Here is a 903629-nt window from a genome sequence, read left to right on the forward strand (position 1 = left end):
CGCTGGCGCCCTTGCTCACCGAGGTGAACACGGCCTCGACCGTCGAGTTGTGGGTCTCGGCAGCGTCCTTGAACTTGGCGTAGCTGTCGCGGGCCTGCAGAACGCCCTTCTCGGCGAACGCGCGCATCTGCTCGGGAACTTCAAACGGAATGATCGAGGCGGAAAACGGATCGGACGGGTTGGTCATACGTGTAATCCTTCGCAACGGGTGAGTAGATGTGACCATTGCGGACGTCCCGGAGCCCATCAGGCCGGGAGCGCTGAAATGGATCACGCTGCCTTGATTCACGGGAGTGCCCTTCGTCGGGCGCGCCTAATCAACACCCATATCATGTCAATTTTGTGCAACGCAACGTACGATCGCGTGCGACGCCACATTTTTTATCTGGCGGAATAGAGGTTTACCGCGGCCGACCGAGGCTGAACGCGCCGGGGTCGGCCGCGGCCAATGCTCCTCGTCAGCTCTTCGGCTTGACCGCGTCCATCGCGGCGCGGCTGACGGCCTGGCCCATTTCGCTCGCCTGCTCGGCCAGCGAGCGCATCTGGCCCTGCACATATTCGCTGTGCAGCCGCATCACCTCGCTGAGGTCCTTGGCCTTGAGCAGCGCCTCGGCGTAGTCCAGCGACGACTGCACGTTCTTTTCGGCATAGGACAGCGCCTTGGCGGAAAGATCCTTGGCGCCGGCGCGCATCTCGGCGTTGCGCTCCTCGATCTTGCCGGCGGTGTCCTTGGCGTTGGTCACGAATTGCTCGAACGCCTTGCGCGCCTGATCAAAACTGGCCTCCGCCATCGACCGCATATCCTTGGGAATCTCGAACTTGGGGATCTCGAAATGGTCACGCCCGTTATCGCTCATGGTCGCTCTCCCTCGCTTGCTGATCGGCCCGCCGCTTGGCCCTGCGGGCCCAGGGCAAGATAGACGGCAGAATATATATCGTGGCACTGCAATCGCAGGTGTGACGCGGCGCCGCCTGGTTCCGCATCGCGCGGCTCGCAGCAACCTCGCTTTGCCCGACAACGCCAAACGGCTGTGGATCGTTCAGCCAAGTTAACGTTATCCCGGCTTTGGCGGGGGCAGTTTCGCTGCGGACATGGACCTGCCGTCCCCCAGTTGCGATACTAACCTTCTGTTAAGGCTGTCGTCCTGCGGCTGCCGGGCCTTCGGCTGAGCTTAAGGAAGAAAGCCAAACCCATGCGGTCAAATCTTGCGTGATGAGTGACGCGGAATTCCAGATCCAGGCGCTCGGCGATGTCAGGCTGGCGGATCATGCGATGGGCGCCCTGCCGGCATGGCTGTGGGCGGCCGACGGCGCGCGGATTCTCTGGGCCAATCCGGTCGGCGCGCAGGTATTCGGTGCCGCCAACGGCGCCGAGCTGGCGAAGCGCGGCTTCGGCCCGGCCGATCCGCACCGCCGCCAGGTCGCGCGGCTCGGCCACAGCCTGAACGCCAATGGCGCGGTCCGGCTGGAGCGCCTGCGCGGCTTCGGCGCGGCGCCCGGCATGCTCGCGACCTGCGGCTGCGCCCGGATCGACCTGCCGGACGGCAGCCACGGCATCCTGATGACCGCGCTCAACGCGACCGGCCGCGGCATGTCGCTCGCGGAACGCCTGCAGCGGCTGTTGCAGGGCTTGCCGCGTCCGGCCGCCGCCTTCACCAGCGACGGACTTTTAGTCGCAACCAATGAGGCGGCGCGTGTGCTGCCCGGCCTGCACGACCTCACCGAAGCCGGTCTCGATGCCGCGCGCGACGAAGCGCTGACGCAGGGCCGCGCGGCGGCGAGCGTTGCGATCGGCCGCGTCGTGCTGCAGCGGATCGGCCACGGCGCCGATCGCGCGCTGGTCGCGTTGATCAAGCCGGCGCCGCATCTCGCCGCGAGGCCGGCGCCGATCGTGCCCGAGCCGGTTGAGTCGGAGACGCCGGCGCCCGAAGCACAGGCTCCCGCAGCGCCAGCGCAGCAAGAGGCCATGGCCGTAGAGCCGCCGCCAGCACCTGCAGTTGTCGAACAAGCCGTTGCGCATGACGAAGCGCACGCGACGGCCGGCGCAGCACCGATCGCCTTCACACTGTTCGACGCGCTGGATCCGCAGTTGGAAGAGCGCGTCACAATCGAGCCGATCGTCAGCGCGGCCAAATCCGAACCTGAGAATGCTGCTCCATCTGCCGCGGCAGCAGAGGCGGCGCACGTAGAGGCGCCCGTCGAGACCGCAGCTCTCGACACCACGCAAGACGAAACACCTGCCGCCGAGGAACCTCTGTCGGAAGCACTGATCGAAGTGCCGGACGGCGCGCAGGTCGAAGAGCCTACGCCTCTTGCCCCGCCACTTGCGTCGGCAGAACTTACGCATTCAGAGTCGACGTCCGTCGAGACTGCGCCTCTCGACACCACGCCCGACGAAAGCCCCGCCGTCGAGGAGCCGTTGTCGGAAGCGCTGATCGAAGTACCCACGGAGACGCACGCCGAAGAGCCCGTGCCGGAGTCCGCGCCTGATCTCGCAGAGACGGCCAACACGCGGGAAACATCAGCGCCGCCGGCCGATCCCGTCCCCTCGCCTTATGCGATCGCTGACACGCCTGCGCCTGTCGCCGAACCGGAGCCCGCGACATTGGCGCCGGTGCCACCGCCATCCTGGCTCGACGAGGCGTTGCCGGTGCGGCGGCATCCGCTGCGCTTCATGTGGCAGATGGACCATGAGGCCCGCTTCTCGCTTGGCTCCGATGAATTCACCCGCCTGATCGGCCTGCACACCGCGGCGGGCTTCGGCCGGCTGTGGAGCGATATCGCCGAGAGCTTTGGCCTCGATCCCGAGGGCCGCGTCATGCAGGCGTTCGCCAGCCACGACACCTGGAGCGGCATCACGCTGCACTGGCCGGTCGACGGCGGCGGCCGGCTGCCGGTCGAACTGTCCGGCCTGCCGATGTTCGATCGTGCCAGGAATTTCGCCGGCTACCGCGGCTTTGGTGTGTGTCGCGACCTCGACGGGCTTGCGCGACTCGCCGCATTGCGCCGCTATGAGTTCTTCAGCGGCACGGTCGCGCCGCAATCGCTGTCGGCCGATGTCGCACCGGCGCCGCGCACCGTTGCGCCGCCCGGGCCCGCCGCGCCACAGGACAATCCTCCGCCGCACGCGGAGCCGCCGCCCGACACGACCGCCATATCACCACCCGAGGAATTGACCGAGCCGACAGCCGCAGAAACTTCACACCGAGCCGATCCGGATCACGCCGTGGAAACGCACGAGGAAACGCACGAAGTGCGTCACGACCCGCCACCGAATGTGGTGCCGTTCCGTCCCGGCGGCGACACCCGGCCGCCGTCGCTGACGCCGGTCGAGAACAACGCTTTCAACGAGCTCGCCCGTCAATTGTCGGCGCGGCTCGAGAACGAGGCCGGCCTCGCCGCGACCACGAACGACAGCGTGCCGGCCGAGCCGGTCGCCGAAGCGCCGCCCGCAAGCGAACCGCCGCGGCAAGCAGAGGCGCCAGCGCAAGAGGCGGTCGCGCAGCTGGAGGCGCCGGCGGAAACACCAAAGGCCAGTTGGCTGGCTGCGGCGGAGCCGGCGCCGCGCGCCGACTCCCGGCGCGACCGCGCGCTGCTCGATCTGCTGCCGGTCGGCATCCTGATCTACCGGCTCGACCGCCTGCTCTATGCCAACCACGCCTTCCTCTCGCGCATGGGCCATGACAGCCTGCACGCGCTGGAAGCCGCCGGCGGCCTCGACGCGCTCTATGTCGAGCCCGGCGTCTCGCAGGCGAGCAGCACGTCGGGCACCGGCACGCCGGTGACGATCTCCGCGAACCAGAGCACCGAGCACGGCGCGCAGTCGGTGTCCGCCGAGGCGCGGCTGCACACCATAACCTGGGACGACGATTCCGCGCTGGCGCTGATCTTCTCGCGCACGCTGGACGAGGATGCCGCGATCGCCGCCGCATTGTCCGAGCCGGAGCCGGCCGCCGAGCCACTGCTTGCGCCGGCTGAGCCGCAGGCCGGCCACGCCGACGCCGAGGAGCTCGGCGCGATCCTCGACACCGCGGCCGAAGGCATCATCATGTTCGATGCCGAGGGCAACATCCATTCCTGCAACCGCAGCGCCGAGGCGCTGTTCGGCTATGATGGCGACGAGTTCGTCACCCGCAAGCTCGCCGACCTGTTCGCGCCGGAAAGCCAGCACGGCATCTCCGACTATCTCGCCAGCCTGAAATCCGCCGGCGTCGCCAGCCTGCTCGACCACGGCCGCGAGACGCTCGGCCGCGTCCGCCAGGGCGGCATCATCCCGCTGTCGGTGACGATGGGCCGCACCCGCGCCGACGGGCCGAACTTCTTCGCGGTGTTCCGTGATCTCTCGCAGACCAGGAAGAGCGAAGGCGAATTGCGCGAGGCGCGGCGGCTCGCCGAACGCGCCGCCAACGCCAAGTCCGACATGCTGGCGCGGATCAGCCACGAGCTGCGCACGCCGCTGAACGCCATCATCGGCTTTGCCGAGGTGATGATCGGCGAGCGCTTCGGCGCGCTCGGCAACGAGCGCTATGTCGAATACATGAAGGACATCCGCGCCTCCGGCGAGCGGGTGATCGCGATCGTCAACGATTTGCTCGACCTCTCGCGGATCGAGACCGGCAAGCTCGACCTCGCCTTCGCCAGCCAGAACCTCAACGAGTTGGTGGAGAGCTGCGTCGCGGTGATGCAGCCGCAGGCCAACCGCGAGCGCATCATCATCCGCACCTCGCTGGCCCACACGCTGCCGCCTGTGGTCGCTGACGCCCGCGCGCTGCGCCAGATCACGCTGAACCTGATCGGCAACTCGATCCATCTCGCCAATGCCGGCGGCCAGGTGATCGTCTCGACCGCGCTGTCGGATTTCGGCGAGGTGATGCTGCGCGTGCGCGACACCGGGCAGAGCCTCAACGACAACGAGGTCGCCGCGGCGCTCGAGCCGTTCCGCGCCCCGACGCCTTCCGATCAGGCCGGCTCCGGCGGCGTCAGCCTGTCGCTGACCAAGGCGCTGGTCGAAGCCAATCGCGCCAAATTCCACATCAGGACCGGCGGCCGCACCGGCACGCTGATCGAGGTGACCTTCGCCCACGCCGCAGCGCGGGCGTGAGCAGCGATCTGCCGTTCGCGCTCTTGCGGGCCGATTCCAGGACACTGCGAACATCTGTCGCGTCGGATCCGCGCGGCGCGGCATAGATCTTGCTGTCATTTAGCTCGTTTGAATTCATTGCCGTGCGGCCCCGCCCATTTTCCGGGCATTCGGATTTCACCGATGCGCTGTCTTGTCGTCGCCGATCTGCATTACTCATTGCCGCAGTTCGACTGGCTGCTGGCGGCGGCACCGCAATTCGATCTCGTGATCTTCGCCGGCGATGCGCTCAACCTCGGCTCGGCGGTCGATTTCCGCGCCCAGATCGTCGTCGTCACGAAATACCTGTCGCGGCTCGCCGATCTCACGCGGGTGATTTTCTGCTCGGGCAATCACGACCTCGACGAGCGCAACCCGGAGGGCGAGAAGATCGCGCGCTGGGTCGCCGGCATCCGGGAATTCGGCGTCGCCTGCGACGGCGACAATCTGGCCATCGGCGACACGGTGTTCACGGTGTGCCCGTGGTGGGATGGCCCGCTGGTCAAGGCGCGGATCGACGAGCAGCTTCGTGCCGCAGCCGCAGTGCCGCACCGCCGCTGGGTCTGGGTCCATCACGCCCCGCCGGCGGATTCGCCGACCAGCTGGGGCGGCAAGCGCTTCTTCGGCGACGCCGAGCTGCTCGGCTGGATCGAGCGCCACCATCCGGCGATGGTGATCTCGGGCCATGTGCATCAATCGCCGTTCATCCAGAGCGGCTCGTGGTTCGACCGGATCGGAGCGACCTGGGTGTTCAACACCGGCCTGCAGCCCGGCCGTCCCCCGGTCTACATCGTGCTCGATCTCGCGCAGGACGAGGCGTTCTGGCTCGCGGCCGGCGATGCGCAGATGATCGATCTCAAGGCGCCGCTGTCGCGGCCGGCGGCTCCCGTGCGCGAGGCGCCGGACTGGCTCATATCCTTGGATCGGATTGCCGATCCGAGCCTGGCGCGATCTGCATCGGCGGCAGGTTGATCATGCTCTGCAGCACCTCGCCGACCATCGCCAGATGGGTGCCGTGATCGGCATATTGGTGCATCAGGTCGGCGAGATAGGTGGTGGCGACATGAAGCCGTTGCGCCAGCAGCTGCGCGATCAGCAGCGCCACCGCCGGCTGCTCGCGCAGGAACGACGCCGCATCGTCGAACTCGTACAGGACGCAATCATTGGCCGTGCGCACTTTGGCGCTGTGCGCCCGGTCGAGCAGCACACTCATCTCGCCGAACACCGCGCCGGGCTCGTCGATCACGGCGACCAGACTGTCGCCCTTCACGACTTCCACCTTGCCCTCGAGCAGCACGAACAGATGACCGGTCTTGCCGCCCTCCTCGATGAAATCCGTGCCAGCCGGCAAGCTGCGCCTGCGACCGCCGGTGCAGTGATCAAGGATAGCTCGCATGTTTCATCTCCGTCTCCGGTCAGACTAGGCAGAGATGCTGTCGCGTCAAACGGCATTAGCTGGGCGTTCTGCCCAAATTGTCGGCACGCCACCGCGTGACCCGCGGCGCGATCCAGCCCTTTGCGCACGCCTCAGGCGGGCGCGTTATGCTTGACCGCCAGGAAATCGCCGATCGTATCGAGGAACAGTTTTGGCGATTGCAGTTGCGGGACATGCGCACATCCCGGAATGACCCTGAGCCTGGCTCTCGGCAGGCCGCCTGCCAATTCGTATGACATCGGCGGCGGCGTCGCCTCGTCATATTCGCCGACCACGACGAGTGTCGGTACGGTCACGCTGCGCAGTTCGGCGCGAAGATCGAGGCTCGTCAGCGCGTCGCAGGCCGCGCAGAACACGTTGAGATCGGTGCGCAGGAATGCGTCGCGGCGATCCTGCATCAGCGCGGGATGCTGTGCCTGGAAATCCGGTGCGAACAGCCGGCGCATTGCAATGTCGGTGATCGCGGCGAGCCCCTTCTCGCGTGAAACCCTGGCCATGTTGCGAAACGCCTCGCGGCCCGGCTCGGAGAACGCCGCACCGCTGTCGGCGAGGATCAGCCGGCTCGCGATCGCCGGGTGGCGGATCGCCATCTGCAGCGCGACGAACCCGCCATAACCATTGCCGAGCACGATGGCCGGCGTGCCATCGGCCGCATCATGCACCGCGTCCGCCATCCGGTCGGCAATCGCGGCAAGGCCGCCCTCAACCGCGCTCGACCGACCGAATCCCGGCAGTTCCGGCACGATGGTCCGAAACGACCCGGCAAGCTCCGGCACGATCGCATCGAAGCTCGCGCGATCCGACAGCAGCGAGTGGAACAGGACCAGCGGCGGCCCCTCGCCCGACAGGGCTGCGTTGACTGTGCGGTTGGCCAAAAGCCTGTCCATCGTCGCTCTCTTTCCGATCGCGCCCGAAATTCGCGCATTTGGGCTCCAAAGCGCCCCCGCGGATGATTGATAAATCAAATCACCGAGATTTCAAGGATTTCAGCTTGACGTGATATTTCACAGACTACAATTTAATGGGCAGGAGACCCAAGAAAATGATCCTTCTCCGCGAAAATATCTACGAGAACCTTCGATCTGATATTTTATCGTGCCAGTTTGCTCCCGGTGATGAAATACGAGAGCAGGATCTGGCCGAGCGTTACGCGGTCAGCCGCCAGCCGGTTCGGGACGCGCTGCTGCGGCTCGAGCGCGAGCACCTCGTGACGGTGCAGCCCCGCCAGGGTTACCGGGTCAATCCGATCTCGCTGTCCGACGCGCGCGATCTGCTGCGCTTCCGCCTTGCGCTCGAGCCGGCCTGCGTCGCCGAAGCAATCGAGAGCGCGCCTGACAGCATCCTGAAATCACTCGATGAATTCCGCCGCTTCTCCGGCAGCCATGAAGACTTCATCACCTACAATCGCGGCTTCCACTCGGCGCTGGCGCACGCGTCAGGCAACCGCCGCATGGCGACCACGCTCTGCGACCTGATCGGCCAGGCCGATCGGCTGGTGCGCGTCAGCGTCTCCAATCTGAAGGGCCACGACCCGGCGAAGCTCGTGGCCGAGCATGTCGCATTGATCGACGCCATGCAGCAGCGCGAGGCGCGCACCGCGGCCCGCATCATCAAGGCTCACATCGCGGCGACCGAAAAGCGCGTGCTGCCGGCACTCAAGCGCAACGCCGTCATCGTCGAAGAGAGGTCATCATGAACATTCCGTCGAAGCCCGCGACGATCGACGTCGAGATCCACGGCAACTTCATCGACGGACGCGAGGTCGAGGCCGGAGACGGCGAGATGCTCGACGTCCGCAATCCCGCGACCGGCGACGTCATCGCCCGGATTCCGAATTCGACCGCCGCGGATATCGACCGCGCGATGAGGAGCGCTCGCGCTGCATTCGAAGGCAAGGCGTGGGGCGGGATGGACACGAGGGCGCGCGCCCGGCTCGTCAACAGGCTTGCCGACGCGTTCGAGGCCAATCTCGACACGCTGTACCGGCTGGAGACGTTGAACAACGGCCGTCCCGTCAACGAAACCCGCGCGCAGCTGTCGCGCCTGCCGGATTTCTTCCGCTACTTCGCCGGACTCGCGCTGTCGCGCCGTGATTCCGTCATTCCGGTCGAAGGCGCGTATCTGAACTACACGCTGCGCACGCCGATCGGAATCGTCGCCAACTGCACGCCCTTCAATCACCCGCTCATGATCTTGTGCAAGTCGCTTGCCGTCGTGCTGGCGACCGGATGCGTCACCGTGGTCAAGCCATCGGAATACACGCCGCTGACGACACTGAAGCTCGCCCAGATCTTCAGCGAGGCCGGACTGCCTCCCGGCGTCTTCAACATCGTGCTTGGCCTCGGCCAGAGCGCCGGCAAGATGCTCGCCGAGCATGGCGACATCAACAAGCTTGTGCTGACCGGCGGGACCGAAGCAGGCCGCATCGCGGGCAGCGCCGCGGCGAAGGTGTTCGCGCACCAGACCATGGAGCTCGGCGGCAAGACGCCGGTGATGATATTCGACGATTTCGACGTCGACCGCGCCGTCAACTATGCCGCGTTCGGGGCCTTCATCGGCGCCGGCCAAACCTGCGTTTGCGCGTCGCGCCATATCGTGCAGGCCTCGATCTACGACGAGTTCGTCGAAAAGCTGCAGGCCAAGACCCGCACCATCCGTATTGGCGATCCGTTCGATCCGAACACGCAGCTTGGGCCGGTGATCTCGGCACGCCAGCGCGACCGCGTCCTCAGCTATGCGCGCTACGGTCATGAAGACGGCGCGCGGCTGCTCACCGGCGGCGCGGCCGCAAAGGTCGCTGGCCACGACAACGGCTATTTCGTCGAACCGACCGTGTTCGCCGACGTCAAATCCGACATGCGGATCTTCCAGGAGGAGGTGTTCGGCCCCTTCACCTCGGTGACCCCCTTCAAGGACGAGGCCGACGCGCTCCGGCTCGCCAACGACTCGCCCTTTGGCCTCGCCGCCGCCATTCGCACCCGCGACGTCGCACGTGCGCATCGCGTGGCCGCCGCGGTCAAGGCGGGGATCGTCTGGATCAACGATCACCACCGGCTCGATCCGGCCTCGCCCTGGGGCGGCGTTGATGATTCCGGCATCGGCCGGGAATGCGGTACCGAGAGCTTCGACGACCATTTCAACACCAAGAGCGTGATGGTCGCGACCCACGAACAGCCATTCGATTGGTACCGCGACACGGCCAGCCAGCGCCGGTTGAACTAGCCGCAGTCGAGCAAAGCGGCAAACCGCCCACAGATGGCGGGCCGCATCACCGAGGAAACAGTCAAGGGGAGAGTGCATATGTCGACATCGGTCAATGCCGGGAGCCGCCTCGATCGGCTACCGATCGGACCATTCCATCGCCGGATCATGATCCTGATCGGAATCGGAATGTTCTTCGACGGTTTCGACATCTATATCGCCGGCACCGTGCTCGGCGTGACGCTGAAAACCGGATTCTCGACGCTCGCCCAAAACGCCGCGTTCATCTCCGCAACCTTCGTCGGCATGATGCTCGGATCTTTCGGCACCGGCTTCCTCGGCGACCGTTACGGACGACGCTTCACCTACCAGTTCAATCTGCTGCTGTTCGGCATCGCGTCCCTGGCGGCGGCGTTTGCGCCAAACATGGCCTTTCTGATTGCCTGCCGTTTCGTGATGGGCGTCGGTCTCGGCGCCGAAAACGTTGTCGGCTATTCCACGATGACCGAGTTCGTGCCGGCCCGGAGCCGCGGCAAGTGGCTCGGCTTCACCGCCGTCTGCGTCGTCACCGGCCTGCCCATCGCGCTGCTGGTCGCATCGGTCGTCGTCCCGCAATTCGGCTGGCGCGCGATGTTCGTGCTGGGCGGCGTCGGCGCCTTGATCGTCTGGTACCTGCGCAAGTCGCTGCCGGAGTCGCCGCGTTGGCTGGAGGCGGTGGGACGCACCGCCGAGGCCGAGGCGCTGATGCAGGCGATCGAGAAGGAAGCTTCCCAGGGGCAGCCCTTGCCGGCGCCCGCGGCTGCAACGCCGGCACCGGTGTCGCCCGATCTCGCCACGCTGTTCACTGCGCCGCTGCTGTCCCGCATGATCGTCGGCGCGGTATGCCTGATTACCATCAATACGCTGCTCTACGGCTTCGTGACCTGGCTGCCGGTGTTCTTCATCAAGCAGGGCCTGTCCGTCGCGACCTCGTTCGGCTACTCGCTGCTGATGGCGCTTGGCGCGCCGATCGGCTCGGCGATCGGCGCCCTGACCGCCGACCGCTGGGGCCGCAAGCCTACGATCATCGGCGCATCGCTGATCTCGATCATCCTCGGCGTCATCTATCCGATGATCTCGGATCCGTTCCTACTGCCGGCCGTCGGCTTCGCGCTGACCGTGCCGATCTATGTCTTGGTCGCGCTGTTGTTCGGCATCTATATTCCCGAACTGTTCCCGACCGAGGTGCGGCTGCGGGCATCCGGCATAGTCAACACACTCGGTCGAGGTGCCACCATCGTGACACCATTCCTGGTCGTGATGCTGTTCGAAGCGCGCGGCGTCGCCGGCGTGATGGCCCTGATGATCGGACTGCTCATCGTGCAGATCATCACCGTATGGGCGCTCGGCATCGAGCCGCGGCACCGCAGCCTCGAGGAGCTCAAGGGCGAGGAATCACCATCCGCAATTCCGCAGGAAGCTTCGTGAGGCGGAGCGACTTTTCTCGCTACAAGCTTTGACGGCGCGGGATACCCGCGCCGTTCGCGTCACTCCCACATCTCCGGCGTGACACGCCCGGCGAAGCCGCAGTCGATGACCCGCTCCTGCGGATTGCGATCGACGATCAACCGCAGCAGGTCGGGGCGCGAATAATGGCCGCCGATATCGCACAGCGCCTTGGCGGCGAGCACGGCCTGCCGCGAGCCGTCCGCGATCAGGATGGTCTCGCCCTGCGCCGGACCTGCGATGACCTCGCCGCGCGGGTCGATGATGACGCTGTCGCCACTGTACTCGATCGTCGAGAGCTCGCGGTAACGTTCCGGCGTGATATCGTGCGAGCGCATGCCGCCGACCGCGATGACGTAGCAGCCGGCTTGCGAGGCGAACGCGCGCGACAGCAACAACTGCCGCGGCCAGAGCGGCGTCGGCGACGGTGGCGCCACCGCAGGCTCCCGCCCCGGCCACGCCGCGACGTGGATCTGCGTTCCCTGCGCGGCCAGCGCATAGCCGGGCAGCATGGTGTTGTGCTCCCAGCAGTTGAGGCCGCTGATCCGGCCATAGGGCCGCTCATGCACGCGCAGCCCCGCCGCGTCGCCATCGGCCCACACCGAGCGCTCGTTGAAGGTGGGCTTCAGCTTGCGATGGCGGCCAAGCAGCCGTCCCTCGCGGCCGATGAACAGCAGCGTGCAGTAGACCGTGCCCTTGGTCACGGCATCACGTTCGGCGACGCCGATCACGACATCCAGTCCGGCGGCCTCGGCGGCGGCGCAGAGCCGGTCGGTCGCGGGCGAGGGAATCTCGACCGCGTTATCGAGATATTCGGCCATCGCGCGAAACGTGCTCGGCCCGGTCGGCGCGTGACAGAAGAAGGGATAGCCGGGCAGCCAGGTTTCGCCGAAGGCGGCGATCGTCGCGCCCATGGCACCCGCCTCGCCGATTAGGTGGCAGGCCTTCTCCACCGAGGCGTCGCGATCGAATGGCACCGCGGCGGCCTGGATCGCCGCGAGCCTGAAATGCGTGTCGGATGTCATGGCTGTGCTCGCGTCAGTCGACGCCCTTGCGGACAGCGTCGAGTGCGCCCGCAAGCAGCTCCAGCGCCTTGACGCGCCGCCGTCGCGCCAGACGCGCCTCGCCGACCTTGCGCTCGTGCTCGCCGGCGATGAAGGCCTGGATGTCCGGCAGCGGACGAATGACGCCACGGCTGCCCCACTGGCCGTCGGGGATCTCGGTCGGAAACACCCATACCTGCGCCGCCACATCCTCGAACGAACCGCCGGCAGCGCGCACCACGGCGTCGGTGACGTCCCTCACCAAGGCCGCGCGCGAGGCTTCGGTGTACTGCCCCTCGGGGACCGTCGGGACGATGCGAAATCGTGGCGACGGCGATGGCCGGCCCGCCACATAAACTGCGGCCGGCCGATGCAGGAAGACAACGGTGACGCCTTGCGCAACCTTGTTCGCCGGATCGAATCCCTCGTGGCCGATCAGGATATCGCCGAGCTCCTTGATGAGCCGCGCTTCCGCTTCCGGCTTCAGGGCTCCTTCGGGAATTGTCACGTCGATCATCGGCATTGAGGCGACCTCCTGTTGTTGACGGGGACGAGGTCTATCCGCGGCGTGCTCCCGGCAGCAGTGGCAGTATCGCCATTTTCAGGGCAAATTCGGACACGGCGTTCTCAGGCGGCGGAGGCCCTGCGCACGAACCGGCGCTGGTATTCGCGTGGCGAGAGCCCGGTCTCGCGCTTGAACAGCCGGCGGAAGGTCGACAGATCGTCGTAGCCGACGCGCGCACTGACCGCGTCGAGCTTCAGCCGCGTGGTTTCGATCAGGCGCTTGGCGACATCCACCCGCAGCGCTTGTAGATATTGCAGGGGCGCCTCGCCGACCGCCAGCTTGAAGCGGCGGTTCAACGTCCGCTCGCTGACCGAAAGGTCGCGGGCCAGTTTGGCAAGGCTGAAGCCCTGTTGCAGCGACTTCTCCATCATGCTCTGCGCCCGCGCCACCAGCGCGTCGGAGTGCTGCGTGTCGGACATGCGGCTGACATAGGGTGCCTGCGAGACGCGGTTGCTGTCGATCAGCATCAGCTTGCCGGTCTCCGCGGCCACGTCGGCACCGGCGAACTTATCGACCAGCCGAAGCGCGAGATTGAGCGAGGTGGTCACCGCGCCCGAGCAGACAATGCGGTTCTGCTCGGTGAGGATCTCGGCGACGCGCAGATCGACCGCCGGGTAGCGCATCGCGAATGTCCGTCCCTTCGCCCAATGGGTGGTCGCAACCCTGCCGTCGAGCAGGCCGGCCTCGGCGAGGATGAAGCTGCCGGTGCAATAGGACGCCAGCAGGGTACCGCGCTCGTGCTGCCGGCGCAGCGCCGCGAGCAGCGGCTCGACGGTATCGAGCCGCTCGAAGAAACGTTCGATATCGCCGACGAACGGCCCGGGGATCACCACCGCGTCTGCCGAAGACCGCGCACCGATCGGCCCATCGACGCCGATGACCTGGCCTGACGCCGTCTGGACCGGCCGGCCACTCAGGGACTCGACGCGCCACCGCAGCTGAGACGGCTTGCCGTTGTGACGTCGCGGCTGCCGCGCCGTCACCGAATTGGCGGCGGTGAACACGTCGACAATCCCCGCCACGCCCGAAGCGAGGATACCGTCATAGACCCAGATCCGGATAAGTGGCATGGCCGTGTCCGATTTTGCACAACATGGTGCAATTCTGCCATTGCATGGACGACCGGACAAGCGCGATCCGGTACGTCGCGGCCTCTCGGTTCAAGCATCAGCGTCTCTGGAATACTGGATCACCAGCATGCGCGGGTGATGACACCGCGTTGTGCGATATTTGAAGCGAGAACTACCCTCAGCGTCGTCCCGGCGAAGGCCGGGACCCATAACCACAGCTGGTCATTGGTAAGCGATGCTGGAACGACGAATCCCATCCACAACATCCGCTGCGGCGTATGGGTCCCGGCCTCCGCCGGGACGACGGGTGCATATGCGGCAGCATTTGGTGCGAATAACTCACATCGCCCGCGCAAATCTGCGAAAGCCCGGCGCACCGGTCATCGCTTCGAAGGCGGCGTCGCGCTTCTCTTCGGCGAAGGTGAAGCCGGCCTTGGCGTAGCAGCGCTCGGCGGCGTCGTTGCCGATCAGGAACGAGATCGATGCCTGCGTGTAACCGGCCGCCTTGCCGTCGGCGAGTGCGCGGCGGATCAGGTCCTGCACCAGGCCGCCGCTGCGATGGGACGCTTGTCGGGCGACATGCTCGATCAGCCAGTCGCCCTCGCCGCCTTGCACCCAGCAGTTACGGGCATAGCCGCCGCGCGCGACGATGGCATCGGCGTCCATGCCGGTCTCTGCTGCGACTTCCTCGATCGCCGCACGTGCCGCGACGACGGTTCCGGATGCCGGCATCGCGCACAGCGCGGCGGCCGGCACGCCATCGACTTCAGCGATCAGGAAATGGGCGACGTGATACCATGACCGCACCCGTGCCACGGCGAGCCGCGTCATGAACGCCAGGCATTCCGCCTCGCCTTGGTCGAGCGCGATGTCAAACCAGCCGCGCGGCAACGGGCCGCGCTGCGCGGCCAGAACGGTGCGGGCGATGAAGCCGGCGTCATCGGATCGTGCGGGACGGATCGAGGATCGTCCCGCACCGATCATCTCAGGTGTTCTTCAGCGCGACGCGGAATTCGGCCTCGGTCTTGGCCTTGACCTCGTCGAGCGTGACGCCGTCGGCGAGCTCGATCAGCGCCATGCCGTCCTTGCCGTGCTTGTCGATGGTGAACACCGCAAGATCGGTGACGACCATGTCGACCACGCGCTCGCCGGTCAGCGGCAGGTTGCACTGCTTGAGCAGCTTGGGGCCGTCCTTGGCGGAATGCTCCATCACGACCACGACGCGCTTGACGCCGGCGACGAGGTCCATGGCGCCGCCCATGCCCTTCACCATCTTGCCGGGGATCATCCAGTTGGCGAGGTCGCCGTTCTGCGCCACCTGCATGGCGCCGAGGATCGACAGATCGATATGGCCGCCGCGCACCATGCCGAAGGAATCGGCCGACGAGAAATAGCTGGTCGAGGGCAGCTCGCTCACCGTCTGCTTGCCGGCGTTGATCAGGTCGGCGTCGACCTCGTCCTCAAAGGGGAACGGGCCCATGCCGAGCATGCCGTTCTCGCTCTGCAGGCTGACGTCGATGCCGTCGGGAATGTAGTTCGAGACCAGCGTCGGAATGCCGATGCCGAGATTGACGTAATAGCCGTCGCGCAACTCCTTGGCAGCGCGGGCGGCCATCTGTTCACGGGTCCAGGCCATGAGGCTCTCCTGAGGAAGTGTGTTTTAAGCGGCAGGCCGCGGACGGGTGTTGCGGAACTCGATCCGCTTCTTGCCGGTCCCGACCTCGATGATGCGCTTGACGAAGATGCCGGGTGTGTGGATGTGGTCCGGGTCGATCTCGCCGGCCGGCACCAGGTGCTCGACCTCGGCGACGGTGACCTTCGCGGCGGTGGCCATCATCGGATTAAAGTTGCGCGCGGTCTTGCGGTAGACCAGGTTGCCGGCGGTGTCGCCCTTCCAGGCATGGACGATGGCGACGTCGGCGAACAGGCCGCGCTCCATGATGTACTTCTCGCCGTCGAATTCCTTCACTTCCTTGCCCTCGGCGATCAGCGTGCCGACGCCGGTCTTGGTGTAGAAGGCCGGGATTCCGGCGCCGCCGGCGCGGATGCGCTCGGCCAGCGTGCCCTGCGGGTTGAACTCGAGCTCGAGCTCGCCGGCGAGATACTGCTGGGCGAACAGCTTGTTCTCGCCGACATAGGACGAGATCATCTTCTTGATTTGGCGGGTCTCCAGCAGCCGGCTGAGGCCGATGCCGTCGACGCCGGCATTGTTGGAGACGACGGTGAGGCCCTTGACGCCGGACTCGCGGATGGCGTCGGACAGGGTCTCGGCGATGCCGCAGAGGCCGAAGCCGCCCGACATGATCATCATGCCGTCCTTGAGGAGACCATCGAGTGCCGATTTGGCGTCGGGATAAACTTTGTTCATGCAGCGAATACCTGATGGAGGGCGGAACGGCTGTGGCAAAGCGGATTATTAGGCGAAATCTTCGCAATGCGTCAATCACGGCCCGGTGCGGCGACGGGCGGCGGCCGGCGGCAGCAACATGGCCTTGAAAGCGACAAGAAAACCCTTCAAGTTGCGTGGGTTGGCAGGGGCCTCCGGCGAGAGCCCGCTGTGTTCGACGACGACCCGACAAAATTCAACCCGACCCGGATATGTCATTGACGATGGCCCAAGGAATTAAGCGCCTGGGGATGCCGATCGCGGCGCTTTTCGGCCTGGCGCTGGTCGGGCTGGTCGGAACGTCGTGGTTCCTCAACCGGGACGCGCTGCAGCGCGCGGTAGAGGCGCAGATTCGCGCCGTGACCGGGCTCGAGCTCGTCGTCAACGGCCCGATCGACGTCTCGGTTTTTCCGGGCAGCTACGTCTCCTTTCATAATGTCGGGCTGAAGGGCGCCGATACCATCGGTCCCGCCCTGCAGGTCGACGTGCTGACCGCCAATCTGCGCCTGCTGCCGCTGTTGCTGCGGCGGTTCGAGATTGCCGACGTCATGATGCTCCGTCCGCATATCCATGTGGTCCGCGACGGCGCCGGCGAGAGCAACTGGACGCCGTTCGTCGAGACCATCGCCAAGGCGATGACGCCCGGCGCCGAGAATCAGGTGTCGTTCTCCGAAATCCGGATCCAGGACGGCGAGCTGAACTACCAGGACGGCACCAACAACATCTCCGAGCAGCTCGGCGATATCGACCTGTCGCTGGCCTGGCCCTCGATCTCGCGTTCCTTTGCCGCAACCGGCCAGTTCGACTGGCGCGGCGAACGCGTCGACGGCTCGATCAGCGCCAGCGACTTCGTCGCGCTGCTGTCGGGCGACCGCTCCGGCCTGAAGGCACGGCTCGCCAGCGCGCCGCTGAAGGTTGCTTTCGACGGAACCGTCGCCAACCGCACCAGCCTGATGATGGAAGGCGTCGCCACCATGGACAGCCCGTCGCTGCGCAACGCGTTGCGCTGGATGGGACAGGCCCCGCCCGGCGGCGGTGGCGGCTTCGGCCGCTTCGCGCTGAAGGCCCGCGCCAATGTGGTCGGCGGCTCGGTCGCGCTCACCAATGTCAATGTCGAGCTCGACGGCAACGTCGCCGAGGGCGTGATGACCTACGCCAATAACGGCCGGCAGACGCTGCAGGCGACGCTTGCCGCCGGCAATCTCGATTTCACGCCTTACATCTCGACGTTCCGCCTGCTGGCCAGCGGCCAGCGCGACTGGAACAGGCAGCTGTTCGACCTGTCCTCGCTGTCGTCGACCGATCTCGACATGCGCCTGTCGGCGGCCAAGGTCACGGTCGGCCCGTCCAAGCTCGGCCGCACCGCGTTCGGCGCCAATCTGCGCGGCGGCGCGCTGGCGCTCAGCGTCGGCGAGGCGCAGATGTATGGCGGCATCGCCAAGGGCTCGTTCGCGATCGCGCGCTCGGATGCGGTCGCCGACGTCAGGGCGCAATTCCAGTTCACCGATGTCGATCTGCAGGCCTGCGCCAGCGAATTGTTCGGCATCAACAAGCTGTCGGGGCGCGGCAACCTCAACGTCTCGCTGACGGCCTCGGGCTCGAGCCCGTTCGGGCTCGCGTCGTCGCTCGACGGCACCGCGACGCTGAACGGGCATGACGGCGCGATCGCGGGCTTCAATGTCGAGCAGCTGTTGAAGCGGCTGGAGAAGCGGCCGCTGTCCGGCGGCGGCAATTTCCGCTCCGGCTCGACGCCCTACGACAATCTCAGCATCTCGGTGAAATTCGCCGACGGCGTCGCGACCGCTGACGACATTCATGTCGAAAGCCCCACCGCGAAGATCACGCTGACCGGCACGGCCTCGGTGCCGTCGCGCGAATACGATCTCAAGGGCGTCGCCAGCCTGACCTCGGCATCGGCCGGCGGCAACGGTTTCGATCTGCCCTTCGTGATCCAGGGGCCGTGGGACGATCCGCTGATCTTCCCCGATCCGGAAAGCCTGATCCGCCGTTCGCCGGCCTCCGCTCCGCTGCTCGATGCGGTGAAGGATCGCAAGACCCGCGACGCGGTGCGCTCGGTGATCGAGCGCTTCACCGGCGGCGCCGCGCGGCCCGCGGCGGCGCCCGATGCTGCGGCAGGCGCGCCCGGTAACGCACCGGCGGCGTCGGCCGAGAATGCGAAGTCGAACTGATCGAATCCATTCACTTTGCGCATCGATGCACCGGGACCGATCCACGCGCTCGCCGCAAACCCCTACACAAGTCGGCGGCGCGACATCTTTATCGGGTCACGGGCATGCGCTAGTGTTTTCTCCAACCGGTTAAAAAGCCGGCCTCATGAGGGAGAACAACGTGAGATCCAAGGTTATCGGTGCGCTATCAATTGCGGTCGCCGCGGTCGGCCTGTTCGCCGCAACTGCACCCGCTCTCGCCCAGGGCAAGACGATCACCGTCTGGTGGGGCAAGGGATTTTACAAATCCGAAGACGACGCGCTGCTCGAGACGATCAAGAAATTCGAAGCCAAGACCGGCATCAAGGTCGAACTGTCGCAATACGCGATCCAGGACATGATTCCGAAGACGGTCGCCGCGCTCGATTCCGGCACCGTGCCCGACGTCGCCTATTCGGACACCTACGATGTGCAGGCCCAGGGCAAGTGGGCCTTCGAGGGCAAGCTCGAAGACCTCTCGGACATCATGCTGCCGATGAAGGACGCCTTCGCGCCGAACACGCTGGAAGCCGCGCTGCTTTACAACGACGTCACCAAGAAGAAGTCCTATTACGGCTTCCCGCTGAAGCAGCAGAGCATGCACGTCCAGATCTGGGGCGACATGCTGGAGAAGGCCGGCTTCAAGGCCGCCGACATCCCGACCAAGTGGGAGGATTACTGGTCGTTCTGGTGCGACAAGGTGCAGCCGGCGATCCGCAAGGCGACCGGCCAGCGCATCTACGGCGTCGGCCAACCGATGGGCGTGGAATCCACCGACTCGTTCCAGTCGTTCTACACCTTCATGGACGCCTACCACGTCAAGCTGGTCGACGACGACGGCAAGCTGCTGGTCGACGATCCCAAGGTCCGCGACGGATTGATCCACGCGCTGAAGGACTACACCGACACCTACATCAAGGGCTGCACGCCGCCCTCCTCGACGACCTGGAAGGATCCGGACAACAACGTCGCCTTCCACAACAAGACGATCGTGATGACCCACAATTTCACGATCTCGATCGCGGCGAAGTGGTTCGAGGATTCCACCAACCCGGCGCTGACCGACGCGCAGCGCGCCGCCGGCAAGCAGGCCTATGAGCAGGACATCATCACGGCGTCCTTCCCGAAGGCGCCGGACGGCTCGACCATCAAGTACCGCTCCGACGTCAAGACCGGGCTGATCTTCGCCAACGCCAAGAACAAGGCGGAAGGCAAGCAGTTCATCGCGTTCCTGATGCAGGAAGACAATGTGCGGCCCTATGTCGAGGGCGCGCTCGGCCGCTGGTTCCCGGTGACCAAGGCGAGCCAGGCGAGCCCGTTCTGGCAGGCCGACCGGCATCGCAAGGCGGTGTGGAATCAGTTCACCGGCGGCACCGCGCCGTTCGACTTCACCAAGAACTGGAAGTTCACCATCCTGAACAACGAGAACGTCTGGGCCAAGGCCATGAACCGCGTCGTCAGCGAGAAGGTGCCGGTGGACAAGGCCGTCGACGAACTGATCGCCCGCATCAAGCAGGTCGCGGGGTAAGGCAACCGATGATAGTCGCCGCGAGCGTATGCTTTGTCATCCCTGCCGAGTGCGCAGTTGCGCACGGAGCAGGGACCCATACGCCGCGGCGGTCGTTTTGAATGATATTGGTCACCGGCTTTCGTGCAACAACGAAAGCTGGTGGTTATGGGTCCCGGCCTTCGCCGGGACGACGACGTAGGCGACATCGAGTAACCGAATGGCGATCACACTCTCCGCATCCGATGCCCCCTCGCCGCCACTGTCGGCGCGGCTGTCGCCGCCGCAGGTCTGGGGCATCGCGCTGCTCGCGCCCTATCTGCTCGTCTTCCTCGCCTTCGTGGTCTATCCGGTCGGCTACGGCCTGTGGCTGGCGCGCCATCCATCGAGCTATGTCGCGCTCTATCATGACCCGATCTTCGCGCGCGCGGCGGTCAACACGCTGATCTTCCTGGTCATCGGCATCAACATCAAGATGCTGATCGCGCTGTTCCTGTCCGGCTTCTTCGCCCAGCAGCGGCCCTGGATCAGATGGCTGTCCGTCATCTTCATCCTGCCCTGGGCCGTGCCGTCGATCCCGACCATCCTGTCGGTACGCTTCATGCTCAATCCCGAATGGGGCGTGGTCAACCAGCTGATCTTCAAGTTCACCGGCGATGACGGCCCGAACTGGCTGAACGATCCGGCGGTCGCGCTCGCAATGGCGATCGGCGTGCACATCTGGAAGTCGCTGCCGTTCTGGACGCTGATCCTGCTGACCGGACGGCTCGCCATCTCGCACGATCTGTACGAAGCCTCCGACGTCGACGGCGCCAATTGGTGGCAGAAATTCCGCTACATCACCTGGCCGTCGATGCAGACGCTCTACATCACCTGCACGCTGCTCTCGATGATCTGGACGCTGGGCGATTTCAACAGCGTCTATCTGCTCACCGGCGGCGGGCCCGCCGACCTCACCCATGTGCTGTCGACGCTCGGCATCCGCTATCTCAGGCTCGACCAGCTCTCGCTGGCGATGGCCTCGATCGTCTGCGCCATGCCGTTCGTGCTGCCGCTGGTCTATTTCATGATGAAACGGTTGTCGCGATGAAGCTGCCCACCCTCCGCGAAGTCGGCACCGAAGCCAAGCTGCTCCTGATCGGTATCCCGGTCTTCATCTGGACCATGATTCCGATCTACCACATGTTCGTGTTCGCGATCTCGCCGAAGGAGGACGCGTTCACCGGCAAGCTGTGGCCGACGCATCCGACGCTGCACAATTTCTCGATCGTGTTCCACCAGCAGCATTACTTCCTGCGCGACTTCTGGATCCAGTTCTGGAATTCGACCGTGATTGCGCTGGCGGTCGGCGCGCTGACGCTGTTCGTCGCCACCGCCGCCGCGTTCTCGATCTCGCGGCTGCGGGTGCCGGGCGGCCGCGCCGTCATGAACATGGCGCTGTTCACCTATTTCATCCCGGCGGCATTCCTCGCCGTGCCGATGTACCGCACCATGGGCACCTATGGCCTCTTGAACAATCACTGGTCGCTGATCCTGGCGATGGTGACGATCGCGGCGCCCTACGCGATCTGGGTGCTGAAACAGGCCTCAGACAAGCTGCCGGTCGAGCTAGATGAAGCCGCGACGATGGACGGCGCCACCACGCTGCAGCTGTTCCGCCTGGTCTATGTGCCGTTGATGATGCCGTCGCTGGTCGCGGTCGGCACCTATGCGATCCTGCTCGCGTGGAACGAATATCTCTACGCGTTCCTGCTGCTGTCGAGGGACACCGACATCACGCTGCCGGTCGCCCTCGGCAACTTCCTCGCCGCCGACGACTCGCCGTGGGAGCTTCTGATGACCACGGGCTTCATCTACGCGCTGCCGCCGGCCGCGGTCTATTACGCCTTCAAGCGCTACATGGTCGGCGGGCTGACCGCAGGCGCCGTCAAGTCGTAGCTGTTCAAAGCGTTTTCGAGCGAAGTGGACGCCGGTTCGCGTGAAGAAAACGCGTCAGAACTAGAGCGGCGCGGCGCTCTCGCCGCGCGCGCTCGACAGTTTCGAGGCGAACGAGGCGATCACGATGATCACGGCGATCAGCGCGATCACCAGCGTGCAGATCGCGTTGATCTCGGGCTTCACGCCGAGCCGCACTTCCGAGTAGATCCGGATCGGCAGCGTCGCCGAGCCCGGCCCGGTGGTGAAGCTCGCGATCACGACATCGTCGAGCGACAGCGTGAAGGCCAGCATCCACCCCGCCACGATCGCCGGCACGATGAGCGGCAGCGTCACCAGGAGGAACGCCCGCACCGGATCGCAGCCGAGGTCCATCGCGGCCTCTTCCAGGCTGCGGTCGAGCGTGGAGAGGCGCGACTGCACCACGACGGTGACGAAGCACATCGTCAGCGTGGTGTGGGCGATCGTCACCGTCCAGAACCCGCGCTCGGCATTCAGCGCCACGAACAGGAGCAGCAGCGACAGGCCGGAGATCACCTCGGGCATGACCAGCGGCGAATACAGCATGCCGGAGAACAGCGCCCGCCCCCGGAATCGCTCGCCGCGCGCCAGCCCGACTGCCGCCAGCGTGCCGAGCAGTGTCGCCAGCGTCGCCGACGCCGCGGCGACCGACAGGCTCATCCAGGCCGCATCGAGCATGGCGCGGTCGTTGAAGAACTCGCGGTACCAGCGCAGCGACCAGCCGCCCCACACCGTCACCAGCCGCGAGGCGTTGAACGAGTAGATCACGAGGATGACGATCGGCAGATAGAGGAACGCCAGCCCAAGCGCCAGCGACGTCATGTTGAAGCGGGTGAGCCTGGTGACGGTGCGCGCCATCAGCTGTTCGCCTCGAGCTGACGCCGCTGCAGGCGGTCGTAGAGTACGAGCGGCGGCACCAGCAGCAGCAACAGGGCGACCGCTGCGGCCGATGCCACCGGCCAGTCCTTGTTGGTGAAGAACTCGAGCCACAGCGTCTGCCCGATCATCAGCGAGTTGGAACCGGCGAGCAGATCGGGGATCACGAACTCGCCGACAATCGGAATGAAGCAGAGCAGCGCGCCGGCGCCGACGCCGGGCAGCGACAGCGGGAACGTCACCAGCCAGAACGCCTGCAACGGCGAGGCGCCGAGATCGCCCGCGGCCTCCAGCAGCGACGCGTCCATCCTGGAGAGCGTCGCATAGAGCGGCAGGATCATGAACGGCAGGTAGGAATACACGATGCCGAGATACATCGCGCTGTCGGTCGACAGCCAGACCATCGGCGCGGACACGATATGCAGCGCCAGCAGAACCTGGTTGAGCAGGCCGTCATGCTGCAGGATGTTGATCCAGGCATAGATGCGGATCAGGAACGAGGTCCAGAAAGGCACGATGACCAGCATCATCGCCACGCCCTGCCAACGCTGCGGCAATCGCGCCATGCCGTAGGCAATGGGATAACCGATCAGGAGCAGGATCAGCGTCGCGGTTACCGCGACGACGAGGCTGCGCAGATAGGACAGGATGTAGAGATTGTCTGATATCAGCAGGCGGAAATTGTCGAACGACAATTGCGCGAACGCCGCGGCCAGCGCCGCGCGGCCTTCGGTGAAGTCGAACACCGGCGTATAGGGCGGCTGCGCGATCGCGGTCTGCGACAGGCTGATCTTCAGCACGAAGCCGAACGGCACCAGGAAGAACAGCACCATCCACAGATAGGGCGCGATCGCGGCAAACCGCGCCGGCCGGGCGAAGATGCGGCGCGCGCTCATTGTTCGAGCACCAGGCAATCGTCGGCGGTGAACCATGCCACCACGCGCTGGCCGGCGAGATAGGCATCGACATCGAGCCGCGCGGTGTTGGCCATCGACGCGCGCACCACCGCGCCCGTCTCCAGCTTCACCCGGTAGCTCGTCACGCCGCCGAGATAGTTGACGTCGGTGACGACGCCCTCCAGCCGGTTGATCGCCTGCGACGCGCCCCCGTCCGTCGCCGGCGCGCGGCGTGACAGCTTCACCTTCTCGGGGCGGATCGCGACGGCAACGACCTGCCTGGTCACCGGTGGCCACAGCTCGCTGACCGCCAGCCTGCCCGCATCAGGCGTCGCGACCGTCAGGCGCCCATTCTCGCGGGACGTGACCTCGCCGTTGAACAGATTGATGTCGCCGACGAACTCGGCGATCCAGCGCGAGGCCGGCGCCTCGTAGAGATTGCGCGGGGTGGCGACCTGAACCAGACGGCCGGCATCCATCACCCCGATGCGGCCGGCCATCGTCATCGCCTCCTCCTGATCGTGGGTGACGATGATGAAGGTCATGCCGAGCCGGCGCTGCAGCTCCATCAGCTCTCCTTGCGTGCTCTCGCGCAGTTTCTTGTCGAGCGCGGCGAGCGGCTCGTCGAGCAGCAGCACCTGCGGGCGCCGCGCCAGCGAGCGCGCCAGCGCGACGCGCTGCCGCTGTCCGCCGGAGAGCTGGTCGGGCTTGCGCTTCTCCATCCCCTCGAGCTTGACGAGCGCCACCATCTCGGCGACGCGCCCTGCGATGTCGCGGCGCGCCATGCCGGCGCGCTTCAGCCCGAAGGCGATGTTGTCGCGCACCGACAGATGCGGGAACAGCGCGTAGTTCTGGAACATCATGTTGACGGGCCGCTCATGCGGCAGCACCTGCGCGATGTCGCTGCCGCCAAGCAGGATGCGGCCCTCGTCCGGCGTCTCGAAACCGGCGAGCATGCGCAGCAGCGTGGTCTTGCCGCAGCCGCTCGGGCCGAGCAGCGCGAAGAATTCGCCGGCGCGGATATCAAGCGAGAGCTTGTCGACCGCGCGGAAATTGCCGAACGACTTGGCGACACCCTCGATCCGCAGCAGCGGCATGTCCGGGACGGCCGGTTCAGGCAACGGCCTTGCCGCCTCCGCACTCGCTTCGCCCGATGTCACGTCCGTCAGCCCCGATTCCCCGTAAGGTCCAATTCTTGCGGCAAGCTAGCGGTGGATCGCCACCGGCTCAACCGCCTCACGGACATCTCCCGCAATATTGTCGGCGTCGACGCCTCTGCTAGACTTCGCAGCCAAATCCGGGAAGGCAACCGATGATTCACGACCGCTACGGCCTGCCGCTGACGACGAGCTCGGACCGCGCCGCCGCCTATTATGTCGACGGCGTCGATCGCATGCTGGCGGCGCTGCACGGCGCCGATGCGGCGTTCGAGGCGGCGATCGCCGAGGACCCCGATTTCGCATTGGCCCATATCGGCCGTGCCCGCGTGCACCAGCTCAACATGGAAGGCGCCAAGGCCCGCGCCAAGGCGGCCGATGCACGGCAGCTCGCCGCAGCCGCAAGCCCGCGCGAGCGCCAGCACATCGAGATCATCGCGTCCGTGATCGAGGGCCAGGGCAAGAAGGCGATGACGGAAGCCGAACGGCATCTCAACGAATATCCGCGCGATGCGCAGGTGCTGTCGCTGCTGCTCGGCGCCTTCGGCCTCTACGCCTTCTCCGGCCGGCCCGATCATGACGCCGCGCGGCTTGCCGTCTGCGAGCGTTACGCCGGCGACTATGGCGACGATTGGTGGTTCCTCACCTATCTCGGCTGGTCGAAGACCGAGGCCGGCGATGTCGTGTCCGGCCGCGCCATCACCGAGCGCGGCTATGCGCTAAAGCCGGAGAACGCCGGAGCCGCGCACGCCGTCGCGCATGCGCTGTTCGAGCAGGGCGACGCGGCGGAAGGCCGCAGCTTCCTCTCCGCCTGGCTGCCGGCGAATGATCGCACCAGCTTCCTGCAGGGCCATCTCGCCTGGCACCTCGCCTTGATCGCGATCGAGGAAGGCGACGCCGACAGCGCACTCGACATTTACGAGCAGCACATCAAGCCGGCGGGCCGGCCCTATCCGCCGCTCAATATCTACACCGACACGGCCTCGCTGCTGTGGCGGCTGACGGTCGCCGGCAAGACCGGTCTCGAGCAGCACTGGAAGGATGTCGCCGCCTATGGCGACGGCTATTTCCCGAAAGCCGGTGCGCATTTCGCCGACGTGCACCACGCGCTGGTCGCAGCCACGACCAACAGCGGCGCGCTTGAGGCGCGGCTGGTCGAGATGGCGGTGCGCGACGCCGACGGCAGGCTGGCGCCCGGCCCCGCGGCGATCGGGCTCGGCCGCGGCATCGCGGCGTTCGCCGCCGGCGATCACGACGACGCCGTGCGCATCTTTGCGCCGCTGATGCGTGAACTGGTGCGGATCGGCGGCAGCCATGCGCAACGTGAATTGTGGGAGGACACGTTCATCGTCGCATGCCTGCGCGCCGGCCAGGGCCGGCAGGCAACGAGCCTGATCTCGGAGCGGCTGCATCGCCGTCCGTCCCGGCGCGACCTCGCCTGGTCACAGGAGGCTTCCCGGCAATAGCCGCCGTTGCGGTTGGTGACTGCCTCGTCACCGTTCCCGGATGCGCTCCATCCGGACCACGTTGTCGCGCCCACCGAGGGCTCTTCTCCTTCCCCCTGAAAGGGGGAAGGTCGGGATGGGGGTCGGCCACAAGCGACACCGGTTGCATGGAGGCAGGATCCCCACCCGCTTTGCTCTGCGAGCAAAGCGACCTCCCCTTTGCAAGGGGAGGTTTGGGAGCTGCGCTTAGTCCATCTTCGCCATGAACGCCGCAAGCGCGTCGCGATCGGCTTGCGGCATGGTCAGCCCGAGCTTGGAGCGGCGCCACAGGATATCGTCGGGAAACCGCGCCCATTCCTTGCGCATGAGGTAGCGCACCTCGGCGCCGGTCAGTTCGGGTCCGAACGCCGGGCCAAGATCGCCCCTCTCTTTGGCGTCTCCCAAAATGTCCTTCACATTCAGCCCATAGGCAGCCACCAGCCGCCGCGCCTGCGCCTCGCCGAGGAAGCGCCAGCGGTCGCGGGCGATGTCGGCCTCGGTCTCGAAGCGCTGCCACGCGAACTCGCCGCCCGGCAGCGGCGCCGTTGCGGTCCAGCGCGGCGTCATCGGATAAAACCGCGTGAACTCCGACACTGCCCGCTCGGCGCGGCGCCGCGCGGTGGTGACGTCGCCGCCGAAGATCGTGAGCAGCGGCGCCTTGCCGCGCCTGACGTCGAGCAGCGCTGCGCCATCTCTCATGTGCCGGCGCGCGGGCACGACCACGGAATTGGCACCGGAGACGGTCCGCAGCACATCCACTGGGGCGATCTGTTCGCGAAAGTAGCGATTGACGGCGTCGCAGAGATAGGCCTCCTCGCGCACATCAATTGCGACGACCGCCGGATCGCCCTTGAACGGATGACTGACGCTGCCGATCAGGGTGAAGTCGCGCTCGTAGGGACTGGCGAAGATCAGCCGGCCGTCAGGGTTCTGAAACACATAGACGTTGTCGCAGTCGAACAGGCGGCGCACCACGATCTGGCTGATCTGCACGGTCGCAAGCTCTGGCGCGGGCACCCGCAGCACGATGTCGGCGACCGAGGCGGTCCATGCTCCGGTCGCGTTGACCAGCGCCCGCGCCGTGATCACCCGCCGGTAGCCGCGGTCGATCGCGACCAGCCGCCAGGTCTCGCCGCGCTCGGCGCGGGTCACGCGCGCGCCGGTGCGGATATCGGCGCCGCGCGCTGCGGCATCGACGGCGGTGAGCACGACGAGCCGGGAATCGTCGACGACGCAGTCGGAATATTCGAACGCGGTTCCGAACGGCCGCTTCAGCGCATTGCCGACCGGATGGTGGGTGACATCGAGCGTCGCCGAGCGCGGCAGACCGCTGCGCGAAGTCAGCCGTTCGTAGAGCAGCAGCAACGACCGCAACTGCCACGGCGGCCGCTCCTCGGCATGCGCCGGGATCACGAAGCGCACCGGCCGCACCAGATGCGGCGCGATGCGCAGCAACACGTCGCGTTCCCTCAGCGCCCTGCGGACGCGGAAGAACTCCCGCCGTTCCAGCCCGGCCAGATCGCCATGGACCAGCCGCGGCGAAGCCTGCGATGCGCCGGAACCGAGATCGCCCTGCTCCAGCAGGATCACGCGCAGGCCGCGGCCGGCAGCATCACGGGCAATGCTCGTGCCGTTCAGGCCACCGCCGATGATCGCGACGTCGTAGTCCGCCATGCGCAACGCCTATCGCATTTTCATACGAACAAAAGACGGGTTCGCACGAAAATGCGTCAAGGCGCGGCGCTGAACTACATGATGTCTGGGTGAATCACGGCACACGCACCTTCCCGCTTGCCGGGGGCGAGCGTACGCTTGCACGATTTCGGAATATTGGAATAATGCCCCTGAGTTGCCCGACGTGTCAAGTAGCCTGCTCGAACGCCGGCCGCCGGCTACTTTGCATGGGGTTGTTTTCGATATTTTGGCAGCGCTCCTCCTGCGACGGCCCCGCAAGCGGGAGAGGCACATCGTCTTCGCGACGGCTATCCAATCTGACTCCATCACGCTCCAAAGCGCGATGAGATTAGGTTGAATCGCCATCGCGCTTTAGCTCCTTGTTTGAGCATGATCTTTTCGGAAAACCGCTTCGCACTTTTCCGGATCATGCTTTAGTCCGCACCGGCTGCGGCAAAGAACTGTTCCGGCCCGTCGACCTCGATCAGCTTCCTGCCTTCGATCAGCCAGAACCGGTTGGCCACCGTGCGCACGAACTGGCGGTCGTGCGACACCAGGAGGCAGCTGGCCTGCTGTTCCATCAACTCGTCCTCCAGCGCCTCCTGGCCCTCGATGTCGAGGTGGTTGGTCGGCTCGTCGAGCAGATAGAAGTTCGGCTGGGTGAGCCGCAGCACCAGCATGCCGAGGCGGGCCTTCTGCCCGCCCGACAGCCGTCCGATCGGACGGCCCTGCATATCGATCGAGAGCCCGGCGCCGGCGAGCAGGCCGCGCGCACGCTGATCACCGACCGCGAAGCGCCGCGTCAGCATGCGCATCGGCGTGTCTCCATCGGCGAGATCGGCCAGCGCCTGGTCGCAATAGCCAAGCACCAATGACTCGGTGGCCCGGATCTCGGCCGGTGCCGCTCCGGCATTCTCGATCGCCAGCCGCAGCGCCGCGACGAAGCGGGTCTTGCCGGCGCCATTCGGCCCGAGCAGCGCAATCCGGTCGCCCTTGCAGATGAACTGCTGGCCGGTCCTGAACAACAGCCGGCCGTCGGGTGTGGCGATTCCGGCGTTGTCCAAGCTGATCAGGACCTTGGCATGGGTGTCGCGGTTGGCGAGCCGGATCGTTCCGGCCGAGCGTTCCACATGCGCGGGCTTCGCCGTCTCCTCGAGCTTCTCGGCGCGCTGCTTCAATTGCCTGGTCTTCGACAGCAGAAGGTCGCTGCCGGAATTGATGCCGAGATTGTTGAGCTTCGCGGCCTGCTGCCGCAGCTGCCGCACGGCCCTCATGTCGCGCTGATAGCGCCGCTCGTCCGAGGCATCGAATTCGTCGATCGCCGCGCGCGCCGCGGTATAGGACAGCGAGAACAGCTGCGACCGCTCCGGGCGCAGGAACAGCGTCCGGTTGGTCGTCGCATCGAGAAAGGCGCGATCGTGGCTTGCGATCACCACCGGCATCTCGCGCGGCAGCGCGTTCAGCCAGGCCTCAAGCCGGCCGATCTTGGCGAGATCGAGATGGTTGGTCGGCTCGTCGAGCAGCAACACATCGGGCTCGGTCACCAGCACGCGGGCGAGCACCGCAAGCCGCAGCCAGCCGCTGCTCAGCTGCTTCAGCGGCCTGCTCCATAGGTCCTCCGGCACCTCGAGTGATTGCAAGGCGACGTCGACCCGCCAGCCCTCGCTGGCGCGCTGCTCGCCGGAAAGCACCTCGAGCACGGCGGCGTGGAATGGTGTATCCAGCAGTCTTGGCGGCGCATCCTGCTCGACATGGCCGACGGTCAGTCCGCGCGCACGAGTGATATCGCCTTCGTTAGGCTCTATCGCATCTGAGATACAGCGCAGCAGCGTGGACTTGCCGCGGCCATTGGCAGCCACCAGCCCGATGCGGTCGCCGGCATTGATGACAAAATTCAGTTCGGAAAACAGCGGCGCGTTCAGCGTCACGCCGAGATTGCGGACATTGATGAGGGTCACGGTCAATTCTCTGGTCTTGCCGGCAATCACGACACTCCCGGGCTTGCTAGCCATCGGATAGGCGTGTCGAAGCGCGGCGAGGATTGATGTGCGGGCGCGAACGCTCAAGCGTTCGACGCCGCACGGCCACGAAGGGCAGACCAGGAAGGATTTAGCGCGAGTTTCCGGTCAGCCCTGCAAACGCATCTGCAGGGCGTTGACGGGGCCACGCTTGAGGTGGGGATCGGTGTATCTCGCCACGACGCGGCCCTCCTTTCTCGGCTGAAATGATGTGGTGGGCCCAGATGTAACCGGGCATGCAACGGATGGCAAGCACAGCCAGGCCAACCTAACCGGCCCTGCGCACGGTCTCGGCAAGCTGGTCGCCACCGACCAGCACGGCGAATTGACCGATCGGGGCCGGCCTGCCGATCAGATAGCCCTGCACCGCGTCGCAGCCTTCTTCGGCGAGGAAGCCGAGCTGCGCCTCGGTCTCGACGCCTTCGGCGACGATCGACATTTCAAGGCCGTGGCCGAGATCGATGACCGCGCGCACGATCGCGGCCGATTGCGGGTTGCGGCCGAGATTGATGACGAAGGCGCGGTCGATCTTGATCTTGTCGAACGGAAACGCCTGCAGGTAGCTCAGCGAGGAATAGCCGCTGCCGAAATCGTCCATCGAGATGCGCACGCCGAGCGCCTTCAGCCGCCGCAGCAGCGACAGGCCGCGGTCGAAATCCTCGATCAGCACGCCTTCGGTGATTTCGAGCTCGAGCCGGTCGGGCGTGAGCCCGGTCTCGAGCAGGATCGAATGCACGAGGCCGACGAGGTCGCCATGGGTGAATTGCGCCGGCGACAGGTTCACCGCGACCTGCAGCGGGATCGCCCAGGAGGCTGCCTCCCGGCAGGCTTCGCGCAGGATCCATTCACCCATTTCGACGATCAGGCCGCTTTCTTCCGCGAGCGGAATGAAGTCGCCGGGCGGCACGAAGCCGCGCACCGGATGGTGCCAGCGCGCCAGCGCCTCGAAGCCGATGATCTGGCTGGCCGCCACGCTGCCGCCCGCGGCGGCCTGCGGCTGGTAGTAGAGCGACAATTCGCCGTTCTTGATCGCGACCGACAGCTCCTGGTGCAGCACGCGACGATCGCGGATCTGCTGGTCCATCTCCGGTTCGAAGATCGAGATCGTGCCGCGCGACTTCGCCTTGGCGCGAAACAGCGCCGCGCCGGAATTGGCCAGCAGCGAGGCCGCGTCGGATCCGTTGTCCGGGAACACCGCGATCCCCGTGGTGAGGCCGGCCCGCACCGACTTGCCGTCGATCAGGAAATCCTGCCCGAGCGCCTCGGCGGCCTGCTCGGCCAGCGCGATGCCGGCGACCGGCTGCTTGCCGTCGATGATGAGGCCGAATTCGTCGCCGGACAGCCGCGCGACCACGCCGCCGCGCGCCACGGCCTGCAAACGCTGCGCGACCTCGATCAGCACCTTGTCGCCCATCGCATGGCCATAAACGTCGTTGATCTCCTTCAGCCCGTCGAGATCGACGCAGAGCACGGCGAATTCCTCGTCGGTGCCGTCGCAGGCCTCGATCATCTGGGTCAGCGCCTGCAGGAAGGCGGCGCGGTTCGGCAGATCGGTCAGGCCGTCATGATAGGCCATGTGCGCCATCCGCGACTCGGTCTGGCGCCGGTCGGTGACGTCCTCATGAGTCTTGATCAGATATTGCGGCTCGCCGACATCGTCGAGAACGGTCATGCGGCGGGTCAGGAACAGCCGCAGGCCGTCCTTGGTCGAGATCGGATGCTCCTCCGCGATCATGCTGCGCTTCCTGATCGCGGCCTCGTCGCGGGCGATAATCAGCTTGGCTTCACGCGCATTGAAGATGTCGGACGCGGTCAGGCCGGCGGCGTCCTCGCGGCGGCGATTGAGGATCGTCTCGGCGCTGCGGTTGGCCAGGAGGTAGCGGCCGTCGCTGACCCGCTGCACGATCAGCGAGACCGGGATGTTGTCGACCACGAGCTCGAGGAACTTCTTGTTGTTCTCGAGCTCGCGCGACAGCGAGCGGCGGTCGGTGACGTCCTCGAACAGCGCGATCAGGAATTCCGGCTCGCCGGCCTCGTTGCGGGCGATCACGCGGTTGGAGGCGAGGATCCGCTTGTCCGAACCGCGTTCAACGAAGAATTCGCTGCGATGATAGCCTTCCGCCGCGTTCAGCGCCGCGCGGTCGGCGGTATCGATGCTGGCGGCGGTCTCGGGGCGGAAGATCTCGTCGGCGCGCTTGCCCACGATGTGATCGCGCGAGAAGCGCGAGAAGCGCTCGAATGCGCGGTTGGCAAAGATGTAGCGGCCGTCCTCGATGTTCTTGGCCGCGACGCAGACCGGAACGTTGTCGAGCACCGATTCCAGGAACTGCGTGGTCGAGGCGAGCTTGCGCGACAGCTTGCGCTGGTCGGTGCAATCGAGATGGGTCGCGACCGAGCCGCCGTTCGGCAGTGGAAAATACTTCACCAGCACCGACCTGCCGCCGGGCAGCTCGGTAACCAGTCCCTCGGGCGCCGCGGCCCTGGCGAAGAAATCCTCGGCGCTGACGTCGAGCACGCCGCGGTCGCGGCGCAGTTCCAGCAGCTCGACGCCGGTCATGTTGCGCCGGATGTCGGCACGCGACAGGCCGTAGATGTCGAGATAGCGGTCATTGCAGAACACGATGCGCTCCTGCGCATCGGTCATCACCACGCCCTGGTTCAAATGGTTGAGTGCCGACGAGACGAAGGCGTTGCGCCGCAATTGCGCGCGCTTGGCCTTGCGCAGCGCCGAGAGAATCCACAGCCCGACCGCGCCGAAAAACGACGCGACCACCACGCTGCCGATCAGGAGCTCCCAGACCAGGCCGGGATCGAGGCTGCCCAGATAGCTCGACGGCGCGAACGCACCGGTGCCTGCCCGGGCTGCAGCGCACGGCGCGACGGCGGCGATCAGGCAGAGCACGGCCCTTGCCGGAATCGAATTCTTCCCGCCCGCCTGCACCTTCCTGCCAGCCATTGATCACCCGCGGATTTCCGGGGCGAGTGTCCGGCTCCGGCGGTTTGGATCGGGTAAACGCGTACTGATGCAACCAGAAAATGCTGACTTAATTTATGGCAATTGCCCTGACATGATTAATGCTCCACTAACAGGGCAGGCTTCCCAACTATTTGAGATGGCCCAAGCACTTGCCTAATAAGCACTTGCCCAAAGCGACCGGATCGGCTGAACGATGTTGGCAGCGGCGGCCAGGGCGCGGCCGGGCGGAAATTTTCGGACCTGAAGGACGAGATGGACAGGGTTGATTGCGTGATCGTCGGTGCGGGGGTGATCGGCCTCGCCGTGGCGCGGCGGCTGGCACAGGCCGGCCGCGAAGTGATTGTGCTCGAGGAGGCCGAGGGGATCGGCACGGTGACCTCGTCGCGAAACAGCGAGGTGATCCACGCCGGCATCTACTACCGCGCCGGCAGCCTGATGGCGCGGATGTGCGTCAGCGGCAAGCGGGCGCTCTACCGCTACTGCGCCGAGCATGGCATCCCGCACAAGAATTGCGGCAAGCTGATCGTGGCCACCACGCCTGCGGAGACCGAGAAGCTGCAGTCAATCCGCGCGCATGCCGAGGCCAACGGCGTCGACGACATGCAGTTGTTGTCCGGCGAGACGGCGCGCGCCCTGGAGCCGGCGCTGAATTGCGACGCAGCGCTGCTGTCGCCCTCGACCGGGATCATTGACAGCCATGCTTACATGCTGGCGCTGCGCGGTGACGCCGAGGCGGCCGGAGCGGCGTTCGCCTTCCATACGCCGCTGCTCCACGCCACGGCCACCGCCGACGGGTTCGAGATCGAAGCCGGCGGCGTGGCGCCGATGACGCTGGCCTGCGATCTCCTGGTCAATGCCGCCGGACTCGGCGCGACGGCGGTCGCGCGCAACGTCGAGGGCATGCCGATCGAATTGATTCCGACGGCCTATTTGGCCAAGGGCAATTATTTCAGCTGCAGCGCCAGGGCGCCGTTCTCGCGGCTGATCTACCCGGTGCCGGAACCCGGCGGGCTCGGCGTGCACCTGACGCTCGACATGGCCGGTCAGGCGAGGTTCGGGCCCGACGTCCAATGGATCGATCACATCGATTACGCCGTCGACCCTGATCGGGCCGAGCGGTTCTATCCGGCGATCCGGAAATACTGGCCGGCCCTGCCGGACGGCGCGCTGATGCCGAGCTATTCGGGAATCCGCCCCAAGATCGTGCCGCCGGCGGTGGCGACGCAGGACTTCCTGATCCAGGGGCCGGCCGACCACGGCGTCGCGGGCCTGATCAACCTGTTCGGCATCGAATCGCCCGGACTGACGTCATCGCTGGCGGTCGCCGACCATGTCGGCGCGCTGGCGGAACTCTGAGCAAATACGGTAAGGCCTTCCGGGGGATGCGCGCGCACTTGGGCGTTCATCCCTCGGTGAAAGGCCACGCTATTTGCTAATTTGCAGGGGGGCGGTCTAGTGGACCGTGTCGTCGGCGGATAGTCTCAACCGCTCGATTTGATCCTTGACCATCAACTTGCGGCGCTTCAGCTCGCAAATATGCAGGTCGTCTACAGAGGGGTGAACGAGCGCTTCGTGCAGTTCGTTCTCGAGTATTTTGTGTTTACGCTCCAGCTCAATGAGATGGGCCTGTATTGCCATTGCGAACACTCCTCGGTGCGTTAAACCTCAGGTTCGATCCGGACCGCCGAGTGTACACAAGTGGACGCCGCTGTCGATGGGGGACGCGAAATGCCGCACGCACTCATTTCGGTTTATCTGTAACCAATCGTGACTATGGAACCGGTCCGGCTTGCGCGGCGCGCGTTCAAGGAGGATATTCCGGCGAGCGGCGACTTCCGCCGCAACAACCTTATCGTGCTTATCAGTTAATACACAACCATGAACGATCAGGATGAGCGCGAACTAATCGCCGAGCTCGCGCGGCTGCAACAAGAGCACCGCGACCTCGATGCCGCGATCGACGCGCTGCACCAGTCGCCGGCGCCGGATCTCTTGATGCTGCAACGCTTGAAGAAGCGGAAGCTGCAACTGCGCGATCGCATCGCCTTCATCGAAGACCAGATCACGCCCGACATTATTGCCTGACGCGCGCCGCGGCGCGGGCCTTCGCGGTTCGGCGTTCCGGTTCAGGCCGGGCGGGGGTTTTCCCCGTCATCCACAGCGCCTCACAGGCTTCACGTTCGCGGCAACGGAGGCGAGGCGGTTTCTCGGCGCTTGACTCCACATGAACAAAAAGAGAACATATCGGGCCAGCCGCCAGCCATCAGAGGGAGTTTCGCCATGTCCGCACCGCCTTCCCTGCCCGACAACAGCCGCTACGAGAAGGCCTGCGATCAGGCGATCGCGATGTGCGACGGCAACCTGCGCAGCACCATCAAGGCGCTGATCATGGCCAACGAATATCTGGAAGCCGAGCTTGAGGAATTGCAGGCCGCGATCACCGCCGGCTGCGTGCCGGCGCAGACCCGGGCGGCGAGCGACGCCGCCTAGAGCCTCCACTTCGATTGAATCGAAACGGAGGCTCTGGATTCTTGTTTTGACGCGTTTTCTTCACGCGAACCGGTACCCACTTCGCTGGAAACGTTCTAACCCTTCGGGAGCACAGCGATGGCCGATGTGACCTACTACGTGGCACTGCCCTTCATGCAGGACGACGACGGCACGCCGGTCGCCGGCAATGCCGAGGAATGTCAGAGCTCGGCGGTCGCGTTGCGCCGCGCGGAGACCATGTCGCGGATGCCCGGCAGCATCGGCGCCGTCGCGTTCAGCCGCACCGGCGATCCCGCGATCGGTGAATTCGGCGATGCCAAATTGTTGCGTGCCTACGGCAACGTGCCGGAGGATCTCAGCGCGCTATAATTCTCGGGATTCGTGGCGCCGCTGCGCCTTGCGCACATACATCGCGCGGTCGGCCTCATCGAGCACGCGATCGATATCCGAATGCGCGGTGAGGATCGCGACGCCCGCGGAGGCGCCTGCGGTGACCTGGCTGTTACGAAACATGAAGGTCAACCGATCGATCGCCTCTTCCAGCGCAGCCGCCTTGGCGCGGGCATCGATCTCGCTGAGATTCCACAGCAGCACGGCGAACTCGTCACCGCCGAGACGGCCGATCACATCGGAAGCGCGCACCTGATCCGATATCGCGGCAACGATCGCCTTCAGCACCTCGTCGCCCGCCGCGTGGCCGAAGGCATCGTTGATCGGCTTGAGGCGATCGACGTCGAGCACGATCAGCGCACCGGAGGCCTGATAGCGCTTGATGAACGAGAGCGAACGGGCGAGCTCGCGCTCGAAGCCGCGCCGGTTCAGGATGTCGAGCAGGAAGTCGGTCTCGGCGGAGGCCTGCAGCTCCTCGATCCGGGCCTGCGCCCGCGCCAGCTGCGCCCGCAAGCTGCGGATGGTCGATTTGTCGCCGGATGCGACCGCGCCTCGCGTGGCAGCTCCGGTTCCAGCCCGTTTGGTTCCAGCCCGCTTGGCTGCAGTCTTGCCCGGCCTGGATTTGCGCGCGGCGGGCGCGCCTTTCCGTCGTTTCGCGGCCCCGGAGGCGGCCGCCGTCGTCTTCTTCTTCATGCGCATCCTTGTTGAGGCCTGCTTATGAAGGCTTGCCGGGATTCACCAAGACAGGATAGTCCATTCTAACTCCCTTGCCACGCCTTGGATGACGCCCGGGCCGTCCCTATAATCGGCCTATGCTTTTGGATTCCTGCACAGAATTGAAGAGATGACCGCTCCGATCGCCATCATCATGGGAAGTCAGTCCGACTGGGAAACCATGCGCCATGCCGCCGAGACGCTGGCTGCGCTCGGCGTGGCCTGCGAAACGCGCATCGTTTCGGCCCACCGCACCCCGGATCGGCTCTATGCCTTTGCCAAGGGCGCCAAGGCAGCCGGCCACAAGGTGATCATTGCCGGCGCCGGCGGCGCCGCCCATTTGCCGGGCATGACGGCCGCGCTGACCGAGCTCCCGGTGTTCGGGGTTCCCGTCGAGTCGAAGGCGCTGTCGGGCGTCGATTCGCTCTATTCGATCGTGCAGATGCCGGCCGGCGTCCCGGTCGGGACGCTGGCGATCGGCAAGGCCGGCGCGATCAATGCCGCGTTGCTCGCGGCGAGCGTGCTCGCACTCAACGATCCGGCTCTGTCGGCCCGCCTTGCGGCCTGGCGCAAGCAGCAGACCGACGCGGTCAATGAGCATCCGGAGGGCGCGGCGTGACGGCTTCGAACGCAGTGAAGCTGAAGCCGGGCGACACCATTGGAATCCTCGGCGGCGGACAATTGGGCCGGATGCTGGCGATGGCGGCAGCGCGCCTCGGGCTCCGCTGCCAGGTGTTTTCGCCGGATCCGGACTCCCCGGCGTTCGACGTGGTGCAGAACGCGACCTGCGCGGAATATGCCGACGTCGAGGCGCTCGAACTGTTCGCCAACGATGTCGACGTCGTCACCTATGAATTCGAGAATGTCCCGGCCGCAACCGCGATGGTGCTCGCCGCGCGGCGCCCGGTGCTGCCGGCCTACAAGATCCTGGAGACCACGCAGGACCGGCTGATCGAGAAGGATTTTGTCAGCAAGCTCGGCATCGGCACTGCCGACTACGCCGACGTGTCCTCGGTCGACACGCTGCGCACGGCAATCGAGCGGATCGGCCTGCCCGCGGTGATCAAGACCCGCCGCTTCGGCTATGACGGCAAGGGCCAGGCCATCATCCGCGACGGCGACGACCTCGAACAGGTCTGGGAGGACCTCGGCACCAAGTCGGCCATCCTCGAGGCCTTCGTGCCGTTCGAGCGTGAGATCTCGGTGATCGCGGCCCGCTCCGCTTCCGGCGAAGTCGAATGCTTCGACGTCACCGAGAACGAGCATCGCGACCACATCCTGAAAATTTCCCGCGCGCCGGCCGCAATCCCCGATGAGCTTGCCGCACAGGCGCGCGCGATCGCCGAAAAGATCGCCTCGGCGCTCGACTATGTCGGCGTGCTCGCGGTGGAAATGTTCGCGGTGCCCGGCAACGGCAGCAAGGCGACGGTGCTGGTCAATGAGATCGCGCCGCGCGTGCACAATTCCGGTCACTGGACGCTCGACGGCGCCTCGATCTCACAGTTCGAGCAGCACATCCGCGCGATCGCCGGCTGGCCGCTGGGCAAGCCGGTGCGCCACGGCGAGGTCGTCATGACCAACCTGATCGGCGACGACATCCTGAGCTACGAGCAGTGGCTCACCGTTCCCGGCGCCACGGTGCATCTGTACGGCAAGGGCACGCCGCGTCCCGGCCGCAAGATGGGACACGTCACCGAAGTGACGCCGGCCCGCAAGCGATAATTTCACGCGCGGCCAATAGCCGCCTTCGTCGTATCGATGGAAATTGGGATCGTGGCAACCACGATCCATTAAAGCATCGGTTCTGATTGAATCAGAACCGATGCTCTGGATTTTTGTTTACGCGTTTTCTTCACGCGAACCGGCGTCCACTTCGCTCGAAAACGCTCTCGCCGATCACGCCGTCTTCGCGCCGGCGACGATGCCGGCTGGTTCGTCGCTGAGCCAGCGATAGATCACGCCGCCGAGCGCACCGCCGATCAGGGGCGCGACCCAGAACAGCCAAAGCTGCCCCAGCGCCCAGCCGCCAACGAACAGCGCCGGTCCGGTGCTGCGCGCCGGATTCACCGAGGTGTTGGTGACGGGAATGCTGACGAGATGGATCATCACCAGCGCGAGGCCGATGGCGAGCGGCGCGAAGCCGGCGGGCGCCTTGCCATGGGTCGATCCCATGATGATGAACAGGAACATCATGGTCATCACCACCTCGGTGATGAAGCACACCACCATGTTGTACTGGCCGGGTGAGTGCGCGTCATAGCCGTTGGAGGCAAAGCCCTTGCTGACATCGAAGCCGGGCGCGCCGCTCGCGATCACATAGAGCAGCCAGGCCGCGATGATCGCGCCCACGACCTGCGCGATGATGTAGGGCAGCACCTGGCCGCCCGGGAAGCGCCCACCCGCGGCGAGCCCGACCGTCACGGCCGGGTTGAGGTGGCAACCCGAGATATGGCCGATCGCATAGGCCATGGTCACCACGCTCAGCCCGAAGGCCAGTGACACGCCGACCAGGCCGATCCCGACCTGCGGAAAGCCGGCCGCGATCACCGCGCTGCCGCAACCAGCGAATGTGAGCCAGAACGTACCGATGGCCTCGGCAGCGTATTTCTTCATCTCCATCTCGCATCTCCCCTATTTCCAATGTCCGGGTTATCCAAAACGCCGGGAGCGGCCCTCATCTGGGCGCCAAATCACCCAAATCGGGGCCGCACAATGGCATTTTCGCCCTATTTCGTGGCTTTACTAGGCCCGAAAGTCACTCGACCGGTGGACATCTGCGCGTTTGTCTGATACATGCGCCCGCCTAGGGTTAAGAGGCAGGCCTTTTGCCGCCCCTTCACCTCGCCAGAATTCCGAACCGATCAATTCAAAAGAGGATGCCGCGTGCAGGTTCTCGTCCGCGATAACAATGTCGACCAAGCCCTGAAGGCGCTGAAGAAGAAGATGCAGCGCGAGGGCATTTTCCGCGAGATGAAGCTCCGCGGTCATTACGAAAAGCCGTCCGAGAAGAAGGCCCGCGAAAAGGCCGAAGCCGTGCGCCGCGCACGCAAGCTGGCGCGCAAGAAGCTGCAGCGCGAAGGCCTGCTGCCGATGAAGCCGAAGCCGGTGTTCGGCGCTGGCCCCGGTGGCGACCGCGGTGGCCGTCCGGGCGGTGCAGGCGCCGGTCGCGGCCCTCGCTGAACCGTTTTGCCGATATGGAAGTCTAACAGCGCGGGCCACGGGCCCGCGTTGTCGTTTTGAAGCACGCCGCGTTCCGGGGTACCCATGCAAAACGACGGCAAGAGCATTTTGCATGACGGCTGATCCGGTATCCCGCCCGCCCCTTCCAGGACCCGCGCGCCGCCGTTGCGCGCCGCATCTCGTCATCATTGCAGTGCTTCTCGGCCTGCCCCTCGGGGGCTGCTCCTTCGACCTCGGTTCATGGGGCTCCTCGGACGACAAGCCGAAGCCGGCTGCCACCGCCGACAAGCCCGCCGCCGACACCATCACCCCGCAAGACGTCAACAGCGCCAAGGATCACACCACGCGTGCTCAGATGCTGGCGCGCTCCGGCAAGTTCGACGAGGCGATGGCGGAGTTCGAACAGGCGCTGGCGGCCGACCCTTACAACATCCAGGCGCTCTACGGCCGCGCCCTGATCTATCAGGGCCGCGGACAGCATCAGCAGGCGATCGACGATTTCACGGCGGCCAGCGGGCTGTCGCCGCAGAAGGCCGAGCCCCTGGTCGGCCGTGCCACCAGCTACCTCGCGCTCGACAAGGCCAAGCAGGCCGCCAGCGATCTCGACGAGGCCGTGCAGGCCGATCCCGGCAATGTTGCGGCGTGGAGCACGCGCGGCCAGGCCTATGAGCGGCTCGGCGACAAGGTCAAGGCGGCGGCGTCCTACAATCGCGCGCTCGCGCTGCGGCCAGGCGACGGCAATGCGCGCAGCGGACTGGCGCGCACCGGCGGCTAAAGCGCGATGAGATCAGGTTGAATCGTCATCGCGCCTTAGCTCTTTGTTTGAGCATGATCTTTTCGGAAGACCGTTTCGCACTTTTCCGGATCATGCTTTAGCGCTTGGCGTGAAGACAACCCGTCAGGAACGACCGAGCGGCGCTACGGCTATTTCGGCAGGACGGCGTGGAACATCGACTTCATGCCGGAGAACATGTCGTCGGTCACCGACGTGCGCTCGTTCTTCTGCGCCGGCATGATCGCCTCGGCGCGCAGGTCGAGCGGGGCCTGCACCACAGGGACCGGAATGTCGGCCGGCGGCGTCAGCCGGTTGGAATCCTGGCCGCCGGCGGCATAGGGCGGACGCGGCTGCGAAGATTGATCGACATTGTCGGTGGACGGGCTCGACACCATGATCGGCGGCGGCAACGGCCGGATCGCCGAGGCGGCTGCCGGACGCTGCGCCTCAGGCAGGCGGGCGAGATCGGTGCGAGTGGCATCCTGGGACCGCGCTGCCTCCTGCGGACGCTCCTTGCGCAGCCGCTCGATGGCGGCGCGCGCGAGGTCGTTGGCATCGCGGCTTTCCTCAGGCGTCACAGCAGTCTCGACCGGCGCGGCTGACGTCGCGGGCGCGGCCGGCTGCGGCGCGGCGGGCGCGACCTTCGCGACGGCCTTCGGCGCCGCCGGGTGATGGCGGGTGTCGGTGGGGATGCTGGCGGTATCGGCCGGTGCGTCAGGCTTTGCGTCGGCGGATTTGGGGTCGGCCGATTTCTCGGCGGGCTTCTCGGTGACGGTGGCCTTCTCGGACGCCGACCGCTCGATCAGCGTGCGCTCGGACATGCCCTTGGCCTTCACACCGGCTTCGGGGAGGCTGCTGACGACGGTGGGGGGCTTGGCGGCGGCTTTCGGATCTGCCTTCGGATCTGCCTTGGGATCGACTGCGGCGGTCACGGCTGCGGCTGCCGGCGCTTCCGGCTTGGCCACGATGTAGTGATTAACGATGTACGCCCCGATGATGGTCGCTGCCACCGAGGGTAAGATGTCCATCACAAATTTCTTCAGGTAACTCAGCATGACCTGCCACTCCCCACCCCGGTATTACATGCTGGAACTTTGAGGCACATTCAGGGATCAACTGCGTCGGATCGGTGGCAAACCCCCGTTCCGACGTCACCTTTGGTGTCGCTTTGGTTTCAGCCGGAGGCGCCCCCTGCGCAGGCCGCTTCCGCCTGCTAGATCATCGCGCAGCCGTTAACGGGTCGTGAATTTCCACAGCCGCGCCGGCTCGGTCCTGCCATTCGGCGGATGCAGGGTTCCTTGCTTGGTTCCTTGCAGGATTCTCGCGCCGCGTCAGGGCTTGAGTTCGACCTCGAGGAACACGATCTCGCTGGCCGTCTCGTTGAGCACGTCTTGCTGGACCCCGGCCTTGCGGAAATAGGACTTGCCGGCTCCGAGCTGCGCCTTCGAGCGCTCGCCGTTCGGCGCCACGATCGTCATCTCGCCCGCCGTGATCGGAACGATGACATAGTCCATCTCATGGGTGTGGTGGCCGGTGGCGCTGCCCGGCGCGAGGCGCCATTCGGTCACGCGGACTTCCGCGGTATCCACCTGCACATCCGATTTGGCACTGAGCATCGTCATTCTCTCCAAGTTTTTTGTTTGAGCGGATCATGCTCTACGGCACGAAAACCATGAACACGAACACCGCGAACACCACCATGTGAACGAGCCCGAACAGGATGTTGGTGCGGCCGGTTCCGAAGGTGAGCATGCTGACCATGAAGGTGAGCAGCAGGATCAGCATATGCTGGTTGCTGAGCCCGAGCACCAATTGCTTGTCGAGCGCATAGGCGGCTACGGCCACCGCGGGAACCGTGAGCCCGATGGTGGCGATCGACGAGCCGAGCGCGAGGTTGATGCTCTTCTGCAGGTCGTTCTTGCGCGCCGCCGACACTGCGGCAACGCTCTCCGGCAACAGGATCAGGGCCGCCACCACCAGGCCGGCAAAGGCCGGCGGCGCGCCGATCTTGACGGTGACGACATCGACCACCAGCGAGAATTTCTTCGCCAGCAGCACCACCGCCAGCAGCGAAACCAGCAGCAGCGCAACGCTGATCGCCGTCATGCGGTCCGACATCACCTCGCCATGCGCCGCCGCCTCATTGGCGCCGCTGACGAAATAATCGCGGTGGCGGATGGTCTGGGTGTAGAGGAACACCGCATACAGCAGCAGGGTCACGACGCTGATCACGGCGAGTTGGGCCGTGGAGTAGATCGGGCCCGGCGCCGTAAGCGTGAAATTCGGCATGTCGAGCGTGATCGTCGCGAGCACGAACAGCACGCTGAGGTAAAGGTTGGCGCCGGTGATCTGAAAATCCTGCTCGCGGTAGCGGATGCCGCCGATGAAGATGCAGAGCCCGACCAGGCCGTTGCAGACGATCATCACCACCGCGAACACGGTGTCGCGCGCCAGCGTCGGCGCCGGCGTGTCGCCCAGCATGATGGTCGAGATCAGCGCCACCTCGATGATCGTCACCGCGAGCGTCAGCAGCAGCGTGCCGAACGGCTCGCCGATCCGCTCGGCGATCATCTCGGCATGGTGGACCGCCGCGAACACGGTGCCGAACAGAATGACCAGCAGCACCGCCGCGAACACCCAGCCCCCGGCCGATGGCGCGAAGCTGTAGCCGGTGGCCGTGACCGCGGCAAACAACAGCACCGCCAGAACGGGATACAGCCAGGCCGACCGCGGCATCGGTCCGTGTGCGCTCATCGTGGGGTCCCCTTACTTCGCTGGCGCGATTATGCGACAGACAATCGCAGCCGTCAGCCTCTTGCGGCGTCGATAAACCGCCGCGCCGTCGCCATCGCACCGAAATCGTCGAGATTGTCGTGCCCGCCACCGGGCAGTCGCACGAATTGCTTGGGCTCATGGGCGAGGCCGAACAGCCGCTCGCCGAAGCGAATCGGGATCACCGGATCGTCGGTGCCATGCATGATCAGCAGCGGCGCCTTGACCTGCGCGATGAGCCGGTCGGAGTGGAATTGATCGCGCATCAACAGGCTGACCGGCACATACCAGAAATGCGCGCCGGCGACGTCGGCCGTCGACGTATACGGCGCCTCCAGGATCAGCTTGCCGACGGGATGTCCGGCGGCGAGCGCGACCGCAACGCCGCTGCCGAGCGAGAATCCCCAGGCCACGATCTGCTCGGCGCGGTAGCGCGCGGTGGCGAAGGCATAAGCGGCAGCCGCGTCCTGCAGCAGTCCCTGCTCGCTCGGAGACCCGCTCGACCCCGCATAACCCCGAAAGGACAGCGCCACCAGCCCGGTGCCGTCGGCCGTGATGGCCTTGAAGCGCGCCACGCGCCCGGCAAGGAAGTCGCCATTGCCATGAAAGAAAAGCACGACCGGCCGGCCCGGCTTCGCCGGCACGTGCCAGACGATGACCTTCTCGCCGTCGCCGGTGGTCAGGACATGCTCTTCCGCTTCGGGAAGACCCGCGGCTGCCGGCGCAGTCCGTCCGACCGGCGGGATCGGAAACAGCAGCTCGCGCTGCCTGACGTAGAGCACTGCGAGCCCGCCGAGATAGACGACGACCGCGGCGATCAGGAACCATTTCAGGATTGCGAGTGCCAGTGCCATCAGCGGTGGCCGCGGCTATGTCTTGCCGCGGAGCCTGAGCAGCTTCTCGACGTCCGCCTTGATGCTGTCGGGGAGCGGCCGGCACGCGCACGCCGCCGCATGTGCGACGTGCCACTTGATGCGCTGCTCGCGCGTCGCCCGGGGCGGCATGCGATGCGCTCGATGCCACTCCCGGTTCAGCGCCATTGCCGCCCGCCCTACATCGCCTTGACGATGTTCTCGGTGACCTTCTTGGCGTCGCCGAGCAACATCATGGTGTTGTCGCGGTAGAACAGCGGGTTGTCGATGCCGGCATAGCCCGAGGCGAGCGAGCGCTTGATGAACATCACGGTGCCGGCCTTCCAGACCTGCAGCACCGGCATGCCGTAGATCGGCGAGGTCTTGTCCTCTTCCGCCGCCGGGTTGGTGACGTCGTTGGCGCCGATCACGAAGGCGATGTCGGCCTGGGCGAACTCCGAGTTGATGTCCTCGAGCTCGAACACCTCATCATAGGGCACGTTGGCCTCGGCCAGCAGCACGTTCATGTGGCCGGGCATGCGGCCCGCCACCGGGTGAATGGCGTATTTCACCTCGACGCCTTCCTTCTTCAGGATGTCGGCCATCTCGCGCAGCGCGTGCTGTGCTTGCGCCACCGCCATGCCGTAGCCGGGCACGATGATGACCTTGGAGGCGTTCTTCATGATGAAGGCGGCATCGTCCGCCGAGCCGAGCTTGGCGGGCTTCTGCTCGCCCGAGCCGCCGCCGGCTGCGGCAGTCTCGCCGCCGAAGCCGCCGAGGATCACCGAGATGAACGAGCGGTTCATCGCGTGGCACATGATGTAGGACAGGATCGCGCCGGAGGAGCCGACCAGCGCGCCGGTGATGATCAGCGCCGAATTGCCCAGCGTGAAGCCGATGCCGGCCGCAGCCCAGCCGGAATAGGAGTTCAGCATCGAGATCACGACCGGCATGTCGGCGCCGCCGATCGGGATGATCATCAGCACGCCGAGCGCCAGCGCGATGATGGTGATCAGCCAGAAGTCGAGCGCGCTGCCGCTCATCACGAGGCCGACGATGAAGAACACCAGCGCCAGCGCCAGCACGATGTTGATGACGTGGCGGAACGGCAGGATGATCGGCGCGCCGCTCATCCGCGCCGACAGTTTCAGGAACGCGATCACCGAACCGGTGAAGGTCAAGGCGCCGATCGCGACGCCGAGCGACATCTCGACCAGGCTCTGCGGATGGATGTGGCCGGGCGTGCCGATGTCGAACGCCTCGGGCGCATAGAACGCACCGGCGGCGACCAGCACCGCGGCCATGCCGACCAGCGAGTGGAACGCGGCGACGAGCTCGGGCATCGAGGTCATCGGCACCCGGCGCGCGATCACGGCGCCGATGCCGCCGCCGATCGCGACCGCGAGGATCACCAGCAGCCAGGCCACGCCGTCGGCCGGCGGATGGCTCGCCAGCGTGGTGCCGACGGCGATCGCCATGCCGATCATGCCGAACATGTTGCCCTGGCGCGACGACGCCGGGCTCGACAGGCCGCGCAGCGACAGGATGAACAGCACCCCCGCCACGAGGTACAACAGTGCAGAGAGATTGGCGCTCATCTCAGGTCCCCCAAAATCCTCATCACCCCGAGGTGATTGCCGCTCACTTGGCTTTCTTCTTGTACATCGCGAGCATGCGCTGGGTGACCAGGAAGCCGCCGAAGATGTTCACGCAGGCGAAGATCAGCGCGACGAAGCCGAAGCCGCGGGCCCAGCCCGAACCGCTCGAGACCATGCCGACGCCGACCGCGAGCAGCGCGCCGACCACGATCACCGAGGAGATCGCGTTGGTCACGCTCATCAGCGGCGTATGCAGCGCCGGGGTCACCGACCACACCACGAAATAGCCGACGAACACGGCGAGAACGAAAATCGACAGCCGGAACACGAACGGATCGACGGCCTGCGCGAGATGCTCCATGGCTTCTCTCCTTACTTCGGCTGGAAGTTGGGATGGATGACGGCGCCGTCCTTGGTCAGCGCGGTGGCCTTCACCAGCTCGTCGTCCCAATTGACCGCGAGCGCCTTGTTGGGCTTGTCGACCATCGTCTCGATGAACGAGAACAGGTTGCGTGCGTAGAGCCCCGAGGCCGACGCCGCGACGCGGCCGGCGACATTGGTGTAGCCGACGATCTTGATGCCGTCGGTCTCGACCACTTCGCCGGGCTTGGCGCCCTCGACATTGCCGCCGCGCTCGACCGCGAGATCGACCAGCACCGAGCCGGGCTTCATCGATTTCACCATCTCGCCGGTGACGAGCTTCGGTGCCGGCCGGCCCGGGATCAGCGCGGTCGTGATCACGATGTCCTGCTTCTTGATGTGCTCGGCGGTCAGCGCGGCCTGCTTGGCCTGGTACTCCTTGGACATTTCCTTGGCGTAGCCGCCGGCGGTCTGCGCGTTCTTGAACTCCTCGTCCTCGACCGCGAGGAACTTCGCACCGAGCGATTCCACCTGCTCCTTGGTGGCCGGGCGCACGTCGGTCGCGGTGACGACGGCCCCGAGCCGCCGCGCGGTCGCGATCGCCTGCAGGCCGGCGACGCCGACGCCCATCACGAACACCTTGGCGGCCGGAACGGTGCCGGCGGCGGTCATCATCATCGGGAAGGCGCGGCCAAAGGCCTCGGCGCCCTCGATCACGGCGCGGTAGCCGGCCAGGTTGGCCTGCGAGGACAAGACGTCCATCACCTGCGCGCGGGTGATGCGCGGCATCAATTCCATCGCGAAGGCGGACACGCCGGCATCGGCCATCGCCTTCAGCGCGGCCTCGTTGCCGTACGGATCCATGATCGCGATGACCAGCGCGCCGCGCTTGTATTGCGACAGTTCGGAGGCTTCCGGCCGCTTCACCTTGATGATGATGTCGGCGTCCTTGAGCGCGTCCGCGCTGACGGTGGCGCCAACGGCGGTGAACTCCGAATCGGGAAGGCCCGACTTGATGCCCGCGCCCGGCTCGACCGCGACCTCGGCGCCGAGGGCCTTGAACTTCTTCACGGTATCGGGCGAGGCCGCAACCCGCGGCTCGGACGGATCAATTTCCTTGGCAACGGCAATCTTCATGGGCCCTCCGGCGGCGCGAGCGGCGCACGCGTCTTCAAACTAGCGTTATTTTCGCCAGATTTGGATACCCGGTTTTTACATCCGGGTTTCGACAGCAATTCCGGCACCGCCGCGGGACGGCGGCGCCGCTAGCCGATCTTAAGGATCAGACCAGGAAATAGGCCATCAGGATAAGAATAATGGCGACGCTGATGGTGCCCCATTTGACCAGCATGAGAAACCCTTCATAGGTCTGCTCATGCGCCACGTAATCGTTGCCGTCGGCGGTCGTGTAGGCCACTTCGCTATGGTCTGCCATCGCTGTCCCCAGTCAGAAATTCGCGTTCCTCCGCGAGCCATTACCGCAAACGGATAGGCAGGGCAACGGCGCGGTCCCGATCGGGCGATTTGAAGCGCAAATCGTCCCCGATCCACGTTCGAGCGACGCCGCCGCGGCAGCCCCTCGGCAGGATTGGCCTCCCAAACGCAGGCATCATGGAACGATCATGCCGCCAGGCGCAAAAAACGCCGAACGAAACTGGCACGGGACCGGCTGCCGCCCGGTCCGGCCGGAACGCCGATGGGGCTCAGCCCATCGCCTCCAGCTCGTCGATCATGCCGGCGATGACGGACAGGCCGCCGTCCCAGAATTTCGGGTCCTTGGCATCGAGCCCGAACGGCCGCAGCAGCTCGGAGTAGTGCTTGGTGCCGCCGGCGGCGAGCATGTCGAGATAGCGCTCGGCAAAGCCTTCGGACGCGTGCTCGTAGACCGCATAGAGCGAGTTCACGAGGCAATCGCCGAACGCATAGGCATAGACGTAGAACGGCGAGTGGATGAAGTGCGGAATGTACATCCAGAACGTCTCGTAGCCCGGCTTGATCTCGATCGCCGGCCCCAGGCTCTCGCCCTGCACGCTGAGCCAGATCTGGCCGATCCGCTCGGCGGTGAGTTCGCCGTTCTTGCGCTCGGTATGAACCGCGCGCTCGAATGAATAGAACGCGATCTGCCGCACGACGGTATTGATCATGTCCTCGACCTTGCCCGCGAGCAGCGCCTGGCGCTGCTTGGCGTTCCTGGTCTGCGACAATAGCCGCTTGAAGGTCAGCATCTCGCCGAACACGCTTGCGGTTTCCGCCAGCGTCAGCGGCGTCGGCGCCATCAGCGCGCCGTTCTTCGCCGCCAGCACCTGATGGACGCCGTGACCGAGCTCATGCGCCAGCGTCATCACGTCGCGCGGCTTGCCCTGATAGTTCATCAGCACATAGGGATGCGCCGACGGCGTGGTCGGATGCGAGAACGCACCGGGCGCCTTGCCGGGACGGACCGGCGCATCGATCCAGCGATCGTCGAAGAAGCGCTCGGCGATCTCGGCCATCTTGGGCGAGAAGCCGCTATAGGCCGACAGCACCATGTTGCGCGCCTCGGGCCAGGCGATGGTGCCGGTCGCCGCGAACGGCAGCGGGGCGTTGCGGTCCCAGTGCGGCAGCTTCTTCTTTTTGAACCAGCCGGCCTTCAGCGCATAATAGCGGTGCGACAGCTTCGGATAGGCCGCGCGCACCGAGGCGACCAGCGCATCGACCACCTCGCGCTCGACGCGGTTGTTGAGATGGCGGGAATCCGCGACATCCTGGAAGCCGCGCCAGCGGTCGGAGATTTCCTTATCCTTGGCGAGCGTATTGGTGATCAGCGCGAAGCTGCGCTCATTGTCCTTGAAGGTCTTGGCGAGCGCCTGCGCGGCAGCCTTGCGCTTGTCCCCCACCTTGTCCTGCAGCAGGTTCAGCGTCGGCTCGATCGCGAGCTCCTTGCCGCCGACCTTGAACCGCAGGCCGGAGATGGTCTGGTCGAACAGCCGGTTCCAGGCCGCGTAGCCGCTTTGCGCCTTTTCGTGGAACAGCTGCTCGACGCGATCCTCGAGCTGGTACGGCTTGTCCTTGCGCAGATCCTCGATCCATGGCCGGTAATGGCCGAGCTCGGGTTCGGCCATCGCGCGCTCGATCACATCATCGTCGACGCGATTGAGCCCGAGCGAGAAGAACAACAGATGCACCGACGCGGCGGTCAGCCGCTCGGAGACGTCGCCGTAGAATTTCGAGATCGCGGGATCGACGCTGTCGCCGGCATGGACCAGGCCGGCGTAAGAGCCGAGACGGCCAGCCAAATCGTCGATCGCCTCATAGCGCCTGATCGCCTCGGCCAGCCACTTTCCGCCGCCTTCCTTGGCGGTAGTTTCGGCAAGCTTGCCCTTGTAGTCGGTCTCAAACGCGACGCAATCTGCGTCCATTTTCTGCAAGTCGCGTGCGACCTCAGGCGCATCGATACCGGAGTAGAGATCTGCCAGATTCCATTCCGGAAGCTTGCCGGTCTTGCTGGCTGCCTTTTTCGCCGCCGGGCCGCCTGCGGACGATTTGCGTTGCGCGGCCGTCTTGCGCAACGCGGCTTCCTTGCGGAGAGCGGCCTTGCTGAGGGCAGACTTGTTGGATGCAGTTTTGGAGCGCGAGGTCATCTTGTTCGTAACCTTACTTCAGTCGGAAAGATGTCGGCGGCGGCGGAATGAATGCGGGTTTGCAACATTTAAGAGTGCGTTAATCGGCATCGGCGACATTGCCCCGATTCGAGACAAATAAACGTAGCGTGCGGGGAAAACCATGGCTGCCACCATTTTGATCGCCGATGACGACGCAGTACAGCGCCGTTTGGTTGAAAACATGGTGCAGAAGTGCGGCTATGAGCCCCTCGTCGTGGACAGTGGCGACGCGGCGATCGCGGCCCTGACCGCATCCGAGACGCAGGCGATTGACGCCGTCGTGCTCGACCTCGTGATGCCGGGCCTCGACGGACTTGGAGTCCTCGCAAAAATTCGTGAAGCTGGTTTGACCGTCCCGGTCATCGTGCAGACCGCGCATGGCGGCATCGACAATGTCGTGTCGGCGATGCGCGCCGGTGCCCAGGATTTCGTCGTCAAGCCGGTCGGCTTCGAGCGGCTGCAGGTCTCCCTGCGCAACGCCCTCAACGCCTCGGCGCTGAAGGGCGAATTGCAGCGGATCCGCCACAGCCGCGAGGGCCGGCTGACCTTCTCCGACATCATCACCCGCAGCGAGGCGATGGCCGGGGTGCTGCGCACCGCGCAAAAGGCCGCGTCCTCGACGATCCCGGTGCTGATCGAGGGCGAATCCGGCGTCGGCAAGGAACTGTTCGCGCGCGCCATTCACGGCAGCAGCGAGCGCAAGGCCAAGCCTTTCGTTGCGGTGAATTGCGGCGCGATCCCGGACAATCTCGTCGAATCGATCCTGTTCGGCCACGAGAAGGGCGCCTTCACCGGCGCCACCGAGCGCCATCAGGGCAAGTTCGTCGAAGCGCATGGCGGCACGCTGTTCCTCGACGAGGTTGGTGAATTGCCGCTGGCCACGCAGGTAAAATTGCTGCGCGCCCTGCAGGAAGGCACCGTCGAGGCGGTCGGCGGCCGCAAGCCGGTCAAGGTCGATGTTCGCATCATCTCGGCGACCAACCGCAAGCTGCTCGATCTCGTGAAAGGCGGCCAGTTCCGCGAGGACCTGTTCTATCGCCTGCACGTGCTGCCGCTGACCATTCCGGCGCTGCGACAGCGGCGCGAAGACATCCCGCATCTGCTGCGGCATTTCCTGGCGCGGTTCTGCGCCGAGGAAAACCGCAACATCACTGGCATCAGCGGCGAGGCGATGGCCCACCTCTCGCAGCTCGACTGGCCGGGCAACATCCGCCAGCTCGAGAACACGGTGTATCGCGCCGTGGTCATGAGCGACGGCGACCAGCTCGGGCTCGCCGATTTCCCGCAAGGAATGGCGCAGCCGGCGCCGGAGGGCAAATCGCTGCAGGGCGAGCCGCTGGTGGTGTCGCCTTCCACGGCTCCCGCCATGATTTCCGGTAATGAAATACCGGTTGCCGCCTCCCTGCCCACGGCCGGCGGCCTTTCCATGCTCACAGCCGCGGGCGAGGTGCGCCCCCTGGAAGATCTCGAGAACGAGATCATCCGCTTCGCGATTTCGCATTATCGCGGACAGATGTCGGAGGTCGCGCGCCGCCTCAAGATCGGCCGCTCGACGCTCTATCGCAAGCTCGACGAAGCTGCGGCCGGCGCGCGCGCAAGCGACGCCACTTAGCCCTCGAGGCCGACAGGGCCACACCAGGGAACCTTTTGAACCGTGTCGTGGCGGTGACAGACAAAGGCTGTGCCGCGTGGCAAAAACGCACAGCCCGGAGCGAAATCAGCTGCTTCGAGGTCAGTTTGTCGTGAGTTGCCCCGCATGGCGCTGGCTGCATGAGAGGGGCAAAGGTATCGTCTGCGTTCGTTGTGTGCAGGCGTGCGAGTCGATCGAGAGGCCGGCGCTTCGCGCAAGCTATGAAACCAAATTCTGATTTGAACTGTTCCAGTTTGATGAGGGGCAGTTTCACCCAGGGGGTGTGACGATGCGTGACTGTTCGAACAACCGTCGAGGATTTGACCGCGTATTGATGGCCGTCGCGGCAACCTTCCTCACGGTGTCCGCGACCGCGGCCTTCGCGCAGGACACGCCGCACTCCAGCGCCTCGGAACTCGCGATCGACGCGGCGATCCCGCGCCCCGAACCGGCCAACGTGCCGCCCCCCACCGCAAGCGATTTCAAGGCCGACACCACCGCCGCGCTGCCCGATGCAGCCAAGCCGGCCGACGTGAAGCCAGCGGATGTGCAAGCCACCGAGGCCAAACCCGCTCAGACAAAACCGGTCGACGCCAAGCCGGCAGAGCCGAGCGCGACTGCAAAGGCCGTCGAGCCGAAGCCCGCCGATGTCGTAACCGCGCCCGCGACGAAGCCGGCCGATGCCCCGAAGACCGATACCGCCGGCGCGCCGGCGGCGGCCGCCCCCGCCCCCGCCCCCGCAACGGCCACCGCGCCTGCCGCAAGCCCCGCGCCTGCAACTGCAGCAGCGCCGGCCACTGCTCCCGCGACCGCCGCGGCGCCGGCGAGCGAACCGGCGAAGGCAGCGAGCAACGTTGCCGCCGAGGATCAGCCGGTTGCCGACAAGCTGCGCGAACTGCTCGCCAGCAAGTCGCTGCGTAGCTTCGACCGCAAGAACGAGCGCGCTGCGGCCGAGAAGTTCTATTCGGCTCGCGAATACGCGCCGGTGTTCACCAAGGCCGGCAAGCTGACCGACGCCGGCAAGGGCGTCATCGCCCGCCTGAAGGACGCGGCCGCGGATGGCCTCGATGCCGCCGACTATCCGGTGCCGGATTTCGCCGCAGCGACCTCGCCGGACGCGCTGGCCGACGCGGAGCTGAAACTCGCCGCCAGCATGCTGGACTACGCCCGCCAGGCCCAGAGCGGCCGCATGCACTGGTCGCAGGTGTCGGCCGACATTCTCTATCCGGAGCACCCGATCGATCCGGCGGAAGTGTTCGCCAATGTGACCTCCGCGAAAGACGCCTCCGCCGCGCTCGACAGCTACAACCCGCCGCAGAAGCTCTACAAGGAGCTGAAGCAGAAGCTCGCCGAGCTGCGTGGCCAGGGCGACGGCCCGGTCATCACGATCGCAGACGGCCCGACGCTGAAATATTTGCCGGCACGCAAGAAGCAGGCCGCGGTCGAGATGGACGATCCGCGCGTGCCTGACCTGCGCAACAAGCTCGGCGTCACCGAGAATGCCGACAGCACCAAGTATGACGCGACGATCGCGCGGGCGGTGGAGAAATTCCAGAGCAGCGTCGACCTCAAGCCGACCGGCGTTCTCGACGAGCGCACGGTGAAGGCACTGAACAATCCGAAGCGCGACCGGCAGATCGACACCGTGATCGTCAACATGGAGCGCTGGCGCTGGCTGCCGCGCCAGCTCGGCGCCGCCAGCGTCGGCAATGCCTATGTGATCCTCAACATCCCGGACTACACGTTGAAGGTGATGCAGAACGGCGCGCAGGTCTGGACCACCCGCGTCGTTACCGGCAAGCCCGGCCAGCATGCCACGCCGCTTTTGACCGAGACGATGAAGTACATCACGGTCAATCCGACCTGGAACGTGCCGCCGTCGATCATCTACAACGAATATCTGCCGGCCCTGCAGCAGGATCCAACGGTGCTGCAGCGCATGGGCCTCAGGCTCGAGCGCAACCGCGACGGCTCGATCCACATCTCGCAGCCGCCGGGTGAAGCCAACGCGCTCGGCCGGATCCGCTTCAACTTCCCGAACAAGTTCCTGGTCTATCAGCACGACACGCCGGACAAGTACCTGTTCGCGAAGGACGAGCGTGCGTTCAGCCACGGCTGCATGCGCGTGCAGAATCCCGATCAGTACGCCGCCGTCCTGCTCAACATCACCGAGCCGAACCAGCACTACACGCCGGAGCGGATCCGCAGCATGTACGGCTCGAGCGAAGTCGACCTGAAATTCCCGACGCCGATCCCGGTGAACATCACCTATCAGACCGCGTTCGTTGACGATGCCGGCAAGCTGCAATTGCGCAGGGACGTTTACGGCCGCGACGCCGCCATGCTGTCGCTGCTCAGGAACGGCCGCGGCAAGGATCTCGAGACGGTGGTGGCGCACGCCCAGCCGAGCTACTCGCGCCCGCCAAGCAGCAGCCTGCCCGCCGGCGTCAATGTCGCCGGCGACAACGGCTTTGGCTCCTCCGGACCAAATTTCTTCGAGCGCCTGTTCGGGGGATTCGGACAGCCGGAGCCGCAGCCGATCCGTCGCGGGCAGGCCCAGCAGCAGCGCCGGGTAATCACCCGCTAATCTGCATTTCCGCCCGATTGGAATAAATTTTGAAGCAAAATCAACGATCTCGCTCAAAAAGCGAGATCGTTTACATTAACCATTTCGGGTCTCGGCCGGGGAGCAGGGCTATCTTTTGCCACACTCGCCCAGTTAGTTAAGCCTAACTTGGGGGCGGGTCGGTAAACCTCGGTTAACCCTCCCGCTTTAAGAAAGCGTTCACCGTCTTCCGCAGGGGGTCTGCGAAAGATGCCGACCGAACGCTCGTCGACTGGGTGGGCTCATAGTGCTGGCTGTCTTCGCACGCCGCTACAATCCGCTGTCGTTGCCTAAGGCCGGATACCAAGTCGGCCTGACTGCGCTATTGCTGTTGGCGGGCGCGGGATCGGTGCACGATGCCACCGCGCTGAATCAGACCCGCACCCTCTCCTTCCATCACACCCATTCCGGCGAAGACCTCACCGTCACCTTCAAGCGCGACGGCCGTTACGACGAAGGCGCGCTGAAGCAGCTCAACCACTTCCTGCGCGACTGGCGCTCCCAGGATGAAACGGTGATGGACCGTCACCTCTTCGACATCCTGTGGGAAGTCTATAACGACGTCGGCGGAAAGCAGCCGATCCAGATCATCTCCGCCTATCGCGCCCCTGCCACCAACGCCATGCTCCGCCGCCGCTCCTCGGGCGTCGCGCGCCACAGCCAGCACATGCTGGGGCACGCGATGGACTTCTTCATCCCGGGCGTGCCGCTGGAGCAGATCCGCTATGCCGGCCTTCGCCTGCAGCGCGGCGGCGTCGGCTTCTATCCGACCTCGGGCTCGCCGTTCGTCCATCTCGACACCGGCAGCATCCGCCACTGGCCGCGCATGACCCGCGATCAGCTGGTCAGGGTGTTCCCCGACGGCCGCACTGTCCATGTCCCGACCGACGGCACGCCGCTGAAGGGCTATGAGCTTGCCAAGGCCGATATCGAGCGCCGCGGCAATGGTGACGATGCCGCGACCATCGGCAAGCCGAGCCTGTTCGCGAAGCTGTTCGGTGGCGGCAAGTCGAGTGACGATGAAGACGAAGGCGCGGCCAGCGTGAACGACAAGCCGGCCGCCAACACCGTGGTGGCCGCCGCCGCGCCCGCCAAATCCGCCGATCCGATTCCGCTGCCGCGCGCCAAGCCGCAGTTCGCCGCCGCCATCCAGCTCGCGGCCGCCGACGCCCAGCTCGTTCCGATGCCGAAGGCGAAGCCCGCGGTGCAAGTGGTGCAGATGGCCGAGAACACCGCGCCGCAATCGCCTGCCGACATCATCAATGCCCGCGGCTTCTGGGGTGACGAGGGTGAGGCGCCGAAGCAAGCGTCGGCGGCGCAGATAGCCGCGCTGAAGGCCCGTGAGGCGGTCGGCGGCAGCGATCCGCAGACCACTGCCAGCACGACGACCGAAAACTTCAACAAGGCCCTGGCCTATGCGCCCGCGGCGGCCTCACCGGTCGATCGCGCCAACATCGTCGCAGCGACCGCGCCGATCCCGCGCAACGTGCGCCCGACGCGCAATGCCGCGGCTCCTAGCACCGAAATCAACACCGTCGTTGCCAAGGGCGCACCGAGCCAGGGCGTGATCACCACCTCCGCGCGGATCTCGGTTGCCAAGGGCAACGATATCTGGATGCGCGTGGTAATGCTGGCGCCGAGCGCGAGCAATGCCATGCTGACCACGGTGCTTGGCGACACCGACATGACCATGATGCGGGCTCATTTCGTCAAGCCGCAGGCCGCCGTCGTCATGACCTTCTCGGAAGATCCGATGATGGGCATGACCTGCGACCGCTTCTCGGGCTCGGCGACCGCCCTCCTGACGACCCAGTCCTTCGTGCTCCGCACCGCCTCGCTACGCTGAGCCGCTGCGCCTCTGCCGGACAAGGATAGCTTTGCGCCGGTTCAGGCCGGCAGCCCTGCCTTGAGCAGGCCGGCCTCGAAGCGTGCCCGATCGGGCTCGCGCTTGTAGTGCTGGGTTGCCAGATGCGCCGACACCGAGAAGGTCGGCTCGCGCTTCAGCACCTCGGCGGCGTGGGCCGAGGCAGCCACCGTGTTGCCCATCTGCGCGAAGGTCGCCGCGAGGAAGGCGTGATGGGTGTGGTCGGGGCGCGTAATCCGCGAGAACGCCTCGGCGGCGTCAGCGTATTTCTCGGCGCAATAGCAGGCCCGGCCGAGATGGCTCCAGAAGCGCTCCGGATGGAACGGATTGAGGCGCATCGACCGCTTGATCCAGTCGATGCCTTCCTCGGGCCGCCCGAGCCAGGTCAGGAGCTCGCCCTGCTGCACGACGACGAGGTCGTAATTCGGGTTCAGCGCGAGCGCGCGCTCCTGGTGGAAGGCCGCCTTGTCGTGGTCGTCGCGGTTGAGGTTCAGCGCGGCGAGAATCCGGTGCACGTCGCTGTCATTGTCGTCGAGCTTGAGCGCGATCTCGAGCTCTGCGGCGACCTGCGCCATGGTCGCGTCGCGGTCGGTGCACCAGTTGTAGACCCAGGTCTGGCCGAGCACGCAGGCCCGCCAGGCGTGGGCGTGGGCATAGTTCGGGTCAAGCACGATGGCCCGTTCGAGCAGGCGCTGCGCCTCCGCGTTGTCGTCGCGTGCCGAGCGATGATGCAGCACCTTGGCGGCAAGCACGCACTCGTAGGCCGCCATGTTGTCGGTCGGCTTGCGCTTGACACGGTCATGCGCGGCAGCCTCGACGCGCCCCGGCAAGGTCGCCACGATCGCACGCGTCATCTCGTCCTGGATGGCGAAGATGTCGGCCAGCTCGCGGTCGTAGCGTTCGGCCCAGACGTGCCGGTCGGCCACGGCGTCGATCAGCTGCACCGTGACGCGGATCCGGCCGCCCGCCTTCCGCACGCTGCCTTCCAGCACATAGTCGACGGCGAATTCCTTCGCGACGTCCTGCACCTTCACGGCCTTGCCCTTGTACACGAAGGTCGAGTTGCGCGAGATCACCAGCAGATCGTGGAAGCGCGACAGCTCAGTGATGATGTCCTCGGTGAGCCCGTCGGCGAAGAATTCCTGCTCGGGATCGCCGCTCATGTTGACGAGCGGCAGCACGGCGATGGAGGGCTTCTTGGCGACGACAGGGGCGGCCACCGCACTCGGGTGCTCCGGAACGGGCCTGGCACCGGATTCGAGATGGACGCGGAAAACCCGGATTGGGCGCGCGATGTTCTTGACGGTCTGGTCGCCGAGATCCTCGAAGCTCAGATCTTCCAGGCGATCGCCGACCTGATCGCGCACCGCGCCGGAAATGCAGATGCCGCCGGGCTCGGCCAGCGTCTCCAGACGGGACGCGACGTTGACGCCGTCGCCGAAGATATCGGCGCCGTCAACGATCACGTCGCCAAGATTGATGCCGATGCGAAACTGCATCCAGCGCGCCGGCGCGACGTCGGCGTTGCGCTTCGCCATCCGGCTCTGGACCTCGGCCGCGCACAGCACCGCATCGACGACGCTATGGAATTCAACCAGCAGGCCGTCGCCGGTGGTCTTGATGATGCGGCCGCGATTCTTGGCGATGGCCGGATCGATCAGCTCGATGCGATGGGTTTTGAGGCGCGCAAGGGTCCCCGTCTCGTCAGCCTCCATCAGGCGGCTATAGCCGACCATGTCGGCGGCGAGGACCGCAGCGAGCCGGCGCTCTGGTCCTGGCACGTCCATCTGAACGATCTGCCCGGTTACCTCGCCGCCAGTGTAGCAAATCCCGGGATTTCACCCAAGCCTCGACAGGAGGTCTTCCAGCAGCTTTGGGGGGCGCCCTTGGCGAACGCCCGGCAGGGGTGGCCGCTGGCCGCCTCAGAGCATCCCCAGCGCCTGCATGTAGGTCTCCAGGATGGTCTCCTGCTCCTGGCGCTCGTTCGGATCCTGCTTGCGCAGACGGATGATGGCGCGCAGCGCCTTGACGTCGAAGCCGTTGCCCTTGCTCTCGGCATAGACGTCGCGAATGTCGTCCGAGATCGTCTTCTTCTCTTCTTCCAGCCGCTCGATGCGCTCGATGATGGACTTGAGCTGGTCCTTGGCAAATCGCGTTGCGGGCTCTTCCTTGACGGCGGCAGACGTGGTGGCCATCGCGCACTCCTGAACAGGTATTGAAATGTTACGCGAATACGCGCCTTGCGCACCGCTTGCTGCGGGCGACCCTCGATTTTGGCGCGCCTTCCGTCAAGGAAACATCGCGCTCATCCACAGCGCGCCCACAGGAGATGCGGACGGCCGCGGAACTGACGTCACACAGGCTGAGGTTTAATGCCCGCTCTGGGCTTTCTTCATCGCCGCGAGCTGCTCGGGCGTCGCGCTGCCCTGATACTTCGCCTTCCATTCCTCATACGGCATGCCGTAGACCGCCTCACGGCTCTCGTCCTTGCTCACGGTAAGGCCCTTGGCGTCCGCCTCTTCCTTCATCCAGTTGGACAGGCAGTTGCGGCAGAAGCCGGCGAGGTTCATGAGGTCGATGTTTTGCACATCGGTGCGGTCGCGCAGGTGACTGACGAGACGCCGGAAGACCGCGGCCTCGAGTTCCGTTCTGGTTTTGTCGTCAATGCTCATGATCGTGATCCCGTGTGTCGCGCTCACCATATTGATATCAGGTGGGAATTGTCACAGATTTTGCCATATCGGCGCGCAAAACGGACCCGTCCGGCCACCCTGGCCACGGTCCGACAGCGTCGCAGACGGGCGCCCGCCCGTTGACAGTGCCGGCCGGGCACGCGAAATCGTCCATGATTTGATATAGCTTCGCTGCATGAGCCCAACAGATTCCCTCGCCTCAGCTCCCCGCAATATCCGCCTGACGTTGGCCGGCCTCCTGCCGGTGCTGGCGCTTGTCGCGGCCTGCCTGTGGACGAGTCCGGCGGCCGCCGATTTCCGGCTCTGCAACAACACCTCGAGCCGCGTCGGCATCGCGCTCGGCTACAAGGACGCCGAGGGCTGGACCACCGAGGGCTGGTGGAACGTGTCGTCGCGCACCTGCGAGACCTTGCTGCGCGGCAACCTTGTGGCGCGCTACTACTACATCTACGCTCTCGACTATGATCGCGGCGGCGAATGGTCCGGCCAGGCCTTCATGTGCTCGCGCGATAAGGAATTCACCATCAAGGGCACCGAAAATTGCCTGGCGCGCGGGTTCGACCGCACCGGCTTCTTCGAGGTCGATACCGGCGAGCAGCGTGCATGGACCGTCCAGCTAACCGAAGCCAACGAACAACAGCCGCAGAAAGTACCGGGAATGCCGGGCGGCGTGGGTCCAGGAAGTCCCGGGGCGATGCCGGGCCTGCCCAACCCGCCGCCGGGCGCAGCGCCTCCGGGCGCGTCTGGTCTGCCGCCAGCCGCACCACCCGGAAACAAACCATGAGACGACTGCGTCGAATCAAGATCCTCGCAACACTCGGCCCGGCCTCCTCAGACAGCGCGATGATCCGCAAGCTGTTCGAGGCGGGCGCCGACGTCTTCCGCATCAACATGAGCCATACCCCGCATGACAAGATGCGGGAGCTGGTCAAGACCATCCGCAATGTCGAATCGAGCTACGGCCGGCCGATCGGCATCCTGGTCGACCTGCAAGGGCCGAAGCTGCGGCTTGGCTCGTTCGCGGAAGGCTCGACCCAGCTCAAGAACGGCCAGAGCTTCATTCTGGATTCCGACAAGACGCCGGGCGACAACAGCCGCGTCCAGCTTCCGCATCCGGAGATCCTCGCGGCGCTCCGCCCGGGCCACGCACTGCTGCTCGACGACGGCAAGGTGCGGCTGATCGCCGAGGAAACCTCGCCCGAGCGCGCGATCACGCGCGTCGTGATCGGCGGCAAGATGTCGGACCGCAAGGGCGTCAGCCTGCCCGATACCGATCTGCCGGTGTCGGCGATGACCGCAAAGGACCGCGCCGACCTGGAAGCCGCGCTGCCGGAGGGGATCGACTGGGTCGCGCTGTCCTTCGTGCAGCGAGCCGAGGACGTGATCGAGGCCAAGAAGATGATCCGCGGCCGCGCCGCCGTGATGGCCAAGATCGAGAAGCCGCAGGCGATCGACCGCCTCGCCGACATCATCGAAGCATCGGACGCGCTGATGGTGGCGCGCGGCGATCTCGGCGTCGAACTGCCGCTGGAGCGGGTGCCGAGCCTGCAGAAGCAGATGATCCGGATGGCGCGCCGCGCCGGCCGGCCGGTGGTGGTCGCAACGCAAATGCTGGAATCGATGATCCAGGCGCCGGTGCCGACGCGCGCCGAAGTCTCCGACGTCGCCACCGCCGTCTACGAAGGCGCCGACGCCATCATGCTGTCGGCGGAATCCGCCGCCGGCAAATTCCCGGTGGAGGCTGTCTCGACCATGAACCGCATCGGCGAGGAGGTGGAGCGCGACCCGACCTATCGCAACGTGATCAACGCGCAACGCGTCGATCCCGAAGCGACGGTGGGTGACGCCATTGCCGACGCGGCGCGGCAGATCGCCGAGACGCTCGACCTGTCGGCGATCATCTGCTGGACGTCGTCAGGCTCGACCGCGATCCGCGTGGCGCGCGAGCGGCCCAAGGTGCCGGTGGTCGCGATCACGCCGAACCTCGTCACCGGCCGCAAGCTGTCGGTGGTGTGGGGGGTGCATTGCGTGGTCGCCGAGGACGCCCACGATCTCGACGACATGGTCGACCGCGCCGGCTCGATTGGGTTCCGCGACGGTTTTGCCAAGGCCGGCCAGCGCGTCATCATCGTTGCCGGCGTGCCGCTCCGCGCCCCCGGCACCACCAACATGCTGCGCATCGCCTCGGTCGGCCCGAGCGGCGACGCGCAGCTCTAGATTCCTGTTTGACGCGTTGTCTTCACGCGAACCGGTGCCCGCTTCGCTCGAAAACGCATTAACCCGCCGCGCCGCGATCAGCCCTGCAATGACGCGTCGAGCGTGATCTTGGTGTTGAGCAGCTTCGACACCGGACATCCGGCCTTCGCCTTGCCGGCCAGTTCCTGGAACGTCGCATTATCGGCGCCCGGGATCTTCGCCGACAGCGTCAGGTGCACCGCGGTGATGGCGAAGCCGTCGGCGACCTTCTCCAGGGTCACATCGGCCTTGGTCTCCATATGCTCCGCCGTGAGCTTGGCTTCGCCGAGAATCAGCGACAGCGCCATCGTGAAGCAGGCGGCATGCGCCGCGCCGATCAGCTCCTCCGGGTTCGAACCCGGTTTGCCCTCGAAGCGGCTGGCGAAGCCGTAGGGGTAATCCGAGAGCGCGCCGCTCTTGGTCGAGATCGCGCCCTTGCCGTCCTTGATGCCGCCCTGCCATTTGGCCGAGCCATGGGTCGTCGTCATGGGTTGCTCCGTGAGGTGGTTGAGCCCAGCCCCGAAACCTACAACGCCATTGCGACAGAAGTGTTCTTCGCGCGCCTCAAGCGCCGACCAGCGCCTTCGCCGGGGTCGTTGCCTGCACCACGAGGCCACGCGCGCGTGCGTCCATCACGCCGACCGCACGCAGCGCAAGCAGCGTCACGGTCTGCACCGCGTCACGCAGCTTGATCGGATCGTCGAGATTGGCCGGCGCCAGCGGGCCGACCAGCGCTTCGTGCAGCGCGCCGAGCAGGGCGGTGGCGGCCAGCGCCGTGTCCTGCGCCGGCAGGTGGCCGGCGCGCACCGCGGCATCGATGCGCATGGCAAGCTCGCCGGAAATGTCGCGGCGGCTGGCGAGGCGCGAGGCGGTGACGTCGACGTCGACCGGCTCGGCCAAAATGCCCCAGGCGAGCTTGCGCTGCGACAGCACGTGGACCGCGATCGTCGTCACCGCGGCGGCCAGCGCCGATGACGGCCCTGGTGCGGCATCGGCGGCGCGCCGGATCGCCGTGAGCTCGTCGCGCGAGACTTCCGTGATCAATTCCGAGATCAGCTCGGCCTTCGACGGGAAATAACGGTAGACCGTTCCCGCCGCGACATTGGCCCGCACCGCGACGGGTGCGATCTGGACCGCCGCCATGCCGCCCGCCGCCGCCGCGTCCCGCGCAGCCGACAGGATGGCGCTGCGCCGCGCGGCCAGCCGTTTCACGACCTGATGAGTTCGCCGGTAAACCATGGCGTTCCGTCCCCCCGCCGTGCGCCCCGGCCGGCGCCCACCGGCAGAACACACGAGTCTTCAACGTTTTGAGCGATTGATCCCGCAATCGCCTGAAGAAGTGAACAACTATTCAGACTGAATGACAAGCTGGAATTGTAAGGATTTTTTGCAACCTCTGGCACCACCTCTGATTGAGCCGGCGGCACTCCGGCCCCTCCCCGATCGGATCAGGGCCGCGATGGTAAATCGCCGGCTAAGCTGATCGCTCGAAATCGAGACATCTGATCTTGCGCATGCGCGCGATATCAGCTGCGGCATTTACCCGAATTTATCGGAAGCCGTGGTCGAGTGCGCGCCAGCATCACGCGTGGCGTTGGCTCTGGATGCCCCCGGCCGAAACAAGCAAGAAAGCGCATGTCACTCTCCATCACCAGCAGCGTGAGCAGCCGTAGCGCGGCGCGAGGACTGGTGCCGCTGTGCGCCGCCGTGGGCGCCTATCTGTTCTATCTCTCGGCCGGCGAAATCCTGCTGCGCGATTCCGACACGATGTGGCAGATCAGGGTCGGACAGTGGATCCTCGAACACGGCGCGATGCCGACATCGGACGTGTTCTCGTTCACCCGTTTCGGCGAGCCCTGGATCTCGAGCTCGTGGCTGTCGCAGGTGGCGTACGCGCTCGTCTACGGCGGCGATTGGGCCGGGCCGGTGATCCTGTCGTCGATGGCGATCGGCGCGACGGTCGCGATCTTCCTGCATCTGCTGAGCCCGTATTTCGATCCGGCGCGCGCGATCCTGATCGCGGCGCTGGCGCTGCTGTTGTCGACGATCCACTTCTTCGCGCGGCCCCACGTGCTGGCGCTGCCGGTGCTGCTGGCGTTCATCGGCGGCCTGCTCGCGGCCGCGGATCGCCGCACTTCACCGTCATGGTGGCTGCTGCCGCTGATGACGCTGTGGGCCAATCTGCATGGCGGCTTCGTTCTCGGCCTGGCGCTGATCGGACCGATCGGACTGGAGGCGGTGTGGAACGGGGAGCCCGGCCGCCGCCGTCAGCTTGTCGTGCGATGGGGCCTTTTCGGCCTCGCCGCGCTGGCCGCGAGCTGCCTGACGCCCTATGGCTGGACCAGCCTGCTGGGCGCGACCAAGATCCTCAGCCTCGGCAAATTGCTGACGCTGATCGGGGAATGGAAGCCGGCGGATTTCAGCAAGCCCAGCTTCTTCGAAGCCACGCTGCTCGGCCTGATCGGCCTGATCTGCTACCGCAGGCTGACGCTGTCGGTGCCGCGGATCCTGCTGCTGCTCGGGCTGATCTGGATGGCGCTGAGCCATGTCCGCAACATCGAGGTGTTCGCGTTCATCGCACCGCTGGTGCTCGCCAAGCCGATCGCCGAGCAATGGGGAACGGCAAGCGCCACCGCGGCCCGCTTCGGAGAAACGCGCGCATTCCCCGTCGTCACGATCCTGGCTGCGATCGCGATGGTGATCGGCGCATGGGTGACGACGGCGATGTTCGTCGCGCAGCATCAGTTCAAGTTCCTGCCGATGTTCTCGCCCGTGGCCGCGGTCGATGTGCTGCAGCAGCACAAGGCGCAGCGCGTCTTCAGCACGGCGCCGTTCGGCGGCTACATGGTGAGCCGCGACATGAAGGTGTTCATCGACGGCCGCGCCGAGCTCTATGGCGAGCAATTCGTGCTCGACTATTACGATGCGCTCGACGCCCGTGACGTCGGGCAGTTGCTGGGCCTGCTCGACAAGTACCGGATCGACGCCACGCTGCTGAGCTCGGACTCGCCCGCGGGCAACGCGCTGGATCACCTGAAGGGCTGGAAGCGGCTGTACAAAGACGACATCGCCGTCATCCATGTGCGCTCGGACGAGACCAAGGTTGGTGCGGCGCCGGCGGCCGAGCGTTCGAACTAGGGCGCCCCCCACATGCGTCGCGTCCGCTTTTGCCTCGCGGGTCCCTGACCTAGGTCGGCTCACCTATCGAAAGCGGACGTTGCAGCCTTCTGAACAAAGCTCAGCTGCGGTCCAGAAGCGGACTATTGCATTCTAGAAACTTTGACCAGGAGCTCTCTCAACCACTTGTGCTGGGCATCCCCATTTTGACGCGGATGCCAACTCGCCGTGGAGGTCTCAGCGCTTGCCGCGCTCTTTGACCGGGATCACGAGTTTCAGTCCCGACCAGACGTCATCGACGGCGCAGACCTTGACGTCGACCAGGCCGTTCGCGAGCCCGGTTTCGCGGACCTCCATCTCTGTAAGGTCGGTCGCGACGCCCGAACTCTTCTTCGGCCACGACACCCAGATCATGCCGTCGGGCGCGATCGCCCGACGGTAATGCCGCAGCCTGGCCGCAAGCCCCTTGGCCTCGGCCGCGAACAGGTGCACGGCATCGAGCGGCGTCCGTGCGGTCTTCGCGATCAGCAGATCGGCGGGCAGTTCGCCGACAATGTTGCCGTAGGGAACGGACAGCCCGTCGACAAAAATACAAAAGCCCGGCTTGAGGCCGAGCTTTTGCACAATCGGTTTGCCGGAAGCACCGGCCATGGCGGGCGAGGCTTACGCCTGCGGCTGCGGCTCCATGCCGGTGTCCGGATCGGGACGCGGGCGCGGCTTGCCGGCCGGCGGCACGGCGGATGCGCGCGGCGTCGACGGCTCCAGCACCGACTCGCGGTTGGGCTTCTTGCCCTTCAAGAGGTCGATGATCTCGTCGCCGGTCAGCGTCTCGAACTCGAGCAGGCCCTTGGCGAGCGCCTCGAGATCCTCGCGCTTCTCGGTGAGGATCTTGGTCGCCTCGTTGTAGCCTTCCTCGACCAGACGCCTGATCTCGGAGTCGATCTTCTGGACGGTCGCCTCCGACGCGTTCTGCGTGCGCGAGACCGACATGCCGAGGAACACCTCGTCCTGGTTCTCGCCGTAGGAGACGGTGCCGAGCTCTTCCGAGAGGCCCCAGCGCGTCACCATCATGCGGGCCAGGCGGGTCGCCTGCTCGATGTCGGAGGCGGCACCCGAGGTCACCTTCTCGCGGCCGAAGATCAGCTCTTCGGCGACGCGGCCACCCATCATGATGGCAAGCCGCGAAGTCATCTGCTCGAGCGACATCGACAGCTTGTCGCGCTCGGGCAGCTGCATCACCATGCCCAGCGCACGGCCGCGCGGAATGATGGTCGCCTTGTGGATCGGATCGGTCGCGACGACGTTGAGGCCGACGATGGCGTGACCGCCCTCGTGATAGGCCGTCAGCAACTTCTCTTCCTCGGTCATCACGAGCGACTTGCGCTCGGCGCCCATCATCACCTTGTCCTTGGCCTCTTCGAACTCGGCCTGCGTCACCATCCGCTTGTTGCGGCGGGCGGCGGTCAGCGCAGCCTCGTTGACGAGGTTCATCAGGTCGGCACCCGAGAAGCCCGGGGTGCCGCGCGCGATGGTCTTGAGGTTGATATCCGGAGCCAGCGGCACCTTGCGGACGTGAACCTTGAGGATCTGCTCGCGGCCGACGACGTCCGGGTTCGGCACCACGACCTGGCGGTCGAAGCGGCCGGGACGCAGCAGCGCGGGATCGAGCACGTCGGGACGGTTGGTCGCCGCGATCAGGATCACGCCCTCATTGGCCTCGAAGCCGTCCATCTCGACCAGCAACTGGTTCAGCGTCTGCTCGCGCTCATCGTTGCCGCCGCCGAGGCCGGCGCCGCGATGACGGCCGACCGCGTCGATTTCGTCGATGAAGATGATGCAGGGCGCGTTCTTCTTGGCCTGCTCGAACATGTCGCGGACGCGGCTCGCGCCGACGCCGACGAACATCTCGACGAAGTCAGAACCGGAGATGGTGAAGAACGGCACGTTGGCTTCGCCCGCGACCGCGCGCGCGATCAGCGTCTTGCCGGTGCCGGGAGGGCCGACCAGCAACACGCCGCGCGGAATCCGTCCGCCGAGCCGCTGGAATTTGCCGGGGTCGCGGAGGAATTCGACGATCTCCTGCAGATCCTGCTTGGCCTCGTCGACACCCGCGACGTCCTCGAAGGTGACGCGGCCATGCGCCTCGGTCAGCATCTTGGCGCGCGACTTGCCAAAGCCCATCGCCTTGCCGGCGCCGCCCTGCATCTGCCGCGACAGGAAGATCCACACGCCGATCAGCGCGATGAACGGCAACCAGGAGACGAGCAGCGAGACGAACCACGGCACGTTGTCGCCGGGCGCCTTCGCGGTGATCTGCACCTTGGCGTCATAGAGGCGCTTCACGAGCGTCGGATCGCTCGGCGCGTAGGTCTGGAAGCTCGTGCCGTTGTTGAAGGTGCCGTGAATCTCCGGCCCCTGGATCACGACGTCGCGGACATGGCCCTGATCGACCTCAGTGAGAAGCTGCGAGAACGAGATGTCCGAGGACGACGAGCGCTGGCCAGGATTCTGGAAAAGCGTGAACAACGCCAGCAACAGCAGGACAATGATGACCCAGAGGGCGAAATTCCGCAGATTGGCGTTCATGGTCTTCCTTCGTGGTCGCGCGGATCGCGGCCTCTCTCTATCCTTGGGCAGGCTCTGTGGGAATCCCCAGGGAATCCATCCCGTCGATGGCATACAATTTAGGTGCCGCTGGGGTAGATGCCAAGGGAACCACGCACGACTATTTACCGCATCCTAGCGCGATTCCCGGTCAAAAAATGGCGCTGAATCCGGTGTTTTTCCGGGGTGGTTAAGCCTCTTTGCCCGATTATGACAGCGATTGAAACAATCGAACCCGGCTCAGCGGGAGCGCGCCCGGCGGGGTGGCGCCGGCCCGATCCTGATACGGCCGGCGGCGACGCTGATGACCGCTCCGGCAAGGGTCTGTTTCAGCTTGGATTCGCGTTTTCCCAAAGTCCCATCCAAGGCCTCGTCCATCGCGGCGAGCAGGGTTTCGACCTTGGCGAGCTCGGCCGGCCCCTCATGTCCGATGCGGTCGATGGCGCGCTTGAGCAGACGGACGCGGATTTCCTCGGGCATCACCGCGAACAGTGCAGCATCGAAGCCCGCGCCGGAGTTATCCTCGCTCTTCGACGCAAGATAGTGCTCGGCGCCGTCGACCAGCACCTCCAGGGCGGCGTTGGCGCGCGCGATCCTTGCGGCAAGCCGCGCCAGGTTCCGCGCGTCGCCGCCCTCCGCCGCGAGCATCGGCATCAGCGCGCGCAGCCTCGGACGCGTGAAGGATCGATCGCGGTTGGTCGGATCGTCGGCAAAGCCGATGCGCGCCTTCTTCAGCGTCGCGATCAGCTGGGCCTTGGAGATGTCGAGCAGCGGCCGCGTCAGCAAGACGCCGTCGCGCTCGGTCTCGCGCGCCATTGCCGAGAGGCCCGCAACGCCGCTGCCGCGCAGCATCCGCATCAGCAGTGTCTCGGCCTGATCGTCACGGGTGTGTGCGGTCAAAATATGCGTGGCGCCATGCCTGCGTGCGGCCTGCGCGAGCAGTCGATAGCGGGCCGCGCGCGCGGCCGCCGGCACGCCGGTTCCAGGCTTTGGTCCAGTCCAACGCAACGTGTGGTGCGGCAGGTCGAGACTTCGCGCCAGCCGCTTGACGTCGCGCGCCTCGCGAGCCGCTTCAGGACGCAGGCCGTGATCTACCGTGACCGCCACCAGCCGCGGTCCCTGCGCGAGCGCGCGGCGCCAGCGCGCGGCGAGCCACATCAGCGCGACTGAATCGGGACCACCGGACACCGCAAGCAGGAGCGCCGGCGCGCCCGCAAGGCCTGCGAACAGGCGCTTGGCGTCCCGTGCCGGGATGGCGGATTGGTCGTCGGGCATCGCAAAACCAGCTGCTGGCGGAGAGGCCGGAAGCGGCCCTCCCGCATCTGGTTTAGCACTTCACGCGCTTCTGCTCGCGGTCAACCGCAGCCTTGACCCCGCCGGACGCGCGCGGGTACTTCCGCGCGATCTCGCCGAACGCGGCGCAAGCCGCTTCCTTTTCCTTTAGCGCCGCCAGCGACTGGCCGAGCCGCAGCAGGGCGTCGGGCGCCTTCGCGGACTTGTCGAACTTGGTGGTCACGCCGAGGAAGGTCTCCGCAGCATCGCGATATTGCTGGCGCTGGAAATAGCTTTCGCCGAGCCAGTATTGCGAGTCCGCCACCAGGGGATCGTTCGGATACTTCTGGCCGAAATTCTTCATCGTCTCTTCGGCGAGCGCATAGTCCTTGCGCTGCATATAGCCGATGCCGAGGTCGAACTCATCCTTCGGCGTCGCCGACGGCGGCAGCGTGGTCAGGGCTGCGCTCGCGCCGGGCGCACGCTGCGGGCTGGTGTTGCCGAGATTGAGCGGCTCGCCTGCCCCACGGCCGCCGGGCGCACCAACCGCCGCCTCACTGGGCATCGCCATCCCGCCGCCGCCAAGTGCGCGCGGTGCCCCTGGGGCATTCGGGTTCTGGTTCGGATCGAAGGCATCGCCGCGGCCGCGGCGGCCGGAAGCCGCCGGCGCCGGCTCCTGCGCGATCGGCGCGGGCGCCGCGATCTGCTGCTGCTGGTCATAGCCGCCCTGCGGCTGCCGGCCATATCCTTGCTGCGGCTGGCCGTAGCCTTGCTGGGGTTGGGCGTAGCCCGGCTGCGGTTGCGGGTAGGCCTGCGGTTGCTGCGCCGGTGGTGGCGCCGCCGCGACGGGTTGGCCCGCCGGAGCCTGTCCACCTGGGCCGGGCGGTTGCCCGCCAAGCTGCCGCAGCCGCTCCTCGAGCTGGCGGTTACGGTATTGCAGTTCCTCGTTCTGACCGGTCAGCTGCCGCAGCTGGTTCTCGAGCCGCTCGATCCGCATTTCAGCATCGGAATCGTCGGATTGGGCAAACACTGGCGAGGAAACGGCGAGCAACGCCGCGATCGCCGCGGCGGAGGAAAGAAAATGAATCCTGGATGACATTTTGCCCTGACGACGAGATCGACGTGAAAAGCGAGCGACATTGAGGGACGGAGTACGCCGGAATTGTGACTGGCACTTCAAATCCGGGACAGCGTCGCGCGACACCGGTTTAGTACGGACGCTGGAACAAGCAAGCGGCCAATTGCGCGCAGCTTCGTTCATCTTGATGACGGCCCGGCTTTCACGCGGCCAAAACAAAGCCGGCGCCCGAAGGCGCCGGCTTGAAAACACTCATTCAGGTTCGCGTCAGGAGCTGGCGTTCAGCACGGTGACGGCACGACGATTCTGCGACCAGCAGGAGATGTCGTTACAGACCGCGACCGGACGCTCCTTGCCGTAGGAAATGGTGCGCATGCGGCTCGGATCGATGCCGCGCGAGGCAAGGTAAGCGCGGACCGACTGGGCACGGCGGGCACCGAGCGCGATGTTGTATTCGCGGGTGCCGCGCTCGTCGGCATGACCTTCGATGGTGAAGGAGTAACGGTTATAGGTCTGCAGCCACTGCGCCTGCTTGTCGAGGGTCGCCGTCGCCTGCGGGCTCAGATCGGTCTGATCGCTCTCAAAGAACACGCGGTCGCCGACATTGACCACGAAATCCTGCTGGCTGCCCGGGGTCGCGGCGCCCCCAATCGCGCCATTGGCGTCCAACGGGTTCTTGTTGGCGCAGGCACCCATCGACAGCGCCACCGCCAGAACCGCAACCAGCTTCATACCCTGGAGATAATTCATTCCCGGAGCCTCCACGCTCGCGCTCTTCGTACTACCCAATCGGTCTACAGGGCGATGGTTAAGCGAACGTTCCGTCAACCTTGACGAGACCTTGCTCGACCCCATCAAATGCCAGGTAATGGCGAAAAGCGCCCCCGATGGTTAATGGGTGGCAAATGTGGCGCGATGGTGAAGGGAAGGCAAGGTTCGCGGGAACCGGCCGCTTTTGCAGGGCAATTTGGCCTGCGCGCAACAGTCGATCGACACTGAGTCGATGAGAATGCCGTTTCCCTCAGGGATTCGGCACGATCGAAGCGCGCTCGAACGGCTGCACGAAGCCGTCGGGCTGCAACTGGCCTTCGCGGTCGAACAGCATTCGCCGCTCGAAGGCGCTGGAGCGCAGGAAGGGATAGCGGGCCAGCACGCGTTCCCGCACCGTCGGCAGATGCGACGCCATCAAGCCGACCGGCTTCACCAGCCCGGGATAGAGCCGCGGCTCCGACCAGGTCTCGTGCAGGAACACACGCCGGTAGAACGCCATGTGCTCGGGCCGGACCGGCGCCAGGCCGTAGTCAGCGTTGAAGTGCACGCCCGCCGTCGAGCCGAGGCGCACCGTGACATAAGGAAGTTCCGGATTGTTCCGGGCCTTTTCGGGATCCGCGACGAAGCGCGTCGAGTCGATGAAGACCAGGCCCTGATCAAGCTTCGGCAGCAGCACGTCGCCGAACACCTCGAGCGTCGGCGAGGTTCGCCACTCCGGCGTCACCACGGTGATGCGGATCGAGCTGCAGAGTTCGCCTTGCAGATAGACACCGAACACCCAAGCATTCGGCGCATCATCGAACTGATCGACGACCCGCTCGTCCGCCGAGGGCCGGATCGCGCCTTCACGCAGATAGGCGCGATAGCGAAGCCGGTAGATCTCGTCTTTCTGTTCCGGGGTCTGAGCGAGGCGGTAATCGACTTGATCCAGAGGGTCCGCAAGCCTTCCTGTCGCGGGCTTGATGGCTTCGGCCGCGGACCTCATTTGGTACTCCCTGAACAACTCAACAACTTCAACGCGCGAGCCAAAAGATTAACAGCTTCTTAATTTCCGTCAAAGCAATCGAGGCAATACAGTTAACTTCCGACCGGAAGGGCACACTACGAATAGTGCAGTCGAAGGCTCTCACAACTATCGATTGAGTATATTGCGCCGGATCAAGCGATCGAGCGCGAGGGAACCACGTGCAGTTGCTCGTCGGTCCGCCGGCCGTGCGAGGCATTGAGCAGCTGGCGGATGCGGACGGAGGGAACCGGCCGGCTGAACAGGTATCCCTGTGCTTCGGTCACCGCGCCATCGGCGCTGATCAGTTCGAGCTGCTCATTGGTCTCGATGCCCTCGACCACGACCGACATGCCGAGATCCGCCGACAGCCGCGCCACCCCGCGCAGCAAGGTCAGCGGACGGTCGCTGTCGATACCCTCGAGGAAGGAGCGGTCGATCTTGACCTTCTGCAGCGGGAAATTGTGCAGGTAGCTGAGCGACGAGTAGCCGGTGCCGAAATCGTCCAGCGAGATCCGCACACCGAGCGAGCGCAGCTGGGACAGCACGTCGTGGGTCAGCTCGGTGTTGTGCAGCAGCGAGGATTCGGTGATCTCGATCTCGAGCCGGTGCGCCGGCAGGCCGGAGACCTCGAGCGCGTAGCGAACCTCGCTCAGCACGTCGCGCTGGTGGAACTGCTGCGGCGAGAAGTTGACCGCGACGCTGACCGCCTCGGGCCACTTCATGCATTCCATGCAGGCCTTGCGCAGGATCCAGCGGCCGAGATCGACGATCAAGCCCATGTCCTCGGCAACGGGAATGATGTCGACCGGAGAGACCGTGCCGCGCACCGGATGGTTCCAGCGCAGCAGCGCCTCGCAGGTGCTCACCTTGCCGGACTTCAGGTTGATCAGCGGCTGGTAGAACAGCTCGAATTCTTCGTTGGCGAGCGCCTTGCGCAGGTCGAGCTCGAGGATGCGGCGGGCCTCGACGGTTTGCGCCATCTCGTCGCGGAAGAAGCAGAAGGTGCCGCGGCCGTCGGCCTTGGCGCGGTAGAGCGCCATGTCGGCATTCTTCAGCAGCGTGTCGGCTCCGACGCCGGGCGCGGTCATCGCGATGCCGACGCTGGCGCCGATCTCGACCAGGTGGTTGTCGATCTTGTAGCGTTCGCTGAGGCGGTCGACGATGCGCCGCGCCAGCGCCGCAGCGTCCTCGTGCGAGTGGATGTTCTGCTGGAACACCACGAACTCGTCGCCGCCGAACCGCGCCACGAAATCCTCCGGCCGCAGCATCTCGCGCAGCCGCTCGGCGACCGCGCAGAGCAGCTGGTCGCCGCAGGGATGACCGAGCGTATCGTTGACCTGCTTGAACTGGTCGAGGTCGACGAACAGCAATGCGGAGCGATGGTCGCCGTGCTGCATGGCGAGCAGCCGGCCGATTTCGTCGCGGAAATTGACGCGGTTGGGCAGCGCGGTCAGCTCGTCGTAGCGCGCGAGGTGGCTGATCCGGGCCTCGGCGTCCTTGCGCTCGGTGATGTCCTCGACCAGCACCACCGTGCCGCCGCCGGCCATCGGCTGGAAGGTCCAGTCGAGCGAGCGGTTCTTGGTGGGGTCGGGGTCGCTGGTGACGATATCGCCGCGCTGCGAGCTCTCGATCTCGTAGAGAATCTGCTGCGCGGCCGCGGCCGAGATCGAGCCGGACAGGACGCAGGCGTTGCAGATATCGGTCGCGCTGGCGCCGCGCTGCACGAAATCGTCCGACAGCTGCATCATCTCGATGAAGCGGTGGTTCATCACCGCAACGCGGCCGTTAGCGCTGAACATGCACAGGCCGTGCGGCATGTTGTTCAGCGCGGTATCGAACTGGCCCGCCAGCGCGGCCTCGCGCTCCTTGGCGATCCAGGCGTTGACGTAGATGCGCTGCAGGCTGGAGGTCAGGTGCCGGATGGCGCTGAAGAACACCAGGCTGAGCAGCGCAAGGGCGATGTGATAGGGACCGCCGACATACATCAGCGCCAGGATCAAGGGACCGATCGACATCAACAGATGGAGGTGGAAGATCTGCGGCCGGCCGAAGGTCCGCCCTACCCCCGCCGAGGTGTAGGCGACCACCGTGGTCACGCAGAGCATGTGCGCGGCAGCGTCCCTGGTCGTCAGCAGCACGGTGACGCCCCAGATGCCGAGCGAAATGCCGTAGGCGATGGTGCCGATCCTGTAACGCTTCTCCCAGGTCACGGACTCTTCGACGGTGAGCCGGGAATTGCGCTGCTGGTAGCGGTACATCTGCAGCGCGCGCGCCAGCCCCACCACGATGAACAGCGGCACGCACAGCCAGCACAACAGATTGCTCGTGACAGCCGCAATCACGGCGCCCGCAATGGCGGGGCCGAAGGCGCCGAAAATCATGGGCGCTGGGTTCATGAACAGGGAATCGACCAGCGCCGCGGAAATCGTCGGCGACATCGACCGGTCCGGTTCACCCGTCTGACTTGCGAACTGCATTGTGAGAGCGCGCGTCCTTTTCAGCTCGCACTCTTACTGATCGCAGGTGAAGTCTTTCTGAGCGAACATCGTTAGCAAGTTCTTGCCGCGCCCAGGCGACGACCGGAATTCACCATAAAATTCAGTGCGCTAGGTGAGAAGTGCCGACCGCCGCCGAGGTTCCCCAGAGCAGTCTGCACACAGCTCATGACAACAGCGGTGACCAGGCCGGGTCGGAGGCAAAGCCCGGGGTCGGTACCCGCAGCTCGTTGCGGCCGGAGACGTCGATGGTGAACAGCGACGGGCCGCTGTTGCCGCCAGGATCGCGGAAGAACATCACGACGCGCCCGTTCGGCGCAAACGTCGGGCCTTCGTTGTGGAAGCCCGAGGTCAGGATGCGCTCGCCCGAGCCGTCGGGTTTCATGATGCCGATCGCGAACTGCCCGCCGCCCTGCTTGGTGAAGGCGATGTAGTCGCCGCGCGGCGACCATACCGGCGTCGAGTAGGTGCCGTCGCCGAACGAGATGCGCTGTGCGCCGCCGCCGGTTGCCGGCATCACATAGATTTGCGGCTTCCCGCCGCGATCGGATTCGAAGCAGAGCCGCGTGCCGTCGGGCGCATAGGATGGCGAGGTATCGATCGCCGGCGTGTCGGTCAGCCGCGTCATCGACTTCGAACGGAGATCCATCACGAACAGGTTGGAGTTGCCGCCCTGCTGCAGGCTCATGATGACGCGCTGGCCGTCGGGCGAGAAGCGCGGCGAGAACGACATGCCCGGGAAGTTGCCGACGATCTCGCGCTGGCCGGTCTCGATGTTGAGCAGATAGACGCGCGGGTCGCCCTGCCCGAATTCCATGTAGGTGATTTCCTGGGTCGACGGAGAGAAGCGCGGTGTCAGCACGAGGTCCGAGCCGCGGGTCAGGTAGCGCACATTGGCGCCGTCCTGGTCCATCAGCGCGAGCCGCTTGACGCGGCGATCCGCCGAGCCGCTTTCGTCGACGAACACGACGCGGGTATCGAAATAGCCCTTCTCGCCGGTCAGCCGCTCGTAGATCTGGTCGGAGATGATGTGGGCGATGCGCCGCCAGTATTCGGCCGAGGTGTCGTACTGCTGGCCGGCGAGCTGCTGGCCGGTGTTGACGTCCCAGAGCCGGAACTCCGCCTTGACGCGCCCGTTGCCCTGCCGCGTCATGCGGCCGGTGACCAGCGCCTGCGCGTTGATGCTCTTCCAGTTGTTGAAGTTCGGCGCCGCGTCGATGTTGATCTGCTTCTCGAGATAGGCCGCCTGATCGATCGGCGCAAACAGGCCGCTGCGCTTCAGATTGTTGGTGATCACCTGCGTCACGCCGACACCGACCTCGGTGTCCCCGGGCGTGCCGGCGGCGAAGTTCGGGATCGCGATCGGCAGCGGCGCGAAGTCGCCTTCCGGAATGACGACGCGCTTCTGTGCAACGGCGCTGCGGCTTGCGGCCAGCACGCCAAGGGCAGCCATTCCGGAGATCATCTGTCGGCGGTCGAGGCGAAACGTCATTGCACGCAAATCATTCTGGTCGGTCATTGTCCGTAGACTTTGTTTGCTATTGGCCAAGCGACGCCGTCGCCCTCAGGTCTTTCGCTCTGTGAACACCGGCGCAAAATACTTCCATTCGTCGAAGAAGGCCGCCGGCAGATTGTACGGCTGGCACTCGATGATCGCCCGCAGCGCGCTCTCCTGATAGACGCGCAGATAGGGCGTCGCCGGCGTGCCTTCCGGCACCGGCATGCCGTCGAGCGTGCCGTCGCGCTTCAGCTTGATCGAGAACACCGCCTCGGTCTGCTGCGCCTCGATGCCGCCATAGGGCTTCTTCCAGCAGCGCTCGACCTTCTGCTTGAACATCGCGCCCCAGGTCGCGGAGTTGTCGGCAGCCTTGCCCTTGGCCGTGCCGAGCGCGGCGTTGGCGTTGAGCGTATCGCCGGTCGCTGCGGCGCGCGTCGGGTCACGCTTGTCGAGCAGGGCTGCGATCTTGCTCTGGTCGAACACGCGATCCTTCGGCTTCTGCTCCGGCGGCGGCTTGGCGGCCTGCTGCACCGGCTTCGGCGGCGGCTTCTTCTCTTCCTTCTTGATCGCTTCCGCGATCGGGTCGGGCTTCACCGGATCGGGTTTCTTCTCGACCGGCTTCGGCTCTTCCTTTGGCTTGTTCTCGACCTTCTTCGGCGGATCCGGCTTCTTGTCTTCCGGTTTCTCCACCTTCGGCGCCGGCTGCGGCGCGGTGTCGGTCACGACAGGGGGCTTTTTCTCCTCGACCTTGCCGACGGTGTCGTCGACCGGCTTGGCTTCGGCGACCTTGTCGACCAGCGGCTTGGGATTTTCCTTCTTGCCGTCCTTCTGACCGGCCATGACATGCGAGAGTTGGTCGGGCGAGATCACGTCGACGGCAACCGATTCCTCTTCCGGCATCACATACGCCTTGGTCGACCACGACACGAGGCCCCACCCGATCACGAGGACGTGCAGGACAATCGATGCCGCCAGAGTCTTGTCGACCTTGACCTTCAAATCAGGCTTCCCCGTGCCTTGGCATGGTGGTTATCCGCCTTCCGGGATGATGACGATATTCGCCTTGAATCCCGCGGCCCGGACCTCCCCGAGCAGTTTCATCATATCCGTGTAACAGACGTCCTTGTCGCCACGCAGATAGACCACTTTTTCGGCATCCGACCGGGCGTCACCGATCGCCTTGATCTTGGCCGGAAAATCGGCGGCCGTGACCGGCGCGTCACCCAGATAGAGCTCGACATTCGAGTTGCAGCCGCCGCCGGTGCGCTTGACCGACAGTGTCAGCGGCGGCTGGTTCGACGAGATCGACTTACCGCCGCTCGCCACCGGCAGGTCGATGTCGATGTTCGACGTCATCAGCGGCGCCGCCACCATGAAGATGATCAGCAGCACCAGCATCACGTCGACCATCGGCGTGACGTTGATCTCGGCCATGACCGGCTTGCGCCCGCCGCGGCGGCGTCTGCCACCGCCGGACCCTGCCATGCTCATCGCCATGATCGCACACCCGCAAAAGTGACCATCATCTAACTCAACCCCGCTCGTCGATCTGACGGGACAGGATAGCGGAGAACTCGTCGGCGAAGCCCTCCAGGCGCGCGGCCTGCCGGTTCACCTCCGAAGTGAACTTATTGTAGAAAATAGTCGCCGGAATTGCGGCAATCAGGCCGATTGCGGTAGCAAACAGCGCTTCCGCGATACCGGGCGCCACCACCGCCAGAGAGGTGTTTTTGGAGGCCGCGATCGACTGGAAACTCGACATGATGCCCCAAACGGTGCCGAACAGGCCGACAAAGGGACCGGCCGAGCCCACGGTGGCGAGCACCAGCAGCCGGCGTTCCAGCCGCTCCACTTCCCGGGCGATCGAGACGTTCATGACCTTCTCGATCCGCGCCTGCAGGCCGGCAAAGGACCGCGACTGGCTCTCGAAGGAGCGCTTCCACTCCCGCATCGCCGCGACGAAACAGGCCGCCATCGACTGGGTCGGCTTGGCAGAGAGGGCCCGGTAGAGTTCCTCGATCGACTGACCGGACCAGAACGCCTGCTCGAACTTGTCCATCGCCCGCTTGGTGCGGGCGTAGAGCAGGATCTTGTCGATTGCGATCGCCCAGACCCACACAGAGCAGGACAGAAGTCCCAACATCACGCATTTGACGACCCAATGGGCCTGCCAGAACAGCGCGATCAGCGACACGTCGCTCGATGCCAGTGGCAGAGTTGACTGAGCCACGTCGGCGGGATTCATCGGCAATATCCTCTCAACGCAAGTGTCCCAATTCGGCGGGCCGCCAATCGGCACCCCTTCCACGGCCGCGCGCCCGGCGCGGCAAAACTGCGCGAGAGCCTCTTACATCTGTCGCATGGGGGGCCCGTCCAAAGCCGGGCCCTGCTTCCCCTGCCAACATGTCAAAACGAGGGCTTTTCACGCGTCATTCCGACCCTAACCAAACGCTAATCATGGTTAAGGCGAGGTTACCAAAGGGAAATTTGGAGGCGGGAAATGCCGCCGGCCGGGGAGGTTGGCGGGTTCCACAGATGAATGGCTCTCGTTCGGAGGGCGGGTCCATCCCGGCGTCGTCCTGGCGAAAGCCAGGACCCATAACCCCCGGATTCAGTGATGAACCGGATCGTGGCCCCAGCGTCGCGCGACAGTTGAGATTTGGGGTAATGGGTCCCCTGAGTTCACAAACGAAGTGCAACACTTCCTTGAGGAGGTGTTGCCATGGGGCGGAGTTACAAGCAGCTCTCTCTGGACGACCGATGCGAGATTGCCTGCCTATCGGCCAATGGCAGCTCGGTCCGGCAAATCGCGGCAGCTCTGGATCGCTCGCCATCAACGGTCTCTCGGGAACTGAGGCGCAATCGGGGGAGCCAGGTCGGCTACAAGCCAAACTATGCCCAGCACCAGATGCGAGCGCGGCGCTGGACGGGCGGACGCCTCGAACGGGAGCCCGGCCTGCGCCGCGCGGTGTTGGAACGCCTTCGCCGGGGCTGGTCGCCCGAGCAGGTCGCCGGCCGGCTGGCCCGCGAGTCCGGGCGCAAGGTGATCTCGCACGAGACCATCTACCGCTTCATCTATGCCCAACTCAGGCGCACCACGAACTTCAACTGGCGGCGCTATCTGCCGCGCGCCAAGAGCAAGCGCGGCCGCCGCGGCAAGAGGGGCGGCAGCCCCGCAAGCTTCATCGAAGGCCGTGTTTCCTTGGCAAATCGGCCGATCGAAGTGGCCGACCGCAGCGTGCCCGGACACTGGGAGGCCGACCTGATGATGTTCTCGAAATACGGTCAGGCCGTGCTGACCGTGCACGAGCGCACCTCGCGTCTGCTGCTCGGCATCCGCCTTGCCAGCAAGGTCGCGCGCGGTGTCGCCCGCCATCTCGTGGGCTTCTTCGCGACCCTGCCACAAGAGCTGCGCCAGACCGTGACCTTCGACAACGGCACCGAGTTCGCCGGTCACCTGGCGCTGCACCGCCTCTCGATCGAGACCTTCTTCTGCGATCCCCACGCCCCCTGGCAGAAGGGCGGCATCGAGAACGCCATCGGCAGGATGCGCCGCTTTATTCCCCGCAAGACCGATCTCGTAACCCTCTCGACCGCCAGATTCCGCCAGTTCATCGCCGCCTACAACAACACCCCGCGCAAATGCCTTGACTACCGCACGCCTGCCGAGGCTTTTGCTCAAGTGTTGCACTTCGAATGTGAATCCACCTCCTGGCTTTCGCCAGGACGACATTGCGTGTGTGGCGCGGTCTGTGAGTCACACATCCACATTCTCGCGACATGGTTTGTCCGAGCTTTGCTCTTCATCTCGCCCCCTCTCTTGAAGAGGACGCAGGGAAAGCCGGGTGCCGATCGCCCCCATGGGCCCCGTGCAAAAGGTGGCACGCGCGCGCGAGAGCGTCCACGAGGCATGACGCCGAACGCATCTCACGTCAAATGCCGCACGATCGCGAGGCCGGCGAACAGGCCGGCGATCGAGAGGGCCACCGAGCCCGCGACATACAGCACCGCAAGGCCGAGCTCGCCGCGCTCATAGAGCAGCGCGGTGTCGAGCGAGAAGGCGGAGAAGGTGGTGTAGCCGCCGAGGATGCCGGTCATCAAAAATAGCCGCCAGGGCTGCGAGGCGTCGCCCTTGAAGGCGAGATAGCCGGCGATCAGGCCCATCACGGTCGAGCCCGTGATGTTGATGATGAAGGTGCCGTAGGGAAACGCGGTGCCGATGCAGCGCGCACAGGTGACGTTGATCAGCTGGCGCAACGTCGCGCCGAGACCGCCGCCGAAGAAGACGAGGAGATAGCTTGCCGCGTTACCCACCAATGCCCCCGCTGGTGTGGTGAAGTGAGGGGAATCCAACCCCTCGTGGTTTCACCCTCCCCTGAAAGGGGAGGGTCGACGCGAATGAAATGAGCGGCGGGGCGGGGTCAAGTCTCTCCATTGAGAGACTGCTGGTGTTGAAAGATGATCCCTCCCCGTTTCGCACTTCGCTTCGCTGCATGCGAAACGACCCTCCCCTTTCAGGGGAGGGTGCGGGGTCGTGAGATGACCTGAGATCAGCCGGCCTTGCCGAACAGCTCGTCGACATAGTCCCAGTTGACGAGGTTTTCGACGAACGCCTTCAGATAGTCCGGACGACGGTTGCGGTAGTCGATGTAGTAGGAGTGCTCCCAGACGTCGACGCCGAGGATCGGCACCGCGCCGTGAACCAGCGGGTTCTCGCCGTTCGGGGTCTTGGCGACCTCGAGCTTGCCGCCCTTGACCTGCAGCCAGGCCCAGCCGGAGCCGAACTGGCCGGCGCCGGCAGCGGCGAAGTCGGCCTTGAACTTGTCGAAGCCGCCGAGGTCTTCATTGATCTTCTTTTCCAGCCGGCCGGGCAGCTTGCTGCCGCCGCCATTCGGCTTCATCCACTTCCAGAAATGGATGTGGTTGTAGTGCTGACCGGCATTGTTGAAGACGGCCGCGTTCTTGCCGAACGAACCCTTCACGATCTCCTCGAGGGACTTGCCTTCGAATTCGGTCCCCTTGATCGCGTTGTTGCCGTTGGTGACGTAGGCCTGGTGATGCTTGTCGTGGTGAAACTCCAGCGTTTCCTTGGACATGTAGGGAGCAAGGGCGTCATGGGCGTAGGGCAGATCAGGTAGCGTGAAGGTCATGGGGTAATGTCCAACAGAGGGTGGGAGACTACACTTAACGGGCCCCCCTTATAGAAGGTTCCATGGCGGAGAAACACCGCATTTTCGGATCGCCTATGACAGATCGGCACAGCCCGAACCAAGACCAAGGATCCAGACGATGAGCATCGAAATCGACATTCTCAACGGAGATGCGTCGTGGAAGCGCGCCGAGCCGCTGCTCCGGGCGGTCTGGAGCCCGGATGCCGCCGAGAAACAACCCTGGGCCGATATCAAATGGGCCCACGCGGATTTGCGCGTGCTGCTCGATGCGCCCGACGACAGCGGGCTGGCCTGCCATGTCGGTATCTATTTCCGGACCATCACCTGGAATGGCCACAAGGTGCATGTCGGCGGCATCGGCGGAGTCTCGACCCGTGCGGACTGCCGGCGGCGCGGCTATGCGTCACTCGCGTTAGATGCCGCCGTGCACACCATTCGTGCCAACGACGCGGTGAAATTTGCAATCTTATTCTGCGAGCCGCACAATTTCGCGTTCTACCAGGCGCGCGGCTGGCATCCCTTCAGCGGCGAAGTTTATTGCGAGCAGCCTTCCGGGCAGATCCGTTTCGAGGCGATGGCGCCGTTCGTCAACGACATCGTCCGCGCGCCGCGCCAGGGCAAGATCGACCTATGCGGCCTGCCGTGGTGACCCCTGCATCGGCGGCGGTGGCGATGAACGGTGCAACCTCGTAACATGTCGATCATCATTTATTGATTGCGAGCCCGGTTCACTGGCGTTGGATTGCAGTGCGCCCCTCTCCCGCTTGCGAAGTGAGCCGTGACGCATGACCATTGATGCCTCGATCGACGACGTGCAGCCGGCCGCGCCCGCCACGCCGGTCAACGACCTTTTGACCGCGCCGATCCTGCCGACGCTGCTGCGCCTCGCGATCCCGAACACCATCGCCATGTTCGGCTCGACGCTGGTCGCGGTGGCCGAGACCTCTTACATCGGCCGGCTCGGCACCGAGCCGCTGGCCGGCATTGCGCTGGTGTTTCCGTTCGCGATGCTGACGCAGATGATGTCGGCCGGCGCGATGGGCGGCGGCGTCTCGTCGGCGATCAGCCGCGCGCTCGGCGCCGGCGACCGCGACCGCGCCGCCGATCTGGCGCTGCATGCGGCGATTATCGGCGGATGCGCCGGACTGTTCTTCACTGTGATGATGCTGGGCTTCGGCCGCAACTTCTATGCGCTGCTCGGCGGACGTGGGGGCGTGCTCGAGCAGTCGATGCATTACTCGCAGGTGCTGTTCTCCGGCGCGATCTCGATCTGGCTGGTCAACACGCTCGCCTCCGTGGTGCGCGGCACCGGCGACATGCGAATTCCCTCGATGACGCTGATCACGGTCTCGATGATCCAGATCGCGGTCGGCGGCGTGCTGGGTCTCGGGTTGCTCGGCATGCCCGGTCTCGGCATGCGCGGCGTCGCCGCCGGACAGCTCACGGCCTTCACGTGTGGCGCGATCTTCCTCGCCTGGTATCTCGCCTCTGGCCGCAGCCGGTTGAAACTCGACTTCGCCGCCTTCAGCTTCCAACGCGCGATGTTCCTCGACATCCTCAAGGTCGGCGCGATCTCCTGCCTGTCGCCGCTGCAGAGCGTGCTGACCATCCTGATCTTCACCAAGATCTTGGCCAGCTTCGGCACCGAGACGCTGGCCGGTTACGGCATGGGCTCGCGGCTGGAATTCTTGCTGATCCCGATCGCGTTCGCGGTCGGCGTCGCCTCGGTGCCGATGGTCGGCATGGCGATCGGCGCGGGACTCGTGACCCGCGCCCGCAAGGTGGCGTGGACCGCCGGCACCGTCGCCGGACTTGTCGTTGGCCTCGTCGGACTTGTGGTCGCACTCAAGCCGACGCTGTGGATCGCGCTGTTCACCACCGATCCCGGCGTGACCGCCGCGGCTTCGTCCTATTTCGCGCTGGCCGGCCCGGGCTTCGGCTTCTTCGGCGTCGGTGTCTGTCTCTATTTCTCCTCGCAGGGCGCCGCCAAGGTCGGCGGACCGGTGCTGGCCGGCACCATCCGCCTGCTGCTGGTCGGCATCGGCGGCTGGTGGCTCGCTACCGTGAGCGCCCCGGCATGGACGCTGTTTGCGCTGGTCGGCGGCGCGATGGTGGCGTTCGGCCTCGCCACCATCATTTCGATCCGGCTGACCCGCTGGGGATAATACGACGCAGCGCCCTCGCACCGGAGCGTTGCCTGAGCATGACTGCTCCGGAAACAGGCACCAAATTTTTTTTGGGAGCGCGCTCACCTGATCGCGCGAATATGACATTGCAGAAATTCTTCGACTTGTTATGCAGGCCGACCTCTAGGCGGTGTGGACTCTAGGGATTCCCTTTTGAGGCCAAATCAGATTCAAGGCTTCTTTTGGGAGGCGGCCTTGGGTGTGATGGATCGTTTGGTGTTGAGCGACGCGGCTTGGGAGCGCATGGCGCCGCTCATCATTGGCCGGCCCGACCAGAAAGGTTCGACCGGACGCGACAACCGGATGTTCGTGGAAGGGGTGCTCTGGATCGTTCGCACGGGCTCTCCCTGGCGTGATCTTCCGGAGGCGTTTGGGGATTGGAACAGCGTGTTCCGGCGCTTCAGTCGATGGAGCACCAAGGGTGTCTGGTTGCGGATCTTCGAGGCGATGTCCGATGATCCGGACTTCGAATATTTGATCGTCGATTCCACCATCGTCCGGGCGCATCAGCACGCCGCCGGGGCAAAAAAAGGGGGTCTGAAGATCAAGCGATCGGGCGCTCGCGCGGCGGCTTGAGCACCAAGATACATATGGCCGTTCGAGGTTTGGGATGTCCCGTGCGGTTCACCCTCACCGCAGGCCAGAAGGGCGATGCCCCGCAAGCCGCCACGTTGATCGAGGGATTGCCCGCCGAGGTCGTCATGGCCGATGCAGCCTATGACGCCGATCATTTGCGCCAGGCCATCGCAGCCAAAGGCGCGATCGCCGTCATCCCCAACAACCCCTCGCGAGCCCTCAAACATCCGCTCGACAAGCATCTCTATGCCCAGCGCCACCTCGTGGAATGCTGCTTCAGCAAGCTCAAGCAGTTCCGTCGCGTCGCAACCCGCTTCGAAAAGACCGCCCGAAATTACCGAGCCATCGTCACGCTCGCTGCAATCGTCCTATGGATGCGATAAGTGTCAACACCACCTAAAGCGCGATGAGATTGGGTCGAATCGTCGTCGCGCTTTAGCTCTTTGTTGATCATGATCTTTTTGGAAAACCGCTTCGCACTTTTCCGGATCATGCTCTGGGGGAATAAGCCATGGCCTGCCGATTCGGATTCATGATCGCAATCATTGCGACGGCGCTCGCCGTCCCCGCCGCGCATGCGCAGGGCGCACCTGAGCCGGTCGGCGTCTGGCAGACCCAGGCCGGCGATGCCCGCGTCAAGATCAGCAAATGCGGCGGCGGTATCTGCGGCGTGGTGGTGAGCCTGCGCGACCCGATCGATCCGATGACCGGCAAGCCCCAGATCGACAACAAGAATCCGAATCCGTCGCTGTCCAGCCGACCGATCATCGGGCTGCCGCTGTTCTCCGGCATGCATCCGGTTGCCACGGGCAAATGGTCCGGCCAGATCTACAACGCCGACGACGGCGGCACCTACGCGAGCAGCATCTCGGTGACCGGCGAGAGCACGCTGCGCGTCGAAGGCTGCGTCGGCGCGCTGTGCGGCGGCGAGACCTGGACGCGGGTGGGCCGGTAATTCTGAGCCGAGCAGCAACCGCGACGGGACCGTGCTCCCTCGCCCCGCTCTTGCGGGGAGAGGGTTGGGGTGAGGGGCTCTATCCGCGTAGCATATCTGAATTGTAGTCAGCTCACCGTCGATCTCGCGAGTGGGATGAATATCTCCTTGCGGCCACGCATTGCCCTGCCCCTCACCCGGAAGCCACGCGAGGCGTGGCGTCCGACCTCTCCCCGCAAAAGAGCGGGGAGAGGTTAGAAAAATTGCTACACCGCGCGCGCCTTCAGCACCGTCGCGGCCGAGGCGTAGCCGCCGCGGGCGCCGTCGATGAAGTGGACGTGGTCGGCGCGCATCACCGACGGAGTGAAACAGGTCATCATCGCGGCATCCTGCTCGTGCAGGCCATAACGCACGATGCCCTGCGCGGCTGCGGCGGCGAGGCGCTGCTCGATGTCGGCGGCGAGCTCCGGCGTGCAATCCAGGATCATGCGCAGGCCGTCGTCGAACTTGCGGAAGTCCGAATTCTCGACCACCTGCTGCAGATAACGTTTCGGTGCAAACTTGCCGACCGGGATGTTGAACCGCATCAGCGTATAGGCCCACAGCGCGAATGTGAGCACGACGGCGCGCCGCAGCGCGAGCGGTCCGCCGCGCCGTGCGCGCGCCTCGTACTCCATTCCCTGCGGCGGCCAGTGCAGCGGCGGACCGCTTGCGGGCACCGGCCGTCCGGCATCGGGGCTCTTCTCGATGCGGACGACGATATCCTCGATCACCTTGCGGAAGGATGCGGGATCGGCGTTCTTCGCCGGCAGCACCAGCACCGAGAGGATCAGGCCGCGCGCGGACGGCATCACCTCGAAGCGGCAGGACAGGCCGGACAAATCGGGCTGTGTGCCCTGAGGCGCCGGATCGACCGCGAACGCGCCGCGCTTCATCGCGGCATCGGCGTAAGCAAGACCACCGCCGGAGAACATCGCATAAGACAGATTGGCCGACGGCCCGAAGCGCGCGACGCGGACATCGGCGCCCGCGGCGCGGATCGCCGCCATCGGCACCAGCGCCACCCGCAGCACCAGATCAAGGTCGTCGTGCACCCAGCGCGCGGTCGCGGCCAGCGCCTCGCGCGCTCTGTCGAGATCGGCGGGCGCAACCGCAAAACTCGCACCGTCGCCGCCGAACACGAAGGGGAATTCGCGGCCCTCCAGCGCATTGGTGACGGCGGCGACCACCGCAGCGCCGGCCATGTTGACCGCCTTGTAGCGCTGCGCCGCGATCGCCTTGGTCGATTCCACGATATCGGCGACGCCGACCGTCCAGTCATCGGGCAACGGCGCATACAGCGCGGGGTCCATCAGCCGCGCGAAGCCGCGAAACACCGGAATGCCGCCGTAGAAGATCTCGCTGCCGCCAGCCATCGCAACGCCGCGCTGTTTCCGCCCTGATGCGGGATTCTCTAGCAGATACGGTGCGGGTTGGGGCCGGTTTTAGAAGCGTAGCCCGGACGGAGCGCAGCGAAATCCGAGGACCTCTCAAGCAGCGGAAGACCCCCGGATTGCGCTTCGTTCCATCCGGGGTACGGTGACTGCCTCACGCCGCCTCGCCTGCCCTGCTCCACGGCGGAAACGGATCGCGCAGCCCGACCCAGGCTTGCGGGTCCATGCCCGGTCTGCCGGTGACGAGGCAGGCATCGAGCCGACGGCGGATGTCGTCCTCGTTCATGCCGGAGCCGATGAAGACCAGCTCCTGCCGGCGATCGCCGTAGAGATCGTTCCAGCTACGCTGCATCATCAGCCGCCAGTCCGGATGATCCGGCCAGCGCTCGCGCGGGATCGCGGCCCACCACGAACCGAGGCCTTCGGTGCGGACGATGGCGCCGGCCTGGCTCAGCTCGCCGCACCAATCCGGGCGCGTCGCGATCCAGAAATGGCCCTTGGCGCGGATCACGCCTTGCCAGCTCTCGCGCAGGAAGGCGTGGAAGCGCAGCGGATCGAACGGGCGCCGCGCGCGGTAGACGAAGCTCGTGATGCCGTATTCCTCGGTCTCCGGCACGTGCCCGGCAAAGCCGTAGAGCTCCTTGTGCCAGAGCGGATGCTGCTGCGCGCGCTCATAGGCGAAGCGGCCGGTGTCGAGCACGCGGTCGAACGGGACTTTTGCGAAATTCGCCTCGACGATGTCGGCCTCGGGATTGAGCGCACGCACGATGGTGCGGGCAGCCTCGCGCTCTGCCTGCTTTGCGGCATCGATCTTGTTCAGCACCACGACATCGGCGAACTCGATCTGCTCGACCAGCAGATCGACCAGCGTGCGCTTGTCGCCGTCGAGCGCTTCGCCACGTTGGCTGAGGAAATCGGTCGAGGCGTAGTCTTTCAGGAGATTGGCGGCATCGACCACCGTGACCATGGTGTCGAGCCGCGCGATGTCGGAGAGGCTTTGGCCATCTTCATCGCGAAACTCGAAGGTCGCTGCGACCGGCAGCGGCTCGGAAATGCCGGTCGATTCGATCAGGAGATAATCGAACCGGCCGCTCTCGGCGAGCGTGCGCACCTCCTTCAACAGGTCGTCGCGCAAGGTGCAGCAGATGCAGCCATTGCTCATCTCGACCAGTTTTTCGTCAGTCCGGGACAGCTTCGCACCGCCATCGCGAACGAGGTCGGCGTCGATGTTCACCTCGCTCATGTCGTTCACAATCACCGCAACCTTCAGGCCGCGGCGGTTGTTCAGGACGTGGTTCAGCAAAGTGGTCTTTCCAGCCCCGAGGAAGCCGGACAAGATGGTGACGGGGAGTTTTTGCATCGAGATCAAACAGTTGCTGGAGGGATCGGCGGCGGCGGGACATGGGGCATTCGCTTGATGTTATGTTATAACGTAACACCAATGGACAGCGGCCTGTCAAGCGCCGGGGTGAGGCGCAGTCAGCCTGCCATTCTCGGAAATGCGTCGCCCGGATGGAGCGCAGCGAAATCCGGGGACCGCCTCAGCGAACGAGAGACCCCGGATTGCGCTTCGCTTCATCCGGGCTACGCAGCCGTGGATGACGGGTTCAGAGTTCGCGCTCTACTTCCCCAATCCGCGCAGCACGAGCTGGTTCATGCGGCCAGCGAACGCGGCGGGGTCGTCGGGCATCTCGCCGTCGAGGATCTGCGCCTGTTCGAACAGCAGCAGCGACAGGTCCTTCGCCTGCGCGCTGTCGGTCGCGAGCGCCGCGACCAGCGGGTGGCGCAGATTGATCTCGAGCACCGGCTTTGTGATCGCGCCGCGGTTCTGCTGGGCGAGCAGCCGCTCCAGCGCGCGGTCGCGCGCATCGCCGCCTGCGACGAGGCACGACGCGCTCGCGGTCAGCCGCTGCGAGGCGCGGACGTCGGAGACGCGCTCGCCGAGCGCGTCCTTGATCACGGCGATCGTGGTCGCCGCGTCGGCCGCGGGTTCGTCCTTCTTGTCGTCCTTGTCATCGGCAAGCGGGATCAGGCCGAAATCGACATCGCCCTGGCTCAGCGACTTCAGCGGCTTGCCGCCGAAATCGAGCGGCGCCGAGGTCCAGAACGCATCGACCGGATCGGTCAAGAGCAGCACCTCGATGCCGCGGGCGCGCGCCGATTCCAGCTTCGGGTTCGACTTCAGCCGCTCGACGCTGTCGCCGACCAGATAATAGATCTCGGTCTGGTTCGGCTTGAAATCGTCGACAATTTGCTTCAGCGAGCGGTTCTCGCCCGACGTCGTGGTGAAGCGCGCCAGCGCCAGCAGCTTGTCGCGGCGCTCGAAATCCTCCCACAGGCCTTCCTTGATCACCGGGCCGAACGCGTCCCAGATCTTTGCGAAGGTCTCCGGCTCCTTCTCGCCCAGCGTTTCGAGTTCGCCGATCACGCGGCCGGTCACGGCCTTGCGGATCTGCGCGAGCTGCGGATTGTTCTGCAGCATCTCGCGCGAGATGTTGAGCGGCAGGTCCTCGCTGTCGATCACGCCGCGGATGAAGCGCAAGTAAGCCGGCAGCAGCTCGGCGTCGTCGGCGATGAAGACGCGGCGGACATAGAGCTTGACCTTGCCCTTGCGCTCGACCTGGAACAGATCGAACGGCTTTTGCGACGGCGCGAACAGCAGCACGGCGTAGGACTGCCGGCCTTCGGCGCGGTAATGCAGCGTCATCGCCGGCTCGTCGAACGCGCCGGCGATCTGCTTGTAGGCCTGCGCGTAATCCTCAGGCTTGAGCTCGGATTTCGAGCGCTGCCATAGCGCGCTCGCCGAGTTGATCTGGCGCGGCTCGCCCTCTTCCGGCACCAGCAGGATCGGAAACTGGATGTTGTCGGAATATTCGCGGACGATGCGCTCGATCTCGTAGGTCTCGAGATATTTCGCGGCGTCCTTCTTCAGATGCAGTACGATCTCGGTGCCGCGCGCGACGCGCTGGGCGGCCTCTTCGCTCGCCGGTGCTATCTCGAAGCCGCTGCCGCCTTCCGACGACCACACCCACACCTCGTCCGAGCCGGCACGCCGGCTGGTGACGACGATCTTCTCGGCGACCATGAAGGCGGCGTAGAAGCCGACGCCGAACTGGCCGATCAGATTGGCGCCGTCCTTGACCTCGGTGAGCTTCGACAGGAACGATTTGGTGCCGGAGCGCGCAATGGTGCCGAGATTGTCGATCAGCTCCTGACGCTCCATGCCGATGCCGGTATCGACCACGGCAAGCGTGTTGGCCGCCCTGTTCGGGACGATCCTGATCTCCGGCGGCGTGCCGTCGGTGATCAGGGACGGATTGGCGATCGCCTCGTAGCGCAGCTTGTCGCAGGCGTCCGACGCGTTCGAGATCAACTCGCGCAGGAAGATATCTGTCTCGGAATAGACCGAATGCACCATCAGGTGTAGCAATTCGGCAACCTCGGCCTGGAACGGCTGGGATTCGGCAGCGGCAGTTGTGGTCATGCGGAAACTCGGACAATCGGTAAGGGGCGGGAAAGCCCTGATATAGCGCGATCACGCCGCGTGGCAAGATTGTCAAAAGCGGCCGGAACCGTCAGTCCGAGATCGCCGCGAGATAGCGCTGCACCGAGCGGTCGAACGCCGCCCTGGCATCGGAGGCGATGTTCTTGTCCCACCAGGCGCCGTAGATCCGATCATAGGCCAGCGGCTCGACCGCGCGCGCGAGGCGGCGGACCGCTGATGTATTGAGCGGGATATAGTTCGGATAGGAATACATGAAGCTGACCGAGCGGCGGTCCATCGCCACCATCGCGATATCCCCGGTCAGAAGCGCGCCGCGCCCGTCGGCGCCCTTGCGCCAATGCAGCATGGTGGCGCCGGCGAAATGCCCGCCGCCGCGCACCAGCAGGATGTCGTCGGAGATGCGATGGCTGTCGCCCTGCCACGGCACGATCGACGGATAAGGCCGCGTCACCCATTGCGCGTCGTCGCCGTGCAGATAGACCGGGGCATTGTCGAACGCCGCGCTCCAGTCGGCGACCGCGCCATAATAATGCGGATGCGAGATCGCGATTGCCTTCAGCCCGCCGAGCGATCTGACATGCGCGATCGCCTCGGCGGTTGCCAGCGGCACGCAGTCCCACATCACGCAGCCGCCGCGATCCGGCACCAGCAGCGCGCGCTGTCCGATCGCAAAGGACGGCTCGAGCGCAAGTCCAACGAGACCGAGATCGTCGCGCCAGACCAGTCTGTGCCGCTCTGCGAGTTCCTCGCGCGTCAGCCACGCCTGCCCCTTCCAGTTCACATATTGCCGCTCGTCCTCGCAGATCGGGCAAGCCGGCGGCCGCGCCGCGGTTTCAGGAAATTGCGCGCCGCATTGTTCGCAGGTCCACAGAGGCATGGGCAGTGCCCTCGTTGGGATGAAGCTGGTGTGCTGATCTAGCGCCGCGGCAGCAGGTGTTCAATGCTTGCGACCCAGTTCCATCTGCATCTCCGCCGGTGCTACGCCGAACTTCCTGCGAAACGAGCGGTGGAAATAAGAGAGATCGTTGAAGCCGGCCGTATAGGCGATGTCGCTGACCTTGCGGCCGGCGCCCTCTTCGTGCAGCAGCAGCCGGCGCGCCAGCAGCAAACGCTGCTCGAGGACGAACTCCGAGAACGTCGTCCCTGCGGACGCGAACAGGCGCTGCGCCTGGCGGGTGCTGAGCGCGTTCGCCCTTGCTACAGCCTCGATCGTGAGCTTGCCGTTGTCGAGATTTTTGAGAACATCGGCCTTCATCAAATCAAGCCGCGCCTTCGCCACGCCGTCGCGCCGCCAGTTCCTTCCTTTCGGCACTGCTGCCGAGCACGAGACCGACCAGGTCGGCGAGATGATGCGCCGCCGCCTGCTGGCCCGGCAGGTCGAGATCGCCGGCAAGCTCGGTGCAGAGCGCGGAATAGCGCTCGATCATCGCGCCCAAGGCCGGCTCGCGCCCGAACACCCGCGCCAGCTGCGTCTCCGCCGAAGGCGCGATCTGGAGCAGCAGGCGCCGCGGAAACCGCGTCGTCGTAAAGCTGCCCGACCGGGTGAGATCGGCGGTGCCGACAATATTCATTTCGGTGAGGCACATCTGGCCGCGCTGAAGCTCGATCGCCTTGCCTGCTTGCGTGACCTGCACCGTGCCGCGCGTCGCAAAGATCAGGACAAGATCGTCGCAGCCGTCATTCAGAAGCGCGCGGGTGCGGGCGAAGCGAGCCGAGCCGCCGCGCGGCGTCGCGATGGCGACCGTATGCAGCAGCGTAAACTCGTTGTGGCAGTCGATGCGGTTGTCGTCGGTCGGTCCGACGTCGAGCCGGCAGAAGCCGCGGCAAATCCCTTCGCGCCAAGCCTCATAGGCCGGCCCTTTCGCCAGCCCGTGATGGAAGATCGAGAACCGGTTGGTCACCTGTGTCTCGGACATGATCCGTGCTCCGAACGCCCGATCGATCAAGGCTGACACGATCGCTCGCTTGCTGCCCGATATGCGCATGTCGTGTGCGCACGTCGTTCCTGTCCCTACGCTTGGCGCGACGGTCCACGACTCCGGCGCGGAGCCTGATACCACTGCGCCGATTGCCGTTAAAGCTATTCACGAGATGCAACCCTATGATGCGAAGTGCGAAAGCCGGGAATAAAACGGCGCAGCAGTTTCGCGACGCGGCGTTGCCGTGTCTCGACGATGCCTATGCGTTCGCCCAGGTGCTGATGCGGACCGAGGCGGACGCCGAACTGGCCGTGCAGGAATGCTATCTGCGCGCACTGCGCCGGTTCGACGGCTTTCGCGGCCCGGCCATCAGGCCGTGGCTGCTCACGATCCTCAAAGCCGTCTGCCAGGAGAGACTCGGCCGAAAACTCGCCGGCGAGAATGCAGCGCCGGAACGGCGCAACAGCGCAACAATCCGGCAACTGGTCGCCGACCTGCCCGCGCCGCTCCGCGAAGTCATCGCGCTGCGCGAGATGATCGATCTCTCCTACAAGGAGATCGCCGAAGTCACCGGCATTCCCGTCACCACCGTGATGTCGCGCATCGCGGAAGCGCGCGCCCTGCTGCTCGCGGCGCGGCGCGCGGCGAACAAGGCCGCGCAGGTGAAGCCGGCAGGCGCTTCAAAACCGACGATCTACCGCGCGAACGCCTGTTGAACCGCCGACGGCTCGGTGATGCCGTTCGCGATCAGGAGCTCGAGCAATACGCGCGCCTTTTGCGGGTTGAGATCGAGCGAGACCGCGAAGCCGAGCTTGTCGTCCTCGACCTCGACATTGCGGTTCACGAAGCCTGAGCCGACCCGGGTCGAACGCACCACCACGACGCCCTGCTTCGCCGCGGCGGCCAGCGCATCGATCGCGCCCTTCGATGAATTGCCGTCGCCGACGCCGGCCAGCACGATGCCCTTGGCGCCGCGCCTGACCGCATCCTCGACCTCAGCGGCGTCCATGTTGGCATGCGAATAGATGATGTCGACCCGCGGCAAGGAAGGGGCATCCGGCAATTTCAGCTTGGTACCCCTGGCTGGAGCGGCCGGCTGCAGAAAGCGAAGCGCGCCGGTGTCGACATAGCCGACCGGCCCGGCATCGGGCGAGCGGAATGTCTCAACGCTGGTGGTATTGGTCTTCTGCACCCAGCGCGCGGCATGGATGGTGTCGTTGAGCACCACGAGCACGCCGCGGCCGCGGGATTCCGGGGCAGAAGCGACCCGCATCGCCTCGTAGAGATTGGCCGGACCGTCGGCGCCGATCGCGGTCGAAGGCCGCATCGATCCGACCAGCACGATCGGGACGTCGGTGTCGAGCACGTTTTGCAGGAAGAACGCAGTCTCCTCCATCGTGTCGGTGCCATGGGTGATGACGACGCCGTCGACTTCCTTGTTGTCAACGGCCGCGCGGATACGCTTGACGAGGTCGAACCAAACCTTGTCGTTCATGTCCTGCGAGCCGATCGACGAGATCTGCTCGGCCGACATCTGGGCAAGCTTGTCGATGCCCGGGATCGCCGCGATCAGGTTGGCCGCACTGACCTTGCCTGAGTCATAGGCGTTGCCGGCGCGGGCATTGGCCTGCCCGGCGATGGTGCCGCCGGTGCCGAGCACGAGCACGCGGGCCAGCGCGGTGCCGGTGGCCTGTTGTGCTGATACCGGCGCGGCAAGCCCGATCATGAGGGCTGCAGCGAGGCCGAGGAAGGGCCGAACGGAATAATTGGATTGAAACGAACGTGGCATGATCTTCTCCCCAAAGCGACAGGTCGCCAGTCCACAACTCGTGGTTTTGTTCCGTAACAAGTGGACAAAGTTGCGGCGGAAGATGCGATGGTCGGAAGCCGGGTTGAAGCGTTTAGTGAACTCCAAACGCGTTGCGCAGCGCGATCTCCGTCCCGACGGTTCGCCAGATCGAACGATCGACGAACAGCACCCGATCCTCGGCGTGGGCGGACAGTCTTGCGATGTCCAGCGCCTGCAGGCGCGCATTGATGGTGTGCAGCACCGCGCCCATGCAGGGCACGGCGAGATAAAGCTCGAGGTGACGGTGCGAGTTCCAGGCCAGCGTGGCGACGCGCATGCCGCACTCGACTCCCTCACCAGATTGAGTGTGAGCGGACCTGCTGCATCAAGCCTGCGAGCATGCCGTGTTCTCCGGAACTTCCGCAAAATCTTGACATCTGCCGGAAGGCGGCGCAACGTTTCTCGAAGATTATTCGACTTTTGGTGCGCCATGCATTTTGGGCTTCCCGACGATCTCCGCGTTCTGCAGAGCCGGGTACGCGAATTCGTGCGCCGCGAGCTGCAGCCGCACGATGCCGCCATCGAGGCGACCGGCAAGGTGCCGGACAGCGCTATGGCCGGCCTGCGCAGGATGGGATTGTTCGGCACCAACACGCCGAAGCAATTCGGCGGCCTCGGCCTCTCGATGCTGGGCAGCTGCATCGCGATCGAAGAGCTCGCGAAGGCCCACACCGCCTTCTACTATCTGAGCGGGGTCAACGTTCACATCGGCTCGAAGGCGATCGAGTTCTACGCCCAGCCGGCGGTTCGCGACCGATGGCTGCCAGAGCTCGCCAGCGGACGGGTGATTGGCGCGTTCGCGCTGACCGAGCCGAATGCCGGATCCGATGCCGCCCGGATCCAGACCCGGGCGCGGCGGGACGGCGACCATTACGTGCTCGACGGCCGCAAGACCTACATCACCAATGCGCCCGCAGCCGGCGTCTTCACGGTGTTCGCCACGCTCGATCCGTCCGCCGGCGCCAAGGGCATCGCGGCCTTTGTCGTCGACGCAAAGACGCCGGGCCTTGCCATCGGCCGCCTGGTCGAGATGGCCGCCGGACGCGGCTCGGAGCATGCCGAGGTGATCTTCGAGGATTGCCGTGTTCCGCGCGAGAATCTGCTGGGACAGGAGGGCGAAGGATTCGCCATCGCGATGCGGTGCCTGGATGCCGGGCGCACCCATTGGGGCGCCTATTGCGTCGGCGCGGCGAGCCAGCTGCTGGACTATGCGCTCGACCATGTCTCGGAGCGCGAGGCGTTCGGACGCAAGCTGCGCGACCATCAGGGCCTCAAGTGGCAGATCGCCGACATGGCGAGTTCGCTGCATGCCGCGCGGCTTGTCGCCTATGAGGCAGCCTGGCGTTACGACCAGGGCGATGCCGCCGCCCGCACCGCCGCGGCGGCACTCTCCAAATATACCGGCGCCGACATGGTGCAGCGCGTCGCCGACACCACCATGCAGCTGTTCGGCGGCGCCGGTTATTCCAGGGACCTGCCGATCGAGCGCATCTGGCGGGAAACGCGGGTCGTCCGCATTCTGGACGGCACCTCCGAGATCATGCGCCAGATCATTGCCCGCAACGCGTTCCGCACACATGAGCGGCGGAACGCGCCGCTCTGACCCACAGGCTTTACCGCTGTATGCCGTCGCAATAGCGCTTGTGTTCCGATCCCGCTGCCTTACTGTTTTTGCGGGACGAGATTCTTGCTTTGACGCGTCTTCCTTGCGCGAACCGGTATCCACTTCGCGCGAAAACGCTCTTGGAGACCACCGTGGCTTCGGGGACGACACTCAAGCTCAAGCAACAACGCAGCCGCGACCGGCGCGAGCAGATCCTCACGGCGGCCACCAAGCTGTTCGGCGAAAAAGGCATCGACGGCACCTCGCTCACCGAGGTCGCCGCCGCGGCGAAAGTACCGCTCTCCAGCATCTATGATTATTTCGAGGACAAGCGCGCGCTGGTGCTCGATGTGCCCGAGGGCAATTTCGAGGCGCTTTATCAGAAGACCGAGCCGCTGCTGCTCAAGGGTGGCGATCCCGTCGAGCAGCTCCGCATCATCTTCCTCACCAACTTCCAGTACATCAAGGATAACCCGAGCTGGGGCCGGGTGTTCTTCCTCGAGATCTGGCCGAGCGTGCTTGCCGCCGAGCCGCGGATCAAGAAGGCGGTCGACAGATACGCGCTGCGCTATGTGCAGCTGATCAAGCAGGCGAGCCGCGCCGGCACCTATCGCCGCAATCTCGATCCCTACACCGCGATGTCGCTGATGATGGGCGGGATGTGTCACCTCACCGCGGTCTGGCTGCTTTACGGCCGCAAATACGACCTGGTGAAGAAGGGCAAGGCGCTGTTCACCACGCTGCATAACGGGTTCGTGCAGCGTTAGCCGCGCCGGTGCGCGGCCGGTTCTCGCAGGCTCTCGTAGGATGGGTAGAGCGCAACCGAAACCCATCGTTCGTCAGGCTGGCACGGAGCGATGGGTTTCGCTTCGCTCTACCCATCCTACGCACCGCGTGGTTCGCGGCGCGAACGATTTGATCCAAATTCATCGCTGTTTGGCCGGCTGTGGCGGCGATCAGCTTCCGGAAAACCAATACACAACCGTCGAAATCCTGTTCTAGTATGACGTCGTGGGCGACCCGCGACCGGACGCGCGGGGACTCGGGATGGGAGCGTACCGATGGACGTCAAGGCTGTTTTGCCGCCGCGTGGCCGCGACTATCGCCTCGATCTGCTGCGCGGCTTCGCCAACTGGGCGATCTATCTCGATCACATCCCGAACAACGCGGTGAACTGGATCACGCAGAAGAATTTCGGCTTCAGCGACGCGGCCGATCTGTTCGTGTTCATCTCCGGCTACACCGCATCCTTCGTCTATGCGCGCATGATGCTCGAGCGCGGCACCGTGATCGGCGCCACCCGCCTGATCAAGCGGGCCTGGCAGATCTATGTCGCGCACGTCCTGCTGTTCGTGATCTATATCGCCGAGATCGGCTATCTCTCCCAGCGCTACCACGACCCGAACCTGCAGAATGAATTCAACGTCGCGGGCTTCATGCACAATCCGGCCGAGACGCTCTATCAGGGCCTGATCCTGGCGTTCAAGCCGGTCAACATGGATGTGCTGCCGCTCTATATCGCGCTGATGCTGTGCTATCCGCTGGTGCTGTGGGCGATGCTGCGCAAGCTCAATCTGACGCTGCTGGCCTCGTTCCTGCTCTATCTCGCGGCACGCCATTTCGGCTGGAACCTGCCGGCCTATCCGTCCGGCTCATGGTATTTCAATCCGTTCTGCTGGCAGTTCCTGTTCGTGTTCGGCGGATGGTTTGCGCTCGGCGGCGCCAGTGAATCGATCACATTCATCCGCTCGCGCGCCTTCCTTTGGCTCGGCGGCGCCTATCTGCTGTTCGCGCTGGTCATGACCTTGGCGGGCCGCTTCCCGGAGCTCGGACAGGCAATGCCGGCCTGGCTTTATGACGCCTTCAATCCGAACGACAAGACCAACCTCGCGCCCTATCGCGTGCTGCACTTCGTCGTGCTCGCCTTCTTCGTCACGCGCTTCCTGCCGCGCGAGTGGCCCGGATATGAATGGCCGATCTTCCAGCCGATCATCAAGTGCGGCCAGCAGTCGCTCGAAGTGTTCTGCACCGGCGTCTTCCTCGCGGTCATCGCGCATGTGGTGCTGGTCGAGGTCTCCGGCAGCATCTGGATGCAGATCGCGGTCAGCATCGTCGGCATCGTGCTGATGACCGCGCTCGCCTACTACCGCTCCTGGTCGAAGAAGGTCGACAAGGCGCCGGCGAAGGCACCCGTAGCTGCGCAGACGCCCGTGGCCGCGCAGACGCCAGCCACCGCGAAGCCGGCGGAGTAAGGCCCCGCTTGATGCGTGACGGCGCGCGGCCGAAGCCGCGCGCAACGCGCAAAGGAGCCTGCTATCTCGCCAGCGGCTTGCCGGCCGTCTCCGGCGCCAGGGCAATCAGCGGCAAGCCGACCACATAGATCAGCGACAGCATCGAAATCGCCAGCGGGAAGCTGCCGGTGCGGGCGGCGAGCGCGCCGATCAGGGTCGGGCCGGCGGCGCCGAGCACGCGGCCCATGCTGAAGGCGAAGCCGGAGCCCGAGCCGCGCAGCGCCGATGGAAACATCTCCGGCAGCCAGATCGTGAACAGGCCGAACGCACCATTGGTGAAGAAGCCGAGCACCGGCAGCAGCACCATGAACAGCGTCAGGCTGTCGAGCCATTCGATCGCGACCTCATAGGAGACCACGACGGAGATCAGCCCGCCGATGAAGAACAGCACCGCGGTGCGGCGCCGGCTGCCGAGCCAGGTGGTTAGCCATGGTACAAGGAGGCAGCCGATCAGCGTGCCGACATTGGTGATCAGGCCGGCCACCGCGCCCATCTCCTGCGCATGCGCCGGCGTCGCGCCCGCGGCGACCAGCTTGGTCGAGATCACGGTCGGGGCCCAGAAGTTCGACGACCACAGGCCGAAGATGATGCAGGCCATCATCAGCGCCGCGGCCCAGGTGGTGCGCGCCTGGTCGCCGGCAAACAAGGCCGCAACCGAAGGCTGCTCGCGTGCAGCGCTGCGCTCGGGTTCGGGAATGTTGCTGCGCAGATACGCAATCAGCAGCGCGGGCAGAATGCCGAGCAGGAACATGCCGCGCCAGCCGAGCGTGCTGCCGATCGCAAGCGTCACGGCGGCGGCGAGGAACAGCCCGGTCGGCGTCGCCGTGTGCAGCCATCCGGCGAGCCGCACCCGCGTATTCTCCGGCACGGATTCCTGCAGCAGCGGCGTGCCCGCGGCCCATTCGCCGCCGATGCCGAAGCCGGCAACAAAGCGAAACAATGCGAACATCACGATACCGGTCGCAAGCCCGCACAGCGCCGTGAACAGCGAGTAGACCAACACCGTCCAGCACATGATCCGGACCCGTCCGTAACGGTCTGCGGCCCAGCCCCAGACCATCGAGCAGGCCCAGCCCAGCATGAAGATCGAGAACAACAGCCCGCCATAGATGCCGATATTGGCCTTGCTCGGCTCGATGCCGCTGGCGGGCAGCAATTCGCTCAACGCGCCGACAAGGATGTAGGCGTACATCGACGAATCGAAGCCATCGAGCATCCAGCCGAACCAGGTCGCCCAAAACACTTTTCGCGGCGACACTGCGCCAGGCGCCGCGACCGACGGCGCAAGCGTATCGACGGTGCTCTCAGTCATGTTTCCTCGCACGTTTCTTTTGTGCGGCGGACTATGCCGAGGTTTGCGCGCCGAGACACCACCGGCAAACGGGACGGAGGTATCCGGCACAAGAATAGCAACGCCGATCACTTCGGCGTCACCGCGAACGCTCGCTCCTTCCACGAAGGACGCGCGGAACGCCGGAATATGTAGAAGGCGATGATGACAAGCGGCACGACAAGTGCGAGCCAGGAGGCCCGGTCCCAGGTGCCGTCGCCGAGCAGCGCCGAGACCAGCCCGAATGCGATAACGGCGAAGATCAATACCGGCGCCAGGAAGATTTGCGCGGTCGAACCTCTCGCTGCCGACATCGGGATCGCTCCGCCGCATGCGCGCGTGAGCGGGGATAATATCCGTGAAACCTTCGATTTTTGGCGGATGCCTTTGATAACGCGGGCCTTGCAAGCAGGGATCCCTCCCGTTTGGATCGGGAAGAATGTAGGAAATGAATGCGTCGTAGTTGAACTCAGACATCGAGTTCGGCGGGCTGAGAGTTCGGCGGGCTGATTGAATAAGAGCGGGTCCGAACCGGCCGGATCGCGGAGCTGAACTGGAACTGGTTCGAAAAAATATACGCCAGACACGCAAGCTGAACACGTTGTAGTGGCCTGATCACCTTCATCTCGTCTGGCGAGCATCACCATGGCTCCCGGCCGTGCCTGGGGATGATGGTGCGGTTCGCTCGACGCGGCGCGATCAGCTTGTTAAGCCGCCTCTCCGCAAGGGCAATTTGAGTCGGGACATGACCGTAGCGATCGAGATGGGACAAACGACGGCCGGCGCTTCGGCGGCCATCGACCTCGAGGAGCTATTGGCGACACGCCTGCTGGTGCAGGGCAATTCGGGTTCCGGCAAATCCCATCTGCTGCGCCGGCTATTGGAACAGAGCGCCCCCTGGGTGCAGCAGACCATTATCGATCCCGAAGGTGATTTCGTCACCCTGGCCGAACGATTCGGCCACCTCGTCATCGATGCCGAGGACCACACCGAACGCAGCCTGCAGGTCGCGGGCGAGCGCGTGCGCATCCATCGCGTCTCCACGGTGCTCAATCTCGAGGGGCTCGACGCCGAGAACCAGATGCGGCGCGCCGCGGCCTTCCTCGGCGGGCTGTTCGACGTCGCCCGCGACCACTGGTATCCGATGCTGGTGGTAGTGGATGAGGCGCAGCTGTTCGCGCCGGCGATCGCGGGCGAGGTGTCCGACGAGGCGCGCAAGCTTTCGCTCGGCGCGATGACCAATTTGATGTGCCGCGGCCGCAAACGCGGGCTTGCCGGGATCATCGCAACCCAGCGGCTGGCGAAGCTCGCCAAGAATGTCGCGGCCGAGGCGTCGAACTTCCTGATGGGCCGCACCTTCCTCGATATCGACATGGCGCGCGCCGCCGACCTGCTCGGCATGGAACGGCGGCAGGCGGAAGCCTTCCGCGACCTCGAGCGCGGGCAATTCATGGCGCTGGGACCTGCGCTCTCCCGGCGTCCGCTGGGCTTGCGCATCGGTCCGACCGACACCCAGCCGCGCAATGCGGCGCCGCGGTTGATGCCGCTGCCTGAAGCGGCACTGGAGGACGCACGCGCGATCATCCTGGCCGCTCCGCCGCCGGAAGCGGTGCGGCCGCAGCGCCGGACGCCGTCGCCGGACCTGCTCAGCCAGTTGATGGCCGCCAAGCAGCCGGCAGCGGAGCCAGATCCCGAAGCAGCGGAGCCACCGCCGAGCGCCGAGCAATTGGCCGAGCGGCGTGAACGGCTGGACCGTATCCTGCGCGCCATCCTCGCCGAGCCCGACGCCGGCTTCCGCGCCATCGGCGTGCTCTATCAGGAGTTCGTGGTCCGCTGCCGGATCGAGGGTCTCGGTGCCGTGGTGCCGGAGCTGACCGATTTCCGCCGGATGCTGACGCGCGCCCGCGCCGGGCTCGGCGCCGATGTCGCGGAGGACGACGCCTGGCAGGACGTCTCGCTGCGCGCCGCGTTGCTGCCCGAGGACATGCAGGGCGTCTTCATGATGATCGCGCGCGCCGCGAAAGAGGGCTGGCCGTGCCCGAGCGATGCCGCGATCGCTCGCGCCTACGGCACGCATTCGCTGCGCCGTGCCCGGCATCTTCTGACCTACATCGAGGAACAAGGCCTGATCGTCTGCCAGCTCGACGGTGCCGGCCGGCGGATCGTGACCCTCGTCGAGCTCGCCTGGGCCACGGCCGCGGCCGACCCGAATGTGGACGACCAGGCGGCGGAAGCAGCCTGTAACGGCTCGTCACTGTAATCAGGTACTGAGCGACCAAGCGTTAGGTGTTGCGCGGCGTCGCGGAAGCGCTGCAAGACAACAAAAGGCCCGCCGGGAGGCGGGCCCTTTCATCTTTGCCGGTTGAGCGATTTTGGTTGCGGAGGGCCCGCAACAGGCCCTCCACGGCCGCCTATCTCAAGCCATTACGCATGCTGCGGCTGCGCAAGCTGACTGACCTGCATCGCCGGCGGATCGACGACCGAGGTACCGCCATGGCCGTCGCTCGAGGCCGTGAATGTGGAAGCCATGTAGTTGCCCAGCAGCGCAATGCTGGCGGTAACAGTGCCGTCCGTCACCGTGAGCGTTCCGTGCGTGCTGTCACCGCTGAAGGTCGGCGTTTGAACGTTCGCGAAATTGATATTCGCGAAATCGATCGTGTCCGAACCGGACATCCCGGCGACAGTTCCGGTGAAGCTCGCGGAATTGTCGAGCTTCAGCGTCCCCGTGCTGCCCAGGAACGTAACGGCCGCGTTCGAAGCGCCCGTCAATTCCAAGGTGGCGCCCGCTGCGATGATGGCGCTGCTGGGGCTCTCTCCCGTGACGTTGAAAGGCTGCCAGACACCCCACGCACTGCCATCATAGGCCCGGATCCAGAGCTGGTCAGTGCCGGAGCCGGCCTGATAGGTCGTCTGGGCAAGTTGCGCCGAAGTGACGTCGATCTCCGTATTCGCAGACTGATTCACTCCGTTGACGTTCCAACGCCCGTTCGTGTTGGAATCCCACAACGCATATTTCGTTATGGTATCGCCATCCGCGTCCGTCGCGCTGACCAGGCTCGAAGCCGCGAAGACCTGCCCCGAGACCGTCGTCACATTCGAGACCGAGACCGTCGGCGCCTGGTTCGTTGCGGTGGCCGTGAAGCTCTTCCAGGAACTCCACATGCTGCCATCATTGGCCTTAACCCATAGCGTATCCGATGGCGAGCCACCGGGGCCGAAGACGTAGCTCACCTGTGACAGGTTCGCCGCGCTTACATCGATCTCGGTGTTGGCGGCCTGGGCCACACCGTTCACAACCCAATGGCCGTTTCCTCCGGTATCCCAGAAGGCGTACTGGGTGATCGTGTCGTTGCCGACACCATCACAAACTATCAGGTGTGGGATTCGACGGCGGATGCGAGCAGCGGGCACTGGGTGGTCGGGGGAGTCGCCCAAGGCACCAATGCCGCCATCGATGTCACGGCAGCTCAGCTTTCGAGCACAAGCTTTCAAAGCGGATCGGGTTCGGACGATCTCTGGGTGAGGGCCTACGACGGCTTTGCCTGGGGCGCGTGGAAGGAGTTTCACGTCACCGCGTCGGTTGACAGCGCTCCGGTCGTGACCGCGTCCGACTTCCATGCGACGGCTAATCAGAGCGTGGCAGCCTTAAGCCTGTTTTCAGTCGCGGATGCCGACGGCGACAATGTCGCGCAATATCAACTCTGGGATTCGACGCCGTCGGCAAGCAGCGGCCACTGGAGCATTGGCGGGAATGCGCAGCCCACCGGCACCGCCATCAACGTCAGCGCGGCTCAAATTGCCGGCACGACATTCCAGGGCGGTACCGTGCCTGACGACCTCTGGGTTCGCGCCAGCGATGGCATCAGCTGGAGTGCGTGGCACGAATTCCATTTCATCGTCTAGGGAGCGGCCCGCGCTGCGGAAACGCCGTGATCTGCGCCCGATCGGTCGACGACACGAGGCCCGATTGTCGTCCTCCCAAAGCAAAAATGGCCCGCGAAAATGCGGGCCATTTTATCGGAACCGGTCGGTCCGGACTTTGGTTGCGGGGACGCGCAACCATCTCAAATTGCTACTTGAGGCAGTCGCTTAGCATTGCCCTCCGAAGGCGAAGGCCACACGTTCGAATCGTGTCGGGTGCGCCATTTCTCCATAGCCGACTCGAACTTACCCCCCTTGCAGCCCATGTTTTCCGTTCTCAATGCGGCGCGAAAGGATGGGCATAGGAGCCTACTTCGGTCATTCCCCGACCTGCTGACGCGTGATGTATCTTTCCATGGGTTCAGGCAAGATCGCATCGTTTAAGGTCAGGAGAGCCCGCAGCAAATACTCCCGGATGCCAGAACGGGGTTTGTTATCGCCGGCATTCTCGATAGCGCAGGTGACAGCGTTCAGGCGCCGTCGGGCAGTCGTACTCGGGCAACAACAGCCACCCTTACCCTTGACCTCGCGATAGCGTGTTAGGTCGGGCCGCGGGGAACACTCAGGTCAAAGCAGGTTCGATTCCATTTGGCGCGATTGGTGAGACCGGAACTGGATGGGCCATGCCCCTTGCCGACATCTATTTTTTGTCGGCGATCACCGCACGTCATCTTGTTGGTATTTCTGTTGGTATTGACCATCGCGGATAACGAAATATATCGCAACTTCAATTCGTTATGCTGTTAGGCGATTGTCCGCCAGGACCACCAGTGAATTCAGATATCAGAGGCTATTTCACCGCCCCGTAGAGAGTCACCGCACCAGAAGCGCTTCGCTTTGTCGCTTACTCGGCCGCAAATGCCTAAGCGGACGGTTTCAATCATTGCAACTCTCAAGCAACGCCTTTGCCATCTTCAGATCCGGCGTATCGAAGCCTTCGGTGAACCAGGTGTAAATTGGCGCCAGGAGATCGCGGGCTTTGCGGCCTAGGCCCTGATTGCGCCACAGGCGGGCGAGGCTGGTGGCGCTTCGCAGTTCGATTGAGCGCGCGTTCTGCTGGCGCGCGACATCAAGTGCCTTCCGCAGGCACTGCTCCGCCTGTTGCCACTCTGCGGACGCGATACAAAGCTCACCTCGAAGATGATGAATCCTCGCCTCACACCATCTCTCACCGGTTACATTGCCGTGACCAAGCGCCGCTTCCAACAGCTCCATTGCCTCATCGCGACGACCAGCGACGCTACAAGTCTCGGCAAGAATAAATCTGCCTTGCTGGAGGAACGCGCCGACCCCGCCTCGCTCCCATGCGGTCAACCCACTGCGCGCGAGTTGCAGGCCCTCCTCGATCTCGCCGCTGCGCACCAGAGCCCAGCCGCGGAACAGCATTCCTGCGGCTTTCGGCTGGGCGAGCTGATGCTCCTCGCAGAGCGCCAAGGTCTCGGTGCTTGTCACCAGGGCCGCCGCCACATCCGCTCGCAAGATGTGGTACGCGCATACGAACCACAGCGCGTGGGAGAGAGTTGGCGCGTGCTCCATTCGCCGTGCGAACCGCACCGCGCTCTCGGCGTGCTGCGCGGCTCGTTCTGGATGACCTAACATCCACGCCATGATCGCACCGAGCGCGTGGGCGCATACCGCCGGGTCGTGTCCAATGTAGTGGAACGCGTGATGGCGATGCTGCCGCTCATCGTACAGCGCGAGGCCCTGCTCGACCTGCGTATACGCTGTGGCGAAGTCGCCGCACAGCAGGGGCGTCGGCCAGGCAGCATGGTGCGCCTGGAGCAGTAGATTTGGGTCGTTCAAGGAATGAGCGACCCGGAACAGTTCCTGGATCGACTCCCGCGCCTTCCCGAATTCGCCGCGGGTATTGTGGAACAGCCACAGACCAATGAGAGGCGCCACCAAATCGGCCGAGCTGTCCATCGCACGTGCGAGCCCGAGCGCCCGGTCGTAGACTCTTTCCACCTCGGGCGCGGTCCACCCCTGTACATTCATCATCGCCGGTCCGAGTTGTGCGAGAATCTTGAGTTCTGCGGCCGCTCGCCCCGGCGTCTCGGGTTCGGCTTCGAGCAATGCGAGTGCTCGGCGAAAATGTCGAACCGCCTCCGTGTTGGCGGCACGACGCACCGCGTGCTCGCCGGCGACGGTCCAGTGGGGTATGGCGCTTTTGTGAAGACCAGCCTCACCGTAGTGGTAGGCCAGCAGTTCGGGATGGCGTTGCGCGACGGCCGTATCGTCCTGCTCCAATCTCTGCGCGATGGTCCGGTGCAGCTGCCGATGCTGCTTGCGCAGCAGCGTGCTGTAGGCGGCGTCCTGCACCAGCGCGTGTTTGAAGACATAGGACGCTTGTGGCGGGATGCCGGTTTGGAAAAGTAGCCCGGCCTCGACCAGCCGGCCCAACGCATCTCGCACCTCCGTCTGGCTCCGCGGGGTGGCGACTGCCGCGATGAGTTCGTAAGAGAACTCTCGTCCGATAGCCGCGCCGACCTGCGCCATTTCCTTTGCCGCTGGGCCCAGCCGGTCAAGCCGAGCCATCAGTGAAGCGTGCAGCGTCGCGGGCACAGCGCGCGCGGAGGCAGGAGTCCCGGACAGGAGAGCCTTCGCGCCGCTTTTGGCCTCGACGACGGCCTTGGTAAGTTCCTCCACGAAGAGCGGCACGCCGTCCGTCCGCGCGACGATTTCATCTACCGCCTCGCCTGGCAAGGTCCCATTGCTGGCTGCGATGCGCTGCACCAGCGCTGCACTTTCGCGCAGGTCGAGCCGTTTGAGGGTCAGAGTGGTCACGTGAGCCTGATCGGTCCAGGGCGGCGAGTACTCGGGGCGGAAGGTGACTAGCAGCAGCACAGACGACCCCTGCACCCGTTCCACGATATGATCGAGCTGGTCCCGCGATGTCGGATCGATCCAGTGGGCGTCCTCGTAGACCATGAACACCGGCCGCTGCTGTGCGAGCACGACGAGTTGCCGCAGCAGAGCCTCGAAAGTCAGATCCTTCTTGCGCTGAGGCGTGAGGTTCGGGGCCGCGTAACGGCCCGTGGTGTTGGTCGGGATCGACAGCAGTTCGGCAAGGAGCGCGATATCCTCATCCGAGGCTTGCGTCGGAGTGAGCAGGGTCTCCAGCTTCGTGATCTTGATTTCGGGCAGGTCATCACGCGCGAAACCCAGCAGCGCGCTCCAACTGCGCGATGGTCGGATGCATTGCGCTATCTTGATGGTGTGGCGAGCAGAAATAGCGCAATCTTGCGTGCGGCTCGTCTGCAAGCCGCTGTGCGAACGCAGCGGCCACGCGCGACTTTCCGATGCCTGGCTCGCCCGATAGCAATACGACTTGACCCTCGCCGTTCTTGGCTCGCTGCCAGCATCGGAGTAATAGCTCGAGTTCGCTTTCGCGCCCCACCAGGGGCACCTTCCCCCCGGAGGGATGCAATGCTTCGAAGCGACTTTCGACCGCGCTCTCGCGAAGGACGCGCCAAGCCGGCACCGGTTCGGTAAACCCCTTTACCTCGACTGCCCCGAGGTCGTCGTATTCGAAGAGACCGCCGGCCGAGCGATGCGTCCGTTGGTCGACCAAGACCGCGCTCGGCGTGGCAAGAGCTTGCAGCCGAGCGGCAAGGTTCGGCGTTTCGCCGACCACCGCCTGCTCTTGGGCAGCGCCGGCTCCAATAAGATCACCGACAACGACCAGCCCAGTCGCGACACCGACACGAACCCGCAGCGGCTCCTCCATGGCAGGAAGAGAGCCGACCGCGTCCACAAGTACAAGACCGGCGCGGATCGCCCGCTCAGCGTCGTCCTCGTGCGCCGCAGGATAGCCGAAGTACACGAGCACCCCGTCACCCATATACTTGGCTACAAAGCCATCGAAACTGCGAATAGTCTCAGCAACGCAGTGATGATATGCGCCGATCACGTCACGCAAGTCCTCGGGATCAAGGCGTGAGGCGAGCACCGTCGAGCCAACCAGATCGCAAAACATCACGGTCAACTGCCGCCGCTCGGCGGAGACACTTGATCGCAGCGAGGCGTCTGGTTGCAGTTCCGGCCGTGCCATAGCCGACCCGGCACTCAGCGTGGCACCGCAATCGCCGCAGAACTTTGAGCCTGGCGGGTTGACGCACCCGCATCGCGGACAAGCAGAGGGCAGCGCTCCCCCGCATTCCGTGCAGAACCGCTTCTCATCGGGCACTTGCGCCCGACAACTCGGGCATTGCATGCAGCACCTGCATGACGGAAAAATTCAACCTACCACAGCCCGGCGAGTGTGGATGCAAAAAACACCATTTGGCGGCCGACCTCACCACAGCGCCACGCTGGCAAAGCCGCACGGCGGATGTTTGGATTATGGAAGTCACCCCAGTTTTGCGTCAGAAACGACCCGTCAAACCACAATGAACGCAATCGAAACCAAACAAAACCGCAGCAAAATCAGCGAAGCCGATCGATATCCGCCGCCCACAACGGTCTGGTTGCAGGTTCGAGTCCTGCCGGACCCGCCACGCTTCGCCCTTTGGGCTACGCGTGGCGCAGCCAGGAGGAGCCCAAAGGGCGAAGGCGGGCCATCAGCTCACAAGCTACGGCTCGGCAGGCCACCATTCCCAACCGCAAGGCCGACGTCGTTCCCGCTGCCAAGCGAAATATCGAAAAACAACCCCATGCAAAGTAGCCGGCGCGGTCGATGCTTTGAGCGAAGCCGACCTTCGACGCTGTCACCTTGGTGTCCCAAGCGCACATGCGACCCTAATCGCTCCTGCGCAGAAACAAGTAGTCCGCAGCATACGGGATGCTGAGGTATGCGCCGGCGCCTTCGCACGGTCCCCGCGCCATTCCGCCTTTGGTATTGATTCGCAAAACAGTTGCCGCATCGAACAGGATGCCCTTGTTGCGGCGGTCCACGACTTCGATTTCCAGCCACGGAATGTCGCTCGTTGTAGCAGCTGGCATGCTCGCGACCACCCTGCCCTTCACTCCGCTGCCGTCGATGTGGTCCCAACTTGGCCCGGAGTAGTGCCGACCAATCGATTGTCCGTCAACCATGAGCGTAGCGATCGGTTCGCGAAACTGCCATGTCAGGGCCTGAACCTGCGATGCCGGCATCGAGGTGTCTGGTTTGCACTCGTAAATCTGGGCGCCTTCAGCGTGAAGGGTAGCGATGATCCTATTCTTGTCCAAGGCCCACAGCGGTTCCGCCAATGCCTTGACAACGAGAACTATAGAAACAAGCGAGACCGTGCCAGGCAAAACTTTCGAAGAGATCTTCATCGGTCTCTGGCTTCAAGTGATTCAATCCAAGTGGTCGGAGCTCGAGCGAAGTACTTTCCGGGCCTAACGCTCACGGAGCGCGTCCTGGCGGTAGCGACGCAAGGGCGAAAGCAGGTAGCTCAGGATGTTCCGCGATCCGGTTTTGATCTCGACCGTCACGGCCATGCCGGGTGACAGTCTGACGATTCTGTCGTCGATCTGCATCCAGTCGCGATCAAGCGAAATGCGCGCGGCATAGTTCAGTTCCTGTCCCTTCGGCTCACTGGTCTCATTCGGAGAGCCGGGCGCTCGGTTACCAGTGGGCTGTTGTTGGCGCTGGCTGATCAGGGCGTCCTGTGAAACCGAGAGGACTTCGCCGTGCAGGAGGCCGTAGCGCGTGAAATTGAAGGTGTCGACCTTGATCTCGGCGTCTTGTCCAGCGTGCACAAAGCCGATGTCGCTGTTCGGCACCATCGCCTCGATCTCCAGCCGGCTGTCACTCGGCACGATCACGAGCAGAGGCTGCGCCGGCGTGACCACGCCGCCGACCGTGTGGATCGCCAGCTGCTGTACCACGCCATCAACGGGAGCGGTGAGAAGTTGAAGTTTCATCCGCTGTTCGGCCTTGATCAGGTCCTGGGTGAGGCCGTTCGCCTTTTGCTCCGCCTTGGCAAGTTCGTCGGAGATCGCGCGCCGATATTCCGCTACCGCTTGGCCACGCGTTTCGCGGATCGCGGCAATCGCGGCCTCCGTCTCTCGCAGGTGGCTATTCTGAACGCCGAACTCTTCCTGCTGCTCGACCAGTAGCTGGAACACCTCGAAATAGCTGAGCTTCGAACCCAATTCCTTGTCCACAAGCGTCTTGCGAATGTCGACGCGTGACTGGATGACCGGAAGGATCGTTTCGAGCTTGTGGATCGTCGCTGCAATCGTGGCCTGCTCGGCTTCCTTCTGCGCTTGTTGACGGACGAGCGCAGCAATCTTGGCGCGATGCTCGGTCACCTGGTTCAGCAGGAGCTGACGCTGAATTCCGATCAGTTCCTGATCTGCGCCGGCGGGGGCCTTGAATTCGGCGAGCGGATCATCGCCAGCGCCGAGCGCCGCCCGCAGCCGCGCGATATTGAGCCGCTCGGCCAAGAGGTCGCTGCGCAGGCGATCGCGCTCGGCCCCGTTGGCCGTCGGATCGAGTTCGATCAGAACGTCACCGGCCTTAACCGTCATCCCGTCTTGCACCCGGATCACACGCACAACCCCGGTCTCGAACGGCTGGATGACTTTGACCCTGCCTCCCGGCAGGATCTTACCCGTCGCCGACGCAACGATGTCGACCGTGCCCCACCAGGCCCAACCTAGCGCCGCACAGAACAACACAATAATGGCGGCGCTAATCGCACGGCCGATTGGTGAGGGCGGCGTTTCCACGATTTCGAGCGCGGCCGGCAGAAATGCCAGTTCTTCGAGGCGGCGCCGCGCATTGGAATGCGGGACGACGCGTCGCGCGACCCGGGCAGCGATCGCCTGTTCAGCCGGCTTCATGGAGTCCCCCTTGCAGCCGGTGCAACGATGCATAGCGGCCGCCGCTCTTGATGAGCACGTCGTGGCTGCCATCCTCGACAAGGCGGCCGCGATCAAGCGTCACAATGCGGTCTGCCGTGCGAACGGTTGAAAGCCGGTGCGCGATCACCAGCACCGTGCGCCCGCTAGCGATCGCCCTCATATTCTGCTGAATGATACGCTCGCTCTCATAGTCGAGGGCGCTGGTGGCCTCGTCAAAGATCAGGATGCGTGGATCGTTGACGAGCGCGCGCGCGATCGCGACACGCTGGCGCTGGCCGCCCGACAGCGTGGATCCACGCTCGCCGACCACGGTGTCATACCCCTCGACAAGCTCGAGGATGAACTCGTGAGCACCAGCGAGCCGAGCGGCGGCGACGATGCGCTCCATCGGCATCGCCGGGTCTGCGAGCGCGATATTGTCGCGCACCGAGCGGTTGAACAGCACGTTCTCCTGCAGGACCACGCCGATCTGACGGCGCAACCAGGCGGGATCGGCCATTGCGATATCCATTCCATCCACCAGCACCCGTCCGCGCTCCGGGACGTAGAGGCGCTGGACCAGCTTTGTGATCGTGCTCTTACCGGACCCGGAGGGGCCGACGATGCCAACCGTCTGGCCGGCCGGGACGTCGAAGCAGATATCGTGCAGGACCTCCTGGCCGTCGACGCGGTAGCGGAACGAGACGTGGTCGAACTCGATATCGCCGCGGATCGCCGGCAGCCGTACACGTCCGGCCGCATAGGTCGGCTCCGCGGTCGCATTGAGGATATCGCCTAGCCGCGCTATCGAGAGCCGCGCCTGGTGGAAGTCCTGCCAAAGCTGGGCGAGCCGCAGGACCGGCGCGCTCACCCTTCCCGCCAGGAGATTGAAGGCGACGAGTTCGCCGACGGTGAGGCTGCCGTCAATCACGAGCCTCGCGCCGCAATACAGGATGCCGGCCGTAGCGATCTTGTTCACCAGCTGGACCGTCTGGCTCGCGCTGTTGCCAAGGCTCAGGACCCGGAAGCTTGCGGTAACGTAGCCGGCGAGCTGCTCCTCCCAGCGGCGCTGCATCTGCGGCTCAACCGCCATGGCCTTGAGCGTCTCGATTCCGGTCACGCTCTCGACCAGGAAGGCTTGGTTCTCGGCACCGCGCCGGAACTTCTCGTCGAGGCGCCGCCGAAACAGCGGCGTCGCCCCCGCCGAGATCGCGATATAGAACGGGAAGGAAGCCAGCACGATCCAGCTGAGGAGCGGTGAGTAGAGAAACATCACCGCCACAAAGACGAAAGTGAACAGGAGATCGATGACCAGTGTAAGCGCCGAGCTGGTGAGGAAATTTCGGATGTTCTCCAGCTCGCGCACCCGCGCGACCGAATCGCCGACACGCCGCGCCTGGAAATAGGCCATTGGCAAAGCCAGCAGGTGGCGAAAGAGACGCGCCCCGAGTTCGACGTCGATGCGATTGGTCGTGTGCGCGAACAGATACGTCCGGAGGATTGCCAGGACGGTCTCGAACACCGAGACGGTGACCAATCCAAGAACGAGGACGTCGAGGGTGCTCAGGGAGCGATGCACCAGCACCTTGTCAATGACGACCTGGAAGAACAGCGGTGAGACCAGCCCCAGCAGTTGCAGGAAGAACGAGGCGAGCAGGACCTCGCTCAGAAGACGACGATATTTGTGGATTGCCGCCAGGAACCAGGTGATGTTGAACGTCCGGGTGACGTCCGCCAATCCGGCACGGCGGGTCATCAGGATCAGACCGCCGTCCCAGATCGCCAGAAGCTCGTCCCGCGTCATCAAGATGGGCCGGCGCTGCAGCGGCGAATGGACCAGGACTTTTTCCTCGTCAGCCTTGGCGAGCAGCAGGAACCCGCCATCGCGCAGGGGAGCAATGGCGGGCAGCGGTGTGCTCGCAAGCCGCAACCAGTCGGTCCGGCAGACTCGCGCCTTGAGTCCGAGATCCCTGGCGCACCGGAGCATCTCCGGTGCGCCTATCTTGTCCGTTCCCAGCCGATGCGCGATTTGTCCGGCATCGGCCGCGACGCCCTGGAGATGCAGCAGCGTCACTAGCGCTTCGAGACCAGGATCGGCCGGCTTTGCGGCGCTGGCTTCGGTGCTCATTGGTTTTCTCCAGGGCGACGGTCGGTCAGGCGTGGGGGTGCGCCAGCAACGGCTGTTGGGTGGGCGATTGATCAGCAACCGGTATTGCGCCTTCGCCGCCACCCGCCGACGCAAAGTTCGAAGCCATGAACTGGCTGAGCAAGGCAGCATTCGAAGTGGGGGACCTAAGAACAGTGTTCGCGCCCGGACCGCCGTCCAGGACGTCCTGTCCCCCGAAACCATTCAACACGTCGTCTCCCGAGCCACCAGCGAGCGTGTCATTGCCGAGGCTGCCGATCAAAACGTCGTCGCCATCGCCGCCATTGGCCACGAGCTTCATGCCGCTTAGCCCCGCACCCACGATGGTGTCGTCACCGCCGAGGCCGTTGACGACGATCGTATCGTTGGCGTCGAAATTGGCGATCCTCACCTCGTTGGCGAGGCCCGATATCGTCACCGCGCCGTTCTCGTTGTTGATCGAGATCACGTCATCGCCATTGGTCGCGTTGATGACGACCGTCTGGGCCACGTTGTCGGGGTTTCCGTTCACGCCGAGGTTAATGTTGACTTGGTCGACATTGGTTCCGCTGAGATCGTTGACGGTGATGGTGTCGGCACCACCCAAAGTGTTGATGTCGATCCTCTCGGTCCCATTGACATCCATGACGACACCGCCGATGTCGCGCGTCACCCTGGCGCGCGGACCATTGGCGGATACAGTGAATTGCTCGGCAATGTTGGCACCGTTGAACACAAGCGCATCGGTACCGTCATCGCCCTCGACAGTGTCGCTGCCGTCACCCGGATTCCAGATGAACGTGTCATCGCCGTTGCCGAGCAGCGCCGTGTCGTTGCCGCGCCCGCCCGTGATCAGATCATTTCCGTCGCCGCCGAGCAGCCTGTCGTTGCCGTCGCCGCCGGTGATCGTGTCATTGCCCGTTCCACCATCGATGGTTAGCCGGATAAGGGGGGAAAGGCCGTTTCCGGCCGTGATGACGTCGTCGCCGCCGTTGGCGTTGACAACAAGGTTCTCCGTGGTGCCGATGTCGAGGGAGAACGGACCCGGGGTGGTGCGATCGAAACGCACGCGGGATCCGTTGGCGGTGATGGTAAAAGTCTCCGAGCCGTTGCCGCCATTGACCTCGGCAGTGTCATTGCCATCGCCGCCTTCCATCAGGTCGGTACCGTCGCCCGGATTCCAGATCATGCGATCGTTGCCGGCCTCGCCGAACATCTGGTCGTCGCCGGCGCCGCCGGTCAGCGTGTCGTCGCCCGAGCCGCCGAACAACAGGTCGTTACCGCCTTTGCCGAGGAGCGTATCATTGCCCGAGCCGCCGAAGAGCTGATCGTTGCCGGAACCGCCCGTCAACACGTCGTTGCCCGCGCCACCGAACATCAGGGCGGCCGGCAGCGGGCCATTTGCCTCGTCGAGCGCGATCGTGTCGTCGCCGCCCTGGCCGAACATCTGAATCTGTGACGTGTTGGCAACCGTCGAGGTGCCGCCCAGGACGCGTACGGCCCCACCGTTAACGAGGACGTTGCCGGCCGCATCGCGGCTGGCGATGATCGTGTTGTTGAGGTTGTCGCCGAACACTGTCAGCTGGCGGGCGCGAAGGAAAGCTGTAGTAGCCATGATGATGATCCTTTCGTAAAATCGATAGTCAGCGCATTTGCGCGCGCTTGCTTGCTCTGTTCGCGTCCGCGGCAATCTGCGCACGCGCGTACAAAGTTGAGCCGCCAGAGTGGCCGCTCCCCGCTACGAAAGGATTTCAGGCGATGGTTATCGTGTTACAATTGTAACGTGCCGGACCTGCGAAGGCTACGCGCCAGCGCTGCTGCGAGTTCGCTGCTTGTCAATGGCCAGCGCAGCACCTCGGAAATTCCAGCCTCGGTCAATGCATTGACGCTGACATCGATCGTGGAAGCGGCGGCGAGCAGCACCGGCCTGAGCGGTGCGATGCGGTGTAAAGCCCGTGCGAGGTCCAGGCTGGCGTGGGTCTGCGCCCCCTGCGTGACCAGAAACACATCGAATCGATCGGGCTCGGAACGGCATGCTCCGAGTGCATCGTCTCCCTGCTCGAACCCCACCGGTTCGTATCCGAGTGCAGCGAGCCTTTCTTCGTCCTGCAGGAGGTGGTCTGACTCGCTCTCGACGATCATCACCGTCTCGCCGCGCCCGAGCGGGAGTGATGGCTGCCCGGCCATTGCAGCGCTGTCTGCCGCCAGCGCCGGCAGACATATCTCAAAGCGGCTTCCGCGTCCGGGCTCGCTTTGCACATCGATGGCTCCTTCATGATCACGCACGATCTCGCGAACGGTTGCGAGACCGAGGCCGGTGCCTCCCAATCGGGTCGTGAAAAACGGCTCGAATATTCGGCGCGCCACACGCTTGTCGAATCCACGTCCGCTGTCGCTGACGGCAATGCATGCATAGCGGCCCCGCGAGAGTTCACCGTCGCTCATTCGAAGGAACGTGGTCACTTCGCGGTGCACCGCGGTCACGCGAATGCAACCGCCGTCCGCCATCGCCTGCGCAGCATTGGTGCATAGATTGATAATGACCTGCTGCAGCTGCGCTGGCTGGCCCGATACCGCGAGGTCGGGCGAAACCTCGTCGAAGACGAGCTCGACGCCGGAGGGAAACGAGGCGCGCAGAAGTGACGCTGCCTCGTCCAGGAGCGTGCGCAGCTGCACTGGACGGGTGAGTGTATCGGTCCGTCGTCCGAATGTGAGGATGTTGTCGACGAGGTCGCGGCCGCGCTCCGCCGCCCGCCGTATCTCCTCGATATGCCGGGTCGGCTTGCTGCCGCGCGTGAGATGCGGTTCAATCATCTCCGAGTAGCCAACAATCGCGCCAATGATATTGTTGAAGTTGTGTGCAATTCCGCTTGCGAGCGACCCGACCATTTGCATTCGACGCGCCCGTTCCAGCCGCACCGTGAGTTTCGCCTTGTCGCGCTCGAGAAATTCACGTTCGACCGCATTGGCCACCGCGTCACCTGCGAGCCGCACAATCGGCGCCGGATAGTTCCAGTTTCGTATCGGTTTAGAGTAGTCAAAGCCCATGATGCTTCGGATCAGCCGACCGGGTCGGACGAGAGGCACGCTGACCCATGCGCGTGCGCCGGCCTTCGTCAACGCTTCCTTGACTGGACCAGGTGGTAGCGCGGCGATATCCGTAACGGCGACGTTGTCCGGCTCAGCCACGCCGAGCTGTTCGGACAATCCCAGTGCCCGTTGGGGCCAGCCCGGTGGAAACGCCTCTCCGGACCTCGACCAGGTATGCACGCGAACCGGATTTTCGCCGAGCACTACGTAGGCGCGATCAGCGTTAATCAAACGACCGAACTCGCCCAACACTTGCTTCAGCCGCTCGGTAGCTTCGGCCGGCGAGCAATTGATGAGGCTCGTCGAATTCTCGGCTATGACATGCTCAAGGGCTGCTCGCGTTCGCAACGCGATAGCACGGGCACGCAGCCGCAGGCCGAGAAGCGCGAGCATGATGAGCAGCAGCAGTGATACCAGGTACAGAACCAGCCGGAAACGCTGTTCGCCGGCTTCAACCACGGAGCGATCGCGGGCAAACAGCACGCGGGTCTCTTCGAGGGGTTGTGCGTCGGGTATGGCAGTGAAGGTTCGGAGGGTTTCATCGACGGCGGGCAGCAAATCATGCAGCAAGCGAGTGTGCGCTAGCATTGCGCGAGCTGTGTCCGCGTCTGGCCCGGCCGTGGGGGCCAGCGCAGCGAACAGGTCGATGCGATCCTGGAGCGCCTTGACGGCAACCGACGATCTGTCGCGCGCGAGGTAGAGGACCGCGGCCGCCAGCGCACTCATCGTCGGCGCGAGTTGAGCGTCGTGGCTACGGGAAGCCGGATCGGTGCTCACGAGAGCGACAAAGGACAGCGAGTTTTGCAGGAGAGCATTGTTGGTCTTGAACAGCTCCATCAGGTCTTCCTGCTGGGCGACCGACGCTTCGAGCCTGTCAATCGGCCGCGTATCAAGTCCCTCGGCTTGAGCGTAGGACCGAAGCTGGGCCACCGCGCCCCGCATCGCCTGCACGGCGCCGAAAAAACTGTCGTAGTCGCGAAGCAGGCCCGCGCGCGCCTGGAGAACGTCGCGATGAAGTGAGGTTTCGGCCAGCGCGTAGTCGTCGAACGCGCGAAGTGCCATGGCGTATTTGGGTGCGTTCGTATCGATTCCTCGCAACAGTAACCAAGTCAGAAGCGCGAGCAGCAGCGTGAACCCGAGGCCAACGGGGAGGAATTTCATCGGGGGGTGCCGCCGTTGCGTGGAGTGACGGCGGCCGGCCTCAAAGCCTGGCCTCGATAGCTGCCAGTCAGCGTGTTGAGGAAGGCAACGATGCCCGCGATCTGTTGATCCGTGAGCACACGGTCGAGCTGAGCGAAGCCCATGATCCTTACCGCTTCCGACAAGGTGGCAGCACTGCCGTCATGAAAATACGGTGCTGTGGTCGCAACATTTCGCAAGCTGGGCACGCGAAGCAAGACGGGTTCTGGTGAACCCAACGGATGAAAAATGCCGTGTCGCTGAAATAGATTGCCTCCAACGTTAACACCTTGGTGACAGGTAATGCAGCCAAGTGACTTGAAGTCCTGATAGCCGGCCAGCTCCTCGGGAGTAATAGCGTCGGCTTCTCCTGCAACCCACCTGTCAAACCGGCTACCTGGCGTGACCAGCGACCGTTCGTACGTCGCGATTGCATCAAGGACGCTGGTGCGGTCGGGCTCTATCCCATAAGCGGCACGAAATTCTCGCACCATCTCCGGATCGGCGCGAAGCTTGCTCACGACTTCGTCAACACTCGATGCCATGATCGCAAAATTGCCGAGGCTGCTCTCGACTCCTTCCTCGAGCGAACGGAAATTCCCCTCCCAGTTCAAGCGAAAATTCAAGCTTGCATTGAATACCGTCGGCGTATTGAGCGCCATCGGTTGCCCCTCGGGCGCGTCGCGGGTACTGGCGGAAGCGCCGTTGGTCGCTATATCGTGGCATGACGTGCAGCTATGTGTATCGCCATGGGATAGCCGCCGGTCGCGAAACAATCGCTCGCCAAGAAGAACCCGTTGTGGGTCCTGAACCGGCGCGACCGGAATTGGCGTGATCGGCTCACGATCGGTGTGAGCGTGGAGGGCTGGTGATTGAGCGGCCGCTATCGAGTCAGTGGTCAGACAAAAAAGGGCCAGCAGGATATGCGCCGTCTTGCTTGTTTTTGCAGTGGTCATTGTCGCAGCTGGCATCGTTGAAGGGACTGGATGCAATGAACGCTTCATCGTTGATTGAACACGGGCCCTGCGGAAGCGTTGATCGCCAAGTGTGCGTTCTCCTTGTGGAGGACGATCTTGCCTTGCAGCGCATGATCCTAAACTATTTTGAGGAGAACGGCATCCATACCCTGACGGCAACCAGTCGTGAGGAAATGGTCCATCAACTTGATGGCAACGAGGTCAATCTGGTGATCCTCGATCTTCGGCTGGGTCTGGAGGATGGGCTGGATCTGCTGCGCGAAGTGCGGTTGAACTCCGATGTACCTGTAATCATTATCACCGGCCACCGCCGCGACGACATCGACCGGGTGGTTGGGCTCGAACTCGGCGCCGACGACTACCTGACTAAGCCATTCAATCTGCGCGAGCTACTCGCGCGCGTACGTGCGGTCCTCCGGCGGTTCGATGCCGGACGAACGGCACCGCCGCGAAATCCAGAACGTGGCCGTTTTCGCTTTGCTGGTTGGCAACTCGACCTCAGGATTCGGCAACTTACGGATCCCACCGGCCTGCCAGTAGCCTTGACCAAGGGTGAGTACGCAATGTTGCTCGCCTTCCTGGAGGCGCCGCAGCGGCCACTCAGTCGTGAGCAACTGCTGCATGCTACTCGCGTTCACGAGGATGTTTTTGATCGTAGCATTGACGTGCAAATTCTCCGCCTTCGGCGCAAGCTTGAGCGCGATCCTAGCGCACCGCGCATGATTCAAACCGAGCGCGGCGTCGGATATGTATTCGCCGTTCCCGTCGATCGCCTCTAGTCTCGATCTAGGTCGCGGTAAGAAAGACGGTGACCAGTGACTTGGTCGACTGCTACGCAGGCAAGTCGGTGGTCTTTCGCACCCTCATCCGATACGGAAGCGTGTTGCGTACTCGCCAAGAACTGCCCCTCGGACTGCACCAGTTTCGCACCGGAAACGACCCGACTGGAACGCAACAAACGCGATCGAACGCAAACATAACCGCGGGAAAATCAACAAGGCCGGTCGATCTCCCGCCGCTCATAACGGTCTGGTTGCAGGTTCGAGTCCTGCCGGGCCCACCAAGAAGATCAGTATCTTACTGGGTCCTGGTTGCCCGCAGCCAGAAACCGCACCAGATACGTGCTGTTTTCGTTCACACGAAAGTTCGCATCGGCGTCAGGCAAGCTCACCTGCTGATGAGTGGACGCGACAGTGCCACCCCCGATCCTCGCCTTCGGCCGACGGAGAGGCACCGACAGAAGCAGTCTCTCCCTTTGGCGGTGAAGTCGGCTATCTCCGGCAAAGCGGAAGTCAGCCATGACGCCAATCTAGTCCGCTAAGGGCCAATAAGCGACATCCAAAGGGGCTCAGTTGATCACGTGCGCGCCTCGAAGATCATGTTGGACGACGCCTCGGTCGCGCGTTGGAACTGCTTAGAGCCCGCCCCTATCGCGCATGCTCGCATGTCCAGCCCTTCTTAACGGATGACTAGCAAATGCGACAGGCGACGCGAAGTGTTGCCTTAGCCGATCAGCGCCGCTTGTGGATGGAATAATCACACGCCCCGCTTCTTCGGACCGAGCCCCTCGAACTGCGTCTTCTGCTCGTCACTCAGGTTCCAACGGAAATCGTCGACCGCGTCGTTCACGCTCATGATCGCCTCTCGCATCGCTTCCAACCGCGCCTTTATGGCATTAAGGCGGGCCGGCGGAGTGAGCGCGTCCTTTGGCGGGCATGCGTTTAAGGCTTCCATGGTGCCCATCGTGGTGTCCTGCACCACTTCGAGCGCGGCGCGTTGGGTATCGGTCAGTTTCAGGCTGGCAGCGATGTCGTCGAGGGGCCATTGCTGGGCGACGAGCTGGCGGTATTGCTTTTCGGCCTGTTGCTCGTCCTGCGGTTCGCGGCTCGCCTGGCAGGCGGCGTCCTGCATCTCCTTCAGCTTCGCGGCCGCAGAGTTAGCGCGGCGGTCGCGTTCGGGCGTGTTGAGCCGCGCCTTCTGCTCATCACTTAGGAGATCGTAGAATTTTTGAAATGGCGGCTGAATGGCCGCAACTGCGCTCAGCATCGCGTTGACGCGGCTCTGCATAGCAGCGAACCGCTCCGGCGCGGTGGTCGCGGCCTGTGCTGGACAGGAGGCGCGGATGGTGTCGCCGGCCGAAATCCAGGCGCTCGCGAGCTCGTCGAAGGCTGCGCGCTGCGCCTCGTTCGCCGCGACCACCCGGCCAATCCGCTCGAGGGGAAGGCCGGTCGTCTCGGCCGTATCGCCGCCACAGAGCTCCTGCACGGAGGGCGCTTTGCGATGCCGCCTCCCGGCGGGGCGCTCGGCCGCAAACGCTGAGAGATCGCTTGCAGCATAGGGCGAGAAGATCGCGGCGTAGAGATCGCCGTAGCCATAGGCCCAGAAGCCGCTGCCATCATTGAGAAGCGCGTAGTCATAGAGATCGCTATAGGCGAACGGCCAGAAGAGCGGACCGACCCAGCCGTATGAACCGTCGGAGTGCTGCCACCAGCCTTGCGCAGCTCGGCCGCCGTGCCAGCCGGCCAGCGCCGCGACGGCAGTGAGCTGAGCGCGCTCAGTCGGGCGGATCGACTCGGCGGCGGGGCGAAGATCTTGCGGTCCTAAAGCAGCCATTCGGACGTGGCTGTGGTGCGCCGCCATCCGCGCGTGGCGGAGACCTGCGACCGACAGCATGCCGGCCATCGCGAAGCGCGCGACGCTCACGGGGCCGCCAACGCGCAGGCGGAAGCCCGCCTCGGCCGCGCTCGGCAGCGCTCCCAGAACGACCAGTGCAACGCCGGCAGCAGCCATTCCAAGGTCGGACTTTCCAAGGTCGGACTTTGACATGATCTCTCCCTTGGCTTCCCTCCTTGGCCGCCAGCACCGCGTCATGACTATGACTCGCTGCGAAACCGAAAGTTCCTCCGCCGTCTTCATTCGGGTGAACCTGCGGTCAGGTCACGACGTCAAACCAGCGAAATTACAGCGTGGAATTCGGCCGACGTTCATGCTGCTGCCCTTGGTTTAGCTAAATTCAATATGGGGCGCGCTGTCGAGACCGAAGACCATATACTCGAGGCCTTCCATCTCTCCCCTCGCGACGTTGACGCCTACCGGTGGATGCGTTCTGCGGGCGTGGCCAAGCTACAGCTCGGTTCGGACGCCGAGGCCGTCAGTTGGCTACGAAGAAGCACTGACGCGAACCGCAATCATCCTCTCGCTCATTTGGCGCTCGCCGCTGCCTTGGGCTTGACCGGCGCGCTAGATGAGCGAACCGCTGCAACAGCGGGGACTTGCACTCAACTCCGGGTTCACCATCCGTCGCTTGCTCGCTACGCAACAAGGCGACAATCCGATTTACCTTGCTGGGTCGAGCGCTTCTGTATGGGTACGTGCGCCTCCCCGCCGTGCCAGAGGGGTGATGGTCCGCTTCGGGTCAAAGGCGCCGTTTTAGCAATCAGTCGGGTACTTCCGGTCTACCCCAATGAACGGACATCTTCAGAGCCGGCCGCCATATCTCAAAGGTGCCACTTCCAGGATTCGCAGCACGCCTCAGAAGTAGACGTTCGCGTTACGCGGACCGGCCGCGACACCACCTGTTATCAGGCCCTGCCGCAGGACATCGCCACTGGTGGCAGACCGGAAAACCTTCACGATGCCTTGGCAAATCTCTGCCAATTGTTCGCAGCGACCGTTGGCGAAGATGATGTCAAGCTCTTCAAATATCACGTGCGGTACGACAAGCCAAAATCCGGGGAGCATCCGTGGAAGGGCACAATAGTCGAGATTCATGTGCCGGGGCACATCAGTTTCAAATGGAACCACAGCAACCTGGACAGCGGGAGAAAGTTGGGAAGGATCGCTGCTGAACAAGCAATCAAGGCATACTACGAACACGGAAAACGTCCGCCGCATGACGGGCCACATTTCATAAATGAGAATCCTGCGGAAAACGATGAGGCGGGATGGCGAGAGGTAAAGGAGGCATATCACGAATGTCGAAGGCGGGCTGCGTAACGGCAAGGTAAAACAGCCTTGAGACCGACCTGCTGAGCCAAGCTCCAATATCCGCAGTCCAGGCGGAATTACCGCAGTCGGTCGAGTAATGCCTTTGCCTGCTTCAAATCCTGCGTTTCAAGACCCTCGACGAACCAGCCATAGATGGGCACGAGCTGGTCGAGCGCTTCGCTGGTTCTGTCCTGATCGATCCACAAGTTGGCGAGGTCTACTGCTACTCGAAGTTCAAGGGCCTTGGCGCGTTGGCTTTTTGCAGTTGTCAATGCGTGATCGAGCAGTGATCGTGCATCGGTGCTGGCCTCCGGTGCATCGCGGACGAGCAATACGCGCGCTTTCAATCGATACAGCTCGGCCTCAAATATCCGTTCGCTATTGCGGGCGGTTGTAGCGAGACCCTGCTCAATCAGTTCGAGCGCAGCTTCGCTTTGATGGCTCGACAACAAAGCCGCACTCAGGAGCACATAGAGTGCTGTGATGCCAAGCTGATAGCCCGCGCCGCGATATTCGTTCATCGCCGTGCGGATTTCCTCGAGCGCAGCGGACGAAGGATCAAGGAAGGTGGCGCTTATCCCCCGGGTGGCGCGAGCCAATCCTCGCCACTGCCGGAATCCGAGTTCTTCCGACAAGGCGAGACAACGATCGGCATAGCGGTGTGCCTTTCGGAAGTCACCCCGAAGAGCGTGGAGAATGGATGCATAATAGAATCCATAGGCCTGCGAATGCGGATGACTGATGACGTCGGCACGCTGAAGGGCGGCATTTACACGTGCGAGTGCCGTATCAGCACGGCCCTGCAGCCAGAACGCCCATGACATCAAAGCCAGGTCGGCCACACCCGCATCCTGGCCGGCAGCACGCGCCGCCAATCTGTCATGCTCGCTGCTCGCTTCGAACGCTTCGAAGGCCCGTTCGATCACCTCTTGGGCACCTACGAGATTTCCCATGAAAAGGCGTATCATCCCTTGCCCACGCATCGCGTTGAGCAACGTTGGTCGATCGCCCCGCCCCTCCGCAAGATCGAGCAACACCGAGATCATTTCCTCGGCGACCGGCAACTCGCCACGAATGACGCTCGCGGTGGTCAACCAAAACATGATTTGTAGTCGCTCGGGAGGATCTCCGAGCCGCTGGCACAGCTCGCGCGCTCGCGCAAAGGTCGCCACCGCCTGGGGCGAGGCCGGCCCCTGGCTGGCAATGAGGCAGGGCCCGAGCGCGTACTGGAAATCAAGCTCCAGCCGGTCCTTAAGTGCACCGTCGGCCAAATGGGCCGAGACCTCAATGCCTTTGCGCAAGTGTGCGATCGCTTCGAGGTTGGCGGAGCGCATGGCCGCTTTTTTGCCTGCCTGGAGCCAATATTCTCCCGCCTTTTCGAACAATCCCGCCTCGGTAAGGTGGAGTGCGAGAGTCTCGGGTTGGGACTCCACAATTTCCGGGAATCGTTGCTCGAAAGCGTTGGCGACGGCGGCATGCAGCGCTGCGCGTCGGCTCTTCAGAAGTCCCGCTTCGGCAGCGTCCCGCACGAGCGCATGCTTGAAGGTGTAGACCGCCCGGGGTATCTCGCCTCGGCAGAATATCAACTCCGCCTGAACCAACTGGGCAAGCGCCTCCTCAAGCCGTTGCCTTGGCAGCTTGGCGACCACGCTCAGCAGTTCGTACGAGAACTCGCGCCCCACAACGGCGCCGATCTGAGCAACTTCCTTCACGGGGGCCAATCGGTCGAGCCTAGCCATCAGCGATGCGTTCAATGTCGTTGGAATCGCCATCGAGGGTAGCGGACCGCTGACCACGTAATGGTCGTCTCGCTCCTGCAGTAAGCCGGTTTCGAGCACCGCCTTGGTAAGTTCCTCGACGAACAGGGGCACGCCGTCGGTGCGAGCGAGGATTTGGTCCAAGACCTCCTCCGGGAGCGTCTTGCCTGCCGTGACGCGCTCGATCAATGCCGCCCCGTTGCGTCGGTTCAGCCGTGTAAGCGAGACGGTCGTCACATGTGCATGACCAGGCCAGGGCGGCGCGAACTCTGGTCTCGCGGTGATGAGCAGCAGCACTCGGAGTCGTGGCACCTTCTCCAGTGTAATCGTGAGCAGCTCCATCGAAGTCGGGTCCGACCAATGGGCATCCTCAAAGATGATGAATACTGGCTGCCGCGCAGCCAACGCTTCGAGCTGAGCCGAGAATGCCGCCAACGTCATCTCCTTGCGTTTCTGCGGACTGAGCTCGGGCAGCTGGTAACGATCACTGATCGGCAGCGACAGAAGGTTTGCTAGAGCCGGCACCACACGATCTGCGTCGGCGCCAGACCGCAACAGCAGAGCTTCAAGCTTGGCAAACTTCTCCGTCGGCGCTTCGCCTCTTTCGAACCGGGCAGCACGTTCGAGATTGTCGATGAACGGATACAACGCACTGTTGGTATGGTGCGCCGAGCAGAAATGGCGGACCGTAATGTGTGGTTCGGCTTGGAGCCGCTCCTGAAGCGCCAGCGCGATGTGCGACTTACCGATACCTGGCTCGCCAGTTAGAACCACTACGCAACCTTCGCCCGAAGAGGCATGCTGCCAGCGCCGCAACAGCAGCTCGATCTCCTCGTCTCGCCCGATCAAGGGCGTCAATCGGGTCCTGTGCTGAGCCTCAAAGCGGCTTTCCACTCCAGTCGTCCCGAGCACCTGCCAGGCAGGTATTGGCTCGGCCCATCCTTTCAGCGCGATGGAGCCAAGATCGCAGTATTCGAAATATCCTTCGGTGAGCTGGCGCGTACTCTCGGAGATCAGCACCGTACCGGGCTCGGCGGACTGCTGCAGACGAGCAGCCAGATTCGGTGTCTCACCGATCACCGCCTGCTCCTTGGCGGCGCCTTCGCCGATCAGATCGCCCACGACGACCATACCGGTAGCGATGCCAATGCGAACCTGCAGCTTGGTGCCGATATCTGCCTGAAGGTTGGCCACGGCATCGACCAGTGACAGCCCCGCGCGTGTCGCCTGCTCGGCATCGTCCTCGTGCGCCAGGGGGTAGCCGAAATAGGCAAGCACGCCATCCCCCATGTAGCGCGCGATAACGCCCTCACTCCGGGCGATAACCTCAGCGATGCAGGCGTGATAGTCGCCGATTATCGAGCGCAAGTCCTCCGGATCCAGCCGGGCCGAAAGTGCGGACGAGCCCACCAGATCGCAAAACATGACCGTGATTTGGCGCCGCTCGGCGCTGTCTCGCGGCGCTGGTTTGGCAGTCGCTTGGTCCGTTTCAGCGACATCATCCTCAAGTGCCGCAATCGCGCGCAGCATCTTGCGCCGGTGCCCAAGCAGGACGCCGAGGTCCTTGAGATCCTGCTCCGTGAGATCGCCGACGACCGAGAGGTCGATGGCGTTCTCTGCGAAACGATCGGCGTACTCTCCCAAACCGATCGATGCCAGCCACTCTGCAATACCTGTCATGGTATACCTATGGCCAATAGGGATAAGAGTAGCACATTGCAGAGACCTGCGAAGGCACATCTGCAAATGGAAGCACCGATCGCGAGACATCTCAGCCAGTTTAACACATTGGCTCCGGCGAAAGGTGGGCACTGCCAAGCGATGCCATGAGGCCCCGATCGCGCGCGCCTTCGACCGTGCAATAGCCAACTCAACATAAAGCCGCGTTTGGCGCGAAGCACAGCTATGAACAGAGATGCCTAGTTGCCCTCGTTCCAGATGTCGGTGGTCAGCTTCCAATCATCGTCGACCTTCTCCCAAACCACGACATACTTTCCAGTCACATCCTTCGGTGTCGGTCCCTTGGTCTTGAGGGCGAACGTCCCAATCTCGCGCGCCGCGGATGGGCCAAGGGGCTTAACGTCAAGGGTTGCGAGCTTCGGATCGCCAACTTGTTCCGCCATGCTTTTCCACATTGCCTCGATGGCTGATCGGCCGTGCACCATCGCAGAACCTGGCGGGAATGCGGTCGCATCCGTGCTGTAGAGTGACGCAACTCCAGAGAAGTCGCCCTTGTTGAACAATTCAATCCATTTCGCATTGATGGCCTCGATCTCGGCTTTTTGAGCCAAAGCCGGTGCGGTAAACGAGATCACGAATGCAATCATCAAGGCTATGCTACGCATGATCATCTCCAAATATGTTCGATGCGAATGCAGGGCGGACGTTGACTTGACAAGAAGCGGATGCGTTGAATGAGGCATCCCAGACCGGGTTCGGCGCGCCAGCAATTCCGGGGAATTACCGTCAGCAACATTGACTAACCAGCGCTGCGCGCCTCACCAGCGACCTGAGCGGTTTTGATCCCAATGAGATTGCGAACGATCCGATGCGTGCTGGGCTCGAGCTGGTCGAGGGATCTAGAAGAAAAGAAATGTGGGACCGCTACGCAGGAGGCAGCGCCACCATCCTGCAACCGCCTGCGCATAGCGCTGGCACGTTTGAGGCAGTCACAGCGCCTCACCAAGCGCTGATGTCGGCTTCGGGTCCAAAAACTGACGGTGTCCCAAGAGACGATTGCCGCCTATCGCTCGACAAGCAGACATGTAGCTTAGCACTAAGTCCCTTTTCGCTGTCGCTCAGAGGTATCAAGTGGGCGCATCTCGTGCGTTATGGTAGCAAATGCTTCGCGCACCAATTCTCGAGCCGGATGCTCGGCCAATGTGAAGCCCATAGCGACGACGTATCGCTTTAGGATTATGGTGCGCTCGGAGGGCGTTCGCATCTGCTGCAATTTCAGTCGCCTATCCCAACGATGAAGAGCCAAAGGTTCATATCAGCCTTGTAGGAGCGTTTCAGCTGCCATTGCCGCCCCAGGACCCTACGTCCGGAACGTAATCAGCGACCGAAACAATCAACAAGAGCAATGAAACTCGATCCTGATTGACCACCTTTATCGCTGTTTGTTCACGGGGTTTCGGTGCAGGATAGCGACCGCGCCGATTGGCGCCATGTGGCTCAAAGCGCTTGGTGTCGAAGATCCTCGAGCCGACCGTGGGCCGAGCTAATAGGATCGAAAGCTAGCTCCGCGCGTTGACTAGTTAGCCCAAATGGGAGGTCAACAATGGCTAAAGACCGAGACCGACGGGCGCCGACGGCCGCGGAACGCGAAGCAAACAAGGCATTCAAAACGGTCAGGCCGAAGGATGCTATGACGGATTACGCCAAAGCGCAAAAAGCGATCCACGATAATCGAGAGCGCCTAAAGGCCGAACGGCTAGCGCGGGAGGCTGAAGCGGCCAACCGCACAAGAGCGGGCTAAGCGCCCCATGTGGATGATCACGGAGGATCAAAGTTTGTGGAGGGTGAAATGGCCCTACACTTCCGCCGAGTCGATACTGAACTGGAGATATGGATCGCAAGCAGCGACGACTATTCATTCGTCATCAGCAATGAGAGCCGGAGTGGACCTGGATTGCATGGAGAGCCGGGCTTTGTTGCATCATATCGCCCCGACTTTCTGAATATGCCAGCGGCTCACGTATCCGGATCTCCCTTCAATTCGTTCGCTGAAGCCGAGCGGGCCTGCAATGCGTTTCTGGGGCGCCTCATCATTAAGGGATGACTACCGTTATCCGCCCTTCACCTTCGGCGGTGATGACGACGCGATCGGCCGGCTAGGAACGTGGACGCGTCTTCCGGAGTTGCCATTGGCATAAATAATCAAGGGAGAGAAGCGCGATGGGACAAGGCGTTTTGCTTTGGCTTTTGGGCGTGCCAATTCCTGTGATCATCCTGCTGTGGTTGTTCTTCGGGCACTGACTAGGGCGTAATTGCCGGGCGACGTGCACCACGCAGTCTACTGGCGCAGATAACTCGTCAGGCCCCTGTCAGGTTTGGCGCTCACACTCCCCCCGCTTGGGCTGGTTGCGCATCTAACCCCGCTCGGAAGCGTTGTTCGCCTCACCCATCGAACCGACACCGCCTATCCATGTGCCGACGACCTCAAAGTTCGGATTAAAGGCGACAAGATCCGCGCGGTATCCGGGCGCGATCCGTCCAAGCTCGGACCCAAGGCCCAGAAATGCCGCGGGCGTCCGGGAAGCCATGATAAGAGCATCGACAAGGGAGATTCCGATGAGCGCAACAGCGTTGCGCACCGCCTCGATCATGGTGAGGTGAGCGCCCGCGAGCGTGCCATCCCGGTCAGTCAGGCGATTGTCGTGCAACGTGATCTCCCTTCCCTGTAGCAGGAATTGCCGGTCGCTCGTGCCCGCCAATGGCATGGCATCGGTAACCAGTGTCAATCGATCGCGTCCCTTGCAGCGCAAGGCAACACGCAAGCAGGCGCGGTCAACGTGGATGCCGTCGCAGATGATCCCTGCAAACAACCGGTCATCTCCCAGCGCGGCACCCACCAAGCCGGGCTCTCGGGCGGTTAACTGCGACATGGCATTGAACAGATGGGTCACCCCCGAGACGCCGCGATCGACCGCCTGCCCGATTTCGGCTGCGGTGGCGTCGCTGTGGCCGGCCGCGATACGCAATCCGGCGCCGATCAATTCATCGATCATGGACGCGGGCACGCATTCCGGTGCCAAGGTCACCATGGAGCGACCGCGGTCCCCGAAGCTTTTAATGGCGGCGAGATCGCACCGATCGGGCACGCGTATCTCGGCTTCCGGATGAATGCCCTTGCGAGACCTGTTGAGGGCCGGACCTTCCAGATGAAAGCCGAGCACGCCGGGAATTTCGAGGCACGCCTGAGCTGCTACAGCCAATCGTTCGATGACCTCGCTTCGATCGGTGATGAGGGTTGGCAAACAGCCCGTGGTGCCGGCCTTGCGGTGCGCCTCGACGATGCGGCGAACGCCGGCCTCCGTTGGCTGGTCGTTGAGAAGAACGCCGCCGCCTCCGTTCACCTGAACATCGACGAATCCGGGTGCAAGTATCGCATCCCGAGGAAGGTGGATCGAGGCGCGCGCCTCCTCGGTAATGCCTTCGATCCGCCCCTGCGATATCCTGACCGACCCCGGCCCGCGCATGTCGGCACCATCAAAGATGTGCTGCGCTGCAATCGAGAAAACCACGGAAGACCCAGCTTGGCCCATAAGTGCTGATCCGAGAATGGCAATCACGGACTCGTGAGGCGAGTCCCGTGCTGTACAGGTCCTTATATGTACACAACGGGCTTGGGGGACCCGGAGCTAAATCCTTGCGTTAACTTCTAATGGAAACAAAAGGTACCACCTATCTCGGCATCGATGGGGGCGGAACCCGCTGCCGCGCCCGGGTCGAGGACGAAAACGGCAGGGTACTCGGTGAAGCGAGCTCGGGGCCTGCCACGACCCGTATTGGCTTCGACAGGGCCTGGCGGTCCATCATGGAGGCCACCGAAGCGGCGGCCGCACAGTCCGAACTGACGCGCGAGGATTTCGCGCGGATGCACGCCGGAATTGGCCTCGCCGGCATTGGTCGCCGGGGCGCGGAAGCGGCGCTCAAAGAGATCCCGCATCCCTTTGCGTCCGTTATCTTCGTCAGCGATGGCCTAGCTGCCTGTCTCGGCGCCCATAGCGGCGCGGACGGGGCCATCGTGGTGGCCGGCACGGGCTCGGTGGGTGTCGGCCTGATTGGCGGCAGCGAGATCCGCATCGCCGGTTACGGCTTCCCAGTCTCGGACGAAGGCAGCGGCGCCGACATTGGCCTGCAGGTCGTTCGACTGGCGCTGCGGGCCGCGGATCGCCGCGGCGAGCTGACACCATTGCTTGCAGAGGTGCTGGGCGCATTCGATCAAGATCCTTATCAGGCCGTGGCGTGGTCTGAAGAAGCCCGGGCCACCGACTACGCCGCGTTCGCGCCGACCGTGATGCGGCACGCCAATCAGGGCGATCCGGTCGGCCGCCGCATTGTCGAACGCGCGGCCGATGCCATTGGCGATCTGCTTGATCTGTTCCTGGCTAAAGGAATTGACCGGCTCGCGCTGGTGGGCGGGCTCGCGGATGCGATTACGCCCTGGCTAACGCCTGATCTGCGCGCCCGCCTGAGGCGTCCTGACGCCGACGCAGCGGCCGGCGCGCTGCTTGTGGCCCGAGGGCGGCTCGACCTGCGCAAGCTGGACCCGCCCAAGAGAGAAACTGACCATGAACAGGCTTCGAAGTTCCGCGTTTGATGGTGCTTGGATCACGGATATGGCCACCGAAGAAGTCGATCCCAGATTTGCCGACCTTGATGCATGGTCGCTGACGTCAGCGATGGAAGCGATGTGGGAGGGCCAGCTTGCGGCGGTCGCCGCGATCGGCCATGCCCTTCCCGCGATCACTGCGGCAGCCGAAGCGGCCAAGACGGTGTTGGGCGACCGCGGTCGCATTGTATATGTCGGCGCTGGCACGTCAGGCCGCGTGGCGGTCCAGGACGGGGCCGAGCTGACGCCGACCTTTGCTTGGCCCCGCGAGCGCGTCCGCTTCGTCGTTGCCGGCGGTGACAGCGCGTTCGTCACCAGCATCGAGGGCGCGGAGGACGATGTCGATGATGCAGTCACGCAGATCAGCGCCGCACGGCTCACGCCGCACGACGTGGTGATTGCGGTAGCCGCCAGCGGCACAACGCCGTTCACGGTCGCGGCGCTGCAGCAGGCAGGGTCTTTCGATGCAGTAACGATTGGTGTCGCCAACAATCCCGGCACCGCACTGCTGGCATCGGCAAAGTTTCCGATCCTGGTCGAGACCGGCCGAGAGCTGATCGCCGGCTCCACGCGGATGAAGGCGGGCACCGCGCAGAAGGTCGTGCTCAACCTGATCTCCTCAGGAATCATGCTGCGCCTTGGCCGGGTATATCGCGGCATGATGGTGAACATGCCGCCGACCAATGCCAAGCTGAAGCGGCGCGCCGAGGCCATGGTGGCGCAAATCGCGCGCTGTAATCCGTCGCACGCGGCACGCTCGCTCGAGCAGGCCGAGGGAGACATCAAGATCGCAGTCCTTCTGGCGCTCGGTGTCGACAGGGTTGATGCGGAGACCGTTCTGGAGAACTGTGACGGCAACCTTCGGCAAGTGTTTGTCGAACTCGCCAGGAATCGTGACTCGCATCGTGACCGACTCCCAAAGGGAGCGGCGGGACGCGGCCGAGGCGGAGTGGTTGAGCCATGACGATATCCGCGATGGCGAGCGAAATCGGGGAAAGCGCGGATGTTGTCGCTAACATTGTTCGCAGCCGACCCGCCGCGCGCGACATCGCACAGCGGATTGGGATTGACTCCGCCCCCTTGTGCGTCGTGTGTGGTCGGGGAAGCTCCGGGCATGCCGGAGTTTTCTTGAGGTATCTTGTCGAGACGCGGCTTCGCCTTCCCGTTTCAGCAAGTGCTCCCTCGGTGGTCACGGCATTTTGCACACCCTTGATGCTGCGCGATGCGCTGTTCATCGTGATCTCGCAATCCGGGCGCAGCCCGGATCTCGTCGCCGCGACCAAGTCGGCACGAGCCTCGGGCGCACGCACGATTGCCATCGTCAATGCGACGTCGTCGCCGGTGGCTGACGAAGCGGAATTCGTCGTTCCGATCGAAGCCGGTCAAGAACACTCCGTGGCGGCGACGAAGACCGTGATCGGCTCGATGGCCGCCAGTGCCGGACTGGTTGCCGAGTTGGCGCAAGATCGTGCGCTGCGGTCAGCCCTCGACCGGCTGCCCGAGCGCCTGCACCGCGCGCTGGCGCTCGACTGGTCGGAGATTGCCGATGATCTCGTCAAGGCATCAGCTGTGTTTGTGGCGGCTCGGGGCCTGGGCCTGGGCTCGGCGAGGGAGATCGCGCTCAAGCTTTCGGAAATCATGCGCCTGCCCTCCATCGGACTGAGTGCCGCCGAACTGCAGCATGGGCCACGTGCCGCGTTATCGTCGCGCACGCCAGTTGTCATGATGCGTGTCATGGATGAAACGGCGGCCACGGTGGACGCACTGGCAGAGGAATTGCGCGAGCAAAAGATCGCGCTGCATCTCTGCGGCGGACCGCTTGGCTCGCTGCCTTGGTTGGTCGAGGATGACCCCGCCACCGACCCGATCACCATGCTCGTTCCGGCCTACCGGATGATCGAGCAGGCGGCATGCGCGCGCGGATTTGACCCGGATCGTCCCCCTCGCCTGAGCAAGGTTACCGAGACGTTTTGACTGATCGCTGGCTGGCGACCAAAGCGGGAGCGACATCGTCAAAACGTAACAAACGCGAGCAGAAGCGACCGAATGCGCGGCAAGGGCGACGAAGCTGATCGCTATTCTGCCGCTTACAACGGTCTGGTTGCAGGTTCAAGTCCTGCCGGGCCCACCAAGGAGATCAATAGCTTACTTCGTTCTCGTTGCCTGCAGCGCCACCGGCGCACCAGAAACCGCACCAGATACGTGCACTTTTCGTTCGTGGGGGCTCGCGCTCCGCAATCAAGCGACGCGTAATATCGCGGGAAGATGGTCATTCCGACAATTGCCGGCTCAAACCAGCACTGGACCCGCAATCGGATTTTTCTCTGGCGGAATGCCCGAATAGCAAACCGAGAGCTTCTGAGTGTAACTCAATGATCCGCTACAACGATAGTCGCGCCACAGCGAGCTGCCATGTCCGCTAAGGTCGTTCGGGTCGGTTTGAGGGACATCCGTTCATCCAGGCCAGGTTGAGGCCAAACAAATTCATAAGAGCAGACTGCTTGAGTGCCGTTGAATCCCTTCCGGTTGGGGTCAATCGCGCCGTCTTAACAATCGGCCATTCACTTCCGCTTTCCCCCCATAACCGGACGTACTCGCCGTTGGCCGCAACTTCGCATTTGGGCCGAAAGCAGTCGTTGGCACTTTAGTCCTGGTCGAGCTCTCCGATATGACGCTGGGCATATAGCTCGAGTCCGATCCTCGCGACGAGTTCGATCTGGGTTTCCAGAAAATCGATATGCTCTTCCTCATCGTGCATGAGTTGCTCAAACAGATCCCGCGTCACGTAGTCCTTGACCCGATGGCAATGGGTCGCAGCTTCAGCGTAGAGGGAGTGCGCCGACAATTCGGCTTGCAAGTCGCTATCGAGCACGGCCTTCACGGTCTTCCCGATATGGAGGGATTCCAGCGTCTGCATATTGGGAGATCCATCGAGGAAGATGATGCGTTCGATGAGCTTGTCTGCATGTTGCATCTCTTCAATCGATTCCTTGCGCCACGCCTTGGCCAGCACCTTGTAGCCCCAATTGTCGAGCAGGCGGTAGTGCAGCCAGTACTGGTTCACCGCGGTGAGCTCGTGGCGCAGCGCTTTGTTGAGGTATTCGATGACGTCTTTATCGCCCTTCATGCTCCGCTCCTTTTCGCGGGTGCCACTGGGATCGATTGGTTGTGTGGGCGCCTGGACTTGATGTTTGGCCGACGCGATGGAGAGTTTAGAGCGTCAGCGCTTTCGGTTCGAGCAGCTTGGGGCATCTACCGCTCGCCGTGAGCGGCGACGCAAGGAAAGGGGCGCTCGGCGTTGACTTGCTCACCGTTCGACACACATGAGAGGTTAATCTCTGCGCCGCGACTTCAAAAGCGTAGGGAGGTAGAACAGGGAGTTCTGGCCATGATCGAGGGGATAAGCGCGCTCACGCTGGGCACCCATGACATGCCGCGAGCTGTCCGATTCTACCGAGCCCTGGGATTTGAGGTCCTGCATGGCGGCGAATGGTCGTCGTTCACTAGCTTTCGAGCAGGTCCGAGCTACCTCAACCTCATCGACCAGCCCGCCGAACGGCGCTGGTCCTGGTGGGGTCGGGTCATCTTCTACGTCACCGATGTTGACGCACTTTACGAACGCGCGCTCGCGGTGGGTTACCAGCCGGCGACTGTGCCCCGCGATGCCGAATGGGGTGAGCGCTTCTTCCACCTAGCTGACCCCGACGGCCACGAACTCAGTTTCGCTCGACCTTTGCATCGGGCTTCCGTCCAATAGCGGTTCGAAGCGGCCTGCATTCCAACCGTCGCTGCGAAAGGGTATTGTTTCGACAGACGGCCATCGCCCTGACGTCAGCTTCGGCTCGGGCTATGGCGCGTTCTCTCGAGCAAAGATCAAAGGATGGCAACGAACGGTCGCACCGTCACTGTATTCGGCGGAACCGGATTTCTCGGCCGCCGCATCGTTCAGCATCTGCGCGATCACGAGTTTCCCGTCCGGATCGCGTCAAGGCATCCAGATCGCGGGCGCAGTCAGTTTGGACCGCATGATTCCCAACTTCTGTTCGTCCAGGCCGATATTCACGACGAACGGTCCGTCGCAAATGCGCTTGCCGGCGCTTATGCCGCTGTCAACGCCGTCAGCCTTTACGTCGAGCACGGGCGCGAGACGTTTCATTCCGTTCATGTCGAGTCCGCCCAACGGGTCGCGGCCCAGGCGCACCGGGCCGGAGTCAAAAGACTCGTTCACTTGTCAGGCATCGGCGCCGATGCCGCGTCTCAATCGCGGTACATCCGAGCGCGCGGCGAAGGTGAACTGGTGGTCAGGGCTACGTTTGCCGGCGCGCAAATCGTCCGACCCGCCGTCATGTTCGGACCGGACGATGCGTTTCTTACGACCATCCTCAATCTTCTCCGGCGACTGCCGATCTATCCGATGTTCGGCCGCGGCTCGATGAAACTGCAGCCGGCCTATGTGGAAGATGTGGCGGAGGCGACTGTCCGGATCATCCAGCGAGCCGAGACGCAACCGACGATCTCCGAGTGCGGCGGCCCTCGCGTTTATTCCTACGAAGAATTGGTCCGAATCGTCGCGCATCAGGCTGGCCTCGCGCCCATCCTGGTCCCGATCCCGCTCGCCGTTTGGCACGCGCTGGCATGGGCTTCCGAAATACTCCCGGACCCGATTCTCACGCGCAATCAGGTGGAGCTGATGCAGATCGATACCGTGTCGTCGCCTGGCCTTGTCGAACTTGGGATTTCGCCGCAGCCGGTTGAGGCAATACTCCAAAAGATGCTGTCAAAGTGCGGATGACGAGGGCTCATCGGTTAAATCCGCTTCAGAAGGCGGGTTCGCGCGCTGCTGTTACAGGACGCGATGGCGTATCCGGCGTTCGACGGCGGCAATATGGCTGTGCGCCGTCGGCAGCCGCAGGTAGTTCGGGGTCAACTGACCTTGGACGCGTACCTCTAAATCAGGATTGGTGAGCGTGGCTCTGTATCCGCTTCAGTCCGAAAGCGACTGGAGTGCGGCGTCGCTGCGAAATGACGCGATGGGTCATGAGCGTCGATTGGTTCATGCCGCACGGACGTCCGGTCTACCGCCAGCAGCAGAAGGCAAAGCAAGCATCGAGGCCGGACGCTTTGGGCCATGTGTGGACGGCTCCGGGCAAGGGTTTTCTTCACGCCTGCGGCGGTGGTCGGAGCAGCCATGTGTTCGGCCTGTTAGCGCGGTTCCTTGCACTGTATTGCGGAAACAATTCAAACAGGCCGGACATCGGCAATCCAAACTCTTCGTTCCGGCTGCGAGATGGCAGTTGCTACAGGCGAGATTGTTGCGCGCAAACCGCCTTGCGGTATCCGCGACTTCCGGGCCGATATGCGCATATGTCGCGGTGATGAGGTCGCATCCCTCCGCACCTGAACACCGAAGGCATCGTTCGGCAACGCACCGGCCTGCCGCCTCCACCGCGCACGGGCGGACCACCGTCACGAACATCCGCAACAAATCATCGCCGCACTGGCGCGGCTGGCTGAAGCCGGAAAATCGGTGCCTGGTGCCGTTCAACAACTTCGCTGAATACGCCCCGGAGCCGAACCCGGAGACCAAGAAAAAGGACGCCGTCTGGTTCGCAGTGACAACGATAGGCCACTGACAGCCTTCGCCGGCATCTGGACCGAGTTCAAGGGTGACCGCTAGACGAAGTCCTAACCGATCCCCGGGCCCACCTCGTCTATGGTTTCCTGACAACAGCGCCGAATGCAGTCGTGGCACCGATCCATCCCAAGGCGATGCCGGTCCTAACAACCGACGAGGAGCGCGATGTCTGGATGCGCGCGCCATGGGACGAGGCCAAGGCGCTGCAGCGTCCGTTGGCCGACGATGCGCTAGTGATCGTCGCACGCGGTGTGAGGCGAAGGAAGATATCTTGGTGTCACCATGAGGCCGTGGTGGCGTCTCGTCGCCGACGCCCAAAGTAAAGCACAAGCTGCCGGCCGCGGCATTTGGGCGGGATCTTTCGTCGCTCCTTGGCTCTACAGGGCCTGCATCCGCGCGGGCCGGAGGCCATCCTACTGCTCCGACGAGGCAAAGTGATCGGTGAACCCAATTCGGCGAGTCCAAGCCAATCAAACTTACGAAAATACGAAATATCTCTTGCGCCATCAGGCAAATCATTCGTTCAACAGCTACGCGAAGCGCTCTCTCTCTCTCTCTCTCTCTCTCTCTCTCTCTCTCTCTCTCTCTCTCTCTCTCTCTCTCTCTCTCTCTGGGAGCTTTGAATGCCTGACGAACGATCGGAACTTATCGCGATCTCAAAGCTGAATGGCGATTTTCGGAAAACCGCTTCGCACTTTTCCGGATCATGCTCTAGGCGCGAAACCCGAGTCTCGCCGCCAATACGGCATACTCACCGCCGACAGCACACACAATTGCCGATTTGGCGCTATCTTGAATTGAGCATCCTCACCACGCCTCTCGTGGAGTCCAGGTGCGGTCGCTACGACTGCAAATCACTTCACGCGCAAAACTTCACTCATCCAATTTCTTGCTCAGTTCAGGATCGAGCTTGTTCCGCTCGACCGTCTGATAGAACGTGATGGGTCTGCATTTTCCATCGAAATCCGCGAGGACGATGGCCGTCCACGGACTCGTGGTGTCGCCCGAATTGTCGCGGAGCTCCGGCATGACCTTGCGAGCAGCGATCACATACCAAGCGCGACCAGCCGCTGCGGCCTTCGCAGCCGCAGCGAACTCATCCAATATTCCACGCAGATTCTTGCGCATTTCTTCTTCATTGTCCCCGCGGAGGTATTTTCGAGACGACTTTCCCGCCTCTCCGTACTCATGATGAATGTTCAACTGCAGTCGGGCATCGTCCACTTCGATCTTGGTCACCCGTATCGCCGCTCCGCCTTCGCGAAGATAGTCGCGCACCCGGACGTCGCAGGCCAAAAATCTGTCCGCAGGGGGCTGAGCGGCGCTAGCTGCAGGGGGCACCGCGGCAAGTGCCCGCGTGTTCTTTTTTCGAGGAGCAGCGTCCGCAGGCATCGTGGCTATGGCGGCGCCGAGGAGCGCCGCGGCAAGTACGACGGGAAGAGAGGCGTTCATGAGTGCGCTGCCAATGCGGTATTTCCAAAACGCACTGACCGCAGCGTTGGTTCCGCAGCCCGGCCAGGTCGGAGCGGTGCTGAAGGCCGGGGAAGCGGCGGAGGCGTCTCGGGAACTTTTTCCTCGAAACAGCCTTGTTTAGTATTGTTCTACAAGAAGGGACCTCACGGGACGGTTTTTTTGACCGGCAGCAGGTCATGGACTCGATTCTCATCAAGATCTTCGCCACGGCGCTGGCCTTCAGCCAGGTCAGTACCCGGCCGGATGGGGTCAAGACGGAGTTTGATGCGGTACGTGACCGCTCCGAGGTGGCGGAGCTCTTGAGTGCCGGCTGCGCCCACATGCGCAAGGCTTTCGACATCGAGGACATCAACCTAGACGATCTGATTGCCACCGCCATGGACGACAAGGAGGCATTGAGCAGCGAGATCAAGGCACTCAAAGGACTGAAGCTGGCCGACCTCCACGTGGCCTACAGGCAGTTCTGCAAGGTCGAAAAAATGGAAGAATCTCCGGTCGATCTTGGTCAGGTCATCACTTTCTACAACAGCGCGGTCAAGGATCTGCCCGACGTCGCGCAGCTTAAGCACCTCAGGCTTCCTGGCACCAGCATAGTCCTCGACAGCAGGAGCGAGCGTCTTGCTGAGATTTACGTCCCGAACAATCGCCGCATCTGGGTCAAGCTTGCGGATATCCCGGAAGCAGTGCGCAATGCATTTGTCGCCGCCGAGGACAAGCGCTTCTTCCAACACACCGGCATTGACGAGCGCGGACTGGTCCGCGCCTTCATCGGCAACTTCACGCACCCGGGACGGCCGCAGGGCGGCTCGACCGTTACGCAGCAGGTCCGCCAAGAACCTGCTGGTGGGCAACGACATCACCTACGAAAGAAAACTGCGGGAAATGATTGTAGCCTCGCGGATGGAGCGCGCCCTGACCAAGGCGGAAATCCTCGAACTCTATCTCAACTCGATTTATCTCGGTCGCGGGGCCTGGGGCATCGAGATGGCGGCGCGCAGCTATTTCGGCAAACCAGCCAAGGCGCTCTCCCCAGTCGAGGGCGCGCTGCTCGCAGGGCTCGCCAAGGGACCGAACTACTTCAATCCCGACCACCACCATGAGCGCGCGCGCGAGCGCCTTGCTTACGTGCTGGCCCGCATGCAGGACGACGCCATGATCGACGCCGCCGCGGCGCAACCAGTATTGCCGCAGCTCGTCGAGTACCGGCCGACGCGCCTGGACTTTGGCTTTCACTTCGTCGATCACATCGCGCGCGAGGCAAAGGTGGTCGCGGGCCTCGATAGTCTCACCAGTTCCTCCTACACGGTGCACTCGACCGTCAACTCGGCCTTGCAGCGCGCAGTTGAGGCAACATTGCAGGAAGGCCTCGCGCGGTACGAGCTGAACAGCGGTCGTTACAAGTTCGAGGGACCCGAGGCGAACATTTCCGATGCTGTCCGTCAGATTGCGGCAAACCTGACGGCCACGGAACCGGCCTGGCTCGTGGCGTTGAAGACGACGCGGCTACCGCTCTATGACGTTCACTGGGAAGCGGCGGTCGTCCTGGAGAATACGCGTGGCAAGCGCGGCGATGCGATCAACGTCGGTCTGACCGACGGAAGCATCCTGCCGCTGAACACCTGGAGCGCCGCGACCCGGCGCGGTCTCAAGCCGTACGACGTGGTCTATGTTCAGGTGGGCGAAGCCAAGGGCAAGCAAGTGGCGCGTGCCGATCTGCGCATTCGACCGACCGTGCAGGGAGCGGCGCTTGTACTCGGGAACGAAACGGGCCGCATTCTCGCGATGGCGGGCGGCTTTTCGTATCCGGCAAGCCAGCTCAACCGCGTCGTCCAGAGCCTGCGGCAACCCGGCTCCACCTTGAAACCGCTGACCTACCTCGCCGCCCTACGAAAGGGACTGCAGCCCAACACGCTGGTGATGGACGAACCCATTACGCTGGCACCGATCGGCGCGACGGGCTCCGCGCGCCAGCGCGGTTTCTGGTCGCCGAGGAACTACGACGGCGGCGCTTCGGGCGCCATTACGCTGCGGCGTGCGCTGGAAAACTCGCGGAATCTCGCCACCGCGCAATTGCTCGCGACCGGCCTCGACGACAGCGCCGAGCACGGCCTCGACCGGGTCTGCGAGCTCGCGATGGAAGCGCAGCTCTACAAGGAATGCATGCGCTATTACCCGTTCGTGCTCGGCGCCCAAACCGTGCGGCTAATCGACCTTGCGGCGTTTTATGCAGCGATCGCCAACGAAGGCGCACGGCCCCAGCCCCATGCGATCGAGACGATCGAACAGGACGGCCGCGCGATCTACCGGCGCGATCCGCGTGCGGTGGACTGGATCGGCTCCGCCGACCGCGCATCGTTTTACCAGTTGAAATCAATGCTTCAGGGCGTGCTCGCTCGCGGAACCGCGCACACGGTGAAGCATCTCTCGCCCTATGTCGGCGGCAAGACCGGTACCACTGATAATTGGGCCGATGCCTGGTTCGTCGGTTTCACCAATGACGTCACCGTCGCGATCTGGGTCGGCTACGACAACGGCGACGGGGGACGCCGCACCCTCGGGCGTGGCCAGACCGGAGCAAAAGTGGCGCTGCCGATGTTCGAGCCGATCGTGCAGGCAGCATGGGAGCTGCACGCGCCCAAGACGGTGTTGAACGGCCCTTCCCGCGAAGCCATGCATCAGCTCGTTACTCTGTCGATCGATCCCTATACTGGCGATCCCGCACCGGCCGGCTCCGGGCGCGCATTCACCGAGTACTTCAAGCGGGATCCGTCAGGCAGAACCAATGATACGCAATTTCGGATCGTCTCGCGTGCGGAAAGCTACGCCGGGCCATTCCGGCAGTGGTCCTACGACAACCACACTTACGGCGACAACCAGCCGCCCTTTCCGTACCCGACCTGGCGTCTTGGTCCGCGCGAATATCCCTCCTGGCGCGGATATCCCGATGCCGAGGATCGCCTCCCGCGACCGCCGCTCCGAGTCGATCCCGATTATTTCTGGTGGCGGCTGAATTGAGCATTGACGCCCATGAGACTCCACCGTGCCGCTGTCCTCATCGCCGCCTGGGTGGCCGCTTGCACGGGCGCGGCGGCGCAGAAATTCCAGCTGGAGGACGTGCCCGCAGCCGCCAGCGTTCCGATAGCACAGATCAAACCACGCACCGTCATCTTCGCCGACCAACGCAACGATAAGCTCACGGACTTCTCGACCGGACTCATTCCTTTCGAAGATTGGGCTCGCTCGCGCCCGGTTCAGCGGCGCTTTCTCTCGCTCTTCCCAAGCTTCGTTGAGCCCACGCTCAACCAGCAAACGAAGCTGAAGCTCTCGGTCTACCTGGGAGAAGCGCGGTTTCGACTTCCAAGACCGGCAGCCACATTGGATCTGTCGCGGTATGCGAATATCGCGTTCCTCGAGCAGATCGATCCGGCAGTCAAGCACCGGCCGATCGTGGCGGGGGATGCTATTCCCAACAAGGACGGGGCCGCCGCGCACAACCGTCCGCCGGATCGCCGCTGGTGCGCGGACGCGAGGGCAATCTGCGCGCAGTCCCGTTACATGTTCGAAGGGAAAATTCCGGCGGGCATTCAGCTTGCCAACAAGCTGCGCGACGAGAGCAAAAAGCCGATTCCGGATTTCATCGAGTTCCAGAGTGAGATCATGTTGATCACGCAGCCGCACCTTGCCGAGCTGCGGGGCCTGACAGCGCTCGACACCACAGTCACCAGCGCGCTCGAGCAGAACATCTTTTGGGTCAACCAGGTTATCCAGTTCGGCAAGCTGCTTGCGGTTCTGCAACAGCATCCGACCGAGCCGGAAGCCGCCATCGCGACGGTCTACATCCTGGTTGCGGTCAGGAACGACGTGCTGAACAAGCAAAGGGAATATAGCAATACACCCGTGTTGCGCAATCTCGTGCCGGCGCAGCTGCTGATGGGCAAGAGCTCCTTCAACAGCGGCGATTCGCTGAGCGCCGGCCTGCCGAAGTACGCCAGAAGCCGCATCAAGGCGATCGCCGACATGATGGGCGGGAATGAGCAGGATTAGTCGATCATGGGGCTGGCACTCCCGATCGGGACTCCGATCGCGGAATATCGTGCAGGTTGGCGCGCCACTCGGAACAAAAATGCGAACTCTTACATGATTGAAATTGTTGTATGATCCAGCGGTCGCCGACAGACGACCAAGGCACTGGCTCGAAGGCGGCTCGAGACGCTTGCGGAGCCGGAAGGAATGGAAGGAGAAAAAAGGAGGTTCGCATCATGGTTGCCAAGGACGTGATGTTCGCGACTGAAGCGCGCGAACGGATGCTGCGGGGCATTGATACTCTGGCAAGTGCCGTCAAGGTCACGCTCGGCCCCAAGGGACGCAATGTGGTGATCGAAAGATCGTTCGGTGCGCCGCGCATTTCCAAGGATGGCGTTACCGTCGCCAACGAGATCGAGCTGGAGGATAAGTTCGAGAACATGGGCGCCCAGATGGTGCGCGAGGTCGCCTCCAGGACCAGCGATATCGCGGGCGACGGCACGACGACCGCAACCGTGCTCGCACAAGCCATTGTCAAGGAAGGCGCCAAGTCGGTCGCCGCCGGCATGAACCCGATGGACCTCAAGCGCGGCATCGATCTCGCGGTGGACGCGATCGTCAACGATCTGAGGTCTCATGCCAGGAAGGTGACGGCCAACGAAGAGATCGCTCAGGTCGCCACCATCTCGGCGAATGGTGACGCCGAGATCGGCAAGTTCCTCGCCGACGCCATGAAGAAGGTCGGCAATGAGGGCGTTATTACGGTGGAAGAGGCAAAGAGCCTCAGCACCGAACTCGAAATCGTCGAAGGCATGCAATTCGACCGCGGCTACATCTCGCCCTATTTCGTCACCAATGCCGAAAAGATGCGGGTCGAGCTCGAAGACGCCTATATCCTTGTCCACGAGAAGAAGCTGTCCACACTTCAGACCGTGCTTCCCCTGCTCGAGGCGGTGGCGCAATCGGGCAAGCCGCTCCTGATCGTTGCGGAGGATGTCGAAGGCGAAGCGCTTGCAACGCTGCTGGTCAACAAGCTGCGCGGCGGCTTGAAAGTCGCCGCGGTGAAGGCGCCGGGATTCGGCGATCGCCGCAAGGCGATGCTGGAAGACATCGCGATCCTCACCGGGGGCACCGCAATCTCCGACGAGATCGGCGTCAAGCTCGAGAATGTCGCGCTCGACACGCTCGGGCGCGCCAAGAAGATCATTGTCGAGAAAGAGAACACGACCATCGTCAACGGAGCCGGTGCGAGAAAGGATATCGAAGCGCGCATGACGCAGATCAAGGGCCAGATCGAGGGCACGACATCGGACTACGATCGCGAGAAGCTGCAGGAGCGCCTGGCAAAGCTTGCCGGCGGAGTTGCGGTGATCCGCGTCGGCGGCGCAACCGAGATTGAGGTGAAAGAGCGCAAGGACCGGGTCGACGACGCCCATCATGCGACGCGCGCGGCGGTTGAGGAAGGCATTCTTCCCGGCGGCGGGGTCGCCCTGCTGCGAGCGCAGAAGGCGCTTAGGGGTATCAGGACGGCCAACTCCGATCAGAAGGCGGGCGTCGAGATCGTGCGCCGTGCGCTCCGGGCGCCGGCATGCCAGATCGCCGAGAACGCGGGCGAAGATGGCTCGCTGATCGTCAACAAGGTGCTCGAGAACGACAACTACAATTGGGGCTTTAATGCCGCGACCGGCGACTACCAGGACTTGGTGAACGCCGGCGTGATTGACCCTGCGAAGGTCGTGCGCACCGCCTTGCAGGATGCCTCCTCCATCGCCGCGCTCCTGATCACGACGGAAGCACTGGTCGCCGAAAAGCCGAAGAAGACCGAGACGCATGCGCCTATGCCGCTACCCGACTTCTAAGGAGCGATGAATTCCGAATGAAATCCTTGTCGTGCTTTGGTTCTGTGCTCGGGCACGATCGTCTCGGAAAGCCGCTTCACACTTTTTTCGGGCCGCGCTCCGACGGTAACGAGCCGCTGGCTGGCGGCTGCAGAACGCGATTGCGAGGCATATTGCGCCGCGATCTCGGGATCGCCGCGATGGGTATTCTCAAAAGCTCAACGCATCCTGCACGAACCAGACGGGTGCCTGGACCTCAGGCTTGTTCTTGCAAAATTGCGGCACCGAGCTCATTGAAACGAAACAACTGAAAGATCCGCTGGCCATTGAAATCGAGTATCCTCAAGTCGTCTGTTTCGTGCAAATCGCTCTCGACCGCATGGAAATGCCCACCATAGCGTTCCTTCGCGAGACCGAGCGGAACATCGAAGGCGACAAACTTGCCGATGCCCTTGGCCTTGAGCTCACCAAGGAGCTTGTCATCCAGTAGTTCGTGGGATGTGAGGACCAGCAACGGACCGCTGGCCGTGAGCAACAGGAGTGACCTCATCGATTAACTCCCTTGGTTTCACCAGCATCGCCGGCGGGCGAACCATATCGCAGTGACCGTCGCGCTGGTGCTCGTCGTCGGATACATAAGGCCGGGAATGACGACTGAGAATAGGAGCGCGGCAGGTTACTCGACTAATGATCCGGTGCTCTAACCCGGCTTGGGCCCGCGGCTGCCAGTCAGGCGTTCGGTTTGCCCTCACCGCCTCCGATCTCGCCCTGCTATATTGAATGCACCGTCACCGAAATTACCCGCGTTCGCAATTTCCGGGTTGGAGGCAGGGTCCAACTCAAGAAATTGACGCCCTAGCGGCCGGTGGAACGCCGGTTCATTTCCTCCAAAAGCTCGCGCATCGCATCGAACTGCGTGCCAAAGCCCTTCCAGTCGCCTGACCGCAATCGTTCAACGGCCTTATTGTAGCGATCGAGCGCGTCCCTTGCCTGACTCGTCGACGGGCCTGTGACAGGTATTTCCTCATTCGTACTCGAGACCGGCCGCGCCGCGCCAGGCTCGACGAATAGAGCCGACAAGGCCTCGCCGAGCGTCTCCTTCATCACCACATGTTCGTCATAGGCCGCGATCACGCGTTTCAGCTCCGGCAAGTGCCCGTACTCCGCGCGCAAATAGAGCGGCGATACGTAAAGGATCGAGTTCTCGATCGGAATCGCCAGCAGGTTCGCCCCACGTATCACCCGCGAGCCCATCTGATTCCACAATGTTAGCTGTTGCGATATCTCCGTGTTCTGATTGATCCGCGCCTCGATCTGGAACGGCCCGTAGACGAGCTTCTCCTTCGGGAATTCGTACACGATCAGCTTGCCGTAGTCGGGCGCGTCACAACGCGCCGCCAGCCACGCGATCATGTTGTCGCGGCGGCTCGGCACCATCGGAACCATGAGAAAAAACTCGGCCCGCGCCTCGCCGGGCAACCGCATGATGATGTAATAAGGGCTCATCACCGAGGTGCCGCCGCCGCTGCCCGGCTGGCGCGGGAATTGCCAGAGATCCTCGCGATTGTAGAACACTTCGGCGGCCTCCATGTGGTAGGCTTGGAACAGCCGCGCCTGAATCAGGAACAGGTCCTCCGGATATCGAATGTGCTTCTGCAAATCCGCGGGCATCGCCGCGAACGGCTTGAACAGCTGCGGAAAGATGCGCGCGTAGGTCGCGGCAATCGGGTCCGCAGGATCCATCAAATAGAAATCGACGGTCCCGTGATAGGCATCGATGACGACCTTCACCGAATTCCTGATGTAGTTGAGATCGAAATCATGCACAGGCGGCGTCGACGGAAAATAGGAACTCGTCGTATACGCGTCCTGCATCCAGAACATCCGCCCGCCGCTGATCACCAGATAGGGATCATGATCGAGCCTCAGGAACGGCGCGATCTCGGGTACCAGCTCCCGAATATTGCGCCGGATCATGATCCGGCTCTCCGGCGTGATGTAGTTCGAGAGCAAGAGGTTCGGGTCGTTGAAGTAGTACGCGAACAGCGTTCGCCACGCCACTGAGCCGATCGGAATGCCGCCGGCGCCCTCATACCGCGCATAGGCGTTGTCCTTGCCTTTCGGATAATCAAACTCTGGCGCACTTCCCTTGACGATGACGTAGTCGTCGCTCTCCTCGCCGTAATAGATGCGCGGCTCGACGATCCTGGGGCCTCCGTCCGCAACCGGCGGAATGTCCTGCAAATAGAACAGCGGCAGCCCCTCAGTGCTCTTGCGGGTGACTGGGCTCATCACCGCGCCATTGCCGTGGGTGAACAGCACGTGGCGGTTGACCCATGTCTGCGCATTTGGCGGCAACAGCGAGGAGCGCAGCTCGCGCGCCGAAAGCATCACACTCTGGTAGGAATCGTCGAGCCAGTAGCGGTCAACGTCGAGATCATGGAATTTGTAGTAGGTGCGGATCTCCTGCAGCTGCGCGTAGGTATCCGACAAGGGCAGCCAGTCCCACAGTCTGATATTATCGATTGTCGCCTTGTTGGCGTCGAGCGTCCTGAAGGTGAGCTTCTGTTCGGCGGCAAAGGGCCTGGTTACGATCTTGTCGAGATCGTACGCCTGCCGGGTGAGCGCGATATTGCGCTCGATGTAGGGCTTCTCCAGCTCCAGCTCGCTTGGTTTGACGACGAATTGCCGGAACAGCGCCGGGACGATGCCGGACAATGCCAGGGCGCCGGTGACGACGAGCATGACCGCCGCCGCCGGAAGCCGGTAGCTGCGCGCCCGCACATTTGCCCACGCGACGAGCGCCGCGATGATCGAGAGCCCGATCATGAGCCACAGGGCCGGCAACCCCACTTGGACATCGGTGTAGCTTGCGCCGACGACGACGCCGTTGTCGCCGTAGAGCAGCAGATAGCGGTCGAGAGCGTAGGACCAGGCCTTCACCGCGAAGAGAAGACCAAGCAATGCCGAACCGTGGGCAATCGCCATGGGCGACATCGACCGGTGATGAACGTCGTATTCGATATCGCCGCGAGCCCAATAGATTGTTGCGGCGAAGAGCGCGCTCAGGACCAGTGTAAGCAGCATCCAGTTCTTGACCAGAACATAGGCGGGCAGCGAGAACAGGTAGAAGCCGAGGTCCTTGTTGAAGAGCGGATCGTCTGCGCCATAGAGCGCCTGATAGAGATACCTCAGGAAGATGCCCCAATAGCCGACTTCGGCCGCCGCGACGAGCAGCGCGAGCAAGGCTGCCCCGCCTGCGGCGATCGCGGGCCACGGCAGTCGATCGAACAACTGCGCAAATGGATCCGGCGGCGCGCTGCCCGCGACCTGCCCGACGGAAGCCGCGGCAACCTGTGTCGACCGCTTGCCGGCCAAACGCAGCGCGAGCCACCCGTTCACCCCGAGGATGAGGGCCGTTGCCGTCCAGACCGTAGCCAAGACGGCGGCTTTGGCGCCGATTGTTGTCCAGAAGACCTGCACATAGCCGACCGACGAAAACCACAGCCAGTCGACCAGGAAATCGCTCGCGAGCGCGAGCAGGATCAAGCAGATCACAGTGACAATGATCGCAACGATCAGCCTGACCACGCCACTTTGTCGTGGTGCCTTCCGTTCGGGTCCGGTAATCCCGATCGTCATGACGGCAATCATAGCGCAAATGAGGGGCGCCCGCCCGCTTGATTGGGACCGGGACAACACGGAGTGCAAAGCGGCCGGCGCGAGATCACGCTCCCGCGGCGGCGCCGCGTCGGACAAGGTTATGAAATGGCGCGGATTTGGCACGCCATTCGGAATAAAGCTGTGAACTCTTATATCATTGAAATTACAACATAATTTTATCTCCTGCCGTGGCTTACCTACCGATTTCCCCGTGGTAGGCAAGGGCGTCCACTCCCGGCGCAATGGTTTTTGTGAGCGGAAACGTAAAAGCCTCCGGAGGACATCCCGGAGGCTTTTTCTGGAGATCATTGAAGTTCGCTTCGCTTTCCTTCCTGGTTTTGGTGATTTCTCAGGCGATTCACCGGTTGCGTTGAGCGTGGAGTAGCACAGTGAGGCTATGTTGATCCTTTAGCTCGTAGAAGCACCGGGCTTTGCGATGCTCGCCTGCAATGGCAGCGTTACGGTGCTGCCGCTCGCGTATTTCTGGTCGCGTAGTTGACGCCCGCCAAGAAGGTCAGGTTCTTAACGGGGGTCCAAGAGGTGTAAGAGCCGACGCTCAACGTCACGCGATGCGAAGTCCTCCGGCGGCAGATGACTTCGCTCGATCTCTCGACCAGCTCGGTCGTCTTTGCCAAGCTACGAAGGTGCATAGCCGCACGCGCTCCCAAATCAGAATCAATGGGACAGCGGCAGAGAGAGAGAGAGAGAGAGAGAGAGAGAGAGTCAGTCATTCCCCCTTAAAAGATAGGGCGTTTTCGGCATCGTCAGACAAAAGCCCACTGTTCGAGCTACGACCGGAAAATGAGTTTTCCGCCTCCTTGTTTCGTGAACCCGGCCTGACTATCGAGTGGAGTTGGCCACAACGCGACGACGCACATGCAATGGCGACACCTGGTGCTGCTCGACCGGTGATACTGCTCGAAGGTCGAATTTCAGACTGGGTTGATGCTTAGCGCGCCATTTCGGACCAGGGCCACGCATGTAGTGCAACTCGGGCCGGTAACTGTCTCGCATGTCCAAAATCAAGTTGCGAACAACGCTCGCAAAGTCGGAGGCTGACTCAGCCGTCCTGCAAGCAAAAGCTGACAATGCGATTGCATCCATGATTCTCATCGCTGGAACTCCTCGATTGTCGCTCGATAGATCGGGCGATTGACAGCACCAGCGTAGTCACGAGAGAACAACCAAACCATTGCACAGAGGTCGATCGCGCACAGTACATTGTCTAAGAATGAGCAAACCTAAGTTTAGGCCTGCCTACTCGTGCCTTCTCGCTTCAAACCGGTGCTTTTTCCCGGCTCGGACCTGCCAACATGCGGCGGGCCGCATGGTTCGCTGTTGACTCGCGCGACGAAGTACGGCGACGCGTCCCCGCGCCGACCTAGATGTGTTGTTATCGGGACCGTCGCAGCATCTCATGGGCTGCCCCTAAACCAAGGGATAGCGGGCTCCACCGGATGATGCAGTGCGTGCCTATCTCCGTAAGGGTTTGACCCTACCGTCGTGCAATGGCTCCAGCAGACGGAGGATGCTACGGATCAAAATCGATCCCAGGAAGATGCAATGCAGCGGAACCGGACCTGACAGCCGGCAGCTGCAAGACGAGGTCGGCGGCGTAGCGCCCGCCGGCCTTTTTCTTGATCAAACGGCGTGCTGCGCTTCTCGACATTGTGGTGATCCGCGCCTCACCGGGCTGCGCGGCGAAACTGAAGCGCGGGTCGAAACAATTCGCGAACTCCCCCGACTTGAAGTCATTCGGCCGCGAGCGCGTAGGGCCGCCGCGGCAAGCCGAGGCGCTTCCACCCATCGACCGACGCCCCAGCGAGCGCATCGACCAGTGCGTCATCGCGGTAAGACGCTGGCGTAATGCGCAGCGTTCGGCGCCGCCGTATTGCAAATATTGGTCACAGGAAAACTGAAGGGAAGTCTAAACCGCGCTCAGTCGATCTATCGGCAATGAATGCTGCCGCAGACTGCATACGGGCCTTGATTTTCGAATGGCAGAGATGTCCAACCGCAGCAATATTCCACGCCGTTATGAAAACTATTTATGCCGGCTATTGGAAAACCTCGCCCCACGCTGCGATCAATCGGTGCGGCTGTCGGAGATTCCATCGAGCGAACGCTCAGCGAACGTCAGTCCGAACTTGATCTTCCCGAATATGCTGCTTCGGGCGACTTGATCCTGCCGAGAACTTTCAATGCGTGGGTGCGTCGGCTCACCGCTCACTCCCAACGGGCTAAAGAGGCATACATGGCTTTCACGCTAGAGATCAACGGCTCCCCCCATGAGGTCGACGTCGACGGCGACATCCCGCTGCTGTGGGTGCTGCGCGATGTGCTCGGTATGACCGGCACCAAGTTCGGCTGCGGTCAGGCGCTGTGCGGCGCCTGTACCGTGCATGTCGACGGCCAGGCTGTCCGCTCCTGTCAGACCACGGTCGACAGCGTTGGCGACAGCGTGGTCACCACGATCGAGGCGATCGGCCAGGCGCCGCAGGGCGCGGCCTTGCAGAAGGCGTGGCTGGAGCTGGAGGTGGTGCAGTGCGGTTACTGCCAGTCCGGCCAGATCATGTCGGCGGCGGCGCTCCTGAAGGACACGCCGAAGCCGACGGATGAGGACATCGACGCCGCCTTGTCGGGGAATGTCTGCCGATGCGGCACCTATCAGCGCATTCGCGCCGCGATCAAGCACGCTGCGGGAGTTTGAAATGATGAATGAGCCTTTTCTGAGAGAGCGGGTTGTCGATGAAACAGCGATATCACGTCGCGGCTTCCTTCAGGGCACAGGTTTGCTACTTGGTTTTGTGCTGAGCGGTGCAAGCACGGGGTCCGTCTTCGCGGCAGCTACTTCGCAGGTGGTCGAAAACGAGATCACGGGTACGTTCGCACCGAATGGATTTATACGGATCAATCCGACCGGCGCCGTGACACTGGTCATTCCGATGATCGAGATGGGACAGGGCGTTTACACGTCGCTCTCGATGCTTCTCGCTGAAGAACTGGAAGTGACACTTGACCAGATTCAGGTTCAGCATGCGCCGCCAAATCATGCGCTCTACGTCAACTCGATCATAGGCATTCAAAATACAGGTGGCTCCGCTTCTGTCCGTGCCTTCTGGACGCCGCTACGCCAGGCAGGGGCAGTGGGTCGAAATCTTCTGATCGCGGCAGCCGCAAAACGCTGGAACGTCGATCCAGCGACTTGCCGCGCCAAGAACGGCGTCGTGTTCGATGCAACAGGCTCGATGCATCTGAGCTACGGCGAACTTGCGACCGCTGCGGCGAAATTTCCTGTCCCACCTGCGGCAAACGTCAAACTAAAGGATCCGAAGGATTTCAGCCTGATCGGCACGAGCGCCAAGCGGGTGGATTCTCCGATAAAGGTCGATGGCCGCGCGCTCTATGGCATCGATACGCGACTGCCGGGTATGAAGGTTGCAGCAGTTGCCATTTCGCCTGTGCTCGGTGGCAAAGCGAAAAAGGTGGACGAGAAGGCCGCGCTGGCAGTGAAGGGGGTCCGGCAGCTGATCAATATCGATGAAGCTGTTGCCGTGGTGGCGGATCACATGGGTGCGGCGAAGAAGGGGCTAGAGGCCGCTGCCATCGCATGGGACGACGGGCCGAACGGCAAGGTCAACAGCGCCGATATCGTCAGACAATTGGAAGAGGAATCCAGAAAGCCGGGCGCTGTTGCCCGTAACGTCGGTGATGTGGCGAAGGCACTTGCGAAGGCAGCGCAACGGGTTGACGCCGTCTATCAGGTGCCTTTCCTGGCCCATGCGGCGATGGAGCCGATGAACTGTACCGTTCATCTGCAGAAGGATCGTTGCGACATTTGGGTCGGTACACAGGCGCCTACGATCACGCAGTCTCAGGTGGCCGAACTCACCGGCCTGCCAAAGGATGCGATCAAGATTCACAATCATCTGATTGGCGGTGGTTTCGGCCGAAGGCTGGAAGCCGATGGCACTATTCTCGCCGTCAAGATCGCCAAACACGTCGACGGCCCGGTGAAAGTGATCTGGAGCCGCGAGGAAGACATCCAGCACGATATGTATCGGCCCTATTATCTCGATCGGCTGTCGGCCGGACTTGATACGGCTGGCCAGCCGGTTGCCTGGATGCATCGGATCGCCGGCTCCTCAGTCATGGCTCGCTATTATCCCCCTTACTTCAAGGACGGATTGGACCCCGATGCCGTAGAAGCGGCGGCTGAGCCGCCCTATGCACTGCCCAGTATCCATGTCGACTTTGTCCGGGTCGAGCCCCCTGGTGTCCGGACGTCCTGGTGGCGCGGCGTCGGACCGACTCACAACGTTTTTGTGGTCGAAAGCTTCATAGATGAGCTCGCTCATGCCGCGAAGCAGGATCCCGTCGCTTATCGCAAGGGACTGCTCGGCCACAATCCGCGAGCGCTCACTGTTCTGTCGCTTGCAGCGGAGAAAGCCGGATGGGGATCCCCCCTTCCCGCGCGGCATGGCCGTGGAATTTCGGTGCAATTCGCATACGGAAGTTACACGTCGCAGGTCGCCGAGGTCGAAGTGGCGGCCGATGGCTCTGTCAAGGTCAAGCGGATCGTTTGTGTGATTGACTGCGGCGTGTACGTCAATCCGGATACGATCGAAGCACAGATTCAAGGTGGAACGCTTTTCGGCCTGACCGCCGCTCTCCATGGGTCAATCACTTTCAAGGATGGACGGGTCGAACAGAGCAATTTCGACAGCTATCTGCCGATGCGTATCGACGAGGTGCCGGTGGTGGAGACGCACTTGATCAAGAATGCCGAAGCCCCGGGTGGCGTAGGTGAAGCTCCGACAGCCATTGTCAGTGCTGCGGTGACCAATGCGATCTTCGCTGCGACCGGCAAGCGTGTGCGCAGCCTGCCGATCGAGACGGATGTGCTGAAGTCGTCGTCTTAGTCCTTTCCCGTCGTCCCGCGAGCGTCGCAATGCGCAACGGATGTCGGTCAGGCACAGCATAACAACCATGGGAACGTTCGCATTCTCTGCTCGGAAGAAATCACTTCTCGGAAGGACGCCGTCACGCCTTGCAAACCGGATCCGTTTCGGAGCTGGCATTTGGGGCTCCCTAGATTGGACCGGAAACCCAACCAGGGCTGCCTGGTTCGCTTCAGCTCCTAATTTCGTCTAGTGGCAGGAGACGAAGTTGAGTGCTACGAATGAGCAAGGCGACGCCCTCGCTGATCCTTGGAGAACAGGCTTCGGAGCACTATCGGCACCGGTAGCCGGGCAGTAAAGGGCCACTACAAATGCACGCTTCGAAAGCTATTCCAAAGCAGGTCCTCGTCGGGCAGAACGCTTCATCGCCCGCGGGCGCCACTGTCAAGTTGTCTACAACAGACCTCAACAACTTGATGCAGGCGCTCTCCATCGATGTCGTCGCGCTGACCGAGCTACTGGTGCCGCGAGGCCATCGGGTGCAATTCGGGACCATTGACGTACCCGGGATCCATTACAATTTGTGTGGCGTGGGACGCATGTCTATCAACGGCGGACCAGAGATGCCGTTGCGCCCTCATCTGCTCATCATCGTTCCGCCAAACACTCCGTTCATGATCGAGGTTGACGGTGGAAAAGGCCCGCCAAAGCTCATTTCGAGGGACTGCTGGACTCATCAAGACGGCATCCTCCGCGTCGCAGTGCCAAACGAGCAACCCGAAATCGTCCAGATATGCGGCTTCTTTAACGCATTCTTTGGTCAGTCCGTGAGGCTGTTTGGAGACCTCCGCGAACCGGTGATCGAGCAGTTCGAGCCTGCCGACAAGATCGACCTGAAGCTTCGCGAGGCCATCGACGAGCTCCTGCAGCAGGAGGTCGGCGTTGGAGCCATGACAGGGTCTCTGCTCAAGCAAATCGTCGTCTCATTGGTACGACGGTCCCTCAGGTCATCCCGGCGATGGACCGAGCGATTCTCGATACTCGCCGACAAGCAGGTCACCCGTGCTTTTGCAGATATGGTGGCGCGGCCAGGAGCGGCGCATTCGGTTCAAAGCCTGGCACACAGTGCGGGATTGAGTCGGTCGGCGTTCATGGCGCGTTTCTCGGACATCTTTGGACGATCCCCGATGGTCATCTTGCGAGACCTGAGAATGCGCCAAGCTGCGATCGACTTGACGACAACGACGATGTCGATCGACGTCGTTGCTCAAAATGCGGGGTACGAGAGCCGTTCGAGTTTTGTGCGAGCTTTTCGAAAAGCGTTCGAGCGAGATCCGAGCGACTACCGGCAGATGACCAAGGATGGCAAAGCCCGGAAGGGCATCTGAGAGTGAAGTGCCGATAACGAGGTTGACAGGGCCAGGCGCGACTGCGCGGACGATAGCACGAACTTCGTCCACGCGCCCAAGCCGCGAAGAGCATCTAACCGGCGCCCCCTCCCCCTGGCCAGCGCGGACGGGAGGACCGCGGCCATCGCTGCCGCCAGCTTGTGCCAGAACTACTCCCTAGGTCCCCTTCAGATCGTCGACCAGCATCGCGGTGGCGTGGCGCGCAAGCGCCTGAGTCGGGGCGTTGGTATTGCCGCTGGTGATATTCGGCATGATCGAGGCATCGATCACCCGGAGACCGTCGACCCCGCGGACCCTAAGCCTTGCGTCGACCACCGCTCGCCCATCCTGACCCATCCGGCAGGTTCCGACCGGATGCCACATCGTCGTTACGACTCGCTTCACCCATTCCCCGATCTCAGCGTCCGACCGGATATGCGAGCCGGGATCCATCTCTTCCTCGATCACCGACGCCAATGACTCCTGGGCCATAACCTCGCGGATCGCACGCACGGATTCCACCGCGGCCCTCAAGTCCTCATCTTCGCCGATGAAGTTCGGGTTGATGAGAGGCATCGACGTTGGGTCGCCATCAGCCAGCCGCACCCAGCCACGGCTCTTGGGCTGAAGTACCACGAGTTCGAAGGTGACGCCCGCGCGGTCGCCCGCCGGGCCCAGTTGTTCATTCAAGATGATAGGAGCGTGGTAGCATTGGATCGTGGGTTCGGCGGCGAAGTCCGACGGATTCCAATGGGTAACGGTCTCGATACCGTTGCCGGACGCCGGGCCATCCTTGGTGACGAGATAACGCAGGCCGGCCTTAACGGTGCCGAGTCCCTGTGCGGCCGCCTGATAGCCAAGATCGCCCTTCACGTAGGCGCGGACCGGTACCATCGGGTGGTCGTGGAGATTTTCGCCCACTTCCGGAGAATCGACGATCGCCGCGATGCCGTGCTGCCGCAACTGATCGGCCGGTCCAATGCCCGAATGCATGAGGATCTTTGGGCTATGAACGGCCCCCGCCGACAGGACGACCTCGCCAGCCATGATCCTCTCGAGGCCGTTGTCCTTCAGTTCGACGCCCACAGCCCGCCTGTTCTCGATAAGAATCCGAACGACGGTCTTGCCGGTGAGAAGAGTGACGCGGCCTGAGACGAGGTGCGGACGCAGATGCGCATCAACTGCGCTGCACCGGCGCTGATTTCCGACCGTCGACTGCACCGGCGAGACCCCGATCTGGCTCTCGCCGTTATAATCGGGATTATAGGGAAGCCCGTATTCCTGGAAGGCCTTGAGGCAGTATTGGTTTAGCTCGTTGATGCCCTTGGGCAACTGGACCGCCAGACCACCATTGATGCCATGATATTCGTCGTGGAAGGTGTCGTTGCGTTCCTGCGCCATGAAGACGGGAAGCAGGTCTTCATACGACCATTTGCCGGTGTCGCCGACCGCGTCCTGCCAGGCGGCGAAGTCGCGAGTCTGACCACGGACGTAGCACATCGCGTTGATCGAGGAGCCGCCGCCGAGCACCTTGCCTGAGCGATAGGCTCGTTTGGTGCCGTGCTGGGGGACTGTCTCGTATTTCCAGACATGCCGGTCGTGGACCAGTATATTTGCGAAGCCCGCCGGAATGTGGATGAACGGGTCGCGATCCATGTCGCCCGCCTCGATCAGCGCGATCGACGCATCGGTGTGTTCGGCAAGATAACTGCTAACGACACAGCCCGCCGCGCCCGCGCCAACAATTACAATGTCGTACCTCTCCTGGGACATCAGTGTCTTTCTCTTTCGCACCATCTTTGTCGTCCAATCAATGCCCCAGGGCGCCTCGCTATCGCGGCGCTTAATCCAGAGATCGATTGGATCTTGCTTTTGGAGAGTGACCTTGCACCTCCGGCGAGGGAAATCACCTCTCGCCATAGAGTCGATAGACGATCGTTATTGTCGTTCGCGGTACCTCATGATGCTGTACCGGGAACGCCAACAGCCGCATCGCGCCACGAAACCGAGTTTTCGTTCTCTTCAATTGCCTGGCACGAGATGGCGATCAGCGAACCTCCACGCGCCTCGATAGGCCGAGCACCGTCGCCGCCAACCCGCTGTGCGCCCGCGCAATCCCAAATCCGTCGCGACCGCGAGCGACCTGTCCGAACGTAAGACGACACCGTTCATTTGTAAGCCGACAAGAACGAGAAGCTCTCGACGATGGACTTGGGGACGATGGACTTGGGACCGAAGCGCCGCCATTGAACTGGCGGTCGATGCGCCACTGCTTCATGCGAAGCGCATTTTTTGGCGTCTTCTGAAGTAGCCGCAGTGGACGCATCCGCTCTTCGGATGCTGGAATCATTCAACGATTTTCACGCCGTGCGAACCACGACCGACCAGTCGCGAAGCCGCGCGACCTTGACGAAAGCGTCCAGTGCCGGGGAGTAGCGGCGCCCCTGCACGGCCAGTAGCCGCACCTCCCGCGAAACCGGGAAGCCTTCGAGCGGAATGGTCTTGAGCGTCGGAAGGCGCGGCATGTGCTCGGGCGCGAGTATCACGCCGAAGCCGGCGGCGGCCATGTGCTGCAGATGCAAGTCATGGCCGCTGCAGTGGCCGAGTTGGGGCGGTTTCTCGGGGAAATACGACTGCTGGATCTTCGGGGCAACGTCGCAATCGGCACGTTCCAGCAAGACGGTCTCACGGAGGTCGTCGATGCCGATCGAGGGACGGTTTGCGAGGCGGTGTGTCGGCGCGAGAACCGCGACGTAGTGCTCCTCGAACAGCGACCAGTCGTCGATGCGGGCGGGCACGTCCTGCACGTCGCCGACCATTGCGGCGTTGATCTCGCCCTCAAGCAAGAGGTCGACGAGCTTCCCCGCCGCGCCCTCGCGCAGCTCGACGTGAAGTCCAGGGACGAACTTTGCGATCTCCGCGATCGGATCGAGGACGAGCGACGCCGAGATGGATGGGGCGAGACCGATCTTCAGTGGCGCGACCTCCTTGCGTTGGAACTCCTGGGCTCGGCGACGCACCGCGTCAGCCGAGGCCAGTGTGCGCTCCAGCATCGGAAGGACTTCCTTTCCAAGGTCGGTGAGCTGCGTCAGCTGGCGCTCGCGGTAGATCAACTGGCCGCCGAGCTCCTGCTCGAGCTTCTGCACCCCCTTGGTCAGGGCGGGCTGCGTGACATTGCACTGCTCGGCCGCGCGCGTGAAGTTGAGCGTGGATGCGACGGCGAGGAAGTAACGAACTTGATGAAGCTCCATGGCTGATCTCCGTCGAGATTCTTGTTGGCGCAGTTTGATGGCTTGGAGCGCTGCGGTCGATTGCGCGAGGGTACAGCGACGTTCGCTTGTCGCTACCTGGGCTAAGCGTTCGCTTAGAAGTGAGGACGTATACCTCGCGCTCCGAATCCGTTAGCCGGAAGGGCCCCGAGGAAAGAGAGCCAGCGGCGCAGAGAAGTGCGGTAGATTGAGTTTTGCGATTAGATCGCACCTTCGCACGAAACGATTGAGGACATGCCTTTCTGGCTCAGACATTCCACGGTTACTGTAGCCGTATGTTGAGGCGGTCCGCCATTCGGCTGAGCTCGGGAAGCGAACGCGCATTCATCTTCCGCATCAGATTCACACGGTGCACCTTCACTGTAGATTCTGAGATGCCGATATCGTTGGCGACCTGCTTGTTCAGACGACCTGCCACGACGCCGAGCATGACCTCGCGCTCGCGGGAGCTAAGCGTGTCGAAACGCTCCTTGAGCGCAGCCAATGCGCCATCACTGTCTCGACGGGCCCGATCGCGAGCGAGGCCGGCCTCGATGGCGTCAAGCAGATCCTGATCACGGAATGGCTTCGTAAGGAACTCTATCGCGCCGCCCTTCATCGCCTGCACGGTCATCGGGACGTCGGCGTGCGCTGTGATGAAGATGATCGGCACTTGCCTGTTTGCGGCAACAAGGTCGCGCTGAAGCTCAAGACCGCTTCTCCCCGGCATTCTCACGTCGAGCACCAGGCAACTAGGACCGCCCGGCGGATCGGCCTGGAGAAAATCTTGAACCGACGAGAATTGTCGGGCAGGCAAGCCGACGGTCCGCAACAGCCGCACGACCGAGTCGCGAAACTCGGGATCGTCATCGATAACCAAGACACTGGGATTTGCCTCACCCACTCTCGGCATCCTGCGTTGGAAAAGCGCATTTCCATATTATCGGTGTCAGTCTACGCCCAATCCATCGTGATGAACAATCTTTGATGCCTAAGCGGATAGCCGAAAAGCCTAAGCCATCGCTTAGGAACGTCGACATTGCGTTATCGGGAAATGTCAATGACATTAAGTTGCACGCTGCGCGAGTTGCCCCGCCGGTCGGCGGAGGCGCCTGGAACCCGCAATGTCGAACCATACATTGATAGCAATCGTTGACGATGATCAGCCCTATCGTGAGTCAATGCGAAAACTCATAATGTTGCTGGGCTACACCGTCGAAGCGTTTCCGTCAGCGGCCGATTTTTTGGCGTCGCGGGGCTTGCCTGAAACCGTCTGCCTGGTCACCGACGTTAACATGCCCGGAATGACTGGTGTCGAATTGCACAGGCACTTGGTCGACGCAGGGTACGCGATCCCGACGATCCTCATTACCGCCTACCCCGATAAGGTCGCGAGGGATCAGGCTCTAAAGGACGGGGTTGTTTGCTACCTCAGCAAGCCAGTGGACGACGACTGTCTCGCGCGGTGCCTGCGTTCGGCTCTGCAGCCGGGTACACCGATTGATGACAGTTTATGAGCCGTAATCCGCCGGCAGGGTAAACTGAAACACGGCGCCGCGAGGTTCAATCGCTTCCGCCCACAACTTGCCCCCATGTGCGTGGATAATGGAGCGGCATATCGATAGTCCCATCCCTGTTCCACCGGACTTCGTGGTGTAAAAGGCGTCGAAGACTCGATCGAGATTCTCCGGATCAATGCCCGGCCCGGAGTCGCGCACGCCTACGAGGGCGCCAGTCTGATCCTCCTCGGTGCTGATCAACAGCTCTCTTGCCCCTTCCTCAACCGAACTCATTGCTTCAGCCGCGTTCAGGATCAAGTTCAGCAAGACCTGTTGCAGCTGAACGCAATCCCCCATAACCGGAAGCAATCCATCTGCAAGCCGAGTTTGAACTAAGATGCCATTCCTGTGGATGACGCTTTGTGCCAGGATGATCACCTCGTCAGTAGCCGCATTGAGATCAAAGCGCTCCTTTCGTGGAGGCGCCTTCTTGATGTGATCGCGCATCCGTCCGACGATATCCTTGGCTCGGTCCGTATCTCTGACAACACAAGCGAGGGCTTCCATCGTCTCATCCAGATCAGGCGGATTCATTTCCAAAAAGCGCATCCCTGCACGGGCGTTGTTACGAGCAGTAGCGATCGGATGCAGGATTTCGTGAGACAGCGAGGCGGCCAATTCTCCCATCATGCTCACGCGGTTCATGTGGGCGAAATCCAACTCGAGCTGGCGCAGCTTTTCACGTTCGTCCTGTGCCCGCCTCCGTTCCGTCACATCGACAGTTGTGGTGATAACCTCGGCCAGCGAGCCCCGGGGCGAAAACACATGATAGCTGGTTCCTTCGACCCACTTGATTGTGCCATCAGGCAGGAGGAGTCTGAACTCGGCAATGAAATCCTTTCTCTGGCGCACAGCCTCCTGAACCGCTCCCCAAACTCTGTCGCGGTCGTCTGGGTGAATGCGTTTCCACATGCTTTTTTGCGTTGGAAGGCCTTGCAGCGGATCAAATCCCCAGATCCTGTAACTCTCGTCCGACCAATAGAGGTAACGCATCGTTGTCGCGTTGTAGATCCAATTGCCGGTACGGCTAAGTCTCTGTGCTTGGCTAAGCGCTTCCTCGACGCGCTTGCGCTCTGTCAAATCGAGCACGAAAGCAAGCCCCTCGTCGCCCCCTTCTTTGAACAGAGCGGCGCCAATAAGCACAGGAACCCGGCTGCCGTCTTTCCGAATATACTCCTTCTCGAAGGGCTGAACTTTCCCGGTTGAGTTCAGTTCTGCCTGAGTCAGCATGTCGCGCTCGCGCCATTCCGGCGGGGACAGCTCGGGCCAGCGCACGCGCCCCGAAACCAAGTCCTCGCGGTCATATCCCAGGATGCGTAGAAGCGCGTCATTGGCTTCAAGAATTCGACCTTCGCGGTCGGCAATGAGGATTCCGATGATGTTCGCGTCGACCAAACGCCTAATCTTCCCTTCGCGATCTGCGACGTCGCGATACAGCTGCGAGTTTTCGAGCGAGATTGCTGCCTGCGACGCAAGCACCTTCAACACTGTGACGCGGTCAGGTGTGAAAGCGTGGGCCGTCAGGTTGTTTTCGAGGTAGAGTACACCGGCCAATCTGTTCTGTTTGAGCAATGGCAGGCAGAGAATTGAACGGGCGTGATGCCGATGAATGTACCTATCAGCCGAAAACGGGTTCGCGGCTGCGGCATCGTGGAGAAGAACACTCTCTTTCGTCCGGATCACGTAGTGCAGGATGGACTCGGGCAGATCTGCAGCGGTTACACCTGCCTGCCGCTGACCGACGGTCACCGTATTATTGCTCGTCGTGACTTCTGCCTCAATCCGATAGCCATCACCTACCGCAAGGATCAACAGACCTCGCCCGGCACCCGCGTTCTCAATCGCTGTGCGCATTAGCGTGTCGATCAGCTTTTCTGGAACGATCTCCCCCGACACGGCTTGCGAGACCTTGATAACAGTAGCTAGATCCAGTTGTTCGACGGATGCCCCGATCGTGCCTGTGGGGCCGACAACCGATTTTTCCTCCCTGAGGTGCTGATACAACTCGTCGAGTTGACGTACCTTGCCGTCGGCTCCCCAACGGATGTATGCGTACCGCGCGTCCCGCAGGTAGGCATGCGCGATCTTCTTGAACCCGCGTGCAGCATAAAAGCGTGCGGCGGTTTCGTTGGCGAGCGCCTCGTTATGGACAAAGCCGTGCGCTTGTGCGGAGTGGATAGCGTGCTCGTAAAGATGTTCGGCATCGAGCGCGCGGCCTTCGATCCGGGCGATCTCCGCCCCGACGAGTGCGGCACGGTTCTCGAAGCTGTCCGGGCACGCCATCGCCCAAACCTCGAGCTGTCGGTGGTGCGCGGCCAGTGCTCTGACGTGTTCCTGCTGTTGGCCGGCTGCCGCAGAGTCGCAGGACGCTGCCCTGGAGAGCGCACTGTAGAAGTGATATTCCGCGCACTCAAAAAAAGACGCCGATGTCGGCTGCAGCTGCTGCGCCATCAATGAGGCTTCGAGGGCATCCGCATAGTCGCCGGCAAAGAAGCGTGCCTGCAGCTTGCGGATCCAATACGAGCCCGCCGCCAACGCCAGATCCGGGTTCCTGCCGAAACGGGACTCGAGCAGGAGTTCGTCAAACTGCCCATCGTCAAAGCGACCGAAAATCGGCGTCAAGCCGCGGAGCGTCCGTATCAGCCCAAGCTGGCCGGCGATGGAGTCAATCGCAAAACCGAACCGCATGTTCCGCGCGAACGCGAGACCATGCTCGACCTCGACTTGCACGTTATCGAGTGGATTCCCCGCTGCAAGAAGATACGTGTTCAAGTGGGTGTAATAGTACGCGGCAAACGTGAGGTCACCGATCTGGTTTGCTGTCTCAAATGCACGCCGCAGCAGCTCACAACCTTCCCGGACATGTCTCGTCCAGAACATGAGCAAATATCCAAAGTTCAAATAGGTTCTGGCCTGGAAACGCCTTAGTCCACGCTGTTCGACCAGTTCATAGCCGAGACGGCCGAATCGAAGCCCCGCCTGGTAGTCACCGAACTCCGGTCCAGCAAGCCTGCCAAGCACTGCGTAGGCGTAGCACGAGCCGTCACAATTGCCGCCCTCAAGACTGAGATTGACGGCTCGACAGATGACCATCGAGCGTACGTTCGCATCCGTATAGTGGGCCGGCGGCCCAAGCTTCGTCAGGACATCGAGGGTCGCAAGCGATGCCTCATTGCTCATCAAAGGCAGATCAATGAGGCTTTCTATTGTGCGGGAACCGAGTTGGGTCCAGATCCGATCATACTCCCGCCGAGCCTCGTCTTCCGTCGGGTGCGGCGACCAGTCGATGCCGAGGTGGCGGAGATAGTCGAGACCGACCGCGATCGCGCGGCTGCCCTGATCCAGGGTCGTGTAAAGATCCACCTGCAGGCACGTGACGCGTGCTCGTTCGATCGTCGTTGCGGAATGGGCCGACAGCACCGCCAGGCGCTGCTCAGCTTCCGCCAGTGCACCGGTGAGGAATTCACATTCGGCCCGGTGCAGCTCCAGCTCAAAGATCAGGTCGTGCTGGCGCTCCCAGGGGTCCCCCGGCAGCAGCGCTGCGCCGCAGGACAGGTAGTTCAGCGCTGAGGCATACGCTGTCGAGGCCTTGGCGCGCCTACCTGCAACTAAATTCAACTTTGCGACCCGCTCGAGCTCCTCAATTGACGTGATGAGATGCGAGCCTCGGTTGAGCTGATTGACGATTTCGAAGATGGTCTCCTCCAGCTTCTCTGGAGGGGTCTGCGCTGCGAGCATCATCCCTATTCGGAGATGGGCTTCGGCACGCAATTCCTCCGCGATCAAGGAGTAGGCGGCTTCTTGAACACGGTCGTGGAGAAATCTGTAGGACTCTTCCGAACGAAAGATCAGCCCTGCTCGCACCGCCTCCCAAAGCCGGCCATGCATCTCCTCCTCGGAGGACTGGGAAACGATCCGCAACATGGTGAACCCTGCGTCGTCGCCGAGACAGGCGAGCTTCTGCAATGCGTTCCGGGTTTCGGCGGACAGGCGGTTCAGCTTCCCCACCATAAGGTCCACGACATTGTCGGTGTAACCCTTAGCTTGGATGCGATTCAGGTCCCAGCGCCATCGTGCCTCGCCATAATCGAAGGTGAGCAATCCTTCGTCGGCGAGCGCAGAAATGAACTGAATAGCGAAAAGCGGATTACCGGTTGTCTTCTCGTGGATCAACTGTGCCAGCGGCGCGATTCTCTCCGGTTCGCTGTGAACAGAATCCGCGACCAGTTGTCCCAAGTCTTCACAGGTCAGGGGTGCCAAGACGATGTCTTGTAATATCGCTCCAGCTTGGCGCATCGCTTCGAGCTTGCGCATCAGCGGGTGTAAGGGATCGACTTCGTTGTCACGGTAAGCACCAATCAACAACAGGTTCTGCACGTCCGGCCGGGTCAACAGATCCTCGAGCAAATCGAGCGTTGCCGCATCGAGCCATTGAAGATCGTCAAGGAACAGGGCGAGTGGATGTTCCGGCCGCGCGAATACGCCGATAAATCGCCGGAACACCAATTGGAAGCGGCCCTGCGCATCCTGTGGCGGCAGTTCGTGGACCGGTGGCTGATCGCCGATGATGTGCTTTAATTCCGGGACGAGATCAACAATCAGCCGACCGTTCGGTTCGAGCGCCTCGAGCAGCGCCTCCCGCCATCGCCGCAGCTCCGCTTCGGTCTTGCTCAAAAGCGGACGGATCAGGCTCTGAAAGGCCTGCGCAAGGGTGGCGTAAGGGATGTCGCGCTTGTACTGGTCAAACTTGCCCGATGCAAAAAGACCGCGGGGCAGAACTAGCGGCTTATGAAGCTCGTTGACGAACGCGGATTTTCCGATGCCGGAGTATCCCGAAACCAACACCAACTCCGGCCTGCCGCCGGCGACGATACGGTCGAAGGAGGCAACCAAGGTACCGATCTCGGCCGTCCGACCATACAGCTTTTCGGGGATCAGCAGCCGGTCCGGGGTGTCGTGTTCCCCGGGCGCGAATTCGTCGATGTCGCCTCGGGTTTCCCATTCAGCAAGGCAACGCCGTAGATCGCTCTCGGCGCCTGCAGCCGTCTGATAACGCTCCTCAGCAGTCTTGGCGAGCAGCTTCATTATGATCGCAGAGACCGAGCCTGAGAGGTTTCTCAGCCGCTCGCTGGGCGGCACCGCTGGTCTTGCAATATGACAGTGCACCCATTCCATCGGATCGGCTGCCGTGAAGGGCAGAACGCCCGTGAGCATCTGGTACAGCGTAACGCCGAGGGCGTAGAGATCGCTGCGGGCGTCGACAGAGCGGTTCATCCTCCCGGTTTGTTCGGGCGCCATGTAAGCAAGCGTACCGGCGATGGTCTCGGGCGGGTCGGGCGCCTGCCGCTCGCGGGACAGGCGCGATGCAATTCCAAACCCGGTGAGCCGCACGCGTCCATCCGCGCAGTCCACCACAATATTAGCTGGCCTGATGTCTTTGTGGATGAGCCCGCGCTGATGAAGCTTGCCCAGAGCCGAGGTAACAGCGATCGCCAAGCGCAAGAAGCGTCCCACCTCCATAGGGCCATTGAGCAAACGGTCGAGCGGCTCGCCGCCAAGATCATCGAGCACGAGCACGGTCCGACCGGCGTCGCGCATGAGAGCCAACGGCCGCGCCGCCCATGCCCCGTCGAGCTCATCCTTCAGCTCGTATTCGTGCGTGAGACGATCAAGTCTTGACCGGGACGGGCGGTCGGCGGCAGGGGCAACAAGCAACACGGCGAGCCGGTTGCCATTGTCGTCCAGTTGCCAGCCACGGCTGACCACGCGCTCGCCGTCCTCCCACAACACCGGAGCGCTACCATCCGGGTACGCGACGTTCAGCGGCTGCTGCACCATCTGTCAGACTCCAGCGTCGGGCTTCGGCTTGAAGTCGGCTGATCAAGCTCTTCGTCGGCCATGCGCGCGGCCATTCCCCCAGCCTCGGGAAAAACTACTCCACCGGCCGAAAAATTCCACTCATCCCTTGGGCTGGCCGGCTGCAGCGGACGCGGAACCTGCTTCTCAGCAGCAATTTGCAGCGATTTGCCAGGCTTTGCTCGCTAAAGGCGGCAAAACGCGGGTCAACAAGCGCATGCCCGCTGATCCCAAGGGACTCGGGGGGCACAGCAACCTGGAAGGAAAGTTGGATGACGGACAAAGCTTCATCAAGTTCGCTACTTCCTCGCCCTGGCGTCGACACTCAACTTCACCCGTGCAACCGAGCAGTACCGCCCTGACCAGGGGGTGCAGAAACTGAGAGCCGCGCGGCCGGTTGATCCACCGCGAACGTCGGGCTAATGCAGCTCACAGACCTTGGGTCAGCGTGACGGAGATAGTGCTCCGGCCTCATGGCGGATTGCCATCACTGCATCTCACCGCGCCGCAGCCGCGATCATCTGAATCGGCTTGCCCTCGTTCTTTCCTTCCGCGAGGTTGCGCACCACCATGTAGAAGATCGGCGTGAAGACCAGGCCGAACAGCGTGACGCCGAGCATGCCGAAGAACACGGCAACCCCGACCGCCTGGCGCATCTCCGAGCCCGAGCCGGTCGACACCACCAGCGGCAGCACGCCGAGGATGAACGCGAATGACGTCATCAGGATCGGCCGCAGCCGCAGCCGGCAGGCCTCGATCACCGCGTCCAGCCGCGATTTGCCCTCGAGCTCGATGTCGCGCGCGAACTCGACGATCAGGATCGCATTCTTGGCCGCCAGCCCCACCAGCACCACGAATCCGATCTGGGTCAGGATGTTGACGTCCTGCCCCATGATGCGGACGCCGATGGTGGCCGCGAACAGGCACATCGGCACGATCAGGATCACCGCGAACGGCAGCGTCCAGCTGCCATATTGCGCGGCCAGCACCAGATAGACGAACAGCACGCAAATCGGGAAAACGTAGAGACCGGCATTGCCACCCGTGACCTGTTGATAGGATAGATCGGTCCATTCGAGGGAAAAGCCGCTCGGCAACGTTTCGTCAGCGAGTTTCTTGATGGTGTTAAGCGCCGTCGTCGAGCTCACACCTGGCGCCGGCTCGCCCTGCAGTTCGGACGCCGAGTAGAGATTGTAGCGCGCGACGCGGTCGGGTCCCGAGATGTCCTTGAAGTCCACGATGCTGCCGAGCATCACCATGTCGCCCGCCGCATTGCGGGTACGCAGCCGTGCCAGATCGGAGTTCTCCTTGCGGAACGGCAGATCGGCCTGCGCCGTGACGTGGTAGGTGCGGCCGAACAGGTTGAAGTCGTTGACATAGGTCGAGCCGAAATAGGTCTCGATGGTGTTGGTGACGTTGGCGATGGGAACGCCGAGCTTCTGCGCCTTGACGCGATCGACATCGACGAACAGCTGCGGCGTGTTCGCCGAGTACGGCGAGAACACCGAGGTCAAGTTTGGCGACTTCCGCGCTGCGGCGACGAGCTCGTCGGTCGCGGCTGCGAGCAGCTCGGGACCGCGCCCTTGTCGATCCTGGATACGGATAGCGAAGCCGCCGCCGGTGCCGATGCCCGGCACCGCGGGCGGCGGAATCACGATGATGAAAGCGCCCTGGATCACCGACAGCCGCCTGCGCAGATCGGCCGTGATCGCATTCGCCGTCAGCCCCTTCTTCAGGCGTGCTTCCGGCTCGTCGAACACCGGGAACAACGCCGCGGCATTGCCGGCCTGCGTGCGGGTTGCGCCGGAGAAGCCGCTGAACGCCCCGACACGGACGATACCCGGCGTATCCAGCGCGATCCGCTCGATCTCCTGCACCACCGCAGCGGTTCGCGCGAGCGACGCGGCGCCGGGCAACTGCACCGAGATGATGAGGTAACCGCGATCCTGCGCCGGGATGAAGCCCTGCGAGGTAGTCGCGAGCAGCCAGCCGGCGCTGCCAATCAATGCGACATAGAGCAACAGCATCGGCGTCGAATGCCGGATTACGAACGACGCCAAGGCCGCATAGCCATTAGACAGCCGGTCGAAGACGCGGTTGAAGACACCAGTAAAGGCCGACCAGCCGCGTGCGATCAGGTTCCAACGCGCTGCCGGCCGCCTCTCCTCATGCGGGACCAGGATCTGCGAGGCCAACGCGGGTGACAGCGTCAGCGAGCAGAAGCAGGAGATCGCGGTCGCGACCGCAATGGTGACAGCGAATTGCTGGAAGAATTGCCCGGAGATGCCCCCGAGGAAGGCGGTCGGCACGAACACCGCGCACAGCACCAGCGCGATCGAAACCAGCGCGCCGCCGACCTCCTCCATCGTCTTGAGCGCGGCTTCGCGCCGGCTCATGCCGTGCCGGAGATGTCGCTCGACATTCTCGACCACCACGATCGCGTCGTCGACCACGATGCCGACCGCGAGAACCAGACCGAACAGCGTCAAATTGTTGATCGAGAATCCGAGCGTTGCCATCACCGCGAAGGTGCCGACCAGCGACACCGGGATCGCAATGATCGGGATGATCGCAGGCCGCCAGCCCTGCAAGAACACCAACACCACGATGACGACGAGCGCCATTGCCTCATAGACCGTCCTGATCAGCTCGTGGACCGATTGGGCGATGAATTCGGTCGGGTTGTAGCCGATATTGTAGTCGAGCCCCTTCGGAAAACCCTCCTTCAGCTTGGCCATGGTGGTAGAGATTGCCTTCGCTGTGGCGAGCGCGTTCGATCCAGGCCGCTGCGTCACCACCATTGCGACCGCCGACTTGCGCAGTATGCGGCTGCTAGTAGCATAGGACAGCGCACCGAGCTCGACGCGAGCGACGTCGCGCAGCCGCACCGTGCGGCCGTCGGAGCCGGCCTTCACCAAGATGTCCTCGAACTGCCTGATGTCCTTGAGGCGGCCGGTGAAGACGAGGTTCGGCTGGAACGCGCGATCGGCGATCGGCGGCTCCGCGATCTGGCCGCCCGCGATCTGCAAGTTCTGGGCCCGGATCGCCGCCAGCACCTCGGCCGAGGTCAGGCCGAGATTGGCGATCCGGTCGGGATCGAGCCACAGCCGCATCGAATAGTCGCGCGCGCCGAACATCTGGATGTCGCCGACGCCGTCGAGCCGCAACAGCTGGTCGCGGACCTGCAGCAGCGTGTAGTTGGAGATGTAGAGCTGGTCGAAGCTGTCGTCGGGCGACAGCACGAAAACAGCCATCAAGATATCCGGTGAATTCTTGCGGGTAATGACGCCGTTGCGCTGCACCTCCTCGGGCAAGCGCGGCTGCGCGATCGCGACGCGGTTCTGCACCAGCACCTGGGCCTTGTCGAGATCGGTGCCGAGCTTGAAGGTGACGGTGATGGTGAGCTGACCGTTCGAGGTCGCCTGGCTGTAGAGGTACAGCATGTCCTCGACGCCGTTGATTTCCTGCTCGATTGGAGCAGCAACAGTGTCGGATACGGTCTGCGCCGAAGCACCCGGATATTGCGTGGTGACGGTGACGGTCGGCGGCACCGCCTGCGGATATTCCGAGACCGGCAGCGTCTGATAGGCGATCGTACCGACGATCAAGAGTACAATCGACAGCACCATCGCCAGGATGGGCTGGTTGATGGAAAGCCTTCCGAGATTCATGGCTTCGCACCTGCCGCCGGCTTGTCGCCGGCCAGCGCCTTGTCTGCCGGAACTGCCGGCGCTTTGCCCCCTGCGGGAGCTTGCGCCATTTTCGGCGTCACCTTGGCGCCGACGCGAGCGCGCTGCAGCCCGTCGACGATCACGTGGTCCTCCGCCTTGAGGCCCTCGCGGATCACGCGCAGGCTGTCATCGAGCGGACCGAGCACGACCGCCCTCGCTTCCACCGTGTTGTCGTCCTTGACCACGAACACGATCTTGCGCGACTGGTCGGTGGCGATGGCGGTGTCCGGGACCAGCAGCGCCTCATAGGGCGAGGAGCCGATGATGCGGACGCGGCCGAATTGCCCGGGCAGGACCGACAGATCCTTGTTCGGGATAATGGCGCGGCTGCGAAGCGTCGCGGTGGAAACGTCGAGCCGGTTGTCGACGAAGTCCATCTTCCCCTCATGCGAGGGCCTGGTCTCGCCGGTCAACGCCACCCGCACCGGGTTTGCGGTGTCGCGCGAGCTCGGCCGCCTGCCCTCGAACCACAGCTTGCTATTACGTTGATAGGTCGCCTCGTCGACGTCGAAATAGATGTAGATCGGATCGAGCGACACGATCGAGGTCAGCAGTGTCGCGCCGCTCTCGCTGCCCTGCACGAGGTTGCCCGGGGTCACCAGATGCCGGCTGACGCGGCCGGTGATCGGCGCCAGCACATTGGTGAATTCGACGTTGAGCTGCGCGGCCTTCAGCGTACCCTCGGCCTGCGTCTCAGCCGCATGAGCCGCCTGCAATGCCTGACGGCGCTGGTCGACGACCTGTTCGGAAACTGCGCTAGTCTGAACCAGGGTCAGCCCACGGTCGAGTTCGCGCTTGGCAAGCTCTTCCTTGGCCCGCGCGTCGGCGAGCTGACCTTCGGCCTGCAGCTTGACCGCCTCAAACGGGCGCGGATCGATGATGTAGAGCAGATCGCCGGCGTGGACGATCGCACCATCCTTGAACTCGACGCTGTTGACGAAACCGCCGACACGGGCGCGGACTTGAACCTCCTCGATCGCCTCGAAGCGCCCGGTGAACTCATCCCAGTCAGTGACCGTTCGTTTTACCGGTTGCGCGACCGTCACCGACGGCGGCGGAGGCCCGACCGCCCGCGATTGCGCCTTCTCGTCGCAGCCGGCGAGCGCCAGCGCGAACAGCAGACCGATCGGCGCCCCGGCGTATCGAAGGCGACGAAACAAACCGCGCGCTGCAGCCGAAAGCTTTGCTGCCGCCAAGGTCCCGCCAGGTCGCAGTGTCAGCGTGCCCATGGTGCGGCGATTTCGATGACATCGTTGCTTTGCATATCGACCCACTGCCTTGCCAATCTTCCATCGTGTTACGCGCGTCTCTCGCGGAACCGCACGTTTCGGCTCGACGATGCTTTGAAGCGTGGACCTTGCACCGCCTGCGAGGGAAATCACCTATCGCCATGGAGTCGATAAACGGTCGTTATTGCGGCTCACCGGGTGGCGTGAGGCCGGAGCGAGAAATGCCAAAAGCCGTATGACACTCCAAGCCGGCGTTTCCATCCTGCAGAGACTTCTAAGCCGCGTTCAGCACTAAATCGGCAATCAATGCCGGTGCGGCTTGGTGCAGCGAGATTCGCGTGGCGAGCCCGAGGGAGCTCGTACATGGCGCGCGAGAACGGCAAAAAGCGCGCGCGGGGTACTGTGCGTCATTTTTGACCCACGTGAATGTTTGCACACTGCGCGGCGTCACCGTTGGGCCGGGCGCCGTCAAATTGATGGACGCTCAGACAGGGCCGTCATACTCGCCACGCGCCGGATAGTCCTTCGCGACGGCGAAGTCGACCGCCTGAAGCAATTCCGAGAACAGCGGACGTGCGAACGGCATTGTTTGAACCGCGCCGTAGTACAAAGTACCGTCCGGTCGGACGAGGAATACGCCCGGCTCCGAAAAAAGTGGCGGCTCTTCGATGTTAATCGATGAATGTCCACGCGACGACGAAATATAGAGCCCCCATTCGCGAGCAACCGCGAGCGGTAGCGAATATCCGAATCGCAAGTTGGAACCGACCTTGCTTGCCATTGCCTGAGCACGCTCGCGAACGTCAGAGCTGATCGCTATAACTTTTGTACCGCGGCGCTCATATTCAGGGATCAGCGCTTCCAGGTCGCGCAGATACTTGAGGCAGACGGGGCAATGGAGCCCGCGATAAAAGGATATCAATGTAAATTGCTTCGGCGCGGCGACCATTGCCGCAAGATCAAAGTCGCCATGAGCAAGTGTGGGCACGCGCAATTCGGGAACCGGTCGACGGGGCAGCAGCATTCTCTTCTCCGCGGTTATCGCCTAGGCACATCAGAAATTCCGGCACCAGGTAGATGACACGCAGCATGCGCATACCGGTCGTCGATTTCGACCTCGGTTTACACCCGGTCACGACGCCCGACGTATGCAAGCGTCCACGCCCATCCGCTCCGAAGCCGAGCACCTTCCGAGTGAGACTACGTCGGTGACTTTATTGTTGGGAAATGCCAGACCGTTATGATTTCTATTCCCGCGCGTTGTCCCTCTGACTGGAGCTTCGGCTTGATGGAAGTCGATGCATGGTCCGTGAGCAGAAAGACCATCAAGCTCGGCGCGCGTGTCACGGATTTTCCGGCCACCGAGTTTCGACATGGACTTTTCAGAGCATTCCTGTCCGTTATGGACATGATAGCTTTACCCGAATGGGCGCCGGATTTAGTTGGTGAACGCACCGGCTCGAGCGGGCGCAGCGCTGAGATCGCACGAACTCTAAGGTTCGTTCGGCGCTGCTGACGTACACACTCGTTGAAGCCGGGGATCTATCATTCGGACGATCGGGACCTAATCATGACCAAGATCCGCGAAGTTGTCGTCGCAAGCGACCTCACCAATCATGGCGCGCTGGTTGGCCAGGTCGGCGAATCACGATTTCCTGTCGGCGGCCCGGATGGCGTCGGCCACATTTCTTCGGGACCCAATCCTTACGACCTTCTCAGCGCATCTCTTGCCGCATGCACCGCTATGAGCGTTCGTTTTCAGGCCCGGCGCGAAAAACTTCCGCTTGAGCGATTGGAAGTGGGTGTCAGCTTCCACCACGGCGCCCAGGGCGAAAGAGATTCATTCGAGCGCACCCTCGTGCTCGGGGGAGAACTCGACGCACAACAGCGCGCATTCCTGCTGGAAGCAGCAAACCTCTGTCCCGTTGGTAAAATTCTCGGCATTGGAGCGGATATCAGCACGCGCTTGGACGCTGCTATTTCCGGGCGCAACGCAAGTACTCAGGCCAGCTACGAGGATGATCTGGCTCTGCTCCCGATCCCAAATATCACTCCGGATTGAGCGTCTCTCGCGCCGTCGATCCTGCACCGGGCGTCGTAGCCTATCATACCCGCAGCGTCTCCGGTTCGGCGAACCCGCCACGCCTCATGGGGCATTCGCTCCGCGGCTCAGCGCAGTCGCTTTGATCTTTCGGGCCGATGGCATCGATTCCATAGCCACAGGTCATTGGACCATCGATTCTCACGATCGTAGCCTTGCTCGTCTGCAAAGACACTTGAAAGATGACGACACACCGTAGACAGGGAGCTGGATGATGAAGGCAATCGTCGTAACGGACCAGGCTGCGGGAACTGCCGGAATGAAGCTCGTGGAGCGGCCCGAGCCACAAGCGGCGATTAACGACGTCGTCGTTCAAATTCATGCGTCGGGATTCGTCCCTACCGAGTTGACATGGCCCTCGACATGGACCGACCGCCTCGAGCATGACCGAACACCATCGATTCCCGGACATGAGCTGGCCGGAGTGATCACCGCGCTCGGCTATGGCACAACGGGGCTCTCAGTGGGACAGCGAGTGTTCGGCCTTGCCGACTGGCATCGCGACGGCACCCTGGCGGAGTTTGTAGCAATGGAGGCGCGCAACCTCGCGCCGCTCCCGGGCGACGTCGACTTCACGGTGGGCGCGAGTCTGCCAATCTCGGGCCTCACCGCGTGGCAGGGGCTGTTCCAGCACGGCCGCCTTCAGACAGGGCAGAGCATCCTCGTGCATGGCGCGGCCGGCGCAGTCGGGTCGATGGTGACACAACTCGCACGATTGGGCGGCGCCTATGTCATCGGCACCGGGCGCGCCGACGACCGTCAGAAGGCGCTCGAGTTCGGCGCGCAGGAATTCATCGACCTCGAGAACGACGTCCTCGAAGACATCGGCGGAGTCGATCTGGTGTTCGATGTCATCGGCGGCGACATCGGGAAGCGTTCCGCGCGCTTGATTCGAGCTGGAGGAACGCTGGTGTCCATCGTCGGGCCGAGCGAAGCGCGACCCCGCGATGGCCTGGCGGTCGACTTCGTTGTTGAGTCCGATCGTGCCCAACTGAGCGAGATCGTCCAGCGCGTGCGGGACGGACGACTGCGGACGAACATCGGCAACATCGCGGCTCTCGACGATGCAGTCGCGGCTTTCAATCCGACCAAGCGGATTAGCGGGAAGACGATCATCCGCATTCGACCGTGAACGACACGCATTCGATGCTCGCAGCCCGCTGCGTCCTTTTAGCCGCGCCGGGGGCACTGGGAACCCACCCACGCCCCCTGACATGAGATGTCGAAAGGGCTCCATCCCCGCAGCATTTCCAGCAAAGAGAGCAAAAGCACCCGCTATCTCAACCTATCCCTTCACGCATAGGAACCACCATGACCAACCGAATGACCATGACCAACGCCGTCATCGAATGTATCCTGAGCCGCAGCGCCACCAAGTACTACGACCCCACCGCCACCCTGAGCGACGACCAGATCCGCGAGCTGGTGCGAATCGGCACCACCGCGCCGACATCCTTCCACTTGCAGAACTGGCGCTTCATCGCCGTACGCACGCCGGAAGCCAAAGCTCGGTTGAGTCCGATCGCTTGGAGCCAGCCCGCAATCACCGAAGCGGCCGTTACCTTCATCGTCTGCGGCCAGTTGGCCGATTCCAGCGTCGTCCCAGAGCGTCTGGCACCGCTGGTGGAAGCGGGCATCATGCCGGCAAAGATGGTGCCGGAATGGGAAATCCCCGCACGCGATCTGTACATGGAGTACCCGCAGCGCCAGCGGGACGAGGCAGTGCGCACCGGCACCTTCGGCGCTGCGGCGATGATCTATGCGGCCCTCTCACTAGGCTTGGGTTCGACGCCGATGATCGGTTTCGATGCCGAAGCGGTGCACCGCGAGTTCGGACTGACCAAGGACGAGGTACCGGTCATGCTGTTGTCCGTAGGGACTGTGCGTCCGGGGAACTGGCCGCAGAAGCCGCGCCGGCCGGTGGCCGATGTCTTGAATCTCGTTTGATTATTAGTGAAACCAGCAAACTACAGAGAATGTGATGCCAAGGATTGCAGCTCTAAGGCCGGAACAGGTGCCGGCCGATTCGAAACCGACCCTCGATATGTTCACCAAGAATATCGGGTTCACCCCGAATATGATGGCGACTTTCGCGGCAAGCCCGATCGCGTTCAACTCATGGGCCGCCCTGCTCGGCTCCTTGAGCAAGGCGCTCGACGTGAAGACGCGTGACAGCATCGGTCTCGCTGTCTCCGAAGTGAATGGCTGCGACTACTGCCTGACGGTTCACAGCTTTACGGCCGATCATATGGCCAAGCTGCCGGCCAATGAAATCATTCTCGCTCGGATGGGCCATGCCAGCGACCCGAAGCGGGACGCCGCGATCCAGTTTGCGCGCAAGGTCATCACGACCCGCGGCAAGGTCAGCAACGCCGATCTGAAGGCCGTCCGCGATGCCGGCTACACGGATGCGAACGTCATCGAGATTGTCGCGCTGGTGGCCATGTACTCACTGACGAACTTTTTCAATAACGTGTTCGATCCCGAGAAGGACTTTCCTGCCGTTGCGCCGGCTGGCTCTATCTGAACACTATCCGGTCGCATCGACGAAGTCTGAGGGGCTCAGAGCCTCCATGTAAGTGAGCTTGACGCCAGAGCCCGGAAGCACCCAGGTAACGTTTCTTGGGAACGCGTCCGGGCCTTTGGTAGGTGCACCGACCGATATCGCCGACGCTATCCGCTTTTTTCGACTCTGCACCGCTCATTACCAGCGAGGTCCCGCACGTCGACGGTGGACAAAGTGCTCGCCACCGAGCTGAACCTGCCGCTGATCGTGGATCAGCAAGAAAGCGATGCTTGATCATCCAATTTCATGCGCCAGCCGGCGTAATTCCTCGATCAGCTACAGCGAGCTCGCCGACGGACCACACCGGATCGACATCACGGTCAGCGGCTGACGTGGCCATGGGCGATCTCGGATCGACGTTCGGCTAAGTCGCCCTCTTCAACAAACGCGCCGGCAAATCGTGAGGACAAGCAGCCGCGCGACCGTTACACAACCGGATCAGCTCGGCTGCTCGGTCCATCGACGAAAGGCTCGCCGGCGCACCGGGCCGATCGGCGCGAAGACCGCCGCCATTCTTCGCCAAGGCGGCCACGAAGCGATCGCAAGCGTCGCGCAAAGCTGTGGCGTCAACACACAGTCACCGGAGAAGGGCTCAAGGAAGCCATGGCCGGCGCGCGGGTGGTAATCGACGTCAACAATGCGGCGTCATTCGATACCACAATGTCGAAGCTCTCGGATGAAACACTCAAGGGATCGATCTAGGCCGCCAGGTTGCCCGCGAGGACGAGGACGTCGCGCCGCTGCACAAGAAGGCGCTCGCAGCGCGCCGATCTGATCTGGGAGACCACCACGGCGCGGGCGTCTCAACGGCCCGACCGTGGAAAACGACGCTTCATACTTAAAAGCTCCGTCACGTCATGTCGATCGGCTGCGGATGAGATAGCAACTCTCAGCCATTTTCCATCAGGATATGTTTGCGCTTCATCGTAAAGCTTGACCAGCTGCGTGCGCCACTCGTAGCGCCGCGCCTCAAACTTCTCTCGCTCTGCTGTCCCCAAGACCACCTCGACCGAAAGCTTCCTGTATTCCGGCAGAAAAGTGCAGAAAGCCTTGGATCTCTTGTAACGCAGGGACCAGCCGCGCTTCTGTCCACGATAGAGCCAATCCGGCGCGAAAACGCCGGGGTAGTGTTCCTCGATCCAGTTCCGCAGTTCGGCCCAATGCTCGAACGCCTTCGGCCCGATCCAGTCGCGGACCGTGGTGTCATCGGGCGATGCTGATTTGTCGGTGATCCTGTCGCCGATTTGGGGGGACTGCTCCATGCCGCTTCCTTTACACCACTCTTTTTCGGGAAACTTGGTGGGCCGCACGATCGGCCCCTCAGTAGCGAATGAGTCCGAACAGGCCGAATAGCCTGTCCGCATCCTGCCAAGCCTCGGCAACCCTCCATCCGCCGGAGCGGGCGAGCTGCTCAAAGCTCTCCGCAGTATATTTTCGGGAGCTCTCAGTGTGGATGGTTTCCGACGTTCTGAAATTGAACGTCCGCCCACAGATTGTAACGCGCTGATCGCATAAGCTGACCAGGTGCATCTCTACGGCCTTGTCGATTTCGTTCCAGCGCGCCGCGTGCTCGAACTGCTCCAAACGAAAGTCGCCGCCCAGTTCGGTGTTGATCCGCTCAAGGAGGTTGAGGTTAAAAGCGGCCGTCACGCCCGCGCTGTCGTCGTAAGCACGGAGAAGCATATCTACGCTTTTCTGAAGGTCGACACCGATGATGGCGCGTCCGTCGTCGCCCAGGTGTCGCCCCATCTGCGTAAGCAGGGTCTTCGCCTCGATCGCGTCCAGATTCCCCATCGTCGAGCCCGGAAAAAATCCAGTCCTGCCGCCATAGCAGCTGTCAAACGGGACTTCGAATACATCCAGGAAATTGCGCTCTATCGGGCGGACCCAGAGCGATGGGAAGCGCGAAGCGATCCTCTTCGACGTTTCTGCAAGGAAGGGGGCGGCGATATCGATCGGAACGTAGCCTCGTGGGTTACGCAACCCTGCCAGCACGAGCTCAGTCTTAACGCCAGCTCCCGCACCATATTCGATGAGGATCGCGCCAGACTCTACAAAATCGGCGATGTGACGCCCCCGCTCTCGCAAGATCGACGTTTCGGCTCGAGTCAGGTAATACTCATCCTGCCTCGTTATCTCTTCGAAAAGTGCAGATCCACGCTCGTCGTATAACCAACGGCTCGGCAATGTCTTCACATCAGCGGATAACCCGCCGACGACGTCTCGGGCGAATACATTTTCAACAGGATCGATGCTGTTAGTTACGTGAAGCATATTTTCCGCTTTCGGGGGCACGGCAGATGACGGTCGCGATAAGCTCGCGGCCGATATCATCACCGTGGATTGTTGCCTGGCGCAGCGAGTAGATTATTTGACGGGCGTCGTCAGCGGGTTGTCATTGGCATCGAGGACGAAGACGGCGAGCAGCTTTGCGGGGTCTGTCTTGCTCGCGTTGCGGCTGATCGAATGGGTCGCACCCGGCGGCTCCGACCAGCCCTCGCCTGTCCGATAGATGCGCGTCTCACCGTCGTTCACCCTCGATTCGATCGCGCCCGACATCACGTAGGCGTAGATGAAGGCCGACTTCGCATGGGTGTGGGGCAGAGAGGCCGCGCCCGGCGCATAATCGACCTCCACGGCGAGCAACGCCTTACCGGGGATATTGGGAATGGCCGCCTCAAATTTCTTTGTGACGATTTGCGCTTCGCCATCATTCGCGTGGATGGGGCGGGCCATCGAGAAGGCGAAGGCGGCGCAGGTGGCCGCGGTAATGGTTCGGATCTTCATGAGCTTTTTCCTTCTGCCCATAGGCGGTCTTCGTTCTTCATTGTTTCCTCCTGGACTTGCTCGCCAGCCGAATGCGGACACCAAACGGCTCAGTCTCGCGGGATGAAGTCAACGTGGGGCCCCGGCTCAATAACGAACACCGCGAGCGTGGCGAAAACGCTGGCGACCGCGGCGACCGCCATCGCCATGTGGAATCCTGAGAATAGCTGAGGACCGCCCTGCTGCAGGACGCCGCCGAGCAGGGCGATGGCGAAGAGCGAGCCGGCGCGCGAGACCGCACTGTTGACGCCCGACGCAGTTCCGGCGCGATCGGGTTCGACGGAGGTGAGGACGAGGGTCGTCAGCGGCGCGATCGCCAGGCTCATGCCCAGCGCCAGCAACAGGATGCCGGGGAAGATGTCCGCCCAATAGGTCGCGTTCGGACCGACTCGGAGCGCCATGGTGCATCCCAAGGCGACGACGGTGCCGCCGGCGAACAATGGCAGGCGCCGGCCGAACCGGCGGCAGAGCATACCGGCGAGCGGCGAGACGACGGTAATCAGCACCTGCAGGGGAATGAAGGCCAGGCCTGCCGCCAGCGTCGAGAGGTGCGCGCCCCGGATCATCACGAAGGGGATCAAGGTTTGCATGACCGTGAACGGCCCATAGAGGAGCGCGCTGAACAGGTTCGCGCCGACGACCGACCGCGCGGCGAAGAGGGACGGAGGCAGCATGGCGTTTTCGCCCAACCGCCGTTGGCTCACGATGAGGCCGGCGAAGCTGCCCAGACCGACGATCAGGGTAACGAGCACCCAAAGGTTCGGACCGGAACCGTTCGTCAGGCTGGTCAGCCCCGCGCCCAGGCCGCCGAGCCCGACAGTTGAAAGGACCGCCCCACCGACGTCGATCCGGGCGTCGCCGGTCGGGGCGTCCTTGGATATCCACGCGGCGCCGACGGCCAGCGCGCCGGCGACGATGGGCAGGAGCATCAGAAAGGCGGTCCGCCAAGACCCGTGATCGAGGATCGCACCCGCGATCACGGGCGCGACGCCGCTGGCAACAGCCGCGGCGGCGGACCAGATCCCGACCGCACGCGCTTTCTTGTCGGCGGGAAAGGCCCGCCCGAGCACGGAAAGGCCGTTCGGCAGAATCACGGCTTCGCCCAAGCCTTGCAGGAAGCGGCCGACGATGAGCGGCGCGAAACTCGGCGCGAAACCAATCGCGGCCGCGCCCAAGCCGTAGAGAGCGATCCCCCCGAGGAAGATCCGCTTCTGTCCGAACCGGTCACCCAGAGCGCCGGCGACCAAGGTCAAGGCCGCGAGCGGCAGGAGCTCGGCGTTCATCACCCACTGCAGGTCGAGCGGCGACAGACGCATGTCTCGGCCAATCGCCGCGAGAGCGACCGTGACCACGGCGCTGCTGACGAACACGAGGCAGCCGCCCAGGCTTGACGCGGCGAGCACCTTGGCGCTGCCCTGCGCCCCGACGGCCTTCGGCTCGGACAGCGCCAGGCCGCGGTCGGCCAGAATCAGGGATGCGCTGCTCACGACCTAATCCCTCAGGTTAGGTTGCGCGATTAGCGGCGCGAACTCATTGGTCAGCAGCACGAAGCCGAGCCGCCGTGTCCGTTCGCGGATCACTCCTCGCAACATCATTGCAGCCAATCAGGGGACTGCGCTAGCCGACCCGTGAAAATCGGATGATCAAACGTCACATTCTTCCTCCTGATGAGGTGCCCGTGCTGCATGGCAGGATCTTCCGCGACGCGATGGTGACCCACGAAGAGGACAGGATCATTCGCCCTTCCCCGAGTTCGCTATGGACGAACGCGGATGATTGTCTTCCCGACGATCCGCGTGGTTGGATTGAACGCAGCGACGGAATCTCCGAGGGTCGCTATGTTGCCGATGTTCGTCCGAAGTCGTCCGTCCCGCACCCGCTGGACGATCTCACCCAATTGGGCGCGATCTGACACGAGAACAAAGTCGATCGCCAGACCGTCGGCGGGCCGCGCCTCGGTCGGCCCGGCGATGGTCACCAGTGTTCCTCCGGGCCGGATCACGCCAGCAGAGCGCTTCGTGATGCCGCCGCCGATGACATCGAACACCAGATCGACTCCGCCGACGTCTTCGAGGACGTCGTTCTCGAGGTCGATGAATTCCTGCGCGCCGAAGTCGAGCGCCTTCTGACGATCGGCGGCACGTCCGGTGCCGATGACATAGGCGCCGGCCAATCGTGCGAGTTGCGCCACCATCGACCCGACTGCGCCTGCCGCGCCGTGCACGAGGACGCTCTGCCCCTCCCGAAGGCGGCCGTGCACGAACAGTCCCTGCCACGCGGTCAGGCCCGGCATCGCTACGCTCGCACCCACCGTGAAGTCGACGTCGCCCGGCAGCGGCGCGAGGTTGCGTGACTCGACAGCCACATACTCAGCCAGCGTGCCGCCGCGATACGAGTCTGAAAGGCCGAACACTCGCTGTCCCACTGACAGCCCCGTCGTGCCATAGCCGAGAGCGGTAACCACACCGGCCAGTTCCTGCCCGGGAATCGAAGGTGTTCGGTCACGGTCGAGGCGATCGGTCCACGTCGAGGGCCACGTCAGCTCGCCCGAGGTGAATCCCGACGCATGAATCTGAACGACGACGTCGTTGATCGCCGCCTGCGGCTCCGGCCGCTCCACGAGCGTCATTCCGGCCGTTCCCGCAGTCCGGTCCGTTACGACGATCGCCTTCATACGAATTGTCTCCTCAGTTACTTGTCTCTTCGCCGAATAGTTTCCGTCGATAAGACCCGTTCGACATATCCATGCCAGCGGCCATGGGTAGCTTCCGAAAGCGAGGCGGAAGAGCGCTTTGCTGGTGGTCGACGTAGCTATTGATCACAACGCGGGACGAACTTTTCCAATAGCCGGCAGGTATAGTTTCGATAGCAGCTGGGAATAGCGCTGCGACGGCTCTCTTTGTCGTTCGTAAGCCCAGGCAAGTGTGTAGGCCGCGACGGCATCACGCCACGCAGCGAGCGGCAATAACGATCGTCGATTGATTCTATGGCGAGAGGTGATTTCCATCGCGGGGGTTCGACCGCCAAGATGTGAGACCGCTGCCAGACGCAGCTAATAATCCAAAACGAGACTGCAAATGACCCCTCCTACAAGCCAGAGACGGCGAGCTTGTCGCCACGAGGCGGAGCCGTTTGTAGAGCGCTGCAGCCGCGGTGTTATCGATGCCGAACCCTGTCCGCGAGAGCTCGGGCGGGAAGCGCCGCCTCGGCGCCGGCGCATGGTGCTCGCGGCCTGCGTACTCGCGTCCTCGATGGCGTTCATCGATGGGACAGCGCTGCCCGTTGCGTTACCGAGATTGCGCGCTGACTTCGGAGCCGACCTCGCCTCCGTTCAATGGGTTCTCAACGGGTATATGCTGGCGCTCGCCTCGCTGACATTGATCGGCGGCGCGCTCGCGGATGTTTACGGCAAGGCGCGCATGCTCAGGCTCGGTTGCGTCCTGTTCGGTCTGGCCTCCGCGGCCTGTGCGCTGGCGCCTTCGCCCGCATGGCTGATCGCTGCCCGCGTCGCACAGGGAGCGGCCGCCGCGATCGTCACGCCCGCAAGCCTCGCCCTGATTGGGGCCACCTATCCGCGCGCGGAGCGGAACCGGGCGATCGGCCTATGGGCCGCGGCATCGGCTCTCACCACCGCCGGGGGTCCTGTCCTAGGCGGCTGGCTGACCGAGACTTTTGGTTGGCCATCCGTGTTCTGGATCAACCCGCCGCTGGCGCTCGTCACCGTCGGGATTCTGCTGGTCTTCGCACCCAAGGATGAGCGCATCCACCGAAGGTTCGACGTGATTGGCGCCGCGATCCTCGCTTCCGCGATCGGAGCGCTCGCCTGGGCGCTCAGTCAGATCGGCCCCGGTGGCGCTCGGGCCGCCGCGGACGCTACAGCCCAGCCGCGTACGGTGCTCGCGATCGTCGCCGGGCTTGGCATTGTCGGGCTCGCTCTCTACGCGTTCTGGGAGCGCATAAGCAAACACCCGATGACGCCACCTCGGTTAGTGGAGAACCACGCCTTTCTTGGGCTGAACGTCGCGACCCTGATGATCTACGCGGGGGTTTCGATCATGTTCTTCCTGCTCCCGTTTGAACTCATCGACCGCCGCGCCCTGTCATCGACCGACGCCGGGCTGGCATTCCTGCCCTTCACGCTCGGCGTGGGACTTCTGTCGGGCGTGTTCGGTGGGTTGGCGGACAAGATTGGTGCGCGGACCATGCTCATCGCTGGACCGGCTGGTGCGGCGCTTGCTTATGTCTGGATGGCGCTCGGCCAGGAAGAATCCCTAATGCTCAGCGTGATTGCGCCCATGATGCTGCTTGGCCTGTCCTTCGCCGTGCTCGTGGCACCGCTGACTGCGTCCGTCCTGTCGAGCGTTGACCAGACGGACGAAGGGCTCGCCTCCGGCATCAACAATGCGGCAAGCCGGATTGCGCAGCTTGCCGGCGTGGCACTGGCCGCCGGTGTCGCGTCTTTCGAATCTGGCTACGAAGTCGGTCTCGCCGTAGCCGCCGTGACCTCGATCGGCGGCGCCTTGACAACTGCAATAACCCCGACGCCGGCCGCGGCGAAAGCGGGCGGCTCGGGAGAGGCCTAGAAAGCATGCGGCACCTCCTCCAACGATCCTCCAACTGTCGGATGCCACGGCTGATGGTCGATTCACGAGCCCCGGGTTCGGCGGCGGCTTGTCGAAAGCCGCGTCGGTCTGTGGCGGCGCGCACATAGCGCAGATATCGTCACACAGCCTCGGACGACGTGCCTGCGTCCCGCATTTGAACGCTATCTGAGTCGACGAGCGCTGCTGCTAGCCGCTCCCACCATCAAGGCGCGAATCTCCGGCGCGAACTTTGGGCGGGGCCTGTGTCCCGCGCCGCGTCCGCCTCTCATGAGTAGTCACCGCCGCTCTGCTGACTGAGGTTGCCGAGGTAGTCGCGCTTCCCGATCTTCGCGCCGAGATGCCGAAGGATCGCGTGCGCAATCGAGATGTGGAAGAAGAAGTCGGGCAGCACCAGGTGCCGGATGTAATCGTCGCCGCCGAACCACCCACGCACGATAGGCGGTGTCAGTTCGTATGTGTGGGACTGCGCGCGGACAATCTCGTCCGGCCGCACGTTTTGCAAGAAGTCGCGCGTATCGAGGAGCCGCGCCTTCAATGCAGGGTACATCATGGCGACGTTGTGGGGTGCTGGCACGTCACGCTGCATCAGCTTCGCCATGTGTGCGTAGACCTTGTTGCAGCTCACGGAAAACTGCTCTCCGAAAGTCAGCATGTCGGTCGCGAGCCGCTCGCCAAGGATCCTCCCAGGCTCAATCCCCCTGATCCGCTCGAGTGCTTGAGCGTGATCGAGATAGTCGTCCATCACGTTCAGTCCGTGCACCATGACAGGGACCGTGATGTCATAGACCGAGAAGGACACGTCGAACTCCATGCGCTCGTTTGTACTCCGAACGTCGATCGGACCCGCCAGGCCGATAGCCGAAACGAATGGTCACAACACGCTCTTCAATCTTCCGGCTTGCCGCACCAGCTTGCGGCTTTCGACATTGCCTCCGCGAAACTGCGGCAAGAGGAGAGCGCCCGCGCATACGGCCGCCTAGTGACGCAGGACGGGATATCCATTCACATAAATCCAGTCCGTGGCCTCAGCCGGCACGTGGCACCCCTGGCAATCCGAACGGTAGTCCGTCGAGGTGGTCTTGAGCGGCTTGTCCGCATCGAACCACGACCATCCCCACCCGTCGCCCCACAACGGGTTGCCGGGGTGCGTTCCCTTGCTGTCTTTCACCATGACGAACCAACCCTTGAGCTTGTCGGCGTGGCTTACCGTGCCGGTGGTCATCTCGTTCGTCGAGGTTGCGAAGACCTCTTTCACCAGAACGGCGCCATCCGGGAAGTGCCCTGTCTTCCGGTAGGCGTCGATTGCCCCCGGGGATGCGTAGACGGCGTGCATTTCCTTCGAACCCTGGCCGCTGTCGGCGGCAATTGCCCAGTTCCCGAGCGCTTGGTAGAGGGTTCGGTAGTCTGCCGGCACACGCAGGTGCCCGGCGGCGTCCGCGACGTTCGCTGTCGGGTTGGCCGGAGCCGCTCCGCTGATCTGAGCGAGCCCCGCCACGGTGCCGGCGACAAGCGAGACGGCGACGGCCAGGCTGACAGTCCTCGATAATTTCATGGGGTCTCCTTTGATGCCCGCGCACGGCACGGCGCAATGGCTTCAATCAATGTCGAGCCAGCCGCACGCTCGGCCGGTCCAGCGGACCTGAGGATCGGACACAGCCGACGAAATCGGAAATTCCCTTTGGACATGCATTCGATAGTCTTGGGGTATCGTCGCCCAAGCGTTGTGCGCGCGTGCGCGCCGTCCGTTTTTCGATCAGCCATCAAGGAGCACGGCGTACTCGGGGTGTTGAGCGGCGTACGGGGACATGAAGGGGCACTTCGCGATTACTCTTTTCCCGCCGCGTCGCAACGCTTCGAAAACGCCAAGCGCCAGCATCGATCCGTACCCTAGGCCGGAGAGCTCTTGTGGCACCTCCGTGTGGAGCAGGACGACGCGACCGTCTTCGACCTTGTAGTAGGCGACCGCGAGCGCGGTGTCGCCGAGGGGCATTTCAAACCGGCTCATTGCCGGATTGTCCCGGATGTCGCTCTCCACCTTCTGCCTCCCTCATCGGGACGTGGAAGCGGCCTGGCGCAGCGAGGCCAAGATTTGCGCCGGCTCCTCCCGTTTGGTGAAGTCGGGCTCGACGAACGCGCTGCGGATCCGGCCTTTCGCGTCGATCACGTAGGTCGCGGGAATGGGCAACATCCAGACCGGTGACCCGTGCCGAGCGCCGAAGTCGAAGCCTTGCTCTGAATAGTGCGCCTTGGTCTCGTCGGGCACCCGGAACAGTACGCCATACGACATGGCAACGCCGTAGTCGACGTCGGAGAGCACGTTTAGGTCCAAGCCCAGACTTCGCTTGAGCTGCCGCGGGAAGTCTCTTGTGTCGGGTGTCACGACTGCGAGGGTCGCGCCGACGCTCTCGAACTCATCCTTCGCGGCCTGAAGAGCGCAGAGCTCTGCGGTGCAGAACGGGCACCAGCCGCCTCGGAAGAAACTCAGGACCAGGGGTCCGTTCCGGCGCAGCTGTTCGGAGGAGTGGAGACGGCCGTCGGCATCCGGCAGGAGAAAGTCTGGCGCGTCGTCTCCGACCTTCAACGCCTGCGATGCCACGTCTGTATCCCGAAGCCAGCCCACGAGGTGGTTGTATGACTCCAAGTCCGCGCTGCTGAACGTCGTCAACAGCTCGGTGCGAATCCGGGCAAGTGTCTTGTCGGTCTGATTTGTCATCGGTTGGGGTTCGTCAGGCTGCGGATCGGTTGGCTGGAAGCGGTTGGCCACCAGAGTGCGCGCCGTGGTCATGCGGACGCCCTCGCCACCTCTGGGACCGCTGCGTGCAGTACACGCCGGTCGGGGACTTCGAACGACCAGTCGCGAAGCCGCGCGACCTTGACGAAAGCGTCCAGTGCCGGGGAGTAGCGGCGCCCCTGCACAGCCAGTAGCCGCACCTCGCGCGAAACCGGGTCGCCTTCAAGCGGAATGCTCTTGAGCGTCGGAAGGCGCGGCATGTGCTCCGGCGCGAGTATTACGCCGAAGCCGGCGGCGGCCATGTGCTGCAAGTGCAAGTCGTGGCCGCTGCAGTGGCCGAGTTGGGGCGGTTTCTCGGGGAAATACGACTGTTGGATCTTCGGCGCGACGTCGCATTCGGCGCGTTCCAGCAAGATGGTCTCACGGAGGTCGTCGATGCCGATCGAGGCACGATTTGCGAGGCGGTGTGTCGGTGCGAGAACTGCGACGTAGCGCTCCTCGAACAGCGACCAGTCGTCGATGCGGGCGGGCACGTCCTGCACGTCGCCGACCATTGCGGCGTTAATCTCGCCCTCAAGCAAGAGGTCGACGAGCTTCTCCGCCGCGCACTCGCGCAGCTCGACGTGAAGTCCAGGGACGTACTTTGCGATCTCCGCGATCGGATCGAGGACGAGCGACGCCGAGATGGAAGGGGCGAGACCGATCTTCAGTGGCGCGACCTCCTTGCGTTGGAACTCCTGAGCCCGGCGACGCACGGCCTCTGCTGAGGCCAGTGTGCGCTCCAGCATCGGAAGGACTTCCTTTCCAAGGTCGGTGAGCTGCGTCAGCTGGCGTTCGCGGTAGATCAACTGGCCGCCGAGCTCCTGCTCGAGCTTCTGCACCCCCTTGGTCAGGGCGGGCTGCGTGACATTGCACTGCTCGGCCGCACGGGTGAAGTTGAGCGTGGACGCCACGGCGAGGAAGTAGCGAACTTGATGAAGCTCCATAGGTTGTTCTCCGTCAAAGTGCGGCCGTCGATACTGACGAGCCTTTGCACTCGACGACGTGACGGGCACGTCGCAATCATGTGGCGTAGATGCAACTTGCGTGCACACGTTGGAACGGCTCGGCCTATTGATTTGGACGCACGGACACGCTTTCAGGAATCTCTGAAAGCCGGACCAGTGCGCCGCGCGGTAGGCGATAACCGGACCGGCCCCCGCGCCGCGTGTATGCGATCCCAAGGCATGATCGTCAGCGCAGAGATCAATCATTCGGCAACCAGCGGAGGAAGCGCCAACGACAATTCGTCAACCGTCAGTATGTCTGGGCGAATCATCGGGATCGGCGTCAGGCGTGGAGGGTCTCGCCGCCCTTCGCATCTGCGTAGTATTGAGGCGCCTCGCGACGATCGTACTTTCCGTAGTGGCGCACGATCCGCACTTTCCGGACCCTCGCCTTGTCATTCGGCGCGGAAGCGTCCTCGTAGGCCTGCGCCGCAACGGCGTCCTTCCAGGATATGAGCAGAATCAGGTCACCGGGCGTGAGCACTGCGTCGAAGATGTCCCAGGACGTGCAGTCGGCGGCCCAAGGGTTCAGTCCGAGCCATTCGGCGCAGTCGTACGGGTTGTCAGTCTGCTTCCACTTCGCGGGGCGCGTCGCGTTGATCAACGTGACCGTCGTTCCCTCGCCGACTTCGGTCTCGTCGAGCCGCTGCTCCGTGAGGGCGTACCCCGCAGGCACATGATTGTCGGCAGTGATCTGACCTACGCGGAGGTGGTAGTCTGCAAGGATTTCGTCGCGGCCCTTCTGCTGGACCTCGTGGTGGCGCATGCGGGTACGCCACCGGACGAGCGACTTTTCGTCACGCCAGCTCGAAAGCGAAAGGATCCAGCCCTCGCGGGTCAGGCTCTTGTAGCGGATGTTATCGACGAAGCCTTCGACCTGTTCCAGCTCAGGTCGCAACATTTTTGCGTTGTCGAGGTAGTCATCCCAGTTCTCCTTATTGGGGACGACTTCGAAAATCACTGAAAACATGGTTGTATCCCGCTTCTGGAGTGCTGCGACGATCTCGATGTCGGAGTGCCCCCGCCGTGCGCGCCGCCTTCACAGCAGAAGATCTTCGAGCCGTCGACATCGATCGTCTTGGACAGCATTCGGATGGCTCCCGTTTCGTTCACTGCTGCGTATCCTTGGTTCCAGCGCGACCGCGATCGCCACAGGCCGCGCGGAGAATCCGGCGTTTGCGAAAACTATCCTCTCGTCTCTCAAGCGCCGTAGCGTTCGGTCTTGATCGCCCCGGCTTCCAGTCCCAAAGCGAGCGCGGCGTCCGCCGCGATGTCGGCAAAGGCGTTCGACCCGCACACCAAGGCGCAGCCGGGGGACGCAGGCAGCCGCCCTGCGACGTCAGTGACCATCCTGCAGTCGATCCGCCTGCTGAAGTCGGTGCGGCGCGTCGCCGGCTCGCGTGTCAGAGCCAAGGCGAGTGCGAAATCGGGAAGCGACCTCTCGAGCTCGAGGAGTTCGTCCCTGAACGGCACGTCACCCCAGGTCCTGGAGGAGAGCAACAGCGCTACAGGCACTGGCTCTCCGCCGGCCTTCCGATACCGGATCATCGCCATGAGCGGCACGACGCCCGAGCCTGCGCCGATCAGGAGCACTGGTTTGTTGACAGGCCCCGGCCAGAGAAAGTGTCCGCCAAGTGGCCCGCGAAGCTCGATCGTGTCGCCTACTTGGGCGACGTCGTGGAAAAACGGGGACACCTCACCGTCCGGGAGGCGCTCGATCGCCAGCTCAATCACCTTGGAATCGCTCGGGGCCGAGGCGATCGAATAGCTGCGCACAGAAGTGAAGCCGTTGGGCGCAGTCAGCCGCACGTCAACGTGCTGTCCGGCCCTATAGTCGAACGGTTCGGAGAGGCTGAGAAAGAAGCTCTTGATAGCCTGCGTTCTCGTCGCGATCTCGACAATCGCACAGCTCTGCCATCGCGCGGTTGCGGCAATCGCTTCAGTCATTCGTGTATCGCTGCTCTTTCCACGGATCGCCGTACATGTGGTACCCGCGCAGCTCCCAGAAGCCGGCCTCGTCGTGCTCCGTGAACTGAAGCCCGTTCACCCACTTCGCCGACTTCCAGAAGTAGAGATGCGGCACGAGCAGGCGCGCGGGCCCCCCATGGTCGCGCGGCAGCGGCTGGCCTTCGTACTTGAGCGCGACCATCGCCTTCCCCATTGCGAGGTCGGCGAGTGGCACGTTGGTGGAGTATCCGTCGTAGCAATGTGCGAGTGCAAACGGAGTGGGTGCGCTGAGGCCAGCTTCGGCGAGGATGTCGTCGACGGCCACGCCTTCCCAGGCGGTGTTAAACTTTGACCACGAGGTCACGCAGTGGATGTCTCGCGTCATCTTGGTTCGCGGGAGCGAGTTGAACTCCGACCAACTCCACTCTTTGACCGGACGAGGTCCGACCTTGAGCGTGAAAGTCCAGTCCGCGGGCTCGATTCGCGGCGTGGGACCGGCTGTAAGCACCGGAAAATTGTCGACGAGGTGCTGTCCCGGGGGAATCCGGTGCGATGGTTCTGATCCGGATTGGCGGCCTGTGAAACCGCGAGTGACCATAGCGGATTTCCTCCGTCGGCGGTGAAAGGAGCTTAGGTTGGCGCACCCACCACGACCGCAGCGGTGCGCTAGTTGGCGTCAAGCCGGGAGGCAGTTAGGCGCGCCCGCCCGGCGCGTGGAGCCAATCATCTGGCCCGGTCGCGCGCGGCCGGCACTCAGGCCCGAGCGGGCGCACGTTCACGCACGCTGCCCGGCCCTAAGGGAACGTCAGGCCGAAAGCGGCCGGATCGGGCTGCTCGCCTTTCCGGGGGACCAAGAAGCGTTCCAGCCCACCCGGCACGAAGCTAAGCAGCAGGGTCGCCTGGTCGCCGACCACCTCGATCGTATGCGGCACCCCGCGGGGAAGAGCTGCGTAGGCACCCGGCCCCACCTCGACGCGGGTATCGCCGACCCGCGCGATGAGCTGTCCCTGCACCACGTAGAGCAGCTCGTCCTCGCGCGAGTGGGTGTGCAGCGGCGGCTCCTCGCCGGCCCGCACCGTCCACAGCACAGCGCTATACTCGCCTCCGGTCTGGCTGCTCTCCACTTTCATCTCGACGTTCGAACCTCCGCTCGAGGTCACCGTCTCGCCGCCTTGGGGCGGCGTAAGAACCGGTTGCTTCACTGACATTGGTAGCCTCCTGATCGTGGACCCTTGTTCGGTGTCGGAGCGGCGGCGAAAGGTTGCCGCTCACGCTCGTCAGAATGGGATTGCGCGCGGCGAATGGGAAATGACGTCACGCCATGAAGTCGATAGCCACGCGTTATGATGGCCGTAGGCACGTGAACATCTCTTCTCGATCGCCGAGAGTTCCGCTCGGGCGAGTGCTTGCAGGCGGAAGCACCGCACGGCCTCCGCAGCGGTGCCAAGCGTCTCTCGGCCATTCCCGATAACGACCGGCTATCGACTCCATGGCGAGAGGTAATTTTCCTTTCGACCGTCATGGACTCAATCTTCGACCTGTGTCGCCCGCTCTCGTGTCCAGGCCGAAGTCGGCGTTCCGTTGAACGATCGCAGGTGAGGAGGCCCGATATGCAGATCAAAAAGACAATCGGCGTTTCATTACCCGGCTCTGTCGAAGATCCACCGCCGGAGGATGTCGTCGTGCTCGTGGACAGCGCCGGCGTCGCGCTTGGCGTGCGGCATGCGTTCAGCGCGAGGGTGCGGGGCGCCTGCGATCGCGGCAACGGCCTCATTGCGCCCAGGTGCGTGGAGATCCCGCTTGTCGGGCCCAACGGCGAGGTCTCGGGGATTTTGTGCCGCACCGACGCGCGGTCCGACACGCGTGGCTCGGTCGCCCCGCGCAGGCGGGAGACGGTGAAAGCGTTAGCGGACATAGCGCAGCTGGTCGCCCACGACATTAACAACCTTCTCGCCGTAATCGACGGCAGCCTATGGCTGCTCGAGCGCCAGAACGATGCCGCGCGGCGAAAGGCCATCATCGGCAGAATGCAGGAGGCGATCGCGCGAGGCGCGTTACTCAACCGGCAGCTCCTCGACGCTGCGCGACCGGGCCCCAACTCGATTGACGGACCTGTCGAAGGCAATCGCCTCGCAGCAATGGCGGCCTCGCTTGACCGGGCGTTGCGTCCGGACATCACGATCAACACCGAGATCGCCTCTGACTTATGGGCCTTCAATGCCGGCCCAGAAGAGTTGTACTTCGCCTTGTTGAACCTCTGCCGAAATTCGGCCGATGCTATGCCGAACGGCGGCGCGATCACCGTCGCGGCGCGAAACGTCGAGTCTCGCGGCCGGGAGTTCGTCGAGATCATCGTCGCCGACGACGGAGAGGGCATGACCGAGGAGTTCCTCTCGCAGGCCTTCACCGCATACTTCACAACAAAGGCCGCGGGCAGTGGCACCGGCCTCGGGCTCCCCCAGGTCCAGCGCTTTGCTGAGGGACGAGGCGGCGCGGTCTTTATAGAGGGTGAGCGGGGTGCCGGCACGCTAGTGCGCCTCTTCCTCCCGCGCGTGCACGCGGCGGGGCTCTCCAGCAGTATCGTCGACACGGAGATCGCGTACACGCGGTCACACGACGGCGGCGTATTCCACATCGTAAGCCCAGCGACGGCGGCGCCGATGTTGTAGCGGCGCAAATACCTGGAGACCGGTTCATGATCCCGCCCGGCCGCCTCGACCGTCCGATCGACCACGAGACAGACCACGTGCTCGGCCGATGCCGAGGTCACGCTCGTCGAGTACGGGAGCTACGTTCCAAGCGCCACCGACTTCTCAGCCGCCAAGATCGCCGCGTTCGACGCGTCGATTCTTTCGGCCGCCGTTGGGACTGCCCTGCTCTGAACTGATCGAAGAGGCGTCGTGGAGCGCTGGCATGCGAGTGTCATAGCCCGCCGGCCTTTATGCGGATCCTGAACGGAGGGCTTTCGATGATTTTACCTACCGGTACGACAGTAGCCGTCGCTGACGGCGAGACGATGCGACTGTTCCACAATACGGGCGTGAAGCCTGGGGTTCACCTGGTCGAGATCACGGCGGCTCCGCCTGCGCCCGCCCGCTCAGGTTCGGGCGCGCGACATCGCAGCGGCTCCGCCAACCCCGATGGCAGGCGGCTCGTCGAGGACGACTTCGCGGCAGCGACGGCCGCGTTCCTGAACAAGCTCAGCCTCGACGGGACCATAGAACACTTGGTCGTTGTGTCAGATCCCAGGACCCTGGGGGAGATGCGCAAGCACTACCACCGCGACCTGATAGGCAAGATCATAGGCGAACTCGCGAAGGACTTCAGCCAGCGTCCGCTCGAGGACATCGCCTCACTGATCGCCGACGCCTGACACGCTCCGGGAAACGATTTCAAGCGAGGGCCGGATTCTACGAACTTACCTTTTTCAGGCAGTTCTGCTCTATCGGACCAAGAAATTGTCCTACCTCAAGGCCTGAGGCACGAAGCTTGCCGAGCGGAGGAAGGCAAAGATTGCCATTGCTCGGAAGAGCGGTTCGCTTGGTCCAGGTTTTGCCGAAGGCGGTGGCCGGGATCTATCGAGCCGCACCACCGTCAGCTCGCGGAGGCCGTCGGCACCGCGATCTTGTTCTGCGCGATGATGGCTTCGGCCCGCGCGAGATTTTCCAATAGGCGCTGGCTGGTCAAGACAAGGAAGTAATAGCCGAACTGCGGGTTCTGGAAATAGATCTCAAGCAGCTTTTCATAGGTGATGGTCAGAACGTGGCCATCCTCGATGCATTCGATCGTCGCGGTCCGGCGGTTGTCGGGTGTGAGGAAACCAAGTTCGCCCATCAGGCGGCCCGGCAGAACATCGACGTTGATTTCGATGACCCGGAATCTGCCGGTAACCGTCAGCAGCATTTCGTTGGCTGCGTCACCTTTCTTCATCAAGATATCGCCCTTGCGATACTTGCGCTGGGTCATGAACGGCTTGAGCCACTCCATCGACGTGTCGCCCTGTGTTGCGGCGCGCGCCTTCTTCACGAGAGCGAGCATTTGACGAAGACGGTAGGCGTTGATGGGAACCATCAGGAGATAAAGAAGAAATGTCGTGACGGCTCCGGTGAGCGCACCGAAGATGGCGAAGAATATGCAACCGATCATGTTGGCGACCCGGAGCGGCACCATGGTGTGCGTCAGCAGGGTGGCGACAAAGAAGATCGCGCCGATCAGGGCGAACATGTTTGCCAGGGTGATGTTGTGCAGAAAGATTTCCAGCAGGCGGCTGAAGATGTCGTTCCAGGTTACGCTACTGGGATCGAGACCCATCTGGACAAGAATCTTCGCGAATCTGAGGTTGTCGGTTGCTGCATCTAGAATGCGATCCAGCATGCTGGATACGTCTGCGCTAAGCATCATTTGGTTTCGCCAAAGTGTTGTGTAAGCCAATACCGGCAGCGGCTATTCCGGACGAAACTATTGCGTTCGTCAACTGAAACGAAAGACTTGGCGAGTGCGAGATAGTGGAAACAGGAATCTGGCGACCATCGACAGCACCACCAGCGGGCCCCCCTCCAGCGCCACCGGAATCATCGCGTGCGCCACCAGCGCGAGGACAGCGCCACCCACCAGCGCTTGGGCAACGGCTGCATCCAGCGCATCGTCTGCCAATGAATCCTTTGCCGATCGCCGCGACCACGATGCCGGCGAGCAACAGGGTCGGCCACAGACCGAAGATCGCGGTTGTCCGATCCAGATCTTCTTGAGCAACTGATCGTGCGTTACCAAGAGACCAACATGCATCGCCAAATGCGCAGCAGCCCTCGTTGGGCATCCTGTCTGTTGGCTGTTCGCGTCAGTTCGCGCGGCACTGGGACATGTCCGAACATGGCGTAAGACCGGAAGTCGCCCGCTAAGGCTCAAACTGGCGCTTTTGCCCCTAAGCGGCTTTACCTTTTATCAGGCCGCCTCGGATGTCAGCACCGCTCGCATCTAGCGCCGTCTGCGTTTGGAACCGAAACATTTTCTGGCCAGATGATTTACTCTTGGGGCTTCGCAAGATGCGAGGCATTCATGAACCTTGTCTCGGCGAGCGACGTGTTCCTTACAGTCGCGATCATGAGCATCACTTTCCTGGCCGAAATCGCTCTTTTCATCTTGATTGGACTGATCTGAAAGGACGCGCTGTGCTGCGCGCGGCCGAGCGAAGGTCTAATTCTCTGTGATCTTGATGGTTGAGACCGGCCATCTTCCGTCGTGACCTTTGATCGAAATCCGAAGCCCGTGCAATTCGTCCAGCCAAACGTACTCGATCGTGCCCGCCTTTCCATCGGTAAGGACGACGGCTTTGCCGATCAATTCGGCTTGCGCCTCGCCGTACTCCTTCAGAATTTTTGGCGCACGGCGGTTCACCGATGGCATTGCTCATCCAATTCGGTCGAGCCGTCTTTCGCTCAGCGGCGAACCTTGTCCCAGCGCTCAGCCGCCGGAATGATCGATGGTGACTGCTCCTCCAATTCGCGGAGCCGGTCGATTTGCTGTTTAAGTCCTTCGGGTAGTTCCGGCTCTGGCTTCAGCGACGCGCCCAATCTCTCGCCGATCTCTCGAACGATGGCGCGGCTGTGTGTGTGGTCAAGGTCAACGCGATGGTCCATGCAATTGCTCTCGTTCCGGTAAAGGCAACGCCAGCTATGTCCAACATCGTACCTAGCCCTCCGCAAACTCAATGGAGGCACGGCCAGCGACTTTTGAATGGAACCGGAGACCGCCGCTTTTGGCTATCTGCGCGAGCGCTCGTTTTCACAACAGCGGGTCTTTGGTAGCGACCTTTGGCTATCCGCGACATGCGCCGGTTTTCTACCAGCGAGCGGCAGTCTCGCATCTCTCTAAAGCCTGGCGTGCGCTTTCGTTCCTTTGATCTTTGATCCGACGCGATATTCCATTCGTAGGAGCCCGGAGTGGGAGGTCGACGCATCCCAAGGCTTACTGAGTTCGCGCTCGATGCCATCGTTGCGCGCGGGAACCATTTCTGAGAGTGCCCAGTTAGTTCATGGGGCGATGAAGGGACCATCGTCATGAGCACCAAATATATCGCTGCGATTGCGATAGTTGTTCTTGCCGCCTGTAGCGGGCTGGTCGTGAATTCCGTCGGCTCGCTTCATCCCGAAGAGCAGTCCACGCTGTCCGCCAGACAAGTGGCTGACCGATTAGCTGGATCCTTGGATCCGTATTTGACACGGTCTGGTGGGTGACAACTCAGAATGCATTTGGCGGCGCTGCCTAAAGTGATGGGCATCGGGCCCGTTCGTTGCGGCATAGACAAGAAGCAGCGGAACTATTCTCGTGTTCAACCCGGCAGACGAGTACAGGGCACTATCCATGCGGACCACGGATCAACTGACCCTGGAGGGCATTGCTGTTGATCAAGCAGTACGAAGCGCAGAAGCGCGAGTTGCCTAGTGAGCCGACAGACTAAGGCCGCCTCAGTTGGTGGCCTCTTTGGCCTCTTTCGGACCTCATGGCGCGGTCTGCGGATGTCTGCTCACCGGGGCTTAGCGACTTCGGCGGAACGCCTGCTAACTTTAGAGTGTGACCCGCTGCTGACGTTCGCTCAAAAAGTTGCATCGCGCCGTGAATCATTCATTTTCCGCTAGTCCGCAGCTTGTGCGCAGGCTGAAATGAACCGCTCGCTCACGGAGGCTACCTACCGTTGACAGAAACCGTCGTTGAATGATCCAGTTGCGCATTCGGGCACGAGGATCAGACATGCTGTTTCAAAGCCGATGTTTTTCTCTCTTACGGGTTGCCTGCATTCTTGCCGCTGCTGCCGGAATCTCTGCGTCCAGCGCGGCCCGCGCGCAGGCGCCGGCAGTCTGGACGGTGCCAGAGGTCGGTGCGTTGCCGAATGATGCCTTCGGTGTTCAGGTGCGGAGGGGACGCGACCTCATCACCGCGACATATGCGCATATCGGCCCAGAAGTCGCGGATACCGCAAGGCGGTTTGCGGGCAACAATCTCGCCTGTAGCAACTGCCATCTCGCAGCCGGAACGAAGAAGTTTGGATTGCCGATCTTCGGCCTGTTTGAATTGTTTCCGCAATACAGTGCAAGGCTCGGTGCTGAAATTACCATCGAGGACCGGGTCAACTCCTGCATGGTGCGCAGTATGAATGGCCGTGAACTGCCGAATGATAGCGCCGAGATGCAGGCGATCGTCGCCTATATCAAGTTTCTGTCGTCAGGCGTTGCAGCGGGACAGATTTTGCCTGGACTCGGTGCCGGAACGATGCCCGAACTCAAGCGAGCGGCCGATCCTGTTCGCGGCAAGGCGATCTACGCAAACTCCTGTCAGACCTGTCACAACACAGATGGTTCTGGAATCCGCCGCAGCCTGCCGACGACGGATCTCGGGTATGTGATGCCGCCGTTGTGGGGACCGGACAGCTTCAACGACGGCGCAGGAATGGCGCGATTGATTACCGCGGCGAACTTCCTGCATTTCAACATGCCGCATGGCGCGGATTACCTGAACCCGCAGCTTTCCGTCGAGCAGGCGTGGGACGTGGCGGCCTTCGTCATTTCGCAGTCGCGACCGAAAAAGGCTGGGTTGGACAAGGACTTCCCTGATCTTTTGCGAAAGCCGGTCGATACGCCCTACGGCCCTTATGCCGACGGATTCAGCGAGCGACAGCACAAGTATGGACCGTTCGCACCGATCCGGGCCGCGATTGCAAAGGCAAAGAAAGCGCGTTGAGCATTTCAGCGCGAAGCCGCGGAAGCCTTCATCCGTCATAGCTTACGTGGATACAGGCGACTTTTCATCGGGAGCCTTCCTGAGTCCATTCCGTACCCGACGCTGCAAGCCAGATTGCTCATTGATGAGATCAGAACGTTCCAGGGATTCGCTATGCCGGACAGCATTGCGGCTCTGGTCCGGTGGTCCGATGAACCACCGCGCGGACATTCGCTTAGGCATCTTCGATGTCTGCTTTTGAGGGCGATCCGGACCTCGCTATTCCCGTACGCGTGTACTGGATTTGTGCGTACACGCCCTAGGTCAGCTCCGGCTCAGAGGTCGAGATCGGCCATCGCCGCGAAGGCATTTCCGCTTGTCGGCTCGCGTCCGAGGAACCATGCAGCTCCATTCGGACTGCGATACAGATCTCTTCTCTCGGACATGTAGCTGCTCCTCATTTTGGCCGCGAGCGCTTACGGACGCGCCGCCGTTAACTCACTCGTTTTCACTCTCGCTAAGTTCTCGCTCTACCGGCAGCCAGAACTCAAGATCACGGCTACTGAGCCGGCCGGGCTGTTCCCAAAGTGCGTGGGCGCGCGCCCGGACTTCTGCTTGGACCGCCAGGTGGTTATAAGCCGTCGCCGGGCCTCGATCAGCTCGTCGACAAATGCCTTGAGCCGCCGATGGGCCGTTTAGTCGCTATGCCGGTAGCAAGCCGCTTGGTTCGTTCGGGCTGGTGCTCCAAGGCTTGGCGATCACTGCGCGGCTCCGGCCAGCAAGAAAGCGCCGCCAAGCGCGACCATCACAAGTCCGGGCCAATTCGATTTGATGCCGAGGCCGCTAGCCGGTCTTTCAGGTTCGAGCGTGTTTTGCCCAGAGCGAAGCCGCCTTCCACCGCTCAATCGGCCTCGCCAGATTGGTTGAAACGCCATCTGTAGCACGCCGCCGAAAACAAGGAGCACACCAAGCCATATGAGGGTCATGCCCGCCCCCTGCACGAGCGAATGCCGAGAGGTTGCTCCGCCGAGAACCGCGGTCCATTCAACGTCTGCCCGCTGCTCTCGGAATTGAACGACCTGAAAGCCACCAGACGCGCCAGCGCGCTGCACGTAGGCTGGAGATCACGCTCTTCGAAGCTCAGGCTGGGTATAAGCATTCTGATTAGTCTCCGTCCGGCTCGCGCACGACCGGCGGTTCGTCGGTTCGGTTCTCTTCGTCTTCTTCATCTTCGTCTTCTTCATCTTCGTCTTCTTCATCTTCGTCTTCTTCGTCGTCATCAGGATGATCTCGGGGCGGCATTGTGTTGACCATGATCGCGAAGACACGCCGGTCGATCTTGGTGGAAACTACCTCGGGGATTTGTAGGGTCATGTTGTTTGCTCCTCGGATTGTGACCTGGGGCAATTTACCCCTTGCTTTCGCAGGGGCAGGGAATTGGCGGCATGGCAGTCTATTTCGGTGCCTGCAGGCCGGGAGACGAAAGCCATTCCTGTACGCAAGCGGCAGCTTCGGCCTTACGCGCCTGGCGGATTTGCTTTTCGCGCTCAACATCAGGCGGGATACCCCGCGCTTCCTTCCGCAGTCGCTTGGCCTGTTCTTCTAAGTGCTCATCTGGTAGAGGCGCTTGATCGAAACGGCGTCTTCTCATGACGGGTCTCCTTCCAATTGCGGTGGAGCGCAATTTGCGTTCTCGTCACCGATGACGGCCCATGGCGTAGACAATAAACGCTTTAAGGCCCGGACGGTTGCGGCCGTTCGAGGCGTCGTGGCAGGAAGGCTGCCCAATTGAGGCGCTTTACCGCTCTAGCTCTTTGCGGATCTGGTTGCGGTGCAAGAGGTGAGTTTCCTGTAACTCGCGGTAGGTGCCCAAGACCTGTGTTGCCAGTTCGGTGGGATGACCGCCGCGTCCCTAGCATGTCGATGATCTCGATCTGACGGGCAATGTGCCGCCCACCGAGTGCAATATGCCGCTTGGCCTCCGCTATGTAGCGATTTGGTAGCGCAGCGCGTCCACGACTGGTGAACATGCCGGCTCCGGCTCGGGGACGTAGCGGTGGCCTTGATCATAGAGGGCTTCGTCCATCGTTGCCTCATGTTGACCGGCGACCGGGCCGCGCGCCTCATGGCAGCCGAAGGGACTCTGACCAAGGTAATTGCGTCCATGCCAGACCACGCCGGCGCCCACTGCCTCCTCGGTGTCGTGCGGATCTTTACCAAACGCGCCGCCCAAGGTATCGCCGAATGTGAGCATGCATTGGTGCTGGATCGAAATCTCGCCTCCGCTTATGTGTGGATTGGACTTGGGAAGTGCTATCTCGGCCGAGCTGAGGAAACGGAAGCCTGTGTCATGGAGGCATTTCGGCTTTCCCCCCGTGACAACAGGGCATTCAGCTGGTTGGCGACAGCTGGTGTTGCACAATCCTATCTTGCAGCCGACGAGGCCGCTGCGCGCTGATTCACGCGAGCGATCGAAACGAACCGGAATGTCGCCGCCTTCGTTCACTTCTTTCTTGCCGCCGCTTTGGCTCACCTTGGGCGGGTCGAGAACGCACGGGCCGCGATAGAGGCGGGACTCACCGTCGACCCCAAGTTCACTCTGGCTCACTCCCACGCTAGTTCGCCAACGGACAATGCGACCTGTCTCCCACAGCGTATGCGGATAGCCGAGGGCTTGCGCAAAGCGGGGCTACCCGAGGGATGAGCTGGCCAACAGTTACCGGGGATCAATCCGGAGCCAAGAAATCGAAAAATGGCGGAGAGAGTGTCAGTCAATCCCCATTGAAAGATAAGCTGTTTTTCAATCCAGCGCGTGGCAACCCACGGTCCTCGTTACCAACAATTGGCCAACCCGCACGCGAGTTGCGCCCAAGCCTCTGCACCATCTTCCGTCGATCTGCGCCGGGCGGCCGACCAGGCCATCTCCGGCGGCGACGCTCGCAATACCGTGAAGAGCTGATCGCGGCGGTATCGAAAGGCTATTCTCTCGCGGTCGCCAATACCGTGGTGGCCCATCACATAGATCGACGGCGCGACGCGCGTCTGAATACACCTCGACCCGTCGATCTTCCTCCGACTGCGGTCCGATACTCCATGTAGTTGATGTCAACTCCGGAAGCTTCGCTATGCAAATTCGGCCCGCGATGTTGCGCTGACATCACGGTCGGCGCCCATACAGCTTAGGTTAAGCGTTTGAGACGGACGCTCGCCGAATGCACTTCTATACTCGACAGAAAAGCGCCCTAGCTCGCTAAAGCCAAAAGCTATTGCAACTTTGGTAACTGTGGTCAGCTCGCGGTCGGCTGCCAGAAGCATTTTCCTGGCGTGCAGCAACCGCAACATGCGGAGGCGCCGGCAGGGCGGGACGCCATGGATCTCGTTGAACGCCTTGCGCAGGGTACGCTCACTCACGGTAAGAGCACGACAGATATCCGAAATAGACGGCGGTTGATCGGGACGGCTCAAAGCCAATTTCTCTGCTTGCCCTACCAGATCGCAACAGATCTCTCGCTGTTGCGCTGATTTCATTTCCCGAACGGTCGGAAGCCGATGACCCTTGGACATTCAACCTATTCCATGTGCAAGGCACGCCACTGCGATCGCCTCGACGAGGCGCTGGTCGGGACTGTCGCAAGCGCTCAGATCGGTATGTGCGTGCGCCGGTTGGATGATCACAAGCTCAACGACGGTCGTCCGTCGCATGGTCCTGGCTCCTCCTGTTTGCCCGAAACGGATGGAGTTCGTTTTGCGTTCGGCCGCCCGTGTTCGGCGAAGTGACTGCACGACGCTACGCTGCCCCCAGCCTGCCCCGCTCAGTAGCAAGGCGGATAAGGGTAGTATCCGCAGCGTGGCGCGTAGTAGTAGTACGGATAGGCCGCAGCTCCCGCTACGGCAGCTCCAGCCAGGGCAGCCGCTCCCGCATAGGCGGCGCCCCGGTAGAAAGCACCGCGGTAAGCCGTCCGGCGGGCGACGCCGGCAAAGGACAGCGGCGTAAGCGGTCGCCCAATGATATCGATAAAGACCGATGCCGGTCCATCAGCTCCCGCAAGGTCGCCTTCGAGCACATCGACGTCGAAGATCAGTTTGTCGCCTTCGAGCTTGGGCGATTTCAGCACGACGACAACGTCGGCCATCGATGATCCGTCTTTCCTGAATCCGGAAACGGTGGCGTTCGGAGGATCCTTCGCGAAATTGTCGCTGCCGTTGCCCCAATCCTCGACGATCCGCGTTGTCAGATCGTGACCGGCCGCCCGGACCGGACGATCGGCAAATACGATCGCATTCGGCGAAACCCCGATCAGCACCAGCTTGCCGTCCTTCAAGCTCGCGCCGCGCGAATTGATCACGAAGAGAGACGGCACGACTTCCGACTTGGCCTGGCCGATGGATTTCTCAAGCGGCACATGCGGCTTAGGTTCGGGAGCCGATTGAGCAAAAAGCTTCTGGGACCAGACCAGTGATGCGGCGGCGCAAACTGCGATCAGAACTGAACGAAGCGGCATGGTTGTTCTTTCCTTTGAAGTCGGACTCTTTTTTCTTCGGTCCGCTCAGACGGCTTTCCAAATCGCCCCGCGCAATTGCGTATCAAAGCAGATAGCTCCTTTAGGAGCGTGGTGATCTCACTAAACCTTTCGCGCCAATTCAGGTCGCGCGTCTTGCCCTTTCGTGCCAATCATCTGGAATACTTCAGCGGTCGATCGTCCTGCGCAATGACGCGCCTGCCCATGCTTACGGGCAAGTTGCTGCCGCCTGTAAACAACGGGTTGAACTTTCATCAAACGCGCGAAGATGCGGCTGAAGCTGCTTGCGTTGGCATATCCAAGGAATTTTGCGATACCCGACAGGCGCTTGCTTGAGTCCGCAAGCAACCGGCAAGCCACGTTCAGGCGAACCTCGGCGAGCATTTTGCTGTGACTTGTGCCCATGCGGCCGAGATGCCGCTGCAACGTCCGCGAGCTAACCTTCAATGCGCGGGCAGTACTATCGAGAGTTGCGTCACCTTGTCGCAGCGACACGACAATTGCCGCGCGGACCGTCCGGTATGAAGGCAGTCGGATAGCTCTCATCGGTTGATGTGAGGCGTGAAGGCGATGCGCCCCCCTCAAGAAAACAATGCTTCAAAGCTAGAAGCATTTTCGGCACGAATCTGGCCATTAGCCGCCAAAGCTGGCGTCGAAGGGAAGCAAGTCGGGGACTTCCCCGCAATGCCTTGCATTACGCGACAAAGACAAGGCAAGGAAATCAGCGGCCTGCTAGTCTGCGAACGCAGATATTTTTTTGGCAGGTAGTAATGACCATCATTCCATTGACCCGTTGTCAGTTTCTTATGCCCTTCGCCGAGCTTCATTCAGAAATAGGCGGCCCCACCGCATCGCTTCTCGCCAAGTTTCAGTTGCCGACGTCTTTGGAAGAAAAAGCGGATCATTACGTGCCGCTGCTGCCAGTCATTCGCTTCGCGACGGCCGCCCAGGAAAAGCAGGGCTTGTCGGAAATTGCCTTTCGGGTAGCCCAGCGGCTCGCATTCGACCATTTGAGCGAAGCCATGCGAGTTCGAATCCGGCACTCGCCAACCCTCCTGGTTGCTCTTCAGCAGGCTTGCAAATGGTCGCCGATCGAGGACACTAATCTCCATCTATGGCTGGAGCCGTGCGGCCAGAGCGTGAAAATTTGCAGCAGGCTCGTTGGCACGGAGGGTATTTCCCATCTTGAGATGTCCCACTGGCTACAAAACATTTTCGTCATGCACATCGTCCGTCAGTTCGCCGGAGCGACCTGGACTCCGAGAGTGATCGCGTTTGAAGCAAACTATGCGCCTAGCATTGAGGTTCAATCGCATTGGCCGAATACACGCTTCATGTCAGGTCAGAAGGCCTCGTGGATTGAAGTGCCGTTGCAGTTCTTGAGTCTTCCTAATCCCGTCGATGTCGTCCCGTCGAATTTACCCGAGACGGAGCGGCAGCCTTTCAGCAACGACATCGTCAGCATCCTCAAGCTGACTTTACCCTCGTATCTTGACGAAGGCGGCCCGACCATAATTCAGGCGGCCGAGATGGTTGCATTGAGCGTCAGGAGTCTGCAGCGGAAACTCTCGCTCGCGGGGCTGACATATTCGCACCTGTTGGAGCGGGCTCGCTTCAACAGCGCGATAAAGCTCCTGAGCAATCCCCAGAGCAAGATCATCGATGTGGCATTCGCATCGGGCTATGCGGATCCTGCTCACTTCACCCGCGCTTTCCGCCGGATATCCGGATGCACGCCACGAGAGTTTCGAGAGAGGCGGAGAAATGGTGCAAGCGAGCTCGCTTGAACTGTCCCGCTCGGTGACCGCTCCTCGGCCATTCAGCCGCCCGAAATCAGATAACCCGACATCGCGTTGCGTGGCGGACCACGAATTTTCCGGCATTATCTCTGAAAGCTCATCAAGCGGAATGTGGGGATCAAAAGATAGAACTTGGACCGACGGTCCCGCCTTGCTGGCTGCCGTTTCGGGCGCTTCTTCTAGGGAGACTGCCGTCCAGCGTGCCTAAAAATCCGGGCCGAATACGTCGTTATTGAACTGGGCCGAGGCTTCGTCGTTGTCCATGCTGTCGATCAGGTTCTGCTCGGGATTCGTAAAGCCACCTGCTGAGAGCGCATCTAGCGGCAATGCGCCATAACTGGCGCGATATTTGTTCATTGCAGACACACTGCCGACATATGCACAGGTGCATCCGGAAGGATCGGCGTAGACGTAGTAGGAACGTCCGCCCTTTTGCCGCAGCTGAAATTGATTGGGTGGAAACGACATCAGCCGATTCAACATTTCCGGCGTGGTAGCGGCGATGGGGTTAAACCCCGATGAGATCAACAACTGGCCCGTTGACTGCTGGGCGTAGCCGCGGGCGCCCGGGCACAACTGGGCGAGCAGCACAACCAAGGCGATGCCTGAAGTAGCGCCTGTAGATCGAAGACTCATTTTTCCTTCCTGGGCACATAGGCGGACTACCGATTGGCAGCCGGAAGTGAAACGGCAGGCGTCTATAAATATGCAGTGTAGGAGCCGATCCATACCAGGATCGACATGAGCAAGCCGATGACGCCGGCGTTTTCTGCGAACACAGTGGCGGTGCCGGGCATCCCGAGCCGAAGCTGGCTGCGGTCGATGGTTTTGGGGATGGAAATCGCCGCCGGATAGACCTTGGCGCCGCCGATCGAGCCGACCCGCGCCAGCGTGCCAGAGACCGCGATCTGCCCTTGCCCCACGCCTTGCGGGATAGCGGTGACTGTCGCTTCGTGGATATGGCCAGGGTCGTCATCGAACACGAGCTTGACCCGCGCGCCAGGCTTGATGGTCCTGAATCCGTTCGGTGGGAACATGCCGGCGACGACGATATCATTTGCGGCGATGAAAGACATCACCGGTCGCGCCGGCATCGCACGGTCGCCGACGGACAGCGCCATGATCGTAACGACACCGTCACCGATGGCACGGATCGTCGTTTGCTCGAGCTCCCACCTCGCATGGTCGAGCTGAGCCTGGATCTGCGCGACGGTTGTGTTGACGCCGCCGATTTCCGACTCCATCGCCAATTGCGCGCTCAGCTGCGCGGCCTTGGCCGCCTGGAGCTGAAACTCGACCGTGTCGTGCTGCACCTGGATGTCTTGCAGTTTAAACTCGGTCTGCGCGTCCTCGCTGACGAGCTTGCGGTAATCGGCAAGCCGCTGGGCGTGAAAGGCGAGCTGCTTGGTTAGCCCATCGACATTCGCCGTCGCCTGTTCGTAAGTGGCCTTCAGCTGCTTGACCTGCTGGCGTGCCCGGGCGAGCGATGCATCGAGCTGGCTGACCTTGTACTGGAACGGCGCCGGATCGATCCGGAACAGCACCGCGCCGGCCTTCACCGGCTCGTTCGGCTTGATCCGTATTTCGATCACCTCGCCGGAAACATTGGGCGCGACCTCCATGACACGGGAAATCACGACAAAGCTTCCAGACGGGGTCAGGTAATTGAACATCGCGAGGAACACCGCGAGGATGAAGGCACCGAGCAGCCCCGCGACAGTGCCGGACGCCCAGCCCCATCGCACCAGCTTGAGCCTGAAGAAGACGAGCCAGACCAGAACGAGGTAGAGCGTCAGAATGATGAGCACGACTGGGTTCCTTTATCTGCCGTGCACCGGGATTGCACTCACAAGCCCGGTAGCACGGCAGTATCGGCCAAAATGCCTGCATCGCGACACTGTCGCCGCGCATCCGGCCGATATAAATCCGATCTCTACGACACGCGCTTGAAGCCAGGCGGTTTCCACGTCCCCTCGCCAGCTGGCAGAATCGATGGCGGTGTGGTTTTCGGCCAGTACAGTCGCATCGCCACATAGATCGGACCATCCGGCGCCGGCAGCCAGTTGGCTTCCTTGTCCGCTCCCGGAGATTTGCTCTGGACGTAGATCGTCAGCGAGCCATCGGAGCCGAGCTTCATGTGCGGCAGCATCGGCGAGTTGATCAGATAGCGGTTGATCGGGTTCTTCACCAAAAGCTGCGTCTTGCCGTCATACATGGTGACCGACCAGAAGGCATTGACCGGCGGCAACTGCCCCGTCGGGAAGGTCAGCGTGTAGTTCGACTTCGAGCAGTCAAGTTCCTTGCCATCGGCATCCACTTTGCCCAGAGGGTACATCGCCTCCGCCGCGTCGTTGCCATAGATGCCGGCCTTCGCAGCTGCCGCGCGCAAGAGCCAGTCGCCATGGTAGAATGAGGCATCGCCGAACGCCGAGCCGACACGCCAGCCGTTGTTGTCCTTGCCGATGGAGGCAACGGCCTCGGTGACCCTGCGCTCGCCCTCCTTCATGCCCAGCAGGATCTCGGCCTTGTCTTCCAGCGACAGGCTGCGGAAATCAAAGCTCTTGCCCGGCCCCACGCCAATCCTGGCGAGTTGCTCGCGGATCCAGCGATCCTCCGGCAGCGCCGGTGCGAATTGAAGCGCGAAATCCAGATATTCGAAGAACTCGGTGCGGACGAGGTCCTTCGCGAATTTGGGGAAAGAAAGCGCGGGTGCGGGCGCGGGTGCGGGCTGGTTGAGGAAGCTGGAAAGCGGCTGCGTCTTGTAGCCGGCCTGAACCTTTTTGACAGCCTCGATATCGGCCGGGTCGAACAACTGCGTGCGGAAAAGTCCCAGGCAGAAATCGGTGGTCGACCGGAATACTTTCTTGATGCCGGGGGGCGTTACACCGGTCCATCGCGGGCCGACGACCATATAGCTTCCGGCATCGCTGCCGGTGGCGCGCGTGCCGACATAGCCGAAATTATACGTGTTAAGGTCGTTCAGCTGCAGCGAATAGTAGCGCTTGGGATCGACCGCCGGCACCGAAAAGACCATGGGCTCGGCCCGCAGGTCCAGCCATGCGAAAGAATACGGCGTGTCGCTGTTGGGCGAGATAACGGCGGTATCTTCGTATGTGTAGACGCGCGCTTCGTTGAACAGCGTATTGAACGGCGCCTTGTACTGCCCTGACGACTTGTCGACCGCGTACTCATTCATGATGCCATAGGCCATCACCATCGGCAGGCCGTAGATGAAGCCGGCCTCGGCAATGTCCTTGGCCTTGAAGAATCCCGGACGCTCGGACGATTGGGCCCAAGCCTGGCTTGATTCGGCGCCAGCCGCGGTGATGGTCGCCAATGCCGCAGATCGCAGGAAATCGCGCTTGGTCAGCATACGCGGGCTGGGGGGCGATCGCTTTTGCATCAAAATACTCCGTTTTCGTGGGGGACGGGCATGGCACGCTGAGCGTCTTCTCGTCCGCTTACCAATTGGCCGAAAACGCGGCGACGCGCTATGCAGATTCGGCAATCCGCAGCTTCGACCGCGAAGCAAGCAGCTTGCCGGGCGGCATGTTCGCGTCCTTCGATTTGAAAACAATCAGCGATGGAACGACTTGGGGTTTGGTGGCCCCGATGCTCCTTAGTAGCGTCGGGTCTTGCGCTAAGGTCATGATGGGAAAAAAAAGGAGGCCGGCTGAATTGGCCGGCCTCCTTCTTCATCAGTAACTACCGAACTTGTAGTTGACGCGCAGCGCGAGCAAACTCGCGTCCGTCTTGGTATTGGTGGTGATCGACGTGATCGGCCTGAGTGAAGGCGTCAGGAACGTGTTGCTTTCATTCACCCGCCACAGATAGTCGTACTCGATGCCGGCCGTCCAATTTGGAGAGAAGCCGTACTCGAAGCCGACGCCCACGACGCCGCCCCAGCGGGTCCGGCTCGCAAAGGCGAGCCCCGTGCCGGTCACGCTGTCGATGACGGCAAAGTCCTGGCTGCCAACCGCACCACCGCCCTTGACGTAGAACAAGGCCTCGTTGGCCGCGTAGCCAAGTTGAGCCGTGAAGAGGCCCAAGCCGGCGAGGGTCGACTTGTAGGTGCGGGTCGGATCCTGCGCGCTGATGCGCGTGTTGCGGATGTTGGCCCAGTCGCCCTGCGCTTCCAGGCCGTACACCAATTGTCCGGCCTGCCAGCGATAACCAAGCTGGCCACCGATAATGCCGCCGCCTTTGCTATTGCAGCCTTCCGCGAAGACGCCGCCAATTCCGTTGATGGCGGTGAGATCGATACACTGGTTGCTCCAGCCATATCCGCCGTTCGCGCCGAGATAGAAGCCGGACCAGTTGTACATTATCGGCGCCGGGATCGGCGCCGCCTTGTAGGCGGGCCGCTGAGGAAGGTCGGCGGCTTTTGCAATACCCGTGAACGAAACGGACATCACCGCTGCCGCGCTAAGTAAGCTAATTTTTTTCATTGCCTGCAAGCCTCATCAAGTTGGAAAACACCGAAGCGATTTGCCATCGACCTTGTCTCACTCGGTATGCAAAAACTGTCATCGCGGACCATTTCGCCGCGGTGTTGCACGAAAACACCATTCCAACACTCACAGCGAACTCCCAGACTTCACTGCACGAAACCGGCGATACCTCGGATGACAACTCGCGAAACAGCAAGCGGTAGTGTCCCGCAAGCCCGCCGAACTCGGTGACGCCATGGGCCGCCAGGATATCGGCCAATATCGCTGATACGTCGTTCTCGCGAACGGTCGCATGATAAACGAGGTTTAACTGCCGTAGCGGCAGATCGTGCTTCGGCGACACTTCGCTCGGCGGCGACCACGCCACCCATTCGACATGACCAAAACAAATGACCAAGTCGGACACCTGGCATGGCGCGCCATCAGGTGAAACAGAGACTCTGCGGCTTCGGCAAAGCCGCACAAGCGGATCGGTCTGTAGCAGGCGACCGACGCCGTTCTCAGACGATCTACTTCACCTGGATTGCCATCAGTTCCCGCTCCGCTTTCAACACGACAGCAATGGCATCGATGATGAGTTTTTCGGGATTGGCCTTGCAGTAAACGATGACTTCGTGCTCGATGAGCTTGCCCTTGCGCAGGTCGAGGAAATGCTTCTTGGCAAGGCCATTGTACCAACCGCTGTACCAGGCCGTCAGCGCGTCGGCGTCTTCCTGGAAGGTCCCTGCGAGTTGCGCGCAGGTCAGCTTCTGGACATCGATGAATCCGTTCGCATCGACATAGGCGGACAGCGGCACCTGAGCCTTGGCTGAAGCCATGGCGGCAACAAGCAGAGTGACGGAAAGCAGCAGTCTTGAACGCATTAGTGACCCCATTTGGAATGAATGGCATGTGGAGAGATTTAAGACGGTCCGGACTTCGGAATGCGGGCGCCCCTCGCCGGCGGCCAGCATCCGACGCGAAAGTCGATGAGCGGACATTTTTTTCGGGATGGGTGGGGCGTCATCGCCCCGCGCTTGCGCATCGTCGCCCAAAAATGGCCGCGCAGAGAACACCGCCGGACGCGAAGGTGCGCCGAACAAGACCGAAGGTGTTCATCGGTTCACTCGGTTCAGAATCGATAGTTGATGCCGCCGCGGACGATATTCAATCGATCCTCGCTGACTCCGGTGCCGACGACTTTCGTGTAGAGATACTCGGCCTTCAAGGACCAGTTCGGTGTGAAGCCATACTCGACGCCCAGTCCCGCGGTGATGCCCGGCCGCCAGGACGAACCCGAACAATCCGGAAGGACGCCAACCGTGCCGCAGGGTACTCCGGCGATGGTCGATGCGCTGGCGGTCGACTTGACGAAGGCTCCGCCGCCGGTCGCGTAGAGCAACACGTTATTCATGGCGATACCGACTCGCGCCCTCACCGTCGACAGCGCGCTGATGTTCGACGAGGTGTTCAGCGTGACGCCCTGCCCGAGGCCGAGAATGCTGGGTGTTACGACGGACGAACCGTTGATGTTGGCCCAGTCCAGATCGCCTTCGAGGCCGAGCACAACATATCCCTGCTGAATCTGTGCGCCAAACGTGCCGCCGATCATGCCGCCGCTGATGTCGTAACCGACACGATCGAACCTGTTGGCGAACAGCACCAGCGGGTCCTGATTGCCCCAGCCATACCCGCCGTTGACGCCGACGTAAAATCCCGTCCAGTTATAGACGGCGGCAACCGGAGCCGGCGCCTTGTAGGCGGGCGCCACCGGCAAGTCCGCCGCAGCTGCATAGCCGCCCATCATCCCCGCAGCTGCGACCGCAACTGCAAACTTACCAATCTTGTTCATTGCCACACCTGAATAATTGAAGAAATTCGTGCAGCACCAAATCGCATCTCATGCGCGGAGCCCACTATGCAGTTTCGGACGCCTTCCCTCAATTTTCCCGCCTGTGGCGAAGTTGCCATAGCCGAAGCATCGACGCGTCGATGTTGAGCGCAGGCCCATCGCAAGTCGCATCTGGGTGTCAGGCGAGCGGGCTGACGAACACGCAAATTCTGACAATCCGGTGATGTTGGGCAGCGACCGGACGCTCTTCGCCTGGTTCAACTTTGACGAAGATCGACCGGGCGACCGGCAGCCTAATTGCGCACGAAATAGAGCGGCGTCCTGAGCGTGAGCTGGTAGGCAGGCTTCGGCACCCACATGATTTGCGCGGTTACGCCAAACAGGCGGTTGTCGTTGTCGTCCATCCGATCAAGATCGAGCCGGACGATCGGCTGGGTGAAGGAGGAGACCGACACGAGGTTCGAGAGCTGAGCGCCGCCGAAAACCTGCATGCCTGCGCGGCCCGTAAACTTCCAATTGTTCGGCCATTGGTAGTAACCGCCGACATAGCCCATGATATCCGAATGAATCGTCGCGAGTGGACTGCCGACGATAACCCGCGTGTCCTGCATTCCCGCGATCCACCCACGAGTCTCTTCTTGGTCGAGCGCATAGTCGAATTCGAAAATATTGGTAAATGTCGTGGCCGCAAACGGCCCATTCGGAATCGCCTGGGTAGTGGTCGATTGCCAGCTCAAGGTCGGAATCGAGCCGCCGTTCTGGTTGTAGAGATTAGCCTGAAAACCAAGATTCCAACTCGTGATCGCCACAGGCGACCGGCCGATCATTGGAGTGCCGGTCGAACTTGCTGATACGCCGGCATAAAGCGAGACGTCGTCGGTCACGTCGATCGACATCGGAAGATCGACCACGACGCTCTGGGCGCCCGGAAGCGTCGCTCTGCCAGCAATCGCCGGCAAGCTGCCGGCGTTCGATATCGCGGCCGATTGCAAGGCCGAATTACCGAAACCGATTGCGAGCGCGCCGGCGGGCACTTTGGCGTAGGAAGTTCTCATGTCGAGGTAGACGTTCGGCGTGCTCGACTCCCCCTTCGAATCATCGTCGTCGGCACGGGCAATTCCGCCGGAGAAGCCAATCAATACGGCGAGGACCACGCACGGGAAACGAACGCAATTGCGCGCCTCCCGCGCCCCAACTTTCGCAGTGACCTGCGAGATGCATTCCTCGAACAAGATCAAGAAGCTTTCCTCGAACAGAAGGGCATCGCATCGCGGCAAGCGCTCCTACGGCAGATCCGGCTCCTTGTTGTTCTCGAATGAGGCCGGCTCGGCCAATGGCGGCTCGGATGATTCCGCGAACCAATGGTGAATGACAGTCGAAGGTATTGCCCGTCGCGGTGTGCAGGGATTGATGGTGCCCGCTGTCACGATGTAGCCCTGCTCGAACTTCTGGCGAGCAAACCTCTGGGCGTCGAGCTCGGTTGGAAAGCTCTCACTTGATCTCGGACGTCGTTGCGCCGATGCTTTGCGCACCTCCTTCGGCACCTCAAACGAAACAAACCATGTTTTCGGCAGGTCAGTCGGCACCGAGTCTTCCGATTCGTTTTCCCTGTGGGCTCTCGCCTATCTCTGCCAGTTCGCGCACTTCATGCAATTTCGGCACAAAGAACTGGAGCCGCGTCCCAGCCCAGAAGGCGATCAGACCGCGGAGCTTCAATAGATCGGACGCAGTTGGAGGCCGGAAAGGCCGACGGTGACATTGATGGCAATCGATCCCTCTACCGAAACGGGCTGCAACGCAAATGACCGCCCCGAGCCACCGACAAGAACGTTGACACCGGCGCCCAAGCCGAGGCCGATATCACCCGACGCCCCGACATATTCGCCGGCGAGAGCTCCGACCGGAGGGCCTGCCGTCGGGGCAAGCACCGCCCAGCCGAGTGCGCCTCCTGCCGAAACACCGATATCGATTCCGACGGTGTTGAGGGCACCTTCATAGAGTTGAACCGGGAACGGCGGGTTTTGTGTAAAGCGACATGACATCGACTGATGACCGAATATGACAAACCCAACACTGGGGTCGACCTTGCACGCCAGCATGCCGATCTGAGTCCACGATGCCTGTTGGGCGCTCGCAGAAGACATGCAGCCGGACCATGCGCAGAGGGCGCAGAGAATAGCCAGGATTCGTACACGCATTTGCTTCCAGATCATCTCGAAAAAGCCTCGTTGATCGCGGGCAGGCGCTTGGTCCTGAACCGCCTTCTGCTTCTCGCAGAGGAGCATGTGCGAAGCCGACGCGACTATGCAAAATCGGTACGCCGGACCCGCCATGAGCGAAAAATTGCGCCATCGAGGGCTGAATGACGGGTAAAGAGGCCCCTGACGGAGCAGCTTGTCATATCGTGCGGGTCTGCCTGGCGGTGGCTGGAACGACGAGGCTGGGCAAGAGCTTACGATCAGCCAGCTGTTGCTCTGACGAAATTGCATAGTCGATCTCGAAAGCGCGGGCTATTCGGTTTTCAATCCGAGCGTTACGTCCCCACTGCGCCTGCAAGTCGTCGCGCGCGTACCCGGTTCGCGGAGGAAAGCATCCAGATGCTGATCGACACACCGACCACCGCACACCTGTGCAGGTCATTTCGCAGGTGACGGCGCCAGCATTTCTCCTTGGCGCAGTTGCAGCTTTCGTTTCGGTTCTAATCGGGCGGACAAACCGCATCGTCGATAAGCTACAGGCACTGCACGCTACAATCGACGTCGACATTTCTCGAACGCACCCCGACGTGCCGCACCTTAGGCGCCGGGCCGTGCTTTTGAACAAGGCAATCGTTCTTTCGACGATCAGCGCGATCGTCACGTCGCTACTGGTGATCCTGCCGTTCGTCTGCACCTTCTTCCAGTTCCGGCATGAATACGGGGTTGCCCTGCTCTTTGTTATTGCGTTGAGCTTCTTTACGCTTTCGCTGGTGGATCTGGTCCGCGAGGTCCGCCTGTCGCTGCATGACCTCAGCCATTACAAACCAAGCCGAATCCCGTAGCAAACGAAGGCGTAGCTACAGTCGCCAAGCAGGCTGGGCCGCGTGCGTAAGTTGCGCCACTCAGCGATCAGCGCGACATCGAACATCATCACTTCCGGTATTGCTCGGCGCTGACCTTTTCCATCCGATCGACGGCCTTGCCATCGAGAGATTCCTAGATGGCGATATGGGTCATGGCTGTCGTGGAGAGGCGCCATGCCAGTGCTAGTCCCGGCGGAAGCCAAACGACGTCGCCGGGCGAATCGCTTCGGGCCGCTTTCGCATCGCTGCCATTCGAGCCCTGCGGTCACGATCTGCGTGCGCCAAGTCGTGCCTGCGCATGAGTTCCGACGCGATCAGCGCGGCCACGTACAGCGCTAGAGCAAGTACAGTGCCCAGCCGCGTTGCGCTGCGCCCCGTTCGAGTGCGGGGCCTTGGGTTGTCGAATGATAGTCTGCTCTGCCACGCGGTTGCTCCGTGCGATAATGACTGCTCACGGAAAGGCCCGTGATCGTGAACGGAACATAGAGCTCAAGGCGGTCCGCGATTACGGGATTCAGGTCATGTGGTTCGGACCTTAATTAATGCTTAGGGCTTGCGCGCATGGCGTAGTTTAACAGCACGCTACGGGGCGCGAAATCGTTCAAAATCGTAGGTTCGCGCACAAAATCGTGCAGATGGCGGAGAGAGTGGGAGTCAATCCCACAGTTTTCGATCATTCCACTCCGAACAACCGAGAGAGACTGCTCGCAAGTGCACTTCGCAGGCGTCGAGGCGGTTAGAACAATGCTGCATCAAACGCACGCGTTCGGCCCAATAGGCCGCGCGGCCGTAAATGCTCGGATCTTGTTCCGGTCGCCCTTGCGCCGCACCACCTCGTCGGGCCGACGGCGCTTTTTTCTCCGTGTCGTGGGGTACCCCCCCATTGAGCAGGCTCGACGCGGTCAAGCGGTAGCCACGCCTGCGCTGGTCGCCGCCGGCGCCAATATCACTGCCCATAATCTGAAGCGCCTTATTCAGTGTGTTGTCGGACATTGGCGCGCCATCGTCATTGGAGGTCCAGACGATCGCGGACCAGCGTCGCGCGATCAGCGCTTTCGGCGTCGGCCTCGCGCCGACAAGAGCCCCCCCCCTTAAACTCGCGGTCGTCTTTCCGGGATTTCGGGTCAGAGGCGGGTCCGATTCCAGTCGGGGAATTGTGGAGTCCAGCATGGCATACGCGTGCCCGCGGCCGGAAGCCTGCTGTTTTTTTTCGGCTAACCACGCGTCATCCTGTTGGTATTTGTGTTGGTATCGGCAGCACCACAAGAAAAAATTTGATTTCAATTCAATTGGTTATGGTGCTAGACGATTGTCGGCCAGGGGCACCACGCTTCGCCCTTGCGGGCTACGGGTGGCGCAGCCACGCGAAGGTAAGGGCGAAGTGCGTCCGGCGAAGCTTGAGCAACGCGAGAGCGAAGACGGACTCCCGCAATCCCCTCGCTTTTGTTGGCCTCCGCCAGCGTGCGTCGCCTCGCACTGCGCCTCCGTCGTTTTGGGTCTCTTGAGCGCAGCATCGTGATGCGCCTTTAGGCACGCGCACACGCGAATTGACGTGATCGCTCCAGCGCGTCGTCAAAATTCCGATTGACCCGCGGCCGCCGGACGAGACGTACTGGCCATATTTTGGCCATAGCCCGTTTCTTAAACGCCTGCGCGGGCCATGCCCCGCCTTCGTTTTGCGTCGCCTGACCGATGCGGTCGCTTCGCAAGCCAATCGCAGATCATCGCTGCGCTTCCCCCACAACATGGATGGTCTGCCAACAGCAAGAAGGACTTTGTAATGCGTAAACTTCTGGCCGCTGTGGCGGTTCTTTTGGCGTTCGCTTCAACTGCCGAAGCCCGCGGCCGTCACCATCACCATCGGCACTATGCACATTCCGGTCGCCCAGCTGCGTGGTGCGGGTGGTTCATGCGCACCCAGGTCGGCGGCGATCCCGGTCCGCAATTCAATCTGGCCCGATCCTGGGCGAGCTACGGCACCAACGCCGGCGGCCCTTCGGTCGGCACCATCGTGGTTTGGCGTCACCACGTCGGCAAGATCGTGGGTCAGGAGAACGGCCAGTGGATCGTGCAGAGCGGCAACGACGGGCATGCCGTGCGCACGCGGCCGCGCTCGCTGGCTGGCGCCATCGCATTTCGAAATGCCTACGCTTCGTTCTAAAGCGCGATGAGATTGGGTCGAATCGTCATCGCGCTTTGGCCTCTTGTTTGAGCATGATCTTTTCGGAAAACCGCTGCGCACTTTTCCGGATCATGCTTTAGGGAACCTCGACGCGTCAGCTGACACGCGAGCTTGCGACACCCGGCGGTATACGAACCGTTCATGATCGCGGCTTACGTTGGAGCAGGGTTTCGCCCTGAAGCCCTCAGACGGGCGCCGTCATCTGTGTTGACCAGATGGCGGCGCCTTTTTCAGGAGCCAATTGGCTTGCCCCAGAAATCGAAAAAAGTCGCGACGACGGCTCAGACTGCTCCCTATTGGTCGGCGGCTTACGTCAGTCTGTGCAATGGCGTAACGGTTTTCGCCGTGACCGGCGGCGTGCTCGGATTTCTGCTGGTCGCCAAGCACTATCTGTGAACTTCAGCGCTTTCCGAGACCCCTCAGATACGCGCAGAACATGTCGGCCATGGCGTCGGCATAGCTCTCGATCTCGGCGGGCGCACGCGGGCTCTCGGAAAAGTCCTTGCCCACCGTGCTCAGCGTCGTCGTGATCAGATCGCCGGCCATCGCGCGCACCGCGCCAGACGCTTTCGGCAACGCCTCGCGCATGAAGGCTTCGACGATGCGCTCGCCGGATGCCCGCGCTTGGCGCGCCTCGGGCGCATCGCGATAGAGCGGCGCGGCGTCGCTAAGCGCGACGCGCACCGCGGCCTCCTCGCATTCGGAGCGGATGAAGGCGTGGACCAGCGAACGCAGCCGATCGAATGGCGGCCGCTTGGCATCCTCGAGGATGTCACGCAGCAGGCTGGTGGTCTGCCGCCACTCGTCGCTCTGCAAGCGGAACAGGATCGAGGCCTTGTTCGGGAAGTACTGGTACAGCGAACCGACGCTGACGCCGGCCTTCTCGGCCACCCGCGCCGTGGTGAAACGCTGCGCGCCCTCCTTGGTCAAAACCTGAACAGCCGCATCGAGAATCGCCGCGACGAGCTCGGTCGAGCGGGCCTGTTGCGGCTGTTTTCGCGAGGAAATTGAGGAGCTTCGCCGCTCGGTCATGGACATCCTGGGGAATGCGATTAGCGAATGCGAATAATTATTCGTATTTGTGGCGAGGCGCAAGGAGCGCCGCTTTCACACCGGAGATCGACATGACCACCCTCATTTCACCTGCGCTCGCGGACCTGCTCGAGCGCCTGTTCGCGCAAGCCTCGGCCGCGGTGGAGGAAACCCGGCTCGCGGTGGCCGACCTTTCCGACGCGGACCAGGCGCGCCTGATGCGGAGCAAGACCGACTACCGCGCGCTGTACGGCCGGCTCAGCAATGTGCCGCTCGCGGTCTCGCGCGAGACCGGCGCGCTGCTCTACATGCTGGCGCGCGGCAGCCGTGCGCGGAATATCGTCGAGTTCGGCACGTCATTCGGCATCTCGACGCTGCACCTTGCCGCCGCGCTGCGCGACAATGGCGGCGGGCGCCTGACCACCAGCGAGTTCGAATCGTCCAAGGTGGCGCGTGCGCGGGACAATCTCGTCGCCGGCGGGCTCTATGACCTTGTCGAGATCCGTGAGGGCGATGCACTCCAGACGCTGCGCACGGGTCTGCCCGATACGATCGACCTCGTGCTGCTCGACGGCGCCAAGGCGCTCTATCCCGATATCCTCGATCTTGTGGAGAGCCGTCTGAAGCCGGGCGCCTTCGTCGTCGCCGACAACGCCGATGACAGCCCTGACTATCTGGCGCGCGTGCGCGCGCCGGCCAACGGCTACACCTCGGTGCCGTTCAACGGAGACGTCGAGCTGTCGATGCGGCTCGCCTGAAGCGAATATCGAAGCGCGGGTTCGACGCGGCCGGACCCTGCCGCTCAGATCATCGCAGCGACGCGTTCCAGACCAATCAGGCGCGCCAGCGAACGGACCTCGTTCTTCTGATCCTCGCGGAGCTGGAACAGCAGCGGCATCGCCGCCGACTTCAGCTGCTGGACCTCCTCGGAGTCCGGATCGATCGGCATGCTGCCGGATGCGGGATCGCCCTGGCGCTTGGCGTGGATCTTGCGGGCGACGGCGCGCAACGCGGTCTCGACCGCCGGCCAGTAATATTCCTGCGACGACGACAGCTTCAGCCGGTCCTTGATGCCGGCGATCTGGGCGTCGCTCAGCAGCGCGTAGCTCTTCTGCGGCGCCGGCTTGGCGGTCGCCTTAGGCTTCGGCGGCGCCGGGGCGACGACCGGCGCGGGTGCGGGCTCGGCAATCTTCGGCTGAGCCGCATCGACGGGGTCGGTGATCTTCGGCAGGCCGACATCGGTCGGCTCGACGGAGGCATAGGCCTGGCGCACCGTGTCAGTCGCGCCCGGAATCGCGGCTTGCGCCCGCAACAGGAGCGGAGACGGATTGGCGGGAGGTTCAATCGGCTGGGGCGCCTCAAACGAGGCCGCCGCAAGCGTCGTGACGGCGAGCTTGTCCTGCTTGCTGGCACGGTTGGCGACCGGTCCAATGTCGGCCTGCGCCGCCGGCAGGCTGTCACGGCCCAAAATGGCTGTTACCGCGGCGCCCGCGAGGAGGAAGCATGTCAGCGCGGCGAGGGTGATGGCTCTGGTCAAAAACTACTCCATTGCCGGCCGGTGTCACCGCAAACTGCGCGCGAAATGCGGCGGTACCGTGCCGTGACGACGCCAAATAGGTGAAATTGTCCCGAAACGGCCGGAAAATCAGGCCGCGACGTCGAGCTCATAGGCTTCCTGGATGTCGGCCACGATCTCATGCGCCGTCCAGAGCGCGCCGGGCTGGACCGAGTGCATGCTGACCGTCCAGTTGGTCCGGCGGGTGCGCGGCGTGCTGACAATGTCGAATTCGACCTGACGGCACAGCGGATGCCGCTGCAGGGCGTAAAACACCCGGGTCCGGAGCTCGTCGAGCGATGCCGGGGTCTTGGAGAGCGCCTCAAAGGCCATGTCGCATTCCCACAAACTGCCGGGCGACCAGCCGTGGCGACCCGTGACGCTATTGTTGGGACTGGCATGGTTAATGCCGCGTTAAGCGGATTGGCGGGATTTGAGTGCTGCTATTTCGCGAACCAGCGCGCTTTCGAGCAACGGTTGGCGCGAAGGGAACGCGTCAAAGCAGCGACTCTAGTGTGCTGAATGCGAAGTTCGTGCGATTTCGCGGCAGCCACTTTCACGAACTTCGCATTCATAAAGCACACTAGAATCATAAGTTTGCTAGTGTCCTTATCGAATCCGAAGTTCGCTCCGAAGGTGCGGCAAATGATGCGAACTTCGGATTCGGGACACTAGAGCCGCACCCGCGCGCTTGCCGCCTCATACTCCGCGATCGTCTGCGCCACGAGTTCGTCGACGCCGAGCACCCCGGTCACCCCTGAGGTGGAATGACCGCCGCTCCAGATATCGCGCCAGCGTTTGGGGCGGCTTTCGCGGGCGCCGATGTCGATGTCCTTGCCGATGTCGATCGCGCCGCGTGCCGGCAGGTCGTCGGGATCGAGACCGGCGGCCTCGATCGAGGGCCGCAGCATGTTGGTCTGCAGGCGCGGTGAACGCCGTCGTGAGCATGATGTCGTCGGCGGTGGAGTCGACCAGCATCTGCTTGTACCTGCCGTCCGCCATGCTCTCGCGCGTCGCGATGAACTTGGTGCCCATATAGGCGAGGTCGCAGCCGAGCGCCTCTGCGGCGCGGAGCGCGTGGCCGTCGCCGATGCCGCCGGCAAGCACGATCGGTCCATCGAAGAAGCCGCGCACCGCGCGAACGAACACGAACGGATTGAGCCAGCCGGTCTGCCCGCCCGCACCCGCAGTGAGCAGCACGAGCCCGTCGGCGCCGGCTGCGACCGCGCGCTCGGCATGGCGGATCGAGGCGACGTCGGCGAACACCAGCGCGCCGGCATCGTGCAGAGGGCCAAGCACCGGCGCGGGCGAGCCGACCGAGGTGATCACAAGCTCGGGCTTGTGCCGCAGCAGCACGGCGAGATCCTGGGCCAGCCGTGTGTTGGAGCGATGCACGATCAGGTTCGGGCAAATCGGCGCGGCTGCTTGGCCGCTTGCATCGGCATGCGCCTGCAGGCGGCGCGCGATGTCGCCGAGCCAGGCATCGAGCTGTTCCGTCTCACGGCAATTCACCGTCGGAAACGAACCGATTACGCCGTTGCGGCAGGCGGCTACCACCAGCTCGACACCGGAGACCAAGAACATTGGTGCTGCAATCAGCGGCAGCCGCAGGCGACCGCGAAAATGCGCGAGAGGATCGGCGGACAAGTTGCTTCTTCCCTACATCATTGTGTTAGCTTTGGCGCAACATTGGCACGACAAAAGCCAAAGACAAAGGCGGGAGGGACAACCAGATGAGCAATCCGCTCTATGCATTTCCGGCGGTGTGCGAACAGACCTTGCGGGCGCTGGCGCGCTATCCATCGCGCACCGCCTTCGCATGGCCGGGCGGCTCGCTCAGCTATCAGGGCGCGACCGACCTGATCGGACGCATGCAGAGCGTGTTCATGCGGCTCGGCTTTGCGCCCGGCACCCGCGTCGCGCTGCTCACCGCCAACCGCGCAGACAGCTGGTGCGCCGGCGTCGCCGCGCAATTGTCGCGGCTCGCGATCACCTGGCTGCATCCGCTGGGCTCGCTCGACGACCAGCTGTTCCAGATCGAGGATTCCGAAGCGCAGATGCTGATCGTCGACGGCATCACGTTTCGCGATCGCGGCGGCGAGCTCACGGCGAAGGCACAGGGCCTGAAGACCGTGTTCACGCTCGGCCCGGCGGATTACGGCGCCGACCTGTTGCAGGTGGCCGAGGACGCCGGCAGCGCAACGGCGAAGAATTTCGCCCGCGCCGACGACATCTCGACCTTGAACTACACCGGCGGCACGACCGGCAAATCCAAGGGCGCGCTGCGCTATCACCGCGAATATGGCGGCTTCGCCGCGGCGATCCTCGCCGACTTCGAGATCCCGGAGACGCCGCGCTATCTCACGGTGGCGCCGATCAGCCATGTCGCGGGTACAAAAGTGCTGCCGACGCTGATGCGCGGCGGCACCGTGCACATGCTGAAAGGGTTCGATCCGGAGGCCGTGTTCACGACCATCGCGCGCGAGAAGATCAACTTCACGCTGTTCGTGCCGACCATGATCTATGTGATGCTGGATCATCCCGCGCTCGACAAGACCGACCTCTCCTCGCTCGAGCTCCTGCTCTACGGCGCGTCCGCGATGTCGCCGAGCCGGCTGGTCGAAGGCATCGAGCGGATTGGCCCGGTGTTCTCCCAGCTTTACGGCCAGACCGAATGCTACCCGGTCTCGGTGCTGCGCAAGGCCGATCATGACCCGAAGACGCCGGACCTGTTCCTGTCCTGCGGCTTCCCGATCGCCGCCTGCCAGGTCAAGATCCTCGATCAAGACGACCGGGAGGTCGCGACCGGCGAGCCCGGCGAGATCGGCGTGCGCGCCACGCATGTGATGGCCGAATACTGGAAGCGGCCCGACACCACGGCGGAGACGCTGAAGAGCGGCTGGCTGCACACCGGCGACATCGCGCGCATGGACGAGCGCGGCTACATGTTCATCCTCGACCGCAAGAAGGACATGATCGTCTCCGGCGGCTTCAACATCTTCCCGCGCGAAATCGAAGATGTCTTGTCGCAACATGCCGACGTCGCGATGGTCGCGGTGGTCGGCGTGCCCGACGACAAATGGGGCGAGGCCGTCACCGCCGTCGTGGTCGCGCGCGAGGGCGCTGTGCCCGACGCCGACGAGCTGATAAGCCTTGTGAAGACGAAGAAGGGCTCGGCGCACGCGCCGAAGCAGATCCAGTTCGTCAAGGAGCTGCCGATGACCGGCGTCGGCAAGGTCGACAAGAAGGTGCTGAAGGCCCGCTTCTGGACCGGCCGCGACCGCATGGTGGGGTGAGGTTCACCGAGCCCAATCCCGTCGTGCCCGCGCAAAGGCTTTGCCTTTGTCGCTGAGGAGACCGCGCAGCGGTCGTCTCGAAGGATGCACGGCCAATAGTTCCCAGCGCTCGACTTTCCTCTCGCGGCGACAGCCGAGCCGTCGCCCTTCGAGACGCCGCGCAAGCGCGGTTCCTCAGGGTGACGGGGACAGAGTGGAAGGCGTGGCGAGACTATCGGCGCTGGCGGCAGCAGTTTGCTGACCGGCGCCCTGCCCGAGCAACCGATCGAGCCGGTCGCGCAGCTGATCCTGGTGGTAGGGCTTGGCCAGCCGCGGCAGGTCGACCTGGGTGCCGTCGGGCAGTTCGGCATAGCCGGTGGCGAGCAGCACCAGAAGCTGCGGCCGCACCTTGCGCGCAGCCGCGGCGAGTTCGATGCCGGTCATGCCGGGCATCACGTGATCGGTCATCATCAGGTCAATCTCCTGGTCGCTCCTGAGGATTTCGAGCGCCTGCGGTCCGGAATTGACGCCAATCACGCGGTGACCGAGGTCCTCCAGCATTTCCATGGTGGACATCGCGATCAACGGATCATCGTCGACCAGCAGGATCACCGCCGAGCGCTTGACCGTCTGCGCCGCAGGCGCCGGGCTCTCGACTTCCGGCACCGCCGTTGCAACCGGCAGCACCAGCGCAGCCGTGGTGCCCTTGCCGACCGCGCTCGACAGCTCCAGCTCGCCGCCGAGCTGCACGGCGAGTCCATGCACCATCGACAGGCCGAGCCCGGTGCCCTTGCCCACCGGCTTCGACGAGAAGAACGGCTCGATCGCGCGCTTCAGCACGTCCGGCGACATGCCGGTGCCGCTGTCGACCACCGAGAGCTTCAAATAATCGCCAGGCTGCAGCGTCGGATCATTCTTCGCCTGCCAGGCCGCGAGGCGGATCTCGATCACGCCGCCATCCGGCATCGCGTCGCGCGCATTGATCGCAAGGTTGAGGACCGCAAGCTCAAGCTGGTTGCTGTCGACGCAGGCCAGCGGCAGCCCCTCGGGAATGTCGAGCCGCAGCATGATGCGAGGTCCGAGCGAGCGCTCGAGCAGATTGCTCATATCGCGCACCAGCGCGCCGAGATCGACCGGCACCGCGCGCAGATCCTGCTGCCGCGCGAATGCCAGCAGCCGCTGCGTCAACGACGCGCCGCGCTCGGCGCCCTGCAATGCGCCGTCGACCAGGCGACGCAGGCGTGGGTCCTCCGGCAAGCGCTTGCGCAGCAGATCGAGATTGCCCATCACCGCCATCAGCAGATTGTTGAAGTCGTGCGCGACGCCGCCGGTGAGCTGGCCGATCGCCTCCATCTTCTGGGCATGGCGGAGCTGTTCCTGCGCCCGCTCGCGCGCGGCGACCTCCTTCATCAGGTCGGCGGTGCGCTGCTCGACCCGCTGCTCCAGCGTCGCGGTGAGCTCGGCGAGTGCGGTGCGCTCGGCGGCAAGCTGCGCCAGCAATGCCTCGCGCTCGATCTCCGCGGTCTTCCGTGCGCTGATGTCGGAGCAGACGCCGACCAGCGAGCGGATGCCGCCGTCGGGCCGACGCACCGCACGGGCGCGCACGTCAACCCAGTGCTCGGTGCCGTCGGGCCAGATGTTGCGGTATTCGATCTGATAATCCGAGCCGGTGCGCAAGGTTTGTTCGACGATCTCGCTCCGGCGGGCGCGGTCGTCGGGATGCACCGCGTCCAGGAGATCCTGATAGGTGAAGGGATCGCCCGGCCTGCGCCCGAAATAGGTCTTGCAGGTCGGCGACGCCTCGAGCTCGAAATCCGGCAGGTGAAGCTCGAGCGCGCCGAGATGACCCGCATTGAGCGCGGTCTGCAGCAGACCTTCGCTCTCGGTCAGATCCTCGAGGATCTGACGGGTCTGGTATTGGCGGCGGCGGCCGCGCACCGTCGCGGCGACCAGGCTTACCAGCGTGGTCGGATGAAACGGCCGCTCGATGAAGGTGACATTGCCGAGCGCCCGGCCGAGCCGCGCTGCTTCGGGATTGCGCTCGGGTCCCCCCTTCTCGCTGATCAGCACGATAGGAAAGTCCGACCATGACGGCTGCTCGTTCAGCCAGTGCGTCAGACCGGCGAGATCGGCGGCCCTGATCACCTCGTCGGCAATGATGGCAAGGCCCGCCCCGCTTGCGATCTGGCGTTCGAGCTCGGCGAGATCAGCGCAGATGTTGGCGTAATAGCCGGCTTCCTTGATCAGGTGGGCAGTCTTGACGGCGTCCCGCTCGCTCGCGGCGAGGATGACCGCGCGTTCCGAGGACGGACCAGGCTTCATCGCGTCTGTCCCTGCGGCGGCCGGGCGTCGACACCGTCCGGCACATCACACAACCGCCGGACGGCCATGGCCACGATGCCGGCGGCGGGATCAATACGCATCATGGGACCCCCTAACGGGAGCGAAACTCGCACGTGCGCCCAACCGTTCCCGGGAAGCGCAGTTATTTTTGCCGCAGGGGCAGCCGGTTGGCGCGGCTCCCGCACCGCGAATCGGTGAAACAACCCCATGCACAGTAGACGTGATCGGTCTTCGCCTTCCCCCTGAAACGGGGGAAAATCGGGATTGGGGTCAGCTGATCCCCACCCGCTTTGCTGTGGCGAGCAAGGCCACCTCCCCTTTTCAAGGGGAGGTGGAAGAAGCGCAGCGCGTCCTAGCGCCGCTCGATGACCAGGCTCTGGACCGCCTGGCCGAAATAGCCACGCTGATCGGCGAGCCGCGACATTGCAAGCCCGGCGCCGTCGGGCCCGATCCAGGACTGGCCGTCGAGCAGGATCCAGTCGCCGACCGGCTCGCGCGCCAGGCTCACCGAGAGATCGGCGTTGATGAAGGTCCATTGGCTGAAATCGAGCGCCGGCGAGGTGCCGTTGGAGAAGTCCGAGGCAACCACTGCCCGCATCGCCTGCGAGACGGCGGCACCCGCGATCAGCGGGCGGTCGACGCGGAACCAGATCGCGCCAGGTCCCATTACGCCGAAGCGGCCACGCGCGGCCCGCATCGAGATGCATTTCACGAACGGGCTGTTTGCAAGATTGCCCGGCTCGATCATACTTTCGTCGGGGCCCGGCAGATCGACGGCAAGCGCGGCGATGTCCCGCGGCAACTCGACCGTCTGTTGCTTGATCTTGAGCACGGTGGCCGAAACCACGAGAACGCCGTCGGCAAGCAGCCTGACGCCGCAGAGCTGGATCTTGCGGCCGTCGCGCAGGATCTCGCTCTGCACGGTCAGCGGCGCCACCGGCACCGGGCGCATCAGGTCGATGGTGACGCGCGCGATCCGCATCGGCACCGGCGTCGGAATGGCCTCGGCCGCCCACACCACCAGCGCCGCCGGCGCGGAGCCATGCTGCATGCGCGGATCCCACGGACCCGCGGCGTCAGGACTGGTGACGACGCGGTCGCCGTGGACGCGAAAGATCGGTTCCATCACAGCATGATCCGAAAAAGTGGGATGCGGTTTTCCGAAGAAAACATGCTGAAATGAAGGGCTGAAGCGCGATGATGATTCATCATGATCTCATCGTGCTTCAGCCGAGCGCCGGATCGACGGCTTCGTCGTATTCCTTCCTGAACCGGCCAATCAGTTCGGCCGCGGGCACCACCTTGGAGATGCTGCCGACGCCCTGGCCGGAGCCCCAGATCTCCTTCCAGGCCTTCGGCTTGGCGCGCTCGCCGGACGCATCGGTGCCGAAGCTCATCTTGGAAGGATCGGAGGTCGGCAGGTTTTCCGGATCCATGCCAGCCGCGACGATCGACGGCTTCAGATAATTGCCATGCACGCCGGTGAACAGGTTGGAGTAGACGATGTCCTCGGCGGACGAATTGGTGATCATGCTCTTGTAGCCCTCGACCGCGTTCGCCTCCTTGGTCGCGATGAAGGCCGAGCCGATATAGGCGAAGTCAGCGCCGATGATGCGCGCGGCGCGGATGGCCCGGCCGTTGGAGATGGTGCCCGACAGCGCGATCGGCCCGTCGAACCATTGCCGCGTCTCCGCCACGAACGGGAACGGCGACAGCGTTCCGGCATGACCGCCGGCGCCGGCCGCGACCAGGATCAGGCCGTCGGCGCCCTTCTCGATCGCCTTGTGCGCGAACTTCTGGTTGATCACGTCGTGGAAGACGATGCCGCCCCAGCCGTGGACCGCCTGGTTGAGCTCCTCGCGCGCGCCGAGCGAGGAGATGATCATCGGCACCTTGTGCTTCTCGCAAAGCGCCATGTCGTGATCGAGCCGGTTGTTCGACTTGTGCACGATCTGGTTCACCGCGAACGGCGCCGACGGCCGCTCCGGATGCGCCTTGTCATAAGCGGCGAGCTCTTCCTTGATCCGGTACAGCCACTCGTCGAGCAGTTCCGCCGGCCGCGCGTTCAACGCCGGAAACGAGCCGACCACGCCGGCCTTGCACTGCGCGATAACGAGGTCGGGCACGGAGATGATGAACAGCGGCGCCCCGATCACGGGAAGAGACAGGCGGCCCTTGAACAGAGCAGGCATGGACATTGGAAGCGGATCCTCAAGTGTTGGTCGTTGGTTGGTCTCGAATGCTGACCGTCATACCAACAAGGCAATCTTTCCAGTGTCAAGGACTGCGTTTTGGCGCTGCAAAAAGGATGACAAATCCTCATCATGACGCCTTGTTTTCCGTGAGCATCTGGCATCCCAGAGGCAAGCGTCGCCGTGGCTACTGGCGGACCGCCCGTGTCACGAAATTTTCCGTCCTGCAGTCGTTCGGGCCGCGCTTGTGGCCCGGCAGATAGACCAGCGGCGAGCATTTCTCGGAGGCGTCGGTATCGATGCCCCTGCCTTCCCGAAACCCCTTGCTCTGGCACAGCCGGTCGGCGCCGATCTTGCAGTCCGGCGCGCCGTTCGAGGCTTCCACGCAGGCCGCGCGTCCGGTCACCACCGTCGAGGGGCGCGCGATGTTCGACAGATCGTTGATGGTCTCGCCTGGGCTCTTCAGTGGTGGCAGCGTCGATCTCGACTTCTCGAACAGCTTTCCGATTTCATTGATCAGCCCGGGATTCTCGCGCTCGACCGGCGCCGGCGGCAGCTCGATCTGTTGCTGCTGCGAAGGCGGGACCGGCTGCTGCGCCGGCGACTGCACGCCAGGCGTCGGCGGCGCTGTCTGGGCCCGGCTGTGGTCGAGGGTCGCCAGCGTCATCGACAGCACAAGACCCGACAGCACAAGACCCGACAGCGCAATGCGCGCCTTTGCACGCGTGGGCCTGACGAGCGTGAGCCCGGCAGGATCGAGCAGGTCCGCGATTCCATCAGCCATCGCGCTGAGCGTAACCCGAAGCCGCGCGCAGGCAAAGCCGCAAGCAGTCGGTCGCTAGATCAGCTTGAATGCGACAACAAAGCCCAGCACCAGCACGATCGCGCCGATCGCGACCCACAGGCCGAGCCGCTTCTCGAGCTCGGCGCGGATGAAATCGCCATAGCGATTGAGCAGCACCGCGACGAAGAAGAAGCGGCCGCCACGGGCGACGATCGAGCACAGGATGAACAGCCAGATGTTGTAGCCGGCAAAGCCCGAGGTGATCGTCACGAGCTTGTAGGGGATCGGCGTCAGTCCCTTCAGCAGGATGATCACGGCGCCCCATTCGGCATAGGAGGCGCGGAACGCGTCGACCTTGTCGGAGAGGCCGTAGAGATGGATCAGCCATTGCCCGAGCGAGTCGTAGAGCAGCGCGCCGATCGCATAGCCGAGCACCCCGCCGGCGACCGACGCCACCGTGCAGACCGCCGCGAACCACCATGCCCGCTTCGGCCGCGCCAGCGACATCGGCAGCAGCATGATGTCGGGAGGGATCGGGAAGAAGGAGCTCTCAGCGAAGGCGACGGCCGCGAGAATCCACAGCGCATAGGGCTTGTCGGCCGCCTCGACACACCAGTCGTAAGTCCGTTTCAACATGGGCGCGATGAACCATCATGGAGCGGATTTGTCCATGCCGGGATTGAGCTGAATCTGGTTGATTTACGGCTACCGTTTGCGCAGCCGGTTCTCCAGCGCGACAATTCGGCGCCGAACCACCGGGACCGGCGCGGGTTTGGGCACCTTGACCGGCGACTTCGGCAGCTTCTCGGCGATCCCGAGCAGCCGTTCGCGCCGCTCCATCTCGCGCCAGACATCCTCCGGCTTCACGCCGGCCGACGCCCAGAGAACGGCGAGGTTGTAGAACAGGTCGGCGCTTTCGCGAATGACGGCATCCGACTTGCCGCTGACGGCGTCGATCACGACTTCGATCGCTTCCTCGGCGAGCTTCTTGGCCATCTTGGCCGGGCCGCGCTGGAACAGCCGTGCCGTGCGCGACGTAGCCGGATCAAGATCCTTGGCCGCGATCACCGCCTGGTAAAGCCGCTCGATCGAATCACTCATGCTTCGAGCCTAGTCGAAACGGGTCGCCAGCGTGTTAACGGCGACGACGAAAAAATCCACCGGCCCGCGGCCGGTGGATTGGATGCTTTGTGACAGTTCTGAGAACCGCCGACGGCTGTCAGTACGGCTGATACGGCAGTTGCGACCGCCGCCCGTAATAGCCGCGGTAACCATAGTACGGTCCGCCGCCGTAATAGACCGGGCCGCCGCCATAGTAGACGGGACCACCGTAGTAACCCGGGCCGCCATAGTAGCCGTAGGAGTCGTAATAGTCGCGGCGGCTCTGGGCTGCGGCGATCGCGAGACCCGTGCCGACGATCCCGGCGAACGCAGCCGCAGCCGCGGCGCCACCGCCGCCATAGTAGCGACGGCGGGCACTGATGTCGGTCGCGCCGCTCGTGCCTTGTGACGTCGTCACAGCAGTCGCCTTACCTGTATGAGCAGAGCCTGCGAACGCTATCGTCGGCTCAACGGCCGTCAACGCCACCGCGGCAACCGTTGCCAATGTGGCTGCGCGGCCAATGGACGAAAAAACACCTTTTCGCGCAAACATTGCAGTCATCCTTTGTGGAAGCCGGCCCGACGGGCCTTGGTTAGCTAACCCACTGCCTCCAGATTAGGTTCCCCAAACCGAATGCAAGCTGAACGACCTGAGGTGAAAACATGGCAAGCCGAAGCCTGGCAGTCATCGACCGTTCACCTTGCCTGGGGCAAAATGCCTGCAAATAACGCTTGAAATTGACGCTTGCTCTGGCGCATTCGATGTCATGAAGCAGGCGCGCCGGCGCGGCACTTTGTCTCGCCTCCCGGATGTCATGATGCAGGTAAGTCGGACCACCGTTCTCCGCTTGATACTGGCCGGCATGATCGGCCTCGCGGGGGGCGTGTGGCCGGCGTTGACGCCGCTGCGCGCCAGCGATCTGCCACCGCCGCTCACCATCCAGTTCACGCTCGACCGTCCGCTTGATGCCGCCGCAGCGCCATTCGTGATGGCGTCGACCGGCGGCCTGTTCAGCGCCGAGGGCCTCAGCGTCGGCACCAACGTCGCGACCAGCTCGGCGGATGCCATCGCGCGCGTCGCCGACGGCTCGAGCGATTTCGCCCTCGTCGACATCAACTCGCTGATCCGCTTTCGCGACAAGCCTGGTGCTGCGCCCGTCAAGGCGGTGTTCGTGCTGTTCAACCAGGCGCCTTATGCGATCATCGCGCGCAAGAGCCGCGGCATCAGGACGCTGACCGACATGCAGGACAAGAGCCTCGGCGTCGCCGAGGGCGACCTCTCGATCCGGCTGTGGCCCGCGGTCGCGAAGCAGAACGGCATCAAGCTGTCGAGCGTCAAGCAGAGCACGATCAGCGCCGCGGTGCGCGAGCCGATGCTCTCCGCCGGCCAGGTCGATGCCGTCACCGGCTTCTCGTATCTCTCGGCGATCAATTTGCGCGATCGCGGCGTGCCCGCCGACGATCTCGCGGTGCTGCGCTTCGCCGACTATGGCTGCGAGGCCTACGGCTTTGCCGTGATCGTCAGCCCGCGCCTTGCCGCCGCGAAGCCGGATGCGGTGAAGGGATTCGTGCGCGCGGCGATCGGCGGCACCAACCTCGCGGTCAAGGATCCGGCCCGCGCCGCCGGCGAGGTCGCGAGCCGGATGGATGGCGGCTCGCGTGATCTGGAGCTGGAGCGGCTGAACGCCATCATCCGCGACAACATCCTGACCAGCGAGGTGAAGCGCGACGGCATCGGCGGCATCGAAGCGGAGCGCTTCGAGCGCTCGGTCGACCAGCTCGCGGAGGACTTCAAATTCCAGAAGCGGCCGCACGCCACCGACATCTTCGACGAGGCTTTCCTGCCGCCGATCGACGGCCGCCTGGTGAATTGAGAGCATGCGAAGCGGCACCAAATGTTCAGCGTCGTCCTGGCGAAAGCCAGGACCCATTACCCCAGCCGTTTGTTGTTGCGCGACGCTGGGGCCACTATCCCGCTCCCAATCAAATTCGGTGGCTATGGGTCCTGGCTTTCGCCAGGACGACGGCGTAGGGAGCCGGTCGCCACAATCACCGTCACCCTGAGCATGACGCGCTGTCACCGCTGGCCCTGCATCGCGAACCCTGATTAAATTGCATTCCCGCCTGATCGGGCGCCCACCGCTGACGAGTGCCGCCGGCATGTCCATGCTTCGCCTCTATACCCGCGTCCTCGAACTGCTCGGCAAGGAGGCGCGGCTCGGCTGGATCCTGGCGATCGCCAACGTGCTGCTCGCCGGCGCGCAATTCGCCGAGCCGGTGCTGTTCGGCAAGATCGTCGACGTGCTGTCGGGCCGGCCGGTCACCGGGCTGTTCGCGACCTCCTCGGCATGGCCGCTGCTCGTCGCCTGGGCGGCGTTCGGCCTGTTCACGATCGGCTGCAGCGCGATCGTGGCGCTGCAGGCCGACCGGCTGGCGCACCGCCAGCGCCAGGCGGTGCTGACCGATTATTTCGAGCACATCCTGCAGCTGCCGCTGACCTTCCATTCCGGCACCCATTCCGGGCGGCTGATGAAGGTGATGCTGAACGGCACCGACGCGCTGTGGCGGCTCTGGCTCGGCTTCTTTCGCGAGCACTTCGCCGCGATCATGTCGCTGATCGTGCTGCTGCCGCTTTCGCTCTACATCAACTGGCGGCTGGCGGTTCTGCTGTTCGGGCTCTGCGTCGTGTTCACCGTGCTGACCACGCTGGTGGTGCGCAAGACCTACGGAATGCAGAGCGAGGTCGAGGCCTATTACAGCGATCTCTCGGCGCGCGCCTCGGACGCGCTCGGCAATGTCGCGCTGGTGCAGAGCTTCGTGCGGATCGATTCCGAGGTGCAGGGCCTGCGCTACGTCGCCGACAAGCTGCTCGCGGTGCAGATGCCGGTGCTGTCATGGTGGGCGCTGGTCACCGTGATCACACGCGCCTCGACCACGATCACGGTGCTCGCGATCTTCACCGTCGGCATCGCGCTGCATAACCAGGACCTCACCACGGTCGGCGAGATCGTGATGTTCGTCTCGTTCGCCACCATGCTGATCCAGAAGCTCGAGCAGGTGGTCAGCTTCATCAACAACGTGTTCATGGAAGCGCCGCGCCTGCAGGAGTTCTTCGACGTGCTCGATGCGGTGCCGGCGGTGCGCGACCGGCCCGGCGCGGTCGATCCCGGACGGCTGTCCGGCCTCGTCGAGTTCGACGACGTCTCGTTCTCCTATGACGGCAAGCGGCCGGCGATCGAGGATCTCAGCTTCACCGCCTTGCCGGGCCAAACCATCGCGCTGGTCGGCTCGACCGGCGCCGGCAAATCCACCGCGATCGCGCTGCTGCATCGCGCGTTCGATCCGCAATCGGGCATCATCAGGATCGACGGTATGGACATACGCGCGCTGAAGCTGACGGCGCTGCGGCGAAACATCGGCGTGGTGTTCCAGGAGGCGCTGCTGTTCAACCGCTCGCTGGCCGACAATCTGCGCGTCGGCAAGCCCGACGCGACCGACGAGGAGCTGCGCACCGCCGCCGCGCGCGCGCAGGCGCTTGAATTCATCGAGCGCAGCGAAAAGAAATTCGATACCCATGCCGGCGAGCGCGGCCGTATGCTGTCCGGCGGCGAACGCCAACGGCTGTCGATTGCCCGTGCGCTGCTGAAGGATCCGCCGATCCTGATCCTCGATGAGGCCACCAGCGCCCTCGACGCCGTCACCGAGGCCAAGGTGAATGCCGCTCTCGACGAAGTGATGAAGGGCCGTACCACCTTCGTGATCGCGCACCGCCTGTCCACCATCCGCCACGCCACCCGCATCCTGCTGTTCGACCAGGGACGGGTGATCGAAAGCGGAACTTTCGATGAACTGGTGGCGAAAGGCGGGCGTTTTGCCGAGCTGGCGCGGGCCCAGTTCATGGTCCAGGAACAGGCGCGCGCCGGCATCGAGACACCATAATTCCCGCCTTTCCAATTGAGGCGGCTGCCGAAATTCAGCCGATTTCGTCCACGATATAATTCGGCGGCCTCTGTTCTCTGCTGGCAAGCCGGTATAGGGTTTGCATCGCCGCAATGCGGCGCCGGACACGCTTGAAACCCGTACGTCACAATCGCAAGACCTCCTTATTTCAAGGCGGGTCTCAAAGGACCGGAACCGGATTCGTGCACCTTCCTCGCCCGTCATTGAAATGGATTCTGGCCGTCGCGATGCTCGCCATCGCCACGCCGCAAATGGCGCAAGCCGAGGCACTGCTGGTTGTCGAGGCCGATTCCGGAAAGGTGCTGCAGGCCGACAATGCGACGATGCCGTGGTACCCGGCATCGCTCAGCAAGATGATGACGGCCTATGTGACGCTGAAGGCGGTCAAGGACGGCCGCGTCTCGCTCGACACGCTGCTCACGGTCTCGCCGACCGCGTCGTCGCAGTCGCCCTCGAAGATGGGCTTCCGGCCCGGCACCCAGGTCACCGTCGACAACGCGCTGAAGATGATGCTGGTGAAGTCGGCCAACGACATGGCCGTGGTGCTGGCCGAGGGCATCGGCGGTTCGATCGACGGCTTTGCCGGGATGATGAACCAGACCGCGCAAAAGCTCGGCATGACGCAAACGAGCTACGTCAATCCGAACGGCCTGCCCGCCGACGGCCAGATCACCTCGGCCCGCGACATGGCGATCCTCGCCCGCGCCATCATCCGCGACCTGCCGGAATACGAGTATTTCGTCCACATCCCGTCGATCCGCTTCGGCCGCCGCATCACCCAGAACTTCAACAAGCTGATCGGCCGCTATCCCGGCGCCGACGGCTTCAAGACCGGCTTCATCTGCGCCTCCGGCTACAATCTCGTGGCGTCGGCGACGCGTGACGGCAAGCGGCTGATCGCCGTGGTGCTCGGCGCCTCCTCGGGCCGCATGCGCGCGATCCGCGCCGCGCAGCTCCTGGACCGCGGCTTTGCCAATAACGGGCTGGCGTGGCTGCGGCCCTCGCTCGGCACCGTCGACAATCTGGTGCCGATCGATTCCACGCCGCCGAACCTGCGCGAGGAGATGTGCGGCCCCAAGCACAAGCGGCCCGCCAGCGACGAGGATGCGGAAGACACCGTCGCCAGCGCCGGAAGCTCCAGCACCAATGGCGACGGCGGCGTCAGCTTCTTCGCCTCGGGCCTGCAGGCTGCGATGCCGACCAAGCCGGCCGACATGCTGGCGCAGCCGGCGGCGGCCTCCGAGCCGGTCGTGGTTTATACGGGGCCGACCAAGACCGGTGCTGCGTTGATCGCCGCCGTCGAGGCCGACACCGAGAAGATGCAGCCAGTCAAGCGCGCCAAGGGCAAGCACAGCCGCGTCGCGGGCAAGAAGCCCGATGCGGCCGATGACGCGAAGGCCGACGCCAAGGGCGCCTCCAAGTCGGACAGCAAGCCGGCGGCCAAGCCCGTCCGTCACGCCAACGCCAAGCCGGATGCCGCAGCTGCGAAGACCGCCGCGGACAAGCCCGCCGCCGCAAAGCCCGCCGGCAAGCCGGCGGCGGCAAAGCCGGCTGCCAAGCCCAAGACTGCGGCCGACAAACCCAAGGCTGCCGACAAGCCGAAAGCCGACGCCAAGCCGGCCGGCTAGCACAGCGCCCGCCCGTCATTTCCTCCAATGCGTCGATAACGCGCAGCGGCTTGCCATTGGCCGCGGCATCGCTCAATACTGCCTGAAATAACGCGGCCAAAGGTCGGAAAACCCGGAAGCAACCGGGACATCAGCCAAATTTGAGAGAGGGGATTGACCATCATGGAGCGCATCTGGCTCAAGCATTATCCGGCCGGCGTGCCCGCGGATATCGACGTCACGCAATATTCGTCGCTGGTCGAATTGCTGGAAGAGAGCTTCAAGAAATTCGCCGATCGCAAGGCGTTCATCTGCATGGACAAGGCGATCACCTATCGCGAGCTCGACGAGATGTCGACGGCGCTCGGCGCCTACCTGCAGAGCAAGGGCCTGCAGAAGGGCGCGCGGGTCGCGCTGATGATGCCGAACGTGCTGCAATATCCGGTCGCGACCGCCGCCGTGCTGCGCGCCGGCTATGCCGTGGTCAACGTCAACCCGCTCTACACCCCGCGCGAGCTCGAGCACCAGCTCAAGGATTCCGGCGCGGAGGCGATCATCGTGCTGGAGAACTTTGCCACCACCGTGCAGAAGGTACTTCCCAATACCGCGGTCAAGCACGTGATCGTCGGCAGCATGGGCGACCTGCTCGGCTTCAAGGGCGTGATCGTCAATCTGGTGGTGCGCCGGGTGAAGAAGATGGTGCCGGCCTGGTCGATCCCCGGCGCCGTCGGCTTCAACGAGGCGCTGTCGGCCGGCCGCGCCGCCAAGCTCAACAAACCGACGTTGACGCTCGATGACGTCGCCTTCCTGCAATATACCGGCGGCACAACCGGCGTCTCCAAGGGCGCGACCCTGCTCCACCGCAACATCCTGGCCAACGTGTTGCAGAACGACGCCTGGCTGCAGCCGGCGCTGGCGAAGCCGCCGATCGTCGAACAGATGGTCATCGTCTGCGCGCTGCCGCTCTATCACGTCTTCGCGCTCACCGCCTGCTATCTGCTGGGCATGCGGGCCGGCGGCACCAATCTGCTGATTCCGAATCCGCGCGACATGGCGGGCTTCGTCAAGGAGCTGTCGAAGTACCAGGTCAGCTTCTTCCCGGCGGTCAACACCCTCTACAATGGCCTGCTGAACACGCCCGGATTCGACAAGCTCGACTTCTCCAAGCTGAAGATCGCCAACGGCGGCGGCATGGCGACGCAAAGGCCGGTCGCCGAGAAATGGTTGAAGGTCACGGGCATCTCGTTGTCGGAAGGCTATGGCCTGTCGGAGACGTCGCCGACCTTGACATGCAATCCTGCCACGATCGAGGAGTTCTCCGGGACGATCGGCCTTCCCGTCCCCTCGACCTGGCTCTCGATCCGCGACGATGACGGCAATGAGTTGCCGATCGGCGAGGCCGGCGAAATCTGCGCCAAGGGCCCGCAGGTGATGGCGGGCTACTGGAACAGGCCGGACGAGACCGCGCGCGTGATGACGGCGGACGGCTATTTCCGCACCGGCGACATCGGCGTGATGGACGAGAAGGGCTACACCAAGATCGTCGATCGCAAGAAGGACATGATCCTGGTCTCCGGCTTCAACGTCTATCCGAACGAGATCGAGGAAGTGATCGCAAGCCACCCGGGCGTGCTCGAATGCGCCGTGATCGGCGTGCCCGATGCGAAGTCCGGCGAAGCGGTGAAGGCCTTCGTGGTCAAGAAGGACCCGAACGTCACCGCCGAGGACATCATCAAGTTCAGCGCCACCCAGCTCACAGCCTACAAGGTGCCGAAGCAGATCGAGTTCAGGACCGACCTGCCGAAGACCAATGTCGGCAAGATCCTGCGCCGCGAGCTGCGCGACGAGAAGAAGGCCGCGGCTTAAGGCGTGAGTGGACTGACGTTCGATGTCTGACGCGAGCCTCGCGACGCCGGCTGACGTGCTTGGCTTCTGGCGGAATGCCGGCCGCGACCGCTGGTACAAGCACGACGACGCCTTCGATGCCGAAATCCGCAGCCGCTTCCTCGCCACCTGGCAGAAGGCGGCTGCCGGCGAATTGTCGTCATGGGAGGCGAGCGATGAGGGCGCGCTGGCGCTGACCATCGTGCTCGACCAGTTTCCGCGAAACCTGTTTCGAGGCGACGCCAGGACCTTTTCAAGCGATGCGCTGGCGTGTGAAGTGGCAAGGCGCGCCATCGACCGCGGCGTCGATGCGCGGACCGACCCCGTGCTGCGCGAATTCCTCTATCTGCCGTTCGAGCATTCGGAGGACCTCGACGACCAGCAGCGCTGCGTGACGCTGTTCGGGCAATATGACTGCCATCCCGACAACCTGAAATACGCCGAGGACCACGCCGACATCATCCGCCGGTTCGGCCGCTTCCCGCACCGGAATCGCGTGCTGGGCCGGCAGACCACGGCCGAGGAGCAGGCCTTTCTCGACGCCGGCGGGTTTTCCGGCTGATGACGGAACGGTGACCAGAGTCTTTTTCCGTTCCGATTGAATCGGAACGGGGCTCTAGATTCTTGTTTTGACGCGTTTTCTTCACGCGAACCGGTATCCGCTTCGCTCGAAAATGCTCTCACCTCCGGCATTGCCGTTCTCGCAGCAGGCCGTATTGTGCCGTCCAATCGCCGGGTTTAAGACAGTTCCGCTTCACCGAGGGAGAACAACGATGACGATCAATGTTGGCGACAAGCTGCCGGAAGCCAAGTTTCGCGTGATGACCGCCGAGGGTCCACAGGTCAAAACCACCGACGATATTTTCAAGGGCAAGAAGGTCGCCCTGTTCGCGGTGCCCGGCGCCTACACCGGCACCTGCCACAAGATGCATCTGCCGAGCATCTTCCTCAACGCCTATGCCATGAAGAACAAGGGCGTCGATACCATCGCGATCGTCTCGGTCAACGACGCCTTCGTGATGAACGCGTGGAAGCGCGACACCGACCAGCGCGACGAAGCCGTCTTCCTCGCCGACGGCAATGCCGACTTCGCCAAGGCGATCGGCATGGAGCTCGACGCCTCCGGCAACGGCCTCGGCATCCGCTCCAAGCGCTACTCGATGCTGGTCGAGGACGGCGTGGTGAAGAAGCTCAACCTCGAGCCCGCCCCGGGCAAGGTCGAGGTCTCCGGCGGCGACACGCTGCTCGGGCAGCTCTGAGTTTTCGCCGCATACTTTGCTGTCGTCGCCCGGCTCGACCGGGCGACGACGGTACGCCGCGGCCTCTCGTTTCAATCACCACTGCCTCTGGAATACTGGATCGCCCGCTTTCGCGGGCGATGGCAGTTATGGGCATGGCGATGGCCGCGGATCGCGGCTTCGTAGGATGGGTAGAGCGCAGCGAAACCCATTGCCTTTCGTGCCGCGGAGCGAGTGATGGGTTTCGCTTCGCTCTACCCATCCTACCCAGCCAACAAGCGGCGCGCCTAACTCTTCAACCTCGCCATCGCCACGCCTTCGCGCGCCAGGAAATCGGCGCGTTCGTTCTCGGCATGGCCGGCGTGGCCCTTGATCCAGTGCCAGCGCACCTCATGCGGCTTCAGCGCGGCATCGAGACGCTGCCACAGCTCGACGTTCTTGACCGGCTTCTTGTCGGCGGTGCGCCAGCCGTTGCGCTTCCAGCCATGGATCCAGCCGGTGATGCCCTGGCGGACATACTGGCTGTCGGTGGTGAGATCGACCACACAGGGCTTCTTCAGCGCTTCCAGCGCCGAGATCGCCGCCATCAGCTCCATGCGGTTGTTGGTGGTGTGCGCCTCGCCGCCCTTCAATTCCTTCTCGACGTCGCCGAATCTGAGGATCGCGCCCCAGCCGCCCGGCCCCGGATTTCCGGAGCAGGCACCATCGGTGAAAACAGTCACATGCGGCTTTTCGCTCACGCCGCGCACCCGGCCGGCGTGATGCCGTAGTCGTTGATAGCAGCGACGCTCTGCTGGAAGCGCAGCTTGCGGACATATTCCAGCGGGTCCTTCGGCTGCACCAGCGCGCCTTCGGGCACGTTGAGGAAATCGACCAGGCGCGTCAGCAGGAAGCGCATCGCGGCACCGCGCGCGAGCAGCGGCAGCGCGGCCTCTTCCGCCGCCGACAGCGGGCGCTCGCGACCATAGGCGTTGAGCAATGCGCGCGCCTTGGTGACGTTGAAGGAATGATCCGGCTCGAAGCACCAGGCGTTGAGGCAGATCGCGACGTCGTAGGCCAGGATGTCGTTGCAGGCGAACGGGAAGTCGATCAGGCCCGAGAGCCTGTCGCCCAGAAAAAAGACGTTGTCGGGAAACAGGTCGGCATGGATGACGCCGACCGGCAGATCGGTCGGCCAGGCGGCTTCGAGATGATCGAGCTCGCGCGCGATGAAATCGTGCAAGCCCGGCTGCACGCTGTCGGCCCGTGCGGCGGCGAGATCGAACAGCGGCCGCCAGCCGGCGACCGACAGCGGGTTGTTGCGGACCAGCGGAAAATCGCGGCCGGCAACGTGCATTTTGGCCAGCGCCTCGCCGACGCCGGAGCAATGCGCCACGTTCGGCCGCCGCGGCCACACGCCCTCGAGGAAGTTGATGATCGCGGCGGGCCGGCCGGCGAGCCGGCTAGTGACCTCGCCCTTGCGGTTGCGCGCCGGCTGCGGGCACGACACACCGCGCTCGGCGAGATGGGCCATCAGCGACAGGAAATACGGCAGGTCGTCCTCCGCCACGCGCTTTTCATAGAGCGTGAGGATGAAGGCGCCCTGGCTGGTGTGCAGCAGGAAGTTCGAATTCTCGACGCCCTCGGCGATGCCCTTGTAGGAGAGCAGTTCGCCGATGTCGTAGCTTTTGAGGAATTCCGCGAGGTCTTCGGCGGCAACGTCGGTGTAAACCGCCATATGGTCTATTCCGCCGCGGCAGCGTCAGGCCGCAGCGAACGCGGCAGCGGGAAGAACTCGTTCTCTTCCGCGGCCGAGACCGTCTCCACGTGCAGTTCGTAGCGCTCGGCGAAGGCGCCCATGATCTCCTCGACGATCACCTCCGGCGCAGAGGCGCCCGCGGTGATGCCGAGGCTCGTGATGCCTTCGAACCTGCTCCAGTCGATGTCGCTGGCGCGCTGGGCGAGTACGGCGATCGGGCAGCCCTCGCGCTCGGCGACCTCGCGCAGGCGCTGCGAGTTCGACGAATTCGGCGCGCCGACCACGATCAGGGCGTCAACCACCGGCGCCACCTTCTTCACCGCGAGCTGGCGGTTGGTGGTCGCGTAGCAGATGTCTTCCTTGTGCGGACCGTTGACGTTCGGGAAGCGCTGCTTGAGCAGCGCCACGATCTCCGCGGTGTCGTCGATCGACAGCGTGGTCTGGGTCACGAAGGCGAGGTTGTTGGGGTCCTTCGGAACGAAGGTCTTGGCATCCTCGGCGGTCTCGATCAGGGTCACGGCGCCCGCCGGCAGCTGCCCCAGCGTGCCGACCACCTCGGGGTGGTGGGAATGCCCGATCAGCAGGATCTCGCGGCCGCGCTTGAAATGGATCGCCGCCTCGCGGTGGACCTTGGTCACCAGCGGGCATGTGGCATCAAGCGAGAAGAAATTGCGGGATTTGGCCTCGGCGGGAACCGATTTCGGAACGCCGTGGGCCGAAAACACCACCGGCGCGTTGGTATCGTCGGGGATTTCGGCCAATTCCTCGACGAAAATGGCGCCTTTGGTCTTCAGGCTGTCGACCACATACTTGTTATGGACGATTTCGTGCCGGACATAGACCGGCGCGCCATAAATGGTGAGGGCACGTTCGACCGTGTCGATGGCACGGACCACCCCGGCACAAAAGCCGCGGGGGGAACAAAGCACGATTTTAAGATCGGGTTTTTTGGCTGACATCGGGCTGTCTCGGGGCAATCTCGGGACCGAATCACCCCTCGCCAGGCAGGCGGGGAACGGCCAATTTGAGTAAGGACTTGGGACTGCTTTCGGGCGCTGTCAAGGCGATTTTGCTGGCCCATTGCGCCATTCCCCCCGGAGGGCTTATATAGACCCTATAATTCCCGTCATCGCCGATGACTACCAGCTTCGCCTCGACAGAGGTGGGCGAAGCACAAAGGAGATTTGCCATGAGCAACGCACCGCTGATGCCGAAGGCGACTGCCGTGTGGTTGGTCGACAATACCGCCCTGACCTTCGATCAGGTGGCCGATTTTACCAAAATGCACCCCCTGGAGGTCCGCGCCATCGCCGACGGCGACGCCGCCCAGGGCATCAAGGGCATGGACCCGATTTCCAACGGCCAGCTGACCCGCGAGGAGATCGAGCGCGGCGAGCGCGACCAGAACTACCGCCTCAAGCTTCAGGAGAGCAAAGTGGTGCTGCCCTCCGCCGCCAAGAAGAAGGGCCCGCGCTACACCCCGGTGTCGCGCCGCCATGAGCGTCCGAGCGCGATCCTCTGGCTGGTGCGCAACCATCCCGAGCTGAAGGACGCCCAGATCATGCGTCTGGTCGGCACCACCAAGACCACGATCGCCAGCGTGCGCGACCGCACCCACTGGAACGCCTCGACCCTGACCCCGATGGACCCGGTGACGCTCGGCCTGTGCTCGCAGATCGAGCTCGATTTCGAAGTGCAACGCGCCGCCAAGGAGAAGCCGACCACCACCGTCTACGGCGGTGCCACGCTGCTGCCGGCCTCCGAGACCACGCGCAAGGACGAGCTGGACGACCAGCCGATCGAACGCCACGACGATCTCAACGTCGATGCCGTGTTCGCCAAGCTGAAGACGATCGGCGGCAAGAAGCCCGACGACGACGAAGAGTAAGCGCGGCTGGCGCAACTCGAAGCGCAGAACACGAAACGCGGCAGGGCAACCTGCCGCGTTTTTGCTTGGAAGCGCATGCGATGGGCGTGACGGCGGCCGTCGGCGCGGCTCAATGCCGGTCGGGGTTGTTCATCATGTATTCGCCGAGATCGCGCTGCCTTCGATCGGTGCGGGCTTCGGCGTTCTGGCGCTGCACGTCGCGGTTCTTGCGGCAAGCGACATAATCAGGCGAGCCGACCGCCACCTTGCCGCCGGCCTGGCAGTACTGATCGTCGTCCCCCATGCTCTCCGCGATCGGTGATCGGCCGCGCTCGAGACAGCCCGCCAAAAGCGGCAGGGCGAGCAGCAAGGCAAGAGGCGCGCGTGCGGAAATGGATCGCATCCGAGGGTCCGTATCTCGTGGCATATGACAGGGAGGCCGGGATGACCCGGCAATCCATCAAAATCAAGGCCGTTTTGCTTCCCAATGCGGAAGACTTGTTCCACAGGTGCCGACCTCAGGCGCGGGAGGTGCGAGCACTCCCTCGCCCCGCTGTTGCGGGGTCGAGACGAGCGAAGCTCGCTCTTAGAGGGTTGGGGTGAGGGGCCGCCTCCGCAGAATGAATGCAGCGAGCGTGCGGAGCCTCCTCCTCACCCGGATCAGATTGCCATGCGATCCGGCCTCTCCCCGCAAGCAGGGCGAGGCAACAAGAGCTATGCCTTCCCCTTCAGCGCCTCGCCGATTTCGTCGAGCACCTTCGGGTCCTCGATCGTCGCCGGCATGGTCCAGGGCTCGCCGTCGGCGATCTTCTTGATGGTGCCGCGCAGGATCTTGCCGGAGCGGGTCTTCGGCAGCCGCGCCACCGTGATCGCGAGCTTGAACGCGGCGACCGGCCCGAGCTTGTCGCGCACCAGCGCCACGACGTCCTTCTCGACCTCGGCGGGCTGCTTGGTGACGCCGGCCTTCAGCACCAGGAAGCCGCACGGCACCTCGCCCTTGATCGCGTCCTTGACGCCGAGCACGGCGCATTCGGCGACATCGGGATGCGAAGCGAGGATCTCCTCCATGCCGCCGGTGGAGAGCCGGTGGCCGGCGACATTGATGATGTCGTCGGTGCGGCCCATCACCCAGACATAGCCGTCCGCATCGTTGTAGCCGGCATCCGAGGTCTTGTAGTAGCCGGGGAATTCCGAGAGATAGGCGTCCCTGAAGCGATCGTCCTGCTGCCACAGAGTCGGCAGGCAGCCCGGCGGCATCGGCAGCTTGATGACGATCGAGCCCATCGTGCCCGACGCCACCGGCTTCGCCGCCTCGTCGACGATGTCGACCTGATAGCCCGGCATCGGCACCGTGGGCGAACCGTGCTTGACCGGCAGCTGGCCGAGCCCGACCGGATTGCCGGCGATGCACCAGCCGGTCTCGGTCTGCCACCAGTGGTCGATGACCGGCACCTTCAGCTGCTGCTCGGCCCACTCCACCGTCGGCGGATCGGCGCGCTCGCCGGCGAGGAACAGGGTGCGGAAGCTCGAGAGATCGTAATTCCGGATGAACTTGCCTTCGGGATCTTCCTTCTTGATCGCGCGGAATGCGGTCGGCGCGGTGAAGAAGGCGACCGCCTTGTGCTCTGAGATCACGCGCCAGAACGCGCCGGCATCCGGCGTGCCGACCGGCTTGCCCTCATACATGATGGTGGTCGCGCCGTGGATCAGCGGGCCATAGACGATGTAGGAATGGCCGACCACCCAGCCGATGTCGGAGCCGCACCACCAGATCTCGCCGGGCTTCACGCCGTAGAGATTGTGCATCGACCATTTCAGCGCGACGAGATGACCGCCATTGTCGCGCACCACGCCTTTCGGGATTCCGGTCGTGCCCGACGTGTAGAGGATGTAGAGCGGATCGGTGGCGGCTACCGGCACGCACGGCGCGGCCTTGCCGGCGTCGAACGCGGCGCGGCGCAGCGTCGCCCAGTCATGATCGCGGCTCGCGGTGAGCTCGCAAGCCTGCTGCGGCCGCTGCAGGATGATGCAGCTCTCGGGCTTGCTGCCGGCAAGGCGGATCGCCTCGTCGAGCAGCGGCTTGTATTGCACGATGCGCCCGGGCTCGATGCCGCAGCTCGCCGAGAAGATCAGCTTCGGCTTGGCGTCATCGATGCGGGTCGCAAGCTCCTTGGCCGCGAAGCCGCCGAACACCACGCTGTGCACCGCGCCGATCCGCGCGCAGGCGAGCATCGCGACGACAGCCTCCGGCACCATCGGCATGTAGAGGATGACGCGATCGCCCTTCGCCACGCCGAAATCCTGCATCACCGCGGCCAGCGTCTGCACCTCCTCCAATAATTCGGAATAGGTGAATTTGGTGATCGTGCCCGTGAGCGGCGAATCGTGGATCAGCGCGACCTGGCGGGCGCGGCCGCCGGCGACATGGCGATCCAGCGCGTTGTAGCAGGTGTTGACCACGGCGCCGGCGAACCAGCGCCCATAGGCGCCCACAGAGGGATCGAAGATCTTCTTGGCCGGCTCGATCCAGTCGATCTCGCGCGCCGCTTCGGCCCAAAAGTTCTCGGGGTCCCGGAGCGAGCGGGCATACACCTCATGATACCGGCTCTGCTGGATATTCATCGCGTTTCTCCCTCGCGCGGTCGCGCGTCATTTGCCGACCATTGTCACGGGAAGTGGCGCCGTTTCAAGCCGAAATGACCGCGACCTTCGGCCGGGTCCGGCTAGTAGCCGTCGACGCCGTTGATCCGCTGCAGCCGCTCGCGCATCGCCTTTTCCAGGTCGTAGCCCGGCTTGCCGAAGTCGGCATTGCGGCGGGCGATGAACTGATCCTGCGCGCGCTGCAGCTCGCGCGCCTGGCGCGGATTCTGCGCCTCGCGTACGGTGCGGAACGTCGATGCGACGATCTCGCGATCGAGATCGGCAAGCGTGGGATTGGCGCAGATCGCCTTCTCAACCGGCCGGTGTGCCTTGCGGCAATCGAAGCTCGGCTTGCCGGCGACCGCCATCATGGCGCCGATCCGCTCCAGCTCCAGTGACAGCGATTTGTAGTTGGCCCTGGCGGCGGCGTGATTGGGGTCGAGCTTGACGGCAGCACCGAAATCCAGGATCGCCTTCGGCCGGTCGCCCTTGCGGCGCCACAGCTCGCCGCGCGCATTATGCGCATCTGCAAGCGACGGATCGAGCTTGAGCGCGGTGTCGTAGTCTGCGATCGCGCGGTCGATCGACTGCTTGCGGTCATAGGCGCCCGCCCGCGCCATCAGCGCCTTGACGCGATCGGGCCGCGCCGCCTTCTCATTGTCGATCAGCGCGCCGCAGACATCGATGACCTTGTCGTCATCGGCGGCCGCTGCCGCCGCGATGCAGGGGCCGGCATTGGCCTGCACATCCTCGCCCGGCTCGCTGCCGGTGGCGCGCGCAACGCCCGTCATCAGCGCGCCCGACAGGCCGACGCAGACCAGCATCGCGGCCAGATTTGCAGGTTTGCATCGCATCCCGATTGCCGACAAATCGTCCCTCTCCCGCGCCCGAACCGCCCGCCCGTGATGCCCGGCAGCGCGCCATTTGCCGCAAAACCACACGCTGGATTATACGTCAATTGCGACGATCGGCTGCATCGGGGGTTCGGCTTGCTCACATTCGAATGGATCATCGGGCTGTTGCTTGCGGCGGTGGCGTTGTCGGCGCTGGCACGGCGGATCAAGGTGCCCTACCCGACCTTCCTGGCGCTCGGCGGCGTGCTGCTGACCCTGCTGCCGTGGGCCCCGACCTGGGCGCTGGAACCGAAACTGGCGCTGGCACTGTTCGTCGCGCCGGTGCTGCTCGATGCCGCGTTCGACACCTCGCTGCGCGATCTCCGCAACAACTGGCTGCCGGTCTCGACGCTGGTGGTGGTCGCGGTCGGCGTCACCACGACGGCGGTCGCCGTGGTCGCACATTGGCTGCGCCCGGACATGCCGTGGGCGGTTGCGATCGCGCTCGGCGCCATCGTGGCGCCGCCGGATGCGGCCGCGGCCACAGCGATCTTGCGCCAGGTCAACCTGCCCTACCGGATTCAGAAGATCCTCGAAGGCGAAAGCCTGCTCAACGATGCCAGCGCGCTGTTGATCTATCGCGTCGCGGTCGGCCTCGTCGCTGCCGAGCACATGAAGATCCGCGAGTTCGTGCCATCCATCACGATTGCGCTGGTCGGCAGCCTCGCCGCCGGCTTCCTGTTCGCGCAGGTCTGGATGATGATTACGCGTCGCATCACCGAGGCGCCGAGCGCGATCATCACGCAGTTCGGCGGCACTTTCATGGTGTGGATCATTGCCGAGCATCTCGGGCTGTCCGGCATCCTCACCATCATCGCCTATGCGATCACCATCTCGCGCACCGCGCCGGCCCGCACATCGGCGCGGCTGCGCGTGTCGTCCTACGCGGTGTGGGAAACCGTCGTGTTCGTGCTCAACGTGCTCGCCTTCATGCTGATCGGCCTGCAGTTGCGCCCGATCTGGTCCGGACTCGACGACGAGGTGCGGTGGAAATATTGCAGCTTTGCCGCCGCGATCCTCGCCGTCGTGATCCTCGCCCGCATACTCTGGGTGATGCCCTACGGCGCGCTGCTGCGCGCACTGAAGGCGCGCAACCTGCTGCCCGCCCACGTGGTGGACGCCGTGCCGACCCTGAAGCGCGGCTTCATCGTATCCTGGTGCGGAATGCGCGGCATCGTCACGCTGGCGGCGGCGTTTGCGCTGCCTGAATGGTTTCCGTATCGCGATCTGATCCTGCTGACGGCGTTTGCCGTGGTGCTCGGTTCGCTCGTGATCCAGGGGCTGACGCTGCGGCCGTTGATCCTGGCGTTGAATTTCGCTGACGACGATCCGGTCGGACGCGAGGCGGCCCATGCCCGCGGCGTGGTGTTTCGCGCCGCGCTCGACGAGATCGACGCCGACCCGTCGGAGGAGGCCGAGATCCTGCGGCTCGAATATCGCGCCGTGCTGCTGCGCGCCGAGAACGATCCCGCTGGCGGCCTGACCTCACGTGAGCTGCCGTCGGATCCGCTGCGCCGCCGCGCCATCGCCGCGGCGCGTCAGGCATTGCTCAATCTGCGCCGCACCGAGGCGATCGGCGACGACGCATTCCATCTGGTCGAGGAAGAGCTCGACCGCGCCGAGCTCAGCGTGGAGGCGTAGCGCCGGGCCGCAATATCCTTTGAACCATCACAGGGTTTGTCAGACCTAACATCATGACAATCCTCATTGATCGCAATTCCCCGCGCGCCGCGGCGAAAGTCGAGGCGAAGTTCTTCTATTTCTATATGGCGCTGTCCTGCATGGCCGTCGCCTTTCTCGGCTTTGCCCCGACCTACTGGATGCCGATGGCGAGAGGCTCGCTGTCTTCGCCTCCCGTGGTGCACCTGCATGGGCTGCTGTTCTTCGCCTGGACGCTCTATTTCGTGTTCCAGAGCTGGCTTGCCGCCTCGGGACGGATTGCACGGCATCGCAGCGTCGGATTGATCGGCATCTCGCTGGCGACCGCGATGACCATGATGGGCATCGTGGCCTCGATCAGCGTCATGAAGCGTTCGGCTGCGATCGGACAGCTCAGCGAGGGCCTTGCGTTTGCCATCGTTCCGCTCAGCGGCATCCTGTTCTTCGCCGTCGTGTTCGCGCTCGCGATCATCTGCCTGCGCGACCGCGAGACGCACAAGCGGCTGATGCTGCTGGCGTCGATCTCGATCCTCGATGCGGCGGTCGCGCGCTGGTTCCTGACCTTCCTCGCACCACCCGGACCAGTTGGGCCGCCTCCGGTCCCGGTCACGATCGCACCGGCCCTCGTCGCCTATCTGCTGCTGGTCGTGGCGATCGTGTTCGACTGGCGCACCCGCGGCCGCCCGCACCCGGTCTATATCTATGGCGGGCTGGCACTGGTCGCGGTGAAGCTGTTGAACTGGCCGATCAGCACCTCGGCGGCCTGGCATTCCGTTGCCGGCGGCATCCTGGCGCTGGCGCAATAGCCTCCTTCACGTGCCTGACTTCGACGTGATGCCGCCGTCGACCACGAGCTCGATGCCGGTGACGTATTTCGATTCGTCCGAGGCAAGGAACAGCGCGGCATTGGCGACGTCCCAGGCGTCGCCCATATGCCCCATCGGAACCTGCGCGTCACGCGCGCGCCACATCGCCTCGACGTCGCCCTTGGCGTAGCTCTGCGCCAGCCCGGCCGAATGCGCGACCATCGGCGTCTTCATCAAGCCCGGCAGGATCGCGTTGACGCGGACATGCTTCGAGGCGAACTCGACCGCGGTCGAGCGCGTCATCTGGTTCATCGCGGCCTTGCTCGCGTTGTAGCTGACATAGGAAATGCCGACATGGCGGATCGAGGCGATCGAGGAGATGTTGATGATCGAGCCGCCGCCCTGCTTGATCATGACGGGAATGACGTGCTTCATCGACAGATAGGCGCTCTTGAGGTTGACCGCGAAGACGCGATCCCACTCGGCTTCGGCAACTTCCACCACACTGCCGACCTCGGCGATGCCGACATTGTTGTCGAGCACGTCGATGCGGCCATAGGCCTTCAGGCAGGCCGCGACCATCGCCTCGACCTCGCCGGCGCGCGAGACATCGGCGGTGAATGCGACAGCCTTGCCGCCTTCGCCGGTGATGATGCCGACGGTCTCCTCCGCCGCGGCGCCGTTGCGATCGACGCAGAATACGCTGGCGCCCTCGCGCGCAAAGGTGACGGCGGTCGCCTTGCCGTTGCCCCAGCCGGGCCCGATCGAGCCCGCGCCGACCACCATCGCAACCTTGCCCTTGAGCCGATCCATCACCTGTTCTCCCTTGTTGTTGTCATTGTAGCCCGGATGGAGCGAAGCGTAATCCGGGGCCACTGTTCCCGGATTGCGCTTCGCTCCATCCGGGCTACGGATCGTTGCAAGCACTCACCCTCGTAACATTAGCACCGATCGGATGCCCGAAAATCTCCGATAACGTCTGGCAGTGTCCCTCCTGGCACAGGTGCCATTCGCCCGCGGCGCCGGAATTGCCGAGCACGACCTCCGGCCTTGGCACCGGCTGCGGCGACCATTGAAACCAGCCATCGACAAGGCGCGCCTCCGGCGGCGGCTCCATGCCGGCGCCCGTGCCCTTGACGCGCGCCTGTTGCAGCGTGAGCCCGGCCGGCGTGACCAGCCAGTCCTCCTGCCAGGCGCTCTTCTCGATCGAATGCGTCCAGGCGAGCGTGAAGGCCGCGATCGACAGCGCCTTCACGACTCCCGCGGAAGCGAGGCAGAGGCTCAAGCCGCCGCCACCGCATTGCGCGGACGCTGCCGCCATTGCCACAGCACGACAGCGGCGGCGAGTGTGAAGCCCGCCGTATCCGAGAACGGGAAATCGCCGAGCAGGCAGAGCGCGGCGCCGAACGCGACCAGGATCTCGATGAAGGTCAGCCGCGTGAACAGGAAGCCGATCGCGACAATGCCGAACAGCGCGATCGCCACCAGCGCCTTGAAGGTCGCCAGCGCCACCGCGCCGTAGAAGCCGAGCTGCGCCTGCATCGGGTCCCCGGCCTGCAGCATCAGCGCCGGCGAATAGACGAAGATGAACGGAATGACGTAGCCGGCAAGCGCGATCCGCATCGCCTCCCAGCCGATCTTGTCCGGGTTCTCCTTGGCGATCGGCGCCGCCGCCAGGGCCGCGAGCGCGACCGGCGGCGAGAGGTCGGCCATGATGCCGTAGTAGAACGCAAACATGTGGCTTGCGATCAGCGGCACGCCGAGCTTGGCGAGCGCAGGAGCAGCCAGCGCCGCGGTGATGATGTAGGTCGGGATCGTCGGGATGCCGGTGCCGAGCAGGATCGACAGCAGCATGGTCATGATCAGCGCCAGGAACAGGCTCTTGGCGCCGAGCCCGATGATCCAGCTGCCGAAGATGGTGCCGACGCCGGTCTGCGTCATCATGCCGATGATGGTGCCGACGATGGCGCAGGCCATGCCGACGGTCAGCGCCGACTTGGCGCTGTCGGCGAGCGAGTCGCGGCAGGCTCTCAGCGTGGCGCGGCCGCCGCGGGTGATCGCCGCGATGACGATCAAGCCGGCGACGACGCTCGCGACGGGGACGATCTCGATACCGTGGCGCGACACCGCGGCAACCACCAGCGCGAGGCCGATCCAGAAGATGTAGCGCACGACGGTGTTGGAGAAGCCGAGCGTGATGCTGGCGCCGAGGATCAGCGCGACCGTGAGCGCAAGGCCCATGCTGCCGGCATAGAGCGGCGTGAAGCCCTCGAACAGCATGTAGACCAGCGCCGCGAGCGGCAGCACGAGATACCAGCGCGCCACCAGCGCCTTCCAGGCGCTCGGGATCTCCGAGCGCTTCATGCCGACGAGGCCGTGCTTGCCGGCTTCCAGATGCACCATCCAGAACGCCGAAGCGAAATAGAGGATCGCCGGGATCACCGCGGCCTTGACGATCTCCGAATAGGGCACGCCGAGCGTCTCTGCCATGATGAAGGCGACCGCGCCCATGACGGGCGGCATGATCTGCCCGCCCATCGATGCGGTGGCCTCGACGCCCGCGGCGAATGCGCGGCGATAGCCGAACTTGATCATCAGGGGGATCGTGAACTGGCCGACGGTGACGACGTTGGCGACGCCCGAACCCGAGATCGTGCCCATCATGCCCGAAGCGAACACCGCGACCTTGGCGGGGCCGCCGCGGGTGCGGCCGAACAGGCCGAGCGAGACGTCGGTGAACAGCTGGATCATGCCGGCGCGTTCCAGGAACGAGCCGAACAGGATGAACAGGAAGATGTAGGTCGCCGAGACGTAGATCGGCACGCCGTAGAAGCCCTCAGTGCCGAACGAGAGATGGGTGACGATCTGGTCGAAGTCATAGCCGCGGTGATTGAACGGCGACGGCAGATATTGACCGAAGAACCAGTAGAGCAGACAGGCGCCGCACATCAGCGGCAGCGCCGCCCCCATCAGCCGCCGCGTGCCCTCGAAGATCAGGACCGCGAGCAGCGTGCCGACCGCGAGGTCCATGTTGGTCGGGTCGCCGTCACGGGCGATCAGGTCGGCATAGAAGATCCACTGGTAGAGCCCGCAGAGGAAGCCGGCCGCGCCGACAATCCAGCTCACCGCGCGGCCGAAATCGGTCTTGGCGGTGAAATTGCCGATCAGGCCGAAGGTCAGGAGGATCAGGAAGCCGACATGAACGCCGCGCACCACCTGGCTCGGCAGGTAGTTGAAGGCCGCGACATAGAGCTGGAACACCGCAAAGGCGAGACCGATGGCGTAAGCCAGATGCCCCCAGGCGCCCGGGCCGAAGCCTTCCGGAAAGCCATGCTCGAAATTGTCGAATTCAACCTTGATGGGCTGCTCGCCCTCAACCAGCTGCTGCATCGAATTTAAGTCCCCCGCCGTGCCAACGGCGCTTATAGCGCCCCACCGCACGTCATGCGCGGGCTCGACCCGCGCATCCATCGAAAAATCAACGTCTTTGGAAAGATGGATGGCCGGGTCGTCCCCGATCAAGTCGGGGACGGGCGCCGGCCATGACACCCTCGAAGCGTAACTGGCCTTACTTGATCAGGCCCTTCTCCTTGTAATAGCGGATCGCGCCGGGATGCAGCGGAACCGGGCTGCCGGTCGCGGCGGCCTCGAGCTTGATCTCCTTGCCCGCGGCGTGGGCGTTGGCGAGCTCCGGCAGCGATTCGTAGACCAGCTTGGTCATCTGATAGGCGAGATCGTCCGACACCGCACTCGAGGTCACGAGGTAATTCACGACCGCAGCCGTCGGCACGTCCTTGTCCTGGCCGGTATAGGTGTTGGCCGGGATGATCACGGAGACGAAGGGCGGGCCGATCTTGTCGACGGTCTCCTTCGGCACGGCGACCACGGTGATCTCGCTTGAGGTCGAGAGGTCCTTCAGCGAGGCGACGCCGAGGCCGGCGGACTGCAGCGTGGCGTTGAGCTGGCGGTTCTTCATCAGATCCACCGATTCGGCGAACGGCAGGTACTCGACCTTGCCGAGATCCTTGTAGCTCATGCCGGCGGCCGCGAGGATCGCGCGCGAGTTGAGCTCGGTGCCCGACTTCGGCGCGCCGACCGACAGGCTCTTGCCCTTGAGATCGGCCAGCGTCTTGATGCCGCTCTCGGCGGTCGCGACGATCTGGATGTAGTTCGGATAGATCGCGCCGATGGTGCGCAGCTTGTCGAGCTTGTTCTTGAAGCCGGCCTCGGCGTCGCCTTCCCAGGCGGCTTTGAGCGAATCGCCGAGCGTGAAGGCGATCTCGCCGCGGCCCTGCTGCAGCAGCACCAGATTCTCGACCGAGGCCTTGGTCGCCTGCACCTGGGTTTTCACGCCGGGGATCTTGTCGCCGTAGATCTTCCCCATCGCGACGCCGAGCGGATAGTAGACGCCGGAGGTGCCGCCGGTGAGCACGTTAATGAACTGCTCGGCCTGCGCGACAGGCGCGGACAAAACGCTGGCTGCCACCATCGCGGCAGCCATCAACTTGGAATTCATGAGTATTATTCTCCCCTTAAGCCGGCCGGAAATTGGCCGGACACCCCCGCCGGGTCAACCCATCCAAATGACGCATGCGCGGCGAAAATCCCCACTGGCAACACTACCTTACCTGCGCGGGAACTCGCCGCCTGCGGGCGGGTTAAGATGCGCAATCTCGCCGCGAGGTATGACTTGCAGCCATCCGGGACGACCGTTGGGCGGGCGCTCGATGCGTTGAACTTCTTCCTCGCCGACGTGCGGGACGGGCTCGGCCCCTATCTGGCGATCTACCTCCTGACCGAACGGCAGTGGGACGAGGCCTCGATCGGCTCGGTGATGTCGATCGCGGCCATCGCCGGAATCATCGCCCAGACCCCGGCCGGCGCCCTGATCGACCGCAGCCGCGCCAAGCGCGGATTGATGATCGCCGCCGCCATTGCCGTGACCGCCGCGTGCCTCCTGCTGCCACAGCTCGACCGGTTTGAACTGGTTGCCGCGACCCAGGCGCTGGCGGCCGCCGCCGGTTCGGTGTTCGCGCCGGCGATCGCCGCGGTGACGCTTGGCATTGTCGGACCCCAGACCTTCGCGGCGCGGACCGGCCGCAACGAAGCCTTCAATCACGCCGGCAACGCGGTGGCCGCCGCGGTCGCCGGCGGCACCGCCTACTGGTTCGGTCCAGTGGTGGTGTTCTGGCTGCTCGCGGCAATGGCCCTCGCCAGCATCGCCGCGACGCTGTCGATCCCACCCGCCGCCATCGATCACCAGGTTGCGCGCGGCCTCGACGATATCGTCGAAGGGCACCGCACACCGCTTGACCGGCCATCCGGCTTTCGCGTGCTGCTGACCAGCAAGCCGCTGCTGATCTTCGCGGTGTCGACCGTGATCTTTCACTTTGCCAATGCGGCAATGCTGCCGCTGGTCGGGCAGAAGCTCGCACTGGTCAATCGCAACCTCGGAACATCGCTGATGTCGGTCTGCATCATCGCGGCGCAGGTGGTGATGGTGCCGGTCGCCATGCTGGTCGGACGCAAGGCAAACGTCTGGGGCCGCAAGCCGATCTTCGCGATCGCGCTCGCGGTGCTGGCGATCCGTGGCGCACTCTATCCGTTGTCGGACAATCCGTACTGGCTGGTGTCGGTGCAATTGCTCGACGGCATCGGCGCCGGAATATTCGGGGCGTTGTTCCCGCTCGTGGTTGCCGATCTCACGGACGGTACCGGGCATTTCAATGTCAGCCAGGGCGCGATCGCCACGGCAACCAGCCTCGGCGGAGCGCTGAGCACGGTTGTCGCTGGATTCATTGCTGTCCACGCCGGTTACAGTGCCGCATTCCTGCTCCTTGCAGCCGTCGCTTGCGCCGGGTTGATCGGCTACTGCACGTTGATGCCGGAGACGTTGCGAGCGGCAGCGGCAACGTCACGCACATCTGCATTGGCGTCAGAAAACGGATGATCTGATTCGCGGTCGCGCTCGATGAGTCGCCCAGCGTGATGCGATCTGATGTCCGACAATGACGCAGTTGCGCGTCGGCGTCGACGCGTCAACACAGTCATTAACGCCGTCTCTCGATGACACACGCGCACAGAGTTTCTGCCGATGCGCAAAGTCGGACGCGATCGCGCTCATGAATGTCGGATGACGCATTTGTTGCACGTGTAACAGCGGTGAGACGTCGCGATTCCACGGTCATTTGAATCGAATTGAATCCTTTAAGGTTAGCGAGGCAATCAATGTATGAACCAGAAATTTCCATGATTGCCGCCGCTCTAGGATGTACGAGTCAAGCCGGGGTAACTACGGATAAGGCGGGGCATGAATCACATCAGTCACATCGGACACGCACGAGCCGGCTGGTTCGGACATCGCAAGCTGACCCCACGCGCATGCATTGCGGACAGCAAAAAACACCTTCGGACCTTCCTCTCCGAGGCGCTGGAAGACCTCGGCTTCATCACCAGTGAATGCAGCCAGGCCTTGGAACTCGACACCGTTCTGGACGCGGAAAGGCCCGATCTCCTGGTGCTCGGCGTGTCCGTTGACGGCATCGAAGTCAGTAAAATTCTCGAGACTTTGGTGAGAAAGGACTATGGCGGCAAGGTCCTCGTCATCGGGCAGCCGGACTCGATCATCGTCAAGGCGGTCCGGCAAATCGGCGACGAGTACGGCATCGCCATGCTGCCGGCGCTGTCGACGCCGTTCAGCGCCGGGACCCTTCGCGACAGTCTTGCGTCGTTGATGCCGCTTGAACCCGCGCCGAGCCCGGCGGTGGACGTGCCCGAAGCGCTGAAGGCCGGCTGGCTCGAGCTGTGGTATCAGCAGAAAATTCATCTCCGGACGCTGGTGCCGAGCGGCGCCGAGGCGCTGATCCGGATGCGCCATCCGGCCTGGGGCGTCGTGCCGCCGGCCTACTTCATCCCGGACGAAAGCGATCCGCATTTTCACGCGCTGTCCGAATTCGTGATCGAACGCGCGATCGAGGACTGGCGCTATCTCCTCGAGCAGACCGGGCCGGTCAATCTCTCGATCAACCTGCCGATCTCCTTCCTCGCCGACGATCGTGCCGTGCGCGAGCTCTGTTACCGGATGCCGGATCATGCGGCCTTCGCCGGCCTCTTGATCGAGATCGACAGCACCGACGTGGTCGATAATCTGGATCTGGCGATCGATGTCGCCCGGCGCGTTCGACTGTACAATATCGGCATCTCGATCGACAATGTCGGCGCCAACTGGCCGTCTTTGCTGGGACTGCCGAACTTCCCGTTCGTCCAGCTCAAGGTCGACCATCAATTCGTCACCGGCTGCGCGGATCAACGCCTGAAGCAGACGGTGTGCCGGCGTGTCGTGGAGCTGGCCCACGACAACGACGCGCAGGTCGTGGCCCAGGGAGTCGAGACGCGCGCGGACTTTCTCGCCGCGCACGAGATGGATTTCGATCAGGTCCAGGGCTACCTGTTCGGCAAGCCGATGGGCGTCAAGAAGTTCGCCCGCTCACGCATGCATTTCTCGGAGAAAGAGCCGGCCTCCTGAGGTGCGGCGTCGTCAGGCTCGAACGCCGCGATCGATCGCGCGCAGCGCTTCGCCGCGCGCGATCAGGCGTTTTGCATTGGAATAGGTCGGGACCTCGAGCAACGAGCCGTCAAGTTCGACGCGCCCCAAGCCCTTTGTCCGCGCCGCTTCGAACGCCGCGACGATCTTGCCCGCCTGGCGCATCTCCTCCTCGCTCGGCGTCAGGACGCCGTTGACGATCGAGGCATGCGCGGGATCGACCAGGCTCTTTGCGGTGTAACCCAGCCGCCGCGCCCAGATCGTGTCGCGTTCGACGCCTTCAGCGTCGCTCCAGGTGTAGGGACAATCGACCGCGACGACATCAGCGGCACGACATTCGACGATGAAGCGCTGCCGCGCGTAAGCCAGCTCCAGGCCATCGCTGCCGCGCTCGGCACCAAGATCGGCGGCGAGGTCTTCGGAGGCCATCAGGCAACCGATGACGCGCCGGCTCGCCATGGCGATCGCACCGGTCTGCACCAGACCGCGCGCGAACTCGATATTCGGCAGCAGCGACGTCGATCCCTCGGCGATACCGTAGTCGCGCTCGAACCGCGTCACCGCCTCGTCGAGCCTGACGACATGGTGCGGCTCGGCGACCTTCGGCAGCGCGACGATATCCGGACGTCCGCGCATCACGGCGGCGAGATCGTCCATGCCGTCCTGGTCCAGCGGATTGACGCGGACCGCGACCGCCACGCCCTGGTCGCGCCAGGCCGCGTAGAGCTCGGCCGCCAGGGCCCGCGCCTTCGGGCGCAGCGGCGGCGGGGTAAAATCCTCGAGCTCGTGGATCAGCACGTCGGCACCACTGGCGGCCGCGTGCTGCAGCACGTCCTCGTTGGCGCCTTCGAGAAACAGCCAGGAGCGGCACAGCGGGGCCGGGCGCAGCTTGCGCATCACGCTATCAGCGCCGCCGTCACTGGAACGTCATGTCGAGGCATTTCGAGATGTCGGAGCCGAGGCCGGACGAGATGGTGATGCAGCCGCGGATCTTCTGGGTGTTGACGTCGTTCGCCCAGATCGCATAGCCGCCCGGACCGAAGAACGAGTTGGTGTTCGGTGGCTCGGTCTCGGTGGCGTCAAAGGTGTAATTGCCGTCGGTCTCGAAGATGCGCGGCTTCTTGGTGCAGCCGCCGTCGGCCTGCACGTTGATGACCTCCTTGTTGTCCCGCGTCAGCGCCAGCGAGACCTGGCAGCGGAAGTATTCCGAGGTCTTGGCGTTGAACAGATAGGCGTAGGACTTGCAGGTCGCGGTATTGAGCTTGCCGGCGGACAGGCCGCGGCTGCAGGAGATCCGCTGGTTGTTGGAGAGCCTGAACTCGTCCGCCTGCGCGACTGACGCCAGCGTCATGAACGACAGAGCGACACCGATTCCGATCTTCATGACGTGGTTCATCCTGATCATCCCAAGGTAGTGTTTCCGGCAATCAAAGCGTTTGTAAACGGTAACGCGAAAATAGTCGCCAAGCTTGATGCGGGAAATCACAAAGTCCCCGATCCGCGAGCGGTCGCGCCGATTGTCGTATTGACGCGCGAACATCGTTCGTGATTTGTTCAAAAAACGTGGGGACGACGCCGTTTTCTCGGCCGGAGGTGGATCATGACGCATTTTTTGACCAAGACTTTTATTGCGACTGCGGCGTTTGCCGCGATGACGACCTGCACATTCGCGCAGGAGGCCGCGCCCTGGGAGCTGAAGTCCGACATGGGCTACGCCTATGACAAGGACGGCAAGACCTGGTCCTACAAGATGGGCACCAACAATGCCGGCACGCTGCTGAAGGGCGCCAAGAAGGTGCCGAAGGGGACGCTGTTCTTCATCGGCCAGAACGGCCAGCTCTACATGCGCTCCGGGCCCTATCTCGAGGGCGACGGCAAGTTCAAGTTCGGCTCGAATTAGAGCGTTTTCGAGCGAAGTGGACGCCGGTTCGCGTTAAGAAAACGCGTCAAATGAAGAGTCCAGGGCTCCGGTTCTGATTCGATCAGAGCCGGAAATGCCCTGACGGTTTTCGGCAGGCATCAGAACGCCGCGGCCAATTCCTTCGCGCCCGGCTTGTTGCTGTTGAAGTCCATCCGCTCGTTGGTGACGGCAAGCAGCCTGGCCACCGTGTTGTGGCGGATGGCGACCGGGTTGCGCTCGTAGCCGGAGCGCTGGAAGAAGTTCGAAGTCGGCACCTGCTCGCGCATCGCCTGCGGCATGGTCACCATGTCGAGCCCGGTGCCGTCGCCGGTCAGGTTCATCATCTCGAGCTCGGCCGCGGTCAGCGGCCGGCTGTAGCCCTTGTTGCGGGCGAAGATCACCGAGGTCAGCAGCTTGTGGGTCTGCAGCATCGGGCCGACATCGATGTCGAGCACCATGGCGTGGCACGCCCAGCCCTGCGGCGTATCGGCGAGGCGCTGATGCGCCGACCAGTCGTCGGGCACGGTGCGCGTGAACGCGACCATCTTCTTCAGCACCGCGAGCTTGTGCTCCATCGCCTTGCGTGCGGGCCCCTGCGTCCTCGCAACCCGCTCGGTCAGATCCCGCACGAATTCATGGCCCTGCTCGGCCAATAGCTCGACGGTGTTGGTGGTGAGCAGCTGGTTGTAGCCCATCGCGGTAGAGATGGCGCGCTTGCCGCCGTGCTCGATGCCCGCCTGCACGTCGTAGTTGCCGGTGCCGCCGGTCTCGAACGAATAGACCCGCACCGCCTGCTCCGGCGTCAACCCCGCGGCGCGCGCGTAGCGGGCATAGGCGCGCTTGAACTCGACCTCGCTGGCCGGCCGCTGCGGCGTGAACTGGAAGTGTTCGCCGGCCGCCCTGACCAGATCCGAGGCCACCGGGAGCGTCTTGGGCGGACGCGGCGGCTTGCCTTCCTCCTCTTCCGGAGCCGGATTGACCGGCCGCTTCGGCCCCTCATAGACCGGCGGCTGCTGCAGCACGTAATCGTCCAGCGAGAGCTGCACGCGGTCGCGCCGCTTGGCGTTGCGGCCGCGCCTCTTCTCGGCGATCGCGTTCCAATAGGCGCTCGCATCCTGCTCAAAGGCGGCGCGCGCCTCCTGATATTCCTGCAGCTTGCGGCGATATTCCATGATCGCCTGCGGCGATGCCTGCGCCATCGCATTGGCGACGGAAGGCGGCAGCGCGCCGGCCTCGCCGGCAAATACGGACGGCGCGCCGGCGGCGAGCGCGAGCGCGAGCGCGACAAATCCAGGGCACAGGCGAATCAATTGCGGGCGCATGGCCTCGTTGTAGCAAGCACGGCCGCGAAGTCAGCCCGGAATTGTCCGGATCGCAGCGGCCGGATGCCGCGATCAATGCAGAATATTCGCCACAATGCGGTGTTCTCCGACGAAAGCCTTGGAGAAAGCCTTGGAGCTTGCGATGAGAATGGCACTCTGGCTCGCCGCCGCCTGCGCGTTGACGCTCGCCGCACCGGCGCGCGCCGAGCGTCCGGACTGCGGATCGTTTCCGGATACGCGTTCACGCTTCACCTGTTACGAGAATGTGTCGCGGGCGCCTCCGGAACCCGAGGCCGCGGCGCATTCGCCTGGTGCGCAGGGGAAATCAATGAAGATGAACGCCCGCAAGCGGCATCACAAATAGCGGCATCGTTGCGGCCTACTTCCACGCGAATACCGGCTGCTCCAGTTCGGCGACGCGGGTGCTGCGGCCGGCCAGCACCTCGCGGAATTGATAGATCAGTGCGGCCGTCGGCGCATGGATCTGCTGGCCACCGAGGCGGAAGCGGATCACGCGGCGCGAGCTCTCCGGGATCGTGACGAAGCTGAACGCATCATCGGGCTCGATCGCATCGAGGCCGATGCGATGGACGGAGGCGACCTCGTCCGGGTTCGGCGTGATCGCCGCATGCGCGCCGGCCCAGACCACGACCGGCGTGATCAGATAGCCCGATCGCGTCGGATAATCGTCAAGCATGCCGAGCACGTCGCGCTCCGACAACGCGAGCCCGAGTTCCTCATGCAATTCGCGCAGCGCGGCCTCGGCCTGCGTCTCGCCGGCATCGCAGCGCCCGCCCGGCAGCGCCCATTGCGCGCTGTGGGCGCGCAGGCGCGCGCTGCGGCGGGTCAGCAGGAACGCCGTGCCGCTGCCGTCGTCGCCTTCGGTCAGCGCGATCGCGACCGCCGCGCGCTTCAGCGTCGGCGCGGCATCCGCGGGCGCCAGGCGTGCGAATGCGGCACAGAGCTCTGCGATATTCCGCCGGGTGGCATCGTCAAATGTGCGGGCCATTGATCTTGACTACAACACAACAGCGTTTGATGAAATGACTGCTGCCACATGCCTCCTGCGATCAATCATCAGCAAGCAACGGACCCCACCTCATGACGGCCAAGGCCGCGGACAAACTCAAATCCGACGGCTGGAAGATTGCCGAAACCACGGGATTCCTGACGTTGATCGGCCCGTTGTGGGAACGGTTGAAGGACGGCGCGCTTGAACTCGCGCTGATCACCGAGGACAAGCACCACAATCGCCGCGGCCTCGTGCAGGGCGGGGTGATCATGACCTTCGCCGATCGCGCCTGCGGCATGGCCGCACGCTTCGTCTCGGGCAAGCCGACGCTTGCGACCGTGCAGCTCGACACCCATTTCGTCGAGGCCGGCAAGATCGGCGAGATCCTGACGACGCGGCCGCGTGTGGTACGCTCGACCCGCAGCCTGATCTTCATCACGGCCGAGGTGACCGTCGACAAGCGCTGTATCGCGATGGCCAACGGCGTGTTCAAGATCCTGAAGAACGACAGCTGATCCTGTCATTCCGGGGCATCGCGCAGCGATGAACCCGGAATCTCGAGATTCCGGGTTCGATGCCGGCGCATCGCCCCGGAATGACACCGGAGGGAGTGCTAGATGCAATATCGCCAGCTTGGCCGCAGCGGCCTGAAGGTCTCGCCGATTTGCCTCGGCACCATGATGTTCGGCGGACCGACCGACGAGGCGACCTCGGCGCGGATCGTGGCGAAGGCGCGCGAGGCCGGCATCAACTTCATCGACAGCGCCGACGCGTATAATGGCGGCAAGTCCGAGGAGGTCGTGGGACGCGCGATCTCCAACAGCCGGTCGAACTGGGTGCTTGCCACCAAGCTCGCCAATCCGATCGGCGACGATCCCAACCACGGCGGGCTGTCGCGGCGCTGGGTGTTGCAGGCCGCCGACGAGAGCCTGAAGCGGCTCGGCGCCGACTACATCGACGTCTACTATCTGCACAAGGAAGACCACACGACGCCGCTCGACGAGACCGTGCGCGCGATGGGCGACCTGATCCGCGCCGGCAAGGTGCGCTATTTCGGCGTCTCCAACTACCGCGCCTGGCGCGTCGCCGAGATCTGCAACATCTGCGACAGGCTCGGCATCGACCGTCCGGTCGCGAGCCAGCCCTATTACAATGCGATGAACCGGATGCCGGAGGTCGAGCATTTCCCGGCCTGCGCCTATTACGGGCTCGGCATCGTGCCCTATAGCCCGCTGGCGCGCGGCGTGCTCACCGGCAAATACGCGTCCGACGCGGCGCCACCCGCGGACACACGTGCGGGTCGCAACGACAAGCGCATGATGCAGACCGAGTGGCGGCCGGAATCGCTCGAGCTCGCGCAGGAGATCAAACGCCACGCCGAGAGCAAAGGCATCACCGCCGGGCAGTTCGCGGTGTCCTGGGTGCTGAACTCGTCGTTCGTCAGTGCCGTCATCGCGGGGCCGCGCACCGAAGCGCAATGGGACGATTACATCCGCGCGCTCGATTATCGCTTCACCGCCGAGGACGAAGCCCTGATCGACCGCCTCGTCGTCACCGGCCATCCCTCGACACCGGGCTTCAACGACCCCGCCTATCCGATCGAGGGGCGCCGGGCGCGGACCGGATAGCATCGCAGCGTCGGCGCTCGTCTCGGCAACGCCGAAGTTACGTTTCGCAGCTTCCGAATTGCGCGAAGTCCGAGTCGGATGCAGCATCACGGCATGGAAATGCTGATGCTGGTGCTGCAATGACGGCATCCAATGTACTGGACTGGATCGTGGCCCTCCTCGTCTGCTGGGCGAGCCTGACCGCAATCTTTGAACCTTCGCGCGGTGCCTCGCAATGCGACATGTCCACCGCGACAAGCAGCGCGCCGCAACTCTCACCGGCGGCCCCGACGCAGGCGGAGTTGGAGGAGATCATCCGCGACATGAAGCTGCATGATTGAACGGGATCGGCAAACCGCGAAAACCTTCCTCATCGTCCTCCAAATGAAACAGGGCGGCGCCGAAGCGCCGCCCTGCCCTGATTGCCGTTTGCACGCCGCTTACTTCACGAGGTCGAAGCGGTCGGCGTTCATCACCTTGGTCCAGGCCGCGACGAAGTCCTTCACGAACTGCTCCTTGGAGTCGGACTGGCCGTAGACCTCGGCGAACGCCCGCAGCTGCGAGTGCGAGCCGAAGATCAGATCGACGCGGGTGCCGGTCCACTTCACCGCCTTGGTCTTGCGGTCGCGGCCCTCATAGACGCCCTGGCCGGCATCGCTCCACACCGTGCCCATGTCGAGCAGGTTGAGGAAGAAGTCGTTGGTGAGCGTCCCCGGCTTGCCGGTGAAGACGCCGTGCTTGGACTTCTTGGCATTGGCGCCGAGCACGCGCAGGCCGCCGACGAGGACCGTCAATTCCGGTCCGGTCAGCCGCAGGAGCTGTGCACGGTCCACCAAGGCCTCTTCCGGCTGCAGGAACTGATGCTTGCCGCCGATATAGTTGCGGAAGCCGTCAGCCCGCGGCTCGAGCGGAGCGAACGATTCGACATCGGTCTGTTCCTGCGTCGCATCGGTGCGGCCCGGCGTGAAGGGGACCTTCACACTGGTGCCGCCGTCCTTGGCCGCCTTCTCGATCGCAGCCGCGCCGCCGAGTACGATCAGATCGGCCAGCGAGACCTTCTTGCCGAACTCCTTCTGGATGGCTTCGAGTTTGCTCAGCACGGTCTTGAGCTGCGCCGGCTCGTTGACATCCCAGTCCTTCTGCGGCGCAAGGCGGATGCGTGCACCATTGGCACCGCCGCGCTTGTCGGAGCCGCGGAACGTCGAGGCCGAGGCCCAGGCGGTCGACACCAGTTCGGACACCGACAGACCCGAGGCGAGGATCTTCGCCTTGAGCGCCTCGATATCCTTGTCGTCGATCACGGCGTGATCGAGCGCCGGTACCGGATCCTGCCAGATCAGCGTCTCCTTCGGCACCAGCGGGCCGAGGTAGCGCTGGATCGGACCCATGTCCCGGTGCGTGAGCTTGAACCAGGCGCGGGCGAAGGCGTCCGCGAACTGATCCGGATGCTCATAGAACCGGCGCGAGATCTTCTCATAGGCCGGATCGAAGCGCAGCGACAGGTCGGTGGTCAGCATCGTCGGGAGATGCTTCTTCGACGGATCGAACGCGTCCGGAATGACGGCGTCCGCGTCCTTTGCCTTCCACTGCTTCGCACCGGCCGGGCTCTTCGTCAGCTCCCATTCGTACTTGAACAGGTTCTCGAAGAAGTGGTTGCTCCACTTGGTCGGGGTCTGGGTCCAGGTGACCTCGGGACCGCCGGTGATCGCGTCAGCGCCGACGCCGGTGCCGAACTTGCTCTTCCAGCCGAGACCCTGTTCCTCGATCGCGCCACCTTCCGGCTCCGGACCGATCAACGACGGATCGCCCGCACCGTGGGTCTTGCCGAAGGTGTGGCCACCGGCGATCAGCGCGACAGTCTCCTCGTCATTCATCGCCATGCGGAAGAACGTCTCGCGGATGTCCTTCGCGGCGGCGACCGGGTCCGGATTGCCATTCGGGCCTTCCGGGTTGACGTAGATCAGGCCCATCTGCACCGCGCCGAGCGGCTCGGAGAGCTGGCGCTCGCCGCTGTAGCGCTCGTCACCGAGCCAGGTGCCTTCCGGACCCCAGTACAGCTCTTCCGGCTCCCACACGTCGGCGCGGCCACCCGCAAAACCGAACGTCTTGAAGCCCATCGATTCCAGCGCAACGTTGCCGGCGAGGACCATCAGATCGGCCCACGAGATCTTGCGGCCGTACTTCTGCTTGATCGGCCAGAGCAGCCGGCGCGCCTTGTCGAGGTTGGCGTTGTCCGGCCAGCTGTTGAGCGGGGCAAAACGCTGCTGACCGGCACCGGCGCCGCCGCGGCCGTCGGTGATCCGATAGGTGCCCGCCGAGTGCCAGGCCATGCGGATCATCAGGCCGCCGTAATGGCCGAAGTCGGCCGGCCACCATTCTTGCGACGTCGTCATCAGGGCCGTGAGGTCCTTGATCACGGCGTTGAGATCGAGGCTCTTGAATTCCTTGGCGTAGTCGAAGCCCTTGCCCATCGGATCGGACAGGCTGGAGTTCCGATGCAGCACCTGAACGTCGAGCGTCTCCGGCCACCAGTCACGATTCGTGTGCCCGCGAGGTCCGCCCGTGAATGGGCATTTGCCCGCGCCTTCGTCGGTTTTTGCGTCCATGTTTCTTCTCCGAGGTGATGGATTCTGGAATGTGCTGGAGCTCTTCCAAGAACGATTCTACGCGTCCCAATCCATCAGGTGAAATTGACTTTAATGATCGCGGCAATAAGATAATCTGATGATAAATGTCACACTCCGGCAACTCAGATATTTCGATGCGCTGGCGCGCCATGGGCATTTCGGACGTGCCGCGGAGGCCTGTTCGGTATCGCAGCCGGCGCTGTCGATGCAGATCCGCGAAATGGAACAGGCGGTCGGCGGCGTGCTGATCGAACGCAATGCGCGGCAGGTGACGCTGACGGCGTTTGGCGAAGACCTGCTGCGCCGCGTGCGCGACATCCTGCGCTCGGTCGACGAGCTCGGCGACTTCGCGCGCGCCTCGCGCGACAGGCTTGCCGGACGGCTGCGGGTCGGCATGATCCCGACCGTTGCGCCGTATCTGCTGCCGAAGGTGATCGAGAACCTGGCGCGGCTGCATCCCGAGCTCGACATCCATGTCCGCGAGACGCTGACGCCGAAGCTGATCAAGGAAGTCGCCGAGGGCCGGCTCGACACCGCGATCGTGGCGCTGCCGGTATCGGAACCTTCGCTGACCGAGGTCGCGCTGTTTTCGGAAAACTTCCTGCTGGTGCGGCCGGGCGAGGATGCGAAGACGCCGGTGCCGAGCGCCGAGATGCTGCGCGAGATGCGACTCTTGCTGCTCGAGGAAGGCCACTGCTTCCGTGACCAGGCGCTGTCGTTCTGCAACATGCAGTCCTCGCCGCCGCGCGAGGTGCTGGACGCGAGCTCGCTGTCGACGCTGGTGCAGATGGTCGGCGCCGGCATCGGCGTCACTTTGATCCCCGAGATGGCCGTGACGGTGGAGACGCGCTCGGCGCCGGTCACGGTCTCGCGCTTCAAGCATCCGCAGCCGTCGCGCACCATCGGCATGGTCTGGCGCAAGACCTCTCCGCTCGCCGCGCAGCTCCAGCAGATCTCCGAAGTCGTCAGCCTCGCCGCCCGCGCCCTGCGCGCGCCGAAGCAGGACGGCGCTAAGGAGCCGGCGAAACGCGCCGGGCGAAGGAAGGTGGCGTGATCTCGCGCGTTGAGGCGTAGTCGACGCGCGATGCTGACCACACCCACAAGTGTCGTCCCTGCGAAAGCAGGGACCCATACTCTGCGGCGTGTGTTGTGAGAGGGGCTCGTCGTTCCAATAGCGCGAGCCAATCGGCATTGGTGGTTATGGGTCCCTGCTTTCGCAGGGACGACAGCAAGTTTGTTGCACGGCCGGTGACTCACACATCCGCGTTCTCGCGAAATGAATCGTCCGATTCCGTAGCCCGGATTACCGAAGGCGTAATCCGGCGCACGCCGCGGTGACACGTGACGGCGGATTACGCAGCGCTAATCCGCCCTACGAAACTGCCGTTCCGGCGCGCGTAGCACGGCGAAAGACGCGCCCCCTACTTCTCCAGGTACTTCTTCATCTCGGCAATCAGGCCGTCGCGCAGTTCGGGGCGCTTGAGGCCGAAGGCGATGTTGGCGCGGAGGAAGCCGGGCTTGGAGCCGCAATCGTGGCGCTCGCCCTCGAACTCGACGCCGTAGAACTTCTGCGTCTTCGCAAGACCGATCATCGCATCGGTGAGCTGGATCTCGCCGCCGGCGCCGCGCTCCTGCGTGGCCAGGATGTTGAAGATCTCCGGCTGCAGGATGTAGCGGCCGGTGATCGACAGGTTGGACGGCGCGGTGCCCTGCGGCGGCTTCTCGACCATGCGGTCGACCTCGAAGATGTTGCCGGTGCGTTTGCCGACGCTGCAGATGCCGTATTGATGGGTGAGTTCGTCGGGCACCGCCTCGACCGCGATCAGGTTCGACTTGTCACCAAGCCTGCTCGCGGCGTCGATCATCTGCTTGAGGCAGCCCGGCGTGTTCAGCACCAGCTCGTCCGGCAGCACCACCGCGAACGGCTCGTTGCCGATGATATCGCGCGCGCACCACACCGCGTGGCCGAGCCCGAGCGGCGCCTGCTGCCGGGTGAAGCTCATCGCGCCGGCCTCCGGCTGGTTCTGCGCCAGGATATCCTGCTCGGTCTTCTTGCCGCGCTGCGCCAGCGTGGTGTCGAGCTCGAACATGCGGTCGAAGTGATCCTCGATGACACCCTTGTTGCGGCCGGTGACGAACACGAAATGCTCGATGCCGGCTTCCCGGGCCTCGTCGACCACGTACTGGATCAGGGGCTTGTCGACGATCGTCAGCATCTCCTTCGGCATCGCCTTGGTGGCGGGCAGCACGCGGGTACCGAGACCGGCGACGGGGAACACGGCTTTGCGGATCTTCATGGGATTATCGGAAGCCTTGAAATGGGTGGGACGGCGGCACGAAATGAATCATGCCTTTGGTACCCCGTTTTGCAGCCGCCAACAAAGGCGGATGTGTGGTGCGGCTTAATTCCGCCGTTCCCGTCAGCCAATGCGGGCCGCAACAAAATCTCGCCCTTGTTAAGTTATTGGAAACCGTGCCGGGGCCTTCTGGAACAGCACGATTTTGACAGGCACACGACAAATGCGCGCGATGGGAACATCAAGGACCAAGCTTTTCGGCGCGAGCCTGATCGCGCTGGCCCTGCTGCTGCCCGGCAGCACGCAAGCCCAGTCGGCGGGCAACGGCCTGACCAACCTGATCGACAGCATCTTTTCCGGACCGAACGCGACGCCGCCGCAGGCCGCAACCGGACAGGACGGCGCGGCACCGCCGTGGAGCGGTGAAGACGGCGCCTCCGGCCATCCGCTGATGACCGCAGCGGCGATCCGCCAGGCCGCGTCGGACTTCCCGAACTGCGTCGCAGCGATGTGGCCAGATGCCGCACGGCGCAACATCACCCAAGAGAATTTCGAGCGCTTCACCGCCGGGCTGACGCCCGATCTGCGCATCATGGACCTGATGGATTCGCAGCCGGAGTTCACCAAGGCGATCTGGGATTATCTCGACATCCTGGTCAGCGACGCCAGGCTCGCCAAGGGCCGCGAGATCCTTGCGAAATACAAGCCGCAGTTCGACGCCACCGAGAAGGCCTATGGCGTCGACCGCTACATCATCGCGGCGATCTGGGGCATCGAGTCGAACTACTCGACCCAGATGGGCGATCGCAACGTGGTGCAGTCGACCGCGACGCTCGCCTGCATCGGCCGCCGTCAGGCCTATTTCAAGGACGAGTTCCTGTCGGCGCTGGAAATCCTCAACCGCGGCGATCTCAGGCCCGAGCAGATGCGCGGCTCCTGGGCCGGCGCCTTCGGCCCGACCCAGTTCATGCCGACCGCGTTCAAGCGCTATGCCGTCGATGGCGACGGCGACGGCCGCCGCGACGTCGTCGACAATCCGAGCGACCTGATCGCCTCGACCGCCAACAATTTGAAGAAGGACGGCTGGCAGACCGGCGCGAGCTGGGGCTACGAGGTCGTGCTGCCGCAAGGCCTCAATTACATGCTGGCCGACCGCGCCAAGGCGATGCCGCTGTCGCAGTGGGAACATCTCGGCGTCAAGCGGCCGGGCGGCCAGCCGTTCCCGCGGCCGTCCGACAAGGCCTATCTGCTGGCGCCGGCGGGCGCCGAGGGGCCGGGCTTTCTGATGCTGCAGAATTTCCGGGTGATCATGAAGTACAACCCGGCGGAGGCCTATGCGCTCGCCATCGGCCATTTCGCCGACCGCCTGCGCGGCGGCCAGCCCTTCGCGCAGCCCTGGCCGCGCCAGGAGCGGGTGCTGTCGCGCGCCGAGCGGCTGGAACTGCAGCAATTGCTGGCCCAGCGCGGCTTCTACAAGGGCACGCCCGACGGCCAGTTCGGCGGCCAGACCCGCGAGGCGCTGCGCGGCTTCCAGGTGTCGATCGGGGCACCGGCCGACGGTTTTGCCACCGCCGAGGTGCTGGAGCGGCTCAGGGGGCGGTAGGGCTGAAGCCGCAGGCTGCCCCGTAGCCCGGAAATCCGGGGTTCTCGCCGTGCGGTTGGTCTGGTCCCGGATTACGCTTCGCTCCATCCGGGCTACGGCTCTCCCTCCCCCGCAAGCGGGAGAGGGGGCACGGTTCCGTCGCCGCGACGGCTAGGCCCTCCACCCCGAAAGTAACCGTGAAATCCGATATTTGCCGCCTGCCTTGACGGCGGCCGGAGGCACCCGATTTATGGTGGAAAAGCTGCCCGCTTGCGGCCCGATTCCGCTAGTATGCTCACGTACTTCCAGATCATTTGCGACCGAACGCGATGCGAGAGCCAAAGTCCTTTTTGCGCATATTCACCGAAGCCGGTCCGCTGGTCGCGCTGACGGTTACGCTTGCGCTGTTGATCGGCATCGCCCAGCCCGCCTCGGCGCAATTCTTCGGCTTCCCTGGCTTCGGCGGCGGACCGCCGCAACCACAGCGCCGCGCTCCGCCGCAGCACGGCGGTGGCGGCTGGTTCGGCGGTGATTTCTTCGCGCCGTTCCAGCAGCAGCAACCGCAATCATCGCAGCCGCAGCGGCCGCGCGAGGATTTTTCGCGCGCTCCGGCGCCGGCCAAGCGCGAGGCCGCCGCGGAGCGCAACGTGCTCGTCATCGGCGACGCCATGGCCGACTGGCTCGGCTATGGCCTGGAGGATGCCTATTCCGACCAGCCCGACATGGGCGTGATCCGCAAGCACAAGACGGTCTCCGGCCTGATCCGCTATCAGCCCAAGGGCGACCCGGCGGATTGGGCCGCGGCCGCGAAGGGCATTCTCGCCACCGAGAACCCCGACGCCATCGTCGTGATGCTCGGCCTCAACGATCGCACCGCGATCCGCGAATCTGTCGTGGAGAAGAAGGTCGACAAGAAGGACGAGAAGAAGGACGCGCGCGGCAAGCCGGAGGCCAAGCCCGGCGACAAGCCCGATGCCGCCGCCAAGAATGACGGCAAGGCTGAGGCCAAGCCCGCCGATCCCGAGTTGCCGGCCGACGACGCCGACAATGATCAGCAGGCCGCGCCGGAAAAGACTGCGCGCTCGCCCAACGGCCTCTATGAATTCCGCGACGACCGCTGGGTCGAGCTCTACGGCAAAAAGATCGAGGAGCTGATCAACGTGCTGAAGAGCAAGGGCGTGCCGGTGCTGTGGGTCGGCCTGCCCGCGATCCGCGGCCAGAAGGGCACGTCGGACATGCTGTTCCTCGACGCGCTCTATCGCGACGGCGCCGGCAAGGCCGGCATCACCTATGTCGACGTCTGGGACGGCTTTGTCGACGAGGCCGGCCGCTTCATGCAGAAGGGCCCGGACTTCGAAGGCCAGCCCCGCAAGCTGCGTACCGATGACGGCGTGTTCTTCACCAAGGCCGGCGCGCGCAAGCTCGCGCATTATGTCGAGCGCGAGGTGACGCGCCTGCTCGCGGTGCGCTCCGGGCCGATCGCGCTGCCCAGCGAACCGGCGACGCCGGATACCAGCGCCGAGCCCGGCAAGCCCGCGCCGCGGCCGCTGGCGGGCCCGGTGCTGCCGCTGGTCGCCTCCACGGTCGGCACCGATCAATTGCTCGGCGGACCGGGCTCGCGGCCCGCCGCCGTCGATGCGCTCGCCGCGCGCACGCTGGTGAAGGGCGAGGCGCTGGCGCCGCCCGCCGGCCGCGCCGATGATTTCGTCTGGCCGCGCCGCGAGATGGGCCGCGAGCAAGCCAAAGGCGATGTGCCGGTTGCCGCGACCACGCCGGCCGCGCCGGCGGGCGGGCCGGCCAATCCGCCGCCCTCGACCACGGCGATCGCGCCCGACGGCTCGATCATCACCGCGCCGAAGCCGCCAAGGCGCGCGTTCCGTCCGGCCCAGACCCAGGCCCAGCCGCAACAACAGCAGCCGCAGACACAGCCCTGGCTGCGCGATCTGTTCGGGTTCGGCGCGCCGCAGCAGCGCCCGCTGGTCGCTCCGCCGCCGCGCCCGCCGCGCGGTGTCGGACAGCGGGCCGCAGTGCCGGGGAATCCGTGGCAGTAGGCGGCGCGCACGCGCGACAAGCTAGCTGATGGCTGGAAATTTGCGGGAAACTTGCACGGCAAACTTGCACGGCGGGCCAGACGAAGCCGTAACCCGCCGTGTCTTGCGCGGCGTCTCGCACGGCGAGAGGGCGGGTTACGCTATCGCCAACCCGCCCTGCGATTTCATCGTATGGCTCAACCGTAATAGCGCCAGCGCGACGGCGGCGGGCGGCGCGGCTGGCGCGTCATCAGGAGCGCGAGCGCAAAGCCGATGCCGCCGGCGATCAGCAGCGATCCCAGCGGGTTCTCCTGCACCGCATGCGCCATCGCCTTCTGTCCACTGCGAACGGTCTCGCCACGATGCTCATAGGCGTCCTTGGCGTAGTTGACCGCGGTGTCGGCGGCGTCGCGCGCGGCATCCTTGGCCTGGCCGTAGAGATCCTGCACCGAGCCCGCGGCTTCACGCACGCGGCCCGAGGCCTGGGTCTGCGCATCGCCGGTCGCGTCGCCGACAGCGCCTTCGGCCTTGCCCGCGAACTCCTTCGCCGTTCCGAAAATCCGATCCTTGTCCATCGTCACGCTCCCTGATCTGTTCGGGAGCTAACCGGGAAGCGGCGCGCAGGTTCCTGCGGTTACAGGATCAGCCCGCCGTCGACGACGATGGTCTGGCCGACGATGTAGGACGCGAGCGGCGAGGCCAGGAACAGCGCGGCGCCGGCCATGTCGGCGGGCGTGCCGAGACGCTTCAGCGGAATGCGCTCGAGCGCGCCTTCGAGACGCTTCGGATTTGCCGTCGTCGCCTTGGTCATCTTGGTGTCGACGAGGCCGGGCGCAATGCCGTTGACGCGGATGCCGTTCTCCGCCCAGGCCTCGCCGAGCGTGCGCGTCAGCCCGACGGCGCCGGTCTTCGAGGCGTTGTAGGCCGGATTGCCCATGGTGGAATGATAGGCCGCGGTCGAGCTCACGATGATCAGCGAGCCCTTGCTCGCGCTCAGCATCGCCTGGAATTTGGTGGCGCAGGCCATCAGGCTCATCAGGTTGACCTCGAGCACCTTGCGAAAACCCTCCATCTCGAATTCCCCACGGCGGTAAATCACCGCGCCCTGCGCCAGCACCAGCACGTCGAGCCGGTCGAACGACGGCTTGAAGGCCTCGATCGCCTGCGGGTTGCTGACATCGAGCTGCGCGTAAGCGAGGCCCTCGAGATGCGAGCCTTCCTCGGTCGAATAGTCGCTCGCCTGCGCGCGGGTGCCGCAGATCGCGACGCGCGCGCCCTTGGCGCGGAACGCCTGCGCGATGCCGTTGCCGATGCCGCTGGAGCCGCCGACCACCAATATCTGCTTGCCGCCGAAATCGAGCTCGTTCATCGCGCGTTCCTCTCTCGTGCTGTTGTCTTGATTGAGCATGATCCTTCTCGGAAAGCCAACCGGGAAACTTGCGTTAACGCGCTGCGCGCATGCCGATATGGGATCAGTGGTTTGACGTATCTTGCGATCGGTGCCAGCGTTGCCGTCTCTCACAACGCAGAAAATCAACGGGGGGTCCGTCATGTCCGAATACAAGCAACTCAGCCGTTCGGTGAAGGACCTCACCGTTCTCGTCACCGGCGCCGCCAGCGGCATGGGCCGCGCCACCGCGCGGGTGTTTGCCGATGAAGGCGCCAATGTTGCGGTCACCGACCTCACCGAAGAAGGCACGCAGGCGGTGGCGAAGGAGATTTCGGCAGGCGGCGGCTCGGCGAAGGCCTGGACGCTCGACGTCAGCGATCGCGACGCCATCACCAAAGTCGTCAACGACGTCGCCGCGCATTTCGGCGGGCTCGACATCATCGTCAACAATGCCGGCATCTCGGTGCGGGTGCCGATCGACGATCCCGCTTATGAGGACGCCTGGGCCAAGGGCATCGCTGTGATGCTGACGGCGCATCCGCGCATCATCCGCGCCGCACTGCCATACCTGCGCAAGTCGCGCTCGCCGCGCATCGTCAACATCGCCTCGACCGAGGCGCTCGGCGCGACCGCGCTGCACAGCCCCTACTCCGCGGCCAAGGGCGGCGTCACCAGCCTGACCCGCTCGCTCGCGGTGGAACTGGGACGCGAGGGCATCACCGTGAACTGCATTTGCCCGGGCCCGATCCGCACCGCCATCACCGACCGCATCTCCGAGGAGCACAAGACGCTCTACGCCAAGCGCCGCACCGCGCTTGCCCGTTACGGCGATCCGGAAGAGGTAGCGCACATGACGCTGAGCCTGTGCCTGCCCGCCGCATCGTTCCTGACCGGCGCCGTGATTCCGGTCGACGGCGGGTTGATGGCGCGGAATGCCTGACCCGCGCACGGCCCGCGAGCGTTGACAGCGCGCGCGCGGCGAGTAGCCTTCTCGTCAAACGAAGCGGGAAAACCGCCCGCGACAGACGGGGAGATACGCCAATGACGGTCCTGATCCGGCAGCTTCACAAGCATTTCGTCGGCGAGGTTTCCGGCGTCGATCTGCGCAAGCCGCTGACGAAGCAGGAAGCGATCGACATCGAGGCCGGCATGGACAAATACGCCGTGCTCGTGTTCCACGGCCAGGACATCTCCGACGAGCAGCAGATGGCATTCGCGCTGAATTTCGGCGAGCGCGAAGATGCGCGCGGCGGCACGGTGACGAAGAAGCAGGACTACCGTCTCTCCTCCGGGCTGAACGACGTCAGCAATCTCGGCAAGGACGGCAAGCCGCTGCCGAAGGATCACCGCACCCATCTGTTCAATCTCGGCAACTGCCTGTGGCATTCCGACAGCTCGTTCCGGCCGATCCCGGCGAAATTCTCGCTGCTGTCGGCGCGCGTGGTGAACCCGAAGGGCGGCAACACCGAATTCGCCGACATGCGCGCCGCCTATGACGCGCTCGACGACGAGTTCAAGGCCGAGATCGAGGACATGATCTGCGAGCACTCGCTGATGTATTCGCGCGGCTCGCTCGGCTTCCTCGACTACACCGAAGACGAGAAGCAGATGTTCAAGCCGGTGCTGCAGCGCCTGGTGCGCACGCATCCGGTGCACGGCCGCAAGTCGCTGTATCTGTCGTCGCACGCCGGCGCCATCAGGGGCATGAGCATGCCGGAGGCGCGGCTGTTGCTGCGCGACCTCACCGAGCACGCGACGCAGCCCGAATTCGTCTATGTGCACAAATGGACGGTGCACGACCTCGTGATGTGGGACAACCGCCAGACCGTGCACCGCGTCCGCCGCTACGACCAGTCGCAGCCCCGCGACATGCGCCGCGCCACGGTCGCGGGCACCCAGCCGACGGTCGCGCAGGAAGCGGCGGAGTAGCGGTCGCGAAGGCTGTCGTAGCCAAACCACCGCTGTCGTAGTCGAACCCACAGCTGTCGTCCCGGGCAAGCGTAAGCGCGACCCGGGACCCATAACCACAGGGCGCTGTTGTTGCACGACGCTGTGGCCCCAGCGCGGCGCCGCAATTGCATGCGGTGGTTATGGGCCCCTGCTTTCGCAGGGACGACACCGTGAATGTGGACGGATCGTCGACGACCTCAGCGACAGCCTACGCGTGGCCGGCGTCGTTCGAGAGCATGCCGGCCTCGATGCCGATCTTGCGCAAGGCGCGCGCGTATTTCTCGTCGACGTCGGTACCGAAGATCAATTCCGGATCGGCGTCGCAATGCAGCCAGCCATTGTGCTGGATCTCGTTCTCGAGCTGGCCCGGCGCCCAGCCGGCATAGCCGAGCGCGAGGATCGCGTGCTTCGGCCCGGCGCCCTTGGCGATCGCCTTCAGGATATCGACGGTCGCGGTGAGCGAGATGCCGTCGTCGATGTTGAGTGTCGCATCCTGAATGTAGAAGTCGCTGGAATGCAGCACGAAGCCGCGGCCGGTGTCGACCGGGCCGCCCTTCATCACCTTCATCATCTCGGCATTCTCGGGCAGCTGGATCTGGTCCGACTTCTCGATGATGTCGAGCTGCACCAGCAGCCCGGGAAAATCGATGCTGCCGGCGGGACGGTTGACGATGATACCCATCGCGCCCTCGGAGGAATGCGCGCACATGTAGATCACGGAGCGTTCGAAGCGCGGGTCGTTCATGACAGGCATCGCGATCAGCATCTGGCCGTCGAGATAGCCACCTTCGGCGGCATGGGCGCCGACGGCCGGGTTTCTGCCGGCGGTGGTCTTGCGAGTCTTGCCTGTTTTGCCTTCAGGGCGCATCCGCAAAGGCCTTTCCTGCTGATTTGGCATCCTGATATCGGGTGGCGGTTCTGTCAATCAACCATCGACCGCCGTGCGGCGATGCATCACAAGCAATTCAATGGTTTGCACCGAAAGTTACAGGTAAAGACGTCTCATGATCGTCATAGTTCCCTTGCGTGCCGCATTTGGCGTTGCCACCCTGTTTTCCGTCGCATGTATGGCAACGGAGGTCCGCGCCGACGACGCCTCGCCGTGGCAACAGGACACGCATTCGGCGGTGCGGCTGCTCGCCGGATCGCGCAGCGGCGCGGTGCTGCTTGGCGGCATTGCGTTCCAGTTGCAGGACGGCTGGAAGACCTATTGGCGGACGCCCGGCGATTCCGGCGTGCCGCCGCGGTTCGATTTCTCCAGGTCGGATAACGTCGAGGCGGTCACCGTGATGTGGCCGGCGCCGCGGCAATTCGACGACGGCGCCGGCGGCACCTCGCTCGGCTACAAGCACCAGGTGGTGCTGCCGCTGCGCATCGTGGCGAAGAATCCCGACAAGCCGCTGGTGCTGCGCGCCGACATCAACTACGCGGTGTGCGAGAAGCTGTGCGTGCCGGTGGAGGCGAAGGCCGAGCTGGCGTTCGCGAGCGTCGCATCGACCGAGGACGCCGCGCTGTCGGAAGCACTCAACGCGGTGCCGAAGCCCGCCAATATCGGCGACCCGATCCCGTTTTCGATCCGCGACGTCAAGCGCGACGGCAAGAACAACGTGCTGGTCGATGTCGCCGCGCCCGAGAGCAAGGACCTCAGCCTGTTCGTCGAGGGGCCGACGCCCGACTGGGCGCTGCCGGTGCCCAAGCTCGTTGCGCAGGCGCCGCCGGGCGTGAAGCGCTTTTCTTTCGAGCTCGACGGCCTGCCGCCCGGCGCCAAGGCCGACGGCGCCGCGCTGAAGCTGACGCTGGTCGGCGGCGACAAAAGCTACGAATTCAATATCAATTTGAATTGAGCCGTAGGTCATTCCGGGGCGATGCAGCGCATCGAACCCGGAATCTCGAGCTCCCAGGTTCAGTGCTTCGCACTGCCCCGGGACGACCCCGAAGGGGTGCGTCACCCAACCCAATCTTAACGTTTCGTTGATAGATCGGAGGCCATTGCCGCCACGCGGCGCTTTAGGAATTTTCCGCCTTGGCTGTGATGGAGACACAATCCGCAACCTCTGCGCCATCGGGCCGGGCCGCACGCCTGCGTAGCCTCGCCGCGCGCGCGCTCGGCGGCACCAAGGAGGCGTCGGTCACCAAGCGCCTCGCCGGCATGATCTTCGCCATCCGCGTCATCAGCGCCGGCATCGCCTATCTCGCGCAGATCCTGCTGGCGCGCTGGATGAGCGGCTCGGATTACGGCATCTATGTCTATGTCTGGACCTGGGTGCTGCTGCTCGGCAGCACCATGGATTTCGGCATCGCGCCCTCCGCCCAGAAGATCATTCCGGAATACCGCGCGCGCGGCGACCTCGCGGCGCTGCGCGGCTTCCTCTCAGGCGGCCGCTGGGTGGTGCTTGCGACGTCCAGCGTGGTCGCGCTGCTGCTGGCCGGCGTAATCCACCTCGCCTCGCCCTGGATCGATCCCAACGCGGTGGTGCCGCTCTATATCGGCTGCCTGACCCTGCCGCCCTTCGTCGTCGCCAACACCCAGGACGGCATCTCCCGCGCGCATGACTGGATGCAGCTCGGCCTGATGCCGCAGTTCATCGTGCGGCAGGGGCTGATCATCGCGCTGACCGCCGGCGCGCTGGCGCTTGGCCTCAATCTCGGCGCCACCGCGGCGATGATCGCGAGCGCGGCCCGCGGTGTACATCGCGGCGATCGGCCAGATGGTCGTGCTCAACCGCCGCCTCACCGCCCATCTCGGGGTGGGCGAGAAGAGCTACGACGTCAAGGGCTGGTTCGCGATCTCGCTGCCGATCATGCTGGTCGAGAGCTTCTATCTGCTGCTCGGCTACACCGATGTGCTGATGCTGCAGCAGTTCCGCTCGTCCGAGGAGGTCGGCATCTATTTCGCCGTGGTGAAGACGCTGGCGCTGGTGTCGTTCGTGCACTACGCGATGGCGGCGACCACGGCGCACCGCTTCGCCGAATACAACGCGCTCGGCGACAAGGACCGGCTGTCGGCCTATGTCGCGCACACCATCAGCTGGACGTTCTGGCCCTCGCTGTTCGCAACCGTTGCCCTGCTGGCGTTCGGCAAGCCGCTGCTGTGGCTGTTCGGCCCGAAATTCGTCGACGGCTACAGCATCATGTTCGTCGCCGCGATCGGCCTCGTGGTCCGCTCGGCAATCGGGCCGGTGGAGCGGCTGTTGAACATGCTCGGCCACCAGAGCATCTGCGCGACCGCCTATGCGGTGTCGTTCCTGATGAATGTCGGGCTCTGCATCGCCCTCGTCCCGCGCTACGGCGGCATGGGCGCCGCGGCCTCGACCTCGCTGTCGCTGACCTTCGAGACGATCCTCTTGTTCTATGTCGTGCGCTCGCGCCTCGGCCTGCACGTGCTGGCATTCGGCAAGCGGCGGCCGGCGTCATAGGATTGCGCCGGACGGGGCATAGTGCGATGCATGACTGTCGCCGGACCGAGGAACCTGCCTGACCGCGTTCAGCCTTGCGCCTGTCAGGCGCGCCTGATGTCCGCCTGCTCCCAATGGTGGCCGGCAACCATGCGGCGGAAGAACCACAGAACGGCCGGGCAAGCCAGGAGCACGGCGGCGCCGAAGTCGAGTGCCGCGCTCGCGGAGCCGACCGCGGTGGAGAGCTTTCCTCCGATCGCAGGTCCAGCCAGCATGCCGGCGTAAAAGACTGTGTAGAATATTCCCATTCCGATCGGCCGCGTCTTCTGCTCGAGCACGCGCGCAGGCAGGCTCATGATCGGACCGGCAGGCAGGCCGCAGAGGATTCCAAGAGCAATGACGACGGGAAGCACCGTGCCGCTGCGCGACAGGAGCAGTGTCAGGAGCGCGAAGGCGACGCAGCCCGTGACCAGGATGACCTCGCCGCGCTTGGTCCGATCGGCGAGGAAGCCGCCCAACGGCACCGAAAGGGCGGCGAGCCAGAGCACGATACTGACGGTTGATCCGGCTGCGGCGCCGGACCAGCCCTGCTCGACCAGCACCGACGGACCGAAACTGAAGATCATCGCAAAGCCGATGTTGTAGAGACACCAGATCAGCCCGGCGGCAATCACAGCGCAGATCGTGTCGGCGGTCAGGCTGCTGCGCTCGCCTTCAACCGCGACGGCCGCGTCCGGCGCGCGATAAACCAGAGCGATGAGGCCGAGACCGATCAGGATCACCCCGGCGACGGCAAGATTGACGGCATGGAGTCCGAGCGTAGCTCCGATTGCCGGCAACAGCATGAGAGCGACTGCGATGCCGGCCGGCCACGAGTTGATGAAAATAGCCATCGCGGTGGCGATTTCCCGGCCGGCAAACCAGTCCGCGACCATCTTGGTCATCAGAACGTTCAGGAGGACGCCGCCGATGCCGGCGGTCAGTCGGCCCGCGATCTGCACGCTCCACGACGTTGACGTGGTCATCAGCAGCTCGCCTGCCAGCATCATCAGGAGACCGGCAAGGACCACTACCTTGTCGCCATAGCGGCGCCCGATCGCGCCGCCAGGCAAGGCAAGCAAGGCGCCCGGCGCAAAGTAGAGCCCGATCAGAACGCCGATATCGGCCAGGCTCGCGCCCAGACCCTGGCTGAGTTGCGGCGCGATAGCCGCGACGCTCTGAAACTGAAAGGCGATGGTGGCACGAGCGACGAACAGAGCAGCAAGAATGGTCCAGCGGCTTCGCATTTGGATTTTCTCCGATGCCCAGAGCTATGTCGTCGGCTTGATGTTCTGGTTCAGGCGGAAGAAATTCGTCGGATCGTATTTGTTCTTGAGCGCGACAAGACGAGCGTAATTTTCGCCATAGGCGTCGCGCACCCGGTCTTCGCCCTCATCCCCCAGGTTGTTGGCATAGACGCCGCCGGTCGAATAGGGCCTGACGGCACTCCACAGCTCGCGCGCCCAATGCATGTTCGCCTCGTCACCGGCCGGATCGTCCCAGATCGCAACCGGAAAGCAGTCGAACGCCGCATCGCGGTTTGCGTAAGGCGAGCTCGATACCGGAACCCGTGCAATTGCGCCGCCGACATGCTGGAGAACCAGCAAGGACGCGGTGTTGGGGGCTCTCGCATAGGCGTCGAGCAGCGCGTCGATCGCGCCGGCACCGATCTCGCGCAGGAACTGCGCCTTCCAGTAATAGCGACGTCCCCGCGGAAACAGGGCATCGCCGCCCGACTGAATCTCGAGATAGGGAACGGTTGCGAGGCGCGTCTCAACGGGCGAGCCGAACTTGACGATCGGCGAAAGGGCGCGCTCACCGTCATGATGCGAGCCGACGTAACAACCGGAGATGTTGAAGAACCGCTCGCCCGACGGCAGCGTCACAAGGGCAGCATCGACGTTGACCTCATCGGCAGCGTTGCGGGCGAATTCGTCGTAGAACTGCATGGCCTCGCGCGCCTGATCGTAGGGATAAAGCGTCGACGCCACGGGCAACGACGTGCCGATCGGATGCAACTGGTATTCGAACGCAGTCACGATGCCGAAATTGCCGCCGCCTCCTTTCAAGCCCCAGAGCAGGTCGGGGTGTTCGGTCGCGCTGGCCCTTAAAACCTGTCCCTCGGCTGTCACCACTTCGGCGGCAATCAGGTTGTCGCAGGTCAACCCGTATTTTCGCCCGAGCTTGCCGAAGCCGCCGCCAAGCGTGAGCCCGGCGATGCCGGTGTCGCTGTTGACCCCCATGGTGGTCGCCAGGCCGTGCGCCTGCGTGGCACGATCGAATTCGCCGAGATCGAGGCCGGCCTCCGCGCGCGCGGTGCGGCTGACCGGATCGACATCGATGCGTTTCATCCGCGACAGGTCGATGACCATGCCGCCGTCACAGACTGAGAGGCCGGCGACATTGTGGCCTCCGCTGCGAACGGCCACCGGGAACGTGCGGGACCTCGCGAACGTCACCGCCTCGACCACATCCTGGGTATCCGCGCAGTAGGCGATCATGGCCGGCCGCCTGTCGACGGCGCCGTTCCAGACTTTGCGCGCCTCGTCGTAACCGGCGCTCCCGGCGAGGACCACCTCGCCCTTGAGCCGTAGCTGCGAGCTGGGCCGAAGTTCGGAATGCGATTTGCCCATCACCTCGTCATATGGCTGCCGCTGCTCCATCCGATTTGCTCCTCGTCAGGAATGCCCATGCCATCATCCCACGGCGCGCCAAATTGTCCTGAATCCGATCGGAAAAAGCTGCAAAATTTCGCCAAAAGGGATGGCTCCAGGCGATGGCGACGCTTGCCGCCTCAAACGAAAGCCGGCCCTGATCCAATCAGGGCCGGCTTGTTCCTTAGGCCGCCAAATCCCGCCGGAAAATTACTCCGCGGTCCAGCCACCGTCGATCGAGTAGTTGGAGCCGGTGATCTGCGCGGCATCGTCGCTGCACAGGAACAGCGCGAGCGCCGCGACCTGCTCGGAGGTCACGAATTCCTTGGTCGGCTGCGCTGCGAGCAGCACGTCCTTGATGACCTGCTCCTTGGTCATGTTGCGCGCCTTCATGGTCTCCGGGATCTGGTGCTCGACCAGCGGGGTCCAGACATAGCCCGGGCTGATGCAGTTGCAGGTGATCTTGTGCTGCGCGAGCTCCAGCGCCACCGTCTTGGTGAGGCCGGCGATGCCGTGCTTGGCCGAGACATAGGCCGACTTGAACGGCGAAGCGACCAGCGAGTGCGCCGAGGCGGTGTTGATGATGCGGCCCCAGCCGCGCTTCTTCATGCCGGGCACCGCGGCGCGGATGCCGTAGAACGCGGACGACAGATTGATCGCGATGATCGCTTCCCACTTCTCCGGCGGGAATTCCTCGATCGGCGCAACGAACTGGATGCCGGCATTGTTGACCAGGATATCGACCGAACCGAAGGTCTTCTCGCCGAGCGCAATCATGTCGGCGATCTCGGCCGGCTTGGTCATGTCGGCCGGCGAATGCACGGCCTTGACCTTGAAGTCGGTCTCGATGCCCGAACGCTCCTTCTCGATATCGGCCGGAACGCCCATGCCGTTGAGAACGATATTGGCGCCGGCACCGGCGAAGGCGCGCGCATAAGCCAATCCGATGCCGCTGGTCGAGCCGGTCACAACGGCGGTCTTGCCTGTCAACGTACCCATTATCGGTCGCTCCTATTTGCTTGCGGGGGGCGTGGGTTCATCCCCCGTGAGGTCGTAAGTCACCATGGTCTCCCCGGACTGCGGCCGTTCTAGCCATTCTTTGTGACGCATCGACAAATGCACGTCGCGGACGCCCGCGCCCCAGTGCTCGACCATCGCAACATGGGAGAAGTCGTAGTCCTTCGAGGAGCTCTCGTAGTTCTTGCTCTTGTAGATCAGGTGAACCACCGTGACGGTGTTCTCCTTGGACGCCTTGCGCAGCAGTTCGACCGACGGATCGTTCTTCAGGTAATCGGGCAGCTTGCCGATCAGGTCGCGCACCGCCATGCGGGCGTTGTGGATCTGCCTGTTCTTGTCGGTGTTCATCCGCGTCCGGCTGGAATAGCGGATATCCTTCTCGCGCTCGGCAGCCTCCAGCAACGTCTCCGGCAACGGCCCGCGCGCGCTGAACAGATCGACCTGGAAGATCAGCAGATCGCGGTTGATCTCCTCGTCGAGCACGAAGTCGAGCGGGGTGTTGGAGGCAATGCCGCCGTCCCAGTAATGCTCGCCCTCGATGACGACGGACGGAAAGCCCGGCGGCAGCGCGCCCGAGGCCATGATGTGCTCGGGGCCTATCTTCTTGCCGACCTTCCTGAACTCGTAATTGTCGAAGTAGCGGAAATTGCCCGAGGTGACGCTGACCGCGCCGACCGACAGGCGCGTCTTCAGATCGTTGATGCGGTCGAAATCAACCAGGCGCTCCAGCGTCTTTTTCAGGGGCGCGGTGTCATAATAGCTCAGCGATTGCGAGCTGCCGGGCGGCCACAGCGGCGCCGGCGGGATCCGCGGCGTGAAGAAGCCGGGCACGCCGAAGGTCGCGATGATGGCGGCAGAGGTCTCGTTGAACAGCGAGCGGGCGCGGTCATGATTGGAGACCGGATTCCACGGCACCGGCGCCGACACCATCTCCCAGAATTCCTTCAGCCGCGGCACGCGCTCGGCCGGCTCGTTGCCGGCGATGATCGCGGCATTGATGGCGCCGATCGAGATGCCGGCGATCCATTCCGGCTCGAAGCCTGCGTGACAGAGCGCCTGAAAGGCGCCGGCCTGATAGGAGCCGAGCGCGCCGCCGCCCTGAAGAACCAGCACGCGCTGCGCTTGCGCCGGCGTCGAGGCAGGCGCGGAATCCGAAGTATCCATTCGTAACCGTTGGGTCAGGAAATGACTTGGGCCGGCACCGTGGCGGCTGTTTACCGCGGCGTCAATCAACGAGATGCAGGGCTCTATTGCTTGAGCATGATCTTCTCGGAAAACCGCCTCACACTTTTCCGGATCATGCTTTGGATCACGCGGAATTTATCGAGATCAGGTTGCCGCCAAAATGAGCGTCCAGAACACCTTGTACTTGGTGTTGGGAGCATAGACCGCGGCGATGCCCATTTTTGTGACACCGCTCTTCAGCATATTGGCCTTGTGCGGCGGTGAATCGCGCCAGCCCGAAAAGGCTTCCGCCAGGGTGTGATAGCCGGCCGAGATGTTCTCGACCGCGACGGTGGCGGGATAGCCCCCGGCCTGCAGCCGCTTGCCGAGCGGGGCCTTCACGTCGTGGTCCATCTTGTTGCGGGCGGCCATCGCCTGCGATTGCTGCTCGGCGAGCTTGGTCAGGTCCGGATCCACCACGACGGTGCCAAGGCCATTGTTCTGGCGATACTGCGAAAACATGATCGCGGCCGCCTGGCTATCCAGGACAGCGCCGGGTTGGGCCATGTTGAGATACATGGTCGGTTCTTCCGGGATTTTGGTGTCCGTGCCGCAGCCGGCAAGCAGCAGAAGCCCGAACAGGGCGACCGTCGTCCGTTTCACTGTAAGAAAACCCCCAAAGATTGGCCCGCCGTTGTTGCATACCAACCGTGGCTGAATGGTGAACAGGGGCTAACTTCTGGCCACACAAAACGCCGTCATTCCGGGGCGATGCGGTAGCATCGAACCCGGAATCCCGAGATTCCGGGTTCGATCCTGCGGACCGCCCCGGAATGACAGGTGAGATTGTTGGCCTGATAGCCCCGATGCAGCGGAGCGCAATCCGGGGCAGCCTATCCGCGGAGCGAAGTCCCGGATTTCGCTGCGCTGCATCCGGGCAACGGAGCGTTCCCTTCCGCCTGAAAGGGGGAAGGTCGGGATGGGGGTCCGGCCACAGGCTGCGCTGCAAGTGGAGAGACCAGATCCCCACCCGCTTTGCTCTGGCGAGCCAGGCGGACCTCCCCTTTTCAAGGGGAGGTTTGCGTGGCCGCTACTCCTGGGCGGCAAAGATCCGGTAGCGGCGGGGCTGCAGCGAGACGATTTCGCCGGCCTGGAGCTCGCGGTCGCGGGGGGCGTCGATCTCGATCACGGTCTTGCCCTCGCTCCCCGACAGGGCCACCTCGGCACGCTGGATCGGACCGAACGAACGGACATGCCGGATGGCGCCTTCCAGGGCGCCGGTTCCGGCCGGGCCGACCGCCATGTCGTGGCGGCGGACGAACAGTTTTGCCGCGCCCGACGCCGCGCCCAACGCCGGAATGTTCAGGGGACGGCCGTCCAGCCGTACCGCATCGCCGGCCACGTCGACCGGCAGCACGATGGATTCGCCGATAAAGCCATGCACGAAGGCGGTCGCCGGATTGTCATAGACCTCGCCGGGCGAACCGATCTGCTCGATCTTGCCCTTGTCCATCACCACGACGCGGTTGGCGACTTCGAGCGCTTCTTCCTGGTCATGAGTCACGAAGATCGAGGTGACGTGGATCTCGTTGTGCAGCGAGCGCAGCCATTGCCTGAGCTCCTTGCGCACCTTGGCATCGAGCGCGCCGAACGGCTCGTCGAGCAAGAGGATCCGCGGCTCGATCGCGAGCGCGCGCGCCAGCGCGATGCGCTGGCGCTGGCCGCCGGACAATTGGCTGGGATAGCGGTTGGCCAGCCAATCGAGCTGCACCAGGTCGAGCAGGTTCTTGACGCGGGCGCGGATCGTCGCTTCGTCCTTGCGGATCGCGCGCGGCTGCACGCGCAGGCCGAAGGCGACGTTCTCGAACACCGTCATGTGGCGGAACAGCGCGTAGTGCTGGAACACGAAGCCGACCTGGCGCTCGCTGGCGCCGCGAGAGAGCGCATTCTCGCCGTCGATCGCGACCTCGCCCGAGTCGGGCCAGTCCAGGCCCGCGATGATGCGCAGCAGCGTCGTCTTGCCGGAGCCGGACGGACCGAGCAGGGCCAGCAACTCGCCGTCGGCGACCTTGAGGTCGACATTGTCGAGCGCGGCAAAGCTGCCGAACGTCTTTACGATATTCTTGACTTCAATCGCCATCGGGCACCTCTGCCTCGTCGAGCCGCCGCTCGAGAACGGTTTTCGCCACCAGGGTGATCAGCGCCAGCATCGCGAGCAGCGATGCGATCGCGAACGAGGCGACGAACTGGTATTCGTTGTAGAGAATTTCGACCAGCAGCGGCATCGTGTTGGTCTCGCCGCGGATGTGGCCGGAGACGACCGACACCGCGCCGAACTCGCCCATCGCGCGCGCGTTGCAGAGCAGGACGCCGTACAGCAGGCCCCATTTGATGTTGGGCAGCGTGACGCGGAAGAAGGTCTGCAGGCCGGAGGCGCCGAGCGAGATCGCCGCCTCCTCTTCCTGGGTGCCCTGCTCCTGCATCAGCGGGATCAGCGCGCGCGCCACGAAGGGAAAAGTGACGAAGATCGTCGCCAGCGCGATGCCGGGCACCGCGAACAGGATGTGGACATTGTGGGCCTGCAGCCATGGCCCGAAATAGCCCTGCGCGCCGAACAGCAGCACGAAGACCAGGCCCGAGATCACCGGCGAGACCGAGAACGGCAGGTCGATCAGCGTGATCAGGAAGGTCTTGCCGGTGAATTCGAACTTCGAGATCGCCCAGGCCGCGATCACGCCGAACACGAGGTTGAGTGTGACCGAGATCGCGGCGATCAAGAGCGTCAGCTTGATGGCGGCGAGCGCCTCAGGCTCCGCCAGCGCCGCGAGATAGGCGCCGATCCCCTTCGAAAAGGCCGACGCAAACACCACGACCAGCGGCAGCACGACGAAGATGCTGAGGAAGGCGATCGCGAGCGCGATGATGATGAAGCGGATCGGGCCGGGCTCAGTGCGCAAATTGCGCTGCGCCGTCCCCGGCTCCGCGCGACCGATCTCGAGCCGCGGCGCCGGGGCCGCGACGCTGACATCGGTCGCGGGTGCGTAGGTCCGCAGTTGCGTGGTCGAGGTCACCAATCCCGTCTGCATCGACATCGCAAGACCTCAATGCACGGGGATGCGGGCTTGCGCCCAGCGTTGCAGCCGGTTGATCAGGAAGATGATCAGGAACGAGGCCACCAGCATCACGACCGCGATCGCGGTGGCGTCGGCATAGCGGAATTCGGACAGTCGGATCACGATCAACAGCGGCGCGATCTCGGAGACATTGGGCAGATTGCCGGCGATGAAGATCACCGAGCCGTATTCACCGATGGCGCGGGCGAAGGCGAGCGCGAAGCCGGTGAGCAGCGCCGGGATCAGGCTCGGCAGGATGACGCGAAACACCGTGTGCCAGCGATTGGCGCCCAGGCTCGCCGCCGCTTCCTCGATCTCGGGATCGAGATCGATCAGCACCGGCTGCACCGTACGCACCACGAAGGGAATGCCGATGAAGATCATCGCGATGAAGATGCCGATCGGCGTGAACGCGACCTTGATGCCGAGCTCGGCGAGCGGCGCGCCGAGCCAGCCCTTCTGCGCGAACAGCTGCGTCAGCGCGACGCCTGCCACCGCCGTCGGCAAGGCAAACGGAATATCGACGATGGCGTCGAACAGCCGCCGGCCCGGAAAACGGTAGCGCACCAGCGCCCAGACGATGACGGTGCCCATCACCAGATTGACGCAGGCGGCCGCAAACGAAAGCCCAAACGAAATCTTCAGGGCATTCAGGGTGCGGCGGCTGGTGATGATGCCCCAGAACTGGTCGAGGCTCAGCTCGAACGTCTTGAGGAACAGCGCGGCCAGCGGAATCAGGATGATAACGGAGAGCCATGTCAGGGTCAGTCCCATGGTGAGACCGAACCCCGGCAGGGTACTGCGCCGTGCAACCGCTGTGCTCACATATCCCCCTGATAATCCGATCAGTTCTTGTAGATCTGATCGAAGATGCCGCCCTCGGCGAAGTGCTCCTTCTGGGCCTTGGTCCAACCACCAAAAACGTCGTCGATGGTGAAAAGTTCAACCTTGGCGAAGGATTTTTCGTACTCCTTGGCGATCTCGGGATCGCGCGGCCGGTAGGAGTTGCGCGCGGCGATCTCCTGGCCTTCCTTGGTGTACCAGTACTTCAGATAGGCCTCGGCGACGGCGCGGGTGCCCTTCTTGTCGGCGACCTTGTCGACCACGGCGACCGGCGGCTCGGCCAGGATCGACTGCGCCGGGGCCACGATCTCGAACTTGTCCGCGCCGAATTCGCGAAGCGCCAGAAAGGCCTCGTTCTCCCACGCGAGCAGCACGTCGCCGACGCCGCGCTCGACGAAGGTCACGGTCGAGCCGCGCGCGCCGGTGTCGAGCACCGGCACGTTCTGATAGAGATCGGCGACGAACTTCTTCGCCTTGTCGGCCGAGCCGAACTTCTTCTGCGCGTAGCCCCAGGCGGCGAGATAATTCCAGCGCGCGCCGCCCGAGGTCTTCGGGTTCGGCGTGATGACGCTGACGCCGGATTTAATCAAATCGTCCCAATCCTTGATGCCCTTGGGATTGCCCTTGCGCACCAGGAACACGATGGTCGAGGTGTAGGGCGAGGCGTTGAGCGGCAGCCGCTTCTGCCAGTCGGCCGCGATCAGGCCCTTGCCCGCGATCGCATCGATGTCATAGGCGAGCGCCAGCGTGACGACATCGGCCTGCAATCCGTCGATCACCGAGCGCGCCTGCGAGCCCGAGCCGCCATGCGACTGCTTGATCTCGACGCTCTTGCCGGTTTCCTTCTGATAGGCCGCGGCGAACGCCTTGTTGAAATCGACATAGAGCTCGCGGGTCGGATCGTACGACACGTTCAGCAGCGAATAGTCGGCCGCAAAGGCCGAGCTCGCCCACAACAATCCCGCGACCAGCGGCAGGATACGACGGATCATTTCGCTCTCCATTCAACCTGAGAAATGTCAGGGAACACGCAAGACATAACTCACGGTGAAGTGGTCTTAAGTCAACGAAACCGGTTTTCTTTGTTTTCGGCAGCGCAGCGCGCTTGTGCTACGAAGTCGCCGCACTGCGAAGGCTTTGTCGCGTCGCCAAATCGCAATGAACCGTCATCGCGATCTGGCGCCTCGCGCAAACGCTTCGCGTTTGTCGCTAGGATCAGGTTCTACGACATCTTCATCGTATGGATGCCGCATTCCGTCTTGGCCCGGCCGCGCCAGCGGCCGTCGCGCGCATCCTCGCCGGCAGCGGACCGGCTGCTGCAAGGCATACACCCGACCGACTGATATCCCGATGCGACAAGTGGATGCGGCGGCAGCTTGCCGAGCGTGTAGATCGCCTCGATCTCCTCGCGCGAGACGTTGGCGAACGGATTGAACTTCAGCCTGACCCCGTCATCCTCGACAACCGGGATGTCGGCGCGGGCACCGCCCTGGAAACGCTTGCGGCCGTTGATCCAGCCGGCGAACGGCTTCAGCGCGCGCGCCAGCGGCTCGACCTTGCGAATGCGGCAGCAGGCGTCGGGATCGCTGAACCACAGCTCGCGGTCCGGATCCTGGCGCGACAGCGCTTCCTCATCGGGCTTGATCGAGCGCACGTCGGTGAGGCCGAGCGCGGCTATCAAAGTGTCACGATAAGCCAGCGTCTCCTCGAACAGCCAGCCGGTATCGAGGAACACCACCGGGATCGCCGGATCGACATCCGCCATCACCTTGAGCAGCGCGGCGGACTCGGTGCCGAACGACGACACCAGCGCCACTTTCTCGCGGCCGAGCGTCCTGACCGCGGCCGCGATCACCTCGGCGGGCGAGGCCGTGCGCAGCGCGCGATCGAGCGCATCGGCCGCGGGCAGTGCGGCCGGCCCCACTGCGAGCTCTGGTGCAAGCGTGCTCACTGGCCGGCGCTCTCCGAATGACGCAGCTGCATGCGGCGGTTGAGTGCGGTGACGCGGCCGTCGCCGGTCGGCTGGTAGAACACCGAATAGCGCTTCATGGTCGCGGCGAAGGCGTCGGCGTCGGCGTCCTTCTTCACCTCGAAGGCGTCGAAGCCGGCGCGCGTCATGAACACGAACTGGTCGCGCAGGATCTGGCCGGTGGCGCGCAGCTCGCCGTCATAGCCGTAACGCTCGCGCAGCAGGCGCGCCTGGCTGTAGGCGCGGCCGTCGCGGAAGGTCGGAAACACCAGCGCGACCGAGGCCAGCCGATCGAGATGCGGCACGAGATCGTCGAGGTTGCGGTTGTTCGGCCAGATCACGCCGGTCTTGCCGGGACGGCGCAGCAGCGCCTCCGGATCGGCGAGAAAGCGCTCGGCGCTCACCAGCACCGCGCCGTCGCCCGGCAGCTCGGCGCCGTCGGCGACATGCACGAACAGATCGGTGGTGATTCTTCCCTGCTTAACGAGTGGCATAGACCCGCTCCCTGATAGGCTCGACGCCCAGACGCTTCACCGTATCGACGAACAATTCTTCGGGACGGTCGCGCAGCGCGAGATAGGCTTCGACAATGTCTTCGATCACGTCGGCGACTTCCGCATAGGGAACGGCCGGGCCGATCAGCGTGCCCAACTGCGCGTTCTCGTCGGCGCGGCCGCCGATCGTGATCTGGTAGAATTCCTCGCCGTTCTTCTCGACGCCGAGAATGCCGATGTGGCCGACATGGTGATGGCCGCAGGCATTGATGCAGCCGGAGATGTTGATGTGCAGCCGCCCGATCAGGTCGGCGGTGTCGTGGTTGGCGAAGCGCCGCGTCAGCTCCTGCGCGATCGGGATCGAGCGCGCGTTGGCCAGCGAGCAGTAGTCCAGCCCCGGGCACGCGATGATGTCGGTGACGAGGTTGACGTTCGGCGTCGCGAGACCGAGGCGATCGAGCGCCTTGAACAGCTGCGGCAGGTCGCACTTGGCGACGTGCGGCAGCGCGAGGTTCTGCTCGTGGCCGACGCGGATCTCGCCAAACGAGTATTTGTCGGCAAGGTCGGCGACCGCGTCCATCTGCTCCGCGGTGGCGTCGCCCGGAGGCCCACCGACCGGCTTCAGCGACAGCGTCACGATCGAATAGCCCTGCACCTTGTGCGGCGCGACCGAGTTCTTGCGCCAGCGCTCGAACAGCGGATCATGCGCGGCCTGCTTCAGCTCGTCCGGCATGTGCGGCAGCTTCTCGTAAGGCGGATAGGAGAAGCGCGAGCGGACCTCCTCGATGGCGGCGTGATCGAGCGTCAGCCCGACATCGCCCATCGCCTTCCACTCCTCCTCGACTTCCCTGGCGAACTTCTCGATGCCGAGCTCGTGCACCAGGATCTTGATGCGCGCCTTGTAGATGTTGTCGCGGCGGCCGTACTGGTTGTAGACGCGCAGGATCGCCTCGACATAGCTCAGGATGTCGCGGCCGTGGACGAACGGCTTGATGGTCTTGGCGATGAACGGGGTGCGGCCGAGGCCGCCGCCGACCAGCACCTCGAAACCGGTCTCGCCGTCGGCATTCTTGTGCAGCCGCAACCCGATGTCGTGGATCTTGATCGCGGCGCGATCGTGCTCGGATGCCGTGATCGCGATCTTGAACTTGCGCGGCAGGAACGAGAATTCCGGATGCAGCGTGGTGTGCTGGCGCAGGATCTCCGACCAGATGCGCGGATCCTCGATCTCACCGGGCGCGACGCCGGCCCACTGGTCCGAGGTGACGTTACGCATGTTGTTGCCGGAGGTCTGCATCGCGTGGATGCCGACCTCGGCGAGGTCGGACAGCGCGTCGGGCAGCTCGGCGAGCTTGATCCAGTTGAACTGGATGTTCTGCCGCGTCGTGAAGTGGCCGTAGCCGCGATCGTAGCGGCGCGCCACATGAGCGAGCCGGCGCAGCTGCTTCGACGACAGCGTGCCGTAGGGGATCGCGACGCGGAACATGTAGGCGTGCAGCTGCAGGTACACGCCGTTCTGCAAGCGCAGGATCTTGAATTCGTCCTCGGTGAGCTCGCCGGAAAGGCGGCGCTTCACCTGGTCGCGGAATTCCGAAACACGCTCGTTGATCAGCGTGCGGTCGAGTTCGTCATATGCATACATGATGGATGAGCCTTACGCCGGCACCTGAAGATCGATCGTGACGCCCTTGGCGCGGATGTGTTCGCGAAGATTGCCCGGCTTGAGCTTGCCGCCGTCCTTGAGCTCGACCGGCGCGATGTAGGGGCCGACCGCGCCGACATCGTCGGCGGTGGCTTCGGCCAAAAGCGCGCGCGCATCGTCGGAGGTGCTGACGACAGCGGAATCGGACAGTTCCGTGGACCAGCCTTGCTTGGCGGTTCGGTACACCACGGCACCATCCCAGGTGCGGTTGGCGGTCACCACCGAGGGGCCCGTGATCCTGATTTTCTTCTGTTCAAGCGGAGAGGTCATTCGGCAGCTTTCAGCAGTTCGGAGAACATCTGGTTGGAGAAGAGTTGGGTGACGTTGGACCGGCTCCACGGCGCGGAATGCGCGACCACGTCGCCGATGATGAGAATGGCGGGACCGCCATCGACCTGTTTGACGAGCTCGGGCAGCCGCGCCAGCGTGCCGACCGCGGCCTTGGCATCCGGCCGGGTCACGCGCGCGAACACGCCGACCGGCGTCTCCGGCGAGCGGCCCGCGGCAAGCATGCCTTCGCGGATCGAGGGCGCCGCGGTCATGCCCATATAGACGACGACGGTCATCTTCTTGTCTGTCAGCACCGACCAGTCGACGACTTCGGCATCGCGCGCCTTGTGCGCAGTGAGGAAGGTGATGCGCAGCGCCTCGTGTCTGAAGGTCAGCGGCACTTCGAATTGCGCGGCCGCGCCCAGACCGGCGGAGACGCCCGGAATGATGGAGTAAGCGACGCCGGCGTCGCGCAGCGCCTCGATTTCCTCGCCGCCGCGGCCGAAGATAAAGGGATCGCCGCCCTTCAGCCGCACCGCGCGCTGGCCGGACTGCGCGGCCTCGATCATCAGTGCATTGATGGCGTCCTGGCCGATGCCGGGCTTGCCGACACGGCGGCCGACCGGGATCCGCGTGGCATCGCGCCGGATGCGGTCGAGAATTTCGGACGACACCAATTCGTCATAGAACACGACGTCGGCGTCCTGCAGCGCGCGCAACGCCTTCACCGTGAGCAGGTCCGGATCGCCGGGACCGGCGCCGACCAGCGTCACGTGACCAATGGCTTTGCCTGCCGCGCTCGCGCCGGCGAAGGTGGCGGGATCGGTGATCGCGTTCAGCGCCTGCTCGGCCTCGTCCCTGCGGCCGGCCAGCACCAGCGCGCCGATCGGGCCGTCGACGATGCGCTCCCAGAAGCGGCGGCGCAGCGGAAACTCCTCGATGCGGGCGTGGATCGATTTGCGGACGCCGCCGATGAAGCCGGCGAGATCGCCGATCCGCGCCGGCAGCACCGCCTCGATCTTCTCGCGGATGCGGCGCGCCACCACCGGCGACGTGCCGCCGGTGCCGACCGCGACCACGACATCGCCGCGATCGACGATCGCCGGCATGATGAAGGTGGAGTGCACGAGGTCGTCCATCACGTTGACCGGCAGGCCGATCGCCTTGGCGCGCACCGACATCGCAACACCGATCTCGCCTGCGCCGGCACAGAGGACGGCGATGACATCGGAAAGATCGGCGGCGAGCGGATCGCCTTCGGCGCGCTCGATCCGCGCGGCGTCCTCCGCCGCAAGACCGGCAATGTCATGATCACCGTCCGTCGCGTACCAGCGCACCGCGGCGCCGGCGGCTGCGAGCAGCCGCAACTTGGCGCGCGCGAGGTCGCCCGCTCCAACGAGCAGCACCTTGCCGCTTTGCAGATCCAGAAACACCGGCAGATATCGCATCAGACACTCGCTTCCCCAACTTGGGGGTTGACTGAAATTATTTTCTATTTATCTCTCGATCAAGGCCAGCAAAGAGAAAATTATTTCTTCTCTATTGCAGCGCAACTTTAGAATTTTCAACTCCACAGGCCAAGGCCAAGAGATGCATCTTCTCGACAACGAATCCGTCGCCGCCAGGACGCGGTCCGCAACGCTTAGCAATGCATCTTCCGTGCCGGGGATTCCCGCCAATCAGGCGCCTCCGTCGATGGATCATCTCGACGAGCTGGAGGCGCAGAGCATCTACATCCTGCGCGAGGCGTTCGCGCGGCTGAAGAAGCTCGCGCTGCTGTGGTCGCTCGGCAAGGATTCCAACGTGATGATCTGGCTGGCGCGCAAGGCGTTCTTCGGCCGCGTCCCGTTCCCGGCATTGCACGTCGACACCGGCAAGAAATTTCCGGAGATGTACGCGTTCCGCGACCGCTTCGGAAAGGAATGGGACCTCGACCTGCGCGTCGAGCCCTGCCCGCCGATCGACAGCGTCGACCCGACCCTGCCGCCGGCCGCACGTTCCGCCGCGCGCAAGACCGAGGGGCTGAAGCTTGCGCTCAACAAATATGGCTTTGACGGATTGATCGCCGGCATCCGCCGCGACGAAGAGGCGACCCGCGCCAAGGAGCGCGTGTTCTCGCCGCGCGGCCTCGAGGGCGAATGGGACGTCCGCGACCAACCACCGGAATTCTGGGACCAGTTCAACGCCTCGCCGCCGCAAGGCGCTCACTTGCGCATCCATCCGATCCTGCATTGGACCGAGGCCGACATCTGGGCCTACACCAAGCGCGAGAACATCCCGATCATCCCGCTCTATCTCGCCAAGGACGGCAAGCGCTACCGCTCGCTCGGTGATGCCGACATCACCTTCCCGGTCGCCTCCACCGCGTCCAACATCGACGAGATCCTCACCGAGCTCGACGGCACCAAGATCCCGGAGCGCGCCGGCCGCGCGCTCGACCACGAGACCGAGGATGCGTTCGAGCGGCTGCGCGTCGCCGGCTATCTCTGATCAAATCCAAGCAACACCAAGCTTCGTGCGAGCGTTCCGATGAACATGATCCTTCCCACCGCCTCGATCTCGGCAACGCCCAACGGCACGACGCGGCCGCAGGTGCGCATCGTCATCGTCGGCCATGTCGATCACGGCAAGTCGACGCTGGTCGGGCGCCTGCTGCATGAGACCGGCAGCCTGCCCGACGGCAAGCTGGAAATGCTGAAGGCGGTGAGCGCGCGGCGCGGCATGCCGTTCGAATGGTCGTTCCTGCTCGATGCGCTGCAGACCGAGCGCGACCAGGGCATCACCATCGACACCACCCAGATCCGGTTCCGCACCCGTTCGCGCGACGTCGTGCTGATCGACGCGCCCGGCCACGCAGAGTTCTTGCGCAACATGATCACCGGCGCCTCGCAGGCCGACGGCGCGGTGCTGATCATCGATGCGCTGGAAGGCGTGCGCGACCAGACCAGGCGGCACGGCTATCTCCTGCATCTGCTGGGCGTGAAGCAGGTCGCGGTCGTGGTCAACAAGATGGACCGCGTCGAATTCAGCGCCGATCGCTTCAAGGAGATCAGCGACGAGATTTCCGCGCATCTGATCGGCCTCGGCGTAACGCCCACGGCGGTGATCCCGATCTCGGCGCGCGACGGCGATGGTGTTGCCGAGCGCACGGCGCGGATCGACTGGTACAAGGGACCGACCGTGGTCGAGGCGCTCGATGCGCTCGAGCCGGCACGCCCGCTGGCCGAGCTGCCGCTGCGGCTGCCGGTGCAGGCGATCTACAAGTTCGACGACCGCCGCATCGTGGCGGGCCGCATCGAGTCCGGCAGCCTGAAGGCCGGCGACGAGATCGTGATCATGCCGACCGGCAAGATCGCCAAGATCAAGACTGTCGAGAGCTGGCCGGTAACGCCGGTGAACGCCCCGCAGGGCGCCGGCCGCTCAGTCGGCATCACGCTCGACCGCGAGCTGTTCCTCGAGCGCGGCGACATCATCGGACATTCCGGGCAAAGCCCGCGCGACACCCGCCGCATCCGCGCGCGGATCTTCTGGCTGCATGACAAGCCGCTGACCAAGGGCGAGCAGATCCTGATCCGGCTCGGCACCAAGGAAAGCCGCGCCACCGTCGTCGCGATCGAGAAGGCGGTCGATCCCGGCGCGCTGTCCAACGAAGAGAACATCGCGATCGCGCGCAACCATGTCGGCGAGATCGACATCTCGCTGGCGCAGCCGGTTGCAACCGATCCCTACACCGACAATCCGCGCACCGGCCGCCTCGTGATCGAGGTCAACGGCCGCATCGCCGGCGGCGGACTCGTGCTGTCGGTCGACGCCGGCCGGCCGGCGGTGCCGGTCGACATCGTGCCGGTGGAGTCCGCGCTGCGGCCGGACGAGCGCTCGGCGCGCTACCACCACAACGGCGCAGTGATCTGGCTGACCGGCCTGCCCGGCTCGGGCAAGTCGACCTTGGCGCGGGCGCTGGAGCGGCGCCTGTTCGGCAATGGCGGCTCGCCGATCCTGCTCGATGGCGACACGCTGCGTGCCGGGCTGAACGGCGATCTCGGCTTCTCGCCGCAGGACCGCGCTGAAAACATCCGCCGCCTCGCCGAAGTCGCGACCCATCTGGCGCGCAACGGCCATATCGCCATCGTCGCGGCGGTGTCGCCGTCGACCGCCGACCGTGCGGCAGCTCGCCGCATCGCCGATAGCGCGTTCCGCGAGATCTATGTCGCAACGCCGGCCGAGGTTTGCGAGACCCGCGATCCCAAGGGCCATTACGCCAAGGCGCGCTCCGGCGGATTGCCGTCCTTCACCGGCATCACCAATGACTACCAGCCGCCGACCGGCAATGAATTGACCATCGACACCTCGAACCGCTCGGTCAGCGATGCCACCGACGAGATCGAGCGGATGCTGGCCACGACCGGCATCCTGTTCGACGAACTGACCGACCTCGCGGCGAATATCTAGGCGGCGCAGCCCCCTCCTCTGGGGGGCCTTCTCAGAACCGGGACTTTAGGGCTAAAAGGGCCGTGAACGCGGCCCTTTGGCGCGTTTTTTGCTGATTTCTCTCGAAAACAGCCCCTAAACGCCCCATTTCTTTGAGAAAGCCCATCATGACTCGTGTCGATGCCCATGGATTGAAGATCGCCCCTGTCCTGTTCGATTTCATCGCCAAGGAGGCGACGCCGAAAACCGGGATCGCCCCGGATGCGTTCTGGGCCGGACTTGCCGCCATCATCCAGAAGCTCGGACCGAAGAACCGCGAGCTGCTCGCAGTCCGCGACACGCTGCAGGCCAAGATCGACGACTGGCATCGCGCCAACAAGGGCAAGGCGTTCGACATCAACGCCTACACCGCGTTCCTCAAGGACATCGGCTACCTGCTGCCCGAGCCCGCGACCCACAAGGTCGAGACATCAAATGTCGATGAGGAAATCGGCAAGATCTGCGGCCCGCAGCTGGTGGTGCCGCTCACCAACGCCCGCTACGCGCTGAACGCCGCCAACGCGCGCTGGGGTTCGCTGTACGACGCGTTCTACGGCACCGACGCGATCCCGCACGATCCGAGCGAGAGCGGCAAGGGCTACAACAAGGCCCGCGGCGATAAGGTGATCGCGAAGGCGAAGGCGTTCCTCGACGCCGCCGTGCCGCTTGCGACCGGAAGCCACACCGACGTGACCTCCTACGCCGTGATCGCGGGCCAGCTCTCGGTCAAGCTGAAGAGCGGCAACTCGACCGCGCTGAAGAATGCCGCCCAGTTCGCCGGCTATCAGGGCGACGCCGCCCAGCCTTCCGCGATCCTGCTCGTCAACAACGGCATGCATGTCGAGGTCAAGATCGACCGCAACAACGCGATCGGCAAGGATGACCCGGCCGGCGTCGCCGACATGATCCTGGAATCGGCGGTCTCCACCATTCTCGACATGGAGGACTCGGTCGCCGCCGTCGACGCCGAGGACAAGGTGCTGGTCTATCGCAACACCCTCGGCCTGATGAACGGCACGCTGTCGGCCGATTTCGAGAAGGGCGGCAAGACGCTGACCCGCTCGCTCAATGCCGACCGCGTCTACAAGAAGCCCGACGGCAGCGAGCTGAAGCTGCACGGCCGCAGCCTGCTGCTGATGCGCAATGTCGGCCACCATATGTTCACCGACGCCGTGCTCGACGCCAAGGGTGAGGAAATCCCGGAAGGCATCCTGGATGCCGCGGTCGCCGGCCTGCTCGCGATCCACGACCTCAAGGGCAATTCCAAGGTCAGGAACAGCCGCACCGGCTCGGCCTATATCGTCAAGCCGAAGATGCACGGCCCCGACGAGGTGACGCTCACCTGCGACCTGTTCGCCGAGGTCGAGAAGATGCTGGGCCTGCCGGAGAACACGCTGAAGGTCGGCATCATGGACGAGGAGCGCCGCACCACGGTCAACCTCAAGGCCTGCATCCAGCGCGCCTCCAAGCGCATCATGTTCATCAACACCGGCTTCCTCGACCGCACCGGCGACGAGATCCACACCTCGATGGAAGCGGGTCCGATGATCCGCAAGAACGACATGAAGGCCCAGCCGTGGATCAAGGCCTATGAGGACTGGAACGTCGACAACGGCCTGATCGATGGCCTGCCTGGCCATGCCCAGATCGGCAAGGGCATGTGGGCCGCCCCGGACAAGATGGCCGACATGCTGGTGCAGAAGATCGGCCATCCGCAGGCCGGCGCCACCACCGCGTGGGTGCCGTCGCCGACCGCAGCCACGCTGCACGCGCTGCACTATCACCAGGTCAACGTGATCGCCCGGCAGCAGGAGCTCGCCAAGGGCGGGCCGCGCGCCAAGCTCTCCGACATCCTCACCATTCCGGTGTCGCAGTCGAACTGGGCGCCCGACGACGTGAAGCAGGAGATCGACAACAACTGCCAGGGCATCCTGGGCTACGTCGTGCGCTGGATCGACCAGGGCGTCGGCTGCTCCAAGGTGCCCGACATCCACGATGTCGGCCTGATGGAGGACCGCGCCACGCTCCGCATCTCGAGCCAGCACCTCGCGAACTGGCTGCATCAGGGCGTCATCACCAAGGACCAGGTGATGGAGTCGCTGAAGCGCATGGCTGTCGTCGTCGACAAGCAGAACGCCGGCGATTCGCTCTACAAGCCGATGGCGCCTTCATTTGATGGCGTTGCCTTCAAGGCCGCCTGCGACCTGATCTTCGAGGGCCGCACGCAGCCGAACGGCTATACCGAATACATCCTCACCGCGCGCCGCCGCGAGGCCAAGGCCGCGGGCTGATCTGCAAGCGATCGCAACGACATGCAAAAGCCCCGGCGATAAGCCAGGGCTTTTTTGTCGGCGCCGCGAGTGACGCCGGGAAGAGCCGGACGCGATCGCCTGCCGTCGTAAGGGCGCACTGCCAAAAATATCGAAAACAACCCCATGCAAAGTAGCCGGCGGATACGGCAACTTGACTCGTCGGGCAAATCAGCTCCATATTTCCATTATCCAGAAATCGTGAAGGCCGCGGGGCTGATCCGCGATCGCTGCGACAAGCAAGAGCCCCGACGATGAGCCGGGGCTTTTTTGTTGGCAGTCGGCTACAGCATCGACATCATTGCGAGCGTCAGCGAAGCAATCCACCCCTCCCGTATGCGGACAGGTGGATTGCTTCGTCGCGTAGCCTGTCAACGGGCCGCGCTTCGCGCGGACCGTTGGCTCCTCGCAATGACAGATCTAAAACACCGCCAGATACTTCAGCAGCGAGACGATGCCGATGATGATGACGACGGCGCGCGCGATCTGCTTGGCGCGGCCGTCGAGCGGCAGCATGTTGATGAGATAAAGAACGAGAATAACGACGAGAAAGGTGACGAGTACGCCGACGAGCATGCGAGGCCCCCTGATGGCATCGGTGAATCTGCTGTTCGCCCTTTGCTAACGTGCAGGAGGCAGGCCGGTTCCGCGCCAGGAACCGAAAGCCGCCGATCATGAGTGGTCGACCCTACTCGCGCGCCACCACCGCCGGCCGGCCATATTTGGCGCGGATGCGATCCGGCGCCGGCGTGAAGTTGAGCTGCGCGCCGCGCCGGTCCGGACGGCTCACCGACATCAGCCCGTTCTTGCCGGCAACGATGTCGCCCTTGCGCAAGGTCGGATCGTCCTCGATTTTCACCGCGGCGAGGCCGACAGTGTCCTTGCCGTTGCAGGTGCAGCCCGAGACCATCTCGTCGCGATAGCGGAACGCGTTCGGCAGCTCGGAATACGGTTTGCCGTCTTCCGTCGCGGCGTTGTCGATGTTGCCGCCATAGACCACTTCGGTCGCGCTCGCAGGGCAGAAACTGTTGCAGCTTTCCGCCTTGCTCTGGTTGCCGGTCGCAGCGAGCGGGAAATAGCGGCCGTCGCAGGTCCGCACGCAATAGGCCTGGCCGACGTCATAGCGAGGACGGCGCTCGACCCGCGGCGCCATCGGCGCCGGGCCGTCGTCGAACGGCATCCGGATCACCGGCGGGCGGCCATGCATGAAGCCGCCGAACAGTTGCGAGAAGAAGTCCTGGGCCTGCGCTGCAGGCGCAAGGGACAGGCCGAGCAATGCCGCCGTGCCGAACGCGCAGCGCCTTACGTGCCGTTTCACCATCACCGACCTCGGTACCATGCCGATCCCTAGAGCCCCGTTCCGATTGAATCGGAACGAGGCCCTAGATTCTTGTTCTGACGCGTTTTCTTCACGCGAACCGGTATCCACTTCGCTCGAAAACGCTCTAGTACAACGAGGAAGCCGTCGGGATGTTCATCGCCTGACGCCCGGAAGGCAGCGTCGCCGCCGCAGGGCGCGGCCGCGCCGCGGCCGGCCGGACCGAGATCTGCGTCGTGGTCGGGCCGATCTCGCGCGCGGCGAGGTGCGGCGCGTTCTTCGGCAGCACCACGACCCTGGTGCCGACATCGACCCGGCTGAACAGGTCGGAAACGTCTTCATTGGTCAGGCGGATGCAGCCGGACGAGACGAACTTGCCGATCGTCGAGGGATCGTTGGTGCCGTGGATGCGGTATTCGCTCGAGCCGAGATACATCGCGCGCGCACCGAGCGGGTTGCCCGGGCCGCCGGCCATGAAGCGCGGCAGATAGGGCTGGCGCTTGATCATCTCGGCCGGCGGATGCCAGTCCGGCCATTCGGCCTTGCGGCTGATGGTCTGTGTGCCGGCCCAGGTGAACCCCTCGCGGCCGACGCCAACGCCGTAGCGGATCGCCCGGCCGCCACCGAGCACGTAATAGAGTGCGGTGTTGCCGGTATCGATGATGATGGTGCCGGGCGCTTCTGTCGTGTTGAGCGCGACGGTGGTCCGGCGCAGCCGCTCCGGCAGCGCGCCGTCCTCGGCGACGCCAGCCGAGGGGTCGTTCATCACCTCGTCGGCGGGAAATGCGCCCGGCTGCGTCGACGCATAGCCGAGCGCGGAAGAGCGGACCTGGGCGCTGGCCGACGTGGTGACAACAAACGGCGTCGCAAACAGGACGCTGGCGAAGGCAAGGGTGCGCGCGGCGCGCGACGCAAGCCGGCGGCTGGAAACAGACTGCTGTGTCATGTGCTGCCCCTGGACGGGATGCGCATCGTGGTGATGCGATGCCGGGCCAACGCGCGTGGCCGCGAGTCGGTTCCGCCGCGAATCGTCGCGAAGCCGCGATTGTCAACCCGTCACGTTTCACGAACCCGCGATGGAACTTCCTCCGTATCGGCCAGTTGTCACCGCGCCATTCGACGCGCGGGGCGACCACGCGACGGGTTTGTTCGTCCTCACGCGGGAGGAGTTCGGTGCGCGCCTTTCCGAGTGAAGACCTGCTTGGCAAAGCGCCCGAAGGCACGCCAGTCCCCGACAGCAAGATCGAGCTGCCGCCGGTTGTCAGCCGCGCCGAGGCCGTCGCTTTCGCGTTGATGGCCCTGCTGGTTATCGTCATTGTCGCGGTGCTCTATTTCGCACGCGCCTTCTTCCTCCCGATCACCATGGCCTTCATCGTCGGCACCATGCTGTCGCCGGCGGCGAGCATGCTCGAACGCTATCGGATCCCGCGCGCGCTCGGCGCGGTCGTCATCGTGATCGCGGTCGGCGCCGCCGTCAGCTTCATGGTCGGGCTCATTGCCTCGCCGGTGATGGAGTGGAGCTCGCGGCTGCCCGAACTCGGCGCGATCCTGAAGGAGAAACTGCATGTGTTCGACCGGCCGCTCGCGCTGTGGCAGGAATTGCAGACCATGGTCGGCGGCTCCGATACGCTGGCCACGCTCCAGCTGCCGAAATTCGAGTGGGTGCAGCCGACGCTGGAATTCCTGTCACCGACCTTCGCCGAATTCCTGCTGTTCATCGCGACCCTGATCCTGTTCATCGCAAGCTGGAAGGATCTGCGGCGCGCGCTGGTGATGGCCTTCAGCGAACGCACGGCGCGGCTGCGCACGCTGCGCATCCTCAACGAGGTCGAGACCCATCTCGGCAATTATCTTCTGATGGTGACCACGATCAATGTCGGCGTCGGCATCGTCACCGGCGCGATCTGCGCGGCAACGGGCATGCCAAATCCGGCCGGGCTCGGTGCGCTCGCCGCGACGCTGAACTTCGTTCCGATCATCGGGCCGATCGCGATGTTCGTCGTGCTGGTCGCGGTCGGCATCATCGCCTCGCCGACCATCGGCGCCGGGCTGATCGCACCGGCCTGCTTTACCGTCGTGACCTTCATGGAAGGACATTTCGTCACACCGACGATCGTCGGCCGCAGGCTGTCGCTGAACGCGCTCGCGGTTTTCCTGGCGCTGGCGTTCTGGACCTGGCTGTGGGGCCCGATGGGCGCCTTCCTGTCGTCGCCGCTCCTGATCGTGGCGCTGATCGTCAAGGAGCATTTGATGCCGGTCAATTCGCCGCAGCTGCCGGAAGACTAGCAAGGCGTTCTCAAGCGAAGCCGGCACCGCTTGAAGCCCGGTTTCACGGCTGGAACCATGCACCGCGCGGCGCGTTTTTGTTCCAGCACGCAAGTTCTCCGGGAGCTTTTCGATGTCGAGCACGGACAGCGCATTTGGGATCAAGAACATGACGGACAAAGCGACCTACGAACGCCTTGAAAAGGATGTCACCGCCGTGAAGAACGATATCGCCGCCCTCACCGAACAGATCACCGACGCGCTGAACTCGTTTGCCAACAACGCGGGCAAGCAGGCCCGCCGCCGCTACAAGGATGCGCGCGCCAGTGCGGAAGATACACTCGACGACATGTCGGAGCGCGGCAGCGCGATGATGGGCGCGGCGCAGGATGCCGCATCCTCGATCGAGGAATCGCTGGAGGATATGATCACACAGCGGCCGCTGGCGACGGTCGGCCTTGCGCTCGGTCTCGGCTTCCTGATCGGCGTCACCTGGCGCCGCTAGGCAATCTGCGGTCTCCGGGGGATGAGCCCCATGGTGGCGATCACGCGGAAACCGCCCCTCTGGATGCGATGGCGGCGCTGGCGCGCCGCCGCTGCGTTTGTCGATGCGCTCTTCAGGGCAAGGCTCAAGGCAAGATTCAAGGCAAGATTCAGGGCAGGGCTGGTCGATGCTTCAGCGGCTGATCAATGACGTCAAGGATTCCACCGGCAACGTGCTGCGGCTGACGTCGCTGGCCGCGGCCACCGCGATCGCGCTGTTCATCACCATCGGCTTCCTGTGCGCCGCCGCCTTCGTCTACGTACTGCAGCACTACGGGCCGGTGGAAGCATGCCTCGCCGGCGCCGCGCTGTTCCTTGTCGTCACGCTGATCGCCGCCAGCGTCTACATCGTGCGCAGGCGCGAGATGCGCCGCCGCGCCGAGAAGGCGGCAAAGGCCGCCGCGGCCAATGTGTTTGCCGATCCGGTGGTGGTCGCCACCGGCCTGCAGATCGTGCGGGCCATCGGCGTGAAGCGGCTGATCCCGATCCTGGCGATCGGCGGCCTCGCGCTTGGCCTGATGGCAAGCCGCAGCGCCGCCAGCAGCAGCGAGGCGGACGAGGAGGAATAGCCCTCTCGTTTGCAAGATTAGCGCGAAACCAGCACCGACAACCATCGTCGTCGCCCGGCTTGACCGGACGATCCAGTATTCCAGAGACAGCTGTATTAAGCGAATGGGCCGCGGCATACGGGATCGCCCGCTTTCGCGGGCGATGACAGCGTTTGCTTGTTGCGATAGCGCTTCGCCCTGCTCAGGTCACGCAGCGGCCGGGCTGCAGCAGCTTGGCCACTTCGGTCAGTACGCTGACCACGGGCTCGCAGGCCACCTTGCGGGTGTCGCCGGGCCGTGCCCGAGCGGGCACTGCCGGGCGATGGCGCGCCTCTTCCTTGGCCACGGGGACGCGGACCAGCACCGACGTATCGGGAAGCCGCTCGACCTTCAGCGCAACGGTCCGGCTCGGCAGGCCGGTGACTGGAATCGCGGCACGGTCGGTCTTGGCGGCGCGATTGACGGCGCTCTCCGGCGCCAGTGCGGTGGTGACCTGCTGGCGGCCGATGAGATCGTGGCCGGATGCCAGCTGGACGGCGCCAAGCGTCAACCCAGCCGCCAGCGTAGCGAAAATTCCCATCTGAATCTTTGACATGGTGATGTCCCTCGCCCCATGGAAATTCGCTCGACGATCCCTTGGCGATCCCGGACACAACGCGAACGAAACCCGCGGGGTTCTCGCGTCCGGCCATCACTTAACCGTGTACGAAAATATTTTCGCTTGTACGGAACGACTCAGGGGGTCTGCGAGTCTTTGGAAGAGCCGGTTATTCCCCCTGCCCCATTGACCGGCGACGTAGGGCGCGACCGTGGTGATGCCGGTCGCGCCCTGCTCTTTTTCTGGTGTGCCGCAAACGATGCGTCAGCCGGCCTGTCGCTCACCGGTCCGAAAACCTGAAACCAAAGGCCCGGTCCTCCCACTCGCGAGAGGACCGTCCGCGTCAGGCATTGTCGTTCGATGGCATGTCCTGGGATCGAACAACCGTCACTTCACGGCATGACGGGCAACGACCGACGTGAAACTTGATTCCGGTTGTCTGGTCGTCGACGAGCATCAATTCGCTCAAGGGCTCACCGCATTTGCAGGTGACCGTTCTCTGATCGGCAAAGTACATCTGACGTCCTCCATAAGCCTGGAGATTTCTCGTCTTCGGGGCGAGCTCGTTTGCGCCGTGCTCGCCCCCTCGCTTCCGCTCCTTCTCGGTCGGTCAGATCCGGACCATCCGGATTGGTTGGTGTGACTCCAAGCGCTTATTTCGAAGCGGATTTCGCCTTCCGTGACTCCGCGGCTTCGCGCGCCTGCCGCTCGGCCTTGAGGCGCTGGAAGTTGTCGTAGAACGCCTTCTCGTTGGCGCGATGCTCCTTCATCGCCTGCGATGCGTCTTGCTGACGCTGCGCATCACGGTCCTTGCGCTGCTGGGGAGTAAGATTCATGCGACCTCCGACTAAGCTCTTGAATCAACGCTGGATTCAACGCACGAGCCCGGAAATGGTTGCACCTTGGGAAGGAACCGGATCTATTTGCGCAGGCTCGCCCAGACGCCGCCCAGGATCAAAAGGCCGCCGACCAGATGGATCAGCTTCGGCGGCTCGCCGAGGATGATCCAGGACAGCAGCGCGCTCGCGATCGGTGCGACGTAGAGCACCAGCGAGCTCCGCACCGAGCCGAATCTCGCGCCGAGCCAGGCGAAGCCGGCATAGGCAATCAGGCCGGGCACGAGGCCGGCGAAGACATAGGCCTCGAACGCCCTTGTGTTGAACACCGCAGCCGGCGTCGCCCACATCTCCTGGAGCGCCGGCGGCAGCGAGCACAGCGCGCCGGCCGCCGAGAACAAGCTGACCCGCGCCAGCAGCGAGGCGCGCGGCGCGACGCGCGACTGCAGCAGCGTGTAGCCGGACCAGCCGAGCATCGCGCACACCACCAGGAGATCACCCCAGGCCGCGCTCGACTGCGTCAGCGTTTCCAGACGACCGCCCGAGACGATCAAGAGCGCACCGCCGAGCGCCAGCGCCGTGCCGAGCCATTGCAGCGGACCGATATGCTCGATGCCAAGCGCCGCCGAGATCAGCAGCACCATGATCGGCGACAGCGCGAAGATCAGCGCGATGTGGATCGCGGTGGTCGTGATGCCGGCGATGTAGACCGGGCCGCCGCACAGGAACATGCCGAGGAAGCCGGCGGCAAGGATCGGCCAGAGGTTCTGCGCCAGCGGGATCTTGTCGTCGCGGATCGCTGCGATCGCAAACGGCGCGAGGCCGATGGCGATGATGCTCCAGCGGAAGAAGGCGAGCGAAAACGGCGGCACCGAGCCGGCGAGCCCGCGCGCCAGAACTTGGTTGGAGGCCTGCCCGACCGCGACCAGGATGAAGCCGGTCAGCGCGACCGCGTCCTCCCAGCCTTTGGCGGGGCGGCTGACCTGCGCTTTCGGCGGCTCCGCATCCATGACACCGCCCCCTCAGCCGGCGTGCGATCGGCTCACTCGTCCGCTACTGCTCGGCCGCCTCGCGCTCCATGTCGCGGCCGGCGAGATCCTCGCCCTGCATGGTGGCGTATTCGCGCGCCATCTCGCGCATCAGGAATTTGGCGGGGACGTCGTGATAGCTGCCGTGGTCGTTGACATACTGCATGTAGGCGCGCCCTTCGCCGTCGAAGGGATGCAGCAGCGCGTCGGCGTGGCCGTCGAAATCGAGCGGCTTGACGCCGAGCTTGGCGCACAGCGTGTCGTTGAAGGTCGGGGTCGCCTTGCGCCAGGCGCCGTCGACGAACACTTCAGTGAAGCCGTGCCACGTGAACAGGTCCGAGCCCATGCTCTGGCGCAGCTTCTCGGTGGTGAGATGGTTGCGCACATCGGCGAAGCCGACACGCGCCGGGATGCCGTGGACCCGGCAGGCCGCGGCATAGAGCGCCGCCTTGCCGACGCAGTAGCCATTGCCGGCGGCGAGCACGCTGGAGGCCCGGTAGCTCTCGGGCGAGCGCATGCTGACATAGGGGTTGTAGCGGATGCCGTCGCGCACCGCGGTGTAGAGCCGGCGCGCCTTGTCGCGCGCGCTGGCGTCAGACGGAACGGCGGCGCGGGCGAACGCCTCGACGGCGGGATGGTCGCTGTCGACATATTCGCCAGGGTCGGTGTAGAGGCGGCTGATCGTATCGGGGAGCTGCTCGGTCATGGCACAAGCTTAGCAAGCCATCTGCACAGTTCAATGCAGCACGTGCAGCGTTTCCCGCAGCCCTGCCCGGCCGGAGCCCCGCTCCGATTGAATCGAAACGGGGGCCTGGATTTTAGCTTTGACGCGTTTTCTTCACGCGAACCGGTGCCACTTCGTTCGAAAACACGCTAGTTCTTGAAGTGTTCGTCCAACTGCGGCGGCGGGTAGCTGCGCCGCCTGGCCTTGAAATATTCACGTGCGAAATGGATGCCTATCCCGATCAGGAACGGCGGCGCAAGCGCGGCGGCGATCACCAGCGCGGTGATCGACTTCGGCGTCAGGATGTCCAGCACCATCGACGCCAGCAGCCACAGCGTGGCAGCAATCACCGCGACGTCGACGTGCTTCATTCCCCGGTCTTTCCCTTGGTTCCTGGCTACCATCCGGGTTCCATCCTACCGGCTGGTCCCGGGCGCGCCAAGGATTCCGGGCCACAGACGGGACCTCCGCCCCTTCACTTTTTTGGAACGGCGCTTGCGCGGGCCACGTTGGTGCAGAAGTCCTGGATCCAGGATCAAATATTGATCCGGATCAGCCGAGCACGGAGGCCACGATGGGCAACTCCAGTGACATCCACAGCGGCGTCGACCATCCCGCCAGCCGGAACGGCGTCAACGACCCCGTCGGCGGCGTCGATGTGAAGCGAACTTTCGACGACAACCAGACGCCGCACGAACGTGCGCAATGGGCCGCCGATGTGCGTGCCGACGCCTCACCTCGGCGGGGCGAACCGTTCCTGCCCGAAGCGCTGCGACGGCCGCCGACCGCGCCGCTCAATCCACGCACCGGCCGCCGCGCGACTGACTAAATTAGGTTGAATCGTCATCGCGCCTTAGCTCTTTGTTTGAGCATGATCTTTTCGGAAAACCGCTTCGCACTTTTCCGGATCATGCTTTAGGCTGTGAACGCCCGCACCAGCAGCAGGCCGCCGAACAGCGCGAGAATCGAGAGCGCGACGGAGGCCGCGATGTAGGTGCCGGCCGACCATAGCTCGCCGCGCTGCATCAGCACGATCGCATCGAGCGAAAAGGTCGAGAAGGTGGTGAAGCCGCCGCAAATGCCGACGGTGAGAAACACCCGCATCGCCTGGCTGGCATTCCAGCTCAGCGCGAACGCTTCCGCGAAGACGCCGATCAGGAACGAACCCACGATATTGATCGCCAGCGTGCCCCAGGGAAATTCCGTGCCGACCAGGCGCCCCGCGCCGATCGCCACCAGATAGCGCGCGACCGATCCCAGCGAACCGCCGATCGCGATCGCCGCCAACAACTGAACGTTCAATGCTCCACCTTTCCGGCTCGCCATTCGATGAAGCCCGCCACCAACCCAAGCACGAAGGTCGCAGCGACCAGCTCGCCCGGCGCGCCGACCAGCAGGGCGACAACACCGACGAGCCAGATCGACCCGACCAGCGACAATGCGATTGAGAGTGAACCAGGAAGACCCGTCATGCGCTGTCCCTTCTCATTCGCGGGACACGGCGGGTCGGCGGTGGCGCATGCTCCTACCGACGCTGTCGCGCCCGGTAGGAGTCATCAGCCTCGCGGCGGTTATCGGGGGACTCCATCCCCATCAACGTGGGAATGGTAGGCGAGCGGAGCGGCAGGAGCAAGTGGGCCCGTTCCGCCGTTTCGCTTCTCGGCTCAGCCGGTCGTCGACAGCATCGCGTTCAGCTCAACGGCTGTTCGCAGTTGCTCGATGCGCGCGACAATCTGCTCGCGTTCGGCACCGCGCGGCAATCGGGCGAGCAGGCTTTCAAGTCGCACGCGATGTTCCTCGAGGCGCTGCTCGAATGTGTGGGGTTCAGATCGCTTCCGCTTTTGAATCGTCCTCTGCATTATCGACCTTTGGCGGTTGAAGACCGGGGCTGTTGGCCCAGCGGTCCAGTTGCTCGATGACTTTCGCGTGGCTCGGGCGCCGCGGTTTCGGGGCTTCCGGCTCCTCGGACAGCTTGCGGGGAAGCTTGACGTGGTTGGCCATGGCATCTCTCCAGCGACATAACGAGGCGGGCGGCCGGATCGTTCCTTTATTTTTTATCTAAGTTATTGATTTCATTTGATAATTCTACTAAATTGACGTTTTTGTCTCAACCGATGGAACCCCATGCGAGTTTGGTGGTTTAGCAAATTACTCAACAAGCTAAGTCTTGGTGTTTTGCGATGAATGAGCTTCGCGCTGAGCGTCTTCAGGTCATGCTGTCGCCGGAGGAGTTGGCAGCCCTCGACGATTTCCGCTTCAAGCACCGCATGCCGACCCGCGCCGCGGCGGTCCGCGAGCTGCTCAAGCTCGGTCTGGCCGGCATTGGCGTCGATGGGGGAGCAGGAGTGAAATCGAGCGATTATGGTGTGTTCGATCGCGGGCCCGAGGGGCACACCCAGAGCGACGCGCCGCAAGAGGATTGACGGCGCGTTGGCGCTGACGTGGCGGTTCAGCCCGCGGCGAACAGGTCGACAATCGCCTTCAGACTGCACACCACGAGGGCCGACGTGAACATCGCCGTGCCGAGATCCGCGAGATAAAGCAGTTGCGCCCTCTGCTCCGCATCAAGCCGCGCGATCGCCTTGCGCATGGCCAAGCTCCCTTTTCGGGAGAACGCGATGCGCCGATGTCCGTTCCCTTCTTTGCGTCAGGCCCGCTGCAGCGCCAGCGTCACGCCGCCGAGCGTCAGCGCCATGGCGCCGATCTCGCGCAGGCCCAGCGGCTCACCGAGAATGATCGCGGCCGACACCACGCCGATGACCGGCACCAGCAGCATGCCCGTTGACGCCGATGTCGGCGGCAGGCGGCGCAGCGTCTCGAACCAGGTGAGATAGCAGATCCCCATCGGCATCAGCGTCATGTAGGCAAAGCAGCCGAGGCCGAGCGGCGTGATCGCGGCATAGTTCGGATGCTCGAAGAGGATGCCGAGCAGGAGCATCACGAGGCAGCCGATGCCGACCTGCCAGGCCACCACCGCGAGCGGCGGCATCGGCAGCGGCTTGCGATTCAGCACGTTGCCGAGCGCGAACAGGATGGCGCAGGCGAGCGCCAGCGCGATACCGGTGAGCTTGTCGGCGCTGAACGCAAAGCCATTGCCGCCGAGCAGGAGTGCAACGCCGGCAACGCCGAGCACCAGCGCCGCAAGATCCCGCAGCGTCGGGCGGCTGTGCAGCACCGGCCAGGCGAACAGCATCGCCCAGATCGGCATCGTGTAGGCCAGCAGCGCGCCCTCGCCGACCGTGACGAATTTCATCGCGATGGTGCCAAAGCCCATCCAGGCAAAGACATTGGTGAAGGAGGCAAACAGCAGCCGCGGAATCGCCTCGCGCGGCACGGCGAGCGACTGTCCGCGGGCCAGCGCCAGCGTGCCCAGGATCGCCGCCGCGCAGGTGCCGGCAAGCCCACGGGCGAACAGCGGCGGCCATTGCTGCAGCAACAGCTTCATCAGCGGCCAGTTCAGGGCCCAGCCGAACGCCGTCACCACCAAGCAGAGAAAGCCCACCGTTCTATCGCGCTGCGTCGTATCCATGGGCGGCGCTTAGCAGGCGAACGCAGGCGATTCCATATCGCATCGCGCATGCGCACCACCCTGTCAGGCAAAGGTGCCGATCGTGACCCGCGGCCAGCCCTCGCTTTTCCGCGCGGCGGCAAGTCTGGCCGTCCAGGCATCGATCAGGCTTGCGATGAGCAGGCGGCCGGTGCCGCGCATGTCGGGCAGTTTCATGGTCGGGGTGCCGAGCGTGAGCGCGACCACGCCGTGGGTTGCCGCCAGCAGCGCGGTCGCGAGCCGCTGCGGCAGGCCCGGCGCCGGCTCGGCGCCATGTGCCGCCAGAAATTCCCGCACCGAGATCACGAACAATTCGTAGCTGCGGCGCGCAATCTCGGTCTCGCCGAAATAGACGCCGTCGGGAAAACGGCGGTCCTCGACCGTGCCGGACATCGAGAACAGTGAGCGGAAGTGATCGGGATTGTCGGCCCAGTAATCGAGATAGGTTTCCATCACGCGCCGCAGCCGCAGATCGCTGTCGGCCGTCTCCGCGCGCACCCGCTCGAGGCGTTCGGCGACCGCCTCGAGATTCTGCTGCTTCACCGCGAGCAGCAGCAACAGCTTGGTCGGGTAATATTTGAGGACGGTGCCCTTCGAGTAGCCGATCGCGTCGGCGATCTTCTGGATCGAAACGGTCTCCAGCCTGCCGGCGGCGAACTCCTTGCGCGCGGTCTCGAGGATCAGCGCCTTCAGCGCCTCCTTGTCGGCCTCCTGGCGCGCCCTGCGCTGGAAGCGCCGTGCGCCTTTGGCTCGCTCCACGATCGACATCCCCATCTGCCTCGCGCCTCCATGCCGCGCACCCGTCCCGATGGCAACCCCGCCCTTGCAATATGCGAGTTAATTGACTATGGTCAATTAATTAATGACAAGACGGGAGGATCCGATGAGCACCCATGCGAGCCCCCTTGCGAGCTCCCTTGCCGGCGAAATGGTCCGCAGCGATTTCGATCCGTTCAGCGCGGCGACGCGGGCCGATCCTTACGGCACCTATGCGGAGCTGCGTGCCGCAGCGCCGGTCATCCGCCTGACCAGATATGACATCTGGGCGGTGCCGCGCTTTGCCGAGGTCAAGACGATCTTCGGAGACCATGTCAATTTCAGCAACGCCGGCGGCGCCGGACTTGCGAACCACTTCAAGGAAAAGCCGTGGCGGCCGCCGAGCATCGTGCTGGAAGCCGATCCGCCGCTGCACACGCGAACCCGCGCGGTGCTGGCGCGGATCCTCTCACCCGGCGCGATGCGGCGGCTTGCAGATGACTTCAAGGCGATGGCGACGCGGCTGATCGACGGGCTGGTCGAGCGCGGATCGTTTGACGCCATCAAGGACATCGCGGAGGTGTTTCCGGTCAGCGTGTTTCCCGACGCGCTCGGCATCGACCAGGAGGGCCGCGAGAACTTCCTGACCTATGGCGCGATGGTGTTCGCCGGCTTCGGGCCCGAGAACGACTATTTTCGCGATTTGATGCAGCAGGCGCCCCGCGTGCTTCCCTGGGTCGCGGCGCGCTGCCAGCGCGAGGCGCTGCGCCCGGGCAGTTTTGGCGCGCAGGTCTATGAGGCGGCCGACGCCGGAGAGATCAGCGCGGAGGAAGCTCCGCTGCTGGTGCGTTCGCTGCTCTCGGCCGGGCTTGACACCACGATCAGCGCGATCGGCATGGCGCTGTACACGCTTGCGCGCCATCCCGAGCAATGGTCGCTGCTTGCAGAAGATCCGTCATTGTCGCGCGCGGCATTCGACGAGACCCTGCGCTTCGATTCACCGGCCCCATTCGTGTTCCGCACCACGCCGCATGACACCGAGATTGCAGGCGTCAGGATCGGCAAGCACGAGAAGGTGCTGCTGCTGCTTGCCTCCGCCAACCGCGACGAGACGCGCTGGGAGCATGCCGACCGGTTCGACGTCAGACGGCGGCTCTCCGGTCACATGGGCTTCGGCGTCGGCATCCACGGCTGTGTCGGGCAGATGGTGGCACGGCTGGAAGCCGAGGCCGTGATCACAGCGCTCGCCAGCCGCGTGAAGCAGCTCGAGATTGCAGGCCCCACAGCCTTCCGCGACAGTTCGGGCCTGCGAGCGCTCAGCACGATGCCGGTCTGCGTGACGCCGAAATAGCGTCGCCATCGAAGGCTTGCTCAAAAAAAGCCGGCGTACCTTTCGGTACGCCGGTCTGGATTTTGCCGCTTGCGTAAATTCAGCTCATGCCGAGGCGGCGCGCGGCGAGCGGTTGCGCGAGTTGCGCTGGAAGAACAGCGCCTGGCTCGCCACCGCCGACACCATCGCCGGCTGGAACGGCTTCGAGATCAGGAATGCCGGCTCCGGCCGCTCGCCGGTCAGGAAGCGCTCGGGATAGGCGGTGATGAACACCACCGGCACCTCGAAGGTCCGCAGCAACTCGTTCACGGCATCGAGGCCCGACGAGCCGTCGGCGAGCTGGATGTCGGCGAGGATCAGGCCGGGCTTCTTGTTCTTGGCGAGCGCCACCGCGTCGGAATGCGTGCGGGCAACGCCGATGACGTTGTGACCGAGATTCTTCACCAGGCTCTCGAGGTCCATGGCGATGAAGGTCTCGTCCTCAATGATCAGGACGTCGGTGGCGATCTCGGCGGCCATCTCGCGGCCGGCGGCATCGGTGAGCTTGCGCGTCTCGGCGATATCGGTGCCGAGAATGTAGCCGACCTCCTCCTCCGAGAAGCCCTCGAGCGACAGCAGCAGGAAGGCCTGGCGCGGCAGCGGCGTGATGTTCGACAGCCGACGCTCCGGCGGCAGCGACAGCGTCGCCACGTCGGCATTGTCGTTGTTGTTCACCGACACCGAATTCCATATCTGGGTGAACAGCCGAAACAGGCCGGCGCGCGGCCCGTGGGTCTGATCCAGCAACGATCCATCCTGCAACAGGGCCTCGAGCATGGCCCCGACATAGGCGTCCCCCGACGCCTGATTTCCGGTCAGTGCGCGAGCGTAACGGCGCAACAGCGGAAGGTGTTCGGCAACGATCTGCGATCGGGACATTCCCACTCCATCCTTGTTCGTGAGGCCTGGCGGCCTGAAACCCGTTGTCTGGGGGCGACAGAATCCAGTTCTGGGACGACCCCGGTTCCCCTGCATCGCCGACTACGCGCGAAAGCCGAAAAAGTTCCACGAAATAGTTCCAGCATTCCGGAACTTTCTGCGCAACTTTGCATTAGCTCCTGACCGACGAGGCAACGCGGCCAGCCTCTTTTTTCGAGGAAACGACTTGGAAATCAGAGACTTAACTCCCGGGGAAGCGTGGATCACATCATGAAGGAAGTAAAGAAGCAGGGCGGTCTCAACGCCGAGATTCAATCGAGAATCGGCCACCAGCTTCGCGCCATGTACGATGACGTGGTGCGACAGGGCGTACCCGACCGCTTTGCGGAGCTGATCCGCAAACTCGACGGGCCGGAGGCTGCGGCGGCGGCCGTCGCCGGGGGCAATACCGACAAGAACAATGGAGGGGACTAATGCCTCTCACGAATGAACTTCGCGACGATATCCTTGCGTCGGTCCCGAGCCTGCGCGCGTTCGCGATCTCGCTGTCCGGTAATGGTGACCGCGCCGACGATCTGGTGCAGGAGACCCTGCTGCGCGCGATCGCCAACATCGACTCGTTCCAGCCCGGCTCGAACCTCCCCGCGTGGCTGTTCACCATCCTGCGCAACCTGTTTCGCTCCGACTACCGGAAGCGGCGGCGCGAGGTCGAGGATGCCGAGGGCAATTATGCCAAGACGCTGAAGAGCCAGCCTTCGCAGGCGGCGCATCTGGAGTTCGAGGAATTCCGCGCCGCGCTCGAAAAGCTGCCGCAGGACCAGCGCGAGGCGCTGATTTTGGTCGGCGCGTCCGGCTTCTCCTACGAGGATGCCGCGGCAATCTGCGGCTGCGCGGTCGGCACCATCAAGAGCCGCGTCAACCGCGCGCGATCGAAGCTCTCCGCGCTGCTTTATGTCGACAGCGCCGAGGATTTCGGCCCCGACAACACCGTGCGCGCCGTGATCGGCGGCAATGGCGGCTAAGCGCGACCACGGCGATAAATAGGAAAAGGCGGCCCGCGGGCCGCCTTTTTCATGTTGGCCTGCAAGGTCCGGCGACGCTCAGCGCGCCGTCAGCTGGCCATCGCCTTGACGGACGCCGGCTTGAAGCCGTTTCTCAGTTCGAGGATCTTGGCTGCGATTTCGGTCACCGGGACCGGATGACTGAACAGGAAGCCCTGCGCCTCGTTGCAGCCTTCGGCCCGCATATGATCCAGCTGCTCGACGGTCTCGATGCCCTCCGCGATCGTGGTCATGCCGAGGCTTCTGCCGAGGCTGATGACGGCGCGGACGATCGATTTCGATCCATGCGTCGCGGTCGCGTCGCGCACGAAGGATTTGTCGATCTTGAGCTTGTCGAAGGGGAAGCTGCGCAGATAGCTCAGCGAGGAATAGCCGGTGCCGAAATCATCCAGCGCGATGCGCACTCCCTGCGCCTTCAGCTTGTGCAGCGTTGCAAGCGTCTCGTTGCTGTTCGCGAGGAACACGGACTCGGTGATTTCGAGCTCCAGCCGGCGCGGCGACAATTTTGACGTCGCGAGCGCGCCGATGACGACGTCGATGAAGTCGGCATCGCGAAACTGGACCGCGGAGACGTTGACCGCGAGCTTCATCTCGCTGGGCCAGGTCGTCGCCTGTTCGCAGGCGCGATTGAGCACCCATTCTCCCAGCGGGCCGATCAGACCGATCTCTTCCGCGATCGGGATGAACTGGTCCGGCGGCACCAGCCCGCGCTTGGGGTGATGCCAGCGCAGCAACGCCTCGAAGCCGCAGATGCGGTCGAGATGGAGATCGTAGAGCGGCTGGTAGAACAACGAGAACTCGTCCTTGACCATCGCCTCGCGAAGGTCGAGCTCGATGGCCCGACGCCGCTGCAGGCTGGCGTCCATCGCAGGCTCGAAGAAGCGCCAGGTGCCGCGGCCTTCCATCTTGGCGCGGTACAAGGCGACGTCGGCGTTCTTCAGCAGCTTCTCGCCGGTGGTGCCGTCGCCCGGCGACATCGAGATGCCGACGCTGCATCCGACGATGACGCGATGCCCGTTCAGCTCGTACGGCGCGCCCACGCATTCCACGATGCGGCGCGCGAGGCGTTCGGCCTCGTCTCCGCCCTGGACGCCACACTGGATGACCGCGAACTCGTCGCCGCCCAAACGCGCGACGGTGTCGACCTCACGGACGCAGGCGTTGAGCCGGTCCGCGACTGCGCACAGCAGTTCGTCGCCGACCGGATGCCCGAGCGTGTCATTGACCTGCTTGAAATTATCGAGATCGAGACAGAACACCGCGAAGCCGAGTCCGCGGCCGACCTGCGCAACCGCCAGCTCGATCCGCTCGGCCAGCAACGTCCGGTTCGGCAGCTTGGTCAGGGCATCGTGCCGGGCCATGAACGCGATCTGCGATTCCGCCCGTTGCTGTTCGGTGACGTCCTCGCAGGTGACGAGCCAGCCGTCATCGGATGTCGGCCGTTGCGCGATCGCAATGATCCGTCCATCGCTGAGATGCTGCAGATAGTTGCCGTCGTGCTGAGCCATCGACCGCTCGCGCTCCGCCAGCAGGTCGGTGACGGTCCGCTCCCCGTGATTGCCCGCGGCGATGCTCAGGTCGAGCACCTCCTCCATGGTCATTCCGGGAACGACAAGCTCCGGCGATATATCGAAGATCTCACAGAACCGGCGGTTGGCGACCTGCAGCCGCGCCTCGCTGTTGTAGAGGCACAGCCCTTGCGACATGTGCGTGAGCGCCGCGTCGAGCCGCAGATTGGTTTCATGCAGCTCGGCCTTCTGCTGCTTCAGCGCGGAGATGTCGCTGTAGACGAGGACGACGCCGCCCTCCTGCGTCTCGCTGCGGCTGACGCGCAGCCAGCGTCCATCCGCAAGCTGCGCCTCGCTCGCAAAGCCATCGATGTCACCATCGGCGGGGGCCAAGCTCGCGGCATCGAGCCGGTCCGACTGCAGAAGCTGCGGCGAGAGACGGATGAATTCACTCGCGCGCGAGTTGGCCAGCGCGACCTGGCCATCCGCGTCGAGCAGCACGACGCCCTCACGCGACGTTTCGAGCGCATCGGAAAGCCGTGCCTGCGCGGAGCGGCGTTGCGATACTTCTTGATTGACCATTCGCCGAATGTTGTCGCGCATCGTTTCCATGGCGGTCAGAAGCGTGCCGAGCTCGTCGGTCCCGCCCTTGGGGATGGTCGCGTCGAGGTCGCCGCCGGCGATGCTTCGCGCGGCCCGCGATGCGATCGCGACCGGTCCGATAATGCGGCGCGCCAGCAGCCACGAAAACAGCGCCGACAGAAACAGCGCGACGGTCAGCCCGGCCACGTTGAGCTGCAGGTCCCGCTTGATGGTCGAGAGCGCCTTTTGCCGGAACAGGAAGCCATCGCCGGCCGTATAATTGACCAGCAGCTCGACCTGCTGGCTGACGATCTTGGAGTAGCGATCGACATCGCCGACCGTCGCACCCGGTGCGCGCGGATCGGCCGCCGTGCTGCCCTCCGTGGACGATCCGATCGCGCGCCGGTGCAGCGCCATCCAGGCGTCGGCGGCTTCCTGAACCTTGGCGGCGGCTTGCGCGGCGCGCGAGGATTGCGACCGATCGGCAGCAATCGCCAGGTCTTCCGAGAGCGTCTTTGCGAGCTTTTCAATCTGGCCATCGAGATTGGCCCGGATCTCCGGATCCGTGGTCAGCAGGCGTTGCGACGAGGCGACCCGCATCGTGGCGAAATCCGCACCGGCCGCGCGCGCATAGTTGATCGACATCAGGGATTCGTCGAAGGTCTTGGCCACCAGATCGCCGGCATGGCGGATGCCGAGGATGGAGTACCCGCCGAGGGCGACCGCAACGGCGCTCATCGCAAGGCAAAAAATCAGAATCTGGCTGCGGATCGACCCCTTGGTCAGGGCAAGACGCGAAAGGCGGCCGGTTGCGAACCGAAAGGCCGCACCGCTCTTTACCTTGAGGTTGCCAAATAGGCTGTCCATGCCCGCGTTTCGCCGTAGTGCTCGATACTCAAGCTACGCAGAAAGGCGCAGCACTGCGGAAAATAACTGTCTGCTCAAAATTGCTTTAGTAGTGACTGGAACTCATGCTGAAATCGTTAAGATCAGCTGGCGATAATCACCCTTACAGGTGGTCCGGGAGCCACATTTGCAGCCCGGGATAGCCGATATTTGGTGTTCGAGGTTCAGCGGGGGTCTCATGCAGTCAGGCTTGTTGCGCGCCTTGCGCCTGGGCCAGTTCGGCCGCGTGCCGTTTGCGGCGGCGATCGTCACTGGAGCGCTTATTGGAGCAGCTTTGGGCGCAGCCCCTTATGTCATTTCGCAGAAGGATCGTGAATTCAAACCCGCGCAGATCTCGATCAAGCGGGGTGAGGTTTTACGGTTCGTTAACGATGACGGCGAACTGCTGCATCACGCTTATTTGAGCACCGATACGTTCAGCTTCGACTCGGGCGACCAGCAGCCGGGCAGCAAGTTCGACGTCACCTTCTCGGTGCCCGGCGACTACACCGTGCTGTGCGGCATTCATCCGAAGATGAAGCTCGCCGTCCACGTCGCCAAATAGCCCCACAGGGGCGGCGATCTACAGGACCGACGTCTTGAAGATCGCGGCGTGGCCGAAATAATAGACGAACAAGGTCACCGACAGCGCGGCACAGAGTGCGACCGGGGCGAGCCACGGCGCACGACGGTCGCGCGACAACACCTTGTTGTCGGCGACAATCGCAAGCAGGACAGCGATGATCGCCGAGTGTCCGATGGTGTCGATCTTGCCGAATTCGAAGCACGCGCTGATGAACATCCCCGTCAGCACGGTGGCGGCGCAGCGCCGGATCAGCGGCGTCCAGATCAAGGCAAAGGCAAGCGTGAATTCCACCATGCCGGCGGCGCGCATGTAGAACTCGTTGTCGAAGCCCAGCGTCATCGAGGAATGCTCGATCAGCAGCGGGAAGCTCCACTCCGGATAGGCCCATTTTTCGACCGAGGCCCACATCAACGTCACCGCGGCGGCGTAGCGCATCACGTCGATCGGCCGGACTCCGAACAAATCCTTGTTCAGCCCAACCAGTGCAAAATAGGCGGCAACACCGAGAAAGATCGGGTAATCGGCGAGGTGAAAGAGACCGTAGTCGCGCACACCGATCCCGAACAGGACCAGCATCCCCGCCGCCGACAGCGGCAGCGTGCGTCGTGACAGCATCCCGGCAGCGATCGCAAGCTGCAGCGCGCCGACGTACGGCGACGTCGTCTTCAACTCGGGCGTCAGCAGGATGCCGCCCACGGCCCAGATCGAGATGAAGAAGAAGGCGCACACGGCGCGCATCATCAATTCGGTGCGCAGCCGCAGTCCCTCGGTGACGCGGTCCATTACCCGGATCGTGGCGTCACCCAGCGAGGTGGGCTCGATCAGGCAACCCGCAAACAGCCAGAAGATGGCGACGCCGAGCAGCAGCTCGAAATCCAGGCAAAGGACATTCTCGAGTCCGCGGGGCTGACCGGCGACATCGTAGGCACAAAACCACTTGACATGTGCCTCGGCACTGCGCGCGGCTACGACACAAAAAAGAACCGCTGCAAGGCACGTGGCGAAAAAGGAGCGCACCGCCGAGACGGTATCTCGCGCCCATCCACTAAACATTGAACCAACCGCCCACACACTTAGGACTTGTTTAACTTATATCAAATTTTAAGCTTTGCGCCTGCCGGGACACCCCGTGGTTGCATTGTGGTTAATCGTGGCGGGCGAGCCCCCGGCCTGTCCCTTAGTGCAATCTTTACAGCCGGTTCCCTCAAATTTTAGCTAATTTCGGCACGGGAGCTCAATTCAACTGTCGTAGTGAAATCCGGACAAATCGGATCGGGAGGCCGGTACAGTGTTCGGAGCGTTGAGCGTCGTAAGTATCGGGGTGGGGTCGGCCCTCGCCTATGTGACAAGATCGTCCGCTGCGCGCGCAGCGACCCTCGAGACCTGCGCGGGCGCCTTCGTGATCGTGGGGCTCGGCCTCCTGGGCGCGGCGCTGCCGCACCTGTCCTGAACGAACCTCGTTCTGAAAATCGCGTTGAGCCGAGGTCAGCGCGGCAGTTTGGGCACACCTGCCACCGGCGGGGCCGTTGCGGTCAGGGTTTGCAGGAAGGCGATGAGGTCGTTCTTCTCGTCTGCCGTCAGGGACAGCGGCTTGATGTCGGGTGATCGGCTCGGCCGATCGATCCCACCCTTGTTGTAAAGCTCGATGACATCTTCCAGCGTTGCCACCGATCCGTCGTGCATGTAGGGCGCGCGGCGCGCGACGTCGCGCAATGTCGGCGTCTTGAACGCATATTTCAGCTTCGCCGAGGTCGGAAAGAAACGGCCGCGCCCGATGTCATGGCCCTTGGCGGTGCCGATATCCTGGAAGGATCCGTCGGAAAACGACGGGCCGCTGTGGCAAGCCGAGCAACGCGCCTTGCCGTTGAAAAGCTCAAAGCCGTGCTGGGCTGATTTGCTGATGGCGGTGTCGTCGCCCTTGATCCAACGGTCGAACGGAGCCTCGCCTGCAACGATGGAGCGCTCGAAGGTCGCCAACGACGCCTCGATCCTCGGCCGCGTGATCGCGCCGTCTCCGAATGCGTGGGCGAAGGCATCGACGTAGCCGGGGATCGCCGAAAGTCGCGCGATCAATTCCGGCTCGGTCATGTTCAGGTTGGCCGGACTGAGGATCGGCCCGAACGCAACGGATTCCAGATCCTTGAACTTGCCGTCCCATCCCAGCGGCTCGAAGAAGGCCACATCGATCAACGTCGGCGAGCGGATCGGCAGGCCCTTGGGATCCTCGCCGATGGCACGCGGAAGGCCATCGGCCCATGAAAGGGATGGCCTGTGGCAGCTCGCGCAGGAGTGCGTCTTTGACCTCGACAACAGCGGATCGAAGAACAGCAGCTGCCCAAGCGCGGATTTCGCCTCCGAATAGGGATTGCTGCTCGGGAACGGAACGACGTCCGGCCGCCGATAGCTGGCACGGATTGTCGCAGGGTCGCCGGGTGCCGCCGCCGGAGTCAGGGCAAGCGACAGTCCTACCGGCAAAACTGCCGCGAGCAAGGTCAGGCTGACCCAAAGCCTCATCGGGGTCCTCAGACGGTATCCTGCTCGGTATATGCCCAAGCATGTTCAACGAAGTTTTAACAATCGGTTGCGGTCTATTACTGATACCGGGCATTGGTCACGATGACGACGGCGCATGCTTTCGCGCGTGATTTCGATCAATCCGCGCGGCGGTCCGATCACACAACCTGAGGCAGCCGCTACTTCTTCACCGGGCGCAGCGGCGCGGAGAACTGCTCGGTGCGGTCGCGCTCGGTCATGTCGACGACGGTGTCCATCGGCGCGGTCAGTTCATAGACATAGGAGACGTCGGTGAAGTAGCGCTTCGCGGTGCCGCCGAGCGCCTCGGGCGCGACGCGGTCGAGTAGGATCAGGCCGAAATCACTGTCGGCTCGCCGCGTCGCCTGGCTGGTGTTGAACTCTTCCCAGCGGAAATGAAAGACCGAGTCCGGATCCTCGCCGACGACCTCCCAATTGGCGACGATGTGCGGGTGCTTGCCGACCAGCGACAGCCCTTCGTCGGAATGCGAGGCGAGCTCGAAGAACAGCAGCGACAGCGATTGGGCGGCGCGGGCGCTGACCGTGATGTCGGGACCGTTCACCGCGATCCGGTCGGCATGCGGGATCGCGCGCGATTCGAACAGGCCCTTCAGCTTGACGCCCTGCCACTGGCTCTCGCTGAGCAGCGTGACGACGTTCGACATCGCGTGGATGCGCCCGATCAAGAGCTCGCGCGCGACATCGATATCGGCGCCGTGCCGCAGCGTGCGGGTCACGATCGACTGGATCACCGCGAGGATGTTCTTGACGCGATGGTTGAGCTCGTCGATCACGGCGGTCAACCGGCGCTCGAAGCCGATGCGGACCTCGATCTCGCGGCTGAGCCGCAGATTGTTGTAGGCGACATAGCCGAACAGGCCGCAGACGATGCCGGTCAACGCGAGGCCGATCGCCGCGACGATGGTCGCGGTCTGCTGCGCACGCACCGTGGCGTTGCTCTTGGCGTAATAGTCGAGCGACCAGTCACGGCCGCCGAACGTCACCGTGCGCACCATCGACGGCAGCGGGCCATCCTGGCGCACCGCGCGCGAGGTGACGATGCCCTGCTCGTTGGCGGTGAACTCGTCGTTGGAGTCGCGCGGATCCTTCAGCGCCACCGCGAACAGCGAGCTGTCGTCGTTGGTCAGCATCAGCGACGACAGCTCGTAGGAGAAGGTGATGAAGCCCGCCGGCTCGGACGCGCCCTCCTGGAACACCGGCGCGGCGAGCACGACCCCGACCGGGCCGTTCTGCCGCAACAGCGGCACCGGATCGGAGGCCACCGGCTTGGCGTTGGCCATCGCCCGCGCCAGCATCGGGCCCACCACCGAATGGCGGTCGAAGGCGCGGCCCGGAATGCTCAAGGTCTCCGGATTGCGCGGCTCGACGTCCATCAGCACGTTGATCGGCTTGTCGAGCGCCTTGAGGTCGAGCGCCTGGTCGTCGAAATCCCGGATGGTCGGATTGGTGAAGCCGTTGGCCTTCAGCTCGGCCTCCGCCGCGGCCAGCTCGTCCGGCTTGAGCCGCGCGATCCAGGCGGCGACGACGAAATCCGTCTTGAAGGCGTAGATCGCCGAGCGCAGCGGCTGCAGCATGTTGGCCTTCACCATCGACGGCGCCCGGAACAGCCCCGAGGCGACCCGCGCCAGCAGCTCGCGCTCGGTCAGGCGGTCCTGCACCAGGCTGGCATGGACGTCGATCGCCCGCGCCAGCGCGATGCCGTCGATCGCGAGCTCCTGATCGTGCACCCGATAGGCGGCAAGACCGGAGAGCAGAACTCCGATCAGCGCAATCAAGGCAACGATGAAGCCCAGTCGAACCACACGCTTACTCGGCAATCAGGGGGTGGCGAAAGGGGACGGAAGTCATCTGGCTTCTGCAAGGGCGGCGACAAATCAGGATGCGATGAAGGCCCGCCGCAAAGGAATATGGAATAGCGATCATCGGTCCGCAACAGGAGCCGGTCGGCAACATTAACGACGACGCCACCCGGCGGTCTTTGGCGGCGCCAAAGGTTGCTAATCGGCAAAGTTGGAAATTGTTCCGGCGATTGCGCAGCTTTTTTGCGGCGAGGTGCGCGCCCCCTCTCATCGACCGTCACCCTGAGGAGCGCGGTACGCGCGTCTCGAAGGATGAACGGCCCGGCCGGTGGCCGTTCATCGTTCGAGGCTCGCTCTGCTCGCGCCTCGGGAAGACAGGATCGGCGCTAGTGGCCTGCCACAATGATTAACGCCTAACCGACCTAACCTGCCTTGACCTTGCCCTGCGACCGAAGGCCGCCCTTGGTCTCGATGAAGCTGATGATGCGATCGAGGCCGTCGCTCTTCTTCAGGTTGGTCATCACGAAGGGCCGCTCGCCGCGCATCCGCCTGGCGTCGGTGTCCATCTTCTCGAGTGACGCACCGACATGGGGTGCAAGATCGATCTTGTTGATCACCAGGAGGTCGGATCGCGTGATGCCGGGGCCGCCCTTGGAGGGGATCTTGTCGCCGGCGGCAACGTCGATGACGTAGATCGTCAGATCGGCCAATTCCGGCGAGAAGGTCGCCGCCAGATTGTCGCCGCCGGATTCGATCAGCACCAGATCGAGGTCGGGGAATTTTGCCCGCATGTCGGCGACCGCGGCGAGATTCATCGAAGCGTCCTCGCGGATCGCAGTATGCGGACAGCCGCCGGTCTCGACACCGGCGATGCGGTCCGGCGTCAGCGAGCCGGAGCGCACCAGAAACTCGGCATCCCATTTGGTGTAGATGTCGTTGGTGATCGCGGCGATGTCGTAGCGCTCGCGCATCGACTTGCAGAGCAGGTCCATCAGCGCGGTCTTGCCGGAGCCGACCGGACCGCCGACGCCGACACGAAGTGGGCCGTGGGAAGTGGGCATGTGACACGCTCTCCGTTATCGTCGTCCCGGCGAAAGCCGGGACCCATTACCACCGAATTGAATTGTTGCGCGAAGCTGGGGCCGCAGTCTTGCATAGCCACAGAGACCGGTGGTTATGGGTCCCGGCTTTCGCCGGGACGACGGTGAGACCATCATGACCGGAACAGCCTCGTGTATTGCGTCTCGTGACGCAGGCTTGCGAGATCGGCGCGAAAGGTCGCGCCGCCGAGATCGTCGAGCGAGGCCGCATCGGCCCGCGCCGCGGTCGCTGCCACGACCGGCTCGAGATCGGCCAGCACGCGCTGACTGTCGGTCTGCCCGAGCGGGATCAGCCGGCTGCCCGCGGAAATCCAGTTCGAGGTCACTGCATGCAGGAAGGCGTGCAGCGCCGGCGCAAGCCGAATGCCGTGTGCAGCGCTGACGATGCCGACCGCGACGGGGTAGACAACAGGGCCGTCGCAAGCCGCAATCATCGCATCGAGGCCGGGCGAATTCCACGCGGCACGGGCAATCTCGATGAAGGCGCGCCCCTGCGCCGTGGTCTCGAGCTGCCGCTCGCGCGACGGCACGAAGGCCGCGGCAAGTTCGGCGATCTCCTTCAGCCCGGCAGGATTATGCTCGGACGCCGCGCGAAAACTCTGCGCGAGAAACACGGCGTCGCAAAATCCGCTGCCGTCGGAAAGCATCGCGGCGAGCCAATAGCGCAGCGACGCGGCATCCGTGATGTCGCCGACCTCGACCGCCCATTCGATGCCACTGGAATAGGCGAACGCCCCCACCGGAAACGACGGCGACAGCCATGTCATCAGCCGGTACAGCGCGGCCGTCTCGTCCTCCGCCATCCCGCCGCGCATCGCGGCGGGATCAGGCTCATTTGTGGTCATGAGCATGGGAGTGGTCGTGGTGATGATGAGCATGCTCGCAATGCTCATCATGATGATGGTGGTGATCGTGGTCGGACCCATGATCATGGCCATGGTGGTGACCGTGATCATGCGCATGGTTGTGGGCATGATCGTGCCCGGTGTGACCATGCGCGCGCTCGTCGGCATGCGCATGCTCGGCGTAGGCGCCGCCCTCGGGATCGAACGGTGCATCGATCTCGATGACGCGGGCCCCTAACCCCTTCACCATCGCCTCGATCACGTGATCCCTGCGGATGCGCAATCCCTTCGGCATGATCTGGGTCGGCAGATGACGGTTGCCGAGATGCCAGGCGACCCGGATCAGATGATGCGGATCGCTGCCGCGGATTTCCGCCAGCGGCTCGGGAGCTGCGACCACCTCGACGAGACGGCCGTCCTCCAGCACCAGCGCATCGCCGCCGCGCAGCGCGACGGCGTTTTCGAGATCGAGCAGGAATTCGAGCCCGCGCGTCCCTGATATCACCATCCGCCGCCGGTGCCGGTCGTCGAAATCGAGTACGACAGTGTCGGCTGGCGCTTCCGTCCAGCGATGCTGTCCCAGGACCTTGGTGGCGCGGATCATCGATGCCTCAGAGCTTCTCGACCTTGGCGTCGCTGATGATCTCGATCACCGTCGGCCCGGTCTTCATGTTAGCGGAATATTCGCGCCATACCTTCATGTGCGGCGCCCTGGCATGGGCGTTGAGGTCCTCGCGGCTCGCCCAGCGCTCGACCACCACATAGAGGTTGGGATCGTTGACGCTGACATTGCCGTCGTAGGAGATGCAGCCCTTCTCCTTGCGGGTCTCGACCGTGCAGGCCTTGTGCCCCTTGATGAAGTCGTCCTTGTTCTCCGGCTTCATCGGCGTGGTGGCGATGACATAGATCATGGATTATCTCCCTTCTTTTTCTCGTTAACGGACGTCGACCTTCTCGGGCGTGATCACCTCGATCTTCGGCGGCGCGGCCATGCATTTCACCGCGACCCGGCCGAACGTCTTCATGTGCTCGGCGGTGCGATGCGGCACCAGGGCCTCCGCGTTCTCCCACTGCTCGACGAACACCATCTTGCTGTGGTCGGTGACGCTCTCATGCAGATCGTAGGCGATGTTGCCGGGCTCCTTGCGGGTTTCCTTGATGCAGGCCGTCGCCGCGGCGATGAATTCGGCGCGGGTCTCGGGCTTGATGGTCAGCGTAGCAACGACGTAAATCACGGAAATTCCTCCCGGTTTTCTCTTTTATCTCGAGTCTTGTTTCGACGCGCTTTCTTTCCGCGAACCGGAAATCCACTTCGCTCGAAAACGCTCTGGTTACCGGTTCTAGAACATAAAATAGCGCTGTGCCATGGGCAGCACCTCGGCCGGCGCGCAGGTCAGGAGCTCGCCGTCTGCGCGTACCTCATAGGTCTCGGGATCGACCTCGATCTCAGGCGTCGCGTCGTTGTGGATCATGCTCTTCTTCGAGATCTTGCCGCGGGTGTTCTGCACCGCGTAGAGCTTCTTGCTGATGCCGAGCTTGCGGGCGAGACCGCCGGTGACCGCGGCCTTCGAGGTGAACACCACCGAGGATGCAGTCAGCGATTTGCCGAAGGCCGCGAACATCGGCTGGTAATGCACCGGCTGCGGCGTCGGGATCGAGGCATTGGGATCGCCCATCGGCGCCGCCACGATCGAGCCGCCCTTGATGATGCAATCCGGCTTGACGCCGAAAAACGCCGGCGACCACAGCACGAGGTCGGCGAGCTTGCCCTTCTCCACTGAACCGATCAGCTTCGACACGCCGTGCGCGATCGCGGGGTTGATGGTGTATTTGGCGATGTAGCGCTTGACGCGGAAATTGTCGTTGTCGTTGCCCTTGTCCTGCGGCAGCGACCCGCGTTGCTTCTTCATCTTGTCGGCGGTCTGCCAGGTGCGGATGATGACCTCACCCAACCGGCCCATCGCCTGCGAGTCCGACGACATCATCGAGAGCGCGCCGAGGTCGTGCAGGATGTCCTCGGCAGCGATGGTCTCCTTGCGGATCCGGCTCTCGGCGAAGGCGAGGTCTTCGGCGATTGACGGATCGAGATGATGGCACACCATCAGCATGTCGAGATGCTCGTCGATGGTGTTGCGGGTGAACGGCCGGGTCGGATTGGTGGAGGACGGCAGCACGTTCTTCAGCCCGGCAATCTTGATGATATCCGGTGCGTGGCCGCCGCCGGCGCCTTCGGTGTGGAAGGCATGGATGGTGCGGCCCTTGAAAGCCTTCACCGTGTCCTCGACGAAGCCGGACTCGTTCAGCGTGTCCGAATGCAGCATCACCTGGACGTCGTAATCGTCGGCCACGGAAAGGCAAGTGTCGATCGCCGACGGCGTGGTGCCCCAGTCCTCGTGCAGCTTCAGCGCGCAGGCGCCCCCCTTGATCATCTCGACCAGCGCCGCCGGACGCGACGCGTTGCCCTTGCCGGAAATTCCGAGGTTGACCGGGAAGGCGTCGAACGCCTGGATCATCCGCCCCATATGCCACGGGCCGGGCGTGCAGGTGGTGGCGAAGGTGCCGTGCGAGGGGCCGGTGCCGCCGCCGAGCATCGAGGTGACGCCAGACATCAGCGCGTGCTCGATCTGCTGCGGGCAGATGAAATGGATGTGGCTATCGAAGCCGCCGGCGGTGAGGATCTTGCCCTCGCCGGCGATCACGTCGGTACCGGGACCGATGACGATGGTGACATTGGGCTGGATGTCCGGATTGCCGGCCTTGCCGATCGCGGCGATCATGCCCTCCTTGATCGCGACGTCGGCCTTGACGATGCCCCAGTGATCGACGATCAGTGCGTTGGTGATGACAGTATCGGCGGCGCCTTGCGCGTTGGTCACCTGCGACTGCCCCATGCCGTCGCGGATCACCTTGCCGCCGCCAAACTTCACCTCCTCGCCATAGGTGGTGAGATCCTTCTCGACCTCGATGATCAGATCGGTGTCGGCGAGCCGAACCCTGTCGCCAGTGGTCGGGCCGAACATGTCGGCATAGACGGAACGCTTGATCTTCACGGACATGTCAGCCCCCAGTTTCAGCCAGCGCGGCCTTGGCGCGCGCAATCGTGTCGTCGAAAATGCGGTCGAGCCGCGGATTGATGCCCCGGCAACCAGCAACGACCTTGTCGGCCCAGGTCGCATAGTCGGCGAGATCGTCGCGCTCGTCCTTGCTTGGGTGCGGCACGATCCGCGCGCCGATATTGCTGATCTTGTCGGCGATCTTGATCAGCTTTGCACCGGGAGATTTGTGCGGTGCATCCTCGATCTGCTTTTGCCGGCGGGCAGGCTTTGGCAGGCTCATGTCATCGGTGCACTCGACCACCAGCGAGGCAACGCGCGCGGTGAACTTCTGCGCGAGCTCCTCGCGCGTGGTCTCGGTGTCCTCGAGGGTGTCGTGAAGCCAGCCTGCTACCACCAGTTCGGCATCGGCGCCATCGGTCACCTGCGCGAGCAGGTTCGCGACCTCGGCGAGATGGTTGATGTAAGGCTCACTCCCCCGCCCCTTGCGCGCCATCCCATTATGACGGTGCGCGGCAAGCTCGGCAGCTTCGGAGACCATGCGGACAGCGGGAAGCATGGCGCTACAACTTCCCCTTCACCTCGGCGCGAAAGCCGTAGATCACGCGCTTGCCGGCGAGTGCGACGAGCTGGACGTCGCGGGTCTGGCCCGGTTCGAAGCGGACGGCGGTGCCGGCGGCGATGTCGAGGCGCATGCCGCGAGCCTTCTTGCGGTCGAATTTCAGCGCGGGGTTGGTTTCGAAGAAGTGGTAGTGCGAGCCGACCTGGATCGGACGGTCGCCGGTGTTCGCGACCGAGAGCGTCACGGTCTTGCGGCCGGCATTGAGCTCGATCTCGCCGTCCTTGATGAAGAGTTCGCCGGGGATCATTCGTCTCTCCTGTCATTCCGGGGCAATGCGCAGCATCGGACCCGGAATCTCGATCAACAATCTCTGGATTCCGGGCTCGGCCGTTCCGGCCGCCCCGGAATGACGCTCATGGCTAGCGGATCGGCTCGTGCACGGTGACGAGCTTGGTGCCGTCGGGGAATGTCGCCTCGACCTGGATGTCGTGGATCATCTCCGGGATGCCATCCATCACCTGCGCGCGGGTCAGGACCTTGGCGCCGGCCTGCATCAGCTCTGCGACGGTGCGGCCGTCGCGCGCGCCCTCGACGATGAAGTCGGTGATCAACGCGACGGCTTCAGGATGGTTCAGCTTGACGCCGCGCTCGAGCCGGCGCCGCGCCACCATGGCCGCCATCGATACCAGGAGCTTGTCCTTTTCGCGGGGAGACAAATTCATGCGAGCACTCTGATCGTTCTTTGAGAGGTCTAGTTGAGCCACAGCCGCGGCAGCGGCACGGCGGAGGCGCGGCCGAGCACCGTCATCATGTCGGCGCGCAACCGGGCCGCATCTTGGGCACAGAAGCGTGCCATTGCAAAGCCATTCCAGGCGGACATGCCGACCTCACCGCCGAAGCCCTCCGACGCCTCGCGGATGCGTTCGACCAGCGCCTCGTCGCCAGGCGCGATCAGCGCCGTGCCGATCGCAGCGCCGCCGCCCGCGATCGCGGGCCGTGCGAGCTTCTCGCCGATCTCGCCATCGAGCCTGACGGTCTCGGCAAACACCAGCCTGCCGCCACGGCGCATCCGCCAGCGATCGACGAATTCGCCATGGCGCATGGTCTCGCCCATCGCGGCGCGGCCGAACACCACGATCTCGCAGAGCAGGAGCGAGGCGCCTTCCGCGAGATCAATGTCAAACGTGCGGTGGATACGGGCGCGGTCGAACAGGATGGTCTCCTGTGGCAGCCAGGAGAGATGCGCACCATGGGCAACCTTCAACGCGATGTCGAGCCGGGCCGCCGCTGCCGGCGCGCGGTAAACCTTCTCCGCAGCTGCCGTGGTCAGCGTCAGGCGAGCGCCCTCGCCGGCTGAGATCGCGATGTCAAAACGATCGCCGCCGGCAATCCCGCCGGCGGTGTTGACGAACATGGCCGACAGGCCTTCGTCCTCCGGCGATGGAAAACGAACCCGCAGCGAGCCGGACTCATGCAGGTCGCCGCGGCGGGTGGCGCCATCCTTGAGATGCACGCCGAACCGGACCGCACCCTGGGCGCGGTTTGCCGCAAACGTTGCCGCTGCCGCGCCTGCGATCCCGGTCCGCATTCCCCCGACGCTCCCTTCGCGCGCCACAACAGGCGGCGTCACATCCTGTTCACAGCGCCATCTGGCGGCTGATCTCGGCGGGATCGAGGCTTGCGCGGTCGCAGGCATATTTCACCGCACCCCGGTCCATCACGGCAAAACTGTCGCCGAGTTCGCAGGCAAAGTCGAGATACTGTTCGACCAGCACGATGGCGATGTTGCCGAGGTTTCGCAGATAGGAGATGGCGCGGCCGATATCCTTGATGATCGAGGGCTGGATGCCCTCGGTCGGCTCGTCGAGCAGCAGGAGCTTTGGCCGCATCACCAACGCGCGGCCGATCGCGAGCTGCTGCTGCTGGCCACCGGAAAGATCGCCGCCGCGGCGGCCCAGCATGGTCTCCAGCACCGGAAACAGCGAGAACACGTCGTCGGGAATGTTGCGGTCTTCGCGCTTGAGCGGACCGAAGCCGGTCTTGAGGTTCTCTTCCACCGTCAGCAACGGAAAGATCTCGCGGCCCTGCGGCACGAAGCCGATGCCGCGACGCGCCCGCTCATAGGGCTTTAGCGCGGTGATGTCCTTGCCGTCGAAATTGATAGTGCCCGACGCGATCGGATATTGGCCGACCATGGCGCGGAGCAGCGAGGTCTTGCCGACGCCGTTGCGGCCGAGCACGCAGGTGACCTTGCCGGGCTCGGCGGTCAGCGACACGCCGCGCAGCGCCTGCGCCGCACCGTAATAGAGATTGATGTTGTCGATCTTCAGCATCGCGCTAGCGCCCCAGATACACTTCGACCACCCGCTCGTTCGACGACACCTGGTCGATCGAACCTTCGGCGAGCACCGAGCCCTCATGCAGGCACGTCACCTTGACGCCGAGCTCGCGCACGAAGGTCATGTCGTGCTCGACCACCATGATGGTGTGATTCCTGTTGATCTCCTTCAGGAGCTCCGCGGTCAGATGGGTCTCGACATCGGTCATGCCGGCGACCGGCTCGTCGACCAGCAGCACCTTGGGGTCCTGCGCCAGCAACATGCCGATTTCGAGCCACTGCTTCTGGCCGTGCGACAGGCTGCCGGCGAGGCGGTTGCGCGCATCGGTCAGGCGGATGGTCTCGAGCACCTTGTCGATGCGCTCGGACTCGGCCTTGCTGCCGCGCCAGAACAGCGTGCCGCGCACGGAATGATCGACATTGAGCGCGAGCAGCAGATTGTCCTGCACGGTCTGGCTCTCGAACACCGTCGGCTTCTGGAATTTGCGGCCGATGCCGAGCTCGGCGATACGGGTCTCGTCGAGCCGGGTCAGGTCGACGGTGCCGTCGAACAGCACGGTGCCCTCGTCCGGCTTGGTCTTGCCGGTGATGATGTCCATCATCGTGGTCTTCCCGGCGCCGTTCGGGCCGATGATGGCACGCATCTCGCCGGGCTCGAGCGCCAGCGACAGATTGTTGATGGCATGGAAGCCGTCGAACGAGACGTGCACGCCGTCGAGGTAGAGCATGGCCGAGGTGGCGCGGGTATCCATGACGTTCATCTGCCTACTCCGCCGCGTTCGGTGCGCCGATGCCGTCTTCGCGCGCGGCGCTGTCGGCGTCGGGAGAGCTGTGCCGTGCCTTCTCCCACCAGCTGTTGAAGGTGCCGACGATGCCCTTGGGCAGCAGCAACGTGACCAGGATGAACAGCGCGCCCAGCATGAACAGCCAGTACGGTGCGAGCGGCCCCGAGGTGAAGAACGTCTTGGCATAGTTGACGACGACGGCGCCGAGCGCCGCGCCGACTAGCGTGCCGCGGCCGCCGACCGCGACCCAGATCACCGCCTCGATCGAGTTGGCGGGCGCGAACTCGCTCGGATTGATGATGCCGACCTGCGGCACGTACAGCGCACCGGCGACGCCTGCCATGCAGGCCGACAGCGTGAACACGAACAGCTTGTAGGATTCGACGCGATAACCGAGGAACCGGGTCCGGCTTTCGGCGTCACGCACCGCGATCAGGACCTTGCCGAGCTTCGAGGTGACGATCGCGCGGCAGATCAGGAACGCGATGATCAGCGCCAGGCAGCTCAGCAGGAACAGCGCCGCGCGGGTGCCTTCGGCCTGCACGTTGAAGCCGAGGATGTCCTTGAAATCGGTCAGCCCGTTGTTGCCGCCGAAGCCGAAATCGTTGCGGAAGAACGCCAGCAGTAGCGCATAGGTCATCGCCTGCGTGATGATCGACAGATACACGCCGGTGACGCGCGAGCGGAAGGCAAGCCAGCCGAAGCAGAAGGCGAGCAGACCCGGCACCAGCAGCACCATCAGCGCCGCGAACCAGAACTTGTCGAAGCCGTACCAGTACCAGGGCAGCTTGCTCCAATTCAGGAACACCATGAAGTCGGGCAGGATCGGGTTGCCGTAGACGCCACGGCTGCCGATCTGGCGCATCAGGTACATGCCCATCGCGTAGCCGCCGAGCGCGAAGAACGCCCCGTGGCCGAGCGAGAGGATGCCGCAATAGCCCCAGATCAGATCGATCGAGAGCGCGAGGATGGCGTAGCAGACATATTTGCCCCACAGCGCCACCAGATAGGTCGGCACCTGGAACATCGAACCCTGCGGCAGCAGCAGGTTCGACAGCGGGATCAGCACGCCGATCGCGGCGACGATCAGGACGAACGCGGTCGCCGCGCGATCGAGCGAACGGGTGAGGATGTGCGGCGTCATGCTTCTACCGCCCGCCCCTTGAGCGCGAACAGGCCGCGCGGCCGCTTCTGGATGAACAGGATGATGAGCACCAGGATCGCGATCTTACCGAGCACCGCGCCCGCGACAGGCTCGAGGAACTTGTTGGCGATGCCGAGCGTGAAGGCGCCGACCAGCGTGCCCCAGAGATTGCCGACGCCGCCGAACACCACGACCATGAAGCTGTCGATGATGTAGCTCTGGCCGAGATTCGGGCTGACATTGTCGATCTGCGACAGCGCCACGCCGGCAATGCCGGCGATGCCCGAGCCGAGGCCGAAGGTCAGCGCGTCGACGCGCGAGGTGGCGATCCCCATCGAGGCCGCCATGCGGCGGTTCTGCGTCACTGCGCGCATCTCGAGGCCGAGTGCGGTGTAGCGCAGCATCGCCAGCAGGATGGCAAACACCGCGAGCGTGAAGCAGAGGATCCACAGCCGGTTATAGGTGATGGTGATCTGGCCGAGCTCGAAGGCACCGCTCATCCAGGAGGGGTTGCCGACCTCGCGGTTGGTCGGACCGAACGCGGTGCGCACCGCCTGCTGCAACACCAGGGACAGGCCCCAGGTCGCGAGCAGCGTCTCCAGCGGACGGCCGTAGAGGAAGCGGATGATGGTGCGCTCGATCAGCACACCGATCAGGCCGGCGACCAGGAAGGCGAGCGGCACCGCGATCAGCAGCGAGTAGTCGAACAGCGCAGGATAGCGGCTGCGGATCACCTCCTGCACCACGAAGGTGGTGTAGGCCCCGAGCATCACCATCTCGCCATGCGCCATGTTGATGACGCCCATCACGCCGAAGGTGATGGCAAGCCCGATCGCGGCGAGCAGCAGCACCGAGCCGAGTGACACGCCGTACCACGCATTCTGCACCATCGACCACATCGCCAGATTGCTCTGGATCGAGGACACCGCGCTTGCGGCCGCGTTGGCGACCAGCGGCGGCTGGTCGGCGCCGAGGGCGGTAAGCAGCGCCAGCGCCTCCTGATCGCCGCGCGCCTTGACCACAGCGACGGCGTCGAGCTTGTCGCTGTCGGATGCGTCCGACTTGAACAGGATGATGGCGGCGCGCGCCTCGGCGAAGGCCTGCTTGACCGACTTGACGCTCTCCTTGGCGAGCGCGCTCTCCACCGTCGGCAGCACATTCTCCTCGTGGCTCTTGAACACCGACTGCGCGGCGGCGAGCCGCTTGGCCGGGTCCGGCGACAGCAGCGTCAGGCCGCCGAGCGCGGCCTCCACGGTGCGGCGCAGGCGGTTGTTGAGGCGGACGGCGGCGGCGTTGTCGGGCAGCTTGTCGACGGCAGTCCCCGTGGTGGCGTCGACAATCTTGCCGTCGGTCCGCGTGATGAAGACCTTCTTGCTGTCGGGATCGGCCGAGAGCCGGCCGTCCTGCAGCGCGCTGATGATGGGCGAGGCCAGCGCATTGCCCGATGCGGCGACCTCGCCGATCGCCGCCTCGGTGTCGGAGAACTCGTCATTGGCGAATTTGGCGACCGAATCCTCGAACGGACCGGCCAGCGCCGGCACTGTCAGGCAGCTCAGCAGCAGGATCGAGAGAAACAGCGCACGAAAACGATCAATACAATTGGCGAACACGTCAGTACCCCGGCAGGAGTGTGAGGAGAAGGCGGCGAGCTGTGCCGCCTTCTCCAGGTTCTTGGATGGTTGTGTTGTGTCGTTGTTCAGGTCAGGAGCTCAGGAGCCTTGTTGTCAGGAGCCCTGGCCGCCGCACTTGTTGGTCTTGGTGTTGAAGTTGCCGCACTTCTTGCCGACCCAATCGCCGATCAGGTCCTTGGAACCCTCGAGCTCCTTCGACCAGGCGTCGCCGGCCACCAGGCCCGGGGTCTTCCAGACCACGTCGAACTGGCCGTTGCCCTTGATCTCGCCGATGAACACCGGCTTGGTGATGTGGTGGTTCGGCAGCATCTGCGACACGCCGCCGGTCAGGTTCGGCGCCTCGATGCCGGGAAGCGCATCGATCACCTTGTCCGGATCGGTCGACTTCACCTTCTCGACCGCCTTCACCCACATGTTGAAGCCGATGTAGTGCGCTTCCATCGGATCGTTGGTCACGCGCTTCGGATTCTTGGTGTAGGCCTGCCACTCCTTGATGAACTTCTCGTTCGCCGGGGTCTTGATCGACTCGAAGTAGTTCCAGGCGGCGAGATGGCCGAGCAGCGGCTTGGTGTCGATGCCGGCGAGCTCTTCCTCGCCGACCGAGAACGCGACCACCGGGATATCGGTCGCCTTGATGCCCTGGTTGCCGAGCTCCTTGTAGAACGGAACGTTGGCGTCGCCGTTGATGGTGGAGACCACCGCGGTCTTCTTGCCGGCCGAGCCGAACTTCTTGATGTCGGCCACGATCGTCTGCCAGTCGGAGTGACCGAACGGCGTGTAGTTGATCATGATGTCGTCCTGGGCGACGCCCTTCGACTTCAGATAGGCTTCCAGGATCTTGTTGGTGGTGCGCGGATAGACGTAGTCGGTGCCGGCCAGCACCCAGCGCTTCACCTTTTCTTCCTTCATCAGATAGTCGACCGCCGGGATCGCCTGCTGGTTCGGCGCCGCGCCGGTGTAGAACACGTTGCGCTCGGACTCCTCGCCCTCATACTGCACCGGATAGAACAGGATGTTGTTCAGCTCCTTGAACACCGGGAGCACGGATTTGCGCGACACCGAGGTCCAGCAGCCGAACACGACCGCGACCTTGTCCTTGGTGATCAGCTCGCGGGCCTTTTCGGCGAACAGCGGCCAGTTCGAGGCGGGGTCGACCACGACGGGCTCGAGCTTCTTGCCGAGCACGCCGCCCTTCTTGTTCTGCTCGTCGATCAGGAAAAGGATCGTGTCCTTCAGCGTGGTTTCGCTGATGGCCATGGTGCCCGACAGCGAGTGAAGGATGCCAACCTTGATGGTGTCGTCGGCCGCTTGCGCGGGCGCGAGGGACGAGGACGCAGCCAGACCCAAAACCAGGCCGGCCGTCGCCGCGAGCGCGCGGCGACGGGTCATCGTCGCTATTCCGTGAGTAAGCTGAGTAAGCATGAAATGTCGTCTCCCTGACGCAGGCGTGAACGCTTGCGAAACGGCCGCTTGGCCGCCTGCGGTTAAGGGAATCGCAAGAACTGTGCCACGGTACGCAGCCCCGGTAAGCCGATGAACCGGCTGGATAATTTCATCGGTTCCGGGCAAATACGGAAGCCGACTGCCCAATCATTGAGCCGGCAACTTGACTGCCGAAAGAGCAATCAGTCTATCTTTTAGGCAAAATTGCCGTCTTGGCTAAATTTCCGGCATCGATTTGTGACAGTTTGCGCGATGGTTCAGCGAACTCCGGGCACCAAAGACGGCGATCTCATCTTGAAACCGCCCAGTTCCTGGTCCATATCCTCGCCATGCCCGCGAGAGTCGCGGTGCCTTCGCGAGCTGCGTGTTCAAGCTGCCCCAAGCGGCTTCTGGCTCGCCTTCCAGCTAACCCAGCTTGACGCCCCAGACACGCGGGTGTCCCCGAATGCCTTCAAACGCTTCCGGCCGATATGGGCCGGAACGACGATGGCTTTTATGGAAAGAACCACCTTTTGACCTCCTTTCAGGATTTCGGCCTCGCCGATCCCATCGCCCGCGCGCTCCGAGAAGAGAATTATCTCACGCCGACCCCCATCCAGGCCCAGACCATCCCGCTAGCCCTTGCCGGCCGCGACGTCGTCGGCATCGCCCAGACCGGTACCGGCAAGACCGCCTCCTTCGCGCTGCCGATCCTGCACCGGCTGCTCGAGAACCGCGTGCGCCCGCAGCCCAAGAGCTGCCGCGTGCTGGTACTCTCGCCGACCCGCGAGCTGTCCGGGCAGATCCTCGACAGTTTCAACACCTATGGCCGCCACATCCGGCTGTCCTCGGCGCTCGCCATCGGCGGCGTGCCGATGGGCCGCCAGGTCCGTGCCGTGATGCAGGGCGTCGAGGTGATGGTCGCCACCCCCGGCCGCCTGCTCGATCTCGTGCAGAGCAACGGTCTGAAGCTCAACCAGGTCGAGTTCCTGGTGCTCGATGAAGCCGACCGCATGCTCGACATGGGCTTCATCAACGACATCCGGAAAATCGTCGCCAAGCTGCCGATCCGGCGCCAGACGCTGTTCTTCTCGGCCACCATGCCCAAGGACATCGCCGAGCTCGCCGAGGCGATGCTGCGCGACCCGGCCCGCGTGGCGGTGACGCCGGTGGCCTCGACGGTGGATCGCATCGCCCAGCGCGCGATCCAGGTCGATTTCGCGGCCAAGCCGACGGTCCTCGCCCAGTTGCTGAAGCAGGAACCGGTCAACCGCGCCCTGGTCTTCACCCGCACCAAGCACGGCGCCGACAAGGTGGTGAAAAGCCTTGCCAAGGCCGGCATCGAGGCCAATGCGATCCACGGCAACAAGTCGCAGAACCACCGCGAGCGCACGCTGGCGGCGTTCCGTTCCGGTGAGATCCGCACGCTGGTGGCGACCGATATCGCTGCCCGCGGCATCGACGTCGACGGCGTCAGCCACGTGGTGAATTTCGACCTGCCCAACATCCCGGAGACCTACGTCCACCGCATCGGCCGCACGGCGCGCGCCGGCGCCGACGGCGTCGCGATCTCGCTGATCGCCGGTGCCGAGGAGATGGGCTATTTGCGCGATATCGAGCGGCTGATCCGGATTACCGTGCCGCGGGAAGACCGCCGCACACAGGGCGGCCGCGAGGCCGCCGCGCCGGCGCAGGCCACCCACCCGCACCGGGGCGGCCGCTCCGCGCCCCGTGCACATAATGTCCGTGGGAATGAGGCCGCTCCGGGCGCAAAAGGCCCTCGCCGCCGCCGCCGTCGAGGTGGTAATAATGGCGCGCCGCAGACGAGCCGGGGCGAGTCGCCGCGTCCGTCGCAGGCCGGCAACAGCGAAGGCATTCAGGGCGTCGCCTTCTTGCATCGCGAGAGCCGGCCGAATCCGCAATCCAACCGCAACAACCGACCGAAGCACTAGCCGTCGCTCGATCTGGAGAAACATATGGCTAAGGAAGAGCTGATCCAGTTCGAAGGACTGGTGACCGAAATCCTCCCCGACGCTCGTTACCGGGTGCAACTCGATGCCGGGCACGAGATCGTCGCCTACACCGCCGGCAAGATGAAGAAAAACCGCATCAAGACGCTGGCCGGCGACCGTGTTACGATCGAAATGTCGCCCTACGATCTGGAAAAGGGGCGCCTGATCTTCCGGCATAAGGACGAACGTCCGAGCGGCGCGCCCGGTGGCCCGCCGCGGGGCGGAGCCCAGCGCGGCGGCCAGTTCCGCCGCCGATAAGCGGGGTATTGCAACCGCTGCGGGCATGACGTCCTGATGTCCTGCGCACAATTGGCCGGCGGCTGCGCCGGCCAAAAAATCGCGCACGTCAGGATTGTTTTCAGGATTGTTTTGAAGCCTTCTATCGAATAATATCCTACCCATCGATTTTCGGCCGGACGACATTAGCCAATACCGGTACAGCCGGTTCAGACGCTGACGACCCTTTCCAAAAATTCGATCTCACCACCCCGCCGATCAGCGGGTCTTGAACTTGTATATCTGAGAAGGGACTACCCACGTGAGCATGGGAACCGTGAAGTGGTTTAACGCGACCAAGGGCTACGGCTTCATCCAGCCGGATGAAGGCGGGAACGACGTGTTCGTGCACATCAGTGCAGTCGAGCGCGCCGGCCTTGGCACTCTGCGTGAAGGCCAGAAGATCTCCTACGAGATCGTGGCTGACCGCCGTTCCGGCAAATCCTCGGCCGACAATCTGCGCGCCGCCGGATAAGCCGATTTCCCGGGAGCGCGAAGCTCCAGGAAATTGTCGCTAAAGCATCAAGGGCCGCACCTTCGGGTGCGGCCCTTTTTGTCTGGATTGCCAATCGGCGTTCCGCGTCGTTCGGAAGCTCTAATAGGTCGAGCAGGTCGTCGGCATCGTGGCAGACGTCGGCGCGTAGAACACGCAAACCGACTGCCGCGGCCTTGTGAAGGCGACATCGGTGAGATTGATGCCGCTCTTGGCCATCACATAGCCGACCGTCGGAACGTATTTGTAGCTGACTTCGCTGAAGATCAGATAGGTGCCCGCAACCAGCAGCGCCGCCGGAACGACGCTGGTCACGACATCACCCTGACTGCGGCTCGAGGCCGTCAATGTGGCCTGCGTGGCGCCCGTGGCCATCACGCCCGCCTTGCTCCACTGGATCCGCGCGACCTTCGAGGCATCGACGTAGATTTCCGACAAGGTGACCTTGGTCGGCGTCGGATCGTACGGAGTCATGATACCGACGCTGGCACTGAAGAAGTTCTGCAGGTCGGCATCCACCACCTGCGTCGACTGCGAGGTCAGGTCCGACGCGGCGCGCGCCATAAGCGTGACCTTGCGGTCGACCGCGACACCGGATGAAAACTCGACAGTACCGAAGAACAGCACCAGCATCAGCGGCAGGACGAAAGCGAACTCGACGGCGGCAAGACCCCGGCGGTCATTGCAGAGGGTCGCGACGGAGCGCAGCAAGGCCGCTGCCTGAGTTTTCATGACGTTGCTCATGAGCATGTCGCCCCGGCGGTCCCGGATGGCTCGTTCTTGAATGTCGCGGTCGCGGTCAGCAGCCGCTTGCCGTTGGCGAGGTTGGCGACATTGAAGCCAAGCTTGGTGACGAACAGCGGCCACTGATAGAATAGCCGGACCACCACGACGTCGCCGTCCTTGCCGGGGCACCATTTCATGGTCGGAATGAATGCGTTGTTGGAATCGATCGGAGGCGCGATGTTGACGCTGCTGAAGCCCGTCGCAGCGGGATAGCTGCGCACGTCGACCGATATGCCATTGACGCAATCGAACAGCGCGCTGACCTGGCCACAGACATAGTTCTTGAACTGCTGCTGGGTGTAGCTTGCGCCCTGCGCCTGACCGGTCATGATCATGCGCGCGGAATCCTGCGTCACCGTCTCCAGCAACTGGCTCGCGAAGAAGATCATCGCCACTTCGATGATCGCAAACAGCAGTCCGAAAAACAGCGGCGCGATCATCGCGAATTCGACCGCGGTCGCGCCACGGCGGTTTCGGCGAAAGCGATGGAGGAGGCGCGCGAAAGAATGAGCGGGCAGCGGCATCAACGACCCCGGATCAACATGGCGGCAACAACTACCCCAGGACTCATTGTCGAAGTATTTCGCCGGATCGAGACAGAGCGACCCGATCCGTCAGGCTTTTCTTAACCATGTCGGATGGACCGCCTGCGGCAGGCGGCTGCCCCGGCGCGTGAAGCGCTGGCGCGGACACGCGCTAGTTCTGCGGCTTCGCGGCCGCGCCCGAGCCGGAGGCCTGGCTGTTGAGCGAGCCGGCCTGGTCCATGGTCGACTTGAAGTAGGTCTCGCCGTCGCCGAGGGTGATGCGGCGCTGGCAGACCGGCATGCAGCTGTAGGTCTCGCGATCGACGCCGCGATAGACCGTGACCAACTGGTCGGTCGGACCTTCGACCTGGATCTGACGATCCACCAGCACCTGGCCGGTGCGGTCGAGTGCGATGAAGTTGGTCGCGCCGTAGCCCTTGCCGGTCACGACGACAACGCCGCCATTCTGCAGGGTGACGTCGGCGATCAGCGGGTTGCCGACCACGATGGTGGAGATGCCGCCGGGCAGCTTGACGAGCTTGGCCTGATCGACATTGACCGCGATCCGGTCCGGATCCGGCGCCGCCGTTGCGAATGCGGGCCACAGAACGGCTGCGGCCAGCGAGATGAATCCAATGCGCGCGACGGCGCGAATACGCTGGGACTGAAACGACATACCTTACCCCGGGACGTTAACAAGCCGGCAAAAGCGATACGCAGCGGACCGGCGCCCGACGCAGGCAAATCTGACGGCAATTCATTTAAGAAGAGCAAAAATCGACCGCTGAATTGCGCCGATGTCACAACTTCCGGAACGGATCGGCCAACGGCCCGGTGATCCCGCGGAAAACGCCCCCGGGGGGGACCGCCGCCTAGCCGGCGGCACGCACATGCACCACCACGCGATCGTCGGCGTAGAGGCGCTGCCATCCATCGATGTGATCGAGAAACTTGGAGGCGGGCGTTGCCGGATCGAGCATCACCGCATCGATTCTGTAGGTCTTGAGCAGATCGAGGAAGCCGTCGACGTCCTTGAGCTGGAGCGCACGGTAATAGGCGATCTCGAATTTCTCGCCGTAGAGCTCGGCACGGCCGTCGACGAACACCGGCACCTGGCGCCAGATCAGATAGCCGCCGAACTGCAGATCATTGAGCACGCGCTGCACGTTGTGCGCCTTCAGCGCGTCGACGGCGGCAGCGGGCGAATGGATCGTCGGCGGCGACATGTCCCGACGCACCGCAATGAACCAGGTCGAGGCGCAGAGCGCGGCGATGAGCATCGCGGCCGGCATGGCCTTCAGCCGGACCACGCTTGCGGCATGCAGGCCGAACTGGGTTGCCACCGGCGTCAGCGCGGCTAGCGGCAACAGCAGGGCGAAGAGCTCGAGATTCCTGACATGGGATAGCGCCATGTGCAGCAGGCCCAGCGCCAGGGCGATCCGCGGCAGCGGCAGCTTCACCCCGCAATAGAGCGCCCCACCGATCAGGCCGAGAATGGTCAGCTCGAACGCATCGAGGTGGCTGAAACTCGCCGGCATCCATTCCGCGATGAGATGCAGCAGTTCACCGAGGCTGAGAATCCTCAGCGAGGCGAGGATCGTTCCCCAGCCATAGGGCGTCACGCAGCACGCGGCCAGCGCGCCGAGCCCGAACGCGACCCAGCGCAGCGCCAGCGGCAATCTTTGCGCTGGCGCGGCGTTCCACAGCGCATCGAGCGCGAAGGCGCCGGCCAGCACCAGGCCGAACAGAAAGCCGCCATGCAGATTGGCCCAGAGCGCGATCAGCGGCAGCAGCCAGAACGAGGGGGCCTCGCGGCGCTCGCTGGCGACCATCAGGCCGTTCGCCCAGACCATCATGATCGGCAACGCGAGCACATGCGGACGGGCCAGCAGATGCCCGCATGTCAGCACCAGCGCAGCCAGCGCGATCAAGCTCGCATGGATCGCCGGCAGCGCGCGGCCGAGGATGGCGGTGAGCAGTGCGAAGGTGGCGGCGCCGCAAGCCGCGGCCAGCGCCGCGGGCCCGGTCCACCCGGCAAGGTCGTAGGCCTTCGCGAACAGGACCTGCGCCAGCCAGGACGACGACACCCAAGGCTCACCCGCCTTGGTGAAGGAATAGATATCGACCGACGGCAATGCGCGGTGGTCGAGGATCCAGCGGCCGACGGCAATCTGCCAGTAGGTGTCGGAATCGGCGAGCAGCCTGTCGCCGACGATCAGCAGCAGCGCATAGACGCCGCACGCCATCCAGAACCAGGCCGGGACTTCGGCGAACACCGAGGCCCGCGCCTGTGGGATGGTTGCGGTCTCAGCACTCATGCGCGCGCGGTTCAATGACGGAACGGATAGGCCAGCTGTCCGCCGATTTCGGCCGGCACGCCCTGCTCGCGCGTCGACGCCGTAATCATCCGGAAGCTTGCCTTCGGGCATGCGGAATGTCCCGAACAGAATGTCCCAGAGCGGAAACGTGCCCGCAAAATTGGTGTCGCCACCCTCCTCGAGCGCGGTGTGATGCCAGCGATGAAACACCGGCGTGGCGATCACATATTTGAACGGACCGAGCGTCCAGTTCAGGTTGGCGTGCACGAAGGCGGAGTGGAATGTGGTGAAGGGACCGACCCACAGCATGATGTTCGGCGAGATGCCGGCCATCAACAGGATCACGTCGACCGAGATCGTGCCGATCAGCAGATTGACGGGATGGAAACGCGCCGCCGAGATCCATTCGAGATCCTCGGAGGAATGATGAATGGCGTGGTACTTCCAGAAGCCGCCGCCGTGAAACATCCGGTGCAGCCAGTACAGCATGAAGTCGGAAGCGACCAGGAAGATGATCGATTGCAGCCAGAGCGGCAGCTGCGCCAGCGGGCCGTGTCCGTTTTCGTAGAACGAGATCAGCTCGTCGGCACCGTGCACGTCGAACACCGCGGCCGCGCCCACCACAAGCAGCCCGATGCGCAGCACGCGGGCGAATACCGGCACGAAGAACCAGTAGCAGATGTCCGTGACCAGCTCGCGCTTCTGCCACCACGGCTTGCCGGGATTGCAGGCCCAGAAGCGGGTCAGCACCGTGAAGAACAGCGCGAGGCCGATCGTGATCGGCACCACCCTCATCATCGTCTGGCCGAGCATCTCGATGACTTCGATCGGAAGGGTGGACATGGCAGCCTCATACTACGGAAGCCCCATGGGTATAGATGTGCGCTTAAGGAGCCGTGAATCGGCGCCGGGCGCCGGGTCGCAGCAACAATCTGCAATTTGAGCGGACCGCTTAATGCCAAATTTACTGTGCGCAACAACAGCGGGTTCCCGCAGAGTTTATGCGATCAAATTAACTGCACCGAAATCGTCCAACACTAGGGTGCCGCAATGGTCACGGTGCTGAGAACGCCGGCGAGACCAAATCTAGTTCGACCAGCCACGTGTACACAGGAGTGATTTTATGAAGAACCTCGTTTCGCGCTTCGTGAAGGACGAATCGGGCGCGACCGCCATCGAGTACGGCCTGATCGCCACCGGTATCGCCATCGCGATCATCGCTGCAGTCAACGGCGTCGGCACGAAGCTCTCGGGTACCTTCAACTCGATCTCGGGCTCGCTGAAGTAAGCCGGCTTCGACGAATTCGCATCAAAGGTCCCGGCAATCCCGGGACCTTTGCTATTTGTCGGGGGCCGATCGGCTGCCTGCGTAGAAGGTGCCGGCAATCCTTTTCCGATTGTTCACCATTGGCCGCTAGCGTCGGGTCTCGACCGCAGCTCCAGCTTGACGGCATGAATTCATGATCCTCGACATCGCACGCTTGATGCTGTTTCCGGCCCTGATGGCCTTTGCGGCGGCGAGCGATCTCCTGACCATGACGATCCCGAACCGGATTTCGCTGGCGCTGGTGGCTGGCTTCTTTGTCCTGGCGCCGCTGACCGGGATGGGCGTCCACGAGATCCTCACCCATGCCGGCGCAGGCGCGCTGGTTCTCGTGGTGGCGTTCGGCATGTTCGCGATGGGCTGGGTCGGCGGCGGAGACGCCAAGGTCGCGGCCGCGGCCAGCCTTTGGTTCGGGTTCGAGCATCTGCTGCCCTATCTGGTGTTTGCCTCGCTGTTCGGCGGTGCGCTGACCGTGCTCTTGCTGCAGCTGCGGCAATGGCCGCTGCCCTACCCGCTCGCGTCCCAGGCCTGGCTCAGCCGCCTGCACGACAAGCAGACCGGCATTCCCTACGGCATCGCACTCGCCCTCGGCGCCCTCCTGATCTATCCCGAGACGGACTGGATCAAGACGATTGATCTCGCGCACTTCGCCATGCGCTGAGAAAGCAGCGGTAACCGCCCGTTAAGGCGATTTAGATACGCCTCATTAACCATGCTTTGACGAATAGCTGGTCAACTCCCATCACGGCGGCGGCAGCGTCGCGGCGTCATGTGGAAAGTGAAGCGTAATGGATAAGGCCCGCATTCTGGTCCTGGCAATTGCAGGCTGCGCCGGCCTTGCGGCGCTTTATTTGGCGAGCGGAAGCGACGACAAGCCGGCGGCTCCTCCGCCAGTTGCGCAGCTGCCGACGGTCGACATCCTGGTCGCGCGCTCCGACATTGGCCTCGGCCAGGCGGTGAAGGCCGAAGATCTGCAGTGGCAGACCTGGCCGGCGGCGACCGCCAGCGCCAGCTTCATGCGCAAGGACAACCACGCCGACGCCATCAAGGACGTCACCGGCTCGATCGCGCGCGCCCCGTTCATCCAGGGTGAGCCGATCCGCGAGCAGAAGCTCGTCAAGGCCGACGGAAGCGGCTTCATGGCCGCGATCCTGCCGACCGGCATGCGGGCGGTGTCGACTGAAATCTCTCCCGAGACCGGGGCCGGCGGCTTCATCCTGCCCAACGACCGGGTCGACGTCCTGCTGTCGAAGCGGGACAAGAATCCCGACCGCAACGGCGCCGACATCGTCAATTCCGAGGTCATCCTGACCAATATCCGCGTCCTCGCGATCGACCAGGCGCCGAAGGAGAAGGACGGCACCAACGCACTGATCGGCAAGACGGTGACGCTGGAGCTGAAGCCTGACCAGACCGAGACGCTGGCGCGCGCGCGCCAGAGTGGCGTCCTGTCGCTGGCGCTGCGCAGCATCGCCGACAACAATGGGACCGACGTCAGGGCCGAAGACAACCACCAGAGACGCGGTGAGACGATCAACGTCATCCGCTTTGGCGTTGCCAACCAGGCAACGATGCAGAAGTGACCATGAGGACACAGGTGATGAAGGGCGGGGCAACTCAACGGACGATGCGGGCCTTCATGGTCCGCGCATTGTCGTTCTCGGCCGTCGCGGCGCTCACGCTCAACCCGGCACTGACGCCGGTGGTGGCGGGCGACTACCGCGCCGCTCCCGCCGCGGCCGATGGCCAGATGAACGCCCGCTTCCTCTCACTCGGCGTCGGCAAATCGGTGGTGATCGATCTGCCGAGGGACATCAAGGATGTGCTGGTCGCCGATCCCAAGATCGCCAATGCCGTGGTCCGCTCGGCGCAGCGCGCCTACATCATCGGCGCGACCGTCGGCCAGACCAACATCGTGTTCTTCGACGCCGCCGGCCAGCAGATCGCGGCCTATGACATCGCGGTCAAGCGCGACCTCAACGGCGTGCGCGCGGCCCTGCGCGCCGCACTGCCGAATGCCGATATCCAGATCGAGGGCGTCGGCGAGGGCGTCATGCTGACCGGAAGCGCGGCGAGCCCGATCGAAGCGCAGCAGGCCGGCGAGATCGCCACGCGGCTGGTCGGCAGCGCCGACAAGGTCGTGAACTCGATCACAGTTCGTGGCCGCGACCAGGTGATGCTGAAGGTGACGGTCGCCGAAGTCTCACGCAGCCTGATCAAGCAGCTCGGCATCGACCTCACCGCGAACCTCAACTACGGCACCACCGTGGTGAAATTCACCAACAACAACCCGTTCACGGCGAACAACGCAGCGCTGGTGCCCGGTAACAACCTCACCACATCATTCGGTGCGGCTCCATCGGTGTCGGCGACGCTGCGCGCCATGGAAAGCGCAGGCGTGGTGCGGACGCTCGCCGAGCCGAACCTGACTGCGATCTCCGGCGAATCGGCGACCTTCATCTCGGGCGGCGAATTTCCAATTCCGACCGGCGTGACCTGTCAGACGACGACGGGAGGCGCGATCGGGAATTGCGTTCAGACCGTCAGCTTCAAGAAATTCGGCATTTCGCTCAACTTCACGCCCGTGGTGCTGACCGAGGGACGGATCAGCCTGCGCGTGATGACGGAAGTGTCGGAAGTCTCGACCGAGAACTCGCTGACCGGCGGCGCGGGCGGAACGACGATCCCCTCGATCAAGACCCGGCGCGCCGAGACCACGCTGGAAATTCCCTCGGGCGGCTCGATGGCGATGGCCGGCCTGATCCAGGACCAGACCAAGCAGGCGATCAATGGCCTTCCCGGGCTGGCGTCGCTGCCGGTGCTCGGAACGCTGTTCCGCAGCCGTGACTTCGTCAACAACCAGACCGAGATGATGGTGCTGGTGACGCCCTATGTCGTTCGCGCGGTGGCGCAAAAGGACCTGTCGCGTCCGGATGACGGCTTCGCCAACGCGTCCGATCCGCAGGCCGACCTGCTCGGCAGCATCAATCGCGTCTACGGCGTGCCCGGCCGCACCGAGCCGGCGCGGAATTACCGCGGCACTTACGGCTTCATTACGGACTGAGGCGGACGATGACACAGACCACATCCAGGACATCCGCCGGTTACCAGCGCGGTATCGCTCTCGCCGGAGCGCTCGTCAGCCTCGCGATGACGCTGGGCGCCTGCCAGCACGCCGCCGACAACAGTTTCGCGATGGTGAACGCGCCGGCCGACTATCGCCAGCGTCACCCGATCGCGGTCACCGAGGCTGATCGCTCGATCGTGGTCTTCGTCGGCCGCAGCCGCGGCGGCCTGACTGCCGAGCAGCGCGCCGAGGTGATGGGGATGGCGCAGGACTGGATGCGCGAGGGGACCGGCGCCGTCACCATCGACGTTCCCGTCGACACGCCGAACGCACGGACCGCCCAGGAATCGCTGCGCGAGATCCAGGCCACGTTCACCGCCGCCGGCGTGCCGCCGCGCGGGATCCTGGTTCGCAAATACCATCCCGAGGATCCGCGCCAGATGCCCGCGATCCGCGTGAACTATCCAAAGATGAAAGCGGTCGCCGGGCCGTGCGGCCTCTGGCCGGAAGATCTCGGCCCGTCGATCCACAACGGGTCCTACATCGAGAACAAGCAGTACTACAATTTCGGCTGCGCCAATCAGCGCAACCTTGCAGCCATGGTCGAAGACCCGACCGACCTCGTGCAGCCGCGCGCGGAGACCCCTGCCTATACGTCGCGTCGCAACATCGCCTTCGACAAGTATCGCAAGGGCACCACCACCGCCACGACCTATCCCGAGTCCGACAGGGCCAAGCTAAGCGACACAGGAAAATGATCACCTACGCGCAGCAAAACTCCGAAGAGCAGACGGACGCCCCGCCGCAGGCCGTGGACGACCATATTGCTCCGGCGCCACGGGTCTCGGTCCAGGCGTTCTGCGAAACGGTCGAGACCGCTGCCGCCGTGCAGTCGGCGGGCGAGGATCGCCGGCTGGCCAAGGCTCACCTCAAGATCCAGATGGGCGGCATGGCGGCCGCCATCGAGGCCTATCGCTCGGCGCCGACGCCCAACGTCATCATTCTCGAGACCGAGGGCCGCGGCGACATCCTGGCCGGCCTCGATCAGCTCGCAACAGTGTGCGATGCCGGCACCCGCGTGGTCGTGATCGGCCGCGTCAACGACGTCACCCTGTATCGCGAGCTGGTGCGCCGCGGTGTCAGCGATTACGTGATTGCGCCGGCCCATGCGATCGACGTGGTGCGTGCGGTCTGCAACCTGTTTTCGGCGCCGGAAGCCAAGGCGGTCGGCCGCATCGTCGCCGTCGTCGGTGCCAAGGGCGGTGTCGGTGCCTCGACCATCGCCCACAATGTCGCCTGGGCGATTGCCCGCGATCTGGCGCTTGATTCCGTGGTCGCCGACCTCGACCTCGCCTTCGGCACCGCCGGCCTCAACTACAACCAGGATCCCGCGCAGGGCATCGCCGATGCCGTGTTCTCGCCGGACCGCGTCGATACCGCCTTCGTCGACCGCCTGCTGTCGAAATGCACCGACCATCTGAGCCTGCTGGCGGCGCCGGCGACGCTGGACAAGGTCTACGATTTCGGCGCCGAGGCGTTCGACGCGATCTTCGATACGCTGCGGACCACGATGCCCTGCATCGTGCTCGACGTGCCGCATCAATGGTCCGGCTGGACCAAGCGCGCGTTGATCGCGGCGGACGACATCCTGATCGTGGCGGCGCCCGACCTCGCCAATCTGCGCAATGCCAAGAATATGTTCGACCTGCTGAAGGCCTCGCGGCCCAACGACCGCGCACCGCTGTATTGCCTGAACCAGGTCGGCGTGCCGAAGCGTCCCGAGATCGCGGCCGGCGAGTTCGCCAAGGCGATCGAAAGCCAGCCGATCGCCGCCATCCCGTTCGATCCGCAGATCTTCGGTTCGGCCGCCAACAACGGCCAGATGATCGCCGAGATTTCCGCCAATCACCGCGCGGTCGAGATGTTTCTGCAGATGGCGCAGCGGCTGACAGGCCGCGGCGAGACCAAGAAGCCGAGGGGGTCCTTCCTGTCGCCCCTGCTCGAAAAGCTGCGGTCCAAATAGTGGTCCGCGTGGAGTCAAGACGTCGTGTTTGGTAAGCGTAGCGGAAACGATGGGGACGTGCGGGCACCCAAGCCCGCGTTTCAGACGCCGGAGCCAGCCGGCGCGCCGGCGATGTCGCGCGAGCCCGTCGCACCGGCGATCTCGTCGCCGCCGCTGGCACCCAGCAAGCCACCGCCTGCCCCGGCCGTCGAAGCCCGCCGCTCGGACAACTACTACCAGGTCAAGGCGACGATCTTCGGCGCCCTGATCGAGGCGATCGACCTTGCCCAGCTCGCCAAGCTGGACAGCGAATCGGCGCGCGAGGAAATCCGCGACATCGTCAACGAGATCATCGCGATCAAGAACATCGTGATGTCGATCGCCGAGCAGGAGGAGCTGCTCGACGACATCTGCAACGACGTGCTCGGCTACGGCCCGCTGGAGCCGCTGCTGTCGCGCGACGACATCGCCGACATCATGGTCAACGGCGCAGGCACCGTGTTCATCGAAGTCGCCGGCAAGATCCAGCGCACCGGCATCCGCTTTCGCGACAACCAGCAGCTGCTCAATATCTGCCAACGCATCGTCAGCCAGGTCGGCCGGCGCGTCGACGAATCCTCGCCGATCTGCGACGCCCGCCTCGCCGACGGTTCGCGCGTCAACGCCATCGTGCCGCCGCTGGCGATCGACGGGCCCGCACTCACCATCCGCAAATTCAAGAAGGACAAGCTGACGCTGGAGCAGCTCGTCAAGTTCGGCGCGATCACCCCCGAAGGGGCGACCATCCTGCAGATCATCGGCCGCGTCCGCTGCAACGTGATCATCTCCGGCGGCACCGGCTCGGGCAAGACCACGCTGCTGAACTGCCTGACCAACTACATCGAGCACGACGAACGCATCATCACCTGCGAAGACGCCGCCGAGCTTCAGCTGCAGCAGCCGCATGTGGTGCGGCTGGAAACCCGGCCGCCGAACATCGAGGGCGAGGGCCAGGTGACGATGCGCGAACTGGTCCGCAACTGCCTGCGTATGCGCCCGGAGCGCATCATCGTCGGCGAAGTCCGCGGACCCGAAGCGTTCGACCTGTTGCAGGCCATGAACACCGGCCACGACGGCTCGATGGGCACGCTGCACGCCAACAATCCGCGCGAAGCACTGTCGCGCTGCGAATCCATGATCACCATGGGCGGCTTCGCGCTTCCGTCTCGCACCATTCGCGAGATGATCTGCGCCTCGGTCGACATCATCGTGCAGGCCGCGCGCCTGCGCGACGGTTCGCGCCGCATCACGCACATCACCGAGGTGATGGGCATGGAAGGCGATACCATCATCACCCAGGATGTCTTCCTCTACGACGTGGTCGGAGAGGACGCCAACGGCAAGATCATCGGCAAGCACCGCTCGACCGGCATCGGCCGGCCGCGCTTCTGGGAACGTGCGCGCTACTACAACGAAGAGAAGCGGCTTGCGGCAGCGCTGGATGCCTCCGACGCGCCGGCGCCGGTCTAGGGGAACGCAGGATGCAGACGCAAACTCTGGCTCTCGCCTTCCTCGCCGCCACGACGGTGGGCGGCATCGCCTGGGTCTTCCTGTATCCCTACCTCTCGGGGGAGAAGAAGGCCGAGTCGCGGCGGGCGTCGGTGGCGCGCAGCGAACCCACGACGACACGAAACGCCGACCGCACGCAGCGCTCCCGCCGCGAGCAGGTCGAAGGATCGTTGAAGGAGCTCGAGGCGCGGCGCCAGAAGGACAAGAAAGTCCCGCTCGGCCTGCGCATCTCGCAGGCCGGACTGGAGTGGTCGGAGCAGAAGTTCTGGATGATCTCCGGCGCTCTCGGCCTATTCGGGTTCGGCGCGGCATTCCTGGCCGGTGGCGGCATGCTCGGCGCGGCCGGCATCGGCTTTGCCATGGGTCTCGGCGCACCGCGCTGGCTGCTCGGCTTCTTGAAGAAGCGGCGGGAAAAGGCGTTCCTGAAGGCGCTGCCTGACGCCGTCGACGTCATCGTGCGCGGCATCAAGGCCGGTCTGCCGCTGTTCGAATCGCTCAAGGCGGTCGTCAACGACGCGCCGGAGCCGCTGCGCAGCGAGTTTCTCGCCATCATCGAGACCCAGGCGATCGGCATGCCGCTCGGCGAAGCCTGCTCCCGGCTCTACGAGCGGATGCCGCTGCCGGAGGCGAACTTCTTCGGCATCGTGATCGCGATCCAGCAGAAGTCCGGCGGCAATTTGTCGGAAGCGCTCGGCAATTTGTCGAGGGTGCTGCGCGACCGCAAGAAGATGGCCGAGAAGATCCAGGCGATGTCGATGGAAGCGAAGGCCTCCGCCGCCATCATCGGCTCGCTGCCGCCGATCGTGATGATCCTCGTGTTCCTGACGACGCCGGACTACATCGCCCTGCTGTGGACGAATTCGATGGGCCAGCTCATGCTGGTCGCCTGCGCGATCTGGATGTCGATGGGCGTGCTGGTGATGAAGAAGATGATCAACTTCGATTTCTGACGGTGCAGCATGATTGATATTCTGGTCGCCAAGCTCCACGACGTCAGGTTCATGACCATGCTGCTTGCCTTCTTCGCGGCAAGCGCGACGGTCTACACGCTGGTGATGCCGCTGCTGGCCGGCGGCGATCTCAACAAGCGCATGAAGGCGGTCGCCAGCGAGCGCGAGCGCCTGCGGCAGCGCGAGCGCGAACGCCTCTCCAGGTCGGAGAAGGTGACGCTGCGGCAGACGCCGAAGCAGGCGGTCTCCAAGATGGTGGATGACCTGAACCTCACCAAATGGCTGGCTCAGGAAGCGGCAATCGAGAAGCTGGTGATGGCGGGCTATCGCGGCCACGCCCCCTATGTCTACTTCCTGGCTGCGCGGGCGGTCACGCCGATCCTGATGCTGATCGGCGCAATCATCTATACATTCTTCATTGCCGGCGCGAACTGGTCGCTCACGCTCAAGATCGGCATTTGCGTCGGCGCGGCCTATGCCGGCCTGCAGGCGCCGATGCTGTTCCTGAAGAACGCGATCGCCAAGCGCCAGCTCCAGATCAAGCGCGCCTTCCCGGATTCGCTCGACTTGCTGCTGATCTGCATCGAGTCGGGCATGTCGGTCGAGGTCGCGTTCCGGAAAGTGGCCAACGAGATCGCCGGGCAGTCGGTCGCGCTGTCGGAGGAGTTCGCGCTGACCACCGCGGAACTGTCCTATTTGCAGGATCGCAAGACCGCCTACGAGAACCTGGCGCGCCGCACCGGCCTCGAAGGCGTGAAGTCGGTGTGCATGGCCTTGCAGCAATCCGAACGCTACGGCACGCCGCTCGGCCAGAGCCTGCGCGTGATGGCGCAGGAAAACCGCGACATGCGGATGAACGAGGCCGAGAAGAAGGCCGCAGCACTGCCGCCGAAGCTGACGGTGCCGATGATCCTGTTCTTCCTGCCTTGCCTGTTCATCGTGATCCTCGGGCCGTCCTACATCAAGATCGCCACGATGCATTGAGTTGCGTCGCCTGCGCGGCTGCCTTCTCCTTCCCCCTGAAAGGGGAAGGCCGGGATGGGGGTCAGCCGCAGACACTGCCGCTCGTGGAGAGATGATCCCCACCTGCTTTGCGCTCGCGAGCAAAGCGACCTCCCCTTTTCAAGGGGAGGCGGAGCTGCCGCGTTTGGTTTAGTCGTCCTTGGCGACGACCGGCGTCGCACGCGACGCGGTCCGCGGCCCGTCCTTGCGATTGAGCATGTCGCGGAGATAGGCGACGTTGGCCGCGGCCTCATCCGACGGCAGGTCGGCCTTGACGATTGTTTCCGCCTCCGCGAAGCGGCCCTGCAGGCCGACGACCAGCGCAAGGTTCTGCCGGATCCGGGTGTCGGCGCGGGCGCTGGCATAGGCCTGGCGCAGCGTCTGTTCCGCTTTCGGCAAATCCTTGGTCAGCATGTAGGACAGGCCGAGATTGGACAGCACCGACGGCTCGTCCGGAGCCAGCCTGAGCGCACTGGCGTAATAGCGCCGCGCCTCCTCGTGCCGGTTCATCTTGTCGAGCGTGGTGCCCTGCACCGACAGGATCCGCCAGTCCGGATTGTCCGGGCTGTGCGCGCGGCTCAGCACGTCGAATGCAGCCTGCGAATTGCCGTTGTCGGCCAGCGCGCGGCCATAGGCGGCGAGCAGCGCCTTGTTGCCTGGGTTGGCGATCGTGGCCTGCTCGAGCACAGCGCAGGCCTGCGAGCGCTGGCCGGTCATACGCAGGGCCTGGCCGTAGGCGACCGCGGCGGCGACATCCTTGGGATTCTTGCGATAGCGCTCGCCATAGGCCTCGACGGCCCGGCGCGGATCATCGGGCGTGGGATCGGACCGCGACGTGATCGATCCCGCCACGTCGGACATGGTCTGGCAACCGCCAAGCCCTGCGGCCAGGACCGCCAGAAGGGCTGCGGAAGCGAGATGCCGGGTCAGATTGGACTGTCGACACATGGCACTGTGACTCACGAAATCGGGCGAACGGTTCCAGCCGAGCGTGCCAGCAATAGACTGTTAACCCTAACGTCTGGTTAACTGGCGTCGCCGGCGAGCCGACGCTCCGGTTCCGGCCCTGCACGTCGCGTGAACCGTTGGCGCGCTACCATCTGTGGCGAAAGGCGTGTAGTAGCCCACCAGCGACGCCAGAACAGCCGAGAGCCGCATGCCATCCGTGTTCGAGACCGCCCCCGCGACCGCCGCCACGCCGATCACCTTCGTCACCGAGGCGACATGGGATGCGATTCAGGGCGAGCTGCCGGCGCTGGCGCGCCAGTTCGCGGCGGCCAATGACTTTGCCGCCAAAGCGGGCAAATTGCTCGTCCTGCCGGCGGCAGACGGCGGCATCGCGCGGGTGCTGTTCGGTCTCGAGGACGCCGACCACAAGGCGCGCGATCCGTTCCGGCCCGGCGCCCTGCCCGGCCTGCTGCCGCCGGGCGTCTACCGCTTCGCCAATGCACCGCACGACATCAGACTTGCCGCGCTCGCCTTCGCGCTCGGCTGCTATCGCTTCGGCCGCTATCGCACCAACAAGGTCCCCGAGGTCCGCCTGGTGCCGCCCGACGGCGTCGACACGGCGGAGATCACCCGGATGGCGGATGCCGCGGCGCTGGCGCGCGATCTCATCAACACGCCGTCCAACGACATGGGACCGGCCGAGCTCGCCGAGGTGGCGCGCGACCTCGCGACGCGGTTCGGCGCTGCCTTCAATTGCATCGATGGCGACGAGCTCGCGCAGAACTTCCCGCTGATCCACGCCGTCGGCATGGCGTCGACGCGGCCGCCGCGGCTGATCGAGCTGAGCTGGGGCGACCCCGCCCATCCGAAGGTGACGCTGGTCGGCAAGGGCGTCTGCTTCGACACCGGCGGGCTCGATCTCAAGCCGTCGAGCGGCATGCTCATCATGAAGAAGGACATGGGCGGCGCCGCCAACGTGCTGGCGCTGGCCCAGATGGTGATGGACGCGCAGCTCAAGGTGCGGCTGCGCGTGCTGATCCCGGCGGTCGAAAACGCGGTTGCCGGCAACGCATTCCGCCCGCTCGACATCTTCAGGTCGCGCAAGGGCATCACCGTCGAGATCGGCAACACCGACGCCGAAGGGCGGCTGGTGCTCGCCGACGCGCTGGCGCTCGCCGATGAGGAGACGCCGGATCTTTTGGTCGACCTGGGCACGCTGACCGGTGCCGCGCGCGTGGCGCTGGGCCCGGATCTGCCGCCGTTCTACACCAATGACGAGGCGCTTGCCGGCGACGTCGCATCTTGTGCGACGAGCGAGAACGACCCGTTGTGGCGGATGCCGCTATGGCCGGCCTACGACGCCTGGCTCGACTCGAAGACCGCCGATATTACCAACGCACCGTCGGGCGGTTTCGCGGGCTCGATCACCTGCGCGCTGTTCCTGCAGCGCTTCGTCGAGCACGCGAGGAGCTGGCTGCACGTCGACATCTACGGCTGGACGCCGTCGGCAAGGCCCGGCCGCCCTGAAGGCGGCGAATGCCAGGCGGCGCGCGCGATCTACAAATTGCTGAGCCAGCGCTATGCATGACCCCCGTCTGACGCCGGCCCGCGCCGACCTCGCGGCGAAATATCTCGAGGGCAAGGTCAAGGCCTTGCGCTTCGTCGAAGGCGAAGTGCTCGAGGTCGGCGACGCCATCGCGCCGCTGCGCCAGGCGCCGGCGAGCGATGCCGAACAGATGACGCAGGCGCTCCGGGGCGAGCGCGTCACGGTGTACGATCGCAACGGCGAAGGCTGGGCCTGGGGCCAGCTCGCCGATGACGGCTATGTCGGCTGGATTCCCGAAGCCGCGCTGGCCAAGCCAGGCGCCGTCCCGACGCACAAGGTCACGGCGCTGCGCACGCTGGCGTTTCCGGGCGCGTCGATCAAGCTGCCGCCGGTCGAGGCGCTGGCGATGGGGACGAAGCTCGCGATCGTCCGCGAGGACGGTGCGTTCGCGGTGACCCGCGAAGGCTGGCACCTGCCACGCCGGCATCTCGCGTCGCTCGACACGATGGCAGGTGATTTCGTTGCGATCGCCGAGCAATTCGTCGGCACACCCTATCTGTGGGGCGGCAAATCGAGTCTCGGGATCGATTGCTCCGGCCTGGTGCAGATCGCGCTGACCGCCGCCGGCACCGGCTGCCCGCGCGACAGTGACATGCAGCAAGACGGGCTCGGCCGCGAATTGACGGCCGCCGAATCGAAGCATCTACAGCGCGGCGACCTGATGTTCTGGAAGGGCCATGTCGCCATCGTGCGCGACGCGACAACGATCGTGCACGCCAACGCCCATCACATGGCAACGGTGGTGGAGAACACGCAGGCTGCCATCGCCAGGATCAAGGCCGCCGACAGCGAGGTCTTGGCGATCAAGCGGCTATAATTGCTTCCGTCATTCCGGGGCGATGCGAAGCATCGAACCCGGAATCTCGAGGTTCCCCGGTGCGCAATTGCGCACCTGAGGTTCAACGCTGCGCGTTGCCCCGAAACGACAGTCAGGTCGCCACAGCCCCGTCGCCGGCCGCTTCGATGCGGAACGCGGCGGCGAACAGCGCGCGGGTGTAGTCGCTCTTCGGGTTCCTGAACAGCTCGGAGGCGGGCCCCTCCTCCTCCACCTTGCCCGATTTCATCACGATCAAATGGCTCGCCAGCGAGGCGACCACGCGCAGGTCGTGCGAGATGAACATGTAGGTGAGGTCGCGCTTGCGCTGCAGGTCGCGCAGCAGGTCGACCATCTGGGCCTGCAGCAGCATGTCGAGCGCGCTGGTCGGCTCGTCCAGCACGACGAAATTCGGCTCCAGCACGACCGCGCGCGCGATCGAGATGCGCTGGCGCTGGCCGCCGGAGAATTCGTGCGGATAGCGGAAGCGCCAGTCGGGATCGAGCCCGACATCCTTCATTGCCTTGATCACCCGCGCCTCGCGCTCCTCGCGCGACAGCTGCTTCTGGTGCACCTCAAGGCCCTCGGCAATGATGTCGGCCACCGACATGCGCGGGCTGAGCGAGCCGAACGGGTCCTGGAACACGATCTGCATGTCGCGGCGGAACGGCCGCATCTGCTTGAAGCGCAGGCCCTGAATATCGTTGCCGAGGAATACGATCGGACCATCGGACGAAATCAGCCGGAGCAGCGCGAGCCCGAGCGTGGTCTTGCCGGAGCCGGATTCGCCGACCACGCCGAGCGTCTCGCCCTTGCGCACCGCGAGGCTGACGCCATCGACCGCCTTGATGTGGCCGACGGTCGAGCGCAACAGCCCGCGCTTGATCGGAAACCAGACCTTGAGATTGTCCGCCGACATCACGACCTCTGCGCCCGGCTGCGGCGGCGCCGGATCGGGCTTCGGCTCGGCCGCGAGCAGCGCCTTTGTATAGGCGTGCTTCGGCGCGGTGAAGACCTGCTCGACCGGGCCCTGCTCGACGATCTTGCCGTTGTTCATCACGCAGACCGTGTCGGCGATGCGGCGGACGATGCCGAGATCGTGGGTGATGAACAACAAGCTCATGCCGAGACGCGCGCGGATTTCGGCCAGCAGCGCCAGGATCTGCGCCTGCACGGTGACGTCGAGCGCGGTGGTCGGCTCGTCCGCGATCAACAGATCGGGCTCGTTGGCGAGCGCCATCGCGATCATCACGCGCTGGCGCTGGCCGCCGGACAATTGGTGCGGATAGCTCTTGAGCCGGGTTTCCGGCTCGGGGATGCCGACCTGGCCCAATAGCTCCAGCGTCCGCGCCCGCGCCGCCGCGCCACTGACGCCCCTGTGCAGCGACAGGATCTCGCCGATTTGGGTCTCGATGGTCTGGAGCGGATTGAGCGAGGTCATCGGCTCCTGGAAGATGATCGAGATGTCGTTGCCGCGGACCTCGCGCATCTCCTGGTCGGACGCGGTCAGGAGGTCGCGGCCGCGGAAGCGAATCGCGCCGGTGGGATGCGATGCCGTCGGATAGGGCAGCAGCTTCAGCACCGACAGCGCGCTGACGGATTTTCCCGAACCGGATTCGCCGACCAGCGCGACGCATTCGCCGCGCTTGATCGAGAACGAGATGCCGTCGACCGCAAGCGAGCGGCCGAAGGCGACCGAGAGGTCGCGGACATCGAGCAAGGGCTGGTTGATGGCGTCCATACCTCAGCCCTTCGAGAACGTCTTGCGTGGATCGAAGGCGTCGCGCGCGGCTTCGCCGATGAAGATCAGCAGCGACAGCATGATCGCGACCGAGAAGAAGCCGGTGAGGCCGAGCCACGGCGCCTGCACGTTGGCCTTGCCCTGCGACAGCAATTCACCGAGCGAGGGCGAACCGGGCGGCAGGCCGAAGCCGAGGAAATCCAGCGCCGTCAGCGTCATCACCGAGGACGAGACGATGAAGGGCAGGAACGTCATGGTCGCGACCATCGCGTTCGGCAGCAGGTGGCGGAACATGATCACGCCGTTGGAGACGCCGAGCGCACGCGCCGCCTGGATGTATTCGAAGTTGCGACCGCGCAGGAACTCGGCGCGCACCAGCCCGACCAGCGAGACCCACGAGAATAGCAGGAGGATGCCGAGCAGGATGAAGAAGCCCGGCGGCAGCACCGCCGAGATGATCAACAGCAGATAGAGCGAGGGGATCGCGGTCCATATCTCGATCAGCCGCTGGAAGATGAGATCGGTCCAGCCGCCGAAATATCCCTGCACGCCGCCCGCGGCGATGCCGATGATCGAGGACAGGATGGTCAGCGTCAGGCCGAACAGCACCGAGATGCGGAAGCCGTAGATCAGCCGCGCCACCACGTCGCGGCCCTGATCGTCGGTGCCGAGCCAGTTGTATTCGAGGTCGCGGCAGCCGGTCAGTCCCTTGCGCTTCACCACGTCCTTGCACTGCTCTTCGGTCAACAGCCAGGTCGGCTTCGAGGGCACCGCCGTCGGCGGATCGAGGTTGCGGCTGTCGTAGGAGTAGCGGATCGGCGGCCAGATCATGCTGCCGCCCTTGGCGGCGATCTGCTTCTGCAGGTATGGATCGCGATAGTCCGCCGCGGTCTCGAAGTCGCCGCCGAAGGTGGTCTCGGCATAGGTGAAGATCACCGGCCAGTAGAGCCGGCCGTCATATTTGACGACCAGCGGCTTGTCGTTGGCGATGAAATTGGCGAACAGCGACGCCACGAACAGCACGAGGAAGATCCAGAACGACCAGTAACCGCGGCGATTGGCCTTGAAGTTCTGCCAGCGCCGCCTGTTCAGCGGCGACGGCGAAAAGCCGTGATGCGTGGCGGGCACCGCCTCGCCGAGCGGCGACTGCGTCGAGGTCTCGACCGGTTGGGGCGCGAGCATCGTCATCAGACCTCCCGCGCTTCAAAGTCGATCCGGGGATCGATCCACATATAGGCGAGATCGGAGAGCAGATTGACCACCAGTCCGACCAGCGAGAAGATGAACAACGTCCCGAACACCACCGGATAGTCGCGGTTCAACACGCTCTCGAAGCCAAGCAGGCCGAGCCCGTCGAGCGAGAAGATGGTTTCGATCAGCAGCGAACCGGAGAAGAACGCGTGGATGAACGCGCCCGGAAACCCGGCGATCACGATCAGCATGGCGTTGCGGAAGATGTGGCCGTACAGCACCTGGCGCTCGCTGCAACCCTTGGCGCGCGCGGTCATCACATATTGCTTGCGGATCTCGTCGAGGAACGAGTTCTTGGTCAGCAGGGTCATGGTGGCGAAGGCACCGAGCGCCATCGATATCAGCGGCAGCGTCAGATGCCAGAAATAATCGATGATCTTCCAGTACCAGGGGAATTGCGCCCAGCCGTCCGAGGTCAGGCCGCGCAGCGGAAAGATATTGAGGAATGAGCCGCCGGCAAGCAGCACGATCAGGAGGATCGCGAACAGGAAGCCCGGTATCGCAAAGCCGATGATGATCGCCGCCGAGGTCCAGGTATCGAACCGCGAGCCGTCCTGCACCGCCTTGCGGATGCCGAGCGGGATCGAGATCAGATAGGTCAGCAGCGTCATCCAGATGCCGAGCGACATCGAGACCGGTAGCTTCTCCTTGATCAGCTGCAGCACGCTGACACTGCGGAAATAGCTGTTGCCGAAATCGAACCGCGCGAAATTCCACACCATCAGCGCGAACCGCTCCGGCGCCGGCTTGTCGAAGCCGAACTGCACCTCGAGCTTCTTGATGAAATCGGGATCGAGGCCCTGCGCGCCGCGGTATTTCGAGTTGATGGCTGCGCCTGCGCCCGCGCCCTGGCCGCGCTGCGCGCCGAAATCGCCGCCGCCTCCCGACACCCGCGATGTGCCGCCGGTGTCGGCGCCGTTGATCTGCGCGATGACGCGCTCGACCGGACCGCCGGGGGCAAACTGCACGACCACGAAGGAGACGAACAGGATGCCAAGCAGCGTCGGCAGCATCAGGAAGATACGTCGGGCGATATAGGCGCTCATCGGCTACTTCGCCTGCTCGAGCTTCGCGGCCTTGGCCGCATCATACCACCAGTTCTCCGGGGCGCCGACGCCCTGGGCATATTTCGCCAGCTTCTCGGTATGGCCGAACTGGTCCCAATAGGCGATCGGATGCGTGTTGCGGTACCATTGCGGCACCCAGTAGCGGCCGGCGCGGAACACGCGGTCGAAGGCGCGGCAGGCGATCGTCAGCTCATGGCGGCTGTTGGCGCCGATGATCTTCTCGATCAGCACGTCGATCGCGGGATTGGCGATGCCCGCGAGATTGTAGGAGCCCTTGGTCTTCGCGGCCTGCGAGGAGAAGAACGGCCGCATGCTGTCGCCGGGCGTCGCCGAGAAGCTGAAGCGCTGCATGGTCATGTCGAAATCGAAGTCTTCCACCCGGGCGCGGTACTGCACCGCGTCGACGAGGCGGAACGTTGCTTCGATGCCAAGCGTGCCGAGGTTCTTGATGTAAGGCCCATGGTGCGGCTGCAGCGAGGGCTCGTCGTTGAGGAATTCGATGGTGATGGGCTCGCCGTTCGGCAGCACGCGCTTGCCGTCCTTGACGACACAGCCGGCCTCGTTGAGCAGCTGCACCGCCTTGCGCAGCAGCGCGCGATCCTGGCCGGAACCATCGGACATCGGCGGCACGAACGGCAGGCCGAACACCTCATCGGGCACCTGGCCGCGGAACGGCTCGAGCAGCGCCAGCTCCTCAGGCGAGGGAGGCCCGTCCGCGACCATGTCCGAGTTCTGGAACGGCGACACGGTGCGCGCATAGGCATCGTACATGATGGTCTTGTTGGTCCACTCGAAGTCGAAGGCGCAGATCAGCGCCTCGCGCACGCGTGAATCCTTGAACTTGTCACGGCGCGTGTTGATGAACCAGCCTTGCGCGCCGGACGGCGTATCGTCGGGCAGCGTCTCGCGCTTGACGCGGCCATCCTTCACGGCGGGGAAATCGTAGCGTGTCGCCCAGACGCGCGCGGTGAACTCCTCGCGGAACAGATAGCTCTTCGAGGTGAAGCCCTCGAACGCCACATCGCGATCGCGATAGAATTCGTAGCGCACGGTGTCGAAATTGTAGCTGCCGCGATTGACCGGCAGCTCGGCGCCCCACCAGTCCTTGACGCGGTCGAATTCGACATAGCGGTTGACCTCGAACCGGCCGACCTTGTACGGCCCCGAGCCGAGCGGTGCATCGAGCGTCGAGTCCTCGAACGGCCGCTTCGCGTAATAGGCCTTGGAGAAGATCGGCAGACCCGCAACATAGAGCGGCACGTCGCGGGCGCGCCCCGCCGCGAAGGTCACCACCGCGGTCGCGTCATCGGGCGCCTCGGCCTTGACGAAGTCGCGCAGCTGCACCTGGATCAGAGGGTGGCCTTTTTCCTTCAGCGTATTGAGCGAGAAGGCGACATCCTGCGCGGTCAGCTTCGAGCCGTCATGGAAGCGCGCCTCGGGGCGCATGGTGAAGCGGTAGACCAGCTTGTCCGGCGAGATCTGCACCGACTTCGCGGCATAGCCGTACATCGCGTCGGGCTCGTCATTGGCGCGCGACATCAGCGTCGCGAACGTCATGTCCATGCCCTGCGCGCCTTCGCCCTTGAGGACGTAGGCGTTCAGCGAATTGAAGGTGTAGTAGGACTGGTTGTAACCGCGCACCCACGGGATCACCGAGAACGCCCCGCCCTTCGGCGCCTTCGGATTGACGTAGTCGAATATCTTGAAATCCGCCGGATATTTCAGGTCGCCGAACACCGACATGCCGTGCATCTCGGTTCCGTTGTCGGCCACCGCCGGCGCAGCACGCAAGCCTGCAGCACTCAACGCACCGATGCCGAGACCGAGTGCGTGCCGACGGGAGAATAGCGCCATGCGCGGATCCTTGAGTTTTATGAACGCTTGAGCTTGGCCGCCTTGTCGGCGTCGTACCACCAGATCGCAGGGAATCCCGATTGGCCATATTTCGGCAACTCTGCCGGACGGCCGAAGCGATCCCAGCGCGCTGTACGCACCTTAGGATAATTCCACTGCGGGACGACGTAATGATTCCACAATAGCACGCGGTCGAGCGCTTTTGTCGCCGCGACGAGATCCTCGCGATCCGTCGCAAAAATCACCCGTTCGATCAGCTTGTCGATAACCGGGCTCTTGATGCCGGCAATATTGCGCGATCCGGCGTTGTCTGCAGCTTTCGATCCCCAGTATTCACGCTGTTCGTTTCCGGGTGACAGGGATTCACCCCAGGATGCGGTGACGACGTCGAAATCCCAACTGCGAAGCCGGTTCTCATATTGGATCGGATCAATCGTACGCACCGTGATCGAAAATCCGAGCCGCTCGAGCGCCGGCTTGTAAGCCAGCATGATCCTCTCGAAATTCGGATCCTCACTCAACAATTCGATGGAGAACGGCTCTCCGCTCTTTGCATCCACGAGCTTCCTGTCTCGCACCTCGTACCCAGCCTCCCTGAGCAGACGAGATGCTTCACGGAGATTTTCGCGCACTGCTTCTGGATTGCCGCCGACCGGATTCGCATAGACCGTCGTGAATACTTCGGCAGGCACCTGATCACGCATGGATTCAAGAATGGCGAGCTCCTTGCCTTGCGGCAGCCCAGTCGCCATCAACTCCTCGGCGCCATCAAAGTAGCTAATGATGCGCTTGTATTGGCCGAAGAAGAGCAGCTTGTTGACCTCCTCGAAGTCGAACGCGTAATTCAGGGCGCGGCGAACACGCGGATCCTTGAATTTGGCGCGCCGCTGGTTCGGGACAAAGGCCTGCATGATGCCCGAACTGCGGTTCGGAAACTCTTCCAGCACCACGCGCTTGTCGGTGACAGCAGGAAAATTATAGGCGGTTGCCCATGCCTTCGCGCTGTTCTCCAAGCGCCAATCGATCTGATCGCCCTTGAATGCCTCAATCGCAACCGTCGGATCCCTGAAATACTCGTAGCGAAGTTCGTCGAAGTTGTTGCGCCCCACGTTGATCGCGAGGTCGCGCGCCCAATGGTCCTTGACGCGCTCAAGAGTCACCGTCCGTCCTGCGACGAACTCCTTGATCCGATACGGTCCCGATCCAAGCGGCTGCTCCAGCGTCGTCGCGGAGATATCGCGCTTGTGGCCTTGGCCATTGGTGCCTTCCCACCAGTGCTTCGGCAAAATCGTCAGTTGACCCACGATCTGCGGCAATTCGCGGTTGCCAGGCATATCGAAGACAAACTTCACTTCGCGATCGCTAATCTTTTCCGCCCTTACCACATGGCTGTAATAGGCAGAAAACATAGGGTGATGAGTCTTGAAGGCGTCGAGCGAGAAGATCACATCTTCCGGAGTAACCGGTGCTCCGTCATGCCACTTTGCCTGAGGGCGCAGACGATAAACGACATAAGAGAAGTCGTCGGGGTGACTTGCTGCCTCCGCCAGCGATCCGTACTCCGTTGAGACTTCGTCGAGCGAAGGTGTCGTCAGCGATTCATAAATGAGGGCGACAGCGCCTGCGATGGAGCCCTTCACACCCGAGACGACGATGTTGAAATTATCAAAAGTGCCGATTGAGATTTGCCGGACAAACCCGCCCTTCGGCGCATCCGGATTGACATAGTCAAAGCGCTTGAAGTCGACCGGATATTTGACATTCCCGAAAAGCGACAAGGCATGCCGCCATTTCAGCCCGTTGGGGGCATCGTCGGCGAAGGCCGGCGTGATCGCCGACAGGCCGGGGGTGAGTCCTAGCGCCGGAGCCATTGCCGCCAGTGCGCTGCCTTGAAGGAGGTGTCGTCGGGTGATCGCCAAATTCGGTCTTCCTGCTTGCGGCCCCGCTTACATGGGACCCAATATAAGGCAACGGTTCGACAAATTACGTTGCTTTTTCCTCATGATATTGGCCCGGGAACAATATCGGTGCGGCGAAACGTCCCGATAACAAGCCCGCGACAGCGGATTCCCCATGCAAAAACGGCCAGGCATTGCCTGGCCGTTTCATCCGCATGCTTGCGCGAAGCAAATCGCTACTTCGAGGCGGTCGGGAGCGGAGCCGGGTGCTCCGAGTTCGAATTCAGATAGGCGATGATGTCGGCGCGCTCGCTGTCCTTCGGGACGCCGGCAAAGCCCATCGCGGTGCCGGGAATGAAACCCTTCGGGTTGGTCAGGAACTTGTTGAGGTCGTCGAAGGACCATTCGCCGCCCTTGCCCTTCATCGCGGCCGAGAAATTGAAGCCACGGCCTTCACCCTTCTTCTCGCCGACGACGCCGAACAGGTTCGGACCGACGCGGTTGGGACCGCCCTTCTCGAAGGTGTGGCAGGCCTGGCACTTCTTGGCGGCCGCGGCGCCCTTCTCGACGGACGCGGTCTGCAGCAGCTTCTCGATCGGCTCGGAGGAGGCCGCCGCGGCCTCGCCGCCACCGCCATGGGACTCTTCCTTCACAGCGATCTCAAAACCCGGCTTCTCCGGCAGCTTCGGCGCGAATTTCGCGCTGGCGGCAAAGCTCATCACCAGGACGACGATGCAGGTGCCGAGAACCGCACCGAGGATTTTGTTGAGTTCGAAGGAGTCCATTTTGGGTCAGGCTCCGGGCCTTGAATGTCGACTTCAGGCCGGGAATACGGCCGCGGGGAAAGACCTGGGAATCGGCCTTATCGCACCGCCCCAAGCAGGGTTGAGATATCGGTTTGCCCGCGCTCTGGCAACCCGTATAAACGCGCCGAATTCAACCTCCTCCCCGGCAATTTCCGCAGGCCGGACGGGCCCCGACACGAATGACCGATCCCCGTACCTTGGTGCTGATTCCGGCCCGCATGGCCGCCACTCGCCTGCCGGGAAAGCCGCTGCTCGAGATCGCCGGCGTGCCGATGATCGTCCATGTGCTGCGGCGGGCCGAGGCAGCGGGCATCGGCCGGGTTGCGGTCGCCACCGACACGGCCGAGATCGCCGATGCGGTGAAGGCTGCCGGCGGCGAGGTCGTGATGACCCGTCCCGACCATCCGTCCGGCTCGGACCGGATTTATGAAGCGATGACGACCCTCGACCCGGCCGGCCATGCCGAGATCGTGGTCAATCTGCAGGGCGATTTCCCGACCATCAGCCCCGAGACCATCCGCAGCGTGATGCCGGCGCTCGACGATCCCGCGGTCGACATTTCGACCCTGGCCTCGCGCATCCATACCGAGGAGGAGGATCAGGCCCCCAGCGTGGTCAAGGCAGTCGGCTCGCCGATCGGGCCGAACCGGTTGCGCGCGCTGTATTTCACCCGCGCCACCGCGCCTTATGGCGACGGGCCGCGCTACCATCATATCGGCCTCTACGCCTACCGCCGCGCCGCGCTGGAGCGGTTCGTGGCGCTGCCGCCCTCGCCGCTGGAGCAGCAGGAAAAGCTCGAGCAGCTGCGCGCGCTGGAGGCCGGGATGCGGATCGACGTCACCATCGTCGATACCGTCCCGCGCGGCGTCGACACCCCGGCCGATCTCGAAACCGCCCGCAGAATACTTTCCAAAGCCTGACCGGCTGGTAAAAGGCCACCCATGACCAAGAAGCTGAAAATCGCGTTCCAGGGCGAGCCTGGCGCCAATTCCCATATCGCGATCGTCGAGGCCTATCCCGACGCCGAACCGATGCCCTGCCCGACCTTCGAGGATGCGCTGGCCGCGATTTCCTCGGGCGAGGCCGATCTCGGCATGATCCCGATCGAGAATTCGGTCGCCGGCCGCGTCGCCGACATCCATCATTTGCTGCCCGCCTCGGGCCTGTTCATCGTCGGCGAATGGTTCTTGCCGATCCGCCACCAGCTGATGGCGATCAAGGGCACCAAGCTCGCCGACATCAAGAGCGTGGAGAGCCACGTCCACGCGCTCGGCCAGTGCCGCCGCGTCATCCGCAAGCTCGGCATCAAGCCGATCGTCGCCGCCGACACCGCCGGCAGCGCCCGCGACATCTCCGAGCGCGGCGACAAGAGCGTGGCGGCGATCGCCTCCCGCCTCGCCGCCGATATCTACGGCCTCGACATTCTCGCCGAGGACATCGAGGACGAGGCCCACAACACCACCCGCTTCGTGGTGCTGGCGCGCGAGGCCAAATGGGCCGCGCAGGGCTCGGGGCCGCTGGTCACGACTTTTGTGTTCCGGGTGCGCAACTTGCCCGCCGCGCTGTACAAGGCGCTGGGCGGCTTTGCCACCAACGGCGTCAACATGACCAAGCTCGAAAGCTACATGGTCGACGGCAATTTCTTCGCCACGCAATTCTATGCCGATGTCGACGGTCACCCCGATGACCGCGGCCTCGCCTTCGCGATCGAGGAATTAAAATTCTTCTCGCGCGAATTCCGCATCGTCGGCGTCTATCCCGGCCATCCGTTCCGCGCCACCTTCAGCGAGACGCAGGACTGAGCCGCACGCGCCGTCCTCCCGGCGAAGGGAGGGACCCATAACCACCGATGTTCGTAGGCAGCAAGGCGACAACCAGTTTGCGCAACAACTGGGACCGCGGCATATGGGTCCCGGCTTTCGCCGGGACGACGATCACGAAGCCGCCGCCCTCTTCGCGAGCCCGAACGCCTCGGCGAGCAGGCTGTACGACTTCTTCCGCGCCGCGTGGTCGTAGACCGCGGTGATCACCATCAGCTCGTCGGCCTGGGTCGCCGCGATCAGCGGCTCCAGCTTCGTCATCACGGTTGCGGGGCTGCCGACGAAAAGGCGGGCGCGGTTGCGCGCGATCGAGGCGCGCTCGGCGTCGGTGTAGGGATAGGCCTCTGCCTCCTCGACGCTCGGCAGCGGCAGATACTGGCCGCGGTCGCGGCGCAGCCGGTTGAGATCCATCGACAGCGCAAGCCGCTCGGCTTCCGCGTCGGTCTCCGCCGTAACAACCGCAACCGCGAGGATCGCCTGCGGCGTCGCGCGCCAGCCCGACGGCTTGAAATGCGCGCGGTAGTTGGCCATCGCCGCAATTGCATCGTGAGTGGCAAAATGATGCGCGAATGCAAAGCCCATCCCGACCTGGGCCGCGAGCTCGGCGGAATAGTCGCTCGAGCCGAGCAGCCAGATCGGCGGCAGCGGCGAATCGTCCGGCATCGCCACCACATTGTTGTAGGGATGGCCGGGTGGGAAATCGCGCGTCTCCCACAAGGTCAGCTCGTGCAGCCGCTCGAGGAAATCATCGCCTTCGCGGCGATCGAGCCGGCTGCGCAGCGCATAGGCGGTGGCGCCGTCGGTGCCGGGCGCGCGGCCGAGGCCGAGATCGATGCGGCCGGGAAACAGTGCCTCCAGCATCTTGAAGCGCTCGGCGACGACGAGCGGCGCGTGGTTGGGCAGCATCACGCCGCCGGAGCCGACACGGATATGCGACGTCACCGCCGCGATCTGCCCGATCATCAGATCGGGCGCCGGACTCGCGACGGAAGCGAGGTTGTGGTGCTCGGCGAGCCAGTAGCGGATATAGCCGAGGCCATCGACATGGCGTGCCAGGTCGATGCTGTTGCGGAGCGCAACAGCCGGCCTGGTGCCGGTGGTGACGACGGACAGGTCGAGGACGGAGAGCGGAATCATGGCCGTCAACCTAGTGTGGCGCCAGGAGGCGACAAAGGCCCCGGCCGCGCAGACCAGTCCCGCGGCGGAACGCCGGCGCCGGCAGCCGTCGGCTTTGGGACGACATGCAATGACTCATCTTTGTACCACGCTACCCACAATCGATTTCGTTCTCCAATCAATTGCAAACAATCTACTTTATTAATATTTTTCAATATGTTAATGTCGTCTTCGGCGAAGTCGACGGACTGCCCACCGAACATTCCGGATAGTCAATTTTTGCCGAATCTGCGCCACGAATGGGCAATTTCCCATATCCGATGGGCTGTTTGATCCAACGCGTTTGGCTTATCTTAGGGCCTTCATATCCAGGCCGGACGTCTGCCCTCCAGTTGCGGAGCCCTTGCGTATCATGACCGAGACCATTTCCTCCGTGCCGAACGCGCCGCGTGCGCCCAAGGCGCCGAAAATCTCCTTCGAGTTCTTCCCGCCGAAGACCGAGGAGATGGAGCGCAATCTCTGGGAGACCATCAATCGCCTGGCGCCGCTGACGCCGAACTTCGTCTCGGTCACCTACGGCGCCGGCGGCTCGACCCGCGAACGCACCCATTCGACCATCACCCGCATCCTGCGCGAGACCGATCTGCTGCCGGCCGCGCATCTGACCTGCGTCAGCGCCTCGCGCGGCGAGATCGACGACATCGTCGACCGCTACCATGAGGTCGGCGTCCGTCACATCGTCGCGCTGCGCGGCGATCCGCCCGGCGGCATCGGCACGCCCTATTTCACCCATCCGGACGGCTACCAGAGCTCGGCCGAGCTCGTCGCCGGGATCAAGAGGCGCCACGCCGACATCGAGATTTCGGTATCCGCCTATCCCGAGAAGCATCCGGAAGCGAAGGATTTCGACGCCGACATCGACACGCTGAAGGCCAAGGTCGACGCCGGCGCGACGCGCGCGATCACCCAGGTGTTCTTCGACAACGACCTGTACCACCGCTATGTCGACCGGGTGCGCGCGCGCGGCATCGAGATTCCGATCGTGCCGGGCATCATGCCGATGCACAATTTCAAGCAGGCGCGCAATTTCGTGACGCGCGCCGGCACCAGCGTGCCGGACTGGCTCGCCGAGAAGTTCGAGGGCCTCGACAACGACGCCGAGACCCGCAAGCTGGTTGCCGCCACCGTCGCCGCCGGCCAGGTGCAGAAGCTGTTCAAGCACGGCGTCGACACCTTCCACTTCTACACCATGAACCGCGCGGACCTCGTGTTCGCGATCAGCCACCTGCTCGGCATCCGGCCGAACGGTGCCCAGAAAGCTGCCTGACACATGTCCGTTCCCGTTTCCCCCAAGCGTAACGCTTTGCTCGCGGCTGCCCGCGAGCGCATCCTGGTGCTCGACGGCGCCATGGGCACGATGATCCAGGGCCTGCAGTTCGACGAAGCCGCGTTCCGCGGCGCGCGGTTCGCGGACTTCCACCGCGACATCAAGGGCAACAACGATCTGCTGATCCTGACCCAGCCCGATGCGATCACGGACATCCACGCCGCATATCTGCGCGCCGGCGCCGACATCGTCGCGACCAACACCTTCTCCTCGACCTCGATCGCGCAGGCCGACTACGACATGTCGGACCTCGCCTATGAGCTGAACCTGCAGGGCGCCCGGCTGGCGCGCACCGCCGCCGAGCGGGTGAGCGCCGAGGACGGCAAGCCGCGCTTTGTCGCCGGCGCGCTCGGCCCGACCAACCGCACCGCCTCGATCTCGCCCGACGTTTCCAATCCCGGCTATCGCGCGGTGACCTTCGACGATCTGCGCAAGGCTTACGGTGAACAGGCCAAGGGCCTGCTCGACGGCGGCGCCGACCTGCTGCTGGTCGAGACCATCTTCGACACGCTGAACGCCAAGGCGGCGCTGTACGCGATCTCCGAGATCATCGAGGAGCGCGGCATCGACGTGCCGGTGATGATTTCCGGCACCATCACCGACAAATCCGGCCGTCTGCTTTCCGGGCAATTGCCGGAGGCGTTTTGGCATTCGGTGCGGCACGCCAGGCCGATCACGATCGGCTTCAACTGCGCACTCGGCGCCGAAGATCTGCGCGCGCATATCGCCGATATCGGCCGCGTCGCCGACACGCTGGTCTGCGCATACCCGAACGCCGGCCTGCCCAACGAATTCGGCCAGTATGACGAGACGCCGGACTACATGGCGCGGCTGATCGGCGAGTTCGCCGCCGCCGGCCTCGTCAACATCGTCGGCGGCTGCTGCGGCACCACGCCCGACCATATCGCGGCGATCGCCAAGGCCGTCGCCCCGCACAAGCCGCGCGTGGTGCCCGAGATCGCGCCGCGGCTCAGGCTGTCCGGCCTCGAGCCGTTCACGCTGACCGACGCCATTCCGTTCGTGAATGTCGGCGAGCGCACCAACGTCACCGGCTCGGCGCGCTTCCGCAAGCTGATTACCGCCGGCGACTACACCGCCGCGCTGCAGGTCGCGCGCGACCAGGTCGAGAACGGCGCGCAGGTCATCGACGTCAACATGGACGAAGGCCTGCTCGATTCCGAAGCGGCGATGGTGACGTTCCTCAACCTCGTCGCCGCCGAGCCCGACATCGCGCGCGTGCCCGTGATGGTCGATTCCTCGAAGTTCCACGTCATCGAGGCCGGCCTGAAATGCATCCAGGGCAAGCCGATCGTGAACTCGATCTCGCTCAAGGAAGGCGAGGAGAAGTTCATCCACGAGGCGACCGTCGCCAAGCGCCACGGCGCCGCCGTGGTGGTGATGGCGTTCGACGAGACCGGCCAGGCCGACACGTTCAAGCGCAAGACCGAGATCAGCAAGCGCGCCTACGACATCCTGGTCGGCCGGCTCGACTTCCCGCCCGAGGACATCATCTTCGATCCGAATATTTTCGCGATCGCGACCGGCCTCGAGGAGCACAACAATTACGGCGTCGACTTCATCGAGGCGACGCGCTGGATCCGGGCGAATCTGCCCGGCGCCCACATCTCCGGCGGCGTCTCCAACCTGTCGTTCTCGTTCCGCGGCAACGAGCCGGTGCGCGAGGCGATGCACTCGGTGTTCCTGTATCACGCGATCCATGCCGGCATGGACATGGGCATCGTCAATGCCGGGCAGATGATCGTCTATGACGACATCGACCCCGAGCTGCGCCAGACCTGCGAGGACGTGATCCTCAACCGCGACCCCGGCGCCTCCGAGCGGCTCTTGGCGCTGGCCGAGAAATTCCGCGGCAAGGAGAAGCAGACCAAGGAAGCCGATCTCGCCTGGCGCGAATGGCCGGTCGAGAAGCGACTGTCCCACGCGTTGGTGCACGGCATCACCGAGTTCATCGAGCAGGACACCGAGGCCGCCCGCCAGAACGCGTCCCGTCCGCTCGACGTCATCGAGGGCCCGCTGATGGCCGGCATGAACGTGGTCGGCGACCTGTTCGGCGACGGCAAGATGTTCCTGCCGCAGGTCGTGAAGTCGGCCCGTGTGATGAAGCAGGCCGTCGCCTATCTGATGCCGTTCATGGAGGAGGAGAAGGCCCGCAACCTCGCCAACGGCATCACCGGCGGCCGCAACGCCGCGGGCAAGATCGTGCTCGCGACGGTGAAGGGCGACGTCCACGACATCGGCAAGAACATCGTCGGCATCGTGCTCCAGTGCAACAATTTCGAGGTCATCGACCTCGGCGTCATGGTGCCCGCCAACAAGATCATCGAGACCGCGAAGGCCGAGGGCGCCGACATCATCGGCCTGTCCGGCCTGATCACGCCCTCGCTAGACGAGATGAGCTTCCTCGCCGGCGAGCTGCAACGGCAGGGCATGAACCTGCCGCTTTTGATCGGCGGCGCCACCACGAGCCGCGTGCACACCGCCGTGAAGATCGACCCGAACTATCCGGGCGGCCCTGTCGTGCATGTCAATGACGCGAGCCGTGCCGTCGGCGTCGCGTCCTCGCTGCTGTCCGCCGAGAAGAAGCAGGCCTACGCCGCCGAGGTGCGCGCCGAATACGCAAAAATCTCGACGGCGCATTTCCGCGCCCAGGCCGACAAGAAGCGGCTGAAGCTTGGTGAGGCCCGCGCCAACAAGGTCGCGATCGACTTTGCGGCGGCGCCGCCGAAGAAGCCGGCCTTCTTCGGGTTGAAGAGCTTCGACGCCTACGATCTTGCCGAGCTCGCCGACTACATCGACTGGACGCCGTTCTTCCAGACCTGGGAGCTGACCGGCCGCTTCCCGGCGATCCTCGACGACCCCAAGGTCGGCGAGGTCGCCCGCTCGCTCTATGCCGACGCGCGCCAGATGCTGGACACCATCATCAAGGAGAAGTGGTTCACCGCCCGCGCCACCATCGGCTTCTGGCCGGCCAACGCAGTCGGCGACGACATCGAGGTCTATGCCGACGAGAGCCGCGCCAGGAAGATCGCGACCTTCCACACCCTGCGCCAGCAACTCGAGAAGCGCGAGGGCCGCTTCAACGCCGCGCTGTCCGATTTCATCGCGCCTGTCGAGACCGGCGTGCCAGACTATATCGGCGGCTTCGTCGTCACTGCGGGGATCGGCGAGGATGCGGTCGCCGACCGCTTCAAGAACGCCAATGACGACTACTCCTCGATCCTGTGCAAGGCGCTGGCCGATCGTCTGGCCGAAGCCTTCGCCGAGCGCATGCACCAGCGCGTGCGCAAGGAATTCTGGGCCTACGCGCCCGACGAGACCTGGTCGGCGGACGAACTGATCCTCGAGAAATATGACGGCATCCGCCCGGCACCCGGCTATCCGGCGCAGCCCGACCACACCGAGAAGCGGACGCTGTTCGCGCTGCTCGACGCCGAGAACACCGCCGGCGTGAAGCTGACCGAGAGCTTTGCGATGTGGCCGGGCTCGTCGGTCTCTGGCCTGTACTTCTCGCATCCCGAAAGCTTCTACTTCGGCGTCGGCAAGATCGAGCGCGACCAGGTCGAGGACTACGCCGCGCGCAAGGCCATGACGGTCGCCGAGATCGAGCGCTGGCTGGCGCCGGTGCTGAACTACATCCCCTCGCAGGACGGCGCCAAGGGACCGGCGATCGCGCCCGCCGCGACGCCCGCCAACGACGCGGAGCTGGCCTCGCATCCGCAGGGCTGCACCTGCGCCGTGCATCTCGCCTGGCGCAAGAAGAAGGTGGGGGCTGGGTAGGCCTTTCTTCCCTTCTCGCCTTGTGGGAGAAGGTGTCGCGGACAAAGTCCGCGGCGGATGAGGGCTCCCTATCCGCGGAGACAGACCCCTCACCCGTCCGCGATGCCTTTGCATCGCGTCCACCCTCTCCCACAAGGGGAGAGGGGAAGAAATGCGGGGTGCACTCCATGCAATTCTTCTCGTTCTGGCGATCGCTGGCGAGCTTTCGGGTGCGGATCGCGCTCAACCTCAAGGGCGTGGCCGCCGACGTCGTCTTCGTCGATCTCGATGCGGACGCGCATCGCACTGATGCCTATCGCAAGATCAACCCGCAGATGGCGCTGCCGGCGCTGGTGACCGACGACGGCACGGTGCTGTTCCAGTCGCTCGCGATCATCGACTGGCTCGACGAGACCTACCCGAGCCCGCCGCTGCTGCCGGCGGATGCGCTCGGCCGCGCCCGGGTGCGCGGGCTGGCGCTGATCGTCGCCTGCGAGGGCCATCCACTGCTGACGCCGCGGGTGCGGCGCTATCTCGACCGCGAGCTCGATCTGCGCGACAGCCAGCAGAACGCGTGGCGGCGGCACTGGACGATCGAGACGCTGGCGGCGCTCGAGGGCCACCTCGCCGGCCACAAGGCGACCGGCCGGTTCTGTCACGGCGATGCGCCCACCCTTGCCGACATCTGCCTGGTCGGCCACGTCACGGCGGCGATCAACCAGCAGATCAACCTGTCGCCCTGGCCGACCGTGAAGCGCATCCACGAGACCGCCATGGCGCTGCCGGCGTTCGCCAAGGCGCATCCGTCCGCGCAGCCGGATACGCCGGAAGCGATGCGGGCGAAGTAGCTTGCGGACGCGCTGCAAGGGACAGGCAGAGGCGCAGACGTGTGCGCGGTTCTCTCGATCGTCGTCCCTGCGAAAGCAGGGACCCATACGCCGCGGCGGATGTTGTGGATGGGACTCGTCGTTCCAGCATCGTTCAACAATCAGTATTTGTGGTTATGGGTTCCGGCCCCCGTGCGCAATTGCGCACCAGGCCGGGACGACGGTGAGGATGAGCCGCAATTCCGCGGCGGTTGTTGTAGAGGCGACTCGTCGTTGCAGCACTGCTCAACAATGACCATCGGTGGTTATGGGTCCCTGCTTTCGCGGGGACGACTCCGAATGTGTAGCGTCGTCTGTGACACACTTCCGCGTTCTCGCGACATGATCTATCCTAGCTTTGCATCTCATTCCGCCCTCCCTTGAACAGAGGGCGCAAGGAAAGCCGGGTGCCGATCGCACCCATGGGCCCCGAGCAATGGGTAGAAACAGGGAGCCTGCAGGGCGCGCTCACCTCACGCTCGCCATGTTCCGACCGATGCGATCTCTGACCGTTTGCGCGATCGCCGCCGGAGCTTCGTCGGGGATCGCGAAGCACGAGCTCGCGTTGATCTCGCAGAGCACATAGGTGTCGGCACCATCAGCATCGCGTGGACCGTAGAGGAAATCGGCATCCCAGATCACCGGCAGCGACGCTTCATCGATCGTCAGCGCCGCCATCAACTGCGGGATCCATTCGTCCTCCATCAAGCTTCGCAGTGCCTGGAATTGCGGCGCGTCAGGGCCATGCATGATGCGCGGTCCGGGTTGGGCTTCAGGTGAATCCGGACCTTGCGGGGGCGGCGGGATCAGGGCCTTGATCAATTGGTGTCCGAAACCCGCGACCTTCGCTCCGCTGACATAGCAACGGATCATGCCCTCGGGCAGGCGCGGCTGGAATGCCTGATCGATGATGCAGCCGCCCCAACCGAAATACGGCGCGCAGCGTGCCATGAAGTCGCCCAGCGGCATTTCCTCCGGCTGGCTGCCGCGCAGCGCATGCAGCACGCGAATCGTCGCGTCGGTCTTCGGCACCGTTTCCACCTTCCAGACGCCCTGCCCGCCATTGCCGCGGTTCTGCTTGAGCACGCGCGGACCAGCCGCGCGCAAGCGCGGGGGAAATTCGGCGCGGAACGCATCGACCGTGGCGTATCGATGGGTGTCGGCGCCCCAGCCCAGGTGACGCGTCCGGTACAGCACGTCCTTGACGCCCATCTTGAGGATGACGTCGGGATGCGCGCTGACCCACGGTCCCTCTGCCGCGACCTCGCGCAGCAGCGGATCGAGGGCGGCGCGCGTCTTGCCCTGATGGATCGGATCGACCCAGACGAGAACGCCGTCCATCGTCAGCAATTGGTCGCGGACGGCATCGGCGAATGTCTCGTCATAGACGACGGGAACGGCCTCGATGCCCGAAGCGGCGAGCGCTTCGAAGACGCGGACGAAACGGCTGTTTTGTCGGGTCGCCTCCCGGCGCGACGCGGCGTCGCCACGCGACAGGATGGCGATTTTGCAACGACGATTTTCGGAACGACGACGTGTGTGTGGTTCGGTGTCCATGTGAAAGCTCCACGACGGTGAATGTCGCGCAGAGCTTGGACCGAGGTCTCACGGGGAGTCTGCCTTGTCCCCTTGAGGCAAATCTAGGCCACCGCGCGCAGGTTTCAAGGTGGAAGTGGAGCGAAGCGGATCAGGCCGTGATCCCGTGCAACCCGAGCCAGCCCGTATAGAGGCCGACGAGCACGATCAGCGCGGCCGACACGTAGGGCGCGCGATGGGCAAAGCGGCTGAAACCGGCCCAATGACGTTCGACATGACGCAGGCTCAGCGCGGCCGCAACACCGGCAGAGACCATGGTGAGCGCAAGCCCGATGCCGAAGCAAAGCACCAGCACAAAGCCGAGGCTGAACTGCTTGAGCTGGAGACAGAGCAGCAGCACGGTGATCGCCGCCGGACACGGAATCAGCCCGCCGGTCAGGCCGAACAGGATGATCTGCCATGTCGTCACGGTGCGTCCGGCAAAGCGCTTGCGGATGTCGGCGGCGTGCGCGCGCGCATGCGCGTCGTCCTCATCGCCGAGATCCATATGCGCATGGTCATGCTCCTCGAACAGGACTTCCGCCACGTCCGCGCGGACCGAGACGCGCGCCTTGAAGGCATGCGGCTCCGGAATTTCGTCGATGCTTTCCAGATAGCCATCCCTGCCCGCGAAGCGAAAGCGTTGCTCGCTGCCGTCGGGACGGATCGTCACGACATCAACATCGCCGGCCGCCGGCAGCGCTCCAGCCTCGCTTCGCAACCGCCAGCGCGGCGGCGCGCCGTCCTCGAAGACCTCGAGCGACAGCGATTGTCCGGCCAAGACAAGCTGGCGCGTCTCGTCGTGATGATGGTGATGATCGTGTTCGGCCGCCTGCTCGCGCCAGGTGCGCCAGGCCATCCAGGCCGCGATCGCGATGATGATCACCGCCGACGCCAGTTGCAGCCAGGCTTCGCTGCGTTCTCCGGACCATTGCTGGCCGAAATGAAGTCCGGCGAGCGCAACCAGCCAGACGATGGCGGTGTGCGAGATCGTCGCCGCCAGGCCGAGCAGCACCGCCTGCACCACCGTGCCGCGGATCGCGATGATGAAGGCCGCCATCATCGTCTTGGAGTGGCCGGGCTCGAGCCCGTGCAGTGCGCCGAGCAGGATCGCGCTGGGCACGAACAGCCACGCATGCGCGCTGCTCTGCTGGAGCAGCTGAGACAGGTCGGTCATGGTACTCACTTCAAATAGGTACGAACGACGTCGATCAGGTCCGCGGCGCCTTGCGCCTTCTCGGGATCCTTCTCGTGAGCGGGATCCACGACGTGATGACGGATATGGTCCTCGAGCAATTCCGCGGTCAGCCCGTTGATGGCGCCGCGGACCGAGGCCACCAGCATCAGCACGTCGGCACAACCAATCTCGGACTCCAGCGCGCGCTCGACGGCCTCCAGCTGGCCCTTGATGCGGCGAACCCGGCCGACGAGCTTGGACTTGTGCTTGATGGTATGCGACATGAACGTAATATAGGGGGGTACCCTATATTGGTCAACCATGCTGTCGGCCGGCCGGGCGCGCATCGAGACATGGCGGCGGGATGTCAGCGGCGGGCGTCAGCCCATGCTGCCGGGCATGAAGCAACGCGCCTTCGGGTGACCGTCTATGTAGTAGGGCCACACGATGGGTCGGCCGGACAGGTTCGGTCCGGGCACGACGGCTTCGTTCGGAACGTCAACCCACTCGCCATCGATGCGCACCCGATAATGGCCATTCCTGGTTTCCCAGTCGACGTCGTCGATGTGCTGCGCATCCGTGCCATCGCAGCAGGGACCCTTGCTGCTATGCAAGCCCTCGTACCAACCGTTCAATTCGGGGTGCTGGTGATCGTGGGCGAGAGCGCCGCCGGTTGTTGTGATGAGCAGCATAACGACAAGAGCAACAGGCGTCGCATGCCAATAATGACTGTCCATCAATCGGCATTGCTCCAATGAATGCAGGCGGGAGCGCGACACGTTCGCGGTGTCGGCATCTACCTGAGTTGGTCCCTGCCACCGCGCAACTCGGCAGCGAATTGTATGTTCCTATTCGCAACTCGCCGGAGGTGGAGAGGTGACCCGATCGGCCTGAGTCCACGGCTGCTTGTTCCAAGCTACGCGATGAAGTTTTCGTGACTGTCGATCGGCGATAGCTGCGGGATTTGGCAAAGTCAGGTTGACAGCCTGGAGATCAGGGTTTTTGATGTGTGTACGGGGATGTGCGATCTCCCCGCGAGGCGACATGCCCAAGAATCGCGTCCTGTCACCAAGGACGCACCATGTCGTCATACACATCGATCTCATCCGAAAAATTATCCCGTCTCATCGGCACGGCGAAGGCGCCGACGCTTGTCGACGTTCGTCTCGATGAAGATTTCGCCGCCGATCCGCGCCTGATTCCGGGCGCGGTCCGCTACTCCCATCTCGGCGTCCAGGACTGGGCTTCCCGCCTCACCGGCCAGTCGGTGGTCGTGGTCTGCCAGAAGGGACAGAAGCTTTCCGAAGGCACCGCCGCCTGGCTCCGCTGCAGCAACATCGCGGCCGAGATTCTCGAGGGCGGCCACCTCGGCTGGCGGGAAGCGGAGCTACCGACCGTTCCCGCCGACAAGATTCCAAAACGCGACGGGCGGGGTCGCACCGTCTGGGTGACGCGATCGCGGCCGAAGATCGACCGCATCGCCTGTCCATGGCTGATCCGCCGCTTCGTCGATCCCGCGGCCGTGTTCCTGTTCGTCACATCGGCGGAGGTCGAGGCGGTCGCCGAACGGTTCGACGCCACGCCGTTCGACATCGAGAACGTGTTCTGGAGCCACCGCGGCGAGCTCTGCACCTTCGACGTGATGGTCAAGGAATTCGGACTCGCGACGCCGGCGCTGGAGCGGCTCGCGACGATGGTGCGGGCGGCCGATACCGCGCGGCTCGAGCTTTCGCCGGAGGCGCCCGGGCTACTCGCCGCCTCGCTCGGCCTGTCGCGCATGTTCGACGACGACCTCGAACAGTTGAGCGCCGGGCTGCTGCTCTACGACGCCTTCTACCGATGGTGCCGCGATGCGACCAAGGAGACGCACAACTGGCCGACCAGCAAGGTGAAGCCATGACCGACGTCGCAACGACAGCGAAGGCGCGCGGGCATGAGCCCGCGCACGGCATCTCCTTCAACGAGGCGCTGCTGGTCTGGATACGCGTCGCCATCCTGAGCTTTGGCGGGCCGGCTGGCCAGATCGCGGTGATGCATCGCATCCTGGTCGAGGAGAAGAACTGGATATCGGAGGGGCGTTTCCTGCACGCCCTCAATTACTGCATGCTGCTGCCGGGGCCGGAGGCGCAGCAGCTGGCGACCTATATCGGCTGGCTGCTGCACCGGACGCTCGGCGGCATCGTGGCGGGCGGATTATTCATCCTGCCCGGCATCTTCGCCATCATGGGCCTCAGCTATATCTACGCGGCATATGGCAATGTCGGGTTTGTCGAGGCGCTGTTCTTCGGCCTGAAGGCGGCGGTGCTGGCCATCGTGATCCAGGCCGTGGTGCGGGTCGGCAAGCGCGCGCTGCGCAACCGGGTGATGATCGCGCTCGCGGCGATCGCCTTTGTCGCGATCTTCTTCTTCGCCGTGCCGTTTCCGCTGATCATCGGCGCCGCCGCGGTCACAGGGCTGGTCGGCGCACGCCTCGGCCGGAGCGAATTTGCGGCGATCGAGCATGGCGGCAAGAATTCCGCCGTGATCGACAGCATGCTCGGTGAAGCGGTGCCGGACCATGTCCGTCCCAACGCATCGCGCACTCTGCGGGTCGGCGCCATCTGGCTCGCGCTCTGGCTGGTGCCGGTGTTCGCCCTGCTGATTGCCTTGGGACCCGGCGACGTGTTCACCCAGATCGCGATCTTCTTCAGCAAGATGGCGATGGTGACGTTCGGCGGCGCCTACGCCGTGCTTGCCTATGTCGCGCAACAGGCCGCCGACTATTATCACTGGGTCAGCCCGCGCGAGATGCTGGACGGGCTCGGCATGGCCGAGACCACGCCCGGACCGCTGATCATGGTGGTGCAGTTCGTGGGCTTCATGGCCGCGTTCCGCGAGGCAAGCGGGCTGTCGCCGATGTTGGCCGCCACACTCGGCGGGTTGCTGGCGACATGGGTGACGTTCACGCCGTGCTTCCTGTGGATCTTCGTCGGGGCGCCCTACATCGAGGCGCTGCGCGGCAACAAGGCGCTGGCGGGCGCGCTTTCGGCGATCACCGCCGCCGTGGTCGGCGTGATCCTCAATCTGTCGATCTGGTTCGCGCTGCACACGCTGTTTCGGCAAACATTCCCGGTGCACGGGCTAGGCCTGTCGTTCGACGCGCCGGTGCCCGCTAGCCTCGACTGGCCGGCGCTGGCGCTGTCGATCGCCGCCGCGATCGCGATCTTCCGCTTCAATGCGGGGATGCTCAGCGTCCTCGCCGCCTCCTGCATCACGGGCATACTGCTGCGCCTCGCCGGCATCATCTGAGCGGAACGGCGCGCAGCTTGAGAACCTGGGGCAGCACAACACAACCAGGAGAACAACCATGCAGAAACGAAAACTATCCCGCCTGATCCTTGCGCTCGCGATCGCGGGCGGCGCCCTGCCCGCCTACGCCCTGACGCAGGACGAGTTGGTCGCGAAACTTCAAGCTGCCGGCTACGCCCAGGTCACCGACGTCAAGTCGACGGCCGAGGGCACGACGGCGAAGGCGATGAAGAACGGCAAGCCGGTGCGGCTCGTGATCGACAGCAGCGGCCAGGTCAAGGAGCGGGACTGAGCTCCCGCGCGCGCGAAAGTCGTCAACCGATCGATGGAGTGACAATCATGATGAGAGCAATTGTGGTTCTGTGCATGGCGGTGCTGGGGCCGGGCGCAACCCTGGCAGCGCCGGCTGCCCTCGATGAGCGGCAGGACGCGGCCGTGACAATGCAGGCGGCGATGGTCTACCCGCAAGGGAGCGAGACGCTGCGCGGCGTCGTCGATCGCGTCGATGAACCCAACGACACGCTGCTGATCCGGTTATCTCCGGACCGGATCGAACGGTTCAAGGTCCAGGACGGCCTGATCTTCAATGCCGTCCGCTTCGGCGATCCCGTCGAAATCGCGGTGCAGAACATCGCCGGGTTCCGCACCATTGTCGGGCTCTCGAAGCAATAGAGCCACGATCCGAAGCATCGAAAGAGATTCAAGGGAGCAATCCAATGCGACACACGATTTCGGCGCTGATCGGCGTCAGTGCCTGTCTCTTCGCCACAGGCGGGAGCGCGCAAAAGATCGACTGGCAGGTGTTCACCGAGCCGTTCGTCTCGTCGGCACATGCGCAGGCGATCGACTGGCAGAAGGTCGACGACACGCTGGGCAGAAAGCCCGCCGTGACCGGTGACGTGCATCGCTACGGTTTTCCGCGGAGCGATCTGACGGTGACGCTCGACGGCATCACCATCAAGCCGGCGCTGGCGCTCGGCGGCTGGGTTGCCTTCAAGCCCATGCACGACGACGTCATGGCGATGGGCGACCTGGTGCTGCTCGAATCCGAAATCAACCCTGTGATGCTGAAGATGATCGGAAACGGCCTGCAGATCACGGCCGTGCACAACCATTTGCTCGGCGCGAGCCCGGCCACCTTCTACATGCACGTCGCCGGCCACGGCGACCCGGTCAAGATCGCCGCCGCGATCCGAGATGGCCTTGCGGAAAGCAAGACGCCGCTCAAGGCCGCAGCGCCGGCCGCGCCGCCGCCGACCATCGATCTCGATACCGAGCAGCTCGATCAGATCATCGGCGTCAAGGGCCAGGCCAATGGCGGCGTCTATCAGTTCAATGTGCCTCGTCGCGATCCGATCACTGAAGAGGGCATGGCGTTGAGCCCGGTTGGCCCGATGGGCGTCGCCATCGGCATCAACTTCCAGCCGACCGGCGGCGGCAAGGCGGCGATCACCGGCGATTTCGTGCTGACAGATGACGAGGTCAACCCCGTCATCATGGCGCTGCGGACGCACGGCATCGACGTCACCGCGCTGCACAGCCACATGCTGGACGAACAGCCGCGCCTGTTCTTCATGCATTTCTGGGCCAATGACGACGCCGTCAAGCTCGCCAAGGGCCTGCGTGCCGCGCTCGATAAGACGGCCACGACAAAAGGCTGACCCTGGTCTCGGAGGGATCAACTATGCGAAGCCTCACGGTCATGTCCATGGTTGTCGTCGGAGTTCTTGTGGGCATGGACGCTGCGATCGGCCAGACCAGCTGTCAGGTCTGCGCCGATCAGCAAAAGGCGTGCATGAAGAACTATGCCGGGCCAACCTGCAAGTCCGAGTATCAGATGTGCAAGAAAGCCTGCAAGAAGTGACAGGGGCGCCCTTGGGCTGAAGTGAGATGCTGACGATGCGCACGCTGCTCAGGAGTGCCCGCGTGATGCTGCGCATTGCCGCCACATTGCTTGCGATCGCGCTGACATCGGCTCGGCCGGCGCCGGCGGACGATGGCAAGATCGTCGTCTTTGTCTGCCTGCACGGCGTGGTGAACAGCCAGATGGCGGCGGCCTATTTCAACAAGGCTGCCCAGGAGCGCGGATTGCGGTTCGGGGCGGTCTCACGCGGCATCGACCTTTATCGGTCGGTGCCGGTCAGGGTCCAGGATGGCCTGGCACTCGATGGCCTGGAGGCGGCCAACACGCCGCAACAGCTGACCATCGACGACATGGCTGCGGCAGACCAGGTGGTGGCGTTCGATCAGATACCCGCCGAGCAGCGCGGACGGGCCGACGTGACCTACTGGTCCGGCATTCCCTTGGGTATCGATGATTATGAGTCGGCCCGGGATCAGATCGTCCGGCGCATCGACGCCCTCATTCCGACGCTGGCAGCGGCAACCGAACCGGCAGGAGACAAGACGCCTCTCCAGCTCGAAACGAAGATCCTGCTCGGCGATGTCCGCGGTCGGATCGATCACCTGGCGGTCGACCTGAAGCGGCAGCGACTGTTCGTGGCCGAGCTCGGCAATGACAGCGTCGGCGTCGTCGATCTGGCGGCGCGCAGTTTGCTTCGAACCATTACCGGATTGAGCGAACCCCAAGGCGTCGGCTATGAGCCGTCGACCGACACCCTCTACGTCGCCAACGCCCGCGATGGATCGGTGCGGCTGTACGGTGCCAACGAGTACAAGGCGACCGGACGAATCGAACTCGGCAGCGACGCCGACAACATCCGGATCGACGCGGCCGCCAAGCGCGTCATCGTCGGTTATGGCGATGGTGGCCTGGCAGTCGTCGACCCGTCCACCCGGACCAAGGTTCGGAGCCTACCTCTTAAGGCACATCCGGAAAGCTTCCAGCTTCAGCCCGATGGTGGGCGCATCTTTGTCAACCTGCCTGACGTGCGAGCCGTCGCGGTGGTGGACGTTGCTTCCGGAAAACAACTCACCAGCTGGCCATTGGACAAGGGCGGTAATTTCGCGATGGCCATCGATCACGAACGAAGCCGCGTTCTCCTGGTGTATCGCAGTCCGGCCGAGCTTGCCGCCTTTTCGACCGACGGCAAGGCGATTGCAGCCGCCGGCACTTGCGGCGATGCCGACGACCTCTTTGTGGATGCAAAGCGCGGACGCATTTACGTGAGCTGCGGCGGTGGATACGTCGATGTATTTGAGATTGATGGAGCGGCCTATCGAATGATCGCGCGCCTGCCGACGGCGACGGGCGCACGAACATCGCTCTTTGTGCCGGAGCTGGACCGTCTGTTTGTTGCGGTCCGCGCGGGGCCTGCGGGACCGGCGGCAATCTGGGTGTTCAAGCCAATGCCTTGAGATCGACTTTGTGGGGAGACGGCGCATGTGGAAACGCAGCCGGGGCTTTCGCAGCTGCTCGATAGGCCTTGCGCCGAGCTTCATGGCCGCTTGGGGACTGATCGCATGGTCCGGCCCCGCCTCGGCCTATCGCCCCTTCGATGGCACCGATGCCGCCGTTGCCAGGAAGGGGGAGATGGAGGTCGAGTTGCAGCCGGCAGGACGTTTGCGTGATGAGAGCGGAACAAGCCTGATCGCGCCGGCCTGGGTTCTCAACTACGGTCTGAGCGAGGATTGGGAAGCCGTCTTCGAAGGCCAGGGACAAACGTCGCTCTCTCCGCCCGGCCCAACCAGCCTGACCGCAGCCGGAGCGTTTCTCAAACACGTGGTCGTACCCGGCAGCCTGCAGGACAAGACCGGTCCGAGCATTGCGACCGAATTTGGCGTCCTTCTTCCTGACAGCACCGGCAATTCGGGGGTTGGCGTCAGTCTGGCCGGCATCGTCTCGCAGCGCTGGGATTGGGGCACCATTCACTTGAACGCCGAGACCGCCATCACCCGCGACCATCATGGCGACGTGTTCGTGGGTGCGATTGTCGAAGGGCCAACGACCTGGACGGTGCGCCCCGTCGCCGAGATATTCTACGAGAACGAGTTTGGAAAGGAGGAGACGTTCTCGGGGTTGGTCGGGCTGATCTATCGTGTGCGCGACGACCTCAGCTTCGACATCGCGGTCCGGCACGCGCTCACCGGAGGCCATCCGGTAAACGAAATACGTGCGGGCTTGACCTTCGGCTTTCCGCTTTCCTTCTTCGAACGTCACGCCACGCGCCAGGCGCAGCCAATTCCGCCTCGCTAGCTACTGGCGGTCCCGGCTCTCAGAATGGGCGCGCCAATCGCGGCCGACCGTTTGATGCTCGTCGGGGGTGGGTGCCTTGCCGGCGTGGTCCTTCTCGCCGCCTTCGGCCTTCCAGTCACGCCCGATCTTGACGTCCTCGGCACGACTGCGATCCTGCTCGCGGGTTTGCTCCGACTGATGCGGCGGTTGGGCCTGCTGGACAGGCGTAGATTGTGCCTTCACATCGCTACCGACGAATGCAAAGGTCAGCACTGCTGCGGAGATGAATGCAACCGGTGTGGAGTTTTTCATGGCGTTGTCCTTTCCTCTTGCTCCGCACTAACGCTCCGTCATCGCCTTTGTTCGGAAACAAACGGCCTTCTGGCTGCACATGGTGGTCGGAACCGAGCGCTCTGCACGCGAACAGTGACGGTCAATATTTCGGCCGGTGCGAAGTGGCCCATTCGCGCGCGTGTTCGATCGGCACCCGCTGCACGGCGGCGCGAACCTTTTGCGTTGCGGGCAGATTGTCCATGCGCTCCCGCCAGCGGCAGAATGCCGGGAATTTCGGATACATCGACTGCCCTTCGGCGGTGAGGCTGAAGGCGAACGTGCTGGGCAGCAGATAGAAATCCGCAATCGAGAGCTCGTCCCCAAGCAAAAAATCCTTGCCGTGCGCAAGCTGGCGCTCGGCCACCGCAAGCCCCGTCTCGACCTTGGGCAGCGCATGTGCCACGACTTTCTCGTCGGGGGCGATGCCGAGCTCCGGGAAAACCAGACGCTCATGCGTCACGTGGTAGATCATGTAGGGGTAGTAATAGCTGTTTACGGCGCTGATCCACTGGTTCATGCGCGCCCGCGCCTTGATGTCTTTCGGCGTCAGCGACACGCCGCCAAAGGCTTCGTCGACATAGGCGACGATTGCGCTGGTTTCATAGACGGTGAGATCACCGTGCTTAAGGATCGGGACGCGGTCGAACGGGTGGAGCGCCAGGTGATCGGGTTTTCCCATCACCGGCTCAAGGTCTTGAAATTGGTAGGCCACGTCCTTGTGCGTCAGGATCAGGCGGACGATGTTGACAAAGGTACTGCGTGGAAAGCCGTAGACGATTGGATCGGACATCTGTTTTCTCTCTTTTGATTTTTGTCTGTCAGCGCCAGAACGGTTTGGCAGCTTCGCGCAGCGCCTCCTCGCGCGTCAGGCGAAGATCGCGAAGCAGGCGCGGATCATCGGCAATCTCGCGTAGCGCCATGCGCTGAAACGGCCGGTCAAGCCAGTTCCACCATCCTGGGCGCCGGAAGCCTGGTGACGTTCCTGAGCTGGATTGGTGAACTGGAGTGGCCGGATCGGCGGCGGGCACCGGAGGGATCGACCATATATCGGTTAAAAGGACGGACACGACAGGCTCCAAATTGCTTGAAATGCTTCACTGGAGCTGTTCAATAATGGTGCGGGGCGGTTTCCCGCAAAGCATCGTTTCTCGTGCCTGCCCTAATTTTTCTCATGAAGTCGTGCGATGCGCCCACGCCTTCCGTCGCTCAATGCCCTGAAGGCCTTCGAGGCCGCCGCACGCCACGAGAGTTTTACGCGCGCGGCCGAAGAGCTTTGTGTCACGCAGGGCGCGGTCAGCCATCAGGTGAAAGCGCTGGAAGCGGAGCTCGCGATCAAGCTGTTCAACCGCGAGCGCCAGCGCCTGATCATCACCGAGGCCGGGCGCGACTATCTCGCTGTCGTGCGCGACGCGCTCGATCGCATCGCGATCGGCACCGAGCGGCTATTGCTGCGGCAGAATACCGGTGTGCTCACGGTTTCGACCTCGCCGGATTTTGCTGCGAAATGGCTGGTGCACCGGCTCGGCCACTTTGTTGAGGCGCATAGCGGCATCGACCTGCGCGTCTCCGCCACGCTGCACCACGTCGACTTCGCGCGCGAGGAAGTGGATCTCGCGGTGCGCCATGGCGACGGTAACTGGCCGGGGCTTGACGCGGTGCGGCTGAGCCCGGAGCGGCTATTTGCCGTGTGCAGCCCAAAGCTATTGTCCGGCAAGCGACGCCTGAGCAACCCCGCTGACATCCTGAAACTTCCGCTGATCCATATGGACAGTCGCGCCGACTGGAAGAACTGGCTTCAGGAAGCGGGACTTGACGATGCTGCCGCCACGCATGGCCCGGTCCTCAATCGCGCCAGCATGGTGATTGATGCCGCCATCAATGGGCAAGGCATTGCGCTGGCGCGCACCACGCTGGCGGCATGGGACCTCATCAACGGCCATCTGGTACGTCCATTTCCGCAGGCGCTGGCGTTGTCGAAGACCTACTGGATCGTCTGCCCGAGGGCGACCGCAAACCTGCCGAAGATCGTGACGTTTCGCGACTGGTTGCTCTCGGAGGCCGCAAGCGACCTGCGCCGGCTCAAAAACCTCGGCGGAACCTCTCATCGGCTGACGTGAGTGCCGGCAGGCTTCCAAATGCATGGAACAGCGTTGCCGCACTCGCGATTGTCGTGGGACGCACGACCCACCATGCATGGAGTCCGATCATTGCTGAAGCTGTACAGGTCGGCGACCTCCGATTGGCGGAGTATCGGCGCGGAATTGCCGTCCGAGATCATCTGGATCGATCTGCTCGAACCCACCGAGGACGAAAAGCAGTTCGTCGAGCGCGCGCTCGACATCCGCGTCCCGTCCGAGCGATCGTTGAGCGAGATCGAGGCATCGAGCCGACTGATCACCGATCATGACCGGCTCTATCTGAGCTCGCCGGCGGTGCGGCTCGACGACAACAACGAAGCCGAGATCACCAATATCGGCTTCGTGATCGGCCCAAAGGTGCTGGTCACGGTAAGGTTTGCGCAGCTGACCACGTTCGACGACGTCATGAAGCGGATCGGCACCGACAAGAGCCTGCAGAACGGCATGTGCGTGTTCACTGCGCTGCTCGAGGCCATGATCGATCGCGGCGCCGACGTGCTGGAGCATCTCGGCGCCAAGACCGACAGGCTGTCGCGGGGCGTCTTTAGGGGCGGCCTGGTGCGGAGCAAGCGTCCGGTGCGCTCCAGCCGCAAGCTGCGCGAGGCGCTGGAGAACATCGGCGAGCTCGCCGATCGCCTGGCGAAGGCGCGCGACGTGCTGCTCGGCGTCGGCCGAGTCGCGAGCTTCGCCGATGACGTCGGCAATGAATGGATCACGTCGGCATCGAAGCGCCGGCTCGAGGCCGTCTCCAAGGATGTGGCTTCGCTGGGTGATTACGAGACCCGGCTGTCGGACAAGATCCAGCTGCTGCTGGACGCCGTGCTCGGCTTCATCAACATCCAGCAGAACGACCTGTTCAAAATCCTGACCATCGTGTCGGTGGTCGGCGTTCCCCCGACCATCCTGGTCGGGGTCTGGGGCATGAATTTCAAGGAGATGCCGGAGCTGAGCTGGACCTTCGGCTATCCCTTGGCCTGGGCCGCGATCATCGCCAGCGGCATCCTGCCGGTGCTCTGGTTCAAGCGGCACGGCTGGTTCGACTAAACAAGCGAAGTTGAAACGCCGCCGCGTTATCCGCGTTGAGAACCTGCCTGCGAGTCTATAAATCTGAAGCTGCCCCACTCGCCCATTTGGCGTGGTCATCCCCCACCGAAGAGTTCAGCCTATGCGCCCCTACATCATCTGCCACATGGGCACGTCGATCGACGGCCGGCTTCATCCCAGCCGCTTCACCAAGGCCGCCGCCGGCATCCCGGCCGAGGTGCTGCGCGGCCACTACGAAAGGATCCATGACGGCTTCAATGCCGATGGATGGATCATCGGCCGCGTCACCATGAACGAGATGGCCAAGGGAACGGAGCGGCATATCGCCAACCCACTGAGGCTGCCGCGCGAGGCGCATCTCGGCAACCGTAACGGCCGCAAGCTTGCTGTCGGCATCGATCCGTCGGGCCGCGTGCATTTCGGCAAGGACAATGTCGGCGGCGATCACGCCGTCGCAGTGCTGGGCGAGCAGGTGTCCGATGCACATCTCGCCGAGCTGCGCGAGGACGGTGCGTCCTACATCTTTGCAGGCACGAAGGGCGTCGATCTGCCGGGCGCGATGGCGCAGCTCGCGTCGCTGTTCGGCGCCAGGACGCTGCTGCTCGAAGGCGGCGGCGGAATCAACGGCGCCTTCCTGAAGCATGGGCTGATCGACGAATTCAGCACGCTGATCTTTCCGGCGGTCGACGGCGTCGCCGGCTCACAAAGCATCGTCGACTATCACGGCCCCGACGACGACCGCCCAGGCGCCGGACAATCGCTCCGGCTCACCCATTGCGAGACGCTGGAAGGCGGCATGGTCTGGCTGCGTCACGCGGTAGAGCGCGCGCCCGATTGAGCGCGCCTATGGCTTGGGATTCTCCACCCAGCCGGTCCGGCACGCAGCGACAAAGAACGCGACGCCGCGCGCGACATGGGCATCGATCTCGGGATCGAGCGCCTTCAGATCCACCTCAAACAGCGCCCGGAGCAGCATCGGCACCGCGATGATGTCGAGGAACATCCGCGCCGTGGTCGGCAACTGCTCCGGCGCGAAGGCCGGCAGCTTGCCGAGCTCGTCGGATTGCGTCAGGTCGCGCAGCAGGTGAATGCCGAGCTCGGTGCTGAGCGCGCGCGCCCTGCGGTTGACGTTGGCGGCGAGATCCGGGAACCGGTGCGCCTCCGCGATGGCGAGCCGCATCAGGCCGATCCGGTCGGCATCGAAGCCCCAATGCAGCAGGGTCGAGGCAACGCTGGTGAGGCGCTCCTCGATGTTCGCACCGACCGGCGGATCGGCCTTGAACTCGGCGATGCGTGCCAGGATGTCCCGCGTCACCACTTCCGTGAACAGCGCCCGCTTATCGCGGAAGCGCGCATAGATCGTCCGCTTGCCGGAGCGCGCGGCTTCCGCGATCTCGTCGATGCTCGCGCCCTCGAACCCGCGCTGGAGGAAGACCTTGCGCGCGGCATCGAGAATCCGCGCATCGACCTCGCCGGCGAGCTCCTTCGGCGGCCGGCCGGCGCGCACCTCGACCGGCCTGGTTTTCGGCGCCCGCGCGCTTCTTCAGGGTGCTGGTGGTCATCGCATCGACCCGGGTTCGATGGGCCGGTCAGGCCGGCAATATCAGGCAATATAGCCTTATCACATCTTGTTGTAAATAGAACGATACAGTTCCGTTTCTATTGACGGCGCACGGCGGCGGGACTATTTGCCGTATAGAACGGAACGGTACCGTTCCCTTTTGCGAAGGCCTTGCAGACCTCGCCTGACAGCAGGAGCCGCCATCATGTTTGAAGACACTGTCTTGGAGCGCGACCAACCGGAGCATGAGGTTATCGAGGGTGCCCCCTCGGCGCCGGCCTCGCATGAGCCTGACCGGCCCGCGGTCACCGCACGGGCTCCGGCGCAGGAGCATCCCGCGGGCAAGCAGCCCGCCCCGCCGGCAACAATCCCGCCGGAGGTCATCGGCAAGGCAACACGGCGCAGCTTTCTCCGCCGCCGTCCGGTCGTCTCCGCGATCGGCGCCGTGCTGCTCGCCGCAGCGATCGGCGGCGGCTATCTCTACATGGACTACAGCGCGCATTTCGAATCCACCGACGACGCCTTCATCGCGGCGCGGCAGTCGGCGCTCGCGCCGAAGATCTCCGGCTACATCACCGCCGTCCCGGTCACCGACAACCAGCATGTCGCGGCCGGCGACGTGATCGCCCGGCTCGACGACCGCGACTATCGCGTCGCGCTGGCGCAGGCCGAGGCGCAGGTCGCGGCCGCGCGCGCCAGCATCGAGAATGTCGATGCGCAGCTCGACGTGCAGCAGGCGCAGATTGCTGCCAATCAGGCGCAGGTCGACCAGGCGCAGGCGGCGCTGGTGTTCGCCCAGCAGCAGGCGACGCGCTACCAGCATCTGGAGCAATCCGGCTACGGCACGGTGCAGAATTCCGAGCAGTTCACCTCGCAGCTGCATCAGCAGCAGGCTGCGCTGCTGAGCGCGCAGGCGACGCTCAACCTCGCGCAGCGCCAGGTCGAGTCGCTGAAGGCGCAGCGCAAGAGCGCGGTCGCCAACCTCGCCCAGGCCGAGGCGCAGCGCGACCAGGCCAAGCTCAATCTGTCCTATACGACGGTCACCGCCGCGCAGCCGGGCCGCGTCGTCAACCTGTCGGCCGCGGTCGGCCAGTTCGCCCAGGCCGGCACCAACCTCACGATGTTCGTGCCCGACCAGACCTGGGTTACCGCGAACTACAAGGAGATCCAGCTCGACAAGATGCGGCCGGGCGAGTGCGTGACGATGAAGATCGACGCCTATCCCGGACGCACCATCCAGGGCCATGTCGAGAGCGTGCAGCCGGGCTCCGGCACCGCGTTCTCGCTGCTGCCGGCGCAGAACGCCACCGGCAACTACGTCAAGATCGTGCAGCGCGTGCCGGTGAAGATCGTGATGGACAACCCGCCGGCCGACGTCGCGCTCGGCCCGGGCATGTCCGTCGTCCCGACGGTGCGGATCGATGCCGCGCCGTCCCTCTTCGAGCGCCTCGAGAAGTCGAGCCTCGGGAGGCTGTGATGAATGCCGCCGCCATCGACGCCAAAGGTTTCTCGACTCCGAATGTCACCGTCAATCCCTGGCTGATCGCCATCGTGGTCGCGCTCGCGAGCTTCATGGAGGTGCTCGACACCACCATCGCCAACGTGGCGCTGCCCTATATCGCCGGCGGCATGGGCGTGAGCGAGGACGAGGCCTCCTGGGTGGTCACCACCTATCTGGTGTCCAACGCCATCATCCTGACCGCCTCCGGCTTTCTCGCCCGCACGCTCGGGCGCAAGACCTTCTTCCTGATCTGCCTCGGCATCTTCACGGTCAGCTCGATCCTGTGCGGTTTTGCGCCCAATCTGAACGCGCTGCTGCTGTTCCGTATCCTGCAGGGTCTTGGCGGCGGCGGCATGGTGCCGGTGGCGCAATCGATTCTCGCCGATGCGTTCCCGCCGGCCAAGCGCGGGCAGGCGTTCGCGGTGTTCGGCATTGCCGTCGTGGTGGCGCCGGTGGTCGGGCCGACGCTCGGCGGCTGGCTGTCCGACAACCTGTCCTGGCACTGGTGCTTCCTGATCAACGCGCCGGTCGGCGTGTTCGCGATCGCGCTGATCGCCGCCGTGCTGCAGGAGCCCGCGATCGCGAAAGCCGAGGGAGCGCAGCCCCAAGACAACAGGTTCGACTTCATCGGCTTCGCGCTGGTCGCGACCTTCCTCGGCGCGCTCGAGGTGGTGCTCGACCGCGGCCTCGAGGACGACTGGTTCGCCTCGCCCTTCATCATCACCTTTGCGGCGATCTGCGCCGCGGCGTTCGTGCTGATGATCCCGTGGGAGATGACCCGGCGCAATCCGATGATCGACCTGCGCATGGTCGCAACCCGGCAGTTCGGCGCCTGTTTCCTGGTGATGCTGGCGACCGGCGCCATCCTGCTCGCGACCACGCAATTCTTGCCGCAGCTGGTGCAGCAGGATTTCGGCTACACCGCGACTTGGGCCGGCCTCGTGCTCTCGCCCGGCGGCGTCGTCACCATGATGATGATGTTCGCGGTCGGCCGGCTCGCCGCCAGGGTGCAGCCGAAATACCTGATCGTTGCCGGTGCGCTGGTGATCGCCGCCTCGATGTACAGCATGACCAACGTGTATGGCGATCTCGGCTTCTGGTTCATGGCGCGCTCGCGCATGCTGATCGGCGTCGGCCTGCCGCTGATCTTCGTGCCGATCATGGCGGCGTCCTATGACGGCATTCCCGCCGGGAAGACCGACCAGGCCTCCGCGCTGATCAACGCGGCGCGCAACACCGGCGGCTCGATCGGCGTCTCGATCGTGTCCAACGTGCTGACGCATCGCCAGCAATTCCACCAGAGCCGGCTGGTCGAGCAGGTGACGCCGTCAAGCCCGCAATACCAGGACACGCTGCACCAGGTCACCGACTTCTTCGTCGCCCAGGGCAATTCGCTGGCGCAGGCGCATCAACAGGCGATCCAGTGGATCGGGCAGCAGGTGCAGACCCAGGCCTCGTTCCTGTCCTACATGGATGCGTTCTGGGTTTTGATGTTGATCTCGCTCTCCGCCATCCCGCTGGCGCTGACCTTGCGCAAGGTCAAGCTCGGCGGCCCCGCTCCCATGGGTCATTGATCCCGGCGCGGGCATGGATGCGCGACGGCAGAATGCAGACGTGGCGCGGCCGCGCTATCGACCGGACAGGTCCGCGCGCCACGCGCGGGCCTTCGCGGTCGTCTCCTCGACGAAACGCGTTTTGCCGTTGCGATAGGCCGCGATGTCCTCTCTTGCGGCGGCAGCGAGGGCCTGCTTGGTATCCGCGTAGGCGCGGGCCGCCTCGGGGTGCGCGCGAAGATAGTCGCGAAACACCAGCAGCGTTTCCCAGCGCGGATTCAATGGCTCCATCAGATGCAGATGATGGGTCCACGGCCCCGGAGAGCCCTTGCGGAAGAACAACTCGCCGGGCAGCCACGCCGCGTATTCCGGTATGTAGTGGTAACCGAGCGCCTCGATCGGCCTGAAGCAGCGCTCCCGTGCCTCCGCGAGGCTGGGGACACCGACCATCAGGTCGATGATCGGCTTCGACGGCAAGCCCGGAACCGCGGTGCTTCCGACATGCTCGATGGCCAGGGCCAGCGAGCCGAGCGCGTGCTCGATCCTCGCGCACTCCGTCGCGAACATGGCCGGCCAGTTGGGGTCATAGTCGAGGACAACGATTGGCCCGGCGCCGTATTTCTCCATGGCACACCCTGATTGCTTGCCGCGAGGTCTCCTTCGCGGGTCAATCAAACCATGATGAGGCTAGGTTCGACCAGAGGCGCGCCGCCGGTGGCCGCGCCACCACAGGCCGAAGGCGATCGTGACCGCGGCAGCCAGCGAGAACCAGGTGATGGCGTACTGCATGTGGTCGTCCTTGAGCCGCACCTTGAGCGGTCCGGGCTTCGGCGTGCCGCTGTCGGGCACCGGGGCCTCGAGGTCGATATAGAACGGTGCGACCTGGCCCCAGCCGAGCGCTTGCGCCATCGCGCGATGATCGCGCACGAACCACAGCCGCTTCGCCGGATCTTCCTTCGGCGTCAGCCGGCCCGGCGGCTCGGGAAAGCGGATATAGCCCGTCAGCTCAACCGGCGCGCCGGTGACGAGGCGGCCGACGACGCGATCCTCGAAGGCGCGATCCTGCATCGTGTTCTGGACAAAGCCGGTGTTGATCACGACGGTCTCGCCGCTGGCGAGCTTCGCCGGCAGCAACGCCCAGGTGCCCGGACCCGAAATGTCGTCGCGCACCGCGGAGCCGGAGCTGAACACCATCGCGTCGGGCTGCTCCGCATAGGTCGCGGTCAGCGTGACGCGGCGGAATTCATCCTTGACGGAGGTCAGCGTCGGCCATGCCGACGGCGGCGGCAGCGCCTCGGTCGGGGCGGCCAGCCGCGCATCGAGCGCCCCGATCAGCGCGTGCTTTTCGACCCGGCGCTGCAATTGCCAGAAGCCAAGGGCGATAAACACCGCGATCAGGATCAACGTGAAAATGCCGAAGCCGGCCGCGCTCGGCCGGCGCGTCGTCGTATCATTCATTTCGGGTCGCGCTCGATCAATTGGCCTTCGGCGGCCTTGTGGTGGAATTGCAGCGCGATCAGAAGTGCCTTCATCGATCGTAGCGGCAGGATCGTTGTGACCAGGATCAACGGCAGCCACAGCGCGGCATGCACCCAGAACGGCGGCTGGTACTTCACCTCGACGATCAGCGCCGACGCGACCACGATGGCGCCGGCCAGCATGATGACGAAGATCGCCGGCCCGTCGCCGGAATCGATGAAGGCGAAGTCGAGGCCGCAGGCCTGGCAGCGCGGCGCCAGCGTCAGGAAGCCGGAATAGAGCTTGCCCTTGCCGCAGCGCGGGCAGCGGCAGGCGATGCCGCGCAGTGCGCTCTCAGTGACGGTCGGCGGGGTATCGGTCATCGGTTCTCTTCAAAAACAAAGGGGCGGCCATTCGGCCGCCCCCTCTTAGCACGTCGGCCGGCAATTAGTGTGCGCCGTGGGCCATCGTCTCGGCGCCGTGGCCCCAGACGTAGATGCAGATGAACAGGAACAGCCAGACCACGTCGACGAAGTGCCAGTACCAGGCGGCAAACTCGAAGCCGAGGTGCTGCTTCGGCGTGAAGTGGCCGGCATAGGCGCGGATCAGGCAAACCAGCAGGAAGATGGTGCCGACCAGCACGTGGAAGCCGTGGAACCCGGTCGCCATGAAGAAGGTCGCGCCATAGACGTTGCCGCCGAACGAGAACGTCGCATGCGCGTACTCATAGGCCTGCACGCAGGTGAAGAGAGCGCCGAGGATCACGGTGAGGATCAGGCCCTGCTTGAGGCCCTGGCGGTCGTTCTCGAGCAGCGCATGGTGCGCCCAGGTGACCGTGGTGCCCGAGGTCAGGAGCAGCAGCGTGTTGAGCAGCGGCAGATGCCAGGGATCGAAGGTCTCGATGCCGTGCGGCGGCCAGGTGCCCGGCACCGAGCAGGCGCCCATCGCCGTGCCGGCGCCGCAGCCGAACACCGCGTCGCGCGTGGCGTGCACCGCGTCAGCCGGGAACAGCGCCGCATTGAAGAAGGCCCAGAACCAGGCGACGAAGAACATCACCTCAGAGGCGATGAACAGGATCATGCCGTAGCGGTGGCTGATCTGCACCACGCGGGTGTGGTCGCCCTTGTACTGGGCTTCCCTGATCACGTCGCCCCACCAGCTCGCCATCGTGTAGAGCACGCCGATGGTGCCGACGCCAAACACGATCGGGGCGGCGGAGAACATGTGGTGCATCCAGCCGATCGCGCCGAACGCCATGATGAAGGCCGAGATCGAGCCGACCACCGGCCACGGGCTCGGGTCGACGAGATGATAGTCGTGATGCTTGACTTGCGCCTCAGCCATTGCCGTCTCTCCATTCGCGTGCCGCAAGGCACGTCTTAAATCTTAAATTCCAAAACTAGCCGCCCTTGCGCTGCTCCGCCTCGCCCGCCGCCACGGGCTTCGGCGCGGCGTCGCGCACGGGGAAGAAGGTGTAGGACAGGGTGATCGTCTTCAGCGTGTCGTTCTCGCTGTCCTTGGCCAGCGCCGGATCGACATAGAACACCACGGCCATCTCGCGCTTTTCGCCCGGCGCCATGGTCTGTTCGGTGAAGCAGAAGCAGTTGATCTTCTGGAAATAGGCGCCGACCGTCAGCGGCGCGACATTGTAGGACGCCTGACCGGTCGTGGTGCGCGCCGACTGGTTGGTCACGGTGTAGTAGACCGTGACCACCTGGCCGATCTTGACGTCGATCGTGTTCTGCTCCGGCTCGAACTTCCAGGGCAGGCCCGGCGCGACGTTGGAATCGAAGCTGACCGCAATGGTGCGCGCGAGCGGCGCATCCGAAGGCACCGACGTCGCGACCTGGGTGGTGCCGTTGAAGCCGGTGGTGCGGCAGAACCAGTTGTAGAACGGCACGGCCGCGTAGGACGCGCCGACCATCAGCACCACGACGAAGCCGCAGATCGAAGCAACCACGGCGTCGCGCGTCAGCGTGCGGCGCGTGACCTTGGCGCCCTCACCCTGCTGCGGTCCCTGGTTCGCCATCTCACTCACAGCGGCCGCACCAGCACGGCTGGCCCCTTGACGAGGGTGACGGCGAAGAACAGCACGACCAGGATGCCGAGCGCGAGCGCGATGGCGATCGAGCGCTGGCGGCGGCTCTTGAGCTGTGCCTCGGTGAGGACGATTCCTTCTGGTTCGCGTTTCTCGTCCATTGATATCCCATGCGCCCCCATCTTGCCCCCCGGCTCCCTATCCGATGAAGACAGGCGCAATCGCGCGGACCACGACCTCGGCGAGAAGGACGGCAAACAGCGCGAACAGATAGAGGATCGAGAATGCGAACAGCCGGCGCGTGGCGCGGTTGGCAGCCGTACCCTCGCGGCGGCGATAGACCTCGATGGCAAGCCACAGCATGCCGGCGCCGAGCACCAGCGAGGTGACGCCGTAGATCGCGTCGAAATAGCCGAGCGGCCACGGCGCCAGCGCGATCGCGACCAGCACGATGGTGTAGAGCAGGATCTGCAGCCGGGTCGCGTCGGGACCGGCGACGACCGGCAACATCGGAATGCCGGCGCGGGCATAGTCGTCGCTGCGGAACAGCGCCAGCGCCCAGAAATGCGGCGGGGTCCAGAAGAAGATGATCAGGAACAGGAGGATCGGCTCGACCGAGAGCGATCCGGTCGCGGCGGCCCACGCCACCACCGGCGGCAAGGCACCGGCGGCGCCGCCGATCACGATGTTCTGCGCGGTCCAGCGCTTCAGCCACATCGTGTAGACCACGGCATAGAAGAAGATGGTGAAGGCAAGCAGCGCGCCCGCCACCCAGTTGACCAGGATGCCGAGCGTCATCACCGAGAAGAACGCGAGCGTGATGCCGAACGCGGCCGCCTCGGTCTGCGTGATGCGGCCGCGCGGGATCGGCCGGTTGGCGGTACGCGTCATCAGCGCGTCGACGTCGCCCTCATAGGCCATGTTGAGCGCGCCGGAAGCGCCTGCACCGACCGCGATGCACAGGATCGAGGTGAACGCCAGCACCGGATGCACATGCACCGGCGCGATCATCAGCCCGACCAGCGCGGTGAAGATCACCAGCGACATCACGCGCGGCTTCAACAGCGCGATGTAGTCGCCCACTTCGGCCTCGGAGATCCGGGGCAACTCGATGGCGTTGTGATCGACAACCGACAAGATCAGGTCTCGCTTCTCTCAAAAGGCGCGGCGCACCCTTAAGTGCGCCGCGTTGTCGTGGACTTACTGCACGCGGGGCAGCACTTCGAACTGGTGGAACGGCGGCGGCGAGGTCAGCGTCCACTCCAGCGTGGTCGCACCGGCGCCCCACGGATTGTTCGCGGCCTGCTCCTTGCGGACGAAGGCATCGATCACGCCGTAGATGAAGATCAGGACGCCGATGCCGGAGATGTACGAGCCCCAGGAGGAGATCAGGTTCCAGCCGGCGAACGCATCCGGATAGTCGACATAACGGCGCGGCATGCCCGACAGGCCGAGGAAGTGCTGCGGGAAGAACACCAGGTTGACGCCGACGAAGGTGAACCAGAAGTGCGCCTTGGCGATCTTCTCCGAGTACATGTAGCCGAACATCTTCGGGAACCAATAGTACCAGCCGGCGAAGATGCCGAACACGGCGCCGAGCGACAGCACGTAGTGGAAGTGCGCCACCACGTAATAGGTGTCCTGCAGCACGCGATCGACGCCGGCATTGGCCAGCACGACGCCGGTGACGCCGCCGACGGTGAACAGGAAGATGAAGCCGATCGCCCAGATCATCGGCGCCTTGAACTCGATCGAGCCGCCCCACATCGTGGCGATCCACGAGAAGATCTTCACGCCGGTCGGCACCGCGATCACCATCGTGGCGGCGACGAAATAGGCCTGCGTCGCCGAGGACATGCCGACGGTGTACATATGGTGCGCCCACACCACGAAGCCGATGCCGCCGATCGCGACCATGGCGTAGGCCATGCCGAGATAGCCGAACACGGGCTTGCGCGAGAAGGTGGAGACGATCTGGCTGATCATGCCGAAGGCGGGCAGGATCAGGATGTACACTTCGGGGTGGCCGAAGAACCAGAACAGATGCTGGAACAGCACCGGGTCGCCGCCGCCGTCAGCCGCAAAGAAGGTGGTGCCGAAATTGCGGTCGGTCAGCAGCATGGTGATCGCACCGGCGAGCACCGGCAGCGACAGCAGCAGCAGGAACACGGTGACCAGGATCGACCACACGAACAGCGGCATCTTGTGCAGGGTCATGCCCGGCGCCCGCATGTTGAAGATCGTGGTGATGAAGTTGATGGCGCCGAGGATCGACGAGGCACCCGCGAGATGGAGCGAGAGAATCGCGAAATCGACCGCCGGTCCCGGATGGCCCGAGGTCGACAGCGGCGCGTACATGGTCCAGCCCGCGCCAACGCCGTTGGCGCCCGGCTCACCCTCGACGAAGGTGGACATTAGCAGCAGCGCGAACGAGGCCGGCAGCAGCCAGAACGAGATGTTGTTCATGCGCGGGAACGCCATGTCCGGCGCCCCGATCATCAGCGGCACCATCCAGTTGCCGAACCCGCCGATCATCGCCGGCATGACCATGAAGAAGATCATGATCAGGCCGTGCGAGGTCACGAACACGTTATAGGTGTGCGTCTCGTGGAATATCTGGACGCCCGGATACATCAACTCGGCACGGATCGCGATCGACATCGCCGCGCCGATGATGCCCGCGATCACCGCAAAGATCAGGTACATCGTACCGATGTCCTTGTGGTTCGTGGAGTAGAGATAACGCCGCCATCCGGTCGGATGGTGGGCGTGATCATCATGGGCGTGATCGTCGTGTGTCGCTGCGCCTGTCGCCATGTTCAAAATCCTGCCTTGCAGTCCCTCTCGGACCTTGCGGTCCCGTCGCCCTTATTCCATCCGCGCCGTAAGCCGTGAGGCTTACTGCGCCGCCTGACCAGCCGATGCGTAGGAATTCGCCGGGTTGGTCGCAAACTTCTTCTTCGCGCCTTCGACCCAGGTCGCGAATTCCTGGTCGCTGACGACCCTGACCGCGATCGGCATGAAGGCATGGTCCTTGCCGCACAGTTCCGAGCACTGGCCGTAGAACACGCCGGTCTTGGTGGCCTTGAACCAGCTCTCGTTGAGGCGGCCGGGGATCGAGTCGATCTTCACGCCGAAGGCCGGCACCGCGAAGGAATGGATCACGTCGGCGCCGGTGGTCTGGATCCGCACCACCTTGTTGACCGGGACCACCATCTCGTTGTCGACGCCGAGCAGGCGCGGCTGCTTGTCCTTGTCGAGCAGCGAATCGAACTCGAACTTGCCGTTATCCGGGTAGGCGTAGGACCAATACCACTGCTTGCCGGTGACCTTCACCGTGAGGTCCGGCTTCGGCACGTCGAGCTCCAGGAACAGGAGGCGGAACGACGGCACCGCGATGCCGACCAGGATCAGCACGGGGATCAGCGTCCAGGCCACCTCGATCAGCGTGTTGTGGGTGGTCCGGGAGGGAACCGGGTTGGCCCTGGCGTTGAACTTCACCACCACGATGATGAGCAGCGCGAGCACGAACAGCGTGATCAGGGTGATCAGCACCAGCAGGAAATTGTGAAACCAGATGATGTTTTCCATCACCGGGGTCACGCCTTCCTGCAGCGTGTGCTCCCACGGCGCCGGCTGCCCCATTTCGGCGAAGGCCGATCCCGCGGCGACAGACGCCACACCCGCCACCGCCAACCCCAGCAATTGCCTGCCCAACCGGCCAATCGACATCTTCATGCCGCTCGCGCTCCCTTGCATTATTCCCCAAAGCACTCCCGGCATGTGGCCGAAAATGCAGCACGATCCGCCCTGACAAACGGCCTTCCGGACATACCCGTCTCTGAGTCAAGGTGGGTACGGGAGCCAGATCGCTAGAACGCGTCGAAATCCAGCCTCTCAAACCATAATTCTCCGGCGCTCGCAATGCAGTAGTGGGGCCGAAAGCCATGCGCCTGCGATGAAGCAGCCGCTTGCGATTTTTCCCGCAAAATCAAGCGAAAGTCGCCGAAACGAAGCCGCATGCAGTTGACAGGGGGATTACCGGATGTACCCACAGACAGGGCAGCGCTCAGGAACCTGATTCGCTGCGGGCTGCCCCAATCCGGCGCGAGAATGGCTCCAAGATCGCCTTCAAGGCGCCGTCATTGCGGTATCAGTCGACGCCTGAGCATGATCCGGAAAAGTGGAGACCGGTCTTCCGAAAGATCATGCTCAAACAAGAAGATGAGATCATGATTCGCTTCCGGGAAGCGCATCGTGGCGCGCGTGCTACCGGCGGCCGGACGGCCGGACCGACCGAACATCTATAAGGATCGACCCGGATGGGCGCTTCGAACATTCGTTTGACGATGGCCGGCTGGCTCGGCGGCCACGCGATTCTGGCCTTCTGCCTCGGCCTTTCTCTTGGCCTTTCTCTTGGCCTGACCCAGCCGGCGAACGCGCAAGGCGCGGTGCGCTCGGTCCATGGCGACTGGCAGATCCGCTGCGACACTCCGCCCGGCGCCCAGGCCGAGCAATGCGCGTTGATCCAGAGCGTGGTAGCGGAGGACCGCTCCAACGCCGGCCTGACCGTGATCGTGCTGAAGACCGCCGACCAGAAGAGCCGTTTGATGCGCGTGGTCGCCCCGCTCGGCGTGCTGCTGCCCTCCGGCCTCGGCCTGAAACTCGACAATCAGGACGTCGGCCGCGCCGGTTTCGTCCGCTGCCTGCCCAATGGCTGCGTCGCCGAGGTCGTGATGGACGACAAGCTGCTCGGCCAGCTCAAGAACGCCAAAACCGCGACCTTCATCATCTTCGAGACGCCCGAGGAAGGGATCGGCTTTCCGCTCAGCCTGAATGGCCTGGCGGAGGGGTATGACAAATTGCCCTAGGGGCGCCGAGCGGCACAGGAAAGCGTAGCCCGGATGGAGCGCAGCGCAATCCGGGGCCGCTCTCATCGCGGATGAACCAGTCCCGGATTTCGCTGCGTTTCATCCGGGCTACGCCATCTCAGCGGACGCCCGCATAATAATCGAACAGCCCGCTCGCCTCCGCGGACAGCCAGTCCGCCTCCCCCGTCATGTAGCCTTCGACTTGTCCGGTGATGCCGATCAAAAACGAGATCGGCATGCCGTAGAGCGCGAACGGCGTGTCGACCTCGGCGGCGTCGACGCGCGAGACGAGGCCGCCCGGATCGAAGCCGATCGCGAGATGGCGCAGCTTGAGCTGCTTGACATAGGGCGCGACCGGCGCGCGGTTGCGATCGGTGCTGACAGCGACGACCACGAGATCGCTGCGGCCGCTGGCGGCGAGGCGATCCAGCATCGGCAGCTCGGTCCGGCACGCCGCGCACCAGGTGGCCCAGAAGTTCACCAGCACCATCCTGCCTTTGAACGCCGTGAGATCGAGCGCGCCGCCGGCGAGCGCCGGGATCGCGACCGGCGGCACCGGGCGGGCGCCTTCGACCTGCGTGAACTGATGCCGGATGGTGCCGAATTGCGGCGGTCCCGACGCTGCGCGCACAGCTCCGGTGGGCATTGCGAGCGAGGCGCCGGCGCCAATCATGCCGGCAACGACGGCGCGGCGTGAGGGTGCGTGAGCTGACGTCATGACAAGTTCTCCGCTCGGTTTGATGGCCACATCGCTCAGGACCGGATGTAGGACCAGCCGGCTTCCTGCAATTCGATGATGCGCCCGGGTCCGTTCGGCACCAGGTCGACATGATCGAGCAGGACCAGCGGATGACCCTCGGCGCGCTCCATGCCGAGCTTGGTGGCTTCGCAGACAACCAAGCGGATGTCGGGCGTGAGCCCCCGCACCACCCGCAGCAGGTCCTTCACCGGCGAGGTGTCGGCGCGCAGCATGTGGACGCCGGTATTGTAGGCGACGACCTCGATCTCGAACGGCTCGTTGCGCTCCCGATAATATTTCGGGAGGTTGAGCGCGGTCGAGATCAGCGCCCGCATCGTGGCCGGATCGTCGCTGTTGATCGGCAACACAAGGTGGTGCACGCGCGGCTCCGGCTTCTTCGGCTCGGGTTTGGAGACCGCCGCTACCGAACCGGTGAGCAGCATTGTCGCGGCGAACGGCACCGCGAAGGCCAGCACCAGCCCGGTCACGACCGTCAGCTTGTGGCGAGAGACGCGCATCGCGCTCACCTCACGGCGCGCTCGCGAGCAGGGCGAACTGGCTGCGCTTGGCGTAGGCGACGATCGCGCTCAATGTCAGCAGCACGAGGGCGGGCACCGGCGAGCCGCCGATCACGAACAGATGGCTGATGGTGGCGCCGACCATGATGCAGCTGAGCAGCACGCCGCCGAACGCTGCGACCGGGGGCAGCAGGATCAGGACCGAGCCGAGCAGCTCCAGCGATCCGGTGAAGTAGCGGAACCATTGACCGAGCCCGATATGTTCGAATTCCTCGACCAGCATCGGCACGCCGTAAAGCTTGGCGGCGCCCGCGGCGGCAAAGGCCAAGGCGAGCAGTCCCCTGACGACCCAGAGGCTGACGGATTTCCAGCGCGACGGCGCCGCGGCAACTGCAACTGACATTGATGACTCCCGAGTTGTTCGTAAGGCCGGTCCGCGGCGGCCACCCGACCGATCGGCGGCCGGCCCGCGGCTTTCGGTGCACTAAATTCGGGAGTAAGATGAAAAGAACAAGTAGGATGCTTTTTGTGAGGTAGTATGAAAAAGATGACTATTGAGCCTGTCGAGCCTCCGGCGGCGTCCGAGCCGTGCAACGGCGACCTGTCGGCGCAATTTCATCGCGCGCTGTCGGTGCTGGCCGGGAAATGGAAGGGCGACATCCTCTGGCAACTGGTCGAGCGCAAGCGCCGGTTCGGCGAGCTGCGCCAGTCGATCCCCGGCGTGACCCAGCACATGCTGACCACACAGCTGCGCGATCTCGAGGCCAACGGCCTCGTCAAGCGCACGGTCTATCCCGAGGTGCCGCCACGGGTTGAGTACGAGATGACGCCGTCGGCCAAGGCGCTCAAGCCGGTGTTCGACGAGCTGTACCGCTGGGCGCAGGAGCATGGCTTTCCGACCTCGGCGCAGGGCACCGCGCAGCCGAAGCCGCAATCGGGCGATGCAGCCGAGCGCGAAAGCCAGCCGCTGAAGGCGGATCGGCGCTCAAGGTGATGACGACAAGGTGAGGAGCCCGACGGGGCACTGTGATCGACCGCATAGTCGCAGGCACTCCCGGTTTGCCACCCCAACCACTATCTTTGATGATCGCCGTCCGGGCCTGAACCGGGACCGGTACAGGTTTCCGGGTTGTAAGATGAGTTTTCCGCTCGTCTCTGCTTCAATCCCCCGAAATCCCTGGCTTCCGGGTTCCCCACTGGCAATCAGTTGCGCTTCAGGCAAGGATGACGAGGAAACGCCAAGCAATCGCATTGCGTCGGAGTGACCATGACCAATCCCGCCACGACCTCCCTGCTCGACCGCGCCAATCTGGACCGCGATGCCGTCCGCCGCGAGGTGTCCCGCGGCCTTGAAGGCGCCGACGACGGCGAGCTGTTCCTGGAGTTCGGGCAGACCGAGGCGCTGGTGTTCGACAACGGAAGGCTGAAGCAGGCGACCTATGACACCTCGCAGGGCTTCGGCCTGCGCGCGGTCAAGGACGACGCGGTCGGCTATGCGCATTCCTCCGACGTCTCGATCCCGGCGCTGATCCGCGCCGCCGATGCGGTCGCGGCCGTGCGCGGCGGCTATGCCGGCACTTTCGCCGCGGCGCCGGCCCACACCAACATCAAGCTTTATGGCGACGAGAACCCGCTGGACGGGCCGGCATTCGAGGCCAAGGTCAAGCTGCTCGGCGAGATCGACGCCTATGTCAGGGACAAGGACCCGCGGGTGCGGCAGGTCTCCGCCAGCCTCACCGCGACCTGGCAGGTGGTCGAGATCCTGCGGCCCGACGGCGAGAGCTATCGCGACATCCGCCCGCTGGTACGCGTCAACATCTCCGTGGTCGCCGGCCAGGGCGACCGCCAAGAGAGCGGCAGCAAGGGCTATGGCGGCCGCGAAGGCTATGCGCGTTTCATCGAGACCAAGGCCTGGCGCGACGCAGCCGACGGCGCGCTGCGCGAGGCGCTGGTCAATCTCGAATCGGTGCCGGCGCCTGCCGGCGAGATGGACGTCGTGCTCGGCGCCGGCTGGCCCGGCGTGATGTTGCATGAGGCCGTCGGCCATGGGCTCGAGGGCGATTTCAACCGCAAGCAGACCTCGGCCTTTGCCGGCCTGATGGGCCAGCAGGTCGCGGCCAAGGGCGTCACCGTGGTCGACGACGGCACCATGGCCTCGCGCCGTGGCTCGCTGTCGATCGACGACGAGGGCACGCCGACCAACCGCACCGTGCTGATCGAGGACGGCATTCTGGTCGGCTACATGCAGGACCGCCAGAACGCCCGGCTGATGGGCATGAAGCCGACCGGCAACGGTCGGCGGCAGAGCTATGCCCATGTGCCGATGCCGCGCATGACCAACACCTACATGCTGTCGGGCGACCGCGACCCGGCCGAGATCATCGCCTCGGTGAAGAACGGCATGTACGCCGCCAATTTCGGCGGCGGCCAGGTCGACATCACCTCGGGCAAGTACGTGTTCCAGTGCACCGAGGCCTACAAGATCGAGAACGGCAAGCTCGGCGCGCCGCTGAAGGGCGCCATGCTGATCGGCAACGGACCGACCGATCTCCACAGGATCACCATGATCGGCAACGATCTTGCGCTGGATACGGGAATCGGCACTTGCGGCAAGAACGGCCAGGGCGTGCCGGTCGGCGTCGGCCAACCGACGCTCAGGATGGAACGGATTACGGTCGGAGGAACGGGCTAGTGAGCAGCGGAAACGAAGTCGTGACGGCCAAGCCGACCAGCTGGCGCGGGCAGGCCGTGCAACTGGCCGCGATCGTGGCCGTCGTGTTCCTCGCCAAGGGCGCGATCGCCGAGCCGTTCTACGTGCCGTCGGGATCGATGGAGCCGACGCTGCTGATCGGCGACGCACTGGTCGCCTCGAAATATCCCTATGGCTACGGCGCGGCCTCGCTGCCGATCCAGATCACGCTGCCGGAAACCGGCCGCGTGTTCGGCGAGACGCCGAAGCGCGGCGACGTCGTCGTGTTCCGCTGGCCGGGCGACCGCTCGCAGGCCTGGGTCAAGCGCGTGGTCGGGCTGCCGGGCGATCGCATCCAGATGCGGCAGGGTCAGCTCTTCATCAACGATCATCCGGCGACGCTGAAGCCCGACGGCACCGGCTTCGCCGAAGACGATCGCGGCGGCGGCGAGGAGGCGTATCGCTATATCGAGACGCTGCCGAACGGCGTCAACCACGCGATCTTCAAGATCCGCGACAACGGCCGGCTCGACAATACCCAAGAGGTGACGGTGCCGCCGGGCAAACTGTTCGTGCTCGGCGACAACCGGGACAATTCCGCCGACAGCCGCGTACCGGTGCGCGACGGCGGTGTCGGCCTGTTGCCGATCGACAATCTGATCGGCCGCGCCGACGCCGTGGTCGGCTCCTGGGACCTCGGCATCCGCAGCCAGCCGGTCTGGACCTGGCTCTCAGGCTTCCGACTCGCCCGCTTCTTCACCTCGGTGCAGTAGACGCGTAGCCCGGATGGAGCGCAGCGCAATCCGGGATCTCCCACTCGGCAAGATGTCCCGGATTTCGCTTCGCTCCATCCGGGCTACATTCCTTGTGGGATGATCGCCGTGACCTTCGACGACATCAGGCACATGGCGCTGGCGTGGCCGGACGTCGAGGACGGCTCTTCCTACGGCACGCCGGCGCTGAAGGTACGCAACAAGATGCTGGTGCGGCTCAAGGAGGACGGCGACAGCCTGGTGATGCCGGGCGTCCCGCCGGATGAGCGCGACATGCTGGTCGAGCATCAGCCCAAGGTGTTCTACTTCACCGATCATTACCGCGACTACCCGATGGTCCTGATCCGCCTGTCGAAGGCCAACCGCGCCACCGTCGAGCCGTTGCTGCGCCGGCACTGGCGCACGCTGGCGTCGAAGAAGGCGGTCCGGGGCTACGACGCGACCGCCTCGTCGTGACCCAGGACGAATTCCTCACCGCGGCGCTGCGCAACCCGGCCAATCAAGCCATCACCGACGAGTTGTACCGCCTCGGTCTGCCCGATGCGTGGTTGGTCGCCGGCTGCCTGGTGCAGACCGTGTGGAACGCGCTGACCGGCCGGCCGCCCGATCATGGCATCAGCGACCACGACATCTTCTATTTCGATCCGGATATCTCGTGGGAGGCCGAGGACGCGGTGATTCGCGAACTCAAGGCACGGCTTGGCCATCTCGGTGTCGCGATCGAGGTGCGCAACCAGGCCCGCGTCCATCTCTGGTATCCCGACAAGCACGGCCTGCCCTACCCGGCGCTGTCGCGTTCGACCGACGGCATCGATCGCTTCCTCACCGAAAACACGCAGATCGGCATCCGCCGCGCCACGCGCAGCTACGACGTCTATGCGCCGAACGGTTTCGACGATGTCGCCGGCATGATCGTGCGGCCGAACCGAACCCCCAATTTTTCGCCGGCGAACTATGCGACGAAGGCGGCGCGCTGGAAGGCGCTGTGGCCGGAGATCACGGTGCTGGCGGCGGAGTAGCCTGTCGTCGCGTAGCCCGGATGCAGCGCAGCGAAATCCGGGGCAGGCCCATCCGCGGTGAGCGCGGTCCCGGATTACGCTGCGCTCCATCCGGGCTACGGATTCACCGCACCACGCCCGACGTGAATCCCGCCTTGCGGCGTGGCGGCTTGATCTCTTTCTTCAGGAAGCAATGCGCGTCGCGGCCGGCATAGCCGGGCCGGGCGTAAGTCCAGGCGCGGCACTTGTTGTCGGCGGTGCAGGCGGCCTGGCAGGCCTCGTCGCCGTCGCTGCTCTTCAGTTCGAAATTCTTGTAGTCGCCGCCGAGCCGGTCGATCGAGGTTTCGATGGCGCCGTTGCGCGGTTCGACCACACCCGCGCCGCGCACCCCCGAGACGCAGCAGACGTTCTGCACCCGTGCCGGCACGGTGCTCTTCAGCCAGCACACCGCGCTGTTGTTGGTATCGGTCGGATAGTTGAAGCTCCAGGCGCGGCAACGTCGGTCACGCTCGCAGGTCAGCGCGCAATCGGCCGGATCGCCCGTCGCCACCGGCGCATTGAGATAGTCGCCGCCGGGACGGTCGAAATTGGTCTGCGCCAATGCCGGGCGCGCGACGACAGCGGCCGCGAGGACCGCAAACATCACCACACACGCCCTAAAGAGGCGGCCTATCTCCATGAGATTGCTTTCAAATTCGCGCAGCCCCGCGCATTTCGCGGGGCGTCATTTGAACGCCATGAACCTGTACGGCGGATGAACGGCGGGTGCGACACCACCGCCGTTCGCGCGCGCCTCACGCCCGGATTGGGGCTAGGCGGGGACTAGAAGGCGTATTCCTGATAGGCCGGTTCCACCGAGCCCTTCCAGGGGCCGTTGAACTTCTCCAGCATCTCCTCCGCCGGCGAGCGGCCGGCTTCGATGATGCGCTCGAGCGGTTCGAGGAAGCGGCTCTCGTCGCGTCCGAAATGATCGATCCGGCCGCGCCGCCGCAATCCGGCATGCGACAGGATCAGGCACTCCTTGGCGATCTCGAACAGATAGCGGTCCTTGATCCGCGACTTGAAGCCGAAACGCGGCACGTCATCGCGCAGCGCCTGCCGTTCCGGCGCGGTCCAGTGGCGGACGATGTCCCAAGCGGCATCGAGGCTGTCATTGTCGTAGAGCAGCCCGACCCAGAACGCCGGCAGCGCCGGCAGCCGGCCCCACGGCACGCCGTCGGCGCCGCGCATTTCGAGGTAACGCTTCAACCGCACCTCGGGGAAGATCGTCGAGAGGTGATTGGCCCAGTCCGACAAGGTCGGGCGCTCGCCCGGGAAGGCGGCATTCTTGCCGGCGAAGAAATCCCGGAACGAGGAGCCGGAGACGTCGATATATTCCTCGCCGCGCTTGACGAAATACATCGGAACGTCGAGCGCGTAATCGACATAGCGCTCGAAGCCCATGCCGTCCTCGAACGCGAACGGCACCATGCCGCTGCGCGCATTGTCGGTGTCGCGCCAGATCTCGGAACGGAACGACAGGAAGCCGTTGGGCTTGCCTTCGGTGAACGGCGAGTTGGCGAACAATGCGGTCGCGATCGGCTGCAGCGCCAGCGACACCCGCAGCTTCTTCACCATGTCGACTTCGGAGGAGAAGTCGAGATTGGTCTGCACCGTGCAAGTCCGGAACATCATGTCGAGGCCGTATTTGCCGACCTTCGGCATGTAGTTTCGCATGATCTTGTAACGCCCCTTGGGCATCACGGGGATCTGCGCGCGCGACCAGGACGGCGTCATGCCGAGGCCGAGGAAGCCGATCCCGAGCGGGGTTGCGATCTCCCGCACCTGCGCCAGATGCGCCATCAATTCCGACTGGGTCTGATGCACGGTTTCGACCGGCGCGCCCGACAGTTCGAACTGACCGCCCGGCTCGAGCGAAATCGCGCCGCCGCCGGTGACGTCATAAAGGCCGATGATGTTGCCGCGCTCCATGATCGGCTCCCAGCCGAGCAAGAGCTTCATGCCCTCGAGCAGCGCGCCGATGCCCTTGGCGCCTTCATAGGGCACGGGCTGATGGCCCTCGAGCGTGAACGGAGTCTTCTCGTGCTCGGTGCCGATCCGGAATTCGGACTCAGGCTTCACGCCGGCTTCAAGCCACGCCACGAGTTCGTCGCGCGACTGCAGCGGCGTCATGTCGATCTGGTCACGCGCCATAGATAATCCAACTCAAGGGCGCTTCGATCGAAGGCGCGCGGTGGCAGGGACATCCGCGAGCCACAACGGCTGCGGATGATGGAATCAGCAATATCATCGGGCAGGCACGCCGTCTCGCGCGGGCGCAGCCTTGCTATCAGCCTTGGTCTCGTTCTTGCCGTCGCCTTTGGCGTCGCCGCAGGCGCAGCCGAGCCGGTCGAGCAGACCGCACAGCCTGGTTGCGTCGGCGTCGGATAATTTGGAGCCGACATGCTTGTCGATCGCGGCGGAATAGGCGTTCCACATCCGCTTCTGCAGCTCGCGTCCAGCCTCGGTGATCTCGACGAACTGGCCGCGCTTGTCGATCTTGCATTCGCGGCGGGCGGCGAGCCCCTCGTCGACCAGCTTGTCGATCAGCCGCGAGGTCGAATATTGCGGGATCAGCATCTGGCGCTCGAGCTCGACCGGGCGCAGCTCGCCCGACGGCGCGCGGGACAGCTCGAGCAAGGCGTCATACCAGGCGAGCGGCGGAAAACCGGCCTTCTTCAGATCCTGCTCGACGCAGTCCAGCACCCGGCTCGGCACCCGCATCAGGCGGATCCAGGCGGCCGTCGCCTCGCTCGATAGCTTGCGTTTCATGGTCTAGCTCATAGGGTCCCGGCACCGACTGTACCGCACTGAATGCATCTGCATCAATCTTGACTATTTCATGCAGGCGCATGTAGGCAATCCCTCTCCGGACGCCAAGAACAAGGGAAGGAATACCCCTATGAAGCTTTATTACACCCCCGGTGCCTGCTCCCTCTCCCCCCATATCGCCCTGCTCGAGGCCGGGCTGCCCTACGACCTGGTCAAGGTCGATCTCCGCGCCAAGAAGCTCGAAAACGGCGACGATTTCCTCCAGGTGAACCCCAAGGGCCAGGTGCCCGCGCTGGCGCTGGATACCGGCGAGATGGTCACCGAGGGGCCGATCATCATCCAGATGATCGCCGACAAGGCCGCCGACAAGAAGCTGGCGCCGGCGAGGGACTCCAACGAGCGCTACAAGCTGCTCGAATGGCTGAACTACACCACGACCGAGCTGCACAAGAATCTCGGTCCGATGTTCTCGCCCGTGCTCGCCGACGACGCCAAGGCCTTCTTCAAGGACCGCGCCATGGGCAAGTTCAAATATGTCGAGAGCCAGCTCACCGGACGCGACTATTTGATGGGCAACCAGTTCACGGTCGCCGACGGCTACCTCTTCACCATGATCATGTGGGCGCAGGACCGGCTCGGCTTCGATCTCTCCGGCCTGCCGAACGTGACGGCCTACAAGGCCCGCGTCGCGGCGCGCCCGAAGGTGCAGGAGGCGCTGAAGAAGGAAGGCCTGCTCAAGGCGGCCTGAGCTCGCACCGAACATGGCCGGCCTCGTGGCACCACGCGGCCGGCCCCTTGCCGACAATTTTCGACAGGAAGAAGCTGGCCACGACCCATCTGCTGCCGGGCATGCCGGTCGAGGCGTTTGTCCCGACCACCGAGCGGATGGTGCTCTCCTGTCTGATGAAGCCGCCGGCCGACCAGGTCCACCGCGCCTTAGGGAGAAATGAACGGTGCAAACCTTCAGGACGTGCTGGAACAAAATCAATTTAATCGGCATTCTACCGATTAAGACTACTTTCGGCTGAGGGCGTGGCCGTCCTTGTTCGAGCGATCCAACTAACCGACTATGACCTGCGGCGCGCCCTCCGCTCCAACTGGTCTAAAAATGTGACGATCGCCTTTACCCTTTTATTGACCAGCACCCTGGTTGGGCTGGCAACCAGTTTGTACTTTCGGGTTTGGACATTGATGCTGGAGTCGCCGCTGGTCGCGGTGCTCGCGGCGATCGTGCTCCAATCCGACGGCTTTTCCTTTGCCACCGGCGCTCCGATCGTCGTCGCCTGTCTCGCCTTCAACCAGTTCGCTTATCTCGCCGGCGCCTTGCTCTCGCCGGAGACTGACGGCTCAATGGCGGAAGAAATTGACGGCCTGCCAGACCGTCGCGGCGAGCACAATATCCGCGGTCAGAACGAGTAGCGCGAGGCCGGCCCATGAAGGGCCCTTGCCCCGAAGACGCAGCGGCTTCCGCCACCGCGACGACCGCAGGGAAGACAAGGAATCCTTCGCCGCGATCTCCGCGGCACCTTCCTTGAACGCAGAACTCATCGCACGACACCCTCACGCTGATCGTCGCCCCGGCGATCGACGAGCAAGAGTGATGCCAGCAGCGTGGTGCCAGTGGGGAACGAGCGTGGCGGGACTTTGACGCGCATGACCGTCGCACAACAGGATCAAGTCGGATCGATGACCGGCTTGATCCTGCGCGAGTTCGCCTCAGAAGTTTACGCCGCCTGCTTCTTCGGCGGGAAGCGGCCGTAGAAGGTTTCGCCCTTGGCGGCCATCTCCTCGAGCAGCTTCGGTGGCGTGAAGCGCGAGCCGTACTTCTTCTCGAAGCTGTGGCAGAGCGCGACGAAGTTCTTGGTGCCCATGAAGTCGATGTAGGACAGCGCGCCGCCGGTGAACGGCGCGAAGCCGAAGCCGAGGATCGAGCCGACATCGGCCTCGCGCACGTCGGTGATGACGCGATCCTCGACGGTGCGCGCGGCCTCCACCGCCTGCACCACCAGGAAGCGCTGCTTCAACTCCTCGACGCTGAGCGTGTCGGGATCGAGCTGCTTCGGCTGCAGATTGGCGAGCCCCGGCCACAGGCTCTTCTGGCCCTTGCCCTTCTCGGGATAGTCGTAGAAGCCCTTGCCGTTCTTGCGCCCGAATCGGCCCTGCTTCTCGACCATCTCGACCATCAGCTTCTTCTGCGCCTGGTCGATCGCGTTGGGGCCGAGATCGGCCTCGGTCGCCTTGGTGATCTTCAGGCCGAGATCGAGCGCGACCTCGTCCTGCAGCGACAGCGGCCCGACCGGCATGCCGGCCATCTTGGCGGTGTTCTCGATCATCGCCGGCGGCACGCCCTCGAGCAGCATCTCGTTGCCCTCGGAGATGTAGCGCATCACGCAGCGGTTGGCGAAGAAGCCACGGGAGTCGTTCACCACGATGGGCGTCTTGCCGATCGCGCGCACATAGTCGAGTGCGGTCGCCAACGCGACGTCGCCGGTGTTCGTGCCCAGGATGATCTCGACCAGCATCATCTTCTCGACCGGCGAGAAGAAGTGGATGCCGATGAACTTGCCCTGGTCCTTGAACTCCTCGGCCAGTGAGTTGATCGGCAGCGTCGAGGTGTTGGAGGCGAAGATCGCGCCCGGCTTCAGCAGCGGCTGCGCCTTGGCATAGGTATCCGCCTTGACCTTGCGATCCTCGAACACCGCCTCGATGACGAGGTCGCAGTCCGAGATCACGTTGTAGTCTGATGTGGCCGAGATCCGCGCCAGGATGGCGTCGGCCGCGTCCTGCTTCATCCGTCCCTTGGCGATCAGGCCGTCGACCACGGTCTTGGCGTGGCCCTTGCCCTTGTCGGCGCTCTCCTGGTCGCGATCGACCAGCACGACGTCGATGCCGGCCTGCGCCGAGACATAACCGACGCTGGCGCCCATGAAGCCGGCGCCGATCACGGCGAGCTTCTTGACCTTGGTCGGCGGCACGCCCGCCGGGCGGCGGGCGCCCTTGTTCAGTTCCTGCATCGACAGGAACAGCGAGCGGATCATCGCCGCCGCTTCCTTCGAGCGCAGCACCTTTGTGAAGTAGCGCGACTCGACCCGCAGCGCGGCGTCAATCGGCAGCTGCAGGCCCTCATAGACGCAGCTCATGATGGCGCGCGCGGCCGGATAATTGTCGTAGGTCTCGCGGCGATAGATCGCGTTGCCGGCCGGGAACATCTGCATGCCCATCTTGGCGAAGACGGGGCCGCCGGGCAGCTTGAAGCCCTTCTCGTCCCACGGCGCGACCGCCTTGCCGCCGCCCTTGATCCAGTCCTTCGCGGCCTTGATCAAATCGGCTGCCGGCACCACTGCGTGAATCAGGTTGAGTGCCTTGGCGCGGGTCAGATTGACCGCCTCGCCCTTGAGCAGCAATTGCATCGCGTCCGCCGGCTGCATAAGACGCGGCACGCGCTGGGTGCCGCCGGCGCCGGGGAACAGGCCGACCTTGATCTCGGGCAGGCCGAGCCGGGTCTTCGGGTTCTCGGCCGCGACGCGGTAGTGGCAGGCCAGCGTGATCTCGAAGCCACCGCCGAGCGCAAGCCCGTTGATCGCGGCGACCCACGGCTTGCCCGAGGTCTCGATCGCGCGGAACGACTGCGACATCCGGCGGCTCTGCTCGAACAGCATCTGGTTCGCGGCTTCCTCGCCCTTCTCCTTGAAGAGCTGCGCGTAAGAGCGGTTCATGCCCTCGAGCATCGAGAGGTCGGCGCCGGCGCAGAACGCCTCCTTCGCCGAGGTGATCACGACGCCCTTGATCGCGGGATCGCTGGTCGTCTGCTTGATGATCTCGCCGATCTCCTGGGTCGAGATCTCGTCGAACACGTTCATCGAACGATCTGGGATGTCCCAGGTGACGAGCGCAATACCGTCGGCGTCGACGTCGAACTTGAAATTCTTGTAAGCCATGTTGCTCGCTCCCCTCGCCTCAGACGCGCTCGATGATGGTGGCGGTGCCCATGCCGCCGCCGATGCATAGCGTCACCAGCGCCGTCTCCTTGTTGGTGCGCTCGAGCTCGTCGAGCACGGTGCCGAGGATCATCGCGCCGGTCGCCCCTAACGGATGGCCGAGCGCGATCGCGCCGCCATTGACGTTGATCTTGGCGTTGTCGATGTCGAACGCCTGGATGTAGCGCAGCACCACCGAGGCGAAGGCCTCGTTGAGCTCGAACAGGTCGATGTCCGACTTCTTCATGCCGGAGCGCTCGAACAGCTTTTCGGTGACGTCGACCGGGCCGGTCAGCATCATCGCCGGCTCCGAGCCGATATTGGCGAAGGCGCGGATTTTCGCCCGCGGCTTCAGGCCATACTTGGCGCCCGCCTCCTTGCTGCCGAGCAGCACGGCGCCGGCGCCGTCGACGATGCCGGAGGAATTGCCGGCGTGATGCACGTAATTGACCTTCTCGACCTCGGGATGCGACTGGATCGCCACCGCGTCGAAGCCGGCCATCGCCGCCATCGCCGCGAAGGACGGCTGCAGCTGCGCCAGCGACTGCATCGTCGTCGTGGGGCGCATGTGCTCGTCCTTGGCAAGGATGGTCAGGCCGTTGACGTCCTTGACCGGCACCACCGATTTATTGAAGCGGCCCTCGTCCCAGGCCTTGGCCGCGCGCTGCTGGCTCTGCACCGCGTAGGCGTCGACGTCATCGCGCGAGAAACCGTATTTGGTCGCGATCAGATCGGCCGAAATCCCCTGCGGCATGAAGTAGGCCGGCACCGCCATCGAGGGATCCATCGGCCAGGCGCCGCCGGAGGCGCCGATGCCGACGCGGCTCATCGATTCCGCGCCGCCGCCGATCACGAGCTCATGCTGGCCGCTCATGATCTGGGCCGCGGCGAAGTTCACGGCATCGAGGCCGGAGGCGCAGAAGCGGCTGATCTGCACGCCCGGCACCTTCTCGCCGAGGCCGGCGTTCAGCGCCGCGAAACGGGCGATGTCGGAGCCGGCCTCGCCGACCGGATCGACCACGCCGAGCACGACGTCGTCGACGGAATCCCCGGGAAGATTGTTGCGCTCCTTGAGCGACTTCAGCGGCACCGTGGCGAGCGCCAGCGCGGTGACCTCGTGCAGCGCGCCGTCGGCCTTGCCGCGGCCGCGCGGGGTACGAACGTGATCGTAGATGTATGCCTCAGGCATGACGCCCTCCTTGATATGAGGATCATAATATATACGGAAGGACACGCCGCCGCAGCGGTGCGGCGGCAATTTTTTCAGAACGCTTCCGCGGCCAATTCCATCGTGGTGGCGCTGCCGCTCTGGATCCGGGCCAGATGCACGGCGGTCTCCGGCAGCAGCTTCTCCATGAAGAAGCGGCCGGTCACGAGCTTGGTGTTGAGGTACGGCGTGGTGCCGGCGGCGGCCTTGTCCTGCGCCACCTTGGCCATCTTCGCCCACATGTAGCCGAGCGCGACGAGGCCGAACAATTTCATGTAGTCGGTCGCGGCGGCGCCGGCATTGTCGGGCTTGGCCAGCGCGTTCTGCATCAGCCAGCCGGTGGCCTGCTGCAGATGGCCGAGCGCGGTGGAGAGCGGGGTGATGAACGGCTTCATCGCCTCGTCGGCGCCATGCTCCTTGGCGAAAGCACCGACCTCGCCGAAGAACGCCATCGCGGCACGGCCGCCGTCGCGCGGCAGCTTGCGGCCGACCAGGTCGAGCGCCTGGATGCCGTTGGCGCCCTCATAGATCATCGCGATGCGCGCATCGCGCACGAACTGCTCCATGCCGTGCTCGGCGATATAGCCGTGGCCGCCGAACATCTGCTGCGCCGAGACCGTGTTGGCGAACCCGGTGTCGGTCAGGACGCCCTTCAGCACCGGCGTCATCAGGCCCATGTGATCGTCGGCAGCCTGGCGATCCCCAGCGTCGTTGGAGCGATGCGCGACGTCGCTCTTCAGCGCGGTCCATACCACCATGGCGCGCGCCGCCTCGTTGAAGGCGCGGATGGTGAGCAGCGTGCGGCGCACGTCGGGATGCACGATGATCGGATCGGCCGGCTTCTCGGGTTCCTTCACGCCGGTCAGCGAGCGGCCCTGCAGGCGCTCGCGGGCATAGGCGACCGCGTTCTGATAGGCGACCTCGGACTGCGCGAGGCCCTGCACGGCGACGCCGAGGCGAGCCTCGTTCATCATCACGAACATGCCCTGCATGCCCTTGTTCTCTTCGCCGATCAGCCAGCCGGTGGCGTTGTCGTAGTTCATCACACAGGTGGAATTGCCGTGGATGCCCATCTTGTGCTCGATCGAGCCGCAGCTGACGCCGTTGCGCTGCCCGAGCGAGCCGTCGGCATTGACCAGCACCTTCGGCACCACGAACAGCGAGACGCCCTTGATGCCGGCCGGCGCACCTTCGATGCGCGCCAGCACGAGATGGATGATGTTCTCGGTGAGGTCGTGCTCGCCGGCGGAGATGAAGATCTTGGTGCCCGTGATCTTGAAGCTGCCGTCGGCCTGGCGCACCGCCTTGGTGCGGAGCAGGCCGAGATCGGTGCCGCAATGCGGCTCGGTCAGGTTCATGGTGCCGGTCCACTGGCCAGCGACCATCTTCGGCACATAGGTCTGCTTCTGCTCGGGGGTGCCGTGCACCAGCAGCGCCGCGGTCGCGCCCATGGTCAGCCCGCCATACATCGAGAAGGCCATGTTGGCGGAGATCTGGAATTCGTTGACCGCCTGCGAGAGCGTTACCGGCAGGCCCTGGCCGCCGAATTCCGTCGGCGCCGAGAGGCCGAGCCAGCCGCCTTCTGCAACCTGCTTGAAGGCATCCTTGAAGCCCTTCGGCGTGGTGACGCTGCCGTCGTCACTGCGGTTGCAGCCTTCAAGATCGCCTGTGCGATTGAGCGGCTGCAGCACCTCTTCGCTGAGCTTGGCGGCCTCGCCGAGGATCGCCTCGCGCACATCGGCCGACGCGTCGGTGAAGCCGGGAAGATTGCCGTAGCGGTCGATCTGGAAAACGTCGTTGAGCAGGAAGCTGACGTCTTCAACGGGGGCTTTGTAGGTTGGCATGCTGGTCTCCCGGCTGGCACGTGGCCGCATATGCGACGGACGCTGCGCAGCGTGTCCTTGGGTTTGTTGGAGCGCACCTTATCCGGTTCCGGAGGTCCGCGGCAGATGCTATCGCGACCAAAGCGCGATGAGATTGGGTTGAAACGTCATCGCGCTTTAGCTCTTTGTTTGAGCATGATCTTTTCGGAAAACCGCTACGCACTTTTCCGGATCATGCTTTACGATTGCGAGGTTGCGCCGCTTTGCTTCATCAACTCCTCGCCCATCATCCGATGCAGCAGGTTGATCGCCTTGAGCGGACGCACCATCACCTTGAAATGCGTGATCCGGCCGTCACCATCGAACGTGATGATGTCGACGCCGTTGAGCTTGATGCCGTCGATCTCGTTCTCGAATTCGAGCACCGCGCCGGTGTCATTGCGCCACTCGCCAAGATACTTGAAGGTCGGGCCGCCGAGCACCTTGGCGGCGCTGGTGAGATATTTGAAGGTGATGTCGCGGCCGCGCTGCGGCGTGTGCACGACCGGGCTTTCGAACACCGCGTCGGGATGCAGCAGGTCCCACAGAGCGGCGGTGTCGTGGGACTTCATGTAGGCGTACCACTTGTCGAGGCCCGGCTTGCTCATTCGGACGTCTCCTGCGGCGGGGTTAAGAAGCCTGAACATCGGCCGCGCGCGACAGGGCGGCACGCCGATCACTATATGCATATTGACGCATATGCAAACTAACGCATAAAGTCAAGCGAGCTTGAGAATGGTCGTCTTGGGAACTGAGATGGAGGTGGGCGTTGGCACTCGGTGACGCAATCCTCGCATGCCTCACGGAACGTCCGATGACGGGCTACGAGCTCGCCAAGACTTTCGATGCGTCGATCGGCTTCTTCTGGAAGGCCGACCATCAGCAGATCTATCGCGAGCTCTCGCGGCTGCGCGACAAGGGCCATGTCCAGGGCCGCGAGGTGGTGCAGTCCGGCAAACCCAACAAGCTGGTCTATACCCTGACCGCCGAAGGCCGCGCGGCGCTGAAGCACTGGGCAGCGCGCCCGAGCGTGCCGCCCTCGATAAAGGATGACCTTCTGGTCCGGCTTTATGCGCTCGACTGCGTCGATATCGAGCCGCTGCGCACCGACCTGATGGCGCGGCTGGAGCATCATCGCGACCGCTATGAGCGCTATGAGCGCCTGCTCAACAAGCGATTTCCCGACGGCACCGCGCCGCCGGCCGATGTCGGCAAGATGCTCAGCCTGCGCCTCGGCATGCGCCATGAGCGCATGGTGGTTGAATGGTGCGGCGAGGCGCTCGACGCGCTCTCGGCGATATCCGGCCGCGGCAATGTGCTGCCGCTCGACGACGGCAAGCGCGAAAGCAGCGGCTAGGCACCCACCCCCTTGAAACGGGGAGGTCGCTTTGCTCGCCAGAGCAAAGCGGGAGGATCCGCTCGCTCCACATACAGCGTCGCCCGCGGCAAACTCCCATCCCGACCTTCCCCCCTTTCAGGGGGAAGGAGAAGCTTGGCGGCGACACAAGTCGCTGTCCTGATCCGGCGCAACAGGTTCCCGGATTCCCTAACTTTAGCGCCCGTCGGCCGCATTCCTTAACCCGTTATTTACCGTGACGGGAAAAAGTCAGCAGCTGAGGCAGACGCCCGGCGCAGAATTCGATTGTCTCTTAACGGGAATGCGCGGGGAGGCTGCGGGCGCAGGGTGTAGCGCCGGAGTCGGGACCGGACGGAATCATGAATTCGCGCGTATCGTGGAGTGTTGACGGCATCGATCCCTCCGTCCGCGACAGGGCCGAGGCGGCTGCGCGCCGCGCCGGGATGTCGCTGAACGACTGGCTCAACTCCACCGTCGGTGAACCGAGCCCGCCGGATTGGCGCATGGAGCAACGGCAGCCGATGCCGAGCCGGGAAAGCCGCGAGGTCGCAGATATCCACCAGCGGCTCGACGCCATCACCCGGCAGATCGAACAGATTGCAAAGCCTCTGACGCGCGCCGAAGCGGTGCGCGCCGAAGTCCCGCGCGGCCAGCCCGCCGTCGCGCGGCAGCTGAACGACGCGATTTCGCGCCTCGATGCCCGGCTGTCGCAAATTTCGCGGCCGCAGCCGGCGCGCGAACCGCAGCCACAGCCGATGCGTGAATCGCAGATGCAGCGCGAGCCGCAGATGCATGACCGGCAACTGGAGGAGAGGCTGCGCCAGGCGGAGGCGGTCGAGCGTGCCGCAGCCCAGGTCTATCGCCCCTCGCCGCCACTGAGCCCGGCCTCGTTCGATTTCGCGATCGCGGAGATCGCCGCGCGCCAGAACGAGCTCGACGGATCGGCACAACGGCAGATGCCGACGCGCGGCGCGCCGCCGATGCCGCAATCGGCTCCGCCGACGGCCGCCTATGCGCCGCCGCCGGCTGCGCCGGCCGGACCCGACTTCTCCTCGCTCGAGCGTCATCTGCTCAAGATCACGAGCCAGATCGAGGCGCTGCAGCGGCCCGACCATATCGAGCAGTCGATCGCGGCCTTCCGCGGCGAGCTTGCGGAAATCCGCCAGGCGATCACCGAGGCGATGCCGCGCCGGGCGATCGAATCGATCGAGAACGAGATCCGCTCGCTGCATCACCGGATCGATGAGCTCCGCCAGGAGGGCCGCAACGGCCAGGGCCAGGCGATCGCCGGCATCGAACGCGCGCTGTCGGAAATCCGCGAGGCGCTGCGCACGCTCACGCCCGCCGAGCAGCTCACCGGCTACGACGAGGCGATCCGCAATCTCGGCGCCAAGCTCGACATGATCCTGCGCGCCAACGACGATCCGTCGACGGTGCATCAGCTCGAGAGCGCGATCGCCGCGTTGCGCGCCATCGTCTCCAACGTCGCCTCCAACGACGCGCTGCTGCAGCTCTCCGGGGACGTGCATGCCCTGGCCGCGAAGGTCGACCAGCTGTCGCAAATGTCGCGCGCCGAGAGCCATGGCGATGCCTTCGCCGGGATCGAGCAACGCATTGCCGCATTGGCCTCGACGCTGGAGACCCGCGAGCGGCCGGCCGGCAATGACAACACCGATGCCATCGAAGGCGCCCTGCGCTCGCTGTCGGAGCGGATCGACCGCCTGCAGGTCGGCAACGACAGTTCGTCGGCATTCACCCATCTCGAGCAGCGCGTCTCCTATCTGCTCGAGCGCCTGGAGTCCGCCGACCAGCGCTCCGGCAATCTCGGCCGGGTCGAGGAAGCGCTGCATGACATCATGCGGCACCTCGAGGCGCAGCACGCCCACATCGCCTCGCTTGCCGACGCCGCCCGCAACGTCAGCACGTCCTCGCCGCAGCCGATGATGGACAGCGGCATCGTCGACATGGTGAAGCGCGAGCTGTCCGACATCCGCTTCAGCCAGTCGGAGACTGACCGCCGCACCCAGGATTCGCTGGAGACCGTTCACAACACGCTCGGCCATGTCGTCGATCGTCTCGCGATGATCGAGAACGATCTGCGTACCGTGCGCACCGCGCCGCCTGCTCCCGCGCCGGCCGAGTCGCGGATGGAAGCTCCGCGGATGGAAATGCCGCGGGCGGCGATGTCGCAGCCGATCGCGCAGCCCAAAGCTGAAGCGTACAAGCCTGACTCGTACAGGCCCGAATTGCCCAATCCTGCGCTGGCGCAGGAGCACTTCATGTCCGCGCCGCGCGAATTCCATGCCGCGCAGCCGGTCGAGAGCGCGGCGCCGCCGCCGCCGCTGCCGCCGCGCGCGATCAGCGAGATCCTCGAGCCGCATGCGGCGTCCGCTCGTGCCGCGATCGCGCCGGAACTGCCGCCGGATCATCCGCTCGAACCGGGCACACGCCCCTCCGGCCGCGTCGCTTCGCCGTCGGAGCGGATCGCGGATTCCGAGCGCGCGATCAGCGATCTTCCCGCCGGCAAGAAGGAGCCGGTCTCGACATCGAGCTTCATCGCCGCCGCGCGCCGCGCCGCGCAGGCCGCTGCCGCGCAACCCGTCAACGAGAAGGCGGCGCGCGCCGCGAGCAAGGCTGCAGCCAAGGCCAAGGAGAAGGCCGACAAGGCCGCGAAGGCGGCTGCCGCCAAGGCCGGCACGGTTGCGGCCGGCGCGCCGGCGACTGGCGCGCCGGAGGCACAGCCTTCGACCATCACCTCCAAGATCCGTTCGCTGCTGGTCGGCGCGAGCGTGGTCGTGATCCTGCTCTCAACCGCCAAGATGGCGATGAACCTGCTCGACACCAGCTCCGCGCCGCAGGTGCCGGCGATCGAGCATAGCGAGCCGGCCACGCCGCCCATGCAGCCGCCTGCCGAGAATTCCTTCGCGCCCGCCCCGGCTGCGCCGTCTGGCGTGCCCGGGCCGTCGATGACCTCGCCGACCCCGCTCGGCCGCCAGTCCAACAATACTCCGGCGCCGAACACGCTCGACAGCGCGCAGGTGACGATCCCACCGGCAATCGCGCCCGCACCCGCCGTCGCGCCTGAGCCGACCGCGGCGCCAACGGCCGCCGCCAACGACGTCACCGGCACGATTCCGACCGCACCGCCGCTCGGCGGCAAGCTCGTCATGGTCCAGATCCCGGCGGGCGAGAAGCTGCCCGATGCAATCGGTGGTCCGGCGCTGCGCAGCGCCGCGATCAAGGGCGATGCGGCCGCGGCCTATGAAGTCGGCGTCCGCTTTGCCGAGGGCAAGGGCGTGACCGCCAATGTCGACGAAGCCGCCAAATGGTATGCCCGCGCGGCGCAGGCCGGCGTGGTGCCCGCGATGTTCCGGCTCGGCACCTTCTACGAGAAGGGCCTCAGCGTGAAGCGCGACTTCGATGTGGCGCGACGCTACTACGTGCAGGCCGCCGAGCGCGGCAACGCCAAGGCGATGCACAATCTCGCCGTGCTCGACGCCGATGGCGGCGGCAAGGGCGCCGACTACAAGAGCGCCGCGCAGTGGTTCCGCAAGGCGGCCGATCGCGGCGTTGCCGACAGCCAGGTCAATCTCGGCATCCTCTATGCCCGCGGCATCGGTGTCGAACAGAACCTCGCCGAGTCCTTCAAGTGGTTCAGCCTCGCGGCCGCGCAGGGCGACGCCGACGCCGGCCACAAGCGCGACGATATTGCCAAGCGGCTCGATCCGCAGTCGCTGGCCGCAGCGAAGCTGGCGATCCAGACCTTCACCGCCGAGCCGCAGCCGAGCGATGCGGTCAACGTGCCGGCGCCCGCCGGCGGCTGGGATGGCGCGGCCGCGCAGCCCGCAGCGGCGAAACCGGTCAAGCAACCCTCGAAGCGGACTGCGGCGCTCGCCGCTCCAGCTCACTAAAGCATGATCCGGAAAAGTGCGAAGCGGTTTTCCGAAAAGATCATGCTCAAACAAAGAGCTAAGGCGCGATGACGATTCAACCTAATCTCATCGCGCTTTAGGTTCGAGACGGCTGCGGCGCCTTGACGGCGCCGCTGTCCTATACCTCCGGCCTTCGGCCGTGTAGACAGGCGCGCAGTTCCGCGCCGTCGGCGTACGTCCCGGAGGGTCAGGCTTGTCTGTCGACGATCGCCAGGATGATGGAACGGGCCACCGTTCGTCGCCGACCGGTCCCCGCGTTGCGCCGCCGCGGCAGGCGCCGTCTCCATTTGCCCGGCGCCCCTCAGCCCCGCCTCCGCCGACGCCCCAAGAGAACGTGGCATCGCCGCCCCGCGCCTTCCGGTTCTCGCTCTGGTCCATCATCATCTTCGTGCTGCTGTTGTCGAGCGTCGCCATCCAGGCTTACCGGGACCTGTCGACGCCGGGCGCCTGGGACTTCTGGCGCGAGACCTACATCGCGGCCAGCATGACGTCCGCGGTGATTCCCGACGTCGACATCGATGGATCGGGCCGCGGACGGCGGGCGCTTGCGATCAGCGGCAAGATCGGCTCGGCCAGCGCGAGCTGGTTCCGCGACCGGCTCAGCGAGGCGCGTCTCGCACCAGGCGACGTCGTGCTGCTGTCGTCGCCCGGCGGCGCGCTGAACCAGGCCGCCATCATGGGCGAGGTCATCCGCACGCGCGGGCTCGTCACCGCGGTCGCCACCGCCGATGCCTCGGGCAAGCTCCGCCCCGCGTCCTGCGCCAGCGCTTGCGTCCTGGTCTATGCCGGCGGCCAGACCCGCTATGGCATCGCGGGCTCACGGCTCGGCGTGCATCGCTTCACGACGAGCGCGCCGGTCGGCGATCCCCTCGCCGAGGCGCAACGCATCCAGGGCATGGTGCTGGGCTACATGACCAAGATGGGCGTCTCCTCCGCGATCGTCGAGGCGATGTCGCAAACCTCCGATATCCGCTGGCTGAACCCCAACGAAGCGCTCGCGCTGAACCTGATCACCAGGCCTGTCGATCGGCCCTAAAGCATGATCCGGAAAAGTGCGGAGCGGTTTTCCCTCGCGACAAACGCGGAACGCGTTTGCGCGGAGATCATGCTCAAACAAGGCGACACGGGCGTCATTAATCTGAATCATCAACCACGTCCGCAGCACGGCGGCCAGATGCGGCGAAAAATGCCCCCCGGGGTGGATTCTTTAGTCCCTCCCCCTGCCGAATTCGGTTATGCAAGAACGCGGCAATCGACCCGCGTTCGCCTGCGTCTTGCGCGCCGACCGGATTCGTTCAGCCGGAGAATGCCCGACCAGAACGACATCACGCCGTAATGCGGCCCTGTGCCGAGTTCGCGGCGAACCGACAAGAAGCGACGCGCGTGCAGCTCTATCTCCCGATCGCCGACATTCCGGTCAATGTCTTCCTCATCCTGGCGATGGGCGCGGCGGTTGGATTCGTCTCCGGCATGTTCGGCATCGGCGGCGGCTTCCTGATGACGCCGCTGCTGATCTTCGTCGGCATCGCGCCCGCGGTCGCGGTCGCCTCCGTCGCCAGCCACATCGCGGCCTCCTCGTTCTCCGGTGCCATTTCCTATTGGCGCAGACGCGCGATCGACCCGCTGCTGGCGGCGGTGCTGCTGATCGGAGGCACGCTCGGCACCACGCTCGGGGTGTGGACCTTCACCTTCCTGCGCTCGCTCGGCCAGCTCGACCTGATGATCGCGCTGTCCTACGTCATCCTGCTGACGACGGTCGGCGGGCTGATGTTCTGGGAAGGCCTGCGCGCGATGCTGCGCGCCCGCGGCGGCCGCCCCGTCACGCTGCGCAAGCCCGGCAGCCATGGCTGGATCCACGGCCTGCCGCTGAAGCTGCGCTTCAAGCGCTCCAAGATCTACCTCTCGGTCATCCCGGTGGTCGTGGTCGGGCTCGCGATCGGCTTCATCGGCGCAGTGATGGGGATCGGCGGCGGCTTCATCCTGGTGCCGCTGATGATCTATGTGCTGCGGGTGCCGACCTCCACCGTGATCGGCACTTCGATGGTGCTCACCCTCGTCACCATGGTGTTCGCAACCATGCTGCACGCGGTGACCAACCATCTGGTCGACGCCGTGCTGGCGCTGATCCTGATGGTCGGCGGCGTCACCGGTGCGCAGTTCGGCGCCCGCGCCGGCCAGAAGATCCGCGGCGAGCATCTGCGCCTGCTGCTCGGCCTGCTCGTGCTCGCGGTCGGCATTCGCTTTGCGGTCGAACTGGTGATCCGGCCGCAGGACCTGTTCAGCATCCGCGAAACCGGCGGAGCCCCGCCATGAGGCTGCGCGCGTCGCTCGCGATCATCAGCCTCGTCGCAGCCAGCCTGGCGGCCGCGCCCGCTCATGCCGAACGGCTGATCGTGTCGGTCTCCAACCACCGCGTCACGGTGACGCCGAACTATTCCGGCGGCGAGCTCGTGCTGTTCGGCTCGGTCGAGAAGGACGACAAGACGCCGGCCAATCGCAGCAATTACGATCTCGTCGTCACGGTGTCCGGCCCGCGCGCCGACATGGTGACGCGGCGCAAGGAGCGCAAGTTCGGCATCTGGATCAACACCGACTCGCGCCAGTTCCTGCAGGTGCCGGGCTATCTCGCGCTGTTCTCGAATCGCCCGTTCGACCAGATCGCCTCGCCCGAGGTGCAGCGGCGGCAGCAGCTCGGGCTCAACAACGTGCTGCTGATGCAGCGGGTCGGGCCCGACTATGCCGACGTGGTGCCGAACGACCCGTTCCGCAGCGCCTTCGTGCGGCTGCGCTCCGAGCACGGGCTGTACCGTGAGGCGACCTCGGCGGTGACCTTCCTGACCCCGACCCTGTTCCGCACCGGCATTCCGCTGCCGGCGGAGGTGCCGATCGGCACCTATAATGTCGAGATCAAGCTGTTTTCCGACGGCGCGCTGGTGACCAAGGCCGAGACCGCGTTCGAGATCGTCAAGGTCGGCTTCGAGCAATTCGTCGCCACCACTGCGCGGCATAACGGCCTTGTCTACGGCCTGATCACCGCGTTCATGGCGCTGATGACCGGCTGGATGGCCTCAATCGTGTTCCGCAAGGATTGATCTAGCCAGCCCTGCTTTGCAATGCGCTTTCGAACGCGTCGCTGAGGATCGAGAGGCCAAGATCGATCTCGTCGTCGCTGATTGTCAGCGGCGGGGCGATGCGGAATACGCTGCCCATGCCGGGCAACTGAACGATGTTGGTGCTCAGTCCAAGCTGCATGCAGCGCTGAGAGACACGCGTTCCAAGCGCTTCGTCAGGCTCCTTGCTGTAACGGTCGCGCACGATCTCGATGCCCTGCATCAGCCCCCTGCCGCGCACGTCACCGATGCATTCGAACCGGTTCTGAAGCGCGAGGAGCCCATCCCTGAGCCGCGTGCCCGCGATCCTGGCGCGCTCGACCAATCGGTCGCGCAGGATGATCTCGATGACCTTCAGCCCGACCGCGGCCGGCATCGGGTCCGACACATGTGTCGTGTAGAACAGGAAGCCACGTTCATGGCACCGCTCTTCGATCTCGGCGGAGGTGATGACCGCGGCCAGAGGCAGGCCGGCGCCGAGCGTCTTCGACAAGGTCAGGATATCAGGCACGACGCCGTCGCGCTCGAAAGCGAACATGGCGCCGGTTCGACCGAGGCCGGTCTGGGCTTCATCGACGATCAGCAGCATGCCGCGTACCCGGCACAGCTCTTTCAGCTCGGCAAGGTAGCCTTCGGGTAGATCGATCAGCCCGCCGGAGCTGAGGATCGGCTCGGCGATCATGCAGGCAAGCGAGCCGGTCGATTGGCGATCGATCAGATCGAAGGCGTAGGCCAGCTCGGCCCGCCAATCAGCCGCATTGCCGAAGCGCGGGCGATAGGGGTTCGGCGTCGGGATCGCGAGCGAGCCGACCGGCGCCGGACCATAACCCTTGCGGCCGGCCGAATAGGTCGTTCCGGCCGCGCCAGACGTCATTCCGTGCCAGGACTGCGCGAACGCGACGGTCTCGAAGCCGCCGGTGGCGAGCTTGGCCATCTTGATGGCCGCCTCGTTCGACTCGCCGCCCGTGCTGAGCAGCATGACGCGATCAAGCGCCGGCGGCAGCAGGCCCGCAAGCTGTTCGGCCAGCGCGACGACTGGGCGCGTCAGCATGCCACTGAAGAGATGGTCGAGCCGTTCGGCATGCTCGGTGATGGTCTGGACGATCTCCGGGTGACCATGACCGAGCACGGCGCTCATCTGTCCGGACGTGAAATCCAGGATGGCCCGGCCGTCGGCGTCATAGACGAAGGACCCGGAGGCGCGCTCGATGATGACGGGAGCGAACGTCCCACCGTAGCGAATGAGGTGCCGCCGCGCGCGATCCCAAAAGGATTTGTCGTTATTTCCGGCCATGCCCGCTCCTTGCTGCTCGGTCGCAGCGATCAAAGAACCCTCGCATCACATCTTATGCGCGCGGGAGGGCAATGACATTGCGATTTGAGATGCATTTCAGCCCTTCTTCTGCAATCAATTGCGTAAAAGATCGAAAATGCGAAAGAAATGGGAACCACGATCGTGATCGACGAGATCGACCGGAAGATCCTCGACGTGCTGCAGGTCGAGGGGCGCATCACGAATCTCGAGCTGGCCGAACGGATCGGCCTCTCGTCCGCCCCCTGCATGCGACGCGTTCGCACCCTCGAAGAGGCCGGCGTCATCAACTCCTATGTGGCGCTGGTGGACCCGACGCGGGTTGGACTCGGGTTCGACGTGATCGTCGAGGTCCGTCTCAAGCAACAGAACAGGGAATCCTTCGCGCGCTTCGAGAAGAAGGTGATCGCCCTTCCGGAGGTCGTCGAATGCTGCATGATTGCCGGCGATTGGGATTACTCGCTACGGATCGTGTCCTCGGACCTCGCGCGCTATCAATCGTTCATCCTCGACCGCCTCATGCATCCGGACAGCGATATCGCGAGCTATCGCACGACGATCATCCTGCGAAAGGTCAAATCGACGACCAAGATCGATAGCTCGCTGTTCGGCGAGGGCTGAGGAGTTCGAACAAGCTACAGCAGGAAGCCGATCCCCATCGCGATCACGCTGAGCGCCATCGCGCCGGTCGAGAGCCAGCCGAGCCAGTACAGCCAGCCGCCGACCACAAAGCGGTCCATGACGTCCCGGCGGCGGGCCATGAACATCAACAGCACCATCACGGGCACCGCGAGCACGCCGTTGACGACCGCGCTCCAGTACAGCGCCGCGATCGGATCGATCGGCGTGAAGTTGAGCGCGATGCCGATGCCGCCCGACAGCGCCAGCACCGAATAGAACGCGATCGCCTCCTTCGGCCTGCGCGTCAGCCCAACCCGCCATCGCCGGCCCTCGCCGACCGCATAGGCCGTCGCACCTGCGAGCACCGGGATCGCCAATAGGCCGGTGCCGACGATGCCGAGCGCGAAGATCACCTCGGCAAACGGCCCGGCGATCGGGCGCAGCGCCTCCGCGGCCTGCGCCGAGGTCTGGATATCGGTCTTGCCGGTGGCATGCAGCGATGCGGCGGCGGTGACGATGATCGACAATGCGATCAGGTTCGAAAACGCCATGCCCGTGATGGTATCGGCACGGATGCGCGAGAATTCGCGCCGGGCCCCGTAATGCCGCTCGATCAGCGGATGCTTGGTGACATCGACCCGCTGCTCCTCCGCCTCCTGCGAGGCCTGCCAGAAGAACAGATAGGGCGAGATCGTGGTGCCGAGGATCGCAACGATGGTCGTGAAATAGTCGGCGCTCCAGCTGATGCGCGGCAGCAGCACGCCGGCCAGCGCCTCCATCCACGACACCTTGGCAAAGGCGAGCGCCGCGACGTAGGCGAACAGGCTGAGCGTCAGCCATTTCAGGATAGCGACGTAGCGCCGGTAGTTCATGAAGATCTGCGCGGCCACCGAGGTGACGCCGAACAGCACCACATAGAGGATGGCCGGACCGCCGATCAGGAGCTTTGTGGCATCGGCCATGGCCGAAAGGTCGGCCGCGATGTTGATGGTGTTGGCAATCGACAGCAGCGCCACCACGACCGCGAGCAGCCAGCCCGGATAATGCCGGCATACATTGCCCGCGATGCCATGCCCGGTGATACGGCCGACCCGCGCCGAGATCTCCTGGATCGCGCTCATCAGCGGAAACGTCAGCAGCATGGTCCAGCCAATGCCGTAGCCGAGTTGCGCGCCGGCCTGGCTGTAGGTGCCGATCCCCGAAGGGTCGTCGTCGGAAGCGCCGGTGATCAGCCCGGGTCCGAGCGTCTCCAGGACGCGGCTGAAACTGAACGGCTGTCGCCGGGGCTTCGCCGCCGGCGCATCGTCATGTTTGTCGTGTGGTGGGATCGTCCCTTGCCGCGTCATGTCCGGTTCCAGCCGTCTGACAACGAGCCGGATACCGGCAAGTTCCTGGGACGAAACCTACGGCTCGATGACCGTGGCGATGCCGGGCTCGAGGATGCGCAGACGGCGGCCGAAGCCGAGCGTATCGAAGCTCGCGCGCAGGTCGCTCGCGCTCTGCCGGAAATGCGCCCAGCCGTCGGTATGAACCGGCACGATCACCGCGTCCGCAAAGGCGCGCGCGGTTTCGATCGCGTCATTGGTGTCCATGGTGAGATGGAAGGGGCCGCGGGTTTGCGCTGCGCCTGCGAACGGCAGCACCACGCCGCAGTCGAAACGCCGCGCAACCTCGGCGACGCCGTCGAACCAGGTCGTGTCGCCGCTGACATAGACCGGACGGCCCGGTTTTGCCGGCTGCACGACGAAGCCGATGACGTCGCCGGACAACGGCTCGATCCCGGCCGGTCCGTGCCGCGCCGGCGTCGCGGTGATGGTGAGCGTCCGGCCGCCCTTCTGCAACTCGGTCGAGGCCCAGGGCGCAAAGCCCTCGGCGTTGCCGCCGAGCCGCCTGGCGCCGGCCTCCGTCGTCAGCACGCGCCTCGCGCCTTTAAGGAAATCCCGGCCGGCATGGTCGAGATTGTCGGAATGCTGGTCGTGGCTCAGCAGCACCGCATCGATCGCGCCGACATCGCGCGCGCCGAGCGCGGGGCCCGTCAGCTTCTCAAGTTTCACATGCGGCAGTTGATACTCGCCGGGCGCATCGAAGGTCGGATCGGTGAGCAGGCGGAACCCGTCGATCTCGATCAGGGCGGTGGGGCCTCCGATCAGCGTGATGGTGATGCTCACGTCATACTCCTGTTGGGCGCGGCTGCCGCCGGGCGGGTCACCAGGTAAATGCCGAGCGCCACCGGAATGATCCCGAGCAGGTCGCGAAATTCGACATGCTCGCCGAGCACGAGGTAGGCGAACAGCATGCCGAGCGGCGGCATCAGGAAGTGATAGGCGCTTGCGGCGGTCGCGCCACACACTTTCAGCAGATGAAACCAGAGCAGATAGGCAAGGATCGAGCCGCCGAGCACGAGGAAGGTGAAGGCGCCGGCAAGCCGCATGCTGGGCACGATGTCGCTGACGCTGGAGAGCGCGAAGGCGAACGGCATCACCGCAAGGCCGCCGGCGATGTTCTGGATGCCGTTGCCGATCCACAGGCTGCCCTTCGGTGCCAGCAGCTTGAACAGCACGGTGCCGGCGACGATCGAGGCGAGCGAGGCCAGCGTGAACAGGATGCCATGCGGGCTGTCCGATCCGACCGACATGCGATGCCAGACGATGAAGGCGACGCCGACGATGCCGAGCACGAGACCAATCACCTTGCGCAAGGTCATGCTCTCACCGAGGAACAGCGCCGCCAGCATGGCGGTGAACACCGGATTGGCCGAGACGATCAGCGCGCCGAGTCCGGCGGAGACCGTCTTCAGGCCGGTATAGCCGAGGCCGAGATAGAGCGCGTTGTTGGCGACGCCGAGCACTGCGAACACCGCCGCATCGCGCCAGGTGAGATCCCATTGGTCGCGGCGCAGCCAGGAGATGGCGAGGATCAGAACCCCGGCGAGCGAAAACCGCGCGGCCAGCAGGATCAGCGGCGGGCAATCGGTGACGCCGATCTTGCCGGCGATGAACGCGTAGCTCCAGAGCAGGCAGAACAGGGCGATCAGCAGCGGCAGGGTGTTGAAGCGGGCGCGCGGGGCGGCCATCGAGGTTGCGGCGGACATGGGCGAATTCTCCTTCGGTCATGATCTAGGCCCACGCCTTGATATTTGGAAATTAAATGATAGACTGGCATGCAGTTGATTTATAAATGGAGGCTGCGATGCTCGACCTGGAGCTGTTGCGCAGTTTCGTCTCGGTGGTCGATGCCGGCGGCTTCACCCGCGCCGGAGAGCGCGTCCACCGCACGCAGTCGACGGTGAGCCAGCAGATCAAGCGCCTGGAGGAGGATGTCGGCCAGCCGCTGCTGATCCGTAGCGGCAAGGATGTCACCCCGACGGAAGCCGGCGAGCGGCTGTTGACCTATGCGCGGCGGCTATTGTCGCTCGCCGAAGAGGCCCGTGACGTGCTCTCGCGACCCGGCAGCGAAGGCGCGATCCGGATCGGCATCACCGAGGACTTTGCCGCCTATCGGCTGACAAAGCTGCTCGCCACCTTCGCGCGCAGCCATCCGAACTTGCGGCTCGACGTGCGCTCCGGCCAGAGCTTGTTCCTTTACCGTGATCTCGAGCGCGGCGATCTCGATCTGGCGCTGATCAAGCGCGCCGCCAATGAGAAGGGCGGCATCGCGGTCTGGCCTGAACGCGTGCACTGGGTCACCAGCAAGAGCCACCCGCGCGATACGACGGCCGGCTCGGTTCCGCTGATCGGTTTCGCCTCGGGCTGTCTCTACCGCGCCCGCGCCATCCATGCGCTGGAGAGCGCCGGCCGCAACTGGCACATGGCCTACACCTCCTCCAGCCTCGCCGGCATCCAGGCCGCGGTCGCCGCGGGCCTCGGGCTCAGCATTCTGTCGGAAATGTCGATCCAGCCCGAGCATCGCGTGCTGACCGCAAAGGACGGCTTTGCGCCGATCGACCGCACCGAGGTCGCCCTCGTCGCCGCCCCCGAAGCCAGCCCGGCGACACTGCGGCTGGCGGACAGGCTGGCGGAGTATTGCGAGAGCGTGCAGGCCAAGGCGGCTTAGGGCGAGATCGCGCCGCTACTCCGCTGTCGTCCCTGCGAAAGCAGGGACCCACAACCACAGGGTCGAGTTGTTAAAGCAGGCGGTGGCCCCATCGTTGCGCAACAACGACGATCGATGGTTCTGGTCTCGGGTCGCGCTGCGCTTGCCCGGGACGACGCCGAATGTGCGGCGCGGCAGGCGAAGGCGGCGTAGGGCTGAGACCGCACCGCTACTCCGCTGTCGTCCCTGCGAAAGCAGGGACCCATAACCACAGGGTCGAGTTGTTAAAGCAGGCAGTGGCCCCATCGTCGCGCAACAACGACGATCGGTGGTTATGGGTCCCGGGTCGCGCTGCGCTTGCCCGGGACGACACCGGGTGTGTGGTACGCGATCCTCAATAACACCGCGACGCGACGAACGCGTGGACGCGGTTGTCGCCGAGCACATGGGCCATGAAGCCGGGCGATCCGAAAATCCGTGTGAACGCGGCGTCGCGGATGCTCAGGCCCCCGGTGTAGGCGCCGAACGCCGGCATCACCGCGCGCTCGCCGTCACTGGCGAAGCAGCGGCGCTCGATCGAGCGGCCGCGGGTCGGCACCCGCGCCTTGGGGTGCAGGTGCCCGGCGATCTCGCCGGCTGCGCCGGTCGGCTCATGGCGGAACACGATCGGACCGATCGCGACTTCGGTCGCGACCACGCCGCCGAGATCGGACGGCAGCGCCGGATCGTGATTGCCCGAGATCCAGATCCAGTTGCGCCGCAGCTGCAACGCCGCGAGCGCCTCGCGATCCGGATCCGACAGGCGTTCATGCGCATCGCGATCGTGAAAGCTGTCGCCGAGCGCGATCACCCGCTGCGGATCGTGACGCGCAATCACGGCAGCGAGCCGGCTCAGCGTGGCGACCGTATCGTAGGGCGGCAGCAGCACGCCGCGGCTGGCGAAGCTCGAGCCTTTTTCCAGATGCAGGTCGGACACCACGAGCAGGCGCTGCGCTTCCCAGAACAGCGCGCCGGAGAAATCCGCCACGAATCCGACATCCGCCACCGTGACCCTCGAAACGCGCATGTCGTCACCGTCTCGCAAAACCTGCGCGCTTGCCGTCACGTCCTGTTCCCCAGAGTACCAGCGTTACGTCGTCGCCTCCCGCACGAGTTCCTCGGCCGCCTCGGCCAGGAGCTCGTCGGATGCTTCGCCATAAACTGACTCGCGGCCGATTTCCAGCAGCGCGGGGACGGCAAGCGGAGAAACGTGGTCGAGGTCCTTGTGGGTGATTCGGCCGTGGATGCGCGCAAGCATGTCGCTGAGGCGGCGGAGATCGAGCAATCCCGCGGCGGCGTCGCCGCGCGCGGCGCGCAGCAGCACATGGTCGGCCTGGTGCTTGCGCAGCACGTCGTAGATCAGGTCGGTCGAGAACAGCACCTGGCGGCGCGACTTCTCCTCGTCGGTAAAGCGGCGCGCGATCAGCCCGGAGATGATGGCGCAGTTGCGGAAGGTCCGCTTCATCAGCGCGGATTCCGCAAGCCACGCCTCGAGGTCGTCGCCGAGCATGTCGGGATCGAACAGCGCGTTGAGATCGAGCTTGCCGTGGCGGATCATGAAGGAGAGATCGCCGACGCCCCAGACCGCGAGCGCATATTCGTTGGCGACGAAGCCGAGCGGACGGGCGCGGGCGCGCTCCAGCCGGCGCGTCAGCAGCATGCCGAGCGTCTGATGCGCGAGCCGGCCCTCGAAGGGGTAGCAGACCAGATAATGGCTGCCGCCGCGCGGAAAGGTCTCGACCAGTAGCTCGCGCACCGCCGGGACACGCGAGAATTTTCGCTGCAGTGACAGCCAGTCGTGCACCTGGTCCGGCAATCCGTTCCAGGCGCGGCTGTTGTCCAGCAGCTTGCGGACGCGTTCGGCGAGATAGGTCGACAGCGGGAACTTGCCGCCCATATAGGACGGCACTTTTGCATCTTTATCATTGGCACGGGAGACATAGACCTGGTCTTCAACCAAGGCCTCGTAGCGCACCACCTCGCCGCCAAAGACAAACGTGTCGCCGGGCACGAGGCCCTCGATGAAGACTTCCTCGATCTCACCCAGCATCCGGCCGCCGCGGGCGATCGCGCCGGTCGATCCGCTACTTTTTCCTTGGCCGCCGGCGCGCGAGCGCACCAGCCGCACCTTGAGCATGGTCTCTTCGACGATGGTGCCGACGTTGAGGCGATAGCTCTGCCGCACCTTCGGATTGGTGACGCGCCAGCGGCCCTGCTTATCCTGCTTGATGCGCGCGAAACGCTCATAGGTCTTCAGCGCGTAGCCGCCGGTGGCGACGAAGTCGACCACATCGTCGAAATCGGAGCGTGCGAGCGATGCATAGGGCGCGGCGGTCCTGACCTCATCATAGAGTTCATCGGACAGAAACGGCTTGCCGCAGGCGCAGCCGAGCACGTGCTGGGCCAACACGTCGAGCGCGCCCGAGCGCAGCGGCGGCGTGTCCTGCGCATTCTCGGCGATCGCGTCGATCGCGACACGGCATTCCAGCACCTCGAACCGGTTGGCCGGCACCAGCACGGCGCGCGAGGCCTCATCGAAGCGGTGGTTGGCGCGGCCGATCCGCTGCATCAGCCGCGACGAACCTTTCGGCGCGCCGATATTGATGACGAGGTCGACATCGCCCCAGTCGACGCCGAGATCGAGCGAAGAGGTACAGACCACGCCGCGCAGCTTTCCGGCGGCCATCGCGTCCTCGACCTTGCGGCGCTGCGCGACGTCGAGCGAGCCGTGATGCAGCGCGATCGCAAGGCCATCGTCATTCATGCGCCAGAGATCCTGGAACAGCATCTCGGCCTGGCTGCGGGTGTTGACGAACACCAGCGTGGTCTTGTTGCGCTTGATCAGCTCGTAGACCTCGGGCAGCGCGTGGCGCGCGCTGTGGCCGGACCATGGCAGCCGTTCCCGCGTGTCGAGCATCTCGACCACCGGCGGCGCGGCGCCGCCGGCGGTGACGACGTCAGCGGACGCGTTCTCGCCACCGGGCTGCGGCACCAGGAAGCGCGCGAGCTGCTCCGGCTCGGCGACCGTCGCCGAGAGACCAATGGCGCGGATCTGCGGCGCGATGGTCCAGAGCCGCGCAAGTCCGAGCGACAGCAGATCGCCGCGCTTGGAGGTGACGAGCGCATGCAGCTCGTCGAGCACAATGCGCTTCAGCGAGGAGAACAGGAACGGCGCGTCATCGGATGCCAGCAGCAGCGCCAGCTGCTCCGGCGTGGTGAGCAGGATGTCGGGCGGATAGCGCCGCTGCCGCTGCCGCCGCGACACCGGCGTGTCGCCGGTGCGGGTCTCGATCCTGATCGGCAGCCCCATCTCGGCGACTGGCGTCTCCAGATTGCGCGCGATATCGACCGCGAGCGCTTTCAGCGGTGAGATGTAAAGCGTGTGCAGCCCGCCGCTGCGGCGAACGCCACGGCCGGTGGAGATAAGGGCTGGGCGAACTGTCCTCGATTCAATTTCGTCGCTTGCGAGATCGTCGGGCTCCCTCCCCCTGAAACGGGGAGGGTTGGGGTGGGGGTCAGGCGCTTGCTCCGTGCCCGTGGCTGACCCCCACCCGTCGCGCTCGGCCGCGCTATCGCGCGCCGGAGCACGCCGACCTCCCCCTTTCAGGGGGAGGTGAGCAGAAGCACCGCGGTCGAATCCTTCTCCACTCAACTCCACCAGTGTCGGCAAGAACCCCGCCAGCGTCTTGCCCGCCCCAGTGGGCGCGATCAGCAGCGCGGAGCGTTGCTCGCGCGCTTTCGCCAGCAGCGCGAGCTGATGCTCGCGCGGCGACCAGCCGCGTGAGGCAAACCAGTCGCGAAACCGGCGCGGCAGGAGATCGGCCGTTTCCGACGGCGGAACGGAGAAGAGATCGAGCGTCGACACGCCCAAGAGGTAGGTGGTTCAGGCGGCTTCGTCGAGGGCGGACGGAAATGGCGGCAGGTGGCAAGGGGCCGCGACAGGACGCTTCGACTCCCTCTCCCCGTCCTTCACGGGGAGGGTTGGGGTGAGGGACTGCTTCCGCGAGCGGCGAGTGCCGTGAGACCTGTGCCCCCTCACCCGGATCGCATCTTGCGATGCGATCCGACCTCTCCCCGCAAGCGGGGCGAGGAACAGCGTGCTCCACCGCTACTCCGTCATCGGCTGGCCGGAGAGGTCCCAATCCTTGCCGTTGAAGATCGAGACATAGAGCGTCTTCATCGGCGTGTAGTCGTCGGGCGTATAGCTGTAATTGATGCCTTCAAGGAAATAGGGCGAGTGGAAACCGGCGAGCGTGGTAGCCTGCTTCAGCACGTTGGCGCGGGTCAGGTCGTCGCCGCAGCGGCGCAGGATTTCGCCCATCGTTGCCGCCTGCCCATAGCCGGCGAAGGCGATGGTGTTGTCGGGGTCGATGTTCGGCAGGTACTTCTTGCGCAGCTCCTCGAACGCGATCACGTCCGGATCCTTCTCATACCGGGGTACGCCGACTTCCTTGTTGTAGCGGATCGCGACGATGTCCTTGGCGTTCTCGAGGCCCGCGGCGCTCAGGATCGAACGGCCGGTCGAGCCCGCCGACAGCAGTTGCAGCGGCTTCCAGCCGAGCTCGGTCACCTTGCGGATCGACTGCGACGTCGCCTTGCCGGTGGTGATGTTGTAGAAGACGTCGGCGCCCGACTTCGAGAGATTGATGAGTTGCGAATCGACCGTCGGATCGGTGAGATCATAGGTCTGCTCCATGATCACCTGTGCCTTGCCGCCGGCATCGGCCAGCACCTTCTTGAACGGCCCCAGGAAGTCGCGACCGAAATCATCGTTCTGGTAGAGGATGCCGACCTTGGCGTTGGGCTTCACGCTGACGACGTGCTTGGCGAGGATGCGCGCCTCGGTCGGATAGAGCGGCAGGCCCGCCATGGTCCATTTGAAGTTCTTCGGATCGTTCCACTTCGAGGCGCCGGTGTTGAGCAACAGCTGCGGCACGCCCTTGGAATTGAGGTATTTGTGCACGGAGGTCTGCGGCGCGGTGCCGAGCGAGCCATACAGCGCCAGCACCTCCTCCTGCTCGACCAGACGGCGTGTCGCCTCGACGCATTTCGGCGCGCTGTAGGCATCGTCCATGGTGAGGAATTTCACCTTGCGGCCGTTGATGCCGCCCTTGTCGTTCAGCATCTGGAAATAGGCTTCGCCGACGCGGCCCAGCACACCATAAAGCGAGCCGGGGCCGGAATGCGGCACGGTCTGGCCGAGCTTGATCTCGGTGTCGCTGGCACCCGGATCGTACTTCTTGTCGGCGGCCCGGACGAAAGGCGCGGGCAGCACGGACGCGGCGATCACGGACAATGCGGTGGCGCCGAACTCGCGCCGTGTATGTTTTTTCATTATTTCTCTCCCTGAGGCGAAAAGCTCTCGCATTCCGCTTTGCGCCGGGCAAGCGCGAAGTCATGACTTTGCGGCGCAATGCCGCGTCACGGCAAATGCGTAGCGTGTAGACTCAAGTTCGGGTGCGAGGCGGCGCTCTCTTCCCTTCTCCGCTTGTGGGAGAGGGTGCGTTAAGGCTTGACCGCGACGGCGACGAGTCCGGGTGCCGGGATATTGTCTTCATTGCGCGCCGAGAGATCGTCGAGCTGGGCCAGCGTCAGCCCCGCGGCAGCGACAGAGTCGCGCACGTAAGCTGCACTGTGGGCGTAGCGCAGTCCCTCGCCGATGATGACGCCTTCGCCGTCATGGGTCTCGGCCGTGAAGGCGAGCACGCCGCCCGCCACCAGCACACGGCTGGCCTCGGCGAGCACCGGCGCGAGATCGGCGACATAGACCATTGCATCGGCGGCCAGGATCAATTCGGCGCTGGCCTCGCGCTTGGCCGAAACGGCCTTCAACATGTCGTCGACCTCAAGCTCGGCATAAAGGCCGGTTGCGCGCGCCTTGTCGATCATGCGCGGCGACAGGTCGATGCCGATGAAGCGATCGACATGCCGGGCGAATGCACCGGCCGCCAGCCCGGTGCCGCAGCCGAGATCGATCGCGCGCTTGAAGAAGGCCGGTTTCTTTGCGCCCGCACGCACCGACAGCACCGCCTTGAACAGCAGCGCCGGGCCGCGATAGCCGAGATCGCCGACCAGCGCGGGCCTCGAAGCGCGGCGCATATTGATCGAACAGCGTCTGTACATAGCCCGGCGGCATCGAACTGACGGCCTCGACGCCGAGCTGCATCAGGTGAAGGCCGGCGCCATGCCGGTCTTCGGGATCGGCGTCGCGCGCGCCGCGGAACGCTGCGATCGCGGCCTCGCGCTGGCCGAGCTCCAGGCGGATCTTGCCCAGCGTGTACCAGGCCGACGGGAATTTCGGCACAAGCTCGATCGCCTGTTCGAGCAGCTCGGCGGCAGCCGGCAGATCGCCCTTCAATTGCAGGTCGCGCGCGAACTCGTAGCGGCGGTCGGCGACGAGGTCGCCGGAGGACAGAAACAGGCGGAGGGCCATTCGCTTTAAGGAACCAATCTCGGCCGGGTCCGGCCATCCATCAAAGCACGGACTTTTTCCGGAGATGGATGCACGGGTCAAGCCTGCGGATCCGGCTAAACATCGCGAATCGAGCGCCTATATAGGGACGATGCGCCCGCAAGACATCCTGATGCCCGTCCCGGCCGGGCTTTGCTGCAAGCCCGGCGGCTTCCACATCGATCCTGTCAGGCCGGTCGAACGGGCACTGATCACCCATGGGCATTCCGACCATGCGCGGGCGGGTCACGGCGCTGTGCTCGCGACCCAGGAAACGCTCGACATGATGCGGCTGCGCTATGGCGAGAATTTCGCCGGATCGACGCAGGCGATCGCCTACGGCGAGGAGATCAGGCTGGGCGACGTCACGGTGACGTTTCATCCCGCCGGTCACGTATTTGGCTCCGCCCAGATTTCCGTGACCTGCAAGGACACCCGCATCGTCGCCTCCGGCGACTACAAGGATGCGCGCGACCCGACCTGCGCGCCGTTCGAGCTGGTGCCCTGCGACGTCTTCATATCAGAGGCGACGTTTGGATTGCCGGTGTTCCGCCATGGCGATGCCGCCGGCGAAGTGAACAAGCTGCTGGCGTCGGTCAAATTGTTCCCGGAGCGCGCGCATCTGGTCGGCGCCTATTCGCTCGGCAAGGCGCAGCGCGTGATCGCGCTGCTACGCGAGGCCGGCTACGACGCGCCGATCTACCTGCATGGCGCGATGGAGAAGATCACTTACTACTATCAGGAGCGCGGCATTCCGCTCGGCGAGCTCCGGCCCGCGCGCGGCATGAAGAAGGCCGAGCTGGCCGGCACCATCACGCTGGCGCCGCCGAGCGCGACATCCGATGTCTGGACGCGCCGTTTCCCCGATCCGGTCACCGCATTCGCCTCGGGCTGGATGCGCGTGCGCGCCCGGGCCCGGCAAGGCGGCGTCGAGCTGCCGCTGGTGATCTCGGATCATGCGGACTGGGACGGGCTGACGGCGACGATCGCGGCGACCGGCGCCGGCGAGATCTGGGTCACCCACGGCCAGGAAGATGCGCTGGTGCATTGGTGCAAGACCAAAGGCCTTGCCGCGCGGCCGCTCGATCTGGTCGGCTATGGCGACGAGGACGAAGGCGAGACCGCCGCACTGACCGGCGAGGCCAAGCCCGCTGGCGAAGCCGAGTCCGCCGGCGAGGCAGAAACATGAACCGCTTTGCCGAGCTGCTCGACCGCCTCGCCTACGAGCCCGGCCGCAACAACAAGATCAAGCTGCTGGTCGCCTATTTCCGCGAGACCGAAGATCCCGACCGCGGCTACGCGCTGGCGGCGCTGACCGGCGCGCTGTCGTTCAAGCACGCCAAGCCCGGCCTGATCCGCGACCTGATCACCGAACGCGCCGACCCGGTGCTGTTCGGCTACTCCTATGATTACGTCGGCGACCTCTCGGAGACGGTCGCGCTGATGTGGCCGAAATCTTCTCCTTCTCCCGCTTGCGGGGGAGGGTCGGGGTGGGGGTCTCTCCACACGGTCGACAAGCAGAGACAGCCCCCACCCGGATCGCCCGACCGCGCTGACGCGCAGCCGAACGATCCGACCTCCCCCGCAAGCGGGAGAGGTGAAGAAAGCTTGCCCCCCGATACCCGACACAACAACCCGCCTCCTCCAACCCTGACTGACGTCGTCACCACGTTGCGCACGCTCGGCAAGGCCGAGTTGCCGGCACAGCTGGCGCGCTGGCTGGACGAGCTCGACGAGACCGGGCGCTGGGCGCTCTTGAAGCTCGTCACCGGCGCGATGCGGATCGGGATCTCGGCGCGGCTGGCGAAGACCGCGGCGGCGGCGCTCGGCGACAAAGACCCGCACGAGATCGAGCTGATGTGGCCCGGCCTGTCGCCGCCCTATCTCGACCTGTTCGCCTGGCTCGAGGGCTGCGGCGACAAACCGGTCAACCGCGACCCTGCGCCGTTCCGCCCGGTGATGCTGGCGCACGCGATCGAGGATAGCGATTTCGCCAATCTCGACGCCGCCGATTTCAGCGCGGAATGGAAATGGGACGGCATCCGGGTGCAGGCGGTGTCCGGCCGCGACGCGCGAGGCCATGTCCAGGCGCGGCTCTATTCGCGCACCGGCGAGGACATCACCGGCAGCTTTCCGGATCTCGTGCCGTCGCTGCATCTGCCCGGCGCGATCGACGGCGAATTGCTGGTGCTGCGCGACGGCCGCGTGCAGACCTTCAACGTGTTGCAGCAGCGGCTGAACCGCAAAGTCGTTTCGCCGAAGCTGATCAAGGAGTTTCCGATCTACCTGCGCGCCTACGACCTGCTCGGCGACGACGAGAACGATCTGCGCGAGCTGCCCTTCACCGAACGCCGCGCGCATCTCGAAGCCTTCGTCGCCAGGCTGAATGATCCGCGCATCGATCTGTCGCCAACCATCCCGTTCGCGAGCTGGGACGAGCTGGCCGCGGCGCGCGCCGATCCCAAGAGCGCCGGCGCCGGCGACGATGCCGACGCGGTCGAAGGCGTGATGCTGAAGCGGCGCGACGCGCCCTATCTGCCCGGACGGCCGAAGGGCCCGTGGTGGAAGTGGAAACGCGATCCACACATCATCGACGCCGTGCTGATGTATGCCCAGCGCGGCCACGGCAAGCGCTCGTCCTATTACTCCGACTATACGTTCGGGGTCTGGACCCATGGCGAGGCCGGCGACGAGCTGGTGCCGGTCGGCAAGGCCTATTTCGGCTTCACCGACGAGGAGCTGTTGCAGATCGACCGCTTCGTCCGCCGCAACACCACCGAGAAGTTCGGCCCGGTGCGCCATGTCGTGCATGAGCCGGATCAGGGGCTGGTGCTGGAGGTCGCCTTCGAGGGATTGCAGCGCTCGCCGCGTCACAAATCCGGCGTCGCAATGCGCTTCCCCCGGATCAGCCGCCTGCGCTGGGACAAGCCGCCGCGCGAAGCCGACCGGCTGGAGACGCTTGAACGGATGTTAATCTCCATGACAGGAAGTTAAATCCCAAGCGTGCATGGCAGCCATTGATCGCGGTGCGCGGGTTTCCCATGTGCACCGCCGTGACCTATAATGCGGGCGATTCCGCGGGAGAGAGCAATGCCAAACGACATCCGGGACTTGCCGGCCGGCCGCAGTGACGGCCTGTACCGCTTTCTCGGCGGATCGCCGCTCTCTGTGGCGTTCCGGTTGATTCTGCTGTCGATTTTGGTTGGTGTCGTGCTCGCCGCGATCGGCCTCGATCCGTGGAACATCCTCAACAGCATCCGCAGGCTGTTCCAGAGCATCTGGGATTTCGGCTTCGACGCGATCAACTGGGCCTGGCGCTACTTCCTGCTCGGCGCCGTCATCGTGATTCCGATCTGGCTGTTGTCGCGGCTGTTCGGCGCGCCGCGCGGCCGCTGATCCCAAGGAGGGTTCGCAGCCGATGCAATTGCGATTTGTCGGCTGCGGCGATGCATTCGGTTCCGGCGGCCGCTTCAACACCTGTTTCCACGTCAGCGGTGCACGCACCAATCTCCTGATCGATTGCGGCGCCTCGTCGCTGCCGGCGATGAAGCGGCTCGAGGTCGACCGCGACGCGATCGACCTGATCCTGATTACGCATTTCCACGGCGACCATTTTGCCGGCCTGCCGTTCTTCCTGCTCGACGCGCAGTTCTCCCGCCGCACCCGGCCGCTGGTGATTGCCGGGCCTCAAGGTATCGAAACGAAACTGCCTGCGGTGATGGAGGTGATGTTCGAGCATTCCTCCAAAACCAGGCAGCGCTTCGATCTGTCCGTCGTCACGCTGGCGCCGCGCGAAAGGCGCAGCTTTGGCGAGGTGGCCGTGACGCCCTATCCTGTCGTGCATGGCGAATCCGGCGGGCCGTTCCTGGCCTATCGCGTCGAGGCCGAGGGACGCATCATCAGCTACAGCGCCGATACCGAATGGACCGACGCGCTGATTCCGGCGGCGCAGGACGCCGACCTCTTCATCGCCGAAGCCTACATGTACGACAAGATGGTCAAGAACCATCTCAGCCTGAAGACACTGGAAGCGCATTTGCCGGCCATCAACGCCAAGCGCGTGGTGCTGACCCATATGAGCGACGACATGCTCGGCCGCGTCGACGATTTGCGCTACACGGCGGCAAGCGATGGCATGGTCGTGGTGTTCTGACCATGCACGCCTTGTCGGCTGCCCCTCCGCCATCGCATTGCTCCGAGAACAATTCCAGCATGGCCGCGCGACGGTTGACGCGATAGAAGCGAATATTCCTTGCAACTGTAGCCATGCACGCACCCATCCACCCGAAGATCACGACGCGCGAGGTGTTCGCCATCGCCGGCCCCGCGATGGTCGCCAACCTGACCACGCCGCTGATCGGCATCGTCTCGACCACCGCGATCGGTCGCCTCGACGATGCTGCGCTGCTCGGCGGCGTGGCGATGGCCTCGGTGATCTTCGACTGCCTGTTCTGGCTGTTCGCCTTCCTGCGCATGAGCACGCTGGCCTTCACCGCGCAGGCGCAGGGCGCCGGCGAGATCAAGGAATATGCCGCAATCCTGGTGCGCGGCTTCATCGTCGCCGGCCTGATCGGCGCGGCGCTGATCGCGCTGCAGGTGCCGCTCGCCGCCGTCACATTCCAGCTGATGGGCGGCAGCGAGGGCGTCACGCGCGCGGCCGAGAGCTATTTCATGATCCGGATCTGGTCGGCGCCGCTGGCGCTCGCCAATTACGTCATCCTGGGCTGGCTGGTCGGCCAGGCCCGCGCCAATCTGGCGCTGGCGCTGCAGATCGTGATCAACATCATCAACATGATCGCAACCGTGCTGCTGGTGCAGGTCTACGGCGCCGGCATCGCCGGTGCCGCGATCGCCGCGGTGCTTGCGGAGACCACGGGTTTTGCGGTCGGCATCGTCGTGGCGTGGCGGATCTCGCAAAATGGCTTCGCGGTTCCCGCGGCCACGCTGTTCGATCGCGCCAAGCTGATGCGCATGCTGGCCGTCAACCGCGACATCATGGTCCGCACCGCGGCGCTGATCGTCGTGTTCCTGTTTTTCACCGCCAAGGGCGCGCGCGAAGGCGACGTGACGCTGGCGGCGAATTCGGTGCTGAACAATTTCCTGCTGGTCAGCGCCTTCTTTCTCGACGGCCTCGCCAACGCCGCCCAGCAGCTGTGCGGCCGCGCATTCGGCGCGCGCGATGCACGCGGCTTTTCCGATTCGACCCGGCTGGTGCTGCTGTGGGGCATCGGCTTTGCGCTGATGGTGTCGGTGCTGTTCGCACTGTTCGGAGCGGCGCTGATCAATCTGATGACGACCAGCGACGACGTGCGCCGCTATGCGCGCGAGTTCCTGCCGTTCGTGATCCTGGCACCCCTGCCCGGCGTCTTCGCGTTCGGCTTCGACGGCATCTATGTCGGTGCTACCTGGGCGCGCGAGATGCGCAATCTGATGCTGGCCTCGCTTGCGATCTTCCTCGCCACCTGGTGGGCGCTCAGCTCGTTCGGCAACACCGGCCTGTGGATCGCGCTGCTCGGCTTCTACGTCGCACGCGGCGGCCTGCAGGGCCTGCGCTATCCGGCGCTGCTCAGGAAGACGTTCAAGACTGTGTAAGTCCGTAGCCCGGATGAAGCGAAGCGAAATCCGGGGACCTGTGCCGCGGCGAGACTGTCCCGGATTGCGCTGCGCTTCCGGGCTACGAAGTTCTCTTCCCCTTCCCCCTGAAAAGGGGGAAGGTCGGGATGGGGGTCAGCCACAGGCGACGCAGCTCATGGAGAGAGCTGATCCCTACCCGCTTTGCTCTGGCGAGCAAAGCGACCTCCCCTTTTCAAGGGGAGGTTGGGGCGCAGCCGGATTTCGCTTCATCCGGGCGACGGGCAACTACCTCACCGGCCAGTCCTCGGCGGTGATGGTCGCCGCGTCGGCGCCGACGATTTCCGACAGCGAATCCCGGCCGGTGCGCAGCAGGGTCGAGGACAGATCGCGCTTGATGTCGTCGACAAGGCCGAGGCCCTTGTAGACCAGCGAGGAGTAGAGCTGGATCAGGCTGGCCCCGGCGCGGATCTTGGTCAGTGCGGCGCCGCCGCTATCGATGCCGCCGACGCCGATCAGCGGAAACGCGCCTTCGACACGGACATAGGTCTCGGCCACCATCCGCGTCGACAGCCGGAACAGCGGACGGCCCGACAGGCCGCCCTGCTCCCTGGCGCGATTCTCCTCACGCAAGGTCGAGGGACGCGCCAGCGTGGTGTTGGCGACGATCATGCCGTCGACGCGCCGCGAGCGGGCGATGTGCACGACGTCGTCGAGCTCGGCAAGGCTGAGGTCCGGCGCGATCTTGAGCAGCACCGGCGAGTCGCCGGCGTTCTTGCGCACGCGCTCGCGGGTGTCGATGACCCGCGCCAGCAGATCGTCGAGCGCCGCCGATTGCTGCAGATTGCGCAGGCCCGGCGTGTTCGGCGAGGAGACGTTGACGGTGAAATAGCTCGCGACCGGCGCAAAGGTCTCGATCAGCTTCACATAATCGGCGGCGCGGTCGGGCGAATCCTTGTTGGCCCCGACATTGACCCCGACGATGCCGCCGGCGCTGGCGCGCGCGGCGAGCCGCCGCAGCACGGCCTCCGCACCATCATTGTTGAAGCCCATGCGGTTGATGACGGCCTCGTCGCGCTCCAGGCGAAACAGCCGCGGCCGCGGGTTGCCGGCTTGCGGCTTCGGCGTCACCGAGCCGATCTCGACAAAGCCGAAGCCCAGCCGCAGCAGCGCGTCGGGCGCCTCCGCGCTCTTGTCGAAGCCCGCCGCCATGCCGATCGGGTTTGGAAAGTTGAGTCCGAAGGCGCGCACCGCGAGCTTGGGGTCGTCCGGCCGCTGCCGGATCGGCGGCAGCAGCTTCAGGCCCTGGATCGCCATGCGATGGGCATCCTCGGGATCGAACCAGCGCAGCAGCGGCAGCGAGAAGGCGTCGAAGGCACGGATCACGGCTTGAGCTCCGGAACGTCGTGGCCACCGTCGGAGCGCGCGCGCAGGTCGAGGATCTCGGTGACCGCGCCGAGGTCGAGCTCGCCATAGAGATGCGGGAACAGCTCGTCATTGCGGGACCGCTCCCAGCGCAGGGCATCGCCCAGCGCATCGGCATCGACCGCGACCAGGAACAGGCCGGTTTGCCCGTGGTAGTGCTTGCGCGCGGTCTCGGCCACCTGGGAGGCGGTGGAAAAATGGATGAAGCCGTCGCGTTTGTCGTCGGCACTGCCCCGGTACACGCCCTGCCGTTCGGCCTCGCGCCAGGCCGAAGCGGGGGTGATTTTGTAGATCATCGGCACGGGCCGGCCTTCCCTTTTGTCCTTGAGTCTCTTGGGGTTTTATCCGGATTTGAGGGGAAAATGCCCCAGACGCCATCTGGCGAGCGAGGGACCGTATCGGCGGCGGCGGCGCAACTCAAGCGGTGTCGGGACAGATCCGACGGCAGATTTGCGAAAATCGAAGTTTCAGGCAATAATTCCTACCATCCGGGATCTCCTCGATGGCCAAACAGCCCAAAGCCACCCGACCGCTGACCCACGCGCAGGTCTGGGCCGCGCTCGACCGGCTCGCCGAACGCGCCGGCCTGTCGCCGTCGGGCCTTGCCAAGCAGTCCGGACTCGACCCCACCACCTTCAACAAATCCAAGCGCGTGACCGGCGACGGGCGCGAGCGCTGGCCCTCGACCGAGTCGCTCTCCAAGGCGCTGGCGGCGAGCAATGCCAGCATGGAGACCTTCGTGCAGTTGCTCGGCGATGGCGCGCGCGGCGGACAGTCGGTGCCGCTGATCGGCTTCGCGCAGGCCGGGGCCGGCGGCTATTTCGACGACAGCGGCTTTCCCGCCGGCAAGGGCTGGGACGAAGTGGCGCTGCCGGCGACCACCGACGAACACGCCTATGCGCTGGAGATCGAGGGCGACTCGATGCAGCCGGCCTATCGCGAAGGTGACATCATCGTGGTGTCACCCGCGACCGCGATCCGCCGCGGCGACCGCGTGGTGGTGCGCACGACCGCCGGCGAGGTGATGGTGAAGGAATTGAGACGCCGCACCGCCAAGATGCTGGAACTCGCATCGCTCAATCCGGAGCACCCCGACCGCATGCTCGATGCCGAGGAAGTCGCGTGGATCGCGCGCGTCGTGTGGGCGAGCCAGTAGCGGTCATCGCGAGACGCCACAACAACGGTGTCGTCCCGGCCTAGTGCGCAATTGCGCACGGGAGCCGGGACCCATAACCACCGATGATTGTTACTGCTCCGCGCTGGAGCCCCAGCGCACTTCCACAACTCGAGCCTGTGGTTATGGGTCCCTGCTTTCGCAGGGACGACGGTGGAGTTTGACGCGAATTACGTCGCGTAGTCCGGCTCCTTGCGATCCAGCATCCGCTTCAGCGCATCGAAATGCCGCTGCGCCGGGGACGGGCCGTTGTAGAGATGGTCGTCGCGGAAATCGCGCTTGGTCTTCTCCACCACATGCTGCGGCAATTGCTTGAGCGGCTGCTGCGTCCACATCGCATAGATCTGCACCTGCGCGGCGCGCTCGATGTAATAGAGCCGGTCATACGCATCGGCGACCGTCTCGCCGACGGTCGAGATGCCATGATTGGCCATGAACAGGATGGTCTTGTTGCCGATCACCTTAGCGAGCCGTGCGCCTTCCTCGGGATCGAGCGCGGGGCCGGTGTAGAGATCGTCATAGGCAATCGCTTCCGACAGCCCGACCTCGGTCTGCCCGATCTCCTTGATCCGCGGATCCTCGAGCCGTGTCAGCGCGCTCGCATAGGGCATGTGGGTGTGAAACACGGCCTTGGCCTGCGGCAGCGCCTTGTGGATCGGCGCATGGATGCAATAGCAGGAGCGCTCGACCTCACCCTCGCCGCGCTTCACCTCGGCATCGTCGATGCCGACCTCCATGAAGGAGGATGCTGTCACCTCCGACCAGTGCATGCCGAACGGGATCTGGTAGTAGCGGTCGGTGCGGCCGGGCACCACCAAGGTGAGATGGTTGAAAATACCTTCCGAAAAGCCGTGGATGTAGGCGAGCCGATGCGCCGCCGCGAGATCGACCCGCGCCTGCCATTCCTCGGCGCTCGAACTGTCCTGCAGCGATGTCGGCGAAACCCTGAACTGCATGCGCATGCTCCCATCTGTGCCGGCCTCTCGGCGGAGGCCGTGCTGATTTTATGGATGCGACTGTAGCGCAATCCGGCGCCAGGCTCCGGTGAAATTGCCGATGGCCTGCTATCCGAATTTTGCGGGCTCGCCACCATTATGTGATGATGCGCTGCGAAGACGGCGGATCGGCGGCTTCGTTGGCTGCGGCGGAAAGCCACATGAGCGGCCTGACTTTCCAACCCAACGCAACACACTCCGCAAAGCCCAGAGTTACGCCATGACAGGACCATCCGACCGCAAGACCATCGCCATCGTCGGCCTCGGCAGCATCGGCGGTATCATCGCCGGCCTGCTGCGGGCGGTCGACAGGCATGACGTGATCGCCTGCGTCCGGCGCCCGCTCGATCGGCTCACGGTCGAGCGGGCGGAAGGCACGGTGGAGGTGCCGCTGCGCGCCCTCACCGATCCGGCGGAGGTGACGCCGGTCGACTGGGTGTTGTTGTCGACCAAGGCGCAGGACACGGAATCGAGCGCGCCCTGGCTGCAAAGGCTGTGCGGGCCGCGGACGCGCGTCGCGGTGCTGCAGAACGGCATCGGCCACGCCGAGCGGCTGGCGCCATTGGTCGGCGCCGCCACGGTCGTGCCGACCATCGTCTATTACAACGGCGAGCGGCTGGCGCCGGATCGCGTCCGTTTCCGCCGCGCCGGCGAGCATGAATTCGCGGTTGCCGATGACACGGACGGACGCGCGTTCGAAGCGCTGTTGGATGGGACGGCGATGCGCGTGCGGCACTCCGCCGATTTCACCACGCTGGCGTGGCGCAAGCTTCTGCTCAATGCGGTCGCCAATCCGATCACCGCGCTCACCTTGCAGCGGCAGGCGGTGTTCCGCCGCGCGGACGTCAAGGCGCTGTGCCACGCCATCCTCGAGGAGGCCGCGAATGTCGGCCGCGCCGACGGTGCCCAGCTCGCGCCCGACGAGGCCGAGCTGATGCTGGCGACGTTGTTGACCTATCCGCCAGACGCCGGCACCTCGATGTATTTCGATCGTGTCGCGGGACGCCCGTTCGAAGCCGATGCTCTCACCGGCGCGATCGTCGCGGCCGGCGAACGGCACGGCGTGCCGACGCCGCTCAACGGCCTGCTGCTGACGCTGTTGCGCGCCACCAGCGACGGCCTGCGCGACGCGGCGCAGGCCGAGCGGCGATGAGCGCCGCGATCCCTACGACGACCGCGCCAGCGCACCGTCGATCATGTTGACCGCGTTCTGCACGCCGTAGACCGCGACGAAGGAGCCGAAGCGCGGGCCCTTCTCCTGGCCGAGCAGCACCTGGTAGAGCATGTTGAACCAGTCGAGCGAGACGCCGGGACGGCCGTCCTTGCCCTTCTTGACCATGTCGAGAAACGGCTCGCGGCGGCCGATCTCATAGACCACGTTCTGGATGTCTTCCGCGCTCGCGTTCGCCGGCATGTTGGCGAGCGCATCGCGCAGATCCTGCAACGCCGCGCGCTCTCCGTCGGTCGGCTCGCGGAACTGCTTGGTCGGCGCCACGAAGTCGCGATAGTAGTTGATGGCGTAGCCGACCATCGCGTCGAGCTTCGGATGAGTCTGCGGCGTCACGCCCGGCCGGTAGCGGCCGATGAAACCCCACAGCGTCTCGGCATTCTCCGCGTTCGACGACGACACCAGCGTCAGCAGCAGCTGGAAGGTGACAGGCATGTCGGCCTGCGGCGGCTTGCTGGAATGGATGTGCCAGACCGGATTCTGCAGCTGCTGCCGCGCTTCCTGCCGCGTGAAGCCGTCGAGGAATTGCTGGTAGTCGTCGACATTGCGCGGGATGACGTCGAAATAGAGCCGCTTCGCCGCCTTGGGCTCGCGATACATGAACAGCGACAGCGACTCCGGCGAGGCGTAGCGCAGCCACTCGTCGATCGTCAGGCCGTTGCCCTTCGACTTCGAGATCTTCTGGCCCTTCTCGTCGAGGAACAGTTCGTAGTTGAAACCTTCCGGCGGCGTGCCGCCGAGCGCCGAGCAGATCTTGCCCGACAGCTTCACCGAGTCGATCAGGTCCTTGCCGGCCATTTCATAGTCGACGCCGAGGGCGTACCAGCGCATCGCCCAGTCCGGCTTCCATTGCAGCTTGCAGCGGCCGCCGGTGACAGGAACGGTGACGGTCTCCTTGCTATCGGGATCTTCATACGAGATCGTGCCGGCCTTGGCGTCGTGCGCCGTCACCGGCACGTAGAGCACGAGGCCGGTGCGCGGGCAGATCGGCAGGAACGGCGAGTAGCTCGCCGCACGCTCCTCGCGCAGCGACGGCAGCATGATCGCCATCACCTTCTCGATCCGCTCCAGCATGCGCAGCAGCGCGGCATCGAAGCGGCCGGAGGTGTAGTACTCGGTCGAGCTCGCGAACTCGTAATCGAAGCCGAACTGGTCGAGAAAGGCGCGCAGCCGCGCATTGTTGTGCTGGCCGAAGCTCGGATGGGTGCCGAACGGATCGGGCACCTTGGTCAGCGGCTTGCCGAGATGCTGCTCAAGCAGCTCCTTGTTCGGCACGTTGTCCGGCACCTTGCGCAGGCCGTCCATGTCGTCGGAGAAGGCGAGCAGTCGGGTCTTGATCTTGTCCTCGGTGAGCACGCGGAAGGCATGGCGCACCATCGTGGTGCGCGCGACTTCGCCGAACGTGCCGATATGCGGCAGGCCCGACGGGCCGTAGCCGGTCTCGAACAGCACCTCGTCCTTGGGATTTTTCTTCAGCCGCGCCACAATCGCTTTCGCCTGCTCGAACGGCCAGGCGTTGGATTGTTCGGCGAGCGCCCGCAGGTCGCTCGGGCTGGCAGAAGGATCAATCACGGACATTCCTCAGGTTCTCTCCAAAAAGGCCGCGAAAACTAACGCTTTCGCGGCAAAATGCAAAACGACGCTCCCTCGCCCCGCTCTTGCGGGGAGAGGGTTGGGGTGAGGGGCTCCATCCGCGTAACCGGCAAGAGAGGAATTCGCGGTGGGGGGTCCCCCTCACCCGGAATTCAAGCTGCGCTTGAATTCCGACCTCTCCCCGCAAGCGGGGAGAGGTGAAGAGCACAGCATCAGAACGGGCTGACCGAGAAATAGCGCAGCCACAGATCGGTGAAGCGGCCTTTTTCCCAGATCCGGAACAGCGCCCAGTTCAGCGACTGCCGGAGCAGGTCGTTGCCCTTGCGGACCGCGATGCCGACGCCCTCGCCGAAATAGCGGCTCTCGACAAAGGGGCCGCCGGCAAAGGCGCAGCATTCGGCGGAATCGGTGCCGTTGATCCAGAACGCGAGCGAGATCGCATCGCCAAAGATGAAGTCGACCTCGCCGCGGCGCAGCGCCGCGCGCAGCGCGTCGTTATCCGGATAGGAGTGGATCTCGGCGTCGGTGAACATCGCCTTGAGGTAGGCCTCGTGCGAGGTACCGGCGATGACGCCGACCTTCTTGCCCTCAAGGTATTCCGGGCGGATTTCCGGCATCGCGTTGTCACGGCGCGACACGAAGCGGGCCGGCGCGCGGTAATAGGGATCGGTGAAATCGACCTTGGCGCGCAGCTGCGGCGTCACCGCCATCGACGCGATGATGGCGTCGCCCCGGTTGGTCGCCAGGGCATCGATCAGGGTCTCGAAGCGGCGCATCTGGATGGTGCAGGTGACCTTGATCTCGTCGCAGAGCGAACGCGCGAGGTCGACGTTGAAACCGGCCGGATTGCCGTCGGGACCGGTGAAATTGAACGGCGGATAGTCGGTCTCAGTCAGGAAGCGGATCACGGTGAGGCGCGACAGGTCCGGGCGGTCCGGCCGGCGCCGCGGGTCCCAGAAACCCGGCACCGCCTGCGGCGCGGCCTCGGCGGCGGCCTTGGGCGACAGGGTCGGGGCCGGCTGGGCAGCGGGCGCCGAAGGTGTCGCGGGCGCCGCTTGTGCGGGGGCCGCCTTGGCCGCCGGCGGCTGCGCCGGAGGCGTCTGCCCGATCGCAGGACCTGCGAGGGCCAGCAAGGCAGCCGCGATCATGCCCGCGGCCAGGCGAAGCTGGCGCGAACGGACGGCAAAGGGCTGGACAGAGGGGTTTGGCATAACCGGCAATTTCAGGAAATTGAACGGCTTATAGCCGAATCAGCGCCTGAAGCGAGCGCCGATTGGGTTAATTCTGAACCGGAAATGGCGATCAGAGGTACCGTTTGAGATCGGCCGCCGCCTCTTCCGGCGTCCGTTTCAGATTGAACGGCGCGACGAAATGACCGTCGCGGTCCATCAGATAGATCAGCGCGGTGTGGTCCATCGTGTAGTCGCCATCCTTCAGCGGCACTTTCTTGGCGTAGACACGATAGCTCGACAGCACCTTGGCGATCGCGGCGGGATCGCCGGTCAGGCCCTTGAGGTGCGGATCGAAGCTCGACAGGTAATCCTTCATCGCGGTGGCGGTGTCGCGTTCCGGATCGACCGAGACGAAATAGGCGTTCACGCGATCGGCGTCCTTGCCCATCGCCTTCAGGACCTCCGAGATCTCGAACAGCGAGGTCGGGCAGATGTCCGGGCAATGGGTGAATCCGAAGAAAATCAGGGTCGGCTTGCCCTGAAGGTTCTTGTCGGTAATGGTCTGGCCGGACTGGTCGGTGAGCTGGAACGGCCCGCCGATCGCGGCCGGCGCGGCAACGGTGCGCAAGCCGCCGATCGCCCACAGCATGAGGAACAGGCCGACCGCCAGACTGCCCGCGAAGGCAGCGAAGATCACCAATGGGCGCGTGGTCCGGGGCATGATGCGAGAGCGTCCTTGTCAGAAGCAGGCGGAGATGCCGGCCGTGATCATTTCGAAAAACACCGCGGTCCCGTAGTGGAACCAGAGCGCGGCGGCGGCAAGCAGGGCCAATCCGCCGATACCGGCCGCGCCCCACAGGATCGCAAACGCCACCCGGGTCTGTGGAGCCGTTACGAGCTCGGATCGGGTGGAGATCGGCTGAATCATGAGCCTGAGATAAGCCCGGTTCCGGCAGGCAGCAAGCGCAATGGCGGCCGCAGGCCGTCAAATGATGGCGAGCTGTTCCGGCGCCTGCTCGTCCATAACCCGACGTAAGCCCAGGCCAATGGCCGACGAACGTCAAACAGAGAAGCAGCCGGAGCCTAGTGCGCGGGCTTCGGCGCCGAGGCCTGGGCGTTGAGGTAGCACGGCTTGTACAGCGCCTGCAGTTGCTTACCGCGCAGGAAGATCATGCGCCGGGTCAGGCCACCACGCTCCGAAATCCATCTGCGTACCGCCGGCGGATACATCAGGTACAGCATATGGGTGGCTTCGGGATTGGGGACGGGGCGGCCGTTGTCGCCGTAATCCCAGGCTGCATGGAAGCCGAGGCTGGCGTGCGAGGTCACACAAATCCGGTCGTGAGGAACCTTGCCGAGCACGATGGTGCAGGCCGAGGCACACAGCCCGTCGATGATGACCGTCTCGCCCGAAGTCCGCAGGTCCTGATACCTGTCGACATAGACGCCGATCTTGCCGCCGCGATCGTCGGCGATCCTGACTACAGCTTGAGACACCCCCATTCCCGCCAGCAGGAGAACCGCAGCGAGCAACCCCGTCATCAACTTCATTTTGGCCAGCCCCAGTCGAAACCGAATCTGTTTGGTCTGTGATGCAAGACAATCGTGAGCGTGTTGTGCGCGCGGATTTTTGTCCAGACGAGCGAAGCCGGTCAAAACAAATTCAAATTGGGTGTTGCGCGCACGCTGCAGTGAAAGTGGGGAAAGGTCCCAAACTGGAACAGCGCGGCGCACGTGCTTGGTGCTCCGCCGCCACAGGCAAGGTCCATTTGGCGTTGACCGCACGCAATGAGGCGGTCTTGAATCTCGGCGGGACGGGGGACCTAAACATGGCTGACGATGCAGATGTGATCGTGATTGGCGCGGGGCTTGCCGGTCTCGTGGCCGCAACCGAAGTCGCCGACGCAGGCAAGCGCGTCATCGTGCTCGACCAGGAAGGGGAACAAAGTATCGGCGGCCAGGCCTTCTGGTCGTTTGGCGGCCTGTTCCTGGTCGATTCGCCGGAGCAGCGCCGGCTCGGCATCAAGGATTCCGCGGACCTCGCGCTGCAGGACTGGATGGGCACCGCGGGTTTCGATCGCGAGGAGGATTACTGGCCGCGCAAATGGGCCGAGGCCTATGTCGCATTCGCGGCGGGCGAGAAACGCGACTGGCTGCGTGCGATGGGCCATCGCATCTTCCCGGTGGTCGGCTGGGCCGAGCGCGGCGGCTACGACGCGATGGGCCATGGCAATTCGGTGCCGCGCTTCCATGTCACCTGGGGCACCGGCCCCGGCATCGTCGAGCCGTTCGAGCGCCGCGCGCGCGAGGCGGCGAAAAGCGGACGGCTGGTGTTCAAGTTCCGCCACCGCGTCGATGCGCTCAGCGTCACCAGCGGTGTGGTCGACGGCGTCAGCGGCGTGATCCTGGAACCGACCTCGGTCGAGCGCGGCAAGAGTTCCTCGCGCAACGTCGTCGGCGATTTTTCCTTCCGTGCACCAGCCGTGATCGTCGCGTCCGGCGGCATCGGCGGCAATCATGATCTGGTGCGGCAGAACTGGCCAAAGCGGCTCGGCGAGCCGCCCAGATTCATGATCTCCGGCGTGCCCGAACATGTCGACGGCCGCATGATCGGCATCACCGAGGCGGCGGGCGGACGGCTGATCAACCGCGACCGCATGTGGCACTATGTCGAGGGCATCCGGAACTGGAACCCGATCTGGCCGCGTCACGGCATCCGGATCCTGCCGGGACCGTCGTCGCTGTGGTTCGACGCGACGGGCAAGCGGCTGCCGGCGCCGCTGTTCCCGGGCTCCGACACGCTCGGGCAACTGCACTACATCATGGGCACCGGCTACGATTATTCGTGGTTCATCCTGACCCAGAGCATCATCAAGAAGGAGTTCGCGCTGTCGGGCTCGGAGCAGAACCCCGACCTCACCGGCAAGAGCTGGCGCATGACGATCAAGCGCGCCACCAACAAGGGCGCGCCGGCGCCGGTGGAAGCGTTCAAGCAGCACGGCGCCGATTTCATCGTGCGCGACAATCTCGCCGAGCTCGTCGGCGCCATGAACAAGCTCGCAGGCAACGACCTGTTGCAGCTCGACGCCATCAAAACCCAGATCGAGGCGCGCGACCGCGAGATCACCAACCCCTACGTCAAGGATGCGCAGGTGATGAACCTGCACAACGCGCGGCGCTATATCGGCGACAAATTGATCCGTACCGCCAAGCCGCACCGCATCCTCGATCCCGAGCACGGCCCGCTGATTGCGGTGAAGCTCAACATCCTCACCCGCAAAACGCTCGGCGGCTTCGAGACCGATCTCGATTCGCGCGTATTCGGCAGGGATCACCAGATCATCCGCGGGCTCTACGCGGCCGGCGAAGCCGCCGGCTTCGGCGGCGGCGGCGTGCACGGCTACCGCTCGCTCGAAGGAACGTTCCTCGGCGGCTGCCTGTTCTCGGGGCGCAACGCAGGACGTGCGGCGGCGAAGGCGGTGAACTGACGCGTGCTACTCTGAGGTGCAGTCGAAAAGCCCGCCGGCGTGAACCAGCGGGCTTTTCTTGCTGAGCGGAAGTTCCCCAGGCCGTGTTGCGATCAGGCCGTCCTGGTGAAAAGCGTCAGAATGCCGTTGGTGAGATTGACCGCGACAACTTGTGCCGAGCTGAGGCCCTTCGCCTTCAGCGCGGATACCGCTTCTTCAGATGCGTCGATGGAACCGCGAAGGTTCCGCAGGTCGTCTTCGCTTGCCTTTGCGACGACAGCCTCGACCCTTGACCGGACCTCAGGCTTGAGATCCTTGACGTCCACGACCTGTATGCTCCGGATGGCATTGGGCTGGTCAGATTGAGCCTGCGGCAGCGCCTTCGGTTGCGTTCCCTGCACCTGCGCCCAGGCAGGTGTTCCAAGCGAGAGCGCCGCAACGATGACGGATGCCGTAGAGATGCGGATGTGCATGAGCATTCCTTTGTTGATTGCCCCCAACATCCCGCGAGAACGCGCTCTCCTTGCTTAAGGTTCCGGCCGGAAACCGGCTCTCTCGACCGGTGCAGCATGAACTTACGGGACCGTCGCCGGGGGCGTCGCCAAAATATCGAAAACAACCCCATGCAAAGTAGCCGGCAGTGGCCCGCGCTCGACCAAGCAACTTGACACGTCGGGCAACTCAGACGTATTCTTCTAATATTCCGAAATTGCGCAAATGTCCCTCGCGCAAGGGCTGTCGCATAGGCCATTTGCGGACTTCTGCAATTGACGCTTCCACGTCGCGGGCGGGAAGAGCGAACGCGCCTCAGTTCGCGGCCACAGCTTGATCTCATCCTGCTCTAGTCCGCCTCCGCGCTGAGGAAGCGGACGCCGAACGTGTCTGCGTTGGCCTCGCCCCAATCGTAGAGTGCCTGCAGCATCGGCTTCAGCATCTCGCCGCGCTTGGTCAGGCAATAGCGCGAGGAGCCGCCGCCGCGCTCCTGCCTGACGAAGCCTGAGTTGCAGAGATGGCGCAGGCGCTCGGTCATCACCTTGTCGCTGAGCTGCGGGATGTCGTGGCGCAACTCGCCATAGCGCATCGGCCTGACCGTGAGCCGGCTCAGGATCACGGTCTTCCATTTGCCGCTGAGCTGATCGATTGACTGTGCGCATGGGAACTCCTTTCGTTCTCTAGTCAATGCTTCCACAAGCACGTCATACGTTGCGGTATCCCCGTTCCTGTAACACCCAGCTGTTGCCGTCCGGATCCGAGAAGTCGGCGAAGCTGGCGTAGTCCCTGCGAGCAGGGTCGAGCCCGGGTGCGAAACCTCCATCCCAGGCATCAACGGGCACCTTGTGCCGGACTTCACCGACCTCGACCCCACGTTCGAGCAGGCGGCTCCGCGCAACCTCAACATCGGTGACGACGAGATAGACGTTGCGAAGTGATCCGGCGGGCGCGTCGGTGAGCCCGCGACCGATCTGTATCGAGCAACTGGAGCCCGGTGGAGTGAGCTGCACGACGCGAAATGCGTCTTTCGGCGAATAGTCGACGTCGAGCGTGAAGCCGACCTGGTCGACGTAGAACCGCAACGCTCGCTGGACATCGCTCACCGGCAACGTGATCACCTCGACTGAGAGCTTTATGCCGGTTGCGCTGGTTGTGTTGATCACGCCCACGCCTCCTCTTCGGTCTGATTTGCGTCGCCCGCAGGGCTCACAAATCGATGACGACGTCACGAATCGGTTGTGAGCAGCAAACGAGAAGGTTGCCGTCAGCGGGCTTCTCGAGTGGCTGGGGTCCATAGGCGACCTCGCCCGAAACCAAACCGCTCTCACAGTTGTGACAAACACCGGTCCGGCACGACCAACGGACCGGGACGTCGCACGCCTCGGCGAGCTCCAAAATGCTCTGGTAGACGGACGCCTTCCAGTGTGCGGCGATGCCACTTCGCGCGAACGATACCAGCGGACCGGTGTTGGCGTCGTCCCTGGGCAGATGTGGAGTTCGCGTCGCTGCGCCGACGACACCCGGAGTCATCGACTCGCTGCCGTTGAAGATTTCGACATGCATCCGCTCCGGCGCCACGTCCAAGGCTGCGAGCGCCTCTTTCATGTCTGCCATGAAGCGAGTCGGCCCGCAGAGGTAGACATCCGCCTCTCGCGGGATGCCGACCTTGTCGAAGACCGATCGCGACAGGTGACCGGTCGCGTCGAAATCCTCGCCCATCTTGTCGCGCGAGCCCGGCCTGCTGTAGCAAACATAGCTGCGGCCATGGGCGAGCGAGGGCATAAGGCGGCGGACTTCGGCGGCAAATGGATGGTGCGGCCGGTCGCGAGCCGCGTGCAGCCACAAGACCTGCCGTGTCGAGCGGGCCGCCGCCAGCGCGTAAAGCATTGCCAGCACAGGCGTCGCTCCGATTCCCGCGCTGAGCAACACCACGGGCCGCGCTCCCGACTGCAGAATGAAGCTTCCCCGCGGCGAGCTGACGTCGAGAACATCGCCCATGCGGACATGCTCCCGCAGGTAGGTTCCAGCCGCCCCATCCGGCTCGACTTTCACGCTGATCCGGTAGCGCTCCGTCGAGAGGGGACCCGAGAGCGAGTAGCTGCGAAAGAGTGGCGGCCCGCCGCCGATCCGTCGAAGACGTAAGACCACGTACTGACCGGGCAGAGCCTGTCGCAGCGGCTGACCGTCCGGATGCCGCATCGACAGGGAGAGGACGTCCGCGGACTCCTGATCTATCGCTGCCACCGTGAGCGACTGAAATCCTGGTGCAGCCGGATGCGCAGCCGCTGCCGGCGCAAGCCCTGCGTTGCCGCTTCCCGCGCCAGTCGTCTGATTCTGCAGTAACGCCTCAAACGACACGCGCCATCCGGGCGAAAGCGTCTCGATCCGCAAGGCGCGCTCCAATCGATCGCGTGGATGATTGGGCGAATAGAGAAGCGCGTTGATCTCTTCGACCGTCATTCGCTCATTCGCCTCTCCCACCTTCATGATTTCGTCGCCGGCGCCTACTTCGCCTTCCTGCAGGACGCGGAAGTAGAACCCCGGACGGCCGCTGGATGTCAGCAATGCCGGCATCCGCGGCTCGTTCATCCGAATGCCGACCCGATAGCAGGTCACGCGGGGCTGAGTAACCTCGAACACTGCGCCGCCGATCTGATAACGGTCGCCGATGCCAACGGCATCGTCGGGTAATCCCTCAATCGTGAAGTTCTCGCCGAACTGTCCATGGACGAAGTCGGTCCTCTTCAGCTGTTCCTGCCAGTAGCGATACGATTCGATCTGGTAAACTAGGACGGCTCGCTGCTCACCCCCGTGGCCGCTCAGGTCGCCTTGACCGTCTCCATCCAGATTCAATCGGCCGACCCGACAACGGCTACGTACAGGATTTTTCCAAATCCCGGTGTGTACGGTGCGGCCCTTCCATTCGATATCACGCGGAAGTCCGACGTTCACCGACAGCAGTCGCGCCATGCCCCACTCCACTTTGATAGGGACCGAAGGTGCTTCTTAGCCGCCGCCACCTGGCTCATGGACCACCTCGGAGACGTCGATGTTGCGATCTGGGCCATGCGCAACCACCGTCTGGCCCGGCTCGAGATGGAGTTGGGTGCCATCGAGATGGACCGAGACGATATCCGGTTCGAACGACACCAGGTTGGAGATGCCGCGAACCTCGGGATAGGGGTCAGGATACCCCCATGCCGCCAGACGTGCCTCATCGATGGAGTAGTAGCTGCAGAGCCCCTTGTATGGGCAGAAGGTCTGGAGTTTCACGGGAGTGAGGGCGGACTCATCGATGTCGGCGCGTGGAACGTACCAGCGCGGCGCGAAGCCGGACTCGTAGAGGACGAGCGGCCGCTTGGTATCGGCAATGATCCGGTCACCATGGCGGACCACGAGGTTACGGGAGGCGCGGCGGATATCGATGCGGTGGTAGGGGTCAGCGGCATGGCCCACGATTCGCTCGTCTTCCTCGTAGAAAGCGTCCATAGCCCGCCAAGCGAACGCAACGCGTGCCTGCAGTTCGCTCGCATGGGGAGGAAGGCTGGTGTGCTGCCATGCCCCTCGCGGTGCGACGTGCTGCTCGTCGGCCCGGACACTGTACCAGGACGTGAGCCCGAGATCGGCGTGTTGGGTGGTATGCTCGGTGCGTTCAAGGACGCGTGGGGAAATGTCGGTCTCCGGAAAATAGGCGACCGGATAGCGGCCCGGTTCGAAGAACAGGAGGACATTCTCGCTATCGGCGATCCAGATCCCCCGAAGCGAACGCGCATACGCCGGCGCAACCGCTCGACGTACAACAATCTCTTGGGCAGCGGTTCGGGCACGAGAAACCGGCCGATTGCTCCCGTTGAGAGTGGACCTTGTTGCCAGGACAGTCCCATGGTCTCCCCCATGGGTTTGATGACCGAGGCTCTGAAACGCGGATCCGGCGGCAAAGTTCCACGAGAGGACGGCGACTCTCGGCTTGCCTTTGGCACACGCCCGCCCCTACGGAGATGACCGAATGAAGCAGCGTACCGAGCGACCGCTAAGACAACGCCGTCAGCCCAACGTCCCCATCCAGTCGGCAATGGCCCGCCCGATCTCGTCCGGCGAATCTTCCTGGACGAAATGGATTCCCGCGACCGTCACCTCAGTCTGCGCGGGCAACTTGCGGACGAAGTCAAGATCGAGGCCGGCGGAGAGGATCCCACCGGGCTCGGCCTTTATGAGCCGAGCCCCAGTCATGGATGACCAACGTGACCCGCTCGGCAACATCCAGGGCTTCGAGCAGGGCGTCGAGGTAGCGGCGGTGCTCCACGAAACGATACGACTCGGGGCCACTGTTAGGCAGCTTGTCGGAGTCTCCCATGCCGATCAGATCGGGGGCGATGCAGCGGCCTAGTGGCTGCAGGTGCGGCAACACGTTGCGCCAGAGGCGCCGTTGCAGTTGAACCTAATCTCATCACGCTTTAGGCCGCGATTTTCATGAGGTGCGCGCTGCAAAATGCGCAGTGGCGGTGGTCGCCCTGACGCGCTAGAGGTTTGGTTCTGATCAAATCAGAACCAAACCTGTCGATCTCTTGTTTTGACGCGTTTTCTTCACGCGAACCGGTAGCCACGCCGCTTGAAAACGCTATAGACATGCCCGCCATTCAGTGGAGACCCAAATGAGCATTCAGCGTTTCGAAACCGGCCCGCGCATGAGCCAGGCCGTCGTGCACGGCAACACCGTCTATCTGGCCGGCGTCGTCGCCGGCAAGGCCGCGGGCGGCAGCGTCACCGACCAGACCAAGGACATCCTGTCGATCATCGACGGCCACCTCGCCAAGGCCGGCACCGACAAGTCGAAGCTGCTCAGCGCGACGATCTACATCACCGACATGAAGACGTTCCCGGAGATGAACGCGGTGTGGGACGGCTGGGTCTCGCAGGGCAACACCCCGGCCCGCGCCACCGTCGAGGCCAAGCTGGCGGCGCCGCAGTACAATGTCGAGATCATGGTTGTCGCGGCGAAATAGACGCGACACACGTCATCCAAAGAGACCGGATGCCCCGGATTGCAAAGCGCAATTCGGGGCATTTTCATCTTGCACTCACGCGCTGATCCGCGCGCGCTCGCCGGCAGCCTCGCCGAGATCGGACTGAAGCCAGCGGGCAATCCGGCGCCATGAACCGGCGAGAGCCTTGCAGCCCATGAACAGTCCGAGGTGACCACACGGCTCGGTATGGCATTGCAGCCACGCGGGCGGCGTGGCCAGGAGCCGCGCTGTCGCAAATGCCTGGTCGGGCGGAACAACGATGTCGTTCTCTGCGGCGAGCACGAAAACGGGCTGCTTCACGGCAGCGAGATCGATCTTGCAGCCAAGCGCGAGGAAGTCTCCAGCCGCGATCCGGTTCTGGCGAAAGATCCAGTCGGTCACTTCGAGGTAGTAGGTGCCCGGCAGATCGAGCGTCTCGCTATTCCAGCGCGTGAAGCGATCGAGCAACGCCCGCGCATCCTCCGACTTGCGGTCGAGCCGCCTCTGCAGCGCCGCTTCCGCGTCACGCATGGTGAACGGGATGCTCCAGGCCTGCAGCATATGCTTGCCGCTGATGATCCCATCCCCCTGACGGACCAGCGCCTCGAAGCCTTGCGGTGGAAGCGAGGCGACCATCCGGGAAAGCTCCGACGGTACCGAGACGTCGACCGGGCTGCCGGCAAGCACAAGCCGCCGTACCTTGCCGGGAAAGCGCGCCGCGTAGAGCAACGACAGCCAGCCGCCCTGACAGAGACCTGCAAGGTCGACCGGCGGCCCGATCGTGTCGACGGCCACGTTGAGATCGGACAGAAAGGTGTCGATCGAGAAATATCGCATCTCCGGTGCCGCCGAGCGCCAATCCGTGAGATAAAGACGCGCAACGTCAGCCTTCTGCAGCGCCTCCATCAGGCTGTGGCCGGGGGCAAGATCCGCGATCTGCGCGCGATGCAGCGCATAGGGCGCGCAGACCAGCAGCGGCCGGCCTTCGGCCGCTCTTGAGAAATCCAGCAGGCACATCGACGGCAGCTGAAGCGCGACCGAATGGGCTGTCGTCCAGGGCAGCGCCGCCATTTCGCCCGACGAATCTGTGGGCTCGGGCGCACGATTGGGGTACCACTGCGAGTAGATGTCCAGCGCCAATCGCGCGGCTTCAAACGGCCATAGCCAGGCGTCCTGCGCCCAGTTGGTGCTCGCACTTCGATCCGATCGATTCGTCTTTTCGGGCAAGCTCATTCACCGATTGATCGCTACCGGGATAGTCTGGCCGACGCGGGTCACCTTCACGCTGATCAAGAACCGACAAATTCAGGTCGGATCAGTTTACGCCAAGCCGGCTGGAACGGCAGCCACGCCGGGATGTCACGATCTCGCGACCCCGGCGCGGCTTGCTGCCAAGCAAGGCCGTCGTTTCAGCGGACTAGGCGGCGCGCGCCGTGCCTTTCTCCGCCTCGAGCTTGCGTGCGAACAGCCAGCGGAAATAGGTCAGCGGGGCATCGGCGCCGATCGCGAGCAGCTGATAGTCCGGATCGGCGTCGAACACGCGCTGCTGCGCCTCGATGATGTCCTTGTCCTCGTTGAACCCTTCCTCGAGGCTGTGCCGCAGCGACAGTGCGATGTTCGGGTTGTCGATGTCGAAATCGTGCAGGTAATTCCAGAAGAAGTGCGTAGTCGAGCGCGTCTCCGGCGTCATGAACTGCGCGTTGCGATATGACCGCGTGCCCGGAACCTGGACGCCCTTCTCGACGCCCTGCCCCGCCGGCGCGAACGTGGTGTCGAGCGTGAAGATGCCGGGCACGATCATGCGGCCGATATTGCGGCGGTCGATCTTGTCGGTTTTGTTCGCGATCACCTTCTTGTGGTAGGGCGGCGGCTCGGCGCCCATGTGCCAGCGCTCGACACGGAAACCGTCGTCCAGCTTCTCGATCGCGACCGGCTTGGTCTTGTAGGCATATTCCTCGGATCCGCCGAGCGTGTTGGTGTGCACGAAGGCAAGATGCGCAAAGTCGCTGAGATTATCGACGATCAGGAGCCAGTTGGCCTTGTAGTGCATGTAACCCGGCAGGCCGCGCCATCTGGGATCCTCGAGCGGCGGATAGTCGAGGATCAGTTTCGGATCGGCCTTCTCCGGATCGCCGGTCCAGATGAAGATCATGTTGTAGCGCTCGACCACCGGATAGCTGCGCACGCCGAGCTTGGCGGGGATGGTGTCCTGCCCGGGGATCTGGATGCATTTGCCGTCGGCCGCGAACTTCATACCGTGATACATGCACCTGATGTCGTCGCCCTCGATGCGTCCCATCGAAAGCGGCGCGGCGCGATGGCAGCAGCGGTCGTCCAGCGCGACGACTTTCCCGCTCGACCCGCGATAGAGCACGATCGGCCGTTCCAGGATGGTGCGTGCGACCATCTTGCCGTCGATCAGTTCGTGATTCCACGCCGCCACGTACCAGGTGTCGCGCAGGAAAATTCCGTCGTCAGCCATCTCACCCTCCCGATGCAAATTTGGTTGGCGACGAGGTTAGGTGATTGCGGTCACCGGGATAATCCGATTTGGCTGGACACACTGTACCGGTGGATGGACAATCGGCCATGGAGTGGCGCGACTGGGAGCTGTTTTGCGAGGTTGTCGAGCATGGCGGCTTCACCGCCGCCGCGCGCGTGCTTGGCCATCCCAAATCAAGCCTCAGTGCTGCGGTGCAGCGTCTCGAAGCCAATCTCGGGCTGCGCCTGATCGAGCGCACCACCCGGCACCTGCGGCTGACCGATTCCGGCGAGACCATCTATCGCAAGGTCCGCCCGCTGTTCACCGCGCTGCACGACACCCACAGCGAGGCGCTGGCGATGTCGAGCGCGGTGGCGGGCACGCTGCGCATCAAGGCGCCTTATGAATTCGGCGCGCATCATGCGGGGCCGGTCGCCTGCGCCGTGATGGGCCGCTATCCGGAGCTTTCGATCCGGATCGACGTCGAGCATGACATCGTCAACCCGATCGCCGAGAACTACGACATCGTGTTCGCGATGCTGGAGGCGCCGCTGCCGTCGGCCGGCATCGTGATCCGCCGCGTCTTCACGCTCGAGCGCGGTCTGTTCGCGGCACCCGCGCTGCTCGACAAGGTCGGCGAGCCACGCACGCTGGATGATCTGAGAAAGTTGCCGCTGCTGACCGGCCCCAGCGATCCGCCATGGGCGATCACCGCTCCCGGCGGCGCGGTCGAGCATCTCGCGGTCGATCGCGCGCGCCTGACCAGCTCGAATGCCCATGTCCGCCTGCAGGCCGCGCTCGCCGGTCATGGCGTGCTGCGGGTCACCGCGAGCTACACCCGCATCGCCGTCGCGGCCGGCGAGTTGCGGCGGCTGCTGCCGGACCATGCCTGCGAGCCGCTCAACGTGCACGCGCTGTTGCCGGCGCGGCAATTTGTCCCGGCGAAGGTGCGCTGCTTCCTCGACGCGATGGAGGCGCATGCACGCGGCGATCCGGAGGCCTATATCAGGCCGTAGGGTCTTTTTGGCCGATCACCATTTTCCCGGGAACCTGTACGGCCGGTCGGCATCCAATGGTATTATTCCGCCAACAGTGAGGGCGATCCCGCCATGCGCCAGGCCCCTGTAACGTCCCTGCCGCCGATCCGCTCGGACGATGCCGAGCTGGTGCAACGCGCGCGCGCCCGCGACGAGGCCGCAATCCGCGCCATCATGCAGGCGAATAATCGCCGGCTGTTCCGGCTGGCGCGCGGCATCCTGCGCAACGACCACGAGGCCGAGGACGTGGTTCAGGATGCCTATGTGCGCGCCTTTACCCATCTGGACCAGTTCCGCGGCGACTCCAGCCTCTCGACCTGGCTGTCGCGGATCGCAATGAACGAGGCACTCGGTCGCCTGCGCCGCAGGCACAGCAGCGTCGAATGGTCCGATCTGCCGAAAGGTGCTCCCGAAGCCCAGATCATCCAGTTCCCCCTGTCGTCAACGGACGATCCGGAAAAATCCATGGCCCAGCGTGAGATCCAGCATGTCGTCGAGCACGCGATCGACGAGCTGCCCGAGGCGTTCCGCCTCGTCTTCATCACCCGCGTGATCGAGGGCATGAATGTCGAGGAGACCGCTGAGATCCTCGGCCTCAAGCCGGAAACCGTGAAGACGCGCCTGCATCGCGCCCGGACCATGCTGCGCGACAATGTCGAGCGGAAGATCGGCCCCGTCGTCATGGAGGCCTTCCCCTTCGCGGGCAAGCGCTGCGAGCGATTGACCGAGGCGGTTCTGAAACGGCTGCGCGCCACGGCCTGAATTTTTTCGGGAACCTCTGCTCGCCCGCACCATCCAACTCCTGTGCAAGCAACGACGCGCCGCGCGCTACGCCCGGCTCAACAGGAGTGTCAAACCATGTTCGTTCGATTGGGTATCGCGGTCGCCGCGCTCAGCCTTCTCAACTGCGCTGCGCTGGCGCAGGGCGCAAAGCCGACCGATCCACAGATCGCACACATCGCCTATACGGCCGGCGTGATCGACATCAATGCCGCCAAGCAGGCGGAAGAGAAGGCCTCCAACAAGGAGATCAAGGCGTTCGCCAAGGACATGGCGCGCGACCACGAGGCGGTGAACAAGCAGGCGCTCGACCTCGTCAAGAAGTTGAAGGTGACGCCGGAGGACAACGACACCAGCAAGGCGCTGTCGAAGCAGGCGGCCGACAAGCTCGCCGAACTCGGCAAGCTGAAGGGCGCCGCCTATGACAAGGCCTATATCGACAACGAGATCGCCTACCACAAGGCAGTCAACACCGCGCTGGAGACGCAGCTGATCCCCTCGGCCAGCAATCCCGAGCTGAAGAGCCTGCTGCAGACCGGCCTGAAGATCTTCCAGGGCCACCAGCAGCATGCCGAACACGTCGCCGCCGGCCTGAAGTGAGGAGGCGCGCGATGTTGCCAGGACGCTGTCTCGCAACGCTGGCTTTGCTCGCGCTCGGCGCGATGGCCGTCCCGGCGCATGCGGCCACCATCCGGATCGTGATGGAGAATATGGTGATCTCGCCGGCCGAGGTGTCGGCCAAGGTCGGCGACACCATCGAATGGGTCAACAAGGACGTGCTGGCCCACACCGCCACCGCGAAGAACGGCGACTTCGACGTGACGATCGCGCCGAAGAAGACGATCAAGTCGGTCCTGACCAAGGCCGGCACGGTCGACTATTACTGCCGCTACCATCCCAACATGAAGGCGGTGCTGACCATCGCACCATAGCCCGCGCGATGACCTCGGAGGTAATCGATCGGCGCACGCGAACCTTCGATAGTCCGGACCGCCGCACAGCCCGGCACTATCGAAGGAGAGCACCATGACCGACCATGCCGCCATCGCCCGCCGCTATATCGATCTCTGGAACGAGCGGACGCCGAGCCGGCGCCGCGAGATGCTGAGCGAGAACTGGACCGCCGATGCGCGCTATATCGATCCGCTGATGAGCGGCGACGGCCATGAGGGCGTCGACGCGCTGATCGCCGGCGTGCAGCAGAAGTTTCCGGACTTCCGCTTCAAGCTGATCGGGGAGCCGAACGGCTTCGGCGACCATATCCGGTTCTCCTGGGGCCTCGGACCCGACGGCGTCGACAGCCCGATCAAGGGCACCGACTTCGCCATGCTGAAGGACGGCCGGATCAGGAGCATCACCGGCTTCCTCGACCAGGTGCCGGGCGCCTGAGGCGCCGCTTCCGCCCCGGCGATGTCGCTGCCAGAGCGTTTTCGAGCGAAGCGGATACCGGTTCGCGTCAAGAAAACGCGTCAAAACAAAGAATCGAGAGCCCCGTTCCGATTCCATCGGAACGGAAAAGGCTCTAGTCTTCCCGAAACACAGGGAGGACGCCATGAAGGCAGATTACGCCTTCAAGACTTCTGTCGTCAGCGACATCACGCCGGCGCTGCTGGCGATCGGCCGCGACAGCTTTCCGCAGGCCCTGATCGGCGCGCTGCGCCGCGTCGCCGGTGTCGGTCACTGCATGGTGTTCTCGTTCACCGGCCCGCGGACCGCCGCGTGCCTGCTCGATGTCGGCAACATCCCGACCGGGCGCGACCTCGGGATCGCCTATTCCGAACATTTCCATCAGGCCGACCCGAACCGGGATGCGGTATTCGAGGGGCAGGCGCAGGCCGCGCCGATCGTGCTGCCGAACTTTGCACGCCGGATGTACAGCGACGGCTACCGCAAGATTTTCTTCGACGACTCCGACATCGTCGACAAGTTCGCTTCCGCGATCTGGACCGGCGACACCTGCTTCTATGTCAACTTCTACCAGATCACCGCGCAAGGCCGCTTCAGCCGCGAGCAGATCGCGCGCCTGGCCGCGGTCGCGCCGGCGTTGACGGCGGCCGTGGCGCGGCATTTCCAGCGCGACCCGGCAGCGGATATTGATCCGATCGAGCGGTTGAAGACCTTGTTTGCAACGGCTGAGCCGCTCGCCAGGCTGACCGGGCGTGAGCAGGAAGTCTGCCTGCGCATTCTTTCCGGTCTCAGCTCGGAAGCGATCGCCGCCGAGCTCGGCATCGGGCTGCACTCCGCCCTCACCTATCGCAAGCGCGCCTATGACAAGCTCGGCATCTCCTCGCAGAACGAGCTGTTCGCGATCGCGCTGCGCCTGATGGCCTCGGCGCGCCAGCTGAACTGAGCGCGCTCCAGGCGATGGTCTCCCGCTGTCCCCAGCGGTGGGGACAGACGGGCCGCGCCTGCCGGCCTATGCTCGGCCCGAAAACCCGAGGCCAAACCGAGATCACGTCGTGAGCACCGCGCCCCATTTCGACATCGACGTCCCCGCCTTCTGGCAGGATCCCTACCCGGCGCTGGCGCGCATGCGCAAGGAGGCGCCGATCGCCTTCGTGCCGCAACTCGGCAGCACGCTGCTGTGCAGCCGCGACGACATCTTCATCTCGGAGAAGCAGATCGACGTGTTCTCGTCGCACCAGCCCGAGGGGCTGATGAACAAGCTGATGGGCCACAACATGATGCGCAAGGACGGCGATGCGCACATGAACGAGCGCAAGGCGATCTTTCCGGCGATCTCGCCCAAGACCGTCAGATCGCACTGGACCGCGCAGTTCGCAGTACACGCGACGCGCATCCTCGACGAACTGAAGCCGGACGGCGTGGTCGATTTCGTGCAGGCCTTCGCGCTGCCGTTCTCGGCCGAATGCCTGAAGTCGATCACCGGCCTCACCAATATGCGCTTCCAGGACATGAATGCGTGGTCGCAGGGCATGATCGACGGCATCGCCAATTATGTCGGCGATCCCGCGATCGAGGCGCGCTGCCATGCGGCGACTTCCGGGATCGATGCCGCGATCGACGACATGGTCCCTACCCTGCGCAAGACGCCCGACCTCAGCCTGCTCGGCGTGATGCTGCAGACCGACATGCCGATGGAGAGCGTGCGCGCCAACATCAAGCTTGCGATCTCGGGCGGCCAGAACGAGCCGCGCGATGCGATCGCCGGCACGGTATGGGCGCTGCTGACCCATCCCGACCAGCTCGCGCTGGCGACGACCGGCGCGATCCCGTGGCTGCAGGTGTTCGAGGAATATGCGCGCTGGATCTCGCCGATCGGGATGTCGCCGCGGCGGATCGCAAAGCCCTGGACGATCAGGGACGTCGCCTTCGAGACCAATGAGCGCGTGTTCCTGATGTTCGGCTCGGCGAACCGCGACGAGAAGCATTTCGACCGGCCCGACGCGTTCGACGTGCGCCGCGACGCCAGCAAGAGCATCGCGTTCGGTGCCGGACCGCATTTCTGCGCCGGCGCCTGGGCCTCGCGCGCCATGGTCGCCGACGTCGCGCTGCCCGCGATCTTCAACCGGCTGAAGAATCTGCGCCTGATCGAACACAAGCCGGCGCGGATCGGCGGCTGGGCGTTCCGCGGCCTCCTGGATTTGCCGGTGACGTGGGACGCGTAAGGGTCGTTACCGTCCCCAGCGCAGCACGACCGGATCGAGTGTCCGCGCGATCTCGATCAGCCCCGCGCGGGTCGCCGGATGCAGCGGTTGCAGCGGGTGGCGCACTGCGTCGGACTTGATGACGCCGCCCTCGCGCATCAGCACCTTGCAGGCCTGCAGCCCGCATTGGCGATTTTCGTAATTGATCAGCGGCAGCCACCGCGCATAGGCCTGCATGGCCTCGTCGCGCCGGCCGGCGAAGAACGGATCCATGATCTGGCGGATGCCGTCGGGATAGCCGCCGCCGGTCATCGCGCCGGTGGCGCCGGCATCGAGATCGGCCATCAGCGTGATCGCCTCCTCGCCGTCCCACGGCCCCTCGATCTCGGCGCCGCCCTTCTCGATCAGACTGCGCAGCTTGTTTGCCGCCATCGGCACCTCGATCTTGAAATACCTGATGTTGGCGAGCTCCTTTGCCATCCGCGCCAGGAAATCCACCGAGAGCGGCGTGCCCGCCACCGGCGCGTCCTGGATCATGATCGGGACGTTGATGGCATCCGACACCACCCGATAAAACTCATAGATGCCCGGCTCGCCGACGCGAAAGGTCGCGCCGTGATAGGGCGGCATCACCATGACCATGGCAGCTCCGGCAGCTTCCGCCTCGCGGCTGCGAGCCGCGCAGACCGCCGAGGAGAAATGCGTCGTGGTGACGATGACGGGAATGCGGCCGGCGACATGCTCGAGCACCGTATGCATCACGGTCTCGCGCTCGGCGTCGGTCAGCACGAACTGTTCGGAGAAATTGGCGAGGATGCAGATGCCGTGGGAGCCGGCGTCAATCATGAAGTCGACGCAGCGCCGCTGGCCATCGAGGTCGAGATTGCCGTTGGCGTCGAAGATGGTCGGCGCCACGGGGAAGACGCCGCGATAGGGGCGCTTTGCGACTGATGTCATGGTAACGACCTCCCAGGTTGTTGTCGGATTTTCTTGTCAGCTCTGGCGGAACGGCAGCGGCGGGCCATCGAGCCGGCGCAGGCCCGGCTCGCGCCGCTCCAGCCACCAACCATACTGCTTCGGCCAGGACGCGAACACCTCGCCGCCTCCACCGCCAAGCGCAAGCTCGGCATGCAGCGGCCAGTTCGGATCGAACAGCGCCTCGCGGCCGATCGCGACCAGATCGGCCTGGCCTTTGGCCAGGACGTCTTCGGCCTGCTGCGGATGCAGGATGAGGCCGACCGCGATGGTCGCAATGTCGGCGGCGCGGCGGATCTCATCGGCATAGGGAACCTGAAAGCCGTAGCCGCGCGGAATCCGCGCCGCGGTCGCCGAGCCGAGCAGGCCGCCCGACGAGCAATCGATCAAATCGGCACCGCGCGCCCTGGCTTCGCGGGCAAACGCGACCTGGTCCTCGAGCGTCAGGCCGCCGTCGATACCGTCGACCGAGGAGATCCGCACCGCCAGCGGCCGCTCCGCCGGCCAGGCCGCGCGCACGGTCTCGATGATCTCGAGCGGATAGCGCATCCGCCCGGCGCGATCGCCGCCATAGGCATCGGTGCGGCGGTTCGACAATGGCGAGAGGAATTCGTGCAGCAGATAGCCATGCGCGCAATGCACCTCGACGAATTCGAAGCCGGCCTCGACCGCGCGCAAGGTGGCGCGCCGCCATTGCTCGCGCAGCGCGGCGAGCTCGGCCGCGTCGAGCGCGTGCGGCATCAGCCAGCCGTCTTCCATCGGGATCGCACTCGGCGCCACCGTCCGCCACGGCAAATCGCCGCGAGCGCGATCGGCCTCATCGAGAGCGGCATTGCCGTACCAGGGACGCTGCATGCTGGCCTTGCGGCCGGCATGCGCGAGCTGGATCGAGGGCACGGCGCCATTGTCCTTGAGGAAAGCGGCGATCCGCTCGAGCGGCGCGATCTGCTCGTCGTTCCAGATGCCGACATCGCCATGGGTGATGCGGCCCTCGGCGACAACCGCTGCGGCCTCGACCATCACGAGCCCGGCGCCGCCCTGGGCGAACTTGCCGAGATGCACGAGATGCCAGTCATTGGCGAGCCCGTCGGTCGCCGAATACTGGCACATCGGCGAGATCAGGATGCGGTTTCGGGAGGTCACGCCGCGAAGCGTGATCGGCTGAAACAGAAGCGGCTGCGACATCGGGACCTGCGGGAAGGTGTTGGCGGGAGAAATCGTGGCGGAAAGCTAGGCGGCGCGTCCCGAGATCGCAAGTCATGCCGCGGCGCAGGCGGCAAGACCTGCACGCATGCAGCACTTGCGCCCCGGCGCGATCTGCAAAACCCGCAACATTTGCCGCAGAACAATTTCCCGGCCGGTAAACACTTTCAGTCATCCCTGGGTCACATCTACGGATCGCAATTCGTCGCGGACATCCCTACATTGCCGGCATGAAGAAAATCGGATTCCTTTCGTTCGGGCACTGGACGCCCTCGCCGCAGTCGCAGGCCCGCTCGGCCGCGGATGTGCTGCTGCAATCCATCGACCTTGCGGTCGCGGCCGAAGAGCTCGGCGCGGACGGCGCGTATTTTCGCGTCCATCACTTCGCACGCCAACTGGCCTCGCCGTTCCCGCTGCTGGCGGCTGTCGGCGCCAGGACCAGCCGGATCGAAATCGGCACCGCCGTGATCGACATGCGCTACGAAAATCCGCTCTACATGGTCGAGGACGCCGGCGCGGCCGACCTGATCGCGAGGGGGCGCCTGCAACTGGGCATCAGCCGCGGCTCGCCCGAGCAGGTGATCGATGGCTGGCGCTATTTCGGCTATCAGCCGGGCGAGGGCGAGACCGACGCCGACATGGGCCGGCGTCATGCCGAGATCTTCCTCGACATGCTGCGCGGCCAGGGATTTGCGCAGCCCAATCCACGGCCGATGTTTCCCAATCCTCCCGGCCTGCTCCTCCCGGCCTGCTTCGGCTCGAACCACTCTCGGAAGGCCTGCGCGAGCGCATCTGGTGGGGCGCCGGCTCGAACGCCACCGCGGTGTGGGCGGCAAAATTCGGAATGAACCTGCAGAGTTCGACGCTGAAGAGCGACGAGACCGGAGAGGCGTTCCACATCCAGCAGGCCGCCCAGATCCGGGCCTATCGCGCCGCATGGAAGGAAGCCGGGCACACGCGCGAGCCGCGGGTCTCGGTGAGCCGCAGCGTCTTCGCGCTGGTCGACGATCGCGACCGCGCCTATTTCGGCAACGGGCAGGAGGAAGACCAGATCGGCTTCATCGACGAGAGGACGCGCGCGATCTTCGGCCGCGGCTACGCCGCCGAGCCGGACAGGCTGATCGAGCAGCTCAAGACGGATGAGGCGATAGCGGAGGCCGATACCTTGCTCCTGACCGTCCCCAATCAGCTCGGCGTCGACTACAACGCGCATGTGATCGAGACGATCTTGACCCAGATCGCGCCCGCTTTGGGCTGGCGCTAAATCCATCGCGAATGTCAGCGATACTCGACCGGCGCGCAGGCTCGTCACATCGAGCACGACCGGGATAAGGACCCGCGCCGGCCGTCTTCTAGGGGGGCTGTTGAGAGGGAACGGCCGGGCGCGGGCTTGAACCGACCGTTCTCGCCGGAGGTCGGTCGGCTCTATTCGACCAATGCCGGAACCCGCGACATCGTTCCGGCGGAACTTCGTTCTCAAACGCGGAGAACTACGGAAACATAACTGCGCGTTGTGAGAAGAACAGGTTGAGTACGGTTCGTTAGGCGCGCACGTTGCGTGAACAGATCGCCGTAATATCCCGGGATGATCGCCCGAAGCTGGCTGCCGATTGCCACGCGGATTCCCTCGGTCAGGAATCCCTGTCGCGATTACGCCGGGTCAGATCGAGCCGCTCGACGCGCTCATCGATTCGCCGGTTCAGCTCCTCGTCTTCTCGCGTATTGCTGCCGCGACGGGCGCGAACCACCAATGCACAACATCCGAGCAGAACGATCGCGAAGAGCGCGTAGTACCACCATGCCATGCACTGATCTCAAATCAACGCTCGCGATACGGCCGGAAAGGTCATCGTTCAGGCCGATGAGGACGCGCCGATCTCGGCGCATAATAGGGGTTCACCAGACAGGTTGCCGGAAGCCCAACGGCGCCGGCCTGACACTGTTCCAGCGACGTGAAGACGCAGTCCATGCGCTCGCCGACCAGCATACCGTAAACATGCATGCAGACGGGATAGCGCGGATCATACATTTGCGCGGATGCCGGCCTTGTCATCCAAAGCGCGCCTAGCGCAAGCAGCAGCGCTCCAAGCAACCTCACGTCACGTCTCCTGCTGTCGCGAAATACATTGCCTTGCCGACAAACGGTGCCTTGCCGACAAACCGTCCTGCGACATTTGCCTGAAGGCTGGAGCGGGCGAAGGGAATCGAACCCTCGTATGCAGCTTGGGAAGCTGCCGTTCTACCATTGAACTACGCCCGCGATCTCAATGCTTGAGGTCGCACCCTACGGCTGCGACCGGCCGGACCATAGCCCGGGCGGAGGCAGCGGATCAAGCGCATTGAAGCCGATCGCCGCACCGCCCCGCTAATGGCCCATCCTCACGAGCACGTCATTGATGACAAAAGCCGCGGCGGCAGCAGCATTGCAGGTGCCGCTTCGTGCATAGATGCAGGCATCGGCGATGCCGACGCGGGCACAGCTTTGCCTTGAAAAATCCGCCGGCAGATCACCGGCGGCCGCGGGCCGCGCAAGGATACGGTTGAAGGCCGGCCTGGTCGCCTGCAACAGCGGCGGCAGCATGAGCTCGGCGAGCGGATCGGCGGGCTCGAGCGCATAGAGCGGCACCGCCCCCACCAATCGTTCGCGACCCGGCAACAGCTGGAAACGAACATTGTAAAGTGCAAGGCCGCACATCTGCGGATCGCTGCGCAGTTCGGCGGCGAGCCGCGCCGCGCCGACACCACGCGTCCAGTAGTCGCGCATCCCTTCGCTGGCGCCGGCGAGCGTGACCGAGAGCAAGACCCAGACGCCGGTGACGATCGGCAACGCCCAGCGGCGCCATCCGGGTTTTGCGCGCAGCCATTGCACCCAATCGGCCGATCCCAGCGCCGCGACGATGATGAACAGCGCCACCGACAGGAAGACGAAGCGGTATTCCTTGTGCGCGATCAGGCTGTGGAAGACGAGGTTGACCAGCGCCACGGCCAGCAACAGCGGCGCATGGCGCGCGCCGCGCCAGATCGCGGCGAGCGGCAATACGATCGCCGCCGACCACACGATCAGGAAGTTGACGAGATAGGCCGAAGGGGGCGTCACGCCGAACTCGGTCGCGCGATCGTGCAGCAGGTTTTCCCTGATGTTGCCGATCAGCCAGGCGAACGGCACGGCGCCATGCGCAAGCTCGATCGCGGCGGAGAGCATCAGCGCGGCGAGACCGCCCGCGATCAAGGGAATCAGGTTTCGCCAACGCATCCAGCAGGCGCCGAGCGCAAGCACGGCGATGGCCGGCGCATACTGGAAGCGGCAGACAAAGGCAAAAGCGAGCAACGCGCCGCCGATCGCCAGATGCCGTTGCGACGGACGGCTGGTCACCAGCAGCGCCGCCGGCACGATCAGCGCCGTCGCCAACGGCTCGCCCAATGTGTGCGGCGCGAGCAGGATCAACTCGAACCAGACTGCCGCAGCGAACGCCGCGACGATGGCATGGGTTCGCGAGATCCGTGCACCAAAGAACCAGGCGCTGACCACGATCGACAGTGACGCAGATGCGGCGACCAGGCGCGGCACCAGGAAAGCGCCCTCGCCGCCCGGCGCAATCAAGCCGCCCACCGCGACCGGCCCGGCCAGCAATGTCGGCAGGAACCAGCCGCGAATGCCTTCGCGCCAGTCCCACGTCAAAATGCCGTCATGACCGAGCATCCGCCACGCCGGCTCGAGATATTGAAAGATCTCGTCCGGATACATCACGTTGGGCCAGAGCGCGGCCGCAAGGCGCAGGACCAATGCCAGCAACAACAATGCGAACAGCGGATGAAGACGCCCGGTCGATGTCCCGGCCACGGCGGTGCTGCCGCGCGCCACATCCGCGCCGGTGCTGGTCATCGTTCCGCCGATCGTACCGTGGAGCAGCATGCTGACGACCAGATAGCGGGCAAAGCCTTTAAGATGCGTGACCGGAGGCTCGCCGGCCCGCGCGCAACCGCGCCACGGCATGCTTAACCGAACGTCAAGATTCCGGATGCGCGCGCCGGCGACGATGTTAAGATCGCGCGCATGGGGGCTGGTGGCGTCATGGCGGGGCGTGGGTACACCATTTTCGACACGGCGATCGGCCGATGCGGTATCGCGTGGGGCGAGCTCGGCGTGGCCGGCGTGCAGCTTCCCGAGCTGCGCGAGATCGAGACCCGCAAGCGGCTATTCCAGCTTTATCCTGACGCGCGCGAGATGCGGCCTCCTGAAGAGGTCGCTGTCGCGATCGAGGGCATCGCCGCGACCTTGCGCGGCGGCAATGGTGAGCTTGCCGGCGTTGCGCTCGACATGAGCGGCATTCCGTCATTCGACGCGCGCGTCTACCAGTTTGTCCGCACCATTCCCCGCGGCGAAACCCGGACCTATGACGAGGTGGCGAGCGCCTTGCGCGCGTCCGGCGCGGTCTATTCGGTGGCACAGGCGCTCGGCCGCAATCCCTTCATGCTCATGGTGCCCTGCCACCGGGTGCTCGAGGCGGGCAATTATGCCGACCGGATCTCGCCGAACGGCGGCAGCATCTCGAAGCGGCGGCTGCTCTCGATCGAGGGCGCCCAGCCGACCACCAGCAAGACCCTTTTTGATGTGCTGCTGCCCATTGCACGACTCCGGCCGCAAGCTTAAATCCCGGGTATGGTCCGAACCACGCTGCTGCAGCGCGATCGCATCACGGTGAACGAGTTTCGCTGTACGGCGGAACCCGGCGACGAGCCGTTCGCCGAGCAGTTCGCCTGCCACTCGGTGTCCTATGTGCGCAGCGGCAGCTTCGGCTGCCATTGCCGCGGCCGCTTCCATGAGCTGGTGGCAGGCTCGATCCTGGTCGGCCATCCCGGCGACGAATATACCTGCACGCACGACCACGTGGTCGGCGACGAATGCCTGTCGTTCTTCCTGGACCCGGAGCTGGTCGAGACCATCGGCGACCGCGCGGCGGTCTGGCAGGTCGGGTCGGTGCCGCCGCTGCCGGAACTGATGGTGATCGGCGAGCTCGCGCAAACGGCGGCAGCTGGCAACAGCGACGTCGGTCTCGACGAGATCGGCCACCTCCTCACCAGCCGCCTTGTCGAGCTGGTGTCCGACCGCAAGGCAAAGCCTCTCACCGCAGGCCTGCGCGATCGCCGCCGCGCCGTCGAGGCCGCGCTGTGGATCGACGCCAATTCACATCGTCAGATCGACCTCGACAATGCCGCGGAACAGGCCGGCTTGAGCACCTTCCATTTCCTGCGGCTGTTTTCCGCCGTGCTCGGCGTGACCCCGCATCAATATCTCGTGCGCTCGCGGCTGCGCCATGCGGCGCGGCGGCTCGCCGACAACGACAGCCCGATCACCGACATCGCCTATGACGTCGGCTTCGGCGACCTGTCCAATTTCGTGCGCAGCTTCCACCGCGCCGCCGGTGCCTCGCCGCTGAAGTTCCGCCAGGCCTCGCGCGGCGACCGCAAGATTTTCCAAGAACGTCTCGCGCTGCAATAGCTAGGCTGCTCCGGTCCGCGCGTCTTTCGATGCGCTTAGCGACTGGAGATTTCCCATGTACGACCATATCGGATTGCGCGTCGCCGACCTCGACGCCAGTGTCCGCTTCTACACCGCGGTGCTGGCACCACTCGGCTTCGTGCTCTGCTCGCGCGACGACAGCGGTGCCGGCTTCGGCCCGAAGGGCGAGCCCGCGCTCTGGCTGCATCTGCACAAGGGCAAGGCCCAAGGCGGCGCGCACGTTGCGTTCCGCGCGCCGAGCCATGACGCGATCAAGACATTCCATACCGAAGGCCTGAAAGCCGGCGGCAAGGACAACGGCGCGGCAGGCCACCGCAAGGACTACAGCCCGACCTATTACGCGGCATTCCTGCTCGACCCCGACGGCAACAATGTCGAGGCGGTGTCGACCTGAGCCTCAACCCGTCATTGCGAGGAGCGACGCGACGAAGCAATCCATTCTTTCATACCGCTGTGAGGTGGATTGCCTCGCTTTGCTCGCAATGACGGTCCTTCAAATGCAACAGCAAGGACTCAACCTCATGGCTTCCATTTACAAAGACATCCCGATCGACGCGCCTGCAGATCATGTCTGGGACGCGTTGCGCGATTTCGGCGCGCTGCATACGCGGCTGGTGCCGGGCTTCGTGACCGACACCAAGCTTGATGGCGACGTTCGCACCGTCAGCTTCGCCAACGGCACCGTGGCCCGCGAGACGCTGGTCGATTGCGACGACAAGCGGCAACGGCTGGTCTATGCGATCAGCAGCGAGCGGTTGAAGCAGCATTCCGCCTCGGTGCAGGTATTCGCCGAGGGCGACGCGCGCTGCCGCGTGGTGTGGATCGCCGACGTGCTGCCGCACGAGGTCGCGCCATACATGGACGCGCAGATGGACCTCGGCGCGGCGGCGATGCAGGCCGCGATGGCCAAATCGGCGAAGAACGCAGCGTAGCAGGGCTAAAGCGCGATGAGATTAGGTTGAATCGTCATCGCGCCTTAGCTCTTTGTTTGAGCATGATCTTTTCGGAAAACCGCTTCGCACTTTTCCGGATCATGCTTTAGCGGCCGGAAACTTTATCACCGTCACTCCCGCGCAAAGGTCGCCTTTGCGCGGCGATAACGGTATGAGAATTGTAGCGAGCGGCCTCCCCACGCCGTCGTTCTGGCGAAAGCCAGGACCCATAACCACCGAATTCGATTGAGCGTGCGATAGTGGCCCCAGCGTCGCATAACAACAAGCGGTTGGGGTAATGGGTCCTGGCTTTCGCCAGGACGACGCTGAATGCATGCATCCTCTCAGGATGACGGTGTGAGAGCCGAGACGGCACTTTCGGCGGTTCAAGACAGCGCCGGCTGCGGCTCGGCGACCGGCGCCGACTTACCCCAGCGCGTCAGGATCACGCTGAGGCAGGACAGCACCCCGAGCACGCCCATCGAGGCGGCGGCGAGTGCGAAGAAGTTCTGCGCGCTCGCCTCATGCGTCGAGAGCCACCAGCCGCCGGCGCCGATGAAGATCAGCCGCGCGGTCTGCGCCAGCACCGGACCGAGCACCTTCGCCGCGCCTTGCGAGGAGAAATACATCGACATCGCCAGGCCGATGAACGCGTACATCGGCGCGGCCGTCGAGAGATATTGATGGCTGGTCGCCCGCACGTGTGGATCGTTGGTGAACAGATTGACCCAGAGGTCGGGGAAGACGGCGATGAAGCTGCCGACCACGCCGACCGCAAGGAACGACACCGTGCCAGCGGTCCAGGCAATGCGCCGGGCCCGCGCGACACGCTCGGCGCCGACCGCCATGCCGATCATCGGTACCGAGGCGATGCCGACCGCGAAGGCGACCGAGGTCAGCATGAATTCGAGCCGCGCGCCGATGCCGTAGCCGGCGAGCACCGCGGTGCCGAACTGCGCCAGCATGTGGGTGAAGATCGAGATCGTCAGAACCGATTGCAGCGGCGAGAAGCAGGACACCGCGCCGACCTTGAGGATGTCGATGAACATCGCCCATTGCACGCGCAGCCCCTTGAATTTCGGCTTCACGCGGGCGCGGCCCGAAAACAGATACCAGCCCATCACGCTGATGCTGATCGAATAGGCGATCAGCGACCCCGCGGCGACGCCGCGCATGCCGAACTGCGGCACCGGCCCGAGACCGAGCCCGAGCGTGCCGCCGAGAATGATCTGCCACACCGCGGACGACAGGATCATGGTCGACGGCAGCTTCATGTTGCCGGTGCCGCGCAGGATGCCGGCCATCGTGTTCATCAGCCAGGGCAGGATCGCACCGCCGAAGAACACCTGCGAATAGGCGGTCGCCTGCGCCAGCACATTGCCGCGGCCGCCGAGCAGTTCGAGCAGGCGCGGACCGAAGATCAGCATGCCCAGCATGAACGTCAAACCAAAGGTCAGGCCGATCAGCAGCGCATGCATCGCCAGCGTCGAGGCGCGCTCGATCTCGCCGGCACCGAGCGCACGCGCGATCGCGGATGCCACGCCGCCGCCCATCGCGCCGCCGGACATCGTCATGGTCAGGATCACGCAGGGAAACACCAGCGCCATCGCCGCAAGCGACTCGACGCCGAGCCGGCCGATATACGAAGTCTCCGCGATGACGACGCAGGTGCCGGCGGAGAGCGCGATCACGTTCGGCCAGGCCAGCCACAAAAGTGTGCGCAGGATCGGCCCGTCGAGCAGCGCATTGCGCGCCGGCTTGGTCACCGGCGGCGGTAGCGGCCGCTCTTGTTCGTCGACAGGAATTTCGGCGAGGCCGAGATCGGACATTTCTACTCCCACGCGCGATCTGGGGAGCCGCGCCATGGTGTTTCCCTACCATGGGCGCGGCGGAATCCACGTGCGCGGGACGCAAGGGGGGCCTGCGCGATTGCAGGTGAACCCGGATGAACCTTGGCGCTAGCCGATCGACCAGACGAACGGTGCGCCGGCGGTGCTATTCGGCTTCAGATGCACCGGAATATGCCGCCCGCAGCCGGCCGCCAGCCCTTCGAACAGGCCGGTCAGCACGCTGGCGCAGGCCGGATGATAATCGGCGACGTCGGCCATCAGCTTCCAGCCCTGCTGGCGGATTTCGAACTGGCCCTCGGACTCGGTGATGTCAGCGACATCGTCCTGCGACTCGAAGAGAGTGCGCAGGAATGCGGCAAATTCCGTGGTACGGCCACGGCTGCCGCCGAGCGCCTGCGCGACCTCGTCGTAATACTGCATGCCGATCAGCTTGCCGGTGAGATGCAGCAGATAGCTCGCATCCTCCGGGCCGAACACCTGCACGATGACCGGCGCGGCCGTCTTCACATATTCCATCGCGTAGTTGCGATAGGCCTTTTCCAGCCGCGGCTTCGGCCAGCTGTCCACCGGCAGCGCCGGCGCGGTCCCGGGATCGAACGGCGGCGCCTCGAGATGGCGCGCGAACACCAGGCGCTGATCGAGCTCGAGCGGATGATCGTATTCGCAATAATAGCCCTCAAGCCCGTCCTGCCCGTCGACGCTCTGCTTGGTGCAGACGAAGCCGAGCCGCAAATCCCCGAGCGCGACGCCGTTGTTGGCGTGCCAGCCGCGCAGCATCGCGCGCGAGACCTCGCCGGGCACGCCGCAGATCGCCGTGCCCTTCCAGATCCAGCGCGGCGGCGGATAGCGAATCCAGGCCTTGCGGTCGGTCTCGTACATGTATTCGACATGCACGCCGCCGATCCAGTTGGAGAGGTAATGATACTGCGCGGCCGCGACCGCCGGCGGCAGGCCGTCGAGGCCGAGCTTCTTCAAGCCGGGCAGGAAGCGCTCCTGCTGCTGGCGGCGAAACACGCGGAAGACGAACTCCGCGGCGTCAGTCGTGCCGCGCCGCGTGACCACGGTGAGGATCAGCCCGGTGAAGAAGGCATGATAGAGATCGGCGACGCCGCGCCACTTCCGCCATTGCGCTTCCTGTGCGCTTTCGCCTGCGGTCATGTTCGCTCCCTGGCTGTTGTTGGCGAGGCGAGCTCGCATGCGCAATCGTAGCCCGGATGCAGCGAAGCGCAATCCGGGGCAGCTCAATGCGCGTATGCAGCGTCCCGGATTTCGCTACGCTTCATCCGGGCTACGGAATTACACGCGCGCGAAACGGAATTGCACCCGAAATCCTTGGAGAGCTTCTGGAAGTGTGTCATCGGCATAGACGCGACGCAACTAGACACATATTCGGTGTCATCGCCCGACTCGATCGGGCGATCCAGTATTCCAGAGACAGTCGTTATCGATGGAGAAGCCGCGGCGTACTGGATTCCCCGCTTTCGCGGGGAATGACAACAAAGTGGGAAGTCCGAGCTACGGAATTACGCACGCGCGCGAAACTGAAATGTGTCATTCGCCGAAGAGACGGCGCAACCAACACACACTCGGTGTCATCGCCCGACTTGATCGGCGATCCAGTATTCCAGAGACAGTCGTTGTCGATGGAGAAGCCGCGGCGTACTGGATTCCCCGCTTTCGCGGGGAATGACGGCGGAGAATGACGCGAAATCCGGCGCGCGGAATTACACGCGCGCGAAACGGAATTAGACGCGAAAATGCTTGGAGAGCTTCAGGCCCTGCGCCTGATAGTTCGAGCCGATGCGCTGGCCATAGAGCGCATCAGGACGCTCGAGCATGCGTTCATAGACGAGGCGGCCGACGATCTGGCCATGCTCGAGGATGAACGGCACCTCGCGCGAGCGCACCTCCAGCACGGCGCGCGCGCCCTTGCCGCCGGCGCCGGCATAGCCGAAGCCGGGATCGAAGAAGCCGGCATAGTGGACGCGGAATTCGCCGACCAGCGGGTCGAACGGCACCATCTCCGCGGCGTAGTCCGGCGGCACCTGCACCGCCTCTTTCGAAGCCAGGATGTAGAACTCGCCGGGATCGAGGATGAGACTGCCGTCGGGCCGCGCCTTGATCGGTTCCCAGAAATCGTCGACCGCATAGCCGCCGCGGCGATCGACATCGACCACGCCGGTATGGCGCTTGGCGCGATAGCCGACGAAGCCCCCCGAGCTCTCGCCGGAGAGATCGACGGAAAGCGCAACGCCATGGGTGAGATCGGCATCGTCGATATCGACCAGCCGCTCGGCGGCATGCAGCGCATCGAGCTCGTCGGCGGTCAACGTCGCCTCGCCGATCCGGAAGCGGACCTGGCTGAGCCGCGACCCCTCGCGCAGCAGCACGGGAAACGTCTTCGGGCTGATCTCGGCGTAGAGCGGGCCGTGATAGCCGGCGCCGATCATGTCGAAGCGGCGGGTGCCGTCGGCGATCACGCGGGTGAAGACGTCGAGCCGTCCGGTCGAGCTCTTCGGGTTGGCCGCGGCCACGATCTCCGGCGGCAGCGCCAGGCTCTCCAGCAGCGGCACGATGTAGACGCAGTTGGTCTCCAGCACCGCGCCGTCGGACAGATCGATCTCGTGCAGCTTCAGCTGGTCGATCCGCTCGGCGACGGTGGCATCGGGGCCCGGCAGGAAGCTGGCGCGGACCCGGTAGGCGATGTCGCCAAGGCGCAGATCGAGGCTGGCCGGCTGGATCTGGCTCTCGACGAAGTCATAGGCGGGCAGAATGAGGCCGGCCTCCGCCATCTCCGCGATCATGCGGTCGGGCAGGATTCCGTTGGATTCATCTTCCAGCGTGAACGACACGATGCGGTCCCTCGGCGATCCCTCGAGATGGCCCAAAAATCATACTCCAGGCGGCCATCAAGCCCCAAAATATGGGCTTTTACGGGTTATCCGATGACCGTCTTGACGGAAAGGGCGCGAGGGAATATCAGCTGCACTTATCCCGTGGTGATTTGAGCCGGCCGGCTTGCAGCCACGTTAAATAAGTCGCTAAACAGGCCGGGGACAGTGTGATCCCGGCTTGTGGAGGTTGCTCCAGGCCGGTTTTTTTGTGGCCATTCTCCAGAGGAAATGGCCACCTCGGAGGTCACATGTCTGAATCTGAAACCACGGCCCGCTTTCGTCCCGAAACCCGCCTCGTCCATGGCGGCACGCTGCGCTCGCAATTCGGGGAGACGTCGGAAGGGCTGTTTCTCACCCAGGGCTACGTCTACGACACCGCCGAGCAATGCGAGGCGCGCTTCAAGGGCCAGGACCCCGGCTTCATCTATTCGCGCTATTCCAACCCGACCATCGCGATGTTCGAGCGCCGCATGATCGAGCTCGAGGGCGCGGAAGCCGCGCGCTCGACCGCGACCGGCATGGCCGCGGTGACCACCGCGATCCCTCGCGCCGCTGAAGGCCGGCGATCATGTGGTGGCCTCGAAGGCCCTGTTCGGCTCCTGCCTCTACGTGGTGCAGGACCTGTTGCCGCGCTACGGCATCGAGACGACCCTGGTCGACGGCCTCGACCTCGACCAGTGGCAGCGCGCGTTGCGGCCGAACACCAAGACCTTCTTCCTGGAGAGCCCGACCAATCCGACGCTCGACGTGCTCGACATCGGCGCGATCGCCAAGATCGCGCATGGCGGCGGCGCCCGGCTGATCGTCGACAATGTGTTCGCGACGCCGATCTGGCAGAGCCCGCTGTCGCTCGGCGCCGACGTCGTGGTCTATTCCGCGACCAAGCATATCGACGGCCAGGGCCGCTGCCTCGGCGGCGTCATCCTGTCGTCGGAGGCCTTCATCGCCGAGCACATCCACAATTTCATGCGCCAGACCGGGCCATCGCTGTCGCCGTTCAACGCCTGGGTGCTGCTGAAGGGGCTGGAGACGCTCGGCGTCCGCGTTCGCGCCCAGACCGAGAACGCGGCGAAGATCGCCGAGGCGCTGGCCAAGCATCCGAAGGTCACGCGGCTGGTCTATCCGGGCCGCCCCGATCATCCGCAGGCAGCGACGGTGAAGAAGCAGATGGGTGCCGGCTCGACGCTGGTGGGCTTCGAGGTGAAGGACGGCAAGGCCGGCGCCTTCCGCTGCCTCAACGCGCTGAAGATCTCGCGCATCTCCAACAATCTCGGCGATGCCAAGAGCCTGGTCACGCATCCCGCGACCACGACGCATCAGCGCCTGGCACCGGAGGCCCGCGCCGAACTCGGTATCAGCGAAGGCTTCATTCGCTTCTCGGCCGGGCTGGAGCATCCCGACGACCTGATCGAGGACTTCGAGCGCGCGCTGGAGCAGGTTTGAGGCAAACGCCTCTTGCGGGCGGCGTGCGCCGTTCTTTCGGCGTCGTCGTGGCCGGGCTTGTCCCGGCCATCCACGTCTTGCTCGCAGCGACCGCCAAAGACGTGGATGCCCGGCACGAGGCCGGGCATGACGAGATCGTGGGACGATTGCGCGCTATCTCTTAAAGCGCGATGAGATTAGGTTGAATCGTCATCGCGCCTTAGCTCTTTGTTTGAGCATGATCTTTTCGGAAAACCGCTTCGCACTTTTCCGGATCATGCTTTAGAGCGATTGACCTTACGTCGCCGCCGTCGTGACGCCGCCGTCGACCACGATGGTCTGGCCGGTCATGAACGTCGAGGCGTCGGAGGCGAGATAGGCCACGGCGCCGGCGATCTCGTCGGGCTCGCCGATGCGGCGGAGCGGCGTCGATGCGGTGCGGCGCTTCAGATTGTCCGGGTCCTCCCACAGCGCGCGGGCGAAATCGGTCTTCACCAGGCCCGGCGCCACGCAGTTGACGCGCACGCCCTTCGGCCCCCATTCGCCGGCGAGGCTGCGGCACAGCGCGAAGTCGGCCGCCTTGGAGATGCCGTAGGCACCGATCACGGTCGAGCCGCGCAGGCCGCCGATCGAGGAGATGATCACGACCGAACCCTTGCCGCGCTCGGCCATCTGCGGGATCGCCAGCGCGGACAGCCAGATGTTGCTCTTGACGTTGGAGCCCATGATCTTGTCGAACGCCTCGTCCGTGATGTCGAGCAGCGGGCCGTAATACGGGTTCACCGCGGCGTTGCAGACCAGGATGTCGATCTTGCCGTAATGCTTGATCGTGCCCGAGACCAGCGCCTCGACCTCGTTGCGGCGCGCGATGTTGCAGGGGATGACGAGGGCATCGCCACCCGCCTTCTTGATGCCGTCGGCGACTTCCTGGCAGGCGTCCGCCTTGCGCGAGGAGATCACGACCTTGGCGCCGAGCTTTGCCAAAAGCTCCGCCGAGGCGCGGCCGATGCCGCGGCTCGAGCCGGTGATGACCGCAACCTGGCCGGTGAGATCGAACGGGGTGTTCTTCATTGTTGTTGTTTCCCTGTTATTGGCACGTCATTCCGGGGCGCGACGCAGTCGCGAACCTCAGATGCGCAATCGCGCATCGGGGAATCCAGAGGTTGTGGCGCGAGATTCCGGGTTCTCGCTTCGCGAGCCCCGGAATGACGGAGACAACTTACGCCAGCAGCCCGCCGCCCTCGCTGACGCGACGGAGGTGATAGTCGGTGTCGCCGAGCGTGTTCTCGATCATGGTCAGCCGCTTGAAGTAGTGGCCGATCTTGGCCTCCATGGTCATGCCGATGCCGCCATGAAGCTGGATCGACTGCTGGCCGACGAACTTCAGGGACTTGCCGACCTGCACCTTGGCGGCGGCAACCGCCGACGCACGCTCCTTGGCATCGTCGAAGTCCGACGCCATGGTGGCGAACATCGACATGCTGCGGGCCTGCTCCAGCGCCACGAACATGTCGGCGGCACGGTGCTGCAGGCTCTGGAACGAGCCGATCGCAACGCCGAACTGCTTGCGGGTCTTGATGTACTCGACCGTCTCCTTCAGCGACTCGTCCATCGCGCCGACCGCTTCCGCGCACAGCGCGGTGCGGGCTTCGTCGGCGACGCGCTCGATCAGGGGCAGGCCGTTCTCGGGATCGCCGATCGCAGCGTCAGCACCGACCTCGACATTGGTGAAGGTGATGTCGGCCGCGTGCAGGCCGTCCTGGGTGGGATAGCCCTTCCTGGTGACGCCCTTGGCATCCGCAGGAACCAGGAACACGCCGATGCCAGTCTTGTCGCGCTGGCCGCCCTTGGTCCGCGCGGTCACGATCAGCGTGTCGGCGTTCTCGCCGTTGAGCACGACGAACTTCTCGCCGTCGATCACGTAAGCGTCGCCCTTCTTCTTGGCCGTGGTCACGACGTCGAACAGATCGTAGCGCGAGTTCTTCTCGAGCTGCGCGAAGCCGAAGGTCTTGCTGCCGTCGATGATGCCGGGAATGTACTTGGCCTTCTGCTCGGCCGAGCCGCCATGGCGCAGGAAACCGCCGGCGACCACGACGGTGGCCAGATAAGGCTCGACCACCAGCGCCTTGCCGAGCGCTTCCATCACAATCATGGTCTCGACCGCGCCGGCGCCGAAGCCGCCGTCGGTCTCCGCGAAGGGCAGGCCAAGCAGGCCCTGCTCGGCGAGCTTGCCCCAGAGCGCTTTGCTCCAGCCGCCCTTCTCCTTCATGTACTTCTTGCGCGCATCGAAGTCGTAGGCATCCGCCAGCAACCCGTCGACGCTTTCCTTGAGAAGCCGCTGCTCCTCGGACAGATCAAAATCCATTTTACCATCTCTCCAAAATCAAGCGGGCACTGCTGTTGCCCAGATCCCCGATCGTCATCCCCGCGAAAGCGGGGATCCAGTACTCGGCGGCCATCATTGGGAATTCTGATCGCCGCGGCGTACTGGGTCCCCCGCCTGCGCGGGGGACGACAGCTGAATGTGCGGCTTACAGCCCCAGCACCGCCTTGCTGATGATGTTGCGCTGGATCTCGTTGGAGCCGCCGTAGATCGAAACCTTGCGGTTGTTGAAGTAGCTCGGCGCGATCTGCGCGGTCCAATCCATGCTCTCGTTCGAGCCGGCATCGCCGTGCTCGTCATAGGGCGCGGCGAACGGACCAATGATCTCCATCAACAGCTCGGTCGTGGTCTGCTGGATCTCCGAGCCCTTGATCTTGAGCACCGAGGACGCCGGATTGGGCTTGCCCTTGCCGTGCTTGCCCTCGTCGGCGACGACGCGGAGCTGGGTCAACTCGAGCGCCTTCAGCTCGATCTCGCACGCCGTGAGCTTCTCGCGGAACGCCGGATCCTCGATCACCGGACGGCCGCCGGCCTCGACCTTGGAGGCCAGCGCGCGGATGCGGCGCAGCCGCTCCTTCGACACGCCGACCCGGGCGATGCCGGTGCGCTCATTGCCGAGCAGGAATTTGGCGTAATCCCAGCCCTTGTTCTCCTCGCCGATCAGGTTCTCGTAGGGCACCTCGACATCGTCGAAGAACACCTCGTTGACCTCATGGCCGCCGTCGATGGTCTGGATCGGGCGCACGGTGACGCCCTTCGACTTCATGCTGAACACGATGAAGGAGATGCCCATCTGTTTCTTCGCGGCCGGATCGGTGCGGCAGAGGCAGAAGATCATGTCGGCGTGCTGGGCGAGCGTGGTCCAGGTCTTCTGGCCGTTGATGATCCACTTGTCGCCACGGCGCTCGGCCTTGGTCTTCAGCGACGCGAGGTCCGAACCCGAGCCCGGCTCCGAGAAGCCCTGGCACCACCAGTCGTCGACATTGGCGATGCGCGGCAGATATTCCTTCTTCTGCTTCTCGTTGCCGAAGGTGTAGATGACAGGGCCGACCATGCTGACGCCGAAGGCGAGCGGCTGCGGCGCCGGATAGGACTGCAGCTCCTCGTTGAAGATATAGTGCTGCACGGTGCTCCAGCCGGTGCCGCCATATTCCTTCGGCCAGTGGGTGATGCCCCAGCCCTTCTTGTTGAGGATGCGCCACCAGGTGACCATCTCGTCCTTCGACAGATGGCGGCCTTCCTGCAGCTTGCGCCGGGTCTCCGGCGGCACGTTGTTCTTGAAGAACTCCCGCACCTCCTCGCGAAACGCTATCTCTTCCTTGGTGAAAGCGAGATCCATCGGATCCTCCTTTTGAAATTCAACTTCCTCGTCACTCTCTACTGTCGTCCCTGCGAAAGCAGGGACCCATAACCACCGGCCATCGTAACTGGCACAGCCGGCTGCCGCTCTGCCCCTTACGAGGGCCGCGGCGTATGGGTCCCGGCTCGCGCTTCGCTTGGCCGGGACGACATCGTTACTGCAGCACCTCGAACAGGCCGGCCGCGCCCATGCCGCCACCGACGCACATGGTGACGACGGCGTACTTGGCCTTGCGGCGGCGGCCCTCGATCAGCGCGTGGCCGGTGAGCCGCGCACCCGACATGCCGTAGGGATGGCCGACCGAAATCGCGCCGCCATTGACGTTGATCTTCTCCGGATCGATGCCGAGCTTGTCGCGGCAGTAGAGCACCTGCACCGCAAAGGCCTCGTTGAGCTCCCAGAGATCGATGTCGTCGACCTTGAGGCCATGGCGCTTGAGCAGACGCGGCACCGCGAACACCGGACCGATGCCCATCTCGTCCGGCTCGCAGCCGGCGGAGACGAAGCCGCGGAAGATGCCGAGCGGCTTCAGCCCGCGCTTGGCGGCTTCCTTGTCGCTCATGATCACGGAGGCGCTGGCACCGTCCGAGAGCTGGCTGGCATTGCCGGCGGTGATGGTGAAGCCCTCGCCGCGTACCGGCTTGAGGCCGGCAAGCCCTTCGGCCGTGGTCTCCGGCCGCGGACCTTCGTCCTGCGACAGCGTCACCTCCTTCATCGTGACGGCGCCGGTCGCCTTGTCGGTGACCGCCATCATGGTGGCGATCGGCGCGAGCTCTTCCTTGAACTTGCCGCCCTGCTGCGCGGCGGCAGTGCGGCGCTGGCTTTCGAGGCCATACTCGTCCTGCCTCTCGCGCGAGATGTTGTAGCGTTTGGCGACGATCTCGGCGGTGTCGATCATGGGCATGTAGACCTCGCCCTTGATCTTGAGCAGCGCCGGATCCTGGGCGTGGAAGGAATTCATCTTGTCGTTCTGCACCAGCGAGATCGACTCGCCGCCGCCGCCGACCGCGATCTCGACGCCGTCGAAGATCACCGAGCGCGCGGCGAGCGCAATCGCCTGCAGGCCGGAGGCGCACTGCCGGTCGATCGTGGTGCCGGCGACCGTCACCGGCAGGCCGGCGCGGAGCAGCGCCTTGCGCGCGATGTTGCCGCCGGTCGCGCCCTGCTGCATCGCCGCGCCCATCACGACGTCCTCGATCTCCTTCGGATCGACCTTGGCGCGCGCCACCGCTTCGCCGATCGCATGCCCGAGCAAGGTCGCGCCCTCGGTGACGTTGAGCGCGCCGCGATAGGCCTTGCCGATCGGCGTGCGGGCGGTGGAGACGATAACGGCGTCGGTCATGAGCGGGATCCTGATGCAGTCTGTTGTTGCGTGGATTGAGGTGTCTTGGGCTGTTGCTGGCGCAATTCGTGACGCGACAGCTTGCCAACCGGGGTGCGCGGCAATTCGTCGACGAACTCGACCGCTGCCGGCAATTCATGCTTGCCGACCTTGCCGGTGAGGAACGCACGCAGCTCGTCGATCGAGAACGCCGGCTGCCCGTTGCGCAGCTTGATGAAGGCTTTCGCGGCTTCACCGCGGTAATCGTCGGGAATGCCGATCACGATCACCTCCTGCACGGCGGGATGGGTGTAGATCGCCTGCTCGATCATCTGCGGATAGACGTTGAAGCCGCCGGAGATGATCATGTCCTTCTTGCGGTCGACCAGATAGAAATAGCCGTCGGCGTCCATGTAGCCGATGTCGCCGGTGAGGAAGCGGTCGCCGACGAAAACCTCCGCGGTCTCCGCCGGCCTGTTCCAGTAGCCCTTGGTGACGTTCGGGCCGCGGATGCGGATCTCGCCGACCTCGCCGACCGGCATCACCTTGGTGGAATCCTCCAGCGACACCACGTCCATCTCGATGCCGGGCAGCATCAAGCCGATCGAGCCCGGCTTCTCCGGTCCCTCCTTGGGGTGGCCGGTGCCGGGCGAGCAGGTCTCGGTCATGCCCCAACCGCTCTTCAGCTTCATGCCGACGCGGCGTTCGAAGATCTTCGCGACCTCCACCGGCAGCGGCGCGCCGCCGGAGCCGGCGACCACCAGCGAAGAGAGGTCGCGCTTGTCGAGATCGGGCAGCGAAGCGATCGCGATCCACATTGTCGGCACGCCGGGAAACACCGTCGCGCGCTTGACCTCGATGTCGCGCATCACGGCCTCGACATCGAAGCGCTGGTGCAGCGAGATCAGATGGCCGCGCCGGATCGCCGACAGCAGCACGACGGTCAGTGCGTAGATGTGAAACAGCGGCAGCACGCAGATCACGCGCTCGATCGCATTGCGTTCGAGCCGCCCGGGCTTGCCCCAGACGTCGTAGATCGACACCGCCGCGGTGAGATTGCCATGGCTGAGCATGGCGCCCTTGGGCAGGCCCGTGGTGCCGCCGGTATATTGCAGCAGCGCGACGTCCTCGACGTCGACCGCCGGCCATTGCGAGGGCCTGGTCGCGCCGTCGATGAACTGCCGGTGGGTGATGATCGCGGGATTGTCGGGCAGCGCCGTCTGCGGCGTGCCGACCTTGCCCCAATTGTCATCCTCGCAGACGATCAGACGGTCGAGCAGACCCTTGGCGAGGAATTTCAGCGCGGTCGGCAACAGCGCCGACAAATTGCTGGTGACCAGCACGCGCGCGCCTGAATCGGACAGCTTGTGCGACAGCGCGATCTCGCCGTCGAGCGGCGACAGATGCACGACGCGGGCGCCGGCCTTCAGCGCGCCGAAGAAATTGATCGGATGGTCAGGCGAATTGCCGAGGAACAGCGCGACCGACGTACCCTTGCCGTAGCCGGCCCGCATGAAGGCCGCAGCGGCGGTCTCGACCAGGGCCTCCAGCTCGGCGTAGCTGATCGGCCGGTCGCGGAATTCGAGCACCGGGCGCGCGCCGAACTCGGCGGCGGCGCTCGAGAGCAGGTCCGGCAGCGTGCCGCGCGTGATCTCGTCGCTCCACTGCACGCCCTTGGGATAATATTGTTCGCCGGGATAGGTCATGAATGCCTTCGCAGGGACTCTAAAGGTCGTCATTCCGGGATGGCCCGAAGGGCAGACCCGGAATCCATCAATCCACTCGTTCGACGGCGCCATGGGTTCCGGGTTCATCGCATTGCGATGCCCCGGAACGACACTTGGTTGGGCCGTCGCTCGATCACGCAGCCTTCGACGGCGCGGCGAGCGAGGCGAAGGTCTTGCCCTCGTCGGCGAGCTTCTTGAGCAGCGGCGCCGGCTCGAGCGAGGGATCGTTGGTCTCCTTGGCGTAGAAGGCCAGACGATCGGCGATGTGCTTGAGGCCGACGGTGTCGGCCCAGAACATCGGACCGCCGCGATAGATCGGCCAGCCATAGCCATAGAGCCAGACCACGTCGATATCCGACGGACGCGCCGCGATGCCCTCGGCGAGGATCTTCGCGCCTTCGTTGATCATCGGGTACATCATGCGCTCGAGAATCTCGTCGTCGCTGACGACGCGCTTCTTGCGGCCGAGGCGCGCAAGCGTCTCGTCGATCAGCTTCTCGACCTCGGGATCCGGCAGCGCCGCGCGCGAGCCCGGCTCGTACTTGTAGTAGCCCTTGCCGGTCTTCTGGCCGAAGCGGCCGGCTTCGCAGAGCGCGTCGGCGATCTCCGACTTGATGCCGCGGTCCTTGCGCGAGCGCCAGCCGATGTCGAGACCGGCGAGATCGCCCATCGCGAACGGGCCCATCGGCATGCCGAACTTCGTCACCACGGCGTCGACCTGCTGCGGCAACGCGCCCTCGAACAGCAGCTTCTCGGACTGCTTGCCGCGCTGCGCCAGCATGCGGTTGCCGACGAAGCCGTCGCAGACGCCGACCACTGCCGGCACCTTGGCGATCTTGCGGGCGATCGACACGGCGGTGACCAGCGCGTCCGGCGCGGTCTTGTCGGCGCGCACGATCTCGCACAGCTTCATGACGTTGGCCGGCGAGAAGAAGTGCATGCCCAGCACGTCCTGCGGACGCTTGGTCGACTTCGCGATCTCGTCGATGTTGAGATAGGAGGTGTTGGAGGCCAGCACCGCGCCCGGCTTGGCATACTGGTCGAGCTTGCCGAACACTTCCTTCTTGACCGCCATGGTCTCGAACACCGCCTCGATCACGAGATCGGCGTCGCCGACGTTCTCGATGCCGACGACACCGTTGATCAGCGCCATGCGCTTGGCGGGCGCGTCCGCCGGAATGCCGCCGCGCGCAGCGGTCGCCTCGTAGTTCTTCTGCATGATGCCCATGCCGCGCTTGAGCTGCTCCTCGCCGGTCTCGATCAGGGTGACCGGGATGCCGGCATTGGCGAACGACATCGCGATGCCGCCGCCCATGGTGCCGGCGCCGAGGATGGCGACGCGCGCCACGTTGCGGCCCTTGGTGCCCTCGGGGACGCCGGAGATCTTGGCGGCCTCGCGCTCGGCGAAGAAGGCGTAGCGCTGCGCCTTGGACTGGTCGCCGTTCATCAGCTTGAGGAAGCCCTCGCGCTCCTTCTTCAGGCCTTCATCGAACGGCAGGTCGATCGCGGCGCCGACGGCGTCGGCAGCGGCGAACGGGGCCTCGAGGCCGCGCGACTTCTTGGTCAGCGCAGCGACCGCATTGGTGAAGATCGAACGATCGGCCTTGGCCGCGGCGAGCTTGCTGTCGTCATCGCGCAGCTTGCGCAGCGGACGCTTCTCGGCGACCACCTTGCGCGCAAACGCCTCACCGCCCGTCGCCGGACCCTCGACGATCTCCTCGATCAGGCCGGCCTTCAGCGCCGCGTCCGCGCCGATCGGATCGCCGCCGACGATCATCTTGACCGCGAGTTCGGGACCGACCGCGCGCGGCAGGCGCTGGGTGCCGCCGGCGCCCGGCAGCAGGCCGAGCTTCACCTCGGGCAGACCGAGCTTGGCGTCCTTGGTGGCGACACGATAGTGGCAGGCCAGCGCGACCTCGAGACCGCCGCCGAGCGCGGTGCCGTGGATCGCGGCAACGATCGGCTTCGGCGAGCTCTCCATCAGGCTCAGCACTTCGGCGAGCCCGGGCGGCTTCGGCGGCTTGCCGAATTCGGTGATGTCGGCGCCGGCGATGAAGGTGCGGCCGGCGCAGGTCAGCACGATGCCCTGGACCTGCGCGTCATCGATCGCGCTCTTGATGCATTCGAAGATGCCGCCGCGCACCGCGGCGCTCAGCGCATTCACAGGCGGACTGTTAACCGTGACGACGGCAATATTGTCATGACGTTCGAGCTTGACGACTTCACTCACCGGGACTCTCCCTGGATGCTTGTTCTTGGACTTGTGTTGAGTAGCTGCACGACTTGCGTTGAGCCGCTACGATTAGACCAATTTCGCACTGCGAAATTTAATTCCACATCTTGACATGGAGGGTTATTTTGAAGCACGTGCCTTGTCAACGAGCATGACAAGGGCAGGGAATGAAGCGCGCCAGCAAGAAAGCCGCGACCGATCGCAATTTCGTCGTCGCGCTTTCCCGCGGACTGGACGTGCTGCGCGCATTCCAACCCAATGACGGGCTGCTCGGCAATCAGGAGATTGCGGCCCGCACCAAGTTACCGAAGCCGACCATTTCCCGGCTGACCTACACGCTTACCAAGCTGGGATACCTTACACCTGTACCGAAGTTCGAGAAGTACCAGCTCGCGCCGTCGGCGATGGCACTCGGCTACGCCGCGCTCGCCAATCTCGGCGTTCGGCATTTGTCCGAGCCCTATCGAGAAGAAGTGATGCGCGCGACCGGCGGCGCGGTCGCCGTCGGCGGCCGCGACCGCCACAGCATGATCTATTTCGGCCAGAGCCGGAACGGCCTGGCGCTCGGCGTACAACTCGACGTCGGCTCGCGGGTGCCGATCGCAACCACGGCGATGGGACGTGCCTATATTTGGGCATTGCCGCCCGACGAGCGCGCGGCTTTACTGCGTGAGCTGCGCGATCACTACGGCAGCCGCTGGGCCAAGATGCGCGACGGCATCGAGCGCTCCGGCGAGACGGTCGCGAAGCACGGCTTCACGATGTCCGCAGGCGACTGGCAGAACGACGTCGCCGCAGTCGGCGTCGCATTGAGATTGAACGACGGAACCGGTCCTTACGCCTTCAATTGCGGCGCGCCGGCATTCCGCTTCACGGAAGACAGATTGCTCAACGACATTGGACCTCGTCTTGTCGCGATGGTAAGGAACATCGAGCAGGCGCTCGGTGGAATGGCGCCGCAATCCAAAAAAGAAGAACGCAAAAAGACCAGAGTAGGAGGGAAAGTTGCACGTTTGGCCGAGGGGATCAGATAGCCTCCATCACGCCCAGCGAAACGCATCGCAGGGCCGCTCGCACCGCTCGAAGACGGCGGGCGAGACGAGATGACGCAGGCACAGCTCGCGCAGGGGAATGATCCCTTGCTCGCGGTTCGCGACGTCAGCGTCGTGTTCGGCGGCATCATCGCACTGAACGGCGTGTCGTTCGACATGCGCCATGGACAGATCCTCGGGCTGATCGGGCCGAACGGGGCCGGCAAGACGACGCTGTTCAATTGCCTGTCGCGGCTCTATCAGCCGTCGTCCGGCGACATCCTGATGGAAGGCAAGAGCATCCTGTCGCGCCCGCCGCACCGGATCTCCGAGATCGGCATCGGCCGCACCTTCCAGAACGTCGCGCTGTTCCCCAACCTGTCCGTGATCGACAATGTGCGCGTCGGCGCGCATGCGCGCACCTCGAGCGACATCGTCAGCGACTCGCTGCGCCTCGCCTGGGTCCGCCGCGGCGAGACCGACATGAACAAGAAGGTGCACGACATCCTCGGCTATCTCGATCTCGAGGACGTCGCCCACACCGTGGTCTCGGGACTTCCGTTCGGCACCCAGAAGCGCGTCGAACTGGCGCGCGCCCTGGCCGCGGACCCGAAGATCCTGCTGCTCGACGAGCCGGCCGGCGGCCTCAATCACGAGGAAGTCTACGTGCTCGGCGACCTGATCCGCAAAATCCGCGACGACCGCAAGATCACCGTGCTGCTGGTCGAGCATCACATGGGTCTCGTGATGTCGATCGCCGACCACGTCGTCGCGCTCAATTTCGGCCGCAAGCTTGCCGAAGGCACGCCGGCCCAGGTCCAGGCCGACCCTGATGTCATCAAGGCCTATCTGGGGAGCAAGGACCAATGACCACGATGCTCAACGTCAAGGACCTGCGCGCCTATTACGGCCAGGTCCAGGCCCTGCACGGCCTCAACTTCTCGCTCAACGAGGGCTCGCTGACGACCCTGCTCGGCGCCAACGGCGCCGGCAAGACCACGACGCTGCGGGCGATCTGCAACATGGTGCGCTCGACCGGCGCGATCGAGTTCGAGGGCAAGCCGATCGGCACGCGCTCGACCGAAAACGTGGTCCGCCTCGGCATCGCCCACGTGCCGCAGGGCCGCGGCACCTTCACCAACATGACGGTGGAGGAAAACCTGCAGCTCGGCGCCATCAGCCGCGCCGACAAGAAGGCGATCGGCGGCGACATCGAGCGGATGTACGAGCATTTCCCGGTGCTGAAGCAGCGCTACACCCAGCAGGCCGGCACGCTGTCCGGCGGCGAGCAGCAGATGCTCGCGGTGGCGCGCGCGCTGATGCTGCGGCCGCGCCTGATGCTGCTCGACGAGCCGTCGTTCGGCCTCGCGCCGCTGATCGTGCGCGACCTGTTCCGGATCCTCGGCAAGATCAATCGCGAGGAAAAGGTGACCATCCTGGTGGTCGAGCAGAACGCGCAGCTTGCGCTCGAGCTCGCCGACCAGGCCTACGTGATCGAAACCGGACGGATCGTGATGTCGGGCAATGCCAAGGACATCGCGAACAACGAAGACGTCCGCAAATCCTATCTCGGCTACTGAGGGAGCTGGCACAATGGAGCTTTTTGCCAACCAGGTCCTGGCCGGCATCGCCACCGGCGCGATCTATGCCTGCATGGCGCTCGCGGTAGTCATGATCTACCAGGCCATCGACCATCTGAATTTCGCCCAGGGCGAAATGGCGATGTTCTCGACCTTCGTGTCCTGGCAGCTGATGCAATGGGGCGTGCCCTACTGGGGCGCCTTCGTGCTCACCGTCGCCTTTTCGTTTGCCGCCGGCATCGTCATCGAGCGGCTGCTGTTCAAGCCGCTGGCGAAGGCGCCGATCCTGACCAACGTCGCCGGCTTCATCGCACTCTACGCGATCATCAACTCGGTCGCCGGCCTGATCTGGGACTTCACCATCAAGCAGTATCCGACGCCGTTCGGCTCCTCGCCGTTCCTCGGCAGCCAGCTGATCTCGACCCACCAGGCCGGCATGATCGGCATCACGCTGTTGATGCTGCTCCTGCTGTTCTTCTTCTTCCGCTTCACCCGGGTGGGTCTGGCGATGCGGGCGGCAGCCTCGCTGCCGGAATCGGCGCGCCTCGTCGGCATCAACACCTCGTGGATGATCGCGCTGGGTTGGGGCATGGCGTCCGCGATCGGCTCGATCGCCGGCATGATGATCGCGCCGGTGGTATTCCTCGAACCGAACATGATGCTCGGCGTGCTGATCTATGGATTTGCCGCGGCCGTGCTCGGCGGCCTGTCGAGCCCGTTCGGCGCCGTCATGGGCGGCTTCCTGGTCGGCGTCTTCGAGAACCTCGTCGGCACCTACATCCCCGGCGTCGGCAATGAACTGAAACTTCCGATCGCGCTTGCGCTGATCATCGTCGTCCTGGTCGTGAAACCGGCAGGCCTGTTCGGCCGCGCCATCGTGAAGCGAGTTTGATCATGAGCGCCGCTGAAGAAATCGTCACAGAAGGCTCCGCTGTCGAGGCCGTTCCCAAGCGCGCCATGACGCTCGGCTATGGCACCTCGCTTGTGGTGCTCGCCGCGCTCGTCCTGATCCCGCTGTTCGTGAAGAACTTCATCATCTTCCAGATGACGATGCTTCTGATCTACGGCCTTGCGGTGCTGGCGCTCAACATCCTGACTGGCGGAAGCGGCCAGTTCTCGCTCGGCCAGAGCGCGTTCTATGCTGTCGGCGCCTACACCTCGGCGATCCTGATGGAGCATGCGGGCATGAACTATGCCCTCACGCTGCCGATCGCCGGCATCATCTGCTTCGCCTTCGGCTTCCTGTTCGGCCAGCCGGCGCTGCGGCTATCCGGCGTCTATCTGGCGCTAGCGACCTTCGCGCTCGCCACCGCGATGCCGCAACTGCTCAAGCTCGGCTATTTCGAGCACTGGACCGGCGGCGTGCAGGGCCTCGTGGTCACCAAGCCGGACGCCCCGTTCGGCCTGCCGCTGTCGCAGGACATGTGGCTGTATTACTTCACGCTGGTCGTCACCATCGCGATCTACGTGGCCTCGGTGAACCTGCTGCGCTCGCGCTCCGGCCGCGCCTTCATGGCGATCCGCGACAACGAGATCGCGGCCTCCGCGATGGGCGTCGACGTCGCGCTGTACAAGACGCTGGCGTTCGGCGTCTCGGCCGGCATCACCGGCGTTGCCGGCGGTCTCGGCGCCATCGCGGTGCAGTTCGTGGCGCCCGACGGCTACACCATCCAGCTCGCGATCTCGCTGTTCCTCGGCATGGTGGTCGGCGGCGTCGGCTGGCTGCCCGGCTCGATCGTCGGCTCCGCCTTCATCATCTTCGTGCCCAACATCGCCGAGGGTATTTCGAAGGGCCTTTCGGGCGCCGTGTTCGGCGTGCTGCTGTTCCTCGTCATCTTCCTCGTGCCGCATGGCGCCAGGCAGGTTGCGATCGTTGCCCAGCAGCTGGCCGCAAAGTTCAAGAAAAACTGAAGCATGATCCGGAAAAGTGCGAAGCGGTTTTCCGAAAGAGATCATGCTCAAACCAGTTAAGAGCCTATAGAAGCAAACCAGGAGATATTATGCTTTCTACCGTTCGGATCGCCGCGATTTCCGCGGCGATCGTCGCTGTTGCCGCGACGTCCACTGCCGCATTCGCCCAAAAGAAATACGACACCGGCGCAAGCGATACCGAGATCAAGGTCGGCAACATCATCCCCTATTCGGGACCAGCCTCCGCCTATGGCGTGATCGGCAAGACCGAAGAAGCCTATTTCAAGATGATCAACGATCGCGGCGGCATCAACGGCCGCAAGGTCAATTTCGTCAGCTATGACGACGCCTATTCGCCGCCGAAGGCGGTCGAGCAGGTGCGCAAGCTGGTCGAGAGCGACGAGGTGCTGCTCGTCTTCAACCCGCTCGGCACCCCGTCCAACACCGCGATCCAGAAATACCTGAATTCCAAGAAGATCCCGCAGCTGTTCGTCGCGACCGGCGCCACCAAGTGGAACGACCCGAAGAACTTCCCGTGGACCATGGGCTGGCAGCCGAGCTACCAGAGCGAAGCGCAGATCTACGCCAAGTGGCTGATGAAGGAGAAGCCCGACGCCAAGATCGCGATCCTCTATCAGAACGACGATTTCGGCAAAGACTACCTCAAGGGCACCAAGGACGGCTTTGGCGCCAAGGCGGCCTCCAGCATCATCATGGAGGAGAGCTATGAGATTTCGGAGCCGTCGATCGACGGCCACATCGTCAAGATCAAGGCCGCCAATCCCGACGTGCTGCTGATCTACACCACGCCGAAGTTCGGCGCGCAGACCATCAAGAAGACCGCCGAGCTCGGCTGGAAGCCGCTGCAGATCATCACCAACGTGTCGGCCTCGGTCGGCAGCGTGATGCAGCCGGCCGGCTTCGACAACGCGCAGGGCGTGTTGTCGGCCGCCTACGCCAAGGACGGCGCCGACACACAGTGGAACAACGACCCCGGCATGAAGAAGTGGGCCGAGTTTCTCGACAAGTACATGCCGGGCGCCGACAAGACCGACGGCGGCTATGTGTACGGCTATGGCGCCGCACAGACGCTCGCCAAGGTGCTCGAAATGTGCGGCGACGATCTCACCCGCGCCAACGTCATGAAGCAGGCGGCGAGCCTGAAGGACTTTACGCCCGACACCCTGCTGCCCGGCGTCAAGATCAACACCTCGGCCACCGACTTCGCCCCGATCGCCCAGCTGCAGATGCAGCGCTTCAAGGGTCAGAAATGGGAACTGTTCGGCGACATCATTTCCGGCGACGTCCCCTCCGAGTAACGTTGCACTGCAGAAACAAAACAACGCCTCCGCGACCAACGTCGCGGGGGCTTTTTGTTGACGCGCTGCGCCGATGGTATTGAATACCCAAAACCAAGAGCCTGAGGTGGGGAAACCATGACTGCCGTACGCCCGTCCCTGACGGCGCTGTTGTCCGCATTCGCTCTGATCTTGACGAGCTGCAATGTCGCGCTGGCGCAGAAGAAATACGACACCGGGGCCAGCGACACCGAGATCAAGATCGGCAACATCATGCCCTACAGCGGCCCCGCCTCGGCCTACGGCACGATCGGCAGGACCGAGGCCGCCTACTTCAGGATGATCAACGATGCCGGCGGCATCCACGGCCGCAAGATCAAGTTCATCTCCTACGATGACGGCTACTCGCCGCCCAAGACGGTGGAGCAGGCGCGCAAGCTGGTCGAGAACGACGAAGTTCTGCTGCTGTTCGGCTCGGTCGGGACCGCGACCAATGCGGCGATCCGGAAATACATGAACGAGAAGCAGGTGCCGCAGCTGTTCATCGCCTCCGGCGCCTCGAAGTGGAACGACCCGAAAGATTATCCGTGGACCATGGGCTGGCAGCCGTCCTACCAGGACGAGGCGCGGGTCTACGCAAAATACATCATGAAGCACAAGCCCGACGCCAAGGTCGCCGTGCTCTACCAGAACGACGATTTCGGCAAGGACTACCTCAAGGGCTTGAAGGACGCCTTCGGCGACAAGGCATCGATGATCGTCGCCGAGGAGGCCTACGAGACATCCGAGCCCACGATCGACAGCCACATCGTCAAGCTGAAGGCCACCGGTGCCGACACATTCGTCAGCATCACGACGCCGAAATTCGCGGCACAGGCGATCAAGAAGGCCGCCGAGATCGCGTGGACGCCGTTGCAGATCGTCGCCAATGTCTCGGCCTCGGTCGGCGGCGTGATGCAGCCGGCGGGCTTCGAGAATTCGCAGGGTATCCTGTCGGCATCCTATCTCAAGGACGGCGCCGATCCGCAGTGGGACAAGGATCCCGGCATGGAGAAATTCCTTGCCTTCCTCAAGAAGAATTATCCCGACGCCAACAAGCTCGACGGCGCCACCTCGTTCGGCTACGCCGCCGCACAGACCATGGTGCAGGTGCTGGAGATGTGTGGTGACGACCTCACCCGCGCCAATGTCATGAAGCAGGCCGCAAGCCTGAAGGATTTCGTCCCCGGCACGCTGCTGCCGGGCATCAGCATCAACACCTCGGCCACCGATTTCGCACCGATCAAGCAATTGCGCCTGATGCGGTTCAAAGGCGAAAGGTGGGAGCTGTTCGGGGACATCATTTCGAGCAATCTGAGCAACTGATCGTCACGTCGGTCTGTTCGGCCGCGCGCTCAACTCAACGGCGCCGCTTTACTCGACCGCAATCTCTGCGGTTGGCGCCGCGCACAGGCGAACGCGTTGGCGAATTTTTGAGCAGCGGCCCGCCTTGAGGGTGGTCGACTAAAGACGCAGCCCCTGCCGCAATGCCGCAGGGGCTTTTCATTGAGACACCCCAGGTAAGATGATAGTTTTTACGACCAATAATGAGCCCTCGAAACAGGGGGCCGCGACACATCATCTGCAATCAGGGAGAGAAACGGCATGTCTGCAATACGACAATTGACGGCATTTGCTGCTGCGCTTGCGCTCGTCGCCGCATCCGGCAGCGCTGCGCTTGCCCAGAAGAAATACGACACCGGCGCCAGCGACACCGAGATCAAGATCGGCAACATCATGCCCTATAGCGGCCCCGCATCCGCCTATGGCGTGATCGGCCGCACCGAGACCGCCTATTTCAAGATGATCAACGACCAGGGCGGCATCAACGGCCGCAAGATCAACTTCATCTCCTATGACGACGCCTACTCGCCGCCGAAGACGGTGGAGCAGGCCCGCAAGCTGGTCGAGAGCGACGAAGTGCTGCTGATCTTCAATTCGCTCGGCACGCCGCCGAACTCGGCGATCCAGAAATACATGAACCAGAAGAAGGTGCCGCAGTTGTTCGTCGCCACCGGCGCCACCAAGTGGAACGACCCGAAGGACTTTCCCTGGACCATGGGCTGGCAGCCCAACTACCAGAGCGAGACCCAGATCTACGCCAAATACATCCTGAAGAACAATCCCAACGCCAAGATCGCGGTGCTCTACCAGAACGACGATTACGGCAAGGACTATCTGAAGGGATTCAAGGACGGACTCGGGGCCAAGGCCGCCTCGATGATCGTCGCCGAGGACAGCTACGAGGTCTCGGAGCCGACTATCGATTCCCACATCGTGAGGCTGAAGGCCTCGGGCGCCGACGTCTTCATGAACATCACCACGCCGAAATTCGCGGCGCAGGCGATCAAGAAGAACGCCGAGCTCAGCTGGAAACCGCTGCACTTCCTCAACAACGTCTCCGGATCGATCGGCAGCGTGATCAAGCCCGCGGGCTTCGAGAACGCCCAGGACATCATCTCGTCGCAATATTTCAAGGATCCGACCGACGCGCAGTGGAAGACCGACAAGGCGATGATCGGCTGGAACGAATTCCTCGATAAGTACTATCCGGAAGCGAACCGGGCCGATGCCTCCGTGATGTACGCCTATATCGTCTCGCAGGGCCTGGTCCACGTGCTCAAGGCCTGCGGCGACAATCTGACCCGCGAGAACATCATGAAGCAGGCGGCCAGCATTCGCGATTACGAGCCCGGCGGCCTGCTGCCCGGCGTCAAGGTCAACACCTCGGCGACCGACTTCGCGCCGCTCTCGCAACTGCAACTGATCCGCTTCAAGGGCGAGACCTGGGAGCGCTTCGGCGAAGTCTTGAGCGCCGACGTCGGCGGTTAGGCCGGAAAGGTCGACCAAAGATACCGCCCCTGCGGCGTTTGCCGCAGGGGCTTCTCATTGAGGCGAACCGCCTAAAATGATAATCACTGCAGCCAAATAAAGAGCTCTCCAAGCAAGAGGCCGAGACACATGCGTCTGACAAACAGGGAGAGAAACATAGATGTCCGCTACCAAGAAACTTGCGGTCCTCGGGGCCGCGCTCGCGCTCGTCGCGACATCCGGCAGCGCTGCGCTTGCCCAGAAGAAATACGACACCGGCGCCAGCGATACCGAGATCAAGATCGGCAACATCATGCCCTACAGCGGCCCGGCATCCGCCTATGGCGTGATCGGCCGCACCGAGGCCGCCTATTTCAAGAAGATCAACGACGCCGGCGGCATCAATGGCCGCAAGATCAACTTCATCTCCTACGATGACGCCTACTCGCCGCCGAAGGCCGTGGAACAGGCCCGCAAGCTGGTCGAGAGCGACGAAGTGCTGCTGATCTTCAACTCGCTCGGCACCCCGTCGAACTCGGCGATCCAGAAATACATGAACTCCAAGAAGGTGCCGCAGCTGTTCGTCGCCACCGGCGCCACCAAGTGGAACGACCCGAAGGACTTTCCCTGGACCATGGGCTGGCAGCCCAACTACCAGAGCGAGACCCAGATCTACGCCAAGTACATCCTGAAGAACATGCCGAACGCCAAGATCGCGGTGCTCTACCAGAATGACGATTACGGCAAGGACTACTTGAAGGGCCTGAAGGACGGGCTTGGCCAGAAGGCCGCCAACATGATCGTTGCAGAAGAAAGCTTCGAGACCTCCCAGCCGACCATCGACAGCAACATCGTCAAGCTGAAGGCGAGCAACGCCGACGTCTTCATCGACATCGCAACGCCGAAATTCGCGGCGCAGGCGATCAAGAAGGTCGCCGAGATCGGCTGGAAGCCGACCCACTTCCTCAACAACGTGTCGGCCTCGGTCGGCAGCGTGATCAAGCCGGCCGGCTTCGAGAACGCGCAGGACATCATCTCCGCCGCCTACCTGAAGGACGCTTCCGACAAGCAATGGGACAATGACCCCGGCATGAAGGAGTTCTACGCCTTCATGGCCAAGGACTTCCCCGAAGGCGACAAGCTCGACGGCGGCACCGTGGTCGGCTTCGGCGTCGCGCAGACGCTGGTCCAGGTGCTGAAGCAGTGCGGCGACAACCTCACCCGCGAGAACATCATGAAGCAGGCCGCAAGCCTGAAGGACTTCCGCACCGAGGTGCTGCTGCCTGGCGTCAAGATCAACACCGCGGCGAACGATTTCGCGCCGATCAGTCAGCTGCAGCTGATGAAGTTCAAGGGCGAGAAATGGGAACTGTTCGGCGAAGTCATCAGCGCCGACGTCGGCGGCTGATTTCCCGCCGCCCCTCGACCGGGAAAGGCCCCCTGCGATACCGTCGCAGGGGCTTTTTGTTGGCGCGTTTTCGGACGAAGCCGGTACCGGTTCGCGTGAAGAAAACGCGTCGGAAACCAGAGTTTATAGCCACAGCCTGCTCGCAGGCCGGCCCGGGCAATGCCTGCTTACACTTTGCTCGGCAATACGCTAGGTAAACCGGCAAGAACCCCGACAGGAAACCGACGCCCTTGCGCGGCGGCAACAACAAGGAGATTTCGGGAAATGCCGATGCCGATCCGACACCGTGTCGCAACCGCCCTGCTCGGCCTCGCCGTCGCCGCCGCGACCGGCAATGCCGCATGGGCGCAGAAGAAATACGACACCGGTGCGAGCGACACCGAGATCAAGATCGGCAACATCGTGCCCTATAGCGGCCCGGCGTCGGCCTATGGCGTGGTCGGCAAGGCGATGGCCGCGGTGTTCAAGAAGGTCAACGACGACGGCGGCATCAACGGGCGCAAGATCACTTTCGTCTCCTACGACGACGCCTACTCGCCGCCGAAGGCCGTCGAGCAGGCCCGCAAGCTGGTCGAGAGCGACGAGGTGCTGTTCCTGTTCGGCACGCTCGGCACCGCCTCCAACACCGCGATCCAGAAATATCTCAACGCCAAGAAGGTGCCGCAGCTGTTCGTCGCCACCGGCGCGACCAAGTGGAACGATCCGAAGGCCTTCCCCTGGACCATGGGCTGGCTGCCCAGCTATCAGAGCGAGTCGCGGATCTACGCGAAATATCTGCTCAAGGAAAAGCCCGCCACCAAGGTCGCGGTGCTCTACCAGAACGACGACATGGGCAAGGACTACCTCAAGGGGCTGGAAGACGGCTTCGCCAGCGACCCCGCGCGCGTCGTCGCCAAGGAGAGCTATGAAGTCGCCGAGCCGACGATCGATTCCCATGTGGTGCGGCTGAAATCCTCCAATCCCGACGTCATCGTCTTCTTCACCACGCCGAAATTCGGTGCGCAGGCGATCAAGAAGCTCGGCGAGATGAACTGGAAGCCGGTGACCATCGTCTCCAACGTCTCGGCTTCCACCGCGACCGTGATGCGTCCGGCCGGCCTCGACAATGCGCAGGGCGTGATCTCGGCCGCCTACGCCAAGGACGCCAGCGATCCGCAATGGAAGGACGACGCCGGCATGAAGGCGTTCGACGAACTGCTCGCCAAATACATGCCCGACACCAACCGCGTCGATGCCTCGGCGATGACCGGCTACAACATGGCGACCACGATGGTCGAGGTGCTGCGCCGCTGCGGTGACGACCTCACCCGCGCCAATGTGATGAAGCAGGCGGCGAGCCTGAAGCAATTCGCGCAGGGCGGCCTGCTGCCCGGCGTGACGCTGTCGACCGGGCCTGCCGACTTCCAGCCGATCGAACAGCTCCAGCTGATGCAGTTCAAGGGCGAGCGCTGGCAATTGTTCGGCGATGTCATCAGCGGCGAAGTCGGTGGACACTGACCGCGTTACATAAGGCACAACCATGACCGACCGTCGTCCTTTCCTGCGTTCGATCTTCGATGCCGCGGTGGCGGCTGCGCATCCCGATGTCGTGCTGGCGCCGCGGCTGCGGCCGGTGCCGAAGGGACGGGTGATCTGTCTCTGCGCAGGCAAGGGCGCCGCGGCGATGGCCGCGGCGGCCGAGCGGCATTATCTCGACGCGCTCGAGCTCGATCCGTCGCGGCTGGTCGGCATCGCCACCACCCGCCACGGCCATGGCGTGCCGACCCGCCGCATCAAGGTGGTCGAAGCCGGCCACCCGGTGCCCGACGAGGCCGGGCTCAAGGCGGCGGACGACACGCTGCGGCTGGCCGCGACAGCGACCCCGGACGATCTCCTGCTGGTGCTGCTGACCGGCGGCGGTTCGGCGAACTGGATCGCGCCGGTCGACGGCGTGAGCTTTGCCCAGAAGCAGCAGGTCAACCGCGCGCTGCTGCGCTCCGGCGCGCCGATCGGCGAGATGAATACCGTGCGCAAGCATCTGTCGCGGATCAAGGGCGGACGGCTGGCGCGCGCCGGCCAGCACGCCGCCGAGATCGTCACGCTGGCGATATCAGACGTGCCGCATGACGATCCCTCCGCGATCGCCTCCGGGCCGACGGTGCCGGATCCGACCACGCTGGCCGATGCCCGCGCGCTGGTCGCCAGATACGATCTCTCCATCGACGACGCGGTCCGTCGCGCCCTCGACGATCCCGCGAACGAAAGCTGCAAGCCCGGCGATGCCGCCTTCGCGCGGGCGACATTCGAGCTGCTGGCAAAGCCGAAGGCCTCGATCGACGCCGCGGTGAAGGTCGCGCGGGACGCCGGCTACGAGACCATCGCGCTCGGCGCCGATCTCGAAGGCGAGGCCCGGGAGATCGCGGCCGAGCACGCGCGGCTCGCGCTGAAGGCGCGCAGCGAAGGCAAGCGGGTTGCGATCGTCTCCGGCGGCGAGCTGACGGTGACGGTGCGCGGCAACGGCCGCGGCGGCCCCAACCAGGAATACGCGCTGGCGCTGGCCGGCCTGCTGAAGGATACGCCCGACGTCTCGGCGCTGGCCGCCGATACTGACGGCGCCGACGGCGGCGCCGGCAGCGCGGCCGACCCGGCCGGCGCCGTGATCGACCAGACGACATTCGCGAAGATGAAATCGATCGGCCTCGATCCGAAGGCCTATCTCGATAACAACGATGCGACGGGGTTCTTCGCCCAGACCGGGGATTTGTTGCTGACCGGGCCGACGCTGACGAATGTCAACGATGTGCGGGTGATCCTGGTGGATTGATCCACCTTCGTCATTCCGGGGCGCGCGTCAGCGCGAACCCGGAATCTAAAGCATGATCCGGAAAAGTGCGAAGCGGTTTTCCGAAAAGATCATGCTCAAACAAAGAGCTAAGGCGCGATGACGATTCAACCTAATCTCATCGCGCTTTAGAGATTGTCGCGCGAGATTCCGGGTTCGTCGCTACGCGACGCCCCGGAATGACGAGAGTGTCAAAACTCCTGCGCGAGCTTCGCCAGCATCTCCAGCAGCGCGGCGTGGTTAGCCGGACCGAGCACCTCGATCAGCCGCGCCTCGTGCTTGTTGGCGACCAGCTTCTTGGCGCGCGCCAGCACGGCGCGGCCCTTGTCGGTCAGGACGAGGATGTGGGAACGGCGGTCGTTGGTGGAGCGCATCCGCGCGCAAAGGTCGCGGCTCTCCAGCGCGTCGAGCATCGCAACGAAATTCGGCCTGAGGATGCCGAGCGTGTTGGCGATCTCGGTCTGGTTGCGGCCCGGATTCTTGTCGAGCAGAAGCAGCACCGAAAACTGCGCCGGCGTCAGCTGCAGCGGCGCGACGCAGCGCAGGAAGTCCTCGAATACCCTGAGCTGCGCGCGCTTCAACGAATAGCCGAGCAATCCGGACAGTTCGCCCAGTTGCAGCATGCTGTCGTCCCCGGCAGAATCGGCCGGTTCCCTGCGCAGTGCGCGCGACGAACGGAGGGCATCGGTGGCGGTCTTGGAAACAGTCATCGCTCCAGGCTCGCAATCCCGGTACAAGAATCCCGCACGACACTCGGGGACCTTGAGATTATATCTAATAATTGTTATGGACTATATCAAATGTCGGCGCCTTTCAACAGCCGATATCGGCCGACCTGACCGGCACGACCGGTCGAGGCGGTCCGACGCTTGAGGGGGAGCGCTCGGCCTTGAACACAACGATCATGCTGTTCCTGCTGCAGGACGGCATCACCAATGGCGCGATCTACGCACTGCTCGGGCTGGCCCTGGTGCTGGTGTTCGCGGTCACGCGGGTGATCCTGATCCCGCAGGGCGAATTCGTCACCTACGGCGCGCTGAGCTACGCCATGCTGGCGACCGGCCAGGTGCCCGGCACCGCACGGCTTGCGGTCGCGATGGGCCTCGTCGCCTTCGCCCTCGACCTGTTCTTCGCCCGCAACGCGCTGCATGCGCGGCTGGTGATCCGCTCGGTCGCGCTCAACATCGCCTTTCCCGTCGCGCTGCTCGGTCTGATTTACGCGCTGGTCGGTCCCGGCACGCCGATCGCCGTCAACATCGCGCTCGCGCTCCTGATCGTGGCGGCAATCGGGCTGTTCCTCTACCGCATCGCGTTCCAGCCGATCGCGCACACCTCCGTGCTGGTGCTGCTGATCGCCTCGGTCGGCTGCCATCTGGCGCTGCAGGGCCTCGGCCTGGTGTTCTTCGGCGCCGAAGGCCTGCGCGCGCCTGCGCTGTCGAATGCCGCAGTGACCGCCGGCCCGCTGCGCTTCACCGGGCAGAGCCTTGCGGTCTACGGCCTGACGATCGGCTTCATCGTCGCCCTGTGGCTGTTCTTCGGCTACACCAAGACCGGCAAGGCGTTGCGCGCCACCGCGGTCAACCGCCTCGGCGCCCGCCTGGTCGGCATCCGCACCACGCTGTCCGGCCAGATCGCGTTCCTGCTCGCCTCCGTCATCGGCGCGATCTCCGGCATCCTGATCGTGCCGATCACGACGCTCTATTACGACACCGGTTTCCTGATCGGCCTGAAGGGCTTCATCGCCGCCATCATCGGCGGCCTGGTCAGCTATCCCCTGACCGCGGTCGCCGCCATCGTGGTCGGCATTGTCGAGGCCTTCTCGTCGTTCTACGCCAGCAATTTCAAGGAAGTCATCGTGTTCACGCTGATCCTCCCCGTGCTCGTGTTGCGCTCGCTCGCGGCGCCCGAGGTCGAAGAAGAGAAGGATTGAGCGCGATGACGCAGCGCCTTCCCCTCATCATCTTCGCGCTCGTGATGGCGGTGATTCCGCTTGTCCCAGGCATCCCGCCGTTCTGGATCGTGCTGCTCGACAATATCGGCCTCGCCGCGCTGGTCGCGATGGGCCTCGTGCTGCTCACCGGCGTCGGCGGCCTGACCTCGTTCGGCCAGGCCGCGTTCTGCGGGTTCGGCGCCTACACCACGGCGGTGCTGACCACCGCCTACGGCGTCTCGCCCTGGCTGACGCTGCCGGCTTCGCTCTTGGTCAGCGGCATCGCCGCCGTGCTGCTCGGCATCGTCACGGTACGCCTATCCGGCCATTATCTGCCGCTCGGCACCATCGCCTGGGGCATCGGGCTGTTCTATCTGTTCAGCAAGCTCGAATTCCTCGGCCGCAACGACGGCATCTCCGGCATTCCGCCGCTGTCGATCGGCTCGTTCAAGATGCTGAGCCCGGATGCGATCTACTATGCGATCTGGGTCGCGGTGCTGCTGTCCGCGCTACTCACCATGAACCTCTTGGACTCCCGCACCGGGCGCGCGATCCGCGCCTTGCGGCGCGGCCATGTTGCGGCGGAAGCGTTCGGCGTGCAGACGCCGCGCGCGAAGCTGCTGGTGTTCATCTATGCCGCGGTGCTGGCCGGCCTGTCCGGCTGGCTCTATGCGCATTTCCAGCGCGCCGCCAACCCGACGCCGTTCGGCGCGCAGGCCGGCATCGAGTATCTGTTCATCGCCGTGGTCGGCGGCGCCGGCTACGTCTGGGGCGGCGTGCTCGGCGCCGGCATCGTCGTGATCCTCAAGGAGGTGCTGCAGAGCTACCTGCCCTACATCTTCGGCGGCCAGAGCCAGCTCGAGACCATCGTGTTCGGCATCATGCTGGTGCTGCTGCTGCAGCTCGCGCCTCAGGGTGTCTGGCCCTGGCTGATGTCGCGGCTGCCGTTCAAGCCCACCCGCAAGACCCCGGACACGTCCGCGAAGCTGGAGCACCGCGAACGGGCGCCAGGAACGTCTCCGATCCTTCTGCACATCGACAAGGCGCGCAAGCAGTTCGGCGGCGTGCTCGCGGTCAACGACGTCTCGTTCGACGTCAACGCCCGCGAGATCGTCGCGCTGATCGGCCCGAACGGCGCCGGCAAGAGCACGACCTTCAATTTGATCACCGGCGTCCTGACCGCAACCAGCGGCAAGATCTCCGTGCTCGGCAACGAGGTCGCGAACGCTCCGCCGCAGGAGGTCGTCAAGCTCGGCGTTTCCAGGACTTTTCAGCACGTCAAGCTGGTGCCCGACATGACCGTGCTGGAGAATGTCGCGATCGGCGCGCATCTGCGCGGCAATTCCGGCGCGATCTCCAGCATGCTGCGGCTAGACCGCGCCGATGAGGCGAGGCTGCTGGCGGAAGCCGCGCGGCAGATCGCGCGCGTCGGCCTGTCGGACCAGATCGACCAGCTCGCGGGCTCGCTGTCGCTCGGGCAGCAACGCATCGTCGAGATCGCCCGCGCGCTGTGCGTCGATCCGATGCTGCTGCTGCTCGATGAGCCGGCCGCCGGCCTGCGCCACATGGAGAAGCAGCGGCTCGCCGCGCTGCTCCGGCAATTGCGCGACGGCGGCATGTCGGTGCTGCTGGTCGAGCACGACATGGGGTTCGTGATGGATCTCGCCGACCGCATCGTGGTGCTGGATTTCGGCACCAAGATCGCCGAGGGCACGCCGGCCGCGATCAAGCGCAATCCCGACGTGATCAAGGCCTATCTCGGAGCCGCCGCATGAGTGCTCTGCTATCGGTGACCGACGTCCACATCTCCTACGGCAAGGTCGAGGCGGTGCGCGGCGTTTCGCTCGACGTCGCCCAGAACGAGATCGTCACAATCATCGGTGCCAACGGCGCCGGCAAGACCACCTTGCTCAACGCCATCATGGGCGTGCTGCCGCTGAAGGGTCGCACCAGCTTCGCCGGCGTCGACATGGCGCCGCTCGATATCGAGGACCGCGTCGCCACCGGCCTCAGCCTCGTGCCCGAGCATCGCGAATTGTTCGGCACCATGAATGTCGAGGACAATCTCGAGCTCGGCGCCTTCCGGATTGCGAAGGCCGTCGCGGCGGCCTCGCTGGAGCGGGTCTACACGCTGTTTCCGAGGCTCAAGGAGCGACGCAAGCAGCTTGCCGGCACGCTGTCCGGCGGCGAGCAGCAGATGCTGGCGATGGGCCGCGCGCTGATGGGCGCGCCGAAGCTCTTGATGCTGGACGAGCCGAGCCTCGGCCTCGCCCCGATCATCGTCGCCGACATCTTCCGCATCGTCGGCGAGCTCCGCGCAGCCGGCGTCTCGGTGCTCCTGGTCGAGCAGAACGCCCAGGCCGCATTGCAGATCGCCGACCGCGCCTATGTCATGGAGCTCGGCGAGTTCGTGCTGTCAGGTACCGCCAAGGACATCGCCGCCAACAAGGGCGTCGCCGCGAGCTATCTCGGCTTCCAGCACGAAGGCGAGAGCGCGATTTAGATTGCCCTTGTTGTACGTCGGTTGCCAGTGGTGATTGAGGTACTGCCGACGGCGATAGACCGTCACCCCACCCCGCTTCGCATCGCTACTCGCGATGCGAAGCGACCCTCCCCCTCCAGGGGAGGGTAAGAGCCGTCCATCGACTTGCATTCGCGCGAAGATTGCGCTCCACTTCACCCTCCCCTGGAGGGGGAGGGTCGAGCGCGCGCGGCGATGCGCAGCATCGCGGGTGCGATCGGGGTGGGGTGAAGCACACAAATGGTCTCAGCATCGATCCTAAGAGCGGCTGCGAAGAAGCTGCGCGCGAATACCACGCCGCACGAGCGGATATTGTGGCGTGCACTGAAGGAGCTGCCGATGGAAGGAACGCATTTCCGAAGGCAAGCCCCGATCGGTCCCTATGTCGTCGACTTCTTTTTGCCCGGTCAAGCGACTCATCGTCGAGCTGGACGGTGGACACCACAACGACGATGAAACTGCACTGCGCGATCGCGAGCGGCAGCAATGGCTGGAGAACGAGGGATATCGCGTCATCCGCTTCTGGAATTCGGAGATCACGGCTGACCTCAGTGCCGTGCTGGAGCGGATTTATGTCGAACTCTACGGCACTCGCGAGGCGGAAGCCGTGCCATTGAGGCACCACCGGCGGCGATAGACTTTCACCCCGCCCCGCTTCACATCGCTCGCGCGATGCGAAGCGACCCTCCCCCTCCAGGGGAGGGTAAGAAAAAAGCCGGCCCGCATCGGGACCGGCTCCTTCGTTCTTACGGATCGCGACCGGCTTACATCGCCGGGACGTATTTGCCGTCCTTGACCGTCAGCAGGATACGCGAACGGTCGTCGAGGCCGTAGCGATCCTTTTCGGTCCAGTTGTAGACGCCCTGGGTCGCGACGATCTCCTTCTCGGAGATGAACGCCTTGCGGATCGCCTCGCGGAATTCCGGCGTGCCGGGCTTGGCGGTCTTCAGCGCCACCGGGATGACGCGCTTCATCACCTCGAAGGCATCGTAGGAGTGGCCGGCGAACTGGCTGCGGCTGTTGGCGCCGTACTTGGCTTCATAGGCCGTATTCAGCGCGAGGCCGGGCTTCTTGGTCAGCGCGCTGTCGGGCTGGGTTTCCGGCGACATGATCGGGCCGGCCGACATGATGACACCTTCCGCGGCCGCACCGGCGATGCGGATGAAGTCCATGCTGGCGGCGCCGTGGGTCTGGTAGATCAGACCCTTGTAGCCGCGCTCGCGCAGCGCGGTCTGCGGCAGCGCCGCGGCGGTGCCGGAAGCACCGACCAGGATGGCATCGGGATTGGCGGCGACGAGCTTCAACACCTGGCCGGCGACCGAGGTATCCGGACGCGCGAAGCGCTCCTCGTCGGTCATGGTCAGGCCCATCGGCACGGCCTGCGCCTTGAAGTCGTTGACCCAGAGATCGCCGTAGGAATCCGAATAGCCGATATAGCCGACGGTCTTGATGTTGTGCGCCTTCATGTGCTCGTAGAGCACCTTGCCCATGATCGGAATCGACTGCGGCAGGTCGACCGACCACTTCATGCGCGCCTCGTTGATCGGGAACGGCGCGAGGCCGAAATGCGGGATGCCGGCCTCGTTGGCGACCGTCGACACCGCGATCGACGGCGGCGTGGTGCAGGAGCCCATGATGATATCGGCCTTGGACTCGGTGACGAAGCGCCGCGCGTTGGTGGTCGCAGCCGTCGGATCGCCGCCGTCGTCGAGCACGATCAGCTTCAGTGGTACGCCGCCGATCTCCTTCGGCACGAAATCGAGCGCGTTGCGCTCGGGAATGCCGAGCGCCGCGGCAGGACCCGTGGTCGAGATCGAGATACCGATGGTGATTTCATTGGTCTGCGCCAGTGCGGGCGCGCCCGGCAGCGCGATGGCTGCTGCGAGCGCCGCGGCGAGAGTGGCCTTCCTCATTCATTCCTCCCTGCAGTTAAGTTTTTTGGGTTTAAACCGGTTTTGCGGGCCAATTCAGCCCCTTCTTTAGGTCATGAGGGGGTGCGAGTCAGCCCTTCATGAAGCGGTCAATGATCTCCTGCGGAAATGGCGCCGATTTCAGCTTGGCGGGATCGTCCGGGTGGCGGCCGACCAGCACCCGGGTCTCGAACGCCTCGATCGCCAACGCCTCGCCCTTGAATACGCGGTGCACCACCTCGAAGCTCGAGCGCTTGATGCTCTCGATCCGGCTTTCGATGGTAATCCAGTCGCCATGCGTCGACGGGATATGAAATTTCGCCCGCGTGTCGACCATGGGTATGCCGACCAGGCCATACTTGTGGACGAGGTCCTGCTTCGAATAGCCGGCGGCTTCGAACATGATCGAGGTCGAGTCGTCGAACATCGCGAAGTAGCGCGGGTAGTAGACGATGTTGGCGGGGTCGCAATCGCCCCACTGGATCTGCACGTCGCGCCGATTGACGAACATGGTTTATCCTCGATCGAGCATGAGCGATCCGGAAGGGCGTTCGTGCTCTTCCGGATCATGCTTCAGCGCGGCGCCATCCGGAGCGCGGCATCGAGCCGCACCACTTCGCCGTTCAGATAGGGGTTGTCGATCATGTGCAGCGCCAGCGAGGCAAACTCGTCGGCCTGGCCGAGCCGGCGCGGAAACGGGATCGCTGCGGCGAGCGAATCCTGCGCTTCCTGCGGCAGGCCGGCCAGCAAGGGCGTCATGAACAGGCCGGGCGCGATGGTCAGCACGCGGATGCCGAATTGCGCGAGCTCGCGCGCGATCGGCAGCGTCATCGCGACGATGCCGCCCTTCGATGCCGAATAGGCCGCCTGCCCGATCTGGCCGTCATAGGCCGCGACCGAGGCCGTCGAGATCACGACGCCGCGCTCGCCGGTTGCGAGCGGCTCGAGCTTGGCCATGTCAGCGGTCGCAAGCCGCAGCATGTTGAACGAGCCGATCAGATTGACGTTGATCACCTTGTCGAAGTCGGCCAGCGCCATCGGCCCCTCGCGGCCGATCACGCGTTTGGCCACCCCGATGCCGGCACAGTTCACCAGCACGCGCGCCGGGCCGTGCGCCTTGGCGGCGGCAGCGACCGCGGCTTCGGCGGCCGCAGCATCGGCGACGTCGCAGACCACGGGAATGCCGCCGATCTCGGCCGCGACGCTCTCGGCGAGCTTGGCGTTGAGATCGCAGACCGCGACCTTGGCGCCCTGCGCGGCGAGACGGCGCGCGGTCGCAGCGCCCAATCCCGATGCACCGCCGGTGACGATGGCGGCATGGTCCTTCAACTGCATGGCTTTCTCCTGTTCGAGAACTAGACGAGTGTGATCACCGATGCCGGCGGCACCGGCGCATAAAGCGCTTCGATGATGTCCGTGCGATGCTCCAGCACCGCGCGCTGGTTGATCGAGCCCTTGTCGGTGACCTCGCCGCGATCGATCGACAACGGCGTGTCGAGCAGGATCGCGCGCGCGATCCGGTTCGACGAGCCGGTGGCGCCGGCCAGCACGCGCGCGAAGCGCTCGCGGAAAGCCGCCCGCACCAGCGGATCGTTGGCCGCGGCCGCGATGTCGCCAGAGGCGAGCTGCGGATTGATCAGGCGGCAGCCGTCGAGATCGAGGATCACGATCGCGGCAAGCTCGTCGCGGTTGAGCCCCGCGATCACGACGTCGCGCACCAGCGGCGCGCAGGTGCCGACGAAGAGCGCCCGCAAGGGTCCGACGCTGACCCAGGTGCCGCTCGCCAGCTTGAAATCCTCGGCGATGCGGCCGTCGAAATCGAACCCGGCATCGAGATCACCAGCGTCGGCGGGCTTCAGCGCGTCGCCGAACTTATAAAAGCCTTCCTCGTCGAACGCCTTGGCGGTCAGCTCGGGCTGCCGCCAGTAGCCCGGCGTCACGTTCGGGCCCTTGGCACGGACCTCGAGCTTGCCGTTGTTCGGAACGAGCTTCGCATCATTGCCCGACACCGGAAGCCCGACATGGCCGGAGCGGCTGGTATCCGGGCGCACCGACATGAAGAACGGCGAGGTCTCGGTGGCGCCGAGGCCGGTCAGCATCGGCACACGATAGCCCTTCTCCTGCACGGCGAGCGCATCGAGGCTGTTCCAGACGAACGGCGACAGCGCGGCGCCCGAGAAGAACATCGCATGCAGCCGGGCGAAGAATTTTGCCCGCAGACCGGCGTCGTCGCGCAGATAGGGCAGCAGCGATTCATAGCCCTTGGGCACGTTGAAATATACCGTCGGCGAGATCTCGCGCAGGTTACGCACCGTCTCCTCAATGCCGCCGGGCATCGGCTTGCCCTCATCGAGATACATCGAGCCGCCGTTATAGAGCGTCAGCCCGACATTGTGGTTGCCGCCGAAGGTGTGATTCCACGGCAGCCAGTCGACGATAACCGGCGGCTCGTCCTTGAGGAACGCCAGCGTCTCGCGCAGCATCACCTGGTTGGCGCAGATCATGCGCTGGGTGTTGATGACGGCCTTGGGATTGCCGGTCGACCCCGACGTCAGCAGGAATTTCGCGATCGTGTCCGGACCGATCGCCGCATGGGTTGCATCGAGGCGCGGGTCCTCCGGCGTCGCGATGAGGCCGGCGAGGCGCGTCACCTCACGGCCGGGCACGGTGCCACGGCTTGCGGCGATCTCGACATCGGATCCGACATTGGCACGCAGCGCGTCGGCGAACTTGTCGGCATCGTCGACAAAGATGAGGCCGGGCGTCAGAAGCTTGATGACGAAGCTGAGCTTGCCATAGTCGCGCGACACCAGCGAATAGGCAGGCGACACCGGGCAGAACGGAACGCCGGCATAGAGCGCGCCGAGCGCCATCAGGGCATGATCGATCGAATTGCCCGACAGGATCACGATCGGCCGCTCGGCCGACAATCCGCGCGCGATCAAGGCGGAGGCGATGCGCCGCACAGCCTGGAGCAATTGCACGTAGGTGATTTGCCGCCAGCCGCCACCGGCGGCACGCTCGGCCATGAACACGCGGTTCGGCTCGGCCTTCGCCCAGTGGTGCAGCCGATCGGTGATGCGAACCGGAAAACCAGCGAGGCTGAGCTTCGGTCGGAGATAGATGGTGCCGTCGTCGCGGCGCTCGACGGTGACGTCAGGATTGCCGAACGAGATCGGACGCAGCGGATGCGCGCTCGCAGTGTTCCCAGACGGCGCGGCGCTCATGTCGGCTTCACCTTGGCGGTCTTGCGATCAAGAAACGCGCGGATGCGCTTCTTGGCTTCCTTGTCGCTCTGCGCCACCGTCGCCATCAGCGATTCCATCAACAGGCCGGTCTGCGGATTGGCCTCGGCGATCATCGGCAGCGCCTGCAACACGGCGAAGTTGGTCAGCGGCGCATTGGCGGCGACGCGCTCGGCCAGTTCCAGCGCTTTCGGCAGCGCGCCGTCGGCCTCGGTGAGATATTGCGAGAAGCCGTAGGCGGCGCCCTCGGTCGCCGAATAGACCCGCCCCGTCAGCATCATGTCCGCCATCCTGGGCACGCCGATCAGGCGCGGCAGCCGCACCGATCCGCCGCCGCCGACGAAGATGCCGCGCTGGCCCTCCGGCAGCGCGAAATAGGCCGACGGCTCGGCGACCCGGATATGCGCGGCGCAAGCCAGCTCCAGCCCGCCGCCGATCACCGCGCCCTTCAGCGCGGCAATGACCGGCACGCGGCAATACTGGATGCGGTCGAACACGCGGTGCCACATCTGGGAATGCACCAGGCCCTCGGTGGCGTCGCGCTCGGTCAGTTCGGAGAGATCGAGGCCGGACGAGAAATGATCGCCGATACCATGGATGACGACGGCGCCGACCGCATCCGGTATCGCGGAAAAGCAATCCCGCAGCGCCAGGATGATGCCGTCGTTCAGCGCATTGCGCTTAGCGGGACGGTTCAGCCCGACCGTCAGCACCGCCCCTCGCGTCTCGATCCTGAGCAGCGAGGCGTCTCCCCCGCCGGCAGCGTTTCCCATGGCGTTATTGTTTCCCGTTCAGAATAGTTATGTTTTATAACGATTAGCAGGAGAGTCAATATGGGCGCGCACGGCCGGTGGGCGTCGACCCTTGGAGACGGCCGCTGCGCGGCCTCCTCAGGGTGACGGTGATGGAGTTGATACGCGCGCGCCCTCCTCCCGTCGTCCCTGCGAAAGCAGGGACCCATAACCACAAACGGTTATTGCTGCGGGACGGCGGAACGACGAGTCCCGTTCACGACACAGGCCGCGGAGTATGGGTCCCTGCTTTCGCAGGGACGACACCGAATGTTGGGGCGGATCCCGGCAGGTGAGACTGCAAGAGTGCGAAACTAAAGCACCTGATGCACGTCGATCACGACGCGGTCGGCGTGGCGGGCGGCGGAGCCGACGAAGATGTGCTGCATCAGCCAGCGGTAGTTTTCGGCGCCGGTTTCGAATTTCGGCACGGTGCGGAAATAGATCAGCTTCGGGTCGACCGGCTCGCCGCGCTTCAGCTTCTGCAACAGCTCGACCGGCCCGAAGCGGATGCCCTTGTTCTCGACATAGACGACGGCGCCGTCGTCGGTCTCGAACGCGTATTTCGCCTCCAGCTCGATCAGCTCATTGGGCCGAATGATCTGGAAGTCGGCACCGAACGCCAGCACCTTGCCGTTGACCTTCTCGCCCTTCACCTCGCCGCCGATGATCGGAATGATGCGGCGGACGCCGGTGCCGATGTCGCCGGCGGACGTCACCTCAGCGATCCGGGCGGTGATGGTGAAGACGTATCTGGTCTCAAGCTTGGGATTCATGGGCCTAACCAATCATGCGCTGCGGCAGCCAGGTCGCGAGCAACGGGAACAAGATCAGGATCACCAGCCGGATCAAATCGGTGATGACGAATGGGAGCACGCCGACAAAGATCGTCGACATGTTGACGTCCTTGATCACGCTCTTGATCACGAACACGTTCATGCCGACCGGCGGATGAATCAGGCCGAGCTCGACCGTCATGACGATGATGATGCCGAACCAGATCGGATCGAAGCCGAGCGCGGTCACCACCGGAAACACGATCGGCACGGTGAGGATCACCATCGCCATTGCGTCCATCAGGCAGCCGAGCACCAGATACATCAGGAGGATCAGCGCCAGCACGCCATAGGGGCCGATGCCGAGCCCGGTGAGGAATTCGGTGACGTGTTGCGGCGTCTGGGTGATGGTGAGGAAATAGCCGAAGCAGAGCGCGCCGATCAGCACCGTGAACACGGCGGCGGCGGTGCGCGTCGCCTGCAGCAGCGATTGCAGGATGCCTTCCCTGGTCAGCTTGCCGCGCAGGATACCGATGATGAAGGCGCCCACCGCGCCGACCGCGCCGGCTTCGGTCGGGACAAAGAAGCCGCCATAGAGCCCGCCGATCACGAACAGGAACAGCAGCAGCGGCGACCAGACGTCACGTAGCGCGACGAAGCGCTCGTGCCACGACGCCTTCTTTCCCGCCGGCAGGAAGCCGGGCCGCGTCACGCCGATGATGCCGATCGTGATCATGTGCATCAGGATCGCGAGCAGGCCCGGCACCACGCCCGCGATGAACAGCTTGCCGATGTCCTGCTGGGTGATGATGCCGTAGACCGCGAGCACGGTGGACGGCGGCAGCATCGCTCCGAGCGTGCCGCCGACCGCGATCACGCCCGCGGCGAATGATTGCGGATAGCCGAAGCGGCGCATCTCGGGATAGGCCACGGCCGAGAAGGTCGCGGCGGTCGCGACCGACGAGCCCGAGATCGCGGCGAAGCCGCCGCAGGCTGCGATCGTCGCAATGCCGAGCCCGCCCTTCCAATGACCGACGAAAGTGTTGGCGGCGCGGAACAGCTCGCGGCTGATGCCCGAGACCGACACGAAGGCGCCCATCAGCAAGAACATCGGGATCACGCCGAAGGAATAATCCGTCACCGTGCGCATCGTGGTCTGGCCGACCAGCTTGAGCGCCGGCGCGAAGCCGGTGAGATAGCCAAAACCGGTGATGCCGACGAGGCCCATCGCCATGCCGACGGGGACACGGAGCAGCATCAGCACGAACAGGCTGACAAAGCCGATAACGGCGACGGTCTCGGGACTGAGGTCGAGACTCATGGCCGTCTACTCCGCGGTCTTGATCTTGGCATCATGGATATCTTCCGGATGGAAGATCAGGCGGTAGGTGCGGATCGCGATCAGCAGCACCGCGGAGACGTCGCCGATCCACGACACCAGGAAGAACGGCCAGACCGGCACGCCGAGATCCATGGTGACGATATGGCTGTTCCTGGTGTCGATCACCTTGTCGACCAGCGTGTAGGTCTGCACGCTCACCACGAACAGCAGCACCAGCGTCGCGAAGATGTCGATCCAGCGCTGGTAGCGCGGCGAGGCGTTGGCCCAGACCAGATCCACGGTGATGTGGGTGCCGCGATAGCTCGTCGCCGCAATGCCCCAGAAAATCAGGATGCCGAGCAGGAACTGGCCGAAATTGTAGTAGTCGGGGATCGTCACCGCGAAGAATTTTCGCATGAACACCGCGGTGAAGGTGTTGAGCGCGACGACGCCGACGAAGAAGGCCGCGACCCATTCGATCGAATCGATGAAGCGATCCATGAAATTCTTGCGCGCCGGCTCGGGTGGGCCGGTGATGACGCCGTCTTGGGAAACTTCGGAATTGGCAGCCATGCTTCGAGATCCCACCCCGCGTCATGGCCGGGCTTGTCCCGGCCATCCACGTCTTCGTTACCGTTCAGCAGTAAGGCGTGGATGCCCGGGACAAGCCCGGGCATGACGGCCTCATTTGCCTCGGCAGCGCCTTAAATCCCCGCCTCGAACTTCTTCAGCGTGGCCTGCAGATCGGCATCGACCTTTGCCGCATCGCCGCCGGCCTTTTTCACCGCCTCGGCCCAGCTGTCGCGCAGCGGCTTGACCGCCTTCTTCCATTCGGCGAGCTGATCCGAAGTCAGCGGATAGACCTCGTGGCCTTCCAGCGCCTTCATCTTGGTGCGGCCATTGGCTTCGAAATCGGTCCAGGGGTCGGTGACCTTGGAGGCCCATTCCGGCGTGCAGTGGTCGTCGATCACCTTCTTCTGGGCAGCCGACATCGAATTATATTTGGCGAGGTTCATGTTGTAGGTGAACACCGTCGAATAGAGCGGCACGTCCATGTGGTACTTCACCACCTTGTCGATGCCGAACAGGAAGATCGAGCCCCAGGGGAAGGTGATCTCGTCGGCCACGCCGCGCTCGATCGCATCGCGCGATTCCGGCGCGGAGGCCTGCACATTGGTGCCGCCGAACATCTTCACCATCTCGCCGATGGTGCTCTGCGCGGGCCGCACCTTGACGCCGGAGAGGTCGCTCGGCAGCACGATCTTCTTCTTGCCGTGCAGCGCACCCGGATCGTGGATGAAGGCGAAGCACAGCTTGGTGTCCTTCATCTCGGTCGGCGCATATTTGTGGTACCACTCGTTCAGCGCCAGCGTGCCCTTCTTGCCGTCGGAGAAGGTGAACGGAAGCTGGCCCGCGGCCGCGATCGGGAAACGGCCGGGCTGATAGCCGGGATTGACATAGGTGACGTCGGCGATGCCGTCGCGCGCCATGTCGTAATGGTCGAACGCCTTGCCGAGCTGCTCGGACGGAAACACGGTGACTTTGATGGTGCCGCCCGATGCCTTCTCGATGTCGGCGGCCCAGGCCTGGGTCGCCGGCACCAGCGGATGCGCCGGCGGCACCCATAGCGACACCTTGAGATTGACGGTCTTGTCCTGCGCGACAGCAGGTCGCGCAGCCGGCACGATGGCGGCGGCCATCAACACCGCCAACACTGTTTTCCTCATCACGTCTCCTCCTCTCCAGGGCGAGCTTGGTGCCCGGCCTCATTACTTAACATGTTATCTAATTCAGACGGATATTCAAGACGAAATCCGCCGGGCGGACGCCTCGTCGCACCCTCCGCCCCGGTCCCGCGCCGCCGCATCTTGCGCTGCGGCGAATGCGCGTCCCGCGCAAATCCACCTTGCCAAAACCGTTATATGATATAGTTGCCTTGGCAAGTTGACGGCGCTCGCCCCGGCGCGGGCACCAGCTAAAAGCCTATCCGATCGGGAGGACAAGGTATTGCGGACAAAAGTAGCAATCATTGGTGCAGGTCCGGCCGGACTGTTGCTTGGGCAACTACTTCATGCTTTCGGCGTAGACAACATCATTCTTGAGCGGCAGACCCCGGACTATGTGCTGGGACGGATTCGCGCCGGGCTGCTCGAGGAAGGCACCGTGTCGCTGCTCGAGAGCGTCGACGCCGCTGCCCGGCTGCACCAGGAGGGCCTCGTCCATCACGGTCTCGAACTGGCGTTCGGCGGCGCGCGGCACCGCATCGACCTGCATGGCTCGACCGGCAAGACCGTGACCATCTACGGCCAGACCGAGGTCACGCTCGATCTGATGAATGCCCGTAAGGCTGCCGGCCTGACCTCGATCTATTCAGCGGCCAACGTCAAGCCGCTTGATTTCGACACCGATCATCCGCGCGTCAGCTACATCAAGGACGGCGTCACCCACGAGATCGCCTGCGACTTCATCGCCGGCTGCGACGGCTTCCACGGCATCAGCCGCGCCAGCGTACCGGCGTCGGCGATCACCAGCTACGAGCGGGTGTATCCGTTCGGCTGGCTCGGCATCCTCTCGGAGACGCCGCCGGTCTCGCCGGAACTGATCTACAACAACCATGCGCGCGGCTTTGCGCTGTGCACGATGCGCTCGACCCACCGCAGCCGCTATTACGTGCAGTGCCCGCTCGACGATCACGTCGACCAATGGTCGGACGATCGGTTCTGGGACGAGTTGAAGCGGCGGCTCGACCAGAAGGCCGCCGACGAGATCGTCACCGGCCCCTCGATCGAAAAGAGCATCGCGCCGCTGCGCAGCTTCGTCGCCGAGCCGATGCGGTTCGGCCGCATGTTCCTGGCCGGCGACGCCTCGCACATCGTGCCGCCGACCGGCGCCAAGGGCCTCAACCTTGCCGCCAGCGACGTGCATTATCTGTCGCAGGCGCTGCGCGAATATTACGACGAGAAATCCTCCGCCGGCATCGATGGCTATTCGGCGAAAGCGCTGGCGCGGGTCTGGAAGGCGGTGCGCTTCTCCTGGTGGATGACCTCGATGCTGCACAAATTCCCCGACGAGGGCGAATTCGCCGCGCGCATCCAGATCGCCGAGCTCGATTACCTCGTCAGCTCGAAGGCGGCCTCGACCTCGCTGTCGGAGAATTATGTGGGACTGCCGTTCTGATCACCGACTGCCGGCTTCGTCATCCCGGCGCAAAAGCTTTGCCGTTGTCGCTGGAGGTGCTGGCGCAGCGAGCCTCGAAAGATGCACGGCACGGCCGGTGGCCGTCGATCCTTCGAGATAACGGGACGTGATGCCTGGGCTTAGGCGGCCGCCACGGCCGGCTTCGGCATCAGCCAGGCCAGCACCAGCGCGATCAGCAACAGCGCCGGGACGTCGCCCAGCAGGTGACCGCGCTCGGCCTCGTCACTGACCGCCTGCACGGCCATGATGCCGCCATGCACGACGCTCGACCACACCGTGAACCAGATCAGGCTGCGGTGCTGCAGCGGATCGCGCGCGGCGAGCAGCAGGAATACCCCGAGCGTGGCGTAGATGCCGACGATCATCATCGGGTAATGCGAATGGCCGTGCCCCCAGGACCAACCGGACGGCCAGAGCTGGAACAGCGGATAGACAGCGAAAATCGCGATCACACCGACCACGACGAGCGCGATGCGAAGATAGGTCAGGCGGGTCTCGGCCGACATGATCTCTCCTCATGCCATGGACGCGGCGCGGAGCATGTCACAAACTGCGGCCGGATGCGCGTGAACTGCGTCACGGTTGGGAAGCGGCCGCGATGCTGATATTGTATCCCGCACCCGGCGCGAGCGAGCTTCAAACAGCCGTGCAAATCCCGTTTAAAACTTTGTAGGCGGTGAAACCGTCATCGACATCGCGTTCAATGGCATCAACGCAACGTCATATGCGAGCTTCAGATGACCACCGATACGCAAGTCGTGCCCGACAATCCCCAAGATGTCCCTCAAGGCTTCGAGCCGCTGTTCCGCAAGAGCCCGCTCACCGAGCCCTGGGAGCCGCTCTACCAAAAGAAGACCGAGCGTGCCGTCATCATCGGCCTGCGGCTGGCGAGGCCGCATACCAACGGCCGCGGCCTGATCCATGGCGGTCTGATCGCAGCCCTTGCCGACAACGCGATGGGCTATAGCTGCGGCCAGGCGACCGGCTGGACCACCTCGTTCGTCACGATCTCGCTCGCGGTCGATTTCGTCGGCTCCGCCAATGTCGGGCAATGGCTCGCGATCGAGAGCGACGTGATCAAGACCGGCAGCACGATCTGCTTCGCGCAGAGCCTGATCAAGGCCGACGGCGTGACCATCGCGCGCGCCAGCGGCACCTTCCGCGTGGTGCCGAAGAAGCCGCCGGTGAGCTAGTCGAAATACCAGTCGGTGATCTCGGTCACGAGATCGATGAAGGTCCGCACCTTGGCCGACAACAGCCGCGTCGTCGGATAGACGACGTGGATCGGCACCGCCGGCTGCTCGAACTCGGCGAGCACGATCTGGAGCCGCCGCGCCTTCAGCGATTCGGCGGCCTGATAGGCCATCACCCGGGTCAGTCCGCCGTCCTGCTCGGCGTACTGGATGGCGGCGTCCGAGCTGTTGCTGGTGAAGCGCGGCGTAGGGGTGATGCGGACTTCGCGGCCATCCTCCATGAAACGCCAATCCGGCGTCGCGGTCATGGCGCCGAACTGGATAGTGTCGTGGGCGGTGAGGTCCGCCGGTCGCTTCGGCTCGCCGCGACGCTTGAGATAGCCGGCCGACGCCACCACGATGCGGCGCATCCGGCCGACATGCCGCGCCACCAGCGTCGAATCCGGCAGGTGCCCAAGCCTGACCGCGAGGTCGACGCCGTCCTCGACCAGATTGATCCTGCGATCGGACAGCCGCAGATCGACGCCGACGCCGGGATAGCGCTTCAGATAGGCGCTCACCACCGGGCTGACATGGAGCCGCCCGAAGCCGAACGGTGCCGAGATCACCAGCCGCCCCTCGGGGCGGGTGCGCTCGTTCTCGACCGCGTCCTCGGCCTCCTCGACATCGGCGAGGATCCGGCGCGCCCGCTCCAGATAGCGCGAGCCGGCGTCGGTCAGCGTCACCTGCCGCGTGGTCCGCTGCAGCAGCCGCGCGCCGAGCCGCTCCTCCAGCGCCGCGATCAGCCGCGTGATGGCGGACGGCGACAGGCCGAGCTTGCGGGCGGCGGGGGCAAACCCCTCGAGGTCCGCCACCGCGACGAAGGCCTGCATGGCGTCGATCCGGTCCATGGCACTATTGCATAATTGGCAACAGTGAAGTGTCAATGCACAAGATTGCTTACGATCTAGGAATGTCCATCTTAAGCAGTGAGGACAACCGCTTAAGGCGCCCGTCACGGGAGGCACCGATGTCAGATGGTCACAGCTATCCGAGCGACGTCGCATTCAGTCCGGCGGTGAAGGCGATCCAGACCCGCAAGGGCTCGCGCGCCACCTACGCCGAGGTCGAGGCGCATGGCGGCTGGCGCAGCGAGATCGACGAGAACCTCGTCGGCTTCCTCAGCGAGGTGAACAGCTTCTATCTCGCGACCGCATCGGCCGACGGCCAGCCCTACATCCAGCATCGCGGGGGGCCGAAGGGCTTTATCAAGGTGCTCGACAAGCACACCATCGCGTTCGCCGATTACAGCGGCAACCGCCAGTTCATCACGCAGGGCAATCTGTCGGAGAATGCGAAAGCGTATATCTTCGTGATGGATTATGCGCACCGCCGCCGCGTCAAGCTGTGGGGTGAGGCGAATGTGGTGGAGGACGATCCGGCGTTGACGCGCGCGCTGATGCCGCAGGGTTACCGGGCGCGGCCCGAGCAGGTGATCCTGTTCAAGGTCGCGGCGTGGGACACCAACTGCCCGCAGCACATTCCGCAGAAGTTCGACGCGGCCGATGTGGCGGCGGCGCTGGCCTCGCGCGACCAGCGCATCGCCGAGCTCGAGGCGGAGCTCGCCGCATTGAAGGGCCAGCCCGCTCCTGCCGCGCCGGCCCAGGCATGATTCGGAAAAGTGCGAAGCGGTTTTCCGGAAGGATCATGCCCCGAACTAAACCTAAAGCGCGATCGCGCTTTAGGCCGCCTGCTGCTGCAGCGGCGCCCAGGCGAATTCCGGATAATATTGCCGCATCATCCGGCCGACATAGGCGGTGAGATTGTCGAACTTCTCGGTGCGCTCGCGCAGCGGCGAATCGAAGAACGGGGTGAGGATTCCCGCCAGCGCGCCGAACGCGGTGGCATCGGTGCCGCACGGCGCATCACCCATCAGATACGGCTTGTCGCCGAGCTGGACCGCCAGCGCGAACAGCGAGCGGATCGCGAGATCGACGTCTTCGTCAGGTCCGTGGCGGCCAAGCCCGCTCAGCAGATAGTTCTCGGCAACGCGGAACTGGGCGTCCTCGCGCATCTTGTCGCGCATATGGTCGGGCGCGCCGTCGAAGAAATGCGCGGGCCCCTTGGCGAAATTGGTATCGTCGACCCATCGCGCGCCGACCAGCGCCCAGTAGACGTGATGTTCGATCATGCGCTCGAAGGCCCAAGCCTGGGCGCGCGCCTGCAGGCTGAGCGGCGCGTCGAAATCGAAGCCGTATTTGCCCTCGATATGGGCGCGGATGAAGGTCGAATCGGCGATCGTCTCGCCATCGTCGGCGATGAACGGCAGCTGGCCCTTGGGAGAGGCCGGCGGCATCGCCTTCTCCTTGCGATAGTCGAGCCCGGCCATCTTGAGCTGGACCTCGGTTTTGGTCACGAAGGGGCTGATTTCCGGCAAGCCGAAGCCCGTGCCAAAGCCAAAAAGCGTAATCATATGAAGCTCCCGATCGCCTGTGGTCGTGAATTGAAGCTAGCCGTCCCCTGCTGCCAGCATGGTGTCAGCAGTAGTGGCATTCACTGTCGAACGGGCCGACGGGTGCGAGGCGGCGAACCGCCTCGCGAACGCGCTTGACCAGCCGTGCCCGCCCGTAGGACCAGACCGTGCTGATCGACTGTGCGATCAGCGCGACCAGGGCCCAGCGCAGGTCGCCGGAAGTGGAGTAGACCGTGACCAGCTGTTCCAGCGCAAAGCCTTGCGCCTGCCGGAAACCGAGTTCGTCAAGATTCGTCATGGACAAATTCCCTTCACTTGAGGTGTTGTCCTGATATAGCCCCCACCTGCTGCCAACATGCTGTCAGCAGTAGCCGGCCGGGGCCCAGAAAAGCCTGCGCACCGAGAGAGACGAGACCCGTCAAGACACTCGTCAAGACGGCTGCCGAAACAGCTACCGAGACACTCGACCAGACACGTGCCAAGAGAGCGATCGAGAGAGTTGCCATGAGACGCGCCGACCGGCTGTTTCAGATCATCCAGGTGCTCCGACGCACCCGTAAGCCTTTGACTGCCGATGCAATCGCAGCCGAGCTCGAGACATCGAAGCGGACGATCTATCGCGACATCGCCAGCCTTATCGAGCAGCGGGTGCCGATCCGCGGCGAGGCCGGCATGGGCTACATCCTGGAGAAGGGATTCGACCTGCCGCCCTTGATGCTGACACCCGACGAGATCGAGGCCTGCGTGCTCGGCGCGCAATGGGTGGTCGGCCACGCCGATCCGGCGCTGGCGCGCGCGGCCGAGGACCTGATGGCCAAGATCGCCGAGACCGTGCCCGACCGGCTGCGGCCGTTCGTGCTTGAGCCGGCGAGCCGGGCCCGCTCGGCCTGGAACCGGGAGCCCGACCGCATCGACATGGTCAGGACCCGCAGCCAGATCCATGAGGGCAAGAAGATCACGCTGAACTATCGCGACGAGCATGGCCGCGATAGCGAGCGCACGATCTGGCCGATCGCGGTCGGCTATCACGAGGCGGTGCGGCTGCTCGCCGCCTGGTGCGAGCTGCGCAAGGATTTCCGCAGCTTCCGCACCGACCGCGTGGTCACGGCGGTCTATCACGACGAGAAATATCCGGAGCGGCGCGACCTGCTCAGGGCGCGCTGGCGCCGCAGCCTGGTCTGGGAAGCGCCGAGGGACACCTGATGGCTGACAACGCGACCGACGCAGCCGACGCAAACCCCTGCCAGTCCTGCGGCGCCTGCTGCAGCTATTCGGAGAACTGGCCGCGCTTCACCATCGAGGACGACGCGCAGCTCGATCTGATCCCACCGCAATTCGTCAACGCGCGACAATCAGGCATGCGCTGCGAGGGCGATCGCTGCTCGGCGCTAGCGGGCCGGGTCGGAGAAGCAACGCGCTGCGAAGTCTATGCGGTGCGGCCGGAGGTATGCCGGACCTGCCAGCCGGGCGACGCGGAATGCGCGATGGCGCGGCGCCGGCACGGGCTGCCGCTCATCGCGAGCGCGCAGCCGATCTGACCAGACGTTACGCCGTGACCCTGTCGCTGACGTCCTCGTCGTCGAGCTCGTCATCGACGATCGGCGCGAAGGTCGTCAGCGGCTTGGTCGACAGCGTGATCGGCTTGCGGCCACCATGCGAAACGGTCGCGGCGCGGGCCGGCTCGCGCGACAGCGCGTAGAGCGTCGAGCCGACACGGCCACCCGAATTCGCCAGCTCCCACTCGCTGCAGCTCGAAGCAATCGCCACCGCGAGCGCGTGCAGATGGCTGCGGCGATAGCAGAACAGCGCGAGCCTCGCCCTGACGTCGGGCGCGACATTGGCAACCAGCAACGAGAGCCCGTTCGGATTGGCGCGGTACATCTGGCCGAGCAGATCGTCGGCAACCGGGCAGGCATCGTTCTCGAAGGCGTCGCGGCTTGAAAACATTTGCAAATCCCCCTCGATCGGGAAGATGCCGCGTAATCCTCTAACGAAAGGTTAACCACGGCTTCCGGTCGCTTCCGGAGGGCCTTGCCCGTTGCGCGCGAATCACATCCGCCCGCGTCGCGGGCATCTGGATTCCTGGTCCCAGGATGTGAGGAAAGGCGCGCGAAACCCGCTCAGTTCGCGGCCATATAGATCGACAGCGCGAAGCCGGTGAGGTGGTGCAGCGCCTGGTCGACCCCGATCAGGGTCCAGAACCAGGGATGGCCGGATTCCAGCGTCACGCCGAAATGCGAGGCGCAGATGCCCTTGGCCCGATCGACGATGATGTGGATCACGAAGTCGATGAAGGCGACGTACCAGAACCGCGGCGCCACCACCAGGATCAGCGCCAGGGCAACCGCGAGATGGACCAGGCAGTGCGCCAGCAGCGGCAGCGCCCAGCCGGTCTTCTGATCCTTGCCGATCGCCATCCAGGCGTTCTGCAGCATGAAGTCGGCGATGATGTGCTTTGCGGTGAGAAGCAACATCCATCCCACCAGGGCACCAACCGACACCGACGATGACATGGAAGGAAACAACAAGCTGACGCCCTTTTACTTCGATGAATGTGATTGCAAGAAATCCGGGTCAGGCCGTCAGCACAATTGCGCAGACCGAAGCGTGTCTCATTTATGACATCTCCGACGGCGGAATGCACCTGCGCCTCCTCGAAAATCACATCTCGGTCCGACGGTCGATAGTGGCAATGGTCATGTGGCATCGCGGCGCAGGCCGGCCGAGATTAAGGTTACGGCCGGCAGCCGGTTTGCATTCCCCCCGGGGAGGTATATCGTCGGCAACATAGGAAATTTTCTTTCTTTTATAGCCATTTACGGATTCACCGGGCAGCGCCGCGCCGATCGGGTTACGGCAACGGGCCGTCCCGGACGGGTGACGAGCCAGGTAATCAGCCATGAGTGCCGAAGCCCCCTCGCCTGCGCCGATGCCGCCGCGCCCACCGGTCGCCAAACCGGTCGTCAAGACCAACCGCGCGCAGATCATCATCTTCACCCTGCTGACGCTGCTGCTGAGCGCGGTCACCGTGATCGGCGGCCGCCTCTGGCTGCGCAATTCCGAAACGCTGGTGTTCGCGGTCGGCGATGCCAAGGGCCCGGAGGCGAAATTCGCCGCCAAGCTCGCCACCGTGCTGAAGAACAATTCGTCACGGCTGCGGCTGAAGATCGCGCCGAACCCCGACAACGCCAAGGCGCTGGCGCAATTCGATCGCCGCGACGCCTCGCTTGCCATCCTGCGCACCGATGCAAGGGTGCCGCCGCGTGCCCGCGCCATTGCGATCCTCGAGCATGACGTGGTGCTGGTGCTCAGCCCCGGCGGCAAGAAGATCAAATCGCTGAGCGAGCTCAAGAAGAAGCGGATCGCGGTCGTCGGCGACGGCGAGAACAGCGTCAATTTCGTCCGCAGCGCGCTCGAGATTGCCGACAGCCCCGACGCGGCGCAGCGGGTACAGCAGGCGCCGCCGAACACACCTTTCGACAAGCTGTTCGCCTCCGGCTTTGCCGCCGTGATCGCGATCGAGCATGCCTCGAAGATCGTGAAGGACAAGACCTACGAGCAATATGCCAAGCGCGCCGGCGGCTTCACGCTGAATTCAATCGACGCGGCCAAGGCGCTGGCGCGCAAATACCCGGCGATTTCGGAGGAGACGGTCTCGACCGGCATGCTGTCGTCCTCGCCGGCGATCCCCGATGACGAGGTCGACACCATCGGGCTGGAATGGCTGCTGGTCGCGCAATCCTCGATGTCCACGACGACAGCCGCCGAGCTCGCGCGCATCATCTATGAGAACAAGTCGGAACTCGCGCTCGACGACCGCTTCGCCTCCAAGATCGAGCCGGCGGCGACCGACAAGGACGCCTTCATCGTCGCCCATCAGGGCGCCGCCGAATACATCAACGACGATACCAAGTCGTTCATGGATCGCTACAGCGACGTGATGTATCTCGGCGCCGCCGCGCTCAGCATCATCGGCTCGATCTTCGCCGCGATCTACACCAAGATCACCCGCGTCGCACCGGAGAAGGCCAGCGAGCTGGCGGGCAGGATCCTCGACATCGGCGAGCGCGTCGAGCACGCCACTTGCGCCGAGCATCTCGACGAATTGCAGGACGAGCTCGAGGCGATCCTGCGCGGCGCGGTGACCGGCCTGCGCGACGGCACCGTTTCCGGCGACGGAATGGACACGTTCAAGCTCGGCTACGAATTGGTCCGCGACGAGATCGCACTGCGCCGCGATCACCTCAAGCGCCACCCGGCGACGCCGGATGAGAACCTCGTGGTGGTGAAGGCGGCGAATGGGTGAAACCAAGCCGTTGGTCACGCCACAAATACAACTGTCGTCCCTGCGGTCGCGCCACATGCACCACTGTCGTCCTGGCTTTCGCCAGGACGACACCGCCTATATTGAACGGCCGGTGAACCATACATCCGCGCTCTCGCGACACGCAGCGGAGCGGGCTACTACCCGACCGCCGCGTCCGTCGGCGTCGCAGCGGCGCCCTCGTGATCCATATGCAGGTAGTTCGGGTTGAACAGGCCGGCCTGCATCAGCCGCTCGAGATTGGGGACGACCAGGGTCTTTCCCTTGAGCACGATCAGGCCGCCGGCGCGCAATTCCTGCAGCGTTCGGTTGACGTGAACCTTGGAGAGCCCGGTGGCATCGGCGAGATCGCCCTGGGTCAGCGGGAAATCACAGCTGTCGCCCTGGGTCAGGCCTGCGGCACGCAGCCGGAGCCAGATCTCGCACAGCAGATGGGCCATCCGCTCCAGCGCCGTTCGCTGGCCGAGGCTCATGGTCCATTCGCGCTGGATCGCCGCGTTGACCAGGGTTTCCCACCAGAACGCGGTCACGATGCGCGGATGTCCGGCTGCGACCTTGTCGAAGAATTCGCGGGAGAGGTCGGCGATCGACACAGCCGTGACGGTACCGATCGAATGGTCCATCTCGCGCAGGATGAAGACGTTCACATCGCAAATGTCGCCGGGCAGGAAGAAAGCCACGATCTGACGCCGGCCGTCCTCGAGCTGCTTGTAGCGATAGGCCCAGCCGGACAGGATCAGATGGACGTCCTTCGGCTTCTCGCCCTCGCGGACGATGTCGACCCGCGGACCAAAATGGCGGACGCGCTCGGTAGACGCGCGATTGAGAAGGACCTGGTCTACCGGCGAAAGCCGTGCAAACTGCTCCAATTTCCGGACTAGCGACGCCAACGATTGGTCTCCCGCATGTTTAATCGGGCAACTGCAGGACCGACTTCAATTACGTATGTTACCTTGCACAGCTATTGACGTATGTTCACTAGTGTACAGACGTCCCAAGGATGCGACGGTTACATCCCCGAGCATCACACACACCTCGGCTCCCGGTGGGTACCACCGGTGAAATACGGGTCCCCCGCTCAAGGGGACGTCTAAGGGACGTTCAGACGAACGGCACGCCGTAGTAGTCGTTCACCGCGCGCGTGGTGCCGATATCGGACCAATTCCACTCGCGCTCGCTGCCGTATTTCGGCGCGCCGCGCAGCTGGCTCTCGGTGACGCCGGTGACATAGCCGCCCAGCCTCGTGTCGTATTTGAGCGACTGCCAGGGCAGCGGATAATGGTCGTTGCCGAGACCGAGAATGCCGCCGAAACCAAGCACGGCGTAAGACACCCGCCCGCTCTTCTTGTCGATCATCACCCGTTCGATCGAGCCGATCTTGCGCTCGTCGGAGCCATAGACCGCGGTGCCCTCGACCTTGTCGCTGCCGATCAGGTTTCCGACCTCCTTCTCGTCCATCGCCATGTCAATTCTCCATTGATCCTTCGACGCCAACGGTCGACCCGGGTCATCGTTCCTGCCGCATTGCCGCGATTGCTGCAGAGCGGAACGACGTTCAGCCCGTTGGAGGATCGCCGCGGTCGTCCGATGTCATGCCGGATCCCGGCGTCTTGTCGGCATCGTTCAATTTCGGATCACGCGTCGCTTCGCGCGCATTCGACTTTCGCGGGTCGGTCTTATGCGCGGCCTGCGCGCGCTGCTTGTCGGCCGGCTGCTCCTGCCCCTTGTTGTCTTTCACGATGCCCTGATTGGAATGTGCCATTGCTTATGTCCTTCTTGTTTCCTTGGCTGCCTTGCTGGAAGACATGAGGGCCCCGGCGATCAAATTCGCCGAGGCCCGTCACCGGAGTGGTCCACCGCCTTTCGGGGAGCAAAGCAGCGAACGCACGGGTGTTACGCAGAGCGCCGAAGATCGTTCCTGCGATCTTCGCGATCCCAGGTCGCGATCTTGGGTCGCGATTTCGGGGCGCGCGGTTTTTCAATTCGACCGATGTCATGGGTTAACGACGGCGTCCGGGGAACAAGCCTAGTATTGCTGTTCCAGCTCGGAGACGGCATGATCAAGAAGAAGCGCAACAGGTCGCGGCCTCCCGGATCGTTCGAAAACCGCTTGCAGAAATTCGCCGAAGATTCGCGCATTGCGGCGCGCAAGCTGCCGCCGGGACGGGAACGCGAAATGCTGATGAAGAAGGCCAGACAGACCGAGACTGTGATGGAAGTCAGCGAATGGCTGACGTTCCGCAAGTAGCCGCGAGTCGCAAAGGAGAGCTGCGATGATCGAGGAACGGTTTGACTCACGCACGCTCTTCGCCATGAACGCTGCGCTCGATCGCGTTTGCGCAGACGCAGCTCACGGCGAGGAACATGACACCCGCCGCCGCGTTGCCAGATACATCATCAAATGCGCCAAGAGCGGCAGGACGACGCTCTCCGAGCTGACCGAAGCCGGACAGCAGGCGCTGGCCAAGGCCACCGCCGCGGCGGGATAACCGGCGCAACTGCCCTGTTGCCCTCGGCCCTCAGCAGAGGCAGCTACGCATGCGCATTGCGATCAGCATCGGCCTGCTGGCCTTTTTGGCCGCCGTCGGCGCCTACGCCTATGAAGGCCTGACTGTGGACGTCCCGGTGCCGACCTACGGCATCGTGGTGTTCACGATCGGCATTGCGGTTCTGGCTGCTGTTTGCATCGGCCTGATGGGCCTGTTGTTCTATTCCAGCCGCCGCGGCTACGACGAGCCGCCGCACATCAAGCGGTAGGTGTTCTCCGCTTGCGGCGCTATGGGTTGCTTCGCTTCGCGCGCAATGACGCGGGAGCTATCACCGTCACCTTGAGGAGGCCGCAAGGCGGCCGTCTCGAAGGGCGAGGGCCTGTCTGTGGCCGTGCATCCTTCGAGGCTCGCCCAGCGGCGCAATTGCGCCGCAAGGCTCGCACCTCCAGCGACAAAGGCTTCGCCTTTGCGCGGGGATGACGGGTCCAGCACTGAAAATCCCGTTCAATGCGAGCCAACCGCCGGTGCCCGGGCGCGGATCTCCGCGATCTTGCGCTTCAGCGCTGCCTGCCGCGGATCGGGCATGGTGGCGGCGCGCGCTTCCGCAATGGCGCCGGCAAGATCGGGAAGCACGAGCACGCCGTCGAAGGTCGGCTTGGCGAGCCCGTCGATGATCACGTGCCAGTCCGCGATGCCCTGGCGGTAGGGATCGCCGTAACCCTGGATCATGGTCGCGGTCTGCACGACCGCCGGGGCGGCGCCCGGCTGCTTGGTCAGGCTGCGGTCGATCATGTGCAGCCAGCGCTCGACCCAGACGCGCTCCCTGGCATAGCGTCCCGAGAACAGCCGCCAGCGCTTCAGGCCCGCCTCGATCCTGAGCCGGCGAACGCTGAAGCGGTTGTTGGCGCTGAAGCGAATCGAGACCCGGCGACGCCGCCAGCCGAATTGTTCCAGCACGCCGAGCACCGGATCGGCGACCACCGCCGGCAGGGCGTCGATCAACTCGTCAAGGCGAAACTTCTTGACGTCATCGGCCGAGCGCGCCGCAAGGCCGCCCACCGCATTGACTTCGCCGAGCTTGAGCTGCGCGATGCGGATCGCGTCCTCATACGCCATGCGCGCCGCCATCAGGCGGGCGATCTCGGCAAGCAGGGCGTCGTCGACGCCGCGGCGGCCGACGAAGCGCTTGAGCCGGTCGATATAGAGCTGGGCGTAGCTCGTGCCCTGATAGGCGATCAACAAGTCGATGGCCTTGGTGACGGGCGGCCCGAGATGGTCCGGGCAGGCGTCGGGCAGCACCGGCGGCCCCTCGTCCTCATCGCCGATGATGTCGGCAAAGAGGTAACGGAGCGAAGCCAGGAGACCGTCGTCATCCGGCACTGCGGCGCCTCCAGAACTCGTCACGGGGCTCATGCAGGTTTTGGCTCCGCAACCTGTGGGGTCGTGTGCTGTGCAAGTTGCTGCTCGAGCGTCGAGATATTCTGGAACAGACGGGCGCTGGCGAGTCGCAGAAAGTAGAAGCCGAAGGCCGGGTTCTGGACGTAAAGCTGCTCGACCTGGTCATAGGTCACCGACAGCACCATGCCGGTCTCGACGCACTCCAGCGTCTGGGTTCGCGTGTTCGACGGCGACAGCATGCCGAACTCGCCGACGAGGGCGCCGACCGGCAGCTCGATGCCCGATTCGACCAGGCGGAAGCGGCCGCTGACAATGTAGAACATGCTGTCGGCCTTCTCGTCCTTGTAGAACAGGACTTCCCCCGCGGTGCATTTGCGCTCCGTCGTGAACGGCCTGAGCCAATCCATCGACAGGTCGCTGTTGACCGATCTTTTCACGTTGCGGACAAGTTGCAGCATCTGGTGCAGCCGATAGGTGTTCACCGGCAGCAGCACGGCATGCAGAATCAGCGTCGCGTAATTGTGCGTCGGGATCGCGGTCGCGATCAGGATGATGTTGGTCAGGATGGCGAAGACGCGCAACGGGATCATGGTGCGCATTGACAGCGTGGCGACCACGAAAATCGAAGCGAAGAGACTCCCGGCGGCGCCGGCGTGCTGCGCGAGATGTGAGGTATCCATCGGAAACCAGCCAATTCTCAAGAAGTGAATAAGATCGTCTTATTAGTCGCTTCATTCCTGCCCTGGTTTGCCTGCCCGAATCGCCTGCCTAGTCACACAGGAGTCGCAGCGGCGAACCAGCATCCCTGATATACGGGGAAAAAGCGACGTTTTGTCCGATTTCTCACATTCGCGGGCGCAAAATCGGGCCAACATGGTTAGGCCTTTCGTCCAACTGATGGGTCTTTCGCCGCGAGCATCCCGCCATGGCCTGCGCGTTGACGGCCTCAACCGGGAGAGGCACGTTGTGACATCGGCTCCGCCGTTCGCAGGGCCTCAATTCCAGCAGTTCATCGACAGGCAAGCTCCGTTCCGATGTCCAAGCGGCTCGTCCTTCCGGCCTTGACGCGCTTCGTTTCCGCCACCGCCGGCCGCAACATGACCACGGCGGCCTATGTCGCCGTCGCGGCCGGTGTCGCGATGATGACGCTGCTGACGGTCGCGCCGGCCCATGAGGCGGCGCCGCGCTGGGTCGATGCGCTGCTGTGGGCCTGCCTTGCCTATTTCGTATTCGAATGGCTGGTGCGGCTGCGCCACATGGGGCAGCAGGGCAAATTCTGGTTCTACGCGCTGTCGAGCGCCGGCGTGGTCGACGCGATCGGCGCGCTGGCCGTGCCGGTCGCCTTGCTGTCCGGCGTCGAGCCGAAGACCGCCTGGCTGCTCGGCGTGCTCTGGGTGCTCAAGGTGGTGCCGGGCATTCCCGGCCTGCGCCAGCTCCGGCGCGTGCTGGTGGTGGAATCCGGGCCGCTGCTCAGCGTGCTCGTGATCTTCCTGATGGTGGTGTTCCTGGCCTCCGTCGCGGAATATTTCCTGGAGCGGGACGTCCAGCCGCAGACCTTCGGCAGCGTGCCGGCGGCGCTGTGGTGGGCGGTGGTGACGCTGACCACGACCGGCTATGGCGACGTGGTGCCGATCACCCCGCTCGGCCGCGTGGTCGCCGCCATGGTGATGATCTCGGGCCTCGGCGTGTTCGGGCTGTGGACCGGTATCCTGGCGACCGGCTTTGCCGCCGAAACCCGCCGCGACAATTTCTTGAGAACCTGGGAGACCGTCAGCAAGGTGCCGTTCTTCGCGCATCTCGGCCCGGCCGCGATCGCCGACGTCACCCAAATGCTGCGGACCATGGACCTGCCGCCGCGCACCATGATCATCCGCAAGGACACCAATGGCGACTGCATGTATTTCGTCGCCGCCGGCGAGGTCGAGGTCGACCTGCCCGGGCGCAAGGTGAAGCTTGGCGAAGGCGAGTTCTTTGGCGAGATGGCATTGCTCGGCAACGCCAAGCGCGGCGCCAGCGTCTCGACCAGCAAGGTGACCAGGTTGTTGGTGCTTGACCTGGTCGATTTCCGCCTGTTGATGGCAAGGCATCCCGATCTCGCCGAGACCATCGACGCCGAGGCCAAGCGGCGCGAACGTGAGAATCAATAATGATGGAGACCAAGATGGCTGACGCGGCCGACACCGCCAGCGGACCCGTGCTCGAAATCGCGGGCCCGCGCGCAACGATCCGCCTCAACCGGCCGAAGCACCTCAACCGCCTGCAGGCCGAGGATCTCGGCGAGCTGCTGAAATTGTTCGACCGGATCGAGGCCGATCCCGCGATCCGCGTGCTGGTGCTGACCGGAACCGGCCGCGCGTTCTCCGCCGGCTACGACCTCAACTCGGTCGCCGAGCGCGCGGTGAGCGCGAGCGAACAGCAGAGCGCGGGCTCGGCGTTCGAGGTCGTGGTCAACCGCCTCGAGGATCTCAGTGTGCCGACGATCTGCCGGCTCAATGGCGGCGTCTATGGCGGCTCGACCGACCTCGCGCTCGCCTGCGACTTCCGCATCGGCGTCGATACCGCCGAGATGTTCATGCCGGCGGCGCGGCTCGGGCTGCACTATTACAAGAGCGGCATCCAGCGCTACGTCACGCGGCTCGGCGTCGACAACGCCAAGATGCTGTTCCTCACCGCGCAGAAGATATCGGCGCCCGAGATGCTGCGGATCGGCTATCTCACCGCGATGGTATCGCTCGACCTGCTCGACGAGGAGGTCGACAAGGTCGCGACGATCCTGGCCGGCAATGCGCCAAAGGCGATGGCCGGCATGAAGCGCGCGATCAACGAATTCGCCCGCGGCGAGCTGGACGAGGCCGCCGCCGACGCCCGTCACCGCGAGAGCATGCGCGGCGACGAGATCAAGGAAGGCATCAAGGCCTTCGCCGAGAAGCGGGCGCCGCGGTTTTAGCGATTGGTCGCACGGCACACTCCCCTTCATCCTCCCTGGAGGGGGAGGGTCGGGTCACATGGAGCGCAGTGGAATGTGAGACGGGGTGGGGTGATCTCTCAGCACGAACGGTGCCCGAGTGGAGAGATCACCCCACCTCGGTTCGCATTGCATGCGAACCGATCCTCCCCCTCCAGGGGAGGATGAGAGCAGTGCCTCTTCACGCCCGCTTGCTCCGCATCGCGCGGACCTGCGCGATGTCGGGATCCGCGGCGAGTGCCTGGTAGCGCTTGCTGTCGACGGCGTAGAGCGCGATGCGCCCCTCGGCGTCGGCATGGACACCCCAGCCGAAGCGCTTGCCGAGCGGCGAGGCGCGCATGCAGGCCTGGCCGCGCGAGAAGAACGTCTCGCGGGCGAGGCAGCGCGCCTTCTTCGCGGCTTTCGCATCGAGCGCGCGGCCGGCCGCCGACGTCGCGAACACGACGTCGTCGGAGGTGTACTTGTAGGGCGCGCCCGCGATCATCCGGTATTGCAACACGGCGACCGTCGGCTGGCCGCCGCGCAACTGCGGCTCCTCGCCGCGCTGCGCCGGGCAGTCCTCCGCGACGCGGATCAAGGTGTTGAAGCAGTTGGTGCTGTGCAGGACTTTCGCCATCGGCTCGATCCGTATCACACTCCGGCGGCCGCGGCATGATGCGCCGCCATCTCGTCGTCGGCCTTCGATATCCGCTGGAAGGCCGGGCGCGCGGCGATGCGCTCGGCATAGCGGACGAACACGTTCCTTTTCGGCACGATGCCGAACATCATGGTCCAAGAGAGCGCGATGCCCCAGAGGATGTCGGCCGCCGCGATCTCTTCGCCGAGCAGATAGGGCCCCTTTGCCAGCTGCGATTCCAGCGCGCGCAGCATGGTGTCGTAATCGGCATAGGGCGACTGCGTGATCGGCGCGGGCTCGCGCTTCATGAAATGGTCGATCACGGCCGGCTCGAACGATGAACCGTAATAGGCGATCCAGCGCAGATACGGGCCGCGACGCGGATCGTTCAGCGCCGGCGTCAGGCCGGCCTGCGGAAACAGATCGGCGAGATAGATGAATATCGCGACCTGCTCGGTGACCAGCGCGTCGCCGTGGCGGATCGCCGGCACCTTGCCGAGCGGATTGATGGTGAGATAGGCGGCCTTGCGCTGCTCGCCGGCCTTCATGTTCAGGACCCGCAGGTCATAGGGCGCGCCGAGTTCCTCCAGCAGCACGCGGGTGCCGGTGGCGCGGCTCTGCGGCGAATAATACAGCGTGACGCGGTCGGTGGGGGCAGCGGTGGTCATGATCGGGTCTCCTGGCGCCGTCGGGGGCATGGCCTCCTTATGACTGCCTATACCTGACATCTTGTGTCAGGTATGATTTGGCCATGCGCGCGAGCCGGCTGTTTTCCATCCTCACCACCCTGCAGGCGCGGGGGCAGGTCACCGCACCTGAGCTGGCGGAAGCTTGCGAGGTCTCGGTGCGCACGATCTATCGCGACATCGACGCGCTGGCCGCCGCCGGCGTTCCGGTTTACGCCGACCGTGGCGCCGAGGGCGGCTATCGCCTGCTCGACGGCTATCGCGTGCGGCTCAACGGCTTGTCGCAGGGCGAGGCCGAGGCGCTGTTCATGGCCGGTCTCCCGGGGCCCGCCGCAGCGCTCGGCCTCGATGCCGCGATGGTGGCGGCGCAGACCAAGCTGATGGCGGCGCTGCCGGAGAACCTGCGGCCCAACGCGCGAGGGATGCAGCAGCGCTTCCATCTCGACGCGCCCGGCTGGTTCGGCGAGACCGAGGAGCCGGAGCATCTGCGCGCCATCGCCGGCGCCGTGCTGCGCGAGACCATGCTCGAAATCCACTACCAGAGCTGGAAGGCCGAGAAGCGGCGGCGCGTGGCGCCGCTCGGCCTCGTGCTGAAGGGCGGCAGCTGGTACCTCGCCGGCCTCGTCGACGGCAATGTGCGCACCTACCGCGTCGCCCGCGTGCTGGATTGCACCGTGCTGGACACGCCGTTCGCGCGGCCGACCGAATTCGACCTCGCCGCCTATTGGCGCGCCTCGATCGAGCGGCTGGAGGCCGAGCTGCATCCGAACGAGGCCACGGTGCGGCTGTCGCCGCTCGGGCTGAAACTGTTCGATGCGCTGGCCCACCCTTACGTGAAGGCGCGGATGCAGCTCGCTGATGGTACCGACGCCGACGGCTGGCGGCTCGCCACCATGCCGGTCGGCAAGACGGTGTGGCATGCAGCGACCGAATTGCTGCGGCTCGGCGCCGAGGCCGAAGTGGTCGCGCCGCCAGAGTTGCGCGAGAAGATGGCCGAGCTGACGGGCGCGATGGCCGCCCGCTATGCCGACGCGCCGGCCCGCCGCGCTGCCCGCCGTTAATACCGGCTATCGGAGCTGATGACGAAGCGATCGAAAAAATTGACCGGCAGGATCTCGAACTTGTCCAGCGTCAGCGTAATCCCGGTCACGAAGTCGACGCCCTTGATGGTGCCCTCAAGGTCGATCCGCCGGCCGCGGCGCAGGCCGCGGGTTTCCGGATGTTGCTCGATGTCGATATAGGCATAGATCGGATTGTCGAGCCGGGAATGGCGATGCCAGCCGCGCTGCAGGAAGCTGAATTGCAGCACCGAGCCCGCGCCCCAGTCGATCGCGTCGAAGAAGCGGGTCTTCCAGGCGACGGGCTGCCCCACATAATGCGCCGCGATGAACGCGTCGCGCTCGAGCGCAGGCAGACGGTGCAGCTGCCAGCTGATCTCCGCCGGCGTCAGGGAGGCGTTATTCGCCATTGTTGTTCTTGTCGTTTCTTCTTGTAGCTCTTCTTGTCCTCGGCGGGAGGGTGAACCGGCCTTCCCGCCTTGAGGAAACTATACATCGACGAATGTGACAGTATCTTCCACGGTCGCGCGCGACGTGCGGTAGCTGTTCACCTTGTGCGCATGATCGGCATAGCCGAACGAGATACCGCAGACAACCCGGCGATCGTCGGCCAGGTTGAAATGACGGCGGATCAGCCCGGAATGGCGCGCGATCGCCGCCTGCGGGATGCTGCCGAGGCCGAGCGCCTGCGCCGCCAGCATGAAGTTCGAGACATAGCCGCCGCAGTCGATCGCACCATAGATGCCGAGCGGCTCATTGGTGTGGACCACGGCAATGTGCGGCGCGCCGAAGAAATTGTAGTTCTCCAGCGCCTGATTCGCGTAGGCCGGCTTGTCGCCGCGCGCGATGCCGAGCGTATTGTAGAGCTGGAAACCGCTTTCGCGGCGGCGCTCCAGATAGACCCCGACATATTCGCGCGGCGGCGTGAAGTCGTAATCCTCGCCGAGGCCGCGCGACGCCTCGGCATAGATCGCCTTGCGAAACCGCTCCTTGGCCTCGCCGGAGACGATCAGCACCTGCCAAGGCTGGCTGTTGCACCAGGATGCGGTGCGCTGCGCGGTCGACAGAATGTGCTCGATGACCTCGCGCGGCACCTCGCGCGGCTGGAACGCGCGCACCGAGTAGCGCTCGTTGAGCAATTCCTCGAGCGCGCCGATGCGGTCCTCGGTCGGGTAGCGCGGCTTGGTGGTGGCATCCATGCTCAGCGCCCCTTGGTCGGGATCTTGTTGTAGGGCACGTCCTTGTCGACGCGGATGTCGCCGGGCAGGCCCAGCACGCGCTCGGCGATGATGTTGCGCAGGATCTCGTCGGTGCCGCCGGCGATGCGCATCGAGGGCGACGACAGCAGCATCTGCTGGAACTGGCCGTTGGCCTGCTCCTCATCGGTGCCGGCGAGGCTGCCCGCCGCGCCCTCGAGGTCCATCGCATAGGTCGCGATGTCCTGCAGCATCAGGCCGGAGACGAGCTTGCCGATGGAGTTTTCCGGGCCCGGTCGCTCGCCCTTCGACAGCGCCGAGATGGCGCGGTAGCTGGTGTATTTCAGCCCGCTCGCCTTCACCGCCCAGCTCGCAAGCCTGGAGCGCACCGCCGGATCGTCGATCGCAAGACCATCCTCCAGCATCAAATTGGAGCAGAACTCGAACATCTCGGGCACGCCGGTGGCGAGCCGCGCGCCGATCGACATGCGCTCGTTCATCAGCGTGGTCAGCGACACGCTCCAGCCCTCGCCGACCGCCCCCAACCGCTGGCTGTCCGGGATCACGACGTCGGTGAAATAGACCTCGTTGAACTCCTGCATGCCGTTGGCCTGCTTGATAGGCCGCACCTCGACGCCGGGGCTCTTCATGTCGAGGAAGAACATCGTCAGACCCTTGTGCTTCGGCACATTCGGATCGGTGCGCGCGATCAACAGGCCGTAGTCGGAGTAATGCGCGCCTGAGGTCCAGATCTTCTGGCCGTTGACGACCCAGTTGTCGCCCTTCTTCTCGGCGCGGGTGCGCAGTCCCGCGACGTCGGAGCCGGCTGACGGCTCGGAGAACAGCTGACACCAGATCTCCTCACCGGAGGCGAGCTTCGGCAGATAGCGGCGCTTGGCCTCCTCGCTGCCCCAGGCCATCACGGTCGGGCCGCACATGCCCTCGCCGATCTGGAACGGTTGGGTCAGCTTTCCGTAGACGCCCTCTTCCTGCTGCCAGATCACGCGCTCGATCGGGGTGGCGCCGCGGCCGCCATATTCCTTCGGCCAGTGCAGGCAGGCCCAGCCGCCCTCCGCCTTCTTCTTCTGCCAGGCCTTGCCGACCTCGACCATGTCGTGCCTGGCGAGCCGGATGCGGCCGAGCGACGACTTCGAGAGCTCCTCTTCGAACTCCTTCGGCGCGTTGGCCGCGATCCACTTGCGGGCGACGGCGCGGAATTCGGCTTCCTGCGGTGTGTCATCGAAATTCATGGCGGCTCCTTTTCTTTGTCATTCCGGGGCGCGCGCAGTGCGAACCCGGAATCTAGAAGTTATGTCGCTCGAGGTTCCGGGTTCGCCGCTTCGCGCCGCCCCGGAACGACGGTTAAGCTCTTCCCTTGGTCGGGATCTTGTTGAAGGGAACGTCCTTGTCGACGCGGATATCTCCGGGCAGGCCCAGCACGCGCTCGGCGATGATGTTGCGCATGATCTCGTCGGTGCCGCCCTCGACGCGGGTGCCCGGCGCGCGCAGCAGCATCGCCTGGAATTTGCCGGTGACCTCGGCATCCTCAATCCCGCTCAGCGCGCCGGCCGCGCCCTGCAGATCGAGCGCGTAGGTCGCGACGTCCTGGATCATCGAGCCGGCGACCAGCTTGCCGATCGAATTCTCCGGTCCCGGCCGCTCGCCCTTCGACAGCGCCGAGATCGCGCGCATGCTGGTGTATTTCAGCCCGCTCGCCTTGACCGCCCAGTTCGCGAGCTTGGAGCGCACCGCGCGGTTCTCGATCGCGGGGCCGTCCTCCAGCATCAGGCTGTTGCAGAAGTCGAACAGCTCGGGGAAGCCGGTGGCGACGCCGGCGCCGATCGACATGCGCTCGTTCATCAGCGTGGTCAGCGACACGTTCCAGCCGTCATTGACATTGCCGAGCCGCTGCGAGTCCGGAATGCGCACGTCGGTGAAATAGACCTCGTTGAAGTCGGAGGCGCCGCTCGCCTGCTTGATCGGCCTGACCTCGACGCCCGGGCTCTTCATGTCCAGGAAGAACATGGTGAGGCCCTTGTGCTTCGGCACGGTCGGGTCGGTGCGGGTGAGCAGGATGCCGTAGTCGGAGTAATGCGCGCCTGAGGTCCAGATCTTCTGGCCGTTGATCACCCACTCGTCGCCGTGCTTCTCGGCGCGGGTGCGCAGGCCGGCGACGTCGGAGCCGCCGGCCGGCTCGGAGAACAGCTGGCACCAGATCTTCTCGCCGGAGGCGAGCGGCGGCAGATATTTGCGCTTCTGCTCCTCGCCGGCAAACGCCATCATGGTCGGGCCGCACATGCCGTGGCCGATGATGAACATCGAGCTGAGGCGGCCGAACGGGCCCTCCTCCTGCTGCCAGATCACGCGCTCGATCGGCGATGAGCCGCGGCCGCCATACTCCTTCGGCCAGTGCAGGCAGGCCCAGCCGGCGTCGGCCTTTTTCTTCTGCCAGGCCTTTGCGACCTCGAGGATATTGGCGCCCTTGAGCGCAACACGGCCGAGCGAAGCCTTGCGCAGCTCGTCCTCATATTGCTTCGGCGCATTGGCCGCGATCCAGGCTTTCGCCTCGGCGCGGAATGCGGCCTCCTGCGGGGTGTCGTCGAAATTCATGGTGGCTTTCTTTCCGTCATTCCGGGGCGATGCGCAGCATCGAACCCGGAATCTCAATTCCCAACCTCTGGATTCCGGGTTCGCGCTACGCGCGCCCCGGAACGACGAATCGTAGCGTTACGCCGCGTTCTTCTTGCGCATGCGATCGATCAGCGCGTCTTCCCAATAGGACAGGCTGCCGAGGCCGAGCGCCACCGCGTTGGCGCGGCGGTAGTACATGTGGCAGTCGAACTCCCAGGTGAAGCCCATGCCGCCATGGACCTGGATATTGTTCTTGGCGCAGTGCTGGAACGCCTGCGTCGCGCTGATGCGCGCGGCGGCGGCGGCTTCCGGCAGCTCGCCGGCATTGGTCGAGAGCGCCCAGGCGCCGTAGTAGCAATTCGAGCGCGCCAGGGTCGCCGAGACATACATGTCGGCCAGCATGTGCTTGACCGCCTGGAACGAGCCGATCGGACGGCCGAACGCGATGCGGTCGAGCGCATAGTCGCGGCCCATCTCCAGCGCGCGATCGGCGCCGCCGACCTGCTCGAACGCGGTCAATACGGCCGCGCGATCCAGCACCTGGGCGATGACGCTCCAGCCCTCGCCGGCCGCGCCGAGCGGCTCTGCCTTCGCATCCTTGAAGCTGAATTCGGCCTGGCCACGGGTCAGGTCGATGTTGGTGAGCGACTTGACCTCGACGCCGCCGGCCTTGAGGTCGACGATGAACAAGGAAATATCGGACTCGCGTCCGCTCGAGCCGGTGCGCGCGGCGACCACGGCGAAATCGGCGATCGCACCATCCGGCACCGGCTTCTTGACGCCGTTGAGCACACCGCCATTGGCCGTGACCTTGATCGCCTTCGGCGACGGATTGCCCTTGCCCTCGAACAGCGCCAGCGTGCCGATGGCTTCGCCCGCGGCGATCTTCGGCAGCCACTTCTGCTTCTGCGCGTCACTGCCTGCGATCAGGATCGCTTCGGCGGCGAGATAGACGGTGGAGGAGAACGGCACCGGCGCCAGCGCGCGGCCCATTTCCTCCGCGATCACGCAGAGCTCGAGATGGCCGGCGCCCGCGCCGCCGAACTGTTCCGGGATCGCGACGCCGAGGAAGCCCATCTCGGCGAGGCCCTTCCACAGCGCCTTGTCGTAAGGCGCCTTGCCGTCGAGCACCTCGCGCACGGCCTTCGGCGGGCACTGTTCGCTGAGGAACTTCCGCGCCTCGTCGCGCATCTGCTTCTGTTCGTCGGAGAAATCGAAATTCATGGCGCTTACCTTTTTACTTGCTGTCATTCCGGGGCGATGCGCAGCATCGAACCCGGAATCTCGACGTAAGGAACCTCTGGATTCCGGGTTCGCGTGCCCCGGAATGACGTGTTTGCTTTCGTATGATCAGTTCAAGATGATCACATCGTCGCCGGGCTTGCCGGCATACAGCTTCTCCACCAGTGCGGCGCGGCGTTCGAGGCCGGCACGCTGGTTGATGTAGCCCTTGTCGGTAAGCTCGTTGCCGTCGATCGACGGCGGCTCGACCATCAGCATCGCACGCGCGATGCGCATGCTGCTGCCGGTGGTGGAGGCGTTGTGCGCCTGCAAGCCCTTTCTGAGACAGGCGACCACGTCGGGATGCCGGATCACGTCCTCATAGCTTGCGTCGGCATTGCCGACGAGCTGGCGGCAGGCATGCAGGTTCGGCCAGCACAGCAGGCCGATGAACTCACGATCCTGGCCAGCAACCAGCGCATCGTGCACGACCGGCGTCGCGGCCGCGATCGCATCGGTGCGCAGCGAGCCGACATGGACGAAGGTGCCGGTGGTCAGCTTGAAATCCTCGACCACGCGGCCGGCAAAGATGATGCCCTGCAGCGGGTCTTCGGCGTTCACGAACACGCCGGCATCGCCGATGCAGTAGAAGTCCTCCTCGTCGAACATCTTCGCCGTGAGGTCCGGCTGGCCGAAATAGCCGGGCGTGACGTTGACGCCGCGCAGCCGCAATTCGTATTTCGAGCCGCACGGCACCATCTTCAGCTCGACGCCGGGGAACGGCAGGCCGATCAGGCCGACGCGCTCGGTGTCCCAATAGGTGCCGGTCGAGGTCGGCGCGGTCTCGGTCGAGCCCCAGCCGGTGTAGAATACGATGCGCTCGCCGGTGGTCTTCACCGCCAGCGCCTGCATGCGGTCATAGAGATCGTCGGGCAGCCGGGCGCCGCCATAGGCCATGATCGAGAGGTTCTTGAAGAAGCTCGCGCACAGCGCCTCGTCCTTCTCCATCGCGGCGGCGAGCGCGGCGTAACCGGCCGGCACGTTGGCGTAATAGGTCGGCGACACTTCGCGCAGATTCCTGATGGTCTCCTCGAGCTGGCCCGGCATCGGCCGGCCGTCGTCGATATAGAGCGTGCCGCCGTCGACCAGCACCGGATTGAACGCGGCGTTGCCGCCCATGGTGTGATTCCACGGCATCCAGTCGAGCACCGTCGGGATCGGTCCCTCCGTTTCACGCGGGCGCACCTGCATCATCATCGCCGCGTTGGCGCACATCATCTCCTGGGTGTTGATGACCGCCTTGGGCATGCCGGTCGAGCCCGAGGTGAACAACAGCTTGCCGACGGTCTTGGGCGTGATCTTCGCGATGGAGGCGCCGACCGCAGCCGTCACCGGCGTTGCCGCGAGATCGGCAAAGGCTGTGCTCTTGATCCTCTCGCAGGGACGCAGGACGTGGACGACCGTGATGCCGGTGAGATCGAGCGCTTTGAGCGCTTTCCCGAAGGTCGGGCCGTCCTGCACCATCACGACGGCCGGCTTGATCAGGTTGAACAGGTATTTGAGCTTGAGATGATCCTGGCTCATCAGCGAATAGGCCGGCGACACCGGCGCGGCCGGCAGCCGCGCCTGCATCGCGGCCTGCGTCATCAGCGCGTGCTCGATCGAATTGCCAGAGAGGATCGCGACGGGCCGGCCGTCGCCAACCCCGAGATCGAGCAGGCCTTGCGTCAGCGCATCGACGGTGCGCTTGGCTTCACCATAGGAGACCTTGCGCCATTGCCGGTCGGGACCACCGCGTTGCGCGAGCCAGATCCGCTCCGGCGCCTGCGCCGCCCATTTGGCGAGATAGGCCGGAATATGCGTCTCGTAGGCCTGGAGCGGAATCCGCGACTTCAGGACGACGGTGCCGTCACCGCGCCGCTCGACCGCGATGTCACGTGCGAGCCAATCCACCTTGCGAAAGGCAGGTTTTGTCAGCATCGCCGCGTCTCCATCCATTTTGCGTCTCCCGGAATTCTTGTCCTTTTGAGGATCTGTTCTCAGCGCCTGATATAGACAGGCTTTCGTTTCTCGAGAAAGGCCCTGATGCCCTCCTGGAAATCTTCCGAGCGGCTGCACAGCACCTGATTGCGATCCTCCATCGCAATCACGGCCTCGATCGAGCCGGCATCGACGCTCATGTTGATGCATTCCTTCGAGAGGCGGAGACCGACCGGCGAGGCCGTCATCATCGCCTCGACATAAGGATTGGCCGCAGCATCAAGATCGCCGGCCTCGACCACCTCGGACACCAGACCGACCGCAAGCGCGCGGTCGGCATGGATGAAGCGCCCGGTGAGGATCAATTCGGAAGCAACCGACACGCCGACGAGGCGCGGCAGGAAATAGCTGGTGCCGATATCGCAGCCGCCGAGACCAAGCTTGATGAAGGCGCAGTTCATCCGTGCGTTCTTCGCCGCGATGCGGATGTCGGCCGCGAGCGCCAGCGCGAAGCCGCCGCCGGCGGCCGCGCCCTGCACGAGCGCGATGATCGGCTGCGGAGCGCGCCGCATCAGCATCACGATGTCGGCGATGCGGCGCTGCGAGTCCAGCGACTCCGTCACGCCGGGCGGCTCGGTCTGCCCGCCGCGGCGCGCCATCGCGTGCTTGAGGTCGAGCCCGGCACAGAAATTCGCACCGGCGCCCTTCAGCACCGCGACGCGGGTGTCGCGATTGCGCTGCAGGCCCTGGAAATAGAGGTTGAGCGCGTCGATCAGCGAGGGATCGAGCGCGTTGAGGCTCTCGGGACGATTGAGCGTGACCCAATCAACTCCGTCGTGATGTTCGATCAGCAGCGGCTGAGACACGCGCATGGTCCTCCCGACCGTCGTCCCGGCCAAGCGAAGCGCGAGCCGGGATCCATAACCACAGGCTGTTGTTGTCTTGTGTTGTCTTGCGCGGCGTCTGCCAGGTTTGCCTGTTACAGACGCCGCGGAGTATGGGTCCCTGCTCCAGCGCGCAATTGCGCGCAAGGCCGGGACGACAGTCGAGCTTGTGGCTTAGCGCGGCGCCATGCGGATGGCGCCGTCGAGGCGGATGGTTTCGCCGTTGAGCATCGGGTTCTCGACGATGTGGACCGCGAGGTTGCCGTATTCCGAGGCATCACCGAGGCGGGCCGGATGCGGCACCTGGGCGCCGAGACTCTTGCGCGCTTCCTCGTTGAGACCCATCAGCAACGGCGTCAGGAACAGGCCCGGCGCGATGGTGTTGACGCGGATCTTCAGGCTGGCGAGGTCGCGCGCGGCCGGCAGCGTGAGGCCGACGACGCCGCCCTTCGAGGCCGAATAGGCGATCTGGCCGATCTGGCCTTCATAGGCCGCGACCGACGCGGTGTTGATCGCGACGCCGCGCTCCTCGCCGATCGGGGCTTCGGTCGCCAGCCGCTCGGCGAACAGGCGCAGCACGTTGAAGGTGCCGATCAAATTGACGTTGATGATGCGGACGAACTTGGCCAGCGGATAGACGCCGTCCTTGCCGACGATGCGCTGCGAGCCGCCGATGCCGGCGCAGTTCATCAGAACGCGCGCGATGCCGTGCGCGGCCTCAGCCTTGGCAATCGCCGCCTTGATCGCGTCCTCGTCGGTGACGTCGGCATGCAGCGCAACGCCCTTCACCTCGGCGGCGACCTTCTCCGCATTTTCCTTGTTCTGGTCGATCACGCCGATCTTGGCGCCCTTGGCGGCCATGGCGCGCGCGGTTGCGGCACCAAGGCCGGAGCCACCGCCGGTGATGAGAACGGCAACGTCTTTCAACTGCATGGATACAACCTTTCCTTGGGCGTTTCTTCTCTAGACTTCGAACTTGTTATCCGGCGGCGACTGCCGCCGCTTCCTTATCGGGATTGAGCACGCCGCCGAAGATCAAGGCTTCCATATGCTTGATGTAATCGCGGCAGACCTCATCGGTGACCGGACCGACACCGACCGCGCGCGACATCGCGTGACGGCCGAAGAACAGATGATCGCAGGCGCCGATCAGGCTGGTGTAGAACAGCACCGGATCGATCTTGCGGAATTCGCCGGCCTTGATGCCTTCTGCGAGCAGCCGGCGGTGAAAATCCAACAGCGGCGCGACGAAGAATTTCGACACCTCGTTCGCGGCGGCAGGCGAGCTCTCGTGCAGGAGGTAATGAATCAGCCGGTTCATATAGGGGAACTGGTGATAGGCGCGGATGATGCCGCCGATATGCAGGCGCAGTTTCGCGGACGGCGTGATCGGCTGGCTGATGAGATATTCGAGCTGCGACATCTCGGTGGCGGCGTCGCGCGCCAGCAGCGCCAGCAACAGCCCGTCCTTGTTGCCGAAATGATATTTCACCAGCGCGGCGTTGACGCCCGACTTCTGCGCGATGTCGGACAACGAGACCTCGATCGAGGCGCGCTCGATCATCAGCTCGCTGGCCGCAACCAATAGCTTGTCGGCGGTGGCATTTTTGCCGGCCGGAAGTCTCGTCGGTACGCTGGTATTCAACTGCGCTCTGGTCCCGCTTCAGGTCAGGGTTCGACGGTAAATCGAGGCCGCACATAAGCCCATGGCGGGGCCGCACTCAAGAGTTAATTGATTGATTGACTAAATGCTGAGCCACCCCTTAAATCCGGCCCAACTTTCAGACCGCCCAATCCGGAAACATCAGGGAGATCAGACATGGCCGAGGCATATATCGTCGCCGCCGCTCGCACCGCGGGCGGCCGCAAGGGAGGGCGTCTCGCCGGCTGGCATCCGGCCGATCTGGCTGCGACCGTGCTCGATGCGCTGGTCGAACGATCAGGCGCCGACCCCGCGCAGGTCGAGGACGTGATCATGGGCTGCGTGATGCAGACCGGCGAGCAGTCCACCAACATCGCGCGCAATGCGGTGATGGCCTCGAAGCTGCCGGAGAGCGTGCCGGCCACCTCGATCGACCGCCAATGCGGCTCCTCGCAGCAGGCGCTGCACTTCGCAGCGCAGGCGGTGATGAGCGGCACGATGGACTGCGTGATCGCCGCCGGCGTGGAATCGATGACCCGCGTGCCGATGGGCCTTGCCTCCTCGCTACCCGCCAAGAACGGCTTCGGCCACTACAAGAGCCCGGGCATCGAGGCGAAGTATCCCAACATCGTGTTCAGCCAGTTCACCGGCGCGGAGATGATGGCCGAGAAGTACGGTCTGTCGAAGGATGAGCTCGACGAATACTCCTATAACAGCCATCAGCGAGCGATCGCGGCGACGCAAGCCGGCCACTTCAAGGACGAGATCGTGCCGGTCAAGATCACCCGCGCTGACGGCTCGACCGACACCCATCACATCGACGAAGGCATCCGTTTCGACGCCAGCCTCGAAGGCATCAAGGGCGTCAAGCTGATCGCCGAGAACGGCAAGCTCACCGCGGCGAGCGCCAGCCAGATTTGCGACGGCGCCTCCGGCGTCATGGTCGTCAACGAGAAGGGCCTGAAGGCGCTCGGCGTCAAGCCGATGGCGCGCATCCATCACCTCACCATGATGGGCGGCGACCCCGTGATCATGCTGGAAGCGCCGCTGCCGGCAACCCAGCGCGCGCTGCAGAAGGCCGGCATGAAGATCGACGACATCGACCTGTTCGAGGTCAACGAGGCCTTCGCCTCGGTGCCGACCGCGTGGCTGAAGACCACCGGCGCCGATCCGGCCCGGCTCAACGTCAATGGCGGCGCGATCGCGCTCGGCCATCCGCTCGGCGGCAGCGGCACCAAGCTGATGACGACGTTGCTGCATGCCCTCAAGCAGCGCAACAAGCGCTACGGCCTGCAGACCATGTGCGAAGGCGGCGGCATGGCCAACGTCACGATTGTCGAGCGGCTGTAAGAAGCGCCTGACTCCTAGGAAGCGGTGAGAGGCCGCAAGAACCTCCATACAAAAGGTGTCGTCCCGGCCTTGAGCCGGGACCCATAACCACAGGTGCTTGTGGTTATGCCGGGCTGCGGCCCCAACTCATTCCAACAACACAAAGCGGTGGTTATGGGTCCCGGGTTACGCCGGGACCACGCATCGCCTGAGGCAACACCCGAGGAAACGTCTGTGACCCATCCGTCCATCCACGCGCGCACCCATCCGAACAAGATCGCCTATCAGATGGCGGCGTCCGGCAAGGCCATCACCTATCGCGAGCTCGACGAGCTTTCGAACCAAGGCGCGCATCTGTTCCGCTCGCTCGGCCTGAAGGCCGGCGACCACATCGCCCTGCTGATGGAAAACCGGCTCGCCTTCATGGAGATCTGCTGGGCCGCGCAGCGCTCAGGTCTCTATTACACGGCGATCAGCCGCTATCTGACGGAAGAGGAGATCGCCTACATCATCAAGGACTGCGGCGCGAAGGTGTTCATCACCACGCCGCAATGCGCCGACAAGGTGAAGGGCCTGATCAAGGGCGAGCCCGGCGAACCGCTGTTCTACATGATGGACGAGCCCGCCCCCGGCTTCCGCTCCTATGACAGGGAAGCCGCCGCGCAGCCCACCACGCCGGTCGCCGACGAGGTCGCCGGCTATGACATGCTGTATTCCTCCGGCACCACCGGCCGGCCCAAGGGCATCAAGAAGGAGTTCGAAGGCAACCGGATCGACGTGCCGAACCCGTTCCTGCGGATCCTCACCGCAGACATGTGCGGCATGAACGCCGACAGCATCTATCTGTCGCCGGCGCCGCTCTATCACGCGGCTCCCTTGCGCTTCAACATGATGGCGACCGTGCTCGGGGGCACCTCCGTCATCATGGAGCATTTCGACGCCGAGGAATTTCTGAAGCAGGTCGAGAAGCACAAGGTGACGCAGTCGCAGCTGGTGCCGACCATGTTCGTGCGCATGCTGAAGCTGCCCGACGAGGTGCGGAGCCGCTATAAGGTCTCGTCGCTGAAGGGCGCGATCCACGCCGCGGCGCCCTGCCCGGTCGACGTCAAGGCGAAGATGATCGAATGGTGGGGACCGATCCTGATCGAGTACTACGCCGGCTCCGAAGGCAACGGCGTCACCGTCTCGACCTCGCAGCAATGGCTGACCCATCGCGGCACGGTCGGCCGCGCGGTGGTCGGCAAGGTCAAGATCCTCGACGAGAACGACGAGGAGGCGCCGACCGGCCAGATCGGCCAGGTCTATTTCGCCGACGCGCCGGCGTTCAGCTACCACAACGATCCGGAGAAGACGAAGAAGGCCTACAACGCCAAGGGCTGGTCGACGCTCGGCGATGTCGGCTACCTCGACGAAGAGGGCTTCCTCTATCTCACCGACCGCAAGAGCTACATGATCATCTCCGGCGGCGTGAACATCTACCCGCAGGAGACCGAGGACGTGCTGATCACGCATCCCGCGGTGTCCGACGTCGCGGTGTTCGGCGTGCCGAACGAGGAGATGGGCGAAGAGGTCAAGGCCGTGGTGCAGCCGCACGACATCGCCAGGGCCGGCAAGGAGCTCGAGGCCGAGCTGATCGCCTTCTGCCGGCAGCATCTGTCGCCGATCAAATGCCCCAAGAGCATCGACTTCGAACAAGAGCTGCCGCGCACGCCGACCGGGAAGCTGGTGAAGCGCCATCTGCGCGACCGCTATTGGCCGAAGGCAGCAGCAAAGGCGTGAATCTTCGACCTTCCACCGGAGGTGCCTCTTATCCTCCCCTGGAGGGGGAGGATCGGTTCGCATGAAATGCGAACCGAGGTGGGGTGACAGCCTGTCGGCTCGGCCTCTGCCCGTGTTGAGAGATCACCCCACCCCGCCTCACATCTCGCTGCGCTCGCCGTGAGCCGACCCTCCCCCTCCAGGGGAGGGTGAAGGACGGACGACGCTTCCCCGTCTCCAATTCTGCCGTTATGCAGCACTACAAATCCTCCGCCGGTGCGCACGCGACCGATGCCACGGCACGCAGATGCAGCTGGCCGTGCTTGCCTGATGCCGTGGTGGTCCATTGCGCATCGATCTGCTGAAGATCTTCCGACAGCTTGCCGCGATGGCTGCCGTCGGTTTCGAACGCTCCGTTGCCATCGGGCGAGCGTTCGAAGATCTCGACCTCGAGATCGGACAGCCGGATGAACATCTGCACGCCGATCTTGGTCACGTGGCGGCCGACCTCATATGAACCGCAGCCGCGCGCTTCCGCGTTCTGCTTGTTCAGGGCCTGCACTTTGTCGAAGGTAACGACGACGTTCTGCACCGCGTTGTCGCCGTCCCACAGGAATTCGCCGACATAGGCGCGCGGCAGTTTCTCGGTGAGCTGCTTGATGTCGGCGGCACGCACCGCCGACATCAGCACCAGACTTGCCGCCACGATCATCACGCCGAGACGCGACATCCAGCCGGGCAGCTCTGCAATCCTCGCGTGGCGCATGCGGTATGCATCCCCTGGGCAAAATTGCTATCGTCAATCAATGGCCGCCAGCATACAGCCAAATGCGCTGGTTCTGCGGCGATGCCCAACAGGTGATCTGCACGATGGAAACGCTCCCCGACGTCCCGCTGCCCTCCACCATCCGCTCGCGTTATGTCGACGGGATCAACGGCCTGCGCATGCATGTGCTGGAAGCGGGCTTTGAAACATCCGGCCGGCCCTGTCTGTTGCTGCTGCACGGCTTTCCGGAGCTGGCATTTTCCTGGCGCAAGGTGATGCCGAAGCTCGCCGCTGCCGGCTATCATGTGATCGCGCCAGACCAGCGGGGCTATGGCCGCACCACCGGCTGGAGTGCGGAGTATGACGGCGATCTCGCGTCATTCCGCCTGCCCAATCTGGTGCGCGATGCGCTCGGGCTGGTCGCAGCGTTCGGCTACAAGCACGTCGATGCCGTGATCGGGCACGATTTCGGCTCGTCGGTCGCGGCGTGGTGCGCGCTGATCCGGCCCGACGTGTTCCGCGCGGTCGTGATGATGAGCGCGCCGTTTTCGGGGCCGCCGTCGCTGCCGTTCAACACCGCGAGCGCGCCGGCAAAGCCCGCGAGCGAAGACCCCGTGCATCGCGACCTCGCCGCGCTGCCGCAGCCGCGCAAGCATTACCAATGGTACTATTCGACGCGCCCGGCCAATGACGACATGCATCACGCGCCGCAGGGCGTGCACGATTTCCTGCGCGCCTATTACCACCACAAAAGCGCGGACTGGAAAGACAACAAGCCTTATCCGCTGCAATCCTGGTCGGCGGGCGAATTGGCAAAACTGCCGACCTATTACGTGATGGATCTCGCCAAGGACATGGCCGCCACCGTCGCCGAGGAGATGCCGTCACGCGAGGCGATCGCCGCCAACACATGGCTGCCGGATAGCGAGCTCGCTTATTACAGCGCCGAATATCAGCGGACCGGATTCCAGGGCGGGCTGCAATGGTATCGCTGCGGCACCTCGGGGGCGTTCGTCCCGGAACTACAGACCTGGAGCGACCGCACGATCGACCAGCCGTCCGCCTTCGTTTCCGGCAAGCAGGATTGGGGTACCTATCAACGGCCCGGCGTGTTCGAGGCGATGCAGCGCAAGGCCTGCATCAACATGATCGGCTGCCATCTGGTCGACGGCGCCGGCCATTGGGTGCAGCAGGAACAGCCGGATGAGGTGAGCCGCCTGTTGCTCACATTCCTGCGAGAGGTCGGCGCGCAGCGCTAGACGCCCATTCGGCCGTCGCGTCGCATCCCGTTGATCTCACGCGTGTTCCTCGCCCAATCCGCGCGGCTTGCCGGTGCTGCAGCAGCGAATCCGGGCCGATCCGGATTTGACCGGGTGCCAGCGCAACCCTATAGTTTAGAACTATTCTAATTCTAAACTCCGTGAACAAGGCGTTGCCGTGAAGAACTTTGCCGATCTGACCGAGCGCGAGGTGCTGGCGGTCGCGATCGCCTCCGAGGAGGAGGACAGCCGCATCTACATGACGTTCGCGGAGGATCTCGCCGGGCGCTATCCCGACACCGCCAAGATTTTCGAGGAGATGGCCGAGGAGGAGCGTGGCCATCGCCACCGGCTGCTGGAAACCTACGAGCAGCGCTTCGGGGCGCATCTGCCGCCGATCCGGCGCGAGGACGTCAAAGGCTTCCTGCGCCGCCGCCCGATCTGGCTCACCAAGAACCTGCCGCTCGACACCATCCGCAAGGAAGTCGAGACCATGGAGCTGGAGGCCGAGCGCTTCTATGCCAAAGCCGCCGAGAAGGCCGAGGATGTCGGCGTGCGACGGCTGCTCGGCGATCTCGCCGAGGAGGAGAAGGGCCACGAGAAGCTCGCGGTGAAGCTGACCGGCGAGATCCTCAAGCCGGACGTGCGCGCCGAGGAAGACCGCACGCGGCGGCGGATGTTCGTGCTGCAATATGTGCAGCCGGGTCTCGCCGGATTGATGGACGGCTCGGTCTCGACCCTTGCGCCGCTGTTCGCCGCCGCCTTCGCCACGCATCACAACTGGCAGACCTTCCTGGTCGGGCTTGCCGCCTCGATCGGCGCCGGCATCAGCATGGGCTTCGCCGAGGCGCTGTCCGACGACGGCTCGCTGACCGGCCGCGGCTCGCCCTGGCTGCGCGGCCTGACCTGCGGATTGATGACGACGCTCGGCGGGCTCGGCCACACCATTCCCTATCTGGTACCCGACGCCTGGCCGAACGCATTCTGGATCGCGACCGCGATCGCCGGCATCGTGGTGTTCTTCGAATTGTGGGCGATCGCCTTCATCCGCGCGCGCTACATGGACACGCCGTTCCTGCAGGCGGCGTTCCAGATCGTGCTCGGCGGCGCGATCGTGCTCGCGGTCGGCATACTGATCGGCGCGGCGTAGCAATTCCGATCAAACACGGCGACAACGTCACGGCTACAGCGCTTGCGGGCGGCAGCCAAACTGCCCATCATCGCGCCAACAACAAACCGGGAGCACGCCGTGGCCAAATCGCAATACAGCTTCAAGACCGCCGTCGACCTGTCGAAGGCGCTGCGCAACAAGCAGGTCTCGGCGGTCGAGCTCGCACAGGACGCGATCGGCCGCATCGAGCGCCACGACGGCAAGGTCAACGCGGTCTGTGTGCGCGATTTCGAGCGCGGCCTCGCCGCCGCCCGCGCCGCGGATGCCGCGATCGCGCGCGGCGAGCACAGGCCGCTGCTCGGCATCCCCATGACGGTGAAGGAATCCTTCAACGTCGCGGGATTGCCGACGACCTGGGGCTTCCCGCCGCAAAAGGACTTCGTCCCGACCGAGGACGCGCTGTCGATTCAGCGGGTGAAGGACGCCGGCGGCGTCATCCTCGGCAAGACCAACGTGCCGGTCGGGCTCGCCGACTGGCAGAGCTACAACGAGATCTACGGCACCACCAACAACCCCTACGACCTCGGCCGCACGCCGGGCGGCTCCTCCGGCGGATCGTCGGCGGCGCTCGCCGCCGGCTATGGCGCGCTGTCGCTCGGCTCAGACATCGGCGGCTCGCTGCGCGTCCCGGCGTTTCATTGCGGCATCTATGCGCACAAGCCGACCTTCGCGCTGCTGCCGTCGCGCGGCCACACCGCGCCGCCGGCGCCGCCCATCATCTATGAGCGCGACCTTGCGGTGACCGGCCCGATGGCGCGCGGCGCGGCCGACCTGTCGCTGCTGCTCGACGTGATGGCTGCACCCGATCCGCTCGATGCCGGCAAGGCCTATCGCCTCGACCTGCCGGCGGCGCGCCACGCCGGCCTGAAGGATTTCCGCATCCTCGTCATCGACACCGATCCGGTGTTGCCGACCGACAAGGCGGTGCGCGGCAGGATCGACAAGCTCGCGAGCCATCTCGACAAGGCCGGCGCGAAGATATCGCGTTCGAGCCCGCTGCTACCGGATTTCGCGGCGTCCTCGCGGCTCTATATGCGGATGCTGCTGTCGTTCCTCGCCGCGACCTTCCCGCCGGAGGTCTATGCCGGCGCCTGCGCGGCGGCGGCCGCGCTGCCCGCCGGCGACACCAGCCTGCAGGCCGAGCGGCTGCGCGGCATCGCGCTCAGCCACCGCGACTGGGTGCAGGCGACGGTCGCCCGCTCGCGGTTGCGCGCGCAATGGCGCGAGCTGTTCAACTCGTTCGACGCGGTGATCTGCCCGATCATGCCAACGCCGGCCTATCCGCACGATCATGCGCCCGACCAGGAGCAGAGGCGGATTTTGATCGACGGTGTGCCGCACGTCTACACCGACCAGCTCGCCTGGCCAGGCATCGCGACCCTGCCCGGCCTGCCTTCGACTGCGATCCCGACCGGCTTTGCGCCCGACGGATTGCCGGTCGGCGTGCAGATCGTCGGTCCCTGGCTGGAGGACCGCACGCCGCTCAAGCTCGCCGAGCTGATCGAGCGCGAATTCGGCGGCTTCGTGCCGCCGAAGATGTTCGATGATTGATACTTGCCATCGTCATTGCGAGCGAAGCGAAGCAATCCATATATCCGTCTGCGCGGAGGCGTGGATTGCGTCGTCGCTTCGCTCCTCGCAATGACGAGGGGAAACCGGGAGAAAGCCAATGAGCAATGACCTCGAGGAGCTGACGAAGCTCAACAAGGATTACGTCGATTCAGTTCAGAACTGCGACGTCAAGCGCTTCGATGAGATCCTGGCGCAGGACTTCTACTGCACCAATCCCGACAAGAGCCTGGTCGACCGCGCGGCCTTCCTGAAGCAGACGGCGATCCCGGTGAAGATCAAGGGGCTGAAGGCCGAAGACGTCAAAATCCGCATCCTCGGCGATTTCGCCATCATCCACGCCCAGACCAGCTACACCAACGCGGACGGCGAGCCGGCGCACGGCCGCTATACCGATTGTTGGGCGCGGCAGAACGGAAAATGGCTCGCGGTGTCCGCGCATGTGGCGCGGTGAGCGATTCAGGTGTCGTCCCGGCGCAGGCCGGGACCCATAACCACCGCAGCTTGTGGTGAGTAAAGAAAGTCGTCCACCCACGTGCCCAAAGCAAGGCCGCGGCGTATGGGTCCCGGCCCACGCCGGAACGACACACGCTCAGCTGTCGAACATGATCACGCTGCGCAGCGTCTTGCCGGCTTTCATGTTGGCAAAGCCCTCGTTGATCTCGGAGAGCTTCAGCTTGGCCGAGATCCAGTCTTCCAGATGCAGCTTGCCGCGCATGTAGAAGTCGACGAGGCGCGGCATGTCGACGCGGAAGTGGTTGGAGCCCATCGACGAGCCCTGGATGCGGCGCTCGCGCAGGAAGTCGAAGCCGTGCAGCTCGATCTTCTGGCCGAACGGGATCATGCCGACGATGGTCGCGGTGCCGCCCGCCGCCAGCATGGCAAAGGCCTGCTCGGCGGTATCCTTGCGGCCGAGCACCTCGAAGGAGTGCTGCACGCCGCCGCCGGTGAGCTCGCGCACCTGCTGGACCACGTCGCCGCGGGCCGGATCGACGATATCGGTGGCGCCGAGCTTGGTCGCAAGCTGCAGCTTGGCCGGATTGGTATCGATCGCGATGATGCGGCCGGCGCCGGCGATCTGCGCGCCGTTGATCGCCGCCATGCCGACGCCGCCGCAGCCGATCACAGCCACCGTCTCGCCGGCGGTGACCTTCGCGGTGTTCACCACGGCGCCATAACCGGTGATGACGCCGCAGCCGATCAGCGCGGCGAGATCGAGCGGCATCTCTTTCTTGATCTTCACGATGGCGTTCTCGTGCACCAGCATCTGCTCGGCGAACGACGACAGATTGAGGAACTGGTTGAGCTTCTCCTTCCTGCCCCATGACAGGCGGTTGGAGGCGCCGGGCAGCATCTTCACCGTGGTGTCGGTGCACAGCACGGTGCGGCCGGTGGTGCAATTGTCGCAGGTGCCGCAGAACACCGAGAGGCAGGTGACGACGTGATCGCCGGGCTTCACGTAATTGACGTCGGAGCCGACCTTCTCAACCACGCCCGCCGATTCATGGCCGAGCACCGCCGGCAGCGGGTGCGGATAGAGGCCTTCCATGAAGTGCAGATCGGAATGGCAGAGGCCCGCGACCGCGGTGCGGATCAGGACCTCGCGCGGCCCCGGATTGGGCACGCTGACATCCTCGATCACCAGCGGCTGATTGACTTCATGCAGGACGGCGGCCTTCATCGGGGTCTCCCTTGACGTTTTTGATTGTTTGAAAAGTTCGCTCGCGCAGCAGCCTATGCTGCGTCAAGCAATTCGCCAACCTCGGCCATGCCGACCGCGCGATCGCCGAGCAGGTGCCCGGTCATCCTGCGCTGAACGGTATTTTCCGTTAGCCGGAACGGATCGCCCGGCAGCACGCGGTGATCGACCACCATTCGCGACAGCAACAGCCGGCGCGCATCGCCGCGCATCTCATTGGATGCGCCCGCCCTCCCACGCCAGCGCGACCGCGCTTGCGACATGATAGAGCAGGCTGGTGGCGCGCCGCGCGTCGCCCTCATTGTCGACGCGGCTCGCCACCTCGCGCGCAAACGCGACCGCGCGGTCGCTGAGGTCGCGCAGCCGGTTGCACCAGGCTTGCGGAACATTCGGGCTGTCATCGAGCCGCGCATGCAGATCGGCGGCGAGCGCATTGTCGGCGCCATGGCGACCGACCGCGCGCTTCAGCGCATCGATCGCGACGATGTTGCCGGTGCCCTCCCAGATCGAGCCGAGATGCGCATCGCGCAGCAGCCGCGGCGTGACGAATTCCTCGATGTAGCCGATGCCGCCGCGCATCTCCATCGCATCGCCGCAGACTTTTCGGGCGTCGCGGGTGGCGCGGAATTTCAGCGTCGGCGTCAGGATGCGAAGCAGCGCCGCGGCGTCTTGACTGCCAGCCTCGGCGCGGTCGAGCGCGTCGGCGGTCAGAAAGCTCATCGACAGCGCCTGCTCGGTCGGCAGCATGATCTTCATCAGCTGCCGCCGCGCCAGCGGCAGGTCGATGATGCGCTGGCCGAACACCACGCGGCCGCGCGCCACTGTCATTGCATCGTGCCAAGCGCGGCGCATCAACGCAGTCGACTTCACGCCGTTGGAGAGCCGCGACGAGTTCACCATCTCGGCCATCTGCACGAAGCCGCGGTCGAGCTTGCCGACGGCGTAGGCGATCGCGCCATCGAACTTGATCTCGCCCGAAGCCATCGAGCGGGTGCCGAGCTTGTCCTTCAGCCGCACGATCCGGTAATGGTTCTGCGAGCCGTCGTCGAGGAAACGCGGCATCAGGAACAGGCCGACGCCGCGGGTGCCTGGCCCCGCGCCTTCCGGCCGCGCCAGCAGCATCACCACCTTGGCATCGGCGTTCGAGCAGAACCATTTCTCGCCGTAGAGCCGCCAGTGATCGCCCTCCTGCACGGCGCGCGTGGTCAGCGTGCCGACATCAGAGCCGCCCTCCTTCTCGGTCATGAACTGGCCGCCCTGTGTCAGCTTGCTCATGTCGGTCTGGGTCAGGCCGTCGAGATATTTTGCCTTCAACGCCTCGCTGCCGAAATTCGCCAGCAGCTTGGCGCAACCGTCGGTGACGTTGATCGGGCAGCCCATGCCGAATTCGGTCTGGTTGAATAGGAAGGTGAAGGCGTGCTTGGCGACGACAGGATACTTGTCGGGCCAGCCCATGATGCCCTTGCGGAGCGACAGCGCGTGGATGCCGAACTCGCCGAACGCGGCCTTCTCGATCTCGCGATAGGCCGGATGATATTCGATGTGCTGCACGTCGCGGCCGAACTTGTCGCGCTGATGCAACACCGGCGTATGCCGGTCGGCAAGCCGCGCGCATTCGTCGAGATAGCCTCCGGCCAATCCACCGAGGCGGTCGAGATGCGGCTCGATATGGCGGAACAATGCATCGGGCAGATGCAGCTTCAGAAGGTCGGTCAGCGCCGGATCGGCCCGGTAGAAATTCATTCCCGTCGTATCGGGCGCCAGCAGGCCCGGCTGGCTGGCGGCTGACGTTTTCGGATCCTGCTTGTGCGGCTGCATTGAATTCCCGGCTTCGGTGCTCATTTGTTTGGGCACGACTATCCTCCTCCGGCCGAGCAAAGGAAAGCCCAATGGATATTCCAAAATACAAGATCGCCCTGATCGTCGGCGCCGGCGAGGGCCTCAGCGCCTCGTTGACGCGGCTATTTTCGCGGGAGGGAATTCGCGTGGCACTCGGCGCCCGCAGCATCGAGAAGCTCGGCGCGCTCTGCACCGAAACCGGCGCGCGGGCCTATGCTTGCGACGCCACCAAGGCCGAGGATGTCGAACGGCTGTTCGGCCTTGTCGAGCGCGAGATCGGAACGCCTGATCTCGTGGTCTACAACGCCTCCGGCCGCTCGCGCGGCCCCTTCGTCGAACTCGTCCCTTCAGAGGTCGAGCAGGCGATCGCGGTCTCGGCGTTCGGCGGCTTCCTGGTGGCGCAGGAGGCGGCGAAGCGCATGCTGCCCAACAAGAAGGGCGCAATTCTGTTCACCGGCGCCTCCGCCAGCGTGAAGGGCTATGCGCAATCGGCGCCGTTCGCGATGGGCAAGTTCGCCTTGCGCGGCCTCGCGCAGAGCATGGCGCGCGAACTGTCGCCGCAGGGCATCCATGTCGCGCATTTCGTGATCGACGGTGGCATCCGCAGCGCCGCCCGCACCGAGTCCGCCGACCGGCCGGACTCGATGCTCGATCCCGACGCGATCGCACTGAGCTACTGGAACGTGCTGCAACAACCGCGCAGCGCCTGGACCTGGGAGCTGGAATTGCGGCCCTGGGTTGAGAAGTTTTGAGATGACGGAGATCATGCAAGCAGCGTAGGCTGGACGCAAACCGCCGCCACATTCGTCATTGCGAGGAGCGAAGCGACGAAGCAATCCATTCCACCACTTGCGGCGGCATGGATTGCTTCGCGGAGCCTGTCATCCGGCGGCGCTCCACGCCGACCGGGTGGCTCGTAATGACGGATGAAACTGGGGAAGGAAAACATGTCGAACGAAATCAAGATCGAGACCGGCACCGACGAACTGCTCTGCGTGATCCGCGATCGCGTCGCCGTCATCACGCTCAACCGCCCGGATGCCCGCAACTCGCTGTCGGATACCTTGACGCCGGCGCTGCGCACGATGATCAAGACCTGCGGAGAGAATCCCGAGGTCGGCGTGCTGCTCGTCACCGGCGCCGGCAAGGCGTTCTGCGCCGGCGGAAACGTCAAGGGCATGGGCGCGCATCGCGACAAAAAGAAGCTCGAAATGTCCTATGAGGACAAGGTCGCGGATTTGCAGGAGCGCCAGCGCCTGCTCACCGGCGCGCTCGCCTCGGTGCGCAAGCCGACCATTGCTGCCCTTCCCGGTCCCGCGGTCGGCGCCGGCCTTGCGATCGCGATGGCCTGCGACATCCGGATCGCGGCTCAATCCGCCTTCATCTCGACCGGTTACTTACGCGTGGCGCTGAGCGGCGATTACGGCATGGCCTGGCTGTTGACGCGGCTGGTGGGCACCTCGCGCGCCCGCGAGCTGATGTTCACCTCGGAGAAGGTCGACGCCGCGAGATGCGAGCAGATCGGCCTCGTCAACCGCGTGGTGCCGGACGAGGCGCTGCAGGACGAGGCCTTTGCGCTGGCGAGGTCGATCGCCGAGGGCCCGACCCTCGCGCTGCGCTACATGAAGGACAATCTCGACGAGGCGCTGCAGTTCGACTTCGCCACCGCGCGCGACCACGAGGCCGAGCGGCTGATCCGCCTCACCACGACGGCCGATCACAAGGAAGCGGTGCAGGCCTTCATCGAGAAGCGCAAGCCGGTGTTCCGGGGGAGTTGATCCCCGTTCAGTGTCCCGTCATTGCCGGGCTTGACCCGGCAATCCATCCCAAAGGAATGCCTTTTTGTTTGATGGATGCGCGGGTCAAGCCCGCGCATGACGATCTCGTAGCCCGGATGCAGCGCAGCGAAATCCGGGATCGGTCTTACCGCGGACGCAGTCTCCCCGGATTGCGCTTCGCTTCATCCGGGCTACGCAGGTCCATCCGGGCTACGGGCTGCCGCGCGAAAAATCCACGAACGCCCGCAGCGCGGCCGGCAACTGGCGGCGGCTTGGGTAATAGAGGAAGAACCCGGGATAGGCCGGGCACCAGTCGGCGAGCACGCGCACCAGTTTTCTTTTGGCGATCAGCGCCTCGACCTGCGCCTCGAACACATAGGCGAGCCCTGCCCCGTCGAGCGCCGCGTCGACCATCAGATCCTGGTCGTTCAGCGTGAGCGGCCCCGCGACGTCGATATCGACCTCGATGCCGCCGCGCTCGAACTCCCAGCGATAGATCGCGCCGGAGGTGAAGCGGTAGCGAATGCAGGGCAGGTCTTTCAGGTCGTGCGGCGTCACCGGCGGCTTGTGCGTCTTGAAATAGGCCGGCGAGCCGACCACGGCAAAGCGATGCCGCGGCCCGATCGGCACGGCGATCATGTCGGCAGCAATGGTCTCGCCGAACCGCACGCCGGCATCGAAACCCGCGGCGACCATGTCGATCAACGCGTCGTTGATCATGATCTCGACGCTGATATCAGGAAACGCCTTCAGGAAGCGCGTGACGATCGGCAGCAGCACCAGTTGCGCCGACTGGCGCGCCGCGGTGAAGCGCAGCGTGCCCGCCGGCTTGCCGCGAAAATTGTTGAGGTCCTCCAGCGCATCGTCGATGTCGCGAAACGCCGGACTGATCCGCGCGAACAAAAGCTCCCCGGCCTCGGTCAGCGCCACGCTGCGGGTGGTGCGGTTGACCAGGCGCAGATCGAGCCGCTCCTCGATGTTGCGCAGCGCATGCGACAGCGCCGAGGCGGACACGCCAAGCTCGGTCGCCGCCGCGCGAAAACTCTTGTGGCGGGCGATCGCGAGGAAGGTGGCGAGGTCCGAAGGATCGATCCGCATTGATGAATTTTACTCAGTAGCTTGAAGAATATATAGCTGATTATCTCAATTATGGCGAGCCGCTATCCCTTTGCCCATCAGCCCGGCAGTGCGCCGGGCCTTCCAGGAAAGGGCAAGATCATGCGTGTCTGGTTCATCACAGGAGCTTCCCGGGGGTTTGGCGCCCTGATCGCGGAAGCCGCGCTCAAGGCCGGCGATGCGGTAGTGGCCGCCGCTCGCGATCCCGCGACCGTCACCGCCCGCCTCGGCCAGCATGAGCGGCTGCTGGCCACAAGGCTCGACGTCACCAGCGAGGCCGAGGCCCACGCCGCGGCCGGCGAGGCGGTCAAAAAGTTCGGCCGCATCGATATCCTGATCAACAATGCGGGCTACGGCCTTCTCGGCGCGATCGAGGAGGCCAGCGCCGCGGAGACGCAGAGGCTGTTCGGCACCAACGTGTTCGGCCTGCTCGGCGTCACCCGCGCGGTGCTACCGCATATGCGCCGGCAACGTTCGGGCCACGTCATCAACATCTCCTCGGTCGGCGGCTACACCGGCTATCCGGGCTGGGGCGTCTACGGCGCGACCAAGTTCGCGGTGGAAGGCATCAGCGAGGCGCTGGCCGCCGAAGTCGCGCCGCTCGGCATCAAGGTGACGGTGGTCGAGCCCGGCTTCTTCCGAACCGACTTCCTCGACGAGAGTTCGCTGTCGCGCACCGCGCATCAGATCGAGGATTATCATGCGAGCGTCGGCAAGACCCGCGCCGTCGCCGCCGATTTCAACCACGGCCAGCGCGGCGACCCGCGCAAGCTCGCCGGCGCGATGCTCAAGCTCGTCAACGCCGACAACCCGCCGCTGCGGCTGCCGCTCGGCAGCGACACCGTGGAGCGGATCGAGACCAAGAATGCGTTCGTCGCGAGGGAGCTCGCGGAATGGCGGACGGTGGCGACGTCGACGGATTTTACGGAGGAAGCCTGATCCGTCGTTGCCGGGCTTGACCCGGCAATCCATCGAAAGAAACGCTTTCGCTCGATGGATGCGCGGGTCGAGCCCGCGCATGACGAGCGGAAATCGCGGCAAAGGCACGGGCTAGAGAAAAGGGCCCGGTTCTGGAGGGGCCAGAACCGGGCCAGTCAGTCAAACCGCAAGCGAGGACATCGCGGCCGAGCGGGAAGTGGCGGCAAGCCGCCAGCTGGCACAGGGAATGTCTTGCGGTTCGACGTGGATCTCTTTTGCAAAGCGCACCAGCTTCCAGTCGCCGGGGCTCGGCATGAAGGCGTAGCCCGACTTCCGGGCGAGGCCGATCATCGTCGCATTGGAACGCAGTGTGTCGCCGAAGATGCGCTCGGCTCCGAAGGACGCCGCACGGCATTCGAGATTCCTGAGCAGCGCCTTGCCAATGCCGTGGCCCTGCCACCGGTCATCGATCGACAGGCCGAACTCGACGCTCGAATTATCGGCATGGAAGGCGTAGCGGGCTTCGCCGACGATGGTCTCAAAGCCATCGACCAGCATCGTCGCGACCACCGTGAACCGGTCAGCCTCGCCGACATGGATGAAACGCTCGAGCTCTGTCTTCGGCAGCTCGCTCAACGCGCCCAGGAAGCGGTTGTAACGGGACCCCGCGGAGAGCGAGCGGATGTAGCTCTGCAGCTCCTCGCGGTCGCGCGGCTCGACGAAGCGTACCTTGACCTCGCTGCCGTTCTTGGCGCGCAGCACGTCAGAGTATTGCTTGAGATCGTCGAGATGCAGCGCAACCATGACACGCTCCTCGGGTGAAGAAATTGGCTGGCGTCCCTCGATCGAGGCGACGCCAGCGGCGGCGTCCTTCTCAGGCCCGCCAGAACGGCTTCTCGGTTTCGAACACGATGTCGCTGCGGGACATGCCGATGTCGTGCAGATCGCGCTCAGTCCACTGCGACAACTCGCGGCGGCGTTCGTAGCGCTCCCACCAGACGTGAAGGGTCTCGCCGACCTGGTTCAGCAGGCCCGATGCGCGATGATTTAGGGTATGATGATTTGTCATCGATTCATGCGTGAAAATGGACATCTGCGGCTCCTATCGGTAACCTGTTGGCGGTAATATCGGAGCTATTCAGCCCGCTCACAAACGACACTTTGTACCGTTTCGCATGAATTAAAGTCATGTATTTGGAGGCACTCCAGGAATGACCAGCCGCCTGCCTTCGCTGAATGGCCTGAGGGCGTTCGAGGCCGCCGCGCGGCATATGAGCTTCACGCTGGCGGCTTCCGAACTGAACGTGACGCAGACCGCGATCAGCCATCAGATCCGGCGGCTGGAGGAGGAACTCGGCGTCCGCCTGTTCGTCCGCCAGAACCGCTCGCTGAGCCTGACGCCGGAGGCTGCCGAATACCTTCCCGGCGTCCGGGCCGCCTTCAACGACCTCAGGCTCGCCACCGATCGCCTGCTGCGCAGGGACGACGATCACGTGCTGACGGTCTCGACGCTGGCATCGCTTGCCGCCAAATGGCTACTGCCGCGGCTGTCGGCCTTCCAGGAGGCGCATTCCGGCATCGACGTTCGCATCACTACCTCGACCAGCCTGGTCGACTTCCAGCGCGACAAGGTCGATGCGGCGATCCGCTATGGCCGCGGCCAATGGGCGGGCCTGCGTGCAGATTGGTTGATGGCGGATGAGCTGTTTCCGGTGTGCAGTCCGTCGCTGCTGCAGGGAACCAGGCCGCTGAAATGCCCTGAAGACCTCAGGGATCACACGCTCCTGCACACCAGCAACGCCAACAGCGACGACTGGCGGCTGTGGCTGACTGCGGCGGGGCTGCCGACCGATATTTCCAAGCAGCCCGGCGTCACCTTCGACCTGCTGTTCGTGACGATCCAGGCCGCGATCGACGGCATCGGCATCGCGATGGGCCGCACCTCCTATGTGCAGGACGACATCGCCAAGGGTCGCCTCGTGGTTCCCTTCAAGATCGCGCTGCCGGCCGACGCCGGCTTCTACCTGGTTTCGCCGCAGGGACGCGCCGATACGCCAAAGCTCTCCGCGTTCCGAAGCTGGCTCGGCACAACGGCGCACGCCGCGCCCTGATGCGGCGCACGCGACGGCCGGGGCTTCGGTCCTACCAGAGCCGAAGCGCTAGATCGTTGTTTTGACGAGGTTTCTTCGCGCGAACCGGTATCCCCTTCGCTCGAAAGGCTCGCTGCGATTTCCATCTACGGCTTTTTTCCCATAGCCCCCCGCGCGATTCCGGGTTGGTCGAGCCGGACAGCCGTGCCAAATTGCCGCACATGGCAGTTAACTGCTTTGGCCGGCGAGACAATTTGCGCCGGCCGTTTTTGTCACGGGGAGGAAAGGGCGTTATGTCGCAGTCGAGTTCATCGCAAGTCCCGCAGATCAAATCGCGTCTTGGCGCCATCCTGCGCGCGACCAGCGGCAATTTCCTCGAGCAGTTCGACTTCTTCCTGTTCGGCTTCTATGCCCAGGCGATTGCGAAGGCCTTCTTCCCCTCCGAGAACGAGACCGCCGCCTTGCTCAACGCGTTCGGCGTGTTCTGGCTCGGCGCCCTGATGCGCCCGGTCGGCGCCGTCGTGCTCGGCGCCTATATCGACCGCATCGGCCGCCGCAAGGGCCTGATCGTGACGCTGTCGATCATGGCTATCGGCACCGTGGTGATCGCGCTCTGCCCGAGCTATGCGACGATCGGTATTGCGGCGCCGATCATCGTGCTGATCGCGCGCCTGCTCCAGGGCTTCTCCGCCGGCGTCGAACTCGGCGGCGTCTCGGTCTATCTCGCGGAGATCGCCACGCCCGGCAATCGCGGCTTCTACACCTCGTTCCAGTCGGCGAGCCAGCAGGTCGCGATCTTCGTCGCCTCGATCCTCGGCTTCGTCCTCAGCGAGAGCATGCCGGCCGCAACCGTTGCCTCCTGGGGCTGGCGCATCCCGTTCTTCGTCGGCTGCCTGATCATCCCGGTGATCTTCTTCCTGCGCCGGACGCTGGAGGAGACCCCGGCGTTCCTGGCGATGAAGAAGCATCCGACCGCGAGCGAGGTGTTCGCCTCGGCGATCGCGAACTGGCGCATCGTCGTGCTCGGCATGATGATCGCGGTGCTGACCACCACCACCTTCTACTTCGTCACCGTCTACACGCCGACCTTCGGCAAGACCGTGCTGAAGCTCTCGACCCAGGATGCGCTGCTGGTGACGCTGCTGGTTGCCGTGACCAACTTCATCTGGAATCCGGTCGGCGGCGCGGTGTCCGACCGGATCGGTCGCAAGCCGGTGCTGCTGGCGATCGCCGGCCTGTCCCTCATCACGGCCTATCCGGCGCTGCACTGGCTGGTGACCAATCCCTCGTTCGGCAAGATGCTGGCGGTCGAGATGATGTTCTCGTTCTACTTCGGCGTCTACAGCGGCACCATGCTGGGCTGCCTGGTCGAGATCGTGCCGGCGCATGTCCGCACCACCTGCTTCTCGCTGGCCTTTGCACTGGCGGCCGGGCTGTTCGGCACCTTCACGCCGTTCGCCTCGACCTGGCTGATCCAGCGGACGGGCGACAAGGCTTCGCCCGGCTACTGGCTGATGTGCGCCGCAGCTCTCGGCATCGTCGCCGCGCTGATCGTCTATCGTGGCGGCCAGACCATCGAGCAGCGCGAGACCGTTGCGGCCTGATATTCCACTTCGCGGCCGGGCGGGCTCGCTGGGCATGACTTCTCCGGAAAATCGCGACACGCTTTTCCGGATCATGCTCATGCGCCCGGCCGTGTTGCTTTCCATGCCAACAACGATAACAAGAGCGCATGGTTGATCTGACGCGCAGGTTCGACGTGCTGGTGATCGGCGGCGGCAACGCCGCGCTCTGCGCTGCGATCAGCGCACGGCGCGCCGGCGCCTCCGTCCTGGTGCTGGAAGGCGCCCCGAAATTCTATCGCGGCGGCAACACCCGCCACACCCGCAACATGCGCTGCGCCCATGACGCGGCGACCGAGATCCTCACCGGTCCTTACACCGAGGAGGAATTCTGGAAGGATTTGCTGCTGGTGACCGGCGGCCAGACCGACGAGGAACTGGCCCGCTTCATGATCCACGAGTCCAAGGACATCCTGAACTGGATCGTCGAGCAGGGCGTGCGCTGGCAGCCGTCGCTCGGCGGCACGCTGAGCCTTGGCCGCACCAACTCGTTCTTCCTCGGCGGCGGCCGCGCGATGCTGAACGCGCTCTATCGCACCGCCGAGGAACTCGGCGTCGACATCCTCTACGATGCCGAGGTCATCGATCTCACGGTCGAGGACGGCATGTTCCTTTCGGCGCAGCTGAAGCAGCCGGTCGGCGGCAAGACCGAGGTCCGCGCCTCGACCCTGGTTGCGGCCGCCGGCGGCTTCGAGGCCAACATCGAATGGCTGAAGGAGTCCTGGGGCGATGCGGCCGACAATTTCCTGATCCGCGGCACGCCCTATAATCGCGGTACGATCCTCAAGATGCTGCTCGCGAAGGGCGTGCGGGAGATCGGCGATCCGACGCAATGCCATGCGGTGGCGATCGACGCCCGCGCGCCGAAATTCGACGGCGGCATCATCACGCGCCACGATTCGGTCGTGTTCGGCATCGTCGTCAACAAGCATGCCGAACGCTTCTACGACGAGGGCGAGGATATCTGGCCCAAGCGCTATGCGATCTGGGGCCGCCTGGTCGCCGCGCAGCCGGACCAGATCGCCTACATCATCTTCGACTCGACCGTGGTGACAAGCTTCATGCCGACGCTGTTTCCGCCGATCGCGGGCGCGACGATTGCCGAGCTCGCCGGCAAGCTCGAGCTCGACGCGGCCGCGCTGGAAAAGACCATCACCGAGTTCAACGCCGCGGTGCAGCCCGGCACCTTCGACCACACCATCCTCGACGACTGCGCTACCGAAGGCATCACGCCGCCGAAGACGCATTGGGCGCGCCGGATCGACACGCCGCCCTATCTCGCCTATCCGGTGCGGCCCGGCATCACCTTCACCTATCTCGGCACCCGCGTGAACAGGGAGGCGCGGATACTGATGAAGGACGGCAAGCCGTCGGCCAACATGTTCGCCGCCGGCGAAATCATGGCCGGCAACGTGCTCGGCAAGGGCTATGCCGCCGGCATCGGCATGACCATCGGCAGCGTGTTCGGTCGCGTCGCCGGCCGAGAAGCAGCCAAGAATGCGCGGAACTGAAGGCGGGACTGACGCGATGCACGGGACGAGGATATTGCAGGAAGCCGACCGTCTGATGACGGTGTGCAATTCCTGCCGCTATTGCGAGGGCCTGTGCGCGGTGTTTCCCGCGATGGAGATGCGTCGCGCCTTCTCCGACGGCGATCTCAACTACCTCGCCAACCTCTGCCATAGCTGCGGCGCCTGCTACGCCGACTGCCAGTTCTCGCCGCCGCACGAATTCAACGTCAATGTACCGAAGACACTGGCGGTCGCGCGCGCCGAATCCTATGCCGCCTATGCCTGGCCGCGCGCCTTTGCCGGCGCATTCGCGCGCAACGGCCTCGTCATCAGCATGATCGCAGCGCTCAGCGTCGCCGCCTTCATCTTCGGCTTCGCCGCGGTCAATGATCGCGGCGTGCTCACCGGCATCCACACCGGTCCCGGCGCGTTCTACAAACTGATGCCGCACAATGCGATGGCGCTGCTGTTCGGCTTGGCCCTGCTCTACGCGATCCTGGCGCTGGTGATGGGCGTGCGGGCGTTCTGGCGCGACATCGGCAAGCCGGTCGGCATGACGACGGATGCGAAGGCGCTGTTGCAGGCGGTCCGCGACGCCGGCGAGCTGCGCTATCTCGACGGCGGCGGTGTCGGCTGCTTCAACGAGGACGACCAGCCGACCGACCGCCGCAAACTGTATCACCACTTCACCTTCTATGGCTTCGCGCTGTGCTTCGCTGCGACCTGCGTCGGCACGCTGTATCACTACCTCCTGGCGCGCGAGGCGCCCTATGCGTGGTGGGACCTGCCCGTCGTGCTCGGCACGCTCGGCGGCATCGGGCTCGTGGTCGGCCCGCTCGGCCTGCTCGGCGAGAAATGGAAGCGCGACCGCGTGCTGGTCGACGAGCAGCGTATGGGCATGGACACCGCGTTCATCCTGATGCTGTTCCTGACCAGCATCACCGGCCTCGCCTTGCTGCTGTGGCGCGAGACCGCCGCGATGGGTCCGCTGCTTGCGCTGCATCTCGGCGTGGTGTTCGCGCTGTTCATCACCATGCCCTACGGCAAATTCGTGCACGGTATCTACCGCTTCGTCGCGCTGGTGCGCTATGCGCGCGAACGGCAGATGATGGCGGAATGAATGGTGGTGGGTTAGCGGAGCGTAGCCCCGCTTACGAACTCATCCTGCATCGGGCTTTGTCGCCAGGGCACAGAACCACTCATTTGTCTCGACCAGCTGAACCCTCGTGAAGCCGGCTGCTGCCAGCCTTTCCGCGACCCCTTCCTTGGGCTGTCCGGAGTAGCGCGTAAAGCCGAGCGCGATCCTGCCGCTCGGCTTCATGACGCGCCGGACCTCCCGTAGCCCGGCGACGGCGTCCGGCCAAACTTGCATCGAGTTGATCGCCAGCGCCGCGTCGAAGCTGTCCGCATCGAATGGCATGCGTTCCACGGAGCCAAGCCGAAGCTCGACACGACCATCCTCGATCGCGGCCGCGTTCCGGGCGCGAGCTTGCCCGACCATCTCCTGCGACGGATCGATGCCCGCGACGCGTCCCGCCGGCACCAAGGTCGACAGGCGTTGAATGACGACGCCGAGACCAAACCCGACTTCGAGCACGCTGTCATCAGGTCCGACCTCGAGACGATCTGCGACCCACGCGCCGCAATCTGCATTGGTGCGCGCCATGATCATGCCGCCGAGCCTCCCCAGGAGACCCCGAGGACGGCCAAACGCACGCAGGAGGATGCTTTGCATGACGCTCACCGATTGCCATCTCCGGTGAACAGGATTTCGGGACCCTCGCGGCTACAAATCCACCACCACGTAGTCGCTCTCCACCGCGACCTTGATGGTCTCGGCGACATACGGCCCCTTCACCACATTGGTGCCCGGCTCGACGCTGACCGGATAGGCGCGCACGCGGAATCGGCGCGGATCGCAATAGGACTGGCCGGTGCGGATGTCGAACTCCCAGCCGTGCCAGGGGCAGCGCAGAATCTCACCGAGCTTGGTGTATTCGATCTCGCCGGGGTCGGACGATGAGGCGAGCCCGATCAGCGGCCCCTCGCACAGCGCCGCGCCCTGATGCGGGCAGCGGTTCAGCAGGCCGAAGAACTCGCCCTTGACGTTGAAGACGGCGATCGGCCGTCCGTCGATCTCGAGGAATTTTCGCGAACCCGGCGGCAGTTCGTCCACCGGGGCGATCACATGCCGCGCCATCTTATGTGATACCGTACAGCTGCCTGGCGTTGTCGAGATAGAACGCCTGGCGATTGGCGTCGCTGACGCCGGCCGGCAGGACGCGCGACGGCTCGTCGTAATCCCAATGCGGGTAATCGGTCGCGAACAACAGTCTGTCCCAGCCGATCCACTCGATGGTCTGGAACAGATGGTCGCGGCTCTCCGGATCCTCCATCGGCTGCGTCGTCCACCAGATGTGGTCGCGGATATATTCCGAAGGCTTGCGCTTCAGATGCGGCACTTCGGCATGCAGCCGCGAAAACACCTTGTCGAGCCGCCAAGCCAGCGACGGCGCCCAGCCGAAGCCGGCCTCGACCATCACCATCTTCAATTTCGGGAAGCGTTCGAACACGCCCTCGAGCACGAGGCTCGCCAGCGCGGTCTGCTGGCACTGCGAATGCCCGACCATCTCCTCGATATAGTAGCTCGGCCATCCCGACGCGGTGATTGGATTACCGCCGAAGCCGAAGGCGTGCACGCCGATCGGAAGGCCGGCCTCCTGCGCCGCCTCATAGATCGGCCAGTAACGGCGCTGGCCGAGCGGCTCGACATTGCGGCTCAGCAGCAGCACCTGGACGAAATTTGTGTCGCCCGCGCGCTTGCGGATTTCGGCGGCGGCCGACACGCCATCCTCATTGGCGACGACGACCGAGCCTTTCAGCCGGGAATCCTTGCTGGTCCATTTCTCGATCTGCCAATCGTTGATGGCCGTGCAGATCGCGCCGGCGAGATCCTGGTTGCGGATGCCCTGTCCGGTGTTGAGCGGGTTGAGCACGCCGAGCGCGACATTATTGGGATCGAGGTGCTGCTTCTGCATGAAGGACAGCGACGAGCCCTGCGGGCCGCCTTCCGGCGGATAGGCATCGCGGCGCGACGCATTCGGCTGCGCCTTCGGATAGGGCGGGCCTTCCATCATGCCCTGATAGGCATGGACGCCGAAGGTCTCGAGATGCGCATGCCAGCGCTTTTCGAGATAAGGATACAGTTCATCCTTGGTGGCGCGGGCCGGATGGATGTCGCAGTCGGCGATCGCGGTCTTAATGCTGGTCGGCGATGCGGTTTCGGGACGCTCGCGAAGCTGGATGTTCATGGCGTCATCTCCTTCACCTTGAGCCGGCCATAGGTCGCATGCGGATTATCGATCATGATCTTGCACACCAGATCCTGCGACAACCCCCGCGGCAGCACCTCGTCACCATCGAACTGCCAATGCGGATAGTCGGTGGAGAATAGGATCAATTCGTCCGACTGCATATGGTCGAACAGGCGGTTCAGCGTGTCTCCGTCCGGCGGCGCATCGACCGGCTGCAGCGAGAAGCGGATGTTGCTACGCACAATCTCCAGCGGCGCGCGGTCGACCCACGGGGTCTCCATGCGCACGCCGCGCCAGAACTTGTGCAGCCGCCACAGGAATGGCGGCAGCCAGGTGAAGCCTGACTCCAGCATCACCATTTTCAGGTTCGGATGGCGCGCGAACACGCCCTCCACGATCAGGCTGGTGAGCTGGGTCTGGAACGCTTGTGCCTGCGCGACATAATCCTCGATGTGATAGGAGCCCCAGCCGACCGAGGTCGGCGGATTGTGATAGGCGCTGCCGGCATGGATGCCGACCGGCAGGCCGAGCCGTTCCGCCGCGGCGTAGATCGGCCAGTAGTGCCGCTTGCCGAGCGGCATGTCGCCCATCACCAGCATCAGCACCTGCACGAAGCGCCTGTCCTGCGCACAGCGCTCGATCTCGGCGACCGCCTTCTCGGTGCTCTGCACCGGGATCACGATCGAGCCGCGCAGGCGCTCGTCCTTGTCGAGCCATTCCTTGACCAGCCAGTCGTTCAGCGCGCGGCAGAACGCATCGGCCATGTCCTCGGAGAACACCATCTGCACGCCATAGAGCGGATTGCAGATGCCGTAGGCCGCGCCGAACCTGTCGAGCGCCTGGCGTTGCATGTCCGCAAGGCTCGAGCCCGGCTTGCCTTGCGCGGGACGCCAGTTCGGCCGCGACGAGATCGGCGAATTGGTGGGATAGGATTGCGAGATCAGGTCGGTCATGCCGCGCGTCGTCACCTGGTCGCGCCAGTAGTCGTTCATGTACGGCAGCAGGCTGGTGAGGTGAGGCACGGCGGGATGCAGATCGCAATCCACGCCGCCCGCAATCGGCGACGTCATGATGTTTCCTCCGCGCACGCTCTCACCACAAGCTTGTCGGGCGGCGCTTGGTTCTTGTCTTGCATTCAATCAGGCCATGCCGCGGCCTGCAACTCGGCAAAAGCCTGCGTGGTGTGCTAGGAAGGCAGAACGCCCCACGGGATTTTCATGGCAGGCAACGAGAAAGAAGGCCGATGAACGCGCTCACATCCATCGCCGAACAGGTCGCCGCAAAACTGATCGCGAACAAGCAGACGATTGCGGTCGCGGAATCCTCAAGCGGCGGACTGATCTCCGCTTCGCTGCTCGCGGTTCCCGGCGCGTCGGCCTACTTCCTCGGCGGCGGCGTGATCTACACCCGCGACGCGCGGCGTGCGCTGATGGACATTCCCGACGACGCCATGCGCGGCATCCGCTCGGCATCGGAACCCTACGCGCAATTGCTGGCGCGGCAGATTCGCGAACGCCTCTCGACCGACTGGGGATTGTCGGAGACTGGTGCCGCCGGCCCGACCGGCAACCGCTACGGCGATGCCGCCGGCCACAGTTGCATGGCGGTCGCAGGCCCCCGCCAGCAGGTGATCACGCTGGAGACCGCGAGCGGCGACCGGCAGGCGAACATGCAGGCATTTGCGAAGGCGGCGCTCGAATTGCTGTTGAAGAATCTGGAGCGGTAATTCCAACAGCGTCGTCCCGGCGAAAGCCGGGACGACGCGGGGCGAGAATCACTGAAGGTGCATAGCCCGGATGAAGCGAAGCGCAATCCGGGATGACTTCATCCGCTGCGCGACTGTTCCAGGATTTCGCTGCGCTTCATCCGGGCTACAAGAGCAGCGCGCGGCTACTTCTCTCGGAACGAGCGCATGAACTGGTCGCTCATCGGCTTCATCAGATAGGACAGCATGGTGCGGTCGCCGGTCTGCACGAAGGCTTCCACCGGCATGCCGGGGATGATCTTCACCTCGCTGCCGAGGCGCGCGACTTCTTCCGGCGGCATCGAGACACGGATGGTGTAATAGCTCTGCCCGGTGCGCTGGTCGGTGGTGACGTCGGCGGAGACGCGGGTGACGACGCCGTTCAGCTCCGGCGTGGTGCGCTGGTTGAAGGCGGAGAGTCGCAGCACGGTCTTCTGTCCGACCTGCAGCTTGTCGATGTCCTGCGGATTGACCTTGGCCTCGACCGACAGATCGTCGGCCTTCGGCACGATCATCATGATGGCATCGCCCGCCGTGATGACGCCACCGACGGTGTGCACGGTCGACTGCAGCACGACGCCGTCCTGCGGCGCGCGGATATCGATGCGGCGAAGCTGGTCCTCGGCGGTGACCTTGCGCTCGACGAACTCGCCGATCTTGTCGTTGGTCTCGCGCAGGTCCTTCGAGACCTCCGCCAGCATGTCCTTGTCGACTTGGATGATCTGCAACTCGGTCTCGGTGATCTTGCCCTTGGCCTGCGCGCGCGAGGCGATGTACTGAGCGCGCTCGCCGGAGAGCCGCGCCGCGTCGCGCTCGAGCGTTGTCAGGCGCGTCAGCTGCACCAGATGCTGCTCATAGAGCTGGCGGACGCCGACCAGCTCCTGCTGCACCAGCGCGATCTCCTTGTCCTTGGCGCTCTCCTGCGCCTGCAGGCCGGAGATCTCCTCGTTGAGCTGGGTAACGCGCTCGCGCAGCTGCGCCTTCTGGCCGGTGCGGCCGTTGACGCGGACCTCGAACAGCTTGGTTTCGCTCGCCATGATGTCGCGAACGTCCGGATCCTTGGCCTGCTCGAGCAGCTGCGGCGGGAAGGCGATCTTGTCGCGGCCCTGCTGCTCGGCCTCGAGCCGGGCCGCGCGCGCATAAAGACCGTTCAGCGTCTTGACCACGATCGCAAGGCTGGCCTTCACGACGGTCTCGTCGAGGCGCACGACGATGTCGCCCGCCTTGACCACGTCGCCATCGCGCACCCGCACCTCGCCGACCACGCCGCCGGTCGGATGCTGCACCTTCTTGACGTTGGATTCGACCACCACCGAGCCCGGCGCGATCAGCGCGCCCGAGATCGGCACCGTTGCGGCCCAGCCGCCGACGCCCCCGCCGAGAACCAGAACCACGGCGAGACCGACGATCAGATGCTTGCGGATCGAGCGATGTGCGTTGCGCGGTTGATCGGTCATGACTTGGCGGCTCCCGCATCCGCGACGATCTTGATCGGCGTCGGCACCGGCGGCGCGGCACGCTGCAGCACCTGCGCGAGCACTGCCTCCTTCGGCCCGAAGGTCTGCATGCGTCCGTCCTTCAGCACCAGCAGATGATCGACGCCCTCGATGCCGATCGGCCGGTGCGCAACCACAATGACAATCGCGCCGCGCTCGCGCGCGCCACGCACCGCACGGGTCAGCGCCTCGTCGCCTTCGCTGTCGAGATTGGAGTTCGGCTCATCCAGCACGATCAGGAACGGATTGCCGTACAGCGCCCGCGCAAGCGCCACCCGCTGCGCCTGGCCGGCGGAGAGCGCAGTGCCCTGTTCGCCGACCTGGGTGTCGTAGCCCTCGCGCATCTTGATGATCATCTCATGCACGCCGGCCTCCTTGGCCGCCGCGATGATACCGTCGGACTTGGCGTCGGGATCGAACCGGCAGATGTTCTGCGCGACCGTACCGGCGAACAGTTCGACGTCCTGCGGCAAATAGCCGACATGACGGCCGAGCTGGTCCGACGACCACTGGTCGAGCGCGGCGCCGTCGAGCCGTACCTTGCCCCGCGCCGGCACCCAGACGCCGACCAGCGCCCGGATCAGCGACGACTTGCCGGAGCCGCTCGGGCCGATCACGCCGACGCCGCTGCCGGCTTCGACGGCGAAGGTGATGTCCTGCACGATGGCGCGCTGGTCGCCCGGCGCGACCATGGTCACGGCCTCGACCGAGAGCTTCTTCTCCGGCGTCTGCAACAGCGTCTGCTCGGGCCGCGCCGGAATTTGCTGCAGCAGGCGGTTGAGCCGATGCCAACTTTGTCGCGCGGCGACGAAGCCCTTCCAATGCGCGATCGCGAGATCGACCGGCGCCAGCGCCCGCGCGCTCAGGATCGAGCCGGCGATGATGATGCCGCCGGTGGCCTCCTGATGGATCACGAGATAGGCGCCGACCGCGAGCACGGCAGACTGCAGCATCATGCGCAGCACCTTGGCGACCGCACCGAGCCCGCCGGTGACGTCGCTCGCACGCTGGTTGCCGGACAGATATTCCTCGTTGGCCTCGTTCCAGCGCCTGTTCATCCGGCCGGCCATGCCCATCGCCACCAGCACCTCGGCGTTGCGGCGGCTGGAGGCGGCAAGATCGTTGCGCCGCGCCGCGAGCGTCATCGCTTCCTTGGCCGGCGTGCGCGACAAGTATTCCGTGATCAGTGTCAACGTCACCAGGATGATCGCGCCGACCAGCGCCGTGACGCCAAGCAGCCAATGGAAGGCAAAGCAGATCACCATGTAGAACGGCAGCCAGGGCAGATCGAAGAACGCGCCGGGACCCATGCTGCCGAGGAAAGAGCGCACATTGTCGAGGTCGCGCAGCGGCTGCAGGCCTTCGCTGCGATTGCCGGCCATCAGCGGCAGCCGCACGACGGTGTCGAACACCCGCGCATTGAGCGCTTCGTCGAGCGAGGTGCCGACGCGGCCGAGGATCCGTCCGCGCAGCAGGTCGAGCACGCCCTGGGCGATGTAGAGGACCGCGGCGATGACCACGAGGCCGACCAGGGTCGGAACGCTGCGGCTCGGCAGCACCCGGTCGTAGACTTGCAGCATGAACATCGAACCTGTCAGGTAGAGCAGGTTGATCATGCAACTGATGAGGCCGACGCCGATAAAGGCGCTGCGGCAAGCGCGCAGCGCCTCAGCCAGTTCGGAACGCCGGACAGCGGGCGCGGCTGCCATAAAAACTGATCTCTGCAAAACAAAAGAGTTACGTGATCACCACGTTGTATAGACGTTTGCGACCACCGTCCATTTCAAGTCGCGTGAACCAAAGCATGGTTCGCGGCCTCATTTTGTGATCGCACCGACAGTTGACGGAATAAATTAGGGTTAACCGGCGGCGGAACCCTGGCCTCGCGCGGGCGCGCTTCCCGGAAGCGGCACGAGAATGACCGACATCGAGACCCGGCCGATCTCGCCATCCACATCGAGCAACACCCCGCTGCCGACGCCGAGCCCGGCCTCCGGGCGCCAGCGCGCATCGGCGCGAACGCCGATCCAGGCGCCCCGCGGTGACCGGAACAGCTGCACCGCGAGGTTCGGATTGGGGTCTGCCACCACGTTCTGGACCGGCCGCGCGATGCCGTGGGTCCAGTCAGCCGGGCCGAGCACCCGCGCCAGCGGACCGGCGCCCTCTATGACGGCGTGATGCAAGCGAAACCAGGCGGTATCGCCGCCGGCACGGGCTTCCATCGCATCCATGAACCAGCTGCGGCCATGGACGGCGTGTGGGCTGCGCAACGGAAATGCCGTGGGATCCACCGGATCGGCTGAGCTCCCGTAAAACCCCGGGACCTCGACGGCACGCTCGCGCGACAGCGTCACGCGCACCGTCGCGCAGGGTTGCTCCTCACCGGCCGGCCAGAGCGTATTGTCGACGACGCTGACCCGGCCGCCTTCGGTCACCACGGTAACCTGCGTGCGCAGTTCCGTCATTGGTGTCGGCCGCAGGAACCAGGCCGCCGCCGAGATCGCGGTGCCCCAATTGCGCGCGCCGGCCATGGCCTCGACCTCGCCGGTCAGCAGGCTTGCGACCGCCCCGCCCTGAAGGCCTGTGAACGGCCCGGCCGCCAGCGCCGCCGGCTTCCAGTGATGGGGCGTGGCGAGCGGTTCGAAGATGGCCAAGGCGAATGATCCCCTGAGATGAGCAGGATTGAGCGTTCGACCAATCTGATCCAAGAATAGCGGCCATGACAAAAGGCCATTCATCACTTCAGGTGAGCAGGATTCACCCATTGGATGCCCCCGATCCGCGCGTGATCCCACCGCTGCCGGCGCTGCTCGCCTTCGAGCGCGCGGCTACGCAACTCAGCTTCCGGCGCGCCGCGCGAGACCTGTCGCTGAGCCCGTCGGCGATCAGCCACCAGATCCGCGGGCTGGAAGAGCAGTTCGGCATCAAGCTGTTCGTCCGCGGCGCGCGCCAGGTGCGATTGACCGACGACGGCGAGCGCTACCTTGCAAAAGTGTCGGCCGCGCTGGCGACGCTGCAGGAGGCCAGCCGCGACATGCTGCGGCAACGCGGCGAGGCCAGCGGCGAGCTCTGGATCAGCTCATTGCCGTTCTTCACCAGCGCCGTGCTGCTGCCGGCGCTGCCGGAGTTCAAGCGGCGCCATCCGCAACTGACGCTGCGGATCGAAGCCACGCACCAATATGCCGATTTCAACGGATCGCGCGTCGATGTCGCGATCCGCTACGGGCGGGAACATGCCACCGGGCTGAAGGTCGAGCCGCTGGTGCAGGTCAAAGGATTGCCGGTCTGCACGCCGGCGCTGGTCAAGGCCGGTCTTCGGACCCCTGCGGACCTGTCGCGCGAGGTGCTGATCCATGTCACAACGCAGCCGCGGGCGTGGCCAGCCTGGCTGAGGGAGGCCGGGCTGCCGAATCTCGCTCCGCGCGGACATCTGTGGCTCGACAGCGTGCCGGCGATGCTGGAGGCCGCCGAACACGGGCTCGGCGTCGCGATTGCGATCGCGCCCCTGATCAAGGCGCGGCCGGGCTTTGGCAAGCGGCTGGTGGCGCCGTTTGCGTTCGAGGCCGCACACAGCGAGACGATCTACCTGGTCTCCCGCACCGAGCAGGCGCGGGACCGCCGCATCGCCGCGGTGCGGCGCTGGATTGCCGACGCGGTCGCACGGGCGAGCTAGACCGTGACGGACGCCGGCTCGGCCAGGATGCACCGTGCCAGGCGGCCGGGAGCGACCTGCACACTCGGCGGCAGGCTCTCGCTGCAGCGCGGCTCAGCGAACTTGCAGCGCGGTGCAAAGGAGCAACTGGCCGGCGCGTGATCGAGCGAGGGCGGAGTGCCCGGAATGGTTTCCAGCCGCTGGCCGCGCATCGCGCCGTGAATGGTCGAGGCCAGCAGGCCCTTGGCATAGGGATGCACCGGCGAGCGCACGATGTCGCGCAAGGCGCCCTGCTCCACGATCTGGCCGGCATACATCACCGCGACGCGGTCGCAGATTTCGATTGCGACACCGATGTCGTGGGTGACGAAGATGACCGACATGCCGAACTCGCGCTGCAATTCGCGCAGCAGCAGCAGGATCTGGATTTGCACGGTGGCATCGAGCGCCGTGGTCGGCTCGTCCGCGAGCAGGATCTTCGGCTTGCAGGCCAGCGCCAGCGCGATCATCGCACGCTGGCGCATGCCGCCCGACATCTCGTGCGGATAGGAGTCCAGCCGTCGCTTCGCGGAGGGGATCCGCACCACCTCGAGCATTTCGAGCGCACGCGCGGTAGCCTCGCGCTCGCTCTTGCCCTCGTGGCGCATCACCGTCTCCGCGATCTGGCGGCCGATGGTGTAGACCGGATCGAGCGCCAGCGCCGGCTCCTGGAAGATCATCGAGACGGTCTGGCCGCGAAATGCGGACAGCGCCTCGTCGTCCATCGCCAGCACCTCTTGTCCCAGCACCTTGACGCTGCCGGAGATCTGCGTGCGTTTCTTCGGCAACAGCCGCATCAACGCGCGCAACGTCACGCTTTTGCCCGAGCCGGACTCGCCGAGCAGCCCCAACACCTCGCCCTCGCCGAGCTGCAGGCTGAGATCGTTCACGGCATGGACCGTGCGATCGCCGGTGAAGCGGATGTTGAGGTTGTTGATCTCGACGAGGTTGGTCATGCGAGCTTGGGTATCCTGGCGTGGAAATCGGTCGCGCGCTGGAACGCGGCGCCGATCCGAAGCAGAACCGCTTCCTCGAACGAGCGGCCGATCAGTTGCATGCCGACCGGCAGACCCGCCTTGGTGAAGCCGGAGGGAATCGAGAGCGACGGCAGGCCGAGATAGTTGACCGGGCGGGTGAACCGCGTCAGGCGCTGCAGCACCGCGTCGGCGCCGGGACCATTGCCGACATCGCTCTCGGCAATCGTGGGTGCCGGCACCGGCGACGACGGCGCAATCACCGCGTCGACGCCGCTGACGGCTGCGTTGTGCGCAGCGAGCGCGGGGCCGCGCCAGCGCATCGCCTCGAGATAGGTGACCGCCGGAATGGTCAGGCCGTTCTGCAGCCGCATCAAGACCTGCGCGCCGTAATCCTGCGGCCGCTCGATCATCCAGCGCTTGTGGAAGGCGGCAGCCTCGACCGCGAGCACCAGTTGCGATGCCGAAGAGAGCTGGCGCTGATCGGGCAGCTCGACCTTGACGATCTCGGCGCCCTCTTTCTTCAAGGTAGCGACGCTCTCGTCCAGGATACGCGCCACCTCGGGATCGAGGTCGTCGACATAGAACGCCGTCGGCACGCCGATCTTCAGGCCCTTCAGCGACTGTTTGGTCGCGGCCATATAGTCCGGCACCGGCTGCGTCGACGCCGTCAGATCCTCGGGGTCGGCGCCGGCCATCAGGCCGAGCAGAAGCGCGCAGTCTTCCGCGGTCTGCGCCAGCGGACCGACGGTATCGAGCGACTGCGACAGCGGCATCGCACCGGCACGGCTGACGCGGCCGACCGTCGTCTTCAGGCCGGTGACGCCGCAGAAATGCGCCGGCATGCGCACCGAACCGCCGGTGTCGGAGCCGAGCGCCGCGAAGGTGAGCCGCGCGGCAACCGCCGAACCCGAGCCCGACGAGGAGCCGCCGGTGATGTGTTCGGTGTTCCAGGGATTGCGCACCGCGCCGTAGTGCACGTTGTGGCCGGTCGGCCCATAGGCAAACTCGACCATCTGCAACGAGCCGAGGCGGACCTGTCCGGCATCCTTCAGCCGCTGCAGGGCGGTCGCGGTCGTCTTCGGTACGAAGTCGCGGCGAATCAGCGAGCCGCAGGTCACGACCTTGCCGGCGTCATAGTACATGTCCTTGTGCGCCAGCGGCACGCCGTGCAGCGCACCGCGACTATTGCCCCTGGCGAGCGCGGTATCGGCCTCCGTGGCGGCGGCCAGCGCCTGCTCGGACTCGATCGCCATATAGGCGTTGAGGCGCGGCTGCCATTCCGCAATGCGATGCAGCACGGCGCGCGTCACCTCATGCGAGGAAACTTTCTTGTCGGCAATCGCCTTGGCGACCGCGGTCAGCGTCATCAGGGCCGGATCAGAGCTCATTTCGACACCTTCTCAGTCTTCTGCGCGATCTGCGCCAGCAGGAAGCTCGCGGGTTCGAGATCGAAGGGCAGCGTGCCGGAGATCGGCGCGAAGCCGTCGAATGCCGGGCCGATCGAATTGGCGATGCGGGTGGCGACTTCGTCGTCGGCAGGCACGTCGGCGACGTGCGCGATCACCTTGACATCCTTGGGCGTAGGTCTGGTCATGCCGCGTTTTCTCCTTTTGCTTTTGCCGGCGCGCGGCTGTGCCCCGAGCCAGGAATGGCCATGTAGCACGCCGCTTGATGGCCCATTGTATCGAGATCGCTGAGTTTTGGCGTGTCGTTTGCGCAGAGCGGCTCCGCAAACGGGCAACGGGTGTGAAACCGGCAGCCCGGCGGCGGATCGATCGGATTGGGCGGATCGCCCGAGATCGGCGGCACCTCGGTGCGCTTGTCGGGATCGGATGACGGCATCGCCGCCAGCAGCGCGCGGGTATAGGGATGCGCCGGTGCATCCCAGACCGCATCAACGGGGCCGAGCTCGACGACCTCGCCGAGATACATCACCAGCACGCGGTCGGAGATGTAGCGGACGACGTTGAGATCGTGGCTGATGAAGAGATAGGTCAGGCCGAATTCACGCTTCAGGTCAGCGAGCAGGTTGAGCACCTGGGCCTCGACCGATTTGTCGAGCGCAGAGACCGCCTCATCGAGGATCACGAGCCGCGGCGACAGCGCGAGCGCACGCGCGATATTGACGCGCTGCCGCTGGCCGCCGGAGACTTCGTGCGGATAGCGGTTGGCGAAAATCTCCGGCCGCAGGCCGACCTTGCCGAGCAGCTCGCGCGCCAGCGTCCGCGCCGTGTCGTCTGCCATACCGTGGACCTTTGGCCCGAACGCGATCGATTCCTCGATGGTGAGGCGCGGGTTGAGCGAGGCGTAGCTGTCCTGGAACACCATCTGCACGCCGCGTCGCAAATCGCGCAGCGAGAGTGACGGACCGACCTGTCGGCCGTCATAGATGATGTCGCCTGCATCGCGTGCCATCAGGTGCATCAACAGCCGCGCCGTGGTCGATTTGCCGCAGCCGGATTCGCCGACGATGCCGACGGTCTCGCCCTTCATGACCGCGAAGGTGACGTCGTCGACGGCGCGCACGGTCTTGCGCGGACTGAAAAGCCCGCCGCGCACCGGAAAATGCTTGGTCAGTCCCTTGACCTGCAGCAGCGGCTGCGCGGCGCCGCCGATGTCGGCGACCGGCTCCAGCATATCGACGGAGAGATTGGCGTCGCTCATGCTCTAATTCCTGATGTCCATGGCGCTGCGCATGCCGTCGCTGAGCAGATTGAAGCAGATCGAGACCGCGAAGATCATCGCGCCCGGCAGCGCCGCGACCCACGGATTGACGTAGATCGCGGTGCGCAGCGTATTCAGCATCAAGCCCCATTCCGGCTCCGGCGGCTTGGTGCCGAGCCCGAGGAACGACAGGCCGGCGGCGAGGATCATCGACACCGAGATCAGGCCGGTGGCGTAGACGAAGATCGGGCCGAGCACATTGCCGAGCATGTGGACGCGCATGATGGTGAAGGGGCCGGCGCCGGACGCGCGCGCCGCCTCGACGAAATCCATGTTGCGTACGCCGGTGGTGACGCTTTCGGCGACGCGGGTGATCTGCGGCACGAACACGATGGTCAGCGACACGATCGAATTGGTGATGCCGGCGCCGAGCGCGCCCGAGATCGCAATCGCCAGCAGCACCGACGGGAAGGCGTAGAACACGTCGACGGTGCGCATGATCGCGGTGTTGAGCTTGCCGCCGACATAGCCGGCGACGAGGCCGAGCGAGGTGCCGATCACGAAGGCGAAGATCACCGGCAGGATGCCGATGACCAGCGACAGCCGCCCGCCATAGATCAGCCGCGCCAGCATGTCGCGGCCGAGCTCGTCGGTGCCGAGCGGATAGCCCGGCGTGCCGATATGGCGAAGACGGCGGATCATCGAACCCTGATAGGGATCGGCGAGATGCAGCCACGGCGCCAGCAGCGCCGAGGCAAAGATCAGCACCAGGATGATGGCGCAGGCCATGCTGATCTTGTCGCGCCTGATGCGGCGGGCAACCGTCGCCCAGTAGCCGCGCGCCTTGGTCGCGGGGACGGCTTGCAATGCGGTATCTGACATCGCACTCATGCGCTCGCTCCTTGTTGGAGCATGATCTCCGCGCAAACGCGATCCGCGTTTGCCGCGAGGGAAAATCGGTTCCCACTTTTCCGGATCATGCTCTAACTCCGCTTGATGCGCGGATCGATCGCGGCCTGCGCGATGTCGACCAGGAGATTGAGCAGTACGAAGAACAGCGCCAGCACCAGGATCGTGCCCTGCAGCAGCGGCAGATCGCGCTGGAAGATCGCCGAGTTCAACAGCAGGCCCGAACCCGGCCAGGAGAACACGGTCTCGATCAGGATCGAGCCGCCCAGCATGTAGCCGAGCTGCAGACCCATCACCGCGAGCGCTGTCGGCGCCGCGTTCTTGATGACGTGGCGGAACACCTCGGTCTCGCGCAGGCCTTTTGCGCGCAACGCCTCGACAAAGTCCTGGCTCAAGATGTCGCCGGTCAGCGCGCGCACCGTGCGGGTGACGATGCCCATCGGGATCACCGAGGTTGTGATCGCCGGCAGCACCAGATAACGCAGATGCTCCCAGTCCCACGCCCAGGCGCCGGAGCCGCCCGGCCCGGCGCCGACCGCGGGCAGCCAGTTGAGCTGCACCGCGAAGATGATGACCAGCACCATGCCGAGCCAATAATGCGGCAGCGACACGCCGGCTATCGCAACCGAGGTCGCGACCTTGTCGACCCAGGTGTCGCGGAAATAGCCGGCAATCAGGCCGAACAGCAGGCCGAGCGTAAAGCCGATCATCGCGGCCGCGATCGCCAGCATCACGGTGTTGCCGACGGCGCGCATCACCTCGGTCAGGACGGGCCGCCCGGTCGCGATCGAATTGCCGAGATCGCCATGGATCGCGCGCCACAGCCACAGGCCGAATTGCACCGGCAGCGGGCGATCGAAGCCGTAGGCCGTGCGCAATTGGGCGGCGAGCTCCTGCGAGGCATCGGCCGGCAGCACCGCGACCAGGGGGTCGCCGGGCGTGATGTGCACCAAGAGGAAGCACACCAGCGCCACGCTGAGCACGATCGGAATGACGTAGACGATCCGTCTGGACGTATAGGCGAACACGTTGCGTTCTTTCTTCCTTCTCCCCTTGTGGGAGAAGGTGGCGCGCCGAGCGCGCCGGATGAGGGGTTTCGATCCGCGGACAGGGTCATTTCGGATCGGAGAGGAGCGCCCGCGGAGACAACCCCTCACCCGGCTTCGCTCTCGCGAAGCCACCCTCTCCCACAAGGGGAGAGGGTGCACCTATTGCGCGACTAGCGCCTCACGGCGCGACCGTGACCGGAGAGAAGTCGACGAACCAGCTCTTCGGCTGCACAAAGCCCTTGATCTTCGGGCTCATCGCGCGCGGTGCGACATCGTGGGCGACATAGAGGAAGGCCGCGTCGTCGACCGAGGCCGCATGCAGCTCGGCGAGCGCGGCGTCGCGCGCCGCCGGCTCGAAGGTCTGGCGGGCCTTCTTGACCAGCTCGTCGAACTTCGGGTTGTTGTTGAAGCCCCAATTGTTCGACACCGGCGGCGCCATGCCCGACTGCAGGAAGCGCACCAGCGCGAAGAACGGATCCATCGCAGCATAGGTGACGTTGATGGCGTTCGAGCCGTTGGCGGTCGGATCCTTGGTGCCGCGCCGCCAATTGGTGAACAGCGTGTTCCACTCGATGACGTCGAGCTGCACATCGAAGTAGCACTCAGCCAACGCCTGTTGCAGATACTCGTTCATCGGCAGCGGCAGCATCTGGCCGGAGCCCGATGCCGAGGTCTGGATCTTGACCGTCAGCTTCTTGTTCGGACCGAAGCCCGCCTCCTGCATCAGCTTCTGCGCGGCCGGCTTGTCGTACTTGATCTGGAAGGTCGGGTTGCCGCGCCAGGGATGACCGGGCTCGAACGTGCCGGTCGCCGGCACCATCAGGCCGGCGAGCAGGCCGTCACGCAGCCCCTCGCGATCGATGCAGAGATTGGCCGCCTTGCGGACGCGGATATCATTCCACGGCGAGCCCTCGACGCGCGAGAACTGCCACGGCCAGACATGCGGCTCCTCGTTGGAATAGAGGTTGAAGCCACGCTGCTTGATTTCGGGCAGCGCGTCCGGCGCCGGCGCCTCGATCCAGTTGACCTGTCCCGACAGCAGCGCCGCGGTGCGGGCGTTGGCTTCCGGCATCGGCAGCAGCACCATCTTGTCGGCCTTCGGCACCCGTGCCTTGTCCCAGTAACTCTCGTTCTTCACCAGCTCGAGCCGCTCGCGCGGGGTGAAGCTCGACATCTTCCAGGGGCCGGTGCCCGACGCATCCTTGGCGAACGCGGCCCACGCGGCCTGCGACTTCGCCTTGGCATCGGCGCCTTCGGCCTTGTCGTAGAATTTCTGCCACTTGGCCGGGCTCGCCATGAACAAATTGGTGAGGTTGATCGGCAGGAAGCTGTCCGGCTCCTTGGTGGTCAGTTCCACCGTCATCTCGTCGATCTTGCGCGCCGAGACCAGCGTCGGCATGCGCGAGGCGGTGACGCCGACCTGGCTCGCATCGTACTGCGGCGCGTCCTGCTTCAGCACCTTGTCGACGTTCCAGACCACGGCGTCGGCGTTGAACGGCGAGCCGTCATGAAAGGTGACGCCGGGGCGCAGCTTGAAAATCCACTTGGTCTTGTCGGCATCGTCGACCTTCCACCCGGTCGCGAGGCCGGGGATCATCGCGCTTGCCTTGTCGGACGAGGACAGGTCCCACATCGTCAGCGCGTCATACATCGTCAGACCCGTGAAGCGATTGCCCTCAAAACCCTGGTCGGGCTGGCCGAGCGTGCGCGGAATATCGGCAGCGGTCATGCCAATGCGCAGCACGGTCTCGGCGCCGGCAATCGCCGGCACGCCCGTGGCTATCGCAAGCGCCAGCATGATCGCCGTCGCATTGGTTTTCCTGTTACGCATCTGAGCAGCCCCTTCGAGTCTGGTGACGTTTTGGTGATTATTTCTTGGGCAAGCGTATGCAATGCCTGTGCCAAGGGGAATAGTTCATCAGCAAATAACCGCCGGGCGCGTCATTTCTTCCCACCTCGCGCCTGAACGGAGCGAAGATGCCTATTCTGGCATCATGCTTGCAGGATTTGGCTCCAACGTCTTTCCAACGGAGCCTTCATATGCGTGCGCGCAATTCGATCCTGATGGCGGCAATGACGCTCGCCTTGACCGCGGGCTGGCCGGGTACATCCGCGCAAGCAGAGTCCATTGTGCGCTACGGCATTTCGATGGCCGACATTCCGCTGACCACCGGCCAGCCCGATCGCGGCGCGGGCGCCTACCAGTTCACCGCCTACACGATCTACGATCCGCTGGTTGCCTGGGAGATGGATGTTGCCGACCGGCCGGGCAAGCTGGTGCCCGGGCTCGCGACCGAATGGAAGGTCGACGACAACGACAAGACCAAATGGCGCTTCACGCTGCGCAAAGGCGTCAAATTCCACGACGGCAGCGACTTCAATGCCGACGCGGTGATCTGGAATCTCGACAAGGTGCTGAACGACAAGGCACCGCAATTCGACAAGCGGCAGAGCGCGCAGGTCAAGACCCGTCTACCTTCGGTTGCGAGCTACGCCAAGGTCGACGATTTCACCATCGAGATCACCACCAAGACGGTCGACTCCTTCTTTCCCTATCAGATGCTCTGGTTCCTGGTCTCGAGCCCCGCGCAATATGAAAAGCTCGGCAAGGACTGGGACAAGTTCGCCAGCCAGCCCTCCGGCACCGGTCCGTTCAAGCTGACCAAGCTGGTGCCGCGCGAGCTCGCCGAGCTGACGAAGAACCCGGACTATTGGGACAAGAAGCGGCTTGCGAAGGTCGACAAGATGATCCTGATTCCGATGCCGGAGGCGCTGACCCGCACCAACGCGCTGCTGGCCGGCCAGGTCGACCTGATCGAAACGCCCGCGCCCGACGCCGTGCCGCAGCTCAAGGCCGCCGGCATGAGGATCGTCGACAACGTGACACCGCATGTCTGGAACTATCACTTGAGCGTGCTGCCGGGCTCGCCCTGGACCGACATCCGCCTGCGCAAGGCGCTCAACCTCGCGATCGACCGCGACGCGGTGGTTGGCCTGATGAACGGCCTCGCCAAGCCGGCCAAGGGCCAGGTCGATCCGTCGAGCCCGTGGTTCGGCAAGCCGACGTTCGAACTGAAATACGACCTCGCGGCCGCGAAGAAGCTGGTGGAGGAAGCCGGCTATTCGATGGACAAGCCGCTGAAGACGACTTTCATCATCGCCCAGGGCGGCACCGGGCAGATGCTGTCGCTGCCGATGAACGAGTTCCTGCAGCAGAGCTTCAAGGAGATCGGCATCGATATCGACTTCAAGGTGGTCGAGCTCGAGACATTATATACGCACTGGCGCAAGGGCGCCGCGGACGAGATGAATGCCGGCATCACCGCCAACAACATCGCCTATGTCACGTCGGATCCGCTCTACGCCATCGTGCGGTTCTTCCACTCCGGCCAGGTGGCGCCGGTCGGCGTCAACTGGGGCGGCTACAAGAACCCGAAGGTCGATGCGCTGATCGACGAGGCCAAGCAGACCTTCGATACCACCAGGCAGGATGCGCTGCTGGCGCAGGCGCACGCGCTGATCGTCGACGATGCCGCGCTGGTGTGGGTGGTGCACGACACCAATCCGCACGCGCTGTCGCCGAAGGTGAAGACCTTCGTGCAGGCGCAGCACTGGTTCCAGGATCTGACGCAGATCGGGCTGGAGTAAATCTCCCTATCGTCGTCCCGGCGAAAGTCGGGACCCATACGCCGCCGCCGCCGCAATGGGCATGCGGCGAGACGATCTTCCGTCAACGGCCATTCGTGGTTACGGGTCCCGGCCCCCCGTGCGCAATTGCGCACTAGGCCGGGACGACATCGGGTTTGCGTCGGCTATTTCGTCGTCAACGCGAATGCGCCGTTCCAGTCGTCGGGCGGCGGCTCCTTTTGGAAGGCGTGGATGCGCGCCTCGTAGAGGCGGTAGAGATATTGCAGCGTCTGCGCCTCGTCGGTCTTGCGGCCGCGTTCGATCGCGGCGAGCGCGCCGTCCCAATCGCGGCCGCGGTAGCAGGCGAGCATCTCGATGGTCAGGTTGCGCAGCCGCTGGAAGCGGCCGGAGTTCGCGACATCCTCGCGGCCGGCGATCGCATAGATCACCTCGGGCTCCTTCTTGCCCTTGACCATGATGAAGTCGAGTTCGAGGATCGCAAGCTTCTCCTTCACCGCGAGCGCGGTCTTCGATCCCACGATGATCGGAAAGCCGTATTCCTTGGACTGCCCCTCGAGCCGCGAGGCCAGATTGACGCTGTCGCCGAACACCGAATAGTCGAAGCGCACATCGGAGCCCATATTGCCGACCACGCAGGAGCCGGTGTTGAGACCGACACCGATGTTGAGCGGCACATAGACGTGGCCGCCGTCCTTCGCCTCCTGCTCGCGCTCACGGTTGAGGTCATCGACGCGCTCCAGCATGTCGAGCGCCGCATCGCAGGCGTTGAGCTGGTGCTGCTTGTCATCGAGCGGCGCGTTCCAGAACGCCATGATGGCGTCGCCCATATATTTGTCGATGGTACCCTTGCGGGCGAGAATCGCGTTGGAAAGCGGGGTGAGGAAACGGTTCATCAGCGCCGTGAGGCCCTGCGGATTGCTCTTGTAGGTTTCCGAGATCGAGGTGAAGCCGCGCATGTCCGAGAACATGATGGTCATCTCGCGTTCCTCGCCGCCGAGGACCAGCCGCTCCGGCGACTGCGCCAGTTGCTCGACCAGCGCGGGCGACATGTACTGCACGAATTGCGACCTGATCTGCCGGCGCTGCTGCTGCTCGCGCACGAAGGCGGAGAAGATCAGCGTGAGATAGATCGCCGTGGTCGACATCAGCGGATAGGTGAAATCGATCAGCAGCCGGTGCTGGGAATAGAAATACCAGGAGGTGCCGATCAGCACCGAGGCAAACATTCCGCCGACGGCGACCAGCGTGATCGGACCGAATTTCGGCGCGAAGGCGATCACCAGGAGTCCCATGATCAGTGCGGCGAAGAATTCGATGCCGATGCCGTAATTCGGCTGCGAAACGACATCGCCGGTCAGAGCGCTCTCCAGCACCTGGGCGTGGACCTCGACACCGGGCATCGCCGGCGTCACCGGCGTCGTCTTGATGTCGTTCAGCCCGGTCGCTGAGGTGCCGATCACGATCAGCTTGCCGGCAATTCGGTCCGGTGAGACGCGCCCGTCCAGCACATCGACCGCCGAGACATAGATCGAGGGATCGCGGCGGGCGTAGTGGATCCAGAGTTGGCCGTGGAGATCGGTCGGGATCGCAAAGCCCTTGAGACCCAGACTCTTGATACCGGCCTTGTCGGCCTTGATCAGGATCGTGCCCGAGCCGCTCGCCACCCGCAGCATCTCGAAGCTCAGCGACGGCATCGTGATGCCCTGCGCCACCATGATCATCGGCACGCGCCTGACGATGCCGTCGCGCTCCGGCCTGATCGTGAACAGGCCGCGCCCGGCGGCCGCCTCCTCGAGCACCGGTACGTTGCGCAGCAACCCCGGGAACATGAACATGAAAGGCTGCGGCTCCTCGCCGAGCATCGCAAGTCCGGTGACCGGAAGCTTTTCGTTGAGGTCGGCGCGCACGTTGGGCCCGCCGGATTCGCCGAGCACCACGCGCGAGTTCTTGATGGCTTCGGCCATGATGCTGTCGTTGCTCGGCAGCTGCCGCAGCCTGGCGCGCATCTCCTCATCGAGGCTGCTGAAGGTATCGGCGGCGATATCGGGGTTGAGACGATCCGGCTCGGAGAACACCGCGTCGAACGCGATCACCACGGCGCCGAGCCGGGTGAGATTGGTGACGATGTCGGCGAGCCGGGTCCGCGGCCACGGCCACTGTCCGAGCCGGGGATCGGCGAGGCTCTTTTCGTCGATGTCGACGATGGTGACGGGCCGCGCGGTCTTCTGGCGCGGTTGCAGCGCCTGGAATGTGTCAAACGTCCTGACGCGAAGCTCCTGAACCGGAGCCGGATCCACGATCCGCAGCGCGGCAATGCCGATCAACAGCGCCACGCAGACCAGCCGCGCATAGCCGAAGCGCCGTGCGAACCACCTGCGTATCGCCTTCAGCCGTTTCATGCCATCTGGATATCACGCGCGCAGAATTGTTCCAATCGAGCAAGCACGCAGTGCACAATCAGCCGGACCAGACCCGCGGGGCACGGCCGGGCGTCCGTCACGGAAAATGAATGATGAAGTCGTTCTGGGACAGGCTCGCCTTCGCAACATTGTGCAATGTGATCGTGTCTGCGCCGTCGACCGTGATCAGCGTATCCGCCGAATTCGTCGGCGATGTCGCAACATGCTGATCGAACCAGGTACTGAAGGTGCTTGCCGAGACGACAGTGGACAGGTCGATCTGGTCCTCGCCTGGCGTGAAGTTCAGGATCGTGTCGTGGTTGAAGTTCGGCGCAAACACGAACTTGTCCTGATAACCCGACCCGAAGAACACGTTTTTGTCGCTGGTCCCCGTCAGTGTCACCGGCTGCGGCGGGTCCTGCTGGACGTTGAAGATCAGATTGACCGTATCGGTTGCGCCATGGCCATCGGTCACCGAGAGCGCAATCTTGTCGGTCGCCGGAGCTGTCTGGCCGGGGTTGTAAACGAGGCCCGGCGATCCAAGCGCGGTGTTGATGCCGGAGAGAAGCCCCTCCTGCGACGAAGGTGCAACGCTGCTGCCCGCACCGGGCGTCGTCACCGCGGCCATGGTGAAGGTCTCGTCGGCCGTCGCATCGGCGTCCGTCACGGTCAGGCCGGAGATCGTCTCGGTCCCGTTGGGATGTTCGGTGATACTGACGTTGTCGGTGTGGATCACGGGCGCGTCGTTGGCGCCGATCACGTCGATCGTCAGCTTCGCAGTCCCGATGGCGCCATGCGCGTCGATCGTTTCCACATCGAACGTGTCGGCATAGGTGCCCTTGCCGAGCGCGTTGATCGCGGCGGCATCGGGAACATAGCTGTAGGTGCCGTCCGGGTTGACGGTCAGCGAGCCGTAGAGGCCTGCGGTCTGCGTGACCGCGGCGTGATCCGAATTGAGCGCGGCATAAGTCAGCGTCGCGGTTTCGCCATGGTCGACGTCGTTGCCATGGAGCGTGCCGGTCAGCGTGCCGAATGTGTCGTTATCAGCGGTATCGGTGAGCGTGCCGGCACTGACGTCGGCGAGTGTCGGCGCGTCGTTGGCGCCGTTGATCGTGATCGTCACGGGCTCGTTGACGACGCCGCCATGGTGGTCGTCGATCTGGATCGTGTAGGTCAGCGTCAGCGTCTCGCCGAGGGCGAGATAGTCGAAATTCTGGTCCGCGGCCGAGAACGTCCAGGTCGACGATCCGGTTGAACCGCCAGTCGCGTCCGTCAACGTCCCCAGCGACAGCCAGTTCAGGATCGTGGACTCGTCAGGCAGGCCCGTGGTCGCCCCGGATTCGGCGACGCCGGTGATGGTCATGGTGTGGGTGTCGCTGAGATCCACATCGGTGAACGCTACGGTGCCGGATGCGCTGTCCAGCGTCGATGAACCGGTCGTATCGGGTTGTTCGGGGATGATGGCCGCCGGAGGCACCGACGTGACGATCGGCGCGTCATTGCTGCCGGTAATCGTGATCGTGACCGGTTGGCTGATCACGCCGCCATGATGGTCATTGACCTCGACCGTATAGGTCAGCGTCAGTGTCTCACCGTCGGCAAGATAATCGAAATTGCGGTCGGCGGCCGAGAAGGTCCAGGCCTGGGATCCGGCGATCCCGCCGGTCGAATCGGTCAGCATCCCCAGCGAGAGCCAGTTCAGGATGATGGACTCGTCCTCAGGCAGGCCTGTGGTCGTTCCGGATTCCGCGACGCCGGTGATGGACACGATATGGGTGTCGCTGAGATCGACGTCGGCAAATGTCACCGCGCCCTGGGCCACGTCGAGCTTGATCGATCCGGTCTCGCCGATCATCTCGGGGACCGTGGCGGTCGGCGGCTCCGACGTGAACGTCGGCGCGTCGTTGGTGCCCGTGATGGTGATGGTGACGGGCTGGGTGACGACGCCGCCGTGATGGTCGTCGACCTGGATCAGGTAAGTCAGCGTCAACGTCTCGCCGACAGCGAGATAGTCGAAATTCCTGTCGGCGGCCGAGAAGGTCCAGGCGCGCGATCCGGTTACGCCGCCGGTCGAATCCGTCAGCGTGCCGAGCGACATCCAGCCCAGTATCGTCGCCTGATCGGGAAGCCCCGTGGTCACGCCAGTTTCGGTGACGCCGGCCACGGTGACGCTGTGGGTGTCGCTGAGATCGACATCGACGAAGGTCACGGTACCGGATGCGGTATCCGGCACGACCGAACCGGTCGTCTCCTCGGCTTCGGTGATGGCGCCCGCCTGGGTCGGCGAGGTGATCACCGGCCTGTCGTCGGTGCCTACGATCGTGATGGTGACCGGCAGCGTGACGACGCCGCCCTGATGGTCGTCGATCTCGACCGTGTAGGTCAGCGTCAGCGTCTCGCCGGTGGCGAGATAGTCGAAGCTCCTGTCGGCGGCCGAGAACGTCCAGGAGCGCGATCCCGTCACGCCATCGGTCGAATCGGTCAGCGCGCCCAGCGACAGCCAGGTCAGCACGGTGGCATGGCCGGCAAGTCCGGTGGTGATGCCGGCCTCGGTGACGCCGGTGATGGTGACCGTATGCGTGTCGGTCAGATCCGCATCGGTAAACGTCAGCGCGCCGTGCGCCGTATCAGGCTGGGCGGAATTCGTCGTTGCTGCGAGTTCGGTGATCGAACCGGCCTGCGCCGAGGACGTCACCACCGGCGTGTCGTTGGTGCCGGTGATCGTGATCGTGAAGGTCTTGAACGTAGTCTCGTTGTTCGGCGCGAAATTGTTATCGACGCGCGCGACATAGGTCAGCGTCAGCGTTTCCCCGGCAGCCAGGAAGTCGAAGGCGCTGTCGGCAAGGTTGTAGGTCCAGGTCGCCGAACCGGCATTCTTGTTGTTCGGATCGGGCTCGAGCAGCAACGGGATCTCGACGGTCTTGATGGCCGCAAGCTGCGCTGCCGTCAGCGATGAGGTCACGTCGCTGCCGTTGGCGTCCCGGTAGCTGAACGCGGAATAGCCGACCTTCGCACTCGGTATGTCACCGACATTGAGGTCCAGCCATTTGATCTGGCCCGTCGCAGTGTCGAGCAGCCCGCTTTGGGTCAGCCCCGGCCGCTCGGTAAACGCCGCGTCCTGGGTCACGACCTGCGGCGGCCCCGGGATGTGGTCGATCCTGCTGTTGGGAACGCCGCCGGCCTGAGGGCCGGTCGTGTTGACGAAGGTCAGCAGAATGATGATCGGCGCGCCACCGTCGCTGCTGGTGAGCTTGAAGCTGCTCGAGACCGGGACGACACTGTCCGTGAAGTTGGTTGTGAGCTTGGTGTTGGGATTGTTGTTGTCGGTGAACTTCAGCGCGAAGACGTCGGAGATCAGCTTCTGCGCATCGGTCGACAGTTGCGCCGACGAGACGAAGCTGACGCTGCCCTGGCCGTTGACGATGGTCTGGGTGCCGGCCTGATCGACGGTCGCGATCGGATTGAGCGTCGTCTTGTCGAACAGGATGTAGGAGCCGGTGGTGCCATCGGGCTCGACCAGCACCTGGAATTTGGCCGGCGGCACGCCGCCGGTGCCCTGCACGTCGAAATCGATCTCGACCAGCACCGCGGTGCCGCGGATGCCCATGGTCGCGACCGGCGTATCGACCTTCATGTCGCCGTGCTTGGCGGTCGCGCCGGCAACGAAGGAGATCGTGCCCGAGACCAGACTCATCAGCGACGTATTGCTCGAGCCGTTCGGGTCGTAGATCATTTCGTTCAGCACCATCTTGGCATTCGGTCCGAGACCGAACACGGTGCCGTCGATGAAGGTGATGCCGAGCGTCGAGTCGCCTCCGGACTGCACCACGTCACCCTTGTTGACGTTATCGCCCTGGTTCAGGACGATTGCGACGCCGTTGCGGATGGCCGTCGCGTTCCCGGTCAGCTTGGTGACATGGCCGATGACCTTGGCCGGCTCCGCCGCGCCGCCGGCCTGGGCATATTGGGCATAGCCGGTGAGTGCGTTGACGAGATCGCCGGTGAGATGCGCGCCGTCAGGCGACGCCAGCGGCGCGCGCTTTTCGCCCTTGAAGTAGTCGTGAAGGACAAGTTCCCGATCGTCCTTCGCGATGACGAGATCGAGCCCGGTCCGCTTGAAGTCGCCGGTGAACAGCAATTGCCCGTCGTCGACGATGATCGCGCCGGGCGGAGCATGCGTGGAAACACTGTCGACGTGCACGTATCCACGGGCATAAGCGTCCGTGTTCGGCAACAGGCCGTCGAATTTCTCGACAAAGTTCACTGCGGATCACCGCACGAGAGTTAATATTGTTAAAATATCCGAATGATTATGCCTGCATATCATCGGATAAAGCTTGGCGAAACCACTCTGTGCTTGCGCAAGGTGGTCCTGCAGTGCGGTTTGACTGGATGTGACTTGGCTCACGCTGTGAAGAGCCGTGTAGTTCGGATTCGCTTGACGGTACCATAAGGTGGGATTTAAGCCAAGATACGTACTGAGCCACGTATTCGTGGTATTGATTGGCATTTCTGTACTTGCCTCTATTTCCCCTTAGCCCAGAGCGGGCATTTGACCCCAATTTCCCGGCCAAAGCTGTGACTTAGCTTACAAATCACAGCAGTCCCGTGCGCGGACCGGCCGGGTTAACCAGAAGGCAAGGATGAGTTGCAAAGCAGTGGAAAAAGGTTCGCCGCTTCCTTTCACGAACCGGTAAAGTTTTCGGGACCCCAAGCAGGCGCCCTTTAGCCTCTTCCCCTGATTCCCCACATCTTAAGTCGATTCGAAGGGATCGTTCGCCATGCTGCCCGGCATGAAACGATCCGGTCGCGTGCGCGGTGCAATATCCACCCGCCGATGAGCGGACAGGGGGTGTCAGATGAGATTCTCGCTTCGCCCGCTGGCGCTGCGCGCCGTCATGCTGGGCTTCGGCCTGGCGCTGGCCGCGCCGGTTGCCGAGCTCAATGCCGCTTCGCTGCTTTCGCCCGGCCCGGCGACGCTGATCAGAAAGTCGACCGAGCCGTTCGGCCTGACCACCAGCCTGCTTGCCGATGGCGGCCTGCACGACAAATGGCTCGGCGTGCAACGCCAGCTCGCCGACGAATTGGAGCAACTGGCAGCCTGCGAGAGCGACCGCGCCGGTTGCGCGTCGCCGGTGGCGCTGCGATTCCTGGCGATCGTCGATGCCGGACGAGCGCGTCAGGGTCGCGCCCGGCTCGGCGAGATCAACCGCGCGATCAACCTTGCGATCCGTCCGGGCAGCGATCTTGCGGCTTATGGCGAGCCCGACGTCTGGGCGCCGCCGCTCGCCACCTTCGCCCGCGGCAGCGGCGACTGCGAGGACTATGCGATCGCGAAACTCGTGGCGCTGCGCAAGGCCGGCGTGGCGCCGGAAGATCTGCGGATCGTCGTCCTGCATGACCTCGTCGGCGGCGAAGACCATGCGGTGGTCACGGCGCGGCTCGACGGCCGCTGGCTGACGCTCGACAACCGCCGCATGGCGATGATCGAGGACAGCGACATCAGGAGCTTTCGGCCGACCTTCGTGATCGACCAGCACGGCGTCAGCCGCTATGTCGATGCCCCGCTCGTCGCCGAGACCGCGTGGCGGCCGGCGGCGCGGACGAACTGATCGCGTCATTCCGGGACGATGCGAAGCATCGAACCCCAATTCGCAATTGCGAATTGGGGAATCTCGAGGCTTCCCGGTGCGCAACTGCGCACCTGCGGTCCGGTGCTAACGCACCATCTCGGAATGGCGATCCCGAGAAATGCCGCTCAGAACATCAGATTGTCCTTCACCAGCACCCAGCGGCCGCCCTTGACCTGCTGCACCTGGGTGATGGTGTTGGCGAGATGATCCGTCTTGGAGAACTTGGTCGGCGGCGAGCTGAAGATGTCGAGGAACTTGTCGCCTGATTCCAGCGAGTCCAGCATCTTCTGGCCGGAGAGATCCTTGCCCGCCTTCTGCGCGTAGAAGGCGAAGGTCATCACCGCGTTGTAGCCGATGATCGCCTGGGTATTGGCGTCGGTATTGAACATCTTCTTGTAGTTCACCAGCCAGTCCTTCACCTTGCCCTTGGCCGTGTCCTCGTAGGGGATCTCGAAGCCCGACGCCGCATAGAGCCCTTCGACGGCTTCCTTGCCGAGCGCCGGCACTTCGAGCACGTTGGTCGGGGTGGCGCCGAGGAAGGTCACGTCCCAGCCGAGCTTCTTCGCTTCGTTCATCGCGCCGATGGTCTCGCGGATCACGGTGCCGAGCACGACGAGATCGCAGCCGTCGGCCTTCATCTTGGCGACCTGCGCCGAGAAGTCGGAGGCGCCGCGCTTGTAGCTCGTGACCGAGGCCGGCTGCACCTTCATCGCGCCGAGCTGCTGGGTGAAGCCGTCGAGCACGTTTTTGCCGTACTCGTCATCCTGATGCATGATGCAGGGCTTCTTGAAGTTCTTCCAATCCATCATGTATTTGAGCGCGGCGCGCGTGCTCTCGACATAGGGCAGGAGGTTGTTGAACTTCAGCCGCTCCTGCGGCTTGGCGGGATCGAACTTGAAGGTGAATTCGGCGGCCGTCAGCGGGAACAGCTGCAGCACGCCGGCATCGAACAGGATGTCCTGCGCGGCGAGCACGGTCGGCGAGCCCATCGGTCCGATCATCGCGAACACCTTGTCGCGCTCGACCATCTTCTGCGAGGCCAGCACCGCCTTCTTCGGATCGTAGCCGTTATCCTCCAGGATCATCTTGATCTTGCGGCCGTTGATGCCGCCGCCGGCGTTGATCTCCTCAACCGCCATCTTCATGCCGTTGGACACCGGAACGCCCCAGACCTTGATCGGGCCGGACAAGTCCTGATGCGTTCCGATCACGATCTCCGTCGGCGAGATGCCTTCATTGGTGACCTTGGTCTGGGCTGCGGCCGGCAGACAGGTCAGCGCCAGCGCGCTCACCGCAAGGCCCAGCGCCTTCAGCGATTTCGACATTGCAGTCTCCTCCTTACATGGCCCATGTTGAGCGAAGGGTCGGGCCGGCTCGCTCCCTCGCCAATTTCCTTCTCCTCGGCTATGCCACCGCCCGCTCGCCATACATGGCGTCGATCTCGGCGGCGTAGCGCTTGTTCACGAAGCTGCGCTTCAGCTTCATGGTCGGCGTCAGCTCCTCGTCCTCGGGCGTGAGCTGGCGCTCGATCAGATAGAATTTCTTGACGGTCTCGACGCGCGCGAACTTCACGTTGACCGCCTCGACCTCGCGCTGGATCAGATCCTGGATTTCGCGGGCGCGGCACAGGCTCGCGTAATTGGTGAACGGGATGTCGTGATCCTGGGCGTACTTCTCGACATTCTCCTGGTCGATCATGATCAGGCAGGTGAGATACGGCCGCTTGTCGCCGATCACGACCGCGTCCGAGACATAGGGCGAGAATTTGAGCTGGTTCTCGATCTCGGACGGCGTGATGTTCTTGCCGCCGGAGGTGATGATGATGTCCTTCATCCGGTCGGTGATCTTGACGTAGCCTTCATTGTCGATCGTGCCGACGTCGCCGGTGTGCAGCCAGCCTTTGGCGTCGATCGTCTCGGCGGTCCTCTCCGGTTGATTGAGATAGCCCATGAACAGGAAGTCGCCCTTGATCAGGATCTCGCCCTTCGGGCAGATCATCACCTCGCCCCACGGCGCGGCCTTGCCGACCGAGCCGAGCTTGATGCGGTCCGCCGGCATCATGGTCGCGACACCGCAATTCTCGGTCTGGCCGTAGACCTCGCGCATGTCGATGCCGAGCGCGAGATACCAGCGGATCAGATCCGGCGAGATCGGCGCGGCGCCGGTCAGCGCGATCCGGCAGCGGTCGAGCCCGAGCATGCGGCGGATGTTGCGGAACACCAGCCAGTAGGCCGCGCGGTTGGCGAGCCGCAGCGACAAGGGCGGCGTTTCGCCCTGCAGCCGGCACTCGGTCATCCGGTTGCCGATCGCGAGCGCGCGGGCATACATCCAGTTCTGGAACGGGGTCGCATCCTTCAGCGCGATGGTGATGCCGGAATAGAACTTCTCCCAGATCCGGGGCACCGCGAGGAACGCGGTCGGCTGCACCTCGCGCAGATTGTCCGGCACCGTTTCCGGGCTCTCGGCGAAATTCATCACCGATCCCAGCGCGAGCGAGAGGTAATAGCCGCCGACCCGCTCGGCGACGTGGCAGAGCGGCAGGAACACCAGCCGCTCCTCGCTGTCGGTCGAGGGGTAGAGATCGTTGGCGTGGCGCATCTGGTGCGTCACGCTGCGGTTGGAGTGCATCGCGCCCTTGGGCGGGCCCGTGGTGCCGGAGGTGTAGACCAGGATCGCGAGATCGGAGGCGGTGCGGCTGCCGGTCATCTCGTCCCACAGCGCCGGATTGCCCCAGGCATGATTGCGGCCGAGCGACGTGAATTCCGCGAGCGACAGCACCATCGGATCGGAGAAGCCGGAGAGGCCCTCCATGTCGAACACGACGATCTTCTCCAGCGTCGGACAGCGCGACCGGCAGGTCAGCACCTTGTCGAGCTGCTCCTCGTCCTCGACGAAGATGACCCGCGTGCGGGAATCGTTGATGAGGTATTCGACCTGCGCCGCCGAATCGGTCGGATAGATGCCTGAGGAGACGCCGCCGGCGCACAGGATGCCCATGTCGGCATAGACCCATTCGGGCACCGCGTTGGCGATGATCGAGCCGACGTCGCCGGGACGGAAGCCTGTGGCATGCAGGCCGTAGGCGATGTCCTTGGAGATCTGCAGCCATTCGCGCCAGCTGGTCGGTTGCCAGATGCCGAACTTCTTCTCGCGGATCGCGGGCCTGTCGCCACGCGTTTGAACCGCGAGCAGAAAGCTCCTCGCGATCGTGTCGGCAACCGTCAGCACCGCTGGTCCTGCCATGCGCGCTCCCTCCTCTGCCGCCCGTCTCACCCGCCGGCCCTTCGTGCCGGCCTTGTTGGCGAAACGGGCCTGAAATCTAGCTCCAACTCTCTTTCAGTGCCAAACCTTCCTCGGCGCCATTGCCAGCGCCCAGTCATTCTCAACGCCACGTCTTCTTTTTTTTCCAGCGCCGCTCGCCGCGCGCGCCGGCTTCCTTGGCGCCGAGATAGAACTCCTGGATATCGGGTGAATTCATCAGCCGTTCGCTGGTGTCGTTCATGACGACGCGGCCGATCTCCAGCACATAGCCGTAGTGCGCCGTCTCCAGCGCGATCTTGGCATTCTGCTCGACCAGCAGGATCGACATGCCCTGCTCCTCATTGACGCGGCGGATGATGGTGAAGATCTCCTTCACCAGGATCGGCGACAGCCCGAGCGACGGCTCATCGAGCAACAGCAGCGTCGGCCGGTTCATCAGCGCCCGCCCGATCGCCAGCATCTGCTGCTCGCCGCCCGAAAGCTGCCCGGCCGGCTGGCCGAGCCGCTCTCTCAACCGTGGAAAATAGCCGTAGACGCGATCGAGGTCCTGCGCCACACCGTCGCGGTCCTTGCGCAGATAGGCGCCCATCATCAGGTTTTCGCGCACCGACAGGAACGGAAACACCTCACGCCCCTCCGGCACGTGGCTCAGGCCGAGCCGCACGATCCGGTCGGCCTCCATGCGCTGGATCGGCTTACCGAGGAATTCGATCGAACCCTTCTGCGGGTCGAGGATCCCGGAGATCGTCTTCAGGACCGTGGTCTTGCCGGCGCCGTTGGCGCCGAGCAGCGTCACGATCCGGCCGCGCGGCACCTCGAGGCTGATGCCGCGGATCGCCATGATCGGCCCGTAATAGCTTTCGATGTTGGAGAGTTTCAGGATGATGTCCGCTGTGCTCATGGCATCATCCTCATGCGCCGAGATACGCTGCGACGACGTCGGGATGGTGCTGCACCTCGGACGGCGAGCCCATCGCCAGCACGCGACCGTAGTTCAGCGCGATGACGCGGTCGGAGACGCGGTTGACCAGCGTCATGTCGTGCTCGACCATCAGCACGGTGATGCCGAGCTCGCTCTTCATGTCGCGGATCCAGAACGACATGTCGTCGGTCTCCTCGACATTGAGGCCGGAGGACGGTTCGTCGAGCAGGATCAGCTTCGGCTCCGAGCACAGCGCCCGCGCCAGCTCGATCACCTTGCGCACGCCGTAAGGCAGTCCCGAGATCAGCTTGTCGCGGTAGGGCTCGAGATCGAGGAACTCGATCACCTGCTCGACGCGGCGGCGATGCGCCTTCTCGCCGGCGCGGACGCTCGGCAGGAACAATAGCTCCTGCCACAGCCGGGTAGTGGAATGGCGATGGCGGCCGACCAGGAGATTGCTCAGCACGGTCGCGTTCTCGAACAGCTCGATGTTCTGGAAGGTGCGGGCGATGCCGAGTTTCGCGATGTCGTAGGCCGGCTCCTGGGTGATGTCCTGATCCTCGAAGAAGATCTTGCCGGAGGTTGGCGGATAGATCCGCGAGATCAGGTTGAAGATCGAGCTCTTGCCGGCGCCGTTGGGCCCGATGATCGAGAGGATCTCGCCCTTCTCGACCGCAAAGCTGACCGCATCGACTGCCTTGAGGCCACCGAAATGCAGCGACAGGTTCTCGGCGCGGAAATAGCTCATCTGTTCCGCTCCGATTTCACATAGATCTTCTGCCGCTTGAAGGTGGCGCGCTTGTAGAGCGGGAACAGCTGGAAGAAGAGCTTGATCTTGAGCCAGCGGCCGTAGAGTCCGAGCGGCTCAAACAGCACGAACAGCACGATGATGATGCCGTAGATCGCGCCCTTCAGTCCGTTGGCGGAGGCGAAGGCTGCGACCGCGTCCTGGATATGGCCCGCGCGCTCGGTGCCGGCGCCGAGGGTCGCAGCCATGCCGCCGATCACGCCCGGCATATCGTCCTTCAGATAGGTCAGGAACGGATCGATCATGACCAGGAAGATCGCACCCAGCACCGCACCGTGCAGGCTGAACGTGCCGCCGATCAGGATCACGATGATGAACTCGATCGAAAGCTGCAGCGTGAACATCTCGGGCGAGATGAAGGAGAGCTTGTGCGCGAACAGCACGCCGGCAAAACCGGTGATCGCTGCCGAGATCGCAAACGACTTCACCTTGTAGAGCGCGACATTGATGCCCATGCTGCGCGCCGCGGTCTCGCTGTCGCGGATCGCGACGAAGGCGCGCCCGGTCGGCGAGCGCAGCAGATTGAGCGTGCCGACGATGGTCAGCACCAGCACCGCAAGGCAGAGGTAATAGAAGGTCGGGCCGTCGCGCGACACCGTGGTGCCGAGCAGCTGCATGGTCTTGACCCGCATGCCCTCATTGCCGTTGGTGACGCTTTCCCAGCGCGCCAGGATCTCCTCGACGATGAACGCAAAGGAGATCGTCGCGATCACCAGATAGATGCCCTGCAGCCGCAGCGCCGGAAACCCGACCAGCGCGCCGACTGCGCCGGTCAACAGGCCCGCGGCGAGGAAGTAGATCGGGAACGGCACATTGAACTGCTGCAGATAGGCCGCGGTGTAGGCGCCGATCGCAAGAAACGCGGCATGGCCGAGCGAGGCCTGTCCGGTGAAGCCGGTCAGGATCAAAAGCCCGACGCCGACGGTCGCGTAGATGCAGACGAAGACGAGCTGGCTCATCAGATAGCTCGAGAGCACGTAGGGCGCGATCAGCAGCACCGCCAGCAACAGGCCGTAGGAATAGATGTAGCCCGAATGCGGGAACAGCTTGATGTCGTCTTCGTAATCGGTCTTGAAGAGAAACCGCATCCGTTGCTCCTCAGACTTTCTTCCGGACATGAAGGCCGAACAGGCCCTCGGGCTTGAGCAGCAGCACCGCGAGCAGCACGATGTAGGGCGCGACATCCTTCCATCCCTGCGGCAGATAGAAGCCGGCCATGCTCTCGATCACCCCGATCAGGACGCCGCCGACGACGGCGCCCGGGATCGAGCCGAAGCCGCCGAGCACCGCCGCCGGAAACGCCTTCAACCCCAGCACCAGGCCGACATTGGAATGAATGAAGGTGATCGGCGCCAGCAGCACGCCGGCGCAGGTCGCGACCGCGGCCGAGATCGCCCAGACGATCGAGACCACCCGCTTGACCGGAATGCCCATGTAATAGGCAGCCAGCATGTTCTCGGAGCTGGCGCGCATCGCGGTGCCGAGCGTGGTCCGGTTGAAGAACAGATAGAGCAGCGCGCACAGGATGATGGTCGCCGCAATCACCGACAGCTTGTCGTAGGCGAGCACCAGGCTGCCGATCCGAAGCACGCCCTGGCTGAACGGCGTCTCGATCTTGAAGTCGTCGGTGCCCCAGATCATGCCGGAGACCGAGCGCAGGAAATAGCCGAGCCCGATCGTCGCCATGATGATGGAGAACTGCGGATAGCCGAGGATCGGCCGCACCACGAGCCGCTCGGCCAGCATGCCGAACAGCGCCATGCAGATCACCGCGCCGGCGAACCCGACCCAGTAATTCAGCCCGAGCATGCCGATAAAGGTGAAGGCGAAAAAGCCGCCCAGCATCATCAAATCGCCTTGCGCGAAATTGACGACCTCGGTTGCCTTGTAGACCAGCACGAAGCCGAGCGCGATCAGGCCGTAAACGCAGCCGAGCGCGATGCCGCTGACGAGCTGCTGAACAAAGTCCAGCATCGTTCCCTCCCCGATGCCCGGCGATTCTTATCCGATCGCTCGTTGCATCCCGCCTTCACGCCCTTGTGTCTGGAGCGCCGAAAGCCGCCTATGTCAGCCCTGATTGAGCCAAAAGGCCCGATCCCTGTCAACAAACCGCTGTTGTCGCTGTATCATCACATTTGCGGAGATTTGCCGCAGCACGGACTAATACGGATATCACCTTTGATTTGCCTCGTGCGATTCACTGCACCGAAACGGTTTTTGTCCAAGCTTTGCGCAACCGACGAGCGAAATTCCGGATCGCCACCACGCCATGACACCTGAACTGTCCGCACTCACCGTGCGAGGGTTAACCAAGCGTTTTGACCGCCCGGCGGTCGATGCGCTCGATCTCACGATCCGTGTCGGCGAGTTCTATGCGCTGCTCGGGCCGAACGGCGCCGGCAAGACCACGACGCTGCGCATGGTGGCCGGGCTATTGCGGCCCGATGCCGGCTCGGTGTCGATCCTTGGCCTCGACGCGCTCGCCGATCCGGTCGCCGCCAAGCAGATCATGGCCTGGGTGTCCGACGAGCCGATGATCTACGACAAGCTGACGCCGCTGGAATATCTCGAATTCGTCGCCGGCCTGTGGGGTATCGATCCGCGCACGTCGGAGAGCTCGGCGCGCGATCTCCTGGTGTCGCTCGGGCTCGAGCCGCATCTCAACGAGCGCTGCGAAGGCTTCTCCAAGGGCATGCGCCAGAAGGTGGCGCTGGCCGGCGCGCTGGTGCACGATCCCCGCCTGATCATTCTGGACGAACCGCTGACCGGCCTCGACGCGCTGTCGGCGCGTCACGTCAAGGGACTGCTGCAGGAGCGCGTCCGCGCCGGCTGCACCGTGATCATGACGACCCACATTCTCGAAGTCGCCGAGCGGATGGCCGACCGGATCGGCGTCATTGCGGCCGGCAGGCTGATCGCCGAGGGCACGCTGGCCGAGCTGCGCGCGCAGAACGGCCGCAACGACACCACCCTCGAGGATATGTTCATCGCGCTGGTCGATACCGAAGCGGCGGCCGCGTGAGCTCGGTCGCCCACCTCACCTGGTTCGCCCGCCACGAATTCCGCCTGGCGTGGCGCGAATGGCTGGCGATGATGACCGGCGGCCGGCGCCGGCGCAAGCGCGCCGTGATCGGCCTTCTGATCTTCGCGGCGATCCTGCATCTGCCGGCTTATGCCGTGGTCAACCGCTATGCCAACTTGCGGTTTCCGCTCGACCCGTCGTCGCTGATCGTGCTGACCGCGACGATCTTCCTGGCCTGGGCGCTGATGCTCTCGCAGGCGATCGAGTCGGTGACGCGCGTGTTCTACGCCCGCGCCGATCTCGATCTGATCATGTCGTCGCCGGCAAAGCTCACCAACATCTTCTCGATCCGGATCGCCGCGATCGCGCTGACGGTGAGCAGCATGGCGCTCCTGCTGTCGACGCCGTTCATCGACGTGCTGGTCTATCTCGGCGGCCCGCGCTGGCTCGCCGGCTTCGGCGTCGTCCTTGCGATCGGGCTGTCGGCGGCCGCCGCCGCGATCGCCGTCACCGCGTTCCTGTTCCGCCTGATCGGGCCGAGCCGGACGCGGCTGGTGGCGCAGGTCGTCTCCGCCGTGATCGGCGCCGGCTTCGTCATCGCGCTGCAGGTCGTGGCCGTGCTGTCCTACGGCACGCTGTCGCGCTTTGCCTTTCTGACCTCGGAAACCGCGGCGCGAATTGCCCCCGCTGCCGACAGCCTGCTGTGGTGGCCGGCCCGGGCATCGCTCGGCGACCTCGAAATCATGATGCTGTTGCTCGCCGCGGCGCTGGTGATGCTCGGCGGCGTGATGGCGCTATTCGCACCGCGGTTTGCCGATACGGTCGCCAGCGTCGCCGCCAATCCGGCTGCGGTGACGCGGGGACGCGCCCGCGCGTTCCGGGCCGGCTCGCGGCAGCAGGCGCTGCGGCGCAAGGAATTCTTGCTGCTGCGCCGCGATCCGTGGCTGCTGTCGCAGAGCCTGATGCAGATGCTCTATCTGTTGCCGCCGGCGCTGATGCTGTGGCGCAGCTTCTCCGGTACGTCGACCGCGATCGTGCTGATTACGCCGGTCATCGTGATGGCCGCAGGCCAGCTCGCCGGCGGGCTCGCATGGCTGACCATCTCCGGCGAGGACGCGCCCGATCTGGTGGCGACCGCGCCGCTGCCGCCGTCACGCGTGACCCGCGCCAAGGTCGAGGTGGTCCTGATCGCAATCGCCGTAATCTTCGCCCCGCTGGTGGCCGCGCTGGCGTTTGCCTCGCCAGGACAGGCCGCAGTCACGGCGATCGCAATCCTCATCGCGACCGCATCCGCCGCCGCGGTCCAGCTCTGGTTCCGCGCGCAGGCCAAGCGCAGCCAGTTCCGCCGGCGCCAAACCTCCTCCCGTATCGCCACCTTCGCGGAAGCCTTCTCCTCGATCGGCTGGGCCGCAACCGCGGCGTTGGCCCTGACAATCCCGACGGCTGCGCTGGTCAGCGGCATTCTGACGCTGCTGACGCTTGCCATCGCCTGGAAGATCAGCCCGCGGCGCTAAAGCATGATCCGGAAAAGTGCGAAGCGGTTTTCCGAAAAGATCATGCTCAAACAAAGAGCTAAGGCGCGATGACGATTCAACCTAATCTCATCGCGCTTTAGCCTTCACCACCTCGATCACCGCCGCGGCGAACGCCTCCGGCGCTTCCTGCGGCAGGTTGTGCCCGGCATGCGGAATCAGGCGATGGGCCAGGCGGCGGGTGTACTTTGCCGCGGTGCGACTGCCGTCGGTCGCGAACGTCACGCCGTCGTCGGCGCCGTCCAGCGAGATGGCGGGGACCTTGATGACAGGCAATGTGTCGAGCCGCCGCTGCAAATCCGCATATTGCGGATCCCCATCGACAACGCCGTAGCGGTGCCGATAACTGTGGATCACGACGTCGACATAATCAGGATTGTCGAACGCGACCGCAGTCCGCTCGAAGCAGGCGTCGTCGAACGCCCAGCTCGGCGACCATTGCGACCACAGGATTTTGGCGATGCCACGCCGGTTGGCGGCGAGCCCCGCCCGCCCCCGCTCGAGTTGGAAGTAGTACTGATACCAAAGCGGCACCTCGCGATCCGGCGGCGCCGGCACCATCGCATGCGCGATGTCCTGGATCATGTAGCCGTTGGTGCAGACGAGTCCGATACATCTTTCCGGCCATAGCGCCGCACCGATCGATGCGGCGCGGCCGCCCCAGTCATAGCCGGCGAACACCGCGCGCTCGATGTCGAGCGCGTCCATCAGCGCGATCATGTCGGCGCCGACCGCCGCCTGCTCGCCCGAGCGTGGCGTCGCCTTGTCGCGGAACGCCGTCGGTCCGTAGCCGCGCAGATAGGGCACGATGACCCGACAGCCTTGCGCCGCCAGCACAGGCGCGACGTCCACATAGGAGTGGATGTCGTAGGGGAAGCCATGCATCAGCAGCACGGCCGGCCCATCGGAGGGGCCCGCTTCGTAATAGGCGACGTTGAGCACACCGGCGTCGACATGGCGCAATGGCTCGAGCCGTTTGGTTGAAGGCGCGCGCTGCGAAGAGACGGTATCAGTCACGCAGAACTCCCTGATCTCGATCGTTTGCGCGACATCCTAGCGTGTCCCGACGCAATAATCGCCCGGCTCGTGTTGCAGCCCGCGCCATGGAGCGATGCACGGGCCTCATCATGACGGCGCGCCAATTGCGCGCTACTCTTCCGTCCGCGGATGCCGCCGCAGACGGAACAGGTCATGCTGAGATTGCTCGCCGCGCTTGTCTTGCTGGGACCATTGACCGGTCACGCCTTCGCGCAGGACGCCCAGCGCAGCGAATGCCTGGCGATGGCCAATGCGCCGCCGCGCGCCGTTCCCGTGAGCTACCGCCGCGTCGCGGCCAAGACCGCGGACAAGACCGCGACCAAGTCCGACGAAGTCGCGATCACCTATGCCGGCCATTCGACCTACTATATCGACACGCCCGGCGGCATCCGGATCGCGACCGACTATAACGGCGTGTATCGGACCGGGCGGCTGCCCGACGTCGCGACCATGAACCGGGCCCACGCGACCCATTACACGCTGTTTCCCGACCCCAAGATTCCCCACGTGCTGCATGGCTGGGGCGAGAACGGCCAGGCCGCGCATTACGCCGAGCGCATCGGCGACGTCTATATCCGCAATGTCACCACCGACATCCGCCGCTACTGGGGCGAAGACTCCGGCGGCGAGATGATCAAGGACGGCAATTCGATCTTCATCTTCGAGGTCGCCGGCCTCTGCATCGGCCATCTCGGCCACCTCCACGTCAAGCTCGACGACAGCCATTTCGCCGCGATCGGCCGGCTCGACATCGTGATGGTGCCGATCGACGGCACCTATACGATGTCGCTCGACGGCATCTCCCAGATCACCAGGCGATTGCGCGCCGCCGTCGTGCTGCCGATGCACCGCTTCGCCACCCCGCTCGACGAGTTCATGCGCCTGATCGGCCAGCAGTTCGAGATCGATCGCCGCGGTGGCGAGCGCACCTTGCGGATTTCGCGCGACACGCTGCCGGCGACGCCGACGGTGATCATCCTGGATGGGGTGTGAGGCTCAACGCACTCATTCCTCCGCCGCCTGGCTGCGCCGGTAGTGCCGCCGCGATTTGGCAAGATTGCCGCAATCGCCCATCGAGCACCACCGCCGGTTCTGGGTACGGCTCTCGTCAACGAACAACCAACCGCAGCCCCGCTCATCCTGGCACTGCTTCACCCTCAGCGCACGGGGCCCGGTCAGAAGGCTCACCGCCGACCATGCGATCGGCTTGAGCAGCGTCTCGGGCGCAACTTTCCCGGCTGTCGGCAGCCACCGCAGGGTGTCGCCGACAGGTCCGAGCGCAACACCGCCCAACGCTGCTTCGAGGTATCGGTTGATATCGGCCAGCGCCGTCCGATCGATCCGGCCGCCTCCGATGCGGGCGATAAAGATCCTGTAGAGCGCCTCGCGCAGACCGTGCGCCGCATTCAGAAAGGCATCGGCCTCGTGCGGTGAGGCTTTCCATCGCGCCCTGAGCTGCGCGGCGATCCGGCGATCCGCCAGTTCGGCATCGACCAGCCATTTCAGGATGGAATCCGAGGTCGCGATCCGATCCTCAACCAGGTCGCGGAGACGCCATGCGACGGTATTGACGAACTTGATGCTGAGCTCTTCCCGGGACGACGCCTCAGGCGAAGGAACGCGCGGCATGGTCCAGCAACTCCTCTGGAACGCATAACCCCTTAATGGGTTGGATTTGATAACCCATTAAGGGGTTAGAATCTAGCTCGGGAGCCTCGCATGTCCAAGCGCCTTTTGATCGTCGGCGCGTTCGCCGCCATCTACCTGCTTTGGGGTTCCACCTATTTCGCGATCGCGCTCGGCCTGAAGACGATCCCGCCGTTCCTGCTGATGGGCCTTCGCTCGCTCGGCGGCGGCCTGATCCTTGTCGCGCTGAACGGGGCGGACGTCACGCGCGTTTCGCGGTGGAACTGGCTGACCGCAGCACTCTGCGGCGTGCTGTTCTTCGTCGGCTGCCATGGTGTTCTCGCTTATGCCCAGCAATCGGTCCCGTCCGGCATCGCCGCGATCATGCTGGCTACGATCCCGTTCTGGGTGTTGCTCATCGATTTCCTGTATCCGCAAACCCGGCGTCCCGCGACCATGACGCTGGCCGCATTGCTGCCCGGCCTTGCTGGTGTTGCAATCGTAGGCTGGCAATCGGCCGAACAGGGCCATTTCAGTATCCTTCCCATTCTGCTGCTGCTCGCTGCGGCGTTCTCCTGGGCGGTGGGCACGGTGCTGTCGCGTCGGACTTCGGATCATGGTTCGCCAACATTGTCGTCAGGCATGCAACTGTCGATCGGCGGCGCGGTCCTGTTTGCAATCAGTCTTGCGTCCGGTGAACTGGAAGGCTTCTCGCCGCGCGACGTTTCGGCGCCTTCGCTCGCGGCCGTGATCTATCTCGCCATCGCCGGCAGCGTCATCGGCTTCACGGCATTTCGCTGGCTGCTCGACAATGTGTCGACGTTCATGGTCTCGACCTACATCTTCGTCAACCCGATCATCGCCGTGCTGCTCGGCACGCTGATTCTGGGCGAGCCGTTTTCCGTCACGATGTTGTTTGGAGCGCTTCTTGTCATCGCCTCGGTCATCATCACCTGGCGCACCGAGCAGGCATCGCCGGCGTCGGCGAGGCAAGCTCAGTCGATGACGTGGTCGCGACCGGCAATACGGTCGGGTTGACCGGCACGCGCAGACGTACGCATGCCTCCTCAGGTAGAGGTCAGGCAGAGGCCCGGGTTTGACGCGCTCCTGCGCGGCTCGTTATCCTCCCCAAAGCCGACATCGTATCGGCGGCCGACAAGAGCAAGAACAGGGAGTATTATCCATGGCCAGCACTCTGCCCGCCTCCGCCAGCGGGCTCTATGCCAATCCGCGCGAAGACTGGCTCGCCCAATACACCGAGGAGATCATCGATCCGGCCCGGCCGATCGTCGATCCGCATCACCATCTCTGGGATCGCGGGGGCTTGCGCTATCTGATCGAAGAGATGCGCGACGACATCGCGTCCGGCCACAACATCGTGGCGACCGTCTATGTCGATTGCCGGTCGATGTACCGCGCCGACGGCCCGGAGGCGTTCCGTCCGGTTGGCGAGGTCGAGTTCGCCAACGGCGTCGCGGCGATGGCGGCGAGCGGCGGCTACGGCAAGGCGGCGATCTGCGCCGGCATCGTCAGCCACGTTAACCTTCTGATCGGCGATCAGGCCAAGGCGGTGCTGGAGGCGCAGATTGCCGCCGGCAACGGCCGGTTCCGCGGCATCCGCCACTCCTCGGCCTGGGACGAGGATCCCAACGTCGCGCATATGTACGCGAACCGGCCGAAGGGCATTCTGCTGGACTCCACCTTTCGTAGGGGGTTCGCCTGCCTGGCACCGCTCGGCCTCAGCTTCGATGCCTGGTTGTTCCACCCGCAGATCGGCGAGCTGACCGACCTCGCCCGCACCTTCCCCGATACCCGGATCGTGCTCGACCATTGCGGCGGGCCGGTCGGCACCGGACGCTTCGCCGGCAAGCGCGCGGAGACCTTTCCGGTCTGGCAGGCGTCGATCCAGGAGATCGCCAAATGCCCGAACGTCGTGGTCAAGCTTGGCGGGCTGGCGATGTGCCTGCTCGGCTACGACTTCCACCTCCGCCCCAGGCCGCCCTCGTCGGAGGAACTTGCTGCCGCCTGGCGGCCTTATGTCGAGACCTGCATCGAGGCGTTCGGTCCGGACCGTTGCATGTTCGAGAGCAACTTCCCACCTGATAAGGGGCAATGCAGCTACCAGGTCATCTTCAACACCTTTAAACGGCTTGCATCACAATATAGCGAAGCCGAAAAGACGGCGTTGTTCTTGAAGACGGCAAAGGATGTCTATCGGCTCGATATCGGGTAAACTCTCGACTCATGGATGACGGCATCACCATCCGGCCGCTTCGAGAGGCTGATGCGGAAGCGGTGGTCGAACTTTACGCAAAGGCAGCCGCGGTGGAACCGCGGCTAGGCCCTGTGACGCTGCCGCAATGGGACCAGTTCCTGAAGCTGCCGCAGAACCGCGGCGGGCGCGGCTTTCGTGTTGCCGAGCGCGATGGCGTACTCGTCGGCCTCGCCGAGTCCTCGTTGCGCGACCAGGGCGCGCATCACACCCGATTTCTCAAGATCGTCGTGGCGCCCGAGATGCGCCGCCGCCGGATTGGCCTCGCGCTGTTCGACGAGGTGCTTGCGATCGACGCCGATGCCGATCTCACCGTTCAGACGCTGGTGAGTAGCGACTGGCCGGCGGGAATGGCCTTCGTCGCGGCCTTCGGTTTTGTTCATGTCGAGTCCGAGATCGGGATGAAGTGCGTCGAGCCGCTGCAGCCGGCGCGCACGCTCGCGGCCGCGCGCGCCACCATCGAGCAGGTCAGCGACGTCACCGCCTGCGCGGGCGAAGTCGCGCGCATCCACAATGCCGCCTATGCCTCGGACGCCGCCTTCCGCCTGTATTCGCCGGAGGAGATGGCGCAGGTCCTGACCGAGAGCGAGGTCTGGATCGCGTCGGAGGATGGACAGATGTCGGGCTTCTGCCTGACCGAGCCGGAACGGAACTCGATGTGGATCGAGTCGGTCGCCGTCGATCCGGTGCGGCAGGGACGTGGGCTCGGCCAGCTGCTGGTTTATCGCGTGCTGGCCGCACACGACGTCTCGGTCGAGCACCCGTGCTGGCTCAACGTCTCGAGCCGCAACGCTCCCGCGCTGAAGATCTATCGCCGGCTCGGCTTCCGGCCGCAGTACGAGACCTGCCGCTTCAGCGCGCCGCGCGGCGACCTGCTCGCCGCGCGGGGGCGGAGGTTTCAGTAGAGCGCGAACTGCGCTCCCTCGCCTCGTTTCTTACGAGGTCGGGACAAGCGAAGCTTGCTCTTAAAGGGATGCGGTGAGGGGCCGCCTTCGCGCATTCGATGATATCTGTGTTTGCGGAGACTCCCCTCACCCGGAACGCATCTGGCGATGTGTTCCGACCTCTCCCCGCACGCGGGGCGAGGTGAAGCAGAATTCGCGGGCGGCCTTTAAGCCCACTCGCCCTTGCGGAACACCGGCACGCTACGGCCGTCGGCATGGATGCCGTCGATGTCGGTGTGGGCGGAGCCGATCATCCAGTCGATGTGGATCAGGCTCTTGTTGCCGCCCTGCTCGGCGATCTGCTGCGGCGTCAGCTTGTCGCCATTAACGAAGCATTTCGAGTAGCACTGGCCGAGCGCGATGTGCGAGGCGGCGTTCTCGTCGAACAGCGTGTTGAAGAACAGCAGCCCGCTCTTCGAAATCGGCGAGGAGTGCGGCACCAGTGCGACCTCGCCGAGGCGGCGCGCGCCCTCGTCGGTGTCGAGCACCTTTTTCAGCACTTCCTCGCCGCGCGAGGCCTTGGCCTCGACGATGCGGCCTTCCTCGAACTTGACCGAAATATTGTCGATCAGCGTGCCCTGATAGGACAGCGGCTTGGAGCTGACGACGTGGCCGCTGACGCGGCGGCAGTGCGGGGTGGTGAAGACTTCCTCGGTCGGGATGTTGGCATTGCAGGCGATGCCGTTCTTGGCGGTCGACGCACCGCCTTCCCATTCATGACCGTCGGCGAGGCCGATCGTGAGGTCCATGCTGGGTCCGGAATATTTCAGCGCGTGGAAGCGCTGGCCGTTCAACCATTCGGTGCGCTCGCGGAGCTTCGCATTGTGCTGTGCCCAGGCGGCGACGGCGCCATCCTGATCGACCCGGGAGGCGGAGAAGATCGCATCCGCAAGCTTGGCCACCGCGACGTCCTCGGCATCGTCGGGGAACACCTGCTTCGCCCAGGACGTGCTCGGATAGGCGATGATGTTCCAGTTGGTGTCGAAATTGACGATCTTCTCCAGCGCCGGCTGGTAGGCGATCGAATTGGCCTTGCTGGCGCGCGCCACCTTGACCGGGTCTTCGCCCGACAGCAGCATCGGATTGTCGCCGACGATTGCAAGCCGCGCAGTATTGGCGCCGAACGCCTTGGCCATGCCCTCATAGAGCCAGCTTGCGGCACGATCGAAACTTGCATCGCTGGCGTAGCGGTAGCGCGCCAGCGTGAGCTCTTCGTCCGAGAAAAACGGGGTCACGAGACCAGCACCGGCCTTGTAGGCATGCTCCGCCACCCGCCGCACCAGCGGCATCGCCGCGGCAGGGGCGGTCAGCAAGAGATCCTGCCCCGGCTGCAGCTGCAGGCCGACCTTGATCGCGACTTCGGCGAGCCGATCGAGCTTTACGGGATCGATCGAGGCGGAAAGGTTGCGTTGATGTGCGGTCATGAAGCGCCGTGTCGTTTGAGGAACTCTCGGGATTCGTAATCCAATTCGATCCGCATTCGCAAGGTTCCTGGCCGGCGCGCGCGATCACGCGACGGCGAGCAATTGCCTCGAATCTTACCGCTTCATTGAGGCCAGCACCCGGTCGACCATCTGCGGCGCGAGGCCGAGATAGTTTTTCGGCGCGGTGAGGCGGTCGATCGTCACCCGATCGATCCGGCTGGCGACGCGATCATCCGCCGCCAGCGCCTCGGCCAGCGTCAGGCCCTTGTCGTTGGCGAGGCGGCAGGCGTCATAAACCACGTCATGCGCCTCCTGCCGGCCGATCGCGGGCGCGAGGCCCATCATCACGGCCTCGGCCACAATGAGCCCGCGGCTGATGTCGAGATTGTCGGCCATCCGCTGCTCGTCGACGATCAGGCCGCCGAGCGCAAACCTCGCCTGGTGCAGCGCGCCCGCGGTCAGCACGAAGCTCTCCGGGATCGCCATCCATTCGGCGTGCCACGGACCGGTGGCGCGCTCGAAATCCTGCACCATCGCATCCAGCATCAGGCCGGCATGCTGGCGCACAGCCTTGGCGGCGGCGAGCATCAGCTCCGACGAGATCGGGTTGCGCTTTTGCGGCATGGTCGAGGAGGCGCCGCGCCCCTTCACGAACGGCTCGTAGACCTCGGCGAACTCGGTCGAGGCCATGATCATGATGTCGAGCGCGATCTTGCCGAGCGTGCCCGTGACCAGCGCGAGGAAATTCACCGCTTCCGCCAGCCCGTCGCGCGCGACATGCCAGGTCGAGACGGGCACGCCGAGGCCGAGTTCCTCGCACAGCGCCTGCTGGACCTCGAATCCCCTGTCGCCGAGCGAGGCCAGCGTGCCGGCAGCGCCGGCGAACTGGCCGACCAGCACGCGCGGCTTCAGCTCCGCAAGCCGCGCGACGTGGCGATCGAACGCGGCGAGCCAGATCGCGGTCTTGTAGCCGAACGTCACCGGCAGCGCCTGCTGCAGATGGGTGCGGCCGGCCATCGGCGTGTCGCGGTATTTTTTCGAGAGATCGGCGAGGATGCCGCGCAGCGCAGCGATGTCGTCCCCGATGATCTTCAGGCCGTCGCGCAGTTGCAGCACGACGGCGGTGTCCATGATGTCCTGCGTGGTCGCGCCCCAATGGACATAGCGGCCGGCCTCGCCGCACTGCTTGGCCATTTGATGCACCAGCGGCAGGATCGGGTAACCGACGACGTCGGTCTCCTGCCGCAGCAGATCGAAATCGAGCGCGGTCACATCGGTCCGTTTTGCGATCTCCACTGCGGCTTCAGCAGGAATCACGCCGCAGCGCGCCTCGGCCTTTGCCAGTGCGACCTCGACCTCGGCGTAGCGCTCGATCAGCCGCAGGTCGGAAAACACCTCGCGCATCTCGCGCGTGCCGAAGGCATCGCGAAACAATACGGAATCGAGCACGGTGGTCGAGGTCGGGAAGGCGGACATGGGCAGATCCTGTTGCCGGTCGCAGACGGCAACGTCCCTATCACGGCAGGGGCCGGTGCCCTACCCCTCCGGGGGCACCTCGCCGAACACCTCGGCCGCAATCTTGCTGGTCTCGATCGCGGCCGGAATGCCGCAATACATCGCGACCAGCAACAGCACGTCCTGCACCTGCGCGGCGGTGCAGCCATTGGCCAGCGCGCCCTTGGCATGCACGCGGAACTCGGCCGGCTTGCTGCTCGCCGCGGTGATGCCGAGCATCACGAGGCTGCGGATCTGGTCGGACAGCCCGCTGCGCTCCCAGACGTCGCCATAGACATAGGCATTGATGATGTTCTGCAGCGGCGTGCCGAAGTCGCCGGCAGCGGCCATCCGCTTGGCGACGTCGACCTCGCCGAACATCTTCTGGCGCCGGCGCAGTCCGCGCGCTTGGAGATCGCTGATGTCCACCATCTTCGTCGGGCTCCCTAGATGGGCTATTTATACGGATAAATATGACGCACCTCAACATTGCAACAGGCCGGACGCTTGCCTTTCTAAGGTATTTGTCCGTATAAATTTGCAAAAGTAGACACGGGAGGGGATCGGGATGAAGTTACGGCTGGGGCTGCTCGTCGTCCTGCTTGCGACGCTTTCGGTCCTGCCGGCTTTCGCGGCGGACGATTTCCCGCAACGCCCGCTCAAGATCATCGTGCCGTTCCCGGCCGGCGCCGGTCCCGACAACGTCGCGCGGCTGATCGGCCAGCATCTGCAGGACGCGTTCGGCCAGACCGTGCTGATCGAGAACCGCGCCGGCGCGCTCGGCAGCATCGGCGCCCAGGAAGTCGCCCGCAGCGCGCCCGACGGCTACACGTTGTTGATGGGCACCAACACCACCCATGCCAGCAACGTCGCGACGCTCAAGAGCCTGCCCTACGACCCGGTGAAGGATTTCGCGCCTGTGATCCGCACCACAACGACGGCGATGGTGCTGTTGGTCAATCCGAAGCTCACGGCCAGGGACCTGCCGCAGTTCCTCAGCTACGCCAAGGCCAATCCCAACCTGACCGCGGGCTACGGCTCCGGCGCATCGCAGATCTCGATCGCCCAGCTGCAATCGCGCGGCGGCCTGTCGCTGGCCGCGGCGTCGTATCGCGGCGTGCCGCAGGCGATGACCGACGTGATGGCGGGGGTGATCGATCTGACCTTCGGCGACTTCTCGGTCGCGATCCCGCAGATGCAGGGCGGCACCTTGCGCGGCATCGCCGTGACGTCGGCGACCCGCAACGATCTGACCCCCGGCCTGCCCGCGCTCGCGGAAGCGATGCCGGGCTTCGAGGCCACGATCTGGTACGGGCTGTTCGCGCCGGCCGGCACGCCGGAACCCATCGTCAGCAAGCTCTACGCCGAGTGCGCGAAATACCTCGCGATGCCGGAGACGAGGAAGAAGCTCGCCGATGTCGGCGTGATGGTGGCGCCGCTCGCGCCCGCCGAGTTCGGCACCTTCGTCAGCAGCGAGGTCGCGCGCTGGTCGGCGGAGGTCAAGGCGGCCGGCATCCAGCCGCAATAAAGCGAGTCGGCGTCGCATCATGGCTCACGAGACATCTGTCGGCATGATTGGCCTCGGGCTGATGGGATCGGCGCTCTCCGCGCGGCTGATCGACGCCGGCATCGGGGTGATCGGCTTCGACATCGACGCCGCGAAGACGGATGGCCTGAGAGCCAGCGGCGCCGAGTTCGCGGCCTTCGCCGCCGACGTCGCGGCGCGCTGCCGGACCATCGTCATCGCGGTGTATGACGTAGGCCAGGTCAAGGGATTGCTGCCGGAGCTCGCCAACGCGACAGTGCCGCCGCGCGTCATCTGCACCACCACCTGCGCGCCGGGCGAGATCGTGGCAATCGCCGAATTCGCCTCCCGCTCGCGCCTCGCCTTCATCGAAGCGCCGATCTCGGGGACCAGCGCCGAGGTCCGGGCGGGCACGGCCACCGCGCTGGTCGCCGGCGATGCCGACATCATCGACGCCGCCGCGGCGACGCTCGATATCCTCTGCCCGCAGCGGGTCAATGTCGGCGCGATCGGCAATGCCGGCCGCACCAAGCTCGCCATCAACCTGATCCTGCAGAACAACCGCGCCGCGCTGGCCGAGGGCATCGCCTTTGCGGAAAGCCTCGGCCTCGACGGCGCGACGTTCCTTGCGACCGCGCGGCAATCGGCGGCATATTCCAAGGTGATGGACAGCAAGGGGCCGAAGATGCTGGCGCGGGATTTCTTGCCGCAATCGCATATCGCGCAGACCTTGAAGGATGCCGAACTGATCCTGCAGGAGGCCGGTCGGCGCGGCCTGCCCTTGCCACTGACCTCGGTGCAGGCCGGGTTGCTGCGCGCGGCGATCGCGCTTGAAGGCCCGGACAGCGACAGCGCCGCGGTCATCGAGGCGATCCGGGCCGGCCGCGGCAACGGGGAGGGACAGTCATGATCAACTGCGCGATCGCGGGCCTCGGTCGATGGGGCCGCGCACTGGTCGGGGCCGCGCGCAACGAGCCGCGGCTCAGGATCGTCCGCGCGGTGGAACCCGACGCCAACGGCGCCGCCGGCTTTTGCGAGGCGCACGGCCTCTCCGTCGCGGCGAGCCTGGACAATGTCCTCCTCGACCCTCGCATCGATGCCGTGCTGCTGGCGACGCCGCATTCGCTGCACAAGGGCCAGGTGATCGCGGCGGCCGGCGCCGGTAAGCAGGTGTTTTGCGAGAAGCCGCTAGCGCTTCGGCACGCCGATGCCGCAGAGATGTTCGCGGCGTGCCGTAGCGCCGGCGTGGTGCTCGCGGTCGGGCATAACCGCCGGTTCTGGCCGTCGATGCAGGCGCTGCGCGCGATCACAGCCAGCGGCGAGCTCGGCACCATCCTGCATGTCGAGGGTCACAACAGCAACGAGAACTCGCAGAGCATCACGCAGGGCTGGCGGCTGTCGCCCGAGGAATCGCCGGGCGGCGGGCTGACCGGCGCGGGGCTGCATGTGCTCGACGGCTTCGTCAGCCTCTTTGGTCCTGCCCGACAGGTCTATGCCCGGTTGAGTGCGCGCGAGGCGGGACCGCCGCCGCTCGACACTGCAACCTTGGCGATTGAATTTGTGAATGGCGTGAGCGCAACCCTTGCGACAATTCGCGCAACACCGTTCTATTGGCGCGTGCATGTGTTCGGAACGAAGGGATCCGCCGAGGTGCTCGACGAACAGACGATGGTGCTGCGGAAATCCGGCGAGGCGCCTGCGACCATGCGCTATCCGGCGATCGACACGCTCACCGCGGAATTATCGGCCTTTGCCGACGCCGTCGAAGGCAGGCAGCCGTTCCCGGTGCCTGAAGCGGACGTGCTGGCGACGCTCGCCGCGTTCGAGGCTGCGCTGCAGTCGATGCAATCGGGACATCCGGTCGTCTGCCATACGGCATACCAGTGATCCGCCATGTCTGAACAACCGGACCGAGCGCGATCGTCCCGCTACCGCGACATCGCCACCGGGGCTGCAGAAGGACATCCGGCTCGGCACCTACGCGGTCGGCAATCTGCTGCCGACCGAGACCGAGCTGATGGCGAGCTATCAGGCCAGCCGGCAGACCGTGCGCGAGGCGCTGCGCATCCTGATCGACCAGGGCCTGATCGTGCGCCGCGCCGGCCTCGGCTCGGTGGTGATCGCATCCGAGCCGCCGGTGCTGTTCACCCACAGCGTCAAGTCGCTCGGCGAGTGGCTGCGCTATTCCAACGAGACCTACCGCGAGGTCGTGGCCAGCAGCGACATCGTGGCCGACCGCAAGCTGGCTGGCCTGCTGAAATGCGAGCCCGGCAAGAGCTGGTTCCTGATCGAGGCGGTGCGCCGCTCCGACCAGTTCGCCGCGCCGCTCGGCTGGGCCGAGATCTACGTGCTGCGCCGGTTCGCCGATGTCGTGACCCGGCCCGATCACGGCCGCACCCCGGTGCATGAGCAGATCGCCAGGATGTACGGCCAGGTCACCGAGCGCGCGCAGATGGAAATCTTCGTGCGGGGCATGCCGGCGCCAATCGCCAGGGCGCTCGGCGTCAAGACCGGCTCGCCGGCACTCACCGTGGTACGCCGCTACTACGGCCAGCGCGAGGAACTGTTCGAGGTCACCATCACCACGCACCCCGAGGGGCGCTACACCTACACGATGGACATGCAGCGCTCGCTGCGGCCGAAGCTCTAGCGCACCCGGGCCAGATGGGTGCTGGCAGAGGTATGTGCCGTCTGCGGGGTGCCGCTCACGCCCCAGATCGCGACCGCAATCAGCGCGGCCGCCCAGACATAAGGCACAGCATTCAACTTCTTCATTTCCGGGATCATCCCCAACGTCTCAGCAGGACCGACTGACCTTGCGACCCAGGTCGTGAATCTCACCACCGCGGTCCTCAGCGTCTCACCAGGCAGCCGTCCTTCACAACGCTACTAAGGTTAGACCTTGTCGGTTTCAGGACGCCTTCGTGCGAATCCGGAAATGATTTCGTCGGAACCGGGCTCTCTCATCCGAATTGATGAGACGGCGGGCCGAAGGGGTCCGGCTCCATTCGAGGCAACACTTAAGAGAATTTTCTGCCCAAATTTGAGTCAGACACACAGCAAACCTTCCAAAGATGCGCCCACTGAATTCTTTTTGATTGTCGCCCCGACTCCCGCCGTGCGATCAGGGCCTGTGACACTGTGATGACAAGGGTTTCTCCCGTGACTGCCGAACCGGCCAAACCGCAAGGCGACTCCCGTCGCCGCTCCAAGGAAACCCAGGACGAGGTCGCACGGTCGCTGGAACGGGAATTGAAGCTGCTGACGGAAGAGCGCCAGGAGCGCGCGCTCCGGTTCGGCCTCGATATTGCGGGCAAGACGCCGAAGGTGGACCAATAAGGTCGCCGCCGCGCCGAGAGCCTCGGGCGGATAGTTTCCGTAACACTGTCGATTCGCGCGGGCGTCTGCCATGGCTGGTATGCGTGTTGCCGTACGCCGGTCGTGATTTCCTTCGATCATGCCGCCAAGGTCGCTGCGCGGAGACGACGCCTTCTGCCGGGATGCGCGGATGATGATCCCGGAGAGGAATGCGGGCAGACAGCTTCCTTGGCGTCGTCCCGGCGAAGGCCGGGACCCATAACCACAGGGTCGAGTAGTTGAAGAAGGCTGTCGCCCCAGCGTAGCGCGTTCATTGGCATTTGGGGTAATGGGTCCCGGCCTTCGCCGGGACGACACCGAGAATGTTGCAGGGTCAGTGAGTCAAACTTCCGCGTTCTCGCGACATGATTTGCCCGAGCTTTTGCTCTTCATTCCGCCCTCCCTTGAACAGCGGGCGCAGGGAAAGCCGGGCGCCGATCGCACCCATGGGCCCCGTGCAAGGGTTGAAAGCACGGGGTTAGGACCACAGGTGTAACCGGACACAACCCGGCTTTCCCCGCGCGATGGCTTACGGCTTATACGTGCTCTCCCCGGCGAGACTGGGCTTTGTTGTCACCGCCCTCGCAAAGACGCTTTCGCCTCTTGCGAGAGGACACCTGCCGCTAGGGCGTCAGGCCTGCACGATTTCGCCGTCCGCCTCATGCGCAATCGGCGTCCACCGCATCTCGACCCACGTTCGTGACGACCGCGAAGCGCCCCCTCGATCGGGTGAGACGGCCAAACCATACATTGATTTGTCATTACGATAAACCGAAATATTTTTACAATGAGGCATTGACAGGTTTTGTTGAGTAGCCCGTCGGGTAGTCACACAGCCATCACTCTCGTCACTCGAAAGATTGAGATGCAGCCCGCGCTTGAGCTATTGCACGCCCGGCGCGTCAGCATCGGCCTGCACGACACCGCCGAAGCGATCCTTGCCGCTGAGCCTGGCCTTGCCACCATCGAACGACAGCAGCCATCGGCGGTCGGTATCGCCGCCGACCAGACGCAGGTCGATCGCAAATGTCTGGTTGTCCTGCCACGTTCCTTTCAGCGCCATCACGCCGAGCGCCGTTGGCTGACCGAGACGGTACGCACCGTCGAGCCCGATCGGTCCCGCCAGTGTCGTCACCGGCCTCGCCAGATCCGGCGTCGCCGTTTCCAGTTCGTAATGCGCGGGCTGATCCGTCAGATGCAGCGTTAGTGCCCGCAAATTGAAGCCATTGGCCGGGAAGCGCCAGGTCTTGCCGGAGATGGCGGCGGCCGTCTCGGGCACGGCACCAACCGTCGACAGCTTTTCGGTTGCGATATCGCGCAACGCGCTCGCGAGCTGATTGCCGCCGACGGAGTTCACCGGCAGCGCCGTGTCGGATTTGACCGCGCCTGAAATCTCGTCGGCCATTTTGCCGAACGAGCAGTAGTCGCGCGCGGTCACGACCGTGACGATGTCGAGCGCGGGAAACAGCATGACGAGCTGACAGCGGTCGCCGACCGCCATGACAACCTGCCGCTGCGGCATGACCCAGAAGAAATTGGCGTAGCGCAACGATGGGTCGAACGAGGCGTGCATCTCCGCCGCCGCGTGCCTGATGCGATCGACCCAGCCGGTCGGCAGCAAGCGCTGCCCGTCCCATTCACCGTCATGCAGATAGAGCAGGCCGATCCTGGCCGCGTCGCGCGGCGCGAGCTGGAGCCCGCCGCCGCCCTGCGTCAATCCGGGGCCGATGCTGTGCCAGTACGGCGCGGCTATCCCGAGCGGGCGAAACAGTTTCGTCACCGCATAGTCCCGCGCGCTCATGCCAGTGAGCTTGTTGATGATCGCGGCCAACAGCTGCGCATTGCCGGTGTTGTAATAGAACGCCTCGCCCGGCGCCTTCGCCATCGGGCGGTCGAGGATGAACTGGATCGCATCAGGGCTGCGGCCCCACTCGATCAACGAGTCCGGCCGACCACCCTCGACGCCTTCGGTCCAGGCCATTCCCGAGGTCATGTCCAGCATGGACCGGACCGTGATCGCCCGCTTGCGGTCGTCGAGATTGGCGATGGTGCGATCGCCGAAGAAATCCACCATGCGATGGTCGAGGCTGTCGAGCACGCCATCCCTGAGCAGCATCGCGACCAGCGTGCCGGTCACCGCCTTGGTGACGGAATTGAACAGATGCGGGATCTCCGGCGTGTAGGGTGCATAGTAGGCGTCGAGCACGATCCGGCCGTGCCGCGCGATCAGGAGGCTATCGAGACTGTGGGCCGCGCCATCATTGACGAGCCGCGCCAGCGCGGCGGAATCCATCCCCTGCTCTTCCGGCGTCGAGGTCTGCCACTGCCAGGTCTGCCACTGTGAGGTCTGCCGTACCGGCTCGGCGACACCTTGCGCCTGGACAGCGCCCGACAAAGCCGAAGCTGCAAGCACGAGCCCTGCAAGCATCGGCAGCGCCAAACGTTGAACTTGCATCGGCGTCTCATTGCGACACGGCGGAGAGCCGCACCATCCGCGATGCCTCGCATGCTTGTCAATCGTCGCCGCGACCACGCGCCAATCAGGACGTCGGCAAGGCCGTCTAGCGCTGCCGCTGCGCGAGATAGAATCCGGCCAACACGGCGGCCAATCCGGCCGCCTGCAGCGTGGTTGGTGGCTCGCCGATCAGCAGCCATCCCAACAGCAGGGTCAGCACCGGCACGGTCGCAGGAAATACGGCTGCGCGGGCAACGCCCAGGCGCTGGATCGACACCGCGAACAGATACATCGCCGCGGGCCCGGCCAGAATGCCCTGGGCGATGGCCTGCAGCGTGTTTTCATGCGGGCCGATGGCCGCATCGCGAGCGAGCCCACCCGAGGCGGCATACAGTGGAAACAGCGAGAGCGACAGCACGCTGATGACGCTGGCCACGGAGAACGCCGAGACACGCCAATAGCGCACCAGCGTGGCGAAGCCTGCGAACATCAATCCGGTCGCAACGAAGATCAAATCGCCCATCACGGCGCTCGGCCCCATATGGCCGATCGACTCGCTGCCGATCACGGCGAGGCCGACGACGATGACGATAGCGCCGGCTGCCCGCGAGAGCGAGACCGATTCCTTCAGCAAGACGACCGCGAGAAACAAGCCACCCAGCGTCGCGCAGGACGGCTGGATCACGCTGCCATGCCCCAGCGGCACGAACATGAAGCCGACATAGCTGATCAGCGACATCACCGGCCCGCCCAGCAGCATCAGCGCCATGCCGCGGCCCCAGCCGATGCCGCAGAGATCGCGGAGGCCGGCGCGCACAACGAGCGGCAGGAAGACGATGCCCGACCACAGGAAGCGATGCATCAGCAGGTCGACGGGCGTGAACCCGACCTTCAGGCCGTGTCGGGTCGCCACGAAGCCGAGCGCCCAGCACAGCGCCGCACCGAGGCCGCATGCGACCCCGAGCAGGATGGCTTTCGTATCCGGAAGAGCAGCAGCCTTGGCGATGGCCGGACGTTCGTTCATCGCGAACGACTACGTTAGCTACCGAGGCGGATCAACCCACTGGTATGCACGGCTGGTTGGCGCAAGCCCTTCAAAAGCCGCTTGGGCCAAGCTGTGACTTCATTCCGCGCCGCCGCCATGCCCGCTTTGCCTAAAAGGCGACCTTGCGGGCCGTTTCACCCTAAGCGAAGCTGACCTTCACAGACAAGAAGTGGGGACTTACTTCCGCGGCTCGACCACCGTCTTTGTCGATCCGTCCGGCGCTGCCTGCATTCCCGGCGGGCTTTGACCTTGCGGGCTTTCCGGCGGCGCACCACCTGATTTTGTTTCAAGCGGCCCGGTCCAACCTTGTGGCTGTGGTTGACCTTTTTCTTCCGGTGCCGAGCGCCCGGTTGCCGTGTTCACGTCCTTGTTGGGATCGGCCTGGGCTATCGCAAATCCACACGACAACGCCCAGCCAATCGCCGTCATCAGAATGATCCGCATTCCGACCTCCCTTGGCTAATCGTAGCAAACAGGCGGGGCCGGCTTCAGTTCCGTTTGCCATAGGAGAACGACCAAAACTGGCGGCAAACGATGCCCGCTATGGGTCAAAAGGCAACATCATGCCTTGCCGCCGCGACGTCCGCTTCGGGCCAGCAGCGGACGTTCGGATGTGGAGCATCAATCTCAAGCCGCAGGCGAGCCGCTGCGTTGAGGAAACAGCCGAGGTGCGCCCTCAGGAAGTAACCCATAAGCCTGAAGCACACCGTAGACGAGCGCTGCTAGAATGATGAAACCGACAATGCGATTGAGTTTGAACACCAAACCTCGAAGTTCTTCGTTGCCAAGCGCCATATTGCCTGAGATGCATCACTCGCAGCAAGAGCACCGAGGCCACGAAGATCAACGCGGCCCATCATGCCGCGATGATCGAATGTTTGTGCAACCGGGACACTAACGTAAACAAAGGCTCTTCGGAAGATCAGGCGGCGCTGTAGCCGCCGTCGACCACGTGCGATGCGCCCGTCATGAACGACGCCTTGTCCGAGCACATCCAGACCACGGCTTCGGCGATTTCCTCGGGCACGCCCAGGCGACGGACAGGCACCTTGGCGATGATCTCGTCGTAACGCTCGTCCATCGTCTCCTTGGTCATCGGTGTCTTGATGTATCCGGGATTGACGCAGTTCACGCGGATGCCGTCCTGGGCATATTCGATCGCGGCGGACTTGGTCAGTCCGACGACACCGTGCTTGGTCGCGACATAGTGGCCCGACGTCGCGAGGCCGACCAGGCCTGCGATCGAGGCGGTGTTGACGATGGCGCCGCCACCGCCTTGCTTGAGCATTTGCGCGACCTCGTATTTCAGGCACAGGAACACGCCCATCAGATTCACCGAGAACATCTTGGCCACCGAGGCTTGCGTGAGTTCATGAATGCGCTGGCCGGGCGGGCCGACAGAGCGCCCGGCAACGCTGGCATTGTTGAACGCACAATCGATGCGCCCGAACGCCGAAACCGTGCGGGCCACCATGTTCGCGACCTCGGCCTCGTCGGTGACGTCGCCCTGGATCGCGATCGACTGGCCGCCGGCGGCATTGATCAGCGCGACGGTCTCCTCGATGCCGTCCTTCGAGAGGTCCGACACCGCCACGCGCGCGCCTTCACGCGCCATCGCGATCGCCGTCGCCCGGCCGATGCCGGAGCCGCCGCCCGTCACCAATGCAGCCTTGCCGTCCAGAATACCTGCCATGAGAAACTCCTCGAGCGCGATGAGAGTGCGATGAAATTCGACTGAAGCATTAATGCGCATGAGCTCTTTGTTTGAGCATGTTCTTGTCGGAAAAACCGCTTCGCACTTTTCCGGATCATGCTCTAGCGCTTGCCTTCGATTGCGATCTCGACGAGGTACGGCCGCTGCGCTGCGACAGCCTTTACGACTGCACCGGCAATGTCGTCGGCCTTCTCGACCCTGACCGCCTCGACGCCCATGCCGGCCGCGAGATGCACGAAGTCGAGCGCGGGGCCGGTGATATCCATGTACTGATAGGGATGCTGGGTGCCGGCTTCGAAGTTCTGCCGCCAGACATCCACATTGTGCTTGAGGATGCGGTACTCGCGGTTCGCCAGCACCACGAACACGATCGCAAGCTTGTGGTGCGCGGCGGTCCACAGCGCCTGGATCGCGTACATCGCCGAGCCGTCGCCGGAGATGGCAACCACCGGACGATCCGGCATCGCGACCTTGACGCCGATCGCCCCGGCGAGGCCCTGGCCGATGCCGCCGCCGCGACCGCCTAAATAGTCGCCGAAGCCGCGATAGTCGAAGGCGCGCGCGAGATCGAGGCTCGCGGTGATGCTTTCATCGACGATGACGACATCATCGGGCAGGCCGCGACGAAGCTCCGCGGTGACACGCGGCATCGCGGTCGGCTGCCGGTCCCAGCTTTTCTCGACGCGCGCGCGATAGGCCTCCTTCTCCTTCGCCTGCAATTCGGCCAGCGCGGCATTGCGGTTCTGCGCGGCCTGCCTGAAGTCCGCGCGGGCCTTCGCATGCACCGCTTCCGACAATGCACTGACGCTGACGGCGATGTCGCCGACGATGCCGGCATCGAGCCGGTTGTTGAGCGCGAGGCGCTCGGCCGAAGCTTCGATCTGCAGCACGGAGGCGCCGTCGGGAATGTGGCCATCGGGCGCAAACCAGATGTCCTCAAAGAACGGACCGCCGATCAGCAGCACGAGATCGGTATCGCCGAGCGCCTTGCGCACCTGCCGGGCGTCGCCCGGAAGCGACTGACGATAGTTCGGATGGCTGGTCGGGAACGGCGCGTGATGGCGGAGCCCCTCGAACCACACGGTGGCGCCGATCACTTCCGCGAGCGCCACCAGCGCCTGCTCGCCGCCCGATCGTGCCACGTCGTCGCCGGCGATGATGGCCGGCTTCTTCGACTTCAGAAGCAGCGCGACAAGCGCTTCGATGCCGGCCGGATCGGGGCGCGTCGAGCGCCACAAATTGTCCGGCGCCAGAGCATCGACCGCGGTCTCCTGTTCCATGACGTCGATCGGCAGCGACACGAACACCGGCCCCTGCGGCGCATCGGTCGCCACCTTGAACGCGCGGCGCATGATCGGCGCGATCTCATCGGCGCGCTCGATCTGCACGCTCCACTTGGTCACCGGCGCCGCCATCGCGACGAGGTCATGGCCGAGCAGCGGATTCTTCAGCCGCATTCGAGTATCCTGCTGGCCGGCCGTCACGACCACGGGCGAACCCGCCTTCAGCGCGCCGTATAGCGAGCCGATGCCGTTGCCGAGGCCGGGAGCGACGTGCAGGTTCGCGACGGTGACACGCCCCGACGCCTGCGCGTAGAAGCTGGCGGCGCTGACCGCGACACCTTCATGCAGCGCCATGATGTATTCGAGTTGCGGAAATGCCGGCAGGCTATCGAGCAGCGGCGTTTCGGTCGTGCCGGGATTGCCGAAGATATGACGCACGCCGTGCGACACGAACGATTCCATCAGCACACGACGCCCGCGCATTCGCTCCCTCTCGATTGTTCTGATCCGTTTTGCGCATCATCGGCCGGGGAGCGCCCCGTGGCAACCGTGCGAGACGGCCAGCATCCGCGCGGCCGGCTGCGTCTTCCGCATGGCTTCAAGGCGCGGCCGCGCGCCGCATCACGGCGTCGAACCACTGGGGCAAGCGCTGTCGTGGATCGCGATAGCCGCGGGACGCGCCGACCTTGATCCTAGTTGCCGTGGAGCGCATCGCGAACGAATTGCACGATATCAGGTCGAGGAGTGTGCTCTCCCGCAAACCAGCCCCGCGACCAGCCTGCTCTTCCCAAAAGCGGCGGAATAGACGGAACCCGGAAATACGGCGCCTCCCAGAACGAGATCAGTTCGCTGCCTTGTTCTGAAACGAGCCGGAGTTCGAGCGTGCTGCTCGCGAAAACCGTTCTGTCGATTTCGCGGTGGGACGGCGCATCCCGGTCGGCAAGCAAGCGCAGATGCGGTTCCGCAATTTGCGGTGCGTTCAGCCGAAGAGTGTCGCGCCGCTCGATTTTCGCGAGCCTCATGCATGGGTTGGGTTCGTTCGGATTTCGGTTGCGGATGGCACGCTCATCCTTGCCGGCGTCGACGCATGCCGCACTGTTCACGCGCTCGACGCTGTACCAGTCGTCACCGATCACGCCATACGCCTTCTCGAACAGGCCGAGCGCAACCGTCGTTTTCGGGACATACCCGTCGATCCCCCACACGGTGAGGAAAACCCGGGGTCGGTTTTCGCGCGTGATGCTTATGCGCGGCCAGGATGCCACCTCAGCATGACGCGCCGGCGGCGCCATCACTCTCGCCTCGACATAGGCGTAAAGATAGCTCGCGAGCGGAAGCGTGGCGACCGCGGCCAGCACCAGCGCTCGCCCGCGCCGGCCGTTGCGCGCCGCGACGCTCGCGGCCCAGGCGAAGCCGATGATAAAGCCATAAAGCGGAAGCTGGCTCAGAACAACGATCGTGTAGATGAGGCCCACCGGCTTGGCACCCTGTCTGCGGATGCCCGACCCTAGCCGGAAGTGCTTGCCGATCCGGTAATCGATTGCGTCGAGTTTCCCGGCGGCCAATCGTTAATGGAGGATTGATTGCAGCTTCCGCAAGGTGCCGGAGCGACACCGGAGCCTTGCCTATCGCGCGGCCGAACCAGCCAAAGAAAAGGGCCACCGTTTAGGTGACCCTTTTGCTTATTTCTTGAGGTTGGCGGCAAACAGCTTTGCGGCTTCGGCCTTGGATTCCTGATCGGCCTTGGCGTCGTATCTGAGCGGCAGGTTGAACTTCTTGCCGAGCTCGGTGGCTTCGGGGTTCGTGAACGCGTGCACCGCGCCGGGATACTCGACGATACGGTAATCGGCCTTCGCCGCGTCGAAATCCTTCTTCAGCGCATCGTACTGCTCGCGCTTCACGAACGGATCGTCGGCGCCGTTCAGGATCAGGATCTTCGCCTTGACGGTGCCCGGCGCCGGTGCGGGGGTGTTGAGACCGAGCGATGCGTGGAAGCCCGCGACGGCGGCGAGATCGGCGCCGGTGCGCGCCATGTTCAGCACCACCGCACCGCCGAAACAGTAACCGACGGCGCCGATCCGCTGCGGATTGACCGTGGCCTGCTTGGCGAGTTGCTCGCGTGCGGCATTGAAGCGCTGCTCCATCGCCTTCGGGTTCTTCATCACCGACCCCGAGAGCGCGCCGGCATCCTTCGGGTTGTCGGCAGTCTTGGCGTCGCCGTACATATCCGCGATGAAGGCCACGTAGCCCTGCTCCGCGAACTTCCGCGCCTCGCTATGGATATGCGGGGTGATGCCCCACCATTCATGCACCATGACGATGCCGGGTCGCTTGGCCTGGGTCGCGTCGTCATAGACGACGAAGCCCTTCATCGTGGTCTCGCCGTCGGTATAGGTGACCGGCTCTTCCTTGACCGCTGCGTGTGCGCTCGCGACCATCGCGATGGCGCAGAGTGCTCCCACTATATTCGTTATGATCGTTCGCATGCTGACCTCCTGCGGGTTTGGCACGATGCGACCTTGGCATACCAGCGAATCGCGCGCTAGGCTTGGAAAGCGGAGCCGCTTTGCTTCGCAGGCTGCGCATCATCTCTCGGGCGCCCGGCCCGAGGCTACGCCGACATTTCTGTCGGTTGCTGATGTGTGAACGATGTTGCGTCAAGGTCACCGCGTCTCGGTCGCCGCTCCTGCGCTTGTCGCGCTATCGATGAACGCAACCGGCGTACCCTTCGCGACACCGGCCGCAACGCGTTGCGCGTCCCAGTTGGTGAGCCGGACGCAGCCGTGGGACTCCGCCTTGGAGACCTTGCCGGGATCGGGGGTGCCGTGAATGCCATAGCCTTCTCCCGAGAGGTTGATCCAGACCACACCGACCGGGTTGTTCGGACCGGGCCTGATCGTGAACGGCGTCTTCGATCTGACGCCCTTGAACGCGTATTTCGGATTGTAGCGATAGGTCGGGTTCTTGTTGATCGCCGTCACCTTGAGCGTTCCGCTCGGCGTCGGCTTATCCGCGCTGCCGACCGTCGCAGGATAGAAGCCGAGCAGCTTGCCTGCTGCATCGAACGTGCTGAGCGCCTGCCGCATCTTGTCGACCTCCACGCGCGCGATCGGCGGCGGTTTTCCGGCGTCGACGACGTTCGCAACCGCAATGGTCTCGCCGGCCTTGTCGAACTTCTGCCCCGGATTGAGCGCCTGAAGCAGCGCCTCGCTCATGTGGAATTTTTCCGCGAGCGCTTCACGCGGACTGGTGTAGCCCAGCGCCGGCAGGCTCTTCATGCTCTCCATCCTCGCGGGGATTCTCTTCGCGAACGGGCCCTTCACGTCGGCATCGACGATCGCGTAGCTGACGATCGCGGGCCCGTCGCTGGCGGCTGTGAGCCCGCTCCAGAGCTCCGGCGTCACCGCCTTGTCGAAGGACAATCCATTCGCGTCGGCAAACGCCCTGAGCGCCTTCTGCGCGTTGTCGCCCAGCTTGCCGTCGATCTCGCCGGGAGAAAAATGCGCGCGGTCGAGCAGGATTTCGAGCCTGGCAATGAAGGCGTTGAGCTGACGACGGTCCGGCAACTTTGCTGGCGGCGCCGCCACGTCGTTGATCGTGGCCGCATCAAGACCCGCGGCCACCGCCGGCGCGGCCGACACAAGCAAAAGTGCAATGGCAAAGCGCGCAACGGAAGACGGTCGGAACATCGTGCATCCCAACGTGGCTACCTTCCGTAAAGCTACGGAAAGCGTCGAAGTTCCAATGCGAATAGCAGCGAAGTTCCGCGGCGGAACAGCTGATTTCGCGGCTTCGCCGCAATCGACCCGCTAAAAAGTCGTGATCCGAAGTGCATTTGCGCGCAACTCACATCACAATTCAGGTCTCTGGAAGCAAATGCGATTTGTCATCGCGGCGCTTGCCGCGTTTCTTGTCTTGATGCTCGACTTTGATCGTTCGCCCGGCTCGATCAATGCCTCAACCCAAGCCCCGACATTCTCGCGCGACGCGACATCAGACGCCGTTCCGTTTGCCGCACGCTTTATCGAAAGCGCCGATGCCAGCGAGGCACCCGCTGCGACGGACGCGGACAAGACGCCCGCGCCTGCGGCGCAGCCGAGCGATGCCGCGGCCGAGCCGCAGCTGTCCGCGATCGACAAATTCTGCCACAGCCTGAAGGACGCGGCGCAGGCGAGCGAAATCCCCGTGGCGTTCTTTGCGCGCCTGATCTGGCAGGAGAGCCGCTTTCGCTCGAACGAGATCAGCCATGCCGGTGCGCAGGGCGTCGCGCAGTTCATGCCGGAGACGGCGGCCGAAGTCGGGCTCGACGATCCCTTCGATCCGCTGCAGGCGTTGCCCGCATCCGCAAGACTGCTGCGCAAGCTGCGCGACGATTTCGGCAATCTCGGCCTGGCGGCGGCCGCCTACAATGCCGGCAGCGGCCGCGTCCAGAAATGGCTCGCCAGGCAGAGCGAGCTGCCGCGCGAGACCCGCGACTATGTCCGGATCATCACCGGCACCAAGGCGGAGGACTGGATCGAGCATGCCGACACGCTCGCCATCCGCATCGACTTGCCAAGCGAAGCGCCGTGCGAAGGCATAGGCGGCCTCTCGAAGGCGAAGGATGTCGCCTTCGTTGCGGCGTCGCCGGCGTCCGCGGTGACGACGATCATCCGCAAGGCCGAGGCCGCGCGAGAGGCGGCAAGGTCGATCGCCGGCCGCGCGCGCAAGCGGCTCGCGCTGCTGCTCAGAAAGAGCTCGCCGGGCGCGGCCCGGCTCGGCAAGGCGCGCCGGACCGTCGTCGCCGCCAGGGCAAAGCCGGCGAAGGGCCGGGCCGTTCACGTCGCCTCGCGCGCGCGTTCGTCGGGCTGAGGCCGCGTCACGACGCGTGCACCGCCGCAAGTGCGGGCCGGCCACATTTCCGCTCAGGAAACTGAGCGCACTGGTGTATGTTGCCGGTCGTTTTCAGATCGGATTGCTTGCAATTCATTTCCCAGTGGGCGTTGTCATGACGTTGATCGATGGTTTGGGTTACCTGGCTTCTGCACTTGTGTTGCTGACGTTCTGCATGAGCACGATGTTGAGCCTGCGCGCTGTCGCGATATTCAGCAATTTGGCATTCATCAGCTATGGATTGGGCGACCGGATCTACCCGGTGCTCATCCTGCATATCATTCTGCTGCCTCTGAACGTGGTGTTGCTGTTCCAGATGGTTCGGCTGCTTCGGAAAGCGAAGCGTGCCGCAGCGACGGACCTTTCTCCGAATTGGCTGCAACCGTTCATGCAGCCGAAGCATCTCAAGGCGGGAGAAACGATCTTCCGGAAGGGCGACGACGCCGACCTGCTGTACATGGTCGTATCGGGCGAGGTCAGGTTTCCCGAGATCGATCGCGGGGTATCTGCGGGTGAACTGTTCGGCGAGATCGGGCTGTTTTCGCTCGAGCGCCGCCGCACGCAAACCGCTCAAGCTGCGACCGATGTGGAGCTGCTCTGGATCAGCGACGGCGCGCTGAGGAAGCTGTGCGAGCGCAACCCGGGACTGTCGCTGTATTTCCTGCGCCTGACGGCGACGAGGATGACGGAAAACGCAGCGCGCGCGATCGGGGTCGGCGCGGTGGCGCCCAATCCGGCGTAGAGCGCGCCGCCTCGTTTGCCGGCGTTACGGCGCGGACGACGCCGCAAGGCTCGGCAGCGGCGCAAACTGCATCTCTGCGACGGCCGAGCCGGCATATGCACTGGCGATCAGGATCATGACTCGAATGGCGACGAACATGGTGCCTCCTCAGTCTTGTTGTTGGTCTTTCAATGCCAGAGACTTCTTTCCCGCCGGTGAGGAAAGCTGGTTGCCGCAACCTTGAAGGCATTGGTAAGCGGGCCGTTTACGCGGCCCGCGTTCATGAGTTGGGAACCGTATCGGCCGATCGACCTCGGCGCTAAACGCGCGGTTCACCGTCACCGGGCATTGTTCGCCTCAATCAAGAAGGCGCAAGCACAATGCCGATTTTCAGGACGATCCTTGTTGTCGTATCGATTTTTCTTGCCGGTTTGTACGTCTACGACAGCTGCCACAGCGATGGGCTCGCCATGCCGGTTTCGGTAAACGAAATCCTCGCACGGCGCTGGCCGGAACCGGACGCGTTTCATCCGACGGCGGCCCCGGTATCCGCGGCCGCCGGCACCGTGACGCCGGCCGCGCGCGTTAGGGAAACGTTTGCGATGTTCATCCCCAAGGATGCGCGACGCCATCCGATGCAGCGCAGCCTTTAGCGGCCTCGAGTCAGCCCAGCGATGCGCCGGCCTTGGCGCGGCTTATTCCGAGCGTCACGATGCGCTGCAGGAGATCCGGATAGTCCAGCCCGTCATGCCCGGCGGCCGTCGCGAACTCCTGGCTCTTGGCGATTTCGGGGTTGGGATTGGCCTCGATGAAATACGGAACGCCATTGGTCGACAGGCGGAAGTCGATGCGCGCATAGCCATCGAGCCCCAGCGTCCGGTAGATGCGCTTCGCCAGCCGTTGAATATGGGCGGATAGCTCCGGCGTGAGATCCTCGGCCGGGCCGTCGACGATCCCGACGCGCTCCTGATAGCTGGTATCGTGCTTGACCTTTTCGGTGGCGATCTGGCGCGCGACGGGGCCGCCCATGCTGCCGAATTTCAGTTCCCACACCGGCAGCACCCGCAGCCGGTTGTTGCCGAGCACGCCGACATAGAGCTCGCGTCCCTCGATGAACTGCTCGGCGATCGCGGCCGTTCCGATCCGCTCATGGATGAAGGCGACGCGCTCGGCGAGCTTCTCGTCGGTATCGACGATCGACGCCTGCGAGATACCGAGCGATCCGTCGCTGCTCAGGCTCTTGACGATCAGCGGCAGCTCGAGACGCGGCGGCCGCTTGACCTTGCGGCGCATCGGAAACACCGCGAAGGCCGGCACCGGGATCCGGCGATGGTGCACCAGCGTCTTGGACAGATCCTTGCCGCGCGCCAGGATCAGGCCGCGCGGATTGCACCCGGTATAGGCGATCTTCATCAGCTCGAGATAGCTCGCGATGTGCTGGTCGTACACGACGTCGTAGTGAAACTCCTCCAGCAGCGTGAACACGACGTGCGGCTTGAAGCCCTCGATCTCGTCGCGCACCGGCTTGATTTCCTCCTGCACGCCGAGCGGACGAACCTCATGGCCGGCCGCGCGCAGGGTGCTCACGACGTCGTATTCCGTCTTCCACTCGTTGATCTCCCGCGCGCTGTATCCATCGCTGGAGTCGGGCGGCACACAGTCCGGGTGCATCAGCACCAGAATGCGAAGCTGTTTCATAGCGCGATCCATTTCCGGCGCGACGGGCCGAACAGCGCGTGCATGGTCTTGGCGGTCAGCAGAATGGTGAAGTTTGTCACGAGCTTCTGCTCGGGGCCGACGGCACGCAGATTGAGCTCGCGGCAGCGCGAGATCATGTCGTCGAGCACGGCATCGAGCGTCAACTGGTTCTCGCCCGTCCACCGCGCCACCAGCTGCCTGATCTGGGCGCGGTGCCGCCTGATGAAGGCCGCGGCCGGCGGACGCCGATAATGCCGCGGATCGGCGGAGAACAGCTTGGAAAGATCGCGGTCGTAGGTCTTCGGCGGCGTGAAAGCGTAGAATGCCTGCTTCTTCCTGTAGTGCTCGGCGAGCGTTTGCTTGAGCGTATGCAGCGGATCGACCCGTTCGCGCGTCGCGAGCTGCGGCCGCTTGCCGGCGATCTCGCCCATCAGCTCGTCGACATATTCTAGCTTCTTCAGCGCGGGCCAGCCGGCATAGCGCGTCCGCCAGTTCGAGCGCGGCCGCAGCCACACCGCGAAGGTCTCGGCGAAGTCCTCGTCCGGATGGCTCTGCGCGTACCAGAGCCGAAGGTGCTGGACATAATTGCGGCTGGCCGGATTGGGCCGGTAGTAGCGCGGGTAGTGCTGCGACGACGGACCGAACAGCTGCTGCCAGCGCCGGCGGCGCTGCAGCTGGTAGCCGTGCTGCACGGCGTGCCCCGCCTCGTGGCGGAGAATGGCCATGCACTCGGACCACGAGGCGCCCTCGACGTCGAGCATCATCTTCTTCTCGAGCTTCATCAGGCGGGGATGGGCGAGGTAGAACGGGATCGCGATGCCGGGCACATCGGCCGGGCTGAACCATTCGCTCGAGATCCATGTGTGCGGCCGCAACCGGATGCCGCGCTCCTCGAGCTCCTCATAGAGCGTATTCACACAATCGGCGAGCCAGGTACCCTCGACGGCAACCCTCAGACGGTTGAGCGGTTGCGCGAGCAACTGCTCGTCCGTCAGCTTCTCCCAAGCAAATTTGCGGCGCGGCATAGGCTTCCAAAGTCCAAAACAAATCGGACTCTGGATGGTGTCATAGGTTGCCGCCGGCAACAACCGCCGGGCCTTCGCGGCGGGTCCCCGGCCAATGCCGGCGTCGGGCCGGCCCGAGCGCCGGCCATGCACGGTGGACGGCGCGCCGAGCCCGATTCGCCGGCTCAAGGCGCCGCTCATCTTGCATCCTAAGGTTTGACCCAGCGTTGCACGGCCGCGGCGGTATCGGCCGGCCTGGTGTTGAAGCAGATGGCGGCATCGGGGGCGAGCCGGTGCACCAGATTGAGGATCGTCTCGAATAGCAGCAGCCGCTCCGGCGGCTCGCGCAGCCCGGCACCGATCACCACGCAGTCGTAGCGGCGCGCGTTGAGGGCGGCCGCCGTCACGGCTTCCGCGGTATCGCCGAGGTCGATCAGGCAGCTGTCGACGTCGTAGCCGAGCGTCCGCAGGCCGTCGATCTGCGCGCCGAGATAGCTGCGCACCAGTTCCGGCGTGAACTGCGGCATGACGGACAGATCGACGAAGGTCGGGTCGAGGCCGATCGCCAGCACGGATGGCTTCGTCATGGTGGCAGTTCCCGTTCCGCTCCATCGCGTCCGAACATGCCAGAGGTTTGAGTCGAAATCGCGGAGCCGTCAGCGGCAGCCATGATCCTGCGCGGCACGCGCGGCGATCGCGGCGCGCCGCTTGAGGAACTCACGCTCGCGCGAATTGCCGGCCAATGCGGCGGCGGCCTCGAACGCGGCATGCGCCTCCGCGAAACGGCTCAGCTTATGCAGCAGATCGCCGCGCACGCTCGGCAGCAGATGATAGGATTTCAGCGCCGGCTCATCCGCGAGACCGTCGACGATCGCGAGCGCGGCGAGCGGCCCCTCGGCCATGCCGATCGCAACCGCGCGGTTGAGCTCGATCACGGGAGAATCCAAGAGCGCGGCGAGGTCGCCGTACAGCGCGGCGATGCGGTGCCAGTCGGTCGCATCAGGCGTGCCGGCCTCGGCGTGGCAGGCGGCGATCGCGGCCTGCAGCACATAGAAGCCGCCGGCGCCGCCGAGCTCGCGGGCCCGCGCCAGCGCGAGCTGCCCGCGGCGGATCTGCAGGCGATCCCACCGCGCGCGGTTCTGGTCCATCAGCAGGATCGGCTCGCCGGACGCATCGGTACGCGCCGCCATCCGCGAGGCGTTGAACTCCATCAGCGCCAGCAGCCCGTGCGCCTCCGGCTCCGATGGCGCGATCGAGGTCAGCACGCGGCCCATGCGCAGCGCCTCGTTGCAGAGCTGCGGCCGCAGCCATTCGTCGCCGCTTGCCGCGGTATAGCCCTCGTTGAAGATGAGGTAGACGACCTCGAGCACGGAAGCGAGCCGCTCGGACAGTTCCTCGCCGCGCGGCGTCTCGTAGGCAAGGCCTGACTCCGACAATGTGCGCTTGGCGCGCACGATGCGCTGGGCGATGGTCGCCTCCGCCTGCAGGAAGGCGCGCGCGATCTCCTCGGTGGTGAGGCCGCAGATCATCCTGAGCGCCAGCGCGGCGCGCGCCTCCCGCGACAGGCGCGGATGGCAGGCGGTGAAGATCAGCCGCAGCAATTCGTCGCCGATATCGTCGTCGAGCGCGGAATCGAAGTCGGGCATGGTCTCCTGCTCCCGCGTCAGGTCGTGCGCAATCACGCCGTGCTTCTCGGCCAGCATGCGGTTGCGGCGCAGATGATCGAGCGCGCGGCGCTTGGCCGTCGCCATCAGCCAGGCACCGGGCTTTTCCGGCACGCCAGCGGCCGGCCAATGCTCGAGCGCGGCGACCAGCGCTTCCTGGGTCAGGTCTTCGGCGAGCGGCACATCACGCAGCATCCGCGACAGGCTGGTGATCAGCCGCGGCTGCTCAATGCGCCACACACCGAGGATGGTGCGCTTGACGTCGTCGACCGTCATGGCGGCCACCGGCATCCGGCTGAGGAGGCCATCAGCACTCCATGAAGGGGCGAACCTCGCATGACAATTCCCAGTCCGGTATGTGGTCGAGATGAAGCTGCATGAACTCGACGCCGCGCGCCACCGCCTCCTCCTTGTCCTTCAGCTCGAAGATGGCGTAGCCGCCGACTACCTCCTTGGCTTCCATGAAGGGACCGTCGGTGACGGTGAGCTTGCGATCCTTGATCCGCACCTCCGCGCCCGCCGTGCGCGGCAGCAGCGCGCCGGTATCGAGCATCCGGCCGGCCGCGATCTCGCGTTCGGCCAGCTTCCGGATCGCCTCCCTCAACGCGGGATTCGGCAGCATCGGCTTCTCGGCCACCAGGACATACATGAAGCGCATCGCTTGTCCTCCGCTTACGCACCGCACTGGCCGGCGAAACCTGCAAAGGCGCGAACCTCGCAGGTGCCTTCCCAGCCCGGCATGTGAACCTTGTGCAGCTGCATGAACTCGACCGCGAGCGCGATCGCTTCCTCCTTGCTGTGGACGTCCGAGATCGCGTAGCCGCCGATCACTTCCTTGGCCTCGACGAAGGGACCGTCGACCACGCTGAGCTCGCCGCCGACCAGGCGGACCTGCGCGCCGGTGGCGAGCGGCATCAGGCCGGCATTGTCGATCATGCGGCCGGCCTTGATCTCGCGGTCGGCGAGCTTGTGCATGGCCTCCAGCAGCTCCGGGGTCGGCTGCTGCGGCGGCTGGGACGAGGTAACGATCGACATAAAGCGCATGAATTGCTCCTGTTTCAGGCAAGCCGCGGGACGGTCGCGGTGAAAAATCGGCTCGCTATGGAGGACGACGATCCGGGGCGGCCCGGATCGACAGGGGCAAGGGAATTATTTTGGAGCTGTGAGGGTGCAGATCGAAAGCCGAGACGGCTCCACCCCGATCGTCGTCCCTGCGAAAGCAGGGACCCATGACCACAGGGGTGAGTTGCCGAAACGAGCTGTGGCCAAAGCGTTGCAACCAACCTGCATCGTGGCTATGGGTCCCTGCTTTCGCAGGGACGACAGCGGTTTTGTGGTCCGGCCAACGGACCCGCCACGTCGCTCCGGATATGTGTGAGCAGCGACCTACTGCTCCCGCAGCATGATCAGCGGGTCGGCGCTGTCGGGGACGCGGCGCCACTGGGCGTTGTCGTCGGCCTCGAACTGCCAGGTCTGGCCCTTGGCCGACATCAGGATCATCTGGCCGTGATCGAGCCGCCACATGGTCGGGTTGAAGGCCGCGACCGCGGGATCGCATTTGCCTTTCAGGAACACCTGGAAATTGTCGTTGCCGGCGTCGGTGTTGGTCAGCACCAGCGTGCAGATCGCCTGGCCGTTTGCCGCGGACCATCGACCAGTCGCCGATCATCTGGTCCATCGATTTGGCGAGCGAGCGCGCCGCGGCAAGGTTTTGCAGGATGTAGACGCCCTCATTGGTGCGCATCCCTTCGAAGATGCCGGTCTCGACTTCGGTGAAATCGATCACGGTCTCGCCGGCGGCATTGTGCAGCCGCACGATGTCGCCGAGGCCCTTGATGCTCCAGCCGGTGATGTCCTTGGTGAAGGGCAGCGCGGCCGCGCAGGCGGGCTCGAGCTCGAGCTTGAAGCCTTGCGGTGCCGTATCGCCCTTCAGCGTCACGACGCAGGTCTTGCTGCGCTCGGTGGTGGCGAGCTCCCACTGCCCGATCATGTCCTTCTTCAACGTCGTGACGTCCTGCGCCCCTGCCGGGCCGCACGCGGCCAGCAGCAGACACAGCACGGCATTGAAGCGGGACAACGACATCAGCGATCCTTGACGGGCGTTTCGGCAACCGGCGTCAGCGGCGGCTTGCCGGCGAACCAGTTCTTGATGTTGTCGACCACGAGCTGGTCCATCGCGTTGCGCGTGACCACCGAGGCCGAACCGATATGCGGCAGCAGAACGACGTTCTGCATCGCCTTCAATTCGTCGGGCACGTTCGGCTCGGCCGCGAACACGTCGAGACCGGCAGCCAGGATGGTGCCGGACTTCAGCGCCGCGACCAGCGCCGGCTCGTCGACCACCGAGCCGCGCGCGACATTGATCAGCACACCGCGCGGGCCGAGCGCCTTCAAGACGTCGGCATTGATCATCTTGGCCGTCGACGCGCCGCCCGGCACGATGACGATCAAGGTGTCGACCGCCTTCGCCATCTCGATCAGATCGGGATAGTGCTTGTAGGAGACGTCCTTGGACGGATTGCGCGAGTGATAGGACACCGGCACCCGCGACGCATCCAGCCGGCGCCCGATCGCCTGGCCGATCCGGCCCATGCCGACGATGCCGATCTTGCGGTCGCGCAGCGAGCCGACGCTGAGCGGATAATTCTGGGTCTGCCACAGCCCGGAGCGCACATAGCGGTCGGCCTTGACGAATTCGCGCAACGTCGCGATCAACAGGCCCATCGCGACGTCGGCGACCTCCTCGGTCAGCACGTCGGGCGTATTGGTGACCACGATATTGTGATCGCGCGCATAGGCGGAATCGACGTGGTCGTAGCCGACGCCGAAGCTGCCGACGATCTCGAGCTTCGGAAACATCGCCAGCGCGGTCTTGTCGGTCGCCATCGTGTGGTAGGTGACAGCGATGCCGCGGATCTTGGCCATCGTATCGGGCGTCAGCCGCTCGAGGTCGCCGCGGCTCTCCGCGCGGTGCAGCACGTATTGATCGGGAAAGCCGCTTTCGAGGATTGGCCGGATCGGTCCATAGATCAACAGATCGATCTTTTCGGAAGAAATCGGGGCCATCAACTGTCCTTTCCTAACGCGCTTTCATGCCAACGTCGCAGCAACAGGTGCGAAACTAGCGCCAGCAACCCATAAATGACAATCCCGGCCAGCGATAGCAGCAGAAGTGCCGCGAACATGCGGGGAATATTCAGCCGGTAGCCTGATTCAGCGATCCGGAAGGCGAGGCCCGAGCCGGCGCCGGCGCTGCCCGCCGCGATCTCCGCCACCACGGCGCCGATCAGCGACAGCCCGCCGGCGATGCGCAGACCGCCGAGGATATAGGGCAGCGCCGCGGGCAGCTTCAGGAACAGCAGCGTCTGCAGCTGTGAGGCGCCATAAAGTTGAAACAATCCGGCGAGGTTGCGATCCACCGAATTGAGGCCGAGCGTCGTGTTCGACAGCACCGGAAAGAACGCCACGATCCAGGCGCAGACGATCACCGCGGTCTGCTGCTGCAGATAGATCAGGAGCAGCGGCGCGATCGCGATGACGGGCGTGACCTGCAGCACCACCGCATAGGGAAACAGCGAATACTCCAGCCATTTCGACTGATTGAACAATAGCGCCAGCACGATGCCGCCGATGGCCGCGGCAACGAAGCCTTCGAGCGTGGTCAGCAGCGTGACGCCGAGCGATTGCGACAGCACCGGCCAGTCCGCAACCAGTGTCTTCAGCACCAACAGCGGGCTCGGCAGCACATAGGGCTGGATGCCATAGCCGCGGACGATGGCTTCCCAGAGCACGAGGCCAGCGGCAAACACCGCGACCGGAAGCAGAAAACGGACGAGGTCTTGCGGAGACTTCATGCGCCCGCCTGCCCCGCATAGGACGGCGCCAGTGCATTGGAGACCTCGCGGCAGAACGCGGCATATTCAGCCGAGGTGCGGAACTCCTCACCGCGCGGTTCCGGCGAGCTGATGCGAAACTCCGCGCCGATCCGGCCCGGGCGGGCGGTCATCACGATCACGCGCTGCGACAGATAGACCGACTCGAACACCGAGTGCGTCACGAAGATGACGGTCTTGTGCAGGGTGCGCCACAGCGACAGCAGGTCGTTGTTGAGGCGAAACCGCGTGATCTCGTCGAGCGCCGCGAACGGCTCGTCCATCAGAAGGACATCCGGATCGGTAACCAGCGCGCGCGCCAGCGACACCCGCATCTTCATGCCGCCGGACAATTCGCGCGGATAGGCGTCGGCAAACTCCGCAAGCCCGACCTGATCCAGCGCCGCATCGATGCGGGCGTCGGCGTCGGTCGCAGGCAGCCGGGCGAGCTTCAGCGGCAGGCGGACATTGTCGCGCACGGTAGCCCACGGCATCAGGGTCGGCTCCTGAAATACGAAGCCGATGCGGTGGCTTCCGCGCTGCTCCGCGCCATGATGCGAGACCTCGACCGTGCCGGCGTTTGGCGTGGCGAGACCTGCAATGAGCCGCAGCGCAGTGGACTTGCCGCAACCGGAGGGCCCGAGCAGCGAGACGAACTCGCCTCGCCGCACATCGAGGTCGAGCGGCCCGAGCGCCCTCACGCCACTGTCATAGGTCTTGCTGACGCCGCGCAGGCGCACGGCCGACGCTGCATCAGATCCAGACAACGCAGGTCCCGCCATCGCCTGTCCGCACCCGTCAGTTCTTCGGCCTGAGCTCGGCGCCGACCGCCTTGTTGACGAAGCGCAGCGTGTAGCCCTGGCGATAGTCGATGGCGCTCTTGACCACGCCGGCCCGCACCATCTTGTCGAAGAAGCTCGCCATCCGCTCGTCGGTCATGGCGCCGATGCCGTTCTTGATGGAATCGCCGGAATCGACGATGCCGTGCTCGCGCATCTTGGCGACGCAATAGGCGAGCAGTTCGTCGTTCATGTCGGGATTGAGCTTCTTGATCATCGCATTGCCGGCCGAGTTGTCGCCGTAGACGTAGTGGTACCAGCCGACGATCGAGGCATCGACGAAGCGCTGCACGAGGTCAGGCTTCTTGTCGACCAGGTCGCGGCGGGTCTCGATCAGCGTCGAGTAGGAGTTGAAGCCGTAATCGGCGAGCAGCAGCACGTTCGGCTTGAAGCCGGCGGCTTTCTCGACCGCGAACGGCTCCGAGGTGACGTAGCCCTGCATCGCGGTCTGCTTGTTCACGATGAAGGGCTGCGGGTTGAAGGTATAGGGCTTCACCTTGTTCTCGTCGAAACCGTATTCGGACTTCAGCCACTGGAAGTAGCTGGTAATGCCCTCCTTCGAGATCAAAAGCGTCAGCGGCTTCAGATCCTCGATCTTCGTGGCCTTGACCTCGGGATGGGTCAGGAAAACCTGGGGGTCCTTCTGGAACATGGCGGCGACGGCGACCAGCGGCACATTGTTGGTGACGGCGTCGAAGGTCTGCAGCGAGTTCGCGCTCATGAAGAAGTCGAGCTTGCCCGCGATCAGCAGCATGCGGTTGTTCTCGTTGGGACCGCCCGGCACGATAGTGACGTCGAGGCCGTATTTCTTGTAGGTGCCGTCGGCGAGCGCCTGGAAGAACCCGCCATGCTCGCCCTCGGCGACCCAATTGGTGCCGAACGAGACCTTGTCCAAGGTCTTGTCCGAGCTCTGTGCCCGCGCCGGGGCAAGCGCCGCGGCAACGCAAAGCGTGGCGGTCAGAAGGCTTGTGGTTAACGCTCGCAGCAAAAAGGCCGGGATCATGGTTGGACTCCGTCGATCATTATGGCCCATGATGGAAGGCGGGAAGACGTGGACCGCGCCCGGAGACGCGAACCCGTTATGATGTTAAACAAACTAGCCTGCAAATCCATCCCGTGAAACGCGTGTATTGAAACGACCGGCTTGATGACTTCTCAGCTTCCGCCCCGCGACTGGACCGCCATCCACTGGCCCGATATCGCCAAGGATACGGCCGCGCGCTGGATCGCGGTGCTGCCGCTGGCCGCGACCGAGCAGCACGGGCCGCATCTGCCGCTCGGAACCGACGTCATGATCGGCGAGGCCTATCTTTCGCGGGTGCGAGAGTTGCTGCCGGCGACCGCCCCCGCCACGTTCCTGCCGTTGCAGCCGGTCGGCATCTCAACCGAGCACATCGATTTTCCGGGTACCTTGACCTTGCCGACCAACGTGGCGCTGAAGAGCTGGATGGCGCTCGGCGAGAGCGTGGCGCGCGCAGGCGTCAGGAAGCTCGTGATCGTGACCAGCCATGGCGGCAATTCCGCCGCGATGCAGCTGGTGGCGCAGGATCTGCGCGCGCACCATCAGATGCTGGTGGTGACCACGAGCTGGTCGCGCTTCGGCGCGCCGGACGGACTGTTCGACGCCGGCGAATTGCGCCACGGCATCCATGGCGGCGCGGTCGAGACCTCGATCATGCTGGCGAAATATCCGCACGCCGTGCGCAAGGACGCGATCGCGGACTTCAAGCCGGCAAGCGTGCAGATCGAGAAGGATCACCGCTTTCTGTCGACGCAGCGGCCGGCGCCATTCGCCTGGCAGGCGCAGGACCTCAATCCGAGTGGTGCGATCGGCGATGCGACCCAGGCCTCGGCCGAGAAGGGTGACAAGCTGATCGAGCACGGCGCGCACGCGTTCTGCGAGCTGCTCGCCGACGTCGACAGGTTCGATCCCGGCGTGTTTCGCGGCCACTGACCGAGAGCGTTTTCGAGCGAAGCGGGTACCGGTTCGCGTGAAGAAAACGCGTCGGGATCAGAACTGCTTCGTCCGGGCAGACGCGACGAAACAATTCGCGAAACCATATTTCCACCCCGATCTTCGAACCGGAACCGGACAGCCTCCGTCCAACGGGCATGCGGACCACACCGGCGCCGCCCCACACAGGATGGAGTATTCCATGTCGATCAAGACCAAGTTCGCCGCCCTCGCCCTCACCGCGCTCGCCGTGACCGGCACCATCGCGTCCACGACGTCGCAGGCTGAAGCGAAGCCCTATGGCTGGGGCTGGGGCGTTGGCGCAGGTCTCGTCGGCGCCGCCGTCGTCGGCAGCGCGATCGCGGCCAGCGACGGCTATTACTACGGCGGCGGCTATCGGCGCTGCGGCTGGGTGCGCCAGTTCGACGCCTACGGCAACTACATCGGCCGCGTGCGCAGCTGCTACTACTGATCGACACAATTCCTGAGGTTGCGGATCCTGTGTTCGGCACGGGTCCTCATCCACCCCGTGTCGCAACCGACCCGTCCGGCCATCCCCCCGGGCGGGTCAATTCTTGAACACGTCCATCACAGATACTTCGCGACCAGCCTGAAATCACGCAGCACGGCGCGGCCCTTCGGCCCCGATGCCTTCAGCGTCTCCTCCAGGCTGTGACCGATGTGATCGTGGATCAGCGCCTTCTTGGCGCTCTCGATCGCGCTTTCCACCGCCTGCAATTGCTGGGCGATCTGCGCACAGGGCCGGCCCTGCTCGATCATCTCGACGATGGTGTCGAGATGGCCGTTGGCGCGCTTCAAGCGCCGGGCGATCGCAGCGTGTGGATGGTCGTCGGACATCTGGGTCTCCTATCCTCCCCGGAGGATAATCATGATCCTCCCCGGAGGATAGCGGAATCGGCTTGACAGGCCATTGTCGCGGGCGTAGTGCCCGATGACCGGAACGTTCGTTCCGCGCCGGGGGTTCTATCTCCGGAGGCAAGTCGATCCACGAGCCAGCACAGAAGGCACATGGGCAGTAGCAACTCAGGCGACAGTAGTCCGGCGATGCCGGGACTGGTGACGCCGCAACACAGCAAGACTGATCGCGCAGATCTCGCCTGCGTGGACGGGTGGTCGCGCCCAAGCTGACCACTGCTCCTCACCGGCCTGCCGCGACCAGCGGAAGTGGAGGTGAGCGATGTTCGAAAAGCTCGCAAAATTCCGGCAAGCAAGCCCGCGGCACGTTGTCGAGCCGCGGCGCATGCCACCGCCGGCTGCCATTCATTGCAATGACAACCTGCCGGGCTTTCGCCGCCTGGCGGGCCGCCGCCGGCGTCCAACCCCGGCCTGTCATTGGGTCCTGATCGACGGCCGCCTGGAATGCCGGTGGACCATCGACGACACCGGCGGCGATCTCGATCAGCAGCGACGCGCGGGCCAGCGTTTCGGCCCGCGCGCAACAGCCACACGCCACGCCGCGGCAAAGCCGCGGCTGTGCGCTTAGGCCGACCGTGAGGGCGGGCTTGATAACGACGGTGCTGCCGCTCCCTCTCCCCGTTCTTACGGGGAGGGTTGGGGTGAGGGGCCGTCTCCGCGCACACGGTGATAGCTGAGTTCGCGGCTCCCCCTCACCCGGATCGCATCTGACCATGCGATGCGACCTCTAAGAGCGAGCTTCGCTCGTCTCGACCCCGCACGCGGGGCGAGGTGAAGCGGCGCCCGCTGCTCGGTCGGAAGTAGTCGTCCTGGTTTAGGAGGCCGACATGGACGAAGGACCTAGTTGCCCCGTTGCGCAGCATTCAGGCGCGGCAACGGGATTCTCGATCTGCATCACATCTGGAAATGCCGCTGCTCACGGTAGCGGAGACGTGCGCGCCTGACGACGCCCGCGTCCCTCCCGCCGTGCCGAAAGGCGGCGAGGAGACGCGAAATGACCGAAAGCAAGACCACACAAACCGCCATTCTCGATAGCGCGCATGCCGGCGACATCCACGGCGCGCTCGGCAGCATCGCTCGCGACGACACCGCGCCGCGCGCGACCTTGCTGGCCCGGCTGAAGACACTGCTGGCGATCGTCGGCCCCGGCCTGATCGTGATGGTCGGCGACAACGACGCCGGCGCGTTCGGCACCTATACCCAGGCCGGACAGAATTACGGCACCACGCTGCTGTGGACGCTGCTGCTGCTGATCCCCGTGCTGTACGTCAACCAGGAGATGGTAGTGCGGCTCGGCGCGGTCACCGGGGTCGGCCATGCGCGGCTGATCTTCGAGCGCTTCGGCAAGTTCTGGGGCGCCTTCAGCGTCATCGACCTCTTGGTATTGAACGCGCTGACCATCGTCACAGAGTTCATCGGCATCACGTTCGCACTTCGTTATCTCGGCGTCTCGCAGTTCTGGGGCGTGTTGGCCTCGGCTGTTATCGTGATGCTGGCGGTCTCGACCGGCGACTTTCGCCGCTTCGAACGCTTCGGCATCGTGCTGGTCGCAGGCAGCCTGCTGCTGGTACCCGTGATCCTGATGGTGCATCCGCCGCTCGGGCAGATCGCGGCGGACTTCTTCGTGCCGAAGATGCCGCAGGACGCCAAGCTCAGCGAGGTGATGCTGCTGATCGTCGCCATCGTCGGCACCACGGTGGCGCCGTGGCAATTGTTCTTCCAGCAGAGCTACATCGTCGACAAGCGGATCACGCCGCGTTTCATCCGCTATGAGCGGATGGATCTGTGCATCGGCATCGTGCTGGTGGTAGTCGGCGCCGTGGCGATGATCTCGTTCTGCGCGGCAGTGTTCGCAGGAAAGCCCGAATTCGGCAACTACACCGACGCGCTGGGGACCGCCGTCGGCCTCGAGACATATGCCGGCCGGCTGCCGGCGATGCTGTTCGCCCTTGCGCTGCTCGATGCCTGCATCATCGGTGCTGCGGCAGTCTCCCTCGCGACCGCTTATGCGATCGGCGACGTGTTCGCGGTGAAGCACTCGCTGCACCGCAAGCCGTGGGACGCGAAGGGCTTCTACAGCGTCTATTGCGGCCTGATCGTGCTCGCGGCGGTGCTGGTGCTGACGCCGGGCACGCCGCTCGGACTATTGACCAACGCGGTGCAGACGCTGGCCGGCGTGCTGCTGCCGAGCGCGACCGTGTTCCTGCTGCTGCTGTGCAACGACCGCCACATCCTCGGGCCCTGGGTCAATTCGACCAAACTCAACCTGTTCACCGGCGCGGTGGTCGCGGGGCTGGTGATGCTGTCGGTGATCCTGACCGCCGCGGTGCTGTTCCCCGATCTCGGCGAGACGTGGATCATCGGCATCCTGATCGGCGGCAGCGTGCTTGCGCTCGCGATCACGGCGGCCGTCAAGCTGTACGAGCTGTCGTCGCGCCGCAACGCGTCGTTCCGCTTCAAGCGCAAGCCCTCGCTGGTCGACCCCGACAGCTGGCGGATGCCGCCGCTCGACCGGCTGCCGCCGGCGCGGCTCAGCCCGCTGAGCCGGATCTGGATGATCGTGCTGCGTGGCTATCTCGTCGTCGCCGCCGGCCTCGTGCTGCTGCGGATCGTCCAGCTCGCCACGGTGGGAGCGTGACCGCGCGCAATCGCGGCCGGCGATGGAGCGCGATCGTGCTGCTCAGGCTGGCGAGCGCCATCCTGCGCGGCGCGGCCGCGCTCCACCGGAAACGCACAATCTCAAACGCCGGGCTGCGGACGGCGCTGTCGATAGCGCGATGTGTCGAACGGGCCGGCGCGCGGGTCGTGCTCGGCAGGGCATCGCAGCCGGCATTCATCAACACCAAGGACGAGGACAATGGCGGCATCGATTGAACGGTCGGTCGCGACCGGTTTGTCACGGACACGCGGCCGATCGCCGCCGATGTGGCCTGCCGCCTCGCGCTGTTACGTGACTGTCACGGTGGCGTGCAAATCGGAACGGTATCGGGCGCGCCTCAGTTGCTATTGCGAATTATTTGCAATAAGCAACAGGGGATGCTAGGTGCTGATCTGGCTTTGGATGGGACGACACAGATCGGACCGGGGACGGCGGGCGATGATTTCAAATCTCGGGTGGCAAGCGGCCACCAAATCTGCAGTGATGCCGGGCGAAACCGCCACTCGTTCGCGGAAAGCCGCGTCATGACCTGCGTCCGCCTCTTCCGGGTCCAGATCGCCGCCGGCGCAGCGCTCGGTGCGGCAACCTTCGGCGCGCCGGCGACCGCGGCCGATCTGGCGCTCAAATCCCCCGCCGCCAGGGCGGTCTACAGCTGGACCGGGTTCTACGTCGGCGCCCATGTCGGTTATGGCGACGGCACGCTGGGTCCCGGCACCAACCCGATCCTCGAACAGGGCGTGTTCTTTCCGCCCACCATCACCGGCGGGATCGGCGGCTTCCAGGTCGGATACAACAAGGAATTCGCCAACCGCTTCGTGCTCGGCGTCGAGGCGGATGCGACCTTCACCGGCCCGACCGACCTGCCGCGGCGAGTGCTCGGTCCCTTCAATTCGTCGATCGACTATGTCGGCACGCTGCGCGGCCGCGCCGGCTACTCTTTCGGTACCTGGATGCCTTACGTGACCGGCGGCTTCGCCTGGGGCCACAGCCAGGTTCGGATCAACGACGCCGCGGGCGAGGTGATCTCGGAGCCCGGCCAGTACCAGACCGGCTGGACCGTCGGCGCCGGCGCCGAATTTGCGGTGAGCGGCAATTGGACCGCCAAGGTCGAATACGACTATGTCGACCTGTCGCGCCGCACGCTCGGCCTCAATGAGTTCGGCATGCCCGGCGTCAGCATCGACCCGCGTATTCATCTGCTGAAATTCGGCCTCAACTATCAGTTCGGCGACTCGCCATGGTCGGCGACGCCGACGCGCACCGCGCTGCCCGAATCGAGCGACTGGAGTGTGCACGGCCAAACGACGCTGCTGCCGCAGACGTATCCGTCCTTCCGTTCGCCCTATGCCGGCACCAACAGCCTTCCCGGCGCGGGGCAGTTGCAGCAGACCTGGACCACGACGGCGTTTCTCGGCGTGCGGCTCTGGGAAGGCGGCGAATTCTACTTCAACCCGGAAACCGCGCAGGGCTTTGGCCTCAACGGCACGCTCGGCCTCGCCGGCTTCTCGAACGGCGAAGCGCAGAAGGCCGGCGCCCCGTTCCCGAAAATCCGGCCGCAGCGCTACTACTTCAAGCAGACCTTCGGCTTCGGCGGCGAGCAGGAAGACGTCGCCGACGGCCCCAACCAGATCGCCGGCAAGCGTGACATCGACCGGCTCACGCTCGTGGTCGGGCGCTTTGCGGTCGGCGATTTCTTCGACGGCAATTCCTACGCCAAGGACCCGCGCGCCGATTTCATGAACTGGGCGATGTGGGCGTCCGCCGCCTACGACTTCCCGGCCGACCTGCCCGGCTATACCCGCGGCGCGGTGGTCGAGCTCAACCGCAAGGATTGGGCGGTGCGCGCCGGCGTGTTCCAGGTGCCGAACGCACCGAACAGCGACGTTCTGGTGTTCGACACCGGCGGCGCCGTGGTGGAATTCGAGGGCCGCTATTCGATCTTCGACCAGCCCGGCAAGCTGCGCGTCGGCGTGTTCGGCAATCGCGGCAACACCGGCAATTATCGCCAGGCGCTCGCCATCGAGGATGCCAATCCGGGGCTCGACATCAACGACGTGATGGCCGGCATCCGCAAGGACAATCTGAAATACGGCTTCTATCTGAACGGCGAGCAGCAGATCGCAAAGGATGTCGGCCTGTTCGGCCGCCTCAGCTGGAACGACGGTCAGAACGAAATCCTGTCGTTCACCGATGTCGATCGCAGCGTCTCGGGCGGCCTGTCGATCAAGGGCAGCAGGTGGGGACGGGCGAACGACACGATCGGCATCGGTGGCGCGATCAACGGGCTGTCATCAGCGCATCGCGACTATCTTGCCGCCGGCGGCCTCGGTCTGCTGATCGGCGACGGCGCGCTGAACTACAGCCCGGAGCGAATCTTCGAGACCTACTACGCCTATCAGGTGAACAAGAACCTGACGCTGACCGCGGACTATCAGTTCATCACCAACCCCGCCTACAACGCCGACCGCGGCCCGGTGCACATCTTCTCCGGCCGCATCCACGGCGAGTTCTGAACGCGCCATCTTCCAACGTCGTCCCGGCGAAAGCCGGGACGACAGCAAATTTGCCGCGCCGTTCTTCTCAATGATGTCTCGGAGGTGGTTCGATAGAGCAAACGCCCTCTCCCCACTCAGATATATGTAGACCCCCCGGGCTTGCCGCAAGCCCGGGGTCATCCCGTAGAACGCGCGCCCAATCGAACGGAGGAGTGCGGGATGCGGGAACATGCTGTCGTGATTGCCGGCGGAGGTCCGACCGGGCTGATGCTGGCGGGCGAGTTGGCGCTGGCGGGAATAGATGTTGCGATTGTCGAGCGGCGCGCGAGGGAGGACCTGATCGGTGCGCGCGCCGGCGGCCTGCACGCGCGCACCATCGAGGTGCTCGATCAGCGCGGCATCGGCGACCGCTTCGTCGCGCTGGGAACGCGCCATCCGGCGGTGCTGTTCCATTCTCATCTGGTTCCGCTTGAGATCACCGACTTTCCGACCCGGCGCAATTTCACGCTTGGGCTCCGGCAGAACCATATCGAGCGCCTGCTCGGCGAATGGGTTGGCGAACTGGTGGTGCAGACCTATCGCGCGCGCGGCGTGATCGGCTTCACGCAGGACGACGGCGGCGTCGACGTCGAACTGTCGGATGGCCAATTGCTCCGGGCACAATATCTCGTCGGCTGCGACGGCGGCCGGAGCCTCGTCCGCAAAGCGGCCGGCATCGAATTCGCCGGGTGGGATCCGACCACGAGCTGGCTGATCGCCGAGGCCGAGATGGCGGGCGAGCCAGAATGGGGCTTTCGCCGGCACGACGCCGGCACCTCAGCGATCGGCAAGGCGGAAGATGGCGGGCGAGTGCGGCTGGTGCTGACCGAGCGGCAACTCGACACCGACCGGGAGCCGACCTTGCGCGACGTCAGCGAGGCACTGGTCGCCGCGTACGGCACCGATTTCGGCATCCACAGTCCGGTCTGGATCTCGCGCTTCACCGACGTGACCCGGCAGGCCGTGACCTACCGCAAACAGCGCGTGCTGCTGGCCGGCGATGCCGCCCATGTGCATCCGCCGATGGGCGGCCAGGGCCTCAATATCGGCGTGCAGGACGCGGTGAACCTGGGCTGGAAGCTGGCCCAGGTGGTCAAGCAGATCGCGCCGGACAGCCTGCTCGACACCTACGAAGCCGAACGGCATCCGGTGGCGGCCCGCGTGCTGCGCAACACCATGGCGCATGTCGCGCTCAACCGCACCGATCCGCGCACCAGGGCGCTGAACGAGATCGTCTCCGGCCTGCTGCGCATGGACGAGCCGCGCAGAAGCTTTGCCGCGATGATGTCCGGCCTCGATCTTCACTACGATCTTGGCGACGGCCATCCGCTGCTCGGACGCCGCATGCCCGATCTCGATCTGGTCACCGCCAACGGCCCGATGCAGGTCTTCGCGCTGCTGCACCGGGCGCGGCCGGTGCTGCTGAATTTCGGCGCGCCCGGCGGCATCGCCATCGCGGGATGGACCGACCGGGTTCAGCTGGTCGATACCGAGTATCGCGGCGCATGGGAGCTTCCCGCGCACGGCACGGTTTCGGCCCCGACCGCGGTGCTGGTGCGGCCCGATGGCTACGTGGCGTGGGTTGGCGAGCGAACGCAGGCCGGCCTAACCGATGCGCTGACCAAATGGTTCGGCGCGTCCGCTGGTACGTCGTGAGCGTAGCCCGGATGGAGCGCAGCGTAATCCGTGATCGGTCGATCCGCACAGAGAGTGGTCCTGGATTACTTTGCGCTTCATCCGGGCTACGGATTTGCCGCCCCTACCCCGCCGGCTGGAACGAATCCGCGCGCGCCATCGCCCAGGCGTCGCGGAAGCGGCGGTCCTGGGTACCTTCGAGCAGTTCGCCGGGGCGCAGCGTCGGATAGAGCTCGGCGAAGGAAGAGACCTCGGTGGTCGAACTTCGCTGCGAGAAGTGGATCGGGCGCAGCTCCTTGGTGTGCTCGAGGCCGGCGGCGGCGAGCAGCTCGGTCAGCGCGTGCAGGGTCGAGTGGTGGTAGTTGTACACGCGGTCGATCTTGTCGGGCACATAGAGCGCGCGGTTGCGGATCGGGTCCTGCGAGGTGACGCCGGTCGGACAGCGATCGGTGTGGCAGCTCAGAGACTGGATGCAGCCGAGCGCGAACATGAAGCCGCGCGCCGAATTGCACCAGTCGGCCCCGATCGCCATCGCGCGCGCCATGTCGAAGGCGGTCGCGATCTTGCCGGAGGCACCGATCTTGATCCGATCGCGCGCGCCGATGCCGATCAGCGCGTTGTGGACGAAATTGACGCCCTCGCGCATCGGCATGCCGAGATGGTCCATGAATTCGAGCGGCGCGGCGCCGGTGCCGCCCTCATTGCCGTCGACCACGATGAAGTCGGGATAGAGCCCGCTCTCGTGCATCGCCTTGCAGATCGCCAGGAATTCCCAGGGATGGCCGATGCACATCTTGAATCCGGCAGGCTTGCCGCCGGACAGCTTGCGCATCTGGGCGACGAATTCCATCATCTGCAGCGGCGTCGAGAACGCCTTGTGATAGGCCGGCGAGATGCAGTCCTCGCCCATCGGTACGCCCCGGATCTTGGAAATCTCCTCGGAAACCTTCGCCGCCGGCAGCACGCCGCCATGGCCGGGCTTGGCACCCTGGCTGATCTTGAGCTCGACCATCTTGATCTGATCGTCACCCGCGACGCGTGCGAACTCGTCGGGATTGAAGGTGCCGTCACGGTTGCGGCAGCCGAAATAGCCGGAGCCGATCTCCCAGATGATGTCGCCTCCCATCTCGCGGTGATAAGGGCTGACGCCGCCCTCCCCGGTGTCGTGGGCGAAGCCGCCCTTCTTGGCGCCGGCATTGAGCGCCCGCACCGCGTTCGGGCTCAGCGCGCCAAAGCTCATCGCCGAGATATTGAAGACCGAGGCCGAATACGGCTTGGTGCAGTCGGGGCCGCCGACGGTGATGCGGAATTTCTGGTCGGCCTTCGGCTTCGGCGCCACCGAGTGGTGCATCCACTCATAGCCCTCGCGATAGACGTCCTCCTGGGTGCCGAACGGCCGCTTGTCGAGCACCATCTTGGCACGCTGGTAAACCACCGCGCGGGTGTCGCGCGAGAACGGCATGCCGTCCTTCTCGCTCTCGAAGAAATATTGCCGCATCTCCGGGCGGATTTCCTCGAGCAGGAAGCGGACATGCGCCGAGATCGGGTAGTTGCGCAGCACCGCGTGGTTCTTCTGGGTGAGGTCGCGGATGCCGAGCAATGTCAGCGCGCCGAAGATGATCAGCGGGATCAGGACGATCTTGAAGACCTTGTGATCGAAAATCCCAACCAGCAGCAGGAGCGCGGTGACGACGGCGCAGATCGTCAGCACGATGAAACGCGGCGAGAACGGAAGCAGCACTGTATCCATGAAATTCCTCCGGTCTGCCCAAATGACCTGTCGGCCGCGAGCCTAATCCAACTCGCGGAACAAGTGCACTACGGTTATACGGCCGAGCCCTCACAGATGTGACAACCGCCCGAATGAGCGGGTGCGGATACCGGTCGAACTAAAACGAAATCGACTTTTGCACTGCAACGAAGCGGAGAGCCCCACAAAGACTGCGCCCCCTTTCCCGCTTGCGGGCAGGGCTAGCGCATATAGCGCTTGCGGGCTTCTGCAACTGACGTGTCCACGTCATCGAGCCATGGAACGAGGCCGACAGCGGGATAGGACAGCTGCCGTCGCACGGCGCGCTGCCAAAATATCGAAAACAACCCCATGCAAAGGAGCCGGCGACGTGCCGGCGCTCGACCAGCACCTTGACACGTCGGGCAAATCAGGGGTATTATTCTATTATCCCGAAATCATGATGTGAATCTGCAGCTCCTCCGTCGTCCCTGCCTGGTGCGCAATTGCGCACGGGAGCAGGACCCATACGCCGCGGCGGACCTTGTTGAAGGGACTCATCGTTCCAGCATCGCCCAACAATTGGCATTTGTGGTTATGGGTCCCTGCTTTCGCAGGGACGACGATGGGGATGGTTCTCGATTCGAGGCGTCACACCACGCGGTGTCATCACCCGCGGATGCCGCCTAGTGGTCGTGCGGCTGCAATTCGTGCGGGATGTGCCCCGGCCTCAGGCCGTCGCCGTCGAGCCAGGCGTTGGTGGTGTCGAGTGCCCGGGTAATGTGATCGGCAGTCCGCGAGAAATCGTAGGGCGAGCCGACCAGCGGGCAGAGCGGCGGCACCACGAAGTACTCGACATCGGGCCCGATGTTCTCGAGCTCGTTGACGAGCTGCCGCGCGATCAGGAGCGTCAGCGCGTGCAGGGCATTGGCGAGCGCGCCGATCGGCGGCGCCTGGTTGGCGCAGGCATGCCCGGTCGGCAGCACGATCAGGCGCTTGGCACCGTGCCTGACAGCGACGCGGACCGGCGTGTTGCTGGAGATCGCGCCATCGGCCAGGAAACGATCGCGGTAATGCACCGGCGTGAACGCACCCGGGATCGCGGTCGATGCGACGATCGCCTCCGCGGTCGAACCTTCCGACAGCACCACGCTGTCGCCGCTGATGATGTCTGTGGTGACGATGTGGATCGGGATCCGCGCGTCCTCGAGATTGCGGAACGGGATGTAGTCGTCGATCAGCTTGCGGACGCCGTCATGCGGGATCAGGAAGTCGCGCCGCCACAGGAAGCTCACCAGCGTCCGCCACGTCACCGGAAACACGTCTTGCCGGTTGAGGCCGCGCCAGATCTCGGCCAGCCGCGCGACGCCCGAGACCGTCGGGTCGCCGGCGTAGAACGCGCCGTTCAGTGCGCCGACGCTGGAGCCGACCACCATGTCGGCGACCACGCCATGCGCGGCCAGCGCCTGCAGCATGCCGACCTGGATCGCGCCAAAGCTGCCGCCGCCGGCAAAAACAAACGCGGTTTTCGGTGCATCCGGATCGGTGATGGACAAGGTGCTGCTCCCAGATCGCCGCGTTCGCGCAACGGCCGCGCGGCGTTGGGGGCGTTATAGCAGTGGGGGATTGAAAAGCACCACATACACAGATGTCGTCCTGGCCTAATGCGCAATTGCGCACCGTAGCCAGAGCCCATAACCACAAATGCAAAAGGCTGGAGCCCGGTGGGGCCCCAGCCTTCGCAAAACAGGGAGCGGTGATAATGGGCCCTGGCTTTCGCCAGGACGACAATCCTGACGCTCGACGGCCTCAGCGCTCGACGAACGCCTTCTCGATCACGAAGTGACCGGGGGTGTTGCCGCTGCCTTCCTTGAAGCCGCGCGTCTCGAACAGCTGCTTCAGCTCTTCCAGCATCGCCGGGCTGCCGCACATCATGATGCGATCTGTCTCGATGTCGAGCGGACCCTGATGCAGATCGGTGAACAGCTGGTTGGAGGTGATCAGATCGGTGATGCGGCCGCGGTTGCGGAACGGCTCGCGCGTCACGGTCGGATAGTATGAGAGCTTCTCGGACAGCAGCGGCCCGAACAGCTCGTCGTCGCGCAGCTTGGCGACCAGCTCCTCGCCATAGGCGAGCTCGGAGACCTGGCGGCAGCCATGTACCAGCAGGATCTGATCGTAGCGATCATAGACCTCGGGGTCCTTGATCAGGCTGGCGAACGGCGCGAGGCCGGTGCCGGTCGACAGCAGCATCAGCCGCTTGCCGGGAATCAGGTTGTCGGTGATCAGCGTGCCGGTCGCCTTGCGGCCGACCAGGATGGTGTCGCCCTCGCGGATCTTCTGCAGCTTGGAGGTGAGCGGGCCGTCCTGCACCTTGATCGAGAAGAACTCGAGCTCTTCCTCGTGATTGGCGCTCGCCATCGAATAGGCGCGCAGCAGCGGCCTGCCGTCGACCTCGAGGCCGATCATGGCAAACTGCCCGTTCTGGAAGCGGAAACCGGTATCGCGGGTCGCCCGGAAGCTGAAAAGCGTATCGGTCCAGTGCTGAACGGAAAGAACTTTCTCTCGATAGAACGCGCTCATGGGTTTTCGTTTTCCCGACTGACCAGAATTAGAATAGTTTGATTTTTAGACGGCTCGCGACGGCGCGGAAGTGGCCGAAATCACTGAAGATCTCGCGTGTCCATTGCGCCAATGCAGCAGATAGTCAAGATCAACTGGCGTGCAATTGCGATCTCAGAATGGCAGTCGTTCGATTTCGCGCAGAGGTTCAACCGCGTCATCGTTAACACGTGGTACTCCAGGTAATTTACTTGCTGAGATCGGCATCGATCCGGCAATTAATTGCTACGAAAACCGCGGTGAAGGGAAAATGATCTCGTGGTCCTGATCAGCCAGCGAATCTTCCTGGAAACCATCAAAAAATATTGTTTGGCGCACGCGATTGCCGTCGAGGTGCGGTCCGGCGGCTGGCTGGTCACCATGACCAAGGGCAACGCGCGGCGGCTCGCGATCGGCTACGACGTCGGGCTGAACAGCGCGGTCGCGCATCAGGTCGCCAACGACAAATCGGCCTGCGCGGACGTGCTGGCATCGGCCGGCGTCCCCGTCATTCCGCATACGCTGTTTTTGGGCGCGAAGCTCAGCAAGCACATCCCGGGATCGGACTCGCTGGACGCGATGCAGCGTCTGCTCGAGCAGCATCCCCAGGGGCTCGTCGTCAAACCCAATGAGGGGACCTCCGGCGAGCTTGTCTTCCGTGTCAAGACGCGAACGCAACTGGAGACCGCGGTCGCGCGCGTCCTTGCCGCGCATCCAAGTCTCGCCATCTCGCCCTATGTCGAGATCGCGGACGAGGTGCGCGTCGTGCTGCTGGATGCGCGCGCGCTGATCGTCTACGGCAAGGCGCGCCCGTCGGTGACCGGCGACGGCATAAGATCGCTGCGCGCGCTGGCGCAGGCGAGCGCGACGGCCGAGCAACTCAAGACCATGACCGAGGATTTCGATGCCGCCGCGCTCGACGCCGTTCCGCCCGCCGGCGAACAGCTTCTGCTCAACTGGCGGCATAACCTCGATGCCGGCGCGGAGCCCGTGCTGCTCGCCGATGGCACGACGCGCGAGGCCTGCGTCGCGCTCGCGATCAGGGCCGCGCAGGCCGTCGGCATCCGCTACGCCTCGATCGACGTCGTGCGCACGGATGGCGCGTGGAAAATCCTCGAGGTGAACTCCGGGGTGAAGATGGAAGCGCTGGGGCGCCGGCATCCGGCGCTGGTCGAGGCGGCGTATTCGGCCGCGCTGGACGAAGTGTTCGCGTAGGCAGCGTTCCCCTGCCCGACGACGCGGGCTCGCCGGCGCGATCCTGCACTGTGAGCGCCCGATCAGTCTTGCGGGTGCTCCTTCTCATAGGCGGCGACGATCAATTCCGATTGCTCGATCTGTGCCGTGAGACGCTCGATCTCGGCTTGCGTCTCTGGAAACACGTCAGTCCCCGCCGTATTTCCGGATTGCAATTCCGCGATCAGTTCCCGGTTCTTCGCAATCTGCTCCCGGTGCCAATCGATTTCGGGATCGTCTTGCATGGGCCACCCATCGGCGAGAGCTACGACGCCAGCTCTCGCAGCAGCGTGGGTGGATAAACCGGCTTCTCGAAAAACTTGACGCCCTCAGGCAGCGCGCTGTCCGGGGGCCGGCCCGAGATGACCATAACGCGCACGCCCGGATCGCAATCGACGGCCAAACGTGCAAGCTCGACGCCATCCATTTTGCCCGTGAGCTTGATATCGGTAACCACCAGCGACGGATGACGCATCTTGATGGCCAGCGCTGCCGTCTCGGCGTCCTCGCACTGGATGACGTCGAAATGGCCTTCTTCCAACAACAGCGCAATCATGTCGCGCTGGATCGTGTCGTCTTCGACCACAATTGCTATTTGACGACTTGGTCTCGCGTAAGCCATGGCGACCTCCGAACGATCAACCACCGTTAACGAATGAGGATGCTGATGGTTCTGGTTCCCGCTTCATGAGGCTGACTGCGGCAGACCTTTGCAGGTTCCGTGCGGAACAACTTTGCAGGCTTCAGCGTCATTGATGGGCGACAAGCCGGACGAGCCGAATGGTTCGGGCCTGAGCAAGGGAATTCTTGCGAGATAGTGCCAGGAGGCAGAGCTCATGAAGGACGTTGTGCAGTCGGATCAGGATCCTCGCGAACCCTACGGGACTGACGTGACGGCCGGCGCGACAGGTTATGCGTCCTCTCGACGATGGATCGAGGATCAGGCCATCGAACGGCCCGCGCTCGCGAGGCAGCCCAGGATGCAGCACGAGACGGCCAATCGCCTCCGCGCTCGCCTGCCGCACGACGTCATTTCCGAAATGGAAGCAGAGCTGAAGCGACAAGTCGATCGAATCGTCGCCGAACGACATTAGCTGGTGAAGCAACGAGCTCGCTGACTTCAACAGCCGAATCTTGCCTGCCGATGATGCTCCAGAGATCGCGGCGCGTGGACACTCGAAGGAAGATCCCGCCGGATCGACGGAGCTTTGATGGGTGCGATTCTTGGCCGCGCGGTTTTCCAGGTCATGGTTGTTCTGGCGGCGGTCGGCATCGTTGCCCTCGCATGCATGGCAGTCCGCGGCGGCTGACGCGGGGCGGTGGTGCGGCCGGCACGGAAGCTCTGGCCGTCATTTTGATCGATTCAGCGCCTTGCTCATCCTGCGCAAGGGAGTACGCTTCCGTGCATTGATTGATCCGGAAACAGATTATGCGCAAACTTCTTTTGAGCTTCGTCGCACTCGCGGCGTTCGCCGCCGCCTTCAATCCTCCGGCCGCCAATGCGGTGTTTTGGCGCGGCGTCACGGCCCCGACGAATATCGACATCCACGGCTACCCGATCATCAAGGAGCCGCCTCCGAGCACATGCCAGCTGATCCACGTGAATGGATACTGGGTCCGGCAGTGCCTGGATTTGTCGCGGCGCTATTGGCGGTGAACGGCGCGCGCCGGACTTTGCGACCTCTCCTGCAAAGCGAGAGGCCGAAATTCGCGGCTAAAGCGCGATGAGATTAGGTTGAATCGTCATCGCGCCTTAGCTCTTTGTTTGAGCATGATCTTTTCGGAAAACCGCTTCGCACTTTTCCGGATCATGCGTTAGTTCGACCCGCCCGGCGAATCGTCGAGCGCCTTGAAGGCCTCTTCGAGCTGCGGTGACAGCGCGACATTGAGCTTCTCGCCGGTCGGCAGCCGGGCGACGAACCATTTGTTGTAGAGCGGGACGATGTCGCGATTCGAGGCGAGCCTGCGGAACGCCCGTTCGACCACGTCCTTCATCTGCGGCTCGCCCTTGCGGTACATGATGCCGTAGGGATCGTAGGACAGGTAGTCGCCGGTGACGCGGAACTTGTCCTGCGACTTGTGCCGCGCGATCAGGCCGTAGAGCAGGATGTCATCGGTCGCGAACGCATCCGCCTTGCCGTCCACCAGCATCTGGTAGGACTGCTCGTGGTCGGGTGCGGTGACGATGTTGAGGCCGAGCTTTTGTTTGGCGTCGACATTGTGCATCGCCTGCTCGTTGGTGGTGCCCTTGGTCACCACCACCGTCTTGCCCTTCAGGTCGGCGACCTGGGTGACGCCGGAGGCCTTCGGCACCATCAGCTTGGTACCGGCCACGAACATCAGCGGCGAGAATGCGACCTGCTTGCCGCGCTCGGCATTCGCCGTGGTCGATCCGCATTCGAGGTCGATCTTCTTGTCGACGACCGCCGGAATGCGGTCGTCGGAGGTGACCTTGACGTAGTCGACCTTGAGATTGGCGTCGTCGACCTCGGTCCCGATCTCCTCGACGATCGCATCGCACAGCTCGAGGCTGTAGCCGATCGGCCGTTTGGAGTGATCGAGGAACGAGAACGGCAGCGAGCTTTCGCGATAGCCGATCCGCACCGTGTGCGTGGCCTTGATGTTGGCGAGCGTGGGGCTGAGCCCCTCGCCCGCCGGCTGTGCGGACACAGGGCCAGAGAGCAGGCTTGCCGCCAGCAGGCACGCTGACAGCAGGCATGTCGACAGGAGAGGCGCTTCAGCCCGTATCGGCCTCCAGCGGGCGCGATGCATGCATGCCTCCCGTCAATGGCCGGCCATCACGGCGCCGGGCACCGCATCCTGCGGCACTGCGTCGTCGGGCCCGAGCTCGTGCTCGGCCTTCAGCTCGCCCTCCCACTTCGCGACCACGGCGGTCGCCAGCGAGTTGCCGATCACGTTGGTGGCGCTGCGGCCCATGTCGAGGAAGGTGTCGATGCCCATGATCATCAGCAGGCCCGCCTCGGGGATGTTGAACTGCGCCAGCGTCGAGGCGATCACCACCAACGACGCGCGCGGCACGCCGGCGACGCCCTTCGAGGTGATCATCAGCGTCGCCAGCATCGCGAGCTGCGTGCCGACCGACATCTCGATGTGGTAGGTCTGCGCGATGAAGATGCTCGCGAAGGTGCAGTACATCATCGTGCCGTCGAGGTTGAAGGAATAGCCGAGCGGCAGCACGAAGGCCGAGATGCGCGAGGAGGCGCCGAACCTGTTCAGCCCCTCCAGCGTCTTCGGATAGGCCGCCTCCGACGAGGCGGTCGAGAACGCGATCATCAGCGGTTCGCGGATCAGCCGCAAGAGATGGCTGTAGCGTGGCCCGATCACGATGAACCCGACGACGACCAGGATGCCCCACAGGATCAGGAGCGAGAGATAGAAGCCGCCCATGAAGACGATGAGCTTCCAGAGCACGCCGAGGCCGTTCTTCGAGACGGTCGCCATGATCGCGGCCCACACCGCGAGCGGCGCGAACAGCATCACATAGCCGGTGACCTTGAGCATGATGTGCGCGAGGTCGTCGATCAGGCTCATGATCGGCTTGGCCCGTTCAGGCATCGCACCGAGCGCAACCGCGAAGAACACCGCGAACACGACGATCTGCAGAATCTCGTTCTGCGCCATCGCGTCCGCGATCGAGGTCGGGATCAGATGGGTGAGGAATTTTTCGATCGAGAACGCCGACACCGGCAGTCCGGTCGACTGCGCCTTGTCGGGCAGCGTGCCGGGGAAGTTGGCGCCGGGCTGCAGCAGGTTGACCATCACAAGGCCGAGCAGCAGCGAGACGAAGGAGGCGGAGACGAACCAGCCCATGGTCTTGGCAAAGATGCGGCCGAGCTTGGCGCCGCTCCCCATATGGGCGATGCCGCCGACGAGGGTCGCGAAAACCAGCGGCGCAATGATCATCTTGATCAGACGCAGGAACAGCATCGCGATCAGGTTGACGTCTGCTGCGATCTCGGCACGGCTGTCAGGAAAGTAGTTGAAGACAATCGTCCCCATCGCGATGCCAAGGACCATCGCAATCAGGATATACTGCGTAAACCTGCTGGACATTCTCTTACCCCCGTATGTTCCCGGCGGAGGGCAAGTGTGGCAGATTTACGCAGCTACGCAACACGCTTCGCGTCCAGCGCGACTTTGCCGAAACGTTCCCGTTGTGGAATGCCAGTGCGCGGACTAGCGTTCATGCAGCGCACAATCTGTGCAAGGCGCTGCGCGCGTCGCAGTCAATTGCATGCGAAACGACCAACGCGAGGGGAGACACCACCAATGAACGACACCGTCAATCGCCAGATCCTGCTTGTCGAAAAGCCTACCGGCAAGCTTGGCCCCGAGCATTTTCGCCTGACCACGGGGACGATCCCCACGCCGAAGGACGGCGAGGCGCTGGTGCGGACGCGCTACATCTCGCTCGATGCCGCCAACCGTGCCTGGATGCACGGCGCCACTTACCGCGCTGCGGTGGAAGCCAACACCGTGATGGCCGGCGGCAGCATCGCCGAGGTGATCTCGTCGAAGGATCCCGGCCTGAAGCCCGGCGACATCGTGTTCGGCGACACCGGCTGGCAGGATTATGCCGCCGTGCCCGCCAGGCACCTGGCGAAGATGCCGAAGCTCGAGCCGATGACGCATCTGCTCAGCGTCTACGGCGTTGCCGGCCTGACCGCCTATTTCGGCCTGCTCCATGTCGGCAAGCCCAGGGAAGGCGAGACCGTGGTGGTGTCGGCGGCCGCCGGTTCGGTCGGCTCGATCGTCGGCCAGATCGCCAGGATCAAGGGCTGCCGCGTCGTCGGCATCGCCGGCGGCAAGGACAAGTGCCATTGGCTGACCAGCGAGCTCGGCTTCGACGCTGCGGTCGACTACAAGGACGGCGCGACCTACAAGGCGCTGCGCGCGGCGGCGCCCAAGGGCATCGACGTCTATTTCGACAATGTCGGCGGCGACATTCTGGAAGCCTGCCTGGCGCAGATGAACAATCGCGGCCGCATCGCCTGCTGCGGCGCGATCTCGCAATATGACGGCGTCCCCTCCGCGCACGGCCCGCGCGGCGTGCCCGGCCTGATCGTGGTGAAGCGGCTTATCATGCAGGGCTTCATCGTGATGGACTACATGGACCAGCGCGATGCCGCGCTCGCCGACCTGCAGTCCTGGGTCGCCTCGGGCAAGCTCAAGGTGCAGGAGGACGTCATCGCCGGCATCGAGAACACGCCGCAGGCGCTGATCGGCCTGCTCGCCGGCGAAAATCGCGGCAAGCGCATGGTGAAGGTGTAGCGGTCTTTCTTACCTCTCTCGCTTGCGGGGAGAGGTCGGATCGCATCGCAAGATGCGATCCGGGCGAGGGGGTACAGGTCTCGCAACTCGCACCGCCTGGCCGAGAGAGCCCCTCACCTCACCCCACCCGAGCTTCGCTCGTCTCGACCCCGCAAGAGCGGAGCGAGGGAGTCAATGCGCCGTGCCCGACGCCTGCGGTGCGGCTTGCGGCGTCGTCTTGCCCTTCTTCGCCTTGCGCCAGTTCTCGAAACTCTGCACCACGACGAAGAACGCCGGCACGAACAGCACGGCGAGGCAGGTCGAGGCGATCATGCCGGAAAACACGGTGATGCCGATCGACTTGCGGGCGTTGGCGCCGGCGCCGGTCGCGATCACCAGCGGCAGCACGCCGAGGATGAAGGCAAACGACGTCATCAGGATCGGCCGGAATCTCGCGCGTGCCGCGTCGATCGCCGCATCGAGCACCGACCGTCCGTCGCGCAGATGACGTTCCAGTGCGACCTCGACGATCAGGATCGCGTTCTTGGCCGACAGCGCGATCAACAGGATGGTGCCGATCTGGGTGTAGAGGTTGTTCTCGATATTCAGGCTCAGCAGCACCAGCGTCGGGCCGAGCAGCGACAGCGGCACGGCGAGGATCACCGAGATCGGCGCGTACCAGCTCTCATATTGCCCGGCGAGCACGAGATAGACCAGGAGCAGCGCCAGCGCGAACACGTAGTAGATCTGGCTGCCGACCTCCTTCTCCTGGTACGACATCGCCGTCCACTCGAAGCCCGAGCCGGGCGGCAGCGTCTTTGCCGCGATCTCTTCCATCAACGCCATCGACTGGCCGGACGAGTAACCCTGCGCCGGCAGCCCGATGATGGAGGCGGACGGATAGAGGTTGTAGAGGCTGATCAGCGACGGTCCGATCGAGGGCGTGATCTTGGCGACCGTTCCGAGCGGGATCATGTCGCCGTTGCTGTTGCGCACCATCATGTTCTCGATGTCGCGCAGGCTCAGGCGGTACTGTGCCTCGGCCTGGGTATAGACCTGGAAGGTGCGGCCGAACTTGGTGAACTGGTTGACGTAGCTGGCGCCGAGATAGGACGACAGCGCCGCGAAGATCTGGTCGGGAGTGACGTGCAGGGTCTGCGTCTTGATGCGATCGACGTCGACGTCGAACTGCGGCACCATCGAGCGGAACGACGACTGGACCCGCTGCAGCGCGCTCTGGGTCTGCGCATTGGCCACGATCGCCCCCGTGACCGCCTGCAGCTTGCCGTAGTCGGCATTGCCGTCGCGCAGCTCGACCTGCATGGCAAAGCCGGCGGCGTTGCCGATGCCCTGGATCGGCGGCGGCGGGATCACCAGGATGCGTGCCTCCGGGATCACCGCGAGCTTGTCGTTGAGCCCGTAGACCAGCGAGCGCAGGTCCTCGCCCGGCCCGCGCGAGCTCCAATCCTTCAGGATCAGATAGGCGACGCCGGCATTGGCGAGGCTCGAGGAATTGTCCAGCGCCGAGATGCCGGCGATGCTGATCACCTGGTCGACACCGGGAGTCTTGCCGGCGATCGTGGTGACCTCGTCGAGCACGTGCTGGGTGCGATCGAGGGCCGCGCCGTCGGGCAATTGCACCGCGGCGAGCAGATAGCCCTGGTCCTCGATCGGAATGAATCCGGTCGGCACCCGCGACAGGCCGTAGCCGGCAAGCCCGATGATGACAAGTGCAATGGCGACCGAGGTCTTGGCATGCCCGGCGATGCCGCTGACCAGCCGTGTGTAGCCGCGCTCCAGCCGGTCATAGACCGCGTTGAAGCCGCGATAGAAGAAGTTGCGCTGCTCGGGCGGCGCGGGGGGACGCAGCCATAGCGCGCACTGTGTCGGCTTCAGCGTCGCGGCGTTGACGGCGCTGAGCAGCGCGGTGGCGGCGATCACCAGCGCGAATTGCGCGTACATCCGCCCGGTCAGCCCGGGCAGGAACGCCGCCGGCAAAAACACCGAGATCAAGACCAGCGTGATGCCGACGATCGGCGCGAACAACTCGTCCATCGCCTTGATCGCGGCGTCGTGGCCCGACATGCCGCGCTCGATATTGTGCGCCGCGCCCTCGACCACGACGATGGCGTCGTCGACCACGATGCCGATCGCCAGCACGATCGCAAACAGCGTCGAGAGGTTGATGGTGAAGCCGAGCGCGGCCATGGCCGCGAACGCGCCGATGATCGTGACCGGCACGGTGGTTGCCGGCACCAGCATCGCCCGCCAGTCCTGCAGGAAGACCAGGATCACGACCAGCACCAGCAGGCCGGCCTCGAACAGGGTCTTGTAGACCTCCTCGATCGAGGCGTTGACGAATTTGGTGGTGTCGAACGGCGTGTCGTATTTGATGTCCTGCGGGAACTGCTTGGCGAGCTCTGCCATCTTCCTCTCGACGGCCTTCTCGACCTGCAAGGCATTGGCACCCGGCGACTGGAACACGCCGATGCCGGTCGCGGGCTTCTGGTTCAGCGAGAAGATCTGGCTGTAGGTCTGCGCGCCGAGCTCGACCCAGCCGACGTCGCGGACCCGGGTGACGTCGCCGACATTGCCTGTCTTGACGATGATGTCCTCGAACTGGCTCTTGTCGTCGAGCCGGCCGTTGACGTTCAGCGTGTACTGGAACGCCTGGCCTGCCGGCGTCGGCGGCGCGCCGACCTGGCCGGCGGTGACCTGCTGGCTCTGCTGCTGGATCGCCTGGATGACGTCCTGCGGCACCAGCGCGCGTACCTGCAGCTTGTTCGGATCGAGCCAGACCCGCATCGAATATTGCCCGGCGCCGAACACCGTGACGTTGCCGACACCCGGCAGGCGCGACAGCTCGTCCCGGATGTTGATGGTGGCGTAATTCGACAGGAACAGGCTGTCATAGGTCTTGTTCGGCGAGGTCAGCGTCACGAACAGCAGAATCGAGGTCGACTTCTTCTGGACCGTGACGCCCTGGTTCTGCACCGAGGTCGGCAGCTGCGACAGCGCGCTGGAGACACGGTTCTGCACCAGCACCTGCGCGAAATTGAGATCGGTGCCGATCTTGAAGGTCACCGTCAGCGTATAGGTGCCGTCGGCGCCGCTGTAGGACTGCATGTACAGCATGTCCTCGACGCCGTTGACCTGTTGCTCGATCGGCAGCGCCACGGTGTCGATCACCGTCTTGGCCGAGGCGCCGGGATAGCGCGTCGTCACCTGCACCGTCGGCGGCACCACGTCGGGATATTGCGCGACCGCTAGATTGTACAGCGCCACGCCGCCGATCAGGATCATCAGGATCGCGATGACGTTGGAAAGAACCGGGCGCTCGATGAAGAATTTCGAGATCATGGCGCGTGCGTCCTATTTGGCCGCCGCCGGCGCCGCGTCGGCCTTCTGCACCTGCGGATCGACCTTCTGCCCGGGGATCGCGCGCAGCAATCCGGCGGTCACGATGCGGTCATCCGGCTTCAGGCCGCTCTCGATGACGCGCAGCCCCTCATCGAGCGGACCGGTCGTCACCTTGCGCTGCTCGACCAGATTCTCGGCATTGACGACCAGCACGTAGCGGCCGGCCTGGTCGCTGCCGATCGCGACGTCGGGCACCAGCAGCGCCTTGTCCTGCCTGTCGAACGGCACGCGAACGCGGACATAGAAGCCGGGCAGCAAGGTCCGGACCGGATTTGCGAACACGCCGCGGACCGCGAGCGTGCCGGTCGACTGGTTGAGGGTCGGCGAGATGTAATCAAGCTTGCCCTTGTGCGGATAGCCGGTCTCGGTCTGCAGGCCGACCTCGACCGGCAACTGCCTGAGTTCGTTGACCGTCAGACCACGACGGCGCGCTTCATCCCGCACGCGCTGCACGTCCTGTTCGTTGACGTTGAAGTTCACATAGATCGGATCGAGCTGCACGATGGTGGCAAGCTGGGTCGGCGACGCCACGCCGACCAGCTCGCCGACCGAAACCAGGTGATTGCTGACGATGCCGTCGAACGGCGCGACGACGTTGGTGTAGCCGTAGTTGACCGCCGCGATCCTGGTGTTGACCTGCGCCTGCTGCAGGCTGGCCTGGGCGTTGTCCCGGGTGGAGGTCGAGGTATCAAGTGTCGCCTGCGAGACCGCCTGCCGCTGCACCAGATCGGTCTGCCGCTTGAAGTCGAGCTCGGCCTGCTTCAGCGTCGCCTGCGCACCGACCTCTGCGGCCTGCGCCTGTTCCAACTTCAGCTTGTAGGTCTCCGGCTCGATCGTGAACAGCGTGGTCCCCGCCTTCACGAAGGAGCCGTCCTGATAGTTGATCGCCTGCAGGAAGCCCTGCACGCGCGCGACCAGATCGACGGTCTGGATCGGCGCGGTGTTTCCGGTGGCGTCCAGATAACGTGTGATGGCGCGCTGCACCGGCGGCGCAACCTCGACCTTGGGCGGCGGCGGCGCAACAAAACTGTTTTGCTCGCAGGCACTTAAACTGACGAAGGCCGATACGACGAACGCGACGCGCGCAAGCGGTGCATTTCGCAGCCGCACAAAATTGCTCCGACCGAAATGCGCCGACGCGCGCGCATGCCTCATTTCCGAGCCTCGATTCAAATGACTAAATTTAAAGATCTCGTGACGGGCAAAAAATCCGCCTGCTTCATCCATAGCAACAATCCGCTTGCAGCGGAACTCGAAAGCGAAAATGATGCCGCTCGCCGAGGTTGTTACAACAAGACTTTTTCAGAACTCAGTTCAGTTGAGCCGGAGGCATCCGGCGCGACCAGAGGATTTATTCAGATGATCAATGCGTTGACACGAGCAACGAAGCTGTCCGCATGGCTTGCGCTTGCAGCATTCATGAGCACCGCACCGGCCTTGTCGCAGGCGCCGACCCAGGCACAGCGCGACGCCATCAAGTCGCAATGCCGCAACGACTACATCGCCCATTGCTCCAGCGTACCGCCGGGCGGCGAAGCCTCGCTGCAATGTCTGCAGAAGAACATGGCAAGCCTCGGACCGGGCTGCGCCAGCGCGGTGAAGGCCGTCGAAGCGCCGGCCGCCGCTCCGAAGGCAGACTCCGCGCCCGCGGCGGCCAAGACCGAAGCTGCTCCGGCGACGGCCAAGCCCGCCGCCGAGGCCGCCGCACCGAAGGCGGCCGGAGCGCCGTCCAGCGCGCAGGTTTCGGCGATCCGCAGCGCGTGCCGCTCCGATTATCCCAAAGTCTGCGCGGGCGTGCCGACCGGCGGCGCGTCGGCGCTGCAATGCCTGGAAAAGAACAAGGGCAAGCTTTCGCCGGCCTGCGAGAAGGCCGTGGCCGCCGCCGGTGGCGGTGCCGCCGCGCCGGCCGCGGGCGCGGCAGGGACGGCAGCACCGGCGGCCGCGCCGGCCGTAATCGCGTTGCGGCCGCTGCGGCCGCGCGAAGAACTGTTGGTGCTGCGCTCGGCCTGCGGCGCCGACGTCCGCTCGATCTGTGGCGGCGTCCAGCCGGGCGGCGGGCGGATCGTGCAGTGCCTCGCGACCAATGCCGGCTCGCTGTCGCCGGCGTGCCGCGACGTGCTGGCGCCGTTCGCGGCGCGATAATCCTGTTGTCACGCTAGAGACCGGAGAAGGGAGCGAACAATGCTGCGTATCGTCCTGACCGCCGCGCTGCTTTGCGGCGCAACCGCCGTCTACGCCCAGGAGCTGACCACCGCGCAACGCGACGCCTGCATGGGCGACTACGAGAAGTTCTGCAAGAGCGTGACGCCCGGCGGCGGCCGCATCATCGCCTGTCTCGCCAAGCAGAGCGACAAGCTGGCGCCCGCCTGCAAGAAGGTGCTGGCGGAAGCGGAAAAGAAATAGCCGCGCCGGCGGTGAGACGACATGTGCCCGGCGATTTGCCGGGCACGGAGCCGTAGCACCTTGTTGTCACCAACACGCCAACCATGCCTCACCCGGGAGAGGGAATTTCATGCGTTCAATATTGCTGATCGCCGCGGCTCTGCTGTCCTTTGCCGCGACGATGACCTTCGAGTCTTCCGACGCCAACGCGGCCGTCTGTGCGCGCGGCGTCTATCGCGCCGGCTGCGCCGGTCCCAACGGTGCGGTCGTCGCCCGCAAACCCGTCGCCGCCGGCTGCCGCTGGGTATGGGTCGGCGGGGTCAAGGTCCGCCGCTGCTACTGAAACTTTCAGCCCCACGCGGCTAGTCGCCGCGCGCATTTTCCCTCTGGCGTTCCCGCCGGAGGGCGATTAGTCTGGACCCAAATTGTAAGTACACTGTCAATCTGGGAGGCAGACGTTGCGGATCGCCGTGATCGGCGGAGGGCCCGGCGGGCTCTATTTCGCCTATCTCTGGAAGAAGCGTCATCCCGACGCCGAGATCGACCTGTTCGAGCAGAACGCGGCCGGCGCCCACCTGGGGCTTCGGCGTGGTGTTCTCCGAACAGGCGCTGGACTTCCTGCGCGCCGACGACCCCGAGACGGTCGACGCCATCGCCCCGCTTATGGAGAGCTGGAAGAATATCACCCTCAATCTGCGCGGTGAGAGCGTCGAGATCGACGGCGTCGGGTTCTCCTCGATCGGCCGGCTGGCGCTGCTGACGATCCTGCAAGAGCGCGTCCGCAGCACAGGCGTCACGCCGCGCTTCGACACCGTGATGCAATCGGTCGACCAGATCGGGGATTACGACCTTATCGTTGCCGCCGACGGGCTGAACTCGATGGTCCGCCGCGGCTTCGAGGCCGCCTTCGGCGCGTCGGTCTCGCATTCCTCAAACAAGTTCGCCTGGTACGGCACCACGAAAACCTTCGCGACGCTGTCGCAGACCTTCGTGGCAACCGACCGCGGCAGCTTCAACGCCCATCACTACCGCTATGCGAAGGACATGAGCACCTTCCTGGTCGAATGCGACGCGGCGACCTGGGCGGCCTACGGCTTCGCCGACAAGAGCATCGAAGAGTCGCAGGCGATTTGCGAAGACATATTCGCCGCGGCGCTGGACGGCCACCGGCTGATCTCGAACAAATCGGTGTGGCGCAATTTCCCGTGGATCTGGAACGAGCGCTGGTCGCACGGCAACATGGTGCTGATCGGCGATGCGCTGCATTCGGCGCATTTCTCGATCGGCTCGGGCACGCGGCTTGCGATCGAGGATGCGATCGCGCTGACCAAGGCGCTGGAGACCGAGAGCGGCATCGGCGCCGCGCTCGCGCGCTACGAAAGCGAGCGCAAGCCGATCGTGAAGAAGCTCGTCACCGCGGCGCGGACCAGCGCCGACTGGTACGAGCATTTCCCGGCGCACATGACGCTCGACCTGATGGATTTCGCCTACAGCTACATCACCCGCTCCGGCCGGATCGACGACGCGCGGCTGCGCGCGATGTCGCCCGCCTTCATGGCCCGCTACGCAGCCGCAAAGGGACAATCATGACCGGGATCGCCGACCAGGTTCCGCTGGACAATCCCGGTGCGCGCGAGATCGGCTTTACGATCCCCGAGCGCTACAATGCGAGCCGCATCCTGTTCGACAATCTCGGTAACGGGAATGCCGAACGCCTGGCGCTGACCGGCCCGGCCGGCACGCGGACCTATCGCGAGCTCTGCACTGAGGCCGCACGCTGGGGCCACGCCTTCCGGTCGCTCGGACTGCAGCGCGGCGACCGCGTGCTGCTGTTCCTCGACGACACCCCGGCCTATCCGGCGGCATTCTTCGGCGCGGTACGTGCCGGCTTCGTGCCGCTCTTGATCAACACGCTGACGACGCCCGAGCTGCTGCAATTCTACCTGTCCGACGCCGGCGCGCAGGTCGCGGTCACCGACGCCGAATTCTGTGCGCGCTTCAACGCGGAAGCCTGCAGGGACACGCCGCTGCGCACGCTGGTGGTGGTCAATGGCGCCGCCGGTGATCACGCGGCTGCCGAAACGCGCGAGGCCGGCGACTGGCTGCAAGGATTTCCGACCGAGCTCGACGCGGCCGACACGCACCGCAACGAGATGGCGTTCTGGATGTATTCGTCGGGGTCGACCGGCCGTCCCAAGGGCATCGTGCATCTGCAGCACGACATGGCCTATAGCGAGCGCGCCTTTGCCCGCAACGTGCTGAAGCTTTCGCCCGGTGACATCAGCTTCTCGGTGCCGAAGATCTTCTTCGCCTATGGTTTCGGCAATTCGATCACGTTTCCCTTCTCGGTCGGCGCCGCGACGCTGCTGCTGCCGGGCCAGCCGAAACCGGCCGCGATCTTCGCGGCGATCGGGCAATATCGGCCGACCGTGTTCTTCGGCCTGCCGACGCTCTACATCTCGCTGACCAAGGCCGAAGGCGCTGACACCGCCGATTTCTCTTCGCTGCGGATGGCGGTCTCGGCCGCGGAGGTGCTGTCGGCCGACGTCTTCAATGGCTGGAAGCGGCTCACCGGGCTCGAGATCATCGAAGGCCTTGGCTCGACCGAAGTGCTGCACGTCTATCTCAGCAACCGCGCGGAGCGAAAGAAGCTCGGCGCCGCCGGCCTGCGCGTGCCCGGCTACGAGGTCAAGCTGCGCGACAGCGATGGCCGCGAGGTCGCCGACAATGAGGAAGGCATCCTGTGGGTGCGCGGCGACTCCGCGACGCCGCTGTACTGGAACCGGCCGGACAAGACCGCCGAGACCGTGCGCGAGGACGGCTGGATCTACACCGGCGACCGTTTCATGCGCGACAGCGACGGCTTCCACTTTTTCCGCGGCCGCGCCGACGATCTGATCAAGATCTCCGGCCAGTGGGTCTATCCGCTGGAGGTCGAGCTCTGCCTCGCCGATCACCCCGACGTCCGCGAATGTGCCGTCTACGCCGCCGAATTGCCGGACCGGCGCATGACGCTGCGCGCCGTGGTTGTCATGAACAAGGCCGGCTTCGACACGGCCGAAGCGACGCGGCGGCTGCAGGACTACGTCAAGACAAAGCTGTTGCCGTACAAATATCCGCGCGAAGTCAAATTCATCGACGAGTTGCCGAAGACCGGCACCGGCAAGATCGACCGGCAGGCAGTGATGCGGATGTGAGGGCGCGTACCCTTGTGCGACAACGTCACCTCACATTCAATGTCGTCCCGGCGAGGGCCGGGACCATAACCACAAATATTTGCGGCGCGACGGCTGGAGCCCCAGCCGCCATGACAACAGCCTTCGGTGGTTATGGGTCCCGGATCGCGCTTCGCTTGTCCGGGACGACGAGTAAGTAGCTAGCCACCCAGCCCCGTCCCGCCATACAGCAAGGCGTTTCAATGTCGTCCCGGCGAAAGCCGGGACCCATAACCACAAATATTTGCGGCGCGAAGGCTGGGGCCCCAGCCTGCCATAACAACCGCGTTCGGTGGTTATGGGTCCCGGATCGCGCTTCGCTTGTCCGGGACGACGTCGGAGAATACAGCGACCGCGTCTCTTGCGTCGACCGCCGGGCAGTTACGCCTTTAGCCCTGTCCCGCCATACAGCCACGCGATATCGTCGCACCATTCGTTCTGCGACTTCGCGCTCATGATCGCGTTGCGGATGCGGGCGTGTTCGCCTGAAGGATGGTAGACGTGTTCGCCTATCGCGCGTGACATCAGCTGCACGCGCGCGGTGCGCGGGAAGCGTTGCGCGCTGTAGGCTTCGAGCGCCGCTGTCTGGTCATCGTGACTGGCCAGCATGTGCGACAGGCAGACCGCGTCCTCCATCGCCTGGCAGGCGCCCTGCGCAAAATATTGCAGCATCGGATGCGCGGCGTCGCCGAGCAGCACCACGCGGCCGTCGATCCACCGCTCGTTCGGATCGCGATCGCACAGCACCCAGAGCTTCCAGTTGGTGCCGTGGCGGATGATGTTCTGCGCCCGCTCATGGACGTGGGTAAAACCCTTCATCACCTCTTGCTCGGAGACCGGCTTGCCGGCAACCGGCTCCGGCGCATTGTTGTGATAGGTGACAACGAGGTTGAACACTTTCCAGCCCGACAGCGGATAATGCACAATGTGGCATTTCGGACCGGCCCACAGCGTCGCCGCGTTCCAGCGCAGGTCCTCCGGCATCTGCTCGGTCGGGATCACCGAGCGATAGGTGGTGTGGCCGGAGACGCGCGGCGGACCGTCCGCCGTGACCTGCTTGCGGATGTTCGACCACAAGCCATCGGCGCCGATCAGGAGGCGGCCGCCGATGCGCTCCCCACTCGCGAGCGTAGCGGTCACCGACGAACCATCCTGCTCGTAGCCCGTCACCTCGCTGGACACGCGTAGCTCGATCAGCTCGTGGTTCTGGCAGGCGCGCAGGAACACGCCGTGCAGATCGCCGCGATGCACCACGGCATAGGGATTGCCGAACCGCGCGCGAAAGGCGTCGCCGAGATCGATATGGGTGATCTCGTCGGCGGTCAGCGCATCCATCAGCCGGAGCTGATCGATATAGAGCGGCCATGTTGCGCGCGGCCTCGCCGACGCCGAAATAGTCGAAGGCGTGGAACGCGTTCGGGCCGAGCTGGATGCCGGCGCCGATCTCGCCGAGCGCGGCAGCCTTCTCCAGCAGGATGGAGCGGATGCCCTTCTGCGCGAGGCCCAGCGCCACGGCAAGGCCGCCGATGCCGCCACCCGCGATCAGGACAGGTCTCGTCTCCGCCATCAGCCCGACCTCCCGAGATGTTCGAGCGCATCCTCGGCGCGCAGCGGCACCCGCGACGCCTCGTTGTTGAGGTCGACGAGCTGGGTCAACAGCGCCAGCAACGTCTTGCGGTCGGCTGGCTTCAGCGGCTGCAGCATCCGCGCCTGTGCCTTGTCGACCGAGGGCATGATGTCGCTCAGCACCGCCGCGCCAGCCTTGGTAAGATAGAGCAGCTTGACGCGCTTGTCCTCGGGCGCCGGCTTGCGCACGATGAACTCCTTGGCCTGCAGCCGCTCGATCACGTTGCCGAGCGTGGAGCGGTCGAACGCGATCACCGCCGAGAGCCTTGTGGCGTCGATGCCGGGATGGGTCGAGATCGTGACCAGCGCGGCATATTGCACCGGCGTCAGGTCGAACGCCTTGCACTCCTCGATGAACAGCGCGACCGCGATCTGCTGCATCCGCCGGAACAGGTAGCCGGGCGCGGTGTAGACCGCGTCCATCGTGACGGGCGTTGGCTTGTTATTCGGCATCGGGCTGCTTGTCCGGGGCGGCGTCGGCAAACGCCTTGACCTGTTTGGCCGCGGTCTCGGCCTTGAGCAGGCGCGGATAGGCCGAGACGTCGACGCCGAAACGCCGCGCATTGGCGAGCTGCGGCACCAGACAGAGATCGGCAAGCGTCGGCTGGTCGCCAAAGCAGAATGGGCCGGACTCCGCCGCGATCAACGTCTCGCAGGCCGACAGTCCCTCGCGATTGGCCCAGGCTGCCCATTCCGTCACCTGCTCTTCGGGCAGGCCGAGCTGACGCAGCCGCGCGCCAGCACCTTCAGATTCTGCACCGGATGCGTGTCACAGGCGATCGCCTGCGCGAACGCCCGCACCTTTGCGCGCCGCAGCGGATCGTTCGGCAGCAGCGGCGGATTGGGATTGGTCTCGTCGAGCCATTCGATGATCGCGAGCGACTGGGTGAGGATCGCGCCGGCGTCGCTCTCCAGCGTCGGTACCAGCCCCTGCGGATTGATCGCGAGATAGGCCGGCGCACATTGCTCGCCCTTGCGCAGATGATGCGGCAGATGCTCTGAGGTGAGCCTCTTCAGATTGAGGGCGATCCGGACCCGGTAGGACGCGCTGCTCCGGAAATAGCCATGCAGCTTCATCGGAACCTCCCTTGCATTTCCCTATTGGCTTGGTTGATTGACGCTAGCCATATTGTCAGTATACTGTCAATTAAATTGCACCGACAAGAATGATGGGAGGCTTGCCATGGAAGCCGTGCAGAAGACCCCTGAGCGCGAGGCGTTCTACAGGAAGATCGACGGCCAGAACCTCTCGGCGCTGTGGAACGTGATGAACGATCTGATCACGCCGGAGCCGAAAAGCGCCTGCCGTCCGCACTTATGGAAGTTCGACCAGATCCGCGAGTACATGAACGAGGCCGGCAAGCTGATCACGGCCAAGGAAGCCGAGCGCCGCGTGCTGGTGCTGGAAAATCCCGGCCTGCGCGGCCAGTCCAAGATCACGACCTCGCTGTTCGCCGGCGTGCAGATGGTGGTGCCGGGCGACATCGCCCCCGCCCATCGCCATGCCCAATCGGCGCTGCGCTTCGTGCTCGAGGGCAAGGGCGCGTTCACCGCCGTCGACGGCGAGCGCACCGCGATGTCGCCGGGCGACTTCGTCATCACGCCGTCGATGACCTGGCACGATCATTCCAACGAAACCAATGAGCCGATGTTCTGGCTCGACGGACTCGACATCCCGATGGTGCAGTTCTTCGACTGTTCGTTTGCCGAAGGCGCAAAGGAGGACCAGCAGTCGATCTCCAAACCGGCCGGCGCGAGCTTCGCGCGCTACGGCCACAATCTGCTGCCGATCGACCAGAAGCGGACCTCGAAGACCTCGCCGATCTTCAACTATCCCTATGAATACACCCGCGAGGCGCTCGAGAAGGCCAAGGTCGGCGACGAGTGGGACGCCTGCCACGGGCTGAAGCTGAAATTCTCCAACCCCGAGACCGGCGATTTCGCGATGCCGACCATCGGCACCTTCATTCAGCTGCTGCCGAAGGGTTTCAAGACCGCGCGCTATCGCGCGACCGATGCGACCGTGTTCGCCGCGATCGAGGGCAAGGGCCGCACAAGGATCGGCGACCAGACCTTCGAATGGGGACCGCGCGATTTGTTCGTGGTGCCGAGCTGGCACTGGGTCACCCACGAGGCCGATGCCGACTCCGTGCTGTTCTCGTTCTCCGACCGCCCGGTGCAGCAGAAGCTCGACCTGTTCCGCGAGGACAGGGGCAACGCGTAACCCCGTCGTCCCGGGCAAGCGAAGCGCGACCCGTTTCGCCGGGACAGGGGGAGCGCGTAAGTTTCGTCGTCCCGGCGAAGGCCGGGACCCATAACCACCGCGCTCGGTTGGTTAAAGACGCTGCGGCCCCAGCCTGTTCTAACAATCACGCCCTGTGGTTATGGGTCCCGGCCTGCGCCGGGACGACAGTGGTGTTGCGGGCCGGCAGGTTGCCTTCACCGCCAGTGCAGCAACCGCGTCTCGAGCAAATTGATCAGCTTCCCCACCGCAAGCCCGAACAGCGACAGGATCACGACGCCGGCGAGCAGCTGATCGGTCTGCATCAGATTGCCGGCCTGCAGCACGAAGGCGCCGATGCCGTATTGCGCGCCGATCATCTCGGCGCTGACGACGAGCAGCAGTGCGACCGACGCGGTGATGCGGAAGCCGGCGAGGATCGAGGGCAGCGCGCCCGGCCAGATCACGCGGCGCACGATGGCGTGGAACGGCACGTTGAAGCTCTGCGCCATCCGGATCAGGTTGCGCGGTACCGCATCGACGCCGCTATAGACCGAGATCGCGGTCGAGAAGAACACGCCAAGCGCAATGGTCGCGATCTTCGGCTCCTCGCCGATCCCGAGCCACAGAATGAGCAACGGCAGCAGCGCGATCTTCGGAATCGGAAACAGCGCCGAGATGAATGTGATGCCGACGCCGCGCGCCATGGTCGACAGCCCGATCGCGAAGCCGACGACGACGCCGGCGGCCGTGCCGATGAGCCAGCCGGTGCCGATCCGCATGATGGACCACGACAAGTGCTGCCACAGCGCGCCCGACATCGCGAGCTTGTAGATCGCGACAGCGATCGCAGACGGCGCCGGCAGGAACAGCGGGTTCACCCACCCTGCGCTGCCGGCGAGCTGCCAGACCGCGATCACAAGCGCGAGCGCGATCCAGCCGGCATGGCGGCTGCCGCCGGGGATAAAGCCGGCGCCGCGAAACGCGACCGGGCGCGTCGCCTCCGCCGATTGGTCTTTCGCTTCCCGCGGCGCGCGGTCAAGCATGCTGGACCTCGCGCTCGGCATCGATCGCTTCTTTCCGGATCAACGACCACAGCTCGCTTTGCAGCGCAGCCATCGGCCCGCGCGCGTCCATCGTGCCGCGCTCGGCGCGCGTCATCGGGATGGTCACGATTTCCCGGATCCGGCCCGGGCGGCGCGACAGCACCACGACGCGATCGGCGAGCCGCACCGCTTCCTCGAGATTATGCGTGACATAGACCGCGCCCATCGCGCCGTCGGCGAGCAGACGCACGAAATCCTCCATCAGGAGCTCGCGGGTCTGCGAATCCAGCGCCGACAGCGGCTCGTCCATCAGCAGGATCGCGGGGCGAACCGCGAGCGCCCGCGCAATGCCGACGCGCTGGCGCATGCCGCCGGACAGCTGCTTGGGATAGGCCGCGCGAAAATCCGAGAGCCCGGTGCGGCGCAGCGCATCGTCGATCACGGCGCGGCGCTCGCCGGCACTCAAGCCCGTATGCAGCAGCGGAAACGCGACGTTCTCCTCGACCGTGTTCCACGGCAGCAGCGCAAAGTCCTGGAACACGAAGGTCAGCGGATTGAGGCTATCAGCCGGCGCTGCGCCGCGCAGCTCGGCCGCGCCTGCAGCCGGCCGCAGCAGGCCGCCAAGGATCGACAGCAGCGTGCTCTTGCCGCAGCCGGACGGACCGACGATCGCGACAATCTCGCCGGCGCGCACCGTGAAGGAGACATCGTCGAGCACGTCGAGCGCGCCGAAGCGATGGCTGATATGGTCGGCGATCAGGTCCATGGTGCGTCACTCGCAATGGAGCTCGTCATTGCGAGGAGCGAAGCGACGAAGCAATCCATCCATCCGCATATGCGGCGCGATGGATTGCTTCGCTTCGTTCGCAATGACGGTTCGTTGCGGCTCGACATCAATCCGCTTTCACATAGTCCTTGGCAATGATCGCATTGGCATCGAAACCCTTGTCGACGAAGCCCTGCCCCTGCAGCCATTTGATCTGGTTGTCGAGGTTCTTCAGGTCGAGCTTGCCGTCAGGATCGATATAGGCGCAATTGCCGACCACCTGCGCGACCGGCAGGTTGGTGTATTTGGCGATGATCTCGAGCAGCGGCCTGGTCTTGTCGTTGATCGGCGCCACACCGTCCTTGATCGCAGTCAGGATCACGTCGTGATATTCGTGGTCGGCACGGGTGAGCGCGGTGAGCAGCCTGGTCACCAGCGGTGCGTTGGTCAGCGCCTTCGGCGACGCGAAGATGGCCCCTAACTGCCACGGCGTCTCGTCGCCGACCCAGCCGAGCAATTTCGCGCCGTTGGAATCCATCAGCGTCCGCGCGGTCGAGACCGGCAGCAGCGCGGCGTCGACGGTTTCGCCCTTCAGCGCCGCGGCCGCGTTCGACAGCGACTGCAGCGGCACCACCTTCACCTCGGACAGCTTGAAGCCGTATTTGTCGGCCAGCAGGCCGAGCGAATAATGGAAGCTGGAGCCGACCTGGGTCACCGCGACGCGCTTGCCCGCCAGATCCTTCGGCGTCTTGAGGCCGGCGGCATAGGCGTTGTTGCTGGCGAAATAGCCGATCAGGGGATAGCCGGCCTTCTCGCGGCTCATGCCGCCGATCACCTTCAGCGTGCCCTTGCCGGCGAGATTATAGAGCCCCGCGGTGACGGCGGTGATGCCGAAATCGACATCGCCCGACGCGGTCGCGACCGCGATCGGCTGCGCCGCGTCGAAGAATTTGAGCTCGACGTCGAGACCGGCGTCGCGGAAATAGCCCTTGTCCTGCGCGATGAACACCGGCGCCGAGGACGACAGTCGCAGCACGCCGATCTTCGCCTTCAGAAGATCGTCGGCCCGCGCGAGACCGCTCGCGGCCCACACCAGGAGACCCGCGAGTGCGAGCCGCGCCCAACCCTTCATTGCCGTCCTCCACTTACAATGCTGCAGGCACGGCCTGATCGCGGCCGATGAACGCGCCCTGTGTGCCGAGCTGTTGTTGCAACTTTTCGACGGAAATGTCGCGCGGAATCGTATTGCCCGACAGCGCGAGCGCGGCTGCGGTTCCCGCCGCCTCGCCCATCACAAAGCAGGCGCCGGAGACGCGCGCCGCCGATTGCCCCTCATGGGTCATCGAGGCGCAGCGGCCGGCGACCAGGAGATTGTCGACGCCCTCCGGCACCAGCATGCGGTACGGCAGCTCGTTATAGCCGCGGCTCTCCGGGATCGGCGGAAACTCGAAGATCACATCGCCCGGCACATGGGATTCCTTCGGCCAGCCATTGACGCCGATCGAATCCTCGAACGAGGCGCAGCCCAGCACGTCCTCGCCTGACAGCATGTAGCCGCCGATCACACGCCGCGTCTCGCGGATGCCGAGCTGCGGCGGCAGATCGACGATGTAGGAATTCTCGAAGCCCGGCACCGTGCGCAGGAACTTGAACGCCTCGACCGCCTGGCGGCGGCCCTCGATCTCGCCGCGCGTCATGTCATCAGGATCAATACCGGAAATGGCGCCGCCATCGCTCCGCGTCACCTGGGTGAAATTCACCCGCCATTCGATCTGCGATTTCTGCGGCCGCACGATCGCCGACTTGCGCGGGAATGTGTGGGTGCCGGCGGCCTCGGCCTCAGCCATCAGCGCCGGGATGGTGCGCCACGCATCGCCGGCCTTCGCCGGATCGATGCCGTTGAGGCGGAACATCATCGAGGGGTAGAGCATGCCGCCGGCATTATCGCCGACCTCATGGGGCGCGCCGGCCCACACCGCGAGATCGCCGTCACCGGAGCAATCGATGAAGATGCTGGCGCGCACCGCTTGCCGGCCGGCCTTGGTTTCCACCATCAGCGCACGGATATGCGCGCCATCCATGACGACGCCGGCGCCGAGGGCGTGGAACAGAATGTCGACCTTGTGATGTGCGAGCAGATCGTCGGCTGCGATCTTGTAGGCCGCGGTGTCGTAGGCCTGCGCAAGGATCTTGCCGAGGATCAGATGCGGCGCGTTCAGCCCGCCGAGCCGGTCGATCCGCGCCAAGAGGTCGGAGGCGATACCCTGCACCACGCGGTGCATCTCGCCGAAGATGTTGGCGTGCAATCCGCAGAAGTTGGTCACACCGGCTGCGGTGCCCATGCCGCCGAGAAATCCGTAACGCTCGATCAGGAGCGTCCGCCGTCCGGCACGTGCCGCGCCGACCGCTGCCGCGATACCGGCCGGCCCGCCGCCAAGCACCACCACGTCATATTCGCCATAGACCGGGACCTGCCGCGCAGGCTCTTCGATCGTGCTCGCTCGCATCATTTCCGCCCTGAACAAAGTTGATTGGGCCAACTATGAATTGATGCATATTGCAGTACAATCCATCAAATTATGTAATCAGCTTTCGCGAATCGAGAAAGGCTCGAGCAAGGCAGATGGATACGCTGGTCAATCTCGAAGCCTTCCTCGCCACCGCCGATGCCGGCGGCTTCTCTGCCGCTGCGCGCAAGCTCAATGTCGCGACTTCCGTCGTCGCCAAGCGCGTCACGCAGCTCGAGGAGCGGATCGGCACCCCCCTGTTCCACCGCTCGACCCGCCAGTTGCGGCTGACCGAGGCCGGGCAGCAATATGTGCATCGCGCCCGTGGGGTGGTTGCCGATGTCGGCGATCTCTTGTCGCGGATGGGCGAGAAGCAGCGCGACCTCTCCGATCATCTGCGCGTCAAGGCGCCGACCTCGCTGACGGTGGCGCGGCTCGCCGACGCCTTCACGATTTTCCAGAAGCAGAACGGAAGCGTGAAGCTCGAGATCGTGATGATCGATCGTCCGGTCGATCCGGTGACCGAAGGTTTCGACCTCGCGATCGGCGCCTTCCCGCATTCCTTCGGCGGCGTGGTCGACGAGCCCTTGTGCCGGCTGCCGCGCCTCGTGTGCGCCTCGCCGGCCTATCTGAAGACGCACGGCATACCGAAGCATCCGCGCGACCTGGTCGACCATCGCTGCCTCAGCTTTCTGCCGACCGGACCGGAATGGCCGTTCGAGGGACCGCGCGGCCGCATCAATATCCAGGTCCGCCCCATCTTGAGCTCAAACGAAGGCCGCGTGCTGACGCAAAGCGCGATCGCCGGCAACGGCGTTGCGCTGCTCTCGCATTATCTGGTCGCGGACGCGCTGCGCGACGGCGCGTTGCAACCGGTACTAACCGACTTTCCGATTCCGGAATTGTGGGTCAAGGCCGCCGTTCCCGAGCGCCGCATCGATGCCGCCGCGGTGCAGGCGCTGCTGAAGACATTGAAAAAATCGCTGTCGCAGCCGCTGTGATGCGACGCCGGCCTTGCCGTTGGCATGCCGACCTGAGACAAGGACGCGAAAGGATCGCCCGCTTGAAACTCCCGATCTCAGTGTCGTTTGGTCTCATCATCGTTGCGACGCCCGCGGCGGCGATCGAGACCTGCCGCTTCATTGAGGCCAAGGCGGAGCGCGAGGCCTGCTACCATCGGCAAGAGCAGGAACTTGCGGCGAAGCGCAAGCCCGAGCCGCCGGTGACGCGGTCGAGCGAATCGAAGACGTTCGATCAGCTGCAGCTGATGCGCCGTGACGACGAAGAGGTCTATCGCAGCATGCGCGGCATCTGCCGCGGCTGCTGAGCCTACGCGCCGCCGCCCCACCGCCCCGCGCGCTTCTCGGCGAAGGATGCAAGCCCTTCGGCAGCTTCCGCGGTCTGCCGCTTGGCCGAATGCAGATGAACGAGGCGTTTGTAAGCGTCATCGTCCACGCCCATGCCGCCGAACGAGCTTTCCATCGCGAGCTTCTTTGTCTCGGCCATCGCATCCGGCGCATTGCCGAGCAGCTGCTCGACGACCTTGGCGCCGGCGCTGTCGAGCTCGGCTGATGGCACCACCTCATGGACGAGGCCGATGCGGCGGGCATCCTCGGCGCCGAACCGTTCGCCGGTCAGCGCGTAGCGGCGCACCTGGCGGACGCCGATCGCGTCACAGAGCTGCGGGATGATGATCGCCGCGGTCAGGCCCCAGCGCACCTCGGTGATCGAGAACAGCGCGTTGTCGGCCGCGATCACGATATCGCAGGCCGAGATCACGCCGGTGCCGCCGCCAAAGCAGCCGCCCTGCACCAGCGCGACGGTCGGGACCGGCAACGTGTTGAGACGCTGCACCGCCTCGAAGGTGGCGCGCGATGCCGCCTCGTTCTCCTCGAACGACTTCGGCCGCACGCCGTTGATCCATTTCAGGTCGGCGCCGGCCTGGAAATGCTTGCCGTTGCCCTTCAGCACGACGACGCGCACCGGTTTGGTCGAGAGATCGTCGATCGCGGCCAGCACGCCCGCGATCAGCGCGCCGTCATAGGCATTGTTGACCTCGGGGCGATTCAGCGTGACGGTCGCGACCCCGCGCGCATCGAGGCTCCACAGGACTGGGCTGGCCGACATGACGTTGCTCCCTCGTTCGGCATTGCTGTTATCTTGTACGAGCCTTGCACTATGGCGAGAGCAGGCGCCTTGATCCATCACTTTAGAGCGGGCGCGACTGCACCACGCGCATGACGGGTTGCGCGATGCCCCGCGCTTGTGGAAACTGACGGGGGCACGCTGCGGAGAATTGTTCCACTCATGCGTATTTGCATTTTCGGCGCGGGCGCCGTCGGCAGCCACTTCGCGGTCCGGCTCGCGCGCGCCGGCCACAATGTGTCCTGCGTGATGCGCGGGCCGCATCTCGACGCGGTGAGGACCAGCGGACTGACGCTGAAGGTCGGCGATAGCAGCATCACCGCCAGGGTGAACGCCTCAGCCGATCCTGCCGATCTGGGGCCGCAAGACATCGTCATCAGCACGCTGAAGGCGACCGGCATCGGCGCGCTGGCAACCGGGCTCTCGCCGCTGCTTCAGCGCGACACGTCAATCGTGTTCGCGCAGAACGGCATTCCCTGGTGGTACGATCTCGGCCTGCCGCCGCAGCATCCTCAGATTCCCGATCTCGGCTTCCTCGATCCCGGCGGGCATTTGCGCAGCGCCGTCCCGAAGGAGCGGATCATCGGCGGCGTGATCTTTTCCTCCAACGAGGTGGTCGCGCCCGGCGTCGTCGCGAACCTGTCGCCGGACCGCAACCGCCTCTTGATCGGTGAATGCGACGATCGGCAGAGCGAGCGCATCGCCACCCTGCGTGCGGCGCTCAACGACGCCGCGATCGAATCGCCCGAGGTCAGCGAGATCCGCGAGACGATCTGGTCGAAGCTCTTGACCAACATGTCGATGTCGGTGCTCTGCCTGCTGACCGGGCTGACCGCGCGCGGCGTCCGCGACGACCCCGACATGCAGGACGTGATCCCGCGCCTGCTCGACGAGGCCAATGCGGTGGCGACACGCTATATCCCCGCCGTCAAGCGCGTCACCCGCTCAGGGCCGGCGCCGGACCACAAGCCGTCGATCCTGCAGGATTACGAACTCGGGCGCGCCATGGAGATCGATGTGCTGGTGCGCGCACCGGCGGCATTCGCCCGCGCAGCCGCCATTTCGACCCCGATGCTCGACCTGATGGCCGCGCTCGCGATCCAGAAGGCGCGTGACAAGCGCCTGTATCAGGGCTGACAATCCGGCCCACCACGATAACAAGCAGGGACATCGAACCATGCAAGTCAAGGACAAGGTCTGCGTCGTCACTGGCGGCGCGAGCGGGATCGGCGAAGCAGTGGCGCGGGCCTATGCGGACGCCGGGGCTCGCGGCGTCGTGGTCGCCGATCTCAAGACCTCGCGCGATCGGCTCGCGAGCGTCGCCGGCGATATCGACGGCCTCGCGGTCACCGCCGATGTCGGGCTCGAGGAGGACATCAAGGCGCTGATCGCGGCGGCCGAGGACAAATATGGCCCGGTCGACGTGTTCTTCTCCAATGCCGGGCTCTCGCGCAAGGGACAGGAGGCCGCCTCCGATGCCGACTGGGACGTGAGCTGGCGCGTGCATGTGATGAGCCACGTGTTCGCGGCGCGCGCGCTGGTGCCCGGCATGCTCGCGCGCGGCTCCGGCTATCTCATCAACACCGCATCCGCCGCGGGGCTATTGGCCTCGCTGAACTCGATGCCTTACGGCGTGACCAAGAACGCCGCGGTCGCGCTCGCCGAGCATCTCGCCATCCAGTATGGCGATCGCGGCATCCGCGTCTCCGTGCTCTGTCCGCAATCGGTGCAGACCGGCATGACGACGCCGGGCCCGAGTGCCGCGCGCGTCGACGGCGTGCTGCAGCCGGGCGAGGTCGCGCGCATGGTGATCGAGGCGATGGCCGAGGAGCGCTTCCTGATTCTCTCGCATCCGCAGGTGCAGGAATACATGCAGCGCAAGGTCACCAATCGCGAGCGCTGGCTGTCCGGCATGCGCCGCCTGCGCGACCGGATCTATGGCGGGGCGGCGTCAGGCTGACCGCGGCGCAAATTTCTCCAGCAGGCCGGAATAGGCCTTGGCCGCGGGCGACGCGTAAGCACCGCGACGCGACGTCGTGAGCTTGAGGCCGGCAAGCGCTTCCGCCTGCTTCACCGCAGCGGCCACGCCGTCGACCACAGGCACGCCGAATTGCACCGACAGCTCATGGGCAAGATCGGCCATGCCGGCGCAGCCGAGCACGATGGCGTCCGCGCCCTTGGCCAGCGCCCGCGCGATCTCGGCCTCCAGCTTGGCCTTGGCGCCCGAGCCCGGCTTCTCGAGATCGAGCACCGCGACGTCGCAGGCGGTGACCACGGCGCGGTCGGCAAAGCCGTAACGGCGCACCAGCTCCTCGAGCGGCACGATCGAACGCGGCAGCGTGGTGACGATGCCGATGCGCTTGGCGATCTGCCCGGCGGTGACCAGCGCCGCCTCGCAGATCCCGACCACCGGATAGCGCGCCGCCGACCGCGCGACATCCAACCCGGTGTCGTCGAAACATGCGACGATGCCGGCATCGGCATCGGGCGTCTTCAGCAGCGCCTCGATCAGCCCGGGAACGGCGAAGGCCTCGTCATAGAAGCCTTCGATCGAGGCCGGTCCCATCGCAGATGTGACGGCGACGATCTCGGTGCCCGGCGCGGCCACCGCTTGCGCCGCGGCCGCGATGGTCGCGGTCATCGACGCGGTGGTGTTGGGATTGACGATCAGGATCCTGGTCATGTGCCGAGATTAGTAGCCCGGATGGAGCGGAGCGCAATCCGGGACGGTGTCACAGGGCGGCAAAGCCGGCCTGCTTACGCATGCTTCGCCACCCAGGCCGCGAAGGCGTCGAGCACCTCGGCCATCACCTCGCGGTCGTTGCGGCCGGATCGCTTGAGGACATGGAAGGAGTGGTCGGCCTCCTGCACCACATGCAGCGTCGCGCGATGACTCAACCCCTTCACCGCGGGCTCGAGCAGGTCGAGCTCGGCCAGCGCATCGCGCGTGCCCTGCAGGAACAGCATCGGGACCTCGACCTCGGCGAGATGCTTGGCCCGCTCGCTCGACGGCTTGCCGGCGGGATGCAGCGGAAAGCCGAGAAACACCAGCCCGCGCACGCCGGCGAGCGGCGCCTTGGCCTGTGCCTGCGAGGTCATGCGTCCGCCGAACGACTTGCCGCCGGCGAACAGCGGCAGTTCGCCGCAATGACGCGCGGCCTCCGCCACCGCGGCACGCACCGTTGCCTGCGCGACGGCGGGCGGATCGGGCCGCTTGCTGCCCTTCTCCATGTAGGGAAACTGATAGCGCAATGTCGCGATGCCGCGCTCCGCCAGGCCCTCCGCAATCGCGGCCATCGAGGGATGCGTCATGCCGGCGCCGGCGCCATGGGCAAACACATAGGCGCTACGAGCCTGCGCCGGCCGCAGCAGCAGCGCGGACACCGTGCCGTGGTTCGAGACCGTGATCGTGAGCGGCTGCGCGCCTGACGTGTTCAAGATGACATCTCGAAGAATTGTTGCGCCGTCGTTTCTAGCCGCTGGCCTCGATGCGCGCAAATGCCGCCGCGGAGGGAACGCCGCAAGTGAACTGGCTCACAGCCAATCAACATTTCCGTTGTTAGACCAAGCGCCGCCACTGTAGGATGGCGCACACAGCATCACACGCTTAACGCGAACTCGTTTTTCGGCGAATTTTAACATCTCATCCATATCACGCGCGAGTACCGCGAACTGGGGGAACGGGGCATGCCTCGCAAGACGATATTCGTCATCGGACTGTTGATTGTCGCCGGCGTCCTCTATTTCAAGGACGATATCGAGACGGTGGCGAGCGGCTTCCGCGTCAAGGTCGTCGACTACCAGCCGCCGGCAAAGACGGTGTGGCTGGATCAGAATGTCAGCGCGGAGCGGCTGCGCTGGTTCTATCACGCCGACCAGGGCACACGGACCTTCGGCATTCCCCATGAATGGTTCATGGCGCTGGAGCAGCCGACGGTCTGGCCGCTGTTCACCGCGGCGCCGCGACTCAGCGAGACCAATTATCTCGGCCGCTTCGGCTTTATTCCCGACACGGTGATTCCGGGCAAACCCGATGCGCTGCCGATCGGCTTTGCGCAGGGCGGCCCGATGGCCGATGCCAACGGCGCGCCGTGGCGCAATCCGCACAGCAAGGCGGACATGACCGGCGTCGGGCTGACCTGCGCCGCCTGCCACACCGGCAGCTTCAGCTATCGCGGCACCGAGATCGTGATCGACGGCGGGCCGGCCAACACCAATCTGTTCGAATTCCAGAAGAGCGTCGGCGTCTCGCTGCTGCTGACGCGGTTCTGGCCGGGGCGCTTCTCGCGTTTTGCCGACGAGATCCTCGGCAAGGACGCCAGCCTCGACGAGCGCATGGCGCTGCGCGGGCAGCTCGACCTCGTGCTGAAGCAATACGCCAACATCAATTCGCTGGAGAACAAGGTCGCCGCCAACAGCGTCGAGGAAGGCTATGCGCGGCTCGACGCGCTGAACCGGATCGGCAACCAGGTGTTCTCGATCGATCTGAACAACCCGAACAACTACGCCTCGCATTCGGCGCCGGTGCATTTCCCGCGGATCTGGAACGCACCGTGGTTCAGCTGGGTGCAATATGACGGCTCGATCATGCAGCCGATGGTGCGCAATGCCGGCGAGGCGCTCGGCGTCAGCGCCGAACTCAATTTGCTCGACGAGTCCAAGGGGCTTTACAAATCGAGCGCGCGGATCGACGTGCTGCACGAGATGGAGCGGATGGTCGCCGGCGAGCCGCCCAGCGAGGACAAGGGCTTTGGCGGACTTGCGTCGCCGAAATGGCCGGAGAACATCCTGCCGCCAATCAACATGGATCTCGCGAAGAAGGGCGGCGAGCTCTACAAGACGCATTGCCAGGGCTGCCACGGCCCGGCGATCGACAGCAAGGCGCTGCCCGCGAGCGAAGCCTTTGCGCTGTTCAAGGACAAGAAGCGCTGGACCAGGAACGAGGCCGGCCAGCCGCTGCTCGACGTCGAGATGATTCCGATCAGCCATATCGGCACCGACAGCGCGCAGGCCGAGGGCCTCGCGCACCGCACCGTCGAGACCCCGGCCAATCTCAACATCAAGGACGGCAGTTTCGGTCCGGCGCTCGGCGAGCTCGTCGAGAAGACCGTCGACTATTGGTACGACCAGAACAAGACCCCGCCGGAAGATCGCAAGCGCATCAACGGCTACCGGCCGAACGAGATCCAGGCGCCGCTCGCCTACAAGGTCCGGCCGCTCAACGGCATCTGGGCGACCCCGCCCTATCTGCACAACGGCTCGGTCCCGACCATCTACGCACTGCTGTCGCCGGTGAAGGATCGTCCCGCAACCTTCTATCTCGGCAGCCGGGAGTATGATCCCAAGGATCTCGGCTATGCCTGGAAGGACAAGATCAAGAACGCCTTCATGCTCGACACCACCAAGCGCGGCAACGGCAATTCCGGCCACGAATTCTCCAACGAGAAGCGCTCCGGCGTGATCGGGCCCGAGCTGAAGGAAGACGAACGCCGCGCCCTGATCGAGTTCATCAAGACGCTGTAGGCCCCGAAGGGACTGCGCCCCCTCTCCTCGCGCGCGGGGAGGGCAATCGCATATGGCCGTTTGAGGCAATCGAAGTTCCCACAAACTCGTCATGCCCGGGCTTGTCCCGGGCATCCACGTCTTCGTTTCCACGCAAAGAAAAGACGTAGATGGCCGGGACAAGCCCGGGCATGACGGCGCGGAAGAATCGGTTCATTCCAAATGCGATTGCCCTGCGCGCGCGGGGAGGGTTGGGGTGGGATATCTCCGCGAGTCACATTGCGGAAAGAGCCCCCACCCGCATCGCATCTTGCGATGCGATGCGACCTAAGAGCGAGCTTCGCTCGTCTCGCTCCGCAAGCGGGAGAGGTGAACTGAGTTTGCGGATAGAATACTGCACATCCTCCGTGTCGGCTGATGTCCTCGCCAACAGCGGCTGTCCTTCAACTCTTCGGCACCGGCTGCCGGCGCGCCGGGCGGGTCATGGCCTCGAGCTCGAGCAGCTGGTTGAGCTGCGCCTCGGTCAGCAGCTTTTCCTCCAGCACGATGTCGGCGACCGAGCGGTTCTCCTTGAGCGCACGGCGCGCCACGCGCGATGAGGCCTCATAGCCGAGCGACGGCGCCAGCGCCGTGATCAGGCCGATCGAGCCCTGCACCAGGCTGCGGCAACGCTCGCGATCGGCCTCGATGCCGTCGACGCAACGCTTGGTCAGCGTATCGACCGCCGCCGTCAGCATGCGCAGCGAGCTCAAGACGCAATAGCCGATGGTCGGCTCGAACGCGTTGAGCTGCAACTGGCCGCCTTCGGCGCACATCGTGACCGTGAGGTCGTGCCCGATCACCAGGAAAGCCACCTGGTTGACCACCTCGGGAATGACGGGATTGACCTTGCCGGGCATGATCGACGAGCCGGCCTGCACCGCCGGCAGGCGGATTTCGCCGATGCCGGTGCGCGGCCCCGACGACAGCAGCCGCAGGTCGTTGCAGATCTTGGACAGCTTGACCGCGACGCGCTTGAGCACGCCGGAGAACAGCACGAAGGCGCCTAGATCGGACGTCGCCTCGATCAGGTTGGAGGCAAGCACCATCGGCTGGCCGGACAGCCGCGACAATTCCTCGACCGCGAGCGCCGCATAGCGCGGATCGGCATTGATGCCGGTGCCGATCGCGGTGGCGCCGAGATTGACCTCGCGGAACAGCGCGGAAATCTCGTTCAGGCGCGCGACGTCCTCCTTCACGGTCACGTGGAAGGCGTCGAATTCCTGGCCGAGCGTCATCGGCACCGCATCCTGAAGCTGGGTCCGCCCCATCTTCAACACGTCGGCGAACTCCACCGCCTTGCCCTTGAGGGAGTAGGCGAGATCGTCCAGCGCGCGCACCAGCGGCTGGGTGGCGAAGATCACCGCGAGCCGCAGCGCGGTCGGATAGGCGTCGTTGGTCGACTGCGCCATGTTGACGTCGTCGTTCGGATGCAGCGCGTGATAGTCGCCCGGCTTGCGCCCCATCAGCCGCAGCGCGACGTTGGCGATCACCTCATTGGCGTTCATGTTGGTCGACGTGCCGGCGCCGCCCTGGATCGCGTCGACGACGAAGGATTCGGCATAGACCTTTTCGGTCGCAATCCGGGTGCAGGCCGCTTCGATCGCATCCGCCTTCTCGGGTGCGAGATAGCCGAGCCGCTTGTTGGCGCGCGCGGCGGCCTGCTTCACCAGCGCCAGCGCGCGGACGAATTCCGGGAAGTGCCCGACCGGCACGCCGGTGATCGGAAAGTTCATCACCGCGCGCTTGGTGTGAATGCCCCACAGCGCATTGGCCGGCACGTCGTCCTCGCCGAGCAGATCGTGCTCGGTGCGGGACTGCGCCTGCTCGATCGGCACGGTGCGGACGGTCGCGACCGCGAGCTGGCTGGGGCCGCCGCTCTCGCCGGAGGGGGACGCGGCAGCTGCAGCGTTGGCGGTCTCAACCTTCGATTCGGCCATGGTACCTCCGTTACTTCACTCAGATCGTGTCGTCAGCGACACCGGCCATGATGCGCCCGGCGGGCGTCGAAAGCCAATGCCTATCGGCAGAGTCTTGCACACCGGTGAGCGGAGGGACGCGGAAAAGCAGCATTGGCGCGCGCCGAACCGGGAGATTAAGAGCTTTGCCTTATCCGTCATGATAACAACAACTTATAACTCGATATCGCGGCTCGCTTCGCGACCGATGCGGCTGCTTTCTCGGCCCCGTCGTCGCGTGCTAGACGAGCATCGACTGGCGCAAGGGCGCCGCCGACACTGAACGAACCGAGGACCAAAGCCGTGTCCAACAACAACGAAGCGATCACCATCAAATTCCGCTGCCCGGCGGAGCTCGAGGGCAAGATTCCGCCGCCGATGCCTGCGTCGTTGGGGCTTCCCGGATGGCTCAAGGCGATGCCGACGCAGGCCTTCAATACGATGAGCAATCGCGAAGAGGATACCGTCAAGCGTTGCCCGCCATTCGTCGATGCGATGACATCGGGTTTCCTGTTGCCGCTGATCTGCGATCTCAAGGTCGAGAATGGCGCGATCACTTGGGACAACGACCTTCCGGCCGGCGGCGCGCTCGAATTCCCGCGCTCGCCGGTCGGCTTCCACGACGAAAGCCAGGTGGTCGGCTCGCCGCTGTTCGAGCCCGACCGCTTCGTCATCAAATTCGTCAATCTGTGGACCATCGAGGCGCCGCCGGGCTACTCGCTGTTCTTCACGCATCCGGTCAACCGGTTCGACCTGCCGTTCACCACGCTGACCGGCATGGTCGATTGCGATCTGTTTCACGACAGCTGGGTTCATTTCCCGGCACGCTGGCACGACACCAGTTTCAACGGCGTGTTGCCAAAGGGCACGCCGGTTGCGCAGTGCTTCCCGGTGAAGCGCGAAAACTGGGTCGCGCAGACCGCGGCGATGACGCCGGATGAAACTTCGCGCGCCCAGGAACTGACCAACAGGATGGCCCGCGAGTCCGGACTCTATCGGCGGCAATTCCGGACGTAGAGCGGGCGCGCGAAGCTCAGCTGCGGCCTCCTCCGTCATTGCGAACTACCCGATGGGGGGCTCCGCAACCACCGCCGTCGTTCTGGCGAAAGCCAGGACCCATAGCCACCGTCTTCGATGATGAACGGGATCGCGGACCGGTGTCGCTCAACAGTTGAGATTTGGGGTAATGGGTCCTGGCTTTCGCCAGGACGACACCGAATATGTGGCACGATCCTGAGCCAGTTCGGTGTCATCACCCGCGCATGCGCATGCGGGTGATCCAGTATTCCAGAGACGCTTGTGCTTGAGCGCAGAGGCCGCGGCTTATCCCGGCTGTCGTCCCGGCCCCCGTGCGCAATTGCTCACTAGGCCAGGACGACGGTGCACCGGCGGCCGCTCTCGATTCTTGTTTTGACGCGTTAGCGCGAACCGGTGTTCGCTTCGCTCGAAAACGCTCTAGCTCAGAAATTCCGCAAAGGCGCTGCGACGGAAGAAGAAGCGGCCGTGCGATGACATGATCAGCGCGGCGGTCGTGCGGCCGATCATTTGCGGCCGGCCGCGCAATGCGAGACGCAGATTGGCCTCGCCGGCCGCGCGGTCGCCCATTTCCAGAAGACTGGCGGAGAAGCTGAGACGCGTCAGCGGGTCGTCGGGGCGCTGCGCCACCACCTGGCGGTAGAGATCCGCCGCGGCAGCATATTCGCCATCGAGCAGCAGCACACGCGCGAGCGCGGCGAGAACATCCGGATGTCCCGGCGCCGCGTTGCGCAGCTTCTCCAGAATCTCGCGCGCCCGGCCGCGCTCATTGCGCTGGGGCAGCAGCTGCGCCAGCAGCAGCTGAAACTCGAGGCTCCCCGGCGCGAGAACCAGCGCGCTCTCGATAACGGCAACCGCCTCGTCGATGCGGCCGGCCGAGTGCAATTGTCCTGCCAGGGCCTGGAATGCGGGCAGGTACGGCGGCCGCCGCGCGGTGGTTCGCCGCAGCACATCGATCGCCTCGCTGCCGCGACCGGCGCCGCCGAGCGCTGCGCCGAGCAGGGTCTCGAGGCCGGGATCCTCGACGCGGCGCACGGCGCGCTCGAGCGGCGCAATCGCCTCCTCGTTGCGGTTCTGGATCATCAGCGCCCGTGCCAGGATCGAGGCCGCGCCGACATCGGTCCGGTTTGCCTTCAAGACCTCCGCCGCCAGCCGCTCGGCTTCGACGACCTGTCCCATCTGCAATGCGACCACGGCGCGTTGCAGAACCGGAGATGGGCTGGGCCCGCGATTGGAAGGAGGCGGCGGTTTCGGCATGCGGTCCGTCGTGAGATGGTTGTTGTCAGCCGTTATCACTGCCGCCGACGGAGCGTCCAGCGAAAGTCGCATCCGGACACCGAGATACCGTCCGGTTCCGGCCCGCACCGACCGATTCATGCATCCCTGCGGCTACCGGGCGACCGAGGTCCAACCACCCTATCCATGCAATTTTTCGACTGCTTAACCTATTCAATCTAGCTTGGGTTGCCATAACAGGGCCCGGCTAGATGCTCGCAACAACGCTCGAAACCATTCAGTCGACGGACTCGAAGCGCGCCAACTACACGCGCGGAATCCTCGTGATGCTGGTCGCCGCCCTCCTGTTCAAGGTTGTGTGGTTCTCCCAGCTGGGGCTGGGGCACGGCCGCGAACTGGTCGACTTCGCCGCCTTCTACATCACCGCAAAGCTGGTGTGGCTCGGGGACCTCGACCAGGCCTATCAATTCGCGAAGCTCGCCATCATCGAGAAGCAGGCGTCGGGCGGGCACGACGGCTTCATGCCGTGGACCTATCCTCCGCAATTCAACCTGCTGCTGGCTCCGTTCGCGCTGGTCCCGTTCGGAATGGCCTATCTGTTGTTCATGGCCTCGACGCTGGCTGTTTACCTCGCCGTGCTGCGGCGTCTTGCCGGAAACCGGTTCGTGCTCGTGCTGATCGTTTTCTTTCCGACGATCGGGGTCACGCTGGCATGCGGACAGAACAGCTTCCTTACCGCCGCACTGATCGGACTGGTGTGCCTGTACTTCGAAGAGCGGCCGATGCTCGCGGGCGCGGCGCTTGGTCTCATGATCATCAAGCCGCATTTCGCCGTTGCCTTCGCACTCTATGCCATCCTGCGGCGCTCGTGGATCGTCGTGATGACGGCGGGCGCCGTCGTGCTGATCAGCTCGGCGATCTGCACGTTGCTGTTCGGCATGCAGATCTGGCCCGTGATGCTGCAGAGCGTGCATGATTCGTCGGTATTCCTGCGCGAAGCCTATTATCCGCTGTATCGAATGGTCTCGACCTATGCCGCGCTGCGAACCACGGGGTTCTCCGCATCGGCAGCGTTTATCGGCCAGGGCATCGTCGCCGTCCTTGCGCTCGGCATCGTGCTGGTCGCGGTCTACCGCAAGATGCCGGTGCGCGAGAGTCTCGGCCTGATTGCGATCGTATCGGTCTGCATCAGCCCCTATGCGTATGATTATGACTTCCTGATCTTCAGTATCGGACTGGCGCTGCTGTTGCCGGCGCTTCAGGCCAAGGCCCGCGAGTGGGAACGTGCGATCATCTATGCCGCGCCGATACCGATCGGAGCCTTCGGCTACATGCACACGGTCCATAACAATACGCCCCGCACCGACGTCCATTGGGTCGACGTGCTTTCGATCGGAGGCTTCGGGATCGCCGCGCTGATCACGCTGATCGTCGCAATCCTGCTGCTGCGCGAGTCAAGCGCCTCCGACCCCGTTCCGGCGCAGGGGCCGCTTGCGAGGATTTGAGCACCCGGCGCGACACCCCCGCGATCACGCAACGCTCACGGCGCCACCATTTCGAGACGATCGCGCGCCGGCAGGGTCGACGCGAAGGCCTTCAGGGCGCCGGCGACGAGAAGCGGCTCCGCGGCCGGCGTGACGTAGAAGCTTACGTCACCCCGCGCGCCGGTCACCGGGATCGTGTGCAGAATCGCAACCTTCCTCCAGCTCGCCGGCACGCCCTGCGCAAACCAGCTGTCGTAGATCATGGCGACGCCGACATGATGCTCGTCGGCGAGCGCGGCGATCTCGGGCGGGCCGTAGCGGCCGGCGCGCTTCGCCTTGCGCACGCGCTCCGAGCCGAGCCCCCACAGATCGAGGACAAAGTTCGGATTCCCCCAGGCAACGAGCCCAAGATCGTTCACGGCAATCGGCCGCCGGTAGAGCTGCTGGGCGAAGCGGCCCAACTGATAATGCTGCTCGTAGACGCCGCGCGAGGCAAATGGCGTCTCCAGGGCGGCGCTGGCATAGCCCACGCTGGCAAAACCGGCCAGCCCAATGGTGGCGAGCGTCGCGGCGGTCCATTGCGGGACGCTCAAGACCGCTCGCGCACGTGCAGTCGCGTAGAGCAGCGCCAGCACTGCGAGCGCAACGATGTAAACCTCATACCGGTAGAACCAGCCATATTGGCCAAAGCCGAGATGCGCCGCGATCGCGGCGAGCACCGTCGCACAGACGATCAGGGCGCCGCGGTCGGAGCGCAGCAGCGCCATCGCGCCGGCGAGCGCAAGACCGAGCAGCATCAGCCTGAAGCCGGCGGGATCAGCGAAGCTGTCGCCGAGATTGCGGAGGATGGAGCCGAAGACGCCGGCTCCTTCATAGCCGGATTCGGCGATGCGCGATTTGAGCAATACCGAGCTCGGCAAGAGCGGGAGACCGAGCGAGGCCATGCGCGCGAAATACGCGGCGTACGCGCAGAGCGTGACGGCGGCGGCCGCGGCGGCAAACCGGCGCTGGCCGAGCAAAGCAAACCCCATCATCGCCGCGACGGCAAACGCGATCCCCTCGAAGCGAATCAGCGGCAGCAGCACCAGCGCCGCGAAATGCATGGCGGTCGGCGATCGTCCGCGCGCGGCTTCGGTCAGGCCGCCGAAGGTCGCGACCGTGGCCCAGACGTGAAGACTGTGCTCCATGCCGGTCATCGGCAGGGCGATCGCGCTTGACGAAAAAATGGCGAGCAACGCGACGAAAAACAGCAGCGGCTTCTCCCGGCCGGGGTCGAGCAGCTCAGCCGATTCAAGGATGCGCAGGAAAGCCACGACAGTCGCGGCCGCGGCCGCGGCATTGATCAGGAGCGGACCGAATGCGCCAAGATGCAGCGTCTCCGTCACGGCCAGCAGATAGGGCCAGATGATCGACGAGCTTGGCGACGAGACCTCGGAGGCATTGACGCCGTAGCCGCCGGACCGGATGTGATCGGCGACGGCGAGGTGGATGTAGGGATCGTCGAGGGTGAAGATCAGCCTGCCGTCGCAGAGCGTGACGCTGAAGATCAGCGTCACCGCGAACAGCACGAGCCACAGCGATGCCGTCACAAGCGGGACGCTCTGCCGGATCGCGCTGGATCGCGGGAACGACGCCTGGTTGGCGGCGATGCCGGGCATCAGATACGCATCCGCTTGAAGATCGTCTCCGGCAGCGCGCAGATGATCGCCATCACCAGGCGGAAGCGGCGGGCCACATAGATCACGTCACGCGGCCTGGTCACATCGGCCCGAAAGATATCCTCCGCGACCCGATCCGGCTGCACCGTCAGGGGAGCCGGCAGCTTCATATGCGCCGTCATCCTGGTCCGCACGAATCCCGGCTTGACGGTGACGACGCGGACCTTGCCCGCAAGCGCCAGGCGATTGCGCAAGCCGGACAGGAATTGCGAGAAGCCGGCCTTGGCCGCACCGTAGTAATAGTTCGAGGCCCGACCGCGATCGCCGGCGACCGAGCTCACGCCGACGATGGTTCCCGAGCCGCGCGTCGCGAAGGCTTGCGCGAACAGTTCGAGCAGCAGGCTGGGCGCCTCGAAATTGGTGCGCATGATCTTCGTCGCAAGCCCGGGATCGGTCTCGGCACGCGATTGATCGCCGAGCTCTCCGACAACGCATACGACGGTGTCGGGAAGTGGCGAAAGACCGGCGACGAAGCCGCCGAGCTGCCCGGTCTGCAGCACGTCGAGCGCGACAACCGAGGTTTCGGTACCGCTTCGCGTCTTGATGTCGTCCGCATTGCGCTGTGCCGCCCCGATATCGCGGGCGGCGAGCGTCACGCGCCATCCCTCCCTCGCATAGCGCAGCGCGGTCGCGTGCCCGATGTCCGAGCTGCCGCCAATCACCAGAATTGATTTTGTGCCGGTCATCAAATTCCAAGCCGTGCTGAAAGATGGGACACGAGGCGACTGTTCGCCCCGGTCTGCTGGCGGATGTCCCGCAAGGCCGCAAGGCCGGGATATCCGGATTCGAATGTCGCGCGGGACTGCCGCGCATCCTTGGCGAGATAGAGCCGGCCGCCGGCATCGACCACCAGCGCGTCGAGCTGGTCAAGAAAGGCGAACAGCGCGTCGGTGACGGGAAAGTCCATCGTCAACGTGTAGCCGCGGAGCGGAAACGACATCGACCCGCTGCCTTCGCCAAGCTGCTTGAGCACCGCAAGAAACGACGCATCGCCGCGCCGCGACACACGATCGAGAATTTCGGCGAGAACGCGGCGCGCGCGGTCGAGCGGGATCACGCATTGATATTGCACGAAGCCGCGCCGGCCGTAGATCCTGTTCCAGTCGGCGATCGCATCGAGCGGAAAGAAATACGGGTCCCAATGGACCAGCCGCGGCTTGCCCGGATGCGCGGCGCCGCGGCGGAAGTACAGCTCGTTGAACACCCGCATCGATGCGCGATTGAGCAGCCATCCCGGAAACAGCTCCGGGACCGCGAGCCGCGACGTGCGAAGGCTGGGGAACGTCTCGAGGTCCGGTCCCAGCGTATCCTTGTCGCGGCGCGTGGCGTGCTCGGCGAGATAGACGAGCGAGCGTCCGAGCGCCGCGCCGCGCGCGAGGCAGTCGATCCAGGCCACCGAATAGGTGGTCGATGCGCTGCTTTCCAGCTGATCGATCGCCGCATCGAGATTGTCGGCGACGCGGGTGTCCTGACGCAGCCAGGCGGTCTCGATCGGCAGCAGCCGCAGCGTCGCGTCGAGGATGATGCCCGTCAGGCCCATGCCTCCCAGTGTCGCCGCGAACAGCGCGGCGTTTTCCGATCGCGAGCAGGTGACGATCTCGCCGCCAGGCAGCGCGAGGCGGAACGAATCGACGATGGTGCCGAAGCCGCCATCGCGATGATGGTTCTTGCCGTGAACGTCGGCCGCGATCGCGCCGCCGACCGTCACGAATTTCGTGCCGGGCACGACCTTGAGGAAGAAGCCGCGCGGCTCGAAAACGGCAAGGATGTCGGCGATGGTCACGCCGGCTTCGACCGTCAATCGGGCGGTTGCGGCATCGAAGCTCCGCATCCGGTTCAGGCCGCGCGACGAAATCGTGGATTGCGTTCCGATCGCGGCATCACCATAGGCCCGTCCGGCCCCGCGCGCGACGACGCCGGACCGCGCAAGCAGGTGGTCCCGCGCGCCTGCGGGCGTCTGCGGCGCCAGCAGTTCGGACGACGCCCTGGGATAGTTGCCCCAGCCGGACAGCCCAATCCCGTCCGGATTGGAGGCCGATGGCACAGGTGCTGGTAACGCAGCCGCCGACATCGCTAGATGGCGGCGAGCATGATGGCGCCGATCGCGCCGAGCGCGACCCAGCTGACGCGATCCCTCAGCGCAAAGATGACCGGATCGTCGTCGATCAATCCGCGCTGCGCGAACAACATCACGCGGCCGATCCAGTACATCAAGATCGGACAACCGACCCAGAGCAGTTGCGGATGGCTGTAAAGCGCGCGCACCGTATCGGACGAGATGTAGAGCGTGAAGATCACGACGGCGTTGAAGCCTGACGCGGCGGCGAGGATCGCAATCATCGCTTTGTCCTCGACCTGGTAGCCGCGCGCCGCCAGCACGGCGCCGTCCGGCTGGCCGGCGAGCTCGATATAGCGCTTCACCAGCGCCAGCGACATGAAGATGAACAGCGAGAACGCGAGCAGCCATTCCGACATCGGCACGCTGATCGCAACGGCGCCGCCGATCACGCGGACGGTGTAAAGCGTGGCGAGCACGACGACGTCGACGGTCGCGATGCGCTTGAGCCAGAACGAATAGGAGGTGGTCAGCGCGAAATAGCCGAGCAGGACGCCGCCGAACTCGATCGATATCGACATTGCCATCGCTAAGGCGGCGACCAGCGCCAGGGCCATCGCGCCGACGGCGCGCGAGGCCGGGACGGTGCCGCTTGCGATCGGGCGGTTGCGCTTGGTCGGATGCGCGCGGTCGGCCTCGACGTCGAGAAGATCGTTCAGGATGTAGGCGCCCGACGCGCAGAGCGAGAATGCAATCACCGCAAACAGCGACGTCGCCGCCGATCCCAATGCGAATTTGTGTGCGGTCAGCAGCGGCACCAGCACGAGGGCGTTTTTCGCGTATTGATGCACCCTGAACAGCTTCAGCCAGGTGTGCATGCCGACCGGCGCGGACGGCTCGGATCGAGCGGGGCGCGCGAGGCGCGATGCGGAATCGGGCAACGCGACCGCTGCGCTGCCGATGTAGTCAAAGCCCTGGTGAAGCAGGGGCGGCAGCTCTTCGCGCTGTGCCGCCGCCAATTGACGTTCCGGCGCGGCGGCCCAGGCGGTAAAGACCCCAAGATGCTGGGCAACCGCGCTGACGAACGGCTCGGGATGGGTTTCCGAGCAAAGGTACACCGGGCGGCCTTCGCCCAGCACCTGCAGCAGGAACCTGACCGCGTCGTGGTCGAATTGCGCCCGGGATGGATCGAACCCCGATGGATCCGCACCATGCGCTGATCGCGCTTGCGGTCCAAGGGAAGCGGTGATCGCCGCGGCGAAAGCGCGAAGGCGGCGGATCAGATCGGATGCGATATCGGCCGGGGCGGAGCTTCCCCGCATCATGACCTCGTCGACATCGACGACGAGCGGCCGGGCCTTTGAACGCAGCGGATCGCGAAGGGCATCGCCGCCCCCCTGCTCAACCCGTTCTGGAACGCTAGCTCGCATACGCGCGGTCTTCCGGTGCCCCCTCCCCATTGTCCCGGGCTTTCCCTAATTTGGGGTGAACTTGGGAGGAGCGAACGCCGGGCAGATGGCGCCGAAATGCATGTTGAAAAGCCTCGCCGACCGCGCGCGGCGAGCGAAAAATGGCGATCCCGGGAAGACTCGAACTTCCGACCTACGGTTTAGGAAACCGTCGCTCTATCCGGCTGAGCTACGGGACCGCACCGCCCGCAGCGAAAGCATGCGGGCGCCGCCATCCCATAGCAGAGCTGCCGGGTGATCGCCAGCCCGCGCCGCATCGGGCGCGCGCGAAGTTGCATCGCGTTTGGCGCGTCGCGCGTTACGCCACCTGCCGGGCCGGATTCGAGGCGGCATCCGCGCTCGCCCGACGTGCCGGGAGAAACTCGATGGCCTCATCCTTCAGCGAGCCGAAGCGCAGCGTCATGATATCGAGTGCATAATTCTGGTAGAGCCGCCACGGCCGGCGCGAGCCCTGCTTGGGGAACCTGGCGGCGGCGCGCTGGATATAGCCCGAGGAGAAATCCACCCAGGGCAGCTCGGTCACGGTCGGATCGTTCCGCCGCGGCGTGACTTGCGCGTAGCCATGCGCCTTCATGTGGTTGAGCATGCGGCAGACATATTCGCAGGTCAGGTCGCATTTCAGCGTCCAGGACGCGTTGGTGTAGCCGAAGGCGGCGGCGAGGTTCGGCACGCCCGAGTACATCAGCCCCTTGTAGTTCATGGTCTTCGACAGATCGACTCGCGCGCCGTCGACATTGATCTCGAGTCCGCCGAGCACCTGCAGATCGAGGCCGGTCGCGGTCACCACGATGTCGGCGTCGAGCACATTGCCGCTCTTGAGCTTGATGCCGCCGGGCGTGAAGGTCTCGATCTGGTCGGTGACGACGGACGATCCGCCGTTGCGCAGCGATTGGAACAGATCGCCGTTCGGCACCAGGCAAAGCCGCTGGTCCCACGGATTGTAGCGCGGCGTGAAATGAGTGGCGACGTCGTAGTCGGGGCCGAGCGCGTGGCGCACGCCGCCGAGGATCAGCTTCTTCACGCGCTCCGGATCGCGCTTGCAGAGCCGGTAGAAATACATGCCGAACAGCACGTTCTTCCAGCGCGTGAGGCCGTAGGCGGGTTTCGCGGGCAGCCGCGCGCGCAGCCAGTTGGCGACCTTGTCCTCGTCCGGCCGCGCCACGACATAGGTCGGCGAACGCTGCAGCATCGTGACATGGGCGGCGGTCTTGGCGAGTTCCGGCACCAGCGTCACCGCGGTCGCGCCGCTGCCGATCACGACAACCTTCTTGCCGGCATAGTCGATGTCGTCGGTCCATTTCTGCGGATGGACGACGCGGCCGGCGAAATCGGCGATGCCGGGGAAGTCGGGCGTGTAGCCGTGCTCGTATTTGTAGTAGCCGCTGCACATGAACAGGAAGTTGCAGGTGAAGCGCTCGATCGTCTTCTCCGGCCCACGCTCGACCTCGACCGTCCATTGCGAGTCGGCGGATGACCAGTCGGCGCGCACGACGCGGTGGTTGAACCGGATGTTCTTGTCGATGCCGTAGACGCGCGCGGTCTCGCGCACATAGTTCAGGATCGAGGGGCCGTCGGCGATCGCCTTCGGCTCGGTCCACGGCCGGAACGAATAGCCGAGCGTGTACATGTCGGAGTCGGAGCGGATGCCGGGATAGCGAAACAGGTCCCAGGTGCCGCCGATGCAGTCGCGGCCTTCAAGAATGGCGTAGCTGCGGTCCGGGCAGTTGGCCTGCAAATGATAGCCGGCGCCGATGCCCGACAGTCCCGCGCCCACGATCAACACGTCGAAATGAGCGGACATGCCCTGACCCTTCCGTGGCAGTATTGACAATCTATATTGTCAGATAACTTGACATCTGACAATGCCTCGTGTCAATACACTTTCATGGCAAGGAGCCGGAAAGCCCGCCTCTATGGCGGTATGGACGCCGAGGAACGCCGCACCGAGCGGCGGCTCAAGCTGATCGATGCGGCGATCGAGGTCTATGGCGAGGTCGGCTATCGCGGCGCCACCGTGAAGGCGATCTGCGAGGCGGCCGAGCTGACCGAGCGCTATTTCTACGAGTCCTTTGCCAACAGCGAGGCTCTGCTGATCGCCGCCTACGGCCATGTCGTCGGCCACCTGCACGACGAAATGACCGCGGCCGCCGCAGCCGCAGGCGACGATGCCGAGATGAGGCTGCGCGCGGCGCTGACGCTCTATTTCACGCGGCTGAAGGAGCACCCGAAGCCCGCGCGGGTCTTTCTGCTGGAAATTTCAGGCATCAGTCCGGCGGTCGATGCAGTCAAGCTCGACGCCTTGCGCGTCTTCAGCGACATCCTGGTGCCGCCGGCACTAGACCCGAAACGCAGCGACAAGGGCGCGGCCGCCTCGCTGCTCTCGGTCGGCATGGTCGGCGCCGTCATCTCGATCGCGCTGCGCTGGGTGTCGAAGCAATACCCGCAAGCCGTGGAAGAGGTCGTCGCGATCGCCGCCAGCTTCTGCCGCGTGGCGCTGACCGAAGCCGACCACCGTGAGGATGGTCACTTATCGTAGGCCGGATCGCACCGGCCAGCGGGACCCGCCGATTTTCGATCATGTTTCGCCAGCACTCGCGGACCCGGCCCCTAGCCTGTCGCTGATTTAACTTGCATATCGGGCTCCTGGGTTTTCTTATGCCCGGTACCGGGCGCAACGAGGCGCGGCCTGTTTCGCCTGACAAAACAACGCTGGTTGCATCGGCGGAGCTGAATTTTGGTCGATCTGCACAGGCTTGACGATGTGACCGCGCGCCTCGGCGATGTGGTTCTCGATCCCTCGACCTGGCCGTCCTTCATGGACGAGGTCTGCGCCGCCGTCGGCGCGACCGGCGCTGCGATGCTTCAGAGCGATATCCGCACCGAGGACATTCCGCGCACGGACTCGATCACCGAGTATTTCACCAAGACCTACTTCCCACACAATCTTCACCTCACCGACATCCGCGCAGCCCGCGGCGTGCCGCTGATGCACGCCGGCGTCGATGTCATCACCGATGCGGATCTGTTCGAATCCGAAACCGAGATGCTGCGCGATCCGCTGTACGCCACGCTCGGCGAGTTCGGACTGAAATGGTTCGCGGCGATCGGCTTCCACTCCGGCCCGGCGTTGTGGGCACTGACGATCCAGCGCTCGCCCAGGGAAGGCTTGTTCGACGCCGACGAGATCAAGGCGCTGCAAAGGGTGTCGGCGCCGCTCACGGAAGCCGCGACGCTCTCCGCCGTCGTCGGCCGCTCCGCGCTCTCGGGCATCACCAGCGCGCTCGATCTGATCCAGGTCGCTGCGATTGCCGTCGGCCGCTTCGGCGCCATCATCGGCATGAACAGCCAGGCGGAACGCTGCCTCGGCTACGACCTTGCGATCCGCAACAATCGCCTCACCCTGCTCGACCGGCAGGCCAATGCCGATCTGACCAGGCTGATCGATCAGCTGGCCCACAGCTCGGACCTGCATCCATTGCCGTCGTCGCCGATCGTGGTGCGCAGGATCGACAAGCGGCCAATCGTGATCCAGATCCAGCCGGTGCCTCCGGCGGCGCGCTCGCCGTTCCTCGGGGCGCGCGCGATCCTGTTGATCCGCGATCTCGAAGGCAGCGCGGCGTTCGATCAGGCGCTCCTTGCAGCGACGTTCGAACTGACGCCGGCGCAGGCACGCCTTGCCGCGCGGCTTGCGCGCGGCGATTCGGTCGAAGCGGCCGCGCAGGCCGCCGGCGTTGCCCTTGCCACCGCGCGCAATCAGCTCAAGACGATCTTCCAGAAGACCGGCACGCACCGGCAGGCGGAACTGGTGGCATTGCTGCACAGGGTGAAGTGAACGATTAAAGGCGAATTGTTCTGATCTCCGGCCCGTTCCGATGAGATTCTTCAATTATTCCAATCGCGAAGGCTGTGTTCCATCAGCTGCGGCAACATTCCACAGGTCAGGAAAATCGTCGGGTTCCCGGGTGACAAGTGTCACTAAAATGGCGACAATCTGCTCACTCTGTGTCGTTCGGGTTTGGTCTCAATGTCCGTGATGCCGTCACGATCATCGACGTTGGCTGTTGCCGCTTTCGCCGTCGCTTGCGTGCTGGCGCCCATGAGCGCGCACGCGCAATGGTGGCGCGGCGGCCCGAAGGACTTCGAGGACTGCGCCGACCTCGCCGAGAAAGCGAAGACCAGGGAAGACAAGACCGCGCAACTCGCCGATTGCAACGCCAAGTTCGCCGGCCGTCGCAAGCCCGGCGGAGGCTACACCTATTACGACTTCATGCAGGACCGCAGCTTCGACATCGCCGGTCCCAATCCGACGCCGGACGAGCAGAAGAAGATCGACCAGGAATATACCGGCTACCTCGAGCAGCAGCGCCGCTCGCGTATCGTTGCGGCGTTCAATGCGAAGCAACTCGAGCGGCAGGAGACACAGCCGGTGCGGCCGCCGCAAATCCAGCAGGCGTCATTGCACAATGAGCCGTCGCGCAGTGAGACTGCGAAAGTCCCCGTCCCCGCCGCAAGGCCGGTCAAGCCGCGGGTCGCTGCCGTCCCCATCCCCGAACCGCGGCCGCGGGCAAGCAACTGCATGAAGGGTACGTTCTCCTGCGAATGGCCGCGGCTTTCCGAGGGATTGGACGGCCTGAAGAAGCTGTTCACGCCGACACCGCCGCCACCGACCAAGGTTGCGAAGCGAAACTGACGGCTCGCTTAGTCATTCCGGGGCTCGCGCAAGCGAGAACCCGGAATCTCTCTGCCATTTCCGTCGAGATTCCGGGTTCGTCGCTTCGCTCCGCCCCGGAATGACACCGCAGGCTCAATCGGTAATCACCATCGCCCAGAACCTGCGGTACGGCGACTTCGGATTGTCGACGAAGGCGACACCGACGCGCTTGGCGCCCGGCATCAACAGGTTCTCGCGATGGCCCGGCGAATTCTCCCACTGCTTCAGCATCTCGGCGAAGGCGATGAAGCCGGCGCCGATATTCTCGGCGGCGCGCTGCTTCTTGAGCGGCGCGATGCGCGTGAAGAAGCTGCCGCCCGCGAAGTGGCTGACCGATCCGGTCGCCGACATTGCCTGGGCCTGCTTCAGCGCCATCGCGTTCAGCTTCGCGTCGAGCTTCACCGCGGGCATGCGGTTGGCGCGCCGGTAGGCACTGATCGACCCGGCATAGTCGGCGGCACCTGAGGCCGTGGTGAAGCCAAACACCAAGGTGAGCGCGAGGAACAGCAGCTTCATCTGAGGTCGTCTCTGTGATGGATCAGTGCGCGCGGGTGCGCTTGTGGTGCCGGGGTGCGACCGATTTGTGCGCAGGCGTGACCGGTCGGCTTGCTGCTGCGGCCGCCGCGCGTTGCTCCTGCAAGCGCGCATCATAGCCAGGCGACGGTGTCACGGTCGGCGGCGCCGCACGGACCGGGCCGGCCACGAGCGCAACAAGCGTGAGCAGCATGATGCTGGACCGTTTCATGACGTCACCTCCTCTGTTGTCCGATCGATGTGGCGGACGATCATCGGCGTTCATGGTCGCTGGCATCGCGGATCTGTTCGGGCGTCAGTCCCGGCGAGCCGTTGCCGTCGGCCTCCGCCTTCCGGATCAGCGCGATGACGCGGCGCGACAATGGCGCCGCGAGCCCGCGGCGATCCGCGATCGCGGTGATCACGCCCTGCAAATAGTCGATCTCGGTGCGGCGGCCGCGCTGCAGATCCTCCCACATCGAGGAGCGCGCCTCGGGATCGATCTTCATGGTGCGGCCGAGCAGCATGTCGAACAGCGCATCCGGCAGCCGCAGCAAAGGCGGCATCCAGCTCGACGGCAGCGGCGTCGGCGACACCGGCGCAATGCCTTCGGCGCGCACCGCGGCCAGGCCCTCGGCCATCTGATCGGCAAGCAGTCGCCGCCAGCCGCGCTGCGCGAGCTGTTGCCGCAGCGGAATATTGGACAGCGCATTGAGCGCATTGTTGAGATTGACGACCAGCTTGCCCCACTGCACGCCATCGATATTGCCGGTGGGCTTGACCGCAAGGCCCGGCACCGACAGCCGCGCCGCGGTGCCCGCGTCATCCTGCGCGATCACGATGTCGCCGGAGGTCGAGCGATGGAAGCGACCGTCGCCGAGCGCGACCACGTTGAACGGCACCATGCCGCCGAGCACCTTGCGGCCCGGCAGACGCTCGCGCAGCAGCGGCACATTGCCGACGCCGTTCTGCAGGCTGATCACCGCGGCATCGCCAGGCGCGTGGCGCGCGATCACGTCGGCCATCGCAGCGGTATCGGCGCTCTTCACCGTCACCAGCACGGTCTGGACGTCGGACAAGATCGACGGATCGTCGGACACAATGAGTCGGTCCGCGGATACCGTCCGCTCGGAGCCGTCAAAGCTGCTGACCCGCAAGCCGTTGCCTGCGATCTCCTGGATCAGCCGCGGCCGCGCCAGCAGTGCGACACGGCGCCCCGCAGCCGCGAGCATGCCGCCGACGAAGCAGCCGATGCTTCCGGCGCCCGCAATGCCGATCGGCCGGTCCTGGTTCATCAGTCCAAACGTCCATTCATCATTGGCTCGATAGCAGGCTTCGATAGCAGACCTGGGGTTGCCTGCCTATTTCGACGCACCGCAGGCCGGGTGGCCCGCCTTGTAACCGTCATGGGCGGAAGCTATGTTTCCCGCTCGGGGCACGGTTGCGGCAGGAGACGATCATGGGTTTACTCGACGTACTCAACGGCATGCAGAACGGCCCGCGCGGTCCAAGCGCGCCAAGCACATCATCCGACAGCTCCAGCGGCGGCGGAATGTCGCCGATGACGATGGCGATCCTCGCGCTGCTGGCATGGAAGGCGGTCAAGCATTTCTCCGGAGGCCAGGCGGACGCGAGCGCCCCTGAGCCGAAGCCGGCGCAGGCGCCGCCGCTTCCTCCCGGCAACGTCACCGCAGGCCTGCCCGGTGGCGGCGGGCTCAGCGATCTGCTGAAGGGCGGCCTTGGTGGCCTGCTCGCCGGCGGCGCAGCCGGCACCGTGCTCAGCGGCGGCCTCAGCGACCTGCTCAAGCAGTTGCAGGACAAGGGCCAGAGCGATGCGGCCAATTCCTGGGTCAGCAACGGTCCCAACAAGCAAATCGCGCCCGGCGATCTCGCCAACGCGCTCGGCGCCGACCAGATCGACTCGCTGGCATCGCAGAGCGGCATGTCGCGCGACCAGTTGCTGCGGGGCCTGAGCCAGTACCTGCCCGACGCGATCAATCATCTGACACCGGACGGGCGGTTGCCGAGCGGCGACGAGCTGCACCGCAGGCTTTAGCGGCATTGTTGATTCCATCTGAAGAGGACGACAGACATGGGCGGCATCATCTGGGTCATCATCGTCGGCTTTATCGCGGGGATCATCGCGCGGTTCCTGTCGCCGGGGCCGAACAATCCGAGCGGCTTTATTCTCACCACCGTGCTCGGCATCGCCGGCGCGTTTCTCGCCACCTTCATCGGCCAGGCGATCGGCCATTACGGTCCCGAACAGGGCGCCGGCTTCATCACCGCCACGATCGGCGCGCTGGTGGTGCTATTCATCTGGAATCGGCTGGTCGCGGCACGTGTGATCCCGGATCCGGGAAACAGGTGACGGCACAGCGAACCGAATATTGATCCAAAATCAAAATGCCCGGGCTTGGCCCGGGCATTTTCGTTTCCGTAACTGGTCGGAAGTCGCGGATAGCCAGTTTCACTGAATGAGATGCATGCCGGCATCCATGCGGACGAATTCGCCGGTCATGTTGCTCGAGGCCGGGCTTGCCAGGAAGCAGACCAGATTGGCGATGTCTTCCGCCGTTGACGCAACCTTCAGCGGCACCCGCGCGACCACGGCATCGCGCACCTGCTTGGCGCCCGCCTCACCGCGGCCCTTGGTGAACCAGGGCGTATCGATATAGCCCGGGCACACCGTGTTGACGCGGATCAACGGCGCCAGCGCGCGCGCCAGCGACTGCGTCATGGTGTTGAGCGCGCCCTTGCTCGCGGCATAGGCGACCGACGAACCGCCGCCCGAAATGCCGGCGACCGAGGAGACGTTGACCACCGCCGACGGACGGCCAGAAGCCTTCGCGCCGGCTTCGAGCAGCGCGCGCGCGGCACGAACCATCTGGAACGGGCCGATGGTGTTGACGGCATAGATGCGCTGGAAATCTTCCGCGGTCAGGCCGTCGAGATCGTGATGCGGCACGTGCTTGGTGGTGCCCGCATTGTTGACGAGCACGTCGAGGCGGCCCCAACCCTGCGCAGCGGCGGCGATCTTCTTGCAGTCCTCATCGCGCGATACGTCGCCCTGCACCACCAGCACCTCGGCGCCCTGCTTGCGACAGGCTTCCGCGGTCGCTTCGGCTTCCGCCTTGCTGTTGGAATAGTTGATGATGAGGCGCGCGCCCTGCGTGGCGAGGATTTGCGCGGTGGCGGCGCCGAGTCCCGATGCCGATCCCGTCACGATTGCGCACAAACCATCCTTGGACATCTGCATTTTCCTTGTTGTTGTGAGCCAGATGAACTCCGGCGGCGGCACACCATATCGCGTGGAACGACATCTGCAAGCCGCGCCCAAATCCTCACGTATACGCGTTCAGCCCCTTTTGCAGGCTGGCCCACTGCGCCTCGTCATGGCCGCAGATGATCTTGACGCCGGATGCCTCGAGCCTTGCGATCTCGTCGAGCGACTTCAGGAACTGGTCGACGTCGAGGCTGTTCCTCGGCGAGGTCCGCTGGTCGAGATTGGCGCGCACACTGAGCGCGTCGGAGGCGAGCAGGTATTCGCCGCTGTTGTCGAGCTTGACCAGCGCGCCGGTCGTTCCCTTCGAGTGTCCGGGCAGCGGGACCAGCGTCAGTCTGCCGTCGCCGAACACATCCATCTGCTTGTCGAAGATCTCCATCTTCCGCGGATGATCCCAGTCCGCCTTGATGTATCCGCGATCGAACGCGTTGTCGGCATTCGCGGCCTCGACCTCGAGCGCATGGACGAAGATCGTCGCCTTCTTGAAGAAGGCGTTGCAGCCGCAATGGTCGGTGTGCAGGTGGGAGCAGATCACCACGTCGATATCGTCGGCGCCGAGGCCGACGGCCTTCAGGCTCGTCAGCACGTGATCATCCGCCGGCATGATCGGGCGCATGTATTTGGCGAGCGTGCCCAGCCGCCCTTCAGGATCGGTCGCGACATCGGGATGGCATCCGGTATCGAACAGCACATTGCCTTGCGTGTGCCGCAGCAGCACGCAGGACACCGGAAGGTCGATCGTCTCGCCGCGCGCGGCATCGGGCAGATAGGTCCGCTTCGACATCTGCAGACGGCCGCCCGACAACATATGCATCTTCATCTCGTTACCTCCACGTTGGATTCAAACTACATATGAGTTTTATGAAAACTCATAATAGATTTGACAGCATATTATTCGCCCTTATAGCTTCCGCGCAATGTCGCGATCGCATGACAAATGCGCTCAACGAAGCATCCGGCTCCTTCGGATCGGCATCGTTGACATCGATCAGCGGCCGTCAGAGGGAAGTTTCGCCACGATGTACACCGTGTTCAACACGTTCGCTGCGACATCAGATGCAGCAGCGTTCAAACCTTTCCTCTGCATTCCCGCGCGTCCCGACCGCGCATACTTTCCCGACGGCGTCGAACTGTCCTATGGCGACATTGCGCAGCAGGTCTGCGCGTTGCGCGATCTGTACCGCGCGTCCGGTTTCGGCCATGGACACCGCGCCTGTCTGCTGCTGGAGAACCGGCCCGACTTCATCGTGCACTGGCTGGCGCTCAACGGCCTCGGCGTCTCGATCGTTCCGATCAACCCAGCCTATCGCGCGGCGGAAATCGAATACCTGATCGCACATGCCGAACCCGACCTGATCGTCACGCTGGCTGACCAGAAGGAATTGCAGAAGGCGCTGACCGGCGACGTTCCGCGGCTCACCGTCTCCGGTGACGATCTCGGCGCCAGCGTCGAGAAAGTGCCGCAGGCCAGGCGGCCGCCACCACGCGCCGGCGACCCCGGAAGCGAGACCGAGGCTGCGCTGCTGTACACGTCAGGCACGACGGCGCGTCCGAAGGGATGCATCCTGACCAATGAATATGTGGTCTCGACCGGCCGCTGGTACGTCAGCCACGGCGGCGAGGCGACGTATCACGCCGGAACGGAGCGCCTGTACAGCCCGCTGCCGCTGTTTCACATGGCCGGCCTGACGCTGACCCCGATCGCGATGATGCTGACCGGCGGCTGCCTGATCCTGCCGGAACGCTTCAACGCGAAGTTTGCCTGGCGCGACATCGTCGCGTGCCGGGCGAGCGTGCTGCATTATCTCGGCGTGATCGTCGCGGCCCTGCTGGCGCAGCCGGAGACGCCGGACGAAAAAGCCAATGCGCTGCGCTTCTCGATGGGGGTCGGCGCCAATCCCGAGCAGCGCGCGCGCGCCCGCGAGCGCTTCGGCATCCCCTTCGTCGAAGGCTGGGGCATGACGGAGACCGGACGCAGTCCGTTCAACACCGTCGAGCCGCGGCATCTGGAGACCAACACCATCGGCCGCAGCGTACCGGGGCTCGAAATGACGATCCTTGATGCCGACGGCAATGCGCTGCCGGCAGGCGCAGTCGGTGAACTCTGCGTGCGCCATTCGCAAGCAACGCCGCGGCGCGGCTTCTTCTCCGGCTATCTGAAGGACCCCGAGGCCACCGAGCAGGCCTGGCGCGGCGGCTGGTTTCACACCGGCGACAGCGCCTGGCAGCACGAGGACGGCGCCTTCGTGTTCATCGACCGGCTGAAGCACCTGGTCCGGCGCGCCGGCGAGAACATCTCGGCGGCGGAGGTCGAGGCCGTGCTGACGACGTCGCCTCTGGTCAAGCAGGCGGCAGTCGTCGCTGCGCGCGATCCGATCCGCGACGAGGAAGTTGCGGCCTTCATCGTGAGCAACGACGGCACCGATGCTTCACGCGAGCTCGCACAGGACATCTTCCACTTCTGCCGCGAGCGCCTGGCGGCGTTCAAGCTGCCGGCGTGGTTCGCCTTCGTGGCCGAGCTGCCGCTGACCTCGACCAACAAGATCCAGAAACACGTGCTGCTCGGCGCGGACAGGGATCCGCAGTCGCATCCGGGCATGATCGACCTGCGGCAAGACAAGACCAACGCCATAAGGCAATCGAACTAGAGGAAACCAGGGACAATGACATCGAGATACGGATGGATCGCCGCGAGCGCTGCAATCCTCTCAGTCGCCTTCGCCGCCGCGCCATCTCACGCGCAGATTTCCGACGATACGGTGAAGATCGGCGTGCTGACCGATCAGGCCGGGCTCTACGCCGACGCCGCCGGCCCCGGAGCGGTCGAAGCGGTCCGGATGGCGATCGCGGATTTCGGTGGCAAGGTCCTGGGCAAGCCGATCGCGATGGTCGATGCCGACCATCAGAACAAGGCGGACATCGGCGCCGGCATCGCGCGGCGCTGGTATGAGCAGGAGAATGTCGATGTCATCGTGGATTTCGCCAATTCCGCTGTCGCGTTCGCCGTGCTCGAGCTCACCAAGCAGAAGAACAAGGCGATGCTGGTGTCGTCGGCCGGCTCGTCCGACCTGACCGGAAAGGGCTGCTCGGCGAATTCGGTGCAGTGGACCTACAATACCTATGCGCTCGCCAACAGCACGGTGCGGGCGCTGGCCAAATCGGGCGCGAAGAGCTGGTACTTCGTCACGGTCGACTACGCTTTCGGCCACGCGCTACGCAACGACGCGGCCAGGACCGTGGAGAAGGTCGGCGGCAGCATCGCCGGCGAAGTGCGGCATCCGCTCAACAGCATGGATTTCTCGTCCTATCTGCTGCAGGCCCAGAGCTCGAAGGCTGACGTGATCGCCTTTGCCAACACTGGCGGCGACCTCGCCAACTCGATCCGGCAGGCGCAGGAATTCGGGATGGCGCAGCAGCAGAAGCTCGCGGCCTTCCTGATGCAGACCAGCGACATCCACGCGATCGGCTTGCAGGCAGCGCAGGGGCTGCAGCTCGCGACCGCCTTCTATTGGGATCTCGACGACAAGACCCGCGACTTTGCCGCGCGCTTCATGGCCAGGACCAAGAAACGGCCGACCATGGTGCAGGCCGGTCTCTATTCCTCGGTGATGAACTATCTCAAGGCGGTGGAGAAATCCGGCACCGACGACGGCCCCAAGGTGATCGCGCAGATGAAGGACATGCCGATCGACGACTTCTTCGCCCGCAACGCATTCCTGCGCGAGGACGGCCAGCTGATCCACGACATGTATCTCGTGCAGGTGAAGTCGCCGGCCGAATCGAAGGGCGCCTGGGACTACGAGAAGCTGGTTCAGGTGATTCCGGGCAAGGAGGCGTTCGCGACGCCCGAGGAGAGCGCCTGCCCGCTGCTGAAGAAATGATCGCTCCGATGAAACTCGCAAGCCACAGGCAAGAAACCACAGGCAAGGCTGGACATCCCATGACTGAGCTGCCGCTGCTGTTTACCCCGCTGCAATTGCGCGATCTCGAACTGAAGAACCGGATCATGGTCTCGCCGATGGCGACCTATTCGGCGCAGGAGGGGCGCGCCACCGATTGGCACACCGCGCATATCGGCAAGCTCGCCGCCGGCGGCGCCGGCCTCGTGTTCGTCGAGCAGAGCTCGGTGAACACCCAGGGACGCATCACCCATGGCTGCCTCGGCATCTGGGACGATGCGCACATCGCGGACCACGCCGCCCTCGCCGCGCTGATCCACAGCTTCAACGCCAAGGCCGCGATCCAGATCGCCCATGGCGGCCGCAAGGGCTCGTCGCAGCGGCCGTGGGAAGGCGGCAACCCGCTCAGCGAATCCGACATCAAGGCGCGCGGCGAAGGCCCGTGGCAGATCGCGGCCTCGAGCGGCATTCCCTTCGACGACGGCTGGCCGGCGCCGCAGATGCTGACCTCAGAGCAGATCGATGCCCTGGTGGACGACTATCGCCAGGCGTTTCGCCGTGCCAGGGCGGCCGGCTACGACGTCATCGAGCTGCACTGCGCGCACGGCTATCTGATGCACTCGTTCCTGTCGCCGCTGGCGAACAACCGCAACGATGAATATGGCGGGTCGCGCGAGAACCGCATGCGCCTGCCGCTGCGGATCGCGGCGATCATGCGCGAGGAATGGCCCAGCCATCTGCCGGCCTTCGTCCGCATCTCGTCGGTCGACGGCATCGACATCGGCTGGTCGATCGAGGACTCGATCGCGTTTGCGGCCGAGCTGAAGGCGATCGGGATCGACATGGTGGACTGCTCGTCGGGCGGCATGAAGCTGCCGCGCGGCAATTCGCTGGTATCGCGCACCCCGGGCTTCCAGGTGCCGTTCGCCGAGCGCATCCAGAAGGAAGCCGGCATGCCGACGGTGGCGGTCGGGCTGATCCGCGAACCGGACTACGCCGAAGCCATTTTGCGGGATGGCAAGGCGACGCTTATTGCGCTCGGCCGCGAACTGCTGTGGAATCCGAACTGGCCCGCGCAGACGGCACTTGCGCTCGGATGCGATCCGGAGTGGACGAGTTGGCCCGAGCAATATGGCTGGTGGCTGAAGCGGCGGGTGGCGCAGCAGGGGCGATAGCGATGCCGGTGGCGAAGAAAGATTTGGCGAAAGCCGGCGCGGCTGCCGGCGCGCGGTCTTTCGACGGCCCCGATTTCCCCGGCGATACCTCGCGCGACCTGCCGAAAATGGACAATGCGGTCAAGTCGGCGCGGCGCGTGTTCGATGTGCTCGAATTCTTCGAGGAGCACCAGCGGGCCGCGTCCGCCATCGAGGTCGCGGCCGCGCTCAAGTTCCCGCAATCCAGCACCTCGGCGTTGATGCGGACGATGACGGCGTTCGGCTATCTCCACTATGACACCAGCCGCCGCACCTACATCCCGACGCCGCGAATCTCGATGCTGGGGCACTGGCTGAGCCCGGCGTTGTTCACGAAGGGACGTCTGGTCAATTTGATGGAAGAGCTCTCCGCGCGGACCGGAGAGACCATCATGCTCGCGGTGCGCAACGGGCTCAGCGCGCAGTATGTCCATATCATTCAGGCCAAGCTGCCGATGCGGCTGTATGTCAAGGCCGGAACGCTGCGGCCGCTGGCGCGATCCGCATCGGGGTATGCGCTGCTGTCGGCCTATCCGGACAAGGAGGTGCGCCGCCTGGTGCGCCTGATCAACGCCAACGAGACCCGACCCGATCGGCAGGTCGATATCAAGGCGCTGCTGCTGGAGCTGAAGAAGGTGCGTGCCAAGGGGCACGCGTTCTCGCTCGGCCTGGTCACGCCGGGCGCCGGCGCCGTTGCCATGAACCTGCCTCCATCAGCGGAATCGAACGAGCCGCTGGTGCTGTGCGTGGCCGGATTGAACGACGCGCTGGTCACCCAGGAGACCGAGTTCGCCGACCTGATGCGGAAGGCGATCGAGTTTCATCTGGCGGACTGAAGGATGCCGCCGGCCAATTTTGCGCGAGTGCGTGGCATACAAACAGGGACAATCGAAAGTTCACTATGCGGAATTCATGCGCCATGTCCGGCTTCATGCCATCCGCGCAAGTGGCCCTGCGGGCAGCGCTTGTCACGGCTATGGCTTTTCCCCATCATTGAGCGCAAGACAACATCGCAAGCAGGGCATGGCCGAACGGCCAGCCCGAGCCAATCAACACGAGGAACGCTGTGGCGGAGAGTGAAAACATCGTCGCCGAGACCGCGGAAAAGATTTTCGCCGATCTCGCGGATGCCCAAACCATCAATCACGACAAGCAGGGCGCATGGAAGGCGCCGCTGTGGCAGGCGCTGACCGAAGCCGGCCTGCCGCTGTCCTGGGTGCCCGACGATCTCGGCGGTTCCGGCGCCAGCCTCGCGGAAGGATTCAGCGTCCTGAACGTCGCCGGGCGGCATGCGATCGCTGTTCCGCTGGCCGAAACAATGCTGGCCGGCTGGCTGCTGACGCAGGCCAGGATCGCCTCCCCCGAAGGCGAGATGACCGTGCTGCCGGCAAGCCCGAAGGACCGCGTGACGCTCAACGCCGACGGCAGCCTCTCCGGCCGTGCCCGCGGCGTGCCGTTCGCCAAGGACGCAAAGCATTTCGCCGTGCTGGCGAACGGCAATGGCGGGGTGTCGATTGCGCTGGTCGATGCCGCGAAGTGCCGGATCGAATCCGGCATCGGGCTTGGCGGCGATCACAACGACACCGTTACGCTCGACAAGGTGCAGCCGGTCACCACCAGGCCGGCGCTGAAGGGCTTTGACCAAACCACGCTGATGCTGATGGGCGGCGTGGTGCGCAGCCTGCAAATCGCCGGCGCGCTGGAAGCGATGCTCGACATCTCCGTGCGCTATTCCAACGAGCGCGTCGCCTTCGAGAAGAAAATCTCGAAATTCCAGGCGGTGCAGCACAACCTCGCCCGGCTCGCCGGCGAAAACGCCGCGGCACTCGCCGCCGCGACCTCGGCGGCGGACACGATCGTGAACGCCAAGTCGCTGGACACTGATGCGGTGTTCCTGGAAGCCGCAGCGGCCAAGGTCCGCTGCTCGGAAGCGGCGGAGAAGGGCAGCGGTATCGCGCATCAGGTGCATGGCGCGATCGGCTTCACCATCGAGCACATCCTGCACCGCTATTCGCTGCGGGCGCTAGCCTGGCGCGACGATTTCGGCTCGGAGAGCTACTGGGCGGTCGAGCTCGGCAAGCTCGTCGCGAATCGTGGCGCCGATGAATTGTGGCCGCTGGTGGCTTCGCGCTGAGATCAGGACAGAGACATCATGACTGCAGCCCTTCGTTTCGATCCGATCCGCCTGCCGGAAAAATGCGAGCAGCTCCGCAAGGAGGTGCGCGCCTTCCTCGCCGAGGAAATCGCCGCCGGCACCTTCGATCCCCACGCGCCGAACCGCGAGGACAATGACGCACCGGAATTCTCCCGTCGCGTCGGCGCCAAGGGCTGGCTCGGCATGACCTGGCCGAAGAAATACGGCGGCCAGGAGCGCTCGTTCCTCGAGCGCTACGTCGTGACCGAGGAAATGCGGGTGGCGAACGCGCCGACCCGGCGCTTCTTCGTCGCCGACCGCCAGAGCGGGCCGGTGCTTCTGAAGTACGCGCCCGAGCACATCAAGATGGACATCCTACCGCGCATCTGCCGCGGCGAGGTCTGCTTCGCCATCGGCATGAGCGAGCCGAACTCCGGCTCCGATTTGTTCGCGGCGAAGACCCGTGCGACCAAGACCGACGGCGGCTACCTGATCAACGGCACCAAGATCTGGACCTCGTCGGCGCACATCGCCGACTACATGATCGCAATCTTCCGTACCTCGCCGCCGACCAAGGAAAACCGCCGCCACGGCCTGACCCAGTTCCTGGTCAAGATGAAGCAGCCGGGCATCCAGGTGAATCCGATCGGCCAGATCACTGGGCAATTCGAGTTCAACGAGGTCGTGTTCACCGACTACTTCGTGCCCGACGATCACGTGCTGGGCGAGGTCGACGGCGCCTGGAAGCAGGCGACGTCGGAGCTCGCCTATGAGCGAAGTGGTCCCGAGCGTTTCCTCGAGACCTATTATGTGCTCACCGAGCTCGTGCGCGCGGTCGGCAAGAATCCGGACACCCGCAGCGCCGAGGGCATCGGCCGCCTGGTGGCGCAGGTTCACACCATGCGCCGCATGTCGGTGTCGGTCGCGGGCATGCTGCAGGCCGGCAAGGAGCCGGTGGTGGAGGCGTCGATCGTCAAGGACATCGGCACGGTGTGGGAGCAGCAGCTGCCGCATCGTGTCCGCGATCTCGCCGCGTTCGTCGAGGAGACCGCGACCAACCGCGAGACGCTGGAAAAGCAGCTCGATTTCGCCATCAAGACCGCGCCGAAGCTGACGATCCAGGGCGGCACCACCGAAGTGCTGCGCGGCATCATCGCCCGCGGTTTGGGCCTGCGCTAATTCAACGAGGACAGATCATGACCAAGTACACTGATATCGGCGTCGAAACCCACGGCCATGTCGGCCTAATCGAAATCCGAAAACCCCCGCTGAACTTCTTCGACGTCGCGCTGATCAACCAGATCGCCGACGCGCTCGAGGAGTTCGACAACAATATCGAGATCCGCGCCTCGGTGCTGGCGGCGCAAGGCAAGGCGTTCTGCGCCGGCGCCAATTTCGGCGATCCCGCCCGCCAGGAGCAGGAGGAGCGCGCCAAGAGCGATCCGGCTTCCAACCTGCCGATCAACCATCTTTACGTTCAGGCGGTGCGCATCTTCCGCAACAAGAAGCCGATCGTCGCGGCGATCCATGGCGCCGCGATCGGCGGCGGCCTCGGCCTTGCCGTCTCCGCCGACTTCCGCGTCGCCTGCCCCGAGGCACGCTTCTCGGCCAACTTCACCAAGCTCGGCTTCCATCCGGGCTTCGGCCTGACCGCGACGCTGCCGGAGCTGATCGGCAAGAACAATGCCGAGCTGATGTTCTACACCAGCCGCCGCGTCACCGGCGAGGAAGCCTATCGCTGGGGCCTCGCCAATGTGCTTGTGCCGCAGGACCAGGTGCGCGCCGAGGCGATGAAGCTCGCGCAGGAGATCGCCGAATGCTCGCCGCTCGGCCTGGTCTCGACCCGCGCCACCATGCGCGCCGACCTCGCCGACCGCGTGCTCGCCGCGACCAACCATGAACTGGTCGAGCAGACCAAGCTGCGCGCGACCGAAGACTTCAAAGAAGGTGTCAAGGCCACCGCCGAGCGCCGCGTCGCCAACTTCAAGGGGCGGTAGGTCCTCGCGCCACTCTCACAACGCGTCGTCCCGGCGAAGGCCGGGACCCATACGCCGCGGCCTGCGGAAGGGGCACAAGCGGCGTCGGCTTCTCTCACAACTCACCTCGGTGGTTATGGGTCCCGGCCTTCGCCGGGACGACACCGAGTCATTTCGGCACCACCAGCGCATCGACGATCGTGACGCCCTGCCCCTCCGGGTGCACCAACACTGGATTAACCTCGATCTCGGCGATCTCGCTTCGGTGCTGCGCCGCCAGCACTGAAATCTGCGAGATCAACCGCGCCAGTGCCGTGACATCGGCCTTCGGCGCGCCGCGGAAGCCGTGCAGCAGCGGCGCGGCCCTCAGCGTCTCCAGCATCGTGCTCGCTTCAGCCACGCTCACCGGCGCGGGGCGATAGACCACGTCCTTGAACAGTTCGGTGGTGATGCCGCCGAGCCCCACCATCACCATCGGCCCGAACGTCTTGTCCGTCATGGTGCCGACGATGATCTCGACGCCTTTCCTGGCCATCGGCCCGACCAGCACGCCCTGGATTTCAGCGCCCGGCCGCTGCTTCTGCACCGTCTCCAGCATGTCGCGATAGGCCGTGAATGCCGCACCCTTGGCGGCGATGTTGACGCGGACGCCGCCGACCTCGCTCTTGTGCGCGATCGCGGGCGACTGAATCTTCATGACCAGCGGAAATCCGGCGCGCTCGATCGCGGCATCGAGCCCGTCGCGGTCGATCACCAGCACCTCATCCGGCAGCGCAACGCCGGCCGCGCGCAGCAGCGATTTGCTGTCATATTCGGAGAGCGTCTTCGACGTGAGATGCATGGAGAGATCGTGCGCCGGCGACGCTGATGCCGAAATCTCCGGCGCGGGCTTGAAGCCGGCATAGTCCGCCAGCCGCCGCATTGCGACGCCGACATGGGTCAGTCCCGAGAGCGCCACCACGCCCGACTTCGCCAGCTCCTGCCGCGCGAATTGCGACGGCAGCGTGTAGGAGTAGAACACCACCGGCTTGTGCTGCGCCGCGATCACCGGCTTCAGCTCGGCTTCCTTGAACGGCATCCGCGTCTCGCTCGACAGCGACAGCACGACCAGCGTCGCGTCCACTTCATCAGACGTGTCGAACAGCTCGATGCTCTTCTGCAGTCCGCCGGATGACACGCCCTGCGCCGTCACATCGACCGGATTGCCCGCCGCGCCGTAGGACGGCATCCATTGCTTGATCTGGCTCTGGATCGCGGCCGAAAGCTCCGGCACCCGCAGGCCCTGCATCGAGACAGTATCGGCGCCCCAGATGCCAGCGCCACCGGACACCGTCAGCACCGCGACGCGATCGCCCTTCGGCAGCGGATTGGTGGTCAGAACCGCGGCAATGGTCACGGCCTCGTCGAGGTCGTTGGAGACGATGAAGCCGTATTTCGCGAACACCGCATCATAGGCCGCCGACCAGCCCGCCATGCTCGCGGTGTGCGAGGCCGCCGCACGTTCGCCGGCGCCGGAGCGCCCGACCTTGGTGACGATCACGGGCTTTTTGAGTTCTGCCGCGCGCTTCGCCGCCGCCAAGAACTTGTCGACGTCCCTGATGCCCTCGATGAACAGCAGGATCACGTCGGTCGAGGCATCCTGCACCATGTAGTCGAGGAACTCGCCGGCGCCGAGATCGCTCTCATTGCCGGCGCTGACGACATAGCTGAGCGCGACGCCGAGCGCCTTGGCGCGATGATAGATCGCAAAGCCGATGCCGCCGCTCTGCGCGACGATGCCGATCCGCCGCTTGCTGGCGACCAGATCGGGCGCATCCGGCTTGACGTCGACGGTCGGGCTGAAGGTCGCGGCGACCTTCTGCGCCTGGCTGTAAAACCCTTCCGCGTTCGGCCCACTGATCCGCATCCCGGTCCGCTTCGCCAGCGCGACGATCGCGTCCTGCATGTCAGCGCTGTCGCCGCCCTCCTCGGCAAAACCGGACGAGATGATGACGGCATTCTTCACGCCCGCGGCCGCGCATTGCTCCAGCGCCGGCAGCACCGCACGGGCGGGAATGACGATAACGGCAAGATCGACCGGCGCGCCGATCTCGGCAATCGACTTGAAGCACCTCAAGCGGTCGATCTCGTCATAATTCGGGTTGATCGGATAGAGCGCGCCCGGGTAACCGTTCTTGCGCAACATCGCGAGCAGCCGCCCGGGAATCTTCTCGTGATCGCGCGAGGCGCCGATCAGCGCGATGCTCTTTGGGGCGAAGAAGGTATCGAGCGGATGCGGCATGGGGCGTTCCTTTTTATTCTTCTTGTAGCCCGGATGGAGCGGAGCGCAATCCGGGAGCCGGTCTATCCGCGAAGCGCGCGGCCCCGGATTTCGCTTCGCTGCATCCGGGCTACGACGTCACGCCGTCAGCTTGAACGTCACGCCGCAGAGCAGGAACCCGTCGCCCTTCACCTCACAGCCCCTGGCTTTTGCGGCGTCCAGCACCTTCGCCTTGTCGACGACCTCAAACGTCAAGCCGCTCATGATCTCGCTGTCGCCCTTGACGAAGCTGAAGGTGCTATTCGGCAGCTTCACCACGGTACCATCGGCGGGAATGCCGATGATCCTGCCCCAATGCGCCGCCAACGCCTCAGGCTCGGGGCTCTGCATCTCGACCTCGGTCAGCGCCAAAGTCGTGTCCTTGCGGATCGACTTCTGCCAGTCGGGGCCAGCCGGCGGGTACGGCCCCAGCACGTCGTCGCTGCCGTCGGTGTGGTTGAACTCGATGAAGGCGGCGCGGCAGTCGCGCGGATGCAGCTGCACGCCGTGATACGGCGCGTGCGTGATCACGTTCGCGGTGCGCACGCCCATCGCGTTGGCCTTGGCGCCACGCGCGTCGGGATCCTCACAAACGAAGATCGCCATATAGCCCCCGCGGCCACCGGTCTTCTCGATGAAGCGGCCGGCCGCCGTGCCCGGCCCCGGCTGGAACGGCGCGACGACTTCGAGCAGGATGGTATCGACCGGCAGCAGCGCATTCTCGAGGCCGTATTTCGCGACGTTGCCGTCGCGATAGCAGACGTCGAGGCCCATGATCGCGGAGATGTCCGCGATCACAGGCGCAAGCTGCGGCGCCACCAGGCAGATCTGCCGCAGCCGCATGTACTCGGCCATGGTCTACTGCCCCTGGAAGGTGGGCTTGCGCTTCTCGACGAAGGCCTTGGCCGCTTCCTTGTGGTCGGTGGTCTCGCCGGCACGCGTGTGGTGGATCGCCTCGCCGTCGAAGCAGGCCTCTAGCGTCATGGTCTCGGCATTGTTGATGTTGCGCTTGATGTAGCCGAGCGCCACCGACGGGCCCTGCGCCAGCGAGCGCGCCAGTTCCAGCGTCTCGGCCTCGACGTCGGCATCAGGCACCACCTTAGAGACCATGCCGAGGTTGTAGGCTTCCTGCGCCGACAGCACCGGCGACATCATGTAGAGCTCGCGCGCTTTGGCGCTGCCGAGCATCTTGGTCAGGAAATAGGTGCCGCCGTAGTCGCCGGAGAAGCCGACCTTGGCGAAGGCCGTGGTGATCTTGCAGGAGGCGCTGGCGACGCGGAGATCGCAGGACAGCGCGATCGAAAGCCCGGCGCCGGCCGCGGCGCCGTCGAGCTGCGCCACCACCGGCTTCGGCATCTGGTGCAGGATGCGCGAGACCTCCATGCCGCGGCGCAGATTGGCCATCTTGGCCTCGAACGGCAGCGGGGCGCGGCCTTCCGCCATCGACTTGACGTCGCCGCCGACGCAGAAGGTGCCGCCGGCGCCCCGGATCAGCACCGCGCGCACCTCGGTATCGTCCTGCGCGCGGCGCGCCGCCTCGACGAGGCCGCGCGTCATGTCGGGATTGAGCGCGTTGCGCCGGTCGGGACGGTTCATGGTGATCGTGAGCAGGCCCTTGTCGAGGGATTGGAGGACCATCTGATTATCGCTCATGGCGTTTTGCCTTTCGTTGTTGTTGGTTGTTACGGCGTCATTCCGGGATGGTCCGAAGGACCAGACCCGGAATCTCGAGATTCCGGATTCGACGCTGCGCATCGCTCCGGAATGACGCTTCGCGTCACTTCTTCACCAGCGGGCAGCGCGACTCCGACAGCGGCTGGAAGGCCTGGTCGCCCGGAACGGTTGCCACCAGCTTGTAGTCGTCCCAGCGGCCCTTCGATTCCGACGGCTTCTTGACCTCGAACAAATACATGTCGTGCACCATACGGCCGTCCTCGCGGATCTTGCCGTTCTTGGTGAACATGTCGTTGATCGGGGTCTCCTTCATCACCTTCATGACGGCGGCTGGATCGGTGGTGCCGGCGGCCTTCACCGCCTTGAGATAGTGCGTCACCGAGGAATAGACGCCGGCCTGTGCCGAAGTCGGCACCCGCTTGGTGCGTTCCATGAAGCGCTTCGTAAAGGCGCGGCTGTCGTCGTTGAGATCCCAGTAGAAGGCTTCCGCCAGCAACAGGCCCTGCGCGGTCTCGAGCCCGACGCTGTCGATGTCGGTGACGAAGGCCAACAGCGGCGACAGTTTCTGGCCGCTCTTGGTGAGGCCGAATTCCGCCGCCTGCTTGATCGCGTTGATGGTGTCGCCGCCGGCATTGGCAAGGCCAATCACCTTGGCCTTCGAGGCCTGCGCCTGCAGCAGGAAGGACGAGAAATCCGAGGTGTTGATCGGATGCCGCACGCTGCCGAGCACCTTGCCGCCCGACTTCACCACGACATTGCTGGTGTCCTTTTCCAGGTCCTGGCCGAACGCGTAGTCCGCGGTCAGGAAGAACCAGGTATCGAGACCGGATTTCACCGCGGCGAGGCCGGTCACATTGGCCTGCGCGAAGGTGTCGAACACGTAGTGCACGGTATAAGGGCCGCAGGCCTCGTTGGAGAGGCGGATCGAGCCTGGACCGTTGAACATGATGATCTTGTTGCGCGCCTTGGCGATCTCGCCGGCGGCGAGCGCGGTCGCGGAGGCCGCGACGTCGAAGATCATCTCGACGCCCTGGTTGTCGATCATGTCGCGGGCGATGTTGGCGGCAAGGTCGGCTTTGTTGAGATGGTCGCCGACCACGATCTCGACCTTGCGGCCGAGAACTTCACCGCCGAAATCCTCCACTGCCATCTTGGCGGCGGTTTCGCTGCCCGAACCGGTGATGTCGGCGTAGAGGCTCGACATATCGAGGATGCCGCCGAGCTTCAGCGGAGGCTTGTCCTGCGCCAGCGACGCATTCGCCGAGATCGCAAACGCACAGGCCAACACGCCGGCCAAAACTCGTCTCATTCCAATCCTCCCTTGCAGCGCGGACCCCGTTCCATCAGGTCCGTTTCGAGGGCCGGATCATGCCGCATGGCCTGCACTGCAGCAAGCCGCAGCGGCAGCAATCTGTTTTCCGCTAAGCGGAATGAAGCGCCGCGCCGGAGCTTCCGGCCGCGCTGCGATCAGAGATGAAAGTCGGGAACGGTCTGATGGGGCGTTCCCGCCGGCAGGCCGAGGAACAGGTACTGCATGCCATAATGTCCGGCGAATGCCGATGCCGCTGCATCCATGATGATGCGACCGCCCAGATCCAGATGCAATTCCGGGCGGGTGATGGCGCCGAGCGTGTAGGCCGGCACGATAGTCTCGTTGATGTGCAGGGCGTCGAAGACGGCGGACACCGCCGAAAGCGAAGCCGCATTGCCGGCCAGGTCGACGACATCGGCGCCATTGGCGGCGAAGCCGGTCACGGCCAGCGAGCCGGCCCGATCCGTCGATGACACGATGTGATCGAACACCAGCTTCGAGGAATCGCCGAGCAGCACCGTTGCCGCGGCGTCGTAGATTGCGGTGCCGCCATCATTCAGCGTCAGGCTTGGCGCGCCGCCATTGACGTGCACCGCCTCGTTGAAGCCGACCGTCAGTTGCACCAGTGAACCCGGCGCTGCGACGCCGCCGGAGGGCGTCGCCGTGATCCCGGTGAGATGGGGCGCCGTGGTGTCGAGGGTGAAGGTCAGGCTAGAGGATGCGCTGACATTGCCGGCGGCGTCGACCTCCTGCACCGTGACGGAGTGCATGCCGTCGGTCGTGAAGATCGGCACCGCCGTGGAGAAGGCCGAGGCACCGTCGGTCTTGTAGCGCAGCGTGTCGGCCGCATCGAACTTGGTGTAATCGATCAGCCCATTGCTGGTAATGTGGTCGGTGCTGGAGACGCCGGTGTCGCGGTGCAGCGCCAGCGTCGGCGCCGCTGGCGCCTTGGTGTCGCCGGTGAAGCTGACCACGTTGCTTGCTCCGCCGGCGTTGCCGGCGATGTCGGTGTAGCTCGCCCCTGCAACCGAAACATCGGCCGACAGATGGTCGGTGACATCGGCCGTGAAGGTCGCGGTGTAGATATCGTGGCCCGCGCCGTTGATGCCGACATGGACGAGGCTGCCCAGCAGTCCGCCATGGACGGTGACGTCGCCGAGTCCGAAACCTGCGACCGCCTCGGAGAAGGTGAACGTCATCAGCGCGGCGTCGCCGGCGTGCAGCAGAGTGTGATCGGCCGCCACCGATACCGTCGGCGGATGCGTGTCGCCGCCGATCGTCGCGGTATTGCTCGCCGCGCCGGCATTGCCTGATACGTCGGCATAGCTTGCGGCGGTGACCCGGATCGAGCCCGCCACGATGTCGTTGATATCGGGCGTGAAGATCGCGGTGTAGACGTCCTGGCCTGAACCATTGAGCCCGACATGGATCAGATTGCTGAGCAAACCACCGGCGACGTCCGTGTCGCCGAGCGCAAAGCCCGCGACCTCTTCGGAGAAGGTGAAAGTGACGGCCGAAGTCTGGCCGGAAAGCACCGTGCTCGGGCTCACCGCAACCGACACCGTCGGGGCCCTGGTATCGCCGGTGAAATTGATGGCGTTGCTTGCCGCACCGCTATTGCCGGCGACGTCGGTGTAACCAGACGCGGTGACTTGCACCGAGCCCGCTTCAGTGTTGCTTTCATCCGGCGTGAAAATTGCCGTGTAGACGTCCTCGCCCGATGCGTTGACGCCGACATGGACCAGATTGCCCAACGCCCCGCCATGCACCGTGACGTCACCGAGCGCGAAGCTCGCAATTTGTTCGGAGAACGTGAACGTCACCAGCGCGGTTTGGCCCGCCAGCAGCGCGTTGCGGTCAGCCGCGATCGACACCGTCGGCGCCAGCGTATCACCACCGATCGCCGCGGTGTTGCTCGCGGCACCGGCATTGCCGGCCACATCGGCATAGCTCAACGCGTTGACCTTCACCGAGCCGGTCTCGGTGTCGCTGACATCGGGCGTGAACGTCGCGGTGTAGACGTCCTGCCCAGCGCCATTGAGCCCGACATGCACGAGATTGCTCAGCGCGCCGCCATGGACGGAGATGTCGCCGAGGGCGAAGCCCGAGACGGCTTCCGAGAAGGTGAAGGTCGCGACCGAGAGGTCGCCGGCCAGCACCGTGTCGGGATTGAGCGTGACGGAGACCGTCGGCGCCAGCGTGTCGCCGGTGAAGTTGATGGCGTTGCTGGCGGCGCCGGCGTTGCCGGCCGTATCGCTATAGCTCGATGCGTTGACCTGCACCGAGCCAGCCTCGGCATTGGTGACGTCGGGCGTGAAGGTCGCGGTGTAGATGTCCTGCCCGGCGCCGTTGACGCCGACATGGACAAGGCTGCCCAGCGCGCCGCCGCTGACGCCGACATCGCCGAGCGCAAAGCCCGCGACGGCCTCGGAGAAGGTGAAGGTCACGACCGCGGTCTGGCCGGCGAGCAGCGTCCCATGGTCAGCCGAAACCGACACGGTCGGCGCCCTGGTGTCGCCGGTGAAGCTGATCGTGTTGCTCGACGCGCCGGAACTGCCGGCCGTATCGCTATAGCTCGATGCGTTGACCTGCACCGAACCCGCCTCGGTGTTGGTCACATCGGGCGTGAAGGTCGCGGTGTAGACGTCATGGCCGGCGCCATCGATGCCGACATGGGTGAGATTGCCCAGCGTACCGCCCTGGACGGCGACATCACCCAATCCAAAGCCGCTGACGGCCTCGGAGAAGGTGAAGGTGACGAGCGCGCTATCGCCGGCAGTCAGCGTGGTGTGATCGACGGAGACCGCCACCGTCGGCGCCTTGGTATCGCCGCTGAAGGTGATCGCATTGCTTGCCGCGCCGGCGTTTCCGGCACTGTCGGTATAGCTTGACGCGTTGACCTGCACCGAGCCTGCCTCGGAATTGGTCACATCGGGTGTGAAGGTTGCCGTGTAGACGTCCTGGTGCGCGGCGTTGACGCCGACATGCACGAGGTTGCTCAGCGCGCCGCCGCTCACCGTCGTGTCCGTCAGCGCGAAGCCGCTGACCACCTCGGAGAAGGTGAAGGTGACGGTCGAGGTCTGACCGGCCAGCAGTGCGGTCGAGCTCGCCGCAACCGACACGGTCGGCGCGATCGCGTCGATCACGAGATGCAGATCGGTCGCCGCATGGGTCACGTCGGCGTCCTGGCCGCCGGGATCCCTGATCGTGCCGCCGTTGAGCGAGAGGCTCTGCACCTGCAAATCAGACGTGCTGTCGCCGTCCTGCACCGTGTAGCTGAACACCAGCGCCTGCGAGCCGCTGCCGCTGAGATAGGTCGCGGCCTTGCCGTCGTTGAGCAGCAGCTCGGGCGCGCCGGTTACGCTCACCGTGTTGCTGAAGGTGACCGTGATCGTGACGACCTTGCCAGCGTTCAGCGTCGTGAGATGATCGGTGGTGTCAGCCGTGACCGAGGCGATGCTCGCCTGTGACCGGATCTCGAGATGCGGCGAGGCCGAGCCGTCGGACGCCAGCATCAGCGAGGCGGCCGAGGCGCCAGCGCCAAAACTCAGGGTCAGCGATGCGAGCGTCGTGCCGCTACCGCTCTTCACCAGCAACACGCCGTTCGCATAGGACAGCGTCGCCGTGGCGTCATAGGCGATGTTGCCGAAGTCGATGGTGTCGCCGCCGGCAAAGCCGGTGATCGACGTGCTGAACGAGGCGCCGGAGAATGCCGCGGCATCGAGCACGAGTTTTTCGGTGCTGCCGTCGGTGAAGGCGATCGCGCCGGTCCCTGCCGCGCCGTTCGCCGCCAGCTCCAGGATCGAGCCCTTGATGACGGTACCGCCGGAAAAGGTGTTGTGCGCGGACAGCACCAGCCGGCCGCCGCCGGTCACCTCGACATCACCAGGCGTCGCGCCGTCGGAGATCACGCCGCTCTGGGTAACGGTCTCGCCAGCGGCGACGTTGAAGATCGGATCGCCCGCGACGGCGATGTTGCGGGTCTGCGTGAAGCCGTCGGTGAAGCTGATGCCGGTGCCGTCGCCCAACTTCAGCACGTTGGTGACCGCACCGAGATTGACGTTGGACGAGATCGATATCCTTGTGCCGGCGCCGCTGACCGTAGTGTTGCCGGTATAGGTATTGTTGCCGCCGAGGACGACGGTGCCGCCGCCGCTGATGGCCAGCCCGCCGACGCCAGCATCGGCGCCGGTGCCGCCATTGCCGCTCTGGTCCGCGATGTCGTTGGCGACCGTCAGCGTCTGGCCGCTGGCCGGCGTGAAGCTGAGAGTGTTGTTGCCCTGGATGAAGATGCCGGCGCCGAAGCCCGAGCCGCTGGCCTGGCCAATGCCATTGGTGCCGCCGGCGACGGCATTGAACCCGGAATCGTTGGAGAGCGAGCCGCCCTCGATGGTCAGCGAGCCGCCTTGCTGAACAAAGACAGCGCCGCCGGCTCCGAGACCGCCACCGCCGCCCGGCGCGCCGTTGCCATTGGTGCCGCCATTGCCGGCACCGAAGCCGCCGATACCTCCGATGCCGCCTCCGCCGCCGAAGCCACCATTGCCGTTGTAACCGCCACCGCCGCCGAAGCCACCGTCGCCGCCATCGCCGCCACCGCCACCGAAGCCGCCGTTGCCGCCGTCGGCCCCGTTTCCGCCGCCGACACCGCCCCCTGGCCCGTACGGTGCGCGGACGGCGCTGCCGATCCACCCAGCGGCGCCGCCGCCGCCGCCATTGGCGCCGCCTGATCCGCCATACCAGTAAAGCTCGGTCGCACCACCGATCGAGATCAGGTAACCGTCGCTCCCTTTGCCGCCCCCGGCCGCGTTGGGGATGATGCCGGGTGAACCGCTTCTAAAGAGATCGCTGTCCGCGCCCTGAGCGCCGAGGCCGATCCCCCCGCCGCCGCTGCTTCCGCCGCGTCCGCCCATCCCGCCGCCACCGCCGTAGCCGTAGCCGTACGCGATATTGCCAGTGCCGCCGGCACCGCCGTTGCCGCCGATCGCGGCGCTGTTGTGGAAGGTGACATTGTCGATGGTGGCGCTGCCGTTCGACGAGACGAACAGCGCACCGCCGAGCCCGGCGCCGCCGCCGCCACCACCGCGAACGACCCCGCCGCCGGCAGCCACCGTGTTCTGGATGGTCAGGTTCTCGAGGTTTACGTTACCGGCATAGACGAAGAAGCCGCGCTGGGCGTTGAGGCCATCGATCGTGAAGCTGCCGCCGTGACCGTCGCTGCCGTTGATGGTGACGCTCGACCCGCTGAGCAGATTGAGCGCGTACAGCTCCGACGTCAGACTGAAACTGGCGGTGATGTTGATCGTGTAGTTGGCATTCGACGCGGCGTTCTGTCCGCCGGAATCCATCTGCAGAATGGCGGCGTTGAGCTCGGCGACGTTGGAGACGTTGAAGACGCGGGTCGAGACGACCTGCACGATCGTCCCGCCGCTCGCATCCTGCGAGAGCTGAAAACTGGTCCCGGCGCCGACGCCGGCAAGGGTCAGCGTATCGGTCGTGGTGCCGTTCGAGATCGAGAGCGTGTTGCCGGACAGGCTGACCGTGTTGAGCGACGGATTCTGGGTGTTGTACTGCAACCCGGTCAGGTCGATGAACTGGCCGGGATTGAAGTTCGCGATCGTGTTGGCGAACGCATTGCCGCTCAGCGCAGCGTTGTCGATCTTCAGCGTGCCGGCAATGCCTGAGGTAAACGAGATGTTGCCGGTTCCGGCGGCGCCGGCCGCGGTGAGCCACACCGTGCCCGAATAGATCGTCGTGCTGCCGTAGGTATTTGCGGCATGGCCAAGCATGAGCGTACCGCCGCCATCGACGCCGAGATTGCCGCTGCCGGTGACGAGGGCGGTGTCGGACACGGTCTTGCCGTTCGCGATCGACAGGATCGAATTGCCGCTGACCGAGAGCGTGTCGTCGAAAGTGCCGCTCGACGTCAGCGACAGATGCGCGCTGCTCAGACCAAACGTCCCGGTCAGCCCGGCGAGCTGACCCATCCCGAGCTGCAACGTGCCGGCGCCGGACAGTGTGAAGGTGCCGGAGCCGCTGATCGAGCCGGTGTCGGCGATCGTGCCGGACGATATATCGAAGATGCCGCCATTGGCGGTGAGCTGAATATCGTGCGTGAAAGTGTAGCCGCCGGTCGTGGTCAGCGTGCCGCCGTTGAGGATCAGTGCACCGGCCGAACCGCCGATGTTGTTGTCGGCCGTGATCGAGAGAGTGTTGCCGGAATCGATCTGCGTGCCGCCGACATAGCTGCTCGCACCCGTCAACGTCAGCGTACCGCCGCCGGAGACGACCAGCCTGCCGGTCGTACCGCTGCCGCTGATGCCCCGCTCATCGGCGATGCTGTCGCCGATCGTGAGCGTGGTGACGGTCTGCAGGCCCTGGGAGAAGGTGGGCACGGTGTGCGTCGGCGTGACGATCATCGTGCCCTGGATGAAGATGTCGCCATAGGCGGAGCCGTTGCCCGCACCATTGGCGCCGGTGCCGCCGGTCTCGGTGGCATCCATCAAGGTGCCGCCGATGACGGTCAGCGTGCCGCCTTGCTGAACGAAGATGTCGCCGCCGGCGCCAAGGCCGCCGCCACCGCCGCCGGCGAGCGAGCCGCTGCCCGCGCCGAAGCCGCCGGTGCCGGGCGTGCCGTTCGAACCGCCGCCTCCGCCACCGAAACCGCCATTGCCGCCGGTGTGCGCGTATCCGCTGCCGTTGCCGGAGCCGCCGCCACCGCCGGCGAAACCACCATCGCCGCCGCTATAGATGCCGCCGCCGCCGCCACCACCAACGCCGCCCGCGCCGCCGAAGCCAGCTCCGGGAGCGCCGGCTACCGAGTTAGCGCCGCCGATGCCGCCGCCGCCGCCACCGACACCGCCGCCACCACCGCCGCCACTCGCGCCACCGCCGGCATGCGCGCCGTAGCCGCTGCCGCCGTAATTGTCGGCGCCCTGTCCGCCGCCCGCCGCACCTTCGATCGTCGCCGGTGTGCCGCCCGCGTTCTGCGCCCCGGTCGAGGGATGCTGGCTGTCGGAGCCCGCCTCGCTGTAACCGCTGCCGCCATTGCCGTGGTAGCCGTAATAGTCCTGGCCACCGAAGCCGCCGCCACCACCGCCGCCACCATTGCCGCTGCCGCCGTCGGCACCGATGCCGCCACCACCGCCGCCGCCGCCGGCCGGATCGACCACGCCGCCATCGCCGCCCTTGGCGGTGTTGTTGCCGAAATTGACATTGTTCAGCGTGACGTTGGCGTTCTGTCCGACGAACAAGCCACCACCGAGGCCCGCGCCGCCGCCACCGCCGCCGACCCCGCCATTGCCGCCGCTTGCAACCGCATTGATGATGGTGAGGTTCTTGAACGTCACCGTGCCGGAGGTGACCACGAAGCCTTGATAACCGCGCGCGTCGATGACGTCGCTGTAGTCCTGGCCGCCGAGCTGATTGTTGTAGTCGGAGTTGCCGTCGAAGGTGAGCGTGGAGCCGCTCATCAGGTTGATGGCCGGCAGATCGTCCAGCAATTGCAGCGTGCGCGCACCGGACGAGAGCGAGAAGTGGATCACGTAATCGGTGTTGGCAGCAGCGAGCCCGCCGCCGACGCTGATCGCCGAAATCGCGTTGTAGAGCAGAAGATAATCGCTGAGCGGATCGCTGGTCGACAGCGTGAGAACGACTGGGTTCGACACAAGAACCTCGGCAATATGAGTGAGCGACCGCAATCGGTCGCCTTTCAAAAAATTGCCGAATAGTTATCTTGCGCTGCAAGTCATTGGCAACAATAACAAATTCTCATTCCGCGCACGGAGTTGAGATGATGAATGGGTAAGGTTGACGCGTGTGAGGGCCGCTCGATGCACGATCGGACGGCAATTTTCGTCACGACAAGGGGCGCTGAAGACGAGTTCGTCGCGCGACAGGCACGGATTGATGTGAAACACCAATTTCGCCTGTGCACGCGATGAGAAGCGCCGCAGAAAATTGACCACCGAATCAACGATGGCATCCCTCGATGCGATCTCGCTTCGCTTGTGGTGGCCCCGAAGCGATCTTTCCGTCAGACTGTCCTTGTTGGCGACCACGCTCCGAGCGGAGCGCGCCGAAGTGACGAGTGCCGCATGACGCCTCCACGCGATCGAGCATGGCGTCGCCGTCCGTGGGCGGTGATGATGACGGTATGCGTCCTCGCGATCGGCGCGAGCATCGGACGCGCCGAAGCGACTGGCTGCAATTTCGAGATTCAGGGCGAGGGTCGCGTCGCCGCCATCGTCGATGCGCGCAGCCTGCGGCTGGACGACGGCCGTGAGGTCAAGCTCGCCGGTATCGAGGTGGCCGACAAGGCGAAGGCTATCGCCGCACTGACGGCGCTGCTGGTCGGCCGCGAGGTGACGCTGCGCGGACAGGACGACACGCCGGACCGCTATGGCCGACAGCCGGCCTACGCATTCCTCGAAGGCAGTGAGAAGCCCGTGCAAAGCGAGCTGCTGCGCCAGGGCCTCGCGCTGGTGTCATCCGAGACCCCGGACCAGGACTGCGCCACCGCGCTGATGGCGGCCGAGGCCGAGGCAAGGGCCGCCCGATCGGGAACCTGGGCCGGCTCCACGGTCATAAAAAACGCCGAAAGTCCGGACGATATTTTGGCCGGGATCGGGCGCTTTACCGTGGTCGAGGGCAAGGTTTTGTCCGTGCGTCAGGCCGGGGCGACGACCTACCTGAATTTCGGCCGAAACTGGACACGGGACTTTGCTGTGACTATTTCAAGGCGCATAGTCCCTGCGTTCGAGGCGGCGGGGCTTGCGCCCAAGTCTCTGGAAAATCGTAAGATTCGTGTACGAGGCTGGGTGGAAGCACGACGTGGGCCGCGAATCGAACTGCTCCGGGTGGGGCAGCTTGAAGTGCTCGGCGGGAACTAGGGGCCCAAGGGACTCAAGAAACCCAGGGGCCCTGCCCCGGTCTTTTTACGGGACAATTTGTGAGTTTTTGACGTGATTGAGCGCGCAGGACGGCGTGAAGAGGGGACTGGCCGCCGCCTTTCGGCTGCGCCGGCGCTCGTTTGCGCCGCCCTGACGCTGTCGGCCTGCGGCAATGTCGGCCGGTTCGAGCAGGCCACGCCCACGGCAGCGGTGGCGCCGGTAAAGCCGAACCGCGTGGTGCAGCAGACGCCCACGAGCGAACGCGAGCATGAGCGCATCCTGTCGTCCTATGGCGGCGCCTATGACGACCCGAAGCTGGAGGCCCTGATCAGCAAGACCGTCGAGCGCCTGGTCGCTGCCTCCGAACGGCCCGACCAGGCCTACAAGGTCACGATCCTCAATTCCGGCGCGGTCAACGCCTTCGCGCTGCCGACCGGCCAGCTCTATGTCACGCGCGGCCTGATTGCGCTCGCCAGCGACACCTCCGAGCTGTCCTCGGTGCTGAGCCACGAGATGGCGCATGTGCTGGCCAAGCACGCGGCGATGCGCGAGGACCAGGCCCGCCAGGCGGCGGTGGTGACGCGCGTCGTCACCGACATGAGCACCGATCCCGATCTCACCGCGCTGGCGCTCGCCAAGACCAAGCTGACGATGGCGAGCTTCTCGCGCCAGCAGGAGTTCGAGGCCGACGGCATCGGCGTCGGGATCGCCGCTCGCGCGCATTTCGATCCCTACGGCGCGGCGCGCTTCCTGACCGCGATGGAGCGCAATGCCGCGCTCAAGATCGGCAAGACCGCGCTCGATCCGCGGGCGCAGGACTTCACCTCGTCGCATCCGGCGACGCCCGAGCGCATCAACAATGCGCAGACCACCGCACGGCAATACTCATCGCCCGAGAGCAACGAACGCGACCGCGAGACCTATCTCGCCGCGATCGACAACATCGTCTATGGCGAAGATCCCAGCGAAGGCTTCGTGCGCGGCCGCCGCTTCCTGCATCCCAAGCTCGGCTTCACCTTCACCGCGCCCGACAACTTCACGCTCGACAACACCGCGCAGGCGGTGATCGGCGTGCGCGAGGGCGGCAGCCAGGCGATGCGCTTCGACGTGGTGCGGGTGCCGGCCGAGCAGTCGCTCGGCGATTACCTGAATTCGGGCTGGATGGAAGGCGTCGAGAAGTCATCGACCGAGGACCTCAACATCAACGGCTTTCCGGCGGCGTCGGCCACCGCGCATGGCGACCAGTGGCAGTTCAAGGTCTATGCGCTGCGCTTCGGCAGCGACGTCTACCGCTTCATCTTCGCCGCCAAGCAGAAGTCCACCGAGAGCGAGCGTAACGCGCGCGAGACCGTCAACTCGTTCCGCCGCCTGACGCTCGACGAGATCCAGGCCGCGCGGCCGCTGCGCATCAAGGTCATCAACGTGCAGCCCGGCGACACCGTGGAATCGCTGTCGCACCGCATGTCCGGCGTCGACCACCCGTCCGAGCGCTTCCGCGTGCTCAACGGCCTCGACGCCCATGCCCAGGTGAAGCCGCGCGACCGCGTCAAGATCGTGGTGGATTGAGGCTGCAAGGCGTCGTGCTCGCGCCTCACCACCGCTGTCGTCCCGGCGAAAGCCGGGACCCATAACCATAGGGTTGTGTTGTTCGAGCGCGCCGTGGCCCGAGCTTCTTCCAATAATGAATGACGGTGGTTATGGGTCCCGGCCTTCGCCGGGACGACAGGCTACATTCTACTTCGCCTTCTCCTTGAGGAAGGCAATGATGTCGGCGCGATCCTTCGGATCCTGAACCTCGTAGAACATCTTGGTGCCCGGAACCATCGTGTCCGGACCAGTGAGCCATTTGTCGAGATTTTCCTCGGTCCACACGATCTTCGAATTCTTCAGCGCCGGCGAGTAGTCGTAGCCTGCGACGGAGCCGGCGAGGCGGCCGACGACACCCTTGTGCATCGGGCCGACGTCGTTCTTGTCGATCGAGTGGCAATCGCCGCAGCCCTGGTACAGCGTGGCGCCGCGCGCCGCATCTCCCGCGGCACGGGCGCTGTTCAGGGCGAGCAGAATCGCGATGGCCGCCATCGCGGCAATTTTGGCTTGCTGCGGCGCCAGCACGCCTGCGATCGAACGAATGGTCATTCCCGGAGGTCTCCTGTTTGCCACCACAACAGGAGCAGGCATGCCGCGATTCTATTCCTTGGAATGCCGCGCGCTCGCGCCGCCGACGACTGACGAAGAATTTTGAGCCAACCGGGAATTTCCCGGCGCGCCGCCGATCTCTATCGAAAGCTGCCACCTCCGCAGCGGCGCCGGGCTATTGGAGCATCCCCAGTGTTTCAGAATCGGTTCGGCGCCGTCGCTCGACTTGCCGAACTCGGGTGCGTGCTTGCTGCGCTCACACTCGCAGCAGCCACCGCCGCGCGCGCGGACGGCTGTCCCAAGCCGAGCGACGAAATCGCGACCGACCGGCCCGACGTCACCAATTCGAGTATCGTCGTGCCGGTCGGGAGCCTGCAGAACGAAAACGGCATCAACCTGACCGGCCGCAGCAGTGGCCGCAGCATCGACGGCAGCAATAGCCGCTGGCGGCTCGGAATCGCGCCCTGCCTCGAGGTGCTGATCGACCTGCCGAACTATGTCGGCACTGTGAATTCGCCCGGCACCTCGGGCTTTTCCGACGTCGCGCCGGGGATCAAATGGCAGATCAGTCCCGTGCCGGGGAAGCTCGACCTCTCGATCACGGCCGGCGTCGCGCTGCCGACGGGCGCTGCCGAAATCGCCGGTCGCGGCGCGCAGCCCTACATCCAATTGCCATGGTCATGGGAGCTGCATGACGGCTGGGGCGTCAGCGGCATGTTCACGGAATTCTTCCGCCCCGCCGAACTGACCGGCCGGCACGTGTCGGAAGCGACCTTCGTGATCGAGAAGAAGCTGACCGAGCGGATCAGCGTGTTCACCGAATATGTCGGCGACTATCCCGACGGCGCGCGGCCGACCCAGTTCATCAACTCCGGCGGCCTGTACCAGATCACCCCGACCCAGCAGGTCGACTTCCATGTCGCGTTCGGACTCAACCGCAACTCGCCGAACTACATCGTCGGCCTGGGGTATTCGTTCCGCGTCGACGGGCTGTTTCGCTGAGGATGGAGATGGGTATCGGGCACCATCCGCGAGGCCTATCCAGCTCCCCTTGAAAAGGGGAGGTCGCTTTGCTCACCAGAGCAAAGCGGGTGGGGATCTTGTCTCCACACACGCCAGCGCGTGCGGCAGACCCCCATCCCGACCTTCCCCCTTTCAGGGGGAAGGAGAAGAGTTCAGCCCTCGGCTTCGCGCAATCCGCTCAGCCACAGCGCCAGCAGCGTCCATACCGCGCCCGACAACAGGTAGGCGCCGGCCGAGATCAGGCCGAAATGCGTCGCCAGCAGCAGCGCCGCGAGCGGCGCAAAGCCGGCACCAAACAGCCAGGCGAAATCCGAGGTCAGCGCCGAGGCCGTGTAGCGATAGCTCCGCGCGAAGCTCGAGGCGATCGCGCCCGACGACTGGCCGAACGACAGGCCGAGCAGCACGAAGCCAAGCACCATGTACACCGTTTCGCCAAACGCCCCGGCATCGAGCAGCTGCGGGGCAAAGCCGCTATAGACCGCGATCGCGACCGCAGACCCGAGCAGCAGCGGCTTGCGCCCGACGCGGTCGGCGATCATGCCGGAGGCGATGATAGCGACGACGCCGACCATGGCGCCGATCATCTCGATGATCAGGAAGCGCACCGGGCTTTCTTTGGTGAACAGGAACACCCAGGACAGCGGGAACACCGTGACCATGTGGAACAGCGCAAAGCTCGCCAGCGGCGCGAAGGCGCCGAGCAGGATGTTGCGACCCTCCTGCGCGACGGTCTCGCCGACCCGCGCCGGCTCGAGATCGCGGCTTTCGAACAGCTCGGAATATTCATTCGTCGCCACCATGCGCAGCCGCGCGAACAGCGCCACCACGTTGATCGCGAAGGCGACGAAGAACGGATAGCGCCAGCCCCAGTCGAAGAAATCATCCGCCGAGAGGTTGCCGGCGAAGAAGGCGAACAGCGCGCTGGCCACGATCAGCCCGAGCGGCGCGCCGAGCTGCGGCACCATCGCGTACCAGCCGCGGCGATGCGCCGGCGAATTCATCGCCAGCAGCGAGGCAAGGCCGTCCCAGGCGCCGCCCCAGGCGATGCCCTGCAGCACGCGCGCGGCGGCCAACAGCCAGATTGCCGCGACGCCGATCGTGTCGTAGCCGGGCAGGAAGGCGAGCGCGACCGTGGCGGTGCCGAGCAGGAACAGCGCGATGACGAGCTTGGCGCCCTTGCCGTGGCGGCGGTCGACCGCCATGAAGATCACGGTGCCGAGCGGCCGCGCGGCGAACGCCAGCGCGAAGATGCCGAATGAGTAGAGCGTGCCGGTCAGCTCATTGACGAACGGGAACACCAGCTTCGGGAACACGATGACCGAGGCGATCGCATAGACGAAGAAGTCGAAGAATTCCGACGTGCGTCCGATGATGACACCGATGGCGATTTCACCGGGTTTCGCCTGCCCGTGACCTGATGCGGTCGGGGTGCCGTGAGCCATTGCTGGGGCCTGTGCCATCGCCGGAGAACTGTCCTTTGGAGCATGACCAACCGGTTTTCCGAATAGACCGTGCTCGAACAAGAAGTGAGGCCACGAGCAGATTGCCACGCGGTCCACCTCACCTTCTGATCCTCCATCCCGCGGTGCAACATTGGACAAATTGTCCAATGTGAACTTTGCTGCATCGCAGCTACCCCTTGGCGGAACTCATAAAATTCAAGTGGGGTGAGCCGTGCGCGCCTTGAAATTATTGGCCTTATTGCCGTTCGCGGCGCTCCTTGGCGGGTGCGATTTCGTCGTCCTGGCCCCTGCCGGCGACATCGCCGCCCAGCAGCGCGACCTCGTCGTCATCTCGACCGTGCTGATGCTCATCATCGTGCTTCCGGTGATGGCGCTGACCGTGTTCTTCGCCTGGCGCTACCGCCAGTCCAACACCGCGGCCCCCTATGAGCCGGAGTGGGATCATTCCACCCAGCTCGAGCTCGTGATCTGGTCGGCGCCGCTGCTGATCATCATCTGCCTCGGCGCGCTGACCTGGATGGGCACGCATCTGCTCGATCCCTACCGCTCACTCGGTCGCATCGCTGCCGACAAGCCGATCGAGAGCAAGGACGCCCCGCTCAATGTCGAGGTGGTCGCGCTCGACTGGAAATGGCTGTTCATCTACCCGGACTACGGCGTCGCCGCCGTGAACGAGCTCGCAGCTCCGGTCGACCGCCCGATCCGCTTCCGCATCACGGCGTCCTCCGTGATGAACTCGTTCTATGTCCCCGCGCTCGCCGGCCAGATCTACGCCATGCCCGGCATGGAGACCAAGCTGCACGCGGTCGCCAACAAGGAAGGCACCTATCGCGGCTTCTCCGCCAATTACAGCGGCGCCGGCTTCTCCGGCATGCATTTCGAGTTCAAGAGCCTGTCTGGCGCCGATTTCGACAAGTGGATCGGCACCGCCAAGACCAGCGCCAACATGCTCGGCCGCACCGACTATCTGCAGCTCGAGCGTCCGAGCCAGAACGATCCGGTGCGGCTCTATCGCTCGGTCGACCGCGATCTCTACAAGGCGGTCCTCAACATGTGCGTCGAGCCCGGCAAGATGTGCATGAGCGAGATGATGGCGATCGACGCCAAGGGCGGCCTCGGCCGTGAGGGCTTCAACAACACGCTGCCGCTGACCTACGACAAATACGCCCGCCGCGGCGCGCCGCTCGGCTCTGAGCCGACCTTCGTCGCCGGCATCTGCTCGATGGACGAGATCAAGGACGCGCCGTCGCACGAGGTCAATGCGCCGCTCGACCTGACGCCGCTGCGCGGCTTCGGGCTGAAGCGCCCGCCGTTCTCGCCCGCGCATCCCTCGTCGACATCCTTGCTGCTCGGTCAGCGTCCGAAATCAGAGTCCTGAGGAGGACCGCATGAATCCCGATCTCGTCAAGATGATCTTCGGCCGCCTCAATCTGGAGGCGCTGCCGATCCACGAGCCGATCCTGGTCGGTACCTTCGCGGTGGTGGCAACCGGCGGCCTCGCGCTGTTTGCGATCGTCACCTATTTCCGGCTCTGGACCTATCTGTGGCGCGAGTGGTTCACCACCGTGGACCACAAGCGCATCGGCATCATGTACATGATCCTCGGCATCGTGATGTTGCTGCGCGGCTTCGCGGACGCGCTGATGATGCGGCTGCAGCAGGCGATCGCCTTTGGCGGCTCCGACGGTTATCTGCCGGCCCATCACTACGACCAGATATTCACCGCGCACGGCGTGATCATGATCTTCTTCGTGGCGATGCCGCTGGTCACCGGCCTGATGAACTATGTGGTGCCGCTGCAGATCGGTGCCCGCGACGTCTCCTTCCCGTTCCTCAACAATTTCAGCTTCTGGATGACGGTCGGCGGCGCCGTGCTGGTGATGATGTCGCTGTTCGTCGGCGAATTTGCCCGCACCGGCTGGCTCGCCTACCCGCCGCTGTCGAACATCGGCTACAGTCCCGATGTCGGCGTCGACTATTACATATGGGGACTACAGGTCGCCGGCGTCGGCACGACGCTATCGGGCATCAACCTGATCTGCACCATCGTCAAGCTGCGCGCGCCGGGCATGACGATGATGAAGATGCCGGTGTTCACCTGGACCTCGCTCTGCACCAACGTCCTGATCGTCGCCTCCTTCCCGGTGCTGACGGCGGTGCTGGCGCTGCTGTCGCTCGACCGCTACGTCGGCACCAACTTCTTCACGAACGACTTCGGCGGCAACCCGATGATGTACGTGAACCTGATCTGGATCTGGGGCCACCCCGAGGTCTACATCCTGGTGCTGCCGGCGTTCGGCATCTTCTCCGAGGTGACCGCGACGTTCTCCGGAAAGCGGCTGTTCGGCTACACCTCGATGGTCTACGCCACGGTCGTCATCACCATCCTGTCCTACCTGGTCTGGCTGCATCACTTCTTCACGATGGGCTCCGGCGCCAGCGTGAACTCGTTCTTCGGCATCACCACCATGATCATCTCGATCCCGACGGGCGCGAAGATGTTCAACTGGCTGTTCACGATGTATCGCGGCCGCATCCGCTTCGAGCTGCCGATGATGTGGACGGTGGCGTTCATGCTGACCTTCGTGATCGGCGGCATGACCGGCGTGCTGCTGGCGGTGCCGCCGGCCGACTTCGTGCTGCATAACAGCCTGTTCCTGATCGCGCATTTCCACAACGTGATCATCGGCGGCGTGCTGTTCGGCCTGTTCGCCGGCATCAATTACTGGTTCCCGAAGGCGTTCGGCTTCAGGCTCGATCCGTTCTGGGGCAAGCTGTCGTTCTGGTTCTGGGTCTCGGGCTTCTACTTCGCCTTCATGCCGCTCTACGTGCTCGGCCTGATGGGCGTGACCCGAAGACTCCGCGTGTTCGACGATCCGTCCTTGCAGATCTGGTTCATCATCGCGGGCTTCGGCGCGTTCCTGATCCTGCTCGGCATCGTCGCGATGCTGGTGCAGTTCGCGGTCAGCATTCTGCGCCGCGAGCAGCTGAAGGACACCACCGGCGATCCCTGGAACGCACGCACGCTGGAATGGGCGACCTCCTCGCCGCCGCCGGACTACAACTTCGCCTTCACGCCCGTGGTCTACGACAACGACGCCTGGTGGGACATGAAGCGCCGCGGCTACAGGCGCCCGCTCACCGGCTTCAAGCCGATCCACATGCCGTCCAACACCGGCACCGGCATCATCCTCGCGGGCTTCGCGACGGTAATGGGGTTCGGCCTGATCTGGTACATCTGGTGGCTCGCCGCCGTCAGCTTCGTTGCGCTGCTCGCGGTCGCGATCGGCCACACCTTCAATTATCACCGCGACTTCCACATCCCGACGGATGAGGTGGTGCGGACTGAAGACGCGCGGACACGCGTGCTTGCCGCGGGAGCCCAGACATGAGCGTTGCAATCATAACCACACAGGACTCCGAGCCGGTCTTCCACGTCATCGACGAGCATGATCATCCGGAAGGCGCCAGCACCATGCTGGGCTTCTGGATCTACCTGATGAGCGATTGCCTCATCTTCGCGATGCTGTTTGCGACCTATGGCGTGCTCGGCGGAAACTATGCCGCTGGCCCATCGCCGAAGGACCTGTTCGACCTCAAGCTGGTCGCGCTTAACACCACGATGCTGCTGCTCTCCTCGATCACCTATGGCTTCGCCATGCTGACGATGGAGAAATCGAAGATCGGCGCGACCCAAGCCTGGCTCGCCATCACCGGGCTGTTCGGCCTCGCCTTCCTCGGCATCGAGCTCACCGAGTTCGCGCATATGATCCATGAGGGCGCGACGCCGCAGCGCAGCGCCTTCCTGTCGTCGTTCTTCACGCTGGTCGGCACCCACGGCCTGCACGTCACCTTCGGCCTCCTCTGGCTGGTGACGCTGATGGTGCAGACCGCGCGCTTCGGCCTCACCGAAGCCAACCGGCGCCGTCTGATGTGCCTCTCGATGTTCTGGCACTTCCTCGACGTGGTCTGGATCGGTGTCTTCACCTTCGTCTATCTCCTGGGAATGCTGCGATGACAAAAGAAGCTCACGCTATCGAATCCAACGCCGGCGGGCACGGCCACGCCGCTCACGGCGGGGCATCCCATGGCTCGCTGCAGAGTTATCTGATCGGCTTCGGTCTCTCCGTCGTCCTCACCGCGGTGCCGTTCTGGCTGGTGATGACCGGCGCGATCGCCGACAAGCAGGTCACCGCATTGATTGTGCTGGTGCTGGCTGCGGTGCAGATCGTCGTGCACATGGTGTACTTCCTGCACATGAACACCCGGTCCGAGAACGGCTGGACCATGATGGCGATGATCTTCACCGTGATCATGGTGGTGATCGGGCTGACAGGCTCGCTGTGGGTCATGCATCACCTCAACGTCAACATGATGCCGCTGCACGACATGAGCCAGATGCCGTGACGATGCGGTCTGCCAGGCCCTCGCTTGTGCTGCTCACGCTCGGCATGCTGGGCGTGGTGCTGCTGGGCGCGCTCGGTATCTGGCAGGTCGAGCGCCGGACCTGGAAGCTGGCGTTGATCGAGCGGGTCGAGCAGCGCATGCATGCGGCGCCGGTCGCGCCGCCGCCCCCATCATCATGGCCTGATGTCACGGCCGCGAGCGATGAATACCGCCGCGTCACCGTACGCGGCACGTTCCTCAACGCCGATGAAACGCTGGTGCAGGCCGTCACGGCCGAGGGCCCCGGCTTCTGGGTGCTGACCCCGCTGCAAGCCGCCGACGGAACCACCGTGCTGGTCAACCGCGGCTTTGTTCCCGCCGATAAACGCGATCCCGCGACACGGCGCGATGGCGAGCCGCAGGGCGCCGTCAGCGTCACCGGACTGCTGCGGATGTCGGAGCCGAAGGGCGGCTTCCTGCGCAGCAACGATGCTTCGGCCGGCCGCTGGTATTCCCGCGACGTCGCCGCGATCGCCGCCGCGCACGGATTATCGCATGTAGCCCCCTTTTTCATCGATGCCGACGCGACGCCAAATCCGGGCGGCGCCCCGGTCGGCGGGCTCACGATCGTGCGGTTTCCGAACAACCATCTGATTTACGCGCTGACATGGTTCGCGCTGACCCTTATGCTGGCGGGCGCGCTCCTGCGCGTCATCAGCGGCAGGGGCCGCGCCGGCGCCTCCGATCCAAGGTGGGACTCACGGCGCGCCGCCGTGCGCCGCCTGATCGGCGCAGCCCGCAATCTGTCTCGCGACACAGGCCCAGATGCTCGAGCGCACATCGGATCTGCATGACGACAAGGCCGCGACCGGCGCAGCGGTGATGCCGTCCGCCGCGGGCGCGGCTGCCGGCATGCCGTTCGATCTCGCTGCGCCCGCGGACATCGCGACCAATCGCAAGAACATGGCCCTCCTGGTCCAGCTGCGCTGGATCGCCGTGATCGGCCAGATCGCCACCATCGGCTTCGTGCAGTTCTGGATGGGCGTCGCGCTGCCGCTGCTGCCCCTGGCGGCCGTGATCTCCGGGCTGGTGGCACTCAATGTCGTCAGTCTGCTGTGGCTGCGCTACCGCGCCGACATCAACAACCGCGAGCTGCTGGTCGCGCTGGCGCTCGACGTCGCGGCGCTGACCGCCCTGCTCTATCTCAGCGGCGGCGCCACCAACCCGTTCACCTCGCTCTATCTGCTGCAGGTGACGCTTGGCGCGGTGCTGCTCGATGCGCCCTCGACCTGGTCGCTGGTGGCGCTGGTCTGCATGAACTTCGCCTGGCTGACCGGCTATTACCGGCCGCTGGAGCTGCCGCAGCAAGGGTTCGCCGATGCCTTCAACCTCTATATCGCCGGCACCTTCATCGGCCTCGTGCTCGACGCCGTGCTGCTCGTGGTGTTCATGACCCGGATCAACCGCAATCTGCGCGATCGCGACCTGCGCCTCGCGGCGCTGCGCCAGCACGCCGCCGAGCAGGACCACATCGTCCGGATCGGCCTCCTGGCCTCCGGCGCCGCGCATGAGCTCGGCACGCCGCTCGCCTCGCTCTCGGTCATCCTGGGCGACTGGCGCCGGATGCCCGCGCTCGCATCCGATCCCGAGCTGTCGCAAGACCTCGGCGAAATGGAGATTTCGGTGCAGCGCTGCAAGTCGATCGTCACAGGCATCCTGCTGTCGGCGGGCGAAGCCCGCGGCGAAGGCTCCTCGCCGACCACGGTCGCGGCGTTCCTGACGGCATTGGTGGAGGAATGGCGGACGACGCGGCCGTCGGCCACGCTGTATTTCCGCAACGCCTTCGGCGCTGATCTCGCGATCGTGTCCGACATCGCGCTCAAGCAGGCGATTTTCAACGTGCTCGACAACGCCGCCGAGGTCTCGCGCGACTGGATCGAGCTGACCGCCGAGCGCAATGCCGACACGCTGGTGCTGTCGGTGACCGATCGCGGCCCGGGCTTCTCGCGCGAGATGCTGGCGCATATCGGCAAGCCGTATCAATCGACCAAGGGTAGCCCCGGCAGCGGCCTCGGCCTGTTCCTGGTGGTCAACGTGGTGCGCAAGCTGGGCGGCGTGGTGACGGCGCGCAACCGGCCGGACATCGGCGCCGCGGTCAAGCTCGAGCTGCCGCTCTCGACGCTTGCGATCGGAGACCATCTTGACGGATGAACGCCAGCTCCTGATCGTCGAGGACGACGCCGGTTTCGCCCGCACGCTGAAGCGCTCGTTCGAGCGCCGCGGCTATGATGTGGCGGTGTCGGCCTCGCTGGACGAGGTCCGCCAGCTGCTCGAGCAGCAATCGCCCGGCTATGCGGTGGTCGACCTGAAGCTCGCCGGCGGCGCGTCGGGACTTGCCTGCGTCGAAGCGCTGCACGCGCATGACCCTGAGATGCTGATCGTCGTGCTGACCGGCTTCGCCAGCATCGCGACCGCGGTCGAGGCGATCAAGCTCGGCGCCTGCCACTACCTTGCAAAACCGTCCAACACCGACGACATCGAGGCCGCGTTCCAGAAGGCCGCCGGCAACGCCGCCATCGAGGTCGGCGCGCGGCCGACCTCGATCAAGACGCTGGAATGGGAGCGCATCCATCAGACCCTGATGGAGACAGACTTCAACATCTCGGAAGCCGCCCGCCGCCTCGGCATGCACCGCCGGACATTGGCGCGCAAGCTCGAGAAGCAGCGGGTGAAGTAGCACAGGCTAGCGTAGCCCAGATGGAGGTACGTAGCCCGGATGGAGCGAAGCGCAATCCGGGATCGAACCATCCGCGATCAAGCGCCCCCGGATTTCGCTGCGCTTCATCCAGGCTACGGATCCGCCACGCCGTTGCCGTTCGGTTCGCCGCGGATGTATAGCAGCGGCATGAGCAGTGCCGACAACCTCTTCCAGCCCAGCACGGATGACGCCGGCGACGCGGCCATGATCGCGGCGGCGATCCGCTGCATCGACGAATTCACCGACCGCTTCAACGCCCGCGATCTCGCCGGCATGGATGTGTTGCTGCACTTCCCGCACGTCATCCTCTCCGGCGAGCAGCTCGTGATCTGGGACGGCCCGGGCCAGCTGCCGGCGTCGTTCTTCGAGGATCTGACGCGCACCACGGGATGGGCGAAGAGCACCTATCAGCGCAAGGAGCCGGTGCTGGTCAGTCCGCGCAAGGTGCATCTGTTGGTCGAGTATACGCGCGACCGCGCCGACGGGTCGGTTGCCAGCCGTCACCGCAATTTGTGGATCGTGACGTCCGAGAACGGCCGCTGGGGCATCAAGCAGCGCTCGTATTGAGCACATGGCGCGGCAGCATCAACGGCTTCGCCGAGGGTTACCGCCGAGCCAGGAAGACCCCCAGCAAGAATGCGACGGCAAGTGATTGAAGCGGAGCCGCATTGGTCAATTCAGCCAAGTGATGCAGCCACCGATCTTGCGGCAAAGGTTCGCATGCACCATGCCCAGCCATCTGACGGATCGCCTCTGACGCCTGTTCTATGCGTTGTTCAGGGCTGGCAGTGGAAGCAATGGAGTTTTCGTTAGCCATCGGATGAACGGGCCTTCTGTATCAGCACTAACGTCCCTTGATTGCGGACTGTTCCTCGACTCCTTCACTAAGCGATGCGCTCAGTCATTCCCGAAGAAGTTCGCGAACGGACGAGACGGGGACTCATCGTCTTCGGACGCCATGATCGGCGCTTCGCGGCGTTGTGCCCGCTCCAGGAGCACCGGAGCTTCGCGACGTTGGTCTCCCTGCTCGATGCGCCGCTGTTGACGCTTTGCGTGCTCGGTCGCGACGCGCTTCGCCTTGCGTTCAGCGTAGCGCTTGCGCCGTTCCTTTTCTTCAATGTCAGATTTTCTCGTGTCCACCACGTCTGCCTGCTTCTCGACGGGTGCTTGTACGTCCTTGACCGGCTCCGGTGGCGACTGCGGCGGTGAGGCTGCTTCCGGCGAGGCGGGTTCGCGTTGGGTCGCGGGCTGCGGTGGCTGCGCGGCTTCAGCCGTGGATGGCAGGATAACGCGGGCCGGTTCCGCAGGCGCTGGCGACGCGACGCGCGTGGGGGCGCCGGCAGAATCCTGAAGCGCCGAATTTGCGATGAACAGTCCACCACCGAACCCGGCGCCGAGGATGATAAAAGTTGTTCCAACGCCTGCGAAAAAAATGCCTGCCTTTGATGTCATGTCCGCTCTCCTGCATTGGCGAGCGAACGCGCGAGAGTTACCGGCGTTCCGTTTCGGGATAACTCGGCAATGAGTACCGTTTGTCCAAGCGGCTGGCGGTGCGGACAGTTTGGAACATCGATCCGCGCCGAGCGACGGACTGCAGTTCGCGGAGCGGCACCCTCACCCGGATTGCATCTTGCAATGCAATCCGGGCCCCTCCCACAAGGAAAGAGCCAAGCGTGCCCCACGGACGCACCGCCAAAACAAAAAGCCCGGTCTTGCGACCGGGCTTTTGTTTTCAATCCGTCGAACCCTTTCAGGCGGCCTCGTCCTCGACGGCGGTATCGTCGCCATCATTGTCGAGATCCTCGCCGTCGGCATCGCCCTCGGCGTCGCCTTCAGCGGACTCGGCCTTGGCGCCGCGGCGCGGGCTCTTGGCGAGCTGGCCTTCGATCTCCTTGATCGCCTCGGTCTCGGTCGAGTGCTGCACGACCGCGATCTCGCGCGACAGGCGGTCGAGCGCCGCTTCATAGAGCTGGCGTTCAGAGTAGGACTGCTCGGGCTGCGATTCCGAACGATAGAGGTCGCGGACAACCTCGGCGATCGCGACGATGTCGCCCGAGTTGATCTTCGCTTCGTATTCCTGGGCACGGCGCGACCACATGGTGCGCTTGACGCGGGCGCGGCCCTTCAGCGTCTCCAGCGCCTTCTTGACCAGCGCCGGCTCCGACAGCTTGCGCATGCCGACATTGGCGACCTTCGCCGTCGGGACGCGCAGCGTCATCTTGTCCTTCATGAAATTGATCACGAACAGCTCGAGCTTGGCGCCCGCGATCTCCTGCTCCTCGATCGCCAGGATCTGGCCGACGCCGTGAGCGGGATAGACCACGAATTCGTTGGCCTTGAAGCCCTGACGCTGGGTCACGACCTTCTTCTCTTCCGGACGCGACGGGGCGGCCGGCTTGGCGGCGGCCTTCGGAGCAGCGGCGGGGACGGCAGCCTTCGGGGCGGCCGGCTTCGGCGCAGCAGCCGTCTTGGTCGCGGCAGGCTTGGGGGCGACCTTGGCAGCAGCGGGCTTCGCAGCTGCCGCTTTCGCGGCAGTCTTGGCAGTCTTTTCTGGCATCACGCTTCTTTTGTTCTTTGAGGACTTTGCAGCCGCCGCCTTCTTGGCCCCCTTCACGGACGCCTTGGCACGGCCCTTGGTTGCGCTGCGAGCAACGACAGCGGCTTTTTTCGTCGTCTTTGAAGCACTCTTTTTACGCGTTTTCTGTGACACAGCCTGCGCGCGGAAACTGCCACGCCCCTGTTCGAGTTTGCGGGAACCTCGAAGCCACAAGGTACGCATGGCAGGGGGTTCTTGGCCTGTAATGTGTCAGATATAGCACATTTTCCGCAAAAATCAATGGTTTACGCCCGATTCCGGGCATAACAGGGGCCGCTCAGGTCATATGTCCGTCATTAGGGTTAAATCGGCGGCCGAACGGAGGGCCACAGCGGACCGAAGCCCGCCCTTACCGTGGTATTCCCTGGCGAATCAGTCGCCGCTGCCGGGATTCGGAGAAAAATACTTCTCGAACTTGCCTTCCTTGCCTTCCCACTCCTTGGCGTCCTCGGGCGAGTCCTTCTTCTGGGTGATGTTCGGCCAGCTCTTGGCGTAGTCGCGGTTGACCTCGAGCCACTTTTCCAGGCCCGGCTCGGTGTCCGGCTTGATGGCGTCCGCCGGGCATTCCGGCTCGCACACGCCGCAATCGATGCATTCGTCGGGATGGATGACCAGCATGTTCTCGCCCTCGTAGAAGCAATCGACGGGGCAGACCTCGACGCAGTCGGTATATTTGCACTTGATGCAGGCTTCAGTGACGACGTAGGTCATCCAAAACTCCGAAACGATCCAGTTTTTCTGGGGTTGCGTAGCGCAGGAATACCGCCCCCGCAAGGGAAGCCGGCTCCGAAAAACGCCAGTATTCTCACGCCCCTGCCCGCCGGTTTGTTGGGAGCATCACCCCCGCGCAAGCGCAATGCGTTTGTCGCGAGCGAAACCCGGCCCCATTCCGCGGTCGAAGTAACAGACGCTAGATAACTACTCCTTACCGGCTTGCAAATTGCCGGCCTGCAAATCCTCGTACAGCACCCGCGCCGAGCTGGCATCGCCGCGCCGCTCGGCAAAGCCGATCACCTTGAGCACGCGGACGCTGTTGTCGAGCGCGACGGTGACGACGTCGCCCGCCTTCACCGCATGGCCCGGCGATTTCTCGCGCGCGCCGTTGACCCGGACATGCCCCGATAGGACGAGTTCAGCGGCGCTGGTGCGGGCCTTCACCAGGCGCGCATGCCACAGCCATTTGTCGAGGCGCTGTCGATCCAAACTAGACCAAGCGTTGAACCAAGGGTTGAACTATTCCTTCCGGCCTGCGAGCTGCTCTTTCAGGGCAGCGAGCTTGGCGAATGGCGAATTCGGATCGATCGGCCGGTCGCGGTCGCGCGGCGCGCTCGAGGCGTAGGGCCGATGCGACGGACCGCCCTCGCGCTTGTCGCGGCCGCCCTTGCCGAAATCGCGGCCGCCGCGATCACGATCGCCGCGCTCGCCCTTGCGGTCGCCGCCGAACTTGTTGTCACGGCGACGCTCATTGTCGCGGTCGCGACCCTTGCCTTCGAAGCGCTCGCGGCGCTGGCCCTTGTCGTCCCTGTTGTCGCGGGCCTGCGCGCCCTCGGCGGGCGCCGCAGCCGGATCCGCGGGCGCGCCCGGACGCGGCGCGCGGAAATCCTGGTGACGGCGCGGACGGCGATGCTGTTCGCGCTTGCTGTCGCCCTCACCGCCTTCAGCGGCCTGCGCTCCCTCGGCGGGCTTGCCCTGGTGACGGCCGCGGTTGCGATCGTGGCCGCGATGATGCGGACGGCGCTCGTCGGAACGGCCACCGGGACGCCAGACTTCGACCAGCTGCGGCTCGGCCGGCGTCTCCGCGGCGGCGACAGCGGCTTCAGCCGATGTTGCCTCAGCGCTCGCGGTCTCCGCGGCCGCCTCAGTGGCGGTCTCGGAGGGCGTCTCTGCAGTGGCTTCCACGGCAGGTGCGGGCTCGGATACCGCGTCCGAAGCGGGCGCCTCGGCGGCGGGTTCTTCGGCAACAGCGGCGGGCGCCGCGGCAACTTCTGCCACCGGCTCGGGCTTGGTCTCGACGACGACCGGCGTCGCTTCGCTGGGCACTACCTCGGCAAAGCCGACATCGGGCAGCAGCGCGGCCGACGGTGCGGGATCGCCCGACACCGGCTGATCCGTGGCGGCCTCCGGCGCGTCGGCCACAACCTCGGCCGTGGCACCGACCGGCGCATCCACGGCGGCGTCGGACGTCGACTCGACCGGCGGCGTCTCGGCAGCGACCGTCTCGGTGGCCTCGGCCGCGGCCTCCGTGGTCTCGGCGACGGCCTCCGTGGTCCCGGTCACGGCGTCCGTGACCTCGGCCGGCGCCGCCTCGACGGGCTTCGGCGGCAGCGGCGGACGGCGGTCCATGCGGTAGCCGAGCGCGCGCAGGATCGAGGCAAAATCCTCGCCGGCGGAGCCGGTCAGCGAGGTCATCGCCTGCGTCACGACAAAGCCGCGGCCGTCGAACGCACCCGCGGGCTTCTCGCCCGGCGAGGTCTCGCGCCAGGCCAAAGCGGGGCGGATCAGGTCGGCGAGCCGCTCCAGGATGTCGACGCGCACCGCGCGCTCGCCGCACTGGCGATAGCCGAGCACGCGATAGGCATCGCGGGCTAACTGCTTGTCGACCGGGAACGAGGTGCGGCCGCTGGAGGCGAGATGCTGCACATTCGACAATGCCGCCATGTCGGCATTGCTCTGCTTCTCGGCCCACAGCAGCGAGGCCAGCGAGCGCGCCGCGGGCTTCAACAGCTGCGGGAAATAGATGTGGTAGGCGCCGAACCGCACGCCGTATTTGCGCAGGGCCGCGCGCGAGGGCTGGTCGAGATCCTTCATCTCGGCCGCGATCTTCGCGCGCTCGAGCACGCCGAGCGCCTCGACCAGCTGGAAGGCGATGCCGCGGGCGATGCCCTGCAGATCCTCGGCCTTGGACAGTTCGAACAGCGGCCCGAGCAGCTTTTCGATATGCGTCTTGAGCCAGAGGTCGAGCCGGGTCTGCACCGCTTCGCGCGAGGCGCCGGTCAGCCGCTCGTCGGAGATGATGCGCAGGCGCGGATGCAGCGCGTCCTCGGCGGCCACCAGCTTGGCCACCGCATCGCCGGTCCAGCGGATGGTGCCGTCGGAGGTCAGCACGAACTGCTCGTCGGGGGCGGCGCCCAGTTTCTCGGCGCGTGCATCGATCTCGCGCGCCAGCACCTGCTGGGCGGCGGCTTGCAGCGCCTTGGCGTCGCTGCCGGCCTCGGCCGCATCAGGTGCGAAGGTGAAACCATCGAGCCGGCCGATCACGTGGCCTTCCACGATCACTTCACCGGTCTTGCCAATTTCCGTATTCAAAACTGAGTTCTCCCGCAGGCGGCGCATCAATACACTGGTCCGCCTGTCAACGAAACGCTCCGTGAGCCGTTCATGCAGCGCATCGGATAATTTATTTTCGAGCTCGCGCGCGATCCCCTGCCAGTGGTCCGGGTCGTAGAGCCAGTCCGGCCGGTTGGCAACAAAGGTCCAGGTCCTGATCTGCGCGATCCGGCCCGATAGCGTGTCGATATCGCCGTCGGTCCGGTTGGCCTGGTCGACCTGGGCGGCAAACCATGCGTCAGGGATACGCCCCTTTTGCATCAGGAAGCCATACAGCGTGGTCACGAGTTCGGCATGGGCGGCCGGCGACAGCTTCCGGTAGTCCGGAACCTGGCAGGCCTCCCACAGCCGCTCGACCGCCTTGGCCCCGTGCGCCATATCGCGCACCTCGGCGTCGCGCGCGACATGCTCGAGCACGCGCAGATCCTCAGCCACCGGGGCCCGCGTCAGTGCCTCATGATTGGGCGACAGCGCCAGCGACACCTGCAACGCGCCGAGCGAGGCGAAGTCCAACTTCGCGTTGCGCCATTGCAGCACCTTGACGGCATCGAAGGTGTGGTTCTGCAGCGCGTTGACGAGCTCCGGCTCGAACGGCGCGCACCGCCCGGTGGTGCCGAAGGTGCCGTTGCGCGTCGCGCGCCCGGCGCGGCCCGCGATCTGCGCGAATTCGGCCGGCGTCAGGCGGCGGAACTGGTAGCCGTCATATTTGCGGTCGGAGGCGAAGGCGACGTGGTCGACGTCGAGATTGAGCCCCATGCCGACCGCGTCGGTGGCGACGAGATAATCGACGTCGCCGTTCTGGAACATCGCGACCTGCGCATTGCGCGTGCGGGGCGACAGCGAGCCGAGCACCACGGCCGCGCCGCCATGCTGGCGGCGGATCAATTCGGCGATCGCGTAGACCTCGTCGGCGGAGAACGCGACGATTGCTGTTCTGCGCGGCTGCCGCGTGATCTTGCGGTCGCCGGCGAATTCGAGCTGCGACAGCCTCGGCCGCGTGATGATCGAGGCGCCCGGCAGCAGCCGCTCGATCATCGGCCGCATCGTCGCCGCGCCCAGCAGCAGTGTCTCGTCTCGGCCGCGGCGGTTGAGGATGCGATCGGTGAACACATGCCCGCGCTCGAGATCGGCCGCGATCTGGATCTCGTCGACCGCGAGAAACGACACATCGAGATCGCGCGGCATCGCCTCCACGGTGGAGACCCAGAAGCGCGGCGCCTTCGGCTTGATCTTCTCCTCGCCGGTGACCAGCGCGACGTTATCGACACCGGCGCGGTCCGCGATCTTGTTGTAGACCTCGCGCGCCAGGAGCCGCAACGGCAGCCCGATCAGGCCGGACGAATGCGCCAGCATGCGCTCGATGGCCAGATGCGTCTTGCCGGTGTTGGTGGGCCCGAGCACCGCGGTGACGCCTGCACCGGGCACGCGGTCATTTCCGAACGAAGTTGAGAAAGCCATATTTTGCAGGTGTTTCTTGAATTTGTTGGCGAAACGCTCAACCCGTCATCCCTAGTACAACAGCCGCTTAGCCGTTGTACTGGAGGAGCGCGTAGCGCGCCTCGAAGGATGCACGGCCGAGATTTATCCGCGCGTGTTGATCTGACTTTCCTCTCGCGGACCGAGCGGAGCTGTCGCCCTTCGAGACGGCCGCTGCGCGGCCTCCTCCAGCGACAACGGCGGAGCCGTTGCGCGGGGGTGACGGTTTGGCAGTGTGTTTCGGATTGGCAGCGTGTTTCACAAAACCTGTCTCACAATGCGACGCTTTCCGCGCCCACCTTAAGCTCTGGAACGACTCTAGAACGAATCGCGGCCGAATCGCTGACTCGATTTGGGACCCGAAACGTTCACCGCAACATCTCGGGTAGGCTGACGGCGGCGGCACTAGATCAAGTTTGAGAGGGCTCCACAAGCACAGGATATGCGGACTGAATTCCTTAAGTTCCAGGGGCGTCCGAGTCGAATCAGAAGCCGGCAAGAGTCAACTGGATTCGGGTGACGTTCGCTGCATGCCCCCGCGCGCTGAGTGCCCCGTCATTCCGGGGCGCGCGCCGCGCGAACCCGGAATCTCGAGATTCCGGGTTCGATGCTTCCGCATCGCCCCGGAATGACGGCGCGATTTACTGCGTCTTCGCCACGCGCGGCGGCGCGGCTGTGGTGACGAACGAGGTGGCTTCCAGCATGGCCTGGCCGAGCGGGGTCGGGATCGTCATGCGGAACGGCACCAGCAGGCGCGTGCCGGCGATCGGCACGAAAGCGATCTCGATGTTGCGCTGGGCGGCGAGGTATTTGATCACGGGGCGATCCGGGATGTAGCCCGAGATCGGCACGAAATAGAGCGCGCAGACCAGCGCCGGGCCGTGATAGCCGCGCTCGGCCTTGACGATCTCGACCCGCTTGAAATCAAGCTTGAGGTCGTAGCGCATGCGGCCGTCGAAGATGCCGGCGCCGCTGCGGCAGATATCCGGGCTCATCAATTCGGCATTGCCGGGCGCGCGCAGGAACGAGCCGGTCATCGGATCGAACACGTTCTTCTTCTGCGCGTCGGTCACCGGCAGGCGGTCGGGATCGACCGGCGGCTCCGGCTCGATCGCGGATTCCTTGATGCCGCCATTCGCCAGCACCATCCGGATCGTCTCCGACTTCTTCGAGGTGGTGGTGGTCGCGGTGTAGGAGGTAGCGGCCAGCGTGCCATTGACGACGCGGCCCTGCGAGGCGCCCGCGCCGGAGCCGCCGGAAAACGCCTTCAGGAGGCCCGCGGTGCCGCCCTGGGCCGAGGCCGAGAAGCTGTCGTCGCCGATTTCGATGGTCCAGCTGCCCTTGCCGACCGGGATACCGGCGAGCGTCGCCTCATACTGGGCGTCGAGCCGCCCCTGCGCGCTCGCACGCTCGGCGCAGAACAGCAGCAATGCGCCCGCGCACAGACCGAGCAGCCGGCCGAGCGGGGGCAAAATGGCAATGGCGGTGGTCACTTAACCTACCTGACGGTCCTGCTATCGGCGCTCTATCCGTTGTCCATTTCGGCGTTCAATTCGGCCGGACAACAAGGCGCATCTTGTATGGAACCTAGACTTGCAGCCGAATACGCCCTTTATATGGTTGCCATATCCGCCGTTAAGTGGCTGGAAGACCTTATGAACCGGCATTTCCGGTGCCCCGCATGCGGCGATATAATCTTGACGCTCGGGTATTCTCCCCCTATACACCCGCGGTTCCTGGAAAATGGACGCGAATTCAAAACCCCCGCGCGGGCCGTGTGATTGCACGCCCTTCGAGCGGCGGGGATGCAATAAGGATTTTGTAAGATGTCCCGGCGCTGCGAACTGACGGCCAAGGGCCCCCAGACGGGCCACAAGGTGAGCCACTCGAACATCAAGACCAAGCGGCGTTTCCTGCCGAACCTGGCCAACATCACCTTCATCTCCGAAGCGCTCGGCCGCAACGTGCGCCTGCGCGTCTCGACCAATGCGCTGAAGAGCGTCGACCACAATGGCGGCCTCGACGCCTATTTGCTCAAGGCCAAGGCCGACGTGCTCTCGCCCCGCGCCCTCGAACTGAAGCGCGCGATCGAGAAGAAGGTCGGCAAGCCGGCGCCGGTGAAGCAGGCGAGCTGAGCGCGACGCGAACGCGGAATTCGCGGAGAGAGTTTTGAACGGCCGGGTCAGATGACCCGGCCGTTTTTGTTTTGTGAAGATCGTCTCTTTCACCTCTCAGGGCATCCCTCGTGGAATCATCCAAGAGCGCGAACATTTCAATTTGCGATGGTGCAGTGCTTGGAGAGGTTGTCGAGGCAATCGCAGGGAGCCGATACATCGCAGCAACCGCGTCTGAGTTCACCCTGAGCTCGGGACCCATGGGAGCGTGCTGGCACCCGGCGTTCCCTGCGCCCTCTGCCGACAAGCGGGGATCAAGCTGCCGCAAAACTCGGACCGATCGCGACGCGAGAATGCGAGCACACACCCTCTCCTGATGTCCGGCAGGTGTATCGATCCGACCGACGCGCGTGCGCGCGGGTGAGTAGCGAATGAAATCTTCTTTGCGCAATGACGCGTGAAGTAAAATCGTCCATCGCGTCGCGTGAGGAGAGATGGATTGCTTCGTCGCTTCGCGACTCGCAATGACAGGCGTCGCTGATGATTACGACACTCCGCTGACAGCTGCTGCCAATGACAGCGATGTCATATCTTCCATCACGCGCACATCACACGAATCTTCCGCTTGATGCATCGAGAGTGCGTGAAGAAACGCTTAACGCACGGGCCCCGACCAGCAAAGAAACCCTATAAATAAAGGCAAAGCGGGCCGCTCGCTCCGCCGTTAATCACAACATCACTGCACATCATCACGAGCGCATGAGGCGCATGCAAAACGCCACGATCTCTTCCAGATGTTAGTGTGCAAACAAGCCGTCCGACACGAATGCGATTCGACGCGGTACGCCGCATCGTCTCGAAGACCGTGAGGGACATCACGGCCAGCACAACTGATTGTGAGGCATGTGCGCCGCACTCTTGGGAAGAAGCCTGGCCGTTCCTATGTCACGTCCAAAGAACGACCCCGATAAAGGAATTGCTCGATGCAAGTTCGCGCAGCCGATCCGCGCGGAAGACTGGTGCCTGCGATTGCAACCGCCGCCGTGGCGGTGCTCGCGACAGCCGCCCTCGTCATCCTCGAATTCAACCCGCCCCGCAATGTGCAGGCCGCGGCCGAGCCCGGCATGATCACCTCCGCCGCCGCCAGCAGAGCCGGCGCTACCGTGCTGCCGACTGATCCGGTGACCACCGGCAGCGTGCGGGTGCGCTAAGGACTCCGCTTTCTCGTTGTCGTCGTCCCGGCGAAAGCCGGGACCCATTACCCCAGCTGTTTATTGGTTAGAGCGCTGGGGCGACATTCCGCTTAACGGCAAATACTCGTAGTAATGGGTCCCGGCCTTCGCCGGGACGACGGTAATAATCACCCCCGCCGCATTTTCGCATCCCTGCCCCGGCGTCTCGTCGCAAGCCCACCTCCCTCGACCTGCGTAAGCTCTCCCTCGCGAACAAAACAAAAAAGCCACAGGGAGGCTCACGATGATCTGGAAGGCCGTCACGGCAGCCGTCGCGCTTGCGCTCGCGACGCAGGTTCACGCCGCAGAGAAGAAGTATGGCACGGGCGCCAGCGACACCGAGATCAAGCTCGGACAGACCTCGCCATTCTCCGGCGCGGCGTCGGCCTACAGCGTGATCGCGAAGACGCAGGCCGCGTACTTCAGGATGGTCAACGACCAGGGCGGCGTAAATGGACGCAAGATCAACCTGATCACGCTCGACGACGGCTACTCGCCGCCGAAGACCGTGGAGCAGACCCGCAAGCTGGTGGAGCAGGAGGAGGTCGCCGCGATCCTCAATCCGCTGGGCACGCCGACGGGCCTGGCCGTGCGCAAATACCTCAACGACAAGAAGGTGCCGCAACTGTTCGTCGGCGCCGGCGCCACGCTGTGGGGCGATTACGCGCATTATCCATGGACGATCGGCTTCCAGCCGTCCTACCAGGCCGAGACCGCAGTCTACGCCAAGTATGTGCTGACCAACAAGCCGGACGCGAAGATCGCGCTGTTCTACCAGAACGACGACGCCGGCAAGGACTACGGCAACGGCTTCAAGAAAGGGCTTGGGCCGGAAAATACCGCGAAGATGGTGGTGGCGGAGACGACCTATGAATCGACCGATCCGACGGTCGACAGCCAGATCGTGAAGCTGAAATCATCCGGCGCCAACGTGCTGTTCATGCACGCCATCCCCAAGCAGGCGGCGCAGGCGATCAAGAAGATCGGCGAGATCGGCTGGAAGCCGGACCTGTTCTTCCTCGCGGCGACCTCGACCTCGGTGTCCTCGGTGCTGAAGCCCGCCGGCTTCGAATACTCCAGGGACATCATCTCGTCCTACTCGCTGAAGGATCCGAACGATCCGCAGTGGAAGGCGGACCCGGACGTGATCGCCTGGCAGGACTTCATGAAGAAGTATTTTCCGGACGGCAATCTGCAGGACCAGCTGATCGTCTACGGCTATGTGGTGGCGGAGGCGACGGTGCAGGTGCTGAAGCAATGCGGCGACGACCTCACCCATGAGAACATCATGAAGCAGGCCGCCACCCTCGACATCGCGCTGCCGATGTTCCTGCCCGGCATCAAGGTGAAGACCTCGCCGACCGACTACTTCCCGGTCGAAGCGATGCGGCTGCAGAAGTTCAACGGCGAGACCTGGCAGCTGTTCGGCGACACGATCGGGAATGATTGAGGGGGTAAACGCAAAGCCATCCACTCCGTCGTCCCGGCGCAGGCCGGGACCCATTACCACTGCAGCCCGTTGTAGCAGCGAGCTGCGGCCCCAGCGTCCCACCACTTGTACATTTGTGGTTATGGGTCCCGGCCTTCGCCGGGACGACGGGGAAGTTAGAGTCCCTTTGCCAACAAAGGCCGGGACGACGGGGAGGAATCAGACTCCCCGCTCCAGCAACACCCGAAAATCCGCCCGCGCGTGCTGCGCCTCGGCGCGTGCGGCCTCCGACGCATCACCGAGGCCGAAATAGCCGTGAATCAGCCCCTCCCCGGAATGATAGGTCACGGGTACGCCGGCCGCCTGCAACGCCTTGGCGTAGGCATGGCCCTCGTCGCGCAGCGGGTCGAACCAGGCAGTGGTGACGACGGCGGGCGCGACACCGGCAAGGCTCTTCGCGCGCAGCGGCGAGACGCGCCAGTCGGCGCCATCAGCCTTGTCGGCGAGATAGTGCCCGCAGAACCACTGCATCGTCGCCCGCGTCAGGAAGTAGCCGTCCGCATTCTCGGCGCGCGACGGAAATTTGGCGTTCTCGCCCGGATCGGCGAAATTGCCGACCACATCGGCGACGGGATAGACCAGCAGCTGCCCGGCGAGCCTGATGCCGGCGTCGCGGCAGGCCAGCGCGGTGGTGGCGGCGAGATTGCCGCCCGCGGAATCGCCGGCAACACCGACGCGGGAAAGATCGCCGCCGAATTCGTCGATGCGCGCGACTACGTCGCGGATCGCGGCGAACGCATCCTCGAATGCACCGGGAAAGCGCGTCTCAGGCGGACGGCGGTAATCGACCGAGATCACGACAGCACCGGTGTCGATGACGAGGTTGCGGGCCTGGCGATCATGCGTCTCGAGATCGCCGGCGACCCAGCCGCCGCCGTGGAAGAAGATCACGGTCGGCGCGGTGCCGCGGCCGCTCCGATAGAGCCGCGCGCCGAGCTTGCCGGCGGCGCCCTGCACTTCGATATCGCGTGCCACGTCGACCGGCGGCGGCGGCACCGCCTTGCGCGCCTCCGCCAGCGCGCGCAGCGAATCGCGGCAGCTCTGCGGCGTCATGGTTTCGGGATCGCGCAGCGGCAGCAGCGGAATGATCTTCTCAATGACGGGATCGAGCGGAAGCGGCATGGGAGTCCTTCAGTGTGATTGCGTAGAGTTCAGGTGAGTTGCTTGGAAAGCGCGCCGGCCTCGATCGCGGATATCTGCAGCGCGATGAAGCGGCTGTAGATGCGGGCCTGCGAGAACGCGCCGCCGGCGAACCAGAGGCCGGGCTGCGGCGTGCGCGTCCACATGTTGCGCAGCTCCTGCGTCGCATCGTCAAAGCCCCAGACGCGGCCGACGCGCTCGGCGACGTCCTCGCCGAACAGCCTGCCGACCAGATGGTCCGGGCCCTTGTAGCCGGTGGCGAGCACGAACAGCTCGGCGGCGAGCGAGGTGCCGTCCTTCAGCGCAAGGCCCGTGGCGGTGATATCGGCGATGTCGGCGGCCTGGATCAGGCGGATCCTGCCGTCGGCGATCAGTTCGGAGCAGCCGACATTGAAGTAGTAGCCGCCGCCCCGGGAGCGGAATTTCAGCGGCCAGCCGGTGCCGTCCTCGCCGAACTCGAGCCGGAAGCCGGCGCGCTCCAGCCGCGACAGCAAGGGCGCATCGAGCCGCTTCACCTCGTCGGTGATGCTCCTGTGCGCGATCTTCATCACCGGCAGCGGCACGCCGGAATTGAGGATATCGCGCACCTCGATCGGCGGGCCGTCGCCGAGATAGGTCTTGTCGTAGAGCTGCGCCGGCTCGACATTGACCACCATGGTCGGGCTGCGCTGGACCATGGTGACGTCGGCAGCGGCGGCGTGCAGCTCCTGGCAGATGTCATGCGCGCTGGTGCCGGTGCCGAACACCACGACCGAGCGCCCGGCCCATTCGCGCCCGGCCGCGAACGCGCTGGAGTGCAGCACCTTCCCCTCGAAATTCCCGATGCCGTCGATCCGGGGAATGTTCGGCGTACCGCTGACGCTGGTCGCGAGCACGATGTGCTTCGGATGCAGCGTGCGCGGGCCATCGCTCCGCTGCAATGCCACCGTCCAGCGCTGCGTCGTGTCGTCATAGCGCGCGCCTTCGAACGAGGTCTCGGTCCAGAAGTCGAGCTCCATGATGTCGACATAGCTTTCCAGCCAGTTCGCGATCTTGTCCTTCGGGATGTAGTCCGGGAAGCTCGGCGGGAACGGCAGGTAGCGGAACAGATTGACCGGCGTCTTGTTGTGCAGCTTGAGGCCGCGATAGCGCAGCCGCCAATTGTCGCCGATGCGCCGCTCGCGATCGACGATCAGGGCATCGAGCCCGATCCGCTTGCACTCGACCGCGGCCGCGATGCCGGCATGGCCGCCGCCGACAACAAGCACGTCAGGCTCGCGGTCGGCATAGGCGCGCGAGACCTGCCGCTGCTCCAGCCAGTCGGGTGCGGCGAAATCGCGCGCGTGGGATTGCTCGGAGGCGCGATCGGCGCGCGCCTCGCAGATGCGGTTGAAGTCGAGCATCGTGGAGAACGTCCACGCCACGGAATTTCCGCTCCTCTCATGCAGCAGGCGGACCGCGCCGGTGCCGGGACCATTCGACGTGTCGAAGGTGAAGACCGCCTCGATCGTCTCGCGTCCGGCCACCACGGCCCGCCGCGGTATCAAGGCACGGTCATCGAGACGAAATCCGCGCGCGCCGACCGCTTCAGCGCGCGCCAGCAGCTCGGCGACGACGCGCTGCCGCCCGCTGAAGGTCGCAAACTGCCAGGAGATGCCGAAGATATTGCGCCAGTGGCTCTCCGGCGCAAACAATGCGGATAGAGCCTCGGTGGAGCGGCTCGCGAGCGCCGCATCCAGCGCGCCGATCCATCGCTCGGCGGCAAGTTCAGGCGCGTCCTCCGTAGCCGGGTTCAGTTTGTCCAGCATGATCGTGCTTTCTCGGGAGCAGTTGTCGTCTATCTGACAACATGCTCCCGAAAAGCACAACCATCATGCCAAGACTCATGCGACGTGTTGCGCCAGCCGCGCCGGCTCGGCCTCGCCCTCATCGCCGGCGGGCTCGGCCTGCGGTGCGGGCGCCGCAGCGAGTTCCGCTGCTATTTCCTTGGCCAATGCAGTGGCGCCGACATAGTCGGTCTTGCCGGTGCCGAGCAGCGGCACCTTGTCGACGACGCGGATATCGGCCGGCACCGCGAGTTCGGAGGCGCCGACGCTCTTGGCCTGGCGCTGCATCGCGGCGCGGTCGGCGTCCTTCTGCGTGGTGAGCAGCACGATGCGTTCGCCCTTGCGCTGATCCGGCAGCGTGACCGCAACCGACATGGCCTGCGGCCAGATCGCAGCCGCGATCGCCTCCACCGCTGACAATGAGACCATCTCGCCGGCGATCTTGGCAAAGCGCTTGGCACGGCCCTTGATCGCGATGAAGCCCTGCGCGTCGACCGTGACGATGTCGCCGGTGTCGTGCCAGCCCTCGGGCAGCGGCTCGAGCACGCCGGGATTCTCGGCACGGAGATAGCCGAGCATGACGTTCGGGCCCTTCACCGACAGCCGGCCGCCTTCCTCGATGCCGGGGACCGGATCGAGACGGTACTGCATCAGCGGCGAGATCCGGCCGACGGTGCCCTGACGGTTGGCCATCGGCGTGTTCATCGCCAGCACCGGCGCGGTCTCGGTGACGCCGTAGCCCTCGAGGATCCGGATGCCGTAGCGCTCCATGTAGATCTGCCGTGTGCGCTCCTTCACCGCCTCCGCACCGGCAATGACGAGCCGCAGCGTGCGGAAGTCATAGGCATGCGCCGAGCGGGCGTAGCCGGTGAGGAAGGTGTCGGTGCCGAACAGGATCGTCGCACCGGTCTGGTAGATCAGCTCTGGCACGATCCGGTAGTGCAGCGGCGACGGATACATGAAGATCGGAATGCCGCCGAGGATCGGCATCATCATGCCGCCGGTCAAACCGAACGAGTGGAACACCGGCAGCACGTTGAACACCTTGTCGTTGGCATTGGCATCGACCCGCGCCAGCGCCTGCGCCGCGTTGGCGAGGATGTTGCGATGAGACAGCACGACACCCTTCGGCGTGCCCTCCGAGCCCGAGGTGAACAGGATGACCGCGGGATCGTTGGCCTTGCGGGCGACGCGCGGCGTGATGCCGGCGCGGAAGCCCGCGATCTTGTCGGCGAGGCCGATGCCGGCCCTGACATCCTCGAGATAGACGACGCGCGCCTGGCCGGCGAGCGCCGCGATCAGCTTGTCGAGCTTGCCCTTCTCGATGAAGGCCTGCGACGTCAGCACGGTCTTGACCTGCGCCGCCTTCATCGCGGCCAGCACGTTGACTGGACCTGCCGAGAAGTTGAGCATCGCCGGCACCCGGCCGATGGTCTGCAGCGCCATGAACACCACGGCGACGCCGGCCGAGTTCGGCAGCAGCACGCCGACATTCTCGCCGACCGCGGTGCCCTGCTCGAGCTTGCGGCTCAACACCTGGGCGCCGAGGATCAGCTTGCGATAGGTCAGCTTGGTGCCGAGCGCGTCCTCGATGATCGGCTTGCCGGTGTCGCGGTCGCGATAGGCGTGGCCGAGGCCCTCGAACAGCGTATGGTCGAGCATCGCGTTCTGGACCATGGCGTTGATCATGACGTCCTGCAGCGCGGCGCCGGCCGCGTTTCGGCGCGCCTTGCCTCGCAGCGATTCGTCGACCGGCAGCTTCACCGGCGGCAGGATCGAGATCGTCACCTTGGGGAACCAGGAGCGCTTGATCTCGCCATTCTTGAGATAGCTGAGGTGCGAACGCTGCGCGCCCTCGATGCGGACCGGGACGACCACCGCATCGGCCTTGTCGGCGATCATCGCGGTGCCGTCATAGACCTTCATCAGCGACCCCGAGACCGTGATGCGCCCTTCCGGGAAGATCACCACCGGCTCGCCGGCGGCGACCAGCTTGATCAGGTCGCGCGCCGCCAGCGGCTTCGACGGATCCATCGTGTAGTGCTTGATCATCTTCAGGAACGGCTTGGCCCACCACGCCTTGGCGATGCCGGTATCGACCGCGAAGCTCGCGTCGATCGGCAGCATGGCGTGTAGCAGCGGGCCGTCGACCAGGCTGACATGGTTGGGCGCAATCAGCATCCGCGTGCCTTCGGGCGGCAGGTTTTCCATGCCGCGCACCTCGAGGCGGAACAGCGCCCGGAACAGCAGCGCACCGAAGTCGCGCACGCCCTCCTTGCCCCACTTGGTCAGCACGAACCAGACGGTGCCGAAGCTCGCGACGGCGAGGCCGAAGAAGATCCAGGCGATCGGCAGGCCGACAGCCTGCAGCGCGCCGACGAACACCGCGCCGGCGACCATGAAGCCGGCCTGCAGGATGTTGCCGGCGGCGATGATGCGGGCGCGCTCGGACGGCGCGGTCCAGGCCTGCACGGCGGCAAACGACGGCACCACGAACAGGCCGCCGCCGAAGGCGAACAGAAAGAAGTCGGCCAGCATGCGGAAGCCGCCGAACGAGCTCGCGAACGCGGCCGCGGTGACGTCCTTGCCGAGCGAGGTGGTGGCGATCGCCCAGGCGAGGTCGAGCCCGATCACGCCCATCACGATGGCGCCGATCGGCACCAGCGCGAGGTTCGGGCGAACGTGGCTGAGCTGCGCGGCGAACAGCGAGCCGGCGGCAATGCCGATCGCGAACACGGCGAGGCACAGCGTGACCACGCCCTCGGTGCCGCCGACGCCTTCCTTGATCAGCGCAGGCAGCAGCGACAGCACGATCGCGCCGACCATCCAGAACCAGGACACGATCACCATGCCGTCCCACAGCCGCGGCTCGGCATAGAGCGACTTCAACAGGCGCACGGTCGAGGTCCAGGGATTTTTGGTGATCGGCAGATCGGGCGCGGACGGCTGGGTCACCGGGATGCGCGACGCAAATGCCCAGGACAGCACCGACAGACCGACCACGGCAGCGCAGATCCAGCCCATGTGGCTGGCGCCGGCGACGAACATGCCGCCCGCGATGGTGCCGATCAGGATCGCCATGAAGGTTGCGCCCTCGACCAGCGCATTGCCGGTCGCGAGTTCGGACACCGACAGCTGGTCGGGCAGAACGGCATATTTCACCGGGCCGAACAGCGCGGCGACGATGCCGAACAGCGCCAGCGCGATGAACAGCAGCGGGATCGAATGGGTGAAGAAACCGGCGGCGGCAAAGGCCGCGGCGAAGATCTCGAAGAACTTCAGCCGGCGGGCGACGACGGACTTGATGTAGCGGTCGGCGAGCTCGCCGCCGAGCGCCGAGAGCACGAAGAACGGAGCGATGAACACCGCCCCCGCGAGCTGAACCAGCGCCGGCCCCTGCTCGTTGGCGACGCCATAGAGCAGCATGATGACGAGCGCGTTCTTCAGCACGTTGTCGTTCAACGCCGAGCAGAACTGCGACCAGAACAGCGGCGCGAAGCGGCGGGACGTCATCAATTCCTTGATCATGACCGGTTCCTTGGGTTAGCGCGCACGGCGCTGGCAGGTCTGCGAGTTCGGGTGGCGGAGAATGGTGAGCGTGGAGAAAATGACGGGGATGCCGCAGCCTTTAGTCTTTTCCGCAACGTATCGGTTCGAAGGCGCGCAAAATCCGGCGCACCGGGAGGTCGCGACATTGCCCGCCAGAGATGTACGAGACCTTATCCAGACCTGGGGTTGATCGACGCCGGACCGGCTCGCGGAGGACATGGTGAGCGCTTTGTTGAGGTTTCGCCGACAATTGCGGCCCGCGTGCTTCAGGTCAGTTCACTCAAGCCGCCGAACGGCGACCATCGACAGTTGCGCGGCTTGCAGCGGCCTCCGCTCGCAGCCGCTTGGCGCGGCGCGCGCCGATCCGCGCGCCGCTGCTCCAGGACGCCTGCGACGTCGCAGGCGCGGGCGATCCGCTCGATCGGCGCGGTCGCCAGAGTGAGGACGGCGCGGCCGAAGCCCTTCACGAGCTCGATCGCGTCATCGACAAGGGTGGTGGTCAATTGAAGTGCTAGGGTCTGCATCTGAGTGGCCTCCTATGCCAACTTGAGCAACGCTCAAATTAGTAGTATGAAAATGAACATTGTTCAAGAAGAATCGCGACGAGACCAAAAAAAACTTCAGCGGCGAGCCCTGCTGATGGAGATCGCGCGCCGGTCAATCTCAACTAAGGGATTGAAATCACTCAAGGTTCGCGATGTCGCCGAGGCCGCCGGGTGCTCCATCGGCAGTGTCTATAATGAGTTCGGCGACTTCGACGGGTTGATCCTGACCGTGAACCGGGAGACCGTTCACGCCCTGACCACGCGGCTCAAGGCGGTCCCGGCCGACGATCCCCTGCGCCAGCTGCACGGACTTGCCGACGCCTATCTCGGCTTCGCCACCGAGCACGCCAATCTGCTGCGCTCGCTGTTCGAGCACCGGATGGAGGACGACCGGCCATTTCCGGAAGACATCCTCACGATGGTGATGGACGCGTTCGCGCTGATGCAGACGCCGCTGCTCCGCCTGTTGCCCGATCGTGATCCCGGCGACGTCGCGCTGCTGTCGCGGATGATGTTCTCCGCGGTCCACGGCATCATCTCGCTCGGCCTCGAGGAGCGCATGGTCGCGGTCCCGCCCGAGATGCTGCGCGAGCGGCTCGCGCAGTTCGTCGACACGCATCTGGCGGGGCTCGGTGTTTCGCGGCGCACGTAATCACACCGGGTGCGCCTCGATCAGGTTTGACTGCGGGCAACGCGGCCTGGGTGAGCAAGGGTCCAGAGCGGTTCGAGGAACACGACACTGGTGCCTCCCTCGCGGAAGACGAGCTTGAACTCGATACGTCCATCCGCGGTGATGGAGGCGGAATGCAGTCCGGTATTGCCGTCATAGCGCAAGACGTCGTCGAGGACATAACCGGTGAAGCCGCCGGAAAAGCCGGGCCCGGGTACCCGGCTGTGCGGCATCGCCGGGCCGTTCACGAGATAGCCGGTCGCGACACCGTCCCGATCGACATTGGTGACGATCATCATGAATTGGCGGTGCGAATTGATCCATCCCTGGTCGCTCACCCACACGCCGAGAAAGCGGCGGACATTGTCCGGCACGTCACTTGCCGGCGCGCGAACGCGATAGGCGGGAAGCGGCAGCTGCTTCTCGGCGGCCAGCGCGGTGATCCGCTCGACATCCTGCTCCGGCACGATGCCGTGGTCCTCCGGCACAAACCAGTGCGCCAATTCGGCCAGAGGATGCCTCATCCCGGCGGCAATCGGCGGCGCGGATGCGAGTGATGCGAAGGCCATCACCGACAGGCCGGCGACCAGCGACCTTCGGGGAAGCGCGGCCAAGCGTGCTGCGATGCCGCGTGGAGCGGACATTTGGCGCGAGGCGTTCTGCGATCCATGATCGTGCGGCGGCGGCACCGGCCTGGCATCGAGGCGATAGCCGCGGCGAGACACCGTCTTGATGATACTGTGGTCATCATCGCGCAGCTTCAGGCGCAGCTCGCGGATGCACTGGACGAGCGAGTCGTCGGAAACCGCGACGTTACCCCAGACGGCCTCGTGCAGGTCCTGCTTGGATGCCAGCCGCCCGGCATTGCCGGCAAGATAGCCGAGCACCGCGAATGATTTCGGCCTGAGATCGAGATCGACGCCATCCACGCGGGCTACGCCGCGGGCGAGATCAAGCTCAAAGGAATCAAATATCAAAACGGAATCAGTCGCCGGGTCCATAGAGGTCACTCCATGCCCACAGACGGCACCAATCGGGAAAATTTAGCAGGAAATTCGCCGTTCTGTCACTTCTTCATCAGGACTTCCCTGGCGCGAAGCCGATAGTCGCGAACCGGCCCGGCATCATCTCCGGGCTCGCGGGAGGTTGGCCATGTCGAGCACCCGGTTTGCCGTGTTGGTCGGGGCTGTTCTGGCGCTTGCGGCGGTGCGACCGGGACACGCCCAGGCGCAGGACGTCGTAAGGGTCGGGCTGGTGATGCCGTTGACCGGCGTCCTGGGGCCGGTCGGCAAACAGGCGGTCGCCGGGGCGCGGCTCTACATGGCACAGCACGGCGACATGGTCGCCGGCCGCAAGGTCGAATTGATCGTCCGGGACGATGCCAGCGTGCCCGACAACGCCAAGCGCATTGCGCAGGAGCTGATCGTCAACGACGAGGTCGCGATCCTCGGCGGCGGGCTGACGCCGAGCGTGCTGGCGCTCGCGCCGCTGGCCAATGAGAGCAAGACGGCAACCGTCGTCATGGTGTCGGGCACCTCGATCGTGACCGAACGGTCGCCTTACTTCGTGCGCTCCAGTTGGACGCACGCGCAGCAGGCCAGCGTGCTGGCGAATTGGGCGGCGAGGAACGGATCGAAGCGGGCCACCATCATCGCGTCCGACTGGGCACCCGGGCGCGAAGCCGCCGGCGTATTTTCGGCGAGCTTCACCGCGGCCGGTGGAACGATCGTCGAAGCGCTGAAAGTGCCGCTGGCCAACCCCGATTTCGCGCCGTTCCTGCAGCGCGCGCGGGATGGCAATCCCGACACCCTGTTCATTTTTGTCCCGACAAGCCAGGCCGGTATCCTGGCCAAGCAGTTTGTCGAGCGCGGGCTCGACAAGAGCGGGATCAAGCTGATCGGCCCCGGCGACATCGCCGACGATGAGGACCTGCCGGGCATGAGCGATGCGATGATCGGCATGATCACGGCGGGGTTCTATTCCGCCGCGCATCCATCCGACCTGAACCGCGACTATGTCGCGGCATTCCGCAAGGCCAACGCGAATGTTCGACCGAACTTCATCAGCGTCAGCGCCTATGACGGCATGCATCTGATATACGAGGCGCTGAAGGTGACCGCCGGCAAGACCAACGGCGATGCGTTGGTCGAAGCCATGAAGGGCATGGCCTGGGAAAGCCCGCGCGGCCCGATGTCGATCGACCCGAAGACGCGCGAGGTCGTCCACGACATCTACATTCGCAAGGTCGAGAAGGGCGGCGGCGAGCTCTACAGCGTCGAGCAGGAGACGTTCAAGACGGTCAAGGACCCCGCCAAGGTCGCGAACCGATGAGGGAGACGGAGTAGCGGCTGATCCGGCTTGGCGTAGGCCTTTGCGGTGTCCCGGCATAGCGGGTGACGGCCGACACAGGACTTGCGTTCAGACCATCCCCCCTGCAACACGACCGATCCCGAGCCAGCAAACCAGCTCGTCCAACGCCACTCCGACGCTTCAAGCGCGCGCCCGCGCGATCGTACCGCCGACGATCTGCATGGCAACGCCGAGCACCCAGCCCGCCATGATGGCCGCGGTCCAGCCGATGTCCGGCTCGCTGCGCAGCACGACGACGCCAACCGAGAAGAACGCAACCATCGTCGCGAGGAAGGTCCCGATCGCGCCGAGCAGCTCCGCCGCGTCGATCTTGCGCATCGACGCCGAATCCTTCGGGTGGAACAGCTTGGGCGGCGTATCGATGCCGAGATAGAAGCCGATCGCGCCGCCCAGCATCATGACGAGCAGGAACGCCTGCGAGGTCAGCGCCGAGACGCTCGAGCCGACATGGATGGCGACAAACAGACCGCTTGCAGCTCCCGCCAAAGCAAGACCGAAGCGCTCAAGGACATGGGCAAATTTTCTGACGTGGCTGCGCATCGCTGTGCCTCATCAATGAATTGCGCCGCTATCAGGCTAGGCCTTTTCGCAGCAACGCGAAAGCCGTCGCCTCTCACATGGCCGCGACCACGTGACGCTTTGTGCGCCAGTTCACACCTATCGCGGCATGGAATGTTTAAAGAGCGATCAAAGGTAGCAAACGATCCCGTCCCTGCTACGCTGCGCCACCCGCTTCATTCGTTTCAGCGAGCGTCTTTCAATGCCGAGTCCGAAGATCATTATTCTGTCCGATGGCACCGGCAACGCCGCTTCCAGCGTCTGGCGCACCAACGTCTGGCGGATATTTCAGTCGCTGGATTTGCAGGGCAATACGCAGGCCGCCAAGTATGATGACGGCGTCGGCACGTCGAAATTCATTCCGCTGGCCATCCTCGGCGGCGCCTTCGGCTACGGCCTCAAGCGCAACATCCTCGACGCCTACAAGTTCATCTGCCGGAACTACGACCACGAGAACGATTCGAAGGTCTACCTGTTCGGATTCAGCCGCGGCGCATTCACCGTGCGCACGCTCGCCGCACTCATCCTGGATCAGGGCCTGATCGTCGCGGACACCGAATCCGAGCTGCACGACGGCGCGGTGAAGGCCTATCGCGCATACCGGGCCGAGGGCTACCACTCGATCTGGCGCATCGAGGTGCTGTTCCGCGCGCTGCGCGACTATGTTCTTGTGCCGCTGTGGGATCGGCTTCGAGGCAACAAGCCGTATGCAAGGATCGCGCGGAAGCCGGTGCCGGCGATCGAGTTCATCGGCATCTGGGACACCGTCGCGGCCTATGGCCTGCCGATCGACGAGATGACGCGCGGCATCTCCAACTGGGTGTGGCCGCTCGAACTGCCGAACCGGATTCTCAGCCCGAAGGTGAAATGCGCGCGACACGCGCTTGCGCTCGACGACGAGCGCACGACCTTTCATCCGGTGCTCTGGACCGAGCAAGAGCCGGAACAGCCTCCACCCGCGGTGCCGACCAGCATCGATGGCGAGCGCCTCGTCCAGGTCTGGTTCGTCGGAATGCACGCCAATGTCGGCGGCGGCTATCCGGACGACGCCGTCGCCTTCGTGCCGCTGGCCTGGCTGGTCGACGAAGCCGTCAAGCGCGGCCTCGCATTCAAGAGCGCACCGATCGCCGACCCTGACGCGATCAAGTCAATCAAGTCCTCCGAAGACAAGGATGGCCGGCTCTACGATTCGCGGGCGGGCCTCGGCGCGTACTACCGGTACGGTCCACGCAAGGTCGCCGACCTCTGCAACGATCCCTATGCCGGCGTCAGCGTGCCGATGCCGAAGATCCACGAGAGCGTGTTCGAGCGGATCGACAGCGGCGCCAATGCCTATGCCCCGATCGGACTTCCGCCGAACTACGTGGTCGTCTCGCGCAGCGGCCAGGTCACCCCGCTCGGCGCCAATACGTTTGAGACGCCCGCGGGCGCACCGGCGCGCTATGCCGCGCAGGAGAAGCTGTGGAACTACGTCTGGATGCGCCGGATCGCCTACTTCGCCACGCTGGCGGCGTCGCTGCATCTGGCCGCGTTCTGGCTGTTCCATAACCAGCACAAGGAGCACGAATTCAGCTCCTATGTCAGGATGATCTCGGAGCTGGTGCGCTTCGTTCAATCGTTCCTGCCCGATTCCTTTCATTGGTGGACCGATTGGTACGCCGGCAACCCGGAATGGTTCGCGGGCGGCATCCTCGCTGTCATCGTGCTGATGGGTGTAGGCAGTTCGCTCAGCGCGACGATCCGGGACAGGATGCGGATCATCTGGCGTAACCGCGCGAGCCCTGTGCCGCTCTCCGGCTTCGTGCACAACGCGATCTATCGATTCCGCACCTGCGCGATCTATCAGTGGATCCTCAATGTCGGAAAGCGGCATGTCGTGCCGTTTGCACTGACAGCCCTGCTGGTCTGGTTCAGCGCGACGCTGGTCAGCCACTTCCTGTTCAATCTCGCCGATTCGACGGGGGCATTCTGCAGGGGCACTGCAACGGACAAGCTTGTCGCCGTCGACAAGGGCATCCCGCAGGATGCCGCCGACTTCGACACCGGCGCGATCTGTGCGCCGACCGGTCTCAAGGTCCGCACCGGGTTCAAGTACGAGATCGCGATCACGATGTCGGAGCCCTGGGAGGACGCCGGACGCGCGGTGACGCCGATCGGATACCGGACCTCGACCATCGAAGGCACAAAGCAGTTGCGCGGCTACTTCGCGATCTTCCTGCGGCGGATCCTGTTCCGGCCATGGTTCAGGCTGATCGCACGGGTCGGCGAAACTGGGGTCGACGAGTATTTCCTCGACCCCCTGCCGGTGTCGAACACCGACCCGCAGGTCTACAAGGCGCGTTTCACCGCCGATCGCAGCGGCGAGATCTTCCTCTACGTCAACCAGGCCGTCATCGGCCTGCCCTGGGCCTGCGGATGGTTCTACGGCGACCATAAAGGCAAGGCGAAGGTCACGGTGCGGCTGCTGTAGGGAGCCGCGATCGGGTCCACAGCATCGCGGCCCAACGGGTGCGCATGGCGTGACCGATCTGTGATCCTGCCGACAGACCCGGTTGTAGATTATCTGGCATACTCTCCTTGCTAGATCAGCCGCCCCGACGCCCGGAACGATCCGACGCGACTCCGGGGATCGCCGGGCGACGTTGACGCGCCAGATTCATGTCGACCGGATATTTCTCATCAGGGATTTGGAGCATCACCATGATTTCCACAATTCAGGCGTTCCCGACCACCGACGGCATCCTCGTGGTCTGGGAGGTCGCGGCAATGATCCCGGACTGCCTCGGCTTTGCGCTGTATCGTCAGCAGCAGGGCAAAAGTGCAACCGTGGTCGACACCTGGGTCGGATTCGAGGACCAGGCGCAGGATCACAAGCCGGGCGAACATCAGCCGAGCACCGAATGGCCGGTGCAGAAGACGAACTGGACCGATTTCCTGGCGCCGACTGACGCGCCGGTCCGCTATGGCGTCGTTCCGGTTCTCAAGGACGGCGCCACCAAGGTAAAGCCCGCCTACAGTGCGCCAGCGACATGGACCGAATACGTCTCGGCCATGCCGTCGGGCCCGCTCAAGCCGTGGTTCAACCGCGGCACGATCTCGGCGCAATGGCTGTCGCGCGCCATCGGCAAGGACAAGAAGCCGGCGCAAACCCTGGAGAAGGCGATCTCGACCAAGGGCAACAAGATCCGTGACTTCCTCAAGGGCCAGCTCGGCGCCCGCCTGCTGGCGCTGTTGGCTGAAGCCAAGAAGAGCAAGCGCGACGTCTATCTCGCGCTCTACGAGCTCAACGACCCCGAGCTGATCGCCGCGCTGACCGCGATGAAGGGCAAGGCACACGTCGTGCTCGGCAACAGCACCGGCAAGTCCGACGCCACCGCCAAGGACACCGAGAAGAACGCCGGCGTGCTGAAGAAGGCCGGCGTCGACATCGTCCGCCGCAAGATCGCGCCGAGCCATTACGCTCACAACAAGTTCGCGGTGTTCTGCGACGGTGCGCAGAAGCCGAAGGTGGTCTGGACCGGCAGCACCAACTGGACCCGGACCGGACTGTGCACCCAGAACAACAACGGGCTCGAGATCACCGACGATAAGGTCGCGGCGGCCTATCACGACCATTGGAAAGCGATCTACGCCGACGGCAGCAAGTCGCCGAAGGCGCTGGCCGTGGCCGGCGATCACGAATGGCCTTTCACCATCGGCAAGTCGAGGCTCAGCGTCTGGTTCACGCCGACCACCAAGAGCGGCGACCTCAAGGAAGCCACCAAGATGATCGAGGACACCGAGCATGGCGCGGTGTGCCTGATGCTCAATCCCGGCAACAAAGGCCTGCTCGGCCCGATTCTGGAGAAGGCGCAGGACAAGAAGCTCTACGTGCGCGGGGTGCTCAACAATTTCCCGGCGCAGGGCAAGGACAGTCCGAAGGATCAGCTGCAGCTCCTGGCCGGCGACGGGCAGCAGCAGGTCTTCAAGGGCAAGCAGATCGCCGACGTGATCCGGCCCGCCGGCATCGACAAGACCGCGGACTGGTGGGAGCACGAGATCAAGAACACCGGCAAATTCATGATCGCCGTACACAGCAAGGTGATCGTGCTGGACCCGGCCGGCAAGAACCCGGTGGTCATGACCGGCTCGCACAATTTCTCCGACCGCGCCAGCACCAAGAACGACGACAACCTCGTCATCATCAGAGGCGATTCGCAGCTGGCGCTGACCTATGCGGCGCGCATCGTCAGCATCTACGGCCAGTATCGCTGGCAGGCCTGGCGCAACACGCCGGAGGGCCAGAAGGACAAGGGTCTGAAGCGCAGCGACACCTGGCTGAGCAACCGCATCGGCAAGGGCTGGGCGCAAACCGAAACGCGGTTCTGGCTCGGCACCGCCTGACGCCGGCGATCCGTCATGACTACGGGGCAGCGTTACCGCTGCCCCGTATTATCCTCACCGTCAAACCTACGCTGCGCGGCCGACCGAGGCGTCGAGATGCTTCAGCCGCGGCAGCACCTCCTGCTTCAGGAGCCGCAGAGAATTGTGCCAGGCTTCCGGCTTGTGCTTGTAGTCGAAGCCGAACACCAGGAGCACGCCGAAGCCGCCAACCTCCTGGTAGATCCTCTCGATCTTTTCGGTGACCGTCGCGGGCGATCCGACGATCCAGTTGTTGCGCGCGCAATATTCGACCGTAACGTCGCTGTCCGGCACGTCGGGCGAGGCCTTCAGGTAATCCTTGAAACCAAAGTGGCCGAGCAGCGGCAGGAAGTACTCGCCCATCATCCGGCCCATCATGTCGCCGGTCGACAGCTTCCATGCTTCTTGATCGGTGTCGGCGACGAATACCTCGCGCACCATTCGCCAATCCTTGCGGCTCGGCGTGCGGCCGGTCTTGGCCGCGCCCGCCTCGACCGAGTCCCAGTGGCTGCCGACATAGGCAGGGTTGAGGTTGAGGCTCATCGGAATGAAGCCGCGCTCGCCGGCGAGCTTCAGCGTGTCCGAATTCTTGGAGAGTCCCGCGACGCCGATCGGCGGATGCGGCGCTTGCTGAGGCTTGATGTGCGGCTTGAGGAAATCGAACATCGTGTCCGGCTTGGTCACGGTCCAGAACTTGCCCTTGTGGGTCCAGGGAGCCGGCTCGGTCCACATCTTCAAAATGATCTCGAGCGCTTCGCGCGTCATGTCGCGGTTCTGTCCTGACATGCCGTCGACATTGAACATGGCCCAGTCGCTCGGCAGCCCGGAGGCCGCGACGCCGAAATTGAGCCGCCCGTTCGAGAGATGATCGAGCATCGCGACGCGGTTGGCGAGCTCGGCCGGGTGATGATACGGCAGCAGGAAGCCGCCGGGCCCGATGCGGATATTCTTGGTCTGCAGCAGCGCCTGCGCGATCAAGAGATCAGGCGACGGATGCGGCTCCCAGGGCGCGGTGTGGTGCTCGCCGATCCAGGCTTCCTGATAGCCGAGTTCGTCGAGCCAGCGCAGCACCTGCAGGTCCCAGTCGTGGCCCTCCTTCAATCCGCACTCCGGCGGATGCGACGGCATCGCGAAGTATCCGAGTTCCATGGGTTTCCTCTCTTTGTTCGATGCGTGTCTTTCGCACGCGCTTCGAGAGTAGCTGCCCCGGCTACGGCAGAACAATGGCCTTGTCGCATCCGGCTCGGCCAGGATCTATGCGTAGGGCGTATCCTTCAGCATGATCGCGATACCGGAAAAGCTTCGCTCCATGATCCGCAGGAAGGTCTCGCGTGACGACGCAGCCGACCTGCAGGCCTTGTGCTCGCGAAGCCCTTCCGCATAGGCGACGGTCAGCGCCGTGACCACCATCGACGCGGCGAGCCGGGCATCGGCATCGGCGAGCGGGCGCTTGATGGCTCCCGCCAGCACGCTCGCGAGATCATCGATCAGTTCGTCACGCATCTCGCGCGCCCGCGCCGAGAGCGCCGGGCTTTCGGCGACGGTGCGCCAGAATTTCGCCGTTGCGTCGGTGAATTTCGCGAACGGATGCACGCGATCCGCCAGGCTGTGCACCAGCTTGCGGAGGGTCGCGATCGGCGCCTCGCCGACCGGACGCTCGGCAAAGGCGGCGCGCAACATCTGCCGGCTTTCCTCCTCACGGTCGAAGAACAGGTCTTCCTTGCGTGGAAAGTAATTGAACACCGTCATCCGGGAGACCTCTGCGGCCTCGGCGACTTCGGCCACCGAAACATTGTCGAAGCCGCGTTCCAGGAACAGCTCGGTGGCGACATCCGAGATCGCCTGGCGCGTCGCCTCCTTCTTCCGCTCGCGCAATCCGCCCTGATTTGACATGCGGGAATTTGTACCATAGTAAATATTATACTGAGTACAATTTTATGGTGACGGCGTGACGCGTGAACGAACCGACGTGATTGTGGTCGGTGCCGGGCCGACCGGACTGCTGCTGGCGATCGAACTGACCCTGGGCGGCGCCGACGTGATCGTGATCGAGCGGCTGACCGAGCCCGACCAGACCATCAAGGCGGGCGCGATCGGCGCGCTGGCAGGCGAGGCACTGGAGCGCCGCGGCCTCGGCGACGCGATGAATGCGGTCGAACGCAGCATGGCGGAAAGCATGTCCAGGCTCATGAAGGGCGCGGGCGATGCGAGCGACCTGCCGTTCAAGAAATTCGGCGGTCACTTCTCGGGCATTTTCCTGATCGACCAGACGCGTCAGCGCGAGCCGGACCGGCGGTTGCGCGGGGTGAACCAGCAAGCCCTGGAAACGATGCTCGCCGAACGCGCCCACGCGCTCGGCATCGAGATCAGGCGCGGCTGCGAGTTGATCGATTTCGAGGATAGCGGCGACGGCGTCGTGGCGCGGAGCAGGGACGCGTCCGGCGATGCCACGCTGCACGCGGCCTATCTGGTCGGCTGCGACGGCGGACGCAGCGCCGTGCGCAAGCGCGCGGGCTTCGCATTCCCCGGCACCGAACCGTCCCTCACGGGACACCAGGCCATCGTCGATCTCGATCATCCGGATCGACTTCTGCCGGTCGGCTGGCGGCGGACGCCGGTCGGCATGATGGCCTATGGACCGATTCCTGGCCGGGTGTTCCTGGCCGAGTTCGACGGACCGCCGGCCGATCGCAGCGCACCGGTCACGCGCGAGGAGATCGAGACCACCCTGCGCCGGATCAGCGGCGTCGACGTTCGCGTCACCGCGGTCAAGACCGCGACGCGCTTCACCGACAATGCGCGGCAGGCCGACAGCTATCGCAGGGGCCGCGTCCTTTTGGCGGGCGATGCGGCGCATGTGCACTCGCCATTCGGCGGACAAGGCCTCAATCTCGGCCTGCTCGATGCGGTCAATCTCGGCTGGAAACTTGCGGCGGTCGTCTGCGATCGCATGCCCGAAAGCCTGCTCGACAGCTACACGGGGGAGCGGCATCCGATCGCGGCAAGGGTGCTCGCCAACACCCGCGCCCAGGTCGCCTTGATGCGGCCTGATGTCATGACGGACGCCTTGCGCGAGATCGTCGCTGACCTGATGAGCCTCGACGAGGGCACCCGCTACTTCGGCGAAATGATCAGCGGCATCCGGATCCGTTACGATCTCGGCAGTGACCATCCATCGGTAGGCCGGCTCTCCGGCAATTTTGCTCTTGGCGACGACGGCGCGGAAACAACCCTGTTCGATCAGATGGAGGACGGCAGGGCCGTGCTGGTCGATGCGACTGATGGAGCTGCGTCAGCGATCGCGGCGCGCTGGGACATCTTCGTGCGATGCGTGCCAGGACGCGGCGGCGCTTCGCTGCTGATCCGTCCGGACGCCTGCATCGCCTGGGCGGCCGACGACGCCGACACGACGGGCCTCGACGCCGCGCTGACGCGCTGGTTCGGGCCCGCCATGCAGTGACCTCGCAAGCGAGGTGCGCTGTCAGCGCGTCCCGAACGTGGTCTTGCCGAACAGCGCCTTCTGCGTCGAGGGCTGCGAGCGCCAGTATTGCGGCGGCGCGCTCACCTCGCCGCCGAGCTCGGCGGCAGCGTGCCAGCCCCAGCGCGGGTCGTAGAGCATGCCGCGGGCGAGCGCGACCATGTCGGCCTTGCCGGACGAGACGATCTCCTCCGCCTGCTTCGCTTCCGTGATCAGGCCGACCGCCATCGTGGTAACGCCGGTCGCCTCCTTGACCGCCAGCGCCGCCGGCACCTGATAGCCCGGCCCGAGAGGGATCTTCTGCAACGGCGAGACGCCGCCGGATGAGACATCCATCCAGTCGACGCCGCGCTTCTTCAGCTCCCTGGCAAGCTCGATGGTCTGCGCAAGGTCCCAGGCGCCCTCGACCCAGTCGGTCGCCGACACCCGCATGCCGATCGGCTTGTGATCCGGGAATACTGCGCGCACGGCATCGAACACTTCCAGCGGGAAGCGCATGCGGTTTTCCAGCGAGCCGCCATAGCGATCGGTCCGCTTGTTGGCGATCGGCGAAAGGAATTGGTGCAGCAGATAGCCGTGCGCGCCGTGCAGCTCGAGCGCATCGATGCCGAGCCGGTCGGCGCGCTTTGCCGACGCGACAAAAGCCTCGCGGATGCGCTTCAGGCCGGCGTCGTTGAGTGCCACCGGCGCGGCCTCGCCTTCCTTGTGCGGGACGTCAGATGGTCCGACCGTCTGCCAGCCGCCTTCGGCAATCGGGATCAACTGCCCGCCCTCCCAGGGGCGCTGGCTCGACGCCTTGCGGCCGGCATGGGCGAGCTGCATCGCGACCGCCGCTTTCGAATGCTTGCGCACCGAGGCCAGGATCGGCTTCAGCGCCGCCTCGTTGGCGTCGTTGTACAGACCGAGGCAACCCGGCGTGATCCGCCCGATATCCTCGACATGGGTGGCCTCGATGCAGAACATCGCCGCGCCGGACAGGGCCAGCATGTTGATGTGGGTGAAGTGCCAGTCGTTGGCGGAGCCGTCGATGGCCGAATACTGGCACATCGGCGAGACCATGATGCGATTGGAGAGTTTCAGGTCGCGCAGTTCGATCGGGGAGAACAGGGAGCTCATGCGGCGGATATCCGGGATCGGGGAAAGGGCCCGGTTAAGATAGAGGCACCACGGCCGATCACCAACCGTCCGGAAGGCCGCGCAGGCCGGGGCGCAGATCAGCAATGCCCTGACGGCGTCCCTCGGGCCGGCGCCTCAGTCCACCAGCGTGAACTGCAGCAGCAGGTTGCGCTGGATCAGGGAGAAATTGTCGTCGGAGACCATGGTCAGCACGGTCTCGCCCTCCTCCGTGACATGGGCGTCGATGCCTTCCATGTTGTCGACCTCGTTGCCGAGATCGGCATTGAAGATCGCAGGGCCGTCGACCACGGCGCCGGGCGCGATCTCGGACAGCGCGAGACGGCGGATGCGGATGCCGACGCCGCCGAACCAGGAGAATTTCCGCTCCAGAATCAACAGACCGCCCGACGGCAGCAGGACCGCGTCGCTGATGTCGAAATTCTCGCTGCGGCGGACGCTGAACTGGCCCGGCGTCTTGCCGCCGACCAGGAAGGCGACCAGATTGCCGCTCGCATCGAGCCCGCGTTCCGAGAATGCGATCAGCGTACCCGCAAGCGGCTGGCCTTTCGGCACGAAGACGAGCCCCTCCAGCCCCTTGTTGTTGGGAAGCTTGCGTGCCGGCGGCGGCAGCGCAATCACCTCGCCGCGCGAGCGGGTAAAGCCCTTGGCGAAATCGAAGCGCAGCACCTGGTTGACCCGCTCGAGCCCGACATAGGCGAACGAGCCGTCGAGCGCGAGCGATTCCGAATCATACCAGCCGCGGGTCGCGGTGATCGGCCTGCCGTCGGCGCCGAGCAGCGGCGCCGCCTCGACATCGTCGAGCCCGACCATCTCCCGGCCGCGATAGACGATGCGGCCGGTGAGCCAGCTGCCCTGGTCGCTGACCGCGATGAAGCGTTCGCCCTTGGCATCGAGCCGTAGCGCGGAGAGGCCGCCGAAGCCGGAGAACGACGAGGTCAGGATCAGACCGCTGCGATATTCCAGCGCGCCGAACCGCGTGCGCGCGCGATCGCGGATATCGAACGACGGCAGCGGCCGCGCGTTGACGTCGACCGAAACCGGTTCGTTGACCCGGTAGGGGCTCGGCCTCGCAGCCGGCCTCGGCGTTGCCGGCGGCTGGGTCGCGCTCTGCGCCTGCGCAAGACGCGGCAATGCGGCGGCCGACAGCCCCGCCGCCATACCCTGGAGGAAACGGCGGCGGCTAGGGGGTGAGCGCATGTCTCACGAGTGGAGGCGGCGCCGGATGCCCGGCGCGGGCGCCGAGCCGTGAGTCTCGCTGAACAGCTCGGCGAGCTTTTCGGTGATGGCGCCGCCGAGCTCTTCGGCGTCCACGATGGTCACGGCGCGGCGATAGTAGCGCGTCACGTCGTGACCGATGCCGATCGCGATCAGCTCGACCGGCGAGCGGGTCTCGATCTCGTCGATGATGTGCCGCAGATGCCGCTCGAGATAGTTGCCGGGATTGACCGACAGCGTGGAGTCGTCGACCGGCGCGCCGTCGGAGATCATCATCAGGATGCGGCGCTGCTCGGGGCGCGCGAGCAGGCGCTTGTGCGCCCAGTCGAGCGCCTCGCCGTCGATGTTCTCCTTGAGCAGGCCCTCGCGCATCATCAGTCCGAGATTCTTCCGCGCGCGACGCCAGGGTGCGTCGGCCGACTTGTAGATGATGTGCCTGAGATCGTTGAGGCGGCCCGGATTGGCCGGCTTCCCGGCCGCGAGCCACGCCTCGCGCGACTGCCCGCCCTTCCAGGCGCGCGTGGTGAAGCCGAGGATCTCGACCTTGACGCCGCACCGCTCCAGCGTGCGCGCCAGAATGTCGGCGCAGGTGGCGGCGACCGTGATCGGGCGGCCGCGCATCGAGCCGGAGTTATCCAGCAGCAGCGTCACCACGGTGTCGCGGAAGGTCGCCTCCTTCTCGTGCATGAAGGACAGCGGATGATAGGGATCGGTGACGACGCGCGACAGCCGCGCCGGATCGAGGATGCCCTCCTCGAGATCGAACTCCCAGGCGCGGTTCTGCTGCGCCATCAGCCGGCGCTGCAGGCGGTTGGCGAGCCGCGCCACGATGCCCTGCAGATGCGCGAGCTGCTTGTCGAGATAGGAGCGCAGCCGCTCGAGCTCGTCGTGGTCGCAGAGATCCTCGGCGGCGATCACCTCGTCGAATTTCGGCGCGAAGGCGTGATATTCCGGACCGCGCGGCTCGTTCTGGCCGCGCGCATTCGGCCGCGTCGCCTCGCCCGGCGTCTCGTCGTCGCCTAGCTCGCCGTCGTCGAACGTATCAGACGTGGAGGCCTGCGCGCTCTCCATCGCGCTTTCGCTCATCTCTTCCGCTGACGTCTGCGCCTGGTCGGCGCTCATCTCTTGCGCGGCATCGGAGTCGGGCGAGCCCTCGGCGCCGGACTGATCGCTCTCGCCGTCCTGGTTCTCGTCCTGGTCGTCGTCATCGTCCGAATCCATGTTGCGGTCGTCGCCGAGATCGAGCGCCGACAGCAGATCATGGACGAGGTCGCCGAACCTCGCCTGGTCCTCGGTGAAACGGCTGAGTTTGTCGAGCCGCGAGCCGATCTTGTCCTCCAGGGTCGGACGCCAGAGATCGACCATCTTCTTGGCGGCCGCGGGCGGGGCCATGCCGGTCAGACGTTCGCGCACCAGCATCGCCAGCGCATCCGACAGCGGCGCGTCGGCGCGATCGGTGATCTCGTCATACTTGCCGCGGTGGAAATGATCGTCGAGCATCGCGGTGAGGTTCTTCGCAACGCCCGCCATCCGCCGCGAGCCGATCGCCTCGACGCGCGCCTGCTCGACCGCCTCGAACACGCCGCGCGCCTGCGGGTTACCCGGCATCAGCTTGCGATGCACCTTAGGATCGTGACAGGCGATCTTGAGCGCGATCGAATCGGCGTGGCCGCGCACGATCGCGGCATCGCGCTTGGTCATCTTGCGTGCCGGCTCCGGCAGCCGCGCCTTGCCGGGCGCGAGCCCGGGGCGCTCGGCGGCGAAGGAGACTTCGAGCTCCGGCTTCTTGGCGATCGCCTTCAGGCACGCCGACACCGAGCGCTTGAACGGCTCGGTCGGCGCTTCCTTGGATCCGGGACGGAATTTGATGTTGGAGGTTGTCATAGCGATTTCGTAAACCAATGGCGCGTTACGCCGCCGGGATACCCCTCAATCGAACCGAACTCTTTATATCCATTGGCGCGGTAGAAGCCCGGCGCCTGGAAGCTCATCGTATCCAGATAGGATCGCGTCGCTCCGAAGCGCCGCGCCTCGTCCTCGATCGCCTTGATCAGCTTCGCGCCAAAGCCCTTGTTGCGAAACTTCTGCTCCATCCAGAACAACTGGATGAACAACACCGCGGTCCAGACCTCGCCGACGATGCCGCCGACAATCTTGTCATCTTGCCGCAGCGAGATGGCGAAGCGCTTGTACTTCTGCTTCCCCATCTTCTCGTTGTTGTAGTGGAGCAATCCGCCGAGCACCGCCTTCTTCGTCTGTGTGACTGTGCGCTCGACGGAGATTTTCGGCATGGACTAGCTGAGCGCCACGTTGACCGAGGATTCCGGCAGCTCGACGTTGAAGCAGCGCTGGTAGAACTCGGCGACCAGCGGCCGCTCCAGTTCATCACACTTGTTGAGGAAGGTGACGCGGAACGCGAAGCCGATGTCGTTGAAGATGTCCGAGTTCTCGGCCCAGGTGATCACCGTGCGCGGGCTCATCACCGTCGACAGGTCGCCATTGGCGAAGGCGTTGCGGGTGAGGTCCGCAAGCCGCACCATCTTGTTGACGATGTCGCGGCCTTCCTGCGTGCGGTAGTGGCGCGCCTTGGCCAGCACGATCTCCACTTCCTCGTCATGGGCGAGGTAGTTCAGCGTGGTGACGATCGACCAGCGGTCCATCTGGCCCTGGTTGATCTGCTGGGTGCCGTGATAGAGGCCCGAGGTGTCGCCGAGGCCGACCGTGTTGGCGGTCGAAAACAGGCGGAACGCCGGATGCGGCTTGATCACCTTGTTCTGGTCGAGCAGCGTCAGGCGGCCGGAGACTTCCAGCACGCGCTGAATCACGAACATCACATCCGGGCGGCCGGCGTCGTATTCGTCGAACACCAGCGCGATATTGTGCTGCAGCGCCCAGGGAAGGATGCCGTCGCGGAATTCGGTGACCTGCTTGCCGTCCTTGACCACGATGGCGTCCTTGCCGACGAGATCGATACGGCTGATGTGGCTGTCGAGGTTGACGCGCACGCAGGGCCAGTTGAGGCGGGCCGCAACCTGCTCGATGTGGGTCGACTTGCCGGTGCCGTGATAGCCGGTGACCATCACGCGGCGGTTCTTGGCAAAGCCGGCGAGGATCGCGAGCGTCGTCGCGCGGTCGAAGCGATAGTCCGGGTCGGTTTCCGGCACATGCGGATCGACTTCCGAATAGGCGGGAACTTCCAGATCGCTATCGATCCCGAAGACCTGCCGGACCGACACCTTCATGTCGGGCAAGCCGACGACGGGTTCTTGTGCTTTGGTCTGGACGGCGGTCGTCATTCATCCTCCGAGGTCCCGGGCATTCCCGAAACCAGATTGATCGTTTGGCTGCGGATGGGGTGCTAGGCACAAGCCTAGCAGAGAGCAACGGCCGGCAGAAGCCCGCGGGCCAATCAAAGTTCCGTTGTTCTATCATGAAGATAGGTCTGGGAGCCGGTTTTTGAAAGGCTGCCCTGCGAATCACGCCGCACTTTCGCCGCAGCGTGCGGACGCCCTGCCTGCACGCGAGGCACTTTCCACCTTGGCAGGGAGTTGTTAGCTCTCCAATCCATATCACCGCCGCATGGGAATTTTGTGACTTCATTCCTTGACCCGTTCATCGCGTTCGTTTCGGCCCATGCCTGGCTCGCCTATCTGACGCTGTTTCTGGCCGCCCTGCTGGAAGCGGTTCCGGTGATCGGCTCCCTGGTGCCGGGTTCGACCATCATCCTGGCGCTGAGCGCGCTGGTGCCGGGCGGGGAACTGAAGCTGCTGCCGGTGCTCGCCGCGGCCGCCGCCGGCGCGATGCTCGGCGACGGCACCGCCTACCTGATCGGCCACCGCAGCCAGCGCGAGATCCTGTCGGCCTGGCCGCTTTCCAACTACCCGCGCGTGGTGGCGCAGAGTGAGGCGTTCTTCAACCGCTGGGGCGTGCTCGCGGTGTTCTTCGCCCGCTTCGTGCCGCCGATCCGCGCCTTCGTGCCGATCACGGCCGGCGCGCTCGACATGCCGCCGGCGCGCTTCTACGCGGTCAACATCCCCGCGATCCTGCTCTGGGCGCCGGCGCATGTGCTGCCCGGCGTGCTCGCCGTCACCGCGCTGCACGACTATGCCGGCCTGCCGCATCATGGCCATGTCGGCAAGCATCTCTGGATGTTTGCGGTCGCGGGCGGCGCCGTAATCCTGGCGCTGGCCGTCTGGACCATCCGCCGCCGGCACGGCGGCAGCCTGATCGAACCGGCCAAGCCGGCCAAATAGCTAGAGGCTGTTGGTCGTTCCCGCCCGCCCGGGCGCCGGTCCGACATAGCGCGCGCGAGGCCTGATCAACTTGCCGAGTTGAAGCTGCTCGCTGGCATGTGCGATCCAGCCGACGCTGCGGGCCATCGCAAACAGCGCGAGCTCGCTGCCCGCTGGCATCCGCAGCGCATGCACCAGCACCGCCAGCGCATAATCGATGTTGACGAATTCGCCGGTCGCCTCCGCGATCCGCTCCGGCACTTCCCTGGTGAATTTGCGCGGCGCGCCGGCCCGCGTCAGCGCCTCGAGCAGCGAGATCGCCCGCGGATCGCCCTTCTTGTAGACGCCGTGCCCGAAGCCGGCGAAACGCTCGCCAAGCGCGACGCGCTCGCGGACCACTGGCGCAACGTCATTGTCGAGCATCGTCTTGACGAGGCGCGAGGCGAGCACGCCGGCACCGCCATGCATCGGTCCCTTCAGCGCAACGAGACCCGCGATCACGGCGTCGTACAGATTGAGCCCGGTCGATGCCGCGCAGCGTGCGGTGAAGGTCGACGCGTTCAGTTCATGATCGGCGAGCAGCACCAACGCGCGGCGGATCAGGTCGGGCGCGTGCTTGTTGTCAGGCGTCCAAACCCGCGCCACCTGCTCGTGCAGCGGCTCGTTCGATGGCACGGCATTCAGCATGGTCGCGACCAGCAGCCGCAGGATGCGGCCGCCGACCATGGCGCGGCCGTCCGGCGCGCGCGTGAAGGCGCCGGGATCGGCACTTGCCGCCAGCGCCAGCACGGCCACCGTCCGATCGATCGGCTGGGCGCGGCGCGCGGCTTCGGCGATGGCGCGCATTTCGTCCGAGAGGTGCGGACAATTGTCCGGCGCGAACGGATCGACGCCGGTGACGTCCCACAGCAGCGTCGCGGTGTGCTCCAGCGTGTCGCGCTCGGCGAGATCGACGCAGTTGACGCCGCGATAGATCGGGCCCTGTTCGGTGATGGTCGCGATCGCCGAATCCATCACCGGCAGATCGGCGTCGAAATTACGGAAGCCGCGCGGCTCCGGCGACGGCACGCGGCGCTCCTTCAACCCCCTGATGTCCTCGGCGCGGTAGCGGTGGCTGCGCGAATCCGGCGACGGCTCGGAGCGGATCAGCCCGCGGCTGACATAGGCGTAGAGGGTCGCCGGCGAGATCGCGAGCTCGGCGGCGGCTTCGCGCGCGGAGAGGTAAAGCTCGGCGGATTTTTTCATATTGATTTATATAATCAAGATTGATCAACTCGTCGAGAGGCCTGACCTTGAAGGGGTGAAGCAAGGAGATCAGGCCATGAATATGCATCTCACAAAGAGCCAGATCGGTCTGGACGGCGTTCCCGCCGCCGAGACCGTGTTGAGCCATGTCGACGGCGAGCGCGGCGAATTGATCATCGCCGGCGAGCACGTCGCCGACCTCGCGGGCAAGTCGAGCTTCGAGGGCGTCACGGCCCGGCTGTGGAACGGCGCCGCCGGCAAGTCGCTGAGTGAAGCAAATGTCCGCGCCAGCCTCGGCGCCGCCCGCGAACGCGCCTTCGCCCGCCTGCCGGACCTGCTGCCGGCGACGCGCGGCATGTCGATCGTCGACGGCTTCCGGGCCGCGATCGCGGGCCTCCGCGGCGAGAACGGGCTGGAGCACGAGGCGACCATCGTCGGCGCCTTCCCGGTGATCGCGGCCGCCCTGGTCCGGCGAGCCAGGGGCAGCGATCCGATCGCGCCGGACCCGAATGCCGGCCACGCCGCCGACGCGCTGCGGATGCTGCTGGGCCGCAAGGTCGAGCCGCGCGAGGTCGCCGCGCTCGACGCCTATCTCGTCACCGTCTGCGACCACGGCATGAATGCGTCGACCTTCACCGCGCGGGTGATCGCCTCGACGCAGGCCGATCTGTTCGCGGCGATCACCGGCGGCTATTGCGCGTTGACCGGCCCGCTGCACGGCGGCGCACCTGAACCGGTGCTCGAAATGTTGGACGCGATCGGCACACGCGAGCGCATCAAGCCCTGGGTTGACGGCGCGCTGGCGCACGGCGAACGACTGATGGGGTTCGGTCACCGCGTCTATCGCGTGCGCGACCCGCGCGCCGACGTGCTGAAGATCGCGATCGAGCGCCTCGAGGCCAGTGGTGCCGACCTGCCGTTTGCCGGCGAGGTCGAGGCTTACATCCGCGAGGCGCTACGGAAGAAGAATCCGGAGCGGCCGCTCGAGACCAATGTCGAGTTCTTCACCGCGATCCTGCTCGATGCGCTGGAAATTCCGCGGCAGGCGTTCACGCCGATCTTCGCCACCGCACGCGCTGCCGGCTGGACCGCGCATGCGCTTGAGCAGCGGCGCACCGGGCGCTTGATCCGGCCGAGCTCGTCCTATGTCGGGGCGATGCCGAAGGGGTGAATGAAACCGTAGCCCGGATGGAGCGCAGCGAAATCCGGGAACGGTGTAGCCGCGGATGGGAAGAGCCCCGGATTGCGCTGCGCTCCATCCGGGCTACAGAATTGCATCGTTGGACGACGGCGGAGCCACAAACTCTGCCGTCGTCCCTGCCTAAAGCATGATCCGGAAAAGTGCGAAGCGGTTTTCCGAAAAGATCATGCTCAAACAAAGAGCTAAGGCGCGATGACGATTCAACCTAATCTCATCGCGCTTTAGTGCGCAATTGCGCACGGGAGCAGGGACCCGTGCGCCGCGGCCCATCGATGGGGCAATCGGGCAGACATTTTGTGCAAACGATAACGGCCGGTGGTTATGGGCCCCTGCTTTCGCAGGGGCGACGAGGACGAGAGAGCTTAGGCCTCGCGCACCACGGTCTTCAGATAATTGTACGCCTTGATGATCTCGATCAGGCGATCCTCGGTGGAGCGGTCGCCGCCATTGGCGTCGGGATGGTGCTGCTTGACCAGCGCCTTGTACTTCGACTTGACGTCTTCGAGCGTCGCCTCGGCCCCTAGCCCCATCACCTGCAGCGCCTTGCGCTCGGCGTTCATGACCTTGCGGGTCTCGGGCTTGGGCTCCGCGCCGCCCGGTCCGGGGCGCCAGCGGCCGCGGCCGTTGAGCTCGGAGAACACGTGGAACGGATCGGAGGCGGCATCGAGACCGCTCTCGCCCTTCTTGCCGTTGTTGGCGCCCATCTTCCAGGTCGGACGGTGGCCGGTCAGCGCGTCCTTCTGGTAGCGCGCGACGTCGTCAGGATTCATGCCCTGGAAGAAATTGTAGGACTGGTTGTATTCGCGGACGTGGTCGAGACAGAAGTGCCAATACTCGCGCGAATTCTCGCGGCCTTTCGGGGCGCGATGCGCGCCCTTGTTCTGGCAACCCGCCCACTCGCAGGTCACAGCCTGCTCGCCGGCCTGCGCCTGGCGCTTCGCACTGACCTTGGTCGGCTTGATGCGAATGGAGTCGAAGAATTTTGATGAATCGATCGGCATGTTCTCTTTGACTACGCAATGCACAAATCTTCAAGTCTTGACATTGCGCGGACCTCGTTTCCCGCTTGCACCATTGACGAAAAGCTGTCGCGAACCTAACTCCGCCGCCATGAGCACCAAAGACGCTATCATAAACAAGTTGCGTGAAGCTTTCTTGCCGGAAAGCCTCGACGTCGTCGACGAGTCACATCTGCATGAGGGCCACGCCGGCCACAGGCCAGGCGGGGAGACGCACTTCCGGGTATATATTGTGTCTCCGGCCTTCGAAGGGAAGAGCCGGATCGAACGCCATCGCATGATAAATGCGACGCTGGCGCAGGAACTCGCCGGCTCGGTGCACGCGCTGGCGATCCACGCCCACGGCCCCGGGGAAAAGCCGCGCTAGTTCGCGCTTGCCTCAAGACGAAGCGGCGGTTTTCCTTTATGAGAACAGGATGGACCTGCTCCCTGCGTGAGCAGGTGAAACTACGGATTGCACCGCCACGCATGATATGGGGCCATTGATGATCCCTTGCTGGCCACGTTTCCGGTCGATCGTCACCGCCGCCGGCCTGCTCCTGATCTGCGCGATGCGGCCGGCCTTGGCGCTGGACATGCCGAGCCCGTTCGTCCAGGAGGTGCTGATCAAGAGCATCCTGGTGTCGCTCAACGATGCGGTGGCCGGGAATAATTTCACCGTGTTCCACGCCAAGATCTCAAAGCCGTTCCGCGACCAGTTTCCGCCTGACAAGCTCAAGACCATCTTCAAGGATCTGGTCGACAAGCACGCGGTGTTCGACGCCGTGGTTGCCAAGCCGATCGTTCTCGACGAGGACGCCAAGATCGACGACAAGGGCGTGCTGCGGCTGAAGGGGCATTTCGACACCACGCCCAAGCAGGTGAAGTATCAGCTCGGCTTCATCCCCTCCGACGGCGCGTGGAAGCTGTCGGGTATCTCGATCGATATCGAGTAGCATTCGGCACAACTGCCAGATCCTCGTCCTGAGGAGGCCACCGCGCGGCCGTCTCGAAGGATGCACGGCCCGGCTGGTGGCCGTCGCCCCTTCGAGACGCGCGCGATGCGCACTCCTCCAGCGACAACGGCGAAGCCGTTGCGCGGGGTGACGGTGCTAGGAGACTGGCCAGCTCGAACTAGAACGCCGTCCCCGCCCGCTTCGGCTTCTTCTCCTCCAGCTCGGTCTCGCGCGGGACGGCGACGATGCGCAGCGCGGTGATGCGGTTGCGCTCGCGGCGGAGCACGCGGAAGCGGAAGCCGTGGAAGGTGAAGCTCTGGCCGCGCTCCGGGATCGAGCGCGCCTCGTGGATCACGAGGCCGGCGACCGTGGTCGCCTCCTCGTCCGGCAGGCGCCAGTCCATCGCACGGTTGAGATCGCGGATCGGCACCGAGCCGTCGACCACCACCGAGCCGTCCGGCTGCGCGCGCACGCCGGCGACGACGACGTCGTGCTCGTCGGAGATATCGCCGACGATCTCCTCCAGGATGTCCTCGAGCGTCACCATGCCTTCGACCTCGCCATACTCGTCGACCACGAGGGCGAAGTGGGTCTTGCGGCGACGGAACGCCTTCAGCTGTTCGGAGACCGGACGCATCTCCGGCACGAACCAGGGCGGCAGCGCGATCGCCGACGCATCGATCGCGGACATGTCGCCCTCGTTGGCGCGCATCGCGCGCAGCAGGTCCTTGGCATGGAGCACGCCGACGATGTTCTCCGGCTTCTCCCGCCACAGCGGGATGCGGGTGTATTCGCTCGCCAGCACCTCGCGCACCAGTTCCTCGGGCGGCAGGTCGGCGTTGACCATGGTCATCTCGGTGCGATGGACCATGACGTCGGAGACCTGCAGCTCGCTGAGATCCAGCAAGCCGCCGAGCATGTCGCGGTCCTGCTTCTCGACCTTGCCCTCGTGATGCAACAGATCGACCGCGCCGCGCAGACGTTCGGTCGGCGACAGCACCGCCTGATGCGCCCCGACCTTGATGCCGAGCAGCTTCATCAGCGCCAGCACGATGGTCTCGATCACGGTGAGCAGCGGCCCCAGCACGAAGATCGTCAGCCGCATCGGCCGCGCGACCAAAAGCGAGATGCGGTCGGGCGCGTTGATCGCGATGGTCTTGGGCAGCACCTCGGCGAACACCACGACCATCACGGTCATGACCGCGGTGGCATAGAGCACGCCGACGTCGCCGAACCAGGCGGTGAACACGCCGGTCGCCAGCGCCGAGGCGCCGATATTGGCGATGTTGTTGCCGAGCAGCAGCGCGCCGATCATGCGCTCGCGCATATTGACCAGCTTGGAGACCACGCCGGCATCGGTGTTGCCCTGCTTCGACAGCCGCAGCATGCTGGCGCGCGAGGCACCGGTCAGCGCCGTCTCACTCGCCGCGAAAAACGCCGAGATGAACAGGCAGAGCAGCACGATCGAGAAGGTGAACCATCCCACTGAACTGATCCGTGGCTAGAGCATGATCCGGAAAAGTGTGTAGCGGTTTTCCGAAAAGATCATGCTCAAATCAAAAAGACAGAGCGGGATGACGATCCGAAGGAGAGGCATCCCGGTCTAGGCCTTCAGCTTGGCTTGCAGGAAGTCGCGCACCGGCTGCGGCTCGACATTGTTGGCGATCACGGCGCGGCCGACGGCCTCCAGCAGGATGAAGGTGAGCTTGCCGCGCTTGACCTTCTTGTCCTGCGCCATCAGCGCCAGCAGCGCGTCGGCGTCGGCAAGGCCTTCCTGCGCGAAGCCTGCGATATCCTGCAGGCGTGTCGGCAATCCGACCGCGGACAGATGACGCGCGATGCGCCCCGCATCGTCGGACGAAATCATGCCGAGCTGCGCCGAGAACTCCGCGGCGAGCACCATGCCGACCGAGACGCCCTCGCCGTGGAACAGCCGGTCGGAGAAGCCGGTCGCGGCTTCCAGTGCATGGCCGAAGGTATGGCCGAGATTGAGCAGCGCCCGCTCGCCGGTCTCGCGCTCGTCGCGCGAGACGACGCCCGCCTTGGCGCGGCAGGATGTTGCGATCGCGTGCTCGCGCCCGGCGCCGCCAGCGAAGATATCGGTGTGGTTCTTCTCGAGCCAGGCGAAGAAGGCCTCGTCGCCGAGGATGCCGTATTTCGCGACCTCGGCGTAGCCGGCGCGGAACTGGCGCGGCGACAGCGTGTCGAGCACCGAGGTGTCGGCGATGACAAGCACCGGCTGGTGGAATGCGCCGATCAGATTCTTGCCCTGCGGCGAGTTGATGCCGGTCTTGCCGCCGACGGAGGAATCGACCTGTGCCAGCAGCGAGGTCGGCACCTGTACGAAATCGACGCCGCGGCGCAGGATCGCAGCCGCGAAGCCGGCGAGATCGCCGACCACGCCGCCGCCGAGCGCGATGACGAGGTCATTGCGCTCGATCTTCGCCGCGATCAGCGCCTCGCTGACCTCGGTCAGCGTGGCATAGCTCTTCGAGCCCTCGCCCTCCTCGACCACGATCCGCGACGTCGGCACGCCGGCGGCGGCAAGCGATGCCTCGGTGGGCTCCAGCCAGTGCTTGGCGACAGTGCGGTCGGTGACGATGGCGGTGCGCACGCCGGGCCGCAGCGCCGCGACACGCTCGCCGAGCGACTGCAGCACGTCGCGGCCGATGACGATGTCATAGGCGCGGTCGCCGAGCGCGACGTCGACGGTAACGGAGGCAGAATGTTTCAAGGGCGCAGTCATGAGGTCGCGTTCAATCCATCAGATGGTGGCTCGTCGGCCGGACGCGCACCGCACAGATGCGCATGTAGGGCCTCGAGGCATTCGTCGACGATGCGGTCGTGCGGCACGTCGCGCGAGGCAATCGTCAAATCGGCGGTGCGGTAGACCGGCTCGCGCTCGCTGAGCAGGCGGTTGACGGTCGCCTCCGGGTCGGGGGTGTGCAACAGCGGACGATCGGCGCGGCGGCGCACCCGGCGCATGATGATATCACTGTCGGCCTTGAGCCAGATCGAGATCGCGCGGTCGCGGATCCGGTTGCGGGTCTCCTCGCGCATGAAGGCGCCGCCGCCGGTCGCCAGCACGACCGGGCCATTGCCGAGGATGCGGGCGATCACCCGCGCCTCACCGTCGCGGAAATACGGCTCGCCCTTGCTCTCGAATATCTCCGGGATCGTCATGTCCGCCGCCGCCTCGATCTCGGTGTCGGCATCGGTGAACGGCAGCTTGAGTCGCGCCGCCACCCGCCGGCCGATGGTCGACTTGCCGGCCCCCATCATGCCGACCAGGACGATCGACCGCGTCCCCAGCGCAGCCGCGATGTCGGCCTCCAGGGTCGGATGGGTGGGCGCCGGTACGGCTGCGTCGGACATCAAAAAGCTCGGATATTGGGACGAATTGTTCAGAATTCGAGCCACCTATACTACCCCCGGCGACACCCTTACCAGCGACTCTTGCAACCGCGCGGGGAACATGTTGGATGATTTCATTGGTTAATTCGCCGCCCGAGTCGCCTCCATGCCCAGCCTGTTCCGCTTCCTGACGGTCGTCGCCGTGATTTTCGGGATCGGCTACGGCATCGTCTTCGCGCTGGCGAATTTCGTGCACCCGAAACCGCGGGAAATGACGGTGACCATCCCACCGGATAAGTTCCTCAAGAAATAGACGCTATGATTCCGGCATGCCCGCTGCTGCCAAAAATCCCGCCAAGACCCTCACCAAGCCCTCCGACGCCAAACTGACCGCGTTGTTCCTCGACATGCTCGCCGCGGAACAGGGCGCCGGCGCCAACACGCTCGACGCCTACCGGCGCGACCTCACCGATTTCTCCGACTACCTCGCCCATGCCGGCGCCGATTTCACCAGCGCCGACACCGAGACGCTGCGCGGCTACCTCGCCGACCTCGATGTCAGAGGCTTCAAGTCGACCAGCGTGGCGCGGCGGCTGTCAGCGATGCGGCACCTCTACCGTTTCCTGCTCAACGAGCGGGTCCGCACCGACGATCCGGCCGCGATCCTGTCCGGCCCGAAGCGCGGCCGCGGGCTGCCCAAGGTGCTGTCGATTGCCGACGTCGACCGCATGCTGACCCGCGCCAAGGAGCTGACCCAAACCGACGTCTCGCCGGCGCAGCGGCTGCGCGCGCTGCGGCTCTACTGCCTGCTCGAGGTGCTGTACGCCACCGGCCTGCGCGTCTCCGAGCTGGTGTCGCTGCCGGTCTCGGCGGCGCGGCGCGATGCGCGGATGATCGTGGTGCGCGGCAAGGGCAACAAGGAACGGCTGGTGCCGCTGAACGACGCCTCGCGCCAGGCGATGGCGGATTACCTCGCCGCGCTGGAGCTGATGCAGCCGAAGGCGAAAAAAGCCGCACCATCGAAATGGCTGTTTCCGTCCTCCGGCGAGAGCGGACATCTGACCCGGCAGCATTTCGCCCGCGACCTGAAGGAGCTTGCCGGCGCCTCCGGCCTTGCGCCGCGGCTGGTGTCCCCGCACGTGCTGCGTCATGCCTTTGCCAGCCATCTGCTGCACAATGGCGCGGACCTGCGGATCGTGCAGACCCTGCTCGGCCACACCGACATCTCGACCACCCAGATCTACACCCATGTGGTCGAGGAGCGGCTGAAGAGCCTGGTCCGCGACCTGCATCCGTTGGCGGAGAAGTCCTAGGGATCCGTAGCCCGGATGGAACGCAGCAAAATCCGGGAATGGTATTTCCGCCGATATCGCTCCCCGGATTGCGCTTCGCTCGATCCGGGCTACGAGCAATCCGCCTTGACTTCCGCTTCGTCTCCGCAGAAAGAGCGTCACCTGCTTGCGATCCCGAAGCGTGCATTCCACCCAGATGCGCGTTAACCGTTTGAAGTTACAAAGCTTCTCTTTCCGACGCCGAAACCGCTTCGCCCCTCGCACCGTTCCTCCCTATATTGAGTTGATGCCCGACCCGATGCGCAGCTATCTCGACTTCGAAAAACCCGTCGCCGAGCTTGAATCCAAGATCGACGAGTTGCGTGCGCTTGCCGCGAGCGGCAGCGACATCGGCGACGAGGTCGCGCGGATCGAGGACAAGGCGGCGCAGGCGCTCACCGAGCTCTATTCCAATCTGACGCCGTGGCAGAAGACGCTGGTGGCGCGGCATCCGCAGCGGCCGCACTTCACCGATTTCATCGGCGGCCTGATCACCGAATTCACGCCGATGGCCGGCGATCGCAAATTCGCCGACGACGAGGCCCTGGTCGGCGGCTTCGGCCGCTTCCGCGGCGAGAGCATCTGCGTGGTCGGCCAGGAGAAGGGCGCCACCACCGAGAGCCGCATCAAGCACAATTTCGGCATGGCGCGCCCCGAAGGCTATCGCAAGGCGGTGCGCCTGATGGAAATGGCCGACCGGTTCGGCATCCCGGTGCTGTCGATCGTCGATTCCGCCGGTGCTTATCCCGGCATCGGCGCCGAGGAGCGTGGCCAGGCCGAGGCGATCGCCCGCTCGACCGACGCCTGCCTGTCGCTCGGCGTACCCAATGTCGCGATCGTCACCGGCGAAGGCATGTCGGGCGGCGCCATCGCGATCACCACGGCGAACCGCGTCCTGATGATGGAGCACGCGATCTATAGCGTGATCTCACCGGAGGCGGCATCCTCGATCCTGTGGCGCGACGGCACCAAGGCGCAGGAAGCCGCCAACAGCATGAAGATCACCGCCCAGGACATGCTGCGCTTCGGCGTGATCGACCAGATCCTGAAGGAGCCCTCGGGCGGGGCTCATCGCGACCCCGCCGCGATGATCGCGACCACGGGCGACGCCATCGCCCAGGCGCTCAACGACCTACGAAATCTTGATCCGGACGCGATTCGCAAGCAGCGGCGCCAGAAATTCCTCGATATCGGCCGCAAGCTCGGCTGACCGGCCCAAACCGCCCGATTTTTCGTCCAAACCGGGCAATTTTGCCGTAATTGGGCCCCGAGCCGGGTCTTTAACATTCCTTGAACCATGCCTGCTACCGTGAGGGCTGTCCGCCCCGGTTCAGGTTGCGAGCAGGGGTCGTCGAAGGCTAATATTTTACACAATGGCTTCAGGGCATATTCGCCGTGTTGGGGTCGCGAAAATCGCCCGGTGGGTGTGGAGCTCGGACTTGACTCATCGCACGCTCGTACGCGCGCTTCTGACCTCGGCGGTGCTCGCCGCAGGCGTCATGCTCGCCGGTTGTGACAGCGACCAGATCTCGCTCGCGCAGAACGCCAAGGCCAACCAGCCGGTCCCGCCAAAGCTCGTCGCTGCCATGACCGAAAAGGACATGGACATGCAGTCGCCGATCCTGGTGCGGCTGTTCAAGCAGGAGGCCGAGCTCGAGGTCTGGAAGCAAAACCGCTCCGGCCAGTTCGCGCTGCTCAAGACCTATCCAATCTGCCGCTGGTCGGGCGACCTCGGTCCGAAGGTCCGCGAAGGCGACCGCCAGGCGCCCGAGGGGTTCTATTCGATCAACCCGAGCCAGATGAACCCGCAGTCGGCCTACTACCTGTCGTTCAACACCGGCTACCCCAACGCCTTCGACAAGGCGCTCGGCCGCACCGGCTCGCAGCTGATGGTGCATGGCGATTGCTCCTCGCGCGGCTGCTACGCGATGACGGACGAGCAGATCGCGGAGATCTACTCGCTCGGCCGCGAGTCCTTCTTCGGCGGCCAGAAGGCGTTCCAGCTGCAGGCCTATCCGTTCCGGATGACGCCGGTGAACATGGCCAAGCACCGCAACAATCCGAACATGCCGTTCTGGAAGATGATCAAGGAAGGCTACGATCATTTCGAGGTGACGAAGCAGGAGCCGAAAGTGGACTTCTGCGAGAAGAAGTATGTGTTCGACGCGGTGAAGGCGCCGGGTGCAACACGCGATCCGGTGTTCGACGCCTCCGCGAAGTGCCCGGCCTATGTGATCCCCGAGGAGATCGCGAGCGCCGTGCACGAGAAGGAGCAGAAGGAAGCCGCCGAGACCGCCAAGCTGGTATCCAAGGGTACGCCCGTTGCGCGCCTCAACACCGGCATCGACGGCGGCATGAACGCGATCTTCGCCTCGAAGATTCCGGAAGGAAACACCGGCCTCTCCGAAGGCGGCGACAGCCAGGCGCTGGCCTCGATGTCGCTGGCGCGCGCGCCCGGCACGATCCCCGGTACGGTCAATCCGCCGAAGCCCAATCTTGCGGTCCAGCAGGACGAGCCGGTCGTGGCGACGACGTCGTCCACCGCATCGTCGGCCAGCACCCGCGTTGCCTCGGCGAACGCGTCCGACAAATCCGCCTCTGACAAATCCACCTCCGACAAGTCCACCTCTGACAAGTCCGAAGGCTTCTTCTCCAGCTTTGCCCGCAAGGTCGGCATCGGCGGCACCGCCGACGCCAGCAAGACGACCGCGCCGGCTCCGGCCGCTGCTGCCCCGGCCAAGCCGAAGGTCGCCGAGGCCAAGCCGCAGTCGGTGGTTCGCGTCGCCCCCAAGGCTGAGCCGAAGCAGGCCGCCAAGCCGGCACCGAAGCCGGCAGTGACCACCGCAGCGGCCGCCGCACCGGCCCCGTCGTCGTCGACCCAACTCGCCGGCTCCGCGCCCGTGGTGCAGACCAACTCGTTCGACACCCGCTTCTCGGCGGTGAAGTAGCAAGCGCGGCACGCAAGCGCCGCCGGTCGTTTGCGATAGACATTTCAAACAGCACACGGTGTCGTCCCTGCGAAAGCAGGGACCCATACGCCGCACTTGTGGTGTGAACCGGATTCGTCGTTCCGACGTCGCGCAACAATCAGCATTTGTGGTTATGGGTCCCTGCTTTCGCAGGGACGACAGTGAGTCTATTGCGCCGCCGTCGCAAATATTGTCGTCGTCCTGGCGAAAGCCAGGGAGGTGGATTCACATTCGAAGTGCAACACTTGAGCAAAAGCCTCGGCAGGCGTGCGGTAGTCAAGGCATTTGCGCGGGGTGTTGTTGTAGGCGGCGATGAACTGGCGGAATCTGGCGGTCGAGAGGGTTACGAGATCGGTCTTGCGGGGAATAAAGCGGCGCATCCTGCCGATGGCGTTCTCGATGCCGCCCTTCTGCCAGGGGGCGTGGGGATCGCAGAAGAAGGTCTCGATCGAGAGGCGGTGCAGCGCCAGGTGACCGGCGAACTCGGTGCCGTTGTCGAAGGTCACGGTCTGGCGCAGCTCTTGTGGCAGGGTCGCGAAGAAGCCCACGAGATGGCGGGCGACACCGCGCGCGACCTTGCTGGCAAGGCGGATGCCGAGCAGCAGACGCGAGGTGCGCTCGTGCACGGTCAGCACGGCCTGACCGTATTTCGAGAACATCATCAGGTCGGCCTCCCAGTGTCCGGGCACGCTGCGGTCGGCCACTTCGATCGGCCGATTTGCCAAGGAAACACGGCCTTCGATGAAGCTTGCGGGGCTGCCGCCCCTCTTGCCGCGGCGGCCGCGCTTGCTCTTGGCGCGCGGCAGATAGCGCCGCCAGTTGAAGTTCGTGGTGCGCCTGAGTTGGGCATAGATGAAGCGGTAGATGGTCTCGTGCGAGATCACCTTGCGCCCGGACTCGCGGGCCAGCCGGCCGGCGACCTGCTCGGGCGACCAGCCCCGGCGAAGGCGTTCCAACACCGCGCGGCGCAGGCCGGGCTCCCGTTCGAGGCGTCCGCCCGTCCAGCGCCGCGCTCGCATCTGGTGCTGGGCATAGTTTGGCTTGTAGCCGACCTGGCTCCCCCGATTGCGCCTCAGTTCCCGAGAGACCGTTGATGGCGAGCGATCCAGAGCTGCCGCGATTTGCCGGACCGAGCTGCCATTGGCCGATAGGCAGGCAATCTCGCATCGGTCGTCCAGAGAGAGCTGCTTGTAACTCCGCCCCATGGCAACACCTCCTCAAGGAAGTGTTGCACTTCGTTTGTGAACTCAGGGGACCCATAACCACAGAACTTGATCGTGAATGGGATCGTGGCCCCAGCGTCGCGCGATAACTCTCATTTGGGGTAATGGGTCCTGGCTTTCGCCAGGACGACACTGAATGTGTGGCGCGGTCTGTGAGTCACACCACAACGTTCTCGCGACATGATTTGCCCGAGCTAACCGCCACGCTCTATCACGGATGCCCGTTCGCAGGCGACCGTTACATTCCGTGGCTTTCGAAAACCTTCTTGCAGCTCCGGCTCAGGCTGGCCCGCTTCATCTGAAGACAGTTCTGCACGGCACCGTCATTGCCGAGGTCCTTCCGGCAGAAGCGCTGTGCATCGCGCGTGCACGCGCTCTGTTCCGATGGCGTACCGGAATGCTGCGCCAATGCGGCGCCGCTGCTCATCACGGCAGCCGCAACAAGAGCTGCAATCGAAATATAGCGCATTGTGACTTCCTCCCGCGGCCTAACGGGCGGCCGGGGTTCTTCGTTCCTTTGGGAACCCGGATTCCACCCTACTTCGGCTGCGGGTCCTCGAGCCCCTTGCCGGGATCTTCCAGATGTCCGGTGCGCGCGAGGTCGACGGCGGCGCCGAGCGCCAGCGCGACATTGCGCACCTGTTCCTGGAAGGCCTTGTCTTCGTCGAGATCGCGATGCGACGTCGCGTAGGGCTCCATGTAGCCGACATAGCCATCGAGCTCGGCCCTGCCGCCGGCCGAGATCAACTCCATGTCGGTGAGCCAGTCCGCAAGGAAGCGGCGGCAGGTTTCCGCGCCGACGCTGTCGCCGTGGACCACGATGCCGAAATGCCGGCCGCGCAGATGCCTGGGATATGGCCAGCCCTTGAGCTCGAGCGCCTTGGCTTCGCTCGCGGTCTTGCCATGGGTTGAGGTCGGATCGGGATTGCCGCCATCGGCGCAGACCAGGCGATCGATCATCGCCTTGAGCCCGGTCGGCGTCTGGTACCAGTTGACCGGCGAGATGATCATGATGCCGTGCGCGCGCACCCACAGCGGATAGATCTCGTTCATCCAGTCGTCGGTTTGGCCGAGCGAGTGGTTTGGATAGCAGCTGCACGGCCAGTGGCAGAGCGCCATCGAGGTGGAGACGCAGGACTTGCAGGGATGAATCTCCCTGCCGAACTCGGACGTCAACCGCGACAGATCGAGCACATCGACCGCGAGGCCCATCTCGCGGAAGGCGCACTCAGCGATCTCGACCATGCGCCAGCTTTTGGACATCTCGCCGGGACAGGTATGCTCGCTGCGCGAGGAGCCGTTGATCAGCAGGATATGCGGCGTTTCGTTGGGATCGTCGTGCCTGCGCTGCGCTTCATCGATGGCATCGCGCGCGGACAGCCAATCGACCGCGAGATCATAGTCGGGATCGGCAAAGCCGGGGCCGGCCTTGCGGGTAACCGGCGCCTTGCGCGAATGACGATAGGCGTCCCAAGCGCCGGCGATGATCGTCGCGAGCTCCGTCTGCATGGATTGAAAGACCGGATCGGCAAATCGCTTGCGGTAGCGCCGTTCGAATTCATCGCGCGAAAGCTTGACCGGCGGCATCCCCTTGCGAACGTCCGGCTCCGTCATCGACACCTCTCCCTGACTACAATCCATCGCCCGCCGTGCATCCCGGTTGGCGCGCGAAGCCTCGGGATAAAGCCTCGGGATTGAGCCTTGGGATCGGGTCGAGACGGGCAAGAGTTCAAGAGCATCGATCTGCATTTGGTTCCTTGCATGCCCCGTTAGGACCCATGCCGCGGCTGGCGCGTTGGATGGGAACCTGACCATGCATACGACAGCCAGAGTTCGAGCGCGCCGCCAGCGAGGCGCCCCCTTCCCGATCACCATTCGCCCGACCGCGGCGGACGCTATGATCGCGCGTGCGATCGCCCGCAACACCGCTCCTGCGCCGGAAGAGATCGCCCGCACACTGACCTGGGGCGCTGACGAAAAGGTCCTGCTTGTGCTCGCCGCCGCCGGCTGGCTCGCCTCACGCGGGCGCGGCGCCTCGCTCGAGCGCGCCGGCAATCACGCGCTGCTGGTGACGGTCGCAGCATCGCTGCTGCCGCATGGCCTGAAATTGCTGTTCAATCAGACCCGCCCGGATCGCCTGACCGTGGCCGGCCATGCCAACGGCATCCCGATCTCGGGCAAGCGCGACGACGCCTTTCCATCAGGGCACGCGCTGCATATGGGCGCGCTGGCGTCGGCGGCCGCGACATTGCCCGCCGGCGCGCGGTGCGCAATCCAGACAGTCGCGGTCGGCCTTTCGCTGACGCGCGTTGTGGTGCTCGCACACTGGACGAGCGACGTGATCGCGGGATTCGGCCTCGGAGCGATTCTCGAGCGGCTGCTGCGATTGTGGACCGGCTATCCCGGTGACGATCCGCCGCGGGGCAAAGCGCGATGACCGAATATGTCATCCGATTTCTGCTGGGCGGGGCCGTGGTGTCGGCCTTCGCGATGCTGGGCGACCTGCTGCGCCCGAAGAGCTTCGCCGGCCTGTTCGGCGCGGCGCCGTCGGTCGCGCTCGCGACCCTCGGCATCGCCGTGTACCAGCACGGCGCCGACTACGCCGGCCTGCAGAGCCGCGCGATGATGGCCGGCGCCGTTGCGCTGGCCATCTATAGCTTCGCGGTCTGCCAACTGCTGATTCGCGCGAAGCTGCGCGCCGCCCCCGCCACCTTGCTGGCGCTGATCGTCTGGCTGGCGATCGTGTTCGGCTTGTTGGGCGTTGCCGGAGGACAGGCATGACACCCGTCCGCGTCTCACTGTCCGCGCTCAGGGAAAGCCGCTGGACCGAATATCTGATCCGCTTCGTGCTCGGCGGCGGCGCCACCGTCCTGACCGGCCTGATCAGCAGCACTTGCGGCGCCTATGTCGGCGGCGCCTTTCTTGCATTCCCCGCCATCCTTTGCGCCAGCGTGACCTTGATCGAGAAGCATGAAATCCGCCGCAAGCGGAACGCCGGCCTCAACGGCACGTGGCGCGGGCAGCAGGCCGCGGCGCTGGATGCCGCAGGCGCGGCGCTCGGCGCGTTCGGCATGCTGGCATTTGCCATCGTCTTCGCGCTGACGGTGGACCGCAGCGTGCCGGCCGGCTTCATCGCCGCAGCGCTGGCCTGGCTGATCTGCTCGGTCGCCGCCTGGTATGTACGTCGCGAGATGCGATCGGTACGGCGGACGCGGACGCCGGGAGACGGCGTGATCGGGCGGAAGGCCGACCGCCTGCCGCATTGAAATTCCGCAGCGCTACGGCGCCAGGTAGCGCAGCAGTTCCGGATCGCTCCGCACCTCACTCGCGCCACCCTGCAGCGCGACGCGACCGCGGTCCAGCACATAGGCATAGTCGGCGACGCGCAGCGCGAGGTCGAGATGCTGCTCGACGATCACGACCGAGATGCTCTTCGCGAGCTCGATCAGCCGCTCGGTGATCTCCTCGATCACGCCGATCCAGACGCCTTCGGTCGGCTCGTCCAGCAGCAGCAATTTTGGATTGCCGAGCATGGCACGGCCGATCGCCAGCATCTTGCGCTCGCCGCCGGACAGCGTGCCGGCCGGCTGGTCGAGGCGCTGGCCGAGTTTCGGGAAGATGGTCAGCACGCGATCGACCGCGCTCGAATCCGAATTGAACAGCGAGCCGACCGCGAGGTTGTCGCGTACCGACAGGCGGGCGAACACCGAATGCTCCTGCGGCACATAGCCGATGCCGGAGCGCACCCGCTCCTCGGTGCGGCGGCGGGTGATGTCGCGGCCGTCGAAGAACAATTCGCCCTGCGAGCTCGTGAGCTCGCCGACGATGGTCTTCATCAACGTGGTCTTGCCGGCACCGTTGCGGCCGAGCACGGCAACGCCACCACGCCAGGGAATGCCGATGTTGACATCGAACAGCACCTGGCTGCGGCCGTAACCGGCATCGAGATGCCGGATATCGAGGAAGGTTTGCTCAGGCACGGCGAAGATAGATCTCCTGGACGCTTTTGTTGGCCTGGATCTCCGCGACCGTCCCCGACGCCAGCACCTTGCCCTGGTCGAGCACGGTGAGGCGGTCGCAGATGTCGCGGATGAAATCGAGGTCGTGTTCGACGATGACGAGCGAGCAATGCTGCTTGATCGGCTGCAACAATTCGCCGGTGACGCGGCGCTCCTCGAGGCTCATGCCGCCGGTCGGCTCGTCCAGCAGCAACAGCCGCGGCTTGCCGGCGAGCGCCATCGCGATCTCCAGCCATTGCTGCTGGCCGTGCGACAACGCCGCGGCGGCATCATGCGCGCGATCGGCGAGGCGGAACTGGGTCAGCATCGTCATCACCTGATCGTGCAGCTTGTTGCGGGTGCGCGACAGCACCAGATCGAACAGCGAGCAGTGCGCCTGCAGCGCCAGCAGGATGTTGTCGTACAGCGTCAGCGTCGGCAGCACCGAGGTGATCTGGAACTTCAGGCTCATGCCGGCGCGGGCGCGCTCGGTCGGCGTGAACGCGGTGATGTCGGTGTTGATGAAGCTGACCTTGCCCGTGGTCGGCACCTCGGCGCCGGCGACGCATTTCATCAGCGTGCTCTTGCCCGAGCCGTTGGGGCCGATCAGGCCGTGGAACTCGTTCTCGCCGACGGTCAGCGCCGCGCCGTCGAGCGCAGTGAGCTTGCCGAACACCTTGCTGATGCCTTGCGCCTCAAGGAGCGGCATTGCCGGTCTCCTTCGGGGCTTTGCCGAAACTGCCGACCCGCTCGCGCTCGCCGAGCACGAAGGAGATCAGCCCGAGCGGCCGGAACATGATGACGAGCAGCAGCAGCACGCCGAGGATGATCGGCCAGACGTCGCGGTAATTATCCGACAGCCAGAAGCTGACGCCCTCGATGATCACGGTGCCGATCACGGCGCCGATCAGCGTGCCGGAGCCGCCGAACAAAACGTAAAGCACGACCTGGGTCGAGAACACGACGCCCAGCATGTTGGGCCAGACGAAGCCCTCGTGGAAGGCATAGAGGCTGCCGGCGAGGCCGGCGATGGTGCCGCCGACCGCGAAGATGATCGCCTTCAGATGCTGCGCCTTGTAGCCGAAGAAGGCGATGCGCTGCTCGTTCTCGCGCAGCCCCGCGAGCGCGAGGCCAAATTGCGAGCGGACCAGGAAGCGGCAGAGCAGATAGACGACCACGAGGATGCCGAGCACCATGTAGTAGTAGATCGGGCCCTCCTCGAACTCGTAGCTGCCGAGGGTGAGCGGCGGAATCGACGGGATGCCGTTCTGGCCGCCGAGATAGTACCAGCCGCGCGCCAGCCGGTCCGCGGCATAGGAGCCGGTGAGGGTACCGAGCGAGACGAAGATCACGCTCGAGGGATAACGCCCGAGCAGCAGGAAGCCGCCGAGCAGCAGCGACGCGGTGAGCCCGATCAACGTGCCGGCAGGCAGGATCAGGAGGATCGACGTGACATTGAGATCGCGCGCCATCAGCGCCACGCCGTAGCCGGCGGCACCGAAGAACAGCGCCTGGCCGAAGCTCATGATGCCGGCATAGCCCCACACCAGGTCGAACGACAGCGCGAACAGCGCGAGGATCACCACGCGGGTGGCGAACACCGTGAGATAATCCTGCAGCACCCATGGCAGGACCAGTGCGATCAGCAGCACCAGCCCTTCCACGATCGGCAGGACCTTCCATCCTGCCGATGCTCGTCCCGCCGGCGCGCTTGCGGCCGGTGCACCCTCGCCCGTCACGACATCTGGTTCCTCACCGACGCGTGCGACAGCCTCTCTTGCTCCAACCATTGATCGCTCAGCATTCCTTGGGATCAACGAGACCGTCGCTGCGCGCTACGATCTCATAGTTCCCGCCCTTGGCAACAGCGGTGTACATCTTCATCTTGCAGTGACGCTTGCCCGGCACCATCTCCGCGGGTCCGCCCGGCCCTTCGGCGATCTTGGCGTGGTCGAGCGCGGCCGCAACGGAGTCGCGGTCGACCTTGCCGGCCTCCTTGACCGCCGCCTCCCACAGCTTGAGGCCGCGATAGGTTCCGGTGGCGGCGCTGCCGGCCGCGAACAGGAAGTTGCCGGGGAAATCCTTCTCATAGGCCGCCTGGAGCTTGGCGTCGAACGGATCCTCCTTGGTCAGCACCTTGAAATAGTCGAGGCAGCTCGCAAGGCCCTCGATCTCGTTGGCCTGATTGATGTTGAGCGTGTTCTCGTCATAGTAGACGCAGGCGAGCCGCCCGCCGTTCTTGAGGAAGCCGGCTTCATAGAGCTGCTTGAAGAACGGACCGACGCCGGGCGGGATCACCGTGTTGAAGACGACGTCGACCTTGTTGGAGATGACGCGGTTGACGGTGGCCGAGAAGTCGACCTGGTCGAGCGGGTAGTATTCCTCGAACACCACTTCGCCGCCGTTCGACTCGATCACCTTGCGGGCGTAGACGTTGAGCGTGTGCGGCCAGACATAGTTGGCGCTCGGCAGCGCGAACTTCTTGCCGCCGTTCTTGATCAGCCAGGGAATGAAGGTGTCGCATTGCTGCGCCGGGGTCGGTCCGGTGCAGAACAGATAGGGCGTGCACTCCTTGCCCTCGTAGAGCTGCGGATAGATGTAGAGCGTCTTGCCGCGCGCCACGATCGGATCCTTGATCGCGTTGCGCATCGACGAGGTGATGCCGCCGAGCACCATGTCGACCTTGTCGCGCTGGATCAGCTTGCGGACATTGCCGACCGCGACCGATTCGTTCGAGGCGGTGTCCTCGATATAGAGCTCGAGCGGCCGGCCGAGCAGGCCGCCGCCGGCGTTGATCTCCTTGATCACCATCTTGGCGACGTTGGCGTCGGCGTTGCCGGCATAGGCGATCGGGCCGGTCAAGTCGGTCGCGATGCCGACCTTGATCGGTCCCTCGGCGGCATTGGCCCAGTCGGGCCTGACCACCCAGCTACCGACCCCGGTCGCGAGCGCGCCGGTCGCGAACGCGAAATTGCTCATGAAGCGGCGGCGCGTGAGATTGGTGCGATCGAACATCTGACTAAACCCCTTTTCCCGATATGAGGCCCTGCGGGCGGAATTTGATGAAGGCAATGGCGAGCACGAAGACCAGGACGTCGGCGACGACCGGAGACATCACCCATGGCAGCGCCGCGCTGAGCGTGCCGATCACACCGGCGCCGGCGACCGGACCGATGAAGGAGCCGACCCCACCCACCATCACGGCGACGAAGCCCTGGATCAGGAAGCGGATGCCGAGATCTGCAAACAGGCTGAACACCGGCACGATCAGCGCCCCGGCAAGCCCGGCCAGCGCCGCGCCGAACGCGAAGGTCGCCCCGTAGATCAGGGGCGTCGAGATGCCCGACGCGCGCGCCAGCGCCGGGTTCTCCAGCGTGGCGCGGACCCGAAGCCCGAACGAGGTGCGCGCCAGCAAGAGATAGCAGCCACCCATCACCAGCAGCGTGATCACGATGATGGTGAAGCGCCAGGCCGAGATGTGGACCGAGCCGAGGTCGATCGAGCCGCCGATCGGCTCCGGCACCGTGAGATAGAAGCCGCCGATCAGGCCGCGCACGCTCTCGCGGATGATCAGCCCGAGCGCATAGGTGCCGAGCATCGCCACGATCGGCGCGGCGTAGAACCGCCTGATGATCAGCGCCTCCAGCACGAAGCCGATCGCGCCGACCACGAAGGGCGCCGCGACCATGCCGGCCCAGACCGGGGCGCCATGGGCGTAGGCCAGATAGGTCACATAGGCCCCGAGCAGGACGAACTCGCCCTGCGCGAAGTTGAAGATGCCCATCATGCTGGCGATGATGCCGAGCCCGAGCACCACCAGCACGATGATCGCACCGAAGCTCACGATCTCGAACGCCGCGGCAAAAGTGCTAGCCATGGCGTTCGATCCATCCAGCCTGCGTCTGCGACAAGCGGCGCCTCACATCTTCTTCCAGTCGCCGGCCTGCTCGAAGGCGTGCGCGGCGCGGTAGATGGTGGATTCCTCGAACATCCGGCCGACCAGCATCAACCCGACCGGCAGGCCGTCGACCATGCCGCAGGGCAACGACATCGCCGGGTGGTGGGTGATGTCGAACGGCGCGGTGTTGGTGATCATCTCGAGCGCGCGTGCGACATAGTCCTCGCGGCTGGCATTGGCCGCCGGCAGCGCCGGCGCCTTCATTGGCGTGGTCGGCAGCAGCAGCAGGTCGTAATCCTTGAACGCCTTGTCATAGGCCGCGGTAAGGCGGCGGGAAATGTTGAGCGCCTTGCCGTAGAAGCGCGGACCGAAATTGTTGTTGATGTAGGTGCCGAGCATCATGAACAGCTTGGTGGTCTCCGACAGCGAATCCGCCTGGCGGCGCCAGCCGCGATGGAAGTCCATCAGCGAGGTCGAATAGAGGTCGGACCGGCTCAGGCCGTAGCCGTCGCCGAACATCATGGTCTGGGTCAGGCCTTCGGTGCCGATCGGGGTCCAGATCGCGGGGCCGACCATGTGCATAGGGATCGACACGGTGTCGACCGACGCGCCGAGGTCCTTGAAGCGCTTGGCCGCCTCGCGCACGCTTTCATTGACCGCGGCCTCCGCGGTCGGCTGCTCGAAGCCTTCCTTGAGGATGCCGATCTTCATGCCCTTGACGCCTTTGCCCAGCGCCTTGGTGTAATCCTCGACCTTGGGCGCCTTGATGCGCGGATCGTAGCCGTCGTCGCCGGCGATCACCTCGAGCAGCAGCGCGTTGTCCTCCACCGTCGCGGTCATCGGTCCGGTGTGGTCGACGAAGATCTCGATCGGCATGATGCCGGTATAGGGCACGAGGCCCCAGGTCGGCTTCATGCCGTAGGTGCCGCAGAACGAGGACGGCATGCGGATCGAGCCGCCCTGGTCGCCGCCGATCGCCATGTCGACCTCGCCGAGCGCGACCACGACGCCGGAGCCCGACGACGAGCCGCCGGCCGAGTAACCCATCTTGTGCGGATTGTGCACGGCTCCGTAGGAGTTGGTGTGGCTGCCGCCGGACAGGCAGAAATGTTCGCAATGGGTCTTGCCCGCGATCTCGGCGCCAGCATCGAGCATGCGCGTGACGATGGTGGCGTCGAAATCGGGGATATAGCCTTCCAGCGTCGACGAGCCGTTCGTCATCGGCACGCCGGCCAGCATGATGTTGTCCTTCAGCGCCACCGTCTTGCCCTTGAGCTTGCCGGAGGCCGCGCCCTTCACGGTCGACTTGTAGTACCAGGCATTGCGCGGGTTCTCCTCTGGCGCCGGGCGATAGCCGGGCGTGCGCGGATATTTCACCGCGGGCAGCTCGTCCGGCATCGCGGCGATCACGTTGTAGGCGTCGATCGAGCCCTGCATCAGGCCGCGGAACGAGGCCACATCCTCATCGGTCAGTGACAGGCCGCACTGCTCGGCGACGGCACGAAGTTGCGTTGGCGTGGGAAGGACGACGGTCACGGCGCTCTCCTGATAGCTTTTGATCTTTGGATTTGATCCCTCGAGGCAGGGTGCAGCGGCGCGTTGCCGGCGCGAACCGCTCATCCCATTGTTGTATTGAAAACGGAAATATTTTCCTTTTCAAGTATTATTTCGCAAAACCTTCCGGCGACGCTGTCGCACTGCTCAGATCGGCTTGATCACCCTGAAGTCGAGACCGTCGGCTTCGGCAAGATACATCGGCATCCTGGCATGGCCGCTGCGCACCGTGACCGGACCGCGCGGCCCGCGATAGACGAGGTTGTCCGCCGCCGCGAGCAGCGGCCGCATGTCCAGCGTGCCGGCGCGCTTGGCGGCGGCCTCGAGCAGGCAGAATCCTTCGTAGGCGGACTCGCTGCACGAGCCGACCGGCGGCGCGAAGGCACCGAACATCGCGCGATAGCGGTCCCTGAAATCGTCGCCTTCGCGTGAGCCGACGGAGGAGAAATAGCCGGAGGCGCAGTACAGGTTCTCGGTCTTGTCGGCGCCGATGCCGAGCAGCGCCGTCTCGTCGAAACAGCCGGCGAAGCGCAGCGTGGTGGCGGCAAGACCGGCATCGGCGAAGGCGCGGTTGAAGGTCACGCTGTCGGTGCCGATCAGCGAGATCAGCACGACATCGGGTTTCGCGGCGCGGATGCGTTCCAGCTGCGCTTCGTGATTATCCTCGCCGACCGGCACGAACTCCTCGCCGACCACGAGACCGCCGGTCTCCTTGATGTAACGCTTCACCGCGCGGTGCGACTGCCATGGCCAGACATAATCGCTGCCGATCAGGTACCAGCGCGAAACACGCTTCGCCTCGGCCAGCCAGTGGATCGACGGCCGGTTCTGCCAGCGCGGCGTCTCGCCGATCGCAATGACGCCCGGCGTCCGCTCGCCGCCCTCATAGACCGGCGTGTAGATGTAGGGGATCTTGCTGCGGGTGATCAGGCCACGCAAGGCGACGCGCACTGCGCTGGTGTGCATGCCCATGATGAGATCGACGTCGTCGGATGCGATCGCCTGCTCGGCGCGATCGAGCACGTCCTCGATCGGTCCGCCGGCATCATAGACCGAGAATTCGATCTCGCGGCCGAGGATGCCGCCGCGCCGGTTGATGTCGGCGACGGCGAGTTGCGCGCTCGAGGTCGCGGCCGGTCCCCACATCCCGGGCGAACCGGTGCAGCAGACGAAGCCGGCGATCCGAAGCCGGCTGCGCGCACCGCGCGGACCGAAACCGTCCCGATCCATCGGGGAAAAGACCCGATCGGACCGCGCCGACGTCAGGTTCCGGAACAGCAGGGATGGCGGGCATGGAAGGCCGCCATCCCTGTTGCTCGAGGTTCGGGCCATGACGTAGGGCGTCGAATGCACACCTGCTCCTGTCTGGCACCGGCAAGCCGCGCGACGAGCGCGGCATCGCCCGGTCCATCTAGATCGTCCTGATCACATTGAAGTCGAGACCGTCAGCCTCGGCAAGATAGATCGGCATCTCGGCGCGGCCGTCGCGAATTGTGACGGTGCCGCGGGCGCCGCTGTAGACGAGGTTGTGCGCTGCGGCGGACAATGGTCCGATCGACAGCGAGCGCGCCTCGTTGGCCGCCGCCTCGAGAAAGCGCATCCCCTCATAATTGGACTGCCCGACCGAGCCGATCGGCGGCGCATGCGCCCCGAACATCGTGCGGTAGCTGGTCCGGAAGTCGTCATTGGCGCGCGAATCGATGCACCCGAAGTAGCCGGAGGCGCAGAACAGGTTTTGGGTCGAGTCCGGGCCGATGCCGAGCATCACGGTCTCGTCCATCGCGCCCGCATAGCGCAGCGTGGTCGCCGCAAGCCCGGCCTCGGCGAAGGCGCGGTTGAAGGTGATGCTGTCGGTGCCGATCAGGGTGATCAGCACGACATCGGGCCGTGCTGCGCGAATCCGCGCCAGATGCGGCTCGTGATTGTCCTCGCCGAGCGGGACGAATTCCTCGCCGACGACGTGGCCGCCGGCCTCCTTGATGTAGCGCTTCACCGCGCGATGCGACTGCCAGGGCCAGACATAATCGCTACCGATCAAATACCAGCGCTGCGCCTTCTTGACCTCGGCGAGCCAGTGGATCGCCGGCCGGCTTTCGGCGCGCGGCGTCTCGCCGATCGCCATCACGCCGGGCGTCCGCTCGCCGCCCTCATAGACCGGCGTGTAGACATAGGGGATGCGGCCGGCCGTGACCTTGCGCAGCGCGAGGCGCACCGCCGAGATATGCGAGCCCATGATCACGTCGATCTCGTCGAACGCGATCGCCCGCTCGGCGCGGCGCACCACCTCCTCGATCGGGCCGCCGGCGTCGTACATCGACAGTTCGACCTCGCGGCCGCGGATGCCGCCGCGCCGGTTGATCTCGGCGACCGCGAGCATGACGCTGTTGGCGGAGATCGGCCCCCAGATCCCGGGCGCGCCGGAGAAGGTGATGAAATTGCCGATTCGAAGCTTGCTGTCGGTGCCGCGACGGCGCGACGAGCCGGGCTTGAGGGTCAAAGCAAGATCGGCCGCGCAGGACGACGGGTTTCGAAACAGCAGCGGCGGCGCGACGGGCATGCCGCCATACGCCTGGAAAGAGACCGTCGAGAGCACGCCAACTCCTGTCTGGGAAGCAGTACGCAACGCAGCCAGCGGGCGGTCGCGGCATCCGCCCCTTGGTTGGGGGAATATCCTAGGTGAAAATATTGAATATTCAACAATTGAAGTGCATATAGAAACGGCATGAGTTGCCGGACATTCATTCACCGGGTCAGGAACCAGGTCTCACGCCGTGGCTAAACCGCCGAAAGAAAATTCCCCGATCACCGAACATCTCGCCTACCTGCTGGCGCAAGCCAACCGGGAGATCAACCGGCAGTTGGAGACGCGGCTCGCCAAGGAAGGCGTGCCGGTCGAGCAGTGGCGCATCCTGAAAGTGCTGTCCGACGGCAACGGCCACTCGATGGGCGAGCTTGCGGATGCTGTGCTGCTCAACCATCCGACGCTGACCAAGATGATCGACCGCATGGTGTCGGATGCCCTGGTCTATCGCGTCCAGGATCCCAAGGATCGCCGCAAGGTGCTGATGTTCGTCTCCGACCGCGGTAAGGCGCTGTGCCGGCGGCTCAACTCGCTCGCGGTGAGCCAGGAGGAGCACATCGTCGAGAGCTATGGCGACAAGTCGACCACCGAGCTCAAGCGCCTGCTGGAAAGCCTGATCGGCAGCGCCAATTAAGGCCGCGCCGGCCCGGCGCGCTTCTAACGAAACCATCGAAAAAAGACCGGCAGGAAATGTCGGGATGCAGCGGTTTGGTGCGTCCTTGGGGCGCGCCCTGCGGCGCAGCCTTCGCGCTTGGCCGCGCTGGTCCACCCGATTACTCGTAAGTGAGGATTTCCCGTCATGACTTCGATCACGCCGTTCCTCTGGCTCGACAACAACGTCCGCGACGCGGTCGCCTTCTACCAATCGGTGTTTCCGAACGCCAAGATCGAGACCGTCAGCGATTTCATGGCGAGCTTCGAACTCGAGGGGCAGCGGTTCCACGCGCTCAATGGCGGGCCGCAGCACAAGTTCAACGAGGCGGTGTCATTCTTCCTGAGCGTCGAGACCCAGGAGCAGGTGGACTACTTCTGGGAGAAGCTCACCGACGGCGGCCAGGAATCGCGCTGCGGCTGGCTCAAGGACAAATTCGGCCTGTCCTGGCAGGTGATCCCGACCGCGCTCGGCCGTTATCTCAGCGCCCCCGACCGCAAGGCCGCCGACCGCGCGATGCAGGCGATGCTGAAGATGCAGAAGATCGTGATCGCCGATCTCGACAAGGCCTTCGCCGGCTGAGAGCGATGCGGCTCGACGGGCGGGCCAGTCGCCCGCCGCCTCAGCGCGTGCGACGGCTTACGCGTACCGGCCGTGGCAGTGCTTGTACTTCTTGCCTGACCCGCAGGGGCAGTCCTCGTTGCGGCCGACCTTGCCCCAGCTCGCCGGATCGTTCGGATCGCGGTCGGTGGCAATCATCCCCGGCGCCAGCGAGGCCTGGGCATAGGTCGCCTCGGTCAGGCGCGCCTGCGCGAACTCGTCCTCGCCGGTGTTGGGGTCGAGCTTGTGCGCTTCCATCAGCGGCAGCGGCTGGGGCGGCTCCTCCGGCGGCACGATCTCGACCCGCATCAGCTGCGCGGTGACGGCCTCGCGCAGATGCGCGCTCATCTCCTGGAACAGGTTGAAGGCCTCGGTCTTGTACTCCTGCAACGGATCGCGCTGGCCATAGCCGCGCAGGCCGATCACCTGGCGCAGATGGTCGAGCATGATCAGGTGCTCGCGCCAGAGATGGTCGAGCGTCTGCAGCAGGATGGTCTTCTCGACGTAACGCATCACGTCGGGACCCCATTGCGCGACCTTGGCGGCCATACGCTCGTCGACATGGGTCTCGATGCGGGTCAGCAGCTCCTCGTCGGCGATGCCCTCTTCCTTGGCCCATTCGTCGACCGGCAGATCGACATCGAGCACGCGCTTCAGCTCGTCCTTGAGGCCGGCGGTGTCCCACTGCTCGGCATAGGCGTGCTCGGGAATGTATTTGGCGACCACGTCCTCGACGAAGGCATGGCGCATGTCGGTCACGGTCTCGACGACGCTGTCGTCCTTCATCAGGTCGACGCGCTGGTCGAAGATCACCTTGCGCTGGTCGTTCTGGACGTTGTCGAACTTCAAGAGGTTCTTGCGGATGTCGAAGTTGCGCGCCTCGACCTTCTGCTGCGCCTTCTCGAGCGCCTTGTTGATCCAGGGATGGATGATCGCCTCGCCTTCCTGCAGGCCGAGCCGCTGCAGCATGCTGTCGAGCCGGTCGGAGCCGAAGATGCGCATCAGATCGTCTTCCAGCGACAGGAAGAACTTCGAGCGGCCGGGGTCGCCCTGACGGCCGGAACGGCCGCGCAGCTGGTTGTCGATGCGGCGGGATTCGTGACGCTCGGAGCCGATGATGTAGAGGCCGCCCGGCTTCTTCACGGTCTTGGCGGGCTTGCTGCCCTTGACCGGCTCGACCTCGAAATCCTCTTCCGCCTTCAGCACGATCTCGCGGAAGCGCTCGATGTCGGCCTTGATCTGCTCGATCTTCTTGGCCTTCTCGGCCTCATCGGTGATCCCGGCGGTCTCCTGCTGGATCCGCATCTCGAGCGAGCCGCCGAGCTTGATGTCGGTGCCGCGGCCGGCCATGTTGGTCGCGATCGTGATCGCGCCCGGCACGCCGGCTTCCGCGACGATATAGGCTTCCTGCTCGTGGAAGCGCGCGTTCAGCACCGCGAACAGCTTTGCCGGCTTGCCGGCGCGCGCCGCGGCATAGAGCTTCTCCATGCCGGATTCGGACGTGAAGTCGATCTGCTTGTAGCCGTGCTTCTTCAGGTACTCGGCCAGCACTTCCGACTTCTCGATCGAGGCCGTGCCGACCAGCACCGGCTGCAGCCGCTTGTTGGCGCGCTCGATCTCGGCAAGAATCGCGGCGTATTTCTCGTTCTGGGTGCGGTAGACCTCATCGTCCTCGTCGAGGCGCGCCACCGGCAGGTTGGTCGGGATCTCCACGACCTCGAGCTTGTAGATGTCGAACAGTTCGTCGGCTTCGGTCAGCGCCGTGCCGGTCATGCCGGACAGCTTCTGGTACATCCGGAAATAGTTCTGGAAGGTGATCGAGGCCAGCGTCTGGTTCTCGGGCTGGACCGTGACGTGCTCCTTGGCTTCCAGCGCCTGGTGCAGGCCTTCCGAATAGCGGCGGCCCTGCATCATGCGGCCGGTGAACTCGTCGATGATGACGACCTCGTCGTCCCGGACGATGTAGTCCTTGTCACGCGTGAACAGCGTGTGCGCGCGCAGCGCCTGGTTGACGTGATGCACGACGGAGACGTTCTCGACGTCGTACAGCGAGTCGCCCTTGAGCTGGCCGGCGTCGCGCAGCAAGTTCTCCAGCTTCTCCATGCCGCCTTCGGTCAGCGTCACCGTGCGCTGCTTCTCGTCGACCTCGAAGTCGGCGACCTTGCTCAGCTGCGGCATGAAGGTGTCGATGGTGTTGTAGAAATCCGACCGGTCGTCGAGCGGGCCGGAGATGATCAGCGGCGTGCGCGCCTCGTCGATCAGGATCGAGTCCACTTCGTCGACGATCGCGTAGTAATGCTCGCGCTGGACCATGTCCTCCAGGCGGTACTTCATGTTGTCGCGCAGATAGTCGAAGCCGTATTCGTTGTTGGTGCCGTAGGTGATGTCGCAGGCATAGGCGGCCTTGCGCTCGGCGTCGTCCAGGCCGTGTACGATCACGCCGGTGGTCAGCCCCAGGAAGGCATAGATCTGGCCCATCCAGCCGGAGTCGCGGCGGGCGAGGTAGTCGTTGACGGTGACGACGTGGACGCCCTTGCCGGCGAGCGCGTTGAGGTACACCGCAAGCGTCGCGACCAGCGTCTTGCCTTCGCCGGTCTTCATCTCGGCGATGTCGCCCTCGTGCAGCACTATGCCGCCGATCAGCTGAACGTCGAAATGGCGCTGGCCGAGCGTCCGCTTGGCCGCCTCGCGCACGGTGGCGAAGGCCGGAACCAGGATGTCGTCCAGCGTCTTGCCGCCGGCGAGCTGCTGCTTGAATTCGGCGGTGCGGGCCTTGAGCTGATCGTCCGTCAGTTTGACGAGCTCGGGCTCCAGCGCGTTGATGGCATTGACGCGGGACTGATACCCCTTGACCCGACGGTCGTTGGCGGAGCCGAAAAACTTGCGGGCGAGCGCGCCGATCATGCGAAATTCCTGTTCTTCGGTCTCGAGTTCGGTCTTCGTTCAGTGTTGGAATTCAACTTGGAATTCAGTCTTGGATTACAGCCTGAGATGGTCCGCCGGATCGCCTATCAACTCACCGTGACGCGCTACGGTTCGAGCCCCGGCCCGGGGGCTCCTCCGCCAATTGAGTGGGAAACAGGCCATCCTGGGTTCAACGGCGAAAAACGCAGCAAAATAAGCGCTCTCGCCGCTGACGCGGTTGGCCAGAGATATGGCCCGGTCGGGGGGTTGTCAACGCTGGCAAGATGTCAAGGAATTCATCATTTTGACAAGACTTTCGCGTTGCCAATGTAACACGATTGGGCGAGTGTCCGCCCCGCTCGAGCTTCCCCCCTTTGAGACAAGGATTTTGCATGACCACCTCGCCCCCGGAAACCAAAACCGGCCTGCGCCTCGGCCTCGCCACCCTGGCCGCGACGGGCTGTCTTGTCGCAGTGCTGGCTGCCGGCCTCCCGGTCCGGGCCGCGGAATCCGATCCGGTGCTGGCGAAGGTCAACGGTTCGGAGATCCACGCCAGCGACGTGGCGCTCGCCGAGGAGGAACTCGGCCCGAGCCTGCAGCAGATGGACCCTTCGACCCGCAAGGACAACGTGCTGTCCTTCCTGATCGACATGAAGATCGTGTCCAAGGCCGCCGAGGACAAGAAGATCGAGAACAATGACGACTTCAAGAAGCGGCTCGCCTTCACCCGCAACCGCCTGTTGATGGACAGCCTGCTTGCCAGCGAGGGCAAGGCCGCGACCACCGACGACGCCATGAAGAAGGTCTATGAGGAGGCCGCCAAGCAGATCACCGGCGAGCAGGAGGTGCGCGCCCGCCACATCCTGGTCGAGACCGAGGACGAGGCCAAGGCGATCAAGGCCGAGCTCGACAAGGGCGCCGACTTCGGCGAGCTCGCCAAGAAGAAGTCCAAGGACCCCGGCGCCTCCGACGGCGGCGACCTCGGCTTCTTCACCAAGGAGCAGATGGTGCCGGAATTCTCCGCGGTCGCCTTCTCGCTCGAGCCGGGCAAGATCTCCGATCCGGTCAAGTCGCAGTTCGGCTGGCACATCATCAAGGTCGAGGAAAAGCGCAACCGCAAGGCGCCCGACTTCGAGCAGGTGAAGGCCCAGATCGAGACCTATGTGACCCGCAAGGCGCAGGCCGACTATGTCGCCAAGCTGCGCGAGGCCGCCAAGGTCGAGCGCATGGACAAGCCGGCCGACGCGGCCGCGCCGGCCGATGCGGCCAAGGACGCGCCGAAGCCCGCCGACAATAAGATGGCGCCGGCGAAGAAGTAGGCTTCGCGACGTCAATAGCTTCAATGCGCGATGGCCGGGCTCGTCCCGGCCATTTTGCTTTTTGGAATGCCTTCGGTTGATCGCGTCGTCCCGGCGCAGGCCGGGACCCATACGCCGCGGCGAAGCTTGTCTTGCCGCGGCGGCCGTTTCTTAAACAATTGATGACGGTGGTGATGGGTCCCGGCCTTCGCCGGGACGATGCTGTGGCGCGTCCGCATCGCAGCCCTCTCCCACTTCGCACGGCGAGATGTTATGCAGCGCTTCCCTCCCCGTAGCCGGAAGCTTGCCGATGTCCACCGCCGTCTCTCCCCTCGCCCCGCCCGACGTTCCCGAGATGCCCGTGATCGCGGGTGTGCGGCTTGCGACCGCTGCCGCCGGCATCCGTTACAAGGGGCGCACCGACGTGCTGCTCGCACTGCTCGACAAGGGCACCACGGTGGCCGGCGTCTTCACCAAGTCGAAGTGCCCGTCGGCGCCGGTCGAATGGTGCCGCGCCAAGCTGAAGGGCGGCGCTGCGCGCGCGCTGGTGGTCAATTCCGGCAACGCCAACGCCTTCACCGGCAAGACCGGCAAGGCGTCGACCGCGCTGACCGCGCAGATTGCGGCGAAGGCGGTCGGCTGCTCGACGTCGGACGTGTTCCTCGCCTCGACCGGCGTGATCGGCGAGCCGCTCGACGCCACCAAGTTCGACGGCGTGCTGGCGCAGCTCGCACAGACCGCGACACCCGATCGCTGGATGGACGCGGCCAGGGCGATCATGACCACCGACACCTTCCCGAAGGTCGCCACCGCGACCGTGAAGCTCGGCAAGGCCAGGGTGACGATCAACGGCATGGCCAAGGGCGCCGGCATGATCATGCCCGACATGGCGACCATGCTGTCGTTCATCTTCACCGACGCGCCGCTGTCGGCCTCGGTGCTGCAATCGCTGCTCAAGGCCAGCGTCGAGGACACCTTCAATGCGCTGACCATCGACGGCGACACCTCGACCTCGGACACGCTGCTCGCCTTCGCGACCGGCGCCGCCGCTGCCCATGGCGCGCCGAAGATTTCGCGCGCCAGCGACCCGCGGCTGAAGGCCTTCACCAAGGCGTTCCAGCAGATCCTCGCTGATCTGTCCGAGCAGGTGGCGCGCGACGGCGAAGGCGCCCGCAAGCTGGTCGAGGTCGTGGTCGAGGGCGCCACCACCAAACCGTCTGCGCGCAGAATCGCGATGTCGATCGCCAATTCGCCGCTGGTGAAGACCGCGATCGCCGGCGAGGACGCCAATTGGGGCCGCGTGGTGATGGCGGTCGGCAAGGCCGGCGAGCCCGCCAACCGCGACAAGCTCTCGATCTCCTTCAACGGCATCCGCGTCGCCAAGAGCGGCGCGCGCGATCCGTCCTACAACGAGAAAGAGGTGTCGGAGGCAATGAAGGCGCCGAAGATCCAGATCAAGGTGGCGCTCGGCCTCGGCAAGGCGAAGGACCGCGTGCTGACCTGCGACCTCACCAAGGAATACGTCGCGATCAACGGGGACTACAGGTCGTAGTCGCTTCCGTCACTGCGAGCGGCACGCGCGAGCAATCCACCTCATCCAGCAACGCGGAGATGGATTGCTTCGCTTCGCTCGCAATGACAGAATCTGCGCGACGAACTCGCATCGGGACATTGACGCCGCATGGCTGACATCAAGCTGACACTCGTCGTCGCCTGCGCGCTTGTCGATGCCGACAAGCGCGTGCTGCTGGCGCAGCGCCCCGCGGGCAAGGCGCTGGCCGGCCTGTGGGAATTCCCCGGTGGCAAGATCGAGCCCGGCGAACGCCCGGAGCAGACCCTGATCCGCGAGCTGCATGAGGAGATCGGCATCACCGTGAGCGAGCCGTGCCTCGCGCCGCTGACCTTCGCCAGCCATGCCTACGAGACCTTCCATCTGCTGATGCCGCTCTACATCTGCCGGCGCTGGGAGGGCATCGCGGTGGCGCGCGAGGGCCAGAACCTCGCCTGGGTCCGCGCAAGCAAGCTGCGCGACTACCCGATGCCGCCCGCGGACATCCCGCTGCTGCCGCATCTGATCGATCTGTTGCTGTGATCCTCTTCGCCTCTCCCGCTTGCGAGGGAGGCGCGCGGCCAAAATATCGAAAACAACCCCATGCAAAGCAGCCGGCGGTGGCCGGCGTTCGACCAGCCACTTGACACGTCGGGCAACTCACCGGCATATTCCAATATTCCGAAATCGTGATGTGAGTCTGCGGCTTCTCCAACCCGTCGTCCCTGCGAAAAGCAGGGACCATACGTCGCGGCGGACCTTGTTGAAGGGACTCGTCGTTCCAGCATCGCCCAACAATATTTGTGGTTATGGGTCCCTGCTCTCGCAGGGACGACGCTGAGGATGGTTCTCGATTCCAGGCGTCACACTACGCGATGTCGTCACCTGGGTATTGATGCGACCTGCCAGCTGGCAAAGACCATCTGCGATAGCCCTCCCCCGCAAGGAGGAGAAGGCCTGAGCAGCGTGCTCACCTCACGCTTCAGCGCTTCGTCCGCTTCACCGCCGCCTCAAGGCTCGCCTTCGCCGACCCTGGCCGCAGCGGCTTCGGCTGGCTTTCATGCGGCGCCCAGCCGGACAGCCAGACGATGTCGAAGGTGGCGCGGATGCGGCCGTCGGGATCGGCGAAGCGTTCGCCATAGATCTGCGCCATGCGCAGCATGGTGGCGCGGCGGGTCGGGATGTGACGGCGCTCGCGCAGCACATTGGTGGCGCCCATGTGCCTGAGATCCGCCATGAGCGCGAGCGCGCTTGAATAGCGCACGACGACGCGGTCGACGTCGGTCACCGGCAGCGCGAATCCTGCGCGCTGCAGCAGCGCGCCGATATCGCGCAGATCGGCGAACGGCGCGACGCGCGGCGAGGCCCCGCCCTCGCACTCGGCCTCTGCCGCGGCAAAGCTCTGCCGCAGCTCGGTCAGCGTGTCGCCGCCGAGCATCGCCGCCAGCAGCAGCCCGTCCGGCTTCAGCGCCCGGCAGATCTGCGCCAGCACGCCCGGCAGATCGTTGACGAACTGGAAGGCGAGCGCGGAGACCACAAGATCGCGCGACTCCGGCGCCAGTCCGAGCGATTCCACCTCGCTGAATCCGATCGCATCGACCGCGGCGATACGCCCATGCAGGGCGTCCGCGAGCCCGCTGCCCGGCGTCCAGACATCGGCCGCCGCCGAAAAGCTGCGTGACACAGCCAGCAGCCGATCCATCATGTCTTCGGTAGCGCGATCGAGCAGGAACGTCGCCGCCCCCTCGCGCCGCGCGCGCGCCAGCCGCGCGCCGAGCACGGCGCGATCGAACAGGATGGGGGCTGAGGACGGAGGCGCTGCCATGCCCGCTGGTTACGCCGGACTGCCGCCGCAGGCAATGCGTTGCTTGAGGCGAACCGGGCGAGCCGCTAACCTGCGCCTGCCGTCACGCAGCTACCTTCCTTCGAAAGAGACGCAGGAATCTCCAATGCTCACGGTTCACCTTCGGGATATCAACGCTGACGTGGTCAAGGCTTGGGAACTTGCCTTTGCCGACACCGCTGACGTGCACGTATCTCGCGGCGACATTTTCGAAGCCGAGGCAGACGCTGTTGTCAGCCCGGCAAACAGCTTTGGCTTCATGGACGGTGGAATCGACCTCCTGTACTCGAAATTCTTCGGTTGGACGCTGCAGACCGACTTGCAGGCGGTGATTGCGAAACAACACCATGGCGAACTGCCGGTTGGGCAAGCTGCCATCGTCGCGACCGGTCATGACTTCATTCCATTCCTGGTCAGCGCGCCAACCATGCGGGTCCCCTCAGACATCAGCGCAACGGTCAATGTGTATCTTGCGTTCCGGGCTGCTCTGATCGCCGTGCTTGCGCACAATGCACTCGCGAAAGCCCCGATCCGAACGTTGCTTGCTCCGGGCCTTGGGACTGGAATTGGCGCGGTTGCGCCTGCGGCGGCAGCACGCCAGATGCGGGCTGCTTACGATGCGATCATCCGCGGCCGGGGCCTCGACGGCCGCGGTGCGAGAGTCATCCTGCGCCAACACCATGAAATGCTGTCCTGACCGTTAATATCTTGCGCCTTGAGCGCTACCCGCCGCGGCGCTAGCCTCGCCCGCATGGACGCCGAGGCATCACCGACACGCTCCATTACCGGTCACGTCCAGCGCGCGCTTGGCGCGATCGGGGGCGCGTGGCTGCGCACGGCGCGGCTGACGCTCGATATCGCGCTGCCGACGCTATGCGTTTCGTGCCGCGAGCCGGTCGATGGCGAGGGGGTGTGCGCGGCCTGCTGGGCCAGATTGTCGTTCATCGCGCCGCCGTTCTGCCCGCGGCTTGGCATTCCCTTCGTCTACGATCCCGGGCCCGAGCTGCTGTCGATGGAGGCGATCGCCAATCCGCCGGCCTACCAGCGCGCCCGCGCCGCGGTGCGCTATGACGATGTCGCGCGCACGCTGGTGCACGCATTGAAGTACCAGGATCGCACCGATCTGGCGCCGACAATGGGTCGCTGGATGGCGCGGGCGGGGAAGGAATTGCTACGCGAGGCCGATCTGCTGGTTCCGGTTCCTCTGCACTGGCGGCGCGGCTGGAGCCGGCGCTACAACCAGTCCGGGGCGCTCGCCAAGGTGATCGCGCTCCAGAGCGGCGTCAAAATGGCTGCCGAAGCGCTGCGGCGCATCCGCGCCACCGAGCAGCAGATCGGGCTGTCACGCAAGGACCGCGCCAGCAATGTGCAGGGCGCATTCGGGGTCGCCGATGAACGCAAGGCTGACGTCCAGGGCCGCCATGTGATCCTGATCGACGACGTCCTGACCTCGGGCGCGACAGTGGACGCCTGCGCGCGGGCGCTGCTCCGCGCCAAAGCCGCGCAGGTCGACGTGCTGGTGTTTGCCCGGGTTGTCGATACCCACCGCGCTCCCATATAATCTGACATTCTGGTTCAACCGAGCGCACCATGACCGCTGCCATTGAAATCTATACCCGCCCGGGCTGCGGTTATTGCACCGCGGCCAAATCGCTTTTGACGCGCAAGAACGCCGCGTTCACCGAATTGAGCGTCGCCAGCAACCCGGCCTATCGGGACGAGATGTATGGCCGCGCCGGCGCGGGCTCGACCTTCCCGCAGATCTTCATCGGCAAGACCCATGTCGGCGGCTGCGACGAGCTCTATGCGCTCGACCGCGAGGGCAAGCTCGATGGCCTGCTCAGCAACGGAGGCGGCGCCTGATGACGGAGAACATTTTCACTGCCGCCATGGTGCAGATGCGCACCGGATTGCTGCCGGAGCCGAGCCTCGAGCAGGGCACGCAGCTGATCCGCGAGGCGGCGGCGCAGGGTGCCAAATACGTGCTGACCCCTGAGGTCAGCAACATGATGCAGCTGAACCGCAAAGCGCTGTTCGAGCATCTGGCGAGCGAAGAGGACGACAAGTCGCTCAAGGCGTATTGCGCGCTCGCCGCCGAGCTGAAGATCCACTTGCATATCGGCTCGCTGGCGCTGCGCTACTCGCCGGAGAAGGCGGTCAACCGTTCGTTCCTGATCGGGCCCGAGGGCAATCTGCTCGCGAGCTACGACAAGATCCATATGTTCGATATCGATCTGCCGGGCGGCGAAAGCTATCGCGAATCGGCCAATTATCAGCCCGGCGAGACCGCCGTGATCTCCGACCTGCCCTGGGGCCGGATCGGACTGACGATTTGCTACGACGTGCGCTTCCCGGCGCTGTACCGCGCGCTGGCCGAGGCCGGTGCATCGTTCCTCACCGTACCGTCCGCCTTCACCCGCAAGACCGGCGAAGCGCATTGGCACACGCTGCTGCGCGCCCGCGCCATCGAGACCGGCTGCTTCGTGTTCGCAGCGGCGCAGGCCGGCCTGCATGAGAACAAGCGCGAGACCTTCGGGCATTCGCTGATCATCGACCCCTGGGGCGAGATCCTCGCCGAGGGCGGCGTCGAGCCGGGCGTGTTCCTGGCCGAGATCGACCCCGCCAAGGTCGAAACCGCGCGCAAGACCATTCCCTCGCTGCAGCATGGCAGGCGTTTCGGCATTGCCGACCCCAAGGCCGGCCCGGAGCATCTGCACCTCGTCCGGGGTTCGGCATGATCCGCTACACGCTGCGCTGCGAGCGCGGCCACCAGTTCGAGAGCTGGTTCCAGAGCTCCGCGGCCTATGAATCGCAGGAGCGACGTCACCTGATCGATTGCCCGTCCTGCGGCTCAAGCAAGATCGAGCGCGCGATCATGGCGCCGCAGATCGTCAGCAAGAAGGGCCGCGAACCGGCCCAGCCGGCGCCGGCCGCGCCCGTCGAAGCGACCGGCAATGAATCGACGTCGCTGATGATGGCGCAGGAGCGCGAGCTTCGCAGCAAGCTGAAGGAGCTGCGCGACCACATCGTGAAGAACGCCGACAATGTCGGCGACCGCTTCCCGAACGAAGCGCGCAAGATGCACTACGGCGATATCGAGCACCGGCCGATCTATGGCGAAGCCTCGCCCGAAGAGGCCCGCGCGCTGATCGATGAAGGCGTCGAGGTCTCGCCGCTGCCGACGCTGCCGGAAGACCGGAATTGATTCACTCCGTCATTCCGGCATGGTCCGAAGGACCAGACTCGGAATCTCGCGCCACACTCTCCGGATTCCGGGTTCGCGCTGCGCGCGCCCCGGAATGACGGCCACGAGGAAGCATGACCCCCGACTCATTCTCCTCCTGGCAGGTCTGGGCGTTTCTTTCCGCCGTTTTCGCCGCGCTGACCGCGATCTTCGCCAAGGTCGGCGTCGAGGGCATCAACTCCGATCTCGCCACCCTGATCCGCACCGTGGTCGTCTTGATCACGCTGTCGGCCATCCTGTTCGCGACCGGGCAGTTCACCCAGTCCGGGCCGATCTCGGCGAAGAGCTGGCTGTTCCTGCTGTCGTCCGGGCTCGGCACCGGCGCGTCGTGGATCTGCTATTTCCGCGCGCTCAAGCTCGGACCGGCGACGCTGGTCGCGCCGATCGACAAGCTCAGCGTGGTACTGGTGGCGCTGTTCGGCGCGGTCTTCCTCGGCGAGCGCCCCTCGGCCTATGGCTGGCTCGGGATCGCGCTGATCTCGGCGGGTGCGGTGCTGATTGCGGTGAAAGGGTAATTACGCGGCGATCAGCAGCGCGACGCCGATCACGATCAGGACGATGCCGAACACCTCGCGCAGCGAGAACGGCTGCTTGAGCGAGAAATAGGCCACGCCCTGCGCGAACAGCACCTCGATCAGCGCCAGCGTGCGCACATTGGCGGCGGCGGTGAGCGCGAACGCCAGGAACCAGAATTGCGATGAGAACGCGCCCATGAAGCCCGCGAACATCGAGGGCCGCCACAGCTTGAGGATCGACCTCAGCACGTCGGGTGCGCGCAGCAACAGATAGACCGACAGGATCAGCGTCTGCACGAGGAGGCTCCACATCAGCGTGTAGGAGGCCGCCGTGACAAATGAGACTGAGGGCACCGCGATGATCGCGCCGCGAAAGCTCACCGCCGAGATCGCGAACACCGCGGCGGCGCCGAGGCCGAGCACGGTCGGGCGCAGGTCGGCAAAGCTCTTCTGCCCGCCGGGCCGCAGCGCGGTGATGACGACGCCGATGGTCGCGATCACGATCGCGATCACCTTGGTCGTCGTGAGATGATCGCCGAGGAAGATGAAGCCGAAGATCGCGGTCTGGATCGCCTCGGTCTTCATGTAGGCCGTCGTCACCACGAAGGAGCGGTCGTTCATCGCCAGCAGCATGAAACCGGTGCCGACGATCTGGCTGAGCGCGCCGGTTACCAGCCACGGCCAGAACGCGGCCGCCGGCCACGGCACGCGATCGCCGGTCAGCAGCACCGCCAGCGCGAAGAACACGACCGAGAACGGCAGGCCGAACAGGAAGCGGATATTGGTCGCGCCCCAGGTCCCGAGCGGCCCGGTCAGATGCCGCTGCATCGCATTGCGCGCCACCTGCCCGAACGCAGCGACGATGGTGAAGGGAATCCAGAGCGAGGCGATGGTGAGCATGCAGGATAAGGGAGGTGTGCCGGGCGGGAATATGCGCGCAGCGTGCCGATTGTGGCCGACGCGGTCAACCGAGGCGGTGCATGACAGGGCTGCGTGGTCTCCGCAAACTCGCCGTCGTCCCTGCGAACGCAGGGACCCATAACCACGGGGAGCAGTATGTGGCACGCCGGTCAGACAAGCAGGTCGCTGAGGTCTCGCCATTCGAGATTCTCGCGTTCAATCAGCTCGATCTTCCAGTCGCGCTTCCATCGTTTGAGTTGCTTTTCGCGAGCGATGGCTTCTTCAGCCCGCTCGTAGGCTTCCACGTAGACGAGGCGGTAGACACCATATGTCTTGACGAACGACGAGCCTATCCCGGCTCTATGCTCCTCGAGCCGCTTCTGTACGGAATTCGTCACGCCGATATACAGCGTGCCATGGCGTCGGCTTGCGAGGATGTAGACGTAATACATGCTCGGAACGCTGACCTCGCCCAATTATTTGGGCCCGTGGTTATGGGTCCCTGCTTTCGCAGGGACGACACCTTTGGGAGGACACAGCGTCTCACATCTCCACCAGTCGCGCCACAAACTCCGCGTCGCCCCTGCGAAAGCAGGGGCCCATAACCACAGGGAGCTGTTTGGGGCACGATAGCCGGACAGCTGACCCTACAACAAATCGGAACGCGGACCTCGCCCCACTGTTGGAGCCGGTGGTTATGGGTCCCTGCTTGCGCAGGGACGACGCCTATCGCGTGGCCGCGACCGTGGCATCTAACTCACACCTCTTCCGCCACCACCATGTAGTTCACGTCCATGTCGGTCGACACGGTCCATTTGTCGGCGAGCGGGTTGTAGACCACGCCGGCCTGCTCGGTGACGGTGAGGTTGACGTCGCCGAGATAGCGCTCGAGCTCGGCGGGGGTGACGAACTTGCTCCACTCGTGGGTGCCGCGCGGCAGCCAGCGCAGCACATATTCGGCGCCGACGATCGCCAGCGCGAAGCTCTTCCAGTTGCGGTTCAGGGTCGAGACCACCATCAGCCCGCCGGGCTTGAGCATGACAGCGCAGCGCTTGATGAAGGCGCCGACGTCGTTGACGTGCTCGACCACCTCCATCGCCAGCACGATGTCGAAGCGCTCGCGGGCGTCCATCTCCTCCACCGTGGTGCAGCGGTAGTCGATCGACAGATGGCCCTTGTCGGCGTGCAGCTTCGCTGCAGCGATGTTGGTGGCGGAGGGATCGATCCCGATCACCTGGGCGCCGAGCCGCGTGAACGGCTCGCACAACAGGCCGGCGCCGCAGCCGATGTCGAGCAGGCGCAGGCCGGACAGGCAGCTGAGGCTCTTGGCGTTGCGCTCGAATTTGCGGCAGGCGGCGTCGCGGATATAGGTCAGGCGCAGCGGGTTGATCTTGTGCAGCGGCGCCATCTTGCCGCGCGGATCCCACCATTCATCGGACAGTTTCGAGAATTTCGCGACCTCGGCCGGATCGACCGAGCTGGCGGAGGCATTGGCGAAGGAACTGGCGGAGGAACTGGAAAGAGTTGATTGCGTGGCCATGATTGCGCGCGCCCCTATCGCGCGGTGATCGAATTGCGGAACGACAGCGGCGCGGCGATGGTCTTGATGGTCTCGATGCCCTCGCCGACGCCGCGGATGGTGACGTCGCCATAATTCAGCAGGCGCCCCATGATGCTCTGGTTGACGTCGACGCTCTCGACCTTGTCGAGGCTCATCTCGAAGGTGCGCCGCTTGATGAAGCCGCTCTTGTGCACCACGCGGAAATTTGTGACGTCGGTTTCGGTAGTCCAGCGGTGGAACCAGGCCGCGGCGGTCCAGTACAGCGCCGCGACCGCGACCACGGCGGCGGCGGCAAAGCAGGCCATCACGAGGCCGTCGACCGTGGTCATCCGCGACAGGATCAAGAGCGCCAGCACCACGATCCAGGCCCCGATCGCCGGCAAATAGAACATCCAGTGCGCATTGGTGGAATACAGCACCTTCTCGCCAGGCTGCAGGATCTCGTCGATATAACGTCCCATCCAATCCGCCTTCGAGTTGCCCTCGTGTTACCCGTGCGCCACAACCCGCCCGCAACCGGCCAAAACACCCCCAAAAGACACTCGAGGGCTCCCTACCTACCGGCTTGCCCCCGGGCGCGGCGCTATGTATACGCGCGTTTCGGTCCCCGCGCTTGCGGTTTTCGGCGTGGGTTAACCTACTTATCCTCTTAAAGGAATAGACGCGTCGTCATGGGCCGCCTCGTGATGAAATTCGGCGGTACATCCGTCGCCAATATCGATCGTATCCGCAACGTCGCGCAGCACGTGAAGCGCGAGGTCGACGCGGGCCACGAGGTCGCCGTCGTCGTCTCCGCGATGTCCGGCAAGACCAATGAGCTGGTGGCCTGGTGCACCGATGCCTCACCGATGCACGACGCGCGCGAATATGACGCGGTGGTCGCCTCCGGCGAACAGGTCACTTCGGGCCTGCTCGCGATCGTGCTGCAGGGCATCGGCATCCAGGCGCGCTCCTGGCAGGGCTGGCAGATCCCGATCAAGACCTCGGACGCGCATGCCTCGGCGCGCATCCTCGACATCGACGGCACCGAGATCGTCACCCGCTTCAAGGAACGCAAGGAAGTCGCCGTGATCGCCGGCTTCCAGGGCATCAATCCCGACACCGGCCGCATCACCACGCTCGGCCGCGGCGGCTCGGACACCTCGGCGGTGGCGATCGCCGCTGCGCTGAAGGCCGACCGCTGCGACATCTACACCGATGTCGACGGCGTCTACACCACCGATCCCCGCGTGGTGCCGAAGGCGCGCCGGCTCGACAAGATCGCCTTCGAGGACATGCTGGAACTGGCCTCGCAGGGCGCCAAGGTGCTGCAGGTTCGCTCGGTGGAACTCGGCATGGTGCACAACATGCCGATCTTCGTGCGCTCCAGCTTCGACAAGCCAGAGGATATCGACCCGCACGCCAACCAGCCGCCGGGCACGCTGATCTGCAGCGAGGAGGAAATCATGGAAATGCACGTCGTCACCGGCATCGCCTTCTCCAAGGACGAAGCCCAGATTTCCGTGCGCCAGATCGAGGACAAGCCCGGCGTCGCCGCCGCGATCTTCGGGCCGCTCGCGGATGCCAACATCAATGTCGACATGATCGTGCAGAACGTGTCCGAGGACGGCAAGACCACCGACCTCACCTTCACCGTTCCGGCCAGCGACTATAACCGCGCCAAGGACACGATTACCGCCGCCAAGGCCAAGATCGGCTACGCCCGCGTAGATACCGCGACCGACGTCGCCAAGGTCTCGGTGATCGGCAGCGGCATGCGCAGCCATGCCGGCGTCGCGGCCAAGGCGTTCAAGGCGCTGGCGGACCGCAACATCAACATCCGCGCCATCACCACCTCCGAGATCAAGTTCTCGGTCCTGATCGACGCCGCCTATACCGAGCTCGCGGTCCGCACGCTGCACACGCTGTACGGCCTCGACCAGGCGTAAGCGCGACCGGCAGGGACGGCGCTCGCTCCGCTGTCATTCCGGACGATGCGACAGCATCGAACCCGGAATCTCGAGGTTCCGGGTTCGTCGCTTCGCGACGCCCCGGAACGATGAGACCGAGCGCTGGCGGTGCTCCCCACCCCCGCCCCGGAGTTAGAATTTCTCTTAGCGGGCGCAGCATTGGGCTGACGCAGACGTTATTTGCTACTGGCAGGCGTTTTGCTTGGCAAAGCAAGCCTCGATTGGCTATACGGCCAGTCAGGTAGGCTGTCGCAAACTGTGGCACAGTTTAGTGATCCCGAATCGGCGGGAACTGGCGAGCGGCGACGCCGAATGATTAAAATTGTTGTTTTTGACGAGTTTTGCGCCAGCGGCCGGCCGCACCGGTGCGTTGGCTTCGTGGGGAGGGACTGAAACACATGCGGAGCGCGTCGGGAGGCCCCCGCATCCTGTTGAGACGGCTCCGCGAGACCATGGCGGAGCAAGTCTCCGCCCAGGAGCGGCTCGACAAGATCGTGGTGCTGATCGCGGCCAACATGGTGGCCGAGGTCTGCTCCTGCTACGTGCTGCGCATCGACAACACCCTCGAGCTCTATGCCACCGAAGGTCTGAACCGCGACGCCGTCCACCGCACCGTGATGAGCGCGCATGAAGGCCTGGTCGGCCTCGTCGCCAGCGAGGCGACGCCGCTCAATCTGTCCGACGCGCAAAGCCATCCCGCCTTCGCCTACCGCCCGGAGACCGGCGAAGAGGCCTACCACTCGTTCCTCGGCGTGCCGATCCTGCGCGCCGGCAACACGCTCGGCGTGCTCGTGGTGCAGAACCGCGCCAAGCGCACCTATGTCGAGGAAGAAGTCGAGGCGCTGCAGACCACCGCCATGGTGCTGGCGGAGATGATCGCCTCCGGCGAGCTTGCCGCGCTGGCGCAGCCCGGCGCCGAGCCCGCCGCGCGGCACTCGCTGCACAAGACCGGCGCGGTGCTCTCCGACGGCATCGCGCTCGGCCATGTCGTGCTGCACGAGCCGCGCGTCGTCATCACCAACTACATCGCCGAGGATCTGCCGAAGGAGATCAAACGGCTCGACACCGCGCTCGCCAATTTGCGCGCCGATCTCGACCGCATGCTGGAGCGCGGCGACGTCGCCGACGGCGGCGAGCACCGCGAGGTGCTGGAAGCCTACCGCATGTTCGCCAACGACCAGGGCTGGTCGCACAAGCTGCATGAGGCGGTCGCCACCGGCCTCACCGCGGAAGCCGCCGTCGAGCGCGTGCAGTCCGACACCCGCGCGCGCATGCTGCGCTCGACCGATCCCTATCTGCGCGACCGCCTGCACGACCTCGAGGATCTCGGCCATCGCCTGATGCGGCAGCTGGTCGGCCAGGACCATGCGCCGTCGCGCGAGCAGCTGCCCGACAACGCCATCCTGATCGCCCGCGCGATGGGCCCGGCGGCATTGCTCGACTATGACCGCAAGCGGCTGCGCGGCCTGGTGCTGGAGGAAGGCACCGCGAATTCCCACGTCTCGATCGTGGCGCGCGCGCTCGGCATTCCCGCGGTCGGCGAGGTGCCGAACGCGCCCGGCATCGCCGATCCGGGCGACGCCATCATCGTCGACGGCATTTCCGGCGAGATCTATGTCCGCCCCTCGACCGAGATCGAATCCGCCTATGCCGAGCGCGTCCGGTTCCGGGCGCGCCGGCAGGCGCAATATTCGGCGCTGCGCGACAAGGCCTGCGTGACCAAGGACGGCCAGCCGATCGAGCTTCTGATCAATGCCGGCCTGACCATCGACCTGCCGCATATCGACGACACCGGCAGCGCCGGCATCGGCCTGTTCCGCACCGAATTGCAGTTCATGGTGAGCCCGAACCTGCCGCGCTCGAGCGACCAGCTCGCGCTGTACCGCACCGTGCTCGACGCCGCGGGCTCCAAGCCCGTCACCTTCCGCACGCTCGACATCGGCGGCGACAAGGCGCTGCCCTATATGGAGACCGTGATCGAGGAAAATCCCGCGCTCGGCTGGCGCGCGATCCGGCTCGGCCTCGACCGTCCCGGCCTGCTGCGCGGCCAGATCCGCGCGCTGCTGCGTGCCGGCGGCGGCCGCGCGCTGAAGATCATGTTCCCGATGATCTCGGACATCGCCGAGTTCGATCAGGCCAAGGCGATCGTCGAGCGCGAGCTGACCTATCTGCGCCAGCACGGCCATTCGCTGCCCGAGCGGATCGATATCGGCACCATGGTCGAGGTGCCGGCGCTGCTCTACCAGCTCGACGAGCTCCTGAAGAAGGTCGACTTCGTCTCGGTCGGCTCCAACGATCTGTTCCAGTTCCTGTTTGCGGTCGACCGCGGCAATGCCAAGGTCTCCGAACGTTTCGACATTTTGTCAGCGCCGATCCTGCGCGCGCTGCGCGACATCGTGCGCAAGGCCAAGGCGGCGAAGAAGGCCGCCTCGCTGTGCGGCGAGATGGCCTCGAAGCCGATCGGCGCGCTGGCGCTGATCGCGATCGGCTACCGTTCGCTTTCATTGTCGGCAACCGCGCACGGCCCGGTCAAGGCGTTGATCCTCGATCTCGACGCCAAGAAGGCCGAGGCGATGATCAATCCGCTGCTGGACGCGCCGGTCGGCAGCGTCTCGATCCGCGAGGCGCTGACGAAGTTTGCGGAAACCGAGGGGCTGGCCTTGTAGCGACGCTGCCGTCGCCGCTGCCGCCCTTCCGTACCTTCCGCAATTCGAGATACCGCCATGCTACCCGAAGCCAAACTCGACGTCCTGCTCGCCCATCACGCCTCGCTCGAGGCCGAGCTGCTCGGCGAGGTCAAGTCCGATCGCTATGTTGCGATCACGCGCGAGCTCGCCGAGCTCAATCCGTTGATCGACGCGGTGAAGCTCTATCGCTCCGCCCGATCGGAGCTCACCGATACCGAGGCGATGCTGGCGGATGCGGGGACCGATCCCGAGATGCGCAGCATGGCGGAAGCCGAGCTGGAAACGCTGCAGGCGCGGATCGGCGAGCTCGAGCAGCAGATCCGGATCGCGCTGCTGCCGAAGGACGCGATGGACGACCGCAACGTGATGCTGGAAATCCGCGCCGGCACCGGCGGCGACGAGGCCTCGCTGTTCGCCGGCGACCTGTTCCGGATGTATGAGCGCTTCGCGTCCTTGCAGGGCTGGAAGGTCGAGGTGATCTCGGCGAGCGAAGGCACCGTCGGCGGCTACAAGGAAATCATCGCCGAGGTGCAGGGCCGCGGCGCGTTCGCCAAGCTGAAATTCGAATCCGGCGTGCACCGCGTGCAGCGCGTGCCCGACACCGAGACGCAGGGCCGCATCCACACCTCGGCCGCCACGGTCGCCGTGCTGCCGGAGGTCGAGGACGTCGACGTCGATATCAAGGACACGGACTTGAGGATCGAGACCATGCGCGCGGGCGGCGCCGGCGGCCAGCACGTCAACAAGACCGAATCGGCGATCCGCATCACCCATCTGCCGACCGGCATCGTGGTGATGATGCAGGACAGCCGCTCGCAGCACAAGAACCGGGCGTCGGCGATGAACATCCTGCGCTCGCGCATCTACGATGCCGAGCGCCAGCGCGTCGAGGCGGCGCGCTCCGCCGAGCGCAAGGAGAAGGTCGGCTCCGGCGACCGCTCCGAGCGCATCCGCACCTATAATTTCCCGCAAGGGAGAGTCACCGACCACCGCATCAACCTGACGCTCTACAAGCTGCCGCAGGTGATCGCGGGCGAAGCGCTCGGCGAACTGATCGACGCGCTGACGACCGAACACCAGGCGGCACAGCTCGCCGCGCAGGGCGCCGCGGCCTGACGCGCGCCGCCGCTTGCGCCGGCGGATGCTACGCTCAGTCCTCTCCGGAAGACGGCGAGGACTTCAGCAAGCGGCGCAACGCCGGGCTCGCGACGCGGCGCAGCTCCTCGATGTTCTTCTTCGAGACCGCCTGGAGCTTCTGCTCGCCTTTCGCCGTCAGCTTGAGCTGAACCCGCCTCGCGTCATCGGGATCGGCAAGGCGGCTGACCAGCCCGAGCTTTGCCATGCGGTTCATCAGTTCGACGGCGGAGTGATGCCGGATCAGCAGGAACCGCGCGATGTCGCCGACGGTCGGCGGACCGGGGTCGACGAAACCCTTGATGCCGAGCAGCGCCTGGTGCTGCCGCGGCGTCATTCCGGCCTTCCGGGCTCCCTCCTCGCTGAATGCGAGAAACCTCCGCAACTCGTAGCGAAACTGCGCCAGCGCCCGGTAGTCCACCGGCGCGGCCGCCGCCTTGCGTTTCGTTGCTCCGGCGGGCGCTCGTCGTTGCTTTGGTTGCGGCATTCGATCGTCCTGCTGCTGGCTCGCTCCACCGGACGGCAGACGCCGTGCAACGCTATCAAGCCCGCGTCGGACGCACCATACTACCGGCCGCCCTTCCACTCATGTTTTCAACGGTTTGACGATCGAACGGCAGGGGCCGGGCAAGCTCAGGGCTGCGGCCAGTGATCGTAGGTCGAGCTCAATATCTTCAGCAGCACGATCTGGAACGCGACCGGAATCCGCGGGCTCCTGCGGCGAATGGATTTCTCCAGCGCCTCGGTGATCTCACTCTTGGTGAGATGCCCGGCCGAGGCACGCTCGACCAGATCGCCCCAGACCTCCGACAACGACTTGCCGGTGTGATGCGGAGACGGGATCGTTATTCCGCGCGTCTCGGCCCAAGCGATGATCTCGCGCATGGTTTGCCGTCCGCAATTTCGCGCCGTCGCGAGATGCCGCGCGGTGAGCAGGCGCAACAGATCGTCCGGCGGCGTCCAGCCCACCTTCGGCGGCACTTCGTCGAGCAACTCGACCGCCAGTTCCTTCAGGACGTTGATCGCGCGAATGCTCAGGCTGCCCGATTGCTCGGCGCCACCGTGCTCGGTCACGGCGTGACCGTGCTCTGATACGGCGTGCTCTCCGGGATTTCCGGTGCGACTTGAAGGCTCCTGGATCATCGCTCCCTCACTTACAGGACCCGCACCCGGTCGGTAAACCCTCGATACATCGTAGAACGATATTATTTCTATCGTAGGCCGATATGATTCGACGAAAGGTGACATTGACTAAATATGCCGGTGAGGAATTGTAGCTGTGACAGGCTGCTCCATCGCAGCCGGCGCATCGTGCCGCCGATTGATCCGATCAGGCGACGAGTGAGCATGCGCGCCAACAATCAATATAATTGGAGGATACTGAGCGATGAGCACCAAGGATTTTCGGCCGGGCAGCGCCCCGAACGTTTCGCGCCGCACTTTGCTGCAAGCCGGCGCGGGCCTGATCGGCGGCAGCGTGCTGCCGGCCTCGATCGCATCGCGGGCATTCGCCGAGGACCACCCGGCGATCGGAACCTATCCCGCGGGCACGTCGGGCTCTTCGGCGTTCATCGGCATCTCGGTCCCGCGCACCGGCACCTATGCGGTGCAGGGCGAGGATGAGCTCAAGGGCTATCAGCTCGCGATCGAGCACATCAACACCGGCCACGAACTGATCAAGAAGATCTCGCCGAAGACCAGCAAGGGCGTGCTCGGCAAGGAGCTGAAGTTCGGCGTCGCCGATTCCGCGGCGAAGCCGAACGAGGCCGTGCAGGCGCAGCAGCGCTTCATCTCCGAGAACAAGGCGGTGATGATCACCGGCGGCACGTCGAGCGCGGTCGCGGTGGCGCTGAACAAGCTGGCGCAGCGCGAGAAGGTGATCTTCGTCTGCGGCATTTCCGGCTCCAACGACACCACCGGCAAGGATTGCGTGCGCTACGGCTTCCGCCAGAACTTCTTCGGCCAGACCGCCGCGGCGGCGATCGCGCCGGTGCTGATCAAGCAGTTCGGCAAGAACAAGAAGGCCGCCTACCTCACGCCCGACTACACCTACGGCCACACCGTCACCAAGTCGATGCAGGACCGTCTCGCCGAGGCCGGCTGGACCACAGTTACCAACCAGGTCTCGCCGCTCGGCGCTCCGGACTATTCGTCCTATCTGCTCAACGTCGCGAATTCCGGCGCCGACGTGCTGATCAACGTCAACTGGGGTCATGACGCCGTGCTGTCGACGCAGCAGGCCAAGCAGTTCGGCGTGCTCGACAAGATGAAGCTCGTGGTGCCCTACCAGGTGCCGTTCATCGCCCGCGAGACCGGCGGCCTGATGCAGGGCGTCTACGCCGCGACCGACTATTGGTGGACCATCGAGGACAAATATCCGCTGGCCAAGATGTTCAACGAGGCCTTCGAGAAGAAGTACGGATACAAGCCGGAATGGGGCGCCGAGAACGCCTATGTCAGCTTCGCGCACTGGGCGCGCATGGTCGAGGAAGCCGGCAGCTTCTATCCGCCCGACGTCATCAAGGCATATGAGAAGGGCGAGACGCTGCCCTCGCTGGTCGGCGACGTCCACTATCGCCCCGAGGATCACCAGTGCGTCCGCCCCGTCGTCATCGTTCGCGGCAAGATGGAAAAGGAGATGAAGGACAAGGAGGACTATTACGAGGTGATCGAGATAGTCCCCGGTGACGGCTTGATGCAGAAGCCGGATGCGTTCGGCTGCCATCTCGGCGACTACACCTGATTAACGTGGGAAGACTCGGCGCCGTGGGCGGGGCGACCCGGCCCGCGGCGCCGCTTTTCTCGGAATGCATCCTCCATCGACCGGGCCAGATAAAACGGCTGAGTGAACGCGCGCCATGATCAACTGGCCAAATTTCGTCTCGCAATTTTTCAACGGACTGGCGCTCGGCGCGCTGCTGGCGCTGATCAGTTCCGGATTGACGATCATCTACGGCACGCTCGGGGTGCTCAACCTCGCCCACGGCGCCATGTTCATGATCGGCGGCTACGCCGGATACGTGACCTACTCCTATACCGGCTCGTTCATCCTCGCCGTGATCGCGGGCTCGCTGTTCGTGATGGCGCTCGGCGTCGCGATGGAGCGGATCATCATCCGCCATTTCTATCATCGCCCGCATGAGGACCAGCTGCTGGTCACGTTCGGCCTCGGCATCTGCTTCGTCGAGATCGTGCGGCTGATCTTCACCAGCCAGTCGCAGGTGGTGCCGCCGCCGGCGCTGCTGCAGGGCATCACCTCGCTCGGCTTCCTGTTCTATCCGACCTACCGGCTTGCGGTCGTCGGCATCGTCGCGGTCGCGCTCGGCGCGCTGTTCCTGATCCTGTACCGCACCCGGCTCGGCATGATCGTGCGCGCCGGCATCGAGGATTCGGTGATGGTCGATTCGCTCGGCATCAACGTCTACCGCGTCTTCATGATCGTGTTCGGCATCGGCGCGATGGCCGCGGGCTTCGCCGGCATCATCAACGCGCCGGTGGTGTCGCTGACGCCGGGTGTCGGCGACGACATCCTCGTCGAGACCTTCGTGGTGGTGGTGATCGGCGGCGTCGGCTCGTTTCCCGGCGCCATCCTCGGCGGGCTGATCGCCGGCGAGATCATCAGCATCACCTCGATGTTCAACCCCGGTTACGCCTACGTCATGCTGTTCGCGGCGATGACGCTCGTGCTGGTGCTCAGACCGCATGGCCTGCTCGGCACGCAGGGCCGCGAATGACGACGGATATTTAGATGCTTAAACAGCGCCCATACCTGATCGAATTCCTGACGGCCGCCGGCCTGATCGTCGCGCCCTTCGTGCTGCCGTGGCTCGGCTTCGCGCCCAACACCGTGAACCGGATCCTGGTCTGGGGCCTGTTCGGCCTCGGCTTCGACATCCTGTTCGGCTTCACCGGCCTGCTGTCGTTCGGCCAGTCGGCCTTCTACGGCACCGGCGGCTTCGTCGCCGCCTATCTGCTGACGCGCGCCGGCTTCCCCTACGTCGTGCTCGCGCTCGTCATCGGCATGATCGCGGCCGCCGCCACCGGCTATCTGATCGGCCTGATCGCACTGCGCCGCACCGGCATCTATTTCGCGATGATCACGGTGGCGATCGCCGAGGTGTTCTTCTTCGTCGAGTTCAATCCGCTGTCGGACTTCACCGGCGGCGAGAACGGGCTGCCGGGCGTGCCGACCCCGAGCTTCAATCTCGGCTTCACCACGCTGCACTTCACCACCGGCTGGTCGCTCTACCAGTTCCTGGCGCTGTGCTACTTCATCGGCGTCGTGATCGCGCTGCGCATCGTGCGCTCGCCGGTCGGCGCCGTGTTCAGCGCGATCCGCGACAATCCACTGCGCGCGACCGCGGTCGGCCACAACATCCACGGCTACAAGCTGACCGCCTTCGTGATCGCCGCCGCCTATGCCGGCTTTGCCGGCGGGCTGCTCGGCGTGCTGCAGGCCTTCATGCCGCCCGACGCATTCACTTTCGACACCTCGGGGCAGCTCGTGATGCAGACCGCGATCGGCGGCCGCGGCACGCTGTTCGGGCCGCTGGTCGGCGCCGCGGTGTGGCTGTCGCTGCAGGACTTCCTGCAGGCGGCGCTCGGGCTCGGCGCGGCCTGGAAGCTTGTGCTCGGCGTCGTGTTCGTGCTGCTGGTGTGCTTCCTGCGCCGCGGCATCATCGGCGGCCTCGCCGATCTCTACCGCCTCCTGACCGGACAGCGCGGCGCCAAGGAGCCGGAGGAGAGCGCGCCCGAGGTCGTCGCCGTGGCAAGCGACCGGCACGCCGCGGTGCCCGCCGCGCCGAAGCCGGTGGCGGCTCGCGCCGGCGGCAATCCGTCCGGACCGATCCTCCAGGCCAGGGGCCTGACCAAGCGCTATGGCGGCCTGCTCGCCAACAGCGACATCGACTTCACCGTCAATCACGGCGAGCTGCGCGGCATCATCGGCCCGAACGGCGCCGGCAAGTCGACCTTCTTCAAGATGCTGACCTGCGAGGTGCACCCGACCTCGGGCACCATCCTGTTCGAGGGCCGCGACATCACCGGCATGAACGTTACCGACGTCTGTCAGCTCGGCCTGACCAAGAGCTACCAGGTCAACCAGCTATTCGCCGGGCTGACGGTGCGCGAGAATCTGGTGATCGCGGCGCTGTCGGCGCTGCGCGGCAAGTTCAAGCTCGACCTGTTCCGCAGCATCGACAGCATCCCCGGCCTGTCGGAGCGCGTGCAGCAAACGCTGGAGCTGGTCAATCTCACATCGAGGCCCGATACGCCCGTGTCCGAGCTCGCCTATGGCGAGAAGCGACGGCTGGAGATCGGGCTGGCGCTGGCGACGTCGCCGAGCCTGTTGCTGCTCGACGAGCCGCTGGCCGGCATGAGCCCGCGTGAGCGCGTCGAGACCGTCAAGCTGCTGAAGTCGATCAGCCAGGGGCGCACCATGATCATCATCGATCACGACATGGATGCGCTGTTCGAGCTCGCCGAGCGCGTCACCGTGCTGCAGGAAGGCCGCGTGCTGGTCGAGGGAACGCCGGAAGAGATCAAGAACAACTCGACCGTCCAGGAAGCCTATCTTGGCGGCGTGCATGGAGTGCTCGCCGCATGAGCCTGCTCGAGGTCAATGGACTGAACAGCTATTACGGGGATTCCCATATCCTGTTCGACGTCTCCTTGCGCGTCGAGCGCAACGAGGTCGTGGCGCTGCTCGGGCGTAACGGCGCCGGCAAGAGCACGACGCTGAAGAGCCTGATGGGCGTCGTCACCCCGCGCCGCGGCTCGGTGATGTTCGACGGCGTCGAGATCTCCGGCCGGAAGAGCCACAAGATCGCGCAGGCCGGCATGCAGCTGGTCCATGAGGAGCGCCGCATCTTCGGCAGCCTGAGCGTCGAGGAGAACCTCGTGATCGCAGGCCTGACCGCCTCGCAGCGCTGGCCGCTCGACCGCATCTACGAGATGTTCCCGCGGCTGCGCGAGAGGCGCGGCAACCGCGGCACCGACCTGTCCGGCGGCGAGCAGCAGATGCTGGCGATCGCGCGCGCGCTGGTGCGCGATCCCAAGATCATCCTGCTCGACGAGCCATTCGAGGGGCTGGCGCCGGTGATCGTGCGCGACCTGATGAAGGCGTGCCGCGATCTGGCCGAGGCCGGGCAGACCATCGTGCTGGTGGAGCAGAACCTCGCCGCGACGCTGGCGCTGGCGCAGCGCATCTACATCATCAACAACGGGCACATCGTCCATGAAGGGCCGGCGCAGGAGATCAAGGCGCAGCCCGAGGTCCTGCAGCGCTATCTCGGCGTCTAGCCTGCGAGCGCCGCAATCATGCGTTTGGCGTGATCGACGAGCACGTCCATCTCCTCCTTGCGGGTCTGCGCGGGCAGCAGCGCGACGCCGGCCTTCACCGGCATCACATGCATATGCAGGTGAAACACCACCTGGCCGCTGGCGGGCTCGCTGAACTGCTGGATGATGATGCCGTCGGCGGCAAACGCCTTCATCGCGGCGATGGCGATGCGCTTGGCCGACCGCGCCACCGCGGCGAGGTCGTCGTCCGCGATGTCGAGGATGCCGCGCGCGGGCGCCTTCGGAATCACCAGGGTATGTCCCGGCGATCGCGGCATGATGTCGAGAAAGGCAAAGGTCCGGTCGGTCTCGTAGACCTTGAAGCTCGGGACCTCGCCGCGCAGGATCTTGGCGAAGATGTTCTGGTCGTCATAGCCCGTCATGGTCGCGCGTTCCGGATCGATGGGTTGAGATTTCGACCGTGCGCGCCGGCCGCACGGGGCGCAAGTGATATCGACGCCGCATCGACCATCGGCTAACAACGCGCGATGAGCGAACCCGCTGAAAATCGCCCGACCGTCGAGAGTATCAGGCGCAGCCTCGCCGCCCGCCTCAAGGCGGCCGGCCGCGACGCCGCCGAGCTCGATGCGCGCCTGCTGGTCGGCGCCGCGCTGGGGCTCGATCTGACCGGCATGGTCACCGGCGCGAAGCGCGCGCTGACGAGGGACGAGGCGGATCGCCTCGAGCGCCTCGCGCAGCGCCGCCTCGCCGGCGAACCGGTCGCGCGCATCCTCGGCGTCAAGGAGTTCTGGGGATTGCCGCTGCATCTGTCCGCCGCGACGCTGGTGCCGCGCCCCGACACCGAGACGGTGGTCGAGCGTGCGCTCGAACTGCTGCGCGCCGACGGCGTCGCCGAGCGCGCGTTGCGGATCGCCGATCTCGGCACCGGTTCCGGCGCAATCCTGCTGGCGCTGCTCTCGGAACTGCCGAACGCACATGGCTTCGCCACCGACATCTCGGCGGAAGCGCTGCAGACTGCGAGCCGCAACGCCGCCGCGCTCGGACTTAGCCAGCGCACGACATGGATCGAGTGCGACTATGGCAGCGGGCTCGTCGGCGCATTCGAGCTGATCGTGTCCAACCCGCCCTACATTCCCTCGGCCGATATCGCTGCGCTCGACATCGAGGTGCGCGCGCATGATCCGCGCGCGGCGCTCGACGGCGGTGCCGACGGGCTCGACGCCTACCGCGCGCTGATTTCGCAATCTGCGGGTCTTTTGGCCCCAGGCGGATTTCTGGTTGTGGAAGTCGGACAGGGTCAGAGCGGCGACATTGAAGCGCTGATGACGGCATCCGGATTATCCCCAACGGGGCCGCCAAAAGCCGATCTCGGGGGCATCCCGAGGGCCGTTTCCGCCCGCCGGCTGCCCCGATAAAGTCCTATTGGAACGAAAAAAAACCTCTTGGATTATCCCCCGGGAACGACTACGTTCCGGGCACAACATCGGTGCTGGCCCCGTAATCCGTTACGGGTGATGACCAGGGTTCAGCAGAGCCCGCCGATCGAAAGGTTCCAGGAACGCAGGTCTCATAGAGCGCAATAGCCGAAGCTGTGCTGCTCTCGACCGCCAAGCGAACGAAAGCCTGTTATTGCGCTTGAAGACTTACGCACGAGAACTGAGCCTGTCTCAACGGGCGGAATGATTTGGTCGCTGGCGCGATTGCCGGCGGTTGGGGAACGCGTCTTTGCTGAACGCGACTTTGCTGAACGAGATGGTCGGCGACATCGAAACCACTTCGAACGGTATTGCGATTCCGTGTGCCTAGGCGCGCGCCGAATCGGACTCTGGGAATCGGACTTCTGAGAAATCGGACTGTGGACTGCAATAACTTCAGGGCTGGAATAAAAGGCGACAGATGAGAAACGGTCAGAACAACAAGCGGATGCGCAACCGGAATAACAACAACAATAACAACAACAATAACCGGCGCGGCCAGAATCCCCTGACACGGGTGTATGAATCGAACGGACCCGACATCAAGATCCGCGGCACGGCCTCCCACGTGGCCGAGAAATACGTTCAGCTTGCGCGCGATGCGCGCTCGTCCGGCGATCCGGTGGCAGCTGAGAACTACTATCAGCACGCCGAGCACTACTACCGGATCATCGCGGCCGCGCAGGAGCAGTTCCGGCAGAACCAGCAGCAGCCGCGCCCGGACGCCGAGGTCACGCCGACCGAAGACGGCGACGACGACAGCGACGGCTATTCGAGCTTCGGCCAGGAGCCGGGCTTCGTGCCGCAGCAGCAGCAACCTTTCATGCGCGACAACGGCCAGCAGCCGTACCAGCGCGATCAGCAGCAGCCGCGTGAGCATCAACCGCGTGAACATCGTGAGCGCGAGCATCGTCCGCAGCCGCAATACCAGCCGCAGCCGCAGAACCAGCCGCAGCCCGCGATGGCCGATGCCGGCGGCGTCGATCGCCTGCCCTCGTTCATCACCGGCGGCGCGCAGCCGCAGGTCAACGGCGCCTACGAAGGCAATAATGGCGGCGCAGAACGCGGCGAACGGAGCGAGCGCTTCCCGCGCCGCCGCCGCCGTCCGCACGGCCCGCGCCCCGATATGGCGGCACAGCCCGCGCCGAGCGACGACTTCAATCCGGGCAACGAGTAACGCAACCGTGCAGCCACCCTCCCCCTTCCGGGGAGGGTGACATTTCACGCCTCTGTGTGAGTCGATTTGCGCGTCGCCGTCGAGGACGGCACCAGCACCGGACGCAATGACGGGATCAACTGCGTGCGCTCGCGGCGCGCGGGGATCGCGCGATAGACCTGCTTGGTCGCCTCCACGATATGCACGCCGGCGAACGGCATCGACAGCGCCGCGCCGACCCGCTCCCACGCCATCGCCGAGCGCAGGAACCAGCTGCCCTGCACCGGCGGCATGAACAACGCCTCGCCCCACGACGACGGCGTGAACCAGGTCTGCCGCAACAGCTGCGTGATCTGCGCCCGCGAATAGGGCCGGCCATGGCCGAACGGCGTGGCGTCGGTGCGCGTCCAGACGCCGCGGCGATTCGGGATGATCGCGATCACCCGCCCCGATGGCGAGAGCACCCGCCACACCTCGCGCAGCAGCCGCTCCGGGTCATCGGACATCTCCAGCGCGTGCACCAGCAGCACGCGGTCGACCGCGGCATCCGGCAGCGGCATCGAGAATTCGTCGATCAGGGTGGCCAGCGCCGGCCGGCCGGTCGGCCATTTCAGCACGCCCTGGGCCGCCGGCATGAAGGCGATGCAGCGCTCGCAGGACTCACGGAACAGGCCGAGATAGGGGGTCGGATAGCCGAGGCCGAGCACGCGCTGGCCTTCCGCGTTCGGCCACCGCGCGCGGATACCCCGGTTGATCAGCTGCCGCGCCACGATGCCGAGGCGCTGCGAATAGAAGTCGCGCAGGTCGATGACGTCCATGATTTAGCCTAACACGCCCCCCGCTGCCGGGGTGCGCCGAAAATTGCATTGCCGCCGGAGCGTTAACGCCATATTTCACCCCTATATTGGGCGCGTTAAAAGCATGACCCGGGAAAGTCGATACCGGTCTTTCGAATACATCATGCTTTGAAATGTCCGTCCCGTTTGTTCGTGGAGATATCATGACCGCCGAAATTCGCACCTTCAGCTGCCTCACCGACAATTTCGGGTATTTGATCCACGATCCCGCGACCAAGGCGACGGCGTCGATCGACGCGCCGGAGGCCGGCCCGATCATCAAGGCGCTGGAGCGCGAAGGCTGGACGCTGACCGATATCCTGATCACCCATCACCATGGCGACCATGTCGGCGGCGTCGCCGAGCTGAAGCAGAAATACGGCTGCCGCGTCGTCGCCCCGCGCGACCAGTCGGCCAAGATCGCCAATGTCGATCTGCGCGCCGCCAATGCCGATGTCATCAAGGTCGGCAGCCTGCTCGCACGCGTGGTCGAGACGCCCGGCCATACGCTCGATCACATCTCCTATGTGTTCGACGGCCAGAAGGCGGTGTTCGCCGCCGATACGCTGTTCTCGATCGGCTGCGGCCGGGTGTTCGAGGGCACCTATCCCATGATGTGGGATTCGCTGCTGAAGCTGCGCTCGCTGCCGGATGATTTCCGTCTCTATTGCGGCCATGAATATACCGCGGCGAATGTGAAGTTCGCGCTCACCATCGAGCCTGACAATCCGGCCCTGCAGAAGCGGGCCGAAGAAGTCACAAAACTTCGCGCCGAGAACAAGCCGACGATTCCGGTGCTGCTCGGCGACGAGAAGAAGGCCAACGTGTTCCTGCGCGCCGACGAGCCCGCGGTCGCGGCCAAGCTGCACATGAAGGGCGCCGACCCGGCGCTGGTGTTCGGCGAGCTCCGCGAGCGCAAGAACAAGTCGTGATGGCCGACCTCTCGGCTGCCGACATCATCGCGCGGCTTGCGCTGCAGCCGCATCCCGAAGGCGGGCACTATCGCGAGACGTTCCGCGACGCGCGCTGCGACGCCAATGGCCGCGCGCATTCGACCGCGATCTACTTCCTGCTGGCGCGCGGCGAGCGCTCGCACTGGCACCGTATCGACGCGGTCGAGATGTGGCATTATTACGCCGGCGCGCCGCTGACGCTGCGGATTGCAGAGGACGGCGCCCCACATTCGATCACGCTCGGGCCGGATGTGGCGCGCGGCGAGCGGCCGCAGGCGATCGTGTCGGCGGACACATGGCAGGCCGCGGAAAGCTGTGGCGACTGGACGCTGGTCGGCTGCACCGTCGCGCCGGGATTCGAGTTCGCGAAGTTCGAGCTGGCGCCAAAGGGCTGGGAGCCGGCTTCGTAAGAGTTCTTGTAGGATGGGTAGAGCGCAGCGAAACCCATCATCTCGCCGCGTGGATAGAAGTTGATGGGTTCCCTACGTTCTTTTTCTCAGCACCATGTCTTTCGCCGCGATCAGGCCGCCGCCGGCGATCAGGATCGCGGCGATCGCAATGTTGGCACTCGGCTTGGCAAACCCCGCTGCTATCAAGAACGCGGTCGAGAGCAGCGGCGTCGCATAGGACGCGGCACCGAGCACGCGGATGTCGCCGCGCTTCATGCCGATGTCCCAGGCGAAGAACGCGGCCCCCACCGGCCCGATGCCGAGCGCGATGACGGCGAGCCATTGCAGCGGCGTCGCGGGCCACACCGTCGTCTCCACCATCATGTGCACCAGCGCCGCAAGCACGGCGGTCGCAAGGCAAAAGCCGGCCACCGCATCGGTCGGCACCGCCTTGAGCCGGCGTGACATCACCGAATAGGACGCCCAGACGAACGCCGCGACGAAGGCGGCCGCGAAGCCTGGAATCTGCTCTTTCGTGAAGGCGCCGGTGTTGCCGGCGAACAGCAGCACGGTGCCGGCGAGGCCGAGCAGCGCGCCGACGATGTGATGCACGGCAAGCCGCTCGCCCGGCAGCAGCGACGAGAACAGCACGATCAACAGCGGCCAGAGATAATTGAGCAGGCCGGCCTCGGCCGGCGGGGCGAAGCGCAGCGCCAGGAAATACAGCGCGTGATAGCCGAACAGCCCGCCGACGCCGACGACCCAGGCGACAAGCGGTTGCTTCAACGCGCCGAAGGCCGATGGCCGCAACAGGAAGCTCGCGAACGCGACCGCGGCGCCGATCGCAAAGGTCATGGCCGCGAGCTGGAACGCCGGGATAGTCCCGGTCGCGACCGTCATGACCGACAGCAGCGACCACATCAGGATGGCGGTCAGTCCGACAAGGGTGGCAGTTCGGGTCGTCATCTCAAATCAATCCGTCGTGGCCGGGCATGACTGTCCAAAGGATGGCGGTCTGCAGCCGCTCGCCGATGTCCCGGCCGGCCACGTCTTCCTTCGCGTGTGGCGCGTTGTAAAGACGAAAATGCCCGGCACAAGGCCGGGCATTCGCGACTTGATTGTGCGCGCCTGCGACGCGACGACGCTGCTCGCGTCAGGCGTGATACTGGCCGCCGTTCACGGTCAGCGTCGAGCCGGTGATGAAACCGGCATCGTCGGCGGCCAGGAACACCACGGCCCGCGCGATCTCTTCGGGTTCGCCGAGCCGGGCGACCGGAATCTGCGGGATCACGTTCTTCTCGAGCACGTCCTTCGGCACCGCCTGCACCATCTCGGTGTTGATATAGCCGGGGCAGATCACGTTCACGGTGATGCCGCCCTTGGCGTTCTCCAGCGCCAGCGCCTTGGTGAAGCCGATGTCGCCGGCCTTTGCCGCAGAGTAGTTGACCTGGCCGAACTGGCCCTTCTGGCCGTTGATGGAGGAGATCGAGATGACGCGGCCGAACTTGCGGGCGCGCATACCCTCGATCACCTGGCGCGTCATGTTGAACAGCGAGCCGAGATTGGTGTTGATCACGGCGTTCCACTGCTCGACCGTCATCTTGTGGAATGCGGTATCCTTGGTGATGCCGGCATTGTTGACGAGCACGTCGACCGGGCCGAGATCGGCCTCGACCTGCTTGACGCCGGCCGCGCAGGCGTCGAACGACGCGACGTCCCACTTGTAGACCGGAATCCCGCTCTCCGCCTTGAACTTCTCCGCCGCGGCGTCATTGCCGGCGTAGCTCGCCGCCACCTTGTAGCCCGCCGCTTTCAGCGCCTTGCTGATCGCAGCTCCAATACCGCGCGTTCCGCCCGTCACCAATGCAACACGTGCCATGTCCGTTTCCTCCTTGGCCGTCTTTTATAACCGGATAACTCCGGCCTACGCACTCACAACCCCTCGAAACAAAAATGCCCGGCGCAAAGCCGGGCATCTTATTTATCAGCTCGCGCCGCGGTTGACAGATGATCTTTTCATCACCTAACCGGCCTCGCTGCCTTTTGTTCAGTCGCGTGCAACGCACATAGCGATGCCCATGCCGCCGCCGATGCACAGCGTCGCGAGGCCCTTCTTGGCATCGCGCTTCTGCATCTCGTGCAGCAGCGTCACCAGCACGCGCGCACCCGACGCGCCGACCGGATGGCCGATCGCGATCGCGCCGCCATTGACGTTGACCTTGGCCGGATCCCAGCCGAGGTCCTTGTTCACCGCACAAGCCTGCGCCGCGAACGCCTCGTTGGCCTCGATCAGATCGAGGTCGGCGATGTTCCAGCCGGCCTTCTTCAGCGCGGCGCGCGAGGCGGGGATCGGGCCGGTGCCCATGATCTTGGGGTCGACGCCGGCCTGGCCCCACGAGACGATGCGGGCCAGCACCTTCTTGCCCTGCTTGGCGGCTTCCTTGGCGGTCATCAGCACGACGGCGGCGGCGCCGTCATTGATGCCCGAGGCGTTGCCGGCGGTCACGGTGCCCTCCTTCTCGAAGGCCGCGCGGAGCTTGGCCATCGCGTCGAGCGTGGCGCCATGTCGCGGATACTCGTCGGTGTCGACCACGATATCGCCCTTGCGGGACTTGATGGTGACCGGGACGATCTCGTCCTTGAACTTGCCGGCCTTCTGCGCCGCCTCGGCCTTGTTCTGCGAACCGACCGCGAACTCGTCCTGCTGCGACCGGGTGATCTGGTACTGCTTGGCGACGTTCTCGGCGGTGTTGCCCATGTGGTAGCCGTTGAAGGCATCCCACAGCCCGTCCTTGATCATGGTGTCGATCAGCTCGAGGCCGCCCATCTTGACGCCGCCACGCAGATATTGCGCGTGCGGGGCCATGCTCATGGATTCCTGGCCACCCGCGACGACGATCGAGGAATCACCGTTGAGCAGCGCCTGGTAGCCGAGCGCCACGGTGCGCAGGCCGGAGCCGCAGAGCTGGTTGACGCCCCAGGCCGGGCTTTCCACCGGGATGCCGGCCGCGATCGAGGCCTGGCGGGCCGGGTTCTGGCCCTGCGCGGCGGTGAGGATCTGGCCCATGATGACTTCGGAGACCTGACCACCCTCGACGCCGGCACGCTCCAGCGCCGCCTTGATGGCGATCGCGCCGAGGTCATGGGCCGGCGTGGTGGCGAAAGCGCCGTTGAAGCTACCGACGGGGGTGCGGGCGGCGCTGACGATGACGACATCGTCTGACATGGACATCTCCTATGGGTTGTAGCTGGGTTTCTCGACGGCGGGCGGCCGATTTGGCGGGCCTGTCTCTTGACGGCTATCCTGTAAACCTCATCGAGACATGTCAATCGCACTGTCGGGCAAATCGCGCCGCGACGCACTCAAAATGACGGCCTTGGCACTTTCCTGAGCAAATCCTATGCTTTGGAATTAACCGCACAGCACAAAACTGTAGCCGAACCGCTTTGAAAATGCTTACCTTTGCTGCGATGCGTTGCATTTTGCCCTGCGGCGATGCCGTAGGGTTCCAGGTTCTTCGGTGTTGAAGTGAGAGCCCATGGCAAAATCTGAACAACCGACCACGATCAAGAAATACGCGAACCGGCGGCTCTATAATACCGGGACGAGCACCTATGTGACGCTCGAGGATCTCGCGGCGATGGTGAAGGAAGGCGAGGATTTCCTCGTCTATGACGCCAAGACCGGCGACGACATTACCCGCTCCGTGCTCGCGCAAATCATCTTCGAACAGGAAAACAAGGCCGGGCAGAACCTGCTGCCGACCACGTTCCTGCGCCAGTTGATCCGGTTCTACGGCGACAGCATGCAGATGGTGGTGCCGAAATATCTCGAACAGTCGATCGAGACGCTGACCAAGGAACAGGAAAAATTCCGCAAGCAGATCGCGGGCGCGCTGAGCGGGACACCGTTTGCGCCGCTGGAAGAACAGGTCCGCCGCAACATGGAGCTGTTCCAGCAGACCTTCTCGATGTTCAAGCCGTTCGTGCCGCAACGCGGCGGCGGCGAGGCCGAGAAGGCGCCGGAGCCCACGCCCGATGACGGCAACATCGACGACCTTCGCCGCCAGATGAAGGACATGCAGGAACGCCTCGAGCGCATGTCGCAGCCGACGAAGAAGGACGAGTAGGTCGCTTCGCCGATCGGCCGGACGCACCGGCCGCTATCGTTTCGCGCAATCCTGACGGCGGCAACTCAGGCCGGCGTCAGGCGCCGCTTGCCCCGGGGAGCATGCTCTTGCGGACGATCGCGTGCACGCCCCAATTGCCGTCGGCAACCTGCGTGACGCCGAAATCGACGCCGAGCGAGATCAGCGCCAGCGTCTCATCCTCGCTGAGACGGTAGCACTCCATCAGGAATTTGCGCGTCGCCCGGAACGCGTTGCGCAGCGCCAGATCGACCGACGAGCGCTGGTAGATTTCCGACTGCGCGTTGCGCCCGAGCTCGCGCAGATAATTGCCGTAGCTGAAGCCGTGCAGGATCCACTCCTCCGGCGTTTCCAACAGCGGGTGCGCCAGCCCCTCGACATGCGGCTTGGTCGCCGTGCCGCTCTTGTGCAGGATGAAGCGAAACTGGCCGGTGAGCGAAAGCTCGAGCGCGGTGCCGTTGACCTCGCCGTCGCCTTGCGCGAAGTGCGGATCGCCGATCGAGAACAGCGCGCCTGATACTGCGACCGGCAGATAGAGCGTGGTGCCCTTGGTGGCGCGCCAATTGTCGACATTGCCGCCGAAATAGCCGGGCGGAATCGAATCGATGATGTCGGACTCGCGCGGCGCCACCGCCATGAAGCCGAAATGCAGCCGCGCCGGAATCCGCACGCCGGCGAGCACGCCGGGCTGTTTCTCGACGGTGGCGTGATCGACCGGCACGCCGGGATAATCCATCGTCTCGTGGCGCACGCCGAACGGATCGGTCTGCGGCGTCCAGCGGTAGGAATAGACGGCGCGGGCCCACTCGGCCTCTGCATCGGTCTCGAAGATCGTGATGGTCTCGCGCTTGGCCGGCGGATCGATCAGATCGTTGTATTGAAAGCCCCACCAGGCCGCGGCATTGCTGCCGAACGACTTGCCGGCGTAGGCCGGGTTGGCTGATGGCCGCGGCCAGATATCGAGGATCTGCACCTCGAGCACATCGCCCGGCTCCGCGCCGCAGACATAGATCGGCCCGGTGCAGATGTGCACGCCGAACCCTTCGCCGGCGCCGCGGCCGAAGATCGAACCATCCATCGGGCCGGCGCCGCGCCGTTCGACCGACTTGCCCTCGGCGGTCCAGCGAAACACGCTCTCCGCACCCGGGTCGCCCTTGATCATGCGCTCATAATCATCGAAGGCGTGCTGGGTCAGCGTCTCGATCGTCACCACCGCGCCCGACTGCACGCTCATCACAGGCGGGATGGCGCGGCTGAGATAGCCCCAATGTGCGGTCTCCCTGGACACCTTGAGATGGTGATGCGAGGCGCCCCGCCCTTCCGGCACGGCCGCCGGCGGTTCAACCGGCACGATCGGCTCCGGCGGCGCAACCGTCTCGCGCGCCACCGGGCTTGACGCGAGACTTGGCGCGAGCCGCAGCAGCGTTGCGGTGCCACGCGCCAGCCGCGGCCGGCCGCGCGTGCGCTCGCCCTCCACATCGCGCGGCACCGCCTTGCGGAAGTCGCGCGGCGAGGTGCCGTAGGTCGCGCTGAACATCCGGCTGAAATGGGCCTGATCGGTGAAGCCCCAGCGGTAGCTGATTTCGGCGATGCGCTGGTCGGCATAGTTCGGATCGATCAGATCGTTGCAGCAGCGTTCCAGCCGCCGCTCGCGCACATAGGCCGAGAACGTCGTGTTCTGCCGCTCGAACAGCCGTTGCAGATAGCGTTGCGACAGCCCCTCCTGCCGCGCGATGTCGGCGATGGTCAGGCCGGCATTGCCGAGCTGGGCCTCGATCGCGGCATCGACCCGGCGCAGATGGCCGGCCTGGACCTGGGTCATCGCCTCGGCATCGAGCCGCGTCTCGCCGAGCAGCGCGCCGGCGACGAGTTCGGTGACCGCGACCTCGGCGGTGGCAAGATCCGCCTTGTCCAGGATCGCGAAATTGCCGCCCACGGTCCGCATTACCGGACGCACGGCCGCAGCCGCAATCGTCGCCCCGAGCACCGCCGGCAAACGCAGACGATTATGCCCGAGCCGGCCGAGCAAGCGCTCGCGCGGCAGTTCAAGCAGCAGGATCTCGAAATCCTCGCGCAAGGTCATGCGCCACGGCGATTGCAGGTCGCACACCGAGACGTCGTTGTCGGCGAACTCGCAGCTGCGCTGACCGGACGTGATGCTGCCGCGACCGTAGCCGTGGAAGATGATGGCGACCCGCGCCGGCATTCCCGGCGAGGCCGCATGACCGCTGCAGACGATCTGCTGCTCGGTCGAACGCAGCAGCGCGAGCTGGCCGCCGCTGGTCGAGCGCTTCGCGGTCAATTCGCCGAACTGGAATTGACCGGTCTCCGGCAATTCGCAATCGAGCTGCAGACCGGCCAGCGCCTCGCGCCAGACCTCCCGCCGGTTTTGCCGCGGGATCGCATCGACCGAAACCCGAAAGGTCGTCGCGACCATCACCCCTCCAGGCCGCAGCACCGCGGCCTTCCACTCACAGAGCCGTGAACGCAGCCTGCACCGATTGCAGGCAGGCGGCAAGCATGTTGCTGCGGCACATGTTGCCCAGCCGTCGTGCAACGCGCGGAAGCGGCCGCTTTCGCGTGGCAGCGCTATCAGCGGCGAACGCAGTGCAACTTGATCGCATGCGCCCAAATTCTTGACCGTTCCGGCCATGCCGCGATGCGAAGGCGGCCGCCGCAGATGCCTCGCACGCTGTTGCACAGGCCTTTGCGTTGCGAAGGCAGCAAGCGCGCCGACAAATTATTGGGCGCGCCCGGTCATGTCGGAGCGGCGCGGCGCCATGCACTCTCATGCGCACTTTCGATCCAAGGAGGAGCTCAAGATGTGCGCAGGTGACGACAAGAACTGCCCGGACTTCGAATTGCATCATCGACAGTTCAAGGAGACGCTCGACCGGGAACGCCGTTCGTTCCTGCGCTCGAGCTTCGCGGCGGCGGGCGGCGCCGCGGCGATGACCGCCGGCGGCATCTCGCTGGTGACGCCGAAAATGGCGGCCGCCGCCGAGAAGCATCAGCCGGCGCAGCGCGCCTATCACCATCTGCCGGCCAATGCCGACACCGTGCATTGGGGTTATTTCAGCAAGTCGCTGAAGCCGCGCGTCGAGATCAATTCCGGCGACTTCATCACCATCGAGGCGCTGACGCATCACGCCAATGACGATGCCGAGCGCATGGTCAAGGGCGATCCCGGCGTCGAGAGCGTCTATCTCTGGACCAAGGAGAAGAAGGGTGTGAACCGGCGCGGCGCCGGCCCGATGGATGCCTCGCTGTTCGGACGCGGCGCCGGCGAAGGCCTCGGCGTGCATATCTGTACCGGGCCGGTGTTCGTGCGCGGCGCCGAGGAAGGCGACGTGCTCGAGCTGCGCATCATCGACGTCGCGCCGCGGCCCTGCGCCAACCCGAAATATTCCGGCAAGGCGTTCGGCAGCAACGCTGCGGCATCGTGGGGCTTCCACTACAAGGATCTGCTCACCGAGCCGAAGCCGCGCGAGGTGGTCACCATCTACGAGGTCGACGCGACCGGCGAGCGCAACTGGGCGCGCGCCGTCTACAATTTCACCTGGACGCCGCAGACCGATCCGTCCGGCGTGGTGCACAAGACGATCGATTATCCCGGCGTGCCGGTCGATCATTCGACGGTCAAGGAGAACCACGGCATCCTGAAGAATGTGCGCATCCCGGTGCGTCCGCATTTCGGCGTGATCGGGCTCGCGCCGAAGGAGGCCGAGTTCGTCGATTCGATCCCGCCGAGCTACACCGGCGGCAACATCGACAATTGGCGCATCGGCAAGGGCGCCACGATGTATTACCCGGTGGCGGTCGAAGGCGGACTGCTGTCGGTCGGCGATTCTCACGCCTCGCAGGGCGATTCCGAACTGTGCGGCACGGCGATCGAATGCTCGCTCAACGGCACCTTCCAGATCATCCTGCACAAGAAGGCCGACCTCGCCGGCACCGCGCTCGAAGCGCTCGACTACCCGATGCTGGAGACCCAGGACGAATGGCTGGTGCACGGCTTCAGCTATGCCAACTACCTCGGCGAGCTCGGAGCCGGCGCGCAGACCGAGATCTACAAGAAGTCGTCGGTCGACCTCGCTCTGCGCGATGCCTTCCGCAAGATGCGCAAATTCCTGATGACGACGAAGAAGCTGACCGAGGACGAGGCCATCTCGCTGATCTCGCTCGGTGTCGATTTCGGCGTCACCCAGGTGGTCGACGGCAATTGGGGCGTCCACGCGGAGATCCGCAAGGACATCTTCGCCGGCGGCGAGAGCTGAAGAGAATCTGGAGCGCGGTGATCAGCCGATCATCGCGCTTCAGCCCGTGGCGGGCACGGGCTTCTCCGCCGGCCCGTTCCACGGGCGGTCCGGCGAGGCGAGGCCGATCAGGCGGCCCTGGATGAAGTCGCAGCCCCATTCGCGCAGCATCACGGCGGCTTCCTCGTCCTGCACCCATTCGGCGACCGTCTTGATCTCGAGACGGCGCGCCAGATCGATCAGCGTCTGCACGAAAGCGCGGTCGTCGGCCGAACGCACGATGTTCTGCACGAAGGCGCCGTCGATCTTCACGATGTCGACCCCGAGCTTGCGCAAATTGCGGAACGAGGTGTAGCCGGCGCCGAAATCATCGATCGCGATCCGGCTGCCGAAGTTCTTCAGGCGCGTGACAAAGCCACGGACGTCGTCGATATCCTGGATCGCGACCGTCTCGGTGATCTCGACGATCAGCCGCTCGCCGACGCCGGGATGCGCGCGCATCAGGGATTCGATGGTGGCCCACCAGTCCGGATCCATCGTGGTGTCGGGCGAGATGTTGAGGCTGAGCTGTACGCCGGGGGCGGCGGCGAGCTCTGCGATGGCGAGCTCCAGCACGCGGTGATCGACCAGCCGAATCAGGCCGAGCCGCTCGGCGACCGGCACGATATCGGGCGCGAGCAGCGCCCGGCCGTCGTCCTGCTCCATGCGGACCAGGCACTCGTAGAACGCGGGCTGCCGCAGGCGCGCATCGACCACGGGCTCGAAGCCGATCACGATGCGGCGCTCGTTCAGCGCGGTGACGATCTCGTCGGTGACGCGGATGTTGACGCGGCGCTGGGCGTCGCGCTCGACATTCGGCTTCCACAGCGCGAACGATCCGGCGCGGCGGCTCTTGGCCGCGTCCAGCGTCTCTTGGGCGCGATTGACCGCCTCCTCCGCCGACCTCGCATGGCGCGGAATGGTGACGGCGCCGATCGATGCTGTCACCGACACCGGGCCGGACTTGGTCGGCACCACCTCGTCGCGCACCGCGGCGAGGAAGCGCTCGGCCGCGACATTGGTATCGTCGACGGTGCAGTTGCGCAGGATCAGGCCGAACTTGTTGCCGGAGAAGCGGCCGAGCATGTCGCCGCTGCGCAGCCGCGCGCGAATCCGCTTCGCGACCTCGGCGATGACGGCGTCCGCGACATCGAAGCCAAAGGCATCGTTGACGCGCGCCAGATGATCGATGCCGATCAGCATGAAGGCGCAGGAGCTGCGGAAGCGCGCGCACTCCTCCATCGTCTCGGCGAGCGAGGCGATCAGATGGGTGCGGTTGAGCTCGTTGGTCAGCGGATCGTGCCGCGACAGCTTCAACAGCTGCTCGTCGCGGGCGTGCCGCTCATTGTTGATGCGGACGACGCCCTCTACGCGCGCCGGCCTGCCGTCGGCGCCGGCAAACCAGCAGCCGGTCTCCTCGATCCAGATCACCGGCGCTGACGTGACGGCCCGCACGCCATATTCGATCCGGTAGGGCATGCCCTCCCCGCTCCGCACCGGCGCCGGCGCACCGAGCGCATCGGATCGCACCGAGCGCGATGGCTCGATCAGCTTTGCAAGTTCGGCACCGCTCGCCAGCGCCGCGACCGGGATATCCGGGAAGACCGCCGCCACATTGTCGCTCCAGGCAATCGCATCGCTCGCCAGGTCCCAGGCGAATGTCGCTTGGCCGAGCGAGGCGAGGATGCTGGCAGCTGGCGGGACAGGGGGCATCGAACATGTCTCGATTTGGGACGGCGCCCGGTGATTCTACACGCTCTCAAGATAGTGGTTCCGGCGAATCCAACGCTAGGTGAAGTTGATAAATAATCTGGAAACCACGTTTTCGACTGTCCGGGAACGAACTGGGGACGGCGGGCATGACCCTTGCCACGGGGGTGTTGCGGAGGGACGCGACGTCCCAAACTATGACGCTCCAACGGGTCGCAGACGATGCAGGATATCGATCAATCGGAAATCCTCGACGGTGAGTGCACCGGCGATGCTGCGGCGGCCAGCACGGCGCTGGTGCCGCTGGCCGCGACCACCCATTGGGCGCCCAAGATCCCGCTGCCGCATGCCGATCCGTCGTTTGTGGCCCACCTGATCGCAACCGCCGCACACGAACCGCAGACGCGCGGGCAGCGGCGTGGGTCATTGGCCGACGCGCAGAGCGCTTACGGTCCGCATGTCGACGAACGCCGCAGCGTGGCGCGGCGGACCCGGCAGATCATCTAGAAAAATATCAGCGCTGCGGCGCGTCCGACGGCGGATGGCCGCCCGGCTGCAAATCCGGCGAAGCGACGGTCGGCTTCGGTGCGGACTGATCGAGCAGCACGGATTCCGCGACCGATGTCGCCGGGGGAACCGGTGCGGCCGGCGGCGCGGCAGGCGCCGGTGCGGCGACGGGCGCGGGCTCGGAACGCGGCGCGGGCGCCTCTGCCGGCGCGGGCTGCGGCGCCTCGCGCTGCGGCTTGCTGACGCTCGGTGCCGCAGGCGCGACCACCGCACGGCGGCGGGTGCGCAGCGCAATTCCGGAGATGAAATCGACCAGCGCCAGCAGCGTGAGCAGGCCATAGGTCGAGTTGCCGAATTTCGGCCAGAGCACGAATTCGGCGGCGGCGGCGCCGAACACGATCAGCGACAGCAGATGGTCGGTGAGATATTTCGCGCCGGGGCGCGCGCCCTTGATGACCTCGAGCAGCAACAGCAGCACGGCGGCCGCGAGCAGCATGTCGCTGAGCGTGATCTGCCACTGCTCGCCCGACAGCAATGTCAGCCTGATCAGCGGGTCGGTGAACGACACGCCGGGCATCAGGAAGGCGATGATGTTGTAGACCGCGAGCGGAACGAGCAGCAGCGGAAAACCGACCATCGGGGCTTGCGCCTTATTCAGGGAGAACCAGCAATGCGGCGGTGCTCATTGGCCTCGCCGCGGACGCGCCCGTCTTGGCCGCACTCGTTGACCGAATTCAGGCGCCGCGCCGCATGGCTGCGGCGCGTAGGCCGAATGTCCGATCAGGACTCTTTCTTGGCCTTCAGGACCTGGCGGCCCTTGTACATGCCGGTCTTGAGGTCGAGGTGATGCGGACGGCGCAGTTCGCCGGAGTCCTTGTCCTCGACATAGGTCGGGGTCTTGATCGCATCGGCCGAACGGCGCATGCCACGGCGCGACGGCGAGGTTTTTCTTCTGGGAACGGCCATGACGGTGTCCTCTAGGGGTGTTGCGGAGGCATCGTCCGAAATGCGGACGGCTCAGCGCTTCGAAGCGCAAGCTGCGATGCCGGTAAGGCCGCGCTTATAGAGGAAGGCACTGCGTAAAGCTAGGGCCGGAGACAGCAAAAAGCGCCCGAAATCGGCCTCAGGAGCCGCGATTTTCGCGCCAGCAACGAGTCACGGAGTTGGCCCGGACCATATAGGTGGCGGACAGCCTGCGGACCCCCGGGCCGGGGTTCCGGGCGCTTCTTTTGACCGGATTCGGCAGGATCGCCGCCAAAAGCGCGGCCTCGCGGGCTGACAGCCCAGCGGCGGACCGGCCGAAGGCATATTGGGCGCCGGCCTCGGCGCCGAACTGGCCGGACGGGCCCATTTCCGCGATATTGAGGTAGATTTCCAGGATCCGCTGCTTGGGCAGCACGAGATCGATCCAGAGCGCCAGCGGCAGTTCCAGCCCCTTGCGGATCACGCTGCGACCGGACCACAGGAACAGGTTCTTGGCGACCTGCTGGGTGATGGTCGAGCCGCCGCGGGCCACCTCGCCATCCTCGGCGTCGTCGAGCACCTCGCGCAGCGCACCCCAGTCGATGCCCCGATGCTTGCAGAAATGAGCATCCTCCGAGCCGACCACGGACCGCACCAGATAGGGCGACATCGCGCCGAAATCGATCCAATGCCGCGTCACCGGGGCCCCGCGCAGGGTCCGCCAGGCCATCAGCGCCGAAACCGGATGGCCGGTGCGATAGAACGGCGCCACCAGATACGGCAGCAACAGCAGGGCCAGCAAAAGCAGCAATAAAATTCGGACGATGCGCAAAACGAGGGTTTCCGGGGAGGACCATTCCAGGAAGGATTTGGGACCCGCCCGCCAGAACACGGCCGGCGCCGTCGACGTCTGCGGGATAATTCACGGTTTTTCCAGCACTTTTAAGGCGCATTCCGTCGCAGGGCGGGAATTGACGAAGCCGATGCCATCAACGATTGTCCGGCCGAAAATCGATCTGGAGCAATTCTTAATGACGACCGGTACTGCAGAGTTTTCCAAGCGGCTGGACCAGACCGCGGAGGATACCGAAGCCCTGCTCGCCAAACTGCTGTCCGACACGACCGAAAGCGACGAGATCGTGCGCCCGAAGCGGCTGATCGAGGCCATGCGCTATTCGAGCCTCGGCGGCGGCAAGCGGCTGCGGCCGTTCCTCGCGGTCGAGAGCGCGGCGGTGTTCGGCATCCCGCGCGAAGCCGCCCTGCTGGTCGGCGCCGCGCTCGAATGCATCCACTGCTACTCGCTGATCCACGACGATCTGCCGGCGATGGACAATTCCGATCTGCGCCGCGGCCGCCCGACCCTGCACAAGGCCTATGACGACGCCACCGCGATCCTCGCCGGCGACGCGCTGCTCACCATCGCCTTCGACATCATCACCCGCGATGCGATCCACAAGGACGCCCAGGTCCGCCTGCTCCTGACCCGCGCGCTGGCGCGGGCCTCCGGCATCGGCGGCATGGCCGGCGGCCAGATTCTCGACCTCGCCGGCGAAGGCCGCTTCGGCGACCGCGAGCCGGTCGACGTCGCGCGCCTGCAGCAGATGAAGACCGGGGCGCTGCTCCGCTTCGGCTGCATCGCCGGCGCGATCCTCGGCCAGTCCTCGCAAAAGGAATACCAGGCACTCGACGATTACGGCAAAGCGCTCGGCGAAGCCTTCCAGATCGCCGACGATCTGCTCGACGTCGAGGGCGACGCTGCCGCGCTCGGCAAGCCGTCCGGCGCAGACGCCGCGCTCGGCAAGACCACCTTCGTCACCCAGCTCGGCATCGATGGCGCCAAGCAGCGCGTGAGCGACCTCCTCGCGCGCGCCGATGCCGCGCTGTCGGTGTTCGGCGACCGCGGCGATGTGCTGCGCGCGGCCGCCCGCTTCGTCGCCGAGCGCAAGAACTAGCCGAAAGCGGCGCGAAATGAACAAGGAGATCGACGACCGCCTTGTTCGCTTCCGCAAGCTGCCGCTGCCGGTCCGCGTCATCGTGGGCCGGCCGCGCACGTTCGGCTCGATCGCCTTCGGCATCCTGGCTGCGCTGCTGGTGCCGGGAGCACCGCGCATCGTCACGCGCCTGCTCGCGGGCTGGGATGCCTTCGCCGCGCTGTATCTCGTGCTCGCCTATGTGATGATGCTGCGCTGTGGCGTCGCCCATATCAAACGAAGCGCCATCCTCCAGGACGACGGCCGTTTCCTGATCCTGCTGCTGACCGCGTTCGGCGCGCTGGCGAGCCTCGCGGCCATCGTGTTCGAGCTCGGCGCATCGAAGGGGAGCCCGGCCGGACTGGCGCTGGCAATCGTCACCATCACGCTGTCATGGGCCGTGGTGCACACGGCGTTCGCGCTGCACTACGCCCATGAGTATTACCGCGGCAAGACGCCCGGCGGATTGCAGTTTCCGAGCGGCGAGGAACATGTCGACGCCGATTACTGGGACTTCGTCTATTTCTCGTTCGTGATCGGGATGACGGCGCAGGTCTCCGACGTCGGCATCACCGACAAGATCATCCGCCGCACCGCGACCGTGCACGGCATCATCTCGTTCGTGTTCAACACCGCGCTGCTCGCCCTGATGGTGAACATTGCCGCGAGCGCGATCTAGCCGCACCGGCTGATGAAATGCCGTGCGCAAGGCGGTCGGCAAGGAGTACAAGCAGCACGCCGATGACGTCGCGCGAATTTATTCCCCGCCTTGCGTCACGTGCTCCTGATATTGCGGCAGATCGTCCGATATCGCGTACCACGGCGCCTTGGAGCCGACGAAGATGTGGGCGGTCGGCCGGATCGCCGGCGCATCGCGCAGCGTGCCCATCGCGACATGGACATAGGCGCCGTCGCGGACCTGCGAATAGAGCAGCGAGCCGCAGCGGCCGCAATGCGCGTCGTGGGTGAGCTCGTCGCCATAGATCAGGATCCCATCAGCGCCGCTGACCACGGTGAATTTGTCGCGCGCGATTCCCGCGAACGGCTTGAACGCCGATCCCGTGGTGCGCCGGCAGTTCGAGCAGTGACAATTGAGCGCATAGGCAAACGCGTCGGCCACCTCGTAGCGCACGTCGCGGCAGAAGCATTCGCCGGTCAGGATATGTTCGTTCGAATTTACAGATGCGGTCACAACTCATCCCTCACGCAGAATTTTGTCGCCGGCCATGGCGGAATCCGGCGGTTCATGGCTAAATCCTAGAGCCCTTTCCGCTCCAATTGAATCGGAACAGGGGCTCTAGATTCGAGCTTTGACGCGTTTTCTCCACGCGAACCGGCACCCGCTTCGCTCGAAAACGCTCCAGCCGATCCAATCCTGCCGGGAGGACCAACCAATGAGCCAAGATCGATCCAGCGTCGAAAGCGTCGTGCAAACCTATTTCGACGGTCTCTACGAGAGCAATGCCGACAAGCTCGCCGAGGCTTTTCATCCGAGCGCCGATTTGCGCTGGGTGGAGAAGGGCGAGCTGAAGGTCCTGACCGTGCCGGACTGGCTTGCAATGGTGCGCAAGCGCACCTCGGCGAAGGCCGAAGGCAAGCCGCGCGAGGATTTTATCGTCACCATCGACCGCTCCGACGACAACACCGCCTTCATCAAGGTGCGCTGCCAGCTGCCGCCGCGCTATTTCACCGACTATCTGGTGGCGATGAAGCTCGCCGACGGCTGGCAGATCGTCTCGAAGTCGTACCGCTACGACCTCAGGGATTGACCGGCGGCCCCGTCGCATAGAGGCTTTGAAACTGACGTTTCCACATCGTCATGCCCGGGCTTGTCCCGGGCATCCACGTCTTGTTTCCCAGTAAAGGAAGACGTGGATGGCCGGGACGAGCCCGGCCATGACGGCGTCGATAAGGTCCGCTCACGCCATATGCATTCGCCCTGGGCCGGACCGCATTGACTGGCACCGGTTTCCGGGCGAATTGAGCCCATTATGGAAGCCAAGTTTCAGATTTTTCTTACTTTGCTCGGCGTGCTGGCGGGAACCGCCCTGGTGGCGCGGCGGACCGATATCGCGCCCGCGATCCTGCTGCTGCTGGTCGGCGTCGTGCTCGCCTTCGTGCCGGGCATGCCGTCGCTGGAACTGCCGCCCGAGCTGGTGCTTCTGGTGGTGCTGCCGCCGCTGATCTATTCGGCGAGCGTCGCGATGAGCTGGCGCGAGTTCAAGGCCAATCTGCGGCCGATCATCCTGCTGTCGGTCGGCTGCGTGATCTTCACCGCCTTCATGGTCGCAACCGCGACCCATTATCTGATCGGCCTGCCCTGGGGCATCGGCTTCCTGCTCGGCGCCATCGTCGCGCCGCCGGACGTGGTCGCGCCGCTGGCGATCGCCCGCAGGCTCGGCATGCCACGCCGCATCCTGGTGGTGCTCGAGGGCGAAGGGCTCGCCAATGACGCGACCGCGCTGATCCTCTACCGCTTCGCGCTCGCCGCGATCACCACCGGGCTGTTCTCGCTGCCGAAGGCGACCGGCACTTTTCTCGTCATCGTCGCCGGCGAGATCGCGTTCGGCACCGCGGTCGGCTGGCTCAGCCTGCGCGCCCGCCGCCGCGCCAGGGATCCGCAGGTCGAGATCACGCTGTCGCTGATCACGCCCTATCTCGCCTACTGGATCCCCGAGCATTTCGGCGGCAGTGGCGTGATCGCGACCGTCGCCTGCGGCCTCTATATGAGCTGGAACGGACCGCTGTTGATCTCGGCCGCGACGCGCCTGCAGGGCATCTTCTTCTGGGACCTGATCATCTATCTGATCGAGGGCCTGTTGTTCCTCCTGACCGGCTTCCAGATGCGCTCGCTGTACGAGAAGTCGAAGTCGTTTCCGCTGCACGACATCCTCACCGCGACCGTACTGGTCGCCGTCATCGTGATCGTGGCGCGCTTCATCTGGGTGTTTCCCGGCACCTATCTGCCGCGCTGGATCAGCGCCCGCGTGAGCGAGCGCGATCCGCTGCCGTCGTGGCGGGCGGTGTTCGTGGTCGCCTTCACCGGCGTGCGCGGCGCGGTCTCGCTCGCCGCGGCGCTGGCGCTGCCCCTGACCTTGCCGAGTGGCGATGCCTTCCCGTATCGCGACCTGATCCTGTTCGTCGCCTTCGGCGTGATCTTCGTGACGCTGGTCGGGCTCGGCCTCACCTTGCCGCCGGTGGTGCGCTGGCTCGGCCTCGCCAGGGACGGACGCAGCGAGCACATCGCCGAGCACGAGCAGGAGATCGCGGCGCGGCGCGAGGCGCTGAACGCCGCGCTGAAGTCGCTCGATGCCATCACCGACGACCGCGAGCTTTCCGAAGAGGTGATCAAGCTTTTGCGCTCACGGCACGAGATCCGCATCAACCAGCTGCCCGACTCGCTCAATCCCGACACGCACGACGTCTCCGCCACCGGCACCGAGCTGACGCGGGAGCTGATCGCCTCCGAGCGCAAGTTCATCCATATGCTGCTGCGCGACGGCAAGATCACCGACGAGACAAGGCGGCGCATCGAGCGCGACCTCGACCTCGAGGAAGCGAGCCTCGCCAACCGCGAGTATCGAAGGATTCCGCTGTAGCGGTACCCCCTGCGTCGTCCCGGGCAAGCGAAGCGCGACCCGGGACCCATAACCACCGATCGATGTTGTTGGACCAGGCTGCGGCCACAGCCCATTCCAACAATTTCCAACTGTGGTTATGGGTCCCTGCTTTCGCAGGGACGACAGTAGTGATCACTCCGCCGCGGCGTTCTGGCCGGGACCGCCGACGAAGCCGGCGGGATCGCCGAACCGCTCGATCATCACGGCGGTGAGGTCCTTGGTCTTGCTGGTGACGCAGGCGCCGGAGCGCACGGTGTAGCGGTCCTGATGCCGAGCATGCGGCGGCGCCTCGCCCTTCTGCAGCGCGCGGGCCGCTTCCATCATGAGCTTGCGGAAATGCATGATGCCGAGATCGGTCGGACCGAGATGCTCGCGGGTGCGATCGGCGATCGGGCCCTGGCTGTCCTGCACCGCGGCGTCCTGCTCGGAGACGCCCTTGATGCCGGTGTAGCTCTTGGTCCGCTGCAGCCTGCGGTCGATCAGATAGTCGTTCGCCTTGTTGCGCAGCGGCACGTAGTTCTCGTCGACCACCGCCATCACGCCGTTGCCGTTGGCGTAACCTTCCCGCTCGGCATCGGTCAGCGGCCGGTGCGGATTCCAGGCATAGGTGTAGATCCAGCAATTGGTGTCGGTGACCGGCACGAAGGTCTGGCCGAACATGTTCTCGCCCGGCATCGAGCTCGGCGCGTAGCTGTGGAACGGCATCAGGAACTGGGCGATGCGCCAGTAGATATTGTCGCCGCCGGTGAGCCGTCCGCCGGCCACCGTGAGACCCGCCTCATGCGGATTGATCTTGATCACCGGGCGCGGATCCTCGGCGATCCAGCGCATGTGATCGGTCGCGACCCGCGTCAGCGGGTTCACGAAATGCTTCTTGATGTCGAGGATCTCGTTCTCCTCCTTCTCGAAGGAGAGATGCGCGAAGGTGAAATGCGCGGTGTCGATCGAACCTTCCACCGCCTGCACCCAGTTGCAGTCCTGCCACTTCTTGGTGACGAAGCGGTGCGAGGCCGGCAGCAGCGCCATCTCCAGCGCCGGCAGTTCGGGCATCTGATCGGCCGGGCCCATATAAGCCCAGATCATGTCGCCCCATTCGCGCACCGGATAGGACTTGATCCGGATCAGGTCCTTTGCGTTGAGGTCGGGATACGACGTCGGCATGTCGACGCAGCGGCCGTCGGTGTCGAACTTCCAGCCGTGATAGACGCAGCGGATGCCGCATTCCTCGTTGCGGCCGAGCCAGAGATTGGCGCCGCGATGCGGGCAGTATTGGTCGATGACGCCGACCACGCCTCTCGTGTCGCGGAAGGCGAGCAGCTCCTCGCCCATCACCACGATCTTCTTCGGATCACTGTCCGGCTCCGCCAGCTCCTCCGACAGCAGCACCGGAATCCAGAACCGCCGCAGCAACTCGCCCATGCCGGTCCCCTCACCGGATTCGGTGAGGAATTTGTTGTCCTCGGCGCGAAGCATGGGCGGTCTCCCGATTTTATTTTCGTTGTAGTTCGCAGGATGGGTGAAGCGCAGCAATACCCATCACACTTGCATCCACGCAATGAGAGGATGGGTTTCGCTGCGCTCTACCCATCCTGCGCACCACGCAATTTCTCACACCGGCCGCTCTCCCTTCACGGTCACGCGGGTGCCGGAGCGGGTGTGCGGCCAGTAATCCCACATCGCGCGGTGCTGGGCGCAGCGGTTGTCCCAGAACGCGATCGCGTTCTCGGTCCAGCGGAAGCGGCACTGGAACAGCGGGTTCTCGGCATGCTGGTAGAGATAGGCCAGCATGGCGTCGCTCTCGTCGCGCGGGATGCCGACGATGAAGCGGGTGAAGCCGCGATTGACGTAGAGCGATTTCTTGCCGGTCACCGGGTGGGTGCGGACCACCGGATGCTCGGCGCGCGGATAGCTCTGCTTGTCGGCGACGCCGTAGTTTGCATACAGGCCACGATAGGTCTGCTCGCCGTCATGCAGCGCGGTCAGCCCGTCGAGATAGGCCTTCATGCGGTCCGACAGCGCCTCATAGGCGGCGTACATGTTGGCGAACAGCGTGTCGCCGCCGCGCGGCGGGCACTGCTTGATGTAGAGGATCGAGCCCATCGGCGGCTCGAGGTCGCAGGACACGTCGGTGTGCCAGCCCTCGCCATTGGCGCGCGGCGAATCCTTGTCGGCATAGATCTTCATCAGCGCCGGATCGCCCTCATTGGGCGCGGCGGGGTGCACATGCAGCTCACCGAACTTGCGGCCGAAGGCGAGATGCTGGTCGGGGCTGATGTGCTGATCGCGGAAGAAGATGACGAGGTTTTCGGCGAGCGCGCGATGGATCTCGTCCACCTGGCGGTTGGAACGCGCATCGCCGCCGACCAGCTTGCCGATATCGACGCCGGAAATCTCCGCGCCGATGATCGGCGTCAGCTTCTCGACGCCGATGGTCTCATAGGGCTCGGATTGGTCGGCGAGGTGGCGGTAGCGCGGGCCTTGCTTGCCGGACAGCGAGCTCATGGGCGTTCTCCCGATGGTTCTTGTTTTGACCATCGTAGCCCGGATGGAGCGAAGCGCAATCCGCGCCGCAAGCATATCCGTCGTCCCGGACAAGCGCAGCGGAGCGGAGCGCAGATCCGGGACCCATAACCACAGGATCGGGTTTTGCGAAGGCTGGTAACCCACATCTCGCGCCACAACCACCGTCTGTGATTATGGGTCCCTGTGTCTTGGAAGTCTGTCAGGATGGGTTGGGCGGGAAGCCGTTGGGTCCTTGGCGCTTGACGCCGTGAGCCGGCTCGGCCTCCCGCCCGTTCCATTACCAACCTGAACAGTTGCACGAGGCTGCGCCAACAGACCTCGCATCACAGGGACAGGCACCGTGATCATACCCCCTCGTTATGTCGGAATCGACGTCTCCAAGAAGCATCTCGATATCTTTGATGAAGCTGACGGCGTGTCCAGGCGCATCGCCAACGCGGCACAGGCCATCACACAGCAGGTGGCGCGTTGGCGATGCGATGCGCTGGTCGTCTTCGAGGCCACGGGCGCCTATGACCTCGCGCTTCGCGAGGCCCTAAGCCAGGCCGGTGTCCGCTTCGCTCGGATCAATCCGGCTCGAGCTCGCGATTTTGCGCGGGCCAGCGGCCAACTTGCCAAAACCGATCCGATCGATGCACGGATGCTGGCGGCCTTTGGCCGGGTCATGCAGCCGGCAGCCGAGCGGGCCGCCAATCCCGCCCGCAACGCTTTGGCAGGGCTTGCAAAACGGCGGGACCAACTGGTTCTCATGCGCGCGCAGGAGAAGAACCGGCGCAGCGAGGCCGACGACCGCGCCATGGCCGAACGGATCAGTCGGCTCATTGAGGTTCTCGATGGCGAGATCGCCGAGATCGAGGCCGATATCAACGCATTGACCAAGGCCGAGCCGGAGATCGCGGACGATGCGCGGTTGATGCGCTCACTGCCGGGCGTGGGTCCCGTGGCTTGCATGCAGCTGATCGCGAAGATGCCGGAACTTGGACATGTTGGAGCGAAGCAGATCGCCGCGCTCGCGGGCCTTGCCCCCTTCAACGTCGACAGCGGCGCCTTCCGTGGAAAACGCAAGATCGCCGGCGGCCGAAAGCGCGTTCGTGACGCCCTCTATATGGCGGCTCTGAACGCGGTTCGTCGGGCCGATCCATTCAAGGCCTTCTACGCGCGGCTGCGACAGGTCGGCAAACCAGCCAAGCTCGCTCTCATTGCCGTCGCCAGGAAGCTCCTAACGGTCCTCAACGCCATGATGCGCGACAGAAAGCCCTACCTGCAGACCAAGCCGACATAACAGTTGCCGGCCTTCGCCGGGACGACGGTTGAGTATGGGTCACGCGCAGAGTGAAACTACTCCGCGGCGCCGGCCTGCTCCGGCAGCTTGGCGCCGTTGCCGTAGCGCTGGTCGATATAGTCGATCACCAGCGCCTTGAAGTCGGCGGCGATGCCCGGACCGCGCAGGGTGCGGAACTTCTTGCCGTCGACGAAGACAGGCGCGGCCGGCGCTTCGCCGGTGCCGGGCAGCGAGATGCCGATATTGGCGTGCTTCGATTCGCCGGGGCCGTTGACGATGCAGCCCATCACCGCGACGTTGAGCTGCTCGACGCCCGGATACTTGGTCTTCCAGGCCGGCATCTCGTCGCGGATGAAATCCTGGATCGAGCGCGCCAGCTCCTGGAACGTGGTCGAGGTGGTGCGGCCGCAGCCCGGGCACGCGGCAACCAGCGGCACGAAGGTGCGGAAGCCCATGGTCTGCAGCAATTCCTGCGCGACCTGCACTTCCAGCGTGCGGTCGCCGCCGGGCTCCGGCGTCAGCGAGATGCGGATGGTGTCGCCGATGCCCTGCTGCAGCAGGATGCCGAGCGCGGCCGAGGACGCGACGATGCCCTTCGAGCCCATGCCGGCCTCGGTGAGGCCGAGATGGATCGCATAATCCGAGCGGCGCACCACTTCCTGATAGACCGCGATCAGGTCCTGCACGGCGGAGACCTTCGCCGACAGGATGATCCGGTTCTTCGGCATGCCGAGCTCTTGCGCGCGCGCCGCCGACAGCAATGCCGACTGCACCATCGCCTCGCGGGTCACGGCGCGGGCATCGCGCGGATTCGCCGACGCCGTGTTCTCGTCCATCAGCTTGGTGAGCAGCTCCTGGTCGAGCGAGCCCCAATTGGCGCCGATGCGCACCGGCTTGTTGTTCTTGTTGGCGATCTCGATGATGTCGGCGAACTGCGTATCGCGCTTGTTCTTGAAGCCGACATTGCCGGGATTGATGCGGTACTTGTCGAGCGCTTCGGCGCAGGCCGGATATTCGGCGAGCAGCTTGTGGCCGATATAGTGGAAGTCGCCGATCAGGGGCGTGGTGATGCCGCGCTTGCGCAGGCCGTCACGAATGTGCGGCACGGCAGCGGCGGCTTCCTCGCGGTCGACGGTGATGCGGACCATCTCGGAGCCGGCGCGGGAGAGCGCGGCGACCTGGGCGATGGTGCCATCGACATCGGCGGTGTCGGTGTTGGTCATCGACTGCACGACGATCGGCGCGCCGCCGCCGACGGCGACGTTGCCGACCATGACCTGCGTGGTTTGGTGCCGCGGCGCGGGGCCGGCGACGTCGTCTTGCGGCAAAATCTCGGGCTTGTTCATGGCGTCTCGAATATCAGGTTTTGGTGACATTCACCAAGGGGGCGATGGGCCTCGCGCGCGGCGGGCCTAACGATCGTGTTTCGGAGTGAATTCAACAGCTTATGGCGCCAATTGAGGCCAAACGCAAGCCATGCAGCGGCGTCCTGCATGCCCAGCTATATTGGACCGGATTGGGGTGAATCAAAGGGCAAAGTGACAGCTTTTCATGTGATCTCGCGCATCTTAGCATCCTGTTAAGGGTACAACGGGAGGACGTGAAATGGCCGTCCACAGCGAGCTGATCACCACGGCGGAACTTGCCGAGATCCTGATCCGGCCGGACCTTCGCCTGTTCGACTGCACGACCTATCTGGAGCCGGCCCCCGCCGGCAGCAACGTTCCCTATATTGTCGTCTCGGGCCGCCAGACGTTCGAGGCCGGCCACATCCCGGGCGCGAATTTCCTCGATTTGCAGGCCGAGTTCTCGGATGCCCATACCCATCTGCGCTTCATGATGCCGCCGACCGCGCAGCTCGAAGCCGCGTTCGGCCGCCACGGCATCTCGGCGGGCAGCCGCGTCGTGCTCTATTCGATCGGCACCGCAATGTGGGCGACGCGGTTCTGGTGGATGCTGCGCTCGCTCGGCTTCGAGGGTGCCGCAGTGCTCGACGGCGGCATCGACAAATGGACCGCCGAAGGACGCGACATCGAGACCGGGCTTGCCGGCGGCTATCCGCCGGCGACGTTTGCGGCACGGCCAAAGGACGGCATGTTCGTCGACAAGCATGACGTGCTCGCCGCGACCACGGAGGGCGACACCGTCATCGTCAACGCGCTCGGCCCGCAATTCTACAAGGGACTGGAGCCAAGCCGTTACGGCCGGTCCGGCCGCATCCCCGGCAGCGTCAGCGTGCCGGCGGCGACCTTGATCGATCCCAAGGCCAAGACGTTCGTGCCGCTTGAGGAGGCCGAAGCCACCTTCGCCGCGCAAGGCATCACCAGGGACAAGCGCGTCGTCGCCTATTGCGGCGGCGGCATCTCCGCGACCATCGACCTGTTCCAGCTGCATCGGCTCGGCTACGACAATCTCACGCTCTATGACGGCTCGATGGGCGAATGGGCGAAGGATGCAGAGTTGCCGATCGAGAGGGGGTAGTGACGGGGCGCGATGTCGCCTCCGTCGTCCTGGCGAAGGCCAGGACCCATAACCACCGAATTTGCTTGTGAACGGGAAAGCGGCCCCCGGCGTCGCGCGACAACCGACAGTTGGGATAATGGGTCCTGGCTTTCGCCAGGACGACGGTGAGGATGGTTCTCGCTCCCCAGGGCGCGCAATCAGGACGACTTCCTGACGATCTCAAAGCCTCGGGCGGCCAATTCCTTCAAGATGCTCTTCGCCAGATGGGAGCACTCATCGGGCTTTATCCAGCACGAACTGCGCCAATCCGGATCATCCTCTTTCGAATACGCGGTGAATGCAGACCGGATTCCGGCTTCAATTGCATCGGTGGCATCGATTGCCATTGGCGCGCCTCCACGACATGCTTCGCGTGGGAGGCTTCACGAAATGCCTATGGCGGTGTTGATGTATATCAATACCGGACGACAGGGTCGCGTTGCAGCGGGCTCGCAGCTCTCACGCCGGCACGTTGGGATCCGGCGTCACCTTCGGGTCGGGCTTGTTGACGAGATAGAGCCCGGCGATCACCAGCAGCGCGGCGACGCCGAACACCGCCGTCAGCGTGTCGTGCATGACGAAATAGGCCGCGACGACGCCGAACAGCGGCGTGACGAAGGTGAAGGCGGACAGCTTGCTGGCCGAATAGGTCTTCACCATCGCAAACCAGATGACGAACGTGCAGCCCACCACCCAGACCGCTTGATAGGCGAGCAGCGAGATCGACAGCGCGCTCGGCACATGCTCGATGCGCTCGCCCGCGATCCAGGCGGCGAAGCCGAGGATCGGAATCGAGATCGCGACCTGGTAGCCGAGCGCCTTTTCCGGCGCCGCCTTGCGCAGCTGTGTGCCCTTGGCGACCAGCGTGGTCGCCGCCCACAGCGCGCCGCCGCCGACCACCATGAGGTCGCCGAGCAGCACCTTGGCATCGACGTTCGGCTGCGGCACGCCGATCGCGAGCGCGACGCCGGCAAAGCTCAGCGCAAGCCCGCTCCACTGCACGGTCGAGAGACGCTCGCCGAGGAACTGGTGCGAGCCGAGCGCAACGAAGAACGGCGCGGTGTAGAGGAACACCGAGGCGCGCGACGCCGAGGTGAAGACGAGGCCCGTGAAGATCAGCACGAACTCGCAGCCGAACATCAGCCCGGCGATGATCCCGGGCACGAGCGTGCCGTCGCGCTCGAAGAATTTGACGCCGCGCAGGTGGCCGACGATCAGCATCACCGGCAGCGCGCCGGCGGAGCGGATCATCGCCTGCAACATCGGCGGCACGTCGGGCAGCGCGAGTTTCACCGCGAGCTGGTTGAAGCCCCAGCTCACGCACAGCATCAGCATCACGGCGATGGCGCCGGGCGGCAGCCCGTGTCCGACGCTGACGGGCCTCGTGACGCTGGCGGAGATCGCTTGGGTCGACATGTTTCCTCGCGGGCCGGCTTGGTGCCGTGTTGTTGCTAGTCGGACTGCGTCGTCCCTGCGAAAGCAGGGACCCATACGCCGCGGCCGGTGTTGTGAACGAGACTTGTCGTTCCAGCGTCGTATAACAATTGAGGGCGGTGGTTATGGGTCCCTGCTTTCGCAGGGACGACACCGCGGTGAGGACTTTGGCCGCGCTCAATCATTTCTGGCAATGCGCGCAGGTGCCGGCGATCTCGACGACGGAGAGTTTCGGGATAAACCCCGAGGCCCGCGCCGCCGCGGTCAGGCTTTGCGCGACGGGGGCGGCCGGGATCTCGCCGACCGAGCCGCAATGGTCGCAGATCAGGAACGCCACCATCGAGGTCTCGTCATGGTCATGCGCGCAGGCGAGGAAGGCGTTGCGGCTCTCGATACGGTGGACGAGGCCGTTCTCCATCAGGAAGTCGAGCGCGCGGTAGACGGTAATCGGTGCCGGCCGCGGCATCGTCTTGGCCAGCTCGTCGATCACCTCATAGGCGCCGAGCGGGCGATGGCTCGACAGCAGCGCCTGCAGCACCTGACGGCGGATCGGGGTGAATTTCTGGCCGCGGCGCGCACAAACCTGCTCGGCATGCGCCATCGCGTCCGCGGCGCAGCGGCCGTGATCGTGGTCGGGGGCAGGAAATGTCGGCTTGGCCAGGCTCATTGCCTCGATATGTAGCATTTGCGCGCCCGTTCCCAAAGCCCGGCTCCCAACCCCGGTCCGCCTCCGCGTTGCAGCCATGCCCGCAATGCGGGGCAGCCTCGCGTTAACCCGGCATGCAGAATTAATAAGCAAGCTTATTATATCCCAAGCTTATGGAGGCAGGATCGATGCGCGGTTCGGTGGACACCGATTTCTTGTTTACGCTGGGCGAAGTGTTCCGGCTGATCCGGGTCTATGCCGACAAGGAGGCCGCCCGCTACGGCATCACCCGCGCGCAATGGGCGGTGCTGTCCAAGGTGGAACGCCAGGAAGGGCTGAAACAGACCGAGCTCGCCGAGCTGCTCGAAGTGCAGCCGATCACGCTGACGCGGCTGATCGACAAGCTCTGCGACAATGGCTGGATCGAACGCCGCAGCGACGAGAACGACCGCCGCGTCAACCGCCTCTATCTGAAGAAGGCCGCGCGCCCGCTGCTCGGCAAGCTCGCCGGCCTCCGCTCCGAACTCACCGCGACCGCGCTCGAGGGCATCAGCCCCGCTGACGCGTATCGCCTGCTCACCCAATTGGAATCGATCAAGGAAAACGTTCGCAATGCCGTCCAGACCACAGCCGGCGAGCCCTCCCGAAAGGAACAGCGCTATGGCTGAACCCGTCCTCAAACTGGCCCCCGAGCAGAAGAGCAATCCGGGCGAGCCTGCGCCGTCGGGCAAGGCCAGCCGCGCGCCGCGCCGTCGCCTGATGGCGGGTTTGCGGCGCTATCGCCGCACGCTGCTGCTGGTCGTGCTGCCGACCGTCGCCGCGATCGGCGGCATCGTGTTCTATCTCAATGGCGGCCGCTATGTCGGCACCGACGACGCCTATGTCGGCGCGCAGAAGGTGCTGATCACGCCGGAAATCTCCGGCAAGATCGACAAGATCGTCGTGAAGGAAGGCCAGCACGTCAGGAAGGGCGACGAGCTGTTCGAGATCGATCCGGTGCCGTTCCGCCTCGCGGTGGCGCAGGCCAAGGCCGCGCTCGACCAGACCAGGACCACCTATGACAACCTGGTCGACAACATCAAGATCAACGGCAGGATGCTGGAATTCGCCCAGCAGAGCATCGAATTGAAGAAGCGCGACGTCGAACGCAAGTCGACGCTGGCCAAGCAGAATTTTGGCTCGCAGCTCGACCTCGACAATGCGGCGAATGCGCAAGTGACCGCCGAGAGCCTGGCGCAATACATCAGGCAGCAGATCTCCAAGGACAAGACGCAGCTGCTCGGCGATATCGACCTGCCGATCGAGCAGTTCCCGCCCTACGCCCAGGCCAAGGCCAAGCTCGATGACGCCCAGCGCAATCTCGACCACACCGTGCTGCGCGCGCCGATGGACGGCGTCGCGACCCAGGTCGACCAGATCCAGCTCGGCCGCTTCGTCGCCGCCGGCTCGCCGGTGTTCTCGATCATCGATGTCGACCATCCCTGGGTCGACGCCAATCCGAAGGAGAGCGACTTCACCTATGTAGCGATCGGCCAGCCGGTTGAGCTCGACGTCGACGCGTTCCCGAACCATCGGTTCAAGGGCAAGATCGGCTCGCTGTCGCCCGGCACCGGCGCGCAGTTCGCGATCCTGCCGCCGCAGAACGCGACCGGCAATTTCGTCAAGGTGGTGCAGCGCGTCCCCGTGCGGATTTACTTCGACGAGAACGATCCGTTCGTGAAGAAGCTGAAAGCCGGCATGAGCGTCTACGCGACGATCGACACCAACCACCGCCGCACGCTGGCCGGCCTGCTCGGGCTGGCGCCGGCCTCGGCGCACCCGGATCACGAGCAGGAATAAATGAGATGAGGCCGAACTGGCGGCCGCGATAACAGTGCGCCCCCTCTCCCGCTTGCGGGGGAGGTGGTTTCCAACGCTCGAACAGGACCGACCTGAATGAATGCACCGTCACCATCCGCTGTGCCCGGCATGCGCCGGAACATGGTGACGATCTGCGCGATGACCGCGACGATCATGCAGGCGCTCGACACCACGATCGCTAACGTCGCGCTGCCCTATATGCAGGGCTCGCTGTCGGCCTCGCAGGACCAGATCAACTGGGTGCTGACCTCCTACATCGTCGCGGCCGCGATCATGACCGCGCCGGTGGGCTGGATCGCCAACCGCTATGGCCGGAAGCGCATCTTTATCATCTGCTCGGCCGGCTTCACCGTCGCCTCGGTGTTCTGCGGCCTGGCGCAGGACATCAACCAGATGGTGCTGTTCCGCCTGCTGCAGGGCGTGTTCGGCGCGGCGCTGGTGCCGCTGTCGCAGGCCGTGATGCTCGACTCCTACGCGCTGCATGAGCGGGCGAAAGCGATGTCGATCTGGGGCATGGGCGTGATGATGGGCCCGATCATGGGGCCCTCGCTCGGCGCCTGGCTCACCGAGACCTATTCCTGGCATTGGGTGTTCTTCGTCAACCTGCCGTTCGGCGCCATCACCGTGCTCGGCCTTGCCGTCTTCATGGACGAAACCAAGCAGGACCTCAATCTGCGCTTCGACTGGTTCGGGTTCGGCGCGCTCGCGGTCGCGATCGGTTCGCTGCAGCTCGCGCTCGACCGCGGCGAGCAGCTCGGCTGGCTGGAATCCAACGAGATCATGATCGAATTCATCGTCTCCGCGGTCGGCTTCTACTATTTCTTCGCCCATTCGCTGACGACCAGCCGGCCCTTCATCCAGTTCGCGCTGTTCAAGGACAAGAACTTCCTCGGCGGCTGCGTGTTCATGACTGTCATGGGCCTCGTGCTGTATTCGACCATGGCGCTGTCCTCGCCCTATCTGCAGAACGTGGTCGGCTACCCGATCATTACCGCGGGCCTGTTGTTGGCGACCCGCGGCGCCGGCACCTTCGTCGCGATGATGCTGGTCGGCCGCATGATGCGCTACATCGAGGCGCGCACGCTGATCATCTCCGGCCTGGCGCTGACCGCGGCCTCGCTGTTCCAGATGACCGGCTGGACTGACATGACGCAGGCCAACGAGATCATCGTCGTCAGCGTGGTCCAGGGCTTTGGCTTCGGCCTCGTGTTCGTGCCGCTATCGACGGTGGCGTTCATGTCGCTGCCCAACCATCTGCGCACCGACGGCACCTCGATGCTGACGCTGCTGCGCAACGTCGCAAGCTCGGTCGGCATCTCGATCGTGATCGCGCGGCTGACGGAAGGCGGACGGCGGATCTACGCAAAGCTGTCGGAGCAGATCAACCCGTTCAACCACGCGCTGCAGATGCCCGACGTGTCAGGCATGATCAACCTCAACACCGACGCCGGCCGCGCGATGGCCGACAAGATGGTGGCGGCGCAGTCGCAGATCATCGCGTTCTCGCACGACTACCAGCTGGTGATGCTGTTCATCCTGGTCTCGATCCCGCTCGCGCTGATGATCGGCTCGACCAAGGCCACGCTGCGCTCGCAGTCGGCGCCGTCGGACCATGCCGCGGTGATGGAGTAGACTCTTCACCCTCCCCTGGAGGGGGAGGGTCGGCTCACATTGAGCGAAGCGAAATGTGCGCCCGGGGGTGGGGTGATCTATCCGCACGGGCGCTGTTCGTGTGGTGAGACCGTCACCCCACCCCGCTGCGCATTCCGCTTCGCTACATGCGCAACGACCCTCCCCTCCAGGGGAGGGTGGCATCGCGCGCTCCTATTCCGTCGTGGCACGCTCTAGATCTTCCACTCGACCAAAGCGCAAGACGCCGCAGCCGCAAGCCGCGTTGACTTTCCGACCTCGCCTCCCAATACTCCGCGAAAACAAGCAAGACCCGTCACACAACTGACGGTTTCAGGGGAGGACGCGATGCCGACTTCACGCAGGACGCTGCTGAAGACTTCAGCGGCTGCCGCCGCTGCTTTCAGCTTGGATTGGACACGGGCACAGGCGCAGGCCGAGACGGTCCGGATCGGTGTGATCTACGACCTGACCGGCCCGTTCGCCGCCGGCGGCTCGGTCGCCTCCTCGATCGGCACCCAGATCGCGATCGACCTCGTCAACGAGAAGGGCGGCATCGGCGGCAAGTACAAGATCGCGCCGGTCAACGTCGATTCCCAGAGCAAGCCCGATGTCGCGATCAACGAGGCCAATCGCCTGATCGACCAGGAGAAGGTCGATATCCTCAACGGCGTGTTCGCGAGCTCGCATGCGGTGCCGCTCGCCGCCAAGGTCGAGCAGCAGAAGCGGATCCTGTGGATCACGACCGCGGTCTCGACCGCCGTGTTCAAGGACAAGAACCTGCAATACGTATTCCGCGCGCAGATCCATTCCGACCAGTACGGCCAGGCCTTCGCGAGCTTCATCAACGAGCACGCCAAGGCCAAGCTCCACATGGAGCCGAAGGACGTCAAGGTGGCGCTGATCCATGAGGACGGGCCCTATGGCGTCGGCGTCGCCGCGGCCGACGAAGCCTTCGCCAAGGAGGTCGGGCTGCAGGTGGTGCTGAAGGAGGGCTATTCGGCGTCCGCGCCCGATCTCTCGGTGCTGGTGACCAAGCTCAAGCGCGCCAAGGCCGACGTGATCTCGCATGCCGGCTACAATCCCGACATCACGCTGTTCCTGCGCCAGGCGCGCGAGAGCGGGCTGAAGTTCAAGATGCTGTTCGGCGCCGGCGCCGGCTACAGCCAGCTCGACAAGCTGCGCGCGACCTTCGGCGCCGACATCGACAATTTCTGCAACATCGATCCGGTGCCGGCGCAGCTGCTCGATCCGGCCAAGCTCGCGCCGGGAATCGGCGACCTCACCAAGACCATGGTCGCGCGCTACCGCGAGAAGACCAATGCGACCGAAGTGCCGCCGCACTGCTCGATGGGCTTCAACCAGACCTGGATCCTGCTCAACAATGTGCTGCCGGTCGCCAAGGAGAAGTACGGCGGCTTCGATCCCGAGGCGATCCGCAAGGCAGCGCTCGACGTCGACATTCCCGCTGGCGGCACCATCCAGGGCTATGGCGTGAAGTTCTATCCGCCGGGCACGCCGCTGTCCGGCCAGAACGAGCGCTCGACGCCGGTCGTAATGCAGAACGCCGGCGAGCGCATCACCGTGGTGTGGCCGACCAGTATCCGCACGCAGGATCCGGTGTTCCCGCTGCCGAAGGGCTCGGTCTACGCGGCGTAGCGTGGCGACGAGGCGAGACTGCCGCCGCATCGGGGCTGCGCTCCCTCACCCCGCTCTTGCGGGGAGGTGAGATGTCGCCTTGCCGCTCGAGCGAATGACGCGGTGACACCCCCCTCATCCGGCGCGCTCGCGCGCGCCACCTTCTCTCACAAGGGGTGAAGGGAAGCGGTGCCGAGCGGCTACAATGTCACCCGCCTGCCCTCATCCGCGGCCCAGTAGCCGGCGTAGTTCACCCTGGTCGTCTCATACGCCAGCGCGAGATCGGCGAGCGGCTGGCGCCCGGTCGCCACGCACTCCATGAAATCCTGGATCTCCTGCAGGTAGCCGCGGGTCCATTCCTCCTCGAGGCAGACATATTGCCAGCCGGTTTTACGATCGACCTTTTCGGTGATGTAGACCGAGGCGAGCTTCTCCTCGCTCGTCTGGTAGCTGGTCAGATGCGTGTTGGGGGTGATGTTGGCGAACAGCGAACCGCCCGAGGTGTAGGTCTCGATCAGGTTGCGTACGCCGCCCATGATCATGTCGCCGGAAAACACCGTCGCCTTGGTGCCGTCGGAGAAAGTTGCGGTCAGCGTGCCCCAATCCTCGACGTCGACCGGATTGGCCTTGATATAGGCGCGCTCCTGCGGCTTGAGGCTGGCGGTGACGTTGCCGACGTCGCAGCTGACGCTGGCGACCGTGATGGTCTCGCCGCGCGCGCGGGCCTCGACCTGCTTGAGATAGAGCACCGCCGACAAGGGATGGCAGCCCATCCGGATCAGCGAGCCGCCGCCGGTCATCGCCCACTCGGCGGCATGCGCCGCATGCGAGCCGGAATGACTCTCCTCGCCCTTCATGAACAGGATCTTGTCGCCTGTCGCGCGGATGATCTCCGCGGTCTTGGTCACCGCCGGCGCGTAGATCCAGTCCTCGGCATACATGAAGAGTTTTCCGCTTCGCTCGACCGCGGCGCGGGTTTTCTCCATCTCCTCCATCACCCGCTGATACATCAGCGCCTTCGGCACATGCCGGCCGATCGGCGCCTTGTCGCCGTCGCGGCCGAAATAGCCGCTGAACGGCTTCTCGCAGATCACGTGCTTGCCGGCCTGCATCGCCTCGACGATCATCGCGGCGTGAAGGTTCGGCGGGGTGCAGATGTCGATGACGTCAAGCTCGCGGTCGGCGATCAGCCCGGCGAAGCTGCGATAGGCGTTCGGGATTGCGTGCTTGCGGGCGAACTCGTTGACATGATCGCCGCGCGCCGCGACCGCCCTCACCTCGACGTCGACGCCATAGACGCGCCGGTAGGCAACCATATGCAGCTCCGACACGAAGCCGCAGCCGGCCAGCCCGATCCTGATTTTTGTCATTTGATGTCTCCGCCCTTCAGGCGGGCGGAGAGTAGCGTGCGGCCATCACCGCGTCGAACGCATTTGCCATGACATCCGTCGAAGGCATCATTGTCGTGAACAGTTCGAACGCGTCCGCTGCCGCGTAGATCGCCAGATCGCGCCCGGTCAGGACTTTGGCGCCCTTGGCCTTGGCCGCCGACAGCAGCGGCGTCCAGAGCGGCGTGTACACCGCATCGGCGACCCACATCGACGGATGCAACAAGCTGTCCGGCACGGGACTGTCGCGGCTCGGCAGCATGCCGACCGGCGTTGCGTTGACGACGCCGGTCGCGCCATCGAGCGCGGCCTCGATGCTGGCGACACCACGAACCGGATGACGGCCGGCCAACTGACCGGCCAGCCGCGCGACCCTGGCGGCATCAGCGTCGAAGATGCGCAGTTCGCCGACACCGAGGCCGGCGAGCGCGAAGGCGATTGCCTTGCCGACGCCGCCGGCACCGATCAGCGCGATCGGGCCGCGCGGCGCCGAGGCAAGCAGCGGTGCGATCGCGCGCGCGAAGCCGGTCGCGTCGGTGTTGTGCCCGACCAGCCGCGCGCCATCGGAGACGATGGTGTTGACCGCGCCGATCGCGCGCGCATCGGGTGCGAGGTCATCGAGCAGCTCGACCACCGCCTCCTTGTAGGGAAAGGTGACGTTGACGCCGGCAAAGCCGAGCCGCCGGATACCCTCGAGCATCGCACGCAGATCGTCGCGTCCGGCGCCCTCGACCTCGATGAGCTGGTAGTGGACGCGAACGCCGAGCGCAGCTGCGGCCGCTTCGTGCATCGCAGGCGCCGCCGAATGCGCGATCGGATAGCCAATCAACCCCGTCAGGAAACGGTCGCGCATTCTCCCTCGCGTCGGTCACGTTCAGCTCATCCGGTCGAGCCGAGCATAGCTGTCTTCCATGCCGTGCTCCATGCCGGTCGCGAGCATCGCCGCGCGCGTTTCGGCATCCGGCAACGTCATCCGCATCGTCATCAAGGTGCCGTCGCCGTCGGGCGCAAAGCGCGTCTCGACCTGATTGTCCGGCGTCGGATCCGGCAGATGCATGCGCTCGACATGCACGATGCGGCTGAACGGTTCGAGCGCGAGATATTCGCCGGTCAAATGAAAGCCGCCGCCCTTGCCGTCGGTCCATTCGTAGCGGATCCGGCCGCCGGGCCTCGCCTCGCTGACGCAGACCGGCATGGTCCAGCCGTCGGGACCGAGCAGCCATTTTTGCAACAGCTGCGGCTCGGTATGCGCGCGATACACCGCCTCGGGCGGCGCGACGAAGCGCCTGGTGACGACGACATAGCGGTCGCCTTCGGTCTTCAGCGTCAACTTGCTCATGGGGATACCCTTCACTGCTCAGGCTTCATTGCGGCCAGCACGTCGTCCAGCCGGTCGTAATTGGTTTCCAGCGCGCGGCGCAGCATGCCGAGCCATTGATCGATCTCGGCAACCGCCGATGGCGCCAGCCGGCACGGCCGCTTGGTGCCCTCGATCCGCCGCACGATCAGGCCGGCGCCCTCGAGCACCTTGAGATGGCGGGAGATCGCGGGTTGGGTCATGTCGAACGGCTCGACCAGCTCCATGACCGTCGCCTCGCCCAGCGCGAGGCGCGCCAGGATTGCCCGGCGGGTCGGGTCGGCGAGCGCGGAAAAGGCGGCATCGAGGCTGGCCATGCTTGATCTCAATCGGTTATATAACGATATTGTTATATAACCGATTATGCATGGTCAAGCGAAATCCGCTACGGCGAACGTGCGCAGCGGATTTCGTTCGTCCCTTCAATGCTGGAATTGCGCGCCGCCGGCGGCGCGCAGCTAGACGTCGAAGAACACCGTCTCGTTGTCGCCCTGCAGATGGACGTCGAAGGTGTAGACGGTGCCCGCGCCGGCCTTGCGCCTGGCAATCAAGGTCGCGCGGCGCCCGGCCGGCACCAGCGCGAGCGTGGAGTCAGCGGCGTTGCCGGCTTCGTCGTCGAAATAGATCCGGGTGTAGAGGTGCAACAGCATACCGCGCGCGAACACCGCGAGCCCGATGTGCGGCGCCTGCGGCTTGCCGTCGGCATCCGGCACCATGCCCGGCTTGATGGTGTCGAAGGCGTAACCGCCGCTCTTGTCGGTGCCGCAGCGGCCGAAGCCCTTGAATGAGGAGTTCGGCAGCGCGCGCTTGTCCTGCGGATCGGAGAAGCGCCCTTGCGCGTCGGCCTGCCAGATCTCCAGCATGCAGTCCGGGATTATGGCGCCGTCGCCGTCATAGACCTTGCCCTCGACGCGGATGCGCTCGCCGGAGACATCGGACGTCAGCAGGTTGCTGGTAAAGGCGTCATTCCATTCGTATTCGCCGTTCGGCGTCAGGCCATACTTGAAGTAGGGGCCGACGGTCTGCGAAGGCGTGATTCCATCAGGACGCGGGTTCGACACTTACCTGGTCTCCATCGGCGTGGCATTGCGTCCGCGCAGCACGATATCGAAGCGGTAGCACAGCGCCCATTCCGGCTGGGTGTTCTCGGGATCGAACGACGAGATCATCCGTGCCCGCGCCTTCTCATCCGTCACCGAGTTGAAGATCGGGTCGAACGGGAACAGGGGATCGCCGGGAAAGTACATCTGCGTGACGAGCCGCGAGACGAAGGAGTGGCCGAACACCGAGAAGTGGATATGCGCGGGCCGCCACGCGTTGTGGTGATTGCCCCACGGATAGGCGCCGGGCTTGATGGTGATGAACTTGTAATAGCCCTTGGCATCGGATTGCGTCCGGCCGGCACCGGTGAAGTTCGGATCGAGCGGCGCCGGGTGCTGGTCGACGACATGGATGTAGCGGCCGCAGGCATTGGCCTGCCACAGCTCGACCAGCGTGTTGGGCACGCCGCGGCCGTCCTCGTCGAGCACATAACCATGCACGATGATGCGCTCGCCGAGCGGCTCGCCCTTGGCCTGGATGGTCAGATCATTGTCGTGCGCGCGCACGGTCTCATGACCATAGACCGGCCCGGTCAGCTCCGAGAGCGTGTGCCGCATCGGGATCAGCGGCTTCGTGGGCGCGCGCTTGATCGCGCTCCGGTACGCAGGCGACAGGCGCGGGGGATGGACGCTGTTCGAAGCGACCGGGTAGATCAACGTCATGTGCTTTCTCCAGATCGGATCGCCGCCCGCGCCGGATATCAGGCCGGCGCCTTGAAATCGTAGGAGATGCGCCCGGCCGGCAGATAGAACAGCGCGATGACCGCGCCGCCCCTCACCTCCGGATAGTGCCGGCTGCCGGGATCCGGCGCGGTCCAGCCCGGCCCCTGCCAGCCCTGCAACCCCTTCAGCTGCGCGCCCTTGTCGAGCGGAACGACGAGGTTGAGCTCGCCATAGGGGTGGCCGTGATATTGCCCGCGCAGCACGTCATGATCGTCCTCGTCCCTGAAGCGGCGCGGATCGGCGCTGTTCATGTAGACCGCGGTGATGCTGAACTGGAACGTCTCGGGGACCGGCTCAAGGATGCGGCTGCGCCGATAGTTCGGGCCCTCCACCTCCTGGTTCGCCGCCCAACCCTCCGCGACTCCCATTTTGATGAGGCGCGCGAGATCCTGGTACAGCGCGCTGTCCTCTCCATAGGTCTCGTTGAGCCATCGCTCCATCGCCGCGCTCGGCGTCATGTCCTTGACTTCGCGCAGAAACGGAATGCTGCGTTCGATAAGCTGTTCACGGCTTCCCATGACTTTCTCCTGGTCTAATCCTCGAAACCCTTGAAGGAGGCGAATGCCTCCACATCCGCTCGCGGCATCAGCCGCGCGCGGGACCGCTCCCTGGGGTGGCCCAGCGAGATCCCGCAGGCCACCATCTGCTCGGCGGGGATCGACAACAGCGGACGCAGTATCCGGTGGAATCTGGCGAAAGTTTCCTGCGGACAGGATTGCAGCCCGCGTCCCACCGCCGCCAGCATCACGTTCTGGACGAACATGCCGAGATCGAGCCAGCTTCCCATCGCGAGGCGCCGATCGATGGTGACGATCAATCCAACCGACGCGCCAAAGAACAGGAAGTTCTTTGCGGTCTGCCGGCTCCTCGCCGCAATGTCGCTTTGCGCGATCCCGAGCGAGTCATAGAACAATCGCCCGAACTCCTGGCGACGGCCGAGATACGGCTCGGGGAAGGCGCTGGCGTAGTATTGATATTCGGAGACGTGCTCGTTCGGCTCGCTCTCAAATGCATGCAGCAGCGCAGCGGACACCTCGGTTTTGGCGGCGCCGGCGAGCACGTAGACGTGCCAGGGCTGGATGTTCGCGCCGCTCGGCGCGAACCGCGCCACGCGCAGGATCTGCTCGATGGTCGATCGGGAGACCGGACTGCCGGAGAACTCGCGGCACGACAGCCGGCCGGCGATCACCTCGTCGATCGGATTGCGCGCGGCTCCGCACGCCACATCCCGGTCGATCACGACTTCTTCACGAGCGAGCATCCCCCGTCCTCCATCGGTCTGAACGCCTCCTCCCCCGGGATCGTGGCCACCAGCTGGTAGTAGTCGAACTGGTATTTCGATTCCTCCGGCGACTTGACGCGGAACAGATACATGTCGCGGACCAGCCGACCGTCGGGACGGATCCTGCCGTTGCGGGTCATGAAATCGTTGACCGGCAATTCGCGCATCTTGGTCGCGACCGTCGGCCCATCAAGCGTGCCGGCGGCTTCAACCGCCTTGAGGTAGTGCATGACCGCACCATAGGTGCCGGCATGGATCATGGTGGGCACCTTCTTCGTCTTCCCGATGAAGCGCTTCGACCACGCGCGCGTCTCGCCGTTGAGGTCCCAATAGAAGGCGGAGCTCAGCATCAGACCTTGCGCGCTCTGCAGCCCGAGGCTGTGAATGTCGGCGATGAAGACGATCAGGCCGGCAAGCTTCTGCCCGCGCGTCACGCCGAATTCGCCGGCCTGCTTCACCGCGTTGATGAAGTCGCCGCCGGCATCGGCGAGCGCGATCACGTCGGCCCTGGAGGCCTGCGCCTGCAACAGGAAGGACGAGAAATCGGGCGTGTTGATCGGGTGTTTCACCGCGCCGACCACCTTGCCGCCGGTGGCGTCGATCACCTTGCGGCTGTCGGCCTCGAGCTGCGCGCCGAGCGAATAGTCGGCCGAAAGGAAGAACCAGGACTTGGCGCCGAGGCGCGAAATCGCCCTCGTCGTCCCCTGCGACAGCGCATAGGTATCGTAGGTCCAGTGGATGCCGGTCGGCGAGCACTCGTCGCCGGTCAGCCGGGACGTCGCCGCGCCGGTGGCGAGAAACAGCTTCTTCTTGTCGCGCGTGATGCCCTGCACCGCCAGCGCGACCGCGGAATTCGGGACGTCGAGGATGGCCTCGACATTGTCGTTCTCCAACCAGCGCCGGGCAATCGCCGAGCCGATATCCGCCTTGTTCTGGTGATCGCCGGCAACGATCTCGATCGGGCGGCCCAGCACCTTGCCCTTGAAATCGTCCACCGCCATCTGCGCGGCGACCACCGAACCCTGGCCGCCATTGTCGGCATAGAGCGACGACATGTCGGTCAGCACGCCGAGCCTGACCGGCCCGCTCTGTGCAATCGCCGATGTCCCTGTCGCCATCAGCATCAACGCCAGTCCGATCGATTTACGCGTGCCACTTCGGGCCGCCATCACCCAGGCCTTCATCGCTGTTCTCCTCCCAACCCGGTGCGGGCAATCTTGGCCAGAACGCCGCGTTGCGGAAGTGAAAGTCTTGCAGAGTGATCCTGAACCGGCTTCAGATGCCCGGTGGTGACGGCATGGTAGCTCGCAGAGAAACCGCTCGGTTGCATCCGCCAGGCGGCTGGCCTTAACTGCGGTCGATCGCGGAATTTTGCCGAGGCGAGCGATCCGCTACAGACAGGACTCGCAGCGTGTCCGTTTCCTTCAAGACCCTCGATCTGAATCTGCTCAAGGTATTCGACGCCGTCATGGAGGAGCGCAGCGTGCTGCGGGCCAGCCAGAAGGTCGCGCTGAGCCAGTCCGCCGTCAGCCACTCGCTGGCGCGGCTGCGCGAGATGTTGGACGACGACCTGTTCGTGCGCACGGCCACTGGCATGCAGCCGACCGCGCGCGCGTTGACGATGGCGCCGCAGGTTCGCCAGGCGCTGCGATCGCTGGAGGCTGCGGTCGAGCTGCCGACCTTCACGCCGGCGGCCTCCACCAAGCCGTTCACGCTGGCCGCCAACGACTTCACGACGATGGTGCTGGCGCCGCCGCTGCTGAAGATCCTGGGCCGCGAAGCTCCGGCGATCGACCTCACCATCAAGCCGGTGACGCGGATCGATCTTGCCGAGCAGATCGACCTCGGCCGTATCGATGTCGCGATCGGCGTGTTCTCGTCGCCACCGAGCCGCTTCCGCAGCGCGCTGTTGTTCGAATATGACGACGTGCTGATCGTCGGCAAAAAGCGCAAGCTTGGCCGGCTCGACAAGGCAAAGCTCGCGACCCTGCCGCTGGTCGTCGTGTCCCTTGGCGGCGAGCAGGAGGGCGCGATCGGCGGCTTCATCTCCGAGCGCGGGCTCGCCCGGCGTTCGGAGATGTACGACCGCCCCGCGCTCGAACGGGCCCTCTCCGACAGCGACCGGCCGCCGCGGATCGCCGTCTCGCTGCCGCATTTCCTTGCCGTGCCCGCACTGCTGATCGATTCCGAGTTGGCCGCGATCGTTCCGCGGCCGCTGGCGCGTGCGCTCGAGCAGGCGCATGCGATCACGACCTATGAACTGCCCTACACCACGACGCCCGTGGAGGTTCGGCTGCTCTGGCACGAACGCGTCGAGGACGAGCCTTCGCACGAGTGGCTTCACGAGGTGCTCCGGCGCGCCACCGAAGAGCTCAGGCGCGGCCGCTAACGGCGATGAAATTAGGTCGGATCGTCATCGCGCTTTAGCTCGTTATTTGAGCATGTTCTTTTCGAAAAACTGCTTCGCACCTTCCGGATCATGCTTTGGCGGCCGGCCGCGCTTCACCACAATTCGCGGCCCTCATTGCGCAGCCATGCTACCGGACATCGGAACCCAGCGCTCGCCGTCGAAACGCTGCGGGCGCAACGACGTGATCAGGCGATAATCATCCGGACTGGTGTTGACGGTGATGCCCGGAATCAGACCCGGCAGCGCCAGGTTCTTCAGCGCGGTGGCCTGCTTCATAAGATTTTGCCGGGAAAGATCGTTGCCGCAGGCCTCGATGACCTTGGTCATCAGCACAGCGACGTTCCATCCGGTGAAGTTGAGCTGATCCTCGATATCGCCCTCGGGATAGTATTTTTTCATGAAAGCCAGCCATTCCAGATAGGCGGGATCGTTGGCCCATTCGGGATCGCCGACCGACTTGGTCGGCGTCGCCGAGATCGCCCCCTTGGCGTTGTCGAGCCCGGCGGGCTTGAGGATCGTCGGCACGAAGTTGCTGCCGATCGGCAGGAACTGCTGCGCGCGCCAGCCGAGTTCGCCCGCCTTGCGGATCGCCTGCGAGGTAAACTTGCCGGTCGATGCATTGAGGAAGACGTTGGCGTTGGTGCTCGCCAGCGCCACGACCTGCGAATCGACCGTCGGCGACGTGACTTCGTAGGGCGAGGCGGCGACGATCTCGGCCTTGGGATCGAGCCGCACCAGTTCGGCCTTGAAGCTGCGGAGATATTCGCGGCCGTAGTCGTCGTTCTGGTACAGCACGGCGACGCGCGCGCCGGGCGTATGCTGAGCCACCAGCCGCGCGTAGATCGCGGCCTCCGTGCTGAACAGCGTCATCCCCGAGATGGTGTAGGGACTGGTCTTCGGATCGGCAAAGCGCTCGCTTGCCGCGAACACGAACAGCTGAGGAATCTTCTTGGCGTTGAGATATTTCTGCACCGCGGCATTCTGCGCCGTTCCCATGCTGCCGAAGATCGCGACCGCCTCGTCATTCTCGATCAGCCTGCGCGTCTGCTCCACCGCCTTCGGCGGGCTGTAGCCGTCGTCGAGCGAGATCAGCTTGACCTTGTGGCCATTGATGCCGCCGCGATCGTTGATCATCTGAAAATAGCGGGTCTGCACCTTACCGACGGCGCTCAGGGCCGACGCCGGCCCGCTATAGGGCATGGTCTGGCCAAGGATCAATTCGGTCTCGGCAGCGCCGGCCGAGCCGCAGGCCGCGACCAAGGCCGCGAATATGATGACAGCGCGAAGTCCGCGCATACGCTCCTCCCTTGTTTCTTACCTGGAATATTCTTCCTAGGAAGATAATTGTCAACCTCGGCGAAAGGCGGCAAATGGCCGCTCCGCCGAGCGATGCGCTTGTGTGAAGCGATCGCAGGAACTTGCGGGGGCGACACGTCAATTCGACGATGCTAGATTGCTGCGACGCATGGCGCCGGCGCCCTTGGCGCGGGACGAAGGGGACTGGAAGGGAATGAAGAAAAGCAGCGTGTCACGCCGCGCCGAACCTGCGATCAAGCCGCCGCCTACGCCCGACAGCACCCTTTACGACGACATCGAAGCCGCCTGGCTTGCACAGCGCCCCGACCTCGACCTTGCCGCGGCCTGCACCTTGTTGCGGCTCGAGCGCGTCAACCAGCTGCACGAAATGCGCCTGCAGGACATCGCGAAGGCCGTCGGCCTGCAAACCGGCGAGCTCTATGTCCTGCTGGCGCTCCGGCGCTCCGGGAAGCCGTACGAGTTGCGCCCGACCGACCTGTTCCGCGCGCTCCTCGTCACGTCGGGTGCCATGACCAAGCGCGTGGCGCGGCTTCAGGAAGGCGGCTTCGTCCTCCGCGTCTCGGCCAGCGACGACGGCCGTTCGGAACTGGTCCGCCTCACCGCCAAGGGTCTTGCGACCGCCGACCGCGGCATTGCCGAGGTGGCAAGGGTGGTCGAGGCCGTGACCGAAGCAAGTGGACTGACCAAGGCGGAGCTCGCGATGCTGGACCGCTGCCTGCACAAGCTGCTCGCGGTCAGAGCCGTAAAGGCGCCGAAGAAGTCCGGCCGGCTTGCGGCGGCGGATTAGCTCTGCCGCCGGCAACATGACGCAACGGCCTTGTTGCCCGTCTTCAGCAGCGCTTTGAGATCGCATGAACTGTCTTCGGCCTGGTCGGGCGTCGGCGAAATGCCCGCTGCGATCAGGCGCCGCGCCACCATCTGGTCGGCGGGATTGTTGATGCTGTCGACTGCGACGAGCTTGCCCTCCCGGTAGCTGAACACAGAGAACCGGCCGGCTTCGATCGCGCCGCGGATCGCGATCCGGTCGCTGCGCGCCGAGTGCCCGACGATCTGAAGCTTGAGATCGTGTTGATCCGACCAGAACCTCGGCACGCTGTCATAAGGCTCATGGCTTTCCGCGATCGCAAGTCCGACTGCCCGTCCCTGGTCCTGCGCGTGCTGAACCGACTCCAGCCTGATCCATCCTCCCGCGAAGCGGCTGTAGTGATTGGCGCAGTCGCCGGCGGCATAGATGCCCGGGCATGCCGTCCGGCCGTGCTCATCCACCACGACGCCGTTGGCGCAATCCAGCCCCGCGGCAACGGCGAGCTCATCATTGGCGATGCCGCCAATGCCGACCACGACAAGGTCGGTGCCGAGACGGACGCCTCCGTTCAGCTCGACCGCCGCGATCCGTCCGCCATCGCCGATCATTGCCGAAACGGCCGTGCCGAACTTCACCGCAACGCCCGCTCGTACGTGACGATCGAGCAGGAAGCGCGACACCACCGGAGAGACCGCCCGCTCGAGCAACCGCGACGCGGCCTCGATCACGGTCACCTTCTTGCCGAGCTTGGCCGCCGAGGACGCCACCTCAAGCCCGATGAAGCCGCCGCCGACGATCACGATCTCGCTGGCCCCGCCGAGTCTCGCCCTGAGGTCGGCGGCATCGGCGATCGATCTGAGATAGCAGACCCCGTCGAGGTCGGCGCCACGGACCGCGATCCTGCGCGCGCGCGAGCCGGTGGCAATGACGAGGCGTTCGAAGTCGAGGACTGCGCCGTCGGCCAATGCCACCTGGCCGGCGCTGCGACCGATCCCGACAACGCGGTTGGCAAGACACAGCTCGATCCTGTTGTCGGAGAAAACAGCCTCGTCGTGCATCAGCAGGCCCTGCGCGCTGATCTCGTCGAGCAGAAAATCCTTCGACAGCGGCGGACGCTGATATGGCAGCGCGCTCTCATCGGCGATCACGGTCACCGGCTCGGCATAGCCGGCTTCACGCGCGGTGAGGGTGGCCTGAATGCCGGCATAGGAAGCGCCGATGACGACAAGGCCGCTCACGGCTTGACGTCCGCACCGCCATCACCGGCGGTTTCCAGGGCGGCGCCGCCGTCGAGCAGCACATAGACCTCGCCGTCGCGGATCTCGACCTTGAACGCCTCGATATTCCTGTAGGCGCTCGACCGGCATTTGCCGTCACGGACATCGAACATCGCGCCGTGCAGCGGGCATTCGATCACATGTCCTTCGAGAAACCCTGTCGACAACAGCGCAAACGCGTGCGAGCAGACGTCGTCGGTCGCGAAGACGTCGTCGTCGACCTTGTAGAGCGCAACGCGCCGCTCGCCGAGCTTGAAGCCCAACGGCTCCCCTTCCGACAGTTTCGCGGCGGCGCACAGATGGTGCCAGGTCATGAGATAGCGTCTCCTGGGTCGATGCGGGGAAATCGGCGCGGAGACAATGCCCGCGCCCAAGGCGTCAAATCCGATCAGCGCGGAATCTGCCGCCAATCCTCGGCAGCGGAGGCGAGCCGGCCGCCGACGGCGCGGATGTCCTTGTAGGACATGACCTCGCTCTGGCCGCTTTTCGGCGCCTTGCCGTTCATGAAGCCGCGCACCTCGTCGAGCAGCTGGCGACGCACCCTGACAATCGCCTGGTCCGCCGAGCAGAGATATTCCTGCGAACGGTCGACGATCGGCCCCATGCTGACCATGACAACGAAATCCTCGATGACGATCTCATGGAAGCCGGTGCTGTTGCCGGCATCCATGATCTGGCGATTCTGCCCCCAATTGTTGCTTTGATCGCCCGGCAGGCCGCCGGCCATCGGCCACTGGTTGGCGCGCTGCACCTTGCGCCAGGAATCCACCGGCTTCTCGGGATTATAGAAGATGTACCACTGGATCAGGTTCTCGTCGTCGATCGGCACCGCAATGATCGCGGTGCGGTCCTGCTGCGGCCCGGAGAAGATCGGCGCGATCAAGCCATAGTACGGCATCACGAACTCGGTGACGCGGGCGAGGCACGATCCGTCCGGTGCGGTGCGCAGCGCCGCGGCGCGGAAACCATAGGGCTTCTTGTCGAACTCGTAAGCGACCTCGGTGTTGACGCGCGTCGCGCCGAAATCGGTCGACGACGTCGCGGTCCAGCTCTGGTGCAGCAGCGCGACATGCGAGGAATCGATGGTGGCCTCGACGCCCTGCAGCCAATTGGCTTTGAGCTCGATACCGGCCGCGTAGACCTGATCCGGCGGCAGATCCATCCATTCGAAGTCGGGCGCGGGCGGCGCCGCGCCCTCGCCGAGCCAGACCCAGATCAGCCCGGCGCCTTCGCGCGCCGGATAGGCTTTCGCCTTCACGGTCTTGGCGAATTCCTTCGGATTGTTCGGCTCGTTGGGAACGTCGAGCACCTCGCCCTGCGCATTGATCTTCCAGCCGTGGAACAGGCAGGTCAGCGAACAGTCGTCGACCCGTGCCAGCGCCAGCGACGCGCCGCGGTGCGGACAGGCCTCGTCGAGGAAGCCGACCGAACCGTCCTTGCCCCTGAACGCCACGAAGTTGCGGCCGAACAGCTTGACCCGAACCGGCGCCTCTCCCTTGCGGACGCGCACCGAGAGAACCGCCGGCAGCCAATAATGCTGCCGCAGCATCCGTCCCATCGGCGCGTCACCCGTGACGCGGCACAGCAATTCGTTCTCTTCCCTCGTGACCATCGCGAAACCTCCCTGATTGACGCCTCTACCGTTCCGGGCCTAATATCTTCCTAGGAAGATTATTGTCAAGTTATCTTCCGAAGAAGCCATATTGGGAGACATCATGACCAAGGGACGCCTCAAGGATCGCATCGCACTGGTGACGGGAGGTAGCCGCGGGGTCGGCAAGGGCGTGGCGATCGGCCTTGCCGAGGCCGGCGCGACCGTGATCGTCACAGCGCGGACGCGCAACAGCGGCGGATCGGAATGGCCGGGCTCGCTCGACGAGACCATCGCCGCGATCGACGAGGCCGGCGGCTGCGGCATCGGCCTTTTGTGCGATCACTCCGACGACGGCTCGGTGCAGGAGGTCTTCGACCTGATCCGGCGCGACCACGGCCGGCTCGACGTGCTGGTCAACAATGTGTTTGCGGCGCCGAACGTGATGCCGGTGAATGTCCCGTTCTGGCAGGTCCCGGCATCGCTATGGGACACCATGCACCGCGTCGGCCTGCGCTCGCATTTCGTCGCCAGCCAGTTGGCGGTGCCGCTGATGCTGCCGCAGCAGCGCGGCCTGATCGTCAACACGTCGTCGGGCGGCGGCGTCAGATACACGTTCAACGTTCCGTTCGGCGTGCAGAAATCAGGCGTCGACCGGATGGCGCGCGACATGGCGCATGAGCTGAAGCCGTTCGGCATTGCCGCCGTTTCGATCTGGCCCGGCTACATCAAGAGCGAGAAGCTTGCGGCGCAGCCCGATCGCGTCCCGTCGGCGCTCGCCAAACTGATCGCCGAACGCGGCGAGACGCCGGTGTTCGCCGGGCGCGCGGTGGCGGCACTCGCCAGCGATCCCGACGTGATGACCAAGAGCGGCCAGATCCTGCTCGCCTCGGAGCTGGCGGTTAAATACGGCTTCACCGATGTCGACGGAAAGGTTCCGCCGCCGCCGAGCCGCGATCCCGCGCCGCTCGCCGTGTTCAAGCCGGGCGTCACGCCTTGAGATCGGCCCGGGAGGTGATCGCGCATCGCGTGGTCGCCATGCGCGGAGACAGCAGTTTTCGCTAGACGTCGAAGAACACCGTCTCGTTGTCGCCCTGCAGATGGACGTCGAAGGTGTAGACGTTGCCGGCGCCGGCGTTGCGCCTGGCAATCAAGGTCAGGCGGCGGTCGGCCGGAACCAGCGCCAGCGTGGAATCTGTGGCGTTGCCGGCTTCGTCGTCGAAATAGATCCGGGTGTAGAGATGCAGCAGCATGCCGCGCGCGAACACCGCGAGCCCGATGTGCGGCGCCTGCGGCTTGCCGTCGGCATCCGGCACCACGCCGGGCTTGATGGTGTCGAAGGCGTAGCCGCCGCCCTTGTCGGTGCCGCAACGGCCAAAGCCCTTGAACGAGGAGTTCGGCAGCGCCCGCGCATCCTGCGGATCGGAGAAGCGGCCCTGGGCGTCGGCCTGCCAGATCTCCAGCATGCAATCCGGGATCACCGCGCCGTCGCCGTCATAGACCCTGCCCTCGACGCGGATGCGCTCGCCCGAGACGTCAGGCGTCAGGAGGTTATTGGTGAAGGCGTCGTTCCACTCATATTCGCCGTTCGGCGTCAGGCCGTATTTGAAATAGGGGCCGACGGTCTGCGAAGGCGTGATTCCATCAGGACGCGGGTTCGACACTTACCTGGTCTCCATCGGCGTGGCACTCTGCCCGCGCAGCACGATATCGAAGCGGTAGCACAGCGCCCATTCCGGCTTGGTATTCTCGAGATCGAAGGACGAGATCATCCGCGCCCGCGCCTTCTCGTCCGTCACCGAGTTGAAGATCGGATCGAACGGAAACAGCGGATCGCCGGGAAAGTACATCTGGGTCACGAGACGCGAGACGAACGAATGGCCGAACACCGAGAAGTGGATATGCGCCGGCCGCCAGGCATTGTGGTGATTGCCCCACGGATAGGCGCCGGGCTTGATGGTGATGAACTTGTAGTAGCCCTTGGCATCGCTCTGCGTCCGGCCGGCGCCCGTGAAGTTCGGATCGAGCGGCGCCGGGTGCTGGTCGACGACATGAACGTAGCGGCCGCAGGCATTGGCCTGCCACAGCTCGACCAGCGTGTTGGGCACGCCGCGGCCGTCCTCGTCGAGCACATAACCATGCACGATGATGCGCTCGCCGAGCGGCTCGCCCTTGGCCTGGATGGTGAGGTCGTTGTCGTGCGCGCGCACGGTCTCATGACCATAGACCGGCCCGGTCAATTCCGAGAGCGTGTGCCGCATCGGGATCAGCGGCTTTTGCGGCGAACGCTTCACGGTGGAGCGATAGTCCGGCGACAGCCGCGCCGGATGGGCCGCAAGCGATTGCAGCGGGTACAACAAGGTCATGGCGAATTCCTCCGCGGCCCACGCGCCCGGTGAGCTCACGTCAGATCATTATATTGCATAACCAAATTGGGGAAGGGCTGTTTTCAGCCTCTCCAAGCCGTTGGATTAATTCAGCTTTTCGATCGCGACCGCAACGCCTTGACCGACCCCGACGCACATAGTTGCCAAGGCAAGCTTCCCGCCCCGCTTCTCCATGCCGTGCACGGCGGTCAGGACCAGCCGCGCGCCGCTCATGCCGAGCGGATGCCCGAGCGCGATCGCGCCGCCATGCGGATTGACGAAATCGGCGTCTTCCTTGACGCCGAGCTGGCGCAGGCAGGCGATACCCTGCGAGGCGAAGGCCTCGTTGAGCTCGATCAAATCGAAGTCCGACACTTTGATGCCGAGACGCTCGACCAGCTTCTTCGTTGCCGGCACCGGTCCGATGCCCATGATGCGCGGCGGCACCGCGGCCGAGGCGAGGCCGAGGATTTTTGCGCGCGGCGTGAGGCCATGCTTCTTCACCGCGGCTTCGGAAGCAAGGATCATCGCGGCGGCGCCGTCATTGACGCCGGACGCGTTGCCCGCGGTCACCGTGCCCGGATTGCGCACGATCGGCTTCAATTTGGCGAGACCTTCGAGCGTGGTCTCCGGACGCGGATGCTCGTCCTTGTCGACGGTGATCGGGCCGGCCTTGCCGCCGGGCACCTGGATCGGCACGATTTCCTCGGCGAAATAGCCCGACGCGATCGCCGCGCCCGCACGCTGCTGCGAGCGGATCGCCATCGCATCCTGATCGGCGCGCGAGACCTGGAATTCCTCGGCGACGTTCTCGCCGGTCTCCGGCATCGCATCGACGCCGTACTGCGCCTTCATCAGCGGATTGATGAAGCGCCAACCGATCGTGGTGTCGTAGATCTCGGACGAGCGCGAGAAGGCTTCCGCGGCCTTGCCCATCACGAACGGCGCGCGCGTCATCGATTCGACGCCGCCCGCGATCGCGAAATCGATCTCGCCGGCGCGAATGGCGCGGCCCGCGGCACCGACCGCGTCGAGGCCGGAAGCGCAGAGCCGGTTCAGGGTCTGGCCGGGAACCGATTCCGGCATGCCGGCGAGCAACAGCGCCATGCGCGCAACGTTGCGGTTGTCTTCGCCGGCCTGGTTGGCGCAGCCGAAATAGACCTCGTCGACCTCGTTCCAATTGAGCGTCGGGTGCTTGGCCATCAGCGCCTTGATCGGGGCCGCGGCGAGATCGTCGGCGCGCACCTTGGCGAGCGAGCCGCCGAAACGGCCGATCGGAGTCCGGACGGCATCGCAAATGAACACATCACGCATTGAATCTCTCCCTGAATGCCGCGACTTAGCGCTGGATCGACTGGAACTTGAGATGGGTTTTAGGAGCGTGCCCGCGGCAGGTCAATTGACGCGGCTGCGTGGCATCAGCGCATTACAGTGATGCCTCGTCATATTTCGGACCGTGGACAGGGTGGAAAACCCCCTTCTCTCGGATAGGACCGCGCGGCGAAATTCTGTAGTTTCCGCCACCTCATGACCATCCAGCAGCCCATCCCCGTTCCGCCCGAGTCCGCTCCTGCCGCCGAGGCGCCGTCGCGCGTCACGCCGATGATGGAACAGTATCTGGAGATCAAGGCCGCCCATCCCGGCCTGCTGCTGTTTTACCGGATGGGCGATTTCTACGAGCTGTTCTTCGAGGATGCCGAGATCGCCTCCAGGACGCTCGGCATCGTGCTGACCAAGCGCGGCAAGCATCAGGGCATGGACATCCCGATGTGCGGCGTTCCGGTCGAACGCTCCGAGGATTATCTGCATCGCCTGATCGGCGCCGGCCACCGCGTCGCGGTGTGCGAGCAGACGGAAAATCCCGCGGAAGCCAAAGCCCGCGGCAACAAGAGCGTGGTCCGCCGCGGCGTGGTGCGGCTGGTGACGCCGGGCACGCTGACCGAAGACACGCTGCTGGACGCCCGCACCAACAATTATTTGATCGCGATCGCGCGCGCCCGCGGCTCGGCCGGCGCCGACCGGCTCGGGCTCGCCTGGATCGACATCTCGACCTCCGAATTCATGGTGACGGAGTGTTCGACCGCGGAGCTCGCGGCAACGCTGGCGCGCATCAATCCGAACGAGGCCATCGTCACCGACGCGCTCTACAGCGACAGCGAGCTGGCGCCGACCTTGCGCGAACTGCCATCGTTGACGCCGCTGACCCGCGACGTGTTCGACAGCGCCACCGCCGAGCGCCGACTCTGCGACTATTTCGCGGTCGCGACCATGGATGGTCTTTCGGCGATGTCGCGGCTGGAGGCGACCGCCGCGGCCGCGGCCGTCACCTATATCGACCGCACCCAGGTCGGGAAGCGCCCGCCGCTGTCGCCGCCGGCACGCGAGGCCGCCGGCACCACGATGGCGATTGATCCGGCGACCCGCGCCAACCTCGAACTGACGCGTACGCTGGCCGGCGAACGCCGCGGCTCGCTGCTCGATGCGATCGACTGCACCGTCACCGCGGCCGGCTCGCGCCTCCTGGCGCAGCGCCTTGCCGCGCCGCTCACCGATGTCGCCGTGATCGCGCGGCGGCTCGATGCCGTCTCGGCCTTCGTCGCGGATTCCGCTGCGCGCGAGGACGTCAGGACCGTGCTCCGCGCGGCACCCGACATGTCGCGGGCATTGGCGCGGCTCTCGGTCGGCCGCGGCGGCCCGCGCGATCTCGCCAGCCTGCGTGACGGCATCCTCGCCGCCGACCAGGCGCTGGAGCTGCTGGCGCAGCTTTCCAATCCGCCGGCCGAGATTTCCACCGTGATGGCGGCCTTGCGGCGTCCCTCGCACGATCTGGCGCAGGAGTTTTCTCGTGCGCTCTCCGAACAGCTTCCGCTGATCAAGCGCGACGGCGGTTTCGTCCGCGAGAGCTATGAGGCCGCGCTCGACGAGAGCCGCAATTTGCGCGACGCCTCCCGCCTCGTCGTCGCCGCAATGCAGGCGCGTTACGCCGAGGACACCGGCATCAAGACGCTGAAGATCCGGCACAACAATGTGCTCGGCTATTTCGTCGAGGTCACCGCGCAGCACGGCGACAAGCTGTTCGCGCCGCCGCTGAATGCGACCTTCATCCATCGTCAGACGCTGGCCGGCCAGGTCCGCTTCACCACCGCGGAGCTCGGCGAGACCGAAGCCAAGATCGCCAATGCCGGCGAGCGCGCGCTCAACCTCGAACTCGAGATCTTCGAACGGCTGAGCGCGATGGCGCTCGCGGCCAGCGACGATCTGCGCAATGCCGCGCACGCCTTTGCGATGCTCGACGTCGCGACGTCATTGGCCAAGCTTGCGATCGACGACAATTACGTGCGGCCTGATGTCGACGGCTCGCTCGGTTTTGCGATCGAGGGCGGTCGCCATCCGGTGGTCGAGCAGGCGCTGAAACGCGATGGCCAGCCGTTCATCGCCAATGCCTGCGACCTGTCGCCGGCGCCGGGCCAGAAATCCGGCCAGCTCTGGCTGATCACCGGTCCGAACATGGCCGGCAAGTCGACGTTCCTGCGCCAGAACGCGCTGATCGCGCTCTTGGCACAGATCGGCTCTTACGTGCCGGCGTCGCGCGCGCGGCTCGGCATCGTTGACCGGCTGTTCTCGCGCGTCGGCGCCGCCGACGATCTGGCGCGCGGACGCTCGACCTTCATGGTCGAGATGGTCGAGACCGCGGTGATCCTGAACCAGGCGAGCGAACGGTCGCTGGTGATCCTCGACGAGATCGGCCGCGGCACGGCAACGTTCGACGGGTTGTCGATCGCCTGGGCCGCGATCGAGCATCTGCATGAGAGCAACCGCTGCCGCACGCTGTTCGCGACGCATTATCACGAGTTGACCGCGCTCTCGGCGAAACTGCCGCGGATGTTCAACGCCACGGTGCGGGTCAAGGAGTGGCAGGGCGACGTCGTGTTCCTGCACGAGGTGCTGCCGGGCTCGGCCGACCGCTCCTACGGCATCCAGGTCGCAAAACTCGCCGGCCTGCCGCCCGCCGTGATCACGCGCGCCAAATCGGTGCTGGCCAAACTCGAAGCGCAAGATCGCGGCCAGACCGCGCGCGCTTTGGTCGACGATCTGCCGCTGTTCGCCGTCCCCTCCCGCGCCGCCAGCGAGGACAAACCGCCGAGCGAGGCGGATCTGCTGGTCGAGGCCGTGAAGGCGCTGCATCCAGACGAGATGTCGCCGCGCGAGGCGCTGGATGCGCTGTATGCGTTGAGGGCGAAGCTGCCGAAGCGGTAGCCCCGTAGCCCGATGCAGCGAAGCGAAATCCGAGACCGCGCTCTCCGTTGCACGACCGCCCCGGATTGCGCTGCGCTTCATCCGGGCTACGGATCATCCTTCCCCTTCCCCCTGAAAGGGGGAAGGTCGGGATGGGGGTCAGCCGCAGACGACACCGTTTGCTGAGAGAGCAGATCCCCACCCGCTTTGCTCTCGCGAGCAAAGCGACCTCCCCTCTTCAAGGGGAGGTTAAGACCTCTTCGCGCTCTTCCTTCGTCCGATCTGCCACAGCGCCAGATTCCAGACGATGCAGGTGGCGAGCGCGCAGCAGAGGCCGATCGGCGAGCCGAATTGCAGCACCGCGACGTACAGCACCGCAATGCCGAGACCGAAGCCCATCAGGCCCCAGGCGCTGTTGGCGAGCACGGCGGCGGTTGCGGGACCGCCGATCCGCGGATGCAGGATCAGCATCATCGAGGAGAACACGATCGGGAACAGCGCCATCACGCCGGTGACACGCGGGCCGACCCAGCTCGACGCCGTGACCACGGTGCCGACCAGGCTTGCGACCAGCGCGGCGCGCAGCGGAATGTCGTACCAGCGCCGCGCGATCAGCGGCATTTTCGCGACGTGCCGATAGGGCCGGAGCAGCGGGATGCAGATCGCAAAGGTGATGGCGTTGACGATCAGCCCGGCGGCGAGCGACCACTCGAACTGACGGATGATGGTGGCGAGCACCAGCCACACGGCGATCGCGCTGCCCGCGCTGATCCACATGCTGAAGCGCTGCGCCAGCACGGCGTAGGTCAGGCCCATATAGATCGTGGCGGCGTTGACCGGCAGGCTCGCCAGCGCCCCTTCGGCGATGAAGGCGGCGTCATGGTCGAGCGCGAGAAAGGTGTAGGACGGCCCGGCCGAGATCGGCAGGGTTGCGACCAGCGCGCCGATCACCGGCCCCGACCGCTCCGTGATGATGGACGCGCTGACCACGAATGCGGCCGCAACCGCCATGCGCAGCACGAGGATCAGGACGAAGTGGAGTTCGGGGGACATTTGTTCCGTCGTCCCGGCGAAGGCCGGGATCCATAACCACGACTGTTCGTGTGGAACGAAAGCCGTCGGACAGCGCGGCTTGAACCGATGGGACACGGCGTATGGGTCCCGGCTTTCGCCGGGACGACATCCGGCTAAACCCGCTGCATCGTGACCGAAACCTTCGGGCCGTTCTTGATGGTCTGATAGACCACGCAATAGCGCTCGGTGAGTTTCAGCAAGAGATCGAGCTTGTCCTGCGGCGCGTCGGTGCCGATCTCGAAGCGGAGGCGGATCTCGCGGAAGCCGACCGGGGTCTCCTTGTCGACGCCGAGCGTGCCCCGGAAATCGAGATCGCCCTCGGCGAAGACATTGCCGGGCTTCAGCGGCACGTCGATCGCGGTGGCGACCGATTTCAGCGTGACGCCGGCGCACGCGACCAGCGCTTCCAGCAGCATGTCGCCGGAGCAAAGCTCGAGCCCGGAGCCGCCGGTAGCGGGGTGGAGGCCGGCGATCGCGAGCGCACGGCCCGTCTCGACCTTGCAGGAAATGCCTTCGCTCTCGGTGGAGCCCTTGGCCTTCAGCGTGATCACGGCGGTCTGGGGATCGGTCTTGTAGCGCTCCTTGATCGGAGCCTGCATTGCGCGGAGTTCGGCGGCGTCCATGGTCTTATCTCCCGGCTATTCTTCTTTATGCCGATGTAAGGCCTTAACGAGCCGATGTCACCACCACATCGCCTCGCCGGCGCTGGATTTGTCGGTGACGTCCCGCACCGAACGGTCGAGCGAGCGGTCGAGCGCGGTCAGCACGCGGCGCTTGAAAGTGTCGAACAGCTCCGATTTGCGGTCGCGCGGCCGCGCCAGGTTGATGGTGATCTCCTCGAACAGCCGGCCCGGCCGCGGCCGCATCACCAGCACGCGGTCGGCGAGCACCACGGCCTCGTCCACGTCGTGGGTGACCAGGATCAGGGTCGGCCGCGTGTCGGCCCACAGATCGAGCAGATGATCCTGCAGATCGCGCCGCGTGAAGGCATCAAGCGCCGAGAACGGCTCGTCGAGTAGCAGCACTTCGGGCTGCGGCACCAGCGCGCGGGCGATCGCGACCCGCTGCGCCTGGCCGCCGGACAATTCGCGCGGCCAGGCCGCGGCCTTGTCGGCAAGGCCGACGCGGGCGAGCGCCGCCACGACGCGCGCGCGCCTCGCCTCGGCCGGAAGGTCGGCGAGGCCGAAGCCGATATTGTCGGCGACGCTGAGCCAGGGCAGCAGCCGCGGCTCCTGGAAGATGATCCCGATCTTGGCGTGCGGCGACGTGATCACCGCATTGTCGAGCGTCACGCTGCCCGTGCTGGCGCGGTCGAGGCCGGCGATGGCGCGCAGCAGCGTCGACTTGCCGCAACCGGAGCCGCCGATGATCGCGATGATCTCGCCAGGTGCAATCTCGGCTGAGAACCGCTCCAGCGCGTGGACGCCGTTCGGATAGGTCTTGCCGACTTCCTTGAGCGCGAGCATCACTGCCCTCCCCGCGCGCCGAACGCGTCCTGCCAGCGCAGCAGCGGCGCGGCGGCGACCTCGATCAGCCAGTCGGTCAACTTGCCGAGGATCGCGAAGATCACGATCGCGGCAAGGATCTGCGCCGGCTTGCCGAGTTGCTGGCCGTCGAGCAGAAGGTAGCCGAGGCCTTCGGAGGCGCCGATCAATTCGGCGGCGACCACGAACATCCAGCCGAGGCCAAGACCGACCCGCAGCGCCACCACATAGGCCGGCAGCACGGCCGGCAACAGGATGCGGCGGATCATGGCCGGTCCGGACAGACGGAATACGCGCCCGACCTCGACGATCTTGCGGTCGACCGACAGGATCGCGCCCATCACGCCGAGATAGATCGGAAAGAACACGCCGACCGCGATCAGCGCGACCTTCGAGGTCTCGAAAATGCCGAGCCAGAGCACGAACAACGGGACCCAGGCGAGCGAGGGGATCGCGCGCAACGCCTGCACCGTCGGATCGAGCAGCCGCTTGGCGAAATCCCAGTAGCCGGAGATCGCGCCCATGATGGTGCCGGCGACGACGCCGAGCGCAAAGCCCGCGCCGACCCGCCACAGCGTCGCGAGGATATGGCGCGACAGCTCGCCGCTCTTGGCGAGCTCAATGATGGTCTCGAACACCTTTGACGGCGGCGGCACCAGGCGGCCGTTGGAGTAGCCGAGAGAGACGACGAGTTCCCAGCCCAGCGCGAGCGCGACCGGCAGCACAAGCCCGAGCACCGGGCGCGCATAGCGCGACGACCGCGCCGGCGCCGCAGGCGGCACGGCCGTCTGTTTCAGCACGGGCACGTCAACGGTCATGGCCATAGCAAGAACTATTCTTCCGGCGGGATTGCAAGGTGGAGCCAGTCCAACTCCATCCACGTCGTACCGGGCAAGCCAACGGGTCGGCGCGAAGCGCCGCCCGATGACAGGCTCGGCGCGACCCGGGACCGATAACCACAGGACGTGGTGATTGGGACAGCTGGGGTCACAGTTTTGTCCAACAACAAAGCCCTGTGGTTATGGGTCCCGGCTTTCGCCGGGACGACGGAGGTTGGCTTGACGACGGCGGTTAGTTGGTGGGCAGCGGGACCTGATCGTCGATCAACGAGTCCAGCGCGGCCTTGACGTCGGTCTTGGCGTCGATCACGCCCGCCTGCTGCAAGGCGAGGCCGGCGGCGAGAATCGATTCGCGCTGGGCGCTACCGATTCGGCTGTGGGTCAGCTCGGTGCGTTCCTTGAGCTGCTTGTCGACCACGGCGTCCGGTAGCTTGGTGACCGCGATGAAGGTCTTCTTCAGCTCGTCATAGTTGGCCAGCGAATATTTCCGCGCTTCCTCGTACGTCGCGAGCACGCGGCGGACGATATCCGGATGCGCCTTCAGGAACTCCTCGCGCACATTGAGGATGCCCCAGGTGTTGGCTTCCGCCTTGCGGTAGAACAGTTTTGCGCCGTCCTCGACCTCCGCCTGCGCCATCATCGGATCGAGACCGGCCCAGGCGTCGACATCGCCGCGGATCAACGCGGTCTTGCCGTCGGCGTGCTGCAACAGCACCGGCGTGATGTCCTTTTCGGTGAGGCCGGCGCCGAGCAGCGCACGAACCAGGAAGATGTGCGGATCGGTGCCACGCGTCACCGCCACGCGCTTGCCCTTGAGGTCGGCGACGGACGCGATCCTGGAGTCCTTGGTTGCGACCAGGGCGGTCCATTCGGGACGCGAATAGACATAGATCGACTTGATCGGGTTGCCGTTGATCTTCGCAACCAGCGCCGCCGAACCCGCCGTCGAGCCGAGATCGATCGAACCGGCGTTGAGGAATTCGAGCGCCTTGTTGGAGCCGGCCGACTGCACCCAGACGATGTTGATGCCGTCCTTGGCGAACTCCTTTTCCAGGAGGCCCTTCTGCTTCAGGACCATCGACACCGGATTGTAAGTCGCCCAGTCGATCCGGATCTCCTTCAGCGTGTCGGCGGCGCGCGCCGCGCCGGGCAGCAAGGTCGAGACCGCGAGCAGCGCAGCGAACGTGCGCCGGGAAAATTTTTGCATTCGTCGCCCCCTCGATCAGAAAAAGAAACAATCTTTTATTTCAATGAGTTAGCCTTGCGGTCAACGAGAAAATCTCTACCCTTTACGAGACGGCGCGAGAACGATCTTGCTCGAAGCGCCGCCATGAGAGCATGGAGCTGCTGTCGTTATACTTTGGTCAGTGACAGCAACGGCTCCGTCCGATATCGGATGAACCTATGGACAGCGTCGTAGCCGAGGCCCGCCCTGAAGCGGATGATCGTTTCGAGACCGAGCGGATCACCGCGGCGGTGAATGCACTCGCCGAACGGCATGCCGGCCGCGAGGACCAGTTCCGCGCCGCGATGGCGCAGCTGCTCAAGGCCGAGCTGATCGCGGCGCGCGCCACGGCGCAGGCGCTGCTGCTCAAGGACCGTCACGGCCGGCGCTGCGCCGAACGGCTCTGCTTCGTGCAGGACGAGATCATTCGCATCCTCTACGCGGCGGCGACCCGCCACCTCTATCACTCGCCGATCCCCTCGGGCGCCGAACGCATGGCCGTGGTCGCGACCGGCGGCTATGGCCGCGGGCTGATGGCGCCGGAGTCCGACATCGATCTGTTGTTCATCCTGCCCTACAAGCAGACCGCCTGGGGCGAACAGGTCGCCGAAGCCATTCTCTATTGCCTCTGGGACATGGGGCTGAAGGTCGGCCACGCCACGCGCTCGGTCGATGAATCGATCCGTCAGGCGCGCGGCGACATGACGATCCGCACCGCGATCCTGGAGACGCGCTTCCTGACCGGCGACCAGCCGCTTTATGACGAGCTGGTCGAGCGCTTCGACAAGGAGGTGGTGCAGGGCACCGCGTCGGAATTCGTCACCGCCAAGCTCGCCGAGCGCGAGGAGCGGCATCGCCGCGCCGGCCAGTCGCGCTACCTGGTCGAGCCTAACGTCAAGGACGGCAAGGGCGGCCTGCGCGACCTGCATACGCTGTTCTGGATCGCCAAATACGTCTACCGCGTGCGCGAGACCGACGAGCTGCTGGAACGCGGCGTGTTCGACGCGCAGGAATACCGCACCTTCCGGCGCTGCGCCGACTTCCTGTGGTCGGTGCGCTGCAACCTGCACTTCTTCGCCGGACGCGCCGAGGAGCGGCTGTCGTTCGACATGCAGCGCGAGATCGCGGTTCGCCTCGGCTACACCTCGCATCCCGGCATGCAGGACGTCGAGCGCTTCATGAAGCACTACTTCCTGATCGCGAAAGACGTCGGCGACCTCACCGCGATCCTGTGCGCCAAGCTCGAGGAAGAGCACAACAAGCCGGCACCGGTGCTGAGCCGGATGGTGGCGCGGCTGCGGCCCGGCGCCAAGCGCCGGCGGGTTAACGGCAGCGACGACTTCATCGTCGACAACAACCGCATCAACCTCGCCGCGCCCGACGTGTTCAAGCACGATCCGGTCAACCTGATCCGGATCTTCCGCCTCGCGCAGCAGAACAACCTCGCCTTCCATCCCGACGCGATGCGCACGGTGACGCGCTCGCTGAAGCTGATCAACACCCAGCTGCGCGAGAACGACGAAGCCAACCGCCTGTTCATGGAGATCCTGACCTCCGACAATGCGGAGATCGTGCTGCGGCGGATGAACGAGACCGGCGTGCTCGGCCAATTCATCCGCGCCTTCGGCAAGATCGTGTCGATGATGCAGTTCAACATGTACCACCACTACACGGTGGACGAGCATTTGCTTCGCTGCATCGGCTTCCTGCAGGACATCGAGCGCGGCGGCAACGAGGAGTTCACGGTCGCCAGCGACCTGTTTCGCAAGATCCGCCCCGAGCACCGCTCGGTGATCTATATCGCGACGCTGCTGCACGACATCGCCAAGGGCCGGCCGGAAGACCATTCGATCGCCGGCGCCAAGGTGGCGCGGCGGCTGTGCCCGCGGCTCGGCTTCTCGGCGGCCGACACCGAGCTGGTGGCGTGGCTGATCGAGGAGCATTTGACGATGTCGACGGTGGCGCAATCGCGCGACCTGTCGGACCGCAAGACCATCGAGAATTTCGCCGCCGTGGTGCAGTCGGTCGAGCAGATGAAGCTGCTCACGATCCTGACCACGGCCGACATCCGCGGCGTCGGCCCGGGCGTGTGGAACGGCTGGAAGGCGCAGCTGGTGCGCACGCTGTATTACGAGACCGAGCCGGTGCTGACCGGCGGCTTCTCCGAGGTCAACCGCGCCCAGCGCATCGCGGTGGCGCAAGCCGAATTCCGCCGCGCCTTCACCGAATGGCCGGAGGCGGAGCTCAATGCCTATATCGGCCGGCATTATCCGGCCTACTGGCTCAAGGTCGAGCTGGCGCGCAAGATCCGGCAGGCCCGCTTCATCCGCGCCAGCGAGCAGGCCGGCCACAAGCTCGCAATCAATGTCGGCTTCGACGAGGTCCGCGCCGTCACCGAGCTGACGATCCTGGCGACCGACCATCCCTGGCTGTTGTCGATCATCGCGGGTGCCTGCGCCTCGGCCGGCGCCAACATCGTCGACGCCCAGATCTACACCACGACCGACGGCCGCGCGCTCGACACCATCTCGATCTCGCGCGAATACGACCGCGACGAAGATGAGGGCCGCCGCGCGACGCGGATTGGCGAGATGATCGAGCACGTGCTGGAAGGCAAGCTGCGGCTGCCCGAGGCGGTCGCCAAGCGCACCGTGCGCAGCAAGGCGCGGCCGTTCATCGTCGAGCCCGAGGTGACCATCAACAACCAATGGTCCGACCGCTACACCGTGATCGAGGTTTCCGGCCTCGACCGGCCCGGCCTGCTCTACCAGCTCACCACCGCGATCTCGAAGCTCAACCTCAACATCGCCTCGGCCCATGTCGCGACCTTCGGCGAACGCGCCCGCGACGTGTTCTATGTCACCGACCTGCTGGGTGCCCAGATCACGGCGCCGACCCGGCAGGCCGCGATCAAGAGCGCGCTGCTGCATCTGCTCGCGAGCGAGGACCAGGCGGCGAAGCCGGCGGCGTAGCGGCGAACTGCCACCCGTCATTCCGGGGCAGCCCGCAGGGCTGAACCCGGAATCTCGAGATTCCGGGTTCGATGCTTCGCATCGCCCCGGAATGACCTATCGTACTCAACCGAACAGCCGCATCAGCAGGGCCTTGCCGACCGGCGCGGCGCGCACGCCGTGAAAGGCGCGGACATATTCGCCGGCATAGAATGCGCGCACGACATTGACCCGCGTCGCCACCGCGTCCTCGAAGCGGACGCCGAAGCCGTCGCGGGTGCGCCGGACCACGGTCGCGGCGACGTTCTGTCCGTAGACATTGCATTTGATCAGCGAACCAATGGCGGGCGGGACGGGATCGATGAAGCGCGCGCCCGAGATCGAGATGTCGGCCATGCGGATCAAGCGCATCTCGCTGTCCTGATGGATCAGGATCGGCTCGTCGCGTTCGAACCGCTCGGCCTTGCGGCGCCGCGGCTGCTCGATGCAGATGAAGCACACGATCGCGAGCACGACGCAATTGTACAGGCTCCAGGCCAGCGCCAGCCCGCCATAGGCTATGCTGTCGCCGCGCAGATGCAGGATGAAGGCATAGGCGATCGCCAGCAACGTGATCAGCAGGGCGGCGCCATAGAGCCGCAGCAGCGGCCATTCGATGAAGCGGCGGTTGCGGTCGCCGCCCTTGGCCGTCACCTTGAATTTGTGGCCCCGCGGCCTGGCGAGGCCGGTCACGACCGCCTTCAACACCGCGGGCGCCGCAATGTATTGCGACACGTCGGTCATGATCGCAAGCGAGCGGCCGCGCGAGATCCAGGCCATCGTGAAGGCGTGCCAGACATAGAACGGCAAAAAATACTTCAGCAGCTCGAACAGGTCGGCATGGACCGCCTTGATCCCGAACAGCAGATAAAGCCACGGCACGACCAGGCCGAAAACCTTGGTGCCGTAGACCGCCGCCCAGCTCATGAAGGCATCGACCAGCGACAGCCGGTCCATGAACGCGAGCTTCGATCGCCGCGAGAACGGACCGCTGCGGCCCCGGAAGATCTGCATGAAGCCGAGACACCAGCGCCCGCGCTGCGTGATGTATTCCTTCAGTCCCTCCGGCGCGAGGCCGATGGTCAGGCGCTCGTTCAGATAGACCGTGCGCAGCCCTTTCTCCTTCAGACGCAGTGTGACGAGGTAATCCTCCGTCACCGAGTCGGTCGGGAAGCCGCCGATCTGCATCAGGCCGGAGAAACGGATCAGCGATGAGGTGCCGCAGCAGAATGCGGTATCCCAGGCATCCTTGGCCGGCATGAAAATGTCGAAGAAGAAGCGCTGTTCGTCGGGCCACACATCGGTCGCCGCGAGATTGGTCTGGATCGGATCCGGGTTGATGAAGTGCTGCGGCGTCTGCACGACGCCGACGCTGCCGTCCTGCATCAGGCTCATCGCCCGGGTCAGGAAGTCCGGCATCGGGACGAAATCCGCATCGAGGATCGAGATGAACTCCGGCCGCTCCGGTAGCCCAGAAACGTGCTGGAGCGCATGATTGATGTTGCCGGCCTTGGCGTGGCGGTTGTCCGGACGGGTCAGATAGTTGCAGCCGAGCTCCTGGGCGAGCCGGCGCAGCCAGAGCCTGCGCCCATCGTCGAGCACCCAGACGCGATAATTGGGATAGTTGAGCCCGGTCGCGCCGATGATAGTGCGCTCCAGGATCGCCTTCTCCTCGTTGTAGGTGCAGATGAAGACGTCGACGAGCGGCGCGTTTGCGGGCAACTTCGATCGGCGCAGGATCGCATTGACCTCAGGCGAACGGTCGATCGTGCGGCTGAGGAACAGCAGCGACAGGCACACCGCGATCATCGAGGCCGCTTCGGCCAGCATGAAGGGATAGCCGACCAACGCATCTGCGGTGAGGCCCGGAGGCGGCAGGGTGTGGGTCACCCGCCACGCGAAATAGTGGACCAAGAGGACGAACGACATGCCCGTCATCATGACGCGGGCCAGGGTCTGCTCGCGATGGAGCAAGGGCAGGATTGCAAGACAGGCGCCGAAGGCGACCAGCCCGGGCGCAAATGCCGCCATCATGACTTTGCCGCGTCCGCGTTGAACACCACGCGTCCGGTGCGGCCGACCGCGCAATCCTTGCCCGTGGTATCGAGCGCCGGCATCGAGACCGTCACGCGATACGGCTCCTTGTTCAACGCATCCGGATTGATCGCAAGGTTCGCGGGCGCGCCCGACGCGCCGGTGAGATTGACGATCTCGCCCTGGAGCGCGGCGCTGCCGTCATTCGGCTCGAAGCTCGCCTGCTCGCCGAGCTTCAGCCCGTTGTAGACGCTCTCGGTGACGTTCGCGGTGACCACCGCGCCGCTGCAATCGAGCAGCTTGAGCAAGGGCTGCCCGGCCCTGACGTCCTCGCCGGGCGACGTCATCATCTCCCAGATGCGCCCGGCGACCGGCGCCTTGATGTCGGCTTCCGCCCGGTTGACGTAGTGCAGCTGCTCGGCGGCGATCTCGTGGGTCAGCCAGTCGATCTCGGCATCGGCATGCGCCAGATCGGCGCGCAGATCGCTGACGCGCTGGCGCATCTCCTCCTCGCGCTGCACGGAGCTCGGCCGGTCATTGTAGCTGTCGCCGAGATAGGTGCCGTTCCTTGCGGCGGTGAGCTCGACCTTGGCGGCGTCGAGACGCCGTCGAGCGCCGATTTCGGTCTGCTGGGAGATCGCCTGCTCGCGCGTCAGGCGGGCCATTTCGACCGTCGACACGCTGCCCGATTTGATCAGCGACGACGCCCGCTCGACGGCGGCCACGGCCTCCTCCCGCCTTGCGGCGGCGGCCTCGATCGCGGTCTGGATTTCGGCGATCCGGGCCTCGAGCTGGAGGATGCGGCCGTCACGGAACTGGCCGGCCTGGCGGGCAAGATCCTGTTGCGCCGTCTCGGCGGCCGCAAGCTTGGCCGCCAGACTCGGACGCTCATTTTCCAACCGGGACATCTGCCGCCGCAGATCATCGAGCCGGGCGCGATCGCCGCGCGCGTTGACGACATGAAGGATCGCATCGCCCTCGCGAACCACGCTGAGCTGCGTGGATTTTTGCGGCTTCGCGCTCACGGTGCCGTCGATCGGCGAGCGCAAGGTCACGATCCTGGCATTGACCACGGCCTCGACGCTCGAGGTCTGCAACACGGCCTTGAGCGGCAGCCATCCGAAAACGGCGACGATGGCAAGGCCAATGCCGACCTTGAGCAGGCGGCGAACCATGCGGCCCGAGCCTGCGGGCGCTTCGGGATGGGGACTGCTATCGCTGACCGGCTCGTCATGCGCCGGCTGCAGCCGCTCCTGCAAATCGCGCTGCAATCCTCGCGCGCCCTCGGCTTCATCCCTGGTGACGGAACTATTGTCTTCGGGAAACGGCTTGGGCTGCTGTGCCTGATTCATGATGACCGGCCCCTGATCTGTCAGTGCGCGAACCAACGCACAGCTCCGCGGAGCGATGCCGTTGCCGGACAGATCCAATAATCAGGTGCTTCAAAACCGGCTAAAGCGAACCGGGCATCTTTCGAAAAAATTGCTGCAATTTGCAGTGGTCGGGAGCCTGGCGCGGGAGCCGCGCCGTCGACCTGCTCCGCCCATCATTCCGGTACACCATTGCGCGGCTGGGGGCGTCTGCAGAACTGAGCCCGGAATCCATCAGGCCGGGGCTAGGCGGGGAATGGATTCCGGGCTCTCACGGAGGCTGTGATCGGACCCGTGTTGCGCGACCCAGGCGTGAGCAGCCAGCGCTTCGGTCCCGGCAGCCTGCCGGACTTGGAATTCAGGGCCGGCTACCGCCCTGAATCCGGCACGTCGAATTGCGGCTGCAGCGCCGCCAGGCTCGCTCCCAGCAAGGCGAGGTAGCTGGCCTGACAGACCACGACGCCGAGATCGAATGCGTCCAGCAGATCGATCCACGGGTTGTCGGCCAGCGTGCTTGCTGTTTGTTTGCCACCATCGATAACGGCAGGCTGAAAGCCGCGATCGCGTCGCTGAGGCCTTGCCTCGTGGTCGACGTCGTCGGAGCAAACGATCAGATGCAGGCGCGCGCTGGGCATTTCAATCTCCGTCTCTGATTGGCGATTGCTGAACCCCGGAAACCACTACCGTCATCGAGTTACCCATCAAGCGTAGTCACCGGGATGGAGCGGGCCATTGAACGGAGGTTGATCCGACCGTTACATTCGGTGGGGATGACTCATACTTGAGTTTAGCTCGCAACCTGGACCTGAGCGCGCTCGATGGCTTCGCTTTCTGCGCGATCTCGCGGGTGTGGACCGCCAAAAAGGCCGGCGCGATCCCGTCCGGGCGGCAAGAAAGCTGCTAGTATGCAGTCCGTTGGGAGGGCGGCGTTGTCGCCGCTGATGGTAGCAGTCACCTAGCGACGCAGCGCGGCCCATGATGATGGCCAAGTGCTGGTGCTGCCGATGATCCGCGACCCGACCACGAAGTCCTGGTCGGCCGAGCAATGGCTGCTCGGCGGCATGGTGCTGGCCTTGGCTGCAACCTGCATCGGGCTGTTACTTGGTCCGCAGCCGGCAGCTTCCGCCCATCTGGTTGCCCTGGCGCTGCTCGTCGCGTCGCTTACCGCCGCATTGCTGATGATCCGTCTGGTAGGCCGCTCGCAAAGGCGGATGGAGGCCATGTTGCGCGGCCGAGCCAGCGGCGAGGAGCGCGCGATGGAGGCGCTGCGCAACAGCGAAGCGCAATGGAAGGAGGTATTCGAACACAACCCGGTCATGTACTTCATGGTCGACGCAACGGGCCTCGTGCTGTCGGTCAACACGTTCGGCGCGGCACAGCTGGGCTACACCGTCGACGAACTGCTCGGACTATCCGTGCTGCGGGTCTTTGCCGCCGAAGATCGCGACATGGTCCAGCGCAACGTCGCGGCATGCCTCGACAACATCGGCCAGACCCACAATTGGGAAATCCGGAAGGTCCGCAAGGACGGTTCAAGGATTTGGGTTCGTGAAAACGCCAAGGCGGTGCGGCGGCTGAACGATCAGCTGATCGTGCTGATCGCATGCGAGGACATCACCGAGCGCAAGCAGGCCGAAAATGCGCTGCAGCAGAGTGAAATGTACCTGACCGAAGCCCAGCGATTGAGCCACACCGGCAGCTTCGGCTGGCACGTTGCCAGCGGCGAGATCATCTGGTCGGAAGAGACGTTCAGGATCTTCGAATTCGACAGAGCTCCTTCCATCACACATGCCACGGTCCTGCAGCGCGTCCATCCGGACGATCGCGCCCGCGTGCGGCGGACCATCGACCGCGCCTCGCTCGACGGCACGGACTTCGAGCACGGCTATCGATTGCTGATGCCCAGTGGGGCGATCAAATTTGTTCACGCTAGGGCGCATGCGGTGACGAACCTTTCGGGCGGCACCGAATTCGTCGGAGCGGTCACCGACGTGACCGCCCGCAAGCGAGCCGAGGCGGAATTGCACGAAGCGCAGACCAACCTCGCGCACGTCACGCGCGTGACGGCGCTCGGCGAGCTCGCCGCATCGATCGCCCATGAAGTGAACCAGCCGCTTGCCGCCGTGGTCACCAATGCCGCGGCATGCCTGCGGTGGCTCAACCGGGCGGCCCCCGATCTGAACGAAGCCCGCGGCGCGGTCAGGTCGATCATCAGCGACGGCAACCGGGCGGGCGAGGTCATCCAGCGCGTCCGCGCGATGATGAACAAGACGACCGATCAGAAGGCGCCGCTCGACGTCAATGAGGTCATCAACCAGGTGATCGGCCTGGTGCAGCATGAACTGCAGCGCCACCACGTATCCTTGCAACTCGACCTCGCTCCCGCGCTCCCGTCTGTCGTCGCCGACCGTATCCAGCTGCAGCAGGTCATCCTCAACCTGGTCCTCAACGGCATCGAGGCCATGCAGCCGGTCACGGACCGGCCGCGGGAACTGGTGATCCGGACGCGCCATGACGAGGCCGGGCAGATCGTGGTCACGGTCTCCGATAGTGGCGTCGGGATCGCGAGCGAGAACGCCGAACGACTGTTCGACGCGTTCTACACCACCAAGGCCAGCGGCATGGGAATGGGGCTGTCGATCTGCCGATCGATCGTCGAAGCCCACCGAGGCCGCCTGTCCGTGACCGCAAATATCGGCCCCGGCGCGACGTTCCAGTTCACCTTGCCACTGCACGAAGAGGATCATGCATGGTGACCGGGCGCGCGGCATCGCCTTCTGGTCTGGCAAACGCCGAAGATCCCATCGTCTTCGTCGTCGACGACGACGCATCCGTGCGTGACGCGCTGAGCAGTCTGTTCCGATCCGTCGGCTTGCGGACCGCAGCATTCGGCTCGGCGCATGAATTTCTGCAGCGCAAGCCCCCGGATGTCCCGAGCTGCCTGATCCTCGACATCAGGCTGCCCCGGCTCAGCGGCCTCGACTTTCAGGGAGAGCTGGCGAAGGCGGGCATCGATATTCCGATCATCTTCATGACCGGCCACGGCGATATCCCGATGACGGTCAGGGCCATGAAGGCCGGCGCTGTGGACTTCCTGACCAAGCCATTTCGCGATCAGGACATGCTGGATGCCGTCACGACGGCGATCGAGCGCGACAGGAACCGTCGCGATGAGGCCAAGGTTCTTGCAAACCTGCGCGCCGCCTTCGCGACCCTGACGCCGCGTGAACGCCAGGTGATGACGCTCGTCACGGCGGGGTTGATGAACAAGCAGGTCGCCGCCGAAATCGGCGTGGCCGAGATCACGGTGAAGATACACCGCGGGCACATCATGCGGAAAATGGCGGCGAAGTCGTTACCCGATCTGGTCAGGATGGCACAGATGCTCCAGATCGGACCGGCAGCCGGCGGGGCGCAAACCTAAGTATGATTCTCCGGCCCCGATTGGCGACGCAGTGTGGTCCCCACATGATGCACACGCCAGAGGCCCTTCCGGCCCGGGAAAACCTCCTTGCCCAACCCGCCCGTGATATCGATCATCGACGATGACATGTCGGTTCGCACCGCGACCGACAATCTCGTCAGATCGCTGGGCTACGCGGTCGAGACCTACGCGTCGGCCGAGGAATTTCTGCACTCGCCCCGCCTGAATGACACATCCTGCGTGATCGCAGATGTCAGGATGCCGGCCATGAGCGGGCTCGACCTGCAGAGCCACCTCATTGCCAGCGGACGCCGCTTTCCGTTCATTTTCGTCACGGCGTTCTCGGTCGAAAGCGATCGCGTCCGGGCGCTGAAGGCTGGAGCGATCTGCTTTCTGAGCAAGCCCTGCGACGGGGACATCCTGATCAAATGCCTCGATACCGCCCTCGCGCAGCACAGCGCGGCGCCGGGTGCGTGAGTTGGATCAGCCATCACCAGGCCGGCTATACGCAAGGATGATGCCACAAAACATCTGGACAAGTTGCGCATCGACGGCGGCGCCGCGAGAGTTCGCATCGTCGTCCTTCGGGAAGATCGACGGCAAGGACAGCACCAGACATTTTGATTGGCAAATGGCAATTCCTCGGAGGGAGGTCGCCATGCGTTCGGAACCGCGCTGCGCCCAGTGTGACAGCGAAGACCCCAAGATCATCTGTTTGCGAAATCCGGCGGGCGAACGCTACTGCGGACGCCTCTGCCTCTACAAAGGCCAGGAGGACTTCATCCGCTGGCTTTGGCGCGCGAATGCGGAGGCAGCGTCATGACAGCTCGTTGCGGAAATCCGGCGTGCAAACGGCCTTTCGGGCTGATCCGGCACAACTGGTATTTCGAGCAATTCTGCTCGACGAAATGCCGCGAGACCCACAAGCGGCAGCTGGAGCGCAACAAGGCCTATTGGAAGTGGCTGTATCCCTTCCCCAGAACCGGCGCCCCATCGAAAAAGGCGATCTGACGACGTCGGCCAATAGCGCGCGAGGAGTCTCACATGACGACGGTCGATGCGATGCTGGTGGGAGCGATACTCGCGTGGGTGCCTTCACTCGTTGTGTTCCTCTATATCGTGCGCGATCTGCGCAAGATGCCCAGCGAAGATCTCGACTGATCGCCGCACCGGCGGTCGAAGCGGGTCGTTGTGTTGTGGTCTTGACGCGCTTCTTCACGCGAACCGGTTCCCACTCCAAACGCTCTAGAGCGCGATGAGATTGGGTCGAATCGTCATCGCGCTTTAGCTCTTTGTTTGATCATGATCTTTTCGGAAAACCGCTCCGCACCTTTCCGGATCATGCTCTAGGTGGTGTTGACACTTATCGCATCCATAGGACGATTGCAGCGAGCGTGACGATGGCTCGGTAATTTCGGGCGGTCTTTTCGAAGCGGGTTGCGACGCGACGGAACTGCTTGAGCTTGCTGAAGCAGCATTCCACGAGGTGGCGCTGGGCATAGAGATGCTTGTCGAGCGGATGTTTGAGGGCTCGCGAGGGGTTGTTGGGGATGACGGCGATCGCGCCTTTGGCTGCGATGGCCTGGCGCAAATGATCGGCGTCATAGGCTGCATCGGCCATGACGACCTCGGCGGGCAATCCCTCGATCAACGTGGCGGCTTGCGGGGCATCGCCCTTCTGGCCTGCGGTGAGGGTGAACCGCACGGGACATCCCAAACCTCGAACGGCCATATGTATCTTGGTGCTCAAGCCGCCGCGCGAGCGCCCGATCGCTTGATCTTCAGACCCCCTTTTTTTGCCCCGGCGGCGTGCTGATGCGCCCGGACGATGGTGGAATCGACGATCAAATATTCGAAGTCCGGATCATCGGACATCGCCTCGAAGATCCGCAACCAGACACCCTTGGTGCTCCATCGACTGAAGCGCCGGAACACGCTGTTCCAATCCCCAAACGCCTCCGGAAGATCACGCCAGGGAGAGCCCGTGCGAACGATCCAGAGCACCCCTTCCACGAACATCCGGTTGTCGCGTCCGGTCGAACCTTTCTGGTCGGGCCGGCCAATGATGAGCGGCGCCATGCGCTCCCAAGCCGCGTCGCTCAACACCAAACGATCCATCACACCCAAGGCCGCCTCCCAAAAGAAGCCTTGAATCTGATTTGGCCTCAAAAGGGAATCCCTAGAGTCCACACCGCCTAGACCTCCACGCCTTCGTGGCGCAGCAGCCAGCGCTTGCGCTCCAGCCCGCCGCCATATTTGACCAGTGAGCCGTTGGCGCCAATCAGGCGGTGGCAGGGCACGACGACGCTGATCGGATTGGAGCCGTTGGCATGGCCGACCGCGCGCATCGCATTCGGCGCGTTCAGCTTCGCCGCCAGCGCGCCGTAGCTCATGGTGGTGCCGTGTGGAATGTTCGGCAGCGCGTGCCAGACCTTCTGCTGGAACGGCGTGCCGGCGACGCGCCATTCGACATCGGTGAGACGATCGCGATCGCCCTTGAAGTAATCACCGACCGCCTTGCGCATCGCAGCCGGCGCGTGGCCGTCCCGCAGCGTCACGGCGCCATAATGCAGCCGCAGCAGGTCGAGCATGCGCGCTTCATAGTCGCCCCAGTCGAGCGCGCGCAGCACGCCGTCGTCATCGGTCACCAGCAGCGCGGTGCCGATCGGGGTCTTGAGGCGGTCGAGGTCGAAGGTCTGTGGAGTCCTGCGGTCGGCCATTGTCATATCTCGGGCAAGCAGATCGGTCGGCATACAATTCACCGCCCGCATGCTAGCGTCCACCCGAATTCCGGTAAGGAGCGTTTTCGAGCGAAGCGGACACCGGTTCGCGTGAAGAAAACGCACCAAAACAAGAATCTTGAGCTTCGTTTCTTGATTCAATCAGGACCGAAGCTCCGGGGGGCCGCAATATGCTGTTGCTTGGCAATGTTCTGGTCGCGGTGGTGGCCATGCTGCACGTCTATTTCCTTGTGCTCGAGATGTTTCTGTGGACCAAACCGCTCGGGCTGAAGACGTTTCGCAACTCGATCGAGAAGGCAAACGATTCTGCGGTGCTCGCCGCCAATCAGGGGCTCTATAACGGCTTCCTCGCCGCCGGACTGATCTGGGGCCTCATACATGGCAATCCGGCCTTCGCGTTCCAGATCAAGACATTTTTCCTGCTCTGCGTGATCGTCGCCGGTGCCTATGGCGCCGCCACCGTCAGCCGCCGCATTCTTTATGTGCAGGCGGCTCCCGCTGCGTTGGCGCTGATCCAGCTCTGGCTGGCCTAAAGCGCGGGCGCGCTTTTGTTTTCTTGAGCATGATCCACTCGGAAAACCGCTTCACGCTTTCCGGATCATGCTCAAACGCGACATCGCGCGCAGGGTGCATCGTCTTGCAATGGCCCGGCCGTTCCTCCATCATCCCGTGCAACGGTGACATCCGCCGGCCTGAGCTTGCGGACAAGATCACCGGCAACAGGGAGGTCACGGACATGAGAAGCGTGCAATTGCTCGCTGCGACGGCGCTTGCGATCGCGTTGTCGGTTACATCGGCCACCGCGCAGAAGAAATACGACATCGGCGCGACCGACACCGAGATCAAGATCGGCCAGACCGTGCCGTTCTCCGGCCCCGCATCCGCCTATGCCGGCATCGGCAAGACCCAGGCGGCCTATATGAAGATGATCAACGATCAGGGCGGCATCAACGGCCGCAAGCTGAACCTGATCCAGTATGACGACGCCTATTCGCCGCCGAAAGCGGTCGAGCAGGTACGCAAGCTCGTCGAGGGAGACGAGGTGCTGTTCACGTTCCAGATCATCGGCACGCCGTCGAATGCCGCCGTGCAGAAATATCTGAATGCCAGGAAGGTGCCGCAGCTGCTCGCCTCCACCGGCGCCTCGCGCTTCTCCGACCCGCAGAACGCGCCATGGACGATCGCGTTCAACCCGAATTACCAGTCCGAGGGGCGCATCTACGCCAAATACATCCTGGCCAATCACCCGAACGCCAAGATCGGCATCTTCTACCAGAACGACGATCTCGGCCGCGACTACATCACCGGCCTGAAGAGCGGGCTCGGCGACAAGGCCGCGAGCATGATCGTCACCGAGGTGTCCTACGAGCTGACCGACCCGACGGTCGATTCCCAGATCGTGAAGCTGAAGGCCGCCGGGGTCGATCTGGTCTATGACGCCTCGACACCGAAATTCGCCGCGCAGGCGATCCGCAAGATCGCCGATCTCAACTGGAACCCGGTGCACATCCTCGACATCAATGCGAGCCCGGTGTCGGCGACGCTGAAGCCGGCCGGCCTCGACATCTCCAAGGGCATCATCTCGACCAATTACGGCAAGGATCCCGCCGACCCGCAGTGGAAGGACGATCCCGGCGTGAAGGCCTACTTCGCCTTCATGGACAAGTATTATCCGGAAGGCGACAAGCTCAACACCGTCAACACCTACGGCTACTCGACGGCCGAGCTGCTGATCCAGGTGCTCAAGCAGTGCGGCGACGACCTCACCCGCGACAACCTGATGAAGCAGGTGACCAGCCTGAAGAAGTTCGTGCCGAGCCTTGCGCTGCCGGGCATGTCGATCACGACGGGACCGAACGACTACCGCATCAACAAGCAGATGCAGATGATGAAGTTCAACGGCGAGCGCTGGGAGCTGTTCGGCCCGATCATCGAGGACACCGGCCCGGCGGGCTAGCCAGTTCGCCGCGCCGACGTGACGTGATCGAGGTCGCGCATCTCAAGTACACTGTCGTCCCGGCGAAGGCCGGGACCCATACGCCGCGGCTTGTGTTGGAGATGGGATTCGTCGTTCAAGCGTCGCAAGGCAATCGACAGTCGTGGTAATGGGTCCCGGCCTTCGCCGGGACGACGCTGAGTTTGTTGCTGCCAGCAGGACGGCAAAGTGGAGCCGGGAACGAAGCTCTCGGCAAACTTCTACTTTGTTCATCCGATTACCATCACCGCCCTGCCGACCGAGCGATGTGGCCGACGGGCTTTATTGTTTCGCATCGCCCCCTACTTTGGTTGACTGAAATCGCTCACCTTTTCGGCAGCGTTCGTCTTGCGTTGCAACAACGGTTCCTCCAGTATCCCGGCCCAGCGATGGCGACCGCGGGACCTTGATCCCGCGGACAAGATCATCGGCCAACCATCAGTCACGTGAGGGAAACAGCACTATGAGGAACGGGATTTTCCACCTGGTCACGGGAACGGCGCTCGCGATCGCGCTGTCTGCAACGTCGGCCTTTGCGCAGAAGAAGTACGATCCCGGCGCGAGCGACACCGAGATCAAGATCGGCCAGACCGTCCCCTTCTCCGGACCGGCCTCCGCCTATGCCTCGATCGGCAAGACGCAGGCGGCCTACTTCAAGATGATCAACGATCAGGGCGGCATCAACGGCCGCAAGATCAACCTGATCCAGTATGACGACGCCTATTCGCCGCCGAAGGCCGTCGAGCAGGTGCGCAAGCTCGTCGAGAGCGACGAGGTGCTCTTGACCTTCCAGATCGTCGGCACGCCGTCGAACGCCGCCGTGCAGAAATATCTCAACGCCAAGAAGGTTCCGCAGCTGTTTGCCGCCACCGGCGCCTCGAAGTTCACCGACCCGAAGAACTTCCCCTGGACGCTCGGCTTCAACCCGAACTACTTCGTCGAAGGCCGCATCTATGGCCAGTACATCCTGAAGGAGCATCCCAACGCCAAGATCGGCGTGCTCTATCAGAACGACGACCTCGGCAAGGATTATCTGAACGGCATCAAGGCCGGCCTCGGCGACAAGGCCGCCAAGATGATCGTGGCCGAAGCCTCCTACGAGGTCTCCGACCCGACCATCGATTCCCAGGTGATCAAGATCAAGGACGCCGGCGCCGACCTGTTCTTCTCGGCCTCGACGCCGAAGCAGGCGGCGCAGGCGATCAAGAAGATCGCAGAGCTCGGCTGGCACCCGATCCACATCGTCGATATCAACGCGACCTCGGTCGGCGCCGTGCTGCAGCCGGCGGGCCTGGAAGCCTCCAAGGGCCTGATCAGCACCAATTACGGCAAGGATCCCGCCGATCCGCAGTGGAAGGACGATCCGGGCATGAAGCGCTATTTCGACTTCATGGCCAAGTACTATCCCGACGGCGACAAGAACTCGAACTTCAACACCTATGGCTACTCGACCGCGCAGTTGATGGTGCATGTGCTGAAGCAGTGCGGCGACGACCTGACCCGCGACAACGTGCTGAAGCAGGCGACCAACCTGAAGAATGTCGAACTCGACATGGCGCTGCCCGGCATCAAGGGCAACACCGCGCCGAACGACTATCGCGTCAACAAGCAGCTGCAGATGATGCGCTTCAACGGCGAGCGCTGGGAGCTGTTCGGCCCGATCCTCGAGGACGCCGGCCCGGCGGGCTAGTCGGTTCGCGCGGGTATGAAATGCAATCGGCGGCCTCCGGGCCGCCGATTTGTTTTGGAGCTCGTCATTGCCGGGCCTGACCCGGCAATCCATCAAATTGAGAAGGCTCTTCTCTGATGGATGCGCGGGTCAAGCCCGCGCATGACGATATCGGCCGACGGCCGACATCGTCACTCCGGAATCTCGCCGAAATTCTTGCCTACCGGCAGCACGGCATGGCGGATCAGGCGCGAATCGTCCACCGCGGCCTGGCGGTGCTTCACGGCCTCACGATAGACCGGATCGCGGATCATCTCGACGAAGGCGGCGACGCTTGGATATTCCGCGATGAAGCAGTGATCCCAGCGCTCCTCCTGCGGACCGATCAGCATCAGCTCGAAGCGACCTTGCCAGACGATGCGGCCGCCGAGCCGTTCGAACACCGGCCCGCTCTCGCGGCCATAGGCCGCATAAGCCTCGGCGCCGGTGGCCTTGCGGCCGTCGGGATAGGCGGCCCATTCGCGCAGGCGCACCAGGTTGAGCATGTGGATCGGGCCCGGCCGGTTGTTGTCCCGAAATTGCGCGAAGACGTCCTTGGTCGGATCGATATGGCCCATGCGGTGCTCCTTCGTTTTCTTGTTCCGTCTCTATGTAGCACGCGCTGCCTCACCTCCTAATCCCCCGTTAAGCTTTGCGTAACCGCCCCTTAAACCGGGAACGCTAGCGTGCGCCCTGTTAGGGTGTGAGCGTTGCGGATGGCGTGGGGACGTAAAAAAGGCGGTGCGCGCAAGGAGCCGCTGTTCGGGCTGCCGGCCGCGCTTGCCGACCTCAGACTGTCGCCCTCCGACCGCATTCCCGGCGGCGGCGACGACAAGCCCGCGAAGTCCAAACCCAAAAGCAGCGACAAGGGCAGCGACAGGGGCGGCGATTCCGGTAGCGAGAAACCGCGCCCGTCGCGCGGCGGCAGCAAGCGGCGCAGCAAGTCGCGGGGCTTCGGCATCGGCCGCCTGTTCTATTGGACCGCGGTGCTCGGCCTGTGGGCCGGCATTGCGGTGATCGGTGTCGTGGTGTGGGTCGGCGCGCATCTGCCGCCGATCCAGTCGCTGGAGATTCCCAAGCGCCCGCCGACGATCCAGATCGTCGGCATCGACGGCAGCGTGCTGGCGCAGCGCGGCGAAATGGCCGGCGCCAACATCGCATTGAAGGATCTGCCGCCCTATCTGCCGAAGGCCTTCATCGCGATCGAGGACCGCCGCTTCTATTCGCATTACGGCGTCGACCCGGTCGGCATCCTGCGCGCGGCGGTGACCAACCTGCTGCACCGCGGCGTCTCGCAGGGCGGCTCGACGCTGACCCAGCAGCTCGCCAAGAACCTGTTCCTGACCCAGGAGCGCACCATGCAGCGCAAGCTGCAGGAGGCCGAGCTCGCGCTCTGGCTGGAGCGCAAGCATTCCAAGAACGAGATCCTCGAGCTCTATCTCAACCGGGTCTATTTCGGGTCCGGCGCCTATGGCGTCGAGGCCGCAGCGCAGCGCTATTTCGGCAAGTCGGCGAAGAGCGTCACGCTGCCGGAAGCCGCGATGCTGGCCGGCCTCGTCAAGTCGCCGTCGCGGCTGGCGCCAAACCGTAACCCGGAAGGCGCCGAGCAGCGCGCGCAGGTCGTGCTGGCGGCGATGGCCGATGCCAAGTTCATCACAGAGACACAGGCCAAGGCTTCGATCGGCCAGCCCTCGATTGCGGTGAAGCCGGCCGGCGCCGGCACCGTGAACTATGTCGCCGACTGGATCGGCGAAGTGCTCGACGATTTGGTCGGCCAGATCGACCAGGACATCGTGGTGCAGACCACGATCGATCCGAAGCTGCAGAACGTCGCCGAAGCCGCCATCATCGATGAGCTCGCCGCCAAGAGCGTGAAGTTCAATGTCAGCCAGGGCGCGCTGGTGGCGATGACGCCGGACGGCGCGGTGCGCGCCATGGTCGGCGGCCGGAACTACTCGGAGAGCCAGTACAATCGCGCGGTCACCGCGAAGCGGCAGCCGGGCTCGGCGTTCAAGCCGTTCGTCTATCTCACCGCGGTCGAAGCAGGACTGACGCCGGACACCATCCGCACCGACGCGCCGCTCGACATCAAGGGCTGGAAGCCGGAGAACTACACCCACGAATATTTCGGCTCGGTGACATTGACCCAAGCGCTGGCGATGTCGCTGAACACGGTCGCGGTGCGGCTCGGCGTCGAGGTCGGCGCCAAGAACGTGGTGCGCACCGCGCACCGGCTCGGCATCTCCTCCAAGCTGGAGCCCAACGTCTCGATCGCGCTCGGCACCTCGGAAGTTTCCGTGATCGAGCTGGTTGGCGCCTATGCGCCGTTCGCCAATGGCGGCTACGCCATCTCGCCGCATGTGGTGACCAAGATCAAGACCAGCTCGGGCAAGCTGCTCTATGACCGTCCGACCGATCCGCCCAACCAGGTGATCGAGCCGCGCTACGATTCGATGATGAACAGCATGATGCGCGAGACGCTGATCTCCGGCACCGCGCGCAAGGCGGAGATCCCGGGCTGGACCGCCGCAGGCAAGACCGGCACCAGCCAGGATTATCGCGACGCCTGGTTCATCGGCTACACCGCCAAGCTCGTCACCGGCGTGTGGCTCGGCAATGACGACAATTCACCGACCAAGAAGGCGACCGGTGGCGGCCTGCCGGTGGAAGTATGGACCCGTTTCATGAAGGCGGCGCATCAGGGCGTGCCGGTCGCCGCGATCCCGAACTCGCAAGGCAGTTGGGGACCAGCGAACCTGATGCAGATCTCGTCACAGGTCACCGCGCCGGCAGCGCCGGCGGGACCGATGCAGATTCAGCCGCCGATGCAGGCATCGCAGCCGCCCGCGCCGGTACCATCCGGCGGCAGCTATTATCGCCCGCCCCCGCCGACGCCGGCCCGCGCCTCGGCGCCACCCAACCCGAACGCGCGGCCCGAGGCTGCGGCTGGACTTGACGGCTGGCTGGCGGATCGGTTGTTTCGGTAGGCGCTAAAGCATGATCCGGAAAAGTGCGAAGCGATTTTCCGAAAAGATCATGCTCAAACAAAGAGCTAAGGCGCGATGACGATTCAACCTAACTCATCGCGCTTTAGTCCGACAATCAGATCAATTCGTAGCCCGGATGAAGCGAAGCGAAATCCGGGACCAGTCACCCCACCAATGAGAGCTGCCCCGGATTGCGCTGCGCTCCATCCGGGCTACGCACCGCGCCTTTCATTTATGTTCAAGCCGTGATCCCCCGGGCATGCGGGGGATCCAGTACGCCGTGGCCTATCGGTTGAACACGAATGCCTCCGGAATACTGGATCGCCCGCTTTCGCGGGCGATGATAGGGGGCGGCGAAGACAGTGCGTAGGTTCGGTAGACCGGCGCTGCTGCGCCCTACTCCTGAATCCCGTAGCGGTGCAGGTCGTTGCCGTAGGTATCGAGCCAGTGCTTGGCGCGCGTCACCGACGCGCAGACCTTGTCGACCACCCGCCAGAACCGCGCCGAGTGGTTCATCTCGACGAGATGGGCGACCTCATGCGCGGCGAGGTAATCGAGCACGAAGGGCGGCGCCAGGATCAGCCGCCACGAGAACGACAGCGAACCCGCCGAGGTGCACGAGCCCCAGCGGCTCGACTGATCGCGGATCGAGATCCGGCGTACCCGCACGCCGAGTTCCGCGGCATGAAGCTGCGCCGCCTTCTGCAGGTCCTTGCGCGCCTCGCGCTTGAGGAAGTCGTGCACGCGGCGATCCATGTGCTCGACGCCGCCGGCGACGCAAATGATCTTCTCGCCGCTGTCGCGCGTCTCGGTCCACACCGTGCCGCGCTCGCCCGAGCGGTGCACCAGGCGATGCGGCACGCCGCGCAACGGCACCACGGTGCCGGGCTGGAACGGCGCCGCCTTCGGCAGACGGCCGAGACGGGCGGCGATCCAGCCGCCATGGAGATTGGCGAAGTCCTTGGCTTCCGGAATCGTGCCGCGCGGCGGCATCGTCAGGATCGCTTCACGATCGGTCGGATGTATCCTGAGTGTGTAGCGGCGCGCGCGCCTGTGCCGGCGCAACCTGACAGTGAAGAACTGGGAGCCGTGTCTGACCAATACGGTCGCGGGTTCGGCAGGCCGCCGATAGAGGAGCGCGCGAGTAGCCATTTCTGAGAGTCCGGGGAGCAGGAGTTCGCCCGAACTTTGCCATATCCGCCGCCAGGGAAAGCGCTCGGCGCAAAAACAAATCATTTGCCCAATATACAGGGGCTGGACGTTAATTGACCTCTACAGGCAGGGGCTGGAACCGGAGTTTTTCCGATGAATCAAGGTTACAAAAAAGGCCCAAAGAGTGAAATTATATTCACCCCTTGAGCCTGGTCTGATTTGAGATTCTTTTAGTTAAATCAGTGACTTGTGCGACCGCGAAAATCGCGGCCGAGGCGATACCTATTCGGCTGCAGCGACCAGGGAAAGCCGGGTATTGGCCGCCGAAACCATGAAATCGGAGATTCGCGGCACGATTTCGGACCGGAAACGCGAGCCGTTGAACACGCCATAGTGCCCGACGCCCTTCTGCACGTAATGCACCCGGCGATGGTTCGGGATCGCGGTGCAGAGCGCGTGCGTCGCCTCGGTTTGGCCAAGACCTGAGATGTCGTCCTTCTCGCCTTCGACCGTCATCAGCGCGACGCGGCGGATCTTCGACGGATCGACCGGCTTGCCGCGATGGGTCATCTCGCCCTTCGGCAGCGCGTGCTTGACGAAAACGAGGTCGACGGTCTGCAGGTAATATTCGGCGGTGAGGTCCATCACCGCGAGATACTCGTCATAGAATTCGCGGTGCTTGTCGACGAGATCGCCGTCACCCTTGACCAGATTGGCGAACAGCGCCTTGTGCGCGTCCATGTGCCGGTCGAGGTTCATGCTGATGAAGCCGTTGAGCTGCAGGAAGCCCGGATAGACGTCGCGCATCACGCCCGGATGCGGGAACGGCACCTTGGTGATGACATTATTGCGGAACCACTCGATGCTGCGCTCTTCCGCGAGGTTGTTGACCGCGGTCGGATTGCGCCTGGTGTCGATCGGCCCGCCCATCAGCGTCATCGACAGCGGCACGAACGGGTCGTTGTTGGCTTCCATCACCGAAACGGCCGCCACGACAGGCACCGACGGCTGGCACACCGCGATGACGTGCATGTTGCCGCCGAGCGCGTGCAGCATCTCGATCAGGTAGTCGACATAGTCCTCGAGATCGAACCGGCCGGCCGCGAGCGGCACCATGCGCGCATCGGCCCAGTCGGTGATGTAGACCTCATGCGTCGGCAGGAACGCCTCGACCGTGCCGCGCAGCAGCGTCGCATAGTGGCCCGACATCGGCGCCACGATCAGCACGCGCGGCTGCGGCGAGCGCAGCGGACGGGTCAGCTTGCGATCGAAATGCAGCAGACGGCAGAACGGCTTTTCCCAGATCGAGCGAACCTCGACCGGGGTACGGATGCCGTTGACTTCGGTTGTCGGCAGGTTCCATTCCGGCTTGCCGTAGCGGCGCGTGGTGCGCTCGAACAGCTCACAGCCGGCGGCGATCGACTTGCCGAACTCGGTGTGCGTCCACGGATTGAGCGGGTTCTGAAACAGGATCTTGGTGGCGTCGGTCACCGCGCGCACCGGATTGAGCGACGCATGCGCCATCTCGTACATCCAGTACAACGGCGTCGTGAGTGCCGGGCTGCCTTCCGCCGCTAGTGGCGGGGCACCGCCAAATTCACCGATGGGCATAGTATTTTCAGACCCCTGTTTTGCGCCGCAGCATACTGACCAATGCGTAACAATGCGTCAATGCGCCGCGAGCCGAATCTGGGGGCGATATCGGGTTAAAAGGCCGAGAATCCACGGGAAAGTGACATTTATTCACCACCGCCGAGCAGCGACCCGTTGCGCTTGGCGCTCTGCAAAAGGGCAAGGAAGATCGCAAAAGAGGCAGCGAACAGGACCGCGTTGATGACCAGCGCCCACGCCATCAGGTCGGCGCGGAAGACGTGATCGATCAGCAGCGAGCGCATGCCTTCGAACACATAGGTCGGCGGCAACGTCCAGGCGACAGCTTGCAGCCAGGCCGGCAGCACCTCGACCGGATAGTAGATGCAGGCGAGCGGCATCACCGCGAACATCAATGTCCAGACGATGCTTTCCGCCCCTAACCCGTTGCGCAGCACGAGGCCGGAGGCGAACACGCCGACCGACCAGCTCGTGAAGATCAGATTGCAGAAGAACGCGATCAGCGGCAGCCCGATGGCGTAGAAGTTGAAGCCGAAAAAGAACAGCGCCAGCAGCGTCATCGGGATCACGCCGATGGCGAGCCGGATCAGGCTCATGATCATCAGCGAGAGCAGGAATTCGATCGGCTTCAGCGGGCTCATCATCAGGTTGCCGAGGTTGCGCGCCCACATCTCTTCCAGGAACGAGATCGAGAAGCCGAGCTGCCCCCGGAACAGGATGTCCCACAGGATCACGGCGCCGATCAGCGTGCCGCCCGCCTTGGCGAAGAAGCCGGATGCCTGCGAGATGTAATTCTGCAGGAAGCCCCAGGTGATGATCTGCAACGCCGGCCAGTAGACCAGCTCCAGGAGCCGCGGCCATGACGACATCAGGAGATACCAATAGCGCAGCACCATCGCGTTGATGCGTTGCAGTGAAATGGCGTGCTGGTGCTGGCTGACGAGTTCACTCATGGTGTGCCCTCTGGCGCGCCCTCGCGCAGCCGGCCGCGCGCCACGTCGAGAAACACCTCTTCCAGCGTGTCGCGGTTGTAGCGCGCCATGATCCGCTCGGGGCTGTCGTCGTCCTCGATCTTGCCGCGCTTCATGATGATGACGCGGTCGCAAAGGCGCTCGACCTCCAGCATGTTGTGTGACGCCAGCAGGATGGTCGCGTTATGGGTCTTGCGATAGGTCTCGAGATGCTGCCGCACCCAGTCGGCGGTATCCGGGTCGAGCGAGGCGGTCGGCTCGTCGAGCAGCAAGAGGTCCGGTTCGTTGATCAGCGCCTTCGCCAGCGCGACGCGGGTCTTCTGCCCGGCGGAGAGCTTGCCGTTGGAGCGGTCGAGGAATTCCTTGAGATCGAGATCGTCGGCAAGCTGGTCGATCCGCTCACGCAAATGCTGCACGGCATAGAGGCGGCCGAAAATGGTCAGGTTCTGCCGCACCGTGAGCCGCATCGGCATGTCGACATAGGGGCTTTCGAAGTTCATCCGGCCGAGCACGTCGTAGCGCTGCTCGGGGATTCGTGCACCGAGCACCTCGACGCTGCCCGAGGTCGGCAGCACCAAACCCATGATCATCGCGATCGTCGTGGTCTTGCCGGCTCCGTTGCCGCCGAGCAGGCCGGTGATGCTGCCGCGCGCGATGCGGAACGAGATGTCGTCGACCGCGCGGGTGGTCTTGTAGACCTTGACCAGATGCGCGACGTCGATCGCGGCCGATCCGCCCTGATCGACCGCCGGCGTTTGCGCCTGACCTGTCCCGACCTGTTGCATATGGCCGTCATTGAGCCATTGCGACAATAAGCGCAAGGCTTGCCCTGCATCGTTGCGCTAAGTCGCGAATTTGTGCGCCGCCCGCGGCACAGCTAAGGTCCCGGCATGACCGACGTCGCTTCCGATTTCCGCCAACCCCGCCGCTATGTCCGCCTGGATACGATCCTGCGGCTGCGCTGGCTCGCCGCGCTCGGCCAGCTCGTCGCCATCTTCATCGTCGCGCAGGGACTGGAATTCGACGTTCCGATCGTCCCATGCGTCACCATCGTGACGTTCTCGGCGCTGCTCAATCTGGCGCTGCAGATCGCCTTCAACCCGATGCAGCGGCTGGAGCCGGCCTATGCCGCGGCCCTGCTCGCGTTCAACATCGTCGAGCTCGGCGGCCTCCTGTACTTCACCGGCGGATTGCAGAACCCGTTCTCGTTCCTGTTCCTGGCGCCGGTCCTGATCTCGGCCACCGTGCTGCCGATCCGGCTGACGATCGCGCTCGGCTGCCTTGCGGTCGCCTGCGCCTCGGCGCTGTTCTTCTACCATCTGCCGCTGCCCTGGGATGCCGACGATCCCTTGGTGCTGCCGCCGATCTATCTGATCGGCGTCTGGCTTTCGATCCTGCTCGCGATCGGTGTCACCAGCCTTTACGCATTCCAGGTGACCGAGGAGGCGCGCCAGCTCTCCGACGCGCTCGCGGCGACCGAACTGGTGCTGACGCGCGAGCAGCATCTGACCCAGCTCGACGGCCTCGCCGCCGCTGCCGCGCACGAACTCGGCACGCCGCTGTCGACGATCTTCCTGATCTCGCGCGAGCTCGAGAAGACGGTGCATGACCAGGCGATCGCCGGCGACCTCAAGACCCTGCGCGAGCAGGCGCAGCGCTGCCGCGACATCCTGAGCAAGATCGCGCAATTGTCATCGAGCGGTGCGCCGTTCGACACCATGAAGCTGTCGACCCTGATCGAGGAGGCGGTGGCGCCGCATCGCGATTTCGGCATCAACATCAAGGTGCGGCTTGCTGTCGCAGCAACGCCTGAACCGGTCGCCGCGCGCAATCCGGCGATCCTTTATGGCGTCGGAAACATTCTCGAAAATGCGGTCGATTTCGCGCACCAGACTGTCGAGGTGAACGCGTGGTGGAACGCCGAGACCGTTGAGGTCGTCGTCTCCGACGACGGTCCGGGCATCGCGCCCGACATGCTGAAGCGGATCGGCGAGCCGTATCTGTCGCGCCGCCGGGGTGCGGATGAGGCCCAAAACCCACGTGGGGGCCTCGGTCTGGGCGTTTTCATCGCAAGGACGCTGCTGGAACGTACCGGCGCCAAGGTGTCGTTTACCAATCGCACCTTTCCCGATCACGGCGCCGTGGTGCAGATCGTCTGGCCGCGCGAGCGCTTCGAGGAAGCCGCGCCGGGCGACGAAACCGAATCCTGAGAACGATTCTTAATCGCAACTCTGGCATTACGGATGCATTGTTCTCTCCAGACAAGCACGCGACTTTCGGCTGCCTTGGCAGCGCCACGGTAGAACCCCATATTGTTGGTGTCTGCCACAGGGAAAAATGGACCGTGAACGCCATCACTGAACTGAATGACCATGCCGACCGCTCGCTCCTCATCGTCGAGGACGACAAGCCGTTCCTGGAACGTCTGTCGCGCGCGATGGAGACGCGGGGTTTCGCGGTGAAGTCATGCGACACGGTATCTGATGGTCTCGCCGAGATCGGCCGCGCCGCGCCCGCTTTCGCGGTCGTCGACCTCCGCCTCGGCGACGGCAACGGCCTCGACGTCGTTTCGGCGTTGAAGCGCAAGCGCCCCGAGGCGCGCGCGATCGTGCTGACCGGCTACGGCAACATCGCCACCGCCGTCACCGCGGTGAAGATGGGCGCCATCGATTATCTCTCGAAGCCCGCCGACGCCGATGACGTCGTCGCCGCGCTGCTCGCGACCGGCACCGAGAAGTCCGAGCTGCCGGCCAATCCGATGTCGGCGGACCGCGTGCGCTGGGAGCACATCCAGCGCATCTACGAGATGTGCAACCGCAACGTCTCGGAGACCGCGCGCCGTCTCAACATGCACCGCCGTACCTTGCAGCGCATCCTCGCCAAGCGCGCCCCGCGCTAAGCGACGCTTCATTTGTTTTCGCGATGGCCGGGCACGTCCCGGCCATTTGCTTTTCGTCGCTTCGTAGATTCCATGGGGCGGTGAGCGTGGCCTTTCCGATAGGTTTGGGTTTGCACACTCGAACCATCGGAGAAGTCAAATGCAAGCATCGACCGTAGGCACGCCCACCGCCGGCGATTGTGGCACAATTTTCGTTGCGATCGAACTCAGCCAGAAGACTTGGTTGGTGACGCTACACAGTCCGGATCGTGACCGGATCTCGCGCCACAAGCTCGAGGGAGGCGATCACGTCGGGGCTGTTGGCCTTGGTCGAGAAGGTCAAGGCGCGGGCGGCCGAGAAGCTAGGGTCGGCGCCGCGTGTGGTGAGTTGCTACGAGGCCGGCTATGATGGTTTTTGGCTGCACCGGCTCTTGGAAGCGGCCGGGATCACCAATTTCGTGTTTGATGCGGCCAGCATTGCGGTGGAGCAGCGGTCGCGGCGGGCGAAGACGGACCGGATCGACGGCGAGCTCATGCTGCGCACGTTGATGGCCTATCTGCGGGGCGAGCCACGGGTGGTCCGGATCGTCCGTGTCCCGAGCGTGGCCGAAGAGGATGCTCGGCGCGCCAGCCGCGAACGCGATCGTCTGGTCAAGGAGCAAACGGCCCATAGCAACCGGATCAAGGCGCTGCTGCGTCTGTTGGGCGTGGCGGTCGGCAACCCGCGGCGAGCGAACTGGCTCACCTTTCTGGAGCAGCAGCGGGATTGGCAAAGCCAACCGCTGCCGCCTCACCTGTTGGCTGAGGTGAAGCGCGAGCACGCGCGATTGACCATGGTGCGCGAGCAGATTGCGGCGCTGGAGCAGGCGCAGGCTGCGCAAGCCTGTCCCGTTCCTGCGCCGATGGCAGAGCGGCGATCGAGCTTGCAGCGGCTCAAGGCGCTCGGCCCGGCCTTCACCGCGACGCTGGTGGACGAGCTGTTCTACAAGGACTTCCGTAACCGGC

At 64.6% G+C, this 903629-nt stretch carries 824 protein-coding genes, 2 tRNA genes, 20 pseudogenes and 2 riboswitches (2 of these 848 running past the window's edge); of the genes and pseudogenes, 348 read left to right on the forward strand and 498 right to left on the reverse strand.

The features are described 5' to 3' along the window. A protein-coding gene (locus ACVWY5_RS33470) for a phasin (protein ID WP_028336028.1) crosses the window boundary here: on the reverse strand, window positions 1–187 show its 5' end (the start). Its footprint begins 248 nt before the window's first position; the window shows 187 of its 435 coding nt (coding positions 1–187); its start codon is at window positions 185–187; its stop codon lies off the left edge, out of view. Window positions 188–458: 271 nt separating this feature from the next. Next, window positions 459–857 carry a phasin family protein gene (locus ACVWY5_RS33475; RefSeq protein WP_028336027.1) on the reverse strand — a complete coding sequence of 133 codons (399 nt, stop codon included), beginning with the start codon at window positions 855–857 and terminating at the stop codon, window positions 459–461. A 356-nt stretch (window positions 858–1213) separates the two neighbouring features. Between ACVWY5_RS33475 and ACVWY5_RS33480 the strand changes: the two genes are divergently transcribed. Together ACVWY5_RS33480 and ACVWY5_RS33485 are read left to right on the forward strand one after the other, a co-directional pair. Next, complete coding sequence (locus ACVWY5_RS33480; RefSeq protein WP_028336026.1) at window positions 1214–5101, forward strand: PAS domain-containing protein; 3888 nt, start codon at window positions 1214–1216, stop codon at window positions 5099–5101. A 162-nt stretch (window positions 5102–5263) separates the two neighbouring features. Further along, a complete protein-coding gene (locus ACVWY5_RS33485; protein ID WP_028336025.1) occupies window positions 5264–6091 on the forward strand; it encodes a metallophosphoesterase in 828 nt (275 codons plus the stop codon). Here ACVWY5_RS33485 and ACVWY5_RS33490 read toward each other — a convergent pair. Both ACVWY5_RS33490 and ACVWY5_RS33495 read right to left on the reverse strand, forming a co-directional pair. Then, entirely contained in the window at window positions 6030–6515 is a 486-nt protein-coding gene (locus tag ACVWY5_RS33490) for a cyclic nucleotide-binding domain-containing protein (RefSeq protein ID WP_028336024.1), read from the reverse strand. The genes ACVWY5_RS33485 and ACVWY5_RS33490 overlap by 62 nt on opposite strands. A 131-nt stretch (window positions 6516–6646) precedes the next feature. Further along, on the reverse strand, window positions 6647–7441 hold the full coding sequence (locus tag ACVWY5_RS33495; protein WP_028336023.1) for an alpha/beta fold hydrolase: 795 nt from the start codon (window positions 7439–7441) through the stop codon (window positions 6647–6649). A gap of 155 nt (window positions 7442–7596) precedes the next feature. Here ACVWY5_RS33495 and ACVWY5_RS33500 point away from each other — a divergent pair, with 155 nt between their 5' ends. The 3 genes from ACVWY5_RS33500 (at window position 7597) to ACVWY5_RS33510 (ending at window position 11222) form a co-directional block, all read left to right on the forward strand. Beyond that, complete coding sequence (locus ACVWY5_RS33500; RefSeq protein WP_080667160.1) at window positions 7597–8250, forward strand: GntR family transcriptional regulator; 654 nt, start codon at window positions 7597–7599, stop codon at window positions 8248–8250. Next, window positions 8247–9776: an aldehyde dehydrogenase gene (locus ACVWY5_RS33505; RefSeq protein ID WP_028336021.1), complete on the forward strand. Its 1530-nt coding sequence runs from the start codon at window positions 8247–8249 to the stop codon at window positions 9774–9776. The genes ACVWY5_RS33500 and ACVWY5_RS33505 overlap by 4 nt, the downstream gene beginning before the upstream one ends. A gap of 78 nt (window positions 9777–9854) precedes the next feature. Continuing rightward, the gene (locus ACVWY5_RS33510; protein ID WP_028336020.1) at window positions 9855–11222 is read left to right on the forward strand and encodes an MFS transporter; all 1368 of its coding nucleotides are present in this window, start codon (window positions 9855–9857) and stop codon (window positions 11220–11222) included. Between the two features lie 59 nt (window positions 11223–11281). Here the strand turns inward: ACVWY5_RS33510 and ACVWY5_RS33515 are convergent, their stop codons facing one another. The 6 genes from ACVWY5_RS33515 to ACVWY5_RS33540 all read right to left on the reverse strand — a co-directional run bounded on the left by ACVWY5_RS33515 (window position 11282) and on the right by ACVWY5_RS33540 (window position 16286). Continuing rightward, on the reverse strand, window positions 11282–12265 hold the full coding sequence (locus tag ACVWY5_RS33515) for a carbon-nitrogen hydrolase family protein (protein WP_028336019.1): 984 nt from the start codon (window positions 12263–12265) through the stop codon (window positions 11282–11284). Window positions 12266–12278: 13 nt separating this feature from the next. Then, window positions 12279–12806 (reverse strand): tautomerase family protein, encoded by a 528-nt coding sequence (locus tag ACVWY5_RS33520; RefSeq protein ID WP_028336018.1) that lies wholly within the window; start codon window positions 12804–12806, stop codon window positions 12279–12281. A gap of 104 nt (window positions 12807–12910) precedes the next feature. Further along, the gene (locus tag ACVWY5_RS33525; RefSeq protein ID WP_028336017.1) at window positions 12911–13918 is read right to left on the reverse strand and encodes a GlxA family transcriptional regulator; all 1008 of its coding nucleotides are present in this window, start codon (window positions 13916–13918) and stop codon (window positions 12911–12913) included. Between the two features lie 339 nt (window positions 13919–14257). After that, window positions 14258–14902, reverse strand: a complete 645-nt coding sequence (locus tag ACVWY5_RS33530; protein ID WP_028336016.1) for an N-acetyltransferase — start codon at window positions 14900–14902, stop codon at window positions 14258–14260. Window position 14903: 1 nt separating this feature from the next. Continuing rightward, window positions 14904–15554: a 3-oxoacid CoA-transferase subunit B gene (locus ACVWY5_RS33535; protein ID WP_028336015.1), complete on the reverse strand. Its 651-nt coding sequence runs from the start codon at window positions 15552–15554 to the stop codon at window positions 14904–14906. A gap of 24 nt (window positions 15555–15578) precedes the next feature. Beyond that, window positions 15579–16286 carry a CoA transferase subunit A gene (locus ACVWY5_RS33540; protein ID WP_028336014.1) on the reverse strand — a complete coding sequence of 236 codons (708 nt, stop codon included), beginning with the start codon at window positions 16284–16286 and terminating at the stop codon, window positions 15579–15581. Between the two features lie 242 nt (window positions 16287–16528). Between ACVWY5_RS33540 and ACVWY5_RS33545 the strand changes: the two genes are divergently transcribed. The 4 genes from ACVWY5_RS33545 (at window position 16529) to ACVWY5_RS33560 (ending at window position 21956) form a co-directional block, all read left to right on the forward strand. Beyond that, window positions 16529–18493, forward strand: coding sequence for an AsmA family protein (locus tag ACVWY5_RS33545; RefSeq protein ID WP_028336013.1), 1965 nt, complete (start codon window positions 16529–16531; stop codon window positions 18491–18493). A 160-nt stretch (window positions 18494–18653) separates the two neighbouring features. Beyond that, window positions 18654–20039, forward strand: coding sequence for an extracellular solute-binding protein (locus ACVWY5_RS33550; RefSeq protein ID WP_028336012.1), 1386 nt, complete (start codon window positions 18654–18656; stop codon window positions 20037–20039). Between the two features lie 199 nt (window positions 20040–20238). Further along, window positions 20239–21108 carry a carbohydrate ABC transporter permease gene (locus ACVWY5_RS33555; RefSeq protein WP_028336011.1) on the forward strand — a complete coding sequence of 290 codons (870 nt, stop codon included), beginning with the start codon at window positions 20239–20241 and terminating at the stop codon, window positions 21106–21108. After that, window positions 21105–21956, forward strand: coding sequence for a carbohydrate ABC transporter permease (locus tag ACVWY5_RS33560; RefSeq protein ID WP_028336010.1), 852 nt, complete (start codon window positions 21105–21107; stop codon window positions 21954–21956). The genes ACVWY5_RS33555 and ACVWY5_RS33560 overlap by 4 nt, the downstream gene beginning before the upstream one ends. Window positions 21957–22016: 60 nt before the next feature. On the opposite strand, the gene ACVWY5_RS33565 is transcribed toward ACVWY5_RS33560, so the two are convergent. The 3 genes from ACVWY5_RS33565 to ACVWY5_RS33575 are packed head-to-tail and all read right to left on the reverse strand — an operon-like array spanning window position 22017 to window position 24915. Beyond that, window positions 22017–22832: an ABC transporter permease gene (locus tag ACVWY5_RS33565; RefSeq protein WP_028336009.1), complete on the reverse strand. Its 816-nt coding sequence runs from the start codon at window positions 22830–22832 to the stop codon at window positions 22017–22019. Further along, window positions 22832–23746, reverse strand: a complete 915-nt coding sequence (locus tag ACVWY5_RS33570) for an ABC transporter permease (RefSeq protein ID WP_028336008.1) — start codon at window positions 23744–23746, stop codon at window positions 22832–22834. Before ACVWY5_RS33570 ends, ACVWY5_RS33565 begins: the two co-directional genes overlap by 1 nt. Beyond that, the gene (locus ACVWY5_RS33575; protein ID WP_028336007.1) at window positions 23743–24915 is read right to left on the reverse strand and encodes an ABC transporter ATP-binding protein; all 1173 of its coding nucleotides are present in this window, start codon (window positions 24913–24915) and stop codon (window positions 23743–23745) included. The genes ACVWY5_RS33570 and ACVWY5_RS33575 overlap by 4 nt, the downstream gene beginning before the upstream one ends. Before the next feature lie 224 nt (window positions 24916–25139). Here ACVWY5_RS33575 and ACVWY5_RS33580 point away from each other — a divergent pair, with 224 nt between their 5' ends. Beyond that, a complete protein-coding gene (locus tag ACVWY5_RS33580) occupies window positions 25140–26369 on the forward strand; it encodes a tetratricopeptide repeat protein (RefSeq protein WP_080667167.1) in 1230 nt (409 codons plus the stop codon). A gap of 225 nt (window positions 26370–26594) precedes the next feature. Here ACVWY5_RS33580 and ACVWY5_RS33585 read toward each other — a convergent pair whose 3' ends face one another. From ACVWY5_RS33585 to ACVWY5_RS33595, 3 genes are all read right to left on the reverse strand, one after another. After that, window positions 26595–28061, reverse strand: a complete 1467-nt coding sequence (locus ACVWY5_RS33585; protein ID WP_028336005.1) for a glycerol-3-phosphate dehydrogenase — start codon at window positions 28059–28061, stop codon at window positions 26595–26597. 434 nt (window positions 28062–28495) lie between these two features. Continuing rightward, window positions 28496–30073 carry an ABC-F family ATP-binding cassette domain-containing protein gene (locus ACVWY5_RS33590; protein WP_321176926.1) on the reverse strand — a complete coding sequence of 526 codons (1578 nt, stop codon included), beginning with the start codon at window positions 30071–30073 and terminating at the stop codon, window positions 28496–28498. Window positions 30074–30347: 274 nt separating this feature from the next. Next, window positions 30348–33035: an EAL domain-containing protein gene (locus tag ACVWY5_RS33595; protein ID WP_028336003.1), complete on the reverse strand. Its 2688-nt coding sequence runs from the start codon at window positions 33033–33035 to the stop codon at window positions 30348–30350. A gap of 273 nt (window positions 33036–33308) precedes the next feature. Between ACVWY5_RS33595 and ACVWY5_RS33600 the strand changes: the two genes are divergently transcribed. Beyond that, window positions 33309–34412 carry an NAD(P)/FAD-dependent oxidoreductase gene (locus ACVWY5_RS33600; RefSeq protein ID WP_028336002.1) on the forward strand — a complete coding sequence of 368 codons (1104 nt, stop codon included), beginning with the start codon at window positions 33309–33311 and terminating at the stop codon, window positions 34410–34412. Window positions 34413–34508: 96 nt separating this feature from the next. Here ACVWY5_RS33600 and ACVWY5_RS33605 read toward each other — a convergent pair whose 3' ends face one another. Further along, complete coding sequence (locus ACVWY5_RS33605; RefSeq protein WP_016847370.1) at window positions 34509–34694, reverse strand: YdcH family protein; 186 nt, start codon at window positions 34692–34694, stop codon at window positions 34509–34511. Between the two features lie 240 nt (window positions 34695–34934). Here ACVWY5_RS33605 and ACVWY5_RS33610 point away from each other — a divergent pair, with 240 nt between their 5' ends. The 3 genes from ACVWY5_RS33610 (at window position 34935) to ACVWY5_RS33620 (ending at window position 35915) form a co-directional block, all read left to right on the forward strand. Beyond that, entirely contained in the window at window positions 34935–35141 is a 207-nt protein-coding gene (locus ACVWY5_RS33610; RefSeq protein ID WP_016847372.1) for a YdcH family protein, read from the forward strand. 195 nt (window positions 35142–35336) lie between these two features. Beyond that, a complete protein-coding gene (locus tag ACVWY5_RS33615; RefSeq protein WP_028336001.1) occupies window positions 35337–35546 on the forward strand; it encodes a hypothetical protein in 210 nt (69 codons plus the stop codon). 117 nt (window positions 35547–35663) lie between these two features. Next, entirely contained in the window at window positions 35664–35915 is a 252-nt protein-coding gene (locus tag ACVWY5_RS33620) for a hypothetical protein (protein ID WP_018268738.1), read from the forward strand. Here ACVWY5_RS33620 and ACVWY5_RS33625 read toward each other — a convergent pair. Continuing rightward, on the reverse strand, window positions 35910–36635 hold the full coding sequence (locus ACVWY5_RS33625; protein ID WP_028336000.1) for a GGDEF domain-containing protein: 726 nt from the start codon (window positions 36633–36635) through the stop codon (window positions 35910–35912). The two genes, ACVWY5_RS33620 and ACVWY5_RS33625, sit on opposite strands and share 6 nt — an antisense overlap. Before the next feature lie 145 nt (window positions 36636–36780). Between ACVWY5_RS33625 and purE the strand changes: the two genes are divergently transcribed. Together purE and ACVWY5_RS33635 are read left to right on the forward strand one after the other, a co-directional pair. Continuing rightward, the gene (gene purE, locus ACVWY5_RS33630) at window positions 36781–37269 is read left to right on the forward strand and encodes a 5-(carboxyamino)imidazole ribonucleotide mutase (protein ID WP_028335999.1); all 489 of its coding nucleotides are present in this window, start codon (window positions 36781–36783) and stop codon (window positions 37267–37269) included. Continuing rightward, the gene (locus ACVWY5_RS33635; protein WP_028335998.1) at window positions 37266–38372 is read left to right on the forward strand and encodes a 5-(carboxyamino)imidazole ribonucleotide synthase; all 1107 of its coding nucleotides are present in this window, start codon (window positions 37266–37268) and stop codon (window positions 38370–38372) included. The genes purE and ACVWY5_RS33635 overlap by 4 nt, the downstream gene beginning before the upstream one ends. Before the next feature lie 174 nt (window positions 38373–38546). Here the strand turns inward: ACVWY5_RS33635 and aqpZ are convergent, their stop codons facing one another. Beyond that, on the reverse strand, window positions 38547–39269 hold the full coding sequence (gene aqpZ, locus ACVWY5_RS33640) for an aquaporin Z (protein WP_016840586.1): 723 nt from the start codon (window positions 39267–39269) through the stop codon (window positions 38547–38549). Between the two features lie 264 nt (window positions 39270–39533). Here aqpZ and rpsU point away from each other — a divergent pair, with 264 nt between their 5' ends. Further along, on the forward strand, window positions 39534–39830 hold the full coding sequence (rpsU, locus tag ACVWY5_RS33645) for a 30S ribosomal protein S21 (protein ID WP_021078544.1): 297 nt from the start codon (window positions 39534–39536) through the stop codon (window positions 39828–39830). 112 nt (window positions 39831–39942) lie between these two features. Continuing rightward, a complete protein-coding gene (locus ACVWY5_RS33650) occupies window positions 39943–40605 on the forward strand; it encodes a tetratricopeptide repeat protein (protein WP_028335997.1) in 663 nt (220 codons plus the stop codon). Between the two features lie 149 nt (window positions 40606–40754). Here ACVWY5_RS33650 and ACVWY5_RS33655 read toward each other — a convergent pair whose 3' ends face one another. The 10 genes from ACVWY5_RS33655 to ACVWY5_RS33700 all read right to left on the reverse strand — a co-directional run bounded on the left by ACVWY5_RS33655 (window position 40755) and on the right by ACVWY5_RS33700 (window position 49806). After that, complete coding sequence (locus ACVWY5_RS33655; protein WP_028335996.1) at window positions 40755–41660, reverse strand: hypothetical protein; 906 nt, start codon at window positions 41658–41660, stop codon at window positions 40755–40757. A 276-nt stretch (window positions 41661–41936) separates the two neighbouring features. Further along, window positions 41937–42221, reverse strand: a complete 285-nt coding sequence (locus ACVWY5_RS33660) for a cupin domain-containing protein (protein WP_028335995.1) — start codon at window positions 42219–42221, stop codon at window positions 41937–41939. 40 nt (window positions 42222–42261) lie between these two features. Beyond that, window positions 42262–43359 (reverse strand): calcium:proton antiporter, encoded by a 1098-nt coding sequence (locus ACVWY5_RS33665; protein WP_028335994.1) that lies wholly within the window; start codon window positions 43357–43359, stop codon window positions 42262–42264. Between the two features lie 53 nt (window positions 43360–43412). After that, window positions 43413–44231, reverse strand: coding sequence for an alpha/beta hydrolase (locus ACVWY5_RS33670; RefSeq protein ID WP_028335993.1), 819 nt, complete (start codon window positions 44229–44231; stop codon window positions 43413–43415). 15 nt (window positions 44232–44246) lie between these two features. Beyond that, complete coding sequence (locus ACVWY5_RS33675) at window positions 44247–44417, reverse strand: hypothetical protein (protein WP_167350370.1); 171 nt, start codon at window positions 44415–44417, stop codon at window positions 44247–44249. Window positions 44418–44428: 11 nt separating this feature from the next. Continuing rightward, a complete protein-coding gene (locus ACVWY5_RS33680; protein ID WP_028335992.1) occupies window positions 44429–45826 on the reverse strand; it encodes an NAD(P)(+) transhydrogenase (Re/Si-specific) subunit beta in 1398 nt (465 codons plus the stop codon). A gap of 43 nt (window positions 45827–45869) precedes the next feature. Then, complete coding sequence (locus ACVWY5_RS33685) at window positions 45870–46187, reverse strand: proton-translocating transhydrogenase family protein (RefSeq protein ID WP_016841609.1); 318 nt, start codon at window positions 46185–46187, stop codon at window positions 45870–45872. 11 nt (window positions 46188–46198) lie between these two features. After that, complete coding sequence (locus tag ACVWY5_RS33690; protein ID WP_028335991.1) at window positions 46199–47323, reverse strand: Re/Si-specific NAD(P)(+) transhydrogenase subunit alpha; 1125 nt, start codon at window positions 47321–47323, stop codon at window positions 46199–46201. Window positions 47324–47468: 145 nt separating this feature from the next. Next, on the reverse strand, window positions 47469–47621 hold the full coding sequence (locus ACVWY5_RS33695; protein ID WP_028335990.1) for an aa3-type cytochrome c oxidase subunit IV: 153 nt from the start codon (window positions 47619–47621) through the stop codon (window positions 47469–47471). 268 nt (window positions 47622–47889) lie between these two features. Further along, window positions 47890–49806: a M3 family oligoendopeptidase gene (locus tag ACVWY5_RS33700; protein ID WP_028335989.1), complete on the reverse strand. Its 1917-nt coding sequence runs from the start codon at window positions 49804–49806 to the stop codon at window positions 47890–47892. Window positions 49807–49948: 142 nt separating this feature from the next. Here ACVWY5_RS33700 and ACVWY5_RS33705 point away from each other — a divergent pair, with 142 nt between their 5' ends. From ACVWY5_RS33705 to ACVWY5_RS33715, 3 genes are all read left to right on the forward strand, one after another. Beyond that, window positions 49949–51439: a sigma-54-dependent transcriptional regulator gene (locus ACVWY5_RS33705; protein ID WP_028335988.1), complete on the forward strand. Its 1491-nt coding sequence runs from the start codon at window positions 49949–49951 to the stop codon at window positions 51437–51439. Between the two features lie 307 nt (window positions 51440–51746). Continuing rightward, window positions 51747–54044 (forward strand): L,D-transpeptidase scaffold domain-containing protein, encoded by a 2298-nt coding sequence (locus ACVWY5_RS33710; protein ID WP_028335987.1) that lies wholly within the window; start codon window positions 51747–51749, stop codon window positions 54042–54044. A gap of 265 nt (window positions 54045–54309) precedes the next feature. Further along, window positions 54310–55908: a DUF882 domain-containing protein gene (locus ACVWY5_RS33715; protein WP_028335986.1), complete on the forward strand. Its 1599-nt coding sequence runs from the start codon at window positions 54310–54312 to the stop codon at window positions 55906–55908. 41 nt (window positions 55909–55949) lie between these two features. Here the strand turns inward: ACVWY5_RS33715 and ACVWY5_RS33720 are convergent, their stop codons facing one another. The 3 genes from ACVWY5_RS33720 to ACVWY5_RS33730 all read right to left on the reverse strand — a co-directional run bounded on the left by ACVWY5_RS33720 (window position 55950) and on the right by ACVWY5_RS33730 (window position 58598). Beyond that, entirely contained in the window at window positions 55950–57713 is a 1764-nt protein-coding gene (locus ACVWY5_RS33720) for an adenylate/guanylate cyclase domain-containing protein (protein WP_028335985.1), read from the reverse strand. Window positions 57714–57848: 135 nt separating this feature from the next. Next, window positions 57849–58121, reverse strand: a complete 273-nt coding sequence (locus tag ACVWY5_RS33725) for a DUF2312 domain-containing protein (protein ID WP_016841616.1) — start codon at window positions 58119–58121, stop codon at window positions 57849–57851. Between the two features lie 174 nt (window positions 58122–58295). Continuing rightward, complete coding sequence (locus tag ACVWY5_RS33730) at window positions 58296–58598, reverse strand: DUF1244 domain-containing protein (protein WP_028335984.1); 303 nt, start codon at window positions 58596–58598, stop codon at window positions 58296–58298. Between the two features lie 196 nt (window positions 58599–58794). On the opposite strand from ACVWY5_RS33730, the gene ACVWY5_RS33735 reads away from it, so the two are divergent. Next, complete coding sequence (locus ACVWY5_RS33735; protein ID WP_038377731.1) at window positions 58795–59403, forward strand: DUF1036 domain-containing protein; 609 nt, start codon at window positions 58795–58797, stop codon at window positions 59401–59403. Further along, window positions 59400–60836, forward strand: coding sequence for a pyruvate kinase (gene pyk / locus ACVWY5_RS33740; protein ID WP_028335982.1), 1437 nt, complete (start codon window positions 59400–59402; stop codon window positions 60834–60836). The genes ACVWY5_RS33735 and pyk overlap by 4 nt, the downstream gene beginning before the upstream one ends. A 77-nt stretch (window positions 60837–60913) precedes the next feature. Here pyk and ACVWY5_RS33745 read toward each other — a convergent pair whose 3' ends face one another. Together ACVWY5_RS33745 and ACVWY5_RS33750 are read right to left on the reverse strand one after the other, a co-directional pair. Next, complete coding sequence (locus ACVWY5_RS33745; protein ID WP_016841620.1) at window positions 60914–61342, reverse strand: OsmC family protein; 429 nt, start codon at window positions 61340–61342, stop codon at window positions 60914–60916. A 76-nt stretch (window positions 61343–61418) separates the two neighbouring features. Further along, window positions 61419–62093: a TetR/AcrR family transcriptional regulator gene (locus ACVWY5_RS33750; protein WP_026191806.1), complete on the reverse strand. Its 675-nt coding sequence runs from the start codon at window positions 62091–62093 to the stop codon at window positions 61419–61421. 396 nt (window positions 62094–62489) lie between these two features. Between ACVWY5_RS33750 and ACVWY5_RS33755 the strand changes: the two genes are divergently transcribed. Next, window positions 62490–63992 (forward strand): hypothetical protein, encoded by a 1503-nt coding sequence (locus ACVWY5_RS33755; RefSeq protein WP_028335981.1) that lies wholly within the window; start codon window positions 62490–62492, stop codon window positions 63990–63992. Window positions 63993–64208: 216 nt separating this feature from the next. On the opposite strand, the gene ACVWY5_RS33760 is transcribed toward ACVWY5_RS33755, so the two are convergent. The 11 genes from ACVWY5_RS33760 to tolQ form a co-directional block, all read right to left on the reverse strand. After that, window positions 64209–64622 carry a DUF3052 family protein gene (locus tag ACVWY5_RS33760; protein ID WP_028335980.1) on the reverse strand — a complete coding sequence of 138 codons (414 nt, stop codon included), beginning with the start codon at window positions 64620–64622 and terminating at the stop codon, window positions 64209–64211. A 12-nt stretch (window positions 64623–64634) separates the two neighbouring features. Further along, window positions 64635–66557 carry an ATP-dependent zinc metalloprotease FtsH gene (gene ftsH, locus ACVWY5_RS33765; protein WP_028335979.1) on the reverse strand — a complete coding sequence of 641 codons (1923 nt, stop codon included), beginning with the start codon at window positions 66555–66557 and terminating at the stop codon, window positions 64635–64637. A gap of 258 nt (window positions 66558–66815) precedes the next feature. Beyond that, the gene (gene tilS / locus ACVWY5_RS33770) at window positions 66816–67850 is read right to left on the reverse strand and encodes a tRNA lysidine(34) synthetase TilS (RefSeq protein WP_028335978.1); all 1035 of its coding nucleotides are present in this window, start codon (window positions 67848–67850) and stop codon (window positions 66816–66818) included. Between the two features lie 52 nt (window positions 67851–67902). Next, window positions 67903–68946, reverse strand: a complete 1044-nt coding sequence (gene ybgF, locus ACVWY5_RS33775) for a tol-pal system protein YbgF (protein WP_028335977.1) — start codon at window positions 68944–68946, stop codon at window positions 67903–67905. Between the two features lie 246 nt (window positions 68947–69192). After that, window positions 69193–69675, reverse strand: a complete 483-nt coding sequence (gene pal, locus ACVWY5_RS33780; RefSeq protein WP_016846948.1) for a peptidoglycan-associated lipoprotein Pal — start codon at window positions 69673–69675, stop codon at window positions 69193–69195. A 271-nt stretch (window positions 69676–69946) separates the two neighbouring features. Next, entirely contained in the window at window positions 69947–70681 is a 735-nt protein-coding gene (locus ACVWY5_RS33785; protein ID WP_038377730.1) for an N-acyl amino acid synthase FeeM domain-containing protein, read from the reverse strand. A 173-nt stretch (window positions 70682–70854) separates the two neighbouring features. After that, window positions 70855–73179, reverse strand: a complete 2325-nt coding sequence (locus ACVWY5_RS33790; protein WP_028335975.1) for a putative bifunctional diguanylate cyclase/phosphodiesterase — start codon at window positions 73177–73179, stop codon at window positions 70855–70857. Window positions 73180–73363: 184 nt separating this feature from the next. Next, on the reverse strand, window positions 73364–74689 hold the full coding sequence (tolB, locus tag ACVWY5_RS33795) for a Tol-Pal system beta propeller repeat protein TolB (protein WP_028335974.1): 1326 nt from the start codon (window positions 74687–74689) through the stop codon (window positions 73364–73366). A gap of 72 nt (window positions 74690–74761) precedes the next feature. Further along, complete coding sequence (locus ACVWY5_RS33800) at window positions 74762–75694, reverse strand: cell envelope integrity protein TolA (protein ID WP_028335973.1); 933 nt, start codon at window positions 75692–75694, stop codon at window positions 74762–74764. Window positions 75695–75724: 30 nt separating this feature from the next. Beyond that, window positions 75725–76192, reverse strand: coding sequence for a biopolymer transporter ExbD (locus ACVWY5_RS33805; protein WP_016846953.1), 468 nt, complete (start codon window positions 76190–76192; stop codon window positions 75725–75727). A 34-nt stretch (window positions 76193–76226) separates the two neighbouring features. Next, complete coding sequence (tolQ, locus tag ACVWY5_RS33810; protein ID WP_016846954.1) at window positions 76227–76940, reverse strand: protein TolQ; 714 nt, start codon at window positions 76938–76940, stop codon at window positions 76227–76229. A gap of 477 nt (window positions 76941–77417) precedes the next feature. On the opposite strand from tolQ, the pseudogene ACVWY5_RS33815 reads away from it, so the two are divergent. Beyond that, window positions 77418–78404: pseudogene (locus tag ACVWY5_RS33815) on the forward strand (IS30 family transposase); the annotation flags it as partial. A gap of 218 nt (window positions 78405–78622) precedes the next feature. On the opposite strand, the gene crcB (ACVWY5_RS33820) reads toward ACVWY5_RS33815, so the two are convergent. Next, the gene (crcB, locus tag ACVWY5_RS33820) at window positions 78623–79009 is read right to left on the reverse strand and encodes a fluoride efflux transporter CrcB (RefSeq protein WP_028338252.1); all 387 of its coding nucleotides are present in this window, start codon (window positions 79007–79009) and stop codon (window positions 78623–78625) included. A gap of 236 nt (window positions 79010–79245) precedes the next feature. Next, window positions 79246–79845 (reverse strand): superoxide dismutase, encoded by a 600-nt coding sequence (locus ACVWY5_RS33825; protein WP_016846956.1) that lies wholly within the window; start codon window positions 79843–79845, stop codon window positions 79246–79248. A 139-nt stretch (window positions 79846–79984) separates the two neighbouring features. Between ACVWY5_RS33825 and ACVWY5_RS33830 the strand changes: the two genes are divergently transcribed. The 4 genes and pseudogenes from ACVWY5_RS33830 to ACVWY5_RS33845 all read left to right on the forward strand — a co-directional run bounded on the left by ACVWY5_RS33830 (window position 79985) and on the right by ACVWY5_RS33845 (window position 83583). Beyond that, window positions 79985–80515, forward strand: coding sequence for a GNAT family N-acetyltransferase (locus ACVWY5_RS33830; RefSeq protein ID WP_028338253.1), 531 nt, complete (start codon window positions 79985–79987; stop codon window positions 80513–80515). 136 nt (window positions 80516–80651) lie between these two features. After that, window positions 80652–82031, forward strand: a complete 1380-nt coding sequence (locus ACVWY5_RS33835) for an MATE family efflux transporter (protein ID WP_028338254.1) — start codon at window positions 80652–80654, stop codon at window positions 82029–82031. A 264-nt stretch (window positions 82032–82295) separates the two neighbouring features. Beyond that, window positions 82296–83011, forward strand: a pseudogene (locus tag ACVWY5_RS33840) (IS5 family transposase). Window positions 83012–83139: 128 nt separating this feature from the next. After that, the gene (locus ACVWY5_RS33845; RefSeq protein WP_028337683.1) at window positions 83140–83583 is read left to right on the forward strand and encodes a DUF2147 domain-containing protein; all 444 of its coding nucleotides are present in this window, start codon (window positions 83140–83142) and stop codon (window positions 83581–83583) included. Window positions 83584–83828: 245 nt separating this feature from the next. Here the strand turns inward: ACVWY5_RS33845 and ACVWY5_RS33850 are convergent, their stop codons facing one another. The 6 genes from ACVWY5_RS33850 to ACVWY5_RS33875 form a co-directional block, all read right to left on the reverse strand. Next, the gene (locus ACVWY5_RS33850) at window positions 83829–84977 is read right to left on the reverse strand and encodes a DUF3095 domain-containing protein (RefSeq protein ID WP_028337682.1); all 1149 of its coding nucleotides are present in this window, start codon (window positions 84975–84977) and stop codon (window positions 83829–83831) included. Between the two features lie 172 nt (window positions 84978–85149). After that, window positions 85150–86355 carry a zinc metallochaperone GTPase ZigA gene (gene zigA, locus ACVWY5_RS33855; protein WP_028337681.1) on the reverse strand — a complete coding sequence of 402 codons (1206 nt, stop codon included), beginning with the start codon at window positions 86353–86355 and terminating at the stop codon, window positions 85150–85152. Between the two features lie 261 nt (window positions 86356–86616). After that, complete coding sequence (gene htpG / locus ACVWY5_RS33860) at window positions 86617–88479, reverse strand: molecular chaperone HtpG (protein ID WP_028337680.1); 1863 nt, start codon at window positions 88477–88479, stop codon at window positions 86617–86619. 91 nt (window positions 88480–88570) lie between these two features. Next, window positions 88571–89377: an MBL fold metallo-hydrolase gene (locus tag ACVWY5_RS33865; protein ID WP_028337679.1), complete on the reverse strand. Its 807-nt coding sequence runs from the start codon at window positions 89375–89377 to the stop codon at window positions 88571–88573. A 60-nt stretch (window positions 89378–89437) separates the two neighbouring features. Beyond that, window positions 89438–89779, reverse strand: a complete 342-nt coding sequence (locus tag ACVWY5_RS33870) for a helix-turn-helix transcriptional regulator (protein WP_321176680.1) — start codon at window positions 89777–89779, stop codon at window positions 89438–89440. After that, on the reverse strand, window positions 89760–90416 hold the full coding sequence (locus tag ACVWY5_RS33875) for an AraC-like ligand-binding domain-containing protein (protein ID WP_321176679.1): 657 nt from the start codon (window positions 90414–90416) through the stop codon (window positions 89760–89762). The genes ACVWY5_RS33870 and ACVWY5_RS33875 overlap by 20 nt, the downstream gene beginning before the upstream one ends. A 74-nt stretch (window positions 90417–90490) precedes the next feature. On the opposite strand from ACVWY5_RS33875, the gene ACVWY5_RS33880 reads away from it, so the two are divergent. Further along, window positions 90491–91135, forward strand: a complete 645-nt coding sequence (locus ACVWY5_RS33880) for a sigma factor-like helix-turn-helix DNA-binding protein (protein WP_321176678.1) — start codon at window positions 90491–90493, stop codon at window positions 91133–91135. Here the strand turns inward: ACVWY5_RS33880 and ACVWY5_RS33885 are convergent. Together ACVWY5_RS33885 and ACVWY5_RS33890 are read right to left on the reverse strand one after the other, a co-directional pair. Further along, window positions 91114–92208: an asparaginase gene (locus ACVWY5_RS33885; protein ID WP_244482422.1), complete on the reverse strand. Its 1095-nt coding sequence runs from the start codon at window positions 92206–92208 to the stop codon at window positions 91114–91116. The two genes, ACVWY5_RS33880 and ACVWY5_RS33885, sit on opposite strands and share 22 nt — an antisense overlap. A gap of 112 nt (window positions 92209–92320) precedes the next feature. Continuing rightward, window positions 92321–92554: pseudogene (locus tag ACVWY5_RS33890) on the reverse strand (AMP-binding protein); the annotation flags it as partial. A 144-nt stretch (window positions 92555–92698) separates the two neighbouring features. Between ACVWY5_RS33890 and ACVWY5_RS33895 the strand changes: the two are divergent. The 3 genes from ACVWY5_RS33895 (at window position 92699) to ACVWY5_RS33905 (ending at window position 96123) form a co-directional block, all read left to right on the forward strand. Further along, window positions 92699–93871 (forward strand): acyl-CoA dehydrogenase family protein, encoded by a 1173-nt coding sequence (locus ACVWY5_RS33895; RefSeq protein ID WP_028337675.1) that lies wholly within the window; start codon window positions 92699–92701, stop codon window positions 93869–93871. A 152-nt stretch (window positions 93872–94023) separates the two neighbouring features. Continuing rightward, complete coding sequence (locus ACVWY5_RS33900) at window positions 94024–94638, forward strand: TetR/AcrR family transcriptional regulator (protein ID WP_050386137.1); 615 nt, start codon at window positions 94024–94026, stop codon at window positions 94636–94638. A gap of 294 nt (window positions 94639–94932) precedes the next feature. Continuing rightward, on the forward strand, window positions 94933–96123 hold the full coding sequence (locus ACVWY5_RS33905) for an OpgC domain-containing protein (protein WP_028337674.1): 1191 nt from the start codon (window positions 94933–94935) through the stop codon (window positions 96121–96123). Window positions 96124–96184: 61 nt separating this feature from the next. Here the strand turns inward: ACVWY5_RS33905 and ACVWY5_RS33910 are convergent, their stop codons facing one another. Both ACVWY5_RS33910 and ACVWY5_RS33915 read right to left on the reverse strand, forming a co-directional pair. Next, a complete protein-coding gene (locus ACVWY5_RS33910) occupies window positions 96185–97474 on the reverse strand; it encodes an MFS transporter (protein WP_028337673.1) in 1290 nt (429 codons plus the stop codon). A gap of 107 nt (window positions 97475–97581) precedes the next feature. Beyond that, a complete protein-coding gene (locus ACVWY5_RS33915; RefSeq protein WP_051376374.1) occupies window positions 97582–97806 on the reverse strand; it encodes a hypothetical protein in 225 nt (74 codons plus the stop codon). A 431-nt stretch (window positions 97807–98237) separates the two neighbouring features. Between ACVWY5_RS33915 and ACVWY5_RS33920 the strand changes: the two genes are divergently transcribed. Further along, window positions 98238–99752 (forward strand): ATP-binding protein, encoded by a 1515-nt coding sequence (locus tag ACVWY5_RS33920; protein ID WP_028337672.1) that lies wholly within the window; start codon window positions 98238–98240, stop codon window positions 99750–99752. Between the two features lie 164 nt (window positions 99753–99916). On the opposite strand, the gene ACVWY5_RS33925 is transcribed toward ACVWY5_RS33920, so the two are convergent. Beyond that, window positions 99917–100777 (reverse strand): hypothetical protein, encoded by an 861-nt coding sequence (locus tag ACVWY5_RS33925; protein ID WP_038378005.1) that lies wholly within the window; start codon window positions 100775–100777, stop codon window positions 99917–99919. Window positions 100778–100792: 15 nt separating this feature from the next. Here ACVWY5_RS33925 and ACVWY5_RS33930 point away from each other — a divergent pair, with 15 nt between their 5' ends. Then, window positions 100793–101395, forward strand: coding sequence for a hypothetical protein (locus ACVWY5_RS33930; protein ID WP_028337685.1), 603 nt, complete (start codon window positions 100793–100795; stop codon window positions 101393–101395). 894 nt (window positions 101396–102289) lie between these two features. On the opposite strand, the gene ACVWY5_RS33935 is transcribed toward ACVWY5_RS33930, so the two are convergent. The 9 genes and pseudogenes from ACVWY5_RS33935 to ACVWY5_RS33975 form a co-directional block, all read right to left on the reverse strand. Next, window positions 102290–104674, reverse strand: coding sequence for a hypothetical protein (locus ACVWY5_RS33935; RefSeq protein ID WP_456671745.1), 2385 nt, complete (start codon window positions 104672–104674; stop codon window positions 102290–102292). Continuing rightward, window positions 104562–105464, reverse strand: a complete 903-nt coding sequence (locus tag ACVWY5_RS33940; protein ID WP_456671786.1) for an adenylate/guanylate cyclase domain-containing protein — start codon at window positions 105462–105464, stop codon at window positions 104562–104564. Before ACVWY5_RS33940 ends, ACVWY5_RS33935 begins: the two co-directional genes overlap by 113 nt. 36 nt (window positions 105465–105500) lie before the next feature. Then, window positions 105501–105626: pseudogene (locus ACVWY5_RS33945) on the reverse strand (zinc-ribbon domain-containing protein); the annotation flags it as partial. Between the two features lie 524 nt (window positions 105627–106150). Beyond that, window positions 106151–106672 carry a DUF3455 domain-containing protein gene (locus ACVWY5_RS33950; protein WP_028337671.1) on the reverse strand — a complete coding sequence of 174 codons (522 nt, stop codon included), beginning with the start codon at window positions 106670–106672 and terminating at the stop codon, window positions 106151–106153. Window positions 106673–106735: 63 nt separating this feature from the next. After that, on the reverse strand, window positions 106736–108187 hold the full coding sequence (locus ACVWY5_RS33955; RefSeq protein ID WP_028337670.1) for an HlyD family type I secretion periplasmic adaptor subunit: 1452 nt from the start codon (window positions 108185–108187) through the stop codon (window positions 106736–106738). Beyond that, entirely contained in the window at window positions 108174–110315 is a 2142-nt protein-coding gene (locus ACVWY5_RS33960; protein ID WP_028337669.1) for a type I secretion system permease/ATPase, read from the reverse strand. The genes ACVWY5_RS33955 and ACVWY5_RS33960 overlap by 14 nt, the downstream gene beginning before the upstream one ends. A gap of 25 nt (window positions 110316–110340) precedes the next feature. Further along, the gene (locus ACVWY5_RS33965) at window positions 110341–111927 is read right to left on the reverse strand and encodes a calcium-binding protein (protein ID WP_080667312.1); all 1587 of its coding nucleotides are present in this window, start codon (window positions 111925–111927) and stop codon (window positions 110341–110343) included. A 155-nt stretch (window positions 111928–112082) separates the two neighbouring features. Next, entirely contained in the window at window positions 112083–114563 is a 2481-nt protein-coding gene (locus ACVWY5_RS33970) for a two-component system VirA-like sensor kinase (protein ID WP_028337668.1), read from the reverse strand. Next, window positions 114560–115537, reverse strand: a complete 978-nt coding sequence (locus tag ACVWY5_RS33975; RefSeq protein ID WP_080667311.1) for a cytochrome c peroxidase — start codon at window positions 115535–115537, stop codon at window positions 114560–114562. The genes ACVWY5_RS33970 and ACVWY5_RS33975 overlap by 4 nt, the downstream gene beginning before the upstream one ends. A 35-nt stretch (window positions 115538–115572) precedes the next feature. Here ACVWY5_RS33975 and ACVWY5_RS33980 point away from each other — a divergent pair, with 35 nt between their 5' ends. Further along, window positions 115573–116337 carry a response regulator gene (locus tag ACVWY5_RS33980; protein WP_050385597.1) on the forward strand — a complete coding sequence of 255 codons (765 nt, stop codon included), beginning with the start codon at window positions 115573–115575 and terminating at the stop codon, window positions 116335–116337. 757 nt (window positions 116338–117094) lie between these two features. Here ACVWY5_RS33980 and ACVWY5_RS33985 read toward each other — a convergent pair. From ACVWY5_RS33985 to nagA, 5 genes are all read right to left on the reverse strand, one after another. Beyond that, a complete protein-coding gene (locus tag ACVWY5_RS33985; RefSeq protein WP_028337665.1) occupies window positions 117095–118348 on the reverse strand; it encodes a Spy/CpxP family protein refolding chaperone in 1254 nt (417 codons plus the stop codon). Window positions 118349–119089: 741 nt separating this feature from the next. Beyond that, a complete protein-coding gene (locus ACVWY5_RS33990) occupies window positions 119090–119329 on the reverse strand; it encodes a hypothetical protein (RefSeq protein WP_283088656.1) in 240 nt (79 codons plus the stop codon). Window positions 119330–119622: 293 nt separating this feature from the next. After that, window positions 119623–122982 (reverse strand): adenylate/guanylate cyclase domain-containing protein, encoded by a 3360-nt coding sequence (locus ACVWY5_RS33995; protein WP_028337663.1) that lies wholly within the window; start codon window positions 122980–122982, stop codon window positions 119623–119625. Window positions 122983–123221: 239 nt separating this feature from the next. After that, the gene (locus ACVWY5_RS34000) at window positions 123222–123647 is read right to left on the reverse strand and encodes a YybH family protein (protein WP_028337662.1); all 426 of its coding nucleotides are present in this window, start codon (window positions 123645–123647) and stop codon (window positions 123222–123224) included. Window positions 123648–125396: 1749 nt separating this feature from the next. Continuing rightward, window positions 125397–126572 (reverse strand): N-acetylglucosamine-6-phosphate deacetylase, encoded by a 1176-nt coding sequence (nagA, locus tag ACVWY5_RS34005; protein ID WP_028337661.1) that lies wholly within the window; start codon window positions 126570–126572, stop codon window positions 125397–125399. Window positions 126573–126691: 119 nt separating this feature from the next. Between nagA and ACVWY5_RS34010 the strand changes: the two genes are divergently transcribed. The 3 genes from ACVWY5_RS34010 to ACVWY5_RS34020 are packed head-to-tail and all read left to right on the forward strand — an operon-like array spanning window position 126692 to window position 129616. After that, window positions 126692–127630, forward strand: a complete 939-nt coding sequence (locus ACVWY5_RS34010) for a BadF/BadG/BcrA/BcrD ATPase family protein (protein WP_028337660.1) — start codon at window positions 126692–126694, stop codon at window positions 127628–127630. 19 nt (window positions 127631–127649) lie between these two features. Then, a complete protein-coding gene (locus tag ACVWY5_RS34015; RefSeq protein ID WP_028337659.1) occupies window positions 127650–128606 on the forward strand; it encodes an N-acetylmuramic acid 6-phosphate etherase in 957 nt (318 codons plus the stop codon). A gap of 11 nt (window positions 128607–128617) precedes the next feature. Then, on the forward strand, window positions 128618–129616 hold the full coding sequence (locus ACVWY5_RS34020) for an SIS domain-containing protein (RefSeq protein ID WP_456671787.1): 999 nt from the start codon (window positions 128618–128620) through the stop codon (window positions 129614–129616). A 670-nt stretch (window positions 129617–130286) separates the two neighbouring features. On the opposite strand, the gene bfr is transcribed toward ACVWY5_RS34020, so the two are convergent. Further along, window positions 130287–130769, reverse strand: coding sequence for a bacterioferritin (gene bfr / locus ACVWY5_RS34025; protein WP_028337657.1), 483 nt, complete (start codon window positions 130767–130769; stop codon window positions 130287–130289). Between the two features lie 261 nt (window positions 130770–131030). On the opposite strand from bfr, the gene ACVWY5_RS34030 reads away from it, so the two are divergent. Both ACVWY5_RS34030 and ACVWY5_RS34035 read left to right on the forward strand, forming a co-directional pair. Continuing rightward, complete coding sequence (locus tag ACVWY5_RS34030) at window positions 131031–131399, forward strand: VOC family protein (RefSeq protein WP_028337656.1); 369 nt, start codon at window positions 131031–131033, stop codon at window positions 131397–131399. A 123-nt stretch (window positions 131400–131522) separates the two neighbouring features. Next, a complete protein-coding gene (locus tag ACVWY5_RS34035; protein ID WP_028337655.1) occupies window positions 131523–132434 on the forward strand; it encodes a complex I NDUFA9 subunit family protein in 912 nt (303 codons plus the stop codon). A gap of 421 nt (window positions 132435–132855) precedes the next feature. Here ACVWY5_RS34035 and ACVWY5_RS34040 read toward each other — a convergent pair. Beyond that, window positions 132856–133066, reverse strand: a pseudogene (locus ACVWY5_RS34040) (c-type cytochrome); the annotation flags it as partial. Here ACVWY5_RS34040 and ACVWY5_RS34045 point away from each other — a divergent pair. Further along, a pseudogene (locus ACVWY5_RS34045) lies at window positions 133055–133600 on the forward strand (SOS response-associated peptidase family protein); the annotation flags it as partial. The pseudogenes ACVWY5_RS34040 and ACVWY5_RS34045 overlap by 12 nt on opposite strands. A gap of 550 nt (window positions 133601–134150) precedes the next feature. Here ACVWY5_RS34045 and ACVWY5_RS34050 read toward each other — a convergent pair. Continuing rightward, window positions 134151–134729, reverse strand: coding sequence for a hypothetical protein (locus tag ACVWY5_RS34050; RefSeq protein ID WP_028337052.1), 579 nt, complete (start codon window positions 134727–134729; stop codon window positions 134151–134153). A 500-nt stretch (window positions 134730–135229) separates the two neighbouring features. Between ACVWY5_RS34050 and ACVWY5_RS34055 the strand changes: the two are divergent. The 4 genes and pseudogenes from ACVWY5_RS34055 to groL all read left to right on the forward strand — a co-directional run. Continuing rightward, window positions 135230–135517, forward strand: a pseudogene (locus ACVWY5_RS34055) (transglycosylase domain-containing protein); the annotation flags it as partial. 115 nt (window positions 135518–135632) lie between these two features. Next, window positions 135633–137765 carry a transglycosylase domain-containing protein gene (locus ACVWY5_RS34060; protein WP_456671788.1) on the forward strand — a complete coding sequence of 711 codons (2133 nt, stop codon included), beginning with the start codon at window positions 135633–135635 and terminating at the stop codon, window positions 137763–137765. A gap of 12 nt (window positions 137766–137777) precedes the next feature. Next, a complete protein-coding gene (locus ACVWY5_RS34065; protein WP_028337054.1) occupies window positions 137778–138794 on the forward strand; it encodes a hypothetical protein in 1017 nt (338 codons plus the stop codon). 215 nt (window positions 138795–139009) lie between these two features. Further along, the gene (groL, locus tag ACVWY5_RS34070; RefSeq protein WP_028337055.1) at window positions 139010–140632 is read left to right on the forward strand and encodes a chaperonin GroEL; all 1623 of its coding nucleotides are present in this window, start codon (window positions 139010–139012) and stop codon (window positions 140630–140632) included. A gap of 235 nt (window positions 140633–140867) precedes the next feature. Here groL and ACVWY5_RS34075 read toward each other — a convergent pair whose 3' ends face one another. The 3 genes from ACVWY5_RS34075 to ACVWY5_RS34085 form a co-directional block, all read right to left on the reverse strand. Beyond that, entirely contained in the window at window positions 140868–141161 is a 294-nt protein-coding gene (locus ACVWY5_RS34075; protein WP_028337056.1) for a hypothetical protein, read from the reverse strand. Between the two features lie 305 nt (window positions 141162–141466). Next, window positions 141467–144253, reverse strand: a complete 2787-nt coding sequence (locus ACVWY5_RS34080) for a UPF0182 family membrane protein (RefSeq protein ID WP_028337057.1) — start codon at window positions 144251–144253, stop codon at window positions 141467–141469. Between the two features lie 1552 nt (window positions 144254–145805). Continuing rightward, window positions 145806–146171, reverse strand: coding sequence for a hypothetical protein (locus ACVWY5_RS34085; RefSeq protein WP_321176675.1), 366 nt, complete (start codon window positions 146169–146171; stop codon window positions 145806–145808). Between the two features lie 100 nt (window positions 146172–146271). On the opposite strand from ACVWY5_RS34085, the gene ACVWY5_RS34090 reads away from it, so the two are divergent. The 4 genes from ACVWY5_RS34090 (at window position 146272) to ACVWY5_RS34105 (ending at window position 150563) form a co-directional block, all read left to right on the forward strand. After that, window positions 146272–146457: a hypothetical protein gene (locus ACVWY5_RS34090; protein WP_456671746.1), complete on the forward strand. Its 186-nt coding sequence runs from the start codon at window positions 146272–146274 to the stop codon at window positions 146455–146457. A 71-nt stretch (window positions 146458–146528) separates the two neighbouring features. Further along, the gene (locus ACVWY5_RS34095) at window positions 146529–146984 is read left to right on the forward strand and encodes a (2Fe-2S)-binding protein (RefSeq protein ID WP_028337058.1); all 456 of its coding nucleotides are present in this window, start codon (window positions 146529–146531) and stop codon (window positions 146982–146984) included. A gap of 4 nt (window positions 146985–146988) precedes the next feature. Further along, entirely contained in the window at window positions 146989–149196 is a 2208-nt protein-coding gene (locus tag ACVWY5_RS34100) for a xanthine dehydrogenase family protein molybdopterin-binding subunit (RefSeq protein ID WP_051376323.1), read from the forward strand. Between the two features lie 350 nt (window positions 149197–149546). Next, window positions 149547–150563: a helix-turn-helix transcriptional regulator gene (locus ACVWY5_RS34105; RefSeq protein ID WP_028337060.1), complete on the forward strand. Its 1017-nt coding sequence runs from the start codon at window positions 149547–149549 to the stop codon at window positions 150561–150563. A gap of 177 nt (window positions 150564–150740) precedes the next feature. Here ACVWY5_RS34105 and ACVWY5_RS34110 read toward each other — a convergent pair whose 3' ends face one another. The 3 genes from ACVWY5_RS34110 to ACVWY5_RS34120 form a co-directional block, all read right to left on the reverse strand. Then, the gene (locus ACVWY5_RS34110; RefSeq protein WP_028337061.1) at window positions 150741–152336 is read right to left on the reverse strand and encodes a GMC family oxidoreductase N-terminal domain-containing protein; all 1596 of its coding nucleotides are present in this window, start codon (window positions 152334–152336) and stop codon (window positions 150741–150743) included. 587 nt (window positions 152337–152923) lie between these two features. Then, window positions 152924–153814: a LysR family transcriptional regulator gene (locus tag ACVWY5_RS34115; RefSeq protein WP_038377875.1), complete on the reverse strand. Its 891-nt coding sequence runs from the start codon at window positions 153812–153814 to the stop codon at window positions 152924–152926. A gap of 280 nt (window positions 153815–154094) precedes the next feature. Further along, window positions 154095–154715, reverse strand: a complete 621-nt coding sequence (locus tag ACVWY5_RS34120; RefSeq protein ID WP_028337062.1) for a response regulator transcription factor — start codon at window positions 154713–154715, stop codon at window positions 154095–154097. Window positions 154716–154935: 220 nt separating this feature from the next. Between ACVWY5_RS34120 and ACVWY5_RS34125 the strand changes: the two genes are divergently transcribed. Beyond that, a complete protein-coding gene (locus ACVWY5_RS34125; protein WP_028337063.1) occupies window positions 154936–155328 on the forward strand; it encodes a response regulator transcription factor in 393 nt (130 codons plus the stop codon). On the opposite strand, the gene ACVWY5_RS34130 is transcribed toward ACVWY5_RS34125, so the two are convergent. The 4 genes from ACVWY5_RS34130 to ACVWY5_RS34145 form a co-directional block, all read right to left on the reverse strand. Continuing rightward, a complete protein-coding gene (locus ACVWY5_RS34130; protein WP_051376319.1) occupies window positions 155323–161208 on the reverse strand; it encodes an AAA family ATPase in 5886 nt (1961 codons plus the stop codon). The genes ACVWY5_RS34125 and ACVWY5_RS34130 overlap by 6 nt on opposite strands. A 515-nt stretch (window positions 161209–161723) precedes the next feature. Continuing rightward, the gene (locus ACVWY5_RS34135) at window positions 161724–164897 is read right to left on the reverse strand and encodes an efflux RND transporter permease subunit (RefSeq protein WP_028337065.1); all 3174 of its coding nucleotides are present in this window, start codon (window positions 164895–164897) and stop codon (window positions 161724–161726) included. Beyond that, window positions 164894–166186 carry an efflux RND transporter periplasmic adaptor subunit gene (locus ACVWY5_RS34140; RefSeq protein WP_080667245.1) on the reverse strand — a complete coding sequence of 431 codons (1293 nt, stop codon included), beginning with the start codon at window positions 166184–166186 and terminating at the stop codon, window positions 164894–164896. Before ACVWY5_RS34140 ends, ACVWY5_RS34135 begins: the two co-directional genes overlap by 4 nt. 484 nt (window positions 166187–166670) lie before the next feature. Beyond that, complete coding sequence (locus tag ACVWY5_RS34145) at window positions 166671–167210, reverse strand: peroxiredoxin-like family protein (RefSeq protein WP_028352054.1); 540 nt, start codon at window positions 167208–167210, stop codon at window positions 166671–166673. Between the two features lie 546 nt (window positions 167211–167756). Here ACVWY5_RS34145 and ACVWY5_RS34150 point away from each other — a divergent pair. The 4 genes from ACVWY5_RS34150 to ACVWY5_RS34165 all read left to right on the forward strand — a co-directional run bounded on the left by ACVWY5_RS34150 (window position 167757) and on the right by ACVWY5_RS34165 (window position 170814). Then, entirely contained in the window at window positions 167757–168248 is a 492-nt protein-coding gene (locus ACVWY5_RS34150) for an OsmC family protein (protein WP_051376320.1), read from the forward strand. Between the two features lie 253 nt (window positions 168249–168501). Then, window positions 168502–169419: an NADP-dependent oxidoreductase gene (locus tag ACVWY5_RS34155; protein WP_028337067.1), complete on the forward strand. Its 918-nt coding sequence runs from the start codon at window positions 168502–168504 to the stop codon at window positions 169417–169419. A 179-nt stretch (window positions 169420–169598) separates the two neighbouring features. Further along, entirely contained in the window at window positions 169599–170234 is a 636-nt protein-coding gene (locus ACVWY5_RS34160) for a nitroreductase family protein (protein WP_028337068.1), read from the forward strand. A gap of 34 nt (window positions 170235–170268) precedes the next feature. Then, a complete protein-coding gene (locus ACVWY5_RS34165; protein ID WP_028337069.1) occupies window positions 170269–170814 on the forward strand; it encodes a carboxymuconolactone decarboxylase family protein in 546 nt (181 codons plus the stop codon). 842 nt (window positions 170815–171656) lie between these two features. Here the strand turns inward: ACVWY5_RS34165 and ACVWY5_RS34170 are convergent. From ACVWY5_RS34170 to ACVWY5_RS34190, 5 genes are all read right to left on the reverse strand, one after another. Further along, window positions 171657–172115, reverse strand: a complete 459-nt coding sequence (locus ACVWY5_RS34170; RefSeq protein WP_028337070.1) for a DUF3788 domain-containing protein — start codon at window positions 172113–172115, stop codon at window positions 171657–171659. 58 nt (window positions 172116–172173) lie between these two features. Next, window positions 172174–173127, reverse strand: coding sequence for an L-histidine N(alpha)-methyltransferase (gene egtD / locus ACVWY5_RS34175; RefSeq protein WP_028337071.1), 954 nt, complete (start codon window positions 173125–173127; stop codon window positions 172174–172176). Window positions 173128–173220: 93 nt separating this feature from the next. Continuing rightward, window positions 173221–173640: a cupin domain-containing protein gene (locus ACVWY5_RS34180; RefSeq protein ID WP_028337072.1), complete on the reverse strand. Its 420-nt coding sequence runs from the start codon at window positions 173638–173640 to the stop codon at window positions 173221–173223. An 89-nt stretch (window positions 173641–173729) separates the two neighbouring features. Then, window positions 173730–175166, reverse strand: a complete 1437-nt coding sequence (locus ACVWY5_RS34185) for an MFS transporter (protein WP_051376321.1) — start codon at window positions 175164–175166, stop codon at window positions 173730–173732. 269 nt (window positions 175167–175435) lie between these two features. Next, a complete protein-coding gene (locus ACVWY5_RS34190) occupies window positions 175436–176353 on the reverse strand; it encodes an NADP-dependent oxidoreductase (RefSeq protein WP_028337073.1) in 918 nt (305 codons plus the stop codon). A gap of 544 nt (window positions 176354–176897) precedes the next feature. Between ACVWY5_RS34190 and ACVWY5_RS34195 the strand changes: the two genes are divergently transcribed. After that, on the forward strand, window positions 176898–178262 hold the full coding sequence (locus ACVWY5_RS34195; RefSeq protein WP_038377876.1) for an MFS transporter: 1365 nt from the start codon (window positions 176898–176900) through the stop codon (window positions 178260–178262). 286 nt (window positions 178263–178548) lie between these two features. On the opposite strand, the gene ACVWY5_RS34200 is transcribed toward ACVWY5_RS34195, so the two are convergent. The 9 genes from ACVWY5_RS34200 to ACVWY5_RS34240 form a co-directional block, all read right to left on the reverse strand. Continuing rightward, entirely contained in the window at window positions 178549–179094 is a 546-nt protein-coding gene (locus tag ACVWY5_RS34200; RefSeq protein WP_028337074.1) for a DUF1993 family protein, read from the reverse strand. A gap of 165 nt (window positions 179095–179259) precedes the next feature. Next, window positions 179260–179835 carry a cytochrome P460 family protein gene (locus ACVWY5_RS34205; protein ID WP_028337075.1) on the reverse strand — a complete coding sequence of 192 codons (576 nt, stop codon included), beginning with the start codon at window positions 179833–179835 and terminating at the stop codon, window positions 179260–179262. Window positions 179836–180036: 201 nt separating this feature from the next. Next, window positions 180037–180318: an N-acetyltransferase gene (locus ACVWY5_RS34210; protein ID WP_028337076.1), complete on the reverse strand. Its 282-nt coding sequence runs from the start codon at window positions 180316–180318 to the stop codon at window positions 180037–180039. A 12-nt stretch (window positions 180319–180330) separates the two neighbouring features. Then, complete coding sequence (locus ACVWY5_RS34215; protein WP_028337077.1) at window positions 180331–181068, reverse strand: peroxiredoxin-like family protein; 738 nt, start codon at window positions 181066–181068, stop codon at window positions 180331–180333. Further along, on the reverse strand, window positions 181065–182000 hold the full coding sequence (locus ACVWY5_RS34220) for a LysR family transcriptional regulator (RefSeq protein WP_028337078.1): 936 nt from the start codon (window positions 181998–182000) through the stop codon (window positions 181065–181067). Before ACVWY5_RS34220 ends, ACVWY5_RS34215 begins: the two co-directional genes overlap by 4 nt. A gap of 343 nt (window positions 182001–182343) precedes the next feature. Continuing rightward, on the reverse strand, window positions 182344–183030 hold the full coding sequence (locus ACVWY5_RS34225; RefSeq protein ID WP_028337079.1) for an antibiotic biosynthesis monooxygenase: 687 nt from the start codon (window positions 183028–183030) through the stop codon (window positions 182344–182346). 230 nt (window positions 183031–183260) lie between these two features. Next, on the reverse strand, window positions 183261–184007 hold the full coding sequence (locus ACVWY5_RS34230) for an FAD-binding oxidoreductase (protein ID WP_028337080.1): 747 nt from the start codon (window positions 184005–184007) through the stop codon (window positions 183261–183263). Continuing rightward, entirely contained in the window at window positions 184000–184605 is a 606-nt protein-coding gene (locus ACVWY5_RS34235) for a sulfite oxidase-like oxidoreductase (protein WP_028337081.1), read from the reverse strand. Before ACVWY5_RS34235 ends, ACVWY5_RS34230 begins: the two co-directional genes overlap by 8 nt. A 196-nt stretch (window positions 184606–184801) precedes the next feature. Beyond that, window positions 184802–185215, reverse strand: coding sequence for a cupin domain-containing protein (locus tag ACVWY5_RS34240; RefSeq protein WP_028337082.1), 414 nt, complete (start codon window positions 185213–185215; stop codon window positions 184802–184804). A gap of 402 nt (window positions 185216–185617) precedes the next feature. On the opposite strand from ACVWY5_RS34240, the gene ACVWY5_RS34245 reads away from it, so the two are divergent. Together ACVWY5_RS34245 and ACVWY5_RS34250 are read left to right on the forward strand one after the other, a co-directional pair. Then, window positions 185618–186676, forward strand: coding sequence for an ATP-binding protein (locus ACVWY5_RS34245; RefSeq protein WP_028337083.1), 1059 nt, complete (start codon window positions 185618–185620; stop codon window positions 186674–186676). A gap of 299 nt (window positions 186677–186975) precedes the next feature. After that, a complete protein-coding gene (locus ACVWY5_RS34250) occupies window positions 186976–187380 on the forward strand; it encodes a baeRF12 domain-containing protein (protein WP_028337084.1) in 405 nt (134 codons plus the stop codon). A 221-nt stretch (window positions 187381–187601) separates the two neighbouring features. Here the strand turns inward: ACVWY5_RS34250 and ACVWY5_RS34255 are convergent, their stop codons facing one another. The 4 genes from ACVWY5_RS34255 to ACVWY5_RS34270 all read right to left on the reverse strand — a co-directional run bounded on the left by ACVWY5_RS34255 (window position 187602) and on the right by ACVWY5_RS34270 (window position 189643). Further along, complete coding sequence (locus ACVWY5_RS34255; protein WP_456671747.1) at window positions 187602–188381, reverse strand: Crp/Fnr family transcriptional regulator; 780 nt, start codon at window positions 188379–188381, stop codon at window positions 187602–187604. 96 nt (window positions 188382–188477) lie between these two features. Beyond that, window positions 188478–188660 (reverse strand): hypothetical protein, encoded by a 183-nt coding sequence (locus ACVWY5_RS34260; RefSeq protein WP_028337086.1) that lies wholly within the window; start codon window positions 188658–188660, stop codon window positions 188478–188480. A gap of 540 nt (window positions 188661–189200) precedes the next feature. Then, entirely contained in the window at window positions 189201–189410 is a 210-nt protein-coding gene (locus ACVWY5_RS34265; protein ID WP_028337087.1) for a hypothetical protein, read from the reverse strand. A 32-nt stretch (window positions 189411–189442) separates the two neighbouring features. Beyond that, entirely contained in the window at window positions 189443–189643 is a 201-nt protein-coding gene (locus ACVWY5_RS34270; RefSeq protein ID WP_038377878.1) for a hypothetical protein, read from the reverse strand. A gap of 1111 nt (window positions 189644–190754) precedes the next feature. Here ACVWY5_RS34270 and ACVWY5_RS34275 point away from each other — a divergent pair. Beyond that, entirely contained in the window at window positions 190755–191741 is a 987-nt protein-coding gene (locus tag ACVWY5_RS34275; protein WP_051376322.1) for a c-type cytochrome, read from the forward strand. Between the two features lie 477 nt (window positions 191742–192218). Here ACVWY5_RS34275 and ACVWY5_RS34280 read toward each other — a convergent pair whose 3' ends face one another. The 7 genes from ACVWY5_RS34280 to ACVWY5_RS34310 form a co-directional block, all read right to left on the reverse strand. Beyond that, window positions 192219–192392 (reverse strand): DUF2934 domain-containing protein, encoded by a 174-nt coding sequence (locus tag ACVWY5_RS34280; RefSeq protein ID WP_080667250.1) that lies wholly within the window; start codon window positions 192390–192392, stop codon window positions 192219–192221. A 492-nt stretch (window positions 192393–192884) separates the two neighbouring features. Beyond that, a complete protein-coding gene (locus tag ACVWY5_RS34285; RefSeq protein WP_038377879.1) occupies window positions 192885–193094 on the reverse strand; it encodes a hypothetical protein in 210 nt (69 codons plus the stop codon). A gap of 79 nt (window positions 193095–193173) precedes the next feature. Beyond that, on the reverse strand, window positions 193174–193371 hold the full coding sequence (locus ACVWY5_RS34290) for a hypothetical protein (protein ID WP_080667246.1): 198 nt from the start codon (window positions 193369–193371) through the stop codon (window positions 193174–193176). 333 nt (window positions 193372–193704) lie between these two features. Further along, a complete protein-coding gene (locus ACVWY5_RS34295) occupies window positions 193705–194328 on the reverse strand; it encodes a hypothetical protein (RefSeq protein ID WP_321176674.1) in 624 nt (207 codons plus the stop codon). 515 nt (window positions 194329–194843) lie between these two features. Continuing rightward, a complete protein-coding gene (locus ACVWY5_RS34300; RefSeq protein WP_080667247.1) occupies window positions 194844–195284 on the reverse strand; it encodes a helix-turn-helix domain-containing protein in 441 nt (146 codons plus the stop codon). A gap of 248 nt (window positions 195285–195532) precedes the next feature. Continuing rightward, window positions 195533–196222 carry a hypothetical protein gene (locus tag ACVWY5_RS34305; RefSeq protein ID WP_456671748.1) on the reverse strand — a complete coding sequence of 230 codons (690 nt, stop codon included), beginning with the start codon at window positions 196220–196222 and terminating at the stop codon, window positions 195533–195535. Between the two features lie 120 nt (window positions 196223–196342). Continuing rightward, the gene (locus ACVWY5_RS34310) at window positions 196343–196786 is read right to left on the reverse strand and encodes a helix-turn-helix domain-containing protein (RefSeq protein ID WP_080667248.1); all 444 of its coding nucleotides are present in this window, start codon (window positions 196784–196786) and stop codon (window positions 196343–196345) included. 224 nt (window positions 196787–197010) lie between these two features. On the opposite strand from ACVWY5_RS34310, the gene ACVWY5_RS34315 reads away from it, so the two are divergent. After that, on the forward strand, window positions 197011–198027 hold the full coding sequence (locus ACVWY5_RS34315) for an AraC family transcriptional regulator (protein WP_038377881.1): 1017 nt from the start codon (window positions 197011–197013) through the stop codon (window positions 198025–198027). A gap of 216 nt (window positions 198028–198243) precedes the next feature. Here the strand turns inward: ACVWY5_RS34315 and ACVWY5_RS34320 are convergent, their stop codons facing one another. The 3 genes from ACVWY5_RS34320 to ACVWY5_RS34330 form a co-directional block, all read right to left on the reverse strand. Then, window positions 198244–198675, reverse strand: a complete 432-nt coding sequence (locus ACVWY5_RS34320; protein ID WP_321176672.1) for a hypothetical protein — start codon at window positions 198673–198675, stop codon at window positions 198244–198246. Window positions 198676–198737: 62 nt separating this feature from the next. Beyond that, window positions 198738–199847 (reverse strand): HlyD family secretion protein, encoded by a 1110-nt coding sequence (locus tag ACVWY5_RS34325; RefSeq protein WP_028337094.1) that lies wholly within the window; start codon window positions 199845–199847, stop codon window positions 198738–198740. A 125-nt stretch (window positions 199848–199972) separates the two neighbouring features. Then, entirely contained in the window at window positions 199973–201412 is a 1440-nt protein-coding gene (locus ACVWY5_RS34330; protein WP_028337095.1) for a DUF1254 domain-containing protein, read from the reverse strand. Here ACVWY5_RS34330 and ACVWY5_RS34335 point away from each other — a divergent pair. Further along, complete coding sequence (locus ACVWY5_RS34335) at window positions 201376–201744, forward strand: hypothetical protein (protein WP_321177591.1); 369 nt, start codon at window positions 201376–201378, stop codon at window positions 201742–201744. The genes ACVWY5_RS34330 and ACVWY5_RS34335 overlap by 37 nt on opposite strands. Here the strand turns inward: ACVWY5_RS34335 and ACVWY5_RS34340 are convergent. From ACVWY5_RS34340 to ACVWY5_RS34370, 7 genes are all read right to left on the reverse strand, one after another. Beyond that, window positions 201738–202487 (reverse strand): outer membrane beta-barrel protein, encoded by a 750-nt coding sequence (locus tag ACVWY5_RS34340; protein ID WP_028337097.1) that lies wholly within the window; start codon window positions 202485–202487, stop codon window positions 201738–201740. The genes ACVWY5_RS34335 and ACVWY5_RS34340 overlap by 7 nt on opposite strands. Next, on the reverse strand, window positions 202474–202896 hold the full coding sequence (locus tag ACVWY5_RS34345; protein WP_152977882.1) for a hypothetical protein: 423 nt from the start codon (window positions 202894–202896) through the stop codon (window positions 202474–202476). The genes ACVWY5_RS34340 and ACVWY5_RS34345 overlap by 14 nt, the downstream gene beginning before the upstream one ends. Window positions 202897–202999: 103 nt before the next feature. Next, window positions 203000–203572 carry an HdeA/HdeB family chaperone gene (locus ACVWY5_RS34350; RefSeq protein WP_321176671.1) on the reverse strand — a complete coding sequence of 191 codons (573 nt, stop codon included), beginning with the start codon at window positions 203570–203572 and terminating at the stop codon, window positions 203000–203002. A gap of 29 nt (window positions 203573–203601) precedes the next feature. Next, window positions 203602–204321 (reverse strand): outer membrane protein, encoded by a 720-nt coding sequence (locus ACVWY5_RS34355; protein WP_152977881.1) that lies wholly within the window; start codon window positions 204319–204321, stop codon window positions 203602–203604. A gap of 293 nt (window positions 204322–204614) precedes the next feature. Further along, window positions 204615–205559, reverse strand: coding sequence for a hypothetical protein (locus ACVWY5_RS34360; protein ID WP_244482586.1), 945 nt, complete (start codon window positions 205557–205559; stop codon window positions 204615–204617). A 45-nt stretch (window positions 205560–205604) separates the two neighbouring features. After that, complete coding sequence (locus ACVWY5_RS34365) at window positions 205605–205907, reverse strand: hypothetical protein (RefSeq protein WP_317248665.1); 303 nt, start codon at window positions 205905–205907, stop codon at window positions 205605–205607. Window positions 205908–206033: 126 nt separating this feature from the next. Then, on the reverse strand, window positions 206034–206606 hold the full coding sequence (locus ACVWY5_RS34370; RefSeq protein ID WP_050387256.1) for a DUF992 domain-containing protein: 573 nt from the start codon (window positions 206604–206606) through the stop codon (window positions 206034–206036). Window positions 206607–206950: 344 nt separating this feature from the next. Here ACVWY5_RS34370 and ACVWY5_RS34375 point away from each other — a divergent pair, with 344 nt between their 5' ends. Then, entirely contained in the window at window positions 206951–207361 is a 411-nt protein-coding gene (locus ACVWY5_RS34375; RefSeq protein WP_038377885.1) for a DUF2721 domain-containing protein, read from the forward strand. Window positions 207362–208036: 675 nt separating this feature from the next. Here ACVWY5_RS34375 and ACVWY5_RS34380 read toward each other — a convergent pair. Further along, window positions 208037–208375, reverse strand: a complete 339-nt coding sequence (locus tag ACVWY5_RS34380) for a hypothetical protein (RefSeq protein ID WP_321176670.1) — start codon at window positions 208373–208375, stop codon at window positions 208037–208039. A gap of 916 nt (window positions 208376–209291) precedes the next feature. On the opposite strand from ACVWY5_RS34380, the gene ACVWY5_RS34385 reads away from it, so the two are divergent. Both ACVWY5_RS34385 and ACVWY5_RS34390 read left to right on the forward strand, forming a co-directional pair. Next, complete coding sequence (locus ACVWY5_RS34385; RefSeq protein ID WP_028337101.1) at window positions 209292–209543, forward strand: C40 family peptidase; 252 nt, start codon at window positions 209292–209294, stop codon at window positions 209541–209543. Window positions 209544–209810: 267 nt separating this feature from the next. After that, complete coding sequence (locus ACVWY5_RS34390) at window positions 209811–209960, forward strand: hypothetical protein (RefSeq protein WP_321176669.1); 150 nt, start codon at window positions 209811–209813, stop codon at window positions 209958–209960. A 3-nt stretch (window positions 209961–209963) separates the two neighbouring features. On the opposite strand, the gene ACVWY5_RS34395 is transcribed toward ACVWY5_RS34390, so the two are convergent. Then, window positions 209964–210596 (reverse strand): TetR family transcriptional regulator, encoded by a 633-nt coding sequence (locus ACVWY5_RS34395; protein ID WP_028337102.1) that lies wholly within the window; start codon window positions 210594–210596, stop codon window positions 209964–209966. A gap of 92 nt (window positions 210597–210688) precedes the next feature. Here ACVWY5_RS34395 and ACVWY5_RS34400 point away from each other — a divergent pair, with 92 nt between their 5' ends. Beyond that, window positions 210689–211354, forward strand: a complete 666-nt coding sequence (locus tag ACVWY5_RS34400; protein WP_028337103.1) for a class I SAM-dependent methyltransferase — start codon at window positions 210689–210691, stop codon at window positions 211352–211354. A gap of 44 nt (window positions 211355–211398) precedes the next feature. On the opposite strand, the gene ACVWY5_RS34405 is transcribed toward ACVWY5_RS34400, so the two are convergent. From ACVWY5_RS34405 to ACVWY5_RS34415, 3 genes and pseudogenes are all read right to left on the reverse strand, one after another. Beyond that, window positions 211399–212133, reverse strand: a complete 735-nt coding sequence (locus ACVWY5_RS34405) for a hypothetical protein (RefSeq protein WP_028337104.1) — start codon at window positions 212131–212133, stop codon at window positions 211399–211401. A 108-nt stretch (window positions 212134–212241) separates the two neighbouring features. Further along, the gene (locus tag ACVWY5_RS34410) at window positions 212242–212484 is read right to left on the reverse strand and encodes a hypothetical protein (protein ID WP_028337105.1); all 243 of its coding nucleotides are present in this window, start codon (window positions 212482–212484) and stop codon (window positions 212242–212244) included. A 338-nt stretch (window positions 212485–212822) separates the two neighbouring features. Next, a pseudogene (locus ACVWY5_RS34415) lies at window positions 212823–213798 on the reverse strand (NAD(P)H-dependent flavin oxidoreductase). Between the two features lie 86 nt (window positions 213799–213884). Here ACVWY5_RS34415 and ACVWY5_RS34420 point away from each other — a divergent pair. After that, the gene (locus ACVWY5_RS34420) at window positions 213885–215447 is read left to right on the forward strand and encodes an AMP-binding protein (RefSeq protein WP_028334780.1); all 1563 of its coding nucleotides are present in this window, start codon (window positions 213885–213887) and stop codon (window positions 215445–215447) included. Between the two features lie 174 nt (window positions 215448–215621). On the opposite strand, the gene ACVWY5_RS34425 is transcribed toward ACVWY5_RS34420, so the two are convergent. The 7 genes from ACVWY5_RS34425 to ACVWY5_RS34455 all read right to left on the reverse strand — a co-directional run bounded on the left by ACVWY5_RS34425 (window position 215622) and on the right by ACVWY5_RS34455 (window position 222399). Continuing rightward, entirely contained in the window at window positions 215622–217748 is a 2127-nt protein-coding gene (locus ACVWY5_RS34425; RefSeq protein ID WP_028334779.1) for an ATP-binding protein, read from the reverse strand. Window positions 217749–218121: 373 nt separating this feature from the next. Further along, window positions 218122–218895 (reverse strand): thioesterase family protein, encoded by a 774-nt coding sequence (locus tag ACVWY5_RS34430; RefSeq protein WP_028334778.1) that lies wholly within the window; start codon window positions 218893–218895, stop codon window positions 218122–218124. Between the two features lie 100 nt (window positions 218896–218995). Continuing rightward, window positions 218996–219967 (reverse strand): NAD(P)H-dependent flavin oxidoreductase, encoded by a 972-nt coding sequence (locus ACVWY5_RS34435; RefSeq protein ID WP_028334777.1) that lies wholly within the window; start codon window positions 219965–219967, stop codon window positions 218996–218998. A 181-nt stretch (window positions 219968–220148) separates the two neighbouring features. Then, on the reverse strand, window positions 220149–220745 hold the full coding sequence (locus ACVWY5_RS34440; protein WP_028334776.1) for a hypothetical protein: 597 nt from the start codon (window positions 220743–220745) through the stop codon (window positions 220149–220151). Window positions 220746–220799: 54 nt separating this feature from the next. Beyond that, a complete protein-coding gene (locus ACVWY5_RS34445) occupies window positions 220800–221381 on the reverse strand; it encodes a YqaA family protein (RefSeq protein WP_028334775.1) in 582 nt (193 codons plus the stop codon). A 69-nt stretch (window positions 221382–221450) separates the two neighbouring features. Then, on the reverse strand, window positions 221451–221846 hold the full coding sequence (hisE, locus tag ACVWY5_RS34450; protein WP_028334774.1) for a phosphoribosyl-ATP diphosphatase: 396 nt from the start codon (window positions 221844–221846) through the stop codon (window positions 221451–221453). A gap of 118 nt (window positions 221847–221964) precedes the next feature. Next, window positions 221965–222399 (reverse strand): hypothetical protein, encoded by a 435-nt coding sequence (locus ACVWY5_RS34455; protein WP_028334773.1) that lies wholly within the window; start codon window positions 222397–222399, stop codon window positions 221965–221967. A gap of 265 nt (window positions 222400–222664) precedes the next feature. On the opposite strand from ACVWY5_RS34455, the gene ACVWY5_RS34460 reads away from it, so the two are divergent. The 6 genes from ACVWY5_RS34460 to ACVWY5_RS34485 all read left to right on the forward strand — a co-directional run bounded on the left by ACVWY5_RS34460 (window position 222665) and on the right by ACVWY5_RS34485 (window position 230556). After that, a complete protein-coding gene (locus tag ACVWY5_RS34460; RefSeq protein WP_028334772.1) occupies window positions 222665–223720 on the forward strand; it encodes an ABC transporter substrate-binding protein in 1056 nt (351 codons plus the stop codon). Window positions 223721–224006: 286 nt separating this feature from the next. Further along, complete coding sequence (locus ACVWY5_RS34465) at window positions 224007–225785, forward strand: glucan ABC transporter ATP-binding protein/ permease (RefSeq protein WP_028334771.1); 1779 nt, start codon at window positions 224007–224009, stop codon at window positions 225783–225785. Window positions 225786–225988: 203 nt separating this feature from the next. Then, complete coding sequence (locus ACVWY5_RS34470) at window positions 225989–227434, forward strand: D-alanyl-D-alanine carboxypeptidase family protein (protein WP_431015732.1); 1446 nt, start codon at window positions 225989–225991, stop codon at window positions 227432–227434. 162 nt (window positions 227435–227596) lie between these two features. Beyond that, entirely contained in the window at window positions 227597–229279 is a 1683-nt protein-coding gene (locus tag ACVWY5_RS34475; RefSeq protein ID WP_028334769.1) for a long-chain fatty acid--CoA ligase, read from the forward strand. Window positions 229280–229301: 22 nt separating this feature from the next. Continuing rightward, on the forward strand, window positions 229302–229859 hold the full coding sequence (locus tag ACVWY5_RS34480; protein ID WP_028334768.1) for a DUF924 family protein: 558 nt from the start codon (window positions 229302–229304) through the stop codon (window positions 229857–229859). Window positions 229860–230070: 211 nt separating this feature from the next. Beyond that, entirely contained in the window at window positions 230071–230556 is a 486-nt protein-coding gene (locus ACVWY5_RS34485) for a peroxiredoxin (protein WP_018269652.1), read from the forward strand. Between the two features lie 266 nt (window positions 230557–230822). Here ACVWY5_RS34485 and rnhA read toward each other — a convergent pair whose 3' ends face one another. Genes rnhA through ispH form a run of 3 tightly spaced genes read right to left on the reverse strand, consistent with a single transcriptional unit; the run spans window position 230823 to window position 233232 of the window. Next, complete coding sequence (gene rnhA, locus ACVWY5_RS34490; RefSeq protein ID WP_028334767.1) at window positions 230823–231275, reverse strand: ribonuclease HI; 453 nt, start codon at window positions 231273–231275, stop codon at window positions 230823–230825. Then, a complete protein-coding gene (locus ACVWY5_RS34495) occupies window positions 231272–232252 on the reverse strand; it encodes a homoserine kinase (RefSeq protein WP_028334766.1) in 981 nt (326 codons plus the stop codon). Before ACVWY5_RS34495 ends, rnhA begins: the two co-directional genes overlap by 4 nt. Window positions 232253–232257: 5 nt before the next feature. Then, on the reverse strand, window positions 232258–233232 hold the full coding sequence (ispH, locus tag ACVWY5_RS34500) for a 4-hydroxy-3-methylbut-2-enyl diphosphate reductase (RefSeq protein ID WP_028334765.1): 975 nt from the start codon (window positions 233230–233232) through the stop codon (window positions 232258–232260). A 230-nt stretch (window positions 233233–233462) separates the two neighbouring features. Between ispH and ACVWY5_RS34505 the strand changes: the two genes are divergently transcribed. Further along, window positions 233463–234161, forward strand: a complete 699-nt coding sequence (locus ACVWY5_RS34505; protein WP_028334764.1) for a DUF1013 domain-containing protein — start codon at window positions 233463–233465, stop codon at window positions 234159–234161. 109 nt (window positions 234162–234270) lie between these two features. Here the strand turns inward: ACVWY5_RS34505 and ACVWY5_RS34510 are convergent, their stop codons facing one another. From ACVWY5_RS34510 to ACVWY5_RS34520, 3 genes are all read right to left on the reverse strand, one after another. Further along, on the reverse strand, window positions 234271–234543 hold the full coding sequence (locus tag ACVWY5_RS34510; RefSeq protein WP_075969207.1) for a hypothetical protein: 273 nt from the start codon (window positions 234541–234543) through the stop codon (window positions 234271–234273). A gap of 311 nt (window positions 234544–234854) precedes the next feature. Next, window positions 234855–236762 carry a propionyl-CoA synthetase gene (locus tag ACVWY5_RS34515; RefSeq protein WP_028334763.1) on the reverse strand — a complete coding sequence of 636 codons (1908 nt, stop codon included), beginning with the start codon at window positions 236760–236762 and terminating at the stop codon, window positions 234855–234857. Between the two features lie 101 nt (window positions 236763–236863). Beyond that, window positions 236864–237634 carry a tetratricopeptide repeat protein gene (locus ACVWY5_RS34520; RefSeq protein ID WP_080667111.1) on the reverse strand — a complete coding sequence of 257 codons (771 nt, stop codon included), beginning with the start codon at window positions 237632–237634 and terminating at the stop codon, window positions 236864–236866. Between the two features lie 135 nt (window positions 237635–237769). Between ACVWY5_RS34520 and ACVWY5_RS34525 the strand changes: the two genes are divergently transcribed. Next, on the forward strand, window positions 237770–239314 hold the full coding sequence (locus ACVWY5_RS34525) for a cation:proton antiporter (RefSeq protein ID WP_028334761.1): 1545 nt from the start codon (window positions 237770–237772) through the stop codon (window positions 239312–239314). Between the two features lie 53 nt (window positions 239315–239367). After that, window positions 239368–240138, forward strand: a complete 771-nt coding sequence (locus ACVWY5_RS34530; RefSeq protein ID WP_028334760.1) for a hypothetical protein — start codon at window positions 239368–239370, stop codon at window positions 240136–240138. Between the two features lie 6 nt (window positions 240139–240144). Here ACVWY5_RS34530 and ACVWY5_RS34535 read toward each other — a convergent pair whose 3' ends face one another. From ACVWY5_RS34535 to ACVWY5_RS34550, 4 genes are all read right to left on the reverse strand, one after another. Further along, a complete protein-coding gene (locus tag ACVWY5_RS34535) occupies window positions 240145–240951 on the reverse strand; it encodes an SDR family NAD(P)-dependent oxidoreductase (protein ID WP_028334759.1) in 807 nt (268 codons plus the stop codon). Between the two features lie 94 nt (window positions 240952–241045). Then, window positions 241046–241459: a DUF1850 domain-containing protein gene (locus tag ACVWY5_RS34540; protein WP_038377551.1), complete on the reverse strand. Its 414-nt coding sequence runs from the start codon at window positions 241457–241459 to the stop codon at window positions 241046–241048. Further along, a complete protein-coding gene (locus ACVWY5_RS34545) occupies window positions 241420–243528 on the reverse strand; it encodes a TRAP transporter permease (protein WP_028334757.1) in 2109 nt (702 codons plus the stop codon). The genes ACVWY5_RS34540 and ACVWY5_RS34545 overlap by 40 nt, the downstream gene beginning before the upstream one ends. 178 nt (window positions 243529–243706) lie before the next feature. Next, entirely contained in the window at window positions 243707–244654 is a 948-nt protein-coding gene (locus ACVWY5_RS34550) for a TAXI family TRAP transporter solute-binding subunit (protein WP_028334756.1), read from the reverse strand. Between the two features lie 147 nt (window positions 244655–244801). Here ACVWY5_RS34550 and ACVWY5_RS34555 point away from each other — a divergent pair, with 147 nt between their 5' ends. Then, a complete protein-coding gene (locus ACVWY5_RS34555) occupies window positions 244802–246088 on the forward strand; it encodes an MFS transporter (RefSeq protein ID WP_051376185.1) in 1287 nt (428 codons plus the stop codon). Window positions 246089–246448: 360 nt separating this feature from the next. After that, window positions 246449–247663 (forward strand): EAL domain-containing protein, encoded by a 1215-nt coding sequence (locus tag ACVWY5_RS34560; protein ID WP_028334754.1) that lies wholly within the window; start codon window positions 246449–246451, stop codon window positions 247661–247663. 12 nt (window positions 247664–247675) lie between these two features. Here ACVWY5_RS34560 and ACVWY5_RS34565 read toward each other — a convergent pair whose 3' ends face one another. Next, window positions 247676–248578, reverse strand: a complete 903-nt coding sequence (locus tag ACVWY5_RS34565; protein WP_038377550.1) for an HpcH/HpaI aldolase/citrate lyase family protein — start codon at window positions 248576–248578, stop codon at window positions 247676–247678. Window positions 248579–248597: 19 nt separating this feature from the next. After that, window positions 248598–249077, reverse strand: a complete 480-nt coding sequence (locus tag ACVWY5_RS34570; RefSeq protein ID WP_028334752.1) for a hypothetical protein — start codon at window positions 249075–249077, stop codon at window positions 248598–248600. Between the two features lie 204 nt (window positions 249078–249281). Between ACVWY5_RS34570 and ACVWY5_RS34575 the strand changes: the two genes are divergently transcribed. After that, entirely contained in the window at window positions 249282–249581 is a 300-nt protein-coding gene (locus tag ACVWY5_RS34575; protein WP_028334751.1) for a hypothetical protein, read from the forward strand. Between the two features lie 119 nt (window positions 249582–249700). On the opposite strand, the gene ACVWY5_RS34580 is transcribed toward ACVWY5_RS34575, so the two are convergent. Further along, window positions 249701–250903, reverse strand: a complete 1203-nt coding sequence (locus ACVWY5_RS34580) for a hypothetical protein (RefSeq protein ID WP_038377549.1) — start codon at window positions 250901–250903, stop codon at window positions 249701–249703. Between the two features lie 142 nt (window positions 250904–251045). Between ACVWY5_RS34580 and ACVWY5_RS34585 the strand changes: the two genes are divergently transcribed. Then, window positions 251046–251267: a hypothetical protein gene (locus ACVWY5_RS34585; protein WP_321176668.1), complete on the forward strand. Its 222-nt coding sequence runs from the start codon at window positions 251046–251048 to the stop codon at window positions 251265–251267. Between the two features lie 15 nt (window positions 251268–251282). Here ACVWY5_RS34585 and ACVWY5_RS34590 read toward each other — a convergent pair whose 3' ends face one another. After that, window positions 251283–251912 (reverse strand): NUDIX hydrolase, encoded by a 630-nt coding sequence (locus ACVWY5_RS34590; protein WP_028334749.1) that lies wholly within the window; start codon window positions 251910–251912, stop codon window positions 251283–251285. Window positions 251913–252004: 92 nt separating this feature from the next. Between ACVWY5_RS34590 and ACVWY5_RS34595 the strand changes: the two genes are divergently transcribed. From ACVWY5_RS34595 to ACVWY5_RS34605, 3 genes are all read left to right on the forward strand, one after another. Continuing rightward, complete coding sequence (locus ACVWY5_RS34595; protein ID WP_028334748.1) at window positions 252005–252430, forward strand: PaaI family thioesterase; 426 nt, start codon at window positions 252005–252007, stop codon at window positions 252428–252430. Window positions 252431–252532: 102 nt separating this feature from the next. Beyond that, complete coding sequence (locus ACVWY5_RS34600) at window positions 252533–253543, forward strand: aldo/keto reductase (RefSeq protein ID WP_028334747.1); 1011 nt, start codon at window positions 252533–252535, stop codon at window positions 253541–253543. Window positions 253544–253662: 119 nt separating this feature from the next. After that, entirely contained in the window at window positions 253663–253863 is a 201-nt protein-coding gene (locus ACVWY5_RS34605) for a hypothetical protein (protein WP_028334746.1), read from the forward strand. Between the two features lie 99 nt (window positions 253864–253962). Here the strand turns inward: ACVWY5_RS34605 and katG are convergent, their stop codons facing one another. Beyond that, window positions 253963–256128 (reverse strand): catalase/peroxidase HPI, encoded by a 2166-nt coding sequence (gene katG, locus ACVWY5_RS34610; protein WP_028334745.1) that lies wholly within the window; start codon window positions 256126–256128, stop codon window positions 253963–253965. A gap of 118 nt (window positions 256129–256246) precedes the next feature. On the opposite strand from katG, the gene ACVWY5_RS34615 reads away from it, so the two are divergent. Then, window positions 256247–257203, forward strand: a complete 957-nt coding sequence (locus ACVWY5_RS34615) for a hydrogen peroxide-inducible genes activator (RefSeq protein WP_028334744.1) — start codon at window positions 256247–256249, stop codon at window positions 257201–257203. Between the two features lie 367 nt (window positions 257204–257570). On the opposite strand, the gene galU is transcribed toward ACVWY5_RS34615, so the two are convergent. Further along, window positions 257571–258446 (reverse strand): UTP--glucose-1-phosphate uridylyltransferase GalU, encoded by an 876-nt coding sequence (gene galU, locus ACVWY5_RS34620; RefSeq protein ID WP_028334743.1) that lies wholly within the window; start codon window positions 258444–258446, stop codon window positions 257571–257573. Between the two features lie 223 nt (window positions 258447–258669). On the opposite strand from galU, the gene ACVWY5_RS34625 reads away from it, so the two are divergent. Together ACVWY5_RS34625 and ACVWY5_RS34630 are read left to right on the forward strand one after the other, a co-directional pair. Then, window positions 258670–260049 carry a lytic murein transglycosylase gene (locus ACVWY5_RS34625; RefSeq protein WP_028334742.1) on the forward strand — a complete coding sequence of 460 codons (1380 nt, stop codon included), beginning with the start codon at window positions 258670–258672 and terminating at the stop codon, window positions 260047–260049. 308 nt (window positions 260050–260357) lie between these two features. Beyond that, window positions 260358–262079, forward strand: coding sequence for an SGNH/GDSL hydrolase family protein (locus tag ACVWY5_RS34630; protein WP_028334741.1), 1722 nt, complete (start codon window positions 260358–260360; stop codon window positions 262077–262079). Window positions 262080–262255: 176 nt separating this feature from the next. Here ACVWY5_RS34630 and ACVWY5_RS34635 read toward each other — a convergent pair whose 3' ends face one another. Further along, window positions 262256–262633 carry a CsbD family protein gene (locus ACVWY5_RS34635; protein WP_028334740.1) on the reverse strand — a complete coding sequence of 126 codons (378 nt, stop codon included), beginning with the start codon at window positions 262631–262633 and terminating at the stop codon, window positions 262256–262258. Window positions 262634–262692: 59 nt separating this feature from the next. Then, entirely contained in the window at window positions 262693–263427 is a 735-nt protein-coding gene (locus tag ACVWY5_RS34640; protein ID WP_028334739.1) for an SDR family NAD(P)-dependent oxidoreductase, read from the reverse strand. A 181-nt stretch (window positions 263428–263608) separates the two neighbouring features. On the opposite strand from ACVWY5_RS34640, the gene ACVWY5_RS34645 reads away from it, so the two are divergent. Together ACVWY5_RS34645 and ACVWY5_RS34650 are read left to right on the forward strand one after the other, a co-directional pair. After that, a complete protein-coding gene (locus tag ACVWY5_RS34645; protein WP_028334738.1) occupies window positions 263609–264388 on the forward strand; it encodes an SDR family NAD(P)-dependent oxidoreductase in 780 nt (259 codons plus the stop codon). Between the two features lie 101 nt (window positions 264389–264489). After that, complete coding sequence (locus tag ACVWY5_RS34650) at window positions 264490–265377, forward strand: TauD/TfdA dioxygenase family protein (protein ID WP_028334737.1); 888 nt, start codon at window positions 264490–264492, stop codon at window positions 265375–265377. 229 nt (window positions 265378–265606) lie between these two features. Here ACVWY5_RS34650 and ACVWY5_RS34655 read toward each other — a convergent pair whose 3' ends face one another. Further along, window positions 265607–266266 carry a YqgE/AlgH family protein gene (locus ACVWY5_RS34655; protein WP_028334736.1) on the reverse strand — a complete coding sequence of 220 codons (660 nt, stop codon included), beginning with the start codon at window positions 266264–266266 and terminating at the stop codon, window positions 265607–265609. Window positions 266267–266402: 136 nt separating this feature from the next. On the opposite strand from ACVWY5_RS34655, the gene ACVWY5_RS34660 reads away from it, so the two are divergent. Next, a complete protein-coding gene (locus ACVWY5_RS34660; RefSeq protein ID WP_028334735.1) occupies window positions 266403–267242 on the forward strand; it encodes a protein-disulfide reductase DsbD domain-containing protein in 840 nt (279 codons plus the stop codon). A gap of 188 nt (window positions 267243–267430) precedes the next feature. Next, window positions 267431–268814 (forward strand): annotated as a pseudogene (locus ACVWY5_RS34665) (oligosaccharide flippase family protein). Window positions 268815–268897: 83 nt separating this feature from the next. Here ACVWY5_RS34665 and ACVWY5_RS34670 read toward each other — a convergent pair. The 14 genes from ACVWY5_RS34670 to cysG form a co-directional block, all read right to left on the reverse strand. Beyond that, the gene (locus ACVWY5_RS34670; protein WP_028334733.1) at window positions 268898–270079 is read right to left on the reverse strand and encodes an MFS transporter; all 1182 of its coding nucleotides are present in this window, start codon (window positions 270077–270079) and stop codon (window positions 268898–268900) included. Window positions 270080–270103: 24 nt separating this feature from the next. Beyond that, on the reverse strand, window positions 270104–271495 hold the full coding sequence (locus tag ACVWY5_RS34675) for an FAD-binding oxidoreductase (protein ID WP_080667110.1): 1392 nt from the start codon (window positions 271493–271495) through the stop codon (window positions 270104–270106). 201 nt (window positions 271496–271696) lie between these two features. Continuing rightward, window positions 271697–272485 (reverse strand): 3-hydroxybutyrate dehydrogenase, encoded by a 789-nt coding sequence (locus ACVWY5_RS34680; protein WP_028334731.1) that lies wholly within the window; start codon window positions 272483–272485, stop codon window positions 271697–271699. Between the two features lie 12 nt (window positions 272486–272497). Continuing rightward, window positions 272498–273667 carry a DUF3734 domain-containing protein gene (locus ACVWY5_RS34685; protein WP_028334730.1) on the reverse strand — a complete coding sequence of 390 codons (1170 nt, stop codon included), beginning with the start codon at window positions 273665–273667 and terminating at the stop codon, window positions 272498–272500. A 165-nt stretch (window positions 273668–273832) separates the two neighbouring features. Next, entirely contained in the window at window positions 273833–274330 is a 498-nt protein-coding gene (locus tag ACVWY5_RS34690; RefSeq protein WP_028334729.1) for a CAP domain-containing protein, read from the reverse strand. A 427-nt stretch (window positions 274331–274757) separates the two neighbouring features. Next, complete coding sequence (locus ACVWY5_RS34695; RefSeq protein ID WP_028334728.1) at window positions 274758–275807, reverse strand: sulfate/molybdate ABC transporter ATP-binding protein; 1050 nt, start codon at window positions 275805–275807, stop codon at window positions 274758–274760. Next, complete coding sequence (gene cysW, locus ACVWY5_RS34700; RefSeq protein ID WP_198400214.1) at window positions 275797–276759, reverse strand: sulfate ABC transporter permease subunit CysW; 963 nt, start codon at window positions 276757–276759, stop codon at window positions 275797–275799. Before cysW ends, ACVWY5_RS34695 begins: the two co-directional genes overlap by 11 nt. A 9-nt stretch (window positions 276760–276768) precedes the next feature. Then, entirely contained in the window at window positions 276769–277575 is an 807-nt protein-coding gene (gene cysT, locus ACVWY5_RS34705; RefSeq protein WP_028334726.1) for a sulfate ABC transporter permease subunit CysT, read from the reverse strand. A gap of 50 nt (window positions 277576–277625) precedes the next feature. Continuing rightward, window positions 277626–278615: a sulfate ABC transporter substrate-binding protein gene (locus ACVWY5_RS34710; RefSeq protein ID WP_028334725.1), complete on the reverse strand. Its 990-nt coding sequence runs from the start codon at window positions 278613–278615 to the stop codon at window positions 277626–277628. Window positions 278616–278845: 230 nt separating this feature from the next. Beyond that, window positions 278846–279574 carry a phosphoadenylyl-sulfate reductase gene (locus ACVWY5_RS34715; RefSeq protein WP_028334724.1) on the reverse strand — a complete coding sequence of 243 codons (729 nt, stop codon included), beginning with the start codon at window positions 279572–279574 and terminating at the stop codon, window positions 278846–278848. Then, on the reverse strand, window positions 279571–280086 hold the full coding sequence (locus ACVWY5_RS34720) for a DUF934 domain-containing protein (protein ID WP_028334723.1): 516 nt from the start codon (window positions 280084–280086) through the stop codon (window positions 279571–279573). Before ACVWY5_RS34720 ends, ACVWY5_RS34715 begins: the two co-directional genes overlap by 4 nt. Further along, on the reverse strand, window positions 280073–281728 hold the full coding sequence (locus ACVWY5_RS34725) for a nitrite/sulfite reductase (protein ID WP_028334722.1): 1656 nt from the start codon (window positions 281726–281728) through the stop codon (window positions 280073–280075). The genes ACVWY5_RS34720 and ACVWY5_RS34725 overlap by 14 nt, the downstream gene beginning before the upstream one ends. Window positions 281729–281740: 12 nt before the next feature. Then, window positions 281741–282058: a DUF2849 domain-containing protein gene (locus ACVWY5_RS34730; protein ID WP_028334721.1), complete on the reverse strand. Its 318-nt coding sequence runs from the start codon at window positions 282056–282058 to the stop codon at window positions 281741–281743. Next, window positions 282055–283506: a siroheme synthase CysG gene (cysG, locus tag ACVWY5_RS34735; RefSeq protein WP_028352052.1), complete on the reverse strand. Its 1452-nt coding sequence runs from the start codon at window positions 283504–283506 to the stop codon at window positions 282055–282057. The genes ACVWY5_RS34730 and cysG overlap by 4 nt, the downstream gene beginning before the upstream one ends. A gap of 247 nt (window positions 283507–283753) precedes the next feature. Here cysG and cysD point away from each other — a divergent pair, with 247 nt between their 5' ends. The 3 genes from cysD (at window position 283754) to ACVWY5_RS34750 (ending at window position 288816) form a co-directional block, all read left to right on the forward strand. Continuing rightward, window positions 283754–284548 (forward strand): sulfate adenylyltransferase subunit CysD, encoded by a 795-nt coding sequence (gene cysD / locus ACVWY5_RS34740; RefSeq protein WP_028334719.1) that lies wholly within the window; start codon window positions 283754–283756, stop codon window positions 284546–284548. 39 nt (window positions 284549–284587) lie between these two features. Next, the gene (gene cysC / locus ACVWY5_RS34745) at window positions 284588–286507 is read left to right on the forward strand and encodes an adenylyl-sulfate kinase (protein ID WP_028334718.1); all 1920 of its coding nucleotides are present in this window, start codon (window positions 284588–284590) and stop codon (window positions 286505–286507) included. Between the two features lie 146 nt (window positions 286508–286653). After that, window positions 286654–288816, forward strand: coding sequence for a malate synthase G (locus ACVWY5_RS34750; RefSeq protein ID WP_028334717.1), 2163 nt, complete (start codon window positions 286654–286656; stop codon window positions 288814–288816). 438 nt (window positions 288817–289254) lie between these two features. Here the strand turns inward: ACVWY5_RS34750 and ACVWY5_RS34755 are convergent, their stop codons facing one another. The 3 genes from ACVWY5_RS34755 to ACVWY5_RS34765 form a co-directional block, all read right to left on the reverse strand. Then, complete coding sequence (locus ACVWY5_RS34755) at window positions 289255–289410, reverse strand: Thivi_2564 family membrane protein (protein ID WP_016842974.1); 156 nt, start codon at window positions 289408–289410, stop codon at window positions 289255–289257. Between the two features lie 112 nt (window positions 289411–289522). Then, window positions 289523–290155: a DUF2865 domain-containing protein gene (locus ACVWY5_RS34760; protein ID WP_028334716.1), complete on the reverse strand. Its 633-nt coding sequence runs from the start codon at window positions 290153–290155 to the stop codon at window positions 289523–289525. Window positions 290156–290279: 124 nt separating this feature from the next. Continuing rightward, window positions 290280–291098, reverse strand: coding sequence for a L,D-transpeptidase (locus tag ACVWY5_RS34765; protein ID WP_028334715.1), 819 nt, complete (start codon window positions 291096–291098; stop codon window positions 290280–290282). 227 nt (window positions 291099–291325) lie between these two features. Here ACVWY5_RS34765 and ACVWY5_RS34770 point away from each other — a divergent pair, with 227 nt between their 5' ends. From ACVWY5_RS34770 to ACVWY5_RS34780, 3 genes are all read left to right on the forward strand, one after another. After that, window positions 291326–292438, forward strand: a complete 1113-nt coding sequence (locus ACVWY5_RS34770; protein WP_028334714.1) for an AI-2E family transporter — start codon at window positions 291326–291328, stop codon at window positions 292436–292438. A gap of 112 nt (window positions 292439–292550) precedes the next feature. Further along, on the forward strand, window positions 292551–292922 hold the full coding sequence (locus tag ACVWY5_RS34775; RefSeq protein WP_016842979.1) for a DUF883 family protein: 372 nt from the start codon (window positions 292551–292553) through the stop codon (window positions 292920–292922). 166 nt (window positions 292923–293088) lie between these two features. Next, window positions 293089–293529: a hypothetical protein gene (locus ACVWY5_RS34780; RefSeq protein ID WP_028334713.1), complete on the forward strand. Its 441-nt coding sequence runs from the start codon at window positions 293089–293091 to the stop codon at window positions 293527–293529. Window positions 293530–293710: 181 nt separating this feature from the next. Here the strand turns inward: ACVWY5_RS34780 and ACVWY5_RS34785 are convergent, their stop codons facing one another. The 5 genes from ACVWY5_RS34785 to ACVWY5_RS34805 all read right to left on the reverse strand — a co-directional run bounded on the left by ACVWY5_RS34785 (window position 293711) and on the right by ACVWY5_RS34805 (window position 297065). Continuing rightward, window positions 293711–294103: a hypothetical protein gene (locus ACVWY5_RS34785; RefSeq protein ID WP_028334712.1), complete on the reverse strand. Its 393-nt coding sequence runs from the start codon at window positions 294101–294103 to the stop codon at window positions 293711–293713. 656 nt (window positions 294104–294759) lie between these two features. Further along, the gene (locus tag ACVWY5_RS34790) at window positions 294760–294942 is read right to left on the reverse strand and encodes a hypothetical protein (protein ID WP_028334711.1); all 183 of its coding nucleotides are present in this window, start codon (window positions 294940–294942) and stop codon (window positions 294760–294762) included. 83 nt (window positions 294943–295025) lie between these two features. Continuing rightward, the gene (locus tag ACVWY5_RS34795; RefSeq protein ID WP_028334710.1) at window positions 295026–295952 is read right to left on the reverse strand and encodes a DMT family transporter; all 927 of its coding nucleotides are present in this window, start codon (window positions 295950–295952) and stop codon (window positions 295026–295028) included. A 43-nt stretch (window positions 295953–295995) separates the two neighbouring features. Beyond that, window positions 295996–296676 carry a transglutaminase-like domain-containing protein gene (locus tag ACVWY5_RS34800; protein WP_028334709.1) on the reverse strand — a complete coding sequence of 227 codons (681 nt, stop codon included), beginning with the start codon at window positions 296674–296676 and terminating at the stop codon, window positions 295996–295998. A 167-nt stretch (window positions 296677–296843) separates the two neighbouring features. Beyond that, entirely contained in the window at window positions 296844–297065 is a 222-nt protein-coding gene (locus ACVWY5_RS34805; protein ID WP_028334708.1) for a hypothetical protein, read from the reverse strand. Window positions 297066–297268: 203 nt separating this feature from the next. On the opposite strand from ACVWY5_RS34805, the gene ACVWY5_RS34810 reads away from it, so the two are divergent. Next, window positions 297269–297523, forward strand: coding sequence for a hypothetical protein (locus tag ACVWY5_RS34810; protein ID WP_050387215.1), 255 nt, complete (start codon window positions 297269–297271; stop codon window positions 297521–297523). An 86-nt stretch (window positions 297524–297609) separates the two neighbouring features. Here ACVWY5_RS34810 and crcB (ACVWY5_RS34815) read toward each other — a convergent pair whose 3' ends face one another. From crcB (ACVWY5_RS34815) to ACVWY5_RS34830, 4 genes are all read right to left on the reverse strand, one after another. Next, a complete protein-coding gene (crcB, locus tag ACVWY5_RS34815; RefSeq protein ID WP_028334706.1) occupies window positions 297610–297996 on the reverse strand; it encodes a fluoride efflux transporter CrcB in 387 nt (128 codons plus the stop codon). After that, window positions 297993–298166, reverse strand: a complete 174-nt coding sequence (locus ACVWY5_RS34820; protein ID WP_157347175.1) for a hypothetical protein — start codon at window positions 298164–298166, stop codon at window positions 297993–297995. Before ACVWY5_RS34820 ends, crcB (ACVWY5_RS34815) begins: the two co-directional genes overlap by 4 nt. A 68-nt stretch (window positions 298167–298234) precedes the next feature. Next, window positions 298235–298295, reverse strand: a riboswitch (Fluoride riboswitch). Between the two features lie 63 nt (window positions 298296–298358). Beyond that, on the reverse strand, window positions 298359–298481 hold the full coding sequence (locus ACVWY5_RS34825) for a hypothetical protein (protein ID WP_317248721.1): 123 nt from the start codon (window positions 298479–298481) through the stop codon (window positions 298359–298361). 37 nt (window positions 298482–298518) lie between these two features. Further along, a complete protein-coding gene (locus ACVWY5_RS34830; protein ID WP_167350454.1) occupies window positions 298519–298695 on the reverse strand; it encodes a hypothetical protein in 177 nt (58 codons plus the stop codon). Between the two features lie 179 nt (window positions 298696–298874). Between ACVWY5_RS34830 and ACVWY5_RS34835 the strand changes: the two genes are divergently transcribed. Beyond that, window positions 298875–299117 carry a hypothetical protein gene (locus ACVWY5_RS34835; RefSeq protein WP_028334705.1) on the forward strand — a complete coding sequence of 81 codons (243 nt, stop codon included), beginning with the start codon at window positions 298875–298877 and terminating at the stop codon, window positions 299115–299117. 26 nt (window positions 299118–299143) lie between these two features. On the opposite strand, the gene ACVWY5_RS34840 is transcribed toward ACVWY5_RS34835, so the two are convergent. The 3 genes from ACVWY5_RS34840 to ACVWY5_RS34850 form a co-directional block, all read right to left on the reverse strand. Continuing rightward, entirely contained in the window at window positions 299144–299284 is a 141-nt protein-coding gene (locus tag ACVWY5_RS34840) for a hypothetical protein (RefSeq protein WP_157347178.1), read from the reverse strand. Window positions 299285–299341: 57 nt separating this feature from the next. After that, on the reverse strand, window positions 299342–300223 hold the full coding sequence (locus ACVWY5_RS34845; RefSeq protein ID WP_028334704.1) for a DMT family transporter: 882 nt from the start codon (window positions 300221–300223) through the stop codon (window positions 299342–299344). Window positions 300224–300286: 63 nt separating this feature from the next. Next, window positions 300287–301009: a TetR/AcrR family transcriptional regulator gene (locus ACVWY5_RS34850; protein ID WP_321176683.1), complete on the reverse strand. Its 723-nt coding sequence runs from the start codon at window positions 301007–301009 to the stop codon at window positions 300287–300289. A gap of 115 nt (window positions 301010–301124) precedes the next feature. Here ACVWY5_RS34850 and ACVWY5_RS34855 point away from each other — a divergent pair, with 115 nt between their 5' ends. Next, window positions 301125–302348 carry a cytochrome P450 gene (locus tag ACVWY5_RS34855; protein WP_028334702.1) on the forward strand — a complete coding sequence of 408 codons (1224 nt, stop codon included), beginning with the start codon at window positions 301125–301127 and terminating at the stop codon, window positions 302346–302348. An 84-nt stretch (window positions 302349–302432) separates the two neighbouring features. Here ACVWY5_RS34855 and ACVWY5_RS34860 read toward each other — a convergent pair whose 3' ends face one another. Then, entirely contained in the window at window positions 302433–303245 is an 813-nt protein-coding gene (locus ACVWY5_RS34860; RefSeq protein WP_028334701.1) for a response regulator, read from the reverse strand. Between the two features lie 270 nt (window positions 303246–303515). Here ACVWY5_RS34860 and ACVWY5_RS34865 point away from each other — a divergent pair, with 270 nt between their 5' ends. Together ACVWY5_RS34865 and ACVWY5_RS34870 are read left to right on the forward strand one after the other, a co-directional pair. Then, on the forward strand, window positions 303516–303719 hold the full coding sequence (locus ACVWY5_RS34865) for a NepR family anti-sigma factor (protein ID WP_028334700.1): 204 nt from the start codon (window positions 303516–303518) through the stop codon (window positions 303717–303719). Then, the gene (locus tag ACVWY5_RS34870; protein WP_016847265.1) at window positions 303719–304267 is read left to right on the forward strand and encodes a sigma-70 family RNA polymerase sigma factor; all 549 of its coding nucleotides are present in this window, start codon (window positions 303719–303721) and stop codon (window positions 304265–304267) included. The genes ACVWY5_RS34865 and ACVWY5_RS34870 overlap by 1 nt, the downstream gene beginning before the upstream one ends. Before the next feature lie 89 nt (window positions 304268–304356). On the opposite strand, the gene ACVWY5_RS34875 is transcribed toward ACVWY5_RS34870, so the two are convergent. Further along, window positions 304357–307263, reverse strand: a complete 2907-nt coding sequence (locus ACVWY5_RS34875) for an EAL domain-containing protein (protein WP_028334699.1) — start codon at window positions 307261–307263, stop codon at window positions 304357–304359. 217 nt (window positions 307264–307480) lie between these two features. On the opposite strand from ACVWY5_RS34875, the gene ACVWY5_RS34880 reads away from it, so the two are divergent. Beyond that, window positions 307481–307846, forward strand: coding sequence for a methylamine utilization protein (locus tag ACVWY5_RS34880; RefSeq protein WP_028334698.1), 366 nt, complete (start codon window positions 307481–307483; stop codon window positions 307844–307846). A gap of 18 nt (window positions 307847–307864) precedes the next feature. On the opposite strand, the gene ACVWY5_RS34885 is transcribed toward ACVWY5_RS34880, so the two are convergent. The 18 genes from ACVWY5_RS34885 to urtA form a co-directional block, all read right to left on the reverse strand. Continuing rightward, window positions 307865–308920 (reverse strand): hypothetical protein, encoded by a 1056-nt coding sequence (locus ACVWY5_RS34885; protein ID WP_244482577.1) that lies wholly within the window; start codon window positions 308918–308920, stop codon window positions 307865–307867. Between the two features lie 432 nt (window positions 308921–309352). Next, window positions 309353–310381: a cytochrome-c peroxidase gene (locus tag ACVWY5_RS34890; RefSeq protein ID WP_050387211.1), complete on the reverse strand. Its 1029-nt coding sequence runs from the start codon at window positions 310379–310381 to the stop codon at window positions 309353–309355. A 179-nt stretch (window positions 310382–310560) separates the two neighbouring features. After that, a complete protein-coding gene (locus tag ACVWY5_RS34895) occupies window positions 310561–312222 on the reverse strand; it encodes an HWE histidine kinase domain-containing protein (protein ID WP_028334696.1) in 1662 nt (553 codons plus the stop codon). Between the two features lie 419 nt (window positions 312223–312641). Continuing rightward, window positions 312642–313280 (reverse strand): urease accessory protein UreG, encoded by a 639-nt coding sequence (gene ureG, locus ACVWY5_RS34900; protein WP_028334695.1) that lies wholly within the window; start codon window positions 313278–313280, stop codon window positions 312642–312644. A gap of 152 nt (window positions 313281–313432) precedes the next feature. After that, window positions 313433–314170 (reverse strand): urease accessory protein UreF, encoded by a 738-nt coding sequence (locus ACVWY5_RS34905; RefSeq protein WP_028334694.1) that lies wholly within the window; start codon window positions 314168–314170, stop codon window positions 313433–313435. Next, a complete protein-coding gene (locus ACVWY5_RS34910; RefSeq protein WP_080667107.1) occupies window positions 314151–314768 on the reverse strand; it encodes an urease accessory protein UreE in 618 nt (205 codons plus the stop codon). The genes ACVWY5_RS34905 and ACVWY5_RS34910 overlap by 20 nt, the downstream gene beginning before the upstream one ends. 7 nt (window positions 314769–314775) lie before the next feature. Next, window positions 314776–315075: a putative quinol monooxygenase gene (locus ACVWY5_RS34915; protein ID WP_028334691.1), complete on the reverse strand. Its 300-nt coding sequence runs from the start codon at window positions 315073–315075 to the stop codon at window positions 314776–314778. Between the two features lie 24 nt (window positions 315076–315099). Next, window positions 315100–315399 carry a putative quinol monooxygenase gene (locus ACVWY5_RS34920; RefSeq protein WP_024581875.1) on the reverse strand — a complete coding sequence of 100 codons (300 nt, stop codon included), beginning with the start codon at window positions 315397–315399 and terminating at the stop codon, window positions 315100–315102. A 105-nt stretch (window positions 315400–315504) separates the two neighbouring features. Then, window positions 315505–317220, reverse strand: a complete 1716-nt coding sequence (gene ureC, locus ACVWY5_RS34925; RefSeq protein ID WP_028334690.1) for an urease subunit alpha — start codon at window positions 317218–317220, stop codon at window positions 315505–315507. A 1-nt stretch (window position 317221) separates the two neighbouring features. Further along, window positions 317222–317776, reverse strand: coding sequence for an HD domain-containing protein (locus ACVWY5_RS34930; protein ID WP_028334689.1), 555 nt, complete (start codon window positions 317774–317776; stop codon window positions 317222–317224). A 4-nt stretch (window positions 317777–317780) separates the two neighbouring features. Then, window positions 317781–318086: an urease subunit beta gene (locus ACVWY5_RS34935; RefSeq protein ID WP_028334688.1), complete on the reverse strand. Its 306-nt coding sequence runs from the start codon at window positions 318084–318086 to the stop codon at window positions 317781–317783. A 112-nt stretch (window positions 318087–318198) separates the two neighbouring features. Then, a complete protein-coding gene (locus ACVWY5_RS34940; RefSeq protein ID WP_028334687.1) occupies window positions 318199–318501 on the reverse strand; it encodes an urease subunit gamma in 303 nt (100 codons plus the stop codon). 29 nt (window positions 318502–318530) lie between these two features. Further along, on the reverse strand, window positions 318531–319367 hold the full coding sequence (locus tag ACVWY5_RS34945; protein ID WP_028334686.1) for an urease accessory protein UreD: 837 nt from the start codon (window positions 319365–319367) through the stop codon (window positions 318531–318533). 49 nt (window positions 319368–319416) lie between these two features. Further along, window positions 319417–320112, reverse strand: coding sequence for an urea ABC transporter ATP-binding subunit UrtE (gene urtE, locus ACVWY5_RS34950; RefSeq protein ID WP_018269603.1), 696 nt, complete (start codon window positions 320110–320112; stop codon window positions 319417–319419). 4 nt (window positions 320113–320116) lie between these two features. Then, window positions 320117–320878 (reverse strand): urea ABC transporter ATP-binding protein UrtD, encoded by a 762-nt coding sequence (gene urtD / locus ACVWY5_RS34955; protein ID WP_016842654.1) that lies wholly within the window; start codon window positions 320876–320878, stop codon window positions 320117–320119. Window positions 320879–320882: 4 nt separating this feature from the next. After that, window positions 320883–322046, reverse strand: a complete 1164-nt coding sequence (gene urtC, locus ACVWY5_RS34960) for an urea ABC transporter permease subunit UrtC (RefSeq protein ID WP_028334685.1) — start codon at window positions 322044–322046, stop codon at window positions 320883–320885. After that, the gene (gene urtB / locus ACVWY5_RS34965; protein ID WP_431017594.1) at window positions 322043–323641 is read right to left on the reverse strand and encodes an urea ABC transporter permease subunit UrtB; all 1599 of its coding nucleotides are present in this window, start codon (window positions 323639–323641) and stop codon (window positions 322043–322045) included. Before urtB ends, urtC begins: the two co-directional genes overlap by 4 nt. Before the next feature lie 129 nt (window positions 323642–323770). Beyond that, window positions 323771–325099, reverse strand: a complete 1329-nt coding sequence (gene urtA / locus ACVWY5_RS34970; RefSeq protein ID WP_028334683.1) for an urea ABC transporter substrate-binding protein — start codon at window positions 325097–325099, stop codon at window positions 323771–323773. Between the two features lie 533 nt (window positions 325100–325632). Here urtA and ACVWY5_RS34975 point away from each other — a divergent pair. The 3 genes from ACVWY5_RS34975 (at window position 325633) to ACVWY5_RS34985 (ending at window position 327862) form a co-directional block, all read left to right on the forward strand. After that, on the forward strand, window positions 325633–327051 hold the full coding sequence (locus ACVWY5_RS34975; RefSeq protein WP_028334682.1) for a DEAD/DEAH box helicase: 1419 nt from the start codon (window positions 325633–325635) through the stop codon (window positions 327049–327051). A gap of 24 nt (window positions 327052–327075) precedes the next feature. Next, complete coding sequence (gene infA / locus ACVWY5_RS34980; RefSeq protein ID WP_016842649.1) at window positions 327076–327369, forward strand: translation initiation factor IF-1; 294 nt, start codon at window positions 327076–327078, stop codon at window positions 327367–327369. A gap of 280 nt (window positions 327370–327649) precedes the next feature. After that, complete coding sequence (locus ACVWY5_RS34985) at window positions 327650–327862, forward strand: cold-shock protein (RefSeq protein WP_016842648.1); 213 nt, start codon at window positions 327650–327652, stop codon at window positions 327860–327862. Window positions 327863–327982: 120 nt separating this feature from the next. Here ACVWY5_RS34985 and ACVWY5_RS34990 read toward each other — a convergent pair whose 3' ends face one another. From ACVWY5_RS34990 to ACVWY5_RS35010, 5 genes and pseudogenes are all read right to left on the reverse strand, one after another. Then, complete coding sequence (locus tag ACVWY5_RS34990; protein WP_051376187.1) at window positions 327983–328612, reverse strand: TadE/TadG family type IV pilus assembly protein; 630 nt, start codon at window positions 328610–328612, stop codon at window positions 327983–327985. An 8-nt stretch (window positions 328613–328620) separates the two neighbouring features. Continuing rightward, on the reverse strand, window positions 328621–329190 hold the full coding sequence (locus tag ACVWY5_RS34995) for a TadE/TadG family type IV pilus assembly protein (protein ID WP_028334680.1): 570 nt from the start codon (window positions 329188–329190) through the stop codon (window positions 328621–328623). Window positions 329191–329362: 172 nt separating this feature from the next. Then, window positions 329363–329866, reverse strand: coding sequence for a pilus assembly protein N-terminal domain-containing protein (locus ACVWY5_RS35000; protein WP_028334679.1), 504 nt, complete (start codon window positions 329864–329866; stop codon window positions 329363–329365). Window positions 329867–330062: 196 nt separating this feature from the next. Beyond that, on the reverse strand, window positions 330063–331508 hold the full coding sequence (locus tag ACVWY5_RS35005) for a hypothetical protein (protein WP_028334678.1): 1446 nt from the start codon (window positions 331506–331508) through the stop codon (window positions 330063–330065). 11 nt (window positions 331509–331519) lie between these two features. Then, window positions 331520–332351, reverse strand: a pseudogene (locus ACVWY5_RS35010) (sterol desaturase family protein). A 280-nt stretch (window positions 332352–332631) separates the two neighbouring features. Between ACVWY5_RS35010 and ACVWY5_RS35015 the strand changes: the two are divergent. The 9 genes from ACVWY5_RS35015 (at window position 332632) to ACVWY5_RS35055 (ending at window position 341383) form a co-directional block, all read left to right on the forward strand. Further along, window positions 332632–332796, forward strand: a complete 165-nt coding sequence (locus ACVWY5_RS35015) for a Flp family type IVb pilin (protein ID WP_016842642.1) — start codon at window positions 332632–332634, stop codon at window positions 332794–332796. A gap of 172 nt (window positions 332797–332968) precedes the next feature. Next, window positions 332969–333493 (forward strand): A24 family peptidase, encoded by a 525-nt coding sequence (locus tag ACVWY5_RS35020; protein WP_028334676.1) that lies wholly within the window; start codon window positions 332969–332971, stop codon window positions 333491–333493. A 127-nt stretch (window positions 333494–333620) separates the two neighbouring features. Beyond that, entirely contained in the window at window positions 333621–334415 is a 795-nt protein-coding gene (cpaB, locus tag ACVWY5_RS35025) for a Flp pilus assembly protein CpaB (protein WP_028334675.1), read from the forward strand. A gap of 2 nt (window positions 334416–334417) precedes the next feature. After that, window positions 334418–335896, forward strand: coding sequence for a type II and III secretion system protein family protein (locus tag ACVWY5_RS35030; RefSeq protein ID WP_152977888.1), 1479 nt, complete (start codon window positions 334418–334420; stop codon window positions 335894–335896). Window positions 335897–335904: 8 nt separating this feature from the next. Further along, window positions 335905–336657: a CpaD family pilus assembly protein gene (locus ACVWY5_RS35035; RefSeq protein WP_028334673.1), complete on the forward strand. Its 753-nt coding sequence runs from the start codon at window positions 335905–335907 to the stop codon at window positions 336655–336657. After that, entirely contained in the window at window positions 336654–337922 is a 1269-nt protein-coding gene (locus ACVWY5_RS35040) for an AAA family ATPase (RefSeq protein WP_018269598.1), read from the forward strand. Before ACVWY5_RS35035 ends, ACVWY5_RS35040 begins: the two co-directional genes overlap by 4 nt. A 24-nt stretch (window positions 337923–337946) precedes the next feature. Beyond that, on the forward strand, window positions 337947–339410 hold the full coding sequence (locus tag ACVWY5_RS35045; protein ID WP_028334672.1) for a CpaF family protein: 1464 nt from the start codon (window positions 337947–337949) through the stop codon (window positions 339408–339410). Between the two features lie 11 nt (window positions 339411–339421). Continuing rightward, window positions 339422–340399: a type II secretion system F family protein gene (locus ACVWY5_RS35050; protein ID WP_028334671.1), complete on the forward strand. Its 978-nt coding sequence runs from the start codon at window positions 339422–339424 to the stop codon at window positions 340397–340399. Window positions 340400–340408: 9 nt separating this feature from the next. Further along, a complete protein-coding gene (locus tag ACVWY5_RS35055) occupies window positions 340409–341383 on the forward strand; it encodes a type II secretion system F family protein (protein WP_028334670.1) in 975 nt (324 codons plus the stop codon). Between the two features lie 168 nt (window positions 341384–341551). Here ACVWY5_RS35055 and ACVWY5_RS35060 read toward each other — a convergent pair whose 3' ends face one another. After that, window positions 341552–342349, reverse strand: a complete 798-nt coding sequence (locus ACVWY5_RS35060; RefSeq protein ID WP_028334669.1) for a tetratricopeptide repeat protein — start codon at window positions 342347–342349, stop codon at window positions 341552–341554. Window positions 342350–342557: 208 nt separating this feature from the next. Here ACVWY5_RS35060 and ACVWY5_RS35065 point away from each other — a divergent pair, with 208 nt between their 5' ends. Together ACVWY5_RS35065 and ACVWY5_RS35070 are read left to right on the forward strand one after the other, a co-directional pair. After that, the gene (locus ACVWY5_RS35065) at window positions 342558–343937 is read left to right on the forward strand and encodes a M17 family metallopeptidase (RefSeq protein WP_028334668.1); all 1380 of its coding nucleotides are present in this window, start codon (window positions 342558–342560) and stop codon (window positions 343935–343937) included. Further along, the gene (locus ACVWY5_RS35070; RefSeq protein WP_028334667.1) at window positions 343930–344772 is read left to right on the forward strand and encodes an NlpC/P60 family protein; all 843 of its coding nucleotides are present in this window, start codon (window positions 343930–343932) and stop codon (window positions 344770–344772) included. Before ACVWY5_RS35065 ends, ACVWY5_RS35070 begins: the two co-directional genes overlap by 8 nt. A gap of 112 nt (window positions 344773–344884) precedes the next feature. Here the strand turns inward: ACVWY5_RS35070 and ACVWY5_RS35075 are convergent, their stop codons facing one another. The 6 genes from ACVWY5_RS35075 to ACVWY5_RS35100 all read right to left on the reverse strand — a co-directional run bounded on the left by ACVWY5_RS35075 (window position 344885) and on the right by ACVWY5_RS35100 (window position 353365). After that, a complete protein-coding gene (locus tag ACVWY5_RS35075; RefSeq protein WP_028334666.1) occupies window positions 344885–346510 on the reverse strand; it encodes an ABC transporter ATP-binding protein in 1626 nt (541 codons plus the stop codon). Window positions 346511–346513: 3 nt separating this feature from the next. After that, on the reverse strand, window positions 346514–347698 hold the full coding sequence (locus ACVWY5_RS35080; protein WP_028334665.1) for an ABC transporter permease: 1185 nt from the start codon (window positions 347696–347698) through the stop codon (window positions 346514–346516). Beyond that, window positions 347698–348807 (reverse strand): microcin C ABC transporter permease YejB, encoded by a 1110-nt coding sequence (locus ACVWY5_RS35085; protein ID WP_028334664.1) that lies wholly within the window; start codon window positions 348805–348807, stop codon window positions 347698–347700. Before ACVWY5_RS35085 ends, ACVWY5_RS35080 begins: the two co-directional genes overlap by 1 nt. 3 nt (window positions 348808–348810) lie before the next feature. After that, window positions 348811–350682: an extracellular solute-binding protein gene (locus ACVWY5_RS35090; protein WP_028334663.1), complete on the reverse strand. Its 1872-nt coding sequence runs from the start codon at window positions 350680–350682 to the stop codon at window positions 348811–348813. A gap of 17 nt (window positions 350683–350699) precedes the next feature. Beyond that, complete coding sequence (locus ACVWY5_RS35095; protein WP_028334662.1) at window positions 350700–352601, reverse strand: extracellular solute-binding protein; 1902 nt, start codon at window positions 352599–352601, stop codon at window positions 350700–350702. Window positions 352602–352816: 215 nt separating this feature from the next. Continuing rightward, window positions 352817–353365: a c-type cytochrome gene (locus ACVWY5_RS35100; RefSeq protein WP_028334661.1), complete on the reverse strand. Its 549-nt coding sequence runs from the start codon at window positions 353363–353365 to the stop codon at window positions 352817–352819. A gap of 200 nt (window positions 353366–353565) precedes the next feature. On the opposite strand from ACVWY5_RS35100, the gene ACVWY5_RS35105 reads away from it, so the two are divergent. Then, window positions 353566–354306, forward strand: a complete 741-nt coding sequence (locus ACVWY5_RS35105) for a 3-deoxy-manno-octulosonate cytidylyltransferase (protein WP_028334660.1) — start codon at window positions 353566–353568, stop codon at window positions 354304–354306. Window positions 354307–354327: 21 nt separating this feature from the next. Then, window positions 354328–355188, forward strand: a complete 861-nt coding sequence (locus ACVWY5_RS35110) for a prephenate dehydratase (protein WP_028334659.1) — start codon at window positions 354328–354330, stop codon at window positions 355186–355188. A 132-nt stretch (window positions 355189–355320) separates the two neighbouring features. On the opposite strand, the gene ACVWY5_RS35115 is transcribed toward ACVWY5_RS35110, so the two are convergent. Continuing rightward, window positions 355321–356343, reverse strand: coding sequence for an LLM class flavin-dependent oxidoreductase (locus ACVWY5_RS35115; RefSeq protein ID WP_028334658.1), 1023 nt, complete (start codon window positions 356341–356343; stop codon window positions 355321–355323). A gap of 391 nt (window positions 356344–356734) precedes the next feature. Here ACVWY5_RS35115 and metF point away from each other — a divergent pair, with 391 nt between their 5' ends. The 3 genes from metF (at window position 356735) to maiA (ACVWY5_RS35130) (ending at window position 362334) form a co-directional block, all read left to right on the forward strand. Next, window positions 356735–357649, forward strand: a complete 915-nt coding sequence (metF, locus tag ACVWY5_RS35120) for a methylenetetrahydrofolate reductase [NAD(P)H] (RefSeq protein ID WP_016840922.1) — start codon at window positions 356735–356737, stop codon at window positions 357647–357649. 3 nt (window positions 357650–357652) lie between these two features. Further along, complete coding sequence (metH, locus tag ACVWY5_RS35125) at window positions 357653–361507, forward strand: methionine synthase (protein WP_028334657.1); 3855 nt, start codon at window positions 357653–357655, stop codon at window positions 361505–361507. A 167-nt stretch (window positions 361508–361674) separates the two neighbouring features. Beyond that, window positions 361675–362334, forward strand: coding sequence for a maleylacetoacetate isomerase (gene maiA, locus ACVWY5_RS35130; protein ID WP_028334656.1), 660 nt, complete (start codon window positions 361675–361677; stop codon window positions 362332–362334). 486 nt (window positions 362335–362820) lie between these two features. On the opposite strand, the gene ACVWY5_RS35135 is transcribed toward maiA (ACVWY5_RS35130), so the two are convergent. The 4 genes from ACVWY5_RS35135 to ACVWY5_RS35150 all read right to left on the reverse strand — a co-directional run bounded on the left by ACVWY5_RS35135 (window position 362821) and on the right by ACVWY5_RS35150 (window position 365841). Continuing rightward, window positions 362821–363909 carry a Cj0069 family protein gene (locus ACVWY5_RS35135; protein WP_028334655.1) on the reverse strand — a complete coding sequence of 363 codons (1089 nt, stop codon included), beginning with the start codon at window positions 363907–363909 and terminating at the stop codon, window positions 362821–362823. Window positions 363910–364039: 130 nt separating this feature from the next. Further along, complete coding sequence (locus tag ACVWY5_RS35140) at window positions 364040–365104, reverse strand: nickel/cobalt efflux transporter (protein WP_028334654.1); 1065 nt, start codon at window positions 365102–365104, stop codon at window positions 364040–364042. Window positions 365105–365109: 5 nt separating this feature from the next. Next, a complete protein-coding gene (locus tag ACVWY5_RS35145) occupies window positions 365110–365388 on the reverse strand; it encodes a metal/formaldehyde-sensitive transcriptional repressor (protein WP_028334653.1) in 279 nt (92 codons plus the stop codon). Between the two features lie 96 nt (window positions 365389–365484). After that, entirely contained in the window at window positions 365485–365841 is a 357-nt protein-coding gene (locus tag ACVWY5_RS35150) for a hypothetical protein (protein WP_244482372.1), read from the reverse strand. 344 nt (window positions 365842–366185) lie between these two features. Here ACVWY5_RS35150 and ACVWY5_RS35155 point away from each other — a divergent pair, with 344 nt between their 5' ends. From ACVWY5_RS35155 to ACVWY5_RS35190, 8 genes are all read left to right on the forward strand, one after another. Then, the gene (locus ACVWY5_RS35155) at window positions 366186–367004 is read left to right on the forward strand and encodes a sulfurtransferase/chromate resistance protein (protein WP_028334651.1); all 819 of its coding nucleotides are present in this window, start codon (window positions 366186–366188) and stop codon (window positions 367002–367004) included. Next, entirely contained in the window at window positions 367001–368392 is a 1392-nt protein-coding gene (gene chrA / locus ACVWY5_RS35160) for a chromate efflux transporter (protein ID WP_028334650.1), read from the forward strand. Before ACVWY5_RS35155 ends, chrA begins: the two co-directional genes overlap by 4 nt. Before the next feature lie 58 nt (window positions 368393–368450). After that, complete coding sequence (locus ACVWY5_RS35165; RefSeq protein WP_028334649.1) at window positions 368451–368684, forward strand: hypothetical protein; 234 nt, start codon at window positions 368451–368453, stop codon at window positions 368682–368684. A 74-nt stretch (window positions 368685–368758) separates the two neighbouring features. Then, the gene (locus ACVWY5_RS35170; RefSeq protein ID WP_028334648.1) at window positions 368759–369064 is read left to right on the forward strand and encodes a hypothetical protein; all 306 of its coding nucleotides are present in this window, start codon (window positions 368759–368761) and stop codon (window positions 369062–369064) included. Between the two features lie 44 nt (window positions 369065–369108). Then, a complete protein-coding gene (locus tag ACVWY5_RS35175; RefSeq protein WP_028334647.1) occupies window positions 369109–370053 on the forward strand; it encodes a DUF1259 domain-containing protein in 945 nt (314 codons plus the stop codon). Window positions 370054–370094: 41 nt separating this feature from the next. Beyond that, window positions 370095–370256 carry a hypothetical protein gene (locus ACVWY5_RS35180; protein WP_321176667.1) on the forward strand — a complete coding sequence of 54 codons (162 nt, stop codon included), beginning with the start codon at window positions 370095–370097 and terminating at the stop codon, window positions 370254–370256. A gap of 35 nt (window positions 370257–370291) precedes the next feature. Continuing rightward, window positions 370292–371710: an arsenate reductase/protein-tyrosine-phosphatase family protein gene (locus tag ACVWY5_RS35185; RefSeq protein ID WP_321176666.1), complete on the forward strand. Its 1419-nt coding sequence runs from the start codon at window positions 370292–370294 to the stop codon at window positions 371708–371710. 25 nt (window positions 371711–371735) lie between these two features. Beyond that, window positions 371736–372548, forward strand: coding sequence for a hypothetical protein (locus ACVWY5_RS35190; RefSeq protein WP_244978707.1), 813 nt, complete (start codon window positions 371736–371738; stop codon window positions 372546–372548). Here the strand turns inward: ACVWY5_RS35190 and ACVWY5_RS35195 are convergent, their stop codons facing one another. The 3 genes from ACVWY5_RS35195 to ACVWY5_RS35205 all read right to left on the reverse strand — a co-directional run bounded on the left by ACVWY5_RS35195 (window position 372549) and on the right by ACVWY5_RS35205 (window position 373927). Beyond that, window positions 372549–372839 (reverse strand): hypothetical protein, encoded by a 291-nt coding sequence (locus tag ACVWY5_RS35195; RefSeq protein WP_028334644.1) that lies wholly within the window; start codon window positions 372837–372839, stop codon window positions 372549–372551. It lies immediately after the preceding gene. A 121-nt stretch (window positions 372840–372960) separates the two neighbouring features. Next, on the reverse strand, window positions 372961–373650 hold the full coding sequence (locus tag ACVWY5_RS35200) for a glutathione S-transferase family protein (RefSeq protein ID WP_028334643.1): 690 nt from the start codon (window positions 373648–373650) through the stop codon (window positions 372961–372963). A 28-nt stretch (window positions 373651–373678) separates the two neighbouring features. Beyond that, a complete protein-coding gene (locus ACVWY5_RS35205) occupies window positions 373679–373927 on the reverse strand; it encodes a hypothetical protein (RefSeq protein WP_321176665.1) in 249 nt (82 codons plus the stop codon). Window positions 373928–374044: 117 nt separating this feature from the next. Between ACVWY5_RS35205 and ACVWY5_RS35210 the strand changes: the two genes are divergently transcribed. The 3 genes from ACVWY5_RS35210 (at window position 374045) to ACVWY5_RS35220 (ending at window position 376880) form a co-directional block, all read left to right on the forward strand. After that, window positions 374045–374977 (forward strand): transcriptional regulator GcvA, encoded by a 933-nt coding sequence (locus ACVWY5_RS35210; RefSeq protein ID WP_028334642.1) that lies wholly within the window; start codon window positions 374045–374047, stop codon window positions 374975–374977. Window positions 374978–375067: 90 nt separating this feature from the next. Further along, window positions 375068–376042, forward strand: coding sequence for a magnesium transporter CorA family protein (locus tag ACVWY5_RS35215; protein ID WP_028334641.1), 975 nt, complete (start codon window positions 375068–375070; stop codon window positions 376040–376042). Window positions 376043–376163: 121 nt separating this feature from the next. Next, a complete protein-coding gene (locus ACVWY5_RS35220; RefSeq protein WP_038377546.1) occupies window positions 376164–376880 on the forward strand; it encodes a dihydrofolate reductase family protein in 717 nt (238 codons plus the stop codon). A gap of 6 nt (window positions 376881–376886) precedes the next feature. Here the strand turns inward: ACVWY5_RS35220 and ACVWY5_RS35225 are convergent, their stop codons facing one another. Continuing rightward, window positions 376887–377549: a TetR family transcriptional regulator gene (locus ACVWY5_RS35225; RefSeq protein WP_038377558.1), complete on the reverse strand. Its 663-nt coding sequence runs from the start codon at window positions 377547–377549 to the stop codon at window positions 376887–376889. 259 nt (window positions 377550–377808) lie between these two features. On the opposite strand from ACVWY5_RS35225, the gene ACVWY5_RS35230 reads away from it, so the two are divergent. After that, complete coding sequence (locus ACVWY5_RS35230) at window positions 377809–379080, forward strand: efflux RND transporter periplasmic adaptor subunit (protein ID WP_456671749.1); 1272 nt, start codon at window positions 377809–377811, stop codon at window positions 379078–379080. After that, a complete protein-coding gene (locus ACVWY5_RS35235; RefSeq protein ID WP_028334638.1) occupies window positions 379080–380678 on the forward strand; it encodes a DHA2 family efflux MFS transporter permease subunit in 1599 nt (532 codons plus the stop codon). Before ACVWY5_RS35230 ends, ACVWY5_RS35235 begins: the two co-directional genes overlap by 1 nt. A 54-nt stretch (window positions 380679–380732) precedes the next feature. Here the strand turns inward: ACVWY5_RS35235 and ACVWY5_RS35240 are convergent, their stop codons facing one another. From ACVWY5_RS35240 to coxB, 9 genes are all read right to left on the reverse strand, one after another. After that, on the reverse strand, window positions 380733–381284 hold the full coding sequence (locus tag ACVWY5_RS35240) for a GrpB family protein (protein ID WP_028334637.1): 552 nt from the start codon (window positions 381282–381284) through the stop codon (window positions 380733–380735). Between the two features lie 60 nt (window positions 381285–381344). After that, the gene (locus tag ACVWY5_RS35245; protein ID WP_028334636.1) at window positions 381345–382115 is read right to left on the reverse strand and encodes an SURF1 family cytochrome oxidase biogenesis protein; all 771 of its coding nucleotides are present in this window, start codon (window positions 382113–382115) and stop codon (window positions 381345–381347) included. Further along, the gene (locus ACVWY5_RS35250; protein WP_028334635.1) at window positions 382112–382498 is read right to left on the reverse strand and encodes a DUF983 domain-containing protein; all 387 of its coding nucleotides are present in this window, start codon (window positions 382496–382498) and stop codon (window positions 382112–382114) included. Before ACVWY5_RS35250 ends, ACVWY5_RS35245 begins: the two co-directional genes overlap by 4 nt. Window positions 382499–382562: 64 nt before the next feature. Beyond that, the gene (locus ACVWY5_RS35255; protein ID WP_028334634.1) at window positions 382563–383459 is read right to left on the reverse strand and encodes a cytochrome c oxidase subunit 3; all 897 of its coding nucleotides are present in this window, start codon (window positions 383457–383459) and stop codon (window positions 382563–382565) included. A gap of 55 nt (window positions 383460–383514) precedes the next feature. After that, window positions 383515–384144 (reverse strand): cytochrome c oxidase assembly protein, encoded by a 630-nt coding sequence (locus tag ACVWY5_RS35260; protein WP_028334633.1) that lies wholly within the window; start codon window positions 384142–384144, stop codon window positions 383515–383517. Between the two features lie 5 nt (window positions 384145–384149). Continuing rightward, a complete protein-coding gene (locus ACVWY5_RS35265) occupies window positions 384150–384314 on the reverse strand; it encodes a hypothetical protein (RefSeq protein ID WP_028334632.1) in 165 nt (54 codons plus the stop codon). A gap of 37 nt (window positions 384315–384351) precedes the next feature. Further along, entirely contained in the window at window positions 384352–385290 is a 939-nt protein-coding gene (locus ACVWY5_RS35270) for a heme o synthase (RefSeq protein WP_028334631.1), read from the reverse strand. A gap of 63 nt (window positions 385291–385353) precedes the next feature. Then, a complete protein-coding gene (gene ctaD / locus ACVWY5_RS35275) occupies window positions 385354–386970 on the reverse strand; it encodes a cytochrome c oxidase subunit I (RefSeq protein ID WP_028334630.1) in 1617 nt (538 codons plus the stop codon). Window positions 386971–387051: 81 nt separating this feature from the next. Further along, window positions 387052–387891: a cytochrome c oxidase subunit II gene (coxB, locus tag ACVWY5_RS35280; protein WP_026191935.1), complete on the reverse strand. Its 840-nt coding sequence runs from the start codon at window positions 387889–387891 to the stop codon at window positions 387052–387054. Window positions 387892–388124: 233 nt separating this feature from the next. Between coxB and ACVWY5_RS35285 the strand changes: the two genes are divergently transcribed. Next, the gene (locus ACVWY5_RS35285) at window positions 388125–388463 is read left to right on the forward strand and encodes a hypothetical protein (RefSeq protein WP_152977753.1); all 339 of its coding nucleotides are present in this window, start codon (window positions 388125–388127) and stop codon (window positions 388461–388463) included. 12 nt (window positions 388464–388475) lie between these two features. Next, window positions 388476–389024, forward strand: coding sequence for an invasion associated locus B family protein (locus ACVWY5_RS35290; protein ID WP_038377545.1), 549 nt, complete (start codon window positions 388476–388478; stop codon window positions 389022–389024). 118 nt (window positions 389025–389142) lie between these two features. Here the strand turns inward: ACVWY5_RS35290 and ACVWY5_RS35295 are convergent, their stop codons facing one another. Genes ACVWY5_RS35295 through ACVWY5_RS35305 form a run of 3 tightly spaced genes read right to left on the reverse strand, consistent with a single transcriptional unit; the run spans window position 389143 to window position 390684 of the window. After that, window positions 389143–389742, reverse strand: coding sequence for a TlpA family protein disulfide reductase (locus ACVWY5_RS35295; RefSeq protein ID WP_321176664.1), 600 nt, complete (start codon window positions 389740–389742; stop codon window positions 389143–389145). A 35-nt stretch (window positions 389743–389777) separates the two neighbouring features. Beyond that, entirely contained in the window at window positions 389778–390281 is a 504-nt protein-coding gene (locus ACVWY5_RS35300; protein WP_028334627.1) for a DsrE family protein, read from the reverse strand. 10 nt (window positions 390282–390291) lie between these two features. After that, complete coding sequence (locus ACVWY5_RS35305) at window positions 390292–390684, reverse strand: DoxX family protein (protein ID WP_028334626.1); 393 nt, start codon at window positions 390682–390684, stop codon at window positions 390292–390294. Between the two features lie 135 nt (window positions 390685–390819). On the opposite strand from ACVWY5_RS35305, the gene ACVWY5_RS35310 reads away from it, so the two are divergent. From ACVWY5_RS35310 to ACVWY5_RS35330, 5 genes are all read left to right on the forward strand, one after another. Next, window positions 390820–391275 carry a winged helix-turn-helix transcriptional regulator gene (locus tag ACVWY5_RS35310; RefSeq protein WP_051376183.1) on the forward strand — a complete coding sequence of 152 codons (456 nt, stop codon included), beginning with the start codon at window positions 390820–390822 and terminating at the stop codon, window positions 391273–391275. A 273-nt stretch (window positions 391276–391548) separates the two neighbouring features. Beyond that, window positions 391549–392973: a metalloprotease TldD gene (tldD, locus tag ACVWY5_RS35315; RefSeq protein ID WP_028334625.1), complete on the forward strand. Its 1425-nt coding sequence runs from the start codon at window positions 391549–391551 to the stop codon at window positions 392971–392973. After that, complete coding sequence (gene lepB / locus ACVWY5_RS35320; RefSeq protein WP_028334624.1) at window positions 392973–393743, forward strand: signal peptidase I; 771 nt, start codon at window positions 392973–392975, stop codon at window positions 393741–393743. The genes tldD and lepB overlap by 1 nt, the downstream gene beginning before the upstream one ends. Window positions 393744–393851: 108 nt before the next feature. Then, window positions 393852–394199, forward strand: coding sequence for an MmcQ/YjbR family DNA-binding protein (locus tag ACVWY5_RS35325; protein ID WP_028334623.1), 348 nt, complete (start codon window positions 393852–393854; stop codon window positions 394197–394199). Continuing rightward, the gene (locus ACVWY5_RS35330; RefSeq protein ID WP_028334622.1) at window positions 394196–394762 is read left to right on the forward strand and encodes a nucleotidyltransferase family protein; all 567 of its coding nucleotides are present in this window, start codon (window positions 394196–394198) and stop codon (window positions 394760–394762) included. The genes ACVWY5_RS35325 and ACVWY5_RS35330 overlap by 4 nt, the downstream gene beginning before the upstream one ends. A gap of 103 nt (window positions 394763–394865) precedes the next feature. On the opposite strand, the gene ACVWY5_RS35335 is transcribed toward ACVWY5_RS35330, so the two are convergent. The 3 genes from ACVWY5_RS35335 to ACVWY5_RS35345 form a co-directional block, all read right to left on the reverse strand. After that, window positions 394866–395384 carry a PAN domain-containing protein gene (locus tag ACVWY5_RS35335; protein WP_321176682.1) on the reverse strand — a complete coding sequence of 173 codons (519 nt, stop codon included), beginning with the start codon at window positions 395382–395384 and terminating at the stop codon, window positions 394866–394868. A gap of 179 nt (window positions 395385–395563) precedes the next feature. Beyond that, window positions 395564–396934, reverse strand: a complete 1371-nt coding sequence (locus tag ACVWY5_RS35340) for a glutamate--cysteine ligase (protein WP_028334620.1) — start codon at window positions 396932–396934, stop codon at window positions 395564–395566. Window positions 396935–397027: 93 nt separating this feature from the next. Then, window positions 397028–397552 carry a MarR family winged helix-turn-helix transcriptional regulator gene (locus ACVWY5_RS35345; RefSeq protein WP_028334619.1) on the reverse strand — a complete coding sequence of 175 codons (525 nt, stop codon included), beginning with the start codon at window positions 397550–397552 and terminating at the stop codon, window positions 397028–397030. Window positions 397553–397682: 130 nt separating this feature from the next. Here ACVWY5_RS35345 and gstA point away from each other — a divergent pair, with 130 nt between their 5' ends. Further along, on the forward strand, window positions 397683–398300 hold the full coding sequence (gene gstA / locus ACVWY5_RS35350; RefSeq protein WP_028334618.1) for a glutathione transferase GstA: 618 nt from the start codon (window positions 397683–397685) through the stop codon (window positions 398298–398300). Window positions 398301–398584: 284 nt separating this feature from the next. Next, complete coding sequence (locus ACVWY5_RS35355; protein WP_229191373.1) at window positions 398585–398971, forward strand: hypothetical protein; 387 nt, start codon at window positions 398585–398587, stop codon at window positions 398969–398971. 305 nt (window positions 398972–399276) lie between these two features. Here the strand turns inward: ACVWY5_RS35355 and ACVWY5_RS35360 are convergent, their stop codons facing one another. The 4 genes from ACVWY5_RS35360 to ACVWY5_RS35375 form a co-directional block, all read right to left on the reverse strand. Further along, a complete protein-coding gene (locus tag ACVWY5_RS35360; protein WP_028334615.1) occupies window positions 399277–401490 on the reverse strand; it encodes a 3-hydroxyacyl-CoA dehydrogenase NAD-binding domain-containing protein in 2214 nt (737 codons plus the stop codon). Window positions 401491–401509: 19 nt separating this feature from the next. Next, window positions 401510–402718 (reverse strand): acetyl-CoA C-acetyltransferase, encoded by a 1209-nt coding sequence (locus ACVWY5_RS35365; RefSeq protein ID WP_028334614.1) that lies wholly within the window; start codon window positions 402716–402718, stop codon window positions 401510–401512. Window positions 402719–402792: 74 nt separating this feature from the next. Beyond that, window positions 402793–404580 carry an acyl-CoA dehydrogenase C-terminal domain-containing protein gene (locus tag ACVWY5_RS35370; RefSeq protein ID WP_028334613.1) on the reverse strand — a complete coding sequence of 596 codons (1788 nt, stop codon included), beginning with the start codon at window positions 404578–404580 and terminating at the stop codon, window positions 402793–402795. 218 nt (window positions 404581–404798) lie between these two features. Next, complete coding sequence (locus tag ACVWY5_RS35375) at window positions 404799–405206, reverse strand: nuclear transport factor 2 family protein (protein ID WP_028334612.1); 408 nt, start codon at window positions 405204–405206, stop codon at window positions 404799–404801. A 161-nt stretch (window positions 405207–405367) separates the two neighbouring features. Here ACVWY5_RS35375 and ACVWY5_RS35380 point away from each other — a divergent pair, with 161 nt between their 5' ends. The 5 genes from ACVWY5_RS35380 to ACVWY5_RS35400 all read left to right on the forward strand — a co-directional run bounded on the left by ACVWY5_RS35380 (window position 405368) and on the right by ACVWY5_RS35400 (window position 412979). Continuing rightward, on the forward strand, window positions 405368–405955 hold the full coding sequence (locus tag ACVWY5_RS35380) for a PadR family transcriptional regulator (protein ID WP_028334611.1): 588 nt from the start codon (window positions 405368–405370) through the stop codon (window positions 405953–405955). 359 nt (window positions 405956–406314) lie between these two features. Further along, window positions 406315–409866 (forward strand): SEL1-like repeat protein, encoded by a 3552-nt coding sequence (locus ACVWY5_RS35385; RefSeq protein WP_028334610.1) that lies wholly within the window; start codon window positions 406315–406317, stop codon window positions 409864–409866. Window positions 409867–410080: 214 nt separating this feature from the next. Further along, entirely contained in the window at window positions 410081–410923 is an 843-nt protein-coding gene (locus tag ACVWY5_RS35390) for a hypothetical protein (protein ID WP_028334609.1), read from the forward strand. 347 nt (window positions 410924–411270) lie between these two features. Further along, complete coding sequence (locus ACVWY5_RS35395; RefSeq protein ID WP_028334608.1) at window positions 411271–412200, forward strand: sulfite exporter TauE/SafE family protein; 930 nt, start codon at window positions 411271–411273, stop codon at window positions 412198–412200. Then, entirely contained in the window at window positions 412197–412979 is a 783-nt protein-coding gene (locus ACVWY5_RS35400) for a TIGR02186 family protein (protein ID WP_028334607.1), read from the forward strand. The genes ACVWY5_RS35395 and ACVWY5_RS35400 overlap by 4 nt, the downstream gene beginning before the upstream one ends. 1 nt (window position 412980) lies before the next feature. Here the strand turns inward: ACVWY5_RS35400 and ACVWY5_RS35405 are convergent, their stop codons facing one another. After that, the gene (locus tag ACVWY5_RS35405) at window positions 412981–414291 is read right to left on the reverse strand and encodes an aspartate aminotransferase family protein (RefSeq protein WP_038377556.1); all 1311 of its coding nucleotides are present in this window, start codon (window positions 414289–414291) and stop codon (window positions 412981–412983) included. Between the two features lie 147 nt (window positions 414292–414438). On the opposite strand from ACVWY5_RS35405, the gene ACVWY5_RS35410 reads away from it, so the two are divergent. Continuing rightward, a complete protein-coding gene (locus ACVWY5_RS35410) occupies window positions 414439–414930 on the forward strand; it encodes an Lrp/AsnC family transcriptional regulator (protein WP_028334605.1) in 492 nt (163 codons plus the stop codon). A gap of 14 nt (window positions 414931–414944) precedes the next feature. Here ACVWY5_RS35410 and ACVWY5_RS35415 read toward each other — a convergent pair whose 3' ends face one another. Genes ACVWY5_RS35415 through ACVWY5_RS35425 form a run of 3 tightly spaced genes read right to left on the reverse strand, consistent with a single transcriptional unit; the run spans window position 414945 to window position 418021 of the window. Next, window positions 414945–416276: a divalent metal cation transporter gene (locus tag ACVWY5_RS35415; RefSeq protein ID WP_028334604.1), complete on the reverse strand. Its 1332-nt coding sequence runs from the start codon at window positions 416274–416276 to the stop codon at window positions 414945–414947. Between the two features lie 57 nt (window positions 416277–416333). Next, complete coding sequence (locus tag ACVWY5_RS35420; protein WP_028334603.1) at window positions 416334–417098, reverse strand: MBL fold metallo-hydrolase; 765 nt, start codon at window positions 417096–417098, stop codon at window positions 416334–416336. Next, window positions 417095–418021 carry a DMT family transporter gene (locus ACVWY5_RS35425; RefSeq protein ID WP_028334602.1) on the reverse strand — a complete coding sequence of 309 codons (927 nt, stop codon included), beginning with the start codon at window positions 418019–418021 and terminating at the stop codon, window positions 417095–417097. The genes ACVWY5_RS35420 and ACVWY5_RS35425 overlap by 4 nt, the downstream gene beginning before the upstream one ends. Window positions 418022–418119: 98 nt before the next feature. On the opposite strand from ACVWY5_RS35425, the gene ACVWY5_RS35430 reads away from it, so the two are divergent. Further along, complete coding sequence (locus ACVWY5_RS35430; protein WP_028334601.1) at window positions 418120–418983, forward strand: LysR family transcriptional regulator; 864 nt, start codon at window positions 418120–418122, stop codon at window positions 418981–418983. A 373-nt stretch (window positions 418984–419356) separates the two neighbouring features. Here the strand turns inward: ACVWY5_RS35430 and pdeM are convergent, their stop codons facing one another. From pdeM to ACVWY5_RS35450, 4 genes and pseudogenes are all read right to left on the reverse strand, one after another. Further along, the gene (gene pdeM, locus ACVWY5_RS35435) at window positions 419357–420028 is read right to left on the reverse strand and encodes a ligase-associated DNA damage response endonuclease PdeM (protein WP_038377543.1); all 672 of its coding nucleotides are present in this window, start codon (window positions 420026–420028) and stop codon (window positions 419357–419359) included. 63 nt (window positions 420029–420091) lie between these two features. Next, complete coding sequence (locus ACVWY5_RS35440) at window positions 420092–422866, reverse strand: ligase-associated DNA damage response DEXH box helicase (RefSeq protein WP_321176681.1); 2775 nt, start codon at window positions 422864–422866, stop codon at window positions 420092–420094. Window positions 422867–423109: 243 nt separating this feature from the next. Further along, the gene (locus ACVWY5_RS35445; protein ID WP_028334599.1) at window positions 423110–424336 is read right to left on the reverse strand and encodes an ABC transporter substrate-binding protein; all 1227 of its coding nucleotides are present in this window, start codon (window positions 424334–424336) and stop codon (window positions 423110–423112) included. A 170-nt stretch (window positions 424337–424506) separates the two neighbouring features. Beyond that, window positions 424507–425434 (reverse strand): annotated as a pseudogene (locus ACVWY5_RS35450) (methyltransferase domain-containing protein). A 130-nt stretch (window positions 425435–425564) separates the two neighbouring features. On the opposite strand from ACVWY5_RS35450, the gene ACVWY5_RS35455 reads away from it, so the two are divergent. From ACVWY5_RS35455 to ACVWY5_RS35475, 5 genes are all read left to right on the forward strand, one after another. Beyond that, the gene (locus tag ACVWY5_RS35455; protein ID WP_028334597.1) at window positions 425565–426641 is read left to right on the forward strand and encodes a ligase-associated DNA damage response exonuclease; all 1077 of its coding nucleotides are present in this window, start codon (window positions 425565–425567) and stop codon (window positions 426639–426641) included. Then, a complete protein-coding gene (locus ACVWY5_RS35460) occupies window positions 426638–428446 on the forward strand; it encodes a cisplatin damage response ATP-dependent DNA ligase (protein ID WP_028334596.1) in 1809 nt (602 codons plus the stop codon). The genes ACVWY5_RS35455 and ACVWY5_RS35460 overlap by 4 nt, the downstream gene beginning before the upstream one ends. A gap of 96 nt (window positions 428447–428542) precedes the next feature. Continuing rightward, entirely contained in the window at window positions 428543–428848 is a 306-nt protein-coding gene (locus tag ACVWY5_RS35465) for a DUF6460 domain-containing protein (protein ID WP_028334595.1), read from the forward strand. Between the two features lie 22 nt (window positions 428849–428870). Then, window positions 428871–429605 (forward strand): MBL fold metallo-hydrolase, encoded by a 735-nt coding sequence (locus ACVWY5_RS35470; protein ID WP_028334594.1) that lies wholly within the window; start codon window positions 428871–428873, stop codon window positions 429603–429605. Between the two features lie 113 nt (window positions 429606–429718). After that, the gene (locus tag ACVWY5_RS35475) at window positions 429719–431044 is read left to right on the forward strand and encodes an MATE family efflux transporter (protein WP_028334593.1); all 1326 of its coding nucleotides are present in this window, start codon (window positions 429719–429721) and stop codon (window positions 431042–431044) included. A 267-nt stretch (window positions 431045–431311) separates the two neighbouring features. Here the strand turns inward: ACVWY5_RS35475 and ACVWY5_RS35480 are convergent, their stop codons facing one another. After that, entirely contained in the window at window positions 431312–432409 is a 1098-nt protein-coding gene (locus ACVWY5_RS35480; RefSeq protein ID WP_028334592.1) for a quinone-dependent dihydroorotate dehydrogenase, read from the reverse strand. Further along, window positions 432406–432750 (reverse strand): DUF952 domain-containing protein, encoded by a 345-nt coding sequence (locus ACVWY5_RS35485; RefSeq protein ID WP_028334591.1) that lies wholly within the window; start codon window positions 432748–432750, stop codon window positions 432406–432408. Before ACVWY5_RS35485 ends, ACVWY5_RS35480 begins: the two co-directional genes overlap by 4 nt. A 200-nt stretch (window positions 432751–432950) precedes the next feature. Between ACVWY5_RS35485 and ACVWY5_RS35490 the strand changes: the two genes are divergently transcribed. Continuing rightward, window positions 432951–433604: a S24 family peptidase gene (locus ACVWY5_RS35490; RefSeq protein ID WP_028334590.1), complete on the forward strand. Its 654-nt coding sequence runs from the start codon at window positions 432951–432953 to the stop codon at window positions 433602–433604. A gap of 188 nt (window positions 433605–433792) precedes the next feature. On the opposite strand, the gene ACVWY5_RS35495 is transcribed toward ACVWY5_RS35490, so the two are convergent. Next, window positions 433793–434578 carry a class II aldolase/adducin family protein gene (locus tag ACVWY5_RS35495; RefSeq protein ID WP_225160951.1) on the reverse strand — a complete coding sequence of 262 codons (786 nt, stop codon included), beginning with the start codon at window positions 434576–434578 and terminating at the stop codon, window positions 433793–433795. Between the two features lie 259 nt (window positions 434579–434837). Between ACVWY5_RS35495 and ACVWY5_RS35500 the strand changes: the two genes are divergently transcribed. Continuing rightward, window positions 434838–435770 carry a 2-dehydropantoate 2-reductase gene (locus tag ACVWY5_RS35500; RefSeq protein ID WP_051376181.1) on the forward strand — a complete coding sequence of 311 codons (933 nt, stop codon included), beginning with the start codon at window positions 434838–434840 and terminating at the stop codon, window positions 435768–435770. Between the two features lie 12 nt (window positions 435771–435782). Here the strand turns inward: ACVWY5_RS35500 and ACVWY5_RS35505 are convergent, their stop codons facing one another. The 5 genes from ACVWY5_RS35505 to ACVWY5_RS35525 form a co-directional block, all read right to left on the reverse strand. Continuing rightward, on the reverse strand, window positions 435783–437423 hold the full coding sequence (locus ACVWY5_RS35505) for a lysine--tRNA ligase (protein ID WP_028334588.1): 1641 nt from the start codon (window positions 437421–437423) through the stop codon (window positions 435783–435785). A gap of 227 nt (window positions 437424–437650) precedes the next feature. Further along, window positions 437651–438649 (reverse strand): transporter substrate-binding domain-containing protein, encoded by a 999-nt coding sequence (locus ACVWY5_RS35510; protein WP_028334587.1) that lies wholly within the window; start codon window positions 438647–438649, stop codon window positions 437651–437653. Between the two features lie 91 nt (window positions 438650–438740). Beyond that, the gene (locus ACVWY5_RS35515; protein WP_026191944.1) at window positions 438741–439331 is read right to left on the reverse strand and encodes an SCO family protein; all 591 of its coding nucleotides are present in this window, start codon (window positions 439329–439331) and stop codon (window positions 438741–438743) included. Between the two features lie 18 nt (window positions 439332–439349). Continuing rightward, on the reverse strand, window positions 439350–439538 hold the full coding sequence (locus ACVWY5_RS35520) for a hypothetical protein (protein WP_038377541.1): 189 nt from the start codon (window positions 439536–439538) through the stop codon (window positions 439350–439352). Between the two features lie 155 nt (window positions 439539–439693). After that, window positions 439694–440161 (reverse strand): hypothetical protein, encoded by a 468-nt coding sequence (locus ACVWY5_RS35525; protein WP_028334585.1) that lies wholly within the window; start codon window positions 440159–440161, stop codon window positions 439694–439696. Between the two features lie 278 nt (window positions 440162–440439). On the opposite strand from ACVWY5_RS35525, the gene ACVWY5_RS35530 reads away from it, so the two are divergent. Next, entirely contained in the window at window positions 440440–442098 is a 1659-nt protein-coding gene (locus ACVWY5_RS35530; protein ID WP_028334584.1) for an FAD-binding dehydrogenase, read from the forward strand. A gap of 92 nt (window positions 442099–442190) precedes the next feature. On the opposite strand, the gene ACVWY5_RS35535 is transcribed toward ACVWY5_RS35530, so the two are convergent. From ACVWY5_RS35535 to ACVWY5_RS35570, 8 genes and pseudogenes are all read right to left on the reverse strand, one after another. Beyond that, entirely contained in the window at window positions 442191–442550 is a 360-nt protein-coding gene (locus ACVWY5_RS35535) for a hypothetical protein (protein ID WP_028334583.1), read from the reverse strand. A gap of 368 nt (window positions 442551–442918) precedes the next feature. Next, window positions 442919–443392 (reverse strand): helix-turn-helix domain-containing protein, encoded by a 474-nt coding sequence (locus tag ACVWY5_RS35540; RefSeq protein ID WP_321177553.1) that lies wholly within the window; start codon window positions 443390–443392, stop codon window positions 442919–442921. Beyond that, window positions 443274–443732, reverse strand: a complete 459-nt coding sequence (locus ACVWY5_RS35545; protein ID WP_202814533.1) for a VOC family protein — start codon at window positions 443730–443732, stop codon at window positions 443274–443276. The genes ACVWY5_RS35540 and ACVWY5_RS35545 overlap by 119 nt, the downstream gene beginning before the upstream one ends. 43 nt (window positions 443733–443775) lie before the next feature. After that, window positions 443776–445539, reverse strand: a complete 1764-nt coding sequence (locus ACVWY5_RS35550; RefSeq protein ID WP_028334580.1) for an MOSC domain-containing protein — start codon at window positions 445537–445539, stop codon at window positions 443776–443778. A 36-nt stretch (window positions 445540–445575) separates the two neighbouring features. After that, a complete protein-coding gene (locus ACVWY5_RS35555) occupies window positions 445576–446058 on the reverse strand; it encodes a DUF427 domain-containing protein (RefSeq protein ID WP_321176663.1) in 483 nt (160 codons plus the stop codon). Window positions 446059–446124: 66 nt separating this feature from the next. After that, a pseudogene (locus tag ACVWY5_RS35560) lies at window positions 446125–446442 on the reverse strand (DUF427 domain-containing protein); the annotation flags it as partial. A gap of 171 nt (window positions 446443–446613) precedes the next feature. After that, window positions 446614–446799, reverse strand: a complete 186-nt coding sequence (locus ACVWY5_RS35565) for a hypothetical protein (protein WP_028334579.1) — start codon at window positions 446797–446799, stop codon at window positions 446614–446616. Next, the gene (locus ACVWY5_RS35570; RefSeq protein ID WP_321176662.1) at window positions 446735–446977 is read right to left on the reverse strand and encodes an alpha/beta fold hydrolase; all 243 of its coding nucleotides are present in this window, start codon (window positions 446975–446977) and stop codon (window positions 446735–446737) included. The genes ACVWY5_RS35565 and ACVWY5_RS35570 overlap by 65 nt, the downstream gene beginning before the upstream one ends. Before the next feature lie 244 nt (window positions 446978–447221). Here ACVWY5_RS35570 and ACVWY5_RS35575 point away from each other — a divergent pair, with 244 nt between their 5' ends. Beyond that, window positions 447222–447572 (forward strand): RidA family protein, encoded by a 351-nt coding sequence (locus ACVWY5_RS35575; protein ID WP_028334578.1) that lies wholly within the window; start codon window positions 447222–447224, stop codon window positions 447570–447572. 75 nt (window positions 447573–447647) lie between these two features. Here the strand turns inward: ACVWY5_RS35575 and ACVWY5_RS35580 are convergent, their stop codons facing one another. Beyond that, complete coding sequence (locus tag ACVWY5_RS35580) at window positions 447648–448643, reverse strand: alpha/beta fold hydrolase (RefSeq protein ID WP_028334577.1); 996 nt, start codon at window positions 448641–448643, stop codon at window positions 447648–447650. 346 nt (window positions 448644–448989) lie between these two features. Next, window positions 448990–450054 (reverse strand): aromatic ring-hydroxylating dioxygenase subunit alpha, encoded by a 1065-nt coding sequence (locus tag ACVWY5_RS35585; RefSeq protein ID WP_028334576.1) that lies wholly within the window; start codon window positions 450052–450054, stop codon window positions 448990–448992. Window positions 450055–450161: 107 nt separating this feature from the next. Between ACVWY5_RS35585 and ACVWY5_RS35590 the strand changes: the two genes are divergently transcribed. The 7 genes from ACVWY5_RS35590 to ACVWY5_RS35620 all read left to right on the forward strand — a co-directional run bounded on the left by ACVWY5_RS35590 (window position 450162) and on the right by ACVWY5_RS35620 (window position 455500). Then, entirely contained in the window at window positions 450162–451070 is a 909-nt protein-coding gene (locus ACVWY5_RS35590) for a LysR family transcriptional regulator (RefSeq protein WP_028334575.1), read from the forward strand. 93 nt (window positions 451071–451163) lie between these two features. Beyond that, a complete protein-coding gene (locus tag ACVWY5_RS35595) occupies window positions 451164–451853 on the forward strand; it encodes an RNA polymerase sigma factor (RefSeq protein WP_028334574.1) in 690 nt (229 codons plus the stop codon). 96 nt (window positions 451854–451949) lie between these two features. Beyond that, complete coding sequence (locus ACVWY5_RS35600; protein ID WP_028334573.1) at window positions 451950–452471, forward strand: DUF4142 domain-containing protein; 522 nt, start codon at window positions 451950–451952, stop codon at window positions 452469–452471. 11 nt (window positions 452472–452482) lie between these two features. Continuing rightward, complete coding sequence (locus ACVWY5_RS35605) at window positions 452483–452803, forward strand: cupredoxin domain-containing protein (protein ID WP_028334572.1); 321 nt, start codon at window positions 452483–452485, stop codon at window positions 452801–452803. Window positions 452804–452897: 94 nt separating this feature from the next. Continuing rightward, window positions 452898–453260 carry a nuclear transport factor 2 family protein gene (locus tag ACVWY5_RS35610; protein WP_028334571.1) on the forward strand — a complete coding sequence of 121 codons (363 nt, stop codon included), beginning with the start codon at window positions 452898–452900 and terminating at the stop codon, window positions 453258–453260. 163 nt (window positions 453261–453423) lie between these two features. Beyond that, a complete protein-coding gene (locus ACVWY5_RS35615; protein ID WP_028334570.1) occupies window positions 453424–454221 on the forward strand; it encodes a helix-turn-helix transcriptional regulator in 798 nt (265 codons plus the stop codon). 109 nt (window positions 454222–454330) lie between these two features. Then, complete coding sequence (locus ACVWY5_RS35620) at window positions 454331–455500, forward strand: cytochrome P450 (RefSeq protein ID WP_028334569.1); 1170 nt, start codon at window positions 454331–454333, stop codon at window positions 455498–455500. A 6-nt stretch (window positions 455501–455506) separates the two neighbouring features. Here the strand turns inward: ACVWY5_RS35620 and ACVWY5_RS35625 are convergent, their stop codons facing one another. Next, window positions 455507–456436: a dihydrodipicolinate synthase family protein gene (locus ACVWY5_RS35625; RefSeq protein WP_028334568.1), complete on the reverse strand. Its 930-nt coding sequence runs from the start codon at window positions 456434–456436 to the stop codon at window positions 455507–455509. Between the two features lie 36 nt (window positions 456437–456472). Further along, window positions 456473–457639, reverse strand: coding sequence for an NADH:flavin oxidoreductase/NADH oxidase (locus ACVWY5_RS35630; protein WP_028334567.1), 1167 nt, complete (start codon window positions 457637–457639; stop codon window positions 456473–456475). Window positions 457640–457887: 248 nt separating this feature from the next. Here ACVWY5_RS35630 and ACVWY5_RS35635 point away from each other — a divergent pair. Further along, window positions 457888–458921: pseudogene (locus tag ACVWY5_RS35635) on the forward strand (LLM class flavin-dependent oxidoreductase). 367 nt (window positions 458922–459288) lie between these two features. Here ACVWY5_RS35635 and ACVWY5_RS35640 read toward each other — a convergent pair. The 4 genes from ACVWY5_RS35640 to ACVWY5_RS35655 all read right to left on the reverse strand — a co-directional run bounded on the left by ACVWY5_RS35640 (window position 459289) and on the right by ACVWY5_RS35655 (window position 461651). Continuing rightward, entirely contained in the window at window positions 459289–459462 is a 174-nt protein-coding gene (locus ACVWY5_RS35640) for a hypothetical protein (RefSeq protein ID WP_167350363.1), read from the reverse strand. 41 nt (window positions 459463–459503) lie between these two features. Further along, window positions 459504–459755 carry a DUF3551 domain-containing protein gene (locus ACVWY5_RS35645; RefSeq protein ID WP_080667104.1) on the reverse strand — a complete coding sequence of 84 codons (252 nt, stop codon included), beginning with the start codon at window positions 459753–459755 and terminating at the stop codon, window positions 459504–459506. Window positions 459756–459843: 88 nt separating this feature from the next. After that, a tRNA-Gly gene (locus ACVWY5_RS35650) sits at window positions 459844–459917 on the reverse strand. Between the two features lie 105 nt (window positions 459918–460022). Next, on the reverse strand, window positions 460023–461651 hold the full coding sequence (locus ACVWY5_RS35655) for a 4-amino-4-deoxy-L-arabinose transferase (protein ID WP_321176661.1): 1629 nt from the start codon (window positions 461649–461651) through the stop codon (window positions 460023–460025). Window positions 461652–461729: 78 nt separating this feature from the next. Between ACVWY5_RS35655 and ACVWY5_RS35660 the strand changes: the two genes are divergently transcribed. The 4 genes from ACVWY5_RS35660 (at window position 461730) to ACVWY5_RS35675 (ending at window position 464110) form a co-directional block, all read left to right on the forward strand. Next, window positions 461730–462308, forward strand: coding sequence for a methylated-DNA--[protein]-cysteine S-methyltransferase (locus ACVWY5_RS35660; protein WP_028334564.1), 579 nt, complete (start codon window positions 461730–461732; stop codon window positions 462306–462308). A 9-nt stretch (window positions 462309–462317) separates the two neighbouring features. Next, window positions 462318–463157 (forward strand): helix-turn-helix domain-containing protein, encoded by an 840-nt coding sequence (locus ACVWY5_RS35665; RefSeq protein WP_028334563.1) that lies wholly within the window; start codon window positions 462318–462320, stop codon window positions 463155–463157. A gap of 55 nt (window positions 463158–463212) precedes the next feature. Next, entirely contained in the window at window positions 463213–463572 is a 360-nt protein-coding gene (locus ACVWY5_RS35670) for a VOC family protein (protein WP_016843721.1), read from the forward strand. A gap of 127 nt (window positions 463573–463699) precedes the next feature. Next, window positions 463700–464110: an SRPBCC family protein gene (locus ACVWY5_RS35675; RefSeq protein ID WP_028334562.1), complete on the forward strand. Its 411-nt coding sequence runs from the start codon at window positions 463700–463702 to the stop codon at window positions 464108–464110. 386 nt (window positions 464111–464496) lie between these two features. On the opposite strand, the gene ACVWY5_RS35680 is transcribed toward ACVWY5_RS35675, so the two are convergent. The 3 genes from ACVWY5_RS35680 to ACVWY5_RS35690 all read right to left on the reverse strand — a co-directional run bounded on the left by ACVWY5_RS35680 (window position 464497) and on the right by ACVWY5_RS35690 (window position 468812). Beyond that, window positions 464497–465939: an MATE family efflux transporter gene (locus ACVWY5_RS35680; protein WP_028334561.1), complete on the reverse strand. Its 1443-nt coding sequence runs from the start codon at window positions 465937–465939 to the stop codon at window positions 464497–464499. A 129-nt stretch (window positions 465940–466068) separates the two neighbouring features. Then, window positions 466069–467118: a hypothetical protein gene (locus ACVWY5_RS35685; protein ID WP_028334560.1), complete on the reverse strand. Its 1050-nt coding sequence runs from the start codon at window positions 467116–467118 to the stop codon at window positions 466069–466071. 587 nt (window positions 467119–467705) lie between these two features. Beyond that, complete coding sequence (locus tag ACVWY5_RS35690) at window positions 467706–468812, reverse strand: 2'-deoxycytidine 5'-triphosphate deaminase (RefSeq protein ID WP_028334559.1); 1107 nt, start codon at window positions 468810–468812, stop codon at window positions 467706–467708. Window positions 468813–468946: 134 nt separating this feature from the next. Further along, window positions 468947–469026, forward strand: a riboswitch (SAM riboswitch). Between the two features lie 76 nt (window positions 469027–469102). Between ACVWY5_RS35690 and ACVWY5_RS35695 the strand changes: the two are divergent. Next, a pseudogene (locus ACVWY5_RS35695) lies at window positions 469103–470297 on the forward strand (O-succinylhomoserine sulfhydrylase). A 276-nt stretch (window positions 470298–470573) separates the two neighbouring features. Here ACVWY5_RS35695 and ACVWY5_RS35700 read toward each other — a convergent pair. From ACVWY5_RS35700 to ACVWY5_RS35725, 6 genes are all read right to left on the reverse strand, one after another. Continuing rightward, window positions 470574–471347: an SDR family NAD(P)-dependent oxidoreductase gene (locus tag ACVWY5_RS35700; RefSeq protein ID WP_028338111.1), complete on the reverse strand. Its 774-nt coding sequence runs from the start codon at window positions 471345–471347 to the stop codon at window positions 470574–470576. Window positions 471348–471495: 148 nt separating this feature from the next. Beyond that, window positions 471496–472641: a pimeloyl-CoA dehydrogenase small subunit gene (pimD, locus tag ACVWY5_RS35705; protein WP_028338110.1), complete on the reverse strand. Its 1146-nt coding sequence runs from the start codon at window positions 472639–472641 to the stop codon at window positions 471496–471498. A 166-nt stretch (window positions 472642–472807) separates the two neighbouring features. Beyond that, window positions 472808–473998: a pimeloyl-CoA dehydrogenase large subunit gene (pimC, locus tag ACVWY5_RS35710; protein WP_028338109.1), complete on the reverse strand. Its 1191-nt coding sequence runs from the start codon at window positions 473996–473998 to the stop codon at window positions 472808–472810. A 175-nt stretch (window positions 473999–474173) separates the two neighbouring features. Further along, a complete protein-coding gene (locus ACVWY5_RS35715; protein ID WP_028338108.1) occupies window positions 474174–475361 on the reverse strand; it encodes an acetyl-CoA C-acyltransferase in 1188 nt (395 codons plus the stop codon). Then, on the reverse strand, window positions 475358–477046 hold the full coding sequence (pimA, locus tag ACVWY5_RS35720; protein WP_028338107.1) for a dicarboxylate--CoA ligase PimA: 1689 nt from the start codon (window positions 477044–477046) through the stop codon (window positions 475358–475360). Before pimA ends, ACVWY5_RS35715 begins: the two co-directional genes overlap by 4 nt. Before the next feature lie 154 nt (window positions 477047–477200). Beyond that, window positions 477201–479297: a 3-hydroxyacyl-CoA dehydrogenase NAD-binding domain-containing protein gene (locus ACVWY5_RS35725; protein ID WP_028338106.1), complete on the reverse strand. Its 2097-nt coding sequence runs from the start codon at window positions 479295–479297 to the stop codon at window positions 477201–477203. A 170-nt stretch (window positions 479298–479467) separates the two neighbouring features. Here ACVWY5_RS35725 and ACVWY5_RS35730 point away from each other — a divergent pair, with 170 nt between their 5' ends. The 11 genes from ACVWY5_RS35730 to ACVWY5_RS35780 all read left to right on the forward strand — a co-directional run bounded on the left by ACVWY5_RS35730 (window position 479468) and on the right by ACVWY5_RS35780 (window position 492181). Then, window positions 479468–480334, forward strand: coding sequence for an IclR family transcriptional regulator (locus ACVWY5_RS35730; protein ID WP_018269093.1), 867 nt, complete (start codon window positions 479468–479470; stop codon window positions 480332–480334). A gap of 69 nt (window positions 480335–480403) precedes the next feature. Beyond that, complete coding sequence (locus tag ACVWY5_RS35735; protein WP_028338105.1) at window positions 480404–481201, forward strand: ABC transporter ATP-binding protein; 798 nt, start codon at window positions 480404–480406, stop codon at window positions 481199–481201. Then, window positions 481198–481911 (forward strand): ABC transporter ATP-binding protein, encoded by a 714-nt coding sequence (locus ACVWY5_RS35740; RefSeq protein WP_028338104.1) that lies wholly within the window; start codon window positions 481198–481200, stop codon window positions 481909–481911. Before ACVWY5_RS35735 ends, ACVWY5_RS35740 begins: the two co-directional genes overlap by 4 nt. Window positions 481912–481924: 13 nt before the next feature. Further along, complete coding sequence (locus ACVWY5_RS35745) at window positions 481925–482803, forward strand: branched-chain amino acid ABC transporter permease (protein WP_028338103.1); 879 nt, start codon at window positions 481925–481927, stop codon at window positions 482801–482803. A gap of 2 nt (window positions 482804–482805) precedes the next feature. Next, on the forward strand, window positions 482806–483822 hold the full coding sequence (locus ACVWY5_RS35750; RefSeq protein ID WP_028338102.1) for a branched-chain amino acid ABC transporter permease: 1017 nt from the start codon (window positions 482806–482808) through the stop codon (window positions 483820–483822). A gap of 89 nt (window positions 483823–483911) precedes the next feature. Next, window positions 483912–485141 carry an ABC transporter substrate-binding protein gene (locus tag ACVWY5_RS35755; protein WP_028338101.1) on the forward strand — a complete coding sequence of 410 codons (1230 nt, stop codon included), beginning with the start codon at window positions 483912–483914 and terminating at the stop codon, window positions 485139–485141. A 117-nt stretch (window positions 485142–485258) separates the two neighbouring features. Next, the gene (locus ACVWY5_RS35760; RefSeq protein ID WP_028338100.1) at window positions 485259–486485 is read left to right on the forward strand and encodes an ABC transporter substrate-binding protein; all 1227 of its coding nucleotides are present in this window, start codon (window positions 485259–485261) and stop codon (window positions 486483–486485) included. Between the two features lie 279 nt (window positions 486486–486764). Beyond that, window positions 486765–487991 (forward strand): ABC transporter substrate-binding protein, encoded by a 1227-nt coding sequence (locus tag ACVWY5_RS35765; protein ID WP_050382628.1) that lies wholly within the window; start codon window positions 486765–486767, stop codon window positions 487989–487991. Between the two features lie 160 nt (window positions 487992–488151). Then, window positions 488152–489378 (forward strand): ABC transporter substrate-binding protein, encoded by a 1227-nt coding sequence (locus tag ACVWY5_RS35770; protein ID WP_456671750.1) that lies wholly within the window; start codon window positions 488152–488154, stop codon window positions 489376–489378. A 264-nt stretch (window positions 489379–489642) separates the two neighbouring features. Next, entirely contained in the window at window positions 489643–490875 is a 1233-nt protein-coding gene (locus ACVWY5_RS35775; RefSeq protein WP_028338255.1) for an ABC transporter substrate-binding protein, read from the forward strand. A 22-nt stretch (window positions 490876–490897) separates the two neighbouring features. Beyond that, window positions 490898–492181: a glycerate kinase type-2 family protein gene (locus tag ACVWY5_RS35780; RefSeq protein ID WP_028338256.1), complete on the forward strand. Its 1284-nt coding sequence runs from the start codon at window positions 490898–490900 to the stop codon at window positions 492179–492181. 209 nt (window positions 492182–492390) lie between these two features. On the opposite strand, the gene ACVWY5_RS35785 is transcribed toward ACVWY5_RS35780, so the two are convergent. Continuing rightward, window positions 492391–492909, reverse strand: coding sequence for a MarR family winged helix-turn-helix transcriptional regulator (locus ACVWY5_RS35785; protein WP_028336531.1), 519 nt, complete (start codon window positions 492907–492909; stop codon window positions 492391–492393). A 179-nt stretch (window positions 492910–493088) separates the two neighbouring features. Between ACVWY5_RS35785 and ACVWY5_RS35790 the strand changes: the two genes are divergently transcribed. The 5 genes from ACVWY5_RS35790 (at window position 493089) to ACVWY5_RS35810 (ending at window position 497287) form a co-directional block, all read left to right on the forward strand. Continuing rightward, complete coding sequence (locus tag ACVWY5_RS35790) at window positions 493089–494129, forward strand: branched-chain amino acid ABC transporter permease (RefSeq protein WP_028336532.1); 1041 nt, start codon at window positions 493089–493091, stop codon at window positions 494127–494129. A 5-nt stretch (window positions 494130–494134) separates the two neighbouring features. Further along, entirely contained in the window at window positions 494135–495904 is a 1770-nt protein-coding gene (locus tag ACVWY5_RS35795; protein ID WP_051376278.1) for a branched-chain amino acid ABC transporter ATP-binding protein/permease, read from the forward strand. Continuing rightward, window positions 495901–496632 (forward strand): ABC transporter ATP-binding protein, encoded by a 732-nt coding sequence (locus ACVWY5_RS35800; RefSeq protein WP_028336533.1) that lies wholly within the window; start codon window positions 495901–495903, stop codon window positions 496630–496632. Before ACVWY5_RS35795 ends, ACVWY5_RS35800 begins: the two co-directional genes overlap by 4 nt. A gap of 258 nt (window positions 496633–496890) precedes the next feature. Beyond that, a complete protein-coding gene (locus ACVWY5_RS35805) occupies window positions 496891–497106 on the forward strand; it encodes an endonuclease domain-containing protein (RefSeq protein WP_283088752.1) in 216 nt (71 codons plus the stop codon). Further along, window positions 497033–497287, forward strand: a complete 255-nt coding sequence (locus ACVWY5_RS35810) for an endonuclease domain-containing protein (RefSeq protein WP_283088753.1) — start codon at window positions 497033–497035, stop codon at window positions 497285–497287. The genes ACVWY5_RS35805 and ACVWY5_RS35810 overlap by 74 nt, the downstream gene beginning before the upstream one ends. A gap of 127 nt (window positions 497288–497414) precedes the next feature. Here ACVWY5_RS35810 and ACVWY5_RS35815 read toward each other — a convergent pair whose 3' ends face one another. The 9 genes from ACVWY5_RS35815 to ACVWY5_RS35855 form a co-directional block, all read right to left on the reverse strand. Next, a complete protein-coding gene (locus ACVWY5_RS35815) occupies window positions 497415–498563 on the reverse strand; it encodes an ABC transporter substrate-binding protein (protein ID WP_028336534.1) in 1149 nt (382 codons plus the stop codon). Between the two features lie 88 nt (window positions 498564–498651). Then, window positions 498652–499071, reverse strand: a complete 420-nt coding sequence (locus tag ACVWY5_RS35820) for an acyl-CoA thioesterase (RefSeq protein WP_028336535.1) — start codon at window positions 499069–499071, stop codon at window positions 498652–498654. A gap of 62 nt (window positions 499072–499133) precedes the next feature. After that, on the reverse strand, window positions 499134–499895 hold the full coding sequence (locus tag ACVWY5_RS35825) for an SDR family NAD(P)-dependent oxidoreductase (RefSeq protein ID WP_028336536.1): 762 nt from the start codon (window positions 499893–499895) through the stop codon (window positions 499134–499136). Between the two features lie 20 nt (window positions 499896–499915). Further along, the gene (locus ACVWY5_RS35830; RefSeq protein ID WP_028336537.1) at window positions 499916–501787 is read right to left on the reverse strand and encodes a feruloyl-CoA synthase; all 1872 of its coding nucleotides are present in this window, start codon (window positions 501785–501787) and stop codon (window positions 499916–499918) included. After that, window positions 501784–502578, reverse strand: coding sequence for a crotonase/enoyl-CoA hydratase family protein (locus ACVWY5_RS35835; protein WP_028336538.1), 795 nt, complete (start codon window positions 502576–502578; stop codon window positions 501784–501786). The genes ACVWY5_RS35830 and ACVWY5_RS35835 overlap by 4 nt, the downstream gene beginning before the upstream one ends. Before the next feature lie 332 nt (window positions 502579–502910). Next, window positions 502911–503372, reverse strand: coding sequence for a DUF3237 domain-containing protein (locus ACVWY5_RS35840; protein ID WP_028336539.1), 462 nt, complete (start codon window positions 503370–503372; stop codon window positions 502911–502913). 4 nt (window positions 503373–503376) lie between these two features. Continuing rightward, a complete protein-coding gene (locus ACVWY5_RS35845; protein WP_028336540.1) occupies window positions 503377–504693 on the reverse strand; it encodes a TRAP transporter large permease in 1317 nt (438 codons plus the stop codon). A 6-nt stretch (window positions 504694–504699) separates the two neighbouring features. Further along, complete coding sequence (locus ACVWY5_RS35850; RefSeq protein ID WP_050382608.1) at window positions 504700–505266, reverse strand: TRAP transporter small permease; 567 nt, start codon at window positions 505264–505266, stop codon at window positions 504700–504702. Window positions 505267–505397: 131 nt separating this feature from the next. Next, window positions 505398–506420: a TRAP transporter substrate-binding protein gene (locus ACVWY5_RS35855; RefSeq protein WP_028336541.1), complete on the reverse strand. Its 1023-nt coding sequence runs from the start codon at window positions 506418–506420 to the stop codon at window positions 505398–505400. Between the two features lie 280 nt (window positions 506421–506700). On the opposite strand from ACVWY5_RS35855, the gene pobA reads away from it, so the two are divergent. After that, complete coding sequence (gene pobA, locus ACVWY5_RS35860; RefSeq protein ID WP_028336542.1) at window positions 506701–507870, forward strand: 4-hydroxybenzoate 3-monooxygenase; 1170 nt, start codon at window positions 506701–506703, stop codon at window positions 507868–507870. A 140-nt stretch (window positions 507871–508010) separates the two neighbouring features. Here the strand turns inward: pobA and ACVWY5_RS35865 are convergent, their stop codons facing one another. Further along, window positions 508011–508397, reverse strand: coding sequence for a DUF6632 domain-containing protein (locus ACVWY5_RS35865; protein ID WP_028336543.1), 387 nt, complete (start codon window positions 508395–508397; stop codon window positions 508011–508013). A gap of 231 nt (window positions 508398–508628) precedes the next feature. On the opposite strand from ACVWY5_RS35865, the gene ACVWY5_RS35870 reads away from it, so the two are divergent. Next, complete coding sequence (locus ACVWY5_RS35870) at window positions 508629–509084, forward strand: PaaI family thioesterase (protein ID WP_050382599.1); 456 nt, start codon at window positions 508629–508631, stop codon at window positions 509082–509084. On the opposite strand, the gene ACVWY5_RS35875 is transcribed toward ACVWY5_RS35870, so the two are convergent. Then, entirely contained in the window at window positions 509081–509974 is an 894-nt protein-coding gene (locus tag ACVWY5_RS35875; RefSeq protein WP_028336545.1) for a LysR family transcriptional regulator, read from the reverse strand. The two genes, ACVWY5_RS35870 and ACVWY5_RS35875, sit on opposite strands and share 4 nt — an antisense overlap. A gap of 119 nt (window positions 509975–510093) precedes the next feature. Here ACVWY5_RS35875 and ACVWY5_RS35880 point away from each other — a divergent pair, with 119 nt between their 5' ends. Next, a complete protein-coding gene (locus ACVWY5_RS35880; RefSeq protein WP_028336546.1) occupies window positions 510094–510735 on the forward strand; it encodes a pyridoxamine 5'-phosphate oxidase family protein in 642 nt (213 codons plus the stop codon). A gap of 69 nt (window positions 510736–510804) precedes the next feature. Here the strand turns inward: ACVWY5_RS35880 and ACVWY5_RS35885 are convergent, their stop codons facing one another. Continuing rightward, entirely contained in the window at window positions 510805–511536 is a 732-nt protein-coding gene (locus ACVWY5_RS35885) for a glutathione S-transferase family protein (protein ID WP_028336547.1), read from the reverse strand. Window positions 511537–511600: 64 nt separating this feature from the next. Next, window positions 511601–511834, reverse strand: a complete 234-nt coding sequence (locus ACVWY5_RS35890) for a hypothetical protein (RefSeq protein WP_028336548.1) — start codon at window positions 511832–511834, stop codon at window positions 511601–511603. A 206-nt stretch (window positions 511835–512040) separates the two neighbouring features. Here ACVWY5_RS35890 and ACVWY5_RS35895 point away from each other — a divergent pair, with 206 nt between their 5' ends. Then, window positions 512041–512739, forward strand: coding sequence for a helix-turn-helix transcriptional regulator (locus ACVWY5_RS35895; RefSeq protein WP_028336549.1), 699 nt, complete (start codon window positions 512041–512043; stop codon window positions 512737–512739). Further along, window positions 512739–513074 carry a YkgJ family cysteine cluster protein gene (locus ACVWY5_RS35900; protein WP_028336550.1) on the forward strand — a complete coding sequence of 112 codons (336 nt, stop codon included), beginning with the start codon at window positions 512739–512741 and terminating at the stop codon, window positions 513072–513074. The genes ACVWY5_RS35895 and ACVWY5_RS35900 overlap by 1 nt, the downstream gene beginning before the upstream one ends. Before the next feature lie 7 nt (window positions 513075–513081). Here the strand turns inward: ACVWY5_RS35900 and ACVWY5_RS35905 are convergent, their stop codons facing one another. Together ACVWY5_RS35905 and ACVWY5_RS35910 are read right to left on the reverse strand one after the other, a co-directional pair. Next, on the reverse strand, window positions 513082–513483 hold the full coding sequence (locus ACVWY5_RS35905) for a hypothetical protein (RefSeq protein WP_016847470.1): 402 nt from the start codon (window positions 513481–513483) through the stop codon (window positions 513082–513084). Between the two features lie 173 nt (window positions 513484–513656). After that, a complete protein-coding gene (locus ACVWY5_RS35910) occupies window positions 513657–514010 on the reverse strand; it encodes a DUF3307 domain-containing protein (protein WP_016847469.1) in 354 nt (117 codons plus the stop codon). Between the two features lie 425 nt (window positions 514011–514435). Here ACVWY5_RS35910 and ACVWY5_RS35915 point away from each other — a divergent pair, with 425 nt between their 5' ends. Further along, entirely contained in the window at window positions 514436–515842 is a 1407-nt protein-coding gene (locus ACVWY5_RS35915; RefSeq protein ID WP_028336551.1) for a TAXI family TRAP transporter solute-binding subunit, read from the forward strand. 158 nt (window positions 515843–516000) lie between these two features. Here ACVWY5_RS35915 and ACVWY5_RS35920 read toward each other — a convergent pair whose 3' ends face one another. From ACVWY5_RS35920 to ACVWY5_RS35930, 3 genes are all read right to left on the reverse strand, one after another. Beyond that, window positions 516001–516750, reverse strand: coding sequence for a Crp/Fnr family transcriptional regulator (locus ACVWY5_RS35920; protein WP_028336552.1), 750 nt, complete (start codon window positions 516748–516750; stop codon window positions 516001–516003). Between the two features lie 211 nt (window positions 516751–516961). Further along, window positions 516962–517324 (reverse strand): PRC-barrel domain-containing protein, encoded by a 363-nt coding sequence (locus ACVWY5_RS35925; protein WP_016847466.1) that lies wholly within the window; start codon window positions 517322–517324, stop codon window positions 516962–516964. A 91-nt stretch (window positions 517325–517415) separates the two neighbouring features. Next, entirely contained in the window at window positions 517416–517622 is a 207-nt protein-coding gene (locus tag ACVWY5_RS35930; RefSeq protein ID WP_016847465.1) for a hypothetical protein, read from the reverse strand. 186 nt (window positions 517623–517808) lie between these two features. Between ACVWY5_RS35930 and ACVWY5_RS35935 the strand changes: the two genes are divergently transcribed. Genes ACVWY5_RS35935 through ACVWY5_RS35945 form a run of 3 tightly spaced genes read left to right on the forward strand, consistent with a single transcriptional unit; the run spans window position 517809 to window position 518617 of the window. After that, complete coding sequence (locus ACVWY5_RS35935; protein ID WP_244978454.1) at window positions 517809–518108, forward strand: hypothetical protein; 300 nt, start codon at window positions 517809–517811, stop codon at window positions 518106–518108. A gap of 25 nt (window positions 518109–518133) precedes the next feature. Further along, window positions 518134–518349 (forward strand): hypothetical protein, encoded by a 216-nt coding sequence (locus tag ACVWY5_RS35940; protein ID WP_028336553.1) that lies wholly within the window; start codon window positions 518134–518136, stop codon window positions 518347–518349. Window positions 518350–518398: 49 nt separating this feature from the next. Then, complete coding sequence (locus ACVWY5_RS35945; protein WP_028336554.1) at window positions 518399–518617, forward strand: hypothetical protein; 219 nt, start codon at window positions 518399–518401, stop codon at window positions 518615–518617. 236 nt (window positions 518618–518853) lie between these two features. On the opposite strand, the gene ACVWY5_RS35950 is transcribed toward ACVWY5_RS35945, so the two are convergent. Beyond that, window positions 518854–519729, reverse strand: a complete 876-nt coding sequence (locus ACVWY5_RS35950) for a DUF6537 domain-containing protein (RefSeq protein WP_028336555.1) — start codon at window positions 519727–519729, stop codon at window positions 518854–518856. Between the two features lie 29 nt (window positions 519730–519758). Beyond that, window positions 519759–520427, reverse strand: a complete 669-nt coding sequence (locus ACVWY5_RS35955) for a Crp/Fnr family transcriptional regulator (protein ID WP_028336556.1) — start codon at window positions 520425–520427, stop codon at window positions 519759–519761. 354 nt (window positions 520428–520781) lie between these two features. Between ACVWY5_RS35955 and ACVWY5_RS35960 the strand changes: the two genes are divergently transcribed. Both ACVWY5_RS35960 and ACVWY5_RS35965 read left to right on the forward strand, forming a co-directional pair. Beyond that, window positions 520782–521894, forward strand: a complete 1113-nt coding sequence (locus ACVWY5_RS35960) for a cyclic nucleotide-gated ion channel (protein ID WP_028336557.1) — start codon at window positions 520782–520784, stop codon at window positions 521892–521894. 14 nt (window positions 521895–521908) lie between these two features. Further along, window positions 521909–522694, forward strand: a complete 786-nt coding sequence (locus tag ACVWY5_RS35965) for an enoyl-CoA hydratase/isomerase family protein (RefSeq protein ID WP_028336558.1) — start codon at window positions 521909–521911, stop codon at window positions 522692–522694. Window positions 522695–522893: 199 nt separating this feature from the next. Here ACVWY5_RS35965 and ACVWY5_RS35970 read toward each other — a convergent pair whose 3' ends face one another. Further along, window positions 522894–523328 (reverse strand): DUF6157 family protein, encoded by a 435-nt coding sequence (locus ACVWY5_RS35970; RefSeq protein WP_028336559.1) that lies wholly within the window; start codon window positions 523326–523328, stop codon window positions 522894–522896. 14 nt (window positions 523329–523342) lie between these two features. Further along, the gene (locus tag ACVWY5_RS35975; RefSeq protein WP_028336560.1) at window positions 523343–523996 is read right to left on the reverse strand and encodes a glutathione S-transferase family protein; all 654 of its coding nucleotides are present in this window, start codon (window positions 523994–523996) and stop codon (window positions 523343–523345) included. An 83-nt stretch (window positions 523997–524079) separates the two neighbouring features. Here ACVWY5_RS35975 and ACVWY5_RS35980 point away from each other — a divergent pair, with 83 nt between their 5' ends. Beyond that, a complete protein-coding gene (locus tag ACVWY5_RS35980) occupies window positions 524080–525075 on the forward strand; it encodes a helix-turn-helix transcriptional regulator (RefSeq protein WP_028336561.1) in 996 nt (331 codons plus the stop codon). On the opposite strand, the gene ACVWY5_RS35985 is transcribed toward ACVWY5_RS35980, so the two are convergent. The 9 genes from ACVWY5_RS35985 to ACVWY5_RS36025 all read right to left on the reverse strand — a co-directional run bounded on the left by ACVWY5_RS35985 (window position 525072) and on the right by ACVWY5_RS36025 (window position 534629). Continuing rightward, window positions 525072–525482: a hypothetical protein gene (locus ACVWY5_RS35985; protein ID WP_028336562.1), complete on the reverse strand. Its 411-nt coding sequence runs from the start codon at window positions 525480–525482 to the stop codon at window positions 525072–525074. The genes ACVWY5_RS35980 and ACVWY5_RS35985 overlap by 4 nt on opposite strands. 78 nt (window positions 525483–525560) lie before the next feature. Further along, the gene (locus ACVWY5_RS35990; protein WP_028336563.1) at window positions 525561–526271 is read right to left on the reverse strand and encodes a nitroreductase; all 711 of its coding nucleotides are present in this window, start codon (window positions 526269–526271) and stop codon (window positions 525561–525563) included. 2 nt (window positions 526272–526273) lie between these two features. After that, window positions 526274–527518 carry an acyl-CoA dehydrogenase gene (locus ACVWY5_RS35995; RefSeq protein WP_028336564.1) on the reverse strand — a complete coding sequence of 415 codons (1245 nt, stop codon included), beginning with the start codon at window positions 527516–527518 and terminating at the stop codon, window positions 526274–526276. Between the two features lie 112 nt (window positions 527519–527630). Further along, entirely contained in the window at window positions 527631–528878 is a 1248-nt protein-coding gene (locus ACVWY5_RS36000; RefSeq protein ID WP_028336565.1) for an acyl-CoA dehydrogenase, read from the reverse strand. A gap of 117 nt (window positions 528879–528995) precedes the next feature. Continuing rightward, window positions 528996–530123: an acyl-CoA dehydrogenase family protein gene (locus tag ACVWY5_RS36005; protein WP_028336566.1), complete on the reverse strand. Its 1128-nt coding sequence runs from the start codon at window positions 530121–530123 to the stop codon at window positions 528996–528998. 126 nt (window positions 530124–530249) lie between these two features. Continuing rightward, the gene (locus tag ACVWY5_RS36010; protein ID WP_028336567.1) at window positions 530250–532118 is read right to left on the reverse strand and encodes an AMP-binding protein; all 1869 of its coding nucleotides are present in this window, start codon (window positions 532116–532118) and stop codon (window positions 530250–530252) included. A gap of 41 nt (window positions 532119–532159) precedes the next feature. Next, window positions 532160–532966 carry an enoyl-CoA hydratase/isomerase family protein gene (locus ACVWY5_RS36015; protein WP_028336568.1) on the reverse strand — a complete coding sequence of 269 codons (807 nt, stop codon included), beginning with the start codon at window positions 532964–532966 and terminating at the stop codon, window positions 532160–532162. A 192-nt stretch (window positions 532967–533158) separates the two neighbouring features. After that, window positions 533159–533917 (reverse strand): SDR family NAD(P)-dependent oxidoreductase, encoded by a 759-nt coding sequence (locus tag ACVWY5_RS36020; protein ID WP_016847447.1) that lies wholly within the window; start codon window positions 533915–533917, stop codon window positions 533159–533161. Window positions 533918–533963: 46 nt separating this feature from the next. Further along, window positions 533964–534629, reverse strand: a complete 666-nt coding sequence (locus ACVWY5_RS36025) for a TetR family transcriptional regulator (protein WP_028336569.1) — start codon at window positions 534627–534629, stop codon at window positions 533964–533966. Between the two features lie 174 nt (window positions 534630–534803). Here ACVWY5_RS36025 and ACVWY5_RS36030 point away from each other — a divergent pair, with 174 nt between their 5' ends. Then, entirely contained in the window at window positions 534804–535976 is a 1173-nt protein-coding gene (locus ACVWY5_RS36030) for an acetyl-CoA C-acetyltransferase (RefSeq protein WP_028336570.1), read from the forward strand. A 213-nt stretch (window positions 535977–536189) separates the two neighbouring features. Next, window positions 536190–537734 carry an acyl-CoA synthetase gene (locus ACVWY5_RS36035; RefSeq protein WP_028336571.1) on the forward strand — a complete coding sequence of 515 codons (1545 nt, stop codon included), beginning with the start codon at window positions 536190–536192 and terminating at the stop codon, window positions 537732–537734. A 238-nt stretch (window positions 537735–537972) separates the two neighbouring features. Here ACVWY5_RS36035 and ACVWY5_RS36040 read toward each other — a convergent pair whose 3' ends face one another. Next, window positions 537973–538479, reverse strand: coding sequence for a hypothetical protein (locus ACVWY5_RS36040; RefSeq protein WP_028336572.1), 507 nt, complete (start codon window positions 538477–538479; stop codon window positions 537973–537975). A gap of 104 nt (window positions 538480–538583) precedes the next feature. On the opposite strand from ACVWY5_RS36040, the gene ACVWY5_RS36045 reads away from it, so the two are divergent. From ACVWY5_RS36045 to ACVWY5_RS36060, 4 genes are all read left to right on the forward strand, one after another. Further along, a complete protein-coding gene (locus tag ACVWY5_RS36045; protein ID WP_028336573.1) occupies window positions 538584–539738 on the forward strand; it encodes an alpha/beta fold hydrolase in 1155 nt (384 codons plus the stop codon). 178 nt (window positions 539739–539916) lie between these two features. Further along, entirely contained in the window at window positions 539917–540888 is a 972-nt protein-coding gene (mbfA, locus tag ACVWY5_RS36050; protein ID WP_028336574.1) for an iron exporter MbfA, read from the forward strand. A gap of 99 nt (window positions 540889–540987) precedes the next feature. After that, the gene (locus ACVWY5_RS36055; protein ID WP_028336575.1) at window positions 540988–542460 is read left to right on the forward strand and encodes an amidase; all 1473 of its coding nucleotides are present in this window, start codon (window positions 540988–540990) and stop codon (window positions 542458–542460) included. 118 nt (window positions 542461–542578) lie between these two features. Next, the gene (locus tag ACVWY5_RS36060; RefSeq protein ID WP_028336576.1) at window positions 542579–542932 is read left to right on the forward strand and encodes a nuclear transport factor 2 family protein; all 354 of its coding nucleotides are present in this window, start codon (window positions 542579–542581) and stop codon (window positions 542930–542932) included. A gap of 138 nt (window positions 542933–543070) precedes the next feature. On the opposite strand, the gene ACVWY5_RS36065 is transcribed toward ACVWY5_RS36060, so the two are convergent. Then, window positions 543071–544159 (reverse strand): Zn-dependent alcohol dehydrogenase, encoded by a 1089-nt coding sequence (locus tag ACVWY5_RS36065; protein WP_018269116.1) that lies wholly within the window; start codon window positions 544157–544159, stop codon window positions 543071–543073. Window positions 544160–544212: 53 nt separating this feature from the next. Then, window positions 544213–545995, reverse strand: a pseudogene (locus ACVWY5_RS36070) (acyl-CoA dehydrogenase family protein). A gap of 71 nt (window positions 545996–546066) precedes the next feature. On the opposite strand from ACVWY5_RS36070, the gene ACVWY5_RS36075 reads away from it, so the two are divergent. Further along, a complete protein-coding gene (locus tag ACVWY5_RS36075) occupies window positions 546067–546768 on the forward strand; it encodes an SDR family NAD(P)-dependent oxidoreductase (RefSeq protein WP_028336578.1) in 702 nt (233 codons plus the stop codon). A 195-nt stretch (window positions 546769–546963) separates the two neighbouring features. After that, the gene (locus ACVWY5_RS36080; protein ID WP_028336579.1) at window positions 546964–547794 is read left to right on the forward strand and encodes an enoyl-CoA hydratase; all 831 of its coding nucleotides are present in this window, start codon (window positions 546964–546966) and stop codon (window positions 547792–547794) included. Window positions 547795–548004: 210 nt separating this feature from the next. Here the strand turns inward: ACVWY5_RS36080 and ACVWY5_RS36085 are convergent, their stop codons facing one another. After that, entirely contained in the window at window positions 548005–548892 is an 888-nt protein-coding gene (locus ACVWY5_RS36085) for a LysR family transcriptional regulator (protein WP_028336580.1), read from the reverse strand. A 120-nt stretch (window positions 548893–549012) separates the two neighbouring features. On the opposite strand from ACVWY5_RS36085, the gene ACVWY5_RS36090 reads away from it, so the two are divergent. Then, the gene (locus ACVWY5_RS36090; RefSeq protein ID WP_028336581.1) at window positions 549013–549849 is read left to right on the forward strand and encodes an oxidoreductase; all 837 of its coding nucleotides are present in this window, start codon (window positions 549013–549015) and stop codon (window positions 549847–549849) included. Window positions 549850–550008: 159 nt separating this feature from the next. Here the strand turns inward: ACVWY5_RS36090 and ACVWY5_RS36095 are convergent, their stop codons facing one another. Both ACVWY5_RS36095 and ACVWY5_RS36100 read right to left on the reverse strand, forming a co-directional pair. Next, on the reverse strand, window positions 550009–550632 hold the full coding sequence (locus tag ACVWY5_RS36095; protein WP_028336582.1) for a GNAT family N-acetyltransferase: 624 nt from the start codon (window positions 550630–550632) through the stop codon (window positions 550009–550011). Between the two features lie 70 nt (window positions 550633–550702). Next, on the reverse strand, window positions 550703–550921 hold the full coding sequence (locus ACVWY5_RS36100; RefSeq protein WP_028336583.1) for a DUF1127 domain-containing protein: 219 nt from the start codon (window positions 550919–550921) through the stop codon (window positions 550703–550705). Window positions 550922–551039: 118 nt separating this feature from the next. Between ACVWY5_RS36100 and ACVWY5_RS36105 the strand changes: the two genes are divergently transcribed. From ACVWY5_RS36105 to tcuB, 4 genes are all read left to right on the forward strand, one after another. Beyond that, window positions 551040–551939: a transcriptional regulator GcvA gene (locus tag ACVWY5_RS36105; RefSeq protein ID WP_028336584.1), complete on the forward strand. Its 900-nt coding sequence runs from the start codon at window positions 551040–551042 to the stop codon at window positions 551937–551939. Between the two features lie 272 nt (window positions 551940–552211). Then, entirely contained in the window at window positions 552212–553522 is a 1311-nt protein-coding gene (gene tcuC, locus ACVWY5_RS36110) for an MFS transporter (RefSeq protein WP_028336585.1), read from the forward strand. A gap of 128 nt (window positions 553523–553650) precedes the next feature. Then, window positions 553651–555051, forward strand: coding sequence for an FAD-dependent tricarballylate dehydrogenase TcuA (tcuA, locus tag ACVWY5_RS36115; protein WP_428841122.1), 1401 nt, complete (start codon window positions 553651–553653; stop codon window positions 555049–555051). A gap of 16 nt (window positions 555052–555067) precedes the next feature. Then, entirely contained in the window at window positions 555068–556171 is a 1104-nt protein-coding gene (tcuB, locus tag ACVWY5_RS36120) for a tricarballylate utilization 4Fe-4S protein TcuB (protein ID WP_028336587.1), read from the forward strand. Window positions 556172–556210: 39 nt separating this feature from the next. Here the strand turns inward: tcuB and ACVWY5_RS36125 are convergent, their stop codons facing one another. From ACVWY5_RS36125 to ACVWY5_RS36140, 4 genes are all read right to left on the reverse strand, one after another. Further along, complete coding sequence (locus tag ACVWY5_RS36125) at window positions 556211–556723, reverse strand: class I SAM-dependent methyltransferase (protein WP_028336588.1); 513 nt, start codon at window positions 556721–556723, stop codon at window positions 556211–556213. A 114-nt stretch (window positions 556724–556837) separates the two neighbouring features. Then, the gene (locus ACVWY5_RS36130) at window positions 556838–557251 is read right to left on the reverse strand and encodes a Rieske (2Fe-2S) protein (RefSeq protein ID WP_016846808.1); all 414 of its coding nucleotides are present in this window, start codon (window positions 557249–557251) and stop codon (window positions 556838–556840) included. A gap of 1 nt (window position 557252) precedes the next feature. Beyond that, window positions 557253–558362 (reverse strand): amidohydrolase family protein, encoded by a 1110-nt coding sequence (locus ACVWY5_RS36135; RefSeq protein ID WP_028336589.1) that lies wholly within the window; start codon window positions 558360–558362, stop codon window positions 557253–557255. Next, window positions 558359–559435 (reverse strand): amidohydrolase family protein, encoded by a 1077-nt coding sequence (locus tag ACVWY5_RS36140; protein ID WP_028336590.1) that lies wholly within the window; start codon window positions 559433–559435, stop codon window positions 558359–558361. The genes ACVWY5_RS36135 and ACVWY5_RS36140 overlap by 4 nt, the downstream gene beginning before the upstream one ends. A gap of 173 nt (window positions 559436–559608) precedes the next feature. Here ACVWY5_RS36140 and ACVWY5_RS36145 point away from each other — a divergent pair, with 173 nt between their 5' ends. After that, window positions 559609–560091, forward strand: a complete 483-nt coding sequence (locus ACVWY5_RS36145) for a CinA family protein (protein WP_028336591.1) — start codon at window positions 559609–559611, stop codon at window positions 560089–560091. A 164-nt stretch (window positions 560092–560255) separates the two neighbouring features. Here the strand turns inward: ACVWY5_RS36145 and ACVWY5_RS36150 are convergent, their stop codons facing one another. From ACVWY5_RS36150 to ACVWY5_RS36160, 3 genes are all read right to left on the reverse strand, one after another. Then, on the reverse strand, window positions 560256–561566 hold the full coding sequence (locus ACVWY5_RS36150) for an HlyD family type I secretion periplasmic adaptor subunit (RefSeq protein WP_028336592.1): 1311 nt from the start codon (window positions 561564–561566) through the stop codon (window positions 560256–560258). Beyond that, window positions 561563–563314, reverse strand: a complete 1752-nt coding sequence (locus ACVWY5_RS36155; RefSeq protein WP_028336593.1) for a type I secretion system permease/ATPase — start codon at window positions 563312–563314, stop codon at window positions 561563–561565. Before ACVWY5_RS36155 ends, ACVWY5_RS36150 begins: the two co-directional genes overlap by 4 nt. 150 nt (window positions 563315–563464) lie before the next feature. Further along, window positions 563465–564259 (reverse strand): acyl-CoA thioesterase domain-containing protein, encoded by a 795-nt coding sequence (locus tag ACVWY5_RS36160; RefSeq protein WP_028336594.1) that lies wholly within the window; start codon window positions 564257–564259, stop codon window positions 563465–563467. Between the two features lie 110 nt (window positions 564260–564369). Between ACVWY5_RS36160 and ACVWY5_RS36165 the strand changes: the two genes are divergently transcribed. Beyond that, complete coding sequence (locus ACVWY5_RS36165; protein WP_028336595.1) at window positions 564370–565278, forward strand: LysR substrate-binding domain-containing protein; 909 nt, start codon at window positions 564370–564372, stop codon at window positions 565276–565278. Here ACVWY5_RS36165 and ACVWY5_RS36170 read toward each other — a convergent pair. The 7 genes from ACVWY5_RS36170 to ACVWY5_RS36200 form a co-directional block, all read right to left on the reverse strand. After that, window positions 565275–566252, reverse strand: coding sequence for an ABC transporter ATP-binding protein (locus ACVWY5_RS36170; RefSeq protein ID WP_028336596.1), 978 nt, complete (start codon window positions 566250–566252; stop codon window positions 565275–565277). The genes ACVWY5_RS36165 and ACVWY5_RS36170 overlap by 4 nt on opposite strands. Then, window positions 566249–567661, reverse strand: a complete 1413-nt coding sequence (locus ACVWY5_RS36175) for an Asp-tRNA(Asn)/Glu-tRNA(Gln) amidotransferase GatCAB subunit A (protein ID WP_028336597.1) — start codon at window positions 567659–567661, stop codon at window positions 566249–566251. Before ACVWY5_RS36175 ends, ACVWY5_RS36170 begins: the two co-directional genes overlap by 4 nt. Continuing rightward, the gene (locus ACVWY5_RS36180) at window positions 567658–567867 is read right to left on the reverse strand and encodes a hypothetical protein (protein WP_028336598.1); all 210 of its coding nucleotides are present in this window, start codon (window positions 567865–567867) and stop codon (window positions 567658–567660) included. Before ACVWY5_RS36180 ends, ACVWY5_RS36175 begins: the two co-directional genes overlap by 4 nt. Next, window positions 567864–568937 (reverse strand): ABC transporter ATP-binding protein, encoded by a 1074-nt coding sequence (locus tag ACVWY5_RS36185; RefSeq protein WP_028336599.1) that lies wholly within the window; start codon window positions 568935–568937, stop codon window positions 567864–567866. The genes ACVWY5_RS36180 and ACVWY5_RS36185 overlap by 4 nt, the downstream gene beginning before the upstream one ends. 3 nt (window positions 568938–568940) lie before the next feature. Further along, window positions 568941–569828, reverse strand: coding sequence for an ABC transporter permease (locus tag ACVWY5_RS36190; RefSeq protein ID WP_038377791.1), 888 nt, complete (start codon window positions 569826–569828; stop codon window positions 568941–568943). Window positions 569829–569920: 92 nt separating this feature from the next. Then, entirely contained in the window at window positions 569921–570874 is a 954-nt protein-coding gene (locus tag ACVWY5_RS36195; RefSeq protein WP_028336601.1) for an ABC transporter permease, read from the reverse strand. Between the two features lie 199 nt (window positions 570875–571073). After that, window positions 571074–572726 carry an ABC transporter substrate-binding protein gene (locus tag ACVWY5_RS36200; RefSeq protein WP_028336602.1) on the reverse strand — a complete coding sequence of 551 codons (1653 nt, stop codon included), beginning with the start codon at window positions 572724–572726 and terminating at the stop codon, window positions 571074–571076. Between the two features lie 209 nt (window positions 572727–572935). On the opposite strand from ACVWY5_RS36200, the gene ACVWY5_RS36205 reads away from it, so the two are divergent. Then, window positions 572936–574543, forward strand: coding sequence for an ABC transporter substrate-binding protein (locus tag ACVWY5_RS36205; RefSeq protein WP_028336603.1), 1608 nt, complete (start codon window positions 572936–572938; stop codon window positions 574541–574543). Between the two features lie 164 nt (window positions 574544–574707). On the opposite strand, the gene ACVWY5_RS36210 is transcribed toward ACVWY5_RS36205, so the two are convergent. Together ACVWY5_RS36210 and ACVWY5_RS36215 are read right to left on the reverse strand one after the other, a co-directional pair. Continuing rightward, window positions 574708–576942: a CHASE2 domain-containing protein gene (locus ACVWY5_RS36210; RefSeq protein ID WP_028336604.1), complete on the reverse strand. Its 2235-nt coding sequence runs from the start codon at window positions 576940–576942 to the stop codon at window positions 574708–574710. Window positions 576943–577039: 97 nt separating this feature from the next. Then, window positions 577040–581206, reverse strand: coding sequence for a VCBS domain-containing protein (locus tag ACVWY5_RS36215; RefSeq protein WP_028336605.1), 4167 nt, complete (start codon window positions 581204–581206; stop codon window positions 577040–577042). A gap of 595 nt (window positions 581207–581801) precedes the next feature. Here ACVWY5_RS36215 and ACVWY5_RS36220 point away from each other — a divergent pair. After that, window positions 581802–582554, forward strand: a complete 753-nt coding sequence (locus ACVWY5_RS36220; RefSeq protein ID WP_028336606.1) for a transglutaminase-like cysteine peptidase — start codon at window positions 581802–581804, stop codon at window positions 582552–582554. A gap of 146 nt (window positions 582555–582700) precedes the next feature. Here the strand turns inward: ACVWY5_RS36220 and ACVWY5_RS36225 are convergent, their stop codons facing one another. The 6 genes from ACVWY5_RS36225 to ACVWY5_RS36250 form a co-directional block, all read right to left on the reverse strand. Further along, window positions 582701–583900 (reverse strand): ABC transporter substrate-binding protein, encoded by a 1200-nt coding sequence (locus ACVWY5_RS36225; protein ID WP_028336607.1) that lies wholly within the window; start codon window positions 583898–583900, stop codon window positions 582701–582703. A gap of 79 nt (window positions 583901–583979) precedes the next feature. Next, window positions 583980–585818 (reverse strand): AMP-dependent synthetase/ligase, encoded by a 1839-nt coding sequence (locus tag ACVWY5_RS36230; RefSeq protein ID WP_028336608.1) that lies wholly within the window; start codon window positions 585816–585818, stop codon window positions 583980–583982. A gap of 139 nt (window positions 585819–585957) precedes the next feature. Next, window positions 585958–586737: an ABC transporter ATP-binding protein gene (locus ACVWY5_RS36235; RefSeq protein WP_028336609.1), complete on the reverse strand. Its 780-nt coding sequence runs from the start codon at window positions 586735–586737 to the stop codon at window positions 585958–585960. 10 nt (window positions 586738–586747) lie between these two features. Then, entirely contained in the window at window positions 586748–587506 is a 759-nt protein-coding gene (locus tag ACVWY5_RS36240; RefSeq protein WP_028336610.1) for an ABC transporter ATP-binding protein, read from the reverse strand. After that, a complete protein-coding gene (locus tag ACVWY5_RS36245) occupies window positions 587503–588654 on the reverse strand; it encodes a branched-chain amino acid ABC transporter permease (RefSeq protein WP_028336611.1) in 1152 nt (383 codons plus the stop codon). Before ACVWY5_RS36245 ends, ACVWY5_RS36240 begins: the two co-directional genes overlap by 4 nt. Window positions 588655–588664: 10 nt before the next feature. After that, window positions 588665–589540, reverse strand: a complete 876-nt coding sequence (locus ACVWY5_RS36250; protein ID WP_028336612.1) for a branched-chain amino acid ABC transporter permease — start codon at window positions 589538–589540, stop codon at window positions 588665–588667. Window positions 589541–589835: 295 nt separating this feature from the next. On the opposite strand from ACVWY5_RS36250, the gene ACVWY5_RS36255 reads away from it, so the two are divergent. Both ACVWY5_RS36255 and ACVWY5_RS36260 read left to right on the forward strand, forming a co-directional pair. Further along, window positions 589836–590588, forward strand: coding sequence for an ABC transporter ATP-binding protein (locus ACVWY5_RS36255; RefSeq protein ID WP_028336613.1), 753 nt, complete (start codon window positions 589836–589838; stop codon window positions 590586–590588). After that, complete coding sequence (locus ACVWY5_RS36260) at window positions 590585–592102, forward strand: hypothetical protein (RefSeq protein WP_028336614.1); 1518 nt, start codon at window positions 590585–590587, stop codon at window positions 592100–592102. The genes ACVWY5_RS36255 and ACVWY5_RS36260 overlap by 4 nt, the downstream gene beginning before the upstream one ends. Window positions 592103–592189: 87 nt before the next feature. On the opposite strand, the gene ACVWY5_RS36265 is transcribed toward ACVWY5_RS36260, so the two are convergent. After that, entirely contained in the window at window positions 592190–593137 is a 948-nt protein-coding gene (locus tag ACVWY5_RS36265) for an alpha/beta fold hydrolase (RefSeq protein WP_051376365.1), read from the reverse strand. A gap of 174 nt (window positions 593138–593311) precedes the next feature. Here ACVWY5_RS36265 and ACVWY5_RS36270 point away from each other — a divergent pair, with 174 nt between their 5' ends. Continuing rightward, window positions 593312–594151: an MBL fold metallo-hydrolase gene (locus tag ACVWY5_RS36270; protein ID WP_028337571.1), complete on the forward strand. Its 840-nt coding sequence runs from the start codon at window positions 593312–593314 to the stop codon at window positions 594149–594151. Window positions 594152–594163: 12 nt separating this feature from the next. Here the strand turns inward: ACVWY5_RS36270 and ACVWY5_RS36275 are convergent, their stop codons facing one another. Further along, on the reverse strand, window positions 594164–594787 hold the full coding sequence (locus ACVWY5_RS36275) for an ABATE domain-containing protein (protein WP_028337572.1): 624 nt from the start codon (window positions 594785–594787) through the stop codon (window positions 594164–594166). A gap of 90 nt (window positions 594788–594877) precedes the next feature. Between ACVWY5_RS36275 and ACVWY5_RS36280 the strand changes: the two genes are divergently transcribed. The 3 genes from ACVWY5_RS36280 to ACVWY5_RS36290 all read left to right on the forward strand — a co-directional run bounded on the left by ACVWY5_RS36280 (window position 594878) and on the right by ACVWY5_RS36290 (window position 597961). Next, a complete protein-coding gene (locus ACVWY5_RS36280) occupies window positions 594878–595822 on the forward strand; it encodes an EamA family transporter (protein ID WP_063616585.1) in 945 nt (314 codons plus the stop codon). A gap of 145 nt (window positions 595823–595967) precedes the next feature. Next, window positions 595968–597017, forward strand: coding sequence for an amidohydrolase family protein (locus ACVWY5_RS36285; RefSeq protein WP_038377984.1), 1050 nt, complete (start codon window positions 595968–595970; stop codon window positions 597015–597017). 11 nt (window positions 597018–597028) lie between these two features. Continuing rightward, entirely contained in the window at window positions 597029–597961 is a 933-nt protein-coding gene (locus ACVWY5_RS36290) for a GNAT family N-acetyltransferase (RefSeq protein ID WP_051376366.1), read from the forward strand. 206 nt (window positions 597962–598167) lie between these two features. On the opposite strand, the gene ACVWY5_RS36295 is transcribed toward ACVWY5_RS36290, so the two are convergent. The 3 genes from ACVWY5_RS36295 to ACVWY5_RS36305 form a co-directional block, all read right to left on the reverse strand. Continuing rightward, window positions 598168–599424 (reverse strand): aminopeptidase, encoded by a 1257-nt coding sequence (locus ACVWY5_RS36295; RefSeq protein ID WP_028337574.1) that lies wholly within the window; start codon window positions 599422–599424, stop codon window positions 598168–598170. 114 nt (window positions 599425–599538) lie between these two features. Then, on the reverse strand, window positions 599539–600900 hold the full coding sequence (locus ACVWY5_RS36300) for a class-II fumarase/aspartase family protein (protein WP_028337575.1): 1362 nt from the start codon (window positions 600898–600900) through the stop codon (window positions 599539–599541). Between the two features lie 60 nt (window positions 600901–600960). Beyond that, window positions 600961–601350, reverse strand: a complete 390-nt coding sequence (locus tag ACVWY5_RS36305; RefSeq protein ID WP_028337576.1) for a carboxymuconolactone decarboxylase family protein — start codon at window positions 601348–601350, stop codon at window positions 600961–600963. Between the two features lie 136 nt (window positions 601351–601486). Here ACVWY5_RS36305 and ACVWY5_RS36310 point away from each other — a divergent pair, with 136 nt between their 5' ends. The 4 genes from ACVWY5_RS36310 (at window position 601487) to ACVWY5_RS36325 (ending at window position 605093) form a co-directional block, all read left to right on the forward strand. Continuing rightward, a complete protein-coding gene (locus ACVWY5_RS36310; protein ID WP_028352133.1) occupies window positions 601487–602446 on the forward strand; it encodes a tripartite tricarboxylate transporter substrate-binding protein in 960 nt (319 codons plus the stop codon). Window positions 602447–602465: 19 nt separating this feature from the next. After that, window positions 602466–603353 (forward strand): NAD(P)-dependent oxidoreductase, encoded by an 888-nt coding sequence (locus ACVWY5_RS36315; RefSeq protein WP_028337578.1) that lies wholly within the window; start codon window positions 602466–602468, stop codon window positions 603351–603353. Beyond that, window positions 603350–604330 carry a Gfo/Idh/MocA family protein gene (locus ACVWY5_RS36320; RefSeq protein WP_028337579.1) on the forward strand — a complete coding sequence of 327 codons (981 nt, stop codon included), beginning with the start codon at window positions 603350–603352 and terminating at the stop codon, window positions 604328–604330. Before ACVWY5_RS36315 ends, ACVWY5_RS36320 begins: the two co-directional genes overlap by 4 nt. 76 nt (window positions 604331–604406) lie before the next feature. Next, window positions 604407–605093 carry a GntR family transcriptional regulator gene (locus tag ACVWY5_RS36325; RefSeq protein ID WP_456671789.1) on the forward strand — a complete coding sequence of 229 codons (687 nt, stop codon included), beginning with the start codon at window positions 604407–604409 and terminating at the stop codon, window positions 605091–605093. Here ACVWY5_RS36325 and ACVWY5_RS36330 read toward each other — a convergent pair. Next, entirely contained in the window at window positions 605090–605218 is a 129-nt protein-coding gene (locus ACVWY5_RS36330) for a hypothetical protein (RefSeq protein ID WP_016847287.1), read from the reverse strand. The genes ACVWY5_RS36325 and ACVWY5_RS36330 overlap by 4 nt on opposite strands. Window positions 605219–605605: 387 nt before the next feature. Here ACVWY5_RS36330 and ACVWY5_RS36335 point away from each other — a divergent pair, with 387 nt between their 5' ends. Beyond that, window positions 605606–605782, forward strand: a complete 177-nt coding sequence (locus tag ACVWY5_RS36335; RefSeq protein WP_162832420.1) for a hypothetical protein — start codon at window positions 605606–605608, stop codon at window positions 605780–605782. Between the two features lie 901 nt (window positions 605783–606683). Here the strand turns inward: ACVWY5_RS36335 and ACVWY5_RS36340 are convergent. The 8 genes from ACVWY5_RS36340 to ACVWY5_RS36375 all read right to left on the reverse strand — a co-directional run bounded on the left by ACVWY5_RS36340 (window position 606684) and on the right by ACVWY5_RS36375 (window position 615986). Then, entirely contained in the window at window positions 606684–608255 is a 1572-nt protein-coding gene (locus ACVWY5_RS36340; RefSeq protein WP_051376368.1) for a serine hydrolase domain-containing protein, read from the reverse strand. A 106-nt stretch (window positions 608256–608361) separates the two neighbouring features. Then, window positions 608362–609279, reverse strand: a complete 918-nt coding sequence (locus ACVWY5_RS36345; RefSeq protein WP_028337581.1) for a DMT family transporter — start codon at window positions 609277–609279, stop codon at window positions 608362–608364. Between the two features lie 198 nt (window positions 609280–609477). Then, complete coding sequence (locus ACVWY5_RS36350; RefSeq protein ID WP_152977378.1) at window positions 609478–609744, reverse strand: hypothetical protein; 267 nt, start codon at window positions 609742–609744, stop codon at window positions 609478–609480. Window positions 609745–610222: 478 nt separating this feature from the next. Then, window positions 610223–610993 carry a glucose 1-dehydrogenase gene (locus ACVWY5_RS36355; protein ID WP_028337582.1) on the reverse strand — a complete coding sequence of 257 codons (771 nt, stop codon included), beginning with the start codon at window positions 610991–610993 and terminating at the stop codon, window positions 610223–610225. 122 nt (window positions 610994–611115) lie between these two features. Further along, window positions 611116–612780, reverse strand: a complete 1665-nt coding sequence (locus ACVWY5_RS36360; RefSeq protein WP_080667305.1) for a thiamine pyrophosphate-binding protein — start codon at window positions 612778–612780, stop codon at window positions 611116–611118. A 209-nt stretch (window positions 612781–612989) separates the two neighbouring features. Next, window positions 612990–613862: a hypothetical protein gene (locus ACVWY5_RS36365; RefSeq protein WP_028337584.1), complete on the reverse strand. Its 873-nt coding sequence runs from the start codon at window positions 613860–613862 to the stop codon at window positions 612990–612992. Between the two features lie 117 nt (window positions 613863–613979). Continuing rightward, entirely contained in the window at window positions 613980–614783 is an 804-nt protein-coding gene (locus ACVWY5_RS36370; RefSeq protein ID WP_321176814.1) for a dienelactone hydrolase family protein, read from the reverse strand. Between the two features lie 177 nt (window positions 614784–614960). Continuing rightward, window positions 614961–615986, reverse strand: a complete 1026-nt coding sequence (locus tag ACVWY5_RS36375) for a L,D-transpeptidase family protein (protein WP_038377986.1) — start codon at window positions 615984–615986, stop codon at window positions 614961–614963. 187 nt (window positions 615987–616173) lie between these two features. On the opposite strand from ACVWY5_RS36375, the gene ACVWY5_RS36380 reads away from it, so the two are divergent. The 3 genes from ACVWY5_RS36380 to ACVWY5_RS36390 all read left to right on the forward strand — a co-directional run bounded on the left by ACVWY5_RS36380 (window position 616174) and on the right by ACVWY5_RS36390 (window position 618543). Further along, window positions 616174–617148, forward strand: coding sequence for a transglycosylase SLT domain-containing protein (locus tag ACVWY5_RS36380; RefSeq protein WP_028337587.1), 975 nt, complete (start codon window positions 616174–616176; stop codon window positions 617146–617148). 136 nt (window positions 617149–617284) lie between these two features. Further along, window positions 617285–617911, forward strand: coding sequence for a Crp/Fnr family transcriptional regulator (locus ACVWY5_RS36385; protein WP_028337588.1), 627 nt, complete (start codon window positions 617285–617287; stop codon window positions 617909–617911). A gap of 359 nt (window positions 617912–618270) precedes the next feature. Next, window positions 618271–618543 (forward strand): hypothetical protein, encoded by a 273-nt coding sequence (locus tag ACVWY5_RS36390; RefSeq protein ID WP_028337589.1) that lies wholly within the window; start codon window positions 618271–618273, stop codon window positions 618541–618543. 10 nt (window positions 618544–618553) lie between these two features. Here ACVWY5_RS36390 and ACVWY5_RS36395 read toward each other — a convergent pair whose 3' ends face one another. From ACVWY5_RS36395 to ACVWY5_RS36445, 11 genes and pseudogenes are all read right to left on the reverse strand, one after another. Continuing rightward, window positions 618554–619588: an ATP-grasp domain-containing protein gene (locus ACVWY5_RS36395; RefSeq protein ID WP_028337590.1), complete on the reverse strand. Its 1035-nt coding sequence runs from the start codon at window positions 619586–619588 to the stop codon at window positions 618554–618556. Next, on the reverse strand, window positions 619585–620793 hold the full coding sequence (locus tag ACVWY5_RS36400) for a putative zinc-binding metallopeptidase (RefSeq protein WP_321176815.1): 1209 nt from the start codon (window positions 620791–620793) through the stop codon (window positions 619585–619587). Before ACVWY5_RS36400 ends, ACVWY5_RS36395 begins: the two co-directional genes overlap by 4 nt. Before the next feature lie 8 nt (window positions 620794–620801). Beyond that, the gene (locus tag ACVWY5_RS36405) at window positions 620802–621179 is read right to left on the reverse strand and encodes a type 1 glutamine amidotransferase family protein (RefSeq protein ID WP_028337592.1); all 378 of its coding nucleotides are present in this window, start codon (window positions 621177–621179) and stop codon (window positions 620802–620804) included. A 69-nt stretch (window positions 621180–621248) separates the two neighbouring features. Continuing rightward, window positions 621249–622532 carry an RNA polymerase sigma factor gene (locus ACVWY5_RS36410; protein WP_028337593.1) on the reverse strand — a complete coding sequence of 428 codons (1284 nt, stop codon included), beginning with the start codon at window positions 622530–622532 and terminating at the stop codon, window positions 621249–621251. Window positions 622533–622563: 31 nt separating this feature from the next. Continuing rightward, complete coding sequence (locus ACVWY5_RS36415) at window positions 622564–622914, reverse strand: YciI family protein (RefSeq protein WP_038377987.1); 351 nt, start codon at window positions 622912–622914, stop codon at window positions 622564–622566. Between the two features lie 14 nt (window positions 622915–622928). Continuing rightward, the gene (locus ACVWY5_RS36420; RefSeq protein ID WP_028337595.1) at window positions 622929–623300 is read right to left on the reverse strand and encodes a YciI family protein; all 372 of its coding nucleotides are present in this window, start codon (window positions 623298–623300) and stop codon (window positions 622929–622931) included. Window positions 623301–623642: 342 nt separating this feature from the next. Next, window positions 623643–624246, reverse strand: a pseudogene (locus ACVWY5_RS36425) (AprI/Inh family metalloprotease inhibitor). A 92-nt stretch (window positions 624247–624338) separates the two neighbouring features. Further along, window positions 624339–625322 (reverse strand): 2-hydroxyacid dehydrogenase, encoded by a 984-nt coding sequence (locus ACVWY5_RS36430; RefSeq protein WP_028337597.1) that lies wholly within the window; start codon window positions 625320–625322, stop codon window positions 624339–624341. Continuing rightward, window positions 625322–626110 (reverse strand): ABC transporter permease, encoded by a 789-nt coding sequence (locus ACVWY5_RS36435; RefSeq protein WP_028337598.1) that lies wholly within the window; start codon window positions 626108–626110, stop codon window positions 625322–625324. Before ACVWY5_RS36435 ends, ACVWY5_RS36430 begins: the two co-directional genes overlap by 1 nt. Continuing rightward, entirely contained in the window at window positions 626107–626910 is an 804-nt protein-coding gene (locus tag ACVWY5_RS36440) for an ABC transporter ATP-binding protein (RefSeq protein WP_038377988.1), read from the reverse strand. Before ACVWY5_RS36440 ends, ACVWY5_RS36435 begins: the two co-directional genes overlap by 4 nt. Window positions 626911–626926: 16 nt before the next feature. Next, window positions 626927–627970: an ABC transporter substrate-binding protein gene (locus ACVWY5_RS36445; protein WP_028337600.1), complete on the reverse strand. Its 1044-nt coding sequence runs from the start codon at window positions 627968–627970 to the stop codon at window positions 626927–626929. A gap of 144 nt (window positions 627971–628114) precedes the next feature. Here ACVWY5_RS36445 and ACVWY5_RS36450 point away from each other — a divergent pair, with 144 nt between their 5' ends. Together ACVWY5_RS36450 and ACVWY5_RS36455 are read left to right on the forward strand one after the other, a co-directional pair. Further along, window positions 628115–628921 carry a creatininase family protein gene (locus ACVWY5_RS36450; protein WP_028337601.1) on the forward strand — a complete coding sequence of 269 codons (807 nt, stop codon included), beginning with the start codon at window positions 628115–628117 and terminating at the stop codon, window positions 628919–628921. Between the two features lie 202 nt (window positions 628922–629123). Then, window positions 629124–629393 (forward strand): hypothetical protein, encoded by a 270-nt coding sequence (locus ACVWY5_RS36455; protein WP_018269139.1) that lies wholly within the window; start codon window positions 629124–629126, stop codon window positions 629391–629393. A gap of 116 nt (window positions 629394–629509) precedes the next feature. Here the strand turns inward: ACVWY5_RS36455 and ACVWY5_RS36460 are convergent, their stop codons facing one another. Further along, entirely contained in the window at window positions 629510–629779 is a 270-nt protein-coding gene (locus ACVWY5_RS36460) for a metal-sensing transcriptional repressor (RefSeq protein WP_016840607.1), read from the reverse strand. A gap of 340 nt (window positions 629780–630119) precedes the next feature. Here ACVWY5_RS36460 and ACVWY5_RS36465 point away from each other — a divergent pair, with 340 nt between their 5' ends. The 5 genes from ACVWY5_RS36465 (at window position 630120) to ACVWY5_RS36485 (ending at window position 636706) form a co-directional block, all read left to right on the forward strand. After that, on the forward strand, window positions 630120–630425 hold the full coding sequence (locus ACVWY5_RS36465; RefSeq protein WP_028337602.1) for a hypothetical protein: 306 nt from the start codon (window positions 630120–630122) through the stop codon (window positions 630423–630425). Window positions 630426–630851: 426 nt separating this feature from the next. Further along, window positions 630852–632495 carry an Nramp family divalent metal transporter gene (locus ACVWY5_RS36470; protein WP_028337603.1) on the forward strand — a complete coding sequence of 548 codons (1644 nt, stop codon included), beginning with the start codon at window positions 630852–630854 and terminating at the stop codon, window positions 632493–632495. Beyond that, entirely contained in the window at window positions 632492–632731 is a 240-nt protein-coding gene (locus ACVWY5_RS36475; RefSeq protein WP_028337604.1) for a hypothetical protein, read from the forward strand. The genes ACVWY5_RS36470 and ACVWY5_RS36475 overlap by 4 nt, the downstream gene beginning before the upstream one ends. A gap of 309 nt (window positions 632732–633040) precedes the next feature. Next, window positions 633041–635029 (forward strand): carbohydrate porin, encoded by a 1989-nt coding sequence (locus ACVWY5_RS36480; protein ID WP_028337605.1) that lies wholly within the window; start codon window positions 633041–633043, stop codon window positions 635027–635029. 201 nt (window positions 635030–635230) lie between these two features. Beyond that, on the forward strand, window positions 635231–636706 hold the full coding sequence (locus tag ACVWY5_RS36485; RefSeq protein ID WP_028337606.1) for an FAD-dependent monooxygenase: 1476 nt from the start codon (window positions 635231–635233) through the stop codon (window positions 636704–636706). 103 nt (window positions 636707–636809) lie between these two features. Here the strand turns inward: ACVWY5_RS36485 and ACVWY5_RS36490 are convergent, their stop codons facing one another. The 3 genes from ACVWY5_RS36490 to ACVWY5_RS36500 form a co-directional block, all read right to left on the reverse strand. After that, window positions 636810–638435 carry an FMN-binding glutamate synthase family protein gene (locus ACVWY5_RS36490; RefSeq protein ID WP_028337607.1) on the reverse strand — a complete coding sequence of 542 codons (1626 nt, stop codon included), beginning with the start codon at window positions 638433–638435 and terminating at the stop codon, window positions 636810–636812. Between the two features lie 665 nt (window positions 638436–639100). After that, a complete protein-coding gene (locus ACVWY5_RS36495) occupies window positions 639101–639970 on the reverse strand; it encodes a patatin-like phospholipase family protein (RefSeq protein ID WP_028337608.1) in 870 nt (289 codons plus the stop codon). 253 nt (window positions 639971–640223) lie between these two features. After that, window positions 640224–640997, reverse strand: coding sequence for a ferredoxin--NADP reductase (locus ACVWY5_RS36500; protein WP_028337609.1), 774 nt, complete (start codon window positions 640995–640997; stop codon window positions 640224–640226). Between the two features lie 297 nt (window positions 640998–641294). Between ACVWY5_RS36500 and ACVWY5_RS36505 the strand changes: the two genes are divergently transcribed. After that, a complete protein-coding gene (locus tag ACVWY5_RS36505; RefSeq protein ID WP_028337610.1) occupies window positions 641295–642230 on the forward strand; it encodes an ATP-grasp domain-containing protein in 936 nt (311 codons plus the stop codon). Between the two features lie 62 nt (window positions 642231–642292). Here the strand turns inward: ACVWY5_RS36505 and ACVWY5_RS36510 are convergent, their stop codons facing one another. Then, window positions 642293–642493 carry a hypothetical protein gene (locus ACVWY5_RS36510; RefSeq protein WP_028337611.1) on the reverse strand — a complete coding sequence of 67 codons (201 nt, stop codon included), beginning with the start codon at window positions 642491–642493 and terminating at the stop codon, window positions 642293–642295. Between the two features lie 20 nt (window positions 642494–642513). Beyond that, the gene (locus tag ACVWY5_RS36515; RefSeq protein ID WP_028337612.1) at window positions 642514–642870 is read right to left on the reverse strand and encodes a response regulator; all 357 of its coding nucleotides are present in this window, start codon (window positions 642868–642870) and stop codon (window positions 642514–642516) included. Between the two features lie 214 nt (window positions 642871–643084). On the opposite strand from ACVWY5_RS36515, the gene ACVWY5_RS36520 reads away from it, so the two are divergent. After that, the gene (locus ACVWY5_RS36520) at window positions 643085–643342 is read left to right on the forward strand and encodes a hypothetical protein (protein ID WP_028337613.1); all 258 of its coding nucleotides are present in this window, start codon (window positions 643085–643087) and stop codon (window positions 643340–643342) included. Window positions 643343–643677: 335 nt separating this feature from the next. Next, window positions 643678–643905, forward strand: coding sequence for a hypothetical protein (locus ACVWY5_RS36525; protein WP_028337614.1), 228 nt, complete (start codon window positions 643678–643680; stop codon window positions 643903–643905). Between the two features lie 158 nt (window positions 643906–644063). Here the strand turns inward: ACVWY5_RS36525 and ACVWY5_RS36530 are convergent, their stop codons facing one another. Both ACVWY5_RS36530 and ACVWY5_RS36535 read right to left on the reverse strand, forming a co-directional pair. Continuing rightward, entirely contained in the window at window positions 644064–645020 is a 957-nt protein-coding gene (locus ACVWY5_RS36530; RefSeq protein ID WP_051376257.1) for an amino acid ABC transporter substrate-binding protein, read from the reverse strand. 12 nt (window positions 645021–645032) lie between these two features. Beyond that, entirely contained in the window at window positions 645033–646322 is a 1290-nt protein-coding gene (locus ACVWY5_RS36535) for a dicarboxylate/amino acid:cation symporter (RefSeq protein ID WP_028336266.1), read from the reverse strand. A 216-nt stretch (window positions 646323–646538) separates the two neighbouring features. Here ACVWY5_RS36535 and ACVWY5_RS36540 point away from each other — a divergent pair, with 216 nt between their 5' ends. Next, on the forward strand, window positions 646539–647540 hold the full coding sequence (locus tag ACVWY5_RS36540; protein WP_028336265.1) for an NADP-dependent oxidoreductase: 1002 nt from the start codon (window positions 646539–646541) through the stop codon (window positions 647538–647540). Between the two features lie 171 nt (window positions 647541–647711). On the opposite strand, the gene ACVWY5_RS36545 is transcribed toward ACVWY5_RS36540, so the two are convergent. Further along, entirely contained in the window at window positions 647712–650879 is a 3168-nt protein-coding gene (locus tag ACVWY5_RS36545; RefSeq protein WP_028336264.1) for a multidrug efflux RND transporter permease subunit, read from the reverse strand. A gap of 12 nt (window positions 650880–650891) precedes the next feature. Further along, a complete protein-coding gene (locus ACVWY5_RS36550; RefSeq protein ID WP_028336263.1) occupies window positions 650892–652049 on the reverse strand; it encodes an efflux RND transporter periplasmic adaptor subunit in 1158 nt (385 codons plus the stop codon). Window positions 652050–652298: 249 nt separating this feature from the next. Between ACVWY5_RS36550 and ACVWY5_RS36555 the strand changes: the two genes are divergently transcribed. The 5 genes and pseudogenes from ACVWY5_RS36555 to ACVWY5_RS36575 all read left to right on the forward strand — a co-directional run bounded on the left by ACVWY5_RS36555 (window position 652299) and on the right by ACVWY5_RS36575 (window position 656518). Next, window positions 652299–653081, forward strand: a complete 783-nt coding sequence (locus tag ACVWY5_RS36555) for a cysteine rich repeat-containing protein (RefSeq protein ID WP_028336262.1) — start codon at window positions 652299–652301, stop codon at window positions 653079–653081. Window positions 653082–653120: 39 nt separating this feature from the next. Next, window positions 653121–653342, forward strand: coding sequence for a cysteine rich repeat-containing protein (locus ACVWY5_RS36560; protein WP_028336261.1), 222 nt, complete (start codon window positions 653121–653123; stop codon window positions 653340–653342). A gap of 109 nt (window positions 653343–653451) precedes the next feature. Beyond that, window positions 653452–653664, forward strand: a complete 213-nt coding sequence (locus ACVWY5_RS36565; protein ID WP_028336260.1) for a hypothetical protein — start codon at window positions 653452–653454, stop codon at window positions 653662–653664. A 115-nt stretch (window positions 653665–653779) separates the two neighbouring features. Next, a pseudogene (locus tag ACVWY5_RS36570) lies at window positions 653780–654911 on the forward strand (FAD-dependent monooxygenase). Continuing rightward, on the forward strand, window positions 654908–656518 hold the full coding sequence (locus tag ACVWY5_RS36575; RefSeq protein WP_028336258.1) for a benzoate-CoA ligase family protein: 1611 nt from the start codon (window positions 654908–654910) through the stop codon (window positions 656516–656518). The pseudogene ACVWY5_RS36570 and the gene ACVWY5_RS36575 overlap by 4 nt, the downstream one beginning before the upstream one ends. Before the next feature lie 399 nt (window positions 656519–656917). On the opposite strand, the gene ACVWY5_RS36580 is transcribed toward ACVWY5_RS36575, so the two are convergent. The 4 genes and pseudogenes from ACVWY5_RS36580 to maiA (ACVWY5_RS36595) all read right to left on the reverse strand — a co-directional run bounded on the left by ACVWY5_RS36580 (window position 656918) and on the right by maiA (ACVWY5_RS36595) (window position 659239). Further along, window positions 656918–657871, reverse strand: a complete 954-nt coding sequence (locus tag ACVWY5_RS36580) for an FAD-dependent monooxygenase (RefSeq protein WP_456671751.1) — start codon at window positions 657869–657871, stop codon at window positions 656918–656920. Window positions 657872–657947: 76 nt separating this feature from the next. Further along, window positions 657948–658103 (reverse strand): annotated as a pseudogene (locus tag ACVWY5_RS36585) (3-hydroxybenzoate 6-monooxygenase); the annotation flags it as partial. Continuing rightward, on the reverse strand, window positions 658103–658615 hold the full coding sequence (locus ACVWY5_RS36590) for a MarR family winged helix-turn-helix transcriptional regulator (protein WP_026191972.1): 513 nt from the start codon (window positions 658613–658615) through the stop codon (window positions 658103–658105). The gene ACVWY5_RS36590 and the pseudogene ACVWY5_RS36585, both read right to left, overlap by 1 nt. Next, window positions 658605–659239 (reverse strand): annotated as a pseudogene (maiA, locus tag ACVWY5_RS36595) (maleylacetoacetate isomerase). The gene ACVWY5_RS36590 and the pseudogene maiA (ACVWY5_RS36595) overlap by 11 nt, the downstream one beginning before the upstream one ends. 106 nt (window positions 659240–659345) lie before the next feature. On the opposite strand from maiA (ACVWY5_RS36595), the gene gtdA reads away from it, so the two are divergent. Next, window positions 659346–660386, forward strand: coding sequence for a gentisate 1,2-dioxygenase (gene gtdA, locus ACVWY5_RS36600; RefSeq protein WP_028336255.1), 1041 nt, complete (start codon window positions 659346–659348; stop codon window positions 660384–660386). 215 nt (window positions 660387–660601) lie between these two features. On the opposite strand, the gene ACVWY5_RS36605 is transcribed toward gtdA, so the two are convergent. The 4 genes from ACVWY5_RS36605 to ACVWY5_RS36620 form a co-directional block, all read right to left on the reverse strand. After that, window positions 660602–661429 carry an ABC transporter permease gene (locus ACVWY5_RS36605; RefSeq protein WP_028336254.1) on the reverse strand — a complete coding sequence of 276 codons (828 nt, stop codon included), beginning with the start codon at window positions 661427–661429 and terminating at the stop codon, window positions 660602–660604. Beyond that, the gene (locus tag ACVWY5_RS36610) at window positions 661422–662195 is read right to left on the reverse strand and encodes an ABC transporter ATP-binding protein (protein WP_028336253.1); all 774 of its coding nucleotides are present in this window, start codon (window positions 662193–662195) and stop codon (window positions 661422–661424) included. The genes ACVWY5_RS36605 and ACVWY5_RS36610 overlap by 8 nt, the downstream gene beginning before the upstream one ends. Window positions 662196–662322: 127 nt before the next feature. Further along, complete coding sequence (locus tag ACVWY5_RS36615; protein WP_028336252.1) at window positions 662323–663327, reverse strand: ABC transporter substrate-binding protein; 1005 nt, start codon at window positions 663325–663327, stop codon at window positions 662323–662325. Between the two features lie 13 nt (window positions 663328–663340). Next, window positions 663341–664702, reverse strand: a complete 1362-nt coding sequence (locus tag ACVWY5_RS36620) for an FAD-dependent oxidoreductase (protein ID WP_028336251.1) — start codon at window positions 664700–664702, stop codon at window positions 663341–663343. 116 nt (window positions 664703–664818) lie between these two features. Here ACVWY5_RS36620 and ACVWY5_RS36625 point away from each other — a divergent pair, with 116 nt between their 5' ends. Next, window positions 664819–665703, forward strand: a complete 885-nt coding sequence (locus ACVWY5_RS36625) for a LysR family transcriptional regulator (protein ID WP_028336250.1) — start codon at window positions 664819–664821, stop codon at window positions 665701–665703. Window positions 665704–665765: 62 nt separating this feature from the next. Next, window positions 665766–666029, forward strand: coding sequence for a hypothetical protein (locus tag ACVWY5_RS36630; RefSeq protein WP_038377750.1), 264 nt, complete (start codon window positions 665766–665768; stop codon window positions 666027–666029). 2 nt (window positions 666030–666031) lie between these two features. Here the strand turns inward: ACVWY5_RS36630 and ACVWY5_RS36635 are convergent, their stop codons facing one another. Next, on the reverse strand, window positions 666032–666829 hold the full coding sequence (locus ACVWY5_RS36635) for an enoyl-CoA hydratase-related protein (RefSeq protein ID WP_028336248.1): 798 nt from the start codon (window positions 666827–666829) through the stop codon (window positions 666032–666034). Between the two features lie 180 nt (window positions 666830–667009). Between ACVWY5_RS36635 and ACVWY5_RS36640 the strand changes: the two genes are divergently transcribed. Further along, the gene (locus ACVWY5_RS36640; protein ID WP_028336247.1) at window positions 667010–667984 is read left to right on the forward strand and encodes a 2-dehydropantoate 2-reductase; all 975 of its coding nucleotides are present in this window, start codon (window positions 667010–667012) and stop codon (window positions 667982–667984) included. A 40-nt stretch (window positions 667985–668024) separates the two neighbouring features. Beyond that, window positions 668025–668807 carry an SDR family oxidoreductase gene (locus tag ACVWY5_RS36645; protein ID WP_028336246.1) on the forward strand — a complete coding sequence of 261 codons (783 nt, stop codon included), beginning with the start codon at window positions 668025–668027 and terminating at the stop codon, window positions 668805–668807. On the opposite strand, the gene ACVWY5_RS36650 is transcribed toward ACVWY5_RS36645, so the two are convergent. Further along, on the reverse strand, window positions 668799–669530 hold the full coding sequence (locus tag ACVWY5_RS36650; RefSeq protein WP_028336245.1) for an aspartate/glutamate racemase family protein: 732 nt from the start codon (window positions 669528–669530) through the stop codon (window positions 668799–668801). The two genes, ACVWY5_RS36645 and ACVWY5_RS36650, sit on opposite strands and share 9 nt — an antisense overlap. 74 nt (window positions 669531–669604) lie before the next feature. Further along, entirely contained in the window at window positions 669605–670285 is a 681-nt protein-coding gene (locus tag ACVWY5_RS36655) for an alpha/beta family hydrolase (protein WP_028336244.1), read from the reverse strand. A gap of 249 nt (window positions 670286–670534) precedes the next feature. On the opposite strand from ACVWY5_RS36655, the gene ACVWY5_RS36660 reads away from it, so the two are divergent. Then, window positions 670535–672370 (forward strand): c-type cytochrome, encoded by a 1836-nt coding sequence (locus ACVWY5_RS36660; protein ID WP_028336243.1) that lies wholly within the window; start codon window positions 670535–670537, stop codon window positions 672368–672370. A gap of 422 nt (window positions 672371–672792) precedes the next feature. Here the strand turns inward: ACVWY5_RS36660 and ACVWY5_RS36665 are convergent, their stop codons facing one another. Continuing rightward, the gene (locus tag ACVWY5_RS36665) at window positions 672793–674328 is read right to left on the reverse strand and encodes an aspartate ammonia-lyase (protein WP_080667182.1); all 1536 of its coding nucleotides are present in this window, start codon (window positions 674326–674328) and stop codon (window positions 672793–672795) included. Window positions 674329–674649: 321 nt separating this feature from the next. Between ACVWY5_RS36665 and ACVWY5_RS36670 the strand changes: the two genes are divergently transcribed. Then, window positions 674650–675363: a hypothetical protein gene (locus ACVWY5_RS36670; protein ID WP_028336241.1), complete on the forward strand. Its 714-nt coding sequence runs from the start codon at window positions 674650–674652 to the stop codon at window positions 675361–675363. A gap of 438 nt (window positions 675364–675801) precedes the next feature. Here ACVWY5_RS36670 and ACVWY5_RS36675 read toward each other — a convergent pair whose 3' ends face one another. Continuing rightward, a complete protein-coding gene (locus ACVWY5_RS36675; RefSeq protein ID WP_321176816.1) occupies window positions 675802–676575 on the reverse strand; it encodes a tetratricopeptide repeat protein in 774 nt (257 codons plus the stop codon). A 293-nt stretch (window positions 676576–676868) separates the two neighbouring features. Between ACVWY5_RS36675 and ACVWY5_RS36680 the strand changes: the two genes are divergently transcribed. Next, window positions 676869–678122, forward strand: a complete 1254-nt coding sequence (locus tag ACVWY5_RS36680; RefSeq protein WP_028336239.1) for a glycosyltransferase family 87 protein — start codon at window positions 676869–676871, stop codon at window positions 678120–678122. Between the two features lie 35 nt (window positions 678123–678157). On the opposite strand, the gene ACVWY5_RS36685 is transcribed toward ACVWY5_RS36680, so the two are convergent. The 6 genes from ACVWY5_RS36685 to ACVWY5_RS36710 all read right to left on the reverse strand — a co-directional run bounded on the left by ACVWY5_RS36685 (window position 678158) and on the right by ACVWY5_RS36710 (window position 685145). After that, the gene (locus ACVWY5_RS36685) at window positions 678158–679759 is read right to left on the reverse strand and encodes a hypothetical protein (RefSeq protein WP_028336238.1); all 1602 of its coding nucleotides are present in this window, start codon (window positions 679757–679759) and stop codon (window positions 678158–678160) included. After that, on the reverse strand, window positions 679759–680505 hold the full coding sequence (locus ACVWY5_RS36690; protein WP_028336237.1) for an SDR family oxidoreductase: 747 nt from the start codon (window positions 680503–680505) through the stop codon (window positions 679759–679761). Before ACVWY5_RS36690 ends, ACVWY5_RS36685 begins: the two co-directional genes overlap by 1 nt. Then, the gene (locus tag ACVWY5_RS36695; RefSeq protein ID WP_080667180.1) at window positions 680505–681890 is read right to left on the reverse strand and encodes an FAD-binding oxidoreductase; all 1386 of its coding nucleotides are present in this window, start codon (window positions 681888–681890) and stop codon (window positions 680505–680507) included. The genes ACVWY5_RS36690 and ACVWY5_RS36695 overlap by 1 nt, the downstream gene beginning before the upstream one ends. Window positions 681891–681892: 2 nt before the next feature. Next, a complete protein-coding gene (locus ACVWY5_RS36700) occupies window positions 681893–683335 on the reverse strand; it encodes a UbiA family prenyltransferase (protein ID WP_321176818.1) in 1443 nt (480 codons plus the stop codon). A gap of 111 nt (window positions 683336–683446) precedes the next feature. Continuing rightward, window positions 683447–683523 (reverse strand) — tRNA-Arg (locus ACVWY5_RS36705). A 119-nt stretch (window positions 683524–683642) separates the two neighbouring features. After that, window positions 683643–685145 carry a flavin-containing monooxygenase gene (locus ACVWY5_RS36710; protein WP_028336234.1) on the reverse strand — a complete coding sequence of 501 codons (1503 nt, stop codon included), beginning with the start codon at window positions 685143–685145 and terminating at the stop codon, window positions 683643–683645. An 84-nt stretch (window positions 685146–685229) separates the two neighbouring features. On the opposite strand from ACVWY5_RS36710, the gene ACVWY5_RS36715 reads away from it, so the two are divergent. The 3 genes from ACVWY5_RS36715 (at window position 685230) to ACVWY5_RS36725 (ending at window position 688034) form a co-directional block, all read left to right on the forward strand. Next, window positions 685230–685880, forward strand: a complete 651-nt coding sequence (locus ACVWY5_RS36715) for a TetR/AcrR family transcriptional regulator (protein ID WP_063616587.1) — start codon at window positions 685230–685232, stop codon at window positions 685878–685880. Between the two features lie 198 nt (window positions 685881–686078). Beyond that, window positions 686079–687176, forward strand: coding sequence for a hypothetical protein (locus tag ACVWY5_RS36720; RefSeq protein ID WP_028336233.1), 1098 nt, complete (start codon window positions 686079–686081; stop codon window positions 687174–687176). A 192-nt stretch (window positions 687177–687368) separates the two neighbouring features. Further along, entirely contained in the window at window positions 687369–688034 is a 666-nt protein-coding gene (locus ACVWY5_RS36725) for a hypothetical protein (protein ID WP_038377749.1), read from the forward strand. A 114-nt stretch (window positions 688035–688148) separates the two neighbouring features. On the opposite strand, the gene ACVWY5_RS36730 is transcribed toward ACVWY5_RS36725, so the two are convergent. The 3 genes from ACVWY5_RS36730 to ACVWY5_RS36740 are packed head-to-tail and all read right to left on the reverse strand — an operon-like array spanning window position 688149 to window position 689863. Then, window positions 688149–688571, reverse strand: coding sequence for a CAP domain-containing protein (locus ACVWY5_RS36730; RefSeq protein ID WP_028336231.1), 423 nt, complete (start codon window positions 688569–688571; stop codon window positions 688149–688151). Window positions 688572–688593: 22 nt separating this feature from the next. After that, a complete protein-coding gene (locus ACVWY5_RS36735; protein ID WP_028336230.1) occupies window positions 688594–688800 on the reverse strand; it encodes a hypothetical protein in 207 nt (68 codons plus the stop codon). Window positions 688801–688840: 40 nt separating this feature from the next. Then, window positions 688841–689863, reverse strand: coding sequence for a 2-dehydropantoate 2-reductase (locus ACVWY5_RS36740; RefSeq protein WP_028336229.1), 1023 nt, complete (start codon window positions 689861–689863; stop codon window positions 688841–688843). A 164-nt stretch (window positions 689864–690027) separates the two neighbouring features. Between ACVWY5_RS36740 and ACVWY5_RS36745 the strand changes: the two genes are divergently transcribed. Together ACVWY5_RS36745 and ACVWY5_RS36750 are read left to right on the forward strand one after the other, a co-directional pair. After that, the gene (locus ACVWY5_RS36745) at window positions 690028–690624 is read left to right on the forward strand and encodes a YidB family protein (RefSeq protein ID WP_028336228.1); all 597 of its coding nucleotides are present in this window, start codon (window positions 690028–690030) and stop codon (window positions 690622–690624) included. Window positions 690625–690660: 36 nt separating this feature from the next. Then, window positions 690661–690939, forward strand: coding sequence for a GlsB/YeaQ/YmgE family stress response membrane protein (locus tag ACVWY5_RS36750; RefSeq protein WP_028336227.1), 279 nt, complete (start codon window positions 690661–690663; stop codon window positions 690937–690939). 99 nt (window positions 690940–691038) lie between these two features. Here the strand turns inward: ACVWY5_RS36750 and ACVWY5_RS36755 are convergent, their stop codons facing one another. After that, complete coding sequence (locus tag ACVWY5_RS36755) at window positions 691039–691821, reverse strand: SDR family NAD(P)-dependent oxidoreductase (RefSeq protein WP_028336226.1); 783 nt, start codon at window positions 691819–691821, stop codon at window positions 691039–691041. A 91-nt stretch (window positions 691822–691912) separates the two neighbouring features. Next, on the reverse strand, window positions 691913–692674 hold the full coding sequence (locus ACVWY5_RS36760; RefSeq protein WP_028336225.1) for an N-acyl homoserine lactonase family protein: 762 nt from the start codon (window positions 692672–692674) through the stop codon (window positions 691913–691915). Window positions 692675–692873: 199 nt separating this feature from the next. Here ACVWY5_RS36760 and ACVWY5_RS36765 point away from each other — a divergent pair, with 199 nt between their 5' ends. The 7 genes from ACVWY5_RS36765 (at window position 692874) to ACVWY5_RS36795 (ending at window position 701077) form a co-directional block, all read left to right on the forward strand. Then, entirely contained in the window at window positions 692874–694502 is a 1629-nt protein-coding gene (locus ACVWY5_RS36765) for an AMP-binding protein (RefSeq protein ID WP_321176819.1), read from the forward strand. Between the two features lie 15 nt (window positions 694503–694517). Beyond that, window positions 694518–695735 (forward strand): ABC transporter substrate-binding protein, encoded by a 1218-nt coding sequence (locus ACVWY5_RS36770; protein ID WP_028336224.1) that lies wholly within the window; start codon window positions 694518–694520, stop codon window positions 695733–695735. A gap of 59 nt (window positions 695736–695794) precedes the next feature. Next, a complete protein-coding gene (locus ACVWY5_RS36775; protein WP_028336223.1) occupies window positions 695795–696928 on the forward strand; it encodes an NADH:flavin oxidoreductase/NADH oxidase in 1134 nt (377 codons plus the stop codon). 2 nt (window positions 696929–696930) lie between these two features. Continuing rightward, window positions 696931–697782: an IclR family transcriptional regulator gene (locus tag ACVWY5_RS36780; protein WP_028336222.1), complete on the forward strand. Its 852-nt coding sequence runs from the start codon at window positions 696931–696933 to the stop codon at window positions 697780–697782. A gap of 230 nt (window positions 697783–698012) precedes the next feature. Beyond that, window positions 698013–699080, forward strand: a complete 1068-nt coding sequence (locus tag ACVWY5_RS36785; protein WP_028336221.1) for an acyl-CoA dehydrogenase family protein — start codon at window positions 698013–698015, stop codon at window positions 699078–699080. Between the two features lie 18 nt (window positions 699081–699098). Beyond that, window positions 699099–700259, forward strand: a complete 1161-nt coding sequence (locus tag ACVWY5_RS36790) for an acyl-CoA dehydrogenase family protein (RefSeq protein WP_018269158.1) — start codon at window positions 699099–699101, stop codon at window positions 700257–700259. Window positions 700260–700276: 17 nt separating this feature from the next. Then, window positions 700277–701077, forward strand: coding sequence for an enoyl-CoA hydratase/isomerase family protein (locus tag ACVWY5_RS36795; protein ID WP_028336220.1), 801 nt, complete (start codon window positions 700277–700279; stop codon window positions 701075–701077). Window positions 701078–701225: 148 nt separating this feature from the next. Here the strand turns inward: ACVWY5_RS36795 and ACVWY5_RS36800 are convergent, their stop codons facing one another. The 5 genes from ACVWY5_RS36800 to ACVWY5_RS36820 form a co-directional block, all read right to left on the reverse strand. After that, window positions 701226–703337, reverse strand: a complete 2112-nt coding sequence (locus ACVWY5_RS36800) for an acetate--CoA ligase family protein (protein WP_028336219.1) — start codon at window positions 703335–703337, stop codon at window positions 701226–701228. Window positions 703338–703454: 117 nt separating this feature from the next. Further along, complete coding sequence (locus ACVWY5_RS36805) at window positions 703455–704210, reverse strand: VOC family protein (protein ID WP_028336218.1); 756 nt, start codon at window positions 704208–704210, stop codon at window positions 703455–703457. 3 nt (window positions 704211–704213) lie between these two features. After that, window positions 704214–705008, reverse strand: coding sequence for an enoyl-CoA hydratase (locus ACVWY5_RS36810; protein WP_028336217.1), 795 nt, complete (start codon window positions 705006–705008; stop codon window positions 704214–704216). Between the two features lie 124 nt (window positions 705009–705132). Beyond that, window positions 705133–706338, reverse strand: a complete 1206-nt coding sequence (locus ACVWY5_RS36815) for an ABC transporter substrate-binding protein (RefSeq protein WP_028336216.1) — start codon at window positions 706336–706338, stop codon at window positions 705133–705135. A gap of 158 nt (window positions 706339–706496) precedes the next feature. After that, window positions 706497–714005, reverse strand: a complete 7509-nt coding sequence (locus ACVWY5_RS36820; protein WP_028352134.1) for an Ig-like domain-containing protein — start codon at window positions 714003–714005, stop codon at window positions 706497–706499. Between the two features lie 477 nt (window positions 714006–714482). On the opposite strand from ACVWY5_RS36820, the gene ACVWY5_RS36825 reads away from it, so the two are divergent. Together ACVWY5_RS36825 and ACVWY5_RS36830 are read left to right on the forward strand one after the other, a co-directional pair. Continuing rightward, window positions 714483–715229 carry a thermonuclease family protein gene (locus ACVWY5_RS36825; RefSeq protein WP_028336214.1) on the forward strand — a complete coding sequence of 249 codons (747 nt, stop codon included), beginning with the start codon at window positions 714483–714485 and terminating at the stop codon, window positions 715227–715229. A 72-nt stretch (window positions 715230–715301) separates the two neighbouring features. After that, complete coding sequence (locus tag ACVWY5_RS36830; RefSeq protein WP_028336213.1) at window positions 715302–716795, forward strand: M48 family metalloprotease; 1494 nt, start codon at window positions 715302–715304, stop codon at window positions 716793–716795. Between the two features lie 168 nt (window positions 716796–716963). Here ACVWY5_RS36830 and ACVWY5_RS36835 read toward each other — a convergent pair whose 3' ends face one another. Next, window positions 716964–717365, reverse strand: coding sequence for a c-type cytochrome (locus ACVWY5_RS36835; protein WP_050387732.1), 402 nt, complete (start codon window positions 717363–717365; stop codon window positions 716964–716966). A 192-nt stretch (window positions 717366–717557) separates the two neighbouring features. Here ACVWY5_RS36835 and ACVWY5_RS36840 point away from each other — a divergent pair, with 192 nt between their 5' ends. Beyond that, on the forward strand, window positions 717558–718367 hold the full coding sequence (locus tag ACVWY5_RS36840) for a transporter (RefSeq protein ID WP_028336211.1): 810 nt from the start codon (window positions 717558–717560) through the stop codon (window positions 718365–718367). Between the two features lie 173 nt (window positions 718368–718540). Here the strand turns inward: ACVWY5_RS36840 and ACVWY5_RS36845 are convergent, their stop codons facing one another. Beyond that, the gene (locus ACVWY5_RS36845) at window positions 718541–719830 is read right to left on the reverse strand and encodes an MFS transporter (RefSeq protein ID WP_028336210.1); all 1290 of its coding nucleotides are present in this window, start codon (window positions 719828–719830) and stop codon (window positions 718541–718543) included. A gap of 232 nt (window positions 719831–720062) precedes the next feature. On the opposite strand from ACVWY5_RS36845, the gene cyoA reads away from it, so the two are divergent. The 8 genes from cyoA (at window position 720063) to ACVWY5_RS36885 (ending at window position 727562) form a co-directional block, all read left to right on the forward strand. Next, a complete protein-coding gene (gene cyoA, locus ACVWY5_RS36850; RefSeq protein WP_028336209.1) occupies window positions 720063–721229 on the forward strand; it encodes a ubiquinol oxidase subunit II in 1167 nt (388 codons plus the stop codon). Between the two features lie 10 nt (window positions 721230–721239). After that, window positions 721240–723243: a cytochrome o ubiquinol oxidase subunit I gene (gene cyoB, locus ACVWY5_RS36855; protein ID WP_028336208.1), complete on the forward strand. Its 2004-nt coding sequence runs from the start codon at window positions 721240–721242 to the stop codon at window positions 723241–723243. Then, window positions 723240–723869, forward strand: a complete 630-nt coding sequence (cyoC, locus tag ACVWY5_RS36860; protein WP_028336207.1) for a cytochrome o ubiquinol oxidase subunit III — start codon at window positions 723240–723242, stop codon at window positions 723867–723869. Before cyoB ends, cyoC begins: the two co-directional genes overlap by 4 nt. Next, window positions 723866–724258: a cytochrome o ubiquinol oxidase subunit IV gene (cyoD, locus tag ACVWY5_RS36865; protein WP_028336206.1), complete on the forward strand. Its 393-nt coding sequence runs from the start codon at window positions 723866–723868 to the stop codon at window positions 724256–724258. The genes cyoC and cyoD overlap by 4 nt, the downstream gene beginning before the upstream one ends. Before the next feature lie 2 nt (window positions 724259–724260). Further along, entirely contained in the window at window positions 724261–725091 is an 831-nt protein-coding gene (locus tag ACVWY5_RS36870) for an SURF1 family protein (protein ID WP_321176825.1), read from the forward strand. Then, the gene (locus tag ACVWY5_RS36875; protein ID WP_028336204.1) at window positions 725063–726448 is read left to right on the forward strand and encodes an ATP-binding protein; all 1386 of its coding nucleotides are present in this window, start codon (window positions 725063–725065) and stop codon (window positions 726446–726448) included. Before ACVWY5_RS36870 ends, ACVWY5_RS36875 begins: the two co-directional genes overlap by 29 nt. Next, complete coding sequence (locus ACVWY5_RS36880; protein WP_028336203.1) at window positions 726438–726974, forward strand: response regulator transcription factor; 537 nt, start codon at window positions 726438–726440, stop codon at window positions 726972–726974. The genes ACVWY5_RS36875 and ACVWY5_RS36880 overlap by 11 nt, the downstream gene beginning before the upstream one ends. Before the next feature lie 168 nt (window positions 726975–727142). After that, the gene (locus ACVWY5_RS36885) at window positions 727143–727562 is read left to right on the forward strand and encodes a hypothetical protein (protein ID WP_321176821.1); all 420 of its coding nucleotides are present in this window, start codon (window positions 727143–727145) and stop codon (window positions 727560–727562) included. A gap of 330 nt (window positions 727563–727892) precedes the next feature. Here ACVWY5_RS36885 and ACVWY5_RS36890 read toward each other — a convergent pair whose 3' ends face one another. The 6 genes from ACVWY5_RS36890 to ACVWY5_RS36915 all read right to left on the reverse strand — a co-directional run bounded on the left by ACVWY5_RS36890 (window position 727893) and on the right by ACVWY5_RS36915 (window position 735866). Then, window positions 727893–728447, reverse strand: coding sequence for a hypothetical protein (locus ACVWY5_RS36890; RefSeq protein WP_028336201.1), 555 nt, complete (start codon window positions 728445–728447; stop codon window positions 727893–727895). 298 nt (window positions 728448–728745) lie between these two features. Further along, complete coding sequence (locus tag ACVWY5_RS36895) at window positions 728746–729552, reverse strand: CarD family transcriptional regulator (protein ID WP_080667177.1); 807 nt, start codon at window positions 729550–729552, stop codon at window positions 728746–728748. Window positions 729553–729963: 411 nt separating this feature from the next. Beyond that, window positions 729964–730302 (reverse strand): ferredoxin FdxA, encoded by a 339-nt coding sequence (gene fdxA, locus ACVWY5_RS36900; RefSeq protein ID WP_016844914.1) that lies wholly within the window; start codon window positions 730300–730302, stop codon window positions 729964–729966. Window positions 730303–730509: 207 nt separating this feature from the next. Then, window positions 730510–730794: an RNA-binding S4 domain-containing protein gene (locus ACVWY5_RS36905; RefSeq protein WP_028336200.1), complete on the reverse strand. Its 285-nt coding sequence runs from the start codon at window positions 730792–730794 to the stop codon at window positions 730510–730512. Between the two features lie 30 nt (window positions 730795–730824). Beyond that, window positions 730825–734376, reverse strand: coding sequence for a helicase-related protein (locus tag ACVWY5_RS36910; RefSeq protein WP_028336199.1), 3552 nt, complete (start codon window positions 734374–734376; stop codon window positions 730825–730827). Between the two features lie 659 nt (window positions 734377–735035). Beyond that, the gene (locus ACVWY5_RS36915) at window positions 735036–735866 is read right to left on the reverse strand and encodes a DUF3108 domain-containing protein (RefSeq protein WP_080667176.1); all 831 of its coding nucleotides are present in this window, start codon (window positions 735864–735866) and stop codon (window positions 735036–735038) included. Window positions 735867–736220: 354 nt separating this feature from the next. Between ACVWY5_RS36915 and rpmB the strand changes: the two genes are divergently transcribed. From rpmB to ACVWY5_RS36930, 3 genes are all read left to right on the forward strand, one after another. After that, window positions 736221–736529: a 50S ribosomal protein L28 gene (gene rpmB / locus ACVWY5_RS36920; protein WP_028336197.1), complete on the forward strand. Its 309-nt coding sequence runs from the start codon at window positions 736221–736223 to the stop codon at window positions 736527–736529. A gap of 962 nt (window positions 736530–737491) precedes the next feature. Beyond that, window positions 737492–737719, forward strand: a complete 228-nt coding sequence (locus ACVWY5_RS36925; protein WP_028336196.1) for a hypothetical protein — start codon at window positions 737492–737494, stop codon at window positions 737717–737719. A 265-nt stretch (window positions 737720–737984) separates the two neighbouring features. After that, the gene (locus ACVWY5_RS36930; RefSeq protein WP_028336195.1) at window positions 737985–739190 is read left to right on the forward strand and encodes an ABC transporter substrate-binding protein; all 1206 of its coding nucleotides are present in this window, start codon (window positions 737985–737987) and stop codon (window positions 739188–739190) included. 198 nt (window positions 739191–739388) lie between these two features. Here the strand turns inward: ACVWY5_RS36930 and ACVWY5_RS36935 are convergent, their stop codons facing one another. The 4 genes from ACVWY5_RS36935 to ACVWY5_RS36950 all read right to left on the reverse strand — a co-directional run bounded on the left by ACVWY5_RS36935 (window position 739389) and on the right by ACVWY5_RS36950 (window position 746247). Beyond that, a complete protein-coding gene (locus tag ACVWY5_RS36935) occupies window positions 739389–740351 on the reverse strand; it encodes an alpha/beta hydrolase (RefSeq protein WP_028336194.1) in 963 nt (320 codons plus the stop codon). Window positions 740352–740380: 29 nt separating this feature from the next. Next, entirely contained in the window at window positions 740381–742156 is a 1776-nt protein-coding gene (locus ACVWY5_RS36940; protein WP_028336193.1) for a flavin-containing monooxygenase, read from the reverse strand. Window positions 742157–742231: 75 nt separating this feature from the next. Continuing rightward, window positions 742232–745702, reverse strand: coding sequence for an acyl-[ACP]--phospholipid O-acyltransferase (locus ACVWY5_RS36945; protein ID WP_028336192.1), 3471 nt, complete (start codon window positions 745700–745702; stop codon window positions 742232–742234). 287 nt (window positions 745703–745989) lie between these two features. After that, a complete protein-coding gene (locus ACVWY5_RS36950; RefSeq protein ID WP_028336191.1) occupies window positions 745990–746247 on the reverse strand; it encodes a hypothetical protein in 258 nt (85 codons plus the stop codon). A 52-nt stretch (window positions 746248–746299) separates the two neighbouring features. Here ACVWY5_RS36950 and ACVWY5_RS36955 point away from each other — a divergent pair, with 52 nt between their 5' ends. After that, window positions 746300–746920 carry a TetR/AcrR family transcriptional regulator gene (locus tag ACVWY5_RS36955; protein WP_028352135.1) on the forward strand — a complete coding sequence of 207 codons (621 nt, stop codon included), beginning with the start codon at window positions 746300–746302 and terminating at the stop codon, window positions 746918–746920. A gap of 20 nt (window positions 746921–746940) precedes the next feature. Here the strand turns inward: ACVWY5_RS36955 and ACVWY5_RS36960 are convergent, their stop codons facing one another. Further along, a complete protein-coding gene (locus ACVWY5_RS36960; protein ID WP_051376256.1) occupies window positions 746941–747939 on the reverse strand; it encodes a winged helix-turn-helix domain-containing protein in 999 nt (332 codons plus the stop codon). A gap of 151 nt (window positions 747940–748090) precedes the next feature. Here ACVWY5_RS36960 and ACVWY5_RS36965 point away from each other — a divergent pair, with 151 nt between their 5' ends. Beyond that, entirely contained in the window at window positions 748091–749269 is a 1179-nt protein-coding gene (locus ACVWY5_RS36965; RefSeq protein ID WP_028336189.1) for an ABC transporter substrate-binding protein, read from the forward strand. Between the two features lie 159 nt (window positions 749270–749428). On the opposite strand, the gene ACVWY5_RS36970 is transcribed toward ACVWY5_RS36965, so the two are convergent. Beyond that, window positions 749429–749848 carry a hypothetical protein gene (locus ACVWY5_RS36970; protein WP_028336188.1) on the reverse strand — a complete coding sequence of 140 codons (420 nt, stop codon included), beginning with the start codon at window positions 749846–749848 and terminating at the stop codon, window positions 749429–749431. 220 nt (window positions 749849–750068) lie between these two features. Between ACVWY5_RS36970 and ACVWY5_RS36975 the strand changes: the two genes are divergently transcribed. Both ACVWY5_RS36975 and ACVWY5_RS36980 read left to right on the forward strand, forming a co-directional pair. Then, window positions 750069–752336 carry a DUF2235 domain-containing protein gene (locus tag ACVWY5_RS36975; protein WP_028336187.1) on the forward strand — a complete coding sequence of 756 codons (2268 nt, stop codon included), beginning with the start codon at window positions 750069–750071 and terminating at the stop codon, window positions 752334–752336. A gap of 230 nt (window positions 752337–752566) precedes the next feature. After that, window positions 752567–754249 (forward strand): phospholipase D-like domain-containing protein, encoded by a 1683-nt coding sequence (locus tag ACVWY5_RS36980; RefSeq protein ID WP_028336186.1) that lies wholly within the window; start codon window positions 752567–752569, stop codon window positions 754247–754249. A 66-nt stretch (window positions 754250–754315) separates the two neighbouring features. Here ACVWY5_RS36980 and ACVWY5_RS36985 read toward each other — a convergent pair whose 3' ends face one another. Further along, entirely contained in the window at window positions 754316–755416 is a 1101-nt protein-coding gene (locus tag ACVWY5_RS36985) for an LLM class flavin-dependent oxidoreductase (RefSeq protein WP_028336185.1), read from the reverse strand. A 105-nt stretch (window positions 755417–755521) separates the two neighbouring features. Continuing rightward, entirely contained in the window at window positions 755522–756160 is a 639-nt protein-coding gene (locus ACVWY5_RS36990; RefSeq protein ID WP_028336184.1) for a TetR/AcrR family transcriptional regulator, read from the reverse strand. Window positions 756161–756215: 55 nt separating this feature from the next. On the opposite strand from ACVWY5_RS36990, the gene ACVWY5_RS36995 reads away from it, so the two are divergent. Beyond that, window positions 756216–757727 carry an FAD-dependent monooxygenase gene (locus tag ACVWY5_RS36995; RefSeq protein ID WP_321176822.1) on the forward strand — a complete coding sequence of 504 codons (1512 nt, stop codon included), beginning with the start codon at window positions 756216–756218 and terminating at the stop codon, window positions 757725–757727. Between the two features lie 21 nt (window positions 757728–757748). Here ACVWY5_RS36995 and ACVWY5_RS37000 read toward each other — a convergent pair whose 3' ends face one another. The 5 genes from ACVWY5_RS37000 to cobS form a co-directional block, all read right to left on the reverse strand. Next, a complete protein-coding gene (locus tag ACVWY5_RS37000; RefSeq protein WP_028336182.1) occupies window positions 757749–758861 on the reverse strand; it encodes an NADH:flavin oxidoreductase/NADH oxidase in 1113 nt (370 codons plus the stop codon). 135 nt (window positions 758862–758996) lie between these two features. Continuing rightward, window positions 758997–760079 carry an esterase-like activity of phytase family protein gene (locus ACVWY5_RS37005; RefSeq protein ID WP_028336181.1) on the reverse strand — a complete coding sequence of 361 codons (1083 nt, stop codon included), beginning with the start codon at window positions 760077–760079 and terminating at the stop codon, window positions 758997–758999. Window positions 760080–760082: 3 nt separating this feature from the next. Beyond that, window positions 760083–761981 (reverse strand): cobaltochelatase subunit CobT, encoded by a 1899-nt coding sequence (cobT, locus tag ACVWY5_RS37010; RefSeq protein WP_028336180.1) that lies wholly within the window; start codon window positions 761979–761981, stop codon window positions 760083–760085. Next, window positions 761978–762388: a GNAT family N-acetyltransferase gene (locus tag ACVWY5_RS37015; RefSeq protein ID WP_028336179.1), complete on the reverse strand. Its 411-nt coding sequence runs from the start codon at window positions 762386–762388 to the stop codon at window positions 761978–761980. Before ACVWY5_RS37015 ends, cobT begins: the two co-directional genes overlap by 4 nt. Window positions 762389–762391: 3 nt before the next feature. Next, a complete protein-coding gene (gene cobS, locus ACVWY5_RS37020; protein ID WP_018269176.1) occupies window positions 762392–763393 on the reverse strand; it encodes a cobaltochelatase subunit CobS in 1002 nt (333 codons plus the stop codon). Between the two features lie 294 nt (window positions 763394–763687). Between cobS and ACVWY5_RS37025 the strand changes: the two genes are divergently transcribed. Continuing rightward, entirely contained in the window at window positions 763688–764350 is a 663-nt protein-coding gene (locus ACVWY5_RS37025; protein ID WP_028336178.1) for a DedA family protein, read from the forward strand. On the opposite strand, the gene ACVWY5_RS37030 is transcribed toward ACVWY5_RS37025, so the two are convergent. Next, window positions 764351–765574: a citrate/2-methylcitrate synthase gene (locus ACVWY5_RS37030; protein WP_028336177.1), complete on the reverse strand. Its 1224-nt coding sequence runs from the start codon at window positions 765572–765574 to the stop codon at window positions 764351–764353. Window positions 765575–765650: 76 nt separating this feature from the next. Here ACVWY5_RS37030 and ACVWY5_RS37035 point away from each other — a divergent pair, with 76 nt between their 5' ends. Next, window positions 765651–766745 carry a citrate synthase/methylcitrate synthase gene (locus ACVWY5_RS37035; protein WP_028336176.1) on the forward strand — a complete coding sequence of 365 codons (1095 nt, stop codon included), beginning with the start codon at window positions 765651–765653 and terminating at the stop codon, window positions 766743–766745. 392 nt (window positions 766746–767137) lie between these two features. Here the strand turns inward: ACVWY5_RS37035 and ACVWY5_RS37040 are convergent, their stop codons facing one another. Further along, window positions 767138–767776, reverse strand: coding sequence for a J domain-containing protein (locus ACVWY5_RS37040; protein WP_028338207.1), 639 nt, complete (start codon window positions 767774–767776; stop codon window positions 767138–767140). 109 nt (window positions 767777–767885) lie between these two features. Between ACVWY5_RS37040 and ACVWY5_RS37045 the strand changes: the two genes are divergently transcribed. Together ACVWY5_RS37045 and ACVWY5_RS37050 are read left to right on the forward strand one after the other, a co-directional pair. Continuing rightward, window positions 767886–768161 (forward strand): BolA family protein, encoded by a 276-nt coding sequence (locus tag ACVWY5_RS37045; RefSeq protein ID WP_028338206.1) that lies wholly within the window; start codon window positions 767886–767888, stop codon window positions 768159–768161. A 118-nt stretch (window positions 768162–768279) separates the two neighbouring features. Then, window positions 768280–768729 (forward strand): hypothetical protein, encoded by a 450-nt coding sequence (locus ACVWY5_RS37050; protein ID WP_028338205.1) that lies wholly within the window; start codon window positions 768280–768282, stop codon window positions 768727–768729. Between the two features lie 178 nt (window positions 768730–768907). Here the strand turns inward: ACVWY5_RS37050 and ACVWY5_RS37055 are convergent, their stop codons facing one another. The 3 genes from ACVWY5_RS37055 to ACVWY5_RS37065 all read right to left on the reverse strand — a co-directional run bounded on the left by ACVWY5_RS37055 (window position 768908) and on the right by ACVWY5_RS37065 (window position 772104). Further along, window positions 768908–770215 carry an HlyC/CorC family transporter gene (locus ACVWY5_RS37055; protein WP_028338204.1) on the reverse strand — a complete coding sequence of 436 codons (1308 nt, stop codon included), beginning with the start codon at window positions 770213–770215 and terminating at the stop codon, window positions 768908–768910. A gap of 117 nt (window positions 770216–770332) precedes the next feature. Then, window positions 770333–771475 (reverse strand): 3-dehydroquinate synthase, encoded by a 1143-nt coding sequence (gene aroB, locus ACVWY5_RS37060; protein WP_028338203.1) that lies wholly within the window; start codon window positions 771473–771475, stop codon window positions 770333–770335. Then, window positions 771472–772104 carry a shikimate kinase gene (locus ACVWY5_RS37065; RefSeq protein ID WP_016843560.1) on the reverse strand — a complete coding sequence of 211 codons (633 nt, stop codon included), beginning with the start codon at window positions 772102–772104 and terminating at the stop codon, window positions 771472–771474. The genes aroB and ACVWY5_RS37065 overlap by 4 nt, the downstream gene beginning before the upstream one ends. 145 nt (window positions 772105–772249) lie before the next feature. On the opposite strand from ACVWY5_RS37065, the gene ACVWY5_RS37070 reads away from it, so the two are divergent. The 4 genes from ACVWY5_RS37070 (at window position 772250) to ACVWY5_RS37085 (ending at window position 776362) form a co-directional block, all read left to right on the forward strand. Continuing rightward, window positions 772250–772396 (forward strand): hypothetical protein, encoded by a 147-nt coding sequence (locus ACVWY5_RS37070; protein ID WP_016843561.1) that lies wholly within the window; start codon window positions 772250–772252, stop codon window positions 772394–772396. 16 nt (window positions 772397–772412) lie between these two features. Next, entirely contained in the window at window positions 772413–773396 is a 984-nt protein-coding gene (xerD, locus tag ACVWY5_RS37075) for a site-specific tyrosine recombinase XerD (protein WP_051376440.1), read from the forward strand. 265 nt (window positions 773397–773661) lie between these two features. Beyond that, window positions 773662–774624 carry an acetyl-CoA carboxylase carboxyltransferase subunit alpha gene (locus ACVWY5_RS37080; protein ID WP_018269178.1) on the forward strand — a complete coding sequence of 321 codons (963 nt, stop codon included), beginning with the start codon at window positions 773662–773664 and terminating at the stop codon, window positions 774622–774624. A gap of 229 nt (window positions 774625–774853) precedes the next feature. Then, on the forward strand, window positions 774854–776362 hold the full coding sequence (locus tag ACVWY5_RS37085; protein ID WP_028338201.1) for a L,D-transpeptidase family protein: 1509 nt from the start codon (window positions 774854–774856) through the stop codon (window positions 776360–776362). Between the two features lie 188 nt (window positions 776363–776550). Here the strand turns inward: ACVWY5_RS37085 and ACVWY5_RS37090 are convergent, their stop codons facing one another. The 3 genes from ACVWY5_RS37090 to ACVWY5_RS37100 all read right to left on the reverse strand — a co-directional run bounded on the left by ACVWY5_RS37090 (window position 776551) and on the right by ACVWY5_RS37100 (window position 779220). Then, a complete protein-coding gene (locus ACVWY5_RS37090; RefSeq protein WP_456671752.1) occupies window positions 776551–777588 on the reverse strand; it encodes an IS30 family transposase in 1038 nt (345 codons plus the stop codon). Window positions 777589–777844: 256 nt separating this feature from the next. Continuing rightward, window positions 777845–778075 carry a hypothetical protein gene (locus ACVWY5_RS37095; RefSeq protein ID WP_028337297.1) on the reverse strand — a complete coding sequence of 77 codons (231 nt, stop codon included), beginning with the start codon at window positions 778073–778075 and terminating at the stop codon, window positions 777845–777847. A 68-nt stretch (window positions 778076–778143) separates the two neighbouring features. Then, window positions 778144–779220 (reverse strand): flavodoxin family protein, encoded by a 1077-nt coding sequence (locus ACVWY5_RS37100; protein WP_028337298.1) that lies wholly within the window; start codon window positions 779218–779220, stop codon window positions 778144–778146. A gap of 199 nt (window positions 779221–779419) precedes the next feature. On the opposite strand from ACVWY5_RS37100, the gene ACVWY5_RS37105 reads away from it, so the two are divergent. Genes ACVWY5_RS37105 through ACVWY5_RS37115 form a run of 3 tightly spaced genes read left to right on the forward strand, consistent with a single transcriptional unit; the run spans window position 779420 to window position 780872 of the window. Beyond that, on the forward strand, window positions 779420–780043 hold the full coding sequence (locus ACVWY5_RS37105; RefSeq protein ID WP_028337299.1) for a phosphatase PAP2 family protein: 624 nt from the start codon (window positions 779420–779422) through the stop codon (window positions 780041–780043). After that, window positions 780040–780387, forward strand: a complete 348-nt coding sequence (locus ACVWY5_RS37110) for a DUF3147 family protein (RefSeq protein WP_028337300.1) — start codon at window positions 780040–780042, stop codon at window positions 780385–780387. Before ACVWY5_RS37105 ends, ACVWY5_RS37110 begins: the two co-directional genes overlap by 4 nt. Next, window positions 780384–780872, forward strand: coding sequence for a DUF3147 family protein (locus tag ACVWY5_RS37115; protein WP_028337301.1), 489 nt, complete (start codon window positions 780384–780386; stop codon window positions 780870–780872). Before ACVWY5_RS37110 ends, ACVWY5_RS37115 begins: the two co-directional genes overlap by 4 nt. Before the next feature lie 12 nt (window positions 780873–780884). Here the strand turns inward: ACVWY5_RS37115 and ACVWY5_RS37120 are convergent, their stop codons facing one another. The 8 genes from ACVWY5_RS37120 to ACVWY5_RS37155 form a co-directional block, all read right to left on the reverse strand. Then, window positions 780885–781586: a branched-chain amino acid ABC transporter ATP-binding protein gene (locus ACVWY5_RS37120; RefSeq protein WP_028337302.1), complete on the reverse strand. Its 702-nt coding sequence runs from the start codon at window positions 781584–781586 to the stop codon at window positions 780885–780887. Next, window positions 781579–782313 carry an ABC transporter ATP-binding protein gene (locus ACVWY5_RS37125; protein ID WP_028337303.1) on the reverse strand — a complete coding sequence of 245 codons (735 nt, stop codon included), beginning with the start codon at window positions 782311–782313 and terminating at the stop codon, window positions 781579–781581. Before ACVWY5_RS37125 ends, ACVWY5_RS37120 begins: the two co-directional genes overlap by 8 nt. Then, window positions 782300–783394, reverse strand: a complete 1095-nt coding sequence (locus ACVWY5_RS37130) for a branched-chain amino acid ABC transporter permease (protein WP_038377931.1) — start codon at window positions 783392–783394, stop codon at window positions 782300–782302. The genes ACVWY5_RS37125 and ACVWY5_RS37130 overlap by 14 nt, the downstream gene beginning before the upstream one ends. Window positions 783395–783401: 7 nt before the next feature. Then, window positions 783402–784619 carry a substrate-binding protein gene (locus tag ACVWY5_RS37135; RefSeq protein ID WP_028337305.1) on the reverse strand — a complete coding sequence of 406 codons (1218 nt, stop codon included), beginning with the start codon at window positions 784617–784619 and terminating at the stop codon, window positions 783402–783404. Between the two features lie 4 nt (window positions 784620–784623). After that, window positions 784624–785481: a branched-chain amino acid ABC transporter permease gene (locus tag ACVWY5_RS37140; protein WP_028337306.1), complete on the reverse strand. Its 858-nt coding sequence runs from the start codon at window positions 785479–785481 to the stop codon at window positions 784624–784626. Between the two features lie 42 nt (window positions 785482–785523). Next, window positions 785524–787038, reverse strand: coding sequence for an amidase (locus ACVWY5_RS37145; protein ID WP_028337307.1), 1515 nt, complete (start codon window positions 787036–787038; stop codon window positions 785524–785526). A 165-nt stretch (window positions 787039–787203) separates the two neighbouring features. Next, window positions 787204–788388, reverse strand: coding sequence for a substrate-binding domain-containing protein (locus tag ACVWY5_RS37150; RefSeq protein ID WP_028337308.1), 1185 nt, complete (start codon window positions 788386–788388; stop codon window positions 787204–787206). Window positions 788389–788467: 79 nt separating this feature from the next. Beyond that, window positions 788468–789649, reverse strand: coding sequence for a substrate-binding domain-containing protein (locus ACVWY5_RS37155; RefSeq protein ID WP_028337309.1), 1182 nt, complete (start codon window positions 789647–789649; stop codon window positions 788468–788470). Window positions 789650–789827: 178 nt separating this feature from the next. Here ACVWY5_RS37155 and ACVWY5_RS37160 point away from each other — a divergent pair, with 178 nt between their 5' ends. Both ACVWY5_RS37160 and ACVWY5_RS37165 read left to right on the forward strand, forming a co-directional pair. Further along, window positions 789828–790271, forward strand: a complete 444-nt coding sequence (locus ACVWY5_RS37160; RefSeq protein WP_016847408.1) for a MarR family winged helix-turn-helix transcriptional regulator — start codon at window positions 789828–789830, stop codon at window positions 790269–790271. A 165-nt stretch (window positions 790272–790436) separates the two neighbouring features. Further along, entirely contained in the window at window positions 790437–790871 is a 435-nt protein-coding gene (locus ACVWY5_RS37165) for a VOC family protein (protein ID WP_028337310.1), read from the forward strand. Window positions 790872–790928: 57 nt separating this feature from the next. On the opposite strand, the gene secA is transcribed toward ACVWY5_RS37165, so the two are convergent. Next, on the reverse strand, window positions 790929–793793 hold the full coding sequence (gene secA / locus ACVWY5_RS37170; protein WP_028337311.1) for a preprotein translocase subunit SecA: 2865 nt from the start codon (window positions 793791–793793) through the stop codon (window positions 790929–790931). A gap of 392 nt (window positions 793794–794185) precedes the next feature. Between secA and ACVWY5_RS37175 the strand changes: the two genes are divergently transcribed. The 3 genes from ACVWY5_RS37175 to ACVWY5_RS37185 all read left to right on the forward strand — a co-directional run bounded on the left by ACVWY5_RS37175 (window position 794186) and on the right by ACVWY5_RS37185 (window position 797183). Next, a complete protein-coding gene (locus ACVWY5_RS37175; RefSeq protein ID WP_028337312.1) occupies window positions 794186–795112 on the forward strand; it encodes a peptidylprolyl isomerase in 927 nt (308 codons plus the stop codon). A gap of 289 nt (window positions 795113–795401) precedes the next feature. Beyond that, the gene (gene argJ, locus ACVWY5_RS37180) at window positions 795402–796643 is read left to right on the forward strand and encodes a bifunctional glutamate N-acetyltransferase/amino-acid acetyltransferase ArgJ (RefSeq protein ID WP_028337313.1); all 1242 of its coding nucleotides are present in this window, start codon (window positions 795402–795404) and stop codon (window positions 796641–796643) included. Window positions 796644–796772: 129 nt separating this feature from the next. Further along, window positions 796773–797183, forward strand: a complete 411-nt coding sequence (locus ACVWY5_RS37185) for a (deoxy)nucleoside triphosphate pyrophosphohydrolase (RefSeq protein WP_028337314.1) — start codon at window positions 796773–796775, stop codon at window positions 797181–797183. Between the two features lie 439 nt (window positions 797184–797622). Here ACVWY5_RS37185 and ACVWY5_RS37190 read toward each other — a convergent pair whose 3' ends face one another. Beyond that, entirely contained in the window at window positions 797623–798465 is an 843-nt protein-coding gene (locus ACVWY5_RS37190; protein ID WP_028337315.1) for a methyltransferase domain-containing protein, read from the reverse strand. Window positions 798466–798589: 124 nt separating this feature from the next. Here ACVWY5_RS37190 and ACVWY5_RS37195 point away from each other — a divergent pair, with 124 nt between their 5' ends. From ACVWY5_RS37195 to ACVWY5_RS37220, 6 genes are all read left to right on the forward strand, one after another. Further along, a complete protein-coding gene (locus ACVWY5_RS37195; protein ID WP_038377932.1) occupies window positions 798590–799180 on the forward strand; it encodes a macro domain-containing protein in 591 nt (196 codons plus the stop codon). Window positions 799181–799234: 54 nt separating this feature from the next. Next, entirely contained in the window at window positions 799235–800044 is an 810-nt protein-coding gene (locus ACVWY5_RS37200; RefSeq protein ID WP_028337316.1) for a ComF family protein, read from the forward strand. A 29-nt stretch (window positions 800045–800073) separates the two neighbouring features. Next, window positions 800074–800346 carry a glutaredoxin 3 gene (gene grxC / locus ACVWY5_RS37205; RefSeq protein ID WP_028337317.1) on the forward strand — a complete coding sequence of 91 codons (273 nt, stop codon included), beginning with the start codon at window positions 800074–800076 and terminating at the stop codon, window positions 800344–800346. Further along, window positions 800346–801221, forward strand: coding sequence for a carbon-nitrogen hydrolase family protein (locus ACVWY5_RS37210; protein ID WP_028337318.1), 876 nt, complete (start codon window positions 800346–800348; stop codon window positions 801219–801221). Before grxC ends, ACVWY5_RS37210 begins: the two co-directional genes overlap by 1 nt. Further along, a complete protein-coding gene (locus ACVWY5_RS37215; RefSeq protein WP_028337319.1) occupies window positions 801218–801688 on the forward strand; it encodes a DUF1178 family protein in 471 nt (156 codons plus the stop codon). The genes ACVWY5_RS37210 and ACVWY5_RS37215 overlap by 4 nt, the downstream gene beginning before the upstream one ends. A 113-nt stretch (window positions 801689–801801) precedes the next feature. Beyond that, a complete protein-coding gene (locus ACVWY5_RS37220) occupies window positions 801802–802242 on the forward strand; it encodes an EamA family transporter (RefSeq protein WP_028337320.1) in 441 nt (146 codons plus the stop codon). Here ACVWY5_RS37220 and ACVWY5_RS37225 read toward each other — a convergent pair whose 3' ends face one another. From ACVWY5_RS37225 to ACVWY5_RS37240, 4 genes are all read right to left on the reverse strand, one after another. Further along, window positions 802243–803142: a DMT family transporter gene (locus ACVWY5_RS37225; RefSeq protein WP_028337321.1), complete on the reverse strand. Its 900-nt coding sequence runs from the start codon at window positions 803140–803142 to the stop codon at window positions 802243–802245. A gap of 170 nt (window positions 803143–803312) precedes the next feature. Next, window positions 803313–803594 (reverse strand): GIY-YIG nuclease family protein, encoded by a 282-nt coding sequence (locus ACVWY5_RS37230; protein ID WP_028337322.1) that lies wholly within the window; start codon window positions 803592–803594, stop codon window positions 803313–803315. Window positions 803595–803899: 305 nt separating this feature from the next. Continuing rightward, window positions 803900–804682, reverse strand: a complete 783-nt coding sequence (gene ubiG, locus ACVWY5_RS37235) for a bifunctional 2-polyprenyl-6-hydroxyphenol methylase/3-demethylubiquinol 3-O-methyltransferase UbiG (RefSeq protein WP_028337323.1) — start codon at window positions 804680–804682, stop codon at window positions 803900–803902. A 14-nt stretch (window positions 804683–804696) separates the two neighbouring features. Continuing rightward, complete coding sequence (locus ACVWY5_RS37240; RefSeq protein WP_028337324.1) at window positions 804697–805164, reverse strand: PH domain-containing protein; 468 nt, start codon at window positions 805162–805164, stop codon at window positions 804697–804699. A gap of 210 nt (window positions 805165–805374) precedes the next feature. Between ACVWY5_RS37240 and ACVWY5_RS37245 the strand changes: the two genes are divergently transcribed. The 3 genes from ACVWY5_RS37245 to prfA all read left to right on the forward strand — a co-directional run bounded on the left by ACVWY5_RS37245 (window position 805375) and on the right by prfA (window position 810455). Continuing rightward, entirely contained in the window at window positions 805375–806631 is a 1257-nt protein-coding gene (locus ACVWY5_RS37245) for an aspartate kinase (RefSeq protein ID WP_028337325.1), read from the forward strand. Window positions 806632–807050: 419 nt separating this feature from the next. Then, window positions 807051–809318, forward strand: a complete 2268-nt coding sequence (ptsP, locus tag ACVWY5_RS37250; protein WP_028337326.1) for a phosphoenolpyruvate--protein phosphotransferase — start codon at window positions 807051–807053, stop codon at window positions 809316–809318. A gap of 57 nt (window positions 809319–809375) precedes the next feature. Then, complete coding sequence (gene prfA, locus ACVWY5_RS37255; RefSeq protein WP_028337327.1) at window positions 809376–810455, forward strand: peptide chain release factor 1; 1080 nt, start codon at window positions 809376–809378, stop codon at window positions 810453–810455. 34 nt (window positions 810456–810489) lie between these two features. On the opposite strand, the gene ACVWY5_RS37260 is transcribed toward prfA, so the two are convergent. Continuing rightward, window positions 810490–810960, reverse strand: a complete 471-nt coding sequence (locus tag ACVWY5_RS37260) for a MarR family winged helix-turn-helix transcriptional regulator (protein ID WP_028337328.1) — start codon at window positions 810958–810960, stop codon at window positions 810490–810492. 146 nt (window positions 810961–811106) lie between these two features. Continuing rightward, window positions 811107–811616: a hypothetical protein gene (locus ACVWY5_RS37265; protein WP_028337329.1), complete on the reverse strand. Its 510-nt coding sequence runs from the start codon at window positions 811614–811616 to the stop codon at window positions 811107–811109. 244 nt (window positions 811617–811860) lie between these two features. Between ACVWY5_RS37265 and ACVWY5_RS37270 the strand changes: the two genes are divergently transcribed. The 4 genes from ACVWY5_RS37270 (at window position 811861) to ACVWY5_RS37285 (ending at window position 816773) form a co-directional block, all read left to right on the forward strand. Continuing rightward, window positions 811861–813216, forward strand: coding sequence for a substrate-binding protein (locus ACVWY5_RS37270; RefSeq protein WP_028337330.1), 1356 nt, complete (start codon window positions 811861–811863; stop codon window positions 813214–813216). A gap of 115 nt (window positions 813217–813331) precedes the next feature. Beyond that, window positions 813332–814207 (forward strand): branched-chain amino acid ABC transporter permease, encoded by an 876-nt coding sequence (locus ACVWY5_RS37275; RefSeq protein ID WP_028337331.1) that lies wholly within the window; start codon window positions 813332–813334, stop codon window positions 814205–814207. A gap of 14 nt (window positions 814208–814221) precedes the next feature. Then, on the forward strand, window positions 814222–816078 hold the full coding sequence (locus ACVWY5_RS37280) for a branched-chain amino acid ABC transporter ATP-binding protein/permease (RefSeq protein WP_028337332.1): 1857 nt from the start codon (window positions 814222–814224) through the stop codon (window positions 816076–816078). Then, a complete protein-coding gene (locus ACVWY5_RS37285) occupies window positions 816075–816773 on the forward strand; it encodes a branched-chain amino acid ABC transporter ATP-binding protein (RefSeq protein WP_028337333.1) in 699 nt (232 codons plus the stop codon). The genes ACVWY5_RS37280 and ACVWY5_RS37285 overlap by 4 nt, the downstream gene beginning before the upstream one ends. Here ACVWY5_RS37285 and ACVWY5_RS37290 read toward each other — a convergent pair. After that, window positions 816770–817195: an HIT domain-containing protein gene (locus ACVWY5_RS37290; protein ID WP_028337334.1), complete on the reverse strand. Its 426-nt coding sequence runs from the start codon at window positions 817193–817195 to the stop codon at window positions 816770–816772. The two genes, ACVWY5_RS37285 and ACVWY5_RS37290, sit on opposite strands and share 4 nt — an antisense overlap. Before the next feature lie 105 nt (window positions 817196–817300). Here ACVWY5_RS37290 and prmC point away from each other — a divergent pair, with 105 nt between their 5' ends. Further along, window positions 817301–818188: a peptide chain release factor N(5)-glutamine methyltransferase gene (gene prmC, locus ACVWY5_RS37295; protein WP_028337335.1), complete on the forward strand. Its 888-nt coding sequence runs from the start codon at window positions 817301–817303 to the stop codon at window positions 818186–818188. A 481-nt stretch (window positions 818189–818669) separates the two neighbouring features. Beyond that, a complete protein-coding gene (locus ACVWY5_RS37300; RefSeq protein ID WP_028337336.1) occupies window positions 818670–819425 on the forward strand; it encodes a DUF4167 domain-containing protein in 756 nt (251 codons plus the stop codon). A gap of 44 nt (window positions 819426–819469) precedes the next feature. On the opposite strand, the gene ACVWY5_RS37305 is transcribed toward ACVWY5_RS37300, so the two are convergent. Next, window positions 819470–820222 (reverse strand): class I SAM-dependent methyltransferase, encoded by a 753-nt coding sequence (locus tag ACVWY5_RS37305; protein ID WP_028337337.1) that lies wholly within the window; start codon window positions 820220–820222, stop codon window positions 819470–819472. A gap of 182 nt (window positions 820223–820404) precedes the next feature. On the opposite strand from ACVWY5_RS37305, the gene gloB reads away from it, so the two are divergent. Both gloB and ACVWY5_RS37315 read left to right on the forward strand, forming a co-directional pair. After that, entirely contained in the window at window positions 820405–821172 is a 768-nt protein-coding gene (gene gloB / locus ACVWY5_RS37310) for a hydroxyacylglutathione hydrolase (RefSeq protein ID WP_028337338.1), read from the forward strand. Beyond that, window positions 821172–821603, forward strand: a complete 432-nt coding sequence (locus ACVWY5_RS37315) for a cupin domain-containing protein (protein WP_028337339.1) — start codon at window positions 821172–821174, stop codon at window positions 821601–821603. The genes gloB and ACVWY5_RS37315 overlap by 1 nt, the downstream gene beginning before the upstream one ends. Window positions 821604–821675: 72 nt before the next feature. On the opposite strand, the gene yddG is transcribed toward ACVWY5_RS37315, so the two are convergent. The 3 genes from yddG to ACVWY5_RS37330 all read right to left on the reverse strand — a co-directional run bounded on the left by yddG (window position 821676) and on the right by ACVWY5_RS37330 (window position 824808). Next, a complete protein-coding gene (gene yddG / locus ACVWY5_RS37320; protein ID WP_028337340.1) occupies window positions 821676–822548 on the reverse strand; it encodes an aromatic amino acid exporter YddG in 873 nt (290 codons plus the stop codon). Between the two features lie 187 nt (window positions 822549–822735). Next, complete coding sequence (gene phbB / locus ACVWY5_RS37325) at window positions 822736–823461, reverse strand: acetoacetyl-CoA reductase (RefSeq protein WP_016841131.1); 726 nt, start codon at window positions 823459–823461, stop codon at window positions 822736–822738. 168 nt (window positions 823462–823629) lie between these two features. Next, complete coding sequence (locus ACVWY5_RS37330; RefSeq protein ID WP_028337341.1) at window positions 823630–824808, reverse strand: acetyl-CoA C-acetyltransferase; 1179 nt, start codon at window positions 824806–824808, stop codon at window positions 823630–823632. A gap of 313 nt (window positions 824809–825121) precedes the next feature. Here ACVWY5_RS37330 and phaR point away from each other — a divergent pair, with 313 nt between their 5' ends. Beyond that, the gene (phaR, locus tag ACVWY5_RS37335; RefSeq protein ID WP_016841133.1) at window positions 825122–825712 is read left to right on the forward strand and encodes a polyhydroxyalkanoate synthesis repressor PhaR; all 591 of its coding nucleotides are present in this window, start codon (window positions 825122–825124) and stop codon (window positions 825710–825712) included. A gap of 76 nt (window positions 825713–825788) precedes the next feature. Here phaR and ACVWY5_RS37340 read toward each other — a convergent pair whose 3' ends face one another. Further along, on the reverse strand, window positions 825789–828167 hold the full coding sequence (locus ACVWY5_RS37340; RefSeq protein ID WP_028337342.1) for an acetamidase/formamidase family protein: 2379 nt from the start codon (window positions 828165–828167) through the stop codon (window positions 825789–825791). A gap of 385 nt (window positions 828168–828552) precedes the next feature. Between ACVWY5_RS37340 and ACVWY5_RS37345 the strand changes: the two genes are divergently transcribed. Further along, entirely contained in the window at window positions 828553–830007 is a 1455-nt protein-coding gene (locus ACVWY5_RS37345; protein ID WP_028337343.1) for an acetamidase/formamidase family protein, read from the forward strand. Window positions 830008–830046: 39 nt separating this feature from the next. Here ACVWY5_RS37345 and ACVWY5_RS37350 read toward each other — a convergent pair whose 3' ends face one another. Then, entirely contained in the window at window positions 830047–831738 is a 1692-nt protein-coding gene (locus ACVWY5_RS37350; RefSeq protein WP_028337344.1) for a bifunctional diguanylate cyclase/phosphodiesterase, read from the reverse strand. Window positions 831739–831957: 219 nt separating this feature from the next. On the opposite strand from ACVWY5_RS37350, the gene ACVWY5_RS37355 reads away from it, so the two are divergent. Next, on the forward strand, window positions 831958–832242 hold the full coding sequence (locus tag ACVWY5_RS37355) for a hypothetical protein (RefSeq protein ID WP_028337345.1): 285 nt from the start codon (window positions 831958–831960) through the stop codon (window positions 832240–832242). A 7-nt stretch (window positions 832243–832249) separates the two neighbouring features. Here ACVWY5_RS37355 and ACVWY5_RS37360 read toward each other — a convergent pair whose 3' ends face one another. The 3 genes from ACVWY5_RS37360 to mtgA all read right to left on the reverse strand — a co-directional run bounded on the left by ACVWY5_RS37360 (window position 832250) and on the right by mtgA (window position 834037). Further along, the gene (locus ACVWY5_RS37360; RefSeq protein WP_028337346.1) at window positions 832250–832879 is read right to left on the reverse strand and encodes a hypothetical protein; all 630 of its coding nucleotides are present in this window, start codon (window positions 832877–832879) and stop codon (window positions 832250–832252) included. A gap of 143 nt (window positions 832880–833022) precedes the next feature. Further along, window positions 833023–833208 carry a 50S ribosomal protein L32 gene (rpmF, locus tag ACVWY5_RS37365; protein ID WP_021077536.1) on the reverse strand — a complete coding sequence of 62 codons (186 nt, stop codon included), beginning with the start codon at window positions 833206–833208 and terminating at the stop codon, window positions 833023–833025. A gap of 157 nt (window positions 833209–833365) precedes the next feature. Beyond that, entirely contained in the window at window positions 833366–834037 is a 672-nt protein-coding gene (mtgA, locus tag ACVWY5_RS37370; RefSeq protein ID WP_028337347.1) for a monofunctional biosynthetic peptidoglycan transglycosylase, read from the reverse strand. Between the two features lie 199 nt (window positions 834038–834236). On the opposite strand from mtgA, the gene ACVWY5_RS37375 reads away from it, so the two are divergent. Both ACVWY5_RS37375 and ACVWY5_RS37380 read left to right on the forward strand, forming a co-directional pair. Further along, window positions 834237–835157, forward strand: coding sequence for a polyprenyl synthetase family protein (locus tag ACVWY5_RS37375; protein ID WP_028337348.1), 921 nt, complete (start codon window positions 834237–834239; stop codon window positions 835155–835157). A gap of 16 nt (window positions 835158–835173) precedes the next feature. After that, window positions 835174–835854, forward strand: coding sequence for a DUF1345 domain-containing protein (locus ACVWY5_RS37380; protein ID WP_028337349.1), 681 nt, complete (start codon window positions 835174–835176; stop codon window positions 835852–835854). Window positions 835855–835932: 78 nt separating this feature from the next. On the opposite strand, the gene ACVWY5_RS37385 is transcribed toward ACVWY5_RS37380, so the two are convergent. Further along, entirely contained in the window at window positions 835933–836367 is a 435-nt protein-coding gene (locus ACVWY5_RS37385) for a GFA family protein (protein WP_028337350.1), read from the reverse strand. Between the two features lie 202 nt (window positions 836368–836569). On the opposite strand from ACVWY5_RS37385, the gene ACVWY5_RS37390 reads away from it, so the two are divergent. Next, a complete protein-coding gene (locus ACVWY5_RS37390) occupies window positions 836570–836944 on the forward strand; it encodes a nuclear transport factor 2 family protein (protein ID WP_028337351.1) in 375 nt (124 codons plus the stop codon). Window positions 836945–837166: 222 nt separating this feature from the next. Then, window positions 837167–838774 (forward strand): Na+/H+ antiporter, encoded by a 1608-nt coding sequence (locus ACVWY5_RS37395; RefSeq protein WP_028337352.1) that lies wholly within the window; start codon window positions 837167–837169, stop codon window positions 838772–838774. A 153-nt stretch (window positions 838775–838927) separates the two neighbouring features. On the opposite strand, the gene ACVWY5_RS37400 is transcribed toward ACVWY5_RS37395, so the two are convergent. Both ACVWY5_RS37400 and ACVWY5_RS37405 read right to left on the reverse strand, forming a co-directional pair. Further along, window positions 838928–840268, reverse strand: coding sequence for a Rieske 2Fe-2S domain-containing protein (locus ACVWY5_RS37400; RefSeq protein ID WP_028337353.1), 1341 nt, complete (start codon window positions 840266–840268; stop codon window positions 838928–838930). A gap of 135 nt (window positions 840269–840403) precedes the next feature. Then, window positions 840404–841297: a TauD/TfdA dioxygenase family protein gene (locus ACVWY5_RS37405; RefSeq protein WP_028337354.1), complete on the reverse strand. Its 894-nt coding sequence runs from the start codon at window positions 841295–841297 to the stop codon at window positions 840404–840406. 361 nt (window positions 841298–841658) lie between these two features. Here ACVWY5_RS37405 and ACVWY5_RS37410 point away from each other — a divergent pair, with 361 nt between their 5' ends. Beyond that, on the forward strand, window positions 841659–842600 hold the full coding sequence (locus tag ACVWY5_RS37410; protein ID WP_283089771.1) for an IS110 family RNA-guided transposase: 942 nt from the start codon (window positions 841659–841661) through the stop codon (window positions 842598–842600). Between the two features lie 56 nt (window positions 842601–842656). Here ACVWY5_RS37410 and ispG read toward each other — a convergent pair whose 3' ends face one another. After that, a complete protein-coding gene (gene ispG, locus ACVWY5_RS37415) occupies window positions 842657–843946 on the reverse strand; it encodes a flavodoxin-dependent (E)-4-hydroxy-3-methylbut-2-enyl-diphosphate synthase (RefSeq protein WP_028338143.1) in 1290 nt (429 codons plus the stop codon). Window positions 843947–844205: 259 nt separating this feature from the next. On the opposite strand from ispG, the gene ACVWY5_RS37420 reads away from it, so the two are divergent. Further along, on the forward strand, window positions 844206–845081 hold the full coding sequence (locus ACVWY5_RS37420) for a sulfurtransferase (RefSeq protein ID WP_028338144.1): 876 nt from the start codon (window positions 844206–844208) through the stop codon (window positions 845079–845081). A 179-nt stretch (window positions 845082–845260) separates the two neighbouring features. Here ACVWY5_RS37420 and ACVWY5_RS37425 read toward each other — a convergent pair whose 3' ends face one another. The 3 genes from ACVWY5_RS37425 to ACVWY5_RS37435 all read right to left on the reverse strand — a co-directional run bounded on the left by ACVWY5_RS37425 (window position 845261) and on the right by ACVWY5_RS37435 (window position 847203). Beyond that, window positions 845261–845449, reverse strand: a complete 189-nt coding sequence (locus tag ACVWY5_RS37425) for a hypothetical protein (protein ID WP_028338145.1) — start codon at window positions 845447–845449, stop codon at window positions 845261–845263. 112 nt (window positions 845450–845561) lie between these two features. Then, complete coding sequence (locus ACVWY5_RS37430; RefSeq protein ID WP_028338146.1) at window positions 845562–846518, reverse strand: DMT family transporter; 957 nt, start codon at window positions 846516–846518, stop codon at window positions 845562–845564. 199 nt (window positions 846519–846717) lie between these two features. Further along, window positions 846718–847203, reverse strand: a complete 486-nt coding sequence (locus tag ACVWY5_RS37435; RefSeq protein WP_028338147.1) for a Fur family transcriptional regulator — start codon at window positions 847201–847203, stop codon at window positions 846718–846720. A 167-nt stretch (window positions 847204–847370) separates the two neighbouring features. Here ACVWY5_RS37435 and ACVWY5_RS37440 point away from each other — a divergent pair, with 167 nt between their 5' ends. The 4 genes from ACVWY5_RS37440 to ACVWY5_RS37455 all read left to right on the forward strand — a co-directional run bounded on the left by ACVWY5_RS37440 (window position 847371) and on the right by ACVWY5_RS37455 (window position 852330). Continuing rightward, complete coding sequence (locus tag ACVWY5_RS37440) at window positions 847371–847850, forward strand: MarR family winged helix-turn-helix transcriptional regulator (RefSeq protein WP_152977439.1); 480 nt, start codon at window positions 847371–847373, stop codon at window positions 847848–847850. Next, window positions 847843–849021, forward strand: coding sequence for an HlyD family secretion protein (locus ACVWY5_RS37445; RefSeq protein ID WP_028338149.1), 1179 nt, complete (start codon window positions 847843–847845; stop codon window positions 849019–849021). The genes ACVWY5_RS37440 and ACVWY5_RS37445 overlap by 8 nt, the downstream gene beginning before the upstream one ends. Before the next feature lie 96 nt (window positions 849022–849117). Then, a complete protein-coding gene (locus tag ACVWY5_RS37450) occupies window positions 849118–850674 on the forward strand; it encodes an MDR family MFS transporter (RefSeq protein ID WP_028338150.1) in 1557 nt (518 codons plus the stop codon). A gap of 345 nt (window positions 850675–851019) precedes the next feature. After that, window positions 851020–852330: an ABC transporter substrate-binding protein gene (locus ACVWY5_RS37455; RefSeq protein ID WP_028338151.1), complete on the forward strand. Its 1311-nt coding sequence runs from the start codon at window positions 851020–851022 to the stop codon at window positions 852328–852330. A 179-nt stretch (window positions 852331–852509) separates the two neighbouring features. Here the strand turns inward: ACVWY5_RS37455 and ACVWY5_RS37460 are convergent, their stop codons facing one another. The 9 genes from ACVWY5_RS37460 to ACVWY5_RS37500 form a co-directional block, all read right to left on the reverse strand. Beyond that, entirely contained in the window at window positions 852510–853679 is a 1170-nt protein-coding gene (locus ACVWY5_RS37460; protein ID WP_028338152.1) for a Gfo/Idh/MocA family protein, read from the reverse strand. 16 nt (window positions 853680–853695) lie between these two features. Beyond that, window positions 853696–854550, reverse strand: a complete 855-nt coding sequence (locus ACVWY5_RS37465; protein WP_028338153.1) for a shikimate dehydrogenase — start codon at window positions 854548–854550, stop codon at window positions 853696–853698. Between the two features lie 21 nt (window positions 854551–854571). Further along, window positions 854572–855036, reverse strand: coding sequence for an SRPBCC domain-containing protein (locus ACVWY5_RS37470; protein ID WP_028338154.1), 465 nt, complete (start codon window positions 855034–855036; stop codon window positions 854572–854574). A gap of 11 nt (window positions 855037–855047) precedes the next feature. Beyond that, a complete protein-coding gene (locus ACVWY5_RS37475) occupies window positions 855048–855371 on the reverse strand; it encodes an ArsR/SmtB family transcription factor (RefSeq protein WP_028338155.1) in 324 nt (107 codons plus the stop codon). Window positions 855372–855512: 141 nt separating this feature from the next. Further along, complete coding sequence (gene pcaG / locus ACVWY5_RS37480) at window positions 855513–856115, reverse strand: protocatechuate 3,4-dioxygenase subunit alpha (RefSeq protein WP_028338156.1); 603 nt, start codon at window positions 856113–856115, stop codon at window positions 855513–855515. Beyond that, window positions 856116–856817 carry a protocatechuate 3,4-dioxygenase subunit beta gene (gene pcaH, locus ACVWY5_RS37485; protein ID WP_028352369.1) on the reverse strand — a complete coding sequence of 234 codons (702 nt, stop codon included), beginning with the start codon at window positions 856815–856817 and terminating at the stop codon, window positions 856116–856118. It lies immediately after the preceding gene. Between the two features lie 38 nt (window positions 856818–856855). Continuing rightward, window positions 856856–857395 carry a DUF4863 family protein gene (locus ACVWY5_RS37490; RefSeq protein ID WP_028338191.1) on the reverse strand — a complete coding sequence of 180 codons (540 nt, stop codon included), beginning with the start codon at window positions 857393–857395 and terminating at the stop codon, window positions 856856–856858. A 14-nt stretch (window positions 857396–857409) separates the two neighbouring features. Next, a complete protein-coding gene (locus tag ACVWY5_RS37495; RefSeq protein ID WP_051376438.1) occupies window positions 857410–858138 on the reverse strand; it encodes a nitroreductase in 729 nt (242 codons plus the stop codon). Then, window positions 858114–859343 carry an ABC transporter substrate-binding protein gene (locus tag ACVWY5_RS37500; RefSeq protein WP_456671753.1) on the reverse strand — a complete coding sequence of 410 codons (1230 nt, stop codon included), beginning with the start codon at window positions 859341–859343 and terminating at the stop codon, window positions 858114–858116. Before ACVWY5_RS37500 ends, ACVWY5_RS37495 begins: the two co-directional genes overlap by 25 nt. A 227-nt stretch (window positions 859344–859570) precedes the next feature. Between ACVWY5_RS37500 and ACVWY5_RS37505 the strand changes: the two genes are divergently transcribed. Further along, window positions 859571–860548, forward strand: coding sequence for a LysR family transcriptional regulator (locus ACVWY5_RS37505; protein WP_028338188.1), 978 nt, complete (start codon window positions 859571–859573; stop codon window positions 860546–860548). Between the two features lie 132 nt (window positions 860549–860680). Here ACVWY5_RS37505 and ACVWY5_RS37510 read toward each other — a convergent pair whose 3' ends face one another. Continuing rightward, window positions 860681–861865, reverse strand: a complete 1185-nt coding sequence (locus ACVWY5_RS37510) for an ABC transporter substrate-binding protein (protein ID WP_028338187.1) — start codon at window positions 861863–861865, stop codon at window positions 860681–860683. Window positions 861866–862079: 214 nt separating this feature from the next. Here ACVWY5_RS37510 and ACVWY5_RS37515 point away from each other — a divergent pair, with 214 nt between their 5' ends. Then, complete coding sequence (locus tag ACVWY5_RS37515; protein WP_321177144.1) at window positions 862080–862673, forward strand: MarR family transcriptional regulator; 594 nt, start codon at window positions 862080–862082, stop codon at window positions 862671–862673. Here the strand turns inward: ACVWY5_RS37515 and ACVWY5_RS37520 are convergent. From ACVWY5_RS37520 to ACVWY5_RS37530, 3 genes are all read right to left on the reverse strand, one after another. After that, window positions 862670–863929, reverse strand: a complete 1260-nt coding sequence (locus ACVWY5_RS37520; RefSeq protein ID WP_028352370.1) for an FAD-dependent oxidoreductase — start codon at window positions 863927–863929, stop codon at window positions 862670–862672. The genes ACVWY5_RS37515 and ACVWY5_RS37520 overlap by 4 nt on opposite strands. Then, a complete protein-coding gene (locus ACVWY5_RS37525; RefSeq protein ID WP_051376436.1) occupies window positions 863926–864282 on the reverse strand; it encodes a non-heme iron oxygenase ferredoxin subunit in 357 nt (118 codons plus the stop codon). Before ACVWY5_RS37525 ends, ACVWY5_RS37520 begins: the two co-directional genes overlap by 4 nt. 74 nt (window positions 864283–864356) lie before the next feature. Then, complete coding sequence (locus tag ACVWY5_RS37530) at window positions 864357–865580, reverse strand: Rieske 2Fe-2S domain-containing protein (protein ID WP_028338186.1); 1224 nt, start codon at window positions 865578–865580, stop codon at window positions 864357–864359. 103 nt (window positions 865581–865683) lie between these two features. Here ACVWY5_RS37530 and ACVWY5_RS37535 point away from each other — a divergent pair, with 103 nt between their 5' ends. Continuing rightward, window positions 865684–866559, forward strand: a complete 876-nt coding sequence (locus ACVWY5_RS37535) for an SDR family NAD(P)-dependent oxidoreductase (RefSeq protein WP_028338185.1) — start codon at window positions 865684–865686, stop codon at window positions 866557–866559. A gap of 61 nt (window positions 866560–866620) precedes the next feature. Here the strand turns inward: ACVWY5_RS37535 and pcaG (ACVWY5_RS37540) are convergent, their stop codons facing one another. The 3 genes from pcaG (ACVWY5_RS37540) to pcaF all read right to left on the reverse strand — a co-directional run bounded on the left by pcaG (ACVWY5_RS37540) (window position 866621) and on the right by pcaF (window position 869239). Then, entirely contained in the window at window positions 866621–867223 is a 603-nt protein-coding gene (gene pcaG / locus ACVWY5_RS37540; RefSeq protein WP_028338184.1) for a protocatechuate 3,4-dioxygenase subunit alpha, read from the reverse strand. Further along, window positions 867224–867925 carry a protocatechuate 3,4-dioxygenase subunit beta gene (pcaH, locus tag ACVWY5_RS37545; RefSeq protein WP_028352371.1) on the reverse strand — a complete coding sequence of 234 codons (702 nt, stop codon included), beginning with the start codon at window positions 867923–867925 and terminating at the stop codon, window positions 867224–867226. Window positions 867926–868030: 105 nt separating this feature from the next. Further along, window positions 868031–869239, reverse strand: a complete 1209-nt coding sequence (gene pcaF / locus ACVWY5_RS37550) for a 3-oxoadipyl-CoA thiolase (RefSeq protein ID WP_028337987.1) — start codon at window positions 869237–869239, stop codon at window positions 868031–868033. 213 nt (window positions 869240–869452) lie between these two features. On the opposite strand from pcaF, the gene mutS reads away from it, so the two are divergent. Next, a complete protein-coding gene (gene mutS / locus ACVWY5_RS37555; protein WP_028337988.1) occupies window positions 869453–872182 on the forward strand; it encodes a DNA mismatch repair protein MutS in 2730 nt (909 codons plus the stop codon). 228 nt (window positions 872183–872410) lie between these two features. Here mutS and ACVWY5_RS37560 read toward each other — a convergent pair whose 3' ends face one another. The 5 genes from ACVWY5_RS37560 to ACVWY5_RS37580 all read right to left on the reverse strand — a co-directional run bounded on the left by ACVWY5_RS37560 (window position 872411) and on the right by ACVWY5_RS37580 (window position 876765). Next, the gene (locus ACVWY5_RS37560; RefSeq protein ID WP_028337989.1) at window positions 872411–873214 is read right to left on the reverse strand and encodes a hypothetical protein; all 804 of its coding nucleotides are present in this window, start codon (window positions 873212–873214) and stop codon (window positions 872411–872413) included. A 134-nt stretch (window positions 873215–873348) separates the two neighbouring features. Further along, window positions 873349–873858, reverse strand: a complete 510-nt coding sequence (locus ACVWY5_RS37565; protein WP_028337990.1) for an OsmC family protein — start codon at window positions 873856–873858, stop codon at window positions 873349–873351. Window positions 873859–873915: 57 nt separating this feature from the next. Then, entirely contained in the window at window positions 873916–874701 is a 786-nt protein-coding gene (locus ACVWY5_RS37570) for an ABC transporter ATP-binding protein (protein WP_028337991.1), read from the reverse strand. Next, window positions 874701–875537: an ABC transporter permease gene (locus ACVWY5_RS37575; RefSeq protein WP_028337992.1), complete on the reverse strand. Its 837-nt coding sequence runs from the start codon at window positions 875535–875537 to the stop codon at window positions 874701–874703. Before ACVWY5_RS37575 ends, ACVWY5_RS37570 begins: the two co-directional genes overlap by 1 nt. Before the next feature lie 253 nt (window positions 875538–875790). Beyond that, entirely contained in the window at window positions 875791–876765 is a 975-nt protein-coding gene (locus tag ACVWY5_RS37580) for an aliphatic sulfonate ABC transporter substrate-binding protein (protein ID WP_028337993.1), read from the reverse strand. 197 nt (window positions 876766–876962) lie between these two features. Here ACVWY5_RS37580 and ACVWY5_RS37585 point away from each other — a divergent pair, with 197 nt between their 5' ends. Further along, window positions 876963–879755 (forward strand): [protein-PII] uridylyltransferase, encoded by a 2793-nt coding sequence (locus ACVWY5_RS37585; protein ID WP_028337994.1) that lies wholly within the window; start codon window positions 876963–876965, stop codon window positions 879753–879755. A 105-nt stretch (window positions 879756–879860) separates the two neighbouring features. Here the strand turns inward: ACVWY5_RS37585 and ACVWY5_RS37590 are convergent, their stop codons facing one another. From ACVWY5_RS37590 to ACVWY5_RS37600, 3 genes are all read right to left on the reverse strand, one after another. Then, on the reverse strand, window positions 879861–881807 hold the full coding sequence (locus tag ACVWY5_RS37590) for a glycosyltransferase (protein WP_028337995.1): 1947 nt from the start codon (window positions 881805–881807) through the stop codon (window positions 879861–879863). Then, window positions 881804–883159: an HlyD family efflux transporter periplasmic adaptor subunit gene (locus ACVWY5_RS37595; protein WP_321177145.1), complete on the reverse strand. Its 1356-nt coding sequence runs from the start codon at window positions 883157–883159 to the stop codon at window positions 881804–881806. The genes ACVWY5_RS37590 and ACVWY5_RS37595 overlap by 4 nt, the downstream gene beginning before the upstream one ends. A 386-nt stretch (window positions 883160–883545) precedes the next feature. Then, on the reverse strand, window positions 883546–883812 hold the full coding sequence (locus ACVWY5_RS37600; protein WP_028337997.1) for a hypothetical protein: 267 nt from the start codon (window positions 883810–883812) through the stop codon (window positions 883546–883548). A gap of 354 nt (window positions 883813–884166) precedes the next feature. Here ACVWY5_RS37600 and ACVWY5_RS37605 point away from each other — a divergent pair, with 354 nt between their 5' ends. The 5 genes from ACVWY5_RS37605 (at window position 884167) to ACVWY5_RS37625 (ending at window position 887612) form a co-directional block, all read left to right on the forward strand. Then, window positions 884167–885933 carry a PAS domain S-box protein gene (locus tag ACVWY5_RS37605; protein WP_321177146.1) on the forward strand — a complete coding sequence of 589 codons (1767 nt, stop codon included), beginning with the start codon at window positions 884167–884169 and terminating at the stop codon, window positions 885931–885933. Then, the gene (locus ACVWY5_RS37610) at window positions 885927–886601 is read left to right on the forward strand and encodes a response regulator transcription factor (protein ID WP_038378093.1); all 675 of its coding nucleotides are present in this window, start codon (window positions 885927–885929) and stop codon (window positions 886599–886601) included. The genes ACVWY5_RS37605 and ACVWY5_RS37610 overlap by 7 nt, the downstream gene beginning before the upstream one ends. Window positions 886602–886688: 87 nt before the next feature. Beyond that, window positions 886689–887078: a response regulator gene (locus ACVWY5_RS37615; RefSeq protein ID WP_321177147.1), complete on the forward strand. Its 390-nt coding sequence runs from the start codon at window positions 886689–886691 to the stop codon at window positions 887076–887078. A 181-nt stretch (window positions 887079–887259) separates the two neighbouring features. Next, window positions 887260–887424, forward strand: coding sequence for a hypothetical protein (locus ACVWY5_RS37620; protein ID WP_321177634.1), 165 nt, complete (start codon window positions 887260–887262; stop codon window positions 887422–887424). Further along, on the forward strand, window positions 887421–887612 hold the full coding sequence (locus ACVWY5_RS37625) for a hypothetical protein (protein WP_028338000.1): 192 nt from the start codon (window positions 887421–887423) through the stop codon (window positions 887610–887612). The genes ACVWY5_RS37620 and ACVWY5_RS37625 overlap by 4 nt, the downstream gene beginning before the upstream one ends. Window positions 887613–887964: 352 nt before the next feature. Here the strand turns inward: ACVWY5_RS37625 and ACVWY5_RS37630 are convergent. Continuing rightward, window positions 887965–888728 (reverse strand): annotated as a pseudogene (locus ACVWY5_RS37630) (IS5 family transposase). 68 nt (window positions 888729–888796) lie between these two features. After that, window positions 888797–889321 (reverse strand): methylated-DNA--[protein]-cysteine S-methyltransferase, encoded by a 525-nt coding sequence (locus ACVWY5_RS37635; protein ID WP_321176931.1) that lies wholly within the window; start codon window positions 889319–889321, stop codon window positions 888797–888799. A gap of 191 nt (window positions 889322–889512) precedes the next feature. Here ACVWY5_RS37635 and ACVWY5_RS37640 point away from each other — a divergent pair, with 191 nt between their 5' ends. The 3 genes from ACVWY5_RS37640 (at window position 889513) to ACVWY5_RS37650 (ending at window position 893007) form a co-directional block, all read left to right on the forward strand. Then, entirely contained in the window at window positions 889513–889875 is a 363-nt protein-coding gene (locus tag ACVWY5_RS37640) for a DUF1304 domain-containing protein (RefSeq protein ID WP_028335620.1), read from the forward strand. 203 nt (window positions 889876–890078) lie between these two features. Further along, a complete protein-coding gene (locus ACVWY5_RS37645; protein WP_028335619.1) occupies window positions 890079–891299 on the forward strand; it encodes an ABC transporter substrate-binding protein in 1221 nt (406 codons plus the stop codon). A 481-nt stretch (window positions 891300–891780) separates the two neighbouring features. Further along, window positions 891781–893007, forward strand: a complete 1227-nt coding sequence (locus tag ACVWY5_RS37650; protein ID WP_018269220.1) for an ABC transporter substrate-binding protein — start codon at window positions 891781–891783, stop codon at window positions 893005–893007. A gap of 170 nt (window positions 893008–893177) precedes the next feature. Here the strand turns inward: ACVWY5_RS37650 and ACVWY5_RS37655 are convergent, their stop codons facing one another. After that, on the reverse strand, window positions 893178–893603 hold the full coding sequence (locus tag ACVWY5_RS37655) for a DUF1330 domain-containing protein (RefSeq protein ID WP_028335618.1): 426 nt from the start codon (window positions 893601–893603) through the stop codon (window positions 893178–893180). Window positions 893604–893741: 138 nt separating this feature from the next. On the opposite strand from ACVWY5_RS37655, the gene ACVWY5_RS37660 reads away from it, so the two are divergent. Further along, window positions 893742–896012: a transglycosylase domain-containing protein gene (locus ACVWY5_RS37660; protein WP_028335617.1), complete on the forward strand. Its 2271-nt coding sequence runs from the start codon at window positions 893742–893744 to the stop codon at window positions 896010–896012. A gap of 396 nt (window positions 896013–896408) precedes the next feature. Here the strand turns inward: ACVWY5_RS37660 and ACVWY5_RS37665 are convergent, their stop codons facing one another. The 4 genes from ACVWY5_RS37665 to ACVWY5_RS37680 form a co-directional block, all read right to left on the reverse strand. Then, complete coding sequence (locus ACVWY5_RS37665) at window positions 896409–897248, reverse strand: M48 family metallopeptidase (protein ID WP_080667147.1); 840 nt, start codon at window positions 897246–897248, stop codon at window positions 896409–896411. 198 nt (window positions 897249–897446) lie between these two features. Beyond that, a complete protein-coding gene (locus ACVWY5_RS37670; RefSeq protein ID WP_028335615.1) occupies window positions 897447–898775 on the reverse strand; it encodes a polyhydroxyalkanoate depolymerase in 1329 nt (442 codons plus the stop codon). 128 nt (window positions 898776–898903) lie between these two features. Beyond that, window positions 898904–899728 carry an ABC transporter permease gene (locus tag ACVWY5_RS37675; RefSeq protein WP_028335614.1) on the reverse strand — a complete coding sequence of 275 codons (825 nt, stop codon included), beginning with the start codon at window positions 899726–899728 and terminating at the stop codon, window positions 898904–898906. After that, on the reverse strand, window positions 899725–900531 hold the full coding sequence (locus ACVWY5_RS37680) for an ABC transporter ATP-binding protein (protein ID WP_038377688.1): 807 nt from the start codon (window positions 900529–900531) through the stop codon (window positions 899725–899727). The genes ACVWY5_RS37675 and ACVWY5_RS37680 overlap by 4 nt, the downstream gene beginning before the upstream one ends. 105 nt (window positions 900532–900636) lie before the next feature. Here ACVWY5_RS37680 and ACVWY5_RS37685 point away from each other — a divergent pair, with 105 nt between their 5' ends. The 3 genes from ACVWY5_RS37685 to ACVWY5_RS37695 form a co-directional block, all read left to right on the forward strand. Continuing rightward, window positions 900637–901956: an ActS/PrrB/RegB family redox-sensitive histidine kinase gene (locus ACVWY5_RS37685; RefSeq protein WP_028335612.1), complete on the forward strand. Its 1320-nt coding sequence runs from the start codon at window positions 900637–900639 to the stop codon at window positions 901954–901956. A gap of 134 nt (window positions 901957–902090) precedes the next feature. Further along, window positions 902091–902645 (forward strand): ActR/PrrA/RegA family redox response regulator transcription factor, encoded by a 555-nt coding sequence (locus ACVWY5_RS37690; protein WP_028335611.1) that lies wholly within the window; start codon window positions 902091–902093, stop codon window positions 902643–902645. 248 nt (window positions 902646–902893) lie between these two features. Further along, window positions 902894–903629, forward strand: partial view of an IS110 family RNA-guided transposase gene (locus ACVWY5_RS37695; RefSeq protein ID WP_456671754.1) — the 5' portion only. 305 nt of this gene lie beyond the right edge of the window; only the first 736 of its 1041 coding nucleotides appear in the window; the start codon lies at window positions 902894–902896; its stop codon lies beyond the right edge, outside the window.

The organism is Bradyrhizobium sp. USDA 3256, from assembly GCF_054058275.1.

Bases quoted from the DNA above. Each gene is read 5' to 3' on its own strand.
- ACVWY5_RS34445 (WP_028334775.1), bottom strand. From the start codon at position 221,381: ATGTTGAAACGGACTTACGACTGGTGTGTCGAGGCGGCCGACAAGCCC.
- ACVWY5_RS34035 (WP_028337655.1), top strand. From the start codon at position 131,523: ATGGCAACGAACGGTCGCACCGTCACTGTATTCGGCGGAACCGGATTT.
- ACVWY5_RS37570 (WP_028337991.1), bottom strand. From the start codon at position 874,701: ATGCTCGCGCTCAAGGAAGTCGGCAAGACCTATCCGAACGGCGTCCAC.
- ACVWY5_RS36765 (WP_321176819.1), top strand. From the start codon at position 692,874: ATGTACACCGTGTTCAACACGTTCGCTGCGACATCAGATGCAGCAGCG.
- ACVWY5_RS35665 (WP_028334563.1), top strand. From the start codon at position 462,318: ATGGTCCGAACCACGCTGCTGCAGCGCGATCGCATCACGGTGAACGAG.
- ACVWY5_RS33825 (WP_016846956.1), bottom strand. From the start codon at position 79,845: ATGACCTTCACGCTACCTGATCTGCCCTACGCCCATGACGCCCTTGCT.
- ACVWY5_RS36235 (WP_028336609.1), bottom strand. From the start codon at position 586,737: ATGAGCACAGCGGACATCATCCTGAAACTCTCCAACATCGAAAGCTAT.
- phbB (WP_016841131.1), bottom strand. From the start codon at position 823,461: ATGGCACGTGTTGCATTGGTGACGGGCGGAACGCGCGGTATTGGAGCT.
- urtE (WP_018269603.1), bottom strand. From the start codon at position 320,112: ATGCTGAAGATCGACAACATCAATCTCTATTACGGTGCGGCGCAGGCG.
- hisE (WP_028334774.1), bottom strand. From the start codon at position 221,846: ATGAGTGATTCGATCGAGCGGCTTTACCAGGCGGTGATCGCGGCCAAG.
- ACVWY5_RS35780 (WP_028338256.1), top strand. From the start codon at position 490,898: ATGACCGACCGTCGTCCTTTCCTGCGTTCGATCTTCGATGCCGCGGTG.
- pcaH (WP_028352369.1), bottom strand. From the start codon at position 856,817: ATGACGTTGATCTACCCGGTCGCTTCGAACAGCGTCCATCCCCCGCGC.
- ACVWY5_RS37650 (WP_018269220.1), top strand. From the start codon at position 891,781: ATGAGGAACGGGATTTTCCACCTGGTCACGGGAACGGCGCTCGCGATC.
- ACVWY5_RS36280 (WP_063616585.1), top strand. From the start codon at position 594,878: ATGTCCAAGCGCCTTTTGATCGTCGGCGCGTTCGCCGCCATCTACCTG.
- ACVWY5_RS36485 (WP_028337606.1), top strand. From the start codon at position 635,231: ATGCGGGAACATGCTGTCGTGATTGCCGGCGGAGGTCCGACCGGGCTG.
- ACVWY5_RS33845 (WP_028337683.1), top strand. From the start codon at position 83,140: ATGGCCTGCCGATTCGGATTCATGATCGCAATCATTGCGACGGCGCTC.
- ACVWY5_RS37655 (WP_028335618.1), bottom strand. From the start codon at position 893,603: ATGGGCCATATCGATCCGACCAAGGACGTCTTCGCGCAATTTCGGGAC.
- ptsP (WP_028337326.1), top strand. From the start codon at position 807,051: ATGCGGAGCGCGTCGGGAGGCCCCCGCATCCTGTTGAGACGGCTCCGC.
- ACVWY5_RS34540 (WP_038377551.1), bottom strand. From the start codon at position 241,459: ATGGCGGCAGCGTCCGCGCAATGCGGTGGCGGCGGCTTGAGCCTCTGC.
- ACVWY5_RS34460 (WP_028334772.1), top strand. From the start codon at position 222,665: ATGCAGGTAAGTCGGACCACCGTTCTCCGCTTGATACTGGCCGGCATG.
- ACVWY5_RS33685 (WP_016841609.1), bottom strand. From the start codon at position 46,187: ATGGAGCATCTCGCGCAGGCCGTCGATCCGTTCGTGTTCCGGCTGTCG.
- ACVWY5_RS36760 (WP_028336225.1), bottom strand. From the start codon at position 692,674: ATGAAGATGCATATGTTGTCGGGCGGCCGTCTGCAGATGTCGAAGCGG.
- ACVWY5_RS35105 (WP_028334660.1), top strand. From the start codon at position 353,566: ATGACCGATCCCCGTACCTTGGTGCTGATTCCGGCCCGCATGGCCGCC.
- ACVWY5_RS37470 (WP_028338154.1), bottom strand. From the start codon at position 855,036: ATGAGCAAGTTGACGCTGAAGACCGAAGGCGACCGCTATGTCGTCGTC.
- ACVWY5_RS34930 (WP_028334689.1), bottom strand. From the start codon at position 317,776: ATGCTTCCCGCTGTCCGCATGGTCTCCGAAGCTGCCGAGCTTGCCGCG.
- ACVWY5_RS35700 (WP_028338111.1), bottom strand. From the start codon at position 471,347: ATGAAGAACACCCCGTTCGATCTCACCGGCCAGGTTGCGGTCATCACC.
- ACVWY5_RS33605 (WP_016847370.1), bottom strand. From the start codon at position 34,694: ATGGCAATACAGGCCCATCTCATTGAGCTGGAGCGTAAACACAAAATA.
- ACVWY5_RS34795 (WP_028334710.1), bottom strand. From the start codon at position 295,952: ATGGATGCGGAGCCGCCGAAAGCGCAGGTCAGCCGCCCCGCCAAAGGC.
- ACVWY5_RS37450 (WP_028338150.1), top strand. From the start codon at position 849,118: ATGAATGCACCGTCACCATCCGCTGTGCCCGGCATGCGCCGGAACATG.
- ACVWY5_RS37185 (WP_028337314.1), top strand. From the start codon at position 796,773: ATGGCTGACATCAAGCTGACACTCGTCGTCGCCTGCGCGCTTGTCGAT.
- ACVWY5_RS34570 (WP_028334752.1), bottom strand. From the start codon at position 249,077: ATGAACCACGTCATGAAGATCGGAATCGGTGTCGCTCTGTCGTTCATG.
- ACVWY5_RS36745 (WP_028336228.1), top strand. From the start codon at position 690,028: ATGGGTTTACTCGACGTACTCAACGGCATGCAGAACGGCCCGCGCGGT.
- ACVWY5_RS33565 (WP_028336009.1), bottom strand. From the start codon at position 22,832: ATGGCGCGCACCGTCACCAGGCTCACCCGCTTCAACATGACGTCGCTG.
- ACVWY5_RS34010 (WP_028337660.1), top strand. From the start codon at position 126,692: ATGGAAACAAAAGGTACCACCTATCTCGGCATCGATGGGGGCGGAACC.
- ACVWY5_RS34590 (WP_028334749.1), bottom strand. From the start codon at position 251,912: ATGGCCCGCACATTTGACGATGCCACCCGGCGGAATATCGCAGAGCTC.
- ACVWY5_RS37380 (WP_028337349.1), top strand. From the start codon at position 835,174: ATGAACAAGGAGATCGACGACCGCCTTGTTCGCTTCCGCAAGCTGCCG.
- ACVWY5_RS33745 (WP_016841620.1), bottom strand. From the start codon at position 61,342: ATGACGACGACCCATGGCTCGGCCAAATGGCAGGGCGGCATCAAGGAC.
- ACVWY5_RS35100 (WP_028334661.1), bottom strand. From the start codon at position 353,365: ATGGACTCCTTCGAACTCAACAAAATCCTCGGTGCGGTTCTCGGCACC.
- ACVWY5_RS34275 (WP_051376322.1), top strand. From the start codon at position 190,755: ATGCTGTTTCAAAGCCGATGTTTTTCTCTCTTACGGGTTGCCTGCATT.
- ACVWY5_RS36145 (WP_028336591.1), top strand. From the start codon at position 559,609: ATGAACGCGCTCACATCCATCGCCGAACAGGTCGCCGCAAAACTGATC.
- ACVWY5_RS36350 (WP_152977378.1), bottom strand. From the start codon at position 609,744: ATGCGGATCATTCTGATGACGGCGATTGGCTGGGCGTTGTCGTGTGGA.
- ACVWY5_RS34425 (WP_028334779.1), bottom strand. From the start codon at position 217,748: ATGAAGCCTGGTCCGTCCTCGGAACGCGCGGTCATCCTCGCCGCGAGC.
- ACVWY5_RS33885 (WP_244482422.1), bottom strand. From the start codon at position 92,208: ATGCCACGTTCGTTTCAATCCAATTATTCCGTTCGGCCCTTCCTCGGC.
- ACVWY5_RS33755 (WP_028335981.1), top strand. From the start codon at position 62,490: ATGTCACTCTCCATCACCAGCAGCGTGAGCAGCCGTAGCGCGGCGCGA.
- ACVWY5_RS36355 (WP_028337582.1), bottom strand. From the start codon at position 610,993: ATGGCAGGTATTCTGGACGGCAAGGCTGCATTGGTGACGGGCGGCGGC.
- ACVWY5_RS33620 (WP_018268738.1), top strand. From the start codon at position 35,664: ATGGCCGATGTGACCTACTACGTGGCACTGCCCTTCATGCAGGACGAC.
- ACVWY5_RS33915 (WP_051376374.1), bottom strand. From the start codon at position 97,806: ATGTCGGCAGCGAGAGGTTCGACCGCGCAAATCTTCCTGGCGCCGGTA.
- ACVWY5_RS37600 (WP_028337997.1), bottom strand. From the start codon at position 883,812: ATGCCCAGCGCGCGCCTGCATCTGATCGTTTGCTCCGACGACGTCGAC.
- ACVWY5_RS35740 (WP_028338104.1), top strand. From the start codon at position 481,198: ATGACCACGATGCTCAACGTCAAGGACCTGCGCGCCTATTACGGCCAG.
- ACVWY5_RS37215 (WP_028337319.1), top strand. From the start codon at position 801,218: ATGATCCGCTACACGCTGCGCTGCGAGCGCGGCCACCAGTTCGAGAGC.
- ACVWY5_RS35425 (WP_028334602.1), bottom strand. From the start codon at position 418,021: ATGTCCGCCGCAACCTCGATGGCCGCCCCGCGCGCCCGCTTCAACACC.
- rpmB (WP_028336197.1), top strand. From the start codon at position 736,221: ATGTCCCGGCGCTGCGAACTGACGGCCAAGGGCCCCCAGACGGGCCAC.
- ACVWY5_RS35020 (WP_028334676.1), top strand. From the start codon at position 332,969: ATGATCCTCGACATCGCACGCTTGATGCTGTTTCCGGCCCTGATGGCC.
- ACVWY5_RS35040 (WP_018269598.1), top strand. From the start codon at position 336,654: ATGATCACCTACGCGCAGCAAAACTCCGAAGAGCAGACGGACGCCCCG.
- ACVWY5_RS33680 (WP_028335992.1), bottom strand. From the start codon at position 45,826: ATGAGCGCCAATCTCTCTGCACTGTTGTACCTCGTGGCGGGGGTGCTG.
- ACVWY5_RS37340 (WP_028337342.1), bottom strand. From the start codon at position 828,167: ATGGTCGCGACGACCTTTCGGGTTTCGGTCGATGCGATCCCGCGGCAA.
- prmC (WP_028337335.1), top strand. From the start codon at position 817,301: ATGAGCGAACCCGCTGAAAATCGCCCGACCGTCGAGAGTATCAGGCGC.
- ACVWY5_RS34145 (WP_028352054.1), bottom strand. From the start codon at position 167,210: ATGCTGCTGCCCCGTCGACCGGTTCCCGAATTGCGCGTGCCCACACTT.
- ACVWY5_RS34935 (WP_028334688.1), bottom strand. From the start codon at position 318,086: ATGATCCCCGGCGAACTCTTCATCAAGGACGGCGAGATCGAGCTCAAT.
- ACVWY5_RS33805 (WP_016846953.1), bottom strand. From the start codon at position 76,192: ATGGCGATGAGCATGGCAGGGTCCGGCGGTGGCAGACGCCGCCGCGGC.
- ACVWY5_RS36005 (WP_028336566.1), bottom strand. From the start codon at position 530,123: ATGAATTTCGATTTCTCCGACGAACAGAAGCAGATGCGCGACGAGGCG.
- ACVWY5_RS36450 (WP_028337601.1), top strand. From the start codon at position 628,115: ATGACTTCTCAGCTTCCGCCCCGCGACTGGACCGCCATCCACTGGCCC.
- ACVWY5_RS36445 (WP_028337600.1), bottom strand. From the start codon at position 627,970: ATGATCCCGGCCTTTTTGCTGCGAGCGTTAACCACAAGCCTTCTGACC.
- ureG (WP_028334695.1), bottom strand. From the start codon at position 313,280: ATGCCCACTTCCCACGGCCCACTTCGTGTCGGCGTCGGCGGTCCGGTC.
- ACVWY5_RS36610 (WP_028336253.1), bottom strand. From the start codon at position 662,195: ATGGACCTGATCGCCGACCATATCAGCCATCGCTTCGGCGCGCTCGAC.
- ACVWY5_RS34265 (WP_028337087.1), bottom strand. From the start codon at position 189,410: ATGCCATCGGTGAACCGCCGTGCGCCAAAAATTCTGAAGGAGTACGGC.
- ACVWY5_RS33955 (WP_028337670.1), bottom strand. From the start codon at position 108,187: ATGAAGCCGGCTGAACAGGCGATCGCTGCCCGGGTCGCGCGACGCGTC.
- ACVWY5_RS35300 (WP_028334627.1), bottom strand. From the start codon at position 390,281: ATGCGCGTCTCTCGCCACAAGCTGACGGTCGTGACCGGGCTGGTGCTG.
- ACVWY5_RS35510 (WP_028334587.1), bottom strand. From the start codon at position 438,649: ATGCCAAACCCCTCTGTCCAGCCCTTTGCCGTCCGTTCGCGCCAGCTT.
- ACVWY5_RS34180 (WP_028337072.1), bottom strand. From the start codon at position 173,640: ATGAAGATCCGAACCATTACCGCGGCCACCTGCGCCGCCTTCGCCTTC.
- ACVWY5_RS37360 (WP_028337346.1), bottom strand. From the start codon at position 832,879: ATGGTCGGTTTTCCGCTGCTGCTCGTTCCGCTCGCGGTCTACAACATC.
- ACVWY5_RS37265 (WP_028337329.1), bottom strand. From the start codon at position 811,616: ATGATCCAGGAGCCTTCAAGTCGCACCGGAAATCCCGGAGAGCACGCC.
- ACVWY5_RS35535 (WP_028334583.1), bottom strand. From the start codon at position 442,550: ATGCACATCCGCATCTCTACGGCATCCGTCATCGTTGCGGCGCTCTCG.
- ACVWY5_RS36100 (WP_028336583.1), bottom strand. From the start codon at position 550,921: ATGTCCATTTTCACGCATGAATCGATGACAAATCATCATACCCTAAAT.
- ACVWY5_RS36185 (WP_028336599.1), bottom strand. From the start codon at position 568,937: ATGAGCGACGCCAATCTCTCCGTCGATATGCTGGAGCCGGTCGCCGAC.
- ACVWY5_RS34775 (WP_016842979.1), top strand. From the start codon at position 292,551: ATGTCGAGCACGGACAGCGCATTTGGGATCAAGAACATGACGGACAAA.
- ACVWY5_RS33735 (WP_038377731.1), top strand. From the start codon at position 58,795: ATGAGCCCAACAGATTCCCTCGCCTCAGCTCCCCGCAATATCCGCCTG.
- ACVWY5_RS35610 (WP_028334571.1), top strand. From the start codon at position 452,898: ATGACCGACCATGCCGCCATCGCCCGCCGCTATATCGATCTCTGGAAC.
- ACVWY5_RS36460 (WP_016840607.1), bottom strand. From the start codon at position 629,779: ATGTCCGACGACCATCCACACGCTGCGATCGCCCGGCGCTTGAAGCGC.
- ACVWY5_RS35855 (WP_028336541.1), bottom strand. From the start codon at position 506,420: ATGAGGAAAACAGTGTTGGCGGTGTTGATGGCCGCCGCCATCGTGCCG.
- ACVWY5_RS34110 (WP_028337061.1), bottom strand. From the start codon at position 152,336: ATGTCCCAGGAGAGGTACGACATTGTAATTGTTGGCGCGGGCGCGGCG.
- urtD (WP_016842654.1), bottom strand. From the start codon at position 320,878: ATGAACGTCATGGATACCCGCGCCACCTCGGCCATGCTCTACCTCGAC.
- ACVWY5_RS36060 (WP_028336576.1), top strand. From the start codon at position 542,579: ATGAGCAATGACCTCGAGGAGCTGACGAAGCTCAACAAGGATTACGTC.
- ACVWY5_RS33940 (WP_456671786.1), bottom strand. From the start codon at position 105,464: ATGGCACGGCCGGAACTGCAACCAGACGCCTCGCTGCGATCAAGTGTC.
- ACVWY5_RS35895 (WP_028336549.1), top strand. From the start codon at position 512,041: ATGAGACGCGCCGACCGGCTGTTTCAGATCATCCAGGTGCTCCGACGC.
- ACVWY5_RS37500 (WP_456671753.1), bottom strand. From the start codon at position 859,343: ATGAAGGCCTGGGTGATGGCGGCCCGAAGTGGCACGCGTAAATCGATC.
- ACVWY5_RS34160 (WP_028337068.1), top strand. From the start codon at position 169,599: ATGACCAACCGAATGACCATGACCAACGCCGTCATCGAATGTATCCTG.
- ftsH (WP_028335979.1), bottom strand. From the start codon at position 66,557: ATGAACGCCAATCTGCGGAATTTCGCCCTCTGGGTCATCATTGTCCTG.
- ACVWY5_RS33665 (WP_028335994.1), bottom strand. From the start codon at position 43,359: ATGAGCGCACACGGACCGATGCCGCGGTCGGCCTGGCTGTATCCCGTT.
- ACVWY5_RS36580 (WP_456671751.1), bottom strand. From the start codon at position 657,871: ATGGATGCGCTGACCGCCGACGAGATCACCCATATCGATCTCGGCGAC.
- ACVWY5_RS37220 (WP_028337320.1), top strand. From the start codon at position 801,802: ATGACCCCCGACTCATTCTCCTCCTGGCAGGTCTGGGCGTTTCTTTCC.
- ACVWY5_RS35940 (WP_028336553.1), top strand. From the start codon at position 518,134: ATGATCGAGGAACGGTTTGACTCACGCACGCTCTTCGCCATGAACGCT.
- ACVWY5_RS36405 (WP_028337592.1), bottom strand. From the start codon at position 621,179: ATGACGAAGCCATCCGTGCTGGCGATCGGCCTCGACCCGACCTTCGTC.
- ACVWY5_RS36605 (WP_028336254.1), bottom strand. From the start codon at position 661,429: ATGCTTGACCGCGCGCCGCGGGAAGCGAAAGACCAATCGGCGGAGGCG.
- ACVWY5_RS36465 (WP_028337602.1), top strand. From the start codon at position 630,120: ATGTTCGAAAAGCTCGCAAAATTCCGGCAAGCAAGCCCGCGGCACGTT.
- ACVWY5_RS36190 (WP_038377791.1), bottom strand. From the start codon at position 569,828: ATGAGTGCGATGTCAGATACCGCATTGCAAGCCGTCCCCGCGACCAAG.
- ACVWY5_RS33625 (WP_028336000.1), bottom strand. From the start codon at position 36,635: ATGCGCATGAAGAAGAAGACGACGGCGGCCGCCTCCGGGGCCGCGAAA.
- purE (WP_028335999.1), top strand. From the start codon at position 36,781: ATGACCGCTCCGATCGCCATCATCATGGGAAGTCAGTCCGACTGGGAA.
- ACVWY5_RS36075 (WP_028336578.1), top strand. From the start codon at position 546,067: ATGGATATTCCAAAATACAAGATCGCCCTGATCGTCGGCGCCGGCGAG.
- cobT (WP_028336180.1), bottom strand. From the start codon at position 761,981: ATGACAACCTCCAACATCAAATTCCGTCCCGGATCCAAGGAAGCGCCG.
- ACVWY5_RS37280 (WP_028337332.1), top strand. From the start codon at position 814,222: ATGCTTAAACAGCGCCCATACCTGATCGAATTCCTGACGGCCGCCGGC.
- ACVWY5_RS35200 (WP_028334643.1), bottom strand. From the start codon at position 373,650: ATGTCCGATCCAATCGTCTACGGCTTTCCACGCAGTACCTTTGTCAAC.
- ACVWY5_RS34225 (WP_028337079.1), bottom strand. From the start codon at position 183,030: ATGTTTTCAGTGATTTTCGAAGTCGTCCCCAATAAGGAGAACTGGGAT.
- ACVWY5_RS37610 (WP_038378093.1), top strand. From the start codon at position 885,927: ATGGTGACCGGGCGCGCGGCATCGCCTTCTGGTCTGGCAAACGCCGAA.
- ACVWY5_RS35195 (WP_028334644.1), bottom strand. From the start codon at position 372,839: ATGAAAAACTCCACACCGGTTGCATTCATCTCCGCAGCAGTGCTGACC.
- ACVWY5_RS36295 (WP_028337574.1), bottom strand. From the start codon at position 599,424: ATGACCGCACATCAACGCAACCTTTCCGCCTCGATCGATCCCGTAAAG.
- ACVWY5_RS35660 (WP_028334564.1), top strand. From the start codon at position 461,730: ATGGCGGGGCGTGGGTACACCATTTTCGACACGGCGATCGGCCGATGC.
- ACVWY5_RS34140 (WP_080667245.1), bottom strand. From the start codon at position 166,186: ATGGGCACGCTGACACTGCGACCTGGCGGGACCTTGGCGGCAGCAAAG.
- ACVWY5_RS37190 (WP_028337315.1), bottom strand. From the start codon at position 798,465: ATGGCAGCGCCTCCGTCCTCAGCCCCCATCCTGTTCGATCGCGCCGTG.
- tcuA (WP_428841122.1), top strand. From the start codon at position 553,651: ATGGTTGATCTGACGCGCAGGTTCGACGTGCTGGTGATCGGCGGCGGC.
- ispH (WP_028334765.1), bottom strand. From the start codon at position 233,232: ATGTCAGCCAAAAAACCCGATCTTAAAATCGTGCTTTGTTCCCCCCGC.
- ACVWY5_RS37620 (WP_321177634.1), top strand. From the start codon at position 887,260: ATGCGTTCGGAACCGCGCTGCGCCCAGTGTGACAGCGAAGACCCCAAG.
- phaR (WP_016841133.1), top strand. From the start codon at position 825,122: ATGGCAAAATCTGAACAACCGACCACGATCAAGAAATACGCGAACCGG.
- ACVWY5_RS34305 (WP_456671748.1), bottom strand. From the start codon at position 196,222: ATGCCGCTTCGTTCAGTTCTGATCGCAGTTTGCGCCGCCGCATCACTG.
- ACVWY5_RS37670 (WP_028335615.1), bottom strand. From the start codon at position 898,775: ATGCCCATCGGTGAATTTGGCGGTGCCCCGCCACTAGCGGCGGAAGGC.
- ACVWY5_RS36960 (WP_051376256.1), bottom strand. From the start codon at position 747,939: ATGGACCCGGCGACTGATTCCGTTTTGATATTTGATTCCTTTGAGCTT.
- ACVWY5_RS34830 (WP_167350454.1), bottom strand. From the start codon at position 298,695: ATGGCCAACCACGTCAAGCTTCCCCGCAAGCTGTCCGAGGAGCCGGAA.
- ACVWY5_RS34480 (WP_028334768.1), top strand. From the start codon at position 229,302: ATGTCTGACGCGAGCCTCGCGACGCCGGCTGACGTGCTTGGCTTCTGG.
- ACVWY5_RS35575 (WP_028334578.1), top strand. From the start codon at position 447,222: ATGAGCATTCAGCGTTTCGAAACCGGCCCGCGCATGAGCCAGGCCGTC.
- ACVWY5_RS34910 (WP_080667107.1), bottom strand. From the start codon at position 314,768: ATGATCCGCGCCACCAAGGTCCTGGGACAGCATCGCTGGACGGAAGCG.
- ACVWY5_RS37275 (WP_028337331.1), top strand. From the start codon at position 813,332: ATGATCAACTGGCCAAATTTCGTCTCGCAATTTTTCAACGGACTGGCG.
- ACVWY5_RS35475 (WP_028334593.1), top strand. From the start codon at position 429,719: ATGCACGCACCCATCCACCCGAAGATCACGACGCGCGAGGTGTTCGCC.
- ACVWY5_RS37635 (WP_321176931.1), bottom strand. From the start codon at position 889,321: ATGGCCGACCGCAGGACTCCACAGACCTTCGACCTCGACCGCCTCAAG.
- pcaH (WP_028352371.1), bottom strand. From the start codon at position 867,925: ATGACCTTGTTGTACCCGCTGCAATCGCTTGCGGCCCATCCGGCGCGG.
- ACVWY5_RS33760 (WP_028335980.1), bottom strand. From the start codon at position 64,622: ATGGCCGGTGCTTCCGGCAAACCGATTGTGCAAAAGCTCGGCCTCAAG.
- ACVWY5_RS37080 (WP_018269178.1), top strand. From the start codon at position 773,662: ATGCCCGACCCGATGCGCAGCTATCTCGACTTCGAAAAACCCGTCGCC.
- ACVWY5_RS36790 (WP_018269158.1), top strand. From the start codon at position 699,099: ATGACTGCAGCCCTTCGTTTCGATCCGATCCGCCTGCCGGAAAAATGC.
- ACVWY5_RS35250 (WP_028334635.1), bottom strand. From the start codon at position 382,498: ATGACCGATACCCCGCCGACCGTCACTGAGAGCGCACTGCGCGGCATC.
- ACVWY5_RS35795 (WP_051376278.1), top strand. From the start codon at position 494,135: ATGACGCAGCGCCTTCCCCTCATCATCTTCGCGCTCGTGATGGCGGTG.
- ACVWY5_RS36180 (WP_028336598.1), bottom strand. From the start codon at position 567,867: ATGACCAGACCTACGCCCAAGGATGTCAAGGTGATCGCGCACGTCGCC.
- ACVWY5_RS37665 (WP_080667147.1), bottom strand. From the start codon at position 897,248: ATGATTTGTTTTTGCGCCGAGCGCTTTCCCTGGCGGCGGATATGGCAA.
- ACVWY5_RS34155 (WP_028337067.1), top strand. From the start codon at position 168,502: ATGAAGGCAATCGTCGTAACGGACCAGGCTGCGGGAACTGCCGGAATG.
- ACVWY5_RS34645 (WP_028334738.1), top strand. From the start codon at position 263,609: ATGTCCGAATACAAGCAACTCAGCCGTTCGGTGAAGGACCTCACCGTT.
- ACVWY5_RS35630 (WP_028334567.1), bottom strand. From the start codon at position 457,639: ATGTCGCAGCCGCTTCTGTTTCAGCCGATCACGCTTCGCGGCGTGACC.
- ACVWY5_RS37230 (WP_028337322.1), bottom strand. From the start codon at position 803,594: ATGTATTACGTCTACATCCTCGCAAGCCGACGCCATGGCACGCTGTAT.
- ACVWY5_RS34230 (WP_028337080.1), bottom strand. From the start codon at position 184,007: ATGACTGAAGCGATTGCCGCAACCGCGCGATGGCAGAGCTGTGCGATT.
- ACVWY5_RS33875 (WP_321176679.1), bottom strand. From the start codon at position 90,416: ATGTCCGAGACACAGGTGACCAACCGGTTCTCGATCTTCCATCACGGG.
- ACVWY5_RS36385 (WP_028337588.1), top strand. From the start codon at position 617,285: ATGACGTTGATCGATGGTTTGGGTTACCTGGCTTCTGCACTTGTGTTG.
- ACVWY5_RS34135 (WP_028337065.1), bottom strand. From the start codon at position 164,897: ATGAATCTCGGAAGGCTTTCCATCAACCAGCCCATCCTGGCGATGGTG.
- ACVWY5_RS33540 (WP_028336014.1), bottom strand. From the start codon at position 16,286: ATGAACAAAGTTTATCCCGACGCCAAATCGGCACTCGATGGTCTCCTC.
- ACVWY5_RS34650 (WP_028334737.1), top strand. From the start codon at position 264,490: ATGACGGTCCTGATCCGGCAGCTTCACAAGCATTTCGTCGGCGAGGTT.
- ACVWY5_RS34285 (WP_038377879.1), bottom strand. From the start codon at position 193,094: ATGACCCTACAAATCCCCGAGGTAGTTTCCACCAAGATCGACCGGCGT.
- ACVWY5_RS36775 (WP_028336223.1), top strand. From the start codon at position 695,795: ATGACTGAGCTGCCGCTGCTGTTTACCCCGCTGCAATTGCGCGATCTC.
- ACVWY5_RS37225 (WP_028337321.1), bottom strand. From the start codon at position 803,142: ATGCTCACCATCGCCTCGCTCTGGATTCCCTTCACCATCGTCGCTGCG.
- chrA (WP_028334650.1), top strand. From the start codon at position 367,001: ATGACCGACGTCGCAACGACAGCGAAGGCGCGCGGGCATGAGCCCGCG.
- cpaB (WP_028334675.1), top strand. From the start codon at position 333,621: ATGGATAAGGCCCGCATTCTGGTCCTGGCAATTGCAGGCTGCGCCGGC.
- ACVWY5_RS34750 (WP_028334717.1), top strand. From the start codon at position 286,654: ATGACTCGTGTCGATGCCCATGGATTGAAGATCGCCCCTGTCCTGTTC.
- ACVWY5_RS36975 (WP_028336187.1), top strand. From the start codon at position 750,069: ATGCCGAGTCCGAAGATCATTATTCTGTCCGATGGCACCGGCAACGCC.
- ACVWY5_RS34440 (WP_028334776.1), bottom strand. From the start codon at position 220,745: ATGGCTGATGGAATCGCGGACCTGCTCGATCCTGCCGGGCTCACGCTC.
- ACVWY5_RS36080 (WP_028336579.1), top strand. From the start codon at position 546,964: ATGTCGAACGAAATCAAGATCGAGACCGGCACCGACGAACTGCTCTGC.
- ACVWY5_RS36800 (WP_028336219.1), bottom strand. From the start codon at position 703,337: ATGCCGCATCCGCTCGATACCTTCTTCGCCCCAAAGAGCATCGCGCTG.
- ACVWY5_RS33725 (WP_016841616.1), bottom strand. From the start codon at position 58,121: ATGGCCACCACGTCTGCCGCCGTCAAGGAAGAGCCCGCAACGCGATTT.
- ACVWY5_RS34805 (WP_028334708.1), bottom strand. From the start codon at position 297,065: ATGAAGCACGTCGACGTCGCGGTGATTGCTGCCACGCTGTGGCTGCTG.
- ACVWY5_RS35585 (WP_028334576.1), bottom strand. From the start codon at position 450,054: ATGGCTGACGACGGAATTTTCCTGCGCGACACCTGGTACGTGGCGGCG.
- ACVWY5_RS37130 (WP_038377931.1), bottom strand. From the start codon at position 783,394: ATGGTTGGAGCAAGAGAGGCTGTCGCACGCGTCGGTGAGGAACCAGAT.
- ACVWY5_RS33595 (WP_028336003.1), bottom strand. From the start codon at position 33,035: ATGGCTGGCAGGAAGGTGCAGGCGGGCGGGAAGAATTCGATTCCGGCA.
- ACVWY5_RS34455 (WP_028334773.1), bottom strand. From the start codon at position 222,399: ATGTTTGCGCGAAAAGGTGTTTTTTCGTCCATTGGCCGCGCAGCCACA.
- ACVWY5_RS37350 (WP_028337344.1), bottom strand. From the start codon at position 831,738: ATGCCCCCTGTCCCGCCAGCTGCCAGCATCCTCGCCTCGCTCGGCCAA.
- ACVWY5_RS34545 (WP_028334757.1), bottom strand. From the start codon at position 243,528: ATGCAGCAGCTGGTTGAGGGCGAGCAGCCCATCAAGGTTGAATTCGAC.
- ACVWY5_RS35770 (WP_456671750.1), top strand. From the start codon at position 488,152: ATGTCCGCTACCAAGAAACTTGCGGTCCTCGGGGCCGCGCTCGCGCTC.
- ACVWY5_RS35580 (WP_028334577.1), bottom strand. From the start codon at position 448,643: ATGGCGGCGCTGCCCTGGACGACAGCCCATTCGGTCGCGCTTCAGCTG.
- ACVWY5_RS35955 (WP_028336556.1), bottom strand. From the start codon at position 520,427: ATGGATACCTCACATCTCGCGCAGCACGCCGGCGCCGCCGGGAGTCTC.
- ACVWY5_RS37270 (WP_028337330.1), top strand. From the start codon at position 811,861: ATGAGCACCAAGGATTTTCGGCCGGGCAGCGCCCCGAACGTTTCGCGC.
- ACVWY5_RS33590 (WP_321176926.1), bottom strand. From the start codon at position 30,073: ATGGCTAGCAAGCCCGGGAGTGTCGTGATTGCCGGCAAGACCAGAGAA.
- ACVWY5_RS34190 (WP_028337073.1), bottom strand. From the start codon at position 176,353: ATGAAGGCGATCGTCGTAACGGACCGGACTGCGGGAACGGCCGGAATG.
- ACVWY5_RS36140 (WP_028336590.1), bottom strand. From the start codon at position 559,435: ATGACGTCGCCGATTGCGGGCGGCGTGGATTGCGATCTGCATCCCGCC.
- argJ (WP_028337313.1), top strand. From the start codon at position 795,402: ATGTCCACCGCCGTCTCTCCCCTCGCCCCGCCCGACGTTCCCGAGATG.
- ACVWY5_RS33850 (WP_028337682.1), bottom strand. From the start codon at position 84,977: ATGGCTGGCGGCAGCGAGATCTTCTACGGCGGCATTCCGGTGTTTCGC.
- ACVWY5_RS37580 (WP_028337993.1), bottom strand. From the start codon at position 876,765: ATGCAAAAATTTTCCCGGCGCACGTTCGCTGCGCTGCTCGCGGTCTCG.
- ACVWY5_RS36730 (WP_028336231.1), bottom strand. From the start codon at position 688,571: ATGAAGCTGCTGTTCCTCGCGCTCACCTTGGTGTTTGGCTTCACCACG.
- ACVWY5_RS37435 (WP_028338147.1), bottom strand. From the start codon at position 847,203: ATGAGCCTGGCCAAGCCGACATTTCCTGCCCCCGACCACGATCACGGC.
- ACVWY5_RS37240 (WP_028337324.1), bottom strand. From the start codon at position 805,164: ATGGGACGTTATATCGACGAGATCCTGCAGCCTGGCGAGAAGGTGCTG.
- ACVWY5_RS36045 (WP_028336573.1), top strand. From the start codon at position 538,584: ATGGAAACGCTCCCCGACGTCCCGCTGCCCTCCACCATCCGCTCGCGT.
- secA (WP_028337311.1), bottom strand. From the start codon at position 793,793: ATGATCGGCGCGCTCGCCCGCAAGTTTTTCGGCTCCGCCAACGACCGT.
- ACVWY5_RS33500 (WP_080667160.1), top strand. From the start codon at position 7,597: ATGATCCTTCTCCGCGAAAATATCTACGAGAACCTTCGATCTGATATT.
- ACVWY5_RS36400 (WP_321176815.1), bottom strand. From the start codon at position 620,793: ATGAGCGGCGCCTTGAGCCGGCGAATCGGGCTCGGCGCGCCGTCCACC.
- ctaD (WP_028334630.1), bottom strand. From the start codon at position 386,970: ATGGCGACAGGCGCAGCGACACACGACGATCACGCCCATGATGATCAC.
- ACVWY5_RS37460 (WP_028338152.1), bottom strand. From the start codon at position 853,679: ATGACAAAAATCAGGATCGGGCTGGCCGGCTGCGGCTTCGTGTCGGAG.
- ACVWY5_RS37430 (WP_028338146.1), bottom strand. From the start codon at position 846,518: ATGTCGACCCAAGCGATCTCCGCCAGCGTCACGAGGCCCGTCAGCGTC.
- ACVWY5_RS33985 (WP_028337665.1), bottom strand. From the start codon at position 118,348: ATGGCTGCTGCCGGCGTTGCACTGGTCGTTCTGGGAGCGCTGCCGAGC.
- ACVWY5_RS34465 (WP_028334771.1), top strand. From the start codon at position 224,007: ATGTCCATGCTTCGCCTCTATACCCGCGTCCTCGAACTGCTCGGCAAG.
- ACVWY5_RS34800 (WP_028334709.1), bottom strand. From the start codon at position 296,676: ATGACCGAGCAGCTCCCCGATACGATCAGCCGCCTCTACACCGACCCT.
- ACVWY5_RS35800 (WP_028336533.1), top strand. From the start codon at position 495,901: ATGAGTGCTCTGCTATCGGTGACCGACGTCCACATCTCCTACGGCAAG.
- ACVWY5_RS37625 (WP_028338000.1), top strand. From the start codon at position 887,421: ATGACAGCTCGTTGCGGAAATCCGGCGTGCAAACGGCCTTTCGGGCTG.
- ACVWY5_RS35655 (WP_321176661.1), bottom strand. From the start codon at position 461,651: ATGCCGTGGCGCGGTTGCGCGCGGGCCGGCGAGCCTCCGGTCACGCAT.
- ACVWY5_RS35230 (WP_456671749.1), top strand. From the start codon at position 377,809: ATGTTTGAAGACACTGTCTTGGAGCGCGACCAACCGGAGCATGAGGTT.
- ACVWY5_RS34780 (WP_028334713.1), top strand. From the start codon at position 293,089: ATGCTTCAGCGGCTGATCAATGACGTCAAGGATTCCACCGGCAACGTG.
- ACVWY5_RS36650 (WP_028336245.1), bottom strand. From the start codon at position 669,530: ATGACCAGGATCCTGATCGTCAATCCCAACACCACCGCGTCGATGACC.
- cobS (WP_018269176.1), bottom strand. From the start codon at position 763,393: ATGACGACCGCCGTCCAGACCAAAGCACAAGAACCCGTCGTCGGCTTG.
- ACVWY5_RS36680 (WP_028336239.1), top strand. From the start codon at position 676,869: ATGCTCGCAACAACGCTCGAAACCATTCAGTCGACGGACTCGAAGCGC.
- ACVWY5_RS35980 (WP_028336561.1), top strand. From the start codon at position 524,080: ATGCGCGCGAGCCGGCTGTTTTCCATCCTCACCACCCTGCAGGCGCGG.
- ACVWY5_RS35520 (WP_038377541.1), bottom strand. From the start codon at position 439,538: ATGATTCAGCCGATCTCCACCCGATCCGAGCTCGTAACGGCTCCACAG.
- ACVWY5_RS35050 (WP_028334671.1), top strand. From the start codon at position 339,422: ATGCAGACGCAAACTCTGGCTCTCGCCTTCCTCGCCGCCACGACGGTG.
- ACVWY5_RS35670 (WP_016843721.1), top strand. From the start codon at position 463,213: ATGTACGACCATATCGGATTGCGCGTCGCCGACCTCGACGCCAGTGTC.
- ACVWY5_RS36555 (WP_028336262.1), top strand. From the start codon at position 652,299: ATGATCAATGCGTTGACACGAGCAACGAAGCTGTCCGCATGGCTTGCG.
- cyoC (WP_028336207.1), top strand. From the start codon at position 723,240: ATGAGCGTTGCAATCATAACCACACAGGACTCCGAGCCGGTCTTCCAC.
- ACVWY5_RS34475 (WP_028334769.1), top strand. From the start codon at position 227,597: ATGGAGCGCATCTGGCTCAAGCATTATCCGGCCGGCGTGCCCGCGGAT.
- aroB (WP_028338203.1), bottom strand. From the start codon at position 771,475: ATGACTGCGCCCTTGAAACATTCTGCCTCCGTTACCGTCGACGTCGCG.
- gtdA (WP_028336255.1), top strand. From the start codon at position 659,346: ATGGAAGCCGTGCAGAAGACCCCTGAGCGCGAGGCGTTCTACAGGAAG.
- infA (WP_016842649.1), top strand. From the start codon at position 327,076: ATGGCTAAGGAAGAGCTGATCCAGTTCGAAGGACTGGTGACCGAAATC.
- ACVWY5_RS37050 (WP_028338205.1), top strand. From the start codon at position 768,280: ATGATCCCTTGCTGGCCACGTTTCCGGTCGATCGTCACCGCCGCCGGC.
- galU (WP_028334743.1), bottom strand. From the start codon at position 258,446: ATGAAGATCCGCAAAGCCGTGTTCCCCGTCGCCGGTCTCGGTACCCGC.
- ACVWY5_RS35385 (WP_028334610.1), top strand. From the start codon at position 406,315: ATGAATTCGCGCGTATCGTGGAGTGTTGACGGCATCGATCCCTCCGTC.
- ACVWY5_RS36885 (WP_321176821.1), top strand. From the start codon at position 727,143: ATGAGCAGTGCCGACAACCTCTTCCAGCCCAGCACGGATGACGCCGGC.
- ACVWY5_RS35900 (WP_028336550.1), top strand. From the start codon at position 512,739: ATGGCTGACAACGCGACCGACGCAGCCGACGCAAACCCCTGCCAGTCC.
- ACVWY5_RS36395 (WP_028337590.1), bottom strand. From the start codon at position 619,588: ATGAAACAGCTTCGCATTCTGGTGCTGATGCACCCGGACTGTGTGCCG.
- grxC (WP_028337317.1), top strand. From the start codon at position 800,074: ATGACCGCTGCCATTGAAATCTATACCCGCCCGGGCTGCGGTTATTGC.
- ACVWY5_RS35825 (WP_028336536.1), bottom strand. From the start codon at position 499,895: ATGCAGTTGAAGGACCATGCCGCCATCGTCACCGGCGGTGCATCGGGA.
- ACVWY5_RS36525 (WP_028337614.1), top strand. From the start codon at position 643,678: ATGCGCAAACTTCTTTTGAGCTTCGTCGCACTCGCGGCGTTCGCCGCC.
- ACVWY5_RS35925 (WP_016847466.1), bottom strand. From the start codon at position 517,324: ATGGCGATGGACGAGAAGGAGGTCGGAAACCTGATCGGCAGCGACAAG.
- ACVWY5_RS37150 (WP_028337308.1), bottom strand. From the start codon at position 788,388: ATGGCCCGAACCTCGAGCAACAGGGATGGCGGCCTTCCATGCCCGCCA.
- ACVWY5_RS37420 (WP_028338144.1), top strand. From the start codon at position 844,206: ATGGCCGTCCACAGCGAGCTGATCACCACGGCGGAACTTGCCGAGATC.
- ACVWY5_RS37405 (WP_028337354.1), bottom strand. From the start codon at position 841,297: ATGAGCTCGCTGTCCGGCAAGCAAGGCCCGCGCTACCGCCACCTCGCC.
- ACVWY5_RS37495 (WP_051376438.1), bottom strand. From the start codon at position 858,138: ATGCTCGCTCGTGAAGAAGTCGTGATCGACCGGGATGTGGCGTGCGGA.
- ACVWY5_RS34130 (WP_051376319.1), bottom strand. From the start codon at position 161,208: ATGGTGCAGCAGCCGCTGAACGTCGCGTACCCGGATGGTAGCGCTCCG.
- tolB (WP_028335974.1), bottom strand. From the start codon at position 74,689: ATGACGTTTCGCCTCGACCGCCGACAGATGATCTCCGGAATGGCTGCC.
- ACVWY5_RS34845 (WP_028334704.1), bottom strand. From the start codon at position 300,223: ATGGATACGACGCAGCGCGATAGAACGGTGGGCTTTCTCTGCTTGGTG.
- ACVWY5_RS36715 (WP_063616587.1), top strand. From the start codon at position 685,230: ATGGCAAGGAGCCGGAAAGCCCGCCTCTATGGCGGTATGGACGCCGAG.
- ACVWY5_RS33580 (WP_080667167.1), top strand. From the start codon at position 25,140: ATGCTGGCGGCGCTGCACGGCGCCGATGCGGCGTTCGAGGCGGCGATC.
- ACVWY5_RS35260 (WP_028334633.1), bottom strand. From the start codon at position 384,144: ATGGCGAACCAGGGACCGCAGCAGGGTGAGGGCGCCAAGGTCACGCGC.
- ACVWY5_RS34300 (WP_080667247.1), bottom strand. From the start codon at position 195,284: ATGTCCAAGGGTCATCGGCTTCCGACCGTTCGGGAAATGAAATCAGCG.
- ACVWY5_RS34195 (WP_038377876.1), top strand. From the start codon at position 176,898: ATGGTGCTCGCGGCCTGCGTACTCGCGTCCTCGATGGCGTTCATCGAT.
- ACVWY5_RS37135 (WP_028337305.1), bottom strand. From the start codon at position 784,619: ATGTTCGATCGCACCAATCTCACGCGCCGCCGCTTCATGAGCAATTTC.
- ACVWY5_RS35290 (WP_038377545.1), top strand. From the start codon at position 388,476: ATGGGCGCTTCGAACATTCGTTTGACGATGGCCGGCTGGCTCGGCGGC.
- ACVWY5_RS35550 (WP_028334580.1), bottom strand. From the start codon at position 445,539: ATGGCGCGACTGCTGTCGGTGAACGTCGGACTTCCGCGTGATATCGAA.
- ACVWY5_RS35265 (WP_028334632.1), bottom strand. From the start codon at position 384,314: ATGGACGAGAAACGCGAACCAGAAGGAATCGTCCTCACCGAGGCACAG.
- ACVWY5_RS34835 (WP_028334705.1), top strand. From the start codon at position 298,875: ATGAATGAGCTTCGCGCTGAGCGTCTTCAGGTCATGCTGTCGCCGGAG.
- ACVWY5_RS35000 (WP_028334679.1), bottom strand. From the start codon at position 329,866: ATGTCGTTTCAGTCCCAGCGTATTCGCGCCGTCGCGCGCATTGGATTC.
- ACVWY5_RS36895 (WP_080667177.1), bottom strand. From the start codon at position 729,552: ATGCCAGAAAAGACTGCCAAGACTGCCGCGAAAGCGGCAGCTGCGAAG.
- ACVWY5_RS36290 (WP_051376366.1), top strand. From the start codon at position 597,029: ATGGATGACGGCATCACCATCCGGCCGCTTCGAGAGGCTGATGCGGAA.
- ispG (WP_028338143.1), bottom strand. From the start codon at position 843,946: ATGAACAAGCCCGAGATTTTGCCGCAAGACGACGTCGCCGGCCCCGCG.
- ACVWY5_RS37560 (WP_028337989.1), bottom strand. From the start codon at position 873,214: ATGTCCCCCGAACTCCACTTCGTCCTGATCCTCGTGCTGCGCATGGCG.
- ACVWY5_RS36725 (WP_038377749.1), top strand. From the start codon at position 687,369: ATGTCCGTGATGCCGTCACGATCATCGACGTTGGCTGTTGCCGCTTTC.
- ACVWY5_RS36940 (WP_028336193.1), bottom strand. From the start codon at position 742,156: ATGCTGGACAAACTGAACCCGGCTACGGAGGACGCGCCTGAACTTGCC.
- ACVWY5_RS33930 (WP_028337685.1), top strand. From the start codon at position 100,793: ATGGCCGTTTCCTCCGGTATCCCAGAAGGCGTACTGGGTGATCGTGTC.
- ACVWY5_RS36370 (WP_321176814.1), bottom strand. From the start codon at position 614,783: ATGCGAACGATCATAACGAATATAGTGGGAGCACTCTGCGCCATCGCG.
- ACVWY5_RS34675 (WP_080667110.1), bottom strand. From the start codon at position 271,495: ATGGAGCAGCGGCAGCCATATGACGAGGTGATGGGCAAATCGCATTCC.
- ACVWY5_RS35075 (WP_028334666.1), bottom strand. From the start codon at position 346,510: ATGGACGCCATCAACCAGCCCTTGCTCGATGTCCGCGACCTCTCGGTC.
- ACVWY5_RS33655 (WP_028335996.1), bottom strand. From the start codon at position 41,660: ATGCTGAGTTACCTGAAGAAATTTGTGATGGACATCTTACCCTCGGTG.
- ACVWY5_RS35505 (WP_028334588.1), bottom strand. From the start codon at position 437,423: ATGTCCGTGATTGATCCTTCTGCCAGCCCGAGCGACCTGCGGGCGCTC.
- bfr (WP_028337657.1), bottom strand. From the start codon at position 130,769: ATGAAGGGCGATAAAGACGTCATCGAATACCTCAACAAAGCGCTGCGC.
- ACVWY5_RS34695 (WP_028334728.1), bottom strand. From the start codon at position 275,807: ATGGCGATTGAAGTCAAGAATATCGTAAAGACGTTCGGCAGCTTTGCC.
- ACVWY5_RS34235 (WP_028337081.1), bottom strand. From the start codon at position 184,605: ATGGTCACTCGCGGTTTCACAGGCCGCCAATCCGGATCAGAACCATCG.
- ACVWY5_RS36150 (WP_028336592.1), bottom strand. From the start codon at position 561,566: ATGACCGATCAACCGCGCAACGCACATCGCTCGATCCGCAAGCATCTG.
- ACVWY5_RS33835 (WP_028338254.1), top strand. From the start codon at position 80,652: ATGACCATTGATGCCTCGATCGACGACGTGCAGCCGGCCGCGCCCGCC.
- ACVWY5_RS36985 (WP_028336185.1), bottom strand. From the start codon at position 755,416: ATGGAACTCGGATACTTCGCGATGCCGTCGCATCCGCCGGAGTGCGGA.
- ACVWY5_RS35525 (WP_028334585.1), bottom strand. From the start codon at position 440,161: ATGAAGTTGATGACGGGGTTGCTCGCTGCGGTTCTCCTGCTGGCGGGA.
- ACVWY5_RS34485 (WP_018269652.1), top strand. From the start codon at position 230,071: ATGACGATCAATGTTGGCGACAAGCTGCCGGAAGCCAAGTTTCGCGTG.
- ACVWY5_RS34515 (WP_028334763.1), bottom strand. From the start codon at position 236,762: ATGAATATCCAGCAGAGCCGGTATCATGAGGTGTATGCCCGCTCGCTC.
- ACVWY5_RS35245 (WP_028334636.1), bottom strand. From the start codon at position 382,115: ATGAATGATACGACGACGCGCCGGCCGAGCGCGGCCGGCTTCGGCATT.
- ACVWY5_RS36735 (WP_028336230.1), bottom strand. From the start codon at position 688,800: ATGAAACGGTCCAGCATCATGCTGCTCACGCTTGTTGCGCTCGTGGCC.
- ACVWY5_RS35150 (WP_244482372.1), bottom strand. From the start codon at position 365,841: ATGGACAGTCATTATTGGCATGCGACGCCTGTTGCTCTTGTCGTTATG.
- ACVWY5_RS34255 (WP_456671747.1), bottom strand. From the start codon at position 188,381: ATGCTGGATCGCATTCTAGATGCAGCAACCGACAACCTCAGATTCGCG.
- ACVWY5_RS36155 (WP_028336593.1), bottom strand. From the start codon at position 563,314: ATGGCAGCCGCGCCCGCTGTCCGGCGTTCCGAACTGGCTGAGGCGCTG.
- ACVWY5_RS37465 (WP_028338153.1), bottom strand. From the start codon at position 854,550: ATGCGCGACCGTTTCCTGACGGGGTTGATTGGCTATCCGATCGCGCAT.
- ACVWY5_RS35540 (WP_321177553.1), bottom strand. From the start codon at position 443,392: ATGGAGGTTTCGCACCCGGGCTCGACCCTGCTCGCAGGGACTACGCCA.
- ACVWY5_RS33650 (WP_028335997.1), top strand. From the start codon at position 39,943: ATGACGGCTGATCCGGTATCCCGCCCGCCCCTTCCAGGACCCGCGCGC.
- ACVWY5_RS36090 (WP_028336581.1), top strand. From the start codon at position 549,013: ATGCGTGTCTGGTTCATCACAGGAGCTTCCCGGGGGTTTGGCGCCCTG.
- ACVWY5_RS34905 (WP_028334694.1), bottom strand. From the start codon at position 314,170: ATGCTCATGACCACAAATGAGCCTGATCCCGCCGCGATGCGCGGCGGG.
- gstA (WP_028334618.1), top strand. From the start codon at position 397,683: ATGAAGCTTTATTACACCCCCGGTGCCTGCTCCCTCTCCCCCCATATC.
- ACVWY5_RS33790 (WP_028335975.1), bottom strand. From the start codon at position 73,179: ATGCAGTTCGCAAGTCAGACGGGTGAACCGGACCGGTCGATGTCGCCG.
- ACVWY5_RS35460 (WP_028334596.1), top strand. From the start codon at position 426,638: ATGAACCGCTTTGCCGAGCTGCTCGACCGCCTCGCCTACGAGCCCGGC.
- ACVWY5_RS37390 (WP_028337351.1), top strand. From the start codon at position 836,570: ATGAGCCAAGATCGATCCAGCGTCGAAAGCGTCGTGCAAACCTATTTC.
- ACVWY5_RS35030 (WP_152977888.1), top strand. From the start codon at position 334,418: ATGAGGACACAGGTGATGAAGGGCGGGGCAACTCAACGGACGATGCGG.
- ACVWY5_RS35565 (WP_028334579.1), bottom strand. From the start codon at position 446,799: ATGACTGGGGCTCGGCTCATAAAGGCCGAGCCCGGTGGGATCCTCTCC.
- ACVWY5_RS33950 (WP_028337671.1), bottom strand. From the start codon at position 106,672: ATGAAGATCTCTTCGAAAGTTTTGCCTGGCACGGTCTCGCTTGTTTCT.
- ACVWY5_RS36640 (WP_028336247.1), top strand. From the start codon at position 667,010: ATGCGTATTTGCATTTTCGGCGCGGGCGCCGTCGGCAGCCACTTCGCG.
- ACVWY5_RS36430 (WP_028337597.1), bottom strand. From the start codon at position 625,322: ATGGCCCCGATTTCTTCCGAAAAGATCGATCTGTTGATCTATGGACCG.
- ACVWY5_RS34860 (WP_028334701.1), bottom strand. From the start codon at position 303,245: ATGTCCCGATCGCAGATCGTTGCCGAACACCTTCCGCTGTTGCGCCGT.
- ACVWY5_RS37395 (WP_028337352.1), top strand. From the start codon at position 837,167: ATGGAAGCCAAGTTTCAGATTTTTCTTACTTTGCTCGGCGTGCTGGCG.
- ACVWY5_RS33600 (WP_028336002.1), top strand. From the start codon at position 33,309: ATGGACAGGGTTGATTGCGTGATCGTCGGTGCGGGGGTGATCGGCCTC.
- ACVWY5_RS34050 (WP_028337052.1), bottom strand. From the start codon at position 134,729: ATGAACGCCTCTCTTCCCGTCGTACTTGCCGCGGCGCTCCTCGGCGCC.
- ureC (WP_028334690.1), bottom strand. From the start codon at position 317,220: ATGTCCGTGAAGATCAAGCGTTCCGTCTATGCCGACATGTTCGGCCCG.
- ACVWY5_RS34885 (WP_244482577.1), bottom strand. From the start codon at position 308,920: ATGTTTAGTGGATGGGCGCGAGATACCGTCTCGGCGGTGCGCTCCTTT.
- ACVWY5_RS37525 (WP_051376436.1), bottom strand. From the start codon at position 864,282: ATGACCTGGCACCATCTGTGCGCCGCCGCGAAACTGTCGGAAGGGGAG.
- ACVWY5_RS35465 (WP_028334595.1), top strand. From the start codon at position 428,543: ATGCCAAACGACATCCGGGACTTGCCGGCCGGCCGCAGTGACGGCCTG.
- ACVWY5_RS36740 (WP_028336229.1), bottom strand. From the start codon at position 689,863: ATGAACCAGGACCGGCCGATCGGCATTGCGGGCGCCGGAAGCATCGGC.
- ACVWY5_RS34100 (WP_051376323.1), top strand. From the start codon at position 146,989: ATGAATGAGCCTTTTCTGAGAGAGCGGGTTGTCGATGAAACAGCGATA.
- ACVWY5_RS35605 (WP_028334572.1), top strand. From the start codon at position 452,483: ATGTTGCCAGGACGCTGTCTCGCAACGCTGGCTTTGCTCGCGCTCGGC.
- zigA (WP_028337681.1), bottom strand. From the start codon at position 86,355: ATGCAAAAACTCCCCGTCACCATCTTGTCCGGCTTCCTCGGGGCTGGA.
- ACVWY5_RS35985 (WP_028336562.1), bottom strand. From the start codon at position 525,482: ATGGCGAATAACGCCTCCCTGACGCCGGCGGAGATCAGCTGGCAGCTG.
- ACVWY5_RS34530 (WP_028334760.1), top strand. From the start codon at position 239,368: ATGACAATCCTCATTGATCGCAATTCCCCGCGCGCCGCGGCGAAAGTC.
- ACVWY5_RS34615 (WP_028334744.1), top strand. From the start codon at position 256,247: ATGATAAATGTCACACTCCGGCAACTCAGATATTTCGATGCGCTGGCG.
- ACVWY5_RS34840 (WP_157347178.1), bottom strand. From the start codon at position 299,284: ATGCGCAAGGCGATCGCGCGGCTTGATGCGGAGCAGAGGGCGCAACTG.
- ACVWY5_RS36770 (WP_028336224.1), top strand. From the start codon at position 694,518: ATGACATCGAGATACGGATGGATCGCCGCGAGCGCTGCAATCCTCTCA.
- ACVWY5_RS37515 (WP_321177144.1), top strand. From the start codon at position 862,080: ATGAAGAAAAGCAGCGTGTCACGCCGCGCCGAACCTGCGATCAAGCCG.
- ACVWY5_RS34535 (WP_028334759.1), bottom strand. From the start codon at position 240,951: ATGGATCGGCTCAAGGGCAAGGTTGCGATGGTGGTCGGCGCGGGCTCG.
- ACVWY5_RS36755 (WP_028336226.1), bottom strand. From the start codon at position 691,821: ATGTCCAAGGATGGTTTGTGCGCAATCGTGACGGGATCGGCATCGGGA.
- cyoD (WP_028336206.1), top strand. From the start codon at position 723,866: ATGACAAAAGAAGCTCACGCTATCGAATCCAACGCCGGCGGGCACGGC.
- cyoB (WP_028336208.1), top strand. From the start codon at position 721,240: ATGAATCCCGATCTCGTCAAGATGATCTTCGGCCGCCTCAATCTGGAG.
- ACVWY5_RS33615 (WP_028336001.1), top strand. From the start codon at position 35,337: ATGTCCGCACCGCCTTCCCTGCCCGACAACAGCCGCTACGAGAAGGCC.
- ACVWY5_RS36330 (WP_016847287.1), bottom strand. From the start codon at position 605,218: ATGAAGAAGTTGAATGCTGTGCCTTATGTCTGGGCGGCCGCGCTGATT.
- ACVWY5_RS35730 (WP_018269093.1), top strand. From the start codon at position 479,468: ATGAAGCGCGCCAGCAAGAAAGCCGCGACCGATCGCAATTTCGTCGTC.
- ACVWY5_RS35155 (WP_028334651.1), top strand. From the start codon at position 366,186: ATGTCGTCATACACATCGATCTCATCCGAAAAATTATCCCGTCTCATC.
- ACVWY5_RS37175 (WP_028337312.1), top strand. From the start codon at position 794,186: ATGACCACCTCGCCCCCGGAAACCAAAACCGGCCTGCGCCTCGGCCTC.
- ACVWY5_RS37585 (WP_028337994.1), top strand. From the start codon at position 876,963: ATGGACAGCGTCGTAGCCGAGGCCCGCCCTGAAGCGGATGATCGTTTC.
- ACVWY5_RS37565 (WP_028337990.1), bottom strand. From the start codon at position 873,858: ATGGACGCCGCCGAACTCCGCGCAATGCAGGCTCCGATCAAGGAGCGC.
- ACVWY5_RS34640 (WP_028334739.1), bottom strand. From the start codon at position 263,427: ATGAACGAGCTCGATTTCGGCGGCAAGCAGATATTGGTGGTCGGCGGC.
- ACVWY5_RS35135 (WP_028334655.1), bottom strand. From the start codon at position 363,909: ATGGACACCGAACCACACACACGTCGTCGTTCCGAAAATCGTCGTTGC.
- ACVWY5_RS35745 (WP_028338103.1), top strand. From the start codon at position 481,925: ATGGAGCTTTTTGCCAACCAGGTCCTGGCCGGCATCGCCACCGGCGCG.
- ACVWY5_RS37675 (WP_028335614.1), bottom strand. From the start codon at position 899,728: ATGAGTGAACTCGTCAGCCAGCACCAGCACGCCATTTCACTGCAACGC.
- ACVWY5_RS35065 (WP_028334668.1), top strand. From the start codon at position 342,558: ATGCCATCCGTGTTCGAGACCGCCCCCGCGACCGCCGCCACGCCGATC.
- ACVWY5_RS35055 (WP_028334670.1), top strand. From the start codon at position 340,409: ATGATTGATATTCTGGTCGCCAAGCTCCACGACGTCAGGTTCATGACC.
- ACVWY5_RS36380 (WP_028337587.1), top strand. From the start codon at position 616,174: ATGCGATTTGTCATCGCGGCGCTTGCCGCGTTTCTTGTCTTGATGCTC.
- ACVWY5_RS36345 (WP_028337581.1), bottom strand. From the start codon at position 609,279: ATGAACGAACGTCCGGCCATCGCCAAGGCTGCTGCTCTTCCGGATACG.
- ACVWY5_RS34880 (WP_028334698.1), top strand. From the start codon at position 307,481: ATGCAGTCAGGCTTGTTGCGCGCCTTGCGCCTGGGCCAGTTCGGCCGC.
- ACVWY5_RS34725 (WP_028334722.1), bottom strand. From the start codon at position 281,728: ATGTATGCATATGACGAACTCGACCGCACGCTGATCAACGAGCGTGTT.
- ACVWY5_RS36130 (WP_016846808.1), bottom strand. From the start codon at position 557,251: ATGGCGCGGCATGTGATCGCCCCGGTGGACGAACTGCCGCCGGGTTCG.
- ACVWY5_RS36340 (WP_051376368.1), bottom strand. From the start codon at position 608,255: ATGCAAGTTCAACGTTTGGCGCTGCCGATGCTTGCAGGGCTCGTGCTT.
- ACVWY5_RS35845 (WP_028336540.1), bottom strand. From the start codon at position 504,693: ATGAGTCTCGACCTCAGTCCCGAGACCGTCGCCGTTATCGGCTTTGTC.
- ACVWY5_RS35905 (WP_016847470.1), bottom strand. From the start codon at position 513,483: ATGTTTTCAAGCCGCGACGCCTTCGAGAACGATGCCTGCCCGGTTGCC.
- ACVWY5_RS35035 (WP_028334673.1), top strand. From the start codon at position 335,905: ATGACACAGACCACATCCAGGACATCCGCCGGTTACCAGCGCGGTATC.
- ACVWY5_RS37445 (WP_028338149.1), top strand. From the start codon at position 847,843: ATGGCTGAACCCGTCCTCAAACTGGCCCCCGAGCAGAAGAGCAATCCG.
- ACVWY5_RS35810 (WP_283088753.1), top strand. From the start codon at position 497,033: ATGTCGTCGACTTCTTTTTGCCCGGTCAAGCGACTCATCGTCGAGCTG.
- ACVWY5_RS34660 (WP_028334735.1), top strand. From the start codon at position 266,403: ATGATCGTCATAGTTCCCTTGCGTGCCGCATTTGGCGTTGCCACCCTG.
- ACVWY5_RS35115 (WP_028334658.1), bottom strand. From the start codon at position 356,343: ATGATTCCGCTCTCCGTCCTCGACCTGTCCGTCGTCACCACCGGCACC.
- ACVWY5_RS35685 (WP_028334560.1), bottom strand. From the start codon at position 467,118: ATGACCGCAGGCGAAAGCGCACAGGAAGCGCAATGGCGGAAGTGGCGC.
- htpG (WP_028337680.1), bottom strand. From the start codon at position 88,479: ATGACCACAACTGCCGCTGCCGAATCCCAGCCGTTCCAGGCCGAGGTT.
- ACVWY5_RS33570 (WP_028336008.1), bottom strand. From the start codon at position 23,746: ATGAGCGCGCGCCGCATCTTCGCCCGGCCGGCGCGGTTTGCCGCGATC.
- ACVWY5_RS35975 (WP_028336560.1), bottom strand. From the start codon at position 523,996: ATGACCACCGCTGCCCCCACCGACCGCGTCACGCTGTATTATTCGCCG.
- ACVWY5_RS34850 (WP_321176683.1), bottom strand. From the start codon at position 301,009: ATGTCGATCGTGGAGCGAGCCAAAGGCGCACGGCGCTTCCAGCGCAGG.
- ACVWY5_RS36695 (WP_080667180.1), bottom strand. From the start codon at position 681,890: ATGTCGGCGGCTGCGTTACCAGCACCTGTGCCATCGGCCTCCAATCCG.
- ACVWY5_RS35185 (WP_321176666.1), top strand. From the start codon at position 370,292: ATGCGCACGCTGCTCAGGAGTGCCCGCGTGATGCTGCGCATTGCCGCC.
- ACVWY5_RS35595 (WP_028334574.1), top strand. From the start codon at position 451,164: ATGCGCCAGGCCCCTGTAACGTCCCTGCCGCCGATCCGCTCGGACGAT.
- ACVWY5_RS36030 (WP_028336570.1), top strand. From the start codon at position 534,804: ATGGCCGAGGCATATATCGTCGCCGCCGCTCGCACCGCGGGCGGCCGC.
- ACVWY5_RS36275 (WP_028337572.1), bottom strand. From the start codon at position 594,787: ATGCCGCGCGTTCCTTCGCCTGAGGCGTCGTCCCGGGAAGAGCTCAGC.
- ACVWY5_RS35970 (WP_028336559.1), bottom strand. From the start codon at position 523,328: ATGGCGAAAGTCCTGCACAGCACCAACTGCTTCAACACCTTGATCCGC.
- ACVWY5_RS33960 (WP_028337669.1), bottom strand. From the start codon at position 110,315: ATGAGCACCGAAGCCAGCGCCGCAAAGCCGGCCGATCCTGGTCTCGAA.
- ACVWY5_RS34030 (WP_028337656.1), top strand. From the start codon at position 131,031: ATGATCGAGGGGATAAGCGCGCTCACGCTGGGCACCCATGACATGCCG.
- ACVWY5_RS37015 (WP_028336179.1), bottom strand. From the start codon at position 762,388: ATGCCGAAAATCTCCGTCGAGCGCACAGTCACACAGACGAAGAAGGCG.
- ACVWY5_RS36270 (WP_028337571.1), top strand. From the start codon at position 593,312: ATGCTGAGATTGCTCGCCGCGCTTGTCTTGCTGGGACCATTGACCGGT.
- ACVWY5_RS36805 (WP_028336218.1), bottom strand. From the start codon at position 704,210: ATGGCCGAGTACATGCGGCTGCGGCAGATCTGCCTGGTGGCGCCGCAG.
- ACVWY5_RS34680 (WP_028334731.1), bottom strand. From the start codon at position 272,485: ATGGGTACGTTGACAGGCAAGACCGCCGTTGTGACCGGCTCGACCAGC.
- ACVWY5_RS34205 (WP_028337075.1), bottom strand. From the start codon at position 179,835: ATGAAATTATCGAGGACTGTCAGCCTGGCCGTCGCCGTCTCGCTTGTC.
- ACVWY5_RS35310 (WP_051376183.1), top strand. From the start codon at position 390,820: ATGAAAAAGATGACTATTGAGCCTGTCGAGCCTCCGGCGGCGTCCGAG.
- ACVWY5_RS36815 (WP_028336216.1), bottom strand. From the start codon at position 706,338: ATGAGACGAGTTTTGGCCGGCGTGTTGGCCTGTGCGTTTGCGATCTCG.
- ACVWY5_RS33490 (WP_028336024.1), bottom strand. From the start codon at position 6,515: ATGCGAGCTATCCTTGATCACTGCACCGGCGGTCGCAGGCGCAGCTTG.
- ACVWY5_RS35060 (WP_028334669.1), bottom strand. From the start codon at position 342,349: ATGTGTCGACAGTCCAATCTGACCCGGCATCTCGCTTCCGCAGCCCTT.
- ACVWY5_RS36065 (WP_018269116.1), bottom strand. From the start codon at position 544,159: ATGAAGGCCGCCGTCCTGCATGAAGTCAATCAGCCGCTGGTGATCGAG.
- ACVWY5_RS36835 (WP_050387732.1), bottom strand. From the start codon at position 717,365: ATGACCATTCGTTCGATCGCAGGCGTGCTGGCGCCGCAGCAAGCCAAA.
- ACVWY5_RS35240 (WP_028334637.1), bottom strand. From the start codon at position 381,284: ATGGAGAAATACGGCGCCGGGCCAATCGTTGTCCTCGACTATGACCCC.
- ACVWY5_RS34870 (WP_016847265.1), top strand. From the start codon at position 303,719: ATGCCTCTCACGAATGAACTTCGCGACGATATCCTTGCGTCGGTCCCG.
- ACVWY5_RS35370 (WP_028334613.1), bottom strand. From the start codon at position 404,580: ATGCCAACCTACAAAGCCCCCGTTGAAGACGTCAGCTTCCTGCTCAAC.
- ACVWY5_RS35910 (WP_016847469.1), bottom strand. From the start codon at position 514,010: ATGTTGCTTCTCACCGCAAAGCACATCATCGCCGACTTCATGCTGCAG.
- ACVWY5_RS33525 (WP_028336017.1), bottom strand. From the start codon at position 13,918: ATGCCACTTATCCGGATCTGGGTCTATGACGGTATCCTCGCTTCGGGC.
- ACVWY5_RS34115 (WP_038377875.1), bottom strand. From the start codon at position 153,814: ATGGAGCTTCATCAAGTTCGTTACTTCCTCGCCGTCGCATCCACGCTC.
- ACVWY5_RS36360 (WP_080667305.1), bottom strand. From the start codon at position 612,780: ATGCGCGGGCGTCGTGTGCTGATGGAATCGTTCGTGTCGCACGGCGTG.
- cysC (WP_028334718.1), top strand. From the start codon at position 284,588: ATGAACATGATCCTTCCCACCGCCTCGATCTCGGCAACGCCCAACGGC.
- ACVWY5_RS36665 (WP_080667182.1), bottom strand. From the start codon at position 674,328: ATGGCCGAATCGAAGGTTGAGACCGCCAACGCTGCAGCTGCCGCGTCC.
- ACVWY5_RS35600 (WP_028334573.1), top strand. From the start codon at position 451,950: ATGTTCGTTCGATTGGGTATCGCGGTCGCCGCGCTCAGCCTTCTCAAC.
- ACVWY5_RS36635 (WP_028336248.1), bottom strand. From the start codon at position 666,829: ATGTCGGCCAGCCCAGTCCTGTGGAGCCTCGATGCGCGCGGGGTCGCG.
- ACVWY5_RS35995 (WP_028336564.1), bottom strand. From the start codon at position 527,518: ATGAATTTCGATGACACACCGCAGGAAGCCGAATTCCGCGCCGTCGCC.
- ACVWY5_RS37455 (WP_028338151.1), top strand. From the start codon at position 851,020: ATGCCGACTTCACGCAGGACGCTGCTGAAGACTTCAGCGGCTGCCGCC.
- pimD (WP_028338110.1), bottom strand. From the start codon at position 472,641: ATGGATTTTGATCTGTCCGAGGAGCAGCGGCTTCTCAAGGAAAGCGTC.
- ACVWY5_RS37285 (WP_028337333.1), top strand. From the start codon at position 816,075: ATGAGCCTGCTCGAGGTCAATGGACTGAACAGCTATTACGGGGATTCC.
- ACVWY5_RS37425 (WP_028338145.1), bottom strand. From the start codon at position 845,449: ATGGCAATCGATGCCACCGATGCAATTGAAGCCGGAATCCGGTCTGCA.
- ACVWY5_RS37090 (WP_456671752.1), bottom strand. From the start codon at position 777,588: ATGGGGCGGAGTTACAAGCAGCTCTCTCTGGACGACCGATGCGAGATT.
- ACVWY5_RS36590 (WP_026191972.1), bottom strand. From the start codon at position 658,615: ATGCCGAATAACAAGCCAACGCCCGTCACGATGGACGCGGTCTACACC.
- ACVWY5_RS35235 (WP_028334638.1), top strand. From the start codon at position 379,080: ATGAATGCCGCCGCCATCGACGCCAAAGGTTTCTCGACTCCGAATGTC.
- ACVWY5_RS33785 (WP_038377730.1), bottom strand. From the start codon at position 70,681: ATGAGGTCCGCGGCCGAAGCCATCAAGCCCGCGACAGGAAGGCTTGCG.
- ACVWY5_RS36875 (WP_028336204.1), top strand. From the start codon at position 725,063: ATGCTCGAGCGCACATCGGATCTGCATGACGACAAGGCCGCGACCGGC.
- maiA (WP_028334656.1), top strand. From the start codon at position 361,675: ATGCAATTCTTCTCGTTCTGGCGATCGCTGGCGAGCTTTCGGGTGCGG.
- ACVWY5_RS34080 (WP_028337057.1), bottom strand. From the start codon at position 144,253: ATGACGATCGGGATTACCGGACCCGAACGGAAGGCACCACGACAAAGT.
- ACVWY5_RS36320 (WP_028337579.1), top strand. From the start codon at position 603,350: ATGATCAACTGCGCGATCGCGGGCCTCGGTCGATGGGGCCGCGCACTG.
- ACVWY5_RS37355 (WP_028337345.1), top strand. From the start codon at position 831,958: ATGCAGGATATCGATCAATCGGAAATCCTCGACGGTGAGTGCACCGGC.
- ACVWY5_RS35865 (WP_028336543.1), bottom strand. From the start codon at position 508,397: ATGTCGGCCGAGACCCGCCTGACCTATCTTCGCATCGCGCTCGTCGTG.
- ACVWY5_RS33910 (WP_028337673.1), bottom strand. From the start codon at position 97,474: ATGACTGAGAGCACCGTCGATACGCTTGCGCCGTCGGTCGCGGCGCCT.
- ACVWY5_RS35965 (WP_028336558.1), top strand. From the start codon at position 521,909: ATGGCTGACGCGGCCGACACCGCCAGCGGACCCGTGCTCGAAATCGCG.
- aqpZ (WP_016840586.1), bottom strand. From the start codon at position 39,269: ATGGAGATGAAGAAATACGCTGCCGAGGCCATCGGTACGTTCTGGCTC.
- ACVWY5_RS35445 (WP_028334599.1), bottom strand. From the start codon at position 424,336: ATGAAAAAACATACACGGCGCGAGTTCGGCGCCACCGCATTGTCCGTG.
- ACVWY5_RS37070 (WP_016843561.1), top strand. From the start codon at position 772,250: ATGCCCAGCCTGTTCCGCTTCCTGACGGTCGTCGCCGTGATTTTCGGG.
- ACVWY5_RS35815 (WP_028336534.1), bottom strand. From the start codon at position 498,563: ATGAGGAAGGCCACTCTCGCCGCGGCGCTCGCAGCAGCCATCGCGCTG.
- ACVWY5_RS34550 (WP_028334756.1), bottom strand. From the start codon at position 244,654: ATGAATTCCAAGTTGATGGCTGCCGCGATGGTGGCAGCCAGCGTTTTG.
- ACVWY5_RS34250 (WP_028337084.1), top strand. From the start codon at position 186,976: ATGATTTTACCTACCGGTACGACAGTAGCCGTCGCTGACGGCGAGACG.
- ACVWY5_RS34380 (WP_321176670.1), bottom strand. From the start codon at position 208,375: ATGTCCGACAACACACTGAATAAGGCGCTTCAGATTATGGGCAGTGAT.
- ACVWY5_RS34150 (WP_051376320.1), top strand. From the start codon at position 167,757: ATGACCAAGATCCGCGAAGTTGTCGTCGCAAGCGACCTCACCAATCAT.
- ACVWY5_RS36490 (WP_028337607.1), bottom strand. From the start codon at position 638,435: ATGGATACAGTGCTGCTTCCGTTCTCGCCGCGTTTCATCGTGCTGACG.
- ACVWY5_RS34400 (WP_028337103.1), top strand. From the start codon at position 210,689: ATGACCACCCTCATTTCACCTGCGCTCGCGGACCTGCTCGAGCGCCTG.
- ACVWY5_RS36285 (WP_038377984.1), top strand. From the start codon at position 595,968: ATGGCCAGCACTCTGCCCGCCTCCGCCAGCGGGCTCTATGCCAATCCG.
- ACVWY5_RS37575 (WP_028337992.1), bottom strand. From the start codon at position 875,537: ATGACCGTTGACGTGCCCGTGCTGAAACAGACGGCCGTGCCGCCTGCG.
- ACVWY5_RS36375 (WP_038377986.1), bottom strand. From the start codon at position 615,986: ATGTTCCGACCGTCTTCCGTTGCGCGCTTTGCCATTGCACTTTTGCTT.
- ACVWY5_RS33905 (WP_028337674.1), top strand. From the start codon at position 94,933: ATGGACGTCAAGGCTGTTTTGCCGCCGCGTGGCCGCGACTATCGCCTC.
- ACVWY5_RS34495 (WP_028334766.1), bottom strand. From the start codon at position 232,252: ATGGCGGTTTACACCGACGTTGCCGCCGAAGACCTCGCGGAATTCCTC.
- ACVWY5_RS36390 (WP_028337589.1), top strand. From the start codon at position 618,271: ATGCCGATTTTCAGGACGATCCTTGTTGTCGTATCGATTTTTCTTGCC.
- ACVWY5_RS35945 (WP_028336554.1), top strand. From the start codon at position 518,399: ATGCGCATTGCGATCAGCATCGGCCTGCTGGCCTTTTTGGCCGCCGTC.
- ACVWY5_RS36210 (WP_028336604.1), bottom strand. From the start codon at position 576,942: ATGAAACGGCTGAAGGCGATACGCAGGTGGTTCGCACGGCGCTTCGGC.
- ACVWY5_RS34990 (WP_051376187.1), bottom strand. From the start codon at position 328,612: ATGAAAACTCAGGCAGCGGCCTTGCTGCGCTCCGTCGCGACCCTCTGC.
- ACVWY5_RS36220 (WP_028336606.1), top strand. From the start codon at position 581,802: ATGAGATTCTCGCTTCGCCCGCTGGCGCTGCGCGCCGTCATGCTGGGC.
- ACVWY5_RS35410 (WP_028334605.1), top strand. From the start codon at position 414,439: ATGGGAACCACGATCGTGATCGACGAGATCGACCGGAAGATCCTCGAC.
- ACVWY5_RS34065 (WP_028337054.1), top strand. From the start codon at position 137,778: ATGAGACTCCACCGTGCCGCTGTCCTCATCGCCGCCTGGGTGGCCGCT.
- ACVWY5_RS34760 (WP_028334716.1), bottom strand. From the start codon at position 290,155: ATGGTGAAACGGCACGTAAGGCGCTGCGCGTTCGGCACGGCGGCATTG.
- ACVWY5_RS33700 (WP_028335989.1), bottom strand. From the start codon at position 49,806: ATGACCTCGCGCTCCAAAACTGCATCCAACAAGTCTGCCCTCAGCAAG.
- ACVWY5_RS35885 (WP_028336547.1), bottom strand. From the start codon at position 511,536: ATGATTACGCTTTTTGGCTTTGGCACGGGCTTCGGCTTGCCGGAAATC.
- pimA (WP_028338107.1), bottom strand. From the start codon at position 477,046: ATGACCTATCCCGGCGAACAATATTATCCCAAGGGCGTGCAGTGGAGC.
- ACVWY5_RS34075 (WP_028337056.1), bottom strand. From the start codon at position 141,161: ATGAGGTCACTCCTGTTGCTCACGGCCAGCGGTCCGTTGCTGGTCCTC.
- ACVWY5_RS36515 (WP_028337612.1), bottom strand. From the start codon at position 642,870: ATGGCTTACGCGAGACCAAGTCGTCAAATAGCAATTGTGGTCGAAGAC.
- ACVWY5_RS37200 (WP_028337316.1), top strand. From the start codon at position 799,235: ATGGACGCCGAGGCATCACCGACACGCTCCATTACCGGTCACGTCCAG.
- ACVWY5_RS36530 (WP_051376257.1), bottom strand. From the start codon at position 645,020: ATGCATCGCGCCCGCTGGAGGCCGATACGGGCTGAAGCGCCTCTCCTG.
- ACVWY5_RS35165 (WP_028334649.1), top strand. From the start codon at position 368,451: ATGCAGAAACGAAAACTATCCCGCCTGATCCTTGCGCTCGCGATCGCG.
- ACVWY5_RS33530 (WP_028336016.1), bottom strand. From the start codon at position 14,902: ATGATCGGTGCGGGACGATCCTCGATCCGTCCCGCACGATCCGATGAC.
- ACVWY5_RS34165 (WP_028337069.1), top strand. From the start codon at position 170,269: ATGCCAAGGATTGCAGCTCTAAGGCCGGAACAGGTGCCGGCCGATTCG.
- ACVWY5_RS36645 (WP_028336246.1), top strand. From the start codon at position 668,025: ATGCAAGTCAAGGACAAGGTCTGCGTCGTCACTGGCGGCGCGAGCGGG.
- ACVWY5_RS34790 (WP_028334711.1), bottom strand. From the start codon at position 294,942: ATGAATCTTACTCCCCAGCAGCGCAAGGACCGTGATGCGCAGCGTCAG.
- ACVWY5_RS34755 (WP_016842974.1), bottom strand. From the start codon at position 289,410: ATGCTCGTCGGCGTACTCGTCACCTTTCTCGTCGTTATTCTCGTTCTT.
- ACVWY5_RS35070 (WP_028334667.1), top strand. From the start codon at position 343,930: ATGCATGACCCCCGTCTGACGCCGGCCCGCGCCGACCTCGCGGCGAAA.
- ACVWY5_RS34310 (WP_080667248.1), bottom strand. From the start codon at position 196,786: ATGAGAGCTATCCGACTGCCTTCATACCGGACGGTCCGCGCGGCAATT.
- ACVWY5_RS37645 (WP_028335619.1), top strand. From the start codon at position 890,079: ATGAGAAGCGTGCAATTGCTCGCTGCGACGGCGCTTGCGATCGCGTTG.
- urtC (WP_028334685.1), bottom strand. From the start codon at position 322,046: ATGACGCCGCACATCCTCACCCGTTCGCTCGATCGCGCGGCGACCGCG.
- ACVWY5_RS34435 (WP_028334777.1), bottom strand. From the start codon at position 219,967: ATGTCCATGCCTGCTCTGTTCAAGGGCCGCCTGTCTCTTCCCGTGATC.
- ACVWY5_RS34810 (WP_050387215.1), top strand. From the start codon at position 297,269: ATGGGCAACTCCAGTGACATCCACAGCGGCGTCGACCATCCCGCCAGC.
- ACVWY5_RS35015 (WP_016842642.1), top strand. From the start codon at position 332,632: ATGAAGAACCTCGTTTCGCGCTTCGTGAAGGACGAATCGGGCGCGACC.
- ACVWY5_RS34200 (WP_028337074.1), bottom strand. From the start codon at position 179,094: ATGGAGTTCGACGTGTCCTTCTCGGTCTATGACATCACGGTCCCTGTC.
- ACVWY5_RS37345 (WP_028337343.1), top strand. From the start codon at position 828,553: ATGTGCGCAGGTGACGACAAGAACTGCCCGGACTTCGAATTGCATCAT.
- ACVWY5_RS34220 (WP_028337078.1), bottom strand. From the start codon at position 182,000: ATGGAGCTTCATCAAGTTCGCTACTTCCTCGCCGTGGCGTCCACGCTC.
- ACVWY5_RS34090 (WP_456671746.1), top strand. From the start codon at position 146,272: ATGGCAGAGATGTCCAACCGCAGCAATATTCCACGCCGTTATGAAAAC.
- ACVWY5_RS35400 (WP_028334607.1), top strand. From the start codon at position 412,197: ATGAGGCTGCGCGCGTCGCTCGCGATCATCAGCCTCGTCGCAGCCAGC.
- ACVWY5_RS34575 (WP_028334751.1), top strand. From the start codon at position 249,282: ATGACGCATTTTTTGACCAAGACTTTTATTGCGACTGCGGCGTTTGCC.
- ACVWY5_RS37030 (WP_028336177.1), bottom strand. From the start codon at position 765,574: ATGAAAAAATCCGCCGAGCTTTACCTCTCCGCGCGCGAAGCCGCCGCC.
- ACVWY5_RS36955 (WP_028352135.1), top strand. From the start codon at position 746,300: ATGAACATTGTTCAAGAAGAATCGCGACGAGACCAAAAAAAACTTCAG.
- ACVWY5_RS36105 (WP_028336584.1), top strand. From the start codon at position 551,040: ATGACCAGCCGCCTGCCTTCGCTGAATGGCCTGAGGGCGTTCGAGGCC.
- ACVWY5_RS33660 (WP_028335995.1), bottom strand. From the start codon at position 42,221: ATGCTCAGTGCCAAATCGGATGTGCAGGTGGATACCGCGGAAGTCCGC.
- ACVWY5_RS36435 (WP_028337598.1), bottom strand. From the start codon at position 626,110: ATGAAGTCTCCGCAAGACCTCGTCCGTTTTCTGCTTCCGGTCGCGGTG.
- ACVWY5_RS34915 (WP_028334691.1), bottom strand. From the start codon at position 315,075: ATGATCTATGTCATCGCCACCACGCCGATGAAGCCGGAGAACAAGGAC.
- ACVWY5_RS36010 (WP_028336567.1), bottom strand. From the start codon at position 532,118: ATGGATGGAGACGCGGCGATGCTGACAAAACCTGCCTTTCGCAAGGTG.
- ACVWY5_RS34945 (WP_028334686.1), bottom strand. From the start codon at position 319,367: ATGCGGACCGGGATCGCAGGCGCGGCAGCGGCAACGTTTGCGGCAAAC.
- ACVWY5_RS33695 (WP_028335990.1), bottom strand. From the start codon at position 47,621: ATGGCAGACCATAGCGAAGTGGCCTACACGACCGCCGACGGCAACGAT.
- ACVWY5_RS34890 (WP_050387211.1), bottom strand. From the start codon at position 310,381: ATGAGGCTTTGGGTCAGCCTGACCTTGCTCGCGGCAGTTTTGCCGGTA.
- ACVWY5_RS35140 (WP_028334654.1), bottom strand. From the start codon at position 365,104: ATGACCGACCTGTCTCAGCTGCTCCAGCAGAGCAGCGCGCATGCGTGG.
- ACVWY5_RS36510 (WP_028337611.1), bottom strand. From the start codon at position 642,493: ATGCAAGACGATCCCGAAATCGATTGGCACCGGGAGCAGATTGCGAAG.
- ACVWY5_RS36625 (WP_028336250.1), top strand. From the start codon at position 664,819: ATGGATACGCTGGTCAATCTCGAAGCCTTCCTCGCCACCGCCGATGCC.
- ACVWY5_RS34105 (WP_028337060.1), top strand. From the start codon at position 149,547: ATGCACGCTTCGAAAGCTATTCCAAAGCAGGTCCTCGTCGGGCAGAAC.
- rpmF (WP_021077536.1), bottom strand. From the start codon at position 833,208: ATGGCCGTTCCCAGAAGAAAAACCTCGCCGTCGCGCCGTGGCATGCGC.
- ACVWY5_RS35775 (WP_028338255.1), top strand. From the start codon at position 489,643: ATGCCGATGCCGATCCGACACCGTGTCGCAACCGCCCTGCTCGGCCTC.
- ACVWY5_RS35840 (WP_028336539.1), bottom strand. From the start codon at position 503,372: ATGAATCCCAAGCTTGAGACCAGATACGTCTTCACCATCACCGCCCGG.
- ACVWY5_RS36700 (WP_321176818.1), bottom strand. From the start codon at position 683,335: ATGGGGAGGGGGCACCGGAAGACCGCGCGTATGCGAGCTAGCGTTCCA.
- ACVWY5_RS33730 (WP_028335984.1), bottom strand. From the start codon at position 58,598: ATGAGCATTGACGACAAAACCAGAACGGAACTCGAGGCCGCGGTCTTC.
- ACVWY5_RS34585 (WP_321176668.1), top strand. From the start codon at position 251,046: ATGAGAATGGCACTCTGGCTCGCCGCCGCCTGCGCGTTGACGCTCGCC.
- ACVWY5_RS34510 (WP_075969207.1), bottom strand. From the start codon at position 234,543: ATGCGATCCATTTCCGCACGCGCGCCTCTTGCCTTGCTGCTCGCCCTG.
- ACVWY5_RS36945 (WP_028336192.1), bottom strand. From the start codon at position 745,702: ATGATCAAGGAATTGATGACGTCCCGCCGCTTCGCGCCGCTGTTCTGG.
- ACVWY5_RS33675 (WP_167350370.1), bottom strand. From the start codon at position 44,417: ATGGCGCTGAACCGGGAGTGGCATCGAGCGCATCGCATGCCGCCCCGG.
- ACVWY5_RS36305 (WP_028337576.1), bottom strand. From the start codon at position 601,350: ATGGTGGACATCAGCGATCTCCAAGCGCGCGGACTGCGCCGGCGCCAG.
- ACVWY5_RS36575 (WP_028336258.1), top strand. From the start codon at position 654,908: ATGACCGGGATCGCCGACCAGGTTCCGCTGGACAATCCCGGTGCGCGC.
- ACVWY5_RS34020 (WP_456671787.1), top strand. From the start codon at position 128,618: ATGGCGAGCGAAATCGGGGAAAGCGCGGATGTTGTCGCTAACATTGTT.
- ACVWY5_RS33585 (WP_028336005.1), bottom strand. From the start codon at position 28,061: ATGGCGGACTACGACGTCGCGATCATCGGCGGTGGCCTGAACGGCACG.
- ACVWY5_RS35190 (WP_244978707.1), top strand. From the start codon at position 371,736: ATGTGGAAACGCAGCCGGGGCTTTCGCAGCTGCTCGATAGGCCTTGCG.
- ACVWY5_RS33485 (WP_028336025.1), top strand. From the start codon at position 5,264: ATGCGCTGTCTTGTCGTCGCCGATCTGCATTACTCATTGCCGCAGTTC.
- ACVWY5_RS36200 (WP_028336602.1), bottom strand. From the start codon at position 572,726: ATGCGTAACAGGAAAACCAATGCGACGGCGATCATGCTGGCGCTTGCG.
- ACVWY5_RS35500 (WP_051376181.1), top strand. From the start codon at position 434,838: ATGACAGGACCATCCGACCGCAAGACCATCGCCATCGTCGGCCTCGGC.
- ACVWY5_RS35615 (WP_028334570.1), top strand. From the start codon at position 453,424: ATGAAGGCAGATTACGCCTTCAAGACTTCTGTCGTCAGCGACATCACG.
- ACVWY5_RS36500 (WP_028337609.1), bottom strand. From the start codon at position 640,997: ATGAGCGCGTTCTATCGAGAGAAAGTTCTTTCCGTTCAGCACTGGACC.
- tcuC (WP_028336585.1), top strand. From the start codon at position 552,212: ATGTCGCAGTCGAGTTCATCGCAAGTCCCGCAGATCAAATCGCGTCTT.
- ACVWY5_RS36415 (WP_038377987.1), bottom strand. From the start codon at position 622,914: ATGCGCTTCATGTATGTCCTGGTGGCCGAGAAGCCGATGCTGCCGAAT.
- urtA (WP_028334683.1), bottom strand. From the start codon at position 325,099: ATGCTTACTCAGCTTACTCACGGAATAGCGACGATGACCCGTCGCCGC.
- ACVWY5_RS33545 (WP_028336013.1), top strand. From the start codon at position 16,529: ATGGCCCAAGGAATTAAGCGCCTGGGGATGCCGATCGCGGCGCTTTTC.
- ACVWY5_RS37245 (WP_028337325.1), top strand. From the start codon at position 805,375: ATGGGCCGCCTCGTGATGAAATTCGGCGGTACATCCGTCGCCAATATC.
- ACVWY5_RS35850 (WP_050382608.1), bottom strand. From the start codon at position 505,266: ATGGCTGCCAATTCCGAAGTTTCCCAAGACGGCGTCATCACCGGCCCA.
- ACVWY5_RS34580 (WP_038377549.1), bottom strand. From the start codon at position 250,903: ATGCGCCCGCAATTGATTCGCCTGTGCCCTGGATTTGTCGCGCTCGCG.
- ACVWY5_RS33555 (WP_028336011.1), top strand. From the start codon at position 20,239: ATGGCGATCACACTCTCCGCATCCGATGCCCCCTCGCCGCCACTGTCG.
- ACVWY5_RS34720 (WP_028334723.1), bottom strand. From the start codon at position 280,086: ATGCCACTCGTTAAGCAGGGAAGAATCACCACCGATCTGTTCGTGCAT.
- ACVWY5_RS36125 (WP_028336588.1), bottom strand. From the start codon at position 556,723: ATGATCATGGCGCGCACCAATGCAGATTGCGGCGCGTGGGTCGCAGAT.
- ACVWY5_RS34315 (WP_038377881.1), top strand. From the start codon at position 197,011: ATGACCATCATTCCATTGACCCGTTGTCAGTTTCTTATGCCCTTCGCC.
- ACVWY5_RS36925 (WP_028336196.1), top strand. From the start codon at position 737,492: ATGCAAGTTCGCGCAGCCGATCCGCGCGGAAGACTGGTGCCTGCGATT.
- ACVWY5_RS35765 (WP_050382628.1), top strand. From the start codon at position 486,765: ATGTCTGCAATACGACAATTGACGGCATTTGCTGCTGCGCTTGCGCTC.
- ACVWY5_RS35680 (WP_028334561.1), bottom strand. From the start codon at position 465,939: ATGTCCGATCTCGGCCTCGCCGAAATTCCTGTCGACGAACAAGAGCGG.
- ACVWY5_RS37590 (WP_028337995.1), bottom strand. From the start codon at position 881,807: ATGATGGCGGCATTTGCGCCCGGGCTGGTCGCCTTCGGCGCCTGTCTT.
- ACVWY5_RS35470 (WP_028334594.1), top strand. From the start codon at position 428,871: ATGCAATTGCGATTTGTCGGCTGCGGCGATGCATTCGGTTCCGGCGGC.
- ACVWY5_RS34685 (WP_028334730.1), bottom strand. From the start codon at position 273,667: ATGGATACTTCGGATTCCGCGCCTGCCTCGACGCCGGCGCAAGCGCAG.
- ACVWY5_RS36135 (WP_028336589.1), bottom strand. From the start codon at position 558,362: ATGAACATCCAGCTTCGCGAGCGTCCCGAAACCGCATCGCCGACCAGC.
- ACVWY5_RS36870 (WP_321176825.1), top strand. From the start codon at position 724,261: ATGCGGTCTGCCAGGCCCTCGCTTGTGCTGCTCACGCTCGGCATGCTG.
- ACVWY5_RS35830 (WP_028336537.1), bottom strand. From the start codon at position 501,787: ATGAGCGCCGCGCCGTCTGGGAACACTGCGAGCGCGCATCCGCTGCGT.
- ACVWY5_RS35915 (WP_028336551.1), top strand. From the start codon at position 514,436: ATGAGTGCCGAAGCCCCCTCGCCTGCGCCGATGCCGCCGCGCCCACCG.
- ACVWY5_RS33480 (WP_028336026.1), top strand. From the start codon at position 1,214: ATGAGTGACGCGGAATTCCAGATCCAGGCGCTCGGCGATGTCAGGCTG.
- ACVWY5_RS36750 (WP_028336227.1), top strand. From the start codon at position 690,661: ATGGGCGGCATCATCTGGGTCATCATCGTCGGCTTTATCGCGGGGATC.
- ACVWY5_RS33495 (WP_028336023.1), bottom strand. From the start codon at position 7,441: ATGGACAGGCTTTTGGCCAACCGCACAGTCAACGCAGCCCTGTCGGGC.
- ACVWY5_RS34785 (WP_028334712.1), bottom strand. From the start codon at position 294,103: ATGTCAAAGATTCAGATGGGAATTTTCGCTACGCTGGCGGCTGGGTTG.
- ACVWY5_RS37095 (WP_028337297.1), bottom strand. From the start codon at position 778,075: ATGCGCTATATTTCGATTGCAGCTCTTGTTGCGGCTGCCGTGATGAGC.
- ACVWY5_RS37110 (WP_028337300.1), top strand. From the start codon at position 780,040: ATGACCGAATATGTCATCCGATTTCTGCTGGGCGGGGCCGTGGTGTCG.
- ACVWY5_RS34625 (WP_028334742.1), top strand. From the start codon at position 258,670: ATGCGCGCGATGGGAACATCAAGGACCAAGCTTTTCGGCGCGAGCCTG.
- ACVWY5_RS33515 (WP_028336019.1), bottom strand. From the start codon at position 12,265: ATGACATCCGACACGCATTTCAGGCTCGCGGCGATCCAGGCCGCCGCG.
- ACVWY5_RS34395 (WP_028337102.1), bottom strand. From the start codon at position 210,596: ATGACCGAGCGGCGAAGCTCCTCAATTTCCTCGCGAAAACAGCCGCAA.
- ACVWY5_RS36540 (WP_028336265.1), top strand. From the start codon at position 646,539: ATGAACGACACCGTCAATCGCCAGATCCTGCTTGTCGAAAAGCCTACC.
- ACVWY5_RS34765 (WP_028334715.1), bottom strand. From the start codon at position 291,098: ATGACACAGCAGTCTGTTTCCAGCCGCCGGCTTGCGTCGCGCGCCGCG.
- yddG (WP_028337340.1), bottom strand. From the start codon at position 822,548: ATGACGACCCGAACTGCCACCCTTGTCGGACTGACCGCCATCCTGATG.
- nagA (WP_028337661.1), bottom strand. From the start codon at position 126,572: ATGGGCCAAGCTGGGTCTTCCGTGGTTTTCTCGATTGCAGCGCAGCAC.
- ACVWY5_RS37125 (WP_028337303.1), bottom strand. From the start codon at position 782,313: ATGCCGCTCCTTGAGGCGCAAGGCATCAGCAAGGTGTTCGGCAAGCTC.
- ACVWY5_RS35495 (WP_225160951.1), bottom strand. From the start codon at position 434,578: ATGCAGTTCAGGGTTTCGCCGACATCGCTGCAGGACAGTTCGAGCGCC.
- ACVWY5_RS33980 (WP_050385597.1), top strand. From the start codon at position 115,573: ATGAACGCTTCATCGTTGATTGAACACGGGCCCTGCGGAAGCGTTGAT.
- ACVWY5_RS34730 (WP_028334721.1), bottom strand. From the start codon at position 282,058: ATGACCTCTCCGCTTGAACAGAAGAAAATCAGGATCACGGGCCCCTCG.
- ACVWY5_RS37490 (WP_028338191.1), bottom strand. From the start codon at position 857,395: ATGGGAAGCCGTGAACAGCTTATCGAACGCAGCATTCCGTTTCTGCGC.
- ACVWY5_RS35890 (WP_028336548.1), bottom strand. From the start codon at position 511,834: ATGACGAATCTTGACGAACTCGGTTTCCGGCAGGCGCAAGGCTTTGCG.
- ACVWY5_RS35255 (WP_028334634.1), bottom strand. From the start codon at position 383,459: ATGGCTGAGGCGCAAGTCAAGCATCACGACTATCATCTCGTCGACCCG.
- ACVWY5_RS34630 (WP_028334741.1), top strand. From the start codon at position 260,358: ATGCGAGAGCCAAAGTCCTTTTTGCGCATATTCACCGAAGCCGGTCCG.
- ACVWY5_RS37065 (WP_016843560.1), bottom strand. From the start codon at position 772,104: ATGTCCGACGCAGCCGTACCGGCGCCCACCCATCCGACCCTGGAGGCC.
- ACVWY5_RS34555 (WP_051376185.1), top strand. From the start codon at position 244,802: ATGCGCAATCTCGCCGCGAGGTATGACTTGCAGCCATCCGGGACGACC.
- ACVWY5_RS36205 (WP_028336603.1), top strand. From the start codon at position 572,936: ATGCGTGCGCGCAATTCGATCCTGATGGCGGCAATGACGCTCGCCTTG.
- ACVWY5_RS34940 (WP_028334687.1), bottom strand. From the start codon at position 318,501: ATGAATTTGTCTCCCCGCGAAAAGGACAAGCTCCTGGTATCGATGGCG.
- ACVWY5_RS35640 (WP_167350363.1), bottom strand. From the start codon at position 459,462: ATGGCATGGTGGTACTACGCGCTCTTCGCGATCGTTCTGCTCGGATGT.
- ACVWY5_RS34095 (WP_028337058.1), top strand. From the start codon at position 146,529: ATGGCTTTCACGCTAGAGATCAACGGCTCCCCCCATGAGGTCGACGTC.
- pyk (WP_028335982.1), top strand. From the start codon at position 59,400: ATGAGACGACTGCGTCGAATCAAGATCCTCGCAACACTCGGCCCGGCC.
- ACVWY5_RS33720 (WP_028335985.1), bottom strand. From the start codon at position 57,713: ATGGACGTGCCAGGACCAGAGCGCCGGCTCGCTGCGGTCCTCGCCGCC.
- ACVWY5_RS37100 (WP_028337298.1), bottom strand. From the start codon at position 779,220: ATGACGGAGCCGGACGTTCGCAAGGGGATGCCGCCGGTCAAGCTTTCG.
- ACVWY5_RS36440 (WP_038377988.1), bottom strand. From the start codon at position 626,910: ATGGCGGGACCTGCGTTGTCTGGATCTGATGCAGCGTCGGCCGTGCGC.
- ACVWY5_RS35590 (WP_028334575.1), top strand. From the start codon at position 450,162: ATGGAGTGGCGCGACTGGGAGCTGTTTTGCGAGGTTGTCGAGCATGGC.
- ACVWY5_RS36950 (WP_028336191.1), bottom strand. From the start codon at position 746,247: ATGCAGACCCTAGCACTTCAATTGACCACCACCCTTGTCGATGACGCG.
- ACVWY5_RS36545 (WP_028336264.1), bottom strand. From the start codon at position 650,879: ATGATCTCGAAATTCTTCATCGAGCGCCCGGTTCTTTCCAACGTCATC.
- ACVWY5_RS36980 (WP_028336186.1), top strand. From the start codon at position 752,567: ATGATTTCCACAATTCAGGCGTTCCCGACCACCGACGGCATCCTCGTG.
- ACVWY5_RS36615 (WP_028336252.1), bottom strand. From the start codon at position 663,327: ATGAAGGGTTGGGCGCGGCTCGCACTCGCGGGTCTCCTGGTGTGGGCC.
- ACVWY5_RS34430 (WP_028334778.1), bottom strand. From the start codon at position 218,895: ATGGAACCGATCTTTCGCGTCCACGGCGACCGCGTCGTCACCAGTCCT.
- ACVWY5_RS36690 (WP_028336237.1), bottom strand. From the start codon at position 680,505: ATGACCGGCACAAAATCAATTCTGGTGATTGGCGGCAGCTCGGACATC.
- ACVWY5_RS36455 (WP_018269139.1), top strand. From the start codon at position 629,124: ATGTCGATCAAGACCAAGTTCGCCGCCCTCGCCCTCACCGCGCTCGCC.
- ACVWY5_RS34855 (WP_028334702.1), top strand. From the start codon at position 301,125: ATGAGCACCCATGCGAGCCCCCTTGCGAGCTCCCTTGCCGGCGAAATG.
- ACVWY5_RS37005 (WP_028336181.1), bottom strand. From the start codon at position 760,079: ATGCGCTCACCCCCTAGCCGCCGCCGTTTCCTCCAGGGTATGGCGGCG.
- tcuB (WP_028336587.1), top strand. From the start codon at position 555,068: ATGCACGGGACGAGGATATTGCAGGAAGCCGACCGTCTGATGACGGTG.
- ACVWY5_RS34245 (WP_028337083.1), top strand. From the start codon at position 185,618: ATGCAGATCAAAAAGACAATCGGCGTTTCATTACCCGGCTCTGTCGAA.
- ACVWY5_RS36780 (WP_028336222.1), top strand. From the start codon at position 696,931: ATGCCGGTGGCGAAGAAAGATTTGGCGAAAGCCGGCGCGGCTGCCGGC.
- ACVWY5_RS36170 (WP_028336596.1), bottom strand. From the start codon at position 566,252: ATGACCAACCTCGTCGAGATCAACAACCTCAACATCCGCTTCACCGGC.
- ACVWY5_RS36845 (WP_028336210.1), bottom strand. From the start codon at position 719,830: ATGGCTCACGGCACCCCGACCGCATCAGGTCACGGGCAGGCGAAACCC.
- ACVWY5_RS34320 (WP_321176672.1), bottom strand. From the start codon at position 198,675: ATGAGTCTTCGATCTACAGGCGCTACTTCAGGCATCGCCTTGGTTGTG.
- ACVWY5_RS36410 (WP_028337593.1), bottom strand. From the start codon at position 622,532: ATGACGGTCGACGACGTCAAGCGCACCATCCTCGGTGTGTGGCGCATT.
- ACVWY5_RS35080 (WP_028334665.1), bottom strand. From the start codon at position 347,698: ATGACGATGCTCGCGCCCCAACCGGTCGAGACCTCGACGCAGTCGCCG.
- ACVWY5_RS36240 (WP_028336610.1), bottom strand. From the start codon at position 587,506: ATGAGCTATTTCCGCGCCGAGAACCTGTCGCTGCATTTCGGTGGCCTC.
- ACVWY5_RS34355 (WP_152977881.1), bottom strand. From the start codon at position 204,321: ATGAACAAGATTGGTAAGTTTGCAGTTGCGGTCGCAGCTGCGGGGATG.
- ACVWY5_RS35870 (WP_050382599.1), top strand. From the start codon at position 508,629: ATGACCACCGATACGCAAGTCGTGCCCGACAATCCCCAAGATGTCCCT.
- ACVWY5_RS36910 (WP_028336199.1), bottom strand. From the start codon at position 734,376: ATGGCTTTCTCAACTTCGTTCGGAAATGACCGCGTGCCCGGTGCAGGC.
- ACVWY5_RS33970 (WP_028337668.1), bottom strand. From the start codon at position 114,563: ATGAAATTCCTCCCCGTTGGCCTCGGGTTCACGCTGCTGCTCGCGCTT.
- ACVWY5_RS33705 (WP_028335988.1), top strand. From the start codon at position 49,949: ATGGCTGCCACCATTTTGATCGCCGATGACGACGCAGTACAGCGCCGT.
- cysD (WP_028334719.1), top strand. From the start codon at position 283,754: ATGGATCATCTCGACGAGCTGGAGGCGCAGAGCATCTACATCCTGCGC.
- ACVWY5_RS34875 (WP_028334699.1), bottom strand. From the start codon at position 307,263: ATGGACAGCCTATTTGGCAACCTCAAGGTAAAGAGCGGTGCGGCCTTT.
- metH (WP_028334657.1), top strand. From the start codon at position 357,653: ATGTCCGTTCCCGTTTCCCCCAAGCGTAACGCTTTGCTCGCGGCTGCC.
- egtD (WP_028337071.1), bottom strand. From the start codon at position 173,127: ATGCTTCACGTAACTAACAGCATCGATCCTGTTGAAAATGTATTCGCC.
- ACVWY5_RS35170 (WP_028334648.1), top strand. From the start codon at position 368,759: ATGGCGGTGCTGGGGCCGGGCGCAACCCTGGCAGCGCCGGCTGCCCTC.
- ACVWY5_RS37680 (WP_038377688.1), bottom strand. From the start codon at position 900,531: ATGCAACAGGTCGGGACAGGTCAGGCGCAAACGCCGGCGGTCGATCAG.
- ACVWY5_RS36310 (WP_028352133.1), top strand. From the start codon at position 601,487: ATGAAGTTACGGCTGGGGCTGCTCGTCGTCCTGCTTGCGACGCTTTCG.
- ACVWY5_RS34710 (WP_028334725.1), bottom strand. From the start codon at position 278,615: ATGATCCGTCGTATCCTGCCGCTGGTCGCGGGATTGTTGTGGGCGAGC.
- ACVWY5_RS36175 (WP_028336597.1), bottom strand. From the start codon at position 567,661: ATGAGCTCTGATCCGGCCCTGATGACGCTGACCGCGGTCGCCAAGGCG.
- ACVWY5_RS36520 (WP_028337613.1), top strand. From the start codon at position 643,085: ATGAAGGACGTTGTGCAGTCGGATCAGGATCCTCGCGAACCCTACGGG.
- ACVWY5_RS34215 (WP_028337077.1), bottom strand. From the start codon at position 181,068: ATGACCACGGCGCGCACTCTGGTGGCCAACCGCTTCCAGCCAACCGAT.
- ACVWY5_RS36930 (WP_028336195.1), top strand. From the start codon at position 737,985: ATGATCTGGAAGGCCGTCACGGCAGCCGTCGCGCTTGCGCTCGCGACG.
- ACVWY5_RS35110 (WP_028334659.1), top strand. From the start codon at position 354,328: ATGACCAAGAAGCTGAAAATCGCGTTCCAGGGCGAGCCTGGCGCCAAT.
- ACVWY5_RS33750 (WP_026191806.1), bottom strand. From the start codon at position 62,093: ATGGTTTACCGGCGAACTCATCAGGTCGTGAAACGGCTGGCCGCGCGG.
- ACVWY5_RS33505 (WP_028336021.1), top strand. From the start codon at position 8,247: ATGAACATTCCGTCGAAGCCCGCGACGATCGACGTCGAGATCCACGGC.
- prfA (WP_028337327.1), top strand. From the start codon at position 809,376: ATGCTACCCGAAGCCAAACTCGACGTCCTGCTCGCCCATCACGCCTCG.
- gloB (WP_028337338.1), top strand. From the start codon at position 820,405: ATGACCGCCGAAATTCGCACCTTCAGCTGCCTCACCGACAATTTCGGG.
- ACVWY5_RS34370 (WP_050387256.1), bottom strand. From the start codon at position 206,606: ATGCTCCTCTGCGAGAAGCAGAAGGCGGTTCAGGACCAAGCGCCTGCC.
- ACVWY5_RS35785 (WP_028336531.1), bottom strand. From the start codon at position 492,909: ATGACTGTTTCCAAGACCGCCACCGATGCCCTCCGTTCGTCGCGCGCA.
- ACVWY5_RS35760 (WP_028338100.1), top strand. From the start codon at position 485,259: ATGACTGCCGTACGCCCGTCCCTGACGGCGCTGTTGTCCGCATTCGCT.
- ACVWY5_RS37035 (WP_028336176.1), top strand. From the start codon at position 765,651: ATGAATATGCATCTCACAAAGAGCCAGATCGGTCTGGACGGCGTTCCC.
- ACVWY5_RS34520 (WP_080667111.1), bottom strand. From the start codon at position 237,634: ATGCGATGCAAACCTGCAAATCTGGCCGCGATGCTGGTCTGCGTCGGC.
- ACVWY5_RS33920 (WP_028337672.1), top strand. From the start codon at position 98,238: ATGACCGTAGCGATCGAGATGGGACAAACGACGGCCGGCGCTTCGGCG.
- ACVWY5_RS35490 (WP_028334590.1), top strand. From the start codon at position 432,951: ATGGCCAAACAGCCCAAAGCCACCCGACCGCTGACCCACGCGCAGGTC.
- ACVWY5_RS37595 (WP_321177145.1), bottom strand. From the start codon at position 883,159: ATGAATCAGGCACAGCAGCCCAAGCCGTTTCCCGAAGACAATAGTTCC.
- ACVWY5_RS34420 (WP_028334780.1), top strand. From the start codon at position 213,885: ATGAGCAATCCGCTCTATGCATTTCCGGCGGTGTGCGAACAGACCTTG.
- ACVWY5_RS35210 (WP_028334642.1), top strand. From the start codon at position 374,045: ATGCGCCCACGCCTTCCGTCGCTCAATGCCCTGAAGGCCTTCGAGGCC.
- pimC (WP_028338109.1), bottom strand. From the start codon at position 473,998: ATGGATCTCGCTTTCACCAAGGAAGAGATAGCGTTTCGCGAGGAGGTG.
- ACVWY5_RS36565 (WP_028336260.1), top strand. From the start codon at position 653,452: ATGCGTTCAATATTGCTGATCGCCGCGGCTCTGCTGTCCTTTGCCGCG.
- ACVWY5_RS36970 (WP_028336188.1), bottom strand. From the start codon at position 749,848: ATGCGCAGCCACGTCAGAAAATTTGCCCATGTCCTTGAGCGCTTCGGT.
- ACVWY5_RS34565 (WP_038377550.1), bottom strand. From the start codon at position 248,578: ATGCGCAAGCTGCGCCCGGCCCCGCTGTGCCGCTCCTGGCTGTTTCTC.
- ACVWY5_RS33830 (WP_028338253.1), top strand. From the start codon at position 79,985: ATGAGCATCGAAATCGACATTCTCAACGGAGATGCGTCGTGGAAGCGC.
- xerD (WP_051376440.1), top strand. From the start codon at position 772,413: ATGCCCGCTGCTGCCAAAAATCCCGCCAAGACCCTCACCAAGCCCTCC.
- ACVWY5_RS35335 (WP_321176682.1), bottom strand. From the start codon at position 395,384: ATGTTTGCGGTCCTCGCGGCCGCTGTCGTCGCGCGCCCGGCATTGGCG.
- ACVWY5_RS37105 (WP_028337299.1), top strand. From the start codon at position 779,420: ATGCATACGACAGCCAGAGTTCGAGCGCGCCGCCAGCGAGGCGCCCCC.
- ACVWY5_RS34605 (WP_028334746.1), top strand. From the start codon at position 253,663: ATGACGGCATCCAATGTACTGGACTGGATCGTGGCCCTCCTCGTCTGC.
- ACVWY5_RS35820 (WP_028336535.1), bottom strand. From the start codon at position 499,071: ATGTTCGTCAATCGGCGCGACGTGCAGATCCAGTGGGGCGATTGCGAC.
- ACVWY5_RS36990 (WP_028336184.1), bottom strand. From the start codon at position 756,160: ATGTCAAATCAGGGCGGATTGCGCGAGCGGAAGAAGGAGGCGACGCGC.
- ACVWY5_RS37300 (WP_028337336.1), top strand. From the start codon at position 818,670: ATGAGAAACGGTCAGAACAACAAGCGGATGCGCAACCGGAATAACAAC.
- ACVWY5_RS34060 (WP_456671788.1), top strand. From the start codon at position 135,633: ATGATTGTAGCCTCGCGGATGGAGCGCGCCCTGACCAAGGCGGAAATC.
- ACVWY5_RS36085 (WP_028336580.1), bottom strand. From the start codon at position 548,892: ATGCGGATCGATCCTTCGGACCTCGCCACCTTCCTCGCGATCGCCCGC.
- ACVWY5_RS37305 (WP_028337337.1), bottom strand. From the start codon at position 820,222: ATGGACGTCATCGACCTGCGCGACTTCTATTCGCAGCGCCTCGGCATC.
- ACVWY5_RS37195 (WP_038377932.1), top strand. From the start codon at position 798,590: ATGCTCACGGTTCACCTTCGGGATATCAACGCTGACGTGGTCAAGGCT.
- ACVWY5_RS37165 (WP_028337310.1), top strand. From the start codon at position 790,437: ATGACTTCGATCACGCCGTTCCTCTGGCTCGACAACAACGTCCGCGAC.
- ACVWY5_RS36095 (WP_028336582.1), bottom strand. From the start codon at position 550,632: ATGGTTGCGCTGCATCTCGACGATCTCAAGCAATACTCTGACGTGCTG.
- ACVWY5_RS35625 (WP_028334568.1), bottom strand. From the start codon at position 456,436: ATGACATCAGTCGCAAAGCGCCCCTATCGCGGCGTCTTCCCCGTGGCG.
- ACVWY5_RS36890 (WP_028336201.1), bottom strand. From the start codon at position 728,447: ATGACATCAAAGGCAGGCATTTTTTTCGCAGGCGTTGGAACAACTTTT.
- ACVWY5_RS34385 (WP_028337101.1), top strand. From the start codon at position 209,292: ATGCGCACCCAGGTCGGCGGCGATCCCGGTCCGCAATTCAATCTGGCC.
- ACVWY5_RS35515 (WP_026191944.1), bottom strand. From the start codon at position 439,331: ATGCCCCGGACCACGCGCCCATTGGTGATCTTCGCTGCCTTCGCGGGC.
- ACVWY5_RS34000 (WP_028337662.1), bottom strand. From the start codon at position 123,647: ATGCGTAGCATAGCCTTGATGATTGCATTCGTGATCTCGTTTACCGCA.
- ACVWY5_RS36810 (WP_028336217.1), bottom strand. From the start codon at position 705,008: ATGAGCGATAATCAGATGGTCCTCCAATCCCTCGACAAGGGCCTGCTC.
- ACVWY5_RS35805 (WP_283088752.1), top strand. From the start codon at position 496,891: ATGGTCTCAGCATCGATCCTAAGAGCGGCTGCGAAGAAGCTGCGCGCG.
- ACVWY5_RS34995 (WP_028334680.1), bottom strand. From the start codon at position 329,190: ATGCCGCTGCCCGCTCATTCTTTCGCGCGCCTCCTCCATCGCTTTCGC.
- tolQ (WP_016846954.1), bottom strand. From the start codon at position 76,940: ATGAATCCCGCCGACGTGGCTCAGTCAACTCTGCCACTGGCATCGAGC.
- ACVWY5_RS36660 (WP_028336243.1), top strand. From the start codon at position 670,535: ATGCCTCGCAAGACGATATTCGTCATCGGACTGTTGATTGTCGCCGGC.
- ACVWY5_RS35835 (WP_028336538.1), bottom strand. From the start codon at position 502,578: ATGGGAAACGCTGCCGGCGGGGGAGACGCCTCGCTGCTCAGGATCGAG.
- ACVWY5_RS36230 (WP_028336608.1), bottom strand. From the start codon at position 585,818: ATGGCAGGACCAGCGGTGCTGACGGTTGCCGACACGATCGCGAGGAGC.
- ACVWY5_RS35180 (WP_321176667.1), top strand. From the start codon at position 370,095: ATGTCCATGGTTGTCGTCGGAGTTCTTGTGGGCATGGACGCTGCGATC.
- ACVWY5_RS34290 (WP_080667246.1), bottom strand. From the start codon at position 193,371: ATGAGAAGACGCCGTTTCGATCAAGCGCCTCTACCAGATGAGCACTTA.
- ACVWY5_RS35005 (WP_028334678.1), bottom strand. From the start codon at position 331,508: ATGAGTGCTGAGACCGCAACCATCCCACAGGCGCGGGCCTCGGTGTTC.
- ACVWY5_RS35455 (WP_028334597.1), top strand. From the start codon at position 425,565: ATGCGCCCGCAAGACATCCTGATGCCCGTCCCGGCCGGGCTTTGCTGC.
- ACVWY5_RS36710 (WP_028336234.1), bottom strand. From the start codon at position 685,145: ATGTCCGCTCATTTCGACGTGTTGATCGTGGGCGCGGGACTGTCGGGC.
- ACVWY5_RS36250 (WP_028336612.1), bottom strand. From the start codon at position 589,540: ATGCTGGACTTTGTTCAGCAGCTCGTCAGCGGCATCGCGCTCGGCTGC.
- ACVWY5_RS35555 (WP_321176663.1), bottom strand. From the start codon at position 446,058: ATGGACGCTTTCTACGAGGAAGACGAGCGAATCGTGGGCCATGCCGCT.
- ACVWY5_RS36480 (WP_028337605.1), top strand. From the start codon at position 633,041: ATGACCTGCGTCCGCCTCTTCCGGGTCCAGATCGCCGCCGGCGCAGCG.
- ACVWY5_RS33510 (WP_028336020.1), top strand. From the start codon at position 9,855: ATGTCGACATCGGTCAATGCCGGGAGCCGCCTCGATCGGCTACCGATC.
- ACVWY5_RS35930 (WP_016847465.1), bottom strand. From the start codon at position 517,622: ATGGCACATTCCAATCAGGGCATCGTGAAAGACAACAAGGGGCAGGAG.
- ACVWY5_RS36420 (WP_028337595.1), bottom strand. From the start codon at position 623,300: ATGCGCTTTATGTCGATCGTTACCTCGTCCCAGCCGCCGCAGCAGCCG.
- pdeM (WP_038377543.1), bottom strand. From the start codon at position 420,028: ATGCGCGTTTCGAGGGTCACGGTGGCGGATGTCGGATTCGTGGCGGAT.
- pcaF (WP_028337987.1), bottom strand. From the start codon at position 869,239: ATGCGTGATGTGTTCATTTGCGATGCCGTCCGGACTCCGATCGGCCGT.
- ACVWY5_RS34125 (WP_028337063.1), top strand. From the start codon at position 154,936: ATGTCGAACCATACATTGATAGCAATCGTTGACGATGATCAGCCCTAT.
- fdxA (WP_016844914.1), bottom strand. From the start codon at position 730,302: ATGACCTACGTCGTCACTGAAGCCTGCATCAAGTGCAAATATACCGAC.
- ACVWY5_RS36560 (WP_028336261.1), top strand. From the start codon at position 653,121: ATGCTGCGTATCGTCCTGACCGCCGCGCTGCTTTGCGGCGCAACCGCC.
- ACVWY5_RS35880 (WP_028336546.1), top strand. From the start codon at position 510,094: ATGTCAGATGGTCACAGCTATCCGAGCGACGTCGCATTCAGTCCGGCG.
- ACVWY5_RS34015 (WP_028337659.1), top strand. From the start codon at position 127,650: ATGGCCACCGAAGAAGTCGATCCCAGATTTGCCGACCTTGATGCATGG.
- ACVWY5_RS37440 (WP_152977439.1), top strand. From the start codon at position 847,371: ATGCGCGGTTCGGTGGACACCGATTTCTTGTTTACGCTGGGCGAAGTG.
- ACVWY5_RS34270 (WP_038377878.1), bottom strand. From the start codon at position 189,643: ATGGACCATCGCGTTGACCTTGACCACACACACAGCCGCGCCATCGTT.
- cysG (WP_028352052.1), bottom strand. From the start codon at position 283,506: ATGCGATATCTGCCGGTGTTTCTGGATCTGCAAAGCGGCAAGGTGCTG.
- ACVWY5_RS33520 (WP_028336018.1), bottom strand. From the start codon at position 12,806: ATGCCGATGATCGACGTGACAATTCCCGAAGGAGCCCTGAAGCCGGAA.
- ACVWY5_RS37115 (WP_028337301.1), top strand. From the start codon at position 780,384: ATGACACCCGTCCGCGTCTCACTGTCCGCGCTCAGGGAAAGCCGCTGG.
- ACVWY5_RS35345 (WP_028334619.1), bottom strand. From the start codon at position 397,552: ATGAAACGCAAGCTATCGAGCGAGGCGACGGCCGCCTGGATCCGCCTG.
- ACVWY5_RS37530 (WP_028338186.1), bottom strand. From the start codon at position 865,580: ATGGTCACGAGGGAAGAGAACGAATTGCTGTGCCGCGTCACGGGTGAC.
- ACVWY5_RS36935 (WP_028336194.1), bottom strand. From the start codon at position 740,351: ATGCCGCTTCCGCTCGATCCCGTCATTGAGAAGATCATTCCGCTGCTG.
- ACVWY5_RS34600 (WP_028334747.1), top strand. From the start codon at position 252,533: ATGCAATATCGCCAGCTTGGCCGCAGCGGCCTGAAGGTCTCGCCGATT.
- ACVWY5_RS35415 (WP_028334604.1), bottom strand. From the start codon at position 416,276: ATGACGCGGCAAGGGACGATCCCACCACACGACAAACATGACGATGCG.
- ACVWY5_RS33670 (WP_028335993.1), bottom strand. From the start codon at position 44,231: ATGGCACTGGCACTCGCAATCCTGAAATGGTTCCTGATCGCCGCGGTC.
- ACVWY5_RS35875 (WP_028336545.1), bottom strand. From the start codon at position 509,974: ATGGACCGGATCGACGCCATGCAGGCCTTCGTCGCGGTGGCGGACCTC.
- ACVWY5_RS36620 (WP_028336251.1), bottom strand. From the start codon at position 664,702: ATGCGAGCGAGCACGATCGAAGAGCCTGCGCGGCAGGTCCCGGTCTAT.
- ACVWY5_RS35145 (WP_028334653.1), bottom strand. From the start codon at position 365,388: ATGTCGCATACCATCAAGCACAAGTCCAAGCTCGTCGGCCGGGTTCGC.
- ACVWY5_RS35360 (WP_028334615.1), bottom strand. From the start codon at position 401,490: ATGGCTTACAAGAATTTCAAGTTCGACGTCGACGCCGACGGTATTGCG.
- ACVWY5_RS37640 (WP_028335620.1), top strand. From the start codon at position 889,513: ATGCTGTTGCTTGGCAATGTTCTGGTCGCGGTGGTGGCCATGCTGCAC.
- pal (WP_016846948.1), bottom strand. From the start codon at position 69,675: ATGAATTATCTCCAGGGTATGAAGCTGGTTGCGGTTCTGGCGGTGGCG.
- tilS (WP_028335978.1), bottom strand. From the start codon at position 67,850: ATGCCCGACGACCAATCCGCCATCCCGGCACGGGACGCCAAGCGCCTG.
- ACVWY5_RS36245 (WP_028336611.1), bottom strand. From the start codon at position 588,654: ATGCGGTTTCTCTTCAAGACCGATTACGAAGACGACATCAAGCTGTTC.
- ACVWY5_RS37040 (WP_028338207.1), bottom strand. From the start codon at position 767,776: ATGCCGATCGATTCATCAAAATTCTTCGACTCCATTCGCATCAAGCCG.
- ACVWY5_RS33535 (WP_028336015.1), bottom strand. From the start codon at position 15,554: ATGGCCTGGACCCGTGAACAGATGGCCGCCCGCGCTGCCAAGGAGTTG.
- ACVWY5_RS33865 (WP_028337679.1), bottom strand. From the start codon at position 89,377: ATGCCTCTGTGGACCTGCGAACAATGCGGCGCGCAATTTCCTGAAACC.
- groL (WP_028337055.1), top strand. From the start codon at position 139,010: ATGGTTGCCAAGGACGTGATGTTCGCGACTGAAGCGCGCGAACGGATG.
- ACVWY5_RS34595 (WP_028334748.1), top strand. From the start codon at position 252,005: ATGACGGCCAAGGCCGCGGACAAACTCAAATCCGACGGCTGGAAGATT.
- ACVWY5_RS37375 (WP_028337348.1), top strand. From the start codon at position 834,237: ATGACGACCGGTACTGCAGAGTTTTCCAAGCGGCTGGACCAGACCGCG.
- mutS (WP_028337988.1), top strand. From the start codon at position 869,453: ATGACCATCCAGCAGCCCATCCCCGTTCCGCCCGAGTCCGCTCCTGCC.
- ACVWY5_RS35295 (WP_321176664.1), bottom strand. From the start codon at position 389,742: ATGACGTCAGCTCACGCACCCTCACGCCGCGCCGTCGTTGCCGGCATG.
- ACVWY5_RS36225 (WP_028336607.1), bottom strand. From the start codon at position 583,900: ATGTCGAAATCGCTGAAGGCGCTGGGCCTTGCGGTGAGCGCGCTGGCG.
- ACVWY5_RS35960 (WP_028336557.1), top strand. From the start codon at position 520,782: ATGTCCAAGCGGCTCGTCCTTCCGGCCTTGACGCGCTTCGTTTCCGCC.
- ACVWY5_RS35305 (WP_028334626.1), bottom strand. From the start codon at position 390,684: ATGTCAGTTGCAGTTGCCGCGGCGCCGTCGCGCTGGAAATCCGTCAGC.
- ACVWY5_RS37510 (WP_028338187.1), bottom strand. From the start codon at position 861,865: ATGCGCGGACTTCGCGCTGTCATCATATTCGCGGCCTTGGTCGCGGCC.
- ACVWY5_RS33560 (WP_028336010.1), top strand. From the start codon at position 21,105: ATGAAGCTGCCCACCCTCCGCGAAGTCGGCACCGAAGCCAAGCTGCTC.
- katG (WP_028334745.1), bottom strand. From the start codon at position 256,128: ATGGACGCAAAAACCGACGAAGGCGCGGGCAAATGCCCATTCACGGGC.
- ACVWY5_RS37535 (WP_028338185.1), top strand. From the start codon at position 865,684: ATGACCAAGGGACGCCTCAAGGATCGCATCGCACTGGTGACGGGAGGT.
- ACVWY5_RS34635 (WP_028334740.1), bottom strand. From the start codon at position 262,633: ATGGACAAGGATCGGATTTTCGGAACGGCGAAGGAGTTCGCGGGCAAG.
- ACVWY5_RS36020 (WP_016847447.1), bottom strand. From the start codon at position 533,917: ATGCAGTTGAAAGACGTTGCCGTTCTCATCACCGGCGGTGGCTCCGGC.
- ACVWY5_RS34335 (WP_321177591.1), top strand. From the start codon at position 201,376: ATGCCGCAGATCGCAGGAAATCGCGCTTGGTCAGCATACGCGGGCTGG.
- cysW (WP_198400214.1), bottom strand. From the start codon at position 276,759: ATGTCGATGCAGACGGGATTGGTGACCTCGACCACGCAACTGCGGACC.
- ACVWY5_RS36300 (WP_028337575.1), bottom strand. From the start codon at position 600,900: ATGTCCGCCTTCCCGACCTCGACCACCGTGCTCGATTCCGTATTGTTT.
- ACVWY5_RS35530 (WP_028334584.1), top strand. From the start codon at position 440,440: ATGGCTGACGATGCAGATGTGATCGTGATTGGCGCGGGGCTTGCCGGT.
- ACVWY5_RS34560 (WP_028334754.1), top strand. From the start codon at position 246,449: ATGAATCACATCAGTCACATCGGACACGCACGAGCCGGCTGGTTCGGA.
- ACVWY5_RS35340 (WP_028334620.1), bottom strand. From the start codon at position 396,934: ATGGCGCGTGACCAGATCGACATGACGCCGCTGCAGTCGCGCGACGAA.
- ACVWY5_RS37685 (WP_028335612.1), top strand. From the start codon at position 900,637: ATGACCGACGTCGCTTCCGATTTCCGCCAACCCCGCCGCTATGTCCGC.
- ACVWY5_RS33975 (WP_080667311.1), bottom strand. From the start codon at position 115,537: ATGACCACTGCAAAAACAAGCAAGACGGCGCATATCCTGCTGGCCCTT.
- metF (WP_016840922.1), top strand. From the start codon at position 356,735: ATGACCGAGACCATTTCCTCCGTGCCGAACGCGCCGCGTGCGCCCAAG.
- ACVWY5_RS35375 (WP_028334612.1), bottom strand. From the start codon at position 405,206: ATGAGCAAGCCGGGCCTCGACAAGTGGTACGCCTACATGAAGTCCCAC.
- coxB (WP_026191935.1), bottom strand. From the start codon at position 387,891: ATGAAGATGTCGATTGGCCGGTTGGGCAGGCAATTGCTGGGGTTGGCG.
- ACVWY5_RS35090 (WP_028334663.1), bottom strand. From the start codon at position 350,682: ATGGCGCTATTCTCCCGTCGGCACGCACTCGGTCTCGGCATCGGTGCG.
- ACVWY5_RS35220 (WP_038377546.1), top strand. From the start codon at position 376,164: ATGCGCCCCTACATCATCTGCCACATGGGCACGTCGATCGACGGCCGG.
- ACVWY5_RS34240 (WP_028337082.1), bottom strand. From the start codon at position 185,215: ATGTCAGTGAAGCAACCGGTTCTTACGCCGCCCCAAGGCGGCGAGACG.
- ACVWY5_RS34820 (WP_157347175.1), bottom strand. From the start codon at position 298,166: ATGACGGGTCTTCCTGGTTCACTCTCAATCGCATTGTCGCTGGTCGGG.
- ACVWY5_RS33895 (WP_028337675.1), top strand. From the start codon at position 92,699: ATGCATTTTGGGCTTCCCGACGATCTCCGCGTTCTGCAGAGCCGGGTA.
- ACVWY5_RS36685 (WP_028336238.1), bottom strand. From the start codon at position 679,759: ATGCCCGGCATCGCCGCCAACCAGGCGTCGTTCCCGCGATCCAGCGCG.
- ACVWY5_RS33965 (WP_080667312.1), bottom strand. From the start codon at position 111,927: ATGGCTACTACAGCTTTCCTTCGCGCCCGCCAGCTGACAGTGTTCGGC.
- ACVWY5_RS33690 (WP_028335991.1), bottom strand. From the start codon at position 47,323: ATGAAGATTGCCGTTGCCAAGGAAATTGATCCGTCCGAGCCGCGGGTT.
- tldD (WP_028334625.1), top strand. From the start codon at position 391,549: ATGACCAATCCCGCCACGACCTCCCTGCTCGACCGCGCCAATCTGGAC.
- ACVWY5_RS35715 (WP_028338108.1), bottom strand. From the start codon at position 475,361: ATGACCGACGCCGTTATCGTCTCCACCGCCCGCACGCCGATCGGCAAG.
- ACVWY5_RS36795 (WP_028336220.1), top strand. From the start codon at position 700,277: ATGACCAAGTACACTGATATCGGCGTCGAAACCCACGGCCATGTCGGC.
- ACVWY5_RS34330 (WP_028337095.1), bottom strand. From the start codon at position 201,412: ATGCTGACCAAGCGCGATTTCCTGCGATCTGCGGCATTGGCGACCATC.
- ACVWY5_RS36000 (WP_028336565.1), bottom strand. From the start codon at position 528,878: ATGAATTTCGACGACACCCCGCAGGAGGCCGCATTCCGCGCCGAGGCG.
- ACVWY5_RS37260 (WP_028337328.1), bottom strand. From the start codon at position 810,960: ATGCCGCAACCAAAGCAACGACGAGCGCCCGCCGGAGCAACGAAACGC.
- ACVWY5_RS36470 (WP_028337603.1), top strand. From the start codon at position 630,852: ATGACCGAAAGCAAGACCACACAAACCGCCATTCTCGATAGCGCGCAT.
- ACVWY5_RS33995 (WP_028337663.1), bottom strand. From the start codon at position 122,982: ATGACAGGTATTGCAGAGTGGCTGGCATCGATCGGTTTGGGAGAGTAC.
- ACVWY5_RS33610 (WP_016847372.1), top strand. From the start codon at position 34,935: ATGAACGATCAGGATGAGCGCGAACTAATCGCCGAGCTCGCGCGGCTG.
- ACVWY5_RS37400 (WP_028337353.1), bottom strand. From the start codon at position 840,268: ATGCTTCGCGCCGAGGACAACAAATTCCTCACCGAATCCGGTGAGGGG.
- ACVWY5_RS35750 (WP_028338102.1), top strand. From the start codon at position 482,806: ATGAGCGCCGCTGAAGAAATCGTCACAGAAGGCTCCGCTGTCGAGGCC.
- ACVWY5_RS35675 (WP_028334562.1), top strand. From the start codon at position 463,700: ATGGCTTCCATTTACAAAGACATCCCGATCGACGCGCCTGCAGATCAT.
- ACVWY5_RS36315 (WP_028337578.1), top strand. From the start codon at position 602,466: ATGGCTCACGAGACATCTGTCGGCATGATTGGCCTCGGGCTGATGGGA.
- ACVWY5_RS37330 (WP_028337341.1), bottom strand. From the start codon at position 824,808: ATGTCAGACGATGTCGTCATCGTCAGCGCCGCCCGCACCCCCGTCGGT.
- ACVWY5_RS35175 (WP_028334647.1), top strand. From the start codon at position 369,109: ATGCGACACACGATTTCGGCGCTGATCGGCGTCAGTGCCTGTCTCTTC.
- ACVWY5_RS34340 (WP_028337097.1), bottom strand. From the start codon at position 202,487: ATGAAAAAAATTAGCTTACTTAGCGCGGCAGCGGTGATGTCCGTTTCG.
- ACVWY5_RS34865 (WP_028334700.1), top strand. From the start codon at position 303,516: ATGAAGGAAGTAAAGAAGCAGGGCGGTCTCAACGCCGAGATTCAATCG.
- ACVWY5_RS35755 (WP_028338101.1), top strand. From the start codon at position 483,912: ATGCTTTCTACCGTTCGGATCGCCGCGATTTCCGCGGCGATCGTCGCT.
- ACVWY5_RS36255 (WP_028336613.1), top strand. From the start codon at position 589,836: ATGACACCTGAACTGTCCGCACTCACCGTGCGAGGGTTAACCAAGCGT.
- ACVWY5_RS33710 (WP_028335987.1), top strand. From the start codon at position 51,747: ATGCGTGACTGTTCGAACAACCGTCGAGGATTTGACCGCGTATTGATG.
- ubiG (WP_028337323.1), bottom strand. From the start codon at position 804,682: ATGGCCACGCAATCAACTCTTTCCAGTTCCTCCGCCAGTTCCTTCGCC.
- ACVWY5_RS35735 (WP_028338105.1), top strand. From the start codon at position 480,404: ATGACGCAGGCACAGCTCGCGCAGGGGAATGATCCCTTGCTCGCGGTT.
- ACVWY5_RS34170 (WP_028337070.1), bottom strand. From the start codon at position 172,115: ATGGAGCAGTCCCCCCAAATCGGCGACAGGATCACCGACAAATCAGCA.
- ACVWY5_RS36965 (WP_028336189.1), top strand. From the start codon at position 748,091: ATGTCGAGCACCCGGTTTGCCGTGTTGGTCGGGGCTGTTCTGGCGCTT.
- ACVWY5_RS36825 (WP_028336214.1), top strand. From the start codon at position 714,483: ATGATGACGGTATGCGTCCTCGCGATCGGCGCGAGCATCGGACGCGCC.
- ACVWY5_RS34655 (WP_028334736.1), bottom strand. From the start codon at position 266,266: ATGCGCCCTGAAGGCAAAACAGGCAAGACTCGCAAGACCACCGCCGGC.
- ACVWY5_RS37315 (WP_028337339.1), top strand. From the start codon at position 821,172: ATGGCCGACCTCTCGGCTGCCGACATCATCGCGCGGCTTGCGCTGCAG.
- ybgF (WP_028335977.1), bottom strand. From the start codon at position 68,946: ATGTCATCCAGGATTCATTTTCTTTCCTCCGCCGCGGCGATCGCGGCG.
- ACVWY5_RS35405 (WP_038377556.1), bottom strand. From the start codon at position 414,291: ATGGCCGGAAATAACGACAAATCCTTTTGGGATCGCGCGCGGCGGCAC.
- ACVWY5_RS34670 (WP_028334733.1), bottom strand. From the start codon at position 270,079: ATGCGAAGCCGCTGGACCATTCTTGCTGCTCTGTTCGTCGCTCGTGCC.
- ACVWY5_RS34410 (WP_028337105.1), bottom strand. From the start codon at position 212,484: ATGGCCTTTGAGGCGCTCTCCAAGACCCCGGCATCGCTCGACGAGCTC.
- ACVWY5_RS34505 (WP_028334764.1), top strand. From the start codon at position 233,463: ATGAGCAACGCACCGCTGATGCCGAAGGCGACTGCCGTGTGGTTGGTC.
- ACVWY5_RS35085 (WP_028334664.1), bottom strand. From the start codon at position 348,807: ATGAGCGCCTATATCGCCCGACGTATCTTCCTGATGCTGCCGACGCTG.
- ACVWY5_RS36535 (WP_028336266.1), bottom strand. From the start codon at position 646,322: ATGTCCAGCAGGTTTACGCAGTATATCCTGATTGCGATGGTCCTTGGC.
- ACVWY5_RS35365 (WP_028334614.1), bottom strand. From the start codon at position 402,718: ATGCCTGAGGCATACATCTACGATCACGTTCGTACCCCGCGCGGCCGC.
- ACVWY5_RS37210 (WP_028337318.1), top strand. From the start codon at position 800,346: ATGACGGAGAACATTTTCACTGCCGCCATGGTGCAGATGCGCACCGGA.
- ACVWY5_RS37000 (WP_028336182.1), bottom strand. From the start codon at position 758,861: ATGAGCTCCCTGTTCTCCCCGATCGAACTGCGCGACCTGAAACTCTCC.
- ACVWY5_RS37140 (WP_028337306.1), bottom strand. From the start codon at position 785,481: ATGGCTAGCACTTTTGCCGCGGCGTTCGAGATCGTGAGCTTCGGTGCG.
- ACVWY5_RS37475 (WP_028338155.1), bottom strand. From the start codon at position 855,371: ATGGCCAGCCTCGATGCCGCCTTTTCCGCGCTCGCCGACCCGACCCGC.
- ACVWY5_RS36040 (WP_028336572.1), bottom strand. From the start codon at position 538,479: ATGCGCCACGCGAGGATTGCAGAGCTGCCCGGCTGGATGTCGCGTCTC.
- ACVWY5_RS37290 (WP_028337334.1), bottom strand. From the start codon at position 817,195: ATGACGGGCTATGACGACCAGAACATCTTCGCCAAGATCCTGCGCGGC.
- ACVWY5_RS33475 (WP_028336027.1), bottom strand. From the start codon at position 857: ATGAGCGATAACGGGCGTGACCATTTCGAGATCCCCAAGTTCGAGATT.
- ACVWY5_RS35990 (WP_028336563.1), bottom strand. From the start codon at position 526,271: ATGGATGCCACCACCAAGCCGCGCTACCCGACCGAGGACCGCATCGGC.
- ACVWY5_RS33990 (WP_283088656.1), bottom strand. From the start codon at position 119,329: ATGAATCTCGACTATTGTGCCCTTCCACGGATGCTCCCCGGATTTTGG.
- ACVWY5_RS37660 (WP_028335617.1), top strand. From the start codon at position 893,742: ATGGCGTGGGGACGTAAAAAAGGCGGTGCGCGCAAGGAGCCGCTGTTC.
- ACVWY5_RS37045 (WP_028338206.1), top strand. From the start codon at position 767,886: ATGAGCACCAAAGACGCTATCATAAACAAGTTGCGTGAAGCTTTCTTG.
- ACVWY5_RS35430 (WP_028334601.1), top strand. From the start codon at position 418,120: ATGCTCGACCTGGAGCTGTTGCGCAGTTTCGTCTCGGTGGTCGATGCC.